Annotated in this window: 807 protein-coding genes, 1 tRNA gene, 2 pseudogenes and 1 riboswitch (2 of these 811 running past the window's edge); of the genes and pseudogenes, 427 read left to right on the forward strand and 383 right to left on the reverse strand. The window is 34.0% G+C overall.

Features of this window, described 5'->3' with window-relative positions; genetic code table 11:
* The 3 genes from SCB73_RS12975 to SCB73_RS12985 all read right to left on the reverse strand — a co-directional run.
* Nucleotides 1-1,107 carry the 5' portion of an APC family permease gene (locus SCB73_RS12975; protein ID WP_320566648.1) on the reverse strand. It extends 207 nt beyond the left edge of the window, so 1,107 of the gene's 1,314 nt are visible here — the first part of the coding sequence; the start codon lies at nt 1,105-1,107; its stop codon lies beyond the left edge, outside the window.
* Nucleotides 1,108-1,288: 181 nt separating this feature from the next.
* Nucleotides 1,289-3,511 carry a TonB-dependent siderophore receptor gene (locus tag SCB73_RS12980; RefSeq protein ID WP_320566649.1) on the reverse strand — a complete coding sequence of 741 codons (2,223 nt, stop codon included), beginning with the start codon at nt 3,509-3,511 and terminating at the stop codon, nt 1,289-1,291.
* A gap of 254 nt (nt 3,512-3,765) precedes the next feature.
* Nucleotides 3,766-4,491: a DUF4198 domain-containing protein gene (locus SCB73_RS12985; protein ID WP_320566650.1), complete on the reverse strand. Its 726-nt coding sequence runs from the start codon at nt 4,489-4,491 to the stop codon at nt 3,766-3,768.
* Between the two features lie 294 nt (nt 4,492-4,785).
* Here SCB73_RS12985 and SCB73_RS12990 point away from each other — a divergent pair, with 294 nt between their 5' ends.
* The gene (locus tag SCB73_RS12990) at nt 4,786-5,946 is read left to right on the forward strand and encodes an MFS transporter (protein ID WP_320566651.1); all 1,161 of its coding nucleotides are present in this window, start codon (nt 4,786-4,788) and stop codon (nt 5,944-5,946) included.
* 162 nt (nt 5,947-6,108) lie between these two features.
* Here SCB73_RS12990 and SCB73_RS12995 read toward each other — a convergent pair whose 3' ends face one another.
* From SCB73_RS12995 to SCB73_RS13035, 9 genes are all read right to left on the reverse strand, one after another.
* Nucleotides 6,109-6,612 carry a hypothetical protein gene (locus tag SCB73_RS12995; protein ID WP_320566652.1) on the reverse strand — a complete coding sequence of 168 codons (504 nt, stop codon included), beginning with the start codon at nt 6,610-6,612 and terminating at the stop codon, nt 6,109-6,111.
* Nucleotides 6,613-6,636: 24 nt separating this feature from the next.
* On the reverse strand, nt 6,637-6,966 hold the full coding sequence (locus SCB73_RS13000) for a hypothetical protein (protein ID WP_320566653.1): 330 nt from the start codon (nt 6,964-6,966) through the stop codon (nt 6,637-6,639).
* 178 nt (nt 6,967-7,144) lie between these two features.
* Entirely contained in the window at nt 7,145-8,215 is a 1,071-nt protein-coding gene (locus SCB73_RS13005; protein ID WP_320566654.1) for a PQQ-binding-like beta-propeller repeat protein, read from the reverse strand.
* A 21-nt stretch (nt 8,216-8,236) separates the two neighbouring features.
* Nucleotides 8,237-8,713 carry a DUF6265 family protein gene (locus SCB73_RS13010; RefSeq protein WP_320566655.1) on the reverse strand — a complete coding sequence of 159 codons (477 nt, stop codon included), beginning with the start codon at nt 8,711-8,713 and terminating at the stop codon, nt 8,237-8,239.
* A gap of 269 nt (nt 8,714-8,982) precedes the next feature.
* On the reverse strand, nt 8,983-11,292 hold the full coding sequence (locus tag SCB73_RS13015; RefSeq protein WP_320566656.1) for a type IA DNA topoisomerase: 2,310 nt from the start codon (nt 11,290-11,292) through the stop codon (nt 8,983-8,985).
* 167 nt (nt 11,293-11,459) lie between these two features.
* Entirely contained in the window at nt 11,460-11,885 is a 426-nt protein-coding gene (locus tag SCB73_RS13020; RefSeq protein WP_320566657.1) for a VOC family protein, read from the reverse strand.
* A 31-nt stretch (nt 11,886-11,916) separates the two neighbouring features.
* The gene (locus SCB73_RS13025) at nt 11,917-12,660 is read right to left on the reverse strand and encodes a DUF6597 domain-containing transcriptional factor (protein WP_320566658.1); all 744 of its coding nucleotides are present in this window, start codon (nt 12,658-12,660) and stop codon (nt 11,917-11,919) included.
* A 150-nt stretch (nt 12,661-12,810) separates the two neighbouring features.
* Nucleotides 12,811-14,718, reverse strand: coding sequence for a S9 family peptidase (locus SCB73_RS13030; RefSeq protein ID WP_320566659.1), 1,908 nt, complete (start codon nt 14,716-14,718; stop codon nt 12,811-12,813).
* A gap of 247 nt (nt 14,719-14,965) precedes the next feature.
* The gene (locus SCB73_RS13035; RefSeq protein ID WP_320566660.1) at nt 14,966-15,478 is read right to left on the reverse strand and encodes a hypothetical protein; all 513 of its coding nucleotides are present in this window, start codon (nt 15,476-15,478) and stop codon (nt 14,966-14,968) included.
* Nucleotides 15,479-16,082: 604 nt separating this feature from the next.
* On the opposite strand from SCB73_RS13035, the gene SCB73_RS13040 reads away from it, so the two are divergent.
* On the forward strand, nt 16,083-16,460 hold the full coding sequence (locus SCB73_RS13040) for a GreA/GreB family elongation factor (RefSeq protein ID WP_320566661.1): 378 nt from the start codon (nt 16,083-16,085) through the stop codon (nt 16,458-16,460).
* A gap of 93 nt (nt 16,461-16,553) precedes the next feature.
* Here the strand turns inward: SCB73_RS13040 and SCB73_RS13045 are convergent, their stop codons facing one another.
* The 3 genes from SCB73_RS13045 to SCB73_RS13055 are packed head-to-tail and all read right to left on the reverse strand — an operon-like array spanning nt 16,554 to nt 17,733.
* Entirely contained in the window at nt 16,554-16,826 is a 273-nt protein-coding gene (locus SCB73_RS13045) for a hypothetical protein (RefSeq protein WP_320566662.1), read from the reverse strand.
* A gap of 1 nt (nt 16,827) precedes the next feature.
* A complete protein-coding gene (locus tag SCB73_RS13050) occupies nt 16,828-17,322 on the reverse strand; it encodes an SRPBCC family protein (RefSeq protein ID WP_320566663.1) in 495 nt (164 codons plus the stop codon).
* 39 nt (nt 17,323-17,361) lie between these two features.
* The gene (locus tag SCB73_RS13055) at nt 17,362-17,733 is read right to left on the reverse strand and encodes a lysozyme inhibitor LprI family protein (RefSeq protein WP_320566664.1); all 372 of its coding nucleotides are present in this window, start codon (nt 17,731-17,733) and stop codon (nt 17,362-17,364) included.
* A 206-nt stretch (nt 17,734-17,939) separates the two neighbouring features.
* On the opposite strand from SCB73_RS13055, the gene SCB73_RS13060 reads away from it, so the two are divergent.
* Nucleotides 17,940-18,998, forward strand: a complete 1,059-nt coding sequence (locus tag SCB73_RS13060; RefSeq protein ID WP_320566665.1) for a tetratricopeptide repeat protein — start codon at nt 17,940-17,942, stop codon at nt 18,996-18,998.
* Between the two features lie 276 nt (nt 18,999-19,274).
* Here the strand turns inward: SCB73_RS13060 and SCB73_RS13065 are convergent, their stop codons facing one another.
* The 5 genes from SCB73_RS13065 to SCB73_RS13085 form a co-directional block, all read right to left on the reverse strand.
* Entirely contained in the window at nt 19,275-19,583 is a 309-nt protein-coding gene (locus SCB73_RS13065) for a hypothetical protein (protein WP_320566666.1), read from the reverse strand.
* 125 nt (nt 19,584-19,708) lie between these two features.
* A complete protein-coding gene (locus SCB73_RS13070; protein ID WP_320566667.1) occupies nt 19,709-20,524 on the reverse strand; it encodes a DoxX family protein in 816 nt (271 codons plus the stop codon).
* A gap of 175 nt (nt 20,525-20,699) precedes the next feature.
* The gene (locus SCB73_RS13075; protein WP_320566668.1) at nt 20,700-20,954 is read right to left on the reverse strand and encodes a hypothetical protein; all 255 of its coding nucleotides are present in this window, start codon (nt 20,952-20,954) and stop codon (nt 20,700-20,702) included.
* A gap of 189 nt (nt 20,955-21,143) precedes the next feature.
* Nucleotides 21,144-21,689 (reverse strand): hypothetical protein, encoded by a 546-nt coding sequence (locus SCB73_RS13080; RefSeq protein ID WP_320566669.1) that lies wholly within the window; start codon nt 21,687-21,689, stop codon nt 21,144-21,146.
* A gap of 967 nt (nt 21,690-22,656) precedes the next feature.
* Nucleotides 22,657-23,268, reverse strand: coding sequence for a hypothetical protein (locus SCB73_RS13085; RefSeq protein ID WP_320566670.1), 612 nt, complete (start codon nt 23,266-23,268; stop codon nt 22,657-22,659).
* 183 nt (nt 23,269-23,451) lie between these two features.
* On the opposite strand from SCB73_RS13085, the gene SCB73_RS13090 reads away from it, so the two are divergent.
* The gene (locus SCB73_RS13090) at nt 23,452-23,904 is read left to right on the forward strand and encodes a hypothetical protein (RefSeq protein ID WP_320566671.1); all 453 of its coding nucleotides are present in this window, start codon (nt 23,452-23,454) and stop codon (nt 23,902-23,904) included.
* 495 nt (nt 23,905-24,399) lie between these two features.
* Here SCB73_RS13090 and SCB73_RS13095 read toward each other — a convergent pair whose 3' ends face one another.
* The gene (locus SCB73_RS13095; RefSeq protein WP_320566672.1) at nt 24,400-25,638 is read right to left on the reverse strand and encodes a transcriptional regulator; all 1,239 of its coding nucleotides are present in this window, start codon (nt 25,636-25,638) and stop codon (nt 24,400-24,402) included.
* A 328-nt stretch (nt 25,639-25,966) separates the two neighbouring features.
* Between SCB73_RS13095 and prfA the strand changes: the two genes are divergently transcribed.
* Both prfA and SCB73_RS13105 read left to right on the forward strand, forming a co-directional pair.
* Nucleotides 25,967-27,043, forward strand: a complete 1,077-nt coding sequence (gene prfA, locus SCB73_RS13100) for a peptide chain release factor 1 (protein WP_119789747.1) — start codon at nt 25,967-25,969, stop codon at nt 27,041-27,043.
* Nucleotides 27,044-27,713: 670 nt separating this feature from the next.
* Nucleotides 27,714-29,045, forward strand: a complete 1,332-nt coding sequence (locus SCB73_RS13105; protein WP_320566673.1) for a DUF5723 family protein — start codon at nt 27,714-27,716, stop codon at nt 29,043-29,045.
* Nucleotides 29,046-29,417: 372 nt separating this feature from the next.
* Here the strand turns inward: SCB73_RS13105 and SCB73_RS13110 are convergent, their stop codons facing one another.
* The 11 genes from SCB73_RS13110 to SCB73_RS13160 form a co-directional block, all read right to left on the reverse strand.
* A complete protein-coding gene (locus SCB73_RS13110; protein ID WP_320566674.1) occupies nt 29,418-29,795 on the reverse strand; it encodes a hypothetical protein in 378 nt (125 codons plus the stop codon).
* Between the two features lie 32 nt (nt 29,796-29,827).
* A complete protein-coding gene (locus SCB73_RS13115) occupies nt 29,828-30,187 on the reverse strand; it encodes a hypothetical protein (protein ID WP_320566675.1) in 360 nt (119 codons plus the stop codon).
* A gap of 38 nt (nt 30,188-30,225) precedes the next feature.
* Nucleotides 30,226-30,510: a YtxH domain-containing protein gene (locus SCB73_RS13120; protein WP_320566676.1), complete on the reverse strand. Its 285-nt coding sequence runs from the start codon at nt 30,508-30,510 to the stop codon at nt 30,226-30,228.
* A 51-nt stretch (nt 30,511-30,561) separates the two neighbouring features.
* Complete coding sequence (locus SCB73_RS13125; protein WP_111365189.1) at nt 30,562-30,714, reverse strand: lmo0937 family membrane protein; 153 nt, start codon at nt 30,712-30,714, stop codon at nt 30,562-30,564.
* A gap of 36 nt (nt 30,715-30,750) precedes the next feature.
* Nucleotides 30,751-31,395 (reverse strand): porin family protein, encoded by a 645-nt coding sequence (locus tag SCB73_RS13130; protein WP_320566677.1) that lies wholly within the window; start codon nt 31,393-31,395, stop codon nt 30,751-30,753.
* A 36-nt stretch (nt 31,396-31,431) separates the two neighbouring features.
* Nucleotides 31,432-32,013 carry a DUF4142 domain-containing protein gene (locus SCB73_RS13135; protein ID WP_320566678.1) on the reverse strand — a complete coding sequence of 194 codons (582 nt, stop codon included), beginning with the start codon at nt 32,011-32,013 and terminating at the stop codon, nt 31,432-31,434.
* Between the two features lie 200 nt (nt 32,014-32,213).
* The gene (locus SCB73_RS13140; protein ID WP_320566679.1) at nt 32,214-33,998 is read right to left on the reverse strand and encodes a sensor histidine kinase; all 1,785 of its coding nucleotides are present in this window, start codon (nt 33,996-33,998) and stop codon (nt 32,214-32,216) included.
* Nucleotides 33,999-34,010: 12 nt separating this feature from the next.
* The gene (locus SCB73_RS13145; protein ID WP_320566680.1) at nt 34,011-34,460 is read right to left on the reverse strand and encodes a response regulator; all 450 of its coding nucleotides are present in this window, start codon (nt 34,458-34,460) and stop codon (nt 34,011-34,013) included.
* 21 nt (nt 34,461-34,481) lie between these two features.
* Complete coding sequence (locus SCB73_RS13150) at nt 34,482-35,033, reverse strand: helix-turn-helix domain-containing protein (RefSeq protein WP_320566681.1); 552 nt, start codon at nt 35,031-35,033, stop codon at nt 34,482-34,484.
* Nucleotides 35,034-35,199: 166 nt separating this feature from the next.
* On the reverse strand, nt 35,200-35,385 hold the full coding sequence (locus tag SCB73_RS13155) for a CsbD family protein (RefSeq protein WP_012024385.1): 186 nt from the start codon (nt 35,383-35,385) through the stop codon (nt 35,200-35,202).
* A 107-nt stretch (nt 35,386-35,492) separates the two neighbouring features.
* On the reverse strand, nt 35,493-35,966 hold the full coding sequence (locus SCB73_RS13160; RefSeq protein WP_320566682.1) for a Dps family protein: 474 nt from the start codon (nt 35,964-35,966) through the stop codon (nt 35,493-35,495).
* A 342-nt stretch (nt 35,967-36,308) separates the two neighbouring features.
* Here SCB73_RS13160 and pyrF point away from each other — a divergent pair, with 342 nt between their 5' ends.
* The 3 genes from pyrF (at nt 36,309) to katG (ending at nt 41,059) form a co-directional block, all read left to right on the forward strand.
* On the forward strand, nt 36,309-37,136 hold the full coding sequence (gene pyrF / locus SCB73_RS13165) for an orotidine-5'-phosphate decarboxylase (protein WP_320566683.1): 828 nt from the start codon (nt 36,309-36,311) through the stop codon (nt 37,134-37,136).
* A gap of 228 nt (nt 37,137-37,364) precedes the next feature.
* On the forward strand, nt 37,365-38,165 hold the full coding sequence (locus SCB73_RS13170) for an ABC transporter substrate-binding protein (RefSeq protein ID WP_320566684.1): 801 nt from the start codon (nt 37,365-37,367) through the stop codon (nt 38,163-38,165).
* Nucleotides 38,166-38,851: 686 nt separating this feature from the next.
* A complete protein-coding gene (katG, locus tag SCB73_RS13175; RefSeq protein WP_320566685.1) occupies nt 38,852-41,059 on the forward strand; it encodes a catalase/peroxidase HPI in 2,208 nt (735 codons plus the stop codon).
* A gap of 380 nt (nt 41,060-41,439) precedes the next feature.
* Here katG and purU read toward each other — a convergent pair whose 3' ends face one another.
* The 7 genes from purU to SCB73_RS13210 form a co-directional block, all read right to left on the reverse strand.
* Nucleotides 41,440-42,294, reverse strand: a complete 855-nt coding sequence (gene purU / locus SCB73_RS13180; RefSeq protein WP_320566686.1) for a formyltetrahydrofolate deformylase — start codon at nt 42,292-42,294, stop codon at nt 41,440-41,442.
* Between the two features lie 115 nt (nt 42,295-42,409).
* Nucleotides 42,410-43,126 (reverse strand): DUF4197 domain-containing protein, encoded by a 717-nt coding sequence (locus tag SCB73_RS13185; protein ID WP_320566687.1) that lies wholly within the window; start codon nt 43,124-43,126, stop codon nt 42,410-42,412.
* A 201-nt stretch (nt 43,127-43,327) separates the two neighbouring features.
* Nucleotides 43,328-43,765, reverse strand: coding sequence for a hypothetical protein (locus SCB73_RS13190; protein WP_320566688.1), 438 nt, complete (start codon nt 43,763-43,765; stop codon nt 43,328-43,330).
* Nucleotides 43,766-43,770: 5 nt separating this feature from the next.
* Nucleotides 43,771-44,196 carry a cytochrome c oxidase assembly factor Coa1 family protein gene (locus tag SCB73_RS13195; protein WP_320566689.1) on the reverse strand — a complete coding sequence of 142 codons (426 nt, stop codon included), beginning with the start codon at nt 44,194-44,196 and terminating at the stop codon, nt 43,771-43,773.
* A 144-nt stretch (nt 44,197-44,340) separates the two neighbouring features.
* A complete protein-coding gene (locus tag SCB73_RS13200; RefSeq protein WP_320566690.1) occupies nt 44,341-45,207 on the reverse strand; it encodes a hypothetical protein in 867 nt (288 codons plus the stop codon).
* A 294-nt stretch (nt 45,208-45,501) separates the two neighbouring features.
* On the reverse strand, nt 45,502-45,843 hold the full coding sequence (locus SCB73_RS13205; protein WP_320566691.1) for a hypothetical protein: 342 nt from the start codon (nt 45,841-45,843) through the stop codon (nt 45,502-45,504).
* 174 nt (nt 45,844-46,017) lie between these two features.
* Complete coding sequence (locus tag SCB73_RS13210; protein WP_320566692.1) at nt 46,018-47,580, reverse strand: L,D-transpeptidase family protein; 1,563 nt, start codon at nt 47,578-47,580, stop codon at nt 46,018-46,020.
* A 297-nt stretch (nt 47,581-47,877) separates the two neighbouring features.
* Between SCB73_RS13210 and SCB73_RS13215 the strand changes: the two genes are divergently transcribed.
* The 5 genes from SCB73_RS13215 to SCB73_RS13235 all read left to right on the forward strand — a co-directional run bounded on the left by SCB73_RS13215 (nt 47,878) and on the right by SCB73_RS13235 (nt 54,690).
* A complete protein-coding gene (locus tag SCB73_RS13215) occupies nt 47,878-51,318 on the forward strand; it encodes a methylmalonyl-CoA mutase family protein (RefSeq protein ID WP_320566693.1) in 3,441 nt (1,146 codons plus the stop codon).
* Between the two features lie 153 nt (nt 51,319-51,471).
* A complete protein-coding gene (locus SCB73_RS13220; RefSeq protein ID WP_320566694.1) occupies nt 51,472-52,377 on the forward strand; it encodes a restriction endonuclease in 906 nt (301 codons plus the stop codon).
* Between the two features lie 24 nt (nt 52,378-52,401).
* Nucleotides 52,402-52,896, forward strand: coding sequence for a hypothetical protein (locus SCB73_RS13225; protein ID WP_320566696.1), 495 nt, complete (start codon nt 52,402-52,404; stop codon nt 52,894-52,896).
* Nucleotides 52,897-52,942: 46 nt separating this feature from the next.
* Complete coding sequence (locus SCB73_RS13230) at nt 52,943-53,260, forward strand: DUF6804 family protein (protein ID WP_320566697.1); 318 nt, start codon at nt 52,943-52,945, stop codon at nt 53,258-53,260.
* A gap of 227 nt (nt 53,261-53,487) precedes the next feature.
* Nucleotides 53,488-54,690, forward strand: a complete 1,203-nt coding sequence (locus tag SCB73_RS13235) for a hypothetical protein (RefSeq protein WP_320566698.1) — start codon at nt 53,488-53,490, stop codon at nt 54,688-54,690.
* Between the two features lie 238 nt (nt 54,691-54,928).
* On the opposite strand, the gene SCB73_RS13240 is transcribed toward SCB73_RS13235, so the two are convergent.
* The 3 genes from SCB73_RS13240 to SCB73_RS13250 all read right to left on the reverse strand — a co-directional run bounded on the left by SCB73_RS13240 (nt 54,929) and on the right by SCB73_RS13250 (nt 56,709).
* Nucleotides 54,929-55,795, reverse strand: coding sequence for an IS3 family transposase (locus tag SCB73_RS13240; protein WP_204251648.1), 867 nt, complete (start codon nt 55,793-55,795; stop codon nt 54,929-54,931).
* Complete coding sequence (locus tag SCB73_RS13245; RefSeq protein ID WP_204251647.1) at nt 55,795-56,229, reverse strand: hypothetical protein; 435 nt, start codon at nt 56,227-56,229, stop codon at nt 55,795-55,797. Before SCB73_RS13245 ends, SCB73_RS13240 begins: the two co-directional genes overlap by 1 nt.
* 93 nt (nt 56,230-56,322) lie before the next feature.
* Complete coding sequence (locus SCB73_RS13250) at nt 56,323-56,709, reverse strand: flagellar motor protein MotB (protein WP_320566699.1); 387 nt, start codon at nt 56,707-56,709, stop codon at nt 56,323-56,325.
* 272 nt (nt 56,710-56,981) lie between these two features.
* Between SCB73_RS13250 and SCB73_RS13255 the strand changes: the two genes are divergently transcribed.
* The gene (locus SCB73_RS13255) at nt 56,982-57,446 is read left to right on the forward strand and encodes a type ISP restriction/modification enzyme (protein ID WP_320566700.1); all 465 of its coding nucleotides are present in this window, start codon (nt 56,982-56,984) and stop codon (nt 57,444-57,446) included.
* 59 nt (nt 57,447-57,505) lie between these two features.
* On the opposite strand, the gene SCB73_RS13260 is transcribed toward SCB73_RS13255, so the two are convergent.
* The 4 genes from SCB73_RS13260 to SCB73_RS13275 form a co-directional block, all read right to left on the reverse strand.
* The gene (locus tag SCB73_RS13260; RefSeq protein ID WP_320566701.1) at nt 57,506-57,892 is read right to left on the reverse strand and encodes a secretion protein; all 387 of its coding nucleotides are present in this window, start codon (nt 57,890-57,892) and stop codon (nt 57,506-57,508) included.
* Nucleotides 57,893-58,276: 384 nt separating this feature from the next.
* Nucleotides 58,277-58,681 carry a T9SS type A sorting domain-containing protein gene (locus SCB73_RS13265; protein WP_320566702.1) on the reverse strand — a complete coding sequence of 135 codons (405 nt, stop codon included), beginning with the start codon at nt 58,679-58,681 and terminating at the stop codon, nt 58,277-58,279.
* A gap of 344 nt (nt 58,682-59,025) precedes the next feature.
* Nucleotides 59,026-59,427, reverse strand: coding sequence for a T9SS type A sorting domain-containing protein (locus SCB73_RS13270; protein WP_320566703.1), 402 nt, complete (start codon nt 59,425-59,427; stop codon nt 59,026-59,028).
* A 446-nt stretch (nt 59,428-59,873) separates the two neighbouring features.
* Nucleotides 59,874-60,275 (reverse strand): secretion protein, encoded by a 402-nt coding sequence (locus SCB73_RS13275; protein WP_320566704.1) that lies wholly within the window; start codon nt 60,273-60,275, stop codon nt 59,874-59,876.
* A 450-nt stretch (nt 60,276-60,725) separates the two neighbouring features.
* Here SCB73_RS13275 and SCB73_RS13280 point away from each other — a divergent pair, with 450 nt between their 5' ends.
* The 4 genes from SCB73_RS13280 to SCB73_RS13295 all read left to right on the forward strand — a co-directional run bounded on the left by SCB73_RS13280 (nt 60,726) and on the right by SCB73_RS13295 (nt 70,288).
* The gene (locus tag SCB73_RS13280; RefSeq protein WP_320566705.1) at nt 60,726-61,598 is read left to right on the forward strand and encodes an AraC family transcriptional regulator; all 873 of its coding nucleotides are present in this window, start codon (nt 60,726-60,728) and stop codon (nt 61,596-61,598) included.
* Nucleotides 61,599-61,810: 212 nt separating this feature from the next.
* Nucleotides 61,811-62,671, forward strand: coding sequence for an alpha/beta hydrolase (locus tag SCB73_RS13285; RefSeq protein ID WP_320566706.1), 861 nt, complete (start codon nt 61,811-61,813; stop codon nt 62,669-62,671).
* Nucleotides 62,672-63,091: 420 nt separating this feature from the next.
* On the forward strand, nt 63,092-69,544 hold the full coding sequence (locus SCB73_RS13290; protein WP_320566707.1) for a T9SS type A sorting domain-containing protein: 6,453 nt from the start codon (nt 63,092-63,094) through the stop codon (nt 69,542-69,544).
* A gap of 213 nt (nt 69,545-69,757) precedes the next feature.
* Complete coding sequence (locus tag SCB73_RS13295) at nt 69,758-70,288, forward strand: hypothetical protein (RefSeq protein ID WP_320566708.1); 531 nt, start codon at nt 69,758-69,760, stop codon at nt 70,286-70,288.
* Nucleotides 70,289-70,345: 57 nt separating this feature from the next.
* Here the strand turns inward: SCB73_RS13295 and SCB73_RS13300 are convergent, their stop codons facing one another.
* The 4 genes from SCB73_RS13300 to SCB73_RS13315 form a co-directional block, all read right to left on the reverse strand.
* A complete protein-coding gene (locus SCB73_RS13300) occupies nt 70,346-70,945 on the reverse strand; it encodes a T9SS type A sorting domain-containing protein (RefSeq protein ID WP_320566709.1) in 600 nt (199 codons plus the stop codon).
* Entirely contained in the window at nt 70,905-72,188 is a 1,284-nt protein-coding gene (locus SCB73_RS13305) for a hypothetical protein (RefSeq protein ID WP_320566710.1), read from the reverse strand. The genes SCB73_RS13300 and SCB73_RS13305 overlap by 41 nt, the downstream gene beginning before the upstream one ends.
* A 169-nt stretch (nt 72,189-72,357) precedes the next feature.
* Entirely contained in the window at nt 72,358-73,332 is a 975-nt protein-coding gene (locus SCB73_RS13310; protein WP_320566711.1) for a TerC family protein, read from the reverse strand.
* Between the two features lie 184 nt (nt 73,333-73,516).
* Entirely contained in the window at nt 73,517-74,533 is a 1,017-nt protein-coding gene (locus SCB73_RS13315) for a glutamine synthetase beta-grasp domain-containing protein (RefSeq protein ID WP_132990016.1), read from the reverse strand.
* 427 nt (nt 74,534-74,960) lie between these two features.
* On the opposite strand from SCB73_RS13315, the gene SCB73_RS13320 reads away from it, so the two are divergent.
* The 7 genes from SCB73_RS13320 (at nt 74,961) to SCB73_RS13350 (ending at nt 83,846) form a co-directional block, all read left to right on the forward strand.
* A complete protein-coding gene (locus tag SCB73_RS13320) occupies nt 74,961-77,150 on the forward strand; it encodes a glutamine synthetase III family protein (RefSeq protein ID WP_320566712.1) in 2,190 nt (729 codons plus the stop codon).
* A gap of 214 nt (nt 77,151-77,364) precedes the next feature.
* Nucleotides 77,365-78,543 (forward strand): AIR synthase related protein, encoded by a 1,179-nt coding sequence (locus SCB73_RS13325; protein ID WP_320566713.1) that lies wholly within the window; start codon nt 77,365-77,367, stop codon nt 78,541-78,543.
* 88 nt (nt 78,544-78,631) lie between these two features.
* Nucleotides 78,632-78,988, forward strand: coding sequence for a hypothetical protein (locus SCB73_RS13330; RefSeq protein WP_320566714.1), 357 nt, complete (start codon nt 78,632-78,634; stop codon nt 78,986-78,988).
* A 138-nt stretch (nt 78,989-79,126) separates the two neighbouring features.
* Nucleotides 79,127-79,564: an IS200/IS605 family transposase gene (tnpA, locus tag SCB73_RS13335; protein WP_320566631.1), complete on the forward strand. Its 438-nt coding sequence runs from the start codon at nt 79,127-79,129 to the stop codon at nt 79,562-79,564.
* A 359-nt stretch (nt 79,565-79,923) separates the two neighbouring features.
* Nucleotides 79,924-80,532, forward strand: coding sequence for a GNAT family N-acetyltransferase (locus tag SCB73_RS13340; RefSeq protein ID WP_320566715.1), 609 nt, complete (start codon nt 79,924-79,926; stop codon nt 80,530-80,532).
* 336 nt (nt 80,533-80,868) lie between these two features.
* A complete protein-coding gene (locus tag SCB73_RS13345; protein WP_320566716.1) occupies nt 80,869-83,202 on the forward strand; it encodes a GH92 family glycosyl hydrolase in 2,334 nt (777 codons plus the stop codon).
* Between the two features lie 200 nt (nt 83,203-83,402).
* A complete protein-coding gene (locus tag SCB73_RS13350) occupies nt 83,403-83,846 on the forward strand; it encodes a hypothetical protein (protein ID WP_320566717.1) in 444 nt (147 codons plus the stop codon).
* A gap of 329 nt (nt 83,847-84,175) precedes the next feature.
* On the opposite strand, the gene SCB73_RS13355 is transcribed toward SCB73_RS13350, so the two are convergent.
* The 16 genes from SCB73_RS13355 to SCB73_RS13430 all read right to left on the reverse strand — a co-directional run bounded on the left by SCB73_RS13355 (nt 84,176) and on the right by SCB73_RS13430 (nt 99,009).
* A complete protein-coding gene (locus SCB73_RS13355) occupies nt 84,176-86,035 on the reverse strand; it encodes a M61 family metallopeptidase (protein ID WP_320566718.1) in 1,860 nt (619 codons plus the stop codon).
* Between the two features lie 99 nt (nt 86,036-86,134).
* Entirely contained in the window at nt 86,135-86,413 is a 279-nt protein-coding gene (locus SCB73_RS13360) for a DUF2805 domain-containing protein (RefSeq protein ID WP_115886476.1), read from the reverse strand.
* 122 nt (nt 86,414-86,535) lie between these two features.
* Nucleotides 86,536-87,363, reverse strand: a complete 828-nt coding sequence (locus SCB73_RS13365; protein ID WP_320566719.1) for a sterol desaturase family protein — start codon at nt 87,361-87,363, stop codon at nt 86,536-86,538.
* A 199-nt stretch (nt 87,364-87,562) separates the two neighbouring features.
* Nucleotides 87,563-87,805 carry a GlsB/YeaQ/YmgE family stress response membrane protein gene (locus SCB73_RS13370; RefSeq protein ID WP_320566720.1) on the reverse strand — a complete coding sequence of 81 codons (243 nt, stop codon included), beginning with the start codon at nt 87,803-87,805 and terminating at the stop codon, nt 87,563-87,565.
* Nucleotides 87,806-87,849: 44 nt separating this feature from the next.
* A complete protein-coding gene (gene aqpZ, locus SCB73_RS13375; protein WP_320566721.1) occupies nt 87,850-88,557 on the reverse strand; it encodes an aquaporin Z in 708 nt (235 codons plus the stop codon).
* A gap of 33 nt (nt 88,558-88,590) precedes the next feature.
* On the reverse strand, nt 88,591-88,947 hold the full coding sequence (locus SCB73_RS13380) for a DoxX family protein (protein ID WP_320566722.1): 357 nt from the start codon (nt 88,945-88,947) through the stop codon (nt 88,591-88,593).
* A gap of 87 nt (nt 88,948-89,034) precedes the next feature.
* Complete coding sequence (locus SCB73_RS13385) at nt 89,035-89,931, reverse strand: DMT family transporter (RefSeq protein ID WP_320566723.1); 897 nt, start codon at nt 89,929-89,931, stop codon at nt 89,035-89,037.
* A gap of 218 nt (nt 89,932-90,149) precedes the next feature.
* A complete protein-coding gene (locus SCB73_RS13390) occupies nt 90,150-91,313 on the reverse strand; it encodes a peptidylprolyl isomerase (RefSeq protein ID WP_320566724.1) in 1,164 nt (387 codons plus the stop codon).
* Between the two features lie 33 nt (nt 91,314-91,346).
* Entirely contained in the window at nt 91,347-92,423 is a 1,077-nt protein-coding gene (locus SCB73_RS13395) for a peptidylprolyl isomerase (protein WP_320566725.1), read from the reverse strand.
* 15 nt (nt 92,424-92,438) lie between these two features.
* Complete coding sequence (gene gldI / locus SCB73_RS13400) at nt 92,439-93,128, reverse strand: gliding motility-associated peptidyl-prolyl isomerase GldI (protein ID WP_320566726.1); 690 nt, start codon at nt 93,126-93,128, stop codon at nt 92,439-92,441.
* 6 nt (nt 93,129-93,134) lie between these two features.
* A complete protein-coding gene (locus tag SCB73_RS13405) occupies nt 93,135-94,139 on the reverse strand; it encodes a DHH family phosphoesterase (protein ID WP_320566727.1) in 1,005 nt (334 codons plus the stop codon).
* 106 nt (nt 94,140-94,245) lie between these two features.
* Complete coding sequence (locus tag SCB73_RS13410; protein ID WP_320566728.1) at nt 94,246-95,739, reverse strand: rhomboid family intramembrane serine protease; 1,494 nt, start codon at nt 95,737-95,739, stop codon at nt 94,246-94,248.
* Between the two features lie 69 nt (nt 95,740-95,808).
* Nucleotides 95,809-97,065 (reverse strand): voltage-gated chloride channel family protein, encoded by a 1,257-nt coding sequence (locus tag SCB73_RS13415; protein ID WP_320566729.1) that lies wholly within the window; start codon nt 97,063-97,065, stop codon nt 95,809-95,811.
* A 183-nt stretch (nt 97,066-97,248) separates the two neighbouring features.
* Nucleotides 97,249-97,632, reverse strand: coding sequence for a RidA family protein (locus SCB73_RS13420; RefSeq protein WP_035648901.1), 384 nt, complete (start codon nt 97,630-97,632; stop codon nt 97,249-97,251).
* A 164-nt stretch (nt 97,633-97,796) separates the two neighbouring features.
* Nucleotides 97,797-98,102, reverse strand: coding sequence for a chaperone modulator CbpM (locus SCB73_RS13425; RefSeq protein ID WP_320566730.1), 306 nt, complete (start codon nt 98,100-98,102; stop codon nt 97,797-97,799).
* Nucleotides 98,092-99,009, reverse strand: coding sequence for a J domain-containing protein (locus SCB73_RS13430; RefSeq protein WP_320566731.1), 918 nt, complete (start codon nt 99,007-99,009; stop codon nt 98,092-98,094). The genes SCB73_RS13425 and SCB73_RS13430 overlap by 11 nt, the downstream gene beginning before the upstream one ends.
* Before the next feature lie 304 nt (nt 99,010-99,313).
* Here SCB73_RS13430 and SCB73_RS13435 point away from each other — a divergent pair, with 304 nt between their 5' ends.
* Nucleotides 99,314-100,036: a hypothetical protein gene (locus SCB73_RS13435; protein ID WP_320566732.1), complete on the forward strand. Its 723-nt coding sequence runs from the start codon at nt 99,314-99,316 to the stop codon at nt 100,034-100,036.
* 160 nt (nt 100,037-100,196) lie between these two features.
* Here SCB73_RS13435 and SCB73_RS13440 read toward each other — a convergent pair whose 3' ends face one another.
* Nucleotides 100,197-100,724 carry a hypothetical protein gene (locus tag SCB73_RS13440; RefSeq protein WP_320566733.1) on the reverse strand — a complete coding sequence of 176 codons (528 nt, stop codon included), beginning with the start codon at nt 100,722-100,724 and terminating at the stop codon, nt 100,197-100,199.
* A gap of 230 nt (nt 100,725-100,954) precedes the next feature.
* On the opposite strand from SCB73_RS13440, the gene guaA reads away from it, so the two are divergent.
* From guaA to SCB73_RS13460, 4 genes are all read left to right on the forward strand, one after another.
* The gene (gene guaA / locus SCB73_RS13445) at nt 100,955-102,484 is read left to right on the forward strand and encodes a glutamine-hydrolyzing GMP synthase (RefSeq protein WP_320566734.1); all 1,530 of its coding nucleotides are present in this window, start codon (nt 100,955-100,957) and stop codon (nt 102,482-102,484) included.
* A 61-nt stretch (nt 102,485-102,545) separates the two neighbouring features.
* On the forward strand, nt 102,546-104,462 hold the full coding sequence (locus SCB73_RS13450) for a LysM peptidoglycan-binding domain-containing protein (protein ID WP_320566735.1): 1,917 nt from the start codon (nt 102,546-102,548) through the stop codon (nt 104,460-104,462).
* Between the two features lie 97 nt (nt 104,463-104,559).
* The gene (locus tag SCB73_RS13455; RefSeq protein WP_320566736.1) at nt 104,560-106,662 is read left to right on the forward strand and encodes a LysM peptidoglycan-binding domain-containing protein; all 2,103 of its coding nucleotides are present in this window, start codon (nt 104,560-104,562) and stop codon (nt 106,660-106,662) included.
* Entirely contained in the window at nt 106,662-107,063 is a 402-nt protein-coding gene (locus SCB73_RS13460; protein WP_320566737.1) for an OsmC family protein, read from the forward strand. The genes SCB73_RS13455 and SCB73_RS13460 overlap by 1 nt, the downstream gene beginning before the upstream one ends.
* 238 nt (nt 107,064-107,301) lie before the next feature.
* Here the strand turns inward: SCB73_RS13460 and SCB73_RS13465 are convergent, their stop codons facing one another.
* The 10 genes from SCB73_RS13465 to SCB73_RS13510 form a co-directional block, all read right to left on the reverse strand.
* Nucleotides 107,302-109,158, reverse strand: a complete 1,857-nt coding sequence (locus SCB73_RS13465) for a glycoside hydrolase family 35 protein (RefSeq protein ID WP_320566738.1) — start codon at nt 109,156-109,158, stop codon at nt 107,302-107,304.
* 82 nt (nt 109,159-109,240) lie between these two features.
* Complete coding sequence (locus tag SCB73_RS13470) at nt 109,241-110,617, reverse strand: Gfo/Idh/MocA family protein (RefSeq protein ID WP_320566739.1); 1,377 nt, start codon at nt 110,615-110,617, stop codon at nt 109,241-109,243.
* Nucleotides 110,618-110,658: 41 nt separating this feature from the next.
* A complete protein-coding gene (locus tag SCB73_RS13475) occupies nt 110,659-111,948 on the reverse strand; it encodes a DUF3472 domain-containing protein (protein ID WP_320566740.1) in 1,290 nt (429 codons plus the stop codon).
* Between the two features lie 97 nt (nt 111,949-112,045).
* Complete coding sequence (locus SCB73_RS13480) at nt 112,046-114,229, reverse strand: M1 family metallopeptidase (protein WP_320566741.1); 2,184 nt, start codon at nt 114,227-114,229, stop codon at nt 112,046-112,048.
* 71 nt (nt 114,230-114,300) lie between these two features.
* On the reverse strand, nt 114,301-117,396 hold the full coding sequence (locus SCB73_RS13485; protein ID WP_320566742.1) for a DUF5107 domain-containing protein: 3,096 nt from the start codon (nt 117,394-117,396) through the stop codon (nt 114,301-114,303).
* A gap of 134 nt (nt 117,397-117,530) precedes the next feature.
* Nucleotides 117,531-120,533, reverse strand: a complete 3,003-nt coding sequence (locus tag SCB73_RS13490; protein WP_320566743.1) for a glycoside hydrolase domain-containing protein — start codon at nt 120,531-120,533, stop codon at nt 117,531-117,533.
* A 37-nt stretch (nt 120,534-120,570) separates the two neighbouring features.
* Nucleotides 120,571-121,572: a c-type cytochrome gene (locus SCB73_RS13495; protein ID WP_320566744.1), complete on the reverse strand. Its 1,002-nt coding sequence runs from the start codon at nt 121,570-121,572 to the stop codon at nt 120,571-120,573.
* A gap of 102 nt (nt 121,573-121,674) precedes the next feature.
* Nucleotides 121,675-123,087 (reverse strand): aryl-sulfate sulfotransferase, encoded by a 1,413-nt coding sequence (locus SCB73_RS13500; protein WP_320566745.1) that lies wholly within the window; start codon nt 123,085-123,087, stop codon nt 121,675-121,677.
* Nucleotides 123,088-123,188: 101 nt separating this feature from the next.
* Entirely contained in the window at nt 123,189-124,700 is a 1,512-nt protein-coding gene (locus SCB73_RS13505; RefSeq protein WP_320566746.1) for a RagB/SusD family nutrient uptake outer membrane protein, read from the reverse strand.
* Between the two features lie 31 nt (nt 124,701-124,731).
* Nucleotides 124,732-127,830, reverse strand: coding sequence for a SusC/RagA family TonB-linked outer membrane protein (locus SCB73_RS13510; protein ID WP_320566747.1), 3,099 nt, complete (start codon nt 127,828-127,830; stop codon nt 124,732-124,734).
* A 676-nt stretch (nt 127,831-128,506) separates the two neighbouring features.
* On the opposite strand from SCB73_RS13510, the gene SCB73_RS13515 reads away from it, so the two are divergent.
* A complete protein-coding gene (locus SCB73_RS13515) occupies nt 128,507-129,145 on the forward strand; it encodes a sugar-binding protein (RefSeq protein WP_320566748.1) in 639 nt (212 codons plus the stop codon).
* A gap of 187 nt (nt 129,146-129,332) precedes the next feature.
* On the opposite strand, the gene SCB73_RS13520 is transcribed toward SCB73_RS13515, so the two are convergent.
* A complete protein-coding gene (locus tag SCB73_RS13520; RefSeq protein ID WP_320566749.1) occupies nt 129,333-130,370 on the reverse strand; it encodes a LacI family DNA-binding transcriptional regulator in 1,038 nt (345 codons plus the stop codon).
* Between the two features lie 233 nt (nt 130,371-130,603).
* Here SCB73_RS13520 and SCB73_RS13525 point away from each other — a divergent pair, with 233 nt between their 5' ends.
* The 17 genes from SCB73_RS13525 to SCB73_RS13605 all read left to right on the forward strand — a co-directional run bounded on the left by SCB73_RS13525 (nt 130,604) and on the right by SCB73_RS13605 (nt 151,004).
* A complete protein-coding gene (locus SCB73_RS13525; RefSeq protein WP_320566750.1) occupies nt 130,604-131,695 on the forward strand; it encodes a mevalonate kinase family protein in 1,092 nt (363 codons plus the stop codon).
* Nucleotides 131,696-131,704: 9 nt separating this feature from the next.
* Nucleotides 131,705-132,577: a sugar phosphate nucleotidyltransferase gene (locus SCB73_RS13530; RefSeq protein WP_320566751.1), complete on the forward strand. Its 873-nt coding sequence runs from the start codon at nt 131,705-131,707 to the stop codon at nt 132,575-132,577.
* A 78-nt stretch (nt 132,578-132,655) separates the two neighbouring features.
* On the forward strand, nt 132,656-134,128 hold the full coding sequence (locus SCB73_RS13535) for a sugar MFS transporter (RefSeq protein WP_320566752.1): 1,473 nt from the start codon (nt 132,656-132,658) through the stop codon (nt 134,126-134,128).
* A gap of 31 nt (nt 134,129-134,159) precedes the next feature.
* Nucleotides 134,160-136,088, forward strand: a complete 1,929-nt coding sequence (nagB, locus tag SCB73_RS13540) for a glucosamine-6-phosphate deaminase (protein WP_320566753.1) — start codon at nt 134,160-134,162, stop codon at nt 136,086-136,088.
* 297 nt (nt 136,089-136,385) lie between these two features.
* Nucleotides 136,386-136,622, forward strand: coding sequence for a DUF3820 family protein (locus SCB73_RS13545; RefSeq protein WP_026729140.1), 237 nt, complete (start codon nt 136,386-136,388; stop codon nt 136,620-136,622).
* 240 nt (nt 136,623-136,862) lie between these two features.
* Nucleotides 136,863-138,461: a DUF6734 family protein gene (locus SCB73_RS13550; RefSeq protein ID WP_320566754.1), complete on the forward strand. Its 1,599-nt coding sequence runs from the start codon at nt 136,863-136,865 to the stop codon at nt 138,459-138,461.
* A gap of 131 nt (nt 138,462-138,592) precedes the next feature.
* On the forward strand, nt 138,593-139,273 hold the full coding sequence (locus tag SCB73_RS13555) for a hypothetical protein (RefSeq protein ID WP_320566755.1): 681 nt from the start codon (nt 138,593-138,595) through the stop codon (nt 139,271-139,273).
* Between the two features lie 12 nt (nt 139,274-139,285).
* Nucleotides 139,286-139,897 (forward strand): hypothetical protein, encoded by a 612-nt coding sequence (locus SCB73_RS13560; RefSeq protein WP_320566756.1) that lies wholly within the window; start codon nt 139,286-139,288, stop codon nt 139,895-139,897.
* A gap of 3 nt (nt 139,898-139,900) precedes the next feature.
* Entirely contained in the window at nt 139,901-140,698 is a 798-nt protein-coding gene (locus SCB73_RS13565) for a hypothetical protein (protein ID WP_320566757.1), read from the forward strand.
* Nucleotides 140,699-141,060: 362 nt separating this feature from the next.
* The gene (locus tag SCB73_RS13570) at nt 141,061-141,294 is read left to right on the forward strand and encodes a putative signal transducing protein (protein WP_320566758.1); all 234 of its coding nucleotides are present in this window, start codon (nt 141,061-141,063) and stop codon (nt 141,292-141,294) included.
* Nucleotides 141,295-141,475: 181 nt separating this feature from the next.
* Nucleotides 141,476-142,150 (forward strand): tetratricopeptide repeat protein, encoded by a 675-nt coding sequence (locus tag SCB73_RS13575; protein ID WP_320566759.1) that lies wholly within the window; start codon nt 141,476-141,478, stop codon nt 142,148-142,150.
* 8 nt (nt 142,151-142,158) lie between these two features.
* A complete protein-coding gene (locus SCB73_RS13580; RefSeq protein ID WP_320566760.1) occupies nt 142,159-144,345 on the forward strand; it encodes a peptidase domain-containing ABC transporter in 2,187 nt (728 codons plus the stop codon).
* On the forward strand, nt 144,338-145,663 hold the full coding sequence (locus SCB73_RS13585) for an HlyD family efflux transporter periplasmic adaptor subunit (RefSeq protein WP_320566761.1): 1,326 nt from the start codon (nt 144,338-144,340) through the stop codon (nt 145,661-145,663). Before SCB73_RS13580 ends, SCB73_RS13585 begins: the two co-directional genes overlap by 8 nt.
* 224 nt (nt 145,664-145,887) lie before the next feature.
* Nucleotides 145,888-147,501 carry a CTP synthase gene (locus tag SCB73_RS13590; protein ID WP_320566762.1) on the forward strand — a complete coding sequence of 538 codons (1,614 nt, stop codon included), beginning with the start codon at nt 145,888-145,890 and terminating at the stop codon, nt 147,499-147,501.
* An 80-nt stretch (nt 147,502-147,581) separates the two neighbouring features.
* Nucleotides 147,582-149,489, forward strand: a complete 1,908-nt coding sequence (gene yidC, locus SCB73_RS13595) for a membrane protein insertase YidC (protein ID WP_320566763.1) — start codon at nt 147,582-147,584, stop codon at nt 149,487-149,489.
* A 93-nt stretch (nt 149,490-149,582) separates the two neighbouring features.
* The gene (locus SCB73_RS13600) at nt 149,583-150,299 is read left to right on the forward strand and encodes a toxin-antitoxin system YwqK family antitoxin (protein WP_320566764.1); all 717 of its coding nucleotides are present in this window, start codon (nt 149,583-149,585) and stop codon (nt 150,297-150,299) included.
* 147 nt (nt 150,300-150,446) lie between these two features.
* A complete protein-coding gene (locus tag SCB73_RS13605; protein ID WP_320566765.1) occupies nt 150,447-151,004 on the forward strand; it encodes a DUF4956 domain-containing protein in 558 nt (185 codons plus the stop codon).
* On the opposite strand, the gene SCB73_RS13610 is transcribed toward SCB73_RS13605, so the two are convergent.
* Complete coding sequence (locus SCB73_RS13610) at nt 151,005-152,882, reverse strand: PEP/pyruvate-binding domain-containing protein (RefSeq protein ID WP_320566766.1); 1,878 nt, start codon at nt 152,880-152,882, stop codon at nt 151,005-151,007. It lies immediately after the preceding gene.
* Between the two features lie 141 nt (nt 152,883-153,023).
* On the opposite strand from SCB73_RS13610, the gene mnmA reads away from it, so the two are divergent.
* Genes mnmA through SCB73_RS13630 form a run of 4 tightly spaced genes read left to right on the forward strand, consistent with a single transcriptional unit; the run spans nt 153,024 to nt 157,247 of the window.
* On the forward strand, nt 153,024-154,211 hold the full coding sequence (mnmA, locus tag SCB73_RS13615) for a tRNA 2-thiouridine(34) synthase MnmA (RefSeq protein ID WP_413927818.1): 1,188 nt from the start codon (nt 153,024-153,026) through the stop codon (nt 154,209-154,211).
* Nucleotides 154,212-154,257: 46 nt separating this feature from the next.
* A complete protein-coding gene (locus SCB73_RS13620) occupies nt 154,258-155,859 on the forward strand; it encodes a S8 family serine peptidase (RefSeq protein WP_320566767.1) in 1,602 nt (533 codons plus the stop codon).
* 12 nt (nt 155,860-155,871) lie between these two features.
* Nucleotides 155,872-156,816 carry an NAD(P)H-dependent flavin oxidoreductase gene (locus tag SCB73_RS13625; RefSeq protein WP_320566768.1) on the forward strand — a complete coding sequence of 315 codons (945 nt, stop codon included), beginning with the start codon at nt 155,872-155,874 and terminating at the stop codon, nt 156,814-156,816.
* A gap of 20 nt (nt 156,817-156,836) precedes the next feature.
* Nucleotides 156,837-157,247: a hypothetical protein gene (locus SCB73_RS13630; RefSeq protein ID WP_320566769.1), complete on the forward strand. Its 411-nt coding sequence runs from the start codon at nt 156,837-156,839 to the stop codon at nt 157,245-157,247.
* Nucleotides 157,248-157,377: 130 nt separating this feature from the next.
* On the opposite strand, the gene SCB73_RS13635 is transcribed toward SCB73_RS13630, so the two are convergent.
* The 5 genes from SCB73_RS13635 to SCB73_RS13655 form a co-directional block, all read right to left on the reverse strand.
* The gene (locus SCB73_RS13635) at nt 157,378-159,348 is read right to left on the reverse strand and encodes a DUF3857 domain-containing protein (RefSeq protein ID WP_320566770.1); all 1,971 of its coding nucleotides are present in this window, start codon (nt 159,346-159,348) and stop codon (nt 157,378-157,380) included.
* Nucleotides 159,329-161,290, reverse strand: a complete 1,962-nt coding sequence (locus tag SCB73_RS13640; RefSeq protein ID WP_320566771.1) for a DUF3857 domain-containing protein — start codon at nt 161,288-161,290, stop codon at nt 159,329-159,331. Before SCB73_RS13640 ends, SCB73_RS13635 begins: the two co-directional genes overlap by 20 nt.
* Nucleotides 161,256-164,510: a tetratricopeptide repeat protein gene (locus tag SCB73_RS13645; protein WP_320566772.1), complete on the reverse strand. Its 3,255-nt coding sequence runs from the start codon at nt 164,508-164,510 to the stop codon at nt 161,256-161,258. Before SCB73_RS13645 ends, SCB73_RS13640 begins: the two co-directional genes overlap by 35 nt.
* 87 nt (nt 164,511-164,597) lie before the next feature.
* Nucleotides 164,598-165,017 (reverse strand): hypothetical protein, encoded by a 420-nt coding sequence (locus SCB73_RS13650; protein ID WP_320566773.1) that lies wholly within the window; start codon nt 165,015-165,017, stop codon nt 164,598-164,600.
* 257 nt (nt 165,018-165,274) lie between these two features.
* Nucleotides 165,275-165,712 (reverse strand): DUF4268 domain-containing protein, encoded by a 438-nt coding sequence (locus SCB73_RS13655; protein ID WP_320566774.1) that lies wholly within the window; start codon nt 165,710-165,712, stop codon nt 165,275-165,277.
* A 91-nt stretch (nt 165,713-165,803) separates the two neighbouring features.
* Here SCB73_RS13655 and SCB73_RS13660 point away from each other — a divergent pair, with 91 nt between their 5' ends.
* A complete protein-coding gene (locus SCB73_RS13660; protein WP_320566775.1) occupies nt 165,804-166,445 on the forward strand; it encodes an NUDIX hydrolase in 642 nt (213 codons plus the stop codon).
* Nucleotides 166,446-166,580: 135 nt separating this feature from the next.
* On the forward strand, nt 166,581-167,390 hold the full coding sequence (locus tag SCB73_RS13665; RefSeq protein ID WP_320566776.1) for a lysophospholipid acyltransferase family protein: 810 nt from the start codon (nt 166,581-166,583) through the stop codon (nt 167,388-167,390).
* A 175-nt stretch (nt 167,391-167,565) separates the two neighbouring features.
* On the opposite strand, the gene SCB73_RS13670 is transcribed toward SCB73_RS13665, so the two are convergent.
* Genes SCB73_RS13670 through SCB73_RS13680 form a run of 3 tightly spaced genes read right to left on the reverse strand, consistent with a single transcriptional unit; the run spans nt 167,566 to nt 169,805 of the window.
* Nucleotides 167,566-168,198 carry a hypothetical protein gene (locus tag SCB73_RS13670; protein WP_320566777.1) on the reverse strand — a complete coding sequence of 211 codons (633 nt, stop codon included), beginning with the start codon at nt 168,196-168,198 and terminating at the stop codon, nt 167,566-167,568.
* A gap of 8 nt (nt 168,199-168,206) precedes the next feature.
* Complete coding sequence (locus SCB73_RS13675; RefSeq protein ID WP_068843197.1) at nt 168,207-168,701, reverse strand: RNA polymerase sigma factor; 495 nt, start codon at nt 168,699-168,701, stop codon at nt 168,207-168,209.
* A 42-nt stretch (nt 168,702-168,743) separates the two neighbouring features.
* Nucleotides 168,744-169,805: a DUF3810 domain-containing protein gene (locus tag SCB73_RS13680; protein ID WP_320566778.1), complete on the reverse strand. Its 1,062-nt coding sequence runs from the start codon at nt 169,803-169,805 to the stop codon at nt 168,744-168,746.
* 82 nt (nt 169,806-169,887) lie between these two features.
* Between SCB73_RS13680 and SCB73_RS13685 the strand changes: the two genes are divergently transcribed.
* The 3 genes from SCB73_RS13685 (at nt 169,888) to SCB73_RS13695 (ending at nt 172,014) form a co-directional block, all read left to right on the forward strand.
* Nucleotides 169,888-170,100, forward strand: coding sequence for a hypothetical protein (locus SCB73_RS13685; protein WP_320566779.1), 213 nt, complete (start codon nt 169,888-169,890; stop codon nt 170,098-170,100).
* Entirely contained in the window at nt 170,097-170,390 is a 294-nt protein-coding gene (locus SCB73_RS13690; protein ID WP_320566780.1) for a type II toxin-antitoxin system RelE/ParE family toxin, read from the forward strand. The genes SCB73_RS13685 and SCB73_RS13690 overlap by 4 nt, the downstream gene beginning before the upstream one ends.
* Before the next feature lie 163 nt (nt 170,391-170,553).
* The gene (locus SCB73_RS13695) at nt 170,554-172,014 is read left to right on the forward strand and encodes an aminoacyl-histidine dipeptidase (protein WP_320566781.1); all 1,461 of its coding nucleotides are present in this window, start codon (nt 170,554-170,556) and stop codon (nt 172,012-172,014) included.
* A 169-nt stretch (nt 172,015-172,183) separates the two neighbouring features.
* Here the strand turns inward: SCB73_RS13695 and SCB73_RS13700 are convergent, their stop codons facing one another.
* On the reverse strand, nt 172,184-172,756 hold the full coding sequence (locus SCB73_RS13700) for a hypothetical protein (RefSeq protein WP_320566782.1): 573 nt from the start codon (nt 172,754-172,756) through the stop codon (nt 172,184-172,186).
* Nucleotides 172,757-172,892: 136 nt separating this feature from the next.
* On the opposite strand from SCB73_RS13700, the gene SCB73_RS13705 reads away from it, so the two are divergent.
* On the forward strand, nt 172,893-173,786 hold the full coding sequence (locus SCB73_RS13705; RefSeq protein ID WP_320566783.1) for a winged helix-turn-helix domain-containing protein: 894 nt from the start codon (nt 172,893-172,895) through the stop codon (nt 173,784-173,786).
* 60 nt (nt 173,787-173,846) lie between these two features.
* Here the strand turns inward: SCB73_RS13705 and SCB73_RS13710 are convergent, their stop codons facing one another.
* From SCB73_RS13710 to SCB73_RS13755, 10 genes are all read right to left on the reverse strand, one after another.
* A complete protein-coding gene (locus SCB73_RS13710) occupies nt 173,847-175,160 on the reverse strand; it encodes a DUF389 domain-containing protein (protein ID WP_320566784.1) in 1,314 nt (437 codons plus the stop codon).
* 163 nt (nt 175,161-175,323) lie between these two features.
* On the reverse strand, nt 175,324-175,860 hold the full coding sequence (locus SCB73_RS13715) for a hypothetical protein (RefSeq protein ID WP_320566785.1): 537 nt from the start codon (nt 175,858-175,860) through the stop codon (nt 175,324-175,326).
* 78 nt (nt 175,861-175,938) lie between these two features.
* On the reverse strand, nt 175,939-176,289 hold the full coding sequence (locus tag SCB73_RS13720; RefSeq protein WP_320566786.1) for a VOC family protein: 351 nt from the start codon (nt 176,287-176,289) through the stop codon (nt 175,939-175,941).
* Nucleotides 176,290-176,441: 152 nt separating this feature from the next.
* Nucleotides 176,442-177,143 (reverse strand): hypothetical protein, encoded by a 702-nt coding sequence (locus SCB73_RS13725; protein WP_320566787.1) that lies wholly within the window; start codon nt 177,141-177,143, stop codon nt 176,442-176,444.
* 206 nt (nt 177,144-177,349) lie between these two features.
* The gene (locus tag SCB73_RS13730; protein WP_320566788.1) at nt 177,350-177,886 is read right to left on the reverse strand and encodes a hypothetical protein; all 537 of its coding nucleotides are present in this window, start codon (nt 177,884-177,886) and stop codon (nt 177,350-177,352) included.
* A gap of 172 nt (nt 177,887-178,058) precedes the next feature.
* A complete protein-coding gene (locus SCB73_RS13735; RefSeq protein ID WP_320566789.1) occupies nt 178,059-178,937 on the reverse strand; it encodes a hypothetical protein in 879 nt (292 codons plus the stop codon).
* Between the two features lie 330 nt (nt 178,938-179,267).
* On the reverse strand, nt 179,268-180,041 hold the full coding sequence (locus SCB73_RS13740) for a carboxypeptidase-like regulatory domain-containing protein (RefSeq protein WP_320566790.1): 774 nt from the start codon (nt 180,039-180,041) through the stop codon (nt 179,268-179,270).
* A gap of 208 nt (nt 180,042-180,249) precedes the next feature.
* A complete protein-coding gene (locus SCB73_RS13745; RefSeq protein WP_320566791.1) occupies nt 180,250-182,160 on the reverse strand; it encodes a DEAD/DEAH box helicase in 1,911 nt (636 codons plus the stop codon).
* Nucleotides 182,161-182,364: 204 nt separating this feature from the next.
* A complete protein-coding gene (locus SCB73_RS13750) occupies nt 182,365-182,943 on the reverse strand; it encodes a non-canonical purine NTP diphosphatase (protein ID WP_320566792.1) in 579 nt (192 codons plus the stop codon).
* Nucleotides 182,915-183,313: a ribosomal maturation YjgA family protein gene (locus SCB73_RS13755; RefSeq protein WP_320566793.1), complete on the reverse strand. Its 399-nt coding sequence runs from the start codon at nt 183,311-183,313 to the stop codon at nt 182,915-182,917. Before SCB73_RS13755 ends, SCB73_RS13750 begins: the two co-directional genes overlap by 29 nt.
* A gap of 219 nt (nt 183,314-183,532) precedes the next feature.
* Between SCB73_RS13755 and SCB73_RS13760 the strand changes: the two genes are divergently transcribed.
* The 3 genes from SCB73_RS13760 to SCB73_RS13770 all read left to right on the forward strand — a co-directional run bounded on the left by SCB73_RS13760 (nt 183,533) and on the right by SCB73_RS13770 (nt 185,763).
* The gene (locus SCB73_RS13760) at nt 183,533-184,711 is read left to right on the forward strand and encodes a glycoside hydrolase family 88 protein (protein ID WP_320566794.1); all 1,179 of its coding nucleotides are present in this window, start codon (nt 183,533-183,535) and stop codon (nt 184,709-184,711) included.
* Nucleotides 184,712-184,721: 10 nt separating this feature from the next.
* Nucleotides 184,722-185,123 carry a hypothetical protein gene (locus SCB73_RS13765; protein ID WP_320566795.1) on the forward strand — a complete coding sequence of 134 codons (402 nt, stop codon included), beginning with the start codon at nt 184,722-184,724 and terminating at the stop codon, nt 185,121-185,123.
* Nucleotides 185,124-185,328: 205 nt separating this feature from the next.
* A complete protein-coding gene (locus SCB73_RS13770) occupies nt 185,329-185,763 on the forward strand; it encodes a hypothetical protein (protein WP_320566796.1) in 435 nt (144 codons plus the stop codon).
* Nucleotides 185,764-185,840: 77 nt separating this feature from the next.
* On the opposite strand, the gene SCB73_RS13775 is transcribed toward SCB73_RS13770, so the two are convergent.
* Together SCB73_RS13775 and SCB73_RS13780 are read right to left on the reverse strand one after the other, a co-directional pair.
* Nucleotides 185,841-187,355: an FMN-binding glutamate synthase family protein gene (locus SCB73_RS13775; RefSeq protein WP_320566797.1), complete on the reverse strand. Its 1,515-nt coding sequence runs from the start codon at nt 187,353-187,355 to the stop codon at nt 185,841-185,843.
* A 36-nt stretch (nt 187,356-187,391) separates the two neighbouring features.
* Nucleotides 187,392-188,171 carry an NYN domain-containing protein gene (locus SCB73_RS13780; RefSeq protein WP_026729169.1) on the reverse strand — a complete coding sequence of 260 codons (780 nt, stop codon included), beginning with the start codon at nt 188,169-188,171 and terminating at the stop codon, nt 187,392-187,394.
* A 200-nt stretch (nt 188,172-188,371) separates the two neighbouring features.
* Here SCB73_RS13780 and SCB73_RS13785 point away from each other — a divergent pair, with 200 nt between their 5' ends.
* The 5 genes from SCB73_RS13785 to SCB73_RS13805 all read left to right on the forward strand — a co-directional run bounded on the left by SCB73_RS13785 (nt 188,372) and on the right by SCB73_RS13805 (nt 193,846).
* On the forward strand, nt 188,372-188,821 hold the full coding sequence (locus SCB73_RS13785) for an RrF2 family transcriptional regulator (RefSeq protein WP_320566798.1): 450 nt from the start codon (nt 188,372-188,374) through the stop codon (nt 188,819-188,821).
* 20 nt (nt 188,822-188,841) lie between these two features.
* Nucleotides 188,842-189,369: an azurin gene (gene azu, locus SCB73_RS13790; RefSeq protein ID WP_026729171.1), complete on the forward strand. Its 528-nt coding sequence runs from the start codon at nt 188,842-188,844 to the stop codon at nt 189,367-189,369.
* Nucleotides 189,370-189,460: 91 nt separating this feature from the next.
* Nucleotides 189,461-191,695 carry a nitric-oxide reductase large subunit gene (locus SCB73_RS13795; RefSeq protein ID WP_320566799.1) on the forward strand — a complete coding sequence of 745 codons (2,235 nt, stop codon included), beginning with the start codon at nt 189,461-189,463 and terminating at the stop codon, nt 191,693-191,695.
* A 21-nt stretch (nt 191,696-191,716) separates the two neighbouring features.
* Nucleotides 191,717-192,448: an iron-sulfur cluster repair di-iron protein gene (ric, locus tag SCB73_RS13800; protein WP_320566800.1), complete on the forward strand. Its 732-nt coding sequence runs from the start codon at nt 191,717-191,719 to the stop codon at nt 192,446-192,448.
* A 168-nt stretch (nt 192,449-192,616) separates the two neighbouring features.
* A complete protein-coding gene (locus tag SCB73_RS13805; protein WP_320566801.1) occupies nt 192,617-193,846 on the forward strand; it encodes a hypothetical protein in 1,230 nt (409 codons plus the stop codon).
* A 170-nt stretch (nt 193,847-194,016) separates the two neighbouring features.
* Here SCB73_RS13805 and SCB73_RS13810 read toward each other — a convergent pair whose 3' ends face one another.
* The 3 genes from SCB73_RS13810 to nirK are packed head-to-tail and all read right to left on the reverse strand — an operon-like array spanning nt 194,017 to nt 196,812.
* Entirely contained in the window at nt 194,017-194,613 is a 597-nt protein-coding gene (locus SCB73_RS13810; RefSeq protein ID WP_320566802.1) for an SCO family protein, read from the reverse strand.
* Nucleotides 194,614-194,631: 18 nt separating this feature from the next.
* Nucleotides 194,632-195,408: a formylglycine-generating enzyme family protein gene (locus SCB73_RS13815; protein ID WP_026729175.1), complete on the reverse strand. Its 777-nt coding sequence runs from the start codon at nt 195,406-195,408 to the stop codon at nt 194,632-194,634.
* A gap of 15 nt (nt 195,409-195,423) precedes the next feature.
* A complete protein-coding gene (gene nirK / locus SCB73_RS13820) occupies nt 195,424-196,812 on the reverse strand; it encodes a copper-containing nitrite reductase (RefSeq protein ID WP_413927831.1) in 1,389 nt (462 codons plus the stop codon).
* A 334-nt stretch (nt 196,813-197,146) separates the two neighbouring features.
* Here nirK and SCB73_RS13825 point away from each other — a divergent pair, with 334 nt between their 5' ends.
* Entirely contained in the window at nt 197,147-198,406 is a 1,260-nt protein-coding gene (locus SCB73_RS13825) for an aminotransferase class I/II-fold pyridoxal phosphate-dependent enzyme (protein ID WP_026729177.1), read from the forward strand.
* A 123-nt stretch (nt 198,407-198,529) separates the two neighbouring features.
* Complete coding sequence (locus SCB73_RS13830) at nt 198,530-199,012, forward strand: hypothetical protein (protein ID WP_026729178.1); 483 nt, start codon at nt 198,530-198,532, stop codon at nt 199,010-199,012.
* A 104-nt stretch (nt 199,013-199,116) separates the two neighbouring features.
* On the opposite strand, the gene SCB73_RS13835 is transcribed toward SCB73_RS13830, so the two are convergent.
* From SCB73_RS13835 to SCB73_RS13850, 4 genes are all read right to left on the reverse strand, one after another.
* Nucleotides 199,117-200,235, reverse strand: coding sequence for a GTP cyclohydrolase (locus tag SCB73_RS13835; RefSeq protein ID WP_320566804.1), 1,119 nt, complete (start codon nt 200,233-200,235; stop codon nt 199,117-199,119).
* Between the two features lie 119 nt (nt 200,236-200,354).
* Nucleotides 200,355-200,852 (reverse strand): hypothetical protein, encoded by a 498-nt coding sequence (locus SCB73_RS13840; RefSeq protein WP_320566805.1) that lies wholly within the window; start codon nt 200,850-200,852, stop codon nt 200,355-200,357.
* A gap of 11 nt (nt 200,853-200,863) precedes the next feature.
* Nucleotides 200,864-202,042 (reverse strand): C10 family peptidase, encoded by a 1,179-nt coding sequence (locus SCB73_RS13845; protein ID WP_320566806.1) that lies wholly within the window; start codon nt 202,040-202,042, stop codon nt 200,864-200,866.
* A gap of 370 nt (nt 202,043-202,412) precedes the next feature.
* Nucleotides 202,413-203,381 (reverse strand): transporter, encoded by a 969-nt coding sequence (locus SCB73_RS13850; protein WP_320566807.1) that lies wholly within the window; start codon nt 203,379-203,381, stop codon nt 202,413-202,415.
* 124 nt (nt 203,382-203,505) lie between these two features.
* Between SCB73_RS13850 and SCB73_RS13855 the strand changes: the two genes are divergently transcribed.
* The 6 genes from SCB73_RS13855 to SCB73_RS13880 all read left to right on the forward strand — a co-directional run bounded on the left by SCB73_RS13855 (nt 203,506) and on the right by SCB73_RS13880 (nt 211,422).
* On the forward strand, nt 203,506-203,793 hold the full coding sequence (locus tag SCB73_RS13855) for a DUF4834 family protein (RefSeq protein ID WP_320566808.1): 288 nt from the start codon (nt 203,506-203,508) through the stop codon (nt 203,791-203,793).
* A 51-nt stretch (nt 203,794-203,844) separates the two neighbouring features.
* Nucleotides 203,845-206,289 (forward strand): YfhO family protein, encoded by a 2,445-nt coding sequence (locus tag SCB73_RS13860; protein ID WP_320566809.1) that lies wholly within the window; start codon nt 203,845-203,847, stop codon nt 206,287-206,289.
* A 36-nt stretch (nt 206,290-206,325) separates the two neighbouring features.
* Nucleotides 206,326-207,609 (forward strand): glycosyltransferase family 4 protein, encoded by a 1,284-nt coding sequence (locus SCB73_RS13865; RefSeq protein ID WP_320566810.1) that lies wholly within the window; start codon nt 206,326-206,328, stop codon nt 207,607-207,609.
* A gap of 75 nt (nt 207,610-207,684) precedes the next feature.
* Nucleotides 207,685-209,154 carry a lipopolysaccharide biosynthesis protein gene (locus SCB73_RS13870; protein WP_320566811.1) on the forward strand — a complete coding sequence of 490 codons (1,470 nt, stop codon included), beginning with the start codon at nt 207,685-207,687 and terminating at the stop codon, nt 209,152-209,154.
* A 95-nt stretch (nt 209,155-209,249) separates the two neighbouring features.
* Nucleotides 209,250-210,878: a mechanosensitive ion channel family protein gene (locus SCB73_RS13875; RefSeq protein WP_320566812.1), complete on the forward strand. Its 1,629-nt coding sequence runs from the start codon at nt 209,250-209,252 to the stop codon at nt 210,876-210,878.
* A 244-nt stretch (nt 210,879-211,122) separates the two neighbouring features.
* Nucleotides 211,123-211,422: a hypothetical protein gene (locus SCB73_RS13880; protein WP_026729185.1), complete on the forward strand. Its 300-nt coding sequence runs from the start codon at nt 211,123-211,125 to the stop codon at nt 211,420-211,422.
* A gap of 144 nt (nt 211,423-211,566) precedes the next feature.
* Here SCB73_RS13880 and uvrA read toward each other — a convergent pair whose 3' ends face one another.
* Complete coding sequence (gene uvrA, locus SCB73_RS13885; RefSeq protein WP_320566813.1) at nt 211,567-214,362, reverse strand: excinuclease ABC subunit UvrA; 2,796 nt, start codon at nt 214,360-214,362, stop codon at nt 211,567-211,569.
* Between the two features lie 193 nt (nt 214,363-214,555).
* Here uvrA and SCB73_RS13890 point away from each other — a divergent pair, with 193 nt between their 5' ends.
* The 9 genes from SCB73_RS13890 (at nt 214,556) to SCB73_RS13930 (ending at nt 228,951) form a co-directional block, all read left to right on the forward strand.
* Complete coding sequence (locus SCB73_RS13890; protein WP_320566814.1) at nt 214,556-217,351, forward strand: triple tyrosine motif-containing protein; 2,796 nt, start codon at nt 214,556-214,558, stop codon at nt 217,349-217,351.
* A gap of 241 nt (nt 217,352-217,592) precedes the next feature.
* Nucleotides 217,593-220,658, forward strand: a complete 3,066-nt coding sequence (locus tag SCB73_RS13895) for a SusC/RagA family TonB-linked outer membrane protein (RefSeq protein WP_320566815.1) — start codon at nt 217,593-217,595, stop codon at nt 220,656-220,658.
* An 11-nt stretch (nt 220,659-220,669) separates the two neighbouring features.
* Nucleotides 220,670-222,169, forward strand: a complete 1,500-nt coding sequence (locus SCB73_RS13900; RefSeq protein WP_320566816.1) for a RagB/SusD family nutrient uptake outer membrane protein — start codon at nt 220,670-220,672, stop codon at nt 222,167-222,169.
* Between the two features lie 11 nt (nt 222,170-222,180).
* On the forward strand, nt 222,181-223,794 hold the full coding sequence (locus SCB73_RS13905; RefSeq protein WP_320566817.1) for a PKD domain-containing protein: 1,614 nt from the start codon (nt 222,181-222,183) through the stop codon (nt 223,792-223,794).
* An 11-nt stretch (nt 223,795-223,805) separates the two neighbouring features.
* Nucleotides 223,806-225,476 carry a glycoside hydrolase family 16 protein gene (locus SCB73_RS13910; protein WP_320566818.1) on the forward strand — a complete coding sequence of 557 codons (1,671 nt, stop codon included), beginning with the start codon at nt 223,806-223,808 and terminating at the stop codon, nt 225,474-225,476.
* A gap of 81 nt (nt 225,477-225,557) precedes the next feature.
* A complete protein-coding gene (locus SCB73_RS13915) occupies nt 225,558-226,316 on the forward strand; it encodes a glycoside hydrolase family 16 protein (protein ID WP_320566819.1) in 759 nt (252 codons plus the stop codon).
* A gap of 292 nt (nt 226,317-226,608) precedes the next feature.
* Nucleotides 226,609-227,193 carry an RNA polymerase sigma factor gene (locus SCB73_RS13920; RefSeq protein ID WP_320566820.1) on the forward strand — a complete coding sequence of 195 codons (585 nt, stop codon included), beginning with the start codon at nt 226,609-226,611 and terminating at the stop codon, nt 227,191-227,193.
* Nucleotides 227,194-227,243: 50 nt separating this feature from the next.
* Nucleotides 227,244-227,387: a hypothetical protein gene (locus SCB73_RS13925; RefSeq protein ID WP_320566821.1), complete on the forward strand. Its 144-nt coding sequence runs from the start codon at nt 227,244-227,246 to the stop codon at nt 227,385-227,387.
* A 502-nt stretch (nt 227,388-227,889) separates the two neighbouring features.
* Nucleotides 227,890-228,951, forward strand: a complete 1,062-nt coding sequence (locus SCB73_RS13930) for a tetratricopeptide repeat protein (RefSeq protein ID WP_320566822.1) — start codon at nt 227,890-227,892, stop codon at nt 228,949-228,951.
* 127 nt (nt 228,952-229,078) lie between these two features.
* Here SCB73_RS13930 and SCB73_RS13935 read toward each other — a convergent pair whose 3' ends face one another.
* A complete protein-coding gene (locus SCB73_RS13935) occupies nt 229,079-229,726 on the reverse strand; it encodes an endonuclease III domain-containing protein (protein ID WP_320566823.1) in 648 nt (215 codons plus the stop codon).
* A 296-nt stretch (nt 229,727-230,022) separates the two neighbouring features.
* Here SCB73_RS13935 and bcp point away from each other — a divergent pair, with 296 nt between their 5' ends.
* A complete protein-coding gene (bcp, locus tag SCB73_RS13940; protein WP_320566824.1) occupies nt 230,023-230,475 on the forward strand; it encodes a thioredoxin-dependent thiol peroxidase in 453 nt (150 codons plus the stop codon).
* 162 nt (nt 230,476-230,637) lie between these two features.
* Here the strand turns inward: bcp and SCB73_RS13945 are convergent, their stop codons facing one another.
* Entirely contained in the window at nt 230,638-232,098 is a 1,461-nt protein-coding gene (locus SCB73_RS13945; RefSeq protein WP_320566825.1) for a TonB-dependent receptor, read from the reverse strand.
* A gap of 90 nt (nt 232,099-232,188) precedes the next feature.
* Here SCB73_RS13945 and SCB73_RS13950 point away from each other — a divergent pair, with 90 nt between their 5' ends.
* The 3 genes from SCB73_RS13950 to SCB73_RS13960 are packed head-to-tail and all read left to right on the forward strand — an operon-like array spanning nt 232,189 to nt 233,952.
* Nucleotides 232,189-232,953, forward strand: coding sequence for an MBL fold metallo-hydrolase (locus SCB73_RS13950; RefSeq protein WP_320566826.1), 765 nt, complete (start codon nt 232,189-232,191; stop codon nt 232,951-232,953).
* 12 nt (nt 232,954-232,965) lie between these two features.
* Nucleotides 232,966-233,469 carry a hypothetical protein gene (locus SCB73_RS13955; RefSeq protein WP_320566827.1) on the forward strand — a complete coding sequence of 168 codons (504 nt, stop codon included), beginning with the start codon at nt 232,966-232,968 and terminating at the stop codon, nt 233,467-233,469.
* 48 nt (nt 233,470-233,517) lie between these two features.
* Nucleotides 233,518-233,952: a hypothetical protein gene (locus SCB73_RS13960; RefSeq protein ID WP_320566828.1), complete on the forward strand. Its 435-nt coding sequence runs from the start codon at nt 233,518-233,520 to the stop codon at nt 233,950-233,952.
* Between the two features lie 167 nt (nt 233,953-234,119).
* Here SCB73_RS13960 and SCB73_RS13965 read toward each other — a convergent pair whose 3' ends face one another.
* The 5 genes from SCB73_RS13965 to SCB73_RS13985 all read right to left on the reverse strand — a co-directional run bounded on the left by SCB73_RS13965 (nt 234,120) and on the right by SCB73_RS13985 (nt 239,081).
* The gene (locus SCB73_RS13965; RefSeq protein ID WP_320566829.1) at nt 234,120-234,686 is read right to left on the reverse strand and encodes a cysteine hydrolase family protein; all 567 of its coding nucleotides are present in this window, start codon (nt 234,684-234,686) and stop codon (nt 234,120-234,122) included.
* Nucleotides 234,687-234,741: 55 nt separating this feature from the next.
* Nucleotides 234,742-235,386, reverse strand: coding sequence for an alpha/beta hydrolase (locus SCB73_RS13970; RefSeq protein ID WP_320566830.1), 645 nt, complete (start codon nt 235,384-235,386; stop codon nt 234,742-234,744).
* A 116-nt stretch (nt 235,387-235,502) separates the two neighbouring features.
* Nucleotides 235,503-235,829, reverse strand: a complete 327-nt coding sequence (locus SCB73_RS13975; RefSeq protein WP_320566831.1) for a hypothetical protein — start codon at nt 235,827-235,829, stop codon at nt 235,503-235,505.
* A gap of 4 nt (nt 235,830-235,833) precedes the next feature.
* Nucleotides 235,834-237,084, reverse strand: a complete 1,251-nt coding sequence (locus tag SCB73_RS13980; RefSeq protein WP_320566832.1) for a dihydroorotase — start codon at nt 237,082-237,084, stop codon at nt 235,834-235,836.
* A gap of 68 nt (nt 237,085-237,152) precedes the next feature.
* Nucleotides 237,153-239,081: a BatA domain-containing protein gene (locus SCB73_RS13985; RefSeq protein ID WP_320566833.1), complete on the reverse strand. Its 1,929-nt coding sequence runs from the start codon at nt 239,079-239,081 to the stop codon at nt 237,153-237,155.
* A 243-nt stretch (nt 239,082-239,324) separates the two neighbouring features.
* Here SCB73_RS13985 and SCB73_RS13990 point away from each other — a divergent pair, with 243 nt between their 5' ends.
* The gene (locus SCB73_RS13990; protein ID WP_320566834.1) at nt 239,325-240,437 is read left to right on the forward strand and encodes a lactonase family protein; all 1,113 of its coding nucleotides are present in this window, start codon (nt 239,325-239,327) and stop codon (nt 240,435-240,437) included.
* Between the two features lie 143 nt (nt 240,438-240,580).
* Here the strand turns inward: SCB73_RS13990 and SCB73_RS13995 are convergent, their stop codons facing one another.
* From SCB73_RS13995 to SCB73_RS14035, 9 genes are all read right to left on the reverse strand, one after another.
* Nucleotides 240,581-241,930: a DEAD/DEAH box helicase gene (locus SCB73_RS13995; RefSeq protein WP_320566835.1), complete on the reverse strand. Its 1,350-nt coding sequence runs from the start codon at nt 241,928-241,930 to the stop codon at nt 240,581-240,583.
* 110 nt (nt 241,931-242,040) lie between these two features.
* On the reverse strand, nt 242,041-242,409 hold the full coding sequence (locus tag SCB73_RS14000; protein ID WP_320566836.1) for a response regulator transcription factor: 369 nt from the start codon (nt 242,407-242,409) through the stop codon (nt 242,041-242,043).
* A 17-nt stretch (nt 242,410-242,426) separates the two neighbouring features.
* A complete protein-coding gene (locus tag SCB73_RS14005) occupies nt 242,427-244,574 on the reverse strand; it encodes a DUF4838 domain-containing protein (RefSeq protein ID WP_320566837.1) in 2,148 nt (715 codons plus the stop codon).
* Between the two features lie 69 nt (nt 244,575-244,643).
* Complete coding sequence (locus SCB73_RS14010; protein WP_320566838.1) at nt 244,644-245,903, reverse strand: YaiO family outer membrane beta-barrel protein; 1,260 nt, start codon at nt 245,901-245,903, stop codon at nt 244,644-244,646.
* A 7-nt stretch (nt 245,904-245,910) separates the two neighbouring features.
* The gene (locus SCB73_RS14015) at nt 245,911-247,347 is read right to left on the reverse strand and encodes a glycosyltransferase family 2 protein (protein ID WP_320566839.1); all 1,437 of its coding nucleotides are present in this window, start codon (nt 247,345-247,347) and stop codon (nt 245,911-245,913) included.
* Entirely contained in the window at nt 247,344-248,405 is a 1,062-nt protein-coding gene (locus SCB73_RS14020; protein ID WP_320566840.1) for a hypothetical protein, read from the reverse strand. Before SCB73_RS14020 ends, SCB73_RS14015 begins: the two co-directional genes overlap by 4 nt.
* 72 nt (nt 248,406-248,477) lie before the next feature.
* Nucleotides 248,478-249,242 carry a TIGR02757 family protein gene (locus SCB73_RS14025; RefSeq protein WP_320570094.1) on the reverse strand — a complete coding sequence of 255 codons (765 nt, stop codon included), beginning with the start codon at nt 249,240-249,242 and terminating at the stop codon, nt 248,478-248,480.
* Nucleotides 249,235-250,935 (reverse strand): LIC_10190 family membrane protein, encoded by a 1,701-nt coding sequence (locus SCB73_RS14030; RefSeq protein ID WP_320566841.1) that lies wholly within the window; start codon nt 250,933-250,935, stop codon nt 249,235-249,237. The genes SCB73_RS14025 and SCB73_RS14030 overlap by 8 nt, the downstream gene beginning before the upstream one ends.
* Nucleotides 250,935-251,600, reverse strand: coding sequence for an ABC transporter ATP-binding protein (locus tag SCB73_RS14035; protein ID WP_026729217.1), 666 nt, complete (start codon nt 251,598-251,600; stop codon nt 250,935-250,937). The genes SCB73_RS14030 and SCB73_RS14035 overlap by 1 nt, the downstream gene beginning before the upstream one ends.
* A gap of 231 nt (nt 251,601-251,831) precedes the next feature.
* On the opposite strand from SCB73_RS14035, the gene SCB73_RS14040 reads away from it, so the two are divergent.
* On the forward strand, nt 251,832-252,131 hold the full coding sequence (locus SCB73_RS14040; RefSeq protein ID WP_320566842.1) for a hypothetical protein: 300 nt from the start codon (nt 251,832-251,834) through the stop codon (nt 252,129-252,131).
* Here the strand turns inward: SCB73_RS14040 and SCB73_RS14045 are convergent.
* From SCB73_RS14045 to SCB73_RS14070, 6 genes are all read right to left on the reverse strand, one after another.
* Nucleotides 252,128-252,430, reverse strand: coding sequence for a DUF6787 family protein (locus SCB73_RS14045; protein WP_320566843.1), 303 nt, complete (start codon nt 252,428-252,430; stop codon nt 252,128-252,130). The genes SCB73_RS14040 and SCB73_RS14045 overlap by 4 nt on opposite strands.
* A 32-nt stretch (nt 252,431-252,462) precedes the next feature.
* On the reverse strand, nt 252,463-252,903 hold the full coding sequence (locus SCB73_RS14050) for a DUF6146 family protein (protein WP_320566844.1): 441 nt from the start codon (nt 252,901-252,903) through the stop codon (nt 252,463-252,465).
* Nucleotides 252,904-253,086: 183 nt separating this feature from the next.
* Nucleotides 253,087-253,650 (reverse strand): hypothetical protein, encoded by a 564-nt coding sequence (locus SCB73_RS14055; RefSeq protein ID WP_320566845.1) that lies wholly within the window; start codon nt 253,648-253,650, stop codon nt 253,087-253,089.
* A gap of 102 nt (nt 253,651-253,752) precedes the next feature.
* Nucleotides 253,753-254,703 (reverse strand): D-2-hydroxyacid dehydrogenase, encoded by a 951-nt coding sequence (locus SCB73_RS14060; RefSeq protein WP_026729222.1) that lies wholly within the window; start codon nt 254,701-254,703, stop codon nt 253,753-253,755.
* 225 nt (nt 254,704-254,928) lie between these two features.
* Complete coding sequence (serC, locus tag SCB73_RS14065) at nt 254,929-255,999, reverse strand: 3-phosphoserine/phosphohydroxythreonine transaminase (protein WP_263525040.1); 1,071 nt, start codon at nt 255,997-255,999, stop codon at nt 254,929-254,931.
* 93 nt (nt 256,000-256,092) lie between these two features.
* Nucleotides 256,093-257,160 carry an acyl-CoA reductase gene (locus SCB73_RS14070; protein WP_320566846.1) on the reverse strand — a complete coding sequence of 356 codons (1,068 nt, stop codon included), beginning with the start codon at nt 257,158-257,160 and terminating at the stop codon, nt 256,093-256,095.
* 192 nt (nt 257,161-257,352) lie between these two features.
* Between SCB73_RS14070 and SCB73_RS14075 the strand changes: the two genes are divergently transcribed.
* A complete protein-coding gene (locus SCB73_RS14075; RefSeq protein ID WP_320566847.1) occupies nt 257,353-257,703 on the forward strand; it encodes a 4Fe-4S dicluster domain-containing protein in 351 nt (116 codons plus the stop codon).
* A 149-nt stretch (nt 257,704-257,852) separates the two neighbouring features.
* A complete protein-coding gene (locus tag SCB73_RS14080) occupies nt 257,853-259,019 on the forward strand; it encodes a hypothetical protein (protein WP_320566848.1) in 1,167 nt (388 codons plus the stop codon).
* A 120-nt stretch (nt 259,020-259,139) separates the two neighbouring features.
* Here SCB73_RS14080 and SCB73_RS14085 read toward each other — a convergent pair whose 3' ends face one another.
* Entirely contained in the window at nt 259,140-261,773 is a 2,634-nt protein-coding gene (locus tag SCB73_RS14085) for a TonB-dependent receptor (RefSeq protein ID WP_320566849.1), read from the reverse strand.
* Nucleotides 261,774-262,073: 300 nt separating this feature from the next.
* Here SCB73_RS14085 and ychF point away from each other — a divergent pair, with 300 nt between their 5' ends.
* From ychF to SCB73_RS14135, 10 genes are all read left to right on the forward strand, one after another.
* A complete protein-coding gene (gene ychF / locus SCB73_RS14090; RefSeq protein ID WP_012024533.1) occupies nt 262,074-263,168 on the forward strand; it encodes a redox-regulated ATPase YchF in 1,095 nt (364 codons plus the stop codon).
* Nucleotides 263,169-263,510: 342 nt separating this feature from the next.
* A complete protein-coding gene (locus SCB73_RS14095) occupies nt 263,511-264,188 on the forward strand; it encodes a TIGR02117 family protein (protein ID WP_320566850.1) in 678 nt (225 codons plus the stop codon).
* Nucleotides 264,189-264,195: 7 nt separating this feature from the next.
* Nucleotides 264,196-264,876 (forward strand): hypothetical protein, encoded by a 681-nt coding sequence (locus SCB73_RS14100; RefSeq protein ID WP_320566851.1) that lies wholly within the window; start codon nt 264,196-264,198, stop codon nt 264,874-264,876.
* Between the two features lie 91 nt (nt 264,877-264,967).
* On the forward strand, nt 264,968-265,885 hold the full coding sequence (locus tag SCB73_RS14105) for a YihY/virulence factor BrkB family protein (RefSeq protein WP_320566852.1): 918 nt from the start codon (nt 264,968-264,970) through the stop codon (nt 265,883-265,885).
* A gap of 83 nt (nt 265,886-265,968) precedes the next feature.
* A complete protein-coding gene (locus SCB73_RS14110) occupies nt 265,969-266,493 on the forward strand; it encodes an NADPH-dependent FMN reductase (protein WP_320566853.1) in 525 nt (174 codons plus the stop codon).
* Nucleotides 266,494-267,480 (forward strand): transglutaminase domain-containing protein, encoded by a 987-nt coding sequence (locus tag SCB73_RS14115; RefSeq protein WP_320566854.1) that lies wholly within the window; start codon nt 266,494-266,496, stop codon nt 267,478-267,480.
* A 74-nt stretch (nt 267,481-267,554) separates the two neighbouring features.
* On the forward strand, nt 267,555-268,730 hold the full coding sequence (gene pncB, locus SCB73_RS14120; RefSeq protein ID WP_320566855.1) for a nicotinate phosphoribosyltransferase: 1,176 nt from the start codon (nt 267,555-267,557) through the stop codon (nt 268,728-268,730).
* 163 nt (nt 268,731-268,893) lie between these two features.
* Nucleotides 268,894-270,762: a DNA topoisomerase IV subunit B gene (locus SCB73_RS14125; protein ID WP_320566856.1), complete on the forward strand. Its 1,869-nt coding sequence runs from the start codon at nt 268,894-268,896 to the stop codon at nt 270,760-270,762.
* Between the two features lie 24 nt (nt 270,763-270,786).
* Nucleotides 270,787-271,335 (forward strand): hypothetical protein, encoded by a 549-nt coding sequence (locus SCB73_RS14130; protein WP_320566857.1) that lies wholly within the window; start codon nt 270,787-270,789, stop codon nt 271,333-271,335.
* Nucleotides 271,336-271,370: 35 nt separating this feature from the next.
* Entirely contained in the window at nt 271,371-274,085 is a 2,715-nt protein-coding gene (locus tag SCB73_RS14135) for a DNA gyrase/topoisomerase IV subunit A (RefSeq protein WP_320566858.1), read from the forward strand.
* A gap of 53 nt (nt 274,086-274,138) precedes the next feature.
* Here the strand turns inward: SCB73_RS14135 and SCB73_RS14140 are convergent.
* From SCB73_RS14140 to murQ, 10 genes and pseudogenes are all read right to left on the reverse strand, one after another.
* Nucleotides 274,139-274,801: pseudogene (locus SCB73_RS14140) on the reverse strand (AAA family ATPase); the annotation flags it as partial.
* Between the two features lie 120 nt (nt 274,802-274,921).
* Nucleotides 274,922-275,551, reverse strand: a complete 630-nt coding sequence (locus tag SCB73_RS14145) for a 3'-5' exonuclease (protein WP_320566859.1) — start codon at nt 275,549-275,551, stop codon at nt 274,922-274,924.
* Nucleotides 275,552-275,553: 2 nt separating this feature from the next.
* Nucleotides 275,554-277,476 (reverse strand): DUF294 nucleotidyltransferase-like domain-containing protein, encoded by a 1,923-nt coding sequence (locus SCB73_RS14150; RefSeq protein ID WP_320566860.1) that lies wholly within the window; start codon nt 277,474-277,476, stop codon nt 275,554-275,556.
* Between the two features lie 143 nt (nt 277,477-277,619).
* Entirely contained in the window at nt 277,620-277,991 is a 372-nt protein-coding gene (locus SCB73_RS14155; RefSeq protein WP_320566861.1) for a DNA topoisomerase IV, read from the reverse strand.
* Between the two features lie 285 nt (nt 277,992-278,276).
* Nucleotides 278,277-278,852, reverse strand: coding sequence for a DUF1572 family protein (locus tag SCB73_RS14160; protein WP_320566862.1), 576 nt, complete (start codon nt 278,850-278,852; stop codon nt 278,277-278,279).
* Between the two features lie 2 nt (nt 278,853-278,854).
* The gene (locus tag SCB73_RS14165) at nt 278,855-279,427 is read right to left on the reverse strand and encodes a pentapeptide repeat-containing protein (protein WP_320566863.1); all 573 of its coding nucleotides are present in this window, start codon (nt 279,425-279,427) and stop codon (nt 278,855-278,857) included.
* Complete coding sequence (locus SCB73_RS14170; protein WP_320566864.1) at nt 279,415-279,729, reverse strand: type II toxin-antitoxin system RelE/ParE family toxin; 315 nt, start codon at nt 279,727-279,729, stop codon at nt 279,415-279,417. The genes SCB73_RS14165 and SCB73_RS14170 overlap by 13 nt, the downstream gene beginning before the upstream one ends.
* Nucleotides 279,714-279,944, reverse strand: coding sequence for a hypothetical protein (locus SCB73_RS14175; protein ID WP_320566865.1), 231 nt, complete (start codon nt 279,942-279,944; stop codon nt 279,714-279,716). The genes SCB73_RS14170 and SCB73_RS14175 overlap by 16 nt, the downstream gene beginning before the upstream one ends.
* A 27-nt stretch (nt 279,945-279,971) precedes the next feature.
* Entirely contained in the window at nt 279,972-280,193 is a 222-nt protein-coding gene (locus tag SCB73_RS14180) for a DUF6095 family protein (RefSeq protein ID WP_320566866.1), read from the reverse strand.
* A gap of 133 nt (nt 280,194-280,326) precedes the next feature.
* Complete coding sequence (murQ, locus tag SCB73_RS14185; protein ID WP_320566867.1) at nt 280,327-281,139, reverse strand: N-acetylmuramic acid 6-phosphate etherase; 813 nt, start codon at nt 281,137-281,139, stop codon at nt 280,327-280,329.
* Between the two features lie 167 nt (nt 281,140-281,306).
* Here murQ and SCB73_RS14190 point away from each other — a divergent pair, with 167 nt between their 5' ends.
* From SCB73_RS14190 to SCB73_RS14200, 3 genes are all read left to right on the forward strand, one after another.
* Complete coding sequence (locus SCB73_RS14190) at nt 281,307-282,452, forward strand: helix-turn-helix domain-containing protein (protein WP_320566868.1); 1,146 nt, start codon at nt 281,307-281,309, stop codon at nt 282,450-282,452.
* 58 nt (nt 282,453-282,510) lie between these two features.
* Nucleotides 282,511-283,656 (forward strand): helix-turn-helix domain-containing protein, encoded by a 1,146-nt coding sequence (locus SCB73_RS14195; protein WP_320566869.1) that lies wholly within the window; start codon nt 282,511-282,513, stop codon nt 283,654-283,656.
* A 152-nt stretch (nt 283,657-283,808) separates the two neighbouring features.
* Complete coding sequence (locus SCB73_RS14200) at nt 283,809-286,193, forward strand: TonB-dependent receptor (protein ID WP_320566870.1); 2,385 nt, start codon at nt 283,809-283,811, stop codon at nt 286,191-286,193.
* Nucleotides 286,194-286,266: 73 nt separating this feature from the next.
* On the opposite strand, the gene SCB73_RS14205 is transcribed toward SCB73_RS14200, so the two are convergent.
* Together SCB73_RS14205 and SCB73_RS14210 are read right to left on the reverse strand one after the other, a co-directional pair.
* Complete coding sequence (locus tag SCB73_RS14205; protein WP_320566871.1) at nt 286,267-286,935, reverse strand: ZIP family metal transporter; 669 nt, start codon at nt 286,933-286,935, stop codon at nt 286,267-286,269.
* 93 nt (nt 286,936-287,028) lie between these two features.
* Nucleotides 287,029-287,793 (reverse strand): class I SAM-dependent methyltransferase, encoded by a 765-nt coding sequence (locus SCB73_RS14210; protein WP_320566872.1) that lies wholly within the window; start codon nt 287,791-287,793, stop codon nt 287,029-287,031.
* Nucleotides 287,794-287,904: 111 nt separating this feature from the next.
* Here SCB73_RS14210 and SCB73_RS14215 point away from each other — a divergent pair, with 111 nt between their 5' ends.
* The 3 genes from SCB73_RS14215 to SCB73_RS14225 all read left to right on the forward strand — a co-directional run bounded on the left by SCB73_RS14215 (nt 287,905) and on the right by SCB73_RS14225 (nt 290,150).
* Complete coding sequence (locus tag SCB73_RS14215; RefSeq protein ID WP_320566873.1) at nt 287,905-289,062, forward strand: THUMP domain-containing class I SAM-dependent RNA methyltransferase; 1,158 nt, start codon at nt 287,905-287,907, stop codon at nt 289,060-289,062.
* 139 nt (nt 289,063-289,201) lie between these two features.
* Nucleotides 289,202-289,438, forward strand: coding sequence for a hypothetical protein (locus SCB73_RS14220; protein WP_320566874.1), 237 nt, complete (start codon nt 289,202-289,204; stop codon nt 289,436-289,438).
* A gap of 19 nt (nt 289,439-289,457) precedes the next feature.
* Nucleotides 289,458-290,150 (forward strand): aspartate/glutamate racemase family protein, encoded by a 693-nt coding sequence (locus SCB73_RS14225; RefSeq protein ID WP_320566875.1) that lies wholly within the window; start codon nt 289,458-289,460, stop codon nt 290,148-290,150.
* A gap of 74 nt (nt 290,151-290,224) precedes the next feature.
* Here SCB73_RS14225 and SCB73_RS14230 read toward each other — a convergent pair whose 3' ends face one another.
* Genes SCB73_RS14230 through rlmD form a run of 3 tightly spaced genes read right to left on the reverse strand, consistent with a single transcriptional unit; the run spans nt 290,225 to nt 292,992 of the window.
* A complete protein-coding gene (locus SCB73_RS14230) occupies nt 290,225-291,043 on the reverse strand; it encodes a DUF6048 family protein (protein ID WP_320566876.1) in 819 nt (272 codons plus the stop codon).
* Nucleotides 291,015-291,569, reverse strand: coding sequence for a DUF6452 family protein (locus SCB73_RS14235; RefSeq protein ID WP_320566877.1), 555 nt, complete (start codon nt 291,567-291,569; stop codon nt 291,015-291,017). Before SCB73_RS14235 ends, SCB73_RS14230 begins: the two co-directional genes overlap by 29 nt.
* 10 nt (nt 291,570-291,579) lie before the next feature.
* On the reverse strand, nt 291,580-292,992 hold the full coding sequence (gene rlmD, locus SCB73_RS14240; RefSeq protein WP_320566878.1) for a 23S rRNA (uracil(1939)-C(5))-methyltransferase RlmD: 1,413 nt from the start codon (nt 292,990-292,992) through the stop codon (nt 291,580-291,582).
* A gap of 214 nt (nt 292,993-293,206) precedes the next feature.
* Here rlmD and SCB73_RS14245 point away from each other — a divergent pair, with 214 nt between their 5' ends.
* Nucleotides 293,207-294,202 (forward strand): sensor histidine kinase, encoded by a 996-nt coding sequence (locus SCB73_RS14245; protein WP_320566879.1) that lies wholly within the window; start codon nt 293,207-293,209, stop codon nt 294,200-294,202.
* A gap of 71 nt (nt 294,203-294,273) precedes the next feature.
* Here the strand turns inward: SCB73_RS14245 and SCB73_RS14250 are convergent, their stop codons facing one another.
* The 4 genes from SCB73_RS14250 to epsC form a co-directional block, all read right to left on the reverse strand.
* Entirely contained in the window at nt 294,274-294,684 is a 411-nt protein-coding gene (locus SCB73_RS14250) for a hypothetical protein (RefSeq protein ID WP_320566880.1), read from the reverse strand.
* A gap of 155 nt (nt 294,685-294,839) precedes the next feature.
* Nucleotides 294,840-295,826 carry an aldo/keto reductase gene (locus SCB73_RS14255; RefSeq protein ID WP_320566881.1) on the reverse strand — a complete coding sequence of 329 codons (987 nt, stop codon included), beginning with the start codon at nt 295,824-295,826 and terminating at the stop codon, nt 294,840-294,842.
* Nucleotides 295,827-295,960: 134 nt separating this feature from the next.
* Nucleotides 295,961-296,848 carry a cysteine synthase CysM gene (gene cysM / locus SCB73_RS14260; RefSeq protein WP_320566882.1) on the reverse strand — a complete coding sequence of 296 codons (888 nt, stop codon included), beginning with the start codon at nt 296,846-296,848 and terminating at the stop codon, nt 295,961-295,963.
* 1 nt (nt 296,849) lies between these two features.
* The gene (gene epsC, locus SCB73_RS14265) at nt 296,850-297,641 is read right to left on the reverse strand and encodes a serine O-acetyltransferase EpsC (RefSeq protein ID WP_320566883.1); all 792 of its coding nucleotides are present in this window, start codon (nt 297,639-297,641) and stop codon (nt 296,850-296,852) included.
* Between the two features lie 191 nt (nt 297,642-297,832).
* Here epsC and SCB73_RS14270 point away from each other — a divergent pair, with 191 nt between their 5' ends.
* Nucleotides 297,833-298,534, forward strand: coding sequence for a DUF1003 domain-containing protein (locus SCB73_RS14270; RefSeq protein ID WP_320566884.1), 702 nt, complete (start codon nt 297,833-297,835; stop codon nt 298,532-298,534).
* A gap of 22 nt (nt 298,535-298,556) precedes the next feature.
* Here the strand turns inward: SCB73_RS14270 and SCB73_RS14275 are convergent, their stop codons facing one another.
* Nucleotides 298,557-298,841: a DUF2752 domain-containing protein gene (locus SCB73_RS14275; protein WP_320566885.1), complete on the reverse strand. Its 285-nt coding sequence runs from the start codon at nt 298,839-298,841 to the stop codon at nt 298,557-298,559.
* A gap of 107 nt (nt 298,842-298,948) precedes the next feature.
* Between SCB73_RS14275 and SCB73_RS14280 the strand changes: the two genes are divergently transcribed.
* Together SCB73_RS14280 and SCB73_RS14285 are read left to right on the forward strand one after the other, a co-directional pair.
* Nucleotides 298,949-299,134 (forward strand): hypothetical protein, encoded by a 186-nt coding sequence (locus tag SCB73_RS14280; protein WP_132990199.1) that lies wholly within the window; start codon nt 298,949-298,951, stop codon nt 299,132-299,134.
* A complete protein-coding gene (locus tag SCB73_RS14285; protein WP_320566886.1) occupies nt 299,124-299,675 on the forward strand; it encodes a Smr/MutS family protein in 552 nt (183 codons plus the stop codon). The genes SCB73_RS14280 and SCB73_RS14285 overlap by 11 nt, the downstream gene beginning before the upstream one ends.
* 149 nt (nt 299,676-299,824) lie before the next feature.
* Here the strand turns inward: SCB73_RS14285 and SCB73_RS14290 are convergent, their stop codons facing one another.
* Nucleotides 299,825-300,820, reverse strand: coding sequence for a hypothetical protein (locus SCB73_RS14290; protein WP_320566887.1), 996 nt, complete (start codon nt 300,818-300,820; stop codon nt 299,825-299,827).
* Nucleotides 300,821-300,906: 86 nt separating this feature from the next.
* Here SCB73_RS14290 and SCB73_RS14295 point away from each other — a divergent pair, with 86 nt between their 5' ends.
* Complete coding sequence (locus SCB73_RS14295; RefSeq protein WP_320566888.1) at nt 300,907-302,031, forward strand: cysteine desulfurase family protein; 1,125 nt, start codon at nt 300,907-300,909, stop codon at nt 302,029-302,031.
* Nucleotides 302,032-302,108: 77 nt separating this feature from the next.
* Here the strand turns inward: SCB73_RS14295 and SCB73_RS14300 are convergent, their stop codons facing one another.
* A complete protein-coding gene (locus SCB73_RS14300; protein ID WP_320566889.1) occupies nt 302,109-302,669 on the reverse strand; it encodes an L-threonylcarbamoyladenylate synthase in 561 nt (186 codons plus the stop codon).
* A gap of 187 nt (nt 302,670-302,856) precedes the next feature.
* Between SCB73_RS14300 and SCB73_RS14305 the strand changes: the two genes are divergently transcribed.
* The 3 genes from SCB73_RS14305 (at nt 302,857) to SCB73_RS14315 (ending at nt 306,383) form a co-directional block, all read left to right on the forward strand.
* On the forward strand, nt 302,857-303,639 hold the full coding sequence (locus SCB73_RS14305) for a DUF5672 family protein (protein WP_320566890.1): 783 nt from the start codon (nt 302,857-302,859) through the stop codon (nt 303,637-303,639).
* Between the two features lie 421 nt (nt 303,640-304,060).
* Nucleotides 304,061-305,167, forward strand: coding sequence for a glycosyltransferase family 4 protein (locus SCB73_RS14310; protein WP_320566891.1), 1,107 nt, complete (start codon nt 304,061-304,063; stop codon nt 305,165-305,167).
* A gap of 448 nt (nt 305,168-305,615) precedes the next feature.
* A complete protein-coding gene (locus tag SCB73_RS14315; protein WP_320566892.1) occupies nt 305,616-306,383 on the forward strand; it encodes a Kdo domain containing protein in 768 nt (255 codons plus the stop codon).
* 35 nt (nt 306,384-306,418) lie between these two features.
* On the opposite strand, the gene SCB73_RS14320 is transcribed toward SCB73_RS14315, so the two are convergent.
* Entirely contained in the window at nt 306,419-307,486 is a 1,068-nt protein-coding gene (locus SCB73_RS14320) for a glycosyltransferase family 9 protein (RefSeq protein ID WP_320566893.1), read from the reverse strand.
* Between the two features lie 55 nt (nt 307,487-307,541).
* Nucleotides 307,542-308,312, reverse strand: coding sequence for a glycosyltransferase (locus SCB73_RS14325; protein ID WP_320566894.1), 771 nt, complete (start codon nt 308,310-308,312; stop codon nt 307,542-307,544).
* Between the two features lie 42 nt (nt 308,313-308,354).
* On the opposite strand from SCB73_RS14325, the gene SCB73_RS14330 reads away from it, so the two are divergent.
* Entirely contained in the window at nt 308,355-309,080 is a 726-nt protein-coding gene (locus SCB73_RS14330) for a polysaccharide deacetylase family protein (protein WP_320566895.1), read from the forward strand.
* Here the strand turns inward: SCB73_RS14330 and SCB73_RS14335 are convergent.
* Together SCB73_RS14335 and SCB73_RS14340 are read right to left on the reverse strand one after the other, a co-directional pair.
* A complete protein-coding gene (locus SCB73_RS14335) occupies nt 309,072-309,818 on the reverse strand; it encodes a glycosyltransferase family 2 protein (protein ID WP_320566896.1) in 747 nt (248 codons plus the stop codon). The two genes, SCB73_RS14330 and SCB73_RS14335, sit on opposite strands and share 9 nt — an antisense overlap.
* A gap of 128 nt (nt 309,819-309,946) precedes the next feature.
* Nucleotides 309,947-310,762 (reverse strand): 2,3,4,5-tetrahydropyridine-2,6-dicarboxylate N-succinyltransferase, encoded by an 816-nt coding sequence (locus SCB73_RS14340; RefSeq protein ID WP_320566897.1) that lies wholly within the window; start codon nt 310,760-310,762, stop codon nt 309,947-309,949.
* Nucleotides 310,763-311,046: 284 nt separating this feature from the next.
* Here SCB73_RS14340 and SCB73_RS14345 point away from each other — a divergent pair, with 284 nt between their 5' ends.
* The 3 genes from SCB73_RS14345 to SCB73_RS14355 all read left to right on the forward strand — a co-directional run bounded on the left by SCB73_RS14345 (nt 311,047) and on the right by SCB73_RS14355 (nt 313,879).
* The gene (locus SCB73_RS14345) at nt 311,047-311,679 is read left to right on the forward strand and encodes a PAS domain-containing protein (protein WP_320566898.1); all 633 of its coding nucleotides are present in this window, start codon (nt 311,047-311,049) and stop codon (nt 311,677-311,679) included.
* Nucleotides 311,680-311,842: 163 nt separating this feature from the next.
* Entirely contained in the window at nt 311,843-312,259 is a 417-nt protein-coding gene (ruvX, locus tag SCB73_RS14350; RefSeq protein WP_320566899.1) for a Holliday junction resolvase RuvX, read from the forward strand.
* Between the two features lie 126 nt (nt 312,260-312,385).
* Nucleotides 312,386-313,879, forward strand: coding sequence for a malate:quinone oxidoreductase (locus SCB73_RS14355; RefSeq protein WP_320566900.1), 1,494 nt, complete (start codon nt 312,386-312,388; stop codon nt 313,877-313,879).
* A gap of 38 nt (nt 313,880-313,917) precedes the next feature.
* Here SCB73_RS14355 and SCB73_RS14360 read toward each other — a convergent pair whose 3' ends face one another.
* Nucleotides 313,918-316,140, reverse strand: coding sequence for an FUSC family protein (locus tag SCB73_RS14360; protein ID WP_320566901.1), 2,223 nt, complete (start codon nt 316,138-316,140; stop codon nt 313,918-313,920).
* A gap of 203 nt (nt 316,141-316,343) precedes the next feature.
* Here SCB73_RS14360 and def point away from each other — a divergent pair, with 203 nt between their 5' ends.
* The 3 genes from def to mazG all read left to right on the forward strand — a co-directional run bounded on the left by def (nt 316,344) and on the right by mazG (nt 318,345).
* Nucleotides 316,344-316,934 carry a peptide deformylase gene (gene def, locus SCB73_RS14365; RefSeq protein ID WP_320566902.1) on the forward strand — a complete coding sequence of 197 codons (591 nt, stop codon included), beginning with the start codon at nt 316,344-316,346 and terminating at the stop codon, nt 316,932-316,934.
* 60 nt (nt 316,935-316,994) lie between these two features.
* Nucleotides 316,995-317,477 (forward strand): DUF5606 family protein, encoded by a 483-nt coding sequence (locus tag SCB73_RS14370; protein WP_320566903.1) that lies wholly within the window; start codon nt 316,995-316,997, stop codon nt 317,475-317,477.
* Between the two features lie 97 nt (nt 317,478-317,574).
* Complete coding sequence (gene mazG, locus SCB73_RS14375; protein ID WP_320566904.1) at nt 317,575-318,345, forward strand: nucleoside triphosphate pyrophosphohydrolase; 771 nt, start codon at nt 317,575-317,577, stop codon at nt 318,343-318,345.
* Here the strand turns inward: mazG and SCB73_RS14380 are convergent, their stop codons facing one another.
* On the reverse strand, nt 318,346-319,026 hold the full coding sequence (locus SCB73_RS14380) for a Crp/Fnr family transcriptional regulator (protein ID WP_320566905.1): 681 nt from the start codon (nt 319,024-319,026) through the stop codon (nt 318,346-318,348).
* 194 nt (nt 319,027-319,220) lie between these two features.
* On the opposite strand from SCB73_RS14380, the gene SCB73_RS14385 reads away from it, so the two are divergent.
* The 8 genes and pseudogenes from SCB73_RS14385 (at nt 319,221) to SCB73_RS14420 (ending at nt 327,928) form a co-directional block, all read left to right on the forward strand.
* On the forward strand, nt 319,221-321,608 hold the full coding sequence (locus SCB73_RS14385; protein WP_320566906.1) for a heavy metal translocating P-type ATPase: 2,388 nt from the start codon (nt 319,221-319,223) through the stop codon (nt 321,606-321,608).
* 116 nt (nt 321,609-321,724) lie between these two features.
* Entirely contained in the window at nt 321,725-321,916 is a 192-nt protein-coding gene (ccoS, locus tag SCB73_RS14390; RefSeq protein ID WP_320566907.1) for a cbb3-type cytochrome oxidase assembly protein CcoS, read from the forward strand.
* A gap of 2 nt (nt 321,917-321,918) precedes the next feature.
* Entirely contained in the window at nt 321,919-324,105 is a 2,187-nt protein-coding gene (gene ccoN / locus SCB73_RS14395; protein ID WP_320566908.1) for a cytochrome-c oxidase, cbb3-type subunit I, read from the forward strand.
* A gap of 7 nt (nt 324,106-324,112) precedes the next feature.
* A pseudogene (locus tag SCB73_RS14400) lies at nt 324,113-324,306 on the forward strand (CcoQ/FixQ family Cbb3-type cytochrome c oxidase assembly chaperone).
* Nucleotide 324,307: 1 nt separating this feature from the next.
* Nucleotides 324,308-325,249, forward strand: a complete 942-nt coding sequence (locus SCB73_RS14405) for a cbb3-type cytochrome c oxidase N-terminal domain-containing protein (protein ID WP_320566910.1) — start codon at nt 324,308-324,310, stop codon at nt 325,247-325,249.
* A 6-nt stretch (nt 325,250-325,255) separates the two neighbouring features.
* Nucleotides 325,256-326,674: a cytochrome c oxidase accessory protein CcoG gene (ccoG, locus tag SCB73_RS14410; protein ID WP_320566911.1), complete on the forward strand. Its 1,419-nt coding sequence runs from the start codon at nt 325,256-325,258 to the stop codon at nt 326,672-326,674.
* A 13-nt stretch (nt 326,675-326,687) separates the two neighbouring features.
* Nucleotides 326,688-327,137: a FixH family protein gene (locus SCB73_RS14415; protein ID WP_320566912.1), complete on the forward strand. Its 450-nt coding sequence runs from the start codon at nt 326,688-326,690 to the stop codon at nt 327,135-327,137.
* Nucleotides 327,138-327,226: 89 nt separating this feature from the next.
* Nucleotides 327,227-327,928: a sulfite exporter TauE/SafE family protein gene (locus tag SCB73_RS14420; protein WP_320566913.1), complete on the forward strand. Its 702-nt coding sequence runs from the start codon at nt 327,227-327,229 to the stop codon at nt 327,926-327,928.
* On the opposite strand, the gene hemN is transcribed toward SCB73_RS14420, so the two are convergent.
* The 7 genes from hemN to prfB all read right to left on the reverse strand — a co-directional run bounded on the left by hemN (nt 327,925) and on the right by prfB (nt 334,431).
* A complete protein-coding gene (hemN, locus tag SCB73_RS14425) occupies nt 327,925-329,289 on the reverse strand; it encodes an oxygen-independent coproporphyrinogen III oxidase (RefSeq protein ID WP_320566914.1) in 1,365 nt (454 codons plus the stop codon). The genes SCB73_RS14420 and hemN overlap by 4 nt on opposite strands.
* A gap of 122 nt (nt 329,290-329,411) precedes the next feature.
* On the reverse strand, nt 329,412-329,888 hold the full coding sequence (locus tag SCB73_RS14430; RefSeq protein ID WP_320566915.1) for a hypothetical protein: 477 nt from the start codon (nt 329,886-329,888) through the stop codon (nt 329,412-329,414).
* A 112-nt stretch (nt 329,889-330,000) separates the two neighbouring features.
* Nucleotides 330,001-330,348 (reverse strand): hypothetical protein, encoded by a 348-nt coding sequence (locus SCB73_RS14435; RefSeq protein WP_320566916.1) that lies wholly within the window; start codon nt 330,346-330,348, stop codon nt 330,001-330,003.
* A gap of 116 nt (nt 330,349-330,464) precedes the next feature.
* Nucleotides 330,465-330,887, reverse strand: coding sequence for a DoxX family protein (locus SCB73_RS14440; protein ID WP_320566917.1), 423 nt, complete (start codon nt 330,885-330,887; stop codon nt 330,465-330,467).
* Nucleotides 330,888-331,010: 123 nt separating this feature from the next.
* On the reverse strand, nt 331,011-332,639 hold the full coding sequence (locus SCB73_RS14445; RefSeq protein WP_320566918.1) for an acyl-CoA carboxylase subunit beta: 1,629 nt from the start codon (nt 332,637-332,639) through the stop codon (nt 331,011-331,013).
* A 155-nt stretch (nt 332,640-332,794) separates the two neighbouring features.
* Entirely contained in the window at nt 332,795-333,238 is a 444-nt protein-coding gene (gene msrB / locus SCB73_RS14450) for a peptide-methionine (R)-S-oxide reductase MsrB (RefSeq protein ID WP_320566919.1), read from the reverse strand.
* A 94-nt stretch (nt 333,239-333,332) separates the two neighbouring features.
* Nucleotides 333,333-334,431 (reverse strand): peptide chain release factor 2 gene (gene prfB, locus SCB73_RS14455; protein WP_320566920.1). Its coding sequence is split into 2 segments (ribosomal slippage): nt 333,333-334,367 and nt 334,369-334,431, totalling 1,098 coding nucleotides; the frame shifts between segments, so codons are not numbered across the junction.
* A gap of 379 nt (nt 334,432-334,810) precedes the next feature.
* Between prfB and SCB73_RS14460 the strand changes: the two genes are divergently transcribed.
* Nucleotides 334,811-335,830, forward strand: coding sequence for a threonine aldolase family protein (locus SCB73_RS14460; RefSeq protein WP_320566921.1), 1,020 nt, complete (start codon nt 334,811-334,813; stop codon nt 335,828-335,830).
* A gap of 131 nt (nt 335,831-335,961) precedes the next feature.
* Here SCB73_RS14460 and SCB73_RS14465 read toward each other — a convergent pair whose 3' ends face one another.
* The gene (locus SCB73_RS14465; RefSeq protein ID WP_320566922.1) at nt 335,962-336,282 is read right to left on the reverse strand and encodes a YbaB/EbfC family nucleoid-associated protein; all 321 of its coding nucleotides are present in this window, start codon (nt 336,280-336,282) and stop codon (nt 335,962-335,964) included.
* 145 nt (nt 336,283-336,427) lie between these two features.
* On the opposite strand from SCB73_RS14465, the gene SCB73_RS14470 reads away from it, so the two are divergent.
* The 4 genes from SCB73_RS14470 to SCB73_RS14485 all read left to right on the forward strand — a co-directional run bounded on the left by SCB73_RS14470 (nt 336,428) and on the right by SCB73_RS14485 (nt 342,177).
* Entirely contained in the window at nt 336,428-338,488 is a 2,061-nt protein-coding gene (locus SCB73_RS14470; RefSeq protein WP_320566923.1) for a S9 family peptidase, read from the forward strand.
* A gap of 69 nt (nt 338,489-338,557) precedes the next feature.
* A complete protein-coding gene (locus SCB73_RS14475; RefSeq protein ID WP_132990240.1) occupies nt 338,558-339,598 on the forward strand; it encodes a PLP-dependent cysteine synthase family protein in 1,041 nt (346 codons plus the stop codon).
* 373 nt (nt 339,599-339,971) lie between these two features.
* Nucleotides 339,972-340,895, forward strand: coding sequence for a LamG domain-containing protein (locus SCB73_RS14480; protein ID WP_320566924.1), 924 nt, complete (start codon nt 339,972-339,974; stop codon nt 340,893-340,895).
* Between the two features lie 382 nt (nt 340,896-341,277).
* Nucleotides 341,278-342,177 (forward strand): LamG domain-containing protein, encoded by a 900-nt coding sequence (locus tag SCB73_RS14485; protein ID WP_320566925.1) that lies wholly within the window; start codon nt 341,278-341,280, stop codon nt 342,175-342,177.
* A gap of 73 nt (nt 342,178-342,250) precedes the next feature.
* Here SCB73_RS14485 and SCB73_RS14490 read toward each other — a convergent pair whose 3' ends face one another.
* From SCB73_RS14490 to gcvT, 7 genes are all read right to left on the reverse strand, one after another.
* Nucleotides 342,251-342,454 carry a hypothetical protein gene (locus SCB73_RS14490; protein WP_320566926.1) on the reverse strand — a complete coding sequence of 68 codons (204 nt, stop codon included), beginning with the start codon at nt 342,452-342,454 and terminating at the stop codon, nt 342,251-342,253.
* A gap of 119 nt (nt 342,455-342,573) precedes the next feature.
* Nucleotides 342,574-342,945: a hypothetical protein gene (locus SCB73_RS14495; RefSeq protein ID WP_320566927.1), complete on the reverse strand. Its 372-nt coding sequence runs from the start codon at nt 342,943-342,945 to the stop codon at nt 342,574-342,576.
* Nucleotides 342,946-343,031: 86 nt separating this feature from the next.
* Nucleotides 343,032-343,487 carry a hypothetical protein gene (locus SCB73_RS14500; protein ID WP_320566928.1) on the reverse strand — a complete coding sequence of 152 codons (456 nt, stop codon included), beginning with the start codon at nt 343,485-343,487 and terminating at the stop codon, nt 343,032-343,034.
* A gap of 14 nt (nt 343,488-343,501) precedes the next feature.
* Nucleotides 343,502-343,924 (reverse strand): hypothetical protein, encoded by a 423-nt coding sequence (locus SCB73_RS14505; RefSeq protein WP_320566929.1) that lies wholly within the window; start codon nt 343,922-343,924, stop codon nt 343,502-343,504.
* Between the two features lie 278 nt (nt 343,925-344,202).
* A complete protein-coding gene (locus SCB73_RS14510) occupies nt 344,203-344,916 on the reverse strand; it encodes a YebC/PmpR family DNA-binding transcriptional regulator (protein WP_026729302.1) in 714 nt (237 codons plus the stop codon).
* 253 nt (nt 344,917-345,169) lie between these two features.
* Nucleotides 345,170-347,200 carry a S41 family peptidase gene (locus SCB73_RS14515; RefSeq protein WP_320566930.1) on the reverse strand — a complete coding sequence of 677 codons (2,031 nt, stop codon included), beginning with the start codon at nt 347,198-347,200 and terminating at the stop codon, nt 345,170-345,172.
* A gap of 307 nt (nt 347,201-347,507) precedes the next feature.
* Nucleotides 347,508-348,590, reverse strand: coding sequence for a glycine cleavage system aminomethyltransferase GcvT (gene gcvT / locus SCB73_RS14520; RefSeq protein WP_320566931.1), 1,083 nt, complete (start codon nt 348,588-348,590; stop codon nt 347,508-347,510).
* A gap of 339 nt (nt 348,591-348,929) precedes the next feature.
* Here gcvT and SCB73_RS14525 point away from each other — a divergent pair, with 339 nt between their 5' ends.
* The 3 genes from SCB73_RS14525 to SCB73_RS14535 all read left to right on the forward strand — a co-directional run bounded on the left by SCB73_RS14525 (nt 348,930) and on the right by SCB73_RS14535 (nt 351,283).
* Nucleotides 348,930-349,793 (forward strand): NAD(P)H-hydrate dehydratase, encoded by an 864-nt coding sequence (locus tag SCB73_RS14525; protein ID WP_320566932.1) that lies wholly within the window; start codon nt 348,930-348,932, stop codon nt 349,791-349,793.
* 337 nt (nt 349,794-350,130) lie between these two features.
* The gene (locus SCB73_RS14530; protein ID WP_320566933.1) at nt 350,131-350,910 is read left to right on the forward strand and encodes a HipA family kinase; all 780 of its coding nucleotides are present in this window, start codon (nt 350,131-350,133) and stop codon (nt 350,908-350,910) included.
* The gene (locus SCB73_RS14535; RefSeq protein ID WP_320566934.1) at nt 350,900-351,283 is read left to right on the forward strand and encodes a DUF3037 domain-containing protein; all 384 of its coding nucleotides are present in this window, start codon (nt 350,900-350,902) and stop codon (nt 351,281-351,283) included. Before SCB73_RS14530 ends, SCB73_RS14535 begins: the two co-directional genes overlap by 11 nt.
* 163 nt (nt 351,284-351,446) lie before the next feature.
* On the opposite strand, the gene SCB73_RS14540 is transcribed toward SCB73_RS14535, so the two are convergent.
* The 15 genes from SCB73_RS14540 to thrA all read right to left on the reverse strand — a co-directional run bounded on the left by SCB73_RS14540 (nt 351,447) and on the right by thrA (nt 368,786).
* A complete protein-coding gene (locus tag SCB73_RS14540) occupies nt 351,447-351,953 on the reverse strand; it encodes a GNAT family N-acetyltransferase (protein ID WP_320566935.1) in 507 nt (168 codons plus the stop codon).
* Nucleotides 351,954-352,150: 197 nt separating this feature from the next.
* Nucleotides 352,151-353,683, reverse strand: coding sequence for a S10 family peptidase (locus SCB73_RS14545; protein ID WP_320566936.1), 1,533 nt, complete (start codon nt 353,681-353,683; stop codon nt 352,151-352,153).
* A 50-nt stretch (nt 353,684-353,733) separates the two neighbouring features.
* On the reverse strand, nt 353,734-354,261 hold the full coding sequence (locus tag SCB73_RS14550) for a hypothetical protein (protein ID WP_320566937.1): 528 nt from the start codon (nt 354,259-354,261) through the stop codon (nt 353,734-353,736).
* A gap of 76 nt (nt 354,262-354,337) precedes the next feature.
* Nucleotides 354,338-356,854: an FAD-binding oxidoreductase gene (locus SCB73_RS14555; RefSeq protein WP_320566938.1), complete on the reverse strand. Its 2,517-nt coding sequence runs from the start codon at nt 356,852-356,854 to the stop codon at nt 354,338-354,340.
* Nucleotides 356,855-356,871: 17 nt separating this feature from the next.
* On the reverse strand, nt 356,872-357,813 hold the full coding sequence (locus SCB73_RS14560; protein WP_320566939.1) for a class I SAM-dependent methyltransferase: 942 nt from the start codon (nt 357,811-357,813) through the stop codon (nt 356,872-356,874).
* Between the two features lie 179 nt (nt 357,814-357,992).
* Nucleotides 357,993-359,525, reverse strand: a complete 1,533-nt coding sequence (locus SCB73_RS14565) for a S10 family peptidase (protein WP_320566940.1) — start codon at nt 359,523-359,525, stop codon at nt 357,993-357,995.
* A gap of 318 nt (nt 359,526-359,843) precedes the next feature.
* The gene (locus SCB73_RS14570) at nt 359,844-360,638 is read right to left on the reverse strand and encodes a hypothetical protein (RefSeq protein WP_320566941.1); all 795 of its coding nucleotides are present in this window, start codon (nt 360,636-360,638) and stop codon (nt 359,844-359,846) included.
* Between the two features lie 111 nt (nt 360,639-360,749).
* Nucleotides 360,750-361,226 carry a hypothetical protein gene (locus SCB73_RS14575; protein ID WP_320566942.1) on the reverse strand — a complete coding sequence of 159 codons (477 nt, stop codon included), beginning with the start codon at nt 361,224-361,226 and terminating at the stop codon, nt 360,750-360,752.
* 131 nt (nt 361,227-361,357) lie between these two features.
* A complete protein-coding gene (locus SCB73_RS14580; protein ID WP_320566943.1) occupies nt 361,358-361,834 on the reverse strand; it encodes a hypothetical protein in 477 nt (158 codons plus the stop codon).
* Between the two features lie 105 nt (nt 361,835-361,939).
* The gene (locus SCB73_RS14585; RefSeq protein WP_320566944.1) at nt 361,940-362,818 is read right to left on the reverse strand and encodes a DUF4238 domain-containing protein; all 879 of its coding nucleotides are present in this window, start codon (nt 362,816-362,818) and stop codon (nt 361,940-361,942) included.
* Between the two features lie 159 nt (nt 362,819-362,977).
* Nucleotides 362,978-363,124, reverse strand: coding sequence for a hypothetical protein (locus tag SCB73_RS14590; RefSeq protein ID WP_320566945.1), 147 nt, complete (start codon nt 363,122-363,124; stop codon nt 362,978-362,980).
* Between the two features lie 5 nt (nt 363,125-363,129).
* Nucleotides 363,130-363,591 carry a hypothetical protein gene (locus SCB73_RS14595; RefSeq protein WP_320566946.1) on the reverse strand — a complete coding sequence of 154 codons (462 nt, stop codon included), beginning with the start codon at nt 363,589-363,591 and terminating at the stop codon, nt 363,130-363,132.
* Between the two features lie 275 nt (nt 363,592-363,866).
* Nucleotides 363,867-365,156 (reverse strand): threonine synthase, encoded by a 1,290-nt coding sequence (gene thrC, locus SCB73_RS14600; protein ID WP_320566947.1) that lies wholly within the window; start codon nt 365,154-365,156, stop codon nt 363,867-363,869.
* Nucleotides 365,157-365,253: 97 nt separating this feature from the next.
* Nucleotides 365,254-366,177: a homoserine kinase gene (locus SCB73_RS14605; protein ID WP_320566948.1), complete on the reverse strand. Its 924-nt coding sequence runs from the start codon at nt 366,175-366,177 to the stop codon at nt 365,254-365,256.
* 161 nt (nt 366,178-366,338) lie between these two features.
* The gene (gene thrA / locus SCB73_RS14610; RefSeq protein ID WP_320566949.1) at nt 366,339-368,786 is read right to left on the reverse strand and encodes a bifunctional aspartate kinase/homoserine dehydrogenase I; all 2,448 of its coding nucleotides are present in this window, start codon (nt 368,784-368,786) and stop codon (nt 366,339-366,341) included.
* Nucleotides 368,787-369,428: 642 nt separating this feature from the next.
* Here thrA and hutH point away from each other — a divergent pair.
* The 4 genes from hutH (at nt 369,429) to SCB73_RS14630 (ending at nt 373,724) form a co-directional block, all read left to right on the forward strand.
* Entirely contained in the window at nt 369,429-370,943 is a 1,515-nt protein-coding gene (gene hutH, locus SCB73_RS14615) for a histidine ammonia-lyase (RefSeq protein ID WP_320566950.1), read from the forward strand.
* A gap of 48 nt (nt 370,944-370,991) precedes the next feature.
* On the forward strand, nt 370,992-371,636 hold the full coding sequence (locus tag SCB73_RS14620; protein ID WP_012024643.1) for a DUF47 domain-containing protein: 645 nt from the start codon (nt 370,992-370,994) through the stop codon (nt 371,634-371,636).
* A gap of 25 nt (nt 371,637-371,661) precedes the next feature.
* Nucleotides 371,662-372,993, forward strand: a complete 1,332-nt coding sequence (locus SCB73_RS14625) for an inorganic phosphate transporter (RefSeq protein WP_320566951.1) — start codon at nt 371,662-371,664, stop codon at nt 372,991-372,993.
* A gap of 296 nt (nt 372,994-373,289) precedes the next feature.
* The gene (locus tag SCB73_RS14630) at nt 373,290-373,724 is read left to right on the forward strand and encodes a hypothetical protein (RefSeq protein ID WP_320566952.1); all 435 of its coding nucleotides are present in this window, start codon (nt 373,290-373,292) and stop codon (nt 373,722-373,724) included.
* A gap of 10 nt (nt 373,725-373,734) precedes the next feature.
* On the opposite strand, the gene SCB73_RS14635 is transcribed toward SCB73_RS14630, so the two are convergent.
* The 3 genes from SCB73_RS14635 to SCB73_RS14645 all read right to left on the reverse strand — a co-directional run bounded on the left by SCB73_RS14635 (nt 373,735) and on the right by SCB73_RS14645 (nt 378,407).
* On the reverse strand, nt 373,735-374,253 hold the full coding sequence (locus SCB73_RS14635) for a DUF421 domain-containing protein (RefSeq protein WP_320566953.1): 519 nt from the start codon (nt 374,251-374,253) through the stop codon (nt 373,735-373,737).
* A 100-nt stretch (nt 374,254-374,353) separates the two neighbouring features.
* Nucleotides 374,354-375,721, reverse strand: coding sequence for a 30S ribosomal protein S6--L-glutamate ligase (gene rimK, locus SCB73_RS14640; RefSeq protein WP_026729332.1), 1,368 nt, complete (start codon nt 375,719-375,721; stop codon nt 374,354-374,356).
* 139 nt (nt 375,722-375,860) lie between these two features.
* On the reverse strand, nt 375,861-378,407 hold the full coding sequence (locus SCB73_RS14645; protein WP_320566954.1) for an ATP-dependent Clp protease ATP-binding subunit: 2,547 nt from the start codon (nt 378,405-378,407) through the stop codon (nt 375,861-375,863).
* A gap of 258 nt (nt 378,408-378,665) precedes the next feature.
* Here SCB73_RS14645 and gyrA point away from each other — a divergent pair, with 258 nt between their 5' ends.
* Together gyrA and SCB73_RS14655 are read left to right on the forward strand one after the other, a co-directional pair.
* Nucleotides 378,666-381,308, forward strand: a complete 2,643-nt coding sequence (gene gyrA, locus SCB73_RS14650) for a DNA gyrase subunit A (RefSeq protein WP_320566955.1) — start codon at nt 378,666-378,668, stop codon at nt 381,306-381,308.
* A gap of 44 nt (nt 381,309-381,352) precedes the next feature.
* Nucleotides 381,353-382,621 carry a tetratricopeptide repeat protein gene (locus SCB73_RS14655; RefSeq protein ID WP_320566956.1) on the forward strand — a complete coding sequence of 423 codons (1,269 nt, stop codon included), beginning with the start codon at nt 381,353-381,355 and terminating at the stop codon, nt 382,619-382,621.
* A 73-nt stretch (nt 382,622-382,694) separates the two neighbouring features.
* Here SCB73_RS14655 and SCB73_RS14660 read toward each other — a convergent pair whose 3' ends face one another.
* The 7 genes from SCB73_RS14660 to SCB73_RS14690 all read right to left on the reverse strand — a co-directional run bounded on the left by SCB73_RS14660 (nt 382,695) and on the right by SCB73_RS14690 (nt 391,982).
* A complete protein-coding gene (locus SCB73_RS14660) occupies nt 382,695-383,114 on the reverse strand; it encodes an OsmC family protein (protein WP_320566957.1) in 420 nt (139 codons plus the stop codon).
* Between the two features lie 377 nt (nt 383,115-383,491).
* Nucleotides 383,492-385,483 carry a DUF349 domain-containing protein gene (locus tag SCB73_RS14665; RefSeq protein WP_320566958.1) on the reverse strand — a complete coding sequence of 664 codons (1,992 nt, stop codon included), beginning with the start codon at nt 385,481-385,483 and terminating at the stop codon, nt 383,492-383,494.
* A 247-nt stretch (nt 385,484-385,730) separates the two neighbouring features.
* A complete protein-coding gene (locus SCB73_RS14670; RefSeq protein WP_320566959.1) occupies nt 385,731-386,483 on the reverse strand; it encodes a lipid A phosphoethanolamine transferase in 753 nt (250 codons plus the stop codon).
* A 66-nt stretch (nt 386,484-386,549) separates the two neighbouring features.
* Nucleotides 386,550-387,299, reverse strand: coding sequence for a shikimate dehydrogenase family protein (locus tag SCB73_RS14675; RefSeq protein ID WP_320566960.1), 750 nt, complete (start codon nt 387,297-387,299; stop codon nt 386,550-386,552).
* A 2-nt stretch (nt 387,300-387,301) separates the two neighbouring features.
* The gene (locus SCB73_RS14680) at nt 387,302-388,696 is read right to left on the reverse strand and encodes a tetratricopeptide repeat protein (RefSeq protein ID WP_132990273.1); all 1,395 of its coding nucleotides are present in this window, start codon (nt 388,694-388,696) and stop codon (nt 387,302-387,304) included.
* 267 nt (nt 388,697-388,963) lie between these two features.
* Nucleotides 388,964-390,154, reverse strand: coding sequence for an aspartate aminotransferase family protein (locus tag SCB73_RS14685; RefSeq protein WP_320566961.1), 1,191 nt, complete (start codon nt 390,152-390,154; stop codon nt 388,964-388,966).
* 148 nt (nt 390,155-390,302) lie between these two features.
* Nucleotides 390,303-391,982 carry an OstA-like protein gene (locus tag SCB73_RS14690; RefSeq protein WP_320566962.1) on the reverse strand — a complete coding sequence of 560 codons (1,680 nt, stop codon included), beginning with the start codon at nt 391,980-391,982 and terminating at the stop codon, nt 390,303-390,305.
* A gap of 359 nt (nt 391,983-392,341) precedes the next feature.
* Between SCB73_RS14690 and SCB73_RS14695 the strand changes: the two genes are divergently transcribed.
* A complete protein-coding gene (locus SCB73_RS14695) occupies nt 392,342-394,210 on the forward strand; it encodes an alpha-amylase family glycosyl hydrolase (protein WP_320566963.1) in 1,869 nt (622 codons plus the stop codon).
* Nucleotides 394,211-394,276: 66 nt separating this feature from the next.
* On the opposite strand, the gene SCB73_RS14700 is transcribed toward SCB73_RS14695, so the two are convergent.
* The 8 genes from SCB73_RS14700 to rsfS all read right to left on the reverse strand — a co-directional run bounded on the left by SCB73_RS14700 (nt 394,277) and on the right by rsfS (nt 401,031).
* On the reverse strand, nt 394,277-395,335 hold the full coding sequence (locus SCB73_RS14700; RefSeq protein ID WP_320566964.1) for a glycoside hydrolase family 130 protein: 1,059 nt from the start codon (nt 395,333-395,335) through the stop codon (nt 394,277-394,279).
* A 70-nt stretch (nt 395,336-395,405) separates the two neighbouring features.
* Nucleotides 395,406-396,188: a superoxide dismutase gene (locus SCB73_RS14705; RefSeq protein WP_320566965.1), complete on the reverse strand. Its 783-nt coding sequence runs from the start codon at nt 396,186-396,188 to the stop codon at nt 395,406-395,408.
* A gap of 7 nt (nt 396,189-396,195) precedes the next feature.
* Nucleotides 396,196-396,465: an acyl-CoA-binding protein gene (locus tag SCB73_RS14710; protein ID WP_320566966.1), complete on the reverse strand. Its 270-nt coding sequence runs from the start codon at nt 396,463-396,465 to the stop codon at nt 396,196-396,198.
* Entirely contained in the window at nt 396,465-397,118 is a 654-nt protein-coding gene (locus SCB73_RS14715) for a phosphatidylserine decarboxylase family protein (RefSeq protein ID WP_320566967.1), read from the reverse strand. Before SCB73_RS14715 ends, SCB73_RS14710 begins: the two co-directional genes overlap by 1 nt.
* A complete protein-coding gene (locus SCB73_RS14720; protein ID WP_320566968.1) occupies nt 397,108-397,998 on the reverse strand; it encodes a phosphatidate cytidylyltransferase in 891 nt (296 codons plus the stop codon). Before SCB73_RS14720 ends, SCB73_RS14715 begins: the two co-directional genes overlap by 11 nt.
* A 1-nt stretch (nt 397,999) precedes the next feature.
* A complete protein-coding gene (locus tag SCB73_RS14725; RefSeq protein ID WP_320566969.1) occupies nt 398,000-398,605 on the reverse strand; it encodes a lactate utilization protein B/C in 606 nt (201 codons plus the stop codon).
* Between the two features lie 114 nt (nt 398,606-398,719).
* Nucleotides 398,720-400,645 carry an ATP-dependent zinc metalloprotease FtsH gene (gene ftsH / locus SCB73_RS14730; RefSeq protein WP_320566970.1) on the reverse strand — a complete coding sequence of 642 codons (1,926 nt, stop codon included), beginning with the start codon at nt 400,643-400,645 and terminating at the stop codon, nt 398,720-398,722.
* A 14-nt stretch (nt 400,646-400,659) separates the two neighbouring features.
* A complete protein-coding gene (gene rsfS, locus SCB73_RS14735; RefSeq protein ID WP_026729351.1) occupies nt 400,660-401,031 on the reverse strand; it encodes a ribosome silencing factor in 372 nt (123 codons plus the stop codon).
* Nucleotides 401,032-401,124: 93 nt separating this feature from the next.
* On the opposite strand from rsfS, the gene SCB73_RS14740 reads away from it, so the two are divergent.
* Nucleotides 401,125-401,853, forward strand: a complete 729-nt coding sequence (locus SCB73_RS14740) for a biotin--[acetyl-CoA-carboxylase] ligase (RefSeq protein ID WP_320566971.1) — start codon at nt 401,125-401,127, stop codon at nt 401,851-401,853.
* 420 nt (nt 401,854-402,273) lie between these two features.
* On the opposite strand, the gene SCB73_RS14745 is transcribed toward SCB73_RS14740, so the two are convergent.
* Both SCB73_RS14745 and pyrE read right to left on the reverse strand, forming a co-directional pair.
* On the reverse strand, nt 402,274-402,666 hold the full coding sequence (locus SCB73_RS14745) for an SRPBCC family protein (protein WP_132990285.1): 393 nt from the start codon (nt 402,664-402,666) through the stop codon (nt 402,274-402,276).
* 164 nt (nt 402,667-402,830) lie between these two features.
* Entirely contained in the window at nt 402,831-403,475 is a 645-nt protein-coding gene (pyrE, locus tag SCB73_RS14750) for an orotate phosphoribosyltransferase (RefSeq protein ID WP_320566972.1), read from the reverse strand.
* Between the two features lie 7 nt (nt 403,476-403,482).
* Between pyrE and SCB73_RS14755 the strand changes: the two genes are divergently transcribed.
* On the forward strand, nt 403,483-404,115 hold the full coding sequence (locus tag SCB73_RS14755; protein WP_320566973.1) for an NUDIX hydrolase: 633 nt from the start codon (nt 403,483-403,485) through the stop codon (nt 404,113-404,115).
* Nucleotides 404,116-404,187: 72 nt separating this feature from the next.
* Here SCB73_RS14755 and SCB73_RS14760 read toward each other — a convergent pair whose 3' ends face one another.
* From SCB73_RS14760 to SCB73_RS14770, 3 genes are all read right to left on the reverse strand, one after another.
* Entirely contained in the window at nt 404,188-404,589 is a 402-nt protein-coding gene (locus SCB73_RS14760) for a hypothetical protein (protein WP_320566974.1), read from the reverse strand.
* Nucleotides 404,590-404,837: 248 nt separating this feature from the next.
* The gene (locus SCB73_RS14765) at nt 404,838-405,554 is read right to left on the reverse strand and encodes an energy transducer TonB (protein ID WP_320566975.1); all 717 of its coding nucleotides are present in this window, start codon (nt 405,552-405,554) and stop codon (nt 404,838-404,840) included.
* Nucleotides 405,511-406,233, reverse strand: coding sequence for a hypothetical protein (locus SCB73_RS14770; RefSeq protein ID WP_320566976.1), 723 nt, complete (start codon nt 406,231-406,233; stop codon nt 405,511-405,513). Before SCB73_RS14770 ends, SCB73_RS14765 begins: the two co-directional genes overlap by 44 nt.
* 147 nt (nt 406,234-406,380) lie before the next feature.
* Between SCB73_RS14770 and SCB73_RS14775 the strand changes: the two genes are divergently transcribed.
* Complete coding sequence (locus SCB73_RS14775; RefSeq protein WP_320566977.1) at nt 406,381-406,620, forward strand: hypothetical protein; 240 nt, start codon at nt 406,381-406,383, stop codon at nt 406,618-406,620.
* A gap of 488 nt (nt 406,621-407,108) precedes the next feature.
* Here the strand turns inward: SCB73_RS14775 and SCB73_RS14780 are convergent, their stop codons facing one another.
* Nucleotides 407,109-408,836, reverse strand: a complete 1,728-nt coding sequence (locus SCB73_RS14780; protein ID WP_320566978.1) for a M14 family metallopeptidase — start codon at nt 408,834-408,836, stop codon at nt 407,109-407,111.
* Between the two features lie 241 nt (nt 408,837-409,077).
* On the opposite strand from SCB73_RS14780, the gene SCB73_RS14785 reads away from it, so the two are divergent.
* Entirely contained in the window at nt 409,078-410,439 is a 1,362-nt protein-coding gene (locus tag SCB73_RS14785; protein ID WP_320566979.1) for a DEAD/DEAH box helicase, read from the forward strand.
* Between the two features lie 177 nt (nt 410,440-410,616).
* Nucleotides 410,617-411,063 carry a hypothetical protein gene (locus SCB73_RS14790; protein WP_320566980.1) on the forward strand — a complete coding sequence of 149 codons (447 nt, stop codon included), beginning with the start codon at nt 410,617-410,619 and terminating at the stop codon, nt 411,061-411,063.
* Between the two features lie 163 nt (nt 411,064-411,226).
* Here SCB73_RS14790 and SCB73_RS14795 read toward each other — a convergent pair whose 3' ends face one another.
* From SCB73_RS14795 to SCB73_RS14815, 5 genes are all read right to left on the reverse strand, one after another.
* Nucleotides 411,227-411,805, reverse strand: a complete 579-nt coding sequence (locus tag SCB73_RS14795) for a PhnA domain-containing protein (protein WP_320566981.1) — start codon at nt 411,803-411,805, stop codon at nt 411,227-411,229.
* Between the two features lie 72 nt (nt 411,806-411,877).
* Nucleotides 411,878-412,480 carry a zinc-ribbon domain-containing protein gene (locus tag SCB73_RS14800; protein ID WP_320566982.1) on the reverse strand — a complete coding sequence of 201 codons (603 nt, stop codon included), beginning with the start codon at nt 412,478-412,480 and terminating at the stop codon, nt 411,878-411,880.
* Nucleotides 412,481-412,561: 81 nt separating this feature from the next.
* Nucleotides 412,562-413,020, reverse strand: coding sequence for a pantetheine-phosphate adenylyltransferase (gene coaD / locus SCB73_RS14805; protein ID WP_320566983.1), 459 nt, complete (start codon nt 413,018-413,020; stop codon nt 412,562-412,564).
* Nucleotides 413,021-413,078: 58 nt separating this feature from the next.
* Nucleotides 413,079-413,696, reverse strand: coding sequence for a zinc ribbon domain-containing protein (locus SCB73_RS14810; RefSeq protein ID WP_320566984.1), 618 nt, complete (start codon nt 413,694-413,696; stop codon nt 413,079-413,081).
* Between the two features lie 151 nt (nt 413,697-413,847).
* Nucleotides 413,848-414,819 (reverse strand): D-alanine--D-alanine ligase, encoded by a 972-nt coding sequence (locus tag SCB73_RS14815; RefSeq protein WP_320566985.1) that lies wholly within the window; start codon nt 414,817-414,819, stop codon nt 413,848-413,850.
* A gap of 461 nt (nt 414,820-415,280) precedes the next feature.
* On the opposite strand from SCB73_RS14815, the gene SCB73_RS14820 reads away from it, so the two are divergent.
* The gene (locus SCB73_RS14820; RefSeq protein ID WP_320566986.1) at nt 415,281-415,901 is read left to right on the forward strand and encodes a PASTA domain-containing protein; all 621 of its coding nucleotides are present in this window, start codon (nt 415,281-415,283) and stop codon (nt 415,899-415,901) included.
* Nucleotides 415,891-416,937: an RluA family pseudouridine synthase gene (locus tag SCB73_RS14825; RefSeq protein WP_320566987.1), complete on the forward strand. Its 1,047-nt coding sequence runs from the start codon at nt 415,891-415,893 to the stop codon at nt 416,935-416,937. The genes SCB73_RS14820 and SCB73_RS14825 overlap by 11 nt, the downstream gene beginning before the upstream one ends.
* Before the next feature lie 208 nt (nt 416,938-417,145).
* Here SCB73_RS14825 and SCB73_RS14830 read toward each other — a convergent pair whose 3' ends face one another.
* The 5 genes from SCB73_RS14830 to SCB73_RS14850 form a co-directional block, all read right to left on the reverse strand.
* Complete coding sequence (locus SCB73_RS14830; protein ID WP_320566988.1) at nt 417,146-418,387, reverse strand: ATP-binding cassette domain-containing protein; 1,242 nt, start codon at nt 418,385-418,387, stop codon at nt 417,146-417,148.
* Between the two features lie 109 nt (nt 418,388-418,496).
* Nucleotides 418,497-419,342, reverse strand: coding sequence for a sulfurtransferase (locus SCB73_RS14835; RefSeq protein WP_320566989.1), 846 nt, complete (start codon nt 419,340-419,342; stop codon nt 418,497-418,499).
* A gap of 11 nt (nt 419,343-419,353) precedes the next feature.
* The gene (locus SCB73_RS14840) at nt 419,354-420,205 is read right to left on the reverse strand and encodes a ThuA domain-containing protein (RefSeq protein ID WP_320566990.1); all 852 of its coding nucleotides are present in this window, start codon (nt 420,203-420,205) and stop codon (nt 419,354-419,356) included.
* A 13-nt stretch (nt 420,206-420,218) separates the two neighbouring features.
* Complete coding sequence (locus SCB73_RS14845) at nt 420,219-420,608, reverse strand: DUF1398 domain-containing protein (RefSeq protein ID WP_320566991.1); 390 nt, start codon at nt 420,606-420,608, stop codon at nt 420,219-420,221.
* A gap of 115 nt (nt 420,609-420,723) precedes the next feature.
* Nucleotides 420,724-421,716 (reverse strand): alpha/beta fold hydrolase, encoded by a 993-nt coding sequence (locus SCB73_RS14850; protein WP_320566992.1) that lies wholly within the window; start codon nt 421,714-421,716, stop codon nt 420,724-420,726.
* A gap of 280 nt (nt 421,717-421,996) precedes the next feature.
* On the opposite strand from SCB73_RS14850, the gene SCB73_RS14855 reads away from it, so the two are divergent.
* Complete coding sequence (locus tag SCB73_RS14855; protein WP_320566993.1) at nt 421,997-422,689, forward strand: hypothetical protein; 693 nt, start codon at nt 421,997-421,999, stop codon at nt 422,687-422,689.
* A 179-nt stretch (nt 422,690-422,868) separates the two neighbouring features.
* On the opposite strand, the gene SCB73_RS14860 is transcribed toward SCB73_RS14855, so the two are convergent.
* From SCB73_RS14860 to SCB73_RS14910, 11 genes are all read right to left on the reverse strand, one after another.
* Nucleotides 422,869-423,705, reverse strand: a complete 837-nt coding sequence (locus tag SCB73_RS14860) for a mechanosensitive ion channel family protein (RefSeq protein WP_320566994.1) — start codon at nt 423,703-423,705, stop codon at nt 422,869-422,871.
* An 87-nt stretch (nt 423,706-423,792) separates the two neighbouring features.
* Complete coding sequence (locus SCB73_RS14865) at nt 423,793-424,230, reverse strand: acyl-CoA thioesterase (protein WP_132990310.1); 438 nt, start codon at nt 424,228-424,230, stop codon at nt 423,793-423,795.
* A gap of 111 nt (nt 424,231-424,341) precedes the next feature.
* The gene (locus tag SCB73_RS14870; RefSeq protein WP_320566995.1) at nt 424,342-424,818 is read right to left on the reverse strand and encodes a DUF1203 domain-containing protein; all 477 of its coding nucleotides are present in this window, start codon (nt 424,816-424,818) and stop codon (nt 424,342-424,344) included.
* A 92-nt stretch (nt 424,819-424,910) separates the two neighbouring features.
* Nucleotides 424,911-425,696: a TlpA disulfide reductase family protein gene (locus SCB73_RS14875; RefSeq protein ID WP_320566996.1), complete on the reverse strand. Its 786-nt coding sequence runs from the start codon at nt 425,694-425,696 to the stop codon at nt 424,911-424,913.
* 230 nt (nt 425,697-425,926) lie between these two features.
* The gene (locus tag SCB73_RS14880; protein WP_320566997.1) at nt 425,927-426,892 is read right to left on the reverse strand and encodes a nuclease-related domain-containing protein; all 966 of its coding nucleotides are present in this window, start codon (nt 426,890-426,892) and stop codon (nt 425,927-425,929) included.
* Between the two features lie 174 nt (nt 426,893-427,066).
* Nucleotides 427,067-427,288: a hypothetical protein gene (locus SCB73_RS14885; protein ID WP_320566998.1), complete on the reverse strand. Its 222-nt coding sequence runs from the start codon at nt 427,286-427,288 to the stop codon at nt 427,067-427,069.
* Between the two features lie 38 nt (nt 427,289-427,326).
* A complete protein-coding gene (locus SCB73_RS14890) occupies nt 427,327-427,788 on the reverse strand; it encodes an SRPBCC family protein (RefSeq protein ID WP_320566999.1) in 462 nt (153 codons plus the stop codon).
* 43 nt (nt 427,789-427,831) lie between these two features.
* Nucleotides 427,832-429,100, reverse strand: a complete 1,269-nt coding sequence (locus SCB73_RS14895; RefSeq protein ID WP_320567000.1) for a Na+/H+ antiporter — start codon at nt 429,098-429,100, stop codon at nt 427,832-427,834.
* A 130-nt stretch (nt 429,101-429,230) separates the two neighbouring features.
* Complete coding sequence (locus tag SCB73_RS14900) at nt 429,231-429,983, reverse strand: hypothetical protein (RefSeq protein ID WP_320567001.1); 753 nt, start codon at nt 429,981-429,983, stop codon at nt 429,231-429,233.
* Nucleotides 429,984-430,029: 46 nt separating this feature from the next.
* A complete protein-coding gene (locus tag SCB73_RS14905) occupies nt 430,030-430,653 on the reverse strand; it encodes a hypothetical protein (RefSeq protein WP_320567002.1) in 624 nt (207 codons plus the stop codon).
* A gap of 374 nt (nt 430,654-431,027) precedes the next feature.
* Nucleotides 431,028-431,330, reverse strand: coding sequence for a hypothetical protein (locus tag SCB73_RS14910; RefSeq protein WP_320567003.1), 303 nt, complete (start codon nt 431,328-431,330; stop codon nt 431,028-431,030).
* Between the two features lie 352 nt (nt 431,331-431,682).
* Between SCB73_RS14910 and dnaK the strand changes: the two genes are divergently transcribed.
* The 15 genes from dnaK (at nt 431,683) to SCB73_RS14985 (ending at nt 457,201) form a co-directional block, all read left to right on the forward strand.
* Nucleotides 431,683-433,563: a molecular chaperone DnaK gene (gene dnaK / locus SCB73_RS14915; RefSeq protein ID WP_320567004.1), complete on the forward strand. Its 1,881-nt coding sequence runs from the start codon at nt 431,683-431,685 to the stop codon at nt 433,561-433,563.
* A 157-nt stretch (nt 433,564-433,720) separates the two neighbouring features.
* Nucleotides 433,721-434,988 (forward strand): IS3 family transposase gene (locus tag SCB73_RS14920; RefSeq protein WP_320566433.1). Its coding sequence is split into 2 segments (ribosomal slippage): nt 433,721-434,060 and nt 434,060-434,988, totalling 1,269 coding nucleotides; the frame shifts between segments, so codons are not numbered across the junction.
* A gap of 191 nt (nt 434,989-435,179) precedes the next feature.
* Nucleotides 435,180-436,250 (forward strand): magnesium/cobalt transporter CorA, encoded by a 1,071-nt coding sequence (gene corA / locus SCB73_RS14925; protein WP_320567005.1) that lies wholly within the window; start codon nt 435,180-435,182, stop codon nt 436,248-436,250.
* 41 nt (nt 436,251-436,291) lie between these two features.
* Nucleotides 436,292-438,385: a phosphate acetyltransferase gene (gene pta / locus SCB73_RS14930; protein WP_320567006.1), complete on the forward strand. Its 2,094-nt coding sequence runs from the start codon at nt 436,292-436,294 to the stop codon at nt 438,383-438,385.
* A 135-nt stretch (nt 438,386-438,520) separates the two neighbouring features.
* The gene (locus SCB73_RS14935; protein ID WP_320567007.1) at nt 438,521-439,705 is read left to right on the forward strand and encodes an acetate/propionate family kinase; all 1,185 of its coding nucleotides are present in this window, start codon (nt 438,521-438,523) and stop codon (nt 439,703-439,705) included.
* Nucleotides 439,706-439,794: 89 nt separating this feature from the next.
* A complete protein-coding gene (locus SCB73_RS14940) occupies nt 439,795-442,539 on the forward strand; it encodes a helix-turn-helix and ligand-binding sensor domain-containing protein (protein ID WP_320567008.1) in 2,745 nt (914 codons plus the stop codon).
* Nucleotides 442,540-442,783: 244 nt separating this feature from the next.
* On the forward strand, nt 442,784-445,822 hold the full coding sequence (locus SCB73_RS14945; protein ID WP_320567009.1) for a SusC/RagA family TonB-linked outer membrane protein: 3,039 nt from the start codon (nt 442,784-442,786) through the stop codon (nt 445,820-445,822).
* A gap of 4 nt (nt 445,823-445,826) precedes the next feature.
* Complete coding sequence (locus tag SCB73_RS14950) at nt 445,827-447,281, forward strand: RagB/SusD family nutrient uptake outer membrane protein (RefSeq protein ID WP_320567010.1); 1,455 nt, start codon at nt 445,827-445,829, stop codon at nt 447,279-447,281.
* A gap of 18 nt (nt 447,282-447,299) precedes the next feature.
* Nucleotides 447,300-448,199 (forward strand): LamG-like jellyroll fold domain-containing protein, encoded by a 900-nt coding sequence (locus SCB73_RS14955; RefSeq protein ID WP_320567011.1) that lies wholly within the window; start codon nt 447,300-447,302, stop codon nt 448,197-448,199.
* A 67-nt stretch (nt 448,200-448,266) separates the two neighbouring features.
* Nucleotides 448,267-449,652 (forward strand): glucoamylase family protein, encoded by a 1,386-nt coding sequence (locus SCB73_RS14960; RefSeq protein ID WP_320567012.1) that lies wholly within the window; start codon nt 448,267-448,269, stop codon nt 449,650-449,652.
* A gap of 12 nt (nt 449,653-449,664) precedes the next feature.
* Entirely contained in the window at nt 449,665-450,378 is a 714-nt protein-coding gene (locus SCB73_RS14965; RefSeq protein ID WP_320567013.1) for a carboxylesterase family protein, read from the forward strand.
* A 10-nt stretch (nt 450,379-450,388) separates the two neighbouring features.
* Entirely contained in the window at nt 450,389-452,689 is a 2,301-nt protein-coding gene (bglX, locus tag SCB73_RS14970; RefSeq protein ID WP_320567014.1) for a beta-glucosidase BglX, read from the forward strand.
* An 81-nt stretch (nt 452,690-452,770) separates the two neighbouring features.
* Complete coding sequence (locus SCB73_RS14975; protein ID WP_320567015.1) at nt 452,771-453,556, forward strand: glycerophosphodiester phosphodiesterase family protein; 786 nt, start codon at nt 452,771-452,773, stop codon at nt 453,554-453,556.
* 32 nt (nt 453,557-453,588) lie between these two features.
* Nucleotides 453,589-455,514: a discoidin domain-containing protein gene (locus tag SCB73_RS14980; protein WP_320567016.1), complete on the forward strand. Its 1,926-nt coding sequence runs from the start codon at nt 453,589-453,591 to the stop codon at nt 455,512-455,514.
* Nucleotides 455,515-455,809: 295 nt separating this feature from the next.
* A complete protein-coding gene (locus tag SCB73_RS14985; RefSeq protein ID WP_320567017.1) occupies nt 455,810-457,201 on the forward strand; it encodes a M20/M25/M40 family metallo-hydrolase in 1,392 nt (463 codons plus the stop codon).
* Nucleotides 457,202-457,274: 73 nt separating this feature from the next.
* Here SCB73_RS14985 and SCB73_RS14990 read toward each other — a convergent pair whose 3' ends face one another.
* The 14 genes from SCB73_RS14990 to SCB73_RS15055 all read right to left on the reverse strand — a co-directional run bounded on the left by SCB73_RS14990 (nt 457,275) and on the right by SCB73_RS15055 (nt 469,923).
* On the reverse strand, nt 457,275-457,949 hold the full coding sequence (locus SCB73_RS14990; RefSeq protein WP_320567018.1) for a YiiX family permuted papain-like enzyme: 675 nt from the start codon (nt 457,947-457,949) through the stop codon (nt 457,275-457,277).
* Between the two features lie 124 nt (nt 457,950-458,073).
* Nucleotides 458,074-458,982 (reverse strand): hypothetical protein, encoded by a 909-nt coding sequence (locus tag SCB73_RS14995; protein ID WP_320567019.1) that lies wholly within the window; start codon nt 458,980-458,982, stop codon nt 458,074-458,076.
* A gap of 20 nt (nt 458,983-459,002) precedes the next feature.
* On the reverse strand, nt 459,003-459,821 hold the full coding sequence (kdsA, locus tag SCB73_RS15000; RefSeq protein WP_132990404.1) for a 3-deoxy-8-phosphooctulonate synthase: 819 nt from the start codon (nt 459,819-459,821) through the stop codon (nt 459,003-459,005).
* A gap of 459 nt (nt 459,822-460,280) precedes the next feature.
* Nucleotides 460,281-461,075, reverse strand: a complete 795-nt coding sequence (locus tag SCB73_RS15005; protein ID WP_320567020.1) for an arylamine N-acetyltransferase family protein — start codon at nt 461,073-461,075, stop codon at nt 460,281-460,283.
* A 474-nt stretch (nt 461,076-461,549) separates the two neighbouring features.
* Nucleotides 461,550-462,002 (reverse strand): 2-dehydro-3-deoxyphosphooctonate aldolase, encoded by a 453-nt coding sequence (locus SCB73_RS15010; RefSeq protein ID WP_320567021.1) that lies wholly within the window; start codon nt 462,000-462,002, stop codon nt 461,550-461,552.
* A 98-nt stretch (nt 462,003-462,100) separates the two neighbouring features.
* Nucleotides 462,101-462,778, reverse strand: coding sequence for a lysoplasmalogenase (locus tag SCB73_RS15015; protein ID WP_320567022.1), 678 nt, complete (start codon nt 462,776-462,778; stop codon nt 462,101-462,103).
* Entirely contained in the window at nt 462,775-464,058 is a 1,284-nt protein-coding gene (locus SCB73_RS15020) for a sterol desaturase family protein (RefSeq protein ID WP_320567023.1), read from the reverse strand. The genes SCB73_RS15015 and SCB73_RS15020 overlap by 4 nt, the downstream gene beginning before the upstream one ends.
* Before the next feature lie 64 nt (nt 464,059-464,122).
* Nucleotides 464,123-464,398 (reverse strand): ATP-dependent Clp protease adaptor ClpS, encoded by a 276-nt coding sequence (locus SCB73_RS15025; protein WP_095927736.1) that lies wholly within the window; start codon nt 464,396-464,398, stop codon nt 464,123-464,125.
* A gap of 36 nt (nt 464,399-464,434) precedes the next feature.
* Nucleotides 464,435-465,268 carry a 50S ribosomal protein L11 methyltransferase gene (gene prmA, locus SCB73_RS15030; RefSeq protein ID WP_320567024.1) on the reverse strand — a complete coding sequence of 278 codons (834 nt, stop codon included), beginning with the start codon at nt 465,266-465,268 and terminating at the stop codon, nt 464,435-464,437.
* A gap of 212 nt (nt 465,269-465,480) precedes the next feature.
* Nucleotides 465,481-466,233: a triose-phosphate isomerase gene (tpiA, locus tag SCB73_RS15035; RefSeq protein WP_008462994.1), complete on the reverse strand. Its 753-nt coding sequence runs from the start codon at nt 466,231-466,233 to the stop codon at nt 465,481-465,483.
* Nucleotides 466,234-466,283: 50 nt separating this feature from the next.
* A complete protein-coding gene (locus SCB73_RS15040; RefSeq protein WP_320567025.1) occupies nt 466,284-466,784 on the reverse strand; it encodes a TlpA family protein disulfide reductase in 501 nt (166 codons plus the stop codon).
* A 265-nt stretch (nt 466,785-467,049) separates the two neighbouring features.
* Nucleotides 467,050-468,075, reverse strand: a complete 1,026-nt coding sequence (locus tag SCB73_RS15045) for a hypothetical protein (RefSeq protein WP_320567026.1) — start codon at nt 468,073-468,075, stop codon at nt 467,050-467,052.
* A gap of 93 nt (nt 468,076-468,168) precedes the next feature.
* Nucleotides 468,169-469,290 (reverse strand): BT_3928 family protein, encoded by a 1,122-nt coding sequence (locus tag SCB73_RS15050; RefSeq protein ID WP_320567027.1) that lies wholly within the window; start codon nt 469,288-469,290, stop codon nt 468,169-468,171.
* A gap of 90 nt (nt 469,291-469,380) precedes the next feature.
* Nucleotides 469,381-469,923 carry a DUF1599 domain-containing protein gene (locus SCB73_RS15055; RefSeq protein WP_320567028.1) on the reverse strand — a complete coding sequence of 181 codons (543 nt, stop codon included), beginning with the start codon at nt 469,921-469,923 and terminating at the stop codon, nt 469,381-469,383.
* A 258-nt stretch (nt 469,924-470,181) separates the two neighbouring features.
* On the opposite strand from SCB73_RS15055, the gene folP reads away from it, so the two are divergent.
* A complete protein-coding gene (gene folP / locus SCB73_RS15060) occupies nt 470,182-471,006 on the forward strand; it encodes a dihydropteroate synthase (protein WP_320567029.1) in 825 nt (274 codons plus the stop codon).
* 139 nt (nt 471,007-471,145) lie between these two features.
* Nucleotides 471,146-471,778, forward strand: a complete 633-nt coding sequence (locus SCB73_RS15065; protein ID WP_320567030.1) for a hypothetical protein — start codon at nt 471,146-471,148, stop codon at nt 471,776-471,778.
* A 42-nt stretch (nt 471,779-471,820) separates the two neighbouring features.
* On the opposite strand, the gene rlmH is transcribed toward SCB73_RS15065, so the two are convergent.
* The 7 genes from rlmH to SCB73_RS15100 form a co-directional block, all read right to left on the reverse strand.
* Nucleotides 471,821-472,294, reverse strand: a complete 474-nt coding sequence (gene rlmH / locus SCB73_RS15070) for a 23S rRNA (pseudouridine(1915)-N(3))-methyltransferase RlmH (protein WP_132990419.1) — start codon at nt 472,292-472,294, stop codon at nt 471,821-471,823.
* Nucleotides 472,295-472,437: 143 nt separating this feature from the next.
* Nucleotides 472,438-472,740, reverse strand: coding sequence for an antibiotic biosynthesis monooxygenase family protein (locus SCB73_RS15075; RefSeq protein WP_320567031.1), 303 nt, complete (start codon nt 472,738-472,740; stop codon nt 472,438-472,440).
* 131 nt (nt 472,741-472,871) lie between these two features.
* On the reverse strand, nt 472,872-474,287 hold the full coding sequence (locus tag SCB73_RS15080; RefSeq protein ID WP_320567032.1) for an adenosine deaminase: 1,416 nt from the start codon (nt 474,285-474,287) through the stop codon (nt 472,872-472,874).
* Between the two features lie 236 nt (nt 474,288-474,523).
* On the reverse strand, nt 474,524-474,808 hold the full coding sequence (locus SCB73_RS15085; protein ID WP_320567033.1) for a GNAT family N-acetyltransferase: 285 nt from the start codon (nt 474,806-474,808) through the stop codon (nt 474,524-474,526).
* A gap of 5 nt (nt 474,809-474,813) precedes the next feature.
* Entirely contained in the window at nt 474,814-475,209 is a 396-nt protein-coding gene (locus SCB73_RS15090; protein ID WP_320567034.1) for an OsmC family protein, read from the reverse strand.
* Between the two features lie 2 nt (nt 475,210-475,211).
* Nucleotides 475,212-476,093 carry a pirin family protein gene (locus SCB73_RS15095; RefSeq protein WP_320567035.1) on the reverse strand — a complete coding sequence of 294 codons (882 nt, stop codon included), beginning with the start codon at nt 476,091-476,093 and terminating at the stop codon, nt 475,212-475,214.
* A 248-nt stretch (nt 476,094-476,341) separates the two neighbouring features.
* Nucleotides 476,342-477,442, reverse strand: coding sequence for a DNA alkylation repair protein (locus tag SCB73_RS15100; protein WP_320567036.1), 1,101 nt, complete (start codon nt 477,440-477,442; stop codon nt 476,342-476,344).
* Between the two features lie 293 nt (nt 477,443-477,735).
* Here SCB73_RS15100 and nadC point away from each other — a divergent pair, with 293 nt between their 5' ends.
* From nadC to priA, 7 genes are all read left to right on the forward strand, one after another.
* Nucleotides 477,736-478,593 carry a carboxylating nicotinate-nucleotide diphosphorylase gene (nadC, locus tag SCB73_RS15105; protein WP_320567037.1) on the forward strand — a complete coding sequence of 286 codons (858 nt, stop codon included), beginning with the start codon at nt 477,736-477,738 and terminating at the stop codon, nt 478,591-478,593.
* 113 nt (nt 478,594-478,706) lie between these two features.
* Nucleotides 478,707-479,630 carry a YihY/virulence factor BrkB family protein gene (locus tag SCB73_RS15110; RefSeq protein ID WP_320567038.1) on the forward strand — a complete coding sequence of 308 codons (924 nt, stop codon included), beginning with the start codon at nt 478,707-478,709 and terminating at the stop codon, nt 479,628-479,630.
* 2 nt (nt 479,631-479,632) lie between these two features.
* Entirely contained in the window at nt 479,633-480,058 is a 426-nt protein-coding gene (locus SCB73_RS15115) for a DUF2147 domain-containing protein (protein ID WP_320567039.1), read from the forward strand.
* 16 nt (nt 480,059-480,074) lie between these two features.
* The gene (bla-B1-FLAV, locus tag SCB73_RS15120) at nt 480,075-480,815 is read left to right on the forward strand and encodes a subclass B1 metallo-beta-lactamase (RefSeq protein ID WP_320567040.1); all 741 of its coding nucleotides are present in this window, start codon (nt 480,075-480,077) and stop codon (nt 480,813-480,815) included.
* A gap of 222 nt (nt 480,816-481,037) precedes the next feature.
* Nucleotides 481,038-481,184: a hypothetical protein gene (locus SCB73_RS15125; protein ID WP_320567041.1), complete on the forward strand. Its 147-nt coding sequence runs from the start codon at nt 481,038-481,040 to the stop codon at nt 481,182-481,184.
* Nucleotides 481,185-481,331: 147 nt separating this feature from the next.
* A complete protein-coding gene (locus tag SCB73_RS15130; RefSeq protein WP_320567042.1) occupies nt 481,332-481,511 on the forward strand; it encodes a HepT-like ribonuclease domain-containing protein in 180 nt (59 codons plus the stop codon).
* A 34-nt stretch (nt 481,512-481,545) separates the two neighbouring features.
* Entirely contained in the window at nt 481,546-483,996 is a 2,451-nt protein-coding gene (priA, locus tag SCB73_RS15135) for a replication restart helicase PriA (protein ID WP_320567043.1), read from the forward strand.
* Here priA and SCB73_RS15140 read toward each other — a convergent pair.
* Nucleotides 483,993-484,691 (reverse strand): LytR/AlgR family response regulator transcription factor, encoded by a 699-nt coding sequence (locus tag SCB73_RS15140; RefSeq protein WP_026729423.1) that lies wholly within the window; start codon nt 484,689-484,691, stop codon nt 483,993-483,995. The two genes, priA and SCB73_RS15140, sit on opposite strands and share 4 nt — an antisense overlap.
* Nucleotides 484,692-484,868: 177 nt before the next feature.
* Between SCB73_RS15140 and rpsF the strand changes: the two genes are divergently transcribed.
* The 9 genes from rpsF to SCB73_RS15185 all read left to right on the forward strand — a co-directional run bounded on the left by rpsF (nt 484,869) and on the right by SCB73_RS15185 (nt 504,122).
* Nucleotides 484,869-485,210, forward strand: a complete 342-nt coding sequence (gene rpsF / locus SCB73_RS15145; RefSeq protein WP_068842999.1) for a 30S ribosomal protein S6 — start codon at nt 484,869-484,871, stop codon at nt 485,208-485,210.
* A gap of 5 nt (nt 485,211-485,215) precedes the next feature.
* On the forward strand, nt 485,216-485,512 hold the full coding sequence (gene rpsR, locus SCB73_RS15150; RefSeq protein WP_002987043.1) for a 30S ribosomal protein S18: 297 nt from the start codon (nt 485,216-485,218) through the stop codon (nt 485,510-485,512).
* 64 nt (nt 485,513-485,576) lie between these two features.
* A complete protein-coding gene (gene rplI / locus SCB73_RS15155; RefSeq protein ID WP_320567044.1) occupies nt 485,577-486,017 on the forward strand; it encodes a 50S ribosomal protein L9 in 441 nt (146 codons plus the stop codon).
* A 119-nt stretch (nt 486,018-486,136) separates the two neighbouring features.
* A complete protein-coding gene (locus SCB73_RS15160) occupies nt 486,137-486,610 on the forward strand; it encodes a DUF6495 family protein (protein WP_320567045.1) in 474 nt (157 codons plus the stop codon).
* A 1,338-nt stretch (nt 486,611-487,948) separates the two neighbouring features.
* Entirely contained in the window at nt 487,949-498,256 is a 10,308-nt protein-coding gene (locus SCB73_RS15165; RefSeq protein ID WP_320567046.1) for an Ig-like domain-containing protein, read from the forward strand.
* Nucleotides 498,257-498,303: 47 nt separating this feature from the next.
* Nucleotides 498,304-499,236 carry a PorP/SprF family type IX secretion system membrane protein gene (locus tag SCB73_RS15170; RefSeq protein ID WP_320567047.1) on the forward strand — a complete coding sequence of 311 codons (933 nt, stop codon included), beginning with the start codon at nt 498,304-498,306 and terminating at the stop codon, nt 499,234-499,236.
* Nucleotides 499,237-499,247: 11 nt separating this feature from the next.
* Entirely contained in the window at nt 499,248-501,185 is a 1,938-nt protein-coding gene (locus SCB73_RS15175) for an OmpA family protein (RefSeq protein WP_320567048.1), read from the forward strand.
* Nucleotides 501,186-501,433: 248 nt separating this feature from the next.
* Nucleotides 501,434-503,440 (forward strand): NAD-dependent DNA ligase LigA, encoded by a 2,007-nt coding sequence (gene ligA / locus SCB73_RS15180; protein ID WP_320567049.1) that lies wholly within the window; start codon nt 501,434-501,436, stop codon nt 503,438-503,440.
* Nucleotides 503,427-504,122, forward strand: a complete 696-nt coding sequence (locus SCB73_RS15185; protein WP_320567050.1) for a hypothetical protein — start codon at nt 503,427-503,429, stop codon at nt 504,120-504,122. Before ligA ends, SCB73_RS15185 begins: the two co-directional genes overlap by 14 nt.
* On the opposite strand, the gene SCB73_RS15190 is transcribed toward SCB73_RS15185, so the two are convergent.
* Entirely contained in the window at nt 504,108-505,019 is a 912-nt protein-coding gene (locus SCB73_RS15190) for a bifunctional metallophosphatase/5'-nucleotidase (protein WP_320567051.1), read from the reverse strand. The genes SCB73_RS15185 and SCB73_RS15190 overlap by 15 nt on opposite strands.
* A gap of 50 nt (nt 505,020-505,069) precedes the next feature.
* The gene (locus tag SCB73_RS15195) at nt 505,070-505,849 is read right to left on the reverse strand and encodes a 5'-nucleotidase (RefSeq protein ID WP_320567052.1); all 780 of its coding nucleotides are present in this window, start codon (nt 505,847-505,849) and stop codon (nt 505,070-505,072) included.
* Nucleotides 505,850-505,896: 47 nt separating this feature from the next.
* Here SCB73_RS15195 and SCB73_RS15200 point away from each other — a divergent pair, with 47 nt between their 5' ends.
* The 15 genes from SCB73_RS15200 (at nt 505,897) to SCB73_RS15270 (ending at nt 520,977) form a co-directional block, all read left to right on the forward strand.
* The gene (locus tag SCB73_RS15200; RefSeq protein ID WP_320567053.1) at nt 505,897-506,412 is read left to right on the forward strand and encodes a DUF6913 domain-containing protein; all 516 of its coding nucleotides are present in this window, start codon (nt 505,897-505,899) and stop codon (nt 506,410-506,412) included.
* 15 nt (nt 506,413-506,427) lie between these two features.
* Nucleotides 506,428-507,309, forward strand: a complete 882-nt coding sequence (dapA, locus tag SCB73_RS15205) for a 4-hydroxy-tetrahydrodipicolinate synthase (protein ID WP_320567054.1) — start codon at nt 506,428-506,430, stop codon at nt 507,307-507,309.
* Between the two features lie 136 nt (nt 507,310-507,445).
* Nucleotides 507,446-508,240, forward strand: coding sequence for an outer membrane protein assembly factor BamD (locus SCB73_RS15210; protein WP_320567055.1), 795 nt, complete (start codon nt 507,446-507,448; stop codon nt 508,238-508,240).
* A gap of 9 nt (nt 508,241-508,249) precedes the next feature.
* On the forward strand, nt 508,250-508,567 hold the full coding sequence (locus SCB73_RS15215) for a DNA-directed RNA polymerase subunit omega (protein ID WP_008463064.1): 318 nt from the start codon (nt 508,250-508,252) through the stop codon (nt 508,565-508,567).
* 9 nt (nt 508,568-508,576) lie between these two features.
* A complete protein-coding gene (gene coaBC / locus SCB73_RS15220) occupies nt 508,577-509,788 on the forward strand; it encodes a bifunctional phosphopantothenoylcysteine decarboxylase/phosphopantothenate--cysteine ligase CoaBC (RefSeq protein ID WP_320567056.1) in 1,212 nt (403 codons plus the stop codon).
* Between the two features lie 65 nt (nt 509,789-509,853).
* Nucleotides 509,854-510,738 carry a type IX secretion system protein PorD gene (porD, locus tag SCB73_RS15225; RefSeq protein WP_320567057.1) on the forward strand — a complete coding sequence of 295 codons (885 nt, stop codon included), beginning with the start codon at nt 509,854-509,856 and terminating at the stop codon, nt 510,736-510,738.
* Between the two features lie 60 nt (nt 510,739-510,798).
* The gene (gene recN, locus SCB73_RS15230) at nt 510,799-512,451 is read left to right on the forward strand and encodes a DNA repair protein RecN (RefSeq protein ID WP_320567058.1); all 1,653 of its coding nucleotides are present in this window, start codon (nt 510,799-510,801) and stop codon (nt 512,449-512,451) included.
* A 105-nt stretch (nt 512,452-512,556) separates the two neighbouring features.
* Nucleotides 512,557-513,747, forward strand: a complete 1,191-nt coding sequence (gene fabV, locus SCB73_RS15235) for an enoyl-ACP reductase FabV (RefSeq protein ID WP_320570095.1) — start codon at nt 512,557-512,559, stop codon at nt 513,745-513,747.
* 127 nt (nt 513,748-513,874) lie between these two features.
* Nucleotides 513,875-514,873, forward strand: a complete 999-nt coding sequence (locus SCB73_RS15240) for a glycosyltransferase family 2 protein (protein ID WP_320567059.1) — start codon at nt 513,875-513,877, stop codon at nt 514,871-514,873.
* A gap of 2 nt (nt 514,874-514,875) precedes the next feature.
* Nucleotides 514,876-515,472 (forward strand): dephospho-CoA kinase, encoded by a 597-nt coding sequence (gene coaE / locus SCB73_RS15245; RefSeq protein WP_320567060.1) that lies wholly within the window; start codon nt 514,876-514,878, stop codon nt 515,470-515,472.
* A gap of 59 nt (nt 515,473-515,531) precedes the next feature.
* Nucleotides 515,532-517,118 carry a sensor histidine kinase gene (locus SCB73_RS15250; RefSeq protein WP_320567061.1) on the forward strand — a complete coding sequence of 529 codons (1,587 nt, stop codon included), beginning with the start codon at nt 515,532-515,534 and terminating at the stop codon, nt 517,116-517,118.
* 3 nt (nt 517,119-517,121) lie between these two features.
* Nucleotides 517,122-517,838 carry a response regulator transcription factor gene (locus SCB73_RS15255; protein WP_320567062.1) on the forward strand — a complete coding sequence of 239 codons (717 nt, stop codon included), beginning with the start codon at nt 517,122-517,124 and terminating at the stop codon, nt 517,836-517,838.
* 527 nt (nt 517,839-518,365) lie between these two features.
* Nucleotides 518,366-519,757 (forward strand): RtcB family protein, encoded by a 1,392-nt coding sequence (locus SCB73_RS15260; protein WP_320567063.1) that lies wholly within the window; start codon nt 518,366-518,368, stop codon nt 519,755-519,757.
* Nucleotides 519,758-519,770: 13 nt separating this feature from the next.
* Nucleotides 519,771-520,460 (forward strand): peptide chain release factor H, encoded by a 690-nt coding sequence (prfH, locus tag SCB73_RS15265; protein ID WP_320567064.1) that lies wholly within the window; start codon nt 519,771-519,773, stop codon nt 520,458-520,460.
* Complete coding sequence (locus SCB73_RS15270; protein ID WP_320567065.1) at nt 520,447-520,977, forward strand: hypothetical protein; 531 nt, start codon at nt 520,447-520,449, stop codon at nt 520,975-520,977. The genes prfH and SCB73_RS15270 overlap by 14 nt, the downstream gene beginning before the upstream one ends.
* A 241-nt stretch (nt 520,978-521,218) precedes the next feature.
* Here the strand turns inward: SCB73_RS15270 and SCB73_RS15275 are convergent, their stop codons facing one another.
* From SCB73_RS15275 to SCB73_RS15310, 8 genes are all read right to left on the reverse strand, one after another.
* A complete protein-coding gene (locus tag SCB73_RS15275; protein ID WP_320567066.1) occupies nt 521,219-521,965 on the reverse strand; it encodes an acyl-[acyl-carrier-protein] thioesterase in 747 nt (248 codons plus the stop codon).
* A 77-nt stretch (nt 521,966-522,042) separates the two neighbouring features.
* Entirely contained in the window at nt 522,043-522,963 is a 921-nt protein-coding gene (gene miaA, locus SCB73_RS15280) for a tRNA (adenosine(37)-N6)-dimethylallyltransferase MiaA (protein WP_320567067.1), read from the reverse strand.
* A gap of 153 nt (nt 522,964-523,116) precedes the next feature.
* Entirely contained in the window at nt 523,117-523,956 is an 840-nt protein-coding gene (locus tag SCB73_RS15285) for an ion transporter (RefSeq protein WP_320567068.1), read from the reverse strand.
* Between the two features lie 30 nt (nt 523,957-523,986).
* Nucleotides 523,987-525,348, reverse strand: coding sequence for an exonuclease domain-containing protein (locus SCB73_RS15290; protein WP_320567069.1), 1,362 nt, complete (start codon nt 525,346-525,348; stop codon nt 523,987-523,989).
* A gap of 62 nt (nt 525,349-525,410) precedes the next feature.
* Nucleotides 525,411-526,070: a YggS family pyridoxal phosphate-dependent enzyme gene (locus SCB73_RS15295; protein ID WP_320567070.1), complete on the reverse strand. Its 660-nt coding sequence runs from the start codon at nt 526,068-526,070 to the stop codon at nt 525,411-525,413.
* The gene (locus SCB73_RS15300; RefSeq protein ID WP_320567071.1) at nt 526,061-526,591 is read right to left on the reverse strand and encodes a hypothetical protein; all 531 of its coding nucleotides are present in this window, start codon (nt 526,589-526,591) and stop codon (nt 526,061-526,063) included. The genes SCB73_RS15295 and SCB73_RS15300 overlap by 10 nt, the downstream gene beginning before the upstream one ends.
* A 41-nt stretch (nt 526,592-526,632) precedes the next feature.
* A complete protein-coding gene (locus SCB73_RS15305; protein WP_320567072.1) occupies nt 526,633-527,520 on the reverse strand; it encodes a 3-hydroxyacyl-CoA dehydrogenase family protein in 888 nt (295 codons plus the stop codon).
* A 91-nt stretch (nt 527,521-527,611) separates the two neighbouring features.
* The gene (locus SCB73_RS15310; RefSeq protein ID WP_320567073.1) at nt 527,612-528,577 is read right to left on the reverse strand and encodes a Gfo/Idh/MocA family protein; all 966 of its coding nucleotides are present in this window, start codon (nt 528,575-528,577) and stop codon (nt 527,612-527,614) included.
* A 212-nt stretch (nt 528,578-528,789) separates the two neighbouring features.
* Between SCB73_RS15310 and SCB73_RS15315 the strand changes: the two genes are divergently transcribed.
* Complete coding sequence (locus SCB73_RS15315; RefSeq protein WP_320567074.1) at nt 528,790-529,431, forward strand: protein-L-isoaspartate(D-aspartate) O-methyltransferase; 642 nt, start codon at nt 528,790-528,792, stop codon at nt 529,429-529,431.
* Nucleotides 529,432-529,460: 29 nt separating this feature from the next.
* Here the strand turns inward: SCB73_RS15315 and SCB73_RS15320 are convergent, their stop codons facing one another.
* The 3 genes from SCB73_RS15320 to smpB all read right to left on the reverse strand — a co-directional run bounded on the left by SCB73_RS15320 (nt 529,461) and on the right by smpB (nt 531,770).
* A complete protein-coding gene (locus SCB73_RS15320; RefSeq protein WP_320567075.1) occupies nt 529,461-530,510 on the reverse strand; it encodes a Fic family protein in 1,050 nt (349 codons plus the stop codon).
* Between the two features lie 85 nt (nt 530,511-530,595).
* On the reverse strand, nt 530,596-531,234 hold the full coding sequence (locus SCB73_RS15325) for a hypothetical protein (protein WP_320567076.1): 639 nt from the start codon (nt 531,232-531,234) through the stop codon (nt 530,596-530,598).
* Between the two features lie 80 nt (nt 531,235-531,314).
* Entirely contained in the window at nt 531,315-531,770 is a 456-nt protein-coding gene (gene smpB / locus SCB73_RS15330) for an SsrA-binding protein SmpB (RefSeq protein ID WP_026729458.1), read from the reverse strand.
* A gap of 139 nt (nt 531,771-531,909) precedes the next feature.
* On the opposite strand from smpB, the gene SCB73_RS15335 reads away from it, so the two are divergent.
* Complete coding sequence (locus tag SCB73_RS15335) at nt 531,910-532,566, forward strand: hypothetical protein (protein ID WP_320567077.1); 657 nt, start codon at nt 531,910-531,912, stop codon at nt 532,564-532,566.
* A gap of 103 nt (nt 532,567-532,669) precedes the next feature.
* Nucleotides 532,670-532,894: a VF530 family protein gene (locus tag SCB73_RS15340; protein ID WP_320567078.1), complete on the forward strand. Its 225-nt coding sequence runs from the start codon at nt 532,670-532,672 to the stop codon at nt 532,892-532,894.
* Nucleotides 532,895-532,897: 3 nt separating this feature from the next.
* Here SCB73_RS15340 and SCB73_RS15345 read toward each other — a convergent pair whose 3' ends face one another.
* The 3 genes from SCB73_RS15345 to SCB73_RS15355 all read right to left on the reverse strand — a co-directional run bounded on the left by SCB73_RS15345 (nt 532,898) and on the right by SCB73_RS15355 (nt 534,992).
* Nucleotides 532,898-533,458 (reverse strand): DUF3575 domain-containing protein, encoded by a 561-nt coding sequence (locus SCB73_RS15345; protein WP_320567079.1) that lies wholly within the window; start codon nt 533,456-533,458, stop codon nt 532,898-532,900.
* A gap of 132 nt (nt 533,459-533,590) precedes the next feature.
* Nucleotides 533,591-534,139, reverse strand: a complete 549-nt coding sequence (locus SCB73_RS15350) for a GNAT family N-acetyltransferase (RefSeq protein WP_320567080.1) — start codon at nt 534,137-534,139, stop codon at nt 533,591-533,593.
* A gap of 1 nt (nt 534,140) precedes the next feature.
* Nucleotides 534,141-534,992, reverse strand: a complete 852-nt coding sequence (locus SCB73_RS15355) for an aldose 1-epimerase family protein (protein ID WP_320567081.1) — start codon at nt 534,990-534,992, stop codon at nt 534,141-534,143.
* A 186-nt stretch (nt 534,993-535,178) separates the two neighbouring features.
* On the opposite strand from SCB73_RS15355, the gene SCB73_RS15360 reads away from it, so the two are divergent.
* Nucleotides 535,179-537,446: a M1 family metallopeptidase gene (locus tag SCB73_RS15360; protein ID WP_320567082.1), complete on the forward strand. Its 2,268-nt coding sequence runs from the start codon at nt 535,179-535,181 to the stop codon at nt 537,444-537,446.
* A gap of 102 nt (nt 537,447-537,548) precedes the next feature.
* On the opposite strand, the gene SCB73_RS15365 is transcribed toward SCB73_RS15360, so the two are convergent.
* On the reverse strand, nt 537,549-537,716 hold the full coding sequence (locus SCB73_RS15365) for a hypothetical protein (protein WP_157498507.1): 168 nt from the start codon (nt 537,714-537,716) through the stop codon (nt 537,549-537,551).
* Between the two features lie 202 nt (nt 537,717-537,918).
* On the opposite strand from SCB73_RS15365, the gene SCB73_RS15370 reads away from it, so the two are divergent.
* The 10 genes from SCB73_RS15370 (at nt 537,919) to argH (ending at nt 549,001) form a co-directional block, all read left to right on the forward strand.
* Entirely contained in the window at nt 537,919-538,566 is a 648-nt protein-coding gene (locus SCB73_RS15370; RefSeq protein WP_320567083.1) for a GNAT family N-acetyltransferase, read from the forward strand.
* 55 nt (nt 538,567-538,621) lie between these two features.
* Nucleotides 538,622-539,815 carry an argininosuccinate synthase gene (locus SCB73_RS15375; RefSeq protein ID WP_320567084.1) on the forward strand — a complete coding sequence of 398 codons (1,194 nt, stop codon included), beginning with the start codon at nt 538,622-538,624 and terminating at the stop codon, nt 539,813-539,815.
* On the forward strand, nt 539,808-540,785 hold the full coding sequence (gene argC, locus SCB73_RS15380; RefSeq protein WP_320567085.1) for an N-acetyl-gamma-glutamyl-phosphate reductase: 978 nt from the start codon (nt 539,808-539,810) through the stop codon (nt 540,783-540,785). The genes SCB73_RS15375 and argC overlap by 8 nt, the downstream gene beginning before the upstream one ends.
* Nucleotides 540,786-540,866: 81 nt before the next feature.
* A complete protein-coding gene (locus SCB73_RS15385) occupies nt 540,867-542,000 on the forward strand; it encodes an aspartate aminotransferase family protein (protein ID WP_320567086.1) in 1,134 nt (377 codons plus the stop codon).
* An 82-nt stretch (nt 542,001-542,082) separates the two neighbouring features.
* Complete coding sequence (locus tag SCB73_RS15390) at nt 542,083-543,276, forward strand: glutamate-5-semialdehyde dehydrogenase (protein WP_320567087.1); 1,194 nt, start codon at nt 542,083-542,085, stop codon at nt 543,274-543,276.
* A gap of 197 nt (nt 543,277-543,473) precedes the next feature.
* Nucleotides 543,474-544,235, forward strand: coding sequence for a glutamate 5-kinase (proB, locus tag SCB73_RS15395; protein WP_320567088.1), 762 nt, complete (start codon nt 543,474-543,476; stop codon nt 544,233-544,235).
* 88 nt (nt 544,236-544,323) lie between these two features.
* Entirely contained in the window at nt 544,324-545,277 is a 954-nt protein-coding gene (locus tag SCB73_RS15400) for an N-acetylornithine carbamoyltransferase (protein WP_320567089.1), read from the forward strand.
* Between the two features lie 96 nt (nt 545,278-545,373).
* Nucleotides 545,374-546,150, forward strand: coding sequence for an acetylglutamate kinase (gene argB / locus SCB73_RS15405; protein WP_320567090.1), 777 nt, complete (start codon nt 545,374-545,376; stop codon nt 546,148-546,150).
* A 289-nt stretch (nt 546,151-546,439) separates the two neighbouring features.
* Nucleotides 546,440-547,510, forward strand: a complete 1,071-nt coding sequence (locus SCB73_RS15410) for a M20 family metallo-hydrolase (protein WP_320567091.1) — start codon at nt 546,440-546,442, stop codon at nt 547,508-547,510.
* Between the two features lie 210 nt (nt 547,511-547,720).
* Entirely contained in the window at nt 547,721-549,001 is a 1,281-nt protein-coding gene (gene argH / locus SCB73_RS15415; protein ID WP_320567092.1) for an argininosuccinate lyase, read from the forward strand.
* 77 nt (nt 549,002-549,078) lie between these two features.
* On the opposite strand, the gene SCB73_RS15420 is transcribed toward argH, so the two are convergent.
* Nucleotides 549,079-550,395 (reverse strand): T9SS type A sorting domain-containing protein, encoded by a 1,317-nt coding sequence (locus tag SCB73_RS15420; RefSeq protein WP_320567093.1) that lies wholly within the window; start codon nt 550,393-550,395, stop codon nt 549,079-549,081.
* Nucleotides 550,396-550,616: 221 nt separating this feature from the next.
* On the opposite strand from SCB73_RS15420, the gene SCB73_RS15425 reads away from it, so the two are divergent.
* On the forward strand, nt 550,617-551,615 hold the full coding sequence (locus tag SCB73_RS15425; RefSeq protein ID WP_320567094.1) for a DUF2157 domain-containing protein: 999 nt from the start codon (nt 550,617-550,619) through the stop codon (nt 551,613-551,615).
* Nucleotides 551,612-552,778, forward strand: a complete 1,167-nt coding sequence (locus tag SCB73_RS15430) for a hypothetical protein (RefSeq protein WP_320567095.1) — start codon at nt 551,612-551,614, stop codon at nt 552,776-552,778. Before SCB73_RS15425 ends, SCB73_RS15430 begins: the two co-directional genes overlap by 4 nt.
* A 155-nt stretch (nt 552,779-552,933) precedes the next feature.
* Here the strand turns inward: SCB73_RS15430 and ytxJ are convergent, their stop codons facing one another.
* Nucleotides 552,934-553,323 (reverse strand): bacillithiol system redox-active protein YtxJ, encoded by a 390-nt coding sequence (gene ytxJ, locus SCB73_RS15435; protein ID WP_320567096.1) that lies wholly within the window; start codon nt 553,321-553,323, stop codon nt 552,934-552,936.
* 210 nt (nt 553,324-553,533) lie between these two features.
* Between ytxJ and clpB the strand changes: the two genes are divergently transcribed.
* From clpB to SCB73_RS15460, 5 genes are all read left to right on the forward strand, one after another.
* Entirely contained in the window at nt 553,534-556,131 is a 2,598-nt protein-coding gene (gene clpB, locus SCB73_RS15440; protein WP_320567097.1) for an ATP-dependent chaperone ClpB, read from the forward strand.
* Nucleotides 556,132-556,489: 358 nt separating this feature from the next.
* Nucleotides 556,490-557,374 (forward strand): DUF808 domain-containing protein, encoded by an 885-nt coding sequence (locus tag SCB73_RS15445; RefSeq protein WP_320567098.1) that lies wholly within the window; start codon nt 556,490-556,492, stop codon nt 557,372-557,374.
* A 362-nt stretch (nt 557,375-557,736) separates the two neighbouring features.
* A complete protein-coding gene (locus tag SCB73_RS15450) occupies nt 557,737-558,150 on the forward strand; it encodes a hypothetical protein (RefSeq protein WP_320567099.1) in 414 nt (137 codons plus the stop codon).
* 147 nt (nt 558,151-558,297) lie between these two features.
* Nucleotides 558,298-558,543 (forward strand): hypothetical protein, encoded by a 246-nt coding sequence (locus tag SCB73_RS15455; protein ID WP_320567100.1) that lies wholly within the window; start codon nt 558,298-558,300, stop codon nt 558,541-558,543.
* Nucleotides 558,544-558,934: 391 nt separating this feature from the next.
* Nucleotides 558,935-559,825, forward strand: a complete 891-nt coding sequence (locus SCB73_RS15460) for a carbon-nitrogen hydrolase (RefSeq protein WP_026729496.1) — start codon at nt 558,935-558,937, stop codon at nt 559,823-559,825.
* 73 nt (nt 559,826-559,898) lie between these two features.
* On the opposite strand, the gene SCB73_RS15465 is transcribed toward SCB73_RS15460, so the two are convergent.
* Both SCB73_RS15465 and SCB73_RS15470 read right to left on the reverse strand, forming a co-directional pair.
* Nucleotides 559,899-561,164: an OmpA family protein gene (locus tag SCB73_RS15465; RefSeq protein WP_320567101.1), complete on the reverse strand. Its 1,266-nt coding sequence runs from the start codon at nt 561,162-561,164 to the stop codon at nt 559,899-559,901.
* 203 nt (nt 561,165-561,367) lie between these two features.
* Nucleotides 561,368-562,885, reverse strand: a complete 1,518-nt coding sequence (locus SCB73_RS15470) for a choice-of-anchor I family protein (protein WP_320567102.1) — start codon at nt 562,883-562,885, stop codon at nt 561,368-561,370.
* A gap of 188 nt (nt 562,886-563,073) precedes the next feature.
* On the opposite strand from SCB73_RS15470, the gene SCB73_RS15475 reads away from it, so the two are divergent.
* Complete coding sequence (locus SCB73_RS15475) at nt 563,074-564,114, forward strand: agmatine deiminase family protein (protein WP_320567103.1); 1,041 nt, start codon at nt 563,074-563,076, stop codon at nt 564,112-564,114.
* Between the two features lie 148 nt (nt 564,115-564,262).
* Here SCB73_RS15475 and fahA read toward each other — a convergent pair whose 3' ends face one another.
* Nucleotides 564,263-565,546 carry a fumarylacetoacetase gene (gene fahA / locus SCB73_RS15480; RefSeq protein ID WP_320567104.1) on the reverse strand — a complete coding sequence of 428 codons (1,284 nt, stop codon included), beginning with the start codon at nt 565,544-565,546 and terminating at the stop codon, nt 564,263-564,265.
* A 109-nt stretch (nt 565,547-565,655) separates the two neighbouring features.
* Here fahA and glyA point away from each other — a divergent pair, with 109 nt between their 5' ends.
* From glyA to SCB73_RS15500, 4 genes are all read left to right on the forward strand, one after another.
* Entirely contained in the window at nt 565,656-566,930 is a 1,275-nt protein-coding gene (glyA, locus tag SCB73_RS15485; RefSeq protein WP_320570096.1) for a serine hydroxymethyltransferase, read from the forward strand.
* A gap of 154 nt (nt 566,931-567,084) precedes the next feature.
* On the forward strand, nt 567,085-567,678 hold the full coding sequence (locus tag SCB73_RS15490) for a MiaE family protein (RefSeq protein ID WP_026729503.1): 594 nt from the start codon (nt 567,085-567,087) through the stop codon (nt 567,676-567,678).
* Between the two features lie 239 nt (nt 567,679-567,917).
* A complete protein-coding gene (locus SCB73_RS15495; protein WP_320567105.1) occupies nt 567,918-568,958 on the forward strand; it encodes a GMP reductase in 1,041 nt (346 codons plus the stop codon).
* Nucleotide 568,959: 1 nt separating this feature from the next.
* The gene (locus SCB73_RS15500) at nt 568,960-569,457 is read left to right on the forward strand and encodes a GNAT family N-acetyltransferase (RefSeq protein WP_320567106.1); all 498 of its coding nucleotides are present in this window, start codon (nt 568,960-568,962) and stop codon (nt 569,455-569,457) included.
* Between the two features lie 129 nt (nt 569,458-569,586).
* Here SCB73_RS15500 and SCB73_RS15505 read toward each other — a convergent pair whose 3' ends face one another.
* Nucleotides 569,587-570,165 carry a pentapeptide repeat-containing protein gene (locus SCB73_RS15505; RefSeq protein ID WP_320570097.1) on the reverse strand — a complete coding sequence of 193 codons (579 nt, stop codon included), beginning with the start codon at nt 570,163-570,165 and terminating at the stop codon, nt 569,587-569,589.
* Nucleotides 570,166-570,322: 157 nt separating this feature from the next.
* Here SCB73_RS15505 and aspA point away from each other — a divergent pair, with 157 nt between their 5' ends.
* The 6 genes from aspA (at nt 570,323) to SCB73_RS15535 (ending at nt 577,364) form a co-directional block, all read left to right on the forward strand.
* Entirely contained in the window at nt 570,323-571,732 is a 1,410-nt protein-coding gene (gene aspA / locus SCB73_RS15510) for an aspartate ammonia-lyase (RefSeq protein ID WP_320567107.1), read from the forward strand.
* 150 nt (nt 571,733-571,882) lie between these two features.
* Nucleotides 571,883-573,154: a BamA/TamA family outer membrane protein gene (locus tag SCB73_RS15515; RefSeq protein ID WP_320567109.1), complete on the forward strand. Its 1,272-nt coding sequence runs from the start codon at nt 571,883-571,885 to the stop codon at nt 573,152-573,154.
* A gap of 243 nt (nt 573,155-573,397) precedes the next feature.
* Nucleotides 573,398-574,072 (forward strand): response regulator transcription factor, encoded by a 675-nt coding sequence (locus SCB73_RS15520; RefSeq protein ID WP_320567110.1) that lies wholly within the window; start codon nt 573,398-573,400, stop codon nt 574,070-574,072.
* A gap of 1 nt (nt 574,073) precedes the next feature.
* Nucleotides 574,074-575,477 carry a HAMP domain-containing sensor histidine kinase gene (locus SCB73_RS15525; protein ID WP_320567111.1) on the forward strand — a complete coding sequence of 468 codons (1,404 nt, stop codon included), beginning with the start codon at nt 574,074-574,076 and terminating at the stop codon, nt 575,475-575,477.
* A 77-nt stretch (nt 575,478-575,554) separates the two neighbouring features.
* On the forward strand, nt 575,555-576,277 hold the full coding sequence (locus SCB73_RS15530; RefSeq protein WP_320567112.1) for a hypothetical protein: 723 nt from the start codon (nt 575,555-575,557) through the stop codon (nt 576,275-576,277).
* Nucleotides 576,278-576,416: 139 nt separating this feature from the next.
* A complete protein-coding gene (locus tag SCB73_RS15535; protein ID WP_320567113.1) occupies nt 576,417-577,364 on the forward strand; it encodes a bestrophin family protein in 948 nt (315 codons plus the stop codon).
* A 73-nt stretch (nt 577,365-577,437) separates the two neighbouring features.
* Here SCB73_RS15535 and SCB73_RS15540 read toward each other — a convergent pair whose 3' ends face one another.
* Nucleotides 577,438-578,865: an aminotransferase-like domain-containing protein gene (locus SCB73_RS15540; protein WP_320567114.1), complete on the reverse strand. Its 1,428-nt coding sequence runs from the start codon at nt 578,863-578,865 to the stop codon at nt 577,438-577,440.
* A gap of 186 nt (nt 578,866-579,051) precedes the next feature.
* On the opposite strand from SCB73_RS15540, the gene SCB73_RS15545 reads away from it, so the two are divergent.
* From SCB73_RS15545 to SCB73_RS15580, 8 genes are all read left to right on the forward strand, one after another.
* Nucleotides 579,052-579,969: an EamA family transporter gene (locus SCB73_RS15545; protein ID WP_320567115.1), complete on the forward strand. Its 918-nt coding sequence runs from the start codon at nt 579,052-579,054 to the stop codon at nt 579,967-579,969.
* Between the two features lie 316 nt (nt 579,970-580,285).
* Entirely contained in the window at nt 580,286-580,861 is a 576-nt protein-coding gene (locus SCB73_RS15550; RefSeq protein ID WP_320567116.1) for a Crp/Fnr family transcriptional regulator, read from the forward strand.
* A 62-nt stretch (nt 580,862-580,923) separates the two neighbouring features.
* Nucleotides 580,924-581,712, forward strand: coding sequence for an SDR family NAD(P)-dependent oxidoreductase (locus SCB73_RS15555; protein WP_320567117.1), 789 nt, complete (start codon nt 580,924-580,926; stop codon nt 581,710-581,712).
* A 94-nt stretch (nt 581,713-581,806) separates the two neighbouring features.
* Nucleotides 581,807-584,068 (forward strand): acyl-CoA dehydrogenase family protein, encoded by a 2,262-nt coding sequence (locus tag SCB73_RS15560; protein WP_320567118.1) that lies wholly within the window; start codon nt 581,807-581,809, stop codon nt 584,066-584,068.
* Between the two features lie 203 nt (nt 584,069-584,271).
* Nucleotides 584,272-585,897, forward strand: coding sequence for a DUF6377 domain-containing protein (locus SCB73_RS15565; protein WP_320567119.1), 1,626 nt, complete (start codon nt 584,272-584,274; stop codon nt 585,895-585,897).
* 208 nt (nt 585,898-586,105) lie between these two features.
* Nucleotides 586,106-588,322: a glycoside hydrolase family 3 C-terminal domain-containing protein gene (locus SCB73_RS15570; protein WP_320567120.1), complete on the forward strand. Its 2,217-nt coding sequence runs from the start codon at nt 586,106-586,108 to the stop codon at nt 588,320-588,322.
* Nucleotides 588,323-588,514: 192 nt separating this feature from the next.
* Nucleotides 588,515-589,162 (forward strand): DUF1349 domain-containing protein, encoded by a 648-nt coding sequence (locus tag SCB73_RS15575; RefSeq protein WP_320567121.1) that lies wholly within the window; start codon nt 588,515-588,517, stop codon nt 589,160-589,162.
* 49 nt (nt 589,163-589,211) lie between these two features.
* Entirely contained in the window at nt 589,212-590,336 is a 1,125-nt protein-coding gene (locus SCB73_RS15580; RefSeq protein ID WP_320567122.1) for an acyltransferase family protein, read from the forward strand.
* A gap of 222 nt (nt 590,337-590,558) precedes the next feature.
* Here SCB73_RS15580 and SCB73_RS15585 read toward each other — a convergent pair whose 3' ends face one another.
* Nucleotides 590,559-591,665 carry an NADH:flavin oxidoreductase gene (locus SCB73_RS15585; RefSeq protein ID WP_320567123.1) on the reverse strand — a complete coding sequence of 369 codons (1,107 nt, stop codon included), beginning with the start codon at nt 591,663-591,665 and terminating at the stop codon, nt 590,559-590,561.
* A gap of 7 nt (nt 591,666-591,672) precedes the next feature.
* Complete coding sequence (locus SCB73_RS15590; protein ID WP_073414322.1) at nt 591,673-591,975, reverse strand: ArsR/SmtB family transcription factor; 303 nt, start codon at nt 591,973-591,975, stop codon at nt 591,673-591,675.
* Nucleotides 591,976-592,238: 263 nt separating this feature from the next.
* Here SCB73_RS15590 and SCB73_RS15595 point away from each other — a divergent pair, with 263 nt between their 5' ends.
* A complete protein-coding gene (locus SCB73_RS15595) occupies nt 592,239-592,730 on the forward strand; it encodes a TlpA family protein disulfide reductase (RefSeq protein WP_320567124.1) in 492 nt (163 codons plus the stop codon).
* Nucleotides 592,731-592,815: 85 nt separating this feature from the next.
* On the opposite strand, the gene SCB73_RS15600 is transcribed toward SCB73_RS15595, so the two are convergent.
* Nucleotides 592,816-594,083 (reverse strand): IS3 family transposase gene (locus SCB73_RS15600; protein WP_320566433.1). Its coding sequence is split into 2 segments (ribosomal slippage): nt 592,816-593,744 and nt 593,744-594,083, totalling 1,269 coding nucleotides; the frame shifts between segments, so codons are not numbered across the junction.
* 171 nt (nt 594,084-594,254) lie between these two features.
* On the opposite strand from SCB73_RS15600, the gene SCB73_RS15605 reads away from it, so the two are divergent.
* The gene (locus tag SCB73_RS15605) at nt 594,255-595,346 is read left to right on the forward strand and encodes a hypothetical protein (RefSeq protein WP_320567125.1); all 1,092 of its coding nucleotides are present in this window, start codon (nt 594,255-594,257) and stop codon (nt 595,344-595,346) included.
* Between the two features lie 106 nt (nt 595,347-595,452).
* Here SCB73_RS15605 and SCB73_RS15610 read toward each other — a convergent pair whose 3' ends face one another.
* Complete coding sequence (locus tag SCB73_RS15610; protein WP_320567126.1) at nt 595,453-595,836, reverse strand: hypothetical protein; 384 nt, start codon at nt 595,834-595,836, stop codon at nt 595,453-595,455.
* A gap of 210 nt (nt 595,837-596,046) precedes the next feature.
* Between SCB73_RS15610 and galA the strand changes: the two genes are divergently transcribed.
* The 5 genes from galA (at nt 596,047) to SCB73_RS15635 (ending at nt 603,031) form a co-directional block, all read left to right on the forward strand.
* Complete coding sequence (gene galA, locus SCB73_RS15615; RefSeq protein WP_320567127.1) at nt 596,047-598,860, forward strand: beta-galactosidase GalA; 2,814 nt, start codon at nt 596,047-596,049, stop codon at nt 598,858-598,860.
* Nucleotides 598,861-599,005: 145 nt separating this feature from the next.
* Entirely contained in the window at nt 599,006-599,878 is an 873-nt protein-coding gene (locus SCB73_RS15620; protein WP_320567128.1) for a helix-turn-helix domain-containing protein, read from the forward strand.
* A gap of 303 nt (nt 599,879-600,181) precedes the next feature.
* The gene (locus tag SCB73_RS15625) at nt 600,182-600,589 is read left to right on the forward strand and encodes a cupin domain-containing protein (protein ID WP_320567129.1); all 408 of its coding nucleotides are present in this window, start codon (nt 600,182-600,184) and stop codon (nt 600,587-600,589) included.
* 254 nt (nt 600,590-600,843) lie between these two features.
* Complete coding sequence (locus SCB73_RS15630) at nt 600,844-601,896, forward strand: NAD(P)-dependent alcohol dehydrogenase (RefSeq protein ID WP_320567130.1); 1,053 nt, start codon at nt 600,844-600,846, stop codon at nt 601,894-601,896.
* Between the two features lie 151 nt (nt 601,897-602,047).
* Entirely contained in the window at nt 602,048-603,031 is a 984-nt protein-coding gene (locus tag SCB73_RS15635) for an aldo/keto reductase (RefSeq protein ID WP_320567131.1), read from the forward strand.
* Between the two features lie 324 nt (nt 603,032-603,355).
* Here SCB73_RS15635 and SCB73_RS15640 read toward each other — a convergent pair whose 3' ends face one another.
* Nucleotides 603,356-603,943 carry a DUF4142 domain-containing protein gene (locus tag SCB73_RS15640; RefSeq protein ID WP_320567132.1) on the reverse strand — a complete coding sequence of 196 codons (588 nt, stop codon included), beginning with the start codon at nt 603,941-603,943 and terminating at the stop codon, nt 603,356-603,358.
* Nucleotides 603,944-604,157: 214 nt separating this feature from the next.
* On the opposite strand from SCB73_RS15640, the gene SCB73_RS15645 reads away from it, so the two are divergent.
* The 8 genes from SCB73_RS15645 (at nt 604,158) to SCB73_RS15680 (ending at nt 608,893) form a co-directional block, all read left to right on the forward strand.
* Nucleotides 604,158-604,388, forward strand: a complete 231-nt coding sequence (locus SCB73_RS15645; protein WP_320567133.1) for a hypothetical protein — start codon at nt 604,158-604,160, stop codon at nt 604,386-604,388.
* 24 nt (nt 604,389-604,412) lie between these two features.
* Complete coding sequence (locus tag SCB73_RS15650) at nt 604,413-605,285, forward strand: XAC2610-related protein (protein WP_320567134.1); 873 nt, start codon at nt 604,413-604,415, stop codon at nt 605,283-605,285.
* A 25-nt stretch (nt 605,286-605,310) separates the two neighbouring features.
* On the forward strand, nt 605,311-605,706 hold the full coding sequence (locus SCB73_RS15655) for a hypothetical protein (protein WP_320567135.1): 396 nt from the start codon (nt 605,311-605,313) through the stop codon (nt 605,704-605,706).
* A gap of 68 nt (nt 605,707-605,774) precedes the next feature.
* Nucleotides 605,775-606,236 (forward strand): thermonuclease family protein, encoded by a 462-nt coding sequence (locus tag SCB73_RS15660; RefSeq protein WP_320567136.1) that lies wholly within the window; start codon nt 605,775-605,777, stop codon nt 606,234-606,236.
* 316 nt (nt 606,237-606,552) lie between these two features.
* On the forward strand, nt 606,553-606,792 hold the full coding sequence (locus tag SCB73_RS15665) for a DUF7218 family protein (RefSeq protein WP_320567137.1): 240 nt from the start codon (nt 606,553-606,555) through the stop codon (nt 606,790-606,792).
* An 11-nt stretch (nt 606,793-606,803) separates the two neighbouring features.
* Nucleotides 606,804-607,889 (forward strand): DNA topoisomerase IB, encoded by a 1,086-nt coding sequence (locus SCB73_RS15670; protein WP_320567138.1) that lies wholly within the window; start codon nt 606,804-606,806, stop codon nt 607,887-607,889.
* 109 nt (nt 607,890-607,998) lie between these two features.
* Nucleotides 607,999-608,160 carry a DUF1328 family protein gene (locus SCB73_RS15675; protein WP_320567139.1) on the forward strand — a complete coding sequence of 54 codons (162 nt, stop codon included), beginning with the start codon at nt 607,999-608,001 and terminating at the stop codon, nt 608,158-608,160.
* A gap of 85 nt (nt 608,161-608,245) precedes the next feature.
* The gene (locus SCB73_RS15680; protein ID WP_320567140.1) at nt 608,246-608,893 is read left to right on the forward strand and encodes a DUF5661 family protein; all 648 of its coding nucleotides are present in this window, start codon (nt 608,246-608,248) and stop codon (nt 608,891-608,893) included.
* Between the two features lie 103 nt (nt 608,894-608,996).
* On the opposite strand, the gene SCB73_RS15685 is transcribed toward SCB73_RS15680, so the two are convergent.
* The gene (locus tag SCB73_RS15685; RefSeq protein WP_320567141.1) at nt 608,997-609,548 is read right to left on the reverse strand and encodes a hypothetical protein; all 552 of its coding nucleotides are present in this window, start codon (nt 609,546-609,548) and stop codon (nt 608,997-608,999) included.
* Nucleotides 609,549-609,735: 187 nt separating this feature from the next.
* Here SCB73_RS15685 and SCB73_RS15690 point away from each other — a divergent pair, with 187 nt between their 5' ends.
* The 3 genes from SCB73_RS15690 to SCB73_RS15700 all read left to right on the forward strand — a co-directional run bounded on the left by SCB73_RS15690 (nt 609,736) and on the right by SCB73_RS15700 (nt 611,810).
* Entirely contained in the window at nt 609,736-610,299 is a 564-nt protein-coding gene (locus SCB73_RS15690; protein ID WP_320567142.1) for a YciE/YciF ferroxidase family protein, read from the forward strand.
* Nucleotides 610,300-610,368: 69 nt separating this feature from the next.
* Nucleotides 610,369-611,100, forward strand: a complete 732-nt coding sequence (locus SCB73_RS15695) for a DNA-formamidopyrimidine glycosylase family protein (protein WP_320567143.1) — start codon at nt 610,369-610,371, stop codon at nt 611,098-611,100.
* Nucleotides 611,097-611,810, forward strand: a complete 714-nt coding sequence (locus tag SCB73_RS15700) for a DUF72 domain-containing protein (protein WP_320567144.1) — start codon at nt 611,097-611,099, stop codon at nt 611,808-611,810. The genes SCB73_RS15695 and SCB73_RS15700 overlap by 4 nt, the downstream gene beginning before the upstream one ends.
* A gap of 58 nt (nt 611,811-611,868) precedes the next feature.
* Here SCB73_RS15700 and SCB73_RS15705 read toward each other — a convergent pair whose 3' ends face one another.
* Nucleotides 611,869-612,372, reverse strand: coding sequence for a pyridoxamine 5'-phosphate oxidase family protein (locus SCB73_RS15705; protein ID WP_320567145.1), 504 nt, complete (start codon nt 612,370-612,372; stop codon nt 611,869-611,871).
* 190 nt (nt 612,373-612,562) lie between these two features.
* On the opposite strand from SCB73_RS15705, the gene SCB73_RS15710 reads away from it, so the two are divergent.
* Nucleotides 612,563-612,994, forward strand: coding sequence for a response regulator (locus SCB73_RS15710; protein WP_320567146.1), 432 nt, complete (start codon nt 612,563-612,565; stop codon nt 612,992-612,994).
* A gap of 66 nt (nt 612,995-613,060) precedes the next feature.
* Here the strand turns inward: SCB73_RS15710 and SCB73_RS15715 are convergent, their stop codons facing one another.
* Nucleotides 613,061-616,267 (reverse strand): PAS domain-containing protein, encoded by a 3,207-nt coding sequence (locus tag SCB73_RS15715; protein ID WP_320567147.1) that lies wholly within the window; start codon nt 616,265-616,267, stop codon nt 613,061-613,063.
* 228 nt (nt 616,268-616,495) lie between these two features.
* Between SCB73_RS15715 and SCB73_RS15720 the strand changes: the two genes are divergently transcribed.
* Both SCB73_RS15720 and SCB73_RS15725 read left to right on the forward strand, forming a co-directional pair.
* Nucleotides 616,496-616,834 (forward strand): hypothetical protein, encoded by a 339-nt coding sequence (locus SCB73_RS15720; protein ID WP_320567148.1) that lies wholly within the window; start codon nt 616,496-616,498, stop codon nt 616,832-616,834.
* A 317-nt stretch (nt 616,835-617,151) separates the two neighbouring features.
* Nucleotides 617,152-617,946: a hypothetical protein gene (locus SCB73_RS15725; protein ID WP_320567149.1), complete on the forward strand. Its 795-nt coding sequence runs from the start codon at nt 617,152-617,154 to the stop codon at nt 617,944-617,946.
* A gap of 145 nt (nt 617,947-618,091) precedes the next feature.
* On the opposite strand, the gene SCB73_RS15730 is transcribed toward SCB73_RS15725, so the two are convergent.
* Complete coding sequence (locus tag SCB73_RS15730; RefSeq protein ID WP_320567150.1) at nt 618,092-618,352, reverse strand: SemiSWEET family sugar transporter; 261 nt, start codon at nt 618,350-618,352, stop codon at nt 618,092-618,094.
* 132 nt (nt 618,353-618,484) lie between these two features.
* Nucleotides 618,485-619,330: an SDR family oxidoreductase gene (locus tag SCB73_RS15735; protein ID WP_320567151.1), complete on the reverse strand. Its 846-nt coding sequence runs from the start codon at nt 619,328-619,330 to the stop codon at nt 618,485-618,487.
* 275 nt (nt 619,331-619,605) lie between these two features.
* Between SCB73_RS15735 and SCB73_RS15740 the strand changes: the two genes are divergently transcribed.
* The 5 genes from SCB73_RS15740 (at nt 619,606) to SCB73_RS15760 (ending at nt 626,268) form a co-directional block, all read left to right on the forward strand.
* The gene (locus SCB73_RS15740; RefSeq protein ID WP_320567152.1) at nt 619,606-620,820 is read left to right on the forward strand and encodes a hybrid sensor histidine kinase/response regulator; all 1,215 of its coding nucleotides are present in this window, start codon (nt 619,606-619,608) and stop codon (nt 620,818-620,820) included.
* A gap of 16 nt (nt 620,821-620,836) precedes the next feature.
* Nucleotides 620,837-624,406 (forward strand): response regulator, encoded by a 3,570-nt coding sequence (locus tag SCB73_RS15745; RefSeq protein ID WP_320567153.1) that lies wholly within the window; start codon nt 620,837-620,839, stop codon nt 624,404-624,406.
* Nucleotides 624,407-624,515: 109 nt separating this feature from the next.
* Entirely contained in the window at nt 624,516-624,881 is a 366-nt protein-coding gene (locus SCB73_RS15750; RefSeq protein ID WP_320567154.1) for a response regulator, read from the forward strand.
* A gap of 8 nt (nt 624,882-624,889) precedes the next feature.
* Nucleotides 624,890-625,699: a CheR family methyltransferase gene (locus SCB73_RS15755; RefSeq protein WP_320567155.1), complete on the forward strand. Its 810-nt coding sequence runs from the start codon at nt 624,890-624,892 to the stop codon at nt 625,697-625,699.
* The gene (locus tag SCB73_RS15760; protein WP_320567156.1) at nt 625,681-626,268 is read left to right on the forward strand and encodes a chemotaxis protein CheB; all 588 of its coding nucleotides are present in this window, start codon (nt 625,681-625,683) and stop codon (nt 626,266-626,268) included. Before SCB73_RS15755 ends, SCB73_RS15760 begins: the two co-directional genes overlap by 19 nt.
* A gap of 473 nt (nt 626,269-626,741) precedes the next feature.
* Here the strand turns inward: SCB73_RS15760 and SCB73_RS15765 are convergent, their stop codons facing one another.
* Together SCB73_RS15765 and SCB73_RS15770 are read right to left on the reverse strand one after the other, a co-directional pair.
* Complete coding sequence (locus SCB73_RS15765; protein ID WP_320567157.1) at nt 626,742-627,518, reverse strand: porin family protein; 777 nt, start codon at nt 627,516-627,518, stop codon at nt 626,742-626,744.
* 9 nt (nt 627,519-627,527) lie between these two features.
* Nucleotides 627,528-628,649 carry a hypothetical protein gene (locus tag SCB73_RS15770; RefSeq protein WP_320567158.1) on the reverse strand — a complete coding sequence of 374 codons (1,122 nt, stop codon included), beginning with the start codon at nt 628,647-628,649 and terminating at the stop codon, nt 627,528-627,530.
* 292 nt (nt 628,650-628,941) lie between these two features.
* Between SCB73_RS15770 and SCB73_RS15775 the strand changes: the two genes are divergently transcribed.
* The 5 genes from SCB73_RS15775 (at nt 628,942) to SCB73_RS15795 (ending at nt 637,563) form a co-directional block, all read left to right on the forward strand.
* The gene (locus SCB73_RS15775) at nt 628,942-629,265 is read left to right on the forward strand and encodes a DUF6660 family protein (protein WP_320567159.1); all 324 of its coding nucleotides are present in this window, start codon (nt 628,942-628,944) and stop codon (nt 629,263-629,265) included.
* A gap of 107 nt (nt 629,266-629,372) precedes the next feature.
* On the forward strand, nt 629,373-632,492 hold the full coding sequence (locus SCB73_RS15780) for an efflux RND transporter permease subunit (protein ID WP_320567160.1): 3,120 nt from the start codon (nt 629,373-629,375) through the stop codon (nt 632,490-632,492).
* 145 nt (nt 632,493-632,637) lie between these two features.
* A complete protein-coding gene (locus tag SCB73_RS15785) occupies nt 632,638-633,879 on the forward strand; it encodes a TolC family protein (protein WP_320567161.1) in 1,242 nt (413 codons plus the stop codon).
* A gap of 2 nt (nt 633,880-633,881) precedes the next feature.
* Complete coding sequence (locus SCB73_RS15790) at nt 633,882-635,153, forward strand: efflux RND transporter periplasmic adaptor subunit (RefSeq protein WP_320567162.1); 1,272 nt, start codon at nt 633,882-633,884, stop codon at nt 635,151-635,153.
* A gap of 409 nt (nt 635,154-635,562) precedes the next feature.
* Nucleotides 635,563-637,563: a heavy metal translocating P-type ATPase gene (locus SCB73_RS15795; RefSeq protein ID WP_320567163.1), complete on the forward strand. Its 2,001-nt coding sequence runs from the start codon at nt 635,563-635,565 to the stop codon at nt 637,561-637,563.
* Here the strand turns inward: SCB73_RS15795 and SCB73_RS15800 are convergent.
* From SCB73_RS15800 to SCB73_RS15815, 4 genes are all read right to left on the reverse strand, one after another.
* A complete protein-coding gene (locus SCB73_RS15800; RefSeq protein ID WP_320567164.1) occupies nt 637,560-638,852 on the reverse strand; it encodes a DUF6624 domain-containing protein in 1,293 nt (430 codons plus the stop codon). The genes SCB73_RS15795 and SCB73_RS15800 overlap by 4 nt on opposite strands.
* Before the next feature lie 62 nt (nt 638,853-638,914).
* Nucleotides 638,915-639,565 (reverse strand): VOC family protein, encoded by a 651-nt coding sequence (locus SCB73_RS15805; protein WP_320567165.1) that lies wholly within the window; start codon nt 639,563-639,565, stop codon nt 638,915-638,917.
* A 270-nt stretch (nt 639,566-639,835) separates the two neighbouring features.
* Complete coding sequence (locus tag SCB73_RS15810) at nt 639,836-641,290, reverse strand: sulfatase family protein (protein WP_320567166.1); 1,455 nt, start codon at nt 641,288-641,290, stop codon at nt 639,836-639,838.
* A 190-nt stretch (nt 641,291-641,480) separates the two neighbouring features.
* Complete coding sequence (locus SCB73_RS15815) at nt 641,481-641,915, reverse strand: DUF1810 domain-containing protein (RefSeq protein WP_320567167.1); 435 nt, start codon at nt 641,913-641,915, stop codon at nt 641,481-641,483.
* Between the two features lie 412 nt (nt 641,916-642,327).
* Here SCB73_RS15815 and SCB73_RS15820 point away from each other — a divergent pair, with 412 nt between their 5' ends.
* Nucleotides 642,328-643,077 carry a 4-hydroxy-tetrahydrodipicolinate reductase gene (locus SCB73_RS15820; protein WP_320567168.1) on the forward strand — a complete coding sequence of 250 codons (750 nt, stop codon included), beginning with the start codon at nt 642,328-642,330 and terminating at the stop codon, nt 643,075-643,077.
* Between the two features lie 200 nt (nt 643,078-643,277).
* Here the strand turns inward: SCB73_RS15820 and SCB73_RS15825 are convergent, their stop codons facing one another.
* The 4 genes from SCB73_RS15825 to SCB73_RS15840 form a co-directional block, all read right to left on the reverse strand.
* Complete coding sequence (locus tag SCB73_RS15825) at nt 643,278-644,024, reverse strand: succinate dehydrogenase/fumarate reductase iron-sulfur subunit (RefSeq protein ID WP_320567169.1); 747 nt, start codon at nt 644,022-644,024, stop codon at nt 643,278-643,280.
* 98 nt (nt 644,025-644,122) lie between these two features.
* Nucleotides 644,123-646,033, reverse strand: a complete 1,911-nt coding sequence (locus SCB73_RS15830) for a fumarate reductase/succinate dehydrogenase flavoprotein subunit (protein ID WP_320567170.1) — start codon at nt 646,031-646,033, stop codon at nt 644,123-644,125.
* Nucleotides 646,034-646,273: 240 nt separating this feature from the next.
* Complete coding sequence (locus SCB73_RS15835; RefSeq protein WP_320567171.1) at nt 646,274-647,374, reverse strand: hypothetical protein; 1,101 nt, start codon at nt 647,372-647,374, stop codon at nt 646,274-646,276.
* Nucleotides 647,375-647,574: 200 nt separating this feature from the next.
* Nucleotides 647,575-647,946 (reverse strand): winged helix-turn-helix transcriptional regulator, encoded by a 372-nt coding sequence (locus tag SCB73_RS15840; RefSeq protein ID WP_320567172.1) that lies wholly within the window; start codon nt 647,944-647,946, stop codon nt 647,575-647,577.
* A gap of 110 nt (nt 647,947-648,056) precedes the next feature.
* On the opposite strand from SCB73_RS15840, the gene SCB73_RS15845 reads away from it, so the two are divergent.
* Entirely contained in the window at nt 648,057-648,668 is a 612-nt protein-coding gene (locus SCB73_RS15845; protein ID WP_320567173.1) for an FMN-dependent NADH-azoreductase, read from the forward strand.
* 217 nt (nt 648,669-648,885) lie between these two features.
* Here the strand turns inward: SCB73_RS15845 and SCB73_RS21235 are convergent, their stop codons facing one another.
* A complete protein-coding gene (locus SCB73_RS21235) occupies nt 648,886-648,978 on the reverse strand; it encodes a hypothetical protein (protein WP_413927819.1) in 93 nt (30 codons plus the stop codon).
* Between the two features lie 339 nt (nt 648,979-649,317).
* Here SCB73_RS21235 and SCB73_RS15855 point away from each other — a divergent pair, with 339 nt between their 5' ends.
* Complete coding sequence (locus SCB73_RS15855; RefSeq protein ID WP_320567175.1) at nt 649,318-651,762, forward strand: TonB-dependent receptor; 2,445 nt, start codon at nt 649,318-649,320, stop codon at nt 651,760-651,762.
* 332 nt (nt 651,763-652,094) lie between these two features.
* Here the strand turns inward: SCB73_RS15855 and SCB73_RS15860 are convergent, their stop codons facing one another.
* From SCB73_RS15860 to SCB73_RS15875, 4 genes are all read right to left on the reverse strand, one after another.
* Nucleotides 652,095-653,117 carry an LLM class flavin-dependent oxidoreductase gene (locus SCB73_RS15860; protein ID WP_320567176.1) on the reverse strand — a complete coding sequence of 341 codons (1,023 nt, stop codon included), beginning with the start codon at nt 653,115-653,117 and terminating at the stop codon, nt 652,095-652,097.
* A 92-nt stretch (nt 653,118-653,209) separates the two neighbouring features.
* Nucleotides 653,210-653,617 (reverse strand): DUF1634 domain-containing protein, encoded by a 408-nt coding sequence (locus tag SCB73_RS15865; RefSeq protein ID WP_320567177.1) that lies wholly within the window; start codon nt 653,615-653,617, stop codon nt 653,210-653,212.
* Complete coding sequence (locus SCB73_RS15870) at nt 653,604-654,440, reverse strand: sulfite exporter TauE/SafE family protein (RefSeq protein ID WP_320567178.1); 837 nt, start codon at nt 654,438-654,440, stop codon at nt 653,604-653,606. Before SCB73_RS15870 ends, SCB73_RS15865 begins: the two co-directional genes overlap by 14 nt.
* A 170-nt stretch (nt 654,441-654,610) precedes the next feature.
* Nucleotides 654,611-655,525 (reverse strand): DsbA family protein, encoded by a 915-nt coding sequence (locus SCB73_RS15875; RefSeq protein ID WP_320567179.1) that lies wholly within the window; start codon nt 655,523-655,525, stop codon nt 654,611-654,613.
* Nucleotides 655,526-655,692: 167 nt separating this feature from the next.
* Between SCB73_RS15875 and SCB73_RS15880 the strand changes: the two genes are divergently transcribed.
* The 4 genes from SCB73_RS15880 (at nt 655,693) to SCB73_RS15895 (ending at nt 657,694) form a co-directional block, all read left to right on the forward strand.
* Entirely contained in the window at nt 655,693-656,007 is a 315-nt protein-coding gene (locus SCB73_RS15880; protein WP_320567180.1) for a winged helix-turn-helix transcriptional regulator, read from the forward strand.
* Nucleotides 656,008-656,079: 72 nt separating this feature from the next.
* Nucleotides 656,080-656,481 carry a hypothetical protein gene (locus tag SCB73_RS15885; RefSeq protein ID WP_320567181.1) on the forward strand — a complete coding sequence of 134 codons (402 nt, stop codon included), beginning with the start codon at nt 656,080-656,082 and terminating at the stop codon, nt 656,479-656,481.
* A gap of 121 nt (nt 656,482-656,602) precedes the next feature.
* Entirely contained in the window at nt 656,603-657,079 is a 477-nt protein-coding gene (locus SCB73_RS15890; RefSeq protein ID WP_320567182.1) for a TlpA disulfide reductase family protein, read from the forward strand.
* A 3-nt stretch (nt 657,080-657,082) separates the two neighbouring features.
* A complete protein-coding gene (locus SCB73_RS15895) occupies nt 657,083-657,694 on the forward strand; it encodes a thioredoxin family protein (protein ID WP_320567183.1) in 612 nt (203 codons plus the stop codon).
* Nucleotides 657,695-657,748: 54 nt separating this feature from the next.
* On the opposite strand, the gene SCB73_RS15900 is transcribed toward SCB73_RS15895, so the two are convergent.
* The 3 genes from SCB73_RS15900 to SCB73_RS15910 are packed head-to-tail and all read right to left on the reverse strand — an operon-like array spanning nt 657,749 to nt 659,835.
* Nucleotides 657,749-658,042, reverse strand: a complete 294-nt coding sequence (locus SCB73_RS15900; RefSeq protein ID WP_320567184.1) for a DUF3861 domain-containing protein — start codon at nt 658,040-658,042, stop codon at nt 657,749-657,751.
* A gap of 18 nt (nt 658,043-658,060) precedes the next feature.
* Nucleotides 658,061-658,792 carry a LytR/AlgR family response regulator transcription factor gene (locus tag SCB73_RS15905; RefSeq protein ID WP_320567185.1) on the reverse strand — a complete coding sequence of 244 codons (732 nt, stop codon included), beginning with the start codon at nt 658,790-658,792 and terminating at the stop codon, nt 658,061-658,063.
* Nucleotides 658,789-659,835, reverse strand: coding sequence for a sensor histidine kinase (locus SCB73_RS15910; protein WP_320567186.1), 1,047 nt, complete (start codon nt 659,833-659,835; stop codon nt 658,789-658,791). The genes SCB73_RS15905 and SCB73_RS15910 overlap by 4 nt, the downstream gene beginning before the upstream one ends.
* A gap of 269 nt (nt 659,836-660,104) precedes the next feature.
* Between SCB73_RS15910 and SCB73_RS15915 the strand changes: the two genes are divergently transcribed.
* The 4 genes from SCB73_RS15915 (at nt 660,105) to SCB73_RS15930 (ending at nt 666,657) form a co-directional block, all read left to right on the forward strand.
* Nucleotides 660,105-661,268, forward strand: a complete 1,164-nt coding sequence (locus SCB73_RS15915) for an efflux RND transporter periplasmic adaptor subunit (RefSeq protein ID WP_320567187.1) — start codon at nt 660,105-660,107, stop codon at nt 661,266-661,268.
* Between the two features lie 6 nt (nt 661,269-661,274).
* Nucleotides 661,275-664,439, forward strand: coding sequence for an efflux RND transporter permease subunit (locus tag SCB73_RS15920; RefSeq protein WP_320567188.1), 3,165 nt, complete (start codon nt 661,275-661,277; stop codon nt 664,437-664,439).
* A gap of 18 nt (nt 664,440-664,457) precedes the next feature.
* On the forward strand, nt 664,458-665,864 hold the full coding sequence (locus SCB73_RS15925; RefSeq protein ID WP_320567189.1) for an efflux transporter outer membrane subunit: 1,407 nt from the start codon (nt 664,458-664,460) through the stop codon (nt 665,862-665,864).
* A gap of 151 nt (nt 665,865-666,015) precedes the next feature.
* A complete protein-coding gene (locus SCB73_RS15930) occupies nt 666,016-666,657 on the forward strand; it encodes a Pr6Pr family membrane protein (protein WP_320567190.1) in 642 nt (213 codons plus the stop codon).
* A gap of 52 nt (nt 666,658-666,709) precedes the next feature.
* On the opposite strand, the gene SCB73_RS15935 is transcribed toward SCB73_RS15930, so the two are convergent.
* The 4 genes from SCB73_RS15935 to SCB73_RS15950 form a co-directional block, all read right to left on the reverse strand.
* The gene (locus SCB73_RS15935) at nt 666,710-667,717 is read right to left on the reverse strand and encodes an FAD:protein FMN transferase (RefSeq protein WP_320567191.1); all 1,008 of its coding nucleotides are present in this window, start codon (nt 667,715-667,717) and stop codon (nt 666,710-666,712) included.
* Between the two features lie 12 nt (nt 667,718-667,729).
* Nucleotides 667,730-669,913: a PepSY domain-containing protein gene (locus SCB73_RS15940; protein WP_320567192.1), complete on the reverse strand. Its 2,184-nt coding sequence runs from the start codon at nt 669,911-669,913 to the stop codon at nt 667,730-667,732.
* A 93-nt stretch (nt 669,914-670,006) separates the two neighbouring features.
* Complete coding sequence (locus SCB73_RS15945; protein WP_320567193.1) at nt 670,007-670,489, reverse strand: DUF2271 domain-containing protein; 483 nt, start codon at nt 670,487-670,489, stop codon at nt 670,007-670,009.
* Between the two features lie 82 nt (nt 670,490-670,571).
* A complete protein-coding gene (locus SCB73_RS15950) occupies nt 670,572-672,050 on the reverse strand; it encodes an ankyrin repeat domain-containing protein (RefSeq protein WP_320567194.1) in 1,479 nt (492 codons plus the stop codon).
* Between the two features lie 331 nt (nt 672,051-672,381).
* Here SCB73_RS15950 and SCB73_RS15955 point away from each other — a divergent pair, with 331 nt between their 5' ends.
* Nucleotides 672,382-673,983: a Na+/H+ antiporter gene (locus SCB73_RS15955; protein WP_320567195.1), complete on the forward strand. Its 1,602-nt coding sequence runs from the start codon at nt 672,382-672,384 to the stop codon at nt 673,981-673,983.
* A 113-nt stretch (nt 673,984-674,096) separates the two neighbouring features.
* The gene (locus SCB73_RS15960; RefSeq protein WP_320567196.1) at nt 674,097-675,155 is read left to right on the forward strand and encodes a LacI family DNA-binding transcriptional regulator; all 1,059 of its coding nucleotides are present in this window, start codon (nt 674,097-674,099) and stop codon (nt 675,153-675,155) included.
* Between the two features lie 152 nt (nt 675,156-675,307).
* Here SCB73_RS15960 and SCB73_RS15965 read toward each other — a convergent pair whose 3' ends face one another.
* From SCB73_RS15965 to SCB73_RS15980, 4 genes are all read right to left on the reverse strand, one after another.
* Complete coding sequence (locus SCB73_RS15965) at nt 675,308-676,555, reverse strand: RNA polymerase sigma factor (protein ID WP_320567197.1); 1,248 nt, start codon at nt 676,553-676,555, stop codon at nt 675,308-675,310.
* Nucleotides 676,556-676,645: 90 nt separating this feature from the next.
* The gene (locus SCB73_RS15970; RefSeq protein WP_320567198.1) at nt 676,646-676,984 is read right to left on the reverse strand and encodes a YciI family protein; all 339 of its coding nucleotides are present in this window, start codon (nt 676,982-676,984) and stop codon (nt 676,646-676,648) included.
* A 93-nt stretch (nt 676,985-677,077) separates the two neighbouring features.
* A complete protein-coding gene (locus tag SCB73_RS15975; protein WP_320567199.1) occupies nt 677,078-677,530 on the reverse strand; it encodes a carboxymuconolactone decarboxylase family protein in 453 nt (150 codons plus the stop codon).
* Between the two features lie 84 nt (nt 677,531-677,614).
* The gene (locus tag SCB73_RS15980) at nt 677,615-678,187 is read right to left on the reverse strand and encodes a GNAT family N-acetyltransferase (protein WP_320567200.1); all 573 of its coding nucleotides are present in this window, start codon (nt 678,185-678,187) and stop codon (nt 677,615-677,617) included.
* A gap of 837 nt (nt 678,188-679,024) precedes the next feature.
* On the opposite strand from SCB73_RS15980, the gene SCB73_RS15985 reads away from it, so the two are divergent.
* The 4 genes from SCB73_RS15985 (at nt 679,025) to SCB73_RS16000 (ending at nt 683,937) form a co-directional block, all read left to right on the forward strand.
* On the forward strand, nt 679,025-680,038 hold the full coding sequence (locus SCB73_RS15985) for a zinc-binding alcohol dehydrogenase family protein (protein ID WP_320567201.1): 1,014 nt from the start codon (nt 679,025-679,027) through the stop codon (nt 680,036-680,038).
* A 197-nt stretch (nt 680,039-680,235) separates the two neighbouring features.
* Nucleotides 680,236-680,622, forward strand: a complete 387-nt coding sequence (locus SCB73_RS15990; RefSeq protein WP_320567202.1) for a DoxX family protein — start codon at nt 680,236-680,238, stop codon at nt 680,620-680,622.
* 415 nt (nt 680,623-681,037) lie between these two features.
* Nucleotides 681,038-681,664: a GNAT family N-acetyltransferase gene (locus SCB73_RS15995; protein ID WP_320567203.1), complete on the forward strand. Its 627-nt coding sequence runs from the start codon at nt 681,038-681,040 to the stop codon at nt 681,662-681,664.
* 68 nt (nt 681,665-681,732) lie between these two features.
* Nucleotides 681,733-683,937, forward strand: coding sequence for a TonB-dependent receptor (locus tag SCB73_RS16000; RefSeq protein ID WP_320567204.1), 2,205 nt, complete (start codon nt 681,733-681,735; stop codon nt 683,935-683,937).
* 85 nt (nt 683,938-684,022) lie between these two features.
* Here SCB73_RS16000 and SCB73_RS16005 read toward each other — a convergent pair whose 3' ends face one another.
* The 7 genes from SCB73_RS16005 to SCB73_RS16035 all read right to left on the reverse strand — a co-directional run bounded on the left by SCB73_RS16005 (nt 684,023) and on the right by SCB73_RS16035 (nt 689,622).
* Nucleotides 684,023-684,835 (reverse strand): SDR family NAD(P)-dependent oxidoreductase, encoded by an 813-nt coding sequence (locus SCB73_RS16005; protein ID WP_320567205.1) that lies wholly within the window; start codon nt 684,833-684,835, stop codon nt 684,023-684,025.
* A gap of 119 nt (nt 684,836-684,954) precedes the next feature.
* Entirely contained in the window at nt 684,955-685,542 is a 588-nt protein-coding gene (locus SCB73_RS16010; RefSeq protein WP_320567206.1) for a TetR/AcrR family transcriptional regulator, read from the reverse strand.
* A 68-nt stretch (nt 685,543-685,610) separates the two neighbouring features.
* Nucleotides 685,611-687,161, reverse strand: a complete 1,551-nt coding sequence (locus SCB73_RS16015; RefSeq protein ID WP_320567207.1) for a DHA2 family efflux MFS transporter permease subunit — start codon at nt 687,159-687,161, stop codon at nt 685,611-685,613.
* A gap of 56 nt (nt 687,162-687,217) precedes the next feature.
* Nucleotides 687,218-687,661, reverse strand: a complete 444-nt coding sequence (locus SCB73_RS16020) for a PaaI family thioesterase (protein ID WP_320567208.1) — start codon at nt 687,659-687,661, stop codon at nt 687,218-687,220.
* Between the two features lie 133 nt (nt 687,662-687,794).
* Complete coding sequence (locus SCB73_RS16025) at nt 687,795-688,385, reverse strand: TetR/AcrR family transcriptional regulator (protein ID WP_320567209.1); 591 nt, start codon at nt 688,383-688,385, stop codon at nt 687,795-687,797.
* Nucleotides 688,386-688,539: 154 nt separating this feature from the next.
* Nucleotides 688,540-689,178 carry a carbohydrate-binding protein gene (locus SCB73_RS16030; RefSeq protein WP_320567210.1) on the reverse strand — a complete coding sequence of 213 codons (639 nt, stop codon included), beginning with the start codon at nt 689,176-689,178 and terminating at the stop codon, nt 688,540-688,542.
* A gap of 93 nt (nt 689,179-689,271) precedes the next feature.
* Nucleotides 689,272-689,622, reverse strand: coding sequence for a winged helix-turn-helix transcriptional regulator (locus tag SCB73_RS16035; RefSeq protein ID WP_320567211.1), 351 nt, complete (start codon nt 689,620-689,622; stop codon nt 689,272-689,274).
* Nucleotides 689,623-689,899: 277 nt separating this feature from the next.
* Between SCB73_RS16035 and SCB73_RS16040 the strand changes: the two genes are divergently transcribed.
* From SCB73_RS16040 to SCB73_RS16050, 3 genes are all read left to right on the forward strand, one after another.
* Complete coding sequence (locus SCB73_RS16040) at nt 689,900-690,391, forward strand: GNAT family N-acetyltransferase (protein WP_320567212.1); 492 nt, start codon at nt 689,900-689,902, stop codon at nt 690,389-690,391.
* A 2-nt stretch (nt 690,392-690,393) separates the two neighbouring features.
* On the forward strand, nt 690,394-690,876 hold the full coding sequence (locus SCB73_RS16045) for a MarR family winged helix-turn-helix transcriptional regulator (protein WP_320567213.1): 483 nt from the start codon (nt 690,394-690,396) through the stop codon (nt 690,874-690,876).
* A gap of 274 nt (nt 690,877-691,150) precedes the next feature.
* Nucleotides 691,151-692,119, forward strand: a complete 969-nt coding sequence (locus SCB73_RS16050; RefSeq protein ID WP_320567214.1) for a hydrogen peroxide-inducible genes activator — start codon at nt 691,151-691,153, stop codon at nt 692,117-692,119.
* Nucleotides 692,120-692,257: 138 nt separating this feature from the next.
* Here the strand turns inward: SCB73_RS16050 and SCB73_RS16055 are convergent, their stop codons facing one another.
* Together SCB73_RS16055 and SCB73_RS16060 are read right to left on the reverse strand one after the other, a co-directional pair.
* Nucleotides 692,258-693,028 (reverse strand): alpha/beta hydrolase, encoded by a 771-nt coding sequence (locus SCB73_RS16055; protein ID WP_320567215.1) that lies wholly within the window; start codon nt 693,026-693,028, stop codon nt 692,258-692,260.
* Nucleotides 693,029-693,241: 213 nt separating this feature from the next.
* A complete protein-coding gene (locus SCB73_RS16060) occupies nt 693,242-693,658 on the reverse strand; it encodes an OsmC family protein (protein WP_320567216.1) in 417 nt (138 codons plus the stop codon).
* 372 nt (nt 693,659-694,030) lie between these two features.
* On the opposite strand from SCB73_RS16060, the gene SCB73_RS16065 reads away from it, so the two are divergent.
* Nucleotides 694,031-696,541: a hypothetical protein gene (locus SCB73_RS16065; RefSeq protein WP_320567217.1), complete on the forward strand. Its 2,511-nt coding sequence runs from the start codon at nt 694,031-694,033 to the stop codon at nt 696,539-696,541.
* A 133-nt stretch (nt 696,542-696,674) separates the two neighbouring features.
* Here the strand turns inward: SCB73_RS16065 and SCB73_RS16070 are convergent, their stop codons facing one another.
* The 7 genes from SCB73_RS16070 to SCB73_RS16100 form a co-directional block, all read right to left on the reverse strand.
* On the reverse strand, nt 696,675-697,115 hold the full coding sequence (locus SCB73_RS16070; protein ID WP_320567218.1) for a hypothetical protein: 441 nt from the start codon (nt 697,113-697,115) through the stop codon (nt 696,675-696,677).
* Nucleotides 697,116-697,119: 4 nt separating this feature from the next.
* Complete coding sequence (locus SCB73_RS16075) at nt 697,120-697,509, reverse strand: helix-turn-helix domain-containing protein (protein WP_320567219.1); 390 nt, start codon at nt 697,507-697,509, stop codon at nt 697,120-697,122.
* A gap of 2 nt (nt 697,510-697,511) precedes the next feature.
* Nucleotides 697,512-698,033, reverse strand: a complete 522-nt coding sequence (locus SCB73_RS16080) for a hypothetical protein (protein ID WP_320567220.1) — start codon at nt 698,031-698,033, stop codon at nt 697,512-697,514.
* Nucleotides 698,034-698,220: 187 nt separating this feature from the next.
* Nucleotides 698,221-701,322 (reverse strand): type I restriction endonuclease subunit R, encoded by a 3,102-nt coding sequence (locus SCB73_RS16085; protein ID WP_320567221.1) that lies wholly within the window; start codon nt 701,320-701,322, stop codon nt 698,221-698,223.
* Nucleotides 701,319-702,371 (reverse strand): hypothetical protein, encoded by a 1,053-nt coding sequence (locus tag SCB73_RS16090; RefSeq protein ID WP_320567222.1) that lies wholly within the window; start codon nt 702,369-702,371, stop codon nt 701,319-701,321. The genes SCB73_RS16085 and SCB73_RS16090 overlap by 4 nt, the downstream gene beginning before the upstream one ends.
* Nucleotides 702,364-703,620: a restriction endonuclease subunit S gene (locus tag SCB73_RS16095; protein WP_320567223.1), complete on the reverse strand. Its 1,257-nt coding sequence runs from the start codon at nt 703,618-703,620 to the stop codon at nt 702,364-702,366. The genes SCB73_RS16090 and SCB73_RS16095 overlap by 8 nt, the downstream gene beginning before the upstream one ends.
* Nucleotides 703,610-705,151, reverse strand: a complete 1,542-nt coding sequence (locus SCB73_RS16100; protein WP_320567224.1) for a class I SAM-dependent DNA methyltransferase — start codon at nt 705,149-705,151, stop codon at nt 703,610-703,612. The genes SCB73_RS16095 and SCB73_RS16100 overlap by 11 nt, the downstream gene beginning before the upstream one ends.
* Before the next feature lie 353 nt (nt 705,152-705,504).
* On the opposite strand from SCB73_RS16100, the gene SCB73_RS16105 reads away from it, so the two are divergent.
* The 7 genes from SCB73_RS16105 to SCB73_RS16135 all read left to right on the forward strand — a co-directional run bounded on the left by SCB73_RS16105 (nt 705,505) and on the right by SCB73_RS16135 (nt 711,963).
* Nucleotides 705,505-706,248 carry an SDR family NAD(P)-dependent oxidoreductase gene (locus SCB73_RS16105; RefSeq protein ID WP_320567225.1) on the forward strand — a complete coding sequence of 248 codons (744 nt, stop codon included), beginning with the start codon at nt 705,505-705,507 and terminating at the stop codon, nt 706,246-706,248.
* Nucleotides 706,249-706,671: 423 nt separating this feature from the next.
* Nucleotides 706,672-707,085 (forward strand): cupin domain-containing protein, encoded by a 414-nt coding sequence (locus tag SCB73_RS16110; protein ID WP_320567226.1) that lies wholly within the window; start codon nt 706,672-706,674, stop codon nt 707,083-707,085.
* A 347-nt stretch (nt 707,086-707,432) separates the two neighbouring features.
* Nucleotides 707,433-708,443: an alpha/beta fold hydrolase gene (locus SCB73_RS16115; protein WP_320567227.1), complete on the forward strand. Its 1,011-nt coding sequence runs from the start codon at nt 707,433-707,435 to the stop codon at nt 708,441-708,443.
* A gap of 125 nt (nt 708,444-708,568) precedes the next feature.
* The gene (locus tag SCB73_RS16120) at nt 708,569-708,979 is read left to right on the forward strand and encodes an organic hydroperoxide resistance protein (protein WP_320567228.1); all 411 of its coding nucleotides are present in this window, start codon (nt 708,569-708,571) and stop codon (nt 708,977-708,979) included.
* Nucleotides 708,980-709,093: 114 nt separating this feature from the next.
* Entirely contained in the window at nt 709,094-709,855 is a 762-nt protein-coding gene (locus tag SCB73_RS16125) for a DUF1223 domain-containing protein (RefSeq protein WP_320567229.1), read from the forward strand.
* A 343-nt stretch (nt 709,856-710,198) separates the two neighbouring features.
* Nucleotides 710,199-711,215: a sensor histidine kinase gene (locus SCB73_RS16130; RefSeq protein WP_320567230.1), complete on the forward strand. Its 1,017-nt coding sequence runs from the start codon at nt 710,199-710,201 to the stop codon at nt 711,213-711,215.
* A complete protein-coding gene (locus SCB73_RS16135; RefSeq protein WP_320567231.1) occupies nt 711,196-711,963 on the forward strand; it encodes a LytR/AlgR family response regulator transcription factor in 768 nt (255 codons plus the stop codon). Before SCB73_RS16130 ends, SCB73_RS16135 begins: the two co-directional genes overlap by 20 nt.
* Before the next feature lie 319 nt (nt 711,964-712,282).
* On the opposite strand, the gene SCB73_RS16140 is transcribed toward SCB73_RS16135, so the two are convergent.
* Complete coding sequence (locus SCB73_RS16140) at nt 712,283-713,872, reverse strand: ABC-F family ATP-binding cassette domain-containing protein (protein ID WP_320567232.1); 1,590 nt, start codon at nt 713,870-713,872, stop codon at nt 712,283-712,285.
* Nucleotides 713,873-714,082: 210 nt separating this feature from the next.
* The gene (locus SCB73_RS16145) at nt 714,083-714,481 is read right to left on the reverse strand and encodes a DoxX family protein (RefSeq protein ID WP_320567233.1); all 399 of its coding nucleotides are present in this window, start codon (nt 714,479-714,481) and stop codon (nt 714,083-714,085) included.
* Nucleotides 714,482-714,643: 162 nt separating this feature from the next.
* On the opposite strand from SCB73_RS16145, the gene SCB73_RS16150 reads away from it, so the two are divergent.
* The 15 genes from SCB73_RS16150 (at nt 714,644) to SCB73_RS16220 (ending at nt 729,593) form a co-directional block, all read left to right on the forward strand.
* Nucleotides 714,644-715,216 (forward strand): Crp/Fnr family transcriptional regulator, encoded by a 573-nt coding sequence (locus tag SCB73_RS16150; RefSeq protein ID WP_320567234.1) that lies wholly within the window; start codon nt 714,644-714,646, stop codon nt 715,214-715,216.
* 296 nt (nt 715,217-715,512) lie between these two features.
* Nucleotides 715,513-716,067 (forward strand): YceI family protein, encoded by a 555-nt coding sequence (locus SCB73_RS16155; RefSeq protein ID WP_320567235.1) that lies wholly within the window; start codon nt 715,513-715,515, stop codon nt 716,065-716,067.
* Between the two features lie 4 nt (nt 716,068-716,071).
* Nucleotides 716,072-716,290 carry a tautomerase family protein gene (locus SCB73_RS16160; protein WP_133524145.1) on the forward strand — a complete coding sequence of 73 codons (219 nt, stop codon included), beginning with the start codon at nt 716,072-716,074 and terminating at the stop codon, nt 716,288-716,290.
* 5 nt (nt 716,291-716,295) lie between these two features.
* Entirely contained in the window at nt 716,296-717,030 is a 735-nt protein-coding gene (locus tag SCB73_RS16165) for an SDR family NAD(P)-dependent oxidoreductase (RefSeq protein WP_320567236.1), read from the forward strand.
* A gap of 1 nt (nt 717,031) precedes the next feature.
* A complete protein-coding gene (locus SCB73_RS16170) occupies nt 717,032-717,481 on the forward strand; it encodes a nuclear transport factor 2 family protein (RefSeq protein WP_320567237.1) in 450 nt (149 codons plus the stop codon).
* Nucleotides 717,482-717,498: 17 nt separating this feature from the next.
* Nucleotides 717,499-718,584, forward strand: a complete 1,086-nt coding sequence (locus tag SCB73_RS16175) for an NAD(P)H-dependent flavin oxidoreductase (RefSeq protein WP_320567238.1) — start codon at nt 717,499-717,501, stop codon at nt 718,582-718,584.
* 236 nt (nt 718,585-718,820) lie between these two features.
* Nucleotides 718,821-718,920: riboswitch (SAM riboswitch) on the forward strand.
* A 276-nt stretch (nt 718,921-719,196) separates the two neighbouring features.
* Nucleotides 719,197-720,195, forward strand: coding sequence for a TlpA disulfide reductase family protein (locus SCB73_RS16180; protein ID WP_320567239.1), 999 nt, complete (start codon nt 719,197-719,199; stop codon nt 720,193-720,195).
* 42 nt (nt 720,196-720,237) lie between these two features.
* Entirely contained in the window at nt 720,238-721,719 is a 1,482-nt protein-coding gene (locus SCB73_RS16185) for an aminotransferase class V-fold PLP-dependent enzyme (protein WP_320567240.1), read from the forward strand.
* 279 nt (nt 721,720-721,998) lie between these two features.
* Entirely contained in the window at nt 721,999-723,030 is a 1,032-nt protein-coding gene (gene metN / locus SCB73_RS16190) for a methionine ABC transporter ATP-binding protein MetN (protein WP_320567241.1), read from the forward strand.
* Nucleotides 723,023-723,676 (forward strand): methionine ABC transporter permease MetI, encoded by a 654-nt coding sequence (locus SCB73_RS16195; RefSeq protein ID WP_320567242.1) that lies wholly within the window; start codon nt 723,023-723,025, stop codon nt 723,674-723,676. Before metN ends, SCB73_RS16195 begins: the two co-directional genes overlap by 8 nt.
* A 76-nt stretch (nt 723,677-723,752) precedes the next feature.
* Nucleotides 723,753-724,571, forward strand: a complete 819-nt coding sequence (gene metQ / locus SCB73_RS16200) for a methionine ABC transporter substrate-binding lipoprotein MetQ (protein ID WP_320567243.1) — start codon at nt 723,753-723,755, stop codon at nt 724,569-724,571.
* A 482-nt stretch (nt 724,572-725,053) separates the two neighbouring features.
* Nucleotides 725,054-725,305, forward strand: coding sequence for a hypothetical protein (locus tag SCB73_RS16205; protein WP_132991200.1), 252 nt, complete (start codon nt 725,054-725,056; stop codon nt 725,303-725,305).
* Between the two features lie 473 nt (nt 725,306-725,778).
* A complete protein-coding gene (locus SCB73_RS16210) occupies nt 725,779-727,005 on the forward strand; it encodes a DcaP family trimeric outer membrane transporter (protein WP_320567244.1) in 1,227 nt (408 codons plus the stop codon).
* A gap of 47 nt (nt 727,006-727,052) precedes the next feature.
* Entirely contained in the window at nt 727,053-728,501 is a 1,449-nt protein-coding gene (locus SCB73_RS16215) for an aspartate ammonia-lyase (RefSeq protein WP_320567245.1), read from the forward strand.
* Between the two features lie 24 nt (nt 728,502-728,525).
* Nucleotides 728,526-729,593 carry a type II asparaginase gene (locus tag SCB73_RS16220; protein ID WP_320567246.1) on the forward strand — a complete coding sequence of 356 codons (1,068 nt, stop codon included), beginning with the start codon at nt 728,526-728,528 and terminating at the stop codon, nt 729,591-729,593.
* A gap of 295 nt (nt 729,594-729,888) precedes the next feature.
* Here the strand turns inward: SCB73_RS16220 and SCB73_RS16225 are convergent, their stop codons facing one another.
* Nucleotides 729,889-730,962, reverse strand: coding sequence for a BamA/TamA family outer membrane protein (locus tag SCB73_RS16225; protein ID WP_320567247.1), 1,074 nt, complete (start codon nt 730,960-730,962; stop codon nt 729,889-729,891).
* 308 nt (nt 730,963-731,270) lie between these two features.
* Between SCB73_RS16225 and SCB73_RS16230 the strand changes: the two genes are divergently transcribed.
* From SCB73_RS16230 to SCB73_RS16255, 6 genes are all read left to right on the forward strand, one after another.
* Nucleotides 731,271-732,557: a TolC family protein gene (locus SCB73_RS16230; protein ID WP_320570098.1), complete on the forward strand. Its 1,287-nt coding sequence runs from the start codon at nt 731,271-731,273 to the stop codon at nt 732,555-732,557.
* A gap of 10 nt (nt 732,558-732,567) precedes the next feature.
* Entirely contained in the window at nt 732,568-733,629 is a 1,062-nt protein-coding gene (locus tag SCB73_RS16235) for an HlyD family secretion protein (RefSeq protein WP_320567248.1), read from the forward strand.
* 3 nt (nt 733,630-733,632) lie between these two features.
* Nucleotides 733,633-735,201: an efflux MFS transporter permease gene (locus SCB73_RS16240; RefSeq protein WP_320567249.1), complete on the forward strand. Its 1,569-nt coding sequence runs from the start codon at nt 733,633-733,635 to the stop codon at nt 735,199-735,201.
* A gap of 37 nt (nt 735,202-735,238) precedes the next feature.
* Entirely contained in the window at nt 735,239-735,925 is a 687-nt protein-coding gene (locus SCB73_RS16245; protein ID WP_320567250.1) for an ion channel, read from the forward strand.
* A gap of 38 nt (nt 735,926-735,963) precedes the next feature.
* Nucleotides 735,964-737,061, forward strand: a complete 1,098-nt coding sequence (locus SCB73_RS16250; RefSeq protein ID WP_320567251.1) for an AI-2E family transporter — start codon at nt 735,964-735,966, stop codon at nt 737,059-737,061.
* A gap of 103 nt (nt 737,062-737,164) precedes the next feature.
* Nucleotides 737,165-738,432, forward strand: a protein-coding gene (locus SCB73_RS16255; RefSeq protein ID WP_320566433.1) for an IS3 family transposase whose coding sequence is annotated in 2 segments (ribosomal slippage) — nt 737,165-737,504 and nt 737,504-738,432 — 1,269 coding nt in all. Because the reading frame shifts where the segments join, the coding sequence is not laid out codon by codon here.
* Between the two features lie 64 nt (nt 738,433-738,496).
* Here the strand turns inward: SCB73_RS16255 and SCB73_RS16260 are convergent.
* Together SCB73_RS16260 and SCB73_RS16265 are read right to left on the reverse strand one after the other, a co-directional pair.
* On the reverse strand, nt 738,497-739,117 hold the full coding sequence (locus tag SCB73_RS16260; RefSeq protein ID WP_320567252.1) for a hypothetical protein: 621 nt from the start codon (nt 739,115-739,117) through the stop codon (nt 738,497-738,499).
* Between the two features lie 182 nt (nt 739,118-739,299).
* On the reverse strand, nt 739,300-739,968 hold the full coding sequence (locus SCB73_RS16265) for a response regulator transcription factor (protein WP_320567253.1): 669 nt from the start codon (nt 739,966-739,968) through the stop codon (nt 739,300-739,302).
* Between the two features lie 337 nt (nt 739,969-740,305).
* Here SCB73_RS16265 and SCB73_RS16270 point away from each other — a divergent pair, with 337 nt between their 5' ends.
* Nucleotides 740,306-742,156 carry a sensor histidine kinase gene (locus SCB73_RS16270; protein ID WP_320567254.1) on the forward strand — a complete coding sequence of 617 codons (1,851 nt, stop codon included), beginning with the start codon at nt 740,306-740,308 and terminating at the stop codon, nt 742,154-742,156.
* A 53-nt stretch (nt 742,157-742,209) separates the two neighbouring features.
* On the opposite strand, the gene SCB73_RS16275 is transcribed toward SCB73_RS16270, so the two are convergent.
* Entirely contained in the window at nt 742,210-742,785 is a 576-nt protein-coding gene (locus tag SCB73_RS16275; protein ID WP_320567255.1) for a phospholipid scramblase-related protein, read from the reverse strand.
* Nucleotides 742,786-743,332: 547 nt separating this feature from the next.
* Here SCB73_RS16275 and SCB73_RS16280 point away from each other — a divergent pair.
* From SCB73_RS16280 to SCB73_RS16320, 9 genes are all read left to right on the forward strand, one after another.
* A complete protein-coding gene (locus tag SCB73_RS16280; RefSeq protein WP_320567256.1) occupies nt 743,333-743,668 on the forward strand; it encodes a hypothetical protein in 336 nt (111 codons plus the stop codon).
* A 101-nt stretch (nt 743,669-743,769) separates the two neighbouring features.
* Entirely contained in the window at nt 743,770-745,425 is a 1,656-nt protein-coding gene (locus SCB73_RS16285) for a peptidase domain-containing ABC transporter (RefSeq protein WP_320567257.1), read from the forward strand.
* Between the two features lie 2 nt (nt 745,426-745,427).
* A complete protein-coding gene (locus SCB73_RS16290) occupies nt 745,428-746,783 on the forward strand; it encodes an HlyD family secretion protein (protein WP_320567258.1) in 1,356 nt (451 codons plus the stop codon).
* Entirely contained in the window at nt 746,764-748,182 is a 1,419-nt protein-coding gene (locus SCB73_RS16295; RefSeq protein ID WP_320567259.1) for a TolC family protein, read from the forward strand. Before SCB73_RS16290 ends, SCB73_RS16295 begins: the two co-directional genes overlap by 20 nt.
* A gap of 335 nt (nt 748,183-748,517) precedes the next feature.
* Entirely contained in the window at nt 748,518-750,503 is a 1,986-nt protein-coding gene (locus SCB73_RS16300; protein ID WP_320567260.1) for an ATP-binding protein, read from the forward strand.
* Between the two features lie 74 nt (nt 750,504-750,577).
* A complete protein-coding gene (locus SCB73_RS16305; protein WP_320567261.1) occupies nt 750,578-750,943 on the forward strand; it encodes a response regulator transcription factor in 366 nt (121 codons plus the stop codon).
* Entirely contained in the window at nt 750,943-752,157 is a 1,215-nt protein-coding gene (locus tag SCB73_RS16310) for a YaiO family outer membrane beta-barrel protein (RefSeq protein WP_320567262.1), read from the forward strand. The genes SCB73_RS16305 and SCB73_RS16310 overlap by 1 nt, the downstream gene beginning before the upstream one ends.
* A 1-nt stretch (nt 752,158) precedes the next feature.
* Nucleotides 752,159-752,980 carry a hypothetical protein gene (locus SCB73_RS16315; protein ID WP_320567263.1) on the forward strand — a complete coding sequence of 274 codons (822 nt, stop codon included), beginning with the start codon at nt 752,159-752,161 and terminating at the stop codon, nt 752,978-752,980.
* 9 nt (nt 752,981-752,989) lie between these two features.
* Nucleotides 752,990-754,423, forward strand: a complete 1,434-nt coding sequence (locus tag SCB73_RS16320) for a glycosyltransferase family 2 protein (protein ID WP_320567264.1) — start codon at nt 752,990-752,992, stop codon at nt 754,421-754,423.
* Between the two features lie 221 nt (nt 754,424-754,644).
* Here the strand turns inward: SCB73_RS16320 and SCB73_RS16325 are convergent, their stop codons facing one another.
* Entirely contained in the window at nt 754,645-756,588 is a 1,944-nt protein-coding gene (locus SCB73_RS16325) for a glycoside hydrolase family 97 protein (protein ID WP_320567265.1), read from the reverse strand.
* 287 nt (nt 756,589-756,875) lie between these two features.
* Here SCB73_RS16325 and SCB73_RS16330 point away from each other — a divergent pair, with 287 nt between their 5' ends.
* The 7 genes from SCB73_RS16330 (at nt 756,876) to SCB73_RS16360 (ending at nt 762,753) form a co-directional block, all read left to right on the forward strand.
* The gene (locus tag SCB73_RS16330; protein WP_320567266.1) at nt 756,876-757,010 is read left to right on the forward strand and encodes a hypothetical protein; all 135 of its coding nucleotides are present in this window, start codon (nt 756,876-756,878) and stop codon (nt 757,008-757,010) included.
* Between the two features lie 182 nt (nt 757,011-757,192).
* Entirely contained in the window at nt 757,193-758,377 is a 1,185-nt protein-coding gene (locus tag SCB73_RS16335) for a serine hydrolase domain-containing protein (protein WP_320567267.1), read from the forward strand.
* Between the two features lie 102 nt (nt 758,378-758,479).
* Nucleotides 758,480-759,475 (forward strand): SDR family NAD(P)-dependent oxidoreductase, encoded by a 996-nt coding sequence (locus SCB73_RS16340; RefSeq protein WP_320567268.1) that lies wholly within the window; start codon nt 758,480-758,482, stop codon nt 759,473-759,475.
* 93 nt (nt 759,476-759,568) lie between these two features.
* Nucleotides 759,569-760,390: a helix-turn-helix domain-containing protein gene (locus SCB73_RS16345; protein ID WP_320567269.1), complete on the forward strand. Its 822-nt coding sequence runs from the start codon at nt 759,569-759,571 to the stop codon at nt 760,388-760,390.
* A 15-nt stretch (nt 760,391-760,405) separates the two neighbouring features.
* A complete protein-coding gene (locus SCB73_RS16350; RefSeq protein ID WP_320567270.1) occupies nt 760,406-761,173 on the forward strand; it encodes a methyltransferase domain-containing protein in 768 nt (255 codons plus the stop codon).
* Nucleotides 761,174-761,510: 337 nt separating this feature from the next.
* Entirely contained in the window at nt 761,511-762,146 is a 636-nt protein-coding gene (locus SCB73_RS16355) for a hypothetical protein (RefSeq protein ID WP_320567271.1), read from the forward strand.
* A 154-nt stretch (nt 762,147-762,300) separates the two neighbouring features.
* Complete coding sequence (locus tag SCB73_RS16360; RefSeq protein WP_320567272.1) at nt 762,301-762,753, forward strand: hypothetical protein; 453 nt, start codon at nt 762,301-762,303, stop codon at nt 762,751-762,753.
* 203 nt (nt 762,754-762,956) lie between these two features.
* Here SCB73_RS16360 and SCB73_RS16365 read toward each other — a convergent pair whose 3' ends face one another.
* Complete coding sequence (locus SCB73_RS16365; RefSeq protein ID WP_320567273.1) at nt 762,957-764,564, reverse strand: class I SAM-dependent methyltransferase; 1,608 nt, start codon at nt 764,562-764,564, stop codon at nt 762,957-762,959.
* Between the two features lie 149 nt (nt 764,565-764,713).
* On the opposite strand from SCB73_RS16365, the gene SCB73_RS16370 reads away from it, so the two are divergent.
* The 19 genes from SCB73_RS16370 (at nt 764,714) to SCB73_RS16460 (ending at nt 800,974) form a co-directional block, all read left to right on the forward strand.
* Nucleotides 764,714-765,160 carry a YybH family protein gene (locus tag SCB73_RS16370; RefSeq protein WP_320567274.1) on the forward strand — a complete coding sequence of 149 codons (447 nt, stop codon included), beginning with the start codon at nt 764,714-764,716 and terminating at the stop codon, nt 765,158-765,160.
* A 318-nt stretch (nt 765,161-765,478) separates the two neighbouring features.
* On the forward strand, nt 765,479-767,662 hold the full coding sequence (locus SCB73_RS16375; protein ID WP_320567275.1) for an alpha-N-acetylglucosaminidase: 2,184 nt from the start codon (nt 765,479-765,481) through the stop codon (nt 767,660-767,662).
* A 272-nt stretch (nt 767,663-767,934) separates the two neighbouring features.
* Nucleotides 767,935-770,943 carry a SusC/RagA family TonB-linked outer membrane protein gene (locus SCB73_RS16380; RefSeq protein ID WP_320567276.1) on the forward strand — a complete coding sequence of 1,003 codons (3,009 nt, stop codon included), beginning with the start codon at nt 767,935-767,937 and terminating at the stop codon, nt 770,941-770,943.
* 19 nt (nt 770,944-770,962) lie between these two features.
* Nucleotides 770,963-772,573 carry a RagB/SusD family nutrient uptake outer membrane protein gene (locus SCB73_RS16385; protein ID WP_320567277.1) on the forward strand — a complete coding sequence of 537 codons (1,611 nt, stop codon included), beginning with the start codon at nt 770,963-770,965 and terminating at the stop codon, nt 772,571-772,573.
* A gap of 124 nt (nt 772,574-772,697) precedes the next feature.
* Entirely contained in the window at nt 772,698-775,013 is a 2,316-nt protein-coding gene (locus SCB73_RS16390) for a GH92 family glycosyl hydrolase (protein ID WP_320567278.1), read from the forward strand.
* Between the two features lie 53 nt (nt 775,014-775,066).
* Nucleotides 775,067-776,713 carry an alpha-L-fucosidase gene (locus tag SCB73_RS16395; RefSeq protein ID WP_320567279.1) on the forward strand — a complete coding sequence of 549 codons (1,647 nt, stop codon included), beginning with the start codon at nt 775,067-775,069 and terminating at the stop codon, nt 776,711-776,713.
* Between the two features lie 107 nt (nt 776,714-776,820).
* The gene (locus SCB73_RS16400) at nt 776,821-779,097 is read left to right on the forward strand and encodes a GH92 family glycosyl hydrolase (protein WP_320567280.1); all 2,277 of its coding nucleotides are present in this window, start codon (nt 776,821-776,823) and stop codon (nt 779,095-779,097) included.
* Nucleotides 779,098-779,110: 13 nt separating this feature from the next.
* On the forward strand, nt 779,111-779,677 hold the full coding sequence (locus tag SCB73_RS16405; RefSeq protein WP_320567281.1) for a hypothetical protein: 567 nt from the start codon (nt 779,111-779,113) through the stop codon (nt 779,675-779,677).
* 85 nt (nt 779,678-779,762) lie between these two features.
* Nucleotides 779,763-781,559, forward strand: a complete 1,797-nt coding sequence (locus tag SCB73_RS16410) for a hypothetical protein (protein ID WP_320567282.1) — start codon at nt 779,763-779,765, stop codon at nt 781,557-781,559.
* Nucleotides 781,560-781,769: 210 nt separating this feature from the next.
* Nucleotides 781,770-782,627, forward strand: a complete 858-nt coding sequence (locus SCB73_RS16415; RefSeq protein WP_320567283.1) for a DUF4861 family protein — start codon at nt 781,770-781,772, stop codon at nt 782,625-782,627.
* Between the two features lie 121 nt (nt 782,628-782,748).
* A complete protein-coding gene (locus SCB73_RS16420; RefSeq protein ID WP_320567284.1) occupies nt 782,749-784,578 on the forward strand; it encodes a metallophosphoesterase family protein in 1,830 nt (609 codons plus the stop codon).
* A gap of 58 nt (nt 784,579-784,636) precedes the next feature.
* Nucleotides 784,637-788,674 (forward strand): hybrid sensor histidine kinase/response regulator transcription factor, encoded by a 4,038-nt coding sequence (locus tag SCB73_RS16425; protein ID WP_320567285.1) that lies wholly within the window; start codon nt 784,637-784,639, stop codon nt 788,672-788,674.
* 123 nt (nt 788,675-788,797) lie between these two features.
* Entirely contained in the window at nt 788,798-789,670 is an 873-nt protein-coding gene (locus SCB73_RS16430; protein WP_320567286.1) for an inositol oxygenase family protein, read from the forward strand.
* A gap of 96 nt (nt 789,671-789,766) precedes the next feature.
* Nucleotides 789,767-792,913: a beta-galactosidase, LacZ type gene (gene lacZ, locus SCB73_RS16435; RefSeq protein ID WP_320567287.1), complete on the forward strand. Its 3,147-nt coding sequence runs from the start codon at nt 789,767-789,769 to the stop codon at nt 792,911-792,913.
* Between the two features lie 36 nt (nt 792,914-792,949).
* Nucleotides 792,950-794,095, forward strand: a complete 1,146-nt coding sequence (locus SCB73_RS16440; protein WP_320567288.1) for an acyltransferase family protein — start codon at nt 792,950-792,952, stop codon at nt 794,093-794,095.
* A 77-nt stretch (nt 794,096-794,172) separates the two neighbouring features.
* Nucleotides 794,173-795,810 (forward strand): sodium:solute symporter family transporter, encoded by a 1,638-nt coding sequence (locus SCB73_RS16445; RefSeq protein ID WP_320567289.1) that lies wholly within the window; start codon nt 794,173-794,175, stop codon nt 795,808-795,810.
* A gap of 70 nt (nt 795,811-795,880) precedes the next feature.
* Entirely contained in the window at nt 795,881-797,407 is a 1,527-nt protein-coding gene (locus tag SCB73_RS16450; RefSeq protein ID WP_320567290.1) for a glycoside hydrolase family 28 protein, read from the forward strand.
* A gap of 69 nt (nt 797,408-797,476) precedes the next feature.
* On the forward strand, nt 797,477-798,919 hold the full coding sequence (locus SCB73_RS16455) for a glycoside hydrolase family 28 protein (RefSeq protein ID WP_320567291.1): 1,443 nt from the start codon (nt 797,477-797,479) through the stop codon (nt 798,917-798,919).
* 63 nt (nt 798,920-798,982) lie between these two features.
* Nucleotides 798,983-800,974, forward strand: coding sequence for an alpha-L-arabinofuranosidase C-terminal domain-containing protein (locus tag SCB73_RS16460; RefSeq protein ID WP_320567292.1), 1,992 nt, complete (start codon nt 798,983-798,985; stop codon nt 800,972-800,974).
* Nucleotides 800,975-801,055: 81 nt separating this feature from the next.
* Here SCB73_RS16460 and SCB73_RS16465 read toward each other — a convergent pair whose 3' ends face one another.
* The gene (locus SCB73_RS16465; RefSeq protein WP_320567293.1) at nt 801,056-801,874 is read right to left on the reverse strand and encodes a helix-turn-helix transcriptional regulator; all 819 of its coding nucleotides are present in this window, start codon (nt 801,872-801,874) and stop codon (nt 801,056-801,058) included.
* A gap of 125 nt (nt 801,875-801,999) precedes the next feature.
* Nucleotides 802,000-802,986 (reverse strand): GlxA family transcriptional regulator, encoded by a 987-nt coding sequence (locus SCB73_RS16470; protein ID WP_320567294.1) that lies wholly within the window; start codon nt 802,984-802,986, stop codon nt 802,000-802,002.
* Between the two features lie 140 nt (nt 802,987-803,126).
* Here SCB73_RS16470 and SCB73_RS16475 point away from each other — a divergent pair, with 140 nt between their 5' ends.
* Together SCB73_RS16475 and SCB73_RS16480 are read left to right on the forward strand one after the other, a co-directional pair.
* The gene (locus tag SCB73_RS16475; protein WP_320567295.1) at nt 803,127-803,438 is read left to right on the forward strand and encodes an EthD family reductase; all 312 of its coding nucleotides are present in this window, start codon (nt 803,127-803,129) and stop codon (nt 803,436-803,438) included.
* Nucleotides 803,439-803,498: 60 nt separating this feature from the next.
* Nucleotides 803,499-804,422: an NAD-dependent epimerase/dehydratase family protein gene (locus tag SCB73_RS16480; RefSeq protein WP_320567296.1), complete on the forward strand. Its 924-nt coding sequence runs from the start codon at nt 803,499-803,501 to the stop codon at nt 804,420-804,422.
* A gap of 55 nt (nt 804,423-804,477) precedes the next feature.
* Here SCB73_RS16480 and SCB73_RS16485 read toward each other — a convergent pair whose 3' ends face one another.
* Complete coding sequence (locus tag SCB73_RS16485) at nt 804,478-806,619, reverse strand: catalase (protein ID WP_320567297.1); 2,142 nt, start codon at nt 806,617-806,619, stop codon at nt 804,478-804,480.
* A gap of 344 nt (nt 806,620-806,963) precedes the next feature.
* Here SCB73_RS16485 and ku point away from each other — a divergent pair, with 344 nt between their 5' ends.
* Nucleotides 806,964-807,743 (forward strand): non-homologous end joining protein Ku, encoded by a 780-nt coding sequence (gene ku / locus SCB73_RS16490; protein ID WP_320567298.1) that lies wholly within the window; start codon nt 806,964-806,966, stop codon nt 807,741-807,743.
* Nucleotides 807,744-807,745: 2 nt separating this feature from the next.
* Here ku and ligD read toward each other — a convergent pair whose 3' ends face one another.
* Nucleotides 807,746-810,304: a DNA ligase D gene (gene ligD / locus SCB73_RS16495; RefSeq protein WP_320567299.1), complete on the reverse strand. Its 2,559-nt coding sequence runs from the start codon at nt 810,302-810,304 to the stop codon at nt 807,746-807,748.
* Between the two features lie 184 nt (nt 810,305-810,488).
* On the opposite strand from ligD, the gene SCB73_RS16500 reads away from it, so the two are divergent.
* Complete coding sequence (locus tag SCB73_RS16500; RefSeq protein ID WP_320567300.1) at nt 810,489-811,271, forward strand: SDR family oxidoreductase; 783 nt, start codon at nt 810,489-810,491, stop codon at nt 811,269-811,271.
* A gap of 75 nt (nt 811,272-811,346) precedes the next feature.
* Here SCB73_RS16500 and SCB73_RS16505 read toward each other — a convergent pair whose 3' ends face one another.
* Nucleotides 811,347-812,147, reverse strand: coding sequence for a polysaccharide lyase (locus tag SCB73_RS16505; RefSeq protein WP_320567301.1), 801 nt, complete (start codon nt 812,145-812,147; stop codon nt 811,347-811,349).
* Between the two features lie 523 nt (nt 812,148-812,670).
* Between SCB73_RS16505 and SCB73_RS16510 the strand changes: the two genes are divergently transcribed.
* Nucleotides 812,671-814,284, forward strand: coding sequence for an arylsulfatase (locus SCB73_RS16510; RefSeq protein WP_320567302.1), 1,614 nt, complete (start codon nt 812,671-812,673; stop codon nt 814,282-814,284).
* 109 nt (nt 814,285-814,393) lie between these two features.
* On the opposite strand, the gene SCB73_RS16515 is transcribed toward SCB73_RS16510, so the two are convergent.
* Both SCB73_RS16515 and SCB73_RS16520 read right to left on the reverse strand, forming a co-directional pair.
* Nucleotides 814,394-814,882 (reverse strand): hypothetical protein, encoded by a 489-nt coding sequence (locus tag SCB73_RS16515; RefSeq protein ID WP_320567303.1) that lies wholly within the window; start codon nt 814,880-814,882, stop codon nt 814,394-814,396.
* Nucleotides 814,883-814,976: 94 nt separating this feature from the next.
* Nucleotides 814,977-815,765, reverse strand: a complete 789-nt coding sequence (locus SCB73_RS16520) for a polysaccharide deacetylase family protein (RefSeq protein WP_320567304.1) — start codon at nt 815,763-815,765, stop codon at nt 814,977-814,979.
* Between the two features lie 213 nt (nt 815,766-815,978).
* On the opposite strand from SCB73_RS16520, the gene SCB73_RS16525 reads away from it, so the two are divergent.
* The 6 genes from SCB73_RS16525 to SCB73_RS16550 all read left to right on the forward strand — a co-directional run bounded on the left by SCB73_RS16525 (nt 815,979) and on the right by SCB73_RS16550 (nt 824,115).
* Nucleotides 815,979-817,232, forward strand: a complete 1,254-nt coding sequence (locus SCB73_RS16525; protein WP_320567305.1) for a TolC family protein — start codon at nt 815,979-815,981, stop codon at nt 817,230-817,232.
* A 44-nt stretch (nt 817,233-817,276) separates the two neighbouring features.
* Nucleotides 817,277-818,287: an efflux RND transporter periplasmic adaptor subunit gene (locus SCB73_RS16530; protein WP_320567306.1), complete on the forward strand. Its 1,011-nt coding sequence runs from the start codon at nt 817,277-817,279 to the stop codon at nt 818,285-818,287.
* Nucleotides 818,288-818,341: 54 nt separating this feature from the next.
* A complete protein-coding gene (locus SCB73_RS16535; protein ID WP_320567307.1) occupies nt 818,342-818,641 on the forward strand; it encodes a DUF190 domain-containing protein in 300 nt (99 codons plus the stop codon).
* A 4-nt stretch (nt 818,642-818,645) separates the two neighbouring features.
* Complete coding sequence (locus SCB73_RS16540) at nt 818,646-821,762, forward strand: efflux RND transporter permease subunit (protein ID WP_320567308.1); 3,117 nt, start codon at nt 818,646-818,648, stop codon at nt 821,760-821,762.
* 263 nt (nt 821,763-822,025) lie between these two features.
* Complete coding sequence (locus tag SCB73_RS16545; protein WP_320567309.1) at nt 822,026-823,384, forward strand: NAD-dependent succinate-semialdehyde dehydrogenase; 1,359 nt, start codon at nt 822,026-822,028, stop codon at nt 823,382-823,384.
* 32 nt (nt 823,385-823,416) lie between these two features.
* Nucleotides 823,417-824,115: a DUF1826 domain-containing protein gene (locus SCB73_RS16550; protein ID WP_320570099.1), complete on the forward strand. Its 699-nt coding sequence runs from the start codon at nt 823,417-823,419 to the stop codon at nt 824,113-824,115.
* 36 nt (nt 824,116-824,151) lie between these two features.
* Here the strand turns inward: SCB73_RS16550 and SCB73_RS16555 are convergent, their stop codons facing one another.
* On the reverse strand, nt 824,152-825,603 hold the full coding sequence (locus SCB73_RS16555; RefSeq protein WP_320567310.1) for a S41 family peptidase: 1,452 nt from the start codon (nt 825,601-825,603) through the stop codon (nt 824,152-824,154).
* Between the two features lie 464 nt (nt 825,604-826,067).
* On the opposite strand from SCB73_RS16555, the gene SCB73_RS16560 reads away from it, so the two are divergent.
* Together SCB73_RS16560 and SCB73_RS16565 are read left to right on the forward strand one after the other, a co-directional pair.
* Nucleotides 826,068-826,682: a YdeI/OmpD-associated family protein gene (locus SCB73_RS16560; protein ID WP_320567311.1), complete on the forward strand. Its 615-nt coding sequence runs from the start codon at nt 826,068-826,070 to the stop codon at nt 826,680-826,682.
* A gap of 179 nt (nt 826,683-826,861) precedes the next feature.
* Nucleotides 826,862-828,286, forward strand: coding sequence for an amino acid permease (locus SCB73_RS16565; RefSeq protein ID WP_320567312.1), 1,425 nt, complete (start codon nt 826,862-826,864; stop codon nt 828,284-828,286).
* A 118-nt stretch (nt 828,287-828,404) separates the two neighbouring features.
* On the opposite strand, the gene SCB73_RS16570 is transcribed toward SCB73_RS16565, so the two are convergent.
* Together SCB73_RS16570 and SCB73_RS16575 are read right to left on the reverse strand one after the other, a co-directional pair.
* Nucleotides 828,405-828,683, reverse strand: a complete 279-nt coding sequence (locus SCB73_RS16570; protein WP_320567313.1) for a type II toxin-antitoxin system RelE/ParE family toxin — start codon at nt 828,681-828,683, stop codon at nt 828,405-828,407.
* Nucleotides 828,676-828,921 (reverse strand): ribbon-helix-helix domain-containing protein, encoded by a 246-nt coding sequence (locus SCB73_RS16575; RefSeq protein ID WP_320567314.1) that lies wholly within the window; start codon nt 828,919-828,921, stop codon nt 828,676-828,678. Before SCB73_RS16575 ends, SCB73_RS16570 begins: the two co-directional genes overlap by 8 nt.
* A 372-nt stretch (nt 828,922-829,293) precedes the next feature.
* On the opposite strand from SCB73_RS16575, the gene SCB73_RS16580 reads away from it, so the two are divergent.
* Nucleotides 829,294-829,584: a hypothetical protein gene (locus SCB73_RS16580; protein ID WP_320567315.1), complete on the forward strand. Its 291-nt coding sequence runs from the start codon at nt 829,294-829,296 to the stop codon at nt 829,582-829,584.
* Between the two features lie 344 nt (nt 829,585-829,928).
* On the opposite strand, the gene SCB73_RS16585 is transcribed toward SCB73_RS16580, so the two are convergent.
* Complete coding sequence (locus SCB73_RS16585) at nt 829,929-831,236, reverse strand: hypothetical protein (protein ID WP_320567316.1); 1,308 nt, start codon at nt 831,234-831,236, stop codon at nt 829,929-829,931.
* Nucleotides 831,237-831,398: 162 nt separating this feature from the next.
* On the opposite strand from SCB73_RS16585, the gene SCB73_RS16590 reads away from it, so the two are divergent.
* The 4 genes from SCB73_RS16590 (at nt 831,399) to SCB73_RS16605 (ending at nt 834,858) form a co-directional block, all read left to right on the forward strand.
* A complete protein-coding gene (locus SCB73_RS16590; RefSeq protein WP_320567317.1) occupies nt 831,399-831,989 on the forward strand; it encodes a TetR/AcrR family transcriptional regulator in 591 nt (196 codons plus the stop codon).
* Nucleotides 831,990-832,089: 100 nt separating this feature from the next.
* Nucleotides 832,090-832,857, forward strand: coding sequence for an SDR family oxidoreductase (locus tag SCB73_RS16595; protein ID WP_320567318.1), 768 nt, complete (start codon nt 832,090-832,092; stop codon nt 832,855-832,857).
* 1 nt (nt 832,858) lies between these two features.
* A complete protein-coding gene (locus tag SCB73_RS16600) occupies nt 832,859-833,866 on the forward strand; it encodes an NADP-dependent oxidoreductase (RefSeq protein ID WP_320567319.1) in 1,008 nt (335 codons plus the stop codon).
* 77 nt (nt 833,867-833,943) lie between these two features.
* Nucleotides 833,944-834,858, forward strand: a complete 915-nt coding sequence (locus tag SCB73_RS16605; RefSeq protein ID WP_320567320.1) for an AraC family transcriptional regulator — start codon at nt 833,944-833,946, stop codon at nt 834,856-834,858.
* A 34-nt stretch (nt 834,859-834,892) separates the two neighbouring features.
* Here the strand turns inward: SCB73_RS16605 and SCB73_RS16610 are convergent, their stop codons facing one another.
* A complete protein-coding gene (locus tag SCB73_RS16610; RefSeq protein ID WP_320567321.1) occupies nt 834,893-835,432 on the reverse strand; it encodes a DUF2490 domain-containing protein in 540 nt (179 codons plus the stop codon).
* Between the two features lie 696 nt (nt 835,433-836,128).
* Between SCB73_RS16610 and SCB73_RS16615 the strand changes: the two genes are divergently transcribed.
* The 15 genes from SCB73_RS16615 (at nt 836,129) to SCB73_RS16685 (ending at nt 855,313) form a co-directional block, all read left to right on the forward strand.
* Nucleotides 836,129-837,583: a DUF1214 domain-containing protein gene (locus SCB73_RS16615; protein ID WP_320567322.1), complete on the forward strand. Its 1,455-nt coding sequence runs from the start codon at nt 836,129-836,131 to the stop codon at nt 837,581-837,583.
* Between the two features lie 15 nt (nt 837,584-837,598).
* Nucleotides 837,599-839,089 (forward strand): DUF1254 domain-containing protein, encoded by a 1,491-nt coding sequence (locus SCB73_RS16620; RefSeq protein WP_320567323.1) that lies wholly within the window; start codon nt 837,599-837,601, stop codon nt 839,087-839,089.
* A 151-nt stretch (nt 839,090-839,240) separates the two neighbouring features.
* A complete protein-coding gene (locus SCB73_RS16625; RefSeq protein ID WP_320567324.1) occupies nt 839,241-840,059 on the forward strand; it encodes a DUF4221 family protein in 819 nt (272 codons plus the stop codon).
* 42 nt (nt 840,060-840,101) lie between these two features.
* On the forward strand, nt 840,102-840,563 hold the full coding sequence (locus tag SCB73_RS16630; RefSeq protein WP_320567325.1) for a hypothetical protein: 462 nt from the start codon (nt 840,102-840,104) through the stop codon (nt 840,561-840,563).
* 44 nt (nt 840,564-840,607) lie between these two features.
* A complete protein-coding gene (locus SCB73_RS16635) occupies nt 840,608-842,932 on the forward strand; it encodes a hypothetical protein (RefSeq protein ID WP_320567326.1) in 2,325 nt (774 codons plus the stop codon).
* Nucleotides 842,933-843,288: 356 nt separating this feature from the next.
* Nucleotides 843,289-843,894, forward strand: a complete 606-nt coding sequence (gene lepB / locus SCB73_RS16640) for a signal peptidase I (protein WP_320567327.1) — start codon at nt 843,289-843,291, stop codon at nt 843,892-843,894.
* A 93-nt stretch (nt 843,895-843,987) separates the two neighbouring features.
* On the forward strand, nt 843,988-844,464 hold the full coding sequence (locus SCB73_RS16645; protein ID WP_320567328.1) for a S26 family signal peptidase: 477 nt from the start codon (nt 843,988-843,990) through the stop codon (nt 844,462-844,464).
* Nucleotides 844,465-845,984: 1,520 nt separating this feature from the next.
* Nucleotides 845,985-847,403, forward strand: a complete 1,419-nt coding sequence (locus SCB73_RS16650) for a DUF1254 domain-containing protein (RefSeq protein ID WP_320567329.1) — start codon at nt 845,985-845,987, stop codon at nt 847,401-847,403.
* Nucleotides 847,404-847,432: 29 nt separating this feature from the next.
* Entirely contained in the window at nt 847,433-848,926 is a 1,494-nt protein-coding gene (locus tag SCB73_RS16655; protein WP_320567330.1) for a DUF1254 domain-containing protein, read from the forward strand.
* 342 nt (nt 848,927-849,268) lie between these two features.
* On the forward strand, nt 849,269-849,865 hold the full coding sequence (locus tag SCB73_RS16660; protein WP_320567331.1) for a hypothetical protein: 597 nt from the start codon (nt 849,269-849,271) through the stop codon (nt 849,863-849,865).
* Nucleotides 849,866-849,907: 42 nt separating this feature from the next.
* Complete coding sequence (locus SCB73_RS16665) at nt 849,908-851,197, forward strand: leucine-rich repeat domain-containing protein (protein WP_320567332.1); 1,290 nt, start codon at nt 849,908-849,910, stop codon at nt 851,195-851,197.
* Between the two features lie 71 nt (nt 851,198-851,268).
* On the forward strand, nt 851,269-852,366 hold the full coding sequence (locus SCB73_RS16670; RefSeq protein WP_320567333.1) for a TlpA family protein disulfide reductase: 1,098 nt from the start codon (nt 851,269-851,271) through the stop codon (nt 852,364-852,366).
* Nucleotides 852,367-853,253: 887 nt separating this feature from the next.
* Nucleotides 853,254-854,072, forward strand: coding sequence for a helix-turn-helix domain-containing protein (locus SCB73_RS16675; protein WP_132991103.1), 819 nt, complete (start codon nt 853,254-853,256; stop codon nt 854,070-854,072).
* 72 nt (nt 854,073-854,144) lie between these two features.
* Nucleotides 854,145-854,708, forward strand: coding sequence for an NAD(P)H-dependent oxidoreductase (locus SCB73_RS16680; protein ID WP_132991102.1), 564 nt, complete (start codon nt 854,145-854,147; stop codon nt 854,706-854,708).
* 23 nt (nt 854,709-854,731) lie between these two features.
* On the forward strand, nt 854,732-855,313 hold the full coding sequence (locus SCB73_RS16685) for a DUF2652 domain-containing protein (RefSeq protein WP_132991101.1): 582 nt from the start codon (nt 854,732-854,734) through the stop codon (nt 855,311-855,313).
* Between the two features lie 1,205 nt (nt 855,314-856,518).
* Here the strand turns inward: SCB73_RS16685 and SCB73_RS16690 are convergent.
* The 6 genes from SCB73_RS16690 to SCB73_RS16715 form a co-directional block, all read right to left on the reverse strand.
* Nucleotides 856,519-857,703, reverse strand: a complete 1,185-nt coding sequence (locus SCB73_RS16690; protein WP_132991100.1) for a DUF3570 domain-containing protein — start codon at nt 857,701-857,703, stop codon at nt 856,519-856,521.
* An 18-nt stretch (nt 857,704-857,721) separates the two neighbouring features.
* On the reverse strand, nt 857,722-857,955 hold the full coding sequence (locus SCB73_RS16695; protein WP_132991099.1) for a DUF4266 domain-containing protein: 234 nt from the start codon (nt 857,953-857,955) through the stop codon (nt 857,722-857,724).
* The gene (locus tag SCB73_RS16700) at nt 857,952-858,902 is read right to left on the reverse strand and encodes an FAD:protein FMN transferase (protein ID WP_320567334.1); all 951 of its coding nucleotides are present in this window, start codon (nt 858,900-858,902) and stop codon (nt 857,952-857,954) included. The genes SCB73_RS16695 and SCB73_RS16700 overlap by 4 nt, the downstream gene beginning before the upstream one ends.
* Entirely contained in the window at nt 858,886-859,323 is a 438-nt protein-coding gene (locus tag SCB73_RS16705; RefSeq protein ID WP_320567335.1) for a thioredoxin family protein, read from the reverse strand. Before SCB73_RS16705 ends, SCB73_RS16700 begins: the two co-directional genes overlap by 17 nt.
* A 112-nt stretch (nt 859,324-859,435) precedes the next feature.
* Nucleotides 859,436-860,125, reverse strand: a complete 690-nt coding sequence (locus SCB73_RS16710; RefSeq protein ID WP_320567336.1) for a VIT1/CCC1 transporter family protein — start codon at nt 860,123-860,125, stop codon at nt 859,436-859,438.
* A 547-nt stretch (nt 860,126-860,672) separates the two neighbouring features.
* On the reverse strand, nt 860,673-861,041 hold the full coding sequence (locus tag SCB73_RS16715; RefSeq protein ID WP_132991098.1) for a hypothetical protein: 369 nt from the start codon (nt 861,039-861,041) through the stop codon (nt 860,673-860,675).
* Nucleotides 861,042-861,353: 312 nt separating this feature from the next.
* On the opposite strand from SCB73_RS16715, the gene SCB73_RS16720 reads away from it, so the two are divergent.
* The 3 genes from SCB73_RS16720 (at nt 861,354) to hemA (ending at nt 863,977) form a co-directional block, all read left to right on the forward strand.
* Nucleotides 861,354-861,788 carry a hypothetical protein gene (locus tag SCB73_RS16720; RefSeq protein WP_320567337.1) on the forward strand — a complete coding sequence of 145 codons (435 nt, stop codon included), beginning with the start codon at nt 861,354-861,356 and terminating at the stop codon, nt 861,786-861,788.
* A gap of 19 nt (nt 861,789-861,807) precedes the next feature.
* A complete protein-coding gene (locus SCB73_RS16725) occupies nt 861,808-862,395 on the forward strand; it encodes a globin family protein (protein WP_066034731.1) in 588 nt (195 codons plus the stop codon).
* Nucleotides 862,396-862,672: 277 nt separating this feature from the next.
* A complete protein-coding gene (hemA, locus tag SCB73_RS16730) occupies nt 862,673-863,977 on the forward strand; it encodes a glutamyl-tRNA reductase (protein WP_320567338.1) in 1,305 nt (434 codons plus the stop codon).
* 236 nt (nt 863,978-864,213) lie between these two features.
* Here the strand turns inward: hemA and SCB73_RS16735 are convergent.
* Nucleotides 864,214-864,287: transfer RNA gene (locus SCB73_RS16735), tRNA-Arg, on the reverse strand.
* A gap of 111 nt (nt 864,288-864,398) precedes the next feature.
* Here SCB73_RS16735 and SCB73_RS16740 point away from each other — a divergent pair.
* Complete coding sequence (locus tag SCB73_RS16740; protein WP_320570100.1) at nt 864,399-864,911, forward strand: adenine phosphoribosyltransferase; 513 nt, start codon at nt 864,399-864,401, stop codon at nt 864,909-864,911.
* A 1-nt stretch (nt 864,912) separates the two neighbouring features.
* Here SCB73_RS16740 and SCB73_RS16745 read toward each other — a convergent pair whose 3' ends face one another.
* From SCB73_RS16745 to SCB73_RS16760, 4 genes are all read right to left on the reverse strand, one after another.
* Nucleotides 864,913-865,563: a response regulator transcription factor gene (locus tag SCB73_RS16745; protein WP_320567339.1), complete on the reverse strand. Its 651-nt coding sequence runs from the start codon at nt 865,561-865,563 to the stop codon at nt 864,913-864,915.
* Nucleotides 865,547-866,212, reverse strand: coding sequence for a sensor histidine kinase (locus tag SCB73_RS16750; protein ID WP_320567340.1), 666 nt, complete (start codon nt 866,210-866,212; stop codon nt 865,547-865,549). The genes SCB73_RS16745 and SCB73_RS16750 overlap by 17 nt, the downstream gene beginning before the upstream one ends.
* Before the next feature lie 98 nt (nt 866,213-866,310).
* Nucleotides 866,311-866,958, reverse strand: a complete 648-nt coding sequence (locus SCB73_RS16755; RefSeq protein WP_320567341.1) for a hypothetical protein — start codon at nt 866,956-866,958, stop codon at nt 866,311-866,313.
* A gap of 5 nt (nt 866,959-866,963) precedes the next feature.
* Nucleotides 866,964-867,401 (reverse strand): hypothetical protein, encoded by a 438-nt coding sequence (locus SCB73_RS16760; protein WP_320567342.1) that lies wholly within the window; start codon nt 867,399-867,401, stop codon nt 866,964-866,966.
* Nucleotides 867,402-867,682: 281 nt separating this feature from the next.
* Between SCB73_RS16760 and SCB73_RS16765 the strand changes: the two genes are divergently transcribed.
* Genes SCB73_RS16765 through SCB73_RS16795 form a run of 7 tightly spaced genes read left to right on the forward strand, consistent with a single transcriptional unit; the run spans nt 867,683 to nt 873,706 of the window.
* Complete coding sequence (locus tag SCB73_RS16765) at nt 867,683-868,543, forward strand: hypothetical protein (protein WP_320567343.1); 861 nt, start codon at nt 867,683-867,685, stop codon at nt 868,541-868,543.
* A gap of 18 nt (nt 868,544-868,561) precedes the next feature.
* On the forward strand, nt 868,562-868,966 hold the full coding sequence (locus tag SCB73_RS16770) for a hypothetical protein (RefSeq protein ID WP_320567344.1): 405 nt from the start codon (nt 868,562-868,564) through the stop codon (nt 868,964-868,966).
* Between the two features lie 18 nt (nt 868,967-868,984).
* Nucleotides 868,985-869,686, forward strand: coding sequence for a hypothetical protein (locus SCB73_RS16775; protein ID WP_320567345.1), 702 nt, complete (start codon nt 868,985-868,987; stop codon nt 869,684-869,686).
* 60 nt (nt 869,687-869,746) lie between these two features.
* Nucleotides 869,747-870,319 (forward strand): hypothetical protein, encoded by a 573-nt coding sequence (locus SCB73_RS16780; RefSeq protein ID WP_320567346.1) that lies wholly within the window; start codon nt 869,747-869,749, stop codon nt 870,317-870,319.
* A gap of 5 nt (nt 870,320-870,324) precedes the next feature.
* Nucleotides 870,325-870,786, forward strand: a complete 462-nt coding sequence (locus tag SCB73_RS16785; RefSeq protein ID WP_320567347.1) for a hypothetical protein — start codon at nt 870,325-870,327, stop codon at nt 870,784-870,786.
* A gap of 11 nt (nt 870,787-870,797) precedes the next feature.
* Entirely contained in the window at nt 870,798-872,471 is a 1,674-nt protein-coding gene (locus tag SCB73_RS16790) for a S8 family serine peptidase (protein ID WP_320567348.1), read from the forward strand.
* Between the two features lie 5 nt (nt 872,472-872,476).
* A complete protein-coding gene (locus SCB73_RS16795; protein WP_320567349.1) occupies nt 872,477-873,706 on the forward strand; it encodes a peptidoglycan-binding domain-containing protein in 1,230 nt (409 codons plus the stop codon).
* 53 nt (nt 873,707-873,759) lie between these two features.
* On the opposite strand, the gene pheT is transcribed toward SCB73_RS16795, so the two are convergent.
* The 5 genes from pheT to SCB73_RS16820 all read right to left on the reverse strand — a co-directional run bounded on the left by pheT (nt 873,760) and on the right by SCB73_RS16820 (nt 882,895).
* Nucleotides 873,760-876,180, reverse strand: coding sequence for a phenylalanine--tRNA ligase subunit beta (gene pheT, locus SCB73_RS16800; protein ID WP_320567350.1), 2,421 nt, complete (start codon nt 876,178-876,180; stop codon nt 873,760-873,762).
* A 182-nt stretch (nt 876,181-876,362) separates the two neighbouring features.
* Nucleotides 876,363-877,226 carry a bestrophin family protein gene (locus SCB73_RS16805; RefSeq protein ID WP_320567351.1) on the reverse strand — a complete coding sequence of 288 codons (864 nt, stop codon included), beginning with the start codon at nt 877,224-877,226 and terminating at the stop codon, nt 876,363-876,365.
* A 24-nt stretch (nt 877,227-877,250) separates the two neighbouring features.
* The gene (locus SCB73_RS16810) at nt 877,251-878,564 is read right to left on the reverse strand and encodes a TolC family protein (RefSeq protein WP_320567352.1); all 1,314 of its coding nucleotides are present in this window, start codon (nt 878,562-878,564) and stop codon (nt 877,251-877,253) included.
* Between the two features lie 64 nt (nt 878,565-878,628).
* Entirely contained in the window at nt 878,629-881,727 is a 3,099-nt protein-coding gene (locus SCB73_RS16815; protein WP_320567353.1) for an efflux RND transporter permease subunit, read from the reverse strand.
* Nucleotides 881,728-881,836: 109 nt separating this feature from the next.
* Complete coding sequence (locus SCB73_RS16820; protein ID WP_320567354.1) at nt 881,837-882,895, reverse strand: efflux RND transporter periplasmic adaptor subunit; 1,059 nt, start codon at nt 882,893-882,895, stop codon at nt 881,837-881,839.
* Between the two features lie 530 nt (nt 882,896-883,425).
* Between SCB73_RS16820 and SCB73_RS16825 the strand changes: the two genes are divergently transcribed.
* The 3 genes from SCB73_RS16825 (at nt 883,426) to SCB73_RS16835 (ending at nt 885,581) form a co-directional block, all read left to right on the forward strand.
* Complete coding sequence (locus SCB73_RS16825; protein WP_320567355.1) at nt 883,426-884,022, forward strand: TlpA family protein disulfide reductase; 597 nt, start codon at nt 883,426-883,428, stop codon at nt 884,020-884,022.
* A gap of 24 nt (nt 884,023-884,046) precedes the next feature.
* Nucleotides 884,047-884,913 (forward strand): hypothetical protein, encoded by an 867-nt coding sequence (locus tag SCB73_RS16830; protein WP_320567356.1) that lies wholly within the window; start codon nt 884,047-884,049, stop codon nt 884,911-884,913.
* Between the two features lie 74 nt (nt 884,914-884,987).
* Nucleotides 884,988-885,581 (forward strand): PAS domain-containing protein, encoded by a 594-nt coding sequence (locus tag SCB73_RS16835; RefSeq protein WP_320567357.1) that lies wholly within the window; start codon nt 884,988-884,990, stop codon nt 885,579-885,581.
* Between the two features lie 195 nt (nt 885,582-885,776).
* Here the strand turns inward: SCB73_RS16835 and recG are convergent, their stop codons facing one another.
* Nucleotides 885,777-887,885, reverse strand: a complete 2,109-nt coding sequence (recG, locus tag SCB73_RS16840) for an ATP-dependent DNA helicase RecG (protein WP_320567358.1) — start codon at nt 887,883-887,885, stop codon at nt 885,777-885,779.
* Between the two features lie 306 nt (nt 887,886-888,191).
* Between recG and SCB73_RS16845 the strand changes: the two genes are divergently transcribed.
* The gene (locus tag SCB73_RS16845) at nt 888,192-888,602 is read left to right on the forward strand and encodes a hypothetical protein (RefSeq protein WP_320567359.1); all 411 of its coding nucleotides are present in this window, start codon (nt 888,192-888,194) and stop codon (nt 888,600-888,602) included.
* A 76-nt stretch (nt 888,603-888,678) separates the two neighbouring features.
* Complete coding sequence (locus SCB73_RS16850) at nt 888,679-889,218, forward strand: DUF1697 domain-containing protein (RefSeq protein WP_320567360.1); 540 nt, start codon at nt 888,679-888,681, stop codon at nt 889,216-889,218.
* Nucleotides 889,219-889,222: 4 nt separating this feature from the next.
* On the opposite strand, the gene SCB73_RS16855 is transcribed toward SCB73_RS16850, so the two are convergent.
* Together SCB73_RS16855 and SCB73_RS16860 are read right to left on the reverse strand one after the other, a co-directional pair.
* Nucleotides 889,223-889,726: a hypothetical protein gene (locus SCB73_RS16855; protein WP_320567361.1), complete on the reverse strand. Its 504-nt coding sequence runs from the start codon at nt 889,724-889,726 to the stop codon at nt 889,223-889,225.
* A 31-nt stretch (nt 889,727-889,757) separates the two neighbouring features.
* The gene (locus SCB73_RS16860) at nt 889,758-890,495 is read right to left on the reverse strand and encodes a Dph6-related ATP pyrophosphatase (RefSeq protein WP_320570101.1); all 738 of its coding nucleotides are present in this window, start codon (nt 890,493-890,495) and stop codon (nt 889,758-889,760) included.
* A gap of 102 nt (nt 890,496-890,597) precedes the next feature.
* On the opposite strand from SCB73_RS16860, the gene SCB73_RS16865 reads away from it, so the two are divergent.
* Together SCB73_RS16865 and SCB73_RS16870 are read left to right on the forward strand one after the other, a co-directional pair.
* On the forward strand, nt 890,598-892,658 hold the full coding sequence (locus tag SCB73_RS16865) for a M1 family aminopeptidase (RefSeq protein WP_320567362.1): 2,061 nt from the start codon (nt 890,598-890,600) through the stop codon (nt 892,656-892,658).
* Nucleotides 892,659-892,778: 120 nt separating this feature from the next.
* Complete coding sequence (locus tag SCB73_RS16870) at nt 892,779-893,684, forward strand: patatin-like phospholipase family protein (protein WP_320567363.1); 906 nt, start codon at nt 892,779-892,781, stop codon at nt 893,682-893,684.
* A gap of 4 nt (nt 893,685-893,688) precedes the next feature.
* Here SCB73_RS16870 and SCB73_RS16875 read toward each other — a convergent pair whose 3' ends face one another.
* Together SCB73_RS16875 and SCB73_RS16880 are read right to left on the reverse strand one after the other, a co-directional pair.
* Nucleotides 893,689-894,435: a hypothetical protein gene (locus tag SCB73_RS16875; RefSeq protein WP_320567364.1), complete on the reverse strand. Its 747-nt coding sequence runs from the start codon at nt 894,433-894,435 to the stop codon at nt 893,689-893,691.
* 35 nt (nt 894,436-894,470) lie between these two features.
* Entirely contained in the window at nt 894,471-894,992 is a 522-nt protein-coding gene (locus tag SCB73_RS16880; RefSeq protein WP_320567365.1) for a DUF7935 family protein, read from the reverse strand.
* A gap of 127 nt (nt 894,993-895,119) precedes the next feature.
* Here SCB73_RS16880 and SCB73_RS16885 point away from each other — a divergent pair, with 127 nt between their 5' ends.
* From SCB73_RS16885 to SCB73_RS16900, 4 genes are all read left to right on the forward strand, one after another.
* Entirely contained in the window at nt 895,120-895,887 is a 768-nt protein-coding gene (locus SCB73_RS16885) for a sulfite exporter TauE/SafE family protein (RefSeq protein WP_320567366.1), read from the forward strand.
* 274 nt (nt 895,888-896,161) lie between these two features.
* Nucleotides 896,162-898,498 carry an ATP-dependent helicase gene (locus tag SCB73_RS16890; RefSeq protein WP_320567367.1) on the forward strand — a complete coding sequence of 779 codons (2,337 nt, stop codon included), beginning with the start codon at nt 896,162-896,164 and terminating at the stop codon, nt 898,496-898,498.
* Between the two features lie 124 nt (nt 898,499-898,622).
* A complete protein-coding gene (locus SCB73_RS16895) occupies nt 898,623-899,243 on the forward strand; it encodes an L-threonylcarbamoyladenylate synthase (RefSeq protein ID WP_320567368.1) in 621 nt (206 codons plus the stop codon).
* A gap of 78 nt (nt 899,244-899,321) precedes the next feature.
* Nucleotides 899,322-900,362, forward strand: coding sequence for a carboxypeptidase-like regulatory domain-containing protein (locus SCB73_RS16900; protein WP_320567369.1), 1,041 nt, complete (start codon nt 899,322-899,324; stop codon nt 900,360-900,362).
* Between the two features lie 247 nt (nt 900,363-900,609).
* Here the strand turns inward: SCB73_RS16900 and SCB73_RS16905 are convergent, their stop codons facing one another.
* The 3 genes from SCB73_RS16905 to SCB73_RS16915 are packed head-to-tail and all read right to left on the reverse strand — an operon-like array spanning nt 900,610 to nt 902,977.
* Entirely contained in the window at nt 900,610-901,443 is an 834-nt protein-coding gene (locus SCB73_RS16905) for an OmpA/MotB family protein (RefSeq protein ID WP_320567370.1), read from the reverse strand.
* Nucleotides 901,444-901,477: 34 nt separating this feature from the next.
* Entirely contained in the window at nt 901,478-902,497 is a 1,020-nt protein-coding gene (locus SCB73_RS16910) for a glycosyltransferase family 2 protein (RefSeq protein ID WP_320567371.1), read from the reverse strand.
* A gap of 27 nt (nt 902,498-902,524) precedes the next feature.
* A complete protein-coding gene (locus tag SCB73_RS16915) occupies nt 902,525-902,977 on the reverse strand; it encodes a type I restriction enzyme HsdR N-terminal domain-containing protein (protein ID WP_320567372.1) in 453 nt (150 codons plus the stop codon).
* Nucleotides 902,978-903,075: 98 nt separating this feature from the next.
* Between SCB73_RS16915 and holA the strand changes: the two genes are divergently transcribed.
* The 3 genes from holA to ettA all read left to right on the forward strand — a co-directional run bounded on the left by holA (nt 903,076) and on the right by ettA (nt 906,066).
* Nucleotides 903,076-904,080 carry a DNA polymerase III subunit delta gene (holA, locus tag SCB73_RS16920; protein WP_320567373.1) on the forward strand — a complete coding sequence of 335 codons (1,005 nt, stop codon included), beginning with the start codon at nt 903,076-903,078 and terminating at the stop codon, nt 904,078-904,080.
* A gap of 65 nt (nt 904,081-904,145) precedes the next feature.
* On the forward strand, nt 904,146-904,328 hold the full coding sequence (locus SCB73_RS16925) for a CAL67264 family membrane protein (RefSeq protein WP_008464023.1): 183 nt from the start codon (nt 904,146-904,148) through the stop codon (nt 904,326-904,328).
* Between the two features lie 46 nt (nt 904,329-904,374).
* Nucleotides 904,375-906,066 (forward strand): energy-dependent translational throttle protein EttA, encoded by a 1,692-nt coding sequence (gene ettA / locus SCB73_RS16930; protein ID WP_320567374.1) that lies wholly within the window; start codon nt 904,375-904,377, stop codon nt 906,064-906,066.
* A 177-nt stretch (nt 906,067-906,243) separates the two neighbouring features.
* Here ettA and SCB73_RS16935 read toward each other — a convergent pair whose 3' ends face one another.
* Nucleotides 906,244-906,657, reverse strand: a complete 414-nt coding sequence (locus tag SCB73_RS16935; protein WP_320567375.1) for a thiol-disulfide oxidoreductase DCC family protein — start codon at nt 906,655-906,657, stop codon at nt 906,244-906,246.
* A 270-nt stretch (nt 906,658-906,927) separates the two neighbouring features.
* Entirely contained in the window at nt 906,928-909,093 is a 2,166-nt protein-coding gene (locus SCB73_RS16940) for an endonuclease MutS2 (RefSeq protein ID WP_320567376.1), read from the reverse strand.
* Between the two features lie 110 nt (nt 909,094-909,203).
* Here SCB73_RS16940 and SCB73_RS16945 point away from each other — a divergent pair, with 110 nt between their 5' ends.
* Nucleotides 909,204-909,875 (forward strand): uracil-DNA glycosylase, encoded by a 672-nt coding sequence (locus tag SCB73_RS16945; protein ID WP_320567377.1) that lies wholly within the window; start codon nt 909,204-909,206, stop codon nt 909,873-909,875.
* A 13-nt stretch (nt 909,876-909,888) separates the two neighbouring features.
* Here the strand turns inward: SCB73_RS16945 and SCB73_RS16950 are convergent, their stop codons facing one another.
* The 5 genes from SCB73_RS16950 to porX all read right to left on the reverse strand — a co-directional run bounded on the left by SCB73_RS16950 (nt 909,889) and on the right by porX (nt 914,241).
* On the reverse strand, nt 909,889-910,275 hold the full coding sequence (locus SCB73_RS16950) for a DUF4258 domain-containing protein (RefSeq protein ID WP_320567378.1): 387 nt from the start codon (nt 910,273-910,275) through the stop codon (nt 909,889-909,891).
* 36 nt (nt 910,276-910,311) lie between these two features.
* A complete protein-coding gene (locus tag SCB73_RS16955) occupies nt 910,312-911,511 on the reverse strand; it encodes an alanine dehydrogenase (RefSeq protein WP_132991056.1) in 1,200 nt (399 codons plus the stop codon).
* Between the two features lie 85 nt (nt 911,512-911,596).
* On the reverse strand, nt 911,597-912,070 hold the full coding sequence (locus SCB73_RS16960; protein ID WP_320567379.1) for a GNAT family N-acetyltransferase: 474 nt from the start codon (nt 912,068-912,070) through the stop codon (nt 911,597-911,599).
* A 102-nt stretch (nt 912,071-912,172) separates the two neighbouring features.
* Nucleotides 912,173-912,580, reverse strand: coding sequence for a tRNA (adenosine(37)-N6)-threonylcarbamoyltransferase complex ATPase subunit type 1 TsaE (gene tsaE / locus SCB73_RS16965; RefSeq protein ID WP_320567380.1), 408 nt, complete (start codon nt 912,578-912,580; stop codon nt 912,173-912,175).
* 107 nt (nt 912,581-912,687) lie between these two features.
* On the reverse strand, nt 912,688-914,241 hold the full coding sequence (porX, locus tag SCB73_RS16970; protein WP_320567381.1) for a T9SS response regulator signal transducer PorX: 1,554 nt from the start codon (nt 914,239-914,241) through the stop codon (nt 912,688-912,690).
* A 211-nt stretch (nt 914,242-914,452) separates the two neighbouring features.
* Between porX and SCB73_RS16975 the strand changes: the two genes are divergently transcribed.
* The 10 genes from SCB73_RS16975 to SCB73_RS17020 all read left to right on the forward strand — a co-directional run.
* Nucleotides 914,453-915,682: an HD domain-containing protein gene (locus SCB73_RS16975; RefSeq protein WP_142449831.1), complete on the forward strand. Its 1,230-nt coding sequence runs from the start codon at nt 914,453-914,455 to the stop codon at nt 915,680-915,682.
* Between the two features lie 39 nt (nt 915,683-915,721).
* A complete protein-coding gene (gene lpxD / locus SCB73_RS16980) occupies nt 915,722-916,765 on the forward strand; it encodes a UDP-3-O-(3-hydroxymyristoyl)glucosamine N-acyltransferase (protein WP_320567382.1) in 1,044 nt (347 codons plus the stop codon).
* Nucleotides 916,758-918,146, forward strand: coding sequence for a bifunctional UDP-3-O-[3-hydroxymyristoyl] N-acetylglucosamine deacetylase/3-hydroxyacyl-ACP dehydratase (locus tag SCB73_RS16985; protein WP_320567383.1), 1,389 nt, complete (start codon nt 916,758-916,760; stop codon nt 918,144-918,146). The genes lpxD and SCB73_RS16985 overlap by 8 nt, the downstream gene beginning before the upstream one ends.
* Nucleotides 918,147-918,218: 72 nt before the next feature.
* A complete protein-coding gene (gene lpxA, locus SCB73_RS16990) occupies nt 918,219-919,004 on the forward strand; it encodes an acyl-ACP--UDP-N-acetylglucosamine O-acyltransferase (RefSeq protein WP_320567384.1) in 786 nt (261 codons plus the stop codon).
* Between the two features lie 93 nt (nt 919,005-919,097).
* Nucleotides 919,098-919,664 carry an elongation factor P gene (efp, locus tag SCB73_RS16995; protein WP_320567385.1) on the forward strand — a complete coding sequence of 189 codons (567 nt, stop codon included), beginning with the start codon at nt 919,098-919,100 and terminating at the stop codon, nt 919,662-919,664.
* A gap of 120 nt (nt 919,665-919,784) precedes the next feature.
* Nucleotides 919,785-920,714 carry a UDP-3-O-(3-hydroxymyristoyl)glucosamine N-acyltransferase gene (locus tag SCB73_RS17000; protein WP_320567386.1) on the forward strand — a complete coding sequence of 310 codons (930 nt, stop codon included), beginning with the start codon at nt 919,785-919,787 and terminating at the stop codon, nt 920,712-920,714.
* Between the two features lies 1 nt (nt 920,715).
* Complete coding sequence (locus SCB73_RS17005) at nt 920,716-921,078, forward strand: nuclear transport factor 2 family protein (protein WP_320567387.1); 363 nt, start codon at nt 920,716-920,718, stop codon at nt 921,076-921,078.
* 86 nt (nt 921,079-921,164) lie between these two features.
* Nucleotides 921,165-922,037, forward strand: a complete 873-nt coding sequence (gene sucD, locus SCB73_RS17010; RefSeq protein WP_012024957.1) for a succinate--CoA ligase subunit alpha — start codon at nt 921,165-921,167, stop codon at nt 922,035-922,037.
* 138 nt (nt 922,038-922,175) lie between these two features.
* Nucleotides 922,176-922,604, forward strand: a complete 429-nt coding sequence (locus SCB73_RS17015) for a hypothetical protein (RefSeq protein ID WP_320567388.1) — start codon at nt 922,176-922,178, stop codon at nt 922,602-922,604.
* Nucleotides 922,605-922,722: 118 nt separating this feature from the next.
* Nucleotides 922,723-922,746: the beginning of a DUF7619 domain-containing protein gene (locus SCB73_RS17020; protein ID WP_320567389.1), read on the forward strand. 2,508 nt of this gene lie beyond the right edge of the window; only the first 24 of its 2,532 coding nucleotides appear in the window; it begins with the start codon at nt 922,723-922,725; its stop codon lies off the right edge, out of view.

A 922,746-nucleotide genomic window follows, 5' to 3' on the forward strand; every position in this document is an offset into this window, starting at 1 on the left:
ATAATACGCCAGTCCCCAAACAATTATGGAGATAAAAGCGGCAAAAGAAAACAATATTTCAAAGGAGCCGATACAAATTAGAAATAAGCTGAAAAGTGACGAAACCAAAAGTGCTATAATTGGAGTTCCACCTTTATTTACTTGAGTTCCTTTTTCAATAAAAAAACCGTCACGGCTTAATCCGTAAAGTATTCTCGGCGGAATCATCATAAAAGCATTCAAGATGCTAATTAGTGAGAAAATCGAAATTACAGTCACGATTATCGCGCCTTTTTTTCCAAAAAGAACTTTGGCAACATCGGCGGCAGCCAAATTTGATTTGGCTAAAGTCTCAATTGGCAAAACATGAAAAAATGCGGCATTTACCAGAACATAAATCGCAACGACTAGCAAGACGCCGCTGTATAAAGATTTCGGAATATTTTTTCCTGGATCATCATTTTCTTCAGCAAAAAAACAAACGGCATTCCATCCATTATAGGTTCCGATAATTAGCTGCAATGATTTGAAAAATCCAAAGATTAGTCCGATTTGAAAAACTGAATTATCTGTCTTGATTGGTGGAATTTCAGTTCCAGAATATATAAAGCAAGCCACCACCAAAGCGACAAAACAAATTACTTTTAACAAACTTGTAATTTGCTGAATTACGCTTCCGTTTTTAACGCCACTCATATGAAGCACTACAAAAGCAACTAATAACGAAATCGAAATTACAGTCGAGTAATTAGCCAATTCAGGAAATAAAATAATCGTATATTCACTAATTACGATACAGTAAAATGCGGGTGGAATAGCATTAACAATATAATCATACCAGCCAGACAAAAATCCAGCATATTCGCCTAGAGCTCTTTTGATGTAATTATATGAGCCTCCTGCTTTAGGAAGCATTGTTGCCAATTCGGAATACGAATTTGCTCCTAATAAAATATATAATCCGCCAAAAATCCAAGAAAAAAGAATTAGCCAATAATTATTTAACAATCCAGCAATCGATCCCGGCGTTCGCAAAATCCCGACTCCAATTGTTCCGCCAATTAATACGGCTATGTTAAAGCTTAATCCAAGTGTTTTTTTTAATTGGTTTTGTTTGGAATCTGACATAGAATTGGGTTTTGTTGTTGATGGGTAAATGTAATTAAAAATTGAGTGATTTGTGAAAAAACAAAAAAACCTCATTTAACAATAAATGAGGTTTTTGGTGAAATTTAAACCAAAACTTTTGATGCTTTTTAGAATTAAAGAGCTGAAAAAGTTCTAACAAATTAAAATCTAATTCAAAAATTTAGAATTTGTATCGTAAGCTTGTCATGAACTGACGAGGCGCAATAGGATTTACACTGTAATTTTCGTGAACGGTATAGTTTAACTCGTTTGTAATGTTTGATAATTTACAAAGAATCGAGAATTTTTTCCAAGTATAACCAAGTGATGCGTCAATTGTAGTATAGCCTTCCAATGGAATATCACGATCTCTAATTGTGATGGTGTATGTTTTTGGATTAGTTGCTGGCTTGTTTTCTGTCCAAACATAATCATCATTCCATCCTGCCAAACGATCTCCAATGTAGTTAGCGATTGCTCCAAAAGAAAGACCTTTTAATACACCTGTTGGCAAAGTATAAAAGAAACTTAAGTTCGCTGTATTTTGCGGTGTTCTAACAACACGGTCACCTTCAACAAAGCTTCCGTTTGTTCCAGATGTATTTACATATCGCATATCGTTATAGCTGTAACCTCCAATGATGCTTAAGCCTTCTAGAGGTCTTGCAGTAATGTCAATTTCAACTCCTTTGCTTTTTGTTCCGCCACCTAACGTTTTAATTGTTGTATCAGTGTTTGGAGTTCCGTCTGCTCTAAATTCTGCAGTTTGCGCTAAGTTGCTGTTTTTAATTTGGTAAACCGTAACATTTGTGCTTAAAGCGCCGCTAAAGAATTCTTTTTTGATTCCAGCTTCGTATTGATCAATAATTGAGGCTTCAAGAGGTTGCAAATCAACAGTTGTTCCTGTATTTGGTGTAAATGAGTTGGAGTAACTTGCAAATACACACATGTCTTTCATTGGTTGGTAAACCAATCCTACTTTTGGTGAAAAGGCATCATCTTTACGTGGAGCCGTTTGTGTCATTACGCTTGGCGTTTTTGTTACATCATAAGTGTAAACAGTTGCTTCCTGCCATGACCAACGCATTCCAAGCAAAACTTTTATTTTTTCAGTAAATGAAATCAAATCTTGTGCATATACTCCAAAACGGTTTGTTTCGGTTTTAGCGATTCTTGTAAGAGTTGAATTCGGGATATCATTTCTTTGTGTTGACGGATCAAAATTATATAGATTGATCGTATCATAATTTGCAGGATTGAAAACATAAGTATTTGCAGTAGCAAAAGAATTCTCCCAATCAACACCAGTAAATAGTTGGTGTTTTACAGATCCTGTATTGAAGGTTCCCTGCAAGCTTAATTGATCACCTAAAATAGTCTCTAAGTTTTTATTTTGTACCAATGGTCTAGTCCAGTCGCCTGTTGTAGTTACAGTAGATAATTGTGCTGTAGATTTTGATGCTCTGTCATACGATTGAAAAGAGCTGTTGAAATTCAATTTCCAGTTTTTATTGAAATCATGGTTTACTAATACCGAAGCACTAGCCGATTTAGTTTGTCCGTTTGACCAAAGTGCACCATAAAAATTATTACGTGGCACATCAACAAGTTCTTTTCCGATAATTCCTGTTCCGAAATCTGGAGTCCAATCTGCAGTTAAATAATCACCTTGAACTGTGATTTGTGTTTTTGGATTAACAATGAAAAGAAAAGACGGATTTACATAAACGCGTTCATTTTTTACGACATCTCTAAAGCTTTCAGAATTTTCATAAGAACCATTGATTCTGAATGCAATTGATTTTGTCAAACCTCCATAAAAGTCAAAAGCTGGTTTGTAATAAGCATAACTTCCGTATTGCATTGAAACTTCTCCACCGCTTTTAAATTGAGGTGTTTTTGTTACTAAGTTTAAGATTCCACCTGGAGCAACATTTCCGTATAATAAAGCGGCACTTCCTTTTAAGAATTCTACTTTATCTAGACCTGAGACATCTGGAATAGAACCCGCATTGTAACGAAAACCATTTTTAAACATATTGTTGGCAGACATATCATATCCTCTTGAGAAAAAAGACTCTTGAGCGCCACCACGTGCTGAACCTACATAAACTCCATTTGCATTTTTCAAAACTTCGCTTAATCTAATTGCTTGTTGTTGTTCAATAACTTCTGAACCAATAATTTGAATGGATTGTGGGTTATCCATTGGCTTCAAACCAGAACGTACTGCTGTTACTGGCTTCGGTTCTTTGTTTTTAGTAACAACTACTTCGTTTAGAATTTCTCCTTTTTTGTTTTTTACAGTATCGCTAACCGCTGTCGTATTATCAGCACTTGTAAATTCTTGGCTATAAGCTCCAAAACTTATTAAAGATAAAGCAAGTAGTAAACTATGTTTCATATGACTTATTTAGATTTAATAAAAATAATTTTTTGCAAATATAAGGTCACGCATTGGGTTTAACAAAATATATAGAGGTATTTTATTTATTAAAGTTTCATTATTTTTGTCTTAAGATTTGCTTAATATTTTGCTTTTTTAAATCTATTTTCTTATTTAGATTGAATTAAAAGAAGCTGTTTTGAAACAGAAAAAGCCTTGCTCAAGTGAGCAAGGCTTTTTACCAAGACTAATTTAAAAATGAAGAGGTATTGTTATTTTACAGTAATTTGGTAAGTAGCCATTTTCCAAATTTCATCATATTTTTTGCCATTGTGTTCGCCAGCAGATTTATCTGTATGTGCATATTCAACCATGTAGTTTCCTGACCAAATAGGAGTAAATGAGAATTCTCCTTTTTCATTTGTCCATAATTCTTTTTCCCAACCATTTGGGGCAATTACTTTGATTTTTGTTTCTTTTGCCGATGCACCATCGTAGATTGCGAAACCAGATACTTTTTCATTCTTTTTGGCTATATCTGCATTTTCAGAAAATAAACCAATTTGATTTTTATTTGCTGTGGCATAATTTCCCGCAGATTTATTTCCCACAACAACCGTTGCGCTTGAATTGTAATCTAATTTCATTGTTCCGTAAACATCTTTAACTGTGTGGTGCATGACAATGGTGTAAACGCCATCTTCATCTGGTGTGAAAAATGCTTGGTATTTATTGTCCAATGCTTTTGCCGTCAGTTTTGTTTCTTTTTTTGATGGACTAATTACGGTCAATGAAAAATCTTTTAAATCAGAAAACCATTTGTCGGCTTTTGTAATATCGTTTTCTGAAAATTCTCCAAAATAAACTGAAATTTCTTGTGTTTTTCCTTTTGCGCCAGTAGCTTTTGTTTCAATCCAAAGCGCGTGAGCAAATAATTGCGGACAAGCAACTAACATTAAAAATAAAAATGCAATTGTTTTTAAAGTTTTCGATTTCATAATATTTTAAGATTAATAGTTTAAAAAATTTTGTAGAGGTTAAATTGATGAAAAAAGCATCAATTTGCCTGCCTTTTGAATTAAAGGCAAATATAGAGCTTAAAATTAGTTTTGCAATTTTTATTTAGAATAAATATTAATAATGTTCATAAGAGCTTATTTTAAAGATGATTTATCAATTGTTGATGAAATTGTTAAATGTTGGTTTTGTGTGTAATTAAAGGTAATTCTTATTGAAAGTTCTAGTCAGATAAAATTTAAAAGCCTTAATTTTGCAATCAGAAAATTGACTTCATGATTTTACCTTTCTTAAAAAAGTATCAAAACACACCCAAAGGATATCGAATAGCAAACACCGTATTTTTTTTCCTGTCTGGAATTGGTTATTCTTCCTGGGTTTCCAGAATTCCGCATATACAAGCCCAATTGCATTTGTCTGAAGCTCAGTTTGGAGCAGTTTTATTTGCATTCCCAATCGGATTAATGCTTACTATGCCATTTACAGGGAAATTATTGAATAAATACAGCAGTCGTTATATTATGCTTTTAGGCGCAATTATGTTCAATATTGTGCTTGCTTTGCCTGGTTTGGTGGCTTTTGTCTGGCAATTGGTAATAGTGCTTTTGATTTTTGGAGCTTCTCGAAACATTTTCAATTTATCGATCAATGCACAATCGCTTGAAGTGCAAAAATTGTATCCAAAATCGATTATTACTCGTTTTCATGCCGTTTGGAGTATTGCAGTTTTTTCTGGAGCAGGTCTAGGTTATGTGATGGTTACACAACATGTTGCACCTTCGCATCACTTGTTGGGAGTAAGTGTTTTTATGATGGCGCTTACAGCTTGTTTTTATCCAATGAGCATTCACAATGAACCAGTTCCGGTAAAAAAGAAATTCTTTTCGATGCCCGAGAAAAATCTAATCAAATTTGCTTTGATTTGTTTCGTTTCAATGGCTTGTGAAAATACAATGTACGATTGGAGCGGAATTTACTTCGAAAATATACTAAAAGCTTCGCCAAAATTAACAAGTGCCGCATTTGTGTTTTTTGCAACTGCAGTAACTCTCGGACGTATTTTTGGAGATTATGGCGTAATGAAATTTGGCACTAAAAAAATTCTGCTTTATAGCGGTATATTGATAACAGTCGGTTTCGGAATTTGTTTTATCCTGCCTTTTGTTTATCCAACTATTTTTGGCTATATGTTGATTGGGTTTGGCGTTTCTTGTGTTGTTCCTTTAGTTTTTAGTATTGCTGGAAGATCTTCAAAATTAAGCAGTGGTTCGGCTTTGACTTCCATTTCTACAATTGGCTATTTAGGGTTCTTGCTTGTACCGCCAATGGTAGGTTTTATCTCTGAATATTTAAGCATGAAATGGGCGTTTTTAATTATGGCGCTTTTAGGTGTTTTGATGATTTTTATGGTGAATAAGATCGGGGAGAATGAGTAGTTTTTTTAAAGTTTCTAAGATGCTGAGGTTCTAAGGAGCTAAGTTTTTTATTTCTTTCTATAATGCATTGTGGATAATCTTTGCGCAAACCGGATTAAAATCCGGCCCTACAAAATTTTTCGAACCTTTGGTTCTTTTTATTTTTGCTCTACTTTAATCTTATTAAGATTGCCCAATTTCAGATAATTCGTCTTTTTGTCCTTTTGTGATTTTTTCTTTCAGGTTAAAGGAAACATTCAATAAAATGAGCGCAATAATATTGATACTAACTGCAGCATATTCAGGATCAGCGTTCCATTTGAAATTAAATGTTGTTAATCCCATATTGTAAGTAAGCAATGTATCGGTAGTTAGATTCAAACCAAAAGAGATAAACATTCCTGATGTATATGCAAATGTGAATCCCAAAACAGAAAAACTGATTATTTGCAAAATTTGATTTATGATTGATAAATTCAGGCCTCTAACATAGTTTTTTTTGACTAACAAAATTCCGCAATAGATTGAAAAGGAATAAAATGATAAAAAAACAATTGTCATTTTTAGAATTGGGAAATTTAAAATTCCTGCTTTTCCAGAAAAATATAGGGTTAGTGCAGTTCCAAGAATCCCTCCAATAATTTGATAAATCCCAAGTATTTTGATGTTTTTTTCTGTTTTCTGCATTATGACAAAGCCATTTTAAAGTTGTTATTTCTTAATTGTAATTTTAGTATGATATTCAAAAATGTAGCTAAAAATCATCAGAATTGGTAAAGCAAGCCAAGCTGTAAAAACCAATTCAATTCCGTTTTGACCACCCGAACCATAACATAAAATATCTGCAGTTGTAAAAAATATACTAAGTGCAGTTTGAATAAAAAAGTATTCAAAAAAATTAAAGAAAATCAGATATGTTCTCAGTTTTTCTGAAGTTTCTGTTTCTTTACTCCTAAGTTTTTTAAGCATTAAAACAGGAAGCGAAATCATTCCAATCCAAGAAAGTGCCCAAAATGTTTTCCAAATTAAGGTGCATTCCATTCCTAGTTTTTGTAGAATGAACTGACCACAAACTAAAAAAATAACAGTAAATCCTGGAATAATGACACCTATGAGGCAAAAAATCATGGTAGCTCTAATATAATTGTATTTATATTTCAAATTATATCAATTGATTGCGTTCTTTAATTCTTTATTTATGATTATATAATTGAAAAAATTACTTCTTTGCAGTTTCAATCACTTTTGGCGATGTGTTTGAATTTTCTCTTGTTGCTTTAAAAATAGATTTGATTGTCGCTAAATCAGTACTTATTTTATAAACTTCACCCGATTCATCTGCAAAATAAATAGCATTTTCAATCAGTACTGGACTTGATTTTATTTTTCCTTTTGCTGGAAATTTTTTGATTAGTTTTCCTGTAGCTTTATCTAAAACGTAAAGGTTTTTATCATCACTTCCAAAGAAGATTTTATTGCCAATTATAAGCGATTCTGTACAGGTACTAGCATTGGCTTTAAATTTCCATCTTGTTGTCATGGTTGTTTTGTCAAGACAATAAAAGAAGCCTCCGTCATTGCCAAAGAAAATAAAATTTCCATCAATTGCTGGAGTTGAGGAAATCCATTCATTTGTAATGATTTTTGCAACCACTTTCTTTTCATCTAAGTTAAATTTGTAAAAATTCATATCGTTGCTGCCAAAAAAAAGATTGTTTTGATCCACAACTATTTTTCCAAAAACACCTGCAGAAGCGCATTGATAAGATTCGACTAAAGATCCTTGTAAACTCAGTTTGTATATTTTTCCTTTTGTGTCACCAATAAAAATCGAATTATCCTTAAATGAAACAGGAGAACTAATTGGCGCATCGGCATAGAATTTTCCTAGTGTTGAGCCGTCTCGAGGATCAAGAATAAATAAACTCGATGCCGATGTTACATACAGATTATTATCTACAAGCGTTGGTTTATTTGCTATTGGGCTATAAGTGCCAAGGTTTATTTTCCAGATTTGCTTTCCATCAGCTCCAACGCAATAAACCATTGCGTTGCCATCACCAATGAAAATCTTATTTTCTTTAATTTCTGCCTGACTGTATATTTCATTTTCGGCATTAAAAACCCAATTTGTATTTTTAGTATCGATATTCAGGGAATATAAATTTTTATTTAAGCTCCCAAATATTAAATTTTTGTTTTGAAAATTTATTTTAGCAATAATGCTTTGTGCTTGCAAAGTGATTAGTGTTGCAAAAAAGCTGACAAATAGTAGGATTTTTATTCTCATATTTTAGCTTGTTATAAAATGTTATTTCTTAGTCATCACAAATTTTTCAGAACTTGGTTTTCCATTTAAATTTCCCGAAATTTCAGCAGTTAAAGTGTTGTTTTGCCCTTTTGTGTACGTGATTTTTTGGGGATAATCATGTTTCGGATTTTCGAAAACTAATTTTTGATCGGTTTCAGAAGTTGACGGAAAGAAAACAGGTTTGTCTTCATTTTGACCTCTTACGGTTGCTTTATAAGTCAAGGTTTCGCCTAATTGAGCCAAAATAATAGTTTCAAAATGCAGCGTGTCTTTTCCTTTAATGAAATAAGAGGAGGCGCTAAAAGTACTGTCATTAAGTTTTTGCCAGTTTTCAGATAAAACACCTTCATCAGAAGTATTTTCCCAATTTCCAATCAACCAATCGGCTTTCTTGATTTTGTCTTTTTCAACTGTTTCTTTTTTCTGGCACGAAACAAAAGTTATAACTAGGGCGATAAGGGTAATTTTCTGAAACATATTTTTCCGTTTTGATTTTGTATTGAAGTACTAAAATAAGAAAAAAATGTTTGCAACGAATAATACTGATTTTCAGGGAATGATTTTTGAAAACAGGGAAAATTTATATCTCCCGCAGATTTAGCAGATTTGACAGATTTTTACAATACAAATTGCAAAATTAAATGTGTCAAATCTGCGGGAAAAATTTGTGGAAATTCGCGTAATTAGTGGCAGAAAAAATCTGTGTGAATCCTTTTATCCCGATAGCTATCGGGAGCGGCTAAAAACTAAACGCTTTCAGACAAAATTGAGTAAACCAGTTCTTTAGTAGGTTTTTGATCTTTTAGTTTTGCTCGAACTTCGTCGAAAGTCACTTTGAAATCGCAACCCGATTTGTATTCGGCACAGCCGTACGCAGTTTTGCCTTTTAGGATGGTTCCTTTTTTGCATTTTGGACAAGTCAAAGCATCTGGACTTTCTTTAGTTTCAGCTTTTTTCTCTGTTTTCTTCGGTTCTAATTTCAATTTGTAATTTTCCTCAAAACGAATCAATCCTTCAACAGTTTCAGAATCAGTTTTGAAGCCTTTTATGTTTACCGTCGAACCTTTTTGAATCAATCGCAAATATTGGCTTTCCGTGATTTTTTTATCATGAAAAACAAAAGGCAATACAAAATCACAACCCGATTTGTATTCACTGCATCCAAAAGCCGATTTTCCTTTTATCAGGTTTCCTTTTTGGCATTTCGGACAAGTTTCTGCTGTAATGCCAGAAGTTTTCTTTTTCTCTTTTTCTGCTTTTACAACAGGTTTTTGAATTGTTGCTGCATGCGAAATATTGGCATGTTTTGTTTCGCTTCGGACTTCATAAACCAAAGCTTCCACCATTCTTTTCATGTTTCGGATAAACGCAGCAGCAGTGAAAGTTCCTTTTTCGATATCTTTCAATTGCTTTTCCCAAGTTCCAGTAAGTTCGGCTGACTTGACCAATTCATTCTGAATAGTATCAATCAATTGAATTCCGGTTAAAGTTGGCAAAACCTGTTTTTTGTTTCGAACAATATACTGACGTTTGAAAAGTGTCTCGATGATATTCGCACGCGTTGACGGACGCCCGATTCCGTTTTCTTTCATCAATTCACGCAAATCTTCGTCATCAACTTGTTTTCCAGCAGTTTCCATGGCGCGCAGTAAAGTCGCTTCGGTAAACTGATTGGGCGGTTTGGTTTCTTTTTGAAGAAAAGAAGGTTCATGAGGCCCTTTTTCGCCTACAACAAAACTTGGCAGTAAATCGGGTTCTTTTTCTTTTGCATTTGGATCTTCAAATACTACGCGGAAACCTTTTTTTAAGATTTCTTTTCCTGTTGCTTTAAAAGTCACTTCTGCCGCTTTTCCAATTACGGTCGTATTGGCAACCAAACAATCATCATAAAAAACAGCAATAAAACGTCTTGTAATTATATCATAAACCTGCTGTTGGTTGTATGGCAGATTATTTTGAATTCCGGTTGGAATAATAGCGTGGTGATCGGTTACTTTTTTGTCATTGAAAACCTTTGGTGATTTTTTTATTTTTTTCTCCAAAATGGGTTGGGTCAATTCGGCATAATTAGTTAATTTTTGCAGAATTCCCGGCACTTTCGGATAAATATCTCCCGGCAAAAAAGTCGTATCAACTCTGGGATATGTAATTACTTTTTGTTCGTATAAGGTCTGTGCGATTTTCAGCGTTTCTTCTGCCGAAAACCCAAATTTCTGGTTGCAATAAACTTGCAATCCTGTTAAATCAAAAAGCTTTGGAGCATATTCGTTTCCGTTCTTTTTGTCAACCGAAACAATTTCGAAATCACTTTCTTTTACTTTTTCGGCCAGAATTTCTCCGTCTTCTTTGTTTAAAAAACGACCTTCTTCATAACTAAAAAGCGTTTCTCTATATAAAGTCTGTAATTCCCAATACGGCTGCGGTTTGAAGTTTTCGATTTCTCTAAAACGATCCACAACCATTGCCAGTGTTGGCGTTTGTACGCGCCCAATAGATAAAACTTGTTTGTACCCACCATGTTTTACGGTGTACAAACGCGTCGCATTCATGCCTAAAAGCCAATCTCCAATCGCTCTTGAAAATCCGGCGTAATATAAATTATCGTAATTGGCTGACGGTTTCAGGTTTTCAAAACCTTCTTTGATGGCTTCGGTCGTCAAAGATGAAATCCATAAACGCTGAATTTCGCCTTTGTAATGGGCTTCGTTCATGACCCAACGCTGAATCAATTCTCCTTCTTGTCCAGCATCCCCGCAGTTGATGACCACTTCGGCTTTGTCAAAAAGACTTTTAATGATTTTAAACTGTTTCTGGATTCCCGAATTCTGAACGACTTTGGTTTCGAACTTTTCAGGAAGCATCGGCAGATTGTTCAAATCCCAGCTTTTCCAATGCGGTTTGTAATCATTGGGTTCTTTCAAGGTACATAAATGCCCGAAAGTATAGGTCACTGCATAACCGTTGCCTTCGTAATAGCCATCGTGCTTGGTATTAGCACCCAAAACGGATGCAATTTCACGCGCTACACTTGGTTTCTCAGCAATACAGACCTTCATTTTTTCATTTCTTGTTGGACAGCGAAATTAGGGAATTTTTTTGGAAAGGGGCAAAGGTTCTAAGGAACAAAGGGGCAAAGGTTTTTTTTGAATGATTAAAATTCGGGTTTGATTTTTATTAAATGAAAAAGCTGCAACAATATTTTCTGCAGCTTTTCAATGATAATTTACAATTCTTTTTTCTCGGCAAAACCAAGAATATACCCATTCAGATCTTTTAAATAGAATTCTGTCATTCCGTACCAAGTGGTTTTCAGATCTGTTATTTCAAGATTTTTATTTTTAAGAGTCGAATAAAATTCAGTTATGCCTTCAATATCCATATAAAAAGAGACTGTTGCACCTATTGGTAAATCTTTGGTGAAAAGAACATCATTTTTGAAGGTGTCTGAACGCTGAAACATGAATTCTACATTGTCTTTTTGCATCATAGCATAAACATATTCTTTGTTTTTTGCTAAAGTTTGTTCAACGCCGTCTTGAGTTTCTGGAACAGCCATAATAAGTTTAAAACCGAAGTTTTCTGTGTAAAAATCAACAGTTTTTTTAATGTCGGTTACTTCAAAATTAGGAGAAAGTTTGCTTATTTGCATTTTGATTGAATTTAAAAATTATACAACAAAACTATTTTTCTTCTGTTTTTGATAATTGTAAAAATCGGTCGTTTTTATTTTTGCTCAATTCTTTTGGTGTAACGCCGGTGTATTTTTTTATTTCTTTAATGAAATGCGCTTGATCAAAAAAATCAGCTTGCAGACTAATATTGCCATTTGAAATTTCTTCATAAGAAGCATTGCAGCGAACAATTTTTAAAAACTCTTTCAGTGGAATTCCAAATTGCGAACTAAAATAGCGGTTGATCTGTCTGCTGTTCCAAAAAATCTGGCCAGAAAGTTCAGAAACCGATTTTGTTTTTTGCTGATAGACAATTTCGAAAAGTCTTAATTTTCGGCTGTCTATTTCGTTTAAATATTTAAGCGAAGTTTCTAATCTTGCCGAAGTTTCGTGAACAAATTTCTCAAACTCATCAGATTTATATGTGTCGAAATTCCAAAAATGAAAAGGCAAGTTTAAGGCAGTATCTAAAATAGATTTGATTTCTTTTTGAAAAAGATATTCAAGTGCCAAAAGCTTGAATCGGATGGCAAAGAATTTTGTGTTTTTTGGAATTAGAATATCTTTTGGTTTTGTCCAAATGCCAGTTAGTTTTAAGGTTGCTAAAACATCATTTTCAAATTTGGCTATTAAATCAAAATAACCATCGGGTAAAATAGTGTGTTCTACTTCGAGATCAGTGGTTTCATAATACCAAAAACACTGTACAAAGTTGGTCAAAAATCCTGCGGGTTTAATTTCTTTGTAATTCATTGTTTACTTGATTTAAGTTGATGTATAAAGTAGTATTACAAAGATTGATATTTTCTTTTTAATAAATAAAAACGCTACAAAGAATATTTTCCTGTAGCGTTTTGTGTAGCCTAATTGCTAGGTTTAAGATTTCTTTTTACAGAACAAAAATTATTTTTTCTGTTTCAGATGTTTGTCTAAGAATTTTTCCATCGCACCATAAAAATCAAAGCGATTATTTTGATTTCTAAAACCATGTCCTTCATCATTTTTCACCATATATTCTACCACGACGCCACGTTTTTTTAAAGCTTCAACCATTTGGTCGCTTTCTGCTTTGTTTACTCTTGGATCATTTGCTCCTTGTGCAATGAATAAAGGCGTTTTGATTTTATCAGCATGCAAAGCTGGCGATGCAGAGGCAAGCAATAAACTGTCTTTTTTAGGATCGCCCACCATTTCGTGAAACTGATCTAAATACGGTTTCCAATAAGGCGGAATCGTATTCATGAACGTAAATAAGTTGCTCACGCCCACGTAATCCACTGCGGCAGCATATAAATCTGGTGTAAAAGTAATTCCGGCAAGTGTTGCATAACCGCCATAACTTCCGCCATAAATTGCAATACGATTTTCATCGGCAATGCCTTCTTTTTTTAGCCATTCAACACCATCGGTAATATCGTCTTGCATGGTTTTTCCCCATTGTTTGAAGCTTGATTCCCAAAATTTCTTTCCGTAACCCGTGCTTCCTCTGTAGTTCATTTGCAGAACAGCATAACCGCGATTGGCCAAAAACTGAACTTCCGGATTGTAATACCAGCCGTCTCTTGCCCAAGGCCCGCCATGCGGATTGATGATTACAGGAAGGTTTTTAGGCTCAATTCCTAACGGAAGTGTCAAGTAACCGTGAATTTCTAAACCATCTCTTGATTTGTACGTTATCGGTTTGATGTGGCTCATTTGATTTTCCTTAATCCAAGGATAAGGATCTGCGACTTCTTTTATATTTGAAGTTTTAAAATCATACAAATAGAATTTTCCTGGAGTTCTGTCATTTCCTGCCCAAACGATGGCTTTTGTTCTCGCATCATCGTAGCTTACAATATCAGTTTCATAACCTTCAATTTGTTTTTTCAAATTGTTGTTGATTGCTTCCCAATCTTTATCAAAGAAGTGTTTTTCTTGTTTCTCGGCTTCCCAATCAACAGAAGTTAAAGCTTGTTTTTTTCGATCGTAATTAATGCCGTCTAAGTCATATTTGCTGTCAGCATATAATTCTTTCACATTTTTTTTGGCAACTGGATCATATTCAACCAAAACCACTTTGTCTTTCCCGATATTGCTCAATGCATAGATATTTTTATTGTCTTTGTCAAAAGAGGCAGGCGTAAAAACATCTTTGAAAGTAGTAGTGACCAAAGGCGTAAATGGCTCTTTTTCAGAATTTCTGTAATTCCATGTAATGTTTACACCATCTGTTTTTGAAGCCAGACGAATAACGCCATTATTATCGGTAACCCAACCGTCAAAGTTTTCTTTATTATTGTAAAGCAATGTCAAAGTTCCGGTTTCGACATTCAAAATATAAGGATCAAAATACTCTTTAACTCTTTTATTGATTTGCACTATCAGTTCTTTTTCTTTTCCTGGAATGTCAATCAAAGCGTCTGTAATATCGCTCCTGATACCCGGAAAAGGTGTTAAAGCTTTTAAGTCGGTTCCGTCTGCTTTTACTGAAAAAAGTTGAAAATTTTCGTCACCGCCCACGTCCTGCGCATAAACAATTCGGTCGCCTTTCCAGAAATAATTGAAAATGCTTCGCAAAGTATCGTTGGTTACACGAACCGCTTTGGTATCATTTACTTTCTGAACAAAAATGTTGGTTTTTCCTTTGTAATCTGCACGATAACTAAAGTAGTTTCCATCTGGCGAAATTCGGAAAGAGCTTTTTTCTCCATTTTTGAAGAACGTTTTTACATCAATTAATGGGGCAGGTGTTTCTTTTGGCTCCTGTTTGCAGGAATTTAAAACCAAGGCTAAAACAACTAAAACAGATAAAACGGATTTTTTAATCATATTTTGCTTTTTTGAGGTTTTGGGAATTACGAACTGCTAAAAAAGAATAAGATTTTCAATAATGTATTGTGTTGAAAATCTGTGTTGTGTAATTTCAAAAATAAGAAAAAGTTTGCAATAAAAAATCTACGTATTTAAGTTTTATTTTCGCGCAGATTGTTAGCGCATTCGAAAAGTTAGAAGACTTCGCAGCGGTTAATTTTAAAAAGAAGAGTATAGTTGAAGTTTTTTTAGGAAGAAGAAACAATTATTGATCTACAAATGAAATAAGATAATCGTTTGAGCTTGTAATCAAAAGATTATAACTTGTTCTGGTACTATTGTTTTCATTTTTTGAAGAAACGGTTAGTTCTATGGTAAGTCCTTTGCCGAGATATAGTTTTACAATGGCGTCATTTTGAACTTTAGAAACGATAAAATCATATCCTAAAGCTTTAAGTCTGTTGATATAAGAATTGTATTGGTCTTTGTTAGCAAACTGCAAGTTTAATCTATTTGCAGTGTCAGAGTAAGCATAAGTCAAGAAACTTTCTGCCAAATCATTAGTAGCGCTTTTGTTGTAGGTAAATGTTGCACTTGCCATTTCGTTATATTGAGGCGCATTTGCCGAAAGGAAAGTCCAATTTTTTTGAGTAACAAATTCTTCCACCTGTGCTACATCACTTTTTCTCAAAGCGATTAATTCATCGAGGGTTAGATTTTGGCAATAAAAATTATTGGCGTATGAAAGCAACAATACTAAAAAAATAAATTTTTTCATTTTCGTAGATTTAATTGTTTACAGACAAAATTTTAAAAAGTACAGTCTATTTTTCCTGATCAGATCAGGCCAGAAGCCACAAACAGGAAATAATCAGAATACTATGCAAAATAGTTTTCTGAGGTTCATAATTTTCGTTGGGGTAAATGATTTATTTTAATGCGGTAGGTAAGCTGTCAAGTTTTGGAGAGGTATAACGTGTAATTGTAAAGTTATTGATTTTTAATGATATAGCTTGTAAGGTTTTGAAAATAAGTGTGTTTTTGTTGTTTTGCTTATTTATAAGAAAAAACATATATTTGTTGAGTATGAAAATGATTTACAATAATGGAAACTGCAAATTTATACTTAGTAAACAGCTGTTTGATGTGCTTGATGTACACCTTGTTGTATTTGCATGACGACAAATTCTTAAAAAACTCAAAAGAGTTTATTTCTTTTGCCCTGTCACAACTCTAGACAGGGAAATCTTTTACGATTTAAATTAAGTATTAATCTTCATTTTTTTTCAGGATAAGATATCATTGAATGAATCACTTTGTGTGTGATATTCAATGAAGAGTTGTGTCGTATGTCTTGATGAAATGAAGCAAAGAAGAAAGTCATGTCACAAAATATTATATTAACAACAGGAACCTACGATTTAATTAAGGATCATATAAGAAGAAAAAAAGTAACGGTAGAGGAAGAAGAATTGTTATTAAACCAATTAAAAAAAGCTTCTCAAGTATTGCGAAAAGACTTGCCTCATGACATTGTTTCAATAAACAGAAGAATTACTTACAAAGATCACAACAAGAATGAAGAAAAAACAATTCTTCTTGTGGGTCCAGAAAAAGCAAAAGCAAGCAAAAACAAAATTTCAGTTCTTTCAGATGAAGGTATTGCTATGGTAGGATGCAAAGAAGGCAATATTATTGATTGGCCAACTAAAAAAGGAAATTTAAAACTAGAAATTTTAAAAGTGGAAATAGAAGCTTAGTACGTTTCGTTTTCGGTTTAAGTTAAAATAAAACATCCCAATAAGAACTTGCTTTTTGGGATGTTTTTTTTGCGGATAAAATTTGCAAATGAGTTATTTCATTCCAGTTTCGAGATAGTTTTCAAAACCTCCGTTGTATATTTTTTCAACCCACTTTTTAAAATCTGCGGTGTTTTCAATTATATACGTTTTAGCATATTCTTTATCAAGATCTTTAATGATTTTGATGGTTTCTCCATTCTTGATTCTTTCATTTATTCTGTGAAGATCATTTGCGCAGAATTTAAAAAACGACAAAGTATCATATTCGCCAGAATTGTTGAGATATAAAATCTCTTCTTCTGTATTGTAAAAATTATATCCCATTTTAATTATTAATCATCGGATTCAGATTCTCATTTTTATTACGCAAATCCAATCCTCCTTCGTAAACCGATTTTAGATTGGTCAAATAAAAATGCCAGCCGTTTGAACAGCCAAGTCTTATATTTTGTTTCGAATAATCATCTGTCGGAATATTGTGTTGATGCAATTCGACGATTGTATAACCATTCGTTTCGGTCAATTTTATATCAACAAGACAATTTCCTTCAAATGTAAATTGCAATTGATCTTTTCCGTTGGTTGAAGTAATTTTTCCTTTCATTGCATCTTTATACAAATACCAAAACCATTCATAAGTAGCGCCTTCCAAAACATTTTGGTCTTTGCCGATTGTTTTTTCATTGGCATCAAAAAAAGATACTTTTTCTAGAAACCATTTTTCCAGTTCATTTGCAATTGTCCAAGCATTGTAAATGTTGCTGATTTTAGCTTTTATGGCTATTTTTTTGGTGAATGATGTCCAGTCGAAGTTTTCCATACTTTAAATTTTTAATGCTTAAAGTTTTTTATTCAATTTCTAGTTAGTACCATATCTACTTTCGCGATCGGTCAAATTTCTTTTGAGACCTTTAGTTCTTTCTTCTGTACATTCCGTAAGACAGGTATAATAAATTAACGGTTGAATACTTCCGCCATCATATTCCTGTTTTTCAAAATCACATTTTGAATCTCTAAATTTTATCCAATTTTTCTGAGCTGCAATCAATAAACTTTTTTCTTTTTCATCTAATTTTTTTATTAGATTCTTATAAACTTGGTTAAGTTTATCATCTGCTTTTTTAAAATTATTAATGGCAGTCTCATTCATTTCAAGTTGCGTCTGTGCAAATAAAGTAGTGCTGCAACTAAATAAAAAGAATGTTGTAGAATATAGAAGGAAGTTTTTCATTTAATATAAATTTTACTGTCTTTTGGAAGTGTTGAAAGGTGTTCTCTGTGTAAATATAAAAAAGCTGTAGGATTATTTATAACTTTTGTTTTGATAATTTGTATTTCGCCAAACTTGAAGACAAATATTGATACAATTATGCTTTTCCGTACCAATAGAAAACAAAGGATGCTTATATTTGATTTAACCAAAAACAACCTAATCTTATGAAAAACAACCTCTTTCTGTTTACTGCACTATGTTTTATTGTAACAATCCAAGCTCAAAAAAGAGAATTTAAATGCCAGGAAATTTATAAAGCAGCCAAATTAATAGACGAAGGGAAATACGACGAAAGTATTGCAATTTTAAAAGAATGCGAAAAAGCAGATCCTAAAGATTATGCTTATCCGTATGAAATTGCATTGGCGTATACACATAAAGAAGAATATCAAAAAGCGATTGATCAGCTGGAAAAAATCAAAAATTATGCTGGAGTCGAAGCCGATCTTTATCAGTTACTAGGAAACAATTACGATTATGTCAAAAATCCTAAAAAAGCTATTGAAATTTATGAAGAAGGATTGACCAAATTCCCAAATGCTGGAAGATTGTACCTCGAAAAAGGCGTTGTTTATGAATCTCAAGAAAACTATGTGGAAGCCGTTTTGAGTTACGAAAAAGGAATAGAAGTTGATCCAATGTATCCTTCAAACTATTATAGAGCTTCATTATTGTATTTAGACTCAGATGACAAACTTGCAGGTTTAATGTATGGAGAAATTTTTGTAAATATCGAAAGGACGACCAAACGAACACAAAAAATAAGCGAATTACTTTTCAACACATATAAAAACAATATTCAATTTAAGGACAACGAAATTAAGATTGATTTCTGCAAAAACGTAAATGATGACAACGTCGATGCTAAAAATTTAAAACTCCCGTTTTGTGCTGTTTATCGCAAAAATCTTTCGTTGAGTTTGCTTGGACAAAAAGAAATTACATTAAAATCACTTTCAGAAATCAGAACGGCATTTATTAAAAACTACTTTAAAGATGATTATAAGAAATTCTCAAATGTGATTTTAGAGTATCAAAAAACCTTATTCGACGCTGGTTTGTTTGAAACGTACAATGAATACCTTTTTCAGATGGGCGCACAAGATGAATTTGACGCTTGGCAAACAGCTAATCAGGATAAAATGGATGAATTTATTGCTTGGTATACCGTTCCTGAAAATATTTTAAAAATCACTAAAGAGAATACTTATTTGGCGAATTAGAAAACATATTCTTTGCTATCATTTCGCAATCCTAAAAACTTTTAGGATTGTGAAATTTTTGATCTAGAACTCTTGAAAGTTGGACAAATTTATCTTTTAATATGAATTCAAAATATAGTATTGTATCCAAGTAGATTTCCGATTGCGAGACCAGTAAAAATTAAACCAATAATGGTTAGCATAATTAGACCAAAGCCGTTGGAATTATCTTTTAAAATGAATTTTTCAGGGCTTTTTGAATGGTAAATTATTTTTACAGTTTTATTTATATTTTCCCTATAAAATCGAAATTGGTCTAAATTTGATGAGGTATAAAAAAAAGGGTTTTCCTGTGTTTTTTTTTTCTTCAGCAATTTGAAAGTCGATAATTGGTGTTTTGTACCTTTCTTCGTCTGATTCATAAGATATAATTTCTCCTCTAATTTCTATGCCATTTTTACTAATATCATTCAAGTATAAAACGGTGTAAACGACATAAATTAATAAAACTGTTCCTAGCATTGAAAAACAAATCACAGGTTTATAAAACATAAAGAAAACAAAAATCACAGCATATATTATTTGATATTTTTTATTAAAATCCATTGAGTGAGAATGTTTTATTTTGAATTGATTTTTTTAATATGGAAAACTTTTGCGTCGAACAATCTTAAAAGCTGTTCAGATGTTATTACGGACAATTCTTGAAATTTTATTTTACAATATTACTACTAAAGTTGTCTTTTACAATCATTTGTTAACGCAATAACTAATGCAATACCGCAGAAAAGCAAGCATATAAGCGCACGTACAATTTCGTTTCCGCCACCTGCTGATGGGTTTGCAACGGCATCGGGAATATGAAAGAACAGAAAAAAGAGAAAAAGTGTCAAGGCCAAAAGAAGCGCAATTGGTTTTATTACTATTTTGAAAATGATTGATATTCCAGAAACGACAAGCGCAACGCCAAAAAAGTATGTCCAAAACATAGGCCATGGCAACCATTTTGGAACCATTGTAGCGATAAAGCCGGCAAATGCAAAATGACTCAATCCAAATACGATGATCAAAATAGAATAAAAAACGCGTCCGCACGGAATTAATTTTTCTAAGAAGGATGTAAAATTCTTTTTGTCTTCAGGAGTATTGTTTTTTGGAAATGATCTCGCCATTACAAACGCTCCGCCACTATAGGTTAGGGCTTCGAGAGCGTTTATCCAAACTTGAAAATCTGGAGTTTTCTCAGTGCTGAGCATAATCATATAAGGCAAATGCGAAGCGATGACAGAAATGAGAAAACCAAATCCTAAATACAGACAAACCTTTCGGGTATCGAAGAATTTGATTTTAACTGCTCCCGAAATAATTAGTCCGCCAACGATTAAAATTATTCCCGCAAGGATAGAAAAAAAAGTGTATTCATGCGCCCAAGCCGGAAAAGGAGCTAAAATTTCGGAACGAAAATCTTTGAGAACAAGTTGATGAATTCCTAAAGCAACAACGCCGATACCATAAAAGATACGGCCAATTTTAATAAGTTCTTTCATTAGTGGTTAGGTTAGAAAAAATTATTAATGATTAGATTTTGGCAAGTATCAAATGTATAAAATTATTTTTAAGATGTTGATTTAGTGTTGTTTTTGTGATAAAAAAAAGAGCGAGTGCGAGCGTGAAGTAGAACTATTTATGCTTTTTTTAATAATCTGGATTCGCAAGTAGCTTTTAACCTTTTATCCATCTTAGAAGAGGTAAAACTAATGAATAATAGAGCAACATTAGTCCAACTGCAAAAAATACGATACCTCCGCTAAATCCTTGTAAAGCATTAGATTGACTAACAGAAGTTTTTCGATTCTTAACTTCTTTCCACCATTTCCAAAAAAACTTCGTAAATAAGTAGCCTAAAATTATTAGTGCAAAGCCTGCAATAGTGCAATAGATATCATCGATATCATTCCAAAACCAAAGATTATCCATTTTGTATTTTATTTTTATTCTTCTTCTAGTTCACCGTCCGATAGCGTGGATTTGCAATCCGTGCCCACAAAGATTGGCTTTTTTAAGTTATTTGTATTGTGTCTTGTTGTTGCGGACACGGATTACTTCGCCAGTTCGCTATCACTCGTGTGCAAATCTGCGCTAATGGGTTTTTGCTGGTGACTTTTTTTATGTTTTCTTTTTTAAAATTAGCAGAATTATAAAAAGCGGAATAAGAGAAAAATAAAAGTATATATGCAAAACAGCATTAGTTTTTGCCCTTTCAAACTCTCTTTCGTTTCCTAAAAAAACGTCGTCATTAATAGTATTTCGCCACACTTTAATCGGTTTTATATTTTCGTTTACAATGTTTGTGTCATGAAAGAAGTTAAAATTCATTCCTGTAAATCGTAATTCTTTTTTCTTTGCAGAATGCAATAGATTGCCTCTAATTACTGTAATATCTCTAGAAGTAGATTTTCCTTGACTGGAAGATGTTTCTATGTCAATAAAAACGGTATCTATTACAAAAATTTCTTTTTTGAGGTATTTTTCAGGATTGTTAAAAGCTTTATAATTATCAAAAGCTTTAGCAAAAGTTCCTAAAATATCCTTGTCTTTAATGCCATGTACAAGCATTGAAACACAAATAATAAACGAAAATATGAAATGAACTAATAATATAATTTTGACATATTTATATTTTTTGAAAAAAGGATGGTTTTCTAGGTTCATTTAATTGCTAATTATTGGATTTCCATTGCTAACTTTTTATTTCGGACGGGGTTGCAAATGAAGACTAACGGGTTAAGATTATTGTTTGTTTTTTTTTTGTTGCTATATAAATGATATAACTGAAACTTAAAACATAAGTCACAAAGCTTATTAATGAAATTAATGTATTGTTTATTCTTGAGGTAGCAATATTTGTTCCGATTCCAATAATAAAAAGGAGAATAGCAAGTAGAATTTTTGTTGAATTTCGCATGAATTGTAATTAAATTTAATGGAATATGGAGTAATTTTTTCTCGTAAAGCTTCGTGTATGCCCCCTGCTAGCGTGAGCGGAAGAACATATTGTTTTTCTAGAGACTTATATATCCGGTATTAAATTGATAAGTAATGAATAGGCAATATATTATTAATGAAACCAAATAACTATTAAGCTCTTTAATTTTTTTTTCTTTTTTCAGTTTGTAAATTTTATATAAATTAAAAATTATTGGCGGTAGAATAAGGATAAAGGTCGCTATTTTTTCTGATGTAATTGCAGTTTGACTTTCAGCACCGGCTCCAGAACCAAAATAGAGAAAGAAAAGGAGTATCAAAGTAAAACGCATTGTATAGAAGTAAAGAATTTCTATAGTTGCAGTAATTGCTAAAAGTTTAAAATTTATTTTCACGTTCGTTGTTTTGACAATTATTTTCCCACGTTATTGGAATTATATAATGGAATCTTCATTTTAAGATAAAATCAAGTAAAGTCTCGACAAATATTGTTAACCAATTTTTCTTTTTCTTCATAAAAGATTTTATTATGCCATTATAGCGCGGATTTGCCATACGTGTCTATAAAGATTGTGCTTCGTAAATATAAAACAAAAGCTACATGTTTCAATTTAGCTTTTAGTTTTAATGATCTGTATTATGGTTTACTGTTGCGAGCATGGATTGCAAATTCACGCTAACGGGTTTCCCCCGATTATAAGCCATTATCTATATCAACTTTAAAAACTTCTTTTAAACCTACCGTTTTGTTCATGTTTTCAAGAGCTACTTCTATACCCAATTGTTTGATAAAAATATTATGGTAAAAAATTGAATATGCTAAAAGTGAATCTGCCCAAGTAACAGGCTCCGTTGGTCCAATTAATGCAGTATAAGTAGAATAATTATCATCATCAAAATCTTTAATTGATTTTGCGGAATAACCATCACAAACGGAGAATACTAAATAAGTTGGAGGAATGTAACGACCACTTTCGTGTCTAACGTAGTCTATTTTTATGTTGAAATCTTTTATGAAGCTATATAGCACTTGCCACTGCAAAAATGTTTTATCAGACAATTCAATTCCATCCACCGAACCGTGTAATGAGAAATGGATACATACACCTCCTAGGTTACTTTTCAATAAATTAATATCATCCGCAATTCTATTAAATGCAGTTTGTAAAGTTTTAGAGTCTGAAACAGAATAGACTTCATTTTTTATTTTACAAAGACCTAGAATTTTACTCAATGCCCCTCCTTCTTTTCTATTATCAAGTATATCTGAAAAGGAAGGTGATTCTATAACATAAACTTTTGTCATTTCAATTGTTTTTTTACTTGCTTAGCTTTTATTGTAAAATTACTTTTATATATTTATTTGTATTTCAAAATACTCTAAATTATTTGTTATGAATCCATGCCAATGAAAGAAAAGCAATATTTTCATTATAAATAATTATACACTATGTAATAATATAAATTTTCTTTGTATAAATAATTTTTTATGGATAAAATAATAGAGCGTAAAAAACAATCTTGGGATGGAATGTTTTATAGTATTCAGAGAATAGATTTATTAATAGTCTCTTTTTGTGGAGCTGGAATATATGTTTGTCTCGAAACGATTAAATTTCTTGCTGAAAAAAAACTCCCTTGTGATATTTTAGTCAAAATATCAGGAGGAGTATTTCTTTTAGGAATTATTCTTAATTTTTTATCCCAACATTTTGGTTTTAGAGCTAATGAACAAGATTATTTAATGTGTGATGCATTAATTGATGCGAATGCAAAAAAAATAAAAAAATGCAAAAAAAAGAAGCTACAAAATGAGGCTCATCAATATGATCAACTTTCCGAAAAATATTCAAATCGAACTAAATTTCTTAATTACGCAAGTATGGTGGCAATGATTTTAGGATTGACATTTATACTAATTTATTTCGTGATTACCTTCTAGGTGGCCGTGGTGTTCCTTTCTGTTGTTCAGAACCTCTCTCAGGCGATGACGGCCTAGGGGAAGGTGGCGGTGAAGATGGTCTCGGCGGTGGTGGCGAAGATGGTCTTGATGGGGGAGATTGACTAGGTCTAGGACCTCCTGGATTTTCATGTTTTTCCATAATAATTTGTGGTTATATAGTTAATTTATTAATGATTCATTATTATACAGTGTAGAGTTTTGAATTTGAACTTACATTGTTATTTGGCTTGCAAATATAGGTAAAATCTTATATGTTTTTTTTGTGGTTTTTGATTTAAATATTATTATCGTTTTCTGCTGAAGATAAAGGTAACTTGATAGCGCGGATTTATAATCTGCGCCCTCAAAAGATTGGTCTTTTGTCTATAAATATAAAAAGCTATATGTTTCTTTATCGCTTTTATTTTGATTATATGTATTGACTTTTACTGTTGCAGGTACGGATTACAAATCCGCGCTATCGAGTGACTAGATTTATTCAAATTGGAGAGCTATTTTTTCCGCAATTCTTTTTATTAGAAAAAGGTAAGGAGTCAGTTTTACATCATTGTCTGGTGTTGGTAATATGACTTTATTTTCTCTTTGTTCTCGTAAATGAACCAATACATTTCTTATTTTTTCAATATTTTTTCTAATTGCGGTTAATGAATTTTCATTTACACTTTCCAAATCTTCGACTTTATTAAATAATTTTTTAATAACCAAACCGCCGTCAAATTCTATGTCTTTACAAAAGAATTCACAGTTTTTAGACAATTCTAATTTTAAATCATCAATTGACATAAACTCTAAAATTGTTTTCTCCATTTTAATAGAATCATCTTTGTATTTATAATAATGGTCTTGCAATTTGTCAATTATAGATTTAGTATATTCTTTTGATTTAGAATTTATGTCTGGTTTTTTTAATATTTGATTAAGTTCTTTTTTTATTGAACTATCAAGAAAATAATAAGTGCAATATTCTAAAACTTGGTAATAAAAGATAAATTGTAATCTTATGTCATCTGTTTTGTTTGCAACATCAATAGTTTCTAATACCGTTAATTCTATATTGTGCGCATTTATACTTTTCGGAAATTCATCACCATCTTCACTCAAGCAAGGGATAATAAATTCATCTTTCAGAGTTTCTTTTCTATATAATATAATTTTAGGACTTTCTCTATCAAAATATTCCATATAAAAGTTTAATAATCTTAAAAAGTAAGTGAAATCATTTTCAAATGAAGTAAAATCCCCACTTATGTAAAAAGAGAACGCTTCACAATCTTTATAAAATTCTTTTATAAATTCTGGTTGCTCATCGAGAGTATAAAAATCATTATACATTCTTAATTCTCTATAATTTGTTTTAGTAGCAGTTTTTGTTTGTTGAAAACCTTTAGCCAAAATTTCTAAAGCTTTGGAAGATTTATCAAAATAACAATTGTAAGTTTTATCTTTGAAATTATAGTCAAACTTTCTTTTTAATAGACTTGTATCAGTTTCGATAGGAGTAAAAATAAATTCTATTTTTTTTTCTCTATAATGATAAATCGCAGCCAAATAATCAATAAGTTTAACATTGTCTAAAGCACTAAAATCTTCAGATTTGTCCATTAAAATTATGAATGTATCATCATCCCAAGGTTTTGATATTTTGATATGTTTAGTTTCTATCTCAACGTTTGAGTAAGGATTGTTTTCCTTGAATTTTGCTAGATATTCCATATTTTTTTTGGTTCAAAGTTGTTTTATATTATTGATTTGTATAGTTCTTGTGTGAGCTTGCTATGAATTAAGTCATATATGCATAAATTCAAATTGGAATGTTATGTGTAAGCTTATTTTATTTTGCTAATTTTTTTTGTTACAAAAAATAAAATTATGTAGTGCTTTTTATTTTAAGTGAAACAAACATCGCATTTTATTTAATTTTATAACTAAGTAAAAACCCCTGATTTGAGAAAAAAAATCATCCAAAAATCCCAAAAAATAACCACTAGAATTTTCCACAAAAATTTCGTAATTTTGCCGTCCAAATAAAAGGAATTAGAAAATGTTAGATAGACTTCAATATGTAAAGCAGCGTTTCGATGAGATTTCGGATTTGATTATTCAGCCGGATGTTATTTCTGATCAAAAACGTTACAAGCAGCTTAACCAAGAATATAAAGGGATTAAAGCGCTGGTTGAAAAGAGAGAAGAATACATCATAGTTTTAGCAAATATTGACGAAGCAAACGAAATTATTGCTGATGGAAGCGATGCCGAAATGGTGGAAATGGCCAAAATGCAACTAGACGAAGCAAAAGAACGTTTGCCAGAATTGGAGGAGGAAATCAAATTCATGCTGATTCCTAAAGATCCTGAAGATGCGAAAAACGTTATGGTGGAGATCCGCGCCGGTACGGGTGGGGACGAAGCGAGTATTTTTGCAGGTGACTTGTTCAGAATGTACACGAAATATTGTGAATCTATGGGATGGCGATCATCTGTTGTAGATATGAACGAAGGTACTTCTGGAGGTTTTAAAGAGGTTATTTTTGAAGTTACGGGAGAAGATGTGTACGGAACTTTGAAGTTTGAAGCGGGTGTTCACCGTGTACAACGTGTCCCTCAGACAGAAACTCAAGGACGTGTACATACATCAGCAGCGACGGTTATGGTTTTGCCAGAAGCGGAGGAGTTTGATGTTCAGGTAGATATGAATGATGTTCGTGTCGATTTCTTCTGTTCGTCAGGACCTGGAGGTCAGTCGGTAAATACAACGAAATCGGCTGTACGTTTGACGCACATTCCAACCGGATTGGTAGCGCAATGTCAGGATGAGAAATCACAACACAAGAATAAAGATAAAGCTTTAATGGTATTGCGTTCTCGTTTATACGAAATGGAATTGGCCAAAAAGCAAGAGGAAGATGCTAAAAAACGTAGCTCTCAGGTAAGTTCTGGAGACCGTTCGGCAAAAATCCGTACATACAACTACGCACAAGGGCGCGTAACCGATCACCGTATTGGTTTGACGCTTTACGATTTAGGAAACATCATGAATGGTGATATCCAGAAAATCGTTTCTGAGCTTCAGTTGGTTAATAATATGGAGAAATTGAAGGAAGCTTCTGAGGTGTACTAATCTGAGCTACTAAGATTCTAAGTTGCTAAGGGACTAAGTTTTTCTCTTTGAACATAAATTTTAAGCCAAACGAAAGTTTGGCTTTTTTTTGAATTGTATTAAAAATATTAAAACATAGCCCGTGGTTTCAACCACGGGAAACGGATTGTAAATTCATTATGTCTTATTAATCGTTATTGAAACGCTTTCCGTGGTTGAAACCACGGTCTATATTTTTATTTCATGTCAACAATAAAAACGTAGCCCTTAGTAACTTAGAATATTAGCATCTTCAAAAAAGGCAAAGTGAAGAAAACTTAGAATCTTAGCAACTTAGCACCTTAGAATCTTTAAAAAAATTGCAAGAACCTTCTTAGATTTTTGAATTTTCGATTTTTTTCTTCGTTAAGTTGTTAAATTTATGAGATTAAATTGTTAATAAGTGTTTAGAGAATTTTCTTAAACTCACTATTTTAAATAAAGGTAATTACTACAATGTGTTTTAGTGTAGTAGGATTAATATTGTTTTTTGTTAAAACTTAGTCACTTAGAAACTTAGTGTCTAAGAATCTCAAAAAAAAACTTGCCAATCGCCAAGATTGGCAAGTTTTTTTTTGCCATTTTTTTGTTAATATTTGTGTGCTTTTTCAAAGAAAGACAAAACCAAATCAACCCGTTTTAAAAATAATCTATGAAGAGAACTTTACTTTTATTTTGCTTCTTTGGAAGCTTTTTTTATGCGCGATCGCAATCGTATTTTGGATTCAGAGATGATAATTATGCCGGAATTCAGGGCGTTTTATTTAATCCGTCGGTTATTGTGGACTCGAAATACAAATCGGATGTCACGATTTTTTCGGCAAGTGCAACAGGACAAAATGATTTGTACGGATTTAATTTTGCTGAGGTTTTAGACGGAAATTACGATATCCAAACCGATGCAAGCAAAAACATCAAAACAAACAATCGCGGGAATTTGAATCTCGACATTATGGGGCCATCATTTACGTTGAATATTACGCCGGTTCATAGTATTGCGCTTTATTCGCGCGTGCGAAGTGTTACGAGCCTTGTCGATGTAAACGGTCAGTTGATTGACGAGGTGAGTAAAGATCTTGATGTTTCAAACAGCTTTCTGATTCAAGGCGGAAACCCAAATGGCGTTACTAATTCTTGGGCAGAAATTGGAGCAAGTTATGCCACAGTTTTAATGGATCATGACGATCATTTTATTAAAGGCGGACTTACCGTTAAATATTTAATGGCGGGAGTAAACGGCTACATCAATGGAAATGATTTGAGCGTGGCTTTTGCTAAAAACAATGCCAATCCAGAGCAAAGCCAATATTTGTCAACCGGAACTTTGAGAACTTCAGCAAGCTACGATTATCAAAACGGAAATGATCCTAAGTTTGATGGTTCATCGGCAGGCGTTGGGCTTGATTTGGGTTTCACGTATGAATACCGCACGAATTGTCATACGTGTATCGGAAATCGATACAAATTCAAAGTGGCAGTTTCTGTAACAGATATCGGAAAAATCAATTATAAAAATATGGTCGAAAACACTTATAATTTGGCTGGAAAAGTTTCTCAGGCTAATATTGACAATGCCGAAAATATTTTCGAATTCTTTGATACGCATTACACAAAAGTTTCTTCTAGAACGGGTGTAAAAGCGAATTTGCCAACAGCACTTCACACTAATTTTGATTGGAATATTGATAATAAATTCTACTTGAATTTAAGTACTGATTTCAGCTTGGTTGATACGAAAAAAATAAACGGAACTGCACTTCCAAATTCAGTTACTTTCACGCCACGATTTGAAACCAGACAATTCAGTTTTTATGTTCCTATAACATATATGGAATACAGTGGCACGCAAATCGGAACTGGTTTTAGAGCTGGTCCGTTGTTTGTAGGTTCTGGATCTTTGATTTCGAATCTATTTTCAAATACTTCAAAAGCCTGCAATTTGTACGTCGGATTGAAATTGCCGATTTATCAAAATTATAATTAAAGATGCTAAGATTCTAAGTTGCTGATTTTCTAAGTTTTCTTGGGATTGTCTATAAAAATTGGATTTAAAAAAACGCAATATCTAAAAAAAAGGCCAAACATATTAGTTCGGCCTTTTTCTATGCTTAGTATTCCAACTTCTAAGGACTTAGCATCTTAGTAGCTTAGAATCTTAGCATCTTTTTAAAAATATAGTATGTATTAACCGCTTAACCGTTTGTTGTGAAGAAACGTATAAACGAGTTAGATACCGAGAAATACTCTTGTGTATTCAAGACATTTATATAGGTTAGAGTACATGTAAACTCCATTTTTTATTACAATTTCGCTTAACTTTTCCATGACATAAAAATCTAAGTTCGACAAATTACTCTTACGATGGTTCGTGTTGTGATGTTTCTTCTTGCGAAGTTTCATCTGAAGATTCGTGATGTGGTTTTGAAACCAAATTGGTTACAACCAATTGAACGATTGAGCCCAAAATCCCTTTAAAGATAGAATCGCCTTTTCCGACAATAAATCTTTTGGCCAAGTATCCAATTCCGATACTGATCGCCGATTGTGCCATGTGGCTTTTGAAACCAACCGTTTCGTTGATTTCTTCAACTGTATTTCGAATCAGGTTTAGAGGTTTTAAATTCTCTTTAATATCGTCAATTTCATCTTTGATGGAGCACCACTCGGCGTCCTGACGATCTTCTAACAATTTTATTCTCTGATTTAATTCATCAATAGTGTAAATAGGCTCCATAATAGTCTGTTTTAGTTATTAATAGTTTTAAATCAGTTTTGTTTCTCTTTTAAAATACTCGAAATGATGGTATTGCCAATTGGTGTTTTTATCAATGAGTGATGCGTTTTATGAATCACAATGGCAACTATTAAATAAAATAGCGCCATGATAAAAAAGCCGTAGTAATACTCTCCAAGTTCTTTTCCAACCCATAGACTGATCCCGATATTCAAGAACAAGGTAAAAAATGCAACAACAATACCGACTGCTATCTTTGATGTTAAGGTTGACACCACATCGGCAACAGAACATACTGTTTTGAGTTTAAGTAATTCCAAACTCGTTTTAGTATAGTTCTCTGCTTTTTCATAAAGATTTAGGTTCTCGTTTGTTGTTGCATTTGGTTCCATGATATAAGGTATTTAGGGTTTAAAAATCTAACTTTTGATTAATAGTTCGATTTTACAGTTTTTGCCTCGTCTTTAATTGCATTGTAGTCGTCTTTAACTTGGTTAAATTTTGATTTTCCTTCGTCTACAAGCTCTTTTCCGTTTGATTTGATTGTATCTACAATTCCGTCAAACTTTGATTTTAAATTATCTCCGTAATCTCTCGATTTATCTTTGATTTTTTTTCTTGTTTCAGACCCTTTGTCTGGTGCAAACAATACTCCTAATAATGCTCCTGCTGCTGCAGCTCCAACAATTCCTAAAATGGTGTTACTTGCTTTCATAATATTTGATTTTAATGATTAATATATAATTGTTTTAAATGTGATTTGTTTTTAAACTTCCCTGCCTTTGATAAGTCTAAGCAATACAGCAATAATGGCAATCACTAACAAGATGTGAATAATGCTTCCAAAGCTGTAAACAAAGAAACCAAGAGCCCAAAGAATAACCAGTATAACTGCGATTGTATATAATAAATTTGACATGGTGTTTCTATTTAGAGGTTAATTAAAATGTTTTTTTTAGTTCAATTTATACGATAGGTATAAAGACAAATTGCTGTTTTTTGCATCTGGAACAGTATAAGTGGTTCCGGCAATTGTTCTTTCTTTTCCAATCGTTGTCAATCCGTAGTTGTATCGTAAACCAATACTGATCGGACTAAAATCAACTCCAATACCGGCAGCTAAACCAGCATCAAATTTGTTTAAGTCATCGGTGTCGATTTCTTGGTCAAAGTTGAAATCGCCATCGCCAGAAACTTTGGAACCTACCAAATAAGATGCATATCCTCCGGCATGAATATTAAAGTTTTTAGTAACGTTTACGCGTACTAACAAAGGAACTTCAATATAGTTTAGTTTGAATTTTCCTGTTCCGCTTACAAAGGCGTTGTTGTATTCTAATTCGGCACCTTTTGTCGTATATAAGATTTCAGGCTGGATTGCGATAAAATCTGAAATTGGCAATGTCGCGTAAACACCGGCATTAAAACCGTATAGTATATTTTCGTCGTCAGCATTATTGTTGTATAAATTTGACATGTTGAATCCTCCTTTAACACCAAACTCGGTGGTTACATTTTCATCATTTTGAGCTTGAAGCACTCCAAATGAAGCTGATAAAAATAGGGCTAAGGCGCATAAAAATTTGATTTGCATTTTCATAATAAATAATTTAGTTAATAATAGATTCTAAGGCGTTTAAATAAATTCTGTTTTTAGTTTTTCAGTTTCCCTTAAAAGCTGATACTGTTCTGGCAAATATTGAAGCACTAATTTTAAAATGGTCTCGTCATTCGTTTCTGTCGAAATCTTTTCAAACAATTTAATTTGTTCTGATAATGACTCCGAAATTGAATTCAGATAAATTCTATCAAAAGTGTTTTCATTTGTGTCGATCAATTCAAATAAATCTCTTTTGTGGCTCACATTTATATCAGTAATGATGATTAGTTTTTTGTTCGCCATTTCTGCTATTTTTTGAAGCAATTGATTTTGATTGTCCTCAATTTTTTTGCTCAGATCCTGTATCGGATTTTCTGAATGTTTTTGTGCAAATTGACTTTTTGAAATAAGTGCATTGCTCACATTTGCTGCCGCAATAAAAAAGGAAGTTTCTGCTAAATCCTGATCGTTTTGCTGTTTGTTGTTTTGGGTAAAAGTTTCATTCTTGAAGACATTTGCTTTTTGATGTTCTTTCTTTCCGCATGCTGAAAAAAATAATAGTGTCAATAAGAAAACGACTTTTAAAATAGCTGCTTTTATTGTGGGCTTTGCTTTCATTATTACTTCATAAAGTATTACATTACAAAGATGCTAACGAATACGAAGTTTTGCCTTACAGCATAAAAACGAAACGTTATATAATTCCCATAAACTGTTTATACAAAGGTTCTAAGGCGATTTTTGAGGTAAAAAAAAGAGCGTTTACAGCTTAAATTATAGATTTGCTGTAAACGCTCTTTGTAAGAATTTGTGTTTTTTTAATCTGGAAGAAAAACGGTAAAGACAGAACCTTTTTCCGGAGTACTGTCGGCCAGAATATACCCTTTGTGGTTTTCGACAATTTTTTTGCAGATTGCCAATCCAATTCCGGTTCCAGGATAATCAGTTTTTGAATGCAGACGCTGGAAAAGAATAAATATGGTTTCCTTAAACTGCGGATCAAATCCCATTCCGTTATCTGAAAAAGTTATTTTGTGGAATTTCTTCGTTGTTTGTTCCAATAAATCAGGATAATCTGCAGAAAGCACTTTTGTACTTTCAATATTGATTTCCGGAATGCGATCTAGATGGCTGTATTTTAAAGAATTTCCAATCAAGTTGATAAAAAGCTGTTCGATTTGATACGGAATAACTTCAAGTTTTGGCAATTTTGAAGTGGTAATGACCGCTTTTTTCTCCTGAATGATTTCCGTCAATTCAGATTCGGCATTATGAAGCAATTCATTTAAATTCGATTTTATGAACTCTTTTTTTGTGGTATTGGTTCTTGAAAAAAGCAATAAATCATCAATTAAAACGCGCATTCTTTTTGCCGAACTTTCAATTTTAGAAAGATATTCGCGAGCGCTATCAGACATAACGGCTTTATCGGCATCAGATACTCTGGAGATAAAAGTCTGAATTTTTCTAAGTGGTTCTTGCAAATCATGACTCGCAACGTGATTGAAAGAAGCCAATTCTTTATTGCTTTTTTCCAATTCTCTGTTTCGTTCCTGAAGTTCAATATTTAAAAGGTGCTCATCTGTAATATCAAAATTAATTCCCAACAAAATTTTGCTTCCCTGCTGATCGGTCAATAATTTTCCGGTAGATTTAAAATATCGAACTTCATGATCTGGACGCACAATTTTGTAGTAAATGAAAGGAAGATTTCGTTTTTGGATAATTCTTTCCATCGAAGCGGCCACAGCATCTTTGTCTTCGGGATGCACAAAATCAAGAAAAGTCTCTTTTTCAGGAACAAAAGAATCTGGCTCAACGCCCAAAAGTCTATATTGATTGTCAGAATAATCAATTTTGTTAGAATCCAAATCCCATTGCCAAGTGCTGAATTTTCCGATTTTCTCAGATTCAGCCATCAAACCGCTAGAAATTAAAAGCTTTTTATTGAAGACTTTCAATCGCTCAAAATCTCGGCTGATTTGTCTGTAAGCCAATAAAATAAAAGTAAGCGCAGTCAAGAATAATGAAATAGAGAAAATCGGACTTAACGAGATTTCTTGATCGTAAATTTTAAGTCGGTTTTCCAAGTATTTTTTCTCAATGTCATTCATTTTATCCACTTGAAAACGAATGTTTTCCATTAAAATTCGGCCACCAAACATATGATTGTCAAGTTTTCTTTTATCATATGTTTTGGGATCGCTGTATTTCAGGCAATTTTCAAAAGAGACAAATCGCTGGATAATTAGCTTGAATAAATTTTCGAGATTTTGTTGCTGAATCGGATTGTCAGCGGTCAGTTTTTTAAGTGTAACAAAAGAAGCGTTTACTTTGTCGCGCGAATAAAGATAGGGCGCTAAGAAACGGCCATTGCGTGTTATGATGTAACCGCGCTGGCCCGTTTCAGCATCTTTTATAGCCGACATTAATCGTTCCAACTGAATGTTTATTTCATAGGTATGCATAACCAATTTGCTTGATTCATTCAAGTCTTGGTTATGTTTGTAAGCGATTGAAGAAAGAAATAACAGAATGAAAACTGCGATTACAAAAATAACTCTCAAAGAGTTTGAAGAATTAAAATTTGGTATCCATTTCATGGCAGGCGTATACTATTTTAGTCGCAGCAGGAAATTATCACGGTTTAACCCAGAGGTATGATAGTGCCAGTTTACGGTCACGACTTCATTAATTATTTTTTTGAGTGTATTAAAATCACTTGGTTTTTTGATATAAATATTGGCACCCTGAATAAATGTATCTTCAATATCTTCTTCAGATGATGAAGTAGAGTAGATGGCAATAATAATATTTTTGAGACGTTCAGTCTTTTTTATTTCGATCAAACATTCCTTTCCTGTCTTTTTTGGCATGTTCAAATCCAGAAATAAAATATCCGGAAGTTTGTTGTCAGGATCGTTTAAATGATCCATCAATTGCATTCCGTCGTGAACAAAATCTACGTTGGTCTGAATTTTTATTTCTTCAAATGCATCCTTAAAAAAAAGACGATCATCTTCATCATCATCAGCCAATAAAATATATAATGCGTTTTTTTGCATTTTAGTGTGGTATTTGGGTTTTTATTTTAAATTTTCTCTTCGCTTCTTGATAATTCTCTGAAAAGCCGATGGCGTAATTCCGGTGGTATTTTTAAACTGCGTACTCAAATGCGCAACACTTGAATAGTTGAGTAAAAAAGCAATTTCGGTCAAACTCATTTCGTTGATTATAATCAATTGTTTAGCTCTTTCAATTTTCTGTAAAATGATGAAATTTTCAATAGAAGAATAGGTTACTTCTGAAAAAACATTAGATAAATAGCCATAACTGTGGTTTAGTTTTTCAGCTAAAAAAACAGAACTTTTATAGTTGTTGCTGTCTTCCATGAAAACCAGTTCAATTATTGCGTCTTTTATTTTTTGCACCAAAACGCTTTTTTGATTTTCTACAATCTCAAAACCGCACGGGCTTAAATTATTTTTTAAAGTTTCGAGCGCATCAGCATCAAGATTGTCGGCAATCTCAATCTCGCCAAATCCTAAACTTGTAAAATTGATATTTTGCTGTTCAAGGTTTTGTTTAAGATAAAGAGAACAAATGGTATTAATGTCGAACTTTATAAATAGCTTCATTTTATAAAAAATTTGGTTAAAGATACTTAATTTATTTTTGGCGTTACTGTTTAATCTTTGATGAGAATGTTGAAACAGATAAAAAGAATTGAAATTTTTCAAAAAAATACCGCCTAATATATGTTTTACTAGACGGTATTTCCCTGAATTGAGTTCAAGTTCTTTTTTACAAATCTGAAAGGATTTGATGAAATTCTTCTTTGGTTTTACCCAATTTTTGCTGCAGTCTTCCGTACATCTCGTCTTCTTTACCTTCAGCAAACATTAGATCATCATCTGTCAGTTCAGCATATTTTTGTTTCAATTTTCCTTTTAGCTCATTCCAGTTTCCTTTTATTTCGGTCGTATTCATAACTGTCATTTTGAAATTAATTACATGGTAAAGTTCCCTTTTTTACAGTTAAAAGCTGTTACATTACTTTTGAATATTGTTGCATAATTTGCACTTTCATTTCGGTTTCAAGCTTGATAACGGCGCAACACCCAAGCCATTTTTTCATGTTCCTGAAGCAAGCCAGTAACAAAATCAGCAGATCCGGCGTCTTGCGTTTCATTTTCAAATACCGGAATATAATCTCGAAATTCTTTTACCAATTGTTCGTGATTCTCAAGAAGCTCTTCTAGCATGTGTTTTTGCGAAGTATATTCTTTTGGAGATTCCTTCAAAGTTGAGTTTTCGATAAATTCTTTCATTGTTCCGATGGTTTTTTCTCCAAGTTGGCTAATGCGTTCAGCAACTTCGTCAATTTGTGCTTCTAGAACACGATATTGCTCTTCAAATAATTTGTGCAATTCCATAAAACTGTTTCCTGAAATATTCCAATGAAATTTTCTCGTTTTTACATAAAGCGTCATTTCGTTTGACAAAATAGTGGCTAATATAGTGGTGCTCTTTTTTAAGTGTGAAGTCGAAATTCCGATATTAGGGCTCATAATGATCTGATTTTTAGGTTCAGTTTCAAAATTAGAGAAGAAAAGCTACTTTTTTCTTACATAATTTTCAAGAGTTGTTACAGGAATTCAATGTTAAATTAGATAATTAGATAATGTGGTAATTAGATAATTAGATAATGAAAATCCAAATAGGAACGAGGCTTCGGCTCCGCTGAGCCTGACAAATAATAAAACGTGAAACCGCAAACATGGAACATTTTCTATTGTCACCCTGAGCGGAGTCGAAGGGCGCTCCAATTGGAAGCCTGACAACAATTCACAATTCACCATTTACAATTCACAATTATAATTCGTAATTTTGCGCCACTATTAAAACACACTATGACAACACAACAGCTACACGAACAAATTCTTCAAAAAAAATCATTTCTATGCGTTGGCTTAGATCCTGATTTGTCAAAAATGCCAGAACATTTATTAGAAACGGAAGATCCTATTTTCGAATTTAATAAAGCGATAATTGATACCACACACGATTTGACAGTTGGATATAAACCAAACACAGCATTTTTTGAGGCATACGGAATTAAAGGCTGGATGTCGTTGCAAAAAACAATTAATTACATCAACGAAAATTACCCTGACATTTTCACAATTGCCGATGCAAAACGTGGCGATATTGGAAATACGTCAAGTATGTATGCAAAAGCTTTTTTTGAAGATTTGAATTTTGACAGCGTAACTGTTGCGCCATATATGGGAAAAGATTCTGTTGAGCCTTTTTTGGCTTTCGAAAACAAACATACCATAATGTTGGCCTTAACTTCAAATGAAGGCGCGTTTGATTTTCAGACCTTAACCACAAACGGAAAGGAATTATACAAACAAGTTTTGGAAACTTCTAAAACGTGGAAAAACAGCGAAAACTTGATGTATGTTGTTGGTGCCACTAAAGCGGAATATTTTACCGAAATTAGAAAAATTGTTCCAGACAGTTTCTTGCTAGTTCCAGGAATTGGCGCTCAAGGCGGAAGTTTGTCTGAAGTTTGCAAATACGGAATGAATGATAAAGTTGGATTATTAGTAAACTCCGCAAGAGCCATTATCTATGCTTCAAAAGGAACTGATTTTGCTGAAAAGGCAAGAGAAGAGGCTTTGAAAGTACAGAAGGAAATGGAGGAGATTATTCGTTCAAAGTTTCAGGTTTAAAGTTTGCTTTGAACATTATTTTTAACGCAAAGTGCGCCAAGTTTTTTTCGCAAAGTTCGCAGAGGTTTGAATTGAAGTTTTTTTAAGTTCTCAAAGCGTAGACAAAGCAAAACTTACACTCTTCTTTGAGAACTTTAGAAACTTTTATAAGGGTACGCATATAATTTCTTTGTGAACTTTGCGAAAAAAACTTGGCGCACTTTGCGTTAAAAACCACAATCTAAATCAATGAAAGAATTTCAAGACCAACTCGGGACAAATCACTTATTTGAGAATTCTCCAAAAAGAATTATCTCGCTTGTTCCCTCGCAAACCGAATTATTATATGATTTAGGTTTAGAAGAGAAAATAATAGGGATTACGAAGTTTTGCGTGCATCCGTTTCATTTTAAATCTACCAAAAAGATGGTTGGCGGAACCAAGAAAATCCATTTTGAAAAAATCAAATTATTGCAGCCGGATATTATTATTTGCAATAAAGAAGAAAACACGCAAGAAATTGTAGAACAGTTGAGTACAATTTGTCCAGTTTGGGTAACAAATATTATTTCGATTGAAGATAATTTCCAAATGATTTCAGATTTCGGGCAATTGTTCAATTGCAGAACCGAAGCGCAAAAGTGGAATGACAAATTAGCTTTCGCCTTGAGCGATTTCCAAAAATACATTCAGAATATAGAAGAAAAGAAAGTCGCCTATTTTATTTGGAAGAATCCATATATGGTTGCAGGAAATGACACTTATATAAATGAGTTGCTAAAACTGAATCATTTTAAAAACATCTACGAAGACAAAGGAAGATATCCGGAAATCGAACTTAAAAAATTGCGTTTGGAAGGTGATCCTGATCTTGTTTTCCTTTCATCTGAACCGTATCCGTTTAAAGAGGAAGATGCTTTTGAAATTGGAAGATTTACACATCATGCCAAAACCATTTTTGTAGATGGCGAAATGTTCTCTTGGCACGGAAGCAGATTGCTTAAGGCTTTTTCTTATTTTAAATTACTTCATGAAAGGTTGAAGAATTAAAAAAAAATCCCAATAATTTAAAATTCCAAATTCCAATTTTCCAGTTTTGCGAAATTGGGATTTGGATTTTTTTTTATTGGAATTTAATTCAAAAAAGAATGCCGACATCTCAAAGACGCCGGCATTATTTAACTAACCAAAACCAAAATAATAAATAACCAGTTTATTACATTACAAAGATCCGACATTTATCAATCTTATGCTGTTAAGGTCTTGTTATTACTTTGTTGGACAAAAGTTAATGTCTAAATATTTAAAATTCCAAATTCCAAATTTGCTAAAGATTGGAATTTGGAATTTTTTTATTGGGATTTAATGCGATTTAATATAAAAAAGAATGCCGGCATCTCGAAGACGCCGGCATCATTTAACTAACCAAAACCAAAATAATAAATAACCAGTTTATTACATTACAAATGTCCGACATATATCGATTTTTAGCTGTTAAGGTTTTGTTATTACTTTGTTGACCATAAGTTAAGATTTGTAAAATCGTCTTTCTGAGCTTTCTGCAGCGTTAAATAATTTTTGGCTATTAAAACATAATAACAATCAATTTTGTTTATTAATATGCTAATGATAAGTTTGTATATTTGATAAAGTGTTAAATATCAATGAAATGAAATTTAAAATAAAATTGGGATTTAGCCAAAAAATAGATAACAGCAACATAAAAAACAAAAGAAATGAGCGAATCAAATGAAAGTAAATGTCCTTATCATAACGGACAAATGAAAGCAACATCTGGAGCAGGAACATCTAATAAAGATTGGTGGCCAAATCGTTTAAATCTAAACATATTACGTCAACATTCTAGTTTATCAGATCCTATGGAAAAAGGTTTTGATTATGCTGCTGCATTTAAGACTTTAGATTTAAACGAAGTCAAAAAAGACCTTTTTGCATTAATGACAGATTCTCAGGATTGGTGGCCTGCTGATTATGGTCATTATGGTCCTTTATTTATTCGTATGGCTTGGCACAGTGCAGGAACGTATCGAATTTCTGATGGACGTGGTGGTGCCAGTTCAGGAAATCAACGTTTTGCGCCTCTTAATAGCTGGCCGGATAATGGTAATTTAGATAAAGCTCGTTTCTTGCTTTGGCCCATCAAACAAAAATATGGAAATAAAATTTCATGGGCCGATTTAATGATTTTGACAGGAAACTGCGCATTAGAATCGATGGGATTCAAAACTTTTGGATTTGCAGGAGGAAGAGAAGATGTTTGGGAACCAGAACAAGATGTAAACTGGGGAGCAGAAAAAGAATGGTTAGCTACAAGCGACAAAGCTAATAGTAGGTATTCTGGCGATAGAAACTTAGATGACCCTCTTGCAGCGGTGCAAATGGGATTAATATATGTAAACCCAGAAGGACCAGATGGAAATCCTGATCCGCTAGGTTCTGGTCGAGATATTAGAGAAACTTTTGCCCGAATGGCAATGAACGACGAGGAAACAGTAGCTTTAACAGCGGGCGGACATACTTTTGGGAAAGCGCATGGAGCAGGAGATGCATCATTAGTAGGAGCAGAGCCAGAAGGCGCGAGCATTGAACAAATGGGGCTTGGATGGAAAAGTTCGTATGGTACTGGAGTAGGCGGAGATGCGATTACAAGTGGGATCGAAGGTGCATGGAAACCAAATCCGACGACTTGGGATAACGGTTATTTTGAAACTTTGTTTAAATATGACTGGAAATTAACTAAAAGTCCAGCAGGTGCACATCAATGGACACCAACAGATGAGAGCGCTGCTGCAACTGTAGAAGATGCACATGACCCAACGAAAAGACATGCGCCAATGATGACAACGGCAGATATGGCCATGAGAATGGATCCAGCTTATGAAAAAATTTCAAGAGATTACATGCAGAATTTTGACAAATTCGCAGATGCTTTTGCAAGAGCTTGGTTCAAATTGACACACAGAGATATGGGACCAATCAGCCGTTATTTAGGGCCAGAAGTTCCTAGTGAAATTCTGATATGGCAAGACCCGATTCCTGCCGCTAAAAGCGAATTGAATCATAACGATATTGCTCTTTTGAAAGAGAAAATTCAAGCTAGCGGACTTTCAATTTCTCAATTGGTATCGACTGCATGGGCTTCGGCTTCTACTTTTAGAGGTTCTGATAAACGTGGAGGTGCTAATGGCGCTCGTATTCGTTTTGAGCCTCAAATTAGTTGGGAAGCCAATTCGCCTACACAATTGAAAAATGTATTAGCTACGTATGAAAAAATACAAAATGAATTTACAGCTACTGGAAAAGTAGTTTCTATTGCAGATTTGATTGTTTTAGGAGGATCTGTTGCAATTGAAAAAGCGGCTGCAAATGCAGGAGTAAATATTGAAGCTCCTTTTACGCCAGGCAGAGGTGATGCTACTTTAGAACAAACAGATGTTCATTCTTTCAACGCATTAGAACCAAAAGCTGACGGATTTAGAAATTATAAAAGTGCTAAATGCAATTCAGTAACAGAAGAACTTTTAGTGGATAAAGCGCAATTACTAGGGTTAACAGCTCCTGAAATGACAGTTTTGCTTGGTGGTCTGAGAGTGTTGAATACTAATTATGACGGTTCTAAACATGGTGTATTGACAAAAAATACAGAAACATTAAACAATGATTTCTTCATCAATTTACTAGATTTAGGTACAGTATGGAAAGCAACTAACGAAACTGGTGAAACTTTTGAAGGGCATAATCGCAAAACAGGTGAATTGAAATGGACCGCAACACGTGCTGATCTTATTTTTGGGTCAAATTCAGAATTGCGTGCCATTGCGGAAGTTTACGCATCTAACGATGCAAAAGAACGATTTGTAAAAGATTTCGTTACTGTATGGACAAAAGTAATGAACGCCGACCGATTTGATTTAGTTAAATAAGAATCTAAGATGCTAAGATACTAAGGAGCTAAGCTCTTTAGGAAATGGTCTAAAACAAGACCTGCTTCCAAATGAAAACCCTATAGGTTTTAAAACCTATCGGGTTTGTTGTTTAAAATCAAATTGCTTATAGACTGGACTGAAGTCCAGCCCTACAATATGATTCGTTCCTTTGGAACTATAAAAGAGCCTTTGGCTCGAACTATATTGTAGGGCCGGACTTCAGTCTGGTTTAACAGTGTGAAAATGTGAAAATGTGAAAATGTAAAATAATAACCCCAACAGATTTAAAATCTGTTGGGGTTATTATTTATGTTCAAAGTAAAAAAAAACTTAGTCCCGATAGCTATCGGGATAGCATCTTAGCAACTCAGAACCTTTTAAGAAAAAACCACCGTTTTATTACTGTAAACCATTGTTTTTCTTTCAGCATGCAATTTAATTGCTCTTGCTAGAACTATTCTTTCCAAATCACGTCCTTTCATGATAAAATCTTCAACAGAGTGAATATGGGAAACTCTTGCAATATCTTGCTCAATAATTGGACCTTCGTCTAATTCTTCGGTAACATAATGGCTTGTGGCGCCAATAATTTTTACACCACGTTTAAAAGCCGAATGATACGGTTTTGCGCCCGGAAATGCAGGCAAAAACGAGTGATGAATATTAATGATTTTATTTTCGTAAAGACTGATTAGATTTGGCGTAATAATCTGCATATAGCGCGCCAAAACAATAAAGTTGATTTCGTATCGCTTTAATAATTCAATTTGTTTTGCTTCGCCTTCTTCTTTATTGTCTTTTGTAAAAGGAACGCAATGAAACGGAATGTTAAAACGTTCAGCAACACATCTCAAATCATTGTGGTTGCTAATAATAACTGGAATTTCTACATTCAATTCATCAGCGCTGTAGCGTCCTAAAATATCAAAAAGGCAATGATCGTATTTAGAAACAAACAAGGCCATTTTTGGTTTTTGTTCCTGATTGTACAAATCCCATGACATATCAAAATCGGACGCAATAGTTTGATCAAAATCGGCTTTAAAGCTTTCTATTGTAGTTTTATGATTGGTAAATTCACATTCCAATCGCATAAAAAATACATTTTGCTCTACATCAACATGTTGATCGATGTACGTGATATTTCCTTCTACTTTAGCAATAAAAGTTGTCACTGCAGCGATAATCCCTTTTTGGTCTTTACAATGAATTAGAATGGTAATTTTTTGCATTTTGGTTTTTTTATTTTTTGGTTAGTTACAAAGTTGTAATCCCGAGGCCTCGGGACAAAGTTACAAAGGTCGCTTTGAACCTTTGTAACTTTGTCTCTTTGCACCTTAGAAAAAATTATTTTCCGTCCTGCATTGCAAAAACACTTTTCAATAAAGGTGTTGTTCTTGCACTGATATTATTACGGATTTCTTTTTCTTCTACAGCAATCATTTTAAAAACACCTGTTAATGCTTGATTCGTAGTATAATCAGTCAAATCTGGATTTACTTTTTTTACAAGCGGAATAGTGTTGTATTTTGTGATAATTTTTGTCCAAACTTCATCAGCTCCAACTTTTGCAAACGAGCTTTTAATCACCGGATTAAATTTCCCGTACAAAGCCGTTGTTGTGCTGCTTTGCAAATAGGATGTCGCGGCACTATCATTTCCAAGCAAAATATTTTTAGCATCTGTAAACGACATATTTTTAACAGCCGAAACAAATATTGGAGTTGCTTCTTTCACGGCATCTTCTGCCGCACGGTTTAGCATTTTGATTCCTTCATCAGCAAGAGAGCTCAGTCCTACTTTGCGCAATGTTGCATCTACTTTTTGTAATTCTTCGGGCAATAAAATTTTTACAGCTTCATTTTTGTAAAAACCATCCACTGCGGTTAATTTGCTCACTTGTTGTGTAATTCCTTTATTCAAGGCTTCTTTCAATCCAGCCGAAATATCGACACCACCAGCAGGAATTTGTGATGCAATTTGCGGAAGTTGATTTAAAGTCTGTTGCATTTCGGCGCATGAAATCATTGAAAATGTAAGGGCGAATAATAAAATCTTTTTCATTTATTGGGGTTGTTTAAGTTTCAAAAATACTACTTATTCAAAAACAACGCCACAATTTTATTTCGGGAGCAGAAAGATTTTGTTTCATAATTAACAACTGTCCCCCTATCCGTTTCACACGAGCGATAGCGAACTGACGAAGTACTGCTATCGGGGCTAGATCAGAAGTTTTTCGTTTTCTGAAAAGCAGAAAATTAGTTTTTATTTTATCACTGTATTTTTTTTCCACTCAATCAATAAATCTTTAAAAAAGGACTTTATATCTTGGTTGCTTCCATCAACAGAAACTTCAAATTTTGTATTGTCTTTCGCAGTGATTAGGGCATAAGGGCAATAAGTTGCTCCGGCTCGTTTTCCAGTGTCAATTTTTACAATGTCTTTATAAAAGGCATATTTAAGCTGATTGTTTTCAGGATTTCGTTTATCAATCCAGTAAGTTGCGACTCTTTTATTGGTGAAAAAATTTCCAGCAGTCTGTTTTGTGTCTTCAGAGTAAAATTTATAGATATTTTCGTCAGGCTCCAAAAGACCTAAACTTTTGATAAACACAATGTCCTCTTTATTAAGCGAATGGTGGTTTTCAATTTTATTGCATGAAAATACGGAAAACAGTAAAATGGCGAAAAAATACTTTTGCATAAATATTATTTCTCGAGTAAATCTATTTTCTCATCTGTATTTTTAATATAAACAGACAATTCACTGTATTTCCATTTTCCTCTTCTTTCACCTACAATAAACAAAGTGCCTTTGCCTTTAGGGCCTTTTATAGGCACTTGAACGTCACAAGTTCTGACTTCATTTCTTGCATTGACAGTTCCTGAAAACATTCCGTCGGTTTCTATAGGTTCTCCGAGTTTTTCGATTACAATTTTATTATGCTGTACCATTGCCATCGATTCCTTATAAGCATCAGAATCTTTGATAATTGTGGTCGCTTCAAACAAAATTCCGACTAGAAATAAGACAAAAAGTATAACTAAAGTCAAACAGCCCGTTGGCACAAACCATTTCCAGTTTTTGCCCCACCAGCTTCTTTTATCTACAATAAGTTCGTTTGAATCTTCCATATAAAATTTGTTTTAATAGATTGAATATCAAAGCTAAAATAAGAATTAATTTTATTGCTTTTAAGTGTTTTGCATTAAATTAAAAAATCTCCTTATAAAAAGTTTACAAGGAGATTTCTTTAAATATTTGAAATGATGTAGGTTTTATCTATTACTGTAAGCGATTTCTAGTAATGCATTAGAATTGGTGATTGCTTTCGCGACTTCTTGTTTTCTCATACAATCAGTGTCTTCAATTCCTGTAGTCAAAAGAAGTTTTCTAGGAATGATTGGCTTTTGATTAAAGATTGTTGCATATAGTAAAGTAGCTTGTAAAAATCCGCCATCATTTAAAAAGTAAAATGCATTATTTTCATTACGCAGATTGTCTTTGTTATTTATCAAATAGTTATAGTTGTTTTTCCCTTCATACGCATCGTTAATGGCATCTCCAACTCTTAACAAGCCTGCATTGTTAATAAATACCATAGCTAAGAGTGAATTTCTTCGTAATTCGTCATAGCAATCTTTGTAATTAGAATTTGTATAACCTACAGGAGGTGCTGGTTGATAAATATATATTGCAGCATCGGGACTATTTTTATGAATCTTTTGGACTATCATTTTTAGATTGGATCTGTATTTTTCAAGATTAGTCAGTGAAATTGGAATTGATTCTTGAAGTACAACATAGTCATAATAATTTCCATCTTTATCTCTATTAGAAAAATTCTGATTCGCTTCTGTTTTATTAGTTTCATAAACTTTATCAAGTGGTACGCCCATAGTTACCAACTGTTGTACATTCATATATTGATTGTTTGCATTGCATAATTCTTGAAACAAAGTAGGTGCGCTGACATAGTATTCTGTGAGGTTGTTTCCCATAAATAATATTCGTTTGAATCCCTCAGCTTTTGGCGCTTTTGGTTTGACAATCCCATCATCATTGACAATTACATCATTTGCTTTGTTATTGCAGGCACTAAGTATAACAGCCATGAGGGCAAAAAGGGAAATTTGTTTTTTCATTGTGAGTTTTTAATTAGAAAATTTGCTGATTTTTTTTAGCAAATCTCCTTTTAAGTAGTCACCATTTGAGCCATTAAAGGGTATAAAACTAGTACTTTAAGACAATATAATTTAAAGTTCCTCTATAGCTTTTAAATAGTTTCTAGCGTATAATTAAAAGAATATTTTTTTGATAATTAAAAATGAGTTAAAAATTGATTTGTTGTTTTTAATTAAAATCCAGCAAATCTCTTTTTAACTCATTACATATTAGTATCCTTGAAAAATAATTATTGTTTGGGACAAAAAAGGCGTTTAAACGTATTCTAAACAGTATAGATTGGGATTGTAAGTTGGGTTGATTTTCTTTAAATCAGTTAATATTTTGTGTGTGTAATCTTTACCTCCAATAGCTAAATAAAATAAAGATTTTGAAATGTAAAAAGGTCTCAATGGAAGCTCTCGCCAGCCAATTGTTATATTTTTTAAGAAATGTTTTATCGCGTACTTAAACGTTTTTTCTTCGGGACGAATAAAATAAATAGTATAGCTTTTAATTTTTGTCATCAGATTTGGAAACATTACAAATCGTCCGCCTTGTTGTATTAATAAATTGATTTCAAATAATGACAAACCTTCAATATTTTCTGTTTTCATGATCTATTGTTTTTGCAATTAATATTAGTAGTATTATGATGCAAAGTTGCGACGGAAATTAAAAATAAAAAGGACTTAAAAGATTTAAAATTAATAAATTAAGGTATTTTTTAAAATAGAAAAGTCGGGAATTCATTCAATTGAATTCCCGACTTTATTTTATATTAATAACGATTAATTTGAAGTTACAGACAATGGGCTATTCATTTCAGAATCTCTTTCATATACATCCTGAAAGAAACCAATTTCACCATTTTCATTTACTAATGATGTGAAATAAGTGATAAAAATGGGCACTTTTTTAGTCAATTTAAAAGTGTTTTCGGTTTTTCCTGCCATTGCTTTGTCAATTTTGTCTTGAGTCCATTCTGGATAATCTTTTAGCATTGCTGCGGCCAATTCTTTTGCCATTTTTACATTGATACAACCGTGGCTGAAAGTTCGTTGTTCAAAATCGAATAACGTTTTTGAAGGCGTATCGTGCATGTAAATATCGTCCGGATTTGGGAACATGAATTTCACCAAACCTAAAGAATTTTCTGGTCCTGGTTTTTGTCGTATTTGGCCATTTACCATTTCCATATTTTTTTCTGCAAGATAATTTGGGTCTGCGGCAATTTTAGATCTCAATTCGTTTTGCACAATACTTTGTGGCACTGTCCAATATGGGCTAAAAACAATTCGGTCAATTTCGCCATTAAAAATGGTTGTTTTAGTTAAAGGCGCTCCAACAAACACTGGTGAGGTCATTTGAACTTTTCCATTTTTAACATAAACTAATTCATAAGAAGGAATATTAACCAATACATACTCGTCGCTCGCCGCAATTTGAGCCGAAATTTCACGGCATCTTTCCATATTAAGTTTCAAAGTAGCGACTTTATCTTCAAGCGGAACATTCATTTCTTTAATATGTTCTGCACTCAAAATATAATTTGGTTTGAATCCGTTACGAACTTTGTATTTCATTACGGCATCCATCAATTCACGATCATAAACATCGCTTTTAGAATCTTGTTTCAAATCGCCCAACAAGTATAAACGTGTTCTCACTTGGGCAATAGTATTTGAAACGGCATCTGGGCGCAAGTCTTTGTATGGATTTTCTGCAGGAACAATTGGTTTCCATTTGCTTGATTTTTCTAATCTTTTGTATTTTTTTAGAACATCTTGCAATTTATAATATTGATCAAATTCTACTTTCGCATCTGCTGAGGCTGTTGGTGTTGTATCTTCAAGCGTGCTGAAATTCATAAAATCTTTCAACATAGCATCATAAGACATTTTTTTCTTGGCATCTGCGTTGCTTTTTTTCGCATATACAATATACAATGAGCTCAAAAGCATATCAGCATCTGTTTTTGACAGATTCGATTCAGATGAAGAGTCAAAAAGCTGTTCAATTTCTTTTTGATAAGGAATTACCAAATTATTTGTTTTTTTGGCTTTTTCGTACAATGCTGTACCAAATTCGCTGATTTCATTTTCATCATACCAAATAGTTCCAACAGATCTATTTTTGTATAACGACATGATATCAGATTTGTATTTTTTCAAATCAGAGTATCTTTTAAAGAAGTCGTTTGAAATTTCATTTTCGTCATCATTTGGGGTTGTATGAATGATGGCAGCGTTTGGAGTTTTTGTATATGAAAAATTTGTGCTTTCAATTCTGTTATAAGAAGATACAAAAAAACTCAAACCTAAAATTACGGTGAATGAATATAGTGTTTTCATTTTTTTAAATTTTTACGTTTTACTTTTAATTTGCTAAGTTTTTGGTAAAAATTTGGGACTTTTCTACAGTGCTAAATTACTATGAGAGAGCTCGAAACATGTTTTTAGATTTTGTTTAAATGTTGCGAAATTGCCATGTCTTTAAGCTTTCTTTAACTTATATCACTTCACCTGTGAATTTGTTACCCTTGGAATCAAAAAAACATTTTTCATTTTTTTGTTAACATAAAGCTATTCTCGTAATCAAATATTAAAATAATTTGTACATTGGTCGCTTAAAATTATCATATTCATAAAATGGAACCACAAATACCATATATTCCTAAAAATAAAGTAAGAATTGTCACAGCCGCTTCGCTATTTGACGGACATGATGCCGCAATCAATATCATGCGCAGAATCATACAGTCAACGGGAGTTGAGGTAATACATTTAGGTCATGACCGAAGTGTTGAAGAAGTTGTAAATACCGCCATTCAAGAAGATGCGAATGCGATCGCAATGACATCGTACCAAGGAGGACACAACGAATACTTTAAATATATGTATGATTTGCTTCGCGAAAAAGGAGCGGGACATATTAAAATCTTTGGAGGCGGAGGCGGCGTAATCCTGCCAAGCGAAATTTCAGAATTGCATGAATATGGAATTACAAGAATTTATTCTCCAGATGACGGCCGTTCTTTAGGACTTCAAGGAATGATTAATGATTTGGTTCAGCGTGCTGATTTTCCTATCGGAGATAAACTAAACGGAGAAATCGATCATATCGAAAATAAAGTGCCAACGGCAATTGCACGTTTAATTTCTGCTGCAGAAAACTTCCCTGAAATTGCAAAACCAGTTTTTGATAAAATTCACGAAAGTAATGCCACTTCTAAAATTCCAGTTTTAGGAATTACGGGAACGGGTGGAGCTGGAAAATCTTCTTTGGTAGACGAATTGGTTCGCCGTTTCTTGATTGATTTCCCAGAAAAAACAATCGGATTGATTTCTGTCGATCCTTCTAAGAGAAAAACCGGAGGAGCGCTTTTAGGAGACAGAATCCGTATGAATGCGATTAATAACCCTCGCGTATATATGCGTTCGCTGGCGACACGTCAGTCGAATTTGGCTTTGTCTAAATATGTAGCTGAAGCGATTCAGGTTTTAAAAGCAGCAAAATACGATTTGATTATTCTGGAAACTTCAGGAATCGGACAGTCTGATACTGAAATTATGGATCATTCTGACGTATCATTATATGTAATGACACCAGAATTTGGAGCTGCAACGCAATTGGAGAAAATCGACATGCTTGATTTTGCCGATTTAGTGGCTTTAAATAAATTTGATAAACGTGGCGCGTTGGATGCTTTGCGCGATGTAAAAAAACAATATCAAAGAAACCATAATCTTTGGGATAAAAGCCCAGACGAAATGCCTGTTTTCGGAACAATTGCTTCGCAGTTTAACGATCCGGGAATGAACACGCTTTACAAAGCGATTATGGATAAAGTGGTTGAAAAAACGGCTTCAGATTTGAAATCGACTTTTGAAATCACTAAAGAAATGAGCGAGAAAATCTTCGTGATTCCGCCACACAGAACACGTTATTTATCTGAAATTGCAGAAAATAACAGATCTTATGATGAAACAGCAACTGCACAGCAAAAAGTAGCTCAAAAATTATACGGAATTTTTAAAACCATAGAATCGGTTTCTGGAAAAGTTCCTCAAATCACAAAAGCAGGAATCGACGACAATAGTGTCATCCTGAGCGGAGTCGAAGGACTCGACGAAAACAGAATCTTCTTAAATTTGTTGCTGAACCAGTTTGACAAAGTAAAAATGGATTTAGATCCGTACAATTGGGAAATTATCCTGAATTGGGCTGATAAAGTAGCGAAATATAAAAATCCGGTTTATTCGTTTAAAGTTCGTGATAAAGAAATTAAAATCGCAACGCATTCTGAAAGTTTATCGCACTTACAGATTCCGAAAATTGCTTTACCTAAATACGAAGGTTGGGGCGATATCTTGCGTTGGAATTTACAGGAAAATGTTCCTGGAGAATTTCCGTTTGCTTCGGGATTGTATCCGTTTAAACGTGAAGGTGAAGATCCGTCGAGAATGTTTGCGGGTGAGGGCGGACCAGAAAGAACCAATAAACGTTTTCATTATGTAAGTGCGGGAATGCCTGCAAAACGTCTTTCTACGGCTTTTGACAGTGTAACTTTATACGGAAACGATCCAGATTTGCGTCCAGATATTTACGGGAAAATTGGAAATGCGGGAGTTTCAATCTGCTGTTTAGACGATGCCAAAAAACTATATTCAGGTTTCGATTTGGTTCATGCGTTGACTTCCGTAAGTATGACCATTAATGGGCCTGCGCCAATGTTGTTAGGTTTCTTTATGAACGCGGCAATCGATCAGCAATGTGAGATTTACATCAAAGCAAATGATTTAGAAAAAGAAGTTGAGGCAAAAATCAACAAATTATACAAAGAAAAAGGAATCGAAAGACCAAGATACCAAGGCGAGCTTCCGGCTGGAAACAACGGTTTAGGATTAATGCTTTTGGGTGTTACCGGAGATCAGGTTTTACCTTTAGAGGTTTATAACGAAATAAAAGTAAAAACGTTAGCTCAAGTTCGTGGAACGGTTCAAGCCGATATTTTAAAAGAAGATCAGGCGCAGAATACTTGTATTTTCTCTACTGAATTTGCTTTGCGATTAATGGGTGACGTTCAGGAATATTTTATCACTAAAAACGTTCGTAATTTCTATTCGGTTTCGATTTCAGGATATCATATTGCCGAGGCGGGAGCAAACCCAATTACGCAGTTGGCCTTTACACTTTCAAATGGTTTCACTTACGTGGAATATTATTTGAGCCGTGGCATGAACATCAACGATTTTGGACCAAATTTATCGTTCTTTTTCTCTAACGGAGTAGATCCGGAATATTCGGTAATTGGTCGTGTGGCGCGTAAAATTTGGGCAAAAGCCATGAAAAACAAATACGGAGCCAACGAAAGAGCACAAATGCTGAAATATCATATTCAAACATCTGGACGTTCGTTACACGCGCAGGAAATTGATTTCAACGATATCAGAACGACTTTACAAGCTTTATATGCGATTTACGACAACTGTAATTCATTGCACACAAACGCTTACGACGAAGCGATTACAACACCAACAGAAGAATCTGTACGTCGTGCAATGGCGATTCAGCTGATTATCAATAAAGAATTTGGTTTAGCGAAAAACGAAAACCCTATTCAGGGTTCATTCATCATCGAAGAATTAACCGATTTAGTTGAAGCTGCAGTTCTACAAGAATTCGACAGAATTACTGAAAGAGGAGGAGTTTTGGGTGCAATGGAAACGATGTACCAAAGATCTAAAATTCAGGAAGAAAGTTTGTATTATGAAACTTTAAAACACAACGGAGATTTCCCAATTGTGGGTGTGAATACATTCTTGAGCTCAAAAGGATCGCCAACGGTAATTCCGGCTGAGGTTATTCGCGCAACAGAAGAAGAAAAACAATACCAGATTACCATGCTGGATAATTTGCATAATTTCCACGAAGCAAAGGTAAATGAGCATTTAAATGCTTTACAGCAAGCAGCTATTAAAAACGAAAACTTATTCGATTATTTAATGGAAGCGACAAAGGTTTGTTCTTTAGGGCAGATTACTTCAGCGTTGTTTGAAGTTGGTGGGCAGTATAGAAGGAATATGTAGAATTTACTTTTTATAGATTTATGGAAAAACCTCTCATGTGAATGGGAGGTTTTTTGTTTTTGATAAAATTATAAGGATTACGGTTATCCACATTTTTATTCTTAAATGTTTATATATATTAGCAAATCAAGAATTAAAGTAAATTACAAAAAGATGGCAAAATCAAAATCACAGAAAATAGCAGAAAAAACCATTTTTGCAGCCTTTAATATTTTAAAAGAAGCTGGAGGTGAAATGCTTGGAAAAGATGTTATTGAAAAAATTAGAGAAACTGTAACTTTTGATGAATACGAAAATGATAGGTTAGAAAAAACAGGGAATATTCGCTGGGAATCAGTTTTGAGGTTTTTTACGATAGACTGCATGAAAGCTGGCTATCTACGTAAAAATAAAGGAATTTGGATATTGACTGATGAGGGAGAAAATGCTATAAAACTTGGCCAGGAAAATTTATTAAAAACAGCAACAGAACTTTATCGTGAATGGGATGGAAACCGAAAAAAACAAATAACTAAAGACGGCGTTGTAGAAAAAGATATTACAGAAGAAAATACGCACCAAGCTCAAGAGGCTATAATAAGTCAGTATGAAGAGCAAGCCTATAATGGTATTAGAAACTTTGTAATTAGTAAAAACCCTTATGAGTTTCAAGATTTAGTTGCAGGATTATTAAAGGCGATGGGTTATTTTATTTCTGAAATCGCACAAAGAGGCCCAGACGGAGGAATTGATATTATAGCATTTACGGATGCTTTAGGAACAAAACAACCTCGTATTATTGTACAAGTAAAGCACAAGCCAAATGATAGTATTTCTTCTGATGAAGTGCAGAAATTAGCAGGAGCATTAAAACGTAATACAGATGTGGGAATATTTGTTACTTCAGGGACATTCTCTAAACCTGCAATAAAAGAAGCAAGAGATTCAAGGGAACATATTGAATTAATTGATTTTAATAGATTTACTTCTTTATGGCAAGAATATTATTCTAAAATGAATGATGAACAAAAAAATTTATTGCCTTTACATCCAATTTATTTTTTAGGAAGTAATGAATAATTTAAATAATCAGCTTTTTCTATAATGAAAAAATATACAGACATATTTTTAATTAATTCAATCGCGATTATGGTTGCGATGCTATTTTATTATCTTCTTAATGAAAAACCAGAAATTCCTATCGCAATAATTGCAACTGGAATTTCAATATCATTTGGAATTCGGCAATCTATGATTGAAAATGACAAGATTTTTAAAGAGTTATTTATATCATTTAATCAAAAGTATGATGAAAAGTTCAACAATTTGTTGAATGAAATTGTAACTAAGAATATAGGTAATAGTGAATATCAATTAACACAAAATGAAGTGAAATTAGTTAAAGATTATTTGAATTTCTGTGCTGAAGAATATCTTTGGTATTCAAAAGGAAGAATTGATGAATCAGTTTGGTTATCTTGGGAAAATGGAATGAAATATTATTTATGCAATTCATCTATTTTGCCATTTGTGATTAAAGAAAAAAAACAAAAAGATTCTTATTATGGATTATTTGAGAAGTTGAAATTCATTAATTAATAATATTAAACCAAAACCTATAAGAAAAGGTTTAACTCAAGATTTTATGAAAGTTCTTTTAAAATTTATACTGATTGTATTATTTGTGGTGTGTTTTTGTGAAGGATTACCATATTGGTATTTTGTGTTTTTAAAAACATTTGGAATGGTGGCATTTTACTGGCTTTATTTTTCAGAAAAAGAAAAAGCAATTTGGAAATACATTTGGGTTATTTCAATAATAGTAATACAGCCATTTCTTCCTATCGAAATGAAAAGAGAAAATTGGTTAGCAGTTGATGTATTTTGGATAATATTACTTCTTATTGGGATATTTGAAAATTTAATGAATAAAGACATTGATTTTGATATAAACAATAAATAACTTAATGCACGAGCGAGACGCTCGCGCCAGCAAAAGATTTCTCCTTCGTCGAAATGACAATATTGGGGTTATTTTTTATAAAATTCAAGAAAGAGTTCCCCTGCTAGCGCGAGCATCTCGCTCGTGAACGCAAAGAAATGCACGAGCGAGACGCTCGCGCCAGCAAATGAATAAATTTAAAAATCGAAAACCTTTCAAAAACGAAAGGTTTTTTTAATTTTAGTGTTATGAAAAACACTATCTATTATATTCTCTTTCTTTTTATTACGGTTTTTGGCTATTCCCAAAACAAGCAAACATTAAAAACAGGAGTTATCATTGATTCGGTTAAAATTGCTGTTGTTCCAAGCGAATCCTACGCCCTATATTTTCCTAAAAAATACGATGGTAAAACGCCATTGCCATTGGTTTTTATTTTTGATCCGGCGGCAAGAGGCAAAAAAGGAATTGCGCCGTTTATTCTGGCTGCAGAAACGTATCACTATATTTTGGTATGTTCCAATACTTCAAAAAATGGATTGGTCGAAAAGAATGTCGCGATTGCCAACAGATTATTTGAGGATGTATTGCAAAGCTACGCTATTGATACTTCACAACTTTATATAGCAGGATTTTCGGGCGGTGCAAGATTAGCTAGTCTTTTTGGGATATCTACGGGCGCTTTTCAAGGCGTTATTGCTTGTGGTGCTTCTTTTAACGGAATGGATAAATTTATACCTCCTTCTAATAATTTTTCCTATGTTGGAATGGTTGGAGATCGGGATATGAATTATCAGGAAATGCTTGAAAATAAAGATTGGCTGGATAAGGCAAAAATTGTAAATACACTTTTTATTGCTCATCAAGAACATGTTTGGCCAAAACAATCTGAAATGCTTCGCGCTTTTGACTGGCTGGAAATTCAAGCGTATCGAAAAAATATAAAACCAAAGAACGACACCATTATTAAAAGAATTTACGATAAAAATTTGCGAATAGCCGACAGTGTAAAAGCAAATAATGAAATGATACTTTCTGTAAATGCCTACGAAAAAGGAATTGCTTCTTTTAATACAAACGAAGACAATTTTTTAAAAACCAAAATTGCAGAAATCAAAAAATTCAAAGCGTATAAAGATGAAATCGCCAAAATGGAGGAGATAAAGGTTTTAGAAAATGAAATTATGGATAAACTTTCGCTTCGCTTTAATCAGGAATTAAAATCGGATAAGAATGGTGGGGATTTTAAATTTTGGAAATCTGAAATCAAGGATTTGAATGTTATGAAACTTGATGACAAAAATCCTTTGGCGCAGAATATGGTTTTTAGAATATTAAATTGGTTTCAGATAATGGTTTATGAAACCGGGCAGGAATACAAAAGAAACCAACAAAATGATAAGTTTGTTTATTGTCAGGAATTGTATAAAATTGTTACGGAAAAAAATTAAGTTCATTTCGGAAATTCCACAAAGTTTGTCATTTTGACCGAAGCGAGAAATCTCCGCAAGTAATTCCGCTCCTAAAAGAGCCAATCTTTGTCGAGCTTCTCGTGGAGATTTGCTTTGCCTGTTCGCTATCGCTCGGGTCTCCTCCGTCGAAATGACAATATTGTGCTTAGTTTTCTAGAAAAGACTAAATTGACTAGTCCTAAATAATCGATACAGATTATTAGACAAATATATTTAATTAAACACCTGTAAGAACTTTTTTTGCAGGTGTTTTTGTTTTATAAGTTCTCATTTCTACTATGTTTTGTTTGTGCATTTGATTGGGTGTTAGCATATAATTAGAATAATGGGGTCTTTCATTATTATAAACCTCAATTGCATCTTTTATTAAAATCTTCATCACAGCAAGTTGCTGATTAAATTTATCAATATTAAATTCTTGTTTTAAAATTCCATTTATTCTCTCCGCCACTGCATTTTCATAAGGATCAGAGTTTTGTGTCATACTGCATCTTATATTGTTTTTATATAATAGTTTTTGATATTGATCAGAACAATACTGAAGTCCTCTATCTGAATGGTGGATTAATGTTTTTCCTTTGTCTCGGCGCTGTTTTATTGCATTTTTTAAAGCTGTTAAACTGCTTTTAGTATTCATATTATCTGCCACATAAAAACCCATTATTTTTTTAGAGTAAGCATCTGTTATAAGACTTAAATAACATGGATTCTCTCTTTTTCCGACATAAGTTATGTCTGATACCCAGACTTGTTCTGGTCTGCAGATTTTTAAATCCAATATTAGATTCTCATGCTTTCTAAATCTATGATGAGAGTTTGTTGTTATATGATAAGAACGCCTAGGTGTTATTAATAAATGATTAGCTCTAAGTATATCTATAAATTTATCCCTGCCGATTTTGAGTTGATTCAATTGGATTTTTAAAAGATAATACAGTTTTTTTGCCCCTATTCGGGGCATTGTATTTCTAATTTTCAAAACCAGACTAATAACTTCTGAGGCAATAAGCTTTCTGGAACTGGTTCTTTTTATTCTTCGATAATAAACCTGTCTGTCTATCCCGAACAAAGTACAGGCAAACATTATTGTTTGTTGATGTTCTTCTTTAAAATGTTCGATTGTTCGGGTGGTGAGTTTTTTCGAATGTCAATTTGATATTCTTTTTCTGCTATATCAATCATCATATCGAAAATAATAGCTTTTTTATCGGCAACGTAAGCCTGCTGTTCTAAAAATGATTTTTGTTTTTCTAATAATTTCACTTTGGCTTCAAGTTCCATTATTTTTTGTTCAGGAGATTTTGGCATAGCAGAAGGTGTTTGATTGTCCCAATCAAAGTTACCAAATTTTCGAAGCCATTGAACGATTGTAGAACGGGACTGAATGGCATAATCTTTTTTAACCTGGGAAATTGAAATTCTTCCTTGTTCTATTTCCTGAACAATTTGAAGCTTAAAAGACATGCTGTAATCTTTTTGGGTGCGCTTTACATAGCGTAATTCTTGATCTTTTTCCATAATGATACTTTTTGTGTATCGCTATTTCAGGACAAGACAAATTTAAAATATAAAAACCTCTCAGAAATGAGAGGTTTTTATTTATCTAATGATCTAAACTTTTTTCTTTAAAGTTCCTTTAGATTTACGCTTCAACTTTTCAAGAATAGCATTTGCTTTCTCATCTTGGCAAATGAATCTTAGCGATTCTGCGTAGCGGTAATAATATACCGGTTCTAAGTCAGAAGTCATGGCAAATAATTTATCATACCAATCGGCGGCTTTTTCAAGCTTGTCATGTTGATAAGAGGAATCTCCCAGCTTCTGGAATAAATCTACCGATTTATAGCCTTTTGCGGCGATTTTTTCGTAGGTTTTAATAACATCGACATAAGCATATTTGTCGCTTACTTTGTCGGTTATATACACGGTTTCATTTTGGGCAGCGACACGAAATGAAAAAACAATCAATAATACTAAAACAAGATATTTTTGTTGCATAAGTATTAGTTTAAAAGATTGGTTTTGTTAGTCATTTTTTTCTTCGGTAATTTTAATCGTGTATTCTCAATTCGTTTTGCAAATATATCTAAATCAGTAATATAACCTTTGAATGGTCTGTGTTTTTTCTCATTTAGTCAATTTTTTAAGACGAATGTGCGAAATGATTTACGTTTTTTTATAATGTTTTTGCAATGAAAAAAAATTAGTGACGGCCATTTTATTTTTGAAAATTTAAAATCTAACTTTATGATTATTAAATTGGCAACATCATGACAGTTCGGTACTATTGGGATAAAATAAATAATTGGAATGGAGAAGAAAGCGAAATAAAAGATTTTGGTTTAACCGATTTAGAAAATCTCATTTCAAAAAATGCTTTGAATAGAAGCGAAAACTATTTTACTCTCGAAGCTCTTTTTCAAAAATCATCTGAAGAAACTACACTAAATATTGAAACGGCAAACTTAATTTCAAAACATATCGGTCTATTATTTCTAAATGAAAAAGAAACTGAAAATGTTTGCTCTGCAAATAATCCTGAATTACGAACAGAATTCAGACAAAGTTTTCGAATACTAGATTTGCTAGATTTCATTTATGCGATTTTGCATTCTTCACTTTATGAAAACGACGTCGAAAATGTGAAACAAAAAATTCCAATTCCGCATGATGCCGATTTGTTTTGGAAAATTGTGCAAATAGGAAATGATTGTCGGAATAAGGAAATTCCATAAATAAAAAAAGCAGCTCCTGGAACGAGCTGCTTTTGCTTTTTTGTTGGGGACAAAAAGGGTTAGCGACGGAAAGATGGACTTTGGTTCACTGTTTCATCTAACTTTACAGCCTTCACTTTTTTGGCTACAACTTTAATTTCGTGTTTTGCAGTTTTACCATTTTCAGTTACTTCTAAAACATAAGTTCCGGCTGGATGACCTTCTAAGCTTATTGTTTTTGAAACTTCTAATTTATTTGCAGCAGATTCTCCTGTGTAAACTAAATTATGGTTTTCATCATAAATTGAAAACGAAGAATTTTCAACGGTGTCAAGAGTAAAGCTTACTACTTTTCCGTTTCCAGTAACTATATTCAAAATATAATCACCTTTTCCTTCATTTGCATAAGTGAAAATTGCTGATAGGAACAAGGCCGCAATCAAGCCCATTTTGGCAAATTTTGTCATGTTTTTTTTAATTGTTTTTTTTAAGATTAATATTAAAATAGTGGCGCGTAAAACTACAAAAGAAATTTAATTTTCTGCAAAAAAAAGCCGTTTTCAAACGCTTAAGTTGCTGAATTAAAGATGTTTCAATAATTTTCTTACAGTATGTACGAAATTTTTAAAGTATTGGATGTTTTTTTGTTGGTTTTTTTAAAAGTGTAAAAATCAGACTTTTAAAATTATTAGGAATTGTTTTCCAAAAAAGAAAAACAAAAGAAAAATAAAAGAAAAACAGTTCAGTTTAGAGCAAAAAAAACAGCTCAATAACCACAAAGAGCTGTTTGTAAAACAATCACGTTTTTACTAACTATCTAACCTTATACTTTTATGAGAAGTATAACTTTTTTAGCGTACTGCTACGCTAGTATTTTTAGCAGAACCTGCTTTATAAATTGTCGAAACTGCTTTTGATGATAAAACAGATGTTTCATCAGAAACTGTAATTTCGTGTCTTACCTTTTTTGTACTGTCTTCAACTTCTAGATAGTAAGTTCCTTCTGGAAACTGTTCTAAGCTAAAAGTTCTTAGGATTCCGTCTTTACCTGAAGCATTTTCAGAATAAATCAATTCTCCATTTTTGTCGTAAATAGCCACATTAGCTTTTTTTACCTGATTTAGAGCAAAAGTGATCACTTTTCCATTTCCTTTCAAAACGTGAACATTCAAAAGATCATTCCCGTCAATTGCAAAAGCATTGCTTGTTGCGAAAAGTACTGCACATACTAAACTTAATTTTAAAATCTTTTTCATAATCTTAGTTATTAAATTAATAGTTCTAATTCTCTGATGTAAAATTACTTCAACAAGGGGTAATTGAGCACAACTCTATTTGCCAATTTCTATGCTATATTCTCATTTACGAAACCGTTATAGGTTAAAATTTGAATTATTTTTATCGTTTTCGCAAAAACACCTATTATTTTTCAATGTTTTTCTTAATCTTAAGATGACGATTTCTTAAGAATTAACCGAAAGAAAATCAGTTACTTCAAAACAGCATAAAACAAAAAAACAGCTCCATTACCACAAAGAGCTGTTCTTGTTTGTTATATTTTATTACCAATTTTTTATACCTAAATATATAGGTGTAATTTTTAGCGTGCTGCTACGCTAGAGCTTTTGTTAAATCCTGCTTTGTAAACAGACGAAACCGCTTTTCTTGATAAAACCGATGCATCGCTTGTAATAGTGATTTCGTGTCTAACTTTTTTTACATTGTCTTCAACTTCTAAATAATAGGTTCCTTCTGGAAATTCTTCTAAATTAAAAGTTCTTAAAATTCCTTCTTTACCCGAAGCACTTTCAGAATAAAGAAGTGATCCATCTTTGTCATAAATTGCAACATTTGCTTTTTTTACTTGATTAAGAGCAAACGTGATCACTTTACCATTTGTTTTTAATACATGAAGATTAAAATCTTCATTCGCGCCAATTGCAAAAGCGCTAAATCCTGCGAAAAGCACTGCACCTACTAAACTTAATTTTAAATTTTTCATAGCATTAGTTTTTTTTAGATTAATAGTTCTAATTCTCTGATGCTAAATTACTTACGTTGTACTGATTATTGCACAACTCTATTTGCTGATTTGTATGCTATATTCTCATTTACGAAACCGTTATAGGTTAAATTTTGAATTTAATTTAATGATTATGTTAATTGGGTAGTTATTTTTTAAAGTTTTGATGATTTTTACGTGATGATTTATTTACAAGAGGGTATATAATTTAACCGCAAAGAGCGCAAAGAAAAAACGCAAAGTTCACAAAGCTTTAAAAATAGAACTTTGCGAACTTTGCGTAAAACCTTAGCGTCTTTGCGGTAAAAAAGAAGCAAAAAAAAAACAGCTCAATAACCACAAAGAGCTGTTTCTAAAACCTTTCGGTTTTTAAACTTTACTAACTATCTAACCTCATTTTTATACTGTATTCGAGTATAACTTTTTTAGCGTACTGCTACGCTAGTATTTTTTGCAGCATTTTTGTAAACAGCTGAAACTGCTTTTGATGATAAAACTGTAGCATCATCAGAAACTGTAATTTCGTGTCTTACTTTTTTCGTGCTGTCTTCAACTTCTAAATAATAAGTTCCAGCTGGAAATTCTTCTAAACTGAAAGTTCTTAAGATACCATCTTTTCCAGATGCGTTTTCAGAATACAATAAAGATCCGTCTTTGTCATATATAGATAAGTATGCTTTTTTTGTTTGGTTTAAAGCAAACGTGATAAGCTTTCCATTTCCTTTTAATACGTGAAGACCAAATTCTGCATCACCATCAATTGCATAAGTATTTAATCCTGATAATAATACTGCAACTACTAAACTTAATTTTAATATCTTTTTCATAATTCTTTATGTTTAAATTTTTAGTTCATTTCTCTGATGTAAAATTACTGCAGCAGTTGCTTTTTGAGCACAACTCTATTTTCCGATTTATATGCTATATTCTCATTTACGAAACCGATATAGGTTAAAATTTGAATTTTTTTAAGTGTTTTTGTTAATTCGGTTACTATTTTCTAACGTTTTGGTAAAAATGAGATATGTTAAAAAGTTCTGTTTTTCTTACAGAAATTATATTTTTCTATAAAAAGGCGTTTTTAAATATGATATTCAGAAAAAATAACGGATAAAAAAATGAGGCTTCAAAAAAAATGATGTTTTGGTATAAAAATGATATTGCTGTTTTAGTTGTTTTCATGAAAAATTCTCATTTACGAAACCGTTATAGGTTAAAATTTAAATTATTTTAGGTGTTTTTGTTAAATTTGCTATTATTTTTTAAAGATATATATCATGAAAACAGTCGCCCCAGCTCTTGAAGTGATATCAAACTCATACGGAAGTTCTTTTACCTACACCAAACATGCCGAAAAGACCAACAGTAAAGCCCATTTGTGGCATTATCATCCAGAAATTGAGTTGGTTTATATAAATGGAGGTGCGGGAAAAAGGCAAATAGGAAGCCATGTTTCTTATTATACAAACGGAGATTTGATATTAATAGGTGCCAATTTGCCACATTGCGGTTTTACAAATGAACAAACGGGAAATAAAAAAGAAACTGTTATTCATATCAAACCGGAATTTTTGGCAAATGATTTTTTTGTCGCTCCCGAAATGAAAAGAGTGCAAAATATTATCAATCAGTCAAAAACTGGAATTGCTTTTAATGGCGAAACCAAAAAACAGATAGGCAAAAAAATCGAAATGATGGAGCATCAGCTTCCTTTTGAGCGCTTATTGACACTTTTGAGTATTTTAGATGAATTGGAATCATCAGATGAATATACGGTTTTAAATGCTGACGGATTTTCGTTAGAATTACAAAATCAAGACAATGACAGAATGAATTTGATTTTTAATTTCGTAAAAGATCATTTTCAGGAATCAATTGCTATTGACGAGGTTTCGAATTTAGTAAGTATGACGACGCCTTCATTTTGTCGTTATTTCAAGAAAATTTCGAACAAAACGTTTACCGAATTTGTAAATGAGTATCGTTTGGTGCATGCTTCTAAACTTTTGGCCGAAAAGCAAATCAGTATTAATGAAGTTTGTTATGAAAGCGGTTTTAATAACTTCAGCCATTTCAGCAAATCGTTCAAACAATATACAGGAAAAAGCGCGTCGCAATACCGTTTAGAACACAAGACTATAATTAGTTAGTTTTTTGTTGCCACGAATTACACCAATTTTCACGAATTAAAACTTTGACAAAGTTTAAAAATTTGTCAAAGTTGAACTCTACGCAATTAAAAATTCGTGAAAATTGGTGTAATTCGTGGCTATTACTTTTTAGTGCAAAAGCTAGTCGGATTTTTCATATAATTTATTTTGAAAAAGGTATATTTACATTCCCTAATCAGAAAATAAAATATATGAAAAAAATTAAAATGCTGTTAGCTGCCTTTTTGATCTGCATTTCAACCTTGACTTATGCAGCAAAAGTAGATACGTTACAAGTTGCCAGTACCGCTATGGGCAAAACCTACAAAGCAGCGGTAGTTTTACCTAATAGTTATGCCAAAAGCAAATCGGCCTTTCCGGTAATGTATCTTTTGCATGGCGCTTATGGACATTTTAGCGATTGGTTGAAAAATACGCCAAACAAAAAATTAGTTCAAAATTTATCGGATCAATACAATATGATTATCGTAATGCCTGAAGGTGAGGTTTTCAGTTTTTATTTGGATAGTCCGGTAAACAAAGAAAGTCAGTTTGAGACTTTTATAACGCAGGAAGTTATTCAGAAAGTCGATAAAACATACAGAACCATCAGTAATAAAAGCGGAAGAGTAATCACGGGACTTTCAATGGGAGGCCATGGTGCTTTGTATCTTTCTGCAAAATATCCTGATTTGTTTTGTGCAGCTGGAAGTATGAGTGGTGCCGTAGATATGAGTACAATGCTCAACAGAGATTCGGCTGCGCAAGTGGTAAAATTGATGCAACCCGTTTTTGGTGATAAAAGCGGCAGTACCGAAATGTACGAACAGTATGCAGTAATGAATATGCTTGATAAAATAAAAGCAAACAAACTGCCGTTGATTATAGATTGCGGTGTTGATGATTTTTTGATTGAACCAAACAGAGAATTGCATCGACGATTAGTTTACAACAAAGTTGAGCACGATTATACCGAACGTCCAGGAGCCCATACGTGGGATTATTGGGAAAATTCTCTTCCGTATCATGCATTATTTTTTAGTAAAATATTGTTTAAAACCAAAACGAAGTAATTGCGAAATTTATACTTTTTGATGGGTATATATTTATAATCTTATTTTGGTGACGTGTTTTTTAAGAAATTGATAAAAACGACCTTTGATTTTAAAAATGAAAGGTCGTTTTTTTATTTGTTCGAATAGACGCGTACTATTTTTCTTTCTTACTGTGTTCCGTTCGTCGATTATTTTTGAATGATATCGATTTTACTTCTTTTTAAGTAAGCGCATTCAGGTTATTAACTAATTTTAACAAATGTTTACCCCCTGATCGTGAATGTCAGATTTTTTTCTGAGGGTCAAGTCTTTTTATAAGAGTTTTTTAGATTTTGTGCTTCATAACTTTTTGAAGATGGTTTATTATCTACATGTAATTGCCAAATCTGCAAACTATCTGTTTTTTGCTAATGTAATGGTATTCTAAATACTATTATCATGAAAAAAACTATTTTTTATCACATGAAGATTATACATGAATTTTGTAAAATCTTTCGTTGTTCTTTTATCGATTTAGTTTTTCCAAATTTTAGTTTGGTGAAAATTAATGTGTACAAAAAGTATCAATTTTATCTGATGGTACTTTTTATGCTATTTGCTTTCCAACCTTATTTGCATTCACAAGCTATATCTGGAGCAGCTGTACAAGCTAATTTTGGTATTGATGCTGACGTTTATGCAAACAAAGAACAATTTTTAGTTCCTCCAACGGTTTCGGGTATTTATGATGACTGGTTTTTTAGCTCTTCTTTTGCTAATGGAACCGGCGAAAATGTTATTGATCAGACTAATGCTGCGGGACTAAAAACTTCAATCCAGGCTAATAATAATTTTACATTCGAAAAAAGAATGTCAAAACCAAAAAATACCATGGTTGGTAATTTTTTGTGGATTGATGCTGTTTATGGACGTGATGGAAATTCAACGCAAAGTAACAGCGACTCTAATACTTTTTCGGGAAATTCTAACAAGAATGGTGATAATCCAACTACTTGGGCTTTAGGTTCAGGTAGTATCCCTCAAAAGGATGATATTGTTGATGTGTACGGCTATTTGAGAAGAGATTTATCTCCAGCCGCATTAGCGATTAATCCTAATGGAGTTTTATGGGGATATGGTGGAGCATCTAAAATTTCTTCTGATGGGAATTCACATTTTGATTTTGAATTTTTTAGAACAGAAGTAAGCTATAACGGTAGTGCATTAGTAGGTACAGGTAGTCAAGCAGGACACACTGCATGGACTTTTGATGCTACAGGAAAAATACTTGTTCCTGGTGACGTACTTGTTGCTATCGATTTTGAAAATGGTGGTACAAAACCACTGGGTAGTGTAAGAGTTTGGATGTCTAGTGCTGATATCGCTAGTTTTAACTCAAAAGCTGACAGACCATTTGATCTTACTGGTGTTTTTGATCAAGGTAATGGTGCGCCTCCGTACGGATATGCTGAAATAAAAGCTAAAGGAGGAGGTATACTTACCAACGTTTTTGCAGTTGTTAATGTAACAGCCCCTACCTTAGGACCGCCTTGGGGAACTTTAGAAGGTTCGCAAGCCAATTTTCAAGATAATTATAAAGCTTTGCAGTTTACAGAGTTTGGACTTAATTTGACAGCTTTAGGATTGGATAGCCGAAATATTAACCAAAGTCCTTGTTCAAATTTATTGGGTAGTCTGATAGTAAAAACGAGATCATCATCTTCATTTACTGCAGAATTAAAAGATTTTTCGGGACCTTATTTATTCGGAAATATTACTGATGTAGCCGTAGTTGGTAATGTTAGTAATACATTAACTTGTACTAATTCAACTGCTACTTTAACAGCAACACCAACTCCAGCAAATGCTATTATAAAATGGTACGGACCTTCACCTGATGGTATAGCCGATGGGCCTTTTATATCAGGAAATGCACCGGTTGTATCTGTTAAAGGAATTTATACGGTATATGCTTATACAAATTTAGAAGGCTGTTTTGCTAAAAAAACGGTCACAGTTCTTGAAAATAAAGAACCGCCAAATGTTAATGCAGGAGATGATAAAGCTTTAACGTGTTTAATAACATCAATAAAATTGTCTGGCTCATCAAGTACGCCTAATGCTACATATTTATGGAGTACATTGGACGGAAACATTGTTTCAGGTGGCACAACCCTGACACCAACTATAGATAAGGCTGGAACTTATACATTAACAGTTACCGACCCTATAAATGGATGTAAAAAGGCAGATGATGTAGTTGTAACAAGCACTCCGCCAACACCTATTAATATAACTTGTCCTGGAGATAATATAAAAAGTTCTTGTGTTTATGCCGATCAGGCTGCAGTTGATGCTGCTTTTGATACCTTTAAACAAGGCTTTACAGCTTCGGGAGGTAACGGTACCTTGACAATTACGGGATTAGAGAATTTGACTCCTCCAGCATTATGTGGAGGAACTGTAACCGTAAATTATAATGTTACTGATGCTTGCGGATTACAGAAATCATGTTCTGCGACTTTCACCATCACGGCTCCTGCAGCAGTAGTTCCAGTATCGCCAGATCCGTTCAGCGCCTCAGCCTGCGCGTATGCCGACCAGGCTGCCGTAAACGCTGCCTTCGAGACCTTCAAAGCAGGCTTTAAGGTGAGCGGCGGCTGCGATGCCAAAGGCGAGATCCAAGGCAGTCCGGTGGCGCCGAAACTATGCGACGGAGGGACAACAACAGTGACCTATAAAGTGACCGACAAATGCTATGAGACCACCATCAGCAAGGACTTCACCATCACGGCTCCTGCAGCAGTAGTTCCAGTATCGCCAGATCCGTTCAGCGCCTCAGCCTGCGCGTATGCCGACCAGGCTGCAGTGAACGCCGCCTTCGAGACCTTCAAAGCGGGCTTCAAGGTGAGCGGCGGATGTGATGCCAAAGGCGAGATCCAAGGCAGTCCGATGGCGCCGAAACTATGCGACGGAGGAACGGTGACAGTGACCTATAAAGTGACCGACAAATGCTACGAGACCACCATCAGCAAAGACTTCACCATCACGGCTCCTGCAGCGGTAGTTCCAGTATCGCCAGATCCGTTCAGCGCCTCAGCCTGCGCTTATGCCGACCAGGCTGCCGTAAACGCCGCCTTCGAGACCTTCAAAGCGGGCTTCAAGGTGAGCGGCGGATGTGATGCCAAAGGCGAGATCCAAGGCAGTCCGATGGCTCCGAAACTATGCGACGGAGGGACAACAACAGTGACCTATAAAGTGACCGACAAATGCTATGAGACCACCATCAGCAAGGACTTCACCATCACGGCTCCTGCAGCAGTAGTTCCAGTATCGCCAGATCCGTTCAGCGCCTCAGCCTGCGCTTATGCCGACCAGGCTGCCGTAAACGCCGCCTTTGAAACCTTCAAAGCAGGCTTCAAGGTGAGCGGCGGCTGTGATGCCAAAGGCGAGATCCAAGGCAGTCCGATGGCGCCGAAACTATGCGACGGAGGAACGGTGACAGTTACCTATAAAGTGACCGACAAATGCTATGAGACCACCATCAGCAAGGACTTCACCATCATGGCTCCTGCAGCGGTGGTTCCAGTATCGCCAGATCCGTTCAGCGCCTCAGCCTGCGCTTATGCCGACCAGGCTGCCGTAAACGCCGCCTTCGAGACCTTCAAAGCAGGCTTTAAAGTAAGCGGCGGATGCGATGCCAAAGGCGAGATCCAAGGCAGTCCGATGGCGCCGAAACTATGCGAAGGAGGAACGGTGACAGTGACCTATAAAGTGACCGACAAATGCTATGAGACCACCATCAGCAAGGACTTCACCATCACGGCTCCTGCAGCGGTGGTTCCAGTATCGCCAGATCCGTTCAGCGCCTCAGCCTGCGCTTATGCCGACCAGGCTGCCGTAAACGCCGCCTTCGAGACCTTCAAAGCAGGCTTTAAAGTAAGCGGCGGATGCGATGCCAAAGGCGAGATCCAAGGCAGTCCGATGGCGCCGAAACTATGCGAAGGAGGAACGGTGACAGTGACCTATAAAGTGACCGACAAATGCTATGAGACCACCATCAGCAAGGACTTCACCATCACGGCTCCTGCAGCGGTGGTTCCAGTATCGCCAGATCCGTTCAGCGCCTCAGCCTGCGCGTATGCCGACCAGGCTGCCGTAAACGCCGCCTTCGAGACCTTCAAAGCGGGCTTCAAGGTGAGCGGCGGATGCGATGCCAAAGGCGAGATCCAAGGCAGTCCGATGGCTCCGAAACTATGCGACGGAGGGACAACAACAGTGACCTATAAAGTGACCGACAAATGCTACGAGACCACCATCAGCAAGGACTTCACCATCACGGCTCCTGCAGCGGTGGTTCCAGTATCGCCAGATCCGTTCAGCGCCTCAGCCTGCGCTTATGCCGACCAGGCTGCCGTAAACGCCGCCTTCGAGACCTTCAAAGCGGGCTTCAAGGTGAGCGGCGGCTGTGATGCCAAAGGCGAGATCCAAGGCAGTCCGATGGCGCCGAAACTATGCGACGGAGGAACGGTGACAGTGACCTATAAAGTGACCGACAAATGCTATGAGACCACCATCAGCAAGGACTTCACCATCACGGCTCCTGCAGCGGTGGTTCCAGTATCGCCAGATCCGTTCAGCGCCTCAGCCTGCGCTTATGCCGACCAGGCTGCCGTAAACGCTGCCTTCGAGACCTTCAAAGCGGGCTTCAAGGTGAGCGGCGGATGTGATGCCAAAGGCGAGATCCAAGGCAGTCCGGTGGCTCCGAAACTATGCGACGGAGGAACGGTGACAGTCACCTATAAAGTGACCGACAAATGCTACGAGACCACCATCAGCAAGGACTTCACCATCACGGCTCCTGCAGCGGTAGTTCCAGTATCGCCAGATCCGTTCAGCGCCTCAGCCTGCGCTTATGCCGACCAGGCTGCAGTGAACGCTGCCTTTGAGACCTTCAAAGCAGGCTTTAAAGTAAGCGGCGGCTGCGATGCGAAAGGCGAGATCCAAGGCAGTCCGGTGGCTCCGAAACTATGCGACGGAGGGACAACAACAGTGACCTATAAAGTGACCGACAAATGCTACGAGACCACCATCAGCAAGGACTTCACCATCACGGCTCCTGCAGCGGTAGTTCCAGTATCGCCAGATCCGTTCAGCGCCTCAGCCTGCGCGTATGCCGACCAGGCTGCCGTAAACGCCGCCTTCGAGACCTTCAAAGCGGGCTTCAAGGTGAGCGGCGGATGTGATGCCAAAGGTGTATTTGTAGGTAATCCGGTAGCGCCAAACTTATGTCAGGGCGGAACCACCAGTGTAAGTTATATGATAACTGATAAATGTTACACAACTACAATTACTAAAAACTTCACTATTACCGTTCCTTCAGCAGTAAGCACTGAGGCTCCAACAGCAGTGAATGCCTCAGCTTGCAAATATGCCGATCAGGCGGCACTTGATGCAGCTTTCGAAACCTTCAAAGCAGGTTTTAAAGTAAGCGGTGGCTGCGATGCGAAAGGAGTAATCCAAGGCAATCCGATTGCACCAAAATTATGTGAAGGAGGAACAACGACAGTTGCCTTTAAAGTGACCGACAAATGTTATGAAACTACAATCAGCAAAGACTTCACTATTACTAAAGTTAATTTGCTTAATGTTTTAAGTCCTCCAAATAAAACAGTTGTTTGCGGTGAAGATCCAGATGGTGCATTTTTAGCATGGATTGCTGGATTTAAATTTACTGGAGGATGTTCTGGAAATGTTCAGGCTACGGATTTATCTCAGTTTGTGAAACCTCAGATAGGAACGGCATTAGTTGTTGAATATGTTGTTTCGAACAATTGTGAAACGATTAAAAAAGTATCAACATTTTTAATCACTTCATGTACAACTCCAATTTGTACTTATACTCAAGGAGCTTACGGAAATGTTGGAGGTATGGCCTGTGTAGGAGGACAATCTTACACAACCAAAGCTCTTATTGCGAAAGCATTAAGTACTTATCCAGGAGGAACAATGACAATTGGTTTAGTTGGAAAATCTGTTTTAGTATCAAATAATCAAGATGATATTAATGGTGTAATAACAGTTTTACCAGGAGGAGGTGCAAGTAAAGTATTAGCAAATGGAAATCCTCATATTAATGCATTGCCTGCATCATATCTTAAAAAAGGAAAAATTAATAATACCTTATTGGCTCAAACCATTACCTTAGGACTTAATTTAGGTGTTGATAGTGAGTTGAGTAAATTCAAATTGCAGGCAGGTATATTGGCAGTTGCTCAACCTGAAGGTGGTTGCGGATCTAAAACTCCAAAAGTACGTTCTTGTAATCCTGACGGAACAGTAAGTAATGAATACAAATATTACACTATTCCGAATAATGTGGTTAGCAAACTACCAGGAGATAAAACAGTTGGTGATTTATTTAACTTGGCTAATCAAGCATTGGGAGGTGGAAGCACTAATGGAGTTTCTCTTTCTGATATTGCAAGCTTGGTGGATTTGATAAATAATGCATTTGATGAATGTAGAATATCAATAGGATACAACATTCAGCCACTTGCTTGTGCAGCTACTCAAGAAACAATAGTTGCTCAGACTCCTATTACTACGGATACAGCTGTAGTGGAAAGTACTGGAAAAGAAAGTAAAAAACCTGGTTTTGATGCTTATCCTGTTCCATTCAAAAACTACATTACGATTCGTTATAACTTTGATTATGCAACAGATGTCAAAATTGAATTGTTTGATCTATCAGGAAAACTGTTATCTTCAAAAACAGATACAGATTCTTATTTTGGAAAAGAATACAACTTTAATATTGATTTCTACGTAGGCAAATCTCAAGTTTACATTCTACAAATTACGACTAATAAAGGCAGTAGTACTAAAAAAATCATTTCTGCCGGTAATTAAAATCATTTATAAATCTTATTTAAAGCATCCGTTAAAAGCGGATGCTTTTTTTATGAAAATTATTTTTTGTTTATCCTTTAATTATGTGTGTTTTACGAGTAAAGCGATTTGTTAAATGTCGGTGAGGTTTAAAAAAATAGAGGAAAAATCATGTTTTTCTTTTTTTTGGTTTAATTTTTGGAATACCTTTATAAACTTTAAAAAATATATATTATGAAAAAGATACTTACCTTATTTGCTGTTATTGGATTAATAGCTTTTACAAGCTGTGAAGGGCCAGAAGGGCCTCCGGGAGAACCTGGGCCTCTTGCTGAAGTTTATGAAATTGAAAACGTAAATTTTAGTGGCACAGCTAACTCTGAGGTTTATTTTAATTTTAAATCAAAATTGTACTTAGGAGATGTTGTTCTAGTTTATAGATATGATGGAGCTGATCCTGTAACAAAACGTGATATATGGGTTCCGCTTCCAGAGTCTCATTATTATAGTGATGGTTCTCTTTATTTTGCTTATAAATTTGATTTTACTCAGGATAATGTCAGAATTTTTACTGATGGGTTTGGACTAAATGTAAATCCTATTCCTGCTGATTTAAGAAATGCTCAAATATTTCGTATTGTGGTAGTTCCTGGTTTAGATCCTCTTGTTACAGGAAAGTCGGTTAATAAACCTGATTATTCAGATTACTACAAAGTTATTGCAAAGTATAATATTGATGATTCAAATGTGAAAAAACTTAATTAAGTGAATCACTAACAAAAAAAGGAAATCGTAATGATTTCCTTTTTTTGTTGATGGTCATTACTGACTGTTTTTGATGAATGTTAACTGAGTATTTCTATTACCTCCAGTTTGAATATTTATAAAGTAAGTTCCCATGATTAAATTTGAAATATTTATGCTTATTAGATTTGGATTTATGATAGAGAAATTGTTTGAATTTACTATAGTTCCCATTGTATTTGCAATAGTTATTTTAGTATTGGCTAAAATATAATCTGTTCCTTTGTTTTCAATGTTTATAACAGAAGAAGCTGGATTTGGATAGATTATTATTGTTGGAGATGTATATACAGAGTTAGAAGGTATTAAGCTTACTTCATTACTATAAGATTTTGTAGTTCCCTTTACTAATTGACCATTATTTATAATTTGATAATTAATTGTTGCTAATCTTCTGTAATTATAAGTAGTTTGAATGATTAAGCTACCTCTTGGATTTGCTACAAATTTAAGCGGTAAGGGGAGGTAATCTTTGGATGTTGCGCCAGAGACATCTACCCAGTTTCCATATGCAGAATTATTGGTTACTGATTGACTTTGCCATTGATATGATAATGTATATTCTAAATTTGTGCCATTAATTGTGGCTACGTCGATTGATGGATGGGGTAGAGCCAATAAAAGAATTTGGAGATTCTATTATTCCAGCTGATGGAATATCTAATATTTGATCACAACAAATGTTATTATTATCGCGAACTGTTCTCAGCAATATTTTTAGAGAGTTGCTAACTCTTTTTATGTTTTGATAAACCGCAACTCTTCTTACTAAATAATAGTTATCTTCATTGTTTGTTATATCCGATGGATTAAAGAAGTTTAAGGAAGGTGAATTTTCTCCTTCAATAGTTTTCCAATATTTATTTCCACCTAATGCAATATTTGTTTTAGCATATTCCCATTCATATCTTTCAACATTCACTATATTATCTCCTCTTTGAGGAACATGAAATGGGGCTTGGAGAATATTTAAATTTACAGAATTGTCTGATCTACCACCGACTATAGATTTTGGGTTGGTATTTATTATTTCTATAAAATTATCAGTAGTTGGTACGTCGACAATAGAAATCTCATTGGAAATTATTGGTGAGGGAACTACAGTGATAGTTGCAGTATTACTTTTATTAGGCCTGTCATTAATATAACTGTAACCTAAACTTCTGTAAATCGTAAAGCTTCCAATAGTTGGAACATAATCTAGATTTAATGTGTTTTGCTCGAAACTTAAAACGGGAGTGCTTACATTTCCATCTCCACTCCAAGAATAAGATATTCCATAAGGCTCATTTTTATAAGGATTTAGGTAATTGGAGCCAGCTATAGGTGCAGGTTTATCTCCTAATCTAACTGTTTGATTACAACATACTGTATTTGTTATATTTGTCGGATTTGGAGCATCAGCAGGAGGGTTTAAAGTTGTTCCTGTTGTCATTGTTGTGTTTTTTATAACTGCTATACTAGAGCTGTTATAGGCTTTTGTGCTTTTATATTCAGCAAAAATGTATCCACCAGAAGTTGGGAAATCAGTCCAGTTTAAATTTATAACAAAACTTTTGGTAGCAACTTTTGCACCTCCAAAATAAAGTAAGCCTCCATCACCACCAATGGCAACACCTGCGCCTAACGCTGGGCCTTTTGAAAAATAAACCTTTAATGTTCCGTCGTCTCCCACAGCAACATTGGCGGGAATTTCTACTTTGACTCCCAATGCAATTGTAGAATATGGAGTTGACGCTAAATTAATGGCTCCGGAACTATAATTTGTTCCGTTCACTGTTGTGGGAGTTAAAGTAACAGTTTGACCAAAAAGCATTGTTGTGAACAATGTTAAAAAGCATAAAAAATAATTTTTTCTCATAATAAAAGATTTTTAAATTTATAATGAGCTAAATATAAGTAAAATTAAATGTATTTTCTTACTTTTTTAAAATAAAATGAAAGTTAATGCTTATATATTATTTAATTTATGCGCAAAAAAAGGAAATCGCAAGATTTCCTTTTTTTTTAAGACATTATATTTTTCAATACTATTGTTTATCCAAATCTGAATCAGTCAATAATTTTTCTTTTCCGAATTTAAGAGAAACTAAGATTCCTACTAAAAGTGACAATGCGATAAATCCTAAAGAAGCCCATTCTGGAACGTGAATCCAATCGTGCAGCAGCATTTTTAATCCTACGAAAGCTAAAATTGCGACTAAGCTGTATTCCAAATAACTGAATTTTGCCAGCATATTTGCCAAGAAGAAATACATAGAACGCAATCCTAGAATGGCAAAAATATTAGAACTGAATACTAAAAACGGATCTGAGGTAATTGCAAGAATTGCCGGAACGCTGTCAACTGCAAATAAAACGTCCATAACTTCAATTACGATCAAAGCCACGAATAATGGAGTAGCCGCTTTTTTTCCTTTTTCAGTTAAAATGAAAAATTTCTCATGATCCATGTGCGAAGTTATCGGAATAACTTTTCCTAATGCTTTGTAGATGAAAGAATCTTTTGGGTGAAAATCTTCGTCTTCTCCAGAAAATAACATTTTTACAGCAGTAAAAATCAGGAATGCCCCAAATAGATACGTTGTCCAAGTAAATTTATTAATCAGCATTACGCCAAAGAAAATCATCAAGCCACGGAAAACTATTGCGCCTAAAATTCCCCAAAACAATACGCGGTGTTGGTATTTTTGCGGTATTTTGAACGAAGCAAAAATGATGGCAATTACAAAAATATTATCAACACTTAATGAAAGCTCAATCAAATAACCTGTAATAAACTTCATTGAAGCTACGGCAGGTTGCAGTTTATCAGGATTTGCAATATAATCTGTTGTATAAAGCCAATAGATTACTCCCGAAAACAAGAAAGATAATGTAACCCAAATCAAGGTCCATTTGCTGGCTTCTTTGGTGCTAATAATATGAGGAGTTTTGTTGAAGACACCTAAGTCTAAAGCAAGAATAAAAACTACAGCAAGTAAAAAGAGAGACCAGACTATCATAACAATTTTTTTAAATGATCTACAAAGATAAGTTTTGAAGTTTAAATTAAAAATTAATTATAAGAAAGGTATTGGTAAATTGAGTGAAATTGTTGGATGTGAAATGTAAAACGGAGAATAATAGATAAAAAAAAAGTGCCAACAATTAAGTTGGCACTTTTTAGAATATAATTTAAGCTTTGAATTATAGCGCTGATTTAACAGTTTTGATAATTCTAGCAGCAATTTTGTAAGGGTCTCCGTTTGAAGCAGGTCTTCTGTCTTCCAACCAACCTTTCCAACCTTTTTGAACAGTCATTAAAGGAATTCTGATAGAACATCCTCTGTCTGAAACTCCATAAGAGAAATCGTTGATAGAAGCAGTTTCGTGTTTACCAGTTAAACGTTGCTCATTGTAAGCTCCGTAAACCGCGATGTGCTCTTTAGTAACAGGACGGAAAGCCTCACAGATTTTCTCATAAGTTTCTTGAGAACCACAAGTTCTAAGAACTGAGTTAGAGAAGTTAGCGTGCATTCCAGAACCATTCCAGTCTGTATCTCCTAGAGGTTTTGGGTGGTATTCAATATAGTAACCATATTTTTCAGTCAAACGATCTAATAAATAACGAGCAACCCAGATTTCATCTCCAGCTTTTTTAGCTCCTTTAGCGAATAATTGGAATTCCCATTGTCCGCAAGCAACCTCTTGGTTGATTCCTTCAAAGTTGATTCCAGCAGCGATACATAAATCAGCGTGCTCTTCAACTAATTTTCTACCGTGTGTGTTTTTTCCACCTACTGAACAGTAGTACATCCCTTGTGGAGCAGGGTATCCTCCAACTGGGAAACCAAGTGGAAGTTGAGTTTTAGTATCCATGATGAAATATTCTTGTTCGAAACCAAACCAGAAATCATCATCTTCATCATCAATTGTGGCTCTACCGTTAGAAGGGTGTGGTGTTCCATCAGCGTACATAACTTCAGACATTACTAACCATCCGTTAATACGAGTTGGATCTGGATAAATTGCAACAGGAACTAAAAGACAGTCAGAAGAACCACCTTCAGCTTGTTTAGTTGACGAACCATCAAATGACCAATTTCCAAGTTCTTCTAATGTTCCTTTGAAATTTTCGTGTTCTTCAACTTTAGTTTTACTTCTAAGATTTTGAGTTGGTTCGTATCCATCTAACCAAATGTACTCTAACTTAATTTTAGCCATAATAATATAAATTTATTTTTTTTGTTTTTTCGCTGGGTCAAATATAGATTTATTTTTTTAGTCCTAAAAATTAGGGGGCTATTTTGTTTTGCGAAGTATTATTTTTTAGAGAAGCGCAATTTTGATAGGGGTATATTTTAAAAAAGATAATTTTATTAACCTTAAAAATATAAATTCGTAATAATTAAGGAGTATTTTTGAATTTTTGAGTTAAGGAATTATGAAAAAATGTTTATTTAATAGAGAATATTGTTGTTAATTGTTATATTTCTTCAAATGCCTTTGCTTATTCTCTGAAAAAAGACGTATCTGTTGAGAAATCATAGTTCAAAAAACTCAAATTTATATTCTCAAGAGGCACTTTTATTGTTTATATTTGTTCTTCATTTTTTTATGAAAATTAGTACGAATTAAAACTTTACATACCATGTCAACATTACGTTTTCAAGCTTTACAACAAGCTTCAAACAGAAAGCCGGTGCATTTTGAAGAAATTGGTCGAAAATCAAATCTTTTCGGATCAAATGTGTTTAACGAAAAAGCGATGAAGCAGTATTTGACTTCAGATGCATTTAAAGGAGTAAGAGATGCCATTCAGCATGGAACTAAAATCGATAGAAAACTAGCGGATTATATTGCTATGGGAATGAAAGAGTGGGCTTTGTCTAAAGGTGTGACACATTATACACACTGGTTTCAGCCTCTTACAGGAACAACGGCAGAAAAACACGATGCTTTTTTTGAAACTTCTTATGACGGAAGTGAATCTGTAGAAAAATTTGGCGGTGCGCAATTGGTACAGCAAGAACCAGATGCATCTAGTTTCCCGAACGGAGGAATCAGAAATACATTTGAAGCTAGAGGATATACCGCTTGGGATCCGACTTCGCCGGCATTTATTTATGGTACAACTTTATGTATTCCTACAGTTTTCATCGCTTACACAGGTGAAGCTTTAGATAATAAAATACCTTTATTAAGAGCATTGTCTGCAATTGACGAAGCTGCGACAGAAGTTTGTCGCTACTTTGATAAAAACGTAAAAAAAGTAACGGCAACATTAGGTTGGGAGCAAGAGTATTTCTTGATTGATAAAGCGCTGGCAAATTCTCGCCCAGATTTAATGATGACCGGAAGAACATTATTAGGACATACATCTGCAAAAGGACAACAATTAGATGATCACTATTTTGGATCGATTCCAACTCGTGCTCTTACTTATATGAGAGATTTGGAACAGGAATGTATGTTATTGGGAATTCCGGTAAAAACGCGTCATAATGAGGTTGCGCCAAATCAGTTCGAATTAGCACCGATTTTTGAAGAAACAAATTTAGCAGTTGACCATAACTCTTTATTAATGGATGTAATGCAGCGAGTTGCTGAACGTCATGATTTTAAAGTATTATTCCACGAAAAGCCATTTAAAGGTGTAAATGGTTCTGGAAAACACAATAACTGGTCTTTGGCTACAGATACTGGAGTTAATTTATTGAGTCCGAGTAAAACGCCAATGAGCAATTTACAGTTTTTGACTTTCTTTATTAATACAATAAAAGCAGTAAACGACAACGAAACTTTATTAAGAGCATCAATCGCAACGGCAAGTAATGATCACAGGTTAGGAGCAAATGAAGCACCACCAGCAATTATGTCGGTTTTCATTGGAGCGCAATTAACTAAAGTTTTGTCTGAATTAGAAAGTGTAACAACAGGGAAACTTTCGCCAGAAGAAAAAACAGATTTGAAATTAAATGTTGTTGGTAAAATTCCAGACGTATTATTAGATAATACAGACAGAAATAGAACTTCGCCTTTTGCTTTTACAGGAAATAAATTTGAGTTTAGAGCTGTAGGTTCAAATTCAAACTGTTCGAATGCAATGACAACTTTGAATGCAATTGTGGCAAAACAGCTAATTGACTTTAAAAATGAAGTAGAGAATCTGATTGAAAATAAAGACATGAAAAAAGATGATGCAATCTTTAATGTCTTAAGAGAATACATCAAACAATCTAAAAAGATTCTTTTTGAAGGCGACGGTTATAGTGAAGCTTGGGAAAAAGAAGCCGCAAAAAGAGGTTTGAGCAATTTTAAAACAACTCCTGAAGCAATTAAAGCAAAAGTTTCGAAACAAGCTTTGGATTTATTTGAAGAGTTAGGAATTTTTAATCACGTTGAAGCAGAAGCGCGTTATGAAATTGAATTAGAAGAATACACTAAGAAAATCCAGATTGAAGGAAGGGTTTTAGGCGATATCGCTAGAAACCATGTTATTCCGACGGCGATTCGCTACCAAAATACTTTAATTGAAAATGTAAAAGGATTAAAAGAAATTTTTGCAAAAGATTTTGAAGCATTAGCTAAAGAACAAATTGTTTTGATTAAAGAAATTTCAGGACATATTGAAGGAATCAATTCAAAAGTATTGGCAATGACTAATGAAAGAAAGAAAGCCAATCAATTGACAGATGCGCAAAAAATGGCAGAAGCTTATTGCAATAAAGTAAAACCTTATTTTGATGAAATTCGCAATCACTGTGACAAATTAGAGTTATTAGTAGATGACGAAAGTTGGACTTTGACCAAATACAGAGAGTTATTATTTACGAAATAATAATTTTCGCATATAGTTTTTGCCACGAATTATGCGAATTGACGCAAATTAATTTTATCAAAAATCTTAAGATGAAGATGATTTTATAGAAAGAATAAAAATTTGTGAAAATTTGTGTAATTCGTGGCATTTTTTTTAGAATCAAATAATCGAATAGGTCAAAGAATTAAAAAAAGGGATTATCTTTGCAGCACATCAACACAAACTAAGTTTCATGAGTTCAGATTCTAGCAAAAGGTACGCACAAAGAGGTGTTTCGGCATCAAAAGAAGACGTACACAACGCCATAAAAAATATTGATAAAGGTTTATTTCCGCAGGCATTCTGCAAAATTGTTCCAGATTATCTTACCCAAGATTCAGAACATTGCTTGATTATGCATGCTGACGGCGCCGGTACAAAATCGTCATTAGCATATATGTATTGGAAAGAAACTGGAGATCTTTCAGTTTGGAAAGGAATTGCTCAAGATGCGTTGATCATGAATATTGACGATTTATTATGTGTTGGAGCAACAGATAATATTTTGCTTTCTTCTACAATTGGAAGAAATAAAAATTTAATTCCTGCCGAAGTTATTTCTGCCATCATCAACGGAACAGAAGAATTAATTAACGAATTAAAATCTTTTGGTGTAACCATTCATTCAACAGGCGGTGAAACTGCTGATGTTGGTGATGTTGTTCGTACCATTATTGTTGACTCTACAGTGACTGCAAGAATGAAACGCAGTGACGTTGTGGATAATGCAAATATTCAAGCTGGCGATGTAATTGTTGGTTTGGCTTCTTTTGGTCAGGCAACTTACGAAAAAGGCTATAACGGCGGAATGGGGAGCAACGGACTTACTTCTGCTCGTCATGATGTATTCGGAAAATATTTGGCAAAAAAATATCCAGAAAGCTACGATGCGGCAGTTCCAGAAGAATTGATTTACTCAGGACAAGTTAATTTGACTGATGAAGTAGAAAATAGCCCAATCAACGCTGGACAATTAGTGCTTTCGCCAACAAGAACTTATGCGCCAATCATCAAGAAAATTTTAGATAAATATACTCCAAAAGATATTCACGGAATGGTACACTGCAGCGGTGGTGCACAAACTAAAATTTTACATTTCGTAAAAGATTTACACATCATAAAAGATAATTTATTTCCAGTTCCGCCATTGTTCAAGTTAATCCAAGAACAATCAAAAACAGATTGGAAAGAAATGTATCAAGTTTTCAACTGTGGACACAGAATGGAGCTTTACGTTCCAGAAAGTATTGCACAAGATATTATCGAGATTTCGAAATCATTCAATGTCGATGCACAAATCGTTGGTAGAGTAGAAGCTTCAAATGATAAAAAGCTGACCATTACAAGCGAATACGGAACATTCGAATATTAATTTTTTTGCGTAGAGGCGCACCGCAGTGCGTCTAACATGACGAAAGACGCACTGCAGTGCGCCTCTACAATAAATAAAACACTGTATTATGTACGAATTACTTTTTTGGAGATATCTAGACGAAATCTACCTTAATAATCAAGAAGTTTATGAAGCTCTTGTAGAAAAAGAAGAAGTAGAAGGTCTGGCTGTTCTTCAAATTGATGTAATCGTTAACAGAATCAATTCAGTGTTTTCGAAATGGGAAAGAGTTGATGAAAACAGTTGGAAAAATAATGCAGGAAGAGGTGCTTTTCAAGTGATTACAACACCGCAAAGCGTTAAAATTGATTGTTATGGAACCGAAGGTAAAACGATGAACCAATTGGTTTCGATAATGGAAGAATTCAAATGCCCGCTTTACGATCCGCAAGTTCCAGAACGTTACGATGAAATGAGCGAATAATTTTTTCAGATTTTTGTAAATTATAGTATATAAGTTAAGTCCCTATGGGACTTTTTTTATTGGTCTCAGATTTGGGTTAAAAACCCTGCAATTTATTGCAGTACTTTAGTAATGCGAAAAAATCTTTATCTTTAATTTATGGCTACAGAATTAAGAAAAGGTTCGCACACAGTAAGCAGATTAACATGTCATGTTGTTTGGGTTACGAAATATAGGTTTAAGGTTTTGAAAGGTGATATCCAAAAGCGCTGTCGTGAACTTTTGATACAAATATGCGAAGCGGAAGGGATAGAAATTTTGAAAGGAGTTGTGAGCGCAGATCACGTTCACATGCATATTGAGTATGCGCCAAAGCAAAATGTAAGTTCAATTTTAAAAAGTTTCAAAGGTCGTACTTCAAGGAAATTGCAAATGGAGTTTCCAGAACTTCACGCACGTTACTGGGGACAACATTTTTGGGCAAGTGGTTATGGAGTTTGGAGTACAGGAAATATAACTGATGAAATGGTAAATGAATATCTGGAGCATCATAGAAGGAAAGATAATGATGATGATTCAAATTTCATTCTTGAATGAAATAGAAAAAGGGACTTTCAGTCCCTCGTCAAACAAACCTCTGCACTTTCAGTGCAGAGTGGTTTAGTTTGGGATTTGTTTTTTACCAATATTTTACTCCTAACGGAGTACATAAATTATAGTAAATATTTCGTTGCGATTACATATTGGTAGAAAAATGGTTTGCGTTTTTTATTTGTCCCGTCAGGACTTTATAATGATAGACTACCAATATTTTGCTTGTAACAGAGTACATAAATTAGAATAAATATCTCGTAGAGATTACATATTGGTAGAAAAAAAATGATTGACGATTTTTATTTGTCCCGTAGGGACTTTATATTTATAAACGAAAATAATTTAATAACGAAAAATGAATTATGAGTAAAATATCAAATTTCAGTTTCTCAGACCATATAATTTTAGAAGATGATTTCGTTTTATTGCGTCCGCTTCAAGAATCAGATGTCGAAAATCTATTAGAAATTTCAATCAACGAGCCAGAAACTTGGAAATATTCTTTAGTTGGTGCCGAAGGAAAAGAAAATTTGATCAATTACATTCAATTGGCGATAAAAGCAAGAGACGCCAAAAAAGAATTTCCATTTATCGTTTTCGACAAAAAAACTCAAAAATACGCAGGTTCTACGCGATTTTACGACATTAATCTTGAATTTCAAACCTTACAATTAGGTTACACTTGGTACGGATCGGCATTTAGGGGTACCGGACTAAACAAACACTGTAAATTTCTTTTGTTCCAATTTGCCTTTGAAACCTTAGGGATGGAACGTGTGGAACTTCGTGCCGACAATAACAATGAGCGCAGTATTGCTGCAATGAAAAGCATTGGTTGTAAAGTTGAAGGCGTTTTGAGAAGCAATATGCCAACAAGAGACAGCAGTGTTCGTCGTGATTCTATTGTTTTAAGCATCCTCAAAAACGAATGGTTTGATGAGGTAAAAGAAAATTTAAAGCGAAAGCTTTAATAAAAAAGAGCCAATGGCTCTAACTATTTTTAAACCGGACTGAAGTCCGGCCCTACAATATAAAACGTTCCTTCGGAACTTTTTTTGATTGTATATGTTTTTTCAATCGATCGCATTTTTTCATAGAATAAAAAAAATGAACAGAATCATTGTAAAGAGCCGTTAGGCTCGATTCATATTGTAGGGCCGGACTTCAGTCCGGTTTACATTGCGCTAAAATTTATTTTTTTTAAAAGCATTTTTTGTTGTATTTTTCTGAACTAAAAATCAGGTAAATCGTTTTAGAAACTTCTTTATTATTTTTGGAAAAAAATGTAATGTTTTAAAAAATACCCAATGAATAGAATACACTGCAAAAGCCTTCTTTTTGGATTTTCATTTTTGATGTTTGCATTTAGTGCAGCGGCACAAAAAAAGACTACTGAAAAACGAAATCTAATTCAATATGTTGATCCAATGATTGGTACTGCCAAAATGGGACATACGTATCCTGGTGCCACAGTGCCTTTTGGAAGTGTTCAGCTGAGTCCAGAAACTGATACAATTGCATATGGCTTAAATGGGAAATATAATGGTGAAGTATATAAATATTGTGCTGGATACCAATACGAAGACAAAACAATTGTGGGCTTTAGCCACACACATTTTAGCGGAACCGGACATTCCGATTTAGGTGATTTTTTGATAATGCCAACAACGGGAAAACTGCAATTGAATCCAGGAGTAGCTTCAAAACCTTTATCAGGTTATCGATCTGCATTTTCTCATACGACAGAAAAAGCAGAACCAGCCTATTACAGCGTTTTTTTAGAGGATCATAAAATCAAAGCCGAATTGACAGCAACAACCAGAGTAGGCATGCATCAATATACTTTTCCAAAGGCAAATGATGCACATATCATTTTAGATTTGACTTCGGGAATTTATAATTATGACAAAAAGAATGTTTGGACATTTGTTCGTGTAGAAAATGATACTTTAATTACAGGTTATCGCCAGACAAACGGCTGGGCGAGAACCAGAACCGTTTATTTTGCGATGTCTTTCAGCAAACCAATCAAAAGTTACGGACAAGCGGCTCAAGAAAAAAGTGTTTACCGAGGTTTTTGGGGAAGATTTGATCAAACAAAAAACTTCCCAGAAATGGCAGGACAAAATTTAAAATTGTTCTTTGATTTTGATACTGCCGAAGGTGAAAAAATCAAAATTAAAATGGCATTGTCGCCTGTAAGTTCAGCTGGGGCATTGGAAAACATGAAAAAAGAAGTTCCAGGTTGGGATTTCGAAAAAGTAAAAAAGCAAAGCCAGGAAATTTGGAACAATGAATTAAACAAAATTCAGATTGAGACTATTCAAAAAGAAGATTATGTGAATTTCTACACTGCGATGTATCATGCTTTTTTAGGTCCAACAGAATATATGGATCTTGACAGAAATTATAAGGGCTTGGATATGAACGTTCATAAAGCTGAAAATTTTAAAAACTATACCAGTTATTCTTTGTGGGATACATACAGAGCTTTGCATCCTTTTTTTAATATCATTCAGCCAACTCGAAATGCTGATATGGTATGTTCAATGTTGGCGCATTCCGATCAAAGTGTACACAAAATGCTTCCGATTTGGTCACATTATGCTAATGAAAATTGGTGCATGATTGGTTATCATTCGGTTTCTGTGGTTGCCGATGCAATTGTAAAAGGAAATATAAGTTTTGATGCCGAAAAAGCGCTTCAGGCATGCGTGAATACCGCAAAAGTTCCTTATTATGACGGATTGGAATATTATATGAAAATGGGTTATGTTCCTGAAGATAAAAATGGTTCTTCGGTTTCAAAAACATTAGAATATGCTTATGATGATTGGACAATTGCTCAAGCAGCGAAGAAATTAGGAAAGACCGACATATATAATGAATTCATTGAAAGATCGAAGAATTATAAAAATGTTTATGATGAAAAAACAGGATTCATGCGTCCAAAATTAATTGACGGAACTTTCAAAAAAGAATTTGACCCACTAGATACGCACGGGCAAGGTTTTATTGAAGGAAATTCATGGAATTACAGTTTATATGTGCCGCAAGATCCTGCTGCAATGATTAAGTTGATGGGCGGAAACGACAAATTTGGCGTTCGTTTGGATTCATTATTCAATATGCATTTGCCTGATAAATATTTCGAAAATACCGAAGATATCACAAGAGACGGAATTATTGGAAATTATGTACATGGAAATGAGCCTTCGCACCATGTTGTGTATTTATACAATTGGACAAATTCGCCTTGGAAAGCACAAGACAAAATCAGAATGATTTTGAAAAAAATGTATCGAAATGGAGCTGATGGTTTAGGAGGAAATGATGATTTTGGACAAATGAGCGCTTGGTATATTTTTAGCAGTTTAGGTTTTTATCCTGTTGCGCCAGGTTCAGACGAATATGCATTAGGAAGTCCATTAGTAAAAAATGCAGTTTTCAATTTAGAAAACGGAAAAAATTTCGAAGTTGAAACCGTAAATCAATCTGATAAAAATGTATTTGTTAGTAAAGTTTTATTGAATGGGAAAGAATTGGATAAACCATTTTTAAAGCATGCTGATGTTATGAATGGAGGAAAAATTACTTTTTATATGAGCAACAAGCCGAATAAGAAGAATTATCAAAATTAAAATTAGTCTGCTCGCAAATGTCACCCTGAGTGAAGTCGAAGGGTTTTTGTTGAGGAAAAGGGCTTCGACTTCGCTCAGCCTGACAGAAAGGGTAAATCGACGAGTTGTCACAATATTAAAATTCGAGAAAATTTGCGTAATTCGTGGCGAAACAACAAAAAACTTCACGAAATTTGCATTTCAAATAAAGAAAACAAAATATGAAAATAAATCTAAAATCAGGAATTGACAAATTGCTTTTTGGAATGAAACAGAACGATGTAACGGCTGTTTTAGGTAAACCTGATAAAAACTATAAAGACGAAGATGAAAATGTGATTTTTGTGTACAATGCACATAAAATCAGATTGACTTTTTATCAAGAAGAAGATTTTAAATTTGGTTATGCAGTTGCATCGAGCAATGATTTAGAAGTTTTTGGATTTAAATTAATCGGAAGAAAAATTGCTGAGGTGAAGAAAGATTTAGCAACAAAAGGAATCACGAAATTTAATCAAGAGACTTTCGATACTTTTGAAAATTACTTTAATGAAGACAATTGGTTTATTCTTCAAACCGAATTTGATGAAGTAGTGAAATTCGAAATAGGAGCAATCATCAATGATAAAGATGAGTTTGACTGGAAATTTCCTGTGAAGAAATAGTTTCATAAAGATAGTCTTTGACAGGAGAAGTAAAATTTGAATTGCCTCCAGCTTTAGCTGGAGGTTACAAATAAAGAGAAGTAAAAGCTTTAGCCAAATAGTATGGTTTGGCTAAATCCCTTTCAGTGACTATAATTTATTCATCCAGCTAAAGCTGGACGCAATTCAAAAAAACGTCATTTCGAATGAAGGATTATAACAGAAGCTCCGCGAAGTATATCCGGACAATCTTTGTCGATTTACGTGTTTGATCCGTCGTCCCTCAGAATGACAAAGCATAAAAAAAACCGACAATCACTCGTCGGTTTTTTTATTTGTCTTAAAAGGAATTATCCTTTCAACCATGCATTTTTAAGTTTCTCTTTTGAAGCATCAGTAGCTTTAAAAGTTTCAGATTCTTCATATGGCAATTTAACAGTGCCTTTTATAGTTTCTTCTTTGCCCGCACGTTTAATTTTTACAGTAATTGGATCATTTTCTTTCCAATTTTCACTTTCTCCAATTAAATCATAAATATTAGCAAGTGAATAAGGTTTATCGTTTATAGAAACCAAAATATCGCCACCTTTTAAATTAAGATTTTTGAAAAACTCATTTGGTTCAATATCAGAACGGACAGCAATTTCTTTCGTTTGTTTATCAACAGTAATATAAGGCGTTTGTCCTTTCAAGAATACTGGCCCTGCTTTTTTCTCATTTGCTTTTGTAACACCAACTTTAGCTAAGTAAAAATCGTAAGGAATTGGTGTAGTTCCTGCTACATATTTGTTTAAGAATTCACCAACTTCAGGATAAGTCAATTGTGTGATTTTAGCAAAAAGCTCATCATCGTTAAATGGTTTTTCAATGCCATATTCGTTTGATAATTTATGCATTAAATCAAGAATTCCTCTTTCTCCGTTGCTTTTTTCTCTAATGATGATATCGATACACATTCCAATTAATGCGCCTTTTTGATATACATTCAAATATTGATCTTTATAAGGCTGTTCCAATACATTTTTACTCATTACCGTGAATGACATTGTATCATTTAGACCTTTTGCTTGTTCGATTTTATCGGCAATTCTAGTATAAAATTCTGCTTCATCGATCAAACCTTGGTTGATTTGGAAAAGGTTTGCAAAATATTCCGTTACACCTTCGTACATCCATAAATGCTCAGACATTTTTGGCGCATTATAATCAAAATACTGGATTTCCTTTGAGTGAATCGTCAATGGCGTTACAATATGGAAAAACTCATGCGAAACCACATCTTTCATTGATTCTACCAGTTTTTCCTTCGGCATAGATTCTGGTAAAACAACTGTTGTTGCTGTTGGATGTTCCAAAGCACCAAAACCATGTGCATCATCTTTTGCAAGACTTGATAAGTATAATAAAACGGTATATTTTTTAGTCGAATTGATTTTTCCTAAAAAGTTTTTCTGCGCCGTCATCATGGTTTTCATTTCTGGCGTAATGCTTTCAGCAGTAAATTTTCCAGTTGGAGAATAAACGGCAATCAAGATATCCATTCCGTTTACATTGAAAGTAGTGTAATCTGGTTTAGAATACATAATTGGATTTTCAACTAAAACGGCATAACGAGGCGTTGTAAAAACGTCGCTTGTCTTGCTGTCGTCTGTATCAGTCATTGAAGTTGCTCCCCAAAGTGTTTCAGGATGCGTGATGGTAACTTTGTAAGGAACATCTAACTTGTCTTGAAAATAACCTACAAAACCATGCGTGTTGACCATAAAGTTGACACCTGCATTAATGTTTGTTCCGGCTGGCGAAAACACATCGTCATTTCCAAATCCAGTTCCTTTTTCAGTATCGAAAGTATCTCCAACTAAATAAGTGATTTTTTTAAGTGATTTTGCATTCGAAATTGACCAAGAATTATCGTCAATTCTTTTTACAGTCAGCTCATTTCCTTTGGCATCAAAAGCTTTAAAACCATCAGAATATTTACCATAATTATCTGTTGAATAAGTTCCAGGAACTGTTTTTGGGATACTGTAAATTACTTCATCCGTTTTAATTGCCGGAGGTGTTACAGTTACCAAGACTTTGTCGTCTTTAACATCTACAAGATTAATGTTGACATCAACAGTTTTGCTTTTTGCATCTCCAGATGTGCTTCCCGTTTTACAGCTCCAAAATGTTACAGCAAGAGCTAAGGTGTAAATTATTTTTCTCATTTGTTCGCGTTTAGTTATGTGTATTTGACTTCTAAATTATCAAATTGTTACATTTTATATAAAAATAAAAAAAAACTCCTGAATTTCAGGAGTTTTCTATTAGTCTAGTTTGTTCTTTATGTAATATTTTCCGTCCAAGTCTTCGTCGAAGTCATCAATTTTGACTGGTTTTGGTTTTGGCTTATTTGCTATTGCCTTCTTTTTCCACATCTCAAATTTTTCAAGAGGCATTTTCTTCTTCATGATTTCCAGAACTTCCTTTTCTGCTAATCCAAATTCTTTTTTTATAATTTCAAATGGATTTTTTTCTTCTAAAGCTAACGAAACAAGTCTTTCTGTTTGTTCCCAATTCAATTCTTTGCGGCTACTCTTTTTCATCTCGTGAAAATTAATTCAAAATAGAGGTTAATGATTAATAATAGATTGATTTTCATTTTATATATCAATATTAATAAAAAAAATAATTACTTGGTTCGCCGAACTATTTTTTTTTACTGATTTTAACTGTTTTTTATCGATCTCGATTTTTGAAAGGGTATTTGCAATAAATTTCCCAATTTGTTGTGTTCCTCAGGGCTCATATGGGTATCTACTCCGTAAATTAACTGGTCTTTTGGCAAAGTTGTAAAAGTTCCAAAAAGACGATCCCAAATGGAAAAAATATTTCCATAATTGCTATCAGTATAAGGAAGTACATAATGATGATGTACCTTATGCATATTTGGCGAAACAATAAAATAACTCAGAAAAACATCAAGCTTTTCAGGAAGCGAAATATTAGCATGATTAAACTGAGAACCTATTACGGATAATGATTGATACAGAAATACCATCCACATTGGGCTTCCAACAATCAAAACGCCCATAGTGGTAAAAATAAATCGAATTACGCTTTCGCCAGGATGATGTCTATTTGCCGAAGTTGTATCAATCCAAGTATCGGTATGATGAATCAAATGAAAACGCCATAAGAACTTTACTTTATGTTGGACATAATGCGCTAAATAGGCGCCAATCAAATCTAGTAAAAGCAAACCGATTATCGTGTAAAGCCAAATTGGAATTTCGGGAAGCCATTCGAGAATTCCAAAATGATTTTCAGTTGTCCAAGCCGCGGTTTTGATTAAAATAAATGCCAAAACAAAATTGACAATTATAGTAGTCAGCGTAAAAAAAATATTGATTCCTGCATGATGCCATTTTTTGTATTGCATTTGAAAAAGCGGAAAAGTATTTTCAATCAACCAAAAAATAGTAATGCCTCCAATCAAAATTAAGCTTCGGTGTGAAGATGGAATTGTACTGAAATAATCAATTATAGTATTCATAATTCGACAATGTATTTCTTCAAATGTAATAAAATTGATGAAATAACAATTGTGATTTTATGAAATATGAGTTTTTTAGTCTGATTTATTGATTTTAGTGTTTTGTGAATTGCTTTGAAGAAAAACATAAAAAGAGAAAAGCTCATTAAGAACTTTTCTCTTTTTATAGGATATTAGGCAACTAATTTATACTGTAGTTTTACGCTTTTTTGATTAGGCTGATAATAAAAAGCAATACCCACGCACCTCCCACAGCAATCAATATTTGCCAAAGTAGTCCGCCACCACCAATACCAAGTTTTCCAGCGATCCATCCGCCAACAAAACCACCAATAATTCCGACGATAATATTGCCAATTAGGCCAAAACCTGCGCCTTTCCAAATTTGGCCCGCAAGCCATCCTGAAATTGCACCAATAAGCAAGAAATATAAAAATTCCATATTTTAAATTTTAGATTTGTAAATGTTTTTAATTGAAGCAAAAATTAGGCTTCAGCTTGATTTTGCAGCAAGTTTTTATAGATAAATCCGGCTACGATTGCACCTAGAATTGGCGCCACCCAAAATAACCAAACTTGAGATAATGGCTCACCTCCAACAAAAATGGCTTGAGATAAAGATCTTGCAGGATTTACAGAAGTATTTGTGATTGGAATGCTAATTAAATGGATTAAAGTCAAAGCTAAACCAATTGCAATTCCAGCAAATCTTCCGTTAGCGAATTTATCTGTTGCGCCCAAAATCACTAATAGGAAAAATAAAGTCAATACAAATTCAGCTATAAAACAAGCTTGCAAAGAATAACCATCAGGAGAAAAAGCTCCAAAACCGTTTGATGCAAATGCCCCAGCTTTAGTATTGTCAATTACGAAACCTGCTTTCCCGGAAGCAATTGTGTACAAAGTTCCTGCCGCTGCAATTGCTCCAACACATTGTGCCACGATGTACGGAACAAGATCTTTAGCTGAAAACCTTCCGCCGGCCCATAATCCAAATGAAACTGCGGGATTAAAATGTCCGCCAGAAATGTGCCCAACAGCATACGCCATTGTTAGAACTGTTAAACCAAATGCTAAAGCAACACCAGCAAATCCGATTCCTAAATCAGGAATTCCTGCTGCAAAAATGGCGCTTCCGCAACCTCCAAAAACTAACCAAAAAGTTCCAAAAAACTCTGCAAATAATTTTTTCATAATTAAATAATTTTAAATTAATAGATTCGATTGTTAAAGGGTATATTGGTACGCCCATAAAATCAAAACAATTTGTAAGGGCAAACGTACAAATAAAATCCATTTTGGTAAACTAAAACTTGCTTTTTTATTTTGGTACATGTATAAATTCGCAGGAAATACAGCAATTAGCAATGCAATAATTCCCCATGCGGCAAAATTTTTGGTAAAAGAAAGCAATAGGAGTATGCCTAGAATGATTTCGGCAATTCCACTTAAATTATTTATTAATTTGGGTTTTTTAAAAAAAGGAGGAATGATTTTAATATACATTCCCGGTTTCCTGAAATGATTGATACCAGCAAGTATATATAAAGAAGCCATTAAATATAAATGCCAAGGTTGTTTCATGATATCTTGTTGTATATCACGAATTTATAAAAAAATTAACAATTATTGCATTACAAGAGGCTTTTTTTTAAAGCTTTGTAAAATCGTTTACTTTTTTGCCTTGAAATTTACATTCATAATAATTATGGCAAGAATGATTAAAGCAATTCCGATCCATTGTAAAAAGATTACTTTTTCGTTTAAAAGAATAAAAGCCATTGTTACCGATACAGGAAGTTCAAGTGCAGAAACAATACTTCCTAAACCAATTCCGGTTAGTGGAAAACCTGCATTCATAAGCATAGGAGGAATGATGGTGCCAAATAAAGACAACACAATTCCCCATTTCATGAAAATTGCCAAATTAAATGCGCCCACTTGAGTTGCAAAAGCAAAAGAAAAGACAATGACAGCTCCACCTAAAAGCATATAAAGGCTTCGTTGTGCCGAAGAAATTTCAGTAGCGACACGATTTGCAGTAAACATAGTAGTGGTAAAAGATGCTGCCGCCAAAAGTCCCCAAACAATTCCTCTCCAATCGAGTTTAAAATCGGCGTGAATAAGATTTGTAGCCAAAGCAGTTCCAATTAGCACAATAAAAACAGCAATTACTTTTTGTTTTGAAGGCAATTTTTTTTCTAAAATCATTTCAAGCAAAACTCCCATCCAGACCGTTTGCATTAATAAAACAATTCCAATTGAAACAGGAATGTATTTTACAGCTAAGTAATAGAACAAACTTGTCATTCCTAATGATGTTCCGGCAAGCATTAAGCTGGCAATATTTTTAGAAGAAGCTTTAACCGCAGTTCCTTTATTTTTTATTTTCTGAAATGTGTTGATGATCAGTATTCCAATTATTCCCAAAACAAATTGTGAAGTGGTTACTTCGGCAGTTGTATATCCTTCAGAATAGGCCATTTTTACAAAAGTGGCTAACATTCCGTAAGTTGTAGCTCCTAAAGCAACTAAAAAAACTCCTTTTAATACATTGTTTTGTGACATTGGAAATTCTGTTTTTAAAAATTAAGGCCGGCAAAGGTAAGCTATTTTGTTTGTGATTTGACAGAAATTATGGTTAAACGTTAGTTTTAATATTGTTTTAAGGATGTTTTAGATTTGTAAATTACATATTTTGCAGAAAATCAAAATTTGATTTAAAGGAAGAAACCCTCAAAACAAACGTTTTGAGGGTTTCTATTTTTATAAACCTTTCGTGTTAATTATTTAACCGGCTGATTTTTATAAGTTTCGATTTCGAAAATTAAGGTTGCATTTGGCGGAATTACACCTCCGGCACCTCTTTCTCCGTAAGCTAAATTTGAAGGAAGGAAGAAAATTGCTTTTTCGCCATCTGTCATCATATCTAATGCCTCAATAAATCCAGGAATCATTCCGTCTTTTTTGCCAACTGCAAAAGGAAAAGCTTTATATCCTCCACCCGCATCTCTATTTGGATCATATTTTCCATATGCTTTAGCAACAGCTGCTATACTGCTGTCAAAAAGATTTCCGTCTTCAAAATAACCAGCATAGTGGAAATAAATTGTTGATCCTTCAGCACCTTTTACACCAGATCCTTTTTGAGTAATTACATATTTTAAACCAGATGCTGTTGTAGTTGCTTTAGCTTTTGTTGCTGCAAAATAAGCCGCTTTTTGAGCAATTACTTTTTGCGCTTCTAGCTTTTTAGCTTCTTCTTTTTTTACGTCATCTGCCAGAACTTTTACTGCGTCAAATTTTTTAGCTGCATCTCCTTTGCGTGAAATCGTAATTTTTGTCATGATATCGTCTTGAACAATTTTATTTACATTGTCCATTCCTGAAACTACATGGCCAAAAATAGTATGTTTTCCGTTTAACCAAGGCGTGTCTTTGTGTGTAATGAAAAATTGGCTTCCGTTAGTTGCTGGGCCAGAATTTGCCATTGCAAGAATACCGCCTTTGTCAAATTTCAATTCTTCGGTAAATTCATCTTTAAATGAATATCCGGGACCGCCAGTACCATTTCCGTCTGGATCTCCACCTTGAATCATGAAATCGTTAATTACTCTATGGAATTTCAAACCATCATAAAATGGTTTTCCTTTTAATCTTTCCACTTTTACATTAGGATTGTTTCCTTCTGCCAATGAAATAAAGTTAGCCACAGTAACTGGAGCTTTTACATATTCTAAAGAAACAACAATATCGCCTTTTGAAGTCGAAATTGTTGCAAAAATACCATTGTTTGGGTCTTCAGGAACAGCTGGTTTTGCTGTTGCAGCTGGTTTTGCTGGAGCGACTTTTGATTGAGGCGCTTTTGGCTTTGCTACCGTTTTTTTTGTTGTTTGGGCTTGTAGGTTTACTAAAGCCAAACAGAATAATAATAGAAATTTAAATTTCATTTTGTTTCAAATTTAAGTCTGCGAACTAATTTATTATTGTGGTTTTTCTAACAATTGAATTTCGAAAATAATATTAGCATTTGGCGGAATTACTCCTCCAGCTCCAGTTGCGCCATAAGCCAAATGAGACGGAATAAAAAGAACCGCTTTGTCTCCAAATGAAAGTTGCTCAATTCCTTCGATAAATCCAGGAATCAAACCGTCTTTTTTACCTGCTTGAAATGGAATTGGTTGGTAACCGTTTTGTTCTGCTCTTGCAGCATCGTATTTTCCAAATGTTTTATTCACATCGGCAATACTTGAATCAAATAATGTTCCATCTTCTAGGAAACCTGCATAGTGAATGTAGATTTGAGATCCAATTGCTGGTTTTTTGCCAGATCCTTTTTCTGTAATAACAAATTCTAAGCCTGAATTTGTTTTAGTAGCTTTAGGTTTAATAGAAGCATAATAAGCTACTTTTTCTTTTTGAACGCCAGCATATTTGCTTTTTTCTTTTTCAATTTCTGAAAAATAATCATGGAATACTTTTACAGCATCAAATTTCTTTGCCGCTTCACCATTTCTGATAATAGTAATTGCAACGATTGTATCGTCTTGTTTTATTTGATTTACTACTTCTTGTCCTTTTTCAACTACATGACCAAAAATAGTGTGTCTTCCTTCTAACCAAGGCGTTTCAACATGTGTAATAAAAAATTGGCTACTGTTTGTTCCAGGACCGTTGTTGGCCATTGCCAAAACTCCAGCTTTGTCAAATTTCAAATCTGTGATTTCGTCTTTGAATTTATATCCAGTATCTCCAGAACCAGTTCCTTCAGGATCTCCAGATTGAATCATGAAATTTTCAATAACTCTATGGAATTTTAGTCCGTCATAAAAAGGTTTTCCTTTTTTGTAATCTTTAGTAACAAATTCATTTTTTCCTTCTGCAAGCGTAACAAAATTTGCTACAGTAACTGGTGCTTTTTTATAGTCCAATTCAACTATAATGTGCCCTTTGTTTGTTTCAATATCGGCGTATAAACCATCAGGCAAATTACTGTGTTCATCTTTGCATGAATAAAGAGAAGTAACGGCTAGTAGTAATAATAAAATACTTTTTTTCATTTCTAAAATGTTTTTTTATGGGTTTACTGTATCTTTTTTAGTGGGAGCGACTGGTTTTGCGGCAACTGGCTTTGGTGTCGTCGGTTTTGGCGTTTGTCCAGCCGAAGCATCCATTGGAGCAGCTTGTCCCGCAGGAGCAGCAACTTTTGGAGCAGTTGGATCAGGAACAAAATTACGAAGCGTTACGGTACACATTAACGATTCATTTGGGCCAATTTTTTTATTGTCGCCATGATATCCGTAAGCGATATGTGAAGGGAACAAAAAGGTAACCGTTTCATTTTTGTGCATATATTTGATACCATCGCGCAATCCCATCATGATGTCTTGTTTGTCAACATAATAAGTTTGAGGACCAAGATCAGCTTCTGAGTAAATTATATTGCCTTTGATATCTTTTATTTCCAAATTGAAATAAGCGATATCTCCTTTTTTAGGCGTTTGCGTTTCATTTAAATTTCTTTCGTCATAGGAAAACCAATATCCTTTTCTGGTCGCGAAATATTTTACTTTCGGATTGCTTTTTATGATTTTTTTGATGACTTCTTCTTCATTGGCAACCAACTTTTTATTTCGGTCAGCCGATTTTTTCATAAAAGTCCCAGACACTCTTGAAAGTGGCCTTCTGGCTTCTTCGTGCTGTTTACAGCTGGAAAGCAAAACAGTAAAAAGTAGCGTATAGATACTGATTTTTAAATATTTCATATTCAGTTATATTGTAAGTTTAGATACTAAATCTTCAAATTTAGCTAAAGTTTTCTCCATTGATAATTCTGATTTTCCTCCGGCGGCATTGCTGTGGCCTCCTCCGTTGAAATGATCTCTGGCAAATTGGTTTACATCAAAACCTCCTTGCGAGCGGAACGATATTTTGATAATCTTCTCGTCTTTATTTTCGATAAAAATAGCAGTAAAAACAATCCCTTTTATGCTTAGGCCATAATTTACTATTCCTTCGGTATCGCCTTTCACATAATCAAATGAATCTAATTCGTCTTGAGTAAGCGAGGTATATGACGTTTTGTGTTCTTCAAAAACTTTCATATTCTGCAACGCGCGTCCTAATAATTGCAAACGGCTGTATGAGCTGTTGTCAAATAATAAAACCGGAATTTGAGTATTTTCAACTCCAAGGTCAATCAATTCAGCAATAATTCGGTGTGTATTTCCTGTTGTTCCCGGAAAACGAAAAGAACCTGAATCGGTCAAAATTCCGGTATAAATGCAAGTTGCGATGGTTTTGTCAATATCTTCTTTTTTGTTTAAGAAAGAAATAAAGTTGTAAACCATTTCACAAGTTGATCCGAATTCAGTGTCAGAATACATATAAGTCGCATAATCATCAGGTTTTTGATGATGATCGATCATGACAAACGGAACAGTTAGTTTTGCTAAAGTATGCTCCATTTCGCCTGTACGATGAAATGCATTAAAATCAAGTGTGAAAATCAACTCAGCTTCTTCTAAAATTTTGGTGCAGTTTTCAGTATCTTTTTCAAAAACTTTTACAGTTTCAGAACCTGGAAGCCAAGCCAGAAATTCAGGAAAATCATTAGGCGCAATTACTGTTGCCTGATGATTGTTTTTTATTAAAAAGTGGTATAAAGCCAAGGTAGATCCCATGGCATCTCCATCTGGGCCTCTATGCGGAATTATTGCAATTTTCTTTGGGGCAGCAAGCAACAATTGTATCGCTTGTATATCTTGTATTTTCATAGTGTGCGAATTTACATTTTTTTAATGTAATGCTGAAAACATTTTATAGATTAACATGCTTTTAGGAAACAAGGCTAATTAGTGAATTTTTAGGCAAGTCATGAAATTAATTTGGCGTTTGCGCTTTTTTAATCTTGTTCATTATACTTTGAATTTGAAAATTTAAAGCAAGCATCTGCTCATCATATAAGGTGCTTTGTTCGGCTATTTTTTTATATGCCAGTTCATATAAGCTAATTCTTAACTTGCAATACTCAATCAATTTGTTGTTGTGTTCATGTATTTCTTTGGGAAGATATAGTTTGTCTAATTCTGTAATTAGCGTAATATTTTCATTCCAATAGTAAATACCTCGGTCTTTAATCATATACAAGGCATTGTCTCTGCTTTCCTCAAAGGAACCTCCATAATAACTGCTGTAAGCTTCTAATGCCATTTTTTCCATGTCTGTAAATTCTTGCATCCTTTTTTCATATTCCATTACCTGATAAATATAAACTTTAGAATTTTTGAAATTTATAAATAAGAAAACTATAATAATTGTAGCGACAGTAGAAGCAAACGCAAAGCCATATTCTTTCTTTTTATTGGCCAAAGAAATGGCCAAACCAAAAATGATTCCTGATGCAAAGCTTGCTATTTCTGCAACAGAATTAATTTCATGTATAAAATTATAGGCAAGATTTAGTACCAATAAAATAATGATACTCAAGATAATTCTTAAATTGACTTTTATACTTGTTCTCTTAAATAAAAATAAGACGATCAAAATGCCATATAAACCAAAGAAAGCACTTGCCGCACCTGAACTCACAAAATCTTTATTCCAGCACAAACTGCTTAACGATGCAATAATGCCACACAATAAATAAGTAGCAAGAAATTGCCATCTTTTGAGGTAGGATTCTAAAAGCAATCCGATATATGCCAAGGAAAAACAGCTGATAAGCAAATGTAAAAAACCGTTATGCACAAAACGGCAAGAAAGCAATCTCCACCATTCGTTTTCATAAATCATAGGTCCGTAGTTTCCTCCCCAATCAATAATATTTTGAGGGGAAGGTTTGAAAAAGTTTACACCTGAATAGGTCATAATTATAAAAATCAGAAGATTTAAATAAATTAAGATTGGTGTAAACAAATAATCTTTGGTAGGAATAAAAATGGAGAAAACAGAATAAAATCTCGAGATGTTTTTGTGAGAAGAGTTTTCTTTAGAAACAGTATTTTCTCTTGCTATTTTGATTTGTTCCTGAACTTTAACTTCATCTGTTTCCGAATTTGAAACAGAATTTAGTTCTTCAAAATACAGATCTAAAAAAGATACCGCATTTTTTTTATTTCTGCTGCGGTCATAAATTTGATTTCCATTTGAAGAGCTTGTGATTTTGGCCGTATTTTCATCAAAATCAATTAGAATGATTTCATTCCATGTGTTTTTGTTGTTTTGTGAAAAAGCTTTTAAATGATTTTCATCTACACTTACAATATTCCAATTTAGCTTTTTGCATATTGAAATTGCATGTAAAATGAAAGTTGTATGAGATAAATTATTTAACGGGATTAATTCAGAATACTTCGCAGGAAATCCAAATGCCATTTGCAGTTATGTTTTGATTTAGGAAAAACAATACTACAAAAAAAGAGGTAATAATTGTAAAATATTTTATTACAAATGTTCCAATTCTTCTTTTTTGAAGCGCTGATACAATTTATATTTTGCTCCTTTGACAATCTGCGATTTATAAATACCAACAGAACCCGAGGAAAAATAAGCAATTGTGCAGCCGATGGCGATAAAAATTCCGGGAGCAATTCCGAATAATTCCATTCCCATGATAGTGCAGGCGATAGGAGTGTGAGTCGCGCCAGAAAAAACAGCAACAAACCCGACTCCCGCCAAAAGTGCAATTGGCATTGGAATTACGATTGATAATGCGCTTCCTAAAGTTGCTCCGACAAAAAACAAAGGGGTTACTTCGCCACCTTTAAAACCGGCACCCAAAGTAAATCCGGTGAAAAGAATTTTTAGCAAAAAATCATACCACTCATTTGGATTTGAAAAAGAATCAACAATGACTGGAACGCCCAGTCCCGAGAATTTTGTCATTCCAAAACCTGCAATGGCAATTGCTAAAATAACACCACCAATAACGGGACGAAGTGGCGGATATTTGATGTTTTTTGAAAAAAGTGAGCTCCAAAAATGGGTGCTTCTTGCAAATAATAAAGCGGCAAGGCCAGATAAAAGTCCAATAATTATGATGTAAAATAAATTACTGAAATTAAATTCGGGTACAACTGGAATGCTGTAATGCGTATGTTTTATTTCCCAAAATTCAACGGTGAAATAGGCAACGTAAGCGACTAAAAAAGAAAGTAAAATGCTTTTGAAGTTGATTTTACTAAAGTATAAAACTTCCAAAGCAAAAATGGCGCCCGCCAAAGGTGTTCCAAAAACAGATGCAAAACCAGCACCGATTCCAAGAATAATTAAAATTTTGCGTTCGGAATTATCGAGTTTGAAAATTTTGGTGAATTGATCTGCAATTGCGCCTCCCATTTGAACTGCAGTTCCTTCGCGTCCCGCAGATCCTCCAAATAAGTGAGTTAGCAAAGTTCCCAACAGCACTAAAGGAGCCATTTTAAACGGAATTACTTTTTGCGGATTTTCGTATTCCTCCAACAATAAATTATTTCCTTTTGCAACAGATTCTCCCCAGTAATAGTAACTCAAACCAACTAATAATCCGCCAATTGGCAAAAGGCAGATAATCCAGTCATGTGCAATTCTAAATTGCGTAACCCATTCTAAAGAAACTAAGAAAAATGCTGAAGCTGATCCTGAAAATATACCAATTAATGCACAAATAATTATCCATTTTGGAATCGAAAGCAATAATTGTTTGAGGTTTTGGGAAGTCATTAATAAGCACTAAAATAGTTTTGCCACGAATTTCACGAATTTTCACGAATTAATAGCATTTTGTAATTAAGAAAATTAAAAAAATAAATCTTTTTAATCCTTATAATCTGTGGCAGAATAATTAGTGGAAATTCGTGAATTGCTTCGCCTGTTCGCTATCGCTCGAGTCGTGGCAAAAAAACTTTACTGTACTACAGCAGTAAATTCGATTTCAACTAAATATTCGGGAGCAACTAATTTGCTGATTTCATAAAATCCAGTTGTAGGCTTCACATCTTTAAAAAAAGCGGAATGTGCTCTGGCAACTTCTTCAAAAGTAGAAACATCTGTAGTGAAAATTCTAGTTCTGATCACATCTTTTATTCCAACGTTCAAATCTTCAAGAACTTTTTCAACGCGTTCAATAATATTGTACGTTTGTGCATAAGCGTCATCGGCTTTTACTTTATCGCCGTCAACGATTGCAACAGTTCCTGAAACTTCAATGATATTGCCAATTCTTACGGCACGGCAATATCCCATTTTGTCTTCCCAAGGCGATCCTGTCAAGATGTTTTCTCTTTTCATTTTATGAGTTTTTTTGAATTTTTTTTTGATGGTTTTTTAAAACAAATTCAGGTTAATTAATGTGTTGCAATTTATGAAATAAGCTCATCAAAAAGAATCATTTCGGGTTGAAATCAATTGGGAAATCTTTCTTTTTTGTGATATTTTAAGCATGAATTCGGGCTTTACTTAAGATTTTCCTCTTCATAAATTCGGAGTTTGTTTTGTGTGTTTGTCAAATGCTGTTGCAAAATTTCGATTTTGTTCAACAAATGATAAATCGCATCAATTCCTTCCATATTAATATTAAGATCGTAGTGCATTCGAATCATTTTTTCGATTGTTGGCAACTCTTCTGGCTCCAAGTATTCATCATTTTCTTCAAGAATAATTTTTACCAAACCATAATTGTTGAGCTCTTTTATAAAAGTATTTTCAATTTCGTGATACAGACAAAATTGTTTTATTTGAATCAAATTTTTACTGGCCATGATTTCTAAGTTTAGCTAATTCTGTAAATAATTCTTTTTCTTTTTCAGATAATTTGGTCGGAATTTTCAAATTGTAAGTCAAATATAAATCACCAAATTGATTCTCCTTTTTATAAATAGGGAAGCCTTTTCCTTTTAATTTTACTTTTGTTCCGGTTTGCGTTTCGGCAGGAACTTTTATTTTTACTTGTCCATCAAAGGTTTTAATGTTGATTTCGCCACCCAAAATCGCTGTGTATAAGTCCAAGTCAACATTTGAATAAAGATTGTTTCCATCTCTTTTAAAATCAGAATTGTTGGAAATTGAAAAAGTAATATACAAATCACCGTTTGGCCCGCCATTTGCGCCTGGACTTCCGTGGCCTGAAATTTTTATTATTTGACCATTTTCAACACCTGCCGGAATGGTGATTCTGATATTTTTGCCGTTTACACTCAAATTTTGTTTATGCGTTGTGTACGCCGATTCTAAATCAAGTTGTAATTCAGCGTTGAAATCTTGGCCTCGGTATTTGGATTGGCTTCTGCTTCGCCGGGATCCATAAATCGAGTTAAAGAAATCAGAAAAATCGCTTCCCGAAAAATCTTCCCCGAAACCAGAAAAATCCTGTCCGCTTTGCTGTCTCGAATATTGCTGTTGTTGCTGATTCGGGTCGTAGCCAGCTTTTTCAAATTCGTCCGCATGTTTCCAGTCTTTTCCGTATTTATCATATTTTTTACGATTTTCAGGATTGCTCAAAACTTCATTGGCTTCATTGATTTCTTTGAATTTTTTCTCCGCTTCTTTGTCATTCGGATTCAAATCGGGATGGTATTTTCGGGCTAATTTTCTGTACGCTTTTTTGATTTCTGCTTCAGTTGCAGACTTGGTGACATCTAAAACTTTGTAATAATCGATATAATCCATTTTCTTGATTTTTTGAGGAACAAAATTTAAACCTTGAATTTAGGAATAAGTTGTTTATTTTCAAAGTCAAGAAGGATTTTATAACAAAATTTTTACAAAAGAATCGTACGGATATCTTTTGGGATAATGTTAAATTTTAAAGATTTGAATTAAACTATGGCAGGTTTTTTGATTCTAAAAATTAGCCCAAATTATTGTTATAAAATACTTAAAGTGGAAGTGCGTAAACAAATTATATTATTTTTGCTTAACACTAAGAATATTTTGTAAAAATTATACAGGCCGAGTCGATAAAACTTTTTCAATGAAGCACATTTTATTTTTCATATTATTTTTTACTGCTGCAACACTTTCAGCTCAAAATGAATTTAGTACTAAATTCAAGAGTATTCCTGCACCAAAGTTTAATGCTAAACCCAAAAAGATTCCGGCTCCAGATTTGCCAGATTTGAACGATCCAGCTGCGCCAACTGCTGAAATTCCGAGTATCAAAACACCCAATGTTTATGATAATACGCAATTAACGACAAAATCTAAATTTCAAATTGGAGAAGAAAAAAGCAAATTCTCGATGTCAACCGAAAGTCAATTTGCTAATCCGGGTGATCGTTATGTAGCCAAAATGGAAAAAGATTTGGATAAAGCTCTAAAAGACGCAGGACTTCGCGAGGGCAGAGGAACATTGGTCAAAAAGAATATTTCTTTGGGAGATTTCAAAACAAAATCGCAATATTTTATTGTCAAATTCCGCGATTTTGGAGCAATAGACGGCGATTTGGTAAAAGTGTCAAATAACGATCAAGTCATTCGCGATCAGATATTTTTGGATGCCAATTTTAAAGATGTAAAAATTAATCTGGCCGACGGATTTAACAAATTAGATTTTGAAGCACTAAACATAGGAAGCCTCGGAGGAAACACGGCTGAAATTCAGGTTTTTGACGATAAAGGCCAATTAGTAACCAACGATTATTGGGATAATCTCGCCGCAGGATTTAAGGCTTCGATTGTGGTGACAAAAGAATGATTTTTTTAAAGATGCTAAGATTCTAAGGTGCTAAGTTTTTTTACCAACTTAAAATACAAACAAAAAGGAGATTCTATTTTAGAATCTCCTTTTTGTTATACAATTTAATGAACTAGTGTCTTAGCTCCTTAGAATCTTAGCGTCTTAGCGTCTTAGCCTCTTAGAACGGATCCGCAGTAACCTTAAACTTCATATCTGCTTTTATAGTCACATCTTTCGTTAGAGTTTCTTTTAGAGTTACTTTAGTTCTTATTTTGTAGCTATCAGCTTTAATGTATTGATCCAATTTTTGATCGGTACAAATCAAGTCAATTGTGTTGCTGGTTGACATGATATTATCTTGATAAGCCAATTCAATTTCATCTGAATTTGTAGTTGAAATATACAAATGGACTGATTTCAAGAATGTGAATGTTTTATCTGACGGATCAGAAATCGATAAATTCAACGATCTCAATTTTACATCTTTTACCAGACTAGCTTTTGTTTTGTTGTTTTGAAATTCTGCTGATGAATTTGTCGTTACTTCCGGCGTGATTATTTCCGAAGGCAAATTAATTGGTGAAGTGCTTTTGATTGTAATCGAAGTATTATTCGAAATAGTGAAAGTCAATAAATCGTCAACAGCATCACAAGAAGTTAAAAAAAATGACAAAAAAATTGTCAAGGCAATAAGTTTTGATTTCATAGTTAATTTAAAATTGGGTTTTTCGTTACATACGAAATTAATTGGTTTTTGGATTTTTGCTAAGATACTAAGTTTCTAAGATTCTAAGTGACTAAGTTTTTTTCTTTTTTGAGACTAAAAATAAAACTCAGAATCTTAGCAACTTAGCATCTTAGGAACTCCACTGAAAAAAAAATATTTTTTTCAGTGCTCTGATTTTTGAATTTCGAATATAAAAAGTACTTTTGCGCATGCAACACAACGTACTTATTTTAGATTTCGGATCGCAATATACTCAGCTTATTGCGCGTAGAGTTCGCGAATTAAATATATTCTGCGAAATTTTTCCTTACAATCACATTCCAAGTGATTTATCAAGTTATAAAGCCGTAATTTTAGGAGGAAGCCCTTTCTCTGTAAGAGGAGAAGATGCACCACATCCTGATTTATCACAAATTAGAGGTAAAATGCCTTTGCTTGCTGTTTGTTATGGAGCACAATATTTAGCTCATTTCAGCGGTGGAGAAGTGGCAGCTTCAAATACTAGAGAATACGGAAGAGCTAACTTGTCTTATATTAAAGATGGTGAAACTTTCTTTGAAGGAGTTTCAGAAAACAGCCAAGTTTGGATGAGCCATAGCGATAGTATCAAAGCGCTTCCAACAAATGCTGTAAAATTAGCAAGCACGCATGACGTAGAATATGCAGCTTATAAAATTGAAGGCGAAACTACTTATGCAATTCAATACCATCCAGAAGTTTACCATTCAACAGATGGAAAACAGATGTTAGAAAACTTCTTGGTTAAAATTGCTGAAGTTCCGCAAAACTTTACTCCAAATGCTTTCGTTGACGAAATGGTAGCAGAATTAAAAGAAAAACTTGGGAACGATAAAGTAGTTCTTGGTTTATCTGGAGGAGTAGATTCTACTGTAGCAGCTGTTTTATTAAACAAAGCAATCGGGCAAAATTTATACTGTATCTTCGTTAACAACGGACTTTTACGTAAAAACGAATTCCAAAATGTATTAGATCAATACAAAGGAATGGGATTAAACGTAAAAGGTGTAGATGCAGGAGATCGTTTCCTTGGCGAATTAGCTGGAATTAGCGATCCAGAAACAAAACGTAAAACAATTGGTCGTGTATTTATCGAAGTTTTTGATGATGAGTCACACTTATTAGAAGACGTAAAATGGTTGGCACAAGGAACAATTTACCCAGACGTAATTGAATCAGTTTCGGTAAAAGGACCATCTGCAACTATTAAATCGCACCACAACGTTGGTGGATTGCCAGATTATATGAAATTAAAAATTGTAGAACCGCTTAGAATGTTGTTTAAAGACGAGGTTCGAAGAGTAGGAGCTACATTAGGAATCGATCCTGAATTATTAGGAAGACACCCTTTTCCAGGACCAGGATTATCTATCAGAATTTTAGGAGATATTACTCCAGAGAAAGTTAGAATTTTACAAGATGTAGATTCTGTATTTATCGAAGGCTTAAAATCTTGGGGATTATACGATAAAGTTTGGCAAGCTGGAGCAATTTTGCTTCCTGTAAATTCTGTTGGAGTAATGGGCGATGAGCGTACTTATGAAAAAGTTGTAGCGCTTAGAGCGGTGGAATCAACAGATGGTATGACTGCTGACTGGGTTCATTTACCTTACGATTTCTTGATGAAAGTATCAAACGACATCATCAATAAAGTAAAAGGCGTGAATCGTGTTGTTTACGATATTAGTTCAAAACCACCTGCAACAATTGAGTGGGAATAGTAAGATTTTTCAAATTAAGGCGTTACATTTGTTATGCCTTAATTTTTTAAACCTACTATTTATGAGAGAATTTTTAACGTTTTTTCTTGTCTTTATTTTGTCTTTTAACAGAATAACTGCACAAGATTCATTTATTGAGCACAAAATTCAAAAGGGAGAAACCGCGTATTTTATAGCCCAAAAATATAAGGTTTCGGTTGATGAAATCTTTAAATTCAATCCCGAATCTCAAAATGGAATCAAAGACAATCAGATTATTAAGATTCCGGTTCATTCTTCAGAAAAAATAAAATCAGATCAACAAATTACTCATATTGTTGGCGAGAAAGAAACACTTTACGGTTTATCAAAAAAATATCATGTTTCTCAAGAAGCACTTCAGGAAGCCAATAAAGAAATTCTTGCCAGCGGACTTCAGGTTGGTCAGGAATTAGTTATTCCGCAAAATTCTTCAAATCTTTCGAAAATTGAAAATATAAATACTTTAAAAGCTTCACATCTTGTTGTTGCTAAGGAATCTTTATTCAGCATTGCGAGACAATACAATGTTTCGGTTGAGGATCTAGAAAATCTGAATAAGGATATTTTGATTAACGGTTTGCAGATTGGTCAAACCATTTCAATTCCGAATAAAAAGAAAACTTTGGACGGAAGAGTTCGCGTTATTAATCAGGAAACTATTTTTCATGTTGTTGAGCCAAAGGAAACCAAATTTTCGATTGCAAAGAAATATAGAATTTCGATCGATCAGCTTGAATCTCAAAATCCCGAAATCGTAAACGGATTAATTGTTGGAAATAAATTGGCTATCAATACCGCAGCAATAAAACCAGCAAATGAAAGCGAAGAATTGATGCTTGCTTTGGCCGAAAAACAAGTTGTAGTCGAAAAGACAAAAGCTAAAACAATTGAAATTGAAGATTTGAAAGACCGATTGGTTGTTCAGAAGGAAATGAATCAGAAAATCATAAAAATTAATGATTTGAAAGTAAATCTGAATGACATGAATGGTTCCAAAGAAAATTCAGTTGAAAAACTTCGATTGGTTCTAGAGGCAAATAAAAATGTTCAGGATATTTTGATGACCAAATTGGATTCGCTTGTAACTGCGATGAACAATGATTTGAACGAGTTAAAACGTATGGATATTTTGAATGTTGAAGAATCTAAAAGATTAGAAAAACAATCTTCAGAGGGAATCAGCAAAACAAACGAATTGTCTTCTCAGTTGAAAAAAGAATTGGCAGAAAATAGAAAAGCATACGCCGGTCTAATGAATAAAGTAGAAAAAATAGCCGTTGAAGAAAATCAGGAATACAAGAAGAAAATCCGCGAAAGCGAGAAGAATAATAATGTGACTTCAATTCAGCAAAGACTTTCTTTGGAAGAAATCAAGCGTTACAAAATCGAACAGGAGCAAGGCGATGCTCAAAACCAGCTTTTGATTGCCAAAATCGATTCATTGGATACTCAAAAACAAATTGAAGTAAAAAGACATATCAGCAAAGCTTCCTATTATAGTATGGAAGCTCGAAAATTTGATGACAAACTAGCTTTGATGAAATTGAAAAAGTATCAGGATGAAGCGATTAAAAAACAAAATAAATCGGGTGTTTCTGAGGCTTCAAAAACGGTTTCATTAGAAGAAATGAAACGCGAATTAGAAGAAAATCCGCTTAAAACAGATAAAACGGTAAAAGTTGAAGTTTTTGATAATCTTAAAGAAGTTTCAAACGGTTATTACTTAGTTTTAGGTATATTTACAGACGCAACACTTCGCGATAAGCTTATCATGAAACTTATTGATTCTGGTGATTTTAACGCAAGTTTCTTTTTCAATATAAACAGTCTTTCGTATTATGTTTACTCGGATAAGTTCGAAAACATGGAAGAAGTTTTGTATAAATGCAAGAAAAAGGAGGAAGATGAGTTATATAAAGAAATAATTATTGCTAAAGCAGAAATCGATCTGAGATAAAATTTGAGGCGGAATTAACACTGGCCCGAATCTTGCTTTGACAAGAATTTAGTAACTTGTTTTTGAATTAAAAATAAAATTGTTTTAAGTCCTATTTATGAAATATTATTCAACATTATTGTCTTTGGTTTTTTTTGTAACCTGTTCGGCTTTTTCTCAGGAAAAGGTAGTGAAATATACAGTTACAGGCGGAGAAACAATAAACCAGATTGCCGTAAAATTTAAAGTTACGCCTTATGATATTTATGCATTAAATCCAGATGCTAGAAATGGAGTAAAACCAAATACTGTTTTGCTGATTCCTGCAAGTGGCAATAAAACAGCAGTAAAATCTGAGACTGCTGTGGCAAAAACAGCCGCTAATTCGCAAGAAATTATTCACGAAGTAGAGTCAAAAGAAACTTTTTGGAGGATTGAACATAAATACGGAATTTCGCATGAAGCATTAATAGCGGCAAACCCATTTTTAGAAAAAGATGGTATTCAGGCTGGACAAAAATTAGTAATTCCAGCTAAAGGTTCAGTTCCCAAAACGGCAGCAACAGCAAAATCAGCTAAAAATTTAGCTCAAGAAAAATATGTTTATCATGATGTTTTGCCTAAAGAAACGAAATTTGGTATTGCAAACAAATATGGCATTTCTGTTGCAGAATTAGAAAAACGTAATCCTGAAATTGTTCAGAATTTGCCAATTGGTTACAGATTAACGATAAAAGGAACAGCACCTAAAACGGAAGCGGCACCAATTGCAAATACCGCAAAACCTGCTGAAACTAAAAAAGCAGATGCGCCTAAAAAAGCCACAACTTATATGGAGTATCAAGTGAAGCCGAAAGAGACTTTTTATAGTTTAGGAAGAACATTTCATTTGTCGCAAGATGAATTAGTCGCTTTGAATCCGTCACTTTCTGAAGGTGTAAAAGAGGGAATGGTTTTGAAAGTTCCGACAGGATATTTAGCGCCACAGCCAATTATTGCACAAGCACAACCAGCTGAAAAAATTGTTGAAAAAGCGGTAGAAAAACCAACTATAAATACTGCAGATGCACCAAGCGGTATTAAAATTGTTGATAAAGTAAAATCTGAAACGGTTTCTGCAGATCCTGAAGTCGTAGAATTGACAAAGAAAAGAGGTCAGACAGAGCGCCAGAAAGTGGTTTTGTTATTGCCGTTTAATTTGGCGAAACTGCAAAGTGATACAACGAGTTTGGCGACAAAAGTTAAAAATGATAAATTTTTAAACATGACGCTTGATTTCTATTCCGGAGCAATGATGGCAATTGATTCGGCTAAAGCTTTGAAATTGCCGATTGATGTTTCGATTTACGATTCGGGAGAAACCAAAACGTCATCAAATATTTCGAGTTTGATTGCACAGAATAAATTGCAGAATGCAAATGCCGTGATTGGCCCATTTTATCAAAATAATGCCGAAGCGACTGCAAACATGTTGCGTTCAGATAGTGTTCCGGTGATTTCACCTTTATCAAAAGATACTGCAAATCCAATTGATAATTTGTATCAAGCGATTCCGTCAAATGATGTAGTACGTAACGCAGTTTTTGATTATATGCGCGCCAAAAACGGAAATATTGTAGCGGTTGTTGACAAGAAAAAAGAATCTGTAATCAACTATATTAAACAAAACCAAAAAGGAGTTGTATTTGCTACATTGACAGAAACGGGTGGTTTAGATGTTGCAAACTTAAAAGGTTTGTTGCTTCCTGGACGCATGAATTATGTAGTGATGGAAACTGGAAATACGGCAATGGTGAAAGCAACAATAAAAGCGTTGCTTGATTCACAAAAAACATGTCAGGTGCAATTGGTGATTTTAGAACCAAACAGCACCTTGGATACAGATGAAATTAGTTTTGATAATTTAATTAAATTGAAGTTGATGTATCCGTCTGTGACACGCGAAAGCAGTGAAGTTGGAGCTATGATTTTCAAAAAAGAATACCGTTTGAAAAATAAAGTAAATCCGAATGTTTATGCAACAAAAGGATTTGATGTTACTTTTGATACCATGATGCGTTTGGTTCAAGGGAAAACATACCAAGAAACGGCCGATTTAATGACCACAGAACAAGTGGACAATAAATTTCAATATTACAAAAAAGAAGATGGAGGACACGCAAACAAAGGTGTTTACATTTTATATTACGACAGCGATTTAACTTTAAAAGCAGCAAACTAATGACATCAAAAGTAACCTATTTAGGCGATTTAAGAACAAGTTCAATTCACGTGCAATCTGGAAGCGAAATCATTTCAGATGCACCTCTAGATAATAACGGAAAAGGAGAGGCATTTTCTCCAACAGATACTGTAGCAAATGCTTTAGCAAGCTGTATGATGACGATTATGGGAATCAAAGCTCGAGACATGGAGGTAGATTTTGTAGGTTCTACAGCAGAAGTAACAAAAATAATGAATGCAGAACCAAGACGAATTGGAGCAATCGAAATTATTTTTCAAATGAAAAGCAATGCTGATGAGAAAAGCAGAACAATTTTAGAACGTGCTGCAATGACTTGCCCGGTATTTTTAAGTTTAAGCAGTGAAATTGAAAAGAAAATTAGTTTCAATTGGAATTAATTTTTGAATGAATATTAATAAGGAGCTGTCTCAAAAGGACAGCTTTTTTTGTAAGCTTCGGAGAAGCAAAATATCTATAGAAAAGAATATTTATGCAAAATAAAGCTCCAGCGGAGCGACATCTTTGATATGTCGCTCCGCTGGAGCTTTTTCTCATTTATTTGATTTAAATTCTATAAATATTTTACCCCGCTCGGGTTATAAAGTATCTACTTATTCTAGATTTTTTTATAGCTTTTTACCCTTTTTCTGGTTTTAAATCTTCTAAAATTGGTGTTGCAATCGTTTTTACTTCTTTTTGCATGGTTGAGTTTTTTTGCTCAAAAATGGTAATTTGATTTTTACCTTTATTAAGCCAACAACCCGGAACATATAGAGTTTGTTGCGGACCAACACTCCAATAACGACCGATATTTATACCGTTTATAAAAACAATTCCTTTTCCCCAATCTCTCATATCGAGAAAAGTATCTCCAGTTTTTTTCAAATTGAAAGTACCTTGATATAAGGTTGGACGATTTGCTTTCGCAGAATTTTTGTAAATGGCCAAATCGGGTTCTGTATTCATAGGCAGTTTGTACATTTCCCAATTTCCGGTAATGGTTTCTCCATTGATAATTACAGAACTGATGATGCCTTTATTATTTGAATTAATTTGAGAACCGTAATTGATGCGTCCCATATTTTCAACTATAATATCTAAAGTGGCATTAAAAGGAACTTCGATTTCGCAGCTGTAATTTTTGTAGTAACGGTTTAATTCGGCAACCTTTTTTCCGTTTAAATAAACTATGGCATAATCTCTTAAACCATTTAATTCTAATTTTCCGCTGATTGGTTGTGTGAATTTTTTACTGTACCAAACATAACCATGACCTTGATTTAATTGCTCAAATGTTTGCGGATTATCTTCAATTACAGGATCAATTTTCGATTTTAAATCTTCTAAATCAATAGCTTTCGTTAAAGAGATATTCGGAATTGTAATTACCGGAATCTGATCTGGAATATTGGGTGTTTCTGTATTTTTTAAAAGCTCTCTTAAAGCATTATATTTCGGAGTTGCCCAGCCTGCCTCACTTATTGGTGCATCATAATCATAAGAAGTCATATCAGGCTGAATGTCGTGTTCTTTGTCATAATTAGCGCCAGAAGTAAATCCGAAATTGGTTCCTCCGTGAATCATATAATAATTGAAAGAAACTTGATTGTCCAGATATTTTTTGGTTTGACGAACGGTTTGTTCCGGCTTCTGAATTGGGAATGGTTCTGCCCAATGATCTAGCCAACCCGGATAAAACTCGGCAACCATGTAAGGCCCTTTTCCATCATGAAATTGATGTACGACTTTTTTGAGTTTTGCCACATCATCTTCGCCGTTTGCAGTTGGTAATGCACCAGGCAAAGCACCGCCTTCAAAAAGCCAGCTTCCGTCAGAAGTGAAAAACGGAACTTCAAATCCAACATCTTTTAATTGCTGAAAAACGGCAGCACTGTATTTTTTATGTTCGTCAAGCGGAATATCTTTTCGTTGTGAAACATACGAACCAAATTCATTTTCGCCTTGAACCATGATAATTGGTCCTCCTTTCGTGATTTGCAAATTGGCAACTTGTTTGTATAATTCGGTAAAATAAGCTTTTGTTGCAGCCAAATATTGTGCATTATTTCCGCGAATAACCATATTTGGAACATTCTGTAGGAACCACGGATAACCTCCAAATTCCCATTCGGCACAAACATACGGACCCGGGCGTAAAATCACGAATAAACCTTCTTCTTGAGCAGTTTTTATGTATTCGGCTAGGTTTTTATTACCGGTTTTAAAATCCCAAACGCCCGGTGAAACTTCATGATAATTCCAGAAAACGTAAGTTGCAACAGCATTTAATCCCATTGCTTTCATCATTTTTAGGCGATGTCTCCAATACGGTTGCGGAATTCGCGAATAATGCATTTCTCCAGAGTGAATTTGTATGGGTTTTCCATTTAAAAGAAAATTTCCATCGCTAATTGCGAAAGTTTGTTTGTTTTGTGCCGATGCGTCGAAAAATAAGCAACAAGCGATAAAAAGAAATAAAGCTATTTTTTTCATTGTGTAGTGATAAGATTTGCTTGAAAACAGACAAGAGGACAAATATAAACTTTGCCCTCTTGTCTTCCTAACTAACCAATATTTATTCTGAAAACTCTAATTTTTTCAATTTATTCCAACCTCCTCTTGTGAAATCTGGAATTTCTACGGGTGCAGAATTATTGTCTAATGAAATTTCTGTCAATGGACCTAAACAAGACCATTCGGCTAAATCGTAAACATCCATATCTAATGGAAGCCCTTTTTGAAGGCAGTGAATTAAACGATAATCCATAATAAAATCCATGCCACCGTGACCGCCTACTTTTTTGGCTTGTTCTTCAATTCCTTTGGCAATTGGGTGTTTGTATTTTTCCATTAAAGCTTTTTTAACTTCTTCGGGAACAAAAGAATGTGCGCTTAATTTTTCATGATTTGGTTTTACATCGTCGCCAAGTTCTTTTCCGTCAAGCGCATAACCTTCCAAAGGATATTTATTAGCAAAACCTTTTGTACCGCTCAATTGATACATTCTACTGTATGGGCGAGGAGAAGTAACGTCGTGCTGAATTTGAATTGTTTTTCCATTTTCAGTACGAATCATCGTCATAGTATGATCTCCATTTCTAAAATCTTTAATTTCCTGACCTGATTTTTCTTTGATATAAGCAGGATTTCCAACGGCTTTTGTATCCATAGAAACCAGGAAATTCATTTTGTCACCACGGTGAATATTTAGTGCCTGACACGCAGGTCCCATTCCGTGTGTCGCATAAATATCGCCACGGTGTTTGATATTGTAATCCATTCTCCAGTTGTTCCAGTATTCTCCCCAGAAAGGCTGTAAACCGTGAATGTAAGAACCTTCAGCATGTAGAATTTCACCAAATAAACCTTGCTGAGCCATATTCAAAGTAGTCAATTCGAAGAAATCATAAACGCAGTTTTCCAATTGCATACAATGTTTTCTCGTTTTTTCTGAAGTATCAATCAACTCCCAGATTTCTTTCATAGTCAAAGCGCCCGGAACTTCAATTGCTACGTGTTTTCCATCTTTCATGGCCTGAACTCCAATTACGGCATGATGAAGCCAATCTGTTGCTACATAAACTAAATCTACATTTGGCAGCGCTGTAACTTTTCTCCAAGCATTTTCATCGCCATAAAATTCTTGTGCTTTTGGAAATCCCGCTTTTGCCAAAATTTCATTGGCTTTTGACGTGTTTTCCTGCTTCATGTCGCAAAGTGCTATAATTTCAACACCTGGAATATGTGTCATGCGTTCTACAGCGCCTGGTCCGCGCATTCCTAAACCAATGAAAGCAATACGAACGGTTGGAATAGCAGGTGCAGACATTCTAAGAACATCTTGCTGTCCTTTTGGCCTTGATGGTGTTTTGGTCTTGATCATTTGCGCCGAGACTGTCCAGCCAAATAAAATACAAACGATTAAAAAGAGTTTTAAAATACGAGTTTTCATGCGTGGTTATTTATTTTTTTGATTATTTAAAGCAATCATTTTTAAGGCAAAGCATCAAAATTGATTTCTGGTTTTTTATTGTTTAATGGTTTTGTGAAAACGGTTTTTGGTGCTGTGAAATCGTTGAAGAAACCGCCATCTTTTAAGTAGAAAGAATCTTTTTCCAATCCGCCAGCAAAATCCATTCTATAGCCTTTTGCTCCTGTATTGTCGGTTGTAAAACGAGCCGAATTAATTTCTGTCCAAACTCCTTTTTCATCACAAACCCATTGATTACTGAATAAAACTTTTCGGGATAAATCACCCTGTTCCGGAACAAAATTTTCTAAAAAGGAATGAAATCTTTTTAAATAAGTATGCGTTTGAGGACGATTGAAACTCGCAATCAACAACCATTTTTTTAATTCTGGAGCATAAAAATAAGCGGTGTAATTTGTAGAATTGTCGTTTTGAGGATTTCCTCGCAATAAGAATTTATAGGTTGTACCAGCTTTCCACATATATTTCAGATAGCTTTGTCCGCCCGAACCTTCGCTTCCAAATTCTCCGGTATGAACATTTTCTCCTTTTTTGAGCATTTTGATTTTTTGCGAATCAGGAATGCTTTTCGGGTCATCAGTTTCAAATGGACTCCAAACTGAAAACAGAATTCGTCTTTCTGTTGCCGAATTTACCTGAATACCAAAATAGCCTTCGCCAAAACCATTTGCCATAAAATAAGAGCCAATTTTGTCTTCATTTTTAGGAACGGTAATTTCGTTGTAATACCATTCGGCATTTATATTTTCGGGTACTTGATAATTCAAATGAACCGAAGGTCCGCGACGTCCCCAGTGATAAAAATTGCCTTCGTTATTAGGAACATAAGAAATTTTTCCATCAAAATCTTTGCTTGAAATTGTTATACGATTGATGGAAGGAAATTGAGTGCCAGTTTTACTGACTCCTTTTATTTTTAAAGCGACATAACCTTCTTTATTTATTGTCCAAGTTCCAATGGAAACTGCTTTTTTTGAAGCAACAAATTTTACTTTTTTGGATTCGTTGTTTATAGAAAATTCAACTTCCGATTTTCCAAAAACTTCTACTGATTCTTCAACAAAAATCTGAAAAGTTCCTGGTTTTGAAATTTTAAAATATAAAGTGAAAACCTCATTCGGATTTGTCCAATTTTCAATGCCATTGTCAGTAATTGTATTACTTCCGTCAATATGTTTGGAGCTGAATGCATTTCCCGCAAGCGGAATAGAAATGGTTGTTTCGGCCTCTTTTTTCTCATTCGAAAAAGAGACTAAAACGAAAACAAAAAACAAGTAAAATAAATTTTTCATTTGTTACAATTTTGGTTTTTTATTTAAAAGTAACCTCTCTAATGAACCAGATTAGAGAGGTTTTCAAAAACAAAACAATTCAAATGGACCTTGCTAATTATTTTTGACTATTAAATCTTTTCATTAATGTCGTTACATGTTTTTTTGTATCGTCATCTAATGAGGCCAATGCTTTATCAGCTTCGGCTGGTGCATATTTTGTTAATCCAGTTAATCCTCCTGCAATTACGTTATATGATTGTTCTTTAATGCTTTCTTCCATCAAACTTTTATAAGAAGCATCTCCCGTAGAAGCTAATTTTACTATAGCATTTGCTCGGGCAATTGTTTTTTTATCATTTTTAGCAATATCAAGAAGCATTTTTAAAACCTGATCCTTGGTTTGTTTTTCATTCAAATCAATTGCTTTGATGCTCAGTACTCTTAAATCTTCTTGAGGATCTTTTAGACCTTCCAATAAAATAAGTTGTGATTCCTGACTTCTGTCTTTTGAAGCAAATTTTATGGCTTCAATTCGGTTGTAATAGGATGGTGCATTTTTATATTGGAATAGATAATCTGCAGCAGTTTTTCTATCTATCTTAACTTCGCCCACTAAAATTTTATCAGGATCTAGATCTATAAATTCTGGTTTTGAAGGAAGATCAAAACTGAAGCTTTGTTGTCTTTCATTAATTAAAATATCCTTTCTTATTTTGGTTCCGTTTACATAAAAATCAACTTTCAGAGGTAACGTAAAGGTTTGAACCGCACTATCCTGAGATTGATTTATCGTAATGAGGATTTTTCCGTTAACATATCTGTAAGTCACATCCAGAATCGGACTTCCAGCATTATAATACCATTGATCAAAATATGGCAACCAGTCTTTTCCTGTTACTTCTTCCATCGACAAACGCAATTGATGCGGTTCACCAGATTTAAAAGCATTTGTTGTCAAATAATGATTTAAACCTTTAAAAAAGGCTTCGTCGCCCATTTGGTTTTTCATGGCATACAAAATAATCGAACCTTTAGAATAGCTGATATTATCAAACATATCTTCTGCATTTTTGTAATGAAAACGTGCCAAAATAGGACTGTCGCCATTTTTTTGCGAACGCAAATAATTCTGCAATTTCTCATAACGTGATCTGTCTTCCGCGTCTTGTCCTGCGTCGTGACCATGCCAAAGCACTTCTCCAAAAGTGGCAAACGATTCGTTCATGGTTAAGTTTGACCACGATTCAGCCGTTACATAATCGCCAAACCATTGGTGAAAAAGCTCGTGAGCTATCGTACTTTCCTGATTATCATCCAGTAATTCTCTGGCTGTTTTCTGTACATACTCGCCATGCAAAGTTGCAGATGTATTTTCCATTGCGCCTGAAACATAATCTCTGGCAACGATTTGCGCATATTTTGCCCACGGATATTCAACGCCTAGCATTTTGCTGTAAAAGTTCATCATATCCGGAGTTTTACCAAATATTTGTTTTGCGTATGGGGCATATTTTGGTTCCAGATAATAGCTTACTTCTTTACCATTGTAAGTGTCTTTGGATATTTTAAAATCACCAACAGCCATCATAAACAAATAAGGAGAATGTGGCAATTCCATTTTCCAGATATCCGTGCGGGTTCCGTTTGAATTGGCTTTTTGTGATGCCAGTTTACCGTTAGATAAGGTTACATATTTTGCGTCAACCGTCATCGCAATTTCAGAAGTTGTTTTCTGATTTGGTTTGTCAATTGTTGGGAACCAGCAAGACGATGCTTCTGTTTCTCCTTGTGTCCAGATCTGGATTGGTTTATCATCTTTTCCATCAGGATTTATAAAATATAATCCTTTTGCATCTGTAATTGCAGCACTTCCTTTTACTTTTAATTCATCTGGTTTTGCGGTGTAATTAATGTAAATAGTGAATTTTTCAGTGCTTTTGTATTTTCTGTTTAAAGCAATAAAAAGCTGCTCATTGTCATATGTGTACTTTAAAGGTGTTTTTTTGTTTCCTTCAATAATTGCAATTTCTTTAAAATCCATTCCTTTTGCGTCAAGCGTAAGTGAATCGGTTTCATAGAAATGTGGTTTTAAAGTCAGCCACTCTTTCCCATACAGATATCTTTTGCCATAATCAAAAGATACGTCAAGTTTAGTGTGAATTAAATCGTGAACTTTTTGAGGGGTAACTCGGTAAACAGACAATTCATCTTTGCTCTTGTCTGTGTTTTGCGCCTCTGTATTTTGAACTGCCAATAAGGCAAGGCCAAAAAGAGTACATTTTAAAAAAAGGTTATTCATTTTTTTGATTTTAAATGATTGTTTTATGGTTTAAAAGTACAGTTAATTGTATTGTACTTTTACTACATTTTTTAAAGTTTTTCGATAATTCTAACTTCACCGTCTTTTTCATCTTCACTTAAAAAATTCGATTGTTTTTTGGTGTAAGCCAATAAACTCCACTGAACTATTTTATTTGTCGGATACAAGCTTGCTTGGTTTTTAATCCATTTTTCAGCTTCCTGAGCAGAAGAAGTTTTTTCAATCGCCCAAGCCGAAACCAATTGGTTTGCTGGAAGAAAATTCATAACCGTATTATCAACCACCGGCTTGAAAGACACGATTTTCTCTAAAGATTTTGAAGCCATTTCTTTGTTTCCTAAACTGTTATAGCATTGATAATCCAGCCAGTTTTCTAATCTTTCATCGATATTTTCGTCATACGGTTTTCCAACGCCTAAATTCTCTGGAAACAGTTTTGCATCGGCAATAAATTGTAATGCTTTTTTGTATTGCTTGTTTTTCATTTCTGTCAAAGCTTGCATCAATTTAGCTTCGTGATATAGTTGTCTTCCAGCCGTTGCGCCTTCGAAGGGAAGGATTTGCAATTTGGTCAAGAATGAATCAGCTTCACGATACTTTTTGTTCAGCAATAATGTTTTGGCATACAGCATTCCAATCAAATAATTATCTTGATGTTTTTTATAGAAAGATTCAGCTGTTGTAAGCGCTTTGTCAAATTGTTTTTGAGCGATGTAATGTTCTGCAAGCATTTTGTGATATCTCCAGCCTTGCGGATCTAATTTGATTGCCTGCTGAAGACTTGCCAATACAATTGCCGAATCATCTTTGAATAAAGAAGCTTTTGCTCCGTAAAAAGCAGGATTATTTGGTTTTGTGTCGCATTGCGAAAACAACTCTTTAGCTTCTGAAATACGATTACGATTCCATTCAATTAATCCTAAATGATATTTTAATTGGTATTGATCATTTGTTTTAATTAAAGATTTTAGGATTTCAGCCGTTTCATTTCTGAAAGGAAAACTTGTTCCGGGTTTGATTTTGCTTACATCAACTGGTTTGTTTTCTAAAAAGGCTTTCCAATAAATGATTTCTGCGCTCGGCTCAGCAATAGAAAACACTTTTAGAGCTTCTTCTTTTCGACTGATATTATTGTACCAAATTCCTAATTCAAGAAAAGTCTGTTCTGGCATTTCGTTTTGAATAGCAGAAACAAAAGTATTTTTTGAATCGTTTGAATTGTTCCAAAGGTATTTTTCAAAATCAGCAAAATGATTCAGCGGATCTAATTTTGTAATGGTTTTTAAAACCGAATTTGCTTTATCCGAATTATTTTGAAGACGATATAAAACCGCTAAAACCTGTAAACCTTCGATATTGTATTGATTATATATTAAGCTTTTCTCTGCATACTCAATAGCTTTTGGCAAGTCGTTTTCGGCCAAATAAATTTTGCTTAAAGCAGTGTAAGCCGGACTGCGGAATTCAACACTTGCAGCAGCAATATCAAAACCATCTTTTGCGTCGATAGTATTTCCTAAATGGAAATTCGCCAAAGCATAAAAATAATTTCCAGCAGGATCATAAGTATCAATTGCTAAAGCTTTGCTTGCCGAATTAACAGCTGCTTTATAATCTAATTTTCTGATTTGCAAAGAAGCCAATGCAGAAAGGGCAGGAGCGAAGTTCGGATCTAGTTTCAAACAAGCATTCAGTTTGTCTTCAGCCTGAACATAATCTTTAAAAGCGATGTAATTTTTTCCCTGCTGATACAATCCGTAAATTGAATTATGGTCAAAATCCTTCGGAATTTCTACGGGACGATTGATGTTTCCGTCTTCTGGCGCAGAATTCCAAACTAATTTGTTTCCGCCTAAAACGAATTTCAATTTATTAGAATCGACTTTTACCTGAATAGAATCTTTAAAAGTTTGCATTGTATTCAAAGCAATATCTTTAGAATATACTTTTTTATCGTTTTCAAAAACTTCAATTTTTTCATTTAATTTTTGAAGCGGAGAAAAATAGATTTTCAGCCAGCCGTTTTCGTTTTTAACATTGACCGAACCATAGTTATTGGCTTTTACAAAACCTTTTGTGTGTTTTACAGGAAACCAATATTCGGTCCAAGTATCCGTTTGATAAGGCGCAAATGAGCGTTGTTTGAAAGGCGTAAGATTACTGCCTTCGCTCGCCTGATTGAACAATCTTCCGCTTTGCACTTCTACATATTGTCCGTCAGTATCCGTCAATAATTTTTCCCAAATCATGCCTTGTTGTGACAATCCCCAAATCCAGATTTTTTTGCCCGGTTTATCATCGTGATTGCCATATCTACCCATTCCGAAATCTTCGTCATGATAATATCCGCCAAAGAAGTCATCATATTTCCCGAATACATGATACGATTTGTAACCGCCAAAATTGTTGTTTTTGTAAAAAGATAAATCTTTGCCGTTTTTTTTATCAATTGGCCAAGAATTGTATTCTCCATTATGGCCAATGTAAGTCTGTCCTGGATAAATAAACTGCAGATTTTCAGCAGCTTTTATTCCCGTATTCATCCAAGTGTAATAAGGCTGTTCGAATTCGGTTGTGTTAGACCAAAACGAATTTGTGGTAAAATACGCTTTGTCTTTTGGCAGATTGATGTCTAATTTCCAAGAAGTTCTCGTTAATAAATCTAAAACTCCAATCACGCAGCTAATGCTTCCGTCTTCTCGATTTATAATTTTGTAATCGACAGGAGTGGCGCAATTTGGCGTGTGGCCGATAATGCCATAATTGCCTTCAACACCGCCGCTTGTCCATGGTCCGCGCATGGCAATGTCTCTAAACTTTACCACATGATTATTGTAAACAATGTCTTTTCCCGTTGATTTTTCTATAGCCGACCAGACTTTTCCTCCAATTTCTGGCAGAATCATCAGTTTGATATAATCGTTTTCAATTTCGACCACTTTCCATTCTTTTTGAACAGCTTTATCGGTAAAACCATCAAAACGGAAATACGGATAAAACTTGGTATCAGGTTTCGGAATCGGATCAGGATCTGAGAACGGATATGTGGTAAATACTTTTTTGTATTCTTTTACAGTGGGTTTGTTTTGTGCTGTGGCAAAGAGGCTTCCAAAGAGTAAAATGGATAATAATGGTCTAAATTTCATGATGGAGAGCTAGTTTTTGTGGTTATTTTTTTTGCCACAGATTACACAGATTAAAAGGATTTTTTTAATCTGTGTGTAATACAAATTAATCTGTGTTAATCTGTGTAATCTGTGGCATTAAATTTTAGTTGTAATTACTTCACAATCAACAACCAGCCTTTTCCTTTAGAAACTGGTATTTCGTCTTTTGCTGTGAACGTTTTTGCAGATTGGAAATTGGTAACTTCTGGAGCAGTAATCGTTGCTTTTGCAGGATTGATTCCTAGTTTTTTCCAATCGATATTTAGTTTCACATTTACATCAGCATCTGCCCAGCTTGCGATTGAAATTAAAGCTGTTCCATTTTTTTTGTAAACTGTTGCTAGAACTTTGTCGTTGTTTGTTTTTACTGGACAGTTTTCACTCCAATATCCAATCATTTCAGAACCTTTAATTCCGAAAGAATCCCAAAGTTTCCAAATGTTTCTTGGGTCAGCACCATCGCTCCAAGGCAATCTGTTTGTCATTCCGTAAACCATTCCTCTCCAAGGATTTCCGCCATCTTGAAGCATTTCTCCCATTAATCCAAACGGAATTCCACTTACTTCTGTCAAGAAAAAGTCAGGCTGATTTTTTTGGTAATCAAAGTATTCTCCAAACCATAATTTGTTGATGTACGGGAAGTGCTCCATGTATAAGTTGGCACTATTATTAAATCCGTCGCTTTTATTGTATTGATTCGCACTATGCAAATCGATAATTCCTGGATGTCCGTCTTTAGTCAAAACTCTTTTGATACGTTTCATTGTGATTCTGTCGAAAGCAACATCATCTAAATAAATTCCGTCGATGCCAACGTTTTGAGTCAGCCAATTCATTCCTTCTACATAATAATTGTGCCAACGGTTCATACCGCTGTTTACGATCGCAGCATCTTTAATTTCAGGAACAAACCAAGCCGCGATATAATCATCCCCAACGTGTTCTTGAAGCCAAGAGAATCCGCCACCTTTTCCCGGAGAATAGATTTCGTGCCCTAAACTTCTTAAAGCGAAAGTCTCATAAGCTTTGTTAGAAACCTCTCTAACTGTATTGTAGATTTTTACTTTTAATCCTTTTTCGTGTGCTTCATCGATATACGTTTTCATCTTTTTAAATTCGATAAAAGGATAATTGATATACGGATTGATAGCATTTGCGTGGTGAATGTTGATTACCGTAGCGCCAGTTTTAGCAATAGAATCGATTGGGCTATATCTGTGGTAAAACTTTGTATCCCATTGAAAATCGGTGTTGATCGTATGGAATGGTGTAATCAATAAGTTGAAATTATAGTATAAAACATCACCTTTTTTCATTGTTCTAGCACCGCTGTACGCATTTACTACAATCGATTTTTGATTTGGTGTAATGGTAATTCCACCTTTGTTTTCGTTACCCCAAGAAGTTGGCAATAATAAAGGTTTTTGCAAATAGAAATTCGTGTTTAACGGACGGCTGTATTTTTCGTCTCTTAAAGAAAATTGTAATCCAGAATTTACAGCACCAATCCAAGCTCCGTCTTGATTTTTATGCGCAACATCCCATTTCCAGTCGAAAGTAGCAGGGCGATCGCCTCCTTTTTGACCCAATCCCATCATGTATTTTGCAGAAGTTGGCTGCATTGGCATTTGAAAATTAATATCATTAAAAGATACATCTTCAAGAGCTGTAACTTTAACGATATAATGTACAAAACCATCAAATTCAACCGAAGCGTTTACGTCCATTTGAACTGATTTTGAAGTCGAAGTGCTTTCCCAAGAAACCGTTCCAGCTTCTTTTTTAGTGAATTTTAAACCGCCATTTTTCCATTGTACTTCTTTTCCAGAAGCGTCAACAAAATGAAAATCGATTGGAGCGCTTAAAACATCATTTGCTTTTGCTGTTACAGAAGTCATTTCTGGAGTAAAGAAAGTCTGAATTTGCGCTGGGAATCCGTTTGGAGCTAAAACCAGTTTTCTTCCTAATAAAGCAATTTCAGAATTGTTTACGACTAATGGAGTATAAGGAGCAATAACGGTATTTTCCTGAGCTAATGTTGAGTTTAACCATTTTAGACGAGTCATTTTTTCTGGACTGTCGATGCCTCCATTTTTTGTTACTTGGTTAGAAACCGTAATTTGTAGATTGATTTCTTTTGATTTTCCGTCAGCAGTTACAGTTGCTTTTCCGTTGTAAGTTCCAGCCGCTGCCGTTTGCGGAACATCAACACCGCACCACATAGCCTGAATTTTTCCTTTTGAAACTGAAACAGTATTCGTAAAAGGATTTCCGTCATATTTAGTTCCGTCAGTGTTGATACAGCTGATGTCTTTCGCTTCTATTGTTGCGCCAGTTGTGCTTACTAAGTTGGTAAAAGATACTTTTACATTTTTTAAATCTTCAAGAGCGTAAACGCCTAATTGAAAAGCTAAATATTCACCTTTCATTGCCGTGTCAGAAAAGCTGTTTTGAACGCCTTTCTGAATCCATCTTTGTGGCAGATCTGATTTTAATTTGATAGAATGTTCTCTGTCTTCTGGGAAAACTAAGAAAGAATTTCTGCTATTTTTTGCAAGAAGAGCCGAAGTTTCAGCAGCTGTCGCAATTATTTCCATCGGGTAAAAACTATTGAAAGCATTTACGCTCTGAATTTCTGTTACAGCCGCATTGTCTTTTAAGTTTGCTTTTACATTAGAAAGCCATTTTGCATCGGCTTTGTCTTCAGGTTTCTGATAAATTCCTTTTGGATAATTTGCAGTTCCTTCATCAACATAAGGCATGTAATACACGTAGTATGTTCCTTTTCCAGAAATTGGTTCGAAGTAAATAGTACCGTTTTCTCTATTGATGTTTTCGGTTTTTATATTCTGAATATCTTTTCCAGATGCATCCTGAACGATAATTTTTTTAAGTTCTGGATTTGTGTCTCTTCTTCGCCATTCGATCGTTGTTTTAGCAACATTTCCTGAACCAGAAAAAGCAACTACAGCGCGGTGATTCCCTAATTGATTCGGATTCCAGCTGTCATTTCCGTCTGAATATTTAATTTGTGCAGTTAGAGGAATGCTGATCGTAATAAAACACATTATCAGTATTCTGCTTAAAAGCGTTGTGTTGTTTAGGTTTAGTTTCATTGTATTGTATAATCAGGTTAAATAGTATATTTTGAGTTTAGTAAACGGCTTTCCATCCTTGTTTTTTCCAGTAAGCGATAATAGGTTTATAAGGACCGTATTTATGCTGTTCTTCAGAGAAATTATCATTGAAAGGGCTATGTGCATAATCAATAGGCTTGCCCATTTTATTTGGATAATCCAATGTTTTTGGGTTTGGTCTTGAATGTTGGGAATCGTCATTTACATAAGCAGCAATATCAAGCGCTTGTTTGTCTGTAAGGTACGGTTTTCCAAGCTGTACTTTATCATAAGGCATGTTGCTTTTTAACCATTGCGCCTGTTTGATTACGCGGTGCATGCTCGAGCCAGGCTGATAACCATATTGTCCCCAAAGAGGAGGATAAGTGTAGCCAGATTTATCAGCATTATAAACTCCTTCACCATTATTTCCGTGACATCTTGCGCAGTTTTCGGCAAATAAAACTTTTCCTCTTTCTGGACTTGCGGCAACATCCGGGAATTCGATTTCTAAATTTTTAGCTCCTTTAAAATTACCATCTTTTGGTACAAATTTGCTAATCCATTTAAAATAAGATAAAAAGGCTACCATTTCTTTGCTATCTAGCGGAAGCGGTTTTCCAGAATGCGGGCGCATAATGCAGTTATTAACTCTTTCTGCTAGTGTAAGCACCTTATTTTCGCGCCCGCGATATTGTGGATAATTGTCATGTGAAGACATTAAATTGAATGCATGAGGTTTTGTTCCCGCATCTTGATGACAATTGGTGCAGTTCATTTTATTGCCTAAATATTGTCCGTTTTTTCCGTTTGGGCCAATGTAATAAGCGGTTTTCATCATTAATTCTCTTCCGTAACGAACCGATTCTCCAAATTGATCATCAGGAATTTGAGAAGTATCAATTGTGATGTAACCTTCATCTTCTTCTCCTTCTTCGATTGTATTTGAAGCTAAAGTCTGAGAATTGCTTTTGGTACAGGAATTGAAAACAGCGATTGATAATGCTGAAAAAAGTCCGATAAGAATTGTTTTTTTCATGTCTATTATTTTTATCCTAACAGGTTTTAAAAACCTGTTAGGTATTTATTCTAATTTACTTATACCTACAAGGTTTTAAAAACCTTGCAGGAAAATATCTTTTTAATTCAAAAGAAAAGGTTTCAGTTTTTCTTCTGGAATAAAGATGGTTCTATAAGGCGGAATTTCAGATTCTAAAGCCCATAACAAAACACCTTTTTTATTGGTTAAAACGGTAATATGTCTTTTAGAGCAACATACCAAAAAGAGGTCTTTATTGATCATATAAGCACTTCCCATTCGGTCGTTGTATATATCTTTTGGTAATTTTATATGAAAATCCAGATTTACTGAATTAGTTTTTTCATCCACTTTTAAGGCAAAAACAGAAGATTGTTTGATGTCGACTCCATTGTCAAAAAACAATAAACTGCCTTCTTGGTCGATATGTGCGGCATGCGCCTGAGAGAAATTGGTGTCTGGAGCCATTTTCATTGTTCCTCCTTTTCCTAATTTCCAGATTACTTTTCCAGTTTTAGAATTGATTTTCCAAATCTGACCGTTGTTATAGAAAGAAATTAAAAAGTTTCCATCTGTATCGTAGCTCAAACTATTAGCATGCGTCCAATCCTTTTTGGTTTTTAGTAAATCTTTATCTTTAAACGGATCTAAGTCATCAAAAACACTCCATTTCCAAAGCTGTTTTCCTTTTTTATTTAAAATTATAATTCCATCTCCATTGATGGTATCTTGTTTTTTTCCTCCGATAGAAGTTAGATCGATTATTTTTTGATCGACCGTAATAGTCACAAGTTCATTAGCCGATTTTTTTAAAATTTCGTGATGAATGGTTTGTTTTAAATCGCCTTGTCCTTTTTTGATATGCGTTAAAGTATCGCCTTGCAAATTGATTTCAAGAATTTCGCTTCCGTAGCTTGTTGGTTCGTCATTTGTTCCTAAAATAGAAAGTATGGTTTGATCTTTTGTAAAATGTGCTACTTTAAATCCAGTTCCTTCAACGGTATGATACCATCTTAAATTTCCTTTATAATCAACAATGTAAGCTGTTCCGGGAGTTTCTCTTTTTGCTAACAGCATAAAGCCTTTTTTGAAATTTTCAGGCAGTAATTCTGGCTTTGGGCAATTGGCTTTGAATTGCTTTTGCAACCATTCTGGAAGTTTTCTTGATTTGAAAGTATAGACTTTGCTCGGTTTTTTTTCACCATTCTGAATCGTAATCAATTGATAACTGTAATTCGTTTCTGGACTGATATTGCAAAGAACCAAAGAATGCTTAAAACCAGTTTTTGAAATGGGAGAAGTTATTTTGTCCTTATTTCCTTTTTTATCAGACCAATATGCTGCATATACCTGAACATCGTCCTTCGTAGTAACATCGATCTGAATTTTCAATTCGTTGTTGCTATGAGTCCCAATGTTGATATTTGTGATACCAGTGCCGCTATTTTTGGAACAGCTTGCCAAAACAAGCAAAACCAAAACAAAATTCCATTTTAATACTATTTTTTTGACCATCTTAAAGGTTTTCTTTGTGAAACAGAAAAGTACTTTTTTTGTGTAATAAATCAAGAATAGACAGACCATTTTAACTGTCTATTCTTGATTTGAAAATTTATTTATTGTCTATCGGCATTACTTAATTTAGGGTTAAGATCAACCTGACTTTGCGGATATGTATAATACTTGTTTTGTGGCATTTTAACTAAAGCCGCTTCTCCAACTCTAAGATGGTATGCATTTACAAGAACATCATATTTGTTCATTCTGATCAAATCGGCACGGCGTTTTCCTTCATAGAAAAGTTCCCAGCCTCTTTCTTGCAGTATGGCATCTCTCAAAGTTTCTTTTGTCAGACCTGCTAGAACTAATAGTTTTGCATGAGATCTTCCTTTTACTTGATTAATTAAATCAATAGCTTCCTGAGTTGGACCACTGATTTCATTTAATGCTTCAGCTCTGCTTAATAAAACATCAGCATAACGTAAAATGTTTACACTGTGCCCATCATAATAAGTAGTGGTTTCATCGTCAGCATATTTTCTTGTTGAAACGTCAGGCATGTAAAATTCACCAGCTGGCGGTTGCGCTCCCAATGATGGCGCTTGTTTATGAAGAAGATCGTCAGTTCCCATAAATTCTGGGAAGAAACATTGTTTTCTCTCATCTTCGTCGCCAAAAGTGTTGTAGAAATCCCAGTTTACAGTATAATATTGCCATCTGTTTTGAACTACAGGGTGATCAATTGGGCCAAAATGATTTAGCAACTCAGTACCATTTGTATTGGCATCACTTAAAGAAGAGAAAATATTCTCACTGCACCATTTGTTGCTCTCTTTAAATAAACCTAAATAAGATGGAAAAAGACGGTATTCGTTTAAATCCATTACTTGCTTTGTAAGGGTTGCTACTTTTTGCCAGTCATGACTACGCAGATAAAGTTTTGCTAATAAAGTCAGTGCGGCTCCTTTTGTTGCACGTGCTACATCATTAGTACCGTAAATTGTATTTTGTTTGTAATTAACAGGCAATACAGCTGCAGCATCAGTTAATTGCTTAACTAAAAAAGCATCAATTTCTTCAACAGATGTTGGCGGAGTCTGCTCTAAATAGTTTGGATTAGCAAGATTTTCGTCGGTAATTAAAATAACTGGACCCCAAGAATCTGTCAAATCCATATAAGCAGAAGCTCTCAAAAACTTAGCCTCAGCAATAAATTGCGCTTTTTCGGCATCAGTAATTGAAGTCATTTTGTTGATGTAAAAAATGGCATTGTTTGCATTTGAAACTAATTTATACATTGCATTCCAGTCTTCTAAAAGCAAACCATTTGTAGAACTCCAAGTACCTAAAGACAATTGTCCTGGATCACCTCCATATTGACAGTGACCTAAATCGGTAGCAATATCAGTTAGTGCAAAATGTCGGGTTGCCCAGTACGAAAAGTTATCTCCTACAGAGGGGCCTTTTAATCGGCCGTAAATGGAATTAACAGCAGCAATCGCGTCAGATTTGGTTTGGTATCCATTGGTATTTGTTAAACTGCTGTAAACCGTAGGATCCAGATCCTCATTACAGGAATATTGCAAACCTGCAGCAAGTAAAAGCAATAATATTGTATATTTTTTCATTTTGATAAATTTAAATGTTACTGAAAAGCTATTAATGAATTGCTATTTTGATTCCTAATATGAACGTTCTTGAAGCCGGGAAAGAGTTGAAATCAATTCCTCCACCAAGGTTTTGTGCCGTGGCTGTACCAGTATGTCCATTAATTTCAGGATCATTTCCAGAATATTTTGTAATAGTCAATAAATTTTGACCTGTTGCATACAATCTAATAGTATCAATAAATTTTGTTGGTTTTAAGATGCTTTCCGGAATAGAATACCCAATCGATAAATTTTTAAGACGTAAGTATGACGCATCTTCAACAAATTTTGAGTTTACATAACTTCCGTACGAGCTTTTGTAGTAACCATCTCTTGGAATGTCAGTATTTTCATTTGTTCCAGCAACCCAACGATTCAAGGCATCAGTACTTGTGCTTGATTCTCCAACCATTTTTGTCATGTTGTAAACAGAGTAATCAAGAGCACCTTGGAAAAAGACATTCACATCAAAGTTTCCAAATCTGAAATCATTGTTGAAACCAATGATGTAATGTGGAGTAGAATTTCCTAAATACGTTCTATCTCCGGCTGTAATTTTGCCATCACCGTCTAAATCAGCATATTTTGGATCTCCAGGTTTAGATAATGGCTGTGGAGCATAAACTTCTCCCGTTTTAACAACCCCTGCATAAACAAATCCGTACAACAGACCCATTTCTTTTCCTGGTTCAAGTCTGGTGAATTCACGGCCAGAAACAGTTCCACTAGGATTAGAAGTATTATAACTGATGATTTTAACATTATCTGCCAATGAAATAACCTCTTGTTTATTGTAAGCAAGATTTAAAGAAGTTCTCCAGTAGAATTTGTCATTTCTGAAATTTTCACTGCTTATTCCTAGCTCAATTCCTTTATTTTCAATTGTTCCTGAGTTAAGTACTTGTGTAGAAAATCCCCACCATCCTCCAACAGGAACATTTAAAAGGGCATCTGTTGTTTTCTTTTTGTAAACATCAATTGTAGCAGTAATTCTGTCGTTAAAGAATCCCATATCCAAACCAATATTGGCTTGTGCTTGCTGTTCCCATTTCAAATCAGGGTTTGCTAAGTTTTTAGGTTCGTTACCGCCTACAAAAGAACCATCAGAAATGGTAACATTCCAAGGCTGTAAAGTTGACATATACGCATAATCAGCAATTCCGTCATTTCCTGTAATACCGTAACTAACTCTTAATTTTAAATCTGATAGCTTTTCAAAATTTTGCATAAATGATTCTTTCGAGATTCTCCATGCAACAGCTCCAGAAGGGAAAGTACCGTATTTATTATTTGGACCAAAACGAGAAGAACCATCACGTCTAATAGTGAATGAAGCCAAATATTTGTCATCAAACGTATAACCCAACCTTCCAAAATAAGAAGTAAGTTTTGTTTCTTGTTTTTGTGTTTCTGGTTTCAAATAAACCGAAGCACTTTCAAGATTATAGTATGTCAAGATATCATTTGCAAAACCAGAACCAGAAGCTTTCATTCTTTCGTAAGTATCTTTTTGGTTAGATGTTCCAATCATTGCCGTAAAAGAATGCTGTTCTTTTATATTGAATTTATAAGTTAGATATTGTTCTGTACTCCATCTAAAATAGGTTTTGTTTTCTTCAGAACCTGTTCCGTTCAGTGCGGCACCTGCTACAAGGGTTCTTGGAGTATATTTTCCTTGAATGTTTTCTTGCCATTCAGCACCTGCACCAAAGTGGTATGTTAAACCTTTGATGATTTCATAATCCATAAACATATTTCCGTTTACAAGACGATTGATCGTGTGGTCAGTTGGTTCTAGCAAAAGTGCCAAAGCATTATCTTTTCCTTGATATTTGTAATAAGAACCATCGGCATTGTAGATTGGAATTGAAGGAGGCGCAGTCTGGATTGAGAACATAGGAGATAAGATGTTGTCTCCAAAATCACTATTATGGCCTTCACTTGCAGCGCCATAAACATTTGCGCCTACAGTTACTTTTTCAGTGAATTTTTTCTCCGTTCCAATACGAACACTATATCTAGTGAAATCAGTATTTTCAATTGCTCCGGTTTGTTTTAAATAATTTCCAGATAAAAAGAATTTTGATGTTTTATCGCTTCCGCTAAAAGTTAAGGTTCTGTTCAAAACTTCACCTGGACGGGTTGCAGCTTCGAACCAATTTGTGTTGGCGATTGGAAAACTTGGAGGGAAAACCGCTGGTCTTCCGTTTTCAGCCGCAATGGCATTTTGAATCGAAGCATATTGTTGGCCATTCAATAAAGATGGTTCTTGAATGATATTTTGAAAACCATCAGAAATTTCGCCTTCAATTTGCATTTTACCCGATTTTCCCTTTTTAGTAGTAATCATGATAACTCCGTTTCCTCCTCGAGAACCGTAAATAGCAGTAGAAGCAGCATCTTTAAGGATTTGGATACTTTCGATATCATTCGGACTGATCGATGCACCCGTACTAGTGATAAATCCGTCCACTACATACAAAGGCGCATTCGAAGTTGTGATAGAGTTTCCACCTCTAATAACCACAGAAGGATTGGTTCCAGGAGCATAACTATTTTGTTGTACTTGAACCCCCGAAGCGCGTCCTTGCAAAGCTTGACCAACATTGGCAACTGTACCGCCTAAGTTTAAATTGTCTTTGCCAACCGAAGCTACAGCACCTGTAAGATCTTTTTTCTTTGCTTTTCCATATCCAATAACAACCTCGTCTAGTTTTTGTCCTGCTTCTTTCATGACAATTTTTAGAGGAGAGCTTCCTACTGATACTTCCTGATCTTCCATACCAATGTAAGTAACAATAAGTTTTGTAACATTATCTGCTACAGTAATCGAGAAACTTCCGTCAACATCTGTCTGAACTCCTTTTGTTGTGCCTTTTACCACAACATTTGCGCCCGGAAGAGGCAATCCATCCTGATCGGTTACTGTACCTTTTATGGTTTTCTCAAAAAATATTGAAGAATAATTTTTCTCAGAGATATTTATTGATGAAACTGCCGAAGCTTGAAATGTAAATGCCAACAATGAAAGCAATGTCAGTTTAATTTCTTTACCGGATAAATTGTTAATCCGAAAATCTCTTGGCTTTTTTTGGGTTAATAATTTCATACTGAAAATTGGTTTTGGTTAATGTTTATTTGTTTTTTTTCTGTTTGTAGGTTTTAGATTTCTTTTTTGATTGGCAATTTCATTTTTGTTTTTTATTTGATTCTTTCCTGTCTCTTTTTCGAGTAAAAAAATCATTTAATTTTTCACTCGAAATACAGCTTGTTTTGTTCAATTTTGATCCTTTTTCAAGCTTCAAAATCATCAAAAATTTTACTGATTTAACTGGTTTTAAGATTAATCTCTGACGAAACTATAGATTATATTTTTATAAAACAAGAAAAAACACAAAAAATGTGCTCGAACACACAAAATTTATGTTCTCGAGCACATAAATTTGCACAAGACGTTTTTTTTACGCTAAAATGATGTGATATTTTTAAAATATTTCGGAAATTCGCAGATACGTAAAAATGTCTGTTTTTTGAATTTTAAATGAGGTTTTTAAAAAAACTTGTGAATTTCGCAATGAGTGATTCAAAAACGTATAAATTAAACAGTGTTTTCTTATGGGTTTTGAGAGAAAGATTTTAATTTCATAGACAAGAAAACGAAGCTTTTTTTCTTCATTTTTTAAGTTATATTAGAAGTTGTAAAAAATGAATAATAGTGAAGTCGAATTGGAGTTTGTTTCGGCTTTTTCTAAAATCAAAAATTAACAATTTTTTCACCTACAATTATGAAAGAGTATCAGGTAGTTTTAATCGATAAAAATTTTACAAAAGGAGATGAAGTTTCTGATTCTTTTTTTTGGGAAAATGCAATTTGTCTTACCGATTTTTCATCGCCTTGGAACAGCGATCCAATTTCAAAAATTGAATTTCGCGCACTTTGGGATTTTGAGAATTTGTATTTTAACTTCAGAGTTTTTGATACTGATATTTATATTGACCAAAAAGACGATAGTTTTGACAGTATTGGGAATTCTGATCGCGTAGAATTGTTTTTTCGTGCAAATGATTCCTTGGATCCCTACTACTGCCTCGAAATGGATGCTTCGGCACGATTAATGGATTTTGAAGCGCGACCTGACAAAGTTTTCGATTTTGATTGGAAATGGCCAAAAGAAAATTTAAGTGTAAATGCGTCAAAAGATGAAATCTCTTTCGTTGTACAAGGAAAAATCAGTATTAAATCGTTGAATCAATTGAATTTGATTCAGAATAATACAATTGAAACAGGCGTTTTTAGAGCGAAATTTTCTAAAGATGACAACCAAAACTATAAACCAACCTGGATTTCGTGGGTAAATCCAGATACTGCTGAACCCAATTTTCATATTGCTTCTTCGTTTGGGAGATTGATTTTACTGCGATGATCAAATAAAGTGTAGTAGTGAGATTTAATCTCGCAAAGACGCAAAGTCGCAAAGTTTTTTAGACCAAGCTTACATAAAGTTTGTTAGTCACATAAAAAAACTTTGCGACTTTGCGACTTTGCGAGAAATATTTTGCAAAGTATATAAAAAACTTAGTCCCGAAGCTTCGGGATAGCGTCTTAGAATCTCAAGAATAATAAGAAGCATTCTCAACATTGATAATATCAATTGGCAGTAAAATCGTATCCGGAATGTCTTTTCGGAATAAAAAATGTTCAACTAATGTACTTACTCCTAGATAAACCTGCCTTTTTTGATTTTGATGAATTAAAAAATGAACCAGTCCTTGATTTAAGAAATTGACATTTTTTTCAATCAAATCATAGCCAATAAGCGCAATTTTTTTGTTTTTGACCGAAGACAGCAATGATGCGATTTGGTATGCTTTTGAGGTAGTAATAAAAATCCCCGTTAAATCTGGGTTTTCTTCTAAGAACGAGGCAAATTTTGTTTCAATATTAGAGTATTTCAGCTTCAGAGTGGTGATCGAAAAGTCGTGAAGCTCTTTTTCTTCAAAATAATTTCTGAATCCTTTTTCCTTTTCCTGCATGTGAACTGCATTTTTAAGGCTTTCGTCAATATGTATAATGGCAATTTGGCCTTGGCTTAAAATTAAATTCATTAAGCTGGCAGCAACGCGTCCGCTTTTGTGAAGATCCTGTCCTACAAAACTTTTAATCGAAGAAGATTCAACTTCGTTGTTGAACGTGTTTACCATAACACCCAATTCGTCATATTGTTTTATGATTTCGACCGTTTCTTTATGAAATAAAGGTGTCAACAAAACTGCATCGGGTGATTGCGAGATAATATTTTCGTTGACTTTTAAAAAGGATTTAGTACTTTCGGGATTAAAATAATGAGTCTCAATAATTACATTGTAAGCCTTAAACTCAATGATGGCATCTTGGATTCCATTAACACACGGAAGCCAATAGGGATCAAATGCTGGATCTGGAAGCAAAACACAAATGCGATACACTTTTGTGCTTTTTAAATTACGGGCTATTAGGTTGGGTTCGTAATCGATAACGTTCAAAACCTCATTGATTTTCTCGAGCGCGGCAGGAGAAACTTTCCCTCTATTATGCAAAACACGGTCAACAGTTCCTTTAGAAACTCCAGCCATTTGAGCAATATCCTTAATCGTGTATTTTTTATCCATATAAGCAAATATAAAAACTTTGATTCAATAATTGGTAAAAAATTTCGTCAAAATCATATTGTGTGCTCGAGAACATAAAATTAGTGTGTTCGAGCACATTTTTTATTTTTTTCTTGTTTTATCAAAATATAATCTATAGTTTCGTAAAATCAAAACCTAAAAATAAAAGAAAATTAATAACCAGAAAACATTTTAAATTAGTGATTTTTAATGTTTTAATGTAAAATTTTTACATGAGAAAAATTACTTCATTAGCCCCAGGGCGTACTTGTCTCTTTGGAGATCATCAAGACTATTTAGGATTGCCTGTGATAGCCTGCGCCATAGATCGTAATATAAAGCTGATGGCAACGCAAAATAATACCGAAACATTTGTAATTAATATGATTGATATTAATGAAGTTCGGGTTATTGATATTAATGCAACTTTCGAAAAACTTGAACCGCGAGATTATTTTGCTTCTTCACTGCGTGTTTTGCGCAGGCATGGATGTGTGCCAACAAGTGGATATGACATTACCATAACAGGCGATATCCCTATAAATTCAGGAACATCAAGTTCTTCTGCATTATTGATGGCTTGGATTAGGTTTTTGATCGAAGCTTTTGGAGCTGATCAAGAAGCTACTCCTGAATTTGTTGCGCAAATAGGCTATGCTTCAGAAGTTTTAGAACATGGCGAGCCGGGCGGTATGATGGATCATTTTAGCATTGTTGCAGGAAACATTATTTATATCAATACAAAACAGCCTTTTTCGTATCGATGTATCGGAACTGAGTTAAACGGGCTTATTACTGGTGTTTCAGGAGTGCCTAAAGAAACTATTGGATTAATTGGAGAATTGAAAGGAAATGCCTTGATGGCAATTGATCTTGTAAAACAAAATTACCCAGATTTTGATTTGAATGAATCGGTAATTGAAGATGTTGATCGCTACAAAAATTGCTTACCAGATCGTTTGATTCCGTTTTTTGAGGCGGCTTTAAAAAATTACCATTATACCAAAGAAGCTTTAAAAGAATTCGAAAAGCCAGTTTTAGACTTGAAAAAAATTGGTTATTGGATGAATCAGCACCATGAAGTTTTGCGTGATTTATTGAAAATTACCGTTCCGCGAATTGATGACATGATCAATGCGGCTTTACGAGCTGGCGCATATGGAGCAAAAATCGTTGGATCTGGCGGGGGCGGAAGCATTGTTGTAATTGCAGATCCTAAAAATGAAGCTCAAGTTATCGAAGCTATCTTAAAAGCAGGTGCGCAAGAGGCATATGCTGTAACGGTTGATCCGGGTGTTCGAATTATTGAAAATATAGAAATTTAGAAAATAAATATGCACAACAATTTAGTTATTCTAGCGGGCGGAGCATCGTCTCGCATGAAAAAAGAAGCTATTGCGGATAATTTATCTGCAGAAGAAATCGCTCAGGCAAATGAAAGAAGTAAGGGCTTGATTGGAGTTGGTTCAACTGGAAGGCCTTTGTTGGATTATCTTTTGTTGAATGCAAAGAAAGCGGGCTATGAGAACATTTATATCATTATAGGTGAGCAAGGCGAATTGTTCAAAGAATTTTACGGAAGTCATGATGCCGATAACGATTTTCACGGTTTGAATATTTCGTTTGCTGTACAATATATTCCTGATGGAAGAACAAAGCCTTTTGGAACTGCAGATGCCTTATTTCAGGCCGTTGAGCAGTATCCAGAGCTAAACGGAATGGAATATTCAGTTTGCAATAGTGATAATTTGTATTCTGCTGAAGCGCTATTAGCATTAAGAAAAACAGAAAGCCCTAATGCCTTTATCAGTTATGATCGTGATGCATTAGAATTTCCTTTGGAAAGAATTTCACGTTTTGCCATTGCAAAATTGGATAAAAACAATCAGCTTTTGGATATTTTAGAAAAACCGACTGCAAATGATTTGCAAAATTACAAAGATGTTGAAGGAAAAATAAGAGTCAGTATGAATGCTTTTAAGTTTAAAGGAAGTATTTTATATCCGCATCTCAAAAATTGTCCGGTGAATCCAGAAAGAGATGAAAAGGAACTTCCGACGGTTCTTTTAAACACGGTGAAAGCAAATCCAAATACCACTATTGGAATCCCGTTTTCTGAGCATGTGCCTGATTTGACGGCAAAAGAAGATATTTTAGAGGTAAAAGAATATCTTAAAAAACACTATCCAGTACTTGATTGGAAGTAGTAGCAATATTAACATAAACTTCATTTCTATTTTAGGATAACGATCATTTATTGCATTAATTTTGGTGTTGCAAAAAAAATGCATACATTTGCACAAAATATGCAAAAAGATAAATTTAGTGTTGATTCTAATTTAGATAGAAAAACAAAAAATCTATTAACAATCAACCAAAGTATTATGTCAAACATTGAAAATGTCATACCAGCAATAAAAAGGAATTCAATTATTCCGATGGTTATCTTGACTGCATTATTTTTTATCCTAGGATTTGTAACCTGGTTAAACGGACCATTGATTCCGTTTTTTGAAATGGCTTGCGAGTTGTCATCCTCTCAGGCGTATTTTGTGACTTTCGCTTTTTACATTGCTTATTTTGTTATGGCTGTGCCATCATCTTGGGTCATTGAAAAAGTAGGTTATAAAAATGGGATTTCGCTTGGATTGTTGATCATTGCTCTGGGAGCATTTTTATTTTATCCAGCTGCCGAAAGCCGTACTTTTTTATTGTTTTTACTAGCGCTTTTTGTGATGGGAACAGGTTTGGCAATTTTGCAGACCGCTTCAAATCCGTATGTGGTTGTAATTGGTCCAAGAGAAAGCGCCGCGGCAAGAATTAGTGTTTTAGGAATCGCTAATAAATTGGCAGGGTTTGTTGCGCCAATTGTATTGACAGCTTTGGTTTTGTCTAATATGAAGGACTTTACCGCAGAAAAAATTGCAATGCTCGATTCGGTTTCAAAATCAAATGCCTTGAATTCTCTTGCATTACAATTGCAAAGGCCTTATCTTTATATGGGATTGATTATTATGGTATTAGCTCTTTTTGTGAAGCTTTCGCCGCTTCCAGAAATCGATTTGGATGAAGATGGAAATGTAGAGCATTTGAGTGTTTTGAAGCAAGTTAAAAATGCTTTCAAACGACCTCAATTGGTTTTTGGAGTTATTACATTAATGCTTTACATCTCTGCTGAAGTTTTGGCAGGAGATTCGATCGGAGGTTTTGGAAAACAATTAGGAGTTTATGGAGATGAAGGCAATTTTTATCTCAAATTAACCTCTTTTACGATGTCGGCAATGGTTATCGGCTATATTTTAGGAATAACATTGATTCCGAAACACCTTTCGCAAGCAACAGCTTTGCAAGGATCTGGAGTTTTAGGGATTATTCTAGTGCTGGCAATTGTTGTGATTTCGCCTAAAATAATGATTCAGCTTCCGGGAATTCCAGCTTTGCCAGTCGTGATTCTTTTAGTAGCACTTTTGGGCTTGGCAAATGCACTTTGCTGGCCGGCAATTTGGCCAATGGCATTAGAAGATTTGGGAGGATATACTAAAATAGGAAGCGCAATTTTGATTATGGGAATTATCGGCGGGGCTATTTTTCCGCTTTTCTATGGCTTGATTACCGAAACTATAAATGCCTCAAATATTGCAGCCGGAACGCAAGCAACTGCAAGAAGTGGTAATCAGCTGGCGTATTTAATGCTTTTGCCATCGTACATAATGATTCTTTTTTACGCTGTAAAAGGACATAAATACCGACGATGGTAAATAAATGAGAAACTAAATAAAAAACTATATCATGTTAAAAAGCAAAATCGACAAAGCAACAGGATTCGAAAAACGATTCGAAAACATCAATACGGTTGTTTTTGAAAATTCTTCAGAAGCTTCAAAAGAAGTAGCGCAGGAAATCGCTGCTTTAATTAGAGAGAAACAAAATGAAGGAAAGCCATGTATTTTGGGATTGGCAACAGGATCTTCTCCAAAAGGATTGTATGCTGAATTGGTACGTCTTCATAAAGAAGAAGGTTTGAGTTTTAAAAACGTAATCAGTTTTAATTTGGATGAATATTATCCAATGGAACCAAATTCAATCAACAGTTATGTTCGTTTTATGAAAGAATTGCTGTTTGATCATGTCGATATTTTACCTGAAAACGCTCATGTTCCAGACGGACTTTTAACAAAAGAGCAAATTGCAGATTATTGCCATGAATATGAAGCTAAAATCGAAGCTTTAGGCGGAATCGATCTTCAGATTCTTGGAATTGGAGGAAACGGACACATCGGATTTAATGAGTCTGGTTCGCTTCAAAACTCTAAAACACGTTTGGTGGCTTTGGATCATATTACAAGAGTTGCGGCAAGCAAAGATTTCTTCGGTTTGAATAATACGCCAAGAACTGCGATTACGCTTGGAGTGAAAAAAATCATGGAAGCCAAAAGAGTGATTTTATTGGCTTGGGGAGTAGGAAAAGCTAATATTGTAAAAAAATCTGTTGAAGATGAAGTGACAAACCGTGTTCCTGCTTCATTCTTGCAAGAACATAATAATGCTGTTTTTGTTTTAGATAAAGAAGCTTCTTCAAAATTAACGAGAATCAACAAACCTTGGTTGGTTGAGAAAATCGTTTGGACAGACAAATTGACTCGTAAAGCAGTTTTAGGATTGGCATTAGATCTTAAAAAACCAATTTTAATGCTTACAGATGCTGATTATATCGAAAACGGGATGAGCGATTTGTTGGCAGATTCAGGTCCTGCTTACGATACTAACATTAAGATATTTAATAAATTACAAAATACAATTACAGGTTGGCCAGGTGGAAAACCAAATTCTGACGATACAAACCGTCCGGAAAGAGCGGAGCCGGCTAAAAAACGCGTATTGATTTTCAGTCCGCATCCTGATGATGACATTATCAGTATGGGAGGAACTTTCATGCGTCTGCAAGAGCAAGGGCACGAAGTGCATGTGGCGTACCAAACTTCAGGAAATATTGCGGTTGCTGATGATGAAGCGCTTCGTTTTGCAAGATTCGTAATTGATTACAACGAGAAATTCGGAATCAAAAGCGAAGAAGCAGATAACATCTACAAAAAAGCAGAAGCATTTTTACAAAACAAAAAGAACAGCGAAATTGACATTCCAGAAGTTCGTTATATCAAAGGATTGATCAGAAAAGGAGAGGCTAGAGCAACAAGTTATTTCGTTGGTTTGCCAGACAGCCAAATTCACTTTATGGAATTGCCTTTCTATGAAACTGGAACAATCGAGAAAAAACCAATCGGACCAGAAGATATTCAGTTGACAGTTGATTTAATTGAGAAAATTAAACCACACCAAATTTACGCAGCTGGAGATTTAGCAGATCCGCACGGAACGCATAAAGTTTGTTTAGATGCAATTTTTGAAGCCGTTAAAGTTTTAAAACCAAAAGAATTCATGGACGACTGTTGGTTATGGTTGTACCGTGGTGCTTGGCAAGAATGGGGAATTGACGAAGTTGAAATGGCAGTTCCAATGAGCCCAGACCAAGTTTTGGCAAAACGTCATGGAATCTTCAAACACCAATCTCAAAAAGATGGAGTGGTTTTCCAAGGAACAGATGCAAGAGAGTTCTGGCAGAGAGCCGAAGACAGAAATCGAGAAACAGCAGAATTGTATCATCAGTTAGGTTTGGCAACTTATGCCGCAATGGAAGCTTTCGTGAGATGGCACTACTAAGATGCTAAGTTGCTAAGGTTCTGAGATTCTAAGTTTTTTTTCTTAGAGGTTTTTAGAAATTAGTAGTTAGTTAAATAATAATTTTGAAGCAGGAAGAGAGAATTAAAATAGGTTCTTTTTTCTTGCTTCTTTTTTTTGTTTAGATGCTAAGTTGCTGAGTTGCCGAGAAGCTAAGTTTTAATCTGTGGGAATCCTTTTAATCTGTGGCAAAAGAAAAATAAATGGTAGTTTTGCATGAAATGAAATAAGCAGAAGATCTATTATATTTTTCCTCTTACTTCTTTCTTCTTAAAAACTATGGATCAGGACAAAAAACAACTCATAAAATTAGCCCACACCAAAATGCCTTTCGGGAAATACGAAGGAAAATATTTAATTGATTTGCCTGAATATTATGTCGTTTGGTATCATAACAAAGGATTTCCAAAAGGAGAATTAGGGCAACAACTGCAACTCATTTATGAATTGAAATTAAATGGATTGGAGGAATTGATTAGGAATATTAAGAAGCAGTATCCAAAACCTATTAAATAGTAAGAAAAATCTTTTGTGCTTTAAAATTTTTTTTATAAGTTTGAAATACAAAATATTATAATTTTCAAAAACAAAGTGATACCACAGAATTCCAGCCTGAATTCATAAATGTGTACAAGTCAGTGTTTTTTAAATTATAATATTTTTTTTATGCCTAAATCTTTCTCTGTATCCTTTTTGTTTATCGGTTTAAATAATAATGTTTTTAATGATTTTGTTAATCTAGTTGCAAAATAGGTTATGAGAATTATTCAAAGCGCTTGGGCATGTAATAATTCAAATTTGCTAACTACAAATTCGGGATGGTTGGCTCCTGAATATAATTTAATGTCATGGACATTAAGCTGTTTGCAACTTAAAAAGCATTACGCAGAATTAATATTACATTGCGATAGTGTTTATGCTAAATTATTAATAGATACATTACAATTACCTTATAGTAATGTTGTTTGTGATTTGGATAATCTAAATAATTATCACTCTCAGCTTTGGGCTTTGCCAAAAATTCACTCTTACTCTAAACAAGAAAAGCCATTTCTTCATGTAGATGGAGATGTTTTTATTTGGAAAAAATTTGATGATGATTTGGTGAAAGGCGATTTAATTGCTCAGAATATTGAAACAGCAACAGAATATTATGAAAATATAATGCGTTCATTAGAATTTGGGTTAAATTATTTTCCGCCTGAAATTATTTCTGAACGAAGATCCAAAATGCCAATGTTGGCTTATAATGCTGGCATATTTGGAGGAAACGATATTGCTTTTTTCAAAGAATATACCTCTAAAGCTTTCAAGTTTGTTGACAGGAATTTGCCTAATCTCTCAAATATTAATGTTACAAACTTTAATATATTTTTTGAGCAATATTTATTCTATTGTCTTGTCAAAAAAAATAAAAAACAAGTTAATGTCCTTATTTCTGAACCTATTGAAGATAATCGATATCGAGGATTCGCAGATTTTGCAAGAGTGCCATATGAAAAAGATTATTTGCATTTGCTAGGCGCTTATAAAAGAAATGAATTTGTATGCGCGCAAATGGCAGATCGTTTAAGGCAAGATTATCCTATTTATTACTACAGGATAATTGAATTGATGAAAAAAAATAAAATTCCATTATTTAAAGATTGTTATAATCATTTAGAAAAGCTCGATGAAAAATATTTGGTAAAAAGATATCATATATTAAAAAATGATTTTTTGAATAAAGAGAAGTTTCAAAATTTAGAAGTTTTTGAAAGCAGTATAGAAAAAAAAGTATCATACTCTTATTTTGTAAATGACAAACAAATTTTAAGTCTCGATCCAGACCAACTCGAAGATCTTCAAATTTTTGTGTTTAGGCTTAATGAAATCAGGGACAATAAATTTTCAAATATTGCGAGAGATTTTTTGTATGGTAGGGATTGTAATTCAAATTATTATTATGAATACTTATTTGGTAACAGAGACAGTATATATGAAAAAAAAATAATAGCATCTGAAAATTTTGAGCTTCTAGAAACTAGATATAATTGGTGTCTTTTGAGAGAACAAAATAGAAAAGGGTTTGCAAATGTAAAGCTATTTAAAACAAATTTTGAATCAAAAATTATGGTAACTCCGGAATGTAATAATGAAGGATTTTCTGCCACAGCAATTGATTCATTAGATGTTTTATTGCTTGAAATTCTTAGTGTTGAAAAAACAATTCAAGAAGTTTTAGATGAAATCAAAGAATATTTTGATGAAGAAGAATTGAAAAAATCTTCATTAGAATTTGAAAAATTAATATTTGGACGATTAAAATCAGGTTTACATACAAAGTCAATTAAGGTAATTTTTTTAAATATCTAAATATTAACAAGATAAATATTACTTTTTGAATTAAATTACATATATTTGAAATAATCTTAAATTAAAGTAACATGAGAAATATTCAAAAAATTAAGTTTTCTGATATTAACGGAATGTTAGAAAATGATGAAATGAGAGAGATTACAGGTGGTTATGGAACATCCTATGCTTGCGGGTCTTATGCAGGTCCTTCTACGGGAGGAGGAAGTTATAATCCTGATTCTATTTTGGCAGGATTTGGTGGAGGTACAGCTATAGGCAGTACATTTGGAGGAGTACCTTATAATTCTAATACGTCAACCAGTAATAACGGTATTGCTACAGGAGGTAGCACAAATTATGGATCTAGCAGTTATACTGTAGGCTGGACATATAGTAACGGAAGAATGACAACTAATGATCCTGCTATAATTAACCGCTGGTACGATGTTTTTACGCATATTTATGGTACAACATCTGACCCATATGCAATTACTCGTCAAATAAATGCATTTGTTAATAACGAATCGACATTGACAGGACAGCAAGAAAATACTAGGTTATATGGAACAGTACTAAATAATGTAAATGTTTCAAATAATTATAAAGGACCTAGTACTATAGCGCCAGGTTTAATGTATAATAATGGAATATTAGAATATGATAATTCTATTTATAATAATGGAAGTACAAATGTAAGTGGTGGTGGGGGTCAAACGAGTATTTCAAATTCTTCTTCGATATTTGATAAACCTGGTACTTGTATTTTTGATGCCAATGGAAATTTGGTTACAATACAAAACGTAGCTGCCAATCACAGTATAAAAATATAAATAGGAGACAAATTGCTTGATTTTTCAGATTTAGATACTTCGCCTATTCAAGGAGTTAATAGTGCGACTATTGCGGCAAAAATCGCGACCTACTTTGCAACACAAGCTGGGATTTCTGTAGGTTTTGTTGGTGCAAGCAAAAGTGATAGCTTGTCATCTTCTGTTTTAGCTTTTACAAAACCTGACGGAACAGTGTACATAAATACCAATGGAGGTATTAGTAAATTACTTAATAATTTTGATAATTTGATGAACGTTTTAAAGCATGAGCAATTTCATCAAATAGAATTTGCTGATAAGAAAAAAACTAATTTTGAAACACATGTTAATGTTTATTTGAGACAATTTACGGATCCTACTTTTACCAATACTACAGCCGAATTTAAGTTAGGACAAGTAGCATCATTGTCAAATTATTTAATGAATATGGATCGTAATGATCCTAATAATGAATATGGTCGCAATACCATTATTAATAAAATAAATGAATTTAATCAATTGAATAATGGATATCAAATTTATAACGATAAACCATTTAGTCTTAATCCTAAAGAATTGCAATTATCAATTATGGATAATAATGGCAAAATATATGATGTTGATTATAATCCAGCTAAAAACTAAAAAATGAAAGAAACGATAATCGATATTTTATTTTTTATTCTTTCTCAGAAAAAAAGTAAATATAAAATGATAATACTTTGTTTTGTTCTCTTTTTTTGCAGTTGTAATAATAAAACTGAAAAAGACAGGATGGATATTGTAATCGAAAAGCTTACAGAAAGATATCCCAAATTAAAGAAAGGAGATTCTGATTATTATAGATTGGTTAGAAGTGTTGCTTATGATAATAATAATTTTGAAATTCAATTACGTACGGAGCCTGATTCGATAGCAGACAGACAAAGCATACTAGTGTTTGTAAACTCTAAAAGAGAATATTGCGCAATTCCTTTTTTTTCTAATACCTACACAGATTATTGGGAGTTTCCAAATGAAGAATCTTTAAAAAATCTAAAGAAAGTGAAGGGTACTTTTAGTAAGGAATTGCGAAATGCATTATTGTTTTTAAAACATGATAAAAAAGTTGAGCTTTTTGATGTTGCAGAGGAAATGAGGCACTCTTTATTGTATTGTTCAGATCTTATGGAAAAAGATAGTTTAATAATGAAAGAACCTATAGCTCATTTTGGTAAATATTTGGAAGGTAATGAACAAGAAGAGAATGTGAGAGAAAGATTAAGAAAAAATTATATAGATATTATGAGAAACAAACGTACATATCTTCTTTATCAAAAAAACGCTGTTGTTGCATATTTAGATCCAAAAAATTTAAGGATCTACCAGTTTATTTACAACAAGGATAGTACATTTTCAATCAAATCTTATAGGCAAGATCAGAAACTAAATATGACTTATTTGTGATGGTAAAGATCAAATTATGAAAAAATATAGATCTAATTTACTTTGTCTGCTGTTTCTTTTTGTAATCCCCGCTCCCGCACGAATCCTGTCGTGTGGCCGTGTGTAGGTAATACATATATGAAAATTAATAAAAATAAAAATGGCAAGAACTTTAATGATTTTAAGAGTGAGAGCAGAACGTACCACATGAAAGGATTCGTGTGGGAGCAAGGGTTTATAATCGACTTTTTACATTTATAAGTCTTCAAATAGTTATCTTGATTCTGCAGGAGCGTGACAATAATCTCATTTTGATTTCCAAAAACATATAAATACAAGATTTAATTTTTCTAAAATTTTAAACTATTTGAATAGTAAAAATTATGGTAGTACTATTTAATGCTAGCTACATTGAAGTAATAAATATAAAGAACCTTTTAAGTAGCTTTAATATTGAAAGTTACATTGAAAATGAATATATGGCGACGATAAAACCTTCATTATTAAGCGCTGGTGGTTTTAATTCAGTTTTTTTGCAGGTAAACGAAAAAGATTTTGAAAATGCACAAAAAATACTGGAAGATTATAAAAATGGAAAGTTTAGTTTGGACTCCTGATTTTAACCCTTTCTGAAGAAAATGAATTTTAATTTGCTTATTATAAAGGGTAGAGAATAAGAAATATAAGTTTTTTGAATTATTGAAAACAAATATTAATTCAGATTATAAAAGGTTAGAGCGAAAATAGGAGAAGTTCCATGAATTAAAAAAACTTATAATTAAAACATCAATATCTAAAATGAAATTTATAATAGTAATTCTCGTTTTTTCGCAAGTTTGTATCTCACAAACTAAAGAGATTGATGAATTGATGATTAGTGGTGAAAAAGCATTTTCTGAAAGTAATTTTTCACAAGCGAAGGAAATTTACACAAAAGTGACAAATGTAATCCCGAATGATAAAAATGGCTGGTATAATCTAGGTGCATCTGAATTAGAACTTGGAGAAAATGAAAATGCATGCGAGCACTTTTATCAGGCTTTTTTATTAAATGATGGCGAAGCATTGCTCTTAATTAAAAAGCATTGCCCAAATTTTAGAAACGGCACAATAATGTCAATCGATGATGTTCAAGAAAAACCTAAGTTCATTTATAAGGAAAAAGAATACCCACTATTTGATAAAAACGGTATAAATCCAAAATTCACTGAAATTTTAGTTAGGAGATTTAAAAACTCTCGATTGTTGTATGACAATTACAGAGGGCGTCTATATGTCAAGTTTGAAATAACTGCAAATGATTCAATAGATTTGAAAATATTTGGTATTCAGGGAGATGAGAAAAAAGTACAAGCTATAAAGGATGAAGTTAAATTTATTTTTAATGACATGGTGAAGTATGTTTCAGCTAAAAATAAAGGAGTAAATGTTGAATTATGGGAAAAATGGGCATTGCCTATAACTTCAAAATAAAAAATTAAATGTTCAATTTTCCCCACGAGCATCAGCTCGATGCAAAAGATTGTGGTCCTACTTGTATAAAAATAATTGCTAAATATTACGGCAGGTTTTATAGCCTGCCTTTTTTACGCGATTTATGTGGTATTACGCGTGAAGGTGTCAGCTTTTTAGATCTCAGTGATGCCTGTGAAAAAATCAGTTTACGCACTAAAAGTATTAAGATAGATTTTGATACTTTAAAGGTAATTCCCTTGCCTTGTATTGTACATTGGCAGGATAATCATTTTATTGTCGTTTATAAAATAAATCACAAACAAGTTTTTGTTTCTGATCCTGCAAAGGGTCTTTTAAAATATTCATTTGAAGATTTCCAGAAAGGTTGGTTAAAAGAATCTAAAACTGGAGCCGTTTTGGCTATTGAGCCTATGGCTGATTTTAAACAGCGATCTATAAATGACAAAATAGAAAGACGTAAAACGCTCGAAAATTTCTTAGGTTATTTTACTCCATACAAAAAGAGTTTTATAAACCTATTTGTGGTAATGTTGATCGTAACAGTATTACAGGCATTTTTGCCGTTTATTTCAAAATCAGTAATCGATGTTGGTATTCAGACTAATGATTTAGATTTTATTGATCTGGTTTTAATTGCGAACATAACAATCATAGTGAGTATTTTATTAAGCAATATGATTCGAGATTGGATTTTGCTGCATTTGACTTCGAGAATTAACATTTCATTAATTTCTGATTATCTGATTAAATTAATGAGGTTGCCCATTACTTTTTTTGAAAACAAGCTTATTGGGGATATTTTGCAACGTGCGCAGGATCATGAGCGTATTCGGGATTTCATCATGAACAATTCGCTCAATTTTGTCTTCTCAATTTTGACCTTTTTCATTTTCGGAATTATTCTCTGTATTTACAGTCCAATTTTATGTTTGATTTATGTTGTTGGAAGTGTTTTGTTTATGGGTTGGGTTTTGTTTTTTCTTCGATTTAGAAAAAAACTGGATTGGGAATATTTTGATGTTCATACTAAAAATCAAAGTTATTGGGTAGAAACTATCGGAAGCATTCAGGATATCAAAATCAATAATTACGAAAAACAAAAAAGATGGAAGTGGGAAGCGCTTCAAGTTCAGTTATTCAAAATTGATCAAAAAATACTTCGAATTACAAATGCTCAAAATCTCGGCGCTCAGTTTATCAATCAATTAACCAATTTAGTGATTACATTTTATTGTGCCAAAGCAGTAATAAAAGGCGATATTACTTTTGGAGTAATGATATCGACTCAGTTTATAATAGGAATGCTGAATGGTCCAATTATGCAGTTTATTTCATTTATTCAATCGGCTCAATACGCTAAAATAAGTTTTTTGAGATTGAATGAAATACATGAGCTTGAAAATGAAGAAGAAAACGACATCAACAACAATATAAAACTGCCGGAAGATAAAAGTTTGTTTTTGCGAAATGTCAGTTTTCAATATAGTCGAAATGGCGACTATATTTTGAGTAATATTTCTGTAATGATTCCAGAAGGAAAAGTAACAGCAATTGTCGGCGACAGCGGAAGTGGCAAAACAACGTTGCTAAAGCTTATTTTAAGATTATACAATCCTACTCACGGTGAATTGTCAATGGGAAATTTGAATATTAAGAATATCAATTTAAAACAATGGCGAGAGAGTTGTGGAGCAGTTATGCAGGATGGCAAAATTTTTAGTGATACAATTCAGAATAATATTGTTTTGGATGATGAAAATATAGATTTTGAGAGGCTGAAAAAAGCTGTCACAGCTGCAAATATTGCTTCTGAAATTGAATCGATGCCAAAAGGCTATCAAACCATGATGGGGGAGAGCGGAAGAGGTTTGAGCGGTGGACAAAAACAACGTGTTTTAATTGCAAGAGCTTTGTATAAAGATCCGGACTATTTGTTTTTTGACGAAGCAACCAATTCTTTAGATGTTATAAATGAACAAAAAATTGTTATGGCATTGGAAGAAATATTTAAAAATAAAACGGTAATTGTTGTAGCTCATAGATTAAGCACTATTCGAAAAGCAGATCAGATAATAGTTTTGAAAAATGGCTACATAACTGAGATAGGCAATCATGATATGTTGATGTCCAGAGAGAGCGGGCATTATTATCAATTGGTTAAAACACAAATAGGAGATACTATAAATGGCTAAAAAAGGATTTCATAAAACACTTAATGAAAATAGAACAGAAGAAGTTGCGTCAATAATTGAAAGGATGCCGACAAAATTCGGATTTACAATTAGTGGTGTCGCATTAGGTTTAGTCTTGCTTCTGCTTTTATTTGGATGGCTTATAAAATATCCATCGATCTTGGCCGGTCAGATTGTTATAAATACGCGTCAGGCACCAGTCAGGCTAATAGCGTCAACTTCAGGAAATATTATTTTGTTGGTAAATAAATCAGAAGCGAAAGTTAAAAGAGATGAATATCTGGCTTACATTAAAAACGAAGCTAATTTGGAAGATGTTAAATTATTAGATCGCATGCTTGTTAAAACAAATATTCATGGGCTTAATTATAAAGAAAATCGTCACTCGTTTCCTGAAAATCTAGTATTAGGAGAAATAAATAATAAATATTTTAATTTTTTAAATTCGTTATATCAATATTTAGATTATTCAGTACAACAGCCTTATGAATTTCAAAAGCAAATAAATCAGAAGTTATTAGAGTTGCAAGTAACTAAATTTTCTCAACTGAAAAATGATGCTGAAAATCAAAAAATGAAGTACTTAATAGCTCAAAGTTTATTTAAAAAAGATTCAACACTATTTGCAAAAGATGTAACTTCCAAATCCGATATTGAGCATTCTCTTATTGCTAAAGCGAATAGTGAATTAGATTATTATGCTATTGACAAAGAAATTAATAATACGGCTTATCAGATAAATGAAGCTCAAAATAAAGCAGAAGTTATTGCAATTGAAAAAGCAGTTAAGGAAAGAGAACTCGTAGTTAATTTGTTTAACAGCTACTATGAGTTGGCTGATGCAGTGAAAAAATGGGAACGAACTTATGTTTTTGTTTCTCCTATTGAAGGTAAAATTGATTTTCTCAATTTCACGAAAACCAATGATTACATTCAGTCGGGTCAGGAATTATTTAAAATTGTACCCGATAACAATCAATTGATTGGACAGGTCAATTTACCAGAAAATGGATCTGGTAAAGTAAAAGTTGGCCAAAGTGTTATTATTAAGCTTAATAATTATCCATATAATGAATATGGTTCTGTAAAAGGAAAAGTAAAAAGAATATCATTGGCAACAAATCAGCAAATGATGTCTGATAATCAAAATAAAATCAACTCTTATCTTATTGATGTTACTTTGCCTTTTGGATTAAAAACCAATTATGGAGTTGAATTAAATTTTCATGCTGAAGCAAAAGGAACTGCAGAAATTATCACAGAGGATCGAAGGCTAATTGAACGTTTCTTCGATAATTTGAGATATAAACTAAAATGATCGGCATTAATTTATTTTGTACTTTTCTGAAGGACATTCCGCCCTTTTCAATCATATTCCTCAAAAAAAATCTCTAATTAAAAGTTAAAATTATCGATTACAAAACCAAGTAATCGATCTGTTTAAAAATTTGCAAATTATCTCATTCTCGAATTGATAAATTGTCTAATTAAATTTGTACTTTTGCCAAGTTTTTTACACAACTACTTACAAACAACAACAGAATGAATCAAACAAAATATATTTTTGTTACAGGAGGTGTGACCTCTTCATTAGGAAAAGGGATTATCGCGGCGTCTTTGGCAAAATTGTTACAAGGAAGAGGATACCGCACAACTATTCAGAAATTTGATCCATACATTAACGTAGATCCGGGGACACTAAACCCGTATGAGCACGGAGAATGTTATGTGACAGATGATGGAGCTGAAACTGACTTAGATTTAGGACACTATGAGCGTTTCTTGAACGTTCCTACTTCTCAGGCTAATAACGTTACTACAGGAAGAGTTTATCTTTCGGTTATTGAAAAAGAAAGAAGAGGAGAGTTTTTAGGAAAAACAGTTCAGGTTGTTCCTCATATTACAAACGAAATCAAAGACAGAATGCAATTGCTGGGTAAATCTGGCGATTATGATATTGTAATTACTGAAATTGGTGGAACGGTTGGTGATATTGAATCGCTACCTTATATAGAGTCTGTTCGTCAATTGGTTTGGGAATTAGGTGAAAATAACGGAATCGTGATTCACTTAACATTAGTTCCTTATTTAGCAGCAGCAGGAGAATTGAAAACAAAACCAACGCAACACTCTGTTAAAACATTAATGGAAAGCGGTATTAAAGCCGATATTTTGGTTTGTAGAACTGAACATGAATTGTCTCAGGAATTACGCCAAAAATTAGCTTTATTCTGTAATGTAAAGAAAGAAGCAGTAATTCAATCAATTGATGCTTCTACAATATATGAAGTTCCAAATTTAATGCTTGAAGAAGGATTAGATGTTGTGGCTTTAAAGAAATTGGATTTGCCTAAAAAAGCATCTCCAGATTTGAAAAACTGGAATACTTTCTTAAAAAGATTAAAAAGTCCAAAACAAACTGTAAATATTGGTTTGGTTGGGAAATATGTAGAAATGCAGGATTGCTACAAATCTATTTTAGAGGCGTTCATTCATGCAGGAGCTGCAAATGAAACGAAAGTAAATGTGATTTCAATTCACTCAGAGCATATCAATGCTGATAATGTTGAAGAGAAATTAGGTTCTCTTGATGGAGTTTTAGTTGCTCCAGGATTTGGAGAAAGAGGTATTGAAGGAAAAATCGAAGCAGTTCGTTATGTTCGTGAAAACAACATTCCTTTCTTCGGAATTTGTTTAGGAATGCAGATGTCTGTTATCGAATATTCTAGAAATATTTTAGGTTATGCCGAAGCAAATTCAACTGAGATGAACGACAAAACGCCTCATCCGGTTGTAAATTTAATGGAAGAACAGAAAAATGTAACCGATAAAGGAGGAACAATGCGTTTAGGTGCTTGGAAATGTGATATCAAACCAGACACTTTAGCGTACAAAATTTACGGACAAAAAACTATTTCGGAGCGTCACCGCCACCGTTATGAGTACAACAATAAATATGCCGATGAATTACAAAAAGCTGGTTTGAAAGCTTCTGGAGTTAACCCAGATACAGGTTTAGTTGAAATCGTAGAGCTTGAAAACCACCCATTCTTCATTGGTGTACAATACCACCCAGAATACAAAAGTACAGTTGCAAATCCGCACCCTATTTTTGTAAACTTTGTGGCCGCTGCTGTAAATGCGCATAAAAAATAATAATTATATTCTAAGAGACTGTAACTTTTAACTTAAACGAATACTAATAGCCTCAAACGAATAACTTTTTTAAATTAATAATGGAAGAAAAAAAATTAGACCTTAATTCAATCATTGGTTTTGTATTAATATTCGGGATTTTGCTTTGGATTATGTACCAAAATCAACCTTCTGAAAAAGAAATTGCTGCTGAAAAAGCCAAGAAAGAATTAGTTGCTAAACAAGAAGCGCAAGCAAAAGCTGATAAAGCTAAAACTGCGGCATTGCCAGTTGCTACAACTCCTGGTGATACGGCTCAAATTGCTCAATTGCAAAAAACTTTAGGAGGATTTGCTTATTCAGCAACACTTCCTTCTGCAAAAGAAGCTTTTACTACAATCGAAAATGAAAAATTAAGATTGAAAATTGCTAATAAAGGTGGTTATATTGTTGAAGCAACTCTAAAAGAATTCGAAAGATTAAAAAAAGGTTCAGGGCAATTAGTTGAGTTGATTAAAAACAATAACTCAAACTTAAATATTCAGTTACAAACTACAGACAATAGAACATTAAATTCTAAAGATCTGTATTTTGAGCCAACATTAGAAAAAGTGGGTCAAGATCAAGTTTTGTCAATGCGTTTGAAAGCTGGTGCTAATGAGTTTTTAGAATATAAATACGTTTTAAAACCAAATGATTATTTAGTTGGTTTTGATATTCGTTCTCAAGGTTTAAACAAAGTTTTAAATGCTTCTAAGCCATTAGATTTGCAATGGGATTTGAGAACATACAGAAATGAGAAAAGTGTTTCTTATGAGAATCGTTATGCTCAAATTGATTACAAATACGAAGAATCAAAATACAATAATGTAAGCTCACACGGGCAAGGAAAAGAAGAAGCGCCAACAAAAGTTAGTTTTGTAGCTTTCAAACAACATTTCTTTGCAACGATTTTAGCTACAGAAAAACCATTTGAAACTTCAAAATTACAATCTGATGATTTAGTTAAAGACGAAAAAATCGATACTGTTTTTACAAAACAGTTTAGAGCTAATTTGCCTTTAGCATTTTCAAATGGCGAGGTAGATTACAAAATGAGTTTGTATATGGGACCTGTAGATTATAAGACATTAAAGTCTTATGATAAAAATTTCGACAAAATCATTCCACTAGGATGGGGTATTTTTGGTTGGATCAACAAATGGATTTTTATTCCGTTATTCGGATTCTTAAGCTCTACAATCGGATTGTCATTAGGAATTGCAATTATCATTTTTACTATTATTATTAAAGTAGGAATGTCGCCAATTACGTATAAATCATTCTTGTCTCAGGCCAAAATGAAAGTTTTAAGGCCTGATATCGCTGAGTTGGGAGAAAAATTCAAAAAAGACCCAATGAAGAAACAACAGGAAACAATGAAACTTTATAACAAAGCAGGAGTAAACCCAATGGCTGGATGTATCCCAGCATTGATTCAGTTGCCATTTATGTACGCATCGTTCCAGTTTTTCCCTGCAGCATTCGAATTAAGACAAAAAAGCTTCCTGTGGGCAGACGATTTATCATCTTTTGATTCTATTGCAAAACTTCCTTTCCGTATTCCAGGATATGGAGATCACATCAGTTTGTTCCCAATTTTGGCTGCAATTGCGATTTTCTTCTATATGAAAATGACTTCTGGAGATCAGCAAATGGCTGCACCGCAACAAGAAGGAATGCCAGATATGGCAAAAATGATGAAAATCATGATTTACGTGTCACCATTAATGATGTTGATTTTCTTCAACAGTTATGGTGCAGGTTTGAGTTTGTATAACTTCATTTCAAACTTAATTACAATCGGAATTATGTTTGTGATCAAGAATTATATTGTTGACAGTGAAAAAATTCATGCTCAAATTCAAGAAAACAAATTAAAAGAGCCTAAAAAGCAGAGCAAATTCCAACAGCGTCTTCAAGAGGTAATGGAACAGCAAGAAGCTGCAAAAGCTCAGAGAAAGAAATAATTCAATAAAAAATCTCGATTTATCGGGATTTTTTTATTTTTAAAATATACTTTGTAACAAGCATTTTCGTTAAAGCTTAAAACTGAATTTTATATGATTGGTAAAAAAATAATAGTTGGACTTCTTTTTTTTAATGCTTTTTTGGTTGTAGCGCAAGACATCAATAAATTGGATGCCGATGGCAAAAAAGACGGAGTTTGGAAAGGAACTTATGAAACCTCAAAACGCCCTCGATATGAAGGCACTTTTAGTCACGGAAAAGAAACTGGAGTTTTTAAGTTTTTTGACGATACTAAAAAAGGCGACGTAATTGCAACACGTGATTTTACTGCAAATGACGGGAGTTCATACACTATTTTTTATGATCAAAATAAAAATAAAGTAAGCGAAGGAAAGGAAATTGGAAAAGCCAGAGAAGGCGAGTGGAAATATTATCACAAAGCTTCTAAAGTGGTTATGACGCTTGAAAATTATAAAAATGGAAAGTTGGAAGGCGTTCGATCTGTTTTTTATCCAGATGGCAAAATTGCTGAAGAAACGACCTATAAGAATGGCTTAAAAGCCGGAGTTTATAAAAAATATGGTCCAAATGCAATTCTGCTAGAGCAGTCAACTTTTAAAGATAATGTTTATAATGGTGATGCAATTTTTTATGATTCAGAAGGGCTTATGGCCTCTCAAGGAAAATTTCTCAACGGTAAAAAAGTCGGAAAATGGCAATTTTATTTGAAAGGAAAATTGACCAAAGAAGTAAACATGAGTGATCCAAAAAGCAATTACAAGGCCGACTCAAAGCCTAAAATGGAATAAATACGAATAAAGTCTGCTTTTGCAGACTTTTTTTTGCCACTAATTACACGAATATTTTTTGAATTATATTCCAGAATAAAAATTAGTGAGAATTCGTGGAATTTGTGGCAAACTATTTTTTAAATTTGATTGACTAAAATTTTGTAAATGGATTTAAACGAACTGATTGGCCGATTTTTTTTGCTGTTTTTTTCAATTTTGGTTTTGTATTTTTTCTCCAACAGAAAAGATAACGAAACAATAAATCCATTAATGGTAATTGTCGGTTTGTGTACTTTTTCGCTTTGTTATTTGTTTACAAAGATTGAAATCGGAGTAGGAATAGGTTTTGGCTTATTTGCCATTTTTTCCATTTTACGATTCAGAACGCAATCTTTTACTGTAAATGCAATCATTTTTCTTTTTGCGACACTTACTTTATCCATTTTAGATATTATGTATCCTTTTGAAAAAATAGAAATATTGCTCTTTTTTCAAGTCATTATTATTGGTTTTTATATTGTGGCATCAATAATTGTCAATAAGAAGGCATCAAAATATTTGAATACAGTTGATTTGAAAATCCCGCTAGAAAATGATTTTTCTTTGGATAATGGAAATATTAGAAAAGCCATTACAGAAAGAATTAATATTTCTGATTTTGATTTTAAAATTGTGTTGGTCAATACAGTTGCAAAAGAAATCGATGTGCAGGTTTTCTATTGATTAATCATTAAAAGGACGAACTTGTTTGATGTATAAATCTCTGTTTTCGCCTACAATCTTAAACTCAATATCTACAGGATGAAATTGGTTTTTTCGCCAATAACGGTACATTTTGGATTCAATTGTTTTGCTAACAATATAAAGCCGGTTCATTTCTTTTCGGGTCAATAATGGCTCGTTATTGTTTAAATTTGAATTTGAAGTGTAATCAATTTCAAAATCTTCATCATCGTTTCCTTCGTTGATATGATAGGCGGTAAATTGTTCACAAACTTCTCCTTTTTCGGGTTTTACGACTGAATTTTCTCCCTTTTGAACATTGACCGTAAACCCAGGAAAATTTCTTCTAAATATATTTTTTGTGATTACAACGCCGTTTGCAACTTCTTCAGGAAATGAACGATGTACCAAAACGCCCATTGCAATATTTTGCTGATCGATTCCAAAAAGTTCTCTTTCGTTATAAGAAGCTTCATTCCATACACTCGCCCAAACTTGTTTAATTGCTTTCTCGAAACTTTTAATACTATCGCCTAAAACTCCCGTTTTAGAGTCGTACAATCCGGCGCCATTAAAATCATCCAAATCTTCGGCATTAGTTGATGATCTGAATCTGAAGTTTTTAAAAGATGCATTTTTAAAGGTCTGATTCAGTTTCGCAATCAATTCCGGATCAATTTTTTCTGCTTTGATTGCTTCTCTAATTTCTTTCAGTTTTTTATTTATCCAAGCGTTTGAATCTTTTTTAGGATAATTCAACAATTCACTTATTAAAACAGAAATTGATGGTTTCTGAATATGTTTTGTATAATAATAAAAAGGAATGGCATGCGCATTTTCGGGAGTTTTAAAAGGAATCTCTTTTGAAATAGCAATTAAATAAGCCATGTTTTGTGCTTTTGAACCAATATAATTCACTCCTTTTTTTGGAATTGAAGAGAGATCAACAATATCAGTCACAGAATTGTCGATGGTTAGTATTTTCTTTTTTGAAGCATTTTTTTGAGCGATTTTTTTTGTCGTTTCTTTCAAATAAAAAGTATCAATTTCGATTTTGAATTCTACCTTTTTAGAAAGCAATCTTTTGATATTGTTGTCTTTATCGATGTTTTTATAAGCCATTATAGGTATTTTTCGGTTTTTGCCCAAAAGCACTAAATGACTCAAAGGTGTTTGAAGTTCGTTTACAATTATGCCTTTCGCTTCAGGCAATAAGTTTGGAGTTCCGTCGAGGATTATAATTTCGTCTGGATTGGGTTTTATTTTATCCAAATCCTTTATTTTGTATTGCTTGAGGATTCCAATTGTTGAGCCACCAGCGACTTGCTGATATGTAATTTCATTAAAAATATAATCTGATTTGACACAAGGAATTTTAAATTTCCCTTCTTGGAATAAGGCTATTTTCTCAGGATCATTCAAATAAAATTTGAGATCATTGCCAATAAAAGAGCTGTTTTTGACTTGATTATAAAACCATTCGATTTGTGAGACTTTCATGTGATCTGAAGCTGCAAGCTCAAAAATCCATTTTTCGGTTCCTTTAACGTGATTTAAATTTCCGAGCAGATAATCTCTGTCTTTTTCACTATCGCTGTAATTTTCATTGTTAAAGACTTCGATATCTTTGTCATAACCCAAATATTCAGTGGCAAATTGATAATGATGCGAAATAAGCTGACTATTGAAATAGTACATTTTTTTCTTTCTTAAATCGTAAACAATTTTTACAGATTCGATATTAGAAAATTTATCAGATAGCGGTTTTCCTTTAAATGCTTTATAAGCTTCGTAATCTTTTAGAGAAGATGAATAGCGTTGAGCGCTTAAAGTAGTAAGCGCGAACAGGAAAAATAAGCTGTAAATGTATTTTTTCATGTTTTTGATTTGATGATTAAATGTACTCAAAAAAGTAATAGGTTTTATCTACCGCGGGATTGCTTAAAGTAATCAAAACGTTTGTAAAATTTTCTATTATTTGGCGTACCTTTGCAACCTTGAAAAATTAAAGACTTTAAAATGAAACGTGTAGTTGTTGGACTTTCTGGTGGAGTAGATTCTAGTGTTGCTGCTTATTTATTGCAACAGCAAGGATACGAAGTTATTGGCCTTTTTATGAAAAACTGGCATGATGATTCGGTTACTATTTCTAACGAATGTCCTTGGTTAGAAGATAGTAACGATGCTTTATTAGTAGCCGAAAAACTTGGAATACCGTTTCAAACTGTCGATTTAAGCGAAGAATACAAAGAGAAAATTGTTGATTATATGTTCAACGAATACGAAAAAGGGAGAACTCCAAATCCTGACGTGCTTTGTAATCGCGAAATCAAATTTGATGTTTTCATGAAGATTGCTCTAAGTCTTGGCGCAGATTATGTAGCAACAGGGCATTATTGCCAAAAAAGTGAAATTGAAGTTGATGGAAAGACTGTTTATCAATTAATTGCAGGAAATGATGTGAATAAAGATCAGTCTTACTTTTTATGTCAATTGTCGCAAGAACAATTATCAAAAGCATTATTTCCAATTGGCGCTTTGACCAAACCACAAGTTCGTGAAATTGCGGCTGAAATGGAATTGGTAACGGCAGAAAAGAAAGATTCTCAAGGTTTGTGTTTCATTGGGAAAGTTCGTTTGCCTGAATTTTTGCAACAAAAATTACAGCCAAAAGAAGGCAAAATTGTTCAAATCGATAAAAATGATCCCATTTATGAAGTGGAAGACATTTCAGGATTATCTTTAGAAGAACAATTAAAAATAGAATCTCGAAAACTGAATTATCTTCCAACAATGGGCAAAGTAGTTGGAAAACATCAAGGAGCTCATTATTTTACAGTTGGACAAAGAAAAGGTTTAAACGTTGGTGGAACTACAGATCCATTATTTGTAATTGCGACTGATGTTGAAACAAACACAATTTTTACAGGTTTGTCAAGCAATCATCCGGGATTGTTTAAAAAAGCTTTGTTTGTTGGCAATTCTGAAGTACACTGGGTTCGTACAGATATGGCTTTAAAACCGGGTGAATCAAAAGAAGTAATGGCAAGAATTCGTTACCGTCAGCCTTTGCAGAAAGCTGTTTTATATCAATTTGAAGACGGAATGTATGTTCGTTTTGATGAACCGCAATCGGCAATTACTGAAGGTCAGTTTGTTGCGTGGTATTTGGATAATGAATTAGTTGGTTCGGGAGTAATTTCTTAGCTTTATACTTTTTTATAAGGGATTTCTCTTTTTAAAAAAGTACGCTATGAAGCACTATTTTTTCTTTTTTTTAGTACTGATCACTTCCACGATGTTTTCGCAGGAAGATGCATGGGTTTATTTTAAAGATAAACCAAGTTCGCAATCTTTTCTGGATAAACCTTCTGATATGCTGACACAGCGTTCTTTAACCCGAAGAACGGCTCAAAATATTGCTCTAGATATTACCGATGTTCCAATTGAAAAAACGTATCTGTCACAAATAAAATCAAGCACTGGAATTACAGTTTTAGCTAAATCGAAATGGCTGAATGCACTTCACATTAGAGGAACTCAAGTAAATGTTTCGGCGTTAAAATCATTGTCATTTGTTGATAAAGTTGTTTTTACAAACAAAACTTTAAATACAGGAAAAAGAGTGAATGAAAGCAATTCTGCTCGAACAAATAATAAACTTAAAACGACAATTGATTACGCTTACGGAAATGCTGCAAGCCAAATTCAAATGCTTAACGGACAGGCTTTACATAAACAAAATTATACAGGATCTGGAAAAATTATTGCGGTTTTAGATGCGGGTTTTCCAGGCGTAAATACAGCACAGCCTTTTCAGAATCTTCAAATCAATAATAGAATTTTAGGCGGATATGATTTCGTTAACAGAAATTCTAATTTTTACACTGGCGACGATCACGGAACTTTAGTGCTTTCGACTATGGGCGGATATAAAGAAAACTCCTTGGTTGGTACAGCTCCAGACGCGTCCTATTATTTGTTTATTACTGAAAACGATGCATCTGAGAATCCAATTGAGGAATCGCTTTGGGTGGAAGCCGCTGAAAAAGCAGACAGTCTTGGCGTTGATATTATTACCACTTCACTAGGTTATTTTGAATTTGATAAAGTAGGCGAAAGCCATACTTATAGCGATATGAATGGCAGTACTACTTTTATTTCAAGAGGAGCGGAAGTTGCGTTCAGTAAAGGAATGATGGTATTAGCTTCAGCAGGAAATGAGGGAAGAACTACAGAACCGCATATTGGTGCTCCCTCAGATGCCGTTTCGGTGTTAGCTGTTGGTTCTGTGACTTCGACAAAAGTAAAGTCAGATTTTAGTTCTATTGGGCCAAGTTTTGACAATCGGATTAAACCAGATATTATGGCTCAGGGAACTGCAACAGCAGTTTCTGATGCTTCAGGAAATATTGGTACTGCAAACGGAACTTCATTTTCATGTCCGGTCATGGCGGGATTAGTGGCTTGTCTTTGGCAAGCTTTTCCAACAAAAACAAATAAAGAAATCAGGCAAATGATTTTGCAATCAGCAGATCGATATAATGCTCCAGATAATAATTATGGTTACGGAATTCCGAATTTTGGCGCTAATTTAGGAATTGATGATTTCTTAGTTTCTTCGTCTTTTTCTGTATTCCCAAATCCGGCGAAAACAATGATTACTTTTTCTTTTTCCGAAGGAAATTATGATGCTTCTGTTGCCATTTATTCTCTTTTGGGGCAAAAATTAATTGAAAAACAAATTACAAATCAAAATCCATTTCTTTCTGTTGAAGCGCTAAACAACGGTCTTTATTTTTATACTTTTGATTCCGAAGGTTTACATAAAACGGGAAAGATAATTAAACAATAACAGCCTATTTGCATGAATAAAATTACGCAGCTTTTCAATATAAAATATCCAATAATTCAAGGCGGAATGATCTGGAACAGCGGTTACAAATTAGCTTCGGCGGTGAGTAATGCTGGCGGTTTAGGCTTAATTGGCGCGGGCTCAATGTATCCTGAAGTTTTGAGAGAACATATTCAAAAATGTAAAAAAGCGACGGACAAGCCTTTTGGAGTCAATATTCCGATGTTGTATCCAAACATTGAAGAAATTATGAATATTGTGGTTGAAGAAGGCGTGAAAATCGTTTTTACTTCGGCAGGAAACCCTAAAACTTGGACTTCATTTTTGAAAGAAAAGGGGATTACAGTTGTGCACGTAGTGAGCAGCAGTACATTTGCTTTAAAAGCTCAAGATGCCGGCGTAGATGCAGTTGTAGCTGAAGGTTTTGAAGCGGGAGGACACAACGGACGAGAAGAAACTACAACCTTGACCTTGATCCCGATGGTTAGGGAAAAAATTCAGATTCCGTTAATTGCCGCTGGTGGAATTGCGACAGGAAGAGGAATGTTGGCGGCGATGATTCTGGGCGCTGATGGCGTACAAGTAGGAAGTCGTTTTGCGGCATCAATTGAATCTTCGGCCCACAATAATTTTAAAGAAACGATAGTTAAGTTAAAAGAAGGCGATACGCATTTAACTTTGAAAGAATTAGCTCCTGTTAGATTGGTAAAAAATAAGTTTTATCAGGATGTTCAGGATTTATATGAAAAATGCCCTTCAAAAGAAGAATTGATACAGCTTTTGGGAAGAGCCAGAGCTAAAAAAGGAATGTTTGAAGGCGATCTTGACGAAGGTGAACTTGAAATTGGACAAATTGCTGGACTAATTCGTGAAATTTTGCCCGTAGAGCAAATTGTGCAACAAATGATAGCTGAATTTGAGGAAGCAAGAAAAGAAAAAGCTACATTTGAATTTTAATTTTTGGTAAGAAATATTTTATGAATTTTATTCGTACTTCTATAGTAATATTGTTTTTAATTTTTGGACTGCAAAAAGTCCAAAGTCAGTCCTATCATTTTAAAACTTCTGGTTTTAGTGTTTTAGAAAAAAATGAAAGAGGAAAATGGGGCGAATGGTCTGATCTCGATTTGGTAAACTTGAGCGTGGTTTTAGATACAAACAAACATCGAATTGTAGTGTATTCTCAAGAAATTCAGCTTTTTAATATTTTGGATTATATCGAAAGAGAAGAAAATGATACTGATATTACCTATTCTTTCATGTGTAAAGATAATGATGGAAAAGAATGCAAACTTTCTATTATAACTAGAAAAAAACAAGATTTCAGAAAACAACTTTATATCAACTACGACGATCATATTATCGTTTATAATATTTTTAGTGTTTAATAAAAAGTTACTGAGATGCTATCCCGATAGCTATCAGGACTAAGATACTAAGATTTTGAATTTTAATAAATAAACAAAGCCGACAAATCATATAAATTTGTCGGCTTTGTTTTTATGTATTTCTTAAAATTTACTGCGTTACAATAACCACAATTTTATTAAAATCTGCGGCAGCGTTGATTACGGCTTTGTATTGATCGAAACTTGACAAAGGGTAGTTTACAATATTGTAAAATTCGGTGTTTTCAACAATAACCTCATTTTTGTTTTGCGAATAATTGCTGGTAAAAGCAGCTTCCGTTTTGCCGTTTAAATCGGTCTTGAAGTCCATTACAAACTTATCCAAGTTTTTGATTTTTGCTCCTTCAGGCAAAACAATTTTTATTTTGCGGGTGTAATAGTGCGGATAATCAATCTCTACAGGAAGAACACGTTTGTTTTCTTGGTAGAATTCCATTTGTCTTCCGATCGTTTGTCCAACAGAAAACAAATAATTTTCTCCCGCTTTCTGAATCATATCTTTTCCATCAAAAGTCAAGTTCAGTTTGTATGGTTTTTTGCCAATAAATTCTGTTCCGTCATTTTCTGTGGTAAGCGTTTTATATTCGCTTTGAAGCGTATAATTTTCAGAAATACTTTTCAGCATGGTTTTGTATTGATCTGCCGAAACGAAATCTTTGATAGGCTGAAAATTCATTCCAGAATATCCTCCGTAAGTCATAATGCTTGTAATTGTTGGATTTTCAAGGTCTTTTGTAAAATCTACCGTAATATCCATAAAATCATGCGTAATTTCTGTTCCTGGAATTTCAATAAAATTAACTTCTCCAATTCCCATTGAAACGCCTGCAAAAACTTTCTCTTTTATGAATAAACCATTGTTGTTTCCTAAATAATTTGGAAATAAAGGCAAACGGTATTCGATTTCAGTTGGCGAAAGGTATTTTTTGATGGCAGGAAAATAAAACAAGAAATCATTTAAGTTTTCATAGCTTTCAAAATCTTTGTCAAAAGGAACTTTGTAACGACTAGAAGTGAAAACTAGATTTTGCTCTATTTTAAAGTATTTGAAAACAGCAACATATAATTTTATGATATCAACACTATTTGCTTGTTTTGTACTGATTACATCAGTCAGCGAAGGCTTCATGTCGGTATATTTGTCGTAAATGATTGTTTTTTTGATTTTATTCTCGATATTCCAAATTTGTTCCTGAGGGTCTTTTGATTCTGGAATTGAACTGCAGAAAGATGCGATCGCTTTTTCTTGTTTTTTATCTAAAACAGGATTAATTCTCTCGTAAGTCATTGTCGCAAATTCCTTGAAATTATTCAAGTTTTTTCCTCCGGTGAATAAATTTGCATCCAATTTGTATCGGAAAAGTTTAAGCTTCACATCCCAGTTGGAGTATTCTTCATCATCTTTTAGAGCTGGAATATCTTTTTCAGTAACACTGATTACTTTTTTATTTTCCAATTTTTTGTCATCCACAACAGCTTCGCTTAAACCATTATAAGATTTTGTTTTAAAAATAAGATGCGCTGGCGTGATCAATTCAAAATTAAAGTCAGCAATAGGATATTCATCTTGCATTTTGATGGTATTTCCTTTTAAATCTGGCATTTCTTGCAACACATACAGTTTTTCGATTACAGCTCCTTTTTCAAGTCCGTTCATCGCAAAATAGTTGTATTTCATTCCTTTTTCTTGATCAACTTCTTCTTTAATGTCTTGTTTATCTAAGCTGATGATTTTTCCATTTTTCAGAATGACGCGAACTTTAGTAACAAGCACATTTTCGTTGTCGCCAAAAGGAATATAGATTTTGTTGTTGCGCTCGATTGCATCATCAGAATTGATGTATTTTTTTTCATGAATCAAGCGAAATTGTGTTACATTGTTTTTATCAACAGCAACTTCAATTTTTATAGTACGATTTAGAATGAATTCTTTCTCGTTTTCATATTTTTTTGGAACCTCGATTTTTACATCTTTTTCATTCCAATCGTAATTTTTGAAACTATAATCTTGCGCAAAAAAGACTGATGTACACAGTAATGCGACAAAGGTAAAAATGGTTTTAAGGAAGTTTTTTTTCATTATTTTCAATTAGAATTATGGTTTCGCTATAGTTAGTTTTTAGTTTTTTGATGGTTTCGTTCCAAGGCTCGAAATCGGGTTTGTTGAGCAATAATTTCTTTTGCTGCAAATTGATATTCAAGTAAAGCATATTGTTTTTTACTTCGTATGCAAAATGCGCTTTCAAATAATCATTGTCGATGTCAAAATCTTTTGGAAGATATTTGATCTTGTAGTTTTTCGGAATCTCTAATACATACTGTGTCGAAAATTGAGTTAGATATTCAAATTCATATTGAGCAACTCTGTCTTTTGCAAGATTCGATCGGTCAAAAAATTTGTCCAAAAATAGATTCAAATAAATTTCCTTATCCACTTTTACAATATAATTGTCGAGATCAAAATTGTAATCGATGATGTATGGCAGATTTTTATCGGATAGATTTTCTTCTTTATAATCTTTTAAAATGAATTTGTTGTTTCCTTTTAAAACCAAAGATTTGATCATTTCTTGGCGCGCTTTATTTGATGCATCGCCAATTTGCATTAAAATATGGCTTCGGTTGTAACCAAAACGTTCCATTTTTGCAGTTCCAATCAATTTGCTGTTTTCGATTTTCAAATTGACAGTTTCTTTAATCTCATTTTGATTTGCCGGAACAACGGGAACAGGGTAAATTTTGTATTGGTCATTTTCGTTGAAAAGCACTTCTTTTCCTTGAATAAAAGCTGTTGGAATGCCATAGCGTGTTTCTTTGTCAGTTCCATCCAAAAAGATGTATTGATCGCCTTTTTTGTAAACGGCGATCATGTGATTGTCTACAGACGGCGTCGCCAGATCATTATACGAATACGGAATACTTCGCGTTCCTATCCAAGCCAAAGTAACATCTTTCACGCCTACATAATGCGACATGCACGAAATAATGCTTGCCATATCTTTGCAATCTCCAAATTTTCGCTCAAAAACCAAACTTGCTTCGCGCGGAATAAATCCTTCATAACCATTTTCAAAAGCGATGTATTTGATGTTATCTTTCACCCAATAAAAAATGCTTTTTACTTTTTCTTCATCGGTCGTTTTGTCTTTTGTAATGTCTAGCGTAAGCGCTTTTAATTCAGGATCTTCTTTTTTATTGAGATCTTTTACAAAATCCCTGTAATAGTTGAATAATTCTGTAATAGTGCCTAAAACCGGCGTCGTCACATTATTGATGGTATATTCTTTAATGTAAAAATCAACATGCGGAATTTGGTATAAATACCCAGGAGCACCATCTTCGTATTTGGCAGCTTTAATGTCAGATAATGTCCATCTATGAATCCATTTTCCTTTCTTTTCTGTTTTAGAATAGGTAATCGTTTTGTTTGGATCATTGAAAATTTTATAATCAATCACGACATTTTTGTCGGTTCGTACTTCTAAAGTCGAATTTTGGATTGGCATATTATCGCCAAATATAAATTTGTGCAACAAATGCGGATCTAAAAATTGGGACTGATAATTGTACACTTTTTTGGCGCCCATTTCTAAATTCGGAAAAGTAAGCTGGCGCTCTTTTACGCCATTGTAAAAAATAGAACTTGACTGCGATTGCTTTTCAATAGTCTGTGTTACTTTTATCTTTTTCTCTTTTCCGTTCTCATTCACAACAGTATAGGCGTCATAACTTTTAAGCGGAATCAAATCGGAATATGAGAAAGATTCTTTATTGTTGATTATTCCGTTCTGTGTCAAAATCATCGATTCGTAATGACTGTCATTGATGATTTTTAAACCATTGTTTTCAATAGAAATATCATAAACTTCAGTATTATCCAAGATGATTTCGTTATGATCTGGATACAAATCTTTAATTTCCTGAAATGATTTTTGTGCAATACCTAAAACAGAATAGAGACAAAAAAACGCACTCAGAATTAAAGGTTTATTTGATGATGTCAACCAATTCATCTGAATCATATTTTTTGGTTTGTACTAATTTCCCAGCATTGTAAATTAAGGTATTTCCGTGCAATTCATCATTTTTGAACGAAACACTGGCCCATAATTGTCCATCTTCTTTAAAATATTCTTGCTGACCTTCGTAGTTGTTGTTTGAGAAACGCTCTTTTTTGTATGGTTTTCCATTTGTATAGTATTCAACGCGTTCTCCATCTAGATTACCGTTGTTATATCTGCATTCGTATTCTGGCTTTCCATCAATAGAATTGATTACAAATTTGCCTTGTAATTGGCCTTTGTTTAAAGTTAATTCAATTGCAGGTTTTCCGTTTGCGTAATTTGATACAATAGTTGCAGTTTGATTTTTGATTGGTGTTTTTTCATTCAATTCGCCTGTTTTGCTTCTTGAAATAAAGTATTGTGGCATATTGTTTTCATAACCAATAATCAATAAAGCTTCACCTTTTTGATTGTAATACGTGGTTTCTCCTTCTCGTGAATCATTAACCATTGAATTTTCCATCATTTTTGATTTGTTATTGAAATAACGAACCGATTTTCCATTTTCAGCTCCAAAAGAATATTCTTCGACAGTTTTTAAATTTCCAACATAATCATATTGTTTAGCGGTTCCGTTTAGTTTGCCACAATAGTAGTTTTGTTCCACTAAAAGTGAACCAACCGGACTGTATTTTTTATATAAATTATGAAGTTTGCCGTTAACGTATTCCGCATCAAGCATATTGGCTTTGTATTTGTCCTGTGCAATCAGTTTTCCATTCAAGATTCCGTTTTTCATTTCGCAGTTTTTGGTGTACGTACCATTATTGAATGCTAAGTTGAATTTTCCGGTTTTGTTTTTATAGTCAAAATCGTTTTCTAACTTTTCATTAAGGCCAAATGTTTTTTTGCTGGTCATATAATCATTCACATAATGTTCGATCGATGCAATATTTCCGTTTTGGAAATAAACATACTTGTCATTGACAACATTATTTTCATTCATAAAACCTTCAGTACTTACTTTTCCATCAGGATAAAAAACTTGAAAAGGACCATTTTGCTTTCCTTTTTGATAGTTGTAAATTTGGTTAAGATTTGCGGCATCATACACTTCATAACGTCCATTTAAAGTATCATTCGCATAATTTGATATGGTAGAAATTTCGCCACCTTGATTATAACTAGTGCTTAAACCGCTGTTTTTTCCATTCACATAAAATTCTTTCAAACGAGGCAATCCAGAAGAAAATAAGTAGCTCCATTCACCAGTTTTTTTTCCTTTTTCAAAGTCGCCTTTAATGCGGAGTGTTCCATCAAAGTTTTTCATTTCAAAACCTTTTTTGGTAACGCTTACTTCAGTTCCTTTAGGAGCATCTGCAGTATATTGAATTCCAGTTTTTAATTCGCCCGCTTTGTATTTTTCTTCAAAATATTTGTTTCCAGCAGTATCAAAACAACTATAATTTTCTAAAACACCTTTTGGAGCATATAAACTTTCAGTCGATTTTTTGCCGTTTTCGTAATAATCAGTTGATTTTGAAACATTGCCAAGCGCACAAATATTTTCTCTTTCTAAGGTCTTGTTGGCATAATAGGTTTTATAACTTCCTTCAATAAAACCATTTTTATACACAGCTTCAGATTTTAAAGTTTTGCCGTCAAAATATTCAGCATAATTCCCTTCAATTTTGTCATCCTTGCAATTGTATGTTTCGGTCAAATCTCCAGCTTCGTTGTATGTATTGTATTTGCCGCTTAATTTTCCGTTGGCAAAATCAATTTCATTTTTCTTAGTTCCATTTTCGTGCAGGCAGATCAAAGTACCGTTTCGTTCTCCGTTTGTAAAGTTTATTTCGCAGTTTTTACCCCCATTTGGATAATACGAAGTACTGATTCCGTCTAGTTTGTCATCTTTGTAAGTTTCAAATAATGCAATGTTTCCATTTTCATAATAAGTAGTTCTTTCTCCGTTTAGTTTTCCAGCTGTAAAGGATTTTTCTTCAGTAAGACGCCCTTTTTCATCGTAATATTTTTGCTGTCCTTCTAGCTCTCCATTTTTAAAATTAAGCTCACCGTTTAGGTTTCCAAATGCGTTTAAATATTTGCATTTTCCGACAAATTCGCCGTTAATTTGTTGCCCAATAATAAACGGTCTTTCGTTTCTGATGCTAACAACAACTTCTTCATTTTTGCCAAAAAGGTCTAAATTTCTTTTCCCAAAAGCACTCCAGAAATCTTTCTGCACATAGTCATCATTAAATGATATTAATTTTTTCTTTTGCTTGTTTAACTCTTTCCCAATTTTATCTTCAAGCGAAAGCAAACTGTAGTAAGAGTAATTTTCCAGCTGATTTTTTTCGACCATGTCTTTTACCCACGGAATGTAGGTAGTTTCAAAAAAACCGTCGCCCATTTTATGTTCCAAAGTATATTCGGCAACTGCTTGTACTTGACGTGTGATCTTGTCATCAATGCTTGACTTTACTTTATATACTTTTTTCAACGGCAATTGATTTCTTAAAATAGTTTCGATTTCTTCAAAATTATCTCCAGATTTTGAAAAAACTAGTTTGTTTTCTGCTAGATAATTTTGCCCGAAATTTTCATTCAACTGCAAAACCGCTTTACTGGCAAATTGCCCAGTAGGAGCAATGGCAAGGTAGCTCATTAGGGCAAGAGTTCCTTCGGTAATTTTTCCGTTTTCAAATGCCATTATTCCTAATAAATAATGGGCCGAAGCATAGTTAGGATCATTTGTAACAATTCGTTTTAGTATATCCAGCGCTTTTTGTGTCTCCTCTTTACGAATATAAAGGATGGCAAAATTGTACTGAAAAGTTGAATAGTTTCCAATGTATTTTTCGCCTTCTTTGAAGATTTTTTCTGACAATTCGTATTCTTTTTCGTTGCTTAAAAAGATGGCGTACATTTTATACAGTTCCGGAAATTCCTGCATTTTTCCTTTTGCATATAAATCTTCTAAAAAAGCTTTGAGTTCGCTCTTTTTTTCCTGCGCATTCAGGACTAAGCCAATCTCATATTGTGCGTTTAAGTATCGGGGGTCAATTTTACTGATTTTTTGATATTCTTTTAAGGCTTCATCATATTTTTTGTCATCATATAATTTTTCACCTTTTTTGATTATGGAATCGTTGTTGTAAACAAAAGCATAATCAGTTTGTGCATAGTTTTTTGAAAATGAAACTAATAAAAACAGCAGTAAAATTTTTTTCATTATAGTCGTTGGTTTTTTCAAATATAGAAATTTTGTTCAAATCTGCGTCTATTATAGGTATTTCTTTATTAATTATTTTTAAATATCTTAAAAATCAAATAAATCTGTTGTGATGTCTTGATATTGCTGATAATTGAATAAAAAGTCCAAAGTCGAAAGTCCAAAGTCGAAAGTCCAAAGTCCAAAGTCCAAAGTCGAAAGTCCAAAGTCGAAAGTCCAAAGTCGAAAGTCCAAAGTCGAAAGTCCAAAGTCGAAAGTCCAAAGTCGAAAGTCCAAAGTCGAAAGTCCAAAGTCGAAAGTCCAAAGTCCAAAGTCGAAAGTCCAAAGTCCAAAGTCGAAAGTCCAAAGTCGAAAGTCCAAAGTCCAAAGTCGAAAGTCCAAAGTCCAAAGTCCAAAGTCGAAAGTCCAAAGTCGAAAGTCCAAAGTCGAAAGTCGAAAGTCGAAAGTCGAAAGTCGAAAGTCCAAAGTCGAAAGTCGAAAGTCGAAAGTCCAAAGTCGAAAGTCCAAAGTCCAAAGTCGAAAGTCCAAAGTCCAAAGTCGAAAGTCGAAAGTGAAATGTAAAATGTAAAATGTAAAATGTAAAATGTAAAATGTAAAATGTAAAATGCAAAAGTGAAAAGTAAAATTGAAATATAAAAGTAAACCCGACAGGTTTTAAAAACCTGTCGGGTTTGAATATTCGTTTTAGAATCTCTGTATCTTAGTATCTTAGCATCTCAGTATTTTAGAATCTCAGTATCTTAGCATCTTAGAGTCTTAGAAACTTACGATTCAATATCTTTTATAAATTCATCATATTCCAGATAAAACATTTCCAGAGCATGCATGTTTTCATTGAAAAAATCAAAAATGGCATCCCAATTATTGCGGTTACTGAAACCAATTCCTTGTTTTTCAACCCAGATTCGGCTGATGGTTTTGCCACTTTCGAGCGTATAGTTTTTTTCGAAAACTAAATCTTTTATAAATTCTTCTTCCAGAATGTTTTTTAGCGCTTCGAGTTTTTCAAAATAAGCCAATCGTTTTTCTTCGCTTCGATGTTCAATATCGATTAAAACCTGCGCCTTTTTATTATCTACATAAAACTTAAAAGAGAAATCTTTGATTTTTGTATCATAAAGAACCCATTTTCTCGGATATTTTTCTGCAAAAGCTACCCAGAATTCTCTTTTCATTCGCTGTGATTCTTCTTTACTGTACATTATTTATGGCTTTATCTTAGAAAATTTGTAGAACCGCATTTTCTAGAGTATATTTATATTTTATTTGAAAGTACAAAAATAAACTTTGAATATGGATTTTCAAGATTTTTTGCAATATGTTCCTAATTTAATTCCTGTTGAACTGCCAGCGACAGCGTCGCACATAAAAATGGCTCCAAAAGAACGCATGCAGGAACTCAAAAACCTTGATTTAAGCACAAAAAATCCGAGAATTGCCGCCGTTATGATGCTGTTTTATCCAAAAAATGGAAAAACGCATCTCGTTTTGATTGTCCGAAATGCTTATAATGGAGTTCATTCGTCGCAAATTGCATTTCCTGGAGGCAAATATGAGCTTTCCGATTTTGATTTTAAAGATACCGCACTCAGAGAAACCAATGAAGAAATTGGTATACTTCCAGAAAAAATTGAAGTGATAAAGCATTTTACGCCAATGTACATTCCGCCAAGTAATTTTTTGGTTCATCCCTTTATGGGAATTGCAAAAGAAGAACTTTCATTTTATCCCGATATCCGAGAAGTAGCAGATATTATCGAATTGCCTTTGTCTGTTTTTTTGAATGACGAAATTATTACCGAAGCCACATTATCAACTTCTTATGCTGCCAACATTCCTGTTCCCGCTTTTAGCATCCAAAATCATATTGTTTGGGGAGCAACGGCAATGATATTAAGTGAATTACGCGACGTGCTAAAAACAGTTTTGGATTAAAAATCGTAAAAATGAAAAATTAACAATTTGATATTCATTATTTTAACTATTTATTTCCGAAATTGCTATACAGTATTGCTGAAAGAATAATTTTTGTATGTTTGCGGACTAACAAAAAAAATACAATAAACAGCTATGGGATTGTTTAAACGAAATCCTTTTGGACATATTTTATTCATCAAGAAATGGTTAATCCGTGTCTTGGGAGCCATGACGCACCGAAGATACAGAGGTTTTAATGAATTGCAGATTGAAGGATCTGAAATCATTAAAACATTGCCGGATACAAATGTGCTGTTTATTTCGAATCACCAAACTTATTTTGCTGATGTTGTGGCGATGTTTCATGTCTTTAACGCAAGTTTAAGCGGACGTCAAGATACTATTAAGAACATTGGATATTTATGGCAACCTAAAATGAACATTTATTATGTTGCCGCAAAAGAAACCATGCAAGCAGGTTTGTTACCAAGAATTCTCGCTTACGTTGGAGCGATTACAGTTGAACGAACTTGGCGTGCAAAAGGAGTTGATGTTACTGAAAAAAGAGACGTTAACCCAAATGACACAGAAAACATCAAAATTGCCCTTAGCGATGGTTGGGTAATTACCTTCCCGCAAGGAACTACGAAGTCGTTTAAGCCAGTTCGTAAAGGAACTGCTCATATAATAAAGCAGCATAAACCAATTGTAATTCCTATTGTTATTGACGGTTTCCGCAGATCATTTGACAAAAAAGGTTTACGAATGAAGAAAAAAGGAATTCTGCAATCTTTCATCATCAAAGAACCTCTTGATATTGATTATGAAAATGATACAATCGAAGAAATTGTAGAAAAAGTAGAATACGCAATCGAGCAACATCCATCATTCTTAAAAGTTATCCCAGCTGAAGAAATCAAAGCACAAGAAGAACTGAACAGATTAAGACAATGGGAATACTAGGGATTTTAGATTTCTGATTTTAGATTGTTTTTGTTTCAAGTTTGCCTTGTCAGGCTGAGCGAAGTCGAAGCCCTGTCTAAACTTTGTCCCTTACATTTTAAGTTCATTTTCTGCAAAGATTAAAAAAAACTTAGCATCTTAGTATCTTAGTATCTCAGAACCTTAGCATCTTAATTTAGAAATCAATCTTCTTCAGCTCCTTATAATTTGCATATAATCTGCGTAATAAAGTTCCGTAAACTAATCGGTAAATGCACCAAAACATGCCGAACAATCCTAATATAATCAGAATCAAAATTCCGACAGTAAAGAATAATGCTTTTCCGTTTTCGGCTAATTTTTCTCTTAAAAATGCCATGTCAGGATTGTAAACAAAAGCGATGAAATAACTGATTATCGTAATAATAACAAGCATTCCAAGATTATACCATACATAATATTGAACTGTTTTTCGGGTTTTTAATATGGCACTCATCAAATTTTTTGTAGCAACAGTAGCCGAAATTGTTTTGTAGTTTTTGTAAAAAATAATAACAAAAATCAAAACTACAACGTAGTTGAAATAAGTTATAATATCAAGTGCAAGTACAATTTCGGGATGATTCATTTTATTTAATAAATCATCGGTATTGATAAATAAATTAGAAAAAGTCCAAAACGAAATTTCCAAAATGCTTATGATCAAAATCAACTTTACAATTGACGATGATTTTTTATGAATCATTTTGTAGATTTCTTTTTCAGAAATTTGCTCAAAAGAATCTGAGTTCTTTTTCCAGTCTTTTTTTAATAAATCCAGTTCTTTCATAATAATTTTTAAGGATTTAGTATCTTTTTAAGTTTCCCTTTAATTCGGTTCATTTTCACGCGCGCATTCACTTCGCTGATCCCTAGAGTTTCAGCTATTTCTTGATAATCTTTGTCTTCTAAATACATAAAAACTAATGCTTTCTCAATGTCATTAAGCTGGTAAACCGCTTTGTACATCAATTTGATCTGCTCTTCCTCTTCATAATTGTAATCGACATCTTTCACAAAATGCTGATGGCTTTCATATTCTACTGTCGATACGGTTCTTTTGGTTTTTCGGTATAGGGTAATTGCAGTATTTAAAGCAACACGATAAGTCCAGGTCGAAAATTTGCTGTCGCCTCTAAATTTAGGATAGGCTTTCCAGAGCTGAATGGTAATTTCCTGAAACAAATCTTTGTGAGCATCTTCGCCGGCAGTATATAATCTACAAATCTTGTGGATTATATTCTGATTTGCCTGCAATTGCGCAACAAATGACTGTTCTAGGTTTTCGCTCATATCAGTATTAGTAGTCGTGAAATGTTTTTTGTTACAGTTGAATCAAAAATTTCTTGTTTTATAATAATTAATCATCAAATCAATGAATTTGCTATAGCTTTCCATTCCGTCTTTCTGATTATTTGTTTTTAGGAAATTATCATAAAGAAAGTGAAAACCTTCGTCGATAAAAGTGTCATATTTTTTCCAGAAATCCTGACTTTCTTGATAGTTTTTCAAAATTCCGACATGAACTGTTTTCTTCAATTCATTAAAGATTTTTTCATTTTTGAATTGCCAAATTCCGAGACAATAACGCAAAGCAAAACTATAGCCAGAATATTGATAATAAGGATTTTTGTTTTTTACGGTTGCCAAAACTCCAATAAAATTGCATTCGTTTTCACTGGCAAAACCTATTTGATGCGCCATTTCGTGCGAACTTGTGATCGGGAAGTTATACATTGGCAACAAATCATTTACTTGAGCTTCATTTGTAAACGGATTCAAATAACCTCCAAATCCCATATAAGTCAAAGGAACGCTGAATAATGATTTTTTAACGCTCAAAATTTCATATTTAAAGTAAGGATGTTCTTTGGCTAGATTGTTATATCCGTTAATATTCATTTCAAAAACTTCTTTTTGAGAATACGGAAAAACCACTTTTGAACTAGCATTTTTTGTGATTTGAAACTGAATTTCATTGGTTTTTGAAATCAATCTTTTGGTAAAGGCCAAAAGATCAGCATCCGTGTATTCTCTTTTGATTTCCATTTTTTCAAATAATGGTTCTCGATAATAATTGAATGCCCAAAGCAGATGAAATAAGAAGTAATAAATAGAGATTTTGCCTAAGATTTTTAACAAATGATCTTTCCATTCGGATCTCCAAGTTTTTCTGATTCTCCAAAACCAACTGATTATCGAAAGAATCAAAATAGCATAAAAACAATCCCCAACAGAAAACGGAATTTTGCCCAAAACGCTTCGTGAAAAATGCGAAATTCGGACGTATAAATTATTGCTGTAAAAGCCTTCAACATAATCTGGAAAGTATGCGAGAATTTTTAAAAAGACGATTTGAATTAGTAAAAATAGGGGAAGAATGTATTTTCGTGTCACAGTTTTACGTTTTTATAAAAATAAGAATTAAAAGATAGTTTGTGTTATTTTTTGTAAATTTGTTATTCAAAATAAAGAAAAAATGACACAAATCACATTAAATATTCCAGATAACGAATTGTCATTCTTTATGCAGTTAATCGAAAAATTTAATTACGAAACTGTAATAAACGATTTTTCTGTAACTGATGAAATGAAAAATTTGTTAGATGAAAGAAGATCGACTGTAGAAAAAGATGATTTTCTTCCTTGGAATGAGGCGAAAAAGCAATTACGTTTTAGATCAGGAAAATGAGTTTTGAAGTTGTTATTGAGCCAAGGGCACTTGCCGATATTCAAGATGCAATTGATTATTATGAGTCTAAACAAGTTGGCTTAGGTGATTGTTTTTATCAAGTTGTTGATGATCATTTAAATACACTATCGATAAATCCATTTTTTGAAATTAAATATAAGGATTATCGTGGTCTTCCTACTAAGAATTTTCCATTTATTATCTTCTTTTTCATTGAAGAGAAACTGAAAACAGTATATGTTCTATCTGTTTTTAATACTTCATTGAATCCTTCAAAATACCCTATTTAAAAGAATTAGTTTCCGGTTTAAAGTTTTTTGTTCTACTTGGATAATTCAAGCTCTAATTTTAGAGCCATTATAATTTGTTCTAATTCGCATAATTCGTGGCGAAAAAAAAATATAAACTTTGTAACTTTGGAGCTCTTAATTGTTAAACGTCAAACAAAAATATATGAGTCAAGAAGTAAGAAATCTGGAACCAAAAGCACTTTGGAACAAATTCGCAGATTTAAATGCCGTTCCGCGTCCATCAAAGAAAGAAGAGCGTGTTATCGAGTTTATGAAAAATTTTGGAAACAGCTTAGGTTTAGAAACTTTTGAAGATGAAATCAGAAATGTAATCATTAGAAAACCTGCGACTCCAGGAATGGAAAACCGCAAGCCAATTGTAATGCAAGGACACCTTGACATGGTGCACCAAAAAAATGCAGATACTGTTTTTGATTTTGATACTCAAGGAATTGATATGTATGTCGATGGTGACTGGGTCCGTGCGCGTGGCACAACTCTTGGTGCTGACAACGGACTTGGAGTAGCGACTATTATGGCTATTTTGGAAAGCAAAGATATTCCGCATCCTGCAATCGAAGCTTTGTTTACAGTTGATGAAGAAACGGGAATGACGGGAGCTTTAAACTTAAAAGGAGGCATTTTGCAAGGTCAGATTTTGCTGAATCTAGATACTGAAGAAGATGACGAAATTGATATTGGATGCGCTGGCGGAATTGATGTAACTGCAACGAGAACGTATCATGAAGAAGAAGTTCCAGAAGGTTCTGTTGGTTATACCATAACAGTAAAAGGCTTAAACGGAGGACATTCAGGAATGGATATTCACAAAGGTTTAGGGAATGCCAATAAAATTATGAATCGTTTATTGTTTGATGCTTTTGAAAACTTTGGTTTGCAGGTTGTTGAAATCAATGGCGGAAGTTTAAGAAATGCGATTCCGAGAGAAAGTGTTGCCAAAGTAATTATTTCTCAAATGTTTGATGAGGCTTATGTTTATGACATGCAGGAAATTATTGCTGATATCAAAGCAGAATATAAAACAACTGAACCAAACTTAACGATTGAAATCGTAAAAGGCGATTTGCCTGAAAAAGTAATGGATTTAGGTGTTCAAGAAGGAATCATCAGAGCGATTTATGCAGCACATAATGGAGTTTACAGAATGAGTGCAGATATGGCTGATTTGGTTGAAACTTCAAATAATATTGCTAGAGTTGTTATTAAAGACGGAGAAATTTTAGTTGGATGTTTGACACGTTCGTCTGTAGAATCTTCAAAATTTGATTTGGCAAATTCGTTGCGTTCTGCATTTGAATTGGTTGGATGCGAGGTTGAGCTTTCAGGTTCTTATCCAGGATGGACACCAAATGTGAATTCTGAAATCTTAGAAGTTTTAAAAGAGATTTACGAAAAACAAAACGGAGAACAACCAAAAGTTGTTGCTTGCCATGCTGGTTTGGAATGTGGCATTTTAGGAACTAATTATCCAGATATGGATATGATTTCTTTTGGCCCGACTATTCACGGAGCGCATTCTCCAGACGAAAGAGCGAGTATTTCATCTGCTCAAAAATATTGGAAATTTGTATTGGAAATTCTTTCTAATATTCCGGTTAAATAAAAGTCTCAGTTTTCAGTTACAGTTTTCAGTTTCTTTTGAGGCTGAAAACTGCGACTGCGACTGAAAACTAATTAATCCTTTTTAAGAAAATTTTTCTTCTTTCTTCTTTTTTCTTTCTTCTTTTTTCTTTCTTTCTTCTTTTTTCTTTCTTCTTTTATCCGTTTTTGACTTAACAACCGTCACCGTCATTGCGAGGTGCGCGTTTATAAATTGTTTTATTGTTTTGTTCTACATAGTCAACGCTAATTATCGGATATGAATATTTTGGCGCTTGCGATACGCTATGACTTCGTATAATTATTTTGTCGTTTACTTTTAATGTTTTTAATTGGTCAAAACTATTGTTAAAATTCAAGACAGTATAATCTGATTTTTCTGTTCCAAAAGCAAGGATATAATCTTCTCCATTAATCTTGGCCATTATACCGAAACCTAATCTTGAGCCAGCCGGAAGAGAAAGAGAGGTTACAACTGCTTCCATATTGGTGTAATCCTTAATGGATTTGCTTATTTTAATTGCACTGGCATGTACTTTTTGACCTGCCGCAGATGCTTCCCATTTTTTGTACATTATGCCATCAGGTGTGGCTTCCCATTTTTTTAATGCAGCTTTTCTTTCTGCAACAGAGAGGGGTTTTGAGATTGTATTTTTAATGGGTTCATTTTTAATTCCGTGATTAGCAAATACCACTCCGCTTACCACAACCAATAATAAGATCAGCAAATAAATGATTTTTTTCATGTTTTTGTTGTTTTAATTAATACTCTAATTTTATCTCTTTTTAAAGTTTATGAAGCAAATTACTTTATTATTTTACGGATTGTGAACTTAAAATTGTAAATAAAAATGTAAACTTTGTAAATAAAAACTTGATACGATGTTTAATAGCAGAAATCTCCTTTCAGGAAAACGCAAATACGTGTTGGGATTATTATTTCTCTCCTTTATCTGTGTAATCTGTGCTGCTTTTAGCGGTAAGGATAGTGATGACTTTGATTATGCCAGAAGAGAAATTTTGCTCCGCAGAATTGGACATGAAATATTACTACAATCGGGTGATAGTATATCGAGAGTGCTACCTGTGAAAAAAATCGCAGAAAATGAATATCAGATTAGTTTTGAGAATGATTTTACTTTTCAACCGGACAGTTTAATAGCTACAACGAATCGTTTTTTAGACAAATCTTCGTTTGCCAATAATTATATAGTTAAGGTTTTGAACTGTAGCGATTCAAGTGTAGCTTATGGATATGCTATTTCCAAAAACAAGAAAGATGATATTGTAGCTTGTTTAGGAAGAAAGCAACCCAAAGCCTGCTATATGATTAATATAAAATTTGAAGCAGCAAACATAAATATAGTTAAGAATGGATATTTTTTGGCTAGCGTGTCCTTTTTAGGATTTTTAGGTTTTATTTTTTTTAGAACTTTTAAGCCGAAAAGGGTTTTGTGGCATACTGAACATAAAGACGCTATCGCTTTGGGCTCGGCGTTGTTTGATGCGGTAAACAAGAAACTTTTTATAAATGGAAAGACAATCGACCTGACCGGAACAGAAACCCGTTTACTGCTCATTTTTGCATTGTCTCCAAACCAGATTATAGAAAAAAAACGAATTCAGAAAGAAATATGGGAAGATGAAGGTGTTGTCGTGGGGCGTAGTCTGGATATGTTTATATCAAAACTTAGAAAAAAACTAGAATTTGATCCAAATCTAAAAATTGTTGTTGTACGCGGGAAAGGATATAAGCTTGAAATTGGTACATTGTAAAATGAAGGAAATATTTATTTGTTTTTCAATCTTAGTGCGACTAAAAACGTAACTACTTTTTTATTCAGGATTTTGGCGATAAATCTCAATTGAATCTTTTGCAAGTCTTTCTTTTATCCATAATTTTAGTTTTTCGCGATTCTCTGAACTTAAATCTTTTTTGGTTTGATAAAGAATAATCGGAATTACATTAGCATTTTCGCCACTTGTTTTGATGGTATAATTTCCAATTTCAAGCGAAGTGATTTCGGGAAATAATATTTTGCTTTCGGCGCTGATTTTTTCAGTGTTAAAATGATATTCAGATAACTGATTTCGTAGATTATTGATTATGATATCTTTTTGATCCACAATATTTTGATTGCTGTTGATTTGATTCATGATGTCTTTTCTCAAATTAACGGTGTCTTGCCGAATAATCAGTTTTGTGTTTGGCAGATTATAAGAAACAAGTTTTTTATTTAGACTATCAATTTCTTTTTCAGTAAACTTTTTGGTCAAAAATGCCAGTTCGATTCTTTTGGGATCAGTATTATACCGAATGTTTTTATAAATAATAGGGAAGTCGTTTTTGATAAATTCGTTCTGAATAAATACTTCTGTTCTCGAATTATAACTTTTCTGAATATAAAGCTGATATGCAAAATAGACACTTGGAACAATTAAAAACAATATAAGTATCGAAATACCATATTTAACTCTTTTTTCGCTTTTTACATCAAGTTGTTTAGCCACAGGATATTTTAAATATTTGACAATAACAAAAGTTGCAATGCAGATAAAAACGCAATTTATGGTGTATAGATATAAAGCGCCAAGAAAGTAAATATAATTTCCGAGAGCCAAACCATAACCAGCGGTACAAAGCGGAGGCATAAGCGCAGTTGCGATCGCGACGCCTGGAATTGGGTTTCCTTTTTCAACACGAGTTACGGCTATCACGCCAACTAATCCTCCAAAAAAAGCGATTAAAATATCATAGATATTAGGAGACGTTCGGGCTAATAATTCGGATTGGGCATCTTTAAACGGACTGATATAAAAATAAAAAGTCGATGTGCATAAACTGACAATTGTAGCAATCAATAAGTTTTTGATCGATTTTTTTAAAAGTTCAAAATCATACATTCCTAAACCAAAACCCGCTCCTACAATTGGCCCCATCAAAGGCGAAATCAACATTGCACCAATAATTACTGCCGTTGAGTTTACATTTAATCCAACTGAAGCAATTATAATGGCGCAGGCCAAAATCCAGATATTTGAACCTCTAAAAGATACAGCGCCCGTAATGTTTTCGATTACGAGTTTTTTGTTTTCTTCTCCTTTATGGAGGTCAATAAAATTTAGAATTTTTTGTGTAATATCAGCCATTTAGTCTTTTGATTAGAATAGAAATTGCTCGGAATGTCTAATTTAATCAAAAAAAGTGGTAAAATGGGCTATTTGGTTTTTTATAATTTCGTCGGTTTCATCATTTATCTCGCTTCGGGTTTGTGCTGACCGATTTTTGCAAAAGATGAATCTTTAGCTTAATTTATAATAAAGGTATATTGATTGTTGGAGTATCTTCTACATATTTCACATTAATGGCCTTGCCCGGTTTTAAATCAGGTGTTGAATGAAATATTTCTTTACCATAATATTCTTTTCCGTCAACGTAAAAAGAATATAGTACTAACCACGATTCTTGAACTTCATTCCCTCTAATAAAAAATCCATCCTGACGAACAATTTCTCTAATATTGGCTTGTGTAGTTAAGCTGTGTTTTCCACTAATTGTCTGCATTTTTTCTTCAGTTGATCTTCCACCATGAATATTTGATTGTAGAAAATTCATAGTTATAACTGTAATTATTGCACAAGTAGCAAAAGTCATTTTCCCATTATTAAACATGCTGACTCCATCTGGAGAAGCAAAAAAAGTTTTTAGGAAAAAATACAAAGGAATAAGGATTAAAAGGTAATTGGCAATAATGGAAAGCATACCATGAATTGGAGGAGAATTCTTGACTAAAAAATATGCTGCTGTAAATCCTAAAATTAAAAATAGTACGGCTAGTTTTTTCTTCATTTGTTTTTTGGTTTATAAAGATTTGGTTGAATTATTTGTTTTAGTAGCTATTGGAAGCTGGAGTTTTGTAAAATCCCATTAATTATTTTTATATAATTCAATTTTTCTTCCATCAATGTCTACAATTATAGCCATAAAACCATATTCTGTTTGTGTTGGAGGTAAAGAGAATACGACGTCTAATTCTATCAATTTTTGAATTGTCGCCTCAAAGTTGTCAATTCCAAATCCTAATCTAAGATTTTTGTCAGCTTCAATTTGACTTTTTGTCAAAGGATAAATTTCTAAAACTGTTTTTCCAATAGTTGCAGAATAATGAAATGGTGAATTTCCATGTTTATGATATTCAAATGTTAATCCAAATAAATTATAAATTTCAGAGAGTTTCTTCGTATCACTTGTTCTTAAAACTAATAAACGTATTTCCATGTTTTTTTTATAACCTTTTGCAAATGTTATGGCAGTACAACGGGTTTGAGACTAAATTGAGCTCTATTTTCTGATTTGACAAATATCATAAATAAGAAACAAAACCATCTTTCCATTAAGCCAATTACCCAAATCCGTTGTAATAGCTGTGTTTATTCTAACTCAGTTTTCTTTATTATATGAATTCCGCCAATACTATATGCAACATCAATAGGAATTGGTTTGTCTTTTAGTTGAAAATTTCCGTTTTTAAAAGGAGTAATTCTTTCGTCGATTAGAAAAAAGTAGTCTTCTCTGTTTGTCAATATATCTAGATTTTCATCTGTTAGTTCTACGGGTTCAACATATTCAACCACCTTAAGTTTATTTAATTCAGGAATCGTTATTTTTTGACCATTTATTTCGCAAACGCATTTCTCTCCAAGTCCCGGCATTCCAAACCAAGGCATTGCTTGCGCAATTTGCAATGAAATGTTTGAAGTATCGCCAACAAAAAGAAAGTTCTTAATTTCAAAAGTTTCAAATACTGGGGGCAATGATTTTTTAGGAAACGGTTCTTCGGCTTTCCAAAAGAACATAACTTTATTTAGCCATTCTTGATCGTTTGGGCCCGTACAAACTAAATTTTCAGTCCAATAGTGCATATATAGTTGGCTTGCTCGAAGTAAAATTGTCGATTTGTCAATACGTTCTCTTTGTTTTTCGGTTAATTGTCTAATGACTTTATATCCATAATTATCTCCTGTCGAAATAAATTTGTCGCCTTTTTCCAATTGAACAGTTTCGGTTTTTCCTAAATTTTGAGAATTGTCTTCTGTTTGTTTCTTTCCAAAAAGCTTGTCTAAAAATCCCATATTATATTTTGTGTAAAATGTTTTATTTTCTTCGTAGTTCCGTAATATTATGCCCGACGTTCTGGTAATAAAACGGGTTTGGGACTAAATTAAGCCCATTCTTCGGGTTTGACAAATCATTCCAAATACAAAACCATCTTTCCATTTAGGCAATTGCACAAATCCGTTGTAGTAGCTGTTGTGTGATGTATATTTAATTCGAAATGTTATTGATAACCATATATAGGTTCTCTCTTATCTTCGATTACTTTTTTTAAAAACAAGAAATATCCATTCTTTTCAATTTTGGTCAACTGATATATCGCTTTAACTCTGAATCTTTGTTCAGCTTCATATTTACCAGTAAATTCGATGACATATTCATCATTGCTTTTTGAATAAAATTTTGAATTCTTTAAAGTTATAATTCCATTTCCACAATCATAACGTTCAGTTAAATCTTTAAACTCAATTTCCCCATTTTTTTTAAAATTGAATTCATATAATACAAAATCATTTATTGGCTTTACTTTGGTTAAACCAAATCCTTGTTTCGCAAAAAATGTAAAATTTTCAACATAATATCGCCCTGATAATTTTTCATTTGTTTGACTAAGTTTAAGAACGTCTTTTTTAACTAGATTTTTAAGGGTCTGTTTTATTTGTTTAGATTCTTTATTAGTCCTTTCAATATTTTTATTATTGTTGCAACTTAAAAAAAGCATCAATATCATTATAAAAAAGAGATGTTTTGTAATCTTCATTTTTCGGATCTTTTTTTTAGCGTATTTTTAGGTTATATATCATACATTTTGGTGTTTTGAGTGGCTAGGGACTTAATGACAGAGTGTTTTACGCTGAACGGAATTATAATTAAAAACGCTAATTCCATTAAATTCCCAGTCACTTTTAAACGCCTGTTGTATGCAGCCTATTTTAGTTTAGAGTTTTAATAATAACTTTTGTACTTCTCATAAAATATCTCATAGATATATCATGGTTTTCTAGTGTATTTTGTAAACTTTGATTTATCAATACAATGTTTCCATACCAATAAGATGCGTCAATAGAATGTTGGATCAATTTTCTTGCGGATGGAATAGCTCCATATTTACTATTTAGTAAAATAAATTTTTTCGATAAATATTCATTAACTGTTTGACCATGGTCTATATTTTGTTGGCTTGCCCATAAATCAACTATCGATTTTACTTCTGTTAGGAATTGTTTCTCATCTGGTTTAGTAGTAGGATCATTTAATTGTGTCAGCAGTTCTGTAAATAAAATACGCATGTCTCTCAGATGATTTCCCATTATTTCATTCATTCTATTTATTTCTTCTTGAGCAAGCTTCATAGACTCATAGATACTATTTTCCCAGAATTCAATGTTTGCCATGTTTTCCCATACTTTTATAAAGCATTTATTTCGCAATCTTTTTTCTTTATTCCAGTAAAAAATATTTTCAAAACCCGAAAAAAAACATTCAAAAGAATCTTTGTGAGTCATTGAATTAAGAATAGCAATTTGAAAAAATTGAATTTTGCCAATTGGAACCGCACTAAATGTTTTGATATTTAAGTGGCCCAATTGGATTTTTATAACTTCGCGTCTTTTTTTTAACGAAGCAATTAAGGTTTCAAGGTTTTTTATAAAGAGTTTTCTATTTGCTTTTCTGAGGTAATAGTTATTTATAGCTTTTCCACATGAAGAAAAGGCATAACCTAAACCAAAAACGATAATTGTTATAATTATTGTTGCTGACGTATTACTGTCAATTTGAAATAGGTTTTCAATTAATTTTTGAATATTCATTTTTTCGACTTTGTTGGTACGTTTAGTTTTGGTTGCATACAACTAGTATACATATCTAACAAAACCAGACTTAGCACCCTTAAAATAGGCAGCTTTGTCTAATAAGTATCAGTGTTTTGTTATTTTATAAAACTCAAATATAGAATATTTGTCTTATAAGTCATCATAACAACTTTTAATTTGTCGAATACTTTTTGTGCTAAAGTTTATAAATCCCTAAGGTTTATCTTATGTCAAAAAAATCAAAAATCCCTGACCGCTTTTAGCAATCAGGGATTATTTTTATATATTGTTCAATGTTAGTGCAACTGAAAACTGCGACTGAATACTTTAATTACGTTTCAAAACTTTATACTGCTCGTAACAACCACTAATAGCATCTAGAATCTGCAAGTCATTTGCCTGCTGAACAAAGGATTCCGAGTAGTTGCAACGCTGTAAAATCTCCGGAATTTCTTCTTTCGTAATTCCTAAAAGTAGGGCAAGAGTTTCGCGGTCGTATTTGGTTTCAAGAAGATTTCGGATGGTGTCATCTTTCTTCATGTCCTTGAGTTTCCTGAGTTCTTTTCCATTTTTTCCAAAGAAATTATAGAGCATATCGGCGGGGTTGAAAATAGAACCCAATACTTTTCCAAATGCATTTGGAGCATATTCACCGGCTTCATAACCTTGAGTAAGTCCAGAAATACTATAACGATAGTTTTCCTTAGTCGGAATTAATTTTGAGTCGATTTCAAGATATCCAGTCAAGCTGAAAGGAGCGATCACGACTTCCTCAAGTGCAATTGCTTTTTCTGTAAGCTGGATTCTTGTGATTTTGTTTTTGATCCAGTCATTGGTAACTCTAATACGTAATGATTGGAATCCCAGAATAGAGAATTGCAGTGTGTCATTTTGCTGAACATCAATTTCAAAATAACCTTTAGCATCAGACTTTGCGCCTAATACTTTGTTCTTGTTGATAATATTTACATTGGGAAGAGGCTGTTTGGTATTATCATTAAAGATGAAACCTGAAACTCTTTGAGGAGCTGTTGATTCTGTATCTTGGGCAAAACCAATACTCGTGAATAATATAAAAAAGAAAACTGCGAAATATTTCATATCCTGATTTAAAGCACTAAAAGTAGTAAATAGGGATTAAATATTTTACTGTCTTGGAATATAATTATAAGAAAATTAACAAAGCAAAAAAGTATTGCTTTTAGTATTTAACTAAAAAGTGGCAAAGAGTAAGATTCATGGCATAAAAAAATCCCAAATTCCAATTATTTCTGGAATTTGGGATTTTGTATTTTAAGATCTTAAAAAATTAATCTCTTCTTGGTCTTCTTGGTCTTGACGAATCGCCGAAGCTTTCAGAACGTCTTGGAGCTCTATCAGAACCACCTTCGTTTCTTCTGAAACCACCTTCTCTTGGAGCAGAATTTCTTTCTCCTCTGAATCCGCCTCTGTCAGAACCACCTTCACGTCTAGATGAAGAGTTTCTTTCTCCTCTAAATCCGCCTCTGTCAGAACCTCCTTCACGTCTTGGAGCAAAGTTTCCTTCTCTTCTTCCAGAATCACGTCTTCCTCCGCGGTTGTTGTGATCGCGTCTTCCTCCACCGTCATTTTTAGAAATCTCAACATTGATACGACGTCCTTCTAACTGCGTATTGTTCAAGACATCCATTACTTTGTCAGTATGTTCAGGATCAGTATTAAAGAAAGAGAAACCTTCTTTTACATCAACTTTGAAAACATCATCACGACCTAAGTCTAATGTTTCTTTCAAGTAATCTTTAAGAGACATCCAATCGAAATTATCTCTAGAACCAATGTTTACGAAATAACGAACTGCTCCATTATTGCTAAATTCTCTTGGCTCAGAATCACCTCTTTCACGTCTTTCTCCAGAAGATTGAGCTGAGATATCTCTATTCTTTTTGTAGTACGTGATGAATCGGTTGAATTCTACAGAAACCATTTTCTTAATCAATTCTTCTTTAGATAAATCTTCAAGAACATTATTGATTGCTGGCAAGTAGTTGTCAATTTCGTGATCAACCTCAGTATCTTTGATTTTGTTTGCTAGGTGCAATAATTGAATTTCGCAGATTTCAATTCCAGATGGAATCGTTTTTTCAACGAATTTTTGTTTGATGATTCTTTCGATAGAAGAAATTTTACGCAACTCGCTTTTTGTAACAATTACAATAGAAGTTCCTAATTTTCCAGCTCTACCAGTACGTCCAGAACGGTGGTTGTATGTTTCGATTTCATCAGGCAATTGGTAGTTTACAACGTGTGTTACGTTATCAACATCAATACCACGTGCAGCAACGTCAGTAGCAACAAGCATCTGAATTTGTCTTCCACGGAACGATTTCATTACACCATCACGTTGCGCTTGAGATAAATCTCCGTGTAACGCAGCGGCACTATATCCATCTTCAATTAATTTTTCAGCTACAGCTTGTGTATCTCTTTTTGTACGACAGAAAACTACAGAAAAAATATCTGGATTTGCATCTGCTAAACGTTTTAGAGCTTCGTAACGATCACGAGCATTCACTAAGTAAAATTCGTGAGAAACCGTTGCAGAACCTGAGTTCTTAGCGCCAACAGTAATTTCAACCGGTTCGCTCATGAATTGTTTTGCAATTCTAGCAACTTCTTGTGGCATAGTTGCAGAGAACAACCATGTGCTTTTTTCGTCTGGAGTATCTGATAAAATAGAGCAGATATCATCATAAAATCCCATGTTCAACATTTCGTCAGCCTCATCAAGAACACAGTAATCTATGTTTTTAATGTTTACCAAGCCTCTGTTGATCATGTCTTGCATTCTTCCTGGAGTAGCCACAATAATTTGTGCTCCTCTTTTAATTTCTCTCGCTTGCTCTGTAATACTAGCTCCTCCGTAAACTGCTACCACATTAATACCTTTTTCGTATTTTGAGTAGTTTTTAAGTTCGTTAGTAATCTGTAAACAAAGCTCCCTTGTTGGCGATAAAACTAATGCCTGTGTATTTCTGTTGTCAGCATCAATTTTTTGGATTAACGGAAAACCGAAAGCTGCCGTTTTCCCTGTCCCTGTCTGAGCCAACGCAACCATATCCGTGTCTTTTTCCAATAATAGGGGAATCGCCTTTTCCTGTACCTCTGACGGATTTTCAAATCCTAGATCTAAAATCGCCTTCAGTAACGATTCATTTAATCCTAATTGTTCAAATTTGTTCATATGTATTTTTAAAATAGGGTGCAAAATTACTGTTAATTATTCAGATATGCTAATGCTATTTCAAGAATTATGCATTTGTTATGATTTGATTATCAAAAAGTTATGTTTAGTGTGAAATGATTTTTTTTGAAGATTGAAGAATTTTCGGAAAAAACACGTCGTGAAATATAAATTTTAGCTTCTAAAATGTTGTATTTTAAACAATTATTTTATGGAGTTCAGAAAATCAATAAGTTGCTGCGTTGCTTTTCCGCGATGGCCAATTTTATTTTTGATTTCCAAAGGTAATTCGGCAAAAGTTTCATTATAATTTTCGGGCTTGAAAATTGGATCGTAACCAAAGCCTTGATTGCCAGTTTTATGTAGCGTGATTTCTCCTTTTGCAATTCCGGTAAAAAGATGCTGTTCGCCATTTAAGTTCAAAGCAATAACGGTCTTGAACTGTGCGCTGCGGTCTTGTTTGTCTTTTAAAGCGTCTAAAAGCTTGTTCATATTGTCATCGGCGTTTTTTTGTTCACTCGCATATCGCGCTGAATAAACTCCCGGTTCTCCATTTAAGGCGTGAACTTCTAATCCAGTATCATCGGCAAAACAATCGTAACCATATTTTTCGGTTACATAATTGGCTTTCAAAATGGCATTTCCTTCAATTGTATCGGCGGTTTCCGGAATATCTTTAAGACAGCCAATATCTTCTAAACTTAATAATTGTATAGATCCTTTTAAAATGCTTTGGATCTCTTTGATTTTGTTTTTATTGTTTGATGCGAAAACGAGTTTCATAATGGGTATATTTTAAAATGATTTTTTCGATAAAAAAGATGAAAAGTATTCCTGCGGTATAAGCAAGAATGTCCGACCATAAAAAGCCTTGGCCCAAAACATATCTTCCAAAAAGTGTTTTTCTCAGTTCAATAATCCAAGGAGCTTGATAAAGCTGTAAAAATTCAATTCCATAGCAAATTACTAATGAAAGAATAAAGATGTAAGTTGCTTTTTTATTGAAATATACAATTCTAACAAGGAAATAAATCATCACAGCATATAGGAAATCGCCAATCCATAATGGAATCAGTGAAATTTTCCTTGAAAGAATTCCGAGAAGGATAACTGACAAGAATAGAAGGAGATATTGGATTCTGGTTTTGTTCAATTTTATTTTAGATTTTACCCTTAAAGCAAAACTACAATTAATCTTTCATTTTTTAGAACCGGTTATTCTCTTTGTCAAAGTTTCAAACTTTGACAAAGAAGACCTACGAAAGAGTAAAATTGTACATTTTTGGTTAGTAAGAAATACAAAGATTCGGATAGGTTTACTTTATTTTATAAATTTATCGATTCAATAAACTATACCTCAAAAAATAACCACATGAATGCAAAATTTTTTACTCTGGTTGCGGCTTTGTGCTTGCTTGGAAATCAGGGTTATTCTCAAAAAGACAATTCGTTTAATATTAAAAAACAACTTGATTACTGTGCAGAGCAGGCTTCAAAGACATTAAAAGTGATTCCGGATGACGGAACATCTCCAAGAACAGTTCCGAATGGGAGTAAAGAATGGAAATTTGTTGGTTATAAAGATTGGACAAGCGGTTTCTGGCCAGGTGAATTATGGTACTTATACGAAGCAACCGGCGATAAGAAATGGGAAAAAGAAGCCGACAAATTCAGCCGATTTTTAACTCCTTTATCAGTAACCAAAGCGGCGGATCATGATTTGGGTTTCCAGATTTTTAATAGCTTCGGAAATGGATATCGTTTGACCAAAAACAAAGAATACAAAGAAATTATTCTGAAAACGGCCGATACATTGGCAACGCTTTTTAATCCAAAAGTGGGAACGATTCAATCTTGGCCTCATAATAAAATGGGCGGTCATAATACTATTATTGATAATATGATGAATTTGGAGTTGTTGTTTTGGGCTTCAAAAAATGGAGGAAGTAAAAAATTATATGACATTGCTGTAAAACACGCCGAAACTACAATGGCAAATCATTTTAGGCCAGACAATACATCGTATCATGTTATAATTTACGATTATGAAACTGGTAAAAAAATAAAAGGCAGAACTGCGCAAGGATATAGTGATGATAGCATGTGGGCGCGTGGCCAAGCTTGGGCTATTTATGGTTTTACCATGACGTACAGGGAAACTAAAGATCCTAAATTTTTGGATTTTGCTCATAAAGTGACTCGCGTTTACTTGGATAAATTAACAACAGAAGACTTGATTCCATACTGGGATTTTAATGCGCCAGATATTCCAAATGCACCTCGTGATGCATCTGCGGCCGCGATTGTTTCGTCGGCTCTTTTGGAATTGAGTTCTTATACAAAAGATAAGAATCTGAAAAAAGAATATTTGACAAAAGCTAAGAAAATGATCGTTTCTCTTTCAAATAATTATCAAAGCCGTGATGTCAATTCGGCATTTTTGCTTCATGCAACTGGTCATAAACCAGCTGGAAGCGAAATAGATTGTTCTATAAATTATGCTGATTATTATTATCTTGAAGCACTTTTAAGACTTCAAAAAATAAAATAATTAAAATACTATGAAAAGAATAAGCCAAATTTTGTCAATGATAATGATTGTTTTGCTGTTGGTGAGCTGTAAAAATGCCAAGCAAAAACTGCAGGAATATGTAACGGCATACAATGCTTCGGCAAAAACTTTTAAAGCTGAAAATGTTACGCTGACAACGGCAAGAGGTTATATTAATGATGATAAAATTGAATTGCGATTTGAAACTGCTTTGGAGCAAAATAAAGCTAATCAAATGGCTGGTGATTTGGCATTTTCAAAATTGCTGAAAGAAATGATTAAAAAAAATCAGATTCCTAAAGATTTAGTTGAAGAAGGAATCCGATTTGATGCTTATTTTTTGGCAGATGATAATACTGTTCTTTCGAAAAAAGTGATAGATAAAGAATCAATTTCAGAAATATTAAAATAAATAGATTTTCAAAATCATTTAAAATATTCAAAAAGTCTCTTTAGTTTTCTAAAGAGGCTTTTTTGTTTGCTGTAAAATGGGTTTATGTGGCTTTATATTATTTGTAATCAAATAATTACAAATTTTATTTTTACACTCCAATGTTGTTTTTGTGTTATAAGTTTGTTATGTTTGAGTTAAAAAATAATCAAATAACTAAAAAATTATGAAAAAAATTACCCAAATCGCATTTGCTTTCATTTTGATTTTAACGCTTGCTAGCTGTAAAAACACCAAGCAGAAAATACAGGAGCATGTCAGTAATTACAATATTTCGTCCTCTATAAAGGGTGCGGGAATTATTAGCACAAGTGCAAAAGCATTTTTAAATGATAATAAAATTGAGATAAGAATCGAGACTAATTTAGAAGGCAATGACGAAAATAAACTGGCAACAAAAACATCTTTTCCAAACTTGCTGAAAGAAATGATTAAAAACAATCAGATTTCTCAAGAATTGATTGAAGAAGGAGTGTCGTTTGATGTTTATTTCTTATCTTATAATAATATCATATTAGCAAAACAATTAGTTGACAAAGACGAATTGGCCATATTAGAAGGTTCTGGAGGAGGAAATGGAAAAGAAACTGCAAAATTGTAATTGCTTGTGAAATAAAAACTACTTTATATAGCTAAAAAAAGCCTTTTTGAAAATATGATCAAAAAGGCTTTTTAAGTTTAATTCGGCTTGGTGACGTTTGTCAAATTATCTGGAAAATACAACTCAGATAAATTAGTAAACTCATCACCTCGCATAAAGATGTTGATGTCGACATCGGCAAAAGAAGTTTTTCCGGCTGCTGCCAAAAGTTCATTTGCAGAATGAAGCGTATTTTTATGGAAATGATACACACGCTCTGATTTGTCGGTGACAACCAATCCTTTCATCAGCATTTTGTTTTGAGTGGCAACTCCGGTAGGGCATTCGTTATTATGGCAACGCAAAGCCTGAATACAGCCTAAAGAGAACATAAATCCTCTTGCACTGTTACACATATCAGCGCCCAATGCAATGGCGTGTAAAATAGAATAACCAGAAATGATTTTCCCGCTTCCGATAATTCTCATCTTATCTCTGATATTTAGTCCGACTAAAGTTTTGTTGACGAAAATTAAAGCAGGCTCGAATGGCATTCCAACTCCATCTGCAAATTCTAGCGGTGCGGCTCCTGTTCCTCCTTCGGCTCCATCGACCGTAATAAAATCAGGATAAATATCTTCGGCAATCATTTCGTGGCAAATCGATTCAAATTCTGCTGTATTTCCAATGCATAATTTAAAACCAATTGGTTTTCCGTTTGACAGATCACGCAATTGCTTAATAAAATGAACTAATCCTTTAGAGTCTGAAAATGCACGATGGCCAGGAGGAGAAAGAATCATGGTATGTGGCTCAACACCTCTAATTTTAGCAATCTGTTCCGTATTTTTTCTGGCTGGAAGAACACCGCCGTGGCCTGGTTTTGCGCCTTGAGAAAGCTTGATTTCAATCATTTTTACATTTGGAAGATTGGCTTTTTCGGAGAATTTCTCTGGACTGAAATTTCCTTCGGCATCTCGGCATCCAAAATAACCTGTACCAATTTGCCATGTAATATCACCACCGCCAGCAAGATGAAATTCGGTCAATCCGCCTTCTCCAGTATTTTGATAGAAATTTCCCTTTTGAGCTCCAATGTTGATCGCGCGAACTGCATGCTCGCTAAGCGAACCAAAACTCATTGCCGACACATTAAATAAAGAAGCAGAATAAGGTTGTTTGCAGTCTTTTCCGCCTACTAAAACGCGAGGCAGTTCTTCATTAACTTTTGCTGGAAAAATGGAATGTTTTATTCCTTCATAATTCTCAGTGTTTAAGTTTAATTGCGTTCCAAAAGGAGTGCTAGAATCGATGTTTTTAGCTCTTTGATACACCAAGGAACGTTGGTTTCTAGAAAATGGTTTTCCATCTGTCGATCTTTCAATAAAATACTGCTGAATCTCAGGTGCAATCATTTCAAATAAATATCTGAAATATCCCAAAACCGGGAAGTTCCTTAAAATAGCATGTTTTTCCTGAGATGCGTTATAAACTCCCACAATCAGCAAAAGCGGAATAATAAATACGAGTAAATAACCTCGCCCGGTGTAATAATAAATTGCAGCAACAATTAGAAACAATAAGAATCCGTAAATAAAGAATTTTTTTCTCATGTTTTTAAAAAATTAAATAGGTAATAAATCCGATAATCAGTTGAATCTTAAGCGTACATAAACGTGTTTGATTCCTTTTTTGTCTGATTCTCTTTCGTCGATTTCCAGAATATCAGTTAACGATTTAAGCATTGGTGTCAGTTTTGAATAACCATAATTTCGAGGATCAAATTCAGGTTTTTTCTTCACGATCAAATTGCCGACATCCCCAAGAAATGCCCAGCCATCATCATCTTCGATGTCTTCAATTGTAGATTCGATTAGTTCAATGGTTTGTTTGTCAATTTTATGAAGTGCTTTTTCAGCAGGTTTCTCAACTGGTTTTTTGGTGTCTGCAGCTACTACTTTTGGTTTTTTCTTTTGAGTTGCGCCATCCAAAACTTCAATGTATATAAATCGGTCGCAGGCAACAATAAAAGAATTTGGCGTTTTCTTTTCTCCAATACCAATTACTTTCATGCCAGATTCTCTTAAGCGGACTGCAAGGCGGGTAAAATCGCTGTCGCTGGAAACAATGCAAAAACCGTCTAATTTTCCGGAATAAAGCAAATCCATAGCATCAATAATTAGCGCAGAATCTGACGAATTTTTTCCAACGGTATAACTGTATTGCTGAATAGGAGTAATAGCATGTTCCAATAAAACGCCTTTCCATCCATTTGCATTCGGTTTTGTCCAGTCGGCATAAATTCTTTTCGTAGTGGGCGTTCCTAATTTTGCAATTTCTTCCATCATGCCTTTTACATTACTGTAAGGCACATTGTCTGCATCAATAAGAACTGCCAGTTTTAAATCTTTTGAATTGCTTAAAGGCATTTGTTAAATATTTAAAATTTAATACTCTCAAAGTTAAAATTAAAATTGGTTTTTATAAGAATTCAATGATGAATAAGTGGTTTGATGTGTACTAATTAGTTTCATTATAAATAATATTCAGTCTTTAGAAAAATAATTAAAGATAAGTTTGTCTTTTATTTAAAATCTCTCTATCTTTGTATGGAATTAATTAAGGATGTATGTTTTCTAAAGCGTGTGAGTACGGAATAAGAGCTTCGATATTTATTGCAACCAAATCTTCGAAAGGGATTAGGGTTGGAATAAAAGACGTAGCAAAAGAGATTGATTCGCCGGAACCATTTACAGCCAAGATTATGCAGATTTTAACCAAAAGTGGCATAATTCATTCGACAAAAGGAGTAGGAGGCGGATTCGAAGTTTCGCCATCGGCATCAAAAACAATAAAATTGATTCAGATTGTAGATGCTATTGACGGGAATAAAATATACAGCGGTTGTGGAATTGGATTGAAGGAATGCTCAGAAGAACATCCTTGTCCCGTTCATCACGAGTTCAAGAAAATAAGAGGACTGCTGTTAGAAATGCTTAAAAATACAACTTTAGAACAGCTAGCTTCTGATGTAAAATCGGGAGAATTCTTTCTTAAAACGACAAATGCGAACAATTAATATTATTAAATATCTTAAAAATGAATACAAAAACCAAAATTTCAGTATTAATCCTAATGGGATTTTTAGCAGTTACTTCTTGCGGTAAAAAAGAAACAACTCCAGCTGAACCAACAGAACCTACCGAAACATCTATTGAAGGAGAAAAAGCTCCAACAGCTGCAACTACAGAGGAAAATGTTTTAGTTATTGAAGGAAATGACCAAATGCAATTTAATGTAAATGAATTGAAAGCTGTTGCCGGAAAACCAATCAAATTAACTTTGAAACACGTTGGTAAAATTCCGAAAGAAGCAATGGGACACAATCTTGTGATTTTACAGGAAGGAACAGATCAAGCAGCTTTTGCTTTAAAAGCAAATGATGCCAAAGCAACGGATTATATTCCGGAATCTGAAAAAGCTTCAATCATTGCGCACACTAAATTAATTGGTGGTGGAGAAGAAGATACAATCGAATTTACAATTGATAAAAAAGGATCTTACCCATTTATTTGCTCTTTCCCAGGGCACGTAGCTATGATGAAAGGTGTATTAATTGTTGAGTAAATAACAAAAAGCTCCAAATGCTGTAACTGGATTTGGAGTTTTTTTAAAAACTAATAAAAGATAAAATTATCTTTTATTAAATGAAAAAAGAATGAAAAGAGAAAAAAAATTATGGCTGGTTTTTGCATTGGTAATGAGTATATCATTTGCAGTGCTGGGTTATTATGGTTATGAGATTTATCAGCAGGCACCACCTGTTCCAAAAGAAATTGTAACCGATTCTGGAAAAATTGTTTTTAGCGAAAGCGAAATTAAAGACGGACAAAATATCTGGCAGAGTATAGGAGGCCAGGAAGTGGGATCGATCTGGGGACACGGCGCCTATGTGGCCCCAGACTGGACCGCTGATTGGCTGCATAGAGAAGCCGTTTTTATCTTGGATATTTATGCTAAGAAAGATTTTAATAAAAAATATGAGGAATTGGATGCCGAAAAACAATCGGCTTTGAAAATTAGATTGCAGAAAGATGTTAGAACTAATCGTTATAATCCTGACACAGGAGTTCTTACCATTTCTGAAAATCGAGTTGTGGCTATACAAAGTTTAAGCGAATATTATAAAGGTCTTTTTACGAATGATCCTCAATTTGATAAGTTGAGAGAAGAATATGCAATTCCGAAAAACTCAATTACAGATGTTGAAAGAATGCATAAAATGAATGCCTTTTTCTTTTGGGCGACTTGGGCAACAGTTACAAATCGTCCGGGCGGAGACATTTCGTATACGCACAATTGGCCATCTGATGAATTGGTTGGAAATACCGCCACAACAGAGCTTTTAGCTTGGTCTGGAGTAAGCATAATTTTACTGATTTTGAGTGTCGGAATCTTAGTTTTCTATCATGCAAAATCGGGTGAAGAAGAAGAATTTCCACTTCCAAAAGAAGATCCGTTGATCAAACAAGGCAAAACCAAATCGATGGGATTGGTGACCAAATATTTCTGGATTGTGAGTTTGTTGATGGTTTTACAAATGGTTTTCGGAATCATCACAGCGCATTATGGTGTAGAAGGAAATGGTTTATACGGAATTCCGATTGATAAAATCCTGCCTTATGCCGTAACACGTACTTGGCATACGCAATTGGCCATTTTCTGGATTGCAACGGCTTGGCTGGCGACTGGATTGTATATTGCACCAGCAGTTTCAGGTAAAGATCCTAAATTTCAATGTTTTGGTATCAACTTTCTCTTTATTGCCTTGTTGATTATTGTTTTAGGTTCAATGGCTGGACAATGGTTTGGAGTAATGCAAAAATTAAATTTAGTTCAAAATTTCTGGTTTGGACATCAAGGCTATGAATATGTTGATTTAGGCCGTTTCTGGCAGATTTTCCTTTTAGTTGGATTGTTTTTATGGTTGGCTTTAATGATTCGTCCGTTACTTCCCGTTTTAAAGAAAAAAACAGAAGAGAAAAACTTAATCATTTTGTTCTTAGTTTCTTGTACTGCAATTGCTATGTTTTACGGAGCTGGATTAATGTGGGGAAGACAAACCAATTTAGCAATTGCCGAATATTGGAGATGGTGGGTAGTTCACCTTTGGGTTGAAGGTTTCTTTGAAGTATTTGCAACGGTTGTAATTGCGTTCTTGTTTGTTCGTTTGGGATTATTAAAAACGAAAACAGCAACATTAAATGTACTTTTCGCAACCATTATTTTCATGTCTGGAGGTATTTTAGGAACATTCCACCACTTGTATTTCTCAGGAACGCCAACAGCAATTATGGCTTTAGGAGCAACATTCAGTGCCTTAGAGGTGGTTCCGTTGACTTTAATCGGATTTGAAGCGTATCAAAACTATAAAATCTCAAAATCAACACAATGGATTGCCGATTACAAATGGCCGATTTACTTTATGATTTCTGTTGCCTTTTGGAATTTCCTTGGAGCTGGAATCTTCGGATTCATTATTAATCCACCAATTGCATTGTACTATGTTCAGGGATTAAATACAACGCCTTTACATGGGCACACCGCATTGTTCGGAGTTTATGGAATGTTGGGAATTGGTTTAGTATTATTCGTACTGAGAAGTTTATATCGAAATGTAAGCTGGAATACTAAACTGCTTAAAATCACTTTCTGGTCTTTGAATATCGGATTGTTCTTAATGGCAATCTTAAGCCTTCTTCCAATTGGAGTTTGGCAGGCAGTAGAAAGTATTAATCACGGAATGTGGTACGCTCGTTCATCAGAATTAATGCAGCAACCAGCAATGATTACTTTAAAATGGCTTCGTGCTATCGGAGATTCAATTTTCGGAATCGGATTTATTACAATGGCTTGGTTTGTATTTGAACTGACATTAAAAAACAAAAAATAAAAACATTAAAAAATAAGAATCATGGAAAATTTAAAAAACAAAACAATAGGATCATTTGTAGCTGAGGATTTTAGAACAGCTGCAGTTTTTTCAAAATATAGAATAGATTTTTGCTGCAAAGGAAACCGAACAGTAACTGAAGTTTGCGAAAAACAAAATATTGATGCAGATGCTTTATTAGAAAATGTATTGCAAGTTGTGCAGTCAGAAAATAACGGAAGTATTGATTTCAACTCATGGCCATTAGATTTATTGGCAGATTACATTGAGAAAACGCATCACCGTTATGTAGAAGAAAAAACGAATGTTTTACTTCCATTCTTAGATAAATTATGCAAAGTACATGGAGCAAATCACCCAGAATTATTCAAGATTAATGAATTGTTTATTGGTTGTGCGGGAGAATTATCTCAACACATGAAAAAAGAAGAATTGATTTTATTTCCGTTTATAAAAAGAATGGTGAAAACAAAAGACACAGATGGAGTTTTGCATCAGCCATCTTTTGGTACTGTTTCAAATCCGATTGCGATGATGATGCACGAACACGATAATGAAGGCGAACGTTTTAGAGAAATAGCTAAGTTGACCGATAATTATACGCCGCCAGCAGATGCTTGCACGACTTATAGAGTGACTTTTGCGATGCTGAAAGAGTTTGAAGCAGATTTGCACAAACATATTCATTTGGAAAACAATATTTTATTTCCAAAAGCTGTGGCTTTAGAAAAAGACTTTGTTGAAGTAGAATAAAAGGGTAATTTTAATAGTTCGAAAACATCGGTAATAATCTTGTAAGGTGATAATTATCGGTGTTTTTATTTTTTAACCATATAAGTAATATAAGTTCATTTTAGCAAATTGTATAATTTCTTATATTGCTTATATGGTTTAAATATTTTATGTTTAAAAAGTTGCAATATGAATTCTCAAAAAGCTTGGATACTTTGCTGTTTTTTTAATTTTCTGATTGCTTGTGCTTTCGGATTATTAATGCGGTTAATGTATCTTTTCCCTTTAGATTTTTTGAACTATGGTTTTCTGCTTCATGCACATTCGCATGTTGCCATGTTAGGCTGGGTTTATTTGATCATTTATGTTTTGATTGTTCATTTTTTTATTCCGAAAGAAAAAAGTCAGAAACCAATTTATAACCGTTTATTTTGGCTGACTGAATTTTCAGTAATCGGAATGATGATTGCTTTTCCAATTCAAGGATATGCTGTGTTTTCGATTGTATTTTCAACGCTGCATATTTTGTTGAGTTATGTTTTTTGCCGTTTGGTTTGGAAAGACATTTCAAGAGATAAATCTCCATCACAAAGACTCTTATTGGTTTCGATTCTGTTTATGATTTTGTCTACTTGCGGTGTCTGGTGTCTTGGTCCTGCCGTGAGCACGTTAGGAAAACAAAGTGCTTTTTATCAGATTGCGATTCAGTTCTTTCTCCATTTTCAGTTTAATGGTTGGTTTATATTGGCAATTTTAGCTTTGTTTTTAAAACAATTTCAAAATAAAATGGATGAGGCAAAGTTTAAAAAGTTTTATTTTTTGATTATTATTTCTACAATTTTAACTATTTGCTTTCCAGTGCGATGGTTTGTCGAAAATGATATTTTGAGTTACGTCAATGGTTTAGGAGTTTTATTGCAATTAGGATCATTTATTTATTTTTATAAAATGCTCAAACCTCAAATTCATCATTTCAAAAGCACTTTAGATAAAACGACTAAAATAGTTTATGGTTTGGCTTTAAGTTCTTTGTTTTTGAAAGTCGGAATTCAATTGCTAACTCTTTTTCCAAATCTGGCAGAAGTTTCACATCAAATCAGAAATTTTGTAATCGGATTTATTCATTTAGCGACTTTAGGAATCATAACTGGATTTTTGTTCGGGATTTTACTTCAGAATAAAATGCTTCCTGCCAATTCTTCATCATTGAAAATAGGAGTGAAGTGTTTTATTTCAGGATATATTTTGACAGAAGTTTTATTATTTCTGCAAGGCTGGTTTTTCTTTTTTGGAGAAGGAACTCTTCCGGGATATTTTCAAAGTATTTTGATATTTAGTATACTTTTGGTTTTGGGATTGGTTTTGATTGTGATATCTAAAATAAATTTTCTTTCCTGCAAGGTTTCAAAAACCTTGTAGGTCTTATATTTTAAATATTTAGATACCTACAAGGTTTTTGAAACCTTGCAGGAAGTCAAACTTTTCTAAATCATAAATTTATTGATAGAAGTCCGATTTAAATAAAAAACAAGAGTCAATTTATTTCTAAATCTGCTCTTGTTTTCTTAGTAATTAACCTATTTAAATATCTATATTTTTCCAGCTTCCAGATTTATTGCTTCAATTGTTTTTTCATTATTTACACCTAAACCTTCTTGCTGAAATACCAATTCTCCTTCTGGATTAAAAACGCTTATAATATTAGAGTGCGAAAAATCTATTGGAGAAATTTGTTTGTAATTAACAGCTAAAACGGCTGCAAACTCTCTTGTGTTTTCTTCAGACGAACGAAGAAAAATCCAAGGATCTTGATTCATTTTATTTTCAATTGCAAATGATTTTAATCTTTCAGGCGTATCTGTTTTCGGGTCTATACTGACCAAAATCAATTTGACATGTTGTTTTGTCTTTTCCTCCAGTTTTGATTCAATATCACGCATATCGGCCACTAATCTAGGGCATGCCGCTTTACAGCTTGTGTAAATCATTACCATTACGAGTACATTTCCTCTAAGCGATTTTAATTCAATGTCTTTACCATTTTGCGTTGTCCATTTTGATGGCAGATTATAAATTGATAAATCGCTAATTTCTTTTTTTGTCTCTACTTTAACCTCTTTTTTATCTGTTTCCTTACAGCTGTAAAATGAGAATAAAATAAGAAAAGCAATTGCTGTTTTTTTCATTATAAAACTAATTTTAAATTAGATTTTTGGTTTTGTTGTACTGGCACATCTAAAGCCAAGATTTCGTGTTGAATATTGCGCTTTCAAGCTTCCTCTAAACGCGTAACGCATAAAAGCAGCATAATCCATTAAATCGGATGCGTTTACTGATCCGCTTCCGCAGAAAAGATTCTTGTCAGTGCTTTTGTCTTTTCTAGATTCTCCCGATAAAAAAATGCTGTTAAAGTCATAAGTCCATTCCCAAACTAAACCATGCATGTCATAAACTCCCCAGTAATTTTTGAAAGTTTTTCCAATCTCATTTTCATAGGTTCTCGACTTCTCATACCAAGACAGAATATATTCGTTGAATTCTTTTTTGGTACGTGCATCAATCTTTTTGGTATCTGCCATTGCTACATATTCCCATTCATCCATTGTTGCCAGACGTTTTCCTTGGCACTCGCAATATTTTTTAGCTGCAAACCAAGAAACACTTGTTACAGGCGACTTTGGTTTTGCATTTCCAAAATCAAAATCATTAGTCCAATAAGAGAGATAGCTTTTATCGGCAAAAATTCCTTTAATTTTTGATTTTTGATAAGAAGGATTTTTTTTGACAAATGCTAAAAACTCACTATTTGTAACTGGATAAATATCTATGTAAAATGACTTTACAACAACAGGTTTTTGAGAAACAGCTCCATAAAGAGGGACATAAGATCCCTCTTTTATGAATGCCATTCCTTTTTCCTGAGCCTTCATGACACTAAACACAGAGAAAAAGAGAGTTAGTATGAAAATGTATTTTTTCATGCTCAATGTTTACTGTTATCTTAACGCTTTTACCATTTCTGGTGTAATTTCCGTTTTATTATTGCCCCAGCTGCTATAGATATAGGTAAGCACATTTGCAATTTCATCATCAGATAAATTCTGAGATGGCATTACATTGTTGTATTTTTTGCCGTTAACAGTTACTTCGCCAGTTAAACCATGTAGAATGGTTTTTATGGCACGTTTAGAATCGGCATTTAAATAATCTGATTTTGCTAAAGGAGGGAAAGTGTTTGGAATTCCTTGCCCTTCAGATTGGTGGCAAGCAAAACAAGTTGTTCCAAAGATTTCTTTACCAATTTTTATTTTCTCTTCTACAGTACGTTTTGGAACTACCGTTTTAGTAGCTACAGTACCAGGCATTTTCTGAATCGTTCCACCTTCAGGCAGATAAATACCTTCTTGAATAGTTCCAGAATAAATATTTTTATTTTCTTTTCCTTCCACTTTAAGCATTCCCAATGCACCTTTATTGAACGCTCTAAAAATAGAGTGGTCAACCAAAATAAAAGTTCCCGGAGTTTCTACTTTAAAATCTACAATAGCAGCACCACCAGCCGGAATTAAAGTAGTTTGAACATTTTTATTGACTGTGCTTCCGCCTTCAACATGTACATTGTCAAATATTTCTCCAATAACGTGGAAAGAAGAAACCAAGTTTGGCCCGCCGTTTCCAACAAACAGACGAACAGTTTCGCCTACTTTTGCAGTAAGCTCGTTTCCGTTAGTAAGTGATCCCACTTTTCCGTTAAAAACTACATAATCAGGTGTTTCTTTTACAGCTTTGTTCATGTCGAATGGTTGTAAGCCTTTTGCGCCATATTCACCTTGAGTGTAAAAATCACCTTGCATTACGTAGTATTCTTTATCAACAGGAGGAAGTCCACCTTCTGGCTCAACCAAAATGAGTCCGTACATACCATTTGCAATATGCATTCCCACAGGAGCTGTTGCGCAGTGATACACATACAATCCCGGATTTATAACTTTAAAACTGAAAACTTTTTCGTGTCCTGGTGCTACAAGAGAAGAAGTTGCTCCACCGCCCGGACCAGTCACGGCATGTAAATCTATATTGTGAGGTAGTTTATTATCAGGATGGTTTTTCAAGTGAAATTCGACTTCATCGCCAACACGAGTTCTAATAAAACTTCCAGGAACAGAACCTCCAAATGTCCAATAGGTATATTTTACGCCATCAGTCATTGTACCTTCTTGTTCTTTAATTTCCATATTTAATTTTAACTTCATGGCAGGCCGTTCTCCAACCGGTTTGGGTACATGTGGTGGTGAGGTAAGTTCTGCATTCATTTCGCCTTCAGTCATAATGTCTGCATAATCTTTAGTTTCTTCTTTTTTGCAGCCTCCTAAGATAAGAAGCATACAGAATGTACTTAATAGAACATTTAGTTTACTTAGAGCTTTGTTTTTATTTTTCATAATTTATTGATTTTGTTTTAGTTGTAGTTTTATTAAAGGTAAAAAAAATATTTATTCAAAAATAAAAGATGATTTTATCTTTTATTATGATAAAAATCATGTTTAAAAATATTACGAGCTAGTTTTGAGTATTTGTAGTAATTTATGCTAAGGAAAAAACCTGTTAAATCTTTTATCTTGAATATTTTTTAATAAAAATAATTGAGGGTCTTCATTTTAAATTAATAATGATTATTTTTGCTCGCTGATTAAATTAAAAAAAGTACTACATTATATTATGGTAAAAGATTTATTCGAGAGAATTCAGGACAATAAAGGACCTTTAGGAAAATGGGCTTCTCAAGCAGAAGGTTATTATGTTTTCCCAAAGTTAGAAGGAGAGTTGGGTCCTAGGATGACTTTTCATGGAAAAAATATTTTAAACTGGAGTTTAAATGATTATTTAGGTTTAGCAAATCATCCAGAAGTTCGTCAAGCAGATACAGATGCGGCAATTCAGTTTGGTGCAGCTTATCCAATGGGAGCTCGTATGATGTCTGGACACACTACGTACCACGAACAATTAGAAAATGAATTAGCTGAATTCGTAATGAAAGAATCTGCTTATTTGTTGAATTTTGGTTACCAAGGAATGGTTTCTATCATTGATGCTTTGGTTACTAAAAATGACATTATTGTTTATGATGTAGATTCACATGCTTGTATCATTGATGGTGTTCGTTTGCACATGGGTAAACGTTTCACATACAAACACAATGATCTTGAAAGTATGGAGAAAAACTTGCAGCGTGCTACAAAAATGGCTGAAGAAACTGGTGGAGGTATTTTATTTATCACTGAAGGAGTTTTTGGAATGCGCGGACAGCAAGGAAAATTGAAAGAAATTGTTGCAATGAAGGAAAAATACAATTTCCGTTTGTTGGTAGATGATGCACACGGTTTTGGAACACTTGGTAAAACAGGTGCTGGAGCAGGTGAGGAGCAAGGAGTTCAAGATCAAATTGATGTTTACTTCTCTACTTTTGCAAAATCTATGGCTAATATCGGTGCTTTTGTAGCGGCTGATAAAACGGTTATTGACTATTTAAAATACAACTTGCGTTCTCAAATGTTTGCAAAAGCATTGCCAATGATTCAAACAATTGGTTCTTTGAAGCGTTTAGAGTTGTTGCGTAAATCTTCGGCAATTAAAGATAAACTTTGGGAAAACGTGAATGCATTGCAAAGCGGTCTTAAAGAAAAAGGATTTAATATTGGAGATACAAATACTTGTATTACGCCAGTTTATTTAGAAGGAAGCATTCCTGAAGCAATGGTAATGGTAAACGATTTAAGAGAAAACTACGGTATTTTCCTTTCGATTGTTGTTTATCCAGTTATTCCAAAAGGAATTATTTTGTTGAGAATGATTCCAACTGCTTCTCATACACTTGCTGATATTGAAGAAACATTAACTGCTTTCGAAGCAATTCGCGAGAAATTAGTTAACGGAACTTATAAAGAAATTGCTGAACGTACAACTGTTGACGTTTCGTAATTACGAATAAAAACAGATTCTCTTAAGTGGGAATTATGTAAAAAAATCCATTTGTTATACGAATGGATTTTTTTTATTTGGACTAACTTTATTTCATAATCAACAAAATAAAAATAACGAATTATGAAAAGAGTATTAGCAATAACGACACTTGTTTTAACAGTTCTTATTTCCTGTAAAAAAGCAACCGATACTGAACCAGTTCAAATTGAACCAAAAGCGCCAAAAGATGCCGAATTAGTAGAGCCAGCTGGCGATCAATGTTATGCTTCAAGACAAAATGGAAATGTAGTGTTGATAAGTTTTAATGTGAATTCACATCAAGAAGTTAACGGAAAACTAAGTTACAATTTAACCGGAAAAGATAAAAACGATGGAACTTTAGTAGGCAACATGAAAGGTGATACTTTAATTGGAGATTATACGTTTTTGTCTGAAGGAGTTTCATCTGTTAGAGAAGTTGTTTTTCTGCAAAAAGACGGCGCTTTAATTGAAGGATACGGTGATGTGGTTTCGACAAATGATAGAGTTACCTTTAAAGATAAATCAAAATTAAAATTTGATGCAAAAAATACATTGACTAAAGTTGATTGTAAAGTAGAATAATGAAAGTGATCATGAAGTAAAAATCCATTCGTTTGGGGGCGAATGGATTTTTTTATTTTTAATTTTCTAAAACTGAAAATTCTTACTGCGACTGAAAACTAAAACTAAAGATTCTTCAAATAAGTTTTTCTTTGGCAATGAATTGTTGGGTCAAAGTTTTTCCAGAGCAAGTGAATAGCATTGTTTTCTAATAACTCTGGAGTTCTAATGCAAGTCTGAATTCCTTTTGCAGAAAAAGTCTTGTAATATTCATCAAAAATGATGGCAGTAACACCTTTGTTTTGATATTCAGGTCGAACGCCGATTAGGTAAAAAACAACATCTTTACTGTGTTTTTTAGCTTTTAATAATTGAAGAAAGCCAAAAGGAAACAGTTTTCCTTTTATCTTTTGCAAAGCTTCAACAAAACTCGGCATTACAATACTAAAAGCAACTAATTTGTCATCTTTGTCAACTACAAATTTGATATATTCTGGATTGATGAAACTGATGTATTTCTTTTTGAAATATTCTTTTTGCACATCAGAAATAGCGACAAATGACGCTAGTTTTTCATAGGATTCATTAAACAAATCAAACATTTCGTCAACATACGGCATAATGTCTTTTGTTCTCGTAAAAGTAAGCGGTTTTAATCCGTAGCGTTTTTTGATTAATTCTTGAGCTTTTTGAAAAAACTCCGGTTTTACATTTGAAAAAGGAAAAATACTTTCGATATATTGTTTTTCGACTTGAAAGCCTAATTGTTCCAAATGCGTCACATAATACGGGTGATTGTACCATGTAATCATAGTTCCAATTTGGTCATAACCTTCGGTCAAAACACCTACTTTATCTAAGTTTGAAAAACCCATTGGGCCTTCGGCATGCTCCAAGTTGTGTTTTCGGCCTAATTCATAAACCTTTTCTAATAATGCTTTTGTCACTTCAATGTCATCAATAACATCAAACCAGCCAAAACGCACTTTTCTCTTATGCTGATTGTTGACTTCTGCCCAATTGATAATTGCCGTGATGCGGCCTACAGGTTCATTATTTCTATAAGCAATATAAAAATAAGCTTCGGCATTATCAAAAGCTGGGTTTTTAGTCTTATCAAACGATTCCAATTCATCTGCAATAATAGGCGGAACCCAATACGGATTGTCCTTATAAAGTGAAAACGGGAATTTGATATATTCAGTTAATTCTTTTTTAGTTTTGGCTTCTTTTATTGTAATCATTAAAGATTTTATTAATTGCATTTTTGTTTGATCAACATGTATTTTAGAACGAATATAGTTATCTTTAGTTTAACAAAAAAGAATTGTATAAAAAAAGCTCAATTGAAAGGGCTTTAAATTCATTTATATATAGTTATGTCTGAATTAGTCTGTCCTTGTTTTGTAACTTCCCAGACGAGTACATTATTAATCCATACTTTTTCTAAAGTAACTGAAATTCCAAATTTTCCATTTTCTCGATCATATTTTGCTTTAATGGTATCTGTTTCTGTTTTATTCCAATGCAAGTAAGTTATTGGGAAATCTTCATTTTCAATCGCATTAAGGAATACTTTAATATAATGTCTGTCAAATTCGTTTACAACATGAACATTATTAGGATAGTCACTTGTAATAGCATTGCTAATATTTAAAACTTTTTTCCCTGCAATAAGATAATCTGCATAGATTATGTTTTCGGGAAACTTTTCTGTTCCTAGAAGATTTTCCCCAGATTTATTATCTTTAAGGTCTATATTTATACATGTATTAATGTATGTTGCTTTTGGGGGAGTGGTTTCATTATCACATGAATAAAAAGCAATTGTGATTAAAAGAATAAAAGTGATATTTTTCATGTTGAATTAGTTTAAGGTGTTATGTTATATATCATATTGATTCCGTAATTATATGAAGTTGATCCTGGGTTAAAATTATTGTATGCGTAGTTGCCATCATTTAGTCCTCCCCATCCCCAATTCATGTGTAAATATAAATAGCTGGTTGCGAGTCCTGTACAACGGCCTAAATAGTCTACTTCATGTGTAGTCCATTGCGTGTAACCATCGCAAACCCATGAATGTCCTGAAAATGTTGAAGGATTAGTACCACCTAAAATAACAGGTTTGTTTTGATCGAGACTGTTTTTGACTTTGTTCCAATCATATGTTGTTGAGTAAGTAGCACCTGAGTATTTAAAATAGTTTTTTAATGAAGGTACTATTGAATAGTCATAGGCTCCAGATCCACCACAAGAGTATGTCATATTTACAGATTCTCCAGCATCTCTCATTAAAACTTGTGTATCGTATGTTCCGTAATCTATTGGCATATTAGCCCAGTTATAACTATTAGGTTTCTTGAAATAAAATAGTACTTGAGCGATTGAAGTTGCAACACATCCAGTGGGAGCTTTTCCTCCGGGTTTTGTAGGGCATGCCAATGGAATTAGATTATTAAATGTATCTCCTTGATGCCATTTAGTGCTTAAAAGTGAAGTTTTTGTATAAAAAGTGTCTTCACAACCGGTTTCTTCTGGAGCTTCTTTGGTTTTATTTGTCAAATTTGAAGAGCTTTTCTTTTGTGAAATTTTGGTTTTATTATTTAATGCTAAATCCCATTCAAAAGCAATATTTTCATTTTGTTTTACCTTATTTTGTATTACATATTTTACTTGTTCTTTTTGGCTTTCCATCCAAGCTAAAACTGCATCTGGTATTTCACTTGGGTTAGCAGAATATGTGCCGGTATCCGAAAATGCTAATATGGGACTTAATCTATTGTCAGCGGAAATAACTAGAAAGCCACCTTCACTATAATTAATTACATAAAAGGCATTGTCATTTTTAGATGTTTTATAAGTGACCAAATCCTTTACTGTTTTGTTACTAGTGATTTTATTTTTACTGTAGGAATTATTCTTTGTAAAAAAAGATTTTGCAATATCTAATGCAATCAATGAATTAATACTGTTTGAATTTGATACTAATTCTTGATTGTCATCTTGTTTGTCACAGGCAATACATAAAATAAATAATAAGAGAAGCAAAAAAGAGCTTTTTATAAGAACAAAACCGTTAGTTTTTTTTACATATTTCAACATAATATAATAGTTTATAAGGTTATAAATGAGGTGAATAAAAATCAAATATAAGGAAAATACTTATGATTATTTTATTTTAATTAAATTTTTTCTTACTTTTTAAGAACAAATTAAATGTCTGCTGAAAACACAATTGTCAATTTGTCAATTTTGTGAACGCTATTTCGTACTGAAAATTCACTGGTTAATATTTTTAAAATGCATTATTATAAAAAAAATGCTTAGACCAACTATAGGGCTAAGCATTTTTTGCATGATAAAATTTGAATATTATAAAAACATTAATTATTTAATACAGTTACTATATCAGTTTTAGTTATTCGTATTTCGCTTTTCGTTTTCTTTCTTTTGCTTGATAATCAATATCTTTTTTGTTGTCAGAATTCTTATCTGCCTTTTCTTTGTTTTTAACCGCGGTCAATTTTTCTTTGTACCAGCCATCATAACGCCAAGAAATCCCAACGCCACCGTATAATATGGAAGGCGTATTTTTGAAGTTTGTACTTATAGAGGCATCAACCTGCATATTTGGTGAAAGAAGATAAGCGGCGCCGCCACGAACGATGGCGTCACTGTAAAAATCACTTTTATATCCTTGATTTTCTATAAATCCAGACCATTTGTCATTAAATCCATGGGTCAAAGTTAAGATATATCCGTAACTTGGATAATCTGTTCCAATATAATCTGCAATAATATTGGTTACAAAAACCCATCTTCCGCCTCCAAATAAGTTTTGGGTTACCAAAGCTACTTTAGGAGATATTTCGCTGTTTGCGGAAAAATAATAAGGATTATCTGCGCCAACAAAATTTGCTCCTGCAAATATAGAAACTGCCGGAATTAATTCACGCCAATTGAAAGCATGATTGGCTTTGTAGCTGTAAATGTTGGCTTCTCTTTTGTAATTTTTATAAGGATCGTAAATTAAATACTTAGCTCCCAGAACGGTTTGTCTGAAATTGTTTTTCTTGTAACTAGTGTACGGAGTGTCAAAGTTTTCCATTTGATATTGTACGTCTAAAACAAACTCCAGTTGCTCTAAAAAAGCGCCGTATCTAAGCGTAAAATCGGTTCCAAAACCGCTTGCATCATAATCTAATAAATCGTGCTTTTCTTTGATTCCGTAAATCCCAAGTTCGCCTTGAATGACTGATTTTCCAACAGCGTAAGCCGACATAGTTTCGCCTGGGCGATTAGAATTTATAACATCAGTGTATTGTCCGAAAAAGAATTGGGGCACAAAAAAAAGAGAAGCAATGAGTAAGTTTTTAATTTTCAACATAAATGTATTTTTTGATTAAAAAGCTATAACGCATTTCAAATGTACTATATTTTATTATTTATTTAAGATTGATATTTTAATTTTAAACAGCGGATTTATTAATTTTGGCAAAAATTATACAGTTATGCAAGAAGCATCTTTTACAAATTTGATTAAAACGATAATATGGATTATTGCGTTTTATTATATTTTTAAATTTTTAGCTAGAATTTTTTTACCAGTATTGGTGAAAAAAGCGGTTGAAAAAGCAGGCGAAAATTTTCAGAGACAACAACAACAATATGGTCAAGATAATTCTTGGCAAAGAACTCAAAATAATAACGATGAAATAATCATCAACACTGCGAATGCAAAAAATCCTCGTGAAACCAAAAAAGTAGGGGATTATGTTGATTACGAAGAAATAGATTAAGTTTGTATCCTGACAAAATTAGGATTCATCATTTAACCAAACCTGCCAAAATTGAAAATAGCAAATAAGTTCATTCCGCACGCCCTTGTAGTACTGGGCTTTATTCTCGTTTCATTAATTTATTTTTATCCAGTTCTGCAAGGAAAACAAATTTTCCAGTCAGATATTGCTCAATACACCGGAATGGCAAAAGAGCAAAATGATTTCAGAGCTGCTGAACATGCGGAGCCTTATTGGACAAATTCTGCTTTTGGAGGAATGCCAACTTATCAATTGGGAGCAAATTATCCCTACGATTTTGTGGGTAAAATAGATGATGTTTTACGTTTTCTTCCGCGCCCAGCAGATTATCTATTTTTATATTTTCTTGGTTTTTATGGATTGTTGTTGGTTTTAAAAACAGATCCTCTAAAAGCTTTTATTGGTGCTATCGCGTTTGGTTTTTCAACTTACTTGATTATAATTCTTGGCGTTGGTCATAATGCAAAAGCGCATGCAATTGCATATATGCCACTGGTTATCGCCGGATTTATACTCGTTTTTCAAAAAAAATACATTTGGGGAGGTTTGCTCACCATGTTTGCGGTTGCCTTAGAAGTTAATGCCAACCACTTTCAAATGACCTATTATTTATTGATTTTCTTATTGATTCTTTCAGGTTATTTTGCCTTCAATTTTATAAAAGAGAAAGAATACAAGCCGCTTTTAATTTCGATTGGAACTTTGGCAGTGGCAGGAATTTTTGCTATTGGTGCCAATGCAGGAAATTTATTAGCTACTAGTGAATATGCTAAATTCAGTACAAGAAGCAATAGTGAGTTGACTTTTAATCCTGATGGAACTAAAAAAGAAAACGAAAATGCTTTAAGCAGAGAATATATTACAGAATACAGTTATGGAATTGCAGAAAGTTTCAACTTGATTGCACCAAGACTTTTTGGAGGTTCAAATCATGAAAATGTGGGTACAGACAGCCGAATGTATTCGTTTATGATTGAGCATGGAGTTCCAACTACAGATGCAGAAAATTTTGTATCTGGAATGCCAACATATTGGGGCGATCAGCCTATTGTTGCTGCGCCTGCTTATATTGGTGCTGTAGTTTTCTTTTTGGCTGTTTTGGCTCTATTTATTGATGATCGAAAAATAAAATATGTATTCCTTGCAGGAACATTATTTTCACTTATACTTTCATGGGGTAAAAATTTCGCTGTACTGACAGACTTTTTTATTGATTATGTTCCGATGTATGATAAGTTTAGAGCAGTTTCATCGATTCAGGTTATTCTTGAATTATGTATGCCGGTACTTGCTGTAATGGGAATTCAATCTTTCTTTAAAGCGAAAGAAGAACCAAAATTGCAACAAAAAGCGCTTGTTCAAACAGGAGTTTTTGGGTTAGGTGTTATTTTGATTTTAGTAATTGCCAAAGGTTTCTTCCATTTTTCAGGAAGCAGCGACAGTTATTTCATGGAAACTTACGGACCTGATTTTGTTGATGCATTAAAAGAAGACAGAATGTCTTTATATTCTGCCGATTTACTTCGTTCAGGATTCTTTATTGTAGTGACTTTTGGAGTTTTATGGTTATTTATCAAAAATAAATTTTCCCAGACCACTGCATTGATTATCGTTGCTGTTTTAATGGTTTTTGATTTGTTTTTTGTAGATAAAAAATACGTTTCGGCCAAAGATTTTGTGAGTCCGGTTCAAATTGCGGCTCCATTTCAGGAAACTCCAGCCGATGCAAAGATTTTAGAAGATACAACGCATTACAGAGTTTTTGAAGTAAGCGGAAACATGTCTAGTGCTCGTGCTTCGTATTTTCATAATTCTATTGGAGGCTATCATGCAGCAAAACCTAGAAGAATGCAACAACTTTTTGATTATCAAATTGCGAAGAATAATCTAGAAGTTCTTAATATGCTTAATGTTAAGTACGTAATCCAGACCGATAAAGAAGGAAAAGAAATTCCAACAATAAATCCTGAAGCAAACGGAAATGCTTGGTTTGTAAGCACTGTAAAATTGGTGAACAAACCAGATGATGTGATGAAAGCTTTAGATCATATCGATACCAAACAAGTTGCTGTATTCAATGTTCATGAGCATGAGGCCAAATTTAAAAATGCTCGTATGAAAAAACAATGGGATACAACTGGAACTATTAAAGTTGTGGAATACAAACCAAATTACATTAAATATCAATCTGACAACAAGAATGACGGTCTAGCTGTTTTCTCTGAAATGTATTATAAAAATGGTTGGAATGCTTATGTTGATGGTAAATTGACAGATCATTTCCCTGTTGATTATGTTCTAAGAGCAATGGAAATTCCTGGCGGAAAACATACAGTGGAGTTCAAATTTGAGCCACAAGTAATAAAAACTGGAGGAACAATTACTTTGGCTAGTTCAATTGGAATGTTTTTGCTATTGATTGGTGGGATTTATTTTGAGAGAAAGAAATTGTTCGATAATCAGAAACCAGTTTAATCTCGAAGCAACTTTTAAATATAAAACCCAATTTTCTTGGAACAAAAAAAGCTCTTAATAATTACCTATTACTTTCCGCCTGCAGGTGGACCGGGCGTGCAGCGTTGGTTGAAATTTGTAAAATATTTGCCTGAATTTGATATTCAGCCAATAGTTTATATTCCTGAAAACCCAACTTATCCAATTGTGGACGAAGGTTTGGTAAGCGAAATATCGGACAAGGTAATTGTTTTGAAGAATAAAATTTGGGAACCGTATCAATTGGCTTCTATATTTTCGAAAAATAAGACTAAGAAAATCAGTTCTGGGATATTTCCACATAAAAAAAAGCAGACATTTTTAGACAAAACGTTTCTTTGGATCCGTGGCAATCTTTTTATTCCTGATGCTCGTGTTTTTTGGGTAAAACCTTCTGTTGCTTATCTTGAAAAATATATCAAGGAGAATAATATCGATACCATTGTAACTTCTGGACCGCCTCATAGTCTGCACTTGATTGGTTTAGAATTAAAAGAAAAACTAAACGTAAAATGGTTTGCCGATTTTCGTGATCCTTGGACAACGATTGGTTATCACAAAGCATTGCGTCTCTCAAGCTACGCCGATAAAAAGCACAAATATTTAGAACATAAAGTACTAAATACAGCAGATACGATTATTGTAACCAGCAAAACCACAAAAACAGAATTTCAGGCAATCACCAACAAGCCAATTTCTGTAATTACAAATGGTTATGATGTTGAGAATGTTGAAAAACAGACCTTGGATTCTAAATTTACCTTGGCGCATATTGGCTCATTTTTATCTGATAGAAATCCTAATTTTTTATGGGAAGTTTTAGTTGAATTACTTCAAGAAGTTTCAGAATTTAAGTCTCATTTAGAAATCAAATTGATAGGGGCGGTAAGCCAGGAAATTTTAGATGCTATTAAAGAACATCAATTAAATGATTATTTAAATTTAGTAGGTTACGTTTCGCACAAAGAAGCTGTTGCACACCAAAGAAAATCTCAGGTTTTACTTTTAATAGAAATTAATTCGGAAGATACTAAAAGTATTATTCCAGGAAAACTCTTCGAATATATGGTGTCAAATCGCCCAATTGTTGCGATTGGACCACAAGGCTCAGATTTTGCCGACATTATTGCCGAAACAAATACAGGAGTATTTTTTGATTATTCTGAAAAAGCGAAATTAAAAAGTGTACTTTTGGGCTTTTATAATCAGTTTTTAGAAGGAAAATTACAAGCCAATGGTGTTGGTTTACAACAATATTCGCGAAAAAACTTGACCAAACAATTAGCGCAATTAATTCAGTAAAATAACAATTTCAAAATAAAAGGAGAGCAGAAATCAAAAATCTAAACTCTACAATCTAAACTCTTCAATCAAGAAATGGGTATTGTTTTAAACCAATCTTTTAAAAATACAATCATAACCTACATAGGTTTCGCTATTGGAGCCATTAATACACTTTATTTGTATCCAGTTTTTTTGGGTGCAACATATTATGCATTAACAAATTACATCACATCGGCGGCAAATGTGATCATGCCTTTATTTGCCATTGGAATGCAAAATACATTGGTCAAGTTTTATTCGCAGTATGATACAGAAGAAAAACGAGAGCAATTTTTATCTTTTACAGCCTTATTTCCCATTTTGATGTGTATTCCTTTAGGGATAATCGGGATATTTTTCTTTGATGATATAACGGCTTTTGTGACCAAGAAAAACCCTGTCGTAAAAGAGTTTATGTATTTGATTCCGTTTATTGGAATTTGCATGGCTTATTTTGAGATTTTTTATGCCTGGGCGAGAGTTCATATGCATTCTGTTTTTGGAAATTTCATCAAAGAAGTTGGGTTAAGATTGCTTTCGACTGTTGCCTTGATAGGTTTGTATTTTAATTGGATTTCATTGGTTGGTTTTGTCTATATAACAGCCGGAATCTACTTTTTTGCATTTCTGATTACAATGTTTTATGCTTTTTATATCAAAAGACCGAATTTTCAAATAACCATTCCTGATAATGTAAAAGCAGTAATGGAATATACATTTTACATTATTCTTTCGGGAAGTGTTGCCAATTTGCTTTTGGACGGCGACAAACTGATGTTGAATCAATACATGAAAATCGAAAATATCGCTTATTATTCGGTTGCAACTTATATTGCCTTGGTAATTTCAGTTCCGAGTCGCGCGATGCATCAAATTGTTTACCCAATTACGGCAAAACTGATGCATGAAAATAAACACGACGAATTGAATTCGCTTTACAAAAAAACGTCTATTAATTTGCAAATCGTGGGCGGATTTGTGATGCTTTGCATATTTGTAAACATCAATCAGCTTTATGAATTAGTACCAAAAGAATACAGTGGCGGAATTGTTGTTGTATTTATGATTGGATTATCGAAATACTTTGACTTGATTTTAGGAAACAACAACGCTATTATCTTTAATACCAAATATTACCGAATGGTATTGTATTTAGGTTTGATGCTTGTGGTTTTGACGGTGATCTTAAATATGATTTTTATTCCAATTTTGGGAATTTTGGGATCTGCTATTGCGACATTATTGTCTATAACCTTATATAGTTTGGCAAAATTGCTTTTTGTGGTTAAAAAATTGGATTTATATCCTTTTACAAAGCAAACGATCTATTCAGCATTGTTGACATTTGCTTTGTTTTTAGTGTTTTATTTCTGGGAATTTCCATTTTTCCAATTGATCAGTATTGCTTTAAAATCTATTTTGGTTACGATCCTTTATGTATATCTGAATTATAAATTCAATATTTCACCTGATATCAATAAAGTAATTGATGATGTTTTGAGAAAACTGAGAATTAAAATCTAATTTGATTTTATGAGAAAATTAAAACTAATTTAGATTTGAGTCTATTTTGTTTTTATATTTGTTAGAAAGGATAACCAATTTATTTCTAATGAATTATGAAAAGTAAATTCAAATGTTTTTTAGTTTTCTGTTTTGTTTTATCTTCCCCATTTATTTTTGCTCAAAAAGAGACCCATAGCCAGAAGCTAAAAGGATATCCTGTAAGTCCTTTTAAAGATACTCTGTTTTATGTTTATAATAACGTTGGATCGTTTTCTGCTGAAAATAGGGCACGTACCATTACTGAAAAGATTAAAAAACTTTATGAGGATTCCTTTTTAGATCCTGATTCCTTAAAGATTGTCCAATCTGATATTTCTCAAGACATTACTTATAAAAATGATTTAATTATCATGTCTGTTTTGAACAATGATGCAAAAGTCGAAAATCAGACTGCTGCCATTATTGCAAAAAGAAATCTTGGTTTGATTAAAAAAGCGATTGTTTATCAAAATGAAAATTATTCGCAACTTCCAAAAAGACTTGGATATACTGCATTGTTGATTTTTATAATTGTTCTTGTACTGTATGCAGTCAGCAAAATTTTCAATTGGGTTAGAATCCGAATCTTAAATAGAAAAGACAAGTATTTCAAAGGATTTTTTTATAATAAGATTAGTATTTTATCTGCAGAAAAAGAACAATTTCTAATGATGAAAGTTTTCAGTATTATCAAGGTGATAACTTTGATTTTTATAGTTTATCTTTCTCTTCCGGTTTTGTTCAGTATTTTCCCTGCAACTGAAGCTTATACCACAACTTTATTGCGTTGGATCCTAACTCCGGCAAAATTGGCAGTTATGGGTTTTGTTGATTTCTTGCCGAGTTTGATCACAATTATCGTTATAATCGTAATTTTCAGATATACGATCAAGATAATCAAATTCTTTTTTGATGAAATTAAAAAGGAGAAAATAAAAATTGATGGTTTTTATAGCGATTGGGCAATGCCGACATTCAATATTATCCGATTTTTGATGTTTGCGTTTATGCTGGTCATCATTTTTCCTTATTTGCCAGGATCAGATTCGGATATTTTTAAAGGAGTTTCAGTATTTGTTGGTATTTTGTTTTCATTAGGTTCCTCCAACGCAATTGCAAACATGGTTGCGGGTTTGGTCATAACCTATATGAGGCCTTTTAGAATTGGCGATTTTATAAAAATCGGCGATGTGAGCGGTGAAGTTATTGAAAAAACGGCTTTGGTTACCAGAATCAGAACGCCAAAGTTTGAAGATATCACAATTCCGAATGCAACTGTATTATCCAGTACTTCTACTAATTTTTCTGCTAATACAAGGCATTCTACAAACGGATTGCTTATTCATACTACAGTAACAATTGGGTATGATGTACCTTGGAAAGACATTCACAAAGCTTTGATTGATGCTGCACTTAAAACAGAATTGACAGAGCAAACACCAGAGCCTTTTGTTCTTCAAACAAGCCTGGATGATTTTTATGTTTCTTATCAAATTAATGTTTATACAAAAGAGCCAACAAAACAGCCTAGAATTTATTCGTCTTTGCATCAAAATATTCAAGATTCATTTAATGCTGCTGGAATCGAAATCATGTCGCCTCATTACAATGCGCTTCGTGACGGAAATGCAACAACTATTCCACCAGAAAATCTAAATCCCGATTATGAAGCGCCTCCTTTTAATATAAAGAATAAGAGTTAAGGCATTGGTAATAAGTCGTTAAGTTTGAAATTTTAACATATTTTCTCTTTGCAATTAATTTTATTAAAAGTAACTTTAGCTAAGAATTCAGCAATGATTTGTCAGGAATGATAAAAAATATAATTCATACAGCAATAAAAGCTGAAGTTCTGTAGTTTTATTGAGATTGAAATGCTTTTCAAATTTTGAAAAGTGTTAAGTAATTGTAGTAGTATTTAATAATCTTTTAACTTAATTAATGATTATGAAAGGCAATCCACTTAGTCAAGAACAAAGCTTACAAGTATTTTCCAATATGATCTCAAACAAAGTTCATAATGGATTTACACTAGAAGAAAGAAATGATGAATTACTTTTTGCAGTACTTTCAAAAGGCGGAAAAGCAGTAAATCATGGTTTGAATTTTATTATTTTTTGCTTGACTTTAGGATTGTGGTCGTTTGCGTGGCTTTATCTTACTTTAGAAGCTTCAAAGCAGAAAAAAATATTAGTAGCCATCGATGAAGATGGTGTTCCTTTTGAAGAAAGATGTTTAGTCGCTTAATACTATAGGCCGTATGCCGTAAGTTATAAGCAGAAGTAACTTAAAAAAAAACAGCCACTAAAAATGGCTGTTTTTTTTATACCTAAATACAAAACTAAAAAGACTTAGTCCCGATAGCTTCGGGATAGTGTCTCAGAACCTCTTTTAAAGCTTGTCCTTCAAATAAACTCCCGTAACAGATTCTTTTACTTTCACAATATCTTCGGGAGTTCCCGTTGCTAATAAATGGCCTCCATTTTCACCGCCTTCAGGACCAAGATCAATAATCCAATCTGCGCATTTTATTAAGTCGAGATTGTGTTCAATAACAATTATAGAATGTCCTTTTTCAATTAAAGCATCAAACGAAGCCAATAATTTTTTGATGTCATGAAAATGAAGTCCAGTTGTTGGCTCATCAAACACAAATAAAGCTTTGTCTTTTGTAGCACCTTTCACTAAAAACGAAGCCAATTTGATGCGCTGTGCTTCACCTCCCGAAAGAGTAGAGGAAGATTGCCCCAATTGCACATATCCTAAACCAACATCCTGTAAAGGCTGTAATTTTTGAGTGATTTTAGACTGCTTGTTTTTTTCGAAAAAAGCAATCGCATCATCAATAGTCATGGTCAGAATATCGTTGATGTTTTGGTTGTCAAAAGTAACTTCCAAAATCTCTTTTTTGAATCGTTTTCCGCCACAAGTTTCACACGGAAGCGAAACATCGGCCATGAAGACCATTTCAACGTTTATTGAGCCTTCTCCTTTACAAGTTTCACAACGACCTCCATCAACATTAAAAGAAAAATGTTTGGCTTGATAGCCTCTTATTTTCGATAGTTTTTCTTTGGCATACAAATCCCGAATATCATCATACGCTTTGATATAAGTTACAGGATTTGATCGCGAGCTTCTTCCAATCGGGTTTTGATCGACATATTCAATATGTTTTATTTGAGAAAAAGAACCTTTTATTTCACTGAATTGTCCTGCTTTTTCAGAAGCGCTTTCCAGTTTTTTCTGCATTGCTGGAAACAAGATTTTCTTGATCAAAGTACTTTTTCCACTTCCAGAAACTCCTGTAACAACCGTTAAGACATCTAATGGAAAAGTAACGTCAATATTTTTTAAATTGTTTTCTCTTGCACCAATAATATCAATATGATTTTTGAATTTTCGTCTCCTTTTTGGAACCGAAATTTCTAAATCGCCATTCAAATATTTAGAAGTAAGCGAATCAGATTTCAGGATTTCAGGATAAGTTCCTTGAGCCATTAATTTTCCGCCAAAAGTTCCCGCTTCTGGACCAATATCGATAATCATATCGGCTGCTTTCATGATATCTTCGTCGTGTTCTACCACAATTACAGTATTTCCTAAATCACGAAGCGAAAGCAAAACTTTAATCAATCGTTCTGAATCTTTTGGATGCAGACCAATACTTGGCTCATCTAAAATATACATTGAACCAACCAAACTGCTTCCTAACGAAGTGGCAAGATTGATACGCTGTGATTCTCCTCCAGAAAGCGTTGACGAATTTCGGTTTAAAGTAAGATAATCCAAGCCAACTTCTGTCAAAAACGACAAACGATTGTTGATTTCCACCATCAAACGTTTTGCGATTTGTGCTTCATAAACATTCAAATCGATATTTTTGAAAAAAGTAACCAAATGTCTGATTGGCAAATCAACTAATTCTGAAACCGTTTTTCCATTGATTTTTACGTATGAAGCTTCTTCACGAAGACGTCTTCCGCGGCAAGCGTGACATTTTGTTTTTCCGCGGTAACGCGACAACATTACGCGGTTTTGTATCTTGTAATTTTTTTCTTCCAGCTCTCTGAAGAAATCATTTAAACCTTGAAAATACTGATTTCCTTTCCAAATCAAATCTTTTTGATCATCTGTCAGTTGGAAATAAGGTTTGTGAATTGGAAAATCAAATTTATAGGCATGTTTTACCAATTCATCTTTATACCAACTCATACTTTCTCCGCGCCAAGGATAAATTGCGCTTTCAAAAATAGATAAAGAAGTATTTGGAACTACCAAATCGGCGTCAATGCCAATAATATTTCCGTAACCTTCACAAACTGGACAAGCGCCGTATGGATTATTAAAACTGAATAAATGAACATTTGGCTCTAAAAAAGTAATACCATCAAGTTCAAAATTATTGGAATATGAAAAACGCTTTTCTGATCCCAATTCTTGAAGAAAACAAATTCCTTTTCCTTCAAAAAAAGCAGTCTGTACAGCATCTGCAAGACGATTGTAGAATTCTTCTTCCTCTTTTACAACAATACGGTCAATAATCAATAAAATGTCTTTATTGTCAAGCGAATGCATTTCAGAAGCTGTAAAATCATCTAAACGAACCATTTCATTATCAACTAAAATACGCGCAAAGCCTTGTTGTAGAAGTACTTTAAGTTTATCTTCAAGCTGTCTTCCTTCTTCTAAATGAATTGGAGCCAATAAAAGCCATTTACTGTCAATTTCTAATGATTTCACATCCGAAATAACATCGCTAACGGTATTTTTTTTGACCTCTTGTCCCGAAATCGGAGAAAAAGTGCGCCCAATTCTGGCATATAAAAGTTTGATGTAATCGTAGATTTCAGTGGACGTTCCAACTGTCGAACGCGCATTTGTAGTATTTACTTTTTGCTCAATTGCAATTGCTGGTGCAATTCCTTTTATATATTCAACTTTTGGTTTATCCAAACGACCCAAAAACTGACGCGCATATGATGATAAACTTTCTACGTAACGGCGTTGTCCTTCGGCATATAAAGTGTCAAATGCCAAACTGGATTTCCCCGATCCTGAAAGCCCTGTAATCACAACAAGTTTATTTCGCGGAATCGCAACATCTACATTTTTTAAATTATGTACTTGTGCTCCTTTAATGATGATATTTTGCTTTGGGTCGAGTGTAGAAAGATCAATTTGCATAAAAAAAGTCAATTTTTACAAAAGTAATCAATTTTGAATTGAGTTTAGTTAACGAGATTGTTCCAAATTTTAACTAATTCGTCAAGCAAATCTTGATTTCTGGCAGTAAGGTTTTTTACTAAAAACTTGCTATTTCTATATAAAATAAGCTATTTTAGAACTGTTTTTATAATAAATTAATACTTTACTGGAATTGAAAACAAAACTTTCTGCCCTTTTTCTATTAATGAGTTTGTTCTTGTTTGCACAAGAGTTTCCGCCAATTGTAAAATATTCGGCTTCAGTTTATGGTGCTGGAAATCAAAGTTGGATGATTTCGCAAGATGATGAGAACTATTTATATTTCGCAAATAACGATGGGCTTCTGGAATATAATGGTACAAACTGGCAATTGTATCCGGCGCCGAACGAAACGATTTTGCGATCTGTAAAAGTCATTGGAAATAAGATTTATACAGGAACATACATGAATTTTGGTTATTGGACGCGAAAATCGGATGGGAAGCTAAAATATACTTCGTTAAGTGACAAGATAAAAGGAAAGATTCTCGACGATGAGCAATTTTGGAATATATTAAAGTACGATCAATGGATTTTGTTTCAGTCATTAAACCGAATTTACATTTACGATACAAAGACAGGACAATTCAAAATAATCGCTCCCAAAAATGGTGTTGTCAAATCATTTGCACCAAAAAATGCGATATACTTTCAGACCTCGAAGGAAGGTCTTTTTGAAATTGAAAGTGGCAAAGCCAAATTGGTTTCAGACCATCCAATTCTTAAAAAATTTACAATTGCCAATATTTTTACAACTGATGAAGGACTGTTACTTCAAACACAGCTCGACGGAATGTATAAACTCGTTGGAAATACGTTAACGCCTTTTGTTACTGATGTTGATTCAGAATTAAAATCGAGTTTTGTTTATAGCAGTCAGCGACTTCAAGATGGGAGTTTTGCCTTAGGAACGGTTTCAAACGGAATTTTTGTTTTATCAGATAAAGGGAAATTAAAATATCATCTTTCGCAAAGCAAAGGTTTGAGTAATAATACGGCTTTGTCACTTTTTGAAGATAAAGACCAAAATTTATGGGCGGGACTTGACAACGGAATCAATTGTATTAATATGCAATCGCCTGTACATAGTTTTACTGACGATTCGGGCGTTTTGGGAACCGTTTATGCCTCGGCGGTTTATAAAGGAATTTTATACATTGGAACAAATCAGGGACTTTTTTGCAGACCGCTTCAAAGCAATAGTGATTTTAAATTCATAAATGGAACAAAAGGGCAAGTTTGGTCACTTTTTGTTTATGAGGACACACTTTTTTGCGGGCATGATTCTGGAACTTTTGTCGTGACAAATGATACAGCCAGAAGTATTTTCTCTGCTTCGGGAACTTGGAAATTTGAACCTTCTCCAAATAATAAAAATTTATTGCTCCAAGGAAATTATTACGGAATTTCGGTTTTGGAGAAAATCAATAATCAATGGGCATTTCGAAATAAAATTCAGGGATTCGATTATTCTTCGCGCTATTTTGAAATTGCAAATCGTTCAGAAATTTATGTAAGCCACGAATACAAAGGAATTTTTAGATTGAAACTTGACAATTCATTGCAAAAAACGGATGGTTTTTACACGTATAAATCGCCTAAAAATGGTACACGTGCGAGTTTGACCAAATTCAATAATGCAATTTATTACGCTTACAAAGGCGGTATTTTCAAGTTGAATTCAAAAACAAGACAATTTGAAAAAGACGCTCTTTTGAGTTCAATTTTTGAAAAAGATGAATATACTTCTGGCAAGTTAATTACAGATAAATCCAATAAAATTTGGCTTTTCTCTAAAAATTATATCCATTATTTCTCGGCAAGCAAACTCAGCAATCAGCTGAAACAAAATGTCATTCCGATTCCGGCATCTCTGACCAATTCGATGCTTGGGTATGAAAACATTACTCAAATTTCTAAATCGACTTATTTAATTGGTACAACAGATGGTTATTATACTTTAAATATTGACGATTTGATTTTTAAAAATTACAAAGTTAATATCACAGGTATTGCGATAAATAAGCAAAATGAAGTTTTGAAAGATGTTGCAATTGGAGAAGAAGGAAGTTTTCACTCAAACGACAACAATATTACTTTAAATTATACGGTTCCGGAGTACAATAAATACATCAATACAGAATATCAATACTTATTGGAAGGTTTTCAGAATGAATGGAGCGAGTGGAGTACAAAAGCGACGGTGAATTTCAAAAATCTTTCACCAGGAAAATATACGTTTAAAGTTAGAGCGAAATACGCCAACACCATTCTTGAAAACACGGCCGTTTACACTTTTGTAATTTCAAAACCTTGGTATTTGACCAATTTGGCTGTTTTTATATATTTTCTGTTGATGCTTGCGATGGCTTATTTTATTAATAAAGCGTACAGAAATTATTATCAAAAGCAAAAAGAAAAATTAATTGAAGAAAATAATCTTTTGCTTGAAATAAAAGAATTAGAAAACGAACAGCAATTAATGAAACTCAGAAATGAACAGCTTTCTCAAGATGTCGATATGAAAAGCAGAGAATTGGCAGTTTCTACAATGAGTTTAAATAGTAAAAATGAATTGTTGGCTTTTATCAAAGAAGATTTGCAGAAAACGGGTGAAGGGAAAAATATCAAATCAGTGATCAGTACGATTAATAAAAATATTACTGAAGAAGATTCTTGGAATGTATTTAAAGAAGCTTTCGATAATGCAGATAAGGATTTCTTAAAACGCATCAAACAATTACATCCTCTTCTGACTCCAAATGACCTTCGTTTGTGCGCCTATCTTCGATTAAATCTTTCTTCAAAAGAGATTGCGCCACTGTTTAATATTTCGGTCCGAAGTGTTGAAATTAAAAGATACCGTTTGCGCAAAAAAATGGATTTGCAGCACGAAAACGGTTTAGTTGAATATATTTTGGCTGTATAGTAAAATAAAAATAAGCTCAAAAAAACTATACATTACCACAACATTATGATTTTGTTGGGTTTTTGTAAAGCAAATGTTAAAGAAATTAACATTCGTAATTACTAGCTTTTTTGAGTTGTATTTTGCGATATCTTAAAATTACTAACAGTTTTTTTATGATGTATGTTTTTTGTTGAGGTTAAATTTATCGGATTCCTAATCGGAACGAATAAATTTATCTTTCAATAAAAACTAACTAATTATGAAATCGAAATTGTTACTAATTGTACTATCGTTGTGCACATCATTTGCCTTTGCGCAATCAATTGATGTAAGCGGAACGGTAGTAGATGGGTCAGGATTATCATTGCCTGGCGTAAATGTAAAAGTTAAAAGTTCGTCGCAAAGTACAACCACAGACTTTGACGGATCTTTTAAGTTAACCGGAGTTTCAAAAGGGGCTTCAATTGTATTCAGTTATATAGGATACAGAACGCAAGAAATTGCCGTTACTGGAACCAAAATGACTGTAAAAATGGCTGATGACGCAAAATCACTCGAAGAAGTTGTGGTTATTGGTTACGGTACTCAGAAAAAAAGAGAAATTACCGGAGCAGTATCTGTTGTTGACAGTAAAACACTGGACATCTTGAAACCGGCCAGAATTGAACAAGCTTTACAAGGAACGGTTTCGGGTGTGAATGTAACTACACAATCTGGTGCGCCAGGTGCAGGGTTGGATATTCGTATTCGTGGTATTGCTACAAACGGACAAAACTCGCCAACTGCTATTATTGACGGTTATGTGGGAGATTTTAGTTTGTTAAATCCAAATGACATTGAAACCATTACCGTTTTAAAAGATGCTCAAGCGGCAATCTACGGGACAATTGGTGCAAACGGAATTATTTTGGTGACAACCAAAATGGGAAAAAAGAATTCTAAAACAAAAGTTTCTTTCAACAGCTACGCAGGATTTCAAGAAACATCTCGAAAACTTCCAACTTTAAACGCCACAGAATACGCACTTTTATTAAATGAAAGTTATGCAAATGGCGGAAAACCGCTTCCTTATCCAAATGTGAGCGGACTAGGAACAGGTACAAACTGGCAAGACGAAGTTTTCCAGAAAGGTGCACCTATTATTAATAATGATTTAACTATTTCTGGAGGTTCAGAAAACATCACGTATTCCATCAGTGGATCGCATTTAGATCAGGAAGGAATTGTTGGTGGCGATAAATCAGGGTATTTAAGAAATACGGCAAGAATTGGTTTAGGCGCTGATTTAAGCAGTAAAATCAAGTTAAGAACAAATGTTATCTACACCTATTTCACCAGAAAAACATTAAATGAAAATGGTCTAGGATCTGTATTGTTTAATGCGTTAAACGTTCCGGCGACTTTAAGTCCGTATAATGCAGACGGCAGTTTTACGCTTGTGCCAAATACTACAGGATTAGGAAATGAAATCATTAATCCATTGGCACAAATTGCAAATTCTTACAACAATTACAATTACAAGAAAATCAACGGAAATTTTGGACTAGATTATAAAATCTTCAAAGGATTTACGCTTTCAAGCGCAATAGGTTTTAATACTTCAAACAGTGAGTCAAAAACATTTAATCCACAAATAAGCTACGGCGGAAAAGTTTTTGATGTACAAAGAAGTTCGGTTACGCAAGGTGCGGTAAATGATAATAATTATTCATTTGACCTTTTTGGAACTTATACAACCAAAATTGCCGATGCTCATAATATTACAGGAACTTTAGGGACAACAATCTTTAAAGAATGGGGTAATGGACTTTCAGCAACGGGTTATGATGTTCCGAACAACTCATGGCAATTCGCAGATATTTCTTTAACAAAAGGAATTTCAGAAACATTGACAAATAGTTCTTATAATTATGACCAAAGAAGGTTGTCATATTATGCAAGACTTCAGTACGATTACAAAGAAAAGTATTTAGTGTCTGGAATGACGCGTCGTGATGCTTCGACTAAATTTGGTCCAGGAAATAAAATCGGATATTTTTCATCTGTTACAGGTGGATGGATTGTTTCTAAGGAAGAATTTTTTGGAGAGCCTAAGTTTATCAATTTCTTAAAACTAAGAGCTAGTTACGGAACGTTAGGAAATGATCAGATTCCGAATTATGGTTATTTAGGACTTTTGAACGGTGAAGCGACCTATGTTTTTGACGGTGCAATTGTAAATGGAAGTTCAACAGGACAAGTTCCAAATCCGGATTTAAAATGGGAAGAAGCGAAAAAATTCGATGTTGGTTTGGATATGAAAATCTTAAACGACAAAGTTTATATCGTAGCAGATTATTTCAATGATGTCAGAAAAGATTTATTGGTGCCAAATATCCCAGTTTCAGGAATTAACGGAACAGGCGCTCCGGGCGCAAGTGCTCCAACTTTAAATGCTGGATCGGTTAAAAACTCAGGTTTTGAATTTGCAATTGATTACAAAGACAAATTCTCTGATTCTTTCAATTTCGCTGTTAGTTATAATGTCACTTTCCTTAAAAATGTGGTACAAGAAGTTAATAATGGTACAGGATTTATTGAAGGAGGAGCATTTGGTGTTGGTCAGCCAGCGCCTTCACGCATGGAAGTTGGAAAACCAATTGGTTATTTCTACGGATATAAAACAGATGGAGTTTTTCAAAATCAAGCAGAAATTGACGCGCATCCTTCTCAATTAGCTTTAGGTGCAAATGCAGCTCCTGGTGATCTTCGTATTGTTGACGTAAATGGAGATGGAAAAATCGATACAAATGATAAAACTAATATTGGCGATCCAATTCCATCTGCAACAATGGGTTTCAATATTCAGATGAATTACAAAAATGTTGATTTTGCCATGTACACTTTTGCGTCTGTTGGCAATGACATGGTTCGAAATTACGAAAGAACACTTTCTGATGCCAATCGTTTAAATTATGTTTTAGACAGATGGACAGGCGAAGGATCAACAAATTCAACGCCTAGAGTTACGACTGGAGCAACAGCAAACAATGTTTTTTCTGATTATTTTGTAGAAGATGCGTCTTATTTCAGAATCCAAAATATTCAGTTAGGATATTCCCTTAATCCAAATGTGGCTCAAAAAGCAGGACTTACAAAACTAAGACTTTACGTTGGGGTAAATAATTTATACACATTTACAAAGTATAAAGGTTTTGATCCGGGTGCATCATTTGGTCCAGGAAATCGTGATAATGTTTCTCAGTCGCCAATTGGTGCAGGAATCGATTACGGTTTCTATCCAATTCCTAGAACTTATTTGATGGGATTAAACTTTAATTTTTAATTGCAATTAAAATGAAAAAATATTTATACACAACCGTTATAACGCTTACTCTGTTTTCGACATTATGCATTTCATGTTCGGATGAGTTCGTAGATCCTACACCAGAATATTCTATCGATTCTGAAAATTATTTCAATTCAAAAGAAGATTACAATCAAGCACTAGTTGCCGCTTATGATCTATTGCAATCATCGTATGCAAATGTCATATTGGGTGAAATTGCTTCAGACAATACCTTATGTGGGGGAGAAAGCCCAACAGACGTAATTGGTTGGCAACAAATTGACAATATGATTCATACTCCAGTAAACAGCAATTTAAGAGATATTTGGAATTGGATGTTTGCAGGTGTTCAAAGAGCCAATTATATTCTTGAGTTTAAGGATAAGACTGATTTTCAAGGAAAAACACAAGTTATAGCCGAAGCACGTTTTTTAAGAGCATACTATCAGTTTGAGTTAGTGAAATGGTTTGGTGGTATTCCGATGAAAGGCGATGCGAGGTTTAAAATTGGAGATGAAAAAACAATACCGCGTTCAAGTAAGGAAGAAGTCTTTGCTTCAATCGAAGCCGATTTGACTTTTGCGGCTGCTAATTTATCTCCAATTGCTTCTCAAAAAGGACGTGCTACAAAAGGTGCTGCATTGGCGCTTCTAGGAAAAGCATATTTGTATGAAAATAAATTCGCTCAAGCAGCAACAGCTTTAGATGGTGTAATTACTTCAGGAAAATATTCTCTAGTATCAGATTACAATTCAATTTTTGAAGAAGCTGGAGAAAATAATGCTGAATCTGTTTTTGAAGTGCAATATACAGATATTGAAGGTGCTGGATTTGGTTGTCTGCAATGTAGTGAAGGTAACGTAGCTGTTGGATTTAGCGGTGTCAGAAATTATTCTGGCCCACTTTTCTCTTCTGGATTCAGTTTTAATATTCCAACAAAAGAAAGCGCCGAAGCTTTTGAAGCAGGTGACAAACGTAAAGATGTTGCGATTTTAGATATTGTTGCTTTTGCTGCTGCAAATTCTAATTATGATGGAGGAAAAGGGGTAAGCTACGGAAAAGGAAATGAAGATACGGGTTACTTCAACAGAAAATATCTTCCAAGAAAAAGAAGCGCAGCTGCTGCTGGAGATTTGAATTTGACAAATCCAAATAATTACAGAGCCATTCGTTATGCTGATGTTTTATTGATGGCGGCTGAAGCTTACAGTCGTGCAGGAAATAATGATGCAAAAGCAAGAGAGTATTTAAATCAGGTAAGAAGAAGAGCTTTTGGAGATAACAATCACGATATCACAGCTTCAGGACAGGCTTTGACCGATTTTATTTATGCTGAGAGAAGAGTGGAACTTTTTGGCGAAGGACATCGTTTCTTTGATTTGGTAAGAACTGGAAAAGCGGTTGGTAAAATACCAGGTTTTACAGCTAACAAAAACGAATTATTCCCGCTTCCAATTGAAGAAATTCAATTTTCAAACGGAAACTGGCAACAAAATCCTGGATACTAAAAAACACAATTATGAAAAAAATATATTTAATAGTAAATCTTTTCGTTTTGGCAACGCTAATTGGTTGCGCAAACGATGATGCTCTTGATGTTGATTTAGACAGTATTGCGGCGCCAACAAATGTGTCCGCGCTGACAACAGTTACACAAGACAATACAGGAAAAGTAACTTTTATCCCGACGGGAGAAGGGGCAACACAATATAAAATCAGTTTTGGTGATGGAACTCCGGAGTCGGTTTATATTCCTTCTGGCGGAACTGTAACACATACTTATAAAGAAGGAACTTATAAGTCGAAAATTACTGCAATGAATGTTAATGGAAAAACAACTGAAGTGACGAAAGATGTTATCGTTTCATTTAGAGCTCCTGAAAATTTGGTTGTTGAAATCACAAATGATTTATCAGTTTCGAAAAAAGTGACAGTTAAAGCAACTGCAGATTTTGCTTTGTTTTATGACGTTTATTTTGGAGAAGCTGGAAAACCAGACCCAGTTTCGGCAAACAATGGTGAATCTGTTTCCTATACATATAAGGAAGCTGGCGTTTATACAGTTCGTGTTGTTTCAAAAAGTGCTGCAATCAAAACAACTGAATATACAGCTCAAGTTATAGCAAAACTGGTTGTAGCGCCTTCGGCATCTGCACCAACGCCTCCTAACAGACAGCCAGCTGATGTTATTTCTATTTATGGTACAAAATATGCCAATGTTGCAGGAACAAATTATTTTCCAGACTGGGGACAAGCAGGACAAGGAAGTAGCTGGGCAGAGTTTGATCTGAATGGCGATAAAATGCTGAATTATATCAAATTAAGCTACCAAGGAATTGCATTAGCAGACAATGTAACGATAGATGTTTCTAAAATGGAATATCTACACATGGACGTTTGGACAGCTGATTTACAAAAAATTGAGACTTCATTGATTCAGACTGGACCTTCAGAAAAACCTGTCGTAAAAGATCTTACTGCAAATCAATGGACAAGTATTGATATTCCAATTTCGGCATGGACAAGCCAAGGATTAACGGTTGATAAAATTTTCCAATTGAAATTTGTTGGAACGCCTTGGGCAGGAGGAACGGTATTTATTGATAATATTTATTTCTACAAAGCACCTGCAGAATCAATTGCGTTGCCTATTGATTTTGAATCTGCTAATCTTGCTTATAACTGGGGCGGATTTGGAAATGTTATTGCTTCAATGACAACAAATCCAGACAAAACAGGAGCAAACGTATCTGATAAAGTAGTTAAATTGGAGAAAAAATCAGGTGCAGAAACTTGGGCTGGAGCTAGCTTGAATCTTGATGCTTCACCAGATTTCTCAAAAGGAACTAAAGTAAAAGTAGCCGTTTGGTCGCCAAAAGTTGGTGCTGATATTTTATACAAAATGGAGCTTTCGACATCGCCAAAAGACGGAAACGGAAACCCAAGCGTAAATTTTGAAGTGCATGCATCAACAACAGTAGCAAATGCTTGGCAGATTTTAACTTTTGACCTTACAAGTGCAGCAAGTTTCAATTCTAGCATCAAATACGACAGAGTGATTTTGTTCCCAGATTTTGGTCAAACAGGAACGGGAGCGACATATTACTTTGATGACATTAAACAATCCAATTAAAACGAGAAATCATGAACAAAAAAATAATTTTAAAAATAGTATCCTTCTTTGCGATTGTCTTGATGATGGGATGTCAAAATGATGATTTCACTTTTGGATCAATTGACTCACCAACAAATCTCAAAGTTACGGCTGAGATTATTGGTAAAACTACTGCAGCTCCAAACGGAGACGGTTCAGGAACGGTAAAATTTACAGCTAAAGCTGATGGTGCAATATCCTATAAATATGTGTATAGTGACGGAACATCTGATAATGCTCCAAACGGAGTAATTACAAAACGTTTTACAAAAACAGGAGTAAATACCTATACGGTAACTGTAATTGCTTCTGGAAAAGGTGGCGTAAGCACGACAACAACAACAGATGTTACAGTTAGAAGTGATTTTAGTGATGCTGAAGCTATACAATTCTTGACTGGCGGTACTTCTAAAAAATGGTATTGGTCGGCTTCAGAAGCTGGACATTTAGGAGTTGGTCAAAATGATGGTGATGCAACTAAAAACTATTATGGAAACTATTATCAGGCTGGACCTTGGGAAAAAGCAGGTTCACCAACCAGCAGCTGTTTATATGAAAATGAATTGACATTCTCTCTAGAAAGTGGCCAGCTTAAATTCCAATTAAACAATGGTGGCGCAACATTCTTTAACGCCGCTTTCGAAAGCGTAGGAGGAGGAAGCTCAGGTTCTGATGCTTGTTTGGCTTATGATACTTCAGGCAAAAAAACAGTTTCGTTGAGTCCTTCAGAATCTGTGGTAATGAAAAATCCAAATCATGCAACGCAAACAAGAGGAACAATGATGAACTTTTCAGATGGCGGATTTATGGGGTATTATATTGGTCAGAGTTCGTATGAGATTTTATCGATTACGGCTAACAGAATGGTAGTAAGAGCTGTTATGGGCGGAAATGCATCATTGGCTTGGTATCACATTTTTACGACTACAAAACCAAGTCAAACTCCAACCACACCAGATAAGGATTATACAAATCTAGTTTGGTCTGATGAATTTAATACTGATGGGGCGCCAGATACTTCAAAATGGGTTTACGATTTAGGACGTGGCGACAACGGATGGGGAAATAATGAAAAACAGAATTACACGAATTCGTCAACAAACGTAATTGTTCAGGGAGGTAATTTAAAAATTACAGCTAAAAAAGAAGCGTCAGGAGGGGCTGATTATTCTTCAGCTAGATTGAAATCTGAAGGGAAATATAAATTTACCTACGGAAAAGTTGAGGTACGTGCAAAACTTCCAATTGGTGGCGGAACTTGGCCAGCGATCTGGATGCTTGGAGCAAACTATGCTACAAATGCGTGGCCGGCTTGTGGAGAATTGGATATTATGGAGCATGTAGGAAACAGCCAGAATGTAATTCATGGTACGCTTCATTATCCTGGACATTCAGGTGGAACTGCTAATACTGGTTCAAAAACGATTGCAAATGTTTCGACAGAATTCCATATTTATAAAACAATCTGGAGTCCTGAAGCTGTAAAAATATATGTAGATGATCAGTTAATTCATTCGGTTCCTAATGATGCGAGTTTGCCTTTCAACAAAGACTTTTTCTTAATTTTGAATGTCGCAATGGGAGGTAGCTTTGGCGGTAATATTGATGCAGCTTTCACGCAGTCTTCTATGGAGATTGATTACGTTAGAGTGTACCAATAGAGTATAAATTAATTAGTAAGAATGAAATGAGAAGGTCAGTTTAGGCTGGCCTTCTCAATTTTTATAATTTTAAAAGAAACTATGAAAAAGGTAATTATGTTGCTGTTGATCAGCAGTGCTTGTTTTGCGCAGGAAGTAAAAAGAAAACTCATTTGGGAAGAAAATTTCAATAAAAAAGAATTGAATGAAAAAGATTGGAATTTTGAAATAGGCGACGGTTGTCCGAATCTTTGCGGTTTTGGAAACAATGAAAGACAGGTTTATACCAAAACAAATCATGAGTTTAAAGATGGAAATCTAGTCATAGAAGCCAGAAAAGAAGGTGCAAAATATACTTCGACAAAAATAACGACTAAAGGCAAAAAAGAATTTAAATACGGCCGAATTGAAGCCAGAGCAAAATTGCCTGTTGGTCAGGGAATTTGGCCAGCATTCTGGATGCTAGGAGCTAATATTGATGAAATTCATTGGCCAAAAGCAGGAGAAATTGATATTTTAGAATATATAGGACGCGATCCCGGAATGGTTTATACAACGCTACATACGCAAGACAGCCATGGAAATACGATCAATACCAAAAGAACGCCTTATCCTAATATTGAAGAAGGTTATCACATATTTGCAATCGAATGGACAAAAGAAAAAATGGATTTTTTTGTAGATAAAACATTGGTGTACACTTTTAATCCGCCAGTAAAAAATGAAGATACTTGGCCATTTGACAAACCTTTTTATATCATTGTCAATTTAGCTGTAGGAGGAAATTTTGGAGGACCAGAAGTTGATGATAAAATCTTTCCACAAAAGTACTATGTCGATTACGTGCGCGTGTATCAATAGTTTTTTGTTTTAAAAAGACATAAATTATTTTTAACTGCTTAATTGTAAGTAATTTATGTCTTTTTGTGAATGCAAATAATTTGCTGATTTAACGGCCTTTTCCAGTAAAAATTAACTTATGTGTCTATTTTTTAAGTTTTTATTGTTAATTATTCTGCGTTTTATTTGCTTTTTAAAATAATTATTTGTTAAATTTGGTCACTTAATTAACATAACTAAAAAAAGAGAAGCCTATACAATAAAATTACTTTTTAGAAAATTACTCCAAATTAAAAACTAAAAAAGTAGTATTATGGCTCATCTGCACATTCCAGACGCTCTGTTAGTGAAAAATTATATCGATGGCAATGAAGTTGCGCTGTCGACATTAATCAAAAGGCACGAATCTAAGATTTATGGTTTCATATATTCTAAGATTGCTGATAGAGATATTTCAAATGATATTTTTCAAGATACTTTTATTAAGGTGATCAAAACCTTAAAAAGTAATTCCTATAACGAAGAAGGCAAATTTTTGCCTTGGGTAATGCGTATATCACATAATTTGATTGTAGATCATTTCCGTAAAACCAAGAAAATGCCAATGTATAGAGAGACCGAAGAATTCTCAATCTTTTCTGTAATGTCTGACGATTCGCTGACAATTGAAGGCAAAATGATTCTGGATCAAGTCGAAGTTGATTTAAAAAGATTAATCGAAGAGCTTCCAGACGATCAAAAAGAAGTGCTAGTAATGCGTATGTATCAAGACATGAGTTTCAAGGAAATATCAGAGTTGACGGATGTTAGCATCAATACAGCACTAGGAAGAATGCGCTATGCATTAATGAATTTGAGAAAAATAATAGATAAACATCAAATTATTTTAACCAACTAATACTAATTTGATTATTAACCCGTTATACTATATATAAATATCTCTATAGTATGGCAAAAATTTACTCTAAAAAAGCATTAGCTTCTAAAAATTTAAAACCTAAAAAAGAAGTAGTTTCTTTTTTACTAAGTTATTCACAGGCATTGACTGTTGTGAAAATTGAAAATAGAAACTTTGATATTATAGCAAATTAGGCAATTGGCAATTACGCTAAAAGTTTATCGCTAATAAAAAAGCCAAATGGTCGTTTTGGTTTAAAGCTCACTTCAGTATGTAAAATACTGATAGTGAGTTTTTTTTTGTCTGTTTTTAAATAATTTAAAATTTTGAGCGAATCGACACTTTAAAAAAAAGTTAAATTTTAAATAAAAAAATAATAATATTTTATTGCGTATTCAGTTTTTAATTCTATTTTAGATAAAAAAATAAAATGTTTGCAGAAAATAATGATAAATAATGTTATTTATAATGTAAATACTGTTAAAATTTGATTTTTTAAAAAGTGATAAAATGAAAATGTTTAATTCTCAAAAATATTTAATATGATAAAAAACTACTCTCGCTAATTATTCAGTTTGATGATTTTTGAATCCATACAAAAGGATATCAAAATGCAATTTTGTCCAATTTTTGGAAAACCAGCAAAATTGTTTACGAAAAGAACCCAATCTATTTAACAATCAAACTTGATCTACAATGAAAATGAAATTTATGATTTTATCAATACTATTGATAAATGTTGGAGCATATGCCCAAAAAGCACAAATTAAAGATGCGCAGTCTCTTTTTGATAAAGGTAATTCACAAGAAGCACTAATAATTTTAAACAAGACCGAATATCTTATCATAAACGCGCCGGATGAGGATAAATCTGATTTTTATTTTTTGAAAGGAAATGTATATAAGGATTTAGCCAGTAAAAATATTGATGCAGCAAACAACTTCAGTCTTGCATCACAAGCTTATCAAGATGTGTTTTTGTTTGAAAATGAATCTGGAAAGTTCAAATTTACCGTAAAAGCGAGTGCCGCTTTAAAAGACATGAAGTCGAACTTGGTAAACGGTGCTATGGCCGATTTCAAAGCGGGAAAATTTAAAGAAAGTGCAGAGAAAAGCTATAAAGTATATTTGTTTGACAAAAAAGACACGCTGAATTTATACAACGCAGCTTCGTCGTCTATAAACGCTAAAGATTATAATTCGGCTATTAAATATTACGAAGAACTAAAGAAAAAGAATTATTCGGGAAGTGGCGTGCTTTATTATGCTACAAATAAAAAGACAAAAGAAGAAGATGCTTTCCTTTCTCCAAAAGCAAGACAATCAGCAATTGATCAAGGCCTTTATGAGAAACCAAGAACGGAATCAGTTCCTTCAAAAAGAATTGATGTAAATAACAACTTAGCATATTCTTATATGGAGAATAAAGATTATGCTAAAGCAGAAGCGATATACAATTATGTTTTAGAAATGAATCCTAATTATATTGATGCTTACATTAACCTTGCATATTTGAAATTGCAGCAAAAAAAGGCAATAGCTGATGAAATTGCAAACTTGGGAACAACTCCAAAAGAAATGCAGCAATATGACAAGCTAAATGCTAAAAAAGATGATATTGCAAGAAGTGCAATCCCATATCTTAAAAAAGCGCTTACAATAGAGCCTAAAAATCCAGATGTAACAAAAACACTTTTAGGAGTTTACAGGTCTCTTGATATGACAAATGAATACAATGCTTTAAAAGCTGGAATGTAAAATTAGATAATTAGAAAATATGATAATTAGATAATTTATAATAGTTGTTTTAAGCAAATTATCTAATTATCTAATTGGCCATTAAAAAAAAATATAAAGGGGCAAAGGTTTAAAATCTTTGCGCCTTTTATTTTGTCATTTCTTCGATTATGGATTTCTTTCCTATAGTTCTGGTGATGATATCTTTTTCTAAACTCCAGCCACGCGCGGGTGAGTATTCGCGTCCGTACCAAATGATTTGTAAATGAAGATCGTTCCATAATTCTCTCGGAAATAATCTTTTAGCATCTTTTTCTGTCTGCGCAACGTTTTTCCCGTTCGAAAGATTCCATCTGTACATTAATCTATGAATGTGCGTATCAACCGGAAAAGCCGGAACGCCGAATGCTTGTGACATTACAACACTCGCCGTTTTATGTCCAACAGCCGGTAAAGCTTCAAGTGCCTCAAAACTTTGAGGTACTTCGCCATTGTGCTTTTCGATTAAAATTTCAGATAAACCATGAATTCCTTTAGATTTCATTGGCGATAAGCCACACGGACGAATAATTTCCTTGATTTCCTCCACCGACATCTTCACCATATCATACGGATTATCAGCTTTTGCAAACAACAAAGGTGTAATTTGATTCACACGAACATCTGTACATTGTGCCGAAAGCAAAACAGCAATTAATAAAGTATAAGGATCTTTATGATCTAGCGGTACAGGTATAGTAGGGTAGAGTTCTTTTAATGTATCGATGACAAATTGTACACGAGCTTCTTTATTCATTTCGGTGTTTTTAGAGTCGTAAAAATAGTGTATTTTTGATGATGTGCCTAATCCAGCTTTCCGTTTCAACTCCTCATTGTGCCAGCAACATTTTTAAGTATTTAAAAGAGCTTCCTTTGGTCGCTTTTTAAATACAAAAAATGTAAACTGCCACAACTCCGGGGTTTTCACTGCAATCTGGGGCATGAAAAAAGTTATGAATTATGAGTTATGGATTATGAGTTATGAGTCGTCTTTGTTCTTTGCTCTTTGCTCTTTATTCTTTTTTCTAAAGTATAAAATCTAAAATAAAACATATGACAACATTAAAAGCAGGCGATAAAGCGCCAAACTTTTCGGGAATTGATCAAGAAGGAAAAACACATAAATTGGCAGATTACGCCGGGAAAAAATTAGTAGTTTTCTTTTATCCAAAAGCAAGTACACCAGGTTGCACAGCCGAAGCTTGCGATTTAAGAGATAATTTTCACCGTTTTCAGGCTAATAATTATGAACTTCTTGGCGTAAGTGCCGACAGCCAAAAAGCACAAACAAAATTCAAAGAAAAATATGAATTACCGTTTCCTTTATTGGCAGATGAAGACAAATCGGTTATAAATGCTTTTGGAGTTTGGGGACCAAAGAAATTCATGGGAAGAGAATTCGACGGAATCCACAGAACCACTTTCGTAATCAACGAAAACGGAATTATCGATGAGGTAATCGAAAAAGTAAAAACAAAAGAACACGCAGATCAGATTTTGAAATAAGTTTTCAGTCGCAGTTTTCAGTTTTCAGTTGTCACCCTGAGCGAAGTCGAAGGGCACTCCAATTGGAACGTGGGCTTCGACTTCGCTCAGCCTGACAAACTGCGACTGAAAACTGCGACTGAATACTAATAAAAAAAGTCCCAATTAAGGGACTTTTTTATATTAAGAATTTTGCTCTAGCTCTTTCTGTGGATGATATCCAAAAAGATGATGTTCTTTTATGATTTCGGCAACTCCAGAAGGAAGCATTGGTTCCCATCCGGATTGTCCTTGGCCAATCATTTTTAATACTTGACGAGAGAAAATATTTAGGATATTTGGGTCATAATCTTTAATATCTACTACTTTTCCGTTGAATTTAAAGAATTTGTATAATTCTTTCATTCGAGGATGCACTTTTAAGTTGTCTGAAGTGATAATTTCGCCATCTTCGCCCAACATAGGATATAAGAATACTTTCATATCTCGGTAGAATAATTTCCCGAAAGCTTCCAGAATTCCTCCACTCAAATGACGGTAATATTTCTCATCAAAAATATCTACAAGGTTGTTTACTCCCATTGCTAATCCCATACGGGCTTTAGTATAATTAGAGAAGTATTCAACCACTTTATAGTATTCTTGGAAATTCGAAATCATAACCGTTTGACCTAGCGAACAAAGCAATTCGGCTCTGTCCATAAAATCACGTTCGTCAATCTCACCATCAGAACGCAGGTTCGAAAGTGTAATTTCAAAAACGGTTAAAGTATTGTCTTTGTCAACTTTATTTTCGCTGAGAAACATTTTTAATGATTTCTCATACATGTCAAGGTTTACATTCGTTACAGGACGAAAACTTCCTCTAAAAGCCAAAAGATTCTTTTTGTACAAAACAGCAGCCGGCAATACGTTCTTTCCTTCTGGGTTAAACATTACGGCGTCTGTCATTCCGTTTTTAACCAACTGTAAACTCATTAATCGGTTGTCAACATCGGCAAAACGAGGTCCGGAAAAGTTGATGGTATCAATTTCAAGCTGATCTTTGTCTAAATGGTCGTATAAATAACGCAATAAACGTTTTGGATCATTGTATTTGTAGAATGCACCGTAAATTAAGTTAACACCTAAAATTCCGAGAGTTTCTTGTTGTAAACGGGCATCTGTTTCTTTAAAACGAATATGAAGTATAATTTCGTTGTAAGCTTCGTCAGGTTCGATTTGGTATCTAATTCCGACCCATCCGTGGCCTTTAAATTGCTTGGCAAAATCTATGGTTGCTACTGTATTGGCGTAGCTGAAAAAAAGTTTGTTAGGGTGTTTTTCTCGACTTAAACGTTCTTCGATCAATTCACCTTCAAACGTCAACATTTTTTTTAGTCGATTTTCTGTCACATAGCGTCCGTCAGATTCAACTCCGTAAACGGCATCACTAAAATCTTTGTCATAGGCAGACATCGCTTTTGCAATTGTTCCCGACGAACCTCCGGATCTGAAAAAATGCCTAACGGTCTCTTGTCCAGCGCCAATTTCGGCAAATGTTCCGTAAATATTCTCGTTTAAGTTAATGCGTAACGCTTTGTCTTTTATAGAAGGAATCTGTTCGATGACCTTGTCACCTTTGAGTTTTATTTCTGTACCCATTTTATTTTAAATAGATTTGTTACAAAGTTAGTAAATTAGGCTTCTAATGAAAGAGAAATAATCCTATTTTTGTAAAAAAATTAAGTTCAATTGAAGGTCTATTTTTTAGGTACTGGGACTTCTCAAGGTATCCCGATTATTGGGGTTGATCATCCCGTTTGCAAAAGCACTGATGCTAAGGATAAAAGGCTCCGAGTATCCATCTGGATATCGTGGGACGAGCATTCTTATGTTGTAGATTGTGGTCCTGATTTTAGACAGCAGATGCTTTCCTGCGGTTGTCGAAAACTGGATGCTATCTTGTTCACGCATGAGCATGCAGATCACACTGCTGGATTGGATGACATTCGTCCGTTTAATTTCAGACAAGGTGAAATTCCTGTTTATGCACACACACGTGTCATTGAAAATTTAAGACGCCGTTTTGAGTATGTTTTTGAGACCGTAAACAAATATCCTGGAGCGCCGAGTGTCAAAACCATCGAAGTTGAAAACAATAAGGCTTTTGCTGTTGGCGATAAACTGGCAATTCCAATTAATGTCATGCATGGCGATTTGCAGGTTTTTGGTTATCGCATAGACGATTTTGCTTATTTGACCGATGTTAAAACAATTGAAGATGCTGAAATTGAAAAACTGAAAAACTTAAAAGTATTGGTTATAAATGCACTTCGCGTTGAACCTCACGATACTCATTTTAACTTGCAGGAAGCGCTTGATTTTATAAATCTTGTCAAACCTGAAAAAGCTTATTTAACGCATATCAGCCATGTATTGGGTTTTCATGAAGAAGTACAAAAAACACTTCCAGAAAATGTTTTTCTGGCTTATGACAATTTAGAAATTACAATTTAATTATACCACAAAATGAAAAAATCCTTAATGCTTTATCTTTTTCTCCTGGCAATATTAATGAACGTTTTTACCTATACGTTTTATAGCGGTGAAGTGAAATTTGAGAAGGAGAGATACGATAAAACAACTAAGAAACTAAGAGACAGTATAAATTTAGTTACTGAAAAACTAGCTGAAGCCGATTATTTCTCATTAGAGCACAATGAAAATGCTCAAAATTACTTTGACAACAGCGCTTCTGGCGGAAAAGTGATTTTATACGAAAAATTGATTCCTGTTGTAAAAGAGAAATTATTGGACTTAAATGCTGGTCCAAAAGGAAATCCATATACAGGACAAGATATGATTGATGGAAAGAAGTTTATCATCAATAAAATTAAAATTTTAAACCACAGATGGATTATTGCAGATTATAGCAATGGCGAATTATGGGGAGAAGTCTTGTTAAAATATTTTGTAGATAACGATGATAATATTACATTTGAAGTAAATCAAAGTTGGTTATATCAAAAATAGGATTTTATAATCCTATTTTTTTTGTCCAATTTTAAAAACTATAGGATTATGAAAAAGATTATTTTAGTTGCATTTATTGTGGTTAGCTCATTTTCTTGTGCTAAAAAAGTTTCGCCAGAAAAGTCAGATTCGCAAGAAGTAAAAGAACCGAAAAAAGAAGCTATCGTTGGAGCTGATTCAGATGAGCATGGTTGCAAAGCTTCAGCTGGCTATACTTGGTCGGTTTTGAGAAAAAAATGTATTCGAGTTTTTGAAAATAGCACAAGATTAAATCATGCTGATGATGGAAAAACGTATTCTACTGTTTCCTACGTGATTTTTGACGGAAATAAAGCCGAACTTTTTTTAGACACTCAAAAAGAATCTATTGTTTTAGAAAGAAAAGCAGAAGGTGATTCTTGGATAAATGGCGATTGGCAATTAATTCCGTGGAAAGGATATGTTTTGAAAAAAGGGGAAAAGATACTTTATACGGGACAATAAAATTTTAGTATTCAGTCTCAGTCTCAGTTTTCAGTCTTGATTTTCGAAAAACTTTGTCAAAGTTTCAAACTTTGACAAAGTTCTAACTGAAAACTGAAAACTGAAAACTGAAAACTGAAAACTGAAAACTGAAAACTGTGACTGTGACTGCGACTGTGACTGAAAACTTAAACTATTTCTTTAATAAAATCAGAAGCAACAACCTGAGCAAATTCTTCGTTTAAGCTCGCTAAAGCAGTTTGGTGAATTATTTCTGCGGAGAATTCTTCTCCATTTATCCCTTTTTTATTGAAAGTTGCTGTTGCATCAGCAATTAAATATACGTTATAACCAAAATTCCCTGCCATTCTAGTTGTTGTTGAAACGCAATGATCTGTTGTTAAGCCAACAATTACAAGATTGGTGATGTTGGAATTATCAAGAAGTTCCTTTAAATTGGTTCCGATAAAAGCACTGTTGATATTTTTTTTAATGATTGTTTCGCCTGCAAGAGGTTTTACCACGTCTTGAAATTCATTCCCCGGATTTGTTTCGTTTAAAATCGAATTCGGATTTGAAGAACAGTGCTGAACATGGAATATAGGTAGTTTTTTACTTCTCCAAATTTCTAAAAGCGCTCCTGCTTTTTGTTCGGCATCAACATTGTTTCGATCTCCGCCCCAATACGCAACATCATGAAAACCTTTTTGGATATCAATTAAAATTAATGCTGGATTATTAAGTTTTGTGCTCATTTTTAAAGTTTTTAATTGCTGTTAAACTCTGACACTGAAAGCTGTGACGGAATACTTAATTTCCTAGCCAATTCCTAAAATCAAAGAAATTTTGTGGTGAAACGCCATGTCCCACGGGATATTCTTTGTAAACAACAGGAATAGCTAATTTCTCTAAAATTGCAGGCGTCTTTCTTGCCCATTCAATCGGAATGACTTGATCTACAGTTCCGTGTGAAGCGAATATTTTTAAGTTTTTGAAGTCGTTATTTTCAAATCCTTCTTTTATAATTTCTTCGTTGAAATAACCGCTCATCGCAACAACGCGCTGAATTTTTTCTGGATAAGAAAGGGCAGTAGCATAACTTAAAATTGAGCCTTGGCTGAATCCAATTAACGTTACATTATTGGCATCAATTGGGTAATTTGCCACTAATTCATCAATAAAACCAGCAATTAGATCTCTTGAAGTTCTAGCTTGTACATTATCGGTAAATTTATTTTGATCTGCATCAAAGTTGATGGCGTACCAAGCATAAGCGCCATATTGCAAATCATAAGGTGCTCTTGCAGAAATGATGTAGTAATTATCTGGAAGTTCAGAGGCAAAAGAAAATAAATCGGCTTCGTTGCTTCCGTATCCGTGCAATAAAAGCAATAGCGGATTTTTATCTAAAATTGCTTTTGGTTCTCTTATTTTATATTCTAAAGATAGATTCATTTTCTAATTATGAATTGTAAGTTGTGAATTGTAAGTTGTGAATTATGAATTTTTCACTTTGTCAAAGTTTGAAACTTTGACAAAGTTTTTAAAGTTTCAAGTTTGGAATTAAAAAATTAACTAATGTTTTTTAGTAATTTTTGATAAAGACCGCCAACTAAAGGCATCGGTCTAGTTTGTCCCTGAATGGCACTAAAAATTCCGTATGTCCATAAAACAGAAACGCAAATCCACATTGGGAATGTGATGTAAAAACTATCGAAATTGCTAACGATTAATGCTAAGGAAACAAAAGTTATCGATATTCCCGCTGCTTGGCGAATGTGAAAAGAAGCAAAACTGTTTTTGTTTTCAGAATTCATGCTCATGGCAATCAAGACGCCCACTATTAGAATATAGCTGGTAATAGCAATTGATTTTCCTTCTTCGACTGTGTTATTCATTGTATTATTTTGTAACAAGTTGATTTTGATTGAAAATTCCGTACACAGAACCTTGGATTTCAGTTCCTAAAAAAGCAGAATTTTTAGATTTTGAAAGAATGTTTTCTTTCGTAAAAGTTGATTTTCCTTCAGTAGTAAATAAAGTGAAATTAGCTTTTGCGCCTTCTTCAATTGAATTATTTTCTAAACCGAAAATAGTTCTTGCTGAAGTTAGTTTTGCAACAATAGTTTCGACCGGTAAAACAGTTAATAAAGCTCCGAAAGCACTTTCTAAACCAATGGTTCCATTTTTGGCCATATCAAATTCCATTTTTTTGAATTCAATATCAATCGGATTGTGGTCTGATGTAATCATGTCGATGGTTCCATCAGCAATTCCGTTAAGTAAAGCCTGTCTGTCTACTTCAGTTCTTAATGGCGGAGTCACTTTAAAACGTGTGTCAAAACCGTCTAGTTTTTCATCGGTTAAAACCAAATGATGTACAGAAACACTTGCAGTTACATTTAAACCTTTTGCTTTAGCTTCTCTGATCAATTGAACTGATTTTGCTGTAGAAATTGTTGGAATATGAAGTTTTCCGCCTGTATATTCCAATAAAAATAAGTTTCTTGAAATCTGAAGTTCTTCGGCTAGATTTGGAATTCCTTTTAAGCCTAATCTTGTTGAAACAATTCCTTCGTTTGCAACACCATTTCCTTTGATGTTTGGATCTTGTGAGTAAGCGATAACCAATCCGTCGAAATCTTGTACATATTGTAAAGCGATTTTCAAAATATTAGCATTGTCGATGCTTTTATTATAATCTCCAAACGCAATTGCTCCCGAATTTTTCATGTCAAAAAGTTCTGCCATATCTTTTCCTTCACTAGCTTTTGTCAAAGCACCAATTGGAAAAATTTCTGTCGCAAAACCATTTGCTTTACTTTTTACAAAATTTACTTGTGATTGATTGTCAATAATGGGCAATGAATTTGGTTGCAAGGCAATTGCCGTAAAGCCACTTTTTGCCGCAACATTCAATCCGTTTGCGATTGTTTCTCTGTCTTCGTAACCTGGTTCTCCAAGCGAAACACTGCTGTCAAACCAGCCTTGAGAAACATGAAGATTTTCAAATCGTACAACTTTGGCATCATCGTTTGGAAGAGAAACACCTATTTTTTCTATAACACCATCTGCAATTAAAAGATCAACGGTCTGATTGTGAAACGGACTTTTTGAGTCGATAATTTTGGCGCTTTTGATGATTAGTTTCATATGTAGATTATTTTATATCGTAAAATGATTTTGTAAAATGTCCGATGTTTTAAGAATCAAAACAGGTTCTATTTTACAAATTTTATAATTGCCATTTCTAATGCTAAAAATAACAGGGCAAAGATAACAAACCATTTCCAAATTTGGCTGTCTGTTCGTTCAGTTTGTAACGTATTAAAAATGGTCGAAATTGTATCGGCGGTTTTGAAATCGGAAACTACGTTTGTGTTTACCTGACTAAGGTCGCTTTCCGTTCTTTTGTAATTGAAACTAAAGTTTTCAACCCATTCTTTTTTGTCAAAAACGCTATAATTTCCAGCTGTTTCAGGGAAATCGTTAAACGTTAATTTAACTTTATTGTTTAAGATTTGCTGAATTGGAATGAACGAATCTTCGGTTCCTTTTACTTCTAAAATTGCATCTTTTGTCAATAAAACATCAACAAAATAAGGCTGATTGTTTCCAATGGTCAACGCGTTAACTCCTGTTTTTTGGTTGTTTGTCGCAATTTTATAAAATAAAGGAACGATTAAAGGCGATTGCTGAAAATTCGAATTGACGCTATTTATTGGTGCCGAAAAAATAGTAATTCCGGAAACCGAATTTTGAATTGCGGTTACAAAAGGACTTTGGTCTTCATAAGATAAAACAGCCGGATATGGACTTGAAACCGCAAATGAAGAATTTGTCTTTGGATATTGAAAATTAGTGATTTTGTTTTCAAAAACTCCTGAAAACAAAGGGTGATCAAAATTGATTTTGGTAATCAATTTGCTTTCGGTTTTTAAATTATTAAACTGAACTTTTCCAAAGTTTGCTAAGAAAGTGTTGAAGTTGGAAATTGAAGTTTTTTCAGAAGGAATAATAACTAAATTTCCGCCCTTTAAAACAAAACTTTTAAGAGTTGTTTGTAATGCCTGCGGAATCTCAACTAATTCATTCAGAATAATGGTGTTCTGTTTTTCTAAAGTATTATAATCTAAAGAACTGATCGAATAATTATTGTAATTGAATTCGTTTGGGGTATAAATTCGGGCTAAGAAATTGCTTTTTTCCGGTTCACCAATGCTGATTACGTTTGTTTTTTTGTTTTTTGAAATACTGAAATACAATTTATTGTCATACGTCAATCCGTTATCTTCAATCGAAACATAACCATGAAAAGCTTCTTTCGGAATTGTAAAATTGATTTTCTTTTTCTTTGCGTCAAAATTGATTATTGTTTTAGCAATCAGTTTGTTTTGATTGTACAATGCAGTCGAAATTGGGCTGAAATCGTCACCATAAGCCGATAAGTTTACGCCAATTTCGTAGAAATTCTCTAAAGTTTGGTTGATGTAAACGCTATCAATCGAAACGTTGTTTTTTTGTTCTGCTTCTGGAACTATGAAATACGGTTTTTCTTCAAAATCAATATTTTTGACATCTTTTTCTTTTAAGCCAACAGCATCTGTAATAATCACAATATCCTTTTTATGTGCCGATTTGTGTGCTTTTATTTTTGCAATAATAGAAGTAAGCTCAAATGGCGAAGCACTGTAATTTAAATTTTGAAGCGCGCTTTTCGACGATTTGATATCGGTATTCCAATAGTTATCAGTGTTTGTCAAAAGTGAAAACTGTGTCGTTTCTGGAGTGTTTTCCAATAATTCTTGAACGGCACGTTTCAATAATTCGCCTTTTTTGCCTTTTGCTTGCATACTGAATGAATTATCTAAAACAATATACATTTCATTCGTGGCATTTTTGCTGTCTTTTGCTTCAAAAAAGGGTTGAGCAAAAGCAATAATTGCACATGTCAGAAGTAATAATCTCGTGGCAAGTAATAATCGTTTTTTGATTTTTGAGCTTTTACGAGTCTGAATGGCAAGCTCTTTCAGGAAACGAACATTGCTGAAATAAGAAGTCTTAAAACGTCGTAATTGAAATAAATGAACCAAAATTGGAACAATCAACAAAAACAGAAAGTATAGAATTTCGGGATGTTTAAAATGCATTCTGGCTTCGATTTACTTCGCTACGTTTTGTTTTTCGCGAAGATGCAGTCAAAAATACAAATTTTTGGTCAAACCATATAAGTTATATAAGAGATTATAAGGAAGTAGTTATTGCGTTTCAGTTAAATGAACTTTTATGACTTATATGGTGGAATGTAACAAAAAAATGTAATTTTTCTGGTTCTATTTGTAATGATGAAAAAGATATTAATGCGTATTTTAGCGTACTCAAAAAAACAAATTATGAAAAGAATATTTTTAGTTTTATTTTCAGCTTTAGTGCTAACAACAGCAAAAGCTCAAAGTAAATTCAATTTATTAGTTGGAACTTATACCAATAAATGCCAAAGCAACGGAATTTATGTTTATGAATTCAATGCTGCATCGGGTGATTTTAAGCTTAAAAATTCTTCTGAAAATGTAATAAGTCCGAGTTATTTATCGGTTTCGCCAAATAATAAATTTATATATGCGGTAAATGAAAACGGAACTCAAAGTGCTGTGAGCGCATTTGGTTTTGATGCTGCTTCTGGAAAACTTAAATTTTTGAACACAAATGATGCTTTAGGAGCCGATCCTTGTCATTTGATCAATGATGACAAAAATGTAATTGTAGCCAATTATTCTGGTGGAAATATTGTTGTTTTTAAGAAAAATGCAGACGGAAGCATTACAACAGTACAACAATTAATTCAGCACGAAGGAAAAGGACCAAATGTGGCACGTCAAGAAAAAGCACACGTGCATCAAGTTGTTTTTTCACCAGATAAAAAGTTTGTTTTATCGAATGATTTGGGTTTGGATAAAGTGTTTATTTATAAATACAATCCAACTTCTAAAAACGAAATGCTGACTTTAAAAGGAACTGTTGACGTTAAATCAGGAAGCGGACCAAGACATTTAACGTTCAGCAAAGACGGTAAATTTGTATATTTAATTCAAGAGTTGGATGCTACTTTAACTACTTTTAGTTATGATAAAACAGGAAATTTGAAATTAATTGCTGAAACAAGCATTTTGCCAAAAGATTTTAAAGGCGCAACAGGTTCGGCGGCAATAAAGATTTCGCCTGACGGAAATTTCCTTTATGCGACTGATCGTGGAGATGTAAATGCAATTTCGGTTTTTAAAATTCTAAAAGATGGTAAAATCGAACTAGTTGAACAGCAAAGTACTTTAGGAAAAGGGCCAAGAGATTTTGCAATTGATCCATCAGGAAATTATCTTTTGGTTGGACACCAATACACTAATGATATTATTATTTTTAAAAGAGATAAAACAACAGGAAAACTTACTGATACTAGTAAAAAGATTGAATTGTGTTCGCCTGTAGGTTTAGTTTTTACGAAAATTTAGTAAAAAAAGTTGCTAAGATACTAAGTTACTGAGCTCCTAAGATAAATAGCAAAAGGGTGAAAATTCATTGGAATTTTCACCCTTTTAAGTTTGTATAAAAAACTTAGAATCTTAGTAGCTTAGAATCTTAGCATCTAAAAAAGTTATTTCTTTTTCTTCTTTTTCTCATTTCTTGTTTTCAACATATTTCGGTTGACAGAACCATGAGTTTTCTTTTTGGTTTTTGAAGGTCCACCAAGATTGACTTTTTGATTCTTTTTTGATTTTTCGTGAAAAGCACCGTCACCTTCAAGCTTTGGTTTTTTCATTAAAAACTTTCTTGGTAGTTTGTCTTTTTCAGCTTCTATTAGCTTTTCTGAGATTTCAACTTCTTCAGGAAAATCAACAATGTCAAGCTCTTGATCCATTAAAAGTTCTGTTTCAATTTTGAATTCTTCTTCTCTTGGCGTAACAAAACTAATTGCAGTTCCTGTTGCGTCCGCACGACCTGTACGACCAATTCTGTGCATGTACAATTCTGGTTCTTCTGGAAGTTCGAAATTGATTACGTGTGTGATATTTGAAATATCCAAACCTCTCGCCATAACGTCAGTGGTGATTAAGCCTCGAAGATTTCCTTCTTGAAATTCGGCCATTGTGCTCAAACGATAATTTTGAGATTTATTAGAGTGAATGACACCAAATTGTCCTTCAAAAAGCTCATCAATGCGATTGAAAAGCATATCTGAAATCTTTTTATTGTTTACGAAAACCAAAATTCGACTCATGCTTTCGTCGTTTTCAAGTAAATGCTTCAATAAATTTACTTTGGTATTGAAATTCGGAACGTTATAGGTAAGTTGCGTAATTTTTTCAAGCGGCGTTCCTGATGGAGCAAGTGTAACTTCTTCAGGAAAATCAAAATAATCATTCAAGAGATCATCCACTTCATCTGTCATTGTTGCCGAGAACAGAATGTTTTGACGTTTGGTTTTCATCATCGCAAAAAGCGCAGTCAATTGCGGTCTGAAACCTAAATTCAGCATTTCATCAAACTCGTCGATAACCAGTTTTTGAGTTTCATCAAAACGAACAACTGCGTCAAGCGCCAAATCCATTGTACGACCAGGTGTTCCAACTAAAATGTCGACACCTTCATAAACGGCTTTTTTTTGTGTATTGATGTTTACGCCTCCGTAAATTCCCAAAGTTTTAACCGACATATAGGTAGTTAGTTTTTCTACTTCTTCTACAACCTGAACTACTAATTCACGCGTTGGAACTAGTATTACGATTTTGGGTGTATTGGTATGTGTAAATTTATAAAGTTTTAAAAGAGGCAATAAATAAGCAAATGTTTTTCCAGTTCCGGTTTGTGCAATTCCCATCATATCACGTCCAGACATGATTACAGAAAAAGATTTTTCCTGAATAGGAGTAGGCGTAACAAATCCTAATTCGTCAACTGCTTTTTGTAATGATTTTGGGAGATTGAATTTTTCGAAAGTGCTCATTTGCATTAAATTTTGTGCAAAGATAGCTATAAATAGCTGAAAAATCGGCATATGTTAAAAATTACGATAGTTTAAAGCTTTCGTATTTCTTAAAAACCGACTAGAAAAAGCTATAATAATCGCTTTATTCGCAATAAAAGTTCGTTCGGATTAAATGGTTTTGCAATAAAATCGTCAACACCCAATTCAAAAGCTTCTTCTACAGTGTTTTCTTCTTCGCCAAGCGACGAGAGTGCAATTACACGAATATTTTGGAAGTTTTTTTTGATGTGATTAATAATTTCTAGACCCGATTTCAACGGAATAATGATTGTGGTAATCACTAAATCTGGCAAAATAACCGGAATACGTTCTAAAGCATTCATACCATCTCTGGCGATGCTTATTTTGTAACCTTCTTTTTTTAAAATAAATTTTAGAATTTCAATTGCCATATCATCGTTTTCGATGATCAAAATTTTTTTTTCGCTGATACCCATTTTGCTGTTTTTGGCTTTTATTTTTTGTATAGTTCGATTTCATCAATCATAACCATAGGTTTTTTATTTTTTCGTAATCTCCATTCAGGTAATTTGGTTTGATTTTCTATGAGCACTTTTATTTTGGCAAAAGTACTAAGGTTCAGGTTTTTAAATTCCCATGATTTTGTTGTAATTTCATAGTCTTCTGTTAAATTATCATAAATTTTCTCCTCTATAAGTTTCCATTTCTGATCTTTAAAACCGTAAATTTTGATTTTTTTTGGTGGAAAAATCCAATGTCTCTGATCTTCAAGAAAATTCAATTTTATAAGATTAAAATCTAATTTTTTGGTTTCGATTTCAAAAGAAGGATTTGTGCCGTACCAGCCAATCCAGTTAATATTAAAATCTTTGTAGCCTCGATTTCCATCGACAAGTCCGTAACTTCCTTTACCTTTAAAGTCATCCGAAGGTTCAGTTATAAAATTGACTTTTAAATCTTCGCCCAAATGCGTTACTGTGTTTTCACATATTTTTAGCCATTCTTGATAATATTTGTCAGGCGAAAGTCCGTCTTCACTTAATTCGTAAATTCCAAAATCATTACAGGATTTGCTGAAATTTTGAACTCTTTCAGTCAATTTATCTTTGACTTGTTTTTCTCCATTATCATTTACGATAAACATTCCGTGTTGGTTTTTTCCATAAAATTTGGATTGCTCAAAATAAACAAATTCAAGACCCAAGCGAAGTTTTAAGACTCGTGATTTTAAAACGGTATCATCGGAGACAGCATCAGAAGCCAATTCCAGCAATTTATCGTATTGATCCATTGCTTCAGGCGTTAAAAAAGTATTTCGAGCCTGAACCGGACCGGAATAAATATCGAGATAGGAATTGCTTTTATTTTGATTTTCAATCAGAAGTTTTAAATAATCACTTATATGTGGCGCTGCTTTTCCATAAAAACCTCTTAAAAAATCGGCTGTGACGGCTTTGATGTCAATATTGGTATCCCAAAGTAATTTCGCTAAGAGATATTGTCGCAATTCTGAAAAATCTCCGGGAACATCGGCATAACCTTGAACAAACAATCCTTTGACTTTGTTTTTTTCAAAAAGCTTGTAATTGCTCTGAAAAGACTCAAAATTTGGAAAAGGCGACATATAATTAGAAAACTGAACGGTATAATCCCAAAGGAGTAAATGTGGCGAAGTCTTGCTCCAATTCTCTAATACTTTTACAAATGAAGGCGCGCTTTCATTTGAAATTGCTTTTCCTCGGTTTAATTCTATTGGGCATAAAATAGTATAAATATTTGATGCTATTTTTAAATTAATCGGCGGTTTGAAAGTATGCAAATAGGCAAGCGTCGTAATTTTTGTATTTGGAAAATGAGCTGCAATTTTATTCAAAAAATAATAGAAAGAGCCTTGTGGTCCGCCGAATTTCTCATTTAATTTTCGGCATTCTGTACATTCGCAATATACTACATCATCATTTTGGCTAACGGAATAAAATTGAGCATCAGGTTTTTCGGCAATAATTTTAGCCATTTTTTTCTCTACCAAATCGATAACGGTGTCGTTTGTCATGCATAAAGATTCGCCGTTTCTTTTTCCTTCATACAAAGCAAAAAGCTTTGGATTGCTTTTAAAATATTCCTTTGGCGGAACAAGAACATTAAATGAATGCCCCCAAATGCCAAAATCATCAATGTGCCAATCGAGTTTGTGCCAATCGCGAAAAGCTTCGTCATAACAATCAGGAAAAAATAATGCACGATAATCAAAAGCGGGTTGATAGCGTTTTGTGAAGTTTTTAGGAAATGAAAATTCAGTCACTTTTGGAATATAGGTTTCTGTCGCAGTAAATTTTCTGAATTCCCATATTTCCAATAAAGTATAAACTGCATATCGCAGGTATTTTGGATTTTGAGCAATCAAATAAATAGATTTTGAATCGCTTTTGATTAGAAATTCGGTTGGTTTTAGTTTTTCAGTATCTGAAACTTCGAGAATAATTTCAGACGCATCATCGCTTTTATTTTGGGTAATATTTTCAAATTGTCTTCCAAAAGCCTTGTCAATATATTTTTTTAAAATCAAAGCGGCATCACGGCTTTCATCAGATTTAGAAATAATGTTGTTTTTGTGGGTTATAATAATTTCAGACTGAGCCATTATAGTTAGGTTAAATAGGAGAAAAAAGAGGAGCTGTAATTTATGGTAAGGCTTCTTTTTCATAATTATTTAAAATTTATATTGCAGTACAAAGGCAAAATCAAGTTCGGTTTGAAATTTATTTGCTGTATATTCCTGTTCATTGTCAGTAATCATGAATCCAACGATATAATGGCTTTTTATTAGCTTAAAAAAACCGGCGCTCAAGCGATATGATCGCAAAGATAATCTGCTTTCATAATCTGCTGATCTTGTTTTGTCATCTGGGGAAGTTCCGTAACCAGCAATTAGTGCGATGTAATCAAATTTTGTTTTATAATAATATCTCGAAGTCAGTGTAAAAGAAGGGCCTTCGCTTTGGATATACGATCTTAAATTAACCCAATAAGAGCCAAAATATTTTCCGATTCCAATATTTAAAGTTTTTACATTACTGTCGTCATTCATCAAAATGTAACGAACTCCCAAATCGGCTTCCCAACCTTTGTTGAAATTGTGAAAAAAGGAATAGCCTAATCTTAATTTTGGAAACGCATCATCTTGACTATAAGCGACATCAATGTATGAATAGTTTTTCTTTTTTGCAAAAAGATAAGATTCTACTTCAAACTGCAGACCGCTGGTCATCACCGAATTTCCTGCAAGTCTATTGGCATAACTCACTCTTCCAATTAAGCTTCCCCAAGAGCGTTGCCTTAAATAATCAACACTTCCTAAATGCCAAGGCCCAACACCATCGCGACTAATCGTAGTGTAATTGTAATAGGCGCCCATGCGATCCATATTGATTTGCGAATATAATTCAAAAAGACGCTGTTCAATATCAGGATCATGGGGGAATTTTTCTCTGATGGATTTTAAATATTTTGCTTCGTTTTTAGTATCATTTTGTAGTGAATAAAAAGCAATCCTTTTAAGGCGGAATGTTTTTTCTTCAGGGTATAATTCTATTGCCTTGTTTGCAACTGCAACGCCGTCATCATATTTTTCTTCCTCAATATCTAAATTGATCAAATAAATAAAAGCTTCCTGATATTTCGGGTTTTTGTCGATGACATAATTGTAATAATATCTTGCGCTGTCTTTTGCATTTACAAAATCATAATTGCGTCCTAGAGCCAAATGAAAATCAAGATAATCTGGAGCCAGTTTTTTTCCTAATAGAGCTCTTTGAATATTGAGCGTATAATCAGGATGTTTGGTTTGCATATCCTTGGTGATAACAATCAATAGGCTGTCGGTATCTATTTTCTGTGCTTTTATATTTTGGACAGAAAACAGAATGATCCAGATCATTAGGCATGTATGTAAAACGTTATTGTGTTTCATAATTGCATTATTTTTTGTTTGGTTGATCAAAACCTTTTCGAACCATGACGCCCCATTTTTGTTCTTTTTTTCCAAAGAAATACCAATATCCTTTTAGTGAAGCATAAACATTTACCGGATGATACACAAAAGGCTCAATTGCCGCCATTGCAATCAAGGTGAGCAGTTCTTTGTAGCTAGAATATGTCCTGTATAATGTTTCATCAATCAATATTGAAATTATAGTGACGGAAAAATAAAAAAGATACACTAAAAGACTCACAATAAATAAATACTGATAGTTTATTATACCAAGTATAAAACTGACTACCAAGATAATGACTCCTATAAATTCAATTATTGGCACTAAAAATTCAAAACTGAAAAAGAAAGGCAAAACCAGAAATCCTGTTCTTCCATATTTTGGGTTCAAAAACATTTTTCTGTGTAGATATAGTGTTTGTATAAGTCCTCTTGCCCAGCGTATTCTTTGTCTCAAAAATATTTTCCTTGTGCTTGGAACCTCAGTCCAGCAAAGTGATTCGGGAATATATTTGATTAAGAATTCTTGGTTGGTATCGTGCATATATCTTCGCATTCTTGTGACAAGTTCCATATCTTCCCCAAGCGACTGATGCCAATATCCGCCGGCTTTTACAACTATTTCCTTGTCAAACATTCCGAGTCCGCCCGATACTAAAAGCAAGCCGTTGATTTGGCTCCAAGCCATTCGGCCAAATAAAAAAGAGCGAACGTATTCTAATTCCTGAAAACGCGGATACCATTCCTTTGGATAATGTACTTTAAACAAAAAACCTTCTTTTACATCGCATGAATTCGAAATTCTGATTCCTGCACCCGTAGCTATAATTTGGATGTCGCTTTCCATAAAAGGTTTTGCCAATTTAAGAATAGTGTCTTTTTTTAAAATGCAATCAACATCAGTACATAAAAAAAGAGGATATTGTGATGAATTTATGCCTGCATTTGAAGCATCGGCTTTGCTCTTGCCGTTTATTTTGTCTACAACAAGCAATTTAGAATAAACAGGATTTTTGGATCGGTAATGGCCTCTTACGGGCTGTGTCGGAATTTTTTCCTGATAATAAAAATCAAATTTCACCAGCTCAAATTCGGCTATCAATTTTTCGAGTGTATCATCAGAGCTTCCGTCATTTACAATAATAATCTCATATTTGGGATAAGTAAGCGAAAGGAGCGATTTTACATTATAGACAATATTTACACCTTCATTGAAAGCCGGTGCTACAATTGAAACTCCTAATATATGATTAGAACGAAGCAAAACTTCTTCTTCAAGATAACGCTGATATTTGACATGCCTTATGATTGCCAAATAAGATAAAATGGCTAAAAAGACATAAAATAAAATATAAGCGATAGAAAATATGCCTGCAAAAATTGCATAGCAATGAATCAGCAGGTAAAAAAAATCCTGGATCATAATTCAATTTTTCTAATGTGGTTAATCATTTTTTGAGTGTCAGGATCTTTGAGCCCTATTTTGTCTATGCCAATAGTATCTATGTTATTATAACAAAAAACCATTTTTAGCTTTACATCTTTTATTTCTTGTTTTGGAATTTCATTTTCTAAAAAGGTAATTGTTTTTTTTGTGCCTATTACAGCCAAAGTTTCTAATATTTCTATTTGAGTATCTCGCGTTTCATAAGGAAGGATAGAAAGAAGTTCATCTTCTGCCTCATATAGAAAAAGTTCGCGAATGGCAATAATTACATCAGTTCGTAATGCTTTATGTTCGTGATTAAGCAGTTTTATAATCTCAGCCGATTTGTTTCTGTAGTTGTAAAAAACCATCGTCATTACAGCTAATTTCAAAATGGCCTTGTTTTTGGAATGGATCCAAAAATCAATGTCTTTAGGCATTGGAATATTCTCTGAATGAAGTACATCCATCACTTTTATAGTTGTAATACGAGAAACTTTGACAGGTATTTTGTCCAGAGCCAGCCAGTTGCCTTTTGAAAGTGCTAAAAAAGCAATATTAGCATTCGACAGAATGATTTTGTTGGGATGTAGCAAATATTTTTTGATCATCAAAATTCCTGGCGTGTATCCTAATGCCTGAAAATGATAAAAACCAGTGCATTTTTTGTATTTTCTGAAATCTCGGATCAAACGCGCTGAGTAACGATTCAATTCAAGCTGTTTGTAGATTGCCAAGATATTTTTAGCCGTTTTCCCTTTTAAATTACTTTTCATCCGAATCATGTCGTCGATCAGCATCTCTTTACACCAGTTTCTGTGTAATGGAATTTCGGATTTGAATTCCGAGATTTTATAATTTAAAGTATTTTTATCTGGTTTTGAAAGTGTAATTTCAGTTAAGAAAACTTCTGATTTGCGAATAATGCGGGAGCGATACGGCAGCGTGAGTTGATAACGTATTCTTTTAAAAAGAAGAATTACGATTAAAGATGAGGTTAGGAATAAAAAAAACGGGATGACAAAATATTTGATATAACCTATAAGTTGCTCCATACCAATAGCTTTATACCGTAATATTACAAAAAAAAACAGAAAAAAGCTAACGAAAAAGAACTAGATTAAGGTTTAAAATCCTTCAAAAACGCCTAAGCCAAAAAGAGCAAAATCGTATTTTACAGGATCTTGGCTGTCCATTTCTCGTAGTTTTAAATCTAATTCAGCCAAAGCTTTTCCGTCGTTTTGCTTTCGCGAAAGCAAGCCTAATTTACGAGCAACATTTCCTGAATGAACATCCAAAGGGCAAGATAAAATAGAAGGAGAAATAGTTTTCCAAATCCCGAGGTCAACGCCTTTTGCATCTTGACGAACCATCCAACGCAGGTACATGTTGATTCTTTTTGCTGCCGAATTGTTTAATGGATCTGAAATGTGTTTTTGGGTTCTGGCCAAATGATCGATTTCGAAAAATATTTTTTTGAATTCGCTGATGCTTTTCTGCAGACTGTTTTCTTCTTGATTTTTTGCAAAAACAGCTTCGAGCCCATTATGATTTTTATAAATATGTTGCAAGCCTTTAATAAATCCGCCCAAATCTTTTCCGTTGAAAGTGCGATGAACAAAATTTTCCAATCGGGCTAAATCTTCTTCAGAATGTGACATGACAAAATCATAAGGCGTATTGCCCATTAATTCCATCATTTTATGTGAATTTTTGATAATCATTTTGCGGTTTCCCCAAGCAATAGATGCGCTTAAGAAACCAGCAATTTCAATATCTTCTTTTTGTGAAAACAAATGCGGAATTTGCACAGGATCACTTTCTATAAAATCCTGATTATTATATTGAATGACTTTTTCGTCAAGAAATTCTTTGAGTTCAGTTTTATTCATTTTCTGAAAGTTGTTTGGCATAAAAGCCATCCTTTAAATCATCTGTTCGCATTTGGGGAATGGTCTTGAAATATTTTTTAAAATACTCGATCTGCTCTTTATTTACACAAGGTAAATCGCCATCTCCGTTGGACCAAAAAAAGCCATTGTTTATGGGAGAATTATAGTTTAAATTCCCTAAATAAATGGTTTCAAAATTGGTATCGTTTTTAGTGTTTTTATAAGGAAAAACAATATTTGTGATAGAGAAATTACTGATTTGCATCATAAATTTATGATTTGCAAAGCGATTTAAGTTTATGGGAACAAATAAGACGATAAATACAGGAATAATTGAAATTGACAATAATAAGTTAATTGTTTTTTTGTTCTGAACCATGCACACTAAACCTACCAGCGAAAAAAACAATATAAAGTTCATGAAAAAACGGTACTGTGGCGATGTTATGCCAAGCAATAAAAGCTGTAAAACCATTATAAAATAAAGTACCCACAAAGCTTTTTTATTTTGAAATTTTAAAAGAAAAAACGGAACCATTAGAATTAGTAGAATTCCAATTTTATTAAATAAACCATTTAGTTTTGGCATTGATATCCATTGCAAGAACAAATCCCAAACCGACATCGAATCATACTGTTCTTTAGTGATGAAAAAACCAAAATATTTGATTTGATCATAGTAAAAACTTTGTATAGCATCTGGAATGGCATAATCCATTGCTAATGCGGTAGAAATTTTAGACGGAAAGATTGGCGAACCGCAAATGATCATGTTTTTGATCACAAAAAGCAATAACAACAATATGCTTAGAAATGCAGGTTTTACAAGTTTTTTAGATAAAATCTTAAAATTAAGACCTAATATTAGTATTGGAAATAGGGCAAAAGTCAAAGTGGTATTTTTGATGTAGAGCAGAAAAAGCACTAAAACAACAACCAAGTTATAGATTTCAGAAGTTATTTTCTTGAAGTTTTCTAAAAAGTAAAAAAACAAAATAAAAGAGAAAACATAAACTGGAATATCTGGTGAGGGCGCACTAATAAATTGAAAAAAGAAAATATTAAATAGTGGCAATAAGCCAATAATCAAATAATTTACATTGTTATTTTTATAATATTCATTCAGCTTTTGAATTGCAAAAATATTTCCTAAAAGCAAACAAAAACCGCTTAAATCATTAAAGTTTTTATATAAAAAAGAAAAATTGAAAACACTTTGTGCGATATGCCACGCGCTGGCTTGTCCATAAAACAAATGTAAATTCACTAAGCCTTTTACAAAACCATATTCATTGAACCATTTTATGGTCTGAATGTAATACGATTCGTTGTCAATTACAAAGGGAATAGAAGCACATTGCGCAATGATCAAAATTGAAATAATGACCAAGACAATTTTTAATATGTTTTGTAATTGCCGAAGTTCGGTTAAAAATGTTTTATAGCTTTCAATAATAGAAGTGTGATATTTTGCTATAGTAAAGATATTCAGCACTAATAAAAACAAATGGAATTCAATATTAATTCTTCCAAATATTGCCCAAACGCTTGCCAATATTGTAACTGCAAACAAACCAAGAATCGAGTTAACAACAAAATTCTGGTTTTTTAAACCCATAATTTTGTCAAAACCAACACCTAAATTAATAGTGGTGAATAAAATATAAATCCAGCTTATTGCAATTAAAAGCATTAAGAAAGAATTTGCCCGTCAGACATTACTAATTTTCGATCTGCCATATTTGCCAATTCTTCGTTGTGAGTTACAATCACAAATGTTTGTCCAAATTCATCGCGAAGCTGGAAAAATAACTGATGAAGATTTTCAGCCGAATGGGTGTCTAAATTTCCCGATGGTTCATCGGCAAAAATAACATCGGGCTTGTTGATTAAAGCTCTCGCAACTGCAACACGCTGTTGTTCTCCGCCCGAAAGTTCATTCGGTTTATGATCTACACGATGTGACAAACCTAAAAATGCAAGAAGTTTTTTGGCTTCGGCTTCTGTCTCCGATGGTTTTTTTCCGGCGATATAGGCAGGAATACAAACATTTTCTAATGCTGTAAATTCAGGCAAAAGCTGATGAAACTGAAAAATAAAACCTAAATTCAAGTTTCTGAAATTAGATAAAGCCTTATCATTCAGTTTCAGGATATTTTCTCCATTTATGGTTAATGAAGTATCTGTATTGCCGTTTGAAGGTTTATCTAAAGTTCCTAGAATATGCAGTAAAGTAGTTTTTCCGGCACCAGAAGCACCAACAATCGAAACAATTTCTCCTTTTTTAATATGCAAATCAACTCCTTTTAATACTTCAAGCTGATCGTAGAATTTATGTATATTTTTTGCGTGTATCATTTTTTGAAACTGTTTCTACAAAGAAACGAAGATTATAATCAATATTCAAATTCCAAATTCCAAAATCCAATTCCGAGGCTTCGGGACCAAATTCCAAATAGTATAACTATTACTTTACATTTAAAATCGGTATGTTTATTGATAATGGGAATTTAGAAATTAAATTCTGGAAAGAAATAATTCGATTTGATCAATTATTTTTAATTTCGATTCACTTTAAATAAATGTGATATGCAAGATTTGAAAGTTATAGATGAAGAGGATAAAACCAGAAAACTTCTGTTGGGTTTGCTTTTAGATGGAATCGGAATGATTTCGTTTACGATTCCATTTATTGGAGAATTTGGCGACGTGATTTGGGCGCCAATTGCTGCTTTTATTATGACACGAATGTATAAAGGCAGAGTGGGGAAAGTGGCTAGTGTTTTGACTTTTGTTGAAGAGATTCTACCTTTTACGGACGTAATTCCTTCCTTCACGATTACGTGGATTTATACGTATTATTTTCAGAAAAGAAACAAAGAGGTTTAGTCTTTAAACAAAAAACCTAGTCCCATATTTTTGAGCATTTTCTTTTCGAAGTTCCAAAAGAATTTGAATTGCCCAAAAATTGCTCCAATTGCAACCAGTAAAACCTGATAAATTGGGAAAATAATCAATAAACGAATTAAAGTAAACCAACCGCCAAAATCTTCTTTTGTAATTCCGAGCCAAACACAGAAAGGTTTAGACAACCACGCCGATGCCGATCCCGTGATAGCAAAAACGACAAGAATAATAACAGCTTGTAAATTTGAGGTAATTCCCCAGCGTTGCTTTAGTTTGTTCATTGTTATTTGTAATGATTACAAATATAGTAACATTATCTAGATGGAACGTAACCCCAAAGCTTTTGTTTATAAGTATTTTGAAAATAAATCATGTAGTTGTAAATAAGGTAATTCACTTCGTAGCCATAGTGAATCTCTGGGCGGTAGTCAATCAGCATTTCATACAAATTTGGATTGTAAAGCTGAGGCTGGCGCACACGATTATTCCATTCGGTTACATAAATGTAATTTTTATTTTCAAGATAAGCTAGAGAATAATAAAAACGAGGTTGCGCAACAGATGCCAACCAAGTCGAAAACCCGTTGTCGATAATAATTACTTCATATTCTAAGGAATCATTTGCAATTCGAACTGTGTCATTTACACCAGAATGTGGCTTAGGCGAATTTGAAGCAACCGCGTTATTTTTTGAACCTGTAGAACACGCTATTACTGTAAATAAAACAATCAATATGTAAATGAATTTCTTCATGATTTTTGTTTTAAACAATTAAAGTTACGAATTTTTTTTGAGGTTCTGAGATTCTAAGGTTCTAAGATGCTAAGTTATTCTCGGCTATTAAAAAAAAGCTGTTTATTTTAATAAACAGCTTTTTGAATATTTTACAAAGAGACTAAAACCTTAGAATCTTAGAACCTTAGCAACTTAGAGCCTTTACTTGCTTCCAAACAATTTACCAATAAAACCGGCAATGCCTCCTTTGCTTTTAGTAACAACAAGAACATCTGCTACATCAACTTTTCCGTCGCTGTTTTGGTCAAGGCCAAATTGCATTCCATATTTAGAAATGGTATCCATTATTCCAGAAGCCTGTCCGCTGTTTCCTGAAATAGAATTTATAATGTCTGAAATTTGAAAACTGCTGTCGTTAGGATCTTTTGCTTTGTTGACTAAAGAGCCTAAAATCTGTGGAATCAAATTAGAAGCTACTCCATTTGAATCAGCACTGCTTAAACCAAATTTTTGGCCAAGGTTCCCGCTTAACTGTTGCTGAATTTGTTGTACGACAGGATTTGAGCTGTCAATAGTGGAGTTCCCATTAAATAACCCAGCAATTTGATCAGTTCCGCCTTCCGAAACAATCTTTTTTAATCCTTCAAAAATAGAATTGCTGGTTTCGCCAAGTACAGCTTCATTATGCTCATTTGGGACAGCAGAATTGTTTACAACGGCATTACCGCCATATTGCTGTACTAATTGTGTTAATTGTTCAAACATGATTTTACGAGTTTAATTAGACATCAAAAATACAAAAAAAAGAAAGGGATTTACTACAAATTTGTAATAAATCCCTCTAAAGTTAATCTATTTTTTGATTGCTTAGCTCAACAAAGTAATAATTTGTGAAGCAAGCTCTGTTCCAATTCTGTCTTGTGCTTCTCCAGTTGCAGCTCCAATGTGTGGAGTCAACGAAATTTTAGAGTGCATTAAGATTGCCATTTCTGGTTTTGGTTCGCTTTCAAAAACGTCTAAACCAGCAAAAGCAACTTTTCCTGAATCTAAAGCTTTTACTAAAGCAACTTCATCAATAACTCCTCCACGAGCACAGTTTACGATTCCAACACCGTCTTTCATAATTTCAAGTTCTTTCTCTCCAATTATGTATCCATCTTGCGCAGGAACGTGTAATGTAATGAAATCTGCTTCTTTAAATAAAGACTCTAAAGATTGAGAAACTATTTTAGTTGTGATTGACTGTCCGTCAAAAAACTCAACTTTTACATCAACTTCAGGTATAAAGCTATCAGCAGCGATAACTTTCATTCCTAAACCAAGAGCCATTTTTGCAGTAGCTTGTCCGATACGACCAATACCAACAATACCTAAAGTTTTTCCTCTTAATTCAGTTCCGTTAGCGTAAGCTTTTTTCAAACCGTCAAAGTTTGAATCTCCTTCAAGAGGCATATTTCTGTTAGAATCATGTAAAAAACGTACACCAGAAAACAAGTGTCCAAAAACCAATTCAGCAACAGACTCTGAAGATGAAGCTGGAGTATTTATTACATGAATTCCTTTACTTTTAGCATAATCAACATCAATGTTGTCCATACCAACACCACCACGACCGATAATTTTGATTCCAGGGCAAGCATCGATAATATCTTTACGAACTTTAGTTGCGCTACGCACTAAAATTACGTCAACATTGTTTTCATTTATATAGTTAGCTACTTGTTCTTGAGCTACTTTTGTAGTGATAACTTCAAAACCGCCTTTTTCTAAGGCTAGAATTCCACTTTTAGAAATCCCGTCATTTGCTAATACTTTCATTTTGTATGTTTTGTTTATTTGGTTAATCGTTTAATTGTTTAATCGATGAACCAATTTTAATTTTTTCTTTTTTTTTATTTAGGAGCTAATCCCGCTATCCGTTTCAATCTTTTTTGTTTTTAAAGAAAAAACAAAAAAGGATTTCCACTGCTATCGGGGCTAGGATTTAAAGTTTCAATAAGTATTTTCGATTAAACAATTAACCGAATAACCGATTAAACTTTTTTAAACTTTAGATTCTAACGCTTTCATTACATCAACTAAAACCTGAACGCTTTCAATTGGCATAGCGTTGTAGATAGAAGCTCTGTAACCACCAACAGAACGGTGTCCTGGTAATCCAGAAATGTTTGCCGCTTTCCACAAAGCATCAAAAGTTTCAGTGTGTTCAGGATTGTTCAACAAGAAAGTTACGTTCATGTTAGAGCGGTCTTCCACTTTTGCTGCACCTTTGAATAATGGGTTTCTGTCGATTTCAGCGTAAAGTAATTCAGCTTTAGCATTGTTTAATTTTTCAACTGCGGCGATTCCGCCTTTTTCTTTAATCCATTGTAAAGTTAAAAGAGAAACATAAACAGCAAATACAGGTGGAGTATTGTACATGCTTTCTCCTTTGATGTGTTTCGCGTAATCTAGCATACTCGGGATAGTTCTTCCGTTTTTGCCTAAGATTTCTTCTTTAACTACAACTAAAGTAGTTCCTGCTGGTCCCATATTTTTTTGAGCACCTGCATAGATTAAGTCGAATTTAGAAAAATCTAATTCACGTGAAAAAATATCAGAACTCATATCACAAACCACTGGAATGTTAGTCGATGGGAATTCTTTCATTTGAGTTCCAAAGATGGTATTGTTGCTAGTACAGTGAAAATAATCAGCATCAGCTGGAATTTCGTAACCTTTTGGGACATAAGTATAATTGTCTTCTTTTGAAGAAGCTACGACAACAGTTTCTCCGAAAAGTTTAGCCTCTTTGATTGCCGCAGTTGCCCACGTACCTGAATCTAAATAAGCTGCTTTTCCGTTTTCTTTCATTAAGTTGTATGGAGCCATTAAGAACGCTGTGCTGGCACCGCCTTGTAAAAATAAAGCTTGGTATCCTTTTCCTTGAAGTCCTAATAATTCTAAAGCAAGGGAGCGAGCTTCTTCCATAACCGCAACAAAATCTTTGCTTCTGTGCGAAATTTCAAGAATAGATAATCCTGAATCATTAAAATTTAAAATTGCTTTTGATGCCTTCTCAAAAACTTCCTGAGGTAAAATACTTGGTCCTGCGCTGTAGTTGTGTTTTTTCATGGTTGTTGTTAATAGTCGAAAAATTTAAAGATGCAAATTTCGGCAATAGGAGACGAAAAAGCGATAAATTATTCGAAATATTTAAACATATTTTTACTTTATTGTTAACAAAAACGTTATAGTATCAACGTTATCTGCGTAATCCCACAATTGAGGTTTTTGAGTTTGTCCAAATATGATGCTATTCTCAAATAAATTGTTGCTGACAATACATTGAATTTGTTCAGAATCAGCTTCGATACGGGATTGTAAATCCTCAATGTTTTCGTAAAATTCATAAAAAACACTCGAGATAGGAGAGGCGTAGCTGGAATCTTCTTTAATAGTCAAAAATCCATTGTCAAGAAGCTTGAAATTACTCATTAAAAATACCGCTTTGTTATAATCATAATTATTAGCGTATTTTTCATAATGAATCACATCTTGATATTTGAACATGGCTTCAAAAAATCCATCAAATGAATAATCCTTTGGCACAAAAAGTTTAGAAACATTGCGACATCCTAATCCGAAATAACGAAAAATATCTTCGCCTAAATTTTCTAAATCTTCTTTCGATTCTTTTCCATCTAAAACCGCAACAGAATTTCTGTTTTTTCTAATGATTGACGGTTTGTCTTTAAAATAATATTCAAAATAACGAGCCGTATTGTTGCTTCCGGTGGCAATTACGGCATCGAACTTTTCGAGTTTCCCTTCTGCAAATGTGATTTTATCTTTTAGATTTTCATCTACAGCAATTAAATATTTGGCCAAGAAAGGAAGTAGATGCTGATCGTTTGACGAAGTCTTGATCAAAGCTTTGTTTCCGGTAATCAAAACCGATAAAAAATCATGAAAACCAACCAGTGGAATATTTCCTGCCAAAATCAAAGCCACGGTTTTTTCCTTTTTGTCATTGGAGTCGATGGAATATTTAGAAATCCATTTTGTAATGTTTTCCTCCGTCAGAGCTTCTGCCCAAGAATTTATAGCAAAATAAACTTGCTCTGGCGTGTACCAGCCATTATGAGATTGTGATAAATGAATTAGATTTTCAAAATCATCAAAAAAAATCTCGTTATATAAAACGTTAGATTTTTTTACTGATTCCTTTTCAGAGAACTGACTTAAAAAATTTCCTAATTCAACAAAAACACTTTTTTTTGTTTCTAATGTCATAATGTTTGTTTATGAAGAGTTTTGATTGTAATTTTGCACAAAAATAAGCATAATTAAGTCGAAAGACAAAAGTCTAAAGTCGAAAGTCCAAAGTTGAAAAGACTTTAATGTTTTTACTTTAATACTTTCAAACTTTATGACAAATTTTATGACTTTAGACTGTATGACTTTTAAACTTTAAGACTAAAAAAGATGGCAATTATTATAACTGACGAATGCATTAATTGTGGGGCTTGCGAACCAGAGTGCCCAAATACAGCAATATATGAAGGTGCAGATGATTGGAGATATAAAGACGGAACAAGTCTTTCTGGAAAAGTAGTTTTACCTGATGGAACTGAGGTTGACGCTGATGATGCACAAACTCCAATTTCGGATGAAATCTATTATATTGTTCCAGGAAAATGTACAGAATGTAAAGGGTTTCATGACGAACCTCAATGTGCTGCAGTATGTCCTGTTGATTGCTGTGTACCAGATGATAACCACGTAGAAGACGAAGAAACCTTGTTGAATAGACAAGCTTTCTTACATGGCGAATAATATTCTGAGATCCAATTTTCAGAACTTTATAAAATCCTGAGTAATGTACTCAGGATTTTTTTTGTCTTTTTTTTGATATTTATTCTTTATAATGCTGTTACATAACGATTTATTTTGTTAATTTGATGTTAATATTCCAAAAACAGCCTATGAGGAGACTGGTATGTTTATTTATCGTATTATTTAGTATAACAGCTTTTGCGCAAAAATCTGAATATTCTATTATTGTAAAGGATATCGAAACTCAATTGCCTATAGAAAATGCCACTGTAGTCATTATGAAAACCAAACAAATTTTGTTAAGCAATAAAGAGGGCAAAGTCACTTTTATGCTAACAGGAGGTTCTAATATTGAAATTTCACAAACGGATTATGAGACTTTGAATATTCGCTGGGTGTCTTTAAAAGATGATCAAAAGTTTGTGGTTTATTTGAAGAACAAGAACAATAAACTAGATGAAATTGTAGTTTCAAAGGAAAATCCCCAAAAAATCTTTCAAAAAATTGTTGCCAATTCCAGGAAAAAGTTAGCATCATCTTACAGATTAAAAGTCTATGTAAGAGAATTTTTTATGCTCGATAACAAGTACTCTTATTATAATGACGGACTTGTTAATTTTCAATTTTCGGTAAATCAAAAAAAATCAAAAACCACATTATTGGTAGAGCAAAATAGATCCTACGGTTTGTTGGAAACAGATGTTAGTGCCGATTTAAAAGGATATAATTTGAATAATATCATGGAAAATTATTCGAACTTAAAATATTTTGATCCGGTTCTAGATCCCAAAACTAGAAAAGAATATGATTTTACAACAACAGGGCATCCTACTAATAAAGATTATTATGTTCTAAAAATTACGCCTCTTGATAAATCAAAAAAGGCATTGGATACTTTTGAAATTGTTTACGATCCTGTTAAGAAACTGATTGTAGAATATACAATCATCATTGAGCCAGGGAATCTAATGCAAATTGAAGAACAAACTAAGCCAGGCTCAAAAAATGTGACTAAATCGAATATCAGAGTTAGTTACAGAATCGATGGTGAGGACTATTATTTGTTGAATTCGAATGAAGAAATTGCGTATAATCTTGTTTTGAAAGAACAAATAAAGAAAATTGAGGTTCGAAATAGTTTTATCACAACACATTTCAACCGACAAAATTTCACTTATAAGGAAAGCGACGTTTTTAAAGAGAAAACACTCTTCAATAAAAAGAATAAAATTATGACCAATTATTGGGATATTTCTGGTTTTACAGCTACTGAGGAAGAAAAAGCGATTATTGCAGGTTTGGATTATAAGTTGTAAAATGTGAGTTGTGAAATGTTTTAGATAAAAAAAATCCTGAACTTTTTGGTTCAGGATTTTTTATTTGTGTCAGGCTGAGCGATCCCGAGACTTCGGGGAAGCCCTTTTTTCTGAAATATTTTAGAAATTAAATCCAAGTCTTGCGTAGTAATATGCACCGCTGAATCCCATTTGAACGGCATCCCAGTAACCTCCAGCTTCTGTATTTCCTTGCTCGTCTTGTTTTGTTGGATAAACATTGAATAAGTTGTTGCTTCCAAGACTTAATTTTAAATTTTTAGTTAATTGATAACCTACAGTTAAATCAGTAACTAATCTTGGATTATAAACGTCATCTTCATCTGCATAATCAACTAAAACTACTTTGCTGAAACGTGTAAAAGCCAATCCTGCATCAAATTTATTTTTTGAATACGTAAGATTTAAACCAAACTTGCTGTCTGGAGCTGAAGCTAATAAAAAGGCTTTTTCACGTTTTCCAAAGAAAGTCGCTTCGTCTAAATCACCATTTTTTACTTTATCAATTTTCATATCATTGATATTTCCAACTAAAGTGGCGCCAATATGTCCAAAATCATACGTTTTTTTCCAAGAGAAAACTAAATCTAAACCATGCGTGCTTGTATCAACTCCGTTAGCAAAAAATTGCGCCGAATCAACACCAAGGTTTAAACTGCTTGCGTCAAAATATCCTGTTAATACAATACGATCTTTAACTTTAATGTAATATCCGTCAACAGTAGCTGTAAAATCACCAAATGTTGCAGTTAGTCCCAAAGAGGCGTTTACTGCTTTTTCTTCGTTTAATTTTTGAATTCCAAATGCTCGCGTAACCGGGCTGTCATTTGGTGCAAGTAAAACTTCTTGTGCTCCTTGTGCATTAAAATTTGTAAAATGCAGATTGTAATAAATTTGAGCTAAAGATGGTGCACGGAAACCTGTACTAATAGATCCTCTAGCATTAATATGATCTGTAATTTTTAATCTTGAAGCTAATTTTCCGTTAATAGTACTTCCAAAATCGCTGTAATTTTCAAAACGAACAGCGCCACTCAGCATCCAAGCTTCAGTAACATCTAATTCGGCATCAGTATAAAGCGAAAAGTTTGTTCTGTCTTTGTTTACAGTATTTAACGGGCTGTATCCAGGGAAACCTTGCGATCCTCCTGGTCTTGGTTCGCCCGAAATTGGGTCAATTGGAGGGCTTTGTGTTGTAGGATCTGTAATAACTTTTCCGTTAGTATCGTAAGTAGCGTACGAGCCTTCTTCGCCCGCAAAAATTTCAAATTGCTCCACTCTAAATTCTGTCCCAAAAGCGATATTAAATCCGCTCATGATATCATCATAATTCTTAGAAATGTCAAAGTTGGTTGTATTTTGAAGCAAGCTATGTCCGCCGGCGTCAAATTCATGCGGTGATTTGTCTTCAAGAGAAGCATTGATCGTTCCTTTGATGTCATATTGAAATTTGTTTTTTCCAAAAGTATTGCTCAAATCAAATTTCCATCCTCCAGAAGATTCCGTTTTTATTCCGGCCGCAATCGAATTGTCGTTGATTTTTGATGTGATTCTTGGAGTATATCCGCCTGGATAAACAGATTCAACAACTCTCTCCCCATCGTTTCGGGTAAAAGCATAAGCATCAGTATCTCTAAAATTGCTTCCTCCAAAAGCATAAAATTCAGTCTTATCGCTTATTGGAATAGATAAGTTGGCAAATAAGTTTACGCCTTGCATCTCGGCATCACCAAAACCTTTTCTAAAATCATAAGCTGGCCTTAATGTTTTGTTTTTGCTTAAAAACTCACCGGTAATATTTACATAACCGCCTTTGCTTCCAATACCTGTTCCATAATTGGCAGCAACTTTTACAGAACCGCCATCTAAATCTTGATCTTTTCCGTACGAATTTCCATTTCCATCTTGATCTAGTCTAAAGCCTTTGGTGTTTGGAGTTCCAGGAAGAAAATCACCTTTTGCATGTGTATTAAAAACACCATAAGTTACAGATCCTGTTAATTCATTTACATTATCATTTGTTATGATATTGATAACTCCAGCAATCGCATCAGAACCATATTGAGCTGCGGCGCCGTCACGAAGAATCTCGATTCTTTTGATAGAAGCAGCCGGAATCGCATTTAAATCGGTTCCTGTATTTCCGCGTCCGCGAGTACCAAATAAATTGATAAGTGACGATTGATGTCTTCTTTTTCCGTTAATCAAAACCAAAGTCTGATCAGGTCCCATACCTCTCAAAGAAGCGGGATCAACGTGATCGGCTCCATCAGAACCAGATTGTTTGTTGGCATTGAATGAGGGAGCAACATATTGTAGTAATTGATTGATTTCGATTTTCCCACTTTGAGTAGTAACATCTTTTACATTGATGACGTCAATAGGAACTGCCGAATTTACAACGGTTCTTTTGGTACTTCTCGAACCAACGACAACAACATCATTTAAAACTTGGCCATCGCTTTCGCTTAAAGTGATGTCTATTTTACCGCTCGAAGCCGATTTTTCAACGGTTGAAAAGCCAACATAGCTAAAAACCAATGTGGCGCCATCTTTAACTTTGATTTTATAGGCTCCTTCAAAATCGGTTGAAACACCATTTGATGTTCCTTTTTCGAGAATATTTACGCCAGGCAGAGGTGTGCCTGTTTTGTCTTTCACGACACCTGAGACTTCTTTTTGAGCAAAAAGAAATGCTGTATTCAGCAGAAATAATAATAAAACAATTTTTTTCATTTTAGTTTGGTTTTTTGGTTTGTTTTTCATTGGTTAGGTTTATAAAAGTAATGTTTTTTAACAAAAATTTAATTAAATGTTTAAAAATTTTTAAGATTAGCTTTAAAATTATATTATTGAACATTTTTACTTCGTGCAAGAGCTATTAAATCTTATATTTGCAAAATTTTAGAGCTGAAAAATATCATTTCAGCAGAAAATCAAAAATGAACATTTAAATCACAAAACATTAAAACACAATATTTAATGTTTTAGACCATTTAGTGTAAAAGGTCGAATAAATAATATAGAAACAAACAGATGAAAGCAGGAATTGTAGGATTGCCAAATGTTGGAAAATCAACATTATTTAATTGTTTATCTAATGCAAAAGCGCAAAGTGCAAACTTTCCGTTTTGTACAATCGAACCTAATATTGGTGTTGTAAACGTTCCAGATCCGAGAATCAATAAATTAGAAGAATTGGTAAAACCAGAGCGCGTTCAAATGGCAACTGTTGATATCGTTGATATTGCAGGTTTGGTAAAAGGAGCAAGTAAAGGTGAAGGTCTTGGAAACCAGTTTTTAGGAAACATTAGAGAGTGTAATGCTATTATTCACGTTTTGCGTTGTTTTGACAATGATAATATTGTTCACGTTGACGGAAATGTAAATCCAATTCGTGACAAAGAAACTATCGATATCGAATTGCAGTTAAAAGATCTAGAAACTGTTGAAAAACGTTTAGAAAAAGTAAAACGTGCTGCAAAAACTGGAAATAAAGAAGCTCAGGCAGAAGAAGCTTTATTGAACAGAATTAGAGAAGCTCTTTTACAGGCAAAATCTGCAAGAACAATTGTTCCTCAAAACAACGATGAAGAAGTTTTGATGGAAGCTTTTCAATTAATTACAGCAAAACCAGTTTTATATGTTTGTAACGTTGACGAAAGTTCTGCTGTAAACGGAAACAAATATGTTGATCAAGTTCGTGAATTAGTAAAAGATGAGGAGGCTGAAGTTATTGTACTTTCAGTAGGAGCAGAGGCAGATATCACAGAATTAGAAAGCTACGAAGAGCGCCAAGTTTTCTTAGAAGATATGGGGCTAGAAGAGCCAGGAGCGTCAGTTTTAATTCGTGCAGCTTACAAATTGTTAAAACAGCAAACTTACTTCACAGCTGGTGTAAAAGAAGTTCGCGCTTGGACAATCAATATTGGAGCAACTGCGCCACAAGCAGCTGGAGTTATTCATACCGACTTTGAAAAAGGATTTATCCGTGCAGAAGTAATTTCATACGATGATTACGTTCAATACGGTTCTGAAGCAAAAGCAAAAGAAGCTGGAAAATTCAGAGTTGAAGGAAAAGAATATATCGTGAAAGATGGTGATGTAATGCATTTCCGTTTTAACGTTTAATCTTTTTTTAGATAATAGAAGAAAGAACAGAGATAAAAGACTAAACTGCTGGAGAGATTCAGCAGTTTTTTTTTGTCTATAACTTAAGATTTTGTTTGTCAGGCTGAGCGAAGTCGAAGCCCACGCCCACGCACAGATTGTAGATTTTCTTTATGGAGCTTCTTGCGTGTCCTTCGACTTCGCTCAGGATGACAAAAAATGCGAATAAAAATCAGTGTGGATACGTTTTCGCGAAAGCGAATCCGTAAAATCCGTTTTCCATTTCAGGAAGTGAAAATTTTTGGCTTAAAAATTGGTTACAGAAAAATTAACTAATTACTAATCTAAAATCAACCAATCAAAATGCTAAAAAAATCATTCAAATTTCTGGGCTGGACACTTTTCGGGATTTTCACTTTTATTGCATTGTACATTTCTTCAGTATTAATTATTTCGAAAATAACGGTTAATTCAGATGTTGCAAAAGTCGAAGAACAAAATGCAATTCCAATTTACATTCTTTCCAATGGCGTTCATACAGATATTGTAGTTCCCGTAAAAAACGAAATCAAAGATTGGCGAAACGAAATCCAGTTTAATCAAACCCAATCCAAAGATTCTTTGATGAATTATATCGGTTTTGGCTGGGGAGATAAAGGTTTTTATCTAGAAACTCCCGAATGGTCAGATTTAAAAGCAAGTACAGCTTTAAAAGCCGCTTTTGGTGTGAGTTCTTCTGCAATGCACGCGACATTTTTCAAACAACTGAGAGAAGGCGAAGATTGTAAGCGTATTTTGATTTCTAAAGAAAATTATCAAGATCTTGTAACCTATATTTCAGATAGTTTTACTAATCCGCTTCATCCACAATGGATTGAAGGTCATAGTTACGGAAAAAAAGATGCTTTTTATGAAGCAAAAGGAAGTTATAGCCTTTTTTATACATGCAATACTTGGGCAAATAATGCTTTGAAAGCTGCCAATCAAAAAGCGAGTTTATGGACAGTTTATGATAAAGGGATTTTCTGTCATTATAAATAATTCTGCCATGAAAAAGATAGCTTTAATTGTAGCAATATTAACATTAGGCATTTCTTGTAAAAAAGTAGATGCGCCGGCAGAATGTGTGGAAGGATGCGCGACTTTTTATTTTGAAAAACCGCAACCTGAAAATGATTCTGAGTTAGATCATTTCCCGAATAAATTCAGAGGATTGTATGTCAATAACGATTCAACTTTTATAAGAATTGAAGAAGATAGAATTCTAGAAGAATATTTTTGGAAGTTCAAAATTCATAAGCTTAAATTAGATTCACTAAAAGCTGACTGCGATATTGTTGATGGCAAATTAGTGGTAAAGGATACAAAATATTGGTACGACATGCGTCAAAAAGGCGACTCAATCGAATTAATTCAAAAAAATATTGATACGCTGTTTAGGTTTTCTTTTTATGAAAAAGCAAAACGAATTGACGGACAATTAATTTTGAGTAAAAAAGATTCCATATTTTGGAAAGTGAGATTTGTTTCGCTTGATAAAGAAGCACTCAAATTTAAAAACTTGTACGATCTAAAAGACCTTAAAAAATTAGATTCAGTAACTAAAATAAAAGCAAAAAAGCTTGATTCTATTTCCTACTTGATGAAACCAGCAAGAAGCGAATTCAAAAAGATTTTTAAAATTAAACATTTAGGATACGATCAGGAATATAAAAAGGTCTCCAAATAAACATGGGAAAAATATAAAATTCGGCTAAAATCCAAGAAGTAGAGAATTTTCATTAATGCCTACATTTGAGTAAATATCAAACAGCCAGCAAATGAAAAATCATAATATCTTTTCAAAAACTTGGTATTTATTAAAAACGACATTTTTAGAATTCAGCGACGATAATGCGATTAAGTTAAGCGCAGCATTGTCCTATTATACCATTTTTGCATTGCCTCCTTTATTGATAATTATAATTACTATTTGTGGCTTCTTTTTTGGGGAAGAGGCAGTCACAGGCCAGTTATACGGCCAAATAAATAGATTGGTAGGGAATAATGCAGCGGTACAAATTCAGGAGGCAATAAAAAATGTTCAATTATCAGACAGCAATGTGTTTGTGACCGTTTTTGGGGTTGTAATGTTGCTAATTGGGGCGTCTGGAGTTTTTGCCGAAATCCAGAGTTCTATTAATTATATTTGGGGATTGCGGGCCAAACCCAATAGAGGTTTGCGAAAATTTATCCAAAACAGAATTATGTCGTTTTCTATGATAGTTTCGGTTGGATTCTTGATGTTGGTCAGTTTAATGATCAACGCTACTTTAGACGTTTTAAATGCTCGTTTGAAACTTTATTTTCCAGACACAACAGTTTATTTTTTTTATGTGCTTAATTTGATGATTGTTTTTGCTAGTATCACCTTGCTTTTTGCAATTATATTCCGAACTTTACCTGACGGAGTGATCAAATGGAAAGATGCCTTTATTGGAGCTTCTTGCACGGCAATTTTATTTATGATAGGTAAATTTGCGATCGGACTTTACTTAGGAAATTCTACTGTAGCAAGTGTTTACGGTGCAGCTGGTTCTGTGATTATAATTTTAGTTTGGGTGTATTACTCGGCTATTATTTTGTATTTTGGAGCTGAATTTACAAAAGTCTATGCAAAAGCTTTTGGAGGAAGTATTTCGCCAAATGATTATTCTGTAGAAATACAAAAAGAGATTTTTGAAATCGAAAATAATTAAAAAAACGGCCACAGATTAAAATGATTTATTCAGATTAAAAAATCATTTTAATCCATTTAATCTGTGGCAAAAAATACCACAATATGAAAATAATAGCCTTTGGAGGAAGCAACAGCAAACAGTCAATCAATAAGCGTTTAGCGACTTATGCATCTAGTTTATTTGAAAATGCAGATGTTGAAGTTTTAGATTTGAATGATTTTGCAATGCCAGTATTCAGCGTTGATCTTGAAAAAGAAGTTGGTCAGCACAAAGTTGCACAAGCATTCTTAAACAAATTGAAAGAAGCTGATATTCTAGTAGTTTCAATGGCAGAAAATAACGGAAATTATTCTGTTGCTTTCAAAAATGTTTTTGACTGGAGTTCCCGAATAGAAAAAGATGTTTTTCAGCACAAACCAATGTTGTTGTTGGCAACTTCGCCGGGAGGCAGAGGAGGCGCATCAGTTTTAGGAATTGCACAGAATCTTTTCCCACGTTATGGCGCCGAAATAAAAGGAAGTTTCTCATTGCCATCATTTGGCGCGAATTTTGATTTAAATGATAATAAAATTTCAAATGTCGAGTTTGACAAAGAACTGAAAGATATTATCAAATCAAATTTTTAAATGCCACAAAAAAAGATTTCATTATTATTCCTTTTGCTTCATATTATTTTTTTCAATTTCGCTTCTGCACAAAAAGTAAGCGAAGTTGATAAAATTGTTGCAAAATACCCTAAAAGTTTTGCTAGTACTGAAAAATTAGCCGACAGGATTGAAAAAGATTTTGATTCCGATTATGATCGTGCGCGCGCCATTTACAGCTGGATTGCATTCAATGTAAAATATGACTTTAATACTTTTTTGAATCCGCCCAGAACACAAGGTTTCAGTTATTCTTCCGAGGCTGAAAAGCAACGAAAAATTAAACAGATTAATGACAATCTGATTCAAAAAACTTTTAAAACTCAAAAAGCCGTTTGTGAAGGTTTTACAGCCTTGTATCAGCATTTGGCTAATGAAATGGGGATTAAATGTGAAATAATTCGTGGTGATTCTAAAATTTCATTGAGAGATATCGGAAGAAAAACAACTTCATCCAATCATGCTTGGAATATGGTTTTGATTGATAAAAAATGGCGCTTGGTCGATGTGACTTGGGGACAAGGCTATTACGACAGCAGTAAAGGCCGAATGGTCAATGATTTTAATCCTGCTTATTTTGATACAGATCCAGATTATTTCTTTGCCAAACATTTTCCAGATTCAGGAACTTTTTTAGGAAATCGATTAGATAAAGATGCATTCTTAAACGGCCCTTTGATTTACAATAAAACCATCGAAGAAGATTATCAAGTTAAAACGCCAGATTCAGGAATTATCGAAGCAAGGAGAGGAGATAAAATTACAGTTGAGATCAAAAATCTTTCAAAATCAGATCAGGTTTTTTATTTGAATAAAAGAAATCAGCCTGTAAAAATCCAAAACGTAAAAGAAAAAAGGGGAGGTTTGGAGTTTCAGATTTTGATTGATAGTAGTGTAGGAGAATATATTACGATTTATGCCAATACAAATAGTATTGTTTCTTTTAAAATTGTTTCGAATAATTCATAGCCAAGTCTTTTATTACATTTTATTCTTTTACGAAATAGCCGTATCTTAGCAAGAATGAAATGAATTTAAATGCTATGGAAACAACTTTTCTGAAATCAATCTTAGACAATGATTTCTATAAATTTACGATGCAACATGCCGTAATCAGGCTTTTTCCAAAGGCAAAAGTTCGTTATGGATTTATAAATCGAGGAAAACATGTTTTTCCGCCTGGATTTGGAGATTTGCTTCGAAAATCGGTTGATGCATTGTCTGAACTTCGTTTGACAAAAGAAGAAAAGAATTATTTAGCGCATTATTGTCCTTATCTTGATCCCACTTATTTAGATTTTCTGCAAGGATATAATTACGATCCATCTGAAGTTCAGATCAGTCAGGAAGGCTCGGAAATAAAAGTTACCGTTGAAGGATTTTGGTACAGAACTATTTTGTGGGAAGTGCCTTTAATGGCCTTGATTTCGGAACTTTTTTATAAATCCAATCATTTAATTCGTTTGAATGATGAAGCCATAAAAGAGCTGACCAAAGAAAAAATTGATAAATACAATAAACTTGGTGTTTCTATTTTAGAGTTTGGAACAAGAAGACGTCATTCCTATGATGTTCATGAGCTGGTAAATGAAACTTTACAAACTTATGGAGGACAGAGTTTTATTGGAACCAGTAATGTGCATTTTGCGATGGTCAACAATAGAAGGCCTTTGGGCACGCATGCACACGAATGGTTTATGTTTCATGCCGCACAATATGGTTTTCAGGTGGCGAATTTTACAAGTCTTGAAAACTGGACAAATGTTTACAGAGGAGATCTCGGAATTGCGTTGACAGATACCTATACGACCGAAATATTCTTCAATCAGTTTGATAAAAAATATTCCAAACTTTTTGACGGTGTTCGACATGATAGTGGCGACCCGATAGAATTTGCTAAAAAAGTGATTTCTCATTATATAAAAATGGGAATTGATCCAAAATCAAAAGTCATCGTTTTCTCAGATTCGCTTAATTACGACAAAGTAAAAACGATTGTAGATTTCTGTCAAGACAAAATAAAAATGTCTTTCGGAATCGGAACAAATTTTACCAATGATGTCGGTTTACCAGCGATGAATATGGTTATAAAATTAACTGAAACAAAACCTGACAATACACATTGGCAAGGCGTTGTGAAACTTTCTGACGAAAAAAATAAAAATACGGGAACGCCTGAAATGATTGCGCTCGCAAAAGAAGTACTCGGAATCAAATAGTATTTTTTTGTTTCATAGCTGATTTTTTATATTTTTAACGGTCGTATTTTTTAAAATAAATTTAAATTGGTTTAAAAACTGTTATTATTCGTAACAAAAGAAAAAATACGCTTTCATTTTTTACCGATAAATGGTACATTAGCCAAAAATCCTAAATTCATTTATGCTAGAGCAAAATCAATACAACGAAGATAATATTCGTTCACTCGATTGGAAGGAACATATTCGTATGCGTCCGGGTATGTACATCGGGAAATTAGGGGACGGATCATCACCGGATGATGGTATTTACATTCTTTTGAAAGAGGTTTTAGACAACTGTATCGATGAATTCGTTATGGGTGCCGGAAAAACTATCGAGGTAAGTATTAAAGACAAAACAGTTTCGGTTCGTGATTACGGACGTGGAATTCCATTGGGAAAAGTGGTCGATGTAGTTTCGAAAATGAATACTGGAGGAAAGTACGATTCTAAAGCTTTCCAGAAGTCAGTAGGTTTGAACGGTGTCGGAACAAAGGCAGTGAATGCGCTTTCTACTTTTTTCCGCGTAGAATCTGTTCGTGATGACAAACAAAAAGGAGCAGAGTTTTCGGCAGGAAATTTGGTTTTAGAAGAAGATGTAATCGATACGACCAAACGTAAAGGAACAAAAGTAATTTTTACGCCAGACGAAACGATTTTCAAAAACTATAAATTCCGTATGGAATATGTAGTGAAAATGGTCAAAAACTATTGTTATTTGAATAATGGTTTGACGATTATTTTCAACGGAGAAAAATATTATTCAGAAAACGGACTTCGTGATTTGTTGGAAGAAACAATCAGCGAAGAAGATTTAGAATATCCAATTATCCATTTAAAAGACCACGATATTGAGGTTGCATTAACGCATAGTAAAACCCAATACAGTGAAGAATATCACTCTTTCGTAAACGGTCAGAATACAACGCAGGGAGGAACACACTTAGCTGCTTACCGTGAAGCTGTTGTAAAAACAATTCGTGAGTTTTACAACAAGAATTTTGAAGCATCAGACGTTCGTAAATCGATTGTAAGTGCGATTAGTATTAAAGTAATGGAACCAGTTTTTGAGTCTCAGACTAAAACTAAATTAGGTTCTACCGATATGGGTTCTGATGATGGAACGCCAGCAGTTTCTGTTCGTACTTTCGTAAACGATTTTATCAAAACGAAGCTGGATAATTATTTGCATAAAAATCCGCCGACAGCTGAGGCCTTATTGCGTAAAATTCTTCAGGCAGAACGTGAAAGAAAAGAATTGTCAGGAATTAGAAAATTAGCGACAGATCGTGCTAAAAAAGCCAATCTGCACAATAAAAAATTGAGAGATTGCCGAGCGCATCTTCCAGATACTAAAAACCCTAGAAACTTAGAAAGTACGCTTTTTATTACCGAGGGAGATTCGGCTTCTGGATCAATTACAAAGTCGCGCGACGTAAATACACAAGCCGTTTTCAGTTTGCGTGGTAAGCCTTTGAATTCATACGGAATGTCTAAAAAAATCGTGTATGAAAACGAAGAATTCAACTTGCTTCAAGCGGCACTTGACATCGAAGACGGTCTGGAAAAATTACGTTACAACAACATCGTAATCGCAACCGATGCCGATGTCGACGGAATGCACATTCGTTTATTGTTGATTACGTTTTTCCTTCAGTTTTTCCCAGAATTAATCAAAGAAGGGCATTTGTATATTTTACAGACGCCGCTTTTCAGAGTTAGAAATAAAAAAGAAACGATTTATTGTTATTCTGAAGAAGAAAGAAAAGATGCGATTGAAAAATTAAAGCCAAAACCAGAAATCACGCGATTCAAAGGTTTAGGAGAGATTTCGCCAGATGAGTTCAAGAACTTTATTGGAGATACGATTCGCCTTGATCCTGTTATGATGGATAAACATACTTCAATCGAGCAGCTGTTATCTTTCTATATGGGTAAAAATACACCAGACAGACAGGACTTTATTATAAAGAATCTGAAGGTTGAGATTGATGAGCTTGAAGAGGCTTAAAAAATTAACACCTGTTTTTAGTATATGAAAAAAGTATTTTTTTTGTTGACAATTTTAATATTGATTTCTTGTAAAAAAGAGCAAGAGAAGTCTTCGTCTGATTTGACGCCAATGGTTAGTAAATCTTCTACAGAAAAAATCAGAGAAAGAGATTTTCCTTTGAAGGATTTATCTAAAGTTGAGTTTTTATCTTATGAAGACCGAATGCGATGGGATGATATTAAAAATAGATATACAAAAGACCTTGTTGTTGATTATAAATTGAATTTCGATAGTACACAAGTCAAAGAAAGAGTAGTATTAAATTCAGTATTGAAAACAGAATTACTGGAATTAATGTCTCAGGATAGTTGTAAATTAGAAAATTTACCTAGAGATTGTTATATGCCCCGACATATGATAATTTTTAGAGATCAAAAAAATAGAATAATTGGTTACAAAGAGCTTTGTTTGTCATGTCATGGTTTTAGAGAATCAAAAAATCTGGAAAATTACAATGGCTTTTGTTATAGTCAAATGGAAGAGCTTTTTAAAAAAGCTGGAATCAAATATTTTGACGAAGATTATGAATAATAGAAATAGTTTACTGAAATAATTCAGCATATAAAATGAAAGACGAAGAAGACGATAACATAATTCCAAACGACGACGAGAATAATTCAGAGGAAAATCTGGATAACATTCAGGATGGCGATGATGATGTGATTGATGGTGAAGGAAAACATTTTGAAGGAGCACATTTTTACGAAAATCAGGAAGAAGAAGGAGAAGATGTTATTACGAAGGTAACGGGAATGTATAAAGACTGGTTCTTGGATTATGCTTCGTATGTAATTCTAGAACGTGCAGTTCCTGCTATCGAGGACGGATTTAAACCTGTTCAGCGTCGTATTATGCACTCTTTAAAAGAGCTGGATGATGGTCGTTATAATAAAGTTGCCAATGTTGTTGGTCACACCATGCAGTATCACCCACACGGTGATGCGAGTATTGGTGATGCCATGGTACAAATCGGTCAAAAAGATTTATTGATTGACTGTCAAGGAAACTGGGGAAATATCTTAACTGGTGATGGTGCAGCAGCACCCCGTTATATTGAGGCACGTTTATCTAAATTTGCTTTAGAGGTTTTGTATTCTCCAAAAATTACAGAATGGGGACTATCTTATGACGGTAGAAAAGCTGAACCGATAAATCTTCCAGTAAAATTCCCTTTGCTTTTGGCTCAAGGTGCAGAAGGTATTGCAGTTGGACTTTCTACAAAAGTACTTCCTCATAACTTTAATGAATTAATTGACGCTTCGATTAAAATCTTAAAAGGGAAATCGTTTACTCTTTACCCAGATTTTGCAACAGCCGGTGTTGCTGACGTTTCGAATTACAACGACGGAATGCGTGGCGGACGTGTGCGTGTTCGTGCTAAAATTTCGCAATTAGACAAAAACACTTTGGTCATTACGCAGATTCCGTTTTCTACCAATACATCGAGTTTGATTGATAGTATTTTGAAAGCCAATGAAAAAGGTAAAATCAAAATCAAGAAAATTGAAGATAACACGGCTGCCGATGTAGAGATTCTGATTCATCTTTTCCCTGGTGTTTCGCCAGATAAAACGATCGATGCTTTATTTGCATTTACGGCCTGTGAAACTTCTATTGCACCTTTAGGATGTGTGATTGAAGATAATAAACCATTGTTTATTGGAGTTTCTGAAATGTTGAAAATTTCAACCGAAAGAACGGTTGATTTGCTAAAACAAGAGCTTGAAATTCAATTAGAAGAATTAAAAAATAAGTGGCATTTCTCTACTTTGGAAAAAATCTTCATTCGTGAAGAAATGTATATTGACTTCAAATTATACGGCGATAGAGAATCACTTTATAAATATTTATACGATCGTTTTGAGCCTTTCAAGAAATCATTTGTTAGAGAAATCAACGATGATGATTTACAGCGCTTGACTCAAATCCCGATGATTCGTATAACACGTTTCGATTCTGATAAAGCCGATGATTTAATTGCGAAGTTAGAAGACGAAATGAAAGAAGTACAGCATAATCTGGAACACTTAACAGATTTTGCAATTGCTTATTTTACCAAATTAAAAGAGAAATACGGAAAAGGACGCGAACGCCAGACAGAACTTCGCGTGTTTGATAATGTAGAAGCAACAAAAGTTGTTTTAAGAAATACAAAACTTTACGTAAACCGCGAAGAAGGTTTCGTAGGAACTAGTTTAAAGAAAGATGAATACGTAGGCGACTGTTCTGATATTGATGATGTGATCGTGTTTTTGCGAGACGGAACCATGATGATTACAAAAGTCGATGCCAAGACTTTTATCGGAAAAGACATTATACACGCAGCGGTTTTTGATAAAAATGATAAACGAACGATTTATAATATGATGTACCGTGATGGTAAATCAGGTCCGTCTTATATAAAACGTTTTAATGTTACCGGAGTAACACGTGATAAAGCCTACGATTTAACAAATGGAACAAATGGTTCGCAAGTAGTTTATTTTTCACATAATCCAAATGGAGAAGCTGAAGTTGTCACTATTTTATTGCGTCAAGTTGGAACAATTAAGAAGCTGAAATTCGATATTGATTTCGCTAAGTTAGCCATTAAAGGACGTGGCTCTAAAGGAAACTTGGTGACCAAATATCCAATCAAGAAAATCGAATTAAAAGAGAAAGGAATTTCGACTCTGTTGCCAAGAAAAGTTTGGTTTGATGATACCGTAAAACGTTTAAATGTTGACGCAAGAGGAGAATTGTTAGGAGAATTTAAACCAACAGATAAAATTTTAGTAATTAGCCAGTCAGGAAAATTAAAAGTAATCATTCCAGAATTATCAACCCATTTTGATGAAGATATGATTGTTCTGGAAAAATGGAAACCTAAAAAACCAATTTCTGCAATTTATTATGATGGTGAAAAAGAGCGTTATTTCTTGAAACGTTTCTTGGTTGAAAATGAAGGAAAAGAAGAAAGCTTTATTACAGATCACCCAAATTCACAATTGGAAATCGTTTCGACAGATTATCGTCCGGTTGCACAATTGGTTTTTGCCAAAGTAAAAGGTGTTCAAAAAGACGATCTTCATATTGATGTAGAGGATTTTATAGCCGTAAAAGGTTTTAAAGCTCTTGGGAATCAATTGACAACAGATAAACTAAAACAGGTAAACTTATTAGACCCGCTTCCTTATGAAGAACCTGTTGAAGAAGTTCCTGAAAGACCAGAAATTTCAGAAGATGATGCTGTGGAGACAGAATTAGATGACGACGGCCAAATTGGTTTGGTTTTAGAATAAAAAAAAACGCTAAGATTAATTTCTTAGCGTTTTTTTATAGGTAGATGTCCCTATTAATTCTCAACAGGAACAATTTCTTCTTTAATCCATTTTACTTCGTTGTTTTCAATAACTACTGAAATAGTATCACCATCTTTGACTTCTCCGGAAATTATTTTCTTAGCTAGAGGCCTTCTTAAATGCGTTCTAATAATGCTTTTAATTGGTCTTGCACCATATTTGGCATTGTAACCATTTTCGGCAAGATGGAGTTTGGCTTCCATAGGAATCTCGACTTTAATATTGATGTTTTTCAATAAATCCATGAACTCTTTTTTAAGATGGATTTCAAATATTTTCAATGCATTTTCTTTGCTGATAGGTGCAAAAGGTACAATTTCTGTTAAACGTCCCAAAAATTCAGGCCTGAAATAATTAGCCATAATTTCCATTAGAGAATTTGAAGTCGGAATTTCACCATTATTGAATGTATTGACGATATAATCTGCACCGATATTTGAGGTAAAAAGAATAATGGCATTAGAGAAATCACCTTCTTTTCCTAAACGATCGTGCAGTTTTCCTTCGTCCATAATCTGTAGAAATACGTCAAAGACGGAAGGATGTGCTTTTTCAATTTCATCAAACAAAACAATAGAATAGGGCTTTTGTCTAATTTTGTTTACTAATAAGCCACCTTCTTCGTAACCAACATAGCCAGGAGGCGCACCGTTGAGTGGAGTTATTTATGTGATAGTTTTGAAAAACCTTAAAAATAAATCTTCAAATGTTTATCCATATCGCTTATTTATAGATAAGTAAGAATAGAAAAGACTTGATAGCAAATCAAGTCTTTTCTATTTAAAAAGAGAGTTCAAATTAATTTCTTTTTTCTCTTTCAATTTCTTCACAATTTTTAAAAATGCAATTGCTGTGATATATGCATCGCCCAAAGCAGTGTGACGATCTTTTTTAGAGATATCAAATTTGTCTGCAAGATCGTCTAATGTATAATGATCTTTTCGTTCAAATAAATGCGACTGAATCAAAGTCTTTTTATATAAATAAGCGGTATCTAAAGTTTTATTGGTTAATTGTGGAAGCCCGTTTCTTTCTAAAGCCTTATTAATCATGGTGACATCAAAAATGGTATGATGCGCAATGATTATGGAATCTCCTAAAAAGTTTAAAAACTGTTGTAAAGCTTCTAATTCAGTCGGACGTTTTACAAGCAAATCTTTTAAAATACCATGAATTTGTGCTGTTGATTTATCATAATGATCTTGTTCTAAATACACTTCAAAACTTTCCTGGACATTAATAATTCCGTTTTGAAGAACAAGTGCACCAATGCATAAAATTCGATCATTTTCATAGTCAAATCCTGTAGTTTCGGTATCTAAAACCACAAAACGAGTTTCTTCGATAGTACTATTTTCATCGAATAGATTGCTTTCTTCCTTCTTCCAAAAATTGAATAAACTCATTATTATACCAGATTTGAGATGTTAAAACGTACAGAAATAAGTTCCTGAAGTTCTTTTATGGTTTTAAAAGTACGCTTCAGCTTAATTTTTTCCATTTTGGTTAAAGATTCCAATTCGATAAACTGGCCGGAATCGTGATGCAAAAGACCTTGTTTGGTTCTGAATTTCAATAAAGCTTTAAACGAGTACGAACACGATAAATACAGTTCTCTATTGGTCGGTTCTAATTCGGCTAATTTCTCAAAACGCTCCGCAGTATTACTGATTCCTTTTACCGAATGAGATAAAATTAAAAGACGTGCAGCATCAGTCAATGGCATTAAAGCTCTTCGTTTAATATCAAAATTATCTTTATTGGCTCCATCTTGTTCAACTAGAAACTGCCTGAAAAATCCGGTAGGAGAAGGGCTTTGCAAAGCACCGCTCACCAAATGCATATAAAAAATCGGATTTGCCTTTACATCTTCAAAAATATAATTTGACAATTGGCTTACAATTTCAGAGTCGCCATACGTCAAACTATAATCAAAGAAAATGAATGACAATAAAACCTCATTTTTGCCCGGATTTGTGATCCAATGATGCACATGATTTTTCCATTCATCGAGGCTCATACACCATTTTGGGTTTGAAGCCATCATTTCGGCAGGACAATAATCATAACCAATATCAAAAAGGCCTTTATTGACAAATCCGGCAAATTTTAGAAAATAAATTTTGGTTTCGTCTTTAAAAACTTCGTTTACATTTTCATAAACAATCGCATTATCCTGATCGGTATGAAGCATTTGTTCACCTCTTCCTTGACTTCCAAGTGCAAGCCAAGCAAATTTCACAGGTGGCGGACTGCTCATTTTTTCTAAACAAATCTCAATAACCCGATTGGTGCAGGCTTCATTAAGTTCTGTGATGATTTTGGTAATCAAAGTCATCGGAATATTTTGATCCAGATAACCTTGAAGCAATTGCATAATTCGATTGCGAATTGGTTTTATTTCTTTGATTTTTTTGGTGCGTTTTAAAGCTTTTATCAAAACTGCAGGATTATTTCCAAGCGCGACCATAACGTCATGTTTCGATAAAATTCCAACAGCTTTGGTATTTACAGTTCCGTCTTTTGTCAAACACAAATGGCTGATATTGCTTTTCATCATGGCCATTTGCGCCTCTGTAACCGTCATTTTTTTTGGATATGTAATAACGGGTTTTGTCATTATAGTTTCCGCTGTAGTTGTGATTGGAAAGTCGCCAGTAACGATTTTATTTCTAAGATCTTTATCGGTCAAAATACCAATTGGCAACATTTCGTCAACAATCAAAATGGCACCAACTTTCTTTTTATTCATAATTTTTGCAACATCTTTAACCGTAGTTGACGGACTGCAGGTCACAATTTTTTTAGAATATTTTATCGGCGCCAAATCAAAAGAATGATTGCTCGAATGCAAATTTTCATTCAATTGATCCTCATGACCATATAATTTATCTTTATGAATGTCAGAATACGGATTTCGGGTATTTGAGGCATAACTCTCGATCAAAAAATTGCCAACATTTCTGTTCTCCAACGCATAAGGCTTAAAAACCGCAATCGGAATAGCATATAAAATACTTTCCTCATGCGCGACCGCTTCCATAATATAATTTTCTTGTGCCAAAAGCGGACGCAATCCAAAAATATCGCCTTCATCACACATGTCCAAAACAGTATTTTTTGTGTTTTTTTTCAAAGCCACAGCTCCTTTATGAACCACGTAAAAGGAATCATGTGTTTTGTCATTTTCGGCAAAAATCACAGCATCTTTTTCTTTATAAATAATAGAAATCTGTTCCGACAGTTTTTCCAGATCTTTCTGATGCAAAAAATTAAATGGCGGATAATTTTTTAAAAAGTCGGCAACTCTTTGCGAAATGGTATTTTTCATTTGGTTAGATTAAAGCCCTAATGTACTATTTAAAATATAAATGTAAAAGAAACACGTTATATTAATTTGCTACAAAGGCACAAAGTCGCAAAGAAATAAGTCCTTGGCGTCTTTGTGCCTTTGTGGCAGAAAAACTTAATTATTTAATCTACTTTATAAACTGTTCCGCGCTGTTTTTCTTCAGAGCCCACCAATCCAAATTCAAAAGTATAAGAATCTTTTGCAGTGGTTAAAATTTTCATACTGATGGCTTTTTCTTCAGCCATGTTTTTCGGATGTTTTTTCTGCAGCACATATTCACAATCACTCACCCAGCGAATTGTGGCAGTATCTGTTTTTCCTTCAAAAGTCTCGATTTCAATACTGTCTTTTCGCTCAAAGAAAGTAGTTTTTTTAACTCCATTGACTTCGGTTTCAAATTTGAACTTTCCGGTTTTGAAATCTTTGCAATTATGTTCGGCGTTATAGCAAGATACTAAAGCCAGAAAAGGAAATAAGAATATAATTTTTTTCATTTTGAATTGAGTTGTTTTTTAGAAGCTAATCCTGCTTTCCATTACAATCTTTTTGTTTTTAAAGAAAAAACAAAAAGGATTTCCATTTCAATCAGGGCTAGGGATTTAGTTTTCAAGAGTTCTTTTATTAATTAAAGAACAAAAAGAAAATTATGAGAGTTATAAAAGTTAAGAAAAGCAAATTCCGCTTTTTGTTTTTTGGACTCTGTTCTTCGGTTAAATTTGTTCTACAGAATTTAATTAAGATCCACCAACATGTTCCACCAAAATTTGCATAATATTCTATCATTTCAATCTTTTTAATTCGTCGTCTGCAAAGTTCTTGATTTCTTTTTCCTTAGCAAATTTTTCGGCGTTATAATTTCCCGATTTGTTTTTGGGAATCGACAAACTATTCCATTCGCTGTTTTTCAATTGTTTGGCATAAAAAACAATCTGCCCAACATGATAAGGATAATGCGCCAATTGACGATTAATAGCTTCAATAACCGTGTGGCCTTCATTTCTGATATAAATAATGTCTGAAAGTTGATCTGCTTTTAAACTTTGTAGAGTGTTTTCTAGACAATTCCAGCCTTTGTTCCAAATTTCCAAAACTTGCTCTTTAGATTGTAAATCATTCTCAAATTCTGAATCACGGTCACGCCAATCTTTTTCACCATCAGAAGTCAAAAAATCGGTCCAGCGCGAAAGCATATTGCCGGAAATATGTTTTACAATTGTAGCGATGCTGTTTGTATCGGGGTTAGTTGAAACAAAAAGCTGTTCAGGCTCTAACTGATCAATGGCTTTTTCACCAAGCATTTTATAATACAAAAACTGCTTTTTTGCACTTTCTAAATAAGATTGATCGGCACTCATAATTAAACGATTTTGATATCATATTTATCTAAAAGTCCAGCAATTCCCTCATTAGAAAATTGCGCTTTTTTCATCGGATTGAATTCCGGATCGATTTTGTAATTGTAAGCCGTTTTAAAATTAACTCCGGCTAATTGTGTTTCATTGAAAATTGCACCGTCAAGGTCGCAATTGTCAAATAACGAACTCGTTAAGTTGGTTCCAATAAACGTCACTTCGCGTACGGAACAATTAATGAATTTGGTTTTTGGCATTTTTTTATTCGAAAATAATGCATAATCCAAAACGCTTTCTTCAAAATGAACTTGAAATAAAAAATCATCACATTCGTTAAAAGCAATTCCTAAAAGCTTGCAATTTCTAAAAGTGACATTTTTTAAACTTGTCCCTGCCAAGCTTGTCATGGAGAGATTGCAATCAATAAATTCGCAATCTAAAAAAGTATTGTAGCCAAAATTGCTGTTTGAAAAATCGCAGTTTTTAAAAACACAATCTTCAAACTCCCGATTGTTTATTTTTTTGTCAATGTAAACAACTTTTTCGAATGTTTTCTGAATGTGAATTAGACTTTCCATGAATGTTTTTTAGGTTTTTGCGCATTATGACGAACTCGAAGTATATAGATGTTCTCCTTTGTTGTCTGGTAAGAGACCGCATAATCGTAAACAGAATAAACTCTGAAACTGCCATCATTTTTGGTTTTCTGTTTATCCAGTTTATAGATTTCAGGTTGAGTTTTAAGAATTTCGGTACTATCAAAAATAGTATTAACAACTTTATCAGCAATAGTAATCGATTTACTTTCAAAGAAAATGTAAAAATGAATGTCTTCTAATTGGCTCAAAGCATTATTTGTCCAAATTATTTTCTTCCCCATTTTTTTGCAATTTCTTTAGCTTCATCTTCAGTATAAAAATTACCTTTTTTAATATCGTCTAAGGCATTTTCGATATCTAAATTATAAGCTTCATCTGAGTTAATTGCGGTATTATTTATTGATTGCAAAAGATGTTTGAGTTTTTCAACAAAAGAAGGGTCTTTTACTTTATCAATTTCCTGATGAATCCAGTTTATTTCTGCTTGCATATCCATAACGAAGAATTTTAGTAAAGATACAAATTAGTCATTAAATAAGCCTTTCATGATAGTTTTCAATCCATAAAAAATCAAAAACATTGAACTCAAACAAGCTATAATTCCGATTCCCAAAACCAGATAATGCCAGTTTGTATGCTGATTCTGAAAAGCATTATAAATCAATGTTGGTCCAAGAAACATAAGAGGCAGAGCGCCTGATAAATATTTCACTCCTTTTTTTAGTAATTCTTTATTTGTTGCCATCTTTTTTGTTTCAAGTTCCAAGTTGTTGGAACTTTATTTAATCGCAAAGTTCGCAAAGTTTTAGATAAAAACCTTGCGAACTTTACGTAAATATTGGCGAACCTAGCGGTTAAATTTCTACACAGTAAAACCTTTACCTTTTATAATTGTCAACAGCATTTCTAACGCTGCCGTATTTTTTTAATAAATCTGAAGCGTCGTCATACGAGACAGGAATTTCTTCCATAATCATTTTAACGCCTCGGTCAACTAATTTTATATTGCTCAATTGCATATCGACCATTTTGTTGCCGCGCACTTTTCCAAGCTGAATCATCGCAGCAGTCGAAATCATGTTTAAAACCAATTTTTGTGCTGTTCCCGCTTTCATTCTCGAACTTCCGGTTATAAACTCAGGACCTACAACTACTTCAATAGGAAATTGCGCCGTTAATGCCAATGGGCTTCCTGCATTACAAGTAATACAGCCGGTAATGATATTGTTTTGATTACAGGTTTCTAGCCCCCCAATAACATAAGGAGTTGTTCCCGAGGCCGCAATTCCGATTACAACATCATTTGAATCGATTTTATGGTTTTTAAGATCAATCCAAGCTTGTGTAGGGTTATCTTCTGCATTTTCTACTGCACGTCTTATGGCAGTATCACCGCCTGCAATAATGCCATTTACTAAATCAAAAGGAACGCCAAATGTTGGAGGACATTCTGAAGCATCAACAACACCAAGTCGGCCAGAAGTTCCAGCTCCAATATAAAACAATCTGCCACCTAATTTCAGTTTTTCAACTATTTGCGGAATCAAGGCTTCAATTTGTGGCAAAGCTTTTTCTACTGCATAAGGAACAGTTTTATCTTCTTGATTAATATTAGACAACAATTCATGAACAGACATTTTCTCTAAATGTTCGTATTTTGAGGCTTGTTCAGTAGTTTTTGTAAATGTCATTTTATCGTTATTTAGACTGGTCAAAATTAATATTTTTTTCTCTGAATCCCGAAATTTAGATTACAAACTCACAAAGATTTAAAGTTTTGTTTGTGATGTTGCGAAAGCTTTCTTACATCTGCAAAAAATGAACTAAAATATTATATTTGTTAAATAAAAAAATAAGAATGGATAAATTAGTCTTTTTGGATAGCGTTGCTCGCATTGCTGTCTTTGTTTCGTTATTACTGGCACTTTTTTTATTAACGGTAAAAACGGAAAATAAATTAGCTAATAGACTATTTGCTTGTTTTATTATTTTTTCAGCCGTTGATTTCAGCGGACTTCTAGCATATTCTCGTCCTTTGGAGTATATGAATATAGAATTCTTTAGAAGTACAATCTGTTTGCTGGAAATGCCTTTGATTTATCTGTATGTTTTGGCTGTTTGTTATTCTGATTTTCGATTGAAATGGAAACATTTAGTCTACACGCTTCCTTTTGTAGTGATGAATTTTGTTTTGATGCCGAGGATTTATTTGAAATCTGGGGCTGAAAAGCAATATGTTTTAGATCATTTCAATGAAATGTTTGAGATTTACTTTTTTCAAATTTTAATCGAAGTTCAATATTGGTTTTATATTGTCGGTATGTTTTTAGTTTTAAGAAAATACAGAAGAATTTATCTTGAAAATTATACCAATCCCAGCACTTCTACCTATAAATGGCTTTTTCAGATGACTTGCGTTTTTGTAGTCATGCATTCGATTACGGCTACAAAAAACTTAATGCGCTACACAACTTCCAGAGATAATTTTCTTTGGGGAAATGTTCTTATGGTAGTTATGGCGTTATGTGTGATATGCTGGTTTGTAATGAAAGCGTTAAATCATCCTGAACTTTTTAGAGGAATTAATTCTAAAATACAATTAACTAAAGAATTTCTTTCTAAAGAAAATAATGGTATAACAGAAACTGTAAATGATCAGGATGAAGCTGTCCTCTCTCAAATTTCTGCATTAAAAAATTATATGACAGAGAAAGAACCTTATCTCGATCCGTCGCTAACAATTCAGGAACTTTCAAATCAAATTAATATTCCGGTTCGGGATTTATCGGTTTTGATTAATCATAAAATGGACCAGCATTTTTTTGATTTTGTCAATGAGTATCGCATTGAAAAAGCTATGGGAATTTTGAAAAATCCGTTAAAAAAAGAGTTAACTGTTTTAGAAATCTTGTATGAAGTGGGTTTTAACTCAAAATCTTCCTTTAATGCCGCATTCAAAAAATATACAAATCTTACGCCAACAGCTTACCGAAATGCTTCGTAGTAAGTAAATCGTGCTAAAGAACTAAAATGTTATATTTGATAAATAATCAAAAAAACGAATGAATAGGATAAGTTTTTTAACTGCCATGGCTGGAATATCAGTTTTTGTTTCCTTATTGCTGGCCTTCTTTTTGCTAACTGTGCAAACCAAAAATAAACTGGCAAATAGGCTATTTGCTTGTTATTTGATTTTTTTTGCGCTTGATAATAGCGGTATTTTTATTGACGACAACTTCATTATAAACCATTTTAACTTGGAGTTTTTTAGATGGACAATTTGTGCTTTGATATTACCAGCTTTTTATCTTTATGTATTGTCGGTTTGTTTTGCTGATTTTAGGTTAAGGTCAAAACATTTGTTGCATCTAATTCCGTTTATCGTTACAAATGCAGTTTTTTTGTTCAGACTTTATCTTTTGAGTGATGCCGAAAAAAAACTGTTTTACGCACATCGTGATCAATCTCCCGAAATGTTCTATATGTTTTTTGTTTTGGGCCTACAAACAGTCGTATATAGTATTGGCGTATTTTTAGTTTTAAAAAAATACAGAGAAATATTTCAGGAAAATTATACGAATCCAAGAACTTCTATTTTTAAATGGTTGTTTCAAATCGCCATGGTTCTGTTTGTGATCTATTACCTGTCGATCGCTAAAAATATGGTGCGATATGCTGCTTTAGATTTCTTGTGGATTTGGTCTAATACAATACTGCAATTTCTGGTTTTGGCGGTGACCTGCTGGTTTATTTTAAAAGCGCTGAATTATCCAGAACTTTTTAGAGGAATCGATTCTAAACTGCTATTGGCAAGAGATATTATTCATGAGCATAAAAATATTGATGAAGTAAAAGAGAATCAAAATGATGAAATTGCGACTCAAATTGCTTTGCTGAAAAAATACATGACAGAAAAGGAACCTTTTCTTGATCCGTCGCTTACTATTCAAGAACTTTCTAATCAAATAAATATTCCGGTTCGGGATTTGTCAATTTTGATTAATCATCATATTGATCAACATTTTTTTGATTTTGTAAATGAATATCGTATTCAAAAAGCGATGAATATTTTAAAAAATCCTTTAAAAAATGATTTGACCGTTCTGGAAATTTTATACGAAGTGGGTTTTAACTCAAAATCGTCGTTTAATACGTATTTTAAAAAGTACACTAATTTAACGCCTACAGCGTACCGAAACGCTTCATAATAAAGGCTTTGTAAAAAGTCGTACTTCAGGCGCAATAAAGTCGAACCAATTTCTTGAACAGAAAATGGTTCGACTTTTTTTGTCGGTCGCACAGGAAGATTTTCTAAGGCAACTTTGCTTCAAATTAATCGAACAAGTTAAAATTAGAAACCATGAAAAAATTACATCTCCTTATCTTTTTAGTATTGCCTTTATTTTGTCTAGCACAATCAACATTAAAATTAAAAGGAAAAATTGCAAGTGAAACAAAATCTTTAGAGTGGGCAGAAGTCTCCATTTTAAATGTAGAAGGGAAAATTATTGACGGAACTATGGCAAAAGAAGATGGTTCTTTTGAAATCAATCTAAAAAATGGTTCTTATAAAATCAAAGTTAGTCTTTTGGGATTTGCAGATTATGAAAAAGAAATTTCTTTAGAAAAAGATACCGATTTAGGAACTATTGTACTTAGTGAAAATGAAACAAAATTAGTTGAAGTTGTCGTTCAGTCTAAAAAGAAAACCATCGAACAGAAAACAGATCGTTTGGTTTATAATCTAGAAAATAATGTTACCAACGTGGGTGGCGACGCTTTGAGCGCTATTAATACGGCTCCTGGTGTTGTCGTGCAGAATAATACAATTAATATTTTAGGAAAAGGAACTTCTAGAGTTATGATTGATGGAAGAATTATTGAATTAACGGGCGAAGAATTGAATAATTTTTTAAAATCAATTTCGGCAAGCGACATCAAAAATATTGAAATCATCAGCAATCCGCCCGCAAAATATGAAGCTGAAGGAACTGGCGGATTGATTAATATTATTATGAAAAAAGGAGCTCGTGATTCTTGGAAAAATACAATTACGGCTTCTTATGATCAAAGCAAATATGGAATTTTTACTTTGAGAGATAATTTCTTCTACAACAAAAATAAATTCCGTTTCTCAGCAAGTGTCAATGGAAAAACAGGTTATAAAAATGTAGATGAAGTTTCAAATGTTTATTTTGAAGATGGGCTTTCGAATCTGAATGCAAGAACAAAATTGAAAAACGAAAGTCTATCAGGAAAAATAGCTTTGGATTATGATTTTTCAGAAAAAACAACCGTTGGTTTTCAAATTTTGAATGATATAACCAATCCTGATTTTCAATCCGATATTTTGGTTAATAAATACAATACAGAAAATGAATTGCAGCATTACATCATCAACAACAGTTTTGCTGACAGAGAATCCAAAAATCAAACATATAATGCGCATTTGATTACAAAATTAGATCCCTTGAACCGAAAATTATCCTTTGATGTAGATTACTTTAATTACAGTTCAAAATTTGATCGTGAGTTTATTGCAAATAATTACTTGGCTGATGGAACTTTTGTTGATGTTAATCAATCTGGAAGAAATATTTCGAATCAAGATATTGATAATTTGAGTTTTAAAGCAGATATGGAACATCCGCTAGAAAAGTTGAATTTGTCTTATGGAGCCAAAGCTAGTTTTACAAATAGCATAAGCGATGTACTTTATTACGATACAATTACAGGAACTCCAGTATTAGATCCAAGCCAATCAAACCGATTTAAATACACTGAAAATAATCAGGCAGTTTATATTAATGGAGATAAAAAAGTAAATGAAAAATGGAATTTTCAATTGGGATTGCGACTTGAAAATACGCAAACAAAAGGATTTTCTGAAACATTGAATCAAGAAACAGTAAATGATTATTTCAAACTTTTTCCGACTGTTTTTACGTCATACAAAAAGAATGAGAACAATAGTTTTAGTTTAAATTATGGAAAAAGAATCAACAGACCTCGTTTTGATTTGCTGAATCCATTCCGTATTTACATCAGCAGTAATAGTTATTCAGAAGGGAATCCGTTTTTAAAGCCTTCTTTTAGTGACAATTTTGAGTTTGCTCATTCGTACAAAGAAATTTTAAGAACAAGTGTTTTCTTAAACATAATCACAGATGGTTACGGCGTTTTGTTTACTTCGAATCCAGAAACAAGCACACAGATCATAACACGTGATAATTATTTTAAAAGTTTAAATTATGGCATTGGAGAGAATTATTCCGCAAAATTTGCTAAATGGTGGCAGAGTGAAAATTCGGTATATTTTTTAGGTGCAAAAACGGAGTTTATCAAAGATATCAATGCAACGCCATCTAATAGTTTGCAAATTGATTTTTCTACAAACAATACTTTTACGTTAGGCAAAACAACAAAATTGCAAATTGATTTTTCATATACGACACCTTATAAAAGTGGTTTATATGAAATAGGGTATGCTTCTAGTTTTGATATCGGATTTAAGCAAGATTTGTTTAATAAAACCATGCAAATTGCGTTTTTGGCAAATGATATTTTTAATACTTCTTACTTAAAAGATTTTGCTTCGGTTGTAAATGGCGTAAAACAGGTTTATAGCAATAATGAAAGCAATCGATTTGTTCGTTTGTCAGTAATTTACAATTTCGGAAATAATAAAATCAATGCGAAGGAACGAAATTTCGGTAATCAGGACGAGAGAAAGAGAGCGAATTAAATGAGATAATTAGATAATGTGTCAATGAGTCAATTAGAAAATTATCTAATTGGCTCATTTTCTAATTGACTCATTATAAAAAGAATGCCAATAAAATTCCGAGAACGATCATTGAAACTTTGGCAACATTGAATTTATGTCCTTCACTGCTTTCGAAAATAATCGTCGATGAAATATGGAACAAAATTCCGATTACGATTGCGGTTATTTCGGTATAATAGTCATTTAAAATTGATAAATATTCTGAAGCGATTGTTCCGAGAGGCGTCATGATCGCAAAAGTGAGCATGAAGGCAAAAATGGCTTTTTTATTTAAATCGGCATTGATGAAAAATGTCGTTAAAATTACCGCGATTGGCAAATGATGAATCGCAATTCCAACAGCCAAACCGTGATGATGACTAACAGGAAAACCTTCTAAAAAAGCATGAATACACAAACTGATGAATAAAAGCCAAGGAATTTGAGACATCTTCGCATGCCCGTGAACGTGTCCGTGTTCGGCACCTTTCGAGAAAAACTCGAGCACAATCTGGAATAAAATTCCGATCATTATAAAGATGCCAATATTACGATTATGAGATTCGTAAACTTCTGGCAGAAGATGCATTACGGTCAATGACAATAAAAAAGAACCACTGAAAGCCAGCAGTAATTTTAAATTGGTTTTGTTTTCTGGTTTAATAAACAAAGCCACACTATATCCTAAAAGTACAGAAATTAAGGGTAGTAAATAGTTCATCTTTTTGTTTAATCGTTTTTTTGCTTAATTGTTTAATCGGTTTTGGTCAACGTGCTTAAACGATTAAACAAATTGACGATTTAACGATTAAACCTATTTAAAAATCATGATTAATCTTTCGCTTTCGGTTTTGTGGAATTTTTTGAGTTTGTAATCTCCAAAAATATCTAAAAGGTAAATTCCAGCTTCGTCCATTAAATCTTGAAAATCTTTTAAAGTCAGTGCTTTTACTTTTTCGGTAAAATGAAATTTTCGGCCTTGATCTTCAAAATCTATTTCTTTGAAAATATGACCATCTTCAACATATCTTTTAATGTGAAAATCGATTCCGTCAACCGTTTTGACTTCTTCAGGAACAAGAGTTTCAATAACTTGAGTCACATTCATAAAATCGATTACCGCAAAACCATATTCAGACAAGCTTTCTTTAATGGCTTTTAGGGTTGTCAGATTGTCATCGTCGCTTTCGAAATAGCCAAAACTTGTAAAAAGATTAAAAATGGCATCAAATTTTTCTTCAAATGGTTCACGCATGTCGTGCACTTTGAAATGAAGATTTTCGTTGCTGTTTTTGCTGGCTTCGGCAATACTGTTTTCAGATAAATCGGCGCCCAAAACATTAAACCCTAACTGATTTAAATAAATAGAGTGTCTTCCTTTTCCGCAAGCCAAATCTAATACTTTTGCTTTTTCTGGCAAGTTCAGGTAATGCGTTAAGTTGTCCATGAAAATCTGAGCTTCTCTATAGTTTCTATCCTTATAAAGAATATGATAATAGGGAGTATCAAACCATGATGTAAACCAGTTTTCAGTGTTACGATCTTGATTAGGTGTTGATGAGTTCGGTGCTTCAGACATTTATTCTATTTCAATTAATTCAAAGTCCGGCAAATTTAGTGTATTTTTGCCGAAAAATAACTATTTCGCTATCATAGGTAATGGTGATTGGCTTTTTTTAATTGAAAAAAAATGGAAGAAAATTTTAAAATGATAGCCAAATGTTTTTTTGGTTTCGAAGAAATATTAGAGAATGAATTGCGCGCACTTGGTGCTCAAGATGTTGAGAAAGGCGTGCGAATGGTAAGTTTTAAAGGAGATAAAGGTTTTATGTACAAAGCCAATTTGTCACTTAGAACAGCACTTAAGGTTTTGAAGCCAATTTATTCTTTTAGAGCAAACAACGATCAAGCTTTGTATAAAGGAATTTCAGGCATGAATTGGGCTAAATTTCTAAATGCCAATCAAACTTTTGTGATTGATACAACCGTGCATTCGACTTACTTTAACCATTCTGAGTTTGTTTCACAAAAATGTAAAGATGCGATTGTTGACCAATTTAGAGAAAGAACAGGCCAGCGCCCAAGTATTGACAAACAACATCCAGATTTGCGAATCAACATTCATATTGACAAAGATCAGGTTTCGGTTTCTTTAGATACTTCTGGAGCTTCACTTCATCAGCGTGGTTATAGAACAGCTACAAATATTGCGCCTATTAATGAGGTTTTGGCAGCTGGAATTCTTTTGTTATCAGGTTGGGACGGGCAAAGTCATTTTCTAGATCCAATGTGTGGTTCAGGTACTTTCTTGGCAGAAGCGGCAATGATTGCCTGCAACATTGCGGCAAACATCAACAGAAAAGAATTTGCTTTTGAAAAATGGAAAGACTGGGATAATGACTTATTTGACAAGATTGTCGATAGTTTGATGAAAAAAACTAGAGAGTTTCATTATACAATTAAAGGTTTTGACAAAGCACCAAGTGCAATCGGCAAAGCAAAAGACAATATAAGAAATGCAAATCTTGAGGATTATGTGACCATTCGCGAAGACAACTTTTTTGATACTGAAAAAGAAGTAGAAGGCAAGTTACATATTGTTTTCAATCCGCCTTATGATGAGCGTTTGGACATTCATATGGAAAGATTCTACGCTAGTATTGGCGATACTTTGAAGAAAAATTATCCAGGAACAAACGCTTGGTTCATTACAGCAAACTTGGAAGCCTTAAAGTTTGTTGGATTGAAACCTTCAAGAAAAATCAAACTTTTCAACGGAAGTCTTGAAGCACGTTTGGTTAAATACGAAATGTACGAAGGAAGCAAGAGAACGAAATTTCAACAATAAGGTTCTAAGGTGCTAAGCTTCTAAAGGACTAAGAAATTTAGCTTTAAGTATAAAAGATGATTCAGGTTTTAAGGGATTAAGTCCAAAGAAAGAAACCTTAGAATCTTAGCACCTCAGCACCTTAGCAACTATAAAAATAATGACAAAACTACAAGTAAGAGCTTTTTTATATCAATTAGGAACATTTGCAATTTTATTTATCGCAGGAAGATATGTAATTGCAATGTATACTGGATTAACTGGAATTTGGATTCCAATGACTTCTTTTGTTGTTGCGACTATTATTGGACCAAAATTCCAAGCGGTACGAACAAAAGATGGCGAAAAGCTTTTTATGAAATGGATTTTTATAAAAGGAATTAAAGAAATCGAATAATTTTTTAAAAAAGGCATTTATGAGGAAAATTGGTCTTATTGGGGGAATCAGTTGGGTTTCAACCGGAGATTATTACAAACTTATTAACGAAGGAATAAATGAAAGATTGGGAGGCTTGAACTTCTCAGAATGTTTGGTTTATTCTTTTAATTATGCTGATATTAAAAGAAATAACGACAACAACGATTGGGATTCGACTTTTGAAATGCTTTTAAAAGGATGCGAATTTTTGAAATCGGGTGGGGCGGAAGCGATTATTTTATGTGCCAACACCATGCATTTAATTGCTGACAGGCTTCAAGAAGCAATTGGTCTTCCGCTAATTCATATTGCTACAGCTACGGCGATTGAAATTCAAAAGCAAAATATTAAGAAAGTTGCATTATTAGGAACCAAGTTTACAATGGAACTTGATTTCTTCAAAGAAAAGCTACAAGCAAAAGGAATCGAAACGATAATTCCCGAAAATCAGGAAGACAAAGATTTTATTCATTACACTATTTTTGAAGAATTAGGCCGAGGATTGGTAACCGACGAAACTAAAAAACGTTATTTAGAAATTGCCAATGATTTGATTTCAAAAGGTGCTGAAGGAATTATTTTAGGTTGTACCGAAATTCCTTTAGTAATAAAACCAGAAGATGTTTCGGTTGCTGTTTTTGATACTGCTTTGATCCATTCAAAAGCGGCGGTTGATTTTCAGTTGTCTTAATACGATTTAAAATAAAAGAAAGCCACGAATTCAGCATTTTGAATTCGTGGTTTTTTATTTTGGAAATTATAACGTTATTTTTTAGGAGCTTTTTTAGCTGGCACCGGAATAACAGTTTTCTTCTTGTAAATAGGAATGAAATACGAAACAGTATAATTGAAACCAATTCCAAAACTTCCATCATAAGTCCTGTTAAATCCTGGAATATATAAATTGTCAAAACCATCTGGTTTTGTATTTGCAACCAACATTTTCAGTTGAACACCAAAACCTACAAAAACATTGTTGAATACTTTTGCTTTTACGCCCATTGCAACTTCAATCCAGCCTGCTGTAAGTCCGCTGTATTTTTGATGTTCTGTAATTGGAGGCATTTCACCCCAATACGGATTTGGATTGTAAATTTTGTAGCTGTTTAATTCTTGGCTAAAAGTACTGAATCCGCCTCGTAAACCTATTGTAATTAAGTTTTCCATATCAAGCCAGTTTTGATACAAATTGTAGTCAAAACCACCTTTTATGTAAGTTCCAGTTGCAGTCGAATTTAATCGGTCGTCGTCAGTAGTTTTGTCTTCAAAACCAAGTTCGGCGGCCAAATAATATTTTTTTGTTAATCGCCAGTCACCAACAAATTCTACGCCTTTATAATCTTTGTCATATAAACCGCGAGTCAATTTGTACAAATCAACTCCAACACGAAGTCCATAGCGATCAGTTTTAATGCTGTCGGCTTTTTTTACTTCCTGTAATGCAGGTTTTGCTGTCGTCTCGGTTTTAGATTTTTCTGTAACAATTTCTTTGTTTACTGTAGTTGTTGGTGTTTCTTGAGCATAACCCAAAAACATTGAAAACAATAAGCAAAAACTAGAAAGATATTTTAATGTGTACTTCATTTTCTAATTCTATGTTATAATCATTTACATAAATTTGGGTCATCCAAAAACCTTTTGAATCGGTGTCTTTTTTTTCAAATGGAGCAGTTCTCGGTATTCCGTCAGAAAGAGGATCAAGCTTGAAAATTGTTTTAAATCCGCAAGCCCTAGAAACATAAAGATTTTGACGGGTATAATAAAATGTTACTTGATCTGTATTTACTGCTGCCGGGTTTTCATTGCCAGAATCTAAAATGAAAGTATAGGTTGTAGAATCTGCGTCTGTCTTTAATGGAATAGATATTTTGCTGGCGTTTGTAAGCTGTTTTGCTTCGTCGGTTGCCGCATTTTCATTAAAGATAATTCCTTGGCTCATTCCTTCCCCAATTACTTTTAAATTTGTAACAGGTTTAAGTTGATTATTGGCATCATAAAATTCAATAACTAATCTGGGAGTCGTAGGCGTATTTGGATCGCAAATATCATCTTTCTCACAACTTGATAAGCCAAAAGTAAAAAGCAGTAAAACTGAAACTATTTTTTTCATTTAAAATTTATTAGCGAAGTTCTAAAAGTACAACATTTTCAACATGATGCGTTTGCGGAAACATATCCACTGGACGTACTCTGGTAACTTTGTATTTTTCGTCCATTAAAGCTAAATCACGTGCTTGTGTAGCCGAATTACAACTTACATAAACTACTTTTTTTGGAGCAATTTTCAAGATTTGATCAATTACCAATGCATGCATTCCATCTCTCGGCGGATCTGTAATGATAACATCAGGTTTGCCGTGTTGCGCAATAAAAGCTTCGTTGAAAACGACTTTCATGTCTCCAACAAAAAACTCACAATTAGTAATGTTATTGCGTTCAGCATTTGCTTTTGCGTCTAAAATGGCTTCAGGAACACTTTCAACACCAATTACTTTTTTCGCTTTTTTCGAAACAAACTGAGCAATAGTCCCAGTTCCTGTATATAAATCATACACGGTTTCGTTTCCTGTCAATCCAGCAAAATCGCGTGTAATTTTGTATAATTCGTAAGCTTGATCAGAATTTGTTTGATAGAAAGATTTAGCGTTGATGCTAAATTTCAAACCTTCCATTTCTTCCAAGATATAATCTCTTCCTTTATAAAGTTTGATATCTTGATCGTAAATGGTATCATTTTGTTTTGCATTTACCACATATTGCAATGAGGTAATCTGCGGGAATTTTTCATATAAATGATCCAAAACCAACTCACGATTTGCTTTGTCATCTTCAAAAAACTGAATCAAAACCATGATTTCGCCAGTTGAAGCGGTACGAATCATTAAAGTTCTCAATAATCCAGAATGCTCTCTTGGATTAAAAAAGACTAAATTATGCTCATTAGCAAAAGCTCTAATTTCGTTTCTGATCGCATTTGAAGGATCTTCTTGCAAATGACATTTTTGGATATCTAGAATTTTATCCCACATTTTTGGAATATGGAATCCTAATGCATTTCTGTTTCCTAGATCTTCAGTGCTTCCAATTTCTTTTTCAGTCAACCAACGGCTGTTTGAAAACGAAAACTCCATTTTGTTTCTGTAGAAAAACTGTTTTTCTGAACCTAAAATATCTTCAAATTCAGGAAGTTCAACTTTTCCAATTCGTTGTAAATGATTTTTGACTTCATTTTGTTTGTAATACAACTGTTGGCTGTATTTCATATTTTGCCATTTGCATCCGCCGCAAACTCCAAAATGATCACAGATAGGATCAATACGGTGTTTTGATAATTCATGAAATTTTACGGCTTTTCCTTCGTAATATGCTTTTCTTTTTTTGAATGTCTGTACATCAACAACATCACCAGGCACAACATTCGGAATAAAGATTACTTTTCCGTCTGGAGCTTTTGCAACTGATACTCCTTTTGCTCCTGCGTCTAATACTTCAATTTGATGAAAGACAACTTTGTCTGTATTTTTTCTTCCCATAGCGCAAAAATAAGGGTTTGAAAACTTTTATAAATTTAATTTTCAAAATATTTTATCAAATTGTGTAATTTAACACATAAATTAAGTTTAAAAGTTAACTTTGTTTTTTGGTAATTTCCCCAAATGTCGCATTTTTAACCTATAGTATTGTTGTTTTTTTATGAAGTTATATCATAATCTGTCACAAATAAGCTTCCTAAAAAAGAGCTATGTATTGAAATTTTTGTTTGTTGCCTTCATAGGAATACATATCCCTTTAATTGGTATTTTGTTCTTTGTGTTGTTTTCAGCGAACGATATTTCAGCAATTTCGATTTTGATTTTTGCCTTGGTTATGACTTTGGTAGCAACTCTTGCGACTTTATTTATTTTAAAAAAATTAATCAAGCCCATCTCAATTGCCTCAAAATCTCTCGATGATTATCGAAATAATCGAAAACTTTCTGTTTTGCCTACTGAATATAATGATGAGGCTGGATTGTTAATGCGCAATATTCAGGAATCAATTTACGAATCTGAAAGTTTTATCAACGAAAAACAAGATTTGATTTATATGCTTTCGCATGATTTGAAAAATTTTGCTGGAAATCCGCAAGGATTGGCGCGATTAATTTTAAGCGAAAATCCATCTGAGTCAGTAAAACATTTGGCAGAATTAATTTGTGAATCGACCAATTTACAATTTCGATACATCGATAACTTTATAAAGCTTTTGAAAGAGCAAGATCAGGTCGCAAATCCTAATCCTGAAGCAAGAACAGTTGTTTTTTCAAATATTGTACATTTTATTAATGAACAAGTCGAGCAAAGGCTTTTAGATAAAAACATTACAATGAATCTAAGTTTGGAAATTTCTGAAGCCGAACTTAGAATAGATGAAGGTTTGTTGATTCAAGTTTTGGTGAATTTGATTAGCAACGCTATCAAATTCTCTTTTTTTGATAGCGAGATTAAAGTTCGAATTTATAATGAAGATTCTAAATTAGCTATAACAGTGGCAGATAAAGGCGTTGGTTTCGATAAAAATCAAATTGAGGAATTATTTAAAAAATTCACCAAAATGAGCCGATTGGGAACTGCAAACGAATTGTCAACCGGAATTGGCCTTTATTTATGCAAAAAAATAATCGAACGCCACAAAGGTACCTTGACAGCCAGTAGCGAAGGAAAAAACAAAGGCGCCGAATTTAAGATTGAATTTGAGCTTTAGTTTTTTTTGGTTCTAAGGCACTAAAATGCTAAGGCGCTAAGATTGAAAATAAAACTTAGAATTTCAGTATCTCAAAAAGCAGTATTTCGTAAAAAAGTTGGTTTCCCATCAACACAACCAATTCCATCTGGCGGAACAGGAACATCGCAAGTCGAGAAAATACCCCATTTTACATTAAATGCAGCTTCTGCTTCTGTATATGATTTTACTTTAGCTAAGAAATCTATCGTATTTATTTTTTTAGAATAAAGAATGTATTTGGCTGGACCACCACAAGCTTTTGCGCCAATTGCGGTAAAATCCCAATCTTTAGAATCGGTGCAAGGCGTAGTGTTTACTTGCGAAAGTGTTACAATTTCCTGGTACATTTTTTCTAATTTCTGAGCGTCCTCTTCCTGAGAAGCATTTGAATTGGCATCGTCATTATTGCAAGAAACAAATATCAAACAAAGTACAGCTAGTATAAAACTTGATTTTTTCATGGTAAGTCATTGTTGGTTAGTTTTATATGTAGATGAGCAATATGAAGAAAGGTTGCGTGGTGGGACAAGATACTGAGGCTCTAAGATTCTAAGTTGCTAAGTTCACAATCTCAGAAACTTAGAATCTTAGAATCTTAGAGCCTCAGTATCTTAGCCTACCATAAATGGTGAACGGAAGGTTTTATGTATTTTTCATAAATCGCATTCATAGCATCGATTTTTTCAGGACTTATTTTAGGAAGATCGTAAACAGATAAATTTGATAAAACGTGATCAGCTTTTGAAGCGCCTGGAATAATACAGCTAATTTCTTCAAAATTCAAAATCCATCGCAAAGCGATCGGAGCAAGATTAGGATTTTCTGGAAATAAAGCTTTCAATTCTTCAACGGCTTTTAGTCCTAATTCATAATCGATTCCAGAGAATGTTTCGCCTTTATCAAAAGCATCTCCATTACGATTGAAATTTCGGTGATCTTGAGGTTCAAAAGTAGTTTTCGAATCAAATTTTCCGGTTAAAAGTCCGCTTGCTAGTGGAACTCTCGCAATAATTCCGATATCTTTTTTCTTTGCTTCAGAGAAAAACAATTGTGAAGGACGCTGGCGAAACAGATTAAAAATAATTTGGACCGTAGTTACATTTGAATACTCAATTGCTTTTAATGCTTCTTCGACTTTTTCTACGCTTACGCCAAGATTTAAAATTTTTCCTTGCTCTTTTAAGCGGTCAAACAATTCAAATATTTCTGGGCGATAATAAACTTCGGTAGGAGGACAGTGCAGTTGAATCAAGTCTAAAGTTTCTAAGCCCATTCTTTTTAAGCTGTCATCAACAAATTTTTGAAGCACTTTTGTTTGATATCCTTCATTTATATGCGGATTGATTTGGCGTCCGCATTTTGTAGCCACATAAATACGTTCAGAACGCGAACGTACTACACGTCCAACAGCAGTTTCGCTCAAACCATTTTCGTAAACATCGGCGCTATCGATAAAATTAACACCGTTGTCAATTGCTGTGTTTATAAGCGCATCAGCAGTTTTATCGTCAAATCCTGATCCCCATTTTCCTCCAACTTGCCAAGTTCCAAGTGAGATTTCAGAGATATTAAAGTTCGTTTTTCCTAGTTTTCTGTAGTTCATTTTTTTTAAGGTGCTAAGTTGCTAAGGTTCTGAGTTGCTAAGTTTTTTTATTTTAAGTTACTGAGATGCTTAAATTTGTAGATAAAGTATGGAAAACTTAGAGTCTTAGCAACTTAGAATCTTAGCATCTTTTTTTAATCAAATAAATCCGATGACAAATAACGATCGCCACGGTCGCAAATAACCGCTACAATAATGCCAGATTCCAATTGTTCTGCGATTTTCAAAGCAACAGCTACAGAGCCGCCACTGCTCATTCCAGCAAAAACGCCTTCTTCAAGCGCTAATCTTTTGGTCATGGCTCTGGCTTCTTCTTCACTAACATCAATTACTGTATCAACTTTAGAAGCATCAAATATTTTTGGCAAATATTCTTGAGGCCATTTGCGAATTCCCGGAATCTGTGATCCATCACTTGGCTGTGCGCCAACAATCTGAATCGCTGGATTTTTTTCTTTTAAATAAGTCGAAGTTCCAATAATAGTTCCTGTGGTTCCCATAGCCGAAACAAAATGAGTTACAGTTCCTTCTGTATCATTCCAAATTTCAGGTCCGGTTGTTTTGTAATGCGCTTTCCAGTTGTCGTCATTTGCAAATTGATTTAGCATCAAATAACCGCCTTGAGCGACTTTTTTGTCAGCATAATCTCTGGAGCCGATGATTCCTTCATCAGCAGGTGTCAAAATCACTGTTGCGCCGTAGGCACGCATGGTTTGAGTTCGTTCTTTTGTCGAATCTTCAGGTAAGACCAATTCGATTTCGATGCCAAATAACTGTGCAATCATTGCAAGTGCAATTCCAGTATTACCGCTTGTAGCTTCAATTAATTTGTCGCCTTTTTTAATTTCGCCTCTTTCTAAAGCGGCTGCAATCATGTTATATGCTGCTCTGTCTTTTACGCTTCCGCCAGGATTATTTCCTTCAAGTTTAAGCAACAGTTTTACGTTTTTATTTTTAACCAAATTGACAGTTTCCATCAATGGAGTATTTCCAATTAGGTTTAGCAATTTTTGTGGACTCATTTTATTTTTTTTCTTTTATTTTTACTTCAGTAGTAGTGGTATTTAAAACAATAGAATCTTCAGGAATCGATTTGGTGATCCAAGCATTTCCTCCCACAATACTATTTTTTCCAATAACAGTTTCACCGCCAAGAATCGTTGCATTGGCATAAATGCATACATTTTTTTCAACCGTAGGATGGCGTTTTGCGTTTTTCATGTCTTTGCTCACGCTAAGCGCGCCTAATGTGACACCTTGGTAAATTTTTACATGTTTTTCAATAACAGTCGTTTCGCCAATAACAATTCCCGTCGCGTGGTCAATAAAAAATGGCGATGCAATTTTTGCTCCGGCATGAATATCGGTTCCCGTAATTCTATGGGCATATTCGCTCATCAATCTTGAAAAAAGAAGCAAATCAAGCAAGTATAATTCGTGGCTTAATCTGTAAATGGCAATGGCATAAAAGCCCGGATAAGCCAGATAAACTTCATCGATGCTGTTTGATGCCGGATCATTTTCTAGGATATATGCAGCATCCTGATTTAGTTTTTCTAAAACGGCAGGAAGTTTTTCAAGAAACTTGTCCCAAATAGACTCGCATAAATTTTCTGGTTTTTTGCAAGCCAAAACAGCAATTTCTTTAAAACGAATTTCAAGATCATTGATGCTTTCGTCTAAAGCCGCATTCGAATCAAATAGAGTGTAAAAAAGCTTTTCGGTAAAGTCTTCTGTTTTAGTTTTAATACCGTAGTTTATGTTAGAATGGCTCTTTAAGGCCTTTATATTTTGTATGATACTTTCTTTTGTCACAATTGTAAAATTGAGTGGATAATTTTGAAACGTTAAAAGTAAGGTGTTTTTTGTAAATAAGGGCATGAATTAACTAAAGAAATTTTGCATTGCCGCTTGTATTTGTGATATTAAAAAGATTGCCAAATCATGAATTTAGATGTAAGTCTTAAGAAGTTAATTGCTTAAATTAGCTTTATAAAATTTACAAAATGAAAAATAATTCAACTTTTAAAAGCGCAATTTCGGGTATTGAATTTTCGGAAAGCGAGAAAATCTGCGGAAAAACGATTCACGATCCTATCTTAAGCCTTATTACAAAAGATCATCCTTCGTTTTGTGATGATGACTGTATCTCGGTACATGAATTGAATGAATACCGTCAAAAGTATATTACGAATTATTTGTCAAGAGAAATAGGAATGCTTTCGGATCTTGAAAAAAACGTTATTTCTTCATTAAAAGAAGATAAATCGATCGTAAGTATTGTTGAAGATGAAGAAGAAACGCGAAATCTTGGACAAAAAGTGGCCGATCACGTAGCCGATTTTGGCGGAAGCTGGACTTTTATCATTTCGTTTGTTTTTTTTATAGTGATCTGGATCGGCTCCAATGTTTTTATTTTAATGAACAAAGGTTTTGATCCGTATCCGTTTATTCTGCTCAATTTGATTTTGTCTTGCATTGCGGCTTTGCAAGCTCCGGTCATTATGATGAGCCAAAATCGTCAAGAAGAAAAAGACAGAAATCGCGCTAAAAAAGATTTTATGATCAACCTAAAATCGGAATTGGAGATCAGAATGATTCATGATAAAATTGATCATTTGATTATGCATCAGCAACAAGAATTAATCGAAATTCAAAAAGTTCAAATCGAAATGATGGATGATATTTTGAATCAGATTAAAAAATAATCCCGAGGTGTCGGGACAAAAATTAAAAGTAAAAATGCTTGAGATAATAACCGAAAATAACAAAAATGAGGTTGATGAATGCAAAATTCCAAACTGCTTTTTTGTATTTTTTTGATTTATCGAAAAAGTGAAATATCAGAAAACCGAAAAATAAAAGCGTCGAATAAAGTGCCGGATACATTTTGAAAGCGCCTAAAAAATCACCTTGAAAAAGTAAGAATAAGGCACGCTGAAAACCACACCCTAAACAGTCAAATCCGAAGAGCATTTTGAAGACGCAAGGAACCATGTAATTTTCGAAATTCATGCGAGGTGTTTTTGCAATTTTACAAAAAAATATTGGATAGGATTTTAGAATAAGCAAACTGCTATTTTAAAGTTTTATACTTTTGAAATCTTATTATATCAGAAAAAATGAAAGCCTTTAAAATTTTAATAATGATTCTCGCAATTGGAGTAGCACTTTATGAGCAAGTATCCGAGGAGAAAAATATCTACATCATGATTGTTGCAATTGTAGTTTTCATGTATGGAATGATGCAACTGAGTGCAAAAACGCCAAGTAAAAATCAAGATAAAGACGAAGACAATGTTGAGTAAAGGAGACAAGGTTTCGGTTTTAGACGAAGCGATAAACGGAACGGTGGTTTCGGTTAAAAACAACGAAGTTTTGATTGAAACTGAGGATGGTTTTATGATGACATTTTTTGTCAATGAATTGCTTAAAATTCAAGAAACCAGTAATTTAATGAATTCTATTAAAAGAATTGATTTAGATGAAATCAAAAAAGAAAAAACAGAGCCAAAACCACGCAGTTTTGTCAAAGAAAAGAAAGATAAACGCGATGTTGCCGTTCCAGAATTTGATCTGCACATCGAAAAATTAGTTCCAAATAAGCGTGGCATGTCGAATTATGATATTTTGACTTTGCAGACCGAAACGGCAAAAAGACACATCGAATTTGCAATCAAAAACAGGATTCCAAAAATTGTTTTTATTCACGGCGTTGGAGAAGGAATTCTAAAAGCCGAACTTGATTTTTTATTAGGACGTTATGACGGAATAGATTTTCAAGATGCCAATTATCAAAAATATGGACTTGGAGCAACCGAAGTTTATTTTAGGCAAAACAATAAATAATCTTTTTTTTGTGCTTTAAAATTGCTGTTTTCAAAGCATAAAAAAACATCCGTTTTTCGATCTGATTCTGTTGTGAAATCAGTTTGAAAAACGGATGTTTTTTTGTAAGAATTTGAAAAGCTTTTTTGTTTAGTTTTTAAGATTCGAATTTATGGTACAACAGTAGTTACTGTTCCTAAAACAAATTCGGTTGCAAGTTTAAAAGTATTGTTGCCTTTTTTCAAGCTAGCGTTTCTTAAAACAACTTTGTGCTTGTAAACGTTATTGCTATGCGTAGTGGTTACTTCTATAATTCCACTCACATTTGCGATTCCTGTAATACCTGTCCAAGTATCTTTTACAGTTGGATTTGCAGGTACTGTATTAGTGCAATAATAGTCTCTTGTGGTTTCCGGTAAATTACTGTTATAAGTTCTGTAATAGACATTGTTTGAAATGACTGCAGGAGTTCCTCCAGAATTTAAATTGATCAAACTTTTTCTCGGTTGCCCAATTGGAGTATCTTCCGGTTTAATTAAATTTTTATCTAGATTTTCAATCACCAATGAGTTTGACAAATTATTGTTGTAAACTTTATTCTGTACGTCACAATATTTTGCAACTTCGTCTGTAAAAGCTACCACAACAGGAGTTACGGTAGTTTTAAAATCTCCAAAAACAAAATTATCTTGAACTTGAGTTGGCCCAGGTTTTGAATATGTAATTCCATTGAAGGTGATATTATGATTGTAGGCCTCAATTTCTGTATGTCCGTCCGTTGGAGGTGGAGTTTTGTAAACTGCTGTGGTAACAATTTCTATTTCCCCGCCAATTGCATACCATTCTTGATTGATGTTTGGTGTAGCAGGCGGTATGGCATCACAAATGTTTGATTTTGATATTGCTCCGTCATAGGTTCTATAAAAAAAACGATATTGGCTATTATCAAGGGTGTAAGTTAAGGTATCAGGTTGAGTTGCAAGTTTGTTTTCAGGCATTTGTAATATTATAGCTTCCTGAGGTTTTAGCTTGTAAATTAACGTGTTAGCGGCATCGCAGCTTGTTGCTGTTATATCTTTAAAATCAATCGTTTCTACCGTTAAATCACCATCATCGCAACCATTTAGTAAAAGCGCAAATAATAGAAGGCTTGCATATTTTTTCATCGTAATTTTATTTGGGTCAAAAATAGTGAAAAATTTGGCAAATGATATTGAAGATTGGACAATTGATATTTCATAACTTTGCAGCAATGAAAAAAGTATATCTAGACAACGCCTCTACAAGTGCCATGCGACCTGAAGTGATTCGGGAAATGACAAAAGTTATGACAGAAGATTTTGGTAATCCATCATCTACGCATAGTTTTGGACGAAATGGAAAAACCATTTTGGAACTTTCTAGAAAAAGCATTGCCAAGCATTTAAATTGTGCTGCTCAGGAAATTATTTTTATTTCAGGCGGTACCGAGGCTGATAACTGGATTTTGCGCTCTGCTGTTGAAGATTTAAAAGTCGAGCGAATCATTACTTCAAAAATTGAACATCACGCCGTTTTATATGCTGTTTTGGCATTAGAATCGGATTACGGAATTCAGGTTGATTACGTAAATGTCAATCCAGACGGAAGTATCGATTTGACGCATTTGTCTAATTTGCTTTCCGAAGATAAAAAGACACTAGTGAGTTTGATGCATGTAAATAATGAAACAGGAACAATTTTGGATATTGAAAGGGTTGGAGTTATTTGCAAACAATATAATGCATTATTTCATTCAGATACCGTTCAGTCTGTAGGAAAAACGGAGATTGATCTTCAAAAAATCCAAGTTGATTTTATCGTAGCAAGCGCACATAAATTTCATGGGCCAAAAGGAATTGGATTTGCATTCGTGAGAAGAAATTCGGGTTTGCAACCCTTGATTTTTGGTGGCGAACAAGAAAAAGGCTTGCGCGCCGGAACCGAAGCCGTTCATCAAATTGCAGGAATGGCAAAAGCATTATCGCTTTCGTATGAAAATCTCGACCAAGAACGAGCTTATATTTCGGGTTTGAAATCGTACTTAATTGAACAGTTAGAAATTCATTTTCCCGGTTTCAGAATTAATGGGAAAAAAGAGGATTTCTACAATATCATCAACATCATTTTGCCTTTTTCTTCAGATAAAACTTCGATGCTTTTGTTTAGTCTCGACATGAAAGGAATTGCGGTTTCTAGAGGAAGCGCCTGTCAATCAGGAAGCATTAAACCTTCGCATGTTTTAAAAGAAATGCTTTCGGAAATGGATTTAAAATTACCAAATCTCCGAATTTCATTCAGCCACTATAATACAAAAGAAGATATTGATTGGCTTATTGAAAGCCTTAAGGTGGTTTAAAACAAGTTTCAAGTTTCAGGTTTCAAGTTCTGTATAAAACCTGAAACTTGAAACTTGAAACCTAAAACGAAAAAAAACTACTTACGAATCACTTTAACTTGTGAATCGTTCGTCAATTTTATGATGGTAGATGATTTTCCGTTGATTTTATCTTGATTCAGTTTCACGACATAATCAACGCCATTAACTATTTCTGGACTGATATCTTTAAAAGCAATTGGAGTAGGTTGTCCTGAAATGTTGGCAGAAGTAGAAACTAAAGGTTTTTTCATTCTTTCCATCAATTTAAAGCAGAAAGGCTCTTTTACCAAACGAACGCCTAATGATTTATCTGCAGCAATAATATTTGGAGCAACATTTCTTGCATCATCCAAAATTAAAGTTGTCGGTTTGTCTGATAAATCCCAGATTTGCCAAGCCACTTCAGGAATGTTTTTAAAAACATTGTATATCATTTTTTCACCGTTCATCAAAACAATCATACTTTGAGTTTCGGCACGTTGTTTTAGTTTGTAAATTTTTGCAACAGCTTCAGCGTTAGTTGCGTCACAACCAATTCCCCAAACAGTATCTGTTGGGTATAAAATGATGCCACCTTCTTTAATGACTTCGTAAGCGTTGATTATTTCTTCGTTCATTGTAGAATTGAATGTAATTTTATTGCAAAAATAATATTTCTTCTTCGTATAAAATTTAAAAATATTTCCAATAATCAAGTTTTTGTAATTTATAAGATTATTTTTGTTGCTTAAGTCAAAATATCCAAAAGAAAAATATAAGTCAAATTGTATTCTTTGAAGTACAGATTTAATCTTAAAATACCACATGTCTCAAAAATTAGTAAAAGTAATTATTCCTGTTTATAAGGAATATTTTGGTGAACTTGAAGAAAAATCATTTCTGCAGTGTTGTAAAGTCTTAAAAGACTATGAAATTGTAATTGTGCATCCGGAAGGATTAAATCATTCTTATCTTACAAATAAGTTTGAAACTATTTCAGCCAAAAGCTTTCCAAAAAAATATTTCCAATCTATAGATGGATATAATGAATTGTTGTTGTCTCCATTATTTTATGAAAGCTTTTTGGATTCTGAATATATTTTGATTTATCAATTAGATGCTTTCGTTTTTAAGGATGATTTGGTAAAATGGTGCGAAAAAGGGTATGACTATATTGGTGCACCTTGGCTTGCAACACCTGAAGATACTTTGTTTTTGAAATATTATCATAAAATGGTGCGAAAGCTATCTAAGAAAAAGCAAGAAAGACATCAGATATTTTATAAGTCAGGAAACGGCGGTTTCTCGTTACGAAAAGTGGCTTCACATTTTGTAATTGCAAAAAAATACCAGCAATTTATTTCTGATTTCTTAAAAGAGGAAAAAAAGAAAATCTATGCCATAGAAGATGTATTTTGGTCGTTAAAGGCTCCTGAATTTGAAAGAAATTTTAAAATTCCAGACTATAAAGAAGCTATTTATTTCGCATTGGACCGAAAACCAAATATTGGCATGAAACTTACAAATAACGAACTTCCTTTTGGCTGTCATGGAATTAATAAGCCAAAAGTGATTGATTTTTGGAAACCAATTATTGATAAATATTAAAAAGTATATTTTTATAAAATCATAGTAATTCTTTTGCATGACATAATAGTCAGGATTTTGTTTTACTACTCTAAAAGCGTTTTCTTGCAAGCCTGTTTTTAATATCTTCTTTTGTTGCTACAGTCTGTTATTACTGTTGAAATTCTATTTTCTTAATCCATTATTTCTTTTTTGATTTCATTCGTTTCGGTAAAAAAATATGAAACGGATTTGTTGTGTCTTTTACTTGCTAAAGCCAATTGATTTTCGAATTTGTTTACTCCAAATTTCATCTGAAGCAGATTAACATGGCTGGAAAATTTTAGGCAGTTATTTAATTTTTTTTAAATAAAAAAAATAAGAAAAAACTTTCTTTTTAATTGTTATTATAAAGTTTTTTCTTATTTATATTTATATGTTTGTACTTTTTAAAATGTATCTTATGAAAGTATTGCATATATCAGGAGCAAAGGCATGGGGCGGAAATGAACAACAATTAGTTTATTGCATTCCGCAATTAAATAAATTAGAAATTGAAAATGTAGTTTTCGGAATTAAAGATACTGTGTTAGAAAAACTTTGTTTAGAAAATAATATTTCATTTATTCCCACTAAAAACAGAAAGCTTGTAAAATTTTCAAATTATAAGCAGTTTAAAGAATTGGTAAAAGATATTAAACCTGATTTAATTCATCTTCATACCAGTAATTCTTTGACCTTTTATGTTTTAAGTAATTTACTTTTAAGGCTAAATATAAAAGTTGTTTTCTCAAAAAAAGCAATTAGCGCAAGCAGCAGTTTTATTAGCAAGTTCAAATACAATTCAAAAGTAATTGATGCTGTTTTTTGTGTTTCAAATGCAGTTAAAAACAACTTTGCACAAGTTCTTTCTCCTTCAAATAATGAAAAATTAATGGTTGTTCCAGATTGTGTTTCTTTGGAAATTTTAGATAAAAAGGCCAATATCAATTTAAGGGAAAAATATAATATTGACGAAAGCAAATTTTTAATTGGAAACATTGCAAACCATACAGAAGCAAAAGATTTAGAAACGTTTGTAAATGCAGCAGACTATTTAGTAAATGTATTGAATAGAAAAGATCTTGTTTTTTTTCAGATTGGAGATTTTACAAAACGGACAGATGCGTATTTAAAGCTTGTTGCAGAAAAAAAACTCCAAGATTACGTTATTTTTACTGATACGATTGAAGATGCGTGCGTTTTAAATAAAGAATTTGATGTTTTTTTGATGACATCTCAAAGAGAAGGAGGGCCAACGTCTGTTCTGGAAGCAATGCTGATGGGCGTTCCAGTTGTTTCAACAAATATAGGTATTGTTCCTGAGGTTATTATTAACGGCGAAAATGGTTTTATTTGTCCAATTAAAGATTTTAAAAGTTTAGGAGATAATGTCAATTTACTTTTGAATGATGAAAATTTGCGGGGAAGTTTTGCTGAAAAGGGTAAAATTGCTGTTGAAAAAGGATTTATAGCTCCCGTCATTGCTAGAAAAACAGCCGAAGCTTATACAATAGTGATCAATTCATAAATATTCTAAATCGTCACATAAACTTTTTTGTTAATAAAAAAATCAAAAGATATTCTTACTTTTATATAAGATTTCCATGTTTCTCGACAGTTTTTTGAAAATCAATATGAAATTAAACGGTTTGAGTTGAATAACGACTAGTGCCAAATTTAAAATCATGTTTTTTTATTTTTAGATTAAACCTTTTTTCTTTTTTGATATCTAAGATTAAAACATATTTTTTCGATTTAATTTGCTTTGAAGTAATATAAAGGCAAAATATCCGTTTTCCATTTGGAAAACACTTATTTTTTTAAAGAGATTATGTGTTTTTTGAAAATTAAAAACAAACAAAAAAACAAATTACGACAAACTACTCGGTTTATTGTCATTTAATGAATATGAAAAAGCATATCCATTGGAAGTATTATATTCTATGTGTATTTTTGCCGTCTATAAAAAATCATAAATGAATTTTAGAGTAAACCCCGTTTTTTTAAACGCTATCTCATCTATTCTTGGTGTTACTAGAGATTTCAATGTGTCTGGAACTATTTTTGGTAACGGACAACGTAATATTATTAAGTTATTTGATCTTGATGGTAAAACAATTAATATTAAATCATTTAAGGTTCCTAATTTAATAAATAAAGTCGTTTATAGATTTTTTAGAAAATCAAAAGCAGAGCGCTCTTATGAATACGCTACCATTTTGTTGAGTAAGGGAATTGGAACTCCAGAGCCAATTGCATTTGTTGAAAATTTTAACGCATTGGGCTTGAAAGACAGTTATTACGTAAGTGAGCATTTGGTAACAGAATTGACTTATAGAGAACTGATTCTAATTCCTGATTATCCAGATGGAGACAATATTTTAAGGCAGTTTACCAGATTTTCTTTTGATCTGCATGAAAAAGGAATTGAATTTTTAGATCATTCACCTGGAAATACTTTGATAAAAAAGGTTGCAGACAATAAATATGAATTCTTTTTAGTCGATTTAAATCGAATGGATTTTCATGAAACCATGAGTTTTGAGCAAAGAATGCATAATTTAAGACGTTTGACGCCTGAAAAGGATATGATTGCTGTAATGAGCAATGAATATGCTAAGCTTTATCCTAGCAAAACAGAAGCTGAGATTTTTGAAAGAATGTGGAGCGAAACGTGTGAATTCCAAGAGAAATTTGCGAGAAAGCAAAGACTTAAAAAGAAATTAAAATTCTGGAAAAAATAATAAGATCTGTCTTTGCTTCTTGAAATTAGTGATGATTACAAATTCTCGCTTAAAAAATAAGAGATTTGATCTTTGAAAAAATCAGGAGTAAACTGTGTATATAGTTGAAGGGAATTTTGTTTTACTTCCTTGTCTCCCAATTCGCTAAATAATTCTGGTTTAAAGTCATTTAAGTGTACAGAAATATTTTGTTTTCCATCCTCAAAAGTTGCCCAGTCATTTTTGTCAACGTGAGGAGAAAAGATAGTGAAAGAAGGTTTGTTTAACGCTTTTGCCATATTTATTGCGCCTCCGTCGTTTCCTATAATAACATCACATAAATCCATTATAGCAATAAACGAGCTTAAATTGCCAGCTAGCAAGTCAAAATGTATTTTTTTCTGAGTTGTGGCTGAACACAAATCATAAATTTTCTGTGCATCTTCGATCTGGCTCGGAAAGTAATTGAATAGAATTTCTACATCATTATTTTGGCTAACATATTCAACTACTTCAGCCATATATTCTAAAGGATATGTCTTATTTTTTTCACTTCCTAAAAGACTAACCATTACAATTTTTTTGTTTCTGTCTACATTATTCTTTTGGAATAAAGCCAATGCCTCTTCGTTTTCTTTAGGATCAACGTATAATTTTGGATATGGATTAATTGAATTTTCGTTCAGTTTCAATGGTTGCAATAATAAAAGTCTATTATCGATCGCCTGACCGTATTTTGTTTTGGTTTCTTTTGGCAATCGATGAAGATTATGATTGTAAAACAACGAAGAATACCATTTGTAATAAGATATTTTTGTGCTTGCACCAGAAAATAAGGTGATTAAATTGGTTTCTAATTTTCCGTAAACATCTATAAGAACATCGTATTTTTTGGCTCTGATCTCAAAAAAGAACTTAAATAACGAAGGATATGATTTGCGGATTTCATTTGGAAGCAATAATATCGAATCAATATTTGGATTGCCAAGCAAAACATCTTTGCAATTAGGATAACACATCAAATCTATTGTAGCGTCTGGGTGTGCTTGTTTTAAACTATTGCAAAGGATAGAACTTAGCAAAACGTCTCCAATTCTTTTTTGCTGTATTACTAATATTTTCATTTTAAATTGTTTTGAGTATTTTAAATTAAGGCTTTTTTTAAATGTATTGAACAAATCAATCCATATTACGATATAACAGCCATAGGATAAAATAACGCTTTAATATGGAAAAAGCATATATATAAGCCAAAATAAATCCTTCGCGACCATTAAGGAAGCCTAATTTTAGAAAAAATTGATTTATAAAAATGAAAAATGGTTTTATGAAAAAATGATAAATAGTAGGTCTTTTGTTTTTCTTAAACAAAACCAAAGCTTCTTCTTTTCGAACTATGTTTACCCTGTTGCTAAAATCATCGAAATTTTTATAAGCAAAAGATTCTATTTTGTTTTTGAAGCGTTTTGGCCTTTTAAAAAAGCTGTTATATGCGACTTCACTAAAAGAGTATCTCGTTTTGTCAAAAAGCAAGAGTTTCTTTCTTGTTAAAAATACGCCATATTTTATTGTTTTTCCAAAGAAAAACAAGGTTTGTCCCGAAAAATAGGATGCTTCAGTTTTTGGTTTGGAAATTTCAGAACTCATTTCGTTTATAAGTTCCTCAGAAAGATGATCGGTACAATTAAGTAATACTACCCAATTGTTTTTTGCAGTTTCAATTGCCAATTTTATGCAATCAGCTTTGAACTTGTCGTTTTGCGAAATAACAGTTGCGCCCAATTCTTTAGCAATTTCAACACTTTTATCCGTGCTGTTATTGTCAATTAGAATGATCTCATTGGCAAATGATAAATTGTCGAAATGTTTTTTTATGTAGGTCTCGTCATTGTAACAAAGCGAGATGATGCTTATTTTTTCTGCCAACACGATTTCTGATTTTTTCGCCAAAAATAATGTTAAAAACCATAACTTTGCCGAAAATTAATTAAAATGTCTAAATTATCAATTTTAATGTATCACAATGTCTGTCAATCTTCTTCAGATTGTAATAAATTGACAGTTTCGGTACAAAATTTAGAAAGACAATTTCAATATTTAAGTGACAATAATTATAAGACATTTCATTTTTCTGAATTAGAAAAAATGAAAACGATTCCGCAAAAAAGTATTATCCTAACTTTTGACGATGTCACTGAAAATCAGTTAATTTTTGCTTTGCCTTTATTGAAAAAATACAACTTAAAAGCCAGTTTCTTTATTCCTTTTAAATACATAGGAAAAACAGATTCGTGGAATAAGGATACGGGAGAACCTGAACAAAAAATTATGTCTGTCGAGCAATTAAAAGAATTGCCAAATGATATCATTGAACTTGGTTATCATTCATACGGACATAATAAATATGACACGTTGAGCACATCAGAAATCGAAGACGATTTTTTAAAATGCGAGGAGGAAATCAAAAAGCATAATCTTAACGTATTTCCCGCACTTGCATATCCGTACGGGAATTACCAAAAAGAAGGTGCCGAAAATGCAAATTTCAAAATAGTACTTAAAGAAAATAAGATGAAATTTGGATTAAAAATAGGAAATAGGCCCAATTCATTTCCGTTTAAAGATAATTACGAAATTAAACGTATTGATATTAAGGGATTTGATAGCCTAATGGTTTTTAAATTGAAAATACGATTTGGAAAATTAAAATTATTCTAAATCCTTCTCAAGCAATACCATTTTTGCATATCTAGAAAAAACACCATACGCATCAATTGAAGCAGCTGCTAATCCAGGAACTCCATCAAGATAAACTCTTTTTACGAAGTAAGTATGGAAAAATCGGTAAAAAGGTTTAAAGAATAATAGAAAAAGAGTTGCTTTTTTCCCTTTTTGATGTGACATTTTTGCCTGAAACCATGCATATCTATCTTTTTTGTATATAAAATTAAATAGGCCTTTATAGGTATAATGTATCATGTAGTTTTTTAATACAGGCGGTTTTGATTTTACAACTAATTTTTCATGCACTTCATTTTCAAAACGAAGATTTTCATTTTTCATCAAACGCGTTACCTTATCTGTGTAATGAAATAAAAAGCGGTCCATAAAAAAGTGAGGAAACCAGATTCTGTAGGCATCAGCTTTATTTGAATGAATGCTCTCTAAAATTTCATCTCTAAGTTCAGGTGTAACTCTTTCGTCGGCATCAAGAAAAAGAATCCATTCACCTTTTGCAGATTCAATGGCATGATTTCTTTGATTCGAATAATTGTCGAATTTTCTAAAAAGAAGCTCAGCACCAAGGTCTATAACAATTTCAGCAGTTGCATCAGTACTATGAGAATCTAAAACAATTATTTCATCAGCAAATGCTACAGATTTTATTGCATCACTAATATGGGATTCCTCATTATAAGTTAATATAATGACAGATAATTTTTTATTTTTAGACATAAAAAGGCAGTTTTAAATCTTATAAAATTTGTGCAATAGTATAATTTTTTTTTCTGATAATGCAAAAAAAAATCCAAATTCCAATTATTACATTGGAATTTGGATTTTTAAATTGATTTTTATTAAATCTACACCACAACGTCGTATTCGCGAAGCGCATTATTTAGAGAAGTTTTTAAATCTGTAGATGGTTTACGTGTACCAATAATCAATGCACATGGAACTTGGAATTCTCCAGCAGCAAATTTCTTAGTGTAGCTTCCTGGAATTACAACAGAACGTGCAGGAACAAAACCTTTCATTTCAACCGGCTCATCACCTGTAACGTCAATAATTTTTGTTGAAGCAGTCAAACAAACGTTAGCACCAAGAACCGCTTCTTTACCAACGTGAACTCCTTCTACAACAATACAACGAGAACCAATAAAGGCACCATCTTCAATAATTACTGGAGCAGCTTGCAATGGCTCAAGAACACCGCCAATACCAACACCGCCACTCAAGTGTACGTTTTTACCAATTTGTGCACAGCTTCCAACAGTCGCCCATGTATCAACCATAGTTCCTTCGTCAACATAAGCACCAATGTTTACATAACTTGGCATCAAGATAACACCGCTAGAAATGTATGCTCCGTAACGCGCAACTGCATTTGGAACTACACGAATTCCTTTTTCAGCATATCCTCTTTTTAGCAACATTTTGTCGTGGTATTCAAAAATACCAGACTCCCATGTTTCCATTTTTTGAATTGGGAAATACATTACAACCGCTTTCTTAACCCATTCGTTTACTTGCCAGCTGTCACCAACAGGTTCAGCAACACGTAATTTTCCTGCATCTACTAATTCGATAACTTCTCTTATAGCATCAGTTGTAGCAGTTTCTTGTAATAAAGCTCTGTTTTCCCAAGCTTGTTCAATTATAGTCTGTAAAGAATTCATAAGTTTTAATTTTTGGCAAAGATAACGTATTTGTGGAAAAGCGGAAAAGTAAAACCTTTTGAAAGTGTTACGTGTGTAACATTTTGTTTTGAATTTGATAAATAAAATAATTCCAATATGAATCTGTAACTTTTTAAATACCTCTAAAAGTTTTTTTTATATCAAAATATGACAAAAATCAGATTTTGCTTTTTTTCTTCAAGCTACTTTCGCGCCGTTAATTTCAATGAAACAATTGGAATTGATACAAACCATTCCAAAACAAATTATATAAGCACTACATTATGAATCAGGAAAATCAGCTTCAAGGCAAAATTGCAATAATCGATAAAGAAGTTACTTGGGACAAGACGCAAGTAATTATGAGTAAAACAAATGCGTTTGGTATTATTGAATATGCTAATGAAGTATTTGTTGATGTTTCAGGTTACGAGGATTATGAATTGATGGGACAGCCTCATAATATTATACGTCATCCAGATATGCCAAAGGTTATTTTTAAAGTGCTTTGGGAGAATCTGAAACAAGGGAAAAATTTTCACGCAATAGTAAAAAACTTAGCAAAATCAGGGAGATATTACTGGGTTATTACAGATTTTGAAATTGCAAAAGATGAAAATGGCGTAATTGTCAATTATTTTGGAAGACGACAAGCTGTTCCTCATGAGGTGATTTCGTTGCATATCGAACCATTATATAAAAAGCTTTTGCAGATTGAAGCAGCGAGCGGAGTTGAATTCAGTGAAAAATATTTAATTGGATTTTTAGAGGAAAAAAAGAGATCATACGTAGAATATATTAAGGAGTTGATTCTCGAGCATGAAAAATCTCAATCTAAATTTGTACAATACGAACAGCAGGCAGAAGACGAAGAAGAGGAGGAAAGAGGCTTTTTTAGAAGACTTTTTAATAGATAAATTTGAATTTTTTTAGGTTTTGAATATTTTGGACGAATCCGCTTTGAAGTTTTTTAAAGTGGATTTTTTTGTTTTCAATTTTTTAAACGTAGACAAGAAAACGTTGTTAGTACGCATTTTGAAAAGCTAAAACTAAAATGATTATCTTTGAAAAAAATATAAAATGCCAAGAATTCTCTCCATAGACTACGGACAAAAACGCACAGGAATTGCAGTTACAGACGAAATGCAAATTATTGCATCGGGTTTGACTACAATCCCGACACATACTTTGATTGATTTTTTAAAAGATTATTTTGCCAAAGAAAAAGTCGAAGCGGTTTTAATTGGGGAGCCAAAACAAATGAACGGCCAACCCTCAGAAAGTGCTTCTATTATAAAAGGTTTTGTAACTCATTTTTCAAATATTTTTCCAGACATGAAAGTGGTTCGCGTTGATGAGCGTTTTACTTCAAAAATGGCATTTCAAACCATGATCGACAGCGGTCTTAGCAAAAAACAGCGCCAAAATAAAGGACTGATCGATGAAATTTCTGCAACGATTATGCTACAAGACTATCTTTCTTCTAATCGATTTTAAGTTTCCGGCTTAAAAATTTCACTTTATTTAGAAAAAAATATGATTTCCTAACTTTTATCATGCAAAATTTAGTTTTTTTTTGCGATTGAAAAAAGTACCTTTGCATTTTTAAAAACAAATACTGTTATGCCTGACAATACAATACGTTCCAATAGTGATGTAGTGCTTATTGGAGCTGGAATTATGAGTGCAACTCTTGGATTAATTTTGAAAGAGCTGCAACCGGATATTAAAATTGAAATTTACGAAAGATTAGATGTTGCTGCAGCTGAAAGCTCTGATGCTTGGAATAATGCAGGAACTGGACACTCTGCTTTTTGTGAATTAAATTATACACCAGAAAAGGCGGACGGAAGTATTGATCCTAAAAAAGCAATCAGTATAGCAGAATCTTTTGAAATTTCACGCCAGTTTTGGTCTTACTTAGTGAAGGAAAATAAAGTTCCTTCACCAGAAAATTTCATAAGAAGTGTTCCTCACATGAGTTTTGTTTGGGGCGATAAAAACGTTGAATACTTAAAAACGAGATTCGCAGCTTTACAAAGCAATCCAATTTTTTCTGAAATGAAATTCAGTACTGATTTTGAGCAGCTGAAAAAATGGATGCCATTAGTGATGGAAGGCAGGGAAGATAACCAAAAATTGGCGGCTACATACATGGAAATTGGTACCGATGTTAATTTCGGAGCTTTGACCAGAAGCATGTTCAATTATCTTGAAAAATTAGATGGTGTAAGTTTGTTTTTTAATCACGAGGTTAAAAAATTAAGACAGCGCGAAGATAAATCTTGGAGAATCAAAATCACAGATCTTTCAACTGGACAAAAACGCAAAGCTTATACGAGTTTTGTATTTATTGGAGCAGGAGGAGGTTCATTGCCATTATTAGAAAAAGCCGACGTTCCAGAAGGAAAAGGATATGGAGGATTTCCAGTAAGTGGCCAGTGGTTGAAATGTACAAATCCAGAAGTTATTGCAAAACACCAAGCTAAAGTTTACGGAAAAGCTAGCGTTGGAGCCCCTCCAATGTCAGTACCGCATATTGATACCCGTGTAATTGATGGCGAAAAAGCATTGCTTTTTGGTCCATTTGCAGGTTTTTCAACTCGTTTTTTGAAAAATGGTTCTTATTTAGATTTGCCTTTGTCCATCAAGTCAAACAATTTAATTCCGATGTTAGCAGCAGGATATCACAATATTCCGTTGACAAAATATTTAATTGAGCAAGTGCGTCAGTCTCCAAAAGACAGAATGAAAGCGCTTCGTGAATATTTGCCTTCTGCACGTTCTAAAGATTGGAAACTTGAAAAAGCAGGTCAACGTGTTCAAGTAATCAAAAAAGATGAAAAAGAGGGTGGAGTTTTAGAATTTGGTACTGAGGTAATAAATACACACGACGGAACTCTTGCGGTTTTATTAGGTGCTTCTCCTGGAGCGTCAACTGCAGTAGCGATTATGGTAGATCTTGTAAGTAGATGTTTTACAAACCAGATTAAAACGCCAGAATGGGAAGCTAAATTGAAAAAAATGATTCCTTCTTACGGTCAAACTTTAAATGACAAACCAGAGCTTTTGGCTCAACTTAGAAAAGAAACTTCAGAAGTTTTAAAGCTTAATTAAGCCTAAAGTAGATATAAAAAACAACAAATCCAGATGAATTAATCTGGATTTGTTGCTTTTAGCTCTTTTGTGATTTTTAAAATCTTTTCGGCTAGATTGCTCATCCAGATTAATTGTTCAATTACCATTTGAGCTTCCTGCATTTTGGCTTGACGCGTTTCTTTGTCAAGTTCATCATCTTCGGCCAGACGTGTAAAGTTTTTGCGTTTTAATTCTTCAAATTGCAACGTTACATCTTCTTTTTCAAAAAAAGTATCCTTTATAATCATTTCATTTTTCAGAATAGAAATCGACTGATCTAAATTGGATAAAATCGTTTTGATAATGTAATTGAAAGAATCTGATGCCGATGTAGTTTGATGCGACTGAATATAAGTCGATAATGAAGCCAAAGCCGATAAAATAGAGTGATTTAGCACAACTAGTTTATTTACCAAAGGCATGGTTTTTTGCTTTGACTTTGGCTCCTGCATCATACGCTGAAACGAGGTCATCAAATTACCAATTTCAACAAAAGCATGTTTTCTTGCTAATCGGTATGAAGTAGGAACCTCTCCTTTTTTATTATAAAAATCAGCAATTTCTTTAAGGTAATTTCGGTTTGCCCGAATCGAATTTTCAATATGTATTGGCGTATTTATAAATTCCCATGCTGGCCATAAAAACTGATTGGCAATAAAAGCCAAAATAGCTCCTGCAAGCGAATCTAAAATCCTGAACTGAATTACTTCAACGACATTTGGTGTCAAAATTCCGTATATGAAAACTACATACATGGTTACAAAAGTCGCACTGATTTTGTAATTGATTTGCGTAAATGAAATCCCTAAAAGCATACAGACGATTGAAAAAATGCTCAACGCAATGTGATTTTGAATGACAGAGACAATTCCGAAGGCGATGACGCCTCCCAAAACGGTTCCGAAAATCCTGTTATAAGAACGTTCTTTTGTCAGTCCATAACCGGGGCGCATAATTACAACGATTGTCAATAAAATCCAATAGACATTTTGAAACGGAAGTATTTTCCCGATCAGAAAACCAATCAGAATTGTAATGGTCAATCGAATCGAATGTCTGAAAATTGAGGATGAAAAAGTTAAATTTTCAGTCAATGTTCGCAATGGATAATATTGCGGCGTCAAGAATTTTTCCAACTCTTTGTCTTTGTCTTTCAGTTTGTACGATTGCATTGCCAATGAAAAAGCACGCTGAATGATTTTGATTTTTCCAACTTGGTTTTTGGCATAATTCAGCATATTGGTCAGCATCAAAACACCTTCTGAAGCTTCATCTTTTCCTAAGCTTTTTTCATAATCAAAAATGGCAAATTCAAGAGCGTCCAATTCATTTTTCAAATCATTTTTATCCACATAAACCGCAATATGATGTACGTTTTTAGAAAGTTTTTTTAAAGTCGATGCCAATTTGTAAGCTACATTTTGATACGTGCGAAGTACTTCTGGATGTTTGGCGAATTTTTCATGAAGTTTGCTGTGGTCGAATGAAGTGTAAAGTGCAAGTTCTTGAATTTCAACTAAAGTGATAAAAACCAAAAGCATTTTACGGTTTTGAGCCGTGGTTCCTGATGCATTTTGATTTCCAATCAGCATTTTTCGTAAATCTTCATGAATCAAATTCAATTCGACTTGAACCGCTAATTGTTTTTCTGTGATAGCGTCTCTATTTGCTTCGGGATTCCACAAATCACCTCTTAATTTCAAATATTTTGCAGTCAGCTTTATTCCTTCTGCAATTTCTAATTCAACATATTTATACGGCTGTATAAAGTGAAAAATTAGCGAGACCATCAAATATAAAATACCACCTAGAAAAATAAATCCAGCATATTCAATCGCTTGCCAGCCTTGGTTCAAATGCCCAAATGATAATGAAATAGATAATAAAGCAGAAAATGATACAAGTGTTGCACGTTGTCCGTAAACCGAAATCATTGAACATAAAAACAATAGAACACCCAAGAAAGGATAAAATAAAAGCGGATAGGGATAAGCAAAATTTACAAGTAAAGTCACCCCAGAAACAATAAATGAAGCAACAATAAGCCCTTTTATTTTGTGGCTCAATGAACTTGGTATATCGCTGGGATACGTATAAAAGGCTCCAAGCGCGATCGTAAACCCTATTTCGAAATGTCCTAAGAAGTTTAAAATCACGACAGGAACTACCGAAGCAATAGTTACTTTTGAGGCGTTTAAGAAAGATGTACTGTTCGTGAATTTCGAGATGCGATCAAACATATATAGAGGTTTACTAACAAAGGTAAGAATTGTACGAATTAATTTGGCATAATTATGGATGAGATTTTAACATCTAGGTAAAAAATAAGATATAATATGCTGTTTGAAATCATTAGTAGACTATTTTTTACTATTTTTGCCAGCTGAATTGAAGGAAACTAAAATTCAGTTTTTACAGTAGATAATACAATAAATTAATACAAATGATTTTACCAATTGTAGGATATGGTGATCCTGTTTTAAGAAAAGTAGGTGTGGCAATTACGCCAGAATATCCAAACCTAAAAGAAACAATAGCAAACATGTATGAAACCATGTATAATGCATACGGTGTTGGGCTAGCTGCACCGCAGGTAGGTTTAGCAATTCGTTTGTTTGTTATTGATACAACTCCTTTTAGTGATGATGATGATTTGGCTTCAGACGAGCAAAAAGAATTAAAAGGATTCAAGAAAACTTTTATCAATGCTAAAATCATTAAGGAAGAAGGAGAAGAGTGGAGTTTTAACGAAGGTTGTCTAAGTATTCCTGATGTTCGCGAAGATGTTTACAGAAAACCAACTGTTACAATCGAGTATTGCGAAGAGGATTTTGTAATGAAAACAGAAGTTTTTGACGGAATTATTGCAAGAGTTATTCAGCATGAATATGATCACATCGAAGGTGTTTTGTTTACCGATAAAATATCTTCTTTGAAAAAGCGTTTGATTCAAAAGAAATTGAAAAATATTACCGAAGGCAAGACTTTTCAAGAATACAGAATGAAATTTGCAGCTGCTAAAAAAGGAAGATAATCATCGGAAGCAGCAAAAAAAACATACAATAAAAATTCCTAATACTAATATTAATAAAACATGAATTTAGACAAAATTTTAGCCATTTCAGGGAAACCAGGTTTATATGTACTTAAAGTTCAGACTCGTACAGGTTTTGTGGCGGAATCATTAACAGATGGAAAAAAAATCACAGTAAACTTAAAAAGCAATGTAAGTTTATTGTCAGAAATTTCAATTTATACATACGAAGGCGAAAAACCATTAACTGAAGTAATGCAAAAAATTGCGACTAAAGAAAATAAAGGTCAAGCGATTTCGCATAAAGAAGATAATGCTACATTAAGCACTTATTTTAAAGAAATTTTGCCTGATTATGATGAGGAAAGAGTTTATCCGTCAGATATTAAAAAAGTATTAAGCTGGTACAACACACTTCAAGCAAAAGGATTGGTTACAGATTTAGCTCCTGCAGCAGTAGAAGCAACTGAAGAAGCTCAAGCAGCGGAAGAAAAACCTAAAAAAGCGCCTGCTAAAAAAGCAAAAGCTAAAAAAGAAGAATAGTAGTTACTGCATTCAAATATATTAATCCTGTTGAGATGTTTTCTTGACAGGATTTTTTACTTTTACACTATTCCGTTACAAATCAAAAAACATCAAAATGAGCAAGGAACTTCAGCTTAAGGCTTTCGAAAGATTACTAATTATCATGGATGAACTTCGTGAGCAATGTCCGTGGGATAAAAAACAGACACTTCAAACTTTGCGTCATTTGACAATCGAAGAAACTTATGAGCTTGGCGATGCAATTTTGGATAATGATTTAAACGAAGTCAAAAAAGAACTTGGCGATTTGTTGCTTCATATTGTTTTTTATGCCAAAATAGGCTCAGAAACCAATGATTTTGATATTGCCGATGTATGTAATGAAATTTGCGATAAATTGATTCATCGCCATCCGCATATTTACAGCGATACAGTTGTAAAAGATGAGGAAGAAGTAAAACAAAACTGGGAAAAACTAAAGCTTAAAGAAGGCAAAAAATCAGTTTTGGAAGGAGTTCCAAGAAGTCTTCCAGCATTAGTAAAAGCGAGTCGAATTCAAGATAAAGTAAAAGGAGTTGGATTTGACTGGGAAGAACCACATCAAGTTTGGGACAAAGTGCAGGAAGAGTTAGAGGAACTGCAAGTTGAAGTAAAATCAGGAAATCAAGATAAAATCGAAGCCGAATTTGGCGACGTTTTATTCTCAATGATCAATTATGCCCGATTTTTAAATATAAACCCCGAAGATGCTTTGGAACGTACCAATAAAAAATTCATCAAGCGATTTCAATATTTGGAAAGCAAAGCCAGCGAATTAGGAAAACCTCTTTCAGAAATGACTTTGGCTGAAATGGACGTTTTTTGGAACGAGGCTAAAAAGCTGTAATTATTCGGCCATTTTTTTTAATGCTCGAACATCTTTTAGCATAATTTTTTTTCCAACAAGCTCAATCAGCCCTAATTTATTAAAATCAGATAAAAGTCGAATACAGCTTTCAGTTGCGGTACCAATAATTCCGGCAAGTTCTTCGCGAGTAAGTTGAACTTTCAAGGTTTTATCGTCATTTTCTCCAAATTCGTCATGCAAATGCAATAAAGTTTCTGCTAAACGCTGTTTTACGGTTTTTTGCACTAAAGCAATTTTGTCGTTTTCAGATTCTTTCAAATCTTCACAAATGGATTGCATTAAATTCAAAGAAAATTGATTGTTGTTGTTGAAAAAATGTATGATTTCAGATTTTGGAATAAAACAAACCTCCATATCAGCGACGGCTTTCGCAGTTAAATTAGCCGGTTCATTGCTGATCATAGAACGCTGGCCTAAAAGTTCACCAGACTTTACCAATTTTACAATTTGGTCTTTACCGTTTGCACTTAATTTTGACAATTTTCCTACACCATCTTTTACGCAAAATACACCGTTGGTAACTTCGCCTTCCTCAAAAATAGCTTCCCCTTTTTTTATCGAGTAACTTGTTTTGCTATTCGCTAATTTGATAACTTCTTCTTTACTAAGGGCTTTTAAAGACGACAACTGGCGTACAATACATTGATCACATTTATTCATCGCAAAATAATTTAATGCAAAATTAACCAATATTCGCATTGAAAGGCATTAAAATGTGAAGAAAAATTTTACGAATGTAATTTGCCTATTTTATTTCATTAAATTAGAATTCGATTTCATTGTCAAATGATAAATGTCATATTTATAGTTAATTCTTATTTGGAATATTTGTTGCATTAAAAAAGAAACAAATTATGACTGAGCAGAGCTGTTTTCATTGTGGGATAGATATTCCTAAAAATGAAGAAATCAATTTTGATGAAAAAAAGTTTTGTTGCGCCGGCTGTAAAACCGTCTATGAAATTTTTAGCCTTCATGATTTGACCTGTTATTATGATTTCGAAAAATCACCAGGTGCTACTCCTCAAGATATTCAAGGGAAATACGATTTTTTAGATAATGAAGCAATCACTTCAAAAATCGTCGATTTTCAGGAAGGAAATACTTCAATAGTTTCTTTAAATATTCCCCATATACATTGCAGTTCTTGTATTTGGATTCTGGAAAATCTAAACAGAATTCAACCTGGAATCAGTATGTCTCAAGTTAATTTCCCGCAAAAAAAAGTCCGAATTACATTCAATTCTGAGCTTGTTTCTCTTAAATCGATTGCTTATTTGCTGAGTTCGATAGGCTACGAACCCTATATCAGTCTTGAAAATTATGAAACCGGAAAAAACAATGTCGACCGAAGTTTAACATATAAATTGGGAGTTGCATTTTTTTGTTTTGGAAATATCATGCTGCTTTCATTTCCTGAATATTTTGAAATCAAAGAGTTTTGGTTGGATAATTACAAGCCTTTTTTCAGAATTTTGATTTTTCTTTTGGCTTTGCCGAGTTTTTTATATTCAGCGAGCGGTTATTACGTTTCGGCTTATAAAAGCATCAAATCAAAAATGCTAAACATTGATATTCCTATCGCTTTGGGAATTATTGTAATGTTTGTTAGAAGTACCTTTGATATCGTAATGAATTATGGAGGCGGTTTTTTTGACAGCCTTACAGGTTTGGTTTTTTTTATGCTTCTAGGAAAAATGTTCCAAATCAAAACCTATAGTTTTTTGAGTTTTGAAAGAGATTTTAAATCCTATTTTCCAATTGCGGTTACGAGAATTAATTCTGATGCTTTTGAAGAAAGTGTACCTATTTATGATGTTTTAAAAGGAAATAGGTTATTGATCAGAAATCAGGAATTGATTCCAGTTGATGGCATTTTAATTAGTGAAAAAGCCGATATTGATTATAGTTTTGTTACCGGAGAAGCAGCTCCAATAACAAAAAAGTCGGGTGATAAGGTATTTGCCGGAGGAAAACAGATTGGAAAAGTTATTGAAATGGAAGTGCTGCATTCGGTTTCTCAAAGTTATCTTACGCAGTTATGGAGTAATGAAATTTTCCAGAAACAAGTCATTCAAAAGCATAAAACCATAACAGATAAAATTAGCCGATATTTTACTCCTATATTATTATTAATCGCTTTTGCAGGATTTGGTTATTGGATTTTTATTGATGCCAACACGGCTTTCAATGTTTTCACTGCAGTTTTAATTGTGGCCTGTCCATGTGCGCTGGCGCTAACGGCTCCATTTACCTTTGGTAATATTCTCAGAATTATGGGAAAACAAAAAATGTACCTTAAAAATGCTTTGGTAATCGAACAATTAGCTAAAGTTGATACCATTGTTTTTGATAAAACGGGAACAATTACAACAACTAAAAAATCAAATATTGTTTACGAAGGAACAGCAATTTCTGATGAAAACATGAGTTTGCTGAAAAATGTACTGCGTGCTTCAAATCATCCTTTGAGCAGAATGCTTTATGATTTCTTGCCAGAAACTAAACGAATCAAAATTGATGAATTTGAAGAAATTACTGGAAAAGGATTATTGGCGAAAGCCGAAAGTGAAATTATAAAAATAGGTTCGGCAACATTTGTAGGAAGCCCGGATTTAGATTCTTCAGAAATTGAAAAAACAGCGCTTCATATCAGAATTGGAAATCAATATTATGGAAGATTCAATTTTCAAAATCAATATAGAGATGGCCTTGCAGCGTTGTTTTCAACCTTGAGTGAAAATTATAAACTAAAAGTGCTTTCAGGTGATAATGATGGAGAAAGGGCAAATTTAGAAAATATCCTCCCAACAGGAACCGAACTCATTTTTAATCAAAAACCAGAACAAAAGCTTGAATTTATTAAGAAACTGCAGGAAAGCGGCCTTAATGTCATGATGGTTGGAGATGGTTTAAATGATGCTGGGGCGTTGGCACAAAGCAATGTCGGTGTGTCCATTTCAGAGAATGTTAATGTCTTTTCGCCAGCTTGCGATGCAATCTTGGATGCTAGCGAATTCTCACGATTAAATTACTTTTTAAAACTCTCTCATAAATCAATCTTGATTATCAAAATGAGTTTTGCTTTATCGCTACTTTATAACGTTGTTGGGCTTGCTTTTGCAATAACAGGAAATCTTCTTCCATTAGTTGCGGCGATAATCATGCCTTTGAGCACAATTACAATTGTAAGTTTTGTGACTTTTATGTCTAACTACTTCAGTTCTAGAAATTTAAAATGATTATAAATAATACTTAGGAGTTTTTTTATTAAATTTAGCATAAGCCATTTGACTATGATAATTATCATATTTTATGCGATAGTAACCTCCTAATTTTGTTAACATAAATTTAAGGTATGAGTGTAATTTATCTATTAATTTCAGTTAGTATTTTCGTAGCAATTGGCTTCTTCATAGCCTTTATTGTCGCTGTCAAATCTGGACAGTACGACGATGATTATACGCCATCAGTCAGAATGCTTTTTGATGATGAAACCAAAATCACTACCCAGAAAAATAATTCACCAACCGAAGAAAAACAAGTATAATTATGGAAATGGAACAGTTTTATTACGACAACAAAATTGTAAAAAAATTCATTTACGCCACTATCCTCTTTGGAGTAGTAGGTATGTTAGTGGGACTGACCCTAGCGGTTATGTACCTTTTTCCCAACATGACAGATGGGATTTCGTGGCTAAGCTACGGCCGATTAAGACCTTTGCATACAAATGCAGTTATTTTTGCTTTTGTTGGAAATGCTTTTTTTGCGGGTTTATATTACTCGCTGCAGCGTTTGCTGAAAGCCAGAATGTTTAGTGATTTTTTAAGCAATCTTCATTTCTGGGGTTGGCAGCTGATTATTGTTGCCGCAGCTATTACTTTGCCATTAGGTTATACTTCTTCAAAAGAATATGCCGAACTAGAATGGCCAATTGATATTGCAATTGCCGTGATCTGGGTAGTAATGGGAATCAATATGATAGGTACAATGCTTCGCAGACGTGAAAGACATTTATATGTAGCGATTTGGTTTTATTTGGCCACATTTGTAACAATAGCAGTACTTCATATTTTTAATAATATCGAATTGCCAGTTTCTGCTCTAAAAAGTTATTCTGTTTACGCAGGTGTTCAGGATGCATTAGTGCAGTGGTGGTATGGGCACAACGCGGTGGCATTTTTCTTGACAACGCCATTTTTAGGATTGATGTACTATTTTGTTCCTAAAATCGCAAATCGCCCTATTTACTCTTATCGATTATCGATTATTCACTTTTGGTCATTAATCTTTATCTATATTTGGGCAGGACCACACCATTTATTGTATTCTGCTTTGCCAAACTGGGCTCAGAATTTAGGTGTAGTATTCTCAGTAATGCTTATTGCGCCATCTTGGGGAGGTATGATCAACGGACTTTTGACTTTAAGAGGTGCGTGGGATAAAGTTCGTGAAGAACCTGTTTTAAAATTCTTTGTTGTAGCAATTACAGGGTACGGAATGGCAACTTTTGAAGGCCCAATGCTTTCTTTCAAAAATGTAAATGCTATTGCGCATTATACAGATTGGATTATTGCACACGTTCACGTTGGTGCATTGGCTTGGAACGGATTTATGTCATTTGCTATTATTTATTGGTTGATTCCAAGAATGACAAAAAGCACTTTGTTCTCTAAAAAATTGGCGAATTTCCATTTCTGGATCGGAACCTTGGGGATTATTTTGTACGCAATTCCAATGTATGTTGCTGGTTTTCAACAAGCATCTATGTGGAAACAATTTAATCCAGATGGAACTTTGACTTATGGAAACTTCCTTGAAACAGTTACCGCAATTATGCCTTTATATTGGATGAGAGCAATTGGTGGTACTTTATATTTAGTTGGAATGCTGACTTTGGTATACAACATTATAATGACTGTTAAGGCGGGAGATACAATTGAAGATGAATTGGCTCAGGCTCCAGCGTTACAAACTATAAGTGGAAACAGACTTAGAGGTGAGAAATTCCATACTTGGTTGGAAAGAAAACCTATTCAATTGACGATTTTGGCAACGATTGCAATCTTGATTGGAGGAATTATCCAAATTGTTCCAACAATAATGGTAAAATCAAATATACCAACAATTTCTAGCGTGAAACCTTATACACCATTAGAACTTGAAGGACGTGATTTGTATATTAGAGAAGGTTGTGTAGGCTGTCATTCACAGTCAGTACGCCCATTTAGAAGTGAAGTTGAACGTTATGGACCACAATCGAAAGCAGGAGAATTTGTTTACGATCATCCATTTTTGTGGGGATCAAAACGTACTGGTCCAGATTTGCTTAGAGTAGGAGGCAAGTACAATGACAACTGGCATTTCAACCACATGTGGAATCCACAAAGTACTTCCGCAGGTTCAATTATGCCAGGCTACAAATGGTTATTTGACAACAAACCACTGGATATTTCATTAACGCAAAAGAAAATGCAAGCAATGGTTTCTCTTGGAGTTCCATATTCAGATGCTGAAATTGCAAATGCTCAAAAAACATTGAGAGATCAAGCGGTTAAAATTGAGAAAAGCTTAGAAAATGATCCTGATTTCGTGAAAAGTTATGCAGATAGCAAAAAGAAAGCAGAAGCTAAAGGCGAAAAATTTGTTCCAATGAACGAAAGAGAAATTGTTGCTTTGATTGCTTATATACAACGACTAGGTACTGATATTAAGGTAAAAGAAACTTCTAAATAACAGCATTATGTTTGAACAGATAAAACACAATATGGAGACAATATCGGGTGTAGAAATTTACCCGATTCTCTCTCTAATGATCTTCTTTTTGTTTTTCGTAGGATTGGCCTTTTGGGTGTTTTCATATAAAAAAGACAAGATTAAAGAAATGAGTGAAATTCCTTTGAATGAGGATTTGGTATAATTTCAAAAGATAAATAAAATGAAAAAATTTTTCCCAGTATATGTAAGAGTACCGCTTATTTTCTTCATCGGTTTTGCTTTGATGGAGTATTTTATTGATTCAGGTGATAAGCCAGCTTTTATAAAATACCCAATGGTTTCAGTCTTTTTGTTTGTATTTCTATTTGTCTTAATTGCAATTGAAATTACACTTCATGCAGTAAACAGGGTTTTGTATCAATTGATGTCGCCCGAAGAAAAGGCTAAATTAGAATATGAAAACAGTTTGAGCTTAACAGAAAGCACTTGGTTCAAGGAATTGATGCATAAGCTAACCAAAACAGAGCCAATAGAAAAAGAAGGCGAATTGTTGATGGATCATGATTATGACGGAATTAAAGAGCTTGATAATAATTTACCGCCTTGGTGGGTGTATTTGTTTTACATTACGATCATATTTGGTGTTGTTTATTTAGGACATTATGAAATTTTTGGAGGAGACAATCAAGAAACAGAGCTGAAAAAAGAAATGGCTCAGGCTAAAATTGATGTTGATGAATACCTAAAAACGGCTCCAGATTTAATGGATGAAAAAACTGTGGTTTTGCTTACAGATGCTGCAAGTTTAGACGCAGGAAAAGAAATCTTTATGGCAAATTGTGCCGCTTGCCACAGAGCTGATGCCGGAGGGCAAATTGGTCCAAACTTGACAGATGATCACTGGATTTTAGGTGGTGGCATCAAAAACGTTTTCCATACCATTACAAACGGAGGTCGAGACGGAAAAGGAATGGTTTCTTGGAAAACTAACGGTATGAAACCAAAAGACATTCAAAAAGTAGCAAGTTATATTTTGTCTTTGCAAGGAAGCAATCCTAAAGATCCAAAAGAAGCCGAAGGCGACATTTGGGTAGATGAAAGTGCTCCAAAAAAAGAAGCAGCAACAAGTAATACAAAAGATAGTACAGAAGTTAAAAAATAATAAATTATGTCAAATTTACCAGACGAAGCTTTTAGAGATACCATCGGAACAATTGATGAAGGCGGTAACCGAAAATTTATTTTCCCTAAAAAACCGTCTGGTAAATTCTATGATTATAGAAAGCTTGTCAGTTATGTTTTATTGGCCATCTTAGTGGCAAATCCTTTTATAAAGGTAAACGGAAATCAGTTTATGATGTTCAATGTTTTGGAACGTCGTTTTAATATTTTTGGTTTTCCGTTTTGGCCACAGGATTTCTATCTTTTTGTAATCTCAATGTTGGTTGGCGTTGTTTTTGTCATTTTGTTTACAGTAGTTTTTGGAAGGATTTTTTGCGGATGGATTTGTCCGCAGACTATTTTTTTAGAAATGGTTTTCCGCCGAATAGAATATTGGATTGATGGTGACAGAGGTTCACAATCTCGTTTGGCCAGACAAGAATGGAACGCCGAAAAAATTAGAAAAAGACTTCTAAAATGGACTGTCTTTTTTCTCATTTCCTTTGGTATTGCAAATGTGTTCTTAGCTTATTTAGTAGGAAGTGATCAATTATTTTTAATGATTGAGCAGGGACCAGTAAAGCAAGCCAGCAATTTTATAGCATTATTAATTTTTACCAGTGTTTTCTATTTTGTTTTTGTTTGGTTTCGTGAGCAAGTTTGTATAATTGCTTGTCCTTACGGGAGACTTCAAGGTGTTCTGTTAGATAATAAATCAATAAATGTTGCTTATGATTTTGTTCGCGGCGAAAAAGAAACCGGACGCGGGAAATTCAATAAAAAAGAAGATCGAGCCTTAACAGGAAAAGGAGATTGCATCGATTGCCTTCAGTGTGTACATGTTTGCCCAATGGGAATTGATATTCGAAACGGAACTCAATTAGAATGTACAAACTGCACGGCATGTATTGACGAATGCGATAATATAATGGAGAGTGTAGGTCTGCCAAAAGGCTTAATTCGTTATGCTTCTGAAGATGAAATCGAAAAGAAAGAGCCTTTTAAATTCACTGCGAGAATGAAAGGATATACCGCTGTCTTATTTATTTTGTTGAGCGTGTTTGTTGGAATGCTATTTTTAAGAACAAATGTGGAGGCGGTTATTTTGCGTTTGCCAGGACAATTGTTTCAGCACAAAGGCGAGAATATAAGCAATGTTTACACCTATAAAATAGTTAATAAAACAATGAATGATTACAATGATATTCATTTTGGATTGATTGATCAAAAAGGTGAAATTAAAAATGTTGGAAATAAGCATTTCAAAATTAAAAGAGAAGAAACCGCTCAAGGAACCCTTTTCATAGAAATCAATGAAGCTATTCTGGAAAGTGATAAAACAACAGTCAAACTTGGAGTTTATAATGGCAAAGAATTGCTTCAAACTACAAAAACAAACTTTCTAAGTCCGAGAAGTTTTAATTAAAAAAAATGCGATTATGAAAATAAATTGGGGAACCGGAATTGTTATAGCTTTTGCTCTTTTCATGAGCTTTATCCTGTATTTTGTTTTCGAAGTACAATCTAATTCAAAGTATGACAATGATTTAGTTGTAGAAGAATATTACAAACACGATTCGCATTTTCAAGAAGAAATGGCTCGTGTTCAAAATGCGCATGATTTACAGCAAAAACCATCAATTACGTCGAGTGATGCTGGCGTAAAAGTTGCTTTCCCGGCAACTTTTGAAAGTGAAAAAGTGACAGGAAATATATTGTTATATCGTCCTTCCAATAAGAAATTTGATTTTAATACTAAAATTGCTTTGACAAATTCAGCATTAGTAATTCCGAAAAATAAATTGATTAAAGGGCGTTGGGATGTTAATATGGAATGGCAATATAATGGCACAAAATATTTGACTAAAGAAGTGATTTACGTAAACTAATTTTGATAAGTCGAAAGTCGAAAGTAAAACGTGGGACTTGAAACTTGAAACTAATAACTTATAATTCATAATTCATTAATTAAATAGCAATGTTGTATTCTGCGCTCATATTAGGTCTTATCAGCAGTTTGCATTGCGTTGGCATGTGCGGACCGATTGCTGTCATGCTTCCTGTTGACCATCACAATGAAACAAAAAAAGTAACTCAGATTATAACATATCATTTAGGACGTTTGACTGCATATGCTACAATAGGCTTGATTTTTGGCTTATTAGGGCGTGGTTTTTTCATGGCAGGAATACAGCAAAAAATATCAATTTTTATTGGCATCGCTATGATTGCAGTTGTCTTGATTCCCGAAAAAACAGTTGCTAAATACAATTTCTCAAAACCTGTTTATAAAGTAATTTCAAAAATTAAATCAAGTTTAGGAAGCCAGTTTAAAAAGAAAAGCTACAAATCACTTTTTATAATTGGCTTATTAAATGGTTTTCTTCCTTGCGGAATGGTTTATGTGGCTTTATTTGGCGCAATTGCTATGCAAAGTGCCAGTTTGGGCGTGCTCTACATGTTGCTTTACGGATTAGGAACGATTCCGCTTATGACCATCGTAGTTTACATTCATTCATTATTAAAACTGCCGTTCCGAAATAAAATTCAGAAGGCAATTCCTTATGTAACTGTTTTTATTGGCGTATTGTTTATTCTAAGAGGATTAGGACTTGGAATTCCTTATGTATCGCCTTCAAATATGAGTTTGTTTGTGCAACAGACTCCCAATTGTCATTAAACAGTCATTGAAAACAGGTTTGTTTCTGGAGATTTTCTTTTTAAATGCAAATCAAAAGCCATACAGATGTTGCGAACAAAAGGTCTTCCGGCTTCTGTAATTTTAATTCTGTTTTCTTCGATGACAATCAACTTATCATTTTCGATTTCTTTTAAAGCCAATAAAACTTCTGGTAATTCAGTAAAATATAGATATTCGTTGCTCCAGGAAGTTTCAAGGTCACAAGTTAAATTCAAGATGTGTTTTCTAATAATTAAATCTTCTTCATCCAAAAGATGTCCTTTTACAACAGGCAGCTGATTTGATTCTAAAATTTGGTAATAATCTTCAAGAGTTTTAGTGTTTTGAGCAAAACTATACCAACTGTCACTAATGGACGAAACACCTAAACCAATCATAAGCTGTGTTTTTGAAGCACTGTATCCCATGAAATTTCTGTGCATTTTTTTATTGTGCGCTGCGTGAAATAAACTGTCTGAAGCCAATGCGAAATGATCCATTCCAACTTCATGATATCCATTAGTGGAAAGTAAAGTTTTCCCAGTTTCATAGAGCATTCTTTTTTCAGCGTCTTTAGGTAAATTTTCTTCATTAAAACCTCTTTGCCCGTTTCCTTTTATCCAAGGCACATGGGCGTAACTGTAAAAAGCTAAGCGATCTGGTTTTAATGAATTTGTTTTTTCAATTGTATCGACAACATCTTCTAAAGTTTGAAAAGGAAGCCCAAAAATAATATCATGACTTATAGAAGTATATCCAATTTCTTTTGCCCAAAAAGTTACTTTTGCGACATTATGAAATGGTTGTATGCGATGAATGGCTTTTTGAACTTTCTCGGCATAATCCTGCACACCAAAACTTACTCGGCGAAAGCCTAAATTGTATAATTTTTTAAGTTGTTCGTAAGTAGTATTGTTTGGATGCCCTTCAAAACTAAATTCGTAGTTTGGTGCTTTATCGGCTAGTTTAAAAATGCCGTTTATAAGGTTTTCTAAATTGTTAGCCGAAAAAAAAGTTGGCGTTCCTCCTCCTAAATGAATTTCTTTTATAAGAGGCTTTTCAGAAAGAAGTTCGCAATATAATTTCCATTCTTTTAAAACGGCATCGATGTATTTTTCTTCTACAGAATGATTTTTAGTAATTCGTTTATTGCAACCGCAAAATGTGCACATGCTTTCGCAAAACGGCAAATGAATATATAAGCTGATTCCGTTTTGTGAATTGCTTTCTGAAAATGATTTTTGAAAACAAGTTATCCATTTTTCTAAATTGAAATTTTCTTCATTCCAATATGGAACAGTTGGGTAGCTTGTATATCTTGGACCTGGGACGTTATATTTTTGAGTCAGTGATATTTTCATTAATAAAACATTTAAAGATCATCAAAATTACAGTGACCATTAAAAAATTAAAATGATAAATATCATATCGGAATATAAAAAAAAGAGACTCAAAACTTGAGCCTCTTCTCTGAATTAAATAACTAACGTGAAATAGAATCTTGGATGATTTTAAGCCATTTTTCTGCAAATATATGATCTTGATAAGCGCTAATCTGTTTGATACGGTCGTCATCAAAATCATAGAACGGTATGTTGATTTTTTTAGTGTTGTCCTTTTCTTGAAATTCGAAATCAATTTTCAAGATTGTATCTGAATTTCCATCTGTAGTCAAAACCAATTTGCAGGAAGAAACATTTTTTAAATCAACATAAGTAGATTCCTGCTGATTTGGATTAAAATTCATCAGAATAAATCTTTTGTTGTTTTGATCTATAGTAAGAGTTTTGTTGCTTTGAGATTCAGTCAAGCTGAAATTTTCTGGATTGACAGAATCAAATTTCTTCTTGATGTTTAAGATTTTAGTTTTGTTTGCAGCGCTCGATCGTGCTGAAAAATAGATTGGAATAGCGACAATAATCGCAATCACAATACCAATTATGGTTATACTTGTTTCCATTTTTGATTTTTATTTGGATAAATATGATGAAATTCCAAATAGTTTTCTGGCTAGAAAACTATTCAGGGTTGTGAAAGAAAATGTCTTTCGCGTTAAAATTTCACGGATTTATTTACCAAAAAAAATGGAAAGCATAGAGCATGAGCGTTATTTTCTTGCTCTGTGTCGAAAATTGACGGGAAAAGTTAAAAACAGACTTAACTGCTTCATGTTGAGGTACAATTGATAGTAAAGAGTCAAACCATCTTACTGCAACTGGATATTCTGTTTTAATGCTTGCAGCAAATTGATAACTGCCTTGTGGCTGAATAAATGCAGAGGAATCAGGAACCTCTTTAGAGAAATTGGTATCTGTTTTTTGGCTTTCGATTTTTTGCATAGGAATATCGCTTGCTTTAGCAGCAAAGAATCCTATAATCAAAAGTGATATAAATAAAACCGTTTTACGAATCCAATTCATGGGGCGAATTTAGTTCATAAAACACAATAAAAGAAATTTTGAAGTGCTAATTACTTCTTAAAAATGCTTTTTTTGTTTTATCCTCAGCCTAAATGCTAAGCTGAGGATAAAATATATTATTGTTGCATTTTAAAATAATAGTCGGCAGAATGCTTTCCCCCGCCATAGAATAGAAAGAAAATGCAAAGCACCAATACTGCTATTGCAAGAATTAAGCTTTCAGAATGCATTCTTCCCATGAAGTTAATTAAAACGGCTCCAAAAAGAATAGGAAGCTGTGCGGCAATTGCCCAACGGGTGAGCAGACCAAAAACGATCATTATTCCACCAATCATATGTGCGGGCGCTATATAATGCAGTAAGAACATTCCGCCTCCAAACTGATCTATTGGAGAAATTAAATCATGCAGATATTGAACGTTAGTTACAAATGAAATCCCCTTCATAAATAAAAAAACACCCAATACAATACGTACTAAATCTATTGGCAAATAAGTGTGCGAATTCGCCCATTTATTCAAGCTTTTTACATTTTCCATGACATAATGTGATTAAAAATTGTTTATTAAAATTACAAAATTTTAATCACATATATAAAAATAAGTGCTTGAAAATGAATTTTTTGATGTTTGTTTGTTTTGTTTTAAGAATTTCGGAATGCTTTAAACTTGAATTACGCCTAAATTGAATGGTTTTTGAATAGGAGCGTGGTTTGCGGCTTCGATTCCCATTGAAATCCATTTGCGCGTGTCAAGCGGATCTATGATCGCATCAGTCCATAATCTTGATGCAGCATAATAAGGTGAAACCTGCTCATCGTATTTTGCTTTTATTTTATTGAAAAGTTCTGCTTCTTTAGCTTCATCTACAATTTCTCCTTTTGCTTTAAGCGAAGAAGCTTCAATTTGCGCCAAAACTTTAGCGGCTTGTGTTCCGCCCATTACGGCAAGTTCTGCACTTGGCCAAGCAAATATTAATCTCGGATCATAAGCTTTTCCGCACATCGCATAATTTCCTGCGCCATAAGAGTTTCCGACAATTACAGTAAATTTCGGAACAACCGAATTGCTGACTGCATTCACCATTTTTGCGCCATCTTTTATAATGCCGCCATGTTCTGATTTTGAACCCACCATAAAACCGGTTACATCTTGTAAAAACACAAGCGGAATTTTCTTTTGGTTGCAATTTGCTATAAAACGGGTTGCTTTGTCGGCACTATCAGAATAAATTACCCCACCAAATTGCATTTCGCCTTTTTTGGTTTTTACCACTTTTCGCTGATTTGCTACAATTCCGACAGCCCAACCATCAATTCTGGCATAACCAGTAATCAAGGATTGACCGTAGCCTTCCTTATAAGCTTCAAACTCTGAATTGTCGACTAAACGTTTGATGATTTCCATCATATCGTATTGTTCAGTGCGAGCTTTTGGCAGGATTCCGTAAATATCACGTGGATCTAAAGCAGGCTTTTCGGCTTTGATTCGGCTATAGCCCGCTTTGTCAAAATCACCGATTTTATCAACGATATTTTTGATTTTGTCTAAAGCATCTTTGTCATCTTTAGCTTTGTAATCAGTCACTCCAGAGATTTCGCAATGTGTTGTGGCACCTCCCAAAGTTTCGTTGTCAATACTTTCGCCAATGGCAGCTTTTACCAAATAACTTCCCGCCAGAAAGATACTTCCGGTTTTATCGACAATTAAAGCCTCGTCGCTCATAATAGGCAAGTAAGCACCACCCGCAACACAACTTCCCATAACGGCGGCGATTTGGGTAATTCCCATACTACTCATTTGGGCATTATTTCTAAAAATGCGCCCAAAATGTTCTTTATCCGGGAAAATTTCATCTTGCATTGGCAGATAAACTCCTGCGCTGTCTACAAGATAAATAATTGGAAGCCTGTTTTCTATTGCGATTTCTTGTGCGCGAAGGTTTTTCTTTCCAGTAATAGGAAACCAAGCTCCAGCTTTTACCGTTGCATCATTGGCAACAACTATGCATTGCTTTCCTTTTATATAGCCAATTTTCACTACAACGCCGCCAGAAGGGCATCCTCCATGTTCTTTGTACATTCCTTCGCCGGCAAAACCTCCAATTTCAATATTTTCTGAATTTTCATCCAATAAATATGCGATGCGCTCACGAGCAGTCATTTTTCCTTCCGAATGAAGTTTGGCAATTCGTTTTTCGCCACCGCCTAATTTTACTTTAGCAAATTTTTGTTTTAATTCTGAAAGTAGTAATTTATTGTGATCTTCGTTTTTATTGAAGTTTAAATCCATGAGATATTGCTTTTTTTACAAAATAGTGTTGGCTAATTTACAAAATCAATTGAAATAAAGCGAATATTTGAAAAATGTAGTTTTCTAATTTTTTTGATAAAGCATAAAAAAAACAGAAGCAAATACTTCTGTTTTTTTATTTGATAATAGTTAGGCTATTTTACTTTAGAAAGTGAAACAGCATTAATACAATAACGCAAACCGCTAGGTGGCGGGCCATCAGGAAAAACGTGACCTAAATGAGAATCGCATACATTGCAGACTACTTCAACACGAACCATTCCGTATGATCGATCAGCGTGATATGCAATTGCATTTTCTTTGATTGGTTGTGTAAAAGAAGGCCATCCGGTTCCTGATTCAAATTTTTCACTTGCATCAAAAAGAACGGTTGCGCAACATTTGCATTCATAAATTCCAGGATCAAATAAACTGCATAATTCTGAGCTAAAAGATCTTTCAGTTCCCTTTAATCTAGTAACTTGAAATTCTTCTGGAGTCAAAATTTGTTTCCATTCTTCCTCTGTTTTTTCCACTCTTTTGTCTGGAGCAGGATTTCCTTTATTTGTAAAATGAATTACATCGGCCCATTTTATCATAACTACTTTTTTTAAGTTTTCAGTCGCAGTTTTCAGTCTCAGTTACAGTTTACGGTTGTAATTAAACTGAAAACTGCGACTGTGACTGTAAACTTTATTCTTCCTCTTTTTGTCCCATCATCATTAAATATGCTTTAAGAAATGGGTCAATATTTCCGTTCATTACACCGTCAACGTCGCTGGTTTCATAACCTGTACGAACATCTTTTACTAATTTATAAGGTTGCATAACGTAATTACGAATTTGCGAACCCCATTCAATTTTCATTTTTCCAGCTTCAATATCAGCACGTTGTGCTTGTTGTTTTTTTAATTCGATTTCATATAATTGAGAACGAAGCATCTGCATAGCACGCTGTCTGTTGTCTTGTTGCGAACGTGTTTCAGAGCATTGAATCTGAATTCCGGTTGGTTTGTGAACCAACTGAACTTTTGTTTCAACTTTATTTACGTTCTGTCCACCAGCACCACTTGAACGAGAAGTTGTAATCTCAATATCGGCAGGATTAATGTCTATTTCAATGCTGTCGTCAACTAATGGATAAACATAAACGGACACGAATGATGTATGACGTTTTGCATTACTGTCAAAAGGTGAAATTCGGACCAAACGGTGAACTCCATTTTCTCCTTTTAGATATCCAAAAGAATAATCTCCTTCAAATTCTAGAGTAACCGTTTTGATTCCGGCAACATCGCCTTCTTGAAAGTTAAGTTCTTTGATTTTATAACCATAACTTTCGCCCCACATCATGTACATACGCATTAACATTCCGGCCCAATCACAACTTTCGGTTCCGCCAGCTCCAGCGGTAATTTGAACCACAGCACTTAAACTGTCACCTTCATCAGAAAGCATGTTTTTGAATTCAATGTTTTCAATATGCGATTGCGCGTTATTGTATTGTTCATCCAATTCATCTACAGAAAGTTCGCCTTCTTTATAAAAATCATAAGCTAGCTGTAATTCTTCTGTCAATGATACGGCTTTGTCATAATCTTCAATCCATTTTTTCTTGTTTCGAAGATTTTTTACAATGTTTTCGGCTTCTTTTGGATTGTTCCAAAAATCAGGTGCAAAAGTTTTTTCTTCTTCGTTTGCAATTTCGATTAGCTTGGCATCAACGTCAAAGATACCTCCTCAACGCACCAAGGCGCTCCACAATACCTTTTACTTGTTCGGCTGTTGTCATAAATTAATAAGTAGTTTTAAATGTTTTCGGTGAAATTGCGTTCATTTTTTAACGCCATTTCTTTATACAAAAATAAGATTTAGTTTTCAGAATACCAGAAATAATTTAGAATACGATCCTGTCTTTTTAAGTGTTTGGTATTTAGTGATTTTGCATTGTTTCTTTGATTGTAAAAGAATACCGCTTTTAATTTTGACGAAGAGAGTCCCGACCTGAAAAAACAATTTCTAAATTATTAATGTTAGATTTATATGTTTTTTATAAATAAAACGTTAATTTGGTTATATCATAATCGAAAGTTAAAATTTATTAAAACTTACGATTATTAAATAACAGTAATACGTAATTTTGCTGTCCGAAAAAAAGATATCAGTTTTATATGGAAATAAATTTAGTTAGCGATACCATTACCAAACCAACATACGAAATGCTGCAATACATGTTTAATGCGCAAGTTGGTGATGATGTGTACAAACAGGATCCTACGGTTATCGAATTAGAGACAAGAGTAGCCGAGTTTTTTGGTATGGAAGCTGGACTTTTTTTTCCGTCTGGAACTATGGCCAATCAAACCGCCATAAAACTGCATACGCAACCAGGAGAGCAGTTGATTGCAGATAAATATGCCCACGTTTTTCATTATGAAGGAGGAGGAGTTTCATTCAACAGTGGCGTTTCGTGCTGTTTGCTGGATGGACACCGCGGTATGATCACCGCTTCGCAAGTTGCAGCCGCAATTAATGATCCCGAATTTTATCATAGCCCCTTGACGAGTTTGGTTTGTGTAGAAAATACAACCAATAAAGGAGGTGGAGCATGTTATGAATTGGAAGATTTAAGAGAAATTAAAAAAGTATGCGATGCTAATAATTTAAAATTCCATTTAGATGGAGCAAGAATTTGGAATGCATTAGTAGCCAAAAGACAAAATCCGAAGGAATTTGGAGCAATTTTCGATACCATTTCAGTTTGTTTGTCAAAAGGATTAGGTGCGCCAATTGGTTCGGTGCTCCTTGGTAGCAAAGCTGATATTCACAGAGCGTTGAGAATCAGGAAGATATTAGGTGGCGGAATGCGCCAAGTTGGTTATTTAGCAGCAGCGGGGCTTTACGCTTTAGCAAATAATATTGAAAGATTAGCTGAAGATCACAGAAGAGCAAAAGAAATTGGTGCAATTTTGAGTGCAAAATCATGGATTGCTTCTGTAGAGCCGGTAGAAACTAATATTCTGATTTTTTCTTTGGCAGAAGGATACAGCGATACGCTTTTAATCGAAAAATTAAAACAGAAAAACATCCTTATAAGCTCGTTAGGACATAATAAACTCCGAATCGTTACGCATTTAGATTACAAAGAAGTCATGCATACGTATGTGATGGAAATCTTCTCAAAGATTTAAGATACTAAGATTCTAAGTCGCTAAGGTTCTGAGCTTTTAATTTTGCTTAAAAAAAAGACGCACAATTAGTGCGTCTTTTTATTTTTTTGCTATAAACCTTAGCGACTTAGAATCTTAGTATCTTAGAATATTTATTTAAAAAGATTATCCATCCCTGGAATCATCGGCATATCCATTTTTGCGACAGCGTCAAGTTCTCTTTCGTTGATGTTTGTAGCTTTTTCGATTGCTTTATTTAAGGTTACCACTAAATAATCTTCCAATTGTTCTTTATCTTCTAAAAGAGAGTCGTCAATTGAAACCGATTTTATTTTTCTGCTTGCAGTAATTGTTATTTTCAATAATCCGTCAGCGCTTTGCTCGTCGATTAAAACAGTATCCAAGCGTTTCTTTGTATCTTCAATTTTTTGTTGGGTTTCTTTAAGTTTGCCCATCATTCCCATTAAATCCATTTTTCTTGCTTTTTTAAATTATTTCAGACAAAATTAGTATATTGCTATGGTAAATCAATAGAATATTTTATGAAAAAATTAATTTTCGTTCTCTTTTGATTGTACTACTTTTGCCTCTTCGTATTTAAAAATAAATGCTCAATCAATGCAAAACAACATAATTGCCCCAAAGGCGAAAGAAATTCCAAAAAAACTCAAAAAGCATAAAGAAATCAGAGTTGACAATTATTTTTGGCTGAATGACCGTGAAAATTCAGAAGTAATTGATTATCTGAACAAAGAAAACGAATATTACCAAAATATGACTGCCCATACTAAAGATTTGCAAGAATCATTGTATGAGGAAATGAAAAGTAGAATCAAGGAAGACGATTCATCTGTTCCTTATTTTTATAACGGTTATTTCTACATCACACGTTTTGAAACTGGTCAAGATTATCCAATTTTTGCTAGAAAAAAAGGAAGTCTTTCGGCAGATGAAGAAATTTTGTTCAATTGCAACGAATTGGCAAAAGGACATGCTTATTTCAAATTAGGTGGTTTAAGCATTAGTCCGGATAATAAATTTGCAAGTTTTGGAATTGATATTGTTGGCAGAAGAATTTATACAGTTCAAGTTAAAAACTTAGAAACGGGAGAAATCTTGTCAGACAAAATCGAAAATGCGACTGGAAGTTCTGTTTGGGCAAATGACAATAATACTTTATTTTACACCAGACAAGATGAAGTTACGTTGAGAGCAGACAAAATCTTCAGACATAAATTAAACACAGATTCTGCAGCTGATGTTTTGGTTTATAACGAAGTCGATGACACATTTAATGTTTCGGTACATAAAGAAAAATCAAAAAAATATATCGTTATCAGTTCTGGAAGTACTTTAACGACAGAATATAGAATTTTGAATTCTGATAATCCAGATGGTGAGTTTGAAGTGTTTCAGCCTCGTGTGCGCGGATTGGAATATAGTATTTCGCATTTTGAAGATTCGTTTTATGTGTTGACGAATAAAGATAAAGCGACCAATTTCAAACTGATGAAAACGCCTGAGAATAAAACAGGAAAAAGAAATTGGGTTGATGTTATTCCGCACAGAGAAGACGTTTTGTTGGAAGATATTGAAATCTTTAAAAACTATTTAGTTGTAGAAGAACGCTCAAACGGTTTGAATCATATCCGAATAATGCCTTGGAATGGCGAGCCAGATTATTATTTGCCATTTGGAAGCGAAACTTACAATGCTTTCACGACAACAAATATTGATTTTGATACTGATATTTTGCGCTATAGTTACCAATCGCTTGCAACGCCATCGTCTGTAATTGATTTTAATATGAAAACTAAAACCAAAGAAATTTTAAAAGAGCAACAGGTTTTAGGAGGCAAATTTGATAAAGAAAATTACATTGAAGAGCGCATTTGGGCAACGGCAAGAGACGGGGTAAAAGTGCCAATTTCGATGATTTATAAAAAAGGATTAGAGAAAAATGGCAAAAATCCGCTTTTATTGTATGCTTATGGCTCGTATGGAATCACAATGGATGCCTATTTCTCTTCGACAAGACTTTCGCTCTTAGACCGTGGATTTGTTTACGCGATCGCACATATTAGAGGTGGAGAAGACTTGGGAAGACAATGGTATGAGGACGGAAAACTGTTAAAAAAGAAAAATACCTTTACAGATTTCATCGATTGCTCTAAATTTGTAATAAACGAGAAATATACTTCTTCTGAACATTTGTATGCAGAAGGAGGATCAGCAGGAGGACTTTTGATGGGAGTAATCGTAAATGAGGCTCCACAATTATATAACGGAGTAATTGCTCAAGTACCTTTTGTTGATGTTATTACAACAATGTTAGACGATACTATTCCGTTAACAACAGGAGAATACGACGAATGGGGGAACCCAAACAACAAAAAATATTATGATTATATGTTATCGTACTCACCATATGATAATGTAAAAGCGCAAGATTATCCAAATATGTATGTATCTACAGGATTGCATGATTCGCAGGTACAATATTGGGAGCCTGCCAAATGGGTGGCCAAATTGAGAAACACAAAAACAAACGAAAAACTTTTGTTTTTGGATACTAACATGGATGCCGGACATGGTGGAGCTTCAGGACGTTTTGAGGCTTTGAAAGACTTAGCAAAGGAATTTAGTTTTTTATTAGATTTAGAGAAAATTAAAAGCTAATTAGAAAAATTTTGTTAAATTTGCAACCTATCGGGGTTTCCAAAAAGACCTCTGATTAACTATTTTTTTATGAAAGAAGAAATAAATGCTTATAATAATGTTTTAGAATTAATAGGTAACACCCCACTTATTAAGCTAAATAAAATCACCGAAGAGTTAGAAGGAAATTTCTACGCAAAGGTAGAAGCTTTTAATCCAGGTCATTCCTCAAAAGATAGAATCGCATTATATATTATTGAAGAAGCCGAGAGAAAAGGAATTTTGTCGCCAGGTGATACGATTATTGAAACTACATCAGGAAATACAGGATTTAGTTTGGCAATGGTCAGCATTATTAAAGGATATAACTGTATTTTAGCAGTAAGCTCAAAATCATCAAAAGATAAGATTGACATGCTGAGAAGCTTAGGGGCAAAAGTTTATGTTTGCCCAGCACACGTTTCAGCAGATGATGAAAGATCTTATTATAATGTAGCCAAGCGTTTGCATGAAGAAACAAAAGGCTCAGTGTACATCAATCAATATTTCAATCAGTTGAATATTGATGCACACTATAACACTACAGGTCCAGAAATCTGGGAACAGACAAAAGGAAAAATTACGCATTTAATTGCATGCAGTGGAACAGGAGGAACGATTTCAGGAACTGCGAAATTCTTAAAAGAGCAAAATCCTAATATCAGAATTCTTGGAGTTGATGCTTTTGGTTCAGTATTAAAGAAATACCATGAAACAAGAGAATTCGATAATAAAGAAATTTATCCTTACCGAATTGAAGGTTTAGGAAAAAATCTAATTCCGTCAGCTACTGATTTTGACATTATTGATAAATTCATGAAAGTAACCGACGAAGAAAGTGCACACTCTGCTAGGGAAATCACTCGTAAAGAAGGTTTATTCGTTGGATACACATCTGGAGCAGTAATGCAAGCGATCAAACAATATGCTGAAGAAGGTGAGTTTACAAAAGACAGCAATATCATTGCGATTTTCCCAGATCACGGTTCTCGTTACATGAGTAAAGTATTTAGTGATGACTGGATGAATGAACAAGGATTCTTTGACAGTATTAATGAAGAAGAAGTTCAAAAAGTTGAATTTGTCAAATAAAGCAATTTTTAAATATATCAAAACTCCATCCTCTGTTGATGGAGTTTTTTTTTGGGCTTAGTTGAAGGAATATTTTAGAAAGGTGAAAATTATCTATTTATGTATAAGGTATTTAAAATGAATATTCTGTATATTTTTGTAAATACCGTATTTATACGTAAGAAACATTTGTTTTGATTGAAGTAAATTTAAAAATTTAATAGTATTGCTAATAGTATAAATAAATGCAATTAATTGTTGAAAATCATCAATTTTGGTTATTTTAACGAGTTTTTAGGTTCGTTGTCGAAAAAATTTTCGCTAAAAAGCATAAAAATATAGTTTAGCAGTGTTAAAATGACACAAAGTTGTTTTATCTCCTAAATCTATCGCTATGAAAAAATTACTACTCTCATTAATGTTTGTAAGTTATTTGAATGCTACTGCGCAAAATCCTATTCAGGAATTTAACTTCAACAATACTTTAAATAATACTCAAAATACCATTACCTTCGTCGGGACAAATAATTTTGTTCTGGATCGAATGGGAAATATTAATGGTGCACAGTGTCTTAATAATAAATCTTTAGAAGCTGTAATAGATGATCTTCCTCAAAATAATTCGGCTAGAACAATTAGTATTTGGGTAAAACTAAATGATATTTCTAAAGCCAATTACATTTTGGGTTATGGTACAGCATATAACGGACAATATTTTGGTTTGCTTCAGCAAGCTACAGTTTCATCAAATTCAGATTTAAGCTTGGCCGGATGGGGCGCAAGCAATGATGTCATGGTTTCTGTTCCATTATCAAAAGGAACTTGGTATCAATATACAATAACTTATGACGGAACCGTTTCAAAAATTTATCGTGACGGAGTATTATTAAAATCATTAAGCGGTTTAACACGTGCTACAAAAGGTAATATTTTTAGACTAGGTGAAATAAACACTACGGTGGGAATCAATGCTGATATAGACGATTTAAAAATATACAATGTTGCAATGACAAATGAGCAAGTCTTAGCACTTTATGAAGAAACAAAACCTATAATTGCGGTTGCGGTTGAGCAAGCAGCTCCTAAAACAGTTCCTGTAAAAACTGTTGCAGGAAAAACTAAAGTTGCTGCTAAGACTACACAATCAAATGCAATTATTAGAAACAATGATGTAAGTGAAGGACAAAAAAATGTTGAGGTTTATTCGCAAGGACAAAAGGTTCTTGAGAATAATTCTATGAGCATTAAAGATTTGCCAGAGGGAACTTATTTGTTGAAAATTACAAATGCTCCTGCGAACAAATTGACATCGAAATAAGATTTAAAAATTTGGTTAATAGTTAGTTTTTAGTTTTTTTTTATCATGTTGTTTAGTAAGCAATTTATTTTGGATAGTAGAAAAAGCCTTTTGAATTTCAGAAGGTTTTTTTTATTGTCGACATGGTTTTTGTAAAGATGTTTTTACAAATAAAAAGAAAAACTTCTTTTGGAGTTCGCTTTACTGAATTTTAATAAGAATATCGTATTGGTTATCGATAAATGTTTTGCGACTTTGAATTAAATTTATAATTTTAACAAATAAATAAAATTATTTAATGAACATTGGGAATCGTTTTTATTTAAAAAAGGTTCTCTTCATAATAAATTATAAAATTTTTTTAAAAAAAGATATAACCCCTAAATCTTCAAAAATCCTGCCCATGAAAAAATTATTACTTACGATAATGTTTGTAACTTTTTTAACTTCTAATGCTCAAAATCCTATTCAGGAATTTACTTTTAACGGAACCCTCAATAGTGCTGATAATACTATTTCCTTGCTGGGAACTCCTAATTTTGTTGCAGACAGAATGGGAACAGCTAAAGCAGCGCAACGCATTACAAATAAAGTGTTGCAAGGTATGGTTGGAGAGCTTCCGCAAGAAAATAAACCTAGATCAATCTCGTTTTGGATAAAATTCAATACGGTCAATACGGCAAATTACGTTTTTGGTTATGGGACGCCATCAAATTCTCAATTTTTTGGTTTATTGCAGCAACCTGCCGTTTCTGGAAGTTCAGATGTAAGCTTGGTAGGATGGGGCGATGCAAATAATGTTATTGCTGCGGTGCCGCTCCAAAAAGAAGTGTGGTATCAATATAATATTACTTACGACGGCAATAATTCTAAAATATACCGCAATGGTGAATTATTAAAATCAGCAAGCGGCATTTTACGTGCTACTAAAGGTTATGTTTTGAGATTGGGGCAAATCAATACCACGACGACTCTAAACGCTGATATAGACGATTTGAAAATTTATAATGTCGCAATGACAGATGAACAAGTTTTGGAATCATACAACAGTTCAAAACCAGCTGGAAGTGCAAAAACAGAAACGGTTTCAAGTGAGAAAAAAGTGGTGTCTGCACCTGTAAAAACTCAAAATCCTCCAAAAGCGCCAGTTGTAACACCAAGCGCACCAGAAGCAAATACAGAAAAAGTGATCGAAGTCTTTTCGCAAGGAAGAAAAATTACGGGCAGCAACGCTTCTAATATCGATGATTTGCCAGAAGGAACTTATTTGTTGAAAGTCACAAAAAAGCCAGCAAAAAAATAAATGAGATTGTAAAATTTACCGATTTCAAACAAAAAAGCCTTCTGAATTTCAGAAGGCTTTTTCGATTTAGTTTTTATTTTTGTTGTCCTGGAGCGTAAGCTTTTGCGCTCTTGCTTCCTGACATTTTTTTAGCTTGCCCTGGTGGTACTTTTTTAGCTTTTGGTGGTGGTGCAGGCCTACTTGTATGTACATGAGCAGTGCAACTAATAACGCTTAGTGCTAAAAACAAAAGTACCAGTGCAATTACTGCTATTTTTGTGAATTTTGATGTTTGCATTTGTTTTAAAATTTAGTTTGAGGTAATGCAAATATAAGAGAAACAATATTTGTTTAAAGGTATTTGATTTAGTTTATAATGGCTTCAAATAGTGGTTTATATTTTTTTGTAGATAGTTGCTAGTCTATTTGCAAAACCGAATATATAAAACAGCTATAATAATCTCTGTATTCATTAATGTCAAAAATGATCAGATAATTATTATTACATTCCTTAAAATTGCAGATTTGATATCTGCAGTAGAGGAGGCCGTTTTGATTTCCTCGATTTAGTTGTTTATCGATATTGTTTTGAATTAAATCAAGATTCGTTAACTGGCCAGTTTCAATTAATGAACTTAATAAATTCGACTTTTCGAATGAAATAACTGCGTTGTGCTGTATTTCACCATCTCCGCAGTAAAAGCTAAAACACAATGCAGCATCTGGATTTTCAATTGCAAATGATTTTTTGCCTAGTTGTATGTTTTTTATAATTGAAATTTTGGACATAAGTGTCTTCATATTTATTTCATAAGATTTCTGGCTTTTCTTATTTTGAATTTAAAAATTTTGGAAGATAAACGCAATCCGTACTATCAGGTTTGATTTTGATTTTTTTTAAGTACACAAATTAAGCATGGAATTATAAGTAAAATTAATATGTAAACAATTATGCCTTTTATATAAATTGTAGGATGCAGTTTGCTTGTGTTTCGCAATTTGGTTTCATCTGCATTTTTGCAATACCAAACCGCTAAGTATTTTCCCTTTTTATCAAGTAAAGTGTTTTCCATTAAATAAGAAGCCGAATAATATATGACTTCATTCGTTCCCTGTTTTTCCAAAATACCATAGTACCAAGAATTGGATCCACTAGAATTAGAAGAATTATTATTCTCTATTTTGTTGATGTATAATTTGTCTTTTATGTAATATTTGGCTGGATCCAAATTGTAATATATTAATTTAAGGTCTGCCAAATTATGCATTGATTCAGAAATTAATCCGCCAATAGCAAAAACCAATGTAATGGAACATAATAGTTTTCTCATTTTTTGTGTATGGTTTAGGTTTTTAGTAGTTTTGGAAGATAGATATAAGCAAGGATTATTAGTATCACAGAAACGACACTGGCATAATCTACAAAGCCATAATAATTTCGAACTTGTTCGCCATTTCTTTTGATCATCCGTACCGCTTTTGAGTCTCCATTGTGAAGTTTTCTAAATACGACTTTATCTCCAATTGAAAAACCATATTGTTTGGTATCGCTATCACCGCTATCATGATATTTTGCTCCATTTTTATCTACAATTGAATAAGAATATGTTTTTGCAGAATTGGCGCTCCTTTTATAAGAACTGCTAACGTAAATTTTGCCTTCACCAAGATTGTTTTCGCTAGTATAAATTATATTAATGACGATTCGTTGAAGGAAAATCAGAAAAATTATTAATATAAAACCATGAAAAATAATTTTTCCTTTCATTTTGTATTGACTTTAAAATAAGAAAATAAAAAAAGTCTTCCAAAGACCAGAAGACTTGTATTTTTTAGCTGATAACGCTGATCACAATAAATAAGATCACAAGCGCTATTACGGCAAATTTCATGAATTTTGATGATTGCATAAATAAAAATTTAAATTGTATTGTTTCTGATAAAAGCAAATATAATTTTTTATTTGAATTTAAAAAGTGAAAGTTTGTTAAAACAAAAAAGCTCCAGAAAAATCCAGAGCTTTAAAAAAAAATATTTTGCAGAAAACTATTCTTCTTTCATTGTATGATAAACGTTCATAACGTCATCATCTTCTTCGATTTTTTCGATTAGTTTTTCAACGTCAGCGATTTGAGCTTCAGTAAGTTCTTTAGTGATTTGCGGAATACGCTCAAAACCAGAAGATAAAATTTCAAGACCTCTGTTTTCTAATTCTTTTTGTAAAGCACCAAAACTTCCAAAAGGAGCATAGATCAAGATTCCGTCTTCGTCTTCAAAAACTTCTTCAGCACCAAAATCGATTAATTCTAATTCTAATTCTTCAGCATCAAGGCCATTATTAGCAATTCTGAAGTTACAAGTATGATCAAACATAAACTCAACAGAACCTTGAGTTCCCATAGTTCCGTTGCATTTGTTGAAATAACTGCGAATGTTTGCAACAGTTCTGTTATTATTGTCAGAAGCAGTTTCAATCAAGATTGCAATTCCGTGAGGCGCATATCCTTCAAACAAAATTTCTTTATAGTTGGCAGTATCTTTATTGCTTGCATTTTTGATCGCGCGCTCCACATTATCCTTAGGCATGTTGGCCGCTTTCGCGTTTTGTATTACAGCTCTTAATCTAGAATTGGCGTCTGGGTTTGGTCCGCCTTCTTTAACAGCCATAACGATATCTTTACCAATTCTGGTAAATGTTTTGGCCATTGCTGACCAACGTTTCATTTTTCTTCCTTTTCTAAATTCGAACGCTCTTCCCATTTCTAATTTTTAGTTTTGTGATGCAAAAATACGGTTATTCCTTATTTTTCCAAAAACATTGCAGTTCTTTTTTTGTATTGTTTTAAGTTTCAGGTTTCAGGTTTAACCGCAAAGGACGCTAAGGTTTACGCGAAGTTTTACACAAAGCTTTGCGTCCCGAGGCTTCGGGATGCGTTAATAAGCGTAACCTCAAACAAAAAAAAATTGCGTGCTTTGCGGTTAAACCTGAAACCTGAAACCGGAAACAAAATTTCTACTTTGAAGCATTGAATTCATTGATCACATTTACAGCTTCATTCAAATACGGATTTGTTTTTAAATTCTCAAGCTGATATTGATTTGCTGTTTTGTCGTTTGGGTAAACCCCAAGCAAGAATTGATTCACTGTCGAATTGTAAACATCCAACGGATTATTCTCGTCATTGAAAGTATTGATTTCTTTCCAAAGCGAATTAACTAGTTTTTTTTGTTTGAAAACGGCATCCAAAGTCATTGGAATTTCTGCTTTTGGTGTATTGACAATTTGGTCAATTTTTAGATTTATTTTTTTGATGTCGTTAAAATAGTAGTTATCGGCCAGCCTCGTTATGGAATTTTTAGCAAGTTTGTCTATTAAAGCTCTTTTTGCATAAGGTCTGTATTTCAAAAAAGATTGAATGCTGTCGTTTTTAATTGCAGTAGGGAAATCGCTTTCTTTTTGATAGACATCTTCATAAAATTCAGGCAAAATAACATCTGGCTTAACGCCGATATATTGATGACTTTTGCCCGTAACGCGATAAAATTTATTGATTGTGATTTTTAAAAAATCAGTATTTTTTTTCTCATCAAGCGGAAGAATGGTTTGCATAGTTGCTTTTCCGAGTGTGTTGCTCCCTATCAAAAGTGCGCGATTGTAATCTTGCATAATTGAAGCAAAGAATTCGCTTGCCGATGCTGTATTGCTGTTTATCAAAACCACCATAGGACCTTTGTAAATCAGCCCGCGATAAGGATCATTTATTATCGATTTCTCTTTTTTATTATCAATAACAATCGAAATCGGACCGTAATCAATAAACATTCCTGCAAGTTTGATGGCTTCCTCCATAGAACCGCCACCGTTGTCGATCAGATCAATTACGAGGCCTTGTATCTCGTCTCTTTCGAGCTTCATTACTTCGCGTGCCACATCATCAGCGCAACCTTTTCGATTGTTTTCGTCTAAATCAGCATAAAAACTCGGAATCTTGATGTAGCCTATTTTGCTGTCTTTTCCAATAATAAAACTGTAAACCGAATTGTCTTCATCCTTCATGACTTGCTTTTCGATATAAACATCAAAGCTTTTTCCAGAATTTCGTTTCAGCGTAAGCGTAATACTTTTGTTGGATTCTGATAAAATCATGTTTGAGATCAATTCTAATGAAGCGCACGAAACCTTTAAAGTTTCCTTTTGATTTGATATCGAAATAATTTGATCGCCTTTTTTAATCAGCCCGGTTTGATATGCAGGGCCATTCGGGTCGACTTCAGCAATAATTATTTCATTTTTTTCATTCAAATTCACACTCATTCCAAGCGAAAGATGTTCCTTCGACAAAGATGCCACAAAGCTCGTTTTAGAATCGTCGCTGAAATAAGCCGTATGCGGGTCAAAATAAGTACAGAAATAATTATATAAATTTTCCTCTTGCTTGTTGTTATTCTCTAAAAGAGTGCTTATTCTGCAAATTTCATTAGACAAAATCATTTGTTTCGAAGCGGCTTCAATCGATTTGAAATTTGTTTTTATCGAATCCAGATTTTCGCTGGTTTCGGCAATTTCATCTAAAATCTGATAGCGCAGTTTTTTTTTCCAAACCTTTTCCAAATCTTCTTTTTTCAAATAAAAAGGAAATGCTTTTTTATAAAATCGGATGGTGTCTTTAATAGAATAATCAATATTAGAGGTTTGAATTTTTTCTAAAACAGCTTTCGTTCTCAAAAGTCCCGCTCTGTATTTTGAAGTAATGTCGTCTAGAAAACTGCAGTCATTGCTCAAAATTAAATCATCAAGATTTGAGCGATATTTTTTGGACATTTCATCGTATTCGCTTTTATAAAAAATGTTTCGCGACGGATCCAATTCATTGATCAGATTGTCAAAAACAAAAACAGATAAACTATCATCAACTGGTTTTGGCCTGATGTGCTCTTTCTGGATAAGCGCATTGATTTTATTTAATATTTCACAAGTGCGATCGCTATTTTGACTAAATAGTACAGTTGAAGTCAGCAGAAATATTATTACTAGGTTTTTCATAAATCTCTAAATCATCGGTTATATTAAAATTACGGTATTTTTTTCAGAAAAGACAGTAATTTCCGAAGAATATCGACAACTTAAAGATTTTATCTATGAATGACATTGAATCACAAAAAATGGCTATTAAAAATTAATTAAAAACTCAAAAAGAAATATTGAAATTGGCGAATTCACATAAAAAAAATGCATTACAACTTTTTAAAATTGTAATGCATTTTTCGAATTTTCTTTAAGTCAAAAGTCAAAAGTCTTGTATTTCACAACTTTATGACTTTCGATTTTTGACTTTAAGACTTATTAGAAACTATTTCTTGTAGAATGGCAATTTAACCACTTTAGCAGGAACATCATTTTTTCTAATTCTGATAAAAATATCGCTGTCAACAGCACTGTTTGCAACAGTTACGTATCCTAAACCAATACCTTTGTTCATAGATGGCGACATTGTTCCTGAAGTTACAATTCCAATAACGTTTCCTTCACCATCAACAATTTCATAATCATGTCTTGGCACAGCACGCTCTTGCATTTCAAAAGCAACTAATTTTCTAGTAACACCAGCTTCTTTTTGTTTTTTAAGCGCTTCAGAATTGGTGAAATCTTTTGTGAATTTAGTAATCCATCCTAAACCAGCTTCAAGCGGCGAAGTAGTATCGTTAATATCATTTCCGTACAAACAGAATCCCATTTCTAGACGTAAAGTATCGCGCGCAGCAAGACCAATTGGTTTAATTCCGAAAGATGCACCAGCTTCAAAAGCCTTGTTCCAGATTTGCTCTACCTCATCATTTTTGCAGTAAATTTCAAATCCGCCAGAACCAGTATATCCTGTAGCAGAAATAATTACGTTCTCAATTCCTGCAAAATCACCAACTTCAAAATGATAATAGGTAATAGCTGCCAAATCAACAGAAGTCAAAGACTGCATCGCTTCAACCGCTTTTGGACCCTGAATTGCTAACAAAGAATAATCATCAGAAATATTCTTCATATCCACTCCCAAATCATTGTGAGAAGTGATCCAGTTCCAGTCTTTTTCAATATTAGAAGCATTTACAACCAGTAAATACTGCTCTTCTTTCATTTTATAAATAATCAAATCGTCAACAATTCCACCTTCGTTGTTAGGAAGACAAGAATATTGCGCTCTTCCAATTGTTAAAGTCGAAGCATCATTTGAAGTCACTTTTTGAATCAGAGCCAAAGCATTTGGACCCGTTAACAAAAATTCACCCATATGCGAAACGTCAAAAACGCCCACACCATTACGAACTGTTTCATGTTCAGCATTAACTCCTTCATATGTAATAGGCATGTTATAACCTGCAAATGGCAGCATTTTCGCTCCCAAACCCTCATGTATGTGCGTAAGCGCAGTATTTTTCATTGTGTTGTTTTATAAAATTGTTATGCAAATCTATTCAAAAAATATCGATTTCGAATACGTTAAATTATAAATTTCGCAATATTTAGGAGCTATTTCCTGCTATCCGCTATATCTTTTTGTTTTTAAAGAAAAAACAAAAAGGATGCCGCTACTATCAGGGCTAGGAGTGAGAGTTTCAAAAGAAGATTCATGATTTCGATTTTTTATGTAATTTTAATGTAAAATCATGCTTTTTCAAGTCTAGCTATGTTTATTTAAACCAGCGAAGCGCCTTTTCCCCAAAGTAAAACTATGATTCGATGTGTTTAAAAAATAATCGCAACAACAAAAAGAAGCCGAATGAAGTCTCCGTATTTAATCACAAAAGAAGAAATTCTAAAAATATATAAACCTGTAAATCCGCAAGCACATAAAGGAACCCAAGGCCACGCTGTGATTATTGCCGGAAGTTATGGAAAAATGGGAGCAGGAGTTTTAGCTTCAAAATCGTGCCTAAAATCAGGATGCGGACTCGTAACGATTTTTATACCCAAGTGCGGTTATCAAATTCTGCAAATCTCCATTCCAGAAGTCATGACCGTAACCGATGAAAATACCAATTTCATTACCAATATTCATTTGCCATTAATACCTCAAGCCATCGGAATTGGTCCGGGAATAGGCAAGGAGCTCGGAACACAAAAAGCCTTGTTTGAGTTTTTGAGAATAAATAAAACGGCTTTAGTTCTAGATGCTGATGCGCTGAACATCATTTCAGAAAATTTATCATGGTTAGAACTAGTTCCCGAAGACACAATCTTGACACCTCATCCAAAAGAATTAGAACGCTTAATTGGAAAATGGAATTCAGAATCAGAGAAATTCCAAAAAACAATTGCTTTTTCAGAAAAATACAAAGTTATTGTGGTCATGAAAGGCGCTCCAACTTACATCATAAATAAAACCTCAGTTTACGAAAATACCACAGGAAATGCTGCACTAGCAACCGCAGGAAGTGGCGACACCTTAACGGGAATCCTGACAAGTTTACTCGCACAAGGTTATGAACCGAAATATGCGTCAAAACTAGGAGTTTACCTCCACGGATTAACTGCAGATTTAGCTTTGCCCAAAACAGGTCATGAATCTTTTACGGCATCAACGATTATTAAGTATTTAGGAAAAGCTTTTCTTGAATTAGATAATTTGTCAATTAGAGAATAAGATAATTTTTATTGTGGAGCTTGTCACCCTGAGCGAAGTCCAAGAAGATCAAGTAGCTCGACAAAGTGGCTAAACTTTGCGGTTCTTCTCCCGAAGTCTCGGGATCGCTCAGAATGACATAAAATGAAAATCGATCTGCCTTATCTGCAAAATCTGCGAGAGCAAAAAAGGGAGAATAGAAAATCAGTATAATCAACTTAAATTATTTAATTTGCATGAAACAAAGACTTTGCGACTTTGCGTCTTTGCGAGCAAATTCTCTATCATGTAAATCAATCCTTGCGTTCTTTGCGTAAACCTTTGCGCTCTTTGCGGTTAAAATCATTAAGTTTGTAACATGAAAAACTTCGATCTCAGAACGGTAAACGTCATGCGTTACATAACACCACTGCGCGAAGGCGGTTCTTTACCCGCTTTGGCAGAAGCCGATGACGATTTTAAATACGTATTAAAATTTAGAGGAGCCGGACACGGCGTAAAAGCTCTTATAGCCGAATTAGTAGGCGGACAAATTGCAAAAGCCTTAAAATTACAATTGCCAGAATTAGTTTTCGCGAATCTCGACGAAGCTTTTGGAAGAACCGAAGGCGATGAAGAAATTCAGGATTTATTGCAAGGAAGTCAAGGTTTGAATTTGGCATTACATTTCTTGTCTGGAGCAATTACATTTGATCCTGCTGTTACAACTGTCGACGCCAAATTAGCTTCACAAATTGTTTGGTTGGATGCTTACATTACAAACGTTGACCGAACTTTCAAAAACACGAATATGCTGATCTGGCATAAAGAATTATGGCTGATCGATCATGGAGCATGTTTGTATTTCCACCATTCATGGAACAACTGGGAACAACATGCTAAAAGTCCGTTTGCTTTGATAAAAGATCACGTTTTATTGCCTCAAGCTTCACTGTTAAAAGAAGTTGACGCCGAATTTAAAGCGATTTTGACTTCAGAAATTCTAGAAGAAATTGTCAATACGATTCCGCTAGACTGGTTACAATGGGAAGATGCAGACGAAACGCCAGAAGGTTTGCGAAATGTATATTTGCAGTTTTTAAAAACAAGATTAGAGAATTCAGAAATATTTGTAAATCAGGCTCAAAATGCAAGATAACCATTTATACGAATATGCTGTGATTCGTGTTGTGCCAAGGGTAGAGCGCGAAGAATTCCTGAATATCGGAATTATTTTGTTTTGCAAAAAAGCCAAATTTATAAAGGTTCTTTTTCACTTAAATAAAGAAAAAATACAAGCCCTTTCTGCCGATTTCGACATTGAGCAATTAGAATGCAACTTGACGTCATTAGTAAAAATTGCCAACGGAACCAAAGATGGCGGCCCAATCGCAGAATTTGAAATTCCGGAGCGTTTTCGTTGGTTAACAGCTATTAGAAGCTCTGCAATTCAAACTTCCAGACCTCATCCGGGTTTGTGTCAGGATTTGGAGAAAACGGTTCAGCGTTTGTTTCAGGAACTTGTTCTTTAAACCATATAAGTTATATAAGTTAATTTAAGCTTTGACTTAAAAAAAAATCACGCAAAGACGCAGAGTCGCAACGTTTTATTTTTCTTTGCGACTCTGCGTCTTTGCGTGATTAAGAACTTGGTTAATCTCTGTGCAATACTATGTGAATTTTTGCGGTAAAACGCTACAACACTTTCTTCAAGAAAATAAACTCCAAAGGTTCTTCAGAAACAGTAACATGAATACCACTTTCCGGAAAAGCCTCTCTTTCGCCTGTATCAACATAACCATGACGTTTGTACCAAGCAATAAGTTCTTCACGAACCGAAATAACGGTCATAATAATACTCGATAAACCCAAAGATTTAGCATGATTTTCGGCTGCAACCAAAAGCTTTTTCCCAATGCCGCCGTTTTGAAGTTCCGGTGAAACCGTCAGCATTCCTAGATAGAGTTGATGACCTTTTTCAACCAATAAAACCGAACCAATAATTTTACCATTCTCTGTAAATTTCAGAATCGTATTTTTTGGATCTTCGAAAATGGCTGTCATTTCCTGTTCGTCGGTTCTCTTTCCTTCTAATAAATGAGCTTCGGTTGTCCAGCCTTTTTTAGAAGTTTCCCCTCTGTAAGCTGAATTTATTAGGGTTGTTAATGCAGGAATGTCTTGTAATGTTGATTTTGTAATCATTATGTATTAAGTGAAATGTATTTTATAAAATTGAATAGCCTCCAGCTTTAGCAGGAGGAACAAAATTACATTAGAAAATGGCTTCAGCCTAATCTTTAACGTTTTTTGGCTAAAGCCTAATTATTCCATAAAACAAAACCTCCAGCTAAAGCTGGAGGCAATTGACTTTGTATTTATTCGGAACAAAGAAATTAAATTTAATATTTTGCAGGTTCGCTAGGTTTAGGCAACGATTGCTTTATAAATGTTCTGATGTCTTCATTTGCGGTTTCTAAGTCGGCTTTTCTCAAATACATCATGTGACCGCTTCTGTAGCCTTTCCAAGACATTCTATCATTTAGTTTTCCGCTTGGATCCATTTGCCATAAATCATATTTTGCATTAAAATAATCACAAGCGCCATCATAATATCCTGATTGCACCATGACATGCAAATACGGATTTTGTGCCATCGCTTGTCTTAGATTTTCGCCTGTTTTATCGTTAGATCTGTCCCAAGGATGCACAGGACCAAACATATTGTATTTAAAGTCTGTTTTGTAGTTCAGATTATTGCGCAGATACATATTGATGGCCGGCGTAAAAGAATGCAGCCAAGACGTAAGTTCGGCATTAAAATCAACACTTTCGCCAGAGTCCTTGCGATCAATTCCTTTGTATCTTGAATCAAGTCTTCCTATCGTAAAACCTTGATCTCTCAATAATTCTTTCCAGAAATAATCATACGGAACATCTAAATTGTTTTGCAGAATAACTTTTTCTGAAATACCAGAATAACGCGCCATTTTTGCAGCAATTTCTTTTCGTTTTTGTTCGTCCAAAGAGCCTCCTTTGCTTAAGGCAGGAAGGAGTTCGTTTATGGTGAAATTTTCTACTTCTGGCAACATATCCGTTAAATCTTTGCTTTGAAGATCCGGACTTAGCATTTTATGATACCAAGCCGTAGCAGCAAAATAAGGCAACTTAAGCGCGGCATCAGAAACAACACCACGCGTTATTCCTAAATCAGTTGGCGACACTAAAATTACGCCGTTAAGATACATCCATTGATTATTTTGCAATTGGAGCGCTAATCCCGAAACTCGAGTCGTGCCATAACTTTCACCTATCAAGTATTTAGGCGAAGCCCAACGATTAGTACGGGTTACAAAACCATTGATCCAATCGGCTAAGTATTTAATGTCGGCATTTACGCCGAAGAATTTTGCAGTAGGGATTTCTTTGCTTGTAGGTCTTGAATAGGCTGTATTAACAGGATTTACAAAAACGATATCTGCAACATCTAAAATAGAATACGGGTTTTCTTTTATTCCGTAAGGTTGCAAAGGGTATCCTTCATCATCAATATTTAATAAACTTGGTCCCGTATAAGCAATCTGCATCCAAACGGAAGCTGATCCTGGACCACCATTAAATGAAATAACCAAAGGACGGGAATCCCTATCTTTTACATCAGAACGTTCATAATACGTAAAAAATAATCCGGCAATTGCTTTTCCGTCTTCATCCCAAACTGGCATAGTACCGGTTGTTGCCTTATAAGAAACTTTTTGTCCTTTTATTGTGGTTGTATGATTTGTGACTACTTGAGAATCTGGATTGAAAGTAAGGTTAGAAGGAGAGTTTTCTTCTTTTGCAGGAGGTGTTTTCGGTTTTGAATCCGGCTTTGATTCCTGAGCGTAGGCAGTTAAAAATCCTGCTAAAAGAAATGAGATTAATGTTTTTTTCATAGAATTTAGGGTGTATAATTATAGCTTTTAAAGATATAAAAAAAGATTTTTTAACTAATAGGAATTATTTTGCGATCAAAGAAAACGATTATTTCTTCAAATTTTTCCTTTCCAACTTCTTTTTCAGATAACATAAATCGAATTCCTAATTTCGAGTCTACAAATATTGTTTCATCAATTTTTGTATATTTCACTATTGCAGGCCATTTAAAATTTAAATCATGTTGATAATCTTTATAATGAAAGTAATCATCGTGAAGTTCCCAAATTGGATGATCTGATGCAGTTTCTCTAGATTTTATTTCATTAGAAATGGCTTCAAAATATTTTTTTTTATTCTGTTTATAGGATGTATTCGTACGATAAACCAAGTAGAAACCAAACCATCCAATCATGCAAAAGATTCCACCAACATTGTTTTTTCCAACTATAATCAGAATTCCAAGCAATGTTGTAACTATTGAAATGATTTTATTTGTTCTGTTTGTCTTTAAATTTTTTGCCCAAGCGGCATCAAAATGTAATTTGGATTGTTCGGTGTAAATGTCCTTATTAAATGGAATTTCTATATTTATCACTATGGTTAATTTATTATTTCGATTTGGATAAAATTATATTATTGCAAAATTTTGAGAATGAAAGTAAAAATTATTCTTAATAATCATAAACATGTTCAATGGTAAGCTTATTCTTTTTCGAATCCTTTATAAAAGGCAATAATTTTTCAACGGATAAAAGATAAACATTTCGTTTTAAACTGTCATCCGTCACAATTTCAGATTGATATAATAATTTTACATCTTTTAAATTGGGTTTATTATGCTCATTCTCAATTGTAGAAACGACAATTTCATCATTCCCCGAAATCTCATAAATTTTCACCTCCTGATTTGAAAGTTTTATCATTTCTTTGGTAAAGATTTCCCAGCGGGTAACTGAAATAATCATTTTATCGCGATCTCTGCTAATGATTTTTAGGTTCGGATTTTCTTTAATCGTATCAACATTCGAAACAATTAAATAAATAGAATTAGAAGGTATTTCATAACTGGATTTTGCGCCCCATTCGATAACTTTCGAATAAAAAGCTTTAAATGAAAATTCTAATGTAAAAATCATTGTTCTTTCCCATTTTCGAAGTATGCTGTGATCTGAATTTTCAGAAGCCGTCCATACTTTTTTAATCCAAGGCAGAAATTTAAATTCATACCAAGCCGTTTGATAAATAAAATCGCTGTACGCGCGCTGTGCTTCAATAATTGTCTTTTCAGCCTCGGAGTTTTTTTCTTCTGCAAATAAAGCAAAGAACCTTCCAATCGTATTTTCATAAAGGATTTTCGCGCCATATTCCATTGTCATGCTTACTCCAATAACCTGCAACATGGTTTTATACTCGCCGTTTTCAGGATACGCTTCAGAAGCCAGTTTTATCGAACGGTCATACAATTTCCAATATTCATCAATCGATTTGTAAAAAGGAAAATCGGACGGGTTTTTACCACTTTCCAGATAATCAGCATATTCTTTCGGATTGTAAACTAAATACCATTCCGGAACTGTCAAAACGGTTTGTTCTTCGGCTCTGAAATAGTCTTTTATCTTTTTCTTTTCCTCAGCAATTTTGCTTTTCGCATACGGATTGTATTTGTCCAGAAGCTTGTTTGTAAAGCGTTGATCAGGATCTAATTTGTTCTTTAAAGCAAAATATTTATCGCTGTCCGGATATCCTTTTTTAAATTGCTCAACCGTCGCATGAGGCTGATACGGAAGATACCAGGTTCCGTTTTCGCTCAAAATAGCGTCGGTCATTTCAAGCGTCCATTTTTTTACGTGATCTTTCGCTTGTTGATCGGTATTTTGCTTGTAATAAATCACAAAAGCAAAAACTTCTTTTCGCGCCCACGACAAATAACTTTCATGATCCGGAAGCGCATGTCGCAAAGAAACATTGATAACATTTACTTTATTGTTCTGAAAAACGGCACTCATTTTCGGAATAAAAGATTTTATGTTCTCCACCGGAATAAAATATTCCTGCAAAACATAAGTGTTTTTTTCGCGCGAAGCCGGCTCCAATTCTTTCACATCATAACTCGCTTCTTTATTTCGCCATCGCACTGTTTTCGGAATATAATATAAAGGATCGATCGTGTATTCCCGAATCCATTTTCCCGAATTTCCCCAGGAAACCACGCCGGCTAAATGCGATTCGATCCAATAATTCTCATTTTCAGGAATTAATCGATCCGTATCGGTTAATGGATTTGTTGTTTTTTGCCACGAAACACTCATTATTTTGTCGTATTTCGGCGGATACAAATTACCATTTTGAAAAACGACATTTTTATTGTTTTTGATGTTTTTATCAAAAAAATCTTTGTACTCTTCAATTGGCATCACCTCGTGAAATCGTTCTACTTTTTCATTGTCGACCAATTGCAACGTCACTTCGGCGATAACGCCAATTCCGCCATAACCGCCAATTACGGCGTTGAAAATATCCTGATTTACTTCCCGATTCACAACGACAATATCGCCGTTTGCCGTAATAATTTTAACTTCTAAAACCGATGAAATAATTGGGCCGTAACCTACATATCTTCCGTGACAATTTACGGATATCGCGCCTCCAACTGTAAAATTAGAATACGTCTGCATGATTTTTATCGACAAATTCAAAGGATCAATCACTTTTTGAATATCTCTCCATCGAATTCCGGCTTGTACTGTAATCTGCTTTTTTGTTTTGTCGATATGGATGATTTTATTGAAAGAACGCATGTCGATATGCAGACTATTTTCAAAAGCCGTTTGTCCGCCCATGCTGTATTTTCCTCCGCCAATAGAAATTGGTCCGGTTGTGCTTTTTATAGCAGAAACAATTTCGTTTACCGTTTTGGGTTTTATAACCTGATTTACCTGAATCGGATTTAATTGCGTGACATCGTTTAAGGTTTTGTTTTCTAAAGTGGTTTCGAATGCTGAATCTCCCGAAAACTGAATCAATAAAAAGATATAAATCGCAAAGGCAATAAAACTGTAAAACGGAATAAATAAGCGTTTTTTGCCATTAATATATCGGATCGAATTTTTGATTCCGGCGTATATAAATTTTATGATTTTTAGAAAATAGGCGAAGAGAAGCTTAACCAAACGGTAGATTTTTTTCATAAAAGAAAGTACAATGATTAGATTTTGGTGAAAAGCATTAAAGCATTTTTGGTTGGATCGCCTTTTTGATACAAGGTTTTTTTATGAAACTTAAACCCGATATTTTCCACAAAAGCAATGATAAAATCCAAAGAATAAAAGTTTCGAACCTCTTTTTCATTGTATTCCCAAGTTTCGTTTACACCCAAATTAAAAACGTCGTGTGCCAATGCCACCAATACTTTTTGATCTTCGGTATCGCAATTGTGATCTCTTAAAATCATTTTTCCGCCCACTCGTAAAGTATCGCGAATCGAAGAAATATATTGCGTTCGCAACTCTAAAGGGCAATGATGAAAACCAATATAAATCGTCACCAAATCAACACTATTGTGTGGAACATGATCGCCAAACTTAGTTTTGTAATTCGTAAACGGAATATATTCGGCACCAATGGCAATTTGACCGCGATCGACCATTTCAGAAAAAGAGTATTTTGGCTTTCTGCCGTCAGCGTAATATCTTTTTCCTTTAATGGAAACTTTTTCTTCCAGATAATCCAAATATCTACCCGAAGAACCAATTTCTAAATAACCATTGTACGAACTGTCTTCGCCTAGCAGAGCAACCGTTTCAATCGACATTTCATTTTTTTGATGCATCAAAGCGGGAAGCTGATAGCGAAAACTGGATAAAAAAGGTGTGATATCGTCCAGCTGTGATTGTGTTGCAAGATAAATTTCTTTATCACTATTTTTTGCAATCGTGTTTTTAGAAATTAATTCGTGGAATTCGTTTTCTGGATATAAATTGAAAACATTTTTTAAAAACAAAAAGAACTGATTTTTCAGCTTTGCATTGGTATAAATATGCTTGAAGTTGTTCCGAACTTCTAAAGTCAGATTTAGTATCGTATTAGGAAACATTTGCACAGAAGTTGCAAAAAGTAGAGCTGTTTTAATAAAATTCCTTCTTTTCATAAATAAAAAATATTCCGTTTTCAAACATAGTGATTATACTTACAAAAAGCTAATTTGATTTTTGGGAAACTCGAATTGATTGGGCTTTTACCTAAAATCAAATTATTCCATAAAACAAAACCTCCAGCTAAAGCTGGAGGCAATTGACTTTGTATTTATTCGGAACAAAGAAATTAAATTTAATATTTTGCAGGTTCGCTAGGTTTAGGCAACGATTGCTTTATAAATGTTCTGATGTCTTCATTTGCGGTTTCTAAGTCGGCTTTTCTCAAATACATCATGTGGCCACTTCTGTAGCCTTTCCAAGACATTCTATCATTTAGTCTTCCGCTTGGATCCATTTGCCATAAATCATATTTTGCATTAAAATAGTCGCAGGCACCATCATAATAACCTGATTGCACCATGACATGCAAATACGGATTTTGTGCCATTGCTTGTCTTAGGTTTTCGCCTGTTTTATCGTTAGATCTGTCCCAAGGATGTACAGGTCCAAACATATTGTATTTAAAGTCCGTTTTGTAGTTCAGATTATTGCGCACATACATATTGATAGCAGGTGTAAACGAATGCAACCAAGACGTAAGCTCGGCATTAAAATCAACACTTTCACCAGAGTCCTTGCGGTCAATTCCTTTGTATCTTGAATCAAGTCTTCCTATCGTATAACCTTGATCTCTCAACAATTCTTTCCAGAAATAATCATACGGAACATCTAAATTGTTTTGCAGAATAACTTTTTCTGAAATACCAGAATAACGCGCCATTTTTGCAGCAATTTCTTTTCGTTTTTGTTCGTCCAAAGAACCTCCTTTGCTTAATGCAGGAAGAAGTTCGTTTATGGTGAAATTTTCAACTTCAGGCAACATATCCGTTAAATCTTTGCTTTGAAGATCTGAACTTAGCATTTTATGATACCAAGCCGTAGCAGCAAAATAGGGCAACTTAAGCGCAGCATCAGAAACAACACCACGCGTTATTCCTAAATCAGTTGGCGATACTAAAATCACTCCGTTAAGATACATCCATTGATTGTTTTGCAATTGAAGTGCTAATCCCGAAACTCGAGTTGTGCCATAGCTTTCTCCGATCAAATATTTAGGTGAAGCCCAACGATTAGATCGAGTCACAAAACCATTAATCCAATCGGCTAGGTATTTAATGTCGGCATTCACGCCAAAGAATTTTGCAGCAGGGATTTCTTTGCTTGTAGGTCTTGAATACGCTGTATTTACAGGATTTACAAAAACGATATCAGCAACATCTAAAATCGAATACGGATTTTCCTTTATTCCGTAAGGTTGCAAAGGATAACCTTCATCGTCAATATTTAACAAACTTGGCCCTGTATACGCAATCTGCATCCAAACTGAAGCAGAACCAGGCCCGCCATTAAATGAAATCACTAAAGGACGAGAATCACGATCTTTCACATCAGAACGCTCATAATAGGTATAAAATAATCCCGCAATTGCTTTTCCATCTTCATCCCAAACAGGCATCGTTCCTGTTGTCGCTTTGTACGAAACTTTTTGGCCTTTTATTGTCGTTGTATGATTGGTTACGACTTGATAATCTGGATTAAAAGTAAGATTAGAAGGAGAGTTTTCTTCTTTTGCGGGAGGCGTTTTCGGTTTTGAGTCTGGTTTTGATTCCTGAGCGTAGGCAGTTAAAAATCCAACTAAAAGAAATGAAAGTAATGCTTTTTTCATAAAATTTTTGGGTATTATTATTTTGATGTTCTGAATTTGGGGATTGTCGATTAAAGTTTTTAAAGATATAAAAAAATTATAAGCGATGATTTTTAGACTTAAATAAGGACAAAATCATTTTATGAAAGTGCTCAATTAAGAAGATGCTATTTTTTCGAATTGCCTCCAGCTTTAGCTGGGGGAATAAAATTACATTAGAAAATGGCTTTAGCCGAATCCACAATGTTTTTTGGCTAAAGCCGAATCTTGCTCAAAATATAAACCTCCAACTAAAGTTGGAGGCAATTGATTTTTATATGCTCTAAGCAATCCTTGAAATTACGCGAAAGTAAAATCGAAACTATAAAATACAGATTCATAAATGCCAATTGCAATAGCCCATTTTTGTTCTTCTGCATTTAAGTTTTCGTTATTATCCATTAATGAATATTCTGGATAGGGTTCTCTATATTCCATCATACTTCGTTTATAGCGGTATGCAGAATTTGGCCTTTCGTAAAATACGTTTCTTACAAATCTATTATTATCGTAACTTTTGTTGATTTCCAAACTATTTTCTGAATCAAAATTTATAACGTATTTGCTATTAGGATTGTCTCGGTTTAAAGTTCCAATTCTGTTATTTGAAGAATCAAAAATATCCTTTAAATGCATGATTTTTCCAAAATATTGATCATTGTATTCAATGATAATTTCTTCCGGATTTATTTCATAAAAATATTTGAATTCAGTAGAACATGCCAATATTCTGCAATTTAAGCGAATTCCCCTTTGAAGCCTTTGAAAAGCAATTACACGATTGCCATCTTGTGCTAAAATATGCCCAGTTAGTTTGTTCGTGATCCACTTTTTATAGGAGTATTCAAGGTCGTTTGTAATGTCATTTATGGAATATTTATTCCAATCTACAATCGATGTTTTTAGACTATTGACCTTTTTTTCCATCTCTAATTTTTCAGCTCTTAAGAAATCAGGTGTTTTCTTTTCTACTGACTTTTTAAAAACATAACCAATAAAAAATAAGGTTCCAAACATTGAAAGTAGGATATACAATATAAAACCAATGAAGATAATTGCTAGTATGACGACTACGATTGTAACTATAATGTGCATATAATTTTAAGGTTTATTTTAGTTAGGGGAAATAATTTTCAGGGATTTTTAAGGAACAACGATTAAAAGATATTGCCAAATTGCCATTTTTGTAAACGGTATTTAATTTTATTACTCAAATATTCCCCAAATATATCTGTCGTCTACAATTGCATTTGGATTTTCACTTACTTTCTCTAAGAAATGGCTAAAGTTGTTATAAGTTCTAAACTTATACATTACTTGCTGGCCTGCATTGTCTATAATTATTTTCCAGACTCTTCTTTTGTTAATGGTAACCGCAGTTCTTCTAGCTTCAATAATTGTGGAGAGCTGATGCGTAATTAAAGGCTCATTTGGTTTTATTACGTATAAATTACTTTCATCGAAATAAAAAATAGTGGTGTTAAAGATGAATTTTTCTAGACCCCAGAAAAATGGCGTAGGTGCTGATAATCTATAAAGAGACCACAAATCAAGACCTGTTCTTTTTTTAAATTCTATGGCTCTTTGTTCTTTATAGTAATCAACCCAAGATTGGACTTTGGGGTAAATGATAAGAGAAATAATAACTAATGCTAAAAAGACCAGAACAATGTTTGTACCCATATTGAATTTTATTGTTTTTAACCAAACATAATGAACTTATTCAAATTTTAAAAAGAAAGATTTTGTTTTTTGAATTTCTTTGCGTTCACGAGCGGGACGCTCGCGCTAGCGGGGGAAATTAAAATTTAATATTACTCAAATATTCCCCAAATGTATCTGTCGTCTACAATTGCATTTGGGTTTTCACTTACTTTCTCTAAGAAATGGCTAAAGTTGCTATAAGTTCTAAACTTATAAATTAATTGCTGGCCTGAATTGTCTATAATTATTTTCCAGACTCTTCGTTTGTTAATGGTAACCGCAGTTCTTCTAGCTTCAATAATTGTGGAGAGCGGATGCTTAATTAAAGGTTCATTTGGTTTTATTACGTATAAATTGTTTTCGTCGAAATAAAAAATAGTGGTGTTAAAGATGTATTTTTCTAAACCCCAGAAAAATGGCGTTGGTGCTGATAATCTATAAAGAGACCACAAATCAAGACCTGTTCTTTTTTTAAATTCTATGGCTCTTTGTTCTCGATAGTAATCAACCCAAGATTGAACTTTGGGGTAAATGAAAAGAGAAATAATAACTAATGCTAAAAAGACCAGAACAATGTTTGTACCCATATTGAATTTTATTGTTTTTAATCAAACATAATGAACTTACTCAAATTTTAAAAAGAAAGATTTTGGTTTTTGAATTTCTTTGTGTTCACGAGCGGGACGCTCGCGCTAGCGGGGGAAATTTAGTCTTAGTTTTTTGAAAATAATTTGTTTTAATTCTGTTAAGGAAATATTGTATTTTTCAAAATTATCGTCTAGCATTCTAAGATATTCTTCATGAGTGCAACTTACATATTGTATAGCTTGTTTATATATCACAATGTCAATCAACATCCATAAATAGGGATCCATTTTACCGATTTCGGTTTTTACAAAAAATCTTTTTCCAGATAATGGAATTATGTAATCATCTTCATAAACATTAGGGAACTCATCTTTTTCAAAAATGATTGGATTGTCGGAGCAAATAAAAGGTAAATTTTCGTGTTTCGGAATAATCGTGTAAGGAGTTCTGCAATTAAGTCCTCGCACACTATCAAATAAAGAAGTTAGAAATTTGTAACTTTTTATAAATTGAAGGTCGTTTTTCAATTCTTCTGATGCAATTTGATTTACAGAATTATCAGCATTATGGACATTGAAACCTAATTGATTAGCGGGTGTGCTTTCAATAATTATTTCTAATTCTTTTTTATTCTTTGGTAAACGCCAATAGATAAGACTCACAAAAGTGTTGAGCATTGGCATATCATCTTCATTTACACCAAACTTTGTGTCGCTGTCTGCTAAATCAATTTTTTTAATAATCTTAGATATTTTTCCTTCTAAATCAGAATAAGACTTTTCGATGAAATCACTTTTTCCTTGAGGTGTAAAAACTGTATTGGCATTTTTTTCATAGAAATATGAACCCGGAGAAAATTCTTTTCCTTTTTGAACAAAACATTTTTTTTGAACATTATAGATTTTAAATTTTCCAGATTCCTTTGTGAATCCTTTCAAATAAAAAACGGGAAGGTAATGATGTTTCGAGGAAATATTGTTCATTAATAAGATTTAAAATGTCACATAACGTCCCACTATTACAATGGGATAAAAGTAAAGGTATGTCGCTAGCGTGAGTATCTCGCTTGTGAACACAAAGAATTTCAAAAAACAATTGGAACGTTCACGAGCGAGAAGCTCGCGCAAGCAGGAAATTGTTTTTTATCTTTTTGGTCTATCTCCAGAACCTGTTCCGCTTTTAATTCTTTCATTTTCTTGTTGTTGACGCCTTTTTTCTTCTTCATGACGTCTAATGTCTTGTTGTTGTTTTGCTTCGGACTCTCTTCTTCTTTTTTCTTCTTCACTCATGATTTTTATATATTACATTTAACAAATATTATTGTTTGAATTATTGCAATTACTAAACATACAAATGATAATAGATTTAAAAAATCTGTTGTTTTATTGCAGATCGTATGTATAATTTCTATAAGTTTAGGATTTCCATCAATTTCTCGTTCTTCAATTTCATTGATTATATTATTCACGCACTTGATATCAAATTTATTTGAAAAATATCCAGAAATTTGAGAGAGTAGGTTTATAATTAATGCAGTTGAAAAAAACATCCACGATAATCCAACTACATATTTATCGGCTTCCTTAAAATTAGAATATAAATTAATACATAAAACTAAGCCTCCACTTGACAATGTGATTATCAAAATGTCAAATCTTTCTATTGAATATTTAACTCTATTTTCAGCTTTTAAAATATACTCTTTAAGTGCAACTAAATATTTTTCATCCCTTTCTTTTTCTTTGTCGTCAGTCATAAATTTCTATATTAATTTAAGGTTGTTTATTTTGAATATCAATTATTCTAATAAGCCCTTAATAATTAACTAGTTTGTAAGTTTCCCAAATTTACAAATTGTTATGATTGTTAACATTTATTTTTATAAACATGTTTCGGTTGATAACTGTTGTTTGTGTAACGAAAATCTATTGTAAGATGTTTAGATTGCATTAAGTATATAGAATAGAATTAATCCATAAAAAAAACGACTGAATTTTTTTTCAGTCGCTTTAAATATGAGTTGTAAATTTATTACCCCAAGAAATCTTTCAATTCCTCATAACTCCCAATCTTCACACTAACTTTCTCCTCATTAATAACACTCTCAATTTGAGCAGGAATAGGAAGCGTAATTCCTAGCGCCGGTTCAACAACATCTAAGAATTTAATAGGATGCGCCGTTTCTAAGAAAATACCAATTGCGTTGGGGTGTTTTTCCAATTCTTTTTTTAAACCTAAATAACCAACAGCGCCGTGCGGTTCTGCTATATAACCGTCTGTGTTGTAAATTTTCTTCATCGCTTCAAGCGTTTCTTCATCAGTATAACTATAAGAAGAAAAGTCTTTTTCGAAAGCTTTTAAGTCATTGTTGTATAATTCCTGAATTCTAATAAAGTTGCTTGGGTTTCCAACATCCATAGCGTTGGAGATTGTGGCTTTAGAAGGTTTCGGGTCGTATTTTCCGTTTTCTAAGAATCTTGGCACCGTGTCGTTTACGTTTGTAGAGGCAACAAAATGTTCAATTGGCAAACCTAATTTTTTTGCCATAATTCCGGCACAGATATTCCCAAAGTTTCCGCTTGGGCAAGAGAAAACTAAAGGTTTGTTTTGGCTTTTCAACGCTTTATAAGCAAAGAAGAAATAAAACATTTGCGGTAACCAGCGCGCAATATTAATAGAATTCGCCGAAGTCAGGTTTTTATGCGCTAAAGTTTCATCTAAAAACGCTTTTTTCACCATATCCTGACAATCGTCAAAAACGCCGTCAACTTCTAATGCTTTTATGTTTTGCCCTAAAGTCGTCAATTGTTTTTCCTGAATATCGCTGACTTTTCCAGACGGATATAAAATAACAACATCAACGCCGTCAACGCCTAAAAATCCGCTCGCAACGGCTCCGCCTGTATCTCCAGAAGTAGCTACTAAAACGGTGTTTTTAGAATCTTTTTTGTCTTTGTTGAAATAACCCAAACAACGCGACATAAAACGCGCTCCAACGTCTTTAAATGCCATTGTCGGGCCGTGGAATAATTCTAACGAATAGATTCCGTTTTCGACTTTCACCACCGGAAAATCAAAAACTAAAGTTTCTGCAATGATTTCTTTTAGTTTTTCTGCTGGAATTTCGTCTCCAACAAATTGTTTGATCGCTTCAAAAGCGATTTCTTCGTGGCTTAAACTTTCGATTTTCTCAAAAAAGGAAGGATCAAGCGGTGTAATGCTTTCTGGGAAATATAATCCTTTGTCAGTTGCTAATCCTTGTATAACTGCTTCTTGAAAAGAAACTTTTGGGGCATTATGGTTTAAACTGTAGTATTTCATTTTGATTTTATTTGAACACGAATTTCACAGATTGTCACTAATTCTTTGCGTTTAAATTATTACACAAACCAATTGGTGTAAATTCGTGAAATTTGTGTTATATAATTCTTACGCCATCAGGATTGATTTTCGAAACGTGAATTTCATACGGTAAATTCATTTTTTCGTAAACGTCGCTCATGGCTTTTGCGATTTTTTCGGCGGTATCTTTTCCTCTGCTTAAAGCGAAAATCGACGGGCCTGAACCTGAAATTCCTGAACCTAAAGCGCCGTTTTCATAAGCCGTTTGTTTGATTTGATCAAATCCTGGAATTAAAACGCTTCGAACTGGTTCAACAATTTCATCATGAAGTGATCTTCCGATCAAATCATAATCTTTGGTGTAAAGACCAGCAACCAATCCGCCTACGTTACCCCATTGCGTTATAGCGCTTTTTAGCGAAACATTTTGTTTTAAAACCGAACGAGCGTCAGAAGTTTTTAACTCAATCTGCGGATGAACAACCGTTGCGTACAATTCCTCAGGACTGTCAATTCTAATGATATCCAAAGGCGAATAGCTTCTTACCAAAGTAAAAGCGCCTAAAAGAGCAGGAGCAACGTTGTCGGCATGTGCGTTTCCGCTGGCTAATTTCTCGCCTTGCATTGCAAACTGAACCAAATCTTTACGGGAATAAGGTCTTCCCAATAATTCATTTATTCCGAAAACCGCTCCGGCAGAACTTGCAGCACTGCTTCCGATGCCGCTTCCGGCTTTGATATTTTTATAAATTTCGATTTCGAATCCAAAATCCAATTCGTCTAAAGTTTCCAGCATGGCCAAAGCGGCAACTCCAGAAACGTTTTTCTCGGTTTCCAAAGGCAAATCGGCACCCACAATTTTAGTGATTCGAACTCCTTTTTGATCGACTTTTCGAACAATCATTTCATCGCCCGCATTGTCTAAGCAAAGTCCCAATACGTCAAATCCGCACGAGAGGTTGGCGATTGTAGCGGGACAGAATAATTTTATTTCTTTCATTTTTGGTTGGTTTTGCCACGAAGGCACAAAGTCACAAAGTTTTATTTTTTTAAGGCTTTGGTTTTTTGCCACGAAGGCGCTAAGACGCAAAGATTTTTTTATTTTTTGCGCTAAGTCTCAAAGGAAAAACTTAAAAACTTAGCGTCTTAGTGCCTTAGCGGCTATACATTCCCAATGCGTATCACGTCAGCAAAAATTCCTGATGCGGTTACAGCTGCTCCAGCGCCGGCTCCTTTGATCAATAAAGGCTGATCTACGTAACGATCGGTGTAGAAAAGCACGATATTGTCTTTCCCTTCTAAATTATAGAAAGGATGATCTTTTGGAATGAATTGCAGACCAACGCTTGCTTTTCCGTTTTCGAATTGCGCTACGTATTTCAGTCTTGAATCTTTTGCTAAAGCTTCTTTATAAATGTTCTCGAAATGAGAAGCATGTTTGATTAACGACGCAAAGAAATCTTCGTTATTTGTTGTTGCTAAACATTCTGCTGGCAAAAACGATTCGTTTGCAATGGCGTCAATATCCATTTCGTAACCGCTTTCGCGAATTAGAATTAGGATTTTACGAGCCACATCGATTCCGCTTAAGTCGATTTTCGGATCTGGTTCTGTGAAACCTTGAACTCCAGCTTCTTTCACCACATCGTGGAAAGAATTATTCTCATCAAAATTGTTGAAAATAAAGTTCAAACTTCCTGATAAAACCGCTTGAATTTTATGCACTTTATCGCCAGATGCAATTAAGTTTTTTACCGTATCAATAATTGGCAATCCCGCACCAACATTCGTTTCAAACAAGAAAGGAGCGTTGTATTGACGAGATAAGCTTTTTAGTTTTTTATAGTTGTCGTAAGCAGATGAACAAGCAATTTTGTTGCAAGTTACAACCGCAATACTTTCTTTTAAGAATTTTTCATATAGATCAGAAACGCCTGCATTTGCTGTAATATCCACAAAAATGCTGTTTCTTAAATTCAGTTCTTTGGCACGAGCGATAAATTCTGTCGGAATTGCTTCTTCACCTTTGTCTAAAGTCGCTTGCCAGTCTTTTAAAGAAATTCCGTCTTCGTCAAACACCATTTTTCTTGAGTTTGATAAAGCAATGACACGAACATTGATCTTTAAAACATCTTTTAAGAATTTCTTTTGATTGTGGATTTGCTCGATGAATTTTTCACCCACATTTCCAACTCCCATTACAAATAAATTAAGCTGTTTTGTGTTTTCTTCGAAGAAATTCTCGTGCAAAGTATTCAAGGCTTTTTTAACGTCTCTTTCATTAATTACAGTCGAAATATTTCTTTCAGAAGCACCTTGTGCAATCGCGCGAATGTTTACGTTGTTTTTTCCTAAAGTACTGAACATTCTTCCGCTCAAACCTTGGTGGTTTTTCATGTTTTCACCTACCAAAGCAATGATGCAAAGGTCTTTTTCTACATAACAAGGGTCGATTTTGTTTTGCGAAATTTCGATTTCGAATGCACGGTTGATCGCAGCTTCAGCATTATCAGCATCCGAATTTAAAATTCCGATGCAAATTGAGTGCTCAGAAGAAGCCTGAGTGATAAAAATTACGTTGATTTTTTCCTGAGACAATACTTCAAACAAACGTCTAGAAGAACCTGCAACTCCAATCATTCCTGGACCTTCAAGAGTTAAAAGCGAAATATTATCGATATGGCTGATTCCTTTTACAACTGTATCTTTTGATAAAACAACGTCAGAAATTAAAGTTCCTTCCGCTTCTGGCTCAAAAGTATTTTTGATTAAAATCGGAATGTTTTTTCTTAAAACTGGTTGAATTGTTGGCGGATATAACACTTTTGCTCCAAAGTGCGACAATTCCATCGCTTCTTGATAAGAGATATTTGCAATTGGCTGTGCTTGTTTTACAATTTTCGGGTTTGCAGTAAACATTCCGTTCACATCAGTCCAGATTTCAAGTTGTTCAGCATCAATTGCTCCAGCGATAATCGCTGCAGTATAATCAGATCCGCCACGTCCTAAAGTCGAAGTGATTCCGTCTAAAGTTTGTGCAATAAATCCAGGCAGAATATTGATTTTTGCTTCATTCTGAGCAAAATATTCCTGAATTAATTTATTAGAAATTTCAAAGTTTACAACCGCTTTTCCGAAATCAGCATTTGTTTTGATCAATTCTCGGCTGTCTTTGTAAATGGCGTCGTTATTGATTTGCTGATACGCTTGTGCGATAATGAAAGAAGATAATAGTTCTCCAAAACTTAAAATGGTATCGGCAGTTCTTGGAGATAATTCTCCTAAAAGGAAACAGCCGTCTAATAAAGTTTCTAAGTGATTAATGATTCTTTTTACATGGCTCAACAAACTGCTTTGTTCGCTTACCGGAATCAATTCTTTTAGAGTGTCAAGGTGTTTTTTCTCGATTTCGGCAACAACTTCCCTGAAGCTTTCGTCATTTGCCGCTGCTTTTGCCGCTGCCAATTGCAGTAAATCGGTTACCTTGCTTAATGCAGATACTACAACAACTAATTGATCTTTTTCGGCTTTTTGTTTAACGATTTCAAGAACGAGTTTTATATTTTGAGCATTGGCTACCGAAGTTCCGCCAAATTTTAATACTTTCATTTTTATGATATTTTTTAATAAGGTGCACAAATTTTGAGTAAAAGGTTCAATGGTTATTAACTGTGAACTGAGACTGAAATCTGCAACTATTTTTTTTCTTTGTAAATATTTTTTATGTATCCAATAACTCTCTTCTTTCAAGAAAAAAGTATAGGTAACCTAGGATTATATGTGAAAATGTATACCCCTAAGGGGTAGTAGTTGTTGTAGTAGAAATAATCGTAACAGCAATCGCAGTTCTAGTTTGAACTGTCATAGTAGATTGATATTTTGTGCTGTTATTTTTCATTTTTGATTTTTCAAAAGTACAGCTTTTAAGTAGGATTAAAAACTCTGAAAGGCTTTTTGCGAATATTTTAATAATTCAAATCTCAAAAAATCAATATTGAGTATTTGTTAAAATTCGTTAGGCTAAATTGAAGTTTTGATATATTTAGTATTGGTTTTTTTACTGATAAAAGATGCATAATGAATTGATTTTTAACTAAAGCTTTGCAAAAAATCGTTGATTTTGGCAAAATTTCAGATTGCTGAATAAATAAAACTGGAGAATTGCTTTGATGCAAATTTTAATTATTGTGATAAATTGTTGCTTTTTAATATTGATTTGTTGAATTTTGACGTCTTAAATTTAAAATAATCATGAGAGAGATTCATTATATAAGTACTGAAACCATAACTTTAGAAACATTGCAAGAAATTTTGAGCAATAATAAAATGCTTGAATTATCTGAAGAAGCAAAAGTAAATGTTCAGAAATGCCGTGATTATTTAGACAAAAAAATGGCAACGCATACTGCGCCAATCTACGGAATCAATACAGGTTTTGGCTCATTATATAGTGTAAAAATCTCTAACGAAAATTTATCTAAGCTTCAGGAGAATTTAGTGAAATCGCACGCTTGTGGCACGGGCGAAGAAGTTCCTTCCGAAATCGTAAAAATGATGTTGCTGCTTAAAATTCAATCTTTGAGTTATGGTCATTCGGGCGTTCAGTTGAAAACACTGGAGCGTTTAGTTGATTTCTACAATAATGATATTCTTCCTATTATATATACGCAAGGTTCACTTGGAGCTTCTGGTGATTTGGCTCCTTTGGCTCATTTGTCTTTGCCTTTAATTGGCGAAGGAGAAGTGCTCTTTGAAGGAAAAAAAGTAGCTTCTGCTGAAGTTTTAAAACGTTTTGATTGGGAACCGATCGTTTTGCAATCAAAAGAAGGTTTGGCTTTGTTGAACGGAACGCAATTCATGAGTGCTTATGGAGCTCATATTCTAATAAAAGCTTATAAATATTCGTATTTGGCTGATTTGATCGGAACGATTTCTTTGGAAGGTTTTGATGGGCGAATCGAACCTTTCAACGAATTGATACATTATATACGTCCGCACAAAGGCCAAATTGTAACGGCACAAAGAATTGCTGAATTTTTAGACGGAAGCGAAATTATCGCTCAAGAAAAGAAACACGTTCAAGATCCGTATTCGTTCCGTTGCATGCCACAAGTTCACGGCGCCTCAAAAGATGCGATTGATTATGTTCGAAAAGTATTTAAGACAGAAATTAATTCTGTTACAGATAATCCAAACATATTTGTTGAAGCGGATCAGATTATTTCAGGAGGAAATTTCCATGGACAGCCTTTAGCTTTGGCTTTGGATTTTATGGCAATTGCTTTAGCCGAATTAGGAAGTATATCTGAAAGAAGAACGTATCAGTTGATTTCTGGTTTGAGAAATCTTCCAGCATTTTTGGTTGATAATCCGGGATTGAATTCAGGATTTATGATTCCGCAATATACTGCGGCAAGTATTGCAAGCCAAAACAAACAATTGGCAACTCCGTCAAGTATTGATAGTATTGTTTCAAGTAATGGACAAGAAGATCACGTAAGTATGGGAGCAAATGGTGCTACAAAAGCGTTGAGAGTTTTAGATAATTTAGAGCGTATTTTGGCAATTGAATTGCTGAATGCATCACAGGCAATTGCCTACAGAGAGCCTTTGAAATCAAGTGATTTCATCGAAATGTTCTTGAGCAGTTATCGTGAAGTTGTGCCTTTGGTAAAAGAAGACAGGATCTTGCATTATGACATTGAGAATACCGTTGCGTTTCTAAATAGTTTCCAAATTGAAAACGATTTGTTAACAATGGCTTAACACTGCAAAATATTAATGAAGTAATTTTGCACTATCAAAAATATAAAAATGTCAATAAACAGTATTTTCCAATTTTTAGTGCCGAAAGACAAGAAATTCTTTCCACTTTTTGAAGAGGCTTCAAGCAATTTAATTGAATTAGCTTCTAACTTACACGAAGCTGTAAACCTTCCATTAAAAGAAAGAGAAATCCTTTTTCAAAAGATTGACGAATTAGAACAAAAAGGGGAGGACATTACACGTCAAACCAATTTGGAATTGAGCAGAAACTTCATTACTCCATTTGACAGAGAGGATATTCACACATTAATTACTTCTATTGATAACGTTGCTGATTACCTTCACGGTGCTGCAAGTCGTATGAGATTGTATCAAGTTGATAAGATCACAAAATCAATCAGAAAAATGACAGAAATCAACCTTGAAGCCTGTCAAAACATCGACAGTGCTGTAAAAGAGTTGAGAAATTTACAGAACTTTAAAATCATTAAAGATGCTTGTGCCAGAATCAACAAACTGGAAAACAAATCGGATAATGTTTACAACAAAGCAGTTTTTGAAATCTTTGAAAACGAAACAGACGCTAAAAATATCATTAAATACAAAGAGGTATTATCTGTTTTAGAATCAGCAACAGATAAATGTAAGAGTGTTGCGAACATACTAGAATCTATTTCTGTAAAACATTCTTAATTTTTCAATCTGAAGTTATAATTTTATGACGATACTTATATTAATTATAGTATTAGCTTTAATTTTTGATTACATCAATGGTTTTCATGATGCGGCAAATGCTATTGCGACAGTTGTTGCAACGAAGGTTCTGACGCCTTTTCAGGCCGTTCTTTGGGCAGCGTTTTTCAACTTTTTAGCCTATTGGGTTTTCGGGTTTGGTGTTGCAGATACAGTTGCAAAAACGGCACACACCATGGAAATCAACCTAGTGGTGATTTTAGCCGGAGTTATTGCGGCAATTTGTTGGAACTTATTGACTTGGTGGTTAGGAATTCCTTCAAGTTCTTCACATACACTTATCGGAGGTTTTGCAGGAGCGGCGGTTGCGCATGCGATTGCAGTTCACGGATTTTCAGGATATATTGGAGAAGATGGTGCTACACATTATTGGTACCAAATTGTTAGCTGGTATAAAGCCGGAAAAGATGGTGGAATGCCTTCGGGAGTTCTTATCATTATTGCTTTCATTGTTTTGGCACCATTATTAGGAGCGTTAGCATCTTATTTGATTTCGATTTGGTTGTTAAATGCTTCTCGTAAAAGTATTTGGCCAAAAATATTTACAGTAGGCTTGATGATTGCAACAATTTGGTTTGTTTACAGCCAAATGGTTCCTTATGAGAAAATCGAAAAACCAAGATTTGATTCTCACTTCTGGAGCGTAGCTTTTGATGCGCACAATATTAAATGGTTCTTAGTTGCCTTTATTATATTAACAGTAAGTGGATTTTGTTTGATTTTCAGTAGTTTGAATCTGCATCAAGCTGATGCTGCTTTGAAAAAGATGCAATTAATATCTTCTGCTGCATTTAGTTTAGGACACGGAGGAAATGACTCTCAAAAAGTAATGGGTATTATTGCTGCGGCAGTAGCAGTTTACATCAATACAAATCCTGGTGTTCATATGGATTCTTGGTTAGACGTTGTCTTGCCAAATGATGATTTAGGAGTTAAAGGTGTTATGCCAGGCTGGATTCCATTAGCTTGTTATTCTGCAATTGCTGCAGGAACTTTAAGTGGAGGATGGAAGATTGTAAAAACAATGGGTTCAAAAATCACAAAAGTAAGCTCATTTGAAGGTGTTGCAGCTGAAACTGCCGGTGCTTTGACGCTCTACTTTACAGAGCATTTAAAAATTCCAGTAAGTACAACGCATACTATTACAGGTTCTATTATTGGTGTTGGATTAACAAAACGTGTTTCTGCCGTTAGATGGGGAGTTACAGTGAGCTTAATCTGGGCTTGGATCTTGACTATTCCAATTTCAGCTATTCTTGCAGGTTTGGTTTATTTTGTTTTGAGCGTATTTATTTAAGATGTTAGAAGAATTTGTAAAACATGAAATAAAAATCATGTTTTATTGCTATACAAAAGCCGATTTCAAATTTGAAATCGGCTTTTTCTTTGGCAAAGACTTTTAAAATAAACCTTCAAATGGTATTTAAATGGCTTATAGAGTAAAATAGTTTACTTAGATAAAGGCATCTTCGCGGCTTGAAATAATAGGTTTTTATAAAAGATTATTTGCTGATGTCAAGAAATAGTATAGTCCTTAAGTTGTTTTTATTGGTTGTTGCGGTTTTTGTGTTTTCGTGTAAAAAGCCAGATGATATGCGAAAGGTGTATTTGGAAGGAGATCAAAAGAAAGTGACTGAAAGACCCAATGAAGAATCGGATTCAATTTCTTATTTTCTGAAAAATTGGATAAACAGAACCTTGAAAGGTATTGATACAGATAAATTGAAGTATTATACAAGAGAAAAAAATGACACTTTGCTTGTAATTGTAAAAGTGGGTGATATGTTGACGATTGATAGATCCTCGCGGAAAATGCTTTTGTATTCAGTAGAAGATGGGTTAAGAATGTGTGAGCATACTTGCAACAAAGCAATTTATATTGATGTAGAGGGCAATTTTAATACGTTATTGGTGAAGAGCCCTCTGAGATATGATTTGGATGGAAAATTTGCCAATGAAGATTTGCTGTTGCCGTTTTATGGAAAATCGCATATTTCTGTAAAAGAAACAACCAATAAAAATTTTTAAATTACGATTGTTAGAATTTCTGTAAATTCTTTCGATTGTGTTTTCTTTTGTAATGCGTTTGTTTTAGCTTTTTTTCATCTTCAGAAATAATACTTATAGTTCCGTCGATTTCAAGCATCGCTAGTTTTACATTCTTAAAAAACTCAATGCCATGTTCTCTCATGGCTTCTTTGAGTTCCTCATCTGAAATATCTAGCCTGCTTAAGGCTTTGAAATCAAGTTTTCCGTCATGAATTAATATTTCTGGTTTGTCTAACAATATTTCTCCGAAAACTTTGTATTTGTGAGTCAGTTTTTTAATTATGTAATTAATGATAAATAGGACTAAAGCGGCGATTAAGCCACCTGTTAAACTTGTATCAGGGCCCACCATAGCATTTTGTACAGAGTTGCTTATCAGTAAGATCAAAATAACGTCGGCAGTATTTAGTTGTGAAAGTTCTTTTTTGCCAAATATTCGTAAAGCAATCGTCATGAAAAAATAAACGGCGATGCTTCTTAAAACGATATCTAAATAAGGAAAAGTCATGTTTTTTATTTTAAAGTTAAATAAAAAAGCTTTGTCAAAGTTTTAAACTTTGACAAAGCTGCTAAATTATTTATGGGATATTAAGTTGAAATGAACTTAATTATAATTTAAAATTCTTTTCAATCGCTTTAATCATTTCTCCTGCAACATCTTTATTGGTTGCGCCTTCAATCCCTTCAAGGCCAGGTGAAGAGTTTACTTCAAGCAATAATGGGCCTTTAGAAGAGCGAATAATATCGACTCCGGCTACTTTCAAATCCATTGCTTTTGCGGCTTTTATGGCAATCTTTTTTTCTTCGGCAGTTACTTTGATTACAGATGCTGTGCCACCTAAGTGAATGTTTGCTCTAAATTCACCCGGCATAGCTTCACGCTGAATTGCCGCAACCACTTTTCCGTCAATCACAAAACAACGAATGTCTTTTCCGTTGGCTTCTTTAATGAATTCTTGAACTAAGATGTTGGCATTTAAACTTTTGAAAGCATTGATAACACTTTCTGCCGCTTTTTTGGTTTCGGCCAAAACAACACCTTTTCCTTGTGTTCCTTCTAACAATTTTACAATTAAAGGCGAACCGCCAACCATTTTAATCAAATTATCTGTATCAAGCGGAGAATTGGCAAATCCAGTTGTTGGAATATCAATGCCGCTATTCAATAATAATTGTAAAGAATATAGTTTGTCTCGAGATTGCGTAATTGCTGTGGCTGAATTTAGTACAAATACTTTTAAAGCTTCAAATTGGCGCGTTAATGCACAGCCATAAAAAGTAATGCTCGGACGAATTCTCGGAATAATAGCGTCAAATTCATTCAGGATTTTTCCGCCTCGATAATGGATCTCAGGTTTTTTGGCGTCAAGTTTCATATAACATTCCTTGATATTTAAGAAATGCATTTCGTGCCCACGCATTTCTCCAGCTTCCATAATTCTTTTATTACTATACAATTCCGGATTGCTGGCTAAAAGACCAATTCGTAAACCCGTTTTTGCTTTTTCTGAATTCTGGTATAATTCTTTAAGAGATTCTGCTGTAGGTTGCCCTAAAAGATATTTTTGTTCCGGATCAACCAAAACCCTTCCGCTCATAGCTTCGCGTCCTAAAAGCATTCGGAATCCCATAGAATCGCGATTAGTCAAAGTCATTTCAATTGGCCATTTTGCATCGCCAATTTTTAAGCTGGTTTGAATCACATATCGATGTTCTCTAAACCCGCTTGAGCTTTTTACAATTCTTTTATCAACCAGCGGTGCTTCACAATGAATGATAGTTTTGATATTATTTTGAATTGGATTAATGTCAAATTTCACCCAATTGGCATCATTTTTTATAAAAGGAGCTATGTTTATTGCGTGCATTGCCGAAGTTTTGGCACCAGAATCCACACGAGCTTTAATTGTTGGGATTCCAAGTTCTGGAAATGAGCACCATTCTTCGCTGCCTAAAATGACTTTGTTTTGAAGCATAAGTTGTTTTTATTATAGAATTTAAATTCAAAAATAGCTATTTGCTTTTACTAAAGATAGTGATTTTTAATAAAAAAAATACCCGTTATGTTATGAAAACGTAACGGGTAAGTTATTTCTGTTATAGATTTAAACTAAATTACTGATTTGTCGGTTCTTCAGCTTTATGAATTTCAACTGATAATTCTTGTGAGTCATCTTTCAAATCCATCATGATTTCATCGCCAGAATGAATTTTTGAAGTGATGATTTCTTCAGCTAACAAATCTTCAACATATTTCTGAATTGCTCTTTTCAGCGGTCTAGCTCCAAATTGTTTGTCAAAACCTTTTTCAGCGATAAATGCTTTCGCTTTGTCAGTTAAGCTTAATTTGTATCCTAACTCTGCAATGCGAGAATATAGTTTTTTCAATTCGATTTCGATAATCAAATCGATATCAGCTTTTTCTAGTGCGTTGAATACAATTACGTCATCAATTCTGTTTAAGAACTCAGGAGCAAAAGTTTTTTTCAATGCATTTTCGATAATGCTTTTTGAATTTTCATCGGCCTGAGCTGTTCTTGCAGCAGTTCCGAATCCAACACCTTGTCCGAAATCTTTCAATTGGCGTGCGCCAACGTTAGATGTCATGATGATGATAGTGTTTTTAAAGTCAATTTTACGACCTAAACTATCTGTCAAATATCCGTCATCTAAAACTTGAAGCATCATGTTGAATACATCTGGATGCGCTTTTTCGATCTCATCTAAAAGAACCACACAGTATGGTTTTCTACGAACTTTCTCAGTCAATTGACCACCTTCTTCGTATCCAACGTATCCTGGAGGCGCTCCAACTAAACGAGAAATCGCAAATTTCTCCATGTATTCACTCATGTCAATACGAACTAAAGCATCTTCCGAATCAAATAATTCTTTTGCTAAAACTTTAGCTAATTGCGTTTTACCAACCCCAGTCTGGCCTAAGAAAATGAATGAACCAATTGGTTTGTTCGGATCTTTAAGTCCAGCTCTGTTACGTTGAATAGAACGAGCGATTTTTAAAACAGCTTCATTTTGACCAATTACTTTGTTCTGAATCAATTCAGGCAATTGAGCCAATTTGTTGCTTTCTGTTTGTGCAATTCTGTTAACAGGAATTCCAGTCATCATAGAAACAACATCGGCTACGTTATCTTCTGTAACTTCAATTCTGTTGTTCTTAGAATCTTCTTCCCATTGTTCTTGTGCTGTAGCAAGATCTTTTTCGATGCGTTTTTCATCATCGCGAAGTTTGGCTGCTTCTTCATATTTTTGTTTTTTAACAACCATATTTTTCATTTCGCGAACTTCTTCCAACTGACGTTCTAAATCCAAAATTTGTTTCGGAACATCGATGTTAGTGATGTGTACACGTGAACCAGCTTCGTCCATCGCATCAATCGCTTTGTCTGGTAAGAAACGCTCAGACATATATCTGTTCGTTAATTTAACGCAGGCTTCGATAGCTTCTGGAGTATAAGTTACGTTATGGTGATCTTCGTATTTGTCTTTTACGTTGTTCAAAATAGCGATTGTTTCTTCAACAGAAGTTGGTTCTACAATTACTTTTTGGAAACGTCTTTCTAATGCACCGTCTTTCTCGATATATTGTCTGTACTCATCAAGAGTAGTAGCACCAATACATTGAATTTCGCCTCTTGCTAAAGCAGGTTTGAACATGTTTGAAGCGTCAAGCGAACCTGTTGCTCCACCAGCACCTACAATAGTGTGGATCTCATCTATAAAAAGAATGATATCGTCGTTTTTCTCAAGCTCGTTCATTACGGCTTTCATTCTTTCTTCAAATTGTCCTCTGTATTTAGTTCCAGCTACTAAGCTTGCTAAATCTAAAGTAACAACGCGTTTATGGAAAAGAATACGAGACACTTTCTTTTGGATGATACGTAGAGCAAGTCCTTCTGCAATAGCAGATTTACCAACTCCCGGTTCTCCGATAAGAAGCGGATTGTTCTTTTTTCTACGGCTTAAAATTTGCGATACACGCTCAATTTCTTTTTCTCGTCCTACAACAGGGTCTAATTTTCCCTCTTCGGCCATTTCTGTTAAATCTCTCCCAAAATTATCTAAAACAGGAGTTTTTGATTTTTTGTTTGACTTATTGGCGGGATTATTAAAGCTGCTTTCTTTTAGACTGTCATCTTGTCCTGAATCGTCATTGTATGATTCGTTTCTTGGCAAGTTTTCTAAGAATTCTTCTTCGTTTGGAGTCATATTTAAGTACTGTTCTTTAGCTACGTCATAATCTATTTTTAGTTTATTCAGCAGCTTGGTTGTTGGATCGTTTTCGTTTCTCAAGATGCATAACAGCAAATGTGCCGTGCTAATCGATGAACTTTGAAATACTTTTGCTTCAAGAAAAGTGGTCTTCAGGGCTCTTTCGGCCTGTCGGGTAAGATGAAGGTTTTTCTTTTCTGCATTTACTTCAACGCTCAGGTTGGCAGGGCTCAGTATTTCTACTTTTCTGCGTAAATGATCTAAATCGACAGCTAGGTTATTAAGTATATGAATAGCTTTTCCGTTACCATCTCTTAAAATACCTAGCATAAGATGTTCTGTACCAATAAAGTCGTGCCCTAGACGTAGAGCTTCCTCTTTACTGTAGGTAATAACATCTTTTACTCTTGGTGAAAAATTATCATCCATAATATATAATTGGTATTGTAAATTTAGTGAATTACAGTTTTAAAAACAAAAACCATACCCATCGACATCTCCTGTCAGCTAATAGACGAAAAAAAAGACAATAAAAGAGTTAAAAAACGTTTAATTTATTAACTAAAAGCCAAAATAAAGTTGTTAATAAATCATTGAAATAAGTGTAAGGAAATAGCTGAAAAAATTTCAAAAAAACGTATCTTGGCACGCTTTGAAAACTAATATAATTATTTAATATAACAACTTATGTCTGAAGGAGAAAAGTTAATTCCTATTAACATAGAGGATGAAATGAAGTCAGCTTACATCGATTATTCGATGTCAGTAATTGTATCGAGAGCACTTCCTGATGTTAGAGATGGCTTGAAACCAGTGCATCGAAGAGTTCTTTACGGAATGTATGATTTAGGTGTAACATCAAGATCTGCCCACAAAAAGTCTGCGAGAATTGTAGGGGAGGTTCTGGGTAAGTATCACCCGCACGGTGATACCTCTGTTTATGACGCAATGGTGCGTATGGCGCAGGAATGGAGTATGCGTTATTTATTAGTTGATGGTCAAGGTAACTTTGGTTCTGTAGATGGTGACAGTCCTGCGGCAATGCGTTATACTGAGGCTAGAATGCGCAAAATTTCTGAAGAGATTATGGCAGATATCGAAAAAGAAACAGTTGATTTTCAATTGAACTTTGACGATACCATATATGAGCCAAAAGTAATGCCAACAAGAGTTCCTACTTTATTAGTAAATGGAGCAACAGGTATTGCGGTTGGTATGGCAACAAATATGCCACCACACAATTTAACTGAGGTGATCAACGGTACTTTAGCGTACTTAGATAACAATGATATTGAAGTAGACGAATTAATGTCTCACATCAAAGCTCCTGATTTTCCAACAGGAGGTATTATTTATGGATACGAAGGTGTTCGTGAAGCTTTCAAAACTGGTAGAGGCCGTATTGTAATGCGTGCTAAAGTCGGTTTCGAAGAAGTGGACGGAAGAGAATGTATTATTGTTACAGAAATTCCATATCAAGTTAACAAAGCCGAAATGATCAAACGTACGGCTGATTTGGTTAACGATAAAAAAATTGAAGGCATTGCCAATATCCGTGATGAGTCGGATAGAAATGGTATGCGCATCGTTTATATCTTAAAACGTGATGCTACACCAAACGTAGTTTTAAATACTTTATACAAATACACTCAATTACAATCTTCATTTAGTGTAAATAATATTGCATTAGTTAAAGGACGCCCTCAATTGTTGAATCTAAAAGATATGATTCACTACTTTATTGAGCACCGTCATGATGTAGTAGTTAGAAGAACACAGTTTGAATTACGCAAAGCAGAAGAAAGAGCGCATATTTTAGAAGGATTAATTATTGCTTCTGATAATATCGACGAAGTAATTGCGTTAATTAGAGGTTCTAAAAATACAGATGAAGCTAGAGAAAAATTAATCGAAAGATTTAAATTGTCAGATATTCAGGCTCGTGCAATTGTTGAGATGCGTCTACGTCAATTGACAGGTCTGGAGCAGGATAAATTAAGAGCTGAGTTTGATGAGTTAATGAAGTTGATCGAACATTTGAAAGCTTTATTAGCAGATGTTAATTTGAGAATTGATTTGATTAAAGAAGAATTGACTGAAATCCGTGATAAATACGGTGATGAGCGTCGTTCTAAAATTGAATACTCAGGAGGAGATGTAAGTATTGAAGATTTGATTGCTGATGAAAATGTGGTAATTACCATTTCGCATGCAGGTTACATCAAACGTACGAACTTGACAGAATACAAAACTCAAAATAGAGGGGGAGTTGGTCAAAAAAGTGCTGGAACAAGAGATCAGGATTTCTTGGAACACATGTTTGTTGCAACCAATCACCAATATATGATGTTCTTTACGCAAAAAGGAAAATGTTTCTGGATGCGTGTTTATGAAATTCCAGAAGGAAGCAAAACGGCAAAAGGTAGAGCAATTCAGAACTTGGTGAACATTGAAAGTGATGATAAGGTAAAAGCTTTCATTTGTACGCAAGATTTAAAAGACAAAGATTATATCAATACACATAATCTTGTAATGGTAACGAAACAAGGGCAGGTTAAGAAAACTTCTTTAGAGAAATATTCTAAGCCTCGTGTAAATGGAGTTGCCGCAATTACAATTAAAGAAGGTGATGAGTTAATTGGAGCTCAGTTGACAAACGGAGAAAGCCAAATTATCTTAGCGGTTAAATCTGGTAAATTAGTTCGTTTTGAAGAAACTAAAACACGTCCGATGGGAAGAACAGCTTCTGGAGTTCGTGGAATTACTTTAAAAGATGAAACTGATGAAGTAATCGGAATGGTAACTGTTGATAAAAATGATATAGCTGAATCTCAAATCTTGGTTGTTACTGAAAATGGATACGGAAAACGTACCAAATTGGTTGACGAAGATGGAGAAGATGTTTATAGAATTACAAACCGTGGTGGTAAAGGAGTTAAAACACTTAATATTACTGAAAAAACAGGTAAATTAATCTCTATCAACGCTGTGACAGATTCTGATGATCTGATGATTATCAACAAATCAGGATTGACAATCAGAATGGCAATCGAAGACTTACGCGTTATGGGACGTGCAACTCAAGGTGTGAGATTGATCAACTTAAAAGGAAAAGATTCTATCGCTGCCGTAACAACCGTAATGAAAGACGAAGCTGAGGAAGTTGTTGTTGATGAAGATGGAAATGTTATTGAATCTGCAATCGAAAGAGTTAAGCCTGATCTTGATGAAGTTCTTGAAGACGATGGAGCATCAGAGGATGACGATGATGACGCTGATGACGTAGTTGAGGACGAAGAAGAATCTGATGATGAGGATTCGGAAGAATAAATAATTATTAAAAAAATTAAAATTAAATACACAAATTGAATATTATGAAAAGTAAATATGTAATACTTGCTTCAGCATTATTGATTTCAGTAGCTACTTTTGCTCAGAAGGATCAAATCAAAAGTGCTGAAAAAGCGCTAAAAAGCGGTGATGCTCAAGGAGCAATTGCAATTTTGAAAGATGCTGAAAATTTAGTTACAAATGCTAAAGATGTTGAGCAAGCACAATACTATTTTGTTAAAGGAAATGCTTATTTGGATTTAGCAAACAAAAAAGTAGACGAAAGCAAAAACTTGTCTGCCGCTGCTGAAAGCTACAAAACATTAATTGATGTTGAAAAAACTTCTGGAAAACCAAAATATTCAACTCAAGCTGCTGCTTCAATTACTGAAATTAAAGGAAAATTAATCAATTCGGCTATTGCAGATTCTCAAGCTAATAAACATAAGGAAAGTGCGCAAAAACTGTATGACGCTTATCAATTAGATAAAAATGATACGATCAATTTATACTATGCAGCTTCTACAGCGGTAAATGCGCAAGATTATGATACTGCTTTGCCTATGTATGAAGAATTGAAAAAATTAAATTACTCAGGAAAAGGAACTCTTTATACTGCTGTAAATAAAATTTCAGGAAGTGAAGATGGTTTTGCTAATGCAAAAGACAGGGATTTAGCTGTAAAATTAGGAACTCACGAAAAACCAAAAACAGAAGCAGTTCCTTCTAAAAGAGGTGAGATCTACAAAAATTTAGCTTTGATTTTAGTTCAGAAAGGAAGAACTGAAGACGCTAAAAAAGCAATTGCTGATGCAAGAAAAACAAACCCAGAAGATACTTCATTGATTCTTACTGAAGCTAATTTGTATCTTGAAACTAAAGATTTTGACACTTACAAAAAATTAGTAAATGAAGCTTTAGAGAAAGATCCAAACAATGCTGATTTGATTTTTAACTTAGGAGTTATCAGTGCAGGTGCAAAAAACACTGCAGATGCTGAGAAATACTATTTAAAAGCTATCGAAATCAAACCTGACTATGTAAATGCATACATCAATATTGCAGCATTGAAATTAGAGGCTGAAAAACCAATCATCGACGAGATGAATAAATTAGGTACTTCTGCTAAAGATATGAAACGCTACGATGTGTTAAAAGCACAAAGAGAAGGAGTTTTCAAAAGCGTAATTCCTTACCTTAAAAAGGCTAACGAATTAGATCCTAAAAACGAAGATGTTACTAAAACATTATTAGGAGTTTACAGTGCTCTTGAAATGACTGCTGAAGCGAAAGCATTGAAAGCTAAAATGTAATAGCTTTTTCTAAATAAATAAAAAAACCATTCACCACGGTGAATGGTTTTTTTATGCTTTATACTTTCCTTTTTTAACTTTCTAAAGTCGCGTTAAGTGTAATTGTGGTGTTTAGAAGTTTGGAAATTGGACAAATCTCTTTTGCTTTTGCTGCTGTGGCATTGAATTCCGCTTCAGAAATTGAAGGTACTTTTCCTTTTAATTCAAGATGAATCAATGTTATGGTGCCGTCTTCAAATGTTACTGTGGCTTCTGTAGTTAAATCGTCTGCGGTAAAACCTGCGTCATTCAATAAAAAGCTTAATTGCATTGTAAAACAGCCTGAATGCGCGGCGGCAACAAGTTCTTCTGGGTTTGTTCCTACACCGTCTGCGAATCTGGTTTTAAATGACAATTGTGCATTATTTAAAGTTGTGCTTTGTGTACTTATTGTTCCTTTGCCTTCCATGCCGGTTCCTTGCCAGTTAGCGTGTGCTTTTCTTGTAAATTTCATTTTTGTTCTATTTAAAATTAATATTAAATGTTTGTTTGATTGATTGTTAACAGTTGTAACTCAAATATAATCAATATTTTGCAGAATATTTTTGCGGAATTTAATTAGAATGTTAAGTTTTGAGCTTTTGTTGAAAATTGGATTGTATTTTTAACGCTGAGGACACAAAGATTTTCGCAAAGTCTTTTTTTTATACAATTATGAAAGCCCGCAAAGCTATGTCTGAAGATAGCTTTGCGAACTTTGCGTTAAAAAATAAGCACAAAATAAGACGCAAGGATTTTAATAATAACGTTCAAAAAATAAAAATTCCAAATTCCAATCAAAACTATTATGATTGGAATTTGGAATTTAAGAATTGAAATTTAAATGCTATTTTATTCTTGATTTAAATTACGCAACTGTTTTAATTTATCTTTCCACAATTCAAGGCTTTCCTTGTGGATTGCAATGTTTTTACGCACTTCTAAAACAATTGAATTTTCTTTTTTTGCATTTTTTGTATTAGTAAAAAACTGAATGTTGTTTTCTAATTGGAAAATTTCATTTTGAACTTCCTCGATTTTACGCATAATAAAGATTTTTTCATTGTCTAATTTGCGTGTATCGTTGCTGTCTGAAAGTGAATCAATACGATTAGAAAAACGCATCATTTCGCTTTCTTTTTTGCTTAAGCTCAATTTTTCAAAAAGTGCATCCAGGATTTTGTTGAATTTGCCTTCAATATGACGTCTTGAAAACGGTACTTTTCCGTACCCTTTCCAGATTTCGATATGCTGTTTAATGGCATCCAAATCGGTTTTGTGATCTCCAGTAAGTTGATAAGCTCTCAAGATGTCCAAATATGCTTTTTTGTTGTCAAAAGCAGCTACTTCATCAGCATTTTCTTCAGATTTATGTTCTTTTAGCTTGTCAAAATAATGATTGCAGGCATCTTTAAACTCTTTCCAGATTTTATCTGAATATTTTTTCGGAACGTGGCCAATTTGTTTCCACTCTTCCTGAATTTGTTTCATGATTGGAGTGGTAGAACTGAAATCAGTGCTTTCCTGGAGCTCTTTAGCTTTTGCTACAAGAGCCATTTTTTTGTTTAAATTATCGTTTTGATCTTTTTTGATGTCTTTATAGAACGAATTTTTGAATGCATTGAAGTTACGAACTGCGGTTTTAAAAGCGGCCCAAGTTTCTTCATTTACTTCCGAAGGGACTTTTCCTGCTGCGAAAAATTCATTTCTAAGTGCTTCAACTTTTTGGATCTGAACTAGCCATTGCGAATGCGAATTTACTTTTTCAGTTCCTAAAACTTCGATTTTGCCAATTATTTCTTTTTTCACTTCAAGATTTTTCTGCTCGTTTGCTCTTTGGCTTTCAAACAATAATTCTCTCTTGTCGTGGATTTTTTTTGTCAGTTCGCTGAATTTGTTCCAGATTGAATCACGATGTTCTTTAGAAACAGGTCCAATATCTTCTTTCCAAATTCTGTGTAAATCCTGTAGTTCACGGAATGCTTTGCTGATGTCAGTTTCATTAGCCAATTCCTCAACGCGTGTGATGATTTTTTGTTTTTGTTCCAAATTGTATTTGAAATCCAAATCTCTTGCTTCACGGTCTAAATGCAGATAATCATAGAAATTTTCTACATGGAAATGGTAATTGTTCCAAACGTGGTTGTATTTGTCTTTTGGGATTGCTCCAGCATTTTTCCATCTCTCTCTTAATTCATTAAAATGCTTAAGCGTATCTTTGATGTTTTCCTGCGGATTGATAAGCTCTTTTAGCTCTTCAACAATAGCAAGTCTGTTTTCCAAATTTGCTTTTAGATTGGTTTGCAAATGCTTGAAATGAGCATTTCTTTTTTCTCTAAAAACATTATAATATTCATCAAATTTAGATTTTAAAGGAGAATGATATTCAAATTCTTCATTTGGATCTTGTTTTGAAGCGTTGAATTCCTCTTTTTTCTCTTCAATTAAATGATTGTATTGCAGTAAAAATGACTTTTTAATTTCTTCAATATGATCTTTGACAGACATTACTTTGTCTATTTGAATCAGTTTTCTTAATTCATCAACAAGAGCATCTAATGTAAAAGTGTCATAATCCTTCATAGGAATATCATGACGCTCTTTCAGCGTTTCATCTTCACTTTCTTCTGCATTAGAATTTGTAATCGCGTCTAACGCTTGTTGATGATCATTTTCTTCAACAATTACGGTTTCTACTGGTGCAGTTTCTGTTTCTGAAACTGAATTTTCAGTAGTTGTTTCATCGCTTGATGCATCAATTGCGTCTTCTTGAATAGAATCAGTAGTATCGATTCCTAATTTTCCGTCTGCTTCTTGCAGGTTATCATTCTTTTCTTCTAACATCTTAAATGTATAAGGTTTGTACTTTAAACAGTGCGAAAGATAGTAAAGGTGTTTCTAAATACAAAATAAATCACTTGTTTATGCTTTATTTTACGATGAAATTCTTATTCTTTGCTCTGTTTTGCAAGTGTGATATATTAATTTTTACTTTTTCTTTAAATGAAGTGTAAATTTTAATTTCTTATAAATTTTGGAAAAAGAAAGGAAAAAAAGGCGTCAGATGATTAAAATTATTGTTTATCTAAAATTAAAATAAAATTAACAATCCCATTTCTACTCCAAAGTTATATGATTTTTCTCCACCAAAAGCTACGCTGGGGTGCACGTAAGCCAAATTAGTAGGTGTGATTTTTCGACCAAATTCTACAAAAGCATTATTTTGAAATCCGTCCAGAACATAATTGTATCGAAAGGCTACATCGGTTGCAATCCAGTTTTTGCCAAAGAACCATAGAAAATTGTTTTCGAGTATGGTTACGCTAACATCACTTCGGTTGCTAGAACCTGCAAAACTTTGGGAATGTTCCATGTCAGAAATCCATAGAAACTTTTTTTGTTTAAAATATCTTGCATAAAAAACTGCTGGTATAACAACCCATTTTCCGCTTCCAAAACTTGGATCGACGGCTGAGTTTGCCGTTACTCTAGTTCTAACGGCAAAACCTTCATTTTTTTTAAAGTAAGGAATGTAGCTAATTCCGGCGCCAACATCGCCAAGACCAGTTTGATTAGTAGAATTTGAATTGGTTGAAATTAAAGGAAGATCAAATCGAAGATTCCAAGATTTATTTCCAATAGGGTGTAAGACACGTAAATTAGTGGTGTTGAAGGAACCGTTTTTCGTGTCTAGATATTCATTGTAAAGTAAAATAGTTTTTAAGAAATAATTAAAACGAGGTTCGTTAAATGGTCCCTCGCTTCTGTTGATATCTTCATCTTGTGCTTTGACAACAAATGAGAATAGAAAAAACAGAAAAATGTAAAGTAATTTTTTTTTCATAACTGTCTGCAAATGAGTAGACTAATTTACAAAAATTACTTTAACATTTTAACAGTCACCATTTTTTTATTTGTTCCATATTTTCCAAGCTTTTTCAGCTTGAAAAATTAACATATCATAACCATTTTTTATAATTGCACCTCTTTCTTTAGCATTTTTCAAAAACTGAGTCTCCGCCGGATTGTAGATTAAATCGCAGGCAATATGTTTTTCTGTGAAAAATTCATAAGGCAAGTCAGGACAAGCTTCAATGTTTGGGCTTGTTCCTATTGGGGTACAATTGATTATGATTTGAAAATTATCAAAAGTTGTTGCATTGATCAAGCTATAATCAATGATGTTTTCTCTAGCTTCACGAGATACAAAAACATACGGAATGTCAAGTTCATCAAGTGCAAAAGCTACACCTTTTGAAGCGCCTCCGGTTCCTAAAATCAAAGCTTTTTTATGATGTGGTTCAAGTAAAGGCTTTAAGGATTTTTTGAATCCATAATAATCAGTGTTGTAGCCTTTCAATTTACCTTTTTTGGTGAATTTAATGGTGTTTACAGCGCCAATCAAAGTGGCTTTTGTTGAAAGTTTATCTAAAAAGGGAATAACTTGCTCTTTGTAAGGAATGGTAACATTCAAGCCTTTCAAATCAGGATTGTTTTTTAGCAATCCTTTGAAATGGCTGATTTCAGAAATGTCGAAGTTTTCGTAGGTGTTGCCCGCAAAAACTTCGTTGTTGAATTTTTCTGTAAAATATCCTTTTGAAAAAGAGTAACTTATATTACGGCCCAATAAGCCAAATCGTCTTTTTAGAGTATCAATCATCCTTATTTCTTATGTTTTTCGATGTAATTTTTAACCATTTTTTTTGACCATACTACAGGGAACAAGTCCTCGATTAAGATGTAATTGTCAAAGTTTAAACGCAATCCATTACTTAAATGGAATTTTGCTTTTGTATTGTCTTGAATCATGAAATACAATCCAGCTAATCGGTACTCAATTTCGTTTTCTTCTGGAAAATATTCTGATGCTTGCAATAATGTCTGAATCGCACTTTCAAATTCGCCAAGAAATTGAAGAATGTCAACCCAAAACAACCAAGTGTCTAGTGCATAATCTCCAAATTCTACTGCTTTTCTATATCCAAATTCAGCTTCTTCAAAAAAATTCATTTGTTTATTGATTGTCGCGTAGCGTTTCCAGTACAAACGATTTTGATTGTCAATTGCCAAAGCTTTGTTTACAAAAAACAATGCTTTTTGGAAATTTTTCTGGCGCATATAAAAATCAGTAATCGCAATCCATCCTTTATCCAAAAGCGGATCTTCGTGAACGGTTTGATTATAATACTGAAGCGCTTTTACCGCATTTCCAAGTTTTTCGTAACATTTTCCAATACGCAATAAAGCATATGATGTTGCATCATCCAGCTCAATTGTACGATTGTAGCTTTCAATTGCTTCGTTGTATTTTTTAAGACGTTCATAAGCTTTCGCTTTTTCCATAAACGCGCCTAAAAATTCATCATCAATAAGCGTTGCATAGTCAAAAGCGCGAATTGCGGCTTCATATTCTTTTACGCCATAATGCAAGCGTCCAAGCTGATGCCAGGCAATTTCACTATACGGATTTCTGTTAATATATTCGTTAAGATAAACGATAGCTTCCTGATTTTGGTCTAAAAATTCAAAACAGTACACTACGTTGTATAAGGCCGACTGGTCTTCTAAATCTTCTTCAAGACATTTGATGAAGCTGTCTTTTGCCATCTCAAGATTATCCATAAAAAGATATTCCATTCCAATCAAGTTGTACACATCAGCATAATCATCTGTATATTGCAAAGCAATTTTCAGTAATTCTACAGCTTTTTCGTGTTGATCTCTTTTAGAGCAGATATTGGCTTTCTGGATATAAATTTCCTCGTTGTTCGGTTCAATTGCATACAACTCGTTTAAAAGCTTCTCGGCGATATCGAGTTTGTCGTCGTAAACCAGCATTTCTACTTGTACTAATTTTAAGCCTGTAGATTTTGGATGCTGATCTAATGCAAGTTTTAAGGCTTTTTTTGCTAAATTGGCCTTGCCTATATCTAAATAATGAAGAATAATTTCTTCAAATTCTTCAGAATCAAAAAAGAGTACTTTGTTAGTTTTTAACATCGACTCAAATTTGGATAGAGATAGGTTATAATCTTCTTCTTCGTTGCTTAATTGCATACTTTCTCTATTTGAAATTAGCCTGTTATAAATTTAGGCAACCATATAATTGTTGTAAGGAAAGGGAATTAATTGTTTTGAACAATTTAATTAACAAAATATGATGTTTTTTATTCGGTTTTAGGAAGAAATATCCTTTATTCTTAAAGGATTAACTTCGTTTTTGTTCTTTTTTATTTTCAAAGATGAATTTTATTCAATTGAAAATGTGTTGTTTATTATTTGATGTCGTCGTGTTGAAATTTGAAAAATCATCTCAAAATTGAGTTATTTTTGTTTTTCCAATATTTCATCCATCACAGCCAAAATTGTTGCACAACCTTCTCTAATTTCATCTTCTGAAATGGTCAAAGGAGGCGTTATTCTGATCGCACATCCTTCAAATAAAAGCCAAAATAAAATCAATCCTTTGTCTTGGCAATTTAAGATGACTTCATTTGTAATTTCAGCCGATTCTGTCATGGCGGCCAACATCAATCCTTTTCCTCTTACTTCTGTTATCAAAGGATGTACCAAAAGCGATCTGAAGAGTTTTTCCTTCTCAAGCGTTTCTGCCATTAAATTTGTTTCAGTTAATTCCTGCAAAGTAGCAAGACAAGCTGACGCAATGACAGGATGTCCTCCAAAAGTTGTGATATGTCCTAATTTGGGATTTTCGGTGAGCAGATCCATTTTTTCGGCAGAAGCAGTAAATGCGCCAACTGGCATGCCGCCTCCCATTCCTTTTCCCATTACCACAATATCTGGTACGACGTCATAGTTTTGAAAACCAAAAAGCTTTCCTGTTCGCCCGAAACCAGGCTGAATTTCATCAACAATCATCAAGGCTCCAACTTCATCACAACGCTTGCGGACTTTCTCCAGATAATTGTTTTTTGGCTGAATAAATCCAGCGCCTCCTTGTATGGTTTCTAATAAAATTGCAGCTGTTCTAGTGGTTATTTTTTGTAAATCTTCTTCATTGTTGAAGGTAACAAAATCAACATCTGGAAGAAGCGGTCTAAAAGCTTGTTTGCGCTCTTCAAAACCCATAACGCTCATAGAACCCATTGTGTTTCCGTGATACGCATTATGGCAAGAAATCAATTGGCTGCGTCCCGTGGTTCTTTTGGCTAGTTTTAAAGCGCCTTCAATCGCTTCTGTGCCAGAATTTACCAAATAAGTTTTGTTTAAAGATTCAGGTAGGAGCGAAGCCATCAATTTGCAATATTGAACCGCCGGACTTTGTGAATATTCGCCATAAACCATAACATGCGAATATTTGTCCAATTGATCTTTTATCGCCTGATTGACACGTGGATGCTGGTGCCCAAGCGTACAAGCAGAAACACCTGCAACGAAATCTAAATATTTTTTATCGTTTGTATCGTAAATATAAGAGCCAATGGCGTGAGAAACTTCCATTCCTAAGGGATAAGGAGAAGTTTGTGCCTGATATTTTATAAAATCTGGATTCATTTTTTTTAAGGTTCAAAGTGGCAAAGGTACTAAGGGACTAAGTTTTTTATTTTTGGCTTAGGTTAATTTTGCACCAAGATTAAATTTTCTATACTAAATTTCTAGAAAAAGGTCAAGTAAGCTGAAGACTGAGACTGAAAACCGAATACTATTTCGAAGTTTTTGCTGGAGCAGTTTTGGCAGCAGGTTTCTTTTTATCGTAATTCAAGGTTTCTTTCCTGACTTTCATCGGGATGTCTTTGCCTTTTTGTTCTTGCTCTTTTCCTTCTTTTACTAATTTTTCGTTTAGTTCATTGTCTTCATCGGTAAAAATATCATCTTTAGATTTTATTCGTTCATCACCGCGCCAATGCAAACCTCTAAGTTTTCGTGCATTTTCAGGCAAATCGGCTTCAGGATATAAATCTCCGTCGACGTTTGTAAAAAGAGTCAGAGTTTCGATTTGATTGTCTTCAATAATCAAATTGATTTTACTGCTCACGCTTTTGTCGATTCCAACAAGCTCATTTTGATCATTTCGACTATAGTAAATTACTTCGGTGTTTTTGATAATATCAACATTGTGAAGTTTTCCATCTTTGAATTTTCCAAATAAATTGAGCCCTTTTACCTGGTTAAATCCAGTTCCTAATGTGTCCCGCGAGACTAGAAAAGTGTTGTTCAATACTTTTAGCGAATCTATTTTTTTGGTATTGTTATCGCCAATCAAATGCATAACATCACCCGTAATTTGGCTTTCTCCACTCCATAAAATAGGATTTCCTATCAATTTTGTTAATGCAGTTTTAGAGTTTGAATGAATCGAATCACATTTGCCGCTCATATCCGTTTTATAGAAACGAACATTATTATAAGCTCTTAAAATTCGTTCACCTTCTTTTCCAGTCACCATTAATTTTTTTCCATGAATGTAAACTGAATCATTTTCGACAAAATTTACGGCAACAGCTCTTTTGGTTACAAACATCGAATCTTTCAATTTGTAAATTTCGGCATAATGCCCCTTTACAATACCACGATTTATAGAGTCGGTTATTTTTACATTTCGAGTTGCCGATGCAAATTCAATATTCCGGTTATAATACAAACTATCGCCTTCAATGCGCCTATCGTCATATTTTATGTATGATTTTCGGAGAAAATGAGCGAGGTTTTTCTTCGTATCATAAAAACCTTTTTCGGTATAAATATAATTGGCTTTGCTTGTAATAGTCGAAGGTCCGAGTAAATAAGTATGTCCAGAATTGCTGTAATAATCCAAATGATTTGATTTGATTACGTATTTCGGATTGGTAATCGTTACTTCGGTTAAAAATTGGAATTTTTTCTCCTCCACAAAATAGCGCCCTGATTTGCTTACCAAAGTGTTGTCTTTGTTGACAATTGTTCCTTTTGTATTGTAAAAAACCTGCTGTACATTTCGGTCAAAATTAATTGTATCGGTTTGCAAAGTAGCATCCGGCGAAGTCATTACTGCGTCTCCAGTAGCAAACGCTTTTTTCAGGTTTCCGTTGTATTCGGCATATTTGCTGTTTAAGTATAAAGTATCACCTTGTACCAATTGTACATTTCCAAATGCTTTTAAGTAATTTTCTTTTTGAAAAAAATAGGCTTTGTTGCAGGTCAAAACCACTCCATCATGGTTTATTTTTACGTTTCCAGTTAATAAAACCGCATCTGGTGCTATTTCCTGGTTGACGTCAGAAAAGTCAGCGTTCTCGATAATTATTTTTTTAGCTCCCGGCTTATTTTTTGATGCCTGTGCAAAACCAAATTGCACAGCTAATAACAGCAGACAAAAAGATATGAAAAAGAGTGATTTCTTCAATTGATTAAATTTTTGTCAAATTTATGAAAAAGGTTACAACCATATAATGTTATTAGGATTAATTTATATTTTTAGGTTCAGAGGCCCAAACGGGCAAATGTCAAAGTTTTAAAATGATTTTTTTTACATTTTTATTGATTTTTAAAGAGTTTTGTGTCTTTGTAACTTTGAACCTCTGAATCTTAAATTTATCAACAAAATAACCAACTCTCACGTTGTAGTAAACTGTTTTTTGCTGATTCTCAAACAATTTAAAATCAGTTTTATTTGAGTTTTAAAAATTAGAGTAAATTTAGGAAATGATTTTCAGAACCAAATTTTATTCTGAAATCTTAAAAAAGACTGATTTTATAAAGAATATGATAAATAAACGATTTTTTGCTGCGGGAATGGCAGCAAGCATGCTTTTTACGGCATGTAAAACAAAAGATTTAAAAATGAGTAATGTCAAAGAAGAAAATGCTCCAGCAAATAAAGTTGTAGTTTATCAAGTTTTTACACGTTTGTTTGGAAATAAGAATACAACAAATAAACCTTGGGGTACAATCGAAGAAAATGGCGTTGGAAAGTTTAATGATTTTACTGACAAAGCGCTTCATGAAATTAAAGATTTAGGGGTAACATACATTTGGTACACTGGCGTGCCTCATCATGCATTAGTGCGAGATTACACCGCTTTCGGAATTTCGAATGATGATCCAGAAGTGGTAAAAGGACGCGCGGGATCACCTTATGCGGTTAAGGATTATTACAATGTAAATCCTGATTTGGCAGTAAATCCAGCGAACAGATTGCAGGAATTTGAAGCTTTGATTGCGCGCACGCACAAAGCAGGTTTGAAACTCATTATTGATATTGTTCCAAATCATATTGCGAGAAAATATGAAGGGAAAAATAATCCCGAAGGCGTAAGAGATTTTGGTGCCGATGATGATGTAACAGTTGAATACAAAAGAGATAACAACTTTTATTATATTCCGAATGCTTCTTTTGAAATTCCTGACGGAGATGTTCCTCTAAATGGAGAAAAAAATTCGTTGATTGATGGTAAGTTTGCAGAAAATCCTGCGAAATGGACCGGAAATGGTTCTAGAAAAGCAAAACCAGACCAAAATGATTGGTACGAAACCGTAAAAGTAAATTATGGGGTTCGTCCTGATGGTTCAAAAGATTTTCCTGAGCTTACTGCAGGGTTTGATCAAAAATCATACAAAGAACATTTCGCTTTTTGGCAAGATAAAGATGTGCCAAGTTCATGGAAAAAATTCAGAGATATTGCTTTGTATTGGACGGCAAAAGGTGTTGATGGTTTTCGTTATGATATGGCCGAAATGGTTCCTTATGAATTTTGGAGTTATATGAATTCGGCAATTAAAATGAAAAATCCAGATGCTTTTTTATTAGCCGAAGTTTATAATCCGAACGAATATCGAAATTACATTCGTTTAGGAAAAATGGATTATTTGTATGATAAAGTTGAAACGTATGATAAACTCAAAGATGTAATTCGAGGAAAATCGTCACCAGATAGTTTGTCAGATATTCAAAAAGGAATGGCAGATATCGAGCATCATATGCTTCACTTTTTGGATAATCATGATGAGCAACGTTTGGCAAGTCCGGAATTTGCGGGAAATCCAGAACGTGGAAAACCTTTGATGGTTGTTTCGACAACAGTAAGCACTTCGCCTACAATGATTTATTTTGGACAAGAAGTAGGAGAGGCCGGAAATGAAGATGCTGGTTTTGGAAAACGCTCGAGAACTTCAATTTTTGATTATATAGGAGTTCCAAATCATCAAAAATGGATGAACGACGGAAAATTTGATGGCGGAAAGTTATCTGATTCAGAGAAAAAGCTGCGTGATTTCTATAAACAATTATTGAATTTTTCGATTAACAGTTCGGCTTTAATGGGAAGTTTTCAAGAAATCCAATCTGTTAATCGCCAGAATACAGGTTATGACGAATTGATTTATTCGTACACAAGATGGTCTGAAAAACAAAAACTAATTATTGTTGCTAATTTTTCATCTGAAAAAACAAGCGAATTTGAGTTGAAAGTGCCTGCTGATGTTATCTCAAAATGGAAATTAAAAGACGGTTCGTATGTTTTGGTTGATAAATTGTATTCAGAAAATAAAACCTATTTTACGGTGAAGAATGGAGAAGGAGTGGCGAGAGTCAAAATCAAGCCTTCAGAATCATTTATTTTTGAAGTGAATTAAATTCACACATTAAATTTTATTGAAAACAGGTTTAGGAAGAGATTTTCTAAACCTGTTTTTGTTTTTTTAAACGGCCACTAAAAGTGACAAGATTTCTTTAATTGAAAATTGAGCACCGCAAACAAATTCGTCTGATGCGCCGTAATACATTGTTAGCGTGTCGCCATCAGGTTCTATAATGTGTCCGTTGGTAAAAACTACATTTCCAAAAAAGCCGCTCAATTCATAATCAGTTGTTGGAAACATAATTGGGTCTTCGGTTCTTGAAATTACTTTTGAAGGATCTTCCAAATCCATTAAAAAAGCGCCTAAACAATACAAATGATGCTCATTTGCGCCATGGTAAATTTCCAGCCAACCTTTTTCTGTTTTTATAGGAGCAGCTCCGGCGCCAACTCTTATGCTATCCCAGAAATTTTTGCGGGTTTTGATAATACATTTATGATTTCCCCAATGAATGCCGTCTGGAGAGGAAGCAATCCAGATGTAATTGCCACCAAGATCAACGCTGCTAGGGCGGTGCAAAGCATAGAATAATCCGTTTATTTTTTCTTCAAAAATAGCGCAGTCTTTATTGTGCGGAGGCAAAATCATTCCGTGTTTTTGAAAGACTTTCCAATCTGTCGTGGTACGCAATCCAACTCCAACACCATTTTCTGAAACAGATGTAAAAGTCAAATAATATTTTCCTTCTAGAAATGAAACTCTACAATCTTCAATCCCGAAAGTTTCTAAAATTCCTTCGCCAACTAAATGCGGATAATTTTCTGGCTCATAAAAATGATGTCCGTCTTCACTGCACAGCAATCTAATATGCGAAAGTGTTGTTAGATGGTCAACTCCTTGAAAATTGATTACTCGCGCATCTGTGGCAATCAATTCTGGATGATCTTTTAAAATTTCAATAATTTGGATGGTGCCAGTTTCAGTTAAAATTGGAAAGGAAATAATGTTTTCAATTTGTTTTGGTCTTTCGGCCACGCGCACGGCCAGCCATATTTTATTTTGAAACAGAAATACACCCGGATTTAAAAGACAGGTGATTTCTAATCCTTCTCTGCTTGGAGGAATATCTGTAGGAGACAATAGTGGATTTTCGATAAAACGGTTGGCAATATCTTTCATGTTTTCTGAAAATAAACATTAAGATATAAAAAAAAGCTGATACATTTTTGAGTATCAGCTTTTTTATGATTTATACTTTTTTGACTTTCTTCAAAGCCTCGACGTAATTTTCGTTTACTTTTTCCCAATTTATATGTTTGTAAAAAGCATCAATATAACTTCCTTTTCTGTTTTGGTAGTCCAAATAATAAGCGTGTTCCCACAAATCAATTCCTAAAATTGGAGTTCCGGGAATCAAAGCATTTTTCATTAAAGGATTGTCCTGATTGTCTGTTGTGGTAATTTGCAATTTGCCATAACGATCAACGACCAGCCATACCCAGCCAGAACCAAATTGTTTTTCAGCCTGTGTTTTAAATTGGTTTGTCAAATTGTTGAATGAGCCAAATTCCTTATTAATCGATCCTGAAAGTGTATCTTTTGGAGTCTGCTCTTTTGGAGTAAGCACATTAAAATATAATGTATGATTATAATAACCTCCAGCATTTTGACGAAGCTTCGCATTGCTAAGATCCATTTTCTTCAGAATATCTTCGATTGGCATATTTTCATACTCAGTCGCAACGATTTCTTTGTTTAAATTATTCGTGAACGTAACATAGTGTTTAGAATAATGTGATTCTAGAGTTAGCGAACGAATATCTGGTGCTAAACCGTCATAACCAAATGACAGTTTTGTAAGTCCAAAGGAGCCCGGATCTATAGTCACCTGATCTGGAGTCCCGATAGTAATTTTTTCTTCTTTAGTTGGCAGCGGAACTTCAACAACTTCAGTAAGTTTATTACCGTCATTACAAGAAAATAATACAAAAAATGAAGCTAAAATGCCAAAACGAGTAATGTTTCTCTTCATGATTAAGTTATTTTGATGTTAGTGAATTGATGATTTCGATATAATTTTCTTTTGCTTCTTCAATAGAAATATGACTAATTTGCATCCAAGCATTTGTTTTGAAGGCGTCCCTCAAATCAAAATTTTGCGACTGATTGTAAACTGCTGTTCCAAATGTAGCTTGTTTGTAATATGCATAAAGCCTTAACTGCACATCTTGTGGCAGCGAGGCTTGAGTCATTTGCATGGCAGTTTTAACAGCCTCTGAAAAGCGTGTATCTAAATCTTTTTCAGTCATTAAGCTTTTTTAGCTATAATCGTTTTTCCGCCAATTGCTTTTTGGCCTAAAACCACATCAATTGGTGTGCCTAAAGGTAAAAATAAATCTACTCTTGAGCCAAATTTTATAAAACCAGCATCTGTTCCTTGAACAACCTGCATTCCTTCTTTTGCATAGTTTACAATTCTTCGTGCCAAAGCTCCGGCGATTTGTCTGTAAAGAACAGCTCCAAAAGTATCATTTTCGATAACTACAGTTGTTCTTTCGTTTTCTTCACTTGCTTTAGGGTGCCACGCCACCAAAAATTTCCCTGGATGGTATTTACTGAATTTTATAATTCCGTCCATTGCGTAACGTGTTACGTGTACGTTAATTGGAGACATAAAGATAGAAACCTGTAAACGTTTGTCTTTGAAATACTCGCCTTCGTAAACTTCTTCAATAACTACTACTTTTCCATCAACTGGTGCAAGAACATGATCGCTGTTGCGAATTGCAATTCTTTTAGGATTTCTAAAGAATTGTAAAATAATAATCAAAACTACTACGCCAAAAATTTGAACTAGCATTCTAAGCCATGTGATATCAATAAACTTTTCAGCTATTAAAAGCAAGGCTACTGCAAAAACGGTACCTATTAAAATCGATGGTCCTCCTTCTTTATGAAACATAATATAAAATTTGATAAAATAAAAATATAATTGGTGCTACAAATATAACACTATCTAAGCGATCTAAGATGCCTCCGTGTCCGGGCATTATTGAGCCACTGTCTTTTACGCCAGCAATTCGTTTAAACTTGGATTCAATCAAATCTCCAATTGTACCAAAAATGCTCACAATTACAGCGATTATGGTCCAAATTAAAATTGATTTGCTGCTAAATTCTGGATTCGGCTGAATGTACAATTTTGATATTAAAAAACCTGCAAAAGCGGCAAAAACGGCACCACCCAAAAATCCTTCAACGGTTTTTTTAGGAGAAACTCTTTCAAACAATTTGTGTTTTCCCATTGATTTTCCAACCAAATAAGCAAAAGTATCATTGGTCCAAATCAAAATGAATAAGCCTAAAATGATTTTTGGGTTATAATCATTGGTTCCAAAAGAGATTTTGACGATAAAAATAAAAGGAAGTGTAATGTATCCTAATAAATATAAATATTTTGATGAAGTACTTATTTTTTGAACGGAATCATAAAATAAAAATAATATGCATTTTATTGAAACCACTATAGTAACGGCGAGCAAGATTAAATCTAACTGCTTTATATTGATATTTAAATCCAAATTAGATCTTAGAGCATCATTCAAAAACAAAGTAATTTCTTTGTTATAATGACTAATCAGCAAAACCGATGCATAAATCAACGTTCCAAAAACAATTGAAAATATTTTGTTCAGATTGACTAGATTACTGAATTCGTAAATCGTGATAATCAAGAATACTCCAAAAAGAATAATAAAGCTTTCAGTCGAAAACAGAATAGAGGTAAGCAGCAAAGCGATATAAACAGCACCAGAGATGGTTCTCTTCAATGTTTCGTTCATCTTAAAGATCTTCTAAAAGCAGTAAATAAAGATTTTTGGCAACACTTCCGTATTGTGTAAAATCTTCCTCTTTTGCCTTTTCGAAATATTTTATTGTGGTAATGTTGGTTGGATAGTCACGTTCGTACTTGCGTTTAATTGCGCTCAAGCCGTCACTTTTCATTGGTAAAATTTGGCTAGTTGTAGCAATTATGACAATGTTTGCAGGAAGTTCATTAGGTTTATCCTGTCTGATTTGTTTGGAAGAAAACAAAATTGAACCTTCGTCAGCAATTAAGTTTTCGCATGAAGCCAATAAAAATCTTGGATTTCTTGGTGAAATGTAAGTGAGCTTATTTTCTTCTAATAAATGAAATAAAGCAGGTTCGTAACACAAAACTTCGTTTTCAAACCAATCATTTTCTTCTAATATGTTTTCAAATTGTTCAGCAACTTCTTGTGTGTTTTCACAATACAAAAATTTACCGCCATTTTTCTTAAAGTTAAAAATGAATTGTTCGTCTATAGATAAATGACTGTTCTGAATAGGATTTCCTCCGTATTCGCTTTCGTGCTCTTCGTCTGAAGCAGATTCACTCGAACCAAATATTTTTTTGAAAAAATTCATTTTTATATGAAATACTTTACATGTTAATTGAAAACGTTCAAAGATAAAAAAATCTTAATTCAAAAGGCGATTTTGAATTAAGATTTTAAAAAATATTACATATTTCAGTACAATTTACGAAACTACTTCTTCTAGATTTTTGTCAAAAGTTCGTTTTCCGAAAATTGTTTCTAAGTCATCTTTAAAAATAACTTCTTTTTCTATCAGTATATCAGCAAGTTGGTTTAACTTGTCTTTGTTTTCTTCAAGAATTTGAATAGCTCTTTGATATTGGCCTTCAATTAATTCTGAAATTTCTTTGTCAATTACTTTTGCAGTTTCGTCAGAATAAGGTTTAGAGAAATTGTATTCGCTTTGTCCTGTTGAATCGTAATAAGTAACATTTCCGATTTTATCATTCAAACCATAAATCGTTACCATCGCACGAGCCTGACGTGTTACTTTTTCCAAATCGCTTAATGCTCCTGTTGAAATTCGGTCAAAAGTTACTTTTTCAGCAGCTCTACCGCCCATTGTAGCGCACATTTCGTCTAACATTTGATCTGTTCTTACGATTTGTCTTTCTTCTGGAAGGTACCATGCAGCTCCTAAACTTTGTCCACGAGGAACGATTGTTACTTTAATAAGTGGAGCAGCGTGCTCTAACATCCAGCTCACAGTTGCGTGACCCGCTTCGTGAATCGCAATTGCTCTTTTTTCGTCTGGAGTTATGATTTTATTTTTCTTTTCAAGACCACCAATGATTCTATCAACTGCATCAAGGAAATCTTGTTTGTCAACAGCATCTTTATTATTACGAGCAGCAATTAATGCAGCTTCGTTACACACGTTTGCGATATCAGCACCAGAGAAACCTGGAGTTTGTTTTGCCAAGAAATCAAGATCAAGGCCTTCCACTTTTTTGATAGGTGCTAAGTGAACTTTAAAGATTTCAGCTCTTTCGCGAATATCTGGTAAGTCAACAAAAATTTGTCTGTCAAAACGTCCTGCACGCATTAATGCTTTATCAAGAACGTCAGCTCTGTTTGTTGCTGCTAAAACAATTACGTTTGAGTTTGTACCAAAACCATCCATTTCTGTCAATAATTGGTTCAAAGTATTTTCTCTCTCGTCGTTTCCGCCAGACATATTACTTTTTCCTCTTGCTCTACCTACAGCATCAATTTCGTCGATGAAAATGATAGCAGGAGATTTTTCTTTTGCTTGTTTGAATAAGTCACGTACACGAGATGCACCAACTCCTACAAACATTTCAACGAAATCAGAACCTGATAATGAGAAGAAAGGTACTTGAGCTTCACCCGCAACAGCTTTTGCTAATAAAGTTTTACCAGTTCCCGGAGGCCCTACAAGTAAAGCTCCTTTAGGGATTTTACCTCCTAAGTTTGTATATTTTTCTGGATTTTTAAGGAATTCAACGATTTCTTGAATCTCTTCTTTTGCACCTTCTAGACCAGCAACATCTTTAAATGTTGTTTTGATATCTGTTTTTTCGTCAAAAAGTTTTGCTTTAGATTTTCCAATATTGAAAATCTGTCCACCTCCGCCAGCGCCTCCGCCAGACATTTTACGCATGATGAAAATCCAAACACCAATAATGATGATAATTGGAAGCAGACTGATTAAGATGTCGCTCCAATTGTTTTTCTGCAAGAAATTGAAATCTTTTAATTTTCCTTCACTAACCGCTTTTTCAAGTTTAGTTTGGAAAATTTGATCGTTACCAATTTCTAACGTATAGTGCGGTCCTTTATTTACATTTTTAAAAATGTCTTTAGAAACCTTCTCGTTTGCTTTGTCTTTTAGCGCGGCAGCTGTCAGGTAAACTTCAGCTTCGGCTTTATTATAAACGATAACTTTTTCAATTTGGCCTTTTTCTAAAAGGGTATTGAATTTAGAAGAAGTCAATTGAGCAGGCTCGCTTAAGTTAGATCCTCCGGTTGCAAAACTTATAAATAAAAAAACTAAAAGTATTGCGGTATATATTAACCAAGGACTTATTTTAAATTTATTCGGATTTGGATTATTATCTTTAGCCATTAGAAAAATTTTCTTTAGTATTTGTTTTCGATTGTAGTTATTTTGGCGTCACCCCAAAGGCTCTCGATATTATAGTATTCGCGAATGTGTTTCTGGAAAACATGTACCACGATATGCACATAATCCATCAGAACCCATTCTGCATTATCGGTTCCTTCTACGTGCCAAGGTTTGTCTTTTAAGTCTTTAGATACTGTTTTCTGTATAGAGTTTACTATGGCGTTAACTTGAGTGTTTGAAGTTCCGTTGCAAATAACAAAATAGTCGCATACAGCGGTATCTATATCTCTTAAGTCAAGAATATCGATATCATTCCCTTTTACTTCTTCAATCCCTTTGATTATGTTCGCCAATAGAACATCATTATTAATAGTCTTTTTCGCCATGAATTATTTTTATGAATTTGTAAAGTTACCAAAATTTGTGATTATTTTTGAACCTTAACAAAATATTAAATTAAGTTAATTTAAATTATTTAAATGAAACTAATCAAACTCGATGCCATAGATTCTACAAATGACTTTCTAAAGGCATTGTCAAGCCAAGATGAACTGGAGAATTTTACTGTGGTAACGGCTGAAAATCAGACAAAAGGAAAGGGGCAAATGGGAGCGAAATGGCAGTCTGAATCAGGTAAAAACTTAATTATGAGTGCCTTGGTAAAAGATTTTATATTTGATAACGAACAGGTTTTTAATTTAAGTTTAATAGTCTCATTAAGTGTCATTGAAGTGTTAAAATCATTAAATATTCCCGAATTAAGCATAAAGTGGCCAAACGACATTATGTCATATAATAAAAAAGTTGGTGGCATATTAATCGAGAATACCATCAAAAGTGATGGCAGAATCGTGTCAGTTGTCGGATTAGGGTTAAATGTCAATCAGACAAATTTTGACGAATTGCCAAATGCTTCTTCATTGGCAGTTATTTTAGGAAAAACTTTTGACAAGGAAGAGTTGGCAATCTTAATCGTTGAAAAACTAAAAGAAAAAATTCAATCTTGGAACACCTCATCGCAGACTTTCTGGGATGACTATTTTAATTTTTTATTTAAAAAAGGAATTCCAACTGCATTTAGAGACAATAACAATCAAGATTTTATGGGAATCATTCAAGGAGTTTCTCCAATAGGAAAACTACAAGTTTTATTAGAAGATGATTCTGTTGTAGAGTTTGAGATTAAAGAAGTGAAAATGCTTTATTGAGAGTTGCAAAGTGACTGAGGGACAAAGTGACAAAGGTTTTTCGTAGAGACGCACTGCAACGTCTAACTAAGGTGCTAAGGTTCTGAGATGCTAAGATTCTAAGTTTTTTTGCCACGAAGTTTTTTGTAGAGACGCACTGCAGTGCGTCTAACGTATTGGTGAAATCTCGCAAAGACGCGAAGTCGCAGAGTTTTTTTACAGATTTATTCAGAAAACCAAGTGTGAAAAAGTGTGAAAATGACAAACTGTATGAAGCTTTGCTAAAAGAGAAACTCTGCGACTTAGCGACTTTGCGAGAAACAAATCTGCAAAATCTGCGTAAAAAAACTTTGTGTCTTAGTGTCTTCGTGGCATTCAAAGAAAAAGCCCGATCGTTAAATATCAGGCTTTCATTTATAATTAACAATTTACAATTCACAATTATAATTTGTTCATATTGTTTGCGAGAGTTTCAATAAACTTGCTGATTGGGCCTTTGATCATCATGGCCATCATAGCGTTGAATTCGCCTTCAAAAAATAATTGAACTGCACTTTCAGAGTCAGAAACGCTATCAATATTTGAAGTCAAAGTAAACGGAAGCTTGTCGCTTGCAGCACCCAAAACAATTTTGTTTGGCGCTACTTTATCTTTCATTTTCAATTTGATTTCAGGCATCCCTTTCAATCCAAAAATAAAAGCGTCTTCGCCAGTCACTTCAAATTTAGCGATATTGTCTGGCATTAATTTTTCGAAATTCTTTACGTCGGTCAGTTGGTCAAACAAATCTTGAGCCGATTTCTGAACAGTAACTTTTGGACTTTCTAAGTTCATATTGTATTTGTTTTTGTTTTTTAACGCAAAGTGCGCTAAGTTTTTTATATGCTAGGTTTTGAAAAAAAACACAAAGTTCGCAAAGCTGAAACTTTATTAAATTCCAATTTTTAAATTCCAAAAAAGAGCGAAGTGATTTTTTGGAGAGATCTAAAATCTAAAATCTATTCCTGTCCCCAAGTCGATGGACTTTGGCTCCATTCTAATAAAGTCGATTGTTGATCTTCGGTGATATATTGTTTCTGAACAGCTAAGCTTAAAAGATTTTCGTAGTTGCTTAACGTGAATAAATCAACATTCGCTTCTTTGAAATTTTCTTCGGCTACGCCAAAACCGTATGTAAAAATTGCGGCCATACCTTTAATATTAGCACCTTCGCTTCTTAAAGCCTCAACAGCCATCAAACTGCTTTTTCCAGTACTAATCAAATCTTCAACAACCACAACATTTTGTCCTTTTTGTAAAAAACCTTCCACTTGGTTTTGTCTTCCGTGTTTTTTAGGTTCCGGACGCACATATACGAAAGGAAGACCTAAACTTTCGGCAACCAAAATTCCAACACCAATGGCTCCAGTAGCAACACCAGCAATCACATCAGGTTTTCCAAATTGTTTTTCAATGTTTTTAGCAAATTCATCACGAACATAGTTTCTGATGCTCGGAAATGAAAGAATTAACCTATTATCACAGTAAATAGGCGATTTCCAACCAGAAGCCCACGTAAAAGGATTTTCGGGATTCAATTTAATTGCATTTATTTGCAAAAGCAATTCGGCTGTTTTTTCGGCAGTATCTTTATTAAAAATCATAATACAAATGTATAAAGTTTTTGTAAACGACAAACCACTTTTTTTGACAAATGAAATCTCGCGTGAAACAGATTTCCAATTGTTCTTGTTGGAGAGTATTGATATCGAACAGCTTATTATAAAAATTTTTCAAAATAAAATTCAAAAAGCCATTCTATATCATCCAGATGAAAGTGAGATCATGAAAACCCTTAAAGCCAAAATTCCGGTGAACAAAGCTGGTGGAGGTTTTGTGTACAATAAAAAAGGCGAAGTTTTATTTATATTCAGAAACGGAAAGTGGGACTTGCCAAAAGGCGGTATCGAGAAAGGGGAAGACATTGAAGCGACGGCTATGCGTGAGGTAGAGGAGGAGACAGGAGTAAACAAGCTTCGTATTACGAATAAACTTCAAAAAACCTACCACATCTTTAAACGCAATGGAAAATACAAACTCAAAATCACGCATTGGTTCGAAATGCAGTCTGATTTTGAAGGAACACCGCACGGACAACTTGAAGAAGGAATTGAAAAAGTTGCTTGGTTAAATCGAGAACAAATCAAAGAAGCGCTTAAAAACTCTTATGAAAACATAAAATTGCTTTTTCAAGAAGAAAATTACTCTCCTTCAGATTTAAAAACAAAAAAAGAAAACTTATAATCTTAAATTTAGATTTCTATAATGGTATAAAAAATGCCCAATAACAATTTGTTATTGGGCTTTTTTAATGTCTTATTTGTTTGTAATAAACAAAGTAGGTCCGCAGGTTCCTTTTTCGCTTTCACCAACGGAATGAACCGATCCTTTCTCAAAATTGTCTTTAAAAGTTAAACTAATCATCTCTCCATTATTGTTTCCCTTTATAACAATGCTTCCGGCTGGTTGCGCTTCAATTGTCCATTGAATTTTTGTAGCATTTAATGAGCTACTATAGTAAAAATCAGTAGTTGATCCTGGTTTTGCAATACAAGTCGCATTATTGTCCTTGTCAAAGAAAACAGTATTTCCAGAAATGTAGCAATATGTTCCTTGTAGGTTCGATGGTATGCTAGATTTATTGCCAGCTTCAGCTTTCTCATCATTAGAACAGGAAACGATGAAAAGCGTTGCGAATATTACATATAATTTTTTCATTTTGCTTTTTGTTTGCGTTATATTTTATAGTACAAAAAGCTTGAAAAGGTTGCGTTCGAAGATTGATTTTTAAACAGAAATAGTTGGGCGTGCCACCATCCCGATAAAAGGGCTAATTCACTGTGCGCTTATTCGCCCTTTTATCGGGATGCTGTCGGGCTTTCGCCTCCGCCACGGCGGATTAGCTCTATCCCTCACGCGGCAAGGCGTTTCTAGTTTACAGCCTTTCGCATAAAACGAAGTTTCTATTAATTAAATTTATTCAGCTTTAAAATTTCAGTTTTCAATTCTTCAGGTGTTACTGGATTAAATTGTAAATCCTTTGCAGATTTTTCACTTGTAGTCGTTTCGTTAATAGCTAGAAATGGTTTGCCTTCAAAATATTTAACAGCAACGATTGTAATTTTTTCTTTTAAAAGCGAATTGTAAAAAACAACTTTTTTAGGACTTAAGGCGCCCCTCATAATCGATTTAAAACGATGGTAGATAATGTTGACAGAAATATTGCTTTCATCTTCAACAATAACACCATAATTGATTACCATTGATGGAACATAGGTCAAAAAACGATCGCAATTTATATATCCTAGATTTGTGCTATTGAACATATAGTAACTAATTTCATCTGCCTTTTTATTTTCATCAGTTTTTGTAACATACGGTTCTAGAGCGATTCTATTGTTGTAATTATTTGAGGAGGAAATATCGGAGTCTGCTGATTGTAAGGTAATTGATATGGTATAGATACAGTTTACGGGAACACCTTTTATTTTGCCGGGAGTAAATTTTCCAAGTTTTTTGAGAACTCTAAGAAATTCTTCATCAGCAGCTCTGCTCAAACCTTTTTTTATCTTAACATCAGTGACATTTCCTTCTTTGTTTACAACAAAAGTAGCATATATTTTGCCGCTAATTTCTTCGTCAGGACAGTCTGTAGTTATTACCAATAAATTTGTAAAATGCATCCTTTCCACCTATATATACTGGCATTTCGTCAACATTTTCAAAAGTCTCACTTAAATCAAACGAACTTTTGTCGACAATCCAATTGATTTGATTTTTTTGCCAAATTCCATTAAAAAGCTGCATTCCATCTTTATTTCCTTTTTTTGGAAAAGCAATTTCCATATTCTTTCCTTTTCTTAAATCACATTTTTCGCCATTTGCTGTTGCAGCAATATGCAACATTCCGCCCGTTTCCAACAATTTTCCATTAGAAGTTGTCGAAAGTCCGCCCAAAATCATATCCGAAATCGAATAATATTCTTTAACCGATATTTTGATTTTTGCTGTCGCTTCCTTTCCTGTTTTAAGCAAAACAAAAGAATTTGCTTTAATGGTAATCTTGGTTTTCTCTGCGCATAAAATTGTTGTGTCTTTCTGGTTATTAATCAAAAAGAATTGTGGCTTTTTGTCATTTTTGATAAAGAAATCAGATAATAATTTTTTGTTTTCGGCCACATTATTTTTTGGCGAACTTATAACTGCAGTATCCGTTTTTAAATCATCATTTAAAATAGTATCCTTTTCAAGTTTTATTCCCGAAGAATCGGGATTAGATTTAAGATTTTCTTCTTTTGTCTCATTTTTACATGAAGAAATTCCAATAACAAATACGATTATCAACGCGAGTTTAAATTTCATCTGGCTAGTTTATTAAAAGAAATAATTTTACAAAATGTTACATCAATTCAGCATAAGCAATTCCGAATAAAAATATGGAAAGCACAATATCAATATTTCTGATTAGTACGGGTAATACTATTGAAACTCAAATATAGAATGTTGAAATTGAATATAGTTACGGCAAACCGTAAAGTTTTTTCTAATAAAGAAATTACCATACCGATAGCGCGGATTTATAAGTCAGAGTTATTGTTTTTTTTAGTTAACATCTTATTCAGTATCAAAGAAGATAGAAAACCAGCGAGAGCGAGTAAAATTAAGAGCAAGCTTCTTAATGGTTTTTCGTTAAAAGCAGCAAAGGGAAAAATAGCGACTGAAGCAAAAAGAATTAATGCGACCCAATAAATATTCTTTTTAAAAAATGCTAAATAAAAATTAAATAAAAGAATAGCCAAATTGAAAAAAATCCCAGTGAAAAGAATCGTTAATCCAAACCCAACAGACTTGTGTGGTATTGGATAAAGTCGGACAATTGCCTTATATGTTATCACCGATAAAATTAGTTGAATAAAAGAAATAATTATTGGTTTCAGGATTTTGTTTATCATTGTCATTCTTTCATTAATTTGAATATACTTTTTAGTAATTTAATTTTATGCGTTCACGAGCGCACCGTTTGTACTCGTTCACGCTATTGTTTCTTTTAGTGGCAGGGAATGCATATTCGCGTTATCGAGGAAAAAAGTGTGTGAGCTTCAACTTTGTCAAAGTTTTAAACTTTGACAAAGTTCTACACGCATAGCTTTGCGATCTTAGCGTTTGCTAAACTCAATCAAAATCAAAAAAATCTTAGCGCACTTTGCGTTAAAAAATAGATGCGCCATCAAAAAAAACTACAAAACTCGATAAACAGGATACTGCAAATGTGCCTTCTCATAATAAACAGAATGCTTGTAAATCCAATCCAACTGCGCTTCGGCGTTTTTAGCAAATTCGCGGTCGTTTTGTTTTTTGGTTTCCAATTCTGCTTTTAAAGCTGGATTGTCTTTTAAAAGTTGTCCGGCAGTATCTTCAAAAATATACTCTGAATAATGTTCTTTTTGCTGTAAAATAGGGTCGAAGAAATTCCAGTTAAAAAATGAATCAACGCCTTCTGGTTCAAAAGCTTCGATTAAATATTTAACGCCTTTTTGGTTTGTTGGAACATAATAATCTCCTTTGGCGAAAGCCATTTTGACCATTTTAGAAGTTACGGTCGTGTTTCTATGGGCATAATGTCCTTCGTAAGCAGATGGAACCGTTTTAAAATCGGCAATTCTGTAGCTTTCGACTTCAATTATCGTATCGTTTTTAAATTGACGAAATGAGATATTGTTGTTTTTCAAAAGATCAATAATATTCCAATAACCTCGTGGCACTATATACGCCGTAGGAATCACAATTTCCTTAGCCGATTTGAATTCTTTGATATACGGAACATCTTTTTTGTACGGTTTGCTTCTGTCATAATACAAACGGTCGCCAGTTGTAGCGTCACTTTTTTTGTAACCCGCTTCGTAGCCTAAAAAAGTAAATTTTGTGGCTTTTGTGCTGTCCATTTCCCATTGTAAAGTATAGGATTTTTTAGGCTGATACTGTTCTAAATTCTTAACTCTTAAATCTTTTATTTTTTGATAATTCGCATCGGTAAAATCCAAAGTTGATTTCATGTATTCGTATGTCATTTTTACGCGTTCAGCATATTTTTTCAGCATGTGCGTTTCAACTACAAAACCAATTGTATTGAATAATGAAGTATAACCAGTAGTATATCGCGGACTATCAACAAATTGTCCAAAACCTTTATCTGGCGTATCTTTAAACGAATCCACATAAGGCGTGGTTTCGATTTTCTTTTTTTGAAGATCTTTTACCAAAGCCGGCATCATTTCGTCATTCATAAAATCACCCAAAACTTTTCCGAGTTTGTTGTGTTGCGTCATGATGTACGTCAGCTTGTATTGGTAATCAGAGCCGTTGCTCACGTGATTATCGATAAAAACATCGGCATTTATTTTTTGGAAAATTTCTACAAAACTCTTCGTATTTCGAGTATCCGATTTCATCAAATCACGATTCAAATCGTAATTTCTGGCATTTCCTCTAAAACCATAAATTTCCGGCCCGTCCTGATTGGCGCGCGTTGTTGAATTTCGGTTTAAAGAACCGCCAATATTGTAAACGGGAATCGTAACCAAAACCGTATTTTTTGGTGCTTTCATTTTTCCGGTTGCTAAATCTCTGTAGAATTGCATCGTAGCGTCGATTCCGTCTGGTTCTCCGGCGTGGATTCCGTTATTTATAAAAAGAACTGCTTTGGTTTTCTGAATTTTATCGAAATCAAATTCCTTGTCCGGATTAAAAGTTATCATGTGCAAAGGTTCACCAGAATCGGTCAATCCCATTTCTTTCATTTGAATGGTTGGAAAATCGGCAGCAAGCATTTTAAAATAAGCTATAGTTTCTTGATAAGATGCCGATTGGTTTCCGTTTCCTTTCTCAAAAAACGTATCGTATTTTTTATTGTTTTGAGCAAAAGTAGTGATGGTAAAAAGTGAAATGAGAAATGTAAAAAGTTTCATGAGTTTTATTTTAATAGAAATCAAATATAAGTTTTTTTTGTTTTAGGTTTCAAGTTTCAAGTTTCATGTTGATCTGCTTTATGATTATTTTTTCTCTCGCAGATTTGGCAGATTGAGCGGATTTTTATTTTAAAATTTAATCTGCTAAATCTGCCAAATCTGCGAGAAACAAAACTTTATGTTAAGTGACTTGAAACCTGAAACAAGAAAACTTGAAATAAATTTTAATTACTTTTGCAAAATGAACAAAAAACACCATTCTCAAGATATACTTTCGAATTTAGGGATTGATAGCCTAAATGAAATGCAGGAAATGGCACATGATGCTGTTTTAAACGAAAACAACACCTTACTACTTTCTCCAACTGGATCTGGAAAGACATTAGCTTTTTTGCTTCCAATTTTGGAATTGTTGCAGCCTGAAATTTTATCGGTGCAATGTTTGATTTTAGTTCCGTCGCGCGAACTTGGATTGCAGATTGAGCAGGTTTGGAAAAAAATGGGAACGCAATATAAAGTAAACATCTGCTATGGTGGACATTCAATAGATACTGAAATCAAGAATTTGAGAAATCCGCCGGCGGTTTTGATTGGAACTCCAGGAAGAATTGCAGATCATATTGACAGAGAAACTTTCAGAACCGATAAAATTCAGACGCTTGTTTTAGATGAATTCGACAAATCGTTGCAATTGGGTTTTCATGAGCAAATGTCTTTTATTATTGCAAGATTGCCGAAAGTCAATAAAAGAGTTTTGGTTTCGGCCACTTCAGATATCGAAATTCCGAAATATACAAAAGTTGTAAATCCGGTTGTTTTGGATTTTATTCCAGAAGAAGAGGAAAAAACAAATCTTTCGATGAAAATGGTGATTTCCCCAGCAAAAGATAAATTGCAGAGTTTGTTCAATTTGATTTGTTCACTAAAATCAGAATCGGCCATTATTTTTTGTAATCACAGAGATGCTGCAGAGCGAATCAGCGACACTTTGAACGAAAAAGGAATTTATTCGGTTTATTATCATGGCGGAATGGATCAAGACGAGCGCGAGCGTGCTTTGATTCAGTTTAGAAACGGAAGTATTGGTTATTTGGTCACAACAGATTTGGCTGCAAGAGGATTGGATATTCCAGAAATGAAACACGTAATTCATTATCATTTGCCGTTAAAAGAAGACGAGTTCACGCATAGAAATGGGCGTACGGCTCGTATGCAGGCAACAGGAACGGCTTATGTAATTATCCACGAAAGTGAAAAAGAATTGGATTATATTGATTATGAAATGGAGATTTTGGACGTTGAAGGAAAAGTTTCATTGCCAAAACCGCCACAATTTCAAACTATCTATATTAGTGGCGGAAAGAAAACAAAGCTGAACAAATTTGACATCGTAGGTTTCTTTTCTCAAAAAGGAAAATTGGAAAAAGATGATTTAGGGTTGATTGAAGTAAAAGATTTTGTATCGTTTGCCGCAGTAAAATTCAATAAAGTAAAAGATCTTTTGAAGAATATTAAAGACGAAAAAATGAAAGGCAAAAAGTTTAAAATTGAAGTTGCCCGCAATGTCGTTAAGAAAGAAGAGGACAAAAACAAAAAATACTAGAATGGGTAAAAATTGGATAGGTGCGTAAAATTTAACCTATTGTGTTGTTTATCAGTGTTTTGTAAAATTTGAATTAAGTTTTGCAATTTTGTGTTAAAAAAATAATGATTTGATAGCGATTTTTTCATTATTTCTATGTTTTTTTGCTACAGTAAAATTGTAAACCCCAAATCTGTTATGAAAAACATTATTACCGTTGCTGCTTTGTTTTTAAGTTTCGTTTCATTTGCACAAATTAAAGTTCTTGAAACAGTTCCTGTTGAGAAATTAGGAAAAGTAAATAACAACTACATTCAAAAAATTGGAGACGAGTACACAGTGTATTACACTAGTATTCAAAATGATGACGATTCTTCTTCTTTAAGAAAATTTTCATTCAAAAATGTGAATAACGATTATTCAAATCTTTACACTATTATCATGAATGGTTTTGGCGCAAATCCATTGTACGATATTAAATTAGAATTACCAAACAACTATATCTGGTTGCATTACACAGGAAGTGTTGTTCCAGATAAAGCAACTGTTCAATTTATGGTTTCTAGCAAAGAAGCTACTTCTGCAACAAGCAGTGTTTCTGAGCCATTCGTAAGAGATCAAATCAATAAATTATTCCAGAAATAATTTTATAAGGTTCAAAGGGACGAAGAAACAAAGTGACAAAGGCTTCAAATCTTTGTCTCTATATCATAAAAAAAGCTGTTCAATTGAACAGCTTTTTTTGTTTAGTTTCAGGTTGAAAACCTTTGTCAATTTGTTTCTTTGAACCTTTGTACCTTCAAAAAAACTATATTTTCTTTACATACTGTGTAATAATCACAATTTGTTGCCCATCAACTTTCCCTTCGATGTATTCTGCATTTTCGTGGTCTAAACGAATGTTTCTAACCGCAGTTCCTTGTTTGGCAACCATGCTTGAGCCTTTTACCTTAAGATCTTTAATTAAAACAACCGAATCTCCATGTTGCAAAACAACGCCATTGCTGTCGCGGTGAACGAGTTTGTTTTCGTCGTCTTCGCCTTCGCCAGTTGCTTGGGCCCAAGCCAGTGTGTCTTCATCTAAGTACATCATGTCAAGCAATTCCTGAGGCCAGCCTGCGGCACGCATTCTGCTTAACATTCTCCATGCTACCACTTGAACCGGAATATTTTCATTCCACATGCTGTCGTTTAAACATCTCCAATGGTTTAAATCGACATTGTCTGGGTTTTCAATTTGGTCAATACAGGTATTGCAGGCAAATATTGCTTCATCAATTCCGCCTTTTTGAGTTGGCAGTACTTGATATACTTTTAGGTTTTCCTCGGCGCCACAAAGTTCACATTTAGATCCGCTTCGTTTGCTTAATTCTCTCTCGATGCTCATTATTTTGTTTGTTTTAAAAAATGCGAAATTACTTATATTTTGCTTCGCATGCAAGTTTGAGGCAAGTGACTATTAATGTCTCACTACCTCGTAAATTTTATTTTCTTTAAAAAGTTTTTGTAAATCTTTTTTTGCTATAATTTTTTTATCTCTGTAATTTTTTTCCAGGTCAATTTTATCAATTCCAGTTTTCTTATCCACTTCCATATCGTTCAGCAACAAAGTCAAACTGTCTTTTGAAATTTCAGTCAATTTCATCGTAGAATAAAAACCATTTGCATTGTCGATGCTGTAAACATCTCCAATTTTTGGACTTTCAATGTAAGCGATATTATCTTTTCCTTTTTGTACCGTACTATACATTCCAAATAGAAAAAGACCAGCTATAATAAAAATTCCTGAATACATCCAAAGCGGGCTACTGATTCTTCCAATTGAGTGTTGTATTTTTTGTTTAATAGGTGCTGGAAATTCTTTTTGTTCAAATGTCTTTTTGCACGAGTTGCATTCGGCGAAAGTTAATTTTTTAATTGGAAAAAAAGGTATCCAGTAAATGTGCGCATATTTTTCATATAAACTGTAGTTCATGGAAACTGTAGCGTTGCAATCTGGACAATCTACATTGGTAATTCGGTCGTTTTTAATGTGTTTTGATTTGGTTCCGTAAAAAATCATTAGTTAAGTTTTATAGGTTATGTCAACAAAAATAATGATTTATCTTACCTATGCAAGTAAATTAAAAAATGATTTATTCAGTTATTTCTTAGCTCTTACCGCCTCTGGAACCAGCATCTCATATTCGCCGCCATTTCGCAATACATCACGCACAATACTTGAACTGATAAAAGAAGTACTTGCGGCAGTCAATAAAAATACAGTTTCAATTTTTGAAAGTTTTCTATTGGTGTGGGCAATGGCTTTTTCAAATTCAAAATCGGCTGGGTTGCGCAAACCTCTTAAAATAAAATGTGCTTTTTCTTTTTTTGCTAAATCAATAGTTAGTCCTTCATAAGTTATTACCGAAATTTTTGGTTCGTCTTTGAAGGTTTCTTCAATGAAACGTTTTCTTTCTTCTAATGAAAACATGTATTTTTTTTCGGCATTTACACCAATCGCAATTACGATTTCATCAAATAATGAAATTCCTCTTTTGATGATGTCTTCATGTCCGAGTGTAATGGGGTCGAACGATCCTGGAAATATGGCTTTTCGCATTTTTTTTAAGGTTCTAAGGTTCTGAGAGGCTGAGCTACTATATGTAAAGCTTCAGAACTTAATTATTAATCACGTTTTTTCTCGAAATTTTTATGATTTCGTCGTCTTTATATAATTTCAAAAGTTCTTGTCTGGAATACGAAAACTTTTTGTCCGAGTAATTTTCGGGTTTGTTTAAGTCATCAACCTCATAAGGCATGTATGCGTCAAAATCGTTGTGGGTCGTATAAATGCTATCAGTGGTCACTTTGTCTATTCTCATATTGGAATAATAACCATTTGAGAATTTCAAATTATAGACATCGCCTTCAGAAGGATTTTTTATTAAAATTGCTGTTTCATCTTTTGCGCTGAAATAGTTGTTTAGAAAAAAAACAGAAACGATAAAAATAATTATAGACCCCGAATAGGTCCATAACGTGGCATCTAATTTTTCAGATCTCATTTTTAACTGACCATTTTCAGATAAATCTTCATAGTCAAACGTACTTTTGCAATTATTGCATTCAACTACTAAAATTTTGCCTACAGGAAATAAAGGAATAAAGGTAAGATGTGCATACTTTCTGAAAATACTAAAATGCAACGAATTTTCGGTATCGCATTTTGGACATTTTTCATTTGAAATCACGCCATTTTTTACATTAAAATCTCGAGTCCCGACTAGAAATAGCATTTTTTTTATTTTTAAGGTTCAAAGCTACAAAGGCACAAAGGCTTTTTTGAATGACTTCTCCCGAAGTTTCGGGATCGCTCAGTCTGACAATTAATGATAAAAAAATAAGGCGCTGAAATCTTAGTATCTCAGCACCTTAGTATCTTAGTAACTAGGCTAAAGCCAGCTCAATAGCATTTGTAAATAAATCTTCTAGAGAAATTCCTGCTGCTTTTGCTTGTTGCGGAATCAAACTTTCGGTTGTTAAACCTGGAATGGTGTTCATTTCAAGCATATAAGGCTCGTTGTCAACAATAATGAATTCGCTTCTTGAGAAACCTTTCATTTTTAAGACTTCGTAAGCGCGTTTTGCTGTTTCTCCAACTTTTTGTGTCAGTTCGTCAGAAATTCTTGCCGGTGTAATTTCTTGTGATTTTCCTTCGTATTTAGCTTCATAGTCGAAGAAATCATTGTCAGAAACGATTTCTGTAATAGGCAATACTTTGATTTCGCCTTTATAGTTGATTACGCCAACAGAAACCTCAGTTCCGTCAAGGAAACTTTCGATGATGATTTCGTTGTCTTCTTTGTAAGCTACTTCGATTGCAATTGGAAGTTCAGCCTCTGTTTTTACTTTTGAAATTCCGAAACTTGAACCTGCTTTGTTTGGTTTTACGAAACATGGCAAACCAACTTTTTTAACAATTTCGGCTGTATTGATTTCGTCGCCTTTATTTAAGTAATACGAAATTGCCGTTTTGATTCCGTATGGCTTTAAAACCGATAATAAATCTCTTTTATTGAAAGTCAATGCCGATTGGTAATAATCGCAAGATGATTGTGGCAAACCAATTAATTCAAAATAAGCTTGCATTAATCCGTCTTCGCCTGGAGTTCCGTGAATGGCGTTGAAAACACAATCAAAAGTGATTTTTTCCCCGTTTACCGTTACAGAAAAATCATTTCTGTCAATTGGAAATTCGGCGTCGTTGGCATCTACATAAACCCATTTTTCTTTGAAAATATGAATTCGGAATCCGTTGTATTTTGTTTTGTCAAGATATTGGTAAACAACGTTTCCGCTGATAAGCGAAATTTTGTATTCGCTTGAATATCCGCCCATGATGATGGCAATGTTTTTCATTGACTTTTTGTTTATGTGTTTAATCGTTTATATGTTTAATCGTTTTGTTTGCCACTAATTCCACTAATTTTCACGAATTGTTCTTTGTATTCGTTTTGCTTGTAAGACAGAGCGTAGTCGAAGTCCCGTTTGCTGCATCACTTTGCGGAGCTTCGACTTTGCTCAGTCTGACAATATTTTGCAGTTGTTTTAATAAAATAAAAACAAAATATTCTTTTGAAAATGAGTGCTCTAGCCCTGATGGGAGCGGCATCCTTTTGTGCCGGGGTTCGGCGCAAAAGATACAGCGGACAGCAGGAAACAGCTCCTAGAAATTGAAATTTTAAATTCTAAAATACCAAATTCCAAAAATTTTAGTTTTTAATAGAAATAACAATCGCAGAGCATTTTTGTTTTAAACAAAATTATCATTTTTTTTGAAATGAAATACTTTATCTTTGCGTTCATCTAAAAATTAATTTATGAGTTTACGTAAGTATTTAACTAGTCGCGTATTTTTTTTACAATTGTTAAGTGCGGCAGCTATCATTGCAGTTTTGGGTTATTTGTTTATGCATTGGTTGACTTTTACAACTGATCACGGACATGAAATTGCGGTTCCGAATTTATCTAAATTGACAGAAGAGCAAGTTGAGGAAAAACTTGATGAGTTGGACTTAGATTATGTGCTTTTGGATAGTGTTGATTACCGAAGTGAATATCCGAAATTTAGCGTTGTTGAGCAAGATCCTTTGCCGGGAACGATGGTTAAAGTAGGTAGAAAAATATATATCAAAATTAATGCATCGGGATTTTCATCTGTTAAAATTCCGGATTTAATCGAGAAAACATATCGTGAAGCGGTTCCAACATTGAAAGCTTTAGGACTTGAGCCAGGAACTATTACTTATATTCCGAATCTTGGAAAAGATATGGTTTTGGAAATGCGTTACAAAGGAAGAAATTTAAAAGTAGGAGACCGCGTATTGAAAGCGTCTAAAATTGATTTGGTTTTAGGTGATGGAAAAGCGAGTTATGTAGATGATAGTCAGGCAGACAGTACTGCAACTGAGCCTGTAGAAACCCCAAAAGATGAGCAATAATATTGAAGAAAACTTAGATCTGGAAGACGAATTATTCGAACATTACAGATTTGAAGTGCCTAAAGGTCAAGCGTTTTTGCGTATTGACAAATATTTAATGTATTTGATTCCGAATGCCACGCGAAATAAAATTCAGAACGCGGCAACAAATGGGAATATTTTTGTGAATGATATTCCGGTAAAATCAAATTACAAAGTAAAACCTTTTGATGTGATAACGGTAATGTTGTCGCATCCGCCATTTGAAAATAGAGTTGATCCCGAAGATATTCCGCTGGATATTGTTTATGAAGATGATGCACTTTTGCTGATCAATAAACCACCCGGATTGGTTGTTCACCCAGGTCATGGCAATTATACCGGAACTTTGGTGAATGCGTTGGCATTTCATTTTGAAAATTTGCCAATGAACAGCAGCGAACGCCCAGGTTTGGTTCACAGAATCGATAAAGATACGTCTGGACTTTTGGTTGTGGCCAAAACTGAAGCGGCAATGACGCATTTAGCCAAACAATTTGAAGCTAAAACAACAGAACGTGAATATATTGCTCTAGTTTGGGGAAATGTTGCGGCTGACAGCGGTACAATTGAAGGAAACTTGGCAAGACATTTAAAAGACCGCATGCAAATGGCTGTTTTTGATGATCCTGAAATTGGAAAACCTGCTATTACGCATTATAAAGTTTTGGAACGTTTTGGTTATGTAACTTTGGTTTCGTGCAAACTAGAAACTGGAAGAACGCACCAGATTCGTGCGCACATGAAACACATCGGGCATCCGTTGTTCAATGATGAGCGTTACGGCGGACATTTGATTTTGAAAGGAACGACTTTTACAAAATACAAACAGTTTATCGAAAACTGTTTTAAAGCATTGCCACGTCAGGCGCTGCATGCTAAAACGCTTGGTTTTGTTCATCCAAATACTGGTGAAATGATGCGTTTTGATACTGAACTTCCTCAAGATTTTAAGGATTGTATCGAGAAATGGCAAAATTATGTGAAATCGCATAATACTGACGATGAAGGGAATTAGATAATGTGTCAATTAGATAATTAGATAATTTGAAAATTAGATAATTTCTTTAACGGAAATAAAAAACAAAAAGGCTCCTTAGGGAGTTTTTTTGTTTTTTGAGAATTATCATAGTCCCAATTTTCTGTAGAGACGCACTGCAGTGCATCTCTACAGGAATACGTTGTGTTAATTGTTACATTATCTAATTGACAAATTTTCTAATTATCTAATTCAATTCTGAGTGGTATTTTATTTTTCCAATTGAGCCTGTTTCTGAAGGCAAAAGCTCGAAAACAGAAGTAGGAGCAAGGCCTTGTTCGATTCGGTGGGAAACATAAATAATACTCACATTTGTTTCTTGTTTGATAGTATTAATTAATTGAATAACCAAATCTACATTCTCGTCATCTAAACCTTCTACGGGTTCATCTAAAATCAATAATGGCGGATGTTTTAAAACAGCGCGAACAATTAAGGCAACTCTTTGCTGGCCAATTGAAAGATCGATGAAACGCTTTTTTCTTAGATGTGTCATTTCAATCACTTCTAGCCATTGTGTTACGATGTTTTTTTGATGTGTTGTGGGTTCTGTATAAAGTCCGATTTGGTCAAAGAAACCTGATAAAATCATTTGTTCCAAAGTATGGCCTTTTTGAAACAAATCCATCATAGCAGTAGTATAAATACCGATTTGTTTTTTGATGTCCCAAACACTTTCTCCAGTTCCTTTTTTTCTTCCAAATAAATATAAATTTTGCCCAAAACCTTTTGGATTATCTCCTGTGATCAAAGATAAAATGGTGCTTTTTCCAGAACCGTTTGGGCCAATTAATTGCCAAAATTCTCCTTGTTTGATTGTCCACGAAATGTCATTGAGAATCTTTCTTTCGTCATAACTTACAGAAACATTTTTCAGTCTTATTAATTCATTTTCAGGAAAAGTATGAACTTCTGTGGCTTTTGGAATTGCGGTTGAATTTAAGGTTTTGAAATGATTTTCGTTTTTTACAAATGGATGGAGTTCGAAAGTATTGTCTTTGATTTGAGCTTTGTTTGGAACAAATTCAAGTACATCAACAGTACGGTTTAAGAGCTGGATAATTGCAATGTTATTTGTGAGATCTTTTAAGGAATCAGCTAAAACTACTCTTGAAGCCTGATCTAAATGATCAAAAGGATTGTCGAAAATGATAAAATCGGGCTTTTGATTGATGCAGTATTTTAAAAACTCTTTTTTGCGTTCGCCAGACGAAAAAGTTCGAAGTTGCCTGTGCGATTCTGGTGAAGCTTCTACGCTGTCATATTGAAACTCTTTTTCAATGAATTTTTCAATCGCGATATCAGAAAACAGTATTCCTTTTTGGGTATTAAAAACAGCTAATTCTCCAATTGCTTCACCGTTTAATATGTTGTCTATTAGTTTTTTTTTATTTACCTGATTTGATAAAAGTATATCCCAGTGTTGCATTTTTGTATTTTGAAATTTATTAACTACAAAGAGTCTTTTTAGCCACAGATTTCACAGATTAAAATGATTAATCTTTTATAATCCTTTAATCTGTGGCAAAAAAACTAATCTATTTTTTTGTTGCCATTTCGCGATCATTTCTCGACCATTCGCTCCATGAACCAACATAAAGTTTCGGAATTGGAATTCCTGCGTAATCCATTGCAAGTAAAGTGTGGCAGGCCGTTACGCCAGAACCACAGTGCACAATTACATTTTCAGGATTGATGTCGCCTAAAATGGCTGTATATTTTTCATTTAAAACCTCTGCCGATTTATAAAATCCGTTTTCATCTAAATTTTCACTAAACGGAATATTGATAGCGCCCGGAATGTGTCCTGCAATCAAATCCAGCGGTTCTGTTAAGCCATCAAAACGATTTTTATCTCTAACATCAATTACGATGTTTTGATCGTTTTTACGCGCTTTTTCGACTTCTTCAATATCGGCGACAGCCAATTTCCAATTTGAAACGGGATAATTGCTTTTTTCAAATTGTTCACTTCCAGAATTTATCGGAAAACCAACTTTTATGGCTTCTTGCAAACCGCCGTTTAAAACCTGAACTTTTTCATGTCCAATTGATTTCAGCATCCACCAAAATCTCGAAGCCGCATTTGAACCGTTTTTGTCATCATAAATAACAACATGACTTTCTGGTGAAATTCCTGTTTTAGAGAGTACTTCTGAAAATTTTTCTAAAGATGGAAGCGGATGTCTGCCACCATTTTTCGGATTGCAATCGACTGTTGCCAAATCTTTGTTCAAATCAACGTAACGTGCATTTTTTAAATGTTCGTTTTTATAATTTTCTTCCGCATTGAGTCCGGCTCTGGCGTCGATTAAAACAAATTCAGGAAGATTTTGCAATCCAAGTAATTCCTCTGGATTGATTAGAGATGACAATTTAGACATTTTACGGAAGTTTATTTTTTTGATTTTCCAAATAACTGTAAAGCATTTAAAATCAATTTGTTTTGTGTTTTATTTTCACATGTATACGAAAGGGTTTTATTGGTTTTGCCTTCATAATCAATATCGTTATGTCCCATATTTATATAGAGCATTTTGTATTTTTTATTGGTCCAAACTACTGGATAATACCCGCTGTGCCAGATTTCATGTGCTTTTGGGCCAGTTCCTAAAGGAAAACTGCTTTCATCGATCGCCAAAAGGATTTTGATGTCTGGATTTTTTGTTAAATCATTGCTCCATCGGTACCATTCATTCGGTTGCGATTTAAAGGTTTTCGGAATATTTTTAGTTATAGGATCTTGATTTTCAACTCTCAAAATAGCCGATGTTGGTCGCCAAGTATTGCTTCCGTATTCGCCAGAACCTAAAAAAGTATTGTGATACCAATCCCAGTTTTGAGGATATGAAGAATCATTCAAAGCAAAAGCCGAAAAGTGAAACCCGATAAATCCACCGCCGTTTTCCATATATTTTTGGAAAGCTTCACGTTGTGCCGGAGTTTCTGGTCTTGTGTCTAAAAACAATACAACTTGATATTTTGCTAAAAATTTTGCATTCAAATTGTCCCAATTGCTTGTAGAATCGTATTCAAAATGATTTTCTTCAGCAACTTTTGGAAACCATTTATTGGCTTCGTGAACAAAGCTAATGTGTGCCTGATCATTTTTGGCGGTGTAAAAAGCAATTACCTTAAACTTAGTTTTATCTTTTTTATGTTGTGAAAAGCCTGTAAAGCAAACCAACAAAAGAGCAATTAAAATATTTGTTTTGAAAGCTGAATTTATTTTCTTGAAAATCTTCATATTTATTTTAAAATTAGCTTGGAATCTTTTCGATTAAAATTTCGTTGTTGGCACTGTCAAAATAGGTGCATGTCATTTCGATAATATCAACGCGCCACTTTGCTATTCCACATTGTCCGCAATGATTGCAGAAAGTTAGATAATCGGTTTCTCCGTGCTGGTGCTTTACCAAAAATTCGATGAAAAGTTCTTTGTTAACTGATGAAGCAACAGGAATGGTGCTGTATTTTTCATCTGAAGAAACAGAATAATTATTCACACCAAAATATTCTGCGTGGCCATCATTCACATAAGTGTCATAGCCTTTTACGCCTAGAATAATCAAGTCTTGTATATAATTTGGAAAATCTGCTCCGCTTTTTACTTTAGCATGTGCTTCTTTTATTTGTTCGATTGTAAACATAAATATTTAGTTTTTAAGTTATAGTTTGCCACGAATTACACTAATTTACACTAATTTTGACTTAGATAAATAAAAATAATTTGTGCTAATTTGTGTAATTCGTGGCTAATAAATTTTATTCTTTCAAAAATACGATTAATGGTTTTATAAATTGGTCAAAAGATTCAATATGTGGCAAATGTCCTGTATTTGGAATCTCAACCAGTTTTGAATTCGGAATTGCTTTTTGGGTTCGTTTGCCTAATTCGGCGTAATTTCCCATTGTCGCTTGAATATCTTGAGAAACTAAAGGTTTTCCTAAAGCCGTTTTGTCTCTTGTTCCAATAATCAAAAGAGTTGGAACCTGGATGTTTTTGAATTCGTATAAAACAGGTTGTGTGAAAATCATTTCATACAAAAGTGCCGAATTCCAAGCTACCTTATCGTATTCAGGATCGGCTGTCCAACCTGCGCCGAGTTCGGCCCATTTTTGGTAATCGGCATTCCATTTTCCATTATAATAATTGGCCATTTGGTAATTTTTTATGGATTGAAAGTTTTGCTTTTGCTCCGATTCGTACCACCAATCAACAGGTTTGTATGGAACGACTAATTTCCAATCTTCCAAGCCAATTGGATTTTCGAGAACTAATTTTTCGGTCATTTCAGGATACATCAAAGCAAATCTCGTCGCGAGCATACCACCCATTGAATGGCCGAGGATGGTAGCTTTTCCGATTCCGAGATGATCCAATAATTTTTTAGTGTTTTCTGCCAATTGCTGAAAAGTATATTGAAAATTATCTGGTTTTGATGATTTTCCAAAACCAATTTGATCCGGAACAATTACACGATAACCTGCCGCATTTAATGCTTTTATGGTAGTTTCCCAATAAGCTCCGTTAAAGTTTTTTCCGTGAAGCAGAACAATATTTTTGTTGTTGTAATTTTCTGGAACCACATCCATATAAAACATTTGCATGTATTGACGCTGATTGTTTAACTCCAAAAAATGAACGGGAAATGGATATTCGTAATTGGTCAAATTAATATCTAGAGACTTGATGTTGACATCTTGCGAAGAGGCCAAAAAAGGAAACAAGAACAATAAAAGCTTTGCAATTTTCATTTTTGAGCTGATTATATGTTTGAAGCATAAAATTACCGTTAACCAATTTGAAATGCAAAGAATACGGTCTTAAAGTTATCAGAAAAAAAGCTTTCGAAATAGTTTGATGGTTTTTATTGCCAATTATCGATGATTTATTGAAATTTTATCGATTAAATGATGCGGATTTTGAAAATAATGCATTTTGACGAGTAATGTAGCACTTCAGAGGACTTCTTTTATTAATAGGAAAATTGTATGTAATTTAGTATCAGAAAGTTGTAAGCTAAAAAATAGTATTATGAAAAAAACGATACTTTTATTCCTGCTGACAGTCCCCACATTTGCCCAAGAACTCAATACATTTGATTTCGCCGTTATAAACTCAACCTTAATTTCTGCAAATATCGATCTTGATAAAGGGCGGAGCGTGGTCGCAGCCAACCAAGATCAATATTCGGCTTATTTTCAGTATGCTTTTAATATGTGTGATGACGATATTATTTTTGGCGCTGGAATCGACAAGTCTGAAATTGACCGGACTTACATTGGCTACATCGGAAAAATTTGCGGTAAATTCAGAGCCACAATTGGAGTGGGTTATCTAGAATCGCGGAGCGGTTATGACGGAACTTTTACGGGTTTTAGCGTTTCATGGCATTTTTCTGAAAATACTTATATCGGCGGAAATCTAGAAAATCTGCATTCTACAAGTGTTGATTACGAAACCGATGAAAGTTTTGATTATTATAAAAAATTAGTTCCGAAGCTATTTGGAAGCTATGAAATCATTCCGCATGTGATTGCTTTTGGACAATTGAGTTCAAGAGTGAATGATATTGCCTTGAAATATCAAGTGCACCGATTTTCTGCCGGCGGATTTTATTCTGGACACTCAGTAGGAGGAATCTTCGGAACTATCAATGTTGGTCGATTTGCATTTTCCTGCAGTACAACTTTTGAAAAAGTAAATTTTGGATTAAAGTTTGAATAAAGTATCGTCTATATTTTCTAAATTTTCTAACACATAGAAATATAGATTTTATTTAACGAAAAGAGTTGAGAAAGAAACTAGTTTCTAACACATAGTCCCGATAACTATCGGGATGTATTTAAATTAGTGAAACGCCTTATTTGAGTTATAGGATCTATGATTCTATGCGTTAAAATTAATTACTGCTTGATTGTCACTACTCTTTGTGGATAAGGAATATCGATTTTGGCTTCGTCAAAACGTTTTTTAATGCTTTGCAGCAAATCGCAATACATTACAAATCCGTCTGTAGAGTTTTTTGCCCAAGCCCACGCTTTTAAATTTACGCTAGAATCTGCCAATGCTACAACGCGAGCCACAACCAGCGGTGTGTTTTGTTTTTTGGCTTCGGCAGTTCTGGTGTCTATAAAAAATGGATGTTTTGCGATTTCATCTTTCATAATTTCCAATGCTTTTTCGACATCAGAATCATAACCGATTCCGATTTCGATTATTTTACAGCATTTTGTGTCATGCATGTTCGTGTTTATAATAATTTGAGCGCTAATTACAGAATTCGGAATAATAATTCGGTTGTTTTCGGCATCTTTAAGGACTACTTGTCTTAAATTGATATCTTCAACTGTTCCAACAAAATTGTTGATGGTAATTTTGTCATTGATGCGAAACGGCTTAAAAATCACTAAAAAAATACCGCTTACAATATTGCTTAACGCTTGTTGTGAAGCGAGACCAGCGACAATAGAAATTACGCCGGCGCCAGCCAAAACAGAATGTCCAATGATTTTAAATTCTGGAATTTGGATTAAAGCAAAGGCAAATCCTAAGATATAAATTACGGTTATGATCAAGTGTTTTAAGAATCTAAACCCGGTTGGATCATATTCTTTATTAGTTAGTTTTCGGTACAAAAAATAACGAAGCACTTTATCTGTAATTGCGCCAAGAATAATTGTTGTAACGGCTATAATAGCAATAAAAACGCCAATTCTAAAATCTTTTAAATAATCAATCATATGCTGTTATTTTTAGAAAAAAAATCCAAAAAACAAATTTAATATTGCTTTTTGGATTTTATAAAGTTAAGACAAATAATTTTGTTTTTATAGTCCCACAAAATCATCGCTTTTTGGGAAAATGCTCAATGCTTCAATTGCAATTTCAGGCGTTGGCGAAGCTAGTTTTCTAAGTTTTGTGTCCATCCAAGCACCGTCAACGGTAATGGTTGCACAAAGTGTATCATCTTCTCTTCTAAACTCGTGAATGATTGACCAGCGCGAAGCATCGGCTTTCATTTTTGATGTTTTGGTATGAATGAATATTTTGTCTGAAAGTTTTAATTCTTTTCTGAAAACGCATTCTTCCCTAAATAAAACAGGGCCAAAACCTTGTGTCTGCATCACTTTCAAGGTCAAACCAAGTTCTTCAAGAATTTCAATACGATGCTGCGCACCAAAATCGTAGTAAGCGCTATGACGAACGTGAAAATTTGGGTCTAAATCTGACCAGCGAAAAGAAATTTCTTTAATAAATGAAGCCATTTTTACTATTGTATTTTATTGAAAAACCGAAATTACGAATAAAAAATAAACGAATAGCATGAAATTGTTATGCATGCATATTTTTTTTGTTTTTCTATAAAAGAAATATTTTCATTTTACTCTTTCAACTAGACAGTTGTAACAGCCAGGTTTTGCATTGTGAATGTGGATGTAATCTATTTTTTCGTTTTCAAAAGATTTAAAAATCTGTTCTTTAAGAGTATTTCCTTCTATTACAACTGCTTCCTTCATTATGCCGTTTTTGTCATAACCACGGAGTGAAAGTAACCTATGATTTAGCATTGTTGGTATTTCGTTGTTTTTAAATAGTGGCGTACTGGCTCTTTTTCGAATAAAAATCGGTCCGCTGGCTTGATAAGGTGAGTTTGTTTTGTGATGCTTATAGGGCAAGAGAATTACTTCTTCTCCTATTTCTGCATCTTCTAGACTTACTCTACAAGGAAACCCCGGAAATTTATCAACTGTCATTTTAATTGCACCGATTTTTTCTAGTTCTAAATCAGTTAATTCAAATAATCCTAAAAATTCATCATGATTTAAAGGAAGAATTTTAAAATTTGCTTTCATAGTTTTTTTAAGCAAAAATCATTTGTTTTAGAATAGTAGAAAATCCAAATCTTGCTATTTTTGATTTATTTCAATAGATGCATTCGAATAAATTATTTTGAAAGCAGTTTTTTGATTTCAGCGGCAATGTTGTCTAGATTTCCTTCTGCATTTCCGGTGGTTACAAATTTTATAACTCCGTTTTGGTCAATCAAGAAATTTTTTGGAATCGCATTGGTAGCGTAACTATTCCAAATTTTGCTCTCTGGATCAAATCCGTAATTAAAATTCAGACCGTCACCTTTAAGTTTAGTCACTTTTTTTGCTACTATTTTTTCAGCTTCTCCACTTGAGATGGCTAAAAACACAAAATTATCGTTTTTGAATGGTTCTAGAATTTTTGTTGGAATATCGTAAAACTCCTGTAAGCATGGCGCGCACCAAGTTGCCCAAAAATTGACTAAAACCACTTTCCCTTTTAAATCAGAAAGTCTTACTTCTGTGCCATCGATTAATTTCAAAGTAAAGTCTTTTGCTGTATCATTTACGTTCAAAAGATATTGTTTTTCTGGTGCTTCCGCTTTTTGGTTGGTAGCTACTGGTTGAATTTTTTTATCGTTTTCTAATTTTTCTTTTTCGGTAAATACTTCAACGACAGTTATAAATTCTCTGTCTCCAATTTTATCACCATATTTTTCGGCTAATTTGTTTCTTTCTTCTTCTGTAACGCCTTTATTCATTGATTTAATTCTGCCTTCCTGAGCATATTTCTCAACTTGTGCCATCGTGACAATTTCGTTATTGATTACAATGATTGTTTCAGGTTTTTTTGCGACTTTATTTTGTGCGTAAAAGAATGGTGCAATTAACAGAAGAGCAAAACAAATTAATTTTTTCATAGGTTAGATTTTATAGTTTTTTATAAATATAGAACTTTTTATAAGAGAAAATTTTATTATTTATTTGATTGTATAAAATCTAGGTTGTTGTTAATTTGTTAATTTAGAGTGAACTTGTTTTTGTTCGGAGAATTTAAGAAGGAAGTCCGCGATTATTTCGGTTTCTTCAATAAGAAAGCTTGCGCTGAAATATTTTATGTAAGGAAGCAATTCATCAACAGTGAGGATTTTTACAAATTCGAATTCCTCAACTGGTTTTTTGTTGGTAAAAACAATGATGTTTTTGATTGGCACTTTTCGATTTCCCCAATATTGCCGAGAAAAATCAGTGTTTTTTTGCTTATTTGATTGTTGAATAGTCTGAACAAAGCATAATTGGTTCGAAGAACTTGCTCAACAGGCGAGCGCAAATCGGGATTGTTTAAGGAACTGTCACCCCAATTTTTTGTTTCGATTAAAAAAACTCCGGCGGGAGAAATCAAAAGATGATCAATTTGAATGGAATGAATAGGATCGTGATTGTTTTTATTATAGATTGGCGGATTGAAAGTGCAGCAAAAATCATTTATCAAAATATAATCGTCAGTCAATTTTTTTAGCATACTTTCTACTTTTTGCTCGCCAACTGCTCCGTAAATGGTATTGTTAAGCGTTTCGATTATTTCTTTTTTCTTTTCAAATACCAGTAAATCTTGATAACTGCTTTCGTTTACAACATTCTGAAAATTGGCAGCAATATACTCGAACCGTTTTTTTTTTTTTCTAAAAAGCTGTTTTTTTATCTGATAATTAAAAAGGAAGATATCGTAATGAAATTTAAGTTGTGCCGACCAAAATTTTGTGCAGATAACAAGGTTGAGCCAATAGTCTTTTATTGTTGGAAAAATTTTAGAATGGGTTTCGGGAAGATTGTCAATTTCGTCATTAAAATTATCGAGTTGCTGTCTTAATTGCAGTTCGAGAATCATTTTCTTTTGCGAAATGGAAGTATTTAATTCTGATAAATCTCTTTCAAGCGCTGATTTTTCTTCTTCAATAAATAAAGTATGATTCGAAATGATTTGCGCTTCGTTGATTTGATGATTTTTTTTAAAATTAATCAATTCATTCAACGAGTGAAAATGGTCGATGTTATATCGAACTAAATCAATTTGTAAAGTATTGAGACATCCGATGGTATTATAAACTCTGCACATTTTCTTTCTAGATTTGTTGCCATAAGATATAAGTTACAGTTTATATAGATAAGAATTTTAGGCTAAGTGGAGTATAATAAAGAGGCAATTTGTTTATATAAAGATAAAAATTTTTTAAAAGATAAAATTTATTTTTACTTGTGTTTAATGTCAAATGTTTATATGCAGGCTTTATCAATTTCTTGATTTTGATGTTCCATCATCATTAATAAATTTAAATTGATAATTTATATCAATTATTTTCCCGCCTATACTCGTAAATGTTTCAAGCATTCCACGCCAATCCTCAGAATCATCTTCTTTTTCAGTGTCCCAACGAATTATTCCATAAAAATTAGATCTGTCAGAATCTGAATTTATTACGACACCATATTCTCCATTCAGGAAAACTTTCATTCCAGGAGCAAAATTTTCACTCATTACAGAATTTGTTTTTATTTTTTCATTTTCGATAATTCAACTTCAAGTTTATCAAAGTTTTCTTCGTTTTTATCGACAACGTAAGGTTTCAGTTTTTGGCATTCTTCAACTGTTTCAAAAAGCATTTTAAAAACAACTTTAGTTTTGTTTTCATCAACCGTTTCAAATGTGGTGAGAATTTGGAACAACGGTTTGGAATAACGTTTCCAAGCAATAAGATTTGGCCTGTCAATTTTTATGAATTCGCATTCATTTTCAAAATTTCCTCTTTCAGGACCGTGCATTGTAAATTTCCATCTTCCGCCTTCGCGAAAATCAAATTCGTGAAAAGTATTGGTAAAGCCTTTTGGTCCCCACCAATTTTTCAAATGATCAGGATCACTCCAAGCTTTAAAAACCAGTTCTTGGGGAAAATTCAGAACTCGGGTTGTCACGATTTCTGATTCTGGCGTGGTTTTGGTAATTTCTGATTTCATTTTATTTTTTATTTGATACATTAAAAATAAAACAATTATCTGCTTAATGCTGTTTTTCTTTCAAAGAATTTATTTTTTTAACAATCCAAGGCAACGTAAGTCCTTGCCCAATAATGGTTATCAATACAACTGCTACAGAAATAAAAATTATAGCATTTCGTTCCGGAAAAGGAGTTCCATCTTCTAAAACTTTGGGTAAACCTAGGGCAATTGCGAGAGAGACAATGCCACGCATGCCGGACCAGCTTATAATTAAACTATTGCCAAAATCAAGCAATGCATGCTCGCTGACTTTCCGTTTTCTTTTTTTGTTCTTTTGAAAAGCCTTCTGCAGATTCTTCTTTTGGAAAAAGACCCTTGTCATTCTCGTTAACAATGCGATGATTGTAATTATTATAGCATAACCAATATAAGGCAGAATCATGCCGTCGTCAATATCTTTCAGAATGTATCGAAAATTGAGTCCGATTAAGATAAAAATCAATCCGTTGAGCAGAAAAATAATAACATCCCAAAGACTTCTAGCATTATTTTTTAAATTTTCAGGCAAAATTTTGTTGCTGAAACGCGCCATCGCCAAACCTAATATAACAACAGCAATTACGCCCGAAACATGCAAATGTTCAGCGACTAAATAAGTTACAAAAGGCATAAGCAACATAAAACTGACAGTGACATTCATATTGTTGCGTACTTTTTTCAGAATAAAACCTAAAATTTTGCCCATTACAAAACCCACTAAAAATCCGCCACCAAGCAAGAAAACAAATTCGAATGTCGCTTTCCAGATTATAAATGCAGAACCCATAACGGCCGCCACGGCAAAACGATAAGCAACTAATGCAGATGCATCGTTTATCAGGCTTTCGCCTTCAAGTATCGTCAAGGTTTTTTCTGGAATGTCGAGCCCTTTTGTGATATTTACTGCTGCAACGGCATCTGTTGCTGAAAGTATAGCGCCAAGAACAAATGACAAAGGCCAGCTCATGCCCGGAATCATATAATGCGAAACTACCGCAATCCAAAATGTAGTAAGGAAAACTAACGGAATGGCTAATGTGCTTATCGTGCTTAGGTTTGTTTTGAAATGTTTTGGTGAAATATTAAACGAAGCGTCATACAATAATGGAGGCAGAAATATCAAGAAAATAATTTCGGGATTAATTTCAATTTCATTCATTGTCGGAATAAAACCAATAGCAACTCCAACAATAACCAAAAGAATAGGATAGGGCAGTTTTGATTTTTCAGCAAAAGCAGAAAGACCAATTACAATGGCTAATATGAAAATGATTATGGTGTAGTTTTCCATTTTTTAAAGTTTAAAAAAGATAGTAAACATATTGCAAAAAGAATGTGTTTTTGAGTTAATTAATTGATTCCAAGATTTTGTACTGGCTTTTTAATATCAATACAAAACCTTAGCTTAAAATTGTTGTATTTCACGATTCGTCACTATCTCCGTTATAGAATTCCGTAAGGGCAGTGTCTTCAAAAAAATGAAATTCTTTTTTTACTGGGAAAGTTTCAGATGTTGAAGGCATGTTTTCTTCCATTGTATTTGTTTCTGTTGTTGTGCTCTCACTTTTTTCAAAATTATAAGACATTTCAACGATACTTCCTGCACCACCAGAATATGCAGTTAAAGTGTTTAAAACAAGATCTTTTTCAATATATTTAAATGTACTGGAAATAGCATTATGCGGACCGCCAAAGAGATAAATACGCAGTTCTTCTTTTTCTATACTGATAGTCTCAGTGTACATTTTAAAATCATTTTCGTTGTATTCAGGGGGCATTACAATATTGGAAATTTTATCTAAACGATATGATTTATCTGCATTTTGTAAAAGAATTAACATAGGTCTTTTGAAAGTATTATTTTCCTTGTGTTTTAATACAACAGCAATATCAGGTAAATTGTCATTGTTTAAATATCCTTCAGCTTTATATTGTACCTCATAAACGTCGGAGTTAGGAAGAAAGTCTGCAATTTTATTTCCTGTTTCAGGATAGGTAACATCATTAGGTTCTCCAGAAACAGTTTCCTCGTACTCTTCTTCCGTACAGTCGTGCTCAGGAAGGCTGTCGATTATAGAAACATTTTTTTTTAGACTTATTGTTTCTTTTTTATTGCAAGATTGAATTGTATAAGCAAATGAAATTGCTATGATAGGTAAAATTAGTTTTTTCATTTAAAAAAAAATAGAAAAATGTTAATAAACAATAATTTACTTTTTACTAGCTGATTGGGAAATATTCAATCAATAAACGATTTCCTTCTTTCCATTTTATCCAACCCGATTTTATTTCATTTTTTGCATCATCACATTCTGAAGTGAAAATTTCAATCCAGTCTCCTTTCGTTGATCTAACTTGAAAACAATCCTCTCCAGAGTATTTAATTACTGTCGCATTTTTATTGGGTAATTTATAGATTTTGTCCGTTTTTGAGACTCTTTCAATTCTAAACATATCTTGAAGATACTTTTCCCAATTTTTAAATTCGGTTATTTTACTTTTTTTAATCCAAAGTGATTTTCCGGATTTATTATCTACAATTATTTTAAACCAATTATTTTCCTGTTTCTCGCAACGAAAGACAAAGAAATTGTAATCCAGCCAAAGTACTTCTGGTTTCAACCATTTTTGCTCATTTTTAAGATCTTTAATATTCCAGCTATTGATCGATTTATCATTAAAAAAACGAATAGTTTTTATAGGCTCTTTATCATTTATTGAAGAATAAAATGACAAAACAGTTTGATCATTAAATTTAATGGAAATCAAACCAATTCCTAAGTTTGTTTGTGCCAATATCGAAATAGACAAAATCAGGAAAAGTAAGGTTAGTTTTAGTTTCATTTTATGGCGTATTGTTTTTTCTATTTCTTGATTCCAAATTTCTTCAGCATTTTGTTTAAAAATGAAAATTTGAAGGTATTTTTATTTATAACTTATGGATTATGTTTTTAATATTTCTGAGCAATACAAAATATGAATTATTTAATTGTCGTTAATATAAGCATTATGTATTTCTCGTACATAGTTATATTCTGGTATCTTTTTGAAACCAAATTCGCTTTCGAGAAATTCAAAATATTTATTAATGCTGTTTTCTAACATTTTTGTAATGTCTAAACTGTTGCTTATTTATTAGTTTGATATTTTAAAAGCCATTTTCGATTTGTCAAATCGTACAAATACATAATAACTTTATTAGTTGTTAGTGAGAGTTTTTATTCGATTTTATCGTTAGGGTGTGGATATCTTGTGTAAATTTTATTTTCAATTTGTTGCAGAAATTCGGGATATGTTTTTGCAATCCAATTTTTTAATTGTTCAACGTTCTCAATCTTCTTAATTATTTGTTTGGCTTTATTTGTAATTGTTAATTCATTATTATTCTTGACAATTTGATATAATGTCCATAGTTTCTTTTCATGTTCTCTATAAAATTCCGGCCTGTCCCCGTAATATAAACTATCTGCCAAGTAATCATAACTATAACCGTTCACAAAAACATAAAACTCTGGTATCATAATACTAATAATATTCTAGTTAATTTAAAATTTGAGGTAAATTAAGTTCTAATTTTGGATTTACCAAATTGTCGATATCAACTATTACTTTGTTTTATTTAGAATTTGTAAAATCTTTAGATCTCCAAAACTGAAAAACGTTTTGATTGTTTTGGTAGTGTCAGCTCCTTAATAATGACATAATTATATGGTTATGCCATACCTGTCATGTTTTAAAAATGTCATGTTGTCAGATGATTTTTAGAGCTCTGACGCTAAAACTGACAATTTTATTTAGTTTTTTATCTTGGCACAAAGATTGACTTATGCCACATGAGTTTAAAAATTAAATCAAAAATTAAATATATAAAAAATGGGTAAAATAATCGGAATTGACTTAGGTACGACGAACTCTTGTGTTTCTGTAATGGAAGGTAACGAAGCAGTTGTTATCCCTAACGCAGAAGGAAAAAGAACTACACCATCTATCATCGCTTTTGTTGAAGGTGGAGAAATTAAAGTAGGTGATCCTGCAAAAAGACAAGCAGTAACGAATCCTACAAAAACGATTGCTTCTATTAAACGTTTTATGGGACACACTTTTGCTGAAACTGAAGGAGAAGCAAAAAGAGTTCCTTACAGTGTTGTAAAAGGTGACAACAATACGCCACGTGTGGATATTGACGGTCGTTTATACACTGCTCAAGAATTGTCTGCAATGACACTTCAAAAAATGAAAAAAACTGCTGAAGACTATTTAGGTCAAACAGTAACTGAGGCAGTTATTACAGTTCCTGCTTACTTTAACGATGCGCAGCGTCAAGCTACAAAAGAAGCTGGAGAAATTGCTGGTCTTAAAGTTATGCGTATCATCAACGAGCCAACTGCTGCTGCACTTGCTTATGGATTAGATAAAAAAGGAAATGATCAAAAAATTGCTGTTTACGATTTAGGTGGAGGTACTTTTGATATCTCTGTTCTTGAATTAGGAGACGGTGTATTTGAAGTATTATCTACAAATGGTGATACTCACTTAGGTGGTGATGATTTTGACCAAGTTATTATTGACTGGTTAGCTGACGAATTCAAATCTGAAGAAGGAATTGATTTACGTTTAGATCCAATGTCATTACAGCGTTTGAAAGAAGCTGCTGAGAAAGCTAAGATTGAATTATCATCTTCTGCTGAAACAGAAATCAACTTGCCATACGTAACGGCTACTGCTTCTGGACCAAAACACTTAGTGAAAAAATTATCTAGAGCTAAATTTGAGCAATTATCTGATTCTTTAGTAAAACGTTCTATGGAGCCAGTTGCTAAAGCATTAAAAGATGCAGGTTTATCTACATCTGATATCGACGAAGTAATCCTTGTTGGAGGTTCTACTCGTATGCCAAGAATCGCTGACGAAGTGGAGAAATTCTTCGGTAAAAAAGCTTCTAAAGGTGTTAACCCTGATGAGGTTGTGGCTATTGGAGCAGCTATTCAAGGTGGAGTTTTATCTGGAGATGTAAAAGATGTATTGTTGCTTGACGTAACACCTCTTTCTTTAGGTATCGAAACTATGGGTGGTGTATTGACTAAATTAATCGAGTCTAACACAACTATCCCAACTAAAAAATCTCAAGTATTCTCTACTGCTGCTGATTCTCAACCATCTGTTGAAATCCACGTATTACAAGGAGAAAGAGCAATGGCTGCTGATAACAAAACTATCGGTCGTTTCCACTTAGACGGTATTCCACCAGCACCAAGAGGAGTTCCTCAAATCGAAGTAACTTTCGATATCGATGCTAATGGTATCATCAAAGTTTCTGCAACTGATAAAGGAACAGGAAAATCTCACGATATCCGTATCGAAGCTTCTTCTGGATTAACAGCTGAAGAAATCGAAAAAATGAAAAAAGATGCTGAAGCTAACGCTGATGCTGACAGAATTGCAAAAGAAAGAGCTGAGAAATTGAACGAAGCTGACAGTACTATCTTCCAAACTGAATCTCAATTGAAAGAGTTAGGAGATAAATTGACAGACGATCAAAAAACAGCTATCGAATATGCTTTAACTGAATTGAGAATGGCTCACCAATCTCAAGATCTTGACGCAATCCAAAAAGGATTAGACAATGTAAATGCAGCTTGGAAAACAGCTACAGAAGCAATGTACGCTCAAGGTGGTGACGCTCAACAAGCAGCTCCACAACAAGAGCAATCTGGAGACAATGTTGAAGACGTTGAATTCGAAGAAGTAAAATAATTCTTTAGTACTAAGTAATTAGTACAAAGTATTAAGATAGAAAACCGAGTCAGAAATGGCTCGGTTTTTTTATGGGCATTGTTTTCGTTTTTAAACCTGACAGGTTTTTAAAACCTATGTCTCGTCCTGAAAAAAGTTGACTATAATTAACTTAATTATGTCACTAACAAGAGAAGTATTTAAAAGAATTGTGCCTGATTGCACTTACAGTGAGGCATTCAAAAAACAGGTTGTAAAAGAATTTGAACTGGGATTATTTTGCAAGGCAGATCTTCGCCGTCGTTACCAAATCAGAAGTCATAGCTGTATCGACAGTTGGTTAAGAAAATATGGTAAATTTACATATCTGGAAAAACTAACACTGGGACGACCTATGAAAGATCCTCAATCTCAACGCATCAAAGAACTCGAAGCTCAATTAGCTAAGAAAGAGCAAGAATTATTGGTCTTTAAAAAGTTTATTGAAATAGCCGAACGCGAGCTAAAAATCGAGATTGTAAAAAAGTCTGGTTCCAAGCAGTCCAAGAAATAAATCGTATATACAGGGTTAGTCCTTGTGAAATATGTCGATTGTTTGGATACAGTAAACAAGCTTATTACAAACGAAAATCACATCTATTAAAGTCAATTCCCGACAAAGTACATCTCAAATCTTTGGTAATGTCGGTTCGTCAAAAGCTGCCAAAAACCGGTGGCAGAAAACTGCATTATATGCTGAAAGATGATTTAAAAAGACATCAAATAAAGATTGGCAGAGATAAATTGTTTGATTTTTTACGTGATGAATATTTATTAGTCCCTAAAGCTAGAAGATATTACAAGACAACAAATTCAAGACATTGGATGCGTAAATATCCAAATTTAATAAAAGAAATCAAGCTCAATGAGCCTGAGCAGGTTTGGGTTGCTGATATTACTTATCTAAGAACTAAAGAACAAACATATTACCTGCATTTGATAACAGATGCATACTCGAAGAAAATTGTAGGTTATAATTTATCGGATAATTTAATGGCTTCTTCTACATTAGAAGCTTTAAAGATGGCTGTCGGTAATAGGAAATACAGCAGAAATCTCATACATCATTCAGATAGAGGTCTTCAATATTGCAGCAAAGAGTACACGGAATATTTATCTCAAAGCAAGATTCTGATAAGTATGACACAAAACTATGATCCATATGAAAATGCAGTTGCAGAAAGAGTAAATGGTATTTTAAAAGAAGAATTTGGATTATCTGAAATCTTTGAAGATTTTGAAAATCTGAAAAAGCAAGCTCTAGAATCTATTTTATTTTATAATCAAATAAGAGTGCATTTATCAATAAATATGCTGACTCCAAATCAAGCACATTTACAAAATCAAATCAAACTCAAAAGATGGAAAAAAACAAATCGGAACAAAAATAATTCTGTTCCGATTTAATTAATTTTATATTACTAATCGAGTCAACCTTTTTCAGGACAACTCACTATCGGGTTTAATTTAGTGTAAAAGCAGTAAAAAGATTACTTTTTTATATCACACCATTTTGCTAAATCTTTCAAAGTAAAATGAGAATTCTCATTTCCCATTCAAAATCTTTTTCGTAATATTACTATTGTAAATTTTCGTGAATGAGAAAGATAAAATACAAGAAAGGGCGCAAACTACAGCATACTAGTTTAGAGTACACAGGATCTCATAAAGATTTTAAGACAGAGATGCAGCTTTTCGTCTATAATGATGCAGATGTCATAGAATATGAGAAGTTTACAGTTTCGGCACTGAATTCGTGTTTTGATTTTACGAAAAACAATTGGCTCAATATCCATGGATTAAATGATATTGATCTTATTAAAACAATTGGAGAACATTTTAAGCTAGACGACTTTTTGCTGGCCGACATTTTAAACACAACAAAAAGAACCAAACTTGAAGAACAGCAAGAAGTTTTATTCTTTAATATAAAATCCCTTTTGCCTTCAGAATCTTCAGACGATCTTAAAGTAGAGCAGCTAAGTTTTATTTTGAAAGACGGGATTTTGATTTCGTTTCAGGAAAAACGAAGTGATTTCTTCACACATATACGCGAGCGCCTGCGCACCCATGCAGGAATTGTCAGAACTAAAAAAGTCGATTATCTGTTGTATTTATTGCTGGATGCTGTAATGGAAAACTTCTATATTACCATAGAAGATGAAGAAGAAAATATTGAAGAATTGATCAATTTGACTAAAAAGGGAGCAGATCCTATAATTTTAGAAAAGATCGAAAATCACCGTGACAATTTTAATTTCTTGAAACGTTCCATTGTGCCTCTAAGAGATTCTTTGTACTATCTGAAAACCATTAAGGATGATGAAACAAATGGATTAATCCAAAAAGATACTTTTAATTTCTTTATCAGATTGCATCAAAAAAGTTTGGAGCTATTGGAACAAATAGAATCCGATATGAGTTCATTAGAAAGTGCGTCTAACTTTTATTTTTCGGAACAAAGCCGAAAAATGAATGAAATCATGAAAACGCTAACGATTATTTCTGCCATATTTATTCCGCTTACTTTTATTGTTGGAGTTTACGGAATGAATTTTGAAAATATGCCAGAGCTTAAAACACAAAACGGCTATTTTATAACTATGGGATCCATGTTTTTCTTAGTTATAGCCTTAATTGTATATTTTAAAAGAAGACGTTGGTTTTAAAATCAATTAGTACAAACAGCAGCAAATTAAACATATAAATTATGAGCAAAGCAATATATATTGCCACAAGTGACCACAATAGCGGAAAATCGATTATTACGCTTGGAGTGATGAGCATTTTAATTGGCAAAACGGCTAAAGTGGGATATTTTAGGCCTATTATTGAAGATTTTGTAGATGGTGAAAAAGACAATCATATTGAAACAGTTTTGTCTTATTTTAACCTTGATATAAAGTTTGAAGATGCTTATGCAATAACAAAAAGCAAACTGATCAAGAAAAAAAATAAAGGCAAAATAGGAGAGGTTTTAGACTTGATTATTGAAAAATATAAAAAACTTGAAGACCGTTTTGACTTTGTCTTGGTTGAAGGAACAAGCTTTACCGGCGAAGGAACTTCGATTGAACTGGATTTGAATGTCTTAATTGCTAAAAATCTTGGAATTCCAACTATTATTATAGGTTCAGGAGTTGGAAAAACATTAGAAGAATTAGTTGACAGCTTATATTTGGTTTATGATTCCTTTAAAGTAAAAGAAGTTGAGGTTTTGTCAGTTTTTGCAAATAAAGTACAGCCTGAGAATATTAAATTGGTTACCAAAAGTCTTCAAAAAAGTTTGCCGCCAAGTGTTTTGGTCAATACAATTCCGCTTATTTCAAGTTTGAACAATCCTACGATGCAAGAAATTGTAAATGCGCTTAATGCCAAAGTTTTGTTTGGAGAAAATTATCTGAACAATGAGATCGGGCATTACAGTGTAGGAGCAATGCAATTGCATAATTATTTGGTTCACCTGAATAATAATGCATTGGTTATTACACCTGGAGATCGTTCAGATATTATTTTAGGTGCTTTGCAAGCAAATGAATCAGCAAATTATCCCACGATTTCAGGAATTATTTTAACCGGAAATATAGTGCCTGAAGACAGTATTTTAAAATTAATCGAAGGACTTTCGGCAGTAGTGCCAATTATTGCAGTCGATGGCGGAACATACCACATTACTAATAAAATTGGATCAATAAAATCTGAAATTTATGCCAATAACACGCATAAAATAGAAACTTCAATCAATACATTTGAGAAATATGTTGAAATCGAAGCGCTTTCTCAACGCGTAATTACTTTTGAGCCAGAAGGCATGACGCCAAAAATGTTTCAGTATAATATGGTCAAAAGAGCCAAACAACACCGAAAACATATTGTATTGCCAGAAGGGAATGATGACAGAATCATTTTGGCGGCTTCGCGATTGATGGATATGGATGTAGTTGATATTTCGATCATTGGAGAAAAAAAACAAGTCGAAAGCAAAGTTGCTGAACTTGGAGTTACTTTAGATTTTTCAAAAGTGCAGATTATTAATCCAAAAGAATCAGAACTTTTTGAGGATTATGCTAACACCTATTACGAGCTTAGAAAAGCTAAGAACATAAGTATAACCATGGCAAGAGATTTAATGGAAGATGTTTCGTATTTTGGAACCATGATGGTCTATAAAGGCCACGCAGATGGAATGGTTTCGGGCGCGGCGCATACTACGCAACATACGATTTTGCCAGCTTTACAATTCATTAAAACAAAACCAAATTCATCTGTAGTTTCTTCCGTATTCTTTATGTGTCTGGAAGATCGAGTTTCGGTATTTGGAGATTGTGCGATTAATCCAAATCCAACCGCCGAACAATTGGCAGAAATTGCGATTTCATCAGCGGAATCTAGTGCAGCTTTCGGAATTGAGCCAAAAATCGCGATGCTGTCGTATTCATCTGGTGCATCAGGAAAAGGTGATGAAGTAGATAAAGTGAGAACAGCAACAGAAATTGTAAAACAAAAGCGTCCTGATTTAAAAATCGAAGGACCAATTCAATATGACGCTGCCGTTGACCGAGCTGTAGGAAAAAGCAAAATGCCAGATTCTGAAGTGGCAGGACAAGCGAGCGTATTGATTTTCCCAGATTTAAATACAGGAAATAATACCTATAAAGCCGTTCAAAGAGAAACTGGAGCTTTAGCCATAGGTCCGATGCTACAAGGCTTAAATAAGCCGGTAAACGACTTAAGCCGTGGTTGCACGGTTGATGATATTATCAATACGGTTGTGATCACAGCAATTCAAGCACAAGGAATTTAATTAATTTAAAATAATAATCAGGCTGAGCGTAGTCGAAGCCCTTTTGAGCCTTCGACTACGTTCAGGATGACAATAAACACTAAAATAGAAAACTTAGAAGCTTAGCATCTTAGAACCTTAGCAACTTTAAAAAAAATGAAAATACTAATTATAAACTCAGGAAGTTCATCAATCAAATATCAATTAATGGTTATGCCGGAAAACGAAGTAATTTGTTCTGGTATGATTGACAGAATTGGTTTAGAAACTTCAAATGTTACTTTTAAAACTTCTTCAAACGGAATTGAGGAATCACTTCCTATTCCAAATCATAAAGTAGGCTTGCAAAAAGTTGCCAATATGCTTTTGGATGCCGAAAAAGGAGTAATTAAATCAACTTCAGAAATTGCGGCAGTTGGGCATCGCGTTGTGCATGGCGGAAGCGATTTTAGCGATACCGTAAAAATCGATGAAAAAGTAAAAGCAAAAATCAAGCAACTTTTTGAATTGGCACCGTTGCATAATCCGGCAAATTTAGAAGGAATTAATGTTGCTGAAGAGATTTTCAGTTCTGCAGAGCAAATTGCTGTTTTTGACACGGCTTTTCACCAAACGATGCCTGAAGTAGCCTATAAATACGCAATTCCAAATTATCTATTGACAGAAAACAAAGTGCGTGTTTACGGTTTTCACGGAACGAGCCATAAATACGTTTCTGAAAAAGCCATTAAGTATTTAAAAGATAATTCAAAAATAATTACCATTCACCTAGGAAACGGCTGTAGTATGGCCGCAATTAAGGACGGAAAATGTATTGATACCACAATGGGATTTTCACCTTCAAATGGTTTGATTATGGGAACTCGTGCGGGCGATATTGACCAGTCTGTCATTTTTTATATGATCAAAAATTTAGGATATACTCCAGATGAAGTAAATGCAGTTTTGCTGAAACAAAGCGGTATGCTAGGCCTTACAGGCTATAGCGATTTAAGAGATATTGAAGCTGAAGCCGAAAAAGGAAATAAAGATTGCCAATTAGCATTACAAATGAATGCTTATAGAATTAAAAAGACAATTGGTGCTTATGTAGCAGCTTTAAATGGCTTAAACGCAATTGTTTTTACGGCTGGAATTGGCGAAAATTCATCTTACATGCGAAATTTGGTTTGTGCAGATATGGATTATTTCGGAATTGAAATTGATTCAGAAAAAAATCAAATTCGTTCAAAAGAAGTGAGAGAAATCAATAAATCAAATTCAAGAGCTAAAGTTTTGGTTGTCCCAACTGATGAAGAATATGAAATTGCAAATCAAGTTTTTCAGTTGTTAAAAAATTAAAATTGAACCATTCTAAACTTTTAAAGCTTCTCCTTTGAGAAGCTTTTTTACTTCTTAAAATTGTATCTTTGGTGACAAAACTGAATATCTTGAAATCGATACTTTTAAAATCACTTTTCTTCTTTTTCATTGCTTTTCAAATTCAAGCACAAGAATTACTTCCTTTCGTTGAAAATTATAATAAATCAGATTATCAGGGCGATAATCAAATTTGGAATATTGCCCAGGGAAATGATAAAGCCATGTATTTTGCCAACAACCATTATTTGTTGCGATATGATGGCGTTGTTTGGGAAAAATATTCCTTGCCAAATAAAACCATTATCCGTTCGATATTAATTGAAGGTGACCGAATTTATTCGGGTTCTTATAAGGAATTTGGTTATTGGCAAAGGAAAGATGGAAAAATGCAGTACATTTCAATTACGAAAAATCTGCGTTTGTTTGATGAAAAAGACAATGAAGAAATCTGGAAAATTTTCAGATTTAATGGTTCCTTATACTTTCAGTCGTTTAATGATGTTTTTATTTACGACGGAAAACACATTAAAAAAATCAAATTCCCATTCTTAATTTCGTATTGTTTTGTTGTCGATCAAAATCTTTATGTAGCTTCTGTCGATAAAGGTATTTTTAGAATGCAGGACTCTAAAATTGCAAGTCCAAAAGGATGGCACGTTCTGAAAAACACGGTTGTTCATGCGGTTGAAAAATATCACGGAAAGACCTATATTTTTACGCATAAAAGAGGCGTTTTTGTTGTAGAGAAAAACGGTTTGAGCCCATGGCAAAGTCCATTAAATGAAACTTTAAAAGGAACCGGAATCAATGTTGCCAAATTTATTAAAAACGATAAACTCGTAATTGGAACCGGAAATAAAGGGGTGTTTATTTATGATATTGCTTCGCAGACGTATAAAAACATTGACCGAAATAATGTTTTGATGAACAATTCGGTTTTGTGCATTGGTTTTGATAAAGAACAAGATTTGTGGCTTGGTTTAGATAACGGAATTGCACATGTTGAAGTCAATTCTCCAATTTCATTTTTTTATGATAATTCGGGTATTTTAGGATCTGTTTATTCTGTTGCCACAATTGACAAAGGCTATTTGATTGCCTCAAATCATGGTATTTTTGAGTTTGATTCGGGAAATTTCAAAATGTTTCCCAATACACAAGGCCAAGGTTGGAATATTACCAAAATTGGAAATAAATATGTAATCGGTCACAATGACGGAACATTTTGCTACGAAAATGGCGCATTGACAAAAGTCAATAATGTTAGTGGCGGATGGAATTTGTCAAAAAGTATCATCAACGAAACTTATTTTCAATCTACTTACAGCGGAATTTTGGTTTATGACAATGCTTTAAACTTACAGCAAAGCAAAGTAATTAATGATTTTACAAAACCAATAAAATATGTTGCTCAAAATAAAAAAAATGAAATTTGGGCTGCCGATAATTATCGAGGATTATATAGAGTTCTTTTTGATGATAATTTTAGAACCAAAAAAGTTGAAAATATCACCCAACAGAGCAGAATAGAAAATGATTTTGGCGTTAAGATTTTCGAGTTTCGTGATGAAATACTCTTCTTAATTAATAATGTTTGGTATACTTTCAACTCGATTTCAAATAAATTAGAAACAAACGAATTGTTTAATACAAATTTCAAGAATGTTTCTGATGTTGTTGCGATCGACGAGAATCATTTTATCGTACTTCAGGATGGTATTTTATATCATATTTATGCAACGGGCAACAAATTTGTCTGGAACATGATTCAGGAGAAATATTATAAAGGAAAATTGATTAATGAGAATTTGCGCATCTTCAAAAGCAAAAATCATTATTTGATGAATCTCGATGACGGATTTATATCACTTCAACTCTCGTATGAAAACAAACAAAACGAAGCCGTAAAAGTTGAAGCGTATAATGATAATGTTTTATTAGAAAATGAAGGCAAAATAAAGCACAATACTGAGCTCAGAATAAATGTAATTTCTGGAATTTATGGCGCCAGCAAACCTAATTTGTTTTATAAAATTAATGGAGGGAAAAACTATTTTCCAATTTCAAATGGAACAATCGTTTTAAACAATTTAAATAGTGGCTACCATTCGATAGAGATTTTTAAACATGATGGTGCCAATTATGATGAGGTTTCAAGTTTTGAATTTAAAGTCGCTCAACCTTGGTATTTTTCTTTTTGGATGATTCTGCTTTATTTGCTCGTTGTTGGTGCAGTATTATTCTTTTACTACAAATGGAACAAACTCCGTTATACGCAAAAATTAAAACTTCAAGCAGAAGAACTGAAGCATCAGCGTGAAATTCTGGAAATGGAATTAAAAAAAGAAAATGAATTGAATATTCAGGAATATGAAAAACACATTCTTGAATTAGAATTGCAGACCAAATCCTCTGAAGTTGCTGGAAAATCTTTGTCTATAGCGAAGCAAAGTGAAATGATTGATAAAATTCAGAATATTTTAGACTCAGAAAAAGATTTTAATAAACTGAAAAGTGAAATCAAAAAAGCCATCAAAATTAATGAGGTCAATAAACACGAATGGGAGATTTTTGAAACCAATTTGAATCAGATCCATAATGAGTTTATTATAAATCTTTCTAAAAAGTTTCCAAATCTTACTCCAAAAGATATAAAGCTCTGCGTTTATCTTAAAATGAACCTTTCTTCCAAGGAAATTGCACCTATGATGAACATCTCCTTTAGAGGCGTGGAATTGCACAGATATCGTTTAAGAAAGAAACTTAATCTAAATCAGGAGGAAAACCTGTCAAAGTTTTTATTAACTCTGTAAGATTCGCATTTAAATTTTAAAAATATTCTATTTTTTCAGTTCTTTTTTTATAGAATTCCAATACATCATTACTACATCATAAGGTTATGTTAAAGAAAATATATTAACATTTATAATGCTGATTTTTAGTAATATATGAATGTTTTTTAACATAATGATGTAGCTATGTAGTAGTGCAAATTGATGTACTACAACGTTGTAATTGTTTAATTTGGCTCTACTAACTTAAACGATTACGTACTGTATGAAAAATTTTATTTTTAGCTTTTTAGCGCTCTTGTTGCTGCCTACATATATGATGGGGCAGGCTCAAGCAATTAAAGGGAAAGTAGTAGACAGTAATGGAATGGGAGTTCCAGGAGCAATAATTAGCGCTCCAGAATCCAGAACATCTGCTGATGCTGACTTCGATGGTAATTTTACCATTAATGCTAAAGTTGGAGAAACTCTAAAAATCTCTATGCTTGGTTTTGATTCTGTTTCTGTGCCAGCTACTGCAGGAGCAATGTCAATTACTCTAAAAGAAGCAGGCGATACTGCTTTAAAAGAAGTTGTGGTTATTGGTTATGGAACAAGAAAGAAAGTAGATAACACTACTGCTATTTCATCTATTAAAGCAGAGGAAATTACTAAAACGAAAGTAATAAACGCTTCACAAGCTATTCAAGGTAAAGCGGCTGGTGTTCAGGTAATTTCGTCTGATTTGCCAGGGAGCACCCCTTCTGTTGTTATTAGAGGTTTAGGAACGGCATTAGGAGGAAGAAATCCTCTATATATTGTTGATGGTATGCAGACAGAAAACATCAACAATATCAACGCAAATGATATTACCTCTTATGAAATCTTAAAAGATGCCTCTGCATTAGCAATCTACGGAACTCGTGCTGCAAATGGAGTTATCATTATTACAACTAAAAAAGGTACAGGAGATAAAGTTTCTGTAGAAATAGAAAGTTTTGGAGGTGTAAGACAGCCACTTAAGAAAGTTAAGATGGCAGGAAGCAATAAATATGCTTATTACTCAAACGCTGCTTTGCAATCTACAACCTTTTCTCAGGATCAGCCTGTAAATACGGATTGGTTTGATGAAATTACAAGAACCGGAAGTTATACTCAAAATAACGTTTCAATTTCAGGATCTTCAGAACATATCAAGTATTTTTTCAGTTTAGGAAACTACGAAGAAAAAGCTGTTTTAAATGGACTTGATTACGGAAGAACTACTTTTAGAAATAATAATGAATACAAAATTTCTAAAAAACTTACTTTGAATCAAACTTTTAGCTTTACATCAGCTAATTCTTCTCCAAAACCATTAAGTGCATTTACAAATGCTTACAAACAATCTCCTATTGTACCGGTTTATTTTCCTGATGGCAAATATGGTGTATCTCGTGTAGGTGATAATGGTTTTGCAAGTGAAACAGGTTCTTCATTTAATAATGTTGGAAATCCAGTTGCTCAATTGGATTTTTATGACGAACAACAAAAAAGTGTGACACTTCAAGGTGGATTGAAGTTAGATTATGAAATCTTAAAAGGATTAAAATTTACTTCACAATTTAATGGTGAGTATTATACTTGGAAACAATATAATTTCAATGACACAAAAAATATCTGGTTAGCAGCAAATCCTAACAAAGTGGATAGTGATTATGCTAAAGAATTTCCTAATGCAAATATTAATTTATTGACAAAAGGAAGAGAAGATTATTTCAATTGGAATTTGTCTAATTATTTGACATATAATAAGTTGTTTGCCAATATTCATGATGTAGAGGTGACAGCTGGTATTGAAACTTCGGTAAAAGGTCCAAGAGAAACACTTACTATTGCTAGAAAAAATGTAAACCCAGATTCTAATTATTGGGCATTGAATGATCCTAATGCTGGACATGGAGTTGAATATGCTGCATCAGTAACTAGCTTATATAATATAGTTTTCAACGAAACTAAATTGGCTTCTTATTTTGGACGTTTCCAATATAAATTAATGGATAGATATTTGGTTACTGGAACACTTAGACGTGATGGATCATCAAACTTTGGTAAAGATTACCGTTGGGGAACATTTCCTGCTTTCGGTTTAGGATGGGTGATAACAAAAGAAAGTTTTATGTCTGATGTTACAGCAATTAATTTGTTGAAATTAAGAGGAGGCTGGGGTAAATTAGGTAATCAAAATGTACCACTTAACAATCAATCTTACGCTTCTGGAAAAAATGCTTATTTAGGAGGTTCTATCCTAAATGAAGGTACTACAATTAGTTCTCAAATTGATCCTACTTTATCTTGGGAAATTACAGAGGAATCTTCTGTAGGTTTAGATTTCGAAATCTTAAATAGCAGATTAAAAGGAACTTTTGATTTGTATGACAAAAATACATCAAATGTAATTTTATATACAAAACCTTATATGACATCAGGTCTTACCGATCAGTCGCCATCACACGTAGGGGAAGTTTCAAACAAAGGTTATGAAATTTCATTGCGTTGGGATGATAAAATTGGCGACAATTTCAGTTATTGGATTGGTGGTAACTTCTCTAATAATAAAAACGAACTTACAGGTTTAAAAGATGCTATTTTATCTCCAGTTGTTGGTGGAAGTTTAGGAAATGGACAAACTACTAAATTATTGGATAATACTACAATTGGACAACCTTTAGGAAGTTTCTACATTTATGATTATGCTGGCTTTGACGCTACAAACGGAAAAATGTTGTACTATAACGCAGCAGGAGACAAAGTTACTCAAGATGCATTAAATGCAAATACAGACAGAAAATATGTTGGATCTAGTTTGCCAAAAACAAACTATGGAGTTACGTTAGGATTCAACTACAAAAACTTTGATTTTTCTGTTGACGGATATGGAACGGGCGGTGCTAAAGTTTACAATGGTAAAAAAGCACAACGTTTTGCAGGAGAAAATATTGAAGATGCAATCGCTACTGATTTCTGGACACCAAATAATTTGACAGCTTCAAACCCTGCACCATTTAATCAGGTACCAGTTGCTTCTACTTATTATTTAGAGTCAGGTGATTTCTTCAGAATCAACAATATTACTGTAGGATACAAATTGCCTATACAAGAAAATAATTTTATTAGCGCTTGCAGAATTTATGTAAATGCTATTAATCCATTTATTACACAAAAATTCTCAGGATTCTCTCCAGAATTAAATGGAGACGGAAATCCATATGGTACTCAAGGAGTTGAGCTTGATGCTTACCCAACATTGAGATCATTTGTAATTGGTGCTAATTTAAAATTTTAAAAAGATGAAAAAGATATATATTACAACGTTTGTGCTTTCGGCATTCTTTTTTACAGGATGTGCAGACGATTATTTAGATGTTCAGCAAACAGAAACTATTTCGACAAACGATACTGAGCTATATAATAATGACGCAGGAGCATCGCAGTTTGTAACTGCTATTTACAACAAGTTCTTAAATTGGGATATGACTTCTTTTGGTTGGATCGGATTATCAAGTATTACATCTGATGATGCTGATAAAGGATCTTCACCTGGAGATACTGGAACAGATAAAGATGTATTAGATGCGTTGACATACAATGCTTCTAATCCTTCAGCAGAAAGTACTTTTATTGCAAATTATGATGGAATTAATAGATGCAATCAGGCTTTGGCTATTCTTCCAAAATTAGACAAAGCAGATGCAAACCTTAGAAACAGACTTGCTGGTGAAGCTAAATTTTTAAGAGCTTTCATGTATTTTACTTTGGTAAAATGTTATGGAGGAGTTCCAATTGTAGACCATATACCTGTTCCAAGTTCAGAATCAGACAGAGTTATGCAATTAACACGTAAAACAGCCGCTGATGTTTACGCTTTTATTGAAAAAGATTTGAATGATGCAATCGCAGCATTGCCAGAAAAAGGTGCTTATTCTTCAAACGAAAGATCAAGAGCGTCAAAAGGCGCGGCTTATGCATTATTGGCAAAAGTAAGTTTGTATCAAAAGAAATGGCAGCAAGTAATCGAAAATTGTAATAAAGTTACGGGTTACTCACTTGTAAGTGATTATGCATCAATGTATAAAGCTACAGGTAAGTTTGATTCTGAGTCAATTTTCGAAATTTACGCACAAGGGGCTGTACCTGCAAAAGGAATTGAAGGATACTCAAATACGCAAGGTGCTCGTGGTACTGGCGGTTGGGGCTGGGGCTTCAACACACCATCTCAAAGTTTAGTAAATGCTTATGAGCCGGGTGATGTTAGAAAAGCGGCAACTATCATTTTTAGAGGGCAAACTTTATATGATGGTAGAGTGGTGCCAAATACAGTTGAAAACGAAAGATACAACTACAAAGCATATTCTTCTGCTTACACAGATGCATGGGAAACGGATGTTGATATCAAATATTTAAGATATGCTGAAGTTTTATTGATGAAAGCTGAGGCGTCGAATGAATTAGGTCAAACTTCTGCTGCGATTCCGTTATTGAACCAAGTTAGAAACAGAGCAGGACTAGGAAATACTGGCGCTAGCTCTCAGGCTGATGTTAGAACGGCAATTTGGAAAGAAAGAAGAGTAGAAATGGCTTTCGAACATGATAGATTCTTTGATTTAGTTAGAACTGGCCAGGCTAAAGCGGCTTTTGCAATTGATGGAAAAACTTTTACAGAAGGTAAAAATGAATTATTCCCAATTCCGGCATCATTCCTTAATCAAGCAAAAGGTTTATCATCTCAAAATCCTGGTTATTAATCCTTAAAAGACATTAAAATGAAAAAAAATAAATCTATTTTATTACTTTCTTTTGCTTTGGCTTCACAAATTTTTGTAAGCTGTGAGGATAGTATAGATAAAGTAAACAGCCCAATTCCATATGAGTCAATTGGCGGATATGAGAATTCAGATGATGTTGCACCAACCCATTTGCTAGCGAAATTCAGTTTTGATGGAAATATCAACGACTCAAAAGGTGGCATAACTGGCGGAACAGGAACAAATGTTTCGTATGACACAGGTGTAAAAGGAAGTGCTTACAAAGGCTCAGCAACTTCATTTATTGCATATAATAATGTTTCGAGTTCTATTGCTGGTTTAAAGAATATCACAATTTCAATGTGGATCAAAACTGATCCTCATACAGGCGGAGCTCAGTCATTGTTCATGCTTCCAAAGAAAACAGATTTCTGGGGTAATATTTTTACACTTATCGAAGGAACTGGACCAGCAACAACAATGCTGATGAAAAACCATATTCAAAGAGACGTTACGCCAAGTATTCCTTGGGCTGGACAATTTATTGAACATAATGGAGCAAATGTTTTGCCTAATATGTTTGGTGCTTGGAAACAGGTAATTTGGTCATACAATGGAACTAGTTCTACTTACAGTCTTTATATTGACGGACAAAAAATAGCTTTGCCGGCATCTCTTTCAAAAAGATACGCAAGTGATCCTGCAACAGGTGGTGGTCCTTTCGGTGAATTAGCTAACTCTGAAGTATCAAAATTCATTATTGGAGGTTATCAGCAACATTTAGGAGCGCCTTGGAATGCTCCTGATGGATGGATGCTGAACTATACTGGTTTAATGGACGAGTTTAGAATTTATGATGTTGCTCTTTCAGATAATGAAGTGACAGCTTTATACAAACTGGAGAAAGATAAAAGATAAGTATTTTTCAATACACCTGGAGGATTTCTTCCAGGTGTATTATTTAGTTAATATTATTTAGAACAAAATGAAAATTTCAATATACATAGTTGCTTTTTTGAGCTTTTTTAATTCATGCTCATCATCAACGCCAGAAGGATCAACAGGCGGAACCCCTTTGCCTACAAATCCAACGACACCAATTAAGCCGTTGACTGATACCGAAGCAATGGATCAGGTTCAAAAAGACGCAATAAAATATTTTTGGGATTATGCTGATCCGAATTCAAAATTGGCAAGAGAAAGATACTTGACAGAAGATCCAAGTTTTGAGTCCAATATTATAACAACAGGAGGTTCAGGTTTTGGATTAATGACAATTGTAGTAGGTGTAGAAAGAGGTTTTTTGCCAAGAGCCGAAGCTGTTTCTAGACTTACCACAGCATTAAACTTTCTTGAAAAAGCCGACAGATTTCATGGCGCATGGCCACACTGGATGGACAACACTTCTGGAAAAGTTATTCCGTTTGGAACAAAAGATAATGGAGGAGATTTAGTTGAAACTTCTTTCGTTTGTCAAGCTTTAATTACGATTAGAGAATATTTTAAAGATGGAAGCACTTCTGAAAAAGCTTTAGCTGCAAAAGCCGATGAACTTTGGAAAGGCGTAGAATGGGACTGGTACACAAAAGGAGAAAATGCTCTATATTGGCACTGGTCACCAAATTATGGCTGGGAAATGAATTTCAAATTGGAAGGATATAATGAATGTTTGATTACTTATGTAATGGCAGCTTCATCTCCAACACATCCAATTTCTGCAGAAGCTTATCACCAAGCTTGGGCAAGAAATGGCGCTATTGTAAATGGAGGCTCTCAATATGGTATTCCGGTGGTTTTAAGTTATAATGGAGCAGTTGGAAATGTTGGGCCAATGTTTTGGTCGCATTATTCGTATTTAGGTTTAGATCCAAATAACTTAAAAGACAAATATGCTGATTATTGGCAATTGACACAAAATCATGCTAAAATTATGGTTCAGTATAGTGTTGCTAACCCAAAAGGTTTCAAAGATTACTCTGATAAATGTTGGGGACTTACAGCCAGTTACACTCGTAATCCTGACGGAACAACGGGTTATACAGCACATCAGCCAAATAATGATAACGGTGTAATTTCGCCAACTGCGGCATTGTCATCTTTTCCATATACGCCAGTAGAATCAATGAAGTTTTTGCATTATTTGTATGATGATAATAAAGCAAAATTAGTTGGAATTGCAGGACCTTATGATGCTTTTTCTCCTCAGTACAATTGGGTAACAGCACGTTATTTGGCAATCGATCAAGGAACAATTGCTCCTATGGTTGAAAACTATAGAAGTGGTTTGTTGTGGAAATTGTTCATGAATGCATCAGATACAAAACAAGGATTGAAAAAACTTGGTTTTACATCAAGTAAATACGGAATTTAATTATACATCTCAATGAAATTTAAAGTAACGCTTTTAATCTTATTGTTTTCGGCAGTTGGTTTTTCTCAAACCGAAACTACAGGAAAAATCAATACAGTAATAATGGAAAAGTACGAGCTGGGTTACGCTTTGTACAAACCAGCAAATACTAAAGAAAAGAAGCCTTTGATCGTTTTTATTTCAGGAGATGGAGAAAAAGGAACTGATATCGTAAAAGTGAAAATTCATGGTCCTTTAAATTATTTAAAAACACATCAGTTGGATGCCTATGTTTTGGCTCCACAATGCAAGGAAGATGAAAATTGGAGTATTGAATCAATTTATGAATTGATTTTAAAAATTCAAAAGGAAAACAAAATTGATTCCGATAGAATATATGTTACGGGTTTAAGTTCGGGAGGATGGGCAACTTGGAATTTGGCGCTTTCTTATCCAGATATGTTTGCCGCAGTGGTACCGATTGCCGGTTTTGTGGATTTGATTCCGTTAGAAGGCGCTTGTAAAATTGCTCACATTCCGACCCGAATTTTCCACGGATTATTAGATGACGTAGTAAATGTTGAGTACGCGATGACCATTTATAAGGAATTAAAAAAATGCAATGCTAAAGATGTTCAGCTGACCATTTTTGATGATGCAGGACACAATAGCTGGACAAGGGTTTATGATAATGCAGCGATTTATGACTGGATGTTGCAACAGAAAAAAACGAATACAAACAAATAAATAAATTATAATGAAAAACAAATTAGTCTTACTTTTTTTAGGATGCGCTGTTTTGGGTTACGCTCAAAAAAAGCCAGCTAAAAATACAGTGAAAATTAAACCAAAGTCTGAATTTGTGGCGGAATTAATGTCAAAAATGACTTTAGACGAGAAATTGGGTCAGTTAAACTTGCCAACATCAGGTGATATTACCACAGGGCAGGCAAACAGCTCAAATGTGGCAAAAAATATTGCTGAAGGAAAAGTGGGCGGTTTGTTCAATATAAAATCAGTTCAAAAAATTAAAGAAGTACAAAAAATTGCGGTTGAAAAAAGCCGTTTAAAAATCCCGTTGCTTTTTGGTATGGACGTAATTCACGGTTACGAAACAACATTCCCAATTCCGCTTGGATTGTCTTGTACTTGGGATATGGGCTTGATTGAAAGAAGTGCTCAAATTGCCGCAAAAGAAGCAAGTGCTGACGGAATCAACTGGACATTTTCTCCAATGGTTGATATTTCTCGCGATCCAAGATGGGGAAGAGTTTCTGAAGGTTCTGGAGAAGATCCATACTTAGGAGGGCAGATTGCAAAAGCAATGGTAAACGGTTACCAGCAACACGATCTTTCTAAAAACAACTCAATTTTAGCTTGTGTTAAACACTTCGCATTATATGGAGCGCCAGAAGCTGGTCGTGATTACAATACTGTTGATATGAGCCACATCAGAATGTTTAATGATTATTTTCCTCCTTACAAAGCTGCAGTTGATGCAGGGGTAGGTTCGGTTATGGCTTCTTTCAACGAAGTTGACGGAATTCCAGCAACTGGAAACAAATGGTTAATGACAGATGTTTTGAGAAAACAATGGGGCTTCAAAGGTTTCGTAGTAACTGATTTTACAGGAATTCCTGAAATGATCGAGCACGGAATGGGTAATCTTCAAGATGTTTCTGCCTTAGCTTTAAATGCTGGTGTTGAAATGGATATGGTTGGAGAAGGTTTCTTAGGAACTTTGAAAAAATCTTTGGATGAAAAAAGAGTTTCTATCGAAACAATCGACAATGCTGTAAAACTTATTTTAGAAGCAAAATATGATTTAGGATTATTTGAAGATCCTTATAAATATTGTGACGAAAAAAGAGCAAAAACTGAAATCTTTACAATGGATAGCAGAAAAGAAGCGCGTCAAATTGCTGCGCAGTCATTGGTTTTATTAAAAAATCAAAACCAATTATTGCCTCTTAAAAAATCAGGAACAATTGGTTTGATTGGACCTTTGGCTGATGCTAAAGAAAACATGCCAGGAACTTGGAGTGTAGCTACAAAAATGGAAAATGCAGTTTCATTATTAGCTGGAATAAAAGAAGTTGCCGGAGCGGGAACTAAAGTTTTATACGCTAAAGGCAGCAATTTAGATTACGATGAAACTTTTGAAACTAACGCTACAATGTTTGGAAAAACATTACACCGTGACGGACGCTCAAAAGAAGAATTATTAGCAGAAGCTTTAAAAGTGGCTGAGCAATCTGATGTAATTGTTGCGGCTTTAGGAGAATCTGCAGAAATGAGTGGAGAATCTAGTAGCCGTACAAACTTACAGATTCCACAAGCGCAAAAAGATTTATTGAACGCTTTATTAAAAACAGGAAAACCAGTTGTTTTAGTTTTATTTGACGGACGTCCGTTAGTAATTACTGACGAAGAAAAAACGGTTCCAGCGATCTTAAATGCTTGGTTCGCTGGTACAGAAGCTGGTTATGCAATTGCTGATGTTTTATTTGGTGATGTAAATCCTTCAGGAAAATTGACTACAACTTTCCCAAGAAGCGTTGGTCAATTGCCAATTTACTACGCACATAAAAATACGGGACGACCACTTTCTAATACAGAAGGTAAATTCGAAAAATTCAGATCAAACTATATTGACGAAAGAAATGAGCCTTTATTCCCATTCGGATTTGGATTAAGCTACACGACTTTTGATTATTCAAACCTGAAAATTTCTTCAGATAAAATGAATGCATCTGGAAAATTAAAAGTAACTGTTGATGTAACAAATACTGGAAATTTTGACGGAAAAGAAACCGTTCAATTATACATCAGAGATTTAGTTGGTTCAGTAACAAGACCAGTTAGAGAACTAAAAGGTTTCCAAAAAATAGCGCTTAAAAAAGGCGAGAAACAAACCGTAAGTTTTGATATTACTGTTGAAGATTTAAAATTTTATAACTCTGATTTACAATTCGTAGCAGAGCCTGGACAGTTTGATGTTTTCGTTGGAGGAAATTCGACTGCCGACAAGAAAGTTAGTTTTGAGTTAACTAAATAGTTGGTTTATTGGTTAGTTAAGAGCCCTTCATTTGGAGGGCTTTTTTTCTAAAAGACAAGCACACTTTAATCTTTAAAAGCCATGAATATTTTCAAAAAAGCACATACTTTCTTTTTCTTAAGTTTATTATTTGCGTTCTCTTTCTGTAATGCGCAAAAAAATGCCATTGTAGCGCATAGAGGTGCTTGGAAAAAAAATAATCTTCCAGAAAATTCGATTGCTTCTTTACGGCATGCAATCGACTTAAAACTGCCAGGATCAGAATTTGATGTTTGGAGAACAGCCGATGATTCGCTTGTCATCAATCACGATGCACATTTTAATAAATTGTTGATTGAGCAGACAAATTATGCCGATTTGATAAAGTTTCAATTATCAAATGGCGAAAAACTTCCAACACTACATGAATATATTTCGGAAGGAAAAAGAAAAAACAAAAGAACGCTTTTGGTTTGCGAAATAAAGCCTTCAGAAATCAGTAAAGAGCGCGGAAAAGAAACAGCTATAAGAGCGGTTGAAGTGATCAAAAAACTCAAAGCAGATAGAATTACGTGCTATATAAGTTTTGATTATGACATTCTAAAACAAATTAGAGCGATAGATGCTAAAACTTCGCTTCAATATTTAGAAGGAAATAAATCTCCAAAAGAAGTTAAAGCAGACAATATCAATGGTGTTGATTACCATTTTTCCGTTTTTCAGAAGCATCCCGAATGGATCCAAGAAGCAAAGGATAATAATATTATTCTAAATGCTTGGACTGTCAATGATGCAAAAGACATGGATTGGATTATCGAAAATAAATTCAATTATATCACTACAAATGAACCGGAACTTTTAAAGGAAAGAGTAAAGGCAAAAAAATAATCTCGCAACCTTTATAAAATACAAACCAAATCATGAAAAAAATATTTAAACAAATGAGATTGCCAATTGTATTGTTTTTGATCGTTTTCAAAAGCAATATGTTGGCTCAAAATACGACTGGAAAAACAGAATGGTTTGACCCTAATAAACCTGCGACAACGTATTGTAATCCAATAAATATAGGTTATAATTATACGACTTACAATCACAACGGAATTCCGTATTCTCGTCGTTCAAGTGCTGATCCTGTCATTATTACGTATAAAGGCGAATATTATTTATTTGCTACCAATCAGGCAGGATTTTTTTGGAGTAAAGACATGTCAAATTGGAATTTCGTTTACGGAAGTTTTCAAAGACAACCGGGCGATGACGATCAATGTGCTCCAGCGGCTTGGGTTGTAAATGATACTTTGTTTTATGTAGGCTCAACCTGGAAAAGAGATCACCCAATCTGGAAAACCGCTGATCCAAAATCAGGTCGTTGGATACGTCACGTAGATAAAGCAATGTTGCCGACTTGGGACCCGGCAATTTTTCAGGATGACGACAAAAAAGTGTACATGTACTACGGTTCAAGCGGAAAATTACCGCTAGTTGGTGTTGAGGTTGATTATAATACTTGGCTTCCAAAAGGAAATCAAGCAGATTACGCGACATTATATAAAGCTACCGAAGTTGAAGATATTCAAAAACCATATGGACAAATTAAGGAAGTTGCGATTTTAGATCCGTCAGCACATGGTTGGGAACGTTTTGGCCCAAATAATGACATGGAACCTGCACCTTGGGGAAATTTCATTGAAGGAGCTTGGATGACCAAACACAATGGAAAATATTATATGCAATACGGCGCGCCTGCAACCGAATTTAAAGGTTATGCGAATGGTGTTCATGTGGGTGATAATCCGTTAGGGCCATTTACGTATCAAAAACACAATCCAATGTCTTATAAACCGGGTGGATTTGTAATTGGTGCTGGACACGGAAATACTTTTGCTGATAATTATGGAAATTATTGGAATACAGGAACCTGTAAAATCTCAATAAAGGACCGTTTTGAGCGCCGTATCGATATGTTTCCTGCCGGATTTGACAAAGATGATGTAATGTATTCTATTACAGCTTATGGAGATTTCCCGATTGTCTTGCCAACAAGTCAGCGCGATCAGACAAAAGGTGCTTCATCTGGCTGGATGTTGCTTTCGTATAAAAAACCGGTAGCAGTTTCTTCTTCTGAGGAATGTATGGAAGTAGAAACACACAGAATGGATAATGGAGGCAAAAAAGTTTATGAGAAATTCTGCTACGGTCCTGAAAATCTAACGGATGAAAATATTCAAACCTATTGGTCGGCAAAAACAAGCAATCCCGGCGAGTGGCTTCAAATGGATTTGGGAAGAAAAATGGAAATAAATGCAGTGCAGATTAATTATGCAGATCATAAAGCGACGCAATACAATAAAGCAATGGATATTTATTACCAATACAAAATATTCATGTCTGATGATGCTCAAAATTGGACTTTGGTTGTCGATAAATCTAAAAACGATAAAGATGCACCACACGATTATGTGGAGCTTTCCAAATCGATAAAAGCGCGCTATATCAAAATGGAAAATAGTCACAATGCTTCAGGTTTATTTGCAATTTCAGATTTTAGAGTATTTGGGAATGGTTTGTCTGAAAAGCCAAAAGCAGTTTCTAACTTCAAAGTTGACCGAAGCAAAGTAGATTCTCGCAACGCTATGATATCATGGAAAAAACAGTCAGATGCCATTGGTTATAATATTTTTTATGGCATTGCTCCTGATAAATTGTACAATAGCATTATGGTTTATGGAGACAATACATACGATTTTAGAGGTTTGGACAAAGGCACAAAATACTATTTTACCATTGAGCCTTTTAACGAAAACGGAATTGGTACAAGAAATAAACTTATTGAAGTGAAATAATTTTCATTGAATAAAAAAGTCAACCACAGATTCCACAAGATTCCACAAATAAATTTGCGGAAATTTGTGGGATTTTCGGTTATTAGAGATTTACAATTTGTAAACTTTGAGCCTGTTAATCAAGCTCATTGACTTTAAGTTCGAAGTGGCTTATTTACTAAAATATTAAAAACTCTGATTGTAATGTTAAAGATTGCGATCAGAGTTTTTTTTTGAGAAAAGATTGCAAAAAAACTCTGACAGGTCTAAAGAATTTTGTTCCTTTGTAAAACAACCCAAAAATGCTATAAAAACAATGAAAAAAACGATTCTTTTAACTGCTTTAGTTTTAAATGGATTGACCGCATCGTTTGCACAATCAAATGATGAAAAAAACATTAAATTATTTTACAAAAAAGCTTTAACCGAAGCTAAATGTTATTCTTGGTTAGAATATTTATCAAATGATATTGGAAGCCGCTTGTCTGGATCAAAAGGTGCAGCCGAAGGCGTAGAATACACTAAAAGACAACTAGAAAGTCTAGGTCTTGATAAAGTTTATCTGCAAGAAGTTACAGTTCCTCACTGGGTTCGCGGTGAAAAAGAAACTGCTTTTATCTTAGACGGAAAAGTAAAAACTGCTGTGCCAATTTGTGCGTTGGGAGGTTCTGTTGCAACTCCAAAAACTGGAATTACAGCTGAAGTAATCGAAGTACAAAGCCTTGATGAATTAAAAGGACTTGGAGATAAAGTAAAAGGCAAGATCGTATTTTTTAACCGACCGATGAATCCTGAAAACATAGGAACTTTTGATTCTTATTCAAGTGCTGGTGATCAAAGAAGAAGTGGCGCTAAGGAAGCTGCAAAACTTGGTGCAGTTGGTGCAATTGTACGCTCTTTAAATTTACGTTTAGATGATTTTCCTCATGCGGGAGCTCAAAGTTATGGTGATTTGCCAAAAGAGCAATATATTCCAGCAGCTGCAATTAGTACCAATGGAGCGGAATTGTTAAGCAAAACGTTGAAAGCCAATCCAGGTATAAAATTCTACTTCAAACAATCTTGCGAGACTTTGCCAGATGCTCAGTCGTATAATGTAATTGGAGAATTGAAAGGAACAGTAACTCCTGAAAATATTATTGTTGTTGGAGGACACTTAGATTCTTGGGATTTAGCCGATGGTTCTCATGATGATGGAGCAGGAGTAGTGCAAAGTATGGAAGTGGTTCGCATCTTGAAAAATTTGAACTATAAACCTAAAAACACAATTCGTGTGGTATTATTTATGAATGAAGAAAATGGTGGAAAAGGTGGTGCAAAATATGAAGAAGTTGCAAAACAAAAGAACGAAAACCACATTTTTGCTTTAGAAAGTGATTCAGGAGGTTTTACGCCAAGAGGATTTTCAATCGAAGCTGATGATGCTAACTTTAAAAAACTGCAAGAATATAAAAATCTTTTTGAGCCTTATTTGATTCATAATTTCACAAAAGGACATGCAGGATCTGATATCGAGCATTTAACTTCAAAAACGATTGTAAAAGCTGGTTTACAGCCAGATTCTCAACGTTACTTTGATTATCACCATGCAGCAAACGATAAATTTGATGCCATCAACAAAAGAGAACTTGAACTTGGCGCTGCAACTATGACATCGTTAATTTATCTAGTAGATCAAAACGGAATTGTTTTGCCAACCGCAAACTAAGCTATCGTTATAATTTAAACAAAAAAGCTATGAGTAAAAACTCATAGCTTTTTTTGCTTTTAATAGTGTATTTCTAATAAGTATCGATCACTGTTTTTAATAAATTTGAATCGGCAAGATCTGAAGGAGCAACAACATTTTCTTCCAGCGGAATATTATTTCCATATCTTTCTTTTAATATTTTCTGAACTCTTTCATCAGTTAAATTAAAATCTTTTAGCTTTCTGAGTTTTGATAATTCAATTCCGGCCGCGTTTTTGTAAATCTTCCAAACCAATTCAGAACAATATATTCTATTGTCTGTCCATTCAAAATAAGCATCATATTCTTTGCCGTTAAATTGCTGGCTGTAATCCTTCATTTTCTGCATTGTTGCGGGAGTTAAGATTTCAGTAGTTTTTAATCTCTTTAAAACATATTTATTGTCTTTCCCATGCGTAATCCAATTTTGCAAAGGTGTAAGTTTGACAGGTTGAACGGCTTCAAAAACAAACAAATCTCCGTTTATTTTGTAAATAATGCCACAATGAGAAAATTTAGAATTTGTTGCAATTCGGACAGCCTCGCATTGCTGAGATTCGGAAGTTTGAAATATAATATCACCATCTTGAATTTTATCAAAAACTGCAGTTTCGACTTTTTTTCCTGAAAATGGATTATTCGGGAAAACTTTCATGGCTACAAATAAAGCACAGCCAAAACTCAATATAAAAGTGACTATGAGAAAAAGATATTTTTGTTTTTTCATGTTTAAATTTAAAAAAAAAATAAAAGTATAATTTATTCTTCAGTTTTCATTCGGAATTAACAGAAACAAAAAAGCAGAATCTCAAATGAATGAAATTCTGCTTTTACTATTGTGAATGAATTTTTTAGATTCTAAAAATTCCGCCTACTGCAACAATTCGTTGAAAAAACATAAAGTGTTGTGAAGCTTTATCTTCATTGCTCATTGTTGTTCTGATATCTTTCATGTCGATGTAACCTCCTTTTAATTCACCTTGAAGGTAAAAATGTTTAAAGAAAGTAAAGTTCAAACCTGCTTTTGCAGATACTCCAAATCCAGAAACGTGAAAATCATCATGACGTTCCATTCCTAACAAACTTGTATTTGTTTTCGGGTATAAAACGCCAGCTCCTAAGCCTTCAGTCAAGTTAATTTGAACTTTGTCAATATTTGGCAAACCAAACCATTTCGAAATATCATCAAATCTTGAAACTTCAGTATTAATGTAATTTAAACCATCTGTATGTTCGTACATTAAAAAAGCAGGAGGATATCCCTGTGCTTCACCTTTTGGGTATCCACCTTCAATAGCACCATTTTGAGACATATCTACAGGTGTATTGTTGTATACTCCATTGTAATAAGATCCAGGTTGATCAGCAGGTAAATTGATGTTTCCAGTAACATTGGCAATCTGATTTTGTGTCATTACATATTTCATATGGTCAACTCCAATTGTTACACTGTAGTGGTCACTAAAAAAATAACCCAATCTCAAGTTTGTCTGAGGAATTGTCATGTTCGCCGGATTTATATAATCAACATGATATCCTTTTGGTTTATCATGAGCAGACATGTCAGCAACTGTAAAGTTGTAATCTTTCCCTCTAAAATTTACATCAGATTTAGTGTAGCTTTCTCTATTTCCTCCCCACATTACAAAGAATTTTCCTTTATTATGAGCAGTATATTTTTCTTGAACCGAAATTTCGTTCTGAGCAAAAGTGTTTAGTGAAACACAAGCCAGAAAGAAAAATAAAATTTTTGTTTTCAAAGAACTTAAGTATTATAAATTTAGAATGAGTTAACTGTTTTTCTGATGGCAACTAATTTGTTCATTAAACCTTCAAAATAGTCTAAATGAAGCATATTAGCACCGTCGCTTTTTGCATTTGCAGGATCAAAATGTGTTTCGATAAAAATACCATCAACACCAACAGCGATACCAGCTTTTGCAACCGTTTCGATCATGTCAGGTCTTCCACCTGTAACACCCGCAGTTTGATTTGGTTGTTGCAAAGAATGCGTTACATCTAGAACTGTAGAAGCATATTGTTGCATAGTAGGAATTCCTCTAAAATCAACAATCATGTCTTGGTAGCCAAACATTGTACCGCGATCCGTAACCATAACATTTTCATTGTTGCAGTCTAAAACCTTTTGTACCGCATGTTTCATGCTCTCCGGACTCATAAATTGTCCTTTTTTCAAGTTTACTGTTTTTCCAGTATTTGCAGCTGCAACAACTAAATCAGTTTGACGAACCAAAAATGCTGGAATTTGCAAAACATCAACGTATTGTGCTGCCATATCAGCATCTTCATTCGTATGAATATCTGTTACAGTTGGAACATGAAAAGTTTCAGAAACTTTTCTTAAGATTTTCAAGGCTTTTTCGTCACCAATTCCAGAGAAACTATCAATTCTAGAACGGTTTGCTTTTTTAAAAGATCCTTTAAACACGTAAGGGATCTGAAGATTGTCGGTAATACCAACTAATTTTTCAGCAATTCTAAGCGCCATTTCTTCTCCTTCGATGGCACAAGGCCCCGCCAATAAAAAGAAATTCCCGCTGTCAGTATGCTTAATTTGAGGAATATGTTGTAAGTTCATAAAATTATTTTTTTGCACTGCAAAGGTAGTTATGATTTATGAGTTTCGAATGAAGATTTAAGATAATTTTATGAAGCTAATCCTGCTATCCGTTTCAATATTTCACTCTTAAACTTTTTTTTCCAAAGTCTGTTCAGGAGCTTCCTCCGGTCGCTCTGCCCAGTCAGGAAAAAATAAGTTTAAGAGTGAAATGATTTCCACTGCTATCAGGGCTAAACTTTAGTGGAATTAAAGAATTTCTAAAATCGATACAAAAATAATCAAGTACTTTTTCCATGACAATATTAAAGCATGAAAAGAATCTAAGAAATGATATTTATCATGTTTAAGTATTTCCTTATTTGTAAAACGAGAAGTGTTTTATATTTGAAAGGAATTGTTTACTTTGAGGTTAATGTACTAAGAATCTGGTGGAATTAAGAAAATTAAGTTAATTGTAGATTTCAAGTATCTAAAATTTTAAAAGCCTTTTAAATTAAATTCAGTTTCAAGAACACTTTTCAAGTTTTCATCTTCAAATGAAATGATTTCTGTTTTGCCACTGATTACCGATTTTATGGAATTTTTAAATAATATTTTTTTACCCAATGGGTTTTGTAGAACTACAATTAAGTTTTGGGTAAAAAAAGAATCTGGATGTGAGTAATTATAATAATTAGCAGGTTTAAAATCAATCCACCTTTGTGGAGAGAGATTAAATGAATATAAATTCGACCATTCTTTCCCAACTAAAATTTGAAGAAGATATTCATCATCATCGGTTTTGGTTAAAGTAAAAATATCAGAATCATGCTGAATTTCCTTTCCAATTTCGCTTAGTTTTAAAGGTTCCCGAATGCTATTTCCTCCAAAACCTAAATCAATCAAATATTCTTCGTTTTCAATAGTGGCAATAATACCAAAATGCGTTTTTGCATTTTCTCCCGGATTTACCATTGGCCGCGCTGCAATATAATAATGCGGAATTCCTATTTCTTGAAGTGCCAACGAAAATATTCCATTAATCTGATAACAGTAACCGCCACGATTTTTATTTATAATTTGATCTACAATATCATCACCAGCAAGCGAAATGATTTTGCCAGCTTGAACATCAATATTTTCAAAAGGAACACTAAACAACTGTGATTGCATTAATTTTTTGATGCCAGCAAAATCTAATTCAATTTGTCCCGAAAAATTGATTCGGTCTAAATATTGTTGTAGGTTGAAACTTGGAGCTTCAATTTTATATTGGTTTTTTAATTGTTTCATTATGATTTCATTTGATAGTTTCAATTTCATTGTGAAACTTAAATTCATGTTCATAAAACTCAATGGTTGAGTTTATGTAAAGTTACAAATTCTTTAAGGAGCAAGAAAATCTGTTATTTATTGAAAAAAACTAGTTTGATTTGTTTCTCCTTTCCTTCCATAATTTAATAAAGAATTGGAAGACAATAAGAAGTATTAAAACAATAATAATAAATATCAGACCAAATAAAAGTGCTGCTAAAGGTGTTCCGCATCTGGTTTGATTTGGATGTTCATCAAAATATTTTGAAAAATTATAACTGGCCACACTAAAAGCAGCGATTGAAAATAGTATTTGTGAGAAAATGCTAATCAATGAGACTTTTGCGAAACTCATTTCTATTGTCTTATAAATAGCTCTCGTTCCATAAATAAATTGGAAAATTATCGGCAAAAGCAATAAGATTAGAGATAGTATTCCCAACATATTCTAAATTAATTCTGCTTCAAGCTCAATCCCATCGGAACCATTAATATTCCTTTTTCATAAATATTCAAATAAAGGATAACTGGCTTTTTTTGTCCTTCCCAAGTCAATTCATAAACATTCAGGAATCCAGCGCCCATATCGCTTCTTTTTGTTGGAAAAGGACAACATGTTTCCATGCGTTTATAGGTTATTTTCTCTCCTTTTGGTCCCGCAAGAGCGTTCAAAAAACGGGTTTCGTTTAAGGTTTCATCTTTGGTATTTCGGTAAAAAATATTGATTGGATAATCAGGATCGTAGCCGTATTTTTTATCTTTTGCAAAAAGAGTAATGGCAAACGTATTGTCTTTTTTCAAAATTAAATCAGGAGCATTATCATCAACATTTTTTAGAGTTGATTTTGTGCTCACGCAAGAAACTGTAGAAAATACTAAAATTAAAAAAAAGAGTATTTTTTTCATGGTTTTAAGAGTTTTGGTCATACAAAAGTATCGGCTTTTCATTCACAAAAAATGATTTTGAAATCTTTTTTAGTTTGAAATCAAATCCATATTGTGTTTCAATCGACCTTTTTTGGATTCACTTTCAATATACCAACCGCAATCAGATATTGTGCCACAAGATACGTAAGCATGATAAAAAATGCACTTTTTTCTAATGGTGCATAAAATTTATTAATGGCCAAAATACTATCTGAAACCACAAAAACAATTGCGCCTAAAAAAACATACAGATTTCCGGGTTTCTGCCACATCAAATACCCATTAAAAGCAAACAAAAGCATAATCGAAATCACACTTGCATAAACAATTACCGGAATTTTTAAATCGCCCAAAGATGGAAGCAAAACCGTAAGCATTCCGATTAAGTATAATGCAATTATAACGCTGCCAATTCCAAAAACGATCAAATTTCTTGAGGTTTTTCTTTTAGTTTGCCTGTTGAATAAAATACAATAAACAATATGAGAAATAAGAAACGAAACTAATCCGAGAATGAAATAAATTTCGCCTAATTCTGTGAAAAGCAGGATCACATCGCCAATCCATGAAAAGAGCAAAGCAAGTAATAAAATATTTTTTGTTGGAAATGATCGACAAAAATAAACGCTAAAACTTAACAGCGGAATTAAAATTGGTTTTAAGTATAAATCAAGGTTTTCATATCCTAACAGTAAAACAATTAGATAAATTAGGCAGAAAGCGAGGTAAATTTTAAAATATGTGGCATTTCTCATAAGGCATTCATGGGGTTTGTAGTTTGGGGTTGGTTGTTTTTGAAATCGACAGTCACAAAATAAATTGTAGCTAAAAAAGATAAAGTTAAATAGGTTAAAATAATAGAATTGGCAAAAGAAAAAATGGTATTCAGTCCAAACCAATCACCGTTGAAAACGATAATTCCGATAGCAACGCTTAGACGGAATCCTTCCCAAAAAATGGCATATTTGCTCTTGTCCATTAACTCGCTGTAACTATAAATAGTTGTAAAAATAAAAAAACCGTAGACAAAAATATTTGGCAGACCAATTTTAGCAATATTATCAAACAAATAACTAACAAACAATAATGTTATCAAAACTTGAGTTACCGACCAATAAATCAGCTTTTGAGAGTTTTGTGTGCCATATTTTTCAAAGTCAAATACGTTCTCAATTTTATTTACAGGATATTTTTCTTCAAAATTCTCTGGTCGCCAACCCGTTGGCTTAAACCAAATGGTTAATTTATCTTTCCATTTAGGAGCGCGCCATGCATCTTTTATAAGTAAGGTCAAATGCTGAAAATTAATTTTTATAGGATTCCAAGTATTTGCAGGCCTAGTGATTCCAAAAACCGGCGGAACATCATCTAACTCCGCTTGAAAAGTGCCAAAAAGCTTATCCCAAAAAATAAAAATCTGAGAATGGTTTTTGTCTAAATATTCTGGATTTATAGCATGATGAACACGATGATGCGAAGGCGTCACGATAATATGTTCCAAAAATCCCATTTTGTTGATATGTTTCGTGTGATACCAAAACTGCAAAAACAAATGAAGAGGCAATGTAATGGCAATTACAGAAGCTGGAACTCCTAAAAGCGCCGCGGGAATCAATAAAAACGTAAACAGATTAACCAAACTTGCAATAGGCTGACGCAATGCGCAGGCCAGATTAAACTCTTCGCTGCTGTGATGAATGGCATGTTTGTTCCAAAGAAAATTGATTTGATGTGCTAATCGGTGGCTCCAATAACCATAAAAATCAATAACAAAAAAAGCTATAAAATAGGAGAGAACACTTGGTTCTAAATGCTGCAAAGCAATGTTAGAAACCAGCCATTCATAAGAAAGAAAAGTAACACTCAGCCCCAAAACATCTTTTACCGAATTTGTAATTCCGGAACTGATGCTCGATACGCTGTCAATTAACGGAGCAGTATCATTTTTCTTATAAATGCCGTAGATTTTTTCAAAAATGATTAAGGCCAAAAAAACGGGCATCGCAATGATTAGTATTTTTCCGTATTCTTCCATAAAAAAAGCATTCTATTTTATTCAAATATAGAATAAAATAGAATGCTTTCTAAAAAATTTGCAACTAAACAATTTCGGCGCTAAGGCCAGCTTCCAAAAGTTGTGTGCATTGAGGTTTAAGTTTTTCAATCGGACCTGTTTTTACAGTGCATTTTCCGTTGTAATGTACAATCAAAGAACATTGCTCTGCTTGTTCGGCAGTGTGGTCGCAAACACGCATAAGAGTATCAATTACGTGATCAAAAGTATTTACATCATCATTGTAAACAATGATCTCGTTATTAAAAGCAATGGCTTCTTTTTCGCGAACTCTTTCTCTTACTTTTTCTTTAGTACTCATAGTTTTATTTTTTGTACTTAATTGATTATCAATAATCTAATTTACGTATTTTAAAGATACCCAGTTGTTTCGTTGAAGCTTTTTAACATAAGTTAATCCTTTTTCAATACATGAAGCGTCAATAAACGGAATGTCTTCTTCATAAAAACCACTAAAAAGAATTATTCCTTTTGGGTTCAAAGAATCGACATAAGCTTGCATATCGTTCAATAAAATATTTCTGTTGATGTTAGCAATAATTAAATCATATTTTTTTCCCGCCAATAAGGCAGCATCTCCCTCATAAACGCTGATATGTTTGCAATTATTGCGTTCAGCATTTTCAATAGAATTCAAATAGCACCAGTTGTCAATATCAATTGCATCAATAGGCTCAGCGCCTTTCATTTCGGCTAAAATTGCCAAAATTGCAGTACCGCAACCCATGTCAAGTGTTTTTAAACCTTTAACATCCATTTCTAATAAATGCTGAATCATCATGTGAGTTGTTTCATGATGACCGGTTCCAAAACTCATTTTAGGCTCAATTACAATGTCAAACTCAGCGTCAGTTTTTGGATGAAATGGAGCACGAACATGGCATTTTCCGTCCACGTCAATTGGCTCAAAATTCTTTTCCCATTCTTCATTCCAGTTTACCTGATCGATTTCTTCAATCGTATATTCGATTTTAAACTCTTCAGATTGTAAAATGTAAATATCATCCAGAATATTTTCATCCCATAAATCCTTCTTCACAAAAGCCGAAATTCCGTTTTCTGTTTCTGTAAAACTTTCAAACGCTTTTTCGCCCAATTCAGCCACTAAAATTTCAGAACCCAATTCTTTTGGCTCAATTGTAAAATGATATCCTAAATATATATTCGACATAAATAAAAAATTTTTGCAAAGGTAAGAATACAAAGTAGAAGTTGCCTAAAAAACTAAAAGAACATTCTTAATTTAAGAATAATTTAAAACATAAAAAAAAGCGACACACAATGTATCGCTTTGTATTTTGGTTTGCCACAGATTAAAAGGATTTTCACAGATTTTTTTAACTCAATATTAAAAATCTTTTTAATCTGTGGCAAAAAATAAATTTAGATAGCAGTAACGATAGCTAAGAAATCATCTGCTTTTAAAGCTGCACCTCCAATTAAACCACCGTCAACGTCTGGTTTAGAGAAGATTTCTTTTGCGTTTTCTGGTTTTACAGAACCACCGTACAAAATAGAAACTTCGTCAGCGATATCAGCTCCAAAAGCTTTACGGATAGTTTCTCTAATAAATTCGTGCATTTCTTGAGCTTGCTCTGGCGAAGCTGTTTCTCCAGTTCCGATAGCCCAAACTGGCTCATAAGCCAAAACAATTTTTGACCAAGATTCTTTTGCAATATGGAAAACTCCGTCACGTAATTGATTTTCAACAATATTGAAATGATTTCCAGATTGACGATCTTTTAATTCTTCTCCAAAACAGAAAATTACTGTCATATCATGTTTCAAAGCAGTATCAACTTTGTTTGCGATCAATGCATCAGTTTCGTGAAAAATAGCTCTGCGCTCAGAATGACCTAAAATTACTGTATTAACGCCAATGCTTGTCAACATGTCTGCAGAAATTTCTCCTGTAAAAGCACCACCTTCAGCTTGGTGAACGTTTTGAGCAGAAACGCCGATAGTTGTATTTTTTAATTTTGTCGCTGCAGCTTGTAAGTTAACAAAAGTTGGAGCTACAATTACTTGTGCATTAGTTTTTGCTGGAATTTTAGCAATTAATTCGTTCAACAATTCTTCAGTCTGTGCAGCATTTTTATGCATTTTCCAGTTTCCTGCAACAATCGATTTTCTCATTTTGGTAGTTTTTATTATTCTTTTAATTTTTTGTTTTTTGCGTTAATTTGTTAAGCTTGTTTTAAACTTTTCAAAGCTTCGTTGATTTTATCAAAATCAGTTTCGATAGCACGGTAAAGCACTATATTTCCTTTTTTGTCAACGATGATGTAACGTGGAATCCAATCTAAGTCGATCGCTTTTCCGAATAAGCCTTTCATGCCATCATTCATCATGTAATGATCGCCTTTTAATTCGTGTTTTTCGATTCCAGCTTTCCATTTGTCAGCCGTTTTATCCGCCGAAATAAATAAGTAAGACACATCTGGATTATTGGCTTGTAATTCTTTCACTTTTGGCATTGCTTTTACGCAGTCGCCACACCATGAAGCCCAAACTTCAATAACTAAGGTTTTTCCTTTGTATTTTTTTAAAATCTTTTCGAAGGCAACTTGTTTGTCATTTGAAGCTAATAATTTTTCAGATAATGCTTCTTTTGAAAATTCTTTTTTCTGAGCCTGAGTGCATGAAAAAGTAATAAACGCTATAACGACTAGGGCTAATTGTTTCATATTATAATTAAATTATTTTTGTTAAGTACTGAATTCACAAAGTTAAACAAACAAATGGAATGCCAATTGTTCATTAACAAAATTTGAAGAATCGTTTATTTTGTAACAAAATGTAAAATTTGGGTTAAAAAAGTAAAAATGAAATCGTAATAGTAGAGCCAAAATTCCGATTAATTTTTAATTGCAATTTTTAAAAAATAAAAAACGAGGCAGAATTTTAATTTTATAGCGGAATTTCAAAGCAAAAAAACGTCAGATTTCCAGTTTATCTTTTCTTTTTCAGAAAATGATTATACGCCATTAAAATAAATGGAAATGACACAAAAGTTAGCCAGATTATAAATTGTCTGGGAAAGATTTGATAATAATAATTTAAAAAGAAAATAGTACCAACAAAAAGAAGACAAAACTTAGAGTCTGATTTACTTACTTGTGTATCTGAATATCTATCGATGTGTTGAGTTTTGAGTTCGCTTACTGCGTCAGAATATTTTGTAAAGAAGAATATTTTCCAACTTAGCAGAAAACCAATAAGCATCATAAAATTCTGAATCATGTAAATACTTGAAACACCTAAAAGAAAATATTGAATTGCAATGTAAGTTCCTTGTATTAATTCATTAGTGCTTACAGCATTTCCATAATAAAAAAATCCATGTAAATTATCGATAGCGAAAAAAAACATAATTAAGGAGCTCCAGATGCTCAGGATTAGTTTTTTAGTATCTGATAAATAAGCTTTGCTTAAAGCATTATACAGAGAAAATAAGGAAAGTGAAATTACAATAATCATAAATGTTCGTAAAATGATATTATCAAATCTTGCCAAACCATTATCTATAACCCAATAAATCATGGATATCGAAAGTATTAAGGTTATGCCTTCTGTCATTTGAGGAACAATTTTTTTCTTATTAAATAGTAGTGAAAAAGCAACATATAAAATAAAGAAAACAATAGGCCAAGCTAAAATACTTAGATTTAAAATTTGCGTCAAATCAAATTTTGAATCAGGCGAGATGTGATATAAATAAAGACCTAGACCAAAAGTAGAAATAAAAGAAATAATAGCTATTACAGCAGCTGTTGTCCATGTTTTTGTGATTCTTTTGCTTTCGAAAATAATGCCTGAGATTAATGCCAGAATATGAAGAGGAATCAAATGCACACCATCAGTTTCGTAAAAATTAGAATCACAAATGGCATAACGAATCACAAAGAATATAAATAAAATAAAGTAAAGAATTTTAGAAAACTTGGTAGTTGATTCATTTTTTGGCCTTGAAAACATATTTCTTATTGGTTAATTGTTTATTCAAAAAAAAACGCCAATAAATCTAAAAAAAAGAGAAATATTGGCGTTATTACTATTGTTCGGATTTTTTTAAATACCGTAAGCTACATCGGACAATTTCAAATCATCTACGTCATTGTAGTGTACTTTTTGAACGATAGTTCCTTTATGCAATACTACAATGCTCGGGTTTGCTCTTTCAACTGTTTTTAAAGCTGTTGCGTCGCAGAAATAAAAATCAACATTTAATCCATATTGTTTTTTTGCTTTTGCAATTTCTTCAGGTCCAGAAGCCGTCATCCCAATTACTTTATAACCTTTTGCTTTTGCATCTTGATTTACTTTTTCTAATTTTTTCATTCCTTCAGGATTCGATAAAGCCAGATCATAAGTTACAAAAATCACTAATTTAGGCTCTTGCAATAATTCTGCTTTATAATCAGAATCGTCTTTTGTCATGGTGAAATCATGAATTGGCGGAATATATCCTTCTGTAATTACTTTGTCTTTACGATCAACAAAAGTTGCGCCTTGTGGAATATTCATCAAGTCTTTTTCTGTAAATTCTTTATCTACTCCGTTTACTTTATAGATGAAAATCATTTCTACAACCGATTTTGGTGCACCTTCCGGAATTTCCATTCCTTTCTCAATGTTTGTTCCTACTTTATACGGACGGAAATCTTTAATCGGATTATGATTTAAAACCCAAACTGCCATGAAAACGCATAAAACAATGCTGATCAAGGTAAGAATATTGGTCACCATTTTTGAAAATAATGGTTTTACTAATTTTTTGTTGATGAATAAAATCAAGATAAAGAAAAGTAAAACGACATCTTTTGTAAAGGATTGCCAAGGCGTTAAGTGTAAAGCATCTCCAAAACAGCCACAATCTTTTACCACATCAAAATAAGCCGAGTAGAAGGTAAGGAATGTAAAGAAAACGATCAACAACAATAAAGCCCAAATTGTCAATTTTGATTTATAGCCAACTAAAAGCATTACACCCAAAACCACTTCTAAAATCACTAAAAAGATTGCCAAGCCTAATGCCAAAGGCTCTAAAAATGGCATATTGAAAACGGGTTCGCTAAAATATTCAGCTAGTTTGTAAGAGAAACCAACTGGGTCATTTAGTTTTATTAATCCGGAAATAATAAATAGTACGCCGACAAATAATCGGGAGAATTGGGTGATGATGTTTTTCATAAAAATAAAAATTTTAAAATTTCAAAACTAAAATTCCAAATTCCAACTTTCAATAAAATTTTGGGATTTGCGATTTTTAAAATTGAAATTTTACTTGTTGATTGGGTTTAGAATTAAAGCAAAAACAGAATAATTAATCATATCTTGGTAATTTGCATCTATTCCTTCAGAAACTATTGTTTTTCCTTTGTTGTCTTCAATTTGTTTAACGCGAAGGAGTTTCTGCAAAATCAAATCGGTTAAAGAGCTTACACGCATGTCGCGCCAAGCCTCACCGTAATCGTGATTTTTTGCTTCCATCAAATCTTTTGTCAATTTTACTTTAGCATCATACAATTCAGTTGCTTTTTCAACATCAAGATCCGGCTGATCTACAACGCCAAGCTCTAACTGAATCAAAGCCATAATCGAATAATTGATAATTCCGATAAATTCTCCTTTTTCATCCTCATCCACTTTGCGCACATCGTTTTCCTGCAAACTTCTAATTCGTTGTGCTTTAATGAAAATTTGATCTGTCAAAGACGGAAGTCTTAAAATTCTCCATGCACTGCCATAATCTTTCATTTTGTTAATAAACAAGGTTCGGCAAACCGTGATTACATTATCAAATTCTAGGGAAGTATTCTTCATTTATTGCTGTATATTTGCTTAAATTTTTTCAAAAATAAGGATAATTTTTTTAGAGTTTCAAGTTTCAGGTTTGCTTTGTCCCAAGTTTTTTCTAAACAAAGTGTTAACGGTATAACTTGAAACTAAAATATAATGTTTCAAGTTTCAGGTTTTAGGTTTCAAGTTGATGCAGATTGCGCAAGTTCTGGAACCTGACACGAGGCCGAAAGCCAAACTGGCGAAGCAAACCTGAAACCTGAAACAAAAACAACAAAACAAATGACAATTAACTGCAAAGGCGAACTTATAGATTTATCGATTCCTAAAGTTATGGGGATTTTGAATGTTACGCCAAATTCTTTTTTTGACGGCGGAAAATATAAGAACGAAGACGAAATTATTTCGCAAGTCGATAAAATGCTTTCTGAAGGTGCAACATTTATTGATATTGGCGCCTATTCAAGCAAACCAAGCGCCGAATTTGTTTCGGAGCAAGAAGAAATTGACAGAATTGTTCCTGCAATTGAATTGATTTTAAAGCAATTTCCAAAAGCGTTATTATCCATCGACACTTTTAGAGCCGAAGTTGCCAAAGCAAGTATTGAAAGCGGTGCGGCAACAATAAACGATATTGCTGCGGGAGGACTGGACGATAAAATGTTTGATGTTATTGCCAAATATAATGTTCCATACATTATGATGCACATGCGTGGCAATCCGCAAACGATGCAAAGTTTGACACAATATGATGATATTGTAAAAGAAATGCTTTTTTATTTTTCCGAAAAAGTAAAAAAAGCCAGAAGTTTAGGAATCAATGATTTGATTTTGGATCCAGGTTTTGGTTTCGCCAAAACAACCGATCAGAATTATGAAGTGATGCAAAAAATGGAACTTTTTAACCTTTTAGAATTACCAGTTTTGGCAGGAATTTCAAGAAAGTCAATGATTTATAAAACACTTGATATTACGCCACAAGAAGCTTTAAACGGAACAACTTTTTTGAATACGATTGCTTTAATGAAAGGCGCAAAAATTCTTCGTGTTCACGATGTGAAAGAAGCGGTGGAATGTGTTACTTTATATAACAAATTGTATATTTAATTCACTAGTTTGTCATTCCGAGGAACGAGGAATCTCCACGAGTTGCTCGACAAAGATTGGCGAATTTCTAGACGGAGTTTCTTGCGGTGATTCCTCGTTCCTCGGAATGACCAACTGCATGAAAAAAAACATTATAAATATGAAATACTTTAGCTTAATGATTGCTTTACTTCTTTTCTCTTGTGGAGAAAAAAAAGATGTTTTGCTCCCAAAATCAAACGTTACAATTGTAAAAGACGTACAAGATCATTCACCAATTTATATCTTCTTTAAAACAGAAGGAAAAGACACAATTGCCGATGTCAATCGAAAAAATAGCATCATTTCAACCAATTGGATTTTTAATATTGACAAGCGTCTTCCTTTAAAATTGGTAATTCCTGAGGTAATGAAATTGCAGGAAAAGAAACGCGAAGATAGTGCGCATAAAAATGAAAATGCTCAAAATTATTATTCTTATGCAGATTCAATCGGAAAGAATTTAGCCTTTCTGCCTTTCACGAAAGTGTATTATAATTTGGAAAAACCAAAGTTTGGAGTTGAGGTCTATTTTAAAAAAGATAGCTCGATTTTGGTGGAGGGAATACCAGTTAAAAGAGAAGAGTTGCAGAATTATTTAAACAGTATGGATAGCGACAAACCAAATAAATATATGTTTTCTTTTGATAAGAATCTAGATTATGGAAGTTATATTGATAATAAAATTTTCATCAATACTTTAAAATTTCCTATTCCAGAAATGAACCTAACAAATGAGGAATTTATCTTCTAAATTTTATCCGATTGAACAATTAAACAAATTAACGATTAACCATTATTGATGATGATAAGGTTCATTGCGTAAAATCGTAAATCCGCGGTATAATTGTTCGATAAAAAATAAACGAACCATTTGATGTGAAAACGTCATTAGCGAAAGCGAAACTTTTCCTTGCGCTTTTTTATAAACTGCTTCAGAAAATCCATAAGGACCACCAATTACGTAAACCAAAGTTTTTACGCCTGAATTCATTTTCTTTTGTAATTCTTCTGAAAAACCAACGCTTGAGAAGTTTTTCCCATTTTCATCCAATAAAATCAATTGATCCGTTGCTGAAAGTTTTGATAGAATCAATTCGCCTTCTTTTTCCTTTTGCTGGCTTTCAGATAAGTTTTTTACGTTTTTAATATCCGGAATAATCTCCAAATCAAATTTGATGTAAAACGACAAACGTTTGGTATAATCGTCAATCAAAGTTTGAAGCGATTTATTATCGGTTTTGCCAATGGCGATGAGTTTGATGTTCATTAGTTTAGTTTTTTTGCCACTAATTACACTAATTAGCACGAATTTAATTTTATTTTTTTGTCACAGATTTCACAGATTAACACAGATTAAATTATTTAAACTGAATAAAAATCATTTTAATCTGTGAAATCTGTGGCAAAAAACTATTTTTTATTCTCAAAAACCGTTTCGAAATGCTCTACAATAGGAAACGGTTCATAATAATGATGCAAAATCTTTTTCCATTCCAAATACGCTTCAGAAGTTCTGAAGCCCACTGTGTGATCTTCAAGTGTATTCCAATTAACCAGTAAAAGGTATTTGTTTTCGACTTCAAGACATTTTTCTAAACGATGTCCTAAATAACCATCGATTGATGAAATATATTGACTTGCTTTTGCAAAATCAGCTTCAAATTGATTTGCTAATTCTGGTTTAATGAATAAATATACTGCTTCTAAAATCATTTAAATTCAATTTTATCTGCTAAATCTGCCAAATCTGCGAGAAAAAATTATGCTCTCGCAGATTTTGCAGATTTTGCAGATTTTATATTTATAGTTTGAAATAAAAAAATCTGCGTGCAATCTCACACAGATTAATTTTTAGAAAACTTCGCTTCAAAAGTTTTAAAACGATTATCTAAATCTTTGATCAATTGTTTTTTAACCGATTCATCTTGAATGAAACTGTAATTGATGCTATTGTAAACGTATTTTTTAATCGTTGCATACGAAACATCCTGATATCTTTTAGCCAATAAAACATATTGCTCTGTCATATTGCTTCTTAAAATTCCCGCGTCGTCTGTACTGATTACAATTGGCACATTAAACTCTTTATAAAGTGTAAACGGATGTCTATTTTCTTTTACTTTCAAAATGAATTCGTTGCTCGCAAGATTGATCTCAATCGGAATATTATTTTTAGACATATATTTCAATAAATCATACGAATTGGCTTCATAAGCAATATCAACTCCGTGACCTATTCTCTTGGCGCCTGCCACATAAATCGCATCGTTAATATGCCAAGTCAATTCTTCTGGCTGAACCAAACCTAAAGTCAATTCGCCCGCATGGAGCGTATATTTTACGTCTGGGAATTTAGAATGACAATATTTAAACATCACCATGTGCAACCAATAATCTTTCATAGAATTCTCGCCATGCTCTGGAGAAACGATATTTACTCCAGCAGTCAGTTTACTTTCGCTTGACGAAATAAAAGCAATAACTAGATTTTTGAATAAATCTACCGGTTCCATAAAACGAAGCACAAAGTTTTGATAACGCATGGTGAATTTTTCGTCATCTATTTTTAAGTCTTTGTGAAGTTTAGCTAAGAAATTAGTATTGAAATCTTCAGCATATTTTTTAGCGTCTTTTTTCTGAAGTGATTTATATAATTCATCCAAAAGTTTCAAAACAGCTTTTTCATCTTTTTGAGTTGAAGCCTGACGTAATTTGGAATTAAAATCGGCTAAATCAGAAACATTCATATCACATGGAATTGTTGATAATTGTGTTTCAATATAGCTTACATTTTCAGCAATGGCGCGTTTTTTTAGTTCCAGCATTCCTTCTGCAAAATGACCTTGAATTGTTGGTTCGAATTTCATAAATGAATCAAAAAACTGATCGTCAGAAGGCACAGAACCATTGTAATCTTTGATTGACCAAGTTTGCATAACTTGTTGCTGATAATAATCTAATTTGCCTTCGTTTTTTAGAGAAGAAAAAGTCTGCCAGTTTCCTTTTTCAGGTTTAGTTTTCGAAACTGCCATAGTTTCTATATTCAAATAAAAGTCTTCTGCAATAGCTCTTTCTAAAAGCGGTTCTGCATAAACAGATCCTGAAAAATGATGGTGTAAATCGCCTCCTTTTGGCATTTGTTGAAAGAAAGCTGTTAAGAGAGCTTCATTATTTCTGATTTTTTCTAAATAACTCTCAGCCGATTGAGAAAAGCCGATTTGTGCTATAAAAAAACAGAAAAGCGTAATTATTCTTGTCATACTCTAAGATTAAATTACGCGCAAATATAGGAATTTCTGCGGAAATTTGAAAATTGAAATTCGTTGCGTTGTTTTTTAACGCAAAGAACGCAAGGTTTTTGTTCCAAGCTTAACTAAGTAGAAACGCAAAGTTCGCAAAGCTTTGTCTAAAAAATCTTTGCGAACTTTGCGTAATTCTTTGCGAACTTTGCGGTTTAAAAAAACTTAGAACCTTAGCATCTCAGTATCTTAGAAACTTAAGAAAAAAGTACATCACGTATTTCTTCCACTTTATCAAAAACACTTTTTGCAAAAGGACAAAGTGGGATAATTTTTAAGTTGTTTTCTCTCGCATATTCTACGGCAGCCATAACCAGTTTTTTACCAACACCTTTTCCGTTAAAATCCGGACTTACTTCAGTATGATCGATTATAAATTTTGAGTCTCCTGCCCAAGTATAAGTCATTTTTCCTGCTTCTTTTCCGTCTTCTACGGCTTCAAAATAGCCTCTTCTTGTATCGTTTATTTGTTGAATTTCCATGATAATTATATTAGTGTGGTTTTGATTTCGATTGAATGTGTCAATGTTTTATGAATTGGACAACTGTTTGCAATCGTTTCTAATCTTTGTTTTTGCTCTTCGTTGACTTCCCCTATTACTTCGATTCTTCGGGTAAATGAAGTACAATTTCGCTCTGAATCTCTTTCAAAATCAATTTTGATATTGATTTCTTCAACGTTCCATTGCTTGCGATTAATATACATTCGTAAAGTAATCAACGTGCAAGAAGCCAATGACGAAGCCAAAAGTTCTGTTGGATTTAGTCCTAAATTTTTTCCGCCTAATGATTGTGGTTCGTCAGAAATTAAGACATTTCCACTTGCCGAAGTGATTTCCGTTCGATACAAACGCGTATCTATTTTTGCTGAAATTGTATCCATAATTATTTAATTCTTGGTTCTGGTAATGGCACAAATTCTGTTTCGCCAGGAACTTTTGGGAAAGTTTGGTTTGTCCAGTCAATTTTAGCTTTTTCGATAAGGTTTTTGTCTGATGAAACAAAGTTCCAAAAGATAAAGTGTTCTTCAGGAAATGGCTGTCCACCAAAAAGATAAACCGTAGAATTTTCAGAAATTTCAAACTCGCAAAGCGAAGCTTCAGTTGTAATTAAAATCTGTTTTGGATCGTAAACATGTTCGCCATTTTTGATGCTCCCTTCTAAGATATATAAACCGCTTTCGCCAAATAAGTGATGTCCAATATTGATTTTCTTGGCTTCTTTGCTTTTAATTTCAATAAAATACAACGGACTATAAACAGGAACTGGAGATTTTTTGCCAAAAGCTTCGCCAGCAATTAATTTGTATGAAACGCCATCTTCTTCCCAAGCCGGAATATCGTCAGCTTCAACATGCGTAAAATTCGGTTCCATTTGCTCCAATTCTTTTGGAAGCGCCACCCAAATTTGCAATCCATGAAGCATTTTATCTGTATGTCTTAAATATTCAGGAGTTCTTTCAGAATGCACGATTCCTTTTCCAGCGGTCATCCAATTTACTGCGCCAGGTTTTATTTCTAATTCGGTTCCTAAACTGTCGCGATGCATAATGCTTCCTTCAAACAAAAAAGTAAGCGTTGAAAGTCCGATATGCGGATGCGGAGGAACATCCATATTTTCATGGTCACTTAAATGTGCCGGTCCCATATGATCGATAAATACAAATGGCCCAACGGCTCTTTTTTCACGGAAAGGCAATAAACGGCCTACCAAAAAATTGCCAATATTGGCAGCACGTTCTTCGATAATTAAACTGATATTTGACATGGTATTATTTGATTTGAAAACAAAATTACAGTTGTGATAGAAATCTGTAACTTAATTTAGATTAAGAAAGTTGTTTTTTGTGTTAGCTATAAAAGTAGGCAAAATGTAGAATATTTCAAATTGTTGATTTTATGCTCTTTTTTGTCAGACTGAGCGGAGTCGAAGTTACATTTGCCGAATCACTTTGCGGGACTTCGACTCCGCTCAGTCTGACAGCAGTGATTTCGTTTCTGTCTTTAATCTAAATTTTAATCTACCAGATCAAACTCCAAAACCTCACTTTCAGCACCATTAATAATAATTGACAATTGATGCGCTCCAGTATAAAAAACACGAGTTGTAATCAATTTAAAAGACTGATTTCTTTCAATTTTAGTCAATTGATTTGGATGATAAATTTTTTCACTGATTTTAAAGACTTTTTTCGCCAAATGACCTTTTGCTTTTTTATAATGAACGGCATATTCCAAACGAACCGTTTTTGGCTCTTCATTTTTATTATTTAAATGAAATTGAAACTGCAGATAATCACCAATTTTAACCACAGGCGTTTTGATTTCGAAAGAAGAAAGTTCAATATTCGTACTTTCTAAGCCATAATGGCTTAATATTTCTGGATGACCTTGTTTTAATAAAGTTCTGCATCCGTGTTTAATAATTCCATCCGTTTCTTTGCTGTGACCTTTCCATTTATTGGCGATTTCTAACACAATCTGCGGATTATCTTTTACGATATCATTTAAGTTATTGGCAACGCTTCGGCGAACATATTCTGAAGGATCGTTTTTTAGATTTTCTAAAATAGGAAGAATAGAAGAAGGATCTTTTTTCAGAAACGGAATCGCCATTGCCCACGGTAATCTCGGACGTGAACCTTCACTGGCCAAACGACGAACATGATGATTTTCATGCAAAGACCATTTTAACATTTCGTCAATCATTTTTTCTTTATATTTTAAAATAAAAGGACGAACAGCAAATTCACAACTGATAAATTGGGTTATGGTTACAAAGGCTTTCGCCGAAGTTTCAAAATCGTCTAGACCATACATTTCGATATAATCGGCAAAGAAAATAAAAGCCAAATTGCTGTCGGAAAAGTTGTTTTTCTTTAAATTTTCGATGATTTTATCAATTAGAGAAACGGCTTCGGGAAAGTTTTGAGGCATAAACTGATGAAAAACAGCAGTAGTATGTTTCATTCTTTCTTTCCATTCTTTTTGAGCAAAATCGCCTTCGTAAATGGCTTGTATAAATTTTTGTTTGTTGAATGTTGGATGCACTTCGGCGACAGCCTGACCAAATTTTTCGTAAAAAGAAACCGAGTAAATATCTTTAATTAATCCCATGATTTTGTTTGAATGAACCTCAAAGATATTTAATGTTCTTTGAAATTTCTACCATTAAGGCATTAAGTTTATTAGGTTTTTTCGCTTAATTTTTCTTGGCCAGTTGCTTGTTTAAAAAAGAAATATTTTAAGGTCATTGCTTAAAAGTGGCATTTAAGGGTTAGAACTTAATTTTCTTAATTTCTTAATGGTTTAAAAAGAAAATTTTAGTGTTTTGAAAAAATTTTCATGTTAAGTAAACTTTCAAATCCATAAAATATATCCTAATTTAGCATATTATTAAAAACAGAAAAATGATAAGTGAAGCTCAATTTCAAGCAGAATTACAACTTTTGATTAGTAATGCCATTAGAGAAGATGTTGGTCCGGGCGATTATAGTTCGTTAGCATGTATTCCAGATACGGCACATGGTCAGGCCAAATTATTGGTAAAAGATCAAGGAATAATTGCTGGCGTTGAATTGGCTAAAATGATATTTGAACATGTCGATCCAAAACTGAAAGTGAAAACTTTTATCGAAGATGGTACTCGTGTTGAATATGGAGAAGTTGTTTTTGAAGTTTCGGGAAGTTCACAGTCTATTTTAAAAGCCGAAAGAGTGGTTCTGAATACCATGCAACGTATGTCGGCCATTGCTACAAAAACGCATCATTTGATGCAATTGTTAGAAGGAACTGGAGCGAAAATTTTAGATACACGCAAAACAACGCCAAATTTTAGAGTGGCTGAAAAATGGGCGGTGAAAATAGGCGGAGGCGAAAATCATCGTTACGCTTTGTATGATATGATTATGTTGAAAGATAATCATATTGATTTTGCTGGCGGAATTACCCTTGCAATCAAAAAGACCAAAGAATATTTAAAAGCCAATAATTTGGATTTAAAGATTATTGTGGAAGCCAGAAATCTAGATGAAATTCGTGAGATTTTATTAAGCGACGGTGTTCACAGAATTTTAATCGATAACTTTAATTATGAGGATACTAAAAAAGCAGTTGATTTAATTGGTAAAAAATGCCAAACGGAATCTTCAGGAAATATCAACGAAAAAACAATTCGCGAATATGGTCTTTGCGGTGTGAATTATATATCTTCGGGAGCTTTGACACATTCTATTTACAATATGGATTTGAGCTTAAAAGCGTTTTAGTTAAGTTATGAGTTTTGAGTTATAAGTTATGAGTTAAAATTTTGTGGTCTATCCCGATAGCTATCGGGACTAAACTCATAAATCTAAACTCTAAAATCTAAAATCAACAAAATATGTCGCAAGAAATAGAAGCCCGGATTGAGAAACTGCCTGTGGTACGTTCTTTAGCCCGACTTTTAAAGAAAATAAAACTGCCTTGGCTGGAAGGCTTTTCGTTGTATGATTTGATCGAAATGTACGTTATCGGTATTATTGATGGCGCATTTTCGTATCATGCGAGTGCGGTTTCTTTTAGCTTTTTTATGGCTTTGTTTCCGTTTGCTTTATTTATTTTGAACTTAATTCCGTTTATTCCAATTGATAATTTTCAGGATGATTTTCTTCAGTTTGTCCAACAGAGTGTTCCTCCAAATACATTCGACGCTATAAGTAAAATTATCAGCGATATCTTAAATAATAGTCATTCCGGATTATTGTCAACGGGTTTTTTTCTGTCTATATTCTTGATGGCAAACGGAATTAACGGAATTTTAAGCGGTTTTGAATCCTCTAAACACGTTTTTGATAAACGTGGCTTTTTGCATCAATATTTAGTAGCGCTGGCGATTTCACTTGTAATGACCGTTATTTTGTTTGTGACAGTAGCAACAATTGTCGTTTTTGAGGTGTTTATTCAAAAAACAATCATCCAAGATGTGCTTAGTGATCGAATTCCGTTGATAATTTTGGGTCGATATTTGTTTGTTGTTTTGATGATTTTGATAACATCTTCAATATTATTGCGTTATGGTACTAAACAGTACAATAAAGTGCCTTTTATAAGTATTGGATCTGTTTTTACAACGGTCTTAATTGTTATATCTTCGTTCTTTTTTGGGATTTGGGTTATAAAATTCTCAAAATATAACGAACTTTATGGTTCAATTGGGACATTATTAATTCTAATGTTCTACATTTGGATAAACTGTATGATTCTGCTTTTAGGGTTCGAATTGAACGCTACAATCAGAAAATTAAAACAAAAAAAAAATAAATAAGTATGAAAAATTTGATGCTAACTATCGGAGTGTTCTTCTTTGCGCTGACCATGCAAAGTCAAAGTGTAATTGGAAAATGGAAAACAATTGACGACGAAACCGGAGAAGCAAAATCAATCGTAGAGGTTTACGAAAAAGGAGGGAAAATTTACGGAAAGGTTGTTGAGATACTTCGTGAAAATCATAAAAAAGATGTTTGTTCCAAATGCGATGGTGCTGAAAAAAACAAACCAATTCTTGGAATGATTATTATCAACGGACTTAAAAAAGATGGTTCAGAATATAATGACGGAACTATTTTAGATCCTACAAATGGTAAAAAATACAAATGTTATATCACTTTAGAATCTGCTGATAAATTAAAACTTCGCGGGTATGTTGGGATTTCTTTAATGGGAAGAACACAATACTGGACACGAGTGAAATAACTAATTCAAAAAATACATGCGAAAATTAGCTTCGATAATTTTATTCTTAGTTTTAACTGCAAATAGCTTTGGACAATCTAAGAATTCGCCATTACAAATAAGTCATCTTACGGGTGACTTTTATGTTTATAAAACGTTTCATGATTATAAAGGAACGTTGATTTCTGCCAATGCCATGTATCTGGTTACAGATAAAGGTGTTGTTTTGTTTGATGCTCCATGGGATCAAACACAATTTCAGCCTTTATTAGATTCAATAAAAGCAAAACATAATAAAGAAGTCGTAATGCTTTTTGCAACACATTCACATGATGATCGCGCAGGCGGATTTGATTTTTACAGAAAAAAAGGAATTAAAACGTATTCAATTCAATTGACGGATGATATTCTGAAAAAGAAAAATGAACCCAGAGCCGAATTTATAATCCCGAATGATAAAATTTTTACAGTTGGACAATATACTTTTGAGGTTTATTATCCAGGAAAAGGCCATGCGCCAGACAATATTGTAGCTTGGTTTCCAAAAGAAAAAGTGTTGTACGGAGGTTGTTTTGTGAAAAGTGCCGATGCTCAGGATCTGGGTTATTTAGGAGACGCTGATGTGAAAGAATGGAAAAATTCAATTGCAAGAGTTCAAACTAAATTTAAAAATCCAAAGTATATTATTCCGGGGCATGACGATTGGACTAATATTGAATCTTTAAATCATACTTTGAAATTGGTTGATGAGTATTTGGCTAAATCTTTAGAGAAATAATAGAGAGCCTTATCTTTATTGGAGGAATAGTGTAATTTGTTTATATTTGAGTCAGATAAAATTTTAAAAAATGAACTTTTTAGAAGATCACATATTAGATATTTCTAAGCTTTGTAAAACACACAAAGTAAAGGCTCTGTACGCTTTTGGTTCAGTGCTTAGAGAAGATTTAATGATAAAAGTGATGTCGATTTAGTCGTTGATTTTAAAGCTTTAGATGTTTTGGACTATGCAGATAATTATTTTGATTTTAAATTTTCTTTAGAAGAAATTTTCAAAAGACCAATTGATTTGTTAGAAGAAAAGGCAATTAAAAACCCTTATTTTAAAGAAAACTTAAATAAGCAAAAGCAATTAATTTATGGATAACGATATTAAAACTTGGCTGTTTGATATTCTGAATTCTATAAATGAAATTGAAAGTTATTTTCCAAAAACGATGCAATTTCAGGATTATGAAAGGAATATGCGTACTAAACGGCTGTGGAAAGAAATGTTGAAATTATAGGTGAAGCGATGAGTCGGATATTAAAAGTAAACAATGAAATTCAAATAACGGATTCCCGAAAAATTGTTGACGTAAGAAATAGAATTATTCACGGATACGATTCAGTTTCTGATGCTGTAATCTGGGGTATTGTGATAAAACAGCTTCCCATTCTTAAAAAAGAGGTTGAAAAAATACTTGCAGAATAATTAAAAATTATTCAAAATCCCATAAAATTTCTACATGTTTTTTATCGAAGTTATTTTACCGCTTTCCTTAGCAAAAACGTTTACTTATCGAATTTCTGAGGCCGAATTTCATTTCATTAAAAAAGGAATGCGCGTTGCGGTACCTTTTGGTAAAAACAAAATTTACACGGCGCTTGTTCTGGATATTCATGAAAATGCGCCAACATTATATGAAGCCAAAGAAATTCATCAAATTTTAGATGAAAAACCAATCGCGACAGAAATCCAAATTAAGCATTGGCTCTGGGTTGCAAATTATTATATGTGTGCAATTGGCGATGTATATCGCGGTGCTTTTCCGACGGGATTATTGCTGGAAAGTGAAACCATTATTTCGCACAAACCAGAAGTTTTGGTTAATGATTCTGAACTTTCAGATGATGAATTTTTGGTCTATGAAGCTTTACAGCATCAAAGCTCATTGAAAGTTCAGGAAATCGCTTCGATTTTAAATAAGAAAAATATACTTCCGGTTCTTCAAAAATTGATCAGCAAAGATATTATTGTTTTAGAAGAAGAAATAAAAGAAAGCTATAAGCCAAAAATGATTCGATATGTGAAATTACATTCGAAATACGAATCGGATAATGGTTTGGCCGAGTTGCTTGAAGTCTTGAAAAGCGCTAAGAAACAAAAAGAAATTGTTATGGCATTTTTTCAGCTGAGCGCTTCTGAGAAAAAGCCAATTACGGTAAAAAGACTGACTGAGTTTTCTAATGTTTCGTCTGCAGTTGTAAAAGCATTGGTTGAAAAAGAAATTTTTGAAGAATATTTTTTACAGCATGATAGGGTTACTTTTAGTGGTGAAAAATCAGAAAACGAACTTCAGTTAAGTGAAGCGCAGGAGAATGCCTTTAAAGCAATAAAAGAAAATTTTCTTGAGAAAGATGTTTGTTTGCTTCATGGTGTAACTTCAAGTGGAAAAACAGAAATCTATATCAAGTTAATTGAAGAATATTTGCAAACTGGAAGGCAGGTGTTGTATTTGCTTCCAGAAATTGCAGTCACCACACAATTAGTTGCTCGTTTGCGTTTTCATTTTGGAGATAAGGTGGCGGTTTTTCATTCAAAATATAATAATAATGAAAGAGTTGAGGTTTGGAGGCAAACGCTTGAGAATTCAGAAAAAGCGCAAATTATAATAGGAGCAAGATCAGCTTTGTTTTTGCCTTTTAATGATTTGGGATTGTTGATTGTTGATGAAGAACATGAACAAACATTTAAGCAGACTGATCCTGCGCCAAGATTTCATGCAAGAGATGCGGCAATTGTATTGGCTAATTTTCATACTGCAAAAGTAATTTTAGGTTCGGCAACTCCAAGTATTGAAACTTATTTTAATACACAAAACAATAAGTATGGACTGGTGACTCTTAGCGAACGTTATAAAAATGTTCGTTTGCCAGAAGTCGTGTTGGTTGATTTAAAAGACAAACATTTTAGAAAAAGAATGACAGGACATTTTAGTGATGTTCTTATTGATGAAATTGCAGAAGCTATGTCTTTAGGCGAACAAGTCATTCTATTTCAAAACAGAAGAGGATATTCTCCTATTATGGAGTGTTTGCGATGCGGTCATGTGCCACATTGCCAACAATGCGACGTAAGTTTGACGTACCATAAAAATAAAAATCAGCTTCGATGTCATTATTGTGGTTATTCAATTGCAAAACCTACTAATTGTCATAGTTGTTCCAGCATCGATTTGACAACGAAAGGTTTTGGAACAGAACAAATAGAGCAGGAGTTGGCATCGCTTTTTCCAAAAGCAAAAACGGCAAGAATGGACCAAGATACCACAAGGGGCAAATTTGGTTTTGAAAAAATTATAGATAATTTCAAGAACCGCGAAATTGATATTTTGGTAGGAACTCAAATGTTAGCTAAAGGTCTAGATTTTGAGAATGTAAGCTTGGTTGGAATTATGAATGCCGATAATATGTTGCATCATCCCGATTTTAGGGCTTTTGAACGCAGTTTTCAAATGATGACCCAAGTTGCTGGAAGAGCCGGAAGATCTGAAAAACAAGGAAAAGCGGTTATTCAGACTTATAATCCAAATCATAATACGATTCAGCAAGTTACAAACCATAATTATATAGGTATGTATAAGGAGCAGTTGTACGACAGACAGATTTATAGATATCCGCCTTATTTCCGCATCATCAAATTGACATTGAAACACCGCGACTTTGATCGATTGAAAGAAGGGTCGATGTGGTTGTATCAGGTTTTGAGCCAAAATTTGAATATGCCAGTTTTGGGGCCAGAAGAGCCGGCGATAAGCAGAATCAGAAATGAGTATATCCGAACGATACTAATTAAGATTCCGCAAAATCTTCATTTAGGAAACACAAAAAAGACTATTCAGAAAATGTTGAATAGTTTTGAAGCTGTAGCACAGTACAGATCGATAAAAGTTACTGTTAACGTTGATTTCTATTAAGACGACGTTGACAATGCTTTTACCAAATCTTCTTTTTTGTTTCGGCTTAATGGGATTTTTGTAATTCCGATTTCGGCAAACTTGCTGTTGAAGCGTTCTACTTTATCAATATTAATGATATAAGATTTGTGCACTCGAATAAATTTATCTTTCGATAAATCATTTTCAAAAGATTTCATAGTCGAAAGCACCAAATTGCTATCATCTTCGGTAACGACTCTTACATAATCTCCAAAAGCTTCAATCCATTTGATTTTAGCCGTAAAGATTTTGAGTTTTTTAAGATTACTTTTGATGAAAATATGTTCGCCTTCTTCTTCTTTGACTTCTTTTTTAAGCAAGTGCATATCGATTGCCCTTTTGACAGAAGCGTTGAAGCGATCAACTGCGATTGGTTTTTGCAGATAATCCGTAGCATCATAGTCAAAAGCTTTTAAAGCATATTCGGCTTTAGAAGTGATAAATATAATTTGTGGCTTTGATTTTAGTCCGTCAAGGAAGTCAAAACCATTGATAACAGGCATTTCGATATCAAGAAATATTAAATCGATATTATTTAAAGAGATACAGCTTTTTGCTTCTATTGCATTAGAAAAGTCCCCGATTAAGTGCAAACCTGGGTGATTATTAACTAATTTTGCAATAATCGTCCTTTGTATAGAACTATCATCTACAACAACACAGTTTAGTTTCATAACATTTAAATTTAGAATAAATTCAGGATAGCAGTAGTAAATGTATTGTTTTTTTGGAAAAAAAACTAAACTGAGCGAGTATTTTTTGCTTTATGACGAATAAAAGCAAAAAAAAGTTGGATATACAGAAATAATGCTTACTTTTGCACCCAATTTTAACAAATAAATATTTTATTTATGAATCATTATGAAACTGTTTTCATTTTAAATCCCGTTTTATCTGAGGTTCAGGTGAAGGAAACAGTAACGAAATTTGAAGAATTTCTTACTAGTAGAGGAGCAGAAATGGTATCGAAAGAGGATTGGGGTCTTAAAAAAATGGCTTACGAAATCCAAAACAAAAAAAGTGGTTTTTATCACTTATTCGAATTCAAAGTAGCTGGAGAAGTTCTTTTAGCTTTTGAAACTGAATTCAGACGTGATGAAAGAGTTATGCGTTTCTTAACTGTAAGTTTAGATAAACATGCTATTTCATGGGCTGAGAGAAGAAGAGCAAAATTAAAATCTACTAAAGCGTAATTATTATGTCTACAATCGAACAATCTGCAAAAGGAAAAAAAGACGGAGATATCAGATATTTAACGCCTTTAAACATTGAAACTAACAAAACTAAAAAGTATTGCCGTTTCAAAAAATCAGGAATCAAATACATCGATTATAAAGATGCTGATTTCTTATTGAAATTCGTTAATGAGCAAGGAAAAATTCTTCCTCGTCGTTTAACTGGAACTTCATTAAAATACCAAAGAAAAGTTTCTGTAGCTGTAAAAAGAGCTCGTCACTTAGCTTTAATGCCATACGTGGCCGATTTATTAAAATAATTAAAAACTCTAGTCGCTGGTTTCTAATAATAGAACCTAACTTCTAAAATATAAGGACAACAACATGGAACTTATTTTAAAACAAGACGTACAGAACTTAGGATTTAAAGATGATGTAGTATCTGTAAAACCTGGTTACGGTCGTAACTTTTTAATTCCTCAAGGTTTTGCTACTTTAGCAACTCCTTCTGCTAAAAAAGTTTTAGCTGAAAACCTAAAACAAAGAGCACACAAAGAAGCTAAAATTGTTGCTGATGCAAAAACATTGGCTGAAACTTTGAAAGCTCTTGAAATTAAACTTACTGCAAAAGCTGGTGGAGAGAAACTTTTTGGTTCTATCACTAACATCGATATCGCTGAAGCTTTAGAGAAATCTGGTAATGCTATCGATAGAAAATTCATCACTAGCGGTGTTGTAAAACGTATTGGTAAATACAATGCTACAGTTCGTTTACACAGAGATGTAATCGTTGAATTAGCTTACGAAATTGTTGCTGAAAAGTAATAGTTTTAAAAATCTATATAAAAATCCCGATGAAAATCGGGATTTTTTTGTTTAATAGAAAAAACAATAAAGTGTTATTCGCTTGAAGTTTATAACATAATGCATAAAGCATAAATAAAATGAAATACGCAAGATTAACAAAAGAGCAATTTGATGAATTGCATGCAGAATTTGCAAGTTTTTTAGCAACTCAGGCAATTGATAAAGCGGAGTGGGATTCTCTTAAAATAAATAAACCTGAAGTTGCTGAGCAGGAATTAGATGTTTTTTCAGATTTGATCTGGGAAGGCGTTTTGAGTAGGGCCGAATTTTTAGAGCATTTTTCTAAAAATCATATTTTTTTATTTCAATGTTTCGAGACTTATGTTCAATCTATCGTTTTGAAATCGCTAGTTCCAGAAACTGATTTTTTAACTCAAGAAGGTTTGCAGTGGTTGAGTGATAATATGTTTACGGAAACAATAGAAATGAAAGTTGGAAAAAAAGTTTTTACTGAAGATCGAAATTCTTCAATTTTTGAATTGATTCAACAAGGGGCTTTTTTAAGTGATGGACAATTGTTTAAACAGATCAATTCGATTATTGAGTCTTAATTAGGCGATAAATTAGTTTTTTAAATATTAAAAAGATTAAACAGTTTGTTGTAAAATTGTTTAATCTTTTTTATTTTTTTAACATTTGTTTAATCTTTATTTTTTTTTCGAGCACGTAGTTTTACGTGTTTATTTCAGTTTTCTCAATATTTTAAGACTTTTGCGTTAAAAAGATAATATTTCTATCTTTTTTAGATTTATTGTTAAATCTATAACGTTTGAATTGGATTAATTGTAGGTTTTTTCTTTGATAATTAAAAATTAACGTTAAATAAACGTGTTTTTAATACACTTCATAAAGTTTGTTTTTCCTAGTAAAAATGGTGTTTTTTCTTATGTATTTGTCGTTTATGTCGCTTTTTTCAATTCAGATCTAGAAAAAAAATGGAAATATTAGATTGTTATTTGATTTTATTTTTCCTATTTTTGAAATAGAAAGATTAAACAAAACAACTTGGTTTCTTAAAATGAGATCTTTTTTAGAGTAGTTTGTTTAATGTTTTGAATTTTGAACTAAAAGTGTTTATCGGTATTATTTTTTAAGTAACTTAATTAATACGCGTATGGAATTGACAATTACTCTCATTATCAAGTTTGCATTAGGTGTTCAAATTATTCTTACTCTATTAAGCTTATTGTTAGCTATAAAATTTGCCCACAAGTTTTCATTGTATTCAACTTTGGATTTGTTCCAAAAATCTATTCATAATAGTATTAATTTGTTTTCAAGCCCCTGTCGGCGGCTTTGCTAATGAATAATGTTGTGTCGTGTTTGTTTTTTAAATAATTGCGATCATTATTATTTATTGCTTTAAAAGTTTCAATGTTTTGGATTTTTCTGAATAGAAAATCTGACGGAGCCTAATCAACTTCTATAGCTTTGGAACTAGAATATGAATAAAAAAATTCCCCCGCACATAGTAATTTAATTTTTCTTTTATGAAAATTAAGCTTCAAACAAATCACTTCGTTAGGAAGAATGGTCTAGATCAGTATTTCCTAAAGGTTTTGAGGAACTCATTATTCAAAATGAATAATAGTGCTCTATGGTATACATAGTTATGTGTAATCCAAATGTTTTTTAAACTGAAATGTAATTTATAGGTAAGCCCCAAATACTTTAAATTATATTTTAAACTGTTGATTATTAGTGTTTTTTAAAATTGCATAAACATACGTGTTTATCGCAGCAGGTTTTTTATTGTCCATTTTCTAATCTTCCAAATTATGAAAAGAAATTTTACTTTTTGCGATCTCATCTTTAAGAAGAGATTAGTGGGGCTATTATTTTTATTCCTATTATGTAGTAATGCTTTTTCGCAGTCTGTTTGTAGACCAGTGTCTCAAACAAACAGTGAAGCAGGTCTATTATGTGTAGGTTTAGATGTAAGTAATCCCACATTGGCCTACGACAATGATCCGGGGCTAACGACATTTGCGACGCTGCAAAATGCGGTCGGACTTCTTTGTATGGTCGAAGAGACCATGACATTGAATCAGACTGTTAAAGCGGGCGATGAAATTGTACTTTATTTGGGTACAGGAAATGGTTTGCTTGATGTTGGACTATTGTCTAACGTATCCATTCAAACCAAACTTTCCGGAACAAATGTAGGTCCAAGAGTGGCGCTTAACAGCCCAGTTTTGAACCTAAGTTTGTTATCTGGCAATGCCATCGGAGAGGTGAGATACACTGTACCGGGTGATGCCAATCAAGTACAAATTCAAGTTGGAGGACTTTTAAGTCTTCTGGTTAGTTTAAGAGTTTATGATGTTCGATTGGATTTTGCTAAACCTACAGTAACAGGAGGCTTAAATCAAACGATTTGTTCTGGAACATCAACAACTTTGACTGCTACTTCTGTGGCTGGTACTACTTTAGCTTGGTACAGTTCGGCTTCTTCGACAACAGCATTGGCAACAGGAAACACTTACACAACTCCAAGCTTAACAGCAAACACTACTTATTATATAGGAGTAGCTCGAGCAGGTGGATGTGAAGGAAATAATCGAGTACCAGTTGTTATTAATGTCTCTAACCCGGTAGCACCTGCAATTAGTTCTTCAGGAACGGCAGTGTGTTCTTTTGGCGCGACGCAGCAAACTACATTGTCTTTGATAAATCCGATTCCGGGAACCACTTATAATTGGTATTCTGTATCATCAGGAGGAACAGTATTAGCAACAGGAAATTCTTATTCGCCAACAGTTCCTCTTGGTACGACTAGGTTTTATGTGGAAGCAGTTATCGGAAGTTGTATAAGTCCGACTCGTGCACAAGTTGATGTTGTATCGACTGCAGTTCCTGCGGTTGCTATAGCATTGACGCAAAGTGTAACTATTCAATCAGGACAAAATGCGACTTTAAGTGCAACAACATCTGAAGTTGGAGTGACTTTAAATTGGTACGATGTTCCAACAGGAGGAACGGCAATTGCAACCAATACATCAACGTTCACCACTCCAATTTTAACTGCTTCAAAAACGTACTATGTAGAAGCTCAAAGTGTAACTGGCGGTTGTGTTAGCGCATCAAGAACTGCGATTACAGTAAATGTTATAAATACTCCGGCTGGTGGCTGTTTATTAGCAAACAGTCAACAAACCAGTTTAAATGGTCTTTGTTTATTGTGTAGCAGTACAAATCCTGATAATTCTGTTGACGGAGATATTAATACTGCAGCGCGTTTAACAGTTCCTGTTGGTTTGATAAATGGCTGGATTCAGCAAACATTGCAATTTAACAATCCTGGTAAAGTAGGAGATATTATAGATGTTGAATTAGAATTGCCAGGCGGTGTTCTTGATTTAAGTTTATTAAATTATATCAGTTTAGCAACTTACAATGGAACAACTTTTAATAATGACAGAGTTTCAATAAATAATTTATTGAGTGTTCAATTATTGGGAGGAAACCGCTTTAGAGCTAGTATTACTGCTGGCGCAAATTTTGATCGTGTAGAAGTTCGTTTAGGTGGTTTGGTATCGGCTTTGACAAGCTTGGATATTTATCAAGCAAGTTATAGATATGCTGATCCAAATGTTACTGGAAATAAAATTATTTGTAGTGGACAAAATACTACACTAACTGCAGGCCTTGCTGTTGGAGAAACCGTTAACTGGTATTCTGCAGCCACTGGCGGCGCTTCATTGGCAAGTACTGCAGCTTTTACCACACCAAATTTGACTGCCAATACAACTTATTGGGCAGAGATAACTCGAAATGGTTGTGTAAACAGTGTACGCTTTGCAGTCCCAATTACGGTTAATGATCCTGTAGTAGCGACTCTAACAGGAGGTTCTGCAAGTATCTGTCAAGGACAAACGGCTACCATAGCAGTTCAGTCTCCGGTAGCGGGAACAACTTATAACTGGTATGATGCGGCAGCAGGTGGTAATTTGGTGTTCACAGGAACTTCTTTTACAACACCAGCTTTAACATCTTCAACAAACTATTATGTTGAATCCGTAATTGGAAGTTGTACAAGTCCAACTCGTGCACAAGCATCTATTACTGTTAATCCATTGCCAGCAGATCCGACTGTAGCTTCTTCGACAGTAATAATTCCGTCAGGGCAAGTTGTTACTTTGCAGGTTTCAAATCCTGTGGGAGGAGTAGTTTATGACTGGTATGACGTGCCTACAGGAGGAACAGCTTTAGCGACTAATCCTAGTTATACTCCAAGTCCAGCTTTAACGGCAAATAAAACATATTACATTGAAGCAAGAAGTGCTTCAAATTGCGTTAGTGCTACAAGAACTACAATAAATGTTGTGGTTACGCCTCCGGCGCCAATTACATCTTGTTTGCAAGCAAATGCACAAGTAACTTCAAGAGGAGGTTTGACAGGTTGTTTGTTATGTTCCTCTGCTAATGACGCTGATTCAGTTGATGGCAATGATGCGACAGCAGCAAGACTTTCTGTTGCACTAGGTCTAGTTGATGATTATATGCAGCAGATGCTTACTTTTTCGACTTCAGGAAAATCGGGAGATATTATAGATGTTGAATTAGGTATTCCTGGTGGAATAGCTGATGTAACTGCACTTTCTTATATAACTTTAAGAAGTTATAACGGAGCAACACCAAATAGTGATCAAGTTAATATAGGCTCATTAGTTAGTGTTCAATTATTAGGAGGTGATCGTTTTAAAGCAAGTTTTACAACTTCTGGGGATTTTACAGCTGTAGAAGTTCGATTAGGAGGACTAGCAACTGTAATATCTAGTTTAGATATTTATGGGGCTTCGTTTAGATACAAAGAAGCGAGTATTACGGGTGCTTCTTCACCAATATGTTCAGGAACTTCAACAACATTAACAGCTTCAACTACGGCAGGCGATGTACTTAATTGGTATGATGTTGCTAGTGCAGGAACAGCTTTGGCCTCAAACACAAATACGTATAATACAGGAAATTTAACAAGTTCAAAAACATACTATATTGAAACAGTAAGAGGTACTTGTGTTAATAGTGTACGTCAGCCAGTAACGGTAACTGTTCTACCATTAGCAGTTGCGTCAAATGTTACGATTGCTAGTTCAGTAGTGTCATCTTGTGCAGGAACTGCAGTGTTGTCTCCAACTTCTAATTTGACAGGAGCACAATTTAAATACTATACAGATCAAGCTAAAACACAAGAAATTACAACTGGTTCAACAGTAGTGGCACAACCTGGGATTACTTTTTCTAAAGATCCATCTACTGGAGCACTTACTATTAATGGCTTTACTTCTGGTACATCTTATACATATTTTGTTTCTGTTGGAAATACTGTAACTTGTGAAAACGATGCAAATACGCTACAATCAGTAGTTGTTAATTTTCCAGCAACTACTACAACTTTGGCTGTAACATCTCCATTAGTTGCGTGTGGAAGTGCTAACTTAAAAAATGCTATTACGGCATTTGACACAACTGGCAATACAACATATACTTTCTTTGACCCTTCAGACGCAGTTATGACAGATGAAGCAGCTATGAACATAACAATTAGTGGTGTTTACTCGGTTCAGGCTCAAGCAAACGGAGTTGATTGTCCATCTACAAAACAAGCAGTAAATGTAACAATTAATCCGCTGCCAAGCTTGACTGTCGATCCTGCTCAATCTGTTGCTCAAGGTACAAATGTAACTTTAAATGCAACTTCGAATGGAACATTGGCATGGTATGATCCGCAAGGAAATGCATTGGCAGGTCCTCCTTTTTCTACGGGAGCATTAAATGTTCCGGGAATTTATACTTATACTGTTGTGGCGACATTAGGATCATGTTCAGTAACAGGGACACTTTCTATCAATGTTAAAGATCCAGACAATTGTCAATCATTAACTGAAAGAGTATATGCTACAGCACAAAGCTCTGGCTCAATTGTAACTGGAGGAGTTTCTAACGGAGCTAACGCAGTTGATGGAAATCCACAGACATTTTCAACTATCACAACAGGAGTTGGACTTTTAGGAATTGGTACAACTTGGCAAGATTTAACCTGGCCAGCAACGATTGCAAAAGGAACACCAGTAAGTGTTAAGCTTGGTTCTGAATACAGCGGTTTAGGTGTTGCACAAGGAGTTTCTGTTATTGGAAGAAAAGCTGGAGTTGATATCGGAGTAATGCAATCTGTTTCTGGAGCGTTATTGAATGTGCTTCCGGGAGATAATGCGTATGAATTTACTTTTGTTCCTTCAAATGCAGCAGGTCCGCAAGATTATGACGGAATCAGAATTATATCAGGAGCTGTTTTGAGTGTTGCTCAAAATACGAAAGTTTATGAGGCTTATTATAAAAAATCGGTTACTACTGTTGCATGTACACCTGGTGACATTCAAGATATTTTTTACGGAACAACTGATTTAGGACTTCCAGTTGGAGCACTGACTTCAACTGTTGGAGTAAGCGATGCTTGGAATGTAGCTGATAATGATGTTACAACTTTCGCAACAATGTACAGTGGAGCAGGAGTTCTTGCTTCGGCAGATATGACAGTTCAATTTAAAACGCCATCTGTTGTTAGCGATACATTAAGAATTGTGATTTCAAAACCAGGTACAATTTTGAACGTTAATTTATTGACAGGTTTTAGCATTCAGCGTTATTTAGGAAACGTTGCAGTTGGAGCTCCAATTCAAAATAATAGTACATTACTAAGTTTGAAATTATTATCGGCAAATACAATGGCGATGGTATTGGTTTCTTCACCAACAGAATCGTATGATAGAGTGAGAATTCGTTTTGGTGGTGTTGCAGGTGTTCTAGAATTTTTAAGAGTTCACACAGTTGAGCGTGTTGCAAATACTTCGGTTATAGGAGGAGACCCAACTAATAAGGTTACAGTTTGTCCAGGAGGTACAGTAACGCTCCAAATACCACAAGAAGCTTGTTCGACTTATGTTTGGTATGATTCCCCTACAGGTGGTGCAATTGTTGCTAACGGTATTACTTATACAGTTCCAGCTACATTAGCTGCGGGAATATATAAATATTATGTTCAGCCAGTTCGTTACGGATGTGAAGCAATGACAAGAGGCGAAGTTACAGTTGAGGTTAGAGCAACTAGTCCAGAAAATATTTTAGCTGACATTACATTGAACGGCGGATCAGCAACTTCAATTTGTGCACCTTCAGGAACTGTAACTTTGGCTACAAATTTGGTTGGAACATTTACAAATCCAGTATATCATTGGTACAAATTTGATGGAACAACAAGCCAGCCAATCGCTGGTGCAACAGGGCCATCATTAACGGTGACTAGTTTAGTGCCAGGAACCTATACCTATTTTGTTGGTGTGAGTTCAGATGAATATTGCGAAACTGCCGAAGCAGATAGAAAACAAATAACATTTACTATTTTGCCTCCGTCAGTGGCAACGGATATTCAAGTAGACGATGTAACAGTATGTAATGGAGTTGCAGCGTCATTGACACCAACTGCACCAACATTGACAAATCCTGTTTTCACTTGGTACGCTGACAACAATAAAACTCCTCTTGTAAACAACACGCCTGCAGGAGTAACTTATTCAGTAAGCACGATGGGAGTTTTAACAGTTACAGGTTTAACACGAGCTGTGAGCCCAATAACTTATTATGTTGCAGTTTCTAGCGATGGAACTTGTGAAAATCTTGCAGGAACATTACAAGATGCTGTAATTATTATTAGTGATCCAAATACACCAACTACAACAAATTCTACTCAGAATTTCTGTTTGATCAATAATCCAACAGTTGCTAATATCCAAGTAAATGAATCTAATGTAGTTTGGTACAATAGCAATACATCAACAACCCCTTTATTATCTACTGATGCTTTAGTAAACGGTACTTATTATGCTACAGCAAAAGATCCGATTACGAATTGTGAAAGTAGTGTTCGTCTGGCGGTTGTTGTTAACGTGAACGATCCTGGCACGCCGACATTGGTAAACGCAGGAACACAAAATTTCTGTTTGGTAAATGCTCCAACATTTGCAAGTGTTCAATTTAATGAAACCGATATCGTTTGGTACGATGCCATGACAGGAGGAAATGCAATTCCGTCAACTCAGGCATTGGCAAATGGCACTTATTATGCTGCAATCAGCGATCCGGCAACAGGTTGTGAAAGCGCGACAAGATTGAGTGTAACAATAAGCGTTAACGATCCGGGCACACCGACATTGGTAAACGCAGGAACACAGAATTTCTGTTTGATCAATGCTCCGACATTCGCAAGCGTTCAGTTCAATGAAAGTAATATCGTTTGGTATGATGCCTTGACAGGAGGAAATGCAATTCCATCGACTCAGGCATTGGCAAGTGGCACATATTATGCCGCAATCAGCGATCCAGCAACGGGCTGCGAGAGCGCGACAAGATTGAGCGTAACAATAAATGTAAATGATCCTGGCACACCGACATTGGTAAACGCAGGAACTCAGAATTTCTGTCTGATCAATGCTCCGACTTTTGCAAGCGTCCAGTTAAACGAAACCAATATTGTTTGGTACGATGCAATGACAGGAGGAAACTTGATTCCATCGACTCAGGCATTGGCGAGTGGTACTTATTACGCTTCAATCAGCGATCCAGCGACAGGCTGTGAGAGCGCAACAAGATTGGCAGTTGTAATCAATGTAAACGATCCAGGCACTCCGACATTAGTAAATGCAGGAACACAAAACTTCTGTTTGGTAAATGCTCCGACATTTGCAAGCGTTCAGTTCAATGAAACCAATATCGTTTGGTACACTGCCTTGACAGGAGGAACATTGATTCCATCAACTCAAGCTTTGACTAACGGAACTTATTATGCTGCAATCAGCGATCCGGCAACAGGATGCGAAAGCGCGACAAGATTGAGCGTTACAATAAATGTAAGCGATCCGGGAACTCCGACATTGGTAAATGCAGGAACACAGAATTTCTGTCTGATCAATGCTCCGACATTCGCAAGCGTTCAGTTCAATGAGAGCAATATCGTTTGGTATGATGCCATGACTGGAGGAAATGCAATTCCATCGACTCAGGCATTGGCAAGTGGCACATATTATGCCGCAATCAGCGATCCAGCAACGGGCTGTGAGAGCGCGACAAGATTAAGCGTAACGATAAATGTAAATGATCCGGGAACTCCGACATTGGTAAACGCAGGAACACAGAATTTCTGTTTGATCAATGCTCCGACTTTTGCCAGCGTTCAGTTCAATGAAACAAATATTGTTTGGTACACAGCGTTGACAGGAGGAACATTGATTCCATCAACTCAAGCCTTGGCAAGTGGCATTTATTACGCTGCAATCAACGATCCGGCAACAGGTTGTGAAAGTGCGACAAGATTGAGCGTAACAATAAATGTAAACGATCCGGGAACTCCGACATTAGTAAATGCAGGAACACAAAACTTCTGTTTGGTAAATGCTCCGACATTTGCAAGCGTTCAGTTCAATGAAACCAATATCGTTTGGTACACTGCCTTGACAGGAGGAACATTGATTCCTGCAACTCAAGCTTTGACTAACGGTACTTATTATGCTGCAATCAGCGATCCGGCAACAGGCTGCGAGAGCGCTATAAGATTAAGCGTGACAATAAGCGTTAACGATCCAGGAACTCCGACATTGGTAAACGCAGGAACACAGAATTTCTGTTTGATCAATGCTCCGACTTTTGCCAGCGTTCAGTTCAATGAAAGTAATATCGTTTGGTATGATGCCTTGACAGGAGGAAATGCAATTCCATCGACTCAGGCATTGGCAAGTGGCACATATTATGCCGCAATCAGCGATCCAGCGACGGGCTGCGAGAGCGCGACACGATTGAGCGTAACAATAAATGTAAATGATCCGGGCACACCGACATTGGTAAACGCAGGAACTCAGAATTTCTGTCTGATCAATGCTCCGACTTTTGCAAGCGTTCAGTTCAACGAGACAAATATCGTTTGGTACGATGCTAAGACAGGAGGAAATGCAATTCCATCGACTCAGGCATTGGCAAGCGGTACTTATTACGCTGCAATCAGCGATCCAGCGACAGGCTGTGAGAGCGCAACAAGATTGGCAGTTGTAATCAATGTAAACGATCCAGGCACTCCGACATTAGTAAATGCAGGAACACAAAACTTCTGTTTGGTAAATGCTCCGACATTTGCAAGCGTTCAGTTCAATGAAGCAAACATTGTTTGGTACACTGCCTTGACAGGAGGAACATTGATTCCATCAACTCAAGCTTTGACTAATGGCACTTATTATGCTGCAATCAGCAATCCAGCAACAGGATGCGAGAGTGCAACAAGATTAAGTGTGACAATTAATGTGACAAATCCAGCGACTCCAACAACTACAAATGCAACTCAGGTTTTCTGTTCAGGAAATATGCCAAAAGTTTCTAATATTCAAGTAAATGAAGCAAATGTGGTTTGGTACAGTATTATAACAGGCGGAACTGCAATTCCTGCAACAACTTCGTTAGCGACTGGCGTTTATTATGGAGCAATCAAAGATCCGGTAACTGGTTGTGAAAGCAATGTAAGATTAGCTGTAAATGTTACAGTTGGAAATACAATTAATCCTACTACAACAAATGCTTCTCAAAGCTTCTGTTCAACATCAGCACCGACAATTGCGAATATTCAGGTAAACGAAAGTAATGTAACTTGGTTTAGTTCAGCGACTGGCGGAACAGCAATTCCAGCAACAACGGCTTTAACCACAGGTACTTATTTTGGAAATATTGTAGATCCTGCTACAGGATGTGAAAGTTCAACTCGTTTACAGGTTACGGTTACGGTTACAAACCCAAGTCCGACACCAACAACAACGAATGCAGTTCAGAACTTCTGTACACTAAATGCACCAACAGTTGCTAATATTCAGGTTAATGAAGCAAATGTAGTTTGGTATAGTACACCAACAGGAGGAACAGCAATTCCAGCAGCAACAGCATTGGTTACAGGAACATATTACGGAGCTGTTTCAAGTGCAATAGGTTGTGAGAATCCAGTACGTTTGGCAGTTGTGGTAAATGTAAATACTCCGGGAGTGATTACAACACCAAGAACAACACAAACATTCTGTTTGTCAAAATTGCCAACACTTGCGAATATCTTAGTAAATGAACCAAATGTAGTATGGTATTCTTCTGCAACAGGCGGAACACCTTTAGCAGCAAATACACAATTAACTGCTGGAACTTACTATGCTTCGGCTCTTGCAAGTACAACAAATGGATGTGAAAGCGCAACAAGATTAGGAATCACAATTGCTTTTGAAAATGATGCTTTGGTTCCAATTACAACAAGCGACGATACTCCATGTGTTTTCCAAGGTGTAACTTATTCAGTAGCAAATGGTAAATCAAATTATGTTTGGTCAGTTACCAACGGAACAATTATTTCTGGCGGAGGAACTGCTGATGGAAATGTAACAATTTCATGGTCAGATATTGGTTCTGGTCAAGTAAAAGTTACATACATCAACACTTGTGATGAAACAACTACTAAAACATTAAATGTTACAGTAGCAACTTGTTCAGATTTAACAATTACTAATACAGTGAGTAATCCAACTCCAAATTTTGGTGAGCAGATAACATTTACAGTAACAGTAAATAATGTTGGACAAGGAAACTTCATCAATACACTTGTAAGCGACTTATTGCCTAACGGTTATGAATTAATTAGTTCAAGCACAACTCAAGGAACATTTGACCCAATAACACAGCTTTGGACAATTCCAACACTAAATGCTGGTCAAAGTGTAGTGCTTACAATTGTTGCTGAAGTAGTTCATGGAACTGATTATTTATCTGTTGCAACTATTGAAATTTCAACTCCTTTAGATATTTCTGCAGCAAACAACTCGGCTTCCGCTTCTGTTGATCCAATTTGTTTGACAGTGTATAATGAGTTTACACCAAATAATGATGGTGCTAATGATTTATTCCGAATTGACTGTATCGAATCGTATCCAAACAATGAGTTGAAAGTGTACAACAGATATGGTGCATTGGTTTACAGCAAACAGCATTATGAAAATGATTGGAACGGAACGGCCAATGTGTCTGGAGTTATTAGTAGAGGAGATATGCTGCCAACAGGTACTTATTTTTATGTGATAGACATTGGAGACGGAACGGTTAAAAAAGGATGGTTATCTATAATGAGATAAGCAGACAATGTTAATCATCTAATTAATTAAACTAAATAAGTATCGTTATGAAACTATATATAAAATCATTAGAAGCATATTTTATACTGATATGCTCTTTTATCACAGTCTGTGCCAGCGCACAGCAAGATCCGGAGTACACTCAGTATATGTACAATACAATGGCGGTAAATCCAGCTTATGCTGGGTCTACCGGCACATTGGAAGCAACACTTTTACACCGTTCACAATGGGTTGGAATTTCTGGAGCACCAGAAACACAGTCTTTTTCAATTCACGCACCGCTTCGAAACGAGAAAGTTGGTTTAGGACTTAGCGTTGTCAATGACAAAATTGGTCCATCAAACGAACTTTATCTTGACGGAAACTTTTCTTACTCAATTCCGCTTGGATATGAAAAAAGATTAGCTTTTGGTTTGAAAGCCGGTATGAGAATGCTAAATGTAGATTGGTCAAAAGGGAGGTATTACGATCCAAATGATGTGTTGTTAAATCAAAATATTGACAATCAGGCAAAATTAGCCGTTGGAGCGGGGATCTATTATTATACTGACAAATGGTATGTAGGAGCATCGGTTCCAAGTTTCATCCAAAATGATTATTACGATGATGTTCAGGAATCGATTAACTATGATCGCTTGCATTATTATTTCATGGGAGGTTATGTTTTTGATTTGAATCCAAATTTAAAATTCAAACCTGCATTTTTAGTGAAAGCAGTAAGTGGAGCACCAATTACTGCTGATATATCGGCGAATTTTATGATTGCTGAAAAATTTGTGATTGGGGGTTCATACAGAACAGATGATTCTGTGAGCATCTTGGCAGGTTTTCAAATCTCTAAAAGTTTTTATGTTGGATACGCTTTCGATTATACCGTTAGTGAGTTGAATAAATACAACGATGGATCGCACGAGATTATCTTGCGTTACCAGTTTAACAAAGGCGAAAGTAAAATCAAATCCCCACGATTCTTCTAAATCCAAAACCTATGAAAAAACTATATATCCTAAGTTTAGTCTTGAGCATTACGTTTAGTTTTGCTCAAAAGACTAATTTAAAGAAAGCGGATGCGCTGTTTAGAAATTATGCTTACGCAGATGCGTCAAAGGCATACGAAGAAATTCTGCAAAACAGCAAAAATCCATCAGCACAGACGCTAAAGAACGCCGCCGATTCGTATTATTTTATTTCCGATGAAAGAAATGCTATGAAATGGTATAAAAAATTATACGAAGCACAAGGCAATAATTTAACTGATATTTACTACTTGCGCTATATTCAAACCTTGAAAGGGGTAAAGAATTATGATCAGGCAGACAAAATGACAAAAGAATATCTGAATAAAAAAGGCGATCAAAATGAGATAAACCGATATGTTGCGCAGAAAAAACAACTCGATAGTTTGTCTAAAGCAAAATCACTTTATACAGTCAAAAATTTAGATATTAATACCAGTAAATCTGATTTTGGAGCTACTTTTTTTCAAGACAGAATTGTTTTTACATCTGCTAGAGATACTACAAAATTTAGTGAAAAGTTATACACTTGGAACAATCAGCCTTTCTTGAATCTGTATTTGGCAGAAAGAAATCAAGCTGATGGAAGTTTGTTTAACGAAACATTATTTCTTCCAAATGTAATGACAAAGTATCACGAAGCAACGGCTTCTTTTGATGCAAGCGGAAAAACCATTTATTATTCTACCAATATTGTCAAAAAGAACAAATTGGTAATTGATGAAAGCAAAACCAATAATTTTCAAATCGTTAAAGGAAGTATCGTAAACAATAAATTAGAAAATCCACAGCAGCTTTTCTTCGACAATGCCAATTATTCGGTTGGACATCCTTCATTAAGCGAAGACGGAAAATGGCTTTTCTTTGCTTCTGATATGAAAGGCGGAATTGGCGAAACCGATTTGTATTACGTAAAAATCGCCGACGACGGAACAATGAGTTCTCCCGTAAATCTTGGTCCAAAAATCAACACGCTAGGGAATGAAGTTTTTCCTTATTTCAGAAACGGAAAGCTTTATTTTTCTTCTGACGGTCATTATGGTTTGGGAGATTTAGATGTTTACGAAAGCAAACTTTTGCCCGACGGAACTTTTTCTGATCCAGTAAATTTAGGCGAACCAATTAACAGCAATAAAGACGATTTTACTTTTGTAATTGACAGCAAAGAAACCTACGGTTATGTTTCATCAAATAGAGAAGGAGGAAAAGGCGATGATGATATTTATTCTTTTGTAAAAGGAAAACCGGTTTGCAACCAGACAATTTCAGGAATGGCAATCGATAAAAAGACTAGATTGCCTCTTACTGATGTTTCAATTATGGCTTACAATTCATACAGCGAAGTTCTTGGTGAAACAAAAACAAATTTTGAAGGTAAATATGCTATTGAAGTGCCTTGTGGGAAAAATGTGAAAATGATTGCGGCAAAGCCAAATTATGCCAGTGACGAAAAAACGGTTGAAACCACTAAAGAAAACGGTGGCGAAATTAAAGATGTCAACTTTGAATTGAGTAATTATGATGATCTGGTTGTTAAAAGCAAAGGCGTTGAAAAAGTTGATGTTAAACCAATTTATTTTGATTACGATAAATATGACATTACGCCTTTGGCAGTTGAAGAATTGACTAAAGTAGTTTTCATTATGCAGAAATTTCCAAACATCAGAATCAAAATTGAATCATACACCGATTCTAGAGGGAAAGACTCGTATAATCTGAAACTTTCAGACAATAGAGCAAAATCAACTCGTGATTATATTATTTCTCAAGGAATTGATGCTTCTCGCATTGAGAGCGCAAAAGGTTACGGAGAAAGCAGATTAATTAACAAATGCAAAAACGGAGTAAAATGCACCGAAGAAGAGCATTTGTTAAATAGACGTTCTGACTTTATCATTATCCAGAAATAGTTTTATATTTGCAGGCTAATTATTTGATTATCAATACTGAAAATATAAAACGAAGAAACCATTTGGAAGTTGGTTTTGTTTAATTCTTTTTTAAGAATAGTGGACAAGAAGAAAATCAAGTCACATTGTTTTGTGACTTGATTTTTGATTTTTTAAAACTTTAGTTTCTATGATGTTTTTGAAAAAAAATAATCCTAATTTTGATATTCAATTATTCAAAATTACAATCTGCATCATTATAATATCTTATGACAATTCAAGAAAATATTCAAGCTTTACGAGAGGAACTTAACCAGCACAATTACAATTACTATGTGCTTGATAATGCTACAATTTCAGACTATGATTTCGATATTAAACTTAAAGAACTTCAAGATTTAGAAAACAAACATCCAGAATTTTTTGATGAAAATTCGCCAACCCAGCGAGTGGGAGGTGCAATTACTAAAAATTTCAAAACAATCGCGCATCAATATCGTATGTATTCTTTAGATAATTCCTATTCTAAAGAAGATTTGTTAGATTGGGAAAATCGAATTCAGAAGGTCTTAGGAAATGTAAAATTAGAATATACTTGTGAATTAAAATATGATGGAGCGTCAATCAGTATTACCTATGAAAACGGAAAGCTAGTTCAGGCATTGACGCGTGGAGATGGCTTTCAAGGCGATGAGGTAACAAATAATATCAAAACGATAAAATCGGTGCCGTTGCAGCTAAAAGGAAATTATCCTGAAAAATTTGATATCCGAGGAGAAATAATTTTGCCTTATGCTGGTTTTGAAAAAATGAATCAGGAATTGATTGAAATAGGAGAAACGCCTTATTCAAATCCAAGAAATACGGCTTCTGGTAGTTTGAAGCTTCAAGATAGTGCTGAGGTTGCTAAACGTCCGTTGGAATGTCTATTGTATTTTGTTATAGGGAATAATTTACCTTTTTCTTCCCAATTTGAAGGATTGGAATCAGCAAGAAAATGGGGATTTAAAGTACCGAAGGAAGCAAAATTGGTTGATAATATGAACGAAGTTTTTGATTTTATCGATTACTGGGATACGCACAGACATAATTTGCCCTATGAAACAGATGGTGTTGTAATAAAAGTGAACAATATTCAGTACCAAGAAGAATTGGGCTACACCGCAAAATCACCGCGTTGGGCAATAGCTTATAAATTCAAGGCCGAACAAGTTTCGACTAAATTAAATTCAATTTCATATCAAGTTGGACGTACAGGAGCAATTACTCCGGTAGCCAATTTAGCGCCTGTTCAATTAGCGGGAACGATTGTAAAAAGAGCTTCATTGCATAATGCAGATCAAATTGAAAAATTAGATATTAGAATAAATGACACTGTTTTTGTCGAAAAAGGAGGAGAAATCATCCCGAAGATTATTGCAGTTGATTTAGATAAACGACCAGAAAATTCAGAAAAGACACATTATATTACGCATTGTCCAGAATGTGAGACTGAATTGGTTCGAAATGAAGGCGAAGCAAATCATTATTGTCCAAATTTCTACGGATGTCCGCCACAGATTATTGGCCGAGTGCAACATTACATTTCTAGAAAAGCAATGGATATTGAAGGGCTAGGTGGCGAAACAGTAGCTTTGCTTTTCAAAAATGGATTAGTTCATAATTATGCTGATTTATATGAATTGAAAGTCGAAGATATTTTGCACTTGGAAAGAATGGCCCAAAAATCGGCAGAGAATTTAGTAAACGGCGTTGAAAAGTCGAAAGAAATTCCGTTTGAAAGTGTTCTTTTTGCTCTAGGAATTCGTTTTGTAGGCGAAACTGTTGCTAAAAAATTGGCCAAACATTATAAAAGCATCGATGCTTTGGCACAAGCTTCACTAATGGATTTGGTTTTAGTCGATGAAATTGGTGAACGAATTGCCAAAAGCGTAATTGAATTTTTTGAAAATGAAGAAAATAAACGAATAATTGAGCGTTTAAAAAGTTACGGCGTTCAATTTGAAATAGTTGAAAAAATTAACCCCAACGCTACAGAAAAATTCATTGGAAAAACATTTGTTGTTTCAGGCGTATTTGCTCAGTTTTCAAGAGATGAATTGAAAAAAACAATCGAAGATAATGGAGGAAAGGTAGGAAGTTCGATTTCTGCAAAAACTGATTTTGTGGTCGCAGGCGATAACATGGGACCAGCAAAATTAGAAAAAGCCAATAAATTGAATATTCCTATATTGTCGGAGGAAGATTTTATAACCAAATTAAATGAAAGCGAATAAACCGTCTTTGATTTTATTTTTTGTAGCCTTATTATTTACGATAATATTGGACTACACACAACAGGATATTTTGGCAATTTATCCTAAGGCTGTTGTTTTGCCTGCCATTTTTTTCTATTTCATCATCAGCAGTGATTTTAAAATTGGAAAAACCGAAGGAGTGATTTTTTTCTTTTGCTTTGTAGGCCAAGTTTTTGATTTGATGGATATCGAAATATCAGAACTTGGTGCAGTAATAAGCTTTTTGATCGTTTATTTATTGATTTTAAAGCTTTTTATAATAGACCACGAAAGAATAAAATTAAAAAGAAAGGATATTCTTCCCGTTTCAATCGTGGTCATATTTATTGTTTATTTGTTGGTTTCTGTATTGAGCCTTCAGCTTGACAATATGAAAAGATATAATGTGCTTTATACTTTTTACGGAATTGTTTTAAGTGTATTAAGCTACTATTCATTTGTCACTTATATCACAAAAGGAACACATTTGGCGCTTTTAATGTCTTTAATGGCGATAAGCTATATTTTTTCAGACATCTTTTATATTTTCAATCAGTATTTTTCATATTCGGTGGTTTTAGTACTTATTCGTGATGTGACACAAATTTTAGGATACTATTTTATGGTCGAATATTTTCTTGAGAAAACAAAGATCCAAAAGAAAATGTTATACAATAATTGATTTTCCTTGGTTTGTATGATTCTTGTTTTTATCAAAATAAAAATCAATTCGGCCTAAATTAATTCCGTAACAACCCACTTGATTTACCAATACATTTTCGCCAGCTTTATTCTTTACAATCGTTGGTTTGTCAAGAAAAGTATGCGTATGTCCGCCAATGATTAAATCAATATCTTGTGTTAATCCAGCTAATTTCAAATCACAAATTTTCTTTTCGTCGTCTCTGTAATTGTAGCCAAGATGTGAAAGGCAAATAACCAAGTCGCATTTTTCTTGCTTTTTCAGTAACTGCGTCATGTCTTGAGCAATTTCTACAGGATCGTTGTAAACCGTTTCTTGATACATTTTTTTATCAACTAAACCATCAAGTTCGATTCCTAAACCAAAAACACCAACTTTGATTCCGTTTTTGTTGAAAATTTTATAAGGTTTTACAAGTCCGTTCATGACTGTATTTTTGAAGTCGTAATTCGAATTGATGAATTCGAATTTCGCGTGAGGCATTTGAGCATACAAACCATCTAAACCATTGTCAAAATCATGATTTCCAATTGTCGAAGCATCATACTTCATCATGCTCATCAGTTTGAATTCCAATTCTCCTCCGTAATAATTAAAATAAGGAGTTCCTTGAAAAATATCTCCCGCATCCAATAAAAGCACATTTGGATTTTCCTGACGAATGCTTTCAATCAATGCCGCGCGACGAGATACGCCACCTTTGTTTGCATTTCTTGGATCATCAGCAGGAAAAGGATCTATATGGCTATGAACATCATTAGTATGTAAAATAGTCAAGTGCTTGATATCGTTAGATTCAAAACTGCTTAATGACAATCCTAAACTTAATAAAGCAGTACTTGCAGCAGTTTTTTCGATAAATTCTCTTCTTTTCATTGAATATGTTTTTTGCGTAAACGCGTGGAATTTTAGTTTTTCTTGAAATGTTATTCTTCAGTAATTCTGATGTCTTTTGGAACCGGAATTGTATCTACTTCTTTAAAATAATCGATCAATACATCTCTAAGTTTGTAGTTTAAATCATATTTCTCAACACTTTTGCCAAAGAAGTTCATGTTGTCGCCTCGATTAGCTAGGTAATCGTTGGTAGCGACATAATAAATTTTATTTAAATCAAGAGGTTTCCCTTGGATCATGATGTTTTTAGCAGTTTTGTCTTTCGCAATTGTAAATGTCATTCCCGAAAGTGGCTGGGCTTTTTTCTCCTTAATGATATAAGCAGTGATTTCTTGAACTTGTTCTCCTTTCAAACCTAGAACAACGAGATTGTTTTCAAAAGGCATAATTTCAAAAGCAGTTCTTGTCGTCACATTTCCTTTTGGAAGAATAGCACGAATACCGCCATGATTTAAAAGACATAAATCAATAGTTTTGTTTTCACGTTTTTTGAAAACCAAGTTTCCCCTCTGCACACAAACATCAGCCATAAGACTGCCAATTGTAGTTTGCCATTTTCCGTTGCTTTTGTCTAAAGTCTCTGGGCAATAGGCCAAAACGCTGTCCAGATCTTTGTTGATATGATCTCGGTATGGCTTTATGAAACTCTCGATTTCTGGAGTTTCAGCACCTTTTTCGGTTATCGGAATCTGTTTTCCTTCTATCTTAGTTAAATTGTAGTTTTTAGGGCTACAGGAGAAAATAAAAAAAAGTGTTAAGAATATAACAAAAAGTTTTAAAAATACGTTATACTTTTTTAGTTTTACCATCTTAAATGCGACTTAAATAATTAATTTTGTAATCTGGTAAAAATACTATGTTTTTAAATTATATAAAGGAATTATTTGTAAAAAAATCATTAAAAAATAGCCTGAATCATAATGTCAAAAACGAAGTCTTTACTAGCAAGATACAAACAATTGGTTTATTGATAGATGAAAGCAAGTTTAGCAAATCAGAAGAATTGATAAATGAGCTTGTCCAGCACGGAATCGCTAGCAAAAACATCAAAGTTGCAGTTTATAAAGATAAATTTGAGAAGAAAATAACGTATTCAAGACCTACTTTTGGTGAAAGACACATCAATTGGATGGGAGAATTTTCAGAATCTTTTTTAAATGAATTTATAGAAGCAGAATTTGATCTTTTGGTTAGTTATTATGAAATCGAAAAAACGATTTTGATGATAATGACGAACAGGTCAAAAGCAAAATTTAAAATCGGATTCTCATCGGTGGATCAAAGATTAAATCGATGGATGATACACACAGAAATGAATAATTATAAAGTATTTGTTTCCGAATTGTTTAGGTATTTAAAAAGTATAAAATAAATTATAATAAAAAATATGCAATCATTAATAGGAACTGGTGTTGCGCTTGTAACTCCATTTAAAAAAGATTTTTCAGTTGACATCGAGGCTTTACAACGAATTGTAAACTTCTCTATCGATGGAGGAGTTGAATATCTTGTTGTTATGGGAACAACAGCGGAAAATGCTACCCTTACATCAGAAGAAAAAGAGTTGGTTATAAAGACAGTAATCGACGTAAATAAAGGGAGATTGCCTCTAGTTCTTGGAGTGGGAGGAAATAATACAATGCAGATTGTTGAAGAATTAAAAACAAGAGATTTTTCAGCTTTTGAAGCGATATTATCTGTCTCGCCATATTATAACAAACCTACGCAAGAAGGAATTTATCAGCATTTTAAAGCAATTGCTGAGGCATCTCCAATTCCTGTAATCTTATATAATGTTCCAGGAAGAACTTCAAGCAATATGCTTCCTTCAACAGTAATTCGTTTAGCTAATGATTTTGAAAATGTTGTAGCGATAAAAGAAGCAGCTGGAGATATGGCTCAAGCCATGCAGCTTATTAAAAATGCTCCAAAAGATTTCTTAGTTATTTCTGGAGATGATATGCTTGCATTACCAATCGTTTTGGCAGGTGGAGCAGGAGTAATCTCTGTAATTGGTCAAGGTTTTCCTAAAGAATTTTCAGAAATGATTCGTTTAGGTCTAAATAAAAAAGTAGCTGATGCTTTTAAAACACATTATTTTTTATCAGACAGTATTGATATGATTTTTGAGCAGGGAAATCCAGCTGGAATTAAGCAAATCTTCCAAGCCCTTGGAATTGCTGATAATACTGTTCGTCTTCCATTGGTTTCTGTAGATGATTCTTTAGCAGAGAGGCTGAATGAGTTTGTAAAAAACAGCATTAAATAATTGTTAAAGTGTTAGTATTTTAAGATACTAAAAAATTATTTTGCAGTCGCTAAATTAATAACTAAATTTGCACCGAAACTTCGGTGTGATTTTGCTTTGGCAAATTGTCTGAGAGAATCATAATAAAAGTAAGAAAATGAAAAAAATAGTATCATTATTAATTGTTGTTGCCCTTTTTTGTTCTTGTAGTGATTACCAAAAGGTATTAAAAAACGAAGATGTTGCAGCAAAATTTGAAATGGCAACAAAAATGTATGATGCAGGTAAATATTCAAAAGCAATTCGTCTTTTTGAGCAATTAGCGCCTTCGTATAGAGGGAAGCCTCAAGCAGAAAAATTGTTTTATATGTTTTCACAATCTTATTATAAAACACACCAGTATTATTTGGCGGGTTATCAGTTTGAAAGCTTTGTATCAGGTTATCCGCGAAGTGAAAAAGTGCAGGAAGCCGCATTCTTGGGTGCATACAGTTATTCAAAATTAGCTCCGGTTTATAGTTTAGATCAGGCAGATACAGTAAAAGCTTTAGAGAAATTGCAAGCTTTTATAGATAATTATCCTAATTCTGAGTATATTCCTCAGGCGAACGAAACTGTGAAGCTTTTAAACGGAAAATTGGAGAAAAAAGCATACGAAAATGCTAAAGGATACAATACAATTTCTGATTATAAATCAGCTTTAGTGGCATTTGATAATTTTATTGCTGATTTCCCTGGAACGCCTTTTAAAGAAGATGCATTGTTCTACAAATATGATTCGGCATATCAATTGGCAATAAATAGTGTTCCTCAAAAAATGGAAGAACGTTTAAATGTTGCAAAAGTAGCTTACAATAACTTGATTAAGTTTAAAAGCGATACAAAATATAGAAAACAGGCAGACGAAATGAATGCCCGTGTTGAAACGGATTTACAAAAATATACTAAATAAAAAAAAGTCATGGATTTAAAAAAGACGAATGCTCCTGTAAATACAATAACTTACAACAAAACAGTTATTGAAGAGCCAACAGGAAATGTGTATGAAGCAATTACCATTATGGCTAAAAGAGCAAACCAGATTAATTCTGAAATCAAAAAAGAATTAACTGAGAAATTAGAAGAGTTTGCGACTTACAATGACAGTCTTGAAGAAGTTTTTGAAAATAAAGAGCAAATCGAAGTTTCTAAATTTTACGAAAAATTGCCAAAACCACACGCTTTAGCTGTTCAAGAATGGTTAGACGGTAAAACTTACCACAGAAGTTCAAACAAATAATATAGTATAATGTCAGTTTTAAACGGGAAAAAAATTCTGCTAGGAGTTTCTGGCGGAATTGCAGCCTATAAAACAGCCTCATTAGTACGACTTTTCATAAAAGCAGGTGCACATGTCCAAGTGATAATGACACCTGCTTCTAAGGATTTTGTAACTCCATTGACGTTATCTACGTTATCAAAAAATCCTGTACATTCAAGTTTCTTTAATGAAGATGATCAAGACGCTGTCTGGAACAACCATGTTGATCTGGCGCTTTGGGCTGATTTCATGTTGATTGCTCCGGCAACAGCAAACACGTTGTCTAAAATGACAACAGGAAACTGTGATAATCTTTTGATTGCAACCTATTTATCGGCTAAATGTCCTGTTTATTTTGCTCCGGCAATGGATTTGGATATGTATAAGCATCCGTCAACTTTGTCTAGTTTTGCAGCTTTGAAGCAATTCGGAAATATTATGATTCCTGCTGAAAGTGGCGAATTGGCGAGTGGTCTGTCTGGTGAAGGGCGAATGGCTGAGCCTGAGAATATTGTGGCTTTTCTTGAAGCCGATTTGCAAAGCAAACTTCCATTAGTAGGAAAAAAAATACTAATAACTGCCGGTCCAACATACGAAGCGATAGATCCTGTACGTTTTATAGGAAATCATTCATCTGGAAAGATGGGTTTTGATATCGCAAACGAAGCAGCAAAATTAGGTGCGCAGGTAATTTTAATTGCTGGCCCAACTCATTTTAAGGCAAAAAACAGTTCGATCGAAGTTGTAAATGTGGTTTCTGCGCAAGACATGTATGATGCTTGTCATTTGCATTATAATGATGTAGACGTGGCAATTGCGGCGGCAGCTGTGGCAGATTACAGGCCAAAAGTAGTGGCTACGCAGAAAATTAAAAAAGCAGCCGAAGAATTTTCAATTGAACTTGAAAAAACAAAAGATATTTTAGCTTCATTGGGAGCAATCAAGAAAACTCAGTTTTTAATTGGATTTGCTTTGGAAACTCAAAATGAAATTGAAAATGCTAAGCTGAAAATTCAGAAAAAAAACTTAGATTTGATTGTTCTTAATTCCTTGCAGGATGAAGGCGCAGGTTTTAAAAAAGAAACTAATAAAGTTACTTTTATTGACAAAAATTTTAAAATCGAGCCAATGGAATTAAAATCAAAAGAGTCTGTTGCTGTTGATATTTTAAACAAAGTGATTTTGCATTTTTCGAAATAATAACTTTTTTAAAGTTTAAAATAGAGTATCAACATCAATTTTACATCAACACAAATCTTTTTTTTATGAATAAAGCAGTTACATTTTTAATGTTTTTATTTTTTGGCTTTACTCAGGCACAACAACTAAACTGTATTGTAACAATTAATACGGAAAGATTGCCAAATCCAAATCAGCAAGTTTTTAAAACCCTTCAAACTTCATTGTCTGAATTTGTAAATAAAACAGACTGGACTGGATCAGTTTTAAAGCAAAATGAACGAATTAACTGCTCGATGTATATTACATTGTCTTCAAACAGTTCAGATCAATTTTCAGGAACAATTCAAGTGCAATCTTCGCGATTGATTTTTAATTCCACATACTCTTCTCCAGTACTGAATTATAATGACAAAGATTTTAATTTCAGATACACAGAATACGAGCCTTTGCTGTTTAATCCAACCACTTATGAGTCAAATCTGGTTTCGGTCATTTCGTTTTACTGCTACATGATTTTAGGAATGGATGCAGATACTTTTCAAATGGGAGCCGGAAATCAATATCTTCAAATGGCACAGAATATTGCAAATGTGGCGCAACAAGGCGGTTCAAAAGGATGGAGCCAAGCAGATGGTATTCAAAATCGTTACTATTTGATCACCGATATGATTTCGCCAATGTACAGCGATCTTCGTCAAGTTACCTATATGTATCACACAGGCTTGGATAAAATGAGCGACGATTTGAAAGGCGCTAAGGAAAGAATTAAAGCTTCATTGTTGCTGATTGGGAAATTTAATACGGTCAAGCCGAATGCTTTTTTAACACGAGTCTTTTTTGATGCAAAATCAGATGAGATAACGTCGATATTTTCTGGTGGGCCAAGTGTTTCTGTCTCAGACTTAACCGATGTTTTGAATAAAGTTTCGCCGCTGAACAGTACAAAATGGACGCAAATTAAGTTTTAGTTGCTTTTTTAGTCTTATTTTTACGTTCGCCATTAACTAATATATCCTCAAATTTATTTTATGATTACTTCGCTGTCGATTAAAAATTATGCTTTGATTGAAAAACTTTCTATCGATTTTTCAAAAGGATTTTCAATAATTACAGGTGAAACAGGAGCAGGTAAATCGATTATTTTAGGTGCTTTAGGGTTGGTTCTTGGAAAAAGAGCCGATTTGACTTCTCTGAAAAACAAAGAAGAAAAATGCGTAATCGAAGCACAATTTGAAATCTCAAAATACAATTTAAAAGAATTTTTTGAAGCAAATGATTTGGATTATGAAGATGAAACTATCATTCGAAGAGAAATTTTGCCTTCAGGAAAATCTCGTGCCTTTATAAATGACAGCCCTGTAAATCTGCAGGAATTACAAGATTTAAGTTTGTTTTTAATCGATATTCATTCGCAACAGCAAACTCAGGAATTGTCTGATGAAAGCGTTCAGTTTAAAATAATTGATGCCATTGCAAATAATGGAGAAGTGATTTTAGACTATCAAAAATTATTAAAAACATATAAATCAGATAAGTCAAAACTTAATACTTTGCTGAAAAAACAAAGCGATTCAGGAAAAGAACAAGAGTACAATACTTTTTTATTGAATGAATTGGTTTCGGCGAAATTAAAATCGGGAGAACAAGAAGAACTTGAAGCTGATTTTGAAAAACTGAATAATATCGAGGCGATAAAGGAATCGTTAGATAAATCTTTGACAATTGCCAATGAAGAGCAATTCGGGGTTTTGCATAATTTAAACGAAGTAAAAACGGCGCTTCAAAAAATTGCTCCATTTTCTGCAGAATATCAAGCTTTATCTGAAAGAATAATAAGTTTGACAATTGAATTTGATGATGTTTCGAAAGAGCTCCAAAATTGTTCTGAAAAATTACTGAGCGATCCGGCTCAATTAGAAATGATAAGCCAAAAACTGCAACTGATTTATAATCTTCAAAAGAAACATCAAGTAGCCACTGTTGACGAATTGATCCAAATTGAAGCCGCATTAAGTAATACGGTTTTAGAGTTAGGAAATATTGAAGAAGAAATCGCTTCGTTGACAAAAGTGATTGATCAGGAAATAGTGGAGTTGGATGCTTTTTCTGCATTGATTCATCAAAATCGTTTGAATGCGATTCCGGTTTTATCCAACAAACTCATTTCGATTTTAGAAACATTAGGAATGCCAAATGTACGTTTCGCTATTCAACTTTTGCCATCCGAAAATTATTTTTCTAATGGTAAAGACGAACTGCAATTTTTGTTTTCAGCAAATAAAGGAACCGACTTTGGGTTGCTTAAAAAAGTGGCATCAGGAGGAGAAATGTCCCGAATTATGCTCGCTGTAAAAGCAATTTTAGCCCAATATTCAAAACTTCCAACATTGATTTTCGATGAGATTGATACTGGTGTTTCGGGAGAAATCGCTATTAGAATGGGTGAAATCATGAAAGAAATGAGTACAACAATGCAAATTTTTGCCATTACCCATTTGCCACAAATTGCTGCAAAAGGAGATTCACACTTTAAAGTTTTCAAATCAACTATTGATGACGATACACAATCAGAATTAAAGCTTTTGTCTCAGGACGAAAGAGTTATCGAAATTGCTCAAATGTTATCAGGAGCAGTTGTCTCTGATTCGGCTTTAAATCATGCCAAAGCCTTGTTGAACTAAAGAAATACTTTATATTTGTCATCTAAAAACGAATTAAACAAAGCTAAATAAGTTAATTAATCATCTGAATTGATGATTGCTATATTAACGAATAAACAAGAAAATATGATTATAGAACCTAGAATGAGAGGCTTTATTTGCTTGACTGCCCATCCAAAGGGAGCTGAGCAAAATGTGAAAAATCAAATAGAGTATGTAAAATCAAAAGGAGCAATTGCTGGTGCTAAAAAAGTATTAGTTATTGGAGCTTCAACAGGTTTTGGATTAGCTTCAAGAATCACAAGTGCTTTTGGATCTGATGCATCAACAATTGGAGTGTTTTTTGAAAAACCACCAGTTGAAGGTAAAACAGCTTCACCAGGTTGGTACAATTCTGCAGCATTTGAAAAAGAAGCTCATAAAGCAGGTTTATATGCAAAAAGCATCAACGGAGATGCGTTTTCAAACGAAATTAAAAGAGAAACACTTGATTTGATCAAAGCTGATTTAGGTCAAGTTGATCTTGTAATTTACAGTTTGGCTTCTCCAGTTCGTACAAATCCTAATACTGGTGTTACGCACCGTTCGGTTTTGAAGCCAATTGGACAAACTTTTACAAATAAAACAGTTGATTTTCATACGGGAAAAGTTTCTGAGGTTTCAATTGCCCCAGCAAATGAAGAAGATATCGAAAATACAGTTGCTGTAATGGGCGGAGAAGACTGGGCAATGTGGATTGATGCTTTAAAAGCTGAAGGTTTATTAGCTGATGGCGCTACAACAGTTGCTTATTCTTATATTGGGCCATCATTGACTGAAGCGGTTTACCGTAAAGGTACAATTGGCCGTGCAAAAGATCACTTAGAGGCTACAGCATTTACTATTTCTGATAGTTTAAAAGCTATTGGAGGAAAAGCTTATGTTTCTGTAAACAAAGCATTGGTTACTCAAGCAAGTTCTGCAATTCCTGTAATTCCGTTGTATATTTCTCTTCTTTACAAAATCATGAAAGAAGAAGGAATTCATGAAGGTTGTATTGAACAAATCCAACGTTTATTCCAAGACAGATTATACAATGGTTCTGAGGTTCCAGTTGATGAAAAAGGAAGAATCAGAATTGATGATTGGGAAATGAGAGACGATGTTCAAGAAAAAGTGGCTAAACTTTGGTTAGAAGCTACGACTGAGAGCTTGCCAGAAATTGGTGATTTAGCTGGATACAGAAATGATTTCTTGAATTTATTCGGATTTGAATTTGCAGGAGTTGATTATCAGGCTGAGGCAAATGAAATCGTTGAAATTGAAAGTATCAAATAAGGATATTGAAAAATATAAATTGAAAAACCATCAACCAAAAGTTGATGGTTTTTTTATGAATATAGCCTATCTTTGTTAAAATTTTGAATTATAAAAAAATTGCCATTCTAATACCGCATATCCTGTTATGATTTTTTCTTTAATTATACCCGTGTATAATCGTCCAGATGAAGTTGATGAACTTTTAGAAAGTCTTACAAAATCTGATTATAATGAACCTTTTGAAATTGTGCTTGTTGAAGACGGCTCTTCGATTCCGTGCAAGGATGTAGTAATGACGTATCAAGGAAAACTGAATATTTCGTATTATTTTAAAGAAAATTCAGGGCCAGGCGATTCAAGAAATTTTGGAATGCAGAAAGCTAGAGGTGATTATTTCATCATTTTTGACTCAGATTGTATTATTCCGCCTAATTATTTGACCGAAGTTAGAAAAGCGCTCAATGAAAAATATGTAGATTGTTTTGGAGGTCCAGACAAAGCACTGGCTAGTTTTTCAAGCATTCAAAAAGCAATTAATTTTGCAATGACATCCTTTTTGACAACTGGGGGAATTCGTGGGGGTTCTGAAAAAATCAGCAAATTTCAGCCAAGAAGTTTTAATATGGGAATTTCAAAAAAAGCATTTCTGGTATCAAAAGGTTTTGGCAATATTCACCCAGGAGAAGATCCAGATTTGTCAATTCGTTTGTGGAATTTAGGTTTCGAAACCAGATTGTTTTCAGAAGCATACGTGTATCACAAACGCCGAATTGATTGGGAGAAGTTTTCTGTTCAAGTGCACAAATTCGGAATAGCTCGACCAATTCTAAATAGTTGGTACCCAGAGCATAATAAATTAACTTTTTTCTTTCCAACATTCTTCCTGTTTGGATTATTATTAGCTTTTTTATTGTTAATTTTCAACATTGATATTTTATTACAATTATATTTTGTATATTTCGTTATTATTTTTCTTACATCAAGTGTTCAAAATAAAAGCATCAAGATTGGGTATCTTTCAGTAATTGCAGTGTGGAAACAATTTTATGGTTACGGAACGGGATTTTTAGAATCATTTGTAAAAGTTATTCTTTTGAAAAAGAAGCCACAAGAAGCGTTTCCTAAAATGTTTTTTAAAATATAAAAATGACAAAAGTTATTGGCTTAACTGGTGGAATAGGGAGCGGCAAAACGACTGTTGCAAACTATTTCCAAGAAATGGGAGTTCCTGTTTATATTGCTGATGATGGTGCAAAAGCAGTGATGCAGTCCGAAGAAGTCATCGAAAAAATTAAAAAGACATTTGGAACAGCTCTTTTTGAAAAGAATGTCTTAAACAGAGCAAAACTTGCTGATATTGTATTTAATAATTCGGAAAAGCTCGCACAGTTGAATGAAATTGTGCATCCCGCAGTAAAAAAAGATTTTGAGGCATGGCTTTTGTTGCATAAAAAAGAGGAATATGTGATTTATGAGGCCGCAATATTGTTTGAAAGTGGACGATATAAAGAATGTGATAGTATAATTACGGTTACCGCCCCAGTAGAAGTTAGGATTGAAAGAGTCTTAAAACGAGATAATACCACACGAGAACAAGTTTTAAGCAGAATGCAAATGCAATGGAAAGATGAAGATCGCATTTCCAAGAGTAATTTTGTTATTAATAACGTAAATCTTAAAATTGCTAGAGAAGAAGTTGTTAAAATTCTTAAAATTTTAAATATAAAACAAAATCAGTCTTAAATGTTAATATTTGGTTAATGTATTATTTAGTATATTGTTAAAATATTAATTTTGTTTCGATGAATAAATTATTTTTTAGAATACTTGTTTTGCTTATGAGTTTGTCCTTGATAGGGATAATTCTGGTTCAGGTATTTTGGTTCAATTCGTCGTTCAAAAACAATGATGAGCAATTTAAATACCACGTTACTCAAGTAATTGGGAATGTAGCTGATAAGCTTGAACAGCAAGAAGAATACAGCTTTTACGATAAATACAACCGCATAAAAGATAGTACAGGCAAAATTCCAAAAAAAGAAGACTTGCTGGAGGTTTTGTACGTTCAGAGAAATACAAAAACAAATAAAACGATTGTATATTCAAATACACTGACTTCTGAAGATTATGATATAAGCGGTTCGCTTTTCAATAAAAAATTCAGTAGTGAAAGATTTAAGAACTTTAGTTCTAAACGTGTAACTGAAGTCTACAATAACAATAATGGTATTGATAATAATTCTTTAGGACAGACTATCATTCCTGATTTGAAAATTGAAAAATCAGGCAGTTTAGATATCTTAAATAAAGTACAGCAACAAATTCAGTACAAAGATATCGCTTCGCTGACTCCTATTGAAGGCAGAATTACAAAAGACAAACTTTATAAACTCTTAAAGAAAGAATTGGAGGAATATGGTGTTAAAACCAAATTTGAGTTTGGTGTTCTGAGTAGTGGTTTGCCAACAAAAGTAAAATCTGATGGCTTTCATTATGATAAAGATTTGAGCTATCATGTGCCAATTTATACTGATAATGAAGGTAACAGCAAATATGAATTGTTTTTAACATTTCCGTACAAAAAGAAATTTTTGCTGTCAGAATTATTGAGCATCACAATATTGTCTATTGTTTTTACGCTTATTATCATAATAGCATACACAAGTGCATTAAATCAATTGTTGCGTCAAAAGCATATATCTGAAATCAAAACAGATTTTATAAACAATATGACGCATGAGTTTAAAACTCCAATTGCGACGATAAATTTAGCACTAGATGCTATTAGAAGCCCAAAAGTTATTGAAGATAAAGAAAAAGTCTATCGATATCTTCAAATGATCAGGGACGAAAATAAAAGAATGCATGCACAGGTTGAAAACGTTCTTCGAATTTCTAAATTAGAAAAGAGAGAATTAGATATCACTAAAGAGCCAACCGTTATTACTGATATTATTGATGATGCAATTGAGCACGTAAATCTGATTTTAGAAGACAGACAAGGGACAGTCGTTAAACATTACAATGCTGCAAGAACCACTTGTTTGATAAATGAAGTGCACTTTACCAATGTATTGGTTAATATTTTAGAAAATGCAATTAAATATTCGCCAGATATTCCAGAAATCGAAATCTTTACTGAAAATGTAAAAGATATGATTCTGATAAAAGTAAAAGATCATGGTTTGGGAATGAGTAAGATAGCTCAAAAACGAGTATTTGAGAAGTTTTACAGAGAACACACAGGAGATCTGCACAATGTTAAAGGACATGGTTTGGGATTGGCGTATGTAAAAAGAATAGTTGAAGACCATAACGGTCAAGTATATGTTGAAAGCGAAAAAGGAAAAGGTAGCACCTTTATAATAAAAATACCATTAATAAATTAAAATATGGAAAATACTAACAAAAGAATACTTTTAGTAGAAGATGACCTAAATTTTGGGGCGGTTCTTAAAGATTATCTAATGTTAAATGACTTTGAAGTTACTTTAGCTAAAAACGGTATGGAAGGTTTCGAAAAATTCAAAAAGGATGTATATGATTTATGCATTTTGGATGTAATGATGCCTTATAAAGATGGTTATACTTTAGCCAAAGAAATTAGAGAGAAAAACAGCGAAGTGCCAATTATTTTCTTGACAGCAAAATCAATGAAAGAGGATGTGTTGAAAGGATATAAAGCTGGTGCAGACGATTATTTAAATAAACCTTTTGATTCAGAGGTCTTGTTAATGAAAATTAAAGCTATTATCCAGAGAAAATCTGCTGATAATAAAGCCGAACAAGTTCAATTTGAATTCAACATAGGTAAATTTCACTTAAATTCAAAACTTAGATTCTTGACTTTCCAAGATGAAGAGCCAATCAAATTGTCTCCAAAAGAAAATGAATTGCTAAAAATGTTGATTCTTCATGAAAATGACTTAATGCCAAGAGAATTAGCTTTGACAAAAATTTGGAGAGATGACAACTATTTCACTTCGAGAAGTATGGACGTTTACATCGCTAAACTTAGAAAATATCTAAAAGCGGATGAAGATGTTGAAATTTTAAACATCCACGGAGAAGGATTCAGACTAGTTGTAAAAAGTAAAGTAACTGAATAATAATTCGTCTAAATATATACAGCCCTGAGAAATCGGGGCTTTTTTTATGCTATAAATTAAAATTTTTTCGAGACTTTAATTGGTTTAATCTTTTGATTTTTAGATGAATATGTAAGTGTTGTTTTCTTAGTCATGTTTGATTTGAAATTATTTTAAAGAAAATTCTTTAAAATAATTTGGAAAATAAAAAAACAATTCTGAATATTTGCACACGAAAAAATAATAACCCTTTAAAAACGAAGAAAAATGTTTGTACTTACATCGACATCACAAAGCTTCACACCAAACAGATTTGGTGTAGCAATTCTTCGTGGCTTATTTCAATCTTAGAATATACTTTTAGATATATAAAAAAGCCCGAAGATATTAAGTTTCGGGCTTTTTTTATTCTAGACACTTCAAAATTTTCCCGAAAAAAGCATTTAGTATTTATCCGAAAGATAAATGATTACGCATGTTTATTTCATTTTGATTTCTTTGAGATTTCAATCTGATTTATTCTGCACAATAATATAATTAAACAATTTATGGGAAATAAATTATCTGGAAAAGACCTGATTAAGTTGGGTTTTCCAAAGAACAATTCAATAAACATAGCCTTAGGGCAGATAAACAGATATAGAAAAAGAGAAAAAAAAGAATCTATTCTAACAGAAGCAAAAGATGTTTTACTAAATCCTGAAAAATACGAAGGAAACGGAACTTGGGGAAAAGTAGCTGAAGGTTTAATTAAGCCTGTTCAAGTAAGAATGCATCAGCTTAAAGCAACTAGAGCGCCATTTACCATTTTTGGAGAAAATGAAATTGACCAGCAAGCTAAATTTCAATTATACGATTCTTTGAAATTGCCTATTTCTGTTGCTGGAGCCTTAATGCCAGATTCGCATTCCGGTTATGGACTGCCAATTGGCGGTGTCTTAGCCACTGATAATGCTGTAATTCCATATGGAGTTGGAGTTGACATTGGTTGTCGAATGAGCCTTTCGATTTTTGATTTGCCGGCTTCTCATTTTAAAGGAAGAGAATATCAACTGGAAGCGATTTTAAGAGATAATACCAAATTTGGCATGAACGAAGTGCAATCTTCAAGAGTGGATCATGAAGTTTTTCATAAAAGCGAATTTCAAGATATTCCGTTGTTAAAGAATCTTTTGCCAAAAGCGTATAAGCAATTAGGAAGTTCAGGAGGAGGAAATCATTTCGTAGAATTTGGAATTGCTAAAATTGAAAATCCTGAGAATGAATGGAAGCTAGAAAAAGGGGAATATTTTGCGGTTCTTTCACACAGCGGTTCTCGAGGATTGGGCGCTAACATTGCGAAGCATTACACACATTTGGCAACAAAACAATGTCCGTTACCTAAAAATGTACAGCATTTGGCTTGGCTGGATTTGAATACGCATGATGGTCAGGAATATTGGCTGGCAATGAATTTAGCAGGAGAATATGCAAAAGCCTGTCATGATGATATTCACAGACGAATTGCTAAAGCGATCGGCAAGAGGGTAGTGGTTACCATTGAAAACCATCACAATTTTGCTTGGAAAGAAATCGTAAACGGTCAAGAGTGTATTGTGCATAGAAAAGGTGCAACACCAGCCGGAGAAGGACAATTAGGAATTATTCCGGGTTCGATGACTGCTCCGGGTTTTATTGTAAAAGGTAAAGGAAATGCTGAAAGTTTGAATTCGGCTTCGCACGGAGCGGGACGTTTGTTTTCGAGAGCAAAATGCAAAAGCAGTTTTACACAAAGTCAAATCAATAAAGAATTGAAGAAACATGAGGTGACTTTAATTGGCGGTAATATTGACGAGGCGCCAATGGCATACAAAGACATCACAAAAATAATGGCAAACCAAACTGATCTAGTTGAAGTTTTGGGAACTTTTACGCCGAAGATCGTTAGAATGGATCGTTAAGAAGAAATTTAAAATGGAAAAAATAATTCAGATAACAGCGGGTCGCGGACCTGCAGAATGCACTTGGGTTGTTGCCCAAGTGCTAAAAAAAGTTTTGGAAGAAGCTCATGATCAAAATTTAGATGTGGTTTTGCTCCAAAGAGAAAAAGGAGAAGAAAACGGAACGATTGAAACCGCATCGATTTCTGTAAAAGGAAAAAATGCTGATCAGTTTGTGAAATCCTGGGTTGGAACGATTCAATGGATTGGACAAAGTCAGTTTAGGAAAATGCACAAACGCAAAAACTGGTTTATTGGAATTTTTGAAATTGAACAGCAAAAGAATGTATTAGTTTCAGAAAATGATATTCAGTATCAAGCTATGAGAAGTTCTGGCGCCGGCGGTCAGCATGTGAATAAAGTGAGCTCGGCAATTCGGGCAACTCATATTCCGACTGGAATTGCAGTCGTTTCTATGGACAGCCGTTCTCAGCATCAAAACAAAAAACTGGCAACAGAAAGATTATTAAAAAAATTAGAAGACGAAAAATTGGTTCAGCTTAAAAATCACGTTGGAAAACAATGGGAAAACCAACTCAATGTAGAACGTGGAAATCCGGCAAGAGTTTTTACAGGAAGTGATTTTAAAAAGAACAAAGTAGAGAAAAGCTACAAAGGAACTCGTCAGAAATTAAAAAACGATTTACGCAATGAAAACAACTGATAAATACCTTTTTCAGGCCTTGGATAATTATCCGTTTTGGTTGGAAGGAACAATTGAATCTTTAGATTATGCTTTTTCTTATGATGATAAAAATACAATGGTTTTGTGTTTGTATGGAAGAATTCAGGCAGAACAATTAATGAATTATGAAGAAGCGAAATCTTATTTTCAGCAAGCTTTATCGATTAATATTCATGCTCTTGAAGTATATCCGTATTATTTAAAAACGTTGATTTTAAATGAAGATTATGAAGAAGCGCAGAAGTTAATAGATTTTGCTCTGACGGTAAAAGGAATCAATAAGTCAGAGATTTATGTCAAAAAAGCTATTCTTTTAGAAGCACAAAGTGAATTTAAAAAAGCATTGAAAGAAATTAAAAATGCAAAACTTCATTCTTTGCAATTTAATTATGAGTCTGATATTACAGATGTTGAGAAGAGGATTGAGAATAAAATTGATTTGCTGAAAAAGAAGAAAAAGAAATCTAGGAAAGGTTCTAAAAAGAAATCGAAATGATTTTGACGAAAAAACGATGCAAATTGCATCGTTTTTTTTTGTTTGTCACTGAGTGATGTCCCTACGGGACACTTATGCTTATGTAATGTTTTAGTGTTACCAATCTTAAACTCCTAGAGGAGTTTTTTGTGTAATTGCGTTATGGCTGTTGGATAAAGTAAATAGAAATGTCTCGGAGAGACTAAAGTTTGGTAGAAAAATAATTTTCAAGTGCAAAATGTCCCGTAGGGACTTTACCAAGTTATTTCCAATGCAATTCCAAAGCAAAACAAGTTTTTTCGCCTTTTGTGATGCTGAATGTTGCAGTAGTATGATCATCATCTTCGCTTTCGTGAATTACAACATTATCTTCAAGTGAAAGCTCTTTCATGAAATTCATTTCAAAACTTTTCACTTCTTGTTTCATGATTCGTTTTGGATCAACATGATCCAAACACCATTCCAGATATTTTACGTTATTTACGTGATTTACAATGTCTAAATCGGATAAATAGACGGTTTTTTCGAAAACGGCTTCTTTTTCGTGATTGATATTGATTTTTGAAAATCCTTCTTCTGTTGCTCTTTCATCTGGGAATAATTCGAAATGTTCATAAGGAAGTGCCAATGCTTCAGGACGGCGTAATTGTGTGTTGAAAACAGCCCAATAGGTTTCGCAACCAACGATTTTTTTTCCATTTACGTACATTTCTAGCGCACGAACGGAACGTGAATTTTCTAAACTATTAATCCATGTTTTTACAGTGACAACATCTTGCCATTTTGGCAATGCGGTAATTTCAACACGCATTCGGCTCAAAACCCATGCTTGATGAAACTCCTGCATGTCATAAAAACTAATTCCGCCAACTTCTGAATGCGCTGCAGCGGTTAATTGTAAAAGATTGCATAGATCGGTATATTTTAAGTAGCCGTTTGGCGTACATTGCGTGAAATTGATTTCCCAGTCTTTGCTTAGAACTGATGTGAAATTGGGAGATATTGGCATTGTTGATTTTAGATTTTAGATTGATGATTTTAGATTTTTGCTTTAGAAAATAGAATATAGAAGAAAGAAAAAAGATTTTATTTTAGAATTTTTTCTACGTACTTGATGATTTCTTTTCTATCTGTAGCATAATCAAACCATTTGGTGTTTTCGTTTCGTTTGAACCACGTTAATTGTCTTTTCGAGAATCTTCGTGTGTTCTTTTTGATTTCTTCTATGGCGAAAGGCAAAGTGAAATCTCCGTCAAAATAACTAAATAATTCTCTATAACCGACCGTTTGAAGCGCATTTAACGCTTTGTTAGGATAAAGCGTTTCCGCTTCTTTTAATAATCCTTCGTTCATCATGATGTCAACACGTTGGTTGATTCGGCTGTAAATGATTTCTCTATCTGCATCTAAGCCAATTAGAATAGGAGTGAAGTTTCTATTATTTTTCTTTAAATTTAGGAAAGAAGAATATGGTTTTTGTGATCCAATGCAAACTTCAACAAAACGCATCATTCGTTGTGGGTTTTGTAGTGTTTGTGGATTTTCTAAAGTTATTTTTTGATAATAATCGGGATCTAAATTTTTCAGTTGTTCTTGAAGATATTCAATTCCGAGTTTTTCGTAGTTTGAATTTACTTCTGCACGAACTTTTGGATCGATTTCTGGAAATTCGTCGAATCCTTTTAAAATGGCGTCAACATATAAACCTGATCCGCCTATTAAAATTACAAAATCATTGTGTTGAAATAATTTTTCAATTTTGGCTAAAGCTTCTTTTTCGTAATCGCCAACGGTATAATTTTCAAAAATAGATTTGTTTTGAATGAAATGATGTTGGGCTGAATTGAGTTCTTCTTGGCTTGGAACTGCAGTTCCGATGGTCATTTCTTTAAAAAACTGACGGCTGTCGCAAGAAACGATTTCGCATTTAAAATGTTGTGCTAATGCAATACTCAAGGCTGTTTTGCCTATAGCTGTTGGTCCGACAATGGTAATTAGGTGTTTCATATTTTTTAGCCCAGATGGAAATGGAAACCCCGGACTTATATTTGTTGAATTTTTTTGGTGTAAAAGAGCGACTAACGGAAGCTCCTTTTATGCCTTAAAAAATTACAAATATAAGGAGGAGTTGTAATGTACAGCTGGATTAGCTTCTAAAAATTAATTATTTGGCAGTTCGGTTCCGCATTCGTAACAATATTTTGCGTTGTCAAAATGGGCTTGTGACTGACATTTTCGGCATGTTTTTTTACCGCTTACAGAGTTGTTTCTCAAACTGCTTTTAGCAAATTCGGCTGTTACAATTCCGGTTGGAACAGCGATGATTCCGTAACCTAAAATCATTACAAAAGCGGCAATAAATTGCCCAAGTGGGGTTTGTGGCGAAATATCACCGTAACCAACAGTTGTTAAAGTTACTATTGTCCAATAAATCCCCATCGGAATGCTTGTGAATCCTGATACTCTACCTTCCACTAGATACATTACTGTCCCGATTATTACGGTACTAATTAGAACAAAATAAATAAATACCAGAATTTTTTCTTTGCTGGCTTCTATAGCTTCTTTTAATTGCAGGGATTGATGGTTGATTTGCGGAATATGCAAAATTTTGAATAATCGAAGAAAACGCAATGCTCTTACGATTGACAAAATGCTCGCTCCTGGAAAAAAGATCGATAAATACATGGGTAAAACGGCCAGTAAATCGATGATTCCGTAAAAGCTGAAAATGTATTTGACGGGTTTTTGAATTGAGATAATTCTTAGAATGTATTCGATAGTGAAAAACACTGTGATTATCCATTCGCAGATCAGCAATTGTTGATGATACTTAGAACTGACTCCTTCAACCGTATCAAGCATGATCAAAAGAACGCTCAATAAAATTAGGCCCAGCAATACTAAATCGAACATCCTGCCTAAAATGGTATTGGTACCATAAAGAACGATTTTGACTTTTTCTCTAAAGATTTCGTATTGTGATTTTGTCTTTTTCATATCCTTAAAGATAATCAAAGTTTTGTTTTGTTAAAAATGTAAGATTTTTATTGATTTACTTTTGCGAAGATAACTTTGAATTATATTTTTTACATCACGATTGTGTTGCATTGGAATCAATATGTTTTTTAAAATTTCGATGTTAGAAATTTGATAATTAAGATCGTAATAAGCGTATCCTTTGTAGATTCCGTTTTCGATCAAAATAGCACTTCTTTCATTTACATTTCTCCCGCGGTCAATTAAAATCATGCTTTTGTTCTCGAAACTGTTTTCTGAAATAAATTGATGTACTCTTAAATTGTAAACTTCGGGTGTAATTTCGCCAATGCACGCGCCATCACATTCTTTGATTTTGTATTGAAAACATTCCTTTTTAGTGATGTACAAACCTGTTAATTTTTGACATAAATGATATTTTGAGGTATATCTAAAAAGTGCATTTTTGCCTTCCTGCAAACTAGCATAAGATGTAATTTCCTTTTTTCGTCCATCTGCTTTTTCAAGTTTTAGGTTAAGATACCCGTTTGCATCTTTTTCAGCATAAAGTGCATATTGAAAAATTGTTTTTCGTTGTGCACGGTTGTATCTCGGTCTGTTTACTTTTATTTCTTCGCTTTCTTTTAAAAGAGCAATTAATTCGCTTCCGGTTTCGTCATAGGTAATGGTGAAAACTTCGGCTTGAATTTTTTTACTTTTGGTTGTTACTCCCGTGAAATGTTGATTGATTCTCTTTTTAATATTTTGGCTTTTGCCAATATAAATCAAAGTGCCACTTTCGTTATAGATGTAGTAAACACCAGTTTTAGTTGGCATTTGGCTTAAAAGATCGAGAAATTTTGGCGCAATTCCTTTTTCTATTTCTAATTTTATAAAATCTTTGACGATTGTTTTTTCTATGTCTTTTTCTAGAAGCATTTTGAACAACTTGGTCGTTGCCATTGCATCTCCGCTGGCGCGATGTCTGTCTGCCATTGGAATTCCGAGCGCGCGCACCAATTTTCCTAGACTATATGAAGGTTGTTCTGGAATTAATTTTTTAGCTAATTCTACTGTGCAAAGTGTTTTGGCTTCAAAATCATAGCCTAAACGACGAAATTCTGTTCGAAGGATTCTGTAATCAAAAGAAGCGTTGTGAGCAACGATCACACAGTCTGAAGTGATTTCAATAATTCGTTTGGCAACTTCATAGAACTTTGGCGCAGACTGCAGCATAGCGTTATTGATTCCGGTCAGTTTTACTACAAAAGGCTGAATCGGAATTTCAGGATTTACAAGACTTATGAATTGATCAACTACTTCATGCCCGTCAAATTTGTAGATGGCGATTTCAGTAATTCCTTCTTCATTAAATTGTCCTCCAGTGGTTTCTATGTCTAATATCGCGTACAAATTCAGTAATCAGTGTTCAATTTTTAGTATTCAGTAAATCTACAATCTTTAATCTACAATTATTATCTTCCTCCAAAAATGCTGCTTCCAATTCTTACCATTGTGCTTCCGCATTCTATTGCCAATTGATAATCTCCAGACATTCCCATTGATATCGTGTTCAGATTGCAGTTTTCTGTTTGCAGATCTTTTATCGAATCAAAAATGTTTTTTAAATGGGTAAATTCTTTTTTAATCTGGTTTTGGTCTTCGGTGAAGGTTGCCATTCCCATTAAACCTAATATACGAATATTTTTCAACTCTTTAAACTCCGAAGAAGTTAAAAGTTCATTTAATTCATTTTCGTCTAAACCAAATTTAGATTCTTCTTCAGCAATATAAATCTGAAGAAGACAATCTATTGTTCTATTATTTTTTAAAGCTTGTTTATTGATTTCTTGCAATAATTTCAAACTGTCAACGCCGTGAATCAAAGTGACATACGGCGCCATAAATTTGACTTTATTCGACTGAACGTGACCAATCATATGCCATTGGATATCTTTTGGCATTTGTTCCCATTTCTCCGTCATTTCCTGAATTTTGTTTTCTCCAAAAATGCGTTGGCCAGCTTCATAAGCCTGCATCAAATCGGATACAGGTTTGGTTTTTGAAACGGCAACTAGAGTTACGTGTTCAGGTAAAGTTGATTTGATTGTATTTAAGTTTGAGGCTATTGACATTTTTCTATTTTTTCATGGATTCTCATTATATATAACCTTTCGTCAATTATAATTTTTTCTCCTTTGTACTTTTTAAATTCATTAAATATTTCAATTATTTGCTCATCAGAAAATGTTTGAAATGAATTTATGTTGTATTTGTTTTTTTTGTTTTTTAAGTTTATATAAAAAGTAACTCCAGATAAGCCTGATCGAGAGGCATTACCCTTAACTTCAATTCTTGTTCCTTTTAATGGAATTGACTTTTCCCATTTATTATTGAATACTTCACCTTCTAAAATCACCTTATTTTCATCAATAGTGACCACATTAATAATACTTTTAAATGTGTTTACGGCTAATGCAATGCATAAGATTAAAAGAGCAAATTCAAGAAAGTATGCATAATATTTTAGATTTTCGTCTTTAAAAAAATGAGAAAGTATAAATGAGTAAAATATAAATACAAATAAAAATGCGAAGGTTTTTTCGCTAAAAATTCGAGCTTTTAAATTTTTATATTCTCCTTCAAATGTAATCATATATTAGACGAAAAGTATTCTTACTTTAGGAAATGGAAATGCTAAATAAACTGTTTCGAGATTTTCTCTGCCTTTTTGCTTTCGCTATAATCATAAAAACCTTCACCAGATTTTACTCCCAATTTTCCAGCTCTAACCATATTTACTAATAATGGGCAAGGGGCATATTTAGGATTTTTGAATCCGTCGTACATTACGTTTAAAATGGCAAGACAAACGTCAAGACCAATGAAATCAGCTAATTGTAATGGTCCCATTGGATGTCCCATTCCTAATTTCATTACCGTGTCAATTTCGTAAACTCCAGCAACACCATTGTATAAGGTTTCAATTGCTTCGTTTAACATTGGCATTAAAATTCTGTTTGCCACAAAACCTGGATAATCATTTACTTCTACAGGAACTTTACCCAATTTTTCAGATAAATTCATGATGATTTTAGTTACTTCATCGCTTGTGTTGTATCCGCGGATTATTTCAACCAATTTCATAATCGGCACCGGATTCATAAAGTGCATACCAATAACACGTTCAGGATGTGCCACAACAGCTCCAATTTGAGTAATCGAAATTGAAGAAGTATTGGTTGCTAGAATCGTGTTATGAGAACAATATTCGTTTAATTGTTTGAAGATGTTCAGTTTTAATTCAACATTCTCTGTTGCAGCTTCAACAACTAAATCAACGCCAACAACTCCATCTTTAATATCAGTATAAGTAATAATATTGGTGATGGTTTTAGCAACGTCTTCTTGCGTGATGGTTCCTTTAGATAACATTCTATCTAAGTTGGCAGCAATTGTTGCCATTCCTTTATCTAATGATTTTTCAGAAACATCAATTAATTTTACGGTAAATCCGCTTTGTGCAAAAGTATGAGCAATTCCGTTACCCATTGTTCCTGCTCCAATTACAGCTATTGTTTTCATTTTATGCTAGGTGTTTTTTTATGATTTAGCCACGAATTCATCAAATAATTCGTGAATTCGTGGCTATTTATTTTGATTTACTTTTTTTAAACTATTTATTGAAACAATCAATAATTTGATAAGCCACGCGTAATGCGTCTGTTGCCTGCTCAAGTGTTACAACTGGAGTTGTGTTGTTATTAATAGCGTCTGCAAACGAATTTAATTCATCCAAAATTGCATTATTGTGCTCTACATCAGGATTGGTGAAATAGATTTGTTTTTTTACGCCTTCAGCATTTTGAAGAATCATATCAAAATCTCCAGGAACTTCTGGTGCGTCTTTCATACGAACCACTTCGCATTTTTTCTCCAAAAAGTCAACAGAAATATAAGCGTCTTTTTGAAAGAAACGTGATTTACGCATGTTTTTCATCGAAATTCTGCTTGCCGTTAAATTGGCAACACAGCCATTTTCAAATTCAATTCTGGCATTGGCAATATCAGGAGTATCACTAATTACAGATACACCGCTAGCGTGAATATCTTTTACTTTTGATTTCACAACGCTCAAAATAGCGTCAATATCATGAATCATCAAATCTAAAACTACAGGCACATCTGTACCACGCGGATTAAATTCTGCCAAACGATGTGTTTCGATAAACATCGGGTTCTCGATCATGTTTTTTGTAGCAATAAACGCAGGATTAAAGCGCTCTACATGGCCAACTTGCCCTTTTACATTGTATTCTTTGGCCAAAGCAATGATTTCTTCAGCTTCTTCTACAGTGTTGGCAATTGGTTTTTCAATAAAAATATGTTTTCCAGATTTGATTGCAACTTTAGCACATTTATAGTGTGAAAGTGTTGGAGTAACAATATCAATCACGTCGACAGCGTGAATGAGTTTTGCAATTGTGCTGAAGTTTTTATAGCCAAACTCTTTTGAGATTCTTTCGGCATTTTCTTGATTTTCGTCGTAAAATCCAACTAATTCGTATTTGTCAGATTGTTGTAATAAGCGTAAATGTATTTTACCAAGATGACCAGCACCTAAAACTCCTACTTTTAACATGAGAATGTATTTTAAACAAAAATATAATTTATTTGTTGAAAGTGAAAATGAATTCATCTAATTGTGAGTTATGAATTGTGAATTGTAAATTATATGTTGCAGCTTTTGACTTTCGGCTTTTGACTTTCGACTTTATAAAATTTATTATTTAAAAATCAATATTTGAAATCCTGTTTTGTTTCTTATTTTTGCGAAAATAAAACCTACCCATTTTGAAAGACACTGCCAAACATCAAGGACTTCGTAATCAATTAGTAAGCACTTTAGAACAAAAAGGAATTACTGACAGAGCAGTTTTGGATGCGATAAAAAAAATCCCGAGACACCTTTTTTTGAATTCAAGTTTTGAAGATTTCGCTTATCAAGACAAAGCATTTCCGATTGGTGCAGGACAAACCATTTCGCAACCTTATACAGTAGCTTTTCAGTCGCAATTGCTTGAAGTTAAAAAGGATCATAAAGTTTTAGAAATAGGAACAGGTTCTGGTTACCAGACAGCTGTTTTGTTTATGCTTGGCGCTAAAGTATATACAGTTGAAAGACAAAGTGAATTATTTAAAACAACATCTAATTTATTTCCAAAATTAAACATTCGCCCAAAACACGTTACTTTTGGAGACGGCTATAAAGGATTGCCAAATTTTGCACCTTTTGACAGTATCATAGTTACAGCAGGTGCGCCTTTTATTCCGCAGCCATTAATGGCACAATTAAAAATAGGAGGAAGGTTGGTAATTCCGTTAGGAGAAGATGTTCAAATTATGACTTTATTGATAAGAAAGAACGAAACGCAATTTGAAAAACATGAGTTTGGAGAATTTCGATTTGTTCCTTTGCTAGAAGATAAAAATTAAATAAAAAGCCCGTTTTAAAATGGGCTTTTTTATTGCGTAAGAATTGAAATATATCTTTCCAGACTTTCTTTTTCTTTTTGAGCGATAAACAGAAAAAAATCTTCTTTATCTTTTTTGGTTTGAGCAGTTTCTAAAGACTGGTAATATTGCATTCGAGTTTCGTAATCACCTTTAATATTAGCAATAGGATAACCTCTTTGCATCAGAATTAAATTCATTATCAATCTTGAAGTTCTTCCGTTTCCATCAATAAAAGGGTGAATTGTAACTAATCTTTCATGCATTTCGGCTGCTAAAATAATTGGGTGCAACTTGTTTTTATTGATTTCATACCAAGTGAAATATTTTTCCATTTCTTGTGGAACCATCAACGGCTGTGGAGGCATATGTGTGCTTTCCTGTATCATAATTTGAACTTTTCTGTAGCGTCCAGCATCTTCTGGAATTATTCCACGAAGAATTAAATTATGAATAGATAATAGGTCTCGCTCGTTTAACGAATTATTTTTACTCATTAATTCTTTTATGAAACCAATAGCTTCCTGATGATTAATGGCTTCAAGATGTTCGCGCATGCTTTTTCCAGAAATTGTTAAGCCTTCATTGATAACCATATCAGTTTCACGAAGTGTCATGGTGTTTCCTTCGATTCTGTTGCTTTCAAAAGTGTATTCTAGTTCTAGTGCTTGTTTTACTTTAAAGCTATCATTCTGGCGATAAGAATCTAGTTTTTCTTTTAAAATATCAATTTCTTTTAGGATTTTCTCTAAAGAAGTAGATAGCTTAAGATTTGAAACCGTTTTGTTGTATTTGATTTCGTCTTCGGCAACTTTTAATGCTTTTAGAGCAAGATCATCATCGCCAATTTCATAAAGAATCTTCTCTTTAAGCCATGCAATCATTAAGGTTTCGTAATCAATTTCTAAAAGTTGAGACAGCTTAATAACTTGATCTTTGGTTGGTTTTCTCGTTCCAGATTCAAATTTGCTAATTAAGGCTTGATCAATTCCCGAAAGTTGCGCTAGTTCACGTGTTTTTAAACCTTTTTGTTCTCGGGCATTTTTTAAAAGCGATTTCATTTTATGAAACATTTAGTCTTGACAAATTTAGTCAATTTTTAGGGTGAAATAAAAGCAGCATTTTCAAATACTGCTTTTTAATATCTTATTTTGGAGGAAGCGAGCCGTCTTTTCTCATTTCTTTTACAACAGCTTGCATAATCGCATCTATAGTTTGGCCTAAATCTGTTGCATATTGTGATTCGGTAGTTCCGGTCCAAATTAATTTGTTTTGTTTTAATGAAAAAATATTGGTTTCAACCAGATAAGAAGTCGTTTCTTGGTAGTATCCGGGATCGTAGAAATTTGGCGAGTACATTCCATACCAATTACCAAAACCATATCCATAAACTCCCGTGTACATTCCGTCAAATCCTCCGTAATACATTCCTGTATAAGTCCCTGGAACATAATTAACTTCTTTTTCTTTACTAACTAAACGCATTGTAACAACTCCATCAAAATTTTCATCTTGCAATATTTTTAATTTTTGCTCCTTTGTTAATTCTGAAGTTGCATTTAAATATTGATATGAAGTTTTGAATACAGGATTTGTTGATGCAATTCTATTTTCAGTAATTCTTCTGGAAGCTTCATCTTTGACCAAAGCAACGACTAAAACTTTTTTGAATTGCTCCTGTGTAACGGTTACATCTGGGTCTCTCCAGCTATTTACGATAGAAGTATTGCTGCCACAACCTGAGAGAGACAGCACGGCGGTTAACATAAGTAGATACTTTTTCATATTTTACGGTTATATTGTTTGTAGTAAAAATAACGATAAAATATTTATAAAAGCATCATTTTGAGAAAATTAAAGAAGCATTAGTTGTATGCTTTTTTGATTCTGTCTAAATCGCGTTTTGTGTCTTGTTCTTTTAGAGATTCACGTTTGTCGTAATTTTTCTTTCCTTTACAAAGACCGATTTGCAGTTTTGCTAATCCTTTTTCGTTTGTAAATAATTTCAACGGAACAATTGTAAGTCCCTTTGCTTGAACACTTTTATGAAGCGTTTTTAGTTCTTTTTTATTTAGAAGTAATTTTCGTTCACTTCTTGATTTGTGATTGAACTGATTACCAAAAGAATATTCTTCGATATAAGTATTGATGGCAAAAAGTTCCATGCCACTGAATTCGCAAAAACTCTCTGTAATATTTGCTTTTCCTAAGCGTATTGATTTGATTTCAGTACCTGCCAAAACAATTCCGGCAGTATATGTATCGATTATTTCATAATCAAATCGGGCTCTTTTGTTTAGTATGTTAACTGATTTTATCATAACGCAAATGTAAAACAAAATTGAAAAATTTTGATGCGATATGATATAATTAAAAGTTTTTTTTTAATCTATGATTTTAATCAGTATTTAAGAAAAAGCTTACAGTTAAGTTTGTTCAATAATTTAAAACAAACTTAAAATGAAAAAGATTTTCACCTTAGTTAGTATTGCATTTATTGGATTTATGGCTCATGCTCAAGATTCAAGTCAAGGTCTAAAAGGGGCTTGGTTTGCAACTTCTCAATTTGGTTATCAACAAACTAAAAGTGGAGAGGTTAAAGGAACAAATATATCGGTGTTGCCAATAGTTGGTACATTTGTTACACCATCTGTAGCAGTAGGTGCTGGAATTGGTTACATTAACATTAAATCAGATGGTTATGTAGTTGGTAGTACAGATGTTAGAACACTTGCCAATACAGACTTGATTGTTATTCAGCCATTGGCTAGAAAATACTGGAACGTAGCAGGTTCTTTATATTTCTTCGGACAAGCTGCAGTACCTGTGATTACAGGAAAAGAAAAAGAAAGCAATTTAAAAGTAAATCAAGTTGGAGTGTCTGTATCAGGAGGTTTTGATTATTTTGTAACTAAGAATTTCTCTGTAGAGTTTTCTTATGATTTAGTAAACTTTACTTCTACAACACTAAAACCAGAAAATGGAGAGAAAACAACTGTTACAAATTTTGGATTAGCTCATGTTGCGAATGTTGATTCTTATTACAATTCTAAATTGGGCGGTAGTGCTCCAAACTTAACAACTCCAATTTCTGTAGGATTCAAATTTATATTCTAATTTGTTTTTATTTATTAACGTGAAATTCTTTTAGTAATTTTACAAAGAAAAAGACCGTACTTTTTAGAGTACGGTCTTTTTGATATAATTTAAAAAGCATAAAATGGAAAACAAATCAAATGATCCTTTACACGGAATTACACTTCAAAAAATTGTCGAAACTTTAGTCGATTATTATGGTTTTGATACTTTAGGCGAATTAATTCCAATAAAATGTTTTAATTCAAATCCGAGTGTAAAATCATCACTTACTTTTTTAAGAAAAACAGATTGGGCTCGTAAAAAAGTTGAAGATCTTTATATTAAAACACTTCCTAAATTAAGCTGATTTTTATAATTTATATGAAATCATAACACCGCCACGGTACGGCATCCATTCTCCGCTTTTATTGTAATCTGTCGCTTTATCCATAGGATATCTGCCAGGTGTCCCGTCATTGTAATGACCTTTATAAAATCCTTGATGCCATCCACCGCCTGCAAAAATATCTAATAAAAACTTATCACTTAGTTTGATATTGTAACCAACTGTAACACCTAAACGATATCCGAAGCCATCTTCGTACATATTGGTGTCCCAATAATTCCATTTTTGAATTTTGTAAATATCTGGGCCAGCATGTGCTCCAACATAAAATCCATCATATTTTTCTTTGAAGTGGTATCGAACTTCAGGAGTGAAAGTATAAAATTCCATCGGATTATGTCCATTGAACGATTTCCAAAAAGACGCCATAACATCAAAACTGAAAGTCGTTTTTTCTCCAATGCTGGTCTCTATACCAACATTTGGAACAGCTAAAAGTGCTGTTGCACCGTTAAATTTGATAAAAGTCTGACTTTGAGATTGAACAGAAAAGAAGATAATGGCTAATAAAAATATTTTTTTCATAAAGATGTTTTTAGAGCGAAATAGTATTAAAGTGGCTTATTTCGCGTGCAAATATAAGATATAAACGTTTTTTTATGATTTATAATATTTGTTTTTAACAATATTATTTTTTTGTCAGAAACTGTTGAAATCCTATTTATTTAGTAATGAGTAGATTACTTTGTCTAAAAAACGACCTTCATAAAACTCTGATTCTTTTAAATGAGCTTCTTTAACAAATCCGCATTTTTCCAATACTTTTTCAGACGCTATATTTTCAGGATCGATAACTGCTTCTATAGAGTGCAATTTCATATCGTTAAATCCATAAGTTATTAATCGATTTACGGCTTCAGGAATGATTCCTTTTCCATGAAATTCGGGCAATAGCATATAACCAATTTCGGCACGGTAATTTTCAGGTTGCATTCTATAATAACCAATAATACCTAAAAGCTTTGAATTGCCTTTTAAGGTAATTCCCCAGTTGATGCCAATATTTGTGTCAATCTTTTCATCAATCATGGCAATGTGAGCCAAAGCATCTTCATTGTTTTTTACCAATGGACGCGGAATATATTTCATGGTTTCGGGATTTGAGCGTAACTCAAAAACTTCAGTGACATCGTCGTTTGTAATTCTTCTTAAAAGTAAACGTTCTGTTTCTATTGTTGGAAACGGATAAAAATTAAAATCTAGCATTTTACAAAATTTTTATACTGAACTGAGAATGAAAAGTCTGGTCTGTTTCTAAAATAATAACACCTTCTTTTTCAAATAAATTTCCAGAATTGGTTGCTGTGTCTGAATACCCAAACCAAGGTTCAATACAAACAAAAGGTGCTTGGTCTTTAGTCCAAATTCCTAAACTAGGAAAATCTTCAAAATCAACTTGAACATAAGGCTTTGAATTTTCAAGGATTGTCAATGAATTTGATTCTAGTGTTTTAAAAACAAGGGCATCATTTTCAAAAAGTTTATAATTTAAAGGAACTGTATGGTTTGTTGTCTTTAAAATTTCGGTTTTATTAGAAATTAAATCATTTTCTAAAAGGTTGAATTTCAGAGTTTCGTCTTTTTCGAATTTGAAAGCATAATTTTCAAAACTTTCCGGAAGTGCAATTGCGGGATGTGCACCAATTGAAAAAGGCATTCTTGTTTCTCCTTTATTAATTACAATATATTCTATTTTTAAAGAAGTGTTTTCTAACGTATAAATAAGTTGCAACTCAAATTCAAAAGGATATTTTTTTAAAGTTTCTGCGTTTGATTCTAAAGAGAAAACCACGCTGTTTCCCGTTTTTTCAATCAATTGAAATTCCATGTCTCTTGCAAAACCATGTCTTGGTAATTGGTATTCCTCTTGATCAATAGTATAGGTGTTGTTTTTTAAAGTCCCTACAATAGGAAATAAAATAGGCGAATGTTTGCCCCAAAAATCAGGATTTCCTTCCCAAATGAATTCTTTGCCTTGATTGTTTTTTAATGAAAATAATTCGGCTCCAGCATGTTTTATTGAAGCTGTTAATACTGAATTTGATATAGTTGTATTCAAAATAATAGAATTGTAAGAGTTAATTTTAATGCTGTTGTAAAGGTATTTGAATAAATTTTATTTTTTTAAGAAAATCGCTTAATTTATTTAATTGATAAAATTTTGCTAAAATTAAATTTAACCTTGGGTATTTCTCTGTAAATAGTATTTTTTTTCATTAATTTGCTACATAAACAGCTAAAAAATATGAAAAAGCAATCAGCAAAAGCCTTTTTAACCGCGGCTTTATTTTTTGGGATTTCTTCGTTATGGGCGCAGCAAACTACGCAGGCGACAACAACAAATCCAACAAACAATTACAATTATCATGATGCCTTTGCTCCGCATTTTTATACTAAAAACGGAACTTCGACACGTACTGCAAGTGGTCAGCCTGGTCCAGAATATTGGCAAAACAGAGCCGATTATCAGATTTCGGCAAAATTGAATGCAGTTACTAACGAAATTACAGGTACAGATGAAATAACTTATACAAACAATAGTCCTGACAAATTAGGTTTTCTTTGGCTGAATTTAGATCAGAATTTATTTAAAGATGATTCACGAGGAAATGCAGTTGTGCCATTGTCAGGAAGCCGTAATGGCGCTCAAGGTCAGGTTTTTGACGGAGGAAATAAGATTAAATCTGTAAAAATAATTTCAGGAGGCAAAACAAAGACTGAAACAGTTGCTAAATATATCATTACAGATACAAGAATGCAGATTTTTCTTCCGCAGGAATTAGCGGCAAAAGGAGCTTCTGTAAAAATCAAAATCGAATTCTCATTTATTGCACCTTTTGAAGGATCTGACAGAATGGGAGTTTTGGAAACTAAAAACGGAAAAATCTTTACAATTGCACAATGGTACCCGCGTATGTGTGTGTATGATGATGTGCGAGGATGGAATACAGCGCCATATTTAGGAGCTTCTGAGTTTTACTTGGAGTACGGAGATTTTGATGTAAAATTGACGGTTCCAGGAAATCAATATGTTGTGGCTTCTGGAGAATTAATTAATGGTGCAGAAGTTCTTTCGGCTGAACAATTAAAGCGTTACAAAGATGCTTCAAATAGTGACAAAACGGTTATGATTCGTACTGCAGATGAAGTTGCTGCAACTGTAAATACTAATGCAGGAACAGAGAAAACATGGCATTATAAAATCAAAAATGCACGTGATTTTTCTTGGGCGTCATCTTCGGCTTTTATTTTAGATGGAGCAAAAATCAACTTGCCAAGCGGTAAAAAAGCATTAGCATTGTCAGCATATCCTGTTGAAAGCAACGGAAATGATGCTTACGGTCGTTCAAGCGAATATGTAAAAGGTGCGATCGAACATTATTCAAAACAATGGTTTGAGTATCCTTATCCAGTAGCTACAAACGTAGCAGGAAATGAAGGCGGAATGGAATATCCTGGAATTGTTTTCTGTGGATGGAAGTCTAAGAAAGAGGATCTTTGGGGAGTAACAGACCACGAATTTGGGCACATTTGGTTTCCGATGATTGTGGGGTCAAACGAAAGATTATTTGCTTGGATGGATGAAGGATTCAATACTTTTATTAATTCGTTGAGCACCGCTGCTTTCAATAATGGAGAATATAAAGAAAAACCAACAGATTTGCATGAAGAAGCAGAATCTTTTACTCGTCCTGATTTAGAAACAATTATGAGTTCTCCTGATAATATGAAGGAGGCAAATATAGGTATGTTGTGTTATTTCAAGCCAAGCGCAGGATTGATTTTATTAAGAGAGCAAGTTTTAGGAAAAGAGCGTTTTGATACGGCTTTTAGAACTTATATTGAGCGTTGGGCTTATAAACATCCGCAGCCAGATGATTTCTTTAGATCAATGGAAAATGTTGCTGGTGAGGATTTAAGCTGGTTTTGGAGAAGCTGGTATGTAAACAACTGGCGTTTTGACCAAGGTATTAATTCTATTAAATATGTGAAAAACGATCCTGCAAAAGGTGTAATTATTACGGTAGAAAATTTTGAAAAAATGCCAATGCCGATTGTTTTGGATGTTAAAACAAAAAGCGGAAAAGTTACTCGAGTGAATTTGCCAGTAGAAATATGGCAACGTAACAATGACTGGTCTTTCAAACATAATTCAACTGAAGAAATTGAAAGCATTACTTTAGACCCAGATCATGCATTTCCTGATTTTAATGAGTCAAATAATGTTTGGACAGCGGGAAAAGGCAAGGTTGAGCAAGATGTGATTTTAGATGGTTATTTAGGAAATTATTCAACTTCTAAAGCGCCTATAAAAATTGAGTTCACAGAGAAAAACAGTGCTTTATATGCTGAGTTGACTAATTACCCGAAATTTTCTGTAAAAGCAGTAGCTGGAGAAAAAGATACATTTGAATCAAAAAGAGCAGGAGTGAAGTTTAAATTCAACGAAGCGAAAACAGCTGTTGACATGATTTTGTCTGATGGTAAAGCAATTCCGTTTACTAAGAATTAAAAAATATAACAGTTTTAAATTGTTTAAAACCCGATAGTTGTCAGCAACTATCGGGTTTTGCTTTTAAGGATATTAACAAAACACAAAAAAAATGTTAGAATTTTAATTTTTTGTTTTGTGAATAAAAAAAAGATGTACTTTTGCACCGATGAATAAAATAAGTTTACATATAACTTCTTTGTCACGGACAAACTCACCGATTACTTCTCCCGAAGTACGGACGCTATCTCTATAGTGTTCACTGAGTTTTATAGCCGTATATTTATTCATATCCATTTTTCATTTTGAAATCACATAATTTGTCCATTGGACAAACATATCCTAAAAGTATTTATTATTTTGTAAATTTTCTTGATCAAGTTTTTGATTTTGAGAGTGTTACTTCTATTTTGCTTAATTTTATTGGATTCAATTCTGGATTTCAAACGAATCAATATGCTTTAATTTTTAACTCTAACTTCAATTATTGAAAATGAAGATCTCTATTGTTGTTACCCAGGAAGAACACTTCAAATTCGCACAAGAAATTTGTGATACGATAGAATCATCTGCCTTGTTAAGAGGTACGGGGATTGCTAAAAGAACTCCTGAGTACATTCAGAAAAAAATGTCGAATGGTGATGCAATGATTGCTCTGGCCGATGGAAAATTTGCAGGTTTTTGTTATATCGAAAGCTGGGAACACGGAAAATTCGTGGCACATTCAGGATTAATAGTACATCCTGATTACAGAAGTTTAGGTTTGGCAAAAAAAATCAAATCAAAAGTTTTTGACTATTCTTTAAAAAGATATCCGGACGCTAAAATATTCGGAATTACAACTGGTTTAGCGGTTATGAAAATTAACTCTGAACTAGGTTATAAACCGGTCCCATTTTCAGAATTAACAACCGATCCAAGTTTTTGGGCAGGCTGTAAAACTTGTACAAACTTTGAAATTCTGCAAAGCAAACAGAACAAAATGTGTCTTTGTACTGGAATGTTGTATGACCCAAAAGAAAAACAAAAAACACCGCCAAAACACCCTTTTAACGAGGCTGTTTTAAGCAGACTTAAAAAAATTAAACAGGCTTTATTCTTAAACAAAATATTGTCATTTGTTTTTTTATTCAAAATTTAATCAAAAAGAAATCTCAAACTGCTACATACGAAAGTATTAGCCTAAATTATAAAAAATGAAAAAAGTAGTATTAGCTTATAGCGGAGGATTAGATACCTCGTATTGTTTGAAATATTTAAAAAATGAAAAAGGATACGAAGTTCACACTGTTCTTGTTGACACAGGAGGATTTTCTGCTGAAGAATTAACAGCTATTGAAAAAAGAGCTTACGAGTTAGGAAGTGCTCAACACGCCAACTTAACGATTTTAGATAAATATTACGATAAAGCTATAAAATATTTGATTTTCGGAAACGTATTAAAAAATAATACATATCCTTTATCAGTAAGTGCTGAACGTGTTTTTCAAGCAATTGAAGCTATAAAATACGCGAAAAAAGTTGGTGCAACTGCAATCGCTCACGGAAGTACTGGTGCAGGAAATGATCAAATTCGTTTTGATTTGATTTTCCAGACTATAGCTCCGGAAATCGAAATCATTACGCCAATTAGAGATTTAAAATTATCTAGACAAGAAGAAGTAGATTATTTGGCTCAAAATGGAGTTCACTATTCTTGGGAAAAAGCACAATATTCTATCAATAAAGGACTTTGGGGAACAAGCGTTGGAGGAAAAGAAACTTTGACTTCAAGCCAGCCATTGCCAAGTGAAGCTTATCCTTCTCAATTGCAAAAAGAAGGAGAGGAAAAAGTAACTCTTCATTTTGAACAAGGAGAATTAGTTGGTTTAAACGGAAAAACTGATAAACCTTCAAATAATATCGTAGGGCTGGAAAAACTGGCAAGTGCTTACGCAATTGGTAGAGATATTCACGTTGGTGATACGATTATCGGAATTAAAGGAAGAGTTGGTTTCGAAGCTGCTGCTCCGTTAATTATCATTAAAGCACACCATTTGTTAGAGAAACACACTCTTGGAAAATGGCAACAATATTGGAAAGAACAATTAGGAAACTGGTACGGAATGTTATTCCACGAAGGTCAGTTCTTAGATCCAGTTATGAGAAATATTGAAACTTTCTTGCAGGATACTCAAAAAACAGTAAATGGAACAGTAACAGTTTCATTAAAACCATATCATTTCTCACTTGACGGAATCGAATCTGAAAATGATTTGATGAACACAGGTTTCGGTCAGTACGGCGAAATGAACAATGCTTGGACATCTGACGATGCAAAAGGATTTATCAAGATTTTAGGAAATGCACAAAACATATTCTCATCTGTAAACAAATTAGATCATGATTAATGTCGGAATTATTGGTGGTTCGGGCTACACGGCCGGAGAACTCATCAGAATTTTAATGTATCATCCCAAAGTAAACATCGATTTTGTTTACAGTACAACAAACGCTGGAAAGCCTCTTTCTGTAGCACACCACGATTTGATGGGTGATATCGAAATGAATTTCACAGCCGAAATCAACCCAAATGTGAATGTTGTTTTCTTGTGTTTAGGTCACGGAAAATCGATTTCATTTTTGAAAGAAAATCAGTTTGCTAATCATACCAAAATCATCGATTTAGGAAATGATTTCAGATTGAACAAAGATGCGCATTTTGAAGGAAAAGATTTTGTTTACGGTTTGCCTGAAATCAATAAAGCCGAAATCAAAAAGACGAATTATATAGCGAATCCAGGTTGTTTTGCAACTGCTATTCAGTTGGCTTTATTGCCTTTAGCAAAACATAATTTGTTGAATAATGATGTTCATATTAATGCTACAACTGGAAGCACAGGAGCAGGAGTAAGTCTTTCAGAAACTTCTCATTTCAGCTGGAGAAACAATAATATGTCGCATTACAAAGCTTTTGAACACCAACATTTAGGAGAAATTTCAGAAAGTTTAGTTCAGTTGCAGGATGATTTTGACAGCGAATTGCTTTTTATTCCGAACAGAGGAGATTTCCCAAGAGGAATTTTTGCAACTTTATATACAGTTTGCGACGATAGTTTGGAACAATTAGTAGCAAAATACGAAGAGTTCTATAAAAACGAACCTTTTGTAACCGTTACCACAACAAACATCAATATGAAACAGGTGGTGCAAACGAATAAATGTATTATTAGTTTATTGAAAAAAGGAAACCGGGTTCTCATAACATCAATTATAGATAACTTAACCAAAGGTGCTTCAGGACAAGCAATTCAAAACATGAATTTAATGTTCGGATTAGAAGAAACCACAGGTTTACATTTGAAACCAAGCGGATTTTAGATTGTTGGTTAACCGTTTAATCGTTAATTCGGTTAATCGATTAAACAAATCAACGATTAAACAATTAAACAAAAAACAAAAATGAACTTATTCAACGTTTACCCATTATACGACATAACTCCAGTAAAAGCAGTAGATTGTACAATTATTGACGACAAAGGAGTAGAATATTTAGATTTATACAGCGGACATGGTGTGATTTCTATCGGACACACACAGCCGGATTATGTAGCAAAATTGAAGAATCAGATAGATAATTTAGGATTTTATTCTAATGCGATTCAGAATCCTTTGCAGGTAGAATTGGCTCAGAAATTAGGAAAACTTTCTGGTCTTGAAGATTACGAATTGTTTTTATGCAGTTCTGGAGCTGAAGCCAATGAAAATGCTTTAAAATTAGCTTCTTTCCATAACGGAAAATCAAGAGTTGTGGCTTTTCATAACTCTTTTCATGGAAGAACTTCTGCAGCAGTTGCCGTTACAGATAACAAGAAAATTGTTGCGCCAATCAATGCTCAGCAAGAAGTAACGTTTTTACCTCTAAACCAAATTGAATTAGTTGAAGCTGAATTGGCTAAAGGTGATGTTACAGCTGTAATTATCGAAGGAATTCAGGGAGTTGGAGGTTTAGATCAAGGAACAACTGAGTTTTTTCAGGCTTTAGAAAAAGCATGTAAAAAACATGATGTGGTTTTAATTTTAGATGAAGTACAATCTGGATACGGAAGAAGCGGGAAATTCTTTGCTTTCCAACATCACGGAATCAACGCCGATATTATTTCAGTTGCAAAAGGAATGGGGAACGGTTTTCCTGTTGGAGCGATCTTAATTTCTCCAAAATTTGAAGCAAGTTTCGGATTATTAGGAACAACTTTCGGAGGAAGTCACTTGTCTTGTGCAGCAGGAATTGCGGTTTTAGATGTAATTGAAAAATTGGATTTACAGAAAAATGTAAACGAAATTTATGAATACTTCTTAGAAAAAATCAAAGAAGTTCCGGGAATCAAACAAGTAAAAGGAAAAGGTTTAATGCTTGGAGTTGAATTTGATTTTGATGTTGCGGCTTTGAGAAAGAAATTAATCATCGAAAAACACATTTTTACAGGAAGTGCCAACAATAAAAATCTATTAAGAATTTTACCGCCTTTAACTGTGAAAAAATCAGATATTGATACGTTTGTAAAAGCTTTAAAAGAAAGTTTAGAAGAACTTTAATCGTTTAATCGTTAATTCGTTTAATCGATTAACCGGTTAAACGAATTAACGATTAAACCAACTAACCAATTAAACCAAAAAAATGAATCCATTATCAATTGAAAAACGCAATCTAGTTCTGCGGACTATGGCAAAGCTGGTCGAACAGGAGCGGAATCAGATAATCCTAACCAATCAGGAAGATCTTGCTGATTACGACGGCTCAGATTTAGCGATGGAAGAACGCTTAAAAGTAGATGATAAAAAAGTAGACGAAATGATTTTATCATTAAACCAATTAGCTTCTCAGGAAGATCCCGTTGGCGTTGAGCGTTTTCATTTTACTCATGATAATGGAATAAAGGTGGTGAACAAAACAGCTGCTTTCGGAACGATTTTAATTATTTATGAATCTCGCCCAGACGTTACAATCGAAGCGGGAGGAATCGCTTTTAAATCCGGAAATAAAATTTTATTAAAAGGCGGAAAAGAGTCTTTAAAATCAAACTTAAAAATCGTAAGCCTTTGGCATAAAGCTTTAGAAGAAAACGGAGTTTCGAAAGACTGGGTCGAATATCTGAATTATAACAGAACAGAAACTCAGGCTTTTCTAGAAAAACCAACTCAAAAAGTTGATTTAATAGTTCCAAGAGGTGGAGAGAAATTAATTGAGTTTGTAAAAGCGCATGCAACTTGTCCTGTAATTGTGAGCGGACGCGGAAATAATTTTGTTTACGTTCATGAAAAAGCGGACACAGACTTAGCTTTGAAGGTGATTTTAAATGCTAAAACTGCTAAAATATCGGCTTGTAATGCTCTAGATAAAGTTTTAATCGACTCGAAGCTTCCTAATTTTGAAGGTTTCACAGCAATGTTAATTGAAGCCTTAATTGAAGCAAAAGTTGAAGTTATTGTAGATCAATCTTTAGCAAATTTTGAAAATACCAAAACGTTACAAAACGAAGATATTTGGTACGAAGAATTTCTAGATTATAAAATTGTAATCGGAACAATCGATTCCCAAGAGCATGCCATTGATATGATTAATAAATACTGCGGAGGACATTCAGCAGCAATTATTACCAGAGATAACGAAGCAGCACAGCAGTTTATGGAATCAGTAGACGCAGCAGCAGTTTACCAAAATGCTTCAACCCGTTTCACAGACGGCGGACAATTTGGTCTTGGCGGAGAATTAGCAATAAGCACCGATAAATTACATCAAAGAGGACCAATTGGTTTACAGCATTTAGTAACCAACAAATGGTATGTTTACGGAGAAGGACAAATTAGGTAATTGAGATAATTTGAAAATTGAGGCAATTAGATATTCAATAATTAGAATTTTAGATTTGGTTTGCCATGAATTAAACTAATTCACACAAATTATTTTTTATTAAGATGCTGAATAAATTAGCGTCAATTTGTATAATTCGTGGAAAAAAAAACATAAAAACTTAGTGCCTTAGCGCCTTCGTGGCAAAAACAAAAGACATGGCAAAAAAACGGATTTTATTAAAAATAGGAAGTAATACTTTAACCAAGGAAACCAATCATATTTCGCGGGGAAAGATTGAAGACCTCGGAATACAGATTGCGGCTTTAAACGACGAATATGAATTTATCATAGTAAGTTCTGGAGCAATTGCGGCAGCAAAGCAATTTGTAAAACTGGACAATCAAGACAAAGATGTTTTTGTAAAGCAGGCTTTAGCTTCAATTGGACAGCCTCATTTAATGCGAATTTACAATGAGAATTTCAAAGATTTAGGGTTAAATACGTCACAGTGTTTACTTTCTTATTCTGATTTTGAAAAAGAGCAGACTAAAAAGAACATTGTAAATACGATTAATGTATTGGTTAAAAACAATTACATTCCGATTATCAATGAAAATGATACCGTTGCGACAGATGAGATTCGGTTTGGAGATAATGACAAATTAGCAGCTTTAACAGCGGTTCTTTTAAATGTTGACATTCTTATTATTGCAACCAATACAAACGGGATTTATACCAAAGAATCAATTCATAATGAAAATCCAGAAACGATAAAATTGGTAAATGATTTAAAAACGCTCGAAAAAGAAATCGGAGATTCAAAATCATCACATGGAACAGGAGGGATGCAGTCTAAAATAGAAGCAGCAGCAATTTCAAAAGCAGCAAATATAGAAACTTGGATCGTGAATGGGTTAAATGATAATTTTATTCTAAAAGCATTAAAGGAAGAAATTCCTTTTACAAAAATAATCTAATGAGTCAATTAGAAAATTAGTCAATTAGATAATGACAGAATTATCCAATTTTCTAATTATCACATTATCTAAATTAAAAAGAAAACAAATGAACTATATCTCAATAAAAGAAATCAACTCATTATCAAAATGGGTAAAACAAGCGATTAAAATCAAAAAAAATCCGCTTAAAAATCAAAGTTTAGGAAAGAATAAGACTCTTGGAATGTTATTCTTCAATCCAAGTTTAAGAACGCGTTTGAGTACTCAAAAAGCGGCAATGAACTTAGGAATGAACGTTATGGTAATGAATTTTACCAACGAAGGATGGACATTAGAATTCGAAGACGGAGCAGTAATGAATTCTGGTGCTTCAGAACACATTAAAGAAGCGGCAGAAGTAGTTTCGCAATATTGCGATATTATCGCAATTCGTGCTTTCGCAGGCTTAGTTGACAAAGAAAAAGATTATCAGGAAACAGTAATTTCAGGATTTCTGAAATATGCTACAGTGCCAATTGTAAACATGGAAAGTGCTATTCGTCATCCGTTGCAGTCATTAGCAGATGCGATTACAATGGAAGAATTTAAACGTAGACACAAAGACAAACCAAAAGTAGTGCTTTCATGGGCACCGCATCCCAAAGCATTACCGCAGGCAGTTGCCAATTCATTCGTAGAAATGATGCAGATGCAGAAAGATATGGATTTTGTAATTACTCATCCAGAAGGTTACGAATTGAGTCCAGAAATCACAAAAGACTGTAAAATCGAGTATGATCAAAACAAAGCTTTCGAAAATGCCGATTTCGTTTACGTAAAAAACTGGAGTAATTTCAACGATTACGGAAAAGTAACCAACAGCGATCCAAATTGGACCGTTACTGCTGAAAAAATGGCTTTAACCAACAACGGAAAATTCATGCACTGTCTTCCAGTTCGTCGTAATGTAATTGTAAGCGATGAAGTTCTTGACGGAGAAAATTCAATCGTAATCGAGCAAGCGAATAACAGAACGTATTCAGCACAATTAGTTTTACAAAAGATTCTTAAAAAAATATAATTTTTTCAAAGTTGCTAAGATTCTGAGCTACTAAGATGCTAAGAAACTTTGCAAAGAAAAACTTAGTGTCTTAGAATCTCAGAACCTTAGAATCTTATGAAAAAAGTTACCGTAATCAAAATAGGTGGAAACATCATCGACAATCCTGCAGAATTAGAACAATTTTTAACTGATTTCTCTAAAATTGAAGGATATAAAGTTTTAGTTCACGGCGGTGGAAAATCGGCTACAAAAATGGCTCAGAGTATTGGTTTGGTGCCACAAATGATTGACGGACGCCGAATTACGGATGCTCCAATGCTTGATGTTGTCGTGATGATTTATGCAGGACAAATCAACAAACATATTGTGGCGCAATTGCAGGCAAAAGATAATAATGCCATCGGTTTTTCGGGAGCTGACGGAAATTTAATTCAATCCACAAAAAGAAACCATCCAACAATTGATTACGGATTTGTAGGTGATGTAAAACAAGTCAACACCAAGTTATTGGCAACTTTACTGGAAGCTGGAGTTGTCCCAGTTTTCTGTGCTATTACACACGACAAAAACGGACAATTGTTAAATACTAACGCTGATACAATTGCAAGCGAATTGTCAATTGCTTTATCTGAAGTTTTTGATGTTACGCTGACTTATTGTTTTGAAAAACAAGGTGTTTTGATGGATTCAGAAGACGATTCGTCTGTAATAACAGAAATCAATGAAGCATTATACAATAAACTAAAAGAAGAAAAAGTAATCCATTCCGGAATGATTCCAAAACTGGATAACTGTTTCAATAGTTTATCAAGAGGTGTGCAGAAAATCAAAATTGGGCATCACAGAATGCTCCAAAATTCAGATATTCCGCATACAACGATTACGTTGTAAAGATATAGCCACGAATTACACGAATTGGTACTAATTTTTTTCTGCTTAAAAAAGAGAAAATAATTTTAAACAGATATGAAAAAGTTTATTTTGATTTTTAATCTGTAACAAAAAAATAATTTGTGAAAATTCGTGCAATTAGTGGCAAAAAAACAGAACTGCGCAGTGCTTTTAAATATTAATTTAAGAAATTTGCGTACATTAAAAATGTCGCATATTATTGATTTAAGAAAGTAAAAGCTTAAAAAAACTTAGCGACTTAGCGCCTTTGTGGCAAGAGCACAATAAAATGAAAAATATAGATACGCTTACCCAAGAAGCAATTAGTTTATTAAAAAGCCTTATCGAAACCCCTTCATTTTCAAGTGAAGAAGATCAAACGGCTCTTTTAATCGAAAATTGGTTCAATCAGAATGAAATTCCTTTCAAGAGAGAAAATAACAATGTGTGGGCTTTCAACAAATATTTCGACGAAAACAAACCAACACTTTTACTAAATTCACATCACGATACTGTACGCCCAAATCAGGCTTACACCAACGATCCGTTTAAAGCAATCGAAAAAGACGGCAAACTATTCGGATTAGGAAGTAATGATGCCGGAGGATGTTTAGTTTCATTATTAGCGGCTTTTGTACATTTCTACGAAAACCAAAACCTTTCTCACAATATTGTAATTGTAGCTTCTGCTGAAGAAGAAAGTAGCGGAAAAAATGGTTTAAATAGTGTTTTAAAGCATTTGCCAGAATTAGACTGTGCAATTGTTGGAGAACCGACTTTAATGCAATTGGCAGTTGCAGAAAAAGGACTTTTAGTTCTTGATGTAAAAGTGAAAGGAACCGCAAGCCACGCTGCGCATCAAAACGATGATAATGCTTTGTACAAGTCAATTCCGGTAATGGAATGGTTTAAAAACTATAAATTCGACAAAATCTCTGATGTTTTAGGGCCTGTAAAAATGACCGTAACACAGATTAATGCCGGAAAACAGCATAATGTTGTGCCATCAGAATGTGATTTGGTTGTAGATATTCGTGTAACAGACCGTTATACCAATGCCGAAATTTTGGAAGTGGTAAAAGCAAACGTAAATGCTGAAGTAACGCCAAGATCAATGCACTTAAACGCTTCGTCTATTCCGCTTGCGCACGGTTTGGTTCAGGCAGGAATCGCTTTAGGAAGAACAACTTATGGTTCGCCAACACTTTCAGATCAGTCAGTTTTAAGCTGTCAGTCTTTGAAATTAGGGCCAGGAGAAACATTGCGTTCACATTCAGCAGACGAATTTATTTTTGTAAATGAAATTGTAGAAGGAGTCGACCTGTATATTAAAATACTAACCGATTTCTTTAAATTATAATAAATCCTGAGCGTAGACGAAGGATTAGGAGCTAATCCCGCTATCCGTTACAATCTTTTGTGCCGAACCCCGGCACAAAAGGATTTCCACTACTATCGGGGCTAGAAACACCATCAGTATAAACAATGACATTAGATCTAAATTAGAAAACAATCTAAGAAGTCTAAAATCTAAGAAGTCTAAAATCTAAGAAGTCTAAAAATCTAAGTTATGAAACTTTGGGAAAAAGGAATACCAACAGATAAACAAATAGAACAATTCACCGTTGGAAACGATCGTGAGCTGGATTTGGTTTTAGCAAAATACGATGCTTTAGGTTCAATTGCTCACACGAAAATGCTTGGACAGATTGGTTTGTTGACTGCTGAAGAAACAACATCTTTAGTTGATGCTTTAAACGAAATCATTGCAGATATCGTAGTTGGTAATTTCGAAATCGAAGACAGTTTTGAAGATGTACATTCTAAAATCGAATATCTTCTAACGGTAAAACTAGGCGATGCAGGGAAAAAAATCCATACTGCGCGTTCTCGTAATGATCAAGTTTTGGTAGATGTTCATTTGTATTTAAAAGACGAATTAAAAGCTATAAAAGAGCAGGTAAAAACATTGTTTGATTTGTTGATGGAATCGGCAGAAAAACATCAAAATGTATTATTGCCAGGATATACACATTTGCAAATTGCCATGCCATCGTCTTTCGGAATGTGGTTTTCAGCTTACGCCGAAAGTTTGATAGATGATATTACGATGCTAAATGCCACTTCAAAAATTGTAGATCAGAATCCGTTAGGTTCTGCAGCAGGTTATGGAAGTTCATTCCCAATCAATAGAACTTTTACGACTAAGGAATTAGGTTTTGAAACTTTAAAATACAACGCTGTTGCGGCACAAATGAGCCGTGGAAAAGCAGAAAAAACAGTTGCTTTTGCCATGACGAGCGTTGCAGGAACGTTATCAAAATTTGCAATGGACGTTTGTTTGTATATGAGCCAGAACTTTGATTTTATCGGTTTGCCGGCACATCTCACAACAGGTTCAAGTATAATGCCTCATAAAAAGAATCCGGATGTTTTTGAATTGATCAGAGGGAAATGCAATAAGATTCAGGCGCTTCCATATGAAATCACTTTAATTACAAATAATCTTCCAAGCGGTTATCACAGAGATTTACAGCTTTTAAAAGAAGGTTTATTCCCAGCGATTCAAAACCTGAAAGCTTGTTTGGATATTGCGATTTTTTCAATAAAAGATATCACAGTAAAAGATCATATTTTAGAAGATAAAAAATACGATTATTTGTTTACCGTAGATACTTTAAACGAAATGGTGGTTGCGGGAATGCCGTTTAGAGATGCATACAAGGCTGTTGCTGAACAATTAGAAGCCGGAACGTACAAATCACCAAAAGAAACGAAACATACGCATGAAGGAAGTATCAACAATTTATGCCTTGATGCTATTAAAGATAAAATGAAAGCTGCTTTTTAACACTATGAGATATGAAAAGTAAAATGTAAAATGTAAAAGGTCATTGATTTCAATGACCTTTTTTTTATAAGAAGGTTTTAGTTTTTAATAACCTTAAAAGTTTTTGTTCTGTTTTCAATTTGAATTTTGCAGACATAGGTTCCTTTTGCAAGATTTCCTAAGTTTAATTCGATCTTTTCGTCGGAAACAATGCTTTTTGACTTTGTGAATACTTTTGAACCATTAGATGAAAAGACATTTATTGTTGCCATTCCATTTTCTGAACTTGAAAATTTAATGTTTAAGATGCTGTCTATAACTGTTGGGTAATAGTCAAGACTTACGTCTAGACTTTTTTTTTCACCGAATCCTAAATTGCTACAGCTCGAAGAAATTTTTCCATCAGCAGTAACTTGAAGAGTGGCGCCGGCTCCGCATGAAGTATTGGTCACATAACCAGCAACATCAGCTACAGGAATTGTAGCGTATGTATACAAAGGTTTTGCAACAGCTTCGCCATAGTCAACTGGAGCTTTTAGTGAATTAACAAAGCTGATTCCCACTGTTCCACCATCAGTACTGATGTAATTTTTAAAAGCAGTTCCAATTTTAGCAAAATCAGTTCCTTCAACATAGCAAGTTGAGTTTTTATCGCCTCCACCTAAACCAATCGCCAATGAGCCTGAAACTGAAGTATTGTAATAACAATTCAAAATATGCAATTCGGCATTTCTTCCTCTTGGCATCCTTTCCTTGCATCCTTCTGCCCAATAACAGTTTTTGAAAGTAATACTATAATGTCCATCTGAGGGTGCATCACTTTTAGAAGAACCCACTAGATCTGAAAAACGATGATCGTCGGCCCCACCAGAGCCACCTGCTTTTGGAGTTTTTAGATAAGTGAATTTTGTCCATGAAATGGTAACATTGTCTGCGACACCTTTATTGTCAAAATTACCATCCATACCATCTTGAAACTCGCAATGATCAACCCAAAGATTTGTCGCTTCAGAAGTTAGATTATCATGTCCGTCAACATCATAAGCGCCTGGACCTTCAAAAATTAGATTTCTAATAATAATATTATCAGAACCAGGTTTTAAACTTAGAATTCCTGAACCTGAAGCGGTTTGGTCTGTGCTGACTAGTCGAGCTCCCGGAAGCCCAATAATGGTTTTGTTGGTAACAAGCAAACTTGTATAAGTACAATTTAGCGTTCCCGAAACTAAAATAACTTGCGGGGTCGTTAATTTTAATTTTGTTATTAAATCGGCATAGGTGCTTACCGTTAAAGGCGTGGCATTTCCTCCGCCAGTTGCTCCGGCTCCAAAGCCTTCGGGGGCAGACATTACATACTGTTGTGCCGAAAGAGATAAGCTCAAGAAAAAAAGGAGCGAAAACAAATTCTTTTTCATGATAATATTTGGTTTAAGTGGTTTTGATATCAATATAATGTAATCGATTACACGAATGTAGTTAATTAATTTTAAAGTCAATTTGATTTAAGAATAATTTGCATTTTTTTGATAGAAAAATCCTTTCCTGGAAATATTAAGCCCGAATTTGTTTACAAAATCACTGTTTTTTTAATATAAAAAAGTCTATTTTTGATTTGCATTGCTTTTAAATATATAATATGAACCAGTTTGACGAACAGGCAACTAAAGCGCTCTTGGATAAGAACTTAATTACTGAAAACCAATTTCAGGAAATTACCGCTTATAGAAGCCAGAATATTTTTTCCTTAAATGCTGAATTAAAGTTGCTACTGTATTTGTCTGTTCTTCTTTTTACTTCGGGAATTGGAATTTTGATTTACAAAAACATCGACAGTATTGGCCATATAGCCATTCTTTCAATTTTGTTACTTGTAATTGCGGTTTGTTTTTATTACTGTTTTAAAAATTCCAAGGGTTTTCAAAAAACAGAAACCGTTTTTGAAAATCCGGTTTTAGAATATCTTGTTTTAGCAGGTAATATTTTGACATGCATTTTTATAGGATATCTTCAATTTCAATATAAACCCTTTGGAGAACATTACGGATTAGCAACATTAGTCCCAACAATAGTAAGTTTCTTCTGTGCTTATTATTTTGATAATAGAAGTGTGCTAACTATTGCCGTTACCGGGTTGGCTGCTTATGTCGGACTTTCTGTTACGCCTCAGGATTTATTAAATAATAATGATTTTTATGCCAGTGAGAGTTTGAGTTATTCAGCAGTTATGCTTGGCGTTTTATTGATTTTATGGACGATTTATAGTAATAGAATTGCATTGAAAACTCATTTTAGTTTAATCTTTCTAACTTTTGCTTTACATATTATTAGCATTGCTTCGATCAGTAATTTAATGAATTATGATCGCTTGATTTGGCTGATTTTTGCTGTAGTTTTAGGAGGATCAACTTTTTATTTTTATAAAGTTAGTTATCAATTTAAGGCAATGTCTCTGTATGTTTTTATGATTGTTTATGGTTATATTGGAGCAAATATAATGTTATTTAGACTTTTTGAAAATCTCGATTTCTCAGACATTTGGGAATTATTTGTTTTTCTTTTGCCAGCTTATTTTATTGGCTCTATTGTAATGTTCATTAAATTAATTAAAAACTTTCATAAACAAATTGCAGAATGATAGTATACGATACAAAAATATTGGACAATGAAATTTTAGTTGCTGAAGTTGATAATTTATATAAAGGAGGTTTTTTAAGCAAAGAACAAAAGAAATTCATCAATAAAGAATTACCTGTTTTTAAAAGTCAGAATAATATTTTGGTTCGCGTAGGATTCTTTTTGCTAGGCTCATTTTTATATGCTTCTGTTTGTGGAGCAATTTCATTGTTTGCTCTTGGTGGAGCAGACTCTTTTTTCAAAATTTGTTGCTATATTTTTGCTGTGGTTGGTTTTGTTGGAGCAGAATTATTGGCAAATCAAAATTATCACAATCACGGATTAGACGATGCTTTTATCGTAGGCGCTGTTTTAAATGTCGGATTTGCTATAGGGATTACTACAGACGGATATGAGTCTGTGATAGCTTTTTTTATGGCAGTAGCTTCTCTTTATATGTTTCTGAGATACCTGCATTTGCTTTCGATGTTGATTTTTTGTCTATCAATTACGGGATTTTTATTTTTTCAAATGTTTGAATTTGGTGAATTTGGAAAAGCTATTTTGCCATTCACCGTGATGATTTTTGCTGTTGTTTTCTATTTCCTAACGAAGAAATTAATAGGTAGAATAACCAAAAAATACTATTATAATGGACTTTTATTAGCGAACAGTTTTTGTCTAGTATTGTTTTATCTTTCGTGTAACTATCTGGTTGTAAGAGAGCTTTCGGCTGAACTTCTAGGAACTGAAGTGAAGCCAGGAACCGATATTCCGTTTGCTTTTTTCTTTTACGGATTTACTTTTGTTGTTCCAATTATTTATTTAGTTCAAGCTCTAAGAACGAAAGATAGAATTATGCTTTGGATTAGTTTTTTAGCCATTGGATTTTCAATCTATACCATTCGATTTTATTACGCAGTTTTGCCAGTAGAAGTAGCACTAACTTTGGGCGGACTTGTTTTATTTGCAATAGCATATTTTTCAATTAAAAAATTGAAAGAAAAAGAAAGTGGTCTGACATTTAAAGCAGACAGAATCAATCATTCCGATTCAATTTTAAATGCTGAGGCTTTAGTTGTAGCTTCAACTTTCGGAATGAAACCAGAAGTAAAACCACAAGATTCTCCAATGGAATTTGGAGGAGGAGGTTTCAGCGGAGGCGGGTCTGGAGAAAGTTTTTAAATTATTTTGCCACAGATTAAAGGATTAAAATGATTTTCTAATCTTGGTTAAGTTGAAACGAATTTCACAAATTTTACGAATTGATTTGTGTAAATTTGTGTAATTTGTGGCTGAAGAAATCATTTTAATCCTTTAATCTGTGGCAGAAAAAAAAACTATACTTTGCTTTTTAATGCTTCTGCATCAATATCACTATGCGAAACATCGTAAATAGCTTTTCCATTTTTGATTAAAATCAATTGTGGAGATTCGTGATAAACTCCAAATCTGTTTGCAATTTCGTTTGAAACATCTCTGTGTGCTATTAAATCAAGGAAATAGGCATCCGCAACATTCTCAAGATCATATTCTCTTTCAAATTGTTTTAAAGCCATTCGGCTAATGCTGCATCTTGTACTATGTTTAAAAATGACAACTGGTTTTTCCTGTGAAATGGCTTCAATTTCCATTAACTGAAGAATATCGGTTAATTCTGTCCAGTTTACTTTACTTTTTGGGGCTTCTGAATTCTCTGAACTTCCGAAGATTGAATTAAAAAAACTCATATTTGGCGCGTTTTGTGACTTTTTGACATTTAAAAATGATAAAAATCAGTTTTTTAATGCCGTTTTGTCTGTTTTTTTGTTATGGAATATAATTTGTCTATTCGAATACAAAGTTAAACCATTTGAATTAAAAATCTAACTCGATAAATCGTAACTTTAATCTTATAAATTTCAAACAGTAAAATCAATCAAATCAAATTAAATAAAAACATGAACATTAATAAATTTACAATTAAATCACAAGAAGCCATTCAGTTGTCGCAGCAATTAGCACAGCGAAATGGTCAGCAACAAATTGAAAATGAACACATTTTCAAAGCCATTTTTGAAGTGGATGAAAACGTTGCGCCGTTTATTTTGAAAAAACTCAATGTAAACGTTCCGTTGTTTCTTCAAATTTTGGACAGTACAATTCAGAGTTTTCCAAAAGTTTCAGGAGGAGATGTAATGCTTTCCAGAGATGCAAACAAAGCTTTAAATGAAGCGGAGATTATTGCACAAAAAATGAACGACGAATATGTTTCGATCGAGCATTTAATTTTAGCCATTTTTGACTCAAAAAGTAAAGTTTCTCAGATTTTAAAAGATCAGGGAGTTACTGGAAAAGGGCTGAAAGCTGCGATTGAAGAATTACGTAAAGGCGAAAGAGTAACATCAGCTTCTGCTGAAGAAACTTATAATTCGCTTAATAAATTCGCTAAAAACTTAAACGAATTAGCAAGAACAGGAAAACTTGATCCAGTTATTGGTCGCGACGAAGAAATTCGTCGTGTATTGCAGATTCTGACTCGTAGAACAAAAAATAATCCAATGTTAATTGGAGAACCTGGAGTCGGTAAAACAGCCATTGCAGAAGGTTTAGCGCACAGAATTGTGGATGGAGACGTTCCGGAAAACTTAAAAGATAAAATCGTTTTCTCTCTAGATATGGGAGCTTTGATTGCCGGAGCAAAATACAAAGGAGAATTTGAAGAGCGTTTAAAATCGGTTGTAAAAGAAGTTACAGCTGCAGACGGAGATATCGTTTTGTTTATTGACGAGATTCACACGCTTGTTGGTGCAGGTGGAGGAGAAGGCGCAATGGATGCTGCCAATATTCTGAAACCAGCTTTGGCTCGTGGAGAGTTGAGAGCAATTGGAGCAACAACTTTAGATGAATATCAAAAATATTTTGAAAAAGATAAAGCGCTTGAAAGACGTTTCCAAAAAGTTCTAATCGATGAGCCAGATACAGAAAGTGCGATTTCGATTTTGCGTGGAATCAAAGAGAAATATGAAACACATCATAAAGTTCAAATTAAAGACGAAGCGATTATCGCTGCGGTAGAACTTTCGCAAAGATATATTACGAATCGTTTCTTGCCAGATAAAGCGATTGACTTGATGGACGAAGCGGCTTCTAAACTGCGTATGGAAATCAATTCAAAACCAGAAGAATTAGATGTTTTGGATCGTAAAATCATGCAGTTAGAAATTGAAATCGAAGCCATCAAACGTGAAAAAGAAGAAAGCAAGCTGAAAATTTTAGGAATGGAATTGGCCAACCTGAAAGAAGAACGCAACGAAATCTATGCAAAATGGAAACAGGAAAAAGATATCGTTGACGGAATTCAGGCTGTAAAACACGAAATTGAAGACTTTAAATACGAAGCAGAACGTGCAGAACGTGACGGCGATTACGGAAAAGTAGCCGAAATTCGTTACGGAAAAATAAAAGAAGCGCAGGAACGCCAAGAATCTTTGCAGAAACAATTGTTAGAATTCCAATCTGGAAATTCTTTAATCAAAGAAGAAGTAACCAGAGAAGATATTGCAGAAGTTGTAGCAAAATGGACAGGAATTCCAGTTACAAAAATGCTTCAAACAGAAAGAGAAAAATTATTGCATCTCGAAGACGAATTGCACAAACGTGTAGTGGGTCAGGAAGAAGCGATAGAAGCTGTAAGTGACGCAGTTCGTAGAAGCCGTGCTGGTTTACAAGATATGAAAAAACCTGTTGGATCATTCTTATTCTTGGGAACAACCGGAGTGGGTAAAACAGAGTTGGCGAAAGCCCTAGCAGAATATCTTTTTGATGATGAAAATGCCATGACTCGTATCGATATGAGTGAATACCAAGAACGCCACAGCGTGAGCCGCTTAGTTGGTGCGCCTCCAGGATATGTTGGTTATGATGAAGGAGGTCAGTTGACAGAAGCCGTTCGTAGAAAACCTTATTCTGTTGTGCTGTTGGATGAGATCGAAAAAGCGCATCCAGATACCTTCAATATTTTATTGCAGGTTCTCGACGAAGGACGTTTGACAGACAACAAAGGACGTTTGGCTGATTTCAGAAATACGATTATTATTATGACCTCAAATATGGGAAGTAATATTATTCAGGAAAAATTTGAAAACCTCAAAGGAAGCGTTGAAGCAGCAACAGAAGCGGCTAAAAACGAAGTTTTAGGATTATTAAAACAGACTGTTCGTCCTGAGTTTATCAATCGTATCGACGAAATCGTAATGTTTACACCGCTTACGGTAGAGAATATCTCAAGAATTGTAAGTCTGCAATTAAAAAGCGTTACAAAAATGTTGGCTTTGCAAGGCATTACTATGGATGCAACTCCAGAAGCGATCGCTTATCTAGCAGACAAAGGTTACGATCCACATTTTGGGGCAAGACCTGTAAAACGTGTAGTTCAGAGAGAAGTTTTAAATCAGTTGTCAAAAGAAATTTTGGCAGGAAATATTACAACAGACAGCATCATTTTATTAGATGCTTTCGATGGCCAATTGGTTTTTAGAAACCAAACAGCTAAATAATTTTTATATGTTACTCTTAAGAAAAGCATCAGCCGAAAGGTTGATGCTTTTTTTATCCGTTAATTCTGAAACTTTTTGCAAAATTCTTATAACAATAAATTTTGAAGAAATATTCAATTTTAATCTTTTAAAAATCAGTAAAATAGTAATTAAAATTAAAAGTTATGAATAATATATTTAGAGGATTAATTGCCGGATATGGCGCAAAAAAGTTAGGCGGAGGTTGTTTCGGGACCATTTTAGTTTTTATAATTATCTGGTTATTATTGGGACAGTGCAGTTAGAATTTAATCCAAATTTTACCTCAAAAATTAGGATAAAAAGTGTAGATTCGCATCACTAAAAAATTAATTAAAAAATGGGTTCAGGTTTTTTCGCTTTATTAGATGATATCGCTGCAATTATGGATGATGTAGCAGTAATGAGTAAAGTTGCTGCAAAAAAAACAGCTGGAATTCTGGGCGATGATTTAGCTGTAAATGCCGAAAAAGCTTCAGGATTTGCATCATCTAGGGAGCTTCCAGTTTTATGGGCGATCAGTAAAGGTTCGTTATTGAATAAAATTATCATTCTTCCAATAGCATTTTTATTAAGTGCATTTTTTCCAATTGCCATTATGGTAATTTTGGTTTTGGGAGGATTGTTTTTAGCATACGAAGGAGCCGAAAAAATCTATGAATTCTTTTTTCCTCACGCACACGAAGAATCAGAAGGAATAACTGACGAAGTTCTTACCGAAGAAGAAATTTTGGTAATCGAAAAAGACAAAGTAAAATCAGCAATTGTAACTGATTTTATTCTTTCTGTAGAAATCGTAATTATCGCTTTAGGAACAGTAATCGGGAAACCATTATTGCAACAGATTATTACTGTATCCATCATTGCAATCATTGCCACTATAGGTGTTTACGGAATCGTAGCGCTAATTGTTCGTATGGACGAAGTTGGTTTTAAAATGATTCAGCACAGCAAAAAAGAAAAGAGCCTTTTAAAAAGCGTTGGAAACATTTTAGTTCAAGCACTTCCAAAAGTAATTAAAGCTTTGACCGTAATTGGAACAATTGCTTTAATTATGGTTGCAGGCGGATTATTCGTTCATAACATCGAATTTTTCCACCATCTTTTGCCAAATTTCCCTTCAATCATTAAAGAGTTTGCAATCGGCTTAATTATTGGATTTATCGTTTTGGCAATTGTAAATCTCTTCAAAAAACTATTCAAAAAGAAAGAAGCAGCAGTTTAATTTCTGTTCTTAGATATTCAGAACACCAGTCGAGAGGCTGGTGTTTTTTTTTGTTTTAGGAGCAGATAAAATCGTTTTCAAAAGAACCTTTTGTCCCGCTATTCACTAAATTCCCGATTAACAAAAACTACGGCTGAAAAAGCCTTGTTTTTCTAAATCGAGAGATACCGTTTCTATCGGGGCTAGACGAGATAATTTAAATTTTCATAAGAAATATCCGCACTTTTAAAAAAAATATCAAAAAATAAGTTTCTGATTTATAGTAGATTGATTTTTTAAGCAAACTATTTAACATTTTGTCCAAGCAACCTTTGTAACTAGCTTGCATCTTCATAGTAATTAACAATTAATTATTATTTTATATGAAAAGGTTTAGATTAAAATCTGTTTTAGTAGTATTATTTTTATCAATTGCATTATTTTCATGCAGCAATGACGACGACAAAGCTGAAACATCAGTTAAAACAAAAACTGCATTTGTAACAAAAATTGAAGGTCCTGCAACTGGAAAAGTAAACGACGAATTAAGCTATGATGTTACTTACTTAGTAGATAACGCTTGTGGCGAATTTGATAAAATTTCAGAAACAACAATCGGCGAAGCAAAAGGATTACAAGTTGTAGCAAAATATCCAGTAGATGGAGTTTGTACACAACAAGTGCCAGATCCTAAAAAGACAGTTTACAAATTCAAAGCAACTGCAAAAGGTACAATCGAAATCAAATTCAAAAAATCAGAAACTGAATTCTTGACTCAGAAAGTTGTGATTGAATAAACCGCTTTCTTAGTTGATATTTTTTTAGGTTGATAAGCCATTTTGCAGAGGTTTGATTTTAGGCTGATGTAAAATGGTTTTCTGTTATAATTAAAAATATGAACGAAAATTTCTATCTTTGAAAGATCAAAAAAAAAAAATATAATTATGGGAGCCTTAGAGTTGAGAGAAAGTGTGTTAGAATATATAAACACAGCTGATGAGCGTCTTTTAAAAGTTGTAAAAGCAGTAATTGAGAGTTATCAAGAGGAAGAAATAGTTGCATTTTCAATAGATGGAAAACCAGTTACCAGAAGTGAGTATAAAACTGAACTGGCTAACGTGAAATTAGAAATTGAAAGAGGAGAATATATTTCACAAGAAGATTTAGAAAAAGAATCTGAGAATTGGTAATGGAAAAGCGATTGAAGGTAGTTTGGACTAATACAGCTAAAAATCAATTAAGGACAATTTTTAATTATTATAAAGAGAAATCTGTACAAGGCGCAAATAATATTAAAAACGAGATTTTGAATTCTACTAAAAATATACGTTAGTGAGCAATATCAAAAAGATGAAATTGAACCTGAATATAGAAGAATTATAGTTAAGGATTTTAAAATATTATATTTGGTGGAAGGTGAAGTAATTTATATCTCCAAAATATTTTCAACCAAACGAAGTTTTGCACAACAAATATAAAAAGGGCTTTTAAGCTCTTTTGTTATGCCATATTGTTAAGTAAATTGAACTGACTTTGCCATTCCTTTAAAAAGTGTTATTTTTGCACTCTAAATTTTATGTCATGCCGAAAAGAAAATATAAAATATCAGTAATTCAGTTAAACCTGAATGATGTTGCTGAAAATAATCTTAAAAAATGTATCAGCTGGGTAAGAGACGCTGCAAGCCAAGGTGCTGAAGTTATCTTGCTTCCTGAATTATATAGTAGTCATTATTTCTGCCAAAGCGAAGATGTAGATAATTTTGCATTAGCAGAACCATTATACAGTACTTCATTTATTGCTTTCAGCGAATTGGCTAAAGAATTAGGAGTAGTAATTATTGTTCCTTTCTTCGAAAAAAGAATGGCTGGAATCTACCACAACAGTGCTTATATTATCGATACAGATGGAACAGAAGCTGGTTTGTACCGTAAAATGCACATTCCAGACGATCCGCATTTCTATGAAAAATTCTATTTCACTCCAGGTGATCTAGGTTTTCAGGCTATTGAAACTAAAAAAGGGACTGTTGGAACATTAATCTGCTGGGATCAATGGTATCCAGAAGCGGCTAGAATTACAGCTTTAAAAGGAGCTGAGGTTTTATTCTATCCAACAGCAATTGGATGGCATCCTAAAGAAAAAGAGCAATACGGTGAAAATCAATATGGAGCTTGGATGAATGTAATGAAAGGACATGCGGTAGCAAACGGTGTTTTCGTAGCAGCTGCGAACCGAATTGGTTTGGAAAAGTATATTGAAGGAACTGAAGGAATTCAATTCTGGGGAGCATCATTCATTGCTGGACCACAAGGAGAAATTTTAGCTCAAGCTTCACATGATAAGGAGGAAATCTTAATTGCTGAAGTTGATTTAGATCTTCAAGAAAATGTTCGCCAAAATTGGCCATTCTTCAGAGATAGAAGAATTGATGCTTTTGGAGATATTACAAAAAGAGCAATTGATAAATAATTAGATTTGTTTTGATATAAAAAAGGCGGTTTCAAAATTTTGAAACCGCCTTTTCTGTTTTTATATAGGATTATTATTTCACTTGGAAAGTAACTCTTCTCACGATTTGACGTGCCTCTTTAGAATTTTTATTCACCGAAGTATCTTCTCCGTTAGCAATTACATTCAATCTTGAAGAATCGATTCCAGCGTTTACAGCAACTTTTTTCACTGCTTCAGCTCTTCTTCTTGACAATTCGGTGTTATAGCTAGAGCTTCCAATTTCATCGGCATAACCAATAATATCAGCAGATTTTCCTGGATTGTTTTTTAAGTATTTCACTAAGAAATCAACTCCTGACAATGAAGCGTTTGTAGGTTTAGCCGAATTAAAGTCGAAATAAACATTTACATAACCTCCATTGATTAATTCTTCAACAGTACTGTTTGTAAGGCTTCCACTTCCAGCGCCTTTCTTTTCGTAAGTTTTATCTAAGTAGCTTTCTAACTCATCTGGCACACCATTTTGATTGGTATCAATAGATTGGCCTTTTGTGTTAACAGCAACTCCTGTAATGGTGTTTGGCTCTAAATCGTACAAATCGGCAACACCATCTTTATCAGTGTCTAAAAGCCCAGTTTCAACTAAATCCACTCTTTTTTCCAATTCGCTGATTCTGTCTTCTTCACCAACCCAGTCGGCATGTTTTTCATTTTTACCTAAGTAAAACGTCAAACCAACAGAAGCATTTAATAAAACTCCGTCAAGAGAACCTGTTCTTGTATTTCCCATTCCGTCAAAGTTCCAGTTTTGTCTTCCGTTTACAATTCCGGTAAGGTCTCCAGTCAAAGCAACTCTGTTGCTAAGTTTTACCTGTCCGGTTAAACCTAAAATTCCGTGTCCCATATAGTCTTGACCTCCTGGACCAGTTTCAGTGCTTATTTGTGAAACTCCAAAACCTCCATGCGCCAAAACGCTAATTGTATTTGTCCAAGTTTCAAAATTTAAGGCACGACCAACGTTTATAACTCCTTGAATACTGGCTCTTACATATCGGCTTTCAAAATCTGGTGTATCATCTCGTTCTGTAAATTGGTCGTATCCAACATCTAATTTCACCCCAAACTTTGGGCTAAACATATATCTAACTCCTAAATCGGCGTGAAACGGATTTAAAGTTGCAGTAGAATAACCGGGAGTCATTGCTCGCATAGGTTTGTTTACTCCGCCATTTAATTCCAAAGACCATTTGTTGTATTCCTGACTAGTAGTGGGAGCAGTAGTAGTGGTTGCCATATCTTGTGCGCTTGCTGAAAACGCTAATATTAAAAAGGACAGAGAGCATAATTTCTTTTTCATGATATTCAAATTTAGGTTGGTTTTTATTTTAAACTCATGACAAAATTATGCGGTGGGTTTTAGAATGTGTTCTATTTGCTGTTACATAATTCCCACGTTTTGGCTTTTTATTATATAAAATCGTTAATAAAATCAAAATTAGAAACATATAAAAAGGACAAAATTTACATTTTGTCCTTCCTCTCTTTTTTGAAAAATAAGATTTATTTCAAATCAGGTTGATATATTTTGACACTTCCGTCGCCCTCGTTGCTTACTACTAATAAGCTTCTTTTAGTAGGACTTTTTGAAGCTGGAATAAAAAGTATTCCTTCTGGTGCGTCACCAGTTTTTACAGTTTGCAAATATTGTGGTGACGTTGGGTTTGTAGCATCATAAACCATAAAAGCATCAGATCTTTCTAGACCAACAAATATGATATTTTGGCTTCCCATTTTAGTAGCTACAACAGCTTCCGGTTCAGAACCTTTGTCATCACTGCGTTTGTCGTCGTAGGTGCCTAATTCATTCGTTTTTTTGTCAACATCATTTTTGCTGTCAAAAACGATTTTTCCAGTATTTCCGTTCCAAATAGAGAAAGATCTTCCTCCAAAACTTACCATTTCGTCCAAATCTCCATCTCCGTCAGTATCTCCCATATCAGCAACAAGGTTTAATCTTCCTAAATTAGCATCTAATTTTAAAGTAGTCGCATCTGAGAAAAGTGTGGCGTCTAAAGTCATGCTTTTCATGCGTTTCACATCTGTATAAGCAGTGTATTCTCTTGCATCGCCTTCGTTAGCAGTTACAAAATATGGAATATTGTTTGCAGTGAAATGACTAATCCCGTCTGGCATATAAAGTCCTTTTACTTTCCAAGGATTAAAAGCAATTTTGCTGTCACTGTCGCTTACATCAATTGCATTTTCAGCAGTATTGTAGTCTTTTAAGCCTAATGGATAAATAGCCGTAATGGTTTTTGAATTCAAATCAACTTTTGCAACTCCGTTGTTTTCTTGTAAAGTTACCCAAGCCGTTTTAGAATCATCAGAAATTGTGATGTATTCTGGTTCAATGTCTTGTGCGAAGCTTTTTGCAAATTTCGAAATTCTGAATCCGTCCTTTTTCAGCGTTTCTGCCTGACTTGCAAATGAGCTGAAATCTAAAGTAGTAACAGTATAAGTGCTTGTTTCGATAATAGAAATTGTTCCATTTGGATCTTGCAAATAATCTGTGCTTGGTTCGCCTTCATTAGCTGTCATAATATATTTTCCGTCAGGAGAAAAAGTAATCATATCTGGTAAAGCTCCCACAGTTACTTGTTTGATCAAGCTGTAATCTGAAGTATTGAAAATAACAACTTTTCCGTTTCCTTGCTTATTAGTAGTCGATTCTAATGCAACTGCCAATTTTCCGTCAAAAACAGAAACGCTGTTTGAAGCGCCTTCATAAGCTGCCAAATCAATCTTTCCAATTTTTAAAGGTTTTGTAGGATCAGAAATATCAATAATATCAATTTGATTTGTTCCGCTGTTGTTTACTGTAAAAAGTCTTTTTGTTTTTTCGCAATAAGCTGAAATTTCGGCAGCAGCTTCACCGCCAATTGTGATAGAACCAATCTCTTTAAAAGTTCCGGGATTTTCATTTACAACAACTTCAGGTTCGTTGTTAGAATTTTCATCGTTATTACAGCTTGTCATGATAAGTAAAGCTGTTAATAATGAGATAGATAATTTTTTCATTTTAATAGTTTTTAGTTCTGCCAAAAGTAAATAGGAGAACTTTTCTGGATATTAAGCCTTCATTATTTAATCTTTAACTTAATTTTTGGAAGATATTTTTTGTGAAATAATACCCGAATTTTAATCAAATGTTTTATAGTCCTAACGAATGCTTATCTTTGTACACTTTCAAAATATAGAACGTTTTTATGTCAACAAATAATAGAAGATTTCCAGCAGAATGGGAAAAACAACAAGGAATCGTATTATGTTTTCCTCACAATGGCAACGATTGGCCAGGAAAATATGGAGCTGTTCAATGGGCTTTTGTAGAATTTATTAAAAAAGTAGCCACTTTTGAAACTGTCTTTTTGGTCGTAGCCGATGAAAAAATGAAAGAAAAAGTTGCTGATATGCTTGAAAGAGCTCGTGTTAACATTCAAAATGTTTCTTATATCATTCATAAAACCAACAGAAGCTGGATGCGTGACTCTGGACCGATTATTGTAAAAAATGGTTCTAAAAGAGAGGCGCTGAATTTTAATTTCAACGGTTGGGCAAAGTATAAAAATTATCAACTAGATAAATTTGTTCCAGGTAAAGTGGCTGATTTTATTGATGTTCCTCTTACACAAGTAATGTACAAGGGAAAACCGGTAATTGTTGAAGGTGGTGCTATCGACGTAAACGGAAAAGGTACTTTGTTGACTTCTGAAGAATGTTTGATGCACCCGACAGTTCAGGTTCGTAACGCTGGTTTTACAAAAGAAGATTACGAAGCGGTTTTTAAAGAATATCTTGGAGTTACCAATGTAATTTGGTTAGGAGATGGAATCGAAGGTGATGACACGCACGGTCATATCGACGATTTATGCCGATTTGTAAACGAAGACACGATTGTAACTATTGTAGAAACTGATAAAAACGATTCAAACTACAAGCCTTTGCAGGATAATTTGAAGCGTTTGCAAAATGCAAAATTAGAAAACGGAAAATCGCCAGTAATTGTAGCATTGCCAATGCCAAAACGTGTTGATTTTGAAGATTTAAGATTGCCGGCAAGTTATGCGAATTTCTTGATTTTGAATAATTGCGTTTTAGTGCCAACATTCAACGATAGTAACGATAGAGTAGCTTTAAATATTTTATCAGAATGTTTTCCAGATCGTGAAGTTATTGGAATAAGCTGTATCGATTTCATTTGGGGATTTGGAACATTACATTGCTTAAGCCAGCAGATTCCTGCTTAAAAAAATATTTGCCACAGATTAAGGGATTTTCACAGATTAGAAAAATCATTTTAATCCTTTTAATCTGTGGCAAAAAAAAACATAAAAAACCTTGGCTCTAACCAAGGTTTTAATTTTTCTATATGTCTTCAGAATCTTTATCTTCTCTTCATTGTCTGATAAACGGAGGCAATAGTTGGCTTGAAACTTCTCCAAAACCAATTCTTACTTCGGCATTTTCGCAGAAACCACGAATAATTACCGTATCATTATCTTCAATAAATTTACGTTCGCTTCCGTCATTCATTTTTAAAGGGTTTTTCCCGCCCCAAGTTAATTCCAGCATAGAGCCAAAACTATCAGGAGTTGGACCTGAAATAGTTCCGGAACCCATCATGTCACCAGAATTTACACGGCATCCATTTGAAGTATGATGTGCCAATTGCTGAGCCATTGACCAGTATAAGTATTTGAAATTTGATTTAGAAACTACAGTTTCTTCTTGATTTTCAGGTTGTATTGAAACTTCTAAATGAATATCGAAAGCTTTTTTTCCTTTGGTCTGTAAATAAGGAAGTGGTGTAGGATCTTGTTTTGGACCTTTAGTTCTAAAAGGCTCCAAAGCATCCATAGTCACAATCCATGGCGAAATTGAAGTAGCAAAGTTTTTTGCTAAAAATGGTCCAAGTGGCACATATTCCCATTTTTGGATATCGCGCGCGCTCCAGTCGTTTAGCAAGACCATTCCGAAAATATAATCCTCAGCTTCATAAGTTGGGATATTTTCGCCCATTACATTGACATCGGTAGTAATAAAAGCAGTTTCCAATTCGAAATCTACCAAACGAGAAGCGCCAAAAACTGGCGTGTCGTGACCAGCAGGCAACGTTTGTCCCATTGGTCGGTGAACCGGAATTCCAGAAGGAACAATTGTAGAGCTTCTTCCATGATATCCAACCGGAATATGAAGCCAGTTTGGCAATAAAGCATTTTCTGGATCGCGGAACATTTTTCCCACGTTTGTCGCATGTTCTCTGCTCGAATAAAAATCAGTATAATCACCAATTAAAACCGGCAATTGCATCTCTACATCTTCGATTTTAAATATCACAATATCGCGATGTTTTGTTGAATCTCTAAGCTGCGGATTGGTTTCGTCGAAAATATCAGCGATACGATTTCGAACTAAACGCCATGTTTTTTTTCCGTCAGAAATAAAATCATTCAGCGTGTCCTGCATAAACATATCATCGGTTAAATCTATTCCCTCAAAATAGTTTAACTGTTGTAAAGCCCCTAAATCTATAGCGTAATCACCAATTCGTGTTCCTACAGTAACGACATTTTCTTTAGTAAGAAATACACCGAAAGGAATATTTTGAATAGGGAAGTCGCTATTTTCTGGAACTTCTAACCATGATTTTCTTTTGGTATCGTTGGCGGTTATTGGCATGTTAGATGTTAATTATTTGTTGAAAAATTACATGTCAAATATATCATAATCTAACTGTATGACAAACGTTTTTTTGTATTTTTGCATCAAATTAACGAAAAACGAAAAAATGCAACGCGACGAACAAATTTTTGACCTTATTCAAGAGGAAAAAGAAAGACAAATTCACGGACTAGAGCTTATCGCTTCAGAGAATTTTGTAAGTGACGAAGTAATGGAAGCAGCTGGTTCTGTTTTAACGAATAAATATGCTGAAGGTTATCCTGGCAAAAGATATTACGGAGGCTGCGAAGTAGTTGACGTTATTGAGCAAATTGCAATTGACAGAGCTAAAGAATTATTTGGTGCTGAATATGCAAACGTACAACCTCACTCAGGTTCTCAGGCAAATACAGCTGTTTACCACGCTTGTTTGAATCCTGGTGATACTATTTTAGGTTTCGATTTATCTCACGGAGGTCACTTGACTCACGGTTCTCCTGTAAACTTCTCAGGTCGTTTATATCGTCCAGTTTTCTACGGTGTAGATGCTGAAACTGGTCGTTTAGATTATGATAAAATTCAAGAAATTGCAACTAAAGAACAGCCAAAATTAATCATCGCTGGAGCTTCGGCTTATTCTCGTGATATGGATTTTGCTCGTTTCAGACAAATTGCTGACAGCGTAGGAGCAATCTTATTTGCTGACATTTCTCACCCAGCTGGTCTTATTGCAAAAGGATTATTAAGCGATCCAATTCCACATTGTCATATTGTTTCTACAACAACTCACAAAACATTAAGAGGACCACGTGGAGGTCTAATTTTAATGGGTAAAGATTTCCCAAATCCACAAGGATTAACAACTCCAAAAGGAGAAATCAGAATGATGTCTTCATTATTAGACTTAGCTGTTTTCCCAGGAAATCAAGGTGGACCTTTAATGCATATTATTGCTGCTAAAGCGGTTGCTTTTGGTGAAGCGCTTAAAGATGAGTTCTTTACTTATGCAATGCAATTGCAAAAAAATGCAAATGCAATGGCTGATGCTTTCGTAAAAAGAGGTTACAACATTATCTCTGGCGGAACTGATAACCACATGATGCTTATTGACTTAAGAAACAAAAACATTTCTGGTAAAGAAGCTGAAAACGCATTAGTAAAAGCTGAAATTACAGTAAACAAAAACATGGTTCCTTTTGACGATAAATCTCCATTTATCACTTCTGGAATTCGCGTTGGAACAGCTGCAATCACAACTCGTGGTTTAGTTGAAAAAGATATGGAAACTATCGTAGCTTTAATTGATAAAGTTCTTTCAGATCATACAAACGAAGATCTTATCGAAGAAGTTGCTGAAGAAGTAAACGAATTAATGAGCGAAAGACCAATTTTTGCATATTAAAAATTAGTCAAAAGTCATAAAGTCGAAGGTCGAAAGTCTAAAATGGAATGCGAATTTCTATTTTAGTCTTTGATCTTCGATTTTTCTTTTAAGGTTTTCTAATGACTTTATGACTTTATGACTTTCGACTTTCAAACTTTAAGACTTAAAAAAAATGGGCGTATTAAGATTACAATTGCCAACTGACCCAAGATGGGTAAATATTGTTGAGAAAAACATCGAAGAAATCTTGACCGATCACGCTTGGTGCGAGCAGAAAGCGGCAACCAACGCGATTACGATTATTACAAACAATCCAGAGCATCAAGATTTAGTTCAAGATTTATTGGCTTTGGTAAAAGAAGAAGTGGATCATTTTGAGCAGGTGCATAATATCATCATCAAAAGAGGATTGAAATTAGGTCGTGAGCGCAAAGATGATTACGTAAACGAATTGTATCAATACATGAAAAGAAGCGGCGACGGAAGCCGTGTTTCTGGACTTGTAGAAAGACTTCTTTTCTCAGCAATGATCGAAGCAAGAAGCTGCGAACGTTTTAAAGTACTTTCAGAAAACATTCAAGACGAAGAATTGGCTGTTTTTTACAGAGAATTAATGGAAAGCGAAGCAGGGCATTATACCACTTTCATAACTTATGCACGTAAATACGGAGTTGGAATTGATGTTGAAAAACGCTGGAGAGAATGGCTAGCATTCGAAGAATCAATTATTACTAATTACGGAAAAGGAGAAACTATTCACGGATAGTTCTTTTTTTGTTCGAAGTTTTCTATTGTTTCAAGTTTCAAGTTTGTCACGTTGAGCGAAGTCGAAACGCGTTCCAATTGGAAACTTTGTGAATCTCTGCGAAATCTTTTGCGAATCTTTCTAGAATTTCAAAGTAAATCAGAAACCTAATTGTTCAAAAGTTCAACTTTTTGTTAATCTAATATCTGAAATCTAAAATCAGAAATTCTTACATTTGAGAGTAACCAAAATCTCGAACTATGAGAATAGAAATGGACCTAAAGCTAGGGTTTAAAGATGTAATGTTTAGACCTAAAAGATCAACGCTCAAAAGTAGATCCGAAGTTTCCTTAGAACAAAATTTCAAGTTTTTGCACAGCACTGCAAGTTGGACAGGAATTCCGATTATGGCAGCAAACATGGATACTGTAGGAACTTTTGAAATGGCGAAGGTTTTAGCAAAAGAAAAGCTTTTTACGGCCATTCATAAACATTACAAATTAGAAGAGTGGAATACATTTCTAAAAAGAGCAGATTCTGAGATTTACGATTATATTGCTGTAAGTACAGGAACAGGAAAAGAAGATTTTGACAAAATTGGAAAAATAATAACTGCAAATCCATTGCTGAAATTCATTTGTATTGATGTTGCAAATGGTTATTCAGAACACTTTGTTCAGTTTTTAAAGAAAACAAGAAAGCAATATCCCGACAAAATAATTATTGCTGGAAATGTAGTTACTGGCGAAATGACCGAAGAACTTTTATTAGCAGGAGCTGATATTGTAAAAGTAGGAATTGGTCCTGGTTCAGTTTGTACAACGCGAGTTAAAACAGGCGTTGGTTATCCACAATTATCTGCCATTATAGAATGCGCTGATGCCGCTCACGGTTTAGGTGGGCATATTATAAGCGACGGCGGTTGCACAACTCCGGGCGATGTTGCAAAAGCTTTTGGAGCTGGTGCCGATTTTGTAATGTTAGGCGGAATGTTAGCCGGACATACCGAAAGTGGCGGTGAACTAATCGAAGTGAAAGGCGAAAAATTCAAACAATTTTACGGAATGAGTTCTAAAACCGCTATGGATAAACATGCTGGCGGTGTTGCAGAATATAGAGCAAGCGAAGGAAAAACGGTCCAAGTTCCGTTCAAAGGAGATGTAATTTACACGGTTTTAGATATTTTGGGAGGAATTCGAAGTACTTGTACTTATGTTGGGGCTTCACGATTAAAAGAATTAACAAAACGAACCACTTTCATCCGCGTAAGCGAACAAGAAAATCAAGTTTTTAAAAAATAATATGATTAAGATTACCGAAGCATTTGTTGAAGATATTGCTAAAATTCAAGAAATCGCACATATAACTTGGCCAATAACTTATGGCGAAATTTTGACTTCAGAACAATTAGATTATATGCTGGATCTTATTTATTCTGATGAAGCTTTATCAAAGCAAATCGAGAATAAAGAACAATTATTTTATTTAATTTCAGATTCAGAATCAGTAATTGGTTTTATTGGAATTGAACACAATTATAAAAACGAAGCGGTAACGAAAATCCATAAAATTTATCTTTTGCTAGAAACTCAAGGAAAAGGCTATGGCAAAATAGTTTTTGAATCGATCGAAAAATTGGCTTTAGAAAATAACTCAAACCAACTTTTATTAAATGTAAACCGTTTTAATACAGCTTTGAATTTCTATAAAAAGCTAGGTTTCGAAATTAAAGAAACCGTTGATATAGAAATTGGAAATGGGTATTTGATGGAGGATTATGTAATGGGGAAAAATATTTAAAAGTAGTTTTTTCACAATCTTGTCATTTCGACGAAGGAGAAATCTTCGTAAGAAGCTCTACAAAGATTGGCTTTTCGTTGCGGAGTTACTCATGAAGATTTCTCCTTAGTCGAAATTACAAACTGTGCGTTAACTCACTACCACATCATGCTTAAACAATAATCCTTTCACTTCATTCAAAGAAAAAACAGCTTTCTTCAATTTAGTTTTTGACGGATCGATTGTATAATTATAACTTGTTTTAAAATCGGTTTTGTTGGCGATGGCTTTATCGAATTCTGAGCGGTATAGATCGCAATTGTAGAAAACTACGTTCGTCAAATCTGCAGCCATAAAATCTACAGCTATCAAACTGCAATTGGTAAAAAATGTTCCTTTTAATTTTAAAGTGTAAAACTTTGAAAAATCCAAAATGCAATCGTTAAATTCGATTTCGAAGATCAATTTGTCGCACATCGCAAAATTAACGTCTTTGATTTCGCATCGGTTGAATCTTGCTGTTCTAAAAGCCACATAATTAATTTTGGCTTCGCTGAAAATACAATCGTTAAAAACGCAGTCGATAAAAGTAACAGCTAGAAAAGTACAGGCCGAAAAATTACAATTATTAAAAACGCAACATTCAAAATCCTTAAAATTTAAGTCCTCTTTGGCGTAAATAATGGCATTGTATTCTTTATCAAGAAAATATTCGCTTTCCTTTTTCAACTCTTTTTCGGTAATTATTTGAGGCTGAAAAGGTAATAATTTGTAGCAAAATATTCGGACTAAATCACAAAACATTTTAAAAATCTATCTGCTTTCGTATAAAAATAATGTAGCTTTACGCTTATTTTTTTAAGGTAAAACATATCAATTTTATTATATGGAATCAACAAGAAAAGAGCATGATTTTTTAGGAGAATTAGAAATTCCCAATCATTTATACTACGGAATTCAGACTTTTAGAGCGGTAGAAAACTTCAATATTACTGGAATTCCAATTTCAAAAGAACCTTTATTCATCAAAGCTTTAGGCTACGTAAAAAAAGCTGCAGCTTTGGCAAATAAAGACTGCAATGCAATTGATCCTAAAATTGCCGAAGCAATCTGTTACGGAAGCGATCAGGTTATCGCGGGTAAATTTGACAAAGAATTTGTGAGCGATTTGATTCAAGGCGGCGCAGGAACTTCAGTAAACATGAATGCCAATGAAGTAATTGCTAATATTGGTTTAGAATATTTAGGACATAAAAAAGGAGAATATCAGTTCCTTCATCCAAATAATCATGTAAACTGTTCACAGTCAACAAATGATGCTTATCCATCTGCATTTAGAATTGCTTTGTATTTGAAAATGGAAAGCTTCATCAAAACTTTTGCTGGTTTGGAAGTCGCTTTTGCCAAAAAAGGCGAGGAATTCAAAGAGGTTTTGAAAATGGGAAGAACACAATTGCAAGATGCCGTTCCGATGACTTTAGGACAGGAATTTAAAGCGTATGCAACAACAATTGGTGAAGATATTCAGCGTTTGAAAAATGCTCAGGAATTATTGTTGGAGATCAATATGGGCGCAACAGCCATTGGAACAAAAGTAAATGCGCCAGAAGGTTATCCCGAAATTTGTGTAAAATATTTGGCCGATGAGGTTGGAATTCCGTTAACACTTTCTCCAGATTTAATTGAGGCAACGGTTGATACAGGTGCTTATGTTCAAATTATGGGAACTTTAAAACGTTCGGCAGTCAAAATATCTAAAATTTGTAACGATTTACGTTTATTGAGTTCTGGGCCAAGAACCGGTTTAAACGAAATCAACCTTCCTGCGCGTCAGCCAGGATCTTCGATCATGCCTGGAAAAGTAAATCCGGTAATTCCAGAAGTGGTTAACCAAACTTGTTTTTATGTAATTGGCCAAGATTTGACCGTTACTATGGCGGCAGAAGCGGGACAATTACAGCTTAATGTAATGGAACCAGTTATTGCTTTTGCCATGTTTACATCTTTAGATTATCTTTCGAATGCAATTCAAACTTTGATTGACAAATGTATTAACGGAATTACTGCAAATGTAGATCACTGCTATAATATGGTCATGAACAGCATTGGAATTGTAACGCAATTGAATCCAATTTTAGGTTATGAAGAAAGTGCCAGTATCGCTGGAGAAGCTTTAAAAACAAATAAAAGTGTTCATCAGATTGCTGTTTTAGAAAGAAAGTTAATTACTCAGGAAAAGTGGGATGAAATTTATTCGTTAGAGAATTTGATCCATCCAAAATTTATCACAAAGTAATATTTGGTATTATAAAATTTATAGGAAGCTGTCATTTTGTTGACGGCTTTTTTTTATTTTATATTTATTGATTTAGTAATATAAAATATTGAAAATAAGCCATATATTTACATATGAATTGATTATTGTTTCCAAAAATTAAAACTTAGCATGGTAAAATTTTTAAAAAATAATTACTTTCAGAATAACTATATAATCTTAGGATTGCTTTTTTTTATTCAATTTAGTTTAAAAGCACAAACTGAAATTGATTCTTCCAAAATTTGCCCTCCGAAAACAATATTAGAAATCTTTAAAAAAAAGGATTCTGCCTATGTTGTAAAACCCGTAAAAAATAGCTTTTTTTTAATTATTCCTGCAATTGGTTCACAACCAGCTACAGGTTTCTTTTTTGGCGCTGTAGCCCAATATACTTTTAAAGGAAAAGAAAAAGCAGATAAATATTCTATTGCGAATGTTGGAATCACTTATACCACAAAAAAGCAATGGCTTGTGAATGTCAAGAATAATATTTTGCTGAAAAACAACAAGATATTTTTAAGTGGTGATTATCGTTTGTATATATTTTCACAGCCAAATTATGGTTTAGGAACAAATATTATTCCGCCTCGACGAGATGACATTCCGGGATTCAGTATTGATTCAATTGCCGAGCCGATGGATTATAATTATTTAAAGTTTCATCAGGCAGTTTCTTTTCAAGTACATCCAAATTTTTATGTTGGCGGTGGAATTAACATCGATTGGTATTCGAGCATTGTTGATAAAGATCTTGATGTTGCAAATGGGAAGTTTACGTATCATTATAATTATAATCAGAAATACGGCTTTGATGAAACTGAATATTTTTTAAACGGTGTGAGTCTTAATTTGGTTTACGATTCTAGAGATAATCAGGTAAATGCAACGCATGGATGGTTTGCAAATATTAATTATCGTTTTAATCCTGAAATATTTGATAATCAAGAAGTAAGCAACGTTTTATATGCGGAATACCGAAATTTCATTCCCGTTTCACAAAAAGACAAAAGATATATTCTGGCACTTTGGACATACGGTCAATTTGTGACCAAAGGAAAAGTTCCCTATTTGAATTTGCCTGCAATTGGCTGGGATCAACGAAGCCGAAGCGGGGAAGGGTATACTCAGGGATTATTTAGAGGGACAAATTTGGTTTATGCTGCCGCTGAATTTAGATTCCCAATTACTTGCAATCAAATGTTAAGCGGTACTGCTTTTACAAACTTTGTCACGACCAGCAATCCTGATACCGATACCAAGCTTTTTCAATATATTCAGCCAGCATTTGGTCTGGGTCTGCGTATTTTAATTGATAAAGCCACACGAACCAATTTGATTATGGATTATGCTTGGGGGAACAGCTCTAAAGGTTTTTATTTGAATGCAGGAGAAACTTTCTAATATCTTTTTAAGACGAGCAACAGCCCAATATTGCACACAGATGACACTGATTAGACAGATTTTCACAGATTCAATATAAAAATCCGTTTCCATCGGTCTAAATCTGTGTCATCTGTGTCCCATTTTCCACCTTGGTTCAAGTAAAACCATAAAGTTCCTGTTCATAAATAAATCATAATTTTTAACTATTCTAATTTATATTTTTAATGTCAATCCTTATTTTTGTTCAATATCCAAATTCAGATGAAGTTACTAATAGTCGAAGACGAACCAAATCTTTTGTCGATTTTACGAAAAGGATTTGCTGAAAACAACAACGAAGTAAGTGTGGCGCTCGATGGCAAAACGGCTCTCGAAATGATTCACAATTACCACTTCGATGTTATCGTTTTAGATGTTATGCTTCCGGATATTAACGGAATTGAAATTTGCCGGAGACTTCGCGCTAGCAAAAACTTCGTGCCGATATTGCTTTTGACAGCTTTAGGAACTTCTGAAAATATTGTAACGGGCTTAAATGCCGGAGCCGATGATTATCTAGTAAAGCCTTTTAAATTTGGAGAACTTGATGCCAGAGTTAATGCTTTACATCGAAGAGCCAATCAGGACAATGAAAAAATTGATAAAATTATAATTGGAGATTTGGAAATTGACGGAAAAGCCAAAGCGGTAAAGAGAGGTGGAGAACAAATTGTGTTAACGGCCAAAGAATTTAAATTACTCTATTATTTAGCCAGAAATGCTGGAAGAATAGTTTCCCGTGACCAAATTTTGGATAATGTCTGGGATATTAATTTTGATATGAACACAAATGTTGTAGATGTTTACATCAATTATTTGAGAAAGAAAATTGACAAACCTTATAAAATCAAACTTATTCATACCATGAAAGGTTTGGGTTATGTTATACAGCTATAAAATGGATATAAGAAAAAAAATTACGTTCAATTATGTAGCTTTATCGACCTTTAGTACGTTATTGTTATGTATTATAGTTTTTGTTTTATTTAGAGAAAATAACCGATATCACTTTTTAAAAAGGTTGGAAGACCGTGCTAAAATTGTAGCTTCAATTCATTTTCAAAAAGATCCCGAAAAAATAAAATACTACAGCAATCTAAAAAAAAATGGATTGGAAGAACTTATTGAAGAAGAAGAATATGTTCTTAAAATAAACAGTGCCAATAGTTTTGATTACAATACAAAACTGAATTTACCCAACGAGTTTTATACCAACATTCTAAATACCGGAAAAGATTATTTTGAAGTCAACAGTAAGTATTATTTAGGTCAGGTTTTTACAGAAAGCAATCAAAAATATATTGTTATTATTGGTGCAAGAGATCGAAGAGGAAAAACGACGAGCATTTATATTATAAAAATATTGCTTTTTGGCGGTATCGGATTTGTGCTTCTGGCTTTCTTTTTAGGGCGTTTTTTAGCAAAAAGAGTCATTGATCCTGTTGCGAGAATTACAAAAGAAGTAAACCGAATCAGTGCGTCAAATCTTCATAATAGATTGCCAGAAGTTAAAAATTCAGATGAAATTTCAGATCTGACGCATACTTTTAATGATATGTTAGATCGATTGGAAACTTCGTTTGAAATTCAGGCCAATTTCATAAATAATGCTTCGCACGAACTAAAAACCCCAATTACGACTATTATTGCCGAGGCGGAAATTATGCTTTTAAAAGAGCGTCAGGTTTCTGAGTATATTGAATCGTTGCAAAATATATACAGTCAAGCATCTAGATTAGGAAATTTGACAGAAAGTTTGCTGAAGCTGACACAAACGGGCTACGATGGAAAAAAACAGGTTTTGGATATTGCCAGAATTGATGAACTTTTATTAGATGTAAAATCTGATTTGGATAAAATTTATCCGGACAATCGCGTGAGCATCAAACTTAACTTTGCGCCAAAAGATTCTAATTTACTTTTAATTCCTTGCAATAAACCGCTTTTAGAATTGGCAATCAATAATATTATTACCAACGGAGTGAAATATTCTGATAATAATGAGGTGTTTGTAACACTTTCTGCCAATAAGGAATCGATTAAAATTGCGATCAATGATATCGGAATTGGGATTCCGCCAGAAGATATTCCGCATTTGTATGAACCTTTCTTTAGAGGAAAAATTGCGACTAAATACATTGGTTATGGTTTAGGACTTCCTTTGGCATCAAAAATCATTCGTATGCACGACGGAGAAATCCAGGTACAGTCTGAACAAAATAAAGGAACAATAGTTACCATTATTTTCAATAAATCAAAACTCAAGAAAAACAACATTAAAAATTCTAATGTTGAATCTTAGAAAATTCTAATTTAAGATTAATATCCTTCTAATTTACAGGAAGTTATTTTGTATGTATAAACTAAACGATTATACTTATGAAAAATATCCTTATACCGACTACTTTAAAAAATGATACCATTTGCGCAGTAAAATCTGCCGTAAATCAAAGCAAAGATTCGGCTTGTGAAATCATTTTATTGATGGTTGCCGAAACTCCAGATTCATTTTCTTCTTCATTTTATTTACGCGAAATGAAAACAGGACTTACAATAAGTCAAGAAGAAGTTTTAGAAACTTGCAGATATATCGTAGATCATACGCCAAATTGCAAAATCAAAGTGCATAATCAATACGGACTTTCGTCACCACTTTTTAAACGTGTTATTGAGCATTTCTCAGTAAAATTGGTCATTTTGACGAATTCATATAAACGAGAAACAAAACGTATTCATCAATATTTGATTCAATTAGCTGGAAATCAAAAATGTCCAATTCTGCATTTAGGAAATGAAAATTTAAAAGAAGATTTTACCAAAGCGCTTTATATCGAAAACGGCAGAGCCAATATGCATGTCAAAGATGTACAGCAATTTTTGAATGAGAATTTCTCTTATGAAATTGTAAGTCAGACTTCTAAAATAGACGATGATTACGAAAATCTTGCTCCATATTTATCTGAAGCGATTTCGAAGTATGAGATCGATTTGCTAGTTGAAACCAGAAAAGGAGAAAAAATCAAATTCAAAAAAAATAAAAAAGAAAACATCAATGAAAAACTAGGACTTCCGGTTCTTTCATTGTACGAAGAGATGGCTTAAAAAGTGATTAATTCTTAGTAATTAGTTCTTAGTAATAAAACATGACTTTAAATATTATTTATTCAACCTATAAGACTAATCACTAAGGATTAATTGCTAGTCGCCAGAACAAAATATTAATTTAATTAAAACCGAAAATATGTTATTAAAGAAAAGAATACCAATGAAGTACGTTCTCGGGAAAATTAAAGTAGAAATTGTACTTGTATTAGCTTACACGATTTTATTTGAGATTTTTCATTATTATTTCATCAACTTGCCCGTAGATATTCCGATTGCAATTCCAACAATGATTGGAACAATTATATCACTGCTGTTGGCTTTTAAGTCAAATCAGGCATATGATAGATGGTGGGAAGCCAGAATTGTGTGGGGCGGAATTGTAAACGATTCTAGAACATTAATTCGTCAAGTTTTGACGTTTTATAAAGACCCAGATTTTTCTGTTGAAGCAAGTGAATTCAAAGAAAATTTTGCAAAAAGACAAATTGCTTGGTGTTATAGTCTAGGACAAGCACTTCGAAATAAAGATGCCGTAAAACCACTTGAAGGATTGATGAGTGAAGAGGAAGTTAAATACATCAAAAATCATCAAAATATCCCGAATGCAATTTTACTGTTGCACGGCCGAGATTTGCGAAATGCTAAAAACGATAAGCGATTCAATAAGTATCAGCAGGTTGAAATAGACAATACTGTAACGCGATTGTGTGACGGAATGGGTAAATGCGAAAGAATTAAAAACACCATTTTCCCAACGACTTATAGCATGTACATAAGATTGATGTTATGGTTGTTCATCATGTTGTTGCCATTTGGACTCACAAGTGTATTAAGCTGGTTTGCAATTCCGCTGATTACGGCAATTGGTGCTGTATTCTTTTTAATTGAAAGAATGGCAATTCATTTGCAGGATCCGTTTGAAAACAGAGCTACAGATACTCCAGTGACAGCAATTGCAAACACCATTGAAAAAAATATCAAGCAAATGCTAAACGAATACCAAAGCGAATTTGATATTCTGAAAGAATTTGAATTAAACGAAGAACCTAAAAAGGCAGATAAAGATGCCTACTATGTTTTATAAAAAATAATTGACTTGGTTTCTCAATTTGTTCCAGGCAGCGTTTTAATTAGTGGCGCTGTCTGGTTTTTTTATTTTAAAGCGAATATTTTTTAAGCAAATTCCCTAAAGTTTGAATCGATTGTCGCAACTCATTTGTCCAAGGAAGTCCAAAACTCAAACGCATACAGTTTGAAAATTGATCCTGAAACGAGAAAATCCTGCCCGGCGCAATACTAATATTGTGTTTCATTGCCAAATGATAAAACGCGGCAGTATCAATTTTTTTATCCAATTCAACCCAAAGGAAAAATCCGCCTTGAGGCTGGCTGACTTTTGTTCCTGCGGGAAAAGATTCCAAAACGGTATTAATGTAATTATTGCAGTTCCGATTTAAAATCTGACGAATTTTTCGGAGATGATTTTCATAACGTCCATTTTTCAGGAAATCGCCCACAACTTCATGTGTAATAGTAGGCGAGGAGATGGTATGATACAATTTAGTTCGCAATATTTCTTTTTTGAATTTCCCTGGAGAAACCCAGCCAACACGATATCCGGGCGCCAATGTTTTAGAAACCGAACTGCAACATAATACGATGCCACTTTCATCATAAGTTTTACAATTTGTTGGTCGGCTTGCGCCAAAATACAAATCGCCGTGAATATCATCTTCAATAAGCGGAACATTGTAGAAATCCATTAATCTTACAATTTCTTTTTTGTGTTCGCTCGGCATCATACTTCCAGACGGATTGCTGAAATTGCTCATTAAAACACAGGCTTTTACTTTATTTGTTTTAAGCGTTTTTTTTACTGCTTCCAACTCAATTCCTGTTGTCATATTGGTTGGAAGTTCCATTACATATAATCCTAAAGATCTGGCTAATTGCAGAATTCCAAAATAAATCGGACTTTCGGTAATAATAGTGTCACCTGGTTTTGTCAGCGTCAACAAACAATCTGAAATTGCAGAAATGCAGCCTGGAGTTGTAATAATATCATCTTCAGTCAACGAACCGCCCCAAGTAAAAGACCAGCGAGCAATTTCTTTTCTTAAATTGTTGTTTCCTTGAACTTCCTCATAACTTGTACCGCTATTTGGCAATTGGCGCATGGCCTGCACCATTCCTTTGTTTAATTTTGCAATTGGAAGCAATTCATTAGAAGGAAAACCAAGTGACAACATTGTAATGTCTTTTTTGCGCATGTCGCCGTAAACCAAATCAAGTAAATCTTCTCGATCGATATTTTCGACTTTTAATATTGGCTTGCTCGCAGAAGGTTCAGCGATAGCTCGAGCAGAAATATTACTCACATAATATCCAGATTGCGGGCGCGATTCAATCAGCGATCTGCTTTCTACTTCATAATAAGCTTTGCTAACGGTGCTCATGCTGTAGCCCGTTTCTGCGCAGACTTCTCTAATTGAGGGTAATTTGTCGCCAACATTCAAAAGACCAGATTTTATTTGTTTTTCAATAACATCTGCAAACTGTAAATACAAGTAATTGGAACTTTTCATATTGTGATATTCATTGTTTTTTATAGGTAATATGTAATTCGCATATTTTCATTAGTGTTTGCGACTAATTTATGGTTATGCTCATTTCATAAAATAAACTGTTATGCTGCAATTTACAAAAACTGTATCTGTATTGCTGTTTTATTTTTAAGAAATTTGTCTCAGAAAAAAGAAGAAATAGAAATCGTGAAAACAACAAAATATTATACAGCAGCGATTACCGCTTATACGGTCTGGGGGTTTTTCAGTTTGGTTTTAAGACCAATTCATGATTATCAATCCTTAGATATTTTATTTTTTAGAGTTTTCAGCTGCAGTATTTTAATGCTGTTGATTGCTTTTCTTTTCAAAAGAAGCAAAATAAAAGAAACCGTGGGGAGTTTCAAAGCGCTTTCTTCTTCAGAAAAGAAGAAAGCAGTTTTGCTTAACATTGGCGGAAGCTTCTTTTTAATGGCCAATTGGTTCACTTTTATTTATGTAATGAATCATGTAAGCGTTAAGGCGACTTCTCTGGCTTATTTGGTTTGCCCGATTTTGACCACTTTATTGGCCTATTTTTTATTGAAAGAAAAACTTGCCAAAACACAATGGCTCGCTGTTGGACTAAGTATTTTGGGCTGTCTGTTGCTTTCTTATGCAGATATTATGGATATGTTTTACAGCATCATAATCGGATTGACTTATGCCTCATATTTGGTAAGCCAAAGAATCAATAAAGGTTTCGATAAATTCATTGTGCTAACATTTCATATTACTTTGGCAGCGTTGGTTTTATTACCTTTTTATCCAGCTTACAGCGGACCAGTTCCAACAGAATTCAAGTTTTATTTCTGTATCGAAACGATTGCGATTGCCTTTACGATAATTCCGTTATTTCTGAATTTGTATGCGCTTTCAGGACTTCCGTCTTCAACTGTTGGGATGTTATTGAATATTAATCCAATGATTGCTTTTATGTTGGCTGCGTTTGTTTTCAAAGAGAAAATAAGCACTTTGCAGATTGCAGCTTACAGCATAATTTTTATAGCGGTGTTAGTTTTTAATTCACATCATATTTTTGCGATAAGACAAAAATACATCCTGTCGTCTAAAGATTCTCAATAGTTGGTTTTGCAATTTTTATTGGTTTAGAAAGTAAAATTACGAGAATCTTAACAGGGTTTTAAAACAGGAATGATTATTTTTCATTCCTGTTTTTTTTATGAAAAAAATAGGCCACAGATTACACAGATTAAACGGATTAATTACTGTGTTTAAAAAATAGCCACGAATTACACCAATTTCCACGAATTGATTTGTCTAAAGGAATGCTTACTTAAAAAAGAAATTAGTGGAAATTGGTGTAATTCGTGGCGAAAAAAAATCCGTTTAATCTGTGTAATCTGTGGCAAAAAAAAAACAACAAATTGATTTTATTAATATGAAGAATAGCAGACTTGTAAATTTAATCCGTGAAATTATTGCCATAGATGATACAGATATGGTTTTGATGGAAAACTTTTTTGAGTCTGTGTGTTGTGAAAAAGGACAGTTATTGGAGGTAGAGAATAAGCCTACAAAATATCTGTATTTCATCAATTCAGGTTTTATTCGGATTTTTTATAATGAAGAAGGAAGTCAGATTACCACACATATTAATTGTCCGTCAGGTTTCATCTCGTCTTTTAATAGCTTTATAAACGGTACAAATTCAACGGATAATATAGAGTGCATTACTTCTTGTGAAGTGCTGAGAATTACCAAAAGCAATCTCGACCTTTTATGTCAGGAAAGTCAAAAATGGGCAGATTTTGCCAGAATAACCTATGAACAATCCGTTATTTATAATGAACAGCGAACAAAAGACATTATTAATTTGTCTGCTGAAGAACGTTATTTAAAATTACTCAAAGATAATACTGATATTATTCAAAATGTTCCACTTCAATATATAGCTTCTTTTATTGGGATAAAACCTGAAAGTTTAAGCCGAATCAGGAAAAAGCTTATTTCCTAACATAGGTCAAGTAGATTGGTTTAGTTATTAATGAATTTTGCCTCATCATTAATACTAAAGAAATGAAAACAATAAAAAACAAAACAGCACTGGTTACAGGTGCGTCATCTGGAATTGGAGAAGCTTTTGCTTATGAATTGGCTAAACAAGGCGTAAATCTTATTTTAACTGCAAGATCAAAAGATAAACTAAATCTCTTAGCCAAAAAAATCGCTGCAGCATATCAAGTTAAAGTAAATGTTTTTGAAGGCGATCTTGTTAAAAAAGAAACACCACAGCAATTGTATGAAAGCATAAAACAAGCAGGTCTTTCTGTCGATTTGCTAGTTAATAATGCGGGTTTTGGAAAATGGACCAATTTTCTTGATGAGACAATGGAAGATTATGAAGAAATGGTAGAAATCAATATTAATGCTCTCGTTAAACTATCTTACTTGGTGCTTCCAGACATGATAAAGAAGAAAGATTGCGGCATTATTAATGTTGCTTCTACTGGAGCGTTGCAGCCTTGTCCATATGTTGCAGCATATTGTGCTAGTAAATCTTTTGTGCTTAATTTTTCGGAAGCGTTATATGGAGAGTATAATCATAAAGGTGTTACCATTACTTCACTTTGCCCAGGCAATACCACAACAGGTTTTCAAGCAGTTGCAAAAGCCAATACCAAAGGAATGGCGGCTGATACTCCAGAAACAGTTGCAAAACAAGGAATACAGGCATTGCTTAAAAATAAAAGCTTTAAAATTGTTGGAAGAATGAATTATGTTCAATCTTTTTTGCCGAGATTTCTTCCTAGAAAAATCATGATAAAAGTGGTGAGCGGTATGATGAATAGTAAAGTTAATGGCTGATTTTTTAGCTTTGGTCAGATTTATTAAGAGAACCTTAACTTACTTTAAACCATAAATTTCTTTAATTTAACAAAAGTTAATTTTAAGATTCGTTATGCAAAATACCAAACTTCAAGCCTTTACTCCGTTATTTTATCTAGTGTGGTCAGATGATTTACTGACACAGAAAGAATTTACAACTTTAAAAGAGTTTATAAATTCCTTAAATGTTTTATCTCCAGACGAAAAAGAATATTTGCTTTCTAAAGTAGATATTTCAAATCCGCCTTCGCGAAATGAACTCACACAATGGAAATCGGATATTGAAAAAAGCATTCAGGATAAATCTTCTATAAAATCAATTTTTGATATTGCAAAAGCGCTTTCTGGAAGTGATTTGGATTTAACCCCAATTGAATCTGATTTTAAAAAACTCGAAAATGATTTAGGAATTTTAGGCGAAGAAGCGCTTCAGAATTTCAAAACAAAAGCAGATTCGTTTACGGCGAATTCTCAAACGACAAACAATTTTGATATTCAAAAAATAACCGAATTGTTGGATGGAAAAGAAGCGCCAATCATAAAAAGAGTAAAATCAATTATTTCCCGACCTGAATTTGCTTATGAAACTTCGACAGATATCAATGTTTTTCGCCAAACGGTTTACAATTGGTGCAAAATTTTAGCAGAAGAAAACCTCGGAAATATGGCGTATCCGAAAGAATATGGCGGAGGTGGAAGCGTAGAGGATTATTTTGCGATTATGGAAACGCTGAGTTATCACGATTTAAGTTTGGTAATTAAATTTGGAGTGCAATTTGGACTTTGGGGAATGAGCGTTCAGTCACTTGGAACCGAAAAACATTATGCAAAATATCTAAAAGACATTGGTTCACTAAAACTCCCGGGTTGTTTTGCGATGACCGAAACCCATCACGGATCAAACGTAAAAGGTTTAGAAACGAGGGCAACTTATAATCACGACAATCAGACTTTTACGATTCATACGCCCAATAAAAACGCGCAGAAAGAATATATTGGCAACGCGGCAGTTCACGGCCAAATGGCGACTGTTTTTGCCAAATTAATTATTGACGATCACGATTATGGCGTAAATGCATTCGTGGTTCCGTTGCGTGATCCAAATGGAAATGTTTTAAACGGAGTAACCATTGGTGATTGTGGCCATAAAATGGGTTTAAATGGCGTTGATAACGGAACAATCAGTTTTGACAATGTCGTAATTCCGAAGGACAATATGCTCGATCGTTTTGCTTCTGTAAACGAAAAGGGCGAATTCGAAAGTGCGATTCCAAGTGATAATCGTAGATTTTTTACGATGTTGGGAACTTTGGTAGGAGGAAGAATCGGAATTCCGAGATCAGCTTTGGCAGCAGCCAAATCAGGATTGACCATTGCCATTCGCTACAGCGATCAAAGAAGACAATTTGGACCAGAAGGCGGATCTGAAGTTCCAATTCTAAATTACAGAATGCATCAGCGAAGATTATTGCCAAATCTAGCGAAGACTTATGCGGTTCATTTTGCGCTTCAATATTTGACCAATAGATTTTTGAACAGAACCGAAGCTGAAATGCAAGAAATCGAAGCTTTGGCTGCAGGATTAAAATCATATTCTACTTGGAGCACAAGAGATATTCTGCAAGAATGTCGCGAAGCTTGTGGCGGAAAAGGATATTTATCTGAAAACCGAATTGACGCTTTAAAAAATGACACCGAAATTTATACGACTTTTGAAGGCGATAATACGGTTTTGATGCAATTAGTGGCAAAAAATCGTTTGTCAGAATTCAGAAAATCTTTTGGCGAAATGGGTTCGCTCGGCATCATCAATTATGTGTATGAAAATGCCAAAACGGCGCTTGCGGAGAAAAACCCAATCGCAACCCGAAGAACGGAGGAAGAGCATTTATTGGATTCAGAATTCCATCATCAAGCTTTTGTTCATAGAGAAAAAACAATTTTGGCTTCGGCGGCGCGACGCATTAAAAAATTAGTTGACGGCGGTTTAGAAGCTTATGATGCCTTTAATGTGGTGCAACATCAAATGATTGATGTGGCTCAGGCTTATTTGGAACGAATTGTTTTAGAGCAATTCCAAGAAGCTTTAAAGGCGATTAAAGATGAAAATTCGAAACAAATATTGACCAAACTATATCAATTATTTGCGCTTTCGCAGATCGAAAAAAACAAAGGCTGGTATCTTGAAGATGGCTATATGGAAGCCGTTAAAACAAAAGCCATACGAAAAATGGTCAATCAATTGTGTTGGGATATTCGTCCTGACGCTGTGGCATTGGTAAATGCTTTTGATATTCCAGAAAGCTGTCTTTCGGCACCAATTGCAAGAAAATAAGGTTTTTTGCCACGAATTGCACGAATCTACACGAATTATAATTTTAAAAATTAGTGAAAATTAGTGCAATTACTTCGTCCGTTCGCTATCGCTCGGGTCGTGGCGAAAAAAAACTTAGCACCTTAGCATCTTAGAATCTGAGTATCTCCCTATATTTGCTTTTCTAAAAACTATCGACCACCACCACATTGAAAAACCTTTTATTGTTTTTTACTTTTTTGCTTAGCTTTCCAACATTTGCTTTGGATAGCGAGGATGTTATTTTGGCTAAATTAAATGATGCGTTAAAAAATAAACAGCATTATGTAAAGCTCAAAGAAGAACGAATTTTAAACTTTAAGAAAATAAAATCTGAAGGTTTAACGCCAGAACAAGAATATAATTACAATAAAACACTATATCTCGAGTATCAGAAATTCAATTCGGATTCGGCGATTCGCTATGTGAAAAAGAATGTACGTATTGCAGAAACACTTCAGAATAAAGCACTTTTAAACTTGGCTCAATTGGAATTAGTAACGCTTTATTCTTCTTCTGGAAAATATCGAGAGTCTGAAGCGATCTTAAAAAGCATCAATAAGAAAGCTTTGTCTCCTGATTTAGTGCCAAATTATTACATTTCGTATAGAGAATTTTTTGAGCATTATGCCGCCAATAGTTATAATGAGGAATACCGTCAGCAAATTGCTAAATACCGCGATTCGCTTTTAATGGTTTTAAAGCCAAATACTTTAGATTATAAAATCAATAGGATTACGCAAGATATCTTTTTAAAAAAATACATCAACACCGAAAAGCAGCTAAAAGCTTTATTGAAAGTTACTAAAGAAGATAATCCACAATACGCGATGATTACTTATCTTTTAGCAAAAATATACGAAGCGACCAATAATCTTGAATTTCGAAAAATATATTATGCACTTTCTGCCACATCTGATCTGAAAAATGCAAATAAAGACAATGCTTCGTTGCAGGAATTAGCATCTGTTTTTTATGAAATTGGTGATGTTGATATGGCATATAAGCTCACGCAATCTGCAATTGAAGATGCACTTTACTGCAATGTACAGTTTAGGACGCTTTTAATGTCTGAGGTATATTCGATTATTAATACTGTTTATTTGGAGCGAGAAGCAAAACGAAAAACCGAATTGCAGGTTTATTTATTGTGTATCAGTTTGTTGTCTCTATTTTTGATTGTTGCGATAATTTACGTGTACAAACAAATGAAAAAGGTTTCTAGAATTCGGGGAGAATTGTATGAAACCAGTCAGAAATTAGCCGAATTAAACAAAGATATAACCGAAACCAATGAACAATTGCAGGAAAGAAACTCGCAATTGTCTGAATCAAACCATGTTAAGGAAGAATATATCGCGCATTTTTTTAGCCTTTGTTCGACTTACATCAATAAATTAGAGAATTATAGGATTATTTTAAATAAAAAAGCGACAGCAAAACAGTTTGATGAGATTTATAAAATTCTGAAATCAACTACTTTGGTGGATAATGAATTGGAAGAATTGTACAAAAACTTCGATATTATCTTTTTGAATCTGTATCCAACCTTTGTAAAAGATTTTAACGCGTTGCTAATTCCGGAAGAGCAAATTGTTTTAAAACAGAATGAATTGCTGAATACCGAATTAAGAATTTTTGCTTTAATCCGACTCGGAATTACAGACAGTGTTAAGATAGCGGCATTTCTTCGTTATTCTTTAAGCACAATTTACAATTACAGAACCAGAGCTCGAAATAAAGCGGCAGTTTCCCGAAATGATTTTGAAGAAATGGTCATGAAAATAGGTTTAATTACTTTGAAATCGTAAAGAAAAATTTTAAAAGCACTACTTTTTTTAGTGCTTTTTTTTATTTATTCAATTGATAATCAGTCGTTTGATTTTTTAATTCACTACTTTTTTGCGTTTAAAAATGTAACTTATACGATAACGTTTTAGTTTTACAATAGTAATAAAAGGTACAATTGCCCACTAGACCTTTTATATAAGTTGAATGCTTAAATAAATTATAATAGTTATGTTTAAAAACGTTAAAACAATTGTTGTTTTAGTTTTATTGAGTTCATTCGGGTTGAATGCACAAAATAAAGTTCCGGTTTATCTTGATGATAAAAAGCCAATTGATGAGCGTGTAGAAGATGCGCTTAAAAGAATGACAACTGACGAAAAAATTGCCATGATTCATGCGCAATCTAAATTTAGTTCGCCAGGTGTAAAACGTCTTGGAATTCCAGAAAACTGGATGACCGATGGACCACACGGAATTCGTACGGAAGTAAAATGGGACGAATGGGATCAAGCAGGATGGACAAACGATTCATGTATTGCTTTCCCTGCCCTTACAGCACTTTCTGCAACTTGGAACAAGGAATTGGCTTCTTTATATGGTAAATCTATCGGAGAAGAAGCACGTTACCGTAATAAAAACGTACTATTAGGACCTGGAGTTAATATCTACAGAAGCCCATTGAACGGAAGAAACTTCGAATATATGGGAGAAGATCCGTTTTTGACTTCAAAAATGGTTGTTCCTTATATTAAAGGAGTTCAGTCAAATGGAGTTGCTGCTTGTGTAAAGCACTTTGCATTAAACAATCAGGAAACAAATCGTAATACCGTAAATGTTGTGGTTGACGACCGCGCATTATACGAAATCTATCTTCCAGCTTTTAAAGCAGCTGTGCAAGAGGGTGATGCATGGGCGATCATGGGATCTTACAACAAATACAAAGGACAGCAATGTTGCCACAATGAGTTTTTGTTAAACGATATTCTTCGTAAAGAATGGGGATTCAAAGGCGTTGTAGTTTCAGATTGGGGTGGAGTTCACGATACCAAACAAGCTATTTATAATGGTTTAGATATGGAATTCGGTTCTTGGACAAACGGGCTTTCTTGGGGAACGAGCAATGCTTATGATAATTATTATTTAGCAAAACCTTATTCTGAAATGATTAAAAAGGGAGAAGTTGGAACAAAAGAATTAGACGAAAAAGTGCGTCGTATTCTGCGTTTGGCTTTCTTGACGACAATGGATAAAAATCGCCCTTTTGGTTCTTTTGGAACACAAGAACACGCTGATGCAGGTCGTAAAATCGCTGAAGAAGGAATTGTTTTATTACAAAACAACAACAACATTTTGCCAATCAACCTTTCTAAAACAAAGAAAATTGCTGTAATTGGTGAGAATGCAATCAAAATGATGACAGTAGGAGGGGGAAGTTCTTCTCTTAAAGCAAGATACGAAATTACACCTTTAGAAGGATTAAAGAAAAAAATCGGAAATCAAGCTGAAATCGTTTATGCTCGCGGTTACGTTGGAGATCCAACAAGCAATTATAATGGAGTTGTAGCTAAAGTAAGTTTAGAAGAAAAACGTTCACCTGCAGAATTGACTGCTGAAGCTTTAAAAGTGGCAAAAGATGCAGATATCGTTCTTTTCATTGGAGGTTTGAACAAAAGCCCAAATCAAGATGACGAAGGACATGATCGTAAAGGATTGGAACTTTCTTATGGACAAGATGAGTTAATCAGCAAATTAGCGAAAGTAAATAAAAACATTGTTTTCATCAATATTTCTGGAAATGCTGTGGCAATGCCATGGATTAAAGAAGTTCCTGGAGTTGTTCAAGGATGGTTTTTAGGAACTGAAGCTGGAAATGCTTTGGCAAATGTTTTAGTTGGAGATGTGAATCCGTCAGGAAAATTGACTTTTACTTTCCCAGTAAAATTAAATGATAACGGGGCACACGCTTTAGGACAATTCCCAGGCGGAGATGAGGTTGTTTACAACGAAGGAATTTATGTTGGATACCGTTGGGCAGACAAACAAAAAATCAAACCATTATTCCCTTTTGGACATGGATTAAGCTATACCACTTTTGCTTATGGAAAAGTTACAGCTGATAAAAAACAAATGACTTCTGGCGAGAAAATTACGTTCTCAGTTACTGTAAAAAATACAGGAAGCCGTGAAGGATCAGAAACAGTACAGCTTTATATCAGCGATTTAAAATCATCTTTGCCTCGTCCAATTAAGGAATTAAAAGGTTTTGAGAAAGTTTCGCTTAAAGCTGGAGAAGAAAAAACGGTGAGTATTACGATCGATAAAACAGCCTTAAGTTTCTTTGATGATAAAAAACACGACTGGGTTGCTGAACCAGGAGCTTTTGAGGCTTTAATTGGTGCATCATCTACAGATATAAAATCTAAAGTGGGATTCTCACTTCAATAAGTTTTATTATTTCTAAATTGGTTGGTTTGTAAAGCTGTAAATGTAAAAGTTTACAGCTTTGCTTTTGATTTAAAATTTACCATTAAGATAGTAAGACAATTAAGGCTTTATTTTCTTATTTTTTTAACGGTAAGATTCATTAAGTCAGTCTTAATTTTCTTACTATCTTAATGGTTCAAAAAAATAAATGACATGAAAAATATTCTATTTATTGTTTTTACTTTGCTTATTGCACAAAACCTTTCGGCACAAACTCTTAGTAAAATGAAATGGTTTAATGAGCCTGAAAAATGGGAAATCAAAAACAATGCATTAATTATGAACGTTACTCCAAACAGTGACTATTGGAGAATTTCGCATTACGGATTTACGGTTGATGATGCGCCTTTTTATTATGCCACTTATGGCGGGGAGTTTGAAGCCAAAGTAAAAATTACAGGAAATTATATCGCACGTTTTGACCAAATGGGATTAATGATTCGTATTGATGAGAAAAACTACATCAAAACAGGAGTCGAATTTGTTGACGGAAAATTCAATATTAGTACGGTCGTAACGCATGATAAAAGCGATTGGAGCGTTACCACACTTGACAAAGCGCCACCATTTGTTTGGATTAAAGTTGTGCGACGATTAGATGCTGTTGAGGTTTTTTTCTCTTATGATGATAAAAATTACATCATGACCAGAAATGCACCTTTGCAGGATAACACGCCAGTTATGGTAGGCTTAATGGCCGCTTCGCCAGACGGAAATGGTTTTGAAGCGAAATTCGAAAACTTCACTGTAAAGCATCTTCCAGATCAAAGAAGATTAGAATGGCTGAAAAATCATCAATAATAATTATCAATTAAAACTCACCATTAACAATTTATAATTAACCATTAAAATGACCAATATTCAACCAAAAAAACATTACGAAATACTCGACGGTTTGCGTGGCGTTGCAGCCATTTTAGTTGTGACGTTTCACATTTTTGAGACTTTCGCTGCAGGAAATCGATTTAAACAAATTATTAATCATGGCTATTTGGCTGTGGATTTCTTTTTCCTTTTGTCCGGATTTGTTGTCGCTTACGCGTATGACGATCGCTGGACAAAAATGACACAATGGGAGTTCTACAAACGCCGGTTAATTCGATTGCAGCCCATGGTAATTATGGGAATGATTATTGGCGCCTTATTTTATTATTTTCAAGCTTCAGATATATTATTTCCAATGATTGCAAATATGGAAGTTTGGAAAGTGATTGTAACAATGGTAATCGGATTTACATTATTGCCAATTCCACCTTCATTAGAAATCAGGGGTTGGGGAGAAATGCATCCTTTAGACGGTCCGGCATGGTCGCTTTTTTTTGAATATATTGCAAATATCTTGTACGCCCTAATCTTTCGCAAATTTTCGAAAAAAGTACTATCAGTTTTTGTGCTGCTATTTGCCGGACTGCTAATTAATTATCTTGTTTTTGGACCAAAAGGCGATGTAATAGGAGGATGGTCTTTAAACTTGGAACAAATGAATATAGGATTTACTCGTTTGCTTTATCCATTTTTTGCAGGAATGTTGCTTTGCCGTTTAGGAAAATTAATTCATTTAAAAGGAGCTTTCTGGATTTGCACTATTTTAATCACTGTTGTTTTGGCTTTGCCAAGATTTGGAGACGAAAATTCATTATGGATGAACGGTTTATATGAATCTGTCTGTATTATTTTGGTTTTCCCGCTGATTGTTGCAATTGGAGCAGGAGGAGAAATAAAAAATCCTTTTTCTCTTAAAATATGCAAGCTTTTAGGCGATATTTCATATCCAATTTACATTACGCATTATCCGCTGATTTACTGGTACACGGCTTGGGTTGTAAACAATAAAGTTTCTTTGCAAGACGGTTTAATTCCCGGAATTGCTCTTTTAATTGCGAGCATAGTTTTAGCGTATGTATGCTTGAAATTATATGATGAACCCGTTAGAAATTGGCTTCAGAATAAATTTCAGAAAAGAAAAGTTGCTTAAAAGATTCAGAGATAGTAAGGGAAAACTTTGTCACTTTGTTACTCTGAACCTTTGGGCCTCTTTAAAAATATTGAATTTCTAATTTTGTTAGTTATAGATATTCAAAAAAGGGATAAACATAATTTGTTTATCCCTTTTGTATTTAAAGACACTCTAAGAATTTGATATGAGAATGAAAGCTTAGGATCTCAGCAACTTAGTAGCTTAGAGTCTCATAGCAAGTTATTCTAAAACTAATGCTCCCAAAGCTTCTTTACTGAAACCTTTCAATTCCTCAGTTTTTCCAGCTTTAATTTTAGCAACCCAATTTGGATCAGATAAAAGTGGTCTTCCCACAGCAACCAAATCAAAATCACCTCTGTCGAAACGTCTATTTAATTCTTCTAAAGAAGTTGGTTCAGAACTTTCTCCTGCAAAAGCACCAAAGAAATCGCTAGAAAGTCCAACAGAACCTACAGTAATAGTTGGAGCTCCAGTAACTTTTTTAGCCCACCCAGCAAAGTTCAAATCAGAACCTTCAAATTCTGATTCCCAGAATCTGCGTTGTGAAGCGTGTATAATATCAACTCCGGCATCAACAAGAGGCGTTAGCCAAGCTTCTAATTCCTGCGGATTTTTGGCCAGTTTATAGTTGTAATCAGAAGGCTTGAATTGAGAAAAACGCATGATCACAGCAAAATCATTCCCGACTTGCTTTCTAACTTCTTTTACGACTTCAATAGCAAAACGATTACGTTCTGGCAACGTTTTTCCGCCATAAATATCATCGCGTAAATTTGTTTCGGCTCTAAAGAATTGGTCAATCAAATAACCGTGTGCGCCGTGAATTTCGATTGTATCAAAACCTAATCTTTTAGCATCAGCGGCAGCTTTTCCAAAAGCCAAAATAGTATTTTCAATATCTTTTTCAGACATCGTAATTCCGTTTCTGAAATCAGGACGGTTTAATCCAGACGGCCCCTCAAAAGGAACAGGAGGAACCCATCCAGAATGATGATTGTCCATAATTCCCATATGCCAGATTTGTGGCCCCATTTTTCCGCCAGCAGCATGAACTCCGTCGATTACTTTTTTCCATCCGTTTAAAGATGATTCTCCATAAAAATGAGGAACATTAGCATCGTTTGATGATGAAGGCCTGTCAATTACAGTTCCTTCTGATAAGATTAAACCAACTTCACCTTCGGCTCTTTTTTGGTAATAAGAAGCGACATTGTCAGTTGGAACTCCGTTTGGAGAAAAAGAGCGCGTCATTGGCGCCATTACGATTCGGTTTTTCAGATTTAATGATTTTAAGTTAAACTCTGAAAATAGGTTGTTTGTACTCATAGTAATTTTACAAATTAGATTGAATTAATTTACTAAGTGCTTCAAAGGCACCTTCGTTGCGTTTATAATAAGTCCATTGCCCAACACGCTTGGCTTCGATAAAACCAGCGCGCTGTAAAATAGACAAGTATTCAGATACTGTAGATTGCGTCAAACCGGCTTTTGCCTGAATTTGCCCAACGCAAACGCCGTGTTCAAATCCACCATGTTCCAGCTGACCTGGAAAGTTTATTTCAGGTTCTTTCAGCCATTCCAGCATTTGCAGTCTGGATTTGTTCGAAAGGGCTTTAAAAAGTTCTATATTTTCCATGAAGCAAATATATCGACTTTTCTCGATATATCAATTAAGATAAAATTATTTAGGATAATTTTATGATTGGAGAAGTAAAACTGGCTGTTTTATGAAAGAAAATTTATATTTGCTAATGTATTAATCTCGCAAAGTCGCAGAGTCGCAAAGCTTTTTGAATTATTTCCAGCGTTAGCTGTAGGCGATTCAATTGGCATAACTAAAAACTTTGTGACTATGCGAGATTAAAAACAATCCCCAAAACAAATTAAACTTAATCAATTATGAAAAAAACTTTACTTATTGTAGCATTCTTATGTTTTGTAATTACTAGTTCAAAAGCGCAAGTTGTAGGTGTCGATGTTGGAAATATTGCTCCAGAAATTGAACTTCCAGATACAAAAGGAAATCTTGTTGCGCTCTCTTCTTTTAGAGGTTCACTAGTTTTGGTTGATTTCTGGGCGTCTTGGTGCGGACCATGCATTAAAGAACAGCCAACATTGCTAAAATTGCATAACGCATATCCAGAGAAATTATCGATTTATGGCGTTTCTATGGATACGAAAAAGCCTTTGTGGACAGGCGCAATTGCAAAAGGAAAATTGCCTTGGACAAATGTAAGTGACTTGAAATATTGGCAATCGCCAGTTGTAGCAGATTATATGTTGCAATCTGTTCCGTTGAACTTTTTGATTGACAAAAACGGAATCATTTTAGCTAAAAACATTCACGGAAAAGCATTAGAAGATATGGTTAACGGATTGTTGACTAAATAATTTTTGTTTCAAGTTTTCTTTGTTTCAGGTTTTAAGTTTTGAGTTGTCCTGAAAAAGGTTGACTCGATTAGTAATATAAAATTAATTAAATCGGAACAGAATTATTTTTGTTCCGATTTGTTTTTTTCCATCTTTTGAGTTTGATTTGATTTTGTAAATGTGCTTGATTTGGAGTCAGCATATTTATTGATAAATGCACTCTTATTTGATTATAAAATAAAATAGATTCTAGAGCTTGCTTTTTCAGATTTTCAAAATCTTCAAAGATTTCAGATAATCCAAATTCTTCTTTTAAAATACCATTTACTCTTTCTGCAACTGCATTTTCATATGGATCATAGTTTTGTGTCATACTTATCAGAATCTTGCTTTGAGATAAATATTCCGTGTACTCTTTGCTGCAATATTGAAGACCTCTATCTGAATGATGTATGAGATTTCTGCTGTATTTCCTATTACCGACAGCCATCTTTAAAGCTTCTAATGTAGAAGAAGCCATTAAATTATCCGATAAATTATAACCTACAATTTTCTTCGAGTATGCATCTGTTATCAAATGCAGGTAATATGTTTGTTCTTTAGTTCTTAGATAAGTAATATCAGCAACCCAAACCTGCTCAGGCTCATTGAGCTTGATTTCTTTTATTAAATTTGGATATTTACGCATCCAATGTCTTGAATTTGTTGTCTTGTAATATCTTCTAGCTTTAGGGACTAATAAATATTCATCACGTAAAAAATCAAACAATTTATCTCTGCCAATCTTTATTTGATGTCTTTTTAAATCATCTTTCAGCATATAATGCAGTTTTCTGCCACCGGTTTTTGGCAGCTTTTGACGAACCGACATTACCAAAGATTTGAGATGTACTTTGTCGGGAATTGACTTTAATAGATGTGATTTTCGTTTGTAATAAGCTTGTTTACTGTATCCAAACAATCGACATATTTCACAAGGACTAACCCTGTATATACGATTTATTTCTTGGACTGCTTGGAACCAGACTTTTTTACAATCTCGATTTTTAGCTCGCGTTCGGCTATTTCAATAAACTTTTTAAAGACCAATAATTCTTGCTCTTTCTTAGCTAATTGAGCTTCGAGTTCTTTGATGCGTTGAGATTGAGGATCTTTCATAGGTCGTCCCAGTGTTAGTTTTTCCAGATATGTAAATTTACCATATTTTCTTAACCAACTGTCGATACAGCTATGACTTCTGATTTGGTAACGACGGCGAAGATCTGCCTTGCAAAATAATCCCAGTTCAAATTCTTTTACAACCTGTTTTTTGAATGCCTCACTGTAAGTGCAATCAGGCACAATTCTTTTAAATACTTCTCTTGTTAGTGACATAATTAAGTTAATTATAGTCAACTTTTTTCAGGACGAGACATTTCAAGTTCAAACCCGACAGGTTTTTTGAAACCTGTCGGGTTTAATTCACAACGAACCTGAAACCTGAAACCTGAAGCCTGAAACCTGAAGCCTGAAACCTGAAGCCTGAAACCTGAAATAAAAAACAAAATGGAAGAGAATTTAAAAATTTACGAAAAATCAATTAAGAAAAAACATAGTTTCGGTTCGCCAAAATTTACAGAAGAATTTCGTACCGCTTTAAGTAAAACAGTTTTCATTCCCATTGCCGAAAAAACAATTTCTAAATTAGATTGGGATATTGTTTATAAAAGCGAAAACTCAATTGAAGCCAAAAAAAAAGTAAGCTCATTTGGTATTGATCAATATACTGAAGGAATTACGATAACGTATAATCACGGAAATGTTGAAGTAAAAAGCGAGTCTTTAGGGGGTGAAATTTGGGATAATGGACGTAATTCTAAAAGAGCAAGATTATTTATTTATGCTTTTAAAGAAACTGAAAATGAATTTGATAAAGAGGCTTTAAACGAACTTGAAAGAGAAACGGAAAAGAAAAATAATTGGGATGATTATGTAATTCCAGAAGATTTGCCAAAGCCAAGCGAAACAAGAAAGAAAAATTTTCCAATTTTAATAGCGGGAGGCTTGTTTATCTCATTAATTCTTGGTTTTATAGTGGCTGAGCTTTCCATACATTTTATATATTTCATTGGAGTTTATGAAGTTTTAGTAGGAATTGCCATTTCACTTTTATTAAAATATGTCATCAAATGGTCCAATTTTACAGAAATGGCTAAAATTGAGTATCTGCTCATGGGGATGATATTCTTGATATACCTTTCCAATCAATATTTTCAGATGGAAATCATTTTAAATGAAAATAATTATGAGCGAATCAGTTTTTTGGAATTTTTAAAAATCAGATTTGAAGAAGGTTTAACGATAAAAACGTTAAATACGGGATGGATAGGTTTGATAATAAGTTGGATTATTCAATTGGTTTTGACCTATTATGTTGCTCTTTTACGAGTAGTTTCTGTAGTAACTACTTATCAGCTTGAAAAAATTCCTGTTGAGGTTTTAGATTTCACTACTTATTACTTTATAAAAGGTAAATCTGAAACTGAAGTGAGAAATGAACTTTCTCAAAAAGGGTGGATAGCTAATGAAAATCAAGATGAGGTTTTTGAGGCACTTGGAGCGGTTTATGGAAAAATAGAATTGATTACAGCAAAATAAACTTTTTGTTTCAAGTTTCATGTTTAACCGCAAAGTATATCAACCTGAAACCTGAAACAAAGAAAACCTGAAACAAAAAAAAGTCCATTTTAATGGACTTTTTTTATTATTCGTTTTCTGTATTTGCCTTTTTGACGCCTCCAAAGCTTGTTTTCATCATTTCCCTAATTTGAAACTGCGATTTGTTTCGAGTAACATTTTTCCATTCGTTAAAATCATAAATATGGATTTTATCAGCGTACGGATTAGTTACAAAAAAGAGTCTGGATATAGAGAATTTGTAATATTTTAATTCATGCGAAATGTGGCGGTCGGGTACAACAATCAGAATTGTATCCCAGTCCAGAAAATTCTTGGGAACGTCCTCTCTTTCTGTTAATCCAAGAGAATCAAAAAAGGCAACTATCTTTTGATCATTAATCTTGTCGATCTTTTCATCGATTCGTTTAATGGTGTTCAGAAGCTTTTTTTCATCTTTAATAACACTCATACTAGTCTTTCTTTTTTTTATTTTAATATAAAATTACATCAAAAGAAAATCATTTTTGAAAGTATAGCCAATAGAATGATTCTAAATTTTAGCACCCATTTTTGACGAGGTTTAAAAGGATAATTGTTTATGGTTTTGATAAAATACTATTAAAAAATATACCTTCAAAAGTCTAATTTTATATTTTCTAACTTTTGCCAATTCATTTTTATGAGAAATTCTTGTCTTAAAAAAGTCCTTTCAGTTTTTGTTTTGATTTCTTTTTCGGTTTTCGCTCAAAGCAAATCAGATAGAGAATTGATTTTGATGGATAAAGATTGGCGTTTTTCATTCGGACATTTATTTGACACCGAAAAGGATTTTGACCATGCAACAGGATATTTTTCATATTTGACAAAAACAGGTTTTGGTGATGGTCCAGCAGCAAAAGATTTTGATGATCGTGCCTGGCGAAAAGTTGATTTGCCACATGATTGGACGGTCGAGCAACCTTTTGGCGAAAGCGGCAGTTTCAGCCACGGATTCAAAACAGCCGGCAAAGGTTTTCCCGAGAAAAGTATTGGCTGGTACCGAAAAAAAATTAGTATTCCAGATGCTGATAAAGGAAAAATTATTTCTTTGAAATTTGATGGCGTTTTTCGGGATTCAAAAGTATTTTTTAACGGTTATTATCTCGGAACAGTGCAAAGTGGATACAACGGATTTGAATATGATGTGACAGCTTATGTTAATTATGGCGGAGAAAATACAATCGTAGTTCGTGCAGATGCTTCAATGGAAGAAGGCTGGTTTTATGAAGGCGCAGGGATTTACAGGCATGTATATTTGCAGAAAACAAACCCAATTCATGTTGCTTTGAATGGCACTTATTTGAAGTCTGAATTGGAAAAAAATGAAGCAACAGTTACAGCCGAAGTTTCAATTGAAAATAAAGGAAATTATAAAGGTTTTATCGAAATTGTTCAAACAATTTTAGATGCTTCAAATAAAGAAATTGCATCAGTTTCTGAAAATTTTTTGACTCCTGAATTTTATAAAACAGCAACTTTTACGTCGAAATTGAAGGTCAAAAATCCGATTCTATGGGATATTGACAATCCAAATTTATATCGTTTGGTTACTGAATTAAAGCAAAACGGACAAAGAATTGATAATTATGAAACATCTTTTGGAATAAGAACTATAAAATTTGATGCTGAAAAAGGCTTTTTTCTGAATGGAAAACCATTAAAATTAAAAGGAACCAACAATCATCAAGATCACGCGGGAATTGGAACTGCTTTGCCTGATGAAATACAGTATTACCGAATTAAAAAACTGAAAGAAATGGGTTCGAATGCTTATCGTTGTTCGCATCATCCGCCAACTCCTGAATTATTAGAAGCCTGTGACAAACTTGGAATGCTGGTTATTGATGAAACCCGTTTGATGGGAATCAACGATTATCATTTGAATAATTTGGAACAAATGATGAAACGGGATCGAAATCATCCTAGCATTATTTGCTGGTCGGTTGGAAATGAAGAATGGAATATCGAAGGCAATATCGTGGGTGAAAGAATTACGAATATCATGCAGGATTTTGCCAAAACCATCGATCCAACAAGACCTGTGACAGTTGGAATCAGCAGTGGCTTTAGAAGTGGAATTTCATCTGTAGTTGAAATTATGGGGTATAATTACCTCGGAAATGGAGATATTGATGCACACCGAAATGAGTTCAAAAGTCAACCCGGAATGGGAACGGAGGAAGGCTCAACTTTCACCACGCGAGGGGTGTATTTCACAGATGATGCGAAACATTATAAAAGTGCCTATGACCAAAAGCCTAGGCCAACTTTTTACAGCATTGAAGAAGGTTGGAAATTTTATGCTCAAAGACCCTATTTGGCAGGAATGTTTATTTGGACCGGTTTTGATTATCATGGTGAGCCAACACCTTATGGCTGGCCATCAGTGACTTCTTATTTTGGAATGATGGATGTTTGCGGTTTTCCAAAAGATAATGTCTTTTATTTGAAATCGTGGTGGGGAAACAAACCTGTTTTGCACATCATGCCACACTGGAATTGGAACGGAATGGAAGGCAAAGAAATCAATGTTTGGGTGCAGTCAAATTGTGATGAAGTAGAGCTTTTCTTGAATAAAAAAAGTATAGGAAAAAAGAAAATGGAATTGAACAGCCATTTGGAATGGAAAGTCAAATACGTTCCTGGGATCTTAGAAGCAATTGGATATAAAAACGGTAAAAAAGTGCTTTCGGAGATTCAAAGAACAACCGGAAATGCAGAAAATATAAAGCTGTCTTTGGATAAAGAAAATGTTTCAAAAGGAAATGTTTATGTAGTGACGGTTGGAACTACAGATAAAAACGGTCTCCATGTTCCAACTGCAAATGATGAAATTGAATTTTCTATAAAAGGCGGAAAGATTTTAGGCGTAGGAAATGGAGATCCAACTTCACTGGAAAAAGATCAGTTTCTGGATGAAATTTCACTCGTTTCAATTACCAATTTTCAGGAAAGAATTGCATTTAATGTTGATCAGCCAAGAAAATTGGATGATAAAGAATATCAATGGAAAGAAGCTTTTAAAGATAGGGATTACAAGAATCAAGCAAAAACCTATGTGTATCGCGGTCAGTTTTATCTGGAAAATAACTTAAAAACCAATAAAGTAAGTTTCTTTTATAAAAAAATCGGAATTGAACCAACTATTTATATTAATGGTGTTGTTGTAGAACCAAGTAAAGAAGATTCTAAAAAGTATATTTTAGGCGCAGCTATTTTAAAAGAAGGAAAAAATTTCATTAATATTTCGGCAGCGCCTCTCCAAAAAGTAAAAGATTGGGATATCATGAATACAGATCCCGGAATCATTCAGGTTATAACACCGGCGGAACCTTGGAAAAGAAAATTATTTAATGGATATGCTCAAATTATCATTCAAAAAGATGACAACAGTAATGAAGTTGCGTTAACGGCTTCCGCAAAAGGATTACGATCTGCGATTTTAAAGAATTAGTTTTTAACCGCAAGGAGCGCAATCCCGATAGCTGTCGGGATTGCGCCTTTGCGGTTAAACCTGAAACCTGAAACTTGATCCCGAAGCCTCAGGAGAAACAAAAAAATAACAAAATAATAATGTTTGATTTTCATAACTTTGCAAAATGAATAATCAGACAGAAATGAACAATTGCGATTTTAATACTTCAGATTTAAAACTAAAAGGCTTCAAAGTATATGAAGTAAATGGAGATGTAAGCAAAATTCCGACTTACAATAGAAGGGATTTTTATAAAATCTGTATCAATACTAGCAAGAGCCTTATTCAATATGCCGATCGTGGTATAGAAACTGATGGGACTTTCTTGTTTTTCGGAAATCCGATTATTCCATATTCATGGGAATTTATTTCTCCAGATCATCATGGTTATGCCTGCGTGTTTACGGAAGAGTTTTTACGATCAAAAGAACGTTCAGAAACGCTTCATGAGTCTCCATTGTTTAAAATCGGTGGAACTCCTATTTTTTCTTTATCTCCTGAACAAAAGGTTTTTATAGACTCGTTGTTTCAGAAGATGATAGAAGAACAAGACACAGATTATGCTTTCAAAGATGATTTAATGCGCAATTATATCAATTTGATTTTGCATGAATCAATGAAAATGCAACCTTCGGAGAATTTCTTTAAACCAAAAAATGCGTCTTCTAGAATAACTTCTTTGTTTTTGGAATTATTGGAAAGACAATTTCCAATTGAAACAAAAGATCAGCCACTTTTATTGAAAACACCTCAGGATTATGCGCAAAGTCTTGCTGTACATGTAAATCATTTAAATCGTTCGGTAAAGGAAGTTACAGGAAAGCCAACCACTTCGCACATTACAGAAAGAATCATCAACGAAGCAAAAGCACTTTTGCAACATACAGATTGGAGTATTTCAGATATTGGTTATTCATTAGGATTTGAATATCCGAGCTACTTTAATAATTATTTTAAAAGGCTTACAGGAACGGTTCCAAAATCGTTAAGAATGTAAATTGTTTCATTTTCATAATTTTTTGTTTGAATATTGTTATTTCTGAACTTTAGTATTGCACTACATTTGTCCCAGATTAACAAACAAATCATTTATCGGTTTTTAAAGACTAAAAAACACTTCACAAAAGCAAGGTCCCAGCTTTACGGTTTAGTTTTAAATACTTGATATAAAATAATATAAAGTTTTAAAGAATTAATTAAATCAAAATCTCTTTTGAAGAGATCGATGTTCTGATTTTTCTATCGAAAGATAGTTTACAATAGCTTTTGAATAAATTATTAACCTAAAAACAACAAAATTATGTCGACACAATACACCACAGTGACCGAAGAAGGAAGAGTTCCAAATACTTATATGACAGGTGAAGTGTCATATAAAAAGCAAACCAGCGAAATTCATCCTGAAAATACGACTATTAAAGAAGTTTCATTTGAACCAAGCGCAAGAAGCAACTGGCACAGTAATGCAAGTTTGCAATTATTGATCGCTACTGCAGGAGTTGGTTATTATCAAGAAAGAGGAGGCGAAATTAGAATGCTCCAAAAAGATGAAGTAGTTACGATTTTGCCTGGCGTTGAGCATTGGTATGGAGCAACTCCGTTCAATAAATTCTCATATATCGCCATTATCACAGAAATAGATAAAGGTTTTGGAACTTGGCTTGAAAAAGTCTCTGATGAAGAATATTTTTCTTTTCAAAGCGCTTAATTTTTTAAGATACTATCCCGATAGCTATCGGGACTAAGAGGCTAAGTTACTAAGTTTCTTAGCTAAGTTTCTTAGCTAAGTTTTTATGCAGATTTTTAAATGATTTATTTTGATAGTACTGAAAAAATATTTTTGTAACTTTCATGTTATCAAATTTTTACAGGAATAAATCTGTTTGAATTTGCCAAATCTGCGTGCGAATTTTAGTCGTTGCAAAACCTGAAACTTCAAACAAAAAACAACAAAATAAAATTATGGAAACAAAAGACATCAAAGCCTTTGGTACAGAAGCTGCTGAAGCACCATTGAAAACATTAGATATTAAAAGAAGAGCAGTACAAGCGCATGACGTAGAAATTGAAATTTTGTACTGCGGAATTTGTCATTCTGATTTGCATTCGGCTAGAAATGAGTGGCATGGAACGATGTACCCAATTGTGCCGGGACACGAAATCGTTGGTCGCGTAACTAAAGTTGGAGACCACGTTAAAAATTTCAAAGTTGGACAATTAGCAGGTGTGGGCTGTATGGTTGATTCTTGCAGAGAATGCGATCATTGCAAAAACGATTTGGAACAATATTGCGACGAAGGAAGCACATTGACATTCAATTCACCAGATAAACATTTAGGCGGACATACTTTTGGTGGATACTCTCAAAGCATTGTAGTTGATGAAAATTATGTACTTCATATTTCAGATAAACTAGATTTAGCCGGAGTTGCTCCATTGCTTTGCGCAGGAATCACAACGTATTCGCCATTAAAACATTGGAAAGTTGGCCCTGGTCAAAAAGTAGGAATCGTTGGAATTGGCGGTTTAGGACACATGGGAATCAAATTAGCAAAAGCTATGGGCGCTCACGTGGTAGTTTTCACTACATCAGTATCAAAATTTGATGCTGCGAAAGACCTTGGCGCTGATGAAGTAGTTTTATCTACAGATCCAGAGCAAATGGCAAAACATGCAAAAAGCCTGAATTTTATTTTAGATTGCGTTTCGGCAGAACACAGCATTGATGCTTATTTGAATTTGCTAAAAGTTGACGGAACTTTGACGCTTGTTGGAGCACCAATGGAACCACTTCCTGTAACTTCTTTCAGTCTTTTGTTAGGAAGAAGGAGTTTTGCAGGTTCAGCTATCGGAGGAATTGCTGAAACTCAAGAAATGCTTGACTTTTGTGCTGAACACAACATTACCGCAGATATCGAATTAATTGGTGTAAACGAAGTAAACGACGCCTACGAAAGATTATTAAAAGGAGATATCAAATATCGTTTTGTGATTGATATGGCTTCTTTGAAATAAGATGCTAAGTTGCTAAGGTTCTAAGACACTAAGAGTTTAGAATCTTTAAAACTTTGGTGTTTAAAAATTAAATAAAATAGAAGCTGAGATTTAAAGGCAAAGTAAAAAACTTAGAACCTTAGTATCTCAGCATCTTAGAAGCTTAAAGAAAATGAAAACACGCAAACTAGGAAATAGCGGTCTTGAAGTCTCAGCATTGGGGCTTGGCTGTATGGGAATGAGCTTTGGATATGGTCCAGCTCATGACAAAAATGAAATGATAAGTCTGCTTCGTTCAGCTTATGAAAAAGGAATTACTTTTTTTGATACAGCCGAATGTTATGGGCCTCATTTAAACGAAGAGTTATTGGGAGAGGCTTTAACGCCTTTTCGCGATAATGTGGTGATTGCTACTAAATTTGGATTTTTAGAAGGTGATTCTAAAAAAGGATTAGACAGTCGCCCAGAGTGGATCAGAGAAAGTATCGAAGGTTCATTGAAAAGATTGAAAACAGATGTAATCGACTTGTATTATCAGCATCGCGTTGATCCAAATGTGCCTATCGAAGATGTTGCGGGAACAATAAAAGATTTGATTCAGGAAGGAAAAGTAAAACATTTTGGACTTTCAGAAGCAGGAGCAGAGACGATTCGTCGTGCGCATGCAGTTCAGCCTGTTACGGCGCTTCAAAGCGAATATTCACTTTGGTGGAGAACGCCCGAAGAAGATGTTTTTCCAACATTAGAAGAACTCGGAATTGGTTTTGTGCCTTTCAGTCCGCTAGGAAGAGGCTTTCTTACTGCAAAAATTGACGAAAACACACAATTTGACAGTACCGATTTCAGAAATTCATTGCCTCGTTTTGCTCCGGAAGCCAGAAAAACAAACCAGCAATTTGTTGAAGTATTAACCCAGATTGCAGCAGAAAGAGGCGTAACAAACGCTCAAATTGCACTTGCGTGGAATTTAGCCCAAAAACCTTGGATCGTGCCAATTCCGGGAACTACAAAATTGCATCGTTTAGAGGAAAATTTAGGCGCAATAAACCTAGGACTTTCTGCTCAAGATGTTGCAGCAATCAACGAAGCCGCTTCAAAAATAACAATCGAAGGATCAAGATATCCAGAGCATTTGCAAAAGATAGCGGGGAAGTAAGATTCTAAGATACTAAGATTCTAAGATTCTAAGATTTTGAGATCCTAAGATTCTAAGCTTCACGGGAAAAATACTTAGAATCTTAAATATTTAAAAAAAATAGCATGGAACTAATTTGCAAAGTTTCTGAGCAACTAAACTTCAGAAAAAAAACTTAGAATCTTAGGATCTCAGAATCTTAGTATCTAGAGAAAAAGAAACCCCTCAAGCAATTCAACTCTTGAGGGGTTTTTGAAAATAAATAATAACCAATTAAATTTATTTTACTTTTCAATTTTAGCATCTTAGCACCTTAGTGTCTCAATATCTTAGCATCTTAAAAAATTACTTTTTGTCTAAATTTTGCTTCAGCATTTTGGCGTGTTCCAAATGCGCGGTTAGGCCTGCAATATTATTTGATGCCCACATTTTGACATCATTATCTGTGGCGTCTTTTGAGGCTTTTTGAAGTTTTTCAATTGCTTTTTCGTGACCGTCGATCATCATATCGGCAAATTTTTTGTCAAAATCTATACCTGATTTTTCGTTTAGTTTGTTGTATTCGTCTTGGCCTTCTTCTGTTAATGAAGTTGGAAGCGTAAAGTTTTTGGCTTTCGCCAAAGCACTAACTTCAGAAGCCGATTTTGTATGTTCGTCAACAAGCATTTTTCCAAATTTTTTCACTTCGGCATTTGTGCTTTTTTGTTGTGCCAGTTTTCCAATTTCAATTTCGGCCAAATTAATTTCCGCCTGATCTACTAAAAATTCAGAATCATCTTCTTTACTATTTATAGTATCAAATTTGGCTTCATTTGCATCTTCTGCAACTTCTTTTGGATCTTCCTGTTTGGTTTCGTTTTTACAAGAATTTAGAAATATAATGATAAGTCCCGCTCCTAAAATTGCTTTTCCGGCTAATAGTATCTTTTTCATGATTTTAATTGTTTGATTGTTATGATGTAAAATTATCTTGGAAGTAGGAGAAATGTATTACAGGATTTTTTGAGATTGTTATATGATTTGGATGCTACTTTAAATGAAAACTTTATATTAGCACTAAATCAATTATTAATGTATGTACTCAAGGAAAATCTTTTTTAAACTATGCTTGTTCGTCGGATTATTTTTCTTTTCTGGTGGTATAATTATGAATGTGTTTGAAATTTCTTCCACTAGTTTAGTATTTGGGAAAAGAGGAATTTCTACTGAAACAATAGATGGAAACGGAACGCTATTTTTAGCTTTTATCGTATTGAGTATTTCTTTTCTAACTTATTTAAAACTGAAAAAAGATGAAATAGAAATAAATAAACGAAAAGATAATGCTAACGAAGAAAAAGTTTTAATAAAGAAAAGTATTCGCAAAAAAAGAAAATAATTTCCTGAAATTAATACCCAATAAATGAAACAAAAAATTACCTTATTATTCCTTCTTGCAACAACATTTTTATCTGCTCAAATAAGCTACACCGGATTTATAGATAAATATCCGATTGAATTTGTGACCTACATTTATTCTGATGGTGTGGGAACGGCGATTTATGCTTATTCTAATTTTGACACTCCAATTGTTTTAAGCGCCAAACTTACCGGAAAGACTTTAGTGTTTACCGAAAAAGACAAAAAAGATAAGGAAACTGCAAAATTGACTTTTCCGAATTATAATGAAAAAAGCCAACAGTTAAACGGAATATGGAAAGATTTAAATTCAGGAAGAGAACTCAAAATTACTCTATTGAAAGAATTTGTGATTGATTACGGCGATAATGTTGAATGGGCAGATAGAGAAATTCTGCAACCGGAATCTTTTAAAGACAAATATTTCAAGTTGATTGTTTCGAAAGAAAAAGGGCGTTTTTATGCCAAAGTATCGGGCGTAAAAATCATAGAAAAAAAGACAGACAAACTGATTCAGAAAATAGATTTAGATTGTCAACTTTGGGGATTGAATAACATAAGTGTCGATGATTATAATTTTGACGGAATTCCTGATTTCTCTGTTTTTAAAATGAGTCATGCCGGACCAAATACATCAAGTTTATATATCCTTTATAATCCAAAAGCAGGAAAATATTTTCAGAGTAGTTTCAGCGGAACTTCTTTAGATTTTGATTCTCAGGCCAAAAGAATTTATGAGCACAATCAATGTTGCGCCGGTACTAGTCACATGAATGCAGAATATAAAGTAGTGAATAATAAAATGGTTTTAATAAAGAAAACTTGTCTGGAATTAGATGAAAAAACTGGTGATTTCGTAGAAAAGAAATGTGATTAAATGTATAGTATAAATTCAATTTCAAATGAAAATTATTAAGGTAATCGCTGTTATATTATTTTTAGGAATATCTTTTTTTTATATAAGTTGTTTTTCTTCTATTGTAATGCCATGGCAAAAAGAAGAAGCAATTGAAGCAGCATTAAGTTGGGGACAATTGGAAAAACTTCCTGACGATGCGGAATTCATCCATATAGAAAAAAGAGGCTCAATGTTTACAAGACAATTTATAATCGAATTTACAAGCTCCGAATCTCAAATTAAAAAATGGATGCTGAAAAGTAAAGGGTTTAAAAAAAGCACTTTAGAAATTAAAAATAAAACCAAAATATTTCAAATCCATCCAAAAGAACTTCAATCGTATGGTGGTAAAGTAGAAATAACGGGAAATAAAGTTCTAATTAATATGAGTTGGAGCTAAATTTACGATCAAAAAAGAGCAGGTTTTGAATAAAAGATCAACATAAATAATTTAAAATAAAAGCATATATGAAAAAACTCATATTTCTACTATTTACTTTTTTATTAGTAATAAATTCTAAGGCTCAAAGTGATATTTACGACGGAAAAGTAATTAAAATATTAGACGAAAATGTGATTTTGATTAAAGACAAATCAAATAAATTAAATAAAGTTTTTTTGGCGGGAATAAAAACGCCTTCGACAAAACAACCTTATTATAAAGAAACGCATGAATTTATTGCTAAAGAAATTCTAAATAAAAAAGTCCGTGTTTTTATTAATTCTAGAGAAAATTATAAAGCGTATGCATGGATAAACTATGATGAAAAATCTCTTTATGAAGAATTATTGACGGAAGGTTTAGCATGGATTAATAAGAAACAATTAAATAATGGATTTGTTGACGCCATGCAAGATGGTGCTATGCGGGAAAAAATAGGTGTTTGGTCACTAGATGATGATAAAAATCCAGCACTAATTATACCTTAGTGTTTCAGTTTTTTTACAATTTTAAAATCTCATTCCTTATAACGAATGAGATTTTTTTTGCCCACAATTTTTAGACTTTTCAACTTTCGGCTTTATGACTTTCGGCTTTATGACTTTCGGCTTTATGACTTTCGGCTTTATGACTTTCGGCTTTATGACTTTCGGCTTTATGACTTTCGGCTTTATGACTTTCGGCTTTATGACTTTCGACTTAATTATGAAAGTTATAACCAAAATTCTATAACAGAATTGCCTTACTTTTTTGGGAACTTTGAAATACCATACATCTTAAATCATTAACCTAAAATTTTATGTCATGCCAAATCCTAGAATCAAGAATGAAGCACAGTACGAAGCATTGGTGAAAAAAGGCTACAGCAAAGAGAAATCGGCCCGAATTGCAAATACACCAGATGCAGGAGAAAAAGGCGGAAAAGCAAAGCCTTATGAAGAATGGACAAAAGAAGGACTTTTGAAACAAGCCATGAAAGTTGGAATAAAAGGACGTTCCTACATGAATAAAAAAGCATTGATAAATTCTTTGCGAAACAATTAAAGTTAAAAACTATGCCCACAAAAGTCGCTCAGCAAAAACTTATTGAAAAATTAATCAAGACTCCGCATTTGGTTCTTGAAAAATTAGATTTGGTTTATGTGAGCAATCAAAAGTTGCCAATTGAGAGATGTGAGGGCGAAGATGGCTTTATTTATAAAAAAAATGGCCGTTGTATTAAACAGAAAAGTGAATTAAAACGCTTTAACAGTTTGGTTTTGCCGCCAGCCTGGGTAAATGTCAGAATTTCAGATTTGCCAAACGGACATTTGCAGGCAGTAGGTTTGGACGTAAAAAACAGAAAACAATATCGTTATCATCCAAAATGGAATTCAATTCGAAATCAAACCAAGTTTTATAAAATAGCCGAATTTGGACAAAAACTGCCTTTGATAAGAAAAAGGGTCGATCAAGATTTAGAAGAGAAGGAGTGGTCTAAAAACAAGGTTATAGCGCTTGTGATTCGGTTAATGGAGGAAACACATATCCGAATTGGAAACGAAAAGTATGCAAAAGACAATAAATCATACGGACTTTCGACTTTGCGCAAACGACATATCAATATCAATAAAAATGCGCTCCGATTTGAATTTATTGGAAAAAAAGGAAAACAGCACACCATTACGACTCGAAACAAGCAATTAATAAAATTAGTTGGCCGTTGCGAAGAAATTCCAGGTTGGGAAGTTTTTAAATATTACGACAATAATGGCGAAAAAAAGGTTTTAGACAGCCACATGGTTAACGAATATTTGCACGAGATTTCGGGAGAATATTTTACCGCAAAAGATTTTAGAACCTGGGCCGCTTCGATTATTTTTTTCGAAAACCTTATGGAAATCGGAACCACAACGGACGAAAAAGAAATCAAAAAAAATATTCTGACAGCGTATGATGCCACGGCAGAAGCACTCGGAAATACGAGAAATGTCTGCAAAAATTATTACGTACATCCTTTGCTGGTTTCGACGTATGAAGATGGCTCGATGCAGCAGTATTTTGACAAAGTAAAAAAGAGCAGAAGTGCCAAAAAGTATTTTTCACGAACTGAAACTGCTTTCTCAGAGTTGATAGAAAAATATACTGTAAACTTATTGTAATCAATATTTTATAGTGCTAAAAATAAAATATTTAGAGTTAATGCATCTCTTTTAAAAGCATGAAATTTGAGTAACAAACAAAATCATTATTAACTAAAAATTACTTATTATGTTACGTTGGACAGTCATATTTATTGTTCTTGCAATCATTGCGGGAATATTTGGTTTTGGCGGAATTGCCGCGGGAGCCGCTAGTATAGCAAAAATTTTATTTTTCATATTCTTGGTATTATTTATCATATCGCTAATTAGCGGAAGAAGAAGTGTTTAGTGCTGATAGACTCAGTGAATTAGAACAAATTAAGGCGGCACATCTATTTCGATAAATGTGTCGTTTGCCTTTTAAACAAAATATCATGGGAACAAAAAGCGGTGCTTACCAAGACGTTTACATCAAAAGAGAGGACAAAATGGTGAGTTTGAAAAATGATGTAACAGATTTTTGTGAAAAATACATTAAACCTGTGCATCCTAAAAATTGGGATTGGGGCATTCGAGATTTTGAAAATCCTGAAAATGATCCAACTATAGATGAAGCAAGAGCTGTTGCTAGTGTGGTTTATAAAGACTTGATAGATAGCAAACAAACAGAAATTGATCTTTCGACAATGGATAATGTTGAAGCAATTAAAGCGTATTTAAATCCAAAGAGCAAACACGAAAAGTTTAATATGGAAGAATTTGCTTTTGCGTTAAAAGTCGAATTGGAGCACGGACGTGTCAGAGATGTGAATGTGACCAATAATCATCCGTTTTTGACAGCGATGATTGCGCTTGCGCACATGACCGAAAGTTTGACTTATTACAAACGCCTCAAAGTAATGGAGGCCGAGGGAGAAATCTTCGAAATCTTGCGCAAAATTGAAAATTCAACAATAGGAAATGAAGAATGGTACAAAGAATTAGGCAAAGCCGAAATTGAATTGAGAGAAGCCAAAAATGAATTAGCAGAACGTTTGCAAAAAATGGACGACATTCCAACCCTTGAAAAAATTGGTGATTAAAACAATTTACTTACACGTTCATTTGGGAACTTTCCCATTGTTTTGATCACAAAAAAACCGTTAAAGTAATTTAACGGTTTTTGAATTTTGTATCCTTTCTAATTTAAAATTTACGAGGATCATTATCGGGATAACTGTCTTCTTCATCATCTTCTTGTACGTCATCTTCTACATAATCATTTTCATCATCTTCAATTTCGTCGTCGTCCATATCATCGTCATCATCGTCATCGTCAAGATCCTCTAAATCATCTTCGTCTTCATTAAAATCATTTTCAAAAGTATCTGCCGGATTGTCAAATTCGTCGTTTTCTACTTCATCGTCAAGATCTTCGTCAACATAATCTTGGTCATTTTCCAGTTCAACTTCATAAATATCATCGTTGTTGTCTTCTAAATCTCGATCATTATGAAAATCATCATCCAGATCGTCTAAATCATCATCGCTATAATCCCTCACGTTTTCATCAGGATTTGGTTTATCAGGATTATGTCCGTTTCGTACTGTATAACCGCGATTTGCTGTTTCCTCAATGCTGTTATCGGTATTTTTTTGATCGTTTAAATCATACAGTTCTTCATTCATCACCGTATTTCTGTCGGCTCTGTTTGGGTTTCTGTTAAGAATGCTGTTGTTTTTATTTATAGTATTCATGATATCTGATTTTATAATTTCTATAAAACAAATCTAGTTCTAAATGCAAGAGTATTCTTTATAGAATTGTTTCTTGCAATTGTATAATTAACAGATGTTTAGAATGAAATTTAATCATCAAATCGTATAACCCTGCTTATTTTTCTCATGTTAATTTTATCATCTATTAATCATTAAAAAATTTACCATGAAAAGTACAGATCATAAAAAAGAAACTCCTGCTGTGAAAAGAGGAGTTACTAAACCAAAATCAAACGCAGCAGCCGGTTTAACCGAATTGTTTGAAGAAAGCTTAAAGGATTTATATTGGGCCGAAAAAGCTTTGACAAAAGCGCTTCCAACAATGGCGAGAAATGCAACTTCAGAAGAATTGATTTCGGCTATTAATAAACACTTAGTTGAAACCGAAGAACATGTTTCCCGATTAGAAAAGGTTTTTGAGCTCATTGGCAAAAAACCAACCGCAAAAAAATGCGACGCTATGGAAGGTTTGATTGAAGAAGGAAAAGGAATTTTGGAAGAAACTGAAATTGGAGTAGTTAGAGATGCCGGAATTATCGCTGCCAGTCAAAAAATCGAACATTATGAAATTGCAACTTACGGAACTTTAAGACAGTTTGCCGAAACGCTGGGTTGGGAAGAAGTGGCTTCATTATTGGAACAAACACTTGATGAAGAAAAAGGAGCCGATAAATTATTGACCGAAGTTGCTGTAAATGCAGTAAATCTTGAAGCTGCAGAAACAGAGTAAGATTAAAAATCGTGTAGAAAAGTGCAGTCGAAAAACTGCACTTTTTTTAATAAATCTAAAAAGAAGATTATGCCCGAAGGTCCATCGATATTGATATTAAAAGAAGAAGTACAACAATTTTCTGGTCAAAAAGTAATAGAAGTTTCAGGAAACAGCAGTGCAGCTATTCAGCGATTAAAAGATAAAAAAATCTTGTCATTCAAAACTTGGGGAAAACATTTTTTGATTTGTTTTGAAGATTTTACCGTCAAAATTCACATGCTGATGTTTGGCACGTATCGAGTAAACGAACAAAAAGAAACAATGCCAAGAATGCACTTGCAATTTGCTAACGGAGAAATTAATTTTTACACTTGTTCGATCAAGATTTTAGAAGGAGCCATCAATCAATATTATGATTGGACAGTTGATGTGCTCAATGAAAACTGGAATCCGAAAAAGGCAAAAGAAAGCCTGGACAAAATTCCGAATGAAATGATTTGCGATGCAATTTTGGATCAGAATATATTTTCGGGAGTAGGAAATATTATAAAAAATGAGGTTTTGTATCGATGTTTTGTTCATCCGGAATCTTTGGTTGGAAAAATTCCAGCCGATAAAATTGCCGAAATTATTTCTGAATGTTCTGTTTATAGTTTTGAATTTTTGTATTGGAAAAAGAAATTCGAACTGAAAAAACATTGGCTCGCTTATACGAAAAGCTTATGTCTGCGATGTAATTTACCTTTCGTCAGAAAACAAACAGGAAAATGGAAACGCAGAAGTTTTTTCTGTACGAACTGCCAACAACTCCACAAATGAAAAATGATATTTTAATAGGATGCTCAAGCTACAATAATCGGTTTTGGAAAGGTGTTTTTTATCCAGAAAATCTGCCTTCTTCAAAATGGTTTGATTTTTATTGCCAACATTTTAGTACGTACGAATTCAACGGAAGTTTTTATAAATTCCCGACGATACGGATATTTGATAATTGGTATAAAAAATCGCCTGAAGGCTTTTTGTTTTCGGTCAAAGCACCGAAAGAAATTACACATATCAGAAAGTTTGAGGAATGCGAAGTTTTATTGAATGATTTTTACAATTGTTGCAAGGAAGGATTCAAGGAAAAATTAGCTTGTGTTTTGTTTCAATTTCCGCCCAGTTATTCTTTTACTTCTGAACGATTACATCAGATTATCCAAAACTTAGATTTAAACTTTAAAAACGTAGTAGAATTTCGTCATGAAAGTTGGTGGAATCATGCAGTTTGGGATGTTTTCTTAAAAAACGGCATTACATTTTGCAGTGTCAGTCATCCTAATCTTCCAAGAACAATTTTTACCGAGTTTCCAATTGTATACATTCGTTTGCATGGCGTGCCCAAGATGTTTTATTCCAGCTATTCTTTTGATGAATTATTTCAAATAAAAAAAGAAATCTTTCTAAAATCAGGATTTGTCTATTTTAATAATACCGCTAGCGATGCCGGAATTTTAAATGCTTTAGAGATGAAACGCATTATGATTTAACCGCAAAGTTCGCAATATCATAGTTATCGGGATTGCGAACTTTGCGGTTAAATTAAAACTATTGCAACTGCAAATTTCCTTCAATACCGTCATCCATTGTTTTTCCAGTCACAAGAGCTGCAGTCATTTTAGCAATCGCAACCATTTTGCCGTGTTTATTGTTCCAGTAATAACCATCTTCAGGCACCACTTTTATGACGCTTAAATTAGGATCATCGATACCTCCTGGCATCCAAACTTTTACAATAGGATCATATAAATCTTTAATTGTTTCTCTATCATATCTAATTGTTGCAGATCCATGAAGGGTTAGGAATTTATCACTTGGTTCAGAAAAAAACAATTCAACTGTCGGATTTAATGTAATTTCAGCATTTTGACTGCTGTTTCGGTCAGATAAAAACCAAAGATTGCCCAAATCATCAATTTTTTGGACAGACATTGGTCGTGATTGCAAACGATCCGAATTATAAGTGCAAAACATGCATATTTTTATATTTTCGGCCAAGTCTTTTATTTTGTTTACCGCTAATTCCTCGGTAAGGTTTTTATGATCTCCCATGATTTCTCTATTTAATGTTTTAAATAATTGATTTTAAACAAAGTTGGGATTTTTGAGTTTAAAAAAATTATAGAATTGCTTTTTAAAATTATCAGATTTCAATTTGCGCTTTTGTCAGAATTATTTACCAAAATATTGTCTGTAAATTTATTTGTAGTATCTTTACGAAAACAGTTTTAGCCCTTTCTACATGGATGAACTATTAATATTTTACACTGATGATGATGAGGACGATTTGAGTCTTTTTGCTGATGCGGTAGAATCATTGTCAAAAGATATAATTCTGCAGACCTATTCTGGCGGAGAAAAACTGCTTAATGCCATTGCACATTCACCTCCAAAACCCGATGTCATTTTTTTAGATCTCAATATGCCTGGCAAAAACGGGTTTGATGTTTTAAACGAACTCAAAGGATCTGAAAAAAACAACGATATTCCGGTTATCATTTTTTCAACTTCAAATGAGCCAAGCATTATTGAAAAATGCCTCACTTTAGGAGCCAATTATTTTATTACAAAACCGGTCTTAATGAAAGACATTATAAAATCTATTGAACATTCCTTAACCATAAATTGGAAAGAATTTGTTCCTGATCGAAAGAATTTTGTTTACAGATTATAACTTCAGCATACATTCATAAAAAAGAAACACCAGATTTATTTTTTTAAAATGAATCTGGTGTTTTTTTTATAATTCTGGCAAATAGATTTTGAATGTAGCTCCTTTGCCTTTTTCACTGTGCGCTTTGATAACTCCTTTATGATTTTCAACGATTTTTTTTACGATAGCGAGTCCAATTCCGGTTCCTAAAAATTCGCTTTCTGTATTCAATCTTTGAAAAACTTCAAAAATGCGTTCTTTGTATTCATCGTCAAAACCAATTCCGTTATCTGAAATTCGTAAGCAGAAATAGATTTTATCTGGATAATCGACTTTGAAATCTAATTTATTTCCTATAACCCTTCGGGCTTTTATTTGAACATGAGGCGGAACATCTTTTCGAGAAAACTTTAATGCATTTCCAATCAAATTATGCAACAATTGCCTGAATTGAAATGGCATAACAGTTCCTTCGCCCAACGGCTGAAGATCAATAACAGCATTTTTTTCTTCAATTCGATCAGAAAAATCCATGATAACTTCTTCGGCAATTTCGTCTAAATTAGTTTTGATAAAAGACCGTTCAGCCGAATTGGTTCTGGAATAAGTGAGCAAATCCTGTATCAAGGCTTGCATTCTTTTGGCCGAAAATTCAATACGTTCCAAATATCCTTTGGCCTTTGCCGAAATATTCTGCTCGTCCAAATCAGTTAATCGGCTGGCGAAAGTCTGGATTTTTCGTAGCGGTTCTTGCAAATCATGACTCGAAATATAGGCAAAAGACTGAAGCTCGATATTCATGTTTATCAAATCTTTGTTTTTGCTTTCCAGTTCTTCGGTACGTTCTAAAACCTGTTTTTCAAGTAAATTAGTCGAATCTTTTTGTTCTTGAATGTCTGTGCTTGTTCCAACCCACATCTGGATTTTTCCATCAGCATCAGTTTGCGGAATCGCGTGGCTGGCGTACCATCTGTATTGTCCATCATGTCGTAAAAAGCGATGTTCATACAAAAACTCTTTTCCCGTTTTTATGGATTCCATCCAACGGTTGATGTTTTCTTCGCGGTCATCAGGATGAATAATTTGAAGCCAACCATTTTCGTTTACGTTGATTTTTGACTTGCCAGAAAAATTATAAAGCGCCTGATTAAAATAATTCAGATTTCCCATCGCATCGCTTGTCCAAACAAACTGCTGAATAGAATCGGCAAGAAGCCTGAATTTTTCTTCACTTTTCATTAAAACTTCTTGTCTGTTTTTCTCATCTGTTATATCCATTACAATTCCCAGCATTTTTACAGGATTTTTTAGTTCATCAAAAAACATTTTTCCGTGAACTTTAATCCATGCAATTGAATTATCGGGCTTAATAATTCGGGCTTCATATTTATAAATATTGGTTTTTATTGCTTTAGCAAATGCTTTCTCAATAACCGGAATGTCATCTGGATAGATTTGTTCCAAAATGTGAGCACGGCTAATTTTCTGATTTTTGTCAAGGCCAAAAAGGGCCGGCAAATTATCCGAATATATTAATTCTTGCGTCGAGACATTCAAATCCCACGTTACAATTTCGGCAATTTGCGAAGCTAACCGAAGTCGTTCTTCTGCCTCTTCCACTTTTTTTCGCGCTTCCACTTTCTCAGTAACATTATTCACAGTAACCATTACTGCCGAAATTTCGCCATCAGATTCATAAAGTGGCGTGTATTGATAATCCAGATAAAATTTCTCCAATTTTCCTTTAATGTCAATGTAGGCCATAGATTCATTTTCGCGAATGATTTTTCCATTAACAAGGACTTCACGAAGCAATTGCGGATATTTTTGGTCTAATAATTCGGGGAAAACCTCTAATATTGGTTTGCCAATCGTTTCACTTTCCGTTTTCTGCCAAATATCATTTAGCATTGTTGTATTCGCCAATTCAATAATATGATCTTTTCCTTTTAAAAATGTCATTGCGATTGGCGACTGCATAACGAGATTTCTAAAAGCTTTTTCTTGTTCTGCTAATAGATATTTAGATCTTACAGATTCAGTTACTTCATAACCAACTACAATAACGTCAGAAATTTCACTGTTTTCTTCTCTCAAAGGATGAAAAACAATATTAAAATAACATTCTTCGGTTTTATCGTACCGATTTAAGTTTACAAGCAATTCGTCTGTAAAAAAAGGAATTCCTTCTTCATAAACTTTAGAAAGCAATGGATACACAGCTTCTTTTGTTTCAGGCACCGTGTCAAAAACGGGTTTGTTGAGTGTTTCTTCTTCGGTTTTATCTACAATTTTGTAATAGGTATCATTTGCTAATTCGACAATATGATCAGGTCCTTTTAAGATTGCAATGCCCAATGGTACTTGCTGTACGATGTTTTTAAATCGTTTTTCGCTTTCTTCAATTGCATTTCGCGCTATAACCTGAAGCGTCACATCGTTTGCAGTGGCTACAATTCCAGAAATTGTTCCGTCGGGTTCTTTTAAAGCTTCATACACAACATTAATAAAAGTATCTACAATTTTGCCGTTTCGTGTTAATTTTACAGGAAGTTCATTTGCTATAAAGCGTTCGCCGGTCAAAAATACATGCATTAAAAGATCTTCTTGGCCAACTCCTGAAGCTTCAGGAATGCTTTCAAAAATGGGTTTGTTGAGCACTTCTTCTTCTGTACGTTCCCAAATTTCCAGCATTAACCGATTTGCAATTTCTACAACAAAATTTTTTCCTCTAAAAATGCACATTGCAGTTGGGGCTTGCAATATATTGTTTCGAAAGCGTTCATTGCTTTCTTCTAATTTTTTTCGAATGTTTACTTTCTCCGTCGTTTCCGTACATACAACCAGAACGCCAGAAATTTTTCCGTCGTCGTTAATAACTGGACTATAGCTAAATGTCCAATACACATCTTCAAGTTGTCCGTTTCTATAAATCGGAACTAATTGATCTTCATGCCAAGTAGGTTCGCCATCATTCAAAACTTGGTCTATAAGCGGGCCAATGAAGTGCCATATTTCTGGCCAGTATTCAGCGCCTTTTTGGCCAAGTATATCGGGATGTTTTCCTTCTTTTCCTAAGCTTGGACGATAGGCATCATTGTAAAAACAAATATGATCTGGTCCCCAAAACAAAAACATGGGAAATTTTGAATGCAAAAGGATTCCCAAAGTAGTGCGAAGGCTTTGAGGCCAAGTTTCAACAGCGCCCACAGGTGTCTTGCTCCAATCTTTGGTGCGGGTTAGGGCTCCCATTTCACCTCCATTTGAAAGAAAATCGTAATTTGTATTGTTCATTTAAAATTCGTTTTTGCTGACTTGAAAAATAAATTTTATCTAAGATAAATATAGCGCATTTTATGATTCATGTGCCTGAAAATTAAAATTAATAAAAATTTTCAGGACTAGAATTGATCTTTTTTGAATGAGCTAATTTTAAAATCAATAGAGTTAATTTTATTTGAATGGTATGATGAAATTTGATAAAACTAAGATTGCAAAGACTGTAATTCAAATTTTTAAACCATGAAAAAAGAACAAAAACACGAAACCGATTATATACAGAAATATCAAGACGAAGGTTATAGCGCAAATTTTTTATTTGACGAAGGCACATTGATAGATTCTGACACAAAATATGCTTATCAGCCAGATGAAATTTACATTGTAGCACATCATCGTTATGAAGGCATGAGTAATCCAGATGATATGTCAATTTTATATGTAATTGAAACTAAAGATCATGTAAAAGGAACACATTTATTAGGATACGGTCCAACGGCAGATTTAGATGAAGCTGAGTTTTTCAAAGATATTCCGAAGAAAAATTATTCAAAAAATGCTGATATCAGCGAACTTACTTAAGATAAAATAAATAGGTATTTTTATTTTGCTGAGGAGCAGTCGTTTCAGAGAATTCTGAGGCGGCTGTTTTTTTTGAGTGGCAAAGGGGCAGAGTAACAAAGTGACAAAGTAAGAAAGTTGCTTTATAAAGCTTTGAACCTCTGTCCCTTTGTTACTCTGTCCCTTTCAAATAAAAATTATGAAATATCTGACTGAAATTCTGTAAGGGTTTGATTTGCAATATGTACGAAATTTGGATTATACAAAATGAGAAAATTAATAAACTCATTTTATTTAACAAATCGAATACTGACCATATTATAAAAAATCAAACCAAAATGAAGAAACTATACTTAAACAATGGTGAATTTGATACTGTTTTTAATGATCTTAAAGATAGTTTTCATGGCACTTTGAGTGCAAAAGACAATGACTATAATCTTGACATAAAGTCCAAATGGACAAAAGGATCAATAAAAGGAACTCGTTTTGATGATAAGATTTTGTTTATGCATTTTGATTTGGTTTTTCATCAGGATGTGAGTTTGAGCATTGAAGCATTTCAATCGGCGCCTGTGTTTTTTGTTTATTGCGAAAACGGAAATGTGTGCCATAGTTTTGGTGCAAATGGCGAAAGAAAGATTTTGCACAAAAACCAGTCGGCGGTTTTAAGCAATTCATCTGTTATAAACAGTGTTTTGTATTTTGAAAGCCACAAACGTATTCAATTCACTTTATTAGGAATGCCAACAATTGAAAATAAAAACGATGCATTAGTTTCTCAAGTTAAACAGCATTTTACAAATGATTCGGGAAATTACATTTATATTGGAAAAGAGAATTCAAAGATTTCAAAAAAGATTCATCAATTCAAGACAATGCCAGAAAAAGGGATTGTAGGAACGATTCTTAAAAAAAGCATTTTGAATCATATTGTCGAAATGGAGGTCGAACAGCATGCTTACAATTATTTGAAAACATTTGAGCCTTTAATTGATATTGCGGCAAAACAATTGAATGAAATTAGAAGAATTACCTCAATGAGTTTTTCTGAAGTTATCGCCTCTGCTAAACTATTTAGAGCAAAACATCATTGGTCGTTTAAATTATACAACCAGAAATTAGCTAGCTAGCCAAGCATTATATATTATTAGAAGAGATTCTAAGTACTAAGATTCTGAGATACTAAGTTTTTAAACTAAGTTATCTCAGAATTTTTTTTTGAAGTTTTGAAAAGAAAATTTACTTAGCAACGTAGTGACTTAGAATCTGAAAATCTCATTCTTTTTCATAATAAATAATAAAATATATCATCAGTAAATTTAAGAAGAGCGAAACACTATTGGTAATAATGATGGGAAGATCTTTTTTTAAAATGCCATAGATAATCCAGACAACTATTCCGAAAGTCAGGATTCCAAAAGTTTTAAGCGAAATATCTTTTACCTTTTTTGTTTTCCAAACCTTTAAAATTTGTGGAATTGTGGAGAATGTTATACATGCCCCAGCAAATAATCCTATGATGTCTATGTAGTTCATTTTTTTATTTTTAAAGGTTCTGAGCTACTAAGATGCTAAGGTTCTAAGGTATTGGTCGGTTCTGCAATTAGGTTTATTAAGTAGATTACAAAAAACTTAGAACCTTAGCATCTTAGAACCTTAGAAACTTTTTTAACTTACCATTTCCCCGCCATTAATGTGAATAAATTGCCCGGTAATATAACTGCTGTCCTCGCATGCCAGAAAAACATATGCAGGAGCAACTTCAGAAGGTTGGCCAGCTCTTTCCATCGGATTATCTTTTCCAAAATCTGAAATTTTGTCAAAACTGGCAACGATTAACGGAGTCCATATTGGCCCAGGGGCAACACCATTTACTCTGATTTTTCTTTTGGCAAGCATTGTTGATAATGATTTTGTAAAACTCACAATAGCACCTTTGGTACTTGCATAATCGGCTAAATGTTCGCTGCCACGATATGCTGTTACAGAACTTGTGTTTACAATGGTGTCATTTTCATGTAAAAAGGGCAAAACTGCTTTTGTGATATAGAAATAAGGATAAATGTTGGTTTCGAAAGTTTTCTTGAGTTGCAATGAAGTAATTTTTTCTAATTCGCTTTGCGGAAATTGAACCGCAGCATTATTGACCAAAACATTGATTTTTTTGAATGTGTCTATGCATTTTTTTACGGCACTTTTGCAGAATTTTTCGTCCTTCAAATCACCGCTTATCAGCAAACATTGTTGGCCTTCTTTTTCAATGAGCTCTTTTGTTTGCAAGGCATCTTTATCTTCTTTTAAATAAACAATCGCAATATTAGCGCCTTCTCGTGCAAAATGCACCGCGACGCTTCGCCCAATACCGCTGTCGCCACCGGTTATAAAAGCAACTTTTCCAAAAAGCTTTCCACTTCCTACATAATTTTCCCTGATAATTTCGGGTTCTGGATGCATTAAATATTCATGTCCGGGAAGTTCCTGTTTTTGTTCAGGAAATGTTTTTCTCTTTTTCATAATAATTTAATTTGTAGCAAATTATCAAGTTTTTAGAAGTTTAATTGACTGAAATAAATATATGATTGCCTCAAAAAAATGTATTTTTTTATGTTAAAACATGGGAATTATGTAACGAATTTGATTTTCAATGAAAATCCTTTTTAACTTTTCTTTATAAATTTGAAGGTTGCGCTAAAGCTGTTTTCAAAGTAGGATCAGATGCTTTGAATCTCTTAGTAAACCATTTCAAACCAAAAACATTTAATTCATAACTTTTTATTACCCCGCAAAGCATGGTATTAATTGTAGACGATATAAAGGCAAATATTATTGCCTTGAAGAAAACTTTGGAGCTGCATAATATTGATGTCGATTCTGCCGAATCTGGGGAAGAAGCACTGAGGAAAATTTTAAAAACAAATTACTGCCTCATTATTATGGATGTCCAGATGCCAGGTCTTGATGGCTTTGAGGTGGTGAAAATTCTTTCGGGAAATAAACGCACAAAAGATATTCCGGTTATATTTCTCTCTGCTTTAAATATCGAAAAAAAGTACATTTTTAAAGGTTATGAAACCGGCGCGGTCGAGTATATCACAAAGCCTGTTGATACTGATTTGCTGATGCTGAAAGTAAAAACTTTTATCAAAATTTACGAACAACAAAACGAATTAAAAGGCATAAAGGATCTTCTTTCCAAAGAAATAAAAATCAGAAAAGAGGCGCAGGACAATCTCGAAATCAAAATTGCAGAAAGAACTAAGGAATTGGTTTTGAAAAATGAAGAATTGGAATTGAAAAACCACGAATTACAGCAATTTGCGTGGGTAGTTTCGCATGATTTGAACGAGCCAATCCGAAAAATTCAGATTTTTATTAAAATTATAAAAGATCTTTATTTAAGTACAGATGCCAAAGCAATTGATTACGTCGATCGAACCATAAAATCGGCTGAAAGAATGCAGACTTTAATTATAGATCTTTTGGCATATTCTCGATTGTCGGCACAAGTAAAGCCTGAAACGACCGACTTAAATGTTGTTTTGCAGGAAGTGCTATCTGATTTTGATTATCTGATTGATCGAAAAAATGCAACAGTCAAAACTTCCGAACTTCCAACAATTGATAGTATTCCGAGCCAATTGCGCCAAGTTTTTCAAAATCTTATTGGAAATGCCATTAAATTTTCAGGCGCAAATGAACCGCCGTTAATTGAAATCACTTCAGAATTAATCGCCGAAAAATCTTTTGATAGTCCAACTTCTCCCGAAGGAAAATTTTGCCGAATCATCGTAAAAGACAACGGAATTGGATTTGACGAAATTTATTTGGACAGGATATTCATTATTTTTCAAAGTCTCAATGACCGCCAAACTTATGAAGGAACGGGAATTGGACTAGCAATTGCAAAAAAAATCATCGAGAAACACAACGGATTAATTACTGCGAAAAGCAAAGTAGGAGAAGGCGCAAGTTTTATTATTGTGCTTCCTTTAAAATATGAGTAATATACAAATTAGATCTATGAAGAATAACTTTAAAAGAAATTTACTAATCAGTTCTTTAGTTTCATTGTTAGTGCTTACAATAAGTTCTGTTGCTTCGTTTATCAGTATTAAAAGTTTGCTGAACAGCAATTTTTGGGTCAATCATACACAGGAAGTAATTTATAATTTAAATGAAGGTTCTTCGGTGATTATTGAAGCGCAAACTAGCATGCGTGGCTATTTGATTACGGGCGATGAGCAATTTGTCGAGCGATTTAGAGATGCTGAATCAAAATCCAATGGTTATTTTGAAAAAGTAGAAGAACTTACTGTCGATAATCCTTCACAACAAAAGCAATTGGCTGAATTGGAGAGGCTTCGCGAAAATTTCTTTAAATATTTAAATAATCAGATTGTTAAGAAGCGTTTGAATAAGGAAACATTGGCTTTTGATTTAAATGAAGGCCGAAATATGATGGCTGAAATACGTGCTGCGATTAAGAGAACAGAAAGTACAGAACAAGGACTTCTAGCAGAGCGAAATGCCAATTCAGAACGTTATGGAACTTATAGCTTGATTTTGATTGTAGTAGCATTTTTTATTGCCTTTATAATTTCAATAGTTTTCTTGATCCGAATTTTGAAAGATTACAATGAGCGTACCGCGTTGCAAAATGAGTTAGAGAAAAAAGATATCGAAACTGCTCAAAGAATCAAGGCGATTAGCACAATTGCAAATAATATTTCAAACGGAAATTATGATATTCGGGTAGATGATACAAAAGCTGATGCCCTTGGAAGTGTAGGAGAGTCGTTAAATACGATGGGCGTTAGTCTTAAGAATTCTTTTGATTTATTGTCGCAAAAAGAATGGCTTCAAACTGGTATTGCCGAATTGAATAATGCCATGCTCGGCGATAAAGCATTAGAAAAACTATCAAAAGATGTAATAGAATTTTTGTGCAATTATACCAACAGTAGTGCGGGAGTATTATATGTGGTTGATGGAGACGAGCTCTTAGCTGCAGGTGGTTATAGTTATATACCAAGCAAAAGCAGGGAGCGTATTAAAAAGGGAGATGGCCTTATTGGACAGGCAATTTCATCGCGCACGATTTTGGAATTGAAGACTTTAACTTCAGATGATATACAAATTAATTATGCTTTAGGGCAAATCAAACCTACACACATTGTTGCTGTGCCTTTGCTGGATAATAAAGTTGAAGGAGCACTTGAATTGGCAAGTATTTATGGATTTTCAGAACTGCATTTGGAATTTTTAAAAGTAGTGGCTAGCAACATAGGAATTGCGATCAGATCGACTCAAAATAGACGACGCGTCATGGAATTGCTTGAAGAAACCAAATCGCAATCGGAAGAATTACAACAACAACATACGGAACTGGAAGCAATTAATGCAGAGTTAGAAGCACAAACAGAAAAACTCCAAGCTTCTGAGGAAGAATTGCGAGTGCAACAGGAAGAATTGGAACAAACCAATGAAGAATTGTCTGAAAGAAGTGTTTTATTGGAAGAAAAAAACAATGAAATTCAGAAAAAGTCGGAAGCTTTAGAACTTACAACGCGTTATAAATCAGAGTTTTTGGCAAATATGTCACATGAATTGAGAACGCCTTTGAACTCAATCCTTCTTTTAAGCCGATTGTTATCTGAAAACAATAACAAAAGCATGAATAATGAGGAAATTGAGTTTGCAAAAGTGATTCAGAGTTCAGGAAACAGTTTATTAGGATTGATTGATGAAATCTTAGATTTGTCAAAAATCGAAGCTGGAAAAATGGAATTGGAATTCCTGGATGTTTCCACAAAAGAAATTACAGACTCGCTTTGGAATTTATTCAATTTGGTTGCCAAAGAAAAAGGAATTGAATTTGAGATTATCTCGAAAGAAGCGCCAATTGTCATTAAAACAGATAAAATGCGTTTGGAGCAAATTCTAAAAAACTTGATTTCAAATGCTATTAAATTTACTGAAAAAGGAAAAGTTAGCCTGGAAATAAAAATTGATACTGATGATGAAAAAATCATTTGTTTCATTGTAAAAGATACCGGAATTGGTATTCCGCTGGAGAAACAGCCACTTGTTTTTGAAGCTTTTCAGCAAGCAGATGGTTCTACAAAACGTAAGTATGGCGGTACTGGTTTAGGATTGTCAATCAGCAGAGAATTGGCAAAATTATTAAGAGGAGAAATTATTCTTCATAGCAAAGTAAATGAAGGAAGTTCGTTTACATTATGTCTTCCGGTGTTTGGCTCGGCTTATAATAAAGTAAATGTAGATAAAATTCCTCCAACTGATTTTGTAGAAATTGAGACTGAACAAGAGCCTGTTGCCACAAAAAAATACATAAGCCCGATAATTCCTGATGAAATTGAAGATGATCGAAACGCGGTAAAAGAAGGCGACAAAGTAATCTTGATTATTGAAGATGATGTCAATTTTGCGAAATCGTTACTGGCTTTTGCTAATAAAAAAGGATATAAAGCGGTAGTTGCTGTTCGAGGAGATCACGCTTTGAATTTTGCATTGTTGTATAAACCGGTCGGTATTCTGCTGGATATTGAACTTCCTGTAAAAAGTGGCTGGGAAGTTTTGGAAGAGCTGAAAAACAATTTGGAAACAAAGCATATTCCTGTGCATATTATGTCTTCGCATAAATTGAAACAGGAAAGTTTGCTGAAAGGTGCGGTTGACTTTTTAGACAAACCAGTTGCTTTTGATAAGATTCCCGAAGTGTTTTTGAGAATAGAACATATCATCAATAAAGAAGCGCAAAAAGTTTTGATTATTGAAGACAATCCAAAGCATGCGAAAGCATTGGCTTTTTTCTTGGAAACTTATAATATTAATTCAGAAATAAAAAGCGAAGTTTCTGATGGAATTCAAGCGCTGAATAAAAAAGAAATAGATTGCGTAATTCTTGATATGGGAATTCCAGACAAACAAGCGTATCAAATTTTGGATGGCGTCAAGAAAAATCCAGGCTTGGAAAAACTGCCTGTCATTGTGTTTACAGGAAAAAGTTTATCGCTTAAAGAAGAGGTTAAAATTAAAAAATATGCCGATTCTATTATCGTAAAAACGGCTCATTCGTATCAAAGAATGCTTGATGAGGTTTCGCTTTTCTTGCATTTGGTCGAAGAGAAAAAAGAAGGGAAAAACAAGAACGAAAGCCATAAAAAACTAAATTTACTCAACAACATTCTGCATGAGAAAAAAGTACTGATTGTTGATGATGATGTTCGAAATATTTATTCACTGACAAAAGCTTTAGAAGTTTTTAAAATGAATATTATTACCGCTTTTGATGGAAAGGAAGCCATCAAAATTTTGAATGAAAATCCAGATACTGATGTTGTTTTGCTCGATATGATGATGCCGAATATGGACGGATACGAAACAGCCGAAAAGATAAGAGCAAATCCTAAATTCTTGAATTTGCCTCTGATTGCTGTGACAGCAAAAGCAATGACCGGAGATCGTGAAAAATGCATCAAGGCAGGAGCATCAGATTATATCACAAAACCTGTAGATGTTGATCAGCTGTTGTCGCTATTACGCGTTTGGCTGTACGATAAAGTTTAATTAAAAAGTTATGCCACGAATCACAAGAATTGATACAAATTCAATTGGTAATTAACAATTAAAAATTAGTGTAAATTGGTGAAATTCGTGGCAAGAAAAATTATAATAGATGAGTAAAAAACGACTTTTAATTGTAGATGACGATTCCCGGAATATTTTCGCATTAACGCATACATTGCGTGTCAAATCCTATGATTGTCTGTCTTGTACAAGTGCTGAAGAAGCTATAAAGCTATTAAAATCGGATGAAAAGATTGACGCCGTTTTATTGGATATGATGATGCCGGAAATGGACGGTTACGATGCCATTCCGTTAATCAAAGCCATTCCGTCAAGAGCATCTATTTTTGTTATTGCGGTTACGGCGCAGGCAATGACGGGAGATAAAGAAAAATGTTTAGAGGCTGGGGCAGATGATTATATTTCAAAACCAGTTGATGTTGATAAGTTACTGCTTGTTTTGAGCAAAATTTGAATAAAAATATGATTGAGGATATTGAGCTAGAAACACTTATCAATGAGGTTTACGAATACTATGGATTTGATTTTGGAAGTTATTCGCGCGCGTCGCTGAAGAGGAGAGTAAACCGAATTTTTCATTTGGATGGCTTCACAAATTTTACTGAATTTCTTTCAAAAGTGCGTTCAGATTCAGAATATTATAAGAGAATGGTCGATGAAATTACGGTGAATGTGACCGAAATGTTTCGAGATCCAGCCTTTTATGCTGTGCTCAGAAACGAAATTTTACCATTATTAGGCACAAAACCATTCATTCGTTTATGGCATGCGGGTTGTTCTACTGGCGAAGAAGTGTATTCCATGGCGATCATGCTAAAAGAAGCTGGATTATTGCATAAATCTTTAATTTATGCGACAGATATTAATGCAACAGTTTTGGAAACAGCTAAAAAAGGGATTTTTCCATTAAGAATGATGAAAGAATACTCCCAGAATTATCGCGATGCAGGTGGTCAGGAAGATTTTTCAAGTTATTATACCGCTAATTACGGAATTGCGAAGTTTAATGAAGAGTTGGCACAAAAAATGGTTTTTTCACAGCATAATCTCGTTTCAGATACCTCCTTCAATGAATTTGACATGATTTTGTGCCGAAATGTTTTGATCTATTTTGATGCTGATTTGCAAAAGCGTGTCATCAATCTATTTGATGAAAGTCTGGCTGTTCTTGGATTTTTGGCTTTAGGCACAAAAGAAACCATAAAATATTCTATAGCTCCAAACAAATACAAACAATTGGATAAAGATAAAATATGGAGGAAAATAAAATAATATCAGATTGTAAAGTAGTTATTATTGGCGGTTCAGCAGGAAGTCTAAATGCTTTGATGCTAATTTTGCCTGAATTGATAAAATTAAATGATTTTTCATTAGTTATTGTTCTTCATCGAAAAAGCACCGATGATCAAACTTTAGAAGACTTAATAACTCTGAAATCAAATATAAAAGTAAAACCCGTTGAGGATAAGGTACCTCTTTTGCCAGGTTATATCTATATTGCACCTTCTAATTATCATTTGCTATTTGAAAAAGAAGGAATTCTGGCTTTAGATACTTCCGAAAAAATAAATTACAGCCGTCCAAGTATAGATGTTTCTTTTGAATCGGCTGCAGAAATTTACGGATCTTCCTTAGTTGGAATTTTATTGTCAGGTTCAAATACTGATGGCACAGAAGGCTTGAAAGCCATAAAAGCTATGGGAGGAACAATTGCAGTTCAAAATCCGCTTTCTGCCGAAATGCCTTTCATGCCAAATAATGCTATTTTATATACAAATCCAGATTTTATTTTGAGTACACAGGAAATCCTTCATTTTATTGCCTCAATAAATACGAAATAGACCAGAATCTCAGTTCGATTTTTTTGTTTTTTTGAATGAGAAACAACTATTTAGAACTTTTTTTTCTTTTTTTGCAAGTTTTTTAAAATCTGGTAGTTGAGATGTGAAATTTAAAAGATATAAATTAAAAAATTTCTTTCGTTTTTCTATCCTGCTAGGGATTTAATATTGGTAGAAAAAAAATATCCCACTTCTATTTTGTCCCCTAGGGACTATATGTTTAATGCCATTTTTATTTGGATTTATGCAAAATGTAGTCCCTACGGGACAAATGGCGATTCGGTAAAACTAATTTCTACCAATATTAAATCCCTAGCGGGATAAAAAACAGCTTTAATGAGTTTTTACAAGTTTAATCAAATTTGATAATCCAGCTTGCAGGTGTTATTTTCGTATTTACGAACACTTACAAGGTTTTGGAAATCTTGCATTCAAACCTTAAATTTTTTTTTCGTTATTTCTAAACAGGCTACTTAATTTTTCGGCGCTGGTTTTTCATCTTCAGGAAGAATAATTTTATTCAATTCTGCTTCTTTTTCAGCTCGTTTTTGAGCCGCTTTTCCTTTTCCAATAGGAATTCCAGCAGTAATGTACCACGATCTATTAAATTGATTATTGGGTCCATCGCCTTTCATTACCGTAACGAGGCCATAATAATATTGTACCGTAAAATTAAGTCCGTTTCCAACATTTAAGTGATAGCCAAGACCTGCTGCAAGTCCAGCATCAATAACATGAATTTGATCGCGGATATTTCTTTTGTAGAGTACATCATCTTTTTCATATTCAGTTTTGAATTCATCAAACGCTTTCGCCAATAAACCAAACTGCGGCCCAGCTTTTACATAAATTCTGTTTTTAAACTGATATTTAATCAAAATAGGGACATTAAAATAGCGAATTTCTCGGTTCACGCTTCCTCCGGCAAAAGTATTGTCTAGATTTGTATCACCAGTTGGATAAACTGGAATTCCTTGTGCACCCATAGGAGATTTCACTATTACACCAGTATTAATCATCCAAGCTGGATTTTTTTTTGATCGAAGGTCAAAATAAAATCCAAGATTAAAACCCGGATTGGTTCCTGAAGCATTCATATTTGAAATGGTAGAGAAATTGACACCGCCTTCTAGACCAAATTCCAAAAACTCTGAGTTAAGCTTGTCTCCAAAAATTAAAGAAATCAATACCTGTGATTGTGCCGATGAAATACAAAAGAAAGTGATGACGATGAATATACTTTTTTTCATATAAATGAATTACAGTCCAAAACGGTATTGCAAACTTCCTAATACTTGTGTACGGCTTGCCAAGAAACCACATTCAGCACGAAACATAAAATGTTTGTTGAATTGGTATTGAGATCCAATAATAAAATTCCACATGTCTTTTGGTCTCTTTTGTAATGAATATTGTACAGAAGAATTTTCGGCTGTGCTTAATGCTCCGTCTAGAGTTGCTAGGAAGGTTCCGGCTCTTTCTAAGGCTCTGTCAGCTGTATTATGTTTGGCTATATTAACCGGATTTTTTTGTTCCGCCGGACTTAAACTGTCCCACCAGTTGTCTACTTTTGTCTGATTTTCTGATACTTTTTGAAGGCCGCTATCTACTTTCGCCTGAGCAGTGCTTAAATCAATAAAATCGGACAAAGGCAAATCGCCATTAGTATCACCAGAGATATGAACTCTGAAACCTCCAACCCAAACTGCTATATTTTGTTCTGGTTTATTGAATTTAAATGTTTTACCTAGTCTAGGCCCAAAAATATAGGAAAAAGCAGGTTTGTCAAGTGAGCTGATATCGGTCCATGCCATATTCATATCTAAGGCAAGCCATCCGCCTCCAATACCAATTGTTGGCGTCATACCAAGACCAAAAGTTGTGGCGTCAAAATTTGCCCTTGTGCTGAAATTGGCAACTTCAGACCAATTGTTGTTGGCATCAGGAATCCAAATGCCGGCATTGATTTTAGTAGCAGTATTGGCTTTTCCAAAAATTCCATAAATGTTTAAAAAAGGCAATAACCAAATATCTGGTCTAATAGTTAAGGCTGTTGCTTCTACGGAAGACTTATCAAAACGAACGATTTCATCTAAGTTATATTGGGGGCCATGATTAAATCCAATATTTAAATCATTGATAACAATTTCAGAATCCTGCCAAAACCAATTTACAGAAACACCTGCAGAATAAGGAAGTTTATATCCTTTTTGAGCTACTTTTTCTCCCCAAATTGGCAGAGCGTATGGATATTTTTCGACTTTGAGGCTGTCTTTTAAATCTTCATTTTTTTTTCCTACAATTTTATCGGTATAAACCTGTCCGAAAATTTGTAGGCTGAATAATAATAAAAAGGCTGATATTAGTGTATTGCATTTCATTTATTTGTGGTATTTAATTAATAAACTGCGAAAAATATATGTACTAATAATTTTGGATAATCTTTCTATTGAATATGCTTAAAGTAGGTTTTTTTAAATTAGGTTTAAAGGCTTTTAAAAATGTTAATTAATGTTAAAGTTAACGAAATTTTCTTACCACAAGCAATAATTTTTTAGAAAGTGTTAATTAAGCTAAAAATAATTTTTGTGTTGCTCAAATTGCGTTGTATTTTTTACATTTGTCAGTATCAGTTATTTAATTTTTTTCGAAAATAAATAGTATTTTTACGGTATGAAATGGATAGCAGCATTATTATCAATTTACTTGATGGCACTCTCAAATATGCCTTGTGCAGATATGGAAGTGAATAGTGCTATGCATAAAACAGCTCAATTTTCTTCTGAAAACAGCCATACTCATGACAAAGACAATGATTTGTGCTCTCCATTTTGTGCTTGCAATTGTTGCGGAGCACAAGTTTTAAGTTACCAGCCCGTTGCCGTTTTTCAATTTTCTTTGCCAAGCAGTTTGATTACTAATCCATTACCAAATTATAATTCTGTCTTTATTTCCAATTTCTACGGAAGTATTTGGCAACCCCCTCAAATAGCATAATGATTGTGCCCATTTCAATGTTTTGAAAATGGGCGAGAGAGTTGTGGACTTTCCACATTTTTACAGGCAATTTAATTGTCTAATTTCTCACGTCATTATAGATTCAAATGTTAGATAAAATCATTCAGTTTAGTATACGAAACAAATTCGTCATACTACTATTTACCCTTGCACTCATAGCATGGGGAAGCTATTCGCTTAAAAAATTACCACTCGACGCTCTGCCAGATGTAACTAATAATCAGGTTCAGATTATTACAACAGCACCAACATTGGCTAGTCAGGAAGTCGAACAATTAATAACTTATCCCTTAGAAAGAGCTGTTAAAACAGTTCCTAATGTAATAGAACTCCGCAGTATTTCCCGTTTTGGGTTATCAGTCGTAACTGTCGTTTTTGAAGACGACGTAGATATTTACTGGGCGCGGGAACAAATCTTTCAACGCTTAAAAGAAGCTGAGGAAAATATTCCAGATTATGTAAATTCTCCTGAATTAGCGCCAATTTCTACAGGTTTGGGCGAAATTTATCAATACGATGTGTATGCTAAAAAAGGCTACGAAAACAAATACAGTGCAATAGAACTGCGAACCATTCAGGATTGGATCATTATTCCGCAATTGCAAGGAGTGCCAGGTGTTGCCGAAGTAACTGCTTGGGGAGGAAAACTAAAGCAATTTGAAATTGCGGTGAACCCTAATACATTAAATAGTTTAGGAATTACCATCACAGAAATTTTTGATGCGCTACAAAAAAACAACCAAAATACCGGTGGAGCCTATATTGAAAAAGACCAATATGCCTATTTTATAAGAGGTGTGGGAATGGCGAAAGGCATTAAAGATCTTGAAAATGTAGTAGTAAAAAATCGAAATGGTTCGCCAGTTTTGGTTCGAAATGTAGCGCAGGTTCGTGAAGGCGTAGCATTGCGTTATGGAGCATCTACTAAAGACGGAAAAGGAGAAATCGTTTCAGGTATGGTTTTGATGCTGAAAGGAGAAAATTCCAGTGCCGTTGTGAATCGTGTTCACGAAAAAATGGAGCAAATCAATAAAAGTCTTCCGGAAGGCGTTGTTGCCGAAGCTTTTATTGACAGAGGAAAACTCGTTGATAATTCCATTAAAACGATTACAAAGAATTTATTAGAAGGAGCTTTAATCGTAATTTTTGTTCTGATTTTATTCTTAGGAAACCTTCGTGCGGGATTGATTGTCGCTTCAGTAATTCCGCTGGCAATGCTGTTTGCCGTTATTTTAATGAATGCCTTTGGCGTAAGCGGAAACTTAATGAGTCTCGGTGCCATAGATTTTGGAATCATTGTCGACGGTGCCGTAATTATTGTAGAAGCCACGATGCATCATCTGCAGAAATTCAAAAATAAAAAAGAATTAACGCAGGAAGAAATGGATGCTGAGGTTTACAATTCGGCTTCAAAAATTAGAAATAGCGCAGCTTTTGGAGAAATTATCATTCTGATTGTGTATTTGCCAATTCTGGCACTAATTGGAACCGAAGGAAAAATGTTCAAACCAATGGCCATGACAGTTGGTTTTGCAATTATTGGAGCATTTATTCTTTCGCTGACTTATATTCCGATGATGAGTGCTTTGTTTCTTTCGAAAAAAACAGAACACAAAGAAAATTTCAGTGACCGCATGATTGCGTGGTTAGAAAGCCGTTATACGCCATTATTGAAAAAAGCGCTAGAATTTAAAAAAGTTGTGCTTTCTGTTGCTGTCGGACTTTTTGCTCTTGCTTTTATTATTTTCCAAAATATGGGAGGCGAATTTATCCCAACAATCGAAGAAGGCGATTTGGCAATTAATGCAACCATTATGACGGGAAGTTCGCTTACGCAGATGGTCGAAACTACAACAAAATACGAACAGATTCTGAAAGCCAAATTCCCAGAAATTAAAACCATTGTAACCAAAATTGGAAGCGGTGAAATTCCGACTGACCCGATGCCGATTGAAAGCGGAGATTTGATTATTGTTTTAAAAGACAAAAAAGAATGGAAAGGAAAATATCATAATTGGGAAGAATTGGCCAATGCCATGAAAAAGGAAATGGAAATAATTCCCGGAGCCACTATCGAAATCTCTCAACCAATCCAGATGCGTTTTAATGAGTTAATGACAGGAAGCCGATCTGATATTGCCATTAAAATTTTTGGCGATGATTTGGAAATTCTGGACGCAAAAGCCACAGAATTAATTTCGAAAATAAAAGGAATTGAAGGAATCGGAGATTTAAAAGCGGATAAGGTGACAGGATTGCCTCAAATTACCATTAAATACGACTACGATAAAATTGCTCTTTACGGACTCAATATTTCAGATATCAATCAAATCATCCGTTCGTCTTTTGCAGGTGAAAGTGCCGGAAAGATTTATGACGAAAGCAAAAGGTTTGATGTTGTGGTAAGAATGGACGAAAACAATCGTGGAGACATCACAGATGTAAGCAATTTGTTTATTCCGCTTCCAAATGGCCAGCAAGTGCCACTTTCTCAAGTGGCTTCTGTTGAATATGAGCAAGGTCCTGTGCAGGTCATCCGCGAAGACGGAAAACGCAGAATCACTGTGGGATTAAACGTTCGCGGAAGAGATATTAAAAGCGTTGTCGAAGAAATTCAGGTAAAATTGGATAAAAACTTTAAACTTCCTGCAGGTTATTATGTGACTTATGGAGGACAATTTGAAAATCTGATTGAAGCATCGAAAAGGCTTTCTGTAGCATTGCCAATTGCTTTAGGACTTATTTTGGTCTTACTGTATTTTACTTTTAAAAGTGCCAAACAAGCACTGCTGATTTTTAGTGCGATTCCGTTATCGGCTATCGGAGGTGTTTTTGCGCTTTCGCTAAGAGGAATGCCGTTTAGTATTTCGGCTGGAATTGGTTTTATAGCTTTATTTGGAATTGCAGTTTTAAACGGAATTGTACTGATTTCGTATTTCAATCAATTAAAAGCAGAAGGAATCTCAGATCCGTTTCAGAGAATCTTGATCGGAACTAAAACACGTTTGCGTCCTGTTTTAATGACCGCAGCAGTAGCTTCATTAGGATTTCTTCCAATGGCATTATCCACAAGCGGGGGAGCAGAAGTGCAGAAACCTTTAGCAACGGTTGTAATCGGCGGACTAATCTCTGCAACTTTATTAACCTTAATCGTTCTGCCGATTTTGTACTTATTGTTGGAGAAGTTTAACCGCAGAGATAATTAGTAAATGAGAAAATTTGATAATTAGATAATTTATTACTACGTGCAGAAAATAATTTTTCTCGCAGATTAAGCAGATCTGGCAGATTAATTTAAAAAGAAAAAATCTGCTTAATCTGCAAGATCTGCGGGAGACAAAAATGATAAAAATGAAAAATTTAAAATATAAAAATCAATCGAAAAATCTCTGCTTCAGATGGTTATCCAGATTTCGGTTAATTGCATTTCTAATAGCAGGAACAGCAACATTTGCACAACAATCTATCAGTCTAGAAAAAGCCATAGAACTTGCCAAATCAAACAACATCGACTTAAAAATTGCTGATAAAGAAATTGAGAAACAAACCGTTCTCAAAAAAGTAGCTTTTCAGCCAGATCCTTTACAAGTACAGTATCAAGGCGGTCAGTTCAATAGTGCCGATTTTGACCATAACGTTTCGGTGCAGCAGTTTTTTCCTTTAGGAAACATTACAAAAGCGAATCGACAATTGCAGGAAGAATTGGCAAAATTGGCAGAAAAACGAAAAGCTTTGTCTTCGTATGAAATTGAAAAAGCCGTGACATTGGCATATTATCAATATTTGTATGGTGTTTCGATTCAGAAACTCAATACAGAATTAAATGATATTTACACGAAATTCCTAAAAAATGCAGAACTACGTTTTAAAACAGGGGAAAGTGGAAACATTGAAGTAATAAGCGCTAAAGCAAAAGTAAAGGAAATTGAAACCCAGAAAGCGCAATTGGAATACGATTTGGCCATTTATCAGAAACAATTGCAGTTTTTCATTCAGACAGATGAAAATGTAATTCCGGATTCAAATACTGCTTTGCAATATACTTTTATCGAAAATCAGGAAAATACAAAAGCTGAGACTTTAATGACCGATTTTTATCAGCAACAGATTTCGGTTTATCAGAAAGAAGTGGGAACATTTAAGGCGTTGCGAACACCCAAAGTTGGTTTAGGATATTTTGCTCAGACGATAAATACCGAATCTTTGTTTCAGGGATTTACAGCAGGATTGCAGATTCCGTTGTTTGGAGGTGTTAATACTACCAAAGCAAAAGCAGCAGAAATTAGTGTTTCGCAGTCTCAACTGGCTTTAGATCGAAATAAAATGATTCTGAATTTGCAAAGAGAAGAATTGCAGAATAACTTTCAAAAACAACAGAAAAATTTAGCGTATTTCCAAAATGAAGGTTTACATTATGCCGATCAGATTATCGAAACAGCACAAAAAAGTTATGCCAATGGCGATATGAGTTATTGGTCGTACATCAGTTTTTTGAATCAGGCGATTGATATTAAAAAACAATTTGCCGAGGCAACGCACAGCTATAATCAAAGCGCCATAGAACTTCAATTCCCAACCATCAAAAACAATTAATCATGAAAAATATATTTATGAATTTAACTGAAGATTTAACCGCAAAGCACGCAAAGATAAAACGCAATGTCCACAAAGGAATAAAACTTTGTGTCCTTTGCGGAGTCTTTGCGCTCTTTGCGGTTAATTTAAGCTGCAATGAAAAGAAAGCAGAAGAACCACAAGAAGAAGAAAAGTCAACTACAGAAGTGGCTTTAACCGTTTCTCAATACAAAACAATCGGAATTGAAACAGGAATTGTAGAAGATCGAAATCTGAATAAAATCATTAAAGCGAATGGATATACGACAGTTCCTCCGCAAAATTCAGCTGAAGTTTCGACTTTAATTGGTGGAACAGTAAAAGACATCTTTGTTTTGGAAGGAACATATGTAAATAAAGGGAAAGTTTTAGCAACGATTCAGAATCTGGAAGTTATCGGAATGCAGGAAGATTATCAGTCGGCTGTGGCTAATGTGGAATATTTGCAGTTAGAATATAACCGTCAGAAGACTTTAAGCGACGAAAATGTCAATCCGAGAAAAACTTTTCAGGAGGTAAAAGCCAAATTAGCTGCAGAAAGAGCCCGCGCACAGGCGGCAAAAAACAAATTGGATGCCTTACATGTTAATACAAAAGGAACGACATCAGTTGTGCCAATTGTTTCTCCGATAAATGGTTTTGTTGGAAAAATCAATATTGCGAAAGGCGCTTTTGCGAATACAGGAGTTTCGCTTTTTGAAGTCGTTGATAACAGTCAGATGCATTTGGATTTGAACGTTTATGAAAAAGATTTAGGTTCCATTTCGATTGGTCAGGTAATTGATTTTGTCTTAACGAATCAGTCAAATAAATCGATTAAAGGAAAGATTTTCGGAATCAATAAATCTTTTTCTAACGAAAGCAAAACGGTTGCCGTTCATGCTAAAATTGAGCCTGCTGATGCAAAAGGCCTGATTCCGGGAATGTATGTTTCTGCGAATATTAATATTGTTAATGCAACTGTCCCAGCGCTTCCAAAAGATGCCGTTGTCAAAAATGCTGATAAATATTTTGTGTTTATACAGGAGGAAGGACAAGTAGAAGAAAAACACGATCACAAAGAAGGAGAAAAAGAAGAAGCTCACGAAGAAGAAGTGCATTTTAAAGCCAGAGAAGTAATCCCAGGAACAACCGATTTAGGTTTTACCGAAGTGAAGTTCGTAAATGATATTCCAGCCAATGCTAAAATTGTGACAAAAGGCGCATTTTATCTACTTTCTGTGATGAAAGGCGGAGGAGAGCATACACACTAATTTTTTTAAGAAGCTAAGGTTCTAAGTTACTAAGGTGCTGAGTTTTTTATGCTGGAATTAAATTTGCTCGCAAAGGCGCAAAGACGCAAAGTTTTTGATATAGAGAATAAACGATCTATTTGTCATTTCGACGAAGGAGAAATCTCCGCGAGAAACTCTACAAAGATTGGATTTTGGGAGCAGAGCTACTTGTGGAGATTTCTCCTTCGTCGAAATGACATAAAACGAGAAAAAACTTTGCGTCTTTGCGACTTTGCGAGATTAACTCCATCAGACTTTAAAAAAAAACATAGAGGCTTAGCGCCTTTGTGGCAATAAACTTTACCACAAAATGCTTAAATTTAGAACATTATTTTAAACAAAGTTTCTCGAATCTAAAACTTGAAACTTTAAACTTGAAACTCTAAAAATGATACATCAAGATAAAGAAGTGAAAAACACAAAAAATAAAGCCAAGCCGTCTTGCTGTTGTTCACATGACGAGCCTGTGCATATTGATAATGAAGGACATGATCACGAAGGACACGATCATGAGCATAATGTTGAAGGGGGACTTTTCAAACTATTTCTGACATCAATTATATCATTTGTTTTATTGCTAATAGGAATTGGTTTTGATAACTATTTTCCCCAAAGCTGGTTTACAGGTTATGTCAGAATTGCGTGGTATGCAATCGCGTATCTTCCAATCGGACTTCCCGTTTTAAGAGAAGCTTACGAAAGCATTTTAAAAGGAGATATTTTCTCTGAATTTTTCCTCATGTCTATTGCCACAATCGGCGCTTTTGCCATTGGAGAATATCCAGAAGGTGTTGCTGTTATGCTGTTTTATACTATAGGCGAAACTTTTCAGGGAATGGCAGTTAGTAGAGCAAAATCAAGTATTAAAAGTCTATTGGATCAGCGTCCCGATGAGGTTCATGTTTTAGAAAACAATGTTGCAGTAAAAGTAAAAGCCAAAGACGTTCAGATTGGAGCTATTATTCAGCTAAAAGCAGGAGAAAAATTAGGTTTGGATGGCGAACTACTATCAGATTCCGCCTCATTTAATACAGCAGCTTTAACAGGAGAAAGTAAGCCAGCTACCAAAAAGAAAGGCGAAACTGTTTTGGCAGGAATGATAAACGGCAATACAATTGCCGAGGTTAAAGTAACAACAGCTTACAGCGATAGTAAATTATCTAAAATTCTGGAGCTGGTACAAAATGCCACAACCAAAAAGGCGCCAGCGGAATTGTTTATCAGAAAGTTTGCTAAAATTTATACGCCAATTGTGGTGTTTTTGGCAATCGGAATTTGTTTGATTCCGATGCTTTTCGTTCAGAATTATGTTTTCACAGATTGGCTTTACAGATCGTTGGTTTTTCTTGTGATTTCTTGTCCGTGTGCGTTGGTTATTAGTATTCCCCTCGGATATTTTGGTGGAATTGGCGCTGCAAGCAGAAACGGAATCTTATTTAAAGGAAGTAATTTCCTTGACAGTATTTCGACAATCCAGAATGTTGTGGTAGACAAAACAGGAACCATGACCGAAGGTGTTTTTAAGGTTCAAGAAGTCATTATAAAACCCGAGTTTGACAAAAACGAAATTCTAAGACTAGTAAATGCTCTTGAAAACAGAAGCACGCACCCCGTGGCAACAGCCATTCATAATCATGTTGGGCCAGTTGATTCTTCAGTAGAATTAAAAGAAATCGAAGAAATTTCAGGACACGGATTAAAAGCAACACACAACGGAAAAGAATTATTTGTTGGGAATTTTAAACTTTTGGATAAATATTCGATTTCATACGACATTGATGCATCTTCAATAGTCTACACTACAATTGCAATTGCGTATGAAGGCAGATTTGCTGGTTATTTAACCATTGCTGATGAAATTAAAGCAGATGCCAAAGAAACCGTTTCTAAGTTAAAATCTTTAGGAGTAAAACTTACGATGCTGAGCGGAGACAAAACCAATGTGGTTCAGTTCGTAGCTGATAAATTAGGAATTACAAAAGCTTTTGGCGATTTGCTTCCAGAAGATAAAGTCAATAAAGTCAACGAAATTAAAGCCAAAAACGAAACCATTGCTTTTGTAGGTGATGGCGTAAACGATGCGCCTGTAATTGCTTTAAGTACGGTTGGAATTGCGATGGGAGGTTTAGGAAGCGATGCTGCCATAGAAACTGCCGATGTGGTTATTCAGGATGATAAACCAAGCAAAATTGCAACGGCAATCAATATTGGCAAACAAACCAAAAAGATTGTGTGGCAGAATATTACATTGGCATTCGTAGTTAAGGCTTTTGTCTTAATTCTTGGCGCGGGCGGACTTGCCACGATGTGGGAAGCTGTTTTTGCCGACGTCGGTGTGGCATTGCTAGCGATTTTGAATGCCGTAAGGATTCAGAAAATGAGGTTTTAATGCTGATGTAAAGCAATAACAATCTCCTTCCATCTGTCTTCAGAGTAAAACTTTTGAAATGATCCATTAGATAAAAGATTTTTTAAACTTAAATCACCTCTAAGATGGTTTAGACTTAAAAAATCTAAAGCAATGCTTCGGAATTGTTCTTCGTTGGTTTGATTGTAAATTTTTGCAAAAAGTTCTGCTGCTTCAAAGTTTTGAGCACTCGTCATTCCACCTAAAATCATAGAAGCATTGTTGTAATTGTCATACACTTTTTGAAATTCTTTTGTTTGGTACCATTTCTTTGCTTCATTAATAAGTTTTAAGGTATCATCAATATCTTTTTTATCTTTTTTTGAAGCTTTTTCGACAGTTGGAAGTTCATAAATAAAACCGTAATTGAGAGCATAAATTTTTAGAGGCAAAAGTCCAAAAGAAACACGTCTTTTATCCGCTTCATTTTCTTTTAAAATTCTTCTAAAACCAGAAGCTTTGCCATTTCGTGTCCAATTTACTTGCGTTCCATAAAGTTGTTTGTAATTCAAATTGCATTGAACTCGATCGTATAAAAAAGCATAATTTTCCATGTCGAGTTCGTTGGTCTCCTTTAATTTTTTCATTTCTTGTAGAGCTTCTTTTTGAAACAGAATATCTTGATCTGAGTGCTGAACAATAAGCCAAAAATTATGAGCTCCATCTTTTCCTATTTGGGATATTTTTGGCCAACCGTTGGTTCTTAGAATCTCTTTTGCAACAGAAAAATTTTTATAATCCAGTTCATTAATTTTCTGCTGTAAAGCATTCAATTGTTCGGGATCTGAAGTCTGGATTTTTGCATATCTGATTTTTTGATCTTCAATTCCCATTGCGTTAATTTGTTTTCGAAGTTCCGGCATTTTTAATGTCTTTTCGTATTCCTGTTCTTTTAAACGTGCTTTTTGGGCAATGACTTTCCATTCTTCAGGATAATTGTTTCTAATAAAATCAAAATACGGATCTATCAGTAATTGATCAGCTTCGGTCCAGCCAGTATCTAGCGACAAATTTAAATACTGAAATGCTTTTGTTTTATTTTCGTCAAGCGAATACATTCCTGCCGCTTTGTAGGAATTTAAAGCATCTGGTTCTTGAATTGAAAATGCTTTCTCCAGTTTCGGAATAGCATTTTTATAATCTTTTTGAAGATGAAATAATGAAGCTTCTGCAATCAAAGCTTCGTAGTTCAAATTGTTTTGCCCTTCAGAAGTATAAAAACTAAATAACAGCAAGGCAAATCCAAATTGTTTCAGATATTTTAAAATCATTTTTCAGCTTTTTGGAAGATGAAAATACGAATTATATTTTTATATGTCTGAAAAAGAGTGTTTTAAAAATTCAATTCAATTATGTTGTCATTATTTTCCAAAGTTATTTTCACCGGATTGCTTTCAGATCGAATTTGGGTTGGATACCAATTTCTAGTGGGTTGTACCAAAATTAATAAACCTTCATGATCGCCAATGGCGGAGAATTTATCGGTATTTGTATTTTGAGAAAAGAAATGCAATCCGTGTTCTTCGATTAATTGTTTTCCAAGTTTGAATGGACTTTCGGTCACAATTCCGATTTCGCTTATGCATAAAATCGAAGCAGAATTAAATTCGCCAACTTGTTCATTATTAAGGTCATGTCGGGCAATGAATTCGAGTAAATTTCCATTGTGATCGAAGAAATAAATAGAATGCGCATTCCAATTTTCAAAATGAGTAACCACGCTTTTATCTTCTAAAACAATTAAATCCACTTTGTCTTTGCACCACTGAATGGCTTCTTCCAGTTGATTTTCGGGAATATTGAAGGCAAAATGATATATGGAATCAAACTCCTTATCCTCAACAAATTTTAAAATGGAAGTTCCAGCCTGAAATGTTATCGATTTTTGGTCATTTTCCAGAATAAAAAGTCCAAAAATGTTTTGATAAAAGGCTTTCGTTTTTTGAAGATCGTTTGTTTTGATTTGTATCTGATCTATTCTCATGACAATAATTTTTTATAAAAAGAAAAAAGTTTCTTTTGAATGACAATCAAATTTAAAGAATGTCAGTAATATCAAAGTTGCAACGCTATTTTATCCATCAATGAAAGGATAACAAATAAGTATTAATTGCAGTTAAATTACAGCTCTAAATATTTTATTAAAGTTACAAAAAGACAAAAGGTGATTGTTGTAAAATTATCGTAAAAACTTTCATTTTGTAATCTCTGCATTTAAATAAAAAAAGCCCGATCATCATCGGGCATTTATATTTTAATATGTAGCAGGTTTTCTAACATTCTTACCAACTTTATTATTCAAATCGTCTCCAAGATCTTCTCTTGCTTGATCTGCAATTTTCTGGATTTCGGCTACAATTTCAGGATATAATTGTTGTACATCACGAATTTCTCCCGGATCATGGGCTAAATCGTACAGCGCCATCGGAAATTCTGTGGAAGCTCCTTCACCACGGTAACCGTCTTTTCCTTGCAGTTTTTTATTGTAGGTTGTTCCTTTGTGTGGAAAAACCAGTTTCCAATGTTTGTATCGAATGGCTTCTAAATTATTGCCTCCATTTGCGAAATAGTAATAAAAAACGTCTCTTGGTCCTGAAGTCGTTTTTCCCGTCAAAACAGGAACAAAATTCAAACCATCAATTTGATTTTTTGGCAAAGATGCGCCCGTAATTGAAGCAATTGTAGGCAATAAATCCATATTGGTCATTAGCGAACTATTTACGGTTCCTGCATTTATTTTTCCTGGCCATCGAATTAAGAATGGAACTCTCGTACCGCCTTCCCAAGTTGTCGATTTTCCTTCTCTAAAACCACCAGAAGAACCCGCATTGTCACCAAATACTAACCACGGACCATTATCGCTGGTTAAAATTAAAACGGTATTTTTTGCAATTCCTTCTTTATCTAATGTTTTTATTATTTCGCCAATAGACCAATCCAATTCCATTATAACATCCCCAAAAAGCCCTAATTCGCTTTTGCCTTTAAATTTGTCCGAAACGGCTAAAGGCGCGTGTGGCAAAGGATGTGTTAGATATAAAAAGAAAGGATCTTTTTTGTTTTTCTTAATAAAAGCAACTGCTTTTTCCGTAAAAAGAGTAGTTAGTTTTGAAGCATCTTTGATATTTTCAATGGTGTCAATAATTGTTGTGTTACTGATTAATGGAAGCGGAGGGAAGCTAGAACGCATATCTTTAGCATCTGTAACTTTTGAGTAGCCATCATAATCAATTGGCCACACATCATGTGAATACGGAATCCCGAAAAATTCGTCAAAACCATAATTTGTTGGCCAATAAGGCAATTCATTTCCCAAATGCCATTTTCCGTAATTGGCAGTTTTGTAGCCGTTTTTCTTTAAAAGCGATGCAATCGTTTCTTCATTTGGATTTAAGGCATGCTTAGCGCCTGGAAGCAATACGCCTGACATTCCAATCCGATTTGGGTAGCAACCTGTTAATAAAGCGGCTCTCGAAGCAGTACAAATCGCTTGTCCGGCATTAAAGTTTGTAAATCGCATTCCTTCCTGAGCAATCTGATTAAAATGAGGCGTAGCGACACCTGTCATTCCATATGGCTCAGTGTCTCCGTAGCCCATATCATCCATATTGATGATAATGATATTGGGTTTTGAATTTGACTTTTTGCTTTGCGCAATACTCAACGAAGTAATTGCAAAAAGCACGAGTAAGAAGAAACTTCTTTTCATGATTTTACTGGTTTTTTGGATAATAAATAGTTTAAAGGCGTATAGTATAAGTTTGGTTGGGCGCAAATATATTTCTAATCGCTGTAATAAAAATAAAAAAGCCTGTTTCATTTATAGAAACAGGCTAGAAAATTTGTGAATTTTGGGGCGTATTCACAAATTTTTAATTTTAGATAAATTATTTAATAGATTACAAATTACTGTACAATAATTGCAACGTATGAAAGTCGGTTGATCCATCAAAATACTTATGCAACGCTTCTTGAAAAACCGGTTCAGTATTTTGAACGCTTGCAAATAATGTTAAGCAAGATTGAAGTCTTTCGTCATCTGGATTTCCAAATATTTCTGTTGCCGTTTTTTCCTCTGTTTTGATTAATTCAGAAGTTATTTCGATGAGATGTTTTCCTAAAATCGGATGTTCCAAAAAAGCGATCGCTTCATCGGCATTTTTGATTTCGTAGAATCTTGAAGTATCGCAAGATCCTGATCCTTTGATCTGCGGAAACACAAACCACATCCAAGGAGATTCTTTTTTACCTTTCTTAATTTCGGCAAGCGCAGATAGGTATAGCTTGTTTTGTGCGTCTAAAAAACGCATTAATTCGTTGTTGTTGTAGGACATTCTGTACTGATTTTATTTGGGGCAATCAGGTCATAAAACTACTCAAAAATTGTTTAGTTGTACACGCTGGGATCTTTTTTTTGAAGCTATTTTCAAAGAAATGCGAAACTAAAAATTTAAGCTTGTTTTTTGCTGAACAAACTGATTAGGATTTCGAATAAAAAGCCGAAAAAATAAAAAAATTGCAAAATCAGAATTAAAGCCTATTTTTATTTTAGCACTATTATTCGGACTAACGTCTTTTTTTATTGTTACAAAAATCAATTTTTACTGGTATTCCTGTTGCAAAATTTTTATTTTAGCGAAAGAGCATGATTGTGACCATTGTGGTGAATCATTTTTAAGACGGTATTTGTTTCGGAAAATGCCAAATTCTTCTAACGGGTATTTTCGCCCATTAAAAATAAAAAATATGAAAATAGGATTAATCGGATTCGGAAAAACTGGAAAATCTGTAGCTTCGATATTGTTAGAAAACAAGAAATTTTCTTTGGAATGGGTTTTAAGACAAAGCAAAGTTTTGCAACACAGATCTGTTCCTGAATTTTTTGGCATCGAATCAGACGAACCCGGATTAATTTATTCCAGTTCAGAAACCAATGCAGAAGAATTATTAGAAAAACATCCTGTAGATGTGATTATTGATTTCTCGTCAAGCGAAGGAATTTATGCTTATGGAAAATCTGCCGCTGACCGAAACGTCAAAATTATCTCTGCAATTTCGCATTATAAAGAGAAAGAAGTAAAATTTCTGAAAAAATTGTCTGAGCGTACGACAGTATTTTGGTCGCCAAATATTACGCTTGGTGTTAATTATTTATTGTTTGCAGCTAAGTTTTTAAAGAAAATTGCCCCTTGGGTTGATATTGAAGTCAACGAAGAACATTTTAAAGCAAAAGAAGGAACTTCGGGAACCGCGGTAAAAATTGCTGAAGCTTTAGATGTTGAAAAAGAAAGCATAAATTCGGTGAGAGCGGGTGGAATTGTAGGGAAACATGAAGTCATTTTTGGTTTTCCCTATCAAACGGTAAGATTGATTCACGAATCTATTTCGAGAGAAGCTTTTGGAAACGGCGTTATTTTTGTAGCCGAGAATCTAAAAGAAAAAGAAAAAGGTTTCTACAATTTTGAGGATATTTTGACGCCTTATTTTGCGGTGTAAGTTTGTTTTGTCGCTAAGTCCTGAGGCGCAAAGTCTTTTATTGAAAAAATAATTGGAGTGTGTTTGTTTTCCTGAGCTAAGTTGCAGGATAAGTTCAATGTATATTTAATCTCGCAAAGACGCAAAGACGCAAAGTTTTAAACTTAAAAATAAGGCTTCGCGACTTTGCGTCTTTGCGTCTTTGCGAGCAATCCTCTTATTTACTTTCTAAAAGTCAAAGCCTTCACATATTCTAAATTCATTTTAGCAATTGAAAGCACCGAAATTCCCTGTGGACACTCAATTTCGCAGGCTCTCGTATCCGAGCAAGCGCCAAAACCTTCTTCATCCATTTGTTTTACCATCGAAACCGCGCGTTTAGGAGCTTCAATTTTTCCTTGTGGCAATAATGCAAGATGCGTGATTTTGGCACCAACAAACAAAGCGGCACTGGCATTTTTGCATGAGGCAACACAAGCGCCACAACCAATACAGGCAGCAGCATCAAAAGCGGCTTCGGCAGTTTCATAAGAAATCGGGATACTATTTGCTTCGGGCGCCTGACCTGTAGAAGCACCTATAAAACCTCCAGATGCAATAATCGAATCAAAAGCTTTGCGATCAATTTTTAAATCTCTTAAAACAGGAAATGCTTTTGCTCTAAAAGGTTCGATATAAATAGTATCTCCGTCCTTAAAACTGCGCATATGAAGCTGGCATGTTGTGGTGTTTTTTAAAGGACCATGCGCTCGTCCGTTGATCATTACACCGCATTGCCCGCAAATTCCTTCTCTGCAATCATGATCGAATTCAATTACGCGCTCTCCTTTTTGAATAAGAGATTCATTCAAAAGATCCAGCATCTCTAGAAACGACATATGTTCTGAAACATTATCTATTTCATAATCTACCATTTCTCCTTTTGAAGCAACATCAAATTGACGCCATATTTTAAGATAAAGTTTCATAGATAATTATTAATTGTTAATTATGAGTTATGAATTATGAGTTATGAATTATGAGTTATGAATTGTTCATTAATAATTTACAATTCACAATTCATCATTTATTTATAGCTTCTCACTGCAAGTTCTACTGACTCAAATTTTAGGGGTTCTTTGTGAAGTTCGGGTTCGTTATTTAGTCCTTTCCATTCCCAAGCCGATACATAACAAAATTCATCGTCGTTGCGTACAGCTTCTCCGTCAGCCGTTTGATATTCTTCTCTAAAATGAGCACCACAGGATTCTTCACGCTGTAAGGCATCATAACACATTAATTCGGCCAATTCGATATAATCAGCAATTCGGCCGGCTTTTTCGAGTTCACTGTTTAAAGTGTTATCTCCAGTAATTCTGAGGTCTTTTTCAAATGAAGCTTTGAGTTCGCGAATTTCGATCAAAGCTTCTTTCAGCTTGTTTCGGCTTCGTGAAAGACCACATTTCTCGTAAAGAAGGCGTCCAATTTTTTTATGAAAATAATCTGCTGAAAGCGTTCCGTTGGTATGTAAAAAACGGTCCAGCTGTCTTCGGACTGTTTTTTCGGCTTCTTCAAAAGCGGGATGCGAAATATCTATTTTTTGCGCATTTAATTCTCCAGAAAGATAATTTGGAATTGTATATGGGGCAATAAAATAGCCATCAACGCAAGCTTGTAGTAGCGAATTTGCGCCAAGACGATTTGCACCATGATCAGCAAAATTAGCTTCGCCAAGGGCAAACAAACCTGGAATTGTAGTCATTAATTCATAATCAACCCAAAGTCCACCCATTGTAAAATGTGCCGAAGGCGAAATCAGCATGGGTTCTTTATAAGCATTAATTCCAGTAATTTTTTCATACATAGCAAAAAGATTACTGTATTTGGCTTCAATGGCATTTTTTCCTTGCGTTTTTATGGCGTCTGAAAAATCAAGATAGATAGCATTTTTCATTGGCCCAACACCATGTCCCGCATCAATTCTTTCTTTTGCCGCTCTTGATGAAATGTCTCGCGGAGCCAGATTTCCAAATGAAGGATATTTTCGTTCCAAGTAGTAATCACGTTCTTCTTCTGGAATTGAATTTGGATTTCGGTCGTCAGCAGCCGTTTTTGGAACCCAGATTCTGCCATCATTTCGAAGTGATTCCGACATTAAAGTAAGTTTTGATTGATTTTCACCATGTTGTGGCAAAGAAGTAGGATGAAACTGAATCCAGCTTACACCGGCCATAAAAGCGCCTTTTTTGTGTGCACGCCAAATAGCCGAACTGTTGCAGCCCATTGCCAATGTTGAGAGATAATATACTTTTCCGTAGCCACCAGAAGCTAATACAACAGCATCGGCAGCATGACGTTCTAGTTTTCCAGTTTCAAGGTTTCTTGCAATAATTCCTTTTGCTTTCCCATCAATTACAACTAATTCAAGCATTTCATGACGGGTATATAATTTGATTTTCCCTAATGCAGTTTGGCGTTCTAGCGCTTGGTAAGCACCTAATAAAAGCTGTTGTCCGGTTTGTCCGCGTGCATAAAATGTGCGTGAAACCTGAACGCCACCAAAAGATCTGTTGTTGAGATAACCAGCATATTCTCTTGCAAAAGGCACACCTTGGGCTACAGCATGATCGATCAAAGCTGCCGAACATTCTGCAAGACGATACACATTTGCCTCACGTGATCTAAAATCACCGCCTTTTATGGTATCATAAAACATTCGGTAAGTGCTGTCGCCATCATTTTTGTAGTTTTTGGCAGCATTTACACCGCCTTGAGCGGCAACAGAATGGGCTCTTCTGGCAGAATCCTGAAAACAGAAAGATTTGATGTTATAACCTTGTTCTGCTAATGAAGCCGCGCAAGAAGCTCCGGCAAGTCCAGTTCCGACGACAATGACGGTCATTTTTTTTCTGTTGGCAGGGTTTACAAGTTTAGCTTTAGCTTTGTAGTTGCTCCATTTATCGGCAAGAGGTCCTTCGGGTATTTTTGATTCCATCATTTTTACGGTTTAAAATGAATGATACAAAAGTTTAAACAAGAAACGGAATTATAAGAAAATCTAATTTACTATAAAAAATCGGTATTTTGTAAATAAAAAACTATTTTTTGCACATTAATAATGTGTCTTTAATTTATGATTTTTCACATGACTTGTTGTTAATCAATGGAATAGTAAAAAAAACAAACACAACTTAAATTCTTAAGCTGTGTTTGTTTCAAATGAGATCGATATGGATTATTACTTGATAAACTTTTCGACATTTGGAATTTGTTCCAATGATTTTGTGTTTTCTTCTAAAATTTTAAGTGCGGCTTCATTTATTTTCTTTGCTGGAATTGTTTTCCATTTTTCTAGATCTTTTTCATAATCGTTTTGAAACAGTTCTCGAGATAAATCCCTTATGACACAATAAGCGGCAATCGAATGTCCATTTTGGCTCTCGTAATTTCCATTATTGATAAAGAATTGTATTCTTTTATACAATCCGTCTTCTGAATAAAGAGCGAGTTCGGTTAATTTTGCCCTGTATTCTAAATCTGCAGAACCAACTCCTTTTAATTTTGGAAACAACTTATAATCAGCAAAATGTCGGCCTTCATGACCAATATAACTAATCCTGAATGTTTCAGATTTTAAATCATAGGCTTTTTTTACACAAAACAGTGCTTCTTGAGTAGCCCATCCTGCAGGATAATAACGTCCTAAAGTGGCATACTCGCTCCATCCTAAAGTGATAAAATCATCCATGAAATAGATTTTGATAGCGGTTTCCTTTCCGTCATAATTGACTTTATAGATTGTATCTTTTTCTGTTTTCCAAACTAATAAATCGTACAAACCACCAGTTTTTCCGAATCCAGTAGTATGATATCCTAAATTTGAAATGTATTTTTTTTGATACACATTTATACTGTCTTCGCTGAAAGTCAGTTTTTGTGCAGAAGGAAGTTTTGTTTTAAGAAAATTGAAGACATTTTTCATAATCAGCGTATCGTTTTTCTTTTCTTTATCTAAGAACGATAAGCGCCAGTAATCGCTGTAGATTTTTAGTAATTCATCTATTTTGGATTTTCGGGTAGCCAGAAAGTCGCTTTTATCTTCTTTAAATTTAAAACGGTTTTCAAAATCGGTTTTAAATTTTAAGTCTTTTTTGGATATTTTTTTGGCAGGATCAATTGCTAATAAAGGCAAAGCCTGCTTAGGATTTCCGTCTAATGCAAGCGAATAAATCTTGGTATAATCCAGTTTTATACTGTCATTTTGAATGGTCTGGGAAGTTATTTTTGAAAATGAAACAAAACTGAAGATAATTAATGTAGCAAATTTTAATGTTCTCATAGTAAAAAGATTAAGTGTATCAGGTTTTTTATCTATAGAGACTTTTTTTTACATTTTGTTACAGTTTCAGTTTATTTATAAGTAATTAGTTCTTAGTAATTAGTTCTTAGTAATTAGTTCTTAGTAATTAGTTCTTAGTAATTAGTTCTTAGTAATTAGTTCTTAGTAATTAGTGTTTTAACTTGTGGTCTCTTTTTTATCTACTTTCCAATAATTTCTTTTCTATGTAAAGTTCCCCATTCGTTTAGGGCTCCAATAACATTATATAAAGTATGGCTATGCTCAGTTCTTGCATATTCAACTGTTGGTGGAAAAGTATCATAAACCGTTCTGGTAACTAGTTTGTTCATTTCTAAATCTTTAAGTTCTTTAGAAAGCATTTTATCTGTTATTCCATTTATATCTTTAGAAATCTCTTTGAATCGTTTTGGTCGGTTTGATAATGCAATCAAAATGGGCAATTTCCATCTGCCACTTAAAACTTCTAACGCGTCTCTTACCGGTAATAATGCTGCAAGACACTCTTCTGGTTCACAACCCATTTCTTTAGTTATTTCGGCTTTTGTTTTCATATGTTTTGTTTTACTATCCTCAATGATAGCGCTATCCTCAAGGATAGTACTATAAAATGTATAGCAAATGTAGATAAGTTTGCATTGTAAACAAATTTATACTAAAAATTATGAGCCAGAAAATTCTAAAAATAATAACAAGTACAAATGGAGAAAATTCATTTAGTACTAAATTGTCAGATGCGATTATCGAGAAATTGGCATTACTAAATCCTGATAGCCAAATACAAACATTGGATTTAACTAAAACACCGTTACCGTATTTGACAGATACTCATATAAGCGCTATTTATGCTCCTGCCGAAACGCATACACCAGAGCAGATTGCCACAATCAAATATTCTGATGAAGCGATAAAAAGCTTGTTGGAATCCGATATTATTGTAATTGGCGTTCCTTTATATAACTTTGGGATTCCCGCAGTTTTAAAAGGATGGATTGACCAAATTGCTAGAGCTGGAAAAACATTTACTTATGGTACCGAAGGGATAATAGGATTAGTAACCAACAAAAAAGTGTATTTGTCAATAGCATCAGGATCTATTTTTTCTGAAGGACCAATGAAAAGCTATGATTTCTCAGAATCGTATTTGCGAACGGTATTTGGCTTTTTAGGAATGACAGATGTTACGACTTTTAGAGTAGAAGGAACTGCAATTTCAGATTTTGCTGCAAATGCATTGCCGAAAGCGTTGTCTTCTGTTGAAGAATTTGCTTTTTAAGAAAATCAAAAAAAAATCTGCCAAATCTGCGAGATCTGCGTGAAAAAAATACTCTCGCAGATCTCGCAGATTTACTAGATTTTTATAAAGTAAACCCGACAGGTTTTTAAAACCTGTCGGGTTTGTCGTTGAAATGTGATTATTAGATAATGTGCCAATTAGAAAATTATAAACATCAATAAATTATCTAATTATCAAATTGCCACATTATCAAATTCTACTTATTCATCGCAATATAATCCGAAGGCGACATAGAAAAATGCTTTTGGAAATTTCTACCAAAACTTGTTTGCGATTTATAGCCAACCATTTCAGCGATTTTAATGAAAGCGCCGTTTCACCTAGAAAAGCCGGAATGATTTCAATTGAATTTAAAGGAGAAAAATTAGTTGCAAACCCAGAGAGCTTTAATTTTTTAAACAAAAATTAAATTTAAAACCTTTATTCAAAAATCATTTTACTTTATTTAGAATAATAGAAATTTCAATGAAGCCTGTTTTATTTTAAAGCAGGCTTTTTTATTGATAGTCATTGTTTTATAAGTTTTGGTTTTACATCTTTCAATTATTCTTATTTAGAATAAATAAAAATAATTTGGAAAAACAAGATTTAGAAAGTACTTTTACCTGCGAATTTAAAACCAGACAAAATGAATAATAACTTAACCATTAAAAAAATCTGTTTTTTTATGTTTTTCTTGGCATCATTGAATTTGATGGCACAAAATCAAAATACAGGAAGAATAACAGGAAAAATATTTTTGAGTGGCAATGTTCCAGCAGAAGGTATTTCTGTTGCACTTAAAGGAACCAAATATAGCGCTGTGACCAATGAAAATGGCCAGTATGACATTCGAAGTATCAAACCAGGCTCTTATACCATTAGTATCCATTCTGTTGGAATTCACGGCACAGAAGATGCAATTGTTGTGACTGCAGGAAAAATAACTACAAAAAACTTTTCGCTTTCTGAAAGCCAGGAAGATCTTGACGAAGTAGTGATTACAAAAAACAAATACAAACAAGACAAACCATCATTGTCTTTGCGTTTGCAAACCCCAGTTTTGGAAATTCCACAAAACGTTCAAATTGTAAGTGGACAGACTTTAAAAGATCAGCAAATTACAAGTATGAGCGATGGAGTTATTCGAAATGTAAGCGGTGCTGTACGTTTGGAACACTGGGGAGATTTGTACACCAATATTACCATGCGAGGTTCTCAAATTCAGGCTTTCCGTAACGGATTTAATGTAGTTTCGTCTTTCTGGGGACCATTAACTGAAGATATGAGTTTTGTAGATCATATTGAATTTGTGAAAGGTCCAGCAGGTTTCATGCTTTCAAGTGGTGATCCAAGCGGACTTTATAATGTTGTGACTAAAAAACCAACCGGAATTACAAAAGGTGAAGTTTCAGTACTTGGCGGAAGCTACGATTTTTACAGAGTGAGTCTTGATCTTGATGGAAAATTAGATAAAAAAGGAAAACTGCTTTACAGATTTAATGGTGCAGCTCAAAAAAAACGTTCTCATCGTCCTTTTGAACATAACGACCGTTACGTAATTGCTCCAGTAATCTCATATCAAGTTGACGACAAAACTAAAATTACAGCTGAATACAATTTTCAATATGCAAATATGACTGAAGTTGGTTCTTACTATGTTTTCGGACCAGCATCTGATGGTTATGCGACTTTGCCTGTTGGATTTACAATGACGCAGCCAGGACTGCCTGATACCAATATTCAGGATCATAGCGGTTACTTACAGTTCGAACATAAATTTGATGACAACTGGAAACTTACGGCACAAACTTCTTATTTTAAATACATTCAACAAGGATATAGCTCATGGCCAAGTTTAGTTGGACCAGCTGGAGTGGATACCGATAATGATAAAATTCTTGATACTTTTATTAATAAAGGAGATGTCATTAGAAATGTTGGTATTTGGGATGCAGAAAGCAATATGTATTTGGGACAAATATTCTTAAATGGGAAATTCAATACAGGATCTGTTAGTCACAAAATTTTAAGTGGAGTAGATTTAGGAAGCAAAGATTATATGGCTGATTGGGGACAATCGCACAATCTTGATACACTTGATAATCCGTTTAATGTTTATAATCCAAATTATGGAACGCCATCTAATGGTTTCCCAGCTTTTGACCACGATACACCATTAAGCCAAAGAGCTGGCGGACTTTATGGTTCAGAATATGCTGCTGGTTATGTTCAGGATGAACTTGGATTCTTTCAAAATAAATTAAGATTGACTCTTGCTGCAAGATATACATGGATTAAGCAGACTAGTAGTTATGATAATCCACAAGAAGATAGTCATATTACACCTCGCGTAGGAGTTAGTTATTCTCTAAATGAAAGCACAGCCTTTTACGGATTATATGATCAGGCTTTTTCACCTCAATCAGGAGTTGTTAGAGATGGACAAGTAAAACCGCTTACAGGAAATAATGTTGAATTTGGAATCAAAAAAGACTGGTTTGACGGTTCTTGGAATACAAGTGTTTCTGTTTATAACATCTTGAAAAAGAATGAACTTACCGCAGATCCTAGAAATACACCAAATGAACAATACAAAATTGTTCTTGGAGAAAAAAGAGCGCAAGGAGTTGAATTTGATGTTAGAGGAAAATTGTTTGATGGTTTGAATCTTATTGCAAATTATGCTTTTACGGAATCTATTGTAAATAAGGTTGATCCATTGGTTTCTGATGCAACAGGAATTGAAAAAGGAGATATTGTTCCCGGTTATGCTAAACATACTGCAAATGCATGGTTAAATTATACTGTTCAAAATGGAAAACTAAAAGGTTTTGGAGCTTCTATTGGTGGAACTTTTCTTGACGGACGCCAAACTGATACGTGGAGCGAGGGTCTTCAAAAATTGCCTTCATACTTTAAGTTAGACGGAGGTCTATCTTATGAAACCGGTAAAGTTAAAGTAACAGCCAACGTATTTAATATCTTAAATAAATATTTATACAGCGGTTCATTTTACAGCTGGCTAAATGCTTACTATTGGCAGACTGAAGCGCCAACAAACTTTAGAGTAGGTGTAACGTATAAATTTTAATTATACGCTTTTTAAAAAGAATTGTTATAAATGAGAAAGCATCCGTTAGTTTTAGCGGATGCTTTTTTTTAAAATTACTAAGATTCTAAGGTTCTAAGTTTAAAAAAAATGCTTTAATCTGTTAAAACTAATTGCCATCAAGAGTAAGGTTTAAGAGGTTCTGGAATTTTATGAATTGCCTCCAGTTTTAACTGGAGGTTCTAAATTAAGATTGGAAAAGGCTTTAGCCAAACATTGTTCGTTTGGCTAAAGCCTTTTCTGTTTCTTTTTGATTCTCATCCAGCTAAAGCTTGACGCAATTCATTTGCTGAGATTAAAAATCTAGTTTTATATTATCCTTTCTTAATTAACGGAATCAATTTTGTTCCGATTAATTCGATGGAATTCATTAATTGTTGATGCGTAAGTCCAGCATTATCCATCTGAAAAGTAAATCGGTCAACACCTCCAAGTGCTTCGCTGTGTCTTAAAATTTTCTCGGCTGCACGTTCAGGACTTCCAACAATCAAAACACCTAAATCATCAATTAAGCCATCAAATTTTCCTTTGGTAACTGGAGGCCAGCCACGTTCGTATCCTAATTTTGTCCAAAGTTCAGCATAACCAGGATAATATTCTTCAATTGCTTTTTCAGTGGTATTTCCAACGAAACCTGGCGAATGCAAACCAACTTTTAATTCTTCGGGTTTGTAACCTGCCGCTTTTCCTGCTTCGCGATACAAATCGATCAACGGGCGAAAACGATGCGTTTGGCCGCCAATGACAGCGACCATTAAAGGTAATCCTAAACTTCCGGCTCTAATAAAAGATTCTGGAGTGCCGCCAACACCAAGCCAAATTGGCATTTTTTCTTGCAATGCTCTCGGATAAACAGGAAGGTTATTTAGCGCGGGACGAAATTTTCCTGACCAAGTCACAAATTCATTATCACGAATTTGAAGCAGTAAATTTAACTTCTCTTTAAAAAGTGCATCATAATCATTCAAATCAAATCCGAAAAGGGGATAAGCTTCAATTGCAGAGCCTCGACCGGCCACAATTTCAGCCCTTCCTTTCGAAATTAAATCTAAAGTCGCAAAACTTTGATAAACTCGTACTGGATCTGCAGCACTTAAAACCGAAACGGCGCTTGATAAACGTATGTTTTTTGTTCGTGCCGCCGCTGCACTCAAAATTACAGCGGTAGCTGAATCTAAAAATTCTTTTTTGTGATGTTCTCCAATTCCGAAAACATCAAGACCAACTTGATCTGCAAGTTCAATTCTCTGGAGCAATTGTTCCATTGCGTCAACACTGCTTAAAGTGTTGTTGTCGCCGTACATTGCCGAAGCAAAACTGTCAATTCCTATTTCCATAAAGCTTTATTTTTAAATTCCAATTACTGAAATCCCAAATCCCAAATTCTAAATTCCAAATTCTAAATCCCAAATTCAAAATTCCAAATTTTCTAATGTGAAAACCCGAATGAAATACTCGTTATAATGATCAAAATAACAATCAATGTAATTGCAACATAGAGATAATCTTTTTCGATAAGAAAAGAAAATAATGATAGCAATACTCTAAAAACTGGTGTCAGAAACAATAATATTATTCCGAAGAAGATTAAAAATTCGCCATTTCCCTTGATTACACCGCGATAAACATCGGCGATTACTTCAAATATATTTCGGTCGTTTTCTTTAAAAACAGAATAATCTTCAATGTCATTTCCGTGATGCAACAAATAAACAATGCCGCCAATAAAAGCTACTGATAGTGAAATCCATACGCCGTATCGCAATAAGTTTCCAACAATAGCTTGAAAGTCTTTTTCTCCAAATTTTTCGTGTTGCATAGCTTTAGATTTTTCCATTTAATCCGTTATAAATCATATTAATTGCAAGTACAAAAATCAAACACGCAAAAAAGATTCTCAATTTTTTAGGATTTGTTCGCACCAATACTTTGGCTCCAGCCATAGCTCCAAAAAGAACTCCAATTACAACCGGCATGCAAATTCCGGGTTCAATGTATCCTTTTTGAATATAAATCACAGAACTCGCCATTGCAGTCACACCCATCATAAAATTGCTGGTTGTAGTCGAAACTTTAAACGGAATTCTCATAATATTATCCATTGCGATCACTTTAAAAGCGCCAGAGCCAATTCCGAGCAAACCCGACATCATTCCTGCAAGTCCCATCATTCCAAAACCGCCTACTACATTTTTAGTACCGTAACTTACGACTTCTCCGTCGTGTGTTGGGTAAGTTCCATTCAATTTTAATTTTTTGGCCAATGGACTAGATTCTAAAACAATATGTTCTTCTTTTTTTCGAAGGGAATTTATTGCTGAGAAAATCAAAGTAAGACCAAATAAAACCGCTATAAATGAAGTAGGAGCAATGGCAGAAAGCAATGCACCACCAACAGCACCAATTGTTGTCGCGATTTCGAGAAAAATCCCTAATCGCATATTGGTAATTCCTTCTTTTACATACGCGGCCGCCGAACCTGAAGAAGTTGCAATTACAGAAACTAATGCAGCTCCAATAGCATAATGAATATCAACTCCTAAAATGACGGTCAAAAGCGGAATAATAATAATACCACCTCCTAAACCTGATAATGAACCAATAAAACCTGCTAAAAAAGCGCCAAGAATCATAATCAGGGTAAACGTAAGTACTGTCATTCGAATAATTTTTATTTTGGCTAATTTACGAATTGATATTTGCCGAAGGAATCTTTATGAGCTTAAAAAATCCTTAAAAATCCGAAAACGTTTTATATTGAAATATAAAATCTTGAGATTTTGTTGAAATAATAAAGCCACAAAAATTAATTTTTGTGGCTTTACAGAAGTTATTTTTTGCGATACAGCGAACCATTCTTTATTGATTTCTTTTCCAATATTCCCTTTTCATGTAATTTTCCAAGAATCATTCGAGCTTCAAAATAAGATTTATTTAAAATCACGGCATATTCTTTTGGCGTCAAAGTAGGGAAAATTTCAAAAAGCCATAATGGATCTTCATTTGGAATGACTTTCTTTTTTGCGTTTGGAAATACTGCCAGTAATGCATTTTCATAATCGGAATATGGTTTTGAACCGTAAACCACAAAACGAGTATCATTTTTGTCGGCAAAAAATAAGGTTGGAAAACCTCTTACGCCAAGTTTTTTTGCATAATCTAAATCTTCCTGAAAAAGTTCCTCGGCATCATCATAATCTGCTTTAAGTTTCCCAATATCAAGTTTTGCTAATTTTGCTGCTTCTTCAATGTTTTGCCATTTCGCAATATTTTTCTTTTCCAGATATAATTTTTCACGAAGTATGCGCATGAAAAGAACTGCTTTTTCTTTGCTCTGCATTTGAGCGCCTTTCATTGCGATACAAGAAGGATAAGAGGAATCCAACGGATCTTCAAGCCAAACATTTCCATCAATCGGCATTTCGTAATGCAAACTTGCTTCATCCCAATGGTGCGCTACGTCTGATGGTTTGCTTATGCCACCGCTGTTATAGCTCCAATCTGGAAGCAAACCGCCCATTCGATAATCAATCTCAAAATAATCGCCATATTCCAGTTTTAGTTTTCGGAGCTGTGGCTCGATTCCCCAACACGAAGAACAAATTGGATCTGTATAATAAACTATTTTGACGGGTTTGATTTCTGTTTTAATCTCGGCAGTTTCATTAGATTTTGTGATAGAAGGCATTTCGCATGTGCCAGTTACGGGATCACATAATAATGGATTCGGATTGTTTTCGGTCATTTTTAAATTCGTTTGCGATTTACAGCATATACTGCAGATCAGGATTAATAGTAACGGCCATTTTTTCATAAAACTGGTTGGAAAGCTCGTGCTCAGTTTTTTAAAATTTTGTACTTTTATAACAAAGTTCGCTAGTGTTTAACCAAAAATCAATTAGTCAAAAAAATATGACTACAGAAAACAAAACTCCAAAAGAAACTGAATGTCCTGCAGCGGGACTTTTAAAAGTATTATCAGGAAAATTTAAACCGCAAATCTTTTTATTAGCTGTCGATGGGCCATTACGTTTCAACGGACTTTTGAGAGACATCAAAGACTCAAACAAACAGTCAATTGCTGTTGCTTTGAGGGAATTGGAAGAACACGGACTTTTGGACAGAAGCGTCATTAAATTAAAACCGCTTCATGTGGAGTATAATTTATCAGAAAAAGGAAAATCTCTAATTCCGATTTTTAGACAATTGGAATTTTTTTCTGAATGATAAAATTAGAGACTCCTATAATTTTTGATATTTTTTGAAAACGTAATTAACAATTAAAAAAATGTGGAGAGTATGAAAAAGCTATTTTTGATTTTACTGTTATTGTTGCAAATTCCTGCTATTTCTGGAAATTATCAGGACGAGCCTTCATCAAAAAAAATTATCGGAACTTGGTATGCTGATTTAAATAGAAACACAAAATGGGTTTTCAATCAGGATGGAAAAGTGTACAATTATGACAAGAATACTTTCAAAGTAATGTATCATTATACCATTTCGAACAGTTGCCAAAATTATTCAGATGATGCGATCGAATATTTAACCTTAATGGATAAAGACGGAGATCAATATTGTTTTAGAATAAATGGAATAAATAAGAATAAAAATGGGATTTTATCGCTTACCAAAATGGATGATATGAAGCCATTAGTATTTGTAAATAACTTAAATATTGTGGTATCTCCTTTTAATTGAGAACATAAAACAGAAAAATCGTATTCGTAAAAGCTTTTTATATTAAACTTTCATTAACAAAAAGAAAGTTTTCATTCGTTTATATTTGTAAGAGACAAATCAATTTTAAAACCTGTTTCTTATGAAAGTAAAGTCATTTTTATGCCTTTTTTTATTAGTTGCTTTATCGACAGTTTCATTTGGCCAAAATGTGAAATTAATTACTGTTGATCAGCTTCAGGAACGAATTAAAAAAGGTAAAGACAGCACTTATGTCGTGAATTTTTGGGCCACTTGGTGCGCACCATGCGTTAAGGAACTTCCTCATTTTGAAAAACTTCAAGCCGATTTTAAATCGGAAAAACTGGCTGTTTTGTTAGTAAGCGTTGATTTTAAATCGAAACTAAATTCGGCCGTAATTCCTTTCGTCAAGCGAAAAAACATGAAAAACGAAGTATTTCTGCTGAATGAAAGCAGTCCTCAGGAATACATTGACCGAATTGATCCTTCATGGTCTGGAAGTATTCCGGCAACCTTATTCATCAAAGACGATAAACGAAAATTTGTTGAAACCGAATTGACATACGAACAACTATTAACTGAATATAAAAAACTGTAAATTATGAAAAAGATTATCATTTTATTAGTATTAACGTTTACGGCTTGGCTTTCTCAGGCACAAACCGCAACGCTTAAACCTGGAGATCCAGCACCAGATTTTAAACTTAAAAATGTGGATAATAAAGACGTTTCTTTTGCAAGTTTTCCTAAAGCAAAAGGATTTATTGTGGTTTTCACGTGCAATACATGTCCGTATGCAGTTGCTTATGAGCAAAGAATCATTGAATTGGATAAAAAATTCAGGCCACAAGGCTATCCGGTAATTGCAATTAACCCCAATGATCCTGAAGCTTCAAAGGCAGATGCTTTCAATAAAATGCAGGATTTAGCAAAAGAGAAAAAATACCCTTTCCCATATTTATTTGATGCTGGACAATTAATTACAGATCAATATGGTGCAAAACATACGCCACATATTTTTATTGTTTCTAAAACTTCAAAAGGAAATGTTATTGAGTACGTTGGTGCGATTGATAATGATCCAGAAGGAACAAAAACAGAAAAAACGAAATACGTCGAAGATGCAATTGCGGCTTTACAAAGCAACAAAAAACCTGCAGTTACTCAAACTAAAGAAATTGGTTGCACGGTAAAAAGAAAAGCGAAAGCTTAATTATTTGAATTTAATTTGTAAAAAAACGTCCCGAATTTCGGGACGTTTTTTGTTTTACAAGCTTTTCAGTTTTTTCATAAACACAGGAAAAACTTCATTTAGCTCATCAAACAAAGGATTTTTGCGGTGTTTCAATTTTATTTCGCTGAATAATTTTAGGCCAATAGCAAATTGCGTTGCCTCAGATGGATCGTCAAACAGGTTTTTGTCTTTCATTTTTTGAATAATGCCAAAAATTTCATCGTGATTAGAAAATTCAATTCCGAGTTCTTTTGCGGGCTTGGTGTCTCCGTTAGCGTATTCTTTTAGACTTAATGTCAAATAATATTTGTTTGATCTTTTTTCCATGGTAATTTTTAATCTAATTTATTTCAACCATTTGTCTACAATGGTTTTAAAAGCTTCTTTGTATTGTTCGCCAACTGTAATTTCAGTTTTTCCAATTAAAATGGAGTTTTTGGTAATCGCACTTATTTTATCCAGCGAAACAATAAAGGAACGGTGAATTCTCATAAATTTTGCAGAAGGCAATTTCTCTTCCAATGCTTTTAAAGAAATCAATGAAAGCACTGTTTTTTGAGAATCATCAAGATGCACTTTTACATAATCTTTCAAACTTTCAATGTACGAAATGTCTTTTAAAGAAATTCTGACCCATTGATATTCTACTTTCAAAAAGATAAATTCATCATCTGTAGTAATCGGATGATATTGATTTGAAGCTTCTTCTGTGATTTGAAGAACTTTATTGGCGGCGCGTAAAAATTCCTCATAACTGAAAGGTTTTAAAAGATAGTCCACTGCATTTACGCGATAACCCTCAATGGCATAATGATTATAAGCCGTCGTGAAAACAATTTTTGGCAAGGAACCGGGTTGTTCTTGCAAAAGTCTGGCTAATTCCATTCCGGTTAAATTCGGCATATTAATGTCTAAGAAAACCAAATCTGGCTGTTTTTCTCTAATCAAACTCATTGCCTCAACTGCATTGTCACAACTAGCGGTTAATTCCAGAAATGGAGTTTGTTCAATAAAAGTTTCCACAAGTTTTAATGCAAGTGGTTCATCGTCAACTGCTATACATTTTAATACTGTCATTGTTCTAAAGTTATTTGCAGTTTTACATTATACATTCCGTTTGGCGCGATTCCGGCTTTTAGGGAATGTTTGTTTGGGTATATTAAATGCAGTCGGCGTTTTGTATTTGTTAAGCCAATGCCACCTTCATTTGTGGTCGAAGATTTTTCGAAATAGGTATTTTCGACTTCAAATTCTAAGTTGTTTCCATTCTGCGTAAGCGTAATATGTATTTCGCTTTTATCAGTAGCATGAATTCCGTGTTTAAAAGCATTTTCAACCAAAGGCAAAAGCAACATTGGAACAATTGGATAATCCTGAATCGTTTCTGGAATATTAGTAGTAATGGTCAGTTTGCTGTTGGCACGAAGTTTCATCAAGGCAATAAAATCTCTCATAAATTCGGCTTCTTTGAGTAAGGTTGTTCTTTCTTCAGTACTATAAAGCAAGTAACGCATCATTCGGCTTAAAGTGTGAAGCGCATTTCTGGAATCTTCAATATTTGAATACGTAAGCGAATAAATGCTATTAAGCGAATTAAAGAAAAAGTGCGGATTTATTTGAGCCTTCAGCATTGCCAACTCAGCCATGGTTTTGTCTTGTTCGAGTTTTTGCTTGTGTTGTGCGGCTTTTTGCCAATATTGCAACATTGACCAGCTGGTGCTGATTCCTAAAACCAAAAGCGTAAGCATTAAGACATAATTGTCAAAATAAGGGCTTTTATATTTTTTGAATCCTATAATCGCACTGATTTTAGCATGTAGATCGGTCTGTGAAGTATAGAGATAGGCAATAAATTGCATGGCAAAAATGGTAAGAAATGCCCAAATCAAAAAAGGTGACGTATTGTCTTTGATAATGGTTTTTGGAACAATGATTTTAGCATTAGAATAAAAAATGAGTATCAAAAGTGTCAGCACAATCATCTGCCAAAGCCAAAATACAGATGGAAGAACCACATTCCAAGTTAAAGGAATGTAAAACAGCATGATAAAACCCAATAATAACCAGCCCAGAATGTGCAGTCCGGTAAATAAATAAGGTCTGTAAATGTTTGATGCCATTATATTTTTTGATTTTTTAAAGACAATATTACATTTTATTTGAATACAATAATGAAGCAATCGCCCAAAATACATTTATAGTCTTTAAAAACCATTTTATAGCCGATAAGTCAGGAATTAAACGAGCGTTTAATTTTTAAAGTAATTTCATCGGGTGTAAAACTATCTCTATCGATTGTCTCTTGCCGTACGTCTATTCGAAAAATTTTGCGTGTTCTATTTTAGTTCTTTTGCTTGTTAATAAATAGAAAATCTCATAATTCATCAAAATGAATAAGCAATCTTTTTTTAGTATTCTAACCGCTGCGGTGATTCTTTCTTCATGTGGCAATAAAAATGATAAGTCGGCTCAGGCCGGAGGTGCTCCACAGGTAAAAGAATATAAAACGCTGACCTTACAACCTGAATCTGCAACTATGTATAGTGATTATCCTGCAAGCATTCAGGGACAACAAAACATTGAAATTCGCCCAAGAGTTGAAGGTTATATCGATAAGATTTTTGTAGATGAAGGTGCGGTTGTAAAAGTTGGACAGCCTTTGTTCAAAATTAGTGCGCCAGAATATGAGCAACAAGTTCGTACGGCATCTGCAAGCATTAAAAGTGCGCAGGCTGATGTTAGCGCTGCAAAATTGGCAGTAAACAAAGTAAAGCCATTAGTTGAAAAAGGAATCATCAGTAAATACGATTTAGAGTCTGCGCAATATACTTATGAATCGGCTTTGGCTTCTTTGGCTCAAGCCAATGCAAGTTTGGTGAATGCCAAAACTAATTTAGGATATACAACAGTAACAAGTCCAGTTAATGGTGTTGTTGGTTCAATTCCGTTTCGTTTAGGAAGTTTGGTAAGTTCAAATACTGCCGAGGCTTTAACGACAGTTTCAAGCATTGGAAATGTGTACGCATACTTCGCTATAAATGAAAAGAAACTTTTAGATTTTACACAGAGCTCGTCTCCGGGTTCGACATTGGCACAAAAAATCCAAAATATGCCAGCAGTTTCATTACTTCTTTCTGATGGTTCACCTTATCCAGAAAAAGGACGCGTTGAAACCGTAAACGGATTAATTAATACCGAAACAGGTTCGGTTACTTTCAGAGCGCGTTTTGCCAATCCAAAAAGTATTATCAGAAGTGGAAGCAGCACAACAGTTCGAATTCCAACTGATGTAAAAGATGCTATAATTATTCCGCAAAGCGCAACCTATGAACTTCAAGATAAGCTTTTTGCAGTGGTTGTTGGGAAAGATGGAAAAACAAAAAGCACCAACATTACAGTTATGGAAAATGGTGCAGGAAATTATTATGTAGTTACAAGCGGCTTAAAAACGGGTGATCAAATCGTTTTAGAAGGTGTAGCAACCTTAAAAGATGGAACAGAAATAAAAGCCCAAAATGAAAACGCTGAAAAAGTTTACGCCGATTTAAAATAAAATCAAATGTTTAAAAAATTTATACAACGACCAGTACTTTCAACAGTAATATCGGTCATTATTGTTATTCTAGGTGTTTTAGGACTTATTGAGTTGCCTATTTCTCAATACCCTGATATCGCACCACCAACGGTAAATGTCTCGGCAAGTTATACCGGAGCCAATGCCGATGTGGTATTGAAAAGTATCGTAATTCCGCTTGAAGAGCAAATCAATGGAGTAGAAAACATGACTTACATGACTTCTACAGCAACCAATGACGGAAATGCTTCAATCAAAATCTTTTTCAAAGTAGGTACAAATCCTGATTTGGCAGCGGTAAACGTGCAAAACAGAGTTTCGAGAGCAACAAGTTTACTGCCGGTAGAGGTAACTCAGGCAGGGGTTACTGTAACTAAAAGCCAGAGCAGTAACTTGTTGATCTTCTCGTTATATAGCGATGATAAAACATACGATCAAACTTTTCTTCAAAATTATGCCAAGATCAACTTGGTGCCTCAAATTCAGCGTGTAGTTGGGGTGGGTGATGTTACGGTTTTTGGTGCAAAAGATTACTCAATGCGAATCTGGTTGAAACCAGACATAATGCAACAATATAAGCTGATTCCGAGTGATATTTCGGCAGCATTAGCAGAACAAAATATTGAAGCGGCGCCAGGTAAATTTGGTGAAAATGGAAATCAGGCTTTTCAATATGTGATCAAGTACAAAGGACGTTTAACAAGCGCAAAAGAATTTGAAGACATTGTAATAAAATCGGTTGGAAATGGCCAAATGTTGCGATTGAAAGACATTGCCAAAGTAGAATTAGGATCTTTGAGTTATGCATCAACAATTAAAACAAACGGTGTAGAATCTGCGGCAATGGCAATTAGCCAAACGCCAGGCTCGAATGCACGTGACGTAATCATCAATTCTAAAAAACTGATTGAAGAAGCAGCAAAAAGCTTCCCAAAAGGAGTAAAATATACTGTTTTAGTTGATGTTAATGAAAATTTGGATGCTTCCATTGAAAAAGTAATCCATACTTTGATTGAAGCTTTTATTCTGGTTTTCATTGTTGTTTTTATTTTCCTTCAAGATTTCAGATCGACATTAATTCCGGCAATTGCGGTTCCGGTTGCGATTGTAGGAACCTTTTTCTTCCTGAATTTATTCGGATTTACGATTAATTTATTGACGCTTTTTGCGATGGTTCTAGCCATTGGTATTGTCGTCGATGATGCCATTGTGGTCGTTGAGGCGGTGCACGCCAAACTCGATCACGGCTATAAGTCGGCTAAAAAAGCCACTATTCATGCCATGGACGAAATTTCTGGAGCAATCATTTCGATTACTTTAGTTATGGCGGCGGTATTTATTCCGGTAACTTTTATCAACGGATCAACGGGAGTTTTTTATAAACAATTTGGTATTACATTGGCTATTGCTATTATTCTTTCAGCAATTAATGCGTTGACTTTGAGTCCGGCTTTGTGTGCACTTTTGCTAAAACCACATGCAGACGATCATAAACATAAAAGTTTTTTACAGCGTTTTTACACATCATTCAACGTTGCATTTGATAATGTAACCGAAAGATACAAACGTTCAGTAAGTTTTTTATCAGTAAAAAAATGGATTGCTTTGGCATCAATTGTCATCGCAGGTGTTGCATTGGTTTATATGATGAAAACTACGCCATCGGCATTTGTGCCTTCAGAAGATCAAGGAACTGTTTTTGCGAATATTAGTTTGCCACCATCGGCATCAATGGAACGTTCTGATGTAATTGCTAAAAAAGTAGATAGCATCGCGCAAAGTATTCCGGGAGTTAAAAATACACTTCGTATCGTGGGTCAAAACTTCACAGCGGGAGCGGGTAGTGCGTATAGTATGGTAATTGTGAAATTGAAACCTTGGGACGAACGTGATTTAAGTGTTGATGATGTAATTGGTCAATTATTTGCTAAAACAAGCGGTATTCGTGAGGCTAACATTTTCTTTATTTCGCCTCCAACCATTCAAGGTTTTGGACAAAGTGGCGGATTCGAATTTCAATTGCAAGATAAAGGTGGGCATACTACTGCAGAATTTTATAAAGTCAATAATGAATTTTTGGCAAAACTATCTGAGCGTCCAGAGATTCAATATGCTACAACGCCTTTTAATCCTGGTTTCCCACAATATATGATGGAAATTAATTTGGCTAAAGCCAAAGATGCAGGCGTTTCGGTAAATACGATTTTATCAACGATGCAAGGTTATTATGGAGGATTGTATGCTTCAAATTTCAATAAATTCGGAAAACAATATCGTGTTATGATTCAGGCTTCACCGGAGTTTAGAACCAATAAAGAGGGATTGAACAAAATATTTGTTAGAAACGGTGCCGGAACAATGGCTCCAATTACTGAATTTGTCAATATGACCAGAGTATTCGGGCCAGAATCGATTTCAAGATTCAATTTGTTTACGTCTATTTCGATTACAGGAGCGCCAAAACCTGGTTACAGTTCGGGAGATGCGATTAAAGCAATTCAGGAAGTTGCCGCAGAAAGTCTTCCAGCTGGTTATGGCTATGAGTTTTCAGGATTAACGCGTGAAGAATTAGCTTCAGGAAGCGAGACTATTTTCATTTTCTTATTGTGTTTGGTTTTCGTTTATTTCTTGCTGAGTGCACAATATGAGAGTTATATTTTACCTTTTGCAGTTTTATTTTCAATTCCGTTTGGATTGGCAGGAGCGTATTTGTTCTCGATAATTTTCAAATTGAATAGTAATATTTATCTCCAAATTTCCTTAATCATGTTGATTGGGCTTTTGGCGAAAAACGGAATTCTTATTGTCGAATTTGCTTTAGACAGAAGGCGAAAAGGTTTGCCAATTGTTCAAGCGGCTATTGAAGGAGCAGTAGCACGTTTGCGACCAATTTTAATGACTTCGTTTGCCTTTATCCTCGGACTTGTGCCGTTGATGTTTGCCACTGGAGCAGGAGCCGTTGGAAACAGATCGATTGGAACTGGAGCTGTAGGCGGAATGTTGATTGGAACCATTTTAGGAGTTTTTGTAATTCCGGTCTTATTTATCATTTTCCAGACTTTGCAAGAAAAAGTCAGCGGTCCGGCCAAAGAAAGTTATGATGATGAAGATGATGAGGAAGTTCATTTATTGGAAACTCACAAAGAGTAAAATTTAATTAAAAAAGAGATGACTAATAGTTCAAATAAATATATTTTGTTGGTAATGACAGCCGCACTTTTGAGTGCGTGTTCGGTTACCAAAAAGTACGAACGTCCGACCACAATTTCGACAGATAAATTGTATCGTGATCAGGCTTCCGCCGATACCACTACGATTGCTGATATGCCTTTTCAAAGTGTTTTTAAAGATGAAAAACTAAACGCATTAATTCAGAAAGGATTACATCAAAATCTAAATCTAAAAAATGCAATTGAAAATATCGTGCAAGCGAGAGCTTCTTTGCGTCAAAGCAAATTGGCTTATTATCCAACTTTACAATTGGACGCCAATGCAACGCACACCAAACAATCTGAAGCAGGATTGAATTTTCCAGCAGGAATCAATATCAATACGCTTACAACCACTTATAAATTAGGTTTAAGTACTTCTTGGGAAGCAGATATTTGGGGAAAATTGAGCAGTTCTAAAAGAGCAGCTTTGGCGACATATTTGGCAACAGACGCAGCAAAACAGGCTATACAGACGCAATTGATCTCGGATATTGCAAATAATTATTTTAGGCTTTTGGCTTTTGACAAATCGCTTAAAATCACGCAGGAAACATTAGAAAGCCGTATAAAAAATGTCGAAACAATAAAAGAATTAAAAGAAGGTGCAATTGTTACAGGTGCGGCTGTTGTTCAAAGTGAAGCCAATCAACATGCGGCTGAAGTTTTGATTCCGGATTTAAAACAGAGTATTCGAGAAACAGAAAACGCTTTGAATATTTTATTAGGACAAGCACCGGGGCCAATTGACAGAGGCGAATTAGATTCACAGATTGTTCCTGAAAGCCTTACGATTGGAGTGTCGTCTCAATTATTGCAAAATCGTCCGGATGTTCGTCAAGCCGAATTTAATTTCAGAACTGCTTTTGAAATGACAAATATGGCAAAAACGTATTTTTATCCGAGTTTGACACTTACGGCAAGTGGCGGATTTTCGAATTTAGAATTGAAAGATTTCTTTTCAAATTCGGTTTTCTATTCCTTAATTGGAGGATTGACACAGCCCTTATTCAATCAAGGTCGTAACAAATTGAGATTGACAACGGCTCAATCACAGCAATTACAAGCTTATAATAATTTTCAGCAAAGCCTTTTAGTAGCGGGTCAGGAAGTTTCAAATGCTTTATATTCCTATCAAATGGCTGTTGAAAAAGAAGATTCAAGACAAAAACAAATTGATGCATTGATAAAAGCAGTCGATTATACACAACAGCTTTTAGAATACAGTTCGGCAACCAATTATACAGACGTTTTAACATCTGAACAGAATTTACTAGCAGCACAATTAAGCGGAATTAATGATAATTTGCAAAAATTGCAGGCAGTTGTTGATTTGTACCGAGCTTTAGGCGGAGGCTGGAAATAGTAATTAATTTATAATGATAAAAACGCCCCGAATTTCGGGGCGTTTTTTGATTTAGATATTTTCTGAATCTGTCTTGCTGAGCGAAATCAAATCATAATCGCAAAAATGAGATATAAAAATTTTATTTTAGTAATCTGACTTTAAATAAAATATGGAAAAAGAAAATACCACAAAAAGAAAAATTTTGCCAAGTATTATTTTTATCTTGGAATTGTATGTGCTACCAATGCAGTTTTATTTGTTTTATGAAGGATCTGGATTTACTTTTTTAAGCACTACCGTGCGATTTTTTAGTTTTTTTACAATTCTCACTAATTCTATAGTATTCTTGTGGTCTGCATTGTTTTTATTTGGAGGAAAATCTAATATTAAATCTTTCTTTTCTAAATGTGCTACAATTACGGCAATCACAGTTTACATTCTAATTGTTGGAATTGTTTTTAATTTGCTACTACGTTCTGTTGCGCATTTAGAAGGCCAACATCGTATTGTAAGTGAAATTTTCCATACTGTTGTGCCAGTTTTGTTTTTTGTTTATTGGTTGTTATATGTCAATCCAGAAAAAATCTCTTTTAAGGTTATTTCGTTTTGGCTTATTTACCCAATTATTTATATGATTTATACTTTGTGCCACGGAATGTTGACTAATTTTTATCCCTATCCTTTTGTAGATGTAACAAAAATAGGTTTGGAGAAAGCAATTATAAATGGATTTTTTGTTTTGGTGGCGTTTGTGGTTTTATCTTGTATTCTGATTTTCATTTCTAATAAAAGAAGTAAAAATGGAAGTTAATTTCTGAAAAAAAACTTAGTAGCTTAGAATCTTAGCACCTTAGTATCTAAAATTAAAATTTTGCCTTAAAGTGTTTGATGTTGAAGTTTTTAGATTTGATTACTTTTCCTTTGTCGGTAATCATCAAACAAGAATATTCGGGGAATTTTTCAATCAAGAGCAAGCCTTCTTTTTGGCCTAAAACCATAATTGAAGTACTGAGTCCATTTGCGTTTTCGGCATTTGGACCAAAAACCGTTACGCTGCATAAACCTGTTGCGGGATAACCCGTTGCGGGGTTAATAATATGCGAATAACGCTTGCCGTTAAAAATAACAAATTTTTCATAACTGCCAGAAGTTGTGACAGCTTGCTGTTCAAGTGGAACAACTGCCAAAAGTTTTTCAGGATCAAACGGATTTGTAATGCCAATTTTCCATGGTGTTCCGTTTGGTTGTTTTCCCCAGGTGCTCATATCACCAGAACCATTTATAATTCCGGCTTTTATTCTTTTTGCTAGCATCATGGCGCGGCATTTATCGGTGGCATAACCTTCGCCTAAAGCGCCAAATCCGATTTTCATTCCTTTCAATTTTAGAAAAATTGTCGATTGTATACTGTCTAAAATAATGTTTTTGTAACCAACTTTCTCTACCGATTTTTTTATGGCTTCCGCCGAAGGCATTTCGGTCATCGAACCGTCAAATTTCCAGATTCGGTCCATTGCGGCAAAACTTACATCAAATCCGCCATTGGTAATTTCAGATAATTTCAGGGCTCTTTGAGCAAGTTCAAAAACTTCACGATCGACTTTTATGGGTTTTATTCCCGCATTCTGATTTACTTCTGAAACTTGAGAAGTTGGCTTCCAGTCTGATATTAGGTTTTCAATTCTTGAGATTTCGGCAATTACCAAATCAATATTTTGTTCCGCTGTTAATGAATCATTTGCTACAATTGTTATATCGAAACGTCCACCCATCAAAAGAGTAGTTCTTTTTCGCAATACTTGGGCATTGCCCGAAAAGAAGGATAAAATTGCAAAAAAGAATAATAGCCGATATACTAATTTTGGCTTCATGATATAAATTTTTTAATAGCAATCGGTCAGTAATTGCCCATTGTTTTTATATTCGGATACATTTTTGAGTCCATTTGCAAGACATAATTCATTTAAAATAGTTTCAACATCTTTTTGCATCGCAAGTGAACCGCAAATCATGATAATACCGCCAATTTTTAATAAATCAACAAAAAAATCAGCATCGCGTTTGATCAAATCCATTACATAAAAATGATTGTTTTCGCGTGATAAAGCCAAGTGGAAATCCTTGAGCTGGTTTTTCTGAATCATTTCAGAAGCAAATTTTTTATAGCTCAAAACCATTTCGGTTTCCATTCGGAATCCAGAATACAAATGCGTCTCCGTTTTTTTCTTGTTTTGTTCAATCATTCCAAGAAAAGGCGCAATTCCGGTTCCGTTCGAAATCAAGGCAACTTTTGAAGCTTTTTTCGGAAAATGAAAAGCCTGATTATTGATGATTCTTGCTTTGATGACTTTTCCAGCTGTTAATTCGTTTAAAAAAACAGAACCTAATCCGTGCTGGTGCAATTTAACAACCAATTGTATATTGCCAGAATGATTTCCAATAGAATAAAGACGCTCTCTGCTGTCATTTGCAGGATAAATTGCCAATAAATCTCCCGAAGTAAATTTGGTTCTCATATTAGCTCGTAAAGTCAGCATAAAAGTTTGTTCTGATTCCGACACTAAAGTTTTGTCTAAAACCATTAATTTTTGCAGACCTTTTGGGGCATGATTGTAAAGAGAAGGTGTTGTCGATAATGAAATTCCTGTTTTGGCACTCCATAATTTAATCCATTCCACAAATTCTACTGCTGATTTATCGTTTACGGTTTGCAATTCTAAAAAGCGTTCTGCCCAATTTTGCTTTTGTAAAAGTTGATCGATTTCAACGGCAAAACCACAAAAATCTGGATACGATTTTGATCCAAAACCAACTACAGAAAAATTAATTTTTTGTTGTTGATTGTGTTTTTTCAGCATTGAAATAAATTTTCTACCATTAGATGGGGCATCTCCTAAACCGTGTGTAGATGAAAAAACAATAATATGTTCTGCTTTTGGAAAAACGGTAAAATTATTCAGTTCAGAAATGTGTGCTTTATGGCCTTGATCAATCAATTGTTTCAAAATGGCATTGGCGAAACGCAAAGTGCTTCCGTTTTCAGAACCGGCTAAAAGAATGATGGAGCTTTCTGCCGCCTTGAATTTGTTTTTGATTCGGCTAGACCTTCTTTTTAAAGTAATTGCAAAACCAGAATAGATGAAAAATAGAATATTTAAACATGCAATGGCTAAAATAATAGCCCAAACGGCATTTATTCTTCCTGTATGAATATCCAAACTTAAATCGGCCAATTGAATTGTCATTGGCGAAAGCTTTTCACTAACTATCGCACCCGTAACTTGGTTTACTTCAATTTCACGATCTTTTAATTCGATGATGTAATATTCCTCTGGATCATCTGTAAAAGGAAATTCAATTTTCTTAACATCAGATAATAATGTCGTTTTGAAAATAGAAGTTTTTTTGGCTTCCGCCGAAAGTTCTGTTTTTACGGGTTTTGCTTTTTCATCTCCCATAAAGAAATTAAATCTTTCAAGAGACAAATAAGTTCCTGTAAGCGCAATAATCAAAATCGGAATTAAAGCAAGCCTTCCAAAAATAACATGATAATATTGAGCAAAATATTCTTTGATTACTTTCGAAAAGAAATTTCGAATTCCTCTTTGCCTGCTCAAGACAAGCATAAATCCTGAAATCGAAATTAGAAATAATAAAAATGAAATCACGCCAACGAAAAAACGTCCCGTTTCGTGAAGAAATAAGGAGCGGTGAAGACTAGTGATCCATTGAATAAATTCGCTTTTTTTTGCCGGAGTTCCTAGTATTTTCCCTGTTCTGACATCAATAAAAGATTTAATGTCATTTCCATCTTCATCAATAGCTTGAAGTGTTACAAATTGATTGTAATCAACACTTAATTCAGTGATTTCAGCATATTTCTTTTTTAAAATTGGGAGTGTTTCTCCTAAAGTTAAGGCGCTAAAATTTTCTGTTTTGTATGGCAATGTTTTTTCCTGAACGGCATCAACAGCAAGAATAATTCCTGTTACAGATGCTAGCAGTAAAAACAAAGAAGAAAACAAAGCCAGAGCCAAGTGTGTGTAACGCCAAAAAGAAAGAGTCATTGAATGTAAGCTATTGTAATATAATGAAATGTAATAAGCTTTGTCAAAATTTAAAACTTTGACAAAGCTATATTTTTTTAGTTTAAGCTAGAATTAAATTTTGTTCAATCGTACGTATCTGATGTAGCCTTTTCCTTCCGTTTTATCAGCTAAACCAGCTGTTGTCAACGGAATTTCAAGATCGCTCACGTAATATTTTTGATCCTCAACAGCCGATTCAAATCGCAATTTGTATCCTTTATTGATTTTAGAATCATCAATTTCGAAAGTAGTAACACTGCGGTCACCACCAGTAACTGATGCTCCTGAGATAGCGCTGATATCGTTACCTTTTGCAGTATGAAATTTATTCCATTCTTTTAATGATTTATACCATTTTTTATCATCTCCCATTACATAAAGTGTTTTCTCGTAATCGCCTTTTGGATTAATTAAAGAAACCACTATATATGCACCTTCGCCCATATAGTTTGACATTTGAAGCATGCATTTGTATTTGCTCGCTTGTGCATTAGATTGAAAAGAAATAAGGCAGATAAGAACACTTGTAAGTGCGATTTTTAGAATTGATTTCATTTTTTGTTAATTATGAATTATGAGTTATGAATTATGAGTTAAAGAATTGAATTCATAACTCATACTTCATAACTTTTTAAATTTATTTTAAAAACTCGATTGCAATATTTTGTTTTGTTAACGACTCATTTTCTTTTGCTAAAGCATAAGCACTTTCGTCAAATTCTGTTGTAAGTTCTTTTTTAGCGCCTATAGAAAGCAAATATTTCAAGATAGTATCATCTTTTGCAACCATTGCCGCTTTATGCAAAGCGGTGATTCCATCTTTGTTTTTTGCATTTACATCAATATTCAAAGGAGCTAATTTTTTAAGCAAAGATAAATCGTTTTTCGCGGCTGCAAAATGATATAAAGTGCTTCCATCTTTTTGCGGAGCAGCAAGATTTAAGCCTTTTTCTTGAAGCAGTTTTGCTTTTGCATCAAAAGTATCTTGTTTTGGATCTGGTCTATAAGCTTGTACCAAGTAAAAACCTAGATTATTTCCGTCTTTATCTTTTACATTAACATCGGCGCCTTTTCCTAAAAGAAGTGCCACAGCCTCTGGAGTTCCAGATTTTACCGCCATTGTCAAGGCCGATTCTCCTTTAGCATTCTGTAAATTGATGTTTTTAGCAACTGGCAATAAAACTTCTAAAGAACCATTTTCTCTGGCGCCTGCTGCAATCATAAACGGCGTATTTCCGTCGCTGTTTACTTTGTTTGCATCTACGCCTTTTGAAAGGAAATAAGAGAGGGTTTCTTTTTGATTTGGTTTTGCTGCTAATAAATGCAATACATTTTCGCCAGATTTTCCAGTTACAGTTGGTTTTAATTTTAATTCTTCAACTAGAAATTTATAAGCGTCAAGAGAAGTCGTTTCTCTACGGTTTCCTTGAGTTGCTATAAGAAGCGCATTGTCAGTATATTTGACTTTTCTGTCCAATAATTTTTTCAAAAGAGCAATATTTCCAGTTTTAGCTGCATAATCAAAAGCGGTGCTTCCGTTAGTATCAACGTCTTTTAGCGATAAACCTTTCGTGATTAAATAATCAGTCAGTTTTAACTCTTTATCAGAAGGAATAGCCAAAAGAAGCAAGTTTTCTCCATCTTTATATTTTTTCTTCGGATTGATTCCTGCCTTAAAAAAAGCTTCGTAAAGCGCTGGATCAAATTGCCCGCTGGTAGCAGCAAAAACAAGAGGCGTAGTCCCGTGGCTGTCCTCAAAATTAATGTCAGAACCTTTTGTAATCAAATATTGAACTAATTCAGTATTTCCTCTGTAAGCTGCCCAATGTAAATAAATACGATTGTCATGAGTAGATTTGCTTACAGGGTTTCCAGGTTGATCTAATAAAAATTTTATGCTTTCTAAAGGTGCGTCGTTGTTGATTGCAAGAGTAGTTACGTCAAAGGCATTTGCATTAGCTGCTGCAGGATTGTTTCCTTTTGCTATTTCTGCTTTAACCGTATTCACATCTGGCGCAGTTTTCCAAAATGAAGCGTCTAATAAAGTGTTTTTTTGTTGCGCACTAACAAATAAAGCAGTAGTTAATGCCAAAGAAAGAAAGAAATTCTTTTTCATATTTTGGTATTTGTTGTTTTTCAATTTGTTAAAAGTTGTAGCTTTTTTGAGATGAAAATCATTTCTGAAAGCTATTCTATTTAGAATAAATAAAAATAACGCAAATGTAAAAATTAATCTCAGTAAATCAATTTATTTGATGCAGAAACTTTGCTTTTAAGCATATTTTAAACCTTTTCTTCTTGAATTAGCTTTTATAAGACTAATAAGAAGAATAAAAGTTTAATTGAGATCAAAACTTTTTTATGGTGCAAAAAGCTATAATTCTGATTAAATATTAATTTAGTAGCCGTTTCCCAAAATAAAACCCTAAAATCCAAAACACTTGTAAATGGAGAATATTACTGTAATCATAATGTTGTTGTTTGGCGTTGCTTTTTTGAGCTTGATAAGCAAAAGATATAATTTCCCTATCCCGATTGTATTAGTGCTGTGTGGTGTGGCTATAAGTGTAGTTCCAGGACTTCCGGTAGTTGCTTTGAATCCAGAAGTAGTTTTTATTATCTTTTTGCCACCGCTTTTATATCATGCGGCTTGGTACACCAGCTGGTTTGAGTTTAAGAAAACAATTCGCCCTATTACGCTTGCTGCCGTCGGATTGGTTTTGTTTACAACACTTGCAGTGGCTATTGCAGCACATATGCTAATAGATGATATCTCTTGGCCGTTAGCATTTTTGCTAGGTGCAATTGTCTCACCTCCAGATGCCGTTTCTGCAACTTCAATTACAAAAGGACTTGGACTCCACCCGAGATTAATTGCGATTCTTGAAGGCGAAAGCTTGCTCAATGATGCCAGCGGTCTTGTAGCTTACAAATATGCACTTGCGGCAATCGTAGCGGGTAATTTTGTGTTATGGGAAGCTGGATTGAACTTTTTTATCATGTCGACATTAGGCATCGCAATAGGTTTGGCTGTAGGCTATGTGATGAGCATTATTCACACAAAATTTGTTTGCGATGATATAATCGAGGCGACATTGACACTTTTGACGCCTTTTGCTTCTTATTTGCTTGCCGAGCATTTTGAGTGCTCGGGAGTTCTTGCAGTTGTTACTACAGGACTTTTTCTTTCAGCACGATCAGGAAAGATTTTTACGCACGAGAGTCGCATGATGGCCGGTACAATCTGGAATATTTTGACGAACATATTAAATGGACTTATTTTTATTTTAATTGGCTTGCAGCTTCGTCATATCATTTCAGGAATAAGCAATTATTCTGGAACAGCTTTGTTTATTTGGGGAGCGAGTATTAGTGCTGTTGTTATTTTGGTGCGTTTTTTATGGATTGTTCCCGCGACATTGCTTCCGAGATTTCTCAGCAAGAGAATCCGTAAGAATGAGGAATTTGATTATCGAAATATGATAATTTTTGGCTGGTCAGGAATTCGTGGTGTTGTTTCTATGGCCGCAGCATTGGCTTTGCCATTGATGATAAATGAAAAGGAAGGATTTCCGCTCCGCAACCTAATTATATATTTAGTTTTTTGCGTCATACTTTCGACTTTGGTGATTCAAGGACTTACACTTCCGTGGCTTATTAAAAAGCTAAAAGTACAGCCATATTCAATTTTGGCAGAGGAATATCAGATTCGGAATATCATTGTTTCTGAAACGATAGCTCATATTGAAGATAATTTTTCGCTTTTAAATGATGATTTGCTTCATAATATTAAAAGCAAATATGAAGTCAAATTTAATCGTTTGCAGAAAACAGAACTTCCCGCCAATTTCTTCGGAAAAGGAAATGTAATGGGAGGGGAGATATTTAATGATTTCACCAAACTGCAAATCGATTTACTCAATGTAGAAAGAGTAAAATTAGAAGTAATGCATAAGCAAGGTGAAGTCAATGAAGAAATTTTCAGAAAAATAGAAAAAGAGCTCGATCTTGAAGAAACACGCCTTTGGATGGAAATGTACGAGGAATAAAAGCAATTAAATAATTAGAAAATTTGATAATTAGATAATTGATTTGACTCAATTTTAGAAATCCATTTAGTGTTGTAAAATAACTTATATTTACATCTCATATTATTTATTTCATGGAAGAGAATAAACATGTAACGATCTATGATATTGCAGAGAAGTTGAATTTAGCGACTTCTACAATATCAAGAGCTTTAAAAGATCATCATTCAATAAGTGATAAAACGATAAAAAAAGTCAAAAAAGCAGCCAAAGAAATGGGATTTGTTCCAAATACTTTGGCAGCAGGTTTGCGTGGCAATAAAACAAAGACAATTGGTGTTTTGATTCCAACGGTTACACAGCCCTTCTTGTCATCGCTAATTAGCGGTATTGAAATAACGGCGCAAAAATCGGATTATTCTGTAATTATTATGCAGTCCCATGATTCTTATCACGACGAAGTAAATATGGCCAAATCATTGTACAGCAACCGCGTAAGTGGTGTTATTTGTTCACTTGCAATGGAAACAAGAGATACGGCACATTTTGAGCAATTTTCAAACAATAATATCCCGCTTGTATTTGTCGACAGGGTACCCAAGGATTATAATACTTTTAGAGTTGTAATTGACAATTATTCGGCTGGTTATAAAGCGACAAAGCATCTTATTGAGCAAGGCTGTCTTAGGATAGCACACTTAACTGCTGGAGCAGAATTTGGAAATCTATATAATGAAAGAAAACGAGGCTACATGGAAGCCTTAAAAGATCATAATTTGCCAATAATTGATGAATTGATTGTTGACTTGAAATCGGTTACATATGAAGATGGAGTAAAAGCAAGCAATAAATTATTTGATCTGAAGCCATTACCTGATGGGATTTTTGCCTCTGGAGATATTATAGCCGTAAGTGCCGTGCAAACTGCAAAGAAAAGAGGGATTAAAGTTCCAGAAGATTTGGCAGTCATTGGTTTTAATAATGATCCTATTTCTGAAATAATCGATCCTAATATTTCAACAATTACGCATCCTGCTGAAAAAATGGGAAAAGCGGCTGCCGAAATCATCATAAAAAACTTGAAATCACTTAAAGAGAGTGAAGTGCAAGAAATCACATTCTTAAATACTGAAGTTCTTGTAAGAGAATCGTCAAAAAGAAATAAAGATAAAGACATAAAAAGTAAAGCCTAAGCATTAGATTTCTAGTAACAACATTCTGAAATTTAAAAAAGAGCGTTAGCTCGATCTATATTGTAGAGCCAAATTTCAGTCAGGTTGACGTATGCATTTAATTCAAAGCATTTTTGAGCAATAAAAATTGGCGGATTCATTTTTTCCATTTTTTATTTTCCTATTTTAGAAGAAAGCTCCAAAATGTTTTTGCTGATAATGTTTTTGTCCGAATGCGTTTTGGCTAAACCAAGTGCCATTTCAAAATTATGTTTCGCTTTCAAATTATCAATATCAGTATATAAATTTCCGAGTAGCGAATAATAAAAATGATTTTCGGTCAAATTCAGTTTTTCGGCTTCGATAACGGCTTTTCGTTTTCCCATAACTTTTGATAATGCAAAAGTTCGGTTTAATGCTACAATTGGCGAATATTCCAAAATGATCAAATGATTATAGAGTTCCAGGATGCTTTTCCATTTTTCCGAGGTATCGCTTTTCAGCGTATGCCAATAAGCGATTCCGGCTTCAAGATGATATTTTGAAAGCGTATCTCCAACAGATGATTTTCCTAAGAAATAAGCGCCACGATCAATCAATTCCTGATTCCAAAGCGCTTCGTTTTGATCTTCATACAAAATAATTTCGCCGTTTTCTGAAGTTCTGGCTTCAAATCGGGAAGAGTGAAAGCACATCAGCGCCATCAGAGCATTTGTAGAAGGCAAATTTGTTGTCGCATTCTGAATCAATAAATAGACCAGGCGCATAGCTTCGGCACAAAGATCTTTTCGTAAAGTTGTATTTTGAGAAGTAGAGTAGTAGCCTTCGGAATAAAGCAGGTAAATTGTTTTTAAAACCGTATCGATTCGGTCTTTGATGGCACCAATATTCGGACTTTCAATTTTAATGTTTTCTTCTTTGAGTTTTTCTTTGGCGCGATTTATTCGTTTGTAAATCACTTCTTTATTTGATAAAAAAGCATCTGCAATTTCGCTTATTCCAAAACCGCATAATAAATTCAATGCCAACGCAATTTGCGCTTCATCTGAATTGCAAGGATTGCAAACTGCAAAAATCATCGCCAGCTGACTATCAGCAATATTTTGTTCTGATAAATCAATTTCGATTTCCTCACCATTTAATGGTGAAGTATATTTAATTTCAGAAACGATTTTCTTTTCGAAAATATCCGTTCGCTTAAAATGGTTTTTGGTTTTGTTTTTTGCAACCGTATAAAGCCAAGCCGTCGGATTCTCAGGAATTCCTTTTATTGCCCAAGTCTCCGAAGCGGCCAAAAAAGTATCGCTCACAATATCCTCGGCAATTTCAATATGATGAATCCCAAACAAACTGCAAAGCACCGAAACTATTTTTTGGTACTCTGTTCGGAATAAATTGGGTATAAGCTCTTTGTTTTCCAATTATGAGTTTTGAGTTATGAGTTTTGAGTTTTGAATTATGAGTTTTGAATTATCAACTCCTAATTCATAACTCAAAACTCATAATTATTTTTAAACCGCCATTCTGATTTCAACATTGCCTCCAAAGTTCAAGACAGGGCAATCTTGGGCAATTGCAGTGGCTTCATCATAATCTTTGGCTTTAATAACGATTAATCCACCAATAGATTCTTTGATTTCTACAAAAGGTCCGTCGGTAATTCCTTTGTTTGAAGTTACCAGTTTTCCCTTTCCGTCCCAGCGTTGTAAAGGTCTGGCTAATTTATCTTGAGCAGCAAGACTTCCAAACCAGTTTTGCCATTGTTGCAAATGTTGCTGATATTCTTCTGGCGAAGGCTGGAGTTCTTTGGTTGTAAAATCTCTTCTGAAAATTAATATGAATTCGTTCATTTTGTTTCGTTTAAATGATTTATAAAAAAGAAAGCTGTTTTTATAATGATATAAATTTAGTGTTTTTACCAAAATAAAAACAGCCCAGTTTATTTATCCAAATTGGCCCACTCTGTAAGTTCCAGGAGTATTCGCAAAAGCGATGTTAAGACGATTCCACATGTTGATTGTGCCAATGGCAAGCGTAAGATCGATTAATTCTTCTTCAGAGAATTCAGCTCTTGCGATTTCGTAGATTTCATCTGGCACATCACAAGCATTTACAGCTTCGGCATAAGCAAGTGCAACTCTTTCTCTTTTTGTAAAATACGGAGTTTCTTTCCAAGCGCTTAAACCAAACAAACGCTGTGTTGTTTCGCCATGCGCCATCGCTTCTTTGGTATGCATATCAATACAATAAGCGCAATTGTTGATTTGAGAAATTCTAATTTCGACTAATTCAAAAAGTGATCTTTCAAGTTCTGATTTTTTCAAATAACCGCTAATGCCAAATAATGTTGAGATTGCTTTTTGACCTTTTTCGAATACGTTAATTCTAGTTTCCATGATGTATAATTTTAAATGTTATACCCTAATGACAACTGAACTTTAAGAATTGGACAAAATTTTGAAAAAAAAATGCAGAAAAAATTAAAAGACCAATGTTTTCGGGCTAATTTGAAGGTGTTCAAGCTTTTTTCCGACTAAAGTTTTCTCTCCAACCGACTGAAATCCGAGATTTATATACAATTTTTTGGCATTCGGATTATCTTCATCAACCAATAATCCCAAAGTTTGATTGTTTTTGGTCACATATTCTGCAATCAGAAATTGAAGTATTTTTGAACCAATTCCTTTTCCCTGATATTTCGGATTAACGCCCAAGGAATCAATATAAAATTCACCAGCTTTGGTTTCTAATTCAGGATCAAATTCTCGATTAAAATTGCTTCGGACGTATTCAATTATTGGATTTCTCAAAACTTCTAAATCGGCACCATTATAAATATTTACGGCACCAATGATTTCATTGTTTTCTTCGGCAATAAAACAATTTTGATAGGAATATTGATTGTTTTCTTTCCCAATGAAAAACTGCAGGAAATCTTTCGCGGAAGTGTAATCCTCTTTTTTGATGAATTTATAAATGATGTCTTCCATTGCCAATAATAATATTGGCGCAATTTGTTCTGAATCTGATATTTTAGCTTTTCGGATAATCATTCTTAGTAACCTTTAATTTTAGCAAATTTAAGGTTTATTTAAACACTTAGATGTATAATAGATGCCAAGAAGCTTTGTCAAAGGTTAAAACTTTGACAAAGTTCTATGAAAATATTTTAATGCATTTTGGGATTTCCAAATTGAATAAATCAGAAGCGGTGACGGTTAATAAGCCGAGTTAAATTCTAGTATACAGTTAGGAGAACCGGTCTATAATTTTCTGGACATTGCCAATAAAAATTTCGGTGTTTTTGATTTCTTGTTTGATTGATGGTTCATAATACAATAATTTGTATTGCTCTACCATAGCATTTTTTTGATATTTAATAATCGATTCAAAACTTCGGATTTCATTTTCATCATGCCTTTTCAATTCCCTTTGTTTACCCTTTAAATAATGCAAAGATTTTTTTAACCTTTCAATGTCTAATTTGTCCAAGCTGTAATTTCTTAAAAATTAATAAAACAAGCGATTAGTCAGAATGATAAGTTTCAAAATGCCCAAAAAGCAATTTCATTTCACAATCCAACTATTTTTACCTTAACTACGATAAAATGTGACATTTGGATTTTGCATTATTTAAAAAAAGCTAGAAATATTTTTAATTTTAAAAACAGATAAAAATAAAGTATTTGAAATTCAGTTGTTTACATTTGAAAAAAGTATTTCCATATGTTTGTTTTTTTACAGATTTTAAATACAAACTGCTCCAAATCTGAGAGAAATCAATTAATGATTTGTGAAATATCTACCGATATTGGATAAAAATATACCAATTCAATAATTCAAACCACTCGTATCTTTGTTAGTATATTTTAATATAAAAATTTAAAAAAATGAAAGCAATAGGATTTAAAACATCATTAAAAATAGAAGAAAAGGAAAGTTTTATAGAATTTGAAACTCAAAAACCTGTGCCGGGTGCACACGATTTATTAGTAAAAATTGACGCAATTTCAGTAAATCCGGTCGATTTCAAGATTCGCCAGAACAGCGCTAAAGATACAGTGCTTGAAACACCAAAAATTATTGGCTGGGATGCCGTTGGAATTGTGCAGGCCGTTGGAGAAAAAGTAACATTGTTTGAAGTGGGCGATCCGGTTTATTATGCTGGAGATATTACAAAACAAGGAAGCAATGCTGAATATCAAATTATTGATGAGCGTATTGTAGGCAGAAAACCAAAATCACTAAGTATTGAAGAAGCCGCTGTAATTCCGTTGACCGCTTTGACTGCTTGGGAAATATTGTTTGACCGAATTAGAATCAGCGCCGAAAAAGACAGAGGAAAATCGATTTTAATTATCGGTGGAGCGGGTGGTGTTGGCTCGATAGCGATTCAATTGGCTAAGAAAATTGCAGGATTAACTGTTATTGCAACAGCGTCGCGTTCTGAAACAATTGATTGGTGCAAAAGCCAAGGTGCTGATTATGTGGTCGATCATAAAAATTTGATTGCTTCAGTCAGAGCGGCAGGTTTTGAACATGTTGATTTTATTTTGGATTTTGTCGATACCAATGCTTATTGGGACATCATGACTGAAATGATTAAACCTCAAGGACACATTGCGTCAATCACAGGGAGTAGCAACCCTGTTGCATTAAACAGTTTGAAAAGCAAAAGTGTTTCCTTTTCTTGGGAATTAATGTACACACGCTCAATGTTTCAAACCGAAGATATGATTGAGCAACATCACATTTTGAATAAAGTTGCCGACTTGCTTGATGACGGAGTTTTAAAAACGACTTTAAATCAAACGTTAAACGGACTAACAGTTGAGAATTTAAAGAAAGCGCATCAACTTTTGGAATCAGGAAAAACCATTGGAAAAATTGCTATTAAGTTTTAAAATAACGAGATAGTTGTTAAGTATCGAAGATTTCTGCTTTTCTGATAATCATTTGAAGAAATTTTTTGCACAATGTACGTTTTGTACAGAAAAAACTTTAACTAATTAATTGTTTGTGATATAACAAAATGTTGTATTTTGGTTTTCTTGTGAAATTTAATTGTAAATGAAACTTTTAAAACCAAAATAAAACTATCATGATTTCAAAAAACACAGATCTTGGATTATTAGTATTACGTATCAGCGTTGGAGGTTTAATGCTTTTTCATGGAGTAGCAAAATTGCTTCACGGAATTTCTTTTTTAGTAGAAAACATGGGAACATTTGCCTATGCCGTTTATATTGGTGAGGTTTTGGCTCCTTTGCTTATTTTATTAGGATGGAGAGCCAGAATTGGAGCTGTTATTTTTGCTATAAATTGCATTGTAGCTATAGCAGTGGCTCATTCACAAGATATGTTTTCAATTAGTGATCATGGAGGTTATGCAAATGAATTATTGATGCTGTATCTTTTAGGCTCGATTGCTTTGTTCTTTACAGGAGCTGGAAAATTTGCAGTTTCAAAAACAAATCAATGGGATTAATTTCTTTCTAAAATAGTATAAATAGAAAAGCTCTAAATTTTTGATTTAGAGCTTTTTTTATTTTATCCCTTTCATTTTGAATATATATGGTATCATTTTGATAAATTTTCTAAGAGCTTATTCAGAATGGTTTTTGGTATGTGGTTTACAATTAGATATTTACAATTTTTATGATTGCTCTGGCACACCTTTTGTTTTTTACTAATTAATAGCTGGGGGGATTTTTATAAAGACCGCTTTTTAATTTTTAAAAAATATAATGATGAAAACGAATAAAAATAGAAGTAAAGAAATCACAAAAGAATATTTTTCAAATAAATCGAGACGAAACAAAGATCGATTAGTCAACTTAATGGTGTTTACCGTAGTTCTTTTTATCACTGTTTTGTTAATTACTAAAATAGTTTAGTGTTGTATGAACGCGATTCAGCATAGAATTGACGTACCTGTCTTTTCTTCTGTCGGAAAAATTAGTGAAGCTCATGATTTTTTTATCGAAGAAGCAAGAGCCGAACATATTCTTTATTTAAATGAAATTTGCGAAGAAACACTATTGTCCGCAAAAGCTCGCGGAACTGGGATTTCAGGCCGACCACCTGAATTGCTTTCGGAAAAAATGAAAAAAGGTGAAGCCGTTATTGCATTTTCGCAAGATGGAAAATGGGCAGGTTTTGCTTTTATTTCTTCCTGGGAAAATGGACGTTATGTTTCAAATTCTGGATTAATTGTCGCTCCCGAGTTTAGAAATACAGGATTGGCAAAAAAAATTAAAAAAAAGATTTTTGAACTCAGTCGTACAAAATACCCTGATGCAATGCTATTCAGTTTAACGACAGGCCTTACCGTCATGAAAATGAATCATGAACTCGGTTTTGAACCGGTGACGTACGCTGAACTAACAAAAGACGAGCATTTTTGGGAAAACTGCAAAAGCTGTATCAATTGTCCGATTTTATTAAGTAAAGAAAGAAAAAACTGTTTGTGTACTGCAATGTTATTTGATCCCGAAAAAAACAGGAAAGAAGTTTCAAATTCTCGTTAATTGAGCTTTAAAAGCTTTTTTTATGCTATTTTTGCGCTAAAATTACCCAATTATTTACTAAAATAGCAATGAAATCATTTTCTGTATTTTTCTTTTTTGTTCTTTCCCTTTCTATGAATGCCCAATCAGTAAATGGAGTTGTAAATGACGCTGATGGAAAACCATTATCAGACGTTTTGATTCGTAATCTTATTTCGAAATTTCATGCGCATTCTAATTTTGAAGGGAAATTTGTTCTAGAAAATACTGTTGTGAATGATAGTATCGAAGTTTCGAAAAGAGGTTTCGCAACCATAAAAAGTAAGATTCAAAACACGGAATCTATTGCGATTGTATTGACAGAAAAACCTTTTCTGCTTGAAGAAGTTGCCATTACAAACAATCTGAAATATCTGAATACCATTTCAAAGATTGATTTAGAAATCCAACCGATATCGAATTCTCAGGATTTATTGCGGAAAATTCCCGGATTATTCATCGGTCAGCATGCTGGTGGAGGAAAGGCCGAACAAATTTTCCTGAGAGGATTTGATTGTGATCATGGAACAGATATTAATATATCCGTTGATGGAATGCCAGTAAATATGGTTTCGCACGCTCACGGACAAGGATATTCAGATCTTCATTTTGTGATTCCAGAAACAGTTGATAATATCGATTTTGACAAAGGTTCTTATTTTGCCGATAAGGGAGATTTTACAACTGCGGGCTATGTTGGTTTTAATACAAAAAATGCACTAGAACATAGTACGATTTCTTTTGAGGGCGGACAGTTTGATACTTTTAGGACCGTTGCTTTGTTTAATTTGTTAAATAAGGAAAATCAGTCGGCGTACTTTGCGGGAGAATACATGATGACCGATGGTTATTTTGATGCGCCTCAAAATTTTAATCGAATTAATTTGTTTGCAAAATATAACGCCAAACTAAACAACAGAGATCGAATAGCATTGTTTGTGTCTCATTTTAAAAGCCAGTGGGATGCGAGTGGACAAATTCCAGATCGTGCAGTGAATGATGGCACAATTTCACATTTTGGCGCTATTGATCCTAATGAAGGCGGAAATACAGACAGAACCAATTTCAATTTGCAGTATGATGCCAAAATTGATGAAAATACACAGATAAAAAATACGGCTTATTTGAGCAAATATGATTTTGAATTGTATTCTAATTTTACTTTTTTTCTAAATGATCCAGTAAACGGCGATCAAATCAAACAAAAAGAAAACAGGACAATTGTAGGTTTTCAGTCGGAATATGATCAAAAATTGGATGAAAACTGGCGTTTTAAGCTAGGAGCGGGATTGCGAAATGATAATAATAAAGATGTCGAATTATCACATACTTTAAACCGAAAAACAGTTTTGGATTATTTGAGTTTAGGAAATGTGAATCAGACGAATCTTTTTTCATTTACGAGTTTTGATTTTACTTCTAGGAAATGGCTTGTAAATGCAGGTCTTCGTGTGGATTATTTCAAATTTGGATATGAAGATCAATTGGCTTCGGTTTATACAAATCAAACAGAAAGCAAAGCTATTGTAAGTCCAAAATTGAACTTTTTATATACGCAAAATAACACTTTGCAATATTTCCTGAAACTAGGAAAAGGTTTTCATAGTAATGACACCCGCGTTGTAGTGGCGCAAAAAGGACAGGAAATTTTGCCTGAAACTTATGGAGCAGATTTAGGAATTAATTGGAAACCATTCCCAAGAATGATTTTGAATTCAGCGATTTGGTATTTGTATTTGGGACAGGAATTTGTGTATGTAGGAGACGAAGCGGTTGTAGAGCCAAGCGGTAAAACTCAAAGAAAAGGTTTTGATTTTGGTTTTAGATATCAATTAACCAATTGGCTATTCTGGAATACAGATTACACATATACGCATGCACGTTCTCTTGACGAGCCAAAAGGAAATGATTATTTGCCATTAGCACCAGTTCATACTTTAATGAACGGGTTTTCGGTAAAAGATTTAAAAGGTTTTTCGGGAAGTTTAAGAACCCGTTTCTTGGGGGATCGTCCAGCAAATGAAGACAATTCGGTTGTTGCAAAAGGCTATTGCATCACAGATTTCTCTGTAAATTATCAGATTAAAAAAGTATCAATAGGAGTGAACATTGATAATATTTTTGATACAAAATGGAAAGAAACACAATTCTTGACCGAATCAAGATTAGCAAACGAAACAGTTCCAGTTGAAGAAATTCATTTTACTGCAGGAACTCCATTTAATGCTCGATTGATTTTGAAATACAGCTGGTAAAAACTTAAAAATTGAGTCATAAAAAAGCGAGACTTTCTATAAACTAGAAATTGTCTCGCTTTTTCAATTAAAATCAGAAATCAAATTAACCGTGAGCTGCAACAGAAACGTCTGCCCATTCTTCCCAGGTTTTTAGTTTTTGTTCGTAAGTTTGTTTGGCAAATGGTAAGGCTACTTTTCCTAAAAATAGGCGCAAAGGAGGATTTTCGGCTTCAACTAATTTAATGATGGCAGGAACCGTAGCGCTTGTTTTTCCGAAAGTATCAGGATCATGTCCATCTGCGATTGCTTTTTTGATTCCGTCATAAGCTGGGATGCTTTCGCTGATGATTCCGTTACCCCAGATATCGGTAACATATCCGTTTGGTTCAACCAAAGTAACGTTAATTCCGAATTGTTTTACTTCTGAAGCCAGCGTTTCAGTAAGACCTTCAACAGCAAATTTAGAAGCATTATATAAACCAATGATTGGTAAAGTAGCGATCCCTAAAATAGAAGAAACCTGAATAATATGGCCGCTTTGCTGTTTTCTCATAATTGGCAATACCGCTTGTGTTAGCCAAAGCGTACCAAAGAAATTAGTTTCGAATTGTGCTCTTGCTTCTTGTTCTGTAGCTTCCTCAACAGCTCCGTTTAAAGCATAACCTGCATTATTAATCAGGATATCTATAGTCCCGAAATGCTGTTGTACTTTTTCTACCACTGCAAACGATTCTGAGCGGTTGTTTACATCTAGTTTAAGAGGTAAAATTGCCTCTCCGTATTGTGCTTTTAAGTCGGCTAGGGTATCAATATTTCTGGCTGTTGCAGCTACCTTGTATCCTTTTGCTAAAAATGCTTCTGTCCAGGCTCTTCCGAATCCTTTTGACGCTCCTGAAATTAAAATTGTTTTTGACATGTTTTCTAGTTATTAATTGTGAAATGTAAATTGATATTTGTTTTTATTGAAATTAATTTTTGTTATTGTTATTGAATTTTTGTAATATGACCAATCGGTCATTTTTTTAATAAAAAAAATTAGAAGCTGTTTTCCTCTATTATATTTTTGAGGGTTTTAGCGATGATTTTCATTTTATCGTTGTTGCCAGACATTCTTGAAATTAAATGGCCACCTTCCATCATGGCGAACATGATGACAGCAAATTCTTCGGCATTCCAGTTAGGCTTAAATTCTCCGTTGGCAATTCCTTTATTGACGCTGCTGGCTAATAATTGTTGATTGGCGTTACAACCTTTATTGATTTTCTCTTTTACAATAGGGTTGGTGTCGTCAGCTTCGGTTCCGAAATTTAATAAGGGACAACCACCAGTTAAAGGCGGATTCACGGCATTGCTAAAAAAATCGATATAAGCAAACAATTCTTCTTTTGCTGTTTTGCTTTTGCTGATTTCAGAAACTAGTTTATCGCCTAATTTTTTCATATTGTGATCAACAGCGGCGCAGGCAAGGACTTCCTTGTTTTCAAAATGAACGTACATGCTTCCTTTTGACAATTTGGTTGCCTCCATAATATCGCTCATAGAGGTTGCCGCAATCCCTTTTGTATTAAAAATTGGTGCTGCTTTTTCTATGATAAATTGTCTGGTTTCTTCTCCTTTTGCCATGATAGCTATTATTTATGGTACAAATATATGACCGATTGGTCATAAAAACAAATTTTTTAATGTTTTTTTTAATGATCAGACAAAATTATATTTGTTTTTGGCTTTTTAGACTTGTTCATTACCAGTAATAACAGGGGAAGCGTGATGACAAAAAATAAACCAACAAAAAGAAAAGCATCTCTATAACTCAATAAAGAAGATTGTCTCATTATGATATTCTCCATTAATTTCAGCGCTTTTGATCTTGCTTCGTTATAAGCAAAACCATGATGTTGAAAGTAAGCAATATAGCCGTTAAGACGATTCATTGCTTTTAGATTATCTAAACTTACATTCGAAACCAAAACGTTTCGATGTTCGGCAAAACGATGCGCGATATAGGTATTGATGATAGAAACGCCAAAAGAACCGCCCAATTGGCGCATCATATTGTTGAGCGCTGCGCCTTGTCCAACATCTTTGTCATCGAGTGAGGAAACAGCCAACATTGTTAAAGGAACCGTTAATAAAGCCATTCCTAAAGCACGGAAAATCAAAGCTGTTGATACTTCAAAAGCACTGGTGTCTAAAGTGATTTCCGACATTCTCCAATTGAAATAAATAAACAGTAAAAATCCCGCAGCAATAATAAGAACGGGAGAAACACCTTTTTGAAGCAATGTCCCACATAGTTTTAAGGCGACTAAAGCAAATAGAGCGCCTGGCAATAAAAGCAAACCGGTTTGATAAGGTGAAAAACTCAAAAGACGCTGTGCCACAACTGGACTAATGTAAATAGAAATAAACATTCCAAATCCGGTCACAAAAGTTAGAATTGCTGCAATGCTCAAAGATTTGCTTTTAAGAACTCGAAGATTGACCACAGGTTTGTCAACGGTTAATTCCCAATAAATAAACGTCAATAAGGTAATTGAAGCAATGGCAGCGAGAATTACAATATAACGAGTTTCAAACCAATCTTCGACTTCGCCTCGTTCTAAAACAGTTTGAAGTGCGCCGACACCAATTGCCAATAAAGCAATTCCGATCCAATCAACTTTGGCGATTTCTGGTTTTACGGGCGGTTCTTTCAACAAGAAAATACAGGAAATCGCAACTAAAATTCCGATTGGAATATTGATCAGGAAAATCCAAGGCCAATCGTAATTTTCTGTAATGTAACCGCCAAGCGTCGGCCCAATTGTGGGTCCGATGAAAATTCCGGCTCCAAATATAGCGCCTGCTGTTGATTGTTTGTCTTTCGGAAAAAGCTCAAATACCACAACCTGAGATACGGATAATAAAGCGCCTCCACCAATTCCTTGAAAGAATCTGAAGAAAACAAGCATCCAGATATTTGAGGAATGTCCGCACATAAAAGAGCAACACGTAAATAAAATTACCGAACCAATATAATAGTTTCTGCGACCAAGATTGGCACTCAAAAAACTCGTAATCGGGATAATGATGACATTGGCAATGGCATAAGCCGTTATGACCCAAGAGGTGTCTTCTAAAGTTGCGCCCAAATTGCCACTCATATGCGAAAGCGCAACATTGACAATTGAAATATCAATAAGCTCCATAATCGCGGCGAGGATTACGGTTAAAATAAGCAGTTTTCGTTGTATTGGTGTCATATTTTTATTTTTGTACCGATCGGTATATTTTATGATAAAAAAAAGGCTTTGAAAAATTAAAGCACTTTTTTGATTACATTGGTTTTGAATAAATTAGAATAAGCTCTGGCAATTAAACGAGTTTCAGCTTCGTTCCAGATTTCGCACTGTGCATTTACAAATTGTTTTCCCTTTTTAATGATAGCAGTTTTTGCCAAAATTGTGTCCCCAACATGCGCTGGAGCAAAATAATCGATGTTGAGATTAATGGTTGTGTAAAAATGTTCCTCATCCAAAGAAAATAAAGTTGCACCAATACAATCATCTGCAATTGCCGCAGTAACACCTCCATGCAAAGATTTAATCGGATTTGACATTTCTTCTCTCACTACATATTTGAATGTGACAGTACCAGGCTCCGCAACTAAAACGATTGGTTTCATCCATAACATAAAAGGTGAGGGCGAAGCTGTGAATTCTCTGTCTAAATGATCTTGAAGTACTTGTAATCTTGTTTTCATTTTGTTGTTTGTTGTTTATTGTTTATTGTTGGCTTCGACTTCGCTCAGCCTGACAAAAAACTCATAATTCATAATTAATAAAATACCAATTGGTATATTTTTATTGGTAAAAAAAGCAACTTTTGAAATTGCCTTATTCTAAATCGTCAATTATTTTGTAAACCGAAGTCATAATAGTTGACAAATTATCTAAATTGCTGGTCAGTTTGCTGATCATTATGGCACCTTCAATTAAAGCAATGATAGTTAGTGCCGTTTTTTCGGTATCAATTGAAGTGGTTTTGAATTCTCCCGCCAAAATTCCTTGCTCAATAAAATACATTATTTTTTCTTTCCAATAATTCAGCGTTCGCTCGGCGTATTTCTTCAAAATTGGATGTGTATCATCTGATTCTGTTGCAGTGTTTAAAATTGGGCAACCGCCCTTTGTTACTTGTAAATCAGAATATTTAGAATACAACTTTGGATAAACTAATAACTTGCCTTTAAAAGTAGTCTGTTTGTCAATTTCTCTAGAAAACGCATCGTGCAATTTTTTGACATTGTATTTAAAAACCGCAATCGCTACTTCGTCCTTATTCTCGAAATTACCATAAATGCTTCCTTTTGTGAGTCCGGTTATGTCTGTAATATCACTTATCGAAGTACCGCTGTAACCTTTCATATTAAAGATTGGAGCTGTCTTTTCGATAATAAATTGCTTGGTTTTTTCCGCTTTGCTCATGACAAAATCATTTTGACAGTGCAAATATATACCAATCGGTATAATTTTGGATTCTTTTTTTGATTTATTTTTAAAATGAGAGCGAGAATTTTTTTTTTAGAAAAATAAAAGCTCCCATTTGGTTAGTACTGGGAGCTTTTGGGGGCATTATAAATTATTGGGCAGTAAAAGTCAGATAATCAAAATTCATGTTGCCATTTGAAACAATATGAAGTCGGAGTGTTTGTTTGCCTTTCTTCAATTTAATTGTTCCAATGGAATCTGAACTGTTCCAATGATGCCATTGTCTCCAATCGACTGGATCTTTGTCATCATGTGTTGAGGTAATTTTCATTTTTCCCGTAGCATCCTTTCCGTTTACGTCAATGCTGATTTCGCCATCGCCGTTTGCGGTGTAAAGCGCGCCTATTTTGTAAGTTCCAGATTTGCTTACTTCGACAGTATAATTTATCCATTCTCCAGGTACAGTCCAGCCTATGTAAAGATCTCCAATACTTCTCGGAACTTTATTATATGGATTGTTGTCAATATCGCCATCTTTCGAATACGAAATATCAACCCCTTCATTTATTCTGAATTCATTCAGCGGATTTCCGTTTACCGGATTCAATTTTCCGCTTCCGTTGTTTATTTCGTCAGTGTCGTGATAAGCAATTCCTTCGCCACCCAAATCATACCATTCGCATTCTATTTTACCCGGAATTTGTTGCGGTTTAAATGCTTTTGAAGTTTGTGCGAAACTTTTTGTCAAACTCATGACTACAATAGTAACCGATAATAGAAATGTTTTCATTATTTATTTTTAGATTTATTGGATTTTTAAATTTGCAATTGAAAATATGCTTTGCTTGACAAACAAGAAATATTTTTGCGACTGAAAAAAGAATTATCTTTCTGAAGCTGTTTCTCTATTCTTAATATGATTTCGATGTGAAATTCCCCATTTGATCATTTCAGAAATTATAGGCCCAAAAGATTTGCAATACGGAGTTGATTCATAAAGAATCGGAATTAGAGCATCTGGATCTTCAGTTCTTTTGACTAAATTATTGAGTTCCATATCTTTTAATTCTTTTGATAACATTCGGGACGTGATTCCGGGAATGCTTTCTTTGATGTCTTTAAATCTATTATTTCCGTTGCAAATGGAATTGATGATAGGAAGTTTCCATTTTCCGCCCAAAACATACAAAGTGTCCTGAAGCGCCTGAAATTCTTCTTTTTGATTTCTTGCCATAATTTTAGTTTTTGCGTACTGAAAATTTTGATATTTTTTTTACTCCCGCAGATTTAGCAGATTGCACAGATAATTTTTTTGCGACTGATTAAAAATATTTTAATTCATTTTATTCAGCTTGATAAATCTGCATTATCTGCCAAATCTGCGGGAAACAAATTAAGTTTTGTGTCTTAGCGTCTTAGTGGCATGACTTAAACAAAAGTAAAAATAAATCATAAATAATTGCATTTATGTATTTAACTACGTAGTTTTGTATTGTAAAATTTAAAATAAAATGAAACCTATAATAATTCCAATAGAAAATAAGTTCGAAAATGCCATTGCCGACTTAATTTTAAACATTCAGATAAACGAATTCAATGTTCCGATTACAAAAGAAGATCAGCCCGATTTATTTAATATTCAGAACTTTTATTATGCTGGAGGCGGAGGTTTTTGGGGCGCATTTATAAATGATGAATTAGTAGGAACTATTGCCTTGGTTAAATTTGATGAGCATTCGGCGGCAATTCGAAAGATGTTTGTAAAAAAGGAATTTCGCGGAAAAGAATTTTCGATTGCGCAGCAATTATTAGAGACTTTAATAGAATATTGCAAAGAAAACGGAATCGATGATTTATATTTGGGAACTGTTGCGATTTTAGAAGCTGCATTGCGTTTTTACGAAAAGAATGATTTTGTGCGAATTGAAAAAGAAGCGCTTCCAGAAAAATTCCCGTTAATGAAACCCGATAATGTTTTTTGTCATTTAAACTTAAAGAAATAGAAATGAATATTATAGACGAATCGGGAATTTTGGCTATTTCGACGCGATTACAGCGCTTAAGCGAACAATTGCGAAAAGATGGCGCATTGGTTTATAAATCATATGGAATTGATTTTGAACCGAAATGGTTTCCAGTAATTTATACCTTATATTATAAAGATACTTTAAGCGTTGTGGAGATTGCCAATGAAATTGGCTACACGCATCCGTCAACGATAAGTTTGTTGAAAGAGCTGGAAAAACAAAAACTGATTCGCTCTAAAAAAGACAAAATCGACGAACGAAAAAGATTGATTCAGCTGACTGCAAAAGGGCAGGAGCTTATTGAACAAATGAAACCGGTTTGGGAAGTCATGAAAAATGCTTTAACGGAAATCACGAACAATCAAAACAATCTGTTAAGAGCAATTGAAGAAGCTGAAAATAAAATTTTGCATCAGAGTTTTTTGCAAAGAGCTTTACAGTTGAAGAGTGGAGGAGAGTAATAAAAACAAAAAGCGATCGTATTAAGATCGCTTTTCTTTTATATAATTGGCGTAGAATAAATTGATATTCGGGAGATGTGATAAAGTTCGATATGCTCCAAAAACTACTCCATTCTTATTTACCACATTCCTAAAAATCGTTTCTATTATGTACGATAAAGTGTATGTTTTGGTTTTGGAGTTTTGATAGTTTTGCAAAACTTTAACATCTGCTAAATTTTGGTTTATAAATGAAATTGATATTTGTGTATCTTTATAAAATAAAATTATAAAGATGACCATTCAACAGTTAAAATATATTGTCGCTTTAGACGAAGAACGTCATTTTGCAAGAGCCGCCGAAGTTTGCATGGTAACACAACCCGGACTTACGATTCAGCTAAAAAATCTCGAAGAAGAAATTGGAATCAAGATTTTTGACCGAAACAAAGTGCCGCTCACGCCAACCGTTCTTGGAATTGAGATTATCAATAAAGCCAAAAAGATTCTTCGTGAAGTTGATGAAATCAGGGATTTTGTGGTGAATGAGAAAAATCTATTGGAAGGAGAATTAAAACTCGGCATTATTTCGACTTTATCGCCTTATCTGATTCCGCTTTTTATTCAGGCCATGAAAGAAGCGGCGCCAAACGTACATTTTATTATCAAAGAGGCTTACACCGGAGTTTTAATGAAAGAGCTAGAAACCGGCGCGATTGACGTTGCTATTATGGCGACGCCAACAGGAAATCCAAATTTGATAGAACATGTTATTTTTAAAGAACCTTTTGTGGCGTATTTAAATCAAACCCATCCGATGGCGAATAACGAATTTTATGAAATGCAGCCCGGCGATAAAACCGAGTTATTACTCCTGCATCATGAATATTGCTACAACGCACAATTGCTAGATATTTGCGGATTAAAATCTTCGGATAAAATAAAAGAACAATTTACCTACGATATTAATTCCATCGAAACCTTGAAAAATCTGGTTCGCGCACATTTGGGATTTGCGATTATTCCGAAGCTTTCAACAGTAAATGAATCCGGCGGACTTTTCAAACCTTTTAAAGAACCCGTTCCGGTTAGAGAAATAAGTTTAGTAGTTTCGGATTCGTTTTCAAAAAAGTTATTGCTAGAAAAAATGAACGAAGCCATTTGGAATTGTCTTCCCGAATCCCTCAAAAAAGATTTCAGCTATAAAAAAATCCGTTGGAACGATTCGCCTTATTTTATAAAGGCAGTTAGTAAGTTTATGTAATACTTAAATTCCAAAATAAAAATTCCAAATTCCAATTTTTTAAGACTTGGAATTTGGAATTTTATGTTTTTATCATTCTGAGGAATGAAGAATGACAAGCTTATATTGAATTGATAATTAACAATTAATAATTTATAATTATTTTTTAGAAGCTTCAATAATCACATTTGCCACTTTCTCAGGTTGAGAAATGAAAACCACGTGGCTTCCTTTAATTTCAGTGATTTTTGTGTTAGAACGTTTGTACATTGCACGTTCGATATCCGGGTTGATGCTTTTGTCTTCAGTTGCAACAATTCCGTATGAAGGTTTAGTTCTCCAAGCCGCTTTAGTAATTGGCGTCACAAAACCTTTTGCATAGAAAGCACCTTGTGAAGCAAACATAAAATCAGCATCTTCTTTGCTTAAATCTCCTGCAAAACCAGCGTGGAATTTCGCTTTGTCGTAATAAGCAATTCCTTTGTCGTCTGGAGCCAAAACACCATTTTCTGGAGCAGGAGGCGCAGTTTGTAACCATTGAATAGAGTTTTCTCCGTTATCAGGTTGTAAAGCAGCAACATAAACTAAAGCAGCAACTTTTGGGTGATTTCCAGCTTCAGTAATTACAGTTCCGCCCCAAGAATGTCCAACCAAAATTGTTGGTCCGTCTTGTTTGTCTAAAGCTAAATTTGTTGCTCTAACATCGTCTTCTAAAGAACTTAACGGATTCTGAACGATTGTTACATTATACCCTTTTTTAGTCAAAATTTGATACAAACCTTTCCATCCAGAACCGTCTGCAAAAGCACCGTGAACTAATACTACGTTTTTAATTTTAGGAGTAGTTTGAGCGTTTACGTTTGTTGATGTAAGTACTAAACTAAAGATTATTAATGCGAATGCTAAAAAGCTTTTAAATATTGTTTTCATTTTTATTAAATTTTAGATTGTTGATTTTAGATTTTGGATTGATTGTTGAAATTCCCTTTCACACAATCTTGTCATTCCGAGGAACGAGGAATCTCCGCGAGTAACTCCATCTGGAAATTCGCCAATCTTTGTAGAGCAACTTGTGGAGATTTCTCCTCCGTCGAAATGACAAGATTGTGAGTAATTGGGATTTGAAACTTTATTGTTTAGAAATTAGTTCAACGTTACAGCCAAAGTAATTTCAGTGTTCAATAATTTCGAAATCGGACAAATTTCTTTTGCTTTTTGAGCTGTTTTTTGAAAATCTTCTTCAGAGATTCCAGGAACTTTTCCAGTAAGTTCTAAAGCAATTAAAGTGATAGTTCCGTCTTCAAAAGTTACTTTAGCGGTTGTGTCTAAATCTTCAGGAACAAAACCAGCTTCAGATAATAAAAAGCTCAATTGCATTGTAAAACAGCCAGAATGTGCCGCTGCAATTAATTCCTCAGGGTTAGTTCCAACACCTTGTTCGAAACGAGTTTTAAAAGATAATTGTGCATTATCTAAAGTTGTGCTTTGCGTACTGATGGTTCCTTTTCCTTCCATTCCTGTACCTTTCCAGTTTGCGTTTGCTCTTCTTGTAAATTTCATGATTTCTAATTTTTTAAAGTTATTTTTTAAGATGATCAAATCATTTCTTTGATTTTGATGAGACAAAGTTATGGCGATGGTTATTATTAATCAAATTAATAATTTTTGATACTTATAAAAATAATTTATAAGTATTGGTTTTATTAGTGTTGATTAAAACTTTGAGCTGAAATTTTTTTATTCCTAAATTTTAAAAAGAAGAAGAAAAGAGCGTGTTTCACTTCGTTATTTGGTTTCAAGTTAGAATTTGAAACAAAGTAGATCGCTGATTTTTAGTTTTCTAAAGACATTGAAATTATTTTTATCTGAAACAATTTTTATAAGAATATCAGAAGAATAATTTTTTGAGTGAATAACCTAACTTTTAGATGTATGAAAAATGCTTTTCTAATAATTACAGTTTGTTTGAGCGCCATTTTGTTCTCTTGCAAGAAAGATAAAGATCAAGTACCTACAGAAACTGAAAAGTCTGATACTGTTGCTGATTCCACTTTTGCTGATACCGGTTGGCCACGCGAAGCTGAAAATAACGGTACAAAACTCGTTTATTATCAGCCTCAGGTGGATGATTGGAAAGATTTTAAAGTACTTACCGCTCGAGTAGCTTTTTCGTTGACTCCAAAAGATGGAAAACAGGTTTTGGGTGTCGCTTCTTTAAAAGCAGAAACATTGGTCGATAAAGACAATCGAAGCGCTTATATAAAAAACCTTCAAATTACCGATGTGCGTTTTCCTGCTTTGGACGAAAAGAAAGTTCCCGAAATGGAAAAACTGTTCAAAGAAACACTGCCTCAAAGCGGAGATCCTATTTCTGTAGATCGCATTTTGGCCGATTTAAGCCATACCAAAAGTCCGCCGAAGGGAATTGCCGCTAAAAACGATCCGCCAACTATTTTTTACAGCACAAAGCCATCGCTCTTGCTTATTGTGCAAGGCGAACCGGTTTTGGTTCCGATTGAGAAATCGGATATTCAATATGTAGTGAATACCAATTGGGATTTGTTTTTTGATAAAACGACGAAAGATTATTATCTGTTAGCCGAAAACATTTGGCTGACGTCGAAAAAAGTGGAAGGAAAATGGACGAAAACGACAAAACTGCCTTCAAGTTTAAGCAATCTGCCATCAGGAGAGAATTATGATGATGTCAAAAAAATGATTCCGCCTCCAACTTCAGGAAATGCTCCAGAAGTTTTCTACAGCAATAAACCAGCCGAATTGATCGCAGTAACGGGAAATCCGAAATTCATTAAAATTGACGGAACCAAATTAATGTACATTGACAATACCGAAAATGATGTTTTTGCCAATGAAGCTGATGGACAATATTATGTGTTATTATCAGGAAGATGGTTTAAATCCAAAGAATTGACAGGGCCGTGGTCGTATGCGGGAAATAATCTGCCAGCTGATTTTGCTAAAATCCCTAAAAATTCGCCACGTGCCAATGTGTTAGCTTCTGTGCCTGGAACGCAGGAAGCAAATGATGCGGTAATGTTGTCGCAAGTTCCGACAACAGCCATTTTGAAAAAATCGGATGCCGAAGCAAAAGTAAAAGTGAATTATGATGGAGGTACGGCACAGTTTAAACCAATTGAAGGCACAAAAATGCAATATGCAAGCAATACGCAAGAGAAAATTATTAAAGTAGGCGATTTGTATTATTTATGTTTTCAAGCCGTTTGGTTTATGTCGACAAGCCCTAACGGACCTTGGAAAACATGCGATTCTGTTCCGAAAGAAATTTATACGATTCCGCCAAGTTCTCCTGTGTATAATGTGACGTACGTAACGCAAACCACAACCGATACTACTGTAGAAAGCAGTTCAACTGCCGGTTATTTGGGCGCTTTTATTATTGGAGCTACTTTTGGCGCCATATTGAGTTATGGTACAGGATGGTATTATCCACCGTATGTATATTATGGAGGCATGTATCCAATTTATCGTCCGTGGCCGTATGCGTACGGAGGCGGAGCAGTTTATAATCCGTGGACGGGTGGCTACGCGGCCGGAAGACGCGTGTACGGACCTTATGGCGTGGCAGGAACTTCGGCTTGGTACAATCCAGCAACAGGAAGATACGGGCGTTCTGCAAGTGTTCAAGGTTGGTATGGCGGTCGTACTGCTGCAAGTACCTATAATCCGTGGACAGGAAATTACGCCAGAACCAATCAAGGGCATAATGCGTATGCACAATGGGGACATTCGGCAGCAACAAATGGCAATCAATGGGCGCAGACCGGACATATTACTACCAGACGCGGTACAGCAGTTGCGTACAAAACTTCGGGCGGAAAAGAAGGTGTAATTACGCATCGCCGTGGCGGAGGAACTACGATTCACACCAACAATAATCTATACGCAGGCCACGACGGACATGTTTATAAAAGAGATGCAAACGGAAACTGGAGTCATTACAATAATGGAAACGGTGGTTGGACGCAAGCAGGAACCTTGGGTTCGTCAAAAAAAGCGGGTGAAGGCATTCAGAATAGAGCGAATCAAGGACTTGGTGCCAATGGAGCAGGGGAGCGCATCCAGCGTGACAAACCCAACGAAGGACTTGGAGCCAATGGCGCTGGAGAACGAATTCAGCGTGATAACTTGCCAAATGCCAACCAAAACCTAGGTGGCGAAACCCGATTAGGCGACAGAACCGAGGGAAATAATGTAAACAGACCAGAACAAAGACTAGGGCAACCAAACAAACCGCTTGGAGAACCCGGCCGTTCTGATGTGACAAACGATCTTGATCGCTCTGCTTTTTCAAGAGACCGTGGCGAATCGCAAACGCGTAATTTCCAAAATTTCCAGCGCCAAGGTGGTTTTGGCGGTGGTGGATTCCGTGGCGGTGGTGGCGGTTTTAGGGGTAGGAGATAAATTTGTTTATAGGTTAGTTTTAATTCAGAAAAAAAATCAGGTTTGGTGGTTAATATTAGCCAGACCTGATTTTTTTTTATAAAAAAGAGATATTTTAATTAAAGTTTTCAATAATTGTTTCTTTTATTATATTTTAGCGTTTACTTTTTAATAAATCGGGAATTGCAATGACAGGTAAGATAACATTACTTAAAAAAGTATCCTTCCAAGTATTAAAAAGCATACCGCGTAAAGTGGAGTAAGCAATTCCAAGTAGAGTAGAAACAAATATTCCGCTGAATAATGGTTTATCATTACTAATTTGATAATGATCACTTAGATCATCAATTTTATAAAAAAAATCAACTTCATAACTACCGCCTTGTTCAATAGGTGCATCTATTACAACATTCACGTCTAGAAAAAGCCTAATTTTAACTACCTCTTTTTCTAAATTATGCATCATATTATGTGATACAATAATATCGTAAGAAGGATTTTTTTCTAACTTACTTTTAAATAAAATGGTGTTTTCTTTTTCCCATTTTATATTCGTTAAATGAATTTTTGATGGTACTATTTTATTTTCATCCATAGGATTATGATACTTTTTTATCTAGACTACTTTCAACAGAAAATACTTCTGAATTTTCAAACAAAGTATCTTCTTGTTCTTCTTGCCCTACATGCACTTTTAAATACACATACTCTTTTTGAGCTTCTATATGAATAATATCCGCACCAAGAACTGTTTCAATTTTGGTAATTGTTTTGGTTGTATATGTGTGTGTACCAGTTAGCCACTTGCTAATTTCAGATGGTTTTTTGTTAAGCAAACGTGCTAAATCAACTGATTTTAAACCTCTTTCTTTAAGTAATTCTTGAATCTTATTTGCAATAGCAAGATTTTTTTCAACTAATTTATTGATTTCTGGGTTTTTATTTTGTTCTAACCAATTAGAAATTATATTATTTTTAGTGTTTTCCATAATTAAAAATTAATTATCATATCAGACTGAAACTCAATATCAGTAAAGGTTTCATTCCATGTGATAGTTTTTTGTTTAAATGCTTCGTCTAATGCTGCTGTAATTTGATTTGCTAATTTAAAATGATCTCTCACATTTTCGCATTCTTGTGCTGTTATAGCTGTTTTTAAATCTCCATTGAAAAGAAATACTACATGCTCGTTTGCACGCAAGCAATATAAGCGTAATGCATTTGGTTTTTTCTTTCCATTTTCAATGTATGAAGGATTATTGTTTTTTGCAGGTGGTAGTGCTGAAGTATCTGCAGTCTCTCCTTCAGGTCTAAATAAATGAGGTTGTGCACCATATTTTTCTCCAATTACTTGTATCCATTTTACAATATGATAAAGTTTGTCCTTATTCGTTTGTTCGTGCGTAGCAATAAACTTTTCAAATAATGAAATAGTTTCTTCTCCTACAACAAGAGAGTAATATGATACTTTATCATAAGCTCCTATATGTTTGATACGTGCAAAAGTATTCACTTATAAGTTATTTTCCAAATTAATATTCATTTTTAAGTTAACTTTACATGATTTATCTTACGAATATAGAATTATTTTAACTGCTTTTTATCACTATACTTAGACCTTAACACTATTCTGTCTTTTTAAAAGTTTTAATTTTTAAAATTAATTATAAAAACTAAATGTTAAGCTAGTAGTTAATAAACTATAAATTTCCTGAAAAATCTTCTCCTAATAATTTAGCTTGATCTAAAATCGTTTTCACAGCGTTTTCCTGTAAATCTGGGGGGTATCCATATTTTTTTAAAATACGTTTTATTAATACTCGCATTTTAGCTTGAACACTTTCTTTTTTATCCCAATCAATTGTAACTGAATTTCGAACGCTTTCAACTAATTCTCGTGCGATTGTTTTTAAAATTTCATCACCTAATACTTTTACCGCACTATCAGAAACTTCTAATGCATCATAAAAAGCTAATTCTCTAAAATCAAGATTTAATTTTTCACCTCTTTGATCGGCAAGTTTTATTTCTTTCGCCATTCGTATCATTTCTTCAATAACCTCGGCGGCCGTTAAAGCGTTATTTTGATAACGTTTAATAGCATCAGAAAGCATTTCAGAAAACTTTTTACTTTGTATGATATTGTGTGAGGAGCGTTTTTTAATCTCATCATTTAATAATCTTCTCAATAATTCTAAAGCCAAATTCTTTCTTGGCATATCTTTTAATTCCGCCAAGAACTCATCTGATAAAATTGAAATTTCAGGTTTTTCTATACCTGCAACATCAAAAATATCTATTACCTCAGTTGAAATTAAAGCATCTGAAATAATTTGTCTAATAGCTGTTTCTACTTCTTCATCACTTCGTTTTTTTACACTTTCTCTCAATTTAGATATTCTTGCCTTAATAGCTTGAAAGAAGCTTAAATCATCTCTAATGGCTAATGCTTTTGGATGTGGCACCGAAATAGCAAAAGCTTTGGAAAGATTACTCACATTGGAACTAAATCGATCTTTACCGTTATCCAATCCTAACACATAATCGGTTGCATCTAGCAAAAATGTTAGTTTTTGCCTTGGCTCTAAATTAAAGAACCTTTTATATTCGAATTTATCAAATAAATCTATTACAATTTCATATAACTCTTCCATTTTGGCAACGGCTTCTTCCTGATCAAATTCAATTTTACCTTTACCGCCATTTGCTGTATAAATACTTAAAGCTTTCTTTAAATCTTGTGCAATACCTAAGTAATCAACGATTAAACCACCTTCTTTGTCTTTAAAAACACGGTTTACTCTGGCAATAGCCTGCATTAAATTGTGTCCTGACATTGGTTTATCTACATATAAAGTATTTAAACAAGGAGCATCAAAACCTGTTAGCCACATATCACGAACAATAACTAATTTTAAACCGTCTTTTGGGTCTTTTAATCTGTCACCAATCGCTTTTCTTTTTGGTTTGTTTCTGATGTGTTCCTGCCAATCTAATGGATCAGATGAAGAACCGGTCATAATAACTTTGATTACACCTTTATCATCATCATTACTATACCACTCTGGACGAATTTTAATAATTGCATCGTGTAAAGCTACACAAATTCTACGACTCATACACACAATCATGCCTTTGCCTTCAAAAACTTCTCCTCGTTGTTCGAAATGTTTTACTAAGTCAGCTGCTACTTGTTGTAATCGTTTTTCGCTACCTACAATGGCTTCCTGTTGTGTCCATTTTGCAAAACGTTGTTGGCGTTCTGTTAGTTCATCTTCTTCGGTAACTTCTTCAATACGCTGGTCAATAAGACTTTGCTCATCTGAATTCAATTCTATTTTTGCCAAACGGCTTTCATAAAATATACGAACTGTTGCTCCATCTTCAACTGCTTGTTGAATATCATAAATATCTACATATTCGCCGAAAATAGCTTGGGTATTTTTATCTTCATTTTCTATTGGTGTTCCCGTGAAACCTATAAATGAAGCATTTGGTAGTGCGTCACGCATATGACGAGCATAACCATCAATAAAATCATATTGGCTACGATGTGCTTCATCAGCTACTACCACAATATTTCTGCGGTCAGACAATTTTGGATATTCACCACCTTTTTCTTCAGGCATAAATTTCTGAATAGTGGTAAAAATTACACCACCCGAAGCCACTGAAAGTAAACTTTGCAAATGGTTTCTATTTTCTGCTTGTACTGGAGTTTGTCTTATCAGTTGTTGACAATTACTGAAAGTATCAAATAATTGTTGGTCTAAATCATTTCTATCTGTTAAAACCACAATAGTTGGATTGTCTAATTGTGGCGTTACGACCATTTTACCCGAATAAAACACCATACTCAAACTTTTGCCACTTCCTTGTGTATGCCAAACGACACCTGCACGCTGGTCACCTTGAACAGACGCTGCTTTTATAGTTGATTGTATAGCTTTGTTTACGGCATAATATTGATGATATGCTGCTATTTTTTTGATGGTTTTTTCTTTGGTTTTCTCAAATACGATAAAGTATCTGATTAGGTCTATTAATACTTTTTTATCCAACATACCTTGGAGCATTATATCCATTTCTAAATGGTTTTGCTCTGTTGGGAATAATGAAGAATTATATAGTTCTCTTGATTCTTCAACTCTATTGTTTTCATTTGGAGCTGGTGGAATTTTCCAACCGCTAAACCTGCTCCAATCACTTGTTATGGTTCCTGCTTTTGCAAACCAACCATCTGTAGCAATTAGAATACTATTGTAGTTAAAAAGTGAAGGAATAGCTTGTTTGTAGGTTTGTAATTGGTCGAAAGCGTTTTTTATAGTTGCATTTTCCGAAGTTGCATTTTTTATTTCAATGACAACTAAAGGTAAACCATTGATGAATAAAATAACATCCGGTCTTTTGTTGGCATGCTTTTCAACTATAGTAAATTGATTGACCGCTACGAAATCATTATTTAATGGATTATCAAAATCCATTAACCAAACTTTAAAAGTTTTGTTTTCTACGCCTTCTCTACCTTTTATATCCACACCTTCCGTAAGTAATTTATGAAAAGCTTCATTATTGGCTAACAAAGATGTATGCTTTACTCGCAGTACCTGTTTCACAGCTTCTTCACGAACTTCGTAAGGAATAGACGGATTGAGTTTTGCAATAGCTTCTTCCAACCGAGAAGTTAACACAACTTCATTGTAGGCTCTCTCTAATGCAATACCATTTATAATTTCATAGCCTTGTTTTTCAAAGGTTTGAAGTGCTATTTGTTCTATTTCGTCTTCGGTTAAAATGTTCATTGTGGTACAATTAAATTGATTAAAACTGCTTGCTCTCCATCAAAACGAGCTTGCAGTGGAGCAAATGAAATTTCATCTCGTTTGGTAATTGGCTCAAACCAATATTTACCTTCCTTTTTGCCTTTGAAAAAACTCATAAAGGTTTCTCTGCCTACTCCGTCTTTGAGAAAATGTAGGAAAGGCGAAAGACTGAAAATTTCATTATCCCATTTTATAAAAAGTTGCTCTTGTCCAAGACCTAAAACGAATGCCTGATTTGCTGCAAAGTCAAAATCTCCAAATTCTTTATTCAGATAATGGCCGTTAAATTCTTCACATCTGCATTTGGTTGTATAGCTTTCAAATCTCAAAATTTTGCACTCTGCTAAAAACTCTGTCATCATCAACATTTCTTTGAAAAGTGGAATGACTTGCAAAAGTTCCGCTTCGGCTTCTTCTCTTGTCGGTGCAGTATGATGCGAAATATCGTTTCTTATGTCTTGCAAAGCCAAAAGTTTGTCCAACAAATCAGATTCTATTTCTTCGCATTTCAAGCCCAATCCATTGGCTCTGGAATATTGAACAACTGCTTTTATATTTTGAATTTTGACTTTAAGTGCATCAGAAATCAAACGGTCGGTATTGAAGTTTCTATAAACTGAACCTGTTGGGCTTGTGCCCACCAAAACCTGTACGGCTTTCAAGTCAATTGCTTTATGCCTGACTTCACCCCAAACGATAGCATACAATACAAAAGCAATAGATTCCCAAGTGTCTTTCAAATGCAGTAATTTCCTAACAGGGTCTGATGCTCCTTCACCTTTTTCTGAAAGCCTGAAGTTGTAAGCAATGCAAGACGGATACTGATTGTAAACCGTGTCTTTTAATCTTTCAAATTCCGTGTCTTGAAATTCCTGATAGGCTTCTACATAGCCGATTGGTTCCATTTCATACAGAACACGGCTTGGTAAAAATTCAGTTCCTGCAATTTGAATTGTACCGGCTTCGTCCAACGATTCATTAAATCGCTGATACCTTTCGTGCTCATATGGAAATTCACTATCAGCCATTTACTTCTATTTCGCCAGACATTAGTTTGGGTAACAAACTGTCTCGCGTGGTTTTTAAAATTTCATTTTCTGCAAGGTTGTCCAATATCTTTTCAAACATTGGTTTTACGGTTTTACCAAAAGCTTCAATCAATTCGGCAGGTGGAATAATTGTTCTAATGCTCTCAATGGCTGATGCACTAATATTGGGCTGTGCACTTCCAGAAGCCGAATTTTGTATTGTGTTTTGGTAAGTTTCAGAAGAAAGGAGCAAGTATATAAATAAATTTCCGCAGGCGATTTTCTCCTTAAACATTCCTACTCGTTGATTAAGCCAAAGACTTTTATTAGTCAATGGCACTAAACCAATTTTACCAACTTCTGCACCTGTCATAGCAATCAACAAAGAGCCACTTTCAATTTTGAATTTATTATCTAAGAAAGAAACAACCGAAGCATCTACAAAATCGGTATTTTGAATATCCACTACATTGCCGCTGATATTTTTGATTTTGATGATGCCAATCTCTCCCTGCTCTTGAAAATCTTTGCTTTTAAATGCATAACCATTTTGAACATAACATATTTCGCCAATGCTATTTATACACCAACTCTCAGGAATTTCTCCAACCTCGCTTTGCTTTAAGTTGCCGCTAGTGTTTGGAAAGTTGAAATTAATAAACCATTCTCTAAAAAGTGTTCGAGCTATTTCTTCAAGAGTTTGATTGGTTTCAAGATTGTTACCTATTTTTTCATCAATTGATTTTATGTAAGATACTATTTTGTTTTGTTCTGTAATAGTTGGATAAGAAACTATGAAATTTTTCATATCACCTTGGGTTATGTGCCCAAGACCTGTAGTTTGTTTGTCTTTTGCTATTCTAATAATTTCTGGTTTAATGTATTTTAGCAAGTAATAAATAAAATCAGCCGTTACATATTCCTTTGGAACAACCTTAAAAATGTGTTGATTTAAGTACCCATCTTCTAAGTCATACCAAAAAGCATCAATAGAGGTTTCTGGCGATCCTGACCAAGAAAAAAGAAGATCTCCTTTAAAGACCTTGTAATTGTTATCAAATATTTGATTAGTAAAAGCTGTTTGATTCGTTATTCCATACTTTAATTCATTAATTTTTATAATTGGAAATTTCGCATTTTCTTCAAAGTGAATATTCTTAAATGCAAGACCATTTATCCATCCTGCTAAAGAATGTAAATCAGTTTTTTGCCAATTAGCATTAAAGTTAGGTGTATAGTTAGAACTCATATCCGATCTCTTTTAACTTTTCACGTATAGTGTTTTCTAATACAATGTCTTTAGAAAAATGCTTAGATAACTTTTCTGTAAGTAATTGCATTCTTTCTTCAAATGGTATCCCATCAAGTTCTTCTTCTTCTGTACCCACGTATCTGCCTGGCATTAGGACGTAATTATTTTTCGCTATTTCTTCAATTGTGGCAGATTTACAAAAGCCTGCAATGTCTTCATATCCGCCATTTGGGTTTCTCCATTTGTGGTAAGTATCAGCTATTTCTTTTATTTCATTAATATCGGCATCACTTTCATCTCTCAATACCCTATTCCTTCTATTTATCATTTTCCCCATTTTGCGGGTGTCAATAAATAAAATCTCATTTTCACGGTTTCTATACTTTCCGTTCGTCTTGTTTTTTGCTAAAAACCACAAACAAGCAGGAATCATAGTGTTGTAAAATAATTGAGCAGGTAGTGCTACCATACAATCAACTAGTCGGGCTTCAATCAAATTTTTACGAATTTCTCCTTCGCTTGTAGTATTTGTATTCATACTTCCGTTTGCTAATACAATACCCGCTGTTCCGTTGGGGCTTAGCTTATGAATGAAGTGTTGTAACCAAGCGAAGTTAGCGTTTCCTGTAGGTGGTATACCGTACTTCCAACGTTTATCATCACGCAGATGTTCGCCTTTCCAGTCGCTAATATTGAAAGGAGGATTGGCGATAATATAATCTGCTTTTAAATCCGGATGCAAATCGTTGGTAAATGTATCTCCAAATTGTATGTTGGCATCTATACCACGAATAGCAAGGTTCATCTTGGCTAACTTTACTGTTGTTGGGTTGCTTTCTTGTCCGTAAACGCTAATATCTCCAATTTTACCCTGATGGCTTTCTATGAATTTTTCGCTTTGTACAAACATTCCTCCACTACCACAACAGCCGTCATATATCCTTCCTTTGTAGGGTTCAAGCATATCAACCAATACTTTTACAATACTTTGTGGTGTATAGAATTGCCCGCCGTTTTTACCCTCGGCATCGGCAAACATACCTAGAAAGTATTCATAGACTTGTCCTAATAAATCTTTTCCTTTGTGACCGTCACCACCAAAACCAATAGAACTAATTAAATCGAGTAATTCTCCTAAACGTTGTTTGTCCAAATCAGGATTTGCATAGTTTTTTGGTAAAACGCCTTTTAGGTTATCATTGATTTTTTCAATTTCATCCATTGCATTGTCAAGTAATATACCTATTGAAGGTTGCTTAGCATTTCCTTGAAGATAACTCCAACGTGCTTTTTCAGGAACATAAAAGACATTATTTGCTAAATATTCATCAGCATCTTCTGGGTCTGCACCAGCATATTCTCCTTTTCCTGATAGTAATTTAGTATGCAATTCATCAAAAGCATCTGAGATGTATTTTAAGAAAATTAAACCTAAAACTACGTGTTTGTATTCGGCAGCGTCCATATTGCTACGGAGTTTATCGGCAGCAGCCCAAAGGGTTTTTTCAATGTCTTTTATATCGCTCATAATTTATTTTAATATTCCATGTAAGTTTTAAACTGCTAAGATATTGAAAAAAGAATGTTTTTAAAGCTAGCAAAAATCTTTCAGTTAATTACAAAAGTAGATTTCGTAGTTAATATTAAGATTATCAAAGTCTTAATGCAAATATGAAATTTATTCATTTTTAATCTTTACGGAAAACCGCAATTTGTAAAACATTCTCAGCAAGTCTAACAATAATGCAAATCCAAAGCAATAAGTATTTCTACGGTATTTCATAAAACAAAATCCCAATCCTAGTATACTCCATGATACCACCAAAAAAACAACCCTATTTCCAATCTAACTTTGTCCCATTAATTTAAAAACATAAAATAATGGACAATTTAAAAGATAAAGTAGCCGTAATCACAGGCGGAAACAGCGGTATAGGTTACGCAACAGCAAAACAATTAAAAGAGCAAGGCGCTCAGGTTATTATTACCGGAAGACGAAAAGAAGCCATTGAAAAAGCAGCACAGGAATTAGGCGTTACGGCATTTACGGCAGATCAATCGAGTGTTTCGGATATTGAGAATCTGGTTGCTACAGTAAAAGAAGATTTCGGTGCGGTGGATATTCTTTTTATCAATGCCGGAATTGCGGGTTTGGGAACAATTGAGCAAACTTCGGAGGAATTGTTTGACAGTATTATGAGTGTCAATCTGCGAGGCGCTTATTTTACGCTGAGTAAATTTATCCCAATTTTAAAAGACGGTGCTTCGGTAGTGTTTCTTTCTTCGAATACTGCAAGTATGCCGGGACCGGGATCTTCGGTTTATTCGGCCAGCAAAACGGCTCTGAATTCGGTTATGAAATCGGCGGCGTTGGAATTAGCGCCACGAAAAATCAGAGTGAATTCCGTTAGTCCGGGACCCACAGAAACGGAAGTAATGAAAAAAGTCGGTTTAGATGAAACCACCGTAAAAGGTATTATGGATGTTGTAGTCGAAAAAGTGCCATTGAAACAAATGGGAAAATCGGAAGATGTAGCAAAAATGGTTTCGTATTTAAGCAGCGACGCCGCAAAATTCATCACAGGAGCTGATTTTATTATGGATGGGGGAATGGTGTTAGCTTAATTATTAATTGTGAATTATTAATTATAAATTAAAGTTCAACCGCAAAGCACGCTAAGGTTTACGCAAAGATCGCAAAGTTATGAACACATAGCTTTGCGATCTTTGCGCTTTTACTAAGTCTAGCTTTAAATATCTTAGCGTGCTTTGCGGTTAAATCACCAGCATTCAAAAACGTATAATTCAAAATTCCTAACTCCAAGGCTGTCCATTTCACCTTGAAGTTTGTCCGTTTGGGCTATTTTATGATTTCTAAGGAAGCATTGTCGTCCTACTTTTGACTCAGAAATTAACTGATAACAAATAATTTGAATTTAGTCTAAAGTCTTAAAGTCTAAAGTTATAAAGTCAATTTCAAAATATAAAAATAAACAGAAGTAGAAGACTTTAAGACTTTCGACATTCGACTTTAAAATTTATAAAATTATGGAAACTAAAAAACAAAAAACCTGGGTTATTATCGCGATTATCATTTTAGGCATCATCGCCTTTTTGGTCCCAAACCAAATCGCGGCCCAAACCGGAATAAAACGCACTGATTTACAAAAACACGATTTAAGTATTCCGGGCAGAGAAACCGTTCAAGCGAAAATCGATTTTGAAGGACATTCGGCTTTTGGGAAACACTTTCATCCCGGCGAAGAGATTATTTATGTACTCGAAGGTTCATTAGAATATGAAGTTGAAGGCCAAGCGCCGGTTACCTTAAAAGCTGGAGAAGTTCTTTTTATTCCCGCTGGAGTGGTTCACTCGGCAAAAAATAATACAGATACAAAAGCCTCAGAACTGGCGACATATATAGTCGAAAAAGGAAAACCTGTCTTGACTTTGAAGAAATAGTTTGTGGTTTCAAGTTTCAGGTTTCAAGTTTCGAGTTGAAATGTGAATAGTTTAACCGCAAAGCACGCAAGGATCTTTGACTCATCTGACTTTATAAAGCCGCAAAGGACGCAAAGCTGTATGAAAAAAAACTTTGCGAACCTTGCGTAAGCCTTAGCGCCCTTTGCGGTTAAACCAATTTATAATTAACAATTTATAATTAACAATTTATAATTCACAATTATTAATTGTCCATTTCACCCTAAACTTTGTCCACTTCACCTTTTTTCTGCTTTTAAAACGAGGATTGTCAAAATACCTTTGACGAAGAAATTAACTGATAATCAACTAATCAAAAAATAAAAATTATGAAAACGCTATTAAAAATTACAAACAACATTTTTGCAAAATCAATCTTAATTGTCATTCTTTTTATGAATGTGAATGTAACGAACGCTCAAGCTCCAAAAGCAACAATTGAAACAAACCCTTCACTCGGAACTTTAAAACAAATCAACGCCGGATTATTAAACGTAGGATATATGGAAGCAGGTCCGTCAAACGGAACTCCGGTTATTTTGCTTCACGGTTGGCCTTATGACATTCACAGCTACAACGAAGTTGTTCCGATTTTGGTTGCAAAAGGATATCACGTTTTTACGCCTTATTTAAGAGGTTTCGGCACCACAACCTTTCTTTCAAAAGAAACGTTCAGAAATGGACAGCAAGCGGCCTTAGCGAGTGATATTATCGCTTTTATGGATGCGCTTAAAATCGATAAAGCTGTAATTGGCGGTTTTGATTGGGGAGCAAGAACAGCGGTTGTGGTTTCGGCACTTTGGCCAGAGCGTGTAAAAGGTTTGGTTTCTGTAAGCGGTTATTTGGTAGTGAATTTAGAAGCAAATTTAAAACCGCTTCCGCCAACAGCTGAATTGGGTTGGTGGTACCAATATTATTTCGCAACCGAAAGAGGAAAACAAGGTTACACACAAAACACCTACGATTTCAATAAATTAATCTGGAAAATCGCTTCTCCACTATGGAATTTCGACAAAGCAACTTACGATCAAACTGCACAATCTTTTGACAATCCAGATCATGTAGCAATCGTGATTCACAATTACAGATGGAGACAATCTTTAGAAGCTGGGGAATCAAAATACGATAATCTTGAAAAACGTTTGGCAAAAAGACCAGAAATCAAAGTTCCAACAATCACAATTGGAAGCGATTTTGACGGCGCTTTCGCGGATGGAAAAGCATATGCCAACAAATTCACAGGAAAATACGAACACAGAATTTTAAAAGGAATCGGACATAATGTGCCACAAGAAGATCCAAAAGCGTTTGCGCAAGCGATAATTGACGTTTCAAAATAATGGTGAATTATAAATTGTGAATTGTTAATTAATTTTTCACAACTCACTTTTACATTTCACAAAAAAAATACACGCAAAGCATATAAAAATTTACAATTAACAACTCACAATTAACAATTAAAAAAATGGAAACAAAAGTTTTATACACAGGAAAAACACACACAACAGGTGGTAGAGAAGGAGCTTCTCAAAGTTCAGACGAACAATTGAATATCAAATTAAGTTCACCGGGATCCTCACGTCCGGGGACAAATCCAGAGCAATTGTTTGCTGCAGGCTGGTCGGCTTGTTTTATTGGGGCTTTGGGAATCGCAGCGTCAAAGCAAGGAATTAAGCTTCCGGCAGATACTGCGGTAGATGCTGAGGTTGATTTATGTGTCACAGAAGGCGAATATTCTTTGCAGGCACGCCTTAACATTAGTCTTCCGGGAATTGATCGTGAAACGGCAGAAGCTTTGGCAGCACAGGCACATCAAACTTGTCCTTATTCTAAAGCGACAAGAGGAAACATTAATGTCGAACTTAATATTTTGTAACTTAGAGCAAACCCGACAGGTTTTTAAAACCTGTCGGGTTTAAATTAAAGGCTTTTAAAATAGAAAAATATACCTACAAGGTTTTAAAAACCTTGCAGGAAATAAATAGAAATGATGAAAAAGATAAGAATAATTAGTGCTTTTGCAATATTGTTGCTTTTAGCAGGAAACGCTGTTTTCGGCCAAAGCAATAAAGACAAAAAAGGTTTTGCCTTTTTAGAATTATACACTTCTGAAGGCTGTTCAAGCTGTCCTCCGGCAGATGAATTGATGGGAAAAATTCAGAATCAATACAAAGACAGCAATGTTTTTGTTTTATCGTATCACGTTGATTATTGGGACAAACAAGGCTGGAAAGATATATTTAGCAGTGCGGCAAATACCAAACGACAATACGATTACGCTAAATTCTTGGAAAAAGAGCCCATTTATACGCCACAATTGATTATCAACGGAAAAATAGATTATATAGGTTCTCAGGAAACGGCGGTTCAAAACGGAATTCGTTCTGCGCTTTTAAAACCTGCAGTTGCCGAAATAACTTTGGAAGCAAGTCAGCAAGAAAACAAACTGAATTTAAATTATAACATCAATAAAATTTCAAAAAACAATCGTTTGTATGTTGCCGTGGTTCAAAAATCGGCTAAAAGCAATGTGAAAAGAGGGGAGAATGCCAATCGTGTTTTGTCGCATTTTCAAATTGTTCGCAGCTTGAATGGTTTTGCATTGACAGGAAATCCAAAAGGGAATGTTTCGGTTTCTTTGCCAAAAGGTTTTAACACGAAAGATTTTGAAGTTATCGGTTTTGTTCAAGACATGAATTCCGGAATTATTTTGGGGGCAAACCGAGCCGTTTTTGCACAAAATTTACTGTAAAAAAAGAATCAGATTTTCAATATTTTTAAAATGAAATCTGAATGCCTTGAAACTGTCATTTTGAGAAAAATTTAGGGCAAAAAAAGCGCTGTTTTTGGTTCTGACACAATGACAGTAATGTGTTTTTGTTTGTTGTTAAATAATTGAAATCCAGTTATTTTTGATGTGTTATGTAAATATAAAAATTAATCCTTAAATATCGAAAAAACAAAGTGGTTTCTTGACGACAATTTTACTTTATTATAGTCAAAACCCCTTTAATTTATTGCTATCTTTGGCAAAGTATAGCCAACTTGAAATCTGAAACATAATCCCGAAGCTTCGGGAGAAACAAATAAAAAATATGGAAAAAGTAAAACGCTTTCAGGTTTCTCGGCGTGTCATTTGGGGAAGTTCAATAGCACTTGCAATTCTTGCTTCTATTCCCAAATTATTTGATGCGGCCACAACGCCTGGCGACTTGGTAATCAATTCTTCGATTACACTTCTGTTTTCGCTTTTTATCTGGTACTACAATATTTACAGCCTGCCAAAATTCTCTGCACAGCGCACGAATAAAAGCTTGTTTAACTGGAAGTTGCTTCTTAGTGTTATCTTAGGGATTTTATTGATGGTGGTACTGGTGATTGCACATCAGGAACTTTTTCAAGTTTCGAAAATGGATGCGCCGATTATGTTTGAGCTTCGTGGTGTTTTAATCAACTTGATTGTCTATATGTTTTTGCATCTGCTTTTTCAGAATTATCAAACGCAACAAATAGGAGTAGAATTAGAACGAAGCAAAGCCTTAAATCTTGGCGCACAGTACGAACTTTTGAAACAACAAGTCAATCCGCACTTTTTATTCAACAGTTTGAATACGCTAAAATCAATGGTTGATATTCAGGATCCGCAGAGTTCTGATTTTATTTTGAAACTATCTGATTTTTATCGTTTTACATTAGACAGCCGAAAGCTTGACTTGATATCCTTAAAAGAGGAAATTCAGATTCTCGATTCGTATGTTTATTTGCTGAAAGCACGTTTTGAAGATGGATTTGAAGTAATAAATGAGATTGATCAAAAACAATACGATTGTGCTATTCCGCCTTTTTCATTGCAGCTGTTGATTGAAAATTGCATCAAGCATAACGTAGTTTCTTTGGATAAACCATTGCGAATTAAATTATATACCGAAAATGATTTTCTGGTAATTGAAAATCCAATTCAGCTAAAACGTGGTGTTTTGTCAACGGGAGTTGGTTTGGATAATATTAATCAGCGTTTTATGCATTTGGCTCACAAGGAAATCGAAATTGACAAAAACGACACTATTTTTAAAGTTAAAATACCGCTTATTTATGAATATCGTAATAATTGAAGATGAAGTAAAAACGGCCAAAGCGCTAGGTCAGCTTATTTTGAGTATTAGGCCTGATGCTCAGGTTTTATCGTACATTCAGAGTATTGATGGCGCGGTGAGCTATCTTATGGAAAACGATCAGCCCGATCTTATTTTTATGGATATTCAGCTGGCTGACGGACTTTGTTTTGAAATTTTCAAAAACGTTGAGGTTTTGTCTCCGGTCATTTTCTGTACGGCTTTTGATGATTATGCGATTGAAGCATTTAAATCAAACGGAATCGATTATGTGTTGAAGCCTTTTTCAAGAGACAGCATTTCGCAAGCGATTAAAAAAGCGGGCGAATTGAAGAATTTCTTCCAAAGAAATAAAAAAATGATGCCCGATTTTGATTATCTCTTGACCAGAACCGGCGAAAACACAGGCAAAAAAAGCTTTTTAGTCTTTAAAAACAATAAATACCAAACGATTCAAACTGAGAATATTGCATTTTTCTTCATCAAAAATGAAACGCCAACGATTATGACTTTTGATAAAAATGAATATCAAATAACGCAATCTTTAGATGAGGTGCACAAGTTGTTGTCGCCAATTCAGTTCTTCCGAATGAACAGACAATATTTGGTCAATTTTTCGGCGATAAGAGAAGCGGAACATTATTTTTCGCGAAAGCTGATTATTAAACTTACCATTCCAACTGAGGAAAAATTATTAGTAGGAAAAGAGAAAGCGACGGCTTTTTTGAGTTGGCTGGAAAACAGGTGATAATGGTTGATTGTTGATTGTTGATTGTTGATGTTGTGTTCACATGTCACCCTGAGCGAAGTCGAAGGGCGCAAAGTTGGGCTTCGACTCCGCTCAGCCTGACAACGTGAACTTGAAGCTATAAACTTTAAACTTTTAATTTGGCAATATCACATGTTACCCTGAGCGATCCCGAGGCTTCGGGAGAAGGGCGCTCCAATTGGAACGTGGGCTTCGACTCCGCTCAGCCTGACAAATGTAAATTTGAAGCTTTAAATCTAAAATAAAAACTTGAAATATATGTTTTGTTTTATTCAAGTTTTTATTTATATAAAATACTCTAAAACAAACTAAAACTGTTATTTACATTTATTTCTTTTAAGAATATTTCATCATGCGAAACAACAATCAAAGTACCTTGATATTCATTCAAAGCAGCAGTCAGAATTTCGATATTTTGCAAATCCAAATTGTTTGTCGGTTCATCTAAAATGATTAAATCTGGAGCCTGATTTGTGATTGTCAATCCGCAGAGCATTAAACGCATTCTTTCGCCTCCACTTAAAAACTGGCAAGGTTTGTCCCAATCTGATTTGCCGAAAAGAAAACGATTCAATCGCATTTTAATATCATGTTCTTCTAAACCTGAAGCATTGCTTTGTTGCGCCTGTTCATAAACCGTTAGTGCGTTATTGATTAAGGAATAATCTTGGTCAATGTAAACGCTGTGACAATCTGCAATTTTAAGAGTTCCTGATTTTGGTTGCAATTCTCTTAAAATTAGCTTAATCAGCGTGGTCTTGCCAGATCCGTTATTTCCTTTTAGCGCCATTCTTTCGCCTGAAAGAATCTGAAAATTCAAATCGGTTTTCCAAATATTTTCTTCGTTATAACTATAATTCAACGATGTTGCATCAACCATTATTTTTCCTTTATGCAAACGCGAATTATCAAGCCCGAATTTCATTTTGTCCAAACTCGAAACGTTTTCACGTAGTTCGCGCAATTCTTGTGAAATACCGCCTATTTTCTCTTCATGAACGCTTTTAGTTTTCGAAGTGCTGTTTTCGGCTTTATTCTTTAGCGTATTCATCATAATGCGGGCAACTCCGGCTTTTTCTTGTTTCTTTTTGCCTTTTGCATCTGATTTTTGTTGTCTTTCGATTGTTTCTCGCTGTTTTTCTTTGGCTTTTTGAAGTGCTTTTTCTTTCGAATGAATATCAAGTGCTAAAGCATTCTTTTCGATATTTTTTTGTTCCAAATAAAAATCATAATTCCCACCGTAGGTTTTAATTCCGTTTGATTTTAACTCACAGGTTGTATCAAGCAAATTCAGCAGTTTTCTGTCGTGACTTACAATTAGCATCGTTGTTGTTGAATTTTTTATGAATTGATACAGCAAATTTCTGCCTTCAACGTCAAGATGATTGCTGGGTTCGTCCAATAAAATAAGTTTTGGCTGATGAATCATAATTCCCGCAAGAAATACTTTTGTTTTCTGGCCTCCGCTTAAAAATTGCATTTTCTGGTTCAAATCCAAATTATTCAAATGCCAATATTTTAACGCTTCATTGCAACGATCTTCAATGGTCCAGTCGTCGTTTAGCAGATTCAAATTGGTTTCGCTGACATTTCCTTCAAGAATTTCGCGGAAAGCGGTCAGTTTTTGACCAATTTGTAAGGCTTCGGCAATCGTTAAATGATTGTATTGGCCGAAGATTTGCGGAATATAATAAGGTTCAGTATCAATTTCGATTGTTCCGCTTGACGGAAATAATTCTTTTGCAATAATTTTAAGCAAAGTTGATTTTCCAGCACCGTTATGTCCTGTTAAGGCGATTTTATTGCCTGTATTTACTGTTAAACTGATTGCGTCGAACAGCAATTCTGTATTAGAATGTGTATATGAAATGTTTTGCAGAATGATCATAATCTCTTTCTTAAGCATTAATAAATCAGCAAAAACCAAGTCTGGCTTGCTGTCTCTATATCTGAAAGAAATTATTTATTCACATGTACGGAAGTGGTTTATTTGAAAGTGCAAAGATAATAAATGTTTTAAAAACTCATAACAAAACAAAAAGCGTCAGAGAAGTTCTTAGACGCTTTTTGTATTTTGTGACCTTAAAAAGCTTTAAAATTAGCCTACAATCGCATTTTTAGAATAATTAGCTGCATATAATTCTCTAAACATGGCGTAAGTTACACTCACCATGGCAAAAGCAATAATAGCATCGATTGTCGAAGGAAATTCCAATACCGCTAATTTTGAAAAGAAAGCAAAAGTGATGTCAAAGAAAATTCCGGCAAAGACCCATTCTTTCAATCGTAATAATTTATTTGGAATTAATAATGTGATTACTCCAGCGACTTTAAACACACCAAGAATGTAAATAAAATGTGCTGGATAGCCCAATTGTTGTGTGATTCCCCAAACAATTGGATTTGAAGTTAATTCAAAAAATCCGCTGGCGCCAAACCATAAAGAAGTTAAAATGATTCCTGTCCAATAAATAATTTTTGTTGTTTTTGTGTTCATGATTTTAATTTTTAAGTTGTTAAACAGGACAAAATTGCGTCAGAACCAAGAGAAAACATATCGGTTTTTGGGCGAAACGGACAAAATGATTTCTGAAATAGACAATCCTAAAGTTGATCTGATTTCATAACTTTACAGAAGACTTTAAAACTGAAATTTATAATGGAAGCCAAAGCCATTTTGCAACAACATATTACCAAAACTGCTGTATTGACAGATGATGAGTTTGATTATTTCTATTCGCATTTCAAACCTTTGTCTTTTAAAAAAGGCCAAACCATTATCAGTTCAGGCGATAAAGTAAACTGCGAATATTTTGTGATTTCAGGTTGTTTGAAGTCTTTTTTCATTAATGATGAAATCAAAATGTACATTCTTCAATTTGCAATGCCAACTTGGTGGGCATCAGATTATAGTGCGCTATACAATCAAACCGAAGCAACCATCAATGTAGATTGCATAACTGATGCCGAAGTGCTTTGCCTTTCAAACGAAGACCGAGAAAAGCTTTGCAAAGAGTTTCATCAAATCGAGCATTTCTTCCGCTGGCGAACGAACAAAGGATATATTGCTTCTCAAAAAAGACTTTTATCATTTATGAACAATAATGTCAAAGTGCGTTATGAAGAGCTTTTGGCGTTATATCCGCAATTGTATAATCTTGTTCCTAAACATTTGATTGCGGCTTATTTAGGAGTTTCCAGAGAAACATTGAGCAGGCTTTATAATTCGTAATTCTTTTTGAGATTTTGCGGATTAAACGGATTTATTAAAATTCCAAATCAAACATAGCCTGTGGTTTAAACCACAGGGATTTAGATTAGGTCAATGTATTGTGTTTCATAGCTTGCGTTCCAACGGTTGAAACCGTTGGCTATGTTTAATTAACTATCGACATAAAAACTTAGCACCTTAGAATCTTAGTCCCTTAGAACCTCAAAAAAAAAGAATGTGATGTAGGTCACGTAACCCATTTCCATAGTCGTCGTTCCTTTGTACTGTAATTTTAAATACACTTAAATACAATCACAATGGAAACAACAAATTATAAAATCGTAAGCTCAAACAGCAACGTAGAATGGACTGGAAGAAAAGTAACTGGTGCACATAATGGTACAATTGGTATCAAAGAAGGTAGTTTCATCTTACAAGATGGAAAAGTAAAAGGCGGGAAAGTTGTAATTGATACAACTTCTATTAAAATTCTGGACGTAACAGATCCGGCAACAAACACACAATTTGGAGGTCACCTTGCCTCAGATGATTTTTTCTCAATCGAAAAATTTCCAACAGCAACTTTTGATGTTCTTTCTGTAAAAGAGCTATCAGACACCACTTTTTATCTTGAAGGCAATCTTACCATAAAAGATATTACACACGTTGCAGGTTTTGAAGCAACGTTAGAAAACAATCGAAATGCAATTGCCCTTACAGGAAAAATGATTATTGATCGTACCAAATATGATATCAAATTCCGCTCAGGAAATTTCTTTGTCGATTTAGGCGATACATTAATTTACAATGACTTTGATCTTGATTTTAATATCACTGCCGAAGCCATTTTTTCAGAACAATCTAAAAACTAAAGCCATGCCTTACGTAAAATTAGAATTGACTCGCGAAGGTGTAACTCGTGAGCAAAAACAACAATTAATAAGCGGAATAACCAATTTGATTACCGAGGTTTTAAACAAAGATCCGCATTTGACTCATATTGTAATTCAGGAAGTTGAGTTAGACGATTGGGGATACGCAGGAGAACAAGTATCAGTATTAAGAGAAAAAGGCATAACAGCCGATAAAAAATAAATATCATGAAAAAACAAACAATAATCGTTACCGGAGCAGCTTCTGGTATTGGAAAAGGAATCGCCAAATATTTTTTGGACAGAGGTGATAATGTTGTGATCAATTCAGTAACACCAGCGTCATTAGAAAGTGCTTTTAATGAATTTGGTGGAGGCGATAATTTGGCAATGTATGCTGGAGACATCAGCAACAAACAAACAGGAGAACAATTAGTAAAAATTGCAATCGAAAAATTCGGTTCAGCAGATGTTTTGGTCAATAATGCCGGAATCTTTGAGAGCAAACCTTTTTTAGAAGTGGACGAAGCATATTTAGATAAATTTTTGACAACCAACTTAAAGGGAACTTATTTTACGACTCAGGCTGTGATTCCTCAAATGCTAGAACAAAAAGGTGGAGTTGTAATCAATATTGGAACACCGCTAGTAAATCACGGTTTGGGCGGATGGCCGGCTTCAGCACCAATCACAAGCAAAGGAGCAATTCATGCGCTTACGATTCAATTGGCGGCCGAATTTGGAAAACAAAATATTCGTGTAAATACTGTCGCTCCCGGAGTAATCAGAACGCCAATGCATGGAGATAATGCTGATGCAACCGCTGGTTTGCATTTGCTAAGTCGAGTTGGAGAAATTGATGATGTTGCCGAAATGGTCTACACGGTTGCCAAAAGCAATTTCATTACCGGTTCAATTATCAATGTTGATGGAGGAAAAGGAGCAGGGCACAACATAAATTAAAATGAAAACTATTTTATTAACTGCTTTTATGCTCTGGACTTTTCAGGGCATAAAAGCTCAAAATACGATTAAAATGGAAAATCAAGCCGAAATTGCGGCGATAACAGATGCAGTTGAAAACTATTATTTTAAAGGAATTTACGAAGGAGATGTCATGCTTTTAGGAAGTATTTTTTATCCGGGAAGTTTTGTTTTTGGGGATGTAAAAGGCCAGCCTTATTTTAAAACAGTGGATCTTTATTTGGATGGCGTAAAAAACAGACAAAGCCCAAAAGATTCAGGAAAATCATTTAAAGGTGAAATCTTGAATATAAAAGTCGTAAATTCAATCGCTGTTGCAGAACTAAATGTGAAAATGTACGATTTTAATTATCGTGATTTTTTGTCTTTCCATAAAATCAACGGAAAATGGCTTATTGTTAACAAAATGTTGACCGATTTAAGCGAATAATTTTAAATTTTAAAGTGATGTGGTACAATACAAAAGCATCAGAAATATTAGGAATTCAATATCCAATTTTGCAAGGAGCTTTTGGAGGAAATCTTTCAACGCCTGAACTCACAGCAACAGTTTCAAATGCAGGAGGATTAGGCGGTTATGGAGCATATACTTTGAATCCGCAGGAAATTTATGAAGCAGACAAAGAGATAAAAGCCTTAACGGACAAACCTTATAATTTGAATCTTTGGGTTTCTGATTCCGATATGGATCCAAATGGAATCACAGATGAACAATACAATAAGGCAAAAGAATTGTTCAAACCCTATTTTGACGAAGCTGGAATTCCTTTGCCAGAAAAACCAGCGCCATTTCAATCCCGATTTGAAAATCAGTTGCAAGTAGTTTTGGATATTCGTCCCAAGGTTTTCAGTTTTATGTTTGGAACACTTTCTCCAGATATTTTGGAACAATGTAAAAAACTAGGAATTGTGACCGTTGGCGCCGCAACTACTTTAGACGAAGCTGTTTTTTTAGAAAATTCAGGAGTTGATATGATTATTGCCTCAGGATTTGAAGCAGGTGGGCACCGGCCTTCTTTTTTGGCTTCCGCCGAATCTTCTGTAACCGGAACTTTTGTTTTGTTGCAATTAATTAGAGAAAAAGTGAAAGTTCCCGTTATTGCAGCTGGCGGAATAGCAAACGGAAAAGGAATTGCCGCGGCGTTGGCTTTAGGGGCGAGTGCGGCTCAAATTGGAACCGCATTTTTAGCTACCGAAGAATCAAACGCATTGCCAATTCACAGAGAAATGCTTTTTTCAGAAGCATCAAAATATACGACTTTATCACGTGCTTTTACTGGAAGGCTAGGGCGTGGCATCACGAGCCGAATCGCAAAAGAGATCATGGGAAAAGAAGCAGCTGTTCTTCCATTTCCTTTACAGACTACTTTTATGTCCCATTTAAGAAAAGCGGCTTTAGAACAGCAAAAATTGGATATGATACTTTTTTGGGGCGGACAAATTTCGCCAATTCTAAAACATAGAAGGGCAGGAGAATTGATGCATTCTTTGGTTGAAGAAACAACGGCATATTTTGCGGAATTGAAAAAATAGTAGTTTAATAAAGCTATTTCTTAGGATAAACGGAACTCATTTCAATACTGAAATGAGTTTTTTTATGAGAATTTCTAAATTTTAATCTTAAAAATTAAATACGAAATTGCTTTTAAAATGTTGTTTTTAAGGTGATTATTGCAGTGTTTAGAAAAAAAATCAAAAAAAGCAATTTTAAACTTGACTAATTCGGTAGAATTAATATATATTTGTAATGCAGAATATTTCTGTAATGATACTTATCCAGAAAGACTGAGGGAGAGGCCCAATGAAGTCTTAGCAACCTGTTGCCAAACAAGGTGCTAATTCCTTCCCGCTTGGCGGGACAGATAAGAAAGATTTCTAAAAAAAATCTGAATGAGATCATCAGTATTTAAAATTTATTAAAAAAAATGAAAACAATTCTATTACACGCCGATTCTGATCGTTTCAATTTGTTCTTCCAAGAAAATAATATTGAAGTTTTCCGAATGCGAAGATCTTAGATTTTCATTTCTCTTTTAAAACAAGGTTTGCCAAGTCTTGCGAGATTGGCACAGGAATTCTTTTGCTCAATTTAAAATCACAATTTAAAAATCATCATAAAATTTAATTACTAAAAATCAAAAACAAATGAAAAAAATACTATTAGGTTTTGCTTTATTTTTTGGAGCCATCCAAATTCAGGCGCAAGAAAGCAATTTGCAGTTAAAAGGAACTGTTGTCGATACGGTTGCGCAATATGTTTATCTGCAAAAGTTTCACAACAAGATGTTTACCACAATCGATTCGGTAAAAGTGAAAGACGGAAATTTCAGTTTCAAAACAAAAGTAAAAACGCCGGAATTATATGGTTTGAGCGTAAACACTGGAGAGTCGCCGTTGTATGTTTTTCTTGAAAAGGGACCAATTACAGTTAAATTAAGTCCGAAAAAGTACTATACGAATTCAGTTGTAGAAGGTTCTGCAACACAAGATTTGTTTGAAACGTATAAAAAGTCAAAAGATGTAGAAATCAGCAAATTCATTACAGAAAACCCAAAATCGATTGTTGCAGCTTATGTTTTGTATAGAAACTGGTCGTATCGATTGTCTCCGGAACAAATCACACAAAATATTGCACTGTTGGATAAAAGCCTTCAAAATACCACTTACGTGAAAGAACTGAAAGATTTGGCGGTTGTATTAGACGGATTAGCAGTTGGAAAAAAAGCACCAGATTTTACAGAGAAAGATACGGAAGGAAAGCCAGTTCGTTTTTCAGAAAACCTGAAAGGTTACACTTTAGTAGATTTTTGGGCTTCTTGGTGTGGGCCTTGCCGAAGAGAAAATCCAAATATTGTAGCGGCTTACAAAGAATTTCACGATAAGGGATTTAATATCATCGCTATTTCTTTGGATAAAAAGAAAGAAAACTGGATCAAAGGAATTCAGGATGATAAGTTGACATGGACACATCTTTCGGATTTGCTTTTTTGGAACAGTGCAGTTGCAAAATTATACGGAGTAAGAGCAATTCCAGCCAATTATTTAGTGGATTCTAAAGGAATAATTGTCGCAAAAAACCTTCATGGAGAAGAGTTGCAATCTACTTTAAAATCGCTTTTAGATAAAAAAGTCAGCACTAATTAATCAACTAATAATCCAATTTGTTAATTTAAAAATGATAGGGAAATGAATGCTATTGAGCCAACAACAAAACCAACAGAATCGGAGTGTTACTTTTCTAAATTTAGAGAAAACACATTAGGAATTGAACATACTTTCGAATCGGTTTATGGAGAACAAAATTTGATTTATGCAGATTGGGTTGCCAGCGGAAGATTATACGTCCCGATTGAAGATATTATGCTCAATAAAGTTGGCCCAATGATTGCCAATACGCATTCGTTTTCTAGCCAAACCGGAAAAGCCTCGACTTATGCATACCAGCAAGCTCGAGACATTATTAAAAAATCGGTTAATGCAAATCAGTCTGATGTTTTAGTGGCTACAGGAACCGGAATGACGGCAGCTTTGTCAAAATTGCAGCGCATTATTGGTTTGAGAAAAAATCATCACAAAGGAAATAATGACAAACCTGTAGTTTTTATTACGCACATGGAACATCATTCGAATCAGGTTTCTTGGTATGAAACCAATGCTGATGTCGTAATTTTGCCTCCAGATGAAAATAACTTAGTCGATCCCGCTATTCTTTCTTCAGAATTAAAAAAATATGCTAACAGAAGTGTAAAAATCGGTTCGTTTACGGCATGTTCGAATGTTACTGGAATTATTACGCCTTATCATGAATTAGCCAAAATCATGCATCAAAACGGTGGATTGTGCTTTGTAGATTTTGCCGCTTCGGCGCCTTACGTCAAAATCGATATGCATCCACAAGATCCAGAACAGCAATTAGATGCCATTTTCTTTTCGCCACATAAATTTTTGGGCGGACCGGGAACTTGCGGTGTTTTGGTTTTTAATGAAAAACTATATCAATCTGATTTTCCTGATAATCCAGGCGGAGGAAACGTAAAGTGGACAAATCCGTTGGGTAAATATTCATACAGCGATATAATTGAGGTAAGAGAAGATGGAGGAACTCCGGGATTTTTGCAAGTGATTCGAACTGCTTTGGCTTTGGAACTAAAAGAAAAAATGGGAGTTGAAAACATTGCAGAAAGGGAGAAAGAACTACTAGAGTTTTGTTTTTTTAAACTTCAAAAAATACAAGGATTGTCAATTTTGGGAGATTTAAAAAGCAAGCGAATAGGTTGTGTTTCATTTGTGATCGAAGATATTCACTATAATCTGATTGTAAGACTTTTAAATGATCGTTTTGGAATTCAGGTTCGTGGCGGTTGGTCATGCGCGAGCACTTATGCGCACTATCTTTTTAATATCGACGAAAAGCGATCAAAGGCCATTACAACTGAGTTGCTTCAGAAAAACCAGACGAATAAACCAGGCTGGGTTCGTTTGTCGCTTCATCCAATAATGACAAATGAAGAGCTTTCCTTTATTTGTAATGCAATTCAGCAAGTGGCTTCAAATTATAAAAAATGGCAAAAAGATTATGAGTATAATCCTGTGACAAATGAGTTTGAAAATCCTAGAATTCAAGATACAATTGCAAGAGAAGTTAAGGAATGGTTTGATTTGGAATAGATTTTTTGAAATGGATTAATAAAATAATCTATTATTTTGATAGGGTAATGAAAGTTTTTGTCGTTTTTGTACTGAAATTGAAAATAACTCTTTAAATTTGCAACCACAATGAGAAAAAACGACCAGAATATGAAGAATTATTACAACAGCAATATGATGTGCTGTAAAAGTGTAATGCAATTCATTGAGCTGGCTTCGATATAAAATGATATTATTTATTGCAAAAAAGCCTTTCATGAACAATTGAAAGGCTTTTTTGTTTTTAACCCTAATTACGAAATGATTGAATTAAAAAATGTAACCAAAACTTTTCACCAGAAAGATAGAGTTGTAACGGCTTTGTCTGATGTCTCGTTGAGAGTTCCGCCGGGGAAAATTTTTGGTGTTATTGGAACTTCGGGTGCGGGAAAAAGTACCTTGATCCGTTGTGTGAATTTGTTGGAAAGACCAACTTCGGGTGAAATTATTGTGGATGGAAAGGCTTTGATGCAGTTATCAAATGCTGAATTGGCAATTGAAAGAAGAGAAATCGGAATGATTTTTCAGCATTTCAATTTATTGTCTTCTCGAACTGTTTTCGAAAATGTTGCATTTCCATTGGAATTGGCCGGAACTTCAAAAAGCGAAATCAAAACTCGCGTTTTAGAATTATTAGAATTGGTTGGTTTGGCAGAAAAAGCAAACGATTATCCAGCAAGTCTTTCGGGTGGGCAAAAACAAAGAGTTGCGATTGCGAGAACTTTGGCCAATAATCCAAAAGTATTATTGTGTGATGAAGCAACAAGCGCTCTGGATCCTGCAACAACGCGTTCGATTTTGAATTTATTGAAAGACATCAACAAACGTTTGAATATTACCATTTTGCTGATTACGCATCAAATGGAAGTGGTAAAATCAATTTGTGATGAAGTTGCGGTCATTAGCCACGGAAAATTAATAGAACAAGGAAGTGTGGGAGAAATTTTTGCCGACCCAAAGCATGAATTGACCAAGGAATTCATTTCGTCTTCTCTGCATATTGAAGTTCCATCGGTTTATCAGGAAAAGTTGCAAAAAGAAGATAACGGAAATCTGAATCCGTTATTGAAACTGGAAATGACAGGAAAATCGGTTAACGAGCCTGTAATTTCAGAAGTTTCAAGACTTTTTGATACTGATTTCAAGATTGTTAGCGCACAAATGGATCAAGCAGGCGAGGTTAATTTTGGCGTTATGTTGATCGAACTTTCAGGAAAACGCGAAAATTATAACGCAGCGATTCAATATTTTAATTCAAAACACATTAAAACAGAAATTATAGGTTATGTCTGATTCAATTATAGATTTATTAGTAAAAGGAACTTGGGAAACCATTGTTATGACTTTTGTTTCTGGATTTTTCGGGTTTTTAATTGGCCTTCCAACCGGAATTTTGCTTTTTCTTACGCGTAAAAACCAAATTTTGGAACAACCGGTTTTAAATAGAGTTTTATCTGTTTTGGTAAATGTTTTTCGTTCCATTCCATTCATTATTTTAATTGTTTGGATGATTCCGTTTACACGCGCTATTGTAGGAACTTCTATTGGGGTTAGTGCGGCATTAGTTCCGTTGAGTATTGGCGCGGCGCCGTTTATTGCGCGTTTGGTTGAAAACTCTTTGTTGAGTCTTCCTTCAGGATTGATTGAAGCGGCAAGAGCCTTAGGCGCAACACCTTTTCAAATTGTGTATAAAGTTTTGCTTCCAGAAGCTTTGCCTTCATTAATTAATACGGCTTCAATTACATTAATTACGCTTGTAGGTTATTCTGCAATGGGCGGAGCAGTGGGTGCCGGTGGATTAGGACAAGTTGGATATCAGTACGGATATATTGGCTATGATGCGGTGACTATGAACTCGGTTTTAGGATTATTGGTGATTTTGGTATTCCTCATCCAGTTTGCAGGAGATCGATTATCAAAGCGTTTCGATCATCGATAGGAATTACGAGTTATGAATTATGAGTTATGAGTTAGAACCTGAAACTTGAAACTGAACATTAAAAATTAATATATAAATGAAAAACAAACTAAATATTTTAAGAACAGCCGGAGTTTTGGCTTTGGCGATTGTGTTATCAAATTGCGGAAAAGAAAAAAATAATGATCCGCATTTTATAAAAGTAGGTGTTGCTTCGGGGCCAGAATTAAAAGTGGCGGAAGCAGCAAAAAAAGTAGCAAAAGAAAAATTCGGATTAGAAGTAGAATTGGTTTCTTTCAACGATTATGTTATCCCAAATGAAGCGTTGAGCCAAGGCGATATCGATGCGAACGCTTTTCAGCATAAACCTTATTTAGATGAGCAATCTAAGCAAAGAGGTTATAAATTGGCAATCATCGGAAAAACATTTGTTTATCCAATTGCAGCTTATTCTAAAAAGATAAAAAACCTTTCAGAATTGAAAAACGAAAGCACAATTATTATTCCGAATGACCCAACAAACGGAGGACGTTCTTTATTGCTTTTGCAAAAAAATGGTTTATTGAAATTGAAAGATGGAGTTGGTTTATTGCCGAAAGTAACAGATATTATTAGCAATCCTAAAAACTTAAAAATTTTAGAGTTAGAAGCGCCTCAATTGCCACGTGCTTTAGACGATGCGAATGTTTCTATTGCGATTATCAATAATACATTTGCATCTGCTGCCGGATTAGTTCCTTCTCGTGATGCTTTGTTTGTTGAAGATAAAGAATCGCCTTACGTAAATTTGGTGGTGAGCCGCGAAGACAATAAAAACGAAGAGAAAGTAAAACAGTTTTTGCAGGCTTTTCAATCTCCTGAAGTTGAAAAAGCAGCGGAACAAGAATTTAAAGGTGGAGCGGTAAAAGGCTGGTAATTCAGCGAACTTTTAAAAATAGAAAAGACAGATATGATCAATTATTGATGGTATCTGTCTTTTTTTATGATACAAAAAATGAATTAGCTAGATTTTTCTAAAAGAAATAGAAAGTAAATGAAATAAATTGGAGCTGATTTTTTGTTCAAGCAGAATTTTCAAAAAGAAAGTTATTATCTAACAGAATGACCATTTAAATCTGCTGAAAGCCTATGATTGTTTTGGATTTGACTTAAAAAAGCACATTTAACAAAAACGGTTCAACTTAGGTTGTTAAAAAACAAAAGGTTTCATTTTATAATATGAAACAGACTTGTGTTAAAAAAAGATATTTTAAGTTTTATTCCTCCCTAACTTTATAAAATATTTAAATGTATATCGAATTAAAAATAGTTGTTTCTTTTTTTTAGTGAGCATTTTTTTGATTGTCATTTTGTTTTCACCAAAAACAAGGATTCATTTAATTTTATAAATTGTATAGTATGTCTGTTCCCAAAGAGTTATATAATTTAAAATTCTCAGAATATTTAGAATCGCTAAAGGTTTTGTATCTAGTAGATGACAATTTTAAGGCAATCTGCGATGATTATTGTTCTAATATGTTAAAAACCGAAAAGTATAAAAAAAAGTTTGAAAAGTATTTTCAATATAAATTGGAAGCAGAAAATTTAGCTAAAGAATTAGAAGAAGAAATTTTGATTTATCTCATCAGAAATGGATGGGATAAAAAATAAATGGTTGTTAGTTTTATTTTTATCAATTGGTTAGTAGTTAGGAAAATCCCATTTTAAAATGGGATTTTTTTATGCATGCTTCTCATTAAAATTTAAATACCAGTATTTTTTTAACGATTGTTTAAGCTTTTTCAAAATGAATTTTGCTTCATTTTCTGAAAAAAAGACTCAAAACCCTTGTTTTTAGGTATCTCGCATATCTTTTTTAAGATATTTTTTTCGGTTGCAAATTATAAATTGAAACAAAAATATTTAATCATCATTCATTTTACTTTGTAATTTTATCATGATTTTGACATATTGTATTGAAAATCAAATATTTCAAGTGATTAGTAAATTTTAATTAGTAAGATTTATGTTATACTAAGTTTTGTAAAGGCTAGAAAAAAGCCCCATCCATAAAGAAAGACAGTTTTAAGTTATTTTCATTTTTAAAATCCCTCAAAATAAATATAAATTAAACTAAAATCATTATGAAAAAAAAGTGTTTGCGTATGGTCAAGATTAGATGTCTGGCCATTGTTGCCAGCTTTCTAACCATAAATCTCATGCATGGCCAGGATGATGGAGCAAAAAAGAGCATGGAAATCTATGGTTTCATTATGACCGATATTGGTTATAATTTTAATCAGATTCAATCCGATTGGTACGATGTTGTCCGACCAACAAAACTGCCATCTTACAAAGATCAATACGGCCCGGACGGGAATTATTATGCATCTGTGCGCCAAACAAGATTTGGAATCAAAAATTATTTTGATACCGGAATTGGCGAATTAAAAACACAATTTGAATTTGAATTGTTTGGAACTGGAGTTGATGCTGGTCAAACTACATTCCGTTTGCGTCATGCTTATGCTGAATTAGGCAAATTTGGAGCTGGACAAACTTGGAGCCCGTTCATGGATATTGATGTTTTTCCAAATACATTAGAATATTGGGGCCCAACCGGAATGGTGTTTTTTAGAAACATTCAAATTCGTTATATGCCAATTCAAGGTGATACTCGTTTGACAATTGCGTTAGAAAGACCAGGGGCAAGTGCTGATCAGGGAATTTATGCAGATCGTATCGAACTTCAAGGTGTAAAAGCAAGATTTCCGTTTCCAGATTTATCTGCAGAATATCGCCACGCATTCAATTGGGGGTATCTTGAGTTAGCAGGTATCTTAAGAAAAATTGAATGGAAAGATCAAAACAATGACCAATATGATTTATCAGGTGATGCACTTGGATGGGGTTTGAATTTGAGTACGAATGTCAAATTTGGCAAAAATGATGTTTTCAGAGGACAGGTCGTTTACGGAGAAGGAATCCAGAACTACATGAATGATGCTCCTGTTGATATCGGAATTGAAAACACAGGGAACCCAACAAGGCCTGTAAAAGGTGTTGCACTGCCTTTGCTTGGAGTAGTCGCTTTTCTTGATCATTCCTGGAACGACAAATTCACAAGTTCAATAGGTTATTCAATGATTGACATTGATAACTCTAATGCAATGACTAATGATGCCTTCAAAAAAGGCCAATATATTGTTGGAAATGTACTTTATTCACCAGCAAAAAACTGCTTAATTGGTGGAGAATTTCAATGGGGAGACCGAGATAACTTTAGAGACGGCTGGAGCACTTCGATCACAAAAGTGCAGTTTTCATTTAAATACAATTTCTCAGAAACATTTTATAGAAAAAATCAATAGCTGATAGTTATTGAACGTGCCAATAAAAACAAAAAAAAATAGAAAACATGTATAAAAAAATACAATACATAATACTGTGCGGTTTTTGTATTACTTCTCTAAAAGCTCAAACCAGAACTGAAAAAGATCTTTTGGGTGAAAAGCAAATTCCTGCAAATGCGTACTACGGAGTCCAAACGGCTCGTGCATTAGAGAATTTTCAGATTAGTGGCATGACAACACAGTTTTATCCCGATTATGTTAGAGCATTTGCTATGGTAAAATTAGCGGCTGCTCGGGCGAATGCTGATGTAGGCCGACTAAAGAAAGACAGACTTGCAGCGATTGAAAAAGCATGCCAAGCTGTTATTGACGGAAAATACCACGACCAATTTCTAGTGGATTTGTACCAAGGTGGCGCAGGAACGTCTGCAAATATGAACGTTAACGAAGTTCTTGCCAATATCGCTTTAGAAATGAGTGGACACAAAAAAGGAGAATATCAATATATTGAACCTCATGATGACTTGAACATGGGACAATCTACAAATGATGTTTATCCGACCGCTATAAAAGTAGCTTTGTTGCTTCATAATGATAAATTGATAAAAGAAGCCGATTTGCTTGCTCAAGCTTTCCACAAAAAAGGAGACGAGTTCAAAGATGCCTTAAAAATGGGGCGCACAGAAGGACAAGATGCTGTTCCGATGACGGTTGGACAGGAATTTCATGCTTTTGGAAATCAATTAGATGCTGAAGTAAACACACTACGTAAAGTTGAAGTTTTTTTATGCGAACAAAATATGGGAGCTACCGCTATTGGAACAGGAATTACAGCTTCGCCGGGCTATGCTGAAAAAGTTGCGACACATCTGGCCAAAATCACAGGAAAGCCAATTGTAATGAGCAAGGACCTTATCGCCGCTACAACCAGTCAACAAGGATTTGTACTGTATTCATCTGCGCTAAAAAGCATGGCGGTTGCTGTGTCTAAAATAAGCAGTGACCTTATCATTTTGACTTCTGGTCCTCGTACAGGTATTTTTGAAATCAATTTGCCAGCACTTCAGCCGGGATCTTCAATTATGCCAGGAAAAGTTAATCCTGTGATGCCAGAACTTATGAATCAGCTTTGCTTTAAAGTAATGGGGAATGATCTTACGGTGACACTCGCAGCGCATTCTGGTTTGCTTCAATTAAATGCTTACGAGCCTATTGAAGCCATTGCAATGATGGAATCGCAAGGATTATTTTTTAAATCTTTCCCTTTATTCAGAAAAAATTGTATTGAAGGTATTACTCTAAACAAGGATGTCTTGAACAATTATATGGAAAGAAGTGTGGGTATTGTTACAGCTCTAAATCCGGTGTTGGGTTATGAAAAAACAACAGAGCTGGCTAAAGAAGCACTTGCAACTAACAAAGGAATTCTCGAGCTTATTCGTGAAAAGAAATTGCTGACAGAGGATCAAATCAAAAAGCTTTTGGATCCTGCAAGCTTGACAGGACAAAAATAACATCAACTTAAAAAGTAAAAAAATATGAAATCAAATGTAAATTTTTATAAAAGAATGCTTCTTTTGGTGATGTTGTCACTAAGCATCAGCATGTTTGGACAAGCAAAACCTAAAGTTCTTATTTTGGCAACAGGAGGTACTATTGCCGGAGCTGCAAAAAGTGGCGTGCAATCAGGTTATACTTCTGGTCAAGTTACTATTGATGCCATGGTAAATGCAGTTCCAGATGCACTGAAACTGGCCGACATCAAAGGCGAGCAGATTTCAAATGTGGGATCTCAGGATATGTCTTTTGAAATCATGCTGAAATTAGCTAATAGAATCAATGAATTGGCTTCCAGCAAAGATGTTGACGGTTTTGTAATCACTCACGGAACAGATACAATGGAGGAAACTGCCTATTTTTTAAATCTTGTTACAAAAACAGATAAGCCTGTTGTACTTGTGGGGTCAATGCGTCCTTCAACAGCAATCAGCGCCGATGGACCTTTGAATTTGTATAATGCAATTGCAGTGGCTGCAGATCCTAACGCTAAAGGTCATGGTGTACTTTTGGTTATGAACGATTGGATTCATTCTGCACAATCATTGACAAAAGTAAGTACGACTGCTGTTCAGACTTTTATGTCTCCAATTCGTGGACTTATTGGAACAACGGCATATGGAGTAAATGATTTTTACCATTATCCAGATCAAAAATTTGGAAAAACCTCTGAATTTGATGTAAAAGGAGTAACAACGTTTCCTCGCGTAGATATTATTTATGCTGATGCCGATATGAAACCAGATTTGATTGATGCTTCTATTGAAAAAGGCGCAAAAGGAATCGTAATTGCAGGAGTTGGAAACGGAAATATGAACAAAGCATCGCTTGATGCCTGTGCCAGAGCCAGCAAAAAAGGAATTATCGTAGTGCGAAGCACTCGTGTTGCGACAGGCATAGTGGGGCGAAATGTAGAATGCAACGATGATGAATTAGGCCTTATCGCATCTTACGGATTAAACCCGCAAAAAGCTAGAATTTTATTGACCGTTGCTTTGCTCAAGCAAAGAAAACTTGATGAACTTCAAAAAATATTCATGGACTATTAAAACTAGTCACAAAAAATATAATTGAGTTTGGTTTGACTTTAATCTTGAAGTTAAACCTGCTCATTTTTGAAGTATGAAAAGTTTTTAATGCAAAATCATTGTAAGCATCAGCGATGCTTATCGCTAAAAATTAAAATTTTTTAGCATTTATGCATAATTATAAGTTTAAAATTGGTTTTATTTTTTTTGTATTGGTTTAGTTTAGTTAAGGATAGCCCAATAGGTTTTATTATATGAGCACTGATAAAACCTATAAAGCTGTCTTTTAAGTTATTCATCAATCGAAGATAAATCTCTAAAAAGCCTCGCCAATTCTAAAATAAATTCCCCAATCTCCTTTTCCAACAGCACCATCTAAACCAACATTGAATTTTTCGTTTTTAAAAGCTCTGTATCGGTAGCCTACACCGGCGCCTGGATACAATTTCCAATCAAAACTTGGAGTGTCAGAACCGTAGATAGTTGCTAGTCCAGCAAAACCTACAGCACCCATTCTTTTATTGAAATTATATCGATATTCGCCTTGAATGGCCATCAATCCATCACCACGGTATTTTCCTTCAGAATAACCCCTGATATCATCGTTACCAATTGTTACTTGCTGTTCAAAAGAAATATTTCCCAATCCAAATTTGCCAGCAAAACGAGCGGCTACAACATCTTTTTTATCTCTTACGGAGTAATAAGAATTATATTCGGAAATAATTTTATTGGCATTGACTTCATTTCCAAACCATTCGGGATAACTGATCCATCTTGCTCTTATTTTATTTCCTTTAGTAGGATAATAAATGGCATCTCGGGTATCATAGAGCAAAATGGTTTGCAGTCCGTTTGTGTGTGAGGTAGAAGCTGGCTGTATATCATCTTCATAAGCAGTGTCATAATGTGCATACGAATAACCTAATCCGCCGTAAAATGATTTGAAAATTTTTCGCAACAAACTCACGCTTACTAAAGTAGTTTCGGTGCTGTAATCATAAAAAGTTGGAGCGTCAAAATCATCCATAAAAAATTGAGAATTTTGATTGCCAGTCATCAGAAATAGTTGCGCACGCCATTTATCTTCGTTAAAATGCCATTTGTTGAAAGAGCAAATAAAATAAGATTTGTTTGTAGTATAAATTGCTGTAAGTCCCGACAAAGATTTTGGAGAAATTGTATCGGTTTTATCCGTTTTGTACATCATCATCGGGATCGCTCCAAACATGAAATCCAACGTTCTATTATAGCTAATGTAAGGCATCACATTAAAATCGATATTCTTGGTTTTAGATTTTTCGGTTTTTGTGCTGTCTGCCGTTTTTTCTTGAGCCAAAATACCGTAAGAATAAAATAGAAGAAGTGCTATAAATAAAGGCTTTTGCATATGATTTAAGAGATGTGGTGATTAGGGATAATGGACAGGCGTCTAAGTTAAAGCCAATTTATTTTCCACGAAACTTAAGGGCTGTTTAAGACGTTCCATTTTATAAAATGAAACAAATTCGTTCCATTTCCCTTTTAAGAATTTTCTAAATTTATTTCTTAAAATATTCCTAAAAAAGTTAAAATTCGGGAGGAATAAAGTTGGTATTTGATGGCTAAAAACAATTCCAAAAAAATCAAATTTAAATGATGTAAAATTCGATGAGGTATTGGCAATTCATAGATTTAAAACTAAAGTCTTTGGCTTTCATGTGTTGTTGTGTCAATTTGGGTTTTGCACAGCAAGATAGTCTTGCATCGGCAAAAATAATCAAGCTTGATGAAGCAATATCGTTAGGAATTCAAAATAACCGCCAGCTTAAAATTGCAAATACAGATTTGGCTATTGCCTATGAAAATATCGATCAAGCAAAAATTGCAAAAATGCCACGAATAGGCGTGAATGGAGGATACAATTATATTGGAAATCCTAAAATTTATGAAGGGTTTTATCAAAGCAATATTACTGTAGATTATTATAATCATCAAGCTTTTGCCACTATTATTTCGTCTTTGCCAATTTATAACGGAAGCGCCATCAATAAGCGAATCGATCAGCAGGAACTCATTAGCGAAATGCAAAAGTCTGCCGTTAAAATGACTGAAGCTGATGTAAAAAATGCTATTACAGAGCAATATTTTACACTTGAAAAATTGTACAGACAAATTGAAGTAACGAAACAAAACATCATCAATACCGATTTGCGAATTAGACAGTTAAAATCGCGCGTAGATAATGGACAAAACATTAAAAGTGATTTGTTGCGAACCGAATTGCAACAATCTAATTTTAAGGTTTCGGTTTTTAGAAGCACCAATACAATAGAATTGATCAGCAATTATTTGGATATTTTAATTGGTTTTCCAACAAATACTATTTTGAAGCCTGTAGTTGCAGAAAGCATGTTGCCAACAGAAAATGTAAACTTACAAGAGAGTTTGGCTGAAGCTTTTCGAAATAGAGAAGAAATAAAGCGTGCCGAAGTAAAAATTAAATTATCAGAATCGTCTTTGAGCTTGACTAAAAGCGGTTTTATGCCCAATGTAAATGCCAATCTTATTTTGAATACCGAATATCCAGCACAATGGCCCAATTATGTCAATATTCTGAATTACTGGGCGGCGGGCGTTTCATTGAATTGGGATGTTTCCAGTTTTTATAATCTCAAACACCGAATTTCAGGCGACAAATTGGAAATTGATAAAAGCAATACGGCACTTCAAATAACAAAAGACCAAATTAGTACAGAAGTTAAAAACGCTTATGTGAGATATGCTGAAAGCAAAGAAAACATCAAAACGTATAAAAAAGATGTTGAGCTTTCAATGAGCAATTATAAAATTGTAAAAAGCCGTTACGATAATGATTTTGCTTTAATCAGTGAAATAGTTGATGCCGAGTTGCAACTCAACAATTCCCGAATCTCATTGGTTAATGCCAATTTAGATTTGATCATTCAATATTATTCTTTGCAATATGCAATGGGAAAACTTTAATTAAAAAAGTATGAGCGAAGCAAATGCCCAAAACGAAACGATTCAAAAAGATAAAAAGAGAAATACCATTCTTACCGTGCTGTCTTTTGGTTTTTTGATTGCCGGCGGTTTGTGGATTGTGAGTCTTTTTTTTGATTTCAGTACGTATGAAACGACCAATAATGCACAGGTTGAAGCTTACATCAATAATGTTGCTGCAAGAGCTACAGGCCATATCAAAGAAATTAGATTTGAATCCAATCAATTTGTTCGTAAGGGCGATACACTGATTGTTCTAGACGATTCGGAATATGTTATTAAAGTGATGCAAGCCGAAGCTGATTTGGCTATAGCCGAAGGAAATCTTCATTCATTAGAACAAAATATCACGACATCGGCATCGAATCAGGCTTCTGGTAAGGAAAAATTGGCCGGAGATATGGCGAGTCTTGAAAAAGCACAAAAAGATTATCAGCGTTTTAAAAATATGTATGCTGATTCGGCCGTGACTCGAAATCAATACGATCAGGTGATTTCAAAATTAAAATCGGAAGAAGCTTATGTAAAAGCAGGCCAAAAAAATCTGGAAGCAAGCAGTTCAGTAACCAAACAAAGCACTATTAATCTGGAAGCGGCAAGAGCAACAGTCGCGAGAAAAAAAGCTGATTTAGCAGCCGCGAAACTGCAATTGTCCTACACGAGTATTATTGCGCCGGGAGATGGATACGTGGGTGAACGCAATTTGTCGATTGGAGAATTAATCAATTCGAATCAAACGGTTGCAACCATTGTTTTGAATCAAAAATTATGGATTTCTGCCAATTTCAAAGAAACGCAAATAGAAAAAATCAAAAGCGGACAAGAAGTAACCATTACAATAGATGCTCTGGATGGAAAAGAATTTAAAGGAAAAGTAATAGGGTTTTCTCCAGCAACGGGCGCTAAATTTTCGATGGTTGAACCTGATAATTCCACAGGAAATTTTGTGAAAATCACGCAACGAATTCCTGTTAAGATTGAATTTGAAACACCTGCTAAAGAATTAGCAGATGTAAGACCAGGAATGAATGTTACAGTTGACGTAAAAAAATAAGAGATGTTTGCAGGAAAAAAAGGAAGCGTTTTTACTCTTATAGGATTGTATATCCTTACAATTCCTTTTTTTAATGGGCTCAACGTTACCACTTATGATAATTCGCAAATCATGGGGCATTTTGGAGAATCGACAACCGTTTTTACGTACTCTATTTATATTCCAATTTTTGCAATGCTCGGTTTTATGCCTTTGGGACTAAAATTAGGGAAACAAATCAAGGTTAGAACCATGATTTTGTCAGTAAGTTTTTTGTCTTTGATTTTTAATACCGCTTTGTTGTTTGTGTCTAGTATTGAATGGTTTGTGTTTTTTAGATCGCTTCTGGCTATCGTTTCTGTAATTGGAATATTTGCTTCAATGGTTCCGATTTTAATGAAATACAATCCCGCATTTAATATGGCTTTGTTGTATGGAATTTTGCAGTTTATTCAAAAAGGAAGTCAGCATCTTTATCAATATTTAGGAACAAATTTTACAAGTCTGCACAATTGGACTTTTGGTATTTATTTTTTGAATGCCAATTTCTTGATTTGCATTGTGCTCGCTTGGCTTTTTTATAAAGTAGATGTTGCTCCAATGAAAAATGTTTTTCAATTTGATTGGCGCGGTTGGATTATTATGCTTTTATTTTTTCTGATTATTCTTTTTTTATGTGCCGAAGGACAAACCAGAAATTGGCTCAGCGACCCTAAAGTAGTTTTGGCAATAGGATTATTGTTTATAATGGCCGGAATTTATCTGTTGCATGTTCGATTTACTTCTGACCCCATTATTAATCCCGATGTTTATAAATACAAAAATGTTGTCATTGGCGCTTTTTTGATGTTTTATATTGGCGTAATGAACGGCACTGGAAGCGTTGTAACAGGATATATGACAAATGTTTTAGGCTTTGATCCAGTCCTTAATGCTTTGACACATTTAGCCATATTATTTGGGTTGTGCATTTCGATTCCGCTTTCGACTTATCTTTTGTATAAGAGAATTTATTTAGCCACGATCTGGGTAATTGGTTTTGCCTGTTATGGATTTTACCACATGATTTTGTTCTTTAGATTTTACCCCGGAATTGATTCAACTGATTTTTTTGTGCCGCTTGTTTTTAAAGGTTTAGGAATGGGATTTCTATTTCCTGTTTCCTTGCTTTATATTTCAGAAGGTGTTCCGCCAATTTTTAGTACCTCGCGCATGATGACCGGAATCATTTCGCAAGCCGTTTTTGCGTCTTTGCTTGGAAGTGCCATTCTCGGAACTTTTATTACAAATATGAATATCCAGCATAAAACAGGTTTAAGCCAGCAATTATCAGAGGTTAATAAAATGGCAGAAAATCAATTGGAAACTTACAAAAGGAACTTTTTATATATGGGTTTATCAGATGCTGAAGCGCAGAAAAAAGCAGAAAAAAGTCTGTCAAATCAAACCGCTCAAGCATCAATATTATTGGCTTACAAAGATATTTATCTTGTAATGTCGGCGATATGCTTTTTCCCTATTTTGATCATTCTGCTTTTCAAATTGTGGCGCAGACCAATTGGCAGAGTAGAAGTAGAGCCGATACCGATTTAATTTTTATGAAAACAACAGTTGATAATTCAATATTATGATGGCAAAAAAAGAACGTTTTTTATTTGGCTTATGGAATAAAGAAAGTGGATTAAGCGGTATGCTTGTTTTGCTTTTTATGATGCATTTTGTCGCTATTCCGTTTTTTGGAAGTTATCCGCATTTTATGGTTTGGCTCAATATTTTTTGGATGTTGTTTTTGTTTGCGGGTATTTTTTCGCTTTCAAAGCATAAAAAACAAGCACTCTTGATTTCAATTATTCCGATTTTGTTTGTTGTCATTCAATGTATAGATTATTTCAACAGAAACATCCTGATTTTGTTTGCTGACCTTTTTTTGTCCATTGCCGTTATGGGACTTTTAATTATAATGGTTTTAAAAAAAGTATTAGAACCTGGTCCTGTAACAACCTATCGCATAATAGGATCAGTTGTTGTGTACATGCTGTTGGTGCATTTTTGGTGTACGCTTTACTTATTTCTTTTTAGGCATATTGAAGGCTCTTTTAATTTGGTGGAATTCAAATTTGAAATCAATAGCGATCAGGCGAGTTTTATGTATTTCAGTTATATCACCATGAGTTCTACAGGTTACGGCGAAATAGTGCCTTTACATCCATTAGCGCGCTCTTTGGTCCAGATAGAAGTACTTACAGGAGTTTTATATCCCGTAGTCTTAATAGGAAGATTAGTTTCTGATGCCAATTTTTCTATCCAAAAAAAATAAAATCAAATTTAACCAATCATATCTAAATCAAAATAAACATGAAAACATCCAATTCAATTAAACGCAAAGAGCTCTTTGATACGATTTTACAGTTATTTTTCATTTTCCTGATCGTTGGATTTTGTCTTAAATTGCTGTTGCCGTTTTTTATGCCAATTCTTTGGGCTGTAATACTTTCGGTCGTATTTTATCCAATGTTTGATTTTCTGCAGCGAATTCTGAAAGGAAAGAAAACCCTAGCATCTGTAATAATAACCATTGTAATTATTGCAGTAATGTTAGTGCCGCTTATTTATTTTTTAAAAGCGGCAATAGCCAATTTTTTAGAATTGAAAAATAGTTTTGAAGCTGGAACTTTAAAAATTACGCCTCCTGGACAAAATATAAAAGAATGGCCGATAATTGGTAAGCCTCTCTATGAATTTTTGCTAATGATGTCAACAGATTTGGAGCAAGGCGTAGTAAAATACCAAGATCAGATCAAGGAGTTTTCTTCAAAAATCATGGGAAGCATTTTGAGTTCTGGTGCCGCATTTTTGCAGTTTATTTTATCCGTAATTATTGCTGGAGTTTTATTGGTTACTGGAGGAAGAACTTTTGCCATGAAATTTCTTAAAAAAATTGCTGGAAACAAAGCAGATGAAATCATGACCATTTCGGTTTCGACAATTTATCAAGTGGTTAAAGGAATATTAGGTGTTGCTGTCATTCAAACCATTATTCAAGCAGTTGGATTGTTTATGGCTGATATTCCGTATGCGGGAATTTTGACTCTGATATGTCTTGTGTTTTCAATTTTGCAAATTGGGCCAATTATCATCAACATTGGTGTTATTGTATATTTATTTTCGACGGGCGACTCTGGTTATGCCATTTTCTGGACTATATTTTTCATTATCAGCGGACTTTCAGATAATGTCTTAAAACCGCTTTTGTTAGGAAAAGGAGCTTTGGTACCAATGCTGATTATTTTTCTCGGAGTAATTGGCGGATTTATCATGTCAGGATTCATTGGGCTTTTCGTTGGGCCAATTGTCTTTTCAATTGGTTATAAGTTATTTATTGCCTGGTTGGATGACAATGCAGAACCTGAAGTTGAGCCAGAACCGGTAGAAAATATTGAACCTTTAGTGTAAATTAGTTGTTGGATCTAGAATATAAAAAATCCCATTTCTAAAGAAATGGGATTTTTGTTTTCATGTCTCGTCCTGAAAAAAGTTGACTATAATTAACTTAATTATGTCACTAACAAGAGAAGTATTTAAAAGAATTGTGCCTGATTGCACTTACAGTGAGGCATTCAAAAAACAGGTTGTAAAAGAATTTGAACTGGGATTATTTTGCAAGGCAGATCTTCGCCGTCGTTACCAAATCAGAAGTCATAGCTGTATCGACAGTTGGTTAAGAAAATATGGTAAATTTACATATCTGGAAAAACTAACACTGGGACGACCTATGAAAGATCCTCAATCTCAACGCATCAAAGAACTCGAAGCTCAATTAGCTAAGAAAGAGCAAGAATTATTGGTCTTTAAAAAGTTTATTGAAATAGCCGAACGCGAGCTAAAAATCGAGATTGTAAAAAAGTCTGGTTCCAAGCAGTCCAAGAAATAAATCGTATATACAGGGTTAGTCCTTGTGAAATATGTCGATTGTTTGGATACAGTAAACAAGCTTATTACAAACGAAAATCACATCTATTAAAGTCAATTCCCGACAAAGTACATCTCAAATCTTTGGTAATGTCGGTTCGTCAAAAGCTGCCAAAAACCGGTGGCAGAAAACTGCATTATATGCTGAAAGATGATTTAAAAAGACATCAAATAAAGATTGGCAGAGATAAATTGTTTGATTTTTTACGTGATGAATATTTATTAGTCCCTAAAGCTAGAAGATATTACAAGACAACAAATTCAAGACATTGGATGCGTAAATATCCAAATTTAATAAAAGAAATCAAGCTCAATGAGCCTGAGCAGGTTTGGGTTGCTGATATTACTTATCTAAGAACTAAAGAACAAACATATTACCTGCATTTGATAACAGATGCATACTCGAAGAAAATTGTAGGTTATAATTTATCGGATAATTTAATGGCTTCTTCTACATTAGAAGCTTTAAAGATGGCTGTCGGTAATAGGAAATACAGCAGAAATCTCATACATCATTCAGATAGAGGTCTTCAATATTGCAGCAAAGAGTACACGGAATATTTATCTCAAAGCAAGATTCTGATAAGTATGACACAAAACTATGATCCATATGAAAATGCAGTTGCAGAAAGAGTAAATGGTATTTTAAAAGAAGAATTTGGATTATCTGAAATCTTTGAAGATTTTGAAAATCTGAAAAAGCAAGCTCTAGAATCTATTTTATTTTATAATCAAATAAGAGTGCATTTATCAATAAATATGCTGACTCCAAATCAAGCACATTTACAAAATCAAATCAAACTCAAAAGATGGAAAAAAACAAATCGGAACAAAAATAATTCTGTTCCGATTTAATTAATTTTATATTACTAATCGAGTCAACCTTTTTCAGGACAACTCATCAATTACAATTTTTCAGTTATTCTTTATACAAAATAATAGTGGCTTTGTATCCAGTGCCAACATTCCATTGGCTGGATTCAATAACAGTGCCTTTGTCATCGTAAACTTGAAATTCGGCTGTATTTGGCGATGCCGATCCTTCGTTTAAAGCTTCAAAATCAATTTTGTTGATGCCAGGAACCAAGGTGATTTTAAAACCTTGATATTCTCCATTCATCGTGACTTCAGGCTCAATTACCTTATCGTTTAAATATACTTTGATTTTGTCACCATCAACAAAAGCGGCGTCACGATAACGAATTGTTGAAGTATAAGTCGAGGTTTTAAAACTTCCTAAAAATTGATTTTGTCTGTAAAAAATGCCCTCCACATTTGCAGGTGTTTTATACAAATTGGTGTCTTTAAAAAGTTCGTTTGGATCAATTTTGGAAGAATCTGGCTTTTCAACAGGCGCTGGCGGATTAACTTTTGGAGCTTCTTCTTTTGGCGGAACAACTTCTTTTGTTTTTGGAGTTTTCGCCGGAATTGGCTTGTATTTGTTTTCCAGTTCTTTTTGCGCATAACCTTGAACCGAAATTCCGATTGCAAGAATTAAAGACAAAAATCCTATTCTATTTTTCAATTGTACTAAATGCATATATTCTTAAAATTAATTTGTTTATCTCTATAGGTATAAACATTTAATTAAAGCATTTATTGCCTTTTAGGCCAATTTTAAAAATGAGTTTTTATAATTGTAATCGCATTGTTGAAGAGAAAAATAATCGCTTTGTTGGGATTAAGCTAAGAACGATTTTTTTAAATCGATAGTAAATAATTTTATAAAAGACCTAATTGTCGAGCTTTGTTTATTAGCTCTGTATCACTTCCACTTTTTAGCAAGAGTCTGTTTTTTATGTTAGCTTTTCTTTTTTCTATAGAACTAATAGACAACGGTATGTGGCTCGGAATATCAATTGTTTTTACCCCTTTTGCAAGCAGATTTAAAATTTCAGTATCAAATTTATCCCAATCATAATTTTTTTGAGCGAATTCTTTTTGTGATTTTATGATTTCTGAACTATAAATAATTTCTCCAGCTAAAATTTTCTTGCATGTTACAGGGAAGGATTCAAAGTTTATTTCGCCTTTATAAATAAACCCTTCCGGTTTTATGTCATTTAATATTCTATTTACAATAAATGCTTCGGTGTGCATTGTCAACAATAAAATTTTGCATTGCGGATGTGTTTTTCTGACAACCGCAGCCAAATCAATCCCGTTTAAAATATTTAGTTCAGGATAAGAAGGCAAATTAACATCTAGGATTGCAAAATCAATATTTAGTTGCTGTTTTTTTAGAAGCGTTATTTCTTTGTATGCGTTTTCGCAGTTGTATTTTTTATGAAAAAAGATTTCAGTTGTACTTAATGAATTATCAGACAAGAGATTAACATAGCTGTCTACAGTCATTGGATGATCATCGACAATCAAAATATTTAGTGGCATTTTCTATAAATTTTTGAGAAAATAATTAATGTTTCTGTGAAATCTTTGAATTTTTAAGACTTCAAGTTTAAACTAAATTCAATATTACCAATTTCTCTTTAAAAAAAATATGATGCATTTGATTTTTTTTTTGCTTTATTTGAGCTCCTAAATCTTGAGTATTGTGAAGTTTAATTTTAAGCTGGAGCTTTTAGTCTTTTTTTTAATCACTCTTGTGTGTCTTATTTTTTTAGATAAATCACGCTTTAAAAATAATGACAACCTTTTTAATGAGAAGCATTTTAAAACGCTTTCTAACGAGAAAAAGGTAAGATATTTAGATTCAATCGTATTACTGTTGCCTAGCAAAAGGAATGATACAATTGTTCGCGACTTATATTTAAAAGCTGGAGCAGAATATTATTTTATCAATGAATTAGATAAATCATATAAGGTAAGTGCGACTGCTTTAAAACTTTCGATAAAAGAAAATGACAGTTCAAGAATAGCCAAATCACTTTATTTTATGGGTGATTGTTACGAAAACACTCAGAAGGACAGTGCTTATTTTTATTATTTAAAGGCCCAAAAAATTTATCAAAATATACATGATAACAACAAATTAGGACGTGTGCATTTTAATAAAGCTTATGTTTTATTTTATGATGGAAATTTTGTGGAATGCGAAATTGAAATTGCAAAAGCGCTTAATTATTTAAAGGAAACAGACAATGTTAAACTTCTTTTTTCATGTAATACTTTGATGGGTAATTGTTTGGAAAAACTTTTTTTGTACGATGAGGCACTAAAATATCATCAAAAAGCATTAAGAGCTTTAAAGACAATGAAAGAAAAAGGATTAGAAACAAGTGATCCATTAAATGATTATAGTGTGGCCTCAGTTGTTAATATTTGCAATCTTTATGAAATAAAAGGAGAATATTCTAAAATAATAAAAGAATTAAGTCCTTTGCTAACAAATGAGTTACGTGCGAAAAATCCAAATTCATATGCTAGTGTTTTAACAAATTTGGCGCACTGTAAAGCCAGAAACAAAGAGTACAAAAATATTGTCCCTATGTTTTTAGAATCTCTTAAAATTTATAAAAGCTTTAATGATCCAGCAGGATTCATTTATACTAAAACTCATTTAGGAGAATATTATCTCACACAAAAAGATACTTTAAAGGCGATTGAAAATATAAAAGAAGCTCATGACAGCGCGGTAAGCATTAGAAATACAAACGAGGTTTTGACTAATCTTAAATTATTATCTCAAATAGATAAAAAGAAGAGCCTTTTTTATGCCAATCGATACATTACGATGAGTGATAGCATAGAAAAAGTCAAGACAATTACAAGTAATAAATATGCCAGGATTGAATATGAAACACAAAGTATTGAGAATGAAAACAGAGTTTTGACCAGAAAGAATTTTTATACCTTAATTTTCTCGTTTTCTCTTTTTATAGTGCTTTCTATCATTTCACTTTATATTTATTTGAGATATAGAAACAAAGAATTGCGATTTGTAAAGCAGCAACAAAACGACAGCGATGAGATTTTTCAGCTTTTGAGCGAACAGAACGAAAAAATAAATAGAGCAAAAGAGGAAGAAAAAAATAAAATTGCCAGAGAACTCCATGACGGTATAATGAATAAAGTGTATTCAATACGAATGAATTTAGGTTTTTTTAATGCTAAAGCAGATGAAAATGCGATTGAAAAAAGAAGAGAATATATTTTTGAATTGCAAAATGTCGAAAATGAAATCAGATCCATTTCTCATGATTTGAGCCAGGAATCGTTCCTTGAAAATAGTGATTTTAATACTTTGCTATTGAATTTAGTTGAGAAACAAAATGGTGTAAATGATATAGAATTTCATTACATAATTGACGAAGAATTTAAATGGGATGCTGTTTTAAATGTTTATAAGATAAATATTTACAGAATAATTCAAGAAGGAATTTTAAATATTCACAAATATTCTGAGGCTTCAGAAGCCATTATAAAAATTGAAATGATTGATGACAAAACTTTAAAATTATCAATTAAAGATAATGGAAAAGGATTTGATATTGTTGCAGAAAAAAAAGGAATTGGCCTTGCGAATATTAAAGAAAGAATAAATTCTTTAAAAGGTCATTTTGAAATTATCTCTAAAAGAGGAAGAGGAACGCAAATTACTATTTTACTTGATATTTAAAGTAAACATTAAGACATTTAAGAACTTAAATGCCTTAATGTAAAAGATATTTTTTAATTTAAAAAACACATATTGAGCACAATTGCGCTAGATAAAATAGCGGTTTTTTCTTCAGGATTGGAATAAGTTGCCATAACATTTACAGTATAGCCACTTGCTGAAATTGCAGCGTTTTTCATCTTTCCGCTCCACTTATTTTCGATTGATCCAATCTGATTCTCGGAAGAATCATTAATAATAAAATTAGATTTTTTCCAAACATCACAGATTTCAGCAATAACATGATTGGAAGTGTTTAGAATCTCGAAAACTGGTTTTGAAAAGCTAGAATTTGGGTTTATAAAACCTATCTTTTTTCCAGAAGCATCTTGGATCACAATTTCAGATTTTAAGAAACTGCCTCTTCTTGAAATAGTAGCTTCTAAACCACCATTTGCACTTCTAATTTCAATATTAAAAGGAAGTATTGATTTGACAAAAGCTGTTGGAAGCACTTTTTGAATGAAACTGAGCTTTTGTTTAATTCGGCCTATTCGTTCTTTTTTTTCGTTATAAATATGGCAACTTTCCTGAAAGCCATTTTTTTTGTCTACAAAATAGTTATTAGTTTCAAAGAAATCTGAAATCATAGTTTTTTTGAGTTGGTTGGTTATTTTTTTTGGTACTCAAAAATAGAATTTAAGTTGCAGTTACAAACAGGTATAAATACCTGTTTGTATGTCAAAAAAATAAATAAACAATAAGACTAAAAGATAATAACTACACTGATAATCATTACGCTACAATCCGCGATTCAGTTTTCTTTTAAAGAAAATAAAAAAAAATGAAATTACATTTTGGTGATAATAAATTCGCTTCGTCTGTTCATTTGATGTTGTGCTTCGGCCAAATAGAACTGCGTTCAAATAATTGTTGAAAAGCCCTTCTAAAAAAGAAAAATTTTTAAACATTTGGGCCAAAAATAAAATGAGAAGAAAATGCAACCAATACCATTTTTGAACCTCTTTTTTTTAAGAAAAAAATAACAAAACCAGATTCAATTCTAATGTTATTTTAATGTAGCGCCGAAAATTTCATCCTAACTTGCGCCACTTTAAGAACAGAAAAATGTTAGGAAAAATTAAAAATAGTATCTTTTGTAAATGCGTGCATGCATTGCTAATTGGCTATTTTTTAATGAACAGTATAAATTTTTCTGGAACATTTGCCAGAATTGTAAATAACAATACCGAACAACATTCTGTAAAAGGAATGACGTGCAATTTCTTAAAGAAAATCTTCAAATCTGACGGAATTCCAGAAGAATTGGATGATTATGAGAACAAGGAAACCAAAACAACTAAGTTGGCTAAGGGAATACCTTTGTTTGAATACATAATGCCTTTAGATTCTTCACTGGTTAATCTCTATTTTCAGGTTAATGCCAAAGGAAAAAACTATATCAGTAATCCTATTTTCTCATTTGGATTTCATGGCAGAATTCATTTGCGCCCACCTCAAAATATTGCATAAATAATAGTTTTTAAATACAAAAAAACACCTACTAAATCTATTGTAGCAGTTTTTTCGTAATTTAGTAATTATCTGGTAATGTAATATTTAGATCTAAATTCATGACACCTTTTAAACGTTTTTACAATTTACTCACGCTCGATAAGCGCGATGTATACCAAATTATATTTTATGCGGCATTTGCCGGTTTAGTGAACCTTTCGCTTCCTTTAGGAATTCAGGCGATCATCAATTTTATCCAAAGCGGACAAATCAGTGTTTCATGGATTGTTCTCGTAATTCTGGTAACAATCGGAGTTGGTTTTGGTGGAGTCTTGACCATTTTGCAACTTCGAATTGTTGAAAATCTGCAACAGCGAATTTTTGTGCGTTCATCGTTTGAATTCGCTTACAGAATGCCTTTGATTAAATACAAAGAAATGTATTCTGAATATGCGCCGGAAAAAGCAAACCGATTTTTCGACACCTTGATGGTCCAAAAGGGAACTGCAAAATTGCTCTTGGATTTTTGTACTGCCTTTTTGCAGGTTGGTCTGGGAATCATTTTATTGGTTTTGTATCATTCTTTCTTTATGGTAATCGGACTTTTATTTATTGCCATTTTGTATATCATCTTTAAATTTTCTTATAAAGATGGTCTTGTAACAAGTCTTAACGAATCAAAATTCAAATATAAAGTCGCAGCTTGGCTTCAAGAAATTGCTAGAAACCGCGAAAGCTTCCGCAAAAAAGGAGGTTTTGAATATGCGCTGAAACGCAATGACGGTTATGTGACAAAATATGTAGATAATCGTGAAAAGCATTTTCAGGTAATGAAAAAACAATACATTCAGCTAACTATTTTTAAAGTAATTGTTACAGCTGCTCTCTTATCTATTGGTGGTTTTCTGGTAATTCACCATCAAATGAACATTGGGCAGTTTGTAGCAGCTGAAATTGTAATTGTATTGCTGATTAATTCGGTAGAAAAAATCATTTTCGGCCTTGAATCTTTTTATGATGTGTTGACATCTGTAGAAAAAATCGGCCAAGTGACTGATATGGAGACTTCATGTATTCCAGAAAAATCAGCAGTAAACGAGGGCGGAATCACAATCGAAACCGAAAGTGTTGCTTATAACTATCCTGATCACAACAAAAAATCGCTTAAAAATATCAATCTGAAAATAAGTCAGGGTGAAAAAATAATCTTGAGAGGTACAAATGGTGCAGGAAAAAGCACATTGCTTCGATTACTTGCAGGTTTATTGGAACCAGAAAGCGGTGCGATGTATGTTACCGATACTTTTATGAACAGACTCGATGAAGATAGTTACAGAGCACAAGCCGGTACTTATTTACAAGGCGATACCCTTTTTGCAGGAACCATTAGAGAAAATATTCTTTTTGGAAACGAAGAATTAAATAATGATGATTTAAAATGGGCTTTAGACAGTGTTGGCCTGACGCCAGATATTAAAACATTCCCCAACGGACTGGAACATCAAGTTCATCCGGGCGGACATGAACTTTCGGCTTCTGATATTCAGAAAATATTGCTTGCGCGAAGCATTGTTCATAAACCTAATATTTTATTCCTAGAAGATCCAGTTGATAAAATGGACGAATTGACTTCAGGGAAAATTGTTGATTTTTTACTTTCTGAAGAAAATGACTGGACGGTAATCGTAACTTCTAAAAATGATATTTGGAAGAACAAATGCGACCGCATGATAACCATTGACGACGGAAAAATTATTAACGACATAAAGCTATAATCATGCTCAATATATCTAAAGATAATAATATACTCATAACTCCGGGCAAATATAAATCTATAACAAATGTGGCCCGAAGACCTCATTATAAAATTTTAAACAGAGTCATCATCGGATTTTTAGTGTTTTGTGTTGGCTGTCTTTTTCTTCCTTGGACGCAGAATATTTCAGGAAGTGGTTCGGTCACAACATTAAAACCAGATCAGCGACCACAAACGGTTCACAACGCCATTGCAGGAAGAATCGAAAAATGGTACGTGCAGGAAGGCGATTATGTGAAAAAAGGCGATACGATTGTTTTTATTTCTGAGGTAAAAGAAGATTACCTAGATCCAAATCTTGTTGGCAATACAAAACAACAAGTCGATGCTAAAAAAAAGGCAGTGGAATCCTATGGAGACAAAGTAAATTCGCTTGAAGTTCAGGCAAAGTCACTCAATACAGAAAGAGAATTAAAACTCCAACAAGCGCAAAATAAAATACGACAGTCGCAATTGAAAATCAAAAGCGATAGTATGGATCTTGAAGCGGTTAAAACCCAATTGAGAATCGCTAAAACCCAATTTGATCGTTCGACAGCGCTTAATAAAGAAGGCTTAAAACCGCTGACAGATGTTGAACAAAAAAGATTAAAACTTCAAGAATCTGAAGCGTATATCATTACACAACAAAACAAGCTTTTAAGCAGCAAAAACGAATTAATAAATGCAAAAGTAGAGATTAACCGAATTACTGCAGAATATGCCGAAAAAATATCGAAATCAAGAAGCGATAAATTCACTGCCTTAAGCACGCAATACGATACAGAAGCTCAGGTAAATAAACTTGAAAATCAATATACAAATTACCGACTTAGGAATGGACTATATTACATTACAGCACCACAAAGTGGCTATGTAAACCGTGCTTTATTAGCTGGTCTTGGTGAAACCATAAAAGAAGGAACTCCAATTGTAAGTATTATGCCGGCAAGTTATGATATTGCAGTTGAAACTTATGTGGATCCAATCGATCTTCCGTTAGTACATCGGGATGCAAAAGTTCGCGTTTGGTTTGATGGATGGCCAAGAATCGTATTTTCTGGATGGCCTGGTTTGTCCTATGGAACTTATGGAGGAAGAATTGTTGCGATCGAAAATTTCATCAGTTCTAATGGAAAATACAGAGTACTTATTTCGCCAGATGGTCCAGACAATAAATGGCCAAAGGAATTGAGTATTGGAGCGGGAGCACAAAGTATTGCTTTGTTGGAAACAGTTTCGGTTTGGTATGAAATATGGCGAAATCTGAATGGTTTTCCTCCAAATTATTATAAGTCAGATGTAAAGGAGGCAAAATATGAAAAGGACAAAAAATAAATTGAAATACGTTGCAAGACTGTTTTCTCTTTTGTTTTTATTCGGTTTTTCGGTTTCATACAGTCAGGATTTTAATAAAGAGGAATTAAGTTACAGCGAATTTTTAGGATATGTAAAAAAATACCATCCGCTGGTAAAACAGGCCAATCTTGAAATCAGCAATGCGCAGGCGGCGCTAATGGTGGCGCGTGGAGGATTTGACCCTAAAATTGAAGTAGATTACAGTAAAAAACAATTTAAAGGAACGGAATATTATTCGCTATTAAACAGTAGTTTCAAAATCCCGACTTGGTACGGAATTGAAATAAAAGCAGGTTTTGACGATACTGATGGGCAATATTTTAATCCGCAGAATAAAACTCCTGAGGCGGGTTTGACTTCTTTGGGAATAAATGTTGCTTTAGGACAAGGAATGTTCATCAATCAAAGAATGGCGGATGTTCGGGAAGGAAAACTGCAATTAAAATTGAGCGATGCACAACGAAAATTAAAAGCAATTGAAGTGTTGTACAAAGCAAGCGAGGCGTATTTTGAATGGAGAAAAAGTTATAACGAAGCCGAGCTTTACAATCGATATTTAGGCTTTGCAAGCAAACGTTTTGAAGGCGTAAAAAAATTAATTGAATTAGGTGACGCGCCTGCAATTGACAGTGTTGAAGCCGGAATTACAGTAAGAAACAGGCAACTGAATGTTGAAAATGGAAATTTGAAATTGGCTAAAGCCAAATTATATCTGTCTAATTATTTATGGATTGAAAATGTTCCTGTAGAACTGGAAGATAATGTAAAACCAGAAGAGAACCTGATTCAGACATTGGAAACAACCTTAAAAACCGATGCGATGATGGTGGAGGTTGAAGGCCTAGAATCACATCCAAAACTTCAGGCTTTAGAAACGAAGATGGATATGTTGGAAATTAATAGAAAATTGAAGGCTAATTCGTTGCTTCCTAAGTTGAATGTTGGCTACAATTATATTTCAGAGCCTTCTTATTGGAACTCATTCAACGCCGATGATTATAAGTTTAATGTCGATTTCAGTATTCCTATCTTTTTAAGAAAAGAAAGAGGAAGCCTTAAACTGGCAAAATTCAAAATTCAGGATATAAAGTTTGATATCGAACAGCAAAGATTGGAGCTTAAAAATAAAATTAAAGCCCAGCAAACTGAAATATCATCTTTAAAAAGGCAAAAAAAGGTAATTGATAATCTGGTAAAGGATTATGTAACAATGCTAAATTCAGAGGAAAAACTGTTTTCATTTGGCGAAAGTTCCATTTTCCTCATTAATTCCAGAGAAAATAATTTGGTAAGCGCAAAATTGTCACAAATCAGCATTGAAAATCAATTTTACATTTCAAATGCAGAATTATACAAAATACTGGCAAATCCAGATTAGAGAAGTTTATTTGTTCGCTTAGTTGTTGGTTATATTAGGAGAAAACAGCAGTAATTTTTTTTTACTGCTGTTTTTGTTTTTAATAATTTTTAACCATTTGTAAATGGCACACAGATAACACGGATTAAACAGATTTTATAAATAATCAGTGAAAATCCGTTTAATCCGTTTTATCTGTGTGCTTTATTAAGCTATTAGTCACTCACGTGAAGTCTGAAACCGATTACATTTTTTCTGTATGGAATATTATAGCGTAAAACATTGCCTTGAAAAGGCAATTTATGCTGAGTTTTGGCAGAAATGCTTTAACTTTATAGCCTTTACCACTTTAATTAATGAGTACAGAAAATCCAATTCCAGAAAACGAATTCGAACGTTTAGCAGCCCTAAAACGTTATAATATCTTAGACACACTCCCAGATCATGCTTTTGACGATGCTACAAAGCTTGTTTCTTATATCTGCGGTGTGCCAATTGCCCATATTTCTTTTATTGATGAAAGCAGACAATGGTTCAAATCTGAAATAGGAATAGGAGTTTCAGAGGTGCCACGTGAAATCAGTTTTTGCCAATATACTATTATGGAATCAAAATTGGTGGAAATAGATGATACATTATTAAACGAACGTTTTAAAGATGATCCCAACGTTACTGGCGGTTTTAAAATAAGATTTTATGCAGGAATCCCGCTTACAACTCCCGACGGATTTAATATTGGAACCATTTGTGCTATAGATCATGTTGCAAAAACATTAGATGAAAACCAGCGAAATGCACTTTCGATTGTTGCAAAACACGTAATAAATCAGCTGGAAGTTCGGACTAAAAATATTGAGTTGGCCGCTCAGAAAAAAATTGCAGAACGTGCTGTTTTGGCAAAAGACAGTTTTTTGGCCAATATGAGTCACGAAATCCGTACACCATTAAACGCCATAATTGGTTTTACAGATCTTTTGGCCCAAACGGAACTTGATGAAACACAACGCGATTATATTGAAAGTGTCCAAATTGCAGGAGAAAATCTGCTTTTGATTGTAAATGATATTTTGGATCTTTCTAAAATGGAATCAGGAAATTTAACCATCGATGCTGAGCCTTTCAATCTAAAAAAAACACTTAAACATGTTTATAATTTATTAAAAGTAAAAGCGCATAAAGAAGTAGAATTCAATCTCTTTTTAGATGCTGATATGCCTGATATGGTTATTGGAGATCAAGGAAGATTAAATCAGATTTTAGTAAATCTTATCGGAAATGCACTGAAATTTACTGTTGAAGGTGATGTCACTGTTTCTGTAAAAAAGGTTGATGAAACAGAAGATCATTATTCGCTTCGATTTTCTGTAAAAGACACCGGAATCGGAATTCCAGAAGACAAACTCAAAACTATTTTTGAACGTTTTACGCAAGCAGAGGAAAGTACAACGCGAAAATTCGGTGGAACTGGACTCGGATTAAACATTGTAAAACAATTGGTTGAACTTCAAAAATCTGAAATTCAAGTAAAAAGCAAAGAAGGACGAGGTTCAGAATTTTCTTTTGTTCTTTCTTATAAAAAAGGAGATGCAAAAGTAGATTCAGTTAAAACCATATCAAAAAATGATCTTGGAAATCTGAAAATTTTGCTTTGCGAAGATAACGTGCTGAATCAGAAATTAGCAAAAAGCGTGGTGCAGAACTTTGGTTTTGAATTGGATATCGCTGAAAATGGGGAAGAAGGCATTGAGCTTTTAACGACGAACAAGTACGATTTAGTTTTGATGGATCTTCAAATGCCAATTAAAGATGGCTATCAGACAACGGAATACATCAGAAATGAAATGAAATTAGATATTCCAATTATTGCCATGACCGCACATTCTCTTGTTGGAGAACAGGAACGTTGTTACAAAGTTGGGATGAATGCATATGTGCCAAAACCTTTTAAACAGGCCGTGCTTTTAAAAGCGATAAAAACGGTTATGAGCCAAGATGCTGATCATGGAAGAAGAAGAGTAATTGATTTTTCTATTTTGGATGAAATGGCATGCGGAAGCCCTGATTTTAGAAAAGAAATGATTGATCTTTTTTTAGATAAAATTCCGAGTCAAACGGCTCAGCTCGAAGAAGCATTTAAAAATGAAGATCATGATGCAGTTAAGAAATTAGCGCATAATATGAAATCCAGTTTAGATATTTTTATGCTCACTGATTTGACAAATTGTTTGTCGATTATTGAAGAAGAAGCCATAAATAATGAATTTACTTCTGAAAGTGAAGACAAAATAAATATACTGCATTACGGAATCGAAGAGACCGTTAAAATCCTGAAGGAGCTTTGATAAAAAAGAAATAAGCCTTAGCTTTACATATAAGCCAAATATAAATTGAATTTTTGCCTCAAAATATCATAACAATGAGAATCATTTTAGCCGAAGATAATGATATCTTACGCAAATCATTATCATTTTTCTTAGAGTCCAAAGGATTTACTGTTGACCAGTTTTCTGATGGGAAAGATGCGCTTGTAGCCATCGAAAAAAACAATTACGATTTGATTTTGACCGACATAAACATGCCAGGCATCAGCGGAATGGAAATTACGCAATATGTCAGGGAAACTATTAATTCAGATGTTCCCATAATCATACTTACTTCTTCAGGTGTTGAACAGACAGAACTGGATTCTTTTGATATTGGCGCAAATGAATTTATTGCAAAACCAATCAGTCCTGCCGTTCTTTTAGTTCGTATTAATAAGTTGCTAAAAATCAAAGCTTAATGAAATTTCTATATTATTCAATAGTTTTGCTTTTTGTTTCTTCCATTTCTTTTGGACAGGAAGTAAATATCGATGCAGTTTTAGCTCAAGCAAAACAAGAAACAGAAAAAGGAAATTTTGATAAAGCATTATCCTTAATTGAACCTTTGCGTGCTAAATTTCCTGAAAACGAAGATATTCAGGTGTATGCAGGACGAATTTACAGCTGGAAAAAAGACTATCCTTCATCAATAAAAATGTTGGCGCCATTAGCAGACAGAACAAATCCGAATCCTGATGCTTTACAGGCAATTATCAATACTTATTTTTGGTCGGAACAATATGAAAAATGTATTTCATATTGTGATAAATATTTGGCAATTGACCCAAAATCGGTAGATGTAATAAAAACAAAAGCATCTTGTCTTGAAAAACTGAATCGCGATCAGGAAGCGTTGGAAGTTATAGAAAAAGCATCAATTGCAGATAATAGCACTCAGCCATTTAGAAGCATCCGAACACTTATTGGCAAAAAAGCTAAAAATGCAATTGCAGCGTCTTATCTTAATATTTCTACTTCGGAACCAGGGCAATCTCCTTTGCATTATGGGTATGTTGAATATTCACATAAATTCAGCAAATCGGCAATTGTGGGTCGCGCAAACATTGGAAATACAGGAAATGATACACAAATGCTTTTTGAAACTGATTTCTATCAAACCTTTTCCAACAAAAGCTATTTATATGCCAACGCCGGACTTTCAACAGGTGAAACATTATTTCCCGTTGGAAAGGCAGGTTTAGAATATTATTTTGCTCCGGTTAAAAAATTTGATTTTGCATTTGGAGCTCGATTTATGCATTTTGAAAGCGATGATATTACGTTACTTACAGGACAAGTTGCATACAATACAGGAAGTTATACATTGGCATACAGACCATATTATGATACAGGAAATTCATTGTTTTCTCATGTTTTAAGTGTACAGAGAACCAATGAAGAAAAAGAAAGAATCATAAGATTGGAACTTCAATACGGAACGGTTCCGTACTTGTATCTTTATAACGGTTTCACACAACCATTAGAAGCTTTTAGAGTTGGATTACAATATCAGCATCGTTTTGGTGATTCTTTTTTCGTTCGTCCAATTTTTCTATATGAGCGCGAGGAATATACTCCAGGAGAGTACAGAAACAGATTTAATCTGCAGTTAATCGTTACTAAACGTTTTTGATATGGAAAAAGTTTTGGAATTATATGAAAAAGGGGATTGGGTAGTGCCATTTTTGATTTTTTTAATATACTTGTTTATAGGAGCTTCTTTTTTGTTGTATATGGTCATTATTTGGAGCCGAAATAAGAACATAAAAAGAGAAAGGCTCAGAATTGAGTACAGTACAGCGATTGAAGAATTGATGGTGGCTGTGGTTTTTGAAGATATGACGTTTGCCTCAATTCAGAAGGAACGAAGCTTGGATTTGTTTTTAAATAATGCATTTTTTAGAGAAGTTGTAATGGAAACGATCCTTAATCTGCATAAAAATTACGATGGAGTTTATGCTCAAAAATTAGAACAGCTTTATAAAGACTCGGGGCTGATAAATGATTCATTTAAGAAACTTAGAAACTTCAGATGGGAAGTAAAATGCAAAGGAATTACAGAACTTGCCGAGTTTAATATTAACGATGCATTTGAAAATATTATAACATTTTCGAAAGCTCGAAAAAAGACTTTGAAAATCGTCGCAATTAATGCTTGTATCAAATTAGCGGGAACAAAAGGCATTGTTCATTTGACGGAACATCCTGATCCGATCGATGATTGGACACAGTTGAATATAATTGGAGCTTTTAAAAAACATGATATTGGTGATACTAAAGGAGTAGAACTTTTATTGGAATCAAAAAATACAACCGTAATCACTCTTGGATTAAAACTGATTAAAGAACTGAAGCTTACGCAAAAAGTTCCTTATGTCGCAGAATTGGTAGATCGAGCGCCAAATACTTTAATTAAATATGAAGCGCAAAATGTATTGCAGACTTTAACCGTATAATTAAAACTAATGGATTTTTTAAATAACGAATTGATATGGTTTTTAGATCTATACATAGTTCTCATTTTGGGCTATGCGATATTGATCATGTCTTCGTATCTTATATTGGCATATCTTTCTACAAAAGAGCTTACGAGCTATCTTAAAAAAAACAGTTTTGTTGATTATGATGTTTTGTTGACAAGCGAATTTGCGCCAAAACTTTCGTTGATTGCACCAGCTTACAACGAAGGTTTTACGATTGAAGAAAATGTAAAATCTTTGCTTTCATTGAACTATAATAATTATCAGGTTATTGTAGTAAATGATGGAAGTAAAGACAATTCAATGGAAATTCTAATCAAAACCTATGATTTAGTTTTGACTGAACTTGATTTTCATCCACAAATTGAAACCAAAAAACTAAAAGGAATTTATACTTCTAGAAACGCCGCTTTCAAAAAATTAATTGTTGCCGATAAAGAAAATGGAGGCAAAGCCGATGCCTTGAATGTAGGCTTGAATATTGCTCAAAATCCGTATGTGGTTTGTATTGATGTCGATTGTATTCTGGATAAAGATTCGCTGTTGAAATTGGCAAAACCGTTCTTAGAATCGCACGGAAAACGCATTATTGCAACGGGAGGCGTGGTAAGAATTGCCAATCAATGTATAATTAAAAACGGTCGTTTGGTCGAAGTGAATATTCCAGACAGCATGATTCCGAGGATTCAGGTTTTAGAATATTTGCGTGCATTTCTTTTAGGAAGAATGGCATGGGGAAGATTGGATGGATTATTATTGATTTCTGGTGCATTTGGCGCATTTGACAAGGAAATCGCATTATTGGCTGGCGGATATAGTACAAAAACAGTAGGCGAAGATATGGAACTCGTGGTTCGAATGCGTCGTTATATGCTTGAAAATAAGCTGCCATATTCTGTAAGTTATATTCCAGATCCGCTTTGTTGGACAGAAGCTCCAGAAGAATTCAAAATATTCAAAAAACAGCGCAGCCGCTGGATGCGAGGAACAATTGAAACACTTAGTTTTCATAAAAGAATGTTCATGAATCCAAAATATAAATTACTAGGAATGCTGAGTGTTCCTTATTGGACATTATTTGAGTTTTTGGCTCCAGGAATTGAATTTATCGGCCTTGTCATTACTTTGGTTTTTATAATTTTAGGGTTGCTGAACTGGCATTTTTTCTTTTTGCTGTTATTGTTTGTTTACACTTTTGCCGTCTTCTTTTCGGTTTTGGCATTGTTCAGCGAAGAAAGAACTTTTCATAAATATCCAAAACAAGCCGATTTTTTCAAATTGCTTTTGGCGGCGTTTATTGAACCGTTATATTTTCATCCAATGGCAGTTTATGCCGCTTTAGTGGGCTACAAAGAAAAAATCAAAGGAACGCACGGTTGGGGCGAAATGACTAGAAAAGGTTTTACTAAAAAACAATAAAATTTGAATTTCGATTCTTAAAAGAGTTTTCAAAACAATTCAAAAGATTTTCTGTGTAAAACCCCATCGGGGTAAAATATTTATAGAATTTCAATAAGACAAATGAAAAAGCTCAGCGGAGCGACATATTTATTTCATTCAAATATGTCGCTCTGCTGAAGCTTTATCTCGCAAATATTTTTTTTGCTAGAAATATTTTGTTTCCCTAAAGCTCAAGAAATTTAAGGCATAAACAAAACCGTTCCGCCGTTTGCTGAAAGTTCCAAATTAAACGAAGCATTATCCAATTTCTTTGTACTGAATTTTGATTCTTGACCTTCACCATCACTTATAATAGAAACATTTTTGCCTTTTAACATTGGTAAATTTACTGTGATATTTTTTGGTGCATTTTCGCCATTAATTGCGGCAACATACCATTTTGTGTTTTTCCTGCGGGCAATTACACAATACTTTCCAGGATAACCATCAATAAAAACGGTTTCATCCCAAACTGTTGAGACAGCTTTTAAATAATCGAACAAGTATGCAGGTTTTTCTTTTAAGTTTTCTGGCGTTAATCCCCAATGTTGAACCGCCGAAAAGAAAACAACTGCTGTTGCCATTTCAAAAGCATCAGTAGTTTTGCGAATTGTGCCTTTGTTTGGCTCACGATGCAAACGTTTATTTAGAAAAACGGGACCAAAATCCATTGAAGCAACAGCATTTCTTGTAAAAGGATAAATCGTTGCCGTTGATGGATATTTGTCGCTGAACGCTTGTTGGAAAACTAAATTTTCAGAAGCCAGAACAGCTTCGCTCGTCATATAATTTGGATACATTCTTTCCCAACCGCGTGGAAGGGTAGCCCCATGAAAATTGATGTTTAGACCAAATTCTGCGGCATCAACCAAAATGTTGTGATACAATTTCATTGTTGCTTGCTTGTCTCCGCCAAAAAAATCAATCTTTAATCCTTTTACGCCAATTTCCTGTAGCCATTTCATTTCTGAACGACGCGCTTCTGATGTGTTCATTCTGTTTTTTGGCGTTTGTGGTGCTGTATTCCAGTTTCCATTAGAATTGTACCAAAGCAAAACGCCAACATTTTTTGATTTGGCATAATTCACCAATTCGGCTATTTTTTCTTTTCCGATATTGACATCCCAAAGTGCATCGATCAAAATGAATTCGCATTTCATGTCTGAGGCAAGATCAATAAAAGTTTTTTGGTCGTTGTAATTACAGCTTTCATCTTGCCAAACAATCCAGCTCCAGCTTGCACGGCCAGCATCGAATATTTTTGAAGTTTTAATTAAAGGCTTTACAACATCTGTAGAAGCAGTCGATTCAACAATTGGTTTCAACGTTTTTCCTAACGTTATGGTTTTCCACGACGTTTGCATAGGTAATGATGAAGTAGCTGTTATTGGTCCGTCATGGTTGTTTTCGCCTTCTTGCGGAAAAGTAACGGTGTAAATTCCGTCTGTGCTTGCATCGCTTAATCGAGTTCCTACATAATTTCCACTGATTCCGGTTTCAGAAATCAACATCCAGCCTTTATCTTCAACATGAAAAAGTGCCGGAAAAGTAAATCCTAGTCCATATTGTGATTTTGTTCCAATAGTCGCTTCTCGCGTATATTCTTCCTCATATGAAGGTTTAGTTTTTTCCCAACCACTTTGTGGCGGTGCTTGTGGCGTAATAAAAGTAGTTGATTTTGAAGGAAGTTTGAAACCGGTAATTTCTTTTTCAATCGTACAGTTTCCGCTATTTTTTTTGCTTTTTGGAATTAGGTAACTGAAAGCAATATCTGTATTAGTAATTCTAAAAATGACATTTAGAGTATCATTTGCAGTATTTGTGAAAATGCATTTTAATTGGTTGGCCTTATAATTCACTTGGCTGACTTTAGAATGATCTAATTTATAGGTTTCTTGGATTTTCTCTTTGGCACTGCCGACCAATTTTAAGTTTTTAGAAAAATCTCCAGCAGAACTTACCAAACCAAGTGGCGATTGCCCCAGAAATTCATTGTTTTGGAAACTTACGGTATAAAAAGCATTTCCATTGTTTACAGAAATTTCGAGTTTTATGTTTTTATCGGGGCTAAATGCCTCTGTTTTTTGTGCTTGAAGCGAATATGAAATTGAAAATAAAAGAAAACTAAGGAAAAAACATCTCATTTTGGCGGTTTTAAATAGGTTAGTAAAAATATAGCGGTTAAAAATAGTTATAAGTGTAAAAATAACACTATTTTTGAAATGTTTTTTAAAAGAATCATTTTGAATGAAGATTTTGCATGGAAATTTTGAATAATAATTTTTAAAAGTCAAGTTTTAAAGGGAGTTCAGATGTTTTGATTTCTAAAAAAAATCTAATAAAACCTCATAAAAGTTGTGTTTAAAGGATCACAACTAAATTTACTTTCACAGAGAAGATGCTGTTTATTTTTGAATTAAATATTATAGATATGATATTGGAAATTGTATCACAAAACGTAATAGTTGAAATGATTTTATTGCTTTTCATCATTTTTGGATACGGAGTTTCCTTATTTATCATCAGAAAGACCATTTTGAATTCAAAAAAGCAGAATAAGAATTAGAGTTTCTTTTCTGCTATTTCGACATATTTCAATTGGAAAGTTCTTATTTTGAAATTGTATATTTTTCTATTAAGTTTATAATCAGATTGTTTGATGATGATTGTGCTTTAAAACGTTGCTTAAAAGCGTAAAGTGGTTGTCTAAAAAAATCGAAAACGGACTAATCTTTTAATAACTTTAAAATGAGAAAAATTCTTTTGATTGCTTTTCTTGCAGGTCTTTTTTCTGTGTCTGCTCAAAAATCTACTTCAATCCATAAACTTGACGGAAGTTCGATTTCCTCCGATTCCTTAACAAATAAGATCAAAATATTAATGCAAAAAGCCGATGTAAAAGGACTTTCTGTAGCTGTTTTTAATTCAAAAAAGCCAGTTTATATGAAGGCTTTTGGTTATAGTGATGTTGAAAATAAAAAAGAATTACAACTTCAAACTAATATGTACGGCGCATCTTTGAGCAAAGCGGTTTTTGCCGTTTTGGTGCTGAGATTGGTTGAAGAAGGCGTTATAACTTTAGATAAACCATTACAAAGTTATCTTCCAAAACCAATTTATGAATACGAGCATAAAGTCTGGCATGAAGATTACAGCGATTTAAAAGCGAGTCCTGATTATGTTAAAATTACAGCACGAATGTGTTTGGATCATACCGCTGGATTTCCGAATTGGCGCTGGTTTGAACCAGATGAAAAATTGCGCATAAAATTTGAGCCTGGAACGAGGTACAGTTATTCTGGAGAAGGACTGACGTATCTTCAAGTTGTGATTGAAAAAATTACGGGAAAACCTTTGGAACAGCTGGCTCAAGAAAGAATATTCAAGCCCTTGGGAATGACGAATTCCAGCTATAAATGGCAGGAAAAATTCGAAAAAGATTATGCATACGGCTATGATAATGACGGAAAAAAGCAGGAAAAAGACAAAGATAATGCGCCAAGAGGAGCAGGAACATTGGAAACTACTGCCGAAGATTACAGCAAATTTATCACAGCAATTTTGAACAAAAAAATCCTTAAAGCAAAATCGTATCAAGAAATGTTTAGTCCGCAAATTCGTATTCGTTCTAAAAATCAGTTTGGGCCGGGCGCTACTGAAGATGGCAATTGGAATGATGCCATCGATCTTTCCTACGGATTAGGATGGGGAGTTTTAAAATCGCCTTACGGAGTTGGAGCTTTTAAAGAGGGGCAGGGTTCTGGTTTTCAAAATTATAGTATAGTCTTTCCAGAAAAAGGCATCGGAATGTTGATTTTGTCTAACAGTTACAGTACTGGAAGCATAATAAAATATTTATTAGAAACAGCAATTGCAGACACGTACACGCCTTGGGAATGGGATCAATATATTCCGTACGATGCTAAACAGTAATTCTGGACGTTTAAACAAAGTACATTCGGACGTTTGAACAAAATTGATGCATTGAATCACTTATACCTTTGTTTCATTATAAAATAATTAAAAAATTTAAAAATGGAACAGAACAATTATCAAGGATTAATGCAAAAACCAGTTGATTCTGGATTTAATGCTGCATCAACAGCAAGTGAAGTAATAAAAGGTATTGACCTTACAGGAAAAATTGCAATAGTAACGGGAGGAAACACCGGAATTGGCTTGGAAACAGTAAAAGCGTTGGCTGGTGTAGGTGCAACAGTTATAGTTGCGGCAAGAGATATTGAAAAAGCAAATAGAAACCTGATAGGAATTGAAAATACTGAGGTAGAAGCGCTGGATTTAGCAGATCCAAAATCTATTGACGCATTTGCCGAAAAATTTTTAGATTCAAATAGGCCACTCCATTTACTTATTCACAATGCAGGCATAATGTGGGTTCCGCTCCGAAGAACGAGCGAAGGTGTTGAATCACAATTAGCTACGAATTATTTGGCTCAGTTTCAGCTAACCGCCAAATTATGGTTGGCTTTAAAAAAAGCAAATGGAGCAAGAGTAGTCAATGTATCTTCTCAAGGACATCAGTTTGGAGATTTTAATTTTGATGACCCAAATTTTTTGAATCGAGAATATGAAACACTACAAGCTTACGGTCAGTCAAAAACTGCAAGCAATTTGTTTGCGTTAGAATTAGACCAAAGAGCAAAGGAACATAATGTAAGAGCATATTCACTACATCCGGGTTCAATTGGCGGTACCGAGTTAGCTCGAGAAGCACCATTAGAATTATTCATTAAAATGGGATTGTGCGATGCCGAAGGCAATATTTGTCCCGAAGTCGCCGCTTCGCTTAAAACAATACCTCAAGGTGCTGCAACAACAGTTTGGTGCGCTGTAAGTCCAAAATTGAATAATATTGGCGGGGTGTATTGTGAAGATTCAGAAATTGCACCAATTGCGATTGATAATTCGATAACTCCAGGAGTTAAGATATATTCTTTGGATCAAGACAATGCTAAGCGTTTATGGGCTTTAAGCGAAGAAATGACTGGGATTAAATTCAATATTAAGTAAATAAAATCAACACTGCTTTTTTATTTTTTAATATCTTTAGGAGAATAAAGATTAAAAAATAAAAGCAGTGTTTTTTTATCAGAAAGAAATACAATGAATTACGAAGCAAAATACATCACCGAAGACATAAAACTTTCTAGATATGAAGATGCATTTTTCAAATCGGATATTATGTTTGAGCATCACATGCTGATATGGTTTATTTCAGGAGAAACAAAAATTGTGCAAGCAGATGCAACTTATGTTTTTAAAAAAGGAGATATTTTTTTAATACCAAGAAATCAGTTGGCAACTATTATTAATTATCCTAAAGATGGGCTACCACATAAAACGGTTGTAATGCATTTGTCAGTACAAAAATTGCGTGATTTTTATGCTAAATTAGATAGAAAACCAAAAGCGGTAGAATCAAAAAAAATATACACTTTCAACAATCATCCTTTGTTGGAAAGTTGTTTGGCATCATTGATTCCGTATTTTGATTTGGAGAAACTTCCTGAAGACATTGCATCTTTGAAAATTACAGAAGCCATCACAATTCTGAGAACAATTGATAAAGACATTGACAATGTATTGGCAAATTTTGAAGAGCCTGGCAAAATTGATTTGGCTGGTTTTATGGAAAAGAATTTTATGTTCAATCTGCCTTTGGAAAAGTTCAGTTATTTAACTGGCAGAAGTCTGACAACTTTTAAACGAGATTTTAGCAAAACGTTTGATAGCACGCCACAGCGATGGCTCACGAAGAAAAGATTGGAATTGGCACATTATCAGTTTGCTGAAAAAAGGAAAAAACCAATTGATGTTTGTTATGAAACTGGTTTTGAAAATCTCTCTCATTTTTCGGCAGCTTTTAAAAAGAAATTTGGTTATGCGCCAACCGATTTATTGAATAAATTAAATACTAACAATTAGTAAAAAAAGAGAAACATGCCTTGGAATCCTGAAATATATAATAAGTTCAAAGACATTCGTTTTAAACCTTTCCTTGATTTAATGGAGCTGATTAAACCTGTAGAATCTGGAAAGGCCATTGATTTAGGTTGTGGAACAGGGGAGCAGTCTATTTTTTTGGCCGAAAAATTCAAACAGATTGATTTTCTTGGAGTCGATTCTTCAGCAGAAATGCTGGCAAAATCAAAAGCATTTGAAATTGAAAATCTTCATTTTGAACAATCGTCAATTGAAGAAATCGCAAATTCAGATAAAAAATGGGATTTAGTTTTCAGCAATGCTGCCTTGCAGTGGTCTGACAATCACGAAGAGTTATTTCCAAAATTGATTAATTTGATTAATTCAGGTGGACAGTTTGCCGTACAAATGCCAGTTCAGAATCAAAATACGTTAAATAAAATACTGCATCAGTTGGTTGATGAAGAACCTTTTAAAAGCTATTTAAAAGGTTGGAAAAGAAATTCTCCCGTTTTGAGCATGGATCAATATGCACAAATAATGTTTGATGGAAAACTTGAAGATATTCAGATTATGGAGAAAGTTTATCCCATAATAGCTCAAGATCATGATGCACTTTATGATTTTATTTCAGGCTCAGCATTGATTCCCTATATGGAACTTTTTAATGAAGATCAGAAAAAACTTTTTACAAGTATTTATAAAGAAAGAATAGCGGACAATTTTCCAAAACTTCCAGCAATTTATGCATTTAAAAGAATTTTTCTGTTCGGAACAAAAGCTTAAATAATAGAAATTTAAATGAGGTGCTACTTTAAATTATTGCTTCTTTAGGGCATTTACTTGATAATATCATTTGGATTTTTGCTATTGATCAAGTGAAAATGCCACAAATTTTAAGCGTCATGATTTGGGTTTTGTTCAAATTAATGGGCTTTTTGAGCTTTATTTTTGAGGTATTCTTAAAAATACCAATAGATAATCAGTGAATTGTCGTGTTGTGCCTTATGATTTTATTTCTAATTGAAGATTTTCGTTCAACTATAAGTGTATTTTTATAGATTTGTAAAATCAATGCATTTTCCAAATCGATGCTGATAAACAAATTTAAAATCCAAAGACGATGAAATCTCTAACTTCAATATTTTTATTTTTAGTTTTTGTCTGTTCAAGTTCCTACGCCCAATTAAGTTCTGATAAAATTTTTGAAAGTTTTAAGCAAGGCGAGCGCACAAATTGTTCGTCAATTGCATTTATCAAGGCTTCTTTAAATATTTACGGCTTAGACAATCTTTTTGTGACTGAAAAAATAAGTGATAATGAGCAAAAAATTACTTTAAAAAATAACGATTCCTTTCATATTAATAATGACGAAATAAGCAAAGCCAAAATATCTGCTGATTTTGTTTGCATCAAAGATAATTGCGAGAACGAAAAAATAATCGAATACGCAATATTGACCTACGCCGTAATGGCAAAATACAAACAAATTATCGATAAAGAAGATACTTTTGACAAAGCATTGGAGGATTTAGAAAGCGGCGAAGTTTATACGCCAACAATCTATAAATATTTAGGATTCCAAAAAGGCAAACAAATTGAAAAACTGAAACGCGAAGCCGGAAGTGAGTTTTGTGGCGTAGTAGCTTGGTCAACGGCACATGCAGTATTTGTTTGCGAAGAATATATGGATTATTATGGCAATAAGAAAAGTATATGGATTAAATATCCGGGGCGTTTCAGAATTATTAAGTCATAAGAATTTAAGATTTAAAATTTAATTATTTGTAGTATTTTACCTATAAAATTATAGAATGAAAAATTTAATTGCAAAAAAGAAATCAATACAGTTGCAATTTAAGTTAATTTATATATTTTTGTTTCGAAACACCATTAACCAAATCTACTAACAAATGAAAAGCAAGATCTTTTTACTAAGTTTCCTTTGCTTCTTGGCTACTGTAGCAGTATCTGCACAAGCAAAAAATGCTCCAAGAAGTATTATCAGTACAACAGCCCTAATCCGTAAATACCATGATCAAAAAGAATTGAGTGGTATGCAAAAGGGAGAACTTTTAGAATTGTACATCGAGCGTATTAAAGTTTTGGTAAAAACACTTCCTTACATTGCTTTGGTTACAAAACCGGGAGTTACAATGGCAGATTTGGGTATTCCAGACGATAATGAGCACAAAAAAGTGTTAGATAATCAAGCACTTGGTACTACAACTTTCTTAGACACAACAGTTGATTTCCAAAGAAAGATGATGCCTTATTCTGATAAAGGAAACCTTATCGCGGCTATCTTATTTTACGAAAGCACATTAAAATCGTTACACGAGTTCAATGACTTGAACGAAATGTAATATTTTAGAAATATGATATAAAAAACTCCAAAGTCATTTGATTTTGGAGTTTTTTTTTGCTTTAGAACGTTTTCTATCTGTAGAGACGCACGGCAGTGCGTCTTTACGCAACGCATATCGACATGGATACAAAACGTTAGACGCTCTGTGGTGCGTCTCTACAATAAATTCTGTGTATAAATCTCTTCTTTATTAGTTATAAATCAATTCCCTTTCAATAAATTAATGCTTACAGTTGCAGTGTCAGCATCAGGAAATCTTCTGAAAAAAGAGGGATCAGGAAATAATCCGGCTTCTGCAGCAATTTTATTAAACACATCAATTTCAACTATGTATTGGTCAGAGAAACCATGAGTGGCATCATAAGCGGTTGCTGGCGTTTTTCCTAAATTTTGAGAAGTGAGTTTTGGACTTATGGTGTGCAATTCGATCAAGAGCAAGCCAAATTTGCGCACATAAGGCGACCATTTTAATAAATGCTCCAATAAATTATCTTCAACAAGATTATTGCTGATTCGTTTTCCTCTAAAGGCAAATGCGCCAGTAGAAGTGCTAATTCGGTCGTTGTTTATTTTTTTTGGCTCTTCCCAAATTCGGTTATGATCCAAAAAGGTTCTCACGTTAAGCAAATCTTTTAAATCAATATTATAATTTTCTCGTAAATCATCTGAAAGCAAATCGGGACGGCCAATATCGCCCCAAATTACTTTTGCCCAAATATCTGCTTTTATAAGATTGGCTCGTGTCACTTTTAATGCGGCTTGATTATAATCGGCTCCTACTAAAAAAAGCGGATATTCGTCGAGCATTTTCCCTCTTAAAGTCTGCCTGTCGATTACTTCAAAAATATGTTGCAGGAAAGCACCGTTTCCGCAACCCATATCTAGAATTCCTTTTGGCTGTTTTTCAATAGGCAAATTAAAAAGTTTGACTATAATTTCATCTACAACCTTAAAATAAGTGTCATGCGCGCCTCCGCTTCCCCAAACGTTCATTTCGCGATCAACATGAATTTCATTTTCACCATCGGCTATCATTCTTAAAACCGTTGGATCGCCAAACATTAATTCTTCAATTTTGGCAAATGTTGGCAAATACGAAACCGTAACACCATATGCGCTGGCTCTTTTAGCAAAAAACAGCCCGACATCAGTAAATTGATAATTTCCTTTTTTTTCTATGAACCAACCTAAGTGAGTAAAAAAGTCAAGTATTTTTTTGAAATTTTCGGGTGATTTATGAAATTCTTCTGGCTTGAACCAAGTTTCCATGAAATATTTATGAAACATTCCTTTCATTGCCAAACGCACAATTGTTGGTCCAATTAAGTACCCTTCAATATGCTTTAAAATTTGATTCTGAATTTCATTTGTTAAATGATTTTCCGAAGATTCGAGTCCGTAATTCTTTTTATATTTTTCAAAAATCAGGTTGAGTTTTTCAAAAGGCGCATCTTCAAATAAACGCGAATGAAATTGAGCAGAAAACTGAAGCAGTTCGACCACATCTTCATAAAGATGAAATAATGAAAAAGCGGTTTCTGTTTTCTCATTTATTGAAATTATAATTTCTTGTGTGCTATTATCAACATCATAATCTAAGAATCCTTGAGAAGCCAAAATTCTTAAACCAACATTTAAGTAGCCTTCATTTGCCTTGAAAACTGATCTAAGTTCGGCTAATTGTACTGTTTTTTCCTTTAGAATAAAATCTAAAACAGCTTTATTTTTTAATGCAATTGCAGTGGGTGCAACTGCTAAACCGTCAAGATGTTTGAAAATGGAGCTTCGAAGTTGTGATGTATCGGTCATAGTACAAAAATGAAGGTTAGTTAAAAATAAGGATTTTTTTTGAGTGTTGCGCTACGGTTTTATAGCTTTTTAGTTTTCTGAAAAGTTGTTCGTTATTTTACAATTTTCGGAATCTGGGAATAATTTACTTTGGAAAAAATATATAAACCATGAAAACAAAAATTATCTTAAGTGCATTTATGATGCTTACTTTTTGGTGTAATGCCCAAACGACAGATTCAGCTTTAAAAGAGGTGAAAAAAATTATTGAAGCCAGCAACAAAACCTTCTCTGATTTTACAAACAAAAACGATGGCTCTATTGTTGCTCGATATACAGAGGATGCTTGTTTGTTTCCGCCAAATTCAGAACCAAAATGTGGAGCAAAGCAAATAGATTCTTTTTTTAGAGGCGGACCACAAGTACATGTTAAATTTACTATTCAGCATCTTTACGGCGACTCAAAAACAGCAGTAACCGAAGAAAGTTTTTATGAAGTGACCGATATGAATGGCAAAAAATTAGATGACGGAAAAGTAATCGTGATCTGGAAAAAAACAGAAGAGGGTTGGAAAATGCATCGTGATATGTTTAGCAGCAATCATCCGGTCAAATAGAATTTTAAAGCTAATAGTGGCCAGTTGTTGAAAATTGGTGCCATTTTTTTGAGATGCCTTAGCAATTTTATTGCTGAGGCATTTTTTGTTTTTTAAAATAGTATTATTTATGAAGATTTAGAACAGAATTTGTTCCTAAGCATTTCTCGCCTTTTTCTGCTTAATATTTCTATAGTTTTGAATGAATTGTCCATTCTGCCGAATCTTGGTTTCTATAATTTTATCTTCAATTCAGTTTTTGAGGAAGTCTTCTTTACAATATTAAAACTGTAGTTGTTTTTTAGTAATTAGACCAAAAGGGTCGATAAATAAATTTATATGAAAAATGGATTTCTCAAAATTCAGTGCAACATGCATTTGACAAAAACTATTGTTTCTTGGGTTGTATTATTTTTTTTGGTGCAAAATGCATATTGCCAAAGTACCCAAAAAACTCAAAGTTCGTTGGCTGTAATTGAAAGGTTGATTGGTAAACGTTCCAATGAGTTTGTTTTGGAAATTGCCAATAAAAAAGAACAAGATGAATCAGATTGGTTTGAAGTGGAAACAACGGCAACGAATGTAAAAATTACCGGTACTTCAAATACAGCAATTTGTTATGCAGCTTATAATTTTTTAAGAGATATTGGAGCTGTTTTGATAAGTTGGGAGGGAAATAGAATCAATTTGCCAAAAACATGGCCGAAATATTCAAAAAAGCAAGCAACTTCTTTTAAATACAGGGAATATATGAATGCCTGCACTTTTGGTTACACCACTCCTTGGTGGGACTGGAATCGCTGGGAGCAAGAAATTGATTGGATGGCTTTTCATGGGATCAATTTGCCAACTGCAATGGAAGGACAGGAAGCCGCTTGGCAATTATTGTGGAAAGAATATGGACTAACTGATCGTGAGTTGCAGGAGCATTTTGCTGGACCAGCTTTTTTGCCTTGGCAAAGAATGGGGAATATTAATAGTCTTGATGGCCCACTGCTACAAGAATGGATTACTAAAAAAGAAGACGTTCAAAAGAAAATACTGCAGCAAATGAGAGAATTAGGAATGCATCCCGTTGTTCCTGCTTTTAGCGGTTATGTACCTAAAGCATTTGCCGAGAAACATCCAAATTCGAAAATAACGGAATTAAAATCATGGTCTGGAGGAGGCTTTGAAAGTACTTATTTATTGGATTCAAAAGACCCATTATTTAAAGAGCTTGGCAAGCGTTTCATTGAAATTTATACAAAACTATACGGACAATCGGATTTTTATTTAGCAGATTCATTTAATGAGATTACGCCACCAGTTTCAAAAGAGCACAAATATGATGAATTGGCTGATTATGGAAAAGTCATTTTTGAAACCATTAATGAAGCTTCTCCACGTGCAACTTGGGTTATGCAAGGTTGGCTTTTTGGAGATAATAAAGAGTTTTGGACAAAAGAAGCAACTAAAGCTTTTTTAAGTAAAGTGCCTAATGATCGATTAATGATTCAGGATTATGCAAATGACAGATATAAGGTATGGGAAAATCAAGAAGCTTTTTATGGAAAACAATGGACTTATGGTTATGTGCATAATTATGGAGGATCTAATCCAGTTTACGGAGATTTGAATTTCTATAGAAATGAGTTGACGAGTTTATTGAAGAATCCAAATAAAGGAAACATTGTTGGCTACGGAGCAATGCCGGAAGGATTAAATAATAATTCATTAGTCTATGAATACATTTATGATCTTCCGTGGGAACAAGGAAAAGAAACAGTAAGTGATTGGTTGCAGAAATATTTGAAAGCTAGATATGGAAAGAATATTTCGGATCCAGTTGCTAAGGCTTGGCAACTTTTGATAGAATCGGTTTATAGTACGAAATATTGGGAAACGCGTTGGTGGAAGGAAAAAGCAGGAGCGTATTTGTTTTTTAAAGGACCAACTCAAGAAATAACAGAGTTTAAAGGAAATCCGGGAGATAAAGAAAAATTGAAACAAGCTTTGGATATTTTGAAAAGCGAAGCCAAAAACTATAGCAAGGAAAATCTTTTTAATTATGATGTAATAGAAGTTTCCAGACATTATTATTCGCTTATTTTGGATGACTTGTTGATGGAATGTGTGAAGGCGTATAAACAAAAAGACATAAAAAAAGGCGATGAGCTGTTTAAAAAAATCGAAAAACAAGCTTTAGAAATCGATGCTAGTATAGCAGGTGAACCTTTAAACAATTTAAACCATTGGTTAAAATCGGCTTGGAATTATGGAAGCTCTGAATCTGAATCAAAATTATATTTAAAAAATGCTAAAACCTTAATCACAATTTGGGGCGGAGAAGGACATTTGAATGATTATGCCTCTCGAGCTTGGAAAGGAATGTACAAAGAATATTACTGGCCGAGATGGAAAATGTTTTTGCAAGCGCAAAAAGAAGCAGCAATAAAAAATAAACCATTTGATGAATTGAAAGTGAGAGAATCAATAAAAAAATGGGAAATAAAATGGTGTGAAAGCAGTGAAATGTTTTAGCACAAAAAAAGAAAAAAACAATTTGAAATTAGGATATTGAAATTTGTCAGAATTAAGAAATATTTCAGAATTAGCCGTCTTTAATAAAATTGTAATTTTAAAAAGAAATCAATTTTTTGAAGAATATAATATAACAGAATGAACGCGTAAAGCCTTGATATTGTTGGGTTAGTCAAAAAATCCATGTTTATGAATAATCTGTCCATTTACAAAACAAATCAATAATGGTAATTTCGCATAACAATTATTTAACCAACTAACTTTAACTTTATATGGAAAAACTAAAACTATTATTATTAGTCTTTTTTGCCAGCTTCTCCTTTAATTGCTGGGCGCAAAAAGCAGAAGTGTCCGGTGTAGTTTTGGACGACAAAGGCATGCCGTTACCAGCAGCCAATGTAATTGAAAGTGGGACTAAAAATAGTGCCATGACAGATTTTGATGGAAGATTCAAGCTTACTGTTTCAAATAAAAACACAACGCTATTAGTTTCTTTTGTTGGGTTTGTAGATCAAAGTGTCAAACTTAACGGATCACAAAATATCACAATTAGATTAGCTTCAACTACTACAAACTTAGAGCAAGTTGTTGTTGTTGGATACGGAAAAGGATCACGAAAAAATTTAACAACTGCAGTTTCATCTGTAAAAGCTGATGATTTAAACAATGGTGTAATTGCCGATGTTGGTCAGTTATTGCAAGGTAAAGTTTCTGGTTTGAATGTTTCAAGCAGTGGCGATCCAACAAAAACTGCTTCAGTAGTTTTGCGTGGAGCTTCGACTTTGAACAGTTCCCAAGGACCTTTTTATGTAGTTGATGGAGTTCCTGGTGTTGATATTTCGATTATTGCTCCCGATGATATCGTTACAATCGATGTATTGAAAGATGCGGCTGCAACTGCTATTTACGGTAACCGCGCCGCAAATGGAGTTATCATGGTAACAACAAAAAGAGGAAGCAAAGACAGGTCTCAAATTAGCTACAGTAACTATTTTGGTTTTGAAAAAGTATCAAATCAATTGGATATGATGAATGCTACTCAGTTGAGAGATTTCTTAACCAAAAATAAATTAAGTTTTACTCCTGAAAATGATAAAGGAGCAGATACTGACTGGCAAAAGGCAATTCTTAGACCAGGTTATACTCCGTCAACAACTCAAAATCTTTCGATGAGCGGAGGTGGCGAGCATGGTAACTACTTCGCGAGCGTAAGTTATATCAATAAAGAAGGAGTATTGCAAGGAAATGAATTTTCACGTTTAATTGCGCACTTAGCAATTGAACAAAATGCATTTGACGATCATGTTAAATTTGGTTTGAATGTTACTAATTCAAACAGCAAATATAATAATGTGCCACAGCGTAACGTGGTATTGCAGCAATCGATAAATCACCTGCCGGTTTCGCCTATAACGAATCCAAACGGAACTTATTTTGAAAATTTCATCCAGACTGGTTATTTCAACCCGGTTGCAATGATGAATCACGCAGATGATGATACAAAAACAAATAACCTTGTTGCGAGTTTAACTTCTGAAGTAAAACTTCCTTGGGGATTTACATATAACTTGAATTTGTCTTACCAGCAATTAAACTCACTTCACGGTGAATATTATGACAGTTATTATCAACAGTATAATAGTTCAAATTTCTACAATAACCCAGATCCACCACAAACAAAAACTTTAGTGAATTTTGGTGTAAACGGATCAGCTTTGAGAAATTCATACCAAACCAGCAATACCATTATTGAAAGTTTCTTGAATTGGGATAAAACTTTTGGCAATCACAAGCTTAAAGCAGTGTTAGGCTATTCATGGCAAGAAGATGTTTTAGGAGATGGATTCCAGGCATCAAATACTAATTTCCCGGTTGACAATGTGAGTTACAACAATCTTGCTTTAGGAAATTATAGCTCGGTTTCAGGCTACAGAGTTGACTTCGGAGATAGCAAAGCTTATCAGAAAAAACGCTTGATTTCTTATTTTGGACGTTTGAATTACAACTACAAAGACAAATACCTTTTGCAAGGATCAATCAGAAGAGACGGTGGATCAGTATTTGGAACAAACAACCAATGGGGATATTTCCCATCAGTAGGTGGAGCTTGGAGAATTGACAAAGAAAGCTTTATGGCTAACCAAGAAATTTTCACAGATTTAAAACTTCGTGCAAGCTGGGGGCAAACAGGAAACTCTTCTGGATTTAATGCCTATACAGCACAATTTATCTCAGGAAGTCTAGGTACGTTTTATTATAATGGACAGCAAGTTGGTGCCTACGGACCAAATCAGGCTGCTAATCCAGATTTGAATTGGGAAAAAACTGCTACAACAAATATTGGACTTGATTTTACAGTATTGAAAGGAAAATTATCGGGTTCTGTAGAGGTTTACGACAAAAAAACAACAGATATGATTTACAATTATTCTGTAAATCCAGTGCTTGTACCAGTGGGAACAATCGTTGCAAATGGAGGAAATATGTCAAACAAAGGTGTCGAGGTGACTTTGAATGCAAATGTGGCTAAAACTAAAAACTTCAGTTATGCAACAAGTTTGAATTTTTCACACAATAAAAATGAGATCACTAAATTAACAAATCCTTATTTTATTGGAGGTGACTCAATTAGAAGAGTACAGCCAGATGGAGGAGGACAAACAGGAAGTACTTTGCAGATTTTGAAAGAAGGAAAACCTCTAGGGCAATTTTTTACGCTTCAATACGCAGGAAAAAATGCGGCAGGTATCTCTCAATATGTTGCTAAAGATGGTAGCTTGACAACTAATCCTCAAATTGGTGTAGATTACCATTATGCGGGAAGTGCACAGCCTAAATTTATGATGGGATGGAATAATAATTTTACATACAAAAAATTTGATTTGAACATTTTCTTCCGTGGTGTATTTGGTAATAAAATTTTCAATGCAACTCGTGCAGATTTATTTAGGCCGAGTACAGCAATGTCTAATAACATACTTGTAGATGCTGCAGATGAATCGCCAAATGATATTAATGCCTATAAGTATTCAACTCGTTTTATAGAAGATGGAAGCTACATCAGATTGGATAATATGACTCTAGGTTATGATTTTGGCAAAGTTGGAAGATACATCAAAAAAATCCGCATTTATGAAACCGTAAATAACCTATTTGTGATCACAAAATACAGCGGAATTGATCCTGAAGTGGAACAAGGAGGAACAGCTCCTGGTGTAGATTCAAATAACTTTTACCCAAAAACCACAACATTTTTGTTTGGTATGAACGTGATATTTTAAAAATTAAATTGTAAAGACAATGAAAAATATACTTAAATATTTAGCACTTCCCCTTCTTGTGGTTGGCGGTTTAGTAAGTTCTTGCGACGATCTCGAGGTGCCAATTACGACACAATTAACGCCAGATGTGTTTCCTCAGAATTCGACGCAATATATTCAGGCATCTGGTGCGGTATATGCTGCTTTCCGTGGCGATTTTGCATTTTCTTGGTGGTGGTCACAATCGCTAACTACAGATGAAGCCATTATGCCTGCACGTGGAGGAAACTGGTTTGATAATAGAGGTTACGCTTGTCAGCATTATCATGATTGGACTGCAGACAATGGAGTTGGTCCTTGGGACTGGGCAGAAAAAGTTATTGGAACAAGCAATCAGACCATTGCTATTCTAGAAAAAACCATGCCTAAAGGTGCAGAAAAATCAACAATGATTTCTGAATTAAAAACAATGCGTGCTATCAGCTATTTTATGATGATGGATTCTTATGGTGGTGTGCCATTAGATACCGTATTTGGAGAATTTAGCTCTAAAGAAAGATCTAGTAGAGTTGAAGTTTTTAACTTTATTGAAAAAGAATTAAAAAATGCTATTCCTAATTTAAATCCTGCATCTGGAATAACAACATATGGTCGACCAAACAAACAAACAGCAAATGCAATGCTTGCTAAATTGTATTTGAATGCAGAGGTTTATACAGGAACGCAACGTTACAACGATTGTATTGCGGCGGCTGATGCGGTAATTAATTCTGGTTTGTATACTATTGAACCTAGAGCAACTTATCTTCAGATGTTTTATCCAAATAATGGACCGCAAATGAAAGAGTTTATTTTTGCTGTACCTTTTGATCCCGCAGCTACATCAGTAGGTTATAATGGACAAATGTATCATGCACGTTATGATGTACCACGTTCTGAAAGAGCTAAATTTGGTCTTCCATTTACACCTAGCGCACCTAGAAGTACTCTGCCTTCATTTTATGCTTATTTTAATGATGCTAATGACATTCGTAACAAACAATGGTTAACTGGTTTGCAATACATGAATGACGGTGTTACTCCAGTAATGGTTACTACTACAAAGAAAGGGTATGACCAATTCTATACAGGATCAGATGGTGGTGCAACATATACCTATCAGGTGAATTTAACTCCTGATATCGTACTGCGTCAGAATCCGGCATTATTTGATTGCGGGAATGATGAAATTGCATGGAATATGGGGTACAGAAATATAAAATTTTATCCTGACAATACTTCGACAAGCCGTAATCAAAATAACGATGTTCCATTTTTACGTTATTCAGATGTGATCTTGATGAAAGCGGAGGCTATTCTTCGTGGAGGAAATGCTACTCTAGGTCATACACCTATTTCGCTAGTAAACATGGTTCGTTCTAATCGTTCAACATCTGCAGCATGGACTTCTGTAACATTAGAGGATTTGTATAAAGAGAGAAGCCGAGAATTTGCTTGGGAAGCATGGCATAGAAATGACATGATTCGTTTTGGCAAATATGAAGGACAATGGGGCTTTAAAACAAACTCGGATCCTACACGTCGTATATTTCCAATTCCTACTTACGCTAAGGTTTTAAATCCTAAGCTAGATCAGAATCCTGGCTATTAAGACAAAGAATAATTTAAAACACAAATTGCACTAATTATAAAAAGGAGAGGAAGAGCAAAAATTCTTCTCCTTTTTTTATTAAAAGCAGCAAATCCAAAGTTCAAAACTTTTTTAGGACAAAATAATGGAATTAAATAAAATATATAAAATAGGACGCATAGGAGTAAGTTTTTGTCTTCTGTTTTTAGCGTCATGCCAAAGTGAGAAAACAGTTTATCTCCAAAAAAATCAATTGGTAGATAAAGTGTATCCTTTGCTTGATACCGAAAATTCAAGATGGTTTTACTTTTCATCTGCTAGCCGTCCTTTCGGTATGGTGAATTTAAGTCCTGATACAGAAATTAAAGGAGATTGGGGATGTGGGTATAAATTCAATACAGATACCATAAAGGGATTTAGTCATGTTCACGAATGGCAACTTTCTGGGATTTCAGTAATGCCTGTGGTGATTGCTAAAGATAATACAAAAAAGATTTTCACAGATTTCTACTCGAAATTCAGTCATAAAACAGAAAAAATTACGCCTGGATATCATTCGGTAGTTTTAGACCGTTATCAAATAACTGCCGAATTAACAAGCACAAAAAGAGTAGGCTTTCATCGGTATACTTTTCCAGTGAATGCTCAAAAAGCAATTCTTTTTAATCTAAATACAGTTTTAGGTCCTTGTGAAAATACGGACGGAATATTGGAAAAAAACAATGACAATGAGCTTTCGGGATCATTGATTCTAAGTACAAATTTTAGAAGACCAAAACCGTTAAAAGTCTTCTTTAAAATAAAAATCAACGCGCCAATTGCTTCTGTCACAAAAGACACAGGAACGGGTAACTACCTAATTAATTTAGGGAATGTTGACAAAAAGGTATTAATGAAAGTAGGAGTTTCCTATACTTCAGTACAAAATGCGTCAATTAATATTGATGAAGAATTGCCTCATTGGGATTTTGACAAAGTTGTTGAATCATCAAGAGAAGAATGGAATAATTTGCTGAGCAGAATTAAAATAGAGGGAGGTTCAGAAACGGACCAAAGAAGATTTTACACCGATCTTTGGCATGCGCTGCAAGGCAGAAAAATGATTAATGATGCAAATGGTGCTTATCCTGACAATACGGGAGAAAAATTTAGAATTGGACAATTACCGTTAAATCAAAACGGAAAGCCAAAATACAATCAATTTAATTCTGATTCGTTTTGGGGTGCACAATGGACAATTAACACACTTTGGGGACTTGCATATCCTGAAATTATGGAAGATTTTGTACACTCTTTAATGCAATATTATAAAGATGGAGGAATGATTCCGCGTGGTCCTTCGGGCGGTAATGACACCTATGTGATGACGGGAGCTTCCACAACACCTTTTATTGTTACGGCTATTCAAAAAGGTATTGTAAAGGAAGATTTGGAATCCATTTATATTGGTTTGAAGAAAAACCACATGTTAAATGGTATTATGGGAAAAGCAGGTTACGAGCATAAAACCAATATTGGTGGCGGACTGAAATATTATTTAGAAAAAGGTTTTGTGCCTTATCCGTTGCCAGAAGGTAATTTTGGAAGCCATCAGGATGGTGCAAGCTTAACATTAGAATACGCTTATGAGGATTGGACTTTGGCACAATTAGCAAAGAAGCTAAGCCATTATGAAGATTATAAATATTTCTTGGCGAGATCTCAAAATTATCAAAATGTATTTGATAAATCAGTTGGATGGATGCGCCCTAAAGATGTTGATGGAAAATGGCTTCCTAATTTTGACCCGTATAAATATGAAACAGGTTTTATAGAAGCCAATGGTGCTCAGGCAACATGGTTTGTCCCACATGATATTGACGGTTTGGTTAAGTTGATGGGAGGGCAAGAAAAGGCCGTAGAAAAATTAAATGCTCAATTTCAAACAGCAAAAAAATTAAAATTTACATCAGGGACTTCACACGATGCAGAATTGCATCCTGAGTTTAGCCGAATTCCGATAAATTTTGGAAATCAACCTTCGATTCAGACGCCCTTTATTTTTAATTTAATTGGGAGACCGGATTTAACACAATATTGGACACGCGAAGTGATAAAAGAAACCTTCAGCGGATTATCGCCAAAAACAGGATACAACGGCGATGAAGATCAAGGGTTAATGGGGAGCTTAAACGTTTTGTTGAAAATTGGTTTGTTTCAGATGAATGGGGGAACTGATGAAAATCCACAATATCAAATAGGAAGTCCTATCTTTAATAAAATTTCGATTCAATTAAATCCAGATTATTACAAAGGCAAAGAGTTCGTGATTAAAGCTTTGAATAATAACCCTGAAAATATTTACATCAATACAATACAATTCAATAATAAAACGGTTGAGAATTTTGCAATTTCCCACAGTGATATTACAGGCGGAGGCGAATTGATTTTAGAAATGGGAGATAAATCTTCTAAAAAATAGTGACAGCAATATAGCTTAGCCTTAATACATTAATTTTATTTAAAATATTAAACATGAATAGAAGAAATGCCTTAAAATTAGGAATGTCAGCAGTTGCAGGCCTTTATTTATCGCCTTTACTTGGACAGTCTGATTTATTTGCTGCACCTGTGTTTAAAAGTGGTTTTGAGCCCAATTGGGATTCTTTGAGTAAATATCAAGTTCCAGATTGGTTTCGTGATGCTAAATTTGGGATATGGGCACATTGGGGACCACAATGCGAGCCTGAAGCGGGAGATTGGTACGGAAGAGGAATGTATGAAGAAGGCTCAAGACAGTATAAAATTCATGTTGAAAAATACGGACATCCCTCAAAATTTGGTTTTAAGGATGTAATCAATGTTTGGAAAGCTGATAAATGGAATCCAGATGAGTTGGTGAGCTTATATAAAAAAGCAGGTGCCCGATATTTTTTGGCAATGGCAAATCATCATGATAATTTAGATTTATACGACAGCAAATTTCAACCCAATTGGAATTCTACTAAAATGGGGCCCAATAAAGATATCATTGCAGGATGGGAAAGTGCAGCTCGAAAACATGGTTTGCCTTTTGCTGTAAGTGTTCACGCGGCGCATGCTTGGAACTGGTTTGATACCTCTCAAGGAGCTGATAAAAGCGGGCCTTTAGCTGGAATTCCTTACGATGGAAATTTGACTAAAGCAGACGGAACAGGAAAATGGTGGGAAGGATTAAATCCGCAAGAACTTTACGCTCAAAATCATCCATTAAGCGAAGCGACCTCAGGTAATAAATCAATCAACAGTCAGTGGGATTGGGGTGATGGAGCTTCAATTCCAACATCAGATTATATCGAAAAATTCCATGATAGAACCATCGATTTAATCGATAAATACAATCCAGATTTAGTTTATTTTGATGATACAGCATTGCCATTTTGGCCAATTAGTGATGCGGGATTACGTATAGCAGCACACTTGTACAATAAGAGCCTTAAGAAAAACAAAACAGTACAAACTGTTGTTACGGGTAAAATACTAAACGAGCAACAGCGGAAATCAATGGTTTGGGATATTGAGAAAGGGCAAAGCAATGCAATTGAACCTTTGCCATGGCAGACTGATACCTGTATAGGACACTGGCATTATGACAGAGAAGTGTATAATAATAAAAGATATAAGTCAGCAAAAACGGTTATTCACACACTTATTGATGTAGTGAGCAAAAATGGGAATTTGATGTTGAACATTCCAGTTCGAGGTGATGGAAGTATAGATGAATTAGAACGTGCCATTGTAGAAGAAATTGGTTTGTGGATGAAAGTGAATGGAGAAAGTATTTATGGTACACGCCCATGGAAAATTTTTGGCGAAGGCCCCCAACAAGAAAGTGCTAGTGCTTTAAGTGCACAAGGATTCAATGAAGGGAAAGGCAAGCCGTATACATCCGAAGATATACGTTTTGCTAAAAAAGGGAAACAACTTTTTGCAACAGTAATGACTTGGCCCGAATCTAATTCGGTTTTAATTAAAAGTTTAGGAAAACAGGCTGGTTATTATACAAAAAGCATAAAACAAGTCAAGTTGATAAGTACAGGACAAAATCTTCAATTTATACAAAAAGATAATGGGTTAGAAGTTCTTTTTCCCAATCAAAAGCCGGAACTTGTTTATGGTAATGTTTTGGAAATTAACTCATAATGGTTTTAGCGTGATGCAGAGCAATACATTCCAAATGTTTACATTGATGATTTAACATATTCAATATTTAATTTAAAAATTTCAGTCCTAAGAGTAAAAAGAAAAATATGAAAATTATGCAATACACTAAAGTGATTCTTTTTTTAGGAATATCATCTTTTTTGACTATTAATGCACAAAGCCAGGTTCACAAGCATGTAGATCCCATGATTGGCTCTGAGGGCGTTGGTCGTGTTTTTATTGGACCTTCATGTCCGTATGGAATGGTTAAACCAAGTCCTGATTGTACAGTAAATCCAAACAGCGGATGGTTGCCTTTGCCAAAAGAAGTTACAGGTTTTAGTCAAGTGCACGTAAGTGGAACCGGTGGCGGACCAAAATATGGAAACATCCTTATAATGCCTTTTTCTGGAGCATTAAACAAATTGGATCAAACTTCTTATAGAGCAGAGGAAAATGTGAAATTGGGTTATTATGAAACGATTTTCAAAGAGAATAATATCAAAACAGAGATAACAACAGCCGAAAAAGCTTCTTTTTACAAGATTACTTATCCTAAAAATGCGACTAAAGATTTAAAAATAGACCCAGGGTTTTTCTTAGGAGAATCTCCTGAGCCAGACGGGCGAGAAGCACAGCAATTTGTAGGTTCTCAAATTGAAATCGTTTCAGATCATGAAGTTAGAGGTTACAGCAGAATTCGTGGAGGCTGGAATAACGGCCGTGCCTATACTGTTTATTTTTGGGCAATTTTTGATCAGCCAATTGCAAAATATGTGACATGGAAAGATGGGAAATTTTACGCTGATCAATCATCTCAATTTGATTCAGGAAAGAAAACCGCTGCATTGCTTTCTTTTGGGAAAGATGGAAAACAAGAATTAAATATTAAAATTGGAATTTCTTTTTTAAGTGAGCTGAAAGCTAAAAATAATATAGAGGTCGAAATTCCGCATTGGGATTTTAATTCGGTTTTATCCAATTTAGAAAATAAATGGGAAGCTTTATTAAGCCGAATAAAACTTTCGCCCGACACGCCTGAAGATTATAAAAAGATGTTTTACACAGGTTTGTATCATACCATGCTGGCTCCAGTTAACAGAACGGGCGAAAATCCTTTATGGACAAATGATGAACCTTATTATGATGATTTTTACTGTATTTGGGACACTTTTAGAAGTTCGAGCCCTATGATTACCTTAATTGATTCCAAACGTCAAGTCGAAATCGTAAATGCAATGCTTAACATTTATAAACGCGATGGATATATGCCAGAAGGCAGAAGCGGGAATGATAACGGCCGTACGCAAGGCGGGTCAAATGCAGAGGTTGTAGTAGCCGATGCTTTTGTCAAAAAACTAAAAGGAATCGATTATGAACTGGCATTAAAAGCCATGCTGAAAGATGCGACAGTGCCTCCAGGCGGAAATGAAGAAAAAGAAGGAAGAGGAGGCTTAATGGAATATCTGCGTCTGGGTTATGTGCCGTATAATGTACCTCGCGCAGGAAATATGACAATTGATTTTTCATACAATGATTATAATATTGCAACCGTAGCAAAAGGATTGGGGTACACGGATTTGTATAATCAATATATAAAGCAAGCAGACAGCTGGCAAAATTTATGGCGCTCAGATTATGAGAATAATGGCTCTAAAGGCTTTATTATGCCAAAAGATGCATCAGGAAATTGGCTGGACGATATTGTTTTTGGGGAATCAAAAATTCAGAAGCCAAGATTCAAATATACTCCAGTTATTATTGAGTCTCCTTGGTATGTTTGCCATTGGTGCGTGTTTTTTTATGAAGCAACTTCTTGGGAATATTCGTTTAGCATTCCTCATGATGTTCCTGAACTTGTTCGCAAATCGGGCGGAGAATTGGCATTTCAGAAAAGATTGGATACTTTTTTTGATTCAAAATTGTACAATGTTGCCAATGAACCTTCGTTTTTGACTCCTTGCTTGTATCATTGGATTGGAAAACCTTATTTGAGCAGCGACAGAATTCATGAAATCATCACAAACAATTTCAATACGTCGCATGAAGGTTTGCCAGGAAATGATGATTCTGGCGCAATGTCTTCTTGGTTGGCTTTTCACATGATGGGATTATATCCAAATGCTGGACAGCCTTACTATTTGTTGAATGCACCGTTTATTAAGGAAACTGCGATACAACTAGAAAACGGCAATCAATTCAAGATTACGGCTAGGAATATGAGCAAGAAAAACAAATACATAAAAACGGCATTCTTAAACGGAAAACCATACAATCAGGCTTGGATTACCCATGATGATATTATGAAAGGTGGCGAATTGATTTACGAAATGGATTCTAAACCTTCGGCTTGGGGAACGACTATTTTGCCACCAAAAAAATAAAAATATCCAGTACATGAAAAATATAATTTTAGCAATTCTTTTTTGCACCACCTATCAGTTTGGATTTTCACAAAATTACGTCCCGTCAATTAAAAACAATACCGAGTTAAGCTATGTTTGTAAGTTGCACGGACAAACAAGAACCTTGACGCTTTTAACAAAAACAACTAAAGACACTCTCGTTTTTGGTTTGGAAACAAAAGGCGTAAAAACCAATATTGTAACGAGTCAAAAAGCATTAAAGAAAGGCGATGCATTAAGTTTTAATCAAGGTGAATATTCGAATGTTTTAATCTTAAAGCCACATGAGACTTTCTTTATGATTTCTCAATCGGCTTATCAGGATTTGGTAAAAAATAAAAAGTTTGTTTATAACAACACGACTTATATTTTGGATGAAAAAAATGATAAAAGCAATGTTGATTTGGAAGGAAAATCAATTGATGCTTTTCATGTTGTTGCTCAGATAGATGAAACCGAAATGTGGATCATAAAAAATCCAGATTTCCCTTTAATCTGCAAAATGACCAAGAATCCATTAGGAATTAATTTCACACTAGTAAAAGTTACAGACAAATAATCTTTTGTCATTAACAAGAACCAATTGACCACTGGTTTTTTACAAAAAAACAATCAAACTATTATCTCAACCAACAAACAAGTTTATGAAGAATCAAATGAACCGTGGAGAATTTCTTCGACTTGGAAGTCTTTCATTAGCAGGCGTTTTAGTAAGTGATCTCGCCTTTGCAAATGACTTTTTTTCTAATAATAATTCAGAAAAAGAAGATATTCAATTAATGAAAAAACTCATTTTAGGCAATGATGCCAGAGTTAAAAGTATATTGAATAAAAAATTTAATGAATCTGGAATAAGAATTAGTAATTTCCGACCAATTGCAAGCGCCATAACAATATGTACGGCCTCATTATTAAATTCAAAATCAGATTTCTATAAGTCAAAACCTGTAGCCGAAAAAATCAATGAAGCTATAGATATTTTACTCAAAGAACAATATAGCGATGGCACACTAGATGCCGGTGGAAACAGGCAATCGCCTCCAGATACTGCTTTTATTCTGGAATATATTTGTCCAGCCGCTGTTTTGCTAAATAAAGACAAGCAAAGAGACTTCGCAGTATTGCAAGAGAAATTGAAAAAGTTCATTTTGAATGCTGGCGAAGCAATGGTTACCGGAGGCATTCATACCCCAAACCATCGCTGGGTTGTTTGCGGAGCTTTGGCCAGCATCAATTCGTTGTATCCAGATGCAAGATATCTGAAAAGAATAGATCAATGGCTTGCAGAAGGTATTTATATGAATGCAGACGGACAGTTTTCAGAGCGAAGTGGCATATATTCAGCAGTTATAGACAAAGCATTGATCAACATGTCCAAATTGCTCCATAAACCTGAATTGTTAGATATCGTAAATAAAAATTTGACAACCTATTTTTATTACACAGAGCCAAACGGAGATTTGGTTACAGTCGATTCTAAAAGACAAGATCAGTTTATGAATATTAAGGTAAATAAATTTTATTTGTCCTACCGATATATGGCTATTCGCACCAAAAATCCAATATTTGCTTACATGGTAAAAGTGATCGAAAGCCTTCCAGAATTCAACAGTGAAATTTTGTGTGATTCTTTGGCTTTTTTTATGGAAACTACTGAACTTCAAAAGGAAATTCCGACTGATGCCAAAATAGCAAACGATTTTGAAAAGTTTTTTGCAGTTTCAAATTTAGCGCGAATCAGGCGTGGCAAAACTTCTGTAACATTATTTGGTGGCAACGATAAACCTTTGCAGATTGTTTCGGGTAGATCTTCAAATCCTAATTTTTTGATGTTTAGAAAAGGAGATGCAATTTTAAAATACATGCGTTTGTCGACTTCGTTTTTTAGACTCGGATATTTTAGCAGTGATGGAATTGTAAAGGAAGGAAACAAATATATTCTCAAAGAAACCAAGGAAGGAGATTATTATCAACCACTTGAAGCGCCATATCTCAAACCTGATGGTGACTATAAATTATCGCCTTCGCTCGACGGTCGTTTTTGGAACAAAATGGATTTTGATTCCCGAATAAAAAGCAACGTAAAAACACAAACAACCGTAATAGAAATTACAGAAGAAAATGGAAGTTTGAATCTAGAATTTAAAGTTGACGGCCCTCCAAATGTCGAAGTTACGATCGAAATGTGCTTTAATGAAGGAAGTGTTGTTTCAGGAGCCGATAGGGATGAAAACAAAAATTATTTTCTTAAATCGGGATTCGCAACAATTGCTGGAGGAACTGATACCATAAAAGTTGGCCAAGGAAAATGTGAGCATCATAGCGTTGAGAATTTAGATAGCGAAGAATACACCTATCATCAAGGTACTTTGCGAACTGCTGGCGAACATGTTTATATTACCGGATTTACACCATTCAAGCACACTATGACAATTTCCTGATGTTTAAAATAGAATCAAATTTCATAAACATATTTTAGAAATCTTGTTGAATTTTAAGCATTTGAAACAAGATTGAACTTGTATAAATACTGATTTTATACGCCTAAAAATAAATTTCACATAATTTTCAAATAATATTAGAGAATTATTCGTGTAATTTGAACAGTTATTTTAAATTTATGAAAATTAAATATCTAATAAAATACAATTATGAAATTATCATTTTTAGCAGCTTTGTCGTTTTGCTTTACTTGTTTTGCACAAAATAAAACAGATGCAAGTTTGTATATGAAAGCAGACAAAATATCTTATCTGACTGATATTGGTTCAGAGTCGGGAGATTTGTACAGTACAATTGGACATCACGGACCTGCAGTAGAAAATGAATGGATGGCTTTGAGGATCTATTTTAGTGATAAAGTTGCGATTGATGTATATTCAAAAGCAAAACCAGGTTTAGAATTAAAAGCGGCACATTGGTATCCAACTCCTGAGCAGCAAAAAGATGGATGGGGCGCAGATTATTATAAAGTTGCTAATACAGTAGGATTGGGAGGAGTGAAGCTTTGGGATGGAGAAAAATTGGTTTCTCTGAATCCGGTGTCAAATCGCTTGGCTCATGTTGGCAAAACTGAGACCACTTCTTACATGGAAATGATTTCAAGAGGAGTTCCGTACAAAGGAAAAAAAGTCGATATTTTAGTTCGAGTGACTGTATTTTCAGGAAAAAGAGAAGCTAAAGTTGAAGCTGTTAGTTTGACAGGAGAAAAGGTGCAATTTGCTACTGGAGTAAATTATTTCAAAGATTTTGAGACAAAAAAGGGAGCAAATTATATTGCGGTTTGGGGAAAACACCCAGAAGATGTAGCGGCTGAAATTGTTCCAATTGGGGCCGGAATTATGTATAATCCAAAAGATTACGAAAAAACTACAGACGATGGTAATCAGTATTTGCTGATCTCGAAACCAACAAAAAATTTAGAGACAAAAATTATTTCATCAAGTGCCAGAGAACAAGAGTTGAACACTTTGGACAAATTGGAAGCTTACATGAAAAAATTACAATAGCTTTTCACCCATTGGGTGCAGCTATTTTAAATTATCTTAAAAAATGCGCCCAATGGGTAAATGATTTTAAGTCTTAAAATGTATCATTAAGAGTCTTAAAATCGTCAAAAAAGAAAGTTATATGTTTAGAATATGGAGTTTAGTATTGTTACTGTTTTTTCTGAATGGATGCAAAGTAAAACAAACAGAAAAGCCAAAAGCGCAACAAATTGCCTTTATTGCAGATGTGCATTTGGGTGACATTTTTGGGAAATTTGATGACAATACTTACAAAGGCATCAAAAATCCTGCAACTGGCGAATATGCTACTATCAGAACGATGAGTTCACAGTTGCATTCTACCCGAATTTTCAATGAAAATTATTTTGCTTTTATTACAGCTCTTGATGATATCGCAAAAAGAGGCATCAAGCAAGTTGCACTTCCAGGCGATTTTAGCGATGACGGTCAGCCGGTTCATATTCGCGGATTAAAAAAAATACTCAATGAATACGAGACAAAATACGGAATGTCGTTTTTTGTCACGACTGGAAATCACGATGCGCCAAAACCTTTTGCCCAAGAAGCCTATAAAAGTGATTTTTTGGGAAAAGATGGGAAAGAACAGATTATCAGCAGTTCTAAAAGTATTTTAAAAATAAAAGAAAATCAGTTAGAGCCAATCATTACTTCCGATATAAAAAATGGAGGATACAAAGAAACTATGGCTGAAATGGCTGCTTTCGGATTTTATCCAAAAAAAGACTATTTGTATTGGGAAACCCCTTTTTCGACTTATTCCTATGAAAATTATACTTATAACAACGCCTTAAAAGAGTCGGTATTAGAGAAAAGAATTTATCCAATAAAAAACACCAATTTATTTCTTCCCGATGCCAGTTATTTGGTTGAACCCGTTAAAGGGGTCTGGCTTTTGGCTATTGATGCGAATGCCTATGTTCCGAATGAAAAATTATCAGGTTTGCCAAACAATCCGAATGATTTTTCGGGGGCGAGTATCGGTTATAATAACGTTCTTATTTATAAAAAACATCTAATTGAATGGGTTAAAAAAGTTTCGGCGAAAGCCAAACAAAATGGCAAAGTGTTGATTGCTTTCAGCCATTATCCGATGATTGATTTTAATGACAATGCTTCTGCAGAAATGAAAAGCCTTTTTGGTTCAGATAAAATGCAATTGTCTAGAGTTCCAAACGAAGAAGTAGCTCAGTTATTTGCAGATGCAGGAATTCAGATTCATTTTGGCGGACACATGCATATTAACGACACAGGAGTGCGCACATCAACCAAAGGCAATACATTGTTTAATATTCAAACTCCTTCATTGGCGGCCTATAAACCAGCGTATAAAATTCTAACTATTCATTCAGATCAAGAGTTGGAAATCGAGACTGTCGTAGTTGGAAAAGTTCCGAAATTTAATAGTTTGTTTCCTTTTTATGAAGAAGAATATGCTCATTTGCAAAATATAAAAAGCCCAAATATTTGGAATAAAGATATTTTAAAAGCTAAGGATTATGAGGATTTTACAAGATGGCATTTAAAAGAATTGGTCCGCCTGCGATTCTTGCCAGAAGATTTTCCTGTTGATTTTTTAGCTTCGATTACAAATCTTTCCGGAAAGGAGTTGTTGGAGATAAATAAAAACAGTGCAGCAATTCAAGAACAATTAAAAGAACATCATTTAGCCGAAGAAGATTTTAAAACATGGAAAGGTTATGATATGATTTTTGATTTTTACAGATTAAAAAATGCTGATGAATTAGCTCTTCCCGAAATTGGTGCTAGCAGATTAAAACAATATCAATTGGTTTGCCAAGAACTTGAAAAATCAAGTGATGCAAAATTGGTTTTATGGGGAAATATTTTTCTAAAAACAATGAACAGCCAACCTTCAAATCATTTTAAAATAAACCTAAAAACAAATACTATAGAACGCATAAAACCTTAAAGAAATCTTAAGGTGTTATGTGTTTGAAAATAAGTAAATTGCATATAGAATTCATCACATGAAACAAAATTCCTTTATATTATTTTTTTGTTTGATTTTTAGTTATTATTCTCATTCTCAGAATATTAAATTTGATCATTTTAACGACAATAACGGATTGTCTCACAACTCTGTGCGCCATATTGTACAAGATAAAAAAGGCTTTTTGTGGTTTGGTACTTTCTCTGGACTGAATCGTTTTGATGGATATCAGTTTAAAAAATACATGAGTGCTTCACCAAGTGAAAACCGATTGCATAATGATGATATTACAGCTCTTGATCTTGATGAAGAATCTAATAGCTTATGGATTGGAACCAGAAAAGGTTTGACACTTTACAAAATAGATACCAATGAATTTGTCACTTTTTTGCCTCAGACAAACAATCCTAAAAGCTTGCCAGATGAAGAAATCAGATCGGTTCATGTAGATAAATTTAAAAGAATTTGGGTTGGAACTAAAACTAAAGGAGTTTACATTTTTTTTCAAAAAGAAAATCGTTTTGAGAAAGTGCCAATACCTGGATTTCAATATGTGAATGAAATTTTTGAAGACAAAAAAGGAGGAATTTGGATTGGAAGTTATGAAACAGGATCAGTCGCAAAAGTTTCTTTAGATGCTAAAGGAGAAATTGTGCGAATTGTCAATTATACATTGAATGTTCCAAATTCTACTGAAAAGAATCCGTATATCAATTTTATATATGAAGATTCAAAATTCGATATTTTCATAGGAACTAGAGAAGGTTTATACAAACTTGATAAAACGGCAAACAAGTTTGTAAATCTCTATATTGAAAATAAAGAGATTCGAAATAGTCTAGGACCCTATTTTATATCAGTTGCTCAGGCTCCAGATGGAAAATATTGGGTTGGAACACTCGGTGGTTTGTTGGTCTGCAATCAGTTAGAAGACATTCAAACAGGAAATTACAAATGGTATTATTCAATATTATCTGATGATACTTCGATTGTTGATAATTTGGTATCGGCACTATATTTTGATGCGTCGGGTGTTTTATGGATTGGTACGGAAGATGGTTTAGACAAGTATGATCCTTATGAAAACCAGTTTGTTCTAAATAAAGATATTTCTCATTACATTGGAAATCAAGCACCAAGAATTAGAGGTTTTGCAAAAACGTATGATGGAAAAGTAATAGTCGAAACAAGACATGATGGACTTTTTATTTCGAGCGCCAAAGGTTTTACGCCCTTATATAATAACAAAAAAGACATGGTAAGTATTTATTCGGATGACGGAAAAATATTTTATTGCGGACTTTGGAATGGAAATGTTTTGATTTATAATTACTCGAATAATTCTTCGAAAGAGGTTAACGTTGGTTTTGCAACAGCACCAGTTTTTGCTTTCAGCAAAATTGACGAACAAAACATGATGGTTGGTTCTTTTGGAGAAGGAGCCGTGATTTTAAATACACAAACATTGCAGGTTCAAGCTTCGACTGGAAAATTGCTTCCTGGTTTTCAAATTAATGCAATAGAAAAAGACAAAGCCAATAATGTTTGGATTGCAACTGAAACTGGAGTAGCAAAATACAATAGAAAAACAGGCAATATCAAAATTTATAAATCGTTGTATGCTAAAGAAAAAGGCATACCGCACGATGATAATATTAGCGATATTTTGGTTGACATCAAAGGTAGAATTTGGGCTTCAACACGTGTCGGTTTATGTCTTTATTCGCCATCAAAGGACAATTTTTTTCCGTTGACAAACCCGAAAGAATTATCAGGAAACTGGATAACCGATATGCTATCAGATGCAAAAGGAAATTTATGGCTGAATATCAACAACAATACAGTTGCAAGGCTTAATTCTAATTTAAAAGATGTAAATGTTTATCACGTAAAAAGCGGTAATAGGCTGGATGTTTTTAGCTCGAGCAGTTTTTTCAATTTTAATAGTTCAAACATTTATTTAGGAACTAAAAACGGTATTATTTATTTTTCGCTGGATAAAATTGTCAATAATAAATGGTCGCCAACACCAGTTATTACGGAATTTAAAATTCAAAATGAAGAGATTGTTCCTGGAACCGAAATTAATGGACAAATCCCACTTTCATCTGATTTGAATTACAGCAAAAAGATTGAACTAAGTTATAAAAACCGTGATTTTTCGCTTCAGTTCTCAACTCCTTCTTATACAAATGAAAAACTGAATAAGTTCGAATATATGTTGGAAGGATTTGACAAGGAATGGATTGCAACAAATAGCAATTCGAGAACAGTTCAGTATACTAATTTATATCCTGGAAATTACACTTTCAAAATAAGATCCAGCAACAGCGATGGTCATTGGAGCAAAGTGGTATCGTATGAAATCGTAATTTTGCCTCCTTTTTGGCTAACGCCATATGCATTGTTGCTGTTTTTAATTTTATTATCCGTTATTTTCTACTTTGTTCGCAAAGAAATTAGAAACCGTATTCGCTTAAAACAGGAATTATTGACTGAAAAAATTAAACGCGAGCAAGACATTAAACTGAATAATGAAAAGCTTCGTTTTTTTACCAATATTTCTCACGAATTAAGAACGCCTTTAACCTTAATTTTAGGTCCAGCCAAACAATTATTGGAAGAAGGAAACGCGAGCGAATATCAAAAAAGCAGATATAATTTAATTCATCAAAATGCGAGCCGAATGTTGAATCTGGTAAATCAGGTTCTGGATTTCAGACGCGCGCAAGCCGGAGAATTAAAGCTGAAAGTCTCTAAAACCGATATTATTTCGTATTCTAAAAATATATTTGAATCGTTTAAAGAGCTGGCATATAATAAGAACATTACTTTAAATTTTACTACCGAAAATGAGAATTTAACGGGTTGGGTTGATAATGACAAGTACGATAAAATTTTATACAATTTGTTGTCCAATGCTTTAAAATTCACCAATAAATTTGGAAATGTAGATTTGTTTATCGGACTCAAAGATGGAGAAGAAGGCAGATTAGTTATCGAAGTAAGCGATAATGGAATCGGGATTCCGTTGAAAAGTCAGGAGAAGATTTTCAAACGTTTTTATCAAGTAAAAGGCAATAAAAATCAAAATACAGGATCCGGAATTGGTTTGTCATTGGTGAAATCTTTGGTAGCGCTTCATAAAGGAACCATTAAATTAGAAAGTACAGAGGGCGAGGGAAGTATTTTTACTGTTGAATTGCCTATAGATCGCAGTTATTACACGGATAAAGAGGTTTTTGAGTTTGTTTTGAAAAATGACAATCAAAGTATGTTGCTTCCGGAAAAAGCACCAAAAAAGATTCTGCAAAACACTGAATTGAAGCAAAAAATAGTAGTTGTTGAAGATAATACCGAACTGAGAAAATATCTAGTAGATTATCTTTCTGATTATTATAAAGTCTATGAAGCTGAAAACGGAATGGAAGGTCTGAAAATTTGCAGACAAATTAAGCCAATCCTTTGCGTTGCTGACGTCATGATGCCTGTAATGGATGGATTGGAATTTTGTGAAGAACTTAAAAGAGATGAATTTATCAGTCACATTCCGGTTATTTTATTGACCGCACTTTCTGAAAATGATGATAAGGTTAGAGGTTACGGCGTTGGTGCTGACGGCTATATTGTGAAGCCGTTTGAGCCTTCGTTGCTAAAAACGGTTATTGAAAATATTATTAAATCGAGATTAGAACTAAAAGAAAAATTCTCTGGTGAAGTAGAAAGTAAAGTCGGTTTGCTGACACATTCCCCAATCGATGAAGAATTTATGGAAAAAATAACGAATTTAATTAACGATAATTTGAGCGAAGTTGAGTTGTCGACAGAATTCCTTTGCGATAAATTGGGAGTAAGTTCGTCTAAACTTTACCGAAAAATTAAAGAGCTGACTGATTTGGCTCCAAATGAGTTTATCAGAACTATACGTTTGAAAAAATCAGCGCAGCTTCTTAAAACAAAAAAATATAATGTGTCTGAAGTGACAGAATTAGTTGGCTTCAATGATCCGTTATATTTTAGTCGTTGTTTCAAAAAGCAGTTTGGTTTTCCTCCAAGTAAACTAATTAATGGCTGATTTTTATAAGTTGTTGTAAATCAGTAATTGTGTTTTTGTTTTATCCATGTTTTTGATGAATTAGTCCATTCAAATTTCTAAATCATAATATATTTTTGTCTAGTAATCATTAATAAAAATGACATGAAAAAGATAATAGACACAGATAAGCCGTTAAAGAATTTGGACGAATGGGAAGACGATTTACTAATCCGTTATCCTGATCCCGCTGAAAATAAAAAAGAGAAAGAAGAGTTTAGAAACTATGTCGATTCAGAAAGAGTTGAAACTGTAAAGGAGTTTTATAGAATGAATCACACGTATCAAACGTATGATTTTGTTTGCAGCAAAGAAGAGGAATTTCTGCAGTTCAACAAAAAAAGCATGTCAATTTGGGAGGCTGTTGAGTTCTTGAATACGCTTGTTGACGACAGCGATCCAGATATTGATTTAGATCAAACACAACATCTTTTGCAAACTTCAGAAGCAATTAGAGCGGATGGGCATGAAGACTGGTTTGTTCTAACAGGATTTTTGCATGATTTAGGAAAAGTACTTTGTTTGTTTGGAGAGCCACAATGGGCTGTAGTAGGCGATACGTTCCCTGTTGGATGTGCCTATTCAGATAAAATTGTCTATCCTGAATTTTTTAAGGATAATCCAGATTACAGCGATGAACGATTCAACACCAAATTAGGAATTTATACAGAAAATTGCGGTTTGGATAAAGTAAAAATGAGTTGGGGCCACGATGAATATCTGTATCAGATTATGAAAGATTATTTGCCGGATCCAGCATTATATATGATTAGATATCATTCTTTTTATTCACAACACAGAGAAAATGCATATGCTCATTTGATGAATGAAAAAGATGTTGAAATGTTCGAATGGGTTAAAAAATTCAATCCGTACGATTTATATACGAAAGCACCTGTAAAGCCAAATGTAAAAGCTTTGCTTCCGTATTACAAAGAATTAGTTGCCAAGTATCTGCCGGAAAAACTTAATTTCTAGAATACACGTCACCCTATTTTTCGATGAAGAACTTCGTCCTGTAAGGTTTCAAAACCTTGCAGGTAGGATTCTTTGTTGATTATTTAAAAGAAAAAAATGAAGAAAATCAGAACTAGAATATTTTTATTAAGCCTTTTTGCCATTTGTGGTTCTATTGTTTTTGGACAAGAAAAAAGCAGTAGAAACGATTGGGAAAATCCTGAAATATTTCAAATAAATCGAGAACCGGCGCGCGCGACGTTTCTTCCTTATGCGGATGAACAATCGGCTTTAAAGGATATTTATACTAGTTCGCCATGGTATTTTTCATTAAATGGAAATTGGAAATTCTCTTGGTCGCCAACACCAGACCAGCGACCAAAAGATTTCTATAAAAATGACTTTAATACTATTGAATGGAAAGAAATTTCGGTGCCTTCGAATTGGGAATTAAAAGGGTATGGAATTCCAATTTATACCAATATTACGTATCCTTTTGAAAGAAATCCGCCTTTTATAAACCATTCCGATAATCCGGTTGGATCTTATAAAAGAGCATTTATTTTGCCTGAAAACTGGAAAAACCGACACGTATTTCTTCATTTTGAAGCAGGAACTTCTGCCATGTATATTTGGGTAAATGGGGAAAAGGTAGGTTACACAGAAAATACAAAAAGTCCTGCTGAATTTGATATTTCAAAATATTTAAAATCGGGAAAAAATAGTATAGCCGTTGAAGTTTACAGATGGAGCGATGGTTCTTATCTTGAAGATCAGGATTTTTGGAGGCTTTCAGGAATTGATCGAAATGTGTATTTGTATAGCACGAATAACATTCGAATTTCAGATTTTTTTGCGAAGCCTGATTTAGATTCTAATTATAAAAATGGAATCCTGAATGTTGAGGTTAGTTTGAAAAACCTGACTTCAACTTCAGTAAACAATCAAAAATTGGAAGCTAAATTGGTTGATGCCTTAGGTGAAAATGTTTTTGAAAAGGAACTGAAGGTAAATTTTGAAGGGAATAAAACGCAGATCATTAATTTTTCGGAAAATGTTTCCAATCCAAAATTATGGAGTGCCGAAACGCCAAATCTGTACACTTTGCTGTTGACCTTAAAAAATGAAAAGGGAAATATAATAGAATCAGTTTCCACAGAAATCGGATTTAGAAAAATAGAACTCAAAAATGGGCAACTGCTGGTTAATGGTGTCCGAATCATGTTTCATGGCGTAAATATCCACGAAACGAATCCTGTAACGGGGCATTATCAAGACGAAGCGACGATGATGAAAGATATCAAATTGATGAAGCAATTCAATATCAATGCGGTGCGCCTTAGTCATTATCCGAACAATGTTATTTGGATGAAATTATGCAATAAATATGGTTTGTATTTGATTGATGAAGCCAATATAGAAAGCCACGGAATGGGAGTAGAAGGACAGCCTTTAATTTGGATGAATCCAAAAACCAATCCAGGTCATCTTAAGGAATGGTATAATGCTCACATGGACAGAATTTACAGTTTGGTTGAAAGGGATAAAAACGCACCCTCAGTAATCCTTTGGTCTTTAGGAAATGAAAGCGCCAATGGGCAAGTTTTTCATGATGCTTATAAATGGATAAAAAACAGAGACAAAACCCGATTGGTTCAATTTGAACAGGCAAAAGAAAATGAAAATACAGATGTCGTTTGTCCGATGTATCCAAAGATCGAATACATGAAAGAATATGCTTCGCGCAAAGAAGTGACAAGACCTTTTATTATGTGTGAGTACTCGCATGCAATGGGAAACAGCAACGGAAATTTTCAGGATTATTGGGATATTATCCGCGGAAGCAAAAATATGCAGGGTGGTTTTATTTGGGATTGGGTTGATCAAGGATTCGAAACGAAAGACGAAGCAGGCCGAAAATATTGGGCTTATGGTGGTGATTTGGGTAGTCAGAATTATACAAACGATGAAAACTTCTGTCATAACGGATTGGTTTGGCCAGACAGAATTCCACATCCTGCAACTTATGAAGTAAAAAAAGTGTATCAGGATGTTTTATTCAAAGCAATTGATATTAAAAGCGGCACAATCCAAATTTTAAATGATTTTGGTTTCACAAATTTGAATGTTTACGATTTTAGATATCAAGTTTTAGAGAACGGAACAATTATAAAAGAAGGTTCAATTGATGTGGATTTGAATCCGAAATCGGAGAAAGAATTTAAAATTGATTTGCCAAAAATAACTTCAAAACCTGGTGTCGAATATTTATTAAATGTTTTTGCCCATACCAAGACAGGTTCTGAATTAATGCCTCAAAATTTTGAAATAGCCAGAGAACAATTTGTTATCGAAAACGGAGATTATTTTGCGAAAACAAAAGAAAGCAATTCTTCTTCAAAAATAAATGAAGATAAAGATCAATTTGTGCTAAGTACGGCAAATGTTGTGGTTAAAATCAGCAAATCAACTGGATTAATTACATATTACAGTTCAAAAGGAGAAGAGTATTTCAAGCAATATCCGGAGCCTAATTTCTGGAGAGCACCAACAGATAATGATTTTGGAAACAAAATGCCGATTAAATTGAATGTCTGGCGAAATGCAGGAAACAATTGCAGTCTAGAAAACATTCAGGTTGTGGAGGAAAACGGTAAAAATTATGTTGTAGCAAAATTAAAGCTAAACGATGTTTTCTCAGATTACACAATAAAATATGCATTGAATACTGATGGCGCATTAGAGATTCTGCCTTCATTCAAGAAAGGAAGCAATCCTTTGCCAGAAATGCCACGCTTCGGAATGATTTTTTCGCTTAAAAGCGATTTTGAAAACCTTGATTATTACGGAAGAGGGCCATGGGAAAATTATTCCGACCGAAATCAATCGGCATTTAAAGGGATTTACCAAAGTAAAGTAGCCGATCAATATGTGCCCTACACACGTCCGCAGGAAAACGGATATAAAACGGATGTTCGTTGGTTCAAACTTTCAGATAAAAATGGCAAAGGGCTTGAAATTAAAGGATTGCAATCTTTAGGAATGAGTACTTTAAATAATTATCCGAGTGATTTTGATCCGGGACTAACAAAAAAGAATCAGCATATTAACGATATCACGCCAAGAAAAGAAGTTGTGGTTTGTGCCGATTTGGCACAACGCGGATTAGGAGGCGACACCAGTTGGGGCGCTTATCCACATGAGCAATATTTATTGAAGGCAAGCGAGTACAACTATGGTTTTGTTATAAAACCGATTGAGTAAAATGAAATTAAATGTGTTTTTAAATAAATGCAATATATGAATAGCAATACCACAAATGAAAGATTAATTTCTCTAGATGCGCTACGAGGGTTTGTAATGTTTTGGATTATGAGCGGCGAACATATTATTCATGCTTTGGCAAAAGCAGCTCCAATATCAGTATTTGTTTGGATGTCGTCGCAATTGCATCATACAGAATGGGAAGGAATAACATTTTACGATATGATATTTCCTGTTTTTCTCTTTGTTGCGGGAGTTTCGATGCCTTTTTCTTTTGATAAAAAAATGAAAGCTGCGGGCGTAAATTCAGTTCAGGAATTGCCATCAAAGGAAAAACAAAAAATATATCTCTCCATGCTAAAAAGAACGTCAATTTTATTGGTTTTGGGATTTATTGTCAACGGATTATTGCGTTTTGAAGGATTTGATCAAACGCGTTTTGCGAGTGTATTGGGGCGTATAGGGCTTGCGTGGTTTTTTGCGGGTTTGATTTATTTGAATTTCGATATAAAAAAACAGATAATTTGGTTTCTAAGTATTTTGTTTGGTTATTACTTAGTTATGAAGTTGGTGCCGGTTCCAGGTTTTGGAGCTGGCATCTTAACCAAAGAAGGTTCGTTGGAAGGGTATTTTGACAGAATGTTTTTACCCGGACGATTGCACAGTACGGTTTACGATCCGGAAGGCTTGTTGTCAACAATTCCTGCAATCTCTACTGCTTTGTTAGGAATGTTTTTAGGAACATTTTTGCGAGCAAAAAATGATTTTTCGATAAATCAAAAATTGTTGATACTAGTGGGTTCGGCAGTTATTTTAATTGTCATAGGATTGCTTTGGGATTATAATTTCCCAATCAATAAACATTTATGGACCAGCTCTTTTGTATGTTTTGTAGGTGGATTTAGCATATTGTTTTTCACTTTTTTTTATTTGATAATAGATGTTTTAGGATTTCGTAAATGGGCATTTCCTCTAATAATAATTGGTTCAAATTCGATTTTGATTTACATGGCATCTGAGGGATTGGTAGATTTTGCACATACAGCAAATTATGTCTTTGGCGGACTTATAAAATTTACTCCAATCATTTGGCAACCTGTTTTTACAGCTATGTCTTTGACCTTTATACAACTTGTTTTGCTGTATTTTCTCTATAAGAAAAAATGGTTTTTAAAAGTCTAATTAATTAAAAACGAAAGATTTTGAATACAATCACCTAAGTTGAAACAAAACGTACTACACTAACTAACCACCAAATTATGAATGCATTACAAACCGCAGATTATATTGTTTTTCTCATTTATTTTGTGATTGTTACTTCCTATGGAATGTACATCTACAGAAGCAAGAAAAATGTTACCACTAGTTCCAATGACTATTTTTTGGCCGAAGGATCGTTGACATGGTGGGCAATTGGAGCATCTTTAATAGCGTCTAATATTTCAGCAGAACATTTTATAGGAATGAGCGGTTCTGGTTTTGCACTCGGATTGGCTATTTCTTCATACGAATGGATGTCGGCGGCTACATTGATTATTGTTGCTGTTTTTATTCTTCCTGTTTATCTTAAAAACAAAATATATACAATGCCACAGTTTTTGGCCAAAAGATATAATAATACTGTTAGTGCTATTATGGCTGTCATTTGGTTGTTGATATATGTATTCGTAAATCTGACATCGATTATTTATTTGGGAGCATTGGCAATTTCGTCCATTGCGCCATTAAGTTTTGAATTTTGCGTAATTGCTTTGAGTTTATTCTCCGTTATTGTAACATTGGGAGGAATGAAAGTGATCGGATATACAGATATGTTTCAGGTTATTGTCTTGATATTAGGAGGTTTGGTTACTACTTATTTGGCTTTAACCTTGCTTTCGGAACAATTTGGATACGGAAAAGATATTCTTAAAGGACTTGCTATTATAAAAGAAAAAGCGCCGGGACATTTGCATATGATATTTGATAAATCGAATCCGCATTATGCTGAATTACCGGGAACTTCAGTAATCATTGGCGGAATGTTGATTAATAATCTCGCTTATTGGGGCTGTAATCAATACATTGTGCAAAGAGCTTTGGGGGCCGATTTAAAAACAGCCCGAAAAGGAATTTTATTTGCCGCATTTCTAAAATTATTAGTTCCAGTAATTGCAGTTTTGCCCGGTATTGCGATGTACGTAATGCATCAAAACGGAATGTTTCAGCATGAAATGCTTGATGCTTCGGGTGTTTTAAAACCAGATCGCGCATATCCAACTTTAATGAATTTATTGCCAGCCGGGCTAAAAGGAATCGCTTTAGCGGCTTTAACTGCTGCAATTGTGGCTTCATTAGCAGGAAAAGCAAATAGTATTTCAACTATATTTTCATTAGATATTTATAAAAAACATTTCAATAATACTGCTACTGAGAAAAAATTAGTCCTTGTAGGACGTTTGTGCGTGGTTGTTGCAATGATTATTGGTGCTATAGTGGCTCCAACATTAAAATCGTTGGATCAGGCTTATCAATTTATTCAGGAATATGTTGGCTTCTTTTCGCCTGGAGTTCTTGCCATATTTTTATTGGGAATGTTTTGGAAGCGCACAACTGCAATGGCCGGACTTGCTGGAGCACTGCTTACCGTGCCAATTGCAGCAGTTTTAAAATTCTTGCCAATGTGGACAAATGGCGTTTTTCCAGATTATCCGTTTCTAGACCGAATGACAATTACCTTTATCGCAATTGTTTTGATAATGGGAATCATCAGTATCTTAAAACCAGAACCAAAACTACAGCACGAAGCGCATAAAATAGAAGTCGATACAACTATGTTCAAAGTATCATCAGAGTTTGTGATTGGTTCTTTTATCATATGTAGTGTTCTGATAGCCTTATATACCGTTTTTTGGTAGGTTTTAGTATCTATTAATAGCGTTAAACCTTACAATCTTAGCGATTTAGAACCTTAGTACCTTAAAAATAATGAAAAAATACATAATTATAATATTTGTTTTTTGCTTTTCATTGACCGTTGAAGCTCAAAAAGTATTTGATGTTACCAAATACGGAGCTGTCGGAAATGGAAAAACATTAAACACTCAAGCAATTCAAAAGGCGATAGATGATGCCAATAAAAATAAAGGTGGCAAGGTTGTTTTATCAAAAGGGAAATTTCTCTCCGGAAGTATTGTTTTGAAAAGCGGAGTAGAATTGTTTTTGGATGAAGATGCTGTTTTGTTGGGAAGTACCAATGTGAATGATTACCCGAAATATGATGGAAGAAGAGCTTTGATTGTTGCGACAGATTCAAAAAATATTTCGATTTCTGGAAAAGGAATTATTGACGGACAAGGCAGGGAATTGGCATTGGCTATTGATAGCTTGCATCATACTGGCGTACGAATTGATCCTGAATATAATTATAGAAGATTACGTCCTGGAGATGGCAGAGGAAAATTAGTTTCATTCCTGAAATGCGATTCAGTCAAAATAACAAATGTTACGGTAAAAAATAGTTCAGGCTGGGTGACTTGTCTTGAACAATCGAAAAATATAGTTGTCGATCATATAAAAGTAGAAAGCAGAGCGTACTGGAATAATGACGGAATTGATATAAACGGTTGCGAAAATGTAATGGTTACAAATTGTGATGTCAACGCGGCAGATGACGGAATTTGTTTAAAATCAGATTCTCCGGGATTGCAAAACAATAATATTTATATCGCAAACTGTACCATAAGATCCAGTGCAAGCGCCGTAAAATTTGGAACTGGTTCTTACGGAAGTTTTAAAAATGTAACCATCGAAAATATTCAGGTTTACGATACGTTCAGATCTGCAATTGCAATTGAATCTGTAGATGGCGCCGAAATCGAAAATATAAAAGTTTCAAACATTACGGCTGTCAATACAGGAAATGCGATTTTAATTCGTTTGGGGCATCGAAATGGCGATAAACCGGGTTATATCAAAAATGTATCGATAAAAAATGTAAAAGCGCAAATTCCGTTTGGCCGTCCCGATATTGATTATGATTTAAGAGGACCTGAGGTAGATTATTTTCACAACCCTTTTCCGGCTACGATTGCCGGTATTCCGGGGTATTCTATCGAAAACGTAACTTTAGAAAACATTGAAATCAGTTATCCTGGAAGAGCCTCAAAAGGAATGGCTTATTTGCCTTTAAGCCGATTAAAGGATGTACTTGAAAACGAGAAAGGTTATCCTGAGTTTACCATGTTCGGAGAATTGCCTTCGTTTGGGTTTTATGTTCGTCACGTCAACGGAATTGAAATGAAAAACATCAAACTTACATTGGAAAAAGAAGATTTTCGTCCCGCTTTTGTTTTTGACGATGTAGAAAAACTAAAAATGGAAAAAATTGACGTTCCGTCCGACAAAACAAATCAGATTATTTTTAAAGATGTTCTTTCAAGTAATCTCGATTCTGAAGCGATAAAAAGAAAAATTGAGCCAAAACAAAATACATTTGTGTTGCCTGCTCATTAGTATGTAATTGAAAAGAAGCTTAGAGTCTTAGTGTCTTAGCAACTTAGCATCTATAAAAAATAAAAACAAATGATAAAGAAATCTATAATAACCGTAATTTTCTTTTGTATTTCAATGATAGCAGTAGCGCAAAAAGTTTACGATGTCAAAAAATACGGAGCTAAAGGTGATGGAAAAACCAATGATGCCGTTGCAATTCAAAAGGCAATAGATGCTTGTAGTTTGGCAGGTGGACAAGTATTGATTCCGGCTCCATTTACTTTTTTGACGGGACCTTTCAATGTAAAATCAAATGTAGATTTGCATATTGAAGCAGGTGCAAAAATTTTAGCGAGTCCAGATGAAAAATTATATACAGAAAGCGCTTTCCGTGAAAACAAGGGCGAAGGTACAATTTGGATTGGTGGAAAAAATATTGAGAATTTTACCATTAGCGGAAGCGGAAAAATTGATGGAAATGGAATTTCCTTTATGGGAGAAGAATTGCCAGATTCGTATGTTTTAAAACCTTTTAATGTCTTAGATCCACGTCCACATGTTTTGACTTTAATTGGAGGAAAAAATATCAGGATTAAAGACGTTCATATCGGAAATTCAGCTTATTGGACTGTTCACTTAATTGGTTGTAATGATGTTGTAATCAGCGGAATTACTTTGCTAAATAGTCTAAAAGTCCGCAATAGTGATGGAATTGATATCGATCATTCGAAAAATGTTCGTATCAGCGATTGTTATATTGAAAGTGGCGATGATTGCATTTGTTTGAAAAACAGAAGAGAATTTGAAGAATTTGGATCTTGCGAAAATATTACTGTAACAAATTGCACCATGACAAGCAGCAGTTGCGCCATCAAAATTGGTTCAGAAAACATGGATGCCATCAGACAAGTGGTTTTCAATAATTGCATTATCAAAAACAGTAATCGTGGCGTCGGGATTCAAAATAGGGATGAAGGAACGGTAAGCGACGTTATTTTTTCCAATATTATTATCGAAGGTCGTTTGACTACAGATACTTGGTGGGGAAAAGCCGAGCCAATTTATGTAACCGCCTTTAGCCGTGCCAGCGGCAATCATAAAGATGCAAATTGGCGTTTTCCAAAAGGAGCAACAGAGGGAAAAGTGGGAACAATCAGTAATATTTATTTTACCAACATTCAATGTACGGGCGAAAATGGTGTTTTTGTTAGCGGTGAAAGCAAAGATAAAATCAAAAATATAGTTTTTGAAGGTGTCAATGTTTCAATCAACAAAATTTCAAATTTTCCAGGCGGGATTTATGATCGTCGTCCATCAAAAGTAGAAGGTTTTGTAAAAGGAAGCACGTCAGGATTTTACTTTGATACTGCAGAAAATATAAAAGTTCAAAATTGTTCGGTAACTTGGGGAGAAAACAAGCCAGATTATTTTAAGTATGCCATTGAAAGCAAAAATGTTGATGTCTTAAAAGTGAACAATTTAGACGGACAATCTGCATTTCCAGAGAAATATGAAGCAGTGAAAAAGCAATAATAGATTTAGAAGTCCAGACCAATTCTTAAGTTTACAGTCAGAAACAAGCAGCATCAAAATCAAATGAAAACAAACATAATTACAAGAATAATGGTAGGCGGTTTATTATTGAACTGCATTTACGGGCAGGCTCAAAAAACGAGTTTAGAAGTTGATTTGAAAAAAACAACGGCTAAAATACAGCCTACAATGTTCGGTTTGTTTTTTGAAGATATCAATTTTGCTGCTGATGGAGGTTTGTACGCCGAAATGATTAAAAACAGATCATTCGAATTTGATAAACCTTTAATGGGATGGGAGCAACCTAACACAAAACGGTCTTCAATGAATTTGAATTCGGGTGTTGCAACGCCTATAAAAGCATTGGAAAATAAAAACAATACAAACTTTTGCCGAATTCTGGTAAACGACCCTAAAGGCTATGAAATCATTAATGAAGGATTTAGAGGAATGGGCGTGAAGAAAAATGCAAAATACAATCTTTCATTAAAAGCTGCCAATCATTCAGGAGCAATAAAAAAAATAATTTTTCAGTTTATTGATAAAGATCAAAAAGTTATTGGCGAAACCAGCATAATTCCAATTTCTGATGAATGGAAAAATTATACGGCTCAATTGACAGCAACTCAAACAGAGGCAAAAGCAAAATTCAGAATAACATTTGAAGGTTCAGGAACTATTGATTTGGACATGATATCCGTTTTTCCAGAAGATACTTGGATGAACAGAAAAAATGGACTTCGCAAAGATCTTGTTCAACTTTTGTACGACATAAAACCTGGTTTCCTGCGTTTCCCGGGTGGCTGTATTGTTGAAGGAAGAACTTTGGCAGATCGTTATCAATGGAAAAATTCAATTGGGAATATTGAGGAGAGAAGCACTAGGATGAACCGCTGGAATGTTGAGTTTGGCCATAAACAAACACCCGATTATTTTCAAAGTTTTGGTTTGGGATTTTTCGAATATTTCCAGCTTTCTGAAGATATTGGTGCGACTCCATTGCCTATTTTAAGTTGCGGAATGGCTTGCCAATACAATACAGGTGAATTAGCACAAATGGAAGAATTAGATCCTTATGTGCAGGATGCGTTGGACTTGATTGAATTTGCCAATGGTTCAGCAACTACTTCTTGGGGAAAACTCCGTGTAGAAATGGGGCATCCAAAACCATTTAATTTAAAATATATTGGAGTAGGAAATGAGCAATGGGGACCAGCTTATATTGAAAGATATAAAGTTTTTGAAAAAGCGATTAAAGATAAATATCCAAACATTACTATCGTTTCAGGAAGCGGACCTTCGCCAAGCGGCGAGTTTTTTGATTTTGGAATGAACGAACTTAAAAAATTGAATGCCGAATTGATTGATGAACACTATTATGAAAGCCCAAAATGGTTTAGGGAAAATGCCACGCGATACGACAAATATGACCGTAAAGGGCCAAAAATATTTGCTGGAGAATATGCTGCTCAAAGTGTTTCGGGAGCCAATCCAAATAACAGAAATAATTGGGAATGCGCATTTTCTGAAGCGGCTTTTATTACAGGATTAGAACGAAATGCCGAAGTAGTGAATTTGACCTCGTATGCGCCATTAATGGCACACGAAGATGCTTGGCAATGGACGCCAGATATGATTTGGTTCAATAATTTAGAATCATACGGTTCTGCAAATTATTACGTGCAAAAAATATTCTCGACCAATAAAGGAACCGATTTGCTAAATATCACTAAAGACGGAAAACCAGTAACAGGAGAAAATAATTTGTACGCATCTGCAGTTAAGGACAGCAATACAAAAGAAATTATCTTAAAATTGGTCAATACATCTTCGGCAAAACAAGAGCTTAGCGTAGATTTGAAAGGAGAAAAATTGGCTTCAGCAGGAAAAATTATTACACTTTCTAGTCCAAATTTGCAGGATGAAAATACGTTTGCTAATCCAAAAAAGATATATCCGATTGAAGGAGAATATAAATTAAAAAATCAAAAAGTAGAAATAACTTTATCAGCGTATTCTTTGACAGTCCTGAAATTAAAACTAATCGAAAAATAGATTTTTGATTTTGCAAATTTGTTTCTGTACTGTTATTATGGGAACAAAATTTGGAGTTTTGACTTTTCGGCCAAATGACATTTAAAAACCAATATTGACAGCTTGTTGCAAATCAGTATCATTTTTTAATATCGAATTTCTTGATACAGAAGGCGTTATTCCCGTAAATTTTCTGAATTCTTTGATAAAATGAGCTTGGTCATAATATCCGCAGTCGTATGCTATTTCTGTCAGTGATTGTGACGTATTGAGCACTAATTGTAGGCTTTTATTAAATCGAAGTACCGAAGCGTAGGCAACAGGACTAATGCCAATATTGGACAAATATAGTTTTTGGATATATCTTTCTGATAAGCCAGAATGCTGTGCCAAAGAAGGCAAAACCGACAATTGCGAATCAAGAGAAAGTTGTTGACTAAGCGCCTGCAATGTTGAAACTTTTTTTAATCGCTTTTCATTTTTTTTCAATTGATTCAGAAAATGATTTTCTAGAATTTTGATTTTGGCTGAAAGTTCAGGTGCTTCCATGATTCGGCCGTATAATTCTCGGTTTTCTCCTAAAGAAACATCATACATATCAGTTGCATAATTTGTAAATTCTGACAACGGATCGCAGAAGAACAGGGCGCTGGCATGAGGATAAATTCGCGCAATAAGTACAGAAGTTCCTTTGGCTACAGAAAGTCGAGTAGGAAGTGTAAGATGCCCTAATAATTCTATTGCAGGCGTATCTTTTTGCTTTCCGTTGATAATCGTAGCGGCAAATCCTTCAGAGATATTGACAATAAAATCGACATAACCGCTGGGATAAAATACTTCGTTGTCAAGATTTTTTTCGATCGTAACAACAGTGTAATTTTTTATGTATGGCGCTAAACTGGCTGAGGGCAGAATTTGCATAAGAGTATTTTGAAATAACTTGTATTTAAAATTCCTGATTTTAAGCAATTTCGAAATTATAAATAAATAAAATACTAGCGAATTTTAGTTGAAAAAAATAAGATAATTATAACATTTTTAAATCTTTAGGCCATCAAAAGAACATCTTTATAATATTTCTTTTTGTATTCTAATGGCGATATTCCGGTCACTTTTTTGAACACATCTCGAAATGTTTTTATATCGGAGTAGCCAACCTCATACATTACTTCGTTGACTGTTTTTCTGTTGGTTTCAAAGGTTTTTTTCGCAGCTTCAATTTTGACTCTTTGTGAATATTCAATTGGCGTATTTCCGGTTGCTTTTACAAATCTTCTGTCGAAATTTCTTCTTCCCACATTAAACCTTGAAGACAATTCGCTGATTGATATTTTTTCTCCTAAATTTTCCTCAATATACAATTGTGCTTGTTGAACAATTTGGTCGTCATGCTTTTTTTGGCCCGAAAAAATTGCAAATTGAGATTGTGTGTTTCGGTTCATTTCAATCTGAAAAACTTTTGCGCAATAAACTGCCGTTTTTCTATCGTAATATTTTTCAATAAGGTAAATCATCAGATTCAGAAAGGAATACGCGCCTCCATTAGTGTAAATTCCATTTTCGTCTGTAATTAATTCATCGGTGCGAAGATTTACTTTTGGGAACAAGAGATTGAAATTTTCAGTAACCGACCAATGCGTCGAACAGCTTTTTCCATCCAAAAGTCCAGAAGCCGCCAACATAAATGCGCCCGTGCAAATAGTAGCGATTTCTGCTCCATTATGGTATTGTTTTTCAAGCCATTTCACCAATAGTTCATTGTGTTGCAACGCCAGATCATAATTGTGGTTTAGTGACGGAATAATAATAAGATCAGTTTTTGCGACAGCAGAAATATGAGTATGTGGCGTAACAGTGAAAAGTCCGCCATTAAATTCTACTTTTTCAGAAAGACCGGCAAGCTGAATCTTGAATAATTCTTTTTTGCCGTTTGTTTTGTAAAAAGCGTTCGCTTTATTGAAGATTTCATACGCGCCCGTAATACTGGAAAGATTATTTTCTCCTTCAGGAACTAAAATAGTAAGCAGTTTCATCTTTGTTTTTCTTATAAAGGTATAAAAAGTTTCTGTCCAAATATCCCCTTAAGAATGTCTAATTAGCACTTTACAAAAAATGATCTTTGAGATTAAGTTTATCATACCAAAAAGTCTAACTATTTAAACAAATTTTGATCATGGCAAAAATGACTGTAATTTACAAAACACCAAAAGACACGAATTTCTTTGAAAAGCACTATTTTGAGGTTCATATTCCTTTGGCAAAAAAGCTTCCAGGGTTGCTAAAATATGAAATCAACGAAGGGCCGATTCTATCGCTGACAGGACATTCTGATGTCTATCGCGTTGCTAATTTATATTTTGAGTCAATGGAATCAATGATGAGTGCTTTTAAATCAGAAATTGGACAAGAATGTGCAGTTGACAGAAGGATTTTTGCTAGCGATGAGGAAGTGCAGATTTACGTGTACGATACAAAAAACACCTAAATAAGGAGAATTATTGTATTGCAATTTTCTGTAATTTAGTGGAAAGAAACAGAATTAACAATGCAAACAATACTAGGCGCCAATGGACAAATTGGAGAAGAACTCGCAAGAGAATTAAAAAGAAATTTTACTTCGGATATTCGAATTGTCAGCCGTAGAGCGCAAAAAGTCAATGAAACCGATACGGTTTTTTCAGCCGATTTAACCAATAAAGAAAAGGCTCTTGAAGCAGTAAACGGCAGTGAAATTGCTTATTTTACTTTGGGGCTTCCTATGGATTCTGATTTATGGGAAAAGCAATTCAGGCTTATTTTAAGAAACGTAATTGATGCTTGCAAAAGTACAGGTACGAAACTTGTATTTTTTGACAATACCTATATGTATCCGCAAGATGATAACATTCTTACCGAAATGACTCCTTTTGCTCCAATTGGTAGAAAAGGAAAGGTACGGGCAGAAATGGCAGAAATGGTTTTAAGCGAAATAAAATCAGGCGAATTGAAAGCAGTTATTTGTCGTGCTCCTGAATTTTATGGACCAAAGAAAACACAAAGCATCACGAATACCTTAATTTTTAATGCTATAAAAGAAGGCAAAAAACTAAAAGTCCTTTTGAGCGAATCAAAAAAGAGAAGTCTTATTTGGACGCCAGATGCAAGTAGGGCAACAGCATTAATTGGAAATACACCCGACGCTTTCGGCCAAACTTGGCATTTGCCGGTCGATCAAAGCCATCCAACTTATAAAGAGTTCGTCGCTTTGGCTTCTGAGATTTATGGCAAAGAATTAAACTATGCTGTTATCCCGAAATTTGTCTTTAAAATAGGCTCACTTTTTAATAAAAGATTCAAAGAATTGCTGGAATTGTTGCCAAGATATGAACACCATAATTTATTTGATGATGCAAAATTTAGGACACGTTTTCCAGATTTCAAAGTGACTTCGTATAAACAAGGAATTGAAACAATTAAAAATGAAAATTGAATGTTAAAAGAAATGCTTAAAAAAAACTCTCGATTCAGTCGAGAGTTTTTTTGATTTAATTGTATAAGTTTTTTTCACGTTGCCAAAAACGATGCATGGTCATGGCGGTAATAAAATCCTGAGCAAACTCAGGAGAGGCAATATCATCTGTAATTACAATTCCCGGATCATAGTCTGTCATTTCAGAAACAAATGATGCGCTGGTAATTATTTTAGAAGCTTTGCCATCAGCACCAATAACTTTGCAATGTTTGTAGGCATCACTTAAAAATTCCTTTATATCATCGCTTTTTTCTAAGGTTGCCAAATCAATACTATGCGGAACATAAACGGCATCGAATAATACTGATGATGCAGTAAGAAAACTAAAATCAGGAGAAAGATCAGCATGAGAATCTGTTCTGACAAATCCTAAATGAGGCGCAATTAGATAGCCTTGAGCACCTTCTTTTTCTAGTGCAGTTTTTAAATTCGTTACAGAAGCCGCAGAAACACCGTCAGAACAAAGAATGGCGACTTTTCGTGTGGCAATAGTTGGTGAATTCGTTGGATTATTAATCATACTCAAAGCATCTGATATTTTTACTGATGATTCTCGATTTTGGGGTTCTTGATTGCCACCTTCATTTTCAGGCGAAATACCTTTGTTTATTGGCGTTTCAAGATTAGGAGGAACAGTCGCTCCAAGTCCATCAGCGACTTTTTCGGCTAATTTTTGATCAACTTGCGACAATAATCCAAGCATTCTTACTCGTATTTCAATAGTTTGTACTTTTCCGAGTTCAAAACGAAGCGCTTTTACAATATGGCTTTTTTCTTCGGGCGTTTGACTGTTGAAAAATAATCTTGCCTGACTAAAATGATCGTTAAAGCTTTCGCTTCTTTCTCGTACTTTGTGTGAATCAATTCGTTCATTAAAACTTGAAAACCCGCCTTCAGCAATTTTAGCTTGATAAGGACATCCGCCACCAAGAGAATTAGGATGATAACTTACACGCCCTTGGTTGATTTCTTGGCGCATGTGCCCATCGCGCTGATTATTATGTACAGGCGCAACACTTCTGTTAATTGGGATTTCATGAAAATTTGGGCTTCCCAATCGGGATAGTTGAGTGTCAGTATAAGAGAACAATCTTCCTTGTAATAATGGGTCATTTGTAAAATCAATTCCTGGTACTATATGGCCGGGATGGAAAGCAATTTGTTCTGTCTCTGCAAAGAAATTGTCTGGATTTTTATTGAGAACCATTCGTCCAATAATCGTAACAGGTACTAATTCTTCGGGAATAAGTTTGGTAGGATCGAGCAAATCAAATTCATATTTATTTTCGTCTTCTGATGGAATAATTTGGATGCCCAATTCCCATTCCGGAAAATTTCCCGTTTCGATAGCTTCCCATAAGTCTTCTCTGTGAAAATCTGAATTTTTCCCTGAAATTTTTTGGGCTTCGTCCCAAGCTACTCCATGCGTTCCTAATTTGGGTTTCCAATGAAATTTCACAAAAACAGATTGGTTTTCACTATTTACTAATCTGAAAGTATGAACACCAAAACCTTCCATCATTCTTAGGCTTCTAGGAATAGCACGATCAGACATCACCCACATAATCATGTGCATTGATTCTGGCATTAATGAAATAAAATCCCAAAAAGTATCGTGAGCAGAGGCTGCTTGAGGCATTTCATTGTGTGGTTCTGGTTTTACCGCATGAATAAGATCAGGGAATTTAGAAGCATCTTGTATAAAAAAAACTGGAATGTTATTGGCAACCAAATCATAAACGCCTTCTTGAGTATAAAATTTGGTTGCAAAACCTCTCGCATCTCTTGCGAGATCTGTTGAACCTCGCGATCCTGCAACTGTAGAAAAACGCACAAAGACGGGCGTTTTAAGCCCTTTTTCTTGCAAGAAGCCTGCTTTTGTCAACTCGGGAATTGGGTTGGTGACTTCAAAAAAACCATGCGCTCCAGATCCTCTTGCATGAACAATTCTTTCTGGAATTCGTTCATGATCAAAATGCGTAATTTTTTCTCTTAAGATAAAATCTTCCAGTAAAGATGGCCCTCTTTCACCAGCTTTAAGCGAATTATTGTCGTCATTAATTTTGACACCTTGATCTGTTGTCAAAAATTTGTTGGTTCCATCTGATTTGTTGGCAGACAAATCACGTTGTTTTTCGTCTTGTAAATTTTTCATAAACTTATTTATTAATTTTTATAGCTAGATTTTTTTATTGCATAACTGAAATTTTCTCAGTGTTTTTCTCCAGTTGTGATGCTCCTTCGTTTAAAGTTGTATCAGAATTATTCATAACTAAAACTTGAATGATGTGTAATTCATTCGTTTCAAAGCTACTAACTGTATTTTTGACCTGGTTACAACTTTGGTTTGAGATTTTATAGGATTGCCATTACAATTTCTATATTGAAATAAACACACCTGTTTTTTGATTGTTATTTTGTAAAATCTCCACACGATCTTATAAAATTGAAAGTGGCAATTTGTTGTATTTTCAGGGATAACTTTAAAGAAGCACATCTATGAGATCAATATGGACAGGCTCAGTAAGTTTCGGATTGATAAATATTCCAATAAAAATGTTTTCGGCAGTTCAGGAAAGCAATCTTGATATGGACATGCTTGACAAAAAAGACCACGCTAATATTAAATTCAAGCGTGTAAATGAAAATACGGGTAAAGAGGTCGATTTTTCGAATATTGTAAAAGGCTATATGCTTGATGATAAATACGTGATTTTAGAAGATTCTGATTTTGAAGCCGCTGATGCCATTAAAACAAAAACAATTGATATTGAAAGTTTTGTTTTGGAAAAAGAAATCCAAAGCATTTATTATGAACAGCCTTATTATTTAGAGCCAGACAAAGGTGCGATGAATGCATATGGCTTATTGCGAGATGCGCTTCAAGTCTCTGGAAAAGTTGGAGTAACGCGTTTTGTTTTGCGAAATAAGGAAAGTTTAGCTATTTTAAAACCGTATAAAAATGTCATTGTTTTAAACCGAATACGGTTTGAACAGGAAATAAGAGCAACAGACGAACTAAAATTACCTCCAATTTCTAAAAGCGCAACCAAAGAAATGGACATGGCCGAAAAACTGATTGACCAGCTCACAGAAAAATTTGACATTACTGGCTTTAAAGATGAATATACCGCCAAACTTTTGGATATTATTAAAAAGAAAGCGAAAGGAAAAGTTCAAAAAGCCAGTCCAAAACTTAAAATAGTACACAAACAGAGCGACGATTTGATGTCAATGCTAAAAGCAAGCTTAGAGACTAAGAAGAAAAAATCTTCTTAGTCTCATTTTTGCTCGTGATGCTGGTTTTCTTCTAGTTTTTGGATAATCTTTTTAATATTGGCGCCTTTTGAAAACACGGGTTGCCACAAATCTCCTTTTTTCTCAAAACGACTCAAAACATTTTTGATTGTAAACTGCGATGGATGCAATTTTTCATTTACTTCATTCCATTCTAAAGGCGTCGAAACGGTAGCTCCAGGTTTTGGACGGACAGAGTAGGGTGCTGCCAAGGTTTGCCCGCGTCGGTTTTGTAGGTAATCGATATAAAGTTTGTTGTTTCTCTTCTTGATGCTGCGTTCAATTGTTGTAATATCAGGAATTCGACTTTGTGTTTCTTTGGCAATAAGTTCACCTAAAATCTTGATTGAATCATAGTCGTATTGCGCGCCAAGCGGAATGTAAATATGAAGTCCCGTAGCGCCTGAAGTTTTGCAGAGGCATTCGGTTTCCAATTCATCCATAACTTCTTTTACGGTTAAGGCGGTTTTAATTACGATGTCAAAATCATCTTTTGTTGCCGGATCCAAATCTATTACCAGCCAATCAGGATTGTGGATTTTTTTTATAGTTGAATTCCATGGATTCATTTCGATGCAACCTAAATTTGCCATATAAAGCAAAGTTTCTTTGTCATTGCAAATAAGGTAATCAATGTTTTCATTATTGGATTCTGAGAATATTTTTTGCGTTTTAAGCCAAGATGGCGTTTTGTCCAAATCAATATCTTTTTGATAAAAACTTGGCGCATTGATTCCATTTGGGAAACGGTTGAGTGATTCAGGACGATTTTTCAAATACGGCAAAATCAGCGGTGCGACTTCATTGTAGTATTCAATAATTTCACCTTTTGTGATTCCGTCTGCAGGATAATATATCTTGTTTTGATTGGTTAAATGAAGTACTCTTTTGCCCACTTTCAAATCATAATCATTTTCTTTTTTATGCTCTTTTGAATCTTTCATTTCATTTTTATTCTGAGTTGAATTGGAGTTATTTGTATTTGATTGTACTTCTTCTGCTTTTTTGTCAATTCTCAAACCCAGATAAACAGGATGTCTCAAATGTTTGTCTTCAGTCCATTCAGAATATTTTACCTGACAGACCATTTTGGGCTTGACCCACTGAATTTTATCTCTTAGAGAGATTTTTTCATCAAGAGGCGATTTTTCAGTAAAAAACGGTTGCAGTTTGTCATAAAGTTCCTTTAAAACCGATTCTGTAAAGCCGGTACCACATTTGCCAATGTATTTCAATACTTTTCCCTTGTATTGCCCAAGAAGAATAGCACCAAAATATTTTCTAGAGTTTTTAGGTTCTGTAATACCAATTATAATGGCCTCCTCTTCATTTGAAAGTTTGATTTTAAGCCAATTATTGCTTCTGTTTCCAACAGCATAAGAACTTGTTGCCTTTTTGGCGATAATACCTTCGCTTTTGTTTTGTTGTGCGATTTTGAATTGTTTGATTCCGTCGCCAAAAGTGTGTTCCGAATAAAAAATATTGGAAAAAGAATATTTGTTAAATAAGATTTTGAGAAGTTCTTTTCTTTCCAATAAAGACAATTCCGTTAGTATATTTCCATCCAAATTCAACAGATCAAAAACATAATATTTTAAGTTTCCAATACCTGTTTTTAAATAGTTTTGAAGCATTTGAAAGTCGGCACGTCCAGAATCATTTTCTACTACAATTTCACCATCTAAAACTACTGTATGATCTACTTTTTTTAATTCTTCGACAATAGGTTTGAAATTTGCATTAAAAGAAATTTGGTTTCGGCTAAAGAGTTCAATTTTGTTCGGATTGATGACAGCTATAGTTCGGTAACCGTCGTATTTGTTTTCGAAAACCCATTCTTCATCATCAAAAGGTTTTTTTATCGTATTGGCCAGCATTGGTTTGATAAACTCGGCTTTTGTTATTTTTGGCTCAAGCTTTTTTTTTACGGATTTTTTCTCGTGTTCTTTTTTTGCTGAAGTAGCAATTATTTTTTCAGATTTGGCTTCTAATTCTTCCAAAGTTCTTTTAGAAATAACCGATTTGTTTTTTTCTAAAATATCAGAATCAGTGGCATATTTGTCTTGTTTTTTGATCAAAAGCCAAGCATTTTCTTGTTTTCCGTGAAGTTTTACCAATGAAAACTCGCCTTTGAGTTTTTTTCCTTTTAGCACAAAACTGATATGTCCTTTTTTGAGATCAGCAAGCATTTGTTTTTCATCAGTAGCTTTTTCGTCAGAAGTAAAGGTCCCGTTGTCCCAAACAATTACATTTCCAGCGCCATAATTTCCTTCAGGAATTGTTCCTTCAAAATCTTTGTAACTGTACGGATGATCTTCAACCATCATCGCAAGACGCTTAATTTCAGGATCCATTGAAGGACCTTTTGGAACTGCCCAGCTTTTAAGAACACCATTTATTTCAAGTCTGAAATCGTAATGCAAATGTGAAGCAGCATGTTTTTGAACCACAAAAATTAGTTCGTTAGCCGATTTTCCAATTTTTCCTTTTGGCTCACGTGTTTGTTTGAAATCTCTTTTTTGATTGTATTTAGACAGTGACATAAGCTTTAATGAGTGTTAAAATTATTATTGAAAAAGTAGAGACATGTTGTTGTCAAAGTTATTGATAATCAGTCTTTTTCAATTATAGGATTTAAAACTTTAAATTATATAATTCTCAGCATGTTCTGATTCTTCAGAATTAAAACTATTTTTATGATGCATTTCAAATTAAGAATGGATCTTCATGAATAAAATTTTAATTACTGGCGGAAACGGGCATTTAGGTAAATATATAGTGGATTCACTTTTATCAAAAGGATACAATCCATCTGTATTAACGACCCAAACGATTCTTTCAGAATCAAATCGGGTGCAGTTTTTTACAGGAGATTTGGTTGAAAATAAAGGCTTACAAGAAGCAACGGAAGGAGCAGATGTTATTATTCATTGTGCCAGCAATCCGAGAAATTTTCAGCAGACCGATATCAAGGGAACCAAAAATCTGCTTGAAGCTATTGATAAAAATGCAACTAAACATTTTATATACATTTCGATTGTTGGAATTGATAAAAGTGATTATCCATATTATGGGGCAAAGTTGGAAGTAGAAAAAAGTATCATAAATAGTGGCATTCCTTTTACGATCTTGCGAACAACACAGTTTCATGATTTTGTGTTCAATTTATTAAAAACGTTAGAGGAGCAAAATTCAGGTAATGAAGGATTTATTGAAATCCCATCTGGATTAAAATTTCAATCCATAGCCGTAAATGAAGTTGCTGATTTACTCATATCACTAGCTTTGGAAAAGCCAAAAGGTTTGCTAGAAGATTGTGGAGGTCCTGAAGTTTTTTCTTTTGAAGAAATGGTTGCCTCTTATCTGAAAATTAATCGAAAAAACAGACAAATAAAATTGCTAGAATCAGAAGATATCCGTCATAAATTATTTACCACGGGAATAAATTTATGTCCAAATCAAAAATTAGGAAAGCAAACGTGGGAAGAATTTTTAATTCAGAAGGCTTAAAAGAAAATGATAAAAAAGCCTATTTCCTCAGAAATAGGCTTTTACTTTTTAAAACTGATATTGCTTTAAATCGTATTATTTAGCATCCCAAGAAGCACTTGGATAATAAATTGAACTTGTTACTGGCGCTGTCCAATAATCTTGGCTGCCGCCGCGGAAAGTATGAAGACTTACAGCATTAACATTTCGCTTCGCATCGTTAGTGACCCAACGAATTTTTTCATTTAATATTTCGGTACCATTCACGTAATATTTGACGTATCCGTCAGTATTTGATCCTGTGTTGAGCTTAACAGAGATTTGACAGTTATAAGTAACGCCTTCTTGGATGTAATACTTTTTTCCGAAATCATTACCATATTGTCCCGGCTGATCTTTGTAGTAAACATAAGGCTGAAGGTAAGCGCCATTTCCTTTTGCAGTATTTGAACCATTTGGGCAATACCACATAAATCGGGCACTAGCACCATTTCCATCCCAACCCGGATCTCCACCCGTGTTTTGGTCACCAATCAAGATTCCGTATCCGCATTTACCGCCTCGGCTCCAATAAAATCCTGAGTTGAATTTCATTGTAAACCAAACCGTATAAAGCCCTTCTGACCAAACGCCGTAAGAGGTACACAAACCGCCAGGACACGACAATGTATTGGTTTGCAATGTAATTGTTCTTGCTCCGGCACTTCCTGCTAATGCAGCAACTGCGGCAGTTTCAGCGGCGGCTTTGTTGGCCGTTTTTGCGCCGTCATTGTTTACAACAGGTTGCTCGTCTTTTTCAAGATTTTGGGCGACATTTAAATCTTGTTCATTTCCGCAGGAATAAAACACTGCAGCCATAACTAATAACAAACTGGATAATTTTAATAACTTCTTCATTTTTAAAATTTTAAGGTTAGTAAATAATTAATTAATAGATAGTAAATAATAAATTGTGGTTATTGCTTTTGATGCTGAAATATGAGACTTTTTCAAACCTCATCATTCAGGATATATTTTTAAAATTGAATTTGTTGTTTGGTGTAAATCAAATACTTGATTGTTAGTGGTTTTTGATAGACTAAGCAAAATTGATTAATTCTAATTTACAGGAGGAGTAATTAAGTACGTTTTTACGTACACAAAAATCCAGCTTGCAGATTTTACTGCAATTTTGATATTCTTAGAAGCTTTAAAAGATGAAAACAAGTTTTAAAACTCTTACAATCATTTGTTTAGTTTTTTTTAAGTGGCATTATTAAACATTTTCATTTATTTATAATTAGTGCCCAAAGACTGTTTCATATTAAATAATTTTGTTTCATTTTCTAATATGAAACATCAAATAGATAGTGATATTACGAAGTTAAAAGCTAAGATTTTAATTTTATGACAGTAGTAATCTTAATATAAATTACATGTTATGAAAAAGAATACATTAATGATAGTTTTAAGCAGTTTGGTTTTGTTCGGATTTTTTCATGCAGAAGCGCAAACTAAAAAGAAGCCCAATATTATAATGGTTATCTCCGATGATACAGGTTGGGGAGATTTAGGTGTTTATGGCGGAGGTGAAGGACGTGGAATGCCGACACCGAATCTTGACAGGATGGCGAAAGAAGGTATGCAGTTCTGGTCGTTCTATGGACAACCTAGTTGTACCCCTGGGAGGGCAGCAATGCTAACTGGGCGTATTCCAAATCGTAGTGGTATGACTACTGTCGCTTTTCAAGGGCAAGGTGGTGGATTGCCAAAAGAAGAATGGACTTTGGCCTCAGTACTTAAAAAAGCAAATTATAAAACTTATTTTTCAGGAAAATGGCATTTAGGCGAAGCTGATTATTCAATGCCAATTGCGCATGGTTTTGACAAAATGCAGAATGTTGTACTTTATCATTTGAATGCCTATACTTATGCTTTTGAGTCATGGAATCCAGAAATGTCTCCTGATATGCTGGCATTATTCAAAAAAGTAACTACTGGTGTTTTGGAAGGTGAAGCAGGTGGAAAAGCTCGTGAGGTCAGTAAAGTAACAGAAGAAAATATTGCCGAGCTTGATATGATGATGGTGGAGAATAACTTGAAGCAACTTGATGAATATGGTAAAAGTAAAGATCCGTTTTTTATGTGTATTAATTTTGCCAAAAACCACCAACCGAATCTGCCTTCTAAACAATTTGTTGGTAAATCTCCAGGAAAGAGCAAATACTCAGATGCTGTAGTAGAAATGGATTACAATGTAGGACGTATCATGGACAAGATTCGTTCTTTAGGAATAGCTGATAATACAATAGTCATTTATACAGTTGATAATGGCGCTTGGCAAGATGTGCATCCTGATTCTGGATATACGCCATTTAGAGGAAGCAAAGGAACAGATAGAGAAGGAGGTAGCCGAGTTCCAGCTATTGCTTGGTGGCCGGGACAAATTGAGGCTGGAAGCCAGAGCCATGATATTGTTGGAGGACTTGACTTAATGGCTACATTTGCTAGTCTTGCAGGTGTAGAACTTCCTACAAAAGATAGAGCAGGCGTAGATATGGTATTTGATAGCTATGACATGTCTAACGTTTTGTTTAAAAAAGGAAAACCGCTTCGTGACAGATGGTTTTATTTTACTGAAGCTGAATTATCACCTGGAGCTGTACGTATCGGAAAATTTAAAGCAGTTTTTAATACACGTGGCGACAATGGGGCCATCGCAGGTAGTGATGCACCTGGACAACAGCTTGGATGGAGAGGTGATGAAACCTATGTTGCTACCATACCTGCAATTTATAATCTTTGGCAAGATCCACAGGAACGTTATGATTTGTTTATGAATAGCTGGACAGAGAAAACATGGACTGCAATAATCTTTAATCAAGCGATTGCAGATTTAATGAAAACATATGCCAAAACTCCTCCAAGAGCACCGCAAAGTGAAACGTTTACTGGAGAAATGCAGATAGAACGTTATAGAACTATTGAGCAGGTGAAAAAAATGATGAATGAAAAGAAAACTAGTCTCCCTCCATTGAGCGTGGATTCAAAATAATTTATCAAACAATTTTTGAGCTACTAAAAATCAAAAAAGCTTCAGAGCAATCTGAAGCTTTTTTATAATTATAACGAATATCAAACTTAATTGATAACTCGAAAAAATGCTATTCTGTTCCTTTTTTATTTTCGACTTGTACCTCAAAATCACCATAATAAGGATTGTCAGCCATTTGCGAATGTCCAATTATTAAAATGTAATTTCCTTTCTGTTTTAGTGGCGTTTTCAAATCCATTCCGAAAGGGCCATCTGAGGTTTGGTCGGGAAAAATAATTTGATTGAAACGTATATTTCCTTTGCCTGTAGAAGGAATAATTTTGGCATTTAGTTCGCCTATATCTTCAGAATTAAATTTTACATATACTCTTGAATGTACAGAATCTAAAATACCCTTAGCGACATAAACATTTCTATCATCCTTTAATTTCATAAAGATAGTGTCGCCAATTTGCTTGTTTTCTTCATTCTCCTTTTTGCTGATTTCGTTTTCTTTCACAACAATAGAATCTGAAGTAGAATCAAATGTTTTAGCATTTTCTTTTTTCTGACATGAGAAAAAGAAGACAGTCAGTATAAGCAATAAAAAATTTTTCATAATTGTATTTTTAAAGTATTGCAAATTAATCTCTTTAAATCATTTATTGTTGTAGAAAGCTTTTTTGCTTTTATATAATTCAAATATCCGATTTTTATTGTTGCTTATGCTGTGTCACAAGATCATCTAGGTCAGATAGTTTGTAGAATTTAAGGTCGTTTAGTTTCATGTATTTGCAGATAAATTCGAGCGTTTCTATTTTGGTCTGATAATTTTCAGTGACTTCTTTTACAGGTTTATGACCGCAGAGCAACAAGATTTTGTTGTTTTTCTTGGCATAATGTAATAATTCCAAGAGATAGGGAATGCTGAAATGAACGTGGCTATTATCAATATCAAAGGCAAATACAATCTTTGATCCATTGAAATAACTATCCTGTTTTTCTGGAATTTCACCTCCAAAAGCTCTTCCTCTTATGATTTTAAATTCAGGAGACAATGTATGATCAAGTTGTTTCGATCTTTCACCATATGGATAGGCAAATGAGGTTACTTTAAACGACTTTTTTTTCATTGAAACAATCATAGGATCGATTTCTTGTTCCATGTATTTATGAATTCCATTTTGCTTCGTAAATTTCACAGCATTGTAATGGTGATAGCCATGTCCGGCAATCTCATGGCCATATTTTTGCATTTCAAGCAGTTTTTTAATTTGTGGCTCGCCAATAGAATCAATTCTGCAGACATTAAAAGTCGCTTTCCAGGAGTATTTTTTCAAAGCTTGATCTGCTTCGTACCATTCATCAACATAAGCATCATCAAAAGAGATAATTACACCAGCTTTATAAGGCTTTGGTTTCGGTTTTTCTTTTTTATTTTCACAAGAAAATAAAGTTAAGAGCATTAAAAACAATAGCATTTTGGTAAAAAATAGCTTCATATAGTTGCAGTGTTGATGAAAAAAATGGCTTTAATAAATCTCAATCAAATATAAAGAATCTTCTTAATAATGCATTTTTAAGGGTATTAAAAAATACAAAGTCAAAAGTTTAGTGGTTTCTGATGGAAAATAGATTGGCGTTTTTTTTATATTTAATCGTTTGGTAATTAGGTTTTTCGTATATTTATTGTGTAATAAATAAAGAATAAAACTATGCAAAAACAGTACTTTCTTTTATTTGTTTTGTTGACTTTGTCTTCGGTCAATGGAATTTCACAAACGAATTACAATCTTCAAAAATCCCTCCAAACAGCAAAGAAAAATAACCCCGTTCTCAAAGGTCAATACTATGATGTAGATATTGCCCAAAGCGATATTATGACGGCGAAATTAAGACCGAATCTAATTTTAGGATTTAATTACATTGGTATTGCTACTGAAAAAAATTATGCGCCTAATACTGGTTTTTTTAATAGTGCCAATACACAAACGAATTTACAATTAGGCAAAGTTTTCCAGCTTGCCGGAACACGTAAGAATAAAATTGATTTTGCCAATCAAAACTCGGTTTTGACACAAAAAAACTATAATGAAATAGAACGTAATCTTTTTCAGGATGTGGGTTTAAAATGGGTTGATGTTTGGGCCGCGCAAAAGCAATTAGAAATAGTGAAAAAAGCAAGCGGTAATTTGGATAGTTTGGTCATTATAAATAAAGTACGTTTGAAAAATCAAGTAATTACAGAAACAGATTTAAATCGTACTACACTATTGGCAAATCAGTATGCATTGGAAATTAAAAAAGCAGAGCAAAATTTAAAAAATGAAATGTTCAGTCTTAAATATTTAATGGGTACTCAGGATGAGATAAATATCGATTCTAGTGATGATTTTGCATTTGTTCTTCCCGCTAATTTAGATGATTTTTTGCAAGAAGGTTTAGATAAACGAACTGATGTTTTGGCTTCTAAATCAATCTTAGATGTGGCCAATACTAATATCAATCTTCAAAAGTCTTTAGCTTATCCGCAACCGGAGCTCGGACTAATTTACAATCCGCAAAATACAATTCCGTATGTGGGTTTATACGGTACAGTTGAACTTCCATTTTTTTCGAGAAATCAGGGAGAAATCAAGAAATCAGGTTACCTAAAACAACAAGCCGAACAAAATCTAGAAGCTACACAGGTCTTGATTCGGACAGAAATAACGAATGCATTTAATGCTTACCAGACTCAAAAAAGCAATCTTGAAAATTTTAGTGGATTGCTGACAAGATCAGAAAATATTTTAAAGAGTGTAAAATATTCCTATTTAAGAGGCGGTACTACCATTATCGATTTTCTGGAAGCACAACGAAGTTGGCTCGATATACAGCAACAATATTATGACTCTATGCAAGAATATAGACGAAGTTATATCACACTATTATACGCTTCAGGACTAATTAATCAAATAGCACAATAATGAATCGAATCATCGAGATTCATTACAAAAAAATACCATTATATATGAAACATTTAATAAAATATAGCGGCATTATAGTAATATTTCTTTGTGCCTGCAGCGGAAAAGAAAACAAACAAGATCAGGCGGTAAACAATATGCCACAAGTTACGAATAACGGTAAAACTATTGTTTTTCCTAGTGATAGCACTGTCGTTTTTTTCGAGACAGAATCCATAGGAAATTCGGTTCTTAATAACCAAATTATGGCTCCTGCAAAAGTTTCTGCAACAGTTATGAAATCACAAGAAGGAGCATCGCAAAATATTATTTTGTTTGAAAACCCAGATTTGGCCGCCAGTTATACACAGCTTATTCAGCATTTGGCTAATGTTAATCAAATTCAGAATAAAAACATAAAACAAAAACAAATTGAAGTGGATCGTGCCAAGGACTTGCTCGCGCACGGTGCTGCTACAGGAAAAGATTTGCTGGAAGCACAGACGGCATTATCTGTAGAACAGACAAATTTGGCCAATGAAAAAGCAGCTTTGATTGAGTTTGAAACAAACTTGAAAGCCGGAGGATTTGAACCCGAAGCACTCAAAAAAGCAAAAGCGGGAACATCATTTATTATTTGCGATATTCCAGAGAACCAGATAAGTAGGATAAAAAGCGGAGACAACTGCACGGTGCAATTTACAGCTTTTCCTAATGAAAAATTCTCGGGAAAAATTGATGACATAGCCGATATGATTGATCAATCTACCAGAATGGTAAAATTGCGAATAAGCCTGAACAATGCAAGTGGTAAATTTAAGGCGGGCATGTTTGCGACAGTTTCTTTTGGCGTAAGTGAAGGAGATAATATAAGTATCGATAAAAATTCATTAGTAACGGTTCAAGCGAAAAATTACGTTTTTGTTAAAAAAGGCAACAAAGAATTTGAACGTACAGAAGTGACGATAGGAAATCAAATTGGAGACAGAATTGTTGTTTATAGTGGTTTAACAAACGGTGATGCCATAGCGGTTAAAGGTGTTATGCAACTAAAAGGACTCAGTTTTGGGTATTGAAAAACAAAGATTATGTCTATAATAAGAGAGTGAAAACACTTTAAAAGAGAAACAATGACACAAGCACAAGTATATATAGATAAAGATGAGTTAAAAGGAGCGCAACCTCTGTACGAGTACATTTTACGATTTTTGATTGAGCATAAAATCGAGGGAGCCACAGTATTTCATGGCAAATTAGGATATGGTGCCAGTCGGTATCTTAACAGGCCTCATGATTTGTTCAGTTTTGATAAAATACCATTGCTGATCAATTTTATAGATGAAGATGAAAAAGTAAAAACGGCTTTAACGGCTTTAAGAAAAGTCTATAGTGGCGGTTTTATAGTTACGAATCATGTAGAAAAATGGTAAGCAAATGATCAAAAATTTACTAATATTCAGCCTTCGTAACCGCTGGGTTATAATTGCAATCAGCGTTGTTTTAATGTCGATTGGTTTTTGGTGTTTTACCAAATTAAAAATTGAAGCATATCCAGACATTGCAGATACCAATGTGATTGTAGTAGCGCAATATGACGGAAGAGCAGCTGAGGAAGTAGAACAACAAGTTACGGTTCCTATTGAAAGAGCCTTACAGAATACCCCAAATGTTTTGGACCGAAGAAGCAGAACTATTTTTGGCTTGTCTGTAGTACAACTTACTTTTAAAGATGGTACTGATGATTATTTTGCCCGTCAGCAGGTAACAGAACGGCTTACAGAGGCCGAATTACCTGATGGAGTTACGCCTTCATTAGCACCGCTTTCTACCGCCGTTGGTGAAATTTTTAGATATGTCGTAGAAGCACCAGCAAATTACAGCCAGGCAGAACTTAGAGATTTGCAGGATTGGGTTATAAAACCTGCATTGCTTCAAGTTCCAGGAATTGCCGATGTAACAACTTTTGGTGGACCATTAAAGCAGTTTCACATTATAACTTCGCCAGAAAAATTAAGAAAATACAATCTTACGCTGAAAAATGTGATGGATGCAGTAGATGCAAACAATCTAAACACAGGCGGAAATATAATTGAAAGAGGCGGACAAGGTTTTGCGGTACGTGGTTTAGGGGCAATTAAAACCGAGCGAGATATTCAAAACATTGTTCTTAAATCTGAAAATGGAGTTCCGGTTTTTGTTCGTGATGTAGCTACTGTCGAAATTACGCCACCGCCGCCAAGTGGTGTTATGGGTTATACCGTTACCAAAGACAAAAAAGACGTAAGCAGTGGCGTTGAAGGAATTATTCTTTTAAGAAGATATGAAAATCCGAGTGAGGTTTTGAAATTGTTAAAAGAAAGAATGGCCGATTTAGAGGAAAATGATTTGCCTCAAAATGTAAAACTGCGTCCTATGTACGACAGAACTTTCTTGATCGATCATTCGCTGGAAACTGTTGCACATACATTATTTGAAGGAATTTCTATTGTAATTATATTATTGATTTTGTTTCTCGGAAGTGTCAGAAGCGCATTGGTTGTAGCCTTGACGATTCCGTTTTCATTATTGTTTGCTTTTATTTTAATGAGATTGACCGGCATTCCTGCGAATTTGCTTTCGCTTGGCGCAATAGATTTCGGAATTATTGTCGATGGTGCCTGTTTAATGGCAGAACATCTTATAAGAAAATACCGAACAGCTACACCAGAAGAGAAACAACAGGGAATTGTGCAAATTACTCTTCAGGCCGCACAGGAAGTAGGAAGGGAAATTTTCTTTTCTGTAACCATTATCATTTTGGCTTATATGCCAATACTTTTAATGACCAGAGTAGAGGGGAAATTGTTTTCTCCAATGGCTTTGACTTTGGCTTTTGCTGTTATTGGTTCAATGCTCGGAGCACTTACCTTTATTCCGGTTCTAATTTCATTTGTTTATAAAAAGGCAATGCTTGATGTCGATAAACCTATAAAAGAACACAAAAATGTGGTGTTGGATTTTTTGACCAAATCATACGAAAAAGCATTAGCTCGATTTTTAAATAATTATAAAAAAACAACGGTAATTGGTTTTTCGATTGTTGCAATATTTATTTTATGTGGATTAAAATTAGGAACAGAATTTTTACCAACATTAGACGAAGGATCAATCTTTTTAAGAGGAAATTTTCCAGCCGGAATTTCGATACAGGAAAACGCAAAATATGCTCCTAAAATTCGAAAAATAATTGCAAAATATCCTCAAATATCATACGTAATAACGCAAACAGGACGCAATGATGACGGTACCGATCCATTTCCTGCCAATAGAAATGAGATTTTAGTAGGATTAAAAGATTACAAACTCTGGAGCGATACAATTGCCAAGAAAGATTTGGTCGAAATAATAAAAAAAGATCTGCGACAAGAAATTCCATCGGTGCAATTTTCTTCGGGACAGCCTATTATTGATCAGGTTATGGAAATTGTTAACGGAAGTGCGGCAGATTTGGCAGTTTCTGTTGTAGGCGATGATTTGGAAATGATGAGAAAAAAAGCTGAAACCATTGCCCAAATTGCTAAAAATACTCAAGGTGCGGATAATGTTAATATTGAACAAGAAGGCGATCAAGAACAATTGGCAATTGATATTAATAGGGAACAAGCAGCGAGATTTGGAATCAATGTAGCCGATATTCAAAATATGATTGAGGTGGCAATTGGCGGAAAAACAATTTCAACTTTGTATGATGGAGCAAAACGTTATGACATTGTAGTACGTTTTTTGCCACAGTACAGAAACTCTATTGACGCGATCAAAGATATTTTGGTGCCCTCTTCAAACGGTGCATTAATCCCAATGAATCAGTTGGCAAACATACATTTTGTGGAAGGGCAAACGAATATTTATCGGTATGGCAGTAAACGCATGATTACGGTTAGAACTAATATCAAAGGCAGGGATCAAGGAAGTTTTGTAAAAGAATTGCAAGAAAAAGTAGGGAAAAATGTAACTGTCCCTAAAGGATACAGCATCATTTATGGTGGGCAATATGAAAATTTGGAACGAGCAGGAAAACAATTGGCATTCACGATTCCGCTAACCATTATTATGGTTTTCTTGTTTTTGTTTATGCTGTATAAAAATTTTCAGCATACCATGATTACAATGAGTTGTATTTTGTTTGCTTTGGGCGGAGGCATTATGGCTTTGCTTATCAGAGGGTATTACTTTAATGTTTCTGCAGGTGTTGGTTTTGTGAGCATTTTTGGGATTTCAGTAATGTCGGGAGTACTTCTTGTATCGGCATTAAACAGAAAAACATTGTTTAAGGATGATGATTTGCAGGAAAACGTATTGATAGCTTCAAAAGAGCAATTAAGAGCTTTATTATCGATTTTGGTGGTCGCAATTGTTGGTCTTATTCCCGCAGCTACATCTTCAGGTATTGGTTCAGATGTACAGCGTCCACTGGCAACGGTAATCATTGGTGGATTGACGAGCACCTTATTTTTTGCTCCAATATTAATTCCGCCTTTATATTTTTGGATGAATGAGAAAAAAATGAAATAAAAATTTTAGAACAAAAAATATAGGCCGAAAGTTTTATTGCTTTCGGCTTTTTTTGCTTATCATGTTTGACATAAAAGAGAAATTCTATATTTTGTTTTTTTAATTACCTCGTCATAGTATTCTTGTAATCTAATCTTTCTACTTTTGATTTCCACTTTACACGTTGGCATTTTTTGAAAATAACCACTGTCTTAGTGCACAAAAAACAAAATAAATTGTACCTTATTAAAAGTTTTTAAATAGGTGTGATAAAAAATAATAGTATGATAAAGTCTATAAATCCATATAATCAAGAGATCGTGTTCGAGATTGCTGAATTCGATAAAAAAGAGGTCGAAAATGCAATCAACAAGGCTGAGGCACAATATACGATTTGGAAAGAAACTCATTTTTCTGAGCGTTCAATATTGATGAGAGCAGTAGGTGAGGAATTGAGGAAAAATTCACGTGAATATGCTCAAATTATAACTCAAGAAATGGGAAAACCGATTACTCAAGCCATAGCAGAAGTACAAAAATGTGCCGCTTTATGTGATTTTTATGCAGAGAATGCCTCGAAAATGCTTTCTGATAAAATAATCGAAACCGAAGCATATAAAAGTTACGTAAGCTATGAACCAATAGGAATCGTTTTGGCGATTATGCCATGGAATTTTCCTTTCTGGCAGGTTATGCGTTTTGCTGTTCCAGCACTGATGGCAGGAAATGTTGCAATTTTAAAACATGCCAGCAATGTTATGAAAAGTGCTACAAATATTGAAAAAATATTTGAAAAAGCGGGTTTTCCTGAAGGATGTTTTACGAATTTGCTTATTGGAAGCAAAATGGTAGAAGAAATTATAAGAAACCCTAAAGTCAGAGCCGTTACATTGACGGGAAGTGAAGCTGCGGGACGAGCTGTAGCAACTGTCGCCGGAAGTGAAATTAAAAAAACAGTCTTAGAACTTGGAGGAAGTAATGCCTTGGTCGTTTTTGCCGACTGCAATTTGCAGCAGACAGTTAAAACTTGCGTTCAAGCGCGCTTTCAAAATGCAGGGCAGAGCTGTATCGCCGGGAAACGTCTGCTAGTAGAATCATCTATTTCGGGAGAATTCACAAAAGCATTTTTAGAGGAGGTAAGCAAACTTCGGTCAGGAGATCCTTTGAATGAGGAAACAACAATTGGCACTATGGCGCGTATTGATCTTGCAGAAGAATTAGAAAAACAACTTCAAGATGCATTAAATAAAGGAGCAGAAGTTTTGTTGGGAGGCAAAAGAAACAAAGCTTATTTTGAACCTACAGTTATTGGAAATGTTACAACAGACATGTCTATTTTTAAAGAAGAAGTTTTTGGTCCATTGATTGGAATTACTGTTTTTAAAAATGAAGAAGAAGCAATTGCGCTTTCAAACAACAGTCCATTTGGACTTGGAGTCACAATTTTTACAGAAGATTTCGAAAAAGCGTCTAGATTAGTGCCGAAATTTAACGAAGGTGCGGTGTTTGTAAACGAACTGGTGAAGAGTGATCAGAGATTGCCTTTTGGAGGAACTAAAAATTCGGGATATGGTCGTGAACTTTCACAAGATGGGATTCAGGAATTTGTAAACAAGAAAACAGTTTATATTAATAAATATTAAAAGTCAAAATATTAGTTTCTTTAAATTATATGATTAGTAATGAATTTTCTGCCAACAATCAAATAGGAATTGTATCTACTTTTTTTGAGCTTGTGAACACAGATTTCAAAGGAGAAACAAATGCCTTATGTTGGCACAGAGATTTGGATGGCGATTTTAAAGAGATTGTTGCTAAATTATCTTTAGAAGAAAATATAACCGAAATTTTTCCTGAAGATCTACTAGCGTTGCAACTTTCAGAAAAAGGAAATATAGCAAGAGAAATAATTTTGAATGATTTGCAATTATTAACTGATTTTGGAGCTTCACCGTCTCTTAATTTGCTGAAATGCTACGAACGTGATGACGAATTTGATTTCATATCGACTGATGTTTATTCGTTTCATGTCGATCGTTCGCCCATTGCAACAGATACTTTTTTATGCACCTATCACGGAGCATCAAGTGACATTATACAAAACTCACAAGCAGAACAAAAAGTTTTAATTCCAGAAATCCGAGCAAAACTAAAAGAGTTGTATAACGGGCCGGAGGAAGAATTTGAAAACTTTTTAACAGAAAATTATTTCGACTTGCATTATCAGATAAACGAGAACGCTACACCTATTAATTTAGGAAAAATGCATCTTTGGCGTTTAGCTGTAGATCACCCGAAACAACAGGTTTTGCCTTGCATTCACAGAGCTCCAAAAGAAAATGAAGGCGAGTATCGATTGTTGTTGATTTGTTGAAAGAGGCTATTTAGGTGTCAATATTTTGTAAATAAATTAATTCGCAATGTTTTTTACAGCATTTATTAATTCAATTCCTTTAAGAATATATTGATCGGCGGTAAAATTTGATGTGGTTTCCTTTACAAAGTGGTCTATTTTCAAACCGTTTCTTTGCACACCCGTACCATCAGGATAAAATCCTCCCATTGAAGTAAATTGAATTTCTGTTCCATCAGGCAGTTTAAAAACGGCAACATTCAATGGAGCACCCGATGTCGTTTGGCCTACAGTTGTACAAGAAGGAGATTGTTGAATAATCATTCCTATGTACTCAGCCTTACTTTGAGTGGAAGTGTTTACTAATAGAATAATTTTTTTATTGTAGTATTTTGAGTTTTTGCTGCCAGCTTTAAAAGGATCTATGATCCTACTGATTGAAGGTTTGCCAAAGTTTGCCAAAGATGGTCTTTCTGCTAATGGTGAAAGAACTTTAATAAACTCTTTTCTTTCAGGATAGGTATATTCGGCAATTTCTGAGCCTGAAATATTTTTAGGATAATTTCTTAAGTCTAATATAATCCCATTAGTATTTGAAAAAGCTTCTAATGCTTTTTCGATATCCTCTTTTGAAATTTTACCAAGATTTATATAGCCAATATTATCATCAATGATTTGCCATTCTTTTTTATAGGAAAAAAATGGGAGGCTAGAATGTTCCTCATCTTTAGAAAAAGTATTATAAAGATGAATATATTTTGTAGTAATAGCATCTTTTCTTTTTATTTTGACTTTAATACTATCTTCCTTATTCCACATTATGTATCTCGCCCAAAATTTTAAATGAGTATCATTTGAAGAAGAAATCATTGATCCTATTTTTTGCTTTTGAAAAGATTTAATGCCTGTATCATTAATCTCAATAATCAAGTCCCCTAGTTTCAAATCATCTTTTTCTGCCAATTTATTGAATATTCCTGTGACTACTAAAGTATCATTAATATTCACCACAGAGACTGGTGGCTTAAATTTAAGCAAAGAATCTACTACTGTCTTTGAGAAATAATAGGAATGTGAATCGTTTAGTGATACGATTAAATTGGTTTTTGCCAACTCATACTTTAATTGAGAATTGCTGTTTGCGAAATCACCAATAAAATTTTCTAATTGATTAAACCAGTTTTTGTTCATCAGATATTTATTTACATAATGATATTGGATAACATTCCAAAAACTAAATAGTTCCAATAATCTGTGGCTTTTTATTTTATAGTCAAATGCTTTAAATCCTTTTTCATTTTCGAAAGTTGGGATGCCGCTTTTTGAAGTGTAATAATTGGCAATACTTGCATTATTTTCTAAGTTTTTTAGGTTATTGTAAAGTTCTTTGTTGTGTGAATATTGCTCAATCCATTTATAATCATAGTTTTTTGTAAACAAACCATCTGTATTGGTATTGATTTTTAGTTTACTTTCTTTAACTGATAAAACAAAATTTAATAAAAACACATCGAGGTTTTTTTGAGTAGTTATGCTTTCAAGCTTGTCGAAATTTTCTACAAATTTTTGATCCCAGTCGTATGAACCTTTGCTTATTTCAGAATGATGATATTTCATTAATCCCCAAATTAGACCAAACTGCTTGTATTTTTCGGTAGTAGTGATTGTAGATTTTTCTTGAGAAAACATGTTTGCAACAAAACAAAAGCAAAGCACAATTGTGAAAAATATTTTTTTATTCATGAAGTTTTTTTTCGGATTTTTGAATTGTAAAATTGAGCAATAACAATTTGAATAAAGAATAAAATAGTACACTTTTGAGTACACAAAAATCCAGTTTATATTGTATATCCAACCGTTAAGCGAAATTGTAATAATTTAAACCATCAGAATAATCGTATTTTAGTAGATTTGTATAAATTCGAATAATCATTAATAGTTAGCTAAGTATCACAAATTAAATTCTTCAATTAATGGAAAATTATAATAAAGACGTTACGGCATACATCGAAAAAATGGCCGATTTTGCAAAACCTATTCTTAATAATTTACGTGAAATAGTTTTTAGCACTTGTCCCGAAGTAGAAGAAAATATTAAATGGGGAACACCGCATTATTCTTATAAAGGCGATCATTTAGTGATGATGGGCGGTTTCAAACAACATTGTTCTTTTAGTTTGTATAAGGCAGAATTAATGAACGACAAGGATATACAGGTAAGTGTTGCGGCTGGAAAAAAGTTTGGTTATATGGATAAGATTAAAGATGTATCTGAATTGCCAACTAAAGAAAAATTAGTCGCCTACATTAAAGAAGCAATGGTTTTAAATGAGAATGGCAAGGCCAAACCAAAACCCGTAAAAGAAAAATCATCGGGAGAAGCTGTAGCGCCTAAAGAATTTATGGACGCATTAGCAAAAGACAGCAAAGCAACCGAAATTTTTGAAAGCAAATCGCCATCTTTCCGTAAAAATTATATTATTTGGATTGCAGATGCAAAGACAGATGAAACCAGAAATAAAAGAATTGTCCAATCTTTAGAATGGATTGCAGAAGGAAAAGACAGATTTTGGCAATCAAAAAAATAAGCAGCACAAACTAAATTTTGTATAAAAATACAACTACGGAGAAAACCCCTTAAAAAAACATTTAAGGGGTTTGTTTTTTTTAGATTATGAGAAAACGATGCTTTAAAAAATTCCTTTTTAACTTATCTTCGCTTTTTATACATTCAGGAGGACATTTAACTCATTTAAAAATTTAATTTGTGAAAAAAAATCGAGATGCTACAGAAGAAAATCAGCTTAAACGCGGATTGACCAACCGACATATTCAATTAATAGCCTTAGGCGGATCTATAGGAACAGGCCTTTTCCTTGGTATTGGTCCAGCAGCTGTTTTAGCAGGACCTTCTGTTATCTTAGGATATGCTATCGCCGGAATTATCGCTTTTTTTATTATGAGACAACTTGGCGAAATGGTTGTTGAAGAACCTGTATCTGGAAGTTTTAGCTATTTTGCCTATAAATATTGCGGTTCTTTTGCCGGTTTTGCATCAGGTTGGAATTATTGGATATTGTATATTCTAGTCAGTATGGCTGAACTTACTGCCATTGGGGTTTACGTGCAATTTTGGTGGCCTGAAATTCCGCTTTGGGCATCCAGTTTATTTTTCTTCTTAGTAATTAATGCTTTGAATTTTGCCTCTGTAAAAGTGTACGGAGAAACTGAATTTTGGTTTTCAATAATAAAAGTTGTGGCAATTATTGCTATGATTCTTTTCGGTACTTATTTGCTTATAAGCGGTACAGGAGGAGAGCACGCTACTATTCATAATTTATATAACGATGGCGGATTCTTTCCAAAAGGCATCTTTGAAAAAACCGCAACTGGAGATTTTCAAGGTTTACTTTCGGCTATGGCGCTGATTATGTTCTCCTTTGGTGGTTTAGAACTAATTGGAATTACTGCTGCCGAGGCTGAAAACCCAGAAAAAAACATTCCAAAAGCAACCAATCAGGTTATTTATAGAATCCTGATATTTTATGTTGGTGCATTGGTCATTTTATTTGCTTTATCGCCTTGGAGACAAATTACAACAGACAGCAGTCCGTTTGTAATGGTTTTTCAAAATTTAAACGGAATGGAATTTGAGTTGTTTGGCCACAAAATATTCTTTACAAGCCTTATCGCAAATGTGCTTAATTTGATTGTATTGACAGCTGCATTATCGGTGTATAACAGCAGTGTTTATAGCAACTCACGTATGTTGTTTGGTTTAGCAGATCAGGGCAATGCTCCAAAGTTTTTAAAGAAGCTAAACAAACATTCAGTGCCAATTAATGCCATTTTAATTTCTTCATGTTTTGCGGCTATCTGTATTTTAATAAACAAAATAATGCCAGAAGAAGCTTTTAGTGTTTTAATGTCTTTAGTGGTGTCTTGCTTAGTGATTAATTGGGTTATGATTTCCTATACGCACCTGCAATTTAGGCGTGCAAAAGACAAAGAAAATACGAAAACGAAATTTGCTTCTATATTTTATCCAATGAGCAATTACATCTGTTTTGCATTTTTATTGGGTATTTTAGCCATCATGTGGATGACGAATATGAAGATATCCGTAGAATTAATTCCAATTTGGCTGGGGATTCTTTTTATATTTTATAAAGTTTTTGATACAAAGAAATAAATAGTTTAAAAAAGTCCCATTTCGTTAGAAATGGGATTTTGCTTTTTTTGTTATCCTAAATTACTCTTAATTATACATATTGATAATGTGGAAATTCTTTCTGTGCAATTGAATTGTTTTAAAAGTCTTGTCTTCCAATAATAGTAATAATCTCTACTCGTTTGTCTCCATTAATTCGGTAGTAAATAGTATCAACACCACAAACGCAATAACGATATCCTTTTTTAATGTGATCAGCAGATGGGAATAGAAAAGGATTTTCTTCTATTTTTTCAAAACAATCATAAAACATATTAAAATAGCTGTCAGCCTGATTAATGCCGAACGTACTAACACCATAATAATAAATTCTTCTTAAATCTTCTTTGGCTTCGCTACTTAAAAAGTAGTTATACATTAGACTGATCTTTTTTAAATTCGGCTAACATTTCTTCTTTAGTTTGTTTTTTTGCAAATCCGCTTTTTTCTCCCTTATCTATTTTAGCTCTTACAAACTCAAAGTATTCTTCTCTTGAACGAGCTTGCTTAATCAAATAGTTGATAACTTCGCTTTTACTGCTAAACTCTTCTGTATTAACCTGATTCTTCAACCATTCTTCATTAGGTGTAGTCAATGATATACTTTGTCGTGTCATAATACAAATTTTAAATTGGTGTAAATTTACACCAAAACTTTCGATTAGAAACCAAATTTGGATGAAATAGTTATTTATTGTTGATATTATTTGTAATTCACTCGCTTGCCAAAGAATTTAACTTATTAATATAAATAATGGCAGTTTTGTCTAAAACACTTAAAAATCTTACTAAAATACCCTTAAATGTAATACAAAGAAGATTTTTAATTCTTATTAAACAAACTGATAATCAATGTATAGCAGTTTATTTGTTAAAGAAAAATCGGATTTTAATGCTAATAAAAAAAAAGTTAAAAACATTCTTAATTTTAAAGTGGCACAATTCCTGCCTGAAAAAAAATCATTGAATAATCAAAATGCTTGATTGGTGTGGAAAAAGAGATTGGAAATGTAGAGGATGACAGAGCCAATATAGAGCAGTTAACGAACTCAGGACTAGAAAACCTTATAAAACTCGGCGAGACCTTTGAAAATGGGACTTTAGCTGATTCCAGGGAGATGATTGGTTTAATTTTTCCTGAAAATTTCACATTTGAAGAAAAGAAAATCCGCACCGCCCGAATCAATGAAATGGTCAATTGCATCTATTTGGTAAACAACAGGTTACGAAAAAAAAAAAAAACGGGACAAAAGATGATATTTTTCTTTTGTCCCGAGTAGTGACGGTTACTTCACAATTTACAAATCATTTTATGAATGATTTAAAGAAATTAGCTTACTTTCAAGTGAATTTGTGAGATTATTATTTTAAGTTTTTATTTCAGAGCGGTTTGTATGTATCGTAAGCGTTAAATGTTAAAATGCGTTAAATAATTCCATGCATTTTTATTTCTACTAAAGAATTTTTTTGATGGGAATATGGTTGCATGGCCTGATAAATTATTAGAGATAAAACTAAAATAATATTTTTAGAAAATGCACATTAAAATTTGTTGATGATAGAATTTCAACCTATCAAAAAATTCAAAAACCAGATTTTATTATTGTTTTGGATCTAATATAAGCTATTGATTTTTATAATGCTTTAAATTGACAGCGTTAAAAGAATATGAAATCATTAAATAGCTCCAAAAAGCAAGTTTATTGTCATCTTGTATTTTTGGCAAATATTCCATAGCGTTTGTTGATCTATAAAAAGAAAAGGCGTAATTAATTTCCAGTTCTTTGGCAGGAAAGTATTTCACAGAAAGATCACTTTCATATCCAAGAAACTTTGTCATTTTTTGACTCAAATTATTTAGAAGAGGATATTGAGTATAAAAAAGGTGAAAATCAGAACGAAGAGATAGTTTACTATTTATAGGAATTACAGTAAATAGATAAGGATTTACTAAACCTTTTCCGTTAACGTCGGTAGGAAAACGGGTAAAGACATTCATATTTCCATTGAACTTCCATGTCACGCCATATAAGACATCAAAATCTCCGGAATTATTAGCTTGTATATTAGGACTGCTGCCACTAATTATTTCAGCACCTAAACGCCAAGTAGATTTTAAGAAAGACAATTTAACCTCAGGTTGAAAATAGTAAGCTAATAATTTTTGACCTTTTGAATTATGCCCAAACTGTAAATATGAATTTAAAGTATAATACCATTGTTTTGTTTTAAATTCTATTCTTCCACCTGTTGTTGCACGAGTATACAATTTCCCTGAAATTGTGTTTTCTAAAAAATCAATAGCATTCAATGAGGTAAATAAAAATCCATGATTGTAATTGTAGCTGAGATTATTTACAAGCAGATACTTATACTTATTGGCTGCGACAGGAGAGTAGGCTGGCTCAAATTCAGTACCGTAGTTTCTGGTAAATAAAAAGAAAAAATCATTAGAGAAAAATTTTGAGGATTTCATTATCCGTATTCCTTCATGAGATCTACCTTGTTGTGCCCAGGGTGCATCAGAGAATAATCTGCCATTATCTAATAAAACACTTTGCCTTCCCAATCGTATATTTAAAGATTTGAACTTAGTCTCAAAATACAATTGATAAAAATTAATACTTCCTACTTTCGAAGCGTTGTTGTTTTCATCCCAAAGATGAATTTCCTGTAAATCTGATTTTATAAGCCATTTTTCTCTAGCATATAGCATAGAAAATCTGTTTCTCTGGGTGATATAAAAGTAAGGATCAATTGAATCGTTGGGAGGAAGGATGTAATTTGAAGTGTATTCGGCTCTTGGTCTTATTTCAATATTTATTAAGAACTGCCGGGATAAGCTATCTTTTTGTTGTGCAGATAATTGAAGAATAAATAAAAGAAAGGAAAGTAATAATAGATTTTTTTTTGCAGGCCTTTTTATAATCATACTTCTTTTATCCTATAGATTTAGTGTATAAAAGTAATAATAGTATATTTATTTACAATACAATCAGGTAAGTTTGATAAAAATTATTTATTAAAAAAAAACATTTCTATTCCGCATTTCTAAATATACTTTTTAGTATATTTGCTCCCTAATTAATTATTAATGCTTAGTAAGGCCGAAAGAACAAAACAATTTATACTCGAAACTGCGGTACCTCTTTATAATGAAAAAGGTATCTCGGGAGTTAATATCGATGATATCCTGGAAGCCACAAAACTTACAAAGGGCTGCCTTTATGGTCATTTTGAAAATAAAGAAGATTTATCCGAACAGGTGATTGATTTGTCCTTGAAAATGGTTTCAGACAGAATCAGAGCTTCAGTTTATCAGGCAAAAACAATTAAAGGTAAAGTGTTTGCATTTTTGGATTTTTATAAAGACCCAATTGAAACCTATATTTCCGGTGGTTGCCCGATACTTAATACTGCCGTCGAAGTAGATGATAATTATCCGCTTATAAAAGAAAAAGTAGCCAAAGTATTTAGAAGTGGTCAGCAGGAATTAGCAGGTTTACTTCAGGAAGGAATTAATATTGGGGAGTTTTCCACTAAACTTGATCCTGTTATCTTTGCTTTTAAATTAGTCGCATCGGTTGAAGGTGGTATCGTAATGTGCAGAGTTATGGGGACAGCAAAACCAATGCAGGGACTTATCAAAAGCTTAAAGTCTGAATTAGAACAATATAAAATATAATTTTTTTTTGAATAAAAATATACTAAAAAGTATATTATGAAATATACTAAAAAGTCTAAAAAGGTAAAATTTATAAAAATAATTCTTTAAATAAAGTATAATGGAAATACAAGGCAAAACAATATTAATAACCGGCGGAGGATCCGGCATTGGACTTGAAGCCGCAAAACAGTTCTTGGCTATTGGTGCTAAAGTAATTGTAACAGGAAGGAATCGTGCCAAACTTGATGCTGTTAAGAAAGCAAATCCTGCTATCATAACAATTCAAAGTGATGTAGCCAATAATGAAGAGGTAAAATTTCTTTTTAACAAAATACAAGAAATGGGCGGTATCGATATTTTGTATAATAATGCGGCCGTACTGGTACCCCCATCAAATTTAGGAATTGCCAATGACAAACATTCCGAAGGTGCTGCCTACGAAATGGAAGTGAATTATATTGGGGTTATAAGACTTAATAACATGTTTATGGACATGCTACAATCAAGAAAAGAAGCAGCGATAATAAATACGACATCAATATTGAGTCAGGCTCCGTCATTAATTGAAGCTACTTATTCTTCTTCTAAAACTGCATTGGCTTTTTATACTGTGTCACTTCGAGAACATTTGAAAATTATAGGAAGTAATTTGAAAATATTTGAACTGGTCCCGCCGCTTGTAGCTACAGAAATGACTGCAGACCGGAAAGATAAAAAAATATCCGTTGAAGAAATGGTCAGAGGCCTTATCGTCGGGCTTCAAAAAGAACATTATACAATACGTGTGGGCGATGCAAAACTGTTTAGCCTGATAAACAGGTTTTTCCCAAAAACCGCCTTTAAATTAATTAATCCCAAGAAAAGTCACCAACTTTTAAAAAACTAATATGAAAGCATTTATCATTAATAAATATACTAAAGGGGCTCTTCAGCTTGCAGATGTTCCAACTCCTGTTGTAGGTAACAGCGATGTTTTGATTGAGGTCTATTCAGCAGGGGTTAATCTTCTGGATTCAAAAATTAAAACTGGAGAATTTAAATTGATTCTTCCCTATAAACTGCCTATGATTCTGGGGCATGATGTAGCAGGTATCGTTGCGAAAGTGGGAAAAAATGTCAAGAAATTTAAAGTTGGGGACAAGGTATATTCCCGTCCTGCAGATTACCATGTAGGAACCTTTGCTGAGTATATCTCTGTAAATGAGAAAGATGTGGCATTTAAGCCCAAAAATATTTCAATGAACCAGGCCGCTTCTATTCCGTTGGTGGCACTAACGGCATGGCAGGTGCTGGTTGAGCGTGCAGATTTAAAAAATGGGCAGAAAGTATTCATACAAGCCGGTTCAGGAGGTGTGGGGACAGTAGCTATACAGCTGGCCAAATATCTTGGTGCACTCGTTGCCACAACTGCCAGTAATAAGAGCTTTGAATTGCTTAAAAACCTTGGTGCTGATGTACTGATCGATTACAAAACACATGATTTTGAACATATACTTAAAGATTATGATGCTGTATTAAACAGCCAAGATCAAAAAACACTTGAAAAATCATTAAACATTTTAAAGCCAGGCGGTAAGATCATTTCTATTTCAGGACCGCCGACACCTGAATTTGCTAAAGAGATGGTTTTGCCATGGTATGTTAAAATGATTACAATGCTGCTTAGTTTTGGCATAAGAAATAAAGCTCAAAAGAAACATGTGAACTTTAGTTTCCTATTTATGAGGGCTGAAGGGATTCAGTTACAGGAAATTACAAAACTTATTGAAGCTGAAATTATTGAGCCAATAGTAGATAAAGTATTTGCTTTTGAACAAACAAATGAAGCGCTGGAATATGTAGAAGGCGGCCGTGCAAAAGGTAAAGTTGTAATACAGATAAAGAGTGAGAAATAGTAAATGCAGGGAGTAAAACCTCATTGATTAATGCAGGTTTTGCTCTCAGGCTATCATAAGTTTTTTAATCGCTTCGAATGCAAAAAATTAGCAAGAGTCCAAATAATACTACTGAGTATCATCTGAATCAATATCAGCAGAATCTGCCAAAGTTTTCTGTGTACGAAATTGATAATTATTTAAAAAAATATGATAAAAAAAGAAGGAAAGTTCATGCCGAAAAGCACTATCAGATCATTTGGTTTAAAAAGGGGAATGGAAGATATTTTGTTAATTTCAAAGCATACGATGTTGACCAGAATACTCTTTTCTTTCTCACTAAAGATGATGTTCATTATTTCGACAGGAATACTAATTACATAGGAATCTTGATTCAGTTCAATGAAGAGTTCCTAATTCAGAATAACAAGGATATTGCCTTTTTTTCGAAACACAGCCTTTTGAATGATCACAAACAGCCTGCTTGTTCACTTACCCGAGATGATGCCTTTATTTTAGAAGAATATTTAAAGCTGATCAAAAATGAATTGAAAGATAAAAATCAAACCAGTCATGAAGAACTATTAAGGTCTTACCTCAAAGCATTTCTCATTCAGGTTCAGTACAGATGGGAAAAAGCAAATCTACATGACGGGCGCCGGATTTTGCCTGAGTATAAAAAGCAGCAGCAATTAATAAAATTTGTTGGTCTGGTAGAGGAAAATTATAAAAAAGATCTAAAAGTCTCCCAATACGCAGATCTCATGCAGATCTCATCCAAGACATTATCGGGTCTTACCAGTCAATTGTTAGATAAAAGTCCTTCGGAAATTATTTGTGAAAGGATTGTAGCAGAAGCAAAAAGAATGCTCCTTGATACTAATTACAATATCAGTAAAATTGGCTATTGTCTGGGTTTTGATGATGACTCTTATTTTGTAAAATATTTTAAAAAACATACGAGTATTTCACCTTTGGATTTCAGGAGGTTCAGCTTAAAAGAAATATTTTAATACTAAGCATTAACCACATCTATTAAAGTGAAGATTAAAATCCACTGCTTCCATCATCGACACTAGTTTTATTACGCTTAAACGGCTTAGCAATATTTGAAAAAAAATTATTAAATATAAAATTAAGCTGGAATGCATTAACGAGCTGATCAGCTGTTTCTCTGGGCATTACTTCGCGAGAATACGAAGGTTCAATTTGGATATCATTATTAAGAGATAATCCCAAACCGACAGTGAAGCGGTTGCGGTCAAAAAAATCAGGACCGCCGACAGCACTTTTGGTTTTAAAAAAGACTTCATCAGATGCAAATGCGTAAATTGGTATTTTATTTATTTTCAAATAATTTATTGGACAAACAGCTTTTACTTGAAATCGAAACCGCTCAACTGCCTCATAATTTGAATTTTCATTCTCCAGATGCCTGTCCTCGAATCTGGCCCTTAAATTTACTTTAAAACTTTCTTTTGTAAATAAGCTGTAAGTTGCCTGAAGGGCACTTCTGAATTCCGGAGTTTTTTCCTGATTCAATTCCGGTACATTTTTATTGTGAAAATAAGCGTAAAATATAGACAACTTCCATTAGCAACTCCACTCGGATCTGGTCCATAGGAGGAGAGACCGGGTGGTATTACGCCGAAAATTTCACTATTAAAGAAAATAAAGTACAAACCGCTAGAGTTAACAAAATAGTAGAGGGTATTTACTTGATTAACAAAGAGTTAGATAGTGAAAAAAAAAAACGGGACAAAAGATGATTTTTATCTTTTGTCCCGTAGAGTGACCTCAAAGGGACAAATTTCAACATTTTTTTTGGATGATTTGAAGAAATTGGCTTATTATATGTAGTTATCTGTCCTCCAGTGGCTTTGGTAATTTGGTTTAGATGTCCTGTTGGGGATCAAAGGAAATGAAGCGTCAAAAAACAAATCGGTAGCGCCTTATTCTTAAAGCCGCCTTAACTTTTTATGGCAAAAAAGGTATCGACTCCAGCAACTCCATTCCTGTATTTTGCAGTTCTAATTAATTCTATATTGCAAAATGAAAAAAATTAAAGGAAAATTAAAACTTGTAAGATTTTTAATTATTTTTATGTAATTATTTAGTATGCAATACTATAAGTAAAATATTGAGAGAATTTATAGGGGTCTAGTACTATTAATTACTGGATAGGTGCGATATTATTAATTACATTAACATTGCAATGATGGGGGCTTATGCTTGTTGAATAACTAAAGAAGAAGATATATAACTGCTAAAATTTGATATATTATGAAAAAAAGTCTCTTTGTTTTTTCATTTGTGTTGCTATTGGCGGCCTGCAACCAAAAACCATCTGCAAATTCCGGTGAGAAAGCCGATATTGAGGGTGCTGTTTCGGCAGAATTCAAACCTGCCAACATCAAGGAACAGATTGTTTACCAGCGCGCAATTGAAGCTTTAGTATGGGGGATACCTGCCGTTAATTATGACCTTATGCTTCAGGCAATGCTGGGCAGCACCAAAGGGAAACAAAATGAGATCATATTTTGGTCAAAACCCGTAGACTGGCATAATCAGACATTAACGCCAAATCCTGACGCGATTTACTTTATGTTTTTTTTCAACACAAAGGATGCCGGGCCAATAGTCATAGATGTCCCTGCGGCAGCAAATGGCTCCTTTGCCGCCAATATTGACAATATCTGGCAGATGCCCCTTGAAGATGCAGGACCTTATGGAGCCGATAAAGGCGCAGGCGGCAAATATCTGATACTGCCGCCTGACTATAAGGAAGATATTCCTAAAGGATACATTGTACTGAAAGCCGATACCTATGAGGGTTATGGATTATTCCGCTCCAACCTGCCCAGCCACAGTGATGCCGATATAGTGACTGCCGTCAATTACGGCAGACAGCTAAAGCTATATCCGCTTGCCAAAGCCAAAAATCCCGGTGAAACAAAATATACAGACGTGAAGGATGTACTTTACAATTCTGTTATACCTTATAACAGCCGGTTTTTCATCTCTCTTAACCGCATTGTGCAAAGCCAGCCTATGCTGGAGCGCGATAAGGCGATGATTGATAAACTAAAAAGCATAGGCATTGAAAAGGGAAAAAGCTATAACCCTGATGCACGAACCACCGAGATTCTGAATGCAGCGGCAAAAGGTGCACATGACTATTTGGAAGCAATGCTTGAAAAGGGCTTCCCTCCGATAAATCCTGATGCGAAGTGGGCTGTTCCCGCAATGCCGGAACTCGTCAAGGCGGGATCTTCGGGATATGCGGAATCTGATATTTATCCTACAGATGCCCGTGCATTAACCTATTCAATCGGTTATGTAGGCATAAAACGCCTGGGTACAGCGCAAATATATCTTATTGCAGGAAAAGATAAGGAAGGCCGCGCGCTTGATGGCGATAAAACCTATATGCTCCACGTGCCAGCAAATGTGCCAACCAAGCAATATTGGTCGGCAACAGTCTACGACCGGACAACACATTGCCTTATCAAAAATCTGCCGCGTGCAAGCAGAGCATCGAATGCGACAGAGATCCAAAAGAACACAGATGGCTCGGTCGATATTTTCTTCGGCCCAAAATCCCCTGCAGGCAAGGAATCAAATTGGATCCCAACGGACCCTAAAGGAAAATTTGAAGTATTATTCAGGCTTTACGGCCCAGAAAAGCCCTTTTTTGACAGGGTATGGAAACTTGGAGATATAGAAGAGGTTAAATAATCAATTGCTAAACTTATGGAAAAGAAACTCATCTGCGTGATTTTGATTGCAGCCTTGACGGCATGCAACCAAAATAAAAACAGTGATACGAAAACATCAAATTCTAAAGGGATTGACAGCCTGGTGCCAGCCCAGGCAGCACGCGAGCTGCCAACGGGTCCCGACACAAATGTAAAAATTACTCAAGAATATGCCGCTTTGGCGGCTAAAGAGGCCTATTTTTGGGCATGGCCGCTGGTAAACATGTACAACCGCCGAATGGCTTTCAAGGATGTAAAAGAGCTGGCCCTGTCCGGACCTCTGCTTATGGCTCCGCTCAATCAGTTTACCATGCTTACCGATTATGTGATACCTACGGAACGTGCTGTAGCCTGCCCGAACCAGGATGTGGTGTACGGTATTGGATGCCTTGCTTTGGACCAATCGCCCGTTGTGGTGCAAGTGCCTGATTTTGGCAAACGTTTCTGGGTCTACCAGATAGTTGATCTGCGCACTGAAAGTTTCGCAAAATTGGGAAAGATGTACGACAATAAGCCGGGATTTTATTTATTGGCCGGACCGGACTGGAAAGGAGAGGTGCCTAAGGGAATAATAAAAGTTTTCCGCTCGTCAACCAATACTGGACTTGTGGGGCCCCGTGTTTTTCTGGATGACACAAAAGAAGACCGAAAAGCAATTCAGGAGGTACTCAAATCAGTGGTTATGTATCCCTTGTCTGATTATGACGGCAAAATGAAAACCATCGATTGGGCCAATATCAAAAAACTTCCCGGAGGCGAAGGAGGAAAAGAAGAAGCGGTATGGGTGAACCCCCAGACATTCTTTGACGAGCTGCCTGTTGTGCTGGCAGATGCAAAGCCATTGCCAGGCGAGGAGGCGAAATACAAGCAGATACTTGCTGTAGTGGAAGCCGCCAAGAAAGACCCAAAACTGAAACAGGCGATGATCGATGCAGCCGTTGAGACAGAGCGTCAGGTAATAAAACCTTTAATGGAATTCCGCAGCTGGGGGATCCAATTGCCTTTTCACTGGTCAGGGGTAACGAACGGCGCATCGTGGGGCACGGATTATTTTACGCGCACTGCGGTAGCCAAATCCAATATCCTGGTCAATGCCCCTAATGAAACACGTTATTTTTATCAGGATCTGGATTCAGAAGGAGGCCGATTGAACAGCTCGAACAAATATAAAATTACTTTTGCCAAAGGGCAGCTGCCACCTGTTAATGGATTTTGGTCGCTTACGCTATATAACGAGCATCACTTTTTTGAAATCAACAAGCTCAACAGATATTCATTGGGCACAAAGAACAAGACAATGACATATAACCCGGACGGTTCGCTGACCATTTATATTCAATCAGTTCCGACTGATGCGAAAACCCAAAACAACTGGCTTCCGGCCGTTGAAAAGGGGGATTTTTCGCTTTATCTTCGCACTTACTGGCCAAAAGAGGAAGTAGTAAATGGAAAATGGACTCCGCCGGCAGTAATAAAAGTTGAATGATGCTTTGAGATTGTAGCTTTACAAGAAGTTTGGGTTTGATATTATATTTATGACTTAAACTTGCCCAGGCTCTTTTTTCTACGTTTTTGTTTTAAGAACAGCATACGCCAACTACTTGCCGCAAATTTAAAAAAGATGAAAAATCTGGTGTATGGGTCTTGCAAGGTTTTCACTTTTCGGACTCCCTTTTTTTTTGACGCATCAGCAGATCTGCCTACAATCAAAATCACTAAATTTGAATAGAATAGATTACCCACAATATATTCCTACTACTGTGACGCCGTTTATTGAAACTAAAAAGAATCTGCTCTTGACTGGACAATATATGGGAGCCTTGCCGTTGAATAAAGTTGATACTTTTAAGTTTACTGCAAGAGTTGATTTTCAGACAAATGAAGTAGATTTTGTGAATAGCTATCCTAAAGATCTATATGGCAATAATTACAATTGGGAAGGAGAAATATTCACCACAGTATTTTCAACAATTCATCCCGATGGAGATAAGCTTGTCTGCAGTTTCCCAGTATCCCACAATCTGCAAATAATAAATTTAAATAACAAAAAAACTCAGGAAGTCTATGCAGGAAGCAATGAAGTTGGAAATATCTCTTCCATTGAAAAGAGTGTCAGAAATGTTTCAAGAGAAGAATTAGTAGATCAGATCGTGAAACAAGATGAGTATGCAGCTATATTGTATGACAAATATAGAAAAGTCTATTATCGTTTCTTATTAAAGGGGCTTTCTAGCGATGATAAAAAGAAATCTTTTAAAGACAAATCAATTGCTGTGATATTAATGGACAAAAATTTTAATTATTTAGGAGAAACTACTCTGGGGCAATGGAAATTTTGGAATTGGCGCAATAGCTTTGTTACCAAGGAAGGCTTAAATATTGAATATTTAGATGGTAATTTGGATGAAAGTGGCCTGACCTTAAAAATACTTAACATAAAAAAAAAGCACTCATAAAAAAGTATAGTTTTTATAATTAACGATTTAGATAAAGTAAAGATGAAAAATAAAATTTTAATTATAGTATTTGCGTTTCTATCTTCTATGATAATTTCCTGTAAAAAGTCCGACGCTGAAATTGAAGCGGAGTACCTGAAAAATTCAATAGAAAAATTAAAGCTTGACCAAAATGTTAAATGGATTGTCATATTACCAGGCTTGGGATGTCATGGCTGTATTCAGGAAGGAGAAGTTTTTATGCAAAATTATATTGATAATAAAAATATAGTATTTGTATTGACCAAAATTGAGTCGCTGAAAATTTTGCAAAAAAAAACTGGTGTAAATTTAAAAGAGCATTCAAATATTTATATTGATAGAAATGCTGAATTTAATGTCCCGACCGATAATTCAATTTATCCATGTATTGTCGAAATTAAAGAAGGAGAGTTGGAATCAGTCGGTTTTCAGTCACCAAAAAATGGGGTTGCTTTCGATAAGCTAAAGCAACATATTCTGTAGAAAAAAGTGTTGTCTTGATAAAAACATATTAAAAATTTATAGAATTGAGATTTAACGAAGACATAAAAAAAATAATTTGCTTCTTTTTATTTGGTTCATTGCAGCTGTTTTCACAAAGCAGTATGCCAGTTGCGGACCAACTAGCGGAGCAACTGCATAGTCTGGATAAAAATAATTGTTCTGATTTGGTATATATCCAAACCAGCAAAAGCATTTATGAAACAGAAGAGGATGTGTGGTTCAAGGGTTACGTTTTGGATGCGCAATATTTTGCGCCTTCACAGCGAAATAAGACATTGTTTGTTCAATTGATCGAAGACAAAACTGATAAAGTAGTTTGGGAGAAAAAGTATGAGATTGAAAATGGTTTTGTCAACGGCCATTTGTTTTTAGAAAATTCATTGTCTGAAGGAACCTACACTTTGGCAGGCTACAGTTCCAATTCTTTTTCGGGGGCTCAGAAGGAGTTTTATGCCTTAAAGAAGTTAGAAATTGTAAAAACAATAACTCAGAAACCTGTTGCGAAAACTACTGAAAAAGATAGTGTTTTCCATTTTTCAACTTTTGCAGAAGGCGGCCGTTTGGTTTCCGGAATTCAGAGCACCTTGGCATTCAAGGCAGTGAATTCAAAAGGGCTTCCTGTAGAATTTAGCGGTACTTTGTATGAAAATGATATTCCTTTGCAGCATTTCAAAAGCATCCATGCGGGTATGGGAGCACTTGTTTTTACTCCAAACCGTGACAAAAAATACCATATAAAAATTGAAGAGCCTGCGCTTAATAAAGTTTTTCCTATTGGGGAAATTGATGCGAATGGAAAAGGACTTCAATTATTGAGCAATTCCAAAGGTGCCTTGGTCTTTAAGATTTCCCAAAGCGATGCGTTGCCGGAAGAAAAGATATATCTGCGTTTGCAGGTGAGAGGAGTGGTTTATAGTGTAGCAATAGGAATGCTCAAAAAGGATTTGATTATCAAAATTCCTTTGACTGACGTTCCACAAGGTATTGCCGAGGTGACGCTTTTTAATGAAAATGTCATGCCAGTAGCGGAAAGGCTTGTGTATGTAAATGAAGATCAGAAGCTTACCATCAAGACAATGCTTGAGAAAACCACTTATGCTGCCAGAGAACAAGTAAATGTAAAAATAAAAGCAACAGACCAAAACAATCAGCCTATAGTGGCACATTTGGGATTAAGTGTCTATGATGCTTTATATCAGAATAAACAAGATGCAAAGAATATTCAAACGCATTATTTCTTGTCATCGCAATTGAAAGGAACTATATATGATCCGATATATTATTTTGAAGAAAAAAACAAAAACCGAGAACAAGCCTTAAATCTTTTGATGCTTACTCAAGGATGGAGAAATTATGTATGGGATGAAGAGAGTCTAAGAGAAATAGGCAATATTTTCAAACCTATTGTTTTTGATGAGATGAAAGGAAAAGTTCAGTTGAAAAAAGCTGATTCCAAAGTAAAAAATGAATTTCTGCCAAAAGGGATTTCGGTATTTTCTGGCAAGGACGAGAATTTCAATGAATTGATAATAACAGATTCGACAGGAGTTTTCAGCATTCTTCCGACTCATTTGAAATTGGGTGACTATACCTACATGAGATTATTAACTCCCTCAGAATCTAACTATCGTATGAATATAAAAGATTTTTCATTTGACCAAATTGATGGAAATCGTAACGCAAAAACTATTATCTATCCGATATCTGAGATCGAGGTAAAGAAAGTTATTCCCGAAGCGGATTACCAATTTACAAGCCGTGAAGCAATAACTAAGCTTAGTGAGGTTTTGATTACTCAAAAAAAGAAAAAAACAGTGTTTCGGGATAAATACATCGGAAAGCTAGACAGCTTGGCCAGAGCACAGTATTTTACCACTGATTATGTGTGTCATAATACTTTAAATTGTCCTCTTTGGCTTTGCCACAAAGGAGAGAAAAAAAAACCGGTTGAAGGAGAAAGATATGAAACATGGAATGGCTTTAAATGGATTAATGGTGAATGTAGCCCTTATACAATCACTTCTTATGGAAGTATCGTTTATCATTATCCTGATTTGACCGAAGCTGAACTTTTGGATATGTTCAATATTGCGATGGTGGAGGGTTATTATGGAAAGAAAGTATTTTATGAGGCAGTTTATGACAATGTAACCATAACAGATCCTCTTCCTGACTACCGTAATACTTTGTTTTGGAAGCCCGATATCATAACCAATGAACTGGGAGAAGCAACTGTATCCTTTTTTTGTTCGGATATCAGCAGTTTGTTTTTAGGAAATATCGAGGGCGTAAGCGGTGACGGCTTGATTGGAGCCGAAAATATTCAGTTCATGGTCAAGAAGAAATGAGTTGGAATTTAGTTTGGATATTGAAATTAGGAATGCAGAATTGTTCTTCTTCAATATATTTCGGTTTCCAACAATGATAAGTAGAAGAATAGGTCATTTTGTTTCGCAAAAAAACTATTTGGATAGGAAATGTTGTTTCTTATCATGCTATCAGAGATTGATTCTAAATGCACAATATTAACTGGGACTTTGATTACTGTCTTCAAAAGTAGTTACTATACCCTATTAGTTTATATATACGATACCGCCTTATTTTTGAAAGCACTATAGGAAAAATGGGTTAATACGAAATATTTTGTATCATTTCGACAATGTTATAAAAATCGGATTTAAGAGAATAATTATTTAAAAGTAAAATGACAGCAATTAGCAGGAAGGCTTTTCTTATTATCATAATAATATCAGTATTAATATATCTTGGCTTAGTCTGGTTGGGAGTTTTTATTGTATTGCTGGTTTTGATTTTTAGCATATCAATGTTTTGTTTTGATTTAATTCTAAATCAATTCTTAAGAAAATTGGCTAAGAGAATATTTTCGATTCTATTTCTTTTATCTATTGCAGTCTTTGTAAAACTTGTTGTGATTGATATTTATAGAATTCCTAGTGGTTCAATGGAAAACGAATTATATCCAGGCGATGTCGTAGCGGTCAATAAACTGAAATACGGCCCCAGGCTGCCGCAGTCTCCATTTGAGATCCCATTGGTTAATCTTGTTTTTTACATGAATAAAAATGCCCGCTCAAGGATCAAGGAAATCTGGTGGGATTATCACAGATGGAATGGGATTACGGAAATAAAACAAGGCGATATCTTTGTTTTTAATTCGACATGGGACAAGAATTATATTATGATCAAACGCTGTGTTGGTCTTCCAGGAGATTCCCTTGCAATAAAGAAAGGCGAGATCTACACTAATTCCACAATTTTTTTCTCTAATGAAACTGTAAAGGAAAATTGAAGTTTCCGAATCAGAGATAAAAAAAAATTATATCAGATCATGGATTCCTTGCCGATAGACGGATATCTGGATTGCGACTACAAGAAAAGAAATTTGGGAAATGCTGTTTTATCAAAACAAGAGCTTGAACTTCTGGTAAGAAGAAAAGCAATCGACTCCGTGTGCAAGATTATAGATGCATATGGAGATATGGAAAGGCCATTACTAAAAAATTCCTCAGCAAGCAATTGGACTCTGGATGATATGGGGCCGATCATCGTCCCCAAAAAGGGAATGGTAATAAAACTGAACCCGAAAAATCTAATGCTCTATAAATCCATTATTTGCAACATTGAAAAATGCAAATTGTCAGAGAAAGATGGTGCATATTTTATTGATGGCAAAAAAGCGCAAACCTATAAATTTATGTGCAATTATTATTTTATGATGGGAGACAACAGAAAAAGTACAATGGATTCGCGTGTATGGGGATTTTTGCCAGAATCCAATATTATAGGCAAAGTGCAATGCGTTCTGTTTTCCAATAAAAACAGGGAATTCCAGTGGAATAGGTTTTTTAAAATGATTTAATGCCGGAACACCTAAACCATCCATGACGCAGCTATTTGTCTTTCGTGCACCGCGTCAAATTTAATTTTCTGATCGGGAATAAACGTTATTTTTGCTTCAGTCGAGCAACAATTAGAATTTACAATTCTACAATATTTTATGATTTACCAATCATTGTAGTCAGAAGAAGTGTCCCTGTATAATTTTTGATAGTGCTAAAAACTATTATTCATATATTATCATTTCTTTTTCTCAATTAGTCCGCTCCCATAGACAGAAAATGAATTTGTGCAAGTATCACTTGCATAAATTTATTTTATTGTATTGTATTTGTTTCCTTGTTGAATAACAGGTATTTATGCTCTTATTTGTCGTTTTGGAGTTCTCTATATTTGTTCGAGAATGATTTATGGAATAAACCAATTTTTTGCTTTAATGGAGGAGCAATTATATTTGAAAGAATTAAAGCAATAAATTCAGATAATTATGGAAACATTAAACCATTTTAAAATGAGATTTCATTTTCTGAATTTGAACAGTACTTTTAAAAAAAAAATTATAAGTCATAATTTCTCTTCATTCAGGGTGTTCGAATCCTGTTAAAGTATCGAATGACAAATTAGAGATTTGTATTGTTTTTCATGTAAATATATACACTTATGCAATTTAGTGCTATTTTAAAGAAAAAAAATTAAAGCAAAAATGATTCAAAGCCTTCGTATTTAGTAGCATAAATAAAAAATGGCGCCAATTGTCTTCAATTGACGCCATTTGGCTTTTGTGACGGGGACAGGACAAATTACAACATCATTTTTGGATGATTTGAAGAAATTGGCTTTCTATATGTAGTGTCTGTCTTCCATTGGCTTTCTGCATTTGGTTTAGATGTCCTGTTGGGGATTGATGCAAAAATTATAAAAACTCAATTGGTTCATGCTGTAAACTAACATACAATTCTACAAATATTAGGGAGGATTTGCGAAAGATTGTTATACTTTACTGTAGAGTTGTCTTTCTTTGGCTCTACGAATTACTGTCTGGAGTTTAAAAATAAATCTTTTTATTTTTTTATATGGTTGGATAAGTCTTCCTTATATCTTATCCAGAAGAAGTAGTTGAATGGTTAGCTAAACTTATTTAATATTGTCATTAAAATTTTATGGTATAATAGTATCAAGTCGAGAGCAAAAATTGCCATGAGTTGGCATAAGTAGAAAACGATACTTAGACCCAATCTTGAGAGTTAAAGTTGTTGATGTTTAAATACTTGTGTCTAAAATGAATAAAATTAAAAAAAATATTGTAGCTTTAAACTGTATAAAAATGGATATTGTTTATTTCTTATTACAGCATATAAGGTTTCGCCAACATCACTGACAGACTTTAACATCTTGCACTTTGGATTTCTATTCATTTTGACATTTTACTAAATATATTTACGTAAATAGTGAAGGAGAAATGATAAAATATGAAATAATAAAATTTGTAACCACTAATAAATTGCTATTATGAAAAACAAGTTTATTCTTTTACTATTAATTTTGTTAAGCTCAGCCTGCACCAAAAAGACCACAGTAAATGAGTCCGAGAACACAACTGCAAGTGACACTGCAATTTCCAATTTTAAGCCCGCAAATATTCAGGAACAGATTCTATATCAGCGCGGAATAGAAGCTGCTATTTGGGGCATGCCGGCAGTAAATTTTCAGCTGATGGCTGATGCTTTTTTTAAAATCAATGGAAAAGACAATCAGGTCGTAATCTGGCCAAAACTGTTGGACTGGAAAAATCAGACTTTGACTCCAAATCCGGACGTGATTTATTTAATGCCCTTTTTCAATACAGAAAAAACAGGACCAGTTGTGCTTGAAATTCCGCCTGCAGATGGTGGCGTATTTAATGGAAGCATTATGACCTATTGGCAGAATTCTCTTGAAGATGTTGGTCCCGGAGGAGTTGATAAAGGCAAGGGAGGGAAATACTTATTTCTTCCTCCAGGCTATGATAGGGGTAAAATCCCGTCGGGGTATATCCCATTACAGTCAGATACTTATAGAGGTTATGCGCTGTTGAGATCCGTTTTGAAGAGCGGCAGTGCTGAGGATGTAGCCGCTGCTGTTGAGTATTCCAAACGTATAAAGGTTTATCCGTTAAGTGAGGCTTCAAAAAATCCAGCGACTGTTTTTGTGGATGCCAGCGAAAAAGTCTTTGACTCAGCTATTCCATATGATATCAGTTTTTATGAATCCTTAAACAGAATTGTACAATCTGAGCCTTGGCTGGAAAGGGACAGGGCCCAGATTGATATTCTAAAAACGGTTGGCATACAACGAGGAAAATCTTTTAATCCTGATGCTAGAACTAAAGAGATTCTTACAGCATCAGTGAAGGCAGCGAGAGAATGGCTGAATGTCAATCTTGAGGCTATGCCTCCTTTTTATAGAGATACACACTGGGTTTTTCCTGCGACGAAAGATTTTGCTGATAATATTAAAAATAACTATGATGTTGCTGAATCCTATCCAGTAGACAACAGGGGCCTTGTATATATGATCATTTTTTTCAGTGCCAAGCATATTGGAGAATCCCAGTATTATCTGATACAGATTGTCGATAAGCAGGGAAATGTTTTAGATGGAAAAAGTTCTTATAAACTCCACGTGCCTGCCAATGTGCCGGTAAAACAATATTGGTCAATGACGGTTTACAATCGTGAAACCCATACTTTCATTAAAAATGCCAAGCGTGTAGGTCGCTCTTCACAGAGTCCCGGGCTTAAAACCAACAGCGACGGTTCTGTAGACCTTTATTTTGGCCCAGAAGCGCCTGAATCCGGCGAATCGAATTGGATTCCAACGGATCCTAAAGGAAAATTTGAAATTTTAGCACGTTTTTACGGTCCTACTCCGAAGCTGTATGATCAGAGCTGGAAATTAAATGACGTTGAAAAAATCAAATAATTAAGGGGTTATTTTTTAAAATTTTAAGGATGAAGAATAAACTGATTTTGATGATTGCAATTCTTGCACTGGCATCCTGCAATCAGAATAAAGGCGATAAAAATGGAGCATTATCTTCTGAAGAAACTAATGCTGATACTGAAGGCAAATTTTCAGATTCACTGCCTCCTGGCCCAGATGTAAATGTGAAGATTACAGAATCTTATGCAAGACTGGTCGCAAGAGATGCCTATTTCTGGGCATGGCCGATGGAAAACATCTATAACCGCCGCCTTGCTTTCAAGCAGTCGCCTAAAGTCGGCCTTATGAATGGCGTACTGCCATTTGCGCCATTAAATTCTTTGGCAATGCTTCATGATTATATCAAGCCTGAGCAGCGCTGGGTAGCCTGTCCGAATCAGGATGTGGTTTATGGAGCGGCCATTGCCGCCCTTGATGAAACTCCGGTTGTAATTCAGGTTCCGGATTTCGGCGAGCGCTTCTGGGTATATCAGGTGGTGGATCTGCGCACAGATGCTTTTGCGCAGCTTGGGAAGATGTATGGCACGAAGCCTGGGTTTTACATGCTGGCGGGTCCCCAATGGAAAGGAAAGGTGCCTAAAGGAATCACTAAAGTATTCTATAGCAAGACAGGAACAGCCTTTATTGTACCTAGAGTTTTTCAGGATGATACGCCCTCAGATAAAAATGCAGTCCAGGCCATAATTAATTCTATTGATGTCTATGCGCTGGATAAATTTGACGGAAAAATGAAACAGCAGGACTGGAGCAGGCTTCCATCCTTAGGTTCGCCGACAAAAGATGGCGGATCTGAAGAAACGAAATGGGTCTTTCCGGATACCTTTTTCGACCAGCTTGCTGTGGTATTGAAAGACGCACCTCCATTACCCGGCGAGGAAGCTCGTTACGCACAGGTACTGGCTGTAATCGAAGCGGCAAAGAAAGATCCTGCATTGAAAAAAGCGATGATTGAGGAAGCCCATAAGGCAGACAAGGAACTGGTTGATCCATTGCTGCAATTCCGCAATTGGGGAATACCTCTTGCAGGGAACTGGACCACTGCCGATAACTGTGCTGCTTTCGGAACGGATTATTTCACACGTACAGCCATAGCAAAATCCAATATACTGGTAAATGCAGGAAAGGAAACAAAATATTTTTATCAGGATCTCGATTCAAAAGGAGTTAGACTGAATGGTTCTAAACAGTATACCCTGACATTTGCAAAAGGCAACCTCCCGCCTGTAGACGGCTTCTGGTCCCTCACGCTTTATGACGAGTATCACTTTTTCTATCCCAATGCCATAAAACGCTATTCGGTTGGAACCAAAAACAGGGATTTAAAGTATAATGCCGATGGCTCGCTTACCTTATACGTGCAGCATGCGGAGCCGCAAGGGGACAAAAAATCCAATTGGCTGCCAAGCCCTGCAGATGATTTCTGTTTATATTTCAGATGCTACGGCCCAAAGCAGTCCGTTATTAAAAATCAATGGACGCCTCCGTCTGTAGTAAAAATTTAATTTCAGTCAAAAAGAGAAAGTAAAGGAAAAAATTATTTTAAGTTGATTATATAGTAAAAATAAATAAAAAATGGCGCCAATTGTCTTCAATTGGCGCCATTTGGCGTTGTGACGGGGACAGGACAAATTACAACATCATTTTTGGATGATTTGAAGAGATTGGCTTACTATATGTAGTGTCTGTCTTCCATTGGCTATGTAAATTTGGTTTAGATGTCCTGTTGGGGATTGATGTAAAAATCTGTTTAATTCCAAAATAATTCGTAGATAAATATTCTAAGATAATTGTTTATTTAAAAATAGACACATGGAAAATTTATAGCAAAAAGAAATCAAGTATAATTGGGCAAAAAAACAAATGGTTACAATTATCTCAGTAGACTTAATTTAAGAGAAAAGGCAATTAGTGATTCTTTGTCAGTTGATAAAATTCCTAACTTCGTTTTTATTATAATTGCAAAACCAAAATTTGTAAAAAAACTGACTGTAATAATGACTTCGAAATTTATTTTATTTTTTATTTTAACATTAACAACTTGTTTTAGCCAAAATATTACGGATCCTTTGCCAACCGCTGAAAAAGAACTTAATGAATGCATTAAAGCCAATAGCAAGGAAGAGTTAAATTGCAGAAAAGAATACTATCATGAACTTCAGTTCTGGGAAACAGAAGTTTTTAATGCTGTTTTAGAAATTGTTTATGGAAATAGAACTGAAGAAGAAAGAGCAGCATTTGAAAAAAAACAAGCGGAATGGAAAGAGACAACATATTATTATTTTGCAAAGACCATGAAGGAGTTTCAAGTGAAGCATCCTGGTAAATTTGTGTGGGATAATGATTCTGCTTTAAAACTCGATGCCAGAATCTTTTATCAAAAAAATGCCAAATATTATACAGATAGGATTTCTTATTTATTAAGTTTAGTAAAAAAGAAATAAAGGTTGTCAGACAAAATTTACTAATTTTAAAAAATAAAAAGGTTGTTAATTACAAATAGCTATTCATCAAAAAAGAGTAAAAAACAGAGAATTTATTTTACTGTATTCTCATTTATTTTGCCTTTTTTCAATACAATCTTGGCTCAAGATGCAAATAAATACACATTAATTCCTGATATTAATTTTGAAAAAGCTTTAAGGGATTCTGGTTATGATGATGGTGTACCAGACGGAAAAGTTCTTACTGCTGATATTGCAAAAGTAACGGAACTTCATCTTAGAAATCGTGATATAAAAGATTTAACCGGTATAAATGATTTTGTTTCATTAAAGAAACTAATTTGTTTAGAAAATAAGCTAACCAAGTTGGATTTATCTGATAATTTGGCATTAACCACTTTGAATTGTGAAGAAAACAAATTAACCATATTGAATATTAGCAGAAATGAAGCTCTGATATCTTTGAATTGTTCAAATAACAGGATAACTGCATTAGATTTAAAGCAAAGTGTGAAATTGACATCTTTAAGTTGTGAGAGAAATCAATTAGATGAACTAGATGTTTCTAAAAATATAAGTTTGCGTGAATTGCGATGCGGAAAAAATAAATTAATTTCCTTAGATATAAGCAGAAATATAGTTTTAGCTAATTTTTACTGCAATACCAATCAGTTAAAGACATTAGATTTATCACATAATATTAATTTGATGTCATTCGGATGTTCTGAAAATCAAATAACAGATATAGATCTTTCGGCAAATCTTTATTTGTCGAATTTTTCTTGTAGTAATAATCCATTGAACAAGTTAGATCTAACACATAATATTTATTTGAGTTATTTAGTTTGTATGAATACGCCATTGACCAACTTGGATTTAAGCAAAAATATTGCTTTGAATAAAGCGTATTTAGACGAAAATAAACTGAACTCTCTTGATGTCTCAAAAAATATAAATTTAACGTACTTGAGCTGCTATAAAAATCAGCTGGTTAGATTAAATGTATCCAACGCTCCATTAAACGAATTGGTTTGTTATAGCAACAAGTTGGTTGCCCTTGATGTAAGCCAAAATCCATTATTGCTCAGTTTGACTTGTTCAAACAATCAGTTGGTTAGTTTGGATATTTCGCAAAACCCGAAAATATATGCGCTCTATTGCAACTCAAATTCACTTACGAGTTTGAATATTAGTAATGGAAACAATCAAAACCTGAATTTTCATGCCTATTTTAATCCCAACCTTAAATGTATTCAAACGGACAAAAATATAGTTCCTCATTTTAACTGGCGGAAAGATGGAATCGCTAATTATAGCTCAAATTGTAAATAAATAACTTATTAAGTAAGAAATTTACGAATTTTTTAGTTTTTGAATTAACACTTTGTCACAATAAATATATTATGAAAATTAAAAATATAGTAATACTAATTTTAATATTGCCTTTTTTTTCTTTTAAGTCATTTGCAAATAAGAGAGAAGGAAAAATAACGGCTGACCTTTCTCCAATTAAAAATTATTTTGATCATGTCGTAATAAAAATGACAGGCTATGCAGAATTTGGAGATTCTGTCGAGACAATTGATACCATAAAGGCTATAGGAGGGAAATTTGAGTATCATTTTTCTGTACCGGAAACAAGAATGACAACTATTGTGCTGTTAAAAAATAATGAAGAAATAACTGATCTTGCAGTCAAAGACGCAGCGCTTTCTGAGGAGTATGGCTATGATGGAGAGTTTTTAGTTGGAAACGAGGATATAAAACTCAGTTGTACCTATCCCGAGTGGCTTGGAATGCCTTATGTTCAAGTTTCCTCTATAGGTTTAAAAGAGCACAAGTTGTACAGTTGGTTGAATACACATGATTTAAATTATCACTATGTAAATAAAGATTTTATTAAAAAACATCCTGATAGTTACAGTGTATTGCAGGCCGTTTATTTTCAAAGAGGAAGTTTGCAAACGGATGATATCGCTAGCATGATCGAATTGTTTTCTGATGAATTGAAACATTCTGGAAGTTATGCTGCCATAAAAAAATACCTAAGTAAAATAAAAATGCTGCAAAAAGGTGAATTTGCAACAAGCTTTAATTGGTTTGATGTGAATGGGGTTGCACATGATTTTAAATCGGTTTTAAATGGCAAAAAATACGTGCTAGTTGTTTTCTGGTCAAGTGATTGCGAGTCGTGCAGGTATGAGGTCAAATTTGCAAAAAATATAGAACAGCGATATGGAGATAAAGTCAGCATCGTTTATTTAAGTATTGACACTGATTTTCAAAAATGGAAACAAGCAGTTGAAGAAGAAAAAATGACTTGGTATAATTTGTCAGGACTTCCAAACAGTAAAAAGACCGTCGCAGAAAATTATTATACTGATTACGCTCCAGAATTTCTATTACTTGACACCGAAGGAAAATCATTAATGCCGAATAGCTGCCATCTATTTTTTGAAATTGAAAGTTTCTTTAAAAACGAATTGAATCTTTCCAAATAGATATAGGAAATTAAAAACTGGAATTAATTGTTTTTTTGCCTGATTAAGCAGCAAGCAGTAATCGAAGATTGGAGCTATTGAAATGCTATTTAAATTAGTGTAGGTATGCTTAAATGTTTTTTAGGAGCTCTTCCCGCTATACGTTTCAATCTTTTGTGCCAAACCCCGACACAAAAGGATTTTCACTGCTATCGGGGCTAGGGTCGCTATGAAGTCCTGTTTCTTCTTTTGAGAACTGATAGTCCAACCCCATTGTTGCATTAAAAAATCATTGGCAATTCAATGCTGATTCGACAAGTTATTCTCCTGAAAGCAGAGTTTTTTTTTTTTTTGAAATAGAAGATACGGCAGAATCTTTCTGAGCCTTGCACTGATTTTTCAATTGTGCAAGTATCGCTTGCACAATTACATGGTATCGCATTGGCCGCTTGGTTTATTTTTAGTTCTGATTTCTCTATAGAAAATGCACCCTAGATAGGTTAATAGCTTGATTAAAAACAATAAAAAAAAATGGCGCCAATTGTCTTAAATTGGCGCCATTTGGCTTTTGTGGTGACGGGGACAGGACAAATTTCAACATCATTTTTGGATGATTTGAAGATATTGGCTTACTATATGTAATGTCTGTCTTCCATTGGCTTTATGAATTTGGTTTGGATGTCCTATTAGGGATTGATCGAAAAATCTATTTGATTTCTCCAATGTTTTAAAAGAAAATGATAATTTAATTTAGTTAAAACTTAAGCATAAAAATTTTGTAGCAAAAAAGCTGTTGGATTATATATAAACAGGAATTATGCAAATAAAGCAGTGTTAACAGGGCAAGCTAGTATTATTATATAAAAATTTGATTATAAAAATAAAAAAATATATAATTTAGCAATACTATGCATAATAATGACGAAATATTGAGTGGCAGAATACCAGTTCCTGATGAATTTCAAGAGGTGTTTTCTCATTTTTATTTTGCTGAAAACTATTCAGCTGCGACCATTACCAAGACGCTGATACCGTCATACCAAACCATTATGATCTTCAGTTTTGGGTTAAATGCATATATCCACTCTGATGCTATTGAAAAAATTGAAGTCGACAAATGTATTGTGGTGGGGCCAATTAAAAAAGCCTTCGATTACTCGCTTCCCCCCGCAAACAAGATTTTGGTTGCCAATTTTAAAGATGATGCATTCTATCGTTTTTTTGGAGCTGCTGCCATAGCCGAGCATCTGCCTATTGATCCCAATTCGCTGCTGGAAGAGAACTGTTTTACAGCCTTGTGGCATAAGCTTGATGAGCTTAACGATAAAGAAAAACAAGTGCACTATATCCTAGAATTCTGCAGACCATATCTGAGAGCTCGCAACACTATAGCAGAACAGTTAATAGACCTTAAGGATACATCATACAATGCAATAAAAAAAGTCGCTGCGCACGAAAATCAGAGTGAGCGCACTATACAGCTCAACCACAAAAAGCATTTGGGCTATTCTGCCAAGGAGATAAGCCGTTACCAACGTTTTCTGAAAGCCATTAAGATGATACAAAATATCGCAAGCAAGGCAACTAAAGACGATTGGTTCGAAATTATTGATCAATGCGGTTATTACGACCAGAGCCAATTGATCAACGATTTCAAGTATTATTTAAATTTAAGCCCTACCAAATACCTCAAATTGCAGCGCAGTATCTGCAATCCCATAAGCTAGCTTTCGTTTTCTTCCAATTTTTCCCGATTTCTGCGATTTAAATTTGTCCTATCAATTTAAAATCACAGAAAGATGAAACATTTAATTATTTATGCGCACCCAAATCCTTACAGCTTAAATGCACAATTCAAAAATGCATTGGCTAATCACCTTCATGATCATGAAGTAATCTTAAGAGACTTAAATGAACTTAATTTTAATCCCGTGCTATCACTAGAAGATATGGCGGGCCAGAGAAAAGGAGAAGTTGCAGACGATGTAAAAGCAGAACAAGAGTTGATTATTTGGGCAGATTGCATCACATTTATATATCCTATCTGGTGGACTGGCCTGCCTGCCATTATGAAAGGTTATGTTGACCGTGTTTTTAGCTATGGATTTGCCTATCGTTATGATCAGGGAATACAAAAGGGGCTACTTACAGGAAAAAAAGCGGTAATTATTAATACACATGGTAAATCACACGAGGAGTACAACGCAATCGGTATGGACAGAGCGTTGGAATTGACTTCTGATAAAGGCATTTATTCGTACTGTGGGTTTGAAATAAAAAAGCATCTCTTTTTTGACCGAGCGGATCGTGTGACACCAGAAATGGCTGAAAAATGGATTGATGAGATAGTCTCTGTATACTGAACAACTAAAAAAAAAAAGAGGTTATGTACACAGCAATTGACTCAGATGAAATGTTAAGGAGATACATTATTGAAGCCGACAAGCTTAAGATTGAACAGGGAATCATTTTAATTCCTGATGTGAGCGGTTTTACCAATTTTGTATCAAGTATATGCATAGAGGCGGGTAGATATATTATGCGTGAGCTGCTTATGTCGATAATACAGAGCAATACGTTGGGTCTTGAAATTTCAGAAGTAGAGGGCGATGCGGTCCTGTTTTACAAGTTTTGCAATAATCCAACAATTGAGCAGATCGTCACACAATATGAGTTGATGTTAAAGAACTTTAGAGAAAAACTTGAGCTCATTGAAGAATTAATTGAGAGAAAGCTGGATGTATCATTAAAACTAATTGCCCATTACGGAAGCTTTACGCAATATACTATAGGTAATTTTAGCAAGCTATATGGGGATGCCGTAGTACAATCACACGCCTTATTGAAAAATACAGTCCAAAGCGATACTTATTTGCTGCTTACAAAAGAATTATTGCAGTTTTCTAAGGACTATCAAGGTATGAAACACCCAACGTCTTATACTTACATAGATTATAAAATAAAGTAATGATTTAAAGGGATTCCTAAATTACTCCCCATGACAGCTTATCCGCTAAAAGCTAATATGCTGCAAAAAGATAACAGAATTTAAAACAAAATTAAAATGAAAAATTAAAATGAAAAATTAATCTATAGTGTCATGCTGCTATTAGCAGCCATCGCTTTGGCCATAGCAGGCTTGGAGAATGAGCAGAATCGATCAATGGCCGCAATGGCATACAGATGTTGAGTCAACGAAGCTCAATGGAGCCTTTCAGCCTGGATCAACTTTCGATTGGAAATCAGGAGGCCTGAACATTCGTTCAACTTTACATACCGTCATGCCTAATAGTAAAAAGGATGGTCGCGTAAAGCATTCGTCGCTGGACAGATGGCTTTTAAACTTAAAGAAAGAATCTGAAAAACAATAAAATAAACATCAATTTAATTAATTTAGAAAATGGAACAGTCAGCAAAAAAAGAATTCGACAAATCAGAGTACAATCCAGTAGTATTTAGAAGCTATAAAATTTTTAAAAAGTTAATAAAATATAGCTTTTATATCCTCCTGATCTACTTTGCATATGAGGGTTTTATGCAATGGGATTAAACAATGGAAAAGTCATCGGCAAAATTGTTGATGGCTTTTTATCTATTTTATTATATAAACAGTCCTGAACTGTGGATGTACTTATAGCTCCTGCCTTTGTTTTTCATTGATTCTTTTTCGATAAATGGACGAAAGGAATTATGGTTAATTTGACATAAAAAAAAGCGCCAATTGTCCTCAATTGGCGCCATTTAGCTTAGTGACAGGGACAGGACAAATTTCAACATCTTTTTTGGATGATTTAAAGAAATTGGCTTGCTATATTTGGTGTCTGTCTTTCATTTGTAAATTTGGTTTAGATGTTCTTTCGGGTATTGATTGAAAATATATTTAATTTCCCAAATAATATTTTAATAATTATTGTTTTCAAATAAGCATTAGTTAAATAGGTAACTTTACCTGTTTTTTTATACTTTTCAGATTTTATCAATACAATTCTGGATGTATCTACCGCCAAAAGAAATAAATCAAAGGTTTTCTTTTTTCTAATGCCGTATCCCGGAGAACTTTTCCAGCTGTCCGGGATCTAACATCAAAGGATGATAACGGAATTTTTTTTTGACTCTCGTTAAGACTGCACCTGATTTGAAGTTTCAGGCAAGTCTTCTCTTTTGCCTGATGGCTTATCTGTATTTGATATTTATGCTTATTATATCAGAAGCCAGGTCATTGGATCTATTGTAATGGCCGTAGCGTATCTCCAGTGTATTCCAGTGTTTCAGTCCAAAAATACCGTCAGGCGGGGTAAATTTTAACCCCATTCCCACAAAACTGCTGTTGAATTTCGATAAGTCATAGTTGCTAGTGTAATACTCATCAGCGGCAGTATGTTCGCCGTATGGTTTGAAATACTTAGCCGCACTCTGAGAGTAATACCTGTAGAACGGGCTGAGCGAAAAAGCCTGGGTCAGTTTTACAGGAATTTCAAGATCAGCAGTATGCGCTTTTAGATTCCAGTCATCGGTATAATAGCGGTAATAGGCCCTTATGATGATGTTGTCCCCCATAAAATAGCTGGCCCTGATTCCGAGAGGAATTTTAAAACGCGTATCGGGCATTTTTTCCTGATGCACTGAGCCGTCTGCAAAATAAACCCTGTGGAAGGGAAGGCTTAAATACCCATTCTGGCTGATTACATCCCCGACAAGCATTACCTGAAGCCTTTGATTGATAACCTGTGAGTAGCTCAAGGTTCCGGCAAAGGTGTTTCTGTTGGCACTGTCATAACCTTCACTGCCAGGATCTCTAAGCTCTATAGGCTCAATAAGCTTCAGCTGGTCGATAAAAGTCTGGAAGCGTGCCGTAAACTCTCCGTTCCTGTCTTTTGTTTTCTGAGAAAAACTGATGTTTCCCCCAAAGGACTGGTAGTCAAACTCAGTGGAAGAAGAAACGCCAATACCAATAGTGCGGCCTTTCTGTTCGTTCTCTCTAAGATAGGTCAGCGATGGATAAAACCTGTTATCTGATGAAGAGGCTGAAGAGTTGGCACTCAGGTCGATCATATCAGAAGAGGCAGAGGTATAGTGGTCAATTCCCGCTTCGATGTCAAAGGTATGCTTGATGCCTGTCTGCCCATATTTGATCAGTCTGACATCAATGGTGTTGGCAATATCGGTAAGCTTCTGGGTTCCGATTCCTCCAGTTACGGCGGAATGATCGCCATTCTGGCTGTAATAGCTCGATACGAGATTTACCTCTTCAACTTTAAGCTTTCTGCTTTTATAGCCTGTAGAATCAGCTGGGATATCCTGCGCTCTTGACTGGAACAATGCCAGCAACGCTGCTCCTGTAAGAAATACTCTTTTCATCTTTAATAAGGCATAAAATTAATTGCATCCGCAGCCTCCGCCGCTTTTTCCTGCATTTGCCCCGGAAGCTCCTTCTCGGTAGGATTGGAAACTGAGTTCCGTTTTTTCGATTTTCCTGTTCGAAAGCAACATTTCAGAATCGTTGAGTTTTCCTTTCTGGTATTCCTTTACACTGGTACAGGAACCAAGCAGCAGGCCCGCAAGAGCGGCACTGCATAACAATGCGAGATTTTTTTGCGTTAGCTTTTTCATTTCAGATTAATGTTTTTGGATGTGTAGATCTTATTGCTCTCGTCAATTATAATACAATATAAATCAGAAATCTGATCTATTAGGAATAATCCAGCCCTGATGCCCATAACAGCTATGGGTGTAGCCATGGCATCTGCAAATTCCGCGTTTGAGGCAATAATAGTGACGCTTTTTATTCCTCTTATCGGAAGGCCTGTTTTTGGGTCAATTGTATGCGAATATTTTTTGCCGTCTATAGTTATGTACTTTTCATAGTTTCCCGAAGTGGCCACCGCTTTGTCGGATATCTCCATGTAGGAGAATGCGGCATTGGGAGAGTCCGGATCTGCCACTCCGATTGTCCACTTCCGGCCGTCGGGTTGCAGCCCCCAAGCAGAAAGGTCGCCGCTGGCATTAATGATGCCGCTTTGCACGCCCCGCTTAAGCAAGACCTGTTTGGCCATTTCGGCGGCATATCCTTTTCCGATTCCTCCAAAACCTATCCTCATCCCTTTTTCCCTTAGAAAGACAGTCGTGTTTTCCCTGTCAAGGATGATGTTTCGGTAATCGATCAGATGCACCATCTTTTTTGCAGTCTGCACATCGGGCAATTTGGTCATGGCCCTGTCAAAATTCCAAAGGCTTTTGTCTATGCTTCCATAGGAAATGTCAAAGGCGCCCTGGGTGATCTTTGAAATGCCGATGGACCTTTCGATGAGGTTGAAGACTTCCAGATCGACTTCAACTGGCCTGATTCCTGCATTCTCATTTATGAGATTGGTCTGGCTGTCTTCTTTGTAAGTAGTCAGAAGTTTTTCAATCCGCCTGATTTCTTCAATAGCCAGGCTGATATTCTCATTTCCTGTTTTCTCATTATGTGCGACAACCGTAATGGTAAAGCTGTTGCCCATGAGTTTTAGGGACTGGGAATATTTTTTATTTTCAGATATGTTATTTTCGGCTCTCACAGATCGCTTTTATTTCGGCTGTCCACTCATCAGGAGTCGTTTCCGGTTTTCCATGCCAGGTTTTGATTACCTTGCCATCTGCGCCCAAAAGAAGCGTAAGAGGAAAACTTCCTTCCTTATTATAAATTTCGGCTAAATCCTCGTTTCGCTTTACCTGCTCTGGAGTTCCAATATTTTTCTTTTTTCTTGGAAAATCAGCATTGACAAGTACTAAGTTTTCATTTGCCATAGCAGTAAAAACTGCGCTTTCTAGATAGTTCTTGCGCGTCACGATACAAGGTCCGCACCAGTCAGAACCCGAGAAATTCAAGAGGATTAATTTGTGTTTTTCTTTTGCAGTTTTTTTTGCATTATTAAAGTCAGGTTCCCAGTTTATGGAAAGCGTCATTGTCAGTGCAAGGAATATAGTTATTAATTTCATTTTTTCTTTTTTTGGTATATACGAAATAACGAATATGTATGGATCTTATTTTTTCGATTTTCTTAATATTAGATTAATTTTTTTAGGTGATTTTGAGCCTTGTTTTCTTGTTTTAAGCAGTCTGGACTCCAAAAATATATCCGACCAGGGCTGAGGCGGCCATAGCAAAAGTACCCCAGATGCAGATCCGAAGGACTGATTTAAGGATATTTGAGCCTCCCGCCTTAGCGGCAAGAATCCCTGAGAAAGCCAGGAAAAGAATGGAAAAGGCATATTGGCAGAAAATCATGTCTTTAATGGGGGCAAAAAATGCTACCAGCAGGGGAAGAAAACCTCCAATAATAAAAGATACCGCCGATGCAAATGCAGCTGCTAGAGGATTGGCCTGCGTGATTTCGTTGATCCCCAATTCATCCCTTGCATGTGCTTCAAGGGCGTCATGAGCCATCAATTCTGAGGCCACCTGCCTAGCCAGTTCTTCATTCAGCCCCCTTCGTATATAAATCTTCGCTAATTCTTCAAGTTCCTCTTGCGGCATATTCTGCAGTGCCAATTTTTCCCTTTCGAGATCAGCTGATTCAACATCTGATTGCGAACTGACCGATACATATTCCCCGGCAGCCATGGACAGCGCGCCTGCAACCAGTCCAGCAACTGCAGCAAGCAGAACAGGCTCTCTGGCTGTGCTTGCCGCTGCGACGCCAATCGTAAGACTGGTGGTCGAAAGTATCCCATCATTGGCTCCAAGTACTGCCGCCCGGAGCCAGCCGCTTCTGTTAATATAATGAACCTCAGATTCCATAATTTTTATTTAGCAGTTTTACCCAGTCACGGTCTTCAGAGGTTTTCTGCGTGCCGCCAAAATTGTTTTTACACTGTTTATTTTTTTATCTATGCCTGTAAGGGCTCTCTGCACATGGTCTTTATCAGCAATGCTCATTTTAGCCGGCTTGAAATTCATAATAAAATTAACTTAAATCCTTTTTGGATATGAGAATAATACCATTAGAATGATTCTAAATTTAATAGGAAATTATATTTATATTGTATATCGTTCTTTGTTAGCCCAAAATTAAAAGGAAGATTCCTACTGCTGTGTGAGATTTCAGCAAAAAAAGAATGCCTTATGAAGTGCTCTTTCAATATACCCGGCTAGCCTGTTTTGCCTGCCTGCCTGCCTGACTGCGTGAAAATGCTGACTGGCACTAGATGGAACAGGATTGAGGCGCAGGATAAACATGCGGTCTGTTTTACGCAGACCCAAATGGAGCAGTTCAGGGCTTTTATGGAGATATATCGACTAAATTTCCCTGGACTGCATTATTTTTGAAAAAAGCCTGCAGATAAAATCATTTTTCAAATAATCCATCCTTTTCCCATTGCTTGACTATATCTATAGTTTCCTGGGGCATTCTTGGGCCTCCTTTAGGCATCAGCACACTATTGCCGTTTTCCAGGGAAATTCGGATAATGAGGCTTCGTTTTAAAACAGCATCTTTGACTTGGGCATATGTGACAAGAGATATAGGGGCACCGTTTGTAGGAACCGCTGCATGGCAGACAATGCAGTTATTGTCAATAATTGATTTTACATCCTTGTCATATGTTACTGATCCGGCAGGCGCGGTGGTGTTCATTGGAGCGGAGGAATCATCATTTGAGCAGCCTGCAAGGATTATGGCGGCTAATAAAACGGAACATGCTTTTTGTAGTTTCATAACGTGTTTTTTTAGTTTACAAAGCAGACATGATTTTCATCTCAAGGAATGCTTTTCACCTATATACGTCAAAATTTATTTTACAGATTTTAAGAAGTACTTTTTTTATCCATTCAAATTCAGATTAAGACTTTTACTGGCTGTATAAAAAATAGAGCGTGAGGGATGCTGTTTTTACCCATAGCTGATGCTGGGGAAAATATTCAAACTATTTAAAATAATTCTAAACTAAAGTTTTCTTTTTACTTGTTAAAACCATCCTAAAAAAGTTTCCGTATATGATCTTAAATCTAACCGATATAAAAATCACGTATGAAAATCAACAAGTACATCAAAAAAGCACTTTGGATCGCAATGGGAATTACGGTCCTATTTTCGGCAATTCTTCTTTTCCATATCATTACTGCCAAGCCTGCGGTTTATGACACTCCAAACCTGCAGGTAAGCCGCATTGATTTCAAGCAAGCTATCGATTCTGCGCAGGCCATACAGATTTGCGCTGATCTGAGATCCATTAAAGGGCTGACCTCAGATTCCATCATTATCAAGAGAAACGTAGTGGTTTATTTCCATAATAACAGAATCACAAATTCGAAAAAGGTCTATGCGCAGCTGATGGCCAAAAGGCATTATGATGCCCAGCCTTATATACTGCCTGAAAATCTGGCTTCCAAAGAAGTTTGTCCTATGGACCAAAACAGTCTGGGCTATAAGTTGTCCCAGAAGATCAATCATTTTTTTAATTAACCCTTTAAATATAATTGTTATGAAAAATTATTCTAAAATTGCCTTAAGCGTGTTATTCCTTTCAGCAGCTGTTTTTACATCCTGCAGCAATGATGATGAGACTCCGGCTCCTGTAAAAGCATCCATATATGAGCGATTGGGAGGCACTAAAATGGTCGCAGATCCTGATAATTCGGGACAGATGATCGAGCAGGGGCGCTTGAGCTTCCGTAAAGTGGTCAATTCAACCATCGGATTGATAGTTGCCGATATCCAGTCCAATGCATCAGGAAACCTGCAGGCTCATTTTGCACCCCTTTTGGCCGAAACCGGAACAACCCAGGCTACAAATATTGCAAAATTATCCGATAACCTGACTGATTTCTTTTCATTCAACACCGGAGGCACCAATGCAGTAAATACGTATTCGGGCCTGAGCATGGCGGCGGCGCACAACCCTGCGACAAATCCTAGAATGGGAACAAAATCCAGCAGTGCTGACTATACAAAATTCGAAGGTTATGTGGGCGCGGCGGCCAATGCGAACGGCGTTGCCTCAAACACAGAACTCTATACGGATATTGTGGCAGTTTTGGAATCATTGAGAACGCCTATCGTCCAAAAATAAGTAATCTTCCCAAAAAAACGCCGCCTTTTTCTGCGGGCGGCGTTTTTGTTTTAAACATTTTTTTATTCCAAAATGAGCATGCCTGCCTAAAGAAACCCCTTTTCAGTATAAATTTCTTTTATGCCATCTTTGGCCATATCATGATACATGGATTGAAATGATTGCCAGCGGCTTTGCCTTGGAGCCGTTTATCGGCATACCTGTAAAAACATCATTGCGAATTGATGTTATAACGCAGACTTCCCTAAATTGTCGAATCTTAAATTAAAGTTATCCCATGGAAAATTTTAAGCTGTCGCAAAACACGACCTTTTACGCCTTAGGATTAAGCTATAAAAAAGCAGATGCCCTGATCAGGGGAAAATTCAGCCTGGACCCTAAAGCACAGACTGAACTGCTGGCGCAGGCTAAAGATGAAGGAATAGAGTCATTACTTGTGATTTCCACCTGCAACAGGACTGAAATCTATGGCTGGGCTTCTCATCCCTATGAACTGATAAAACTGCTTTGCAGCTATACAAAAGGCAGCGTGGAGGAATTTCAGCAGTCTGGCTACATCTATAAAAATAACGAAGCCGTGAGCCACATGTTCCGGGTAGGGACAGGCTTAGACAGCCAGATCCTGGGTGATTTTGAAATCATCAGCCAGATTAAGACTGCTTTTAACCACAGCAAAGAGAAAGGTTTGGCAAACACATTTCTGGAACGTTTGGTAAATACTGTAATCCAGGCAAGCAAAAAAGTTAAGACAGAGACAAAAATTTCTTCCGGCGCTGCATCTGTTTCTTTTGCATCGGTGCAGTATATAATCCAAAATGTCGCCGATGTCGGGAATAAAAATATTTTGCTTTTCGGAACAGGAAAAATAGGCAGGAATACCTGCGTAAATTTATTAAAGCATACTAAAAACAGCCATATTGCCCTTATAAACAGAACAAAACACAAAGCTGAATTACTGGCGCGAAGACTGAATGTCATCGTAAAGGATTACTGCAATCTGAAAGAAGAGCTGCAGCGGACAGATGTGCTGGTTGTGGCTACAGGAGCACAAAGCCCCACTATTGACAAGACATCGCTTGCCCTGCATAAACCCTTATTAATTCTTGACCTGTCCATTCCGTGCAATGTAGATTCCGATGTGGAAGAGATACCCGGTGTAACTTTAATACATCTGGATCATTTATCTCAAATTGCCGATGACACGCTGGAAAGAAGAAAACAGCATATTCCTGCTACAGAAGCCATTATTGAGGATCTGAAATCAGAACTGAATACATGGGTAAATGGCCGAAAAAGCGCACCAACCATCCATGCATTAAAAGCCAAACTGAATGATATTGTGTCGGCTGAGTTTGCTTTTCAAAAGAAGAAAACAATCAATTTTGATGAAGTTCAGATGGATTTGATCAGTTCGAGGATTATCCAAAAATTAATAGGCCATTTTGCAAGCCATTTAAAAGACGAAAATACGTCATTGGACCAGAGCATTGAATTTATTGAAAAAGTATTCCAAATAGGGCAGTTTGTACCAGGTAAATCTTCTTCACCAATTGAAGAAAAATACAAAATCGATCTGTCATAAAAATGGACTAATAAAAGAGCTATCGCGGCAGTGGGGCAACAGCTGTATTTGAAAAAATGAGCGCGTGAAATACGAATAATGATGAATTGTTAAACAGTTTTAAAGTGAGATATTATTTTTGAAATTGAACAGCAAACAGAAAAAATAAAAAGCGAAAATAAAATAAGCTCAGCGTCGTGCTGGTATAAACAAAAAAAATGGCGCCAATTGTCTTCAATTGGCGCCATTTGGCTTTGTGACCTCGACAGGATTCAAACCTGTAACCTTCTGAGCCGTAATCAGATGCGCTATTCAGTTGCGCCACGAGGCCTTTTGTATCATTAAGCTAATTTTTGTAGCTTTGTTGATTGCTTATTGCGGGTGCAAAGATAGACATAAATGTGAGATAAACAAGAGAAAAATTCGATAAAAATAAAAAAAAATAGACATGGAAAATTACATACGTGATATTCAGGACTTTCCTAAAGAAGGAATTTTATTTAAAGATATCACGCCTTTATTAAATAACCCCGAAGCGCGAACAAATTGCCTTAAAATTTTAGTTGATTCTCTAAAAGGACAAAAAATTGACAAGGTAGTTGGCGCAGAAAGCCGAGGTTTTTTCTTCGGCATTTTATTGGCACAGGAATTAAATGCAGGTTTTGTTCCAGTGAGAAAAGCAAAAAAGCTTCCATTTGAAACGATTTCAGCATCGTATGAACTAGAATATGGTTTTGATAGTTTGGAAATGCATATAGATGCTATAAAAAAAGGTGATCGCGTATTGATTCACGATGATGTTTTGGCAACGGGAGGAACTGCAAAAGCAGTTTGTGAATTGGTAGAAAAATTAGGGGGCGAAATTGTACAATGCAATTTCCTGATGGAATTGTCTTTTTTGAATGGAAGAGAAAAAATTAAAGATCACCCAATTTTTGCAGCGCTGACTTATTGATTCAGACCAGAACAATTTTGTTCTTTATTGCGTACAATACAAGCCCAATACGAGTTTTGATTTCAAGTTTGTCAAAAAGACATTCTCTGTAGCCATCAATTGTTTTTGGGCTTAAACACATTTCAGAGGCGATTTCTTTATACGTTTTTTCCGTGCAGGCATGTTTGATAAAAACGATTTCTTTTTCCTTTAAACTTACTTTTTTTGATTCGTTATTGGCTTTTTTAATCAACATTCCAGAAACCAATTCGGTAAAATAAAAGCCTTTTTCAATGACACATGTAAGGGCATCTTTAAAAATTTCGGGCGAAGTGTCTTTCAGCAAATAACCTTTGGCGCCATTCGTAATCATTTTAATAATCACTTCCTCATCATCATTTACCGAAAGGGCTATTACTTTTAAATCAGGTTTGTTTTCTTTGAGCCATTTCATTGTGCTTAAACCGTCTAAAACGGGCATATTGACATCTAATAAAATCAAGTCGGCTTCTGTATCTGGATGATCATTGAGATACGAAAGAAAAACTTTCCCGTTTTCAAATCGGTTAATGACTTCAAAATCTTTAAAACTGTTGATCAAAAGTTCTAATGATTGCGAAAAAAGCTGATGATCATCGACTATAATTATTTTTTTGCTAGTGTTCGGTTTCATTGTTTTTGGTTAAGGGATATTCTAAGTTTACAGTTGTTCCTGACGGAGATGAATTCATAATTAATTGCGCGCCAATTAGTTTGGCTCTTAGCTTCATGTTGTTTAAACCCAATCCCGAATTTATTTGAGCACTATCATAACCAATTCCGAAATCCTTTATTTCTAAATGAAAAGCGGTAGCTGTAGTAGTGCAATTTACCTCAAATAAATCGCTGCGAGAATGTTTTAAACTATTGTGGAGTGCTTCCTGGAATATACGGTAGATAAATAAGTCGTGTTCTTGGCTAATAATTGGGGCTTCTCCAGTGAGATTGAATTTGTAATCAATCTTCTTTAATTTTTTTATTCGCTCTAAATCGAGTTGTATGGCTTGAATAAAATTGATCTGCAGTAAATTATCTTTATTGATGATTCGGGATAAAATCCTGATTTCATCTAATGATTTGGCCAATATTTCTTTAAGATCGTTCAGCTCCTGCTCTTGAAGCTGTTTGCCGCTTGCGTGATACATATTGAGCTGCATGATGGCTACAGAGATAATCTGGCCAATATTGTCATGAAGCTCTTTGCTGATCTCGCTTAATGTTTGATCCTTTATTTCGATTCGGGTTTTGATTAATTCGGCTTGAAAATAGAGTTCAGATTCCATTTTTTCAACCAAATAATTGTTTTTTTTCTTCAAAAAATAAAAGAAAATAACGAGCAAGATGATAAGCAAAGTTAAAAAAACAATGCCTAATGAAATGACTAATAATTGTATTTCTTTTCGCTCCATAAAAATCCAATAATATAGCAACTGTGTGCTAATAAATTCAATAAAAATACGACTAGGCTAAAAATGGATTCATCATGTTTGATCAAAAACCAATTTAGTGCAAGCATAAAGGGCAGAAAGGGTACATGAAAAACCAATATTCCTAATATGTACCAAAAGAAAACCGATTTTTTAAAGTTTAATATTTTATCCGAATTAAAAATTTCGACCAAATACAAACAGGCTAATATCATAATTAATAAAACACCAATAGCAAAACTATAGGTATAGGAATGGTTTATATCTTCTTTGAAATATAAAATATTCAAAAAGTAAGAAACAATAAACAACAAAAAACAAAAAAGAGCTATTAATCGGTGATTTGCTTTTATTAATAAGCTCCGCAAAAGCAATATATAGGCACAAAAACTTACGAGCATATAAAAATTGAAAACGTAGTAATTCAATAATCCGGTCCATTCTGTAAAATAATATCCAACTCTTTCAATCACTACAGAAAACCAAATTAGAATTACTAAAAATTTAGCTCTAATGTTCGGAAGTTTGTGCATGCATAGCAATCCAATAATTCCAGAACATAAAGCTAAATAGAAAGTGTAAAATCGTAAAAATTCAAACATATTTTTTAGTATTCTAAAGCAGGTGGTCTCCCTATGCTGCCATAATTCATTGGTTCAATACTCGAAATGTCGCTTTCTCCATTTTCCATCATTAAAGCAAGAGTGTGTACTTCTCCTTCTTTAGCCACCTTTCTGATTTTCTTTCCTGTAGCTTGTAAAAAAACGGTCATCAAACCAGCTTTTTCTTCATATTTTTTCTGTTCCGGGTATACTCCAAAATAAATACGGATTCCATTTACGTCATATCCTGTCTTTTCACCTTTGGATTTGATGTAATGAATGTATTTTTCAAGTTCTGCGACAGAAAACCAAACCGCATTTGCATCTTCTTTTTTAATGTATTTAGCAATAATGCTGGCTCGGTATTTCATGAAATTTGAATGCAATTCTTTTGCAAATTTTCTAGTAATTAATTGAGTCGGTCTTCCAGTTTCTCTTTCCATAATGATAAAATTAAGTCTTTAATAGTTGTGGGTTTAATTGATTGTTAACTAATGCTTTAATCAAATAGTACGAGCAAAATTATTTTAAAGCCTTACAGCGGGCAAGGGGAAATATCCCCTTTTTTGTAAGGGTAAATTTATTTAAAATTTTGGGTTAAAGTACTGTTTTGTAGGAAATTATAAAGAATCAATTTTACATCGTTCCTTTTGTGCACAAAATGGATAGGCGAAATCTGAAAAGCCTGTTAATAGAGTAAGAGCAAATTGTAATACTAAAAGTTATGAGTTTATATCATGAAGTTTTTCAAGGAGAATCATTCAGCGAAGACAATTATTTTGAAGCTGTACGATATGTTTTAGGGCCAGAATATGCCAATTTAAGCGAAAATGAGCTTGAAAATATTTTACTGTCTCGAGTAGATCAAATGTCTGAAAGCGAAGCCGAAGGATTTTGGTCCAGTTTAGGAAATGTTGCCAGCAGTATTGGTTCAGGAGTTTTACGCGGCGTATCTACGTTAGCTCCAATTGCAGGAACTGCGATTGGTACTTATTTTGGCGCGCCACAGATTGGTGGAGCTGTAGGTGGATTGGTTAGTAATTTGGCTGGATCTGCAAGTGCCGCTTTAGACAACAGCCGCCAACCACAACGCCGACCAGCACCGCAACAACCCTACAGACCGACGCCTCAGCCACAACGCCGACCAGCACAACCATCGGCATTTAGACAAGCTTTAGGTGACACAGGTCGTTATTTGGCAAATGCGGGTAGAGCTGCAATTCCAGCAATTCAGCAATATGTGCAAGATAATCCAGTACAATTGCGCCCTCAAGCCGCACAGGATATTGCAAGAGTTCAAGGATTGTACAATCAGTTGGGAGGTGTAATTAATAATCCGCAATTTCAAGCGGGTCAAGCACAACAAAGTCTTGGAACTGCCAGTCCAAATTCACCTATCGAAAGTCACTCATTTGCCGAATTAATCGAAAGTGTTAACTATCTAACAGAGAATATTTTATACGAATATTATAACGGAGGCTTAATCCCTACCGAAGATTATTACATCGATCAATACGGCCAGTTTGTGGGCACAAATACCCCTAACAGAATCAATAGACTTGAAAACACTATTGCCAGTTTATAAAACCTAAAAGTTATCAAAATGGATGCTTATTTAGAATATTTGAAAGAACACAATCCTGAAATGGCTAAATATTTTGAGCTCATGCAACCTATGATGGAAAAAAAAGAGCCAGAAGAAGAAAAAGAAACGCCAAAAATTGATTTAGAACTTGAGGAAAGAATCAAAAAACTCAAAAAAATCAACCATAAACTTTTTACCATTATCGAAGGGCTAAAATTTCAGCTGGAATTTGAGTTAAATCAAAATGACGACTTAGCAAAAGCAATTGGCGCCTGTACCGAATGTTTTGGGGAAAATATTGATTGTCCTGAATGTTTTGGAACTGGAAAGCCTGGAAATAACGTTCCTGATTTTATTCTTTTCAACAAATATATTCAGCCTGCCATCCAGAAATATAACAAACATTATTTCAATAAAAATTAACCATTAATACTTATAATTATGAATTATTTTGAAAGTTATTTAGACGAAGATTTATTAAATGAAGATCTTTTAGGAGAGGATCTTTTAAGTGAAGATTTATTAGAAAGCTACGGTGAAAGCTTTGATGAAGCTTCAAGACGCCGCAGACCATCAACGCGCAGCATCAGGCCAAATGTAAGTTCAGCGGTAAAACAAAAATCTAATTTTGGTCAATCCTTGAGCGGAAGAGCAAATGATTACGCGACAAAAAGCGAATTGAAAAAATCATTGGATGCAATTTCAAATCAAGTAAATGAGCTGAAAAAAACTTCATTGGCAACAAATAAAGCATTAGTTGCTTTAGATCAAAAACATACCGAATTTGCAAAAATTGATGCCCGAAAAGGCGAGAACCAGACTAAGGTTTTGAAAAACATGCAAATGATGAGTATGATGGGATCATTGTTGAATCAGCCAAAATTGGTACCTGAAAATCTTCAAATTACAGGTTCAGGAACAGATGCGAAAATCACTGCAAAAGAAGGTACAAACCCAATTTTTGTTGATCAGACGCTTTCATTATTGTTGCCAATGATGACTACAATGGGAGATTCTGGTTCTGGTAAATCAGACAACATGAATATGATGTTGCCATTGGTATTATTGGCTACAGATAAAAACAATGCTAACAGCAACAACAACTTGTTGCCAATTGCTATGGTAATGATGTTGAATAAGTAAATGGAGATAGGGCAGTTGCTCAACAATTGCCCTTTTTATTAATCTTTAAATTTTGAAAATATGAATCCATTTTTTAATATGATGTTTAGTTTTATCATGGCCAATAACAAAGCAAAACAATACAATATTGCTGATGATCATGAAATAAAAACTGTAGGATTGGCAACCGGAATGATGTTTGACAATCCGATTTTAAGTTATGTATTTATTGATAATAAGGCAAAATCAGTAAGCGAAAGTTTGAAAAGTGCTCACGCAACAACTACAGCTTCTCAAGCTCCCGGATTACCTGCGTCAGGAGCAACAACGTCAGAAGGGGCACCTGCGCAATCAAATTCAGGAGGAGCTTCATCAGGACAAGTGTTGACTATGGAAGCGGTAAAAAGCGAAATTGCGACACTGAGAAATGAGTTGACAACACAAATTTCAACTTTGTCATCTCAGATGATCAGCAAGGCAGAGTTAGAAAAACTGAATTCAGGTTTGGCTTCTTTCGAAAAGGAAAAACAGCGTTTAAACGACTTGATTGATGAAATTGGTAGAAGGTTGGAAGAAATCTCAAAAAACATCAAAACATCTGATGCTGCCACAGCTGCTAAAAGTGTTTCTTCAAAATCATCATCTAAACCTTAATCAAGATGAAAGCAGCAGTCACAAACATAGAAACTGTTCATTTGAATAAAATTGAAAAGATGACAAGCCAGATTTTGGATAAAATCAATTCGATTCGTCCGAGTCTTTTTGCAAGCAATTTAAAATTTTCAAAAAAAGCAGAAGAACAAAAGAAGCAGTTGTTTAAGGAATTAATTCCGAAAAAAATGTTTTCGATTGATAAAACACTGGATTTGCTTGGAAAAATTTTGAACGATGCGAATTTTTCTAAATTAGATGATAAAGATCAAAGATTCATTCGTGGACTTGAAAAAATTGATCTTAAAAACAGTCAATACATCACTGAAATCAATGAATTTGTTTTACAAGGAAACGATTTGGATGTAATTTTTTCTTCTTTAATGGAAGAGACTTTGTATTTCAATTATCTCAATTCAGAGTTATACGATATCGATTTTAAGTTGAGTAGCATTCGTTTACAACCTTAAAATGTAGGCTTATGGATCCGAGACTTAAAATCATATTGTATGGCAATCCAGACGAAGAATTGTCACTGTTAATGCGATTAGAAAAGGAAAAAGATTATCCAAATCATTGCACCATTATTTCAGAATTTGGAACTATCGTAAGCATTCGAACCAAACGCCGTTTTTTGAAGGCTATCTACGATAGTAAAAAAGTATTTAGTTTGAAAGCGCCAACTGTTATTCCAGCAGATGAAACAGTTGAAGAAATTCCTGAAACTCAGATTTTGGATAAAAAGAACGATATTTTGCCTGCTACTGTTTCAAATGCTGTATTTGGAATTATTGATTTTGGTTTTGATTTTACACATCCTGATTTTATTGAAAATGGCAAGACACGCTTCGAGAAAATTTGGATTCAGTCGGGTCGATACGACGGAAACAGATACGGTTACGGCCGGATTATCACTGAAGCTCAGATCAATGAAGCGCTTCTGGATGAGTTTCCTTTCAAAAAATTGGGCTATCATCCCGGTAAAACAGATTTATTTGGAAACGGCACACATGGTACGCATGTACTTGGAATTGCTTGTGGAAATGGTTCGGTTGCGCCAAAAAGTTTTGCTCCAAATGTCAAAATTATTGCCGTTGATATGGGAATAAATTACGTCAACGGATCGAATTTGTCATTAGGAGACTCTGTAAAAGGATGTGACGGACTTCATTTTATAAAAGAAGCCGCAACTGATCGAGCGCTTGTCGTCAATATGAGCCTTGGCGGTCATGGCGACGCACACATGGGCGTTACCTTGCTGGAGCAGGTTATCGATCATATTGTGACAAACAGAAAAGGAACTGCGATTGTCCAAAGCACAGGAAATTATCATCAAGGCAATACGCATACGTATGGAGACATTAAAACCGGCCAGAAAATTAAAATTCCGTGGATGTTCAAAAAAAATGACCGCACGCCAAACGAAATGGAAATTTGGTATCATGGTGATGATGTTTTGAGTGTCATAATTTATGATGATGATCAAAAGGTATTGCTTTCTTCGACACCTTTTAAAGATGAGCTTATTGTAAAAGAAGGTGATGAAGTAGGAATTTGTCTTCACAGATGCAAGGAGCCAAATACCAACAAAAACCAGATCAATATTTTGGTTAACGGCAAATTAAATTCGAAGTTTTGGACCGTTGAATTGGTTGGAAATAAAGTAAGCAATGGACGATATCATTGTTATATAGAAAGAGATGATGGCGGACAGTCTATTTTTTTGCCTGCGGTTGCAAACAAAACACATACTACTAATTCGATTTGCAATTCAAAATACAGCATTGTCGTTGGCGCTTATAACCAGAATGATGAAACAAAACCTATTTTATCTTTCAGCAGCTCTGGCCCAACCGCCGATGGAAGAATGAAACCTGAACTGGTGGCTCCAGGTTATAAGATAAAATCATCTTGCTCTTCTTCTAGCCGAGAGAATCGTGCATCAAACAAGCTTACATCTAAAAGTGGCAGCAGTATGGCGGCGCCTTATGTAGCATCACTTGTACTGAAAATTTTGGATAAAGAACCTCAACTGGATATTAGAACAATTCGAAAAAGACTTTTTGATGCTTGTGATCCGGCGTTTTTCAAAGACAGCAAGTTTGAAATTTTTAGATCGGGCCACGGTTACATCAATCCAAATAAAATACTATAAATATTATGGAAAATATAGTTTCAAATACTACAGCAAATCAAAATATTGCAAACATGTCAGGGATATTAAGAAGTAGTGTTGGGTTAAATGCGACCAATAATGCTTCAGATGTTATCTTGATTCAAAACTATTTAAAAGCGCTTGGATATCCCCTGCAAAGTAATGGCTATATTGCAAATAGTCAAACGGATAGCACTGTTATTTCGATTTTTAATTTTCAAGCTAATAATAATCTTCCAATTACAGGAAATGTCAATCCTGACGATGCTTGTTTCAATACTTTGAAACAGTTGAATAGGGGGAATGCTTCGATAACCGAATCAGAAGATGAATCGCTACATCAGCCTTTTTTGACTAATTCTTTTCTTTTTAGAAGAAATGCTGGAAATGCAAATACGTTGAACGTCATTTTCGAAGGAGATTCTTGGCTTGATTATCCAGTTCCGACTATTTTGGATTTGTACGATACCATTACAGACCGAAATCAAAGATTGAATTTGAATTGTCTGCATTTGGCCAAGTTTGGAGAAACAACTTCGCAAATGTATGCCGACAGAACTCATTTTGTACAATATGTAAGCGGTTATCGCATTGACCGAATTTATTTCAGTGGAGGCGGAAATGATGTTTTTCCGCAATTGGGCAGAATAGTAAATGCTGGCGTAACTTCTTTCGATCCGAGTTTTTTTACAGATCAAGCAAAGCTGACAGAACTCAGAAGTTTATCTGGAGACGATTTGTATCAAAAATGTATTGTACATAAGCGATTTCTAAACACAAATACTTTTGATCGCGCGCTGTTTAATTCGGTTAATTTAAGTTCAATTTTCAGTACAATTATGCGAAATTATCTAGGTTTTGGAAATATTGTAAATACTTACGCAACGCCAAATACTATTTTTTATATGCATACTTACGATTATCCGTTATTTAAACTTGGTGTGAGACCATCCATTGTGGGCGTCGATTTGCCACTTGGACCTTGGATAAAACCCGTTTTTGATCGTTTAGGTATTGCCGATGAAATTTTAAGATCGTATATTATTATTCGCTTATTAGATAAATTTTATGCTCTTTTGTGCCAAATCAAGAATCATTTCAATTATTACGGTTATCGTTTTCAAAGCAGAATTATTGATTACCGCGGGCTTTTAAATTCTTCAGAATATTGGCGAGATGAAATTCATCCAAACTCGGCAGGAGCGAGGAGATTGGCGACACGCGTCACATTTTAAAATAGAAAAACCCGACTTACTAAAGTCGGGTTTTGTATTTAAAAAGTAACCTTTTATCTTAAAGTTGCCCCAAGTTCTGTTTCAAAAGTTTGTTGCAATTTCAACATGATTTTGTCAATTTGAGCATCGGTTAGCGTTTTGGTGTTATCCTGAATGGTAAAACTCAATGCATACGATTTTTTGCCTTCTGGAAGTTTATTTCCTTCATAAACATCAAACAAATTGATGTCTTTTAAAAGTGATTTTTCCGTTTGTTTTGCCAAGTTGAAAATACTTTCGTAAGTCGTACTCTGGTCAATCAACAACGCTAAATCTCTTCGTACTTCAGGATATTTAGGAATTTCAGTGTATTTAATTTTTCCAGTAATGATTTTCAAAACTAAATCCCAATTGAAATCAGCATAATAGACATCTTGTTTGATTCCGAAGTGTTTTAATATAGACTTTTTAACTACGCCCATTTCAACCAAAGTATCATTGTTGTAGCAAATTGCTGTTCCTTCTGAAAAAATATCAGATTGCACTGGTGCATTCGAAATTTTGTCAATTCCTAAACGAGCCAAAATGGCTTTTACATATCCTTTCAATAAAAAGAAATCTGTTGTTTTTTGAGAATTAGTCCAGCTTTCTTTGTTTCTGTTTCCAGAAATCAATAAAGTCAAGTGTTTGTGCTCCTCGTAACCAGTCAGGTATTTATGATAGGTTTTTCCGAATTCAAATAATTTTAAATCGGCATTTTTTCTATTGATATTGTATGAAATCGCTTCTAATCCAGAGAATAACAAAGATTGACGCATGGTTGATAAATCACTGCTCAAAGGATTTAACATCGTTACGTTATGCTCTTCTTTTAATGAAGTCGAAAGTTTTGCGTATGCCGCGGTTGTCAAAGAGTTTGCCATCATTTCATGGAAACCTTGAGAATTCAACTGAGAGGCAATTACATTTTGTACTTTGTAATCTTCCGTTCTCGGTGAATTTGCTACAGTTGCATTGAATTTTTTAGAAAAATTAATGTTATTGTATCCATAAACACGCAAGATTTCTTCAATAACATCTATTTCGCGTTGCACGTCAACACGGTAAGCAGGAATTGTTAATCCTAAACCAGAATCAGAAACGCTGTTTACTTTGATATCTAAAGAAACTAATATTTTTTTGATCGTATCTTTTGAAATTTCCTGTCCGATGATTTTATATACATGGCTGAAATTCAATAAAACAGAGAAATCTTCCACCTTTTTAGGATAAACTTCCACAACATCAGAAGTTATTTTTCCACCAGCTACTTCCTGAATTAAAAGGGCAGCACGTTTTAGTGCATATTCTGTAATTGTTGGATCAATTCCTCTTTCAAATCTAAATGAAGCATCAGTGTTCAATTGATGTCTTTTGGCTGTTTTACGAATACTAACGGCATCAAAATAGGCACTTTCTAAAAAGATTGTAGTGGTTCCGTCAGTAACACCAGATTTTTTTCCACCAAAAACACCTGCAATACACAATGGTCCTTTTTCGTCGCAAATCATCAAATCTTCTTTGTGTAATGTTCTTTCAACATCATCAAGCGTAACAAATTTTGTTCCTTCTGGCAATGTTTTTACGATTACTTTTCCGTTGATTTTTGCAGCGTCAAAAGCGTGAAGCGGTTGTCCTAATTCATGCAAAACATAATTAGTAACATCGACAATATTGTTTTTTGGAGTCAGTCCAATAGCTTTTAAGCGATCTTGAAGCCAAGCTGGAGATTCTTGAACCGTAATTCCAGAAATGGTTACTCCACAATATCTTGGTGCTAAATGAGAATCTTCGACATTAACGTCGATTTTTAGCGTACGCATGTCCACTCTAAAATTGCTTACAGATGGCGTAATCAATTCAACGTTTACGCCGCGTTGTAGCATTCCCGCTCTCAAATCACGCGCTGTACCAAAATGGCTCATCGCGTCAGCACGGTTTGGAGTCAAGCCAATTTCAAAAACTTCGTCATTTACAATTTTAAAAACTTCTGCTGCAGGAGTTCCAGGAACTAACGCATCATCAAGAACCATAATTCCGTCATGACCTGTTCCTAATCCTAATTCGTCTTCGGCACAAATCATTCCGTGGCTTTCTTGACCGCGAATTTTTCCTTTTTTGATGGTAAACTCAGCACCATCTTTATCGTATAAAACAGTTCCAATAGTTGCAACTGGCACTTTTTGCCCTGCAGCCACATTTGATGCACCGCAAACAATTTGTACAGGCGCTTCTTGGCCAATATTTACAGATGTTACTTTCAATCGGTCTGCATCTGGATGTTTTTCGCAAGTAAGTATGTGACCTACTACAACTCCTGCTAAACCTCCTTTTATTGATTGGTATTTTTCTACAACTTCTACTTCCAAACCTAAATCAGTAAGTAGTTCTGATGTTTGTTCTGAAGTCCAGTCAGTTTTAATAAATTGTTTTAGCCAGTTGTAAGATATTTTCATGTTAGCTTAATTATTCTTGTATAAGGATACAAATATAAGGATTGCGGATTGGAGTAAGAAAAAAAATATTTGGTTTTTTAACCGAAATTTAGTGCGTTTGTCGGAATTTAAGGATAATACTTTAAATTTTGAAAAGACCTATGTTTTTGATGATACTTTAAAACAGTTTTTGTTTTAGGAGTTTAAATCAGTTCTTCAACATGTTTTTTGATGTTCTCCGATATTTTTTTGATTGGCAAATCATTTTCATCATCACCAAAAGGATCTTCAATTTCTTCGGCAATTAATTCTAAACTGGCCAAAACATAAAAAATAAAAACGACTACAGGAACTACATAATATCCTAAGCTCAAAGAATATCCAAAAGGCAATGTCATAATATAAAAGAAAATAAATTTCTTTATAAAAGCGCTGTAAGAGTAGGGGATAGGAGTGTTTTTTATGCGTTCGCAAGCACCACAGATGTCTGTAAAAGCAACTAATTCGGCATTTAGAATGATAAGTTGGTCTCCGGTGATTTTTTTTGATTCATACAAAGTGTTGATCTTGTTGTACATCATTTGCTTTACTTGATTCGGCTTGTGTTTATGATGATCCAGTTCTGAATCAACGTCTTCAAAAAGCTGTTTGGCAGTTTCAGAGTTGTTCAAATGTTTGTATAAGATGGAAGCATAGCCAGGAATAAACTTTCTGAAAAACTTTCGGTCATTTTCATCTTTTAAAATAGCCGAAAGTTTTATCGCAAAGTTGCGGCTGTTGTTGACTAAACCGCCCCATAATTTTCGGGCTTCCCACCAACGGTCGTATGCAGTATTTGTTCTAAAAACCAATAAAAGTGAAATCACGAATCCTAATATTCCGTGCATTACAGGAATATTTTTAAGATAATGGTTTTCATCAATTCCAAAATAAATTACTTCGACATAACCCACAATTGCGGCATAAATGCCAATGCCAATCATTACAGGGAATAATTGCCTGATAGTGTCTGATTTATGAAAATGAAAGATAAATGTGAACCATTCTTTTGTATTGTACGCGATCATTTAAATTTGTTTTATAAAACAAATTTAATTTAAATTAATATTTCCAGCTAATTCTCTCAAGGCAATTTCAGATAATTTTGCCTGATATTGAGCATTGCTGTAACGCACTTTGGCGTTGACATAATTTAACTGTGCCGTTCTGAAATCGAGCGTTGTAATTGTTCCGATTCTGAATTTGTCTAACGTAATATCCAAGTTTTGTTTGGCTATTGCTACGTTATCTTCTTCTAAATCAATTAATCCTAAGTTTGTTTGATAGGTTTGAAACGCTGTACTTAGTTGTGTATCCAAAATCATATTTTGCTGATCAATAGCAATCTGTGAATTTTCGATTTCCATTTGTGCAACTTTTTCATTTCGATGCTGATTTAAACCATCAAATATATTTAACCTTGCATTAAAACCGTAATTGAAACCTTTTGAAGATGACTGGCTCGTAAAACCCAAACTCGACTGATTTTCTGAAAAATTATACCCAGAAGTCAAATTTACAACAGGATAGCGATCTGCTTTTATTTGCTTTAATTGAAGTTCAGCAATTCGTTTATTGATGATTTGAGCTTCTACGGCTGGATTTTGTTTATGAGCTAAATCAGATAATTCAGCTAAATTCATAGCGTTATCAACCGCAACTAAATCGGTTACTGTGAAATCAATTTTTGGATCGCGTGCTAAATATTGGTTTAGTAAAATTTTAGCGTTTGCATAGGTTTCTTTTTGTCTTAATAAAGCAACTTGATCTGAATTTAAATCGACTTGAGCATTCAAAACCTCTAGTTTTGAAGCTTTTCCAATACTGAAACGGTTTTGTGCCAATGTCAATCTTTGCTTAGAAATTACGATTGTAGTATCTAAAGCGGCCAATTGATGCTGTTGCTGTACAAGATCATAATAAGCTGAATTTACCTGTACGATTTTAATCAAAACGGTTCTTCTCAATTCTGAATCGCCTAATTTTTGAAGTTCTTTTAATTGGTCCAGACGTGCAAACATTTTCATGCCATCAAAAACAGTCCAGTTTAGGCCAACTCCGTAACTTAAAGTATTGTTTTTTGCATTGTTTAATGAAGTTGTTGTTCCATCCTGACGTGTTTGTGATGAATTTGTAACACTGTTATTGTCGTTTACTGTAGCGGCCACAGTTGGCAGTATTCCTGCATTTCCAATCGTAACATTGGTTTCGCTTATTTTTGAATTATTCTTCGCAATTCTAATTTCGAAATTGTTTTCTAAAGCGATTTTTGTAGCATCTTCAATAGTCAAAACTCCTTGTGCGCTTGCTTTCGAAAGGCATAAAAAGATAATTAGTACAGTGCTGTATAAATTTTTGATGTTCATATTTATTTTCTTTTACCAGAAAATCATGAATGCTGCTAGAAGCAATACTCATGATTTTTGGCTACTATTTTATACTTTCTTTTTCGTATTCGTCAATATGATCGAACTCTGGATAATGTTTTCTTGCTTTTGACCACATCAAATAAATTGCAGGGATTACAAAAAGTGTCAAAGCAAGAGAAAAAATTGTTCCTCCAACAATTACAACTCCCATCCCGATTCTACTTGTTGAAGCGGCTCCAAGTGACATTGCAATTGGCAACGCTCCTAAAGCAATAGCTAAACTGGTCATTAAAATTGGACGCAAACGCGCTTCAGAAGCTTCTAGAATTGCTTCCAATTTAGGCTTGCCTTGTTCGCGCAGCTGATTGGCAAATTCAACAATCAAAATACCATTTTTCGTTACTAATCCAATAAGCATTACGGTTCCAATCTGACTGAAAATATTCCAGGTTTGATTGAATAACCAAAGCGAGAATAACGCTCCAGCAACAGCCATTGGCACTGTTAAAATAATAATGAACGGGTCGATAAAACTCTCAAATTGCGCCGCCAAAATCAAGAAGATTAATAGTAAAGCCAGACCAAAAGCAAATGAAGTATTCGAGCTACTTTCAACGAAATCTCTTGATTCTCCAGCTAAATCGGTAGTGAAAGTTTCGTCTAGAACTTTGGCTTTAATTCGGTTCATTTCTTCAATTCCGTCTCCCATACTTTTTCCTGGCGCTAAACCTGCAGAAACTGTAGCCGACATGTATCTATTATTGTGATACAATTGTGGCGGATTACTTTGTTCTTCAACATTTACAACGTTGTCCATTTGGATCAATTCACCTTTGTTGTTTTTTACAAACATAGAAGTTAAATCCAATGGTTTTGAACGGTCTTTTTGATCAAATTGACCAATTACTTGGTACTGTTTTCCGTTTTTAATGAAATATCCAAAACGTTGTCCGCTTAAAGAAAGCTGTAATGTTTGTGCAATATCCAAGATCGAAATTCCTAAACTTTCAGCTTTTTCACGATTGATGCTTACGTTGATTTCTGGTTTGTTGAATTTCAAGTTCACATCTGTAGTAGAAAAAACGTCACTTTTTCCAACTTCTTCCATAAATAATGGAATTTTTTCTCTTAGTTTTTCAAAATTCGGAGCTTGAATAATATATTGAATTGGCAAACCTCCACGTCTGTTTACAGCAATTGTAGGCTGTTGAATAACGGCAGTTTTTGCCTCAGGATATTTTTTTGTCCATTTTGTCAATTTATCAGCAATATCTTTTTGAGAAGTTTTTCTTTCGTCTGGTTCTTTTAGTGAAAGTCTGATAAAACCCGTATTTGTTGCCGAAGCTCCAAAACCTGGTGCAGTGATTACCAAACTCACTTTTTTCTCCGGAATCGAATCATCAACCAGTCTTGAGATTTCTTGCATGAAACGGTCTGTATATTCGTAAGATGAACCTTCAGGCGTTGTCATACGCATAGTTACAGAACTTCTATCGTCAAGCGGAGCAGTTTCTTTTGGAAGAATGGTAAAGAACAAATAAATCAACCCGAAACATGCAATAAGAATAGGGAAGCTGATCCATTTTTTATCCATGAATTTTGCAAGCGATTCAGCATAACTGCTGTTCATTTTTTCAAAAAATGGCTCAGTTTTAATATAGAATTTTGATTTTTTCTGTTCGCCACCTTTCATTAAATAAGCGTTCAGCATTGGCGTAAGCGTAAGTGATACAAATGCAGAAATCAAAACCGCGGCACCAATCACGACACCAAATTCCCTAAAGAGTCGTCCTACGAAACCTTCCAAGAAAATTACCGGCAAGAATACTGCTGCAAGCGTAACAGAAATTGAAATTACTGCGTAAAAAATTTCGTTTGAACCTTTGATTGCAGCTTCAATTGGTGACATTCCTTCTTCGACTTTTTTGAAGATATTTTCGGTTACTACAATACCATCATCTACAACTAAACCGGTCGCAAGTACGATCGCTAATAAAGTCAAAACGTTGATTGAGAACCCAAAAAGCCACATGATGAAAAACGTAGCAATCAAGGAAACCGGAATATCAATTAAAGGCCTGAAAGCAATTGCCCAGTCTCTAAAGAATAAGTAAATAATGATAATTACCAGAACAATAGAAATTCCTAAAGTTTCGGCAACTTCCATTACTGATTTTTTTACGAAAATAGTATTGTCAAGAGCAATATTCAGTTTAATATCTTTTGGAAGATCCTTTTTTAAAGCTTCGTATTTTTTATAAAATTCAGCTGAAATATCTAAATAATTGGCTCCCGGCATTGGTACAATTGCCAAACCAATCATTGGCAGGCCAGACTGACTCAATTTTGTTTCGATATTTTCTGGTCCAAGTTCTGCACCTCCAATATCGCTGAAACGAACAATTTTATCTCCGTCGGTGCGGATGATAATGTTGTTGAATTCCTCTGGTTTTGATAAGTTTCCGATAGTTTTAACAGTAAGCTCAGTATTATTACCAGTCAGTTTTCCTGATGGAAGCTCAACGTTTTGCGAATTTAAAGCATTTCGTACTTCGGCAACAGTAACGCCATAAGCAGCAAGTTTGGCAGGATCGATCCATAAACGCATTGCGTAACGTTTTTGTCCCCAAATTTGCACGCCACTAACGCCCGGAATAGTTTCTAACCGTTGTGAAATGACATTCTCCGCATAATCACTCAATTCAAGTGAATTTCTACTGTCACTTTGAACTGTCATCGAAATGATGGCATCACTATCGGCATCTGCTTTAGATACAACCGGCGGTGCATCAATATCTTGTGGTAAGCTTCTGATGGCTTGCGAAACTTTGTCACGGACATCATTTGCTGCTTCTTCTAAATCTTTATCTAGATTAAACTCAATTGTAATATTGCTGCTTCCCTGATTACTCGAAGAAGTAATGTTTCGGATTCCGTCAATTGCATTTACTGCTTTTTCAAGCGGTTCTGTAATTTGCGATTCGATAATATCTGAATTGGCTCCGGTATAGTTTGTTCTGATCGAAACCTGTGCCGGGTCAATTGAAGGGAATTCTCGAACACCCAAAAAAGTATAACCAATGAAACCGAATAAAATAATCAAAAGATTCAGTACAATCGTTAAAACGGGTCTTCTTATACTTGTGGTTGATAAACTCATATCTGATTTATGATTTTAGATTTTAGATTTATAGCAAAATCTTAATGATATCTTTAAAATCTATATTTAAGTCTTGTGACTTTTGACTTTATGACTTTTGACTTTACGACTATTTTATTTTAACTTTTATTGGTGCATCATTTTTAAGCGACATTACACCGCTAGTAACAAGTGTGTCACCAGCTTTTAATCCAGATAAAATTAAAATAGAAGCATCAGTACGAGTTGTTGCTTCAACCATAACTTCTTTGGCTTTGCCCATATTAGAGATATACACTTTTTTTCCACTTTGTACAGGAACGATAGCTTCTGATGGGACAACAATTGCATCTTTAATGATGTTCAGAGGAAGTTTTACATCTGCAAAAGTTCCAGGAAAAAGTTTTCCGTCAGTATTATCGGCAATGGCTCTAATTTGTAAAGTTCTTGTTGCTACGGCAACCTCAGGTTCTATAGCGTAGATTTTTGCTTTATAAGTTTTATCTGAACCAGAAACTGTAAAATCAATGTTTGAACCATTGTTAACTTGTGTAGCATATTTTTCAGGAATTGAAAAGGTTATTTTCACTTTTCCCATATTAACAAGTTTAGCAACCAAAATAGTAGGAGTGATGTAAGTTCCTGGTGAAATCGAACGCAAACCAATTTTTCCTGAAAAAGGAGCTTTTACAGAGGTTTTTGAAATTTGGGCTTTAATTAATTGTGTTTGTGCTTTTGCAGAAGCATAATCAGCATTTGCGACATCAAATTCTTCTTTGCTAATCGCTTCTTTTTGAAGCAATAATTTTGCTCTTCTTTCATTTTCAGCTGCCAAACCTTCTCTAGTTTGCGCTTGACGCAACTGCGCTCTCAATTCAATATCATTCACTTTAAAAAGTACTTGGCCTTTATTTACGTAACTTCCTTCATTGAAATAGATTCCTTCAACGATGCCAGAAACTTCGCTTCTGATTTCTATTTGCTCATTAGCTTCGATTGATCCTGATAATGATAAATTATTATCAAAAGTGGCAGTTTTTACAACAATTCCAGTAACTGTTGTTGGTTTGTCTTTGTCGCCAGACTTTTTTGATTCATCATTTTTGCCTTTGTTGGATATTACTCTGTAGGTAATAAATCCTCCTAAAACAATAATTATCAAGGCGTAAATTAGGTTTTTTACTTTCATAAAATTAAAGTGATATGTTTTTTTGGGTTTTTGTTTTTGTAGCTAACAAATTTAACTTTTTGATATGAAAACGAAAGATCTTAGTCTTTATTTAACATTTGTATGTACAAATTTTTGTATTGCCAATAAGATTAGACTATTTTTCTATACAATGGTTTAATCTTAATTAGAAAAAAAATCCGTTGTCTTATGCTTGTAATGAAAATGGTTTAGGACTGGTAATGTTCTAAAAAGTAAAAGTAAGTTTTTGTTTGTAAAAAACGTAAAAATACGCGTTTTTAAATTAGGAAAAAACTGATACTATTTTTTTATAGTGCATTTTATCTCAATTATTTTGCGCTTTATCGATTTTATTTGTAACATTGATAAGGTTAAACAAAACAACAGCATTTATGCTTCTGTTTTGCTGTTTTTCTACAATGTCGCTGGTAAATGTAAGTTTTTTTATTTTTTTTATAGTTTGATTTTTATTTGGTCAAATTTTAAAATTAACAAGTGTTTATATTTTTAAATCAAAATCTAGATTGCTTATGATGAAAAAATTACTCCTTGGTTTATGGTTTTCTGTGCTTCTTGCAGCTATTTCGGTGTTGTTTTGGAAAAATGAGTATCAATACAGTCTTCCCACACCAATTCCTAGCAATTATCATCCAATAGCAATGGGAAGCAAGATTGATTTAAAATGTTGCACAATGGATCAAAAGCCCGTTTTTGTCCATTTTTTCAACCCTGAATGCCCCTGTTCCCGTTTTAACATTCCTTATGTTGCTGAATTGATAAAAAAGTATGGTGATCGTATTAACTTTAAAATTGTCGTCATAAACAACGAAAAAAGCGTCACAATTAAAGAAATTCAGCAAAAATTTGACGCCAAAATTCCAGTTTATTTTGACCCATCGATAGCTAAAAATTGTGGCGTTTTCTCGACGCCTCAGGCTGCACTAATTGACAGCTCACAAAAGCTCTATTTTAGAGGGAATTATAATAAAACAAGATATTGTACCGATGCGGAGACAAATTATGCACAGCAGGCAATAGAAATGTTGCTGAAAAAAACAAGTGCTCCATCATTTGATGCTTTCGCTTTGAGAGCTTACGGATGTTCATTGCCAAAATGCACTAAATAAATTTAACCCCAAAATTACCTACTTATGAAAAGAAAAGCTAGTTTGAATGAGCAGGACTATCTGCGTAGTTTTATGTCAACAATGACGGAAAAATCTGATGTAATCATTAATTATGTTCTTGCCCTTTATTTTCTTCTCGGAATTGCGTTGTCTTTTAAATATGATACTTGGGAAATTGGTGCAGGCGTAGGCACTTTGAATTTGCTTGCTTATTATTCAGCCAAACTATTTGTCAAAAACTCTAAATTTTACCAATATGTGCTTTCGGTAGTGTTGGCTATTTTTATGGCACAATACATTTATCAAATGCATGGTCTGTTTGAAATGCACTTTACGGTATTTGTGGCCAGCACGATTTTAATTATTTATCAGAATTGGAAACTTCAAATTCCGCTTGCTCTTTTGGTAATCTTGCATCACGGCGTTTTGGCATATCTTCAAAATTATGTTTACAACGATGCAAATGGATTACAGGTTTATTTTTCGCAAGTAAGTTTTGATCTTGAAACTTTCTTGGTGCACATTGTATTGGCAAACGCAGTATTTTTCATGAATGGTTATTGGGCTTATTATTTTAAAACGCACAGTCAAAACCATATCACTAAAATTTCTGATGAATATGAATTGGAAAATATCAAATTAGCTTCTGCTAAATTTAGCTCAATCTCGGCGACTAAAGAGTATAACGACTTTATTCATAAAACAACTTTAGATTTAAAAATGCCGGTCAGTTCAGTTTTAAAACTTATTGATGTTTCAAAAGGACATACAGACAATGATCAACTCTTGAATTATCTAGATATGATGAAAGAAAGTGCCAGAAAAATTGATGATCTTGTTAATGATATTCATTTCAAATCGGTTACTGGCAAAACAAATTCGAATCTATAATTAACCTTAATTGAAGCACCTCTTCTATGAAATTTACCACATAAAATAACATAATTAATTTAAATGCAGAATTTATGGATATTAAAATTCCCCGCCCAAATCCATCAAAAAGAGAAGTTGACTGGAATAAGAGCAAAGTGTTGCTCAGTAAAACAGACACAAAAGGAACTATTTTGTATGCTAATGAAGATTTTATAGATGTTTCAGGCTACGATGAGTTCGAATTAATTGGACAACCTCATAATATTATTCGGCATCCGGATATGCCCAAAGTGATTTTCAAGTTTTTGTGGGATAGTATCAAGTCAAACAAAAATATTCATGCGATCATTAAAAACATGTCAAAAACGGGAAGATATTATTGGGTAATCACCGACTTCAAAATCTTAGCGGATTCAAAAGGCAATATTGTAGGCTATTTTGGAACAAGAAAATCGGTTCGTGAAGATATTATAGACAAATTCATTGAGCCTTTATACAACAGACTCCTGCATATTGAGGAAACCAGCGGTATTTTAGCTTCAGAAGAATATTTAGTTGGTTTTTTGCAAGAACGCAATAAAACATATACGGAATACATTGATGATCTGGTTGCAACAGGAAAAGATAGTAAAAACAGAGCAAGCAAAGGCTTGTTTAGTGCTCTTTTTGAAAAGAAAGAAAATTAGAAAATAGTTCATCATTCAAAAATTACTTCGCTGTATCAATCAAAATAATTACTATTAATTTGCTCCCCAACAAATCTAATCACCTGGATAATTTTAAGTTTGATATAGCGGAGTTTTTTTGTTTAAAGTTTTAGTTTCAAGTTTCAGATTTGCTTAAAAACTTTGCGCCTTTGTCACTTTGTCACTTTGAACCTTCTAACTAATATAATTCCAGATATTTTTCTTTTTGGTCAATTCAATAAAAACAGCTTTTAAAACCGCATGTTCTGGTTTTTGAAGTGCGCTGTCTTCTTTTAAAATTTTCATGGCATAATTTCTGGCCAAAGATAAAATCTCTCGATCTTTTACAATATCAGCAATTTGAAGATTTAAAACACCACTTTGTTGTGTTCCCATTAAATCCCCGGGGCCACGAAGTTTTAAGTCGACTTCAGCGATTTCAAAACCATCATTTGTGCCAACCATTGTTTCCATCCTGATTTTGCTGTCGGAACTCAATTTATGGCTGGTCATTAAAATACAATAACTTTGTTCGGCACCACGACCAACGCGCCCACGCAATTGATGCAACTGCGAAAGGCCAAAACGTTCTGCACTCTCAATAATCATCACACTGGCATTTGGTACATTTACACCAACTTCAATTACAGTTGTTGCCACCATAATGTTGGTTTTTCCTTCAGAAAAGCGTTTCATTTCAGCATCTTTATCCGCGGGTTTCATTTTTCCGTGCAGAATCGAAATTGAGTATTGAGGCAACGGAAAATCTCTCGAAATGCTTTCGTAGCCGTCCATCAAATCTTTATAATCCATTTTTTCAGATTCCTGAATCAATGGATAAACAATATAAATTTGTCTTCCTTTGGCAATTTCATCACGAAGAAATTTCCAGACTTTCAAGCGGTTTGTGTCGTATCTATGAACCGTTTGGATTGGTTTTCTTCCCGGTGGCAATTCATCAATTACAGAAATATCCAAATCGCCATATAAACTCATCGCTAAAGTTCTCGGAATTGGCGTTGCAGTCATCACCAAAACGTGAGGCGGAATCTCATTTTTCTTCCACAATTTTGAACGCTGTTCTACACCAAAACGATGTTGCTCATCAATAATCGACAAGCCTAAATTTTGGAATTTCACTTTATCTTCCAATAAAGCATGAGTTCCAATTATAATTTGCAGACTTCCGTTTTCAAGTTCTTCATGAATAATTTTTCGTTCAGAAGTCTTAGTGGAACCCGTCAATATTCGGATATTGATATTTAAAGTATTGGCAAATGCTGATAATCCAATAAAATGTTGATTGGCCAAAATCTCGGTTGGCGCCATCAAACAAGCCTGAAAGCCGTTGTCGATAGCCAAAAGCATGCTCATAAAAGCCACAATTGTTTTTCCGGAACCCACATCACCTTGAAGCAAACGATTCATTTGAGCGTTACTTCCCATATCGGTGCGGATTTCTTTTAGTACTCTTTTTTGAGCGCCAGTCAAATCAAATGGCAAATGATTTTGATAAAACGCATTAAAAAGTTCACCAACTTTAGTAAAAGGATGTCCTTTTATTTTATGCTTTCGAATTAAATTTTTAGTAATTAATTGAAGCTGAATAAAAAACAATTCCTCAAATTTTAATCGGAATTGGGCTTTCGCCAAAATTTCAGTGCTTTTTGGAAAATGAATATTGAATAAAGCAGCTCTTTTTGGAATTAACTTCAATTCTTCAATCAAATACGGAGGAAAAGTTTCGGTAAACAAAGCTTGTGTTTCAATAAACAATTGTTCCATTAATTTATTGATCGTTCTATTTGAAATTCCTCGATTAGCAAGCGTTTCGGTCGAAGGATAAACGGGTTGCATTGCAGAGCGAAGACTCTTTTCGTGTTCGCTTAAAAGTTCAATTTCCGGATGTGCCATACTAAATTGGCTTCCGTATAAGGAACATTTTCCAAAAATTACTAACGTTTCGTTCAGTTTTAAGCTCTCTCTAATCCATTTATGACCTTGAAACCAATTCAGCTCAATTTGTCCAGTATCATCCACGAAAGTGGCAACCAAACGCTTTTTGTTTTTGGCAAATTCAACGGTTTTGATGTTGATGATTTTCCCAATAATCTGAACTTCAGTTCCCGTATTTTGGAGTTCGTTTATCTTGTAATAACGTGTCCTGTCAATATAACGATTCGGAAAAAAATTGACTAAATCTCCATACTTATGAATTCCCAATTCTTTGCGAAGCAACTGGCCACGACTCGGGCCAACGCCTTTAAGGTATTCGATTGGGGTTTCAAGAAGATTGTTAGACATTTTTTAGGCTTCTTAGATTATTAGATTTTTAGATCGGCTTAGATTTTAGAAAATAGAACAAAGAACAAAGAATATAGAGCAAAGACAAAATCTATTTTCTTGCGTCTATTTTCTTTTGTCTTTTTTTGAAAAGCGAAGATAGATTTTAATTAGGAAATTTGAAAATCCTATGTTTACTGCTTTTTTTGATTTTGATAACGTTTTCAAGCTTCCAATATTATCTTATTGTTAACTTAATAGCTTATGGCGCAACTATTTTTATAACGTTAAATCTTAATAATAATTAACCTTAAAACTTTAGAGAAAATGAAAAAACTTGTATTATTATTTGCTTTGGTTCTTGCGCTCATTTCTTGTTCAAACAATGATTCTGATGATGTGGTCGTTTCTGATTATTACGGAAAATGGAATCAATTTGCTGGTGAACCGTACGCAAGTGACCCATCTTCGACGCAATTTTCGTATCAATTTAATAAAGACAAGACTTTTACAAAAACACGAAATTATGATAATAAGATCACAACTTTATCAGGAACTTTTGAAATAAAGACTACCGAAAACGCAACTGTTTTTGTTTTGACTTACACAGAGCAAAATTTTTTAATATCAAATTGTACAGGTGGTTTACAAGAGAGTTTGACTTTAGACAAATCAGGTTATTTAAATGATAATGCCAGTATGTGCGATCGCAGCTATACGTACAAAAAAGCAAAATAAAAACCGTAAGTTTGCTAAACAATTAAGTATTCAGTTTTTTTTATTGAATACTTTTTTCTTTTAAAAATACCTTACTATGACAACTCATTTAGCACTTTTACGCGGGATCAACGTTTCGGGACATAATATGATGAAGATGGAAGCTTTGAAAACAATGCTGGAAAATCTTGGATTTCAAAATATTAGAACCTATCTGCAATCTGGAAATGTTTTTGTTGATAGTGATGAAGATGCTTCAAAAGTGGGTTTTATGATCAAACAAGAAATTTTTAAGGTTTTTGGTCATGAAGTTCCGGTTATCGTAATTGCTAAAGAAGATTTAGAATTGTGTTTTAAAAACAACCCTTTTCTTAAAGAGAAAGATATTGATACAAAAAAGCTTTACGTGGCCTTTGTTTCAATTGCTTTGAAAAAAGAAAGTATAAACGATCTGAAAATCAGTCAATTTAAGCCAGATGAAGCTAGTATTGACGGTAACAGAATTTTTATTAAATACGCTATTGGGGCAGGAAAAACAAGGTTGGAAGGCAAGTACATCGAGAAAAAATTGAATGTTATCACAACAATGAGAAACTGGAATACAGTTACGAATCTACTCCAAATGTATGCAGAGTAAATTTTTAGTCCCGTAGCCATTTTTGCATGGCAGGAAAAGCAGTTTTATGTTCTTTCTCTGCGCGTTCATTCCCCACACACAATCCCATCCATTCGAGTAGTGGTAAACCAATATAACTTCCGGAGTTAAAATTTGAAATATACCAATCTGAAGAATCTTTATAGCCATTAGAATGAAATACAAATTCTAAAGGCAATTGTAAATGATGTAAAGCAGCATATGACCATAAAATTGCTGCAATTTCGTCTCCTAGTGTAGGCCAGTCGATAGAAATTTGATTGGTGCCAATTAATTTTCTGTCTGCAGAAGTTGCAACTGCGAGATGTCCTGCTTCGTGTAATATATCGCCAGGGTATAAAAGTTTGTCATAATCAATATAGATACAATTAGGGCCCAATTCTAATCCAGGTAAAAAAGTTGAATCCAATTGTTTTTCTATAACATCAATTCCTATTTCGTTCAGGAACTTTAATGCTTTTTTCAATTCAGTATTCTCTTTTAAAATCATGTTAATTAGCTTTAGTTATAAAATTAACTTCTTATTTGGCGATCAAATCACAATACCAAAATCCGAAATCAAAAGCAGTTTTGTCGGTTGTGTCGCAAGCTTTGTTTGAAGAATGATCGGTTTTTGGTTTTTCGTATTTGCGGTAGACAATTTCGCCAATTTCAAAATCTACAGGTTTTGAGAAAATCGGACCATCAAAAGCAAAAGTATGAAATTCGCCATTTTCTCCACATACATCAACATTTTCTGGCAAATCATTGATGAAATCTTGATCAATAATTCGGCCTACAAAACTTTTGTCTAAATATTTTTCATTCACACAAACTACAATAGTTTTAAAACCCAATGAAATAAATTCCTGAATCAAATCGTGAGATGGAATTTTCCAAATAGGAAAAACACCTTCAAAACCTAATTTTGCCAATTGATCTTCACGATATTTGCGCAGATCTTCTAAAAATATATCGCCAAAAACAGAATGCGAAATACCCTCATTTTTTAGTTCTGTCAAGGTTTCAATCATCACATTTTCATAAACTTCCATAGTTGGCATTTCTGGAATCTGCATAATTTTTAATGGAATTCCAATACTTTTCGCTTGCGCTTCAAGTAATTCAACACGCACGCCATGCATTGAAATTCGCTGAAATTGCTGATTGACACTCGTCAATAAATATTCGATTTTAAAATCAGAATTTTGAAGAATTTTATATAAAGAAAGAGCAGAATCTTTTCCGCTGCTCCAATTGAATAATGCTTTTTTAGGTATTGACACGATTTGGAATTTTAAATGGTAAACTTACAAATTTCATTCTATTTGTTGATGAAAGGTTTGTAACTTTGGGATTTTGCCTTAAATTCAAATTCTAAAATGAAATACATTTTCTTTCTAATAACTTCCTTTGCATTTGCACAACAAACCCAATTTGTTGATTTTAAAACCGTGTCTGGACAATTAAAATTGAATACCCTAGAAAAATCAATTTCAGGAAATGTTGATTACGGTTTTACGGTTTTAAAAACAATTGACACTATAAAAATTGATGCAAAAAACATGGAATTTTCTAACGTAAAAATCAATAATAACAATGTTGTTTTTGTTAATTCTGGCAAGCAATTACAAATCGTTTCTAATTTTCAAAAAGGAGAAAATCATTTGACTTTTGAATATAAGGTAAAACCCAAACAAGCTTTGTATTTTGTTGATATTGAAAATAAAGACGCTCAAATATGGACGCAAGGACAGGGTAGATACACAAGCAATTGGTTTCCGAGTTTTGACGACGTCAATGAAAAACTGATTTTTAGATTAGGAATAACCTATGATAAAGAATACCAGGTTGTCTCAAACGGAATTTTAAAAGAAAAAACTCAAAACGGAAATTCATTTTATTGGCAATATGAAATGGAAAAACCGATGAGTTCTTATGTTTTAATGCTTGCTATTGGGAAATACGACAAAAAGAAATCGGAATCTAAATCTAATATTCCGCTCGAATATTATTTAGAAAATAAAGATGCGTCGCGTTTTGAATCTACTTACCGTTATTCAAAACGTATTTTTGATTTTTTGGAGAAAGAAATCGGCGTAAAATATCCGTGGGGAATTTATAGAGAGATTCCCGTGCGAGATTTTTTGTATGCCGGAATGGAAAACACAACTTCAACGCTTTTTGCAACGCGATATGTTGTTGATTCAATTGGTTTTGGAGACAGAAATTATACAAATGTAGATGCCCACGAATTAGCACATCATTGGTTTGGCAATTTAATAACGGCCGAAAGCAGCAAACATCATTGGCTTCAAGAAGGTTTTGCAACGTATTATGCGGCTCTTGCAGAACGAGATATTTTTGGCGACGATTATTTTTATTCTAAGCTTTATGACACAGCACAACAAATAAAATTTGCATCTAGAACGGATACAATTCCGGTTTTGAATCCAAAAGCTAGTTCGCTTACTTTTTATGAAAAAGGAGCTTGGGCGCTTTTTGTTTTGCATGAATCAATTGGAGATAAGGCGTTTAAAAAAGCAATAAAAAGTTATCTAAAGAAATATGCGTATCAAACGGTAAACACAGAAAATTTCTTCGACGAAATCAAAAAAGTATCTGATTTTGATTTGGAGAAATTCCAAAAAACTTGGCTAGAATCGACGGCTTTTGATGCCCCAACGGCAAATACTTTATTGAGCAAAAATAAAGCAATTCAAATTCGGTTAGAGGTAGATAAGTTGAAAAAAACACCTTTGGCAGAAAAGAAAGATTTTTTCATCAAGACTTTGAATTCTGATGTTTACCATTCGGCAAAAGAAGCAATTATGGATCAATTGGAAAATGAGAAATATGAAGCAAAAAAAGAATTATTGCTTTTGGCAATGAAAACCAATGATGTTCAAATTCGCCAAACCGTTGCTGAAAGTTTAACTAAAATTCCGGAAGATTTTAGAGATGAATATGAAACTTTACTTGACGATAAATCGTATCAAACACAAGAAATAGCATTATATTGGCTGTGGAGAAATTTTCCAGAACATCGGAAAACATATTTGGATAAATCAAAAGATTGGATCGGTTTTAATGATTATAATCTTCGTACGATGTGGCTTTCGCTGGCATTATCTACTTCAAATTATGCTGAAAATCCAGATGAACTTGTGATTGAATTGATTGATTTTTCTTCAAGCAAATATGAAGCAACAACCAGACAAAATGCGCTTGAAAAACTAATTGCGTTTAAAATCATCAACGATCAGGTTTTGAGTAATTTAGTTGCATCTACAACACATCATATGTGGCAATTTTCGAAATTTGGAAGAGATACAATAAGATTGTTATTAAAAAATTCTGAAATGCGTGCTTCGTTTGAAAGAATTTTGCCTAATTTGACCCCCGATGAACAGTTTCAATTGAATCGTTTGTTGAAAGAATGAAAAAGAATATAGAATATAGAGAAAAGAGCTAAGAATCAAGAAAAAGATTTAGACAAACTCGAAAAGTCTTTGTTCTTTATTCTTTTATCTATTCCCCAAACAAAACCTACAATACCATTTATGAGAGCATTAGTTATTTCTGGCGGCGGAAGTAAAGGCGCATTCGCCGGCGGAGTTGCACAATATTTGATCGAAGAAAAAAATTACGAATACGATTTGTTTTTAGGCACTTCTACGGGAAGTTTGCTTATTCCGCATCTGGCTTTGGGACATATCAAAAAAATTCATTCGGTTTATACTAATGTTACCATGTCAAGTATTTTTAATATTTGTCCGTTTGTGGTTAAAAATAAAGAAGGTGTTGATATTGTAACGATTAACCACTTTAATGTTTTGCGTCAGTTTTTTAAAGGAAAAAGGACTTTTGGCGAAAGCAAAGGCTTGAAAAAATATATTCAGAATAATTTTTCTCTATCCGATTTCAACAAGCTTAAAAAGCTAAAAACCGATGTCATTGTTACGGTAACTAATTTTACTAAAAACGAATCCGAATATAAATCGGTAAAAGAGTGCAGTTACGAAGAGTTTGTTGAATGGTCTTGGATTTCAAGTAATTACGTTCCGTTTATGAGTTTGGTGGAAAAAAATAATTATGAATATGGAGATGGAGGTTTTTCAAGCTTGGTTCCAATTCGCGAAGCAATAAATCGCGGCGCCACTGAAATCGATGTTATTATTCTAGAAACCGAAGTAAATATGGATAAAATGGTTATCGGGAAAAACCCATTTTCTTTGATGATTGATTTGTTCCGAATTGCCTTAGATCAAGTTGAAAAACACGATATTGCTATAGGAAAACTTATGGCAAGCAACAAGAACGTCAAACTTAATTTATATTACACACCAACAAAACTTACTGACAATGCTTTGATTTTCAATAAAGATGTGATGAAAGAATGGTGGGAGCAAGGTTATGAATATGCTCAAAATAAATCTGAAGTTATGAGTGACAATAAGAAAATGTAGAAAATTAATAATATTCTATTTCTCTTTTTGTAACGATTAAAGGCGTGCCCGACTGATCATTCGTGATATCGTAATCTACGCTTTCAAGCCAATTTCCTTTACTGTCGTATTTGGTGTAAACAATCTTGTATACAAAAAGTAATTTTCCGTTTGATCTATATCTTGACCATTTTTTTCGATTGCCTTTGTTGTCATATTCGTTAATGTCATAGTAGTCGTTGACTGAATTTATTTTTGTATTTTGTTCAGATTGGTCGTATTCATACGTCATCGTATAATATGTTTTTTTGCCTTTATGAGAAGTTTCAGAAATTATGTTCCCATTTTTGTCAAATAAATGTACACGTTCAGAACCATCAGGATAGTTTATTCTTATTTCGTACCTATTATTTTTAAGAAGCACATACGTGTATTTATCAGTCCTTCCTGCATATGATTGCTCAACGATTCGATTTTTTGAATCGAATTTGTAAGTCGTTATGCTTATTCTGCTATCATTTACACCAGTAAATTGCTTTTCTTCGGTTAGATATCCTTTATTGTTATAGATATGTAAAACATTAAGGCCTATTTGATCTGGATTTTTTAATTCAATTTTTCCGTCTCTTTTCTCTGCTTCATAAGTTCTGTAGTGCATTGATTTAACGCCTCCTTTGAGGTTTTCTTGCATTACATTCGGTTTTGTTTTTTGAGCAAATGCCGAAATGTTTAAAAGTATAGCGATAAAAAGAAAGAGACGGTTTATTTTCATTTTGAATTAAGTTGTGTAGTGTTAAATTAAATGTTTTACCAAAGTTCTGCAACTTCATTTTTGATGAAACCTAAAGCAGCATTACTAGGAGATTGTTTTTCTAATAAATCATTCAAAATTACTTCACGCAATTTATCGGCATTTTCTACTTTATCACTCATCGCTGCTTTGCGAATCATTTGAATTGTAGCATTTTTTGCTGTCGTAATGATCGTCCAGCATTCATCAGACATGTAAATTTGCTGTGTCAAATTATGTTCAAATTCTTGTTCGATTTGTTCAATCAAATAGTTTTCGTAATCGTTTTTGTTTTGGGAAATTGGCGCAATTCTGATTAGTAATTTCGTCAAATTGATGCGTTCCAAAAATAAAGTCATACGTTCGTAAGCTTGCAAACGTATTGGCAAAGATTGTTTTTGATAATCTCTGTTTAATAAAAAAGCACGTTTTTTGTCGTTGTTTTTGATATGCAGTTCAAAAAAACTGTAAGCTACAAATCCGGTTACAATTGCAGGTAAAGTATAACTGGCTAATTCTATAATTCTTGTAAAATCCATTTGGGTTAATTTTTTAGCAAAAATATACTTTTTGATGAGAAATCCGTTTTAAATTTTTGGTAATAAACAAAACGGAAAGCCTTACTTTTGCAACTAGTTTTTCAAAATCTACCGAAACGTATTTTTAATGGATTCATATATAATAATTTTGCTTTGTTTGGCTGCCTTTGCGGCGGGTTTTATTGATGCCATTGTGGGCGGTGGCGGATTAATCCAAACGCCGATGGGATTGGTTTTATTGCCAAATCTTCCGGTTTCTACAGTAATTGGGACATTGAAAATTCCAGCATTTTCTGGAACTTCATTTGCTGCTTTTCAGTATCTGAAAAAAGTGGTCATTCAATGGAAATTGTTGCTTATTATGATGTGTTTGGCAGTTCCATCAGCATTTTTAGGATCAACAATTTTAACGCTTGTAAGTAATGATTTTATGAAACCACTTTTGTTGGTGGTTTTGTCGTTGTTGTTTGTTTATACGTATGCAAAGAAAAATTTTGGACAGCATGAAGCCAAAGAACATTCAGAAATCACTCAGATTATTTATGCAGTTGTAATCAGTATGATCGTTGGATTTTACGACGGATTTATCGGTCCTGGTACGGGAAGTTTTTTTGTTGTGGCTTTTATTGCGCTTTTAGGTTTTGATTTTCTTCACGCTTCCGCGAATGCGAAAATGGTCAATCTGGCGACTAATTTTGGATCGATTTGCCTGTTTATGATTAAAGGAAAAATCATTTGGGCGATCGCAATTCCGATGGCAATCAGCAACGGACTTGGCGGATGGCTTGGTGCTAAATTGGCGATCAATAAAGGAAATGGATTTATTCGTATTTTCTTTTTGATTGTTGTGGTTGGGACTTTGATCCGCTTTGCTTACGATGTGTTTTTTAAATAAGTTTCTGAGTTGCTGAGCTACTAAGATGCTAAGTTTTTCCTTTTTTTTTGTCTAAAAAAAAACTGTTTGAACCTAGCCCGGATAGAGGTGGTATCCTCGCATCCCGATGACAATCGGGAGGAGAGATATAGCCGAAAGCGGGAACCCATGTTAAAAAAAGGCCTAATGTTTGGCTTAAAAAAAAGGAAAAAACTCAGCATCTTAGAACCTTAGAATCTTAGTAGCTATTTAGAGTTTTAATTCTTATTTTTGCATATATAAGGAGATAAATTATATGCAGAAATATATTGACCAGCTCAACGAAGCACAGAGAGCGCCTGTTTTAAAGAAAGACGGGCCAATGATTATTATTGCTGGTGCAGGTTCGGGAAAAACCCGAGTTTTAACGATTAGAATTGCTTATTTGATGCATCAGGGAATTGATGCTTTCAATATTTTGTCGCTGACTTTTACCAATAAAGCGGCGAGGGAAATGAAGCACAGGATTTCGGATATTGTGGGAGCAACCGAAGCCAAAAATCTTTGGATGGGAACATTTCACTCTATTTTTGCTCGTATTCTTAGAGCAGAATCGGATCATTTGGGCTATCCTTCCAATTTTACTATTTATGATTCTCAGGATTCGGCGAGGTTGATTTCTTCAATTATTAAAGAAATGCAGTTGGATCGCGATATTTATAAACCTAAACAGATTTTAGGGCGTATATCCAGTTATAAAAACAGTTTAATTACCGTTAAAGCGTATTTTAATAACCCAGAATTGGTTGAAGCCGATGCTATGGCTAAAAGACCAAGATTGGGTGAAATTTATCAGCAATATGTGGAGCGTTGTTTTAAAGCCGGCGCAATGGATTTTGATGATTTATTATTGAAAACCAATGAATTGCTGACACGTTTTCCAGAAGTTTTGGCAAAGTATCAAAACCGTTTCCGTTATATTTTGGTTGATGAGTACCAAGATACAAACCACTCTCAGTATTTGATTGTTAGAGCTTTATCTGATAAATTTCAGAATATTTGTGTGGTTGGAGATGATGCGCAGAGTATTTATGCTTTCCGTGGCGCGAATATCAATAATATTTTGAATTTCCAGAAAGATTATGAAGGTGTGGTAATGTTTCGTTTGGAGCAGAATTATCGCTCAACACGAAATATTGTTGAAGCGGCAAATACGGTAATGGATCATAATAAAACAAAACTTGATAAAGTAGTTTGGACAGCAAATGAATTTGGACCAAAAATTAAAGTCCACCGAAGTTTGACCGATGCTGAAGAAGGCCGTTTTGTTGCAAGTACGATTTTTGAACAGAAAATGCAGAATCAATTGCACAATGGTGCTTTTGCGATTTTGTATCGTACAAATGCACAATCGCGTGCGATGGAAGACGCTTTAAGAAAACGTGATATTCCGTATAGAATTTATGGAGGTTTGTCTTTCTATCAGCGTAAAGAAATTAAAGACGTATTGTGTTATTTGCGTTTGGTTTTGAATCCAAAAGATGAAGAAGCATTGATTCGTGTCATCAATTATCCGGCGCGAGGAATTGGAGATACAACTGTTGAAAAATTAACCATTGCCGCCAATCATTACAAACGTTCGATTTGGGAAGTAATGGTGAATATCGATAAAATCGATTTGAAACTGAATGCCGGAACCAAAAACAAACTGAAAGATTTTGTTACGATGATTCAGAGTTTTCAGGTTATTGATCAAAATCAGGATGCTTTTTATATTACCGATCACGTTGCAAAGAAAACTGGTTTGGTTCAGGAATTGAAGAAAGATGCTACTCCTGAGGGAATGGCAAAAATTCAGAATATAGAAGAACTTTTAAACGGTATCAAAGATTTTACTGAAGGCCAAAGAGAAATTGACGGAGCAAGAGGTGCACTTTCTGAATTTATGGAAGATGTTGCTTTGGCAACTGATTTGGATAAAGATACCAATGATGAAGATCGTGTAGCGCTGATGACAATTCACTTAGCAAAAGGACTTGAATTTCCACATGTTTTTGTGGTGGGAATGGAGGAAGATTTGTTTCCGAGTGCGATGAGTATGAGTACGAGAAGTGAACTTGAAGAAGAACGTCGTTTGTTTTATGTGGCATTGACACGTGCAGAACATCAAGCATATTTGACTTATGCGCAGTCACGTTACCGTTGGGGAAAATTAACGGATAGCGAACCATCCCGTTTTATTGAAGAAATTGACGGACAGTATTTAGAATATTTGACTCCGTCTGAAACTAATTATCGTTATAAATCTCCAATTGATGGAGATATTTTTGGAGATGTTGATAAATCGAAACTGAGATTAAGCAAGCCAGTTGGAGGAACTCCGCCAAAACATATTACAGACAATAGTCCGAAACCGGATTTAAATATCAGAAAATTAAAACCTGTCGGAGGAACGAATCCAAATGCTGGTGCTCCAAATTTATTTGATAGTAAGTTAACCGTTGGAAATGTTGTAATGCATGAACGTTTTGGAAAAGGCGAAGTAATTAATTTGGAAGGTGTTGGTGCAGATAAAAAAGCAGAAATTAAATTTGAAGTTGGTGGAATCAAGAAATTGTTGTTAAGATTTGCTAAATTAGATGTCGTAGGATAAATATAACGTTTCAAGTTTTGAAAACATTTGTCACCCTAAGCGTAGTCGAAGGGCGCTCCAATTGAACGTGGGCTTCGACTCCGCTCAGCCTGACAAACTTGAAACAAATTAAACGTAAAACAAAATGGCTGAATTCATAAAAATATATCCAGATAAACCTAGTGAAGCTGCAATTGCAAAAGTGGTAAAAGTGCTTCAGAATGGAGGTTTGGTAATTTATCCGACAGATACTGTTTACGGTTTAGGTTGTGATATTACCAATTCACGCGCGTTAGAAAAAATTGCAAAAATTAAAGGCGTTAAATTAGAGAAAGCAAACTTTTCATTTATTTGCCATGACTTGAGCAATTTATCAGATTATGTTCGTCAGATTGACACTTCGACTTTTAAAATTTTAAAAAGAGCATTACCGGGTCCTTATACATTTATTTTGCCAGGTAATAACAATTTACCAAAAGAGTTTAAAAAGAAAACTACTGTTGGTATTCGTGTGCCAGATAATAATATTATTTTAGAAATTGTTCGGCAATTAGGGAATCCGGTGGTTTCAACTTCTATTCGTGATGATGATGATGTGATTGAATATACTACAGATCCAGAATTGATTTTTGAAAAATGGCAAAACCTTGTAGATTTGGTAATTGATGGAGGTTATGGCGACAACGTTGGTTCAACAATAATCGACCTTTCAGAATATGAACCAGTTATTGTGAGAGAGGGAAAAGGCGATATCGATATTTTGTAAGAAAAGAAATAAATTGTTTAGGATAATACAAAAAGGTTTGGTTAATTAGTAGGTAATTAATCAAACCTTTTGTCTTTAATGAAAAAAATGCTTACTCTTTTATTTTTGTTTTCTGCAGTCGCAATATTTTCGCAAAATATTCTTACTGGTACAATTACAGGTAAAGATAATACCCCTTTAGAAGGAGTAAATATTTACTATGATGGTACAACAATTTCAACAGTTTCAGATGCTGACGGAAAATTTTCTATCAAATATGAACCTAATGCTAATAATATTTTAGTGATGAGTTCAATTGGATATCAGACCGAGTATCTGTCCGGATTAGATGTTTCGAAGCCATTAAACATAACAATGAAGATTTTGGAAAATGAGCTTAAAGAAGTTGTAGTTAACAATAATAATCAGTTTACAAGAGCGCAGAAATTAAAGTTGTTTAGAGAATTTTTTTTAGGAACAACGAGTAATGCAAAATCAGCAATTATTAAAAATGAAGATGATATTAAATTTAAATATGATAAAAAGAATTTGCTTTTTACGGCTTCTTCAGATAAACCTTTGGTAATTATAAATCCAGCGTTAGGATATAAAATTGATTTTGAATTGGTGATTTTTGAAGTGTCTTTTAATACATTTAGTATTAATTCATTAGATGCGGTTAAGAATTTTTACGGTGGCGTGAGCCGATTCGAAGAAATTGATAATAGCGCCAAAGTTTTAAAAAAACGAGAAAAAACATTTCAAGGATCTCAAATTCAGTTTTTCAGAAATTTAGCAAATTCGGATTGGGAGGCGAAGAAATTTTTATTGTTTAAAGGTAAATACAATCAAGATCCAACTAAATGCTTTAAAATAACTAAAGAAGGGGATTTTTCAAAAGTAGAATTAATAGATCAGCAGGATAAAAGTGAAAATATAAATCTAAACTCAAAAAAAATTGTAGCTGTTTATAATCTTATCTTCGATAAAAAGGAAGCATCGAAAATCACTTTTGAAACAAATAGCTTTTATATTTACAAGTATGGAAATAATTCAAATATTGAAGACATACTTTTTTCAGGGAAAATTTCAGAAAAAAGAGTAGGAGATATGTTGCCCTTAAATTACGGAATAGAATAATTTTGATTTTAATAATCTTAAATTCTTATGAATTGCAATATGGTTTATTTGTAAAAAAAAACTGAAATTGTATAAATGTTAAAAATAATTAGTAACTTTAGTATAGTTAAAATTTAGTTAGTTGATTAAAAATAAAGAAATGCTATTCTTAATTTATTATTTAATTGGTTATTAAAAAATTAAGAATACATAAAAAAGCAGGTCATTTGACCTGCTTTTTCTGTTTTGATGATATGTGAAACAAGGATTATTTTGCTTGTTTTTTCATTTCTTTTTCAATCATATCGTAGAACTGATCGATTTTTGGCATAACCACGATACGAGTTCTTCTGTTACGAGCTTTGTTCTCAGCGCTGTCATTAGCAACTAATGGCACATATGAACTTCTACCAGCTGCAATTAATCTTGCAGGGTTAACATTTAAATCGTTTGTTAAAACACGAACAATTGAAGTAGAACGTTTAACACTCAAATCCCAGTTGTCTAACAAAATTCCGTTGCTTTTGTAAGGAACGTCATCAGTATGACCTTCAACCATACATTCAAAATCAGGTTTGTCGTTTACAACTTTAGCAACTTTAGCTAAAACAGATTTTGCCTTGTCGCTTACGTCGTAACTTCCGCTTTTGAATAATAATTTATCAGCGATAGAAATAAATACAACTCCTTTTTCAACATTGATTTCGATATCTGGATCGTTGATTCCAACTGCTCCTTTTAAACTTGTAACTAATGCTAAAGTTACACTGTCTTTTTTCGTAAGAGCATCTTGAAGTCTTGAGATTTTCAAATCTTTCTCTTTTAAGCTTTCTAGAGATTTTTCTAGGTTTTCAGCTCCTTTAGTAGTTAAAACCGTTAAATCTTTTGAACTGTTGATCAAATCTTGATTATGTTGTTTTAAACCGTCAACTGTAGCAGCTAATCCAGCTTTTTCTTCTAAACAAGAATTTAATTTCACAGTACAAGAGTTTAATAAATCTTGGGTCTCTTTGTTCTTAGCTTCAAGTGCTGCGTATTGCTTTTTCGATACACACGAAGTTAAGGCCATTAATACTGATAGTGCGATAACTATTTTTCTCATAGGTATTATATTTAATTAAACGTTGATTACAAATTTAGTTTTTAATATTTTGTTTACTGTTAAAGATTTCTTTAAAAACCAGTATTTTCTTTACGTAATAAAGGTAAACGATACTTTTTACAGTATAGTATTGCTGTATTTGAAAATCTTTTCTCTTTTTTAAATACTTTAAAGATAGACAATAAAAAGAGAAATGTGCCTTTAAAATAGCAAAAGTATGACTGAATTTACCTTGTGTAAGAAAACGGATACCCGCAATTCCATCTAAAACCATTCGGAAGAAAATCGTAAAAAATAATCCTTTTTTGGGCAAATTTTTGACAAGCATTAATAATGAATTTCTAAAATTCAAAAATGTCTTTCGCGGATTTCCTTGCTGCAAAGTGGCGCCTCCAACATGATAAACAACTGATGCCGAATTGTATTTGATACGATGCCCTTCGTTTGCGGCACGCCAGCACAAATCAATCTCTTCTTGATGCGCAAAAAAGCTTTGGTCAAAACCACCTAAGTCGTCATAAACTTTTTTTCTGATAAAAAAACAAGCCCCAGAAGCCCAGAATAATTCGCAATTATCATTGTACTGGCCATTATCTTTTTCTATGGTATCAAAAATGCGTCCACGACAAAACGGAAAACCATATTTATCAATAAATCCTCCAGCTCCTCCGGCATATTCAAAATATTCTTTATTTTTAAAATCAAGAATTTTAGGCTGAATAATTGCGGTTTGTTTTTCAGATTCAAAAGTTTCCAATATGGGTTTCAGCCAATTTTCGGTTACTTCAATATCTGAATTTACTAAGGCATAAATTTCTGCATCGACATTTTTCAAAGCCACATTATAGCCTTGTGCAAAACCATAATTGCCATCGTTTTTTATTATTTTGATTGACGGGAAATTTTGCTCTACAATACGTATTGAATCATCTGTTGAAGCATTATCAGCTACGTATATATTTGTTCCTTCTGAAAATTGTACAACCGAAGGCAAAAATTGCTCCAACAATTTTGCTCCATTCCAATTTAAAATGACGATTGCTATTTTATCCAAAGGTAAATCTGTTTTTTGTTTTTGTATTTATTTTATTGCTTCGTAATCCGGAAGGCTTCTTAAAAACTGGTATTTTTCGTTTTCAAAGTCCATTTGGCAGTAAAAATGATTCAGTCCGTTTGTGACATTCAAAAACCGTGCCTGCATTGTCATATTGTAACGAGCAATTTGATCAAAAGTTGCTTGAGATATTTTTACTTCAGGCGCTTTACATTCTACTAATATATGTATAGAGCCGTTTGGATTAAAAACAACAACATCGTATCTTTTTCTTAATCCGTTGACTTTTAAAACTTTCTCAACATTTATTAGAGATTTGGGATATTTTTTTTCGTGAATCAAATAATGAACAACATGCTGGCGAACCCATTCTTCTGGGGTAAGAATGATAAATTTTTTTCTGATTTCATCAAAAATAGACACTTTATTTTCGCTATTTTTGAATCGGAAACTATAAACGGGAAAATTTAATTGCTGCATAAAGCAAAAATATAAAATAGTTTCAGGTTTCTCCCGAAGTCGCGGGATAAAGTTTCAAGTTATTGAAACAGGAACTTGAAACCTGAAACAATAAATAAATGGACGAAGTTGTAAAGATTGTTAACGATATCAAGGCTGGAAATATAAAACCGATTTATTTTTTCATGGGAGAAGAACCTTATTATATTGACAAGTTAACTGAATATATTGAGGAGAATGTGCTTGCTGAAGAAGAGAAAGGTTTTAATCAGACAGTTTTATACGGAAGAGATGTTTCGATCGAAGATATTGTTTCAACGGCCAAGCGCTATCCTATGATGGCTGATCGTCAAGTAGTTATTGTGAAAGAAGCGCAAGATTTGTCTCGAAATATCGATAAATTAGAAGCTTATGCCAATAATCCGATGGAAACGACGGTTTTGGTTTTTTGCTATAAATACAAAACGCTGGACAAACGCAAAAAAGTGACGAAAGTTCTAGCCCAAAACGGATTAGTTTATGAAAGCAAAAAGCTTTACGAAAATCAAGTTGGTGATTGGATCAAACGTGTCTTGGCGGGAAAAAAATATACAATTGACCCGAAAGCAAATGCAATGTTGGTTGAGTTTTTAGGAACCGATTTGAGTAAAATCAACAATGAACTTGAAAAATTGCAGATTATTTTGCCACATGGCACAATGATTACGGCAGAACATATTGAAGAAAATATTGGTTTCAGTAAAGATTATAATGTTTTTGAACTTCGAAAAGCAATTGGAGAACGCAATCAATTAAAAGCGTACAAAATAGCTGAAAATTTTGCTCACAATCCAAAAGAATATCCACTTGTGATGACTACAGGACTCGTTTTCGGATTTTTTGTGCAGCTTTTAAAATACCACGGATTAAAAGATAAAAACCCTAAAAATGTTGCGTCAGCACTTGGCGTAAATCCTTATTTTTTAAAAGAATATGATTTGGCAGTAAAAAATTATCCAATGCGAAAAGTAAGTCAAATTGTTGGTGCGTTGCGCGATATTGACGTAAAAAGCAAAGGAGTAGGGGCAAATGCACTTCCGCAATCCGATTTGTTAAAAGAAATGCTTTATAAAATATTTAATTAAGCCGTAATAATTCACGATATTTGCCTTTCTAAAAAATAATCAGATTAAAAAATAATTACACAATTATGGGAATGAATAAAAATACCATTTTAGGATGGGCCACTTTGATAATGGTACTTATGGGATTATTGCTTATAGGTCTAGGAATCTTTAGATACAGTGATGTTTCGGGCTGGGGATTTGGTGCAGTTGGAGTTGGTTTTTTTGCGAATGCCTGGGTTTTCAATGCTTTGAAAGGAAGGGTTTAATCTGTTTTTGATCATAATAAACAATATAAATAAAAAATAAAAACAAATGTCAGACGATAAGAAAGTAATTTTCTCAATGCAGAAATTGAGTAAAACCTATCAAGGAGCAGACAAACCAGTACTTAAAAATATTTATTTGAGTTTCTTTTACGGAGCAAAAATTGGTATTTTGGGTCTTAACGGTTCTGGAAAATCTTCACTTTTAAAAATTATTGCAGGAGTTGATAAAAATTATCAGGGAGATGTAGTTTTTCAACCGGGTTATACTGTAGGTTACTTAGAGCAAGAGCCAATTCTTGATGATTCTAAGACAGTTATTGAAATTGTTCGTGGAGGAGCAGCAGAAACAATGGCGGTTTTAGAAGAGTACAATCAAATCAATGATTTATTTGGTCTTCCAGAATACTACGAAGATCAAGACAAAATGGATAAATTGATGGACCGTCAAGCGGCATTGCAAGACAAAATTGATGCTCTTGGTGCATGGGAAATCGATACGAAATTAGAAATTGCAATGGATGCGTTGCGTACACCAGAAGGTGATACACCAATCAAAAACCTTTCTGGAGGTGAGCGTCGTCGTGTAGCTTTATGCCGTTTGTTATTGCAACAACCAGATGTATTGCTTCTAGATGAGCCTACCAACCACCTTGACGCTGAGTCAGTTCTTTGGTTAGAGCAACATTTGGCACAATATTCTGGAACTGTAATCGCAGTAACGCACGACCGTTATTTCTTGGATAATGTTGCTGGATGGATTTTAGAGTTGGATAGAGGAGAAGGTATTCCATGGAAAGGAAACTACTCTTCTTGGTTGGATCAGAAATCAAACCGTTTGGCTCAAGAAGAAAAAGTAGCTTCTAAACGTAGAAAAACTTTAGAGCGTGAGTTGGAGTGGGTTCGCCAAGGTGCAAAAGGTCGTCAGACAAAACAAAAAGCGCGTTTGCAGAACTACGACAAATTATTGAATGAAGATCAAAAACAACTAGACGAGAAATTAGAGATTTATATCCCGAATGGTCCTCGTTTGGGAACAAATGTTATCGAAGCAAAAAATGTTGCCAAAGCATTTGGAGATAAATTATTATACGATAATTTGAACTTTACTTTGCCGCAAGCTGGAATTGTTGGAATTATTGGACCTAACGGTGCTGGTAAATCGACTATTTTCAAAATGATTATGGGCGAACAAGCTACTGACAGTGGGGAATTTTCGGTTGGTGAAACTGTAAAAATCGCATACGTAGATCAGTCGCACGCTAATATTGATCCAAATAAATCGATTTGGGAAAACTTTGCTGATGGTCAAGAATTGATTATGATGGGCGGAAAGCAAGTGAACTCAAGAGCTTATTTATCACGTTTCAACTTTGGTGGTGGTGAGCAAAACAAAAAAGTATCAATGCTTTCTGGTGGAGAACGTAACCGTTTGCACTTGGCAATGACTTTAAAAGAAGAAGGAAACGTACTTTTGCTGGATGAGCCTACAAACGACCTTGACGTAAATACACTTCGTGCGCTTGAAGAAGGTTTGGAAAATTTCGCAGGTTGCGCTGTAATTATTTCCCACGACAGATGGTTTTTAGACAGAATTTGTACGCACATTTTAGCTTTTGAAGGAGATTCTGAAGTTTATTTCTTTGAAGGAAGTTTTACTGAATATGAAGAAAATAAAAAGAAACGTCTTGGAAATGATTTAACTCCAAAACGTATCAAATACAGAAAATTGATCAGATAATAAAATCTGAATTTTCAATAAAAAAATCCCAAATTCCAAAATTATTGGAGTTTGGGATTTTTATTTGATTTTAATTATAAGTAAACCCGACAGGTTTTTAAAACCTGTCGGGTTTGAATTGAATATATTTTAAAGAAAGTTTGCCTGTTAGAATTTGGAATTTAAAAATTGGAATTTTTAAAGAAACTTAGATTTCAATTCCGGAGTCGGAATCATACAACTTTCTTTCTTCCCATACCAATTGTATCTATTTTTGGCAACGTAGTCATAAATTCTGTCGCTAATAAAAATGGGTATAATTCTAAAAATTGGAGTTAATTTCCAAAGTCCGCCAAAATTTTTAGCTATTTCGATAACAGCAGAAGATTTATAAAAATAAGCTGTTCCCGGATCATATAAAATAATGCTATCCATTTTTGAAAAACTGATTCCTAAATGTTTGCAAATTGAAATTCCTAAATCAGATTGTAATGCGACAAATCTAAAAATGTCATTTTTGTCATGTTTGATAATAAATTGTACAGCGGAGCTGCATAGATTGCAAATTCCGTCAAAAAGAACTATTTTTTTATTTTTTGGAAGATTTTCCATTTTATAGTTTTAGAGTAAAAACTTTGTCAAAGTTTCAAATTTTGACAAAGTTCTATAGATTTAAAGAATTGATTTTACCTATTGATTTTTCAATTCCTATAAAATTAATAAATTAAAAATGGCTTTCATAAATTGATTTTAATCGAACTTTACAAAAAGACAATATTGTTTTGCTTTAAAAACAAAAACGTCTATTAAATCGCTTTATTTTAATTTAAGTGTTTTTTATGCCAATTTTTAAGAGTGAAAACTGCGACTGCGGCTAAAAATCTATTTTTTTACAGCTTCAACCAATTCCAATTCATCCAAACTTACTTTAGATGTAAAAATTCCATAATTAACTGTTGCTTTATTTTTTTCTATAGAATCGATACTTCCAACAGATCTTCCGTCGAGCATTCTTACTCGATCGCCCACTTTCAAAATTGGTTTCGGTTTTTCGACAACAGGTTTAAGTTTTTTCTCTTTTTTCTCTTTTCTAATCTCTTCGACTTTTACCTGAACTTCAGCAATAATTTCTTTTTGCTTTTCAACTTTTGCTTTGACTTCTTTAGGAGTTGCTTTTTTACGTTTTGAATTTTCAATCTCAACAATTTTCAAAAATTCACCAATAAGTTCCTTTTTGTTTTTGTTGTTGAAATATTTCTCAGCAATATCATCAATTTTTTGTCCGATGTAAATTATTTTTTGATTGCTGTCATACAATTCCTGATAACTTTCTAATTTCTGCTGAATTTTAGTGTTGATGTTTTCCATCTTTTTACTTTCTTCACGAGCACGAGTTTCTTCTTCTTTTAAATTCAAAGAAGTTTTTTCCAATTTCGAACGCTCTTTCTGAAGAGTAGCAATTGTTTTGTCAAAACGAACTTTTCCGACTTCGATTTTCTTTTTCGCTCGATTAATCAATCCAAATGGAATTCCGTTTTTTTGAGCAACTTCAAAAGTAAATGAACTTCCTGCTTGTCCCAAAGCCAATTTATACATAGGCTCAAGAGATTTTTCATCAAACATCATATTCGCATTCGTTGCATAAGGCAATTCGTTGGCAAGAATTTTCAAATTGGAATAATGCGTTGTGATAATTCCGAATGCTTCACGATGGTAAAATTCTTCTAAGAAAATTTCAGCCAATGCTCCACCCAATTCCGGATCAGAACCAGTACCAAATTCGTCAATTAAAAACATGGTTTTCTTATTACATTTCTTTAAAAAGTAATTCATGTTTTTTAATCTATAACTATATGTACTTAAGTGGTTTTCAATAGATTGATTGTCTCCAATATCTGTTAAGATTCTGTCAAATAGGAATGTTTCGCTTCTTTCGTGAACTGGAATTAAAATTCCCGATTGCAACATTAATTGCAATAAACCAACTGTTTTTAAGGAAATGGTTTTTCCTCCAGCATTCGGTCCAGAAATTACGATAATTCTGTTTTCTTGTTTTAGCTCAATGGTTTGCGGATGCGTAACTTCTTTTTTCTGTTTGTTGTTTAAATACAAAATCGGATGATAGGCTTCTCTAAAATACAATCTTCTTTCTTCTGTAATGGTTGGCAAGATTCCGTTAATACGATTGGCGTATTTTGCTTTTCCGGCAACTACGTCAATATCGCTCAAAAAGTCCTGATATTCAATTAATAAAGGAAGATAAGGCCTGATTACGTTTGATAAATTCTTCAGAATTCTTGTAATTTCTTCTTTCTCTTCGTATTCTAAATTGGCTAATTCTCTCGAGTATTTCAAAGTCGCTTCAGGTTCGATATAAGCGATACTGCCAGTTTTGGAACTTCCTAAAATGGAGCCTTTTACTTTTCGACGATACATTGCTAAAACTGCTAAAACTCTACGGTTTTGTACAAAGCTTTCCTTGATATCATCCAAATATCCTAAACCATTGTATTGCGTTAAAGCAACACCAAAACTTTGGTTTACTTTTCCTCGGACTAAATTCATATTTTGACGAATTCCGGCCAAAGCGGGAGATGCATTGTCTTTAATTTCTCCGTATTTATCAACAATTGTATCAATTGCCGTAATAATGTCTTTAGTCAATTCGAGGCGAGAAGCTCTCGCATTTAAGTTTGGATAATAGTCGTCGAATTTTTTTAAGAAATTCAACAAGACATTCGTTGTTGCAGAAAGATTAGCGATTTTTCTAAAACTTCCAACTTCAAGAAAACTATCTTCAATGGCTAAGAATTTGATTTCGTACGTGATCGCGTCAAATCCATGATTCGGAATGGCGTTGTTATTTTGAAAAGAAGAAACATATTCTGATGTCTGCATCAGCGACTGCATTAATTCTTCTTTATCTCTAAATGGTTTTATTTGTAAAGCCTTTTCTTTTCCAATATCAGTGTTGCAACCCTCTGAAATGGTTTCAAGTACCGTTGGAAATTGTAAATCTTGTAATGTTTTTTCTGTAATAGATACCATTATATATCGTAAGTTGTAAAGATTTCAAAGTTACAAAGTTTTGAAACTAAAACGCATTATTTATTGGCACTTTGAAGAAAACTTTGCGTAATTTGTAATAAAATTTTAAAATGAAAATTAATTTATCTCAAGATTGGCAAACTGTTTTGAAAGACGAAATTCAGAAACCTTATTTTAAGGAATTGATGGATGCGTTGGAAATTGAATACAAAACACATACTTGCTATCCACCGGCTGAATTAATTTTCTCTGCTTTTGATAATTGCAGTTTTTTAGACTTGAAAGTTGTAATTATTGGCCAAGATCCTTATCATGGAGAAGGAGAAGCCAATGGTTTGAGTTTTTCTGTAAATGATAATGTCAAAATTCCGCCATCACTTCGCAATATTTTCAGAGAAATAAATACCAATTTTGATTCGATTTTTATGCCAACTTCCGGCAATCTTGAAAAATGGGCACAGCAAGGAGTCTTGCTTTTGAATGCCTCTTTGACCGTGCGAAAAGATAGTCCAAATAGTCATAAACATTTGAAATGGAATCTTTTTACCGATGCTGTAATCCAAGCAATTTCTGACCAGAAAGAAAATATTGTTTTTCTTTTATGGGGAAGTTTTGCTCAGAAAAAAGGATTAAAGATCGATCGTTCAAAACATCATGTTTTAGAATCCGGGCATCCGTCACCAATGAGTGCTAATCAAGGAAAATGGTTTGGAAACAAACATTTCAGCAAAACAAATGATTTTCTGAAATCGAATGGAATTGAAGAAATAAAGTGGTTTTGAGATATCAGAGAAACTATTTTTCAGTTTCTTTCTTGATGATATCTTCTAAAACAGCTTTATTTTCATAATTCACTACTTTTAGAATAATTTCCTGATTTTTTACAGTTTTTCCTTCAATGATATAAAGTTTACCTTTTTTGAACGGAATATTGCTTTGATCAAAATCGACATCGCCATAAGTCAATGTGTTTTTGATGTCAGCAGTATCAACCCATTTTTCATTTAAAGTTTGGATAGCTTTGTCTGAATATTGAAAAGGTTTTGTTCTAAGATTGTTTAAAACTCTGGCATTTGGAAAATAATTGCAACGTGTATCTTTTCCAATAAAAAATCCTGATACAATAAAACATCCCAATACAAGGCCAATAAGATAATATGCAAAACGGTGTACGAACTTCATGAAATAAAATTTTTGCAAAGGTACGCTAAAGTTCCTTTAGAAAACAAGTAAATTAATATCGTTGTCTGGCAAATCAAACCAGTCACCAATAGCTTTATTGGTAAGGATTCCGTGGTACAAATAAATTCCGTTTTTAAGTCCTTTGTTGCATCTAATAGCACTTTCTAAACCACCATCTTCGGCTATCTGATGCAGGTATGGAGTCAAGATGTTACTGATTGATAATGAAGCAGTTTTGGAATATCGAGAAGGAATGTTTGGTACACAATAATGCAAAACATTGTTTTTAATGAATGTCGGTTTTTCGTGTGTTGTAACTTCAGAGCTTTCAAAACAGCCACCAGTGTCAATGCTGACATCGACAATTACAGCACCTTTTTTCATATGCTCGACCATGGTTTCTGTTACTACAATCGGACAACGTTCTTTTCCTCGCATGGCTCCAATCGCTACATCGCAACGACGTAGAGCTTTTAACAAGCCTTTTTGCTGGATTGTTGAAGTGAAAATTCTTTGATTTAAATTGTTTTGCAAACGTCGCAATTTTGTAATTGAATTATCAAAAACTTTTACGTTCGCACCAAGTCCAATTGCAGTTTTAGCAGCAAATTCGCCAACAGTTCCAGCTCCAAGAATCACGACTTCGGTAGGGGGAACGCCAGTAATATTTCCAAATAAAAGTCCTTTTCCAAATTCGTCCGTAATCATTAATTCGGCTGCAATAAGAATTGAGGCAGTTCCGGCAATTTCGCTTAAAGATTTTACTGCTGGATACGATCCATCTTCATCTTTAATATATTCAAAAGCTAATGCTGTGATTTTCTTTTGTGCCAAAGCTTCGAAGTAGGCTTTCTTTTTAGTTTTAAGCTGAATGGCTGAAATAATAACCGTTTCAGGATTAATCATTTCGATTTCAGCTAGAGTAGGCGGTTCCACTTTTAATAAAAACGGACAACCAAAAACTCTTTTCGTATCTTTTGTAATTTCAGCGCCGGCGTCTGCATACTCTTTGTCGGTATAACTCGAACTTTCGCCCGCACCAGATTCAATCATCACTCTATGACCTTCATAAGTAAGTGAATTTACGGCATCAGGAGTTAGACATATACGACGTTCCTGATAGCTGGTTTCTTTCGGAATTCCTATGAAAAGTTCTCTTTTAAAACGACCAATCTCAAGTTTTTCTTCTTGTGGGATTAATTGTTGTTTTGTAAATGGAGTTAACGTGATTGACATGGGTTGTGCAAAAAATTAAAGGTACAAATTACGCAAAAAGATTTAAAATTAATGCAAAAATTCTGCTAATACTATAATGACAATGTTAAGAAATTTTTTTCTCCATTTTTATGTCGGCTCTTTCGTAAATGCCCGATTCTAAAGGGATTTCGACGAAACCAAATTTTTTGTACAAATGAATAGCCGGAAGTAAAATAGTATTTGAATATAAAAAGAGCGTTTTGATGCCTTTTTCTTTAGCAATTTTTACGCAATGTTCAAGAAGTTTATTCCCAATTCCGAGTCCTTGAGCTTTATCAGAAACGGCCATTTTGCTTAATTCGAAAGTAGAATCGTTTACTTTTAATAATGAAGCTGTTCCAATAATTTCGTTGTTGTATTGCGCATAGAAAATCATGCCACCTTTATCAATAATTTCTTCTTGCGGATTGGAAAGCGTGATTTTGTCTTTGTCTTCAACTCTGAAATATTTTTCCAGCCAAGCTATATTCAGCGTTTTGATGTGTTCTTTTAAATCTGAAGAAAAAGGAATTATTTCTACTTGTTCTGAGGTATTCATTTTTGTTATTTTTTCTTTGTGAATCTCTGTGAATTCTTTGTGTGTCTCTGTGGAAAAAATGCCACAAAGATTGATGAAGAATTTCGCAAAGTCTCGCAAAGTTTATGCTAATTCAAGTTGTCGTTTCCCATCTGTCAATAATTCAATATTGATAGTCGAATATTCTTCAGGAAGCAAATTGGCGATTTTTTCAGACCACTCAATAAAACACCAGCTTCCAGAATATAAGTAATCATCAACGCCCATATCAAGCGCTTCTGTTTCTTTGTTTAATCGGTAAAAATCAAAATGATAAACGGTTTGATTGTTAGAAGTTTGGTATTCGTTTACCAAAGAAAAAGTTGGGCTGCTTGTGGCATCTTCAACTCCTAAAGTTTTGCATAATTGTTTAATCAAGGTTGTTTTTCCGACGCCCATTTCTCCATTGAAAAGAATGATTTTTTTAGGATTTGAAGCAATAATCTGCTCTGCAACTTCTTGAATTTGATCTAATGAAAAAACGATGTTCATTGTGGTGTTTGTTTTTGCCACGAATTTCACAAATTTTCACGAATTAAATTCACTTTTTGTTTAAAAATAAATTTGTGAAAATTTGTGAAATTCGTGGCGATATACTTTTATTTTGGGTTAAAAACTAAAAACGGAATAATCATTTCTTCCAATGAAATGCCACCGTGCTGGTATGTATTTTTGTAATAACTTACATAATGATTGTAGTTGTTTACATATGCCAAAAAGAAATCGTTTTTGGCAAAAATAAACGAACTGCTCATGTTGATGGCAGGCAGACCAATCGTTTTTGGCTCTTTTACTACATAAACATCTTTTTGCTCGTATGTCAAACTACGTCCAGTTTTGTAGCGCAAATTTAGGCTTGTATTTTTATCTCCCACAACTTTCGACGGATTTTTTACATTTATTGTTCCGTGGTCTGTTGTTAAAATCAGTTTGAAACCTAAAAGCTGTGCTTGCTGAATGATTTCTAACAAAGGTGAATTTTTGAACCAGCTCAAAGTCAAGGAACGATAAGCTTTATCATCAGAAGCCAATTCTTTTACTACTTCCATTTCGGTTTTAGCGTGCGAAAGCATATCAACGAAATTGTAAACTACAGTAACTAAGTCGTTTCCTTTTAAGGCTTTAAAGTTTTCTGCGAGTTTTTTTCCACCAGCATAATTCGTGATTTTGAAATAATCTTCCTTAATATTTAAGCCTAAACGTTTTAATTGAGCTGAAAGGAATTCAGCTTCGTAAAGATTTTTTCCGCCGTCTTCCACGTCATTTTTCCAATATTCAGGAAATTGTTTTTCCATTTCAAGAGGAGTCAATCCAGAGAAAATCGCATTTCTGGCATATTGCGTAGCAGTAGGAAGGATAGAGTAGTACGGAACTTCTTTTTCCAGCTTGTAATAATTTGCAACCACACTTTCAAAAGATTTCCATTGATCATAACGCAGATTGTCGATTACAACAAAAAGGATAGGCTTATCTTTTTTTTTGATTTCTGGAACAACCAATTCTTTGAACAAAGTGTTGGATTGGATAGGTTTGTCTGCTTTTGGTGCAAACCAATCTTCGTAATTTCGTTCAATATATTTCCCAAATTGTGAATTGGCTTCTACTTTTTGAGATTCCAAGATTTCAATCATCGCCGTGTCGTTGATGTCTTCCAGTTTTAATTCCCAAAAAAGCAATTTCTTGTATAATTCAATCCAGTCTTCATAAGAATTCACCATAGCCAATTCCATTGAAATTTTTCGGAATTCTTTCTGATAATCCAATGTTGTTTTTTCGGTGATCAACCTTGAATCATCTAGGTTTTTCTTCAGACTCAACAGAATTTGATTCGGATTTACTGGTTTTATCAAGTAGTCAGCGATTTTAGAGCCAATTGCTTCTTCCATAATATATTCTTCCTCGCTTTTGGTGATCATAATCATTGGAATAGCCGATTTTTTCTCTTTCATTTCTGAAAGTGTTTCCAAACCGCTCATTCCGGGCATATTTTCATCCAAAAAAACAATATCAAAATTATCTTCTTCGAATAAAGTGACTGCATCAAGGCCGTTGTTGCAGGTCGTTACCGAATAATTTTTTTTCTCCAGAAATAATATATGTGGCTTTAAAAGATCGATTTCATCATCGACCCAAAGTATTTTTATCTTATCCATAAACAGATTTATTTTTAATGCAATTTAGAGTTATAGAACTTAAAAAGTATTAAAAATAGTATAAATTTAAGATAAATGAAACCTATTTTTTAGATAAAATCTTTTTGATATTTAAGTATTTGTCTCAAAATCAGTTGAATTTAATGTCAACTTTTAAATGAAAAACTATAGTTATTTACTTATATTTGTTCACCTAAAAAATAACCAAATAGTGACTCATATCAATAAGTTAAAAATATTCAATGATCCCATTTACGGGTTTATTACAATCCCGAACGAACTTATTTACGACCTAATTCAGCATCCATATTTTCAGCGTTTGCGCCGTATTTCACAAATGGGTTTGTCGTATTTGGTTTATCCTGGTGCCAATCATACACGTTTTCATCATGCATTAGGATGTATGCATTTAATGAAAAAAGCGATAGACACACTTCGTTTTAAAGATGTTGCAATTTCTGAAGAAGAAGAAAATGCATTATTAATAGCGATTTTGCTTCATGATATAGGACACGGACCGTTTTCTCATGCAATGGAAAAAAGCATTGTTGAAGATGTGCATCATGAAGCGATTTCTTTATTGTTCATGAATCAGTTGAATGAAGAATTTGACGGAAGATTAAGTTTGGCCATTCAGGTTTTTAAAGGAGAATACCACAGAAAATTCATGCTGCAATTAATTTCGAGCCAATTGGATATGGATCGAATGGATTATTTAAAGCGTGACAGTTTTTATACAGGAGTTGCAGAAGGAAATGTCAATTCTGAGCGATTGATTCAGATGATGAATGTTGAAAATGATGTTTTGGTTATTGAAGAAAAAGGAATTTATTCTGTAGAGAAATTTCTGCTTTCAAGACGATTGATGTATTGGCAGGCTTATTTGCATAAAACAAGTTTGGTTGCCGAATTAATTTTGATGAAAGTATTAAAAAGAGCAAAAGAACTTACTTTAAAAGGAATTAATCTTCCTTGCAGCGAACCGCTTTTGTTTTTTATGCAAAACAAAATCACACTTGAAGATTTTGATGCCGAAAAACTGGATTTATTTTCTCAATTGGATGATTTTGATATCATCAGCGCGTTAAAAGCATGGCAAAGACAAGATGATTTTATACTTTCGACTTTGAGCAAAATGATCATTAACAGAGATTTGCTTAAAATAAAAATGAGCGCAGAGAAAATTTCGATCGAAGAATCTCAGGCAATGAAAGAAGAGTTTGCGCAAGATCATCATATTTCATTGTTAGAAGCTGGTTATTTTATCTTTAGAGGAAAAATTAAAAATCAAGCCTACAGCAAAGCCGCCGAACCGATACGAATTTTGAAAAAAGATAAGACAATTGAGGATGTTGTCGAAGCCTCTGACCAGCTGAATTTGAAATCATTATCTAAATTGGTCACAAAATATTACATCTGTTTTCCAAAACAACTTATCTAAAATTAACATTTAAAATCTATTTTTTATATTTTTGTCGCGATGAAATTTACAGCAGAACAAATAGCAGGAATTTTAGAAGGAGAAGTTGTTGGGAATCCCAATGCAGAAGTTTCTCGGCTATCTAAAATCGAAGAAGGCGAAGATGGATCGCTTACTTTTTTGGCTAATCCAAAGTATGTCAATTATATATATACTACAAAAGCGACAGTTACAATTGTCAATGACAGCTTTATTCCAGAACAAGAAATTACCACAACTTTAATAAAAGTAGAAGATGCCTATGCTGCTTTTTCTAAGCTTTTGCATTTTTACAATCAAGTAAAATTGAATAAGACAGGAATCGAAGCGCAGTCGTTTATGTCTGAAGGAACAAAATATGGAGAAAATCTATATTTAGGAAGCTTTAGCTATATTGGACAAAATGTTGTTTTGGGTGATAATGTGAAAATTTATCCAAACAGTTTTATTGGGGACAACGTTGTGATTGGTAATAATGTGTACATTTTTGCAGGAGCGAAAATTTATTCAGAAACCGTAATTGGTAACAATTGTACAATACATTCTGGTACTATTATAGGCGCAGATGGTTTTGGTTTTGTGCCAAATGAGGAAGGCGTATATAGCAAAGTGCCACAAATTGGAAATGTTATCATTGAAGATAATGTTGATATTGGTGCAAATACAACAATTGACAGAGCGACTCTTGGTTCTACGATTATCAGACAGGGAGTTAAACTAGACAATCAAATTCAGATTGCCCACAATGTTGAAATTGGCAAAAATACTGTTATTGCGGCGCAAAGCGGTGTTGCTGGTTCTACAAAAATTGGAGAAAGCTGTATGATTGGCGGACAGGTTGGTATCGCAGGCCACTTAATTATAGGGAATAATGTAAGGCTTCAGGCACAGTCTGGAGTAGCAAGAAACATTAAAGATGACGAAGTTTTACAAGGTTCGCCATCACTTGGATATAGCGATTTTAATAAATCATATGTTCATTTTAAAAACTTCCCTAAAATTGTTGCCGAAGTAGAAGAATTAAAGAAACAAATAATAAACCCAAAAAATGGAAATAATGGTTAAACAGAAGACCATCAAAAATGAAATTTCACTAACAGGCGTTGGATTACACACTGGAAAAGAAGTTACAATGACTTTCAAACCAGCTCCTATTAATAATGGTTTCACTTTTGTTAGAGTAGATTTGCAAGGTCAGCCAATCATTGAGGCTGATGCTAATTATGTTGTTAATACGCAAAGAGGTACTAATTTAGAAAAATTAGGTGTAAAAATACAAACTCCAGAGCACGTTTTAGCGGCAGTAGTTGGTTGCGATTTGGATAATATTATTATTGAATTAGATGCCTCTGAACTTCCTATTATGGACGGTTCATCAAAATATTTTGTTGAAGCGATTGAAAAAGCAGGAATTGAAGAACAAGATGCGCAACGTAATGTTTATGTTGTAAAAGAAGTGATTTCTTTTACTGACGAAGCAACGGGAAGCGAAATCCTTGTTATGCCAAGCGATGAATATCAGGTTACAACAATGGTAGATTTTGGTACAAAAGTTTTAGGTACTCAAAATGCTACACTTAAAAGTATTGCAGATTTCAAAAGCGAAATCGCAAATTCTAGAACTTTTAGTTTCTTGCATGAATTAGAATCATTATTAGAAAACGGCCTTATTAAAGGTGGTGATTTGAATAATGCAATTGTTTATGTAGATAAAGAGATTTCTGAATCTACAATGGAGAATTTAAAGAAAGCTTTTGGAAAAGATGAAATCTCTGTTAAGCCAAACGGAGTTTTAGATAATTTAACTTTACACTATCCAAATGAAGCAGCAAGACACAAATTACTTGATGTGATTGGTGATTTGTCTTTAATTGGAGTTCGTATTCAAGGAAAAATCATTGCAAACAAACCAGGTCACTTTGTGAATACTCAGTTTGCTAAAAAATTGGCAAAAATTATCAAAATTGAACAAAGAAATCACGTTCCAGTTTATGATTTGAACCAAGAGCCATTGATGGATATTCATAAAATCATGGCAATGCTTCCTCACAGGCCTCCATTTTTGTTGATCGACAGAATTATTGAAATGTCTGATCGTCATGTTGTTGGTTTGAAAAATGTTACTATGAATGAAAATTTCTTTGTAGGACACTTTCCAGAAGCACCAGTTATGCCAGGAGTTTTGATTGTTGAAGCTATGGCGCAAACAGGAGGAATTTTAGTTTTAAGCACAGTTCCAGATCCTGAAAATTATTTGACATATTTCATGAAAATTGACAATGTTAAATTCAAACACAAAGTATTGCCAGGTGATACCTTAATTTTCAAATGTGAATTGATTTCTCCTATCAGAAGAGGAATTTGCCACATGCAAGCAAATGCATATGCAAACGGAAAATTAGTAACTGAGGCAGAATTAATGGCACAAATTGCAAGAAAACAATAAATAATCAAATTTATTGTTTAGGTTTGTTGCCCTCAAATTAGACTATTTTAATTTAAAATATAAAACATACAGATGAATCAACCATTAGCATATGTTCATCCTGGCGCTAAAATCGCTAAAAATGTTGTAATTGAGCCTTTTACAACAATTCACAATAATGTTGTTATTGGTGATGGTACTTGGATTGGTTCAAATGTGACCATCATGGAAGGTGCACGCATCGGTAAAAATTGCAACATTTTTCCGGGAGCTGTAATTTCTGCGGTGCCACAAGATTTAAAATTCGGCGGAGAAGATTCTCTTGCTATCATTGGAGATAATTGTACCATTAGAGAGTGCGTAACGATCAATAGAGGTACAGTTGCATCTGGACAAACTGTTCTAGGAAACAATTGCTTAGTAATGGCTTATGCGCATATTGCACACGATTGCGAAATTGGAAACAATGCAATTATTGTTAATGGTGTTGCTTTAGCAGGTCACGTAGTTGTTGGAAATCATGCCGTAATTGGCGGATTAGCGGCAATTCATCAATTTATTCATATTGGAGATCATGCCATGATTTCTGGTGGATCGTTGGTAAGAAAAGATGTTCCTCCTTATACAAAAGCAGCAAAAGAACCATTGTCATACGTGGGAATCAATTCAGTTGGTTTAAGAAGAAGAGGTTTCACTACTGAGAAAATCAGAGAAATTCAGGAAATCTACAGAATTTTGTACCAAAAAAACTATAATACAACACAGGCTTTGAGTATTATTGAAGCTGAAATGGAAGCGACTCCTGAGAGAGATGAAATTCTTGATTTTATTAGAAATTCATCAAGAGGAATTATGAAAGGTTATTCAGGAAATTATTAAAAATAAAGTTTAATTGTTTATTTGTTTAATCGTGCAACCGAATAAACAGTCAAACGATTCAACAATTCAACAATAAAATAAAATTAAAACAAAATGGCATCTACAGCAGATATTAGAAACGGATTGTGTATTAAATTTAATCACGACATCTATAAAATTATTGAATTTCTTCACGTTAAACCTGGAAAAGGACCAGCTTTCGTAAGAACAAAATTGAAAAGTTTAACTTCAGGTAAAGTATTGGATAATACTTTTTCTGCAGGACACAAAATTGATGTGATTCGTGTTGAAACACATACATTCCAATTTTTATATCCAGAAGGTGATGAATTTCACTTCATGAATGCTGAAACATTTGAGCAAATTTCTTTAAACAAAAACATCTTAGATGCTCCAGATTTGTTGAAAGAAGGTACAAACGTAATGGTACAGATCAATACTGAGACAGATTTGCCTTTATCAGTAGATATGCCTGCATCTGTAATTCTTGAAGTTACTTATGCTGAACCAGGAGTAAAAGGAAATACCGCTACAAACGCTACAAAAAATGCTACTGTTGAAACAGGTGCATCTGTAAACGTTCCTTTGTTCATCAACGAAGGTGATAAAATCAAAATTGATACAGCTTCAGGTTCTTACATGGAGCGTGTAAAAGAGTAATTCTTAATTAAGATAAATTTGACAATGAGTCAATTAGAAAATTTGTGAATCGACAAAAATTTGTATATTCATATTCTAATTGACTCATTTTCTAATTGACAAATTTTCTAATTATACTATATGAAATTTCCAAAGAGTCATTCTTTACAAGAAATTGCAAATTTGCTGCATTGCGAATTTATTGGTGACAAAGACTTTCAGGTTTTGGGCATGAACGAAATTCATGTTGTAGAGCCTGGAGATATCGTTTTTGTTGATCATCCAAAATATTACGATAAAGCTTTGCAATCTGCAGCGACTATTGTTTTAATTAATAAAAAAGTAGATTGCCCAGAAGGAAAAGCGCTTCTGATTTCTGATGATCCTTTCAGAGATTTCAATACTTTGACCAAACATTTCAAACCTTTTAAATTTGCAAATGTTGCCATTGCTCCAACTGCAGAAATTGGCGAAGGAACTTTGATTCAGCCAAATAGTTTTATTGGAAATCATGTAAAAATTGGTAAAAACTGTTTGATTCATTCGAATGTTTCAATTTATGATCATACAGTTATTGGCGACAATGTTATTATTCATGCAGGAACAATTTTAGGAGCAGATGCATTTTATTACAAAAAACGTCCAGAAGGTTTCGATCAATTAATTTCTGGTGGAAGAGTAGTAATTGAGGATAACGTGGGAATTGGTGCTCTGTGCACAATTGACAAAGGAGTTACGGGAGATACAACAATTGGAGCCGGAACAAAAATTGACAATCAAGTTCACGTTGGGCATGACACTATTATCGGAAAAAAATGCTTAATTGCATCACAAACTGGTATTGCTGGATGTGTAATTATTGAAGATGAAGTTACACTTTGGGGACAAGTAGGGACAACAAGTGGCATCACAATAGGAGCAAAAGCTGTTATTATGGGGCAAACTGGTGTAACGAAATCAGTTGAAGGCGGAAAATCTTATTTTGGAACACCAATTGAAGAATCAAGAGAAAAGTTAAAGCAATTAGCCAATATCAAAAAGATTCCTGAAATTCTAAATAAATTGAAGTAATATGTCTATAAAAGAATTTGTTCAAAAATTTTATAAGTCGGATGCCTTAATTGATAGCGAAATCATGAAAACGTACTTGCATCCAGAAATAAAATTGGAGTGGCACAGCACAAAAGGATTGATCGAAATGGATTATAATTCGATGTTGGATATGGCAAATGATTTAAGTCGCGCGTATGTGCGTTCTAAGGTCAGAATTAGTCATATTATTGAAGAAGATGACTTAGTTTCAATACGTTACTCACATTATGTAAAAACGATTGAAAACCCTCGAGAAGAGATGTTATTGGCACATTTTTCAACCATTTGGCAAATAAAAGATGATAAACTTTTCAGAGGTTATCAGATGAGTCAATTTTCTTAATATTTTTTTGACAATAAAAGAGGCAAAATACATTACAAAACCTTATTTTTGCAACACAATTTTAAAAACTACATAAAATATATATCATGAGTGTTTTAGTTAATAAAGATTCCAAGATAATTGTTCAGGGATTTACAGGAAGTGAAGGAACTTTCCACGCTTCTCAAATGATTGAGTACGGTACTAATGTTGTTGGTGGTGTTACTCCAGGAAAAGGAGGTACAAGCCATTTAGATCGTCCGGTTTTTAATACAGTAAAAGACGCTGTTGATCAAGCTGGAGCTGATACATCTATCATTTTTGTTCCGCCAGCTTTTGCTGCTGATGCAATTATGGAAGCTGCTGACGCGGGAATTAAAGTAATTATCGCTATTACAGAAGGAATTCCTGTAGCAGATATGATTAAAGCAAATAATTATGTTAAAGAAAGAAGTTCAAGATTAATTGGGCCAAACTGTCCAGGAGTTATTACTCCAGGTGAAGCTAAAGTTGGTATCATGCCAGGTTTCGTTTTCAAAAAAGGAACAGTTGGTATCGTTTCTAAATCAGGAACTTTAACTTATGAAGCTGCTGACCAAGTTGTAAAGCAAGGTTTAGGAATTACTACAGCTATTGGTATTGGTGGAGATCCAATCATTGGAACTACAACTAAAGAAGCTGTTGAATTATTAATGAATGATCCAGAAACTGAAGCAATCATTATGATTGGTGAAATTGGTGGTCAATTAGAAGCTGATGCTGCTAAATGGGTAAAAGCTGATGGTAACCGCAAACCAGTTATTGGATTTATCGCTGGAGAAACTGCTCCTGCTGGTAGAACAATGGGTCATGCAGGTGCAATTGTTGGTGGTTCTGATGATACAGCTGCTGCTAAAAAGCAAATCATGAGAGACAACGGAATTCACGTTGTTGATTCACCAGCTGAAATTGGTAAAAAAGTAAAAGAAGTACTTGGATAATCTTCAAGTCTTGAAATAATAAATTCCAAAAAGTCTCAATTATTAGTTGAGACTTTTTTACATTTTAAAAACTGAGGTATATATAGAAAAAACTTAGCATCTCAGAACCTCAGTATCTTAGAAGCTAGAAAAGAAAATATGAGTAAAGAATTAGAAAAGTTTAAAGCAACAAGTAGTTTTGCTTTTACTATTGAGGACAGTTTAGAAGAAGTTTGCAACGCTCCAGAAGGAAGCGCTGGAATTTTTGTAGTTTATGCTGTTGAAGAAGGAGAGAAAGAGTTAATTATGGTTGGTTCGACAGGAACAGTTCAAAATGATGGAACGCTAAAGACTAAAAATGGCGGTTTATACGATAAAATTGTAAACGGACATCAATTTGCAAAAACAGGAAGAAAATATTCTTGGCCAGCGCAAATGAAATTAGAAAACATTGCGGCTCTTGAAGTGGTTTGGTACGAAACTTTTAATGGTGATGTAAAAGCAATTCCAACGGCTGTTGAAGGGCAAGTTTTGCAAAATTTCCTAGATACGACCGGAAAATTACCACGCTGGAATGTAGCTTTCTAAAGCTATTAAAAAAAAACATTCAGAAAGCCTTACTTGAATTAGTAAGGCTTTTTTTATGAAATTTTAGGTTTCGTTTTTTTGATTTTATATATTTAAAAACCAAAACAAAACTAACCCTATGATCAAGAACTACTTGCTATTA

Origin of the sequence: Flavobacterium sp. KACC 22761 (assembly GCF_034058155.1) — a bacterium.
Taxonomy (GTDB): Bacteria; Bacteroidota; Bacteroidia; order Flavobacteriales; family Flavobacteriaceae; genus Flavobacterium.

Coding starts and splice junctions, on each gene's coding strand:
- SCB73_RS12980 (WP_320566649.1), bottom strand. CDS start 3,511: ATGAAACATAGTTTACTACTTGCTTTATCTTTAATAAGTTTTGGAGCT.
- SCB73_RS12985 (WP_320566650.1), bottom strand. CDS start 4,491: ATGAAATCGAAAACTTTAAAAACAATTGCATTTTTATTTTTAATGTTA.
- SCB73_RS12990 (WP_320566651.1), top strand. CDS start 4,786: ATGATTTTACCTTTCTTAAAAAAGTATCAAAACACACCCAAAGGATAT.
- SCB73_RS12995 (WP_320566652.1), bottom strand. CDS start 6,612: ATGCAGAAAACAGAAAAAAACATCAAAATACTTGGGATTTATCAAATT.
- SCB73_RS13000 (WP_320566653.1), bottom strand. CDS start 6,966: ATGGAATGCACCTTAATTTGGAAAACATTTTGGGCACTTTCTTGGATT.
- SCB73_RS13005 (WP_320566654.1), bottom strand. CDS start 8,215: ATGAGAATAAAAATCCTACTATTTGTCAGCTTTTTTGCAACACTAATC.
- SCB73_RS13010 (WP_320566655.1), bottom strand. CDS start 8,713: ATGTTTCAGAAAATTACCCTTATCGCCCTAGTTATAACTTTTGTTTCG.
- SCB73_RS13015 (WP_320566656.1), bottom strand. CDS start 11,292: ATGAAGGTCTGTATTGCTGAGAAACCAAGTGTAGCGCGTGAAATTGCA.
- SCB73_RS13020 (WP_320566657.1), bottom strand. CDS start 11,885: ATGCAAATAAGCAAACTTTCTCCTAATTTTGAAGTAACCGACATTAAA.
- SCB73_RS13025 (WP_320566658.1), bottom strand. CDS start 12,660: ATGAATTACAAAGAAATTAAACCCGCAGGATTTTTGACCAACTTTGTA.
- SCB73_RS13030 (WP_320566659.1), bottom strand. CDS start 14,718: ATGATTAAAAAATCCGTTTTATCTGTTTTAGTTGTTTTAGCCTTGGTT.
- SCB73_RS13035 (WP_320566660.1), bottom strand. CDS start 15,478: ATGAAAAAATTTATTTTTTTAGTATTGTTGCTTTCATACGCCAATAAT.
- SCB73_RS13040 (WP_320566661.1), top strand. CDS start 16,083: ATGTCACAAAATATTATATTAACAACAGGAACCTACGATTTAATTAAG.
- SCB73_RS13045 (WP_320566662.1), bottom strand. CDS start 16,826: ATGGGATATAATTTTTACAATACAGAAGAAGAGATTTTATATCTCAAC.
- SCB73_RS13050 (WP_320566663.1), bottom strand. CDS start 17,322: ATGGAAAACTTCGACTGGACATCATTCACCAAAAAAATAGCCATAAAA.
- SCB73_RS13055 (WP_320566664.1), bottom strand. CDS start 17,733: ATGAAAAACTTCCTTCTATATTCTACAACATTCTTTTTATTTAGTTGC.
- SCB73_RS13060 (WP_320566665.1), top strand. CDS start 17,940: ATGAAAAACAACCTCTTTCTGTTTACTGCACTATGTTTTATTGTAACA.
- SCB73_RS13065 (WP_320566666.1), bottom strand. CDS start 19,583: ATGGATTTTAATAAAAAATATCAAATAATATATGCTGTGATTTTTGTT.
- SCB73_RS13070 (WP_320566667.1), bottom strand. CDS start 20,524: ATGAAAGAACTTATTAAAATTGGCCGTATCTTTTATGGTATCGGCGTT.
- SCB73_RS13075 (WP_320566668.1), bottom strand. CDS start 20,954: ATGGATAATCTTTGGTTTTGGAATGATATCGATGATATCTATTGCACT.
- SCB73_RS13080 (WP_320566669.1), bottom strand. CDS start 21,689: ATGAACCTAGAAAACCATCCTTTTTTCAAAAAATATAAATATGTCAAA.
- SCB73_RS13085 (WP_320566670.1), bottom strand. CDS start 23,268: ATGACAAAAGTTTATGTTATAGAATCACCTTCCTTTTCAGATATACTT.
- SCB73_RS13090 (WP_320566671.1), top strand. CDS start 23,452: ATGGATAAAATAATAGAGCGTAAAAAACAATCTTGGGATGGAATGTTT.
- SCB73_RS13095 (WP_320566672.1), bottom strand. CDS start 25,638: ATGGAATATCTAGCAAAATTCAAGGAAAACAATCCTTACTCAAACGTT.
- prfA (WP_119789747.1), top strand. CDS start 25,967: ATGTTAGATAGACTTCAATATGTAAAGCAGCGTTTCGATGAGATTTCG.
- SCB73_RS13105 (WP_320566673.1), top strand. CDS start 27,714: ATGAAGAGAACTTTACTTTTATTTTGCTTCTTTGGAAGCTTTTTTTAT.
- SCB73_RS13110 (WP_320566674.1), bottom strand. CDS start 29,795: ATGGAGCCTATTTACACTATTGATGAATTAAATCAGAGAATAAAATTG.
- SCB73_RS13115 (WP_320566675.1), bottom strand. CDS start 30,187: ATGGAACCAAATGCAACAACAAACGAGAACCTAAATCTTTATGAAAAA.
- SCB73_RS13120 (WP_320566676.1), bottom strand. CDS start 30,510: ATGAAAGCAAGTAACACCATTTTAGGAATTGTTGGAGCTGCAGCAGCA.
- SCB73_RS13125 (WP_111365189.1), bottom strand. CDS start 30,714: ATGTCAAATTTATTATATACAATCGCAGTTATACTGGTTATTCTTTGG.
- SCB73_RS13130 (WP_320566677.1), bottom strand. CDS start 31,395: ATGAAAATGCAAATCAAATTTTTATGCGCCTTAGCCCTATTTTTATCA.
- SCB73_RS13135 (WP_320566678.1), bottom strand. CDS start 32,013: ATGAAAGCAAAGCCCACAATAAAAGCAGCTATTTTAAAAGTCGTTTTC.
- SCB73_RS13140 (WP_320566679.1), bottom strand. CDS start 33,998: ATGAAATGGATACCAAATTTTAATTCTTCAAACTCTTTGAGAGTTATT.
- SCB73_RS13145 (WP_320566680.1), bottom strand. CDS start 34,460: ATGCAAAAAAACGCATTATATATTTTATTGGCTGATGATGATGAAGAT.
- SCB73_RS13150 (WP_320566681.1), bottom strand. CDS start 35,033: ATGAAGCTATTTATAAAGTTCGACATTAATACCATTTGTTCTCTTTAT.
- SCB73_RS13155 (WP_012024385.1), bottom strand. CDS start 35,385: ATGAATACGACCGAAATAAAAGGAAACTGGAATGAGCTAAAAGGAAAA.
- SCB73_RS13160 (WP_320566682.1), bottom strand. CDS start 35,966: ATGAGCCCTAATATCGGAATTTCGACTTCACACTTAAAAAAGAGCACC.
- pyrF (WP_320566683.1), top strand. CDS start 36,309: ATGACAACACAACAGCTACACGAACAAATTCTTCAAAAAAAATCATTT.
- SCB73_RS13170 (WP_320566684.1), top strand. CDS start 37,365: ATGAAAGAATTTCAAGACCAACTCGGGACAAATCACTTATTTGAGAAT.
- katG (WP_320566685.1), top strand. CDS start 38,852: ATGAGCGAATCAAATGAAAGTAAATGTCCTTATCATAACGGACAAATG.
- purU (WP_320566686.1), bottom strand. CDS start 42,294: ATGCAAAAAATTACCATTCTAATTCATTGTAAAGACCAAAAAGGGATT.
- SCB73_RS13185 (WP_320566687.1), bottom strand. CDS start 43,126: ATGAAAAAGATTTTATTATTCGCCCTTACATTTTCAATGATTTCATGC.
- SCB73_RS13190 (WP_320566688.1), bottom strand. CDS start 43,765: ATGCAAAAGTATTTTTTCGCCATTTTACTGTTTTCCGTATTTTCATGC.
- SCB73_RS13195 (WP_320566689.1), bottom strand. CDS start 44,196: ATGGAAGATTCAAACGAACTTATTGTAGATAAAAGAAGCTGGTGGGGC.
- SCB73_RS13200 (WP_320566690.1), bottom strand. CDS start 45,207: ATGAAAAAACAAATTTCCCTTTTTGCCCTCATGGCTGTTATACTTAGT.
- SCB73_RS13205 (WP_320566691.1), bottom strand. CDS start 45,843: ATGAAAACAGAAAATATTGAAGGTTTGTCATTATTTGAAATCAATTTA.
- SCB73_RS13210 (WP_320566692.1), bottom strand. CDS start 47,580: ATGAAAACACTATATTCATTCACCGTAATTTTAGGTTTGAGTTTTTTT.
- SCB73_RS13215 (WP_320566693.1), top strand. CDS start 47,878: ATGGAACCACAAATACCATATATTCCTAAAAATAAAGTAAGAATTGTC.
- SCB73_RS13220 (WP_320566694.1), top strand. CDS start 51,472: ATGGCAAAATCAAAATCACAGAAAATAGCAGAAAAAACCATTTTTGCA.
- SCB73_RS13225 (WP_320566696.1), top strand. CDS start 52,402: ATGAAAAAATATACAGACATATTTTTAATTAATTCAATCGCGATTATG.
- SCB73_RS13230 (WP_320566697.1), top strand. CDS start 52,943: ATGAAAGTTCTTTTAAAATTTATACTGATTGTATTATTTGTGGTGTGT.
- SCB73_RS13235 (WP_320566698.1), top strand. CDS start 53,488: ATGAAAAACACTATCTATTATATTCTCTTTCTTTTTATTACGGTTTTT.
- SCB73_RS13240 (WP_204251648.1), bottom strand. CDS start 55,795: ATGTTTGCCTGTACTTTGTTCGGGATAGACAGACAGGTTTATTATCGA.
- SCB73_RS13245 (WP_204251647.1), bottom strand. CDS start 56,229: ATGGAAAAAGATCAAGAATTACGCTATGTAAAGCGCACCCAAAAAGAT.
- SCB73_RS13250 (WP_320566699.1), bottom strand. CDS start 56,709: ATGCAACAAAAATATCTTGTTTTAGTATTATTGATTGTTTTTTCATTT.
- SCB73_RS13255 (WP_320566700.1), top strand. CDS start 56,982: ATGACAGTTCGGTACTATTGGGATAAAATAAATAATTGGAATGGAGAA.
- SCB73_RS13260 (WP_320566701.1), bottom strand. CDS start 57,892: ATGACAAAATTTGCCAAAATGGGCTTGATTGCGGCCTTGTTCCTATCA.
- SCB73_RS13265 (WP_320566702.1), bottom strand. CDS start 58,681: ATGAAAAAGATTTTAAAATTAAGTTTAGTATGTGCAGTACTTTTCGCA.
- SCB73_RS13270 (WP_320566703.1), bottom strand. CDS start 59,427: ATGAAAAATTTAAAATTAAGTTTAGTAGGTGCAGTGCTTTTCGCAGGA.
- SCB73_RS13275 (WP_320566704.1), bottom strand. CDS start 60,275: ATGAAAAAGATATTAAAATTAAGTTTAGTAGTTGCAGTATTATTATCA.
- SCB73_RS13280 (WP_320566705.1), top strand. CDS start 60,726: ATGAAAACAGTCGCCCCAGCTCTTGAAGTGATATCAAACTCATACGGA.
- SCB73_RS13285 (WP_320566706.1), top strand. CDS start 61,811: ATGAAAAAAATTAAAATGCTGTTAGCTGCCTTTTTGATCTGCATTTCA.
- SCB73_RS13290 (WP_320566707.1), top strand. CDS start 63,092: ATGAAAAAAACTATTTTTTATCACATGAAGATTATACATGAATTTTGT.
- SCB73_RS13295 (WP_320566708.1), top strand. CDS start 69,758: ATGAAAAAGATACTTACCTTATTTGCTGTTATTGGATTAATAGCTTTT.
- SCB73_RS13305 (WP_320566710.1), bottom strand. CDS start 72,188: ATGAGAAAAAATTATTTTTTATGCTTTTTAACATTGTTCACAACAATG.
- SCB73_RS13310 (WP_320566711.1), bottom strand. CDS start 73,332: ATGATAGTCTGGTCTCTCTTTTTACTTGCTGTAGTTTTTATTCTTGCT.
- SCB73_RS13315 (WP_132990016.1), bottom strand. CDS start 74,533: ATGGCTAAAATTAAGTTAGAGTACATTTGGTTAGATGGATACGAACCA.
- SCB73_RS13320 (WP_320566712.1), top strand. CDS start 74,961: ATGTCAACATTACGTTTTCAAGCTTTACAACAAGCTTCAAACAGAAAG.
- SCB73_RS13325 (WP_320566713.1), top strand. CDS start 77,365: ATGAGTTCAGATTCTAGCAAAAGGTACGCACAAAGAGGTGTTTCGGCA.
- SCB73_RS13330 (WP_320566714.1), top strand. CDS start 78,632: ATGTACGAATTACTTTTTTGGAGATATCTAGACGAAATCTACCTTAAT.
- tnpA (WP_320566631.1), top strand. CDS start 79,127: ATGGCTACAGAATTAAGAAAAGGTTCGCACACAGTAAGCAGATTAACA.
- SCB73_RS13340 (WP_320566715.1), top strand. CDS start 79,924: ATGAGTAAAATATCAAATTTCAGTTTCTCAGACCATATAATTTTAGAA.
- SCB73_RS13345 (WP_320566716.1), top strand. CDS start 80,869: ATGAATAGAATACACTGCAAAAGCCTTCTTTTTGGATTTTCATTTTTG.
- SCB73_RS13350 (WP_320566717.1), top strand. CDS start 83,403: ATGAAAATAAATCTAAAATCAGGAATTGACAAATTGCTTTTTGGAATG.
- SCB73_RS13355 (WP_320566718.1), bottom strand. CDS start 86,035: ATGAGAAAAATAATTTACACCTTAGCTCTTGCTGTAACATTTTGGAGC.
- SCB73_RS13360 (WP_115886476.1), bottom strand. CDS start 86,413: ATGAAAAAGAGTAGCCGCAAAGAATTGAATTGGGAACAAACAGAAAGA.
- SCB73_RS13365 (WP_320566719.1), bottom strand. CDS start 87,363: ATGAATACTATAATTGATTATTTCAGTACAATTCCATCTTCACACCGA.
- SCB73_RS13370 (WP_320566720.1), bottom strand. CDS start 87,805: ATGGAATTTTTATATTTCTTGCTTATTGGTGCAATTTCAGGATGGCTT.
- aqpZ (WP_320566721.1), bottom strand. CDS start 88,557: ATGAAAAAATTATTTGCAGAGTTTTTTGGAACTTTTTGGTTAGTTTTT.
- SCB73_RS13380 (WP_320566722.1), bottom strand. CDS start 88,947: ATGAAACAACCTTGGCATTTATATTTAATGGCTTCTTTATATATACTT.
- SCB73_RS13385 (WP_320566723.1), bottom strand. CDS start 89,931: ATGTCACAAAACAATGTATTAAAAGGAGTTTTTTTAGTTGCTTTAGGA.
- SCB73_RS13390 (WP_320566724.1), bottom strand. CDS start 91,313: ATGAAATTTAAATTTCTATTATTATTCTGTTTGGCTTTAGTAAACCTA.
- SCB73_RS13395 (WP_320566725.1), bottom strand. CDS start 92,423: ATGAAAAAAAGTATTTTATTATTACTACTAGCCGTTACTTCTCTTTAT.
- gldI (WP_320566726.1), bottom strand. CDS start 93,128: ATGAAATATTTAAAAATCAGTATCTATACGCTACTTTTTACTGTTTTG.
- SCB73_RS13405 (WP_320566727.1), bottom strand. CDS start 94,139: ATGAAAATACAAGATATACAAGCGATACAATTGTTGCTTGCTGCCCCA.
- SCB73_RS13410 (WP_320566728.1), bottom strand. CDS start 95,739: ATGGCATTTGGATTTCCTGCGAAGTATTCTGAATTAATCCCGTTAAAT.
- SCB73_RS13415 (WP_320566729.1), bottom strand. CDS start 97,065: ATGACTTCCCAAAACCTCAAACAATTATTGCTTTCGATTCCAAAATGG.
- SCB73_RS13420 (WP_035648901.1), bottom strand. CDS start 97,632: ATGAAAAGAGAAAACATCTTGACAGGATCGCCTTGGGAAGACAAAATG.
- SCB73_RS13425 (WP_320566730.1), bottom strand. CDS start 98,102: ATGGCCAGTAAAAATTTGATTCAAATAAAACAATTTTGTCTGTATCAC.
- SCB73_RS13430 (WP_320566731.1), bottom strand. CDS start 99,009: ATGGATTATATCGATTATTACAAAGTTTTAGATGTCACCAAGTCTGCA.
- SCB73_RS13435 (WP_320566732.1), top strand. CDS start 99,314: ATGAAGCACATTTTATTTTTCATATTATTTTTTACTGCTGCAACACTT.
- SCB73_RS13440 (WP_320566733.1), bottom strand. CDS start 100,724: ATGAAATCAAAACTTATTGCCTTGACAATTTTTTTGTCATTTTTTTTA.
- guaA (WP_320566734.1), top strand. CDS start 100,955: ATGCAACACAACGTACTTATTTTAGATTTCGGATCGCAATATACTCAG.
- SCB73_RS13450 (WP_320566735.1), top strand. CDS start 102,546: ATGAGAGAATTTTTAACGTTTTTTCTTGTCTTTATTTTGTCTTTTAAC.
- SCB73_RS13455 (WP_320566736.1), top strand. CDS start 104,560: ATGAAATATTATTCAACATTATTGTCTTTGGTTTTTTTTGTAACCTGT.
- SCB73_RS13460 (WP_320566737.1), top strand. CDS start 106,662: ATGACATCAAAAGTAACCTATTTAGGCGATTTAAGAACAAGTTCAATT.
- SCB73_RS13465 (WP_320566738.1), bottom strand. CDS start 109,158: ATGAAAAAAATAGCTTTATTTCTTTTTATCGCTTGTTGCTTATTTTTC.
- SCB73_RS13470 (WP_320566739.1), bottom strand. CDS start 110,617: ATGAAAACTCGTATTTTAAAACTCTTTTTAATCGTTTGTATTTTATTT.
- SCB73_RS13475 (WP_320566740.1), bottom strand. CDS start 111,948: ATGAAAAATTTATTTTACTTGTTTTTTGTTTTCGTTTTAGTCTCTTTT.
- SCB73_RS13480 (WP_320566741.1), bottom strand. CDS start 114,229: ATGAATAACCTTTTTTTAAAATGTACTCTTTTTGGCCTTGCCTTATTG.
- SCB73_RS13485 (WP_320566742.1), bottom strand. CDS start 117,396: ATGAAATTTAGACCATTATTATCCATTTTACTCTTTGGAAGCCTCTTT.
- SCB73_RS13490 (WP_320566743.1), bottom strand. CDS start 120,533: ATGAAACTAAACCTAAACAACACAACGCTTTTAAGCAGAATACTGATA.
- SCB73_RS13495 (WP_320566744.1), bottom strand. CDS start 121,572: ATGAAAAAAACAATTCTTATCGGACTTTTTTCAGCATTATCAATCGCT.
- SCB73_RS13500 (WP_320566745.1), bottom strand. CDS start 123,087: ATGGTCAAAAAAATAGTATTAAAATGGAATTTTGTTTTGGTTTTGCTT.
- SCB73_RS13505 (WP_320566746.1), bottom strand. CDS start 124,700: ATGAAAAAATATACAATATTATTGCTTTTACTTGCTGCAGGTTTGCAA.
- SCB73_RS13510 (WP_320566747.1), bottom strand. CDS start 127,830: ATGAAATTATTAACCCAAAAAAAGCCAAGAGATTTTCGGATTAACAAT.
- SCB73_RS13515 (WP_320566748.1), top strand. CDS start 128,507: ATGAAAGAGTATCAGGTAGTTTTAATCGATAAAAATTTTACAAAAGGA.
- SCB73_RS13520 (WP_320566749.1), bottom strand. CDS start 130,370: ATGGATAAAAAATACACGATTAAGGATATTGCTCAAATGGCTGGAGTT.
- SCB73_RS13525 (WP_320566750.1), top strand. CDS start 130,604: ATGAGAAAAATTACTTCATTAGCCCCAGGGCGTACTTGTCTCTTTGGA.
- SCB73_RS13530 (WP_320566751.1), top strand. CDS start 131,705: ATGCACAACAATTTAGTTATTCTAGCGGGCGGAGCATCGTCTCGCATG.
- SCB73_RS13535 (WP_320566752.1), top strand. CDS start 132,656: ATGCATACATTTGCACAAAATATGCAAAAAGATAAATTTAGTGTTGAT.
- nagB (WP_320566753.1), top strand. CDS start 134,160: ATGTTAAAAAGCAAAATCGACAAAGCAACAGGATTCGAAAAACGATTC.
- SCB73_RS13545 (WP_026729140.1), top strand. CDS start 136,386: ATGGATCAGGACAAAAAACAACTCATAAAATTAGCCCACACCAAAATG.
- SCB73_RS13550 (WP_320566754.1), top strand. CDS start 136,863: ATGAGAATTATTCAAAGCGCTTGGGCATGTAATAATTCAAATTTGCTA.
- SCB73_RS13555 (WP_320566755.1), top strand. CDS start 138,593: ATGAGAGAGATTACAGGTGGTTATGGAACATCCTATGCTTGCGGGTCT.
- SCB73_RS13565 (WP_320566757.1), top strand. CDS start 139,901: ATGAAAGAAACGATAATCGATATTTTATTTTTTATTCTTTCTCAGAAA.
- SCB73_RS13570 (WP_320566758.1), top strand. CDS start 141,061: ATGGTAGTACTATTTAATGCTAGCTACATTGAAGTAATAAATATAAAG.
- SCB73_RS13575 (WP_320566759.1), top strand. CDS start 141,476: ATGAAATTTATAATAGTAATTCTCGTTTTTTCGCAAGTTTGTATCTCA.
- SCB73_RS13580 (WP_320566760.1), top strand. CDS start 142,159: ATGTTCAATTTTCCCCACGAGCATCAGCTCGATGCAAAAGATTGTGGT.
- SCB73_RS13585 (WP_320566761.1), top strand. CDS start 144,338: ATGGCTAAAAAAGGATTTCATAAAACACTTAATGAAAATAGAACAGAA.
- SCB73_RS13590 (WP_320566762.1), top strand. CDS start 145,888: ATGAATCAAACAAAATATATTTTTGTTACAGGAGGTGTGACCTCTTCA.
- yidC (WP_320566763.1), top strand. CDS start 147,582: ATGGAAGAAAAAAAATTAGACCTTAATTCAATCATTGGTTTTGTATTA.
- SCB73_RS13600 (WP_320566764.1), top strand. CDS start 149,583: ATGATTGGTAAAAAAATAATAGTTGGACTTCTTTTTTTTAATGCTTTT.
- SCB73_RS13605 (WP_320566765.1), top strand. CDS start 150,447: ATGGATTTAAACGAACTGATTGGCCGATTTTTTTTGCTGTTTTTTTCA.
- SCB73_RS13610 (WP_320566766.1), bottom strand. CDS start 152,882: ATGAAAAAATACATTTACAGCTTATTTTTCCTGTTCGCGCTTACTACT.
- mnmA (WP_413927818.1), top strand. CDS start 153,024: ATGAAACGTGTAGTTGTTGGACTTTCTGGTGGAGTAGATTCTAGTGTT.
- SCB73_RS13620 (WP_320566767.1), top strand. CDS start 154,258: ATGAAGCACTATTTTTTCTTTTTTTTAGTACTGATCACTTCCACGATG.
- SCB73_RS13625 (WP_320566768.1), top strand. CDS start 155,872: ATGAATAAAATTACGCAGCTTTTCAATATAAAATATCCAATAATTCAA.
- SCB73_RS13630 (WP_320566769.1), top strand. CDS start 156,837: ATGAATTTTATTCGTACTTCTATAGTAATATTGTTTTTAATTTTTGGA.
- SCB73_RS13635 (WP_320566770.1), bottom strand. CDS start 159,348: ATGAAAAAAAACTTCCTTAAAACCATTTTTACCTTTGTCGCATTACTG.
- SCB73_RS13640 (WP_320566771.1), bottom strand. CDS start 161,290: ATGATTCAGATGAATTGGTTGACATCATCAAATAAACCTTTAATTCTG.
- SCB73_RS13645 (WP_320566772.1), bottom strand. CDS start 164,510: ATGAAAAAAATTTTACTGCTGTTTTTATTAGTTTCATTTTCAAAAAAC.
- SCB73_RS13655 (WP_320566774.1), bottom strand. CDS start 165,712: ATGTACAGTAAAGAAGAATCACAGCGAATGAAAAGAGAATTCTGGGTA.
- SCB73_RS13660 (WP_320566775.1), top strand. CDS start 165,804: ATGGATTTTCAAGATTTTTTGCAATATGTTCCTAATTTAATTCCTGTT.
- SCB73_RS13665 (WP_320566776.1), top strand. CDS start 166,581: ATGGGATTGTTTAAACGAAATCCTTTTGGACATATTTTATTCATCAAG.
- SCB73_RS13670 (WP_320566777.1), bottom strand. CDS start 168,198: ATGAAAGAACTGGATTTATTAAAAAAAGACTGGAAAAAGAACTCAGAT.
- SCB73_RS13675 (WP_068843197.1), bottom strand. CDS start 168,701: ATGAGCGAAAACCTAGAACAGTCATTTGTTGCGCAATTGCAGGCAAAT.
- SCB73_RS13685 (WP_320566779.1), top strand. CDS start 169,888: ATGACACAAATCACATTAAATATTCCAGATAACGAATTGTCATTCTTT.
- SCB73_RS13690 (WP_320566780.1), top strand. CDS start 170,097: ATGAGTTTTGAAGTTGTTATTGAGCCAAGGGCACTTGCCGATATTCAA.
- SCB73_RS13695 (WP_320566781.1), top strand. CDS start 170,554: ATGAGTCAAGAAGTAAGAAATCTGGAACCAAAAGCACTTTGGAACAAA.
- SCB73_RS13700 (WP_320566782.1), bottom strand. CDS start 172,756: ATGAAAAAAATCATTTATTTGCTGATCTTATTATTGGTTGTGGTAAGC.
- SCB73_RS13705 (WP_320566783.1), top strand. CDS start 172,893: ATGTTTAATAGCAGAAATCTCCTTTCAGGAAAACGCAAATACGTGTTG.
- SCB73_RS13710 (WP_320566784.1), bottom strand. CDS start 175,160: ATGGCTGATATTACACAAAAAATTCTAAATTTTATTGACCTCCATAAA.
- SCB73_RS13715 (WP_320566785.1), bottom strand. CDS start 175,860: ATGAAGAAAAAACTAGCCGTACTATTTTTAATTTTAGGATTTACAGCA.
- SCB73_RS13720 (WP_320566786.1), bottom strand. CDS start 176,289: ATGGAAATACGTTTATTAGTTTTAAGAACAAGTGATACGAAGAAACTC.
- SCB73_RS13725 (WP_320566787.1), bottom strand. CDS start 177,143: ATGGGATTTTTAGACAAGCTTTTTGGAAAGAAACAAACAGAAGACAAT.
- SCB73_RS13730 (WP_320566788.1), bottom strand. CDS start 177,886: ATGAAGATTACAAAACATCTCTTTTTTATAATGATATTGATGCTTTTT.
- SCB73_RS13735 (WP_320566789.1), bottom strand. CDS start 178,937: ATGAATATTCAAAAATTAATTGAAAACCTATTTCAAATTGACAGTAAT.
- SCB73_RS13740 (WP_320566790.1), bottom strand. CDS start 180,041: ATGAAATATTTCGCAGTTTTCTTTTTTATATTATTCACGAGTATTGGT.
- SCB73_RS13745 (WP_320566791.1), bottom strand. CDS start 182,160: ATGAACAAATTTGAACAATTAGGATTAAATGAATCGTTACTGAAGGCG.
- SCB73_RS13750 (WP_320566792.1), bottom strand. CDS start 182,943: ATGAAACTCGTTTTCGCATCAAACAATAAAAACAAAATCAAAGAGATC.
- SCB73_RS13760 (WP_320566794.1), top strand. CDS start 183,533: ATGAATGCAAAATTTTTTACTCTGGTTGCGGCTTTGTGCTTGCTTGGA.
- SCB73_RS13765 (WP_320566795.1), top strand. CDS start 184,722: ATGAAAAGAATAAGCCAAATTTTGTCAATGATAATGATTGTTTTGCTG.
- SCB73_RS13770 (WP_320566796.1), top strand. CDS start 185,329: ATGAAAAAAATTACCCAAATCGCATTTGCTTTCATTTTGATTTTAACG.
- SCB73_RS13775 (WP_320566797.1), bottom strand. CDS start 187,355: ATGAGAAAAAAATTCTTTATTTACGGATTCTTATTGTTTCTAATTGTT.
- SCB73_RS13780 (WP_026729169.1), bottom strand. CDS start 188,171: ATGCCTTTAAGCAATTCAAAAGATTTAAAACTGGCAGTTCTTATTGAT.
- SCB73_RS13785 (WP_320566798.1), top strand. CDS start 188,372: ATGTTTTCTAAAGCGTGTGAGTACGGAATAAGAGCTTCGATATTTATT.
- azu (WP_026729171.1), top strand. CDS start 188,842: ATGAATACAAAAACCAAAATTTCAGTATTAATCCTAATGGGATTTTTA.
- SCB73_RS13795 (WP_320566799.1), top strand. CDS start 189,461: ATGAAAAGAGAAAAAAAATTATGGCTGGTTTTTGCATTGGTAATGAGT.
- ric (WP_320566800.1), top strand. CDS start 191,717: ATGGAAAATTTAAAAAACAAAACAATAGGATCATTTGTAGCTGAGGAT.
- SCB73_RS13805 (WP_320566801.1), top strand. CDS start 192,617: ATGAATTCTCAAAAAGCTTGGATACTTTGCTGTTTTTTTAATTTTCTG.
- SCB73_RS13810 (WP_320566802.1), bottom strand. CDS start 194,613: ATGAAAAAAACAGCAATTGCTTTTCTTATTTTATTCTCATTTTACAGC.
- SCB73_RS13815 (WP_026729175.1), bottom strand. CDS start 195,408: ATGAAAAAATACATTTTCATACTAACTCTCTTTTTCTCTGTGTTTAGT.
- nirK (WP_413927831.1), bottom strand. CDS start 196,812: ATGCTTCTTATCTTAGGAGGCTGCAAAAAAGAAGAAACTAAAGATTAT.
- SCB73_RS13825 (WP_026729177.1), top strand. CDS start 197,147: ATGGTAAAAGATTTATTCGAGAGAATTCAGGACAATAAAGGACCTTTA.
- SCB73_RS13830 (WP_026729178.1), top strand. CDS start 198,530: ATGAAAAGAGTATTAGCAATAACGACACTTGTTTTAACAGTTCTTATT.
- SCB73_RS13835 (WP_320566804.1), bottom strand. CDS start 200,235: ATGATTACAATAAAAGAAGCCAAAACTAAAAAAGAATTAACTGAATAT.
- SCB73_RS13840 (WP_320566805.1), bottom strand. CDS start 200,852: ATGAAAAATATCACTTTTATTCTTTTAATCACAATTGCTTTTTATTCA.
- SCB73_RS13850 (WP_320566807.1), bottom strand. CDS start 203,381: ATGTTGAAAATTAAAAACTTACTCATTGCTTCTCTTTTTTTTGTGCCC.
- SCB73_RS13855 (WP_320566808.1), top strand. CDS start 203,506: ATGCAAGAAGCATCTTTTACAAATTTGATTAAAACGATAATATGGATT.
- SCB73_RS13870 (WP_320566811.1), top strand. CDS start 207,685: ATGGGTATTGTTTTAAACCAATCTTTTAAAAATACAATCATAACCTAC.
- SCB73_RS13875 (WP_320566812.1), top strand. CDS start 209,250: ATGAAAAGTAAATTCAAATGTTTTTTAGTTTTCTGTTTTGTTTTATCT.
- SCB73_RS13880 (WP_026729185.1), top strand. CDS start 211,123: ATGAAAGGCAATCCACTTAGTCAAGAACAAAGCTTACAAGTATTTTCC.
- uvrA (WP_320566813.1), bottom strand. CDS start 214,362: ATGCAAATTGATCTTTCTACACTCGACCCAAAGCAAAATATCATCATT.
- SCB73_RS13895 (WP_320566815.1), top strand. CDS start 217,593: ATGAAATCGAAATTGTTACTAATTGTACTATCGTTGTGCACATCATTT.
- SCB73_RS13900 (WP_320566816.1), top strand. CDS start 220,670: ATGAAAAAATATTTATACACAACCGTTATAACGCTTACTCTGTTTTCG.
- SCB73_RS13905 (WP_320566817.1), top strand. CDS start 222,181: ATGAAAAAAATATATTTAATAGTAAATCTTTTCGTTTTGGCAACGCTA.
- SCB73_RS13910 (WP_320566818.1), top strand. CDS start 223,806: ATGAACAAAAAAATAATTTTAAAAATAGTATCCTTCTTTGCGATTGTC.
- SCB73_RS13915 (WP_320566819.1), top strand. CDS start 225,558: ATGAAAAAGGTAATTATGTTGCTGTTGATCAGCAGTGCTTGTTTTGCG.
- SCB73_RS13920 (WP_320566820.1), top strand. CDS start 226,609: ATGGCTCATCTGCACATTCCAGACGCTCTGTTAGTGAAAAATTATATC.
- SCB73_RS13925 (WP_320566821.1), top strand. CDS start 227,244: ATGGCAAAAATTTACTCTAAAAAAGCATTAGCTTCTAAAAATTTAAAA.
- SCB73_RS13930 (WP_320566822.1), top strand. CDS start 227,890: ATGAAAATGAAATTTATGATTTTATCAATACTATTGATAAATGTTGGA.
- SCB73_RS13935 (WP_320566823.1), bottom strand. CDS start 229,726: ATGAATAAAGAAGCTCGTGTACAATTTGTCATCGATACATTAAAAGAA.
- bcp (WP_320566824.1), top strand. CDS start 230,023: ATGACAACATTAAAAGCAGGCGATAAAGCGCCAAACTTTTCGGGAATT.
- SCB73_RS13945 (WP_320566825.1), bottom strand. CDS start 232,098: ATGGGTACAGAAATAAAACTCAAAGGTGACAAGGTCATCGAACAGATT.
- SCB73_RS13955 (WP_320566827.1), top strand. CDS start 232,966: ATGAAAAAATCCTTAATGCTTTATCTTTTTCTCCTGGCAATATTAATG.
- SCB73_RS13960 (WP_320566828.1), top strand. CDS start 233,518: ATGAAAAAGATTATTTTAGTTGCATTTATTGTGGTTAGCTCATTTTCT.
- SCB73_RS13965 (WP_320566829.1), bottom strand. CDS start 234,686: ATGAGCACAAAACTTAATAATCCAGCATTAATTTTAATTGATATCCAA.
- SCB73_RS13970 (WP_320566830.1), bottom strand. CDS start 235,386: ATGAATCTATCTTTAGAATATAAAATAAGAGAACCAAAAGCAATTTTA.
- SCB73_RS13975 (WP_320566831.1), bottom strand. CDS start 235,829: ATGAATAACACAGTCGAAGAAGGAAAATCAATTGCTATTACCAGCTAT.
- SCB73_RS13980 (WP_320566832.1), bottom strand. CDS start 237,084: ATGAAACTAATCATCAAAAGCGCCAAAATTATCGACTCAAAAAGTCCG.
- SCB73_RS13985 (WP_320566833.1), bottom strand. CDS start 239,081: ATGCATTTTAAACATCCCGAAATTCTATACTTTCTGTTTTTGTTGATT.
- SCB73_RS13990 (WP_320566834.1), top strand. CDS start 239,325: ATGAAAAGAATATTTTTAGTTTTATTTTCAGCTTTAGTGCTAACAACA.
- SCB73_RS13995 (WP_320566835.1), bottom strand. CDS start 241,930: ATGAGCACTTTCGAAAAATTCAATCTCCCAAAATCATTACAAAAAGCA.
- SCB73_RS14000 (WP_320566836.1), bottom strand. CDS start 242,409: ATGGGTATCAGCGAAAAAAAAATTTTGATCATCGAAAACGATGATATG.
- SCB73_RS14005 (WP_320566837.1), bottom strand. CDS start 244,574: ATGGCTCAGTCTGAAATTATTATAACCCACAAAAACAACATTATTTCT.
- SCB73_RS14010 (WP_320566838.1), bottom strand. CDS start 245,903: ATGAAACACAATAACGTTTTACATACATGCCTAATGATCTGGATCATT.
- SCB73_RS14015 (WP_320566839.1), bottom strand. CDS start 247,347: ATGATCCAGGATTTTTTTTACCTGCTGATTCATTGCTATGCAATTTTT.
- SCB73_RS14020 (WP_320566840.1), bottom strand. CDS start 248,405: ATGGAGCAACTTATAGGTTATATCAAATATTTTGTCATCCCGTTTTTT.
- SCB73_RS14025 (WP_320570094.1), bottom strand. CDS start 249,242: ATGAATAAAACTGAACTCAAAGAATTTCTTGACGAAAAAGTCATTCAA.
- SCB73_RS14030 (WP_320566841.1), bottom strand. CDS start 250,935: ATGCTTTTAATTGCAATAAGCTGGATTTATATTTTATTCACCACTATT.
- SCB73_RS14035 (WP_026729217.1), bottom strand. CDS start 251,600: ATGATACACGCAAAAAATATACATAAATTCTACGATCAGCTTGAAGTA.
- SCB73_RS14040 (WP_320566842.1), top strand. CDS start 251,832: ATGCAAGATTTGAAAGTTATAGATGAAGAGGATAAAACCAGAAAACTT.
- SCB73_RS14045 (WP_320566843.1), bottom strand. CDS start 252,430: ATGAACAAACTAAAGCAACGCTGGGGAATTACCTCAAATTTACAAGCT.
- SCB73_RS14050 (WP_320566844.1), bottom strand. CDS start 252,903: ATGAAGAAATTCATTTACATATTGATTGTTTTATTTACAGTAATAGCG.
- SCB73_RS14055 (WP_320566845.1), bottom strand. CDS start 253,650: ATGTTTGAACAATTAACACAATTAGTACAGCAATATGGCGGTAATGCC.
- SCB73_RS14060 (WP_026729222.1), bottom strand. CDS start 254,703: ATGAAAGTATTAGCAAATGACGGGATTTCTAAAAGTGGAATTCTAGCC.
- serC (WP_263525040.1), bottom strand. CDS start 255,999: ATGAAAAAACACAACTACAGCGCAGGACCAAGTATTTTACCTCAGGAA.
- SCB73_RS14070 (WP_320566846.1), bottom strand. CDS start 257,160: ATGACATTAGAAACAAAAAAAAGTGTTTTTGTTGAATTAGGAAATTTT.
- SCB73_RS14075 (WP_320566847.1), top strand. CDS start 257,353: ATGGCAATTATTATAACTGACGAATGCATTAATTGTGGGGCTTGCGAA.
- SCB73_RS14080 (WP_320566848.1), top strand. CDS start 257,853: ATGAGGAGACTGGTATGTTTATTTATCGTATTATTTAGTATAACAGCT.
- SCB73_RS14085 (WP_320566849.1), bottom strand. CDS start 261,773: ATGAAAAAAATTGTTTTATTATTATTTCTGCTGAATACAGCATTTCTT.
- ychF (WP_012024533.1), top strand. CDS start 262,074: ATGAAAGCAGGAATTGTAGGATTGCCAAATGTTGGAAAATCAACATTA.
- SCB73_RS14095 (WP_320566850.1), top strand. CDS start 263,511: ATGCTAAAAAAATCATTCAAATTTCTGGGCTGGACACTTTTCGGGATT.
- SCB73_RS14100 (WP_320566851.1), top strand. CDS start 264,196: ATGAAAAAGATAGCTTTAATTGTAGCAATATTAACATTAGGCATTTCT.
- SCB73_RS14105 (WP_320566852.1), top strand. CDS start 264,968: ATGAAAAATCATAATATCTTTTCAAAAACTTGGTATTTATTAAAAACG.
- SCB73_RS14110 (WP_320566853.1), top strand. CDS start 265,969: ATGAAAATAATAGCCTTTGGAGGAAGCAACAGCAAACAGTCAATCAAT.
- SCB73_RS14115 (WP_320566854.1), top strand. CDS start 266,494: ATGCCACAAAAAAAGATTTCATTATTATTCCTTTTGCTTCATATTATT.
- pncB (WP_320566855.1), top strand. CDS start 267,555: ATGGAAACAACTTTTCTGAAATCAATCTTAGACAATGATTTCTATAAA.
- SCB73_RS14125 (WP_320566856.1), top strand. CDS start 268,894: ATGCTAGAGCAAAATCAATACAACGAAGATAATATTCGTTCACTCGAT.
- SCB73_RS14130 (WP_320566857.1), top strand. CDS start 270,787: ATGAAAAAAGTATTTTTTTTGTTGACAATTTTAATATTGATTTCTTGT.
- SCB73_RS14135 (WP_320566858.1), top strand. CDS start 271,371: ATGAAAGACGAAGAAGACGATAACATAATTCCAAACGACGACGAGAAT.
- SCB73_RS14145 (WP_320566859.1), bottom strand. CDS start 275,551: ATGAGTTTATTCAATTTTTGGAAGAAGGAAGAAAGCAATCTATTCGAT.
- SCB73_RS14150 (WP_320566860.1), bottom strand. CDS start 277,476: ATGAAAAATACCATTTCGCAAAGAGTTGCCGACTTTTTAAAAAATTAT.
- SCB73_RS14155 (WP_320566861.1), bottom strand. CDS start 277,991: ATGAAAAAAATTATATTCTTATTTCCTTTTCTGGCTTTAGTATCTTGC.
- SCB73_RS14160 (WP_320566862.1), bottom strand. CDS start 278,852: ATGAGTGCCGATCAATCTTATTTAGAAAGTGCAAAAAAGCAGTTTTTG.
- SCB73_RS14165 (WP_320566863.1), bottom strand. CDS start 279,427: ATGGAAAGTCTAATTCACATTCAGAAAACATTCGAAAAAGTTGTTTAC.
- SCB73_RS14170 (WP_320566864.1), bottom strand. CDS start 279,729: ATGGGGAAGAAAATAATTTGGACAAATAATGCTTTGAGCCAATTAGAA.
- SCB73_RS14175 (WP_320566865.1), bottom strand. CDS start 279,944: ATGGATATGCAAGCAGAAATAAACTGGATTCATCAGGAAATTGATAAA.
- SCB73_RS14180 (WP_320566866.1), bottom strand. CDS start 280,193: ATGGCAACAAATAAAGAATTACTAAAAAAAGGAGTGAAATATTTATCA.
- murQ (WP_320566867.1), bottom strand. CDS start 281,139: ATGACATTTACAAAAACTACTGAACAAGCCTCAAAATACGAACATTTA.
- SCB73_RS14190 (WP_320566868.1), top strand. CDS start 281,307: ATGGATAAATTAGTCTTTTTGGATAGCGTTGCTCGCATTGCTGTCTTT.
- SCB73_RS14195 (WP_320566869.1), top strand. CDS start 282,511: ATGAATAGGATAAGTTTTTTAACTGCCATGGCTGGAATATCAGTTTTT.
- SCB73_RS14200 (WP_320566870.1), top strand. CDS start 283,809: ATGAAAAAATTACATCTCCTTATCTTTTTAGTATTGCCTTTATTTTGT.
- SCB73_RS14205 (WP_320566871.1), bottom strand. CDS start 286,935: ATGAACTATTTACTACCCTTAATTTCTGTACTTTTAGGATATAGTGTG.
- SCB73_RS14210 (WP_320566872.1), bottom strand. CDS start 287,793: ATGTCTGAAGCACCGAACTCATCAACACCTAATCAAGATCGTAACACT.
- SCB73_RS14215 (WP_320566873.1), top strand. CDS start 287,905: ATGGAAGAAAATTTTAAAATGATAGCCAAATGTTTTTTTGGTTTCGAA.
- SCB73_RS14220 (WP_320566874.1), top strand. CDS start 289,202: ATGACAAAACTACAAGTAAGAGCTTTTTTATATCAATTAGGAACATTT.
- SCB73_RS14225 (WP_320566875.1), top strand. CDS start 289,458: ATGAGGAAAATTGGTCTTATTGGGGGAATCAGTTGGGTTTCAACCGGA.
- SCB73_RS14230 (WP_320566876.1), bottom strand. CDS start 291,043: ATGAAGTACACATTAAAATATCTTTCTAGTTTTTGCTTATTGTTTTCA.
- SCB73_RS14235 (WP_320566877.1), bottom strand. CDS start 291,569: ATGAAAAAAATAGTTTCAGTTTTACTGCTTTTTACTTTTGGCTTATCA.
- rlmD (WP_320566878.1), bottom strand. CDS start 292,992: ATGGGAAGAAAAAATACAGACAAAGTTGTCTTTCATCAAATTGAAGTA.
- SCB73_RS14250 (WP_320566880.1), bottom strand. CDS start 294,684: ATGAAAAAATCAAGTTTTATACTAGCTGTACTTTGTTTGATATTTGTT.
- SCB73_RS14255 (WP_320566881.1), bottom strand. CDS start 295,826: ATGAACTACAGAAAACTAGGAAAAACGAACTTTAATATCTCTGAAATC.
- cysM (WP_320566882.1), bottom strand. CDS start 296,848: ATGAGTCCACAAAAATTGCTAAACCTAATTGGAAATACTCCATTGATG.
- SCB73_RS14270 (WP_320566884.1), top strand. CDS start 297,833: ATGAAAAATAATTCAACTTTTAAAAGCGCAATTTCGGGTATTGAATTT.
- SCB73_RS14275 (WP_320566885.1), bottom strand. CDS start 298,841: ATGAATTTCGAAAATTACATGGTTCCTTGCGTCTTCAAAATGCTCTTC.
- SCB73_RS14280 (WP_132990199.1), top strand. CDS start 298,949: ATGAAAGCCTTTAAAATTTTAATAATGATTCTCGCAATTGGAGTAGCA.
- SCB73_RS14285 (WP_320566886.1), top strand. CDS start 299,124: ATGTTGAGTAAAGGAGACAAGGTTTCGGTTTTAGACGAAGCGATAAAC.
- SCB73_RS14290 (WP_320566887.1), bottom strand. CDS start 300,820: ATGAAAAAATATGCAAGCCTTCTATTATTTGCGCTTTTACTAAATGGT.
- SCB73_RS14295 (WP_320566888.1), top strand. CDS start 300,907: ATGAAAAAAGTATATCTAGACAACGCCTCTACAAGTGCCATGCGACCT.
- SCB73_RS14300 (WP_320566889.1), bottom strand. CDS start 302,669: ATGAACGAAGAAATAATCAACGCTTACGAAGTCATTAAAGAAGGTGGC.
- SCB73_RS14305 (WP_320566890.1), top strand. CDS start 302,857: ATGTCTCAAAAATTAGTAAAAGTAATTATTCCTGTTTATAAGGAATAT.
- SCB73_RS14310 (WP_320566891.1), top strand. CDS start 304,061: ATGAAAGTATTGCATATATCAGGAGCAAAGGCATGGGGCGGAAATGAA.
- SCB73_RS14315 (WP_320566892.1), top strand. CDS start 305,616: ATGAATTTTAGAGTAAACCCCGTTTTTTTAAACGCTATCTCATCTATT.
- SCB73_RS14320 (WP_320566893.1), bottom strand. CDS start 307,486: ATGAAAATATTAGTAATACAGCAAAAAAGAATTGGAGACGTTTTGCTA.
- SCB73_RS14330 (WP_320566895.1), top strand. CDS start 308,355: ATGTCTAAATTATCAATTTTAATGTATCACAATGTCTGTCAATCTTCT.
- SCB73_RS14335 (WP_320566896.1), bottom strand. CDS start 309,818: ATGTCTAAAAATAAAAAATTATCTGTCATTATATTAACTTATAATGAG.
- SCB73_RS14340 (WP_320566897.1), bottom strand. CDS start 310,762: ATGAATTCTTTACAGACTATAATTGAACAAGCTTGGGAAAACAGAGCT.
- SCB73_RS14345 (WP_320566898.1), top strand. CDS start 311,047: ATGAATCAGGAAAATCAGCTTCAAGGCAAAATTGCAATAATCGATAAA.
- ruvX (WP_320566899.1), top strand. CDS start 311,843: ATGCCAAGAATTCTCTCCATAGACTACGGACAAAAACGCACAGGAATT.
- SCB73_RS14355 (WP_320566900.1), top strand. CDS start 312,386: ATGCCTGACAATACAATACGTTCCAATAGTGATGTAGTGCTTATTGGA.
- SCB73_RS14360 (WP_320566901.1), bottom strand. CDS start 316,140: ATGTTTGATCGCATCTCGAAATTCACGAACAGTACATCTTTCTTAAAC.
- def (WP_320566902.1), top strand. CDS start 316,344: ATGATTTTACCAATTGTAGGATATGGTGATCCTGTTTTAAGAAAAGTA.
- SCB73_RS14370 (WP_320566903.1), top strand. CDS start 316,995: ATGAATTTAGACAAAATTTTAGCCATTTCAGGGAAACCAGGTTTATAT.
- mazG (WP_320566904.1), top strand. CDS start 317,575: ATGAGCAAGGAACTTCAGCTTAAGGCTTTCGAAAGATTACTAATTATC.
- SCB73_RS14380 (WP_320566905.1), bottom strand. CDS start 319,026: ATGAATAAATGTGATCAATGTATTGTACGCCAGTTGTCGTCTTTAAAA.
- SCB73_RS14385 (WP_320566906.1), top strand. CDS start 319,221: ATGACTGAGCAGAGCTGTTTTCATTGTGGGATAGATATTCCTAAAAAT.
- ccoS (WP_320566907.1), top strand. CDS start 321,725: ATGAGTGTAATTTATCTATTAATTTCAGTTAGTATTTTCGTAGCAATT.
- ccoN (WP_320566908.1), top strand. CDS start 321,919: ATGGAAATGGAACAGTTTTATTACGACAACAAAATTGTAAAAAAATTC.
- SCB73_RS14405 (WP_320566910.1), top strand. CDS start 324,308: ATGAAAAAATTTTTCCCAGTATATGTAAGAGTACCGCTTATTTTCTTC.
- ccoG (WP_320566911.1), top strand. CDS start 325,256: ATGTCAAATTTACCAGACGAAGCTTTTAGAGATACCATCGGAACAATT.
- SCB73_RS14415 (WP_320566912.1), top strand. CDS start 326,688: ATGAAAATAAATTGGGGAACCGGAATTGTTATAGCTTTTGCTCTTTTC.
- SCB73_RS14420 (WP_320566913.1), top strand. CDS start 327,227: ATGTTGTATTCTGCGCTCATATTAGGTCTTATCAGCAGTTTGCATTGC.
- hemN (WP_320566914.1), bottom strand. CDS start 329,289: ATGAAAATATCACTGACTCAAAAATATAACGTCCCAGGTCCAAGATAT.
- SCB73_RS14430 (WP_320566915.1), bottom strand. CDS start 329,888: ATGGAAACAAGTATAACCATAATTGGTATTGTGATTGCGATTATTGTC.
- SCB73_RS14435 (WP_320566916.1), bottom strand. CDS start 330,348: ATGAATTGGATTCGTAAAACGGTTTTATTTATATCACTTTTGATTATA.
- SCB73_RS14440 (WP_320566917.1), bottom strand. CDS start 330,887: ATGGAAAATGTAAAAAGCTTGAATAAATGGGCGAATTCGCACACTTAT.
- SCB73_RS14445 (WP_320566918.1), bottom strand. CDS start 332,639: ATGGATTTAAACTTCAATAAAAACGAAGATCACAATAAATTACTACTT.
- msrB (WP_320566919.1), bottom strand. CDS start 333,238: ATGATAAAATGGGCCGATGTAATTCATTTTACAAATAAAGGAAATCCT.
- SCB73_RS14460 (WP_320566921.1), top strand. CDS start 334,811: ATGGAAATAAATTTAGTTAGCGATACCATTACCAAACCAACATACGAA.
- SCB73_RS14465 (WP_320566922.1), bottom strand. CDS start 336,282: ATGGATTTAATGGGAATGATGGGCAAACTTAAAGAAACCCAACAAAAA.
- SCB73_RS14470 (WP_320566923.1), top strand. CDS start 336,428: ATGCAAAACAACATAATTGCCCCAAAGGCGAAAGAAATTCCAAAAAAA.
- SCB73_RS14475 (WP_132990240.1), top strand. CDS start 338,558: ATGAAAGAAGAAATAAATGCTTATAATAATGTTTTAGAATTAATAGGT.
- SCB73_RS14480 (WP_320566924.1), top strand. CDS start 339,972: ATGAAAAAATTACTACTCTCATTAATGTTTGTAAGTTATTTGAATGCT.
- SCB73_RS14485 (WP_320566925.1), top strand. CDS start 341,278: ATGAAAAAATTATTACTTACGATAATGTTTGTAACTTTTTTAACTTCT.
- SCB73_RS14490 (WP_320566926.1), bottom strand. CDS start 342,454: ATGCAAACATCAAAATTCACAAAAATAGCAGTAATTGCACTGGTACTT.
- SCB73_RS14495 (WP_320566927.1), bottom strand. CDS start 342,945: ATGTCCAAAATTTCAATTATAAAAAACATACAACTAGGCAAAAAATCA.
- SCB73_RS14500 (WP_320566928.1), bottom strand. CDS start 343,487: ATGAGAAAACTATTATGTTCCATTACATTGGTTTTTGCTATTGGCGGA.
- SCB73_RS14505 (WP_320566929.1), bottom strand. CDS start 343,924: ATGAAAGGAAAAATTATTTTTCATGGTTTTATATTAATAATTTTTCTG.
- SCB73_RS14510 (WP_026729302.1), bottom strand. CDS start 344,916: ATGGGAAGAGCGTTCGAATTTAGAAAAGGAAGAAAAATGAAACGTTGG.
- SCB73_RS14515 (WP_320566930.1), bottom strand. CDS start 347,200: ATGAAAAACCTAGTAATAATATTTCTGCTGACTTCAACTGTACTATTT.
- gcvT (WP_320566931.1), bottom strand. CDS start 348,590: ATGAAAAATACTGCGCTTACGCACATACATGAGGGTTTGGGAGCGAAA.
- SCB73_RS14525 (WP_320566932.1), top strand. CDS start 348,930: ATGAAGTCTCCGTATTTAATCACAAAAGAAGAAATTCTAAAAATATAT.
- SCB73_RS14530 (WP_320566933.1), top strand. CDS start 350,131: ATGAAAAACTTCGATCTCAGAACGGTAAACGTCATGCGTTACATAACA.
- SCB73_RS14535 (WP_320566934.1), top strand. CDS start 350,900: ATGCAAGATAACCATTTATACGAATATGCTGTGATTCGTGTTGTGCCA.
- SCB73_RS14540 (WP_320566935.1), bottom strand. CDS start 351,953: ATGATTACAAAATCAACATTACAAGACATTCCTGCATTAACAACCCTA.
- SCB73_RS14545 (WP_320566936.1), bottom strand. CDS start 353,683: ATGAAAAAAACATTAATCTCATTTCTTTTAGCAGGATTTTTAACTGCC.
- SCB73_RS14555 (WP_320566938.1), bottom strand. CDS start 356,854: ATGAAAAAAATCTACCGTTTGGTTAAGCTTCTCTTCGCCTATTTTCTA.
- SCB73_RS14560 (WP_320566939.1), bottom strand. CDS start 357,813: ATGAAAAGAAGGAATTTTATTAAAACAGCTCTACTTTTTGCAACTTCT.
- SCB73_RS14565 (WP_320566940.1), bottom strand. CDS start 359,525: ATGAAAAAAGCATTACTTTCATTTCTTTTAGTTGGATTTTTAACTGCC.
- SCB73_RS14570 (WP_320566941.1), bottom strand. CDS start 360,638: ATGCACATTATAGTTACAATCGTAGTCGTCATACTAGCAATTATCTTC.
- SCB73_RS14575 (WP_320566942.1), bottom strand. CDS start 361,226: ATGGGTACAAACATTGTTCTGGTCTTTTTAGCATTAGTTATTATTTCT.
- SCB73_RS14580 (WP_320566943.1), bottom strand. CDS start 361,834: ATGGGTACAAACATTGTTCTGGTCTTTTTAGCATTAGTTATTATTTCT.
- SCB73_RS14585 (WP_320566944.1), bottom strand. CDS start 362,818: ATGAACAATATTTCCTCGAAACATCATTACCTTCCCGTTTTTTATTTG.
- SCB73_RS14590 (WP_320566945.1), bottom strand. CDS start 363,124: ATGAGTGAAGAAGAAAAAAGAAGAAGAGAGTCCGAAGCAAAACAACAA.
- SCB73_RS14595 (WP_320566946.1), bottom strand. CDS start 363,591: ATGACTGACGACAAAGAAAAAGAAAGGGATGAAAAATATTTAGTTGCA.
- thrC (WP_320566947.1), bottom strand. CDS start 365,156: ATGAAATACTACAGTTTAAACCATAATGCCCCAAAAGTTTCTTTTCAA.
- SCB73_RS14605 (WP_320566948.1), bottom strand. CDS start 366,177: ATGAAAGAAATAAAATTATTCTGTCCCGCTACAATCGCCAACCTCTCG.
- thrA (WP_320566949.1), bottom strand. CDS start 368,786: ATGAAAGTATTAAAATTTGGCGGAACTTCGGTAGCCAATGCTCAAAAT.
- hutH (WP_320566950.1), top strand. CDS start 369,429: ATGAGAGAGATTCATTATATAAGTACTGAAACCATAACTTTAGAAACA.
- SCB73_RS14620 (WP_012024643.1), top strand. CDS start 370,992: ATGTCAATAAACAGTATTTTCCAATTTTTAGTGCCGAAAGACAAGAAA.
- SCB73_RS14625 (WP_320566951.1), top strand. CDS start 371,662: ATGACGATACTTATATTAATTATAGTATTAGCTTTAATTTTTGATTAC.
- SCB73_RS14630 (WP_320566952.1), top strand. CDS start 373,290: ATGCGAAAGGTGTATTTGGAAGGAGATCAAAAGAAAGTGACTGAAAGA.
- SCB73_RS14635 (WP_320566953.1), bottom strand. CDS start 374,253: ATGACTTTTCCTTATTTAGATATCGTTTTAAGAAGCATCGCCGTTTAT.
- rimK (WP_026729332.1), bottom strand. CDS start 375,721: ATGCTTCAAAACAAAGTCATTTTAGGCAGCGAAGAATGGTGCTCATTT.
- SCB73_RS14645 (WP_320566954.1), bottom strand. CDS start 378,407: ATGGATGATAATTTTTCACCAAGAGTAAAAGATGTTATTACCTACAGT.
- gyrA (WP_320566955.1), top strand. CDS start 378,666: ATGTCTGAAGGAGAAAAGTTAATTCCTATTAACATAGAGGATGAAATG.
- SCB73_RS14655 (WP_320566956.1), top strand. CDS start 381,353: ATGAAAAGTAAATATGTAATACTTGCTTCAGCATTATTGATTTCAGTA.
- SCB73_RS14660 (WP_320566957.1), bottom strand. CDS start 383,114: ATGAAATTTACAAGAAAAGCACACGCTAACTGGCAAGGAACCGGCATG.
- SCB73_RS14665 (WP_320566958.1), bottom strand. CDS start 385,483: ATGTTAGAAGAAAAGAATGATAACCTGCAAGAAGCAGACGGAAAATTA.
- SCB73_RS14670 (WP_320566959.1), bottom strand. CDS start 386,483: ATGAAAAAAAAATTACTTTACATTTTTCTGTTTTTTCTATTCTCATTT.
- SCB73_RS14675 (WP_320566960.1), bottom strand. CDS start 387,299: ATGATTGATACTCTAAAAAGACGATTTGGCTTATTGGGCCGTAATATA.
- SCB73_RS14680 (WP_132990273.1), bottom strand. CDS start 388,696: ATGCAATTAAGCAACGAAGAAGAAGATTATAACCTATCTCTATCCAAA.
- SCB73_RS14685 (WP_320566961.1), bottom strand. CDS start 390,154: ATGAATCCAGATTTTATAAAATATCAGGCACAAACTTCTCCTTATCCC.
- SCB73_RS14695 (WP_320566963.1), top strand. CDS start 392,342: ATGATAAATAAACGATTTTTTGCTGCGGGAATGGCAGCAAGCATGCTT.
- SCB73_RS14700 (WP_320566964.1), bottom strand. CDS start 395,335: ATGAAAGATATTGCCAACCGTTTTATCGAAAATCCACTATTGTCTCCT.
- SCB73_RS14705 (WP_320566965.1), bottom strand. CDS start 396,188: ATGAAGAGAAACATTACTCGTTTTGGCATTTTAGCTTCATTTTTTGTA.
- SCB73_RS14710 (WP_320566966.1), bottom strand. CDS start 396,465: ATGACTGAAAAAGATTTAGATACACGCTTTTCAGAGGCTGTTAAAACT.
- SCB73_RS14715 (WP_320566967.1), bottom strand. CDS start 397,118: ATGTTTCATAAAGAAGGAGGACCATCGATTTTAATAGGTACCGTTTTT.
- SCB73_RS14720 (WP_320566968.1), bottom strand. CDS start 397,998: ATGAACGAAACATTGAAGAGAACCATCTCTGGTGCTGTTTATATCGCT.
- SCB73_RS14725 (WP_320566969.1), bottom strand. CDS start 398,605: ATGAATTTTTTCAAAAAAATATTTGGTTCGAGTGAATCTGCTTCAGAC.
- ftsH (WP_320566970.1), bottom strand. CDS start 400,645: ATGGCTAAAGATAATAATCCAAATCCGAATAAATTTAAAATAAGTCCT.
- rsfS (WP_026729351.1), bottom strand. CDS start 401,031: ATGGCGAAAAAGACTATTAATAATGATGTTCTATTGGCGAACATAATC.
- SCB73_RS14740 (WP_320566971.1), top strand. CDS start 401,125: ATGAAACTAATCAAACTCGATGCCATAGATTCTACAAATGACTTTCTA.
- SCB73_RS14745 (WP_132990285.1), bottom strand. CDS start 402,666: ATGAACTTAGAAAGTCCAAAAGTTACTGTTCAGAAATCGGCTCAAGAT.
- pyrE (WP_320566972.1), bottom strand. CDS start 403,475: ATGATTTTTAATAAAGATACTGCCGAAAAAACAGCCGAATTGCTTTTG.
- SCB73_RS14755 (WP_320566973.1), top strand. CDS start 403,483: ATGTATAAAGTTTTTGTAAACGACAAACCACTTTTTTTGACAAATGAA.
- SCB73_RS14760 (WP_320566974.1), bottom strand. CDS start 404,589: ATGAAAAAATTATATGTAATATTCGCAACGCTTTTCATCGTTTCCTGT.
- SCB73_RS14765 (WP_320566975.1), bottom strand. CDS start 405,554: ATGCATTTTACAAATTTATTGGTAATAACTACAGACTGTCCTGACGAA.
- SCB73_RS14770 (WP_320566976.1), bottom strand. CDS start 406,233: ATGAAATTTAAACTCGCGTTGATAATCGTATTTGTTATTGGAATTTCT.
- SCB73_RS14780 (WP_320566978.1), bottom strand. CDS start 408,836: ATGAAACTTTTTACATTTCTCATTTCACTTTTTACCATCACTACTTTT.
- SCB73_RS14785 (WP_320566979.1), top strand. CDS start 409,078: ATGAACAAAAAACACCATTCTCAAGATATACTTTCGAATTTAGGGATT.
- SCB73_RS14790 (WP_320566980.1), top strand. CDS start 410,617: ATGAAAAACATTATTACCGTTGCTGCTTTGTTTTTAAGTTTCGTTTCA.
- SCB73_RS14795 (WP_320566981.1), bottom strand. CDS start 411,805: ATGAGCATCGAGAGAGAATTAAGCAAACGAAGCGGATCTAAATGTGAA.
- SCB73_RS14800 (WP_320566982.1), bottom strand. CDS start 412,480: ATGATTTTTTACGGAACCAAATCAAAACACATTAAAAACGACCGAATT.
- coaD (WP_320566983.1), bottom strand. CDS start 413,020: ATGCGAAAAGCCATATTTCCAGGATCGTTCGACCCCATTACACTCGGA.
- SCB73_RS14810 (WP_320566984.1), bottom strand. CDS start 413,696: ATGCTATTTCTAGTCGGGACTCGAGATTTTAATGTAAAAAATGGCGTG.
- SCB73_RS14815 (WP_320566985.1), bottom strand. CDS start 414,819: ATGAAAAACATTGCCATCATCATGGGCGGATATTCAAGCGAATACAAA.
- SCB73_RS14820 (WP_320566986.1), top strand. CDS start 415,281: ATGAGTTTACGTAAGTATTTAACTAGTCGCGTATTTTTTTTACAATTG.
- SCB73_RS14825 (WP_320566987.1), top strand. CDS start 415,891: ATGAGCAATAATATTGAAGAAAACTTAGATCTGGAAGACGAATTATTC.
- SCB73_RS14830 (WP_320566988.1), bottom strand. CDS start 418,387: ATGCAACACTGGGATATACTTTTATCAAATCAGGTAAATAAAAAAAAA.
- SCB73_RS14835 (WP_320566989.1), bottom strand. CDS start 419,342: ATGTCTAAATTGTCATCTCTAATCAATCCAGAGGAATTACTTGGATTG.
- SCB73_RS14840 (WP_320566990.1), bottom strand. CDS start 420,205: ATGAAGATTTTCAAGAAAATAAATTCAGCTTTCAAAACAAATATTTTA.
- SCB73_RS14845 (WP_320566991.1), bottom strand. CDS start 420,608: ATGTTTACAATCGAACAAATAAAAGAAGCACATGCTAAAGTAAAAAGC.
- SCB73_RS14850 (WP_320566992.1), bottom strand. CDS start 421,716: ATGAAAATTGCAAAGCTTTTATTGTTCTTGTTTCCTTTTTTGGCCTCT.
- SCB73_RS14855 (WP_320566993.1), top strand. CDS start 421,997: ATGAAAAAAACGATACTTTTATTCCTGCTGACAGTCCCCACATTTGCC.
- SCB73_RS14860 (WP_320566994.1), bottom strand. CDS start 423,705: ATGATTGATTATTTAAAAGATTTTAGAATTGGCGTTTTTATTGCTATT.
- SCB73_RS14865 (WP_132990310.1), bottom strand. CDS start 424,230: ATGGCTTCATTTATTAAAGAAATTTCTTTTCGCTGGTCAGATTTAGAC.
- SCB73_RS14870 (WP_320566995.1), bottom strand. CDS start 424,818: ATGAAAGCAAATTTTAAAATTCTTCCTTTAAATCATGATGAATTTTTA.
- SCB73_RS14875 (WP_320566996.1), bottom strand. CDS start 425,696: ATGAAAAAATTAATTTGTTTTGCTCTTCTGTTAATTGCACCATTCTTT.
- SCB73_RS14880 (WP_320566997.1), bottom strand. CDS start 426,892: ATGTGCAGAGTTTATAATACCATCGGATGTCTCAATACTTTACAAATT.
- SCB73_RS14885 (WP_320566998.1), bottom strand. CDS start 427,288: ATGAAAGTTTTCCTGAATGGAGAATATGGTGTCGTAATAAATTCAGAT.
- SCB73_RS14890 (WP_320566999.1), bottom strand. CDS start 427,788: ATGAAATCAGAAATTACCAAAACCACGCCAGAATCAGAAATCGTGACA.
- SCB73_RS14895 (WP_320567000.1), bottom strand. CDS start 429,100: ATGGAAAACTACACCATAATCATTTTCATATTAGCCATTGTAATTGGT.
- SCB73_RS14900 (WP_320567001.1), bottom strand. CDS start 429,983: ATGAAAAAACTAATTTTACCTATCATAGCAATTTCATTTGCTTATACA.
- SCB73_RS14905 (WP_320567002.1), bottom strand. CDS start 430,653: ATGAAACTAAAACTAACCTTACTTTTCCTGATTTTGTCTATTTCGATA.
- SCB73_RS14910 (WP_320567003.1), bottom strand. CDS start 431,330: ATGATACCAGAGTTTTATGTTTTTGTGAACGGTTATAGTTATGATTAC.
- dnaK (WP_320567004.1), top strand. CDS start 431,683: ATGGGTAAAATAATCGGAATTGACTTAGGTACGACGAACTCTTGTGTT.
- corA (WP_320567005.1), top strand. CDS start 435,180: ATGAGAAAGATAAAATACAAGAAAGGGCGCAAACTACAGCATACTAGT.
- pta (WP_320567006.1), top strand. CDS start 436,292: ATGAGCAAAGCAATATATATTGCCACAAGTGACCACAATAGCGGAAAA.
- SCB73_RS14935 (WP_320567007.1), top strand. CDS start 438,521: ATGAAAATACTAATTATAAACTCAGGAAGTTCATCAATCAAATATCAA.
- SCB73_RS14945 (WP_320567009.1), top strand. CDS start 442,784: ATGAAAAATTTTATTTTTAGCTTTTTAGCGCTCTTGTTGCTGCCTACA.
- SCB73_RS14950 (WP_320567010.1), top strand. CDS start 445,827: ATGAAAAAGATATATATTACAACGTTTGTGCTTTCGGCATTCTTTTTT.
- SCB73_RS14955 (WP_320567011.1), top strand. CDS start 447,300: ATGAAAAAAAATAAATCTATTTTATTACTTTCTTTTGCTTTGGCTTCA.
- SCB73_RS14960 (WP_320567012.1), top strand. CDS start 448,267: ATGAAAATTTCAATATACATAGTTGCTTTTTTGAGCTTTTTTAATTCA.
- SCB73_RS14965 (WP_320567013.1), top strand. CDS start 449,665: ATGAAATTTAAAGTAACGCTTTTAATCTTATTGTTTTCGGCAGTTGGT.
- bglX (WP_320567014.1), top strand. CDS start 450,389: ATGAAAAACAAATTAGTCTTACTTTTTTTAGGATGCGCTGTTTTGGGT.
- SCB73_RS14975 (WP_320567015.1), top strand. CDS start 452,771: ATGAATATTTTCAAAAAAGCACATACTTTCTTTTTCTTAAGTTTATTA.
- SCB73_RS14980 (WP_320567016.1), top strand. CDS start 453,589: ATGAAAAAAATATTTAAACAAATGAGATTGCCAATTGTATTGTTTTTG.
- SCB73_RS14985 (WP_320567017.1), top strand. CDS start 455,810: ATGAAAAAAACGATTCTTTTAACTGCTTTAGTTTTAAATGGATTGACC.
- SCB73_RS14990 (WP_320567018.1), bottom strand. CDS start 457,949: ATGAAAAAACAAAAATATCTTTTTCTCATAGTCACTTTTATATTGAGT.
- kdsA (WP_132990404.1), bottom strand. CDS start 459,821: ATGAACTTACAACATATTCCTCAAATTAAGCATACTGACAGCGGGAAT.
- SCB73_RS15005 (WP_320567020.1), bottom strand. CDS start 461,075: ATGAAACAATTAAAAAACCAATATAAAATTGAAGCTCCAAGTTTCAAC.
- SCB73_RS15010 (WP_320567021.1), bottom strand. CDS start 462,002: ATGAAAAAAATACTCTTTTTTTTAATTTTAGTATTTTCTACAGTTTCT.
- SCB73_RS15015 (WP_320567022.1), bottom strand. CDS start 462,778: ATGAGAAATGCCACATATTTTAAAATTTACCTCGCTTTCTGCCTAATT.
- SCB73_RS15020 (WP_320567023.1), bottom strand. CDS start 464,058: ATGGAAGAATACGGAAAAATACTAATCATTGCGATGCCCGTTTTTTTG.
- SCB73_RS15025 (WP_095927736.1), bottom strand. CDS start 464,398: ATGAGTACTAAAGAAAAAGTAAGAGAAAGAGTTCGCGAAAAAGAAGCC.
- prmA (WP_320567024.1), bottom strand. CDS start 465,268: ATGTCGAATATATATTTAGGATATCATTTTACAATTGAGCCAAAAGAA.
- tpiA (WP_008462994.1), bottom strand. CDS start 466,233: ATGAGAAAATCGATTGTTGCAGGAAACTGGAAAATGCATAAAAATGCT.
- SCB73_RS15040 (WP_320567025.1), bottom strand. CDS start 466,784: ATGAAACAATTAGCCCTAGTCGTTATAGCGTTTATTACTTTTTCATGC.
- SCB73_RS15045 (WP_320567026.1), bottom strand. CDS start 468,075: ATGTTTTCAAGGCCAAAAAATGAATCAACTACCAAGTTTTCTAAAATT.
- SCB73_RS15050 (WP_320567027.1), bottom strand. CDS start 469,290: ATGAAAAACATCATCACCCAATTCTCCCGATTATTTGTCGGCGTACTA.
- SCB73_RS15055 (WP_320567028.1), bottom strand. CDS start 469,923: ATGAAGAATACTTCCCTAGAATTTGATAATGTAATCACGGTTTGCCGA.
- folP (WP_320567029.1), top strand. CDS start 470,182: ATGACAATTAACTGCAAAGGCGAACTTATAGATTTATCGATTCCTAAA.
- SCB73_RS15065 (WP_320567030.1), top strand. CDS start 471,146: ATGAAATACTTTAGCTTAATGATTGCTTTACTTCTTTTCTCTTGTGGA.
- rlmH (WP_132990419.1), bottom strand. CDS start 472,294: ATGAACATCAAACTCATCGCCATTGGCAAAACCGATAATAAATCGCTT.
- SCB73_RS15075 (WP_320567031.1), bottom strand. CDS start 472,740: ATGATTTTAGAAGCAGTATATTTATTCATTAAACCAGAATTAGCAAAT.
- SCB73_RS15080 (WP_320567032.1), bottom strand. CDS start 474,287: ATGACAAGAATAATTACGCTTTTCTGTTTTTTTATAGCACAAATCGGC.
- SCB73_RS15085 (WP_320567033.1), bottom strand. CDS start 474,808: ATGGAAATTCAACAAATAAACGATACAAGAAGAGGCTATTTTGAAGCC.
- SCB73_RS15090 (WP_320567034.1), bottom strand. CDS start 475,209: ATGGATACAATTTCAGCAAAAATAGATACGCGTTTGTATCGAACGGAA.
- SCB73_RS15095 (WP_320567035.1), bottom strand. CDS start 476,093: ATGTCAAATATCAGTTTAATTATCGAAGAACGTGCTGCCAATATTGGC.
- SCB73_RS15100 (WP_320567036.1), bottom strand. CDS start 477,442: ATGGGATTAATTAAAGATATTTACTCGGTTTCTTTTTACGAAAAATTT.
- nadC (WP_320567037.1), top strand. CDS start 477,736: ATGATAAGTGAAGCTCAATTTCAAGCAGAATTACAACTTTTGATTAGT.
- SCB73_RS15110 (WP_320567038.1), top strand. CDS start 478,707: ATGTCGCAAGAAATAGAAGCCCGGATTGAGAAACTGCCTGTGGTACGT.
- SCB73_RS15115 (WP_320567039.1), top strand. CDS start 479,633: ATGAAAAATTTGATGCTAACTATCGGAGTGTTCTTCTTTGCGCTGACC.
- bla-B1-FLAV (WP_320567040.1), top strand. CDS start 480,075: ATGCGAAAATTAGCTTCGATAATTTTATTCTTAGTTTTAACTGCAAAT.
- SCB73_RS15130 (WP_320567042.1), top strand. CDS start 481,332: ATGAGTCGGATATTAAAAGTAAACAATGAAATTCAAATAACGGATTCC.
- priA (WP_320567043.1), top strand. CDS start 481,546: ATGTTTTTTATCGAAGTTATTTTACCGCTTTCCTTAGCAAAAACGTTT.
- SCB73_RS15140 (WP_026729423.1), bottom strand. CDS start 484,691: ATGAAACTAAACTGTGTTGTTGTAGATGATAGTTCTATACAAAGGACG.
- rpsF (WP_068842999.1), top strand. CDS start 484,869: ATGAATCATTATGAAACTGTTTTCATTTTAAATCCCGTTTTATCTGAG.
- rpsR (WP_002987043.1), top strand. CDS start 485,216: ATGTCTACAATCGAACAATCTGCAAAAGGAAAAAAAGACGGAGATATC.
- rplI (WP_320567044.1), top strand. CDS start 485,577: ATGGAACTTATTTTAAAACAAGACGTACAGAACTTAGGATTTAAAGAT.
- SCB73_RS15160 (WP_320567045.1), top strand. CDS start 486,137: ATGAAATACGCAAGATTAACAAAAGAGCAATTTGATGAATTGCATGCA.
- SCB73_RS15170 (WP_320567047.1), top strand. CDS start 498,304: ATGAAACTATATATAAAATCATTAGAAGCATATTTTATACTGATATGC.
- SCB73_RS15175 (WP_320567048.1), top strand. CDS start 499,248: ATGAAAAAACTATATATCCTAAGTTTAGTCTTGAGCATTACGTTTAGT.
- ligA (WP_320567049.1), top strand. CDS start 501,434: ATGACAATTCAAGAAAATATTCAAGCTTTACGAGAGGAACTTAACCAG.
- SCB73_RS15185 (WP_320567050.1), top strand. CDS start 503,427: ATGAAAGCGAATAAACCGTCTTTGATTTTATTTTTTGTAGCCTTATTA.
- SCB73_RS15190 (WP_320567051.1), bottom strand. CDS start 505,019: ATGAAAAGAAGAGAATTTATCGAAAAAACTGCTGCAAGTACTGCTTTA.
- SCB73_RS15195 (WP_320567052.1), bottom strand. CDS start 505,849: ATGGTAAAACTAAAAAAGTATAACGTATTTTTAAAACTTTTTGTTATA.
- SCB73_RS15200 (WP_320567053.1), top strand. CDS start 505,897: ATGTTTTTAAATTATATAAAGGAATTATTTGTAAAAAAATCATTAAAA.
- dapA (WP_320567054.1), top strand. CDS start 506,428: ATGCAATCATTAATAGGAACTGGTGTTGCGCTTGTAACTCCATTTAAA.
- SCB73_RS15210 (WP_320567055.1), top strand. CDS start 507,446: ATGAAAAAAATAGTATCATTATTAATTGTTGTTGCCCTTTTTTGTTCT.
- SCB73_RS15215 (WP_008463064.1), top strand. CDS start 508,250: ATGGATTTAAAAAAGACGAATGCTCCTGTAAATACAATAACTTACAAC.
- coaBC (WP_320567056.1), top strand. CDS start 508,577: ATGTCAGTTTTAAACGGGAAAAAAATTCTGCTAGGAGTTTCTGGCGGA.
- porD (WP_320567057.1), top strand. CDS start 509,854: ATGAATAAAGCAGTTACATTTTTAATGTTTTTATTTTTTGGCTTTACT.
- recN (WP_320567058.1), top strand. CDS start 510,799: ATGATTACTTCGCTGTCGATTAAAAATTATGCTTTGATTGAAAAACTT.
- fabV (WP_320570095.1), top strand. CDS start 512,557: ATGATTATAGAACCTAGAATGAGAGGCTTTATTTGCTTGACTGCCCAT.
- SCB73_RS15240 (WP_320567059.1), top strand. CDS start 513,875: ATGATTTTTTCTTTAATTATACCCGTGTATAATCGTCCAGATGAAGTT.
- coaE (WP_320567060.1), top strand. CDS start 514,876: ATGACAAAAGTTATTGGCTTAACTGGTGGAATAGGGAGCGGCAAAACG.
- SCB73_RS15250 (WP_320567061.1), top strand. CDS start 515,532: ATGAATAAATTATTTTTTAGAATACTTGTTTTGCTTATGAGTTTGTCC.
- SCB73_RS15255 (WP_320567062.1), top strand. CDS start 517,122: ATGGAAAATACTAACAAAAGAATACTTTTAGTAGAAGATGACCTAAAT.
- SCB73_RS15260 (WP_320567063.1), top strand. CDS start 518,366: ATGGGAAATAAATTATCTGGAAAAGACCTGATTAAGTTGGGTTTTCCA.
- prfH (WP_320567064.1), top strand. CDS start 519,771: ATGGAAAAAATAATTCAGATAACAGCGGGTCGCGGACCTGCAGAATGC.
- SCB73_RS15270 (WP_320567065.1), top strand. CDS start 520,447: ATGAAAACAACTGATAAATACCTTTTTCAGGCCTTGGATAATTATCCG.
- SCB73_RS15275 (WP_320567066.1), bottom strand. CDS start 521,965: ATGCCAATATCTCCCAATTTCACATCAGTTCTAAGCAAAGACTGGGAA.
- miaA (WP_320567067.1), bottom strand. CDS start 522,963: ATGAAACACCTAATTACCATTGTCGGACCAACAGCTATAGGCAAAACA.
- SCB73_RS15285 (WP_320567068.1), bottom strand. CDS start 523,956: ATGAAAAAGACAAAATCACAATACGAAATCTTTAGAGAAAAAGTCAAA.
- SCB73_RS15295 (WP_320567070.1), bottom strand. CDS start 526,070: ATGTCAATAGCCTCAAACTTAAATACAATCAAATCAACTTTACCTGAA.
- SCB73_RS15300 (WP_320567071.1), bottom strand. CDS start 526,591: ATGATTACATTTGAAGGAGAATATAAAAATTTAAAAGCTCGAATTTTT.
- SCB73_RS15305 (WP_320567072.1), bottom strand. CDS start 527,520: ATGAAAACAATAGCTGTAATTGGAGCAGGAACAATGGGTAACGGAATT.
- SCB73_RS15310 (WP_320567073.1), bottom strand. CDS start 528,577: ATGTTAAAAGTAGGAGTTTTAGGTGCTGGTCATCTTGGTAAAATACAT.
- SCB73_RS15320 (WP_320567075.1), bottom strand. CDS start 530,510: ATGAAATCGCTTTTAAAAAATGCCCGAGAACAAAAAGGTTTAAAAACA.
- SCB73_RS15325 (WP_320567076.1), bottom strand. CDS start 531,234: ATGAAAAAGTATCTACTTATGTTAACCGCCGTGCTGTCTCTCTCAGGT.
- smpB (WP_026729458.1), bottom strand. CDS start 531,770: ATGATAAAATCAGTTAACATACTAAACAAAAGAGCCCGATTTGATTAT.
- SCB73_RS15335 (WP_320567077.1), top strand. CDS start 531,910: ATGAAAAAGATTTTCACCTTAGTTAGTATTGCATTTATTGGATTTATG.
- SCB73_RS15340 (WP_320567078.1), top strand. CDS start 532,670: ATGGAAAACAAATCAAATGATCCTTTACACGGAATTACACTTCAAAAA.
- SCB73_RS15345 (WP_320567079.1), bottom strand. CDS start 533,458: ATGAAAAAAATATTTTTATTAGCCATTATCTTCTTTTCTGTTCAATCT.
- SCB73_RS15350 (WP_320567080.1), bottom strand. CDS start 534,139: ATGCTAGATTTTAATTTTTATCCGTTTCCAACAATAGAAACAGAACGT.
- SCB73_RS15360 (WP_320567082.1), top strand. CDS start 535,179: ATGAAAAAGCAATCAGCAAAAGCCTTTTTAACCGCGGCTTTATTTTTT.
- SCB73_RS15365 (WP_157498507.1), bottom strand. CDS start 537,716: ATGAATAAATATACGGCTATAAAACTCAGTGAACACTATAGAGATAGC.
- SCB73_RS15370 (WP_320567083.1), top strand. CDS start 537,919: ATGAAGATCTCTATTGTTGTTACCCAGGAAGAACACTTCAAATTCGCA.
- SCB73_RS15375 (WP_320567084.1), top strand. CDS start 538,622: ATGAAAAAAGTAGTATTAGCTTATAGCGGAGGATTAGATACCTCGTAT.
- argC (WP_320567085.1), top strand. CDS start 539,808: ATGATTAATGTCGGAATTATTGGTGGTTCGGGCTACACGGCCGGAGAA.
- SCB73_RS15385 (WP_320567086.1), top strand. CDS start 540,867: ATGAACTTATTCAACGTTTACCCATTATACGACATAACTCCAGTAAAA.
- SCB73_RS15390 (WP_320567087.1), top strand. CDS start 542,083: ATGAATCCATTATCAATTGAAAAACGCAATCTAGTTCTGCGGACTATG.
- proB (WP_320567088.1), top strand. CDS start 543,474: ATGGCAAAAAAACGGATTTTATTAAAAATAGGAAGTAATACTTTAACC.
- SCB73_RS15400 (WP_320567089.1), top strand. CDS start 544,324: ATGAACTATATCTCAATAAAAGAAATCAACTCATTATCAAAATGGGTA.
- argB (WP_320567090.1), top strand. CDS start 545,374: ATGAAAAAAGTTACCGTAATCAAAATAGGTGGAAACATCATCGACAAT.
- SCB73_RS15410 (WP_320567091.1), top strand. CDS start 546,440: ATGAAAAATATAGATACGCTTACCCAAGAAGCAATTAGTTTATTAAAA.
- argH (WP_320567092.1), top strand. CDS start 547,721: ATGAAACTTTGGGAAAAAGGAATACCAACAGATAAACAAATAGAACAA.
- SCB73_RS15420 (WP_320567093.1), bottom strand. CDS start 550,395: ATGAAAAAGAATTTGTTTTCGCTCCTTTTTTTCTTGAGCTTATCTCTT.
- SCB73_RS15425 (WP_320567094.1), top strand. CDS start 550,617: ATGAACCAGTTTGACGAACAGGCAACTAAAGCGCTCTTGGATAAGAAC.
- SCB73_RS15430 (WP_320567095.1), top strand. CDS start 551,612: ATGATAGTATACGATACAAAAATATTGGACAATGAAATTTTAGTTGCT.
- ytxJ (WP_320567096.1), bottom strand. CDS start 553,323: ATGAGTTTTTTTAATTCAATCTTCGGAAGTTCAGAGAATTCAGAAGCC.
- clpB (WP_320567097.1), top strand. CDS start 553,534: ATGAACATTAATAAATTTACAATTAAATCACAAGAAGCCATTCAGTTG.
- SCB73_RS15445 (WP_320567098.1), top strand. CDS start 556,490: ATGGGTTCAGGTTTTTTCGCTTTATTAGATGATATCGCTGCAATTATG.
- SCB73_RS15450 (WP_320567099.1), top strand. CDS start 557,737: ATGAAAAGGTTTAGATTAAAATCTGTTTTAGTAGTATTATTTTTATCA.
- SCB73_RS15455 (WP_320567100.1), top strand. CDS start 558,298: ATGGGAGCCTTAGAGTTGAGAGAAAGTGTGTTAGAATATATAAACACA.
- SCB73_RS15460 (WP_026729496.1), top strand. CDS start 558,935: ATGCCGAAAAGAAAATATAAAATATCAGTAATTCAGTTAAACCTGAAT.
- SCB73_RS15465 (WP_320567101.1), bottom strand. CDS start 561,164: ATGAAAAAGAAATTATGCTCTCTGTCCTTTTTAATATTAGCGTTTTCA.
- SCB73_RS15470 (WP_320567102.1), bottom strand. CDS start 562,885: ATGAAAAAATTATCTATCTCATTATTAACAGCTTTACTTATCATGACA.
- SCB73_RS15475 (WP_320567103.1), top strand. CDS start 563,074: ATGTCAACAAATAATAGAAGATTTCCAGCAGAATGGGAAAAACAACAA.
- fahA (WP_320567104.1), bottom strand. CDS start 565,546: ATGCCAATAACCGCCAACGATACCAAAAGAAAATCATGGTTAGAAGTT.
- glyA (WP_320570096.1), top strand. CDS start 565,656: ATGCAACGCGACGAACAAATTTTTGACCTTATTCAAGAGGAAAAAGAA.
- SCB73_RS15490 (WP_026729503.1), top strand. CDS start 567,085: ATGGGCGTATTAAGATTACAATTGCCAACTGACCCAAGATGGGTAAAT.
- SCB73_RS15495 (WP_320567105.1), top strand. CDS start 567,918: ATGAGAATAGAAATGGACCTAAAGCTAGGGTTTAAAGATGTAATGTTT.
- SCB73_RS15500 (WP_320567106.1), top strand. CDS start 568,960: ATGATTAAGATTACCGAAGCATTTGTTGAAGATATTGCTAAAATTCAA.
- aspA (WP_320567107.1), top strand. CDS start 570,323: ATGGAATCAACAAGAAAAGAGCATGATTTTTTAGGAGAATTAGAAATT.
- SCB73_RS15515 (WP_320567109.1), top strand. CDS start 571,883: ATGGTAAAATTTTTAAAAAATAATTACTTTCAGAATAACTATATAATC.
- SCB73_RS15520 (WP_320567110.1), top strand. CDS start 573,398: ATGAAGTTACTAATAGTCGAAGACGAACCAAATCTTTTGTCGATTTTA.
- SCB73_RS15525 (WP_320567111.1), top strand. CDS start 574,074: ATGGATATAAGAAAAAAAATTACGTTCAATTATGTAGCTTTATCGACC.
- SCB73_RS15530 (WP_320567112.1), top strand. CDS start 575,555: ATGAAAAATATCCTTATACCGACTACTTTAAAAAATGATACCATTTGC.
- SCB73_RS15535 (WP_320567113.1), top strand. CDS start 576,417: ATGTTATTAAAGAAAAGAATACCAATGAAGTACGTTCTCGGGAAAATT.
- SCB73_RS15540 (WP_320567114.1), bottom strand. CDS start 578,865: ATGAAAAGTTCCAATTACTTGTATTTACAGTTTGCAGATGTTATTGAA.
- SCB73_RS15550 (WP_320567116.1), top strand. CDS start 580,286: ATGAAGAATAGCAGACTTGTAAATTTAATCCGTGAAATTATTGCCATA.
- SCB73_RS15555 (WP_320567117.1), top strand. CDS start 580,924: ATGAAAACAATAAAAAACAAAACAGCACTGGTTACAGGTGCGTCATCT.
- SCB73_RS15560 (WP_320567118.1), top strand. CDS start 581,807: ATGCAAAATACCAAACTTCAAGCCTTTACTCCGTTATTTTATCTAGTG.
- SCB73_RS15570 (WP_320567120.1), top strand. CDS start 586,106: ATGTTTAAAAACGTTAAAACAATTGTTGTTTTAGTTTTATTGAGTTCA.
- SCB73_RS15575 (WP_320567121.1), top strand. CDS start 588,515: ATGAAAAATATTCTATTTATTGTTTTTACTTTGCTTATTGCACAAAAC.
- SCB73_RS15580 (WP_320567122.1), top strand. CDS start 589,212: ATGACCAATATTCAACCAAAAAAACATTACGAAATACTCGACGGTTTG.
- SCB73_RS15585 (WP_320567123.1), bottom strand. CDS start 591,665: ATGAGTACAAACAACCTATTTTCAGAGTTTAACTTAAAATCATTAAAT.
- SCB73_RS15590 (WP_073414322.1), bottom strand. CDS start 591,975: ATGGAAAATATAGAACTTTTTAAAGCCCTTTCGAACAAATCCAGACTG.
- SCB73_RS15595 (WP_320567124.1), top strand. CDS start 592,239: ATGAAAAAAACTTTACTTATTGTAGCATTCTTATGTTTTGTAATTACT.
- SCB73_RS15605 (WP_320567125.1), top strand. CDS start 594,255: ATGGAAGAGAATTTAAAAATTTACGAAAAATCAATTAAGAAAAAACAT.
- SCB73_RS15610 (WP_320567126.1), bottom strand. CDS start 595,836: ATGAGTGTTATTAAAGATGAAAAAAAGCTTCTGAACACCATTAAACGA.
- galA (WP_320567127.1), top strand. CDS start 596,047: ATGAGAAATTCTTGTCTTAAAAAAGTCCTTTCAGTTTTTGTTTTGATT.
- SCB73_RS15620 (WP_320567128.1), top strand. CDS start 599,006: ATGAATAATCAGACAGAAATGAACAATTGCGATTTTAATACTTCAGAT.
- SCB73_RS15625 (WP_320567129.1), top strand. CDS start 600,182: ATGTCGACACAATACACCACAGTGACCGAAGAAGGAAGAGTTCCAAAT.
- SCB73_RS15630 (WP_320567130.1), top strand. CDS start 600,844: ATGGAAACAAAAGACATCAAAGCCTTTGGTACAGAAGCTGCTGAAGCA.
- SCB73_RS15635 (WP_320567131.1), top strand. CDS start 602,048: ATGAAAACACGCAAACTAGGAAATAGCGGTCTTGAAGTCTCAGCATTG.
- SCB73_RS15640 (WP_320567132.1), bottom strand. CDS start 603,943: ATGAAAAAGATACTATTAGCCGGAAAAGCAATTTTAGGAGCGGGACTT.
- SCB73_RS15645 (WP_320567133.1), top strand. CDS start 604,158: ATGAATGTGTTTGAAATTTCTTCCACTAGTTTAGTATTTGGGAAAAGA.
- SCB73_RS15650 (WP_320567134.1), top strand. CDS start 604,413: ATGAAACAAAAAATTACCTTATTATTCCTTCTTGCAACAACATTTTTA.
- SCB73_RS15655 (WP_320567135.1), top strand. CDS start 605,311: ATGAAAATTATTAAGGTAATCGCTGTTATATTATTTTTAGGAATATCT.
- SCB73_RS15660 (WP_320567136.1), top strand. CDS start 605,775: ATGAAAAAACTCATATTTCTACTATTTACTTTTTTATTAGTAATAAAT.
- SCB73_RS15665 (WP_320567137.1), top strand. CDS start 606,553: ATGCCAAATCCTAGAATCAAGAATGAAGCACAGTACGAAGCATTGGTG.
- SCB73_RS15670 (WP_320567138.1), top strand. CDS start 606,804: ATGCCCACAAAAGTCGCTCAGCAAAAACTTATTGAAAAATTAATCAAG.
- SCB73_RS15675 (WP_320567139.1), top strand. CDS start 607,999: ATGTTACGTTGGACAGTCATATTTATTGTTCTTGCAATCATTGCGGGA.
- SCB73_RS15680 (WP_320567140.1), top strand. CDS start 608,246: ATGGGAACAAAAAGCGGTGCTTACCAAGACGTTTACATCAAAAGAGAG.
- SCB73_RS15685 (WP_320567141.1), bottom strand. CDS start 609,548: ATGAATACTATAAATAAAAACAACAGCATTCTTAACAGAAACCCAAAC.
- SCB73_RS15690 (WP_320567142.1), top strand. CDS start 609,736: ATGAAAAGTACAGATCATAAAAAAGAAACTCCTGCTGTGAAAAGAGGA.
- SCB73_RS15695 (WP_320567143.1), top strand. CDS start 610,369: ATGCCCGAAGGTCCATCGATATTGATATTAAAAGAAGAAGTACAACAA.
- SCB73_RS15700 (WP_320567144.1), top strand. CDS start 611,097: ATGAAAAATGATATTTTAATAGGATGCTCAAGCTACAATAATCGGTTT.
- SCB73_RS15705 (WP_320567145.1), bottom strand. CDS start 612,372: ATGGGAGATCATAAAAACCTTACCGAGGAATTAGCGGTAAACAAAATA.
- SCB73_RS15710 (WP_320567146.1), top strand. CDS start 612,563: ATGGATGAACTATTAATATTTTACACTGATGATGATGAGGACGATTTG.
- SCB73_RS15715 (WP_320567147.1), bottom strand. CDS start 616,267: ATGAACAATACAAATTACGATTTTCTTTCAAATGGAGGTGAAATGGGA.
- SCB73_RS15720 (WP_320567148.1), top strand. CDS start 616,496: ATGAAAAAAGAACAAAAACACGAAACCGATTATATACAGAAATATCAA.
- SCB73_RS15725 (WP_320567149.1), top strand. CDS start 617,152: ATGAAGAAACTATACTTAAACAATGGTGAATTTGATACTGTTTTTAAT.
- SCB73_RS15730 (WP_320567150.1), bottom strand. CDS start 618,352: ATGAACTACATAGACATCATAGGATTATTTGCTGGGGCATGTATAACA.
- SCB73_RS15735 (WP_320567151.1), bottom strand. CDS start 619,330: ATGAAAAAGAGAAAAACATTTCCTGAACAAAAACAGGAACTTCCCGGA.
- SCB73_RS15740 (WP_320567152.1), top strand. CDS start 619,606: ATGGTATTAATTGTAGACGATATAAAGGCAAATATTATTGCCTTGAAG.
- SCB73_RS15745 (WP_320567153.1), top strand. CDS start 620,837: ATGAAGAATAACTTTAAAAGAAATTTACTAATCAGTTCTTTAGTTTCA.
- SCB73_RS15750 (WP_320567154.1), top strand. CDS start 624,516: ATGAGTAAAAAACGACTTTTAATTGTAGATGACGATTCCCGGAATATT.
- SCB73_RS15755 (WP_320567155.1), top strand. CDS start 624,890: ATGATTGAGGATATTGAGCTAGAAACACTTATCAATGAGGTTTACGAA.
- SCB73_RS15760 (WP_320567156.1), top strand. CDS start 625,681: ATGGAGGAAAATAAAATAATATCAGATTGTAAAGTAGTTATTATTGGC.
- SCB73_RS15765 (WP_320567157.1), bottom strand. CDS start 627,518: ATGAAAAAAAGTATATTCATCGTCATCACTTTCTTTTGTATTTCATCG.
- SCB73_RS15770 (WP_320567158.1), bottom strand. CDS start 628,649: ATGAAATGCAATACACTAATATCAGCCTTTTTATTATTATTCAGCCTA.
- SCB73_RS15775 (WP_320567159.1), top strand. CDS start 628,942: ATGAAATGGATAGCAGCATTATTATCAATTTACTTGATGGCACTCTCA.
- SCB73_RS15780 (WP_320567160.1), top strand. CDS start 629,373: ATGTTAGATAAAATCATTCAGTTTAGTATACGAAACAAATTCGTCATA.
- SCB73_RS15785 (WP_320567161.1), top strand. CDS start 632,638: ATGAAAAATTTAAAATATAAAAATCAATCGAAAAATCTCTGCTTCAGA.
- SCB73_RS15790 (WP_320567162.1), top strand. CDS start 633,882: ATGAAAAATATATTTATGAATTTAACTGAAGATTTAACCGCAAAGCAC.
- SCB73_RS15795 (WP_320567163.1), top strand. CDS start 635,563: ATGATACATCAAGATAAAGAAGTGAAAAACACAAAAAATAAAGCCAAG.
- SCB73_RS15800 (WP_320567164.1), bottom strand. CDS start 638,852: ATGATTTTAAAATATCTGAAACAATTTGGATTTGCCTTGCTGTTATTT.
- SCB73_RS15805 (WP_320567165.1), bottom strand. CDS start 639,565: ATGAGAATAGATCAGATACAAATCAAAACAAACGATCTTCAAAAAACG.
- SCB73_RS15810 (WP_320567166.1), bottom strand. CDS start 641,290: ATGAAAAGAAGTTTCTTCTTACTCGTGCTTTTTGCAATTACTTCGTTG.
- SCB73_RS15815 (WP_320567167.1), bottom strand. CDS start 641,915: ATGTCCTACAACAACAACGAATTAATGCGTTTTTTAGACGCACAAAAC.
- SCB73_RS15820 (WP_320567168.1), top strand. CDS start 642,328: ATGAAAATAGGATTAATCGGATTCGGAAAAACTGGAAAATCTGTAGCT.
- SCB73_RS15825 (WP_320567169.1), bottom strand. CDS start 644,024: ATGAAACTTTATCTTAAAATATGGCGTCAATTTGATGTTGCTTCAAAA.
- SCB73_RS15830 (WP_320567170.1), bottom strand. CDS start 646,033: ATGATGGAATCAAAAATACCCGAAGGACCTCTTGCCGATAAATGGAGC.
- SCB73_RS15835 (WP_320567171.1), bottom strand. CDS start 647,374: ATGAGAACATTAAAATTTGCTACATTAATTATCTTCAGTTTTGTTTCA.
- SCB73_RS15840 (WP_320567172.1), bottom strand. CDS start 647,946: ATGAAAACAAAAGCCGAAATAACTAAAGAAATGGGTTGTGAACCAGAA.
- SCB73_RS15845 (WP_320567173.1), top strand. CDS start 648,057: ATGAGCCAGAAAATTCTAAAAATAATAACAAGTACAAATGGAGAAAAT.
- SCB73_RS21235 (WP_413927819.1), bottom strand. CDS start 648,978: ATGGTTGGCTATAAATCGCAAACAAGTTTTGGTAGAAATTTCCAAAAG.
- SCB73_RS15855 (WP_320567175.1), top strand. CDS start 649,318: ATGAATAATAACTTAACCATTAAAAAAATCTGTTTTTTTATGTTTTTC.
- SCB73_RS15860 (WP_320567176.1), bottom strand. CDS start 653,117: ATGGAAATAGGAATTGACAGTTTTGCTTCGGCAATGTACGGCGACAAC.
- SCB73_RS15865 (WP_320567177.1), bottom strand. CDS start 653,617: ATGGAAAAATCTAAAGCTATGCAACACGAAAAATTTGGAGAAAAAGAC.
- SCB73_RS15870 (WP_320567178.1), bottom strand. CDS start 654,440: ATGACAGTACTTACGTTTACCCTGATTATGATTCTTGGCGCTTTTTTA.
- SCB73_RS15875 (WP_320567179.1), bottom strand. CDS start 655,525: ATGACCGAAAACAATCCGAATCCATTATTATGTGATCCCGTAACTGGC.
- SCB73_RS15880 (WP_320567180.1), top strand. CDS start 655,693: ATGACTACAGAAAACAAAACTCCAAAAGAAACTGAATGTCCTGCAGCG.
- SCB73_RS15885 (WP_320567181.1), top strand. CDS start 656,080: ATGAAAAAGCTATTTTTGATTTTACTGTTATTGTTGCAAATTCCTGCT.
- SCB73_RS15890 (WP_320567182.1), top strand. CDS start 656,603: ATGAAAGTAAAGTCATTTTTATGCCTTTTTTTATTAGTTGCTTTATCG.
- SCB73_RS15895 (WP_320567183.1), top strand. CDS start 657,083: ATGAAAAAGATTATCATTTTATTAGTATTAACGTTTACGGCTTGGCTT.
- SCB73_RS15900 (WP_320567184.1), bottom strand. CDS start 658,042: ATGGAAAAAAGATCAAACAAATATTATTTGACATTAAGTCTAAAAGAA.
- SCB73_RS15905 (WP_320567185.1), bottom strand. CDS start 658,792: ATGACAGTATTAAAATGTATAGCAGTTGACGATGAACCACTTGCATTA.
- SCB73_RS15910 (WP_320567186.1), bottom strand. CDS start 659,835: ATGGCATCAAACATTTACAGACCTTATTTATTTACCGGACTGCACATT.
- SCB73_RS15915 (WP_320567187.1), top strand. CDS start 660,105: ATGAATAAGCAATCTTTTTTTAGTATTCTAACCGCTGCGGTGATTCTT.
- SCB73_RS15920 (WP_320567188.1), top strand. CDS start 661,275: ATGTTTAAAAAATTTATACAACGACCAGTACTTTCAACAGTAATATCG.
- SCB73_RS15925 (WP_320567189.1), top strand. CDS start 664,458: ATGACTAATAGTTCAAATAAATATATTTTGTTGGTAATGACAGCCGCA.
- SCB73_RS15930 (WP_320567190.1), top strand. CDS start 666,016: ATGGAAAAAGAAAATACCACAAAAAGAAAAATTTTGCCAAGTATTATT.
- SCB73_RS15935 (WP_320567191.1), bottom strand. CDS start 667,717: ATGAAGCCAAAATTAGTATATCGGCTATTATTCTTTTTTGCAATTTTA.
- SCB73_RS15940 (WP_320567192.1), bottom strand. CDS start 669,913: ATGACTCTTTCTTTTTGGCGTTACACACACTTGGCTCTGGCTTTGTTT.
- SCB73_RS15945 (WP_320567193.1), bottom strand. CDS start 670,489: ATGAAATCAATTCTAAAAATCGCACTTACAAGTGTTCTTATCTGCCTT.
- SCB73_RS15950 (WP_320567194.1), bottom strand. CDS start 672,050: ATGAAAAAGAATTTCTTTCTTTCTTTGGCATTAACTACTGCTTTATTT.
- SCB73_RS15955 (WP_320567195.1), top strand. CDS start 672,382: ATGGAGAATATTACTGTAATCATAATGTTGTTGTTTGGCGTTGCTTTT.
- SCB73_RS15960 (WP_320567196.1), top strand. CDS start 674,097: ATGGAAGAGAATAAACATGTAACGATCTATGATATTGCAGAGAAGTTG.
- SCB73_RS15970 (WP_320567198.1), bottom strand. CDS start 676,984: ATGAACGAATTCATATTAATTTTCAGAAGAGATTTTACAACCAAAGAA.
- SCB73_RS15975 (WP_320567199.1), bottom strand. CDS start 677,530: ATGGAAACTAGAATTAACGTATTCGAAAAAGGTCAAAAAGCAATCTCA.
- SCB73_RS15980 (WP_320567200.1), bottom strand. CDS start 678,187: ATGATTATCCGAAAAGCTAAAATATCAGATTCAGAACAAATTGCGCCA.
- SCB73_RS15985 (WP_320567201.1), top strand. CDS start 679,025: ATGAAAGCAATAGGATTTAAAACATCATTAAAAATAGAAGAAAAGGAA.
- SCB73_RS15990 (WP_320567202.1), top strand. CDS start 680,236: ATGATTTCAAAAAACACAGATCTTGGATTATTAGTATTACGTATCAGC.
- SCB73_RS15995 (WP_320567203.1), top strand. CDS start 681,038: ATGAACGCGATTCAGCATAGAATTGACGTACCTGTCTTTTCTTCTGTC.
- SCB73_RS16000 (WP_320567204.1), top strand. CDS start 681,733: ATGAAATCATTTTCTGTATTTTTCTTTTTTGTTCTTTCCCTTTCTATG.
- SCB73_RS16005 (WP_320567205.1), bottom strand. CDS start 684,835: ATGTCAAAAACAATTTTAATTTCAGGAGCGTCAAAAGGATTCGGAAGA.
- SCB73_RS16010 (WP_320567206.1), bottom strand. CDS start 685,542: ATGGCAAAAGGAGAAGAAACCAGACAATTTATCATAGAAAAAGCAGCA.
- SCB73_RS16015 (WP_320567207.1), bottom strand. CDS start 687,161: ATGACACCAATACAACGAAAACTGCTTATTTTAACCGTAATCCTCGCC.
- SCB73_RS16020 (WP_320567208.1), bottom strand. CDS start 687,661: ATGAAAACAAGATTACAAGTACTTCAAGATCATTTAGACAGAGAATTC.
- SCB73_RS16025 (WP_320567209.1), bottom strand. CDS start 688,385: ATGAGCAAAGCGGAAAAAACCAAGCAATTTATTATCGAAAAGACAGCT.
- SCB73_RS16030 (WP_320567210.1), bottom strand. CDS start 689,178: ATGAAAACATTTCTATTATCGGTTACTATTGTAGTCATGAGTTTGACA.
- SCB73_RS16035 (WP_320567211.1), bottom strand. CDS start 689,622: ATGGCAAGAAATCAAAAAGAAGAATTTCAGGCGCTTCAGGACACTTTG.
- SCB73_RS16040 (WP_320567212.1), top strand. CDS start 689,900: ATGAAACCTATAATAATTCCAATAGAAAATAAGTTCGAAAATGCCATT.
- SCB73_RS16045 (WP_320567213.1), top strand. CDS start 690,394: ATGAATATTATAGACGAATCGGGAATTTTGGCTATTTCGACGCGATTA.
- SCB73_RS16050 (WP_320567214.1), top strand. CDS start 691,151: ATGACCATTCAACAGTTAAAATATATTGTCGCTTTAGACGAAGAACGT.
- SCB73_RS16055 (WP_320567215.1), bottom strand. CDS start 693,028: ATGAAAACAATATTTAAAAGCTTTTTAGCATTCGCATTAATAATCTTT.
- SCB73_RS16060 (WP_320567216.1), bottom strand. CDS start 693,658: ATGAAATTTACAAGAAGAGCAAACGCAAACTGGAAAGGTACAGGAATG.
- SCB73_RS16065 (WP_320567217.1), top strand. CDS start 694,031: ATGAAAAATGCTTTTCTAATAATTACAGTTTGTTTGAGCGCCATTTTG.
- SCB73_RS16070 (WP_320567218.1), bottom strand. CDS start 697,115: ATGGATGAAAATAAAATAGTACCATCAAAAATTCATTTAACGAATATA.
- SCB73_RS16075 (WP_320567219.1), bottom strand. CDS start 697,509: ATGGAAAACACTAAAAATAATATAATTTCTAATTGGTTAGAACAAAAT.
- SCB73_RS16085 (WP_320567221.1), bottom strand. CDS start 701,322: ATGAACATTTTAACCGAAGACGAAATAGAACAAATAGCACTTCAAACC.
- SCB73_RS16090 (WP_320567222.1), bottom strand. CDS start 702,371: ATGGCTGATAGTGAATTTCCATATGAGCACGAAAGGTATCAGCGATTT.
- SCB73_RS16095 (WP_320567223.1), bottom strand. CDS start 703,620: ATGAGTTCTAACTATACACCTAACTTTAATGCTAATTGGCAAAAAACT.
- SCB73_RS16100 (WP_320567224.1), bottom strand. CDS start 705,151: ATGAGCGATATAAAAGACATTGAAAAAACCCTTTGGGCTGCTGCCGAT.
- SCB73_RS16105 (WP_320567225.1), top strand. CDS start 705,505: ATGGACAATTTAAAAGATAAAGTAGCCGTAATCACAGGCGGAAACAGC.
- SCB73_RS16110 (WP_320567226.1), top strand. CDS start 706,672: ATGGAAACTAAAAAACAAAAAACCTGGGTTATTATCGCGATTATCATT.
- SCB73_RS16115 (WP_320567227.1), top strand. CDS start 707,433: ATGAAAACGCTATTAAAAATTACAAACAACATTTTTGCAAAATCAATC.
- SCB73_RS16120 (WP_320567228.1), top strand. CDS start 708,569: ATGGAAACAAAAGTTTTATACACAGGAAAAACACACACAACAGGTGGT.
- SCB73_RS16125 (WP_320567229.1), top strand. CDS start 709,094: ATGAAAAAGATAAGAATAATTAGTGCTTTTGCAATATTGTTGCTTTTA.
- SCB73_RS16130 (WP_320567230.1), top strand. CDS start 710,199: ATGGAAAAAGTAAAACGCTTTCAGGTTTCTCGGCGTGTCATTTGGGGA.
- SCB73_RS16135 (WP_320567231.1), top strand. CDS start 711,196: ATGAATATCGTAATAATTGAAGATGAAGTAAAAACGGCCAAAGCGCTA.
- SCB73_RS16140 (WP_320567232.1), bottom strand. CDS start 713,872: ATGATCATTCTGCAAAACATTTCATATACACATTCTAATACAGAATTG.
- SCB73_RS16145 (WP_320567233.1), bottom strand. CDS start 714,481: ATGAACACAAAAACAACAAAAATTATTTATTGGACAGGAATCATTTTA.
- SCB73_RS16150 (WP_320567234.1), top strand. CDS start 714,644: ATGGAAGCCAAAGCCATTTTGCAACAACATATTACCAAAACTGCTGTA.
- SCB73_RS16155 (WP_320567235.1), top strand. CDS start 715,513: ATGGAAACAACAAATTATAAAATCGTAAGCTCAAACAGCAACGTAGAA.
- SCB73_RS16160 (WP_133524145.1), top strand. CDS start 716,072: ATGCCTTACGTAAAATTAGAATTGACTCGCGAAGGTGTAACTCGTGAG.
- SCB73_RS16165 (WP_320567236.1), top strand. CDS start 716,296: ATGAAAAAACAAACAATAATCGTTACCGGAGCAGCTTCTGGTATTGGA.
- SCB73_RS16170 (WP_320567237.1), top strand. CDS start 717,032: ATGAAAACTATTTTATTAACTGCTTTTATGCTCTGGACTTTTCAGGGC.
- SCB73_RS16175 (WP_320567238.1), top strand. CDS start 717,499: ATGTGGTACAATACAAAAGCATCAGAAATATTAGGAATTCAATATCCA.
- SCB73_RS16180 (WP_320567239.1), top strand. CDS start 719,197: ATGAAAAAAATACTATTAGGTTTTGCTTTATTTTTTGGAGCCATCCAA.
- SCB73_RS16185 (WP_320567240.1), top strand. CDS start 720,238: ATGAATGCTATTGAGCCAACAACAAAACCAACAGAATCGGAGTGTTAC.
- metN (WP_320567241.1), top strand. CDS start 721,999: ATGATTGAATTAAAAAATGTAACCAAAACTTTTCACCAGAAAGATAGA.
- SCB73_RS16195 (WP_320567242.1), top strand. CDS start 723,023: ATGTCTGATTCAATTATAGATTTATTAGTAAAAGGAACTTGGGAAACC.
- metQ (WP_320567243.1), top strand. CDS start 723,753: ATGAAAAACAAACTAAATATTTTAAGAACAGCCGGAGTTTTGGCTTTG.
- SCB73_RS16205 (WP_132991200.1), top strand. CDS start 725,054: ATGTCTGTTCCCAAAGAGTTATATAATTTAAAATTCTCAGAATATTTA.
- SCB73_RS16210 (WP_320567244.1), top strand. CDS start 725,779: ATGAAAAAAAAGTGTTTGCGTATGGTCAAGATTAGATGTCTGGCCATT.
- SCB73_RS16215 (WP_320567245.1), top strand. CDS start 727,053: ATGTATAAAAAAATACAATACATAATACTGTGCGGTTTTTGTATTACT.
- SCB73_RS16220 (WP_320567246.1), top strand. CDS start 728,526: ATGAAATCAAATGTAAATTTTTATAAAAGAATGCTTCTTTTGGTGATG.
- SCB73_RS16225 (WP_320567247.1), bottom strand. CDS start 730,962: ATGCAAAAGCCTTTATTTATAGCACTTCTTCTATTTTATTCTTACGGT.
- SCB73_RS16230 (WP_320570098.1), top strand. CDS start 731,271: ATGTGTTGTTGTGTCAATTTGGGTTTTGCACAGCAAGATAGTCTTGCA.
- SCB73_RS16235 (WP_320567248.1), top strand. CDS start 732,568: ATGAGCGAAGCAAATGCCCAAAACGAAACGATTCAAAAAGATAAAAAG.
- SCB73_RS16240 (WP_320567249.1), top strand. CDS start 733,633: ATGTTTGCAGGAAAAAAAGGAAGCGTTTTTACTCTTATAGGATTGTAT.
- SCB73_RS16245 (WP_320567250.1), top strand. CDS start 735,239: ATGGCAAAAAAAGAACGTTTTTTATTTGGCTTATGGAATAAAGAAAGT.
- SCB73_RS16250 (WP_320567251.1), top strand. CDS start 735,964: ATGAAAACATCCAATTCAATTAAACGCAAAGAGCTCTTTGATACGATT.
- SCB73_RS16260 (WP_320567252.1), bottom strand. CDS start 739,117: ATGCATTTAGTACAATTGAAAAATAGAATAGGATTTTTGTCTTTAATT.
- SCB73_RS16265 (WP_320567253.1), bottom strand. CDS start 739,968: ATGCCACTAAATATTTTGATTGTCGATGATCATCCAATGACTGTAGAC.
- SCB73_RS16275 (WP_320567255.1), bottom strand. CDS start 742,785: ATGATTTCAGATTTCTTTGAAACTAATAACTATTTTGTAGACAAAAAA.
- SCB73_RS16280 (WP_320567256.1), top strand. CDS start 743,333: ATGAACAGTATAAATTTTTCTGGAACATTTGCCAGAATTGTAAATAAC.
- SCB73_RS16285 (WP_320567257.1), top strand. CDS start 743,770: ATGACACCTTTTAAACGTTTTTACAATTTACTCACGCTCGATAAGCGC.
- SCB73_RS16290 (WP_320567258.1), top strand. CDS start 745,428: ATGCTCAATATATCTAAAGATAATAATATACTCATAACTCCGGGCAAA.
- SCB73_RS16295 (WP_320567259.1), top strand. CDS start 746,764: ATGAAAAGGACAAAAAATAAATTGAAATACGTTGCAAGACTGTTTTCT.
- SCB73_RS16300 (WP_320567260.1), top strand. CDS start 748,518: ATGAGTACAGAAAATCCAATTCCAGAAAACGAATTCGAACGTTTAGCA.
- SCB73_RS16305 (WP_320567261.1), top strand. CDS start 750,578: ATGAGAATCATTTTAGCCGAAGATAATGATATCTTACGCAAATCATTA.
- SCB73_RS16310 (WP_320567262.1), top strand. CDS start 750,943: ATGAAATTTCTATATTATTCAATAGTTTTGCTTTTTGTTTCTTCCATT.
- SCB73_RS16315 (WP_320567263.1), top strand. CDS start 752,159: ATGGAAAAAGTTTTGGAATTATATGAAAAAGGGGATTGGGTAGTGCCA.
- SCB73_RS16320 (WP_320567264.1), top strand. CDS start 752,990: ATGGATTTTTTAAATAACGAATTGATATGGTTTTTAGATCTATACATA.
- SCB73_RS16325 (WP_320567265.1), bottom strand. CDS start 756,588: ATGAGATGTTTTTTCCTTAGTTTTCTTTTATTTTCAATTTCATATTCG.
- SCB73_RS16330 (WP_320567266.1), top strand. CDS start 756,876: ATGATATTGGAAATTGTATCACAAAACGTAATAGTTGAAATGATTTTA.
- SCB73_RS16335 (WP_320567267.1), top strand. CDS start 757,193: ATGAGAAAAATTCTTTTGATTGCTTTTCTTGCAGGTCTTTTTTCTGTG.
- SCB73_RS16340 (WP_320567268.1), top strand. CDS start 758,480: ATGGAACAGAACAATTATCAAGGATTAATGCAAAAACCAGTTGATTCT.
- SCB73_RS16345 (WP_320567269.1), top strand. CDS start 759,569: ATGAATTACGAAGCAAAATACATCACCGAAGACATAAAACTTTCTAGA.
- SCB73_RS16350 (WP_320567270.1), top strand. CDS start 760,406: ATGCCTTGGAATCCTGAAATATATAATAAGTTCAAAGACATTCGTTTT.
- SCB73_RS16355 (WP_320567271.1), top strand. CDS start 761,511: ATGAAATCTCTAACTTCAATATTTTTATTTTTAGTTTTTGTCTGTTCA.
- SCB73_RS16360 (WP_320567272.1), top strand. CDS start 762,301: ATGAAAAGCAAGATCTTTTTACTAAGTTTCCTTTGCTTCTTGGCTACT.
- SCB73_RS16365 (WP_320567273.1), bottom strand. CDS start 764,564: ATGACCGATACATCACAACTTCGAAGCTCCATTTTCAAACATCTTGAC.
- SCB73_RS16370 (WP_320567274.1), top strand. CDS start 764,714: ATGAAAACAAAAATTATCTTAAGTGCATTTATGATGCTTACTTTTTGG.
- SCB73_RS16375 (WP_320567275.1), top strand. CDS start 765,479: ATGAAAAATGGATTTCTCAAAATTCAGTGCAACATGCATTTGACAAAA.
- SCB73_RS16380 (WP_320567276.1), top strand. CDS start 767,935: ATGGAAAAACTAAAACTATTATTATTAGTCTTTTTTGCCAGCTTCTCC.
- SCB73_RS16385 (WP_320567277.1), top strand. CDS start 770,963: ATGAAAAATATACTTAAATATTTAGCACTTCCCCTTCTTGTGGTTGGC.
- SCB73_RS16390 (WP_320567278.1), top strand. CDS start 772,698: ATGGAATTAAATAAAATATATAAAATAGGACGCATAGGAGTAAGTTTT.
- SCB73_RS16395 (WP_320567279.1), top strand. CDS start 775,067: ATGAATAGAAGAAATGCCTTAAAATTAGGAATGTCAGCAGTTGCAGGC.
- SCB73_RS16400 (WP_320567280.1), top strand. CDS start 776,821: ATGAAAATTATGCAATACACTAAAGTGATTCTTTTTTTAGGAATATCA.
- SCB73_RS16405 (WP_320567281.1), top strand. CDS start 779,111: ATGAAAAATATAATTTTAGCAATTCTTTTTTGCACCACCTATCAGTTT.
- SCB73_RS16410 (WP_320567282.1), top strand. CDS start 779,763: ATGAAGAATCAAATGAACCGTGGAGAATTTCTTCGACTTGGAAGTCTT.
- SCB73_RS16415 (WP_320567283.1), top strand. CDS start 781,770: ATGAAATTATCATTTTTAGCAGCTTTGTCGTTTTGCTTTACTTGTTTT.
- SCB73_RS16420 (WP_320567284.1), top strand. CDS start 782,749: ATGTTTAGAATATGGAGTTTAGTATTGTTACTGTTTTTTCTGAATGGA.
- SCB73_RS16425 (WP_320567285.1), top strand. CDS start 784,637: ATGAAACAAAATTCCTTTATATTATTTTTTTGTTTGATTTTTAGTTAT.
- SCB73_RS16430 (WP_320567286.1), top strand. CDS start 788,798: ATGAAAAAGATAATAGACACAGATAAGCCGTTAAAGAATTTGGACGAA.
- lacZ (WP_320567287.1), top strand. CDS start 789,767: ATGAAGAAAATCAGAACTAGAATATTTTTATTAAGCCTTTTTGCCATT.
- SCB73_RS16440 (WP_320567288.1), top strand. CDS start 792,950: ATGAATAGCAATACCACAAATGAAAGATTAATTTCTCTAGATGCGCTA.
- SCB73_RS16445 (WP_320567289.1), top strand. CDS start 794,173: ATGAATGCATTACAAACCGCAGATTATATTGTTTTTCTCATTTATTTT.
- SCB73_RS16450 (WP_320567290.1), top strand. CDS start 795,881: ATGAAAAAATACATAATTATAATATTTGTTTTTTGCTTTTCATTGACC.
- SCB73_RS16455 (WP_320567291.1), top strand. CDS start 797,477: ATGATAAAGAAATCTATAATAACCGTAATTTTCTTTTGTATTTCAATG.
- SCB73_RS16460 (WP_320567292.1), top strand. CDS start 798,983: ATGAAAACAAACATAATTACAAGAATAATGGTAGGCGGTTTATTATTG.
- SCB73_RS16465 (WP_320567293.1), bottom strand. CDS start 801,874: ATGCAAATTCTGCCCTCAGCCAGTTTAGCGCCATACATAAAAAATTAC.
- SCB73_RS16470 (WP_320567294.1), bottom strand. CDS start 802,986: ATGAAACTGCTTACTATTTTAGTTCCTGAAGGAGAAAATAATCTTTCC.
- SCB73_RS16475 (WP_320567295.1), top strand. CDS start 803,127: ATGGCAAAAATGACTGTAATTTACAAAACACCAAAAGACACGAATTTC.
- SCB73_RS16480 (WP_320567296.1), top strand. CDS start 803,499: ATGCAAACAATACTAGGCGCCAATGGACAAATTGGAGAAGAACTCGCA.
- SCB73_RS16485 (WP_320567297.1), bottom strand. CDS start 806,619: ATGAAAAATTTACAAGACGAAAAACAACGTGATTTGTCTGCCAACAAA.
- ku (WP_320567298.1), top strand. CDS start 806,964: ATGAGATCAATATGGACAGGCTCAGTAAGTTTCGGATTGATAAATATT.
- ligD (WP_320567299.1), bottom strand. CDS start 810,304: ATGTCACTGTCTAAATACAATCAAAAAAGAGATTTCAAACAAACACGT.
- SCB73_RS16500 (WP_320567300.1), top strand. CDS start 810,489: ATGAATAAAATTTTAATTACTGGCGGAAACGGGCATTTAGGTAAATAT.
- SCB73_RS16505 (WP_320567301.1), bottom strand. CDS start 812,147: ATGAAGAAGTTATTAAAATTATCCAGTTTGTTATTAGTTATGGCTGCA.
- SCB73_RS16510 (WP_320567302.1), top strand. CDS start 812,671: ATGAAAAAGAATACATTAATGATAGTTTTAAGCAGTTTGGTTTTGTTC.
- SCB73_RS16515 (WP_320567303.1), bottom strand. CDS start 814,882: ATGAAAAATTTTTTATTGCTTATACTGACTGTCTTCTTTTTCTCATGT.
- SCB73_RS16520 (WP_320567304.1), bottom strand. CDS start 815,765: ATGAAGCTATTTTTTACCAAAATGCTATTGTTTTTAATGCTCTTAACT.
- SCB73_RS16525 (WP_320567305.1), top strand. CDS start 815,979: ATGCAAAAACAGTACTTTCTTTTATTTGTTTTGTTGACTTTGTCTTCG.
- SCB73_RS16530 (WP_320567306.1), top strand. CDS start 817,277: ATGAAACATTTAATAAAATATAGCGGCATTATAGTAATATTTCTTTGT.
- SCB73_RS16535 (WP_320567307.1), top strand. CDS start 818,342: ATGACACAAGCACAAGTATATATAGATAAAGATGAGTTAAAAGGAGCG.
- SCB73_RS16540 (WP_320567308.1), top strand. CDS start 818,646: ATGATCAAAAATTTACTAATATTCAGCCTTCGTAACCGCTGGGTTATA.
- SCB73_RS16545 (WP_320567309.1), top strand. CDS start 822,026: ATGATAAAGTCTATAAATCCATATAATCAAGAGATCGTGTTCGAGATT.
- SCB73_RS16560 (WP_320567311.1), top strand. CDS start 826,068: ATGGAAAATTATAATAAAGACGTTACGGCATACATCGAAAAAATGGCC.
- SCB73_RS16570 (WP_320567313.1), bottom strand. CDS start 828,683: ATGTATAACTACTTTTTAAGTAGCGAAGCCAAAGAAGATTTAAGAAGA.
- SCB73_RS16575 (WP_320567314.1), bottom strand. CDS start 828,921: ATGACACGACAAAGTATATCATTGACTACACCTAATGAAGAATGGTTG.
- SCB73_RS16585 (WP_320567316.1), bottom strand. CDS start 831,236: ATGATTATAAAAAGGCCTGCAAAAAAAAATCTATTATTACTTTCCTTT.
- SCB73_RS16590 (WP_320567317.1), top strand. CDS start 831,399: ATGCTTAGTAAGGCCGAAAGAACAAAACAATTTATACTCGAAACTGCG.
- SCB73_RS16595 (WP_320567318.1), top strand. CDS start 832,090: ATGGAAATACAAGGCAAAACAATATTAATAACCGGCGGAGGATCCGGC.
- SCB73_RS16600 (WP_320567319.1), top strand. CDS start 832,859: ATGAAAGCATTTATCATTAATAAATATACTAAAGGGGCTCTTCAGCTT.
- SCB73_RS16605 (WP_320567320.1), top strand. CDS start 833,944: ATGCAAAAAATTAGCAAGAGTCCAAATAATACTACTGAGTATCATCTG.
- SCB73_RS16615 (WP_320567322.1), top strand. CDS start 836,129: ATGAAAAAAAGTCTCTTTGTTTTTTCATTTGTGTTGCTATTGGCGGCC.
- SCB73_RS16620 (WP_320567323.1), top strand. CDS start 837,599: ATGGAAAAGAAACTCATCTGCGTGATTTTGATTGCAGCCTTGACGGCA.
- SCB73_RS16625 (WP_320567324.1), top strand. CDS start 839,241: ATGGGTCTTGCAAGGTTTTCACTTTTCGGACTCCCTTTTTTTTTGACG.
- SCB73_RS16630 (WP_320567325.1), top strand. CDS start 840,102: ATGAAAAATAAAATTTTAATTATAGTATTTGCGTTTCTATCTTCTATG.
- lepB (WP_320567327.1), top strand. CDS start 843,289: ATGACAGCAATTAGCAGGAAGGCTTTTCTTATTATCATAATAATATCA.
- SCB73_RS16655 (WP_320567330.1), top strand. CDS start 847,433: ATGAAGAATAAACTGATTTTGATGATTGCAATTCTTGCACTGGCATCC.
- SCB73_RS16670 (WP_320567333.1), top strand. CDS start 851,269: ATGAAAATTAAAAATATAGTAATACTAATTTTAATATTGCCTTTTTTT.
- SCB73_RS16675 (WP_132991103.1), top strand. CDS start 853,254: ATGCATAATAATGACGAAATATTGAGTGGCAGAATACCAGTTCCTGAT.
- SCB73_RS16680 (WP_132991102.1), top strand. CDS start 854,145: ATGAAACATTTAATTATTTATGCGCACCCAAATCCTTACAGCTTAAAT.
- SCB73_RS16685 (WP_132991101.1), top strand. CDS start 854,732: ATGTACACAGCAATTGACTCAGATGAAATGTTAAGGAGATACATTATT.
- SCB73_RS16690 (WP_132991100.1), bottom strand. CDS start 857,703: ATGAAAAGAGTATTTCTTACAGGAGCAGCGTTGCTGGCATTGTTCCAG.
- SCB73_RS16695 (WP_132991099.1), bottom strand. CDS start 857,955: ATGAAAAAGCTAACGCAAAAAAATCTCGCATTGTTATGCAGTGCCGCT.
- SCB73_RS16705 (WP_320567335.1), bottom strand. CDS start 859,323: ATGAAATTAATAACTATATTCCTTGCACTGACAATGACGCTTTCCATA.
- SCB73_RS16710 (WP_320567336.1), bottom strand. CDS start 860,125: ATGGAATCTGAGGTTCATTATATTAACAGAAGCGGCTGGCTCCGGGCG.
- SCB73_RS16715 (WP_132991098.1), bottom strand. CDS start 861,041: ATGAAACTACAAAAAGCATGTTCCGTTTTATTAGCCGCCATAATCCTT.
- SCB73_RS16720 (WP_320567337.1), top strand. CDS start 861,354: ATGAAAATCAACAAGTACATCAAAAAAGCACTTTGGATCGCAATGGGA.
- SCB73_RS16725 (WP_066034731.1), top strand. CDS start 861,808: ATGAAAAATTATTCTAAAATTGCCTTAAGCGTGTTATTCCTTTCAGCA.
- hemA (WP_320567338.1), top strand. CDS start 862,673: ATGGAAAATTTTAAGCTGTCGCAAAACACGACCTTTTACGCCTTAGGA.
- SCB73_RS16745 (WP_320567339.1), bottom strand. CDS start 865,563: ATGAAACCGAACACTAGCAAAAAAATAATTATAGTCGATGATCATCAG.
- SCB73_RS16750 (WP_320567340.1), bottom strand. CDS start 866,212: ATGGAATCTGAACTCTATTTTCAAGCCGAATTAATCAAAACCCGAATC.
- SCB73_RS16755 (WP_320567341.1), bottom strand. CDS start 866,958: ATGTTTGAATTTTTACGATTTTACACTTTCTATTTAGCTTTATGTTCT.
- SCB73_RS16760 (WP_320567342.1), bottom strand. CDS start 867,401: ATGGAAAGAGAAACTGGAAGACCGACTCAATTAATTACTAGAAAATTT.
- SCB73_RS16765 (WP_320567343.1), top strand. CDS start 867,683: ATGAGTTTATATCATGAAGTTTTTCAAGGAGAATCATTCAGCGAAGAC.
- SCB73_RS16770 (WP_320567344.1), top strand. CDS start 868,562: ATGGATGCTTATTTAGAATATTTGAAAGAACACAATCCTGAAATGGCT.
- SCB73_RS16775 (WP_320567345.1), top strand. CDS start 868,985: ATGAATTATTTTGAAAGTTATTTAGACGAAGATTTATTAAATGAAGAT.
- SCB73_RS16780 (WP_320567346.1), top strand. CDS start 869,747: ATGAATCCATTTTTTAATATGATGTTTAGTTTTATCATGGCCAATAAC.
- SCB73_RS16785 (WP_320567347.1), top strand. CDS start 870,325: ATGAAAGCAGCAGTCACAAACATAGAAACTGTTCATTTGAATAAAATT.
- SCB73_RS16790 (WP_320567348.1), top strand. CDS start 870,798: ATGGATCCGAGACTTAAAATCATATTGTATGGCAATCCAGACGAAGAA.
- SCB73_RS16795 (WP_320567349.1), top strand. CDS start 872,477: ATGGAAAATATAGTTTCAAATACTACAGCAAATCAAAATATTGCAAAC.
- pheT (WP_320567350.1), bottom strand. CDS start 876,180: ATGAAAATATCTTACAACTGGCTAAAACAATTTATTAAAACTGACTGG.
- SCB73_RS16805 (WP_320567351.1), bottom strand. CDS start 877,226: ATGATCGCGTACAATACAAAAGAATGGTTCACATTTATCTTTCATTTT.
- SCB73_RS16810 (WP_320567352.1), bottom strand. CDS start 878,564: ATGAACATCAAAAATTTATACAGCACTGTACTAATTATCTTTTTATGC.
- SCB73_RS16815 (WP_320567353.1), bottom strand. CDS start 881,727: ATGAGTTTATCAACCACAAGTATAAGAAGACCCGTTTTAACGATTGTA.
- SCB73_RS16820 (WP_320567354.1), bottom strand. CDS start 882,895: ATGAAAGTAAAAAACCTAATTTACGCCTTGATAATTATTGTTTTAGGA.
- SCB73_RS16825 (WP_320567355.1), top strand. CDS start 883,426: ATGATGAAAAAATTACTCCTTGGTTTATGGTTTTCTGTGCTTCTTGCA.
- SCB73_RS16830 (WP_320567356.1), top strand. CDS start 884,047: ATGAAAAGAAAAGCTAGTTTGAATGAGCAGGACTATCTGCGTAGTTTT.
- SCB73_RS16835 (WP_320567357.1), top strand. CDS start 884,988: ATGGATATTAAAATTCCCCGCCCAAATCCATCAAAAAGAGAAGTTGAC.
- recG (WP_320567358.1), bottom strand. CDS start 887,885: ATGTCTAACAATCTTCTTGAAACCCCAATCGAATACCTTAAAGGCGTT.
- SCB73_RS16845 (WP_320567359.1), top strand. CDS start 888,192: ATGAAAAAACTTGTATTATTATTTGCTTTGGTTCTTGCGCTCATTTCT.
- SCB73_RS16850 (WP_320567360.1), top strand. CDS start 888,679: ATGACAACTCATTTAGCACTTTTACGCGGGATCAACGTTTCGGGACAT.
- SCB73_RS16855 (WP_320567361.1), bottom strand. CDS start 889,726: ATGATTTTAAAAGAGAATACTGAATTGAAAAAAGCATTAAAGTTCCTG.
- SCB73_RS16865 (WP_320567362.1), top strand. CDS start 890,598: ATGAAATACATTTTCTTTCTAATAACTTCCTTTGCATTTGCACAACAA.
- SCB73_RS16870 (WP_320567363.1), top strand. CDS start 892,779: ATGAGAGCATTAGTTATTTCTGGCGGCGGAAGTAAAGGCGCATTCGCC.
- SCB73_RS16875 (WP_320567364.1), bottom strand. CDS start 894,435: ATGAAAATAAACCGTCTCTTTCTTTTTATCGCTATACTTTTAAACATT.
- SCB73_RS16880 (WP_320567365.1), bottom strand. CDS start 894,992: ATGGATTTTACAAGAATTATAGAATTAGCCAGTTATACTTTACCTGCA.
- SCB73_RS16885 (WP_320567366.1), top strand. CDS start 895,120: ATGGATTCATATATAATAATTTTGCTTTGTTTGGCTGCCTTTGCGGCG.
- SCB73_RS16890 (WP_320567367.1), top strand. CDS start 896,162: ATGCAGAAATATATTGACCAGCTCAACGAAGCACAGAGAGCGCCTGTT.
- SCB73_RS16895 (WP_320567368.1), top strand. CDS start 898,623: ATGGCTGAATTCATAAAAATATATCCAGATAAACCTAGTGAAGCTGCA.
- SCB73_RS16900 (WP_320567369.1), top strand. CDS start 899,322: ATGAAAAAAATGCTTACTCTTTTATTTTTGTTTTCTGCAGTCGCAATA.
- SCB73_RS16905 (WP_320567370.1), bottom strand. CDS start 901,443: ATGAGAAAAATAGTTATCGCACTATCAGTATTAATGGCCTTAACTTCG.
- SCB73_RS16915 (WP_320567372.1), bottom strand. CDS start 902,977: ATGCAGCAATTAAATTTTCCCGTTTATAGTTTCCGATTCAAAAATAGC.
- holA (WP_320567373.1), top strand. CDS start 903,076: ATGGACGAAGTTGTAAAGATTGTTAACGATATCAAGGCTGGAAATATA.
- SCB73_RS16925 (WP_008464023.1), top strand. CDS start 904,146: ATGGGAATGAATAAAAATACCATTTTAGGATGGGCCACTTTGATAATG.
- ettA (WP_320567374.1), top strand. CDS start 904,375: ATGTCAGACGATAAGAAAGTAATTTTCTCAATGCAGAAATTGAGTAAA.
- SCB73_RS16935 (WP_320567375.1), bottom strand. CDS start 906,657: ATGGAAAATCTTCCAAAAAATAAAAAAATAGTTCTTTTTGACGGAATT.
- SCB73_RS16940 (WP_320567376.1), bottom strand. CDS start 909,093: ATGGTATCTATTACAGAAAAAACATTACAAGATTTACAATTTCCAACG.
- SCB73_RS16945 (WP_320567377.1), top strand. CDS start 909,204: ATGAAAATTAATTTATCTCAAGATTGGCAAACTGTTTTGAAAGACGAA.
- SCB73_RS16950 (WP_320567378.1), bottom strand. CDS start 910,275: ATGAAGTTCGTACACCGTTTTGCATATTATCTTATTGGCCTTGTATTG.
- SCB73_RS16955 (WP_132991056.1), bottom strand. CDS start 911,511: ATGTCAATCACGTTAACTCCATTTACAAAACAACAATTAATCCCACAA.
- SCB73_RS16960 (WP_320567379.1), bottom strand. CDS start 912,070: ATGAATACCTCAGAACAAGTAGAAATAATTCCTTTTTCTTCAGATTTA.
- tsaE (WP_320567380.1), bottom strand. CDS start 912,580: ATGAACATCGTTTTTTCATTAGATCAAATTCAAGAAGTTGCAGAGCAG.
- porX (WP_320567381.1), bottom strand. CDS start 914,241: ATGGATAAGATAAAAATACTTTGGGTCGATGATGAAATCGATCTTTTA.
- lpxD (WP_320567382.1), top strand. CDS start 915,722: ATGAAATTTACAGCAGAACAAATAGCAGGAATTTTAGAAGGAGAAGTT.
- SCB73_RS16985 (WP_320567383.1), top strand. CDS start 916,758: ATGGTTAAACAGAAGACCATCAAAAATGAAATTTCACTAACAGGCGTT.
- lpxA (WP_320567384.1), top strand. CDS start 918,219: ATGAATCAACCATTAGCATATGTTCATCCTGGCGCTAAAATCGCTAAA.
- efp (WP_320567385.1), top strand. CDS start 919,098: ATGGCATCTACAGCAGATATTAGAAACGGATTGTGTATTAAATTTAAT.
- SCB73_RS17000 (WP_320567386.1), top strand. CDS start 919,785: ATGAAATTTCCAAAGAGTCATTCTTTACAAGAAATTGCAAATTTGCTG.
- SCB73_RS17005 (WP_320567387.1), top strand. CDS start 920,716: ATGTCTATAAAAGAATTTGTTCAAAAATTTTATAAGTCGGATGCCTTA.
- sucD (WP_012024957.1), top strand. CDS start 921,165: ATGAGTGTTTTAGTTAATAAAGATTCCAAGATAATTGTTCAGGGATTT.
- SCB73_RS17015 (WP_320567388.1), top strand. CDS start 922,176: ATGAGTAAAGAATTAGAAAAGTTTAAAGCAACAAGTAGTTTTGCTTTT.